This is a genomic window from Wolbachia endosymbiont (group A) of Machimus atricapillus (assembly GCF_964027095.1).
In the GTDB taxonomy this organism is placed as follows: Bacteria; Pseudomonadota; Alphaproteobacteria; order Rickettsiales; family Anaplasmataceae; genus Wolbachia.
The window spans coordinates 57,672-980,417 of sequence record NZ_OZ034727.1 but is presented as its reverse complement, the minus strand read 5'-3'; the positions used below and the strand labels follow the sequence as shown (position 1 = coordinate 980,417).

Here is a 922,746-nt window from a genome sequence, read left to right as displayed (position 1 = left end):
GAGTGAATATCTTTATTAAATATCCTTCTGCTGCCAAGCGTCTTACGATGTGTTTCCCTATAAACCCCGTTCCACCAAAAATAATTACACGTTTTGTCACGATTAAAGTTCCTAATAATTTGTTACTGTAAATTAATACAATGATTTTGCTTAATATTCTATTATGAATTCCCGTACAATAAGATCCATTTTCATTCTTCGTGAGCCTTTAACTAGAATTGCGTCATTATTCTGAATAATGTTAGCTAAATCACTTTTCAATTGATTAGAATCATTAAAATGCGCGCCTCTTATATTATCTGGCAAAAGCTCATGCAATTCTAACATAAATTTACCAACTGTATAAATTTTATCTATATTATTTTCTGTGACAATCTTAACCAAATCTGTATGAAATTCTATGCTTTTATCACCAAGTTCCAACATATCACCAAGCAAAGCTACTTTTCTCTGATTAGAATATGTACTCAAAGTTTTTATTGCAGTTTTCATCGAAGCAGGGCTGGCGTTATAGGAGTCATCAATTAAATGTATATATTTTTTATTGTATTTGACCTTATGAATATTGCCTCTACCTTTCGTTACACTAAAATTCTTAAGTGCAAGTGGTAATTTTGATAAATCAAGTCCGAGGCTCTGCACAACTGCTGCAACAACAAGTAGCGAATAAGCAAAATGCTCACCTTGTACACGTAAATTACAGTTTATAATTTGATTATCACTCAGCCTGATTTTTAAACTTAATCTATTAGCAACTCGGTTTGATGTCATTCCAGCGCGTGACGCTGGAATCCAGTCTTTATTATACAACCGTCTGATATGCTCATTTGCAATTGAACTTCCTGGATCCCAGTGTCTGGGCACTGGGATGACAGAAGATAGTGCTGAAATGACAGAAGATTCATCGTTTCTTATTAAGTTTAGTAAACAAACTTCAGCATTTTTATCTTTACCGAGGCTTATTACATTTCTATTGGCGCGTGATGAGAGATAATCATAATATTTATTATCTCTGTTCAAGACCAAAGTACCATTACTTTTCATACCATATAGAATTTCTAACTTCGCTTGTGCAACGTCAAATAGTGATGAAAAATTTTCAGTATGTGCAGGTTCGATGTTGGTAATAACTGCAATATTTGGATTACTAATCTTTGATAATTCTTTTATTTCACCAGCTTTATTCATTCCCATTTCAAGGATTAAGTACTGGCAGTTTTTTGGAGCTTTTAGAATTGTCAAAGGCAATCCTATATTATTATTTAAGTTACCTTTGTTTGCATGGGACACTCCATATTGCGATAAAACAGTGTGCAGCATATCCTTTGTAGTGGTTTTCCCGACACTGCCTGTAATTGCAATAATTTTAGCATCAACAAGAATATTTCTAATATAGTATGATGCCATATCGTGCAAAGCTTTCAGGGTATCTTGTACAATAATGAGAGGGAAATTTTTATATTTACCCTCACTTACTATTGCAGCGGCAGCCCCTTTTAAAAACGCTTCATGCAAAAAATTATGGCCATCAAAATTCTTTCCCTTGAGTGCAATAAATAAATCACCTTTTTTTATGCTTCTTGTGTCCGTTGAAATATTTGAGCTATGTGTCCAATTACAACCATTTACGCCTCTTCCGCCAGTTGCATCAATGATATTATTTGTATTCCATTTAAACATAATTTAGAGAGTACTCTTTAAAGTAAATTGAATAAAGTAGCAAATACCACATGTTTTAGACAATGTATAAATAATGGTTGCAATCCCTATAATTCTATCTTATAATGGATATAGAAGTTTAAATTTTTTCGTCTATAATTAAAATGTATTTAGTTGTAGAAAGTAACTTGGAGGTGTGTATGCCAAAAAACGACCAAAATGAAGAATCTAAAGTTGGTAATGCAGCTTCGGGAGTAGGAAATTTTCTGGGTAGAGGTATAGGAGCTCTATTTGGGGGTATAATATATCCCATACAGCCAAAAAACTGGTTTAAGTCTCGGGGCGAAATGTGGCACGACATAAAAAATGGCGGGCGTTATATTATTGGCAGCCCACTTGAAGAGTATGACCCACCTATAGAAACCACACAAGCTAGTGAGAATCTTGGTGTAGAAATAACAGAGCAAAAGAAAGGGAAAGGAAAGGTAGCTTTTTTAGCGTCAAGGACTCTGACGGGAGATATACCTTATTTGAACGATGAACAATTAGGTCAAATAAAGAAAAACCTGCCAAATGTAACTATTTTTAGAGAAGAAAACAAAATTGTAATTGAAATTAACGTTGAGGAAATAGCTAACACTATTAAAACTAATCCTGATAATAAAGGCAAGAGCAAGAAAGAAATAGAAGAGCTTGTTCTTAAAGGAATTGCTAATAAAGTTGACGAAGACCTTAAGAAGCTTGCAGGAATTACTGGTGGAGAATTTAAAATTCATACAGACTTAAAATTGCTGAATGGTATTGCAGAAAAATTGTATCGAGAATATGATAACCAGAACAAACCATCAAAAACTCCAGGGCCAGCACAAACTGGAAAGTCACCAGGGCAGTCTTCAGAAACTGTTACAAGTACAGATGAATTAGTAAAATCTTTTAACATTACTAATCCTAACGAGTTTCCTTTTGGTAAAAGTAAAGAAGCTATTTCTCCTATAAAAAATATGCAGTTATCAGAACGAGATATCAAAAAGCAAGCAGAAGGATTGGGAAGTACTTTTTTGAATTTTGAAGATGCCTCTTGTGAAGTAATAAAACCACTATCTACGCCTGATGTAGAAAGAAATAAAGGAAGAGGGAAAGGTCGCTCTTAAAATATGAGCAATGAAGTTTATGATAGCAATAACATCTTTGCTCAAATATTAAGAGGTGAGTTACCTTGTGAGAAGGTACATGAAAATGAAAATGTACTAGCTTTTCGTGATAAGTACCCTGACGCACCAGTTCACATTTTAGTTATACCAAAAAATCAATATATTTCATACGATGATTTTATTCTAAAAGCTTCTGAAGAGGAGATAGTAAGTTTTTTCAAAATTGTCAGAGAAATAGCACATAAATATAATTTAGAAAAAACAGGATATAGATTAGTCACTAACTACGGTGAAAATGGAGAGCAGGTTGTACCACACTTTCACGTGCATATTTTAGGTGGTAAAAAGTTAGGAAAGCATGTAAACTCATAGTGTTATATGTTTTGTTAAATGAGCGAATATCTAACCATAGTAATCTTTATCTGCGTATCAATTGTAGTATCTTTTGCTTTAGGTATATTGCCTATGTTTCTTGCAGTGAGTAAGCCAGATGGTGAAAAACTTTCCACATATGAGTGTGGCTTCAATCCACTATCCAGTGCAAGAAAAAATTTTGACATTAAATTTTACCTAGTTTCAATATTATTTATAATATTTGACTTAGAAATCGCTTTTCTTTTTCCTTGGGCTGTTTCTTTATCTAAGATAAGCTATGGTGGATTTTGGTCTATGATGGTATTTCTTGCAATACTCACTATAGGTTTTATCTATGAATGGTGTAAAGGTGCATTAGAGTGGGAGTAGTTTATGACAAATCAAATTCTATCTAATGATGACTGGGGTCGTTATAAAAAAGAAGGGTTTCTTGTTACTAAATTTGGTGATTTAATAGATTATGTAATGAATTGGGCAAGGTCTGGTTCATTGTGGCCAATGACATTTGGTCTTGCATGTTGCGCAGTTGAGATGATGCATACTGCATCCAGCCGTTATGATCTTGATAGATATGGCATAATGTTTCGTGCAAGCCCACGTCAATCAGATGTGATGATTGTTGCTGGCACACTAACTAATAAAATGGCAGCAGCATTGCGCAAGGTTTATGATCAAATGGCAGACCCGAAGTATGTTATTTCTATGGGAAGTTGTGCAAATGGTGGTGGTTATTACCATTATTCTTATTCAGTAGTCCGAGGCTGTGATAGAATTGTGCCAGTTGACGTGTATGTCCCTGGATGCCCACCAACCGCTGAGGCGTTGCTATATGGAATGCTATGCCTACAAAACAAAATAAAACGAACTCAGAATATAAAGCATGGATAAAACTGCAAGGCATATACAAAAAAAGACCAAGTGTGAGTGCATTCAAAAAGATGATGGCATTATTGTAATATATTCAACTTTAGATGAAATTGAAAAGCACCTATCCTTTCTACGTGATGATGAAAAGTGTAGGTTTGAACTATTAGTTGATATTTTTGGGGTTGACTATCCAGATCGAGAAAAGCGCTTTGAGTTAGTGTACAATTTACTCAGCATTGTGCATAATATTAGAGTACACATAAAACTTCAATTATGTGAGGGCGATATGCCTCCAAGCATAGCAAAGGTATTTAGCACAGCTTCGTGGTTTGAGCGTGAAGTGTTTGATATGTATGGAATAGAATTCTCTGATCACCCTGATTTGCGTAGGATTCTAACAGACTATGGATTCAAAGGTCATCCAATGTTAAAAGATTTCCCTCTCACTGGTTATGAGGAAGTAAGATACGATATAGAGGCAAAAAAGGTTGTATATAATCCTATAGATTTATCGCAAGATTTTCGTATGCTTGATAGCCTATCGCCTTGGGAAGGTAAAACCATAAAAGTAAATACAAAGGAGTAGAAAATGACAGTACAAAGAAAAAAAATATCTTTAATCGGTGCAGGAAATATCGGTGGAACTCTTGCCCATATGATTGCACTAAGGGAACTCGGCAATGTTGTTTTACTTGATATTAGTGATGGAATACCGCAAGGTAAAGCACTCGACATAGCAGAATCATCCCCTATTGATGGATTTAATTCTGGTTTAACTGGAACTAATCAATACAAAGATATAGAAAATTCTGATGCAATCATCATAACAGCAGGCATTGCTAGAAAACCTGGAATGAGCAGGGATGACCTCCTGCAAACCAATGCTAAAGTAATGAAGGAGGTTGGTGAAAATATTAAGAAGTATTCTCCAAATGCGTTTGTAATAGTGGTTACCAACCCTTTGGATGCCATGGTTTCAGTGGTGCATAAATTTTCAAACCTTCCAGCTAATATGGTTGTTGGAATGGCAGGAGTGCTTGATTCTTCCCGTTTCCGTTATTTTCTTGCAAGTGAATTAAATATTTCAGTTGAAGATATATCTGCTTTTGTGCTTGGAGGACATGGTGACACTATGGTACCACTCATTAATTGCACTTCTATCGCTGGCATTCCACTTACCCAAGTTATCGATATGGGTCTCATTACGCAGAAAAAAGTTGATGAAATAGTTGAACGCACTCGCAATGGCGGTAAAGAAATAGTTGATCTGCTTAAGTCTGGATCTGCATACTACGCTCCTGCATCTTCAGCTATATGCATGTTAGAGTCATATTTAAAAGATAAAAGGCGTATATTACCATGTGCTGCTTACCTTAATGGTGAATATGGTGTAAAAGATTTGTTTATTGGTGTTCCTGTAATTATTGGAAAAAATGGAGTTGAAAAGGTCCTAGAAGTTAAGATGGATAATAGTGAACGAGAAATGTTCGATAAATCTGTGAATGCAGTGAAAGAACTATTTAGGCTCATAAGCAAATCAATGGTTTTATAGAACTTCCTTGTAGCTCAAGTTTCGTAAACAGCCTAAAAAAGTTGCTTGTAGTTATTTCTGCTACTTTGTCGGGTGACTCATTCCATAACTCTGCCAAACAATCCACAACATATTTTACCATTGCTGGTTCGTTCTTTTTTCCTCTGTAAGGCTCAGGTGATAGATACGGTGCATCAGTTTCAACCAAAACACGTTCGCGTGGTACACCTTGTGCAATTCCTCTGAGTAAGCTCGCATTTTTAAAAGTAATGATTCCAGAAAATGAAATATATAACCCTAAATCTATAGATTGATAAGCAAGCTCTTTAGAGGAAGCAAAGCAGTGCATTACTCCACTAAAAGCACAGGTTTTCATTTCTGACTTTAACATATCGATCATCTCACTATCAGCACTCCTAGTGTGAATAACTAAAGGTAACCCTGTTATTCTTGCTGCTTCTATGTGTGATGCAAAACTTTTTTTCTGATTGTCTTTGTTGTCAGATTTATAAAAATCTAACCCGGTTTCACCGATACTAATTACCTTTTGATTCTTAGTAAATTCAACTAATTCATCAGCATGTATACACTCACCGTTTTCTATAGCAGCATCAAGTGGATGTATACCAACAGAGAAGTAGACTTGATCGTAGGATGAAGAAATTTTTAATAATTTAGGGATATCATCAATGCTTACGCATATGTTATGCAAAATTTTTACACCATTTTGCTCTGCCCTTGAAATTACTTTTGGTATTTCATCATCGGAAAAATAAATCAAGTGGCAATGAGAATCTACTATCATGAGCTTATTGTAAATTTTACTCAATAATAGAGGTTTTTATTATAGAAGAAAACTCTTCTATCACTGTCTTATAAACTTCTTTTTTAAATGATATAGCATTGGCTACTAAATCATCTATACTTTGCCAACGCCACTCTTTGAACTCTGGATGATCAGTATAATTAATATCAATATCCTTATCCTCTCCATAAAATTTCATTAAGAACCACCTTTGCTTTTGACCAGAATATTTCCCATTCCAGCACTTTGGTATAACTTCTTCAGGCAAGTTGTAGTATATCCAATCCTTGCTTTTAGTTATAACCTTTACTTTATTAGTACCAACTTCCTCTAGCAACTCACGTAACGCTGCTTGTTCCAGTTCCTCACCATCATCAACACCTCCTTGTGGCATCTGCCAGTAAGAGTCGCTATCAAAGCGTTTTCCAATAAAGGCATGTCCTTGTCTGTTAAATAGCATTATGCCAACACAAGGACGATACTTATCTTTCTGCTCAACCACGAGTACGCTCTGTTTTTAAATGATTTGTTACAGAAGTTTTAATTAATTTTCCATTTTTTTCTTCCTTCATCTCTTCAACAATTTTCTTTGCAACTTCCTTTGCACTTAAGTTTGAGTTATCAATTTCAAGTGTACCTTCCGGTATAAATAGCCTTTTCCCTTCAATTCTTTTCATAACAAAATCCGAATCAATAATTTTATTTTTCCGGCATCTCTTCTTTGAGTGAATACGCCTTGCTAGTTCTTCGTCATTACAATGTAACACTACAGGAAGAATTTCCATATCCATTTTTTTACTTAAATTTACCACAGAGTTGTATATTCTCTGATCATAGGGGTCACCCTCTATCAATTCATTTGTAAATATATAATGTTTTGATTTTATGTAGTGTTTTTCTAGTATTGCTAATATATTTTCCCTAACTGCAAAAATTTTTTCCCATAGTTCATCTGGAACTTCAGCATCCTGCAATTTAACAATATCAAATATAATATTATTGAATAGATTATTGCTTACTATTACTGCATCAATGATTTTACACAGTTCCTTTGCAGTAGTAAACTTACCACTGCCTGGAAAGCCGATTAAGTAGATGAGAGTCTTGTCCATAATGAATACTAGTAGAAAGCTATTTTCAATTATATATAAAAGTATATCATTGTACATGCTAAAAACATGATGATAAAATAGATGCAGGTAATACCTTTTTAACGAACAGTCGCGTTGAAAATAGTTCATATTTAGAGATTTTGAGTGTATAATTATAAGTAAATTAAATAATTTAAGATGATGACTAATGTATCCAGTGATACAGAATCAATAAAAAGCATGATTGTAAGTATAATAGATCAAAATAAAGGTCACGATATAGTTACTCTCGATGTGCAGAATAGAACCATTATTGCAAAATATATGATTATTGCATCTGGTGATTCAAGTCGCCATGTGAAAGCGTTAGCTGAACACGTAATAAAAAGTCTCGAGCGACATGATAAAATAGATGTAGAAGGTATGGATGAAGGCAATTGGGTGATTTTGAATTTTCAAGGCATAATGGTTCACATATTCAGGTCAGAAGTAAGGGAGTATTATAAAATAGAAGAGTTATGGAACTGATTGCCTGGATAGCTGGTGCACAACTGCACAAACGTTGTAATTTTGAAGGCAACTCCTGCACAGGTAGTGGTGTCATGAAAGTAGCTGACACTGGAATCCAGTTTTTCATGCAATTTCATCGAAAACGTTGTATAGTGTGCTTGTTTATAATTAAGTTTTCTGGATCCCAGTGTTGGCTACTTGGATGACATCTTTCCCTATTAGGGTTACCTTCGGCATTAATGACAGGATAGACTGGGGTTTATAAAATGAAACACAAGTCCGAGTTTTTAAATTTTATCCAAGAAAGAGGGTACCTATACCAATGTACAAATATTGAAGAGTTAGATCAGCTATTATCCGAAAATAATCATATAGTCGCATACATTGGGTTTGATTGCACAGCACCAAGTCTTCATGCTGGTCACCTAATTCAGATTATGATGCTCCGTCACCTGCAGAAATTTGGTTATAAGCCGATAGTCTTACTTGGAGGTGGCACAACAAAAATTGGTGACCCATCCTTCAAAGATAAAGCAAGAAGCATCTTGCCCGTAGAGAACATCAATCAAAATACATCCAGCATAAGGAGAATATTAGAGAAAATGGTGTCTTTTAATGACAGCAAGACTGGTGCAATGATAGTAAATAACGCAGATTGGTTGGATAACATAAAATACATAGATTTTTTGCGTGATATAGGAGCTTATTTTTCTGTAAATCGTATGCTAAGTTTTGATAGTGTGAAAACCAGGCTGGATAGAGAGCAAACCTTAAGCTTTCTGGAATTTAATTACATGCTATTGCAGGCTTATGATTTTGTTGAGTTGAATAAAAAGCATGGCTGTCGTCTGCAGATTGGAGGGTCAGACCAGTGGGGAAATATAGTAAACGGAATTGAGCTTGGAAAAAAGTTGAATTTACCTGAGCTGTTTGGCCTTACTGCCCCTCTTTTATTGAATGCTCAAGGGGTAAAAATGGGCAAAACTGAAAGTGGAGCAGTGTGGCTTGATGATAATATGCTAAAGCCTTACGACTACTGGCAATATTTTCGCAACGTTGATGATCAAGATGTTGGACGTTTTTTGAGATTGCTCACTGATGTGTCAATTGATGAGATCAAAAAGTTAGAATCCTTAAAAGATCAGGAAATAAATGAAGCAAAAAAAGTTTTAGCAACAGAGGTGACAAAAATATGTCATGGTGACAAAGAAGCGGAACTTGCACTATCTGCTGCAGTCTCTGCTTTTGAGAATGAAGATAGCTCACTACTTCCTGATTACATCATAAAAAAAGCACAAGTTGCAAGCGGCATATCCTTAGTAAACCTACTGCGTGACACCGGTTTTGAACCTTCAAAAGGCGCAGCAAAGCGTTTAATACAGGGCAACGGGTGCAAAGTTAATGATAATATTATAAATGACGTTAACTATATAATAAATTTCGAGAGCTTTAAAGGTCAGCCATTTATAAAATTATCTGCAGGAAAGAAGCGCCATATTAAAGTTGTGGTAGATTAGGTCTCGAAGTAAGAAAACAAATTTTATACAAGTGAGAAATTAGATAATGATGATATGAATGACTTAAATCAAATATATTTATCTAATCATAAGCCTATATCGAATCTCTTTTTAAATTTGGATATTATTACGTTACGTGAAGCATTAGAATATGTACATGAGCTGCCTTATGGACGCAATTTTGACCGCACAGATTGTATATCAGTATTCAATGAAAGACGAGGAACGTGTAGTACAAAACATGCTCTGATTTATAAGTTAGGTTGCGAATGTGAAATCGACATAACGCTACACATAGCTGTCTTTATGATGAATAAAGTGAACACTCCGAAAGCTTCTGCAATTCTAAATGAGTATAACTTACTACACATTCCAGAAATGCATTGCTATCTTCGTTACGAAAGCCGAATTATTGACATAACTTTTCCAGGAAATAACATGTTATTAAAACTGACAGAGGAAGAAAAAATTGAGCCAGAACACCTTGGAAGCTATAAAATAGAAAAGCATAAACAATTTATTGAGAGCTGGCTGATCAGTAACCCAACCATACCGTATAACATGGAGCAAATTTTCAAAATTCGAGAATTATGTATAAAGCGATTGGAAAGATAGTAGAAAGCGAAATTCTATTATATATAGCTAAAGTGGCTTAGGTTTACCTACAATTTGAAAAACAACAAATTCGTCATTCCGCTACTCGTTAGCGGAATCTATGCTGAGATACCGCGAATGAATCCATAGCTGTACGAACATTCATTTTTGAAGGTAAATTGCACAGCAAATGGTGTCATTCCAGTGCTTGACACTGGAATCCAGGAATTTTGCTTATAACTGAGCTGATGAGCTAAAGGTAGTTGTCTTACGCTAAAACAAACGTTTTTAATTAAGTTGCATAGAAGCTGGATCCCAGTGTCTGGGCACTGGGATGACACCCCACTGGTGGCCCAAACTACAACGTTCGTACAGTTGTGGAATGAATCGCGGTATGACGTAGGGAAACCTTTCTTGAGTTAGCTATAGCACTATAAAGTTGTCCGCAGGGCCATATAAAAGTTGTGGTGGGTTAATAAATTTTTATGGAAGAAAGGATATATTAGAAAATTGAGGGCTTTATATATGAAATAAGGAGGCAAAAATGAGACTGTATTATAAAGATATCACAGGTCTTATCAAAGAACCCTACCTCTCTAGCGGAAGAGATTATTTTAACAAAGGAAAGGTACAGATTATATCTGTTAATGAATCTCAAGCTAAATCAAAGGTAGTTGGATCAAATGTATATCGAGTAACACTAAAGCACGATGGTCCTCTTTTCAGTGGAACATGTTCCTGCCCTGCATTCTGTTACTTTGGTCCATGTAAGCATATGGCTGCAACAGGTTTTGCTTTGATTGATCTTGACAGAGAGGAGTATCGGTCGTCTGCGCGCCCAGATGAACAGACTCTCTTTGAAAGGTTTTTACTTAAAAAAACAAAGCAAGAGCTAATTTCAATAATTACTCGTTCCAGTGAACATTATCCTGAGATTTTTGAAGAACTAGAGGATAAAGAATATGAGCAATTCACTCAAAGTAAGTTTTCAAAATCCGAGAATTATGTATAAAGTGATTGGAAAGATGGTGAGATCAGGTAATCTATAGCTGATCCAAGGAAGACATCATACCGCCGCGGCGCTAACAAGTAGCGGGATGACGAGGTTATCGTCATGCCACCGCGAACCGTCATACCGCCGCGGTATCTCTTAGCCGCTAACACGTAGCGGGATGACGGTTGTCGTTTAGCCATAAATGTTTAAGAAATTTACCAAACGAAAAAAAAGGCAAAAGAAGCCTTAGTCATTGTCTATTTTCAGTATTGGCGTTTTTTAAGTCTTAAACACTGCAATTTAGCTGCTTTTAAATGCAACTCACCTTTGTTTAAATGTTTAAGAAATTTACTAAGCAGAAAAAAAGGCAAAAGAAACCCCGTGTTAGCTAGTTGTCACTTTCTAATCCTGCAAATTGGCGTTCTCTACTGTCTTAAACGCTTTGTAAGCGCGTTTCGGCTTATATAGCTAGAAATGTTGTGAAGACATAAGGTGCACATAGTGCGAAAAATTAAAAATAAGACGCCAAGTACGTTGTTTTTTTGCTGTTTAATCTGCACAGATGAAGATAACTGAATACCTTCAGTACCATGATAAGGGGGCTGGCGAAGGGTGTCAAGTAAGTTTTTTCGTTTCTGAGGGCTACTGAATAACGGCTACAATGTTTGTACAGCTATGTACATAGTGCTGGAACCAAAAAAAGAACCAAGTAGCTTGGCTACTTGGATGACAAAAGGTAATACAAGAAATCTATTGGCTCTCGTATACCTTAGTGAAACTTAACAAGTTTATCTATAGTTTTAGTGATGATTCTTGGAGTATCCGGAGAAACTGCTGAGCTCAGCCTATTTAACCGTTCTATAGCAAACTCGCTGTTCTCATTTGCTATGAAATCACATAAAATATTTTCTATATCCTTAGTAACACTTTCATGCTTCCTCAGAGGATGATTATGTGGATACCTATTGATGGTTCTGATGCTAGAATACTCAACAAAAGCTTGATCCTTAAAAGCAAGTTGTCTCAATTTCTCTTTGAATTTTCCTTCTTCCTCTTTTGCTAAAAGGCGGGACTTTATCAGTGATTTTATAATCAAATTTATAGCTTGATGTATTTCAGAATGCACTATAACTTTAATAGTATTTTCCTCTACTATACAATCATAAATACTTTTTTCGCTCTTTAATGACTCTATAAGCGTTCTGCTATTTTGTGAATTCAATTCCAAATTCTCTTCACTCATAGGAGTTATTATAAAGGTATTCTTATTTACTCTGATGTTAAATTGTGGAGAGCCTTCAGAAAAAGAAAATGCTACATTCTTAGATTCAAGTGCGTGATTGTATGCAGCAAAAAGGGTATGTGCTATAACACTGCTGGGCACCTTCATTTCATGTTTACTCAGGTGGTTCAATACATTTTCAACCTCATGATATGTAAAGTCTGTATCTTTTAGCAATTCAACAACTTCTCCGCCGTTGTGCTGTTTATACTCTATTCTCACTTCTTCTGTAAAAAGTGTTTTAGCTGCTATATGTTTATCAAGCACTGTGAAAATCTTGATGAAATTCTCTAAATCTTGTTTGTTAACTAATTCGATACTAATTAAGTTTCTGCTAATAATTGAAATATTTTTTGTCATTTTTTCCCACTAAAAAAACTCACTAAATGAATTGTATTTTTAATTCATTAAGAATTGTTTAAAGTGAGCATACTAGTTTTCATTTACGTATTACACGACAAAACAAGATAAAAAGTTACATAAAATCATCATGTGGTATAACACACTCTCCACATTCATCATTGCTGTTTGTGTAGGTTGTGACATCAGTGTGATTGTCATTATTATTTAGCATATCATCCAACTTTCCTTCTTTTTCAAGATCCATCAATTTGTCACACCCCCCAATGTGCTTATCGTTAATAAAGATCTGTGGAACTGTTCTAACGTTATACTTTGATTTTATGTCGTTAAATAGATCTGAGTTTTTGAGCACATCGATTTCTTCATATTTCACCCCTTTTTTATCCAGTAACTCTTTTGCTTTTTTGCAGAATGGGCAGTGATGCTTTACATATATTATAACTTTTCCTTTAGTATTTTTCACAATTTATCTCCGTAGCTTGCTAAAATATAGTTATTATATATAAGAAACATGTAAAAACATCAAATTGTATGAAAATTATTTATAATTGTGAGCAAGGGATAGAAAATAATATAGCACTAACCTTCGGAAATTTCGATGGCATTCATTTAGGACATGAATTTGCAATTTCCACTCTAAAGAAGGTAGCACAAGAAAGAGGATTACCCTCTGCAGTTTTAACTTTTGAGCCTCACCCATCAACTGTTTTATTTGGTAGAAACAATTTTAGGTTAATAGACCAAGAACAAAAAAAGGAACTAATCAGCAGCTATGGTATAGATTACTTGTATATTATTAATTTTAGTAGAGGTTTTTCTGAGGTTAGCTGCGATGACTTTATCAGTGAGATTTTAATAGATAAATATGGCGCTAAACACATAATTGTCGGAGAAAATTGTACTTTTGGTCATAAACGATTGGGTGATATATTAACTCTAGAGAAATATTCTGAAACATATGGATACTCTTTGACTAAATTAGAGCCATTAATAATTGACGGCAAAATTTGCTCTTCTTCTTCAATCAGAGAGTATGTACAGAAAGGTGAAATAGACATTGCTAATAAATTACTTGGTAGACCTTATCAAGTTTCTGGTGTTGTGACAAAGGGTGCGTGTAGAGGTAGAGAAATAGGATTCCCAACCATAAATATTCCTATAGAAGATTGCATGATAAAACCAAAATTTGGTACATATTACGCTAAAGTGATGTTTTCTTATAATAACCCAAACTGGTTATATGGAGTAGTCAATATTGGTATGAGACCTACATTTAAGGATCTGAAAAAGCCTATAATAGAAATGCACATATTCGATTTTGATGAAGACTTATATAATCATAAAGTTAATATACAACTTTTAAAATTCATAAGGTCAGAAAAAAAATTCCATAGTATTGAGGAGTTAACAAAACAGATAAATTATGATATACTTAAAATTTATAGGTTAAAGGCAAATTTATGAAAAAGTTATGCTTAATTGTTATATTAATTATAGTATTGATTGACCAAACGAGCAAATTGTACATAAACTCATTGATTGATGAGGGAGAATCAATTGAGATCGCTAGCTTTATAAAGCTAGTTGAAGTTTGGAATTCAGGCATTAGTTTTGGAATGTGTAGCGCTTTACCGCATGGCGGTTTCTTTTTTTCAGCATTTTCAATACTAATAATTGGTATACTTGCATACTTGATATACAAGTCTGATGATCAGTCAACTTACCTTGGGTTTTCTCTGATGATTGGTGGAGCAATCGGAAACGTAGTTGATAGGATTTATTGGGGAGCTGTATATGATTTCATATATTTTCATATTGATGATTGGTATTGGCCAGCTTTTAATTTAGCGGATTTATCTATAGTTTGTGGAATGTTTACATTGTTATATAAGTGGTATATATACGATATGTTTATTTCCAAACAAAATGAGGAATAAAATAATTGTTTTTATATTAGGTCGAAATAATGCTTCATAAGTTTTTTAGTTTTCTTATACTACCTGCACTCTTTTTTACTTACCCAATTTCTTTGAAGGCTTTAAGCATAGAGCACGACATAAAACATGCTAAACTCAGTAACGGACTAGATGTCTATGTTGTTCCTAATCATCGGATTCCAGCCGTTTTACATGCAGTAATATACAAAGTTGGGGGAATGGATGATCCAATTGGCAAAGCAGGATTGGCTCACTACTTTGAACATTTAATGTTTGAAACTACAGGGAAGTTCACAGATATAGAAGCCACTATGAGTAGCATTGGGGCCCAGTTTAATGCGTTTACTACTAAGGAATATACCTGTTACTACGAATTAGCCCTTAAAAATGACTTACCACTGGCAATGGAAGTTGAAGCAGACAGAATGGGCAATTTTAATGTTACTCAAGATAAAATAGAAAGAGAAAAAAACATTGTACTGGAAGAGAGGAAGATGAGATTTGATAATCATCCTAACAACTTATTACGGGAAGAAATGAATAGTGCATTTTACCGTAATGGCTATGGTAGATCTGTTATTGGCTGGGAGAGCGATATTAAAACTTACAATCAGGATGACATAGTGAGGTTTCATAATAACTATTATCACCCCGGCAATGCAATATTATTGATTGTTGGTGATGTGGAATTTGATGAAGTTGTGAAGCTAGCAGAAGAAAAATATGGTGACATTAAGTCTAAGGCAGTAATTAGGCATTATCCAAATCAGGATCCAGTGCATAATGCAGGCTTATCGGTGATTTTAGAGAGCACTGAAGTAAAAGAACCAGTTTTATATTTTCGTTATCGTGTTCCCTTATTTGATCACATAAATGAAGCCTCTGCTGCTCATTTAGCGGTTGACATTTTAGGTGGCGGCAAATCCAGCAAACTGTATAAAGATTTGGTTCTAGATAAAGATGTGGCAGTATCAGTATCTGCTTATTACAATAGTTTAACTTTTAGTGATGGCTATATTGATATTCAGGTCATTCCAAAAAGTGGGGTTAATTTAGGCACTGTTGAAAGAGAATTAGAAAATTCTATTAATAATTTTATGTCCACAGGAATAACAAGCGAGGAATTGCAAAACTCGAAGTATAGGTACAAGGCAGCACAGTTTGACAATTTATCCAGTTTAAATAGTATAGCATTTTTTTATGGCTCACACTTAGCGCTTGGTATTCCACTTGATGAAATAGATATTTCATATAGCAAGATTAATGATGTCAATCTAGAGGATGTAAATAATAAAATCTGTGCTATTTTTTCTGCTAATAAGTTAATTGGTCGTTTGTTGCCAAAAGGAGATGATAATGAGAATAAGTAAATTTGTACTCCTATTTTTTTTCTGTCTAGGCTTTAATTTACAAGCAAGTGGTAACCTAAATATAGAGGAGGTCACTACCCGTAAAGGATTTAAGTTTCTATTTGTTGAAAACCACGATTTACCAAAAATTTCACTTAATATATCATTCAAAGATGCAGGTTATGCATATGAAAATGTAGAAAAACAAGGACTTACCTGGTTTACTTCTCTTATAATTCAAGAAGGGGCAGGAAAAAATGATGCCAAAGATTTTGCAAAAAGGCTAGAAGATAAAGGGATTAGTTTAAATTTTATTGCTGGTTTAGAAGCATTTAGAGTTTCATTAGATGCTTTATCAGAAAATCTTGAAGAAGGTATTTCATTATTGAGCGACGCTATAATGCGTCCTAAAGTTGACCCTGAAGGGTTGAATAGAGTTTTCGAGAAAGCCAAAGTTGATTTTAATAATCTTGAAAAAAATCCTTTTTTTGTTGCTGGAAAAGAATTGAATACGTTATTGTTTAAAAAACATCCTTACTCAAAAAGTGAATATGGAACTCTTGACACTGTAATGAGCATTACTAGAGATGATGTTTTAACATACATAAAGCGTAATTTTGCTAAAGATAACATAGTTATCAGTGTTGCTGGTTGTGCAAAAAAAGAAGAAATTATTACATTATTAGATAAATATTTATCTAAATTGCCGTCAAAAAGATCAAAAGTTAGAAAAATACCTGTGAAAAATGATTTTGGTCCTGCAGAGAATAAAAACATTTTTATGGATATACCACAGAGTGTAATATTTTTTGCTCAAAAAGGCATAGCTTATGAAGATCCAGACTACTATAATGCTCAAGTCTTGATTAATGCGCTTGGCAGCATGGGGCTGAATTCAATATTAATGAAAGAACTGAGGCAAAACTTAGGCATTACTTATGGTGTTTATGCGAGTATTATTCTCAATAAACATGGGAACATTATGATTGGAAGTCTTAGTACTGATAGTTCTACTGCCAGTCAATCAATATCAGCGGTAAAAGATACATTTAGCAGGATAAAAAAGGAAGGAATTGATGAGCAGTTGTTTCGGGATACAAAAATTAGTATGGTAAATTCCTATGTTTTCTCTATGTTTAATAATAACAACATAGTTGCAAAACTAAATAATATTCAGACAAACAACCGCGATATTAACCATATAAATGATTTTGTGAGCTATATTAATGACGTTAAATTAGAGAAAGTAAACGAACTGGCAAGCTCTTTACTGGAACCCGAAAATTTATTTTTTGTTGAAGTTGGGAGAAACACTTAAGGTCAATAATTAATATTTTCTGCTATTGATCTTACTGCTTCTACATAACACTTATGCTCCTCAGCTAGAATGCGTTCTGAGAGGCTTTGAATATCATCAGCTGGTAACACTGGCACAGCAACTTGAGCAATTATGGCTCCAGCATCAATTTCAGGAGTGACGTAATGTACAGTACAGCCTGCGATTTTTACTCCTGCTTTTAGAGCTTGCTCTTGAGCATTTAGGCCCTTAAAGGACGGAAGTAGAGAGGGATGAATATTTATCACCTTGTTATTCCATTTACTGAGAAAATTAGCTTGCAGGATTCTCATAAACCCTGCAAGGCAAATTAAATCAACCTTATGTTGAACAAATATTTCGTGAATTTTATCAGCATCAAGTGGTTTATCTCTAACAATAAACGCTGGCACTCCTGCTTGTTCTGCTATTTTTAGGCCAGCAGCTTCGCTATTATTTGTGATAGCGCACACAACTTCTGCAGGAAAATTACGATTTTGACATGCCTCTATCAAGGCCTGCATATTTGATCCCCTGCCTGAAATTAGTATCCCAAGTTTCACCTTTTTCATTTTGTGCAATTGATTTGGTGTAATAATTAATGTTAACAAAATAACTCAAAAAGTAAATCTATACCTAAAGTGACTTAGGTTTACCAACGATTTGAAAAACAACAAATTCGTCATTCCGCTACTTGTTAGCGGAATCTATCCTTGGCGATATGACGTAGGAAAACCTTTCTTGGGTTAGGTGTGCCGTAGAGACACAAAGAATGTTCAAGTAAGAGCAAACTAAGTGCAAAAGCTACGCAATAGATGAGGGTGGGCCCCTCGGAGCCGGTTTACAAGAGCAGGCTTCAAACAACTATAAGCTGCTTTGGCAAGGTAGTGAGCGTTATGGAAAAGGCACAATTATATGTCATGTAAGGAATGGAGAGATGAACGAAAGTGAACCACTGATGAAGTGTCGAAACCTTTTAAATGACGTCAAAACCAGGGGTCTAACTTAACCTGGGATAAATCTATCGGGAGCTTGTTTACCGGATAGGTGGCGTCCGGCATAGAGGTGGCGTGAATCTATTTTGGGCTATTGCGTGGAACTGCGGGAACCTGTCGTTTCGATGATAAGGGAGAAATCCAAGGAGCTAAACTCCAAGGGTGAGAGTACCGATGCGAAAAACAGGGGCGCGTAGTAGTGAAGAAGTCTCTGTAATGGAAATGGAGCGAAGGGATTTAGTTTTAATTGTTTTGTCAACCAGAAATGGGATGAGCAATTGATTAAAACAGAGTCCTTGATTATGCTATAATTAGTAGCAAGGGCCGAATAATGGGAGCTGTGTGAGTCGAGAGGGTGCGCCGTGGTACGCATTAAGAAATACTTAGCAGAGCTAAGCGGGGTTCAGAATAAATGGCCTCGAGGTGAACAACTAACTTTAACCCGAAAGGGAAGGAGGACAAGAGCATGTATGTAAAGCGAGAGTTATCTGAAGATGTGTAAGATAACGGCTTGCAACACCTGATCAATATGGTTAAAGCTAAACTGCTTGAATTCTAATCTTCAGGGGTGGGACTTCACATCCATGGGTATCGCATTTAAAACCCCATGTCTACGGTAAGCACAGATTAAACTTTCGTTTGTGTGACATTCTGGCTGTAGAACAATAAGTAGTGAACTTATTTAAGAGGATGAATGGAAAACCTAAGTTGATCTAGAACAGTTCTTAGTGACGGAACATGGGATGACCTAAGGAACGCGAGTTCTATGGTTACGGAGTCATCGTAGTAGTCGTGAAAGTAACGAATCACCGGGGAGCGTGGGAAAGCCACATACAGGGCAAAGGGTGACAGATAATTGAATGTTGAAATTGGGAGGTACGCAAGATGCGGAAAGCTGAAACAATACTTAACATTATACGTGAACGTGGACAAAGAAATTTGCCGGTTAAAAACGTATATCGCCTACTTTATCAGCGTGATCTTTACCTTCGAGCGTATGGCAAACTTTGTCGTAATAAAGGTGCTATGACAGAAGGTGTGACAACTGAAACAGTTGATGGTATGTCTTTGGAGAAAATCGATAAAATCATAGAGGATTTACGCTATGAGCGATATCGGTGGACACCAGTAAAACGTATCTATATTTTAAAGAAGAGTGGTAAACGCAGGCCGTTAGGATTGCCAACATGGTCAAATAAGTTACTTCAAGAAGTAATCCGATTAATATTGGAAGCCTACTATGAGCCTAAATTTAGTGAATGTTCACATGGATTTCGACCAAAGCGTGGATGCCACACTGCATTAAGAGCAGTAATGCAAAAAGGCAGAGGTACAAAATGGTTTATAGAGGGAGATCTCAGTGCATGTTATGACTCAATTGATCATACTATGTTGTTGAAAATACTGAGTGAAAGCTTCCAAGATAACCGTTTTATTCAGCTAATCAATCGACTGCTAAAAGCAGGATATATGGAAAATTGGAAGTACAATAAGAGTCATAGTGGGGTACCACAAGGTTCTATTATTGGTCCAATTTTGAGTAACATATTACTCGATCGGTTAGATAAACATGTGGAACATATACTAATACCAGCAAATAACCGAGGTAAGCGAAGAAAGACAAATCCAAAATATTTAAGGTTAACCATGCAAGTATCGATGATGAGAAAACAAGGGAACTGGGATCAAGCAAAACAACTGCGTCAATTAGTGCAGGGTATGCCATCTAAGGATTCTTGTGATCTAAATTATCGACGTCTTTGGTATGTTAGGTATGCTGATGATATTCTGGTAGGGTTTGCAGGACCAAAAAATGAAGCTGAACAAATTAAAAATGAGATTGCTAAATTCCTCAATGAGGAGCTCAAACTTATGCTTAATGAAGATAAAACGCTTATTACACACGCGTGTGATAGCAAAGCCAATTTTTTAGGTTATAAAATACACGTCTTGCATGCAGATGATAAACATGATCATCGGACACAACGATGTATTAACGGTAGTATTGGGTTACGTGTACCACATCATATAAAGCAGAAAAAGTGTTCTGAATATATGCGTTGTGGAAAGCCTATACATTTACCTCAACGTACACTTGATACAGCTTACAGTATTGTTGCTCAGTATCAAACTGAATATCGAGGAATTGTACAATATTACAAAATGGCCTACAACCTTCACACACTAAGTTATTTGAAGTATGTGATGGAAGTATCATTAGTAAAGACTTTAGCATCTAAATACAAAACAACTTGCAGGAAAATTTATAGAAAATTTGGTGCAATGATTGAAAACGACGAAGGTGAAAAACGAAAAGTCATCCAAGTCAGAGTAGATCGTTTACCATCAAAGATACCATTAATTACACACTTTGGTGCTGTGTCACTAAAATGGAATAAATGGGTAAGTATAAGTGATAACCTTATACCAATATGGAATAAGCGTAGTGAAATAGAGCAAAGACTATTGGCACAAACTTGTGAATTATGTAAATCACAAGAGCAGATTGAAGTACATCACGTACGTAAACTTGCTGATTTGCTAGGTAAACGTAATACTGAGCTACCGAAATGGAAAAAGAGAATGATTGAACGACAGAGGAAGACTCTTGTTGTTTGTCATGAATGCCATAAGAAAATCCAATATGGAAAATATGATGGTGACTCCTTAAAACGTTAGATTATTGGAGAGCCACGTGATACGGAAACGATCATGCGTGGTTCGGAGAGGGGTTGTTGGAAAAGTACTTAACAAGTAACTCGCTGGCTGCCCACTCTACTTCATGCACAGTTCTGTGAGAGGCTGGCGGGGAAGGTCCGCTGGTCTACTCTCCCTATAGAAACTCTCATCGCTGCCTTTTTGTTAACAGTGGTATTAGACTTCAAGTTACTGCAAAAAATGTTTTAAAACATAATTGACTTTATCTAGTTAATACTCCAAATTATAAAAAACAGATAGTTCTATGATGACAAGTCTATTACAAGGCAAAAAGGGGTTAATAACTGGAATAACAAATAAGAGATCGATAGCATGCGGTATAGCAAAAGCTCTCTCAGAGCACGGGGCAGAACTTGCAATCACCTACCAGAATGAAATAATAAAAGAAAAACTATCACCAATAGCAGATGAATTAAATGTGGAGCTAATATTACACTGTGACGTTTCAAATGAAAAAATCATAGATAACGCTTTTGAAATAATAGAGAAAAAATGGGGTACTCTTGACTTTTTGGTGCATGCAATAGCATTCTCCGATAAAAATGAGTTAGATGGTAAATATGTCAATACTTCACTGAATAACTTCCTCAATGCAATGCATATATCGTGCTATTCTTTCACTGCTTTAGCGCAAAGAGCTGAAAAAATGATGTCAGGTGGTGGTAGTTTACTTACTTTATCTTATTATGGCGCTGAAAAAGTTATGCCAAATTATAACGTTATGGGTTTATGTAAAGCAGCACTTGAAGCAAGTGTAAAATATATAGCATGTGATCTCGGGCCACAAAATATCAGAGTAAATGCAATTTCCGCTGGTCCAATCAGAACTTTAGCATCTTCTGGAATAAGCGATTTTCACTTCATATCAGAATGGAATAGAAATAATTCTCCGCTTAGACGCAATGTTACAATAGAGGATGTTGGCAAGGCAGCGTTATACTTATTAAGCGACTTAAGTAGTGGCACTACTGGAGAAATTTTGCACGTCGATTCAGGATATAACGTTGTGGGAATGAAGGTGGTTGACTAACAAAGCACTAGTTCCTTCGGGTTCATACACAACTCTATCAGGAGTTTTGTGACTGTGATTGCAGAAAACATCGAACATAAAATTCCTATTGATAAAGTGACAGAAAAGCCTCTAATTGCTCCGCTGCCAATAATGAACATTATTCCTGCAGCAATGAGTGTTGTGATATTTGAATCCAGTATTGTCTTTATAGCGTTTTTAAACCCTTCTTCAATAGCACGTTCCACTCTCTTGCCAGATTTGATTTCCTCGCGAATTCGCTCAAATATTAAAACATTTGCATCCACCGCCATACCGACAGTGAGTGCAATACCTGCAATTCCAGGTAAAGTTAGAGTTGCTTCAAGCAGAGTGAGAATTGATAATATAAGAATTACATTAGAAAAAAGCGCAACAGAAGCTAATATACCTAATTTGCCGTAAGTGATAATTATAAATAAAGCCACGGCTATAATAGAGATTGTTGCTGCCATTTCCCCTGCCTTTATTGATTCTTCTCCAAGGCTTGGGCCAATGTTTTTTTCTTCAATTATTTTAAGTGGTGCTGGCAGTGCTCCAGATTTTAAAAGTATTGCAAGTTCGCTTGCTTGTTTTTCAGTGAAATTACCGCTAATTTCTCCCTCTCCATTTAAAATTGGCTCACGTATTGTAGGTACTGTTAAGACTGTGTTATCCAGAACAATTGCAAAAGGTTTTCCCACATTTTCTTTAGTGATTTTCGCGAATCTTTTACTCGCTATGCTGTCAAATTTAAAATGCACTGTTGGTTTACCTAAGTGACCAAATCTAACTGATGCGTTAACCAGCGAATCGCCACCTATTTCAGTTTTGCGGAATATTGGATAAGAATTACCTAAAGAATCCTTGAGCATGACAGTAGTTTCGTGATCTATATCCTGCACCTTGGCTATGTTAGTGTTTGCCAAATGAAAAGCTAGCTTAGCAGTTTTGCCAAGCAGAGATTTTATCTGCTCGGTGTCTTCTACTCCAGGCACCTGCACTAATATTTTATTCTGCCCTTGTTTTTGAACGCTGACTTCCTTTGTGCCAAGTTTGTCCAAACGGCGCTGGACATTGTTTATTGATTCTGCAGCTACTTCACTTATCAAAGAATTTTTATAATGGGGTTTATACGAAATGAGAATTGAAGAATCTTTTCTATTTAGCTCTAAATTTGGATTTATCGCATTAATCAACACAGATGCTTTTTTATAATCATCAATATTATTTAAAGTTACAATTACTTGTTCGCTATTTTGTACGTTAGATTCAATATTTTTTGTTAGCAATGTCTCTTTTATCTCACCTGCTAGCATGCCTAGCTTTTCCTTAAAATAGAAGTCTAAGTCTATGTTTAGAAGCAAAGATGCCCCTCCTTTCAGGTCAAGGCCTAAGTTTATTCTTTTTTTCGAAATAAAAAGCTTATTATCAAAGAAATTTGGCAGTGTTATGTATAAAGCAAATAAACAGATGCATAATACTGAAAAAGATTTGACTATAAGCCTGTTGTACATAAGTTGTAGGTTTAAAATTGCAGTGTAAGTTAAAAATAGATTTTTGTAAAATTCTCTATTGCCCAAATAACCTATCCAAGTAGCTATAGAAACAAAAAAACTTCCTTGACAAACTCCGCCAGCCCCCTTATCATGGTACTGAAGGTATTCAGTTATCTTCATCTGTGCAGATTAAACAGCAAGAAAACAACGTATTGGCGTCTTATTTTTAATTTTTTGCACTATGTGCACCTTATGTCTTCACAACATTTCTAGGTTTTTACCCACACAAGCTGAAACGCGCTTATAAGTCGTTTAAGACAGTATAGTACGCCAATTTGCAGGATTAGAGAGTGAACACTAATTACCACGGGGTTTCTTTTGCCTTTTTTTCTGCTTAGTAAATTTCTTAAACATTTTAGTTAAGGTTAGTTGCACTTAAAAGCAGCTAAATTGCAGTGTTTAAGACTTAAAAAACGCCAATACTGAAAGTAGACAATGACTAGGGCTTCTTTTGCCTTTTTTTTCGTTTGGTAAATTTCTTAAATATTTATGGCTAAACGACAACCGTCATCCCGCTGCTTGTTAGCGGGATCTAGAGATACCGCGAATGAATCGCGGTATGACGGTTCGCGGCGGCATGATGATAAGCTCGTCATCCCGCTACGTGTTAGCGGCTAAGAGATACCGCGGCGGTATGACGGTGTAGATAGTAATTCGTCATCCCGCTACGTGTTAGCGGGATCTCTTGTTAGCGGCTGAGATACCGCGAATGAATCGCGGTATGACGGTTCGCGGTGGCATGACGATAAGCCTCGTCATCCCGCTACGTGTTAGCGGCTAAGAGATACCGCAGCGGTATGACGGTGTAGATAGTAATTCGTCATCCCGCTACGTGTTAGCGGGATCTCTTGTTAGCGGCTGAGATACCGCGAATGAATCGCGGTATGACGGTTCGCGGTGGCATGACGATAAGCCTCGTCATCCCGCTACGTGTTAGCGGCTAAGAGATACCGCAGCGGTATGACGGTGTAGATAGTAATTCGTCATCCCGCTACGTGTTAGCGGGATCTCTTGTTAGCGGCTGAGATACCGCGAATGAATCGCGGTATGACGTAGGACTGCTGTCATGCAAGTACTAGAATCCAGTAAGCTTATTTATGCATATAAAAGGTTATTATTTTGTAAAGGCAAAGTTGCTTTTGGTTTTAAGTTAAAGTACAATAAATGCAAAGGCTCATATGATGAATTAAACTCGATCCAAGTAGTCAGCTACTCGGATGACATCAGAGAGATGGTAACCGAAGTTCATGCGATACACGCTACCAAAGTGTTTAAATAATTAATTAGGTTAAGGTTTGGTATTCAAACAGTCATACATATGCTAGTCAAAATAGGTACCAGAGGAAGCAAGCTTGCAGTTGCCCAGGCTTTGGAAGCAAAACAAAAGTTGCTGGACTCTTTTCCTAACTTATCTATTGAAATTGTTAAGATAAAAACTTCTGGAGATAAGTATGCAAACGCAAATCTTGCTGAAATAGGAGGTAAAGGATTATTCATTAAAGAAATTGAGGCTGAATTGCTCGAAAATAATATAGATATGGCAGTTCATTCGCTAAAGGATGTGCCTGCGTTTTTCTCAGGGGGTTTAACAATTCCTTGTGTTTTAGAAAGGCTAAGTCCATGCGATGCGTTTATTTCTCATAAACACAATAGCCTTGAGTCTTTGCCACAGCAGGCTACTATTGCCACTTCTTCAATAAGAAGAAAAGTTCAGTTGTTAAATGTTAGACCAGATCTAAATATAATATCGCTACGTGGAAATGTAACAACTAGATTGCAAAATCAAAGTTTTGATGGAATAATTCTAGCTGAAGCAGGACTCATAAGATTAGAAAAGAATCACTTAATTACAGAGGTATTGCCACCAAAAGTTATGTTAAGTGCAGTGGGACAGGGAGCGATTTGTATTCAATGTAGAAGGAATGATGTAAAAATTATCGATCTTGTAGAGAAAATTAATAATAATATGTCTTTTATAAGAGTGAAATCAGAGCGCAGTTTTATGAAGACAGTGAATGGTTCATGTTTTACACCACTTGCAGCTTTGGCTGAATATGTGAACGAAAATATGCTACAACTTTGTTGTATGTTAGCAAGTGGAAAAAATATATACTTCACTGAGCGCACTTCATTTATAGAAGATGCGGAGAAAATGGGTATGGATGCAGGACTAGAGTTGAAATCAAAATGCTTATAAGCTTACCTAAAGTACGTGGAATCTATCGTTATGACATCTTAATGTCTAAAGCGACGTGGTTAAACGTCGGTGGACGAGCTGATGTGTTATTTAAACCATGTGATATTGAAGATTTAACATACTTGATTAAAAATACTGAACTGCCAGTTAGCGTTATTGGTGCAACATCCAACATAATAGTACGAGATAGTGGCATTCGAGGAATAACAATAAAATTAGGTAAGGAGTTTGCATATATTAAAAGTAAGGGTAACAACTCCATTGTTGCAGGTGGTGCTGCGCTGCTCAGGAACCTTGCTTACTTTGCAGGAGAGCAACAAATTAGTGGACTCGAGTTTCTAGTTGGAATTCCAGGAACAGTTGGTGGCGGAATAGAAATGAATGCAGGTGCGTATGGTAGTGACATCGCAAGCGTTGTACAATCCATAAAAGCAGTGAACCTAGAGGATGGAAACCTATATGAGTTCTCCAGCAAAGAAATGGGATATTTTTATCGTGGACATAGCTTAAAAGGAAATTGGATTTTTGTTGAAGCTGAGTTTAAAGGAGTAAACTCAGAGCATGAGCTTATATTGCAAAGGTTAAAAGAAATTGTTGAGAAAAAAAATAAAAGCCAGCCAATAAGAGGAAAAACTGCTGGGTGCATATTCAAAAATCCAAAAAACTACCGAGCATGGGAGTTAATTGATAAATCTGGCTGCCTAGGGTTAAATATTGGTGGAGCTAGAATCTCTAAGAAACATTGTAACTTCTTGCTCAATTACGATAATGCAACTGCATCTGACTTGGAAAACCTTGGCAACAGAGTAAAAGATGCAGTGAAGGATAAATTTAATGTTGAACTTGAGTGGGAAATAAGGGTTTTGGGTGGCTATTAAACAGTTTTTATAGCTGCTGTATATTCTAATCTTTCCTAATGACTCAGCATGATCGTAACCTTTCACACTTAATTAAACAGACTAAATTCTGTAATTTTGGGATGTTGAAAAATTTACCTTACGTTGTTATTCCAGCGCATAACGCTGAAATCCAGATTTATAGAAACGAAAAAACTTGCTTGACAAGTTTCGCCGGCCCCCTTATTATGACAATGAAGGTATTCAGTTATCTTCATCTGTGCAGATTAAACAGCAAGAAAACAACGTAGTTGGCGTCTTATTTTTAATTTTTTGCACTATGTGCACCTTATGTCTTCACAACATTTCTAGGTTTTTACCTATATAAGCTGAAACGCGCTTATAAGTCGTTTAAGACAGTATAGTACGCCAATTTGCAGGATTAGGAAGTGAACACTAATTACCACGGGGTTTCTTTTGCCTTTTTTTCCATTTGGTAAGTTTCTTAATGTTTGTAGCTAAACGACAACCGTCATCCCGCTACGTGTTAGCAGGATCTCTTGTTAGCGGCTGAGATACCGCGAATGAATCGCGGTATGACGGTTAAGTATCCCGCTACGTGTTAGCGGCTAAGAGATACCGCGGCGGTATGATGGTTCGCGGCGGTATAGTAACTCGTCATCCCGCTACGTGTTAGCGGCTAAGAGATACCGCGGCGGTATGACGGTTCGCGGCAGCATGACGATAAGCTCGTCATCCCGCTACTTGGATGACAGCAGATCACCTCTTCACAAAAATTTTATCAGTAATACGCATATCAATAATACTCCAATCGCTGAAAGTAAAATCAGTTGTATTGTGCAAGTGGTTTAAATAGTCCCATGCACTAGAAGGGTTATCTTCAGGCAGTTTCACTGTGGAATCGTTATCAAGTATGATATTCCATCTTCTATTCCCTATATAAGCAAAAGAAGAAATGTGGTTACTTAATTGAGTTTTACTCTCTAACACATCTCTAACAAATTCTAGGTTTGATAACGAGTTTTGTCCTGTAATTACAACAAGATCATCTACTGGATAGTCATCTACGATCACTTTGCCTTCGAAATCAATTACCGAGGTTTTGTTATTATCTTTCCAGAGAGCAAACGGTTTATGCTCATCTATATTAATATGTAGGGTATTGGGCAAAATTCTGTGAACTCCTACGTATTTTATCCATCTGCTTACGGATTGTATGTTACCGGCAAGTTTTGAAAGTGATATATACAGGATAGGTTGCGTTCTATCTGTCAAACTTAGAATGTCCTTTTTGTTTGTAAATTTGTTGCCGCTCACGACTACTTCATCGATTGAAAATCCATTGCTGAGTAATAAACTGGATAGGCACTCATTACACCAAGTAAAGTAGTAATTAAATCGATTTATTATTTTATCAAGTGAACTATAAAGTACTAATGTAAAAAAAAGCGCAGTTATAATAACGAAAGCGCACTTGCGCAAAAAACTCCTTTGGCTTCTAGTAATACTGCTCAACATGACTTAAATCCCTAATATTTTTGTGCTGCAAACTATCTTCAATAATAATTTTAACTAATTCATTAAAATTGATTCCTTTTGCCAATTTTGCAATTTCTGGCACTAACGATAACTCAGTAAAGCCAGGATGTGTATTAATCTCAAGCATTTTTAAAGTGTTATTTTTGGGATTATAACGGAAATCTGAGCGGGAAATAGTTTTACAGCCTAAAAATTGATGAATTTTCAGTGCGTGTTCCAAGGTCATTTTATATATATTGTCAGGAATTTCAGCAGGAAATATATGTTCTGCAAATCCATCTGTATACTTTGCTTCATAATCATAGAATTTATTTTTTGGTCGTATTTCCATAGTGCCAATTGCTTCATCTAGCAATACAGCAGTATGTAACTCTATTCCTGGGACATATTCTTCTATGATCATCAAGTCTCTTGTCATAGAGGTAGCTGACACTGGTTCTTTTTTCTGGATTCCAGTGTCAGCTACTTGAATGACATCAAGTATGATAGCGTCATTTTTAAATTTTAAATGGTCTTCATATGAGGAAACAATATGCACTCCGATGCTAGAACCTTCGTTAATTGGTTTTAAGACGTACGGATAATCGATTTTAATATTATTTTTTAGTAGATCTTCTTGGCTAATTACATAACCTTTTGGAGTGTCGATACTAAGGGATCGAAATATATGCTTTGACATCACTTTATTCATAGCAACAGCAGAAGCCATAACTCCTGAGTGTGTATATTTTATACCTAAGATTTCCAATAAACCTTGAATGCAACCATCTTCACCATAAGGTCCATGCAGAGCAATAAAAGTAAGGCCCGGATTAATCTTTTTAAGCTTTTCAACAATGTTGCTGTCAACATCTATTTCTATTGCATTATATGAAAGGCTATCAAGTGCCTTCTTTACGGCTTTTCCGCTCATAAGCGACACTTCTCTCTCGCAAGAAAATCCACCACTTAAAATTGCTATAGTTGGAATCATGGGCATTCTATGTTTTGCTATATAGCATATAGAAGATACTTTTATCTTCAATAAAAACCTGCTTCTATAGCTAAAAATTTATCAATGAATTAATATTAACTTAGTATTAAATAATGTTAAAAACTTAACATTATGATTATTTTCAGCAATAAAAACTAAAGGTTGTGAGAACCGTTCATTTTGGAATCTGTATACCTATCCTCAAAAGATTATGAACAGGCTCTCACGACTATAATTCATCTGGCGAGTGATCAGATAACATCTTGCTCCCTCTAACCCTTTTTCCTGATTAATTTTTGCTAGCGCTACTTGCTAGCCTATTAAGTGATAATCATGATTATAATCATCTAGCGGGTGATCAGTAGTTGTTATAACATCTTGTTGATCAGATTCCTTTAATTCTTTTTCCTGTTTCTCCTGATTAATTGTTGTTTTAGGTCTCTCTTCTGTATTTAACTCTCCTTGATTATCGTCTAATCCAATGTTTTTTAATTCTTCTGCTACATCTCTTATAAATTCGCCTCTTGGGAAAGAAGTGCCGTAATTTTTCTCATTATACAAATTTAGAGTAACATAAATCATTGTTGTCAAATCATTAGCTATAGACTCACTGTGATAATGGTATTCGTGATAATCCGCGGTAATAGAATCATAATCATCGTCAGACAAATTTGCTAAGTTGTTATATGTAAAGCCTTTAACAGTATGATCTGTGTTCATATCTAAATCATATCTCTCTTGGTAGGCATGAAAAATATAATTAGCGTATTTTTCAATCGTAAGGAGATCTTTCTCATCTAATTGATCGTAATGTATTTCATACTTAAATTTTGTTCCTTCAATATTGATTGTTTTTGAGTTTGGTAATACTACTTTATGCTTTGTTGGGTTTATACTCTCTTTAGCGTGATTTTCCATTTTGATGCCTCTAAATTTTATAATACTGTCATCCTACTAAAAGTTATATAATAATTCGTTAATTCTATATTTAACATAATCTTTCGTTGTTTCCAAGTAGATTATTATTAATCTAATATTAAATATTACTAAAAACCTAAATAATGCGACCATTTTCAATAACCAAAGACAAACAGGATAAGATATAAAAGAAGTTTCTTCCTCTTCAGCAGTATTACTCTAAATTTTCATCAAAATAAGCTGTTTTATCCTTTTTTTCCTTATACTCTTCTGCAGTATAGAGAGGTTGCTTTTTAGCTGTAATGTTTGGCCATTTTTGTGAGTATTCTACATTTATATCGTAAAATAACTTGAAAGTTTTTTGTTCGCTGCTCAGTAATTCTTCATCTAATTCTAAAATATCTTTTATGGAATCATCAGTTACAATTGCATCTACTGGACACTCAGGTATGCACACTCCGCAATCAATACATTCATCTGGGTTAATCACGAGCATGTTTTTACCTTCATAGAAGCAGTCAACGGGACATACTTCCACACAGTCCGTATATTTACATTTTATGCATTTATCTGTAACAAAATGCGTCATAAAACACTGTATATTTGTATTATCTTGGGTACACTAAATTGATAAGAAATTCAAGCCTTTTATGAAGATAAATAAATTGAACAACAAAGAATTAGAAGTATGGTTAAGCTTGGCTAGAACTATAGGACCAATAAAGTTTTTTAGTATACTAAGAACACATGGATCGCTAGATGAGGTGCTAAAATATCTCAATAGGGTGGCTAATAATAAGGTGTATGGCATTCAAGATGCACGAGAAGAAATCAATAATGCAGAAAGAATTGGAGCTAAAATTATACCCGCATGTGACCCAGATTACCCTGATCTTTTAAGAAATATCTCTAGTTGTCCTCCTATAATAACTGCGTTTGGTAATATATCATTATTAAGCCATGAGATAATTGCAATAATCGGTGGGCGCAACTCTTCGATGAATGGAAGAAATTTTGCCAGTAAACTAGCACTTGATTTAAGCGAAGCTGGTTTTGTTATCGTTTCTGGACTTGCAAAAGGAATCGATACCGCAGCAAACAGTGTAATATACAAAAATCATCCCACTATTGCTGTTACAGCAAGCGGAATTGATGTGGTGTATCCAAAAGAGAATTTTGATCTATACAAAAAAATCACTGGGAACGGTGGTTTAGTAATTACTGAGCTTCCATTTGCTACTAAACCAAAGCCTCAGTATTTTCCTCAAAGGAATCGAATTATATCTGGTCTATCGCTGGGTGTTGTAGTGATTGAAGCATCGAAACGTTCTGGCTCTCTAATAACAGCAGATTTTGCTTTAAATCAAGGGAGAGAGGTATTTGCAGTTTCTGGTTTCCCTTTAGATTCACGCTGTAGTGGTAGTAATTATTTAATTAAAAACGGTGCTAAGCTTATCGAGTCCGCTGATGACATAATAGAAAGTGTTAGGTTTAGTTTACCTCCGCAGCAAAAAAACCTATTTAATGTTGAGCACTATGCTGTTAACCAAAAACAAGAAAAATTACAACAGGCAAAATCTGTTATAGTTGATCATATTAACTCTGTACCTGTTGATATAGATGAACTTATATTAGCAAGCGGACTTTCTGCCAACATAGCTCTAATGGCTCTTTTAGAACTAGAGTTGGAAAACAAAATAGAGCGTTCACCGGGGAATAAAATATCGTTAATTTTCTAGATTACTTTAGCTATAGCTAACCCAAGAAAGGTTTTCCTACGTCATACCGCCGCGGTATCTTGGCATAGATTCCGCTAACAAGTAGCGGAATGACGAATTTTTGTTTTTCAAATTATCGGTAAACCTAAGTCACTTTAGCTATAGGTCAGTATGTCGTTTTACTAGATGTTCGTACAGATATATGCTTGACACTGGAATGATGCCATTTGCTATAGGATTCTTAGTTGCTGATTTTAGAATTGATAAGAGAAAACTTTTTTTCAACTTGTTGTATGATTTTATAAAAGTGATCGAAATCTAAGCTTGCACTGCCAATTAAAACTCCTGATAAATTTGAAATATTTAACAAATTTTCTATATTTTCTGAACTGACTGAACCACCATATGTAATGTGTTTTTTACCAGTACACAATTTTATTACCTCTATCACCTCAGCAATTGCATCATTATTTGGCACATGACCTGTGCCTATTGCCCATATTGGCTCATATGCTACGGTATATTCACCGTGTGTTGGCAAACGGTTTTTGCATTGATATTCTATTACTTCTTTTGTTTTTTCATTCTTATAATCTTCTGAATTTTCACCTACACAGATAATTGGGTGTAAGCCTGATTCTATTGCTATTTCCGACTTAAGTTTTATTTCACTATCTGTTTCGTTAGCCCTTTCAGAATGCCCAAGTATTACGTAAGTACACCCTAATTCCTTTAACATTTCTGCGCTAATTTCACCTGTGTAAGAACCAGATTTTTTATAATGGCAATTCTGTGCTCCTATATTAATATTATCGCTCAACTCTATACTGTCTGAAAATGCGGTAAATGGTGGACAAATCACTAGTCTAGAAGTAATCTCATTGTTCTTGTTATTAAGTTTGCCTATAAAGTCAACAAATGAAGACCGTGTTCCATTCATCTTCCAATTTGCTACTATTAAAAAGGACATCAACTTTACTTATATGGGCGAGAGTGCCGGCTGTCGGACTTGAACTGACAACCTACTGATTACAAGTCAGTTGCTCTACCAATTGAGCTAAGCCGGCGTTAAACACATTAATAATATACAATTATCAATGGATTTTAGTCAACTGATTTTTAAAATACTGTATAATGAAAATAATATGAGAAAATTTTTACTGAAGCCAAAAAAGAGTCTAGGGCAAAATTTTATTTTATCGAGTGAGATAATAAAAAGAATAGTCGTTTTAGCTGGCAATCTAGAGAATTTTAACGTCATTGAGATTGGTCCTGGATATGGTGCATTAACAAGAGAAATATTGGTGCATAATCCAAAGTCTCTACTTTCTATAGAAAAAGATAGAGATTTAGTAAAACACCATGACCAACTGCTAAATGAGCATCAAGGAAAGTATAGAATTATAGAAGCGGATGCACTGCATGTTATAGAAGAAGAGCTGATAGAGCGCCCAGTCAAAGTTATTGCTAACTTGCCTTACAATATCTCGGTAGCGTTATTTTTAAATTGGTTAAATAATATAAAATTTTTTACGAACTTGACATTAATGTTTCAAAAAGAGGTAGCAGATCGCATTACGGCAAGACCCAATTCTAAAGATTATGGTTCCTTATCAGTGCTAAGCCAGTTACTATGTGATATAAAAAAGGAATTTGATATTGAACCTAAAGAGTTTTTTCCAAGTCCAAAAGTACATTCTTCAGTAATTACAGTAAATCCTTTGCCTACCCCAAAGTTTGCAGTAAATTTGGAAACCTTAACAAGATTAACACGTGCCGTTTTTGCTCAAAGAAGAAAGATGCTGAGAAATAGCTTGCAAAATATAACGAACCACGCTGAAACTGTCCTTGAAAACGCTAAATTGAGTGGAAACGAACGTCCAGAAAACTTAACTATTGAGCAGTTTTGTTTGCTGGCAAATAATGTAGAATGCTTATTTTGCAAAAGTCCTATTGCAATTTAATTAATTGGCGTATAAGCTTTAAATAAAGCCTATGAAAAAAATGGAAGCTTGTTATTCGTTTGACGATATACTTCTTTTGCCAGCCTATTCTAATATATTGCCTTGCGATGCAGATACAAAAACTTATTTAACAAATAATATAGAACTAAATATCCCTCTCATATCCTCTGCAATGGATACTGTTACTGAATCGGGCTTTGCAATAGCTATTGCCCAACATGGAGGGATAGGTTGCATACATAAGAATTTATCAATAGATGAACAAGTTTTAGAAGTAAGAAGGGTGAAAAAATATGAAAGTTGGATCGTGTATAACCCAATTACGATTTCACCGGATAAAACAGTTGCGGAAGCAATTTCATTAATGAGAGAGCACAATTATTCTGGCATTCCTGTAGTCGATCAACTCAAGTTAGTTGGAATTTTAACTAACCGAGATGTGAGGTTTATTGAAGACCAGAACATGAATGTAAAAGTTTCCGAAGTGATGACAAAAGATAAGTTAGTGACAGTGCGGGAGCAGGGAGTGAATAGTGCCTCAGCAATGAAATTGTTGCATGAAAATAGAATAGAAAAGCTTTTGGTCGTAGATGAAAATTCTTGTTGTATAGGTTTAATTACGGTTAAAGACATTGAAAAATACAATAGATACCCAAATTCATGTAAAGACAGTAAAGGGCGGCTCAGAGTTGCCGCTGCAATTGGCACTGGTAAAAAAGATGGTATAGAAAGATGTGAAGCTTTGATCGGAGAAGAAGTTGATGTAGTTGTTGTGGATACTGCTCACGGTCATTCCGAAAACGTTATCAATACCATTAGGGAAATAAAAAAGATGTATCCTAATACGCAATTAATTGGCGGAAACATTGCAACAAAGGAGGCTGCTGAAGCGTTGATTGATGCGGGTGTTGATGCAGTGAAGGTCGGAATAGGACCAGGATCAATCTGTACAACCAGAATAGTTACAGGTGTTGGTGTGCCACAATTCTCTGCAATCAAGAATGTTGCAGAGACGTGTAGAGCAAGAAACGTCAGACTAATTGCTGATGGTGGGGTAAAATACTCAGGAGATGTTGCAAAAGCTATTGCAGCTGGTGCTGACTCTGTGATGATTGGTTCGATTTTTGCTGGCACTGACGAAAGCCCAGGTGAGATTATCATGTATAAGGGCAGAACATATAAAGGCTATCGAGGAATGGGATCTATTAGTGCAATGAAACGAGGTTCAGCTAGCCGTTATTTTCAAGATAAAGATTCAAAACTAAAATTAGTTCCACAAGGAGTGGAAGGAAGAGTTCCATTCAAAGGTCCAACTTCAGGAGTAATCCATCAGTTGATTGGCGGATTGCAAGCTGCAATGGGGTATACTGGTAATAGGAATATAGAAGAGATGAAAAAAAATTGTAAATTTGTTACTATTACTGCATCAGGATTAAGAGAGAGTCATGCTCATGATGTAGTCATTACACAAGAAGCTCCAAATTACGCTTATCAAGCGTCCAATTTGTCAACCGATTCAGAGTAGTGACCGTTTATTATTTTGCACCCCAGTCTTTTTCAAATATTGCTAGCCCTTGGTCAGTAAGTGGGTGATTAATTAATTGTCTAAGTACTTTTGCTGGCACAGTAATTGAATCAGCACCAAGCCTTGCAGCTTCTATTACATGTGCTGGGCTTCTCACTGATGCAACAAGAACTTTAGTATCAAAACCGTAATTAGAATATATAGTACATATATCTTCTATTAGCGATAAGCCATCATAGCTTATATCATCAAGGCGACCAACAAAGGGAGAAATAAAACAAGCACCGGCCTTAGCGGCAAGCAGTGCTTGTCCAGGAGAAAAACATAATGTGATGTTAACAGGTATTTTATGCTCTGTCCACAACTTTTTACAAGAAATTAATCCTTCATATGTAAGGGGCAATTTTACCACAACATTATCAGCGATTTTCGCTAACTTAAGGCCTTCTTTAACCATATCTGCATGGTTATTTGCAACAACTTCAACACTAACAGGCCCCTTGATAATAGAGCATATTTCACGCACTAAATCCTCGTATTTATCTTTACGCCCGGACTTTGCTATTAAAGAAGGATTAGTTGTTATGCCGTCAATGAACTCCTTTAGTTCTTTAATTTCATTTAAATCAACGCTATCAAGAAAAATTTCCATATTAATCTCCCATAAAAAAAATACCCTTGCAAAATCTTGTCATCCAAACGCCCTCCTTTGTCATCCAAGTAGCTGACACTGGGATCCATCTTTTTTTTATTATGAACATTATATGCTCCTAGAATCTATTACCCATTGCATAATTTACAAATATTTTTACACCTAGATCCCAGTGTCACGCACTGGGATGACAAAGATGAATACTGGGATGACAGGGAAGAGAATACTGAATGACAGAAAAAAAAGCACTTGGATGACAAAAGTTGGGCTACTTGGATGACAAGACCGACTTTTTGCCTAAAATAACTAAGAAAGAAATTTCTCATCAAGATAACTTAAATATATACTAATTCTCTTATTTTTAAACGATTTCTCATCATGAATTGCACGATCAAAAACCTGAATTTGACTTGTTATAATGCTACAATTATTATTTGCAACTTCTAATACGCCACTATCAATTACAACCTTCTTTTCTGTTTGGTTACTCATTTTAACAGTAATCATACCAGGCAATAAATAAATTAAGTAAGGAGCATGGTGAGCTAAAATCATAAGCTCCCCTTCGAGCCCAGTTACTGAAAGAGAAACCACTCCACTGAATGAAATTTGATCATCAGGAGAGAAAAATTGCACTTTAAAAGTATTCATAATCTTTAACTTTTATTTAGCTTCAGCTTGTATTAATTCAGCCTTTTTTATTGCTTCATCTATATTCCCCACCATATAAAAAGCAGCCTCTGGTAAGTGATCATATTTACCTTCAACAATCTCTTTAAAACTGGAAACAGTATCAGAAAGTGAAACAAATTTACCAGGCATACCAGTAAATATTTCTGCAACGTGAAAAGGTTGAGAAAGAAATTTCTGAATCTTACGAGCCCTATCAACAATAATTTTATCTTCATCAGATAGCTCATCCATACCAAGTATTGCGATAATATCCTGCAGTGATTTATAAGTTTGCAATATACGTTTCACCTCAGAAGCTGCCTTATAATGTTCTTCACCAATGATTTCAGCAGATAAAGACTGAGAAGTTGAATCAAGTGGATCAACAGCAGGGTATATTCCCATTTCAGCTATTTGCCTTGACAACACTGTGGTGGCATCAAGATGAGAGAATGTAGTTGCTGGGGCTGGATCAGTTAAATCGTCCGCAGGAACATATATAGCTTGCACAGAAGTAATAGAGCCAGAAGTTGTTGAAGCTATTCTTTCTTGCATTGCACCCATATCAGTTGCAAGGGTTGGCTGATAACCAACAGCTGACGGTATTCTTCCAAGTAAAGCAGAAATTTCAGAACCAGCTTGTGTAAAACGGAAGATATTATCCACAAAAAATAGAACATCTTGGTTTTCACGGTCACGAAAATACTCTGCCATAGTAAGTGCTGTTAAAGCAACTCTAGCCCTTGCTCCAGGAGGCTCATTCATCTGACCATAAACCAAAACAGCTTGAGATTTTTCATGCTCATTTATATTTATTACATTTGAAGTGATCATCTCGTGGTAAAGATCGTTACCTTCACGCGTTCTCTCCCCTACCCCGGCAAACACAGAAAATCCTTTATGAGCTTTTGCTATATTATTAATTAATTCCATTATCAGGACTGTTTTACCAACACCGGCTCCACCAAATAAGCCAATTTTTCCTCCTTTAAGATAAGGTGCAAGAAGATCTATAACTTTTATTCCCGTAACTAAAACTTCTTCCTGTATTCTCTGTTCAGTAAAACTTGGAGGTGCTCTATGTATAGGCTCTAAGTTATATTTTCCCTTCAGTGGACCACACTCATCTATAAGCTCTCCAACAACATTAAAAATCCTTCCTAAAGTTGAACGCCCAACCGGAACTGATATTGGTGCGCCTGTATCAACAAATTCATCCCCCCTTGACATGCCATCTGTGCTATCCATAGCAATACAACGAACTATATTGTCACCTATATGCTGCGAAACTTCTAAAACCAGCTCCTTATCCTTATATTTTAGTTTGCTTTTTAAAGCATTAAATATTTTAGGCAATTCACCTTCAAATTTTATATCAACAACTGCTTGAGTTACCTTAATCGCTCTACCTATATTCATCTCTTTATTTTTATCACCCAACACTATAATTCCATAAAAGAACTTCTAAAGAAAATAAATCTTATATTATTAATAGAAATTTTGCAACATTAAAACGCTTACTAGTTACGCTTCATTACAAACAATGCAAATGCATTTAATAGCCAAGTAATAATAAACAATACTAAACTAAGCGCATAAGCAGCAAGAGTTTGTACACTATTGAAATCCTGATCTCCGGTAAGTAATGTAGCGATCTGCACGGTAATGGTAGTAACTGAATTAAGAGGGTTAAAAGTCAAATTTGCGTTGATTCCCACAGCCATTAGCACAATCATTGTTTCACCTATCACTCTTGAAATTGACAATAAAATTGCACTTAAAATTGTAGGCATTGCATAAGGTATTGTTATATGCCATATAGTTTCCGCTGGAGTTGCGCCAAGTGCCATGAAGCCATAACGCAAGCTTTTTGGAACAGATCTTATGGCATCTTCGAGTAAAGAAATAATAAAAGGAAGAATCATTATCCCAATCGATAAACCGGCAACTAAGGCACTTTCTGAGTGTATACTTAAACCAAAAAAATTTGCTACCTGCTTTATAAAGAAAGACAAGAACACAACCGCAAAATATCCATATACAACCGTAGGAATAGCAGATAAAACTTGCAAAGTTGTATTAACAATATAACGCACTTTCTCACTCGCATATTCACTAATATATATTGCAGAAAATAAACCAAGCGGAACGACAACTAACATTGCTATAATAGTTATAAGTAATGTACCTACTAAAAGCGGCGCTATACCAAAATATCCTATCTTCTCTTCATTGACAGTGACTACATTGTGGCCCCATTTCAAGCAAAACAAGAATTCTGAAATAGCTACTTTATTAAAAAAATTAATGGATTGAATAAAAATAGATAGCATTATAAATAAAGTGATAAAAAATGATATGGCCAAAGCCACAAATAACGAAAGTTTTATTATCTTATTTCTTTTATTTTTAAAGATAAAAGCAAGCATGAAAAAAAGTAACGCTATAGAAATAAAAGTTACAAAACAATTATTATAGAGTACTAACAACCAAGTTAGCATCCATACACAACTAAGATATAGATAAGATTTAACCTTATTTACTTCTTGAAACCTACTAAAACAAAATAAAAGGATTAGTAGGACAGGTATGACTATCACCGAATTCATTTTCCCATGCATCAAATTTTATTCTACGAAAATGTCATACAAGTTCACCATCATTTGACAATAAAGTAAAACAATTTAAAATAAATAATTATATTAATATAAAAACAATGAAGAGAACATTTCAACCAAAAAATTTGATAAGAAAGCGCAGACATGGATTTCGTTCACGTATGGCAACAAGAGCTGGAAGAAAAATCCTTAATAGGCGCCGTTCATTAGGGTGTAACAAATTATGCGCATAGTAAGTATAAAAAAAAAGATTTTTCCTTTGCTTTCAAAAATAAGTTAGCACTCAGCAGTCTTTTTTATCGTGGGCTTTATATATCACTGTACGCCATAAAAGAAAGAGAACCTGAAAAGTACACTCATACTATTAGAGTAGGTCTGGCTATCAGTAAAAAAGCCGGAAAAGCAGCAAAAAGAAATAAAATAAAAAGGCAATTACGAATGCTTGCTAAAATTAGCATTTTAAATATAAGCAATATAGGGCACTACTACATAATACTAACTCATAGAAACATTATGCAAGCAAATTATAAAAACTTACAAAAAGATCTAACTATTTGCTTAAAAAAGATAAAATAAAAAAAATCTCAATTAAGGTATTTACAACTATATTTTTTATGATAACATAAGTAAAATTTTTAAAATAAATTAACGGGTGTGGGTGTTTAATGGTAGGGAGTAGAAAAGAACAAGATAAAAATCTCAATATAAATACAAATAATGTTAAAGAAAATTTTTATGAATATAAAGAATCTAATTATCGTACACAATGGGAATTAGCATTTGAGCAAAGTCGATACTTAGAGCAGAATAAGAATAAGCCTAGACCACAATTATTAGATTTGAATATAGAAGCGACTTCTCGTAATAAAAGAATTATTAAAAGGCGATAAAAAGAAATTTTTATAAACTTGGCGGCGACCTACTCTCCCTTTTCAAGTACCATCAGCGCTAAAAAGTTTCACTTCCGAGTTCGAGATGAGATCGGGTGGTTCATTTTTGCTATAGCCACCAAGTCAATAAAAATTTCTAACTTAACAATTTTAACTTAATATTTAACACTGCATACACACATATAGAAAGCAAATAAATCAATCAGGCTATTAGTACTAGTTAGCTTCACATGTTACCATGCTTCCACACCTAGCCTATCAACGTGGTAGTCTTCCACGGCCTTAATTGGGAAATCTTTTTGAAGAGGGTTTCTTGCTTATATGCTTTCAGCAATTATCCCATCTATACATAGCCACCCAGCGATGCTATTGGCATAACAGCTGGTACACCAGAGGTATATCCATCTCGGTCCTCTCGTACTAGAGTCAGACCTTCTCAAATTTCCTTCACCCACGGCAGATAGAAACCGAACTGTCTCACGACGTTCTAAACCCAACTCACGTATCACTTTAATCGGCGAACAGCCGAACCCTTGGGACCTTCTTCAGCCCCAGGATGTGATGAGTCGACATCGAGGTGCCAAACGGTGTCGTCGCTATGAACGCTCGAACACCATCAGCCTGTTATCCCCGGCGTACCTTTTATCCGTTGAGCGATGACCCTTCCATACAGAATCACCGGATCACTATGACCGACTTTCGTCTCTGCTTGGCTTGTCAGCCTCGCAGTCAGGCAAGCTTATGCCATTATACTATCAAGCTGATTTCCGACCAGCTCTAGCTTACCTTCGCACGCCTCCGTTACTTTTTAGGAGGCGACCGCCCCAGTCAAACTACCCACCATACAATGTCCTAGTTCCAGATAATGAAACATAGTTAGATATCAAAAGTGTAAAGGGTGGTATCTCAAGGTTGACTCCATTATAGCTAGCGCCATAACTTCAAAGTCTCCCACCTATCCTGCACATCACACTTTTAATAGCAATGTAAAGCTATAGTAAAGGTGCACGGGGTCTCTTCGTCTAACCGCGGGTACCCCGCATCTGCACGGGGAATTCAATTTCGCTGAAGTGATGTTGGAGACAGTGGAGAAATCGTTACGCCATTCGTGCGGGTCGGAACTTACCCGACAAGGAATTTCGCTACCTTAGGACCGTCAGTGTTACGGCCGCCGTTTACTGGGGCTTCAATTTAGAGCTTGCACCCCTCCTATTAACCTTCCAGCACCGGGCAGGCGTCAGACCCTATACTTCCACTTACGTGTTTGCAGAGTCCTGTGTTTTTAGTAAACAGTCGCTACTCCCTATTTTGTGCCACCTACTCATAGTTGCCTAAAAGCAGGTTACCCTTCTTCCGAAGTTACAGGTATAATTTGCCGAGTTCCTTCAACATCATTCTTTCAACACCTTAGTATACTCTACTCATCCACCAGTGTCGGTTTGCGGTACGGCCTCATAAATATAAGTGCTATTTCCTGGAGCTTCTTTTAAGCATAGATCAATCCAATAAGATCTATACAAATACGAAACCCGTCACACTTAAGAGGTTTAGGAATATTAACCTAATTGCCATCGACTACTCCTTTACGGACTCGCCTTAGGAACCGACTAACCCTACGCAGATTAACTTAACGTAGGAACCCTTAGATTTTTGGTGAGAGTGTTTTTCACACTCTTTTACGCTACTTATGTCAGCATTCTCACTTCCGATATCTCCAGCAGTTTTCACAAACCACCTTCACAGACTTACGGAACGCTCCGCTACCGCGCCTATTGATCGAAATCAATAAGCACTCACATCTTCGGTATACAGCTTTAGCCCCGGTACATTTTCGGCGCAGAAAAACTTATTTAGACAAGTGAGCTGTTACGCTTTCTTTAAAGGATGGCTGCTTCCAAGCCAACCTCCTAGCTGTAATGGTTTTTCTACTTCCTTCCCCACTTAGCTGTAATTTTGGGACCTTAGATAGTGATCTGGGTTGTTTCCCTTTCCACCACGGACTTAGCACCCGTAGTGTGCCTGCTGTATAATTAATTGTTGGTATTCGGAGTTTAGTTAGATTTGGTAAGACGGTGAATCCCCCTAGTCTATCCAGTGCTCTACCCCCAACAACATACATACAACGCTCTACCTAAATAGATTTCGCGGAGAACCAGCTATTTCCAAGTTTGATTGGCCTTTCACCCCTAATCACAACTCATCCAATAATGTTGCAACATTAACTGGTTCGATCCTCCAGTGTGTTTTACCACACCTTCAATCTGGTCATGACTAGATCACTTGGTTTCGGGTCTAATCCATAAAACTAAAACGCCCTATTCAGACTTGCTTTCGCTACGCCTACACCTAACGGCTTAAGCTTGCTTCATAGATTAACTCGCTGACCCATTATGCAAAAGGTACGCTGTCACTCTAAATATCAATAAATTGATATAGAGCTCCAACTGTTTGTAAGCACTTGATTTCAGATTCTATTTCACTCCCCTCCCGGGGTTCTTTTCACCTTTCCCTCACGGTACTTGTTCACTATCGGTCGTTAAGGAGTATTTAGGCTTGGAGGATGGTCCCCCCATATTCAAACAGGATTTCACGTGCCCCGCTCTACTCAAGGATTTAAAAACTTTCTACTTATACAGGACTATCACCTTCTATGGTTACTATTTCCAGAGTATTCTAATTCTTATTCTTAAATCACTAGCCTTTTCCGCTTTCGCTCGTCACTACTAACAGAATCTCGGTTGATTTCTTTTCCTTTGGCTACTTAGATATTTCAGTTCACCAAGTTTGCTTTACATACTTAGTATGTAATAACTAGCCAAGCTAGTTGGGTTTCCCCATTCGGAAATCTGCGGATCAAAATTTGTTGACAATTCCCCACAGCTTATCGCAGCCTGCCACGTCCTTCATCGCCTCTTAACGCCAAGGCATCCATCAAGTGCTCTTAATAATTTATTTATCCGACTATATGCAGAATATGCAGAGTTAAATATTATTAAAATTGAATTGAGATTAAATTAATCTCTACCATAAAACTTGTCAAACATCTAAAAACTAAATTAATCTTTATATTATAACCTAATAAATAATATGTCAACGCCTTTTTGCACAAAACATTTACTTATATTATCAACAACAATATACTAGCAATCCTAAACAGTACAATCTGAGAAATATGCGGTAAACTTATATATACAGTAAAAATTAATAAAAAAGATATTTTGTAAGATAAAATGTGTTAAAATCAATTGCCTAAAAATGATAATGAACATTCGGAGTATTTCTCATGTATGAAAAGTAATCTCTCTTTTATAAAAAACGTTGCTTTAAATTGTATGTCTAAGCTCATTGGTGTATTAAATATTAAGAAAGTAAAACACTTCATTGTGAATAAATATAATACTCTTCATAAAGAAATGACAGTGCTTCTTAAAAAATCTAAGAACCTGTTAAATACCAACATTGAAATCGGTTTATATCACTTTTATAAAGGTAGCATATCAGATGCAAAGTTACGATTTTGGTTAATTAGCATATTTTACCCCCATTTACCCATAGTCTGGTATAACATCGGAAGGTGTCATTTTGCGGTAGGGAATACTAATAAAGCTTATAATTATTTAACACAGACACTAAAATTAGATAGTGATCACGAGGAGGCATCTTACTATATAAAAAAAATGACAAACTCAGCGCCTATTACAGAATTGCCAAAAAACCTCATAAGACAATATTTTGATTACACAGGTGAATATTTTGTTGAGCATTGGTTGATTGCTAAACAGTATAGAGGGCATGAACTTGTACACATGATAATTACAAAAATCTTCAACAACTCCACTTCTGAGCTCAATATACTTGACCTTGGTTGTGGGACTGGAATATGTGGTCATTTCTTGAAAATAAATAGTACTGGAAGCCACATAACAGGAATTGACATTTCAAGTAGAATGCTAAATATCGCAAGAGGATGCTTTATAAAAGGTAAGCCTGTTTACAATGAATTAATACATATGGAAATGAAAGAGTTTCTTAAACAAAAGAAAAACCAGCAGTATGATGTAATTATCTTTGCTGAAGTGCTACATTATCTACATGACTTTCAAGAAGAATTGGAATTAGCAAAAAGATCTACGAGCAAAAAAGGGGTTATTATATGTTTAATAAGAAGAAAGGAAGGTGAAGGTATTGACTTTGTAAACAAAGGAGACTATTTTCGTCACTCAGAAAGTTATGTTCAACATGTTGCAAAAAAAATAAATATGCAGATAAGTTATATGAGTTACTGTAAAATATATGGCAGTCAGGTTGACGGTATCTTGTTTGCATTACAGCATCAACAAGAAAATCCGAAAAACCTAACTTAAAAATCGCTCAAAGTGGCTTTTAAGTATCTATATATAATAAAAGAATAAAAGGAATTTTATGAATAACATTACTATTAATTACGCAAAGGATAGCAAATTAACCGATTTTGGAAAAGCAGTTCTATCAGACAGGTATTTAATAGAAAATGAAAGTTACCAAGACCTCTTTGCACGTATTGCTAATTACTATTCTGATAACAAAGAACATGCGCAGCGTCTTTATGACTACATGAGCAACTTGTGGTTCATGCCTTCAACACCAATACTCAGCAATGGTGGCACCAAGAGAGGGTTGCCTATCTCTTGCTTTCTTAATGAAACCGAAGACAGCTTGCAGGGAATAGTTGACTTATGGAATGAAAATGTTTGGCTTGCTGCACGTGGAGGAGGTATAGGTAGTTATTGGGGAAATTTACGTTCAATTGGTGAAAGTGTAAAAGGTAGTGGTAAAACATCAGGAATTGTACCATTCATTGTGGTGCAAAATGCTCTAACGCTCGCAATTAGTCAGGGATCCTTAAGGCGAGGAAGTTCAGCAGTCTATCTTCCTGTATCTCATCCGGAGATAGAAGAGTTTCTGGATTTGCGCAAGCCAACAGGCGGTGACCCAAATCGCAAAGCGTTAAATATACATCATGCTGTAATAGTAACAGATAAATTTATGCAGGCTGTTGAGAATGATCAAGAATGGAATTTAATAAGCCCTCACAACAATAAGGTTATTTCAACTGTAAAAGCGCGGGATATATGGATCAAAATATTAACAGCAAGAGTTGAAACTGGAGAACCTTACATTATTTTCCTTGATGCAACAAATAACAATAAGCCAGAATCTTACAAAAAGCTCAACTTAGACATCAAGATGTCAAATCTATGCAGTGAAATAACTTTAACTACAGGTTATGATCACCTGAATAAGTCACGCACTGCTGTGTGTTGTCTATCATCCGTAAACCTTGAGTACTACGAAGAATGGAAAGACAATAAACTCTTCATAGAAGATATAATGCGCTTTCTTGATAATGTATTGGAAGATTTCATAAATAAAGCACCGAATGAAATGCAGCGAGCAAAATATTCTGCAGCCAGAGAACGCAGTATTGGTCTTGGTGTGATGGGTTTTCATTCATTTTTACAAAGCAAAATGGTTCCTTTTGAATCAGTAATAGCACAACAATGGAATAAAAAAATATTTAAGTATTTACGTGAGCAAGCAGATATAGTTTCTAAAAAATTAGCAGAGGAAAAGGGGGCATGTCCTGATGCCAAAGAAGTTGATCTAATGGAAAGGTTTACACACAAGCTCGCTATTGCTCCAACTGCCTCAATCTCCATTATTGCAGGCAATACCTCTCCTGGAATAGAGCCATATGCAGCAAACGTATTCATACAAAAGACACTGACAGGCTCATTTGTAGTGCGAAATAAATTCTTGCAAAAACTATTAGCAGAAAAAAATCAAGACAATGATAAAATATGGTCTTCAATTTCGACAAACGAGGGTTCCGTTCAGCATTTAGATTTTCTTAGTGAGCATGAAAAATTGACATTTAAAACAGCGTACGAGCTTGATCAAAGATGGATTATAGAACATGCAAGTGATAGAACTCCGTATGTTTGTCAGTCTCAATCAGTCAATCTGTTCTTGCCTGCCAACATACACAAACGTTACTTGCATAAAATACACATGCTTGCCTGGAAAAAAGGATTGAAGAGCTTATATTACTGCAGATCACAATCAATGCAGAGAGCTGACAAGGTTTCGCATGACATATTCAAAAAAAGTGAAATATTGCAACACAAAACAGATATTGACTACGATGAATGTTTGTCATGCCAATAGTGACCTTATTCAAAAAAAGTAGAGAGAAAGTTAAGCAAATGGGTAAGGAAATATAATAGACTTCTTGCATAACCATATAACGAACTTTTCTTGGGAATAGAAACGAAAAAACTTCCTTGACAAACTCCGCCAGCCCCCTTATCATGATAGTGAAGGTATTCAGTTATCTTCATCTGTGCAGATTAAACAGCAAGAAAACAACGTAGTTGGCGTCTTATTTTTAATTTTTTGCACTATGTGCACCTTATATCTTCACAACATTTCTGGGTTTTTACCTATATAAGCTGAAACGCGCTTATAAGTCGTTTAAGACAGTATAGTACGCCAATTTGCAGGATTAGAGAGTGACAACTAGCTAACACGGGGTTTCTTTTGCCTTTTTTTCTGCTTAGTAAATTTCTTAAACATTTAAACTAAGGTGAGTTGCATTTAAAAGCAGCTAAATTGCGGTGTTTAAGACTTAAAAAACGCTAATACTGAAAATAGACAATGACTAGGGCTTCTTTTGCCTTTTTTTTCGTTTGGTAAATTTCTTAAATATTTATAGCTAAACGACAATCTTCATCTCGCTGCTTGTTAGCGGGATCTATGTTAAGAGATACCGCGAATGAATCGCGGTATGACGTAGGACTGCTGTCATTCCAGTGCTCCTTTTTTTGTCATCCCAGTGCTTGACACTGGGATCCAGTTTTCCATATAATCTCATCGAAAATGTTGTAACCACTTTCTATGCTAGTTTGCTTGCTTACAAGCAAACTTTTCTGGATCCCAGTGTCGGGGCACTGGGATGACAAAAAAGGGACTACTCGGATGACAAAAAAAGAGCACTGGGATGACAGGAAAAGGGGCTACTCGGATAACAAGAAAGAGGCTACTCGGATGACACCCTGACAACCGTCATCCCGCTGCTTGTTAGCGGGATCTATGTTAAGAGATACCGCGAATGAATCGCGGTATGACGTAGGAATGAATCGCGGTATGACGTAGGACTGCTGTCATCCCAGTGCCCAGACACTGGGATCCAGTTTTCCATATAATCTCATCGAAAATGTTGTAACCACTTTCTATGCTAGTTTGCTTGCTTACAAGCAAACTTTTCTGGATCCCAGTGTCGGGGCACTGGGATGACAAAAAAGGGACTACTCGGATGACAAAAAAAGAGCACTGGGATGACAGGAGATACCGTCTTGTTAGTCAACAAAAAAATTATAAAAATTTCCCAAGTTGCATCATAAAATCAAAAAATACTTCCAATTGTGTAACAGTACACAGATTATAGTTAGTGGATATGTTGATAAGTAAATTAGTTTTATACGCACAAAACAGATGAAGTTTACTTATCAACATATCCACTAACCAACAACATTCAATAAATTTGTGTAAGATACCACTTTACATAAGATAGATAGGAAGCATTTTTGATTTTAAAGTACTAAACCTTCAGTCAACCTCCTAGCCCTGTAGTTTTTGATATGGTTAGGATCAAAAGCACTTTTGGATGTCAGAATACCGAAAATGATATGGAGTAGCTTACGCATTGCAGCACCAACGATGGCCATATTATGCTTACCCTTTTCCTTTAATCTTTGGCAAAAGCTCATAATGATAGGATTGTGATTCTTAGCTACTATGGCAGGAAAGAAAAGTGCCTTACGTAATGTTTGTGAACCGGATTTACTTAATCTGGGTTTGGCATATACAGAGGAACCTGACGTCATATTTCGTGGTATAACTCCTGTATATGCTGCCAATTGCCTGGCATCTCTAAAAACCTCTATATCAGAAACTTCAGCTAAAATAGCTATTGCTGATTCTTCTCCTATGCCTGGAATAGTCAATAGAAGTTGAAAATTTTCCAACAATTCTTTGTGTTGATTTAATAGTTCACGTACGGAGTTTTTTATTGTTTCTATTTTTTGAGCTATATTCATTGCAAGGTCTTCCCAAGCATTTGCAACTTCTTTAGGCAGTCTCTCTTTTTTTTCTAAGTGGTTATTTACTAATGTTAACTCATCTTTTAACGCAACTGAGCAACGATAAAGATGTTTTAATTTTTTCATTTCAGGAGAAGGTGGTGTCCAACTAGAAGGTTCCTGTCTTTGGCAATAACCAGCAATAACTTCTGCATCGGTCTGATCATTCTTTTGTCGTATCAGCTTACTCCTTGCATAAGATTTTATGCAATAAGGATTTACAACACTTACAAAATGTCCAGCATTGTGTAGAAATTCAGCCAGTGCTTCGCTATAACAACCAGTAGATTCCATGCAGGTTTTTACTTTTTCTACATTATGTTTGTGTAGAAAATTCAGTAGACTTTGAAACCATCGTTCTTAAAGCTTCTTTTTCTAGTTTCACGCTTTCCTTTTTTGCTTATAAATGAGAGAAAAACATCAAAGCGATCTTTTGATATATCTATGCCCAAAAAGTTGTTGATCATATATAACCCCATACGTTACCATTAAAAATGAAAAGTAAGGCTAACCTTGTGAATACAGAATTAGAACCATTCAGGTCTTTCTACGATACCGTCCAGCCTATACTTTTGAGAAGGGAATTCTTATCTCCTCTACAGATTTTATATCTAAGAAGAAGCACAGAGTTCCTCCCTTCTCCACCTAATGCTTAAGCTTAAAACATTAGATGCTTTTGACAAGATACAAGTAGAAGATATCCTTATTGCCTGCGTTGATGGGCTGAAAAGCTTTCCTGCAGCTATAAACAGTGTCTTTCCTAATGCGGAAGTGCAGATGTGTATAGTGCATCAGATACGCAACTCACTGAAGTATGTGGCCAGTAAAGATGCGAAGAGTTTTTTGAGCGATTTAAAGAAGGTATATCAAGCTTCAAGCAAGGAAATTGCCGAGAATTATCTGTTGGAATTGGATGAAAAATGGGGCACAAAGTACCCTATGGTTATAAAATCTTGGCAGAATAATTGGGAAAACTTGTCTGGTTATTTTAAGTATTCTGGTCCAGTTAGGAGGATAATCTACACCACCAATCCCATAGAGGGGCTACATAGGCAAATTAGGAAATTCACTAAGACCAAAGGCTCATTTACCAGCATAAATGCCTTGCATAAGCAGGTATATTGTGCTATAAAGAAGGCAGAGGAAAAGTGGACGATGCCTGTACATGATTGGGCATTAACTATCTCTCAACTTGATGTTTTCTTTCCTGGCAGATTGAAAATTGAGTTGAACTAAAAATGCGGTTTGACACAGTTTATTTAACACTCCCAATAGAAAGTGTTGGATGTAAAGTTTTATTTTTGCCGCCATACTCGTCTGATTTAAATCCAATTGAGAAGTTCTGGTTTGCCATCAAGCATGCCATAAAAAAAGCGCTGCCAAGCTTTTGGCCTGATATCAATTCTGCTATTGATTTTGTTTTTCAGTATTCAAGTAACCCTTTCTTGGGTTAGCTATAGGATCATCATCTATTCTTTTTTCTCTACAAGTATAGTATTTTCTAAAACGAATGATAAACGTCTAAAATGGTATTACCAACTAAAAGGTGTAAGTCTGTACATTGATGCATTAGAGGTCTGAGGCGACTTTTGATGGTGTGCCAACAATGCTCTATCGGATTTAGATCAGGTGAATATGTTGGAAGATAAAGCAAATGACAGCCAAAAGACTCTATTAATGACTTTGTTTTGGGAGTTTTATGGAATGTAGCATTATCCATAACTATGGTTGTATTACGCTGCAATTGTGGTTCGCTCTAACCATACATTAAATACATCTTTATTACACCCTCCTGTGAAGGTCATTGGTGCAATAAACTTCTTTTCAATCCATCCACCTATTATACTCACTCTTTCCCGCTTTTTTCCTGGAACATCAGCATATATTTTTTCTCCTCTTGGAGCTCGTGCATATTCTCAGTATAGAATATATTATACCTTTATCATTCGCTTTTGAAAATACTATACTTGTAGAGAAAAAAGAATAGATGATGATCCTAAATATTTAATAAATTTGACTACTGAGGAATTTCAAAAATCTCAATTTTTTATTAATTGTGAGATGTGGTACATTCTATCTTCATATAGCTTTCCTCTTCATACCTCAACTAATGAAATTAGAAGCATCAACTCCCTTCTGCAAGCAAGCAGCAATAACAGTGTTCATCATTAGAAATGCAATTGTCATTGGGCCAACGCCTCCGGGTACTGGGGTAATAGCTTTGGCTTTCCCTTTTATTCCCTCAAAGTCAACATCACCTACAAGCTCTCCTACATTAACACTATTTATGCCAACATCGATCACTATTGCACCTTTCTTTATCCAGTCTGCTTGAACAAAATTTGGCTTTCCGACTGCTGCAACTACTATATCCGCTTTAGAGCAATATTCAGCTAAATCTTTACTCTGTGAGTGCAAGATGGTAGCAGTGCAATTTTCCTGCAGCAATAGGTGAAACATTGGCTTGCCCACGATATTTGACCTACCAATCACCACTGCGTTTTTACCGGAAAGGTTCTCTTCAATTGATTTAATTAAATGCAAAGAACCTTTAGGAGTGCAAGGTATAAGGCAGTTTTTTTCACCTTTAACTAATCTACCAACGTTTTCATCGTGGAAGCCATCTACATCTTTTTCAATACTTACTGCGTTAATTACTCTGCTTGCACTAATATGATTTGGTAAAGGCAACTGTACTAAAATGCCATGCACAGATCGATCTTCATTTAACTCATTGATTTTTTCAATCAATTCATCTTCTGAAATATTATTAGGCAAAACAATGGTCTCAGAACTTATGCCTATTGATTCCGCTTTTTTCTGTTTGTTGCGAACATAAACCTGACTTGCTGGATTGCTGCCCACGAGAATTACTTTCAGGCAAGGAAAAATGTTATACTCTCTCTTTAAAATATCAATTTTTTGTGATAGCCTCTCACATAGGTCGTTTGCTATTTTTTTACCATCAATAATAATTGTCACTTCCTTGCCACTCCTTAAAGTCAGGTAATTTGATATCAAATAAATCCAATACTTTGCCAACAGAATGATTAATAATATCATCCAACGATTTTGGTTTAATATAGAAAGCAGGCACTGGTGGAGCAATTATTGCTCCCATCTCCATTAATTTTAACATATTTTGTAAATGCCCAAGATGTAGTGGTGACTCTCGCACCATAAGAATTAATTTTCTTCTTTCTTTTAGCGTTACATCTGCAGCCCTTGTCAATAGATTGGAAGTAACACCTGATGCAATTTCAGACATTGTCTTCATAGAGCATGGTGCTACAATCATTCCTGAGGTTTTAAATGAGCCACTTGCTATTTTTTCTCCTATTTTTTCTTCAGAATAGTAAAAATCTGCAAGTGATGTAATATCTTCAAGTTTTTCTTTAATCTCATGAGCTAGAGTTATTTTTCCAGCACGACTTATCACTAAATGAGTTTCATAACCAAATTTGCAGCGCGTGACGCTGGAATCTATATTTCTTTTTCCCTGGATCCCAGTGTCAGCTACTCGGATGACAGGGATAAGAGATCTATTAATATTTCTTAACGCCTCTAAAATACGTACACCGTAAATAGAACCAGATGCTCCACTTATTCCAATTACAATTCTGCTATTCACTTAACTCTTCTTCGTAGCTCATTCCCAATGCACGTTTATAGGTATCAAGCAATATTTCCTGTTCCTCTCTGTCATCATCATCCATCTTCCTCAGCCTAATAATTTGTTTCATCACTTTTATATCCCAACCTTCATCTGCGGCTTTTACATATACATCACGAATGTGATCTTGCACATCCCTCTTTTCTTGTTCAAGTTTTTCGATTCTCTCTATGTAACCCTTCAACTCTTCAGCCGTTATTTTTACTGTATCTTCCATGAAACTCCACTAATTAATTGCTGCTACTAGTATTACCAGTTTTTACTTGCACTTCAACAACAGTAATAATATTTTTATCTTTTTTTAAAATCTTAAAGCGAAAACCATACATGGAAAACTCCTCGCCTTTGTCAGGAATGCGCTCTATTTCATTCACAATCATACCTGCTAGAGTTGTAGCTTCTTCATCAGGGAGATTCCAGTGTAACTGCCTGTTAATGTCCCTAATAGTAGATTTTCCTTCTATGTAATACATATTGTCAGATATTTTCTTTATGAAATTCTCCGTGATCAAATCATGTTCATCCGAAATTTCTCCAACTATTTCTTCCAGTATGTCCTCAAGAGTTACAATTCCCTGCAGTGCTCCATACTCATCAATAACAAATGCAAGGTGTTTCCTGTTCTTACGGAAGTTATGAAGTTGCACGCTGAGCGGTGTACTTTCTGGTATAAACCAAGGCTTTGACATAACTTGGGTAATGTCAACTTCTTCCGCTTTATTATTCTTTTCACGCAAGGCATTTATTAGACCCTTCACGTGAATTACACCGATAATATCATCTGGTTCTTTTTGCCATAAAGGTATCCTACTATGACTGCTAGTTAAAATTTCCCTTATTAACTCTTCTTTACTTCGATTTATATCAAGAGAAAATAAATTTCTTCTATGGGTCATAATTTGTGATATTTCTGTCTCAGCCAAATCAAGTATGCTGCTTAGCATATCTAAATCCTGTTGTAACATAGTTCCTTCACTGCGGTGAAGAGTAATCATATTACGCATTGCATCCGCTGCAGATATTACTTCCTTATCTTTATGCAGCCCACATAATTTCAGGATGAGGTTAACAATAAATTGAATACCTAGCGTCAATGGAGAAAAAATCTTTACAAAAAACAATACAAAATAAGCAGAAAATGATGCAAATTTTTCAGGATTTTGAATAGCATAAGTTTTTGGTAGAACTTCGCAGAATAATAAAATACAAAATGTCATTATAATTGTTGATAGGAGAATGCCCTCATTTCCAAAAAGATTGATAAATATTGCTGTAAATAAAGCAGAGCAAGTAATATTAATAATTGTATTGCCGAGCAATACCGTTCCTATTGTCAATTCTTTCTTATTTAATAAGCGGTCTATTATCCTGGCTCTTTTGTTACCGTCTAGCTTTAGCTTATTAACTCGAGAACGGCTAATTGAGGTTAAGCCTATTTCTGCTCCTGAGAACAAAAACGATAAAATTAACAAAATAAAAATTGCTGATGATACTAAGACCAATAACCAATCCATTAAAGTACGATGTTATTGTGATAAAAAATAAAATTTTACATGTTATGAGAGGTATTTGCAAGCCTGAATTTATATTGCCGAATTTTATATATCTTTAATCTTAAAAAATAAATCATAAAGCATATTACACGCCGCATTCACATGCTCATCCTCAATGATAAGTGGTGGGGTTATCCTTACTACTTTGTTGTTTGAAACCCTAGTTATTATTAAACCTTTATCAAGAGATCGACTAATAACTTTATCAGCTACAGGAGTTGCTAGTTCTATTCCCATTAGTAACCCTTCTCCACGAACTTCTGAAATCATCTCAGGAAATTCTTTAGCTAAAGGCAACAGCTTTTCTTTTAAATATTTACTAATTCTCTTAACATGATCAAAAAAGCCTTCTTTTAGCATTATATCGAGCACTGCATTACCAACAGTCATGGCAAGTGGATTGCCACCATAGGTTGATCCATGAGTTCCTGGAGTGATTGCTTCTGCTATGTAATCTTTTACTAAACATGCAGCTAGAGGAAAACCGTTACCCATAGCTTTTGCACAGGTTAGCATATCAGGTTCAATGCCGACATTTTGATAATAAAATAAAGAACCGATGCGTCCATATCCGCATTGCACTTCATCAAAGCACAAAATTATCCCTTGAGCTTTTGTTATTTTCCTTACTTTTTGAAGATATTCTACGTCTAGTGGATATACTCCGCCTTCGCTTTGTATGGGCTCTAAAAACACAGCAGCTGTTTCATTGCTGATTTTTTTCTCCAAAGCTTTAATGTCATTTCTTGGCACTTTATCAAAACCAGAAAGAAGCGGAGCAAAACCTTCGCGTGATTTTTCACTGTTTCCAGCAGAAATTGCAGCAATACTGCGGCCATGAAACCCTCCTTCAATTGTAACAATACGATTACGTTTTGCTTGCCTTTTTGAATAAAAGTAACGACGAATAAACTTAATTGCAGCTTCTGTTGCTTCAAGCCCACTTGAGCAGAAAAAAACTTTATCTGCAAAAGTAAGGGTTGTTAAACGGTCAGCAAGCCTTTCTTGCTCGGGAATAGTGAAAATGTTAGAGCAGTGCCATAGTGAGCTCAATTGCTCTTTCAGTTTGTCTGTAATGTATGGATGACAATGCCCTAAAGAAGTTGTAGAAATACCTGCAGCAAAATCTAAATATTTTTTACCATCTTTGTCAAAAAGATATGCCCCTTCTCCCCTAACTATAGGAGTGTCAAGTCTATTGTACGCATTAACAACATGATCCATTTTATAAGTATTGTGGTATTATCTGTATTATACCTGAAATGAATCCATTAACACAAAGCTTTTCCTTTAACCTCTTATGCTACCTCAACTAAAAATTTGGCTAATGCAAACCTTTTTTGTCATTCTATAGCTAAAGTGACTTAGTTTTACCAACACTTATTAGCATTGTAAAAGTTTTTGTTTCTATTGAATGACAGTTGTAGCCTATGCAAGAAGTCTATTGACTTTGAGCGCACTTTAGCCTATACAATTTTAATATCTTAAACTACTGGACATGCCCGATCTAAAGACAATGATGTTAAATTTTGGCCCTCAGCACCCAGCTGCACATGGAGTGTTGCGCCTTGTTTTAGAGATGGACGGCGAAGTGGTTGAGAGAGCTGATCCTCATATTGGGCTTTTGCACCGCGGTACTGAAAAATTAATAGAACATAAAACGTACCTTCAAGCTTTGCCTTATTTTGATCGCCTTGATTATGTATCACCAATGTCACAAGAGCATGCATATTCACTGTGTGTGGAGAAATTGTTGCAATGCGAAATTCCAATTAGGGCAAAGTATTTACGTGTCTTGTTTTGTGAACTGACGAGAATACTAAATCATTTACTGAACGTCTCTTCTCAAGCACTTGATGTTGGAGCAATGACTCCCCTTTTATGGCTCTTTGAAGAAAGAGAAAAAATACTGGAATTTTACGAAAGAGCTTCAGGTGCAAGGTTTCACGCAGCTTACATCAGGCCAGGTGGAATTGCAGCAGATGTTCCAGAAGGTTTGATTGAGGATATTGCAAAGTTTATAGAGCAATTTCCAAAGTATATAGACGATGTTGATGAACTTTTAACAGAAAATAGAATATGGAAGCAACGCACTGTAGGAATTAGTGAAATATCAGTAGCGCAAGCACTTGATTGGGGCTTTAGTGGCCCAATGTTGCGCGCTGCTGGGCTTGCTTGGGATTTGCGAAAAAGCCAGCCATATGAGATATATGATCAACTAGATTTTGATATACCGATCGGCCAAAATGGCGACTGTTATGACCGTTATCTAGTTAGAATGGCAGAGATCAGGCAGTCTGTTAGCTTAGTGAAGCAGTGTATAGAGAAAATGCCTGAAGGGCCAGTAAAAACTGAAGATAGAAAAATTTCTCCACCGCCAAGAGCGGAGATGAAAAAATCTATGGAAGCTCTCATCCACCATTTTAAACTTTATTCGGAAGGGTATCATGTACCAAAAGGTGAGGCTTACACAGCTGTTGAGGCACCAAAAGGCGAGTTTGGAGTGTATATAGTTTCAGATGGTACCAATAGACCTTACAGATGCCGAATAAGAGCACCTGGCTTTGCACATTTACAAGCCTTAGATTTTATGGCAAAAGGACACATGCTTGCCGACGTTGCAGCAATTATTGGCTCACTCGATATAGTTTTTGGTGAGATTGATAGGTAATTATTGTAAAATAGCAACTCAACTAATGGTCAATACATCTTCTATTAAAAATTGTACAAATTCATTGCCATTCCAGTAATTCATAGAGATTTTACCCAAAATAGCTTTAACATTACCCTGCATGATAGCAGAGCCAAGATGAGTATTTGCAGAACGAAATGCAATAGCTCTTACCATAATATTATCATCAGCAATAAAACATTTTATATGGTCAACTCCTATAACTTCAGGCTTTCTTATCTTTGCTCCTTGGATAATAAACCTTGGTTCAGGATTCCCAACTCCAAATGGTCCCAAGCGTTGCAATTGATTCCATAAAGATAAATTTATTGCTTTAGCAGTTACTATACTATCAGCTTTTAAAGTTTTCTCATTTATAGAGTTTGAAAATCTTTCAGTAAAAAAATCATGCAAATCATTTATTTTGTCTTCTTTAATTGAAAATCCTGCCGCCATACTATGGCCACCACCTTCAATAATTAAATTTGTAAACTTTGCGGAAAGGACTGCAGCACCGATATCAACTCCCAAAATTGATCTACAGCTTGCTTTTCCTATTCCATTGTTTAAAGACATCACTATTGTTGGTAAGTGAAACTGCTCCTTTAGCCTCGATGCAATTATACCGATTATTCCCTGGTGCCAGTTGCCGCTTACCATTATAAAATTTACACCTAATTGGGCAAATTTTTCCGCTTGTGCTGTAGCTTCCAAGAGAGCCTCATTTTCTAACACTTTCCTTGCATTATTCAAATCTATTAATTTTAGCGCGATTGAATGTGCCTCTTCATCATCATCGGTGGAAAGCAACCTTGCACCGAGCGATGCTTCTCCAATTCTTCCTCCAGCATTTATGCATGGCCCAATACTAAACCCTAATCGTGAAACACTTGGTTTTTCAAGGATCCCCAAAGCATCAAATAAAACACGCAAGCCAACGTTTTTTCTTGCTGACATAACTTTTAATCCTTGTGAGACAAATGCTCTATTGAGGCCTGTAATCTGCATAACATCGCAAACAGTTCCAAGGGCAACTAAATCCAGCAGATCAAATAAATCTGGTTCTTTTTTGTTGGTAAAAAATCCTTGCTCACGTAGGCTTTTATTAAGAGCAATAATCAGCAGAAATGACACTCCAACTGCTGCAAGGTTAGTATAAGGAGAGCTTTCATCAAGGCGGTTTGGGTTAACAACTGCTACGGCGCTTGGTAACTTTTCCGTACCAAGATGATGATCGACAACTATAATATCAAGACCAAAGACCTTTGCATCTTCTATTGGTTGATATGCAAGCGTACCGCAATCAACGGAAATACATAAATCGATCCCGTTTTTTTTAAGTTGTAATAAAGCATCTGTGTTTAATCCATAGCCCTCATCAACACGATCTGGAATGTAGATTATAGAGTGTATATCGATTGCTCTCAGGTACCTGTTAATCAATGCTGACGACGTTGCACCATCAACATCATAGTCACCAAATATTGCAATGTTTTCATTATTTTTTATTGCCCGTATTATACGAGAAACAGCTTTATCCATATCAAGAAGGTGAAAGGGATCTGGTAATAGCGATCTGATTAGTGGATATAAGAAGTCGCTCGCATTTTCTATGTTAACACCACGAGTAACCAATATTCTTGCTAGTACTTCTGGCAACTCAAATCTCTGTATAAGAGTTAAGATTTCCCTTTGATCTGCTTCTTGCAACTTCCACAATGCATTTGTTATGCTGCGCTTTTCAATTTCAAGTAGCATATTCTTTGTAAATAAAACTACTTTACCAGAACTTTTAAACTTGTTCTATAATTGTATTAGATGCACAGTTCCAGAGTGTGATGGTATGATAAAATGTGAGAAAAAAATATCATCAAAGGGAGGAATTATGGGACAAGTATTACATGGGTGCGCCAGAACAACAGAGACAATTCGTAGAGCAATACAAAATAGTAAAGAGAGCATAGCAAAACTCTCCAAGTGTTATAACCTTAAACCAAAAACTATTATTAAGTGGAGAAAACGCTCATTTACCAAAGATGCTGGTATGGGTCCAAAGCATCCAAGATCAACTGTTTTAACTTTAGAAGAGGAGGCTATAATTGTTGCATTTCGTAAGCATACTCTATTGCCATTAGATGACTGTCTCTACGCTTTGCAAACCTCAATCCCACATTTGAGTCGCTCCAGCTTACATCGTTGTTTACAAAGGCACAACATTAGCAGACTACCAGATGTCGATGGTGAAGTTAAATCAAGAAAGAAATTCAAACAATATCCTATAGGCTATTTCCATATTAATATCGCGGAAGTTAGAACAGAAGAAGGAAAGCTGTATTTGTTTGTTGCAATAGATCAAATTCACCTACGTTGAGTTGCACAAAAGTGCTACAAAACCCATAGCTGCTGAGTTTTTAGGTAATCTGATTAGAATTTTACCGTATAAAATCCACACTATTTTGACAGATAATGGCATACAATTTACAAATCAGAAGCGCCATAAATACGCCTTCCAACACATATTTGATAGAGTTTGTGAAGAAATAACATTGAACATCGTCTGACAAAAGTTAGCCATTCTTGGACAAATGGACAAGTTGAACGTATGAATAAAACTTTAAAGAATGCTACAGTTAAGAAATATTACTATCGTTCGCATCAGCAACTTAAGGAGCATCTTTATGACTTTGTTATGGCCTACAATTATGCAAAGAGACTCAAAGCTCTTAGGGGTCTTACGCCTTTTGAATTTATATGTTCTCAGTTGACAAAGTCTCCTGAATTATTTATAATAGATCCACACCATCACACTCTGGAACCATACATCTTATACTCTACCTTAATTCTAGTTTCCGGACAACCTCTATCTCTACAAAAACTATATTTTTCTTCAGAAGAGAGTTATATTGTAACTATGGACAAAATAATCATAAAAAAATTTGGTGGGACTTCGCTAACTGATTTAAACCGAGTTGCAAATTTGATAAAAAACGATATTGAGAAAGGTTGTAATGTAATCGTTGTTGTATCTGCTGTTGCAGGATTTACTGACCAAATGGCTTTTCAGGCTAGGCAAATCTCAAATTTAAGTTGCAGACAAGAGTTATCAGAGTATGACGTTATGCTTTCAGCAGGAGAACAAATTTCTTGCGGTCTATTAGCTATCACTCTCCAATCGATCGGAGTTAATGCTAAATCGTGGCTTGCCTGGCAGTTACCGATTGTAACTGATGATTTTTATTCTGAGTCTAAAATAAAAACAATAAAGATTGACCGTGTGAAAAGATCTTTTGCTGAGGGTTATACTGCTGCGATCATCGCTGGTTTTCAGGGTATAAATGATGATAGAATCACTACTTTTGGAAGAGGAGGCTCTGATATATCAGCAGTTGCCTTCACGGTAGCCTTTGGTGTTAGAACTTGCGAAATTTTTACTGATATTGATGGAATATATACAGCAGACCCGAGAATTGTTCCAAAGGCACGCAAGCTCAAATTTATCTCTTACGATGAAATGTTGGAAATGTCGTCATCTGGTGCTAAAATACTGCATAATCGTTCAGTACAACTTGCAATGAAGCATAACATTAAAGTGCAAGTGCTATCCACTTTTAAAGAAGTAGAAGGCACCACAGTACTACACAAAAGGGATGTACTAGAGAGATACTTAATTACTGGAATAGCTTATAGCACTAATGAAGCTCTTGTAACTTTCACTAACCTTGCAAATAACTTGCGTACTTTAAGAGATATAGTAGGGGCAAACGTTAAAATTGATATGATACATGGGTCAAGTTTTGTTATCTCCAAATTTGATATTGATTTAATGGAAAAGTTACTGAATAAGAATGAAAATTATGCTATAAACGATAATGTAGCTAAAATTTCAATAATTGGTATTGGTGTTATGTCTAACACTGAAGTGATGCACCGCACACTCAAGGTTTTAAGCGAAAAAAAGATAGAAATACTTGCTATCACAACATCCGAAATCAAAATCAGTATAATTGTTCAAAAAGAATACGTTGTAGCTTTGGTCAAAGATTTACATACTGAGTATGAGCTTGATATGCAACACTAGGATAGGCTCGACGTCCACAACTGTACGAACATTGCAATTTGGGCCTACCAAGGAGGGTGTCATTCTCCTGTCATCCAAGTAGCTGACACTGGTTCCTTTATGACGGTGTCATCCCAGTGCCCAGACACTGGGATGGCTTTGTTGCATCACACTTTATGAGATGGTGATTTATGGTAAATTCATGTAACTATCTCAAATTTAGCCATACCAATATCAGTGAATTTATTAAGCAAATAGCATTTGATTAGCAGTTCTTTTTCTCGATTTATCTCAGATTTATTCCTAAAACTAAATCCGAATATTTGCTTTAATCTTGAGAAAAACCCTTCAATATAAGATCTTTTCCCATAATTTACTTCTTTTTTCCATTCTTTCATGCCATCTTCACCGTATAATTTTATTAACCTAATAGCAGCATTCCTGTCAGACATATAATCTATTTCTGGATGTTCTGCCGCATTGTTTATTGGTGGAATTTTTGTCTTTATATCATATTCGTTACACAACTTATAAAACTTGTGCCTATCACATGCTCTATCTGCATATAGTGCTTTTATGGCATGCTGAAAATCAACTTCTTTTAGCAAATCACAAGCTCCATAGTGATCAGAGTAGACACCGTTACTGTATTTTACAGCTATGGCTTTTTTGTTGTTTATATTCAACATTACGTGCAATTTTCTCGTTTGCTCATAGCCACGATATTTTCTGTCAGTGCTATTTTCCTTGCTGTGTGTTGTTGTATATACTAATTCCTGTACTGTCTATAGCAATTTCGATATCTTCCATATTATTTTTATCAATTCTGCAATCATTTATCTTAATATTAAGTTTCTTTTGATGCTTGTGAATAGCTGATAACTGCCAAATCTCTTCCTATTTGTTGCAAATACCCTTTTATAAACCCGACTGTTTGTCTTAAACCAATTCTAAAGAAACTGACGATTATATGCACCAAAATCAGAACTTTATCACTATAAATATAGTTGCCGCCCTGCATTTTTGGACAATTCTCGTACCAATTTTCTATGGCGTCATTGATATAACAAAAAATGCTTCCTCTTTCTTGGAGAAATTTGTTATATTCATGGCAGTTACTGACTCTCATTTTTTGTGGCATATTTTTTCTTCAACAGTTAAATGGCTATTTATAATGAATTTTGTCAGTAACTGCCAGTTCTTTTCACTTGAGCGATGCAACAAAGCCATCCCAGTGTCAGCTACTCGGATGACATCATAGGGGCGCTGGGATGACACCCTGACAATCGTCATCCCGCTACTTGTTAGCGGCTAAGAGATACCGCGGCGGTATGATGTAGGGGTTGCCGAGAACTTGTCATTCCAGTGCTTGACACTGGAATCTAGTTCTTATTGTACATTTACTTGGTGTAGAGTTAAGTTTCCTGGATCCCAGTGTCTGGGCACTTTAGACAATGTTACAAAAAATAATATCATAGAATTCAATAGGATAATTCCTAGAGAATTACTCATCTACAAAAAGCCAAATCGTGTTAATGCTGTTTAGATGTAAAAGATAAGCTAAATCTTTACAGGGAATTTAAAACAGTAGAATACCTTTGATTGAAAGAAAGCACCAACTTTATGGGGTGAGCAACTGCAACTACTACCACTAAATCAATAAATCTTAATAGGGGAAAACATTATGAAAACGTCAAAACTGACATTAGTATGTGATATATATGAGTTAACAGATAAAGATAGAAAGAATATACAAAAACTAGCAAGAAAAATAGAAGAAGGGGAAGGTGTTGCCGAAAAGTTCAAAAATGGAATATTCAAAAAGTCCAGCTATAACGCAAGCACGATTCTTTTAGCAAAAATAACTTACGAGTATCATGGTAGAGAGGAGACGTTGTCACTACTACATTATGCTATAAGTCATAAAAATAATCAAGCTGTAAAAGATCTTTTAGAAGAAGCCAAAAAACAAAAACTATTAAAGGAAGTTCTGAATGAAGAGATGACCACAAAACATTCAGATGGTCGGGAAGAAATTCATACAATACTTACAGATGCTATATCACGTAGAGACAATGACATGATTAGAGCAGTGTTAAAGATCTCTGAGGAAAATGGTATTTTGAAAGATATTCTAAAAAAGAGAATAATTATAAAACATTCAAATAGCAAGGAAATGACTTACACCCCATTCACCTATGCTGAAGCGTGTGAAAATAGTGAAGCTGTAAGAGAACTGGGAAATATTCTTAATAAGAGAGCAACCCAGCAGCCCACTGTTGTAACAGCCAAAACTACTACAGCTAGAAGTGAAAAAGTGCTTCAAGATACTATCGGTAATATCGAGGCACCGGCTAACGCATATGAAAATAATAATGAAAGTAGTCTTGAAGAATCTATAGAACATAAATATCTTGAGCCATGCGAAAATAGTAATGAAAGTAATACAATAGCTATAGAGCACATCGCTGCTTCAATAGAAAAGCTTGATAATACTGGAATATGCGAAAAAAATGAAACTGCTGTAACAGAAACTGACATACAAGAACCAAATGCTTCCAACAGCCTTTCTTCTGCTGCATGTTTTGATAATGGATCTAGCAAAGAAAATACTGCAGACAAAAAAGAAAAACCATCAATGCAACAAAGACGAGCAATCTTGGCTGGTAGTGTTGGTGCGGCGTTACTAGTCAGTAGTGTTGTAGCTTATATATTGAAAATGTATGCCATAGCGATTATTGGGGGAAGTGTTGGATTAGCGTGTATAAGTTTTGCGTTGTATGATGCACTAAAGCCCAGCACACAGCTCGAGAAAGTGGAAAATGTAGAGCAACTAGATGTTAAATCTCTTCCTAGTTTGTGAAGGAAATGCTCTACCGAAATTAATATATTGATATCCTTACTATTATTAATAACAAATAAATATTTAAAAAATTTCTTGACTTCCGCCAAAATAGATGGCTTTATGCCAATACTACTAAGAAAATAGTAGTAAACATTAAAAAAAATTGAAGCGTTAATTAGTGAGGATTTTTACATGAGTAATAATAACAATAACCGAGAATCAGTGTTAGCACGACTACTATCAAAGACCCCTGAGCAGCTAAAACTATACTGCAAACTGCTCGATAATGAGAAAAGACAAGATCTTTATCAAAAGGTGCTAAAGGAAATGCGTGAGAACCCAGAGGTTAATCAGGTGAAGAAGCTGAACGAAATAGCTGCTGTTATAGAAGAGGCCATTGAAGAGTGAAGAAAGTGAGTTTATTAATTAATACATATAAGATATTAACACGATTAGGAGTATCCTCATGAGAGAGAATAAGCAGTGCATATAGGAATTTATACGGGTTTTACAGTTAATAAAAAAATAATGTTTGTGTCTGTAGAATGGAATAGTTTTATTAATTTAGTGAGGTTGGTATGTGTAATATCATAGAAAAGTATTTAGTAGATAAGAAAGATGTTAATGTTAAGAATGATGAAGGGAATACGCCTTTGCATTTAGCTGTGGAAGAAGGTAATCTTGAAGCAGTTAAACATCTTATAGAAAAAGGTGCTGGTATTAATGCTGTTAATAGGTATGGATATACTCCTTTGTATATTGCTGCTTATAAAGGTAGCACAGATATAGCTGTATATCTTGTAGAGAAAGGGGCTAATGTTAGTGATAACATTCTACATGAAGCAAGTAACTTAGATATAGTAAGACATTTTATAGCAAAAGGAGCTAATATTAATGCTACTAAAGAAAATGGTGAAACATTTCTGCATATAGCTGCTATAGACGGTAAGTTAGAAATAGTTCAATATCTAGTGGAAGAAAAAAACTTCAACATAAATGCAGCAAACAAGAAGGGTAATACTGTTCTGCATCACGCTGCTCATGGTGGTTGTGAGAGAACAGCTAGATATCTAGTAGAAAAAGGAGCAAACGTGAAAGCAACTAATAGACATGGGATAACACCCTTGCATATAGCTGCTTTTTGTGGGTACTCATATGTGGTAGAAAATCTTATAGAAGATGGTGCCGACAAGAATGCCATTAGTAGCAATGGTTGTACGCTAGCACATTATGCAGCTATAGGCGATGAGTCTGGTATGTCATGTGTCCTTGAATATCTAGTAGAAGAAGAAGGAATAAATTTTAATGTCACTGATAATCTAGGTAGTACACCACTACATTGGGCAGCTTATTGGAATAATAGTGAAGTAGTAGAGTATCTTGTGGAGAAGCGAAACGTGGATATAAATGTAACTGACAATGAGGGCAGAACGCCTCTATATTGGGCTGCTTACCACGCTAACATTGATTTAGTAAAATATTTCATAGAGAGAGGAGCTGAAATTAAGGCCACTAAGAAATATGGGAATACACCATTACATTATGCCCTTAATGGTCAATGGAATGATGATTATTTAGAGGTAGTTGAATACATAGCAGGAACAAGAAAATTAACTATTCCCGAAAATGTTGAAAACGTTGAGAAGGACAGCTTGGACATCATCAAATATGATTTTTACTGAAGTCTTACTCTCTTACGGTAGTGCAAAGGAAAGTCTCCTTTAATAGAATCTTAGGTTAAAGAGTATATCTTTTCTTGAGATTCTTTTAAAGAGACATGACTAATGACACAAAGTTAACAGACTACGAAGTAGGGAAAAAATTAAAACATGAGAGGGAAAAGAAAAGATATACTCAGGCAGGTCTAGGAAGTAAAGTCGGAGTATTAGAGAAGCAAATGTCCAGATATGAGCGAGGGGAAAATCCGATTTCAATCATTATATTCTGTATGATAGTAGTGGAACTAATGATTGATATGGCAAAACTACTGCCTGAATCGATGGCATCAGAGAAAGGTGAGGTAGAAAAAACATTAAATCTAGTTAGAGAATGTAAAAAATTTAGGAACCAGGAATTATGTAAGATAGCCTCTGCATTAAATAAATCTATCCAGGTGGGGGAAGAAGAAGGTAAAAAAGCAGGAAAGATTAAAGTAGCAAAGAATTTACTTAAAGCGGGTATTTCTGTTGATATCATTCTCCAAACAACAGGCTTGTCTAAAGATGAACTTGAGAAACATAATAAAACAGAGATAGTTAATTTTATAGCCTATAAAACAGGGGAAAATATGAAAGACTGGAGGCTAGCAAGAGGACGTTCTCAGGAGGATTTAGGAAATGAAGTCGGTTTAACAGGTGGTCAAATACGACGCTATGAGCAAGGAACACATATCATGACAATAGGAAAACTATGTAACGCAGCAGACAAATTATCAACGCACGCTCAAACTCTACTGCCGAAAATTAGTGAACTAATAGAAAAAGGCAATGTTGAAATTGAAAGAAGTAATGAGGATAGAGAAGGAGAAAATGGAGTACTAGATTTAGTGAGAGAGTATAATAAAATTGAGGATGAAGAAATACGTGATAAATTTTATTCATTAATTATGTCAGTATCTAAAAGAATACAGATTGATAAAGAAAAGGGTAAAAAAATAGGGAGAACAGAAATGGCAAAAAATCTACTTGAAGTGGGTATTCCTACCAATGTAATATGTCAAGTGACTGGCCTACACAATCTTGAAGCTATAAGATAATTTCTTTAGAAAATCTCTTAAACCATTAACCTAACATTACCTCCTTTCACACTTGTGCCATTTCCGCTTAACTTGCTACGCCTGTCAGATTAACGACATTGTGATCTGCTGTCTATTTTAATATCACTATCGTTATAATATAAAGAACTTAATGACTGACTGTGTGGAATTGGTTGCACTTTACTTAACCTGCTACTTGGACCTGACTGATCGTTATTGCTACTGCCAGAACTTGACAGGCTTGACGACCTACTACGCGACATTGGCAGCACATTTGAATCATTGGCAGCTTGAGCATTTGGTTTTTGTTGCTGATCAAATTTAGCATTAGAAGCCTGAATAGCTGATTCTTGTTGTTGATCGTTAGTACCTTGAGCATAGGGTTGTTGTTGGCTAGTACTTGCCTCTTCATTCTGAGCTATTCTGCTATATCCTATATAGTTAAACAATTCTTGCGTAAAGTTTTGTAACTCTTTTCTCGTTTTTCTACTCTCTTCTGTAGATCTCCTACATTCTTCTTCAAGTTTTGCATTCCCTCTTATGACCCTATCACAATCTTCTCGAAGCTTCTTATTCTCTATTCTAGAGCTCTCTATATAAGTGTCAGTATCAGCTATAGACTTCTCTGCTCTTTTCAATACATCATCCATAATCTTTGTCCATTTAATGTACTCTTCCATAATATATTTTCCAACACCACCTTCTATATAAGAATCAGGTTTAAATTTATGTGCTAAATTATTCTTGATTATTTTTATGATTTCAAAAAATCTATTTCTCACTTTTTCATGGCTGATTTCCTTATTACCTGTTATTTCAAGGATGTCTCTTACTTTTTTTCCGTATTCATTATTGCCGTTAAAATACGATGCTAAACAATGCGCATAACCGTATAACACCCTTTCTTGTTCAAAATTAATCTCTGAATTTTCCTTCGTTTCCTGTGATGAATTCCCTTCCAGAAGGAAAGAAAACCATGATTTCTTCTCTTTGTTTTTCTTTTTTTCTACGTTAACACACATCTTACTGCACATCAATAAAACGCTAACATATTCTATAAACGGTAGCACAAAATATTCATCCGCATCTTCATAAACTCTGGGAGGTTGAAACTTTTTTTGTAAGGAGTCTGTAGCAAACTCATCTAATTCTTGCAACATATCCAATTGCATTTCACTCTCAATTAACATATTACATATTGAAGAATATATACCTTTCAGTGCTTTATCTTTCTCGCACACTTTCCCACACTCTTTTTTTACTTCATTAAACTCTTTAACTAATTTTTTATATCCCTTAACACACATGCTTAAATAGAGTAGAGCATCATCTCTATTTCTTTTATTATCCAACTCATCATTAATAAAGCTTTCTATACCACATTGGCCTGCCTTTAAAAAGCTATTTATGTTTGCTATTATTTTCCCTTGTTTAATTTCTGACACTCTAGCTAATTTATTTAATATTCCAAAATTCAGCTTGTTTACCTCATCTTCATTTCCTAGTAAACTAATTTCCATTTTTGCATAAAACCCATACTTATAGTCAACATCAAGATCCTTTAAAAATGCTTTAGTAAGGCTATTTAATACCGTTCTTGTTGTACCCAGTGCGGTTTGCATCTCTTTAGCTTGTGCTACTTCTTCATCAGAGCCACCTCTATTTTGAACTCTATCAGGGTGATACTTTAAAGACAAATTCCTGATTTCCTTATCAGCATCCTTAACACGTTGTTCATGTTCTTTTTCATCCTTTATATGCCTTCTTACCTCTTCAAGACTAACGTCAAGTTCTTGTAGCAGCTTAGGTAAACCAAACAATTTTAATACATCACCCAGAGTCATCAAATCAGGTCCTTTATTTAAATTATCAGAAATATTAGTCGATGTTGTTGGTACTTCTTGACTTCTGTTTCTTGCTTGATTTCTGCCTTCAAAACTTCCCTTTTTAAACATACAACCCCCATAATAATTTGTAACTAAACTGTTCCATTGTAGAACCCGGCAATGAATCAAAACTGAAGTAAATAGACCCAAAACTATCTTCCAAAACCAAGAATAGTTCCCATATTCTCCTGCCCTCTGACATTGTTTCTTATCTATTTGAGCATCTTTTAGCTTACCACTCCACGGCCACCACCAATACAACTTTTCCTCACCAAAAGCCTCAAGCAATGTTATACACTGTTCTTTTATTCCTTCAGAAAACTTATCTTCTAAAAGTTTTTTAGCATTAAAGCCTTTCTTTTTGCATAAACTCTCAAGCAGAGTGGGGCCAAAACCCCACCATAGTACTCTATATTTTCTCTGCCCAGCAAGAAAATTAATTGCTTCTTCTTGCCACATTAACGACATTGTGATCTGCTGATTATTTCAACATCACTATCGTTAGAATGTGAAGAATCCAGTGACTGACTGCGCGATATTGGCTGCACTCCACTTAGCTCGCTACTTGGATCTGGCTGATCATCTGCTTGGTTTGCAGGCTGTTGCTGGCTAGATGAGCTACAACTAAGTTTGTTGCGTTGTTCTTTAACACTTTCAATCATTTTTTTTAACCTTTCCTCCCTTTCTGCACTGGCTGCTTCCTCACGTTCTAAATGTCCTATTAAGAACTCTGAATCTTGCCTACAAGACTCTGAAGCTTGTTCACAAAGCTCTGAAGCTTGTTTATAAAATTCTCCTTGCTCGCGAATTTGTTCGCACATCTCTGATACTACTTCATTCCGCTCCAAATGCACTTCGTAAAGTTGCTCATTGTATTGCCTCAGATCTTTACAAAATTCATCACCCAAATTTTTCATTGTCCTCAGAAAATTCATCTGCACTTCTGCAACTTTTTCATAAAAATCCTTTTCAGGCTGAAATTCCTTTTCTAGACAATTTGAGTATACATTGATTATTTGAACAAGCAGCTGTAATGCATGTTCTTTATCCAATGAGTTAATATGCAAAAGCTTAGCAGCTAATTTTCCATTTTCCTCATTTCCATAGCAATAATATGTTACAAGGTAATGAGAAAGTTCATGCAATGATAAAAAGCTATTTAAATTTCTAATAACCTTGTTATCAGCCACAGTTTTATATATCGTTTCATTACTAACAAGCTCTCTCCCCTTTTTGTATTAACTATCTCATTACATATAGCTAAAATGTTAGTATACTCTATAAACGGTAAAGTAAAATCTTTCTCTGCTTGTTCGTAACTTCGTTTATCATTAATGCAATAAGAATATTCGTGATTTATTAAATGACCAGAAACTTTATTTAATATTTTACCCTGAGTTTTACACTCTTCTAACATCTGAGTTGCAATAGGTTCCATGCGATCATTTTCTTTGCATAGATCACAAAACAACTCTAGATTAGTACGCAATTCTTCATAACCAATTAAATAACTTTGAAAATAACATTCAGCATTATCTTTTTCTTTTTGGAAGTGGTCCACATTATTTGAGATAAAACCTTTCATGCTAGCTTGACTTGACCTTAAAAACCCATTGAGATCAGGTACCAACCTCTCGTACTTAATATGAGATAACTCGCCTAGCTTGTTTAGTACTGTGTAAGTTATGTTTTTTAATTTTTCCTTGTTACCTAAAAAATCAACTCGTACTTTGCTAAAATAGCTGTATTTAAAATTATCACATTGGGAAAAGTTTTCATTAAAATGCTTCAATATACTTCGTATGTCATCTAATTTTGCCTGTATTGCTTGAGCTTTTGGTCTTTCTTCTTCAGGTATACTGTGCCATTTTGGCGAGTTAGGATGATATTTTTTACAAAGTTGTGTAAGTTTCTTGTCAACTTGTGTTTTAAAATATTCCTTGTGGTTTTCTATAGTTCTCTTTCCCGCTTTAACGTCCTTTAGATCATCATCAAGCTCAGACAACACGTTATCAGATTTAAGTATCCTGAGCGTATCTTCCAAAGTCATATGATCTATTACTGTTAAATCATCTTGCCTCTGTTCTCTTTGAGAATTAGATGCAGTAGGAATTTCTTTATCCTTACGTTCTACACCTTGAGAATTAAGTGATACATTAGGAACTTCTTTATGTTGTACACTTCCCATACCAGTGCTACTAGCACCACCATTTTTATTTGGTAACATTTTACTACCCTCCTTTTTCCATTTAAAAAAATACATTAACAATAAAATAAGCAAAAGAACCACTAATGCTACAATTAATAAGAGGACTACAAGATCCCTATTTTTCACAAAAACCCCCTTATAACTATAACATTATAAATCATCTGCTGAGGTTATTACTTACGTGATTAGACAATACAGGCTCGTCTATATCAGAGCTTGGGGGAGTGTTAAATAAACTGTGTCAAACCGCATTTTTAGTTCAACTCAATTTTCAATCTGCCAGGAAAGAAAACATCAAGTTGAGAGATAGTTAATGCCCAATCATGTACAGGCATCGTCCACTTTTCCTCTGCCTTCTTTATAGCACAATATACCTGCTTATGCAAGGCATTTATGCTGGTAAATGAGCCTTTGGTCTTAGTGAATTTCCTAATTTGCCTATGTAGCCCCTCTATGGGATTGGTGGTGTAGATTATCCTCCTAACTGGACCAGAATACTTAAAATAACCAGACAAGTTTTCCCAATTATTCTGCCAAGATTTTATAACCATAGGGTACTTTGTGCCCCATTTTTCATCCAATTCCAACAGATAATTCTCGGCAATTTCCTTGCTTGAAGCTTGATATACCTTCTTTAAATCGCTCAAAAAACTCTTCGCATCTTTACTGGCCACATACTTCAGTGAGTTGCGTATCTGATGCACTATACACATCTGCACTTCCGCATTAGGAAAGACACTGTTTATAGCTGCAGGAAAGCTTTTCAGCCCATCAACGCAGGCAATAAGGATATCTTCTACTTGTATCTTGTCAAAAGCATCTAATGTTTTAAGCTTAAGCATTAGGTGGAGAAGGGAGGAACTCTGTGCTTCTTCTTAGATATAAAATCTGTAGAGGAGATAAGAATTCCCTTCTCAAAAGTATAGGCTGGACGGTATCGTAGAAAGACCTGAATGGTTCTAATTCTGTATTCACAAGGTTAGCCTTACTTTTCATTTTTAATGGTAACGTATGGGGTTATATATGATCAACAACTTTTTGGGCATAGATATATCAAAAGATCGCTTTGATGTTTTTCTCTCATTTATAAGCAAAAAAGGAAAGCGTGAAACTAGAAAAAGAAGCTTTAAGAACGATGGTTTCAAAGTCTACTGAATTTTCTACACAAACATAATGTAGAAAAAGTAAAAACCTGCATGGAATCTACTGGTTGTTATAGCGAAGCACTGGCTGAATTTCTACACAATGCTGGACATTTTGTAAGTGTTGTAAATCCTTATTGCATAAAATCTTATGCAAGGAGTAAGCTGATACGACAAAAGAATGATCAGACCGATGCAGAAGTTATTGCTGGTTATTGCCAAAGACAGGAACCTTCTAGTTGGACACCACCTTCTCCTGAAATGAAAAAATTAAAACATCTTTATCGTTGCTCAGTTGCGTTAAAAGATGAGTTAACATTAGTAAATAACCACTTAGAAAAAAAAGAGAGACTGCCTAAAGAAGTTGCAAATGCTTGGGAAGACCTTGCAATGAATATAGCTCAAAAAATAGAAACAATAAAAAACTCCGTACGTGAACTATTAAATCAACACAAAGAATTGTTGGAAAATTTTCAACTTCTATTGACTATTCCAGGCATAGGAGAAGAATCAGCAATAGCTATTTTAGCTGAAGTTTCTGATATAGAGGTTTTTAGAGATGCCAGGCAATTGGCAGCATATACAGGAGTTATACCACGAAATATGACGTCAGGTTCCTCTGTATATGCCAAACCCAGATTAAGTAAATCCGGTTCACAAACATTACGTAAGGCACTTTTCTTTCCTGCCATAGTAGCTAAGAATCACAATCCTATCATTATGAGCTTTTGCCAAAGATTAAAGGAAAAGGGTAAGCATAATATGGCCATCGTTGGTGCTGCAATGCGTAAGCTACTCCATATCATTTTCGGTATTCTGACATCCAAAAGTGCTTTTGATCCTAACCATATCAAAAACTACAGGGCTAGGAGGTTGACTGAAGGTTTAGTACTTTAAAATCAAAAATGCTTCCTATCTATCTTATGTAAAGTGGTATCTTACACAAATTTATTGAATGTTGTTGGTTAGTGGATATGTTGATAAGTAAACTTCATCTGTTTTGTGCGTATAAAACTAATTTACTTATCAACATATCCACTAACTATAATCTGTGTACTGTTACACAATTGGAAGTATTTTTTGATTTTATGATGCAACTTGGGAAATTTTTATAATTTTTTTGTTGACTAACAAGACGGTATCTCCTGTCATTCTAGTGCTCCTTTTTTTGTCATCCGAGTAGCCCCTTTTTTGTCATCCGAGTAGCCCCTCTTCTGTCATCCGAGTAGCTGACACTGGGATCTCATTTTACTCTATAATGGCAGTGCTCCTTTCTCGTCATCCCAGTGCCCAGACTACTTGGATCCAGGAAACTTAACTCTACACCAAGTAAATGTACAATAAGAACTAGATTCCAGACTGGAATGACACCCTACTTAACCGTCATACCGCCGCGGTATCTCTTAGCATAGATCCCGCTAACAAGCAGCGGGATGACGAAGTTATTGTCATGCCACCGCGAACCGTCATACCGCCGCGGTATCTCCTTAGCATAGATCCCGCTAACAAGCAGCGGGATGACGAATTACTTAACCATTATACCGCCGCGGTATCTCTAGATCCCGCTAACACCTTACTATTACCCACAAATATAAATGTTTGTTGCATAGCTCTTAATGGCATAACTTTTGCTTGAAATAACTGTTTATATGGTGCAATTTACAGCTTTTAGTTGCTAAAATTATAACTCTTAATTTAATAATTTTAATCCAATAAGCTTTCAGGTTAATAAAATTAAATTATTTGAGTAAATACAATACCATGTCTTTATTTGTGGGTAATAGTAAGCGCTAACACGTAGCGGGATGACGAGATGCCACCGCGAACCGTCATACCGCGATTCATTCGCGGTATCTCTTAGCCGCTAATACGTAGCGGGATGACGGTTGTCGGTAGGCCTAAATTACTTTAGCCATAAATATTTAAGAAATTTACCAAACGAAAAAAAAGGCAAAAGAAGCCCCGAGTAGCGAGTTTTGACTCTATATTACTGTAAGTGGCGCTGTAATAATGTGCTGACGCTTAGTTTAAGCGCGATTTGGCTGAATGTAGAAAAAATAAAAAAGACATGCAGCCGCTATAATTTTATCTAATCCGCCAATAAATACCCTGAGTTTTTTACTGAATTTTTGTTGTTGAACCTGCGCAGATCAAAAACAAGTTTTGAGTCATAAATACCCTTACTATCATAATAAGGGGGCTGGCGGAGTTTGTCAAGGAAGTTTTTGTATTTTAATTTTAGAATTTTATAGGCTTTTGTTTTCATGAAATTATGTTCTCATGGGTAAATTAATGTTATCCTTTTTTGTTGATCTAAAGTTTTTTATGTTCATACACTTACGTGTTCATAGTGTTTATTCGCTGCTTGAAAGCTCGGTTAAAATTGAGGAGCTGATAGGCCTTTGTTTGCGAAATAAAATGCCAGCGGTTGCAATTACTGATTCAGGCAACTTGTTTGGCTCGCTCGAATTTTCAGAATATGCAGCAAGTAGGGGAATACAGCTAATAATAGGATGCAATATTATAGTTAAACATTCAGAACAAAATTTACCTATATTATTGCTTGCAAAAAATGAGCAAGGGTACACTAATTTAGTCACTTTGGTGAGTGAGTCTTTTAAAAAGCGCAAGAATAACAGCGATATTCCTTACGTTGATTTTGATGAGCTATTGAATTTAAGTATGGGTCTGATCGCTTTAACCGGTGGATGTTTGGCTCAACTATTGTTGGGGCAAGATAAAGAAACGGTTGAAAAACTGCTTTCAGCATTCGATGGTCATTTATATGTTGAATTGCAGCGTCATGGGCTGAATAAAGAGCTAGAGCTTGAAGAAGCTTTAATAGATTTTGCTTATCAGCGCAATGTACCACTGGTTGCAACGAACGATGTGTTTTTTCCAAATAGGTCTGATTATGAGGCTTATGACATATTAACGTGCATATCGGAGGGGAGTTATGCCCTGGAGAATAACAGAAAGAAGTTAACTACCGAGCATTACTTCAAATCTGTGGCAGAAATGGAGGAGCTGTTTAGCGACATTCCCGAAGCAATTCATAACACTTTAGTGATAGCTAAGCGGTGCTCTTACATGCCAAGAAGCAGGCAGCCTATCTTGCCTAAATTTCCTTGTCGAGAAAATAAAACTGAGAATGAAGAACTGAGGGAGCAGGCAGTTGCAGGATTGAAGCTGCGTATTGCAAAATCCTCTTCTGTCACCAGAACACCCTCCACTGTCATCCCAGTACTTGATACTGGGATCCAGAGAGATTCCAGCGTCACGCGCTGGAATGACACCAAACCAGATGATGACACACAACATGATATCGATTTCAAGCAATACTACGACAGGTTAGATTATGAACTAAGCGTAATAACTTCGATGAACTACGCTGGCTACTTTTTGATAGTTTCTGATTTCATTCGTTGGAGCAAAGCAAATGGCATTCCAGTTGGTCCAGGAAGAGGCTCTGGTGCTGGATCAATTGTTGCTTGGAGCTTACAGATTACAGACCTTGATCCAATAAAGTTTGGCCTAATATTTGAAAGGTTTTTAAATCCCGATCGTGTATCAATGCCTGACTTTGATATCGATTTCTGCCAAGAGAAAAGGGACCTGGTTATTGATTATGTTCAGAAAAAGTACGGTTATGTTGCTCAAATAATCACTTTTGGAAAATTGCAAGCAAGGGCAGTATTGCGTGATGTTGGTAGAGTATTGCAAATGCCTTACTCTCAAGTGGATAAAATATCTAAAATGGTTCCATTTAATCCAGTAAATCCTGTAACTTTATCGCAAGCGATAGAGCTTGATCAAAACCTGCAGAAAGAACGGGATAGTGATGAGGTAATTGCAAAGCTTCTTGATATATCACTAAAGCTTGAAGGAATATATCGTCACGTTTCAACTCATGCTGCTGGAATTGTAATATGTGATCAAAAGTTGGAAAATTTTGTTCCTGTGTACTACGATCCAAATTCGGCTCTGCCAATCACTCAATACAGCATGAAATATGTGGAGAAAGCTGGGTTAATAAAATTTGATTTTCTTGGACTTGGTACGCTAACACTAATAGATCATGTATGTCGTTTAATTAATCGTGATGAAAAAAAGATCGATATTTCTTCAGTTCCTTTGAATGATCAAAAAACCTATGAGATGCTCTCTAGCGGTGATTCAATTGGAGTGTTCCAGCTTGAAAGTTCGGGAATGAGAGAAGCTTTAATCAAATTAAAGCCAGATTGCATTGAAGATATTATCGCTTTAATTTCCCTTTATCGTCCAGGACCTATGGATAACATTCCAACTTATGTTGCAAGAAAGCATGGACTTGAAAAGCCAGATTATATTCATCCGTTACTTGAAGGAGTGTTAAAAGAAACATTTGGGGTAATAATCTACCAGGAGCAGGTGATGGAAATAGCCCGTATTCTTTCCGGGTATAGCTTAGCGGAAGCAGATCTGCTGAGACGTGCCATGGGTAAGAAAATTAAGGAAGAGATGGATAAACAACGTGAACTTTTCATCCAAGGGGCAACGAAGAATGGCGTTGATTATGACAGTGCAAGTTATATCTTTGACCTTGTTGCAAAATTTGCTGGTTATGGATTTAATAAATCTCACGCAGCTGCATATGCGGTTATATCTTATCAAACGGCTTACCTTAAAGCTAATTATCCATTAGAATTTTTTACAGCACTAATGAATCTAAATATTGATGATAGAGATAAACTGAATTTATTTTATCATGCAGCAAAGTTTAGTGGCGTTACCGTTCTTCCACCTGATATAAACAAGTCTCAAGCTGAATTCTCAATAGAGGGTGAGTGCATACGTTATGGTATTGCTGCCTTGAGGAATGTTGGTTTTTCTATAGCAGAAGGAATAGTGAACACACGTTCAAGCGCTTATAAGGACATATGGGAATTCATTCAAAATTCAGGTCATATAATAAATAAGAGAGCGCTAGAAAGCCTAATTAAATCCGGGGCATTCGATAGCGTGCATAAGAACAGAAAGCAGCTATATGAGTCAATGGACATGCTGATTTACTTTGCAAATAAAAACAAACAGGATAGGGAATCAAGTCAAGCTGCTTTGTTTGGTAGTCTTGATGTCCTCAAACCGAAATTTGAGAATGTGGAAGATTTTGATGAAGAGGAAAAATTAGAGCATGAGTTATTTTCACTAGGATTTTATTTAACTAATCATCCACTTGAAAAATTTAGAATTCTTCTGGAAAAGTTAAATATTGGGTTTATCGGAGAAAATAGAACAGCAAAAACTGCTGGGGTAATATTAAATGCACGTATGAGAACTTCAGAGCGTGGAAGGTTTGTTATACTCACACTTTCTGATCCCCATAACGTTTCTGAAATAGCATTTTATAATAATGAAATAATAGAAGAAAAAAGAGATTTATTTTCACCAGGAACATTTGTGATAATTGATCTTGAAGCTTCGGAAAATACGACAAGATTAGCAGGCAAGGATATATCTGAGTTTACAAAAAGAATCGCTTCTACAATAAAGGAATTAGTTCTCACCACTGAGTGCACGGATTCGCAAAAAGCCGCTATGGAATTAAATGCAATATTGAAAGATAAAGGCAGAACCAAAATAATGCTAAAACTTCTTCTCGAAAAACATAAAGTGAGCATCTTATTACCAGGTGCATACTCAATTGCTCCTCAAGTTATTTATGAAATATCTAACTTAAGCTGGATTAAAGGCGTAGAAATTAATACAAATAACTTGCTTATATAAAAAAGCTTTATATAATGAAATATTTAATCGGTATTAAAGGAAGATATAGTGAATCTTTATGAATTTACTTTTATAGCACAACAAGGATTATTACAGCAAGAAGTAGAGGAGATGGTCCAAGAGCTAGCTGTTTCATTGAAAAATATTAAAGCAGATGTTATTTTCCAGAAGATCAAGAGTCTTATGGAAAGGCAAAATAGTACGCTTACAAAACAAGAGTTAGAAACGCGTGCTGAAGACATTAAAGAAGGTCTAGTTGCTTACTCTGATTTCTTGGAAGATCTTACAAAAATTTTATGGGTTGAATTGGAAGAAGATCTTTCAAATTTGAAAGAAGTGAAGTCAAAAATCGATAAAGAGTTGAAAGATGACCTAAAAGATTTAGGAATAACGCAAGATTTTATAAAATTTCTAGGAGGCAGTGAGCAAATTACTAAAAGTGCGTTTATCCATAATGCAGTAAATGCTTTGAAGAGAAATATTTCAGAACATCTAATAAAGATTTTTCAAGATATTTTGAAAGATTTTAGAATAAACGGTCCAACTCAATCGAGCAAAGCATTGGAGATGCTTTTGGAAAACATTGAAGCATCGGGATTAATCAAGTATGAACATTGGGGTCTTTTGGATTTTGCATATCCAATAAATAAGATGAAGAGCGGTCATTATTGTATAATGTGCATAAGTTCTACTGCAAACATTCTGGATGAATTTGTGCGTAGAATGAAACTTAATGAGAACGTTATTCGCCACTTGTCTGTGCAGGTTGATAAATTTTTTGAAGGTAAATCTTATATGATGAATAAACAAATTGAGGAGCAAAACGCATAATGATGAAAAGACGAAATAGTTTTAATAATTCTTACGTATCTGTAAATAATAGGACTGGCTTTAGGCGTTCTAAAGTTTGCCCTCTTGCTACGTCTAAAGATGAAGACATAGATTATAAGAATACAGATTTATTATCCAAGTTTACCTCTGACTATGGTAGGATATTACCTAGAAGGTTAACAGGCGTATGTGCAAAAAAACAAAGGAAGTTACGCTTAGCGATCATAAGGGCACGTTTTTTGGCTCTTGTTCCTTACTGTACTAAAAAAGTTTAGGTAATTTATGTTGATAATTTTAAAGGAAAATATAAGGACTTTAGGTAAGCTTGGTGAAGTTGTCAAAGTTAAACCAGGTTATGCACGTAATTTTCTTTTTCCACAAAGAAAAGCGGTGAAAGCTACCAAGGAAAATTTAACAAAGCTAGAGGAGCAACGTTTATTACTGGAAGAAGAGAATATAAAAAGATTAAATGTAGCAAAAGAGCTTGCATTGTCACTACATGATAAGTTTGTGGTATTGATAAAGCAAGCTTCAGAGGATGGTAAAATTTTTGGTTCTGTAACAACACGTGAAATTGCGAAAGTTTTACTACAAGAAGGACATGCGATAGATCATCGTAGTTTATCTTTTGGTGGAATAAGCATCAAAAACTTGGGTGAATACCAAGTAAACGTAGAATTACATAGTGAAGTAGTAGTACCAATTACTATATACGTCGTGAAATCCGAAACAGATGCGCATGAATTAAGGCAAGTAAAGTTGCAAAATCAGAAGTCTGAGCAACAAGAAGGTGAAGCAGTGGAGCAAGAAGATACAAATAACAAATAGCAGTGAATAAAATATATCAACTATTCCTGTCATTCCAGTGCCTTTTTTTTCTGTCATCCCAGTGCGTGACACTGGGATCTAGCATGTTCAAAGATAAGACGGGGGTCATTTAATGATCCCGCGCTATAGCCAAAAAGAAATGTCTTCCATTTGGGAGGAAAATAATAAATTTAATATATGGCTTAAAATAGAAAAATTAGCGTGTGAAGCTCAAGCAGAGTTAGGAGTGATTCCAAATAGTGTTGCTCAGAAGCTCTCTGGTGCTATTGAATTTGATATTGAACGTATCAACGAAATTGAATCCATTGTAAAACATGATGTTATAGCTTTTCTGACATATGTTGCTGAAAAAGCGGGAGTTGATGTTCGTTATCTCCACTATGGAATGACAAGTTCTGATGTTTTGGATACATGCCTTGCGGTGCAGTTGAAAGAGTCATGTGATATTTTACTCGGGAATCTAAAAAATTTACTTGCAGTATTGAAAAAAAAAGCTGAGGACTATAAAGATATTGTTTGTGTTGGGCGCAGTCATGGAATGCATGCAGAACCAACAACTCTTGGATTAAAATTTGCTAGATTTTATGCTGAATTTAAACGCAATTATCAGAGATTAATTAGCGCGCAAAAAGAGATCTCAATTTGTAAAATATCAGGTGCAGTAGGTAATTTTGCAAATGTTGATCCGTTTGTTGAAGAGTATGTAGCAAAAGAAATGGGACTCATACCTGAAACCATATCGTCTCAAGTCATTCCTCGTGATAGACATGCCATGTTCTTTTCGGTTTTGGGAGTGATTGCAAGCTCAATAGAAAATATTGCAATTGAAATTCGTCATTTGCAAAGAACTGAAATCGGCGAAATTTCTGAGCATTTTTCCATTGGGCAGAAGGGAAGCTCTGCTATGCCACACAAATGTAATCCTATTTTAAGTGAAAATCTGACGGGACTCTCACGTTTAATACGCAGTTATGTTTTTCCTGCGTTAGAAAATGTTGCATTGTGGCACGAACGTGATATATCACACTCGTCTGTGGAAAGATGCATTGCTCCTGATGCTTGTATAACAATGGATTTTGCTTTAGTGCGATTAACAGATTTGATAGATAAATTGGTAATCAATAAGGAAAACATTGAAAAGAACTTAAATTCTTCAAAAGGTTTAGTTTTCTCACAGCGTGTATTGCTTGAGTTAGTAAATAGTGGTTTGGCGAGGGAAGAGGCGTATAAAATTGTTCAGAGCAATGCAATGAAAGTGAAACAAAACAACAGTGATTTTCTGGCCGAATTGAAACAAGATAAACCTTTACTTAAGGTTATTAACTCGGAAAAACTTGAATCTTTGTTTGATTTGAAATATTATACAAAGCATGTAGGTCACATATATAGCAAGGTTTTCAATTAGGCTGAGTAGCTCAGTTGGTAGAGCAGGAGGATCATAATCTCTTGGTCGGGGGTTCAAGTCCCTCCTCAGCCACTCGAACTAAACTATGTTTAGCAAGATAGTGCTATTGGTGAAGTAGTGCGACCCAGTGTCAGCTACTTGGAATGGTTACGTTCAGTTGTATATCCACTTAGGTGTACAGTTTAGAGGAAAATGGATAAGAGATTGTGAAAAGGGTTTAGCTTTTGGCCTATGATCTCTTTAAATGACAGAATTTCACTACAAAACTTAACTTTCTTCTATGCAATTAGCTAAGTCAAGAAAGGTGAATCTATCTCTTGTTGCAAACGCAAGATCGACCACTTTACAATATTGTTCTTTATTCCAACTGAGGTGCTCTGGTAAGTGCGGAATTGATAGATCTTCAAATATTTTTTGCAGGTATTTTGCAGGTAGTAAATTTTGCTTAATTAAATTGGAAATATTAGTCCATTCTTTACAAATAATCTCTTGGATTTTTTGCTGCATAATTTGCTTCTGTTCAAAAGTTCTTACAAATTCGATATTATCAAAGCACTGAGTTATATGTTTTACATCTAAAGTGGTCGGGTTGATAATCGGGTTTTGTATTGATAATATTTTTTCCTGCAAATTAGCCATGGTAATCGTCGTAACAGCAATTTTTTCGCCATGTAGTGAGGAATGATCTCTTGTTACCATTTCCATTGCGTGAGCTATCATATGCTCTCCTTGGCTTGCAGAATAGCTGCCTTTTGATATTACCATTCCAAGTCCTGAAATTAGTAGAACTTCCATAAGTAATAGGACCACTTTTCTACTTCTTTTAGTAAGCGCCGTATACTCTCTTAGCAAAATTTGCTCCAAATCGCGAACAAGTGTAAAAGGTAATTCATTGTATTCTGTGCCAAGCAACAAATGAGATAGTAGCCAGTCAGCCTGAACTGTCGAACGGCAAATGAAATCTGCAAATCCGCTTAATGTGAGGCGCAGTGGTGCATTGGTAAGTATGTCTATATCTATATATATCGCTCTTGGAAGATGTGCTTTGAACGATTTTTTGTATCCATTTACTAATATTGAAGCATTTGCGGATGTATATCCATTCATGGAAGCGGCTGTTGGGAACGATATATAATCTTTTTTCTCGAGGTAGCTTGCATATTTGCAGATGTCGTTAACGGTGCCGCTACCAAATGCAACTATTAAGTCACTGTCTTTTGCTTTGTTTCTAACTAGATTTATGGTTTCAAGAGAGGCAAGTGAAAGATTAGTACCCATGGTTGGTGTCATTCCAGCGCGTGACGCTGATTTTTTTTCCTGGATCCCAGTCTCGAAGGACTGGGATGATAAAATGTAGGGAGCATCCGAAATGATATGAGGTTTTGCAAGAGGCCTAATGGTATTGCTCGGGATAATTAAGTGAGAAATTTTATTAAATACGTTTTTGTTTAAAAGTTTTGCTGTATTTTCATCTGCAACTAGAAAGATGTCATTTCCGTGTCGTGTGCATATTTCATAGATATCATCAGCAAGGTGGTAATCTGTTATTACTTCTCTTAGAAAAGTTTGTTCGGTTTGATGTAATATTTGTTTTAAATAGTGCATAGAGTGTTTACAAATATTAGCAATATAATTATTTTAAGGTTGACATGAAAATTGACCCTGTAGAGCTAACTAAGAAATTGATCTCTTTTGAGAGTATAACACCAAGGGACGGCGGGGCAATAGAGCATATAGCAACAATCTTCAAGAAAAGTGGCTTTGACTGTGAGATTTTAGAATTTGGTGATGATGGAACTAAAGTTAAAAATCTTTATGCGAAATATATAAATGGAGTACCAAATTTGTGCTTTGCTGGGCATGTTGATGTTGTACCACCGGATCAGTTAAAAGATTGGGCATTTGGTCCATTTAATCCAGAAGTTAGAGATGGAATGCTATATGGAAGAGGAGCAGCTGATATGAAAAGCGGAATAGCTGCATTTATTGCTGCTATGGCAAATTTAATTGCAGAAAAGTTTCAATTTAATGGTTCGATAAGTGCATTGATTACCAGTGCTGAAGAAAGCACGGAAGAATATGGAACAAAGGCAGTTTTGGAATGGATGAAAAGTAAGCAAAAAAAGATAGATTTTTGTGTAGTTGCCGAACCAACCAGTAGTGAGAAATTAGGTGATACCATAAAAATAGGCAGAAGAGGTTCTGTAACATTTGAATTAATTTGCCATGGAAAACAAGGACACGTTGCCTACCCAGACCTAGCAGATAATCCAATATATAAAGTAATATCGATATTGAGTAAGGTAAAAAATACTACTTTTGATCATGGTAATAAATATTTTCAGCCTTCACATTGCGAAGTTACTACTATCGATGTTGGAAATAATACTAGCAATCTAATACCTAGTTCAGCAACTACACGTTTTAACATTCGATATAACGATACACAAACACCTGACGGCTTATATAAGCTGATTGATGAAATATGCTCCAGTGTAACTAACGATTATAAACTTTCTATGCATAGCAGCAGGGACGTTTTCCTCTCTACTCCTGATAGAAATACTGATATTATGCTTGATGCGATAAATAAAGTTACCAGTATTGATGCTGTGCTGAGCACAAGTGGTGGCACATCTGACGCTGCGTTTATCAAAGATGTTTGTCCAGTGATTGAATTTGGTATAATCAACAAAACCGCACATCAGATAAACGAATGCGTATTAGTAAATGATATACATAAATTAACAGCTATATATAAGGAATTTATAGAAAATTATTTCAATCCCACTAATAAAATATTGAGTCAGGTCAACGTAGTTAGTAATATATCTAGTGGTCCATTGTTAGCTTAGATGTAATCAGATCTCTTGCATAACTGTTGTTTGAGTAACAACTGCCAGCGTGTGACGTTAGAATCCAAAAACCATGAGAGCTACAAAAACCACTTGACAAACTCCGCCAGCCCCCTTATCATGAAAATGAAGCTATTTATTTATCTTCTCTGTACAGATTAAATGACAAAAAAACTCAACGTATTTGGCGTCTCATGTTTAATTTTTTGCACTATGTGCACTCTATGTCTTTATCAAATTTCTAGGTTTTTACCTATACAAGCTGAAATACGCTTATAAAGCATTTAAAACATTAAAAAACGCCAACTTAAAAAATGGATAGTGAATAATTAGCTACCCTAGGGTTTCTTTTGCCTTTTTTTCTGTTTAGTAAATTTCTTAAACATTTATGACTAAAGGTTAGTTGCATTAAAAAGCAGCTAAATCGCGGTTATTAAGCGTTTAGAATAAAAAAACGCCATACTTGAAAGTATAATGTAAGTAATTAGCCAACCACGGGGCTTCTTTTGCCTTTTTTTCCATTTGGTAAATTTCTTAATATTTGTAGCTAGAGACTCTCATCTTTAGCGAGCTTCAAGGTAATTGGTTGCTATTTGCGAAAATATTTGCATAATTTAAGCAACATTAATTGATAAAAATTAACTATGGAGCTTAATAAGATTGCAGCATCGATTTTACTTTCTGGGCTAATCATTATGATAGTCAGCAACGTAGTTGATGTGCTGTATAGTCCAGAGGAATATAAGATTGAACACCAAACGATAGTAGCTGCTGGTAACAATGAGTTCCAGCAAAAAATCGAGCAAGTGGCGCTCGATATTGGAGCGCTCATGCAGAATGCTAGCTTTGAAAAAGGCAAGTCAGCAGCGAAGAAATGTATAGCCTGCCATAGTTTTGAGAAAGGTGGAATGAATAAAGTAGGACCAAACTTATGGAACGTAGTTGGAAACAAAAAGGCTCATCTTGGTAACTCATTCAATTACTCAAAAGCAGTGCTTGAAAGAGGTGGAAAATGGGGGTATGAGGAGCTATTTGCTTTCTTAAAGAACCCAAAAGCCTATATAAAAGGTACGCGTATGGCATTTGCAGGTATTTCCAATCCACAAGAAATTGCAGATCTAGTTAGTTATTTGCGTCAATTGAGTGATAACCCGGTTGCTTTGCCAAAGTAGTATGGATTATTGTAATGATGGAAATAATGGTCACATAGCATATCGAAAGCTACAAGGAAAGAAAGCTTCTGTAGTTTTTTTCGGTGGATTTGCATCTAATATGGATGGAACTAAAGCAACTGCTATTTACAAATTTTGCCAAGAAAACGATATAGCACTTGTGCTATTTGATTATTTTGGTCACGGTCATTCAAGTGGTGATTTTATTGATTACACGATAAGTGATTGGCAAGAAAATTGTGCTAAAGTGATAAGTGAATTAACTAGCGATAAACAAATAATTATAGGTTCAAGTATGGGAGGATGGCTGATGCTGCTCATTGCCCTTCAATTTTCAGAAAAAATTGCAGCATTAATCGGCATATCGTCTGCTCCTGATTTTACTGAAGATTTGATATTCAAGCAATTGTCAGGCAAGCAAAAAGAAGAACTAGGTTCTAAAGGTGTAATAGATTTTACTTCAGAGCATTGTACATACAAAATAACTAAAAATTTGATCGAAGATGGCAGAAAGAACCTTCTTTTAAACAGAGAAGCAATAGATATAAACTGTCCTGTGCGCTTATTGCATAGCATTAATGATAAAGATGTTCCTTATCAAACTTCATTGAATTTAGCTGAAAAAATTAAGTCAACCGATGTTGAAGTATACTTGATGAAATCAGCAGAGCACAACATGTCTGACAATCACTCACTGAAAGTTTTATTTAAGACCATTAGAGAATTTTTGCCAGCAAAAACATATAGGTAACCGTTCACAGATTTCCACTTAATTCTTCAATCGGGAGTGTTAAATAAACTGTGTCAAACCGAAAAAAAAGTAATAAATTGATATAAAAAAATGGAGGTTTGACAATGAGTCAGAAAGTAGTAAACAGAACTACCGGTTTGGTAGATTATAAAGAATTAGAAACAAATATCCTGTCGTCTATACGAGAAGGAAGACCGTTGACAGGAAGAGATGGAGCATTAACACCGTTTATAAAAAAGTTGCTGGAGGTAAGCCTGGAAGGTGAAATAGAAAACCACTTGTCGGCTGAAAGCGAAGAGAATAATCGAAGAAATGGGAGGAATGCAAAGACTTTACGTACAAGCGCAGGGTCATTTGAGCTTTTGACGCCAAGAGATAGGGAAGGAAGTTTCGAACCACAAATAGTCAAAAAAAGGCAAACAAACTTACATCCAGAGCTTGAAACGAAGATTTTGAGCACATTTGCCAGTGGTATGGGCTATAGAGATATAGTGTCACATGTTGAGGAAATTTATGATCACAAAATATCGGTGGCAGAGATATCAAGTATTACTGACAAATTGCTACCAGTAATCAACGAATGGCGTAGTCGCCCGCTGCAGTCTGTATATCCGATAGTTTTCATGGTTTTTTAAAGTCAAAGAGGACGGGCATTGCGTAAGTAAATGCATGTATAACATATTAGGCATAGATCAAAATGGCAAAAAAGAAGTATTAGGTTTTTATTTGGCTGAAAGTGAAGGAGCTAACTTCTGGTTGGGAGTGCTAAATGACCTCAAAGAAAGAGGAGATACCGTCTTGTTAGTCAACAAAAAAATTATAAAAATTTCCCAAGTTGCATCATAAAATCAAAAAATACTTCCAATTGTGTAACAGTACACAGATTATAGTTAGTGGATATGTTGATAAGTAAATTAGTTTTATACGCACAAAACAGATGAAGTTTACTTATCAACATATCCACTAACCAACAACATTCAATAAATTTGTGTAAGATACCACTTTACATAAGATAGATAGGAAGCATTTTTGATTTTAAAGTACTAAACCTTCAGTCAACCTCCTAGCCCTGTAGTTTTTGATATGGTTAGGATCAAAAGCACTTTTGGATGTCAGAATACCGAAAATGATATGGAGTAGCTTACGCATTGCAGCACCAACGATGGCCATATTATGCTTACCCTTTTCCTTTAATCTTTGGCAAAAGCTCATAATGATAGGATTGTGATTCTTAGCTACTATGGCAGGAAAGAAAAGTGCCTTACGTAATGTTTGTGAACCGGATTTACTTAATCTGGGTTTGGCATATACAGAGGAACCTGACGTCATATTTCGTGGTATAACTCCTGTATATGCTGCCAATTGCCTGGCATCTCTAAAAACCTCTATATCAGAAACTTCAGCTAAAATAGCTATTGCTGATTCTTCTCCTATGCCTGGAATAGTCAATAGAAGTTGAAAATTTTCCAACAATTCTTTGTGTTGATTTAATAGTTCACGTACGGAGTTTTTTATTGTTTCTATTTTTTGAGCTATATTCATTGCAAGGTCTTCCCAAGCATTTGCAACTTCTTTAGGCAGTCTCTCTTTTTTTTCTAAGTGGTTATTTACTAATGTTAACTCATCTTTTAACGCAACTGAGCAACGATAAAGATGTTTTAATTTTTTCATTTCAGGAGAAGGTGGTGTCCAACTAGAAGGTTCCTGTCTTTGGCAATAACCAGCAATAACTTCTGCATCGGTCTGATCATTCTTTTGTCGTATCAGCTTACTCCTTGCATAAGATTTTATGCAATAAGGATTTACAACACTTACAAAATGTCCAGCATTGTGTAGAAATTCAGCCAGTGCTTCGCTATAACAACCAGTAGATTCCATGCAGGTTTTTACTTTTTCTACATTATGTTTGTGTAGAAAATTCAGTAGACTTTGAAACCATCGTTCTTAAAGCTTCTTTTTCTAGTTTCACGCTTTCCTTTTTTGCTTATAAATGAGAGAAAAACATCAAAGCGATCTTTTGATATATCTATGCCCAAAAAGTTGTTGATCATATATAACCCCATACGTTACCATTAAAAATGAAAAGTAAGGCTAACCTTGTGAATACAGAATTAGAACCATTCAGGTCTTTCTACGATACCGTCCAGCCTATACTTTTGAGAAGGGAATTCTTATCTCCTCTACAGATTTTATATCTAAGAAGAAGCACAGAGTTCCTCCCTTCTCCACCTAATGCTTAAGCTTAAAACATTAGATGCTTTTGACAAGATACAAGTAGAAGATATCCTTATTGCCTGCGTTGATGGGCTGAAAAGCTTTCCTGCAGCTATAAACAGTGTCTTTCCTAATGCGGAAGTGCAGATGTGTATAGTGCATCAGATACGCAACTCACTGAAGTATGTGGCCAGTAAAGATGCGAAGAGTTTTTTGAGCGATTTAAAGAAGGTATATCAAGCTTCAAGCAAGGAAATTGCCGAGAATTATCTGTTGGAATTGGATGAAAAATGGGGCACAAAGTACCCTATGGTTATAAAATCTTGGCAGAATAATTGGGAAAACTTGTCTGGTTATTTTAAGTATTCTGGTCCAGTTAGGAGGATAATCTACACCACCAATCCCATAGAGGGGCTACATAGGCAAATTAGGAAATTCACTAAGACCAAAGGCTCATTTACCAGCATAAATGCCTTGCATAAGCAGGTATATTGTGCTATAAAGAAGGCAGAGGAAAAGTGGACGATGCCTGTACATGATTGGGCATTAACTATCTCTCAACTTGATGTTTTCTTTCCTGGCAGATTGAAAATTGAGTTGAACTAAAAATGCGGTTTGACACAGTTTATTTAACACTCCCCTTCAATCTCACTAATAGAAAGGCCAGTAAACTTGACAATAGTGTTGACATCAACATTATTAGCCAGCATTGCTTTTGCGACTTCAATTTTCCCTTCAATTTTTCCTTCAATTTTCCCTTCAATTTTCCCTTCAATTTTCCCTTCAATTTTTCCTTTCTCTATACCTTTTTGTATACCTTTCTCTTCAGCAAGATCAAGTCTGTATTCAAGAATGGCTTCTTCTTTCCGTAGATCCATTATTCTTTCTTCGTAAGCTACTAAATCTTTTTCGTTCCAACGAAACTTGTCTAATTCATCATATGCTAGCTTTATTATTGGCGCTTTTTCTGCTATCTCTTTTAAGTCCTCTTCTGTTGTTTCTTCTGCGTATTTAAAAAAGAAACACCACCTTTCTACTATACTTTCTAACTGCTCTACTTTACTTTTTGAAAATTTGGGCAATTCTATAAAGATAAATTGAAAATCTTTTAAGTAATGGCCGTTAGTTTTTATATCACGTATATTGTGAGTAGAGATATAACCAACTTCTTCAGGAAGTAAGTTACAATTTGATATAGCAATAAAGAAGACTTTCTTTAAATCAATGTAGTTGCCAGATTTATCTAATTGTCTTGAGTAGGCTTTAGCGGCATATAATTGAGCGCGTTTTTCGAAGCCCTTGTCTCTAGCGAGCTGCATTTCTGCTATATATCTATTTCCGTGAGAATCCTTGCAGAGAACATCAACAATACTTTGTTTATCAGAGGCAACTTCGGGATCCATAATAGTGCTAAGAAACTCAACTTCTTGTATTGCATTTATCTCAGTAAACCCTAAAATATCGTTCAAAAAGTGGATCAGGATATTCTTATTTTTTTCCGTTCCAAAGATTTTTTTGAAACACAAATCATTGCGAGGATCGAGAAATTTTGAAAGAGCCATGGCAAAAATGCTTGAAAATATTAATAATTATACACTATTATTAACAATTATTCAACCATATTTTTGAAGATAGCTATAGCTATGCTGCCGCGGTATCTCTTAGCATAGATCCCGCTAACAAGTAGCGGGATGACGAGGATGCCGCCGCGGCGCTAACTAGTAGCGGAATGACGGTTTTTCAAATTGTCGGTAAATCTAAGTCAGTTTAGCTATAGGCAGCAATTTTCTGTATTTATTTTAAATTGAAGAAAGCTCAAATGAAAGATCATGTTTTGCTAAAAATCACAGAATGCAGTCTGGTTACACATATAGTTGAAGTAATTCAGATTTGTAAGATATGTTTATCTGCAGTTATAGCTTCAACAGTAGGCGTTACTCTTGATTACCTCAACATTTTCTCTTGGCAATTCTTTAATGAACCGAGAAGTGCGCATCGGTTGCCACTGGTTGTTAATTTCCCTCCTATCTGCACATGAAATGATTAACCTTTCTTTGGCTCTGGTTATGCCAACATATGCGAGTCTCCTTTCTTCTTCTAAAGCTTTACCACTTTTATCTTCAAAAGATCTTTGATGAGGAAATAATCCCTCTTCCCAACCAGGTAGAAACACGCACGGGAATTCAAGTCCTTTGGCTGCATGAAGAGTCATAACATATACGGTGTCATCGTTATTCATATTATCCACTTCCATCACTAGACTTATATGCTCCAAGAAAGTTGTGGCATTATCGAAATTTTTTAAAGATGAGATGAGCTCCTTGACATTTTCTATTCGTGCTAAGCCTGTTACCTCCTCATTTTCAAGCATTTCAATATACCCTGATTGGTTTGCTACGATTTTAACGAATTCATGCAGTGGTTTTACGCTTACTATTTCTTCCCAAGCTTTAATTTTATTTAAAAAATCATTTAGTGAGAGTTTAATTCTTTCGGTTACTTGATTACTATTAACTAATATTTTTGCTGCCTCAAAAAAAGAAATTTTGTTATCCTGAGCAGTCGTGTATATTTTCTTTAGAGTTGTAGCTCCTATGCTTCTTTTTGGCCGATTTACGATCCTTTCGAAAGCTAAGTCATCGTTATTGTTTGTAACGAGTCTTAAATATGCAATTATATCCCTGACTTCCTGACGTTCGTAGAATTTTACGCCACTTATAATCTTGTAGGGAATTGAATATTTTATAAAATACTCTTCGAGAACTCTAGTTTGAAAAGTGGCCCTTACCAGCACTGCAATGTCACTAAATCTGTATTTATTGAGCTTTAATATCTGTTCGCTTATGAACCTTGCTTCAGCTTTTCCGTCCCATAATTTTATTAGATTTACCTTTTCCCCTTCAACGTTTGTTGTCCACAATTTTTTTTCTAGCCGAGTTTTATTGTGATTGATAACATATGACGCAGTTGCAAGTATGTGAGATGTTGATCTATAGTTACACTCTAGTTTGACAGTTTTTGCATTTTTAAAATCATCAGAAAATTTTAAAATGTTTTCAACTTCTGCACCACGCCAACTGTATATTGACTGATCGTCATCTCCCACACAGCAAATATTTGAGTGCTTTTTTGCAAGGTATTTTAGCCAAAGATATTGTATTGCATTTGTATCTTGATACTCATCTACCATGACATACTTAAACTTGTTTTGGTAGTAGGACAGAACTTCGGTCTTTTGATTAAAGAGTTGTATGTTATATAGCAATAAGTCACCAAAATCGACAGAGTTAAGGAATTTTAACCTTTCCTGATACTGGTGATAGACTTTGAGTGCAATCACGTATACTGATCTAAATGATTGAACGTCTTCCACTTCAGATGGCAACAAACACTTCTCTTTCCATTGCTGAATAATATTCATAATGGTCTTACATTTTTCTGATAGGTAATCAGGGCTGATTTCATTCATGATGTTTTTTATTACCTGTAATTGGTCATCCACACCAATAATTGTAAAATTGGAATTTAGCCCCACGACTTCAGCATGATGACGTAGAATTTTTGCTGCAATTGCATGGAAAGTGCCAAGCCATGGTATGTTTGTGCCTGTTAGCTCAAGTACCCTTGATACCATCTCATTTGCTGCTTTGTTTGTGAATGTCACTGCTAATATCTCATCAGAGTAAGCGTGACCGTTCCTAATTATGTGCGCTATTCTTGAAGTGATCGTTCTTGTTTTTCCGGTTCCGGCTCCTGCCAATATTAAAACCGGTCCATCTATGTTAGTTACAGCTAATTGTTGTTCTGGATTTAGCAGTGAGAGATAATCGTTCATTTGCAGCTCTATAGATTATAACTTCGTAAAGTTAAACCTATGATCGAAATATTGTAAAGGTTTTATTGAATAGAACAGTTAAAGAATGTCCTAGGTGTATGGTCCCACCATACCAATTTATTGTACTAATTCTAGTATAACCTGCCGGGACAATCTATTTCAGTTCCAATACCTTACATTATAAGGATACAAGTCAATAATTGACAATCACTGAGATACAGGCTAAAATGTTTATATGATAATTCTTGTGAGGAGGAAAAATGGATTTTGACAAATATATTAAAGGCAATGCACTTTTTATACATGGATGTGTTGCTGTAGATATAGTGGTTAAAGAGCTAGTAAGGTTTTTACAAAATGAAACACACATTACAGAACTTGGTCTAGAATGGTGTAAAATTGATGATGAAGATGCAAAAGAGTTAGCTAAGCTTACACATCTTACTTCACTTGATTTATCCATGAACAACATTAGTGATAAAGGTGCAAAAGCTTTAGCTAGTCTTACCAGTCTGACTAGACTTAACTTATTGAGTAACAATATTAGTGTTGAAGGTGCAAAAGCTTTAGCCAATGGCAAGCTTAAAAATCTCAAGCAGCTTAACTTAGAAAACAACAATATTGGTGATGAAGGTGCAAAAGCTTTAGCCAATGGTAAGCTTGAAAATCTCAAGCAGCTTAATTTAAAAAACAACAATATTGGTGATGAAGGTGCAAAAGCTCTAGCTAACGGTAATCTTACAAGTCTTGAATGGCTTAAATTATCATGTAACAAAATTGGTGGTAAAGGTGCAAAAGCTTTAGCTAATGGTAAGCTTGAAAATCTTAAATATCTTGATTTAACGCAAAATAATATTGGTGCTTCTGAAGGTGCAAAAGGGTTGGCTGAAGGTAATCTTATCAATCTTGTTCAACTTAATTTAACCCGGAATAAGATTGGTAAAAAGGGCGCAAAAGTTTTAGCCAATGGTAAGTTTGAAAATCTCGAGCAGCTTAACTTAGAAAACAACAATATTGGTGATGAAGGTGCAAAAGCTTTAGCTAATAACAATCTTACAAAGCTTGAATACCTTAGTTTAAAAGACAACTACATTCGTAATGAAGGTGCAAAAGCTTTAGCTAATGGTAACTTTACAAAGCTTCAACATCTTATCTTAACCGAAGGTGTTGGTGATGAAGTTAGAAAAGAGCTAGAAGCTAAGCTTACAAATTGTACTGTTGTTGTACATTACCATAATCAAAATCTACCATTCAGTCCTGAAAACAATAGCAAATATTATGCTGGCTACAGTACAGCAATTGGCTTATTTTTAGGTTTGAGCATAGCATATCTTGCAGGAGCTGCTGCTTTAACTCCTGTTGTTGCTGTTGCAGTATTTATTGCAGCCACTGTTGTTGGTGCACTGGTGGGTTATGGTATTGGAAAATTTTGTGAAAAGGTCAGTGAAGAGAAGCAAAATGATCCTGATATGAGTATGTGTACTGCAATTAAGAATGTCCTTATCCCTGAGTGTTTAATCCATAAGGTAGGCATTTAGTATTGACTTTACAACGATAGTCACTTTAAATTAGTAATTGTTGTTGCAGTTAAAGTATCGATGCCTTTTTTCTTTTATTTTTTCGCAATTCTTAGCATTTTATCTGCTGTTTGTGTAATTAGTGTAAGAAATCCTGTGCATGCAGTATTATTTTTAATTTTCACCTTCGTTAATTCTGCAGTTCTTTTTATTCTCCTTGGAGCTGAATTCATTGCTATGATGGTGCTGATAGTATATATCGGTGCGGTTGCAGTGTTATTCCTTTTTGTAGTTATGATGCTCGATATTGACTACATAAGGTTGCGCCAGGGTTTTGCGAAGCATTTCACTCCTGGTGCTATATTATGTGTTGTGTTTTTTCTGATTATCAGTTTTGTAATCCGCAGCTCAACGCTGAATATAAGTAATGTTATAAACTATAATGCCAATAACGTGAAAGCTATCGGTAATTTGCTCTACACTGACTACATGTACGCTTTTCATCTTTCTGGTATTCTGCTGCTTGTTGCAATTGTCGGTGCAATTGCTCTTACTTTGCAGGACAAGAAAAAAGGAGTTAAAAAACAGAATGTATTAAAGCAATTGACACAATCTTCATCTGTAAAATTGGTTAAGGCTAAATTTGGAAAAGGAGTAGAATGGAAATAGGATTAAATCATTTTTTGATAGTTGCTGCTATTTTGTTCACTATTGGGGTGTGCGGTATTTTCATTAACCGTAAGAGCATAATCAATATACTGTTATCAATAGAAATATTATTGCTGGCGATTAACATCAATTTAGTTGCTTTTTCTGCCTTTATGAATGATATAGTTGGGCAAATTTTTGTGATGTTTGTGTTGACTGTTGCGGCAGCAGAGTCAGGAGTTGGGCTTGCAATATTGGTTGTATATTATAGAAGTCGTGGCAATATAGATGTTGAACAAGCGAACTTAATGAAAGAATGAAAGTATGATGGATATACTGAAATTAATAGTATTTTTGCCACTCTTTGGTTCGCTATTTGCAGCACTTTTTAGAAAAAGTCAGTTAGTTACAACGGCAGGGATTGGAATATCTGCAGTTTTATCTTGGTATGTTTTTCTCACCTTCTCTGAAAACTATCATTTAGTTTTATTTCCTTTGTTTTCATTAAGTGTATTAAAAGTAAATTGGGCAATTAGTGTGGATGCTCTCTCATCCTTAATGCTTATTGTTATTACCACCGTTTCACTAGTAGTCCACCTCTATTCTATCGGTTATATGGAGCATGATAAAGGGAAGTCGAGGTTTTTTTCTTACCTATCGCTATTTACGTTTTGCATGATTGTGCTGGTTGTAAGCGATAATTTCGTGCAGCTTTTTTTTGGCTGGGAAGGGGTTGGCCTATGTTCTTATTTACTCATAGGATTTTGGTTCCAAAAATATTCTGCAAATAATGCAGCAATTAAAGCATTTGTTGTAAATAGGGTAGGAGACTTTGCACTATTAATTGGAATCTTTCTTATTTATTATACATTTCACTCTTTGAAATTTACTGAAGTTTTTGACACAGCTGATCTTCTTGGCGCACAGAACATTAGGGCATTCTGCTGTGAATTTAAAATAATTCATATAATATGCATATTACTTTTTATTGGCTGTATGGGTAAATCTGCACAGCTTGGTTTACATGTTTGGTTGCCAGATGCAATGGAAGGGCCAACCCCTGTTTCTGCACTCATTCACGCAGCAACGATGGTAACAGCAGGTATATTTTTAGTAGCAAAATGTTCTCCATTGTTTGAGCTATCAAATGTGGCACGAGAATTAATAGTTATTGTTGGGGCACTTACTGCTTTTTTTGCAGCTACGGTTGCGATTACTCAGAACGATATAAAAAAAATAATTGCTTATTCAACCTGCAGCCAACTTGGTTATATGTTCATGGCATGTGGGCTTTCTGCTTACAATGTTGCTATTTTTCATTTAATGACACACGCTTTTTTTAAAGCTCTACTATTTCTTGGTGCTGGCAATGTAATTCATGCAATGCATCATGAGCAAAACATTCAGAAAATGGGAAATTGCTGGAAGAAAATCCCTTGCACTTACACTCTCATGTGGATTGGGTCTCTTGCGCTTTCTGGAATATTTCCATTTGCAGGTTTTTACTCAAAGGATTTGATAATTGAACATGCTTATAGCACGGATAGCTTTGCTTTTGTAATAAGCTTAGTTGTTGCATTCTTCACAGCGTTTTACTCTTGGAGGTTATTGCTTCTTGTGTTCCATAGCCAAAAACAAAGTAAAATTAATATACATGAAGCACCGAAGATTATGCTTATACCATTACTGATACTTGCTTTTGGATCGGTATTTTCTGGAGTGTGGGGAGCAAATATTTTGAACATAACTAGTAATGCGTTTTGGAAATCAAGTTTAATGGTGATTGATGAGCATGGAGTTCATAATTTCTTTATAAAACTACTACCAACCTTGGCAAGCCTAAGTGGAATAGCTCTTGCGTACCTGATTTACCAATATCAAGTAATTAGGCAAATTAAGAGTAAATTTTTACTTAAGTTTTTGCAGAATAAATGGTACTTTGATGAGGTGTATGAGTTTGTTATAATTGCACTGATAAGGTTTATATCTAGGCTTCTATGGAAGTTTGATGTTAAGGCTATTGATTCATTTGGACCAAATGGTGTTGTAAGGTTGGTTAACGAATGTTCAAAAAGTTCTATAAAGTTACAAACTGGTTATATATTTGATTATGCATTTATTATGTTTGTTACTTTAATAATCGGTGCTTTATATATTATTGGAATTAAATAGAAGGTGTTGTTACTTAGTATATTCTTGCTTCCACTGATAGGAGCGTTGATTTTATCCTCGATCAGGATTAATCATCAATCTATACACTTAAGATTCCTTGCCCTATTTTTTGCTGTACTTCCATTTTTGCTTAGCATTGTAGCTTGTATAGAATTTGATTATAACAATGCGGACTTTCAGTTTGTCAGCTATCCAGTAAGAGATATTGGAATAGGGGTGGATGGAATATCGTTGCTTTTCCTTCTACTTACGACCTTCTTGTTTGTTATTTGTATGCTCTATAATTGCAAAATGAGTTATACGACCCTAAAAGCCTATATGGCATTATTTCTACTGCTTGAGAGTTTTGTAGTCGGTTTTTTCGTTTCACTGAATGCTATAAGCTTTTATGTGTTTTTTGAAGCTGTCTTAATACCAATGTTCTTTATTATTGGCATTTGGGGAGGGAAGCAAAGGATATATGCGACGTTTAAGTTATTTCTTTATACATTAACTGGCTCATTATTATTTCTACTTGGGTTGGTATACATCTATAGTGTTTTTGGAACGTTTAATATACAAAAATTAGCTACATTAGTGCCAAGCCTTGATCTTGAAGTGCAGTCATTGCTGTGGATTGCATTTTTTATTTCTTTTGCAATAAAAGTACCTATGTTTCCATTTCACACTTGGCTTCCTGATGCGCATGTGCAATCACCAACTTCTGGGTCTGTGATTTTAGCTGGCTTGCTTATTAAAATGGGGGGATATGGATTTTTAAGGTTTTCTATTCCAATGCTTCCTCAGGCAAGTTTGTATTTTTCAAATTTCGTTGTTGTGCTGAGCATTATTGCGGTGATATATGCTTCTCTAGTTGCGTTTGCTCAAGATGATATAAAGAAGTTAATAGCTTATTCTTCAATAGCACATATGGGAATCGTTACCGCTGGCCTCTTTTCATTTTGTGAGGAAGGAGTACTGGGTAGCATATTTCAAATGATTAGTCATGGCCTTATTTCTGCTGCTTTATTTTTGTGTGTTGGAATGCTATATACTCGAACTGGAACTTTGGAGATTGCAAAGTACTTTGGCATAGTAAATACAATGCCAAAATTTGGTTTTATGTTCATTTTGTTTTCAATGGCTTCAATAGGGCTACCTGGAACATCTGGGTTCATAGGTGAGTTTTTGGCTATGGTTGGAATGTTTAAGAGCATAGGTTTTTTTACAGGATTTATCGCACTTGGCACTATTTTAAGCGCAGTTTATATGCTGAATTTATGTAAGCAAATAATATGGGGGGTTAGCTATTCTAAATTATTAAATAATCGCTTGGATAGCATAGAATTTTCTGTCTTAATTCTGCTTGCAGTGTTTGTTATTTTGCTTGGATTCTACCCAACCCTTGCACTGAATTATTTGAAGCCATGTATGGCAAATTTGTTAGTCAAATATAATGCGCTATGAATTATATACAGATATTGCCGGAAACGTTCTCTATTATCTCCTCGTTAGTGTTGCTACTGCTTGGAATTATATTTAACCGCCGAACTATCAACTTATTAGCACTTGGCTGCACAGTGGTAACTTTGATTATTTTAATTATTTCGGCAGAAAACAATGAAATTTTTCTCTTTAATTCGTTGTTAAAACTCAATTTATACATCAGGTCAGCCCAAGGGTTAATTCTCAGCACAGGAATTTTAATACTTTTGATGCTGAATTTATCAAAATATGACTATAAATATGAATTTTCAATACTGATTCTTTTTGCGCTATTTGGCATGATAACTTTGGTTTCAGCAAATAGTCTGATTTCTTTTTACTTAGCTTTTGAGTTGATGAGTATATCTTTATATGTTCTTGCGAGCTTTAATAAAGATTCAGCTTATTCATGTGAAGCAGGAGTGAAATATTTTACACTTAGTGCACTATCTTCCTGCATTATGCTATATGGAATGTCGCTGCTTTATGGATATACAGGACAAGTCAATTTCTCTGAGCTCTGTTCATTCTTGCAAAACCATCAGATAACTTATGGAATAGTTTTTGGGTTAGTTTTTATCCTTATTGGTTTGTGTTTCAAGCTTGCTATTGCTCCTTTTCATATGTGGGCTCCAGATGTCTATCAAGGTGCACCTACCATAGTAACTGCGTTTTTTTCTACGGCCCCAAAAGCTGCACTTGTAACATTTTTAATTCGATTGATGAATGAAGAGTTAGTAAATGTAAAAAGTTATGTTCAGCCTATTTTCTTATACGTTTCAGCATTGTCTGTGCTTATCTCAGCTTTTGGGGCCTTGCGTCAGCAAAACTTAAAAAGGCTGCTTGCTTACAGTTCAATTGGTCACATTGGTTTTATATTTGCTTCACTTTCTATTTTTACACAAGCAGGAACAGATAGTGCCTTAATGTATTTGGTGATATATATCATCACAAGCATAGGACTATTCTCATATCTCGTACAAATTGACGATGACGATTGTGATATTGCAAATTTATCTGGTATAGGGAAGAAACACCCAATTGTAGCATTTCATCTTTCTGTACTGTTACTCTCGATGTCGGGAATACCTCCACTTGCAGGTTTTATCGCTAAATTTTTTATATTCAAAAGTTTAATAAATTCTGGCTTTATCAGCCTGTCTTTGATCCTTGTAATAGCGAGTGTGATATCATGCTACTATTATTTAAATATCATGAAAGTTATGTATTTTGATAAAGCTAGTGGTAATAAGGTTGCTTATTCTAAGGGTCTATTCATTATCACTTCAGTGGCTTCACTTATCAACCTCGTTCTTTTCTTATACGTTTTACTCACTCATTGAACTAAAGGGCTGACAAGGTGATCCCTAAGGGCTTTCATATTCATCATTACAAAGAAGTTTCAAGCACTAACGAAGAAGCGTTAGATTTAATTGATAAAGGAATATCAAATGAAACTGTCATTATTGCTGATAAACAAACAGAAGGTAGGGGACGCACTGGAAAAAGCTGGATTTCTCCAGAGGGTAATCTCTATGCGAGTTTGATAATTAACCAAGAAACGGATGTCAGCAAATTGACAGAATTGACTTTTGTTACTGCTCTTGCTGTTGGCAACACGTTACTATCATTTATAAGTGACAGTAACGTTCAACATAAATGGCCAAATGACATTCTAATCGATGGCAAGAAAATAAGTGGAATATTGCTTGAAAAAAGATCCAATTCGAATTGGCTCATTATAGGAATTGGAATTAATGTCAATCATGCACCACTTCCAGGAACAACGTGCATTAGCAATTACGGTGAATCTGTGTCTAACATGGATCTGTTAAAGGAATTAATAATAAATTTTAATAAGCTAAGAAAGCAATGGCTATTTGATGGATTTTATGCTATAAGAGAAATGTGGTTAAAAAAAGCATTCAAAATGAATGAGCAAATCAGTGTAAAGTTAGCTGACAAATTGTATGAAGGAATTTTTGCTGATATAGATAAAAGTGGTAAATTGGTGTTGCAGCAAAAGGATGGAAGCTTAATTTATTTTGATGCAGGTGAGTTATTTATTGATAATGCATTATGAATACATATGTAATTTTTGCTTACCTTATTAGTTTCACGCTGATTGCTGGAGAGCTAATTTTTACCATTTCTTGCTATATTAAAAGTAAAAAAATCTTAGAAAGCCTTAAAAGTAATAATGAAGAAGAAACATAAGCGATTACTTATAACTTCAGGAATTTTCTGCTTTTTAAGTTGTGCAGTTTTTTTTATTTTAACAACGCTCAAAGAAAATATCTCATTTTTCTATACAGTAAGTGAGGCAATAGTTTTACCAAATAATCAAAAGCCAATCCGTGTTGGTGGAATGGTTGTTGAAAATAGTGTGATACGGAGCGAAAGCGAAGTGATTTTTCAAATGACAGATTTTAATAAGAGCGTTATGGTGAAATATCAGGGAATACTTCCACCAATGTTTTCAGAAAAAAGTGGTGTTGTTGTGCAAGGTAAAATGTTTGATAATAGTACTTTTCTTGCAGATACAGTGTTTGCAAAACATGATGAGAACTATATGCCGAAAGTTTTAAAATAGATTCCCTAATTCAGCTGTATTGAAACGATATGTAGAGAGAGTAACAGCCTGCTAGCAAGCTGTTACTTTCCTAACTACTATAATATATCAGAGTGAGTTGGCGCTTCCCATTCATCTATGTTATCACCACCAGTTGTTCCTGTTTTTAATTTTCCAACCTCTTCGTTTAGGTTGTCAAAGTTTTCTTTCAAAAATTTAAGATCCTTCTTATTATCCATAACTAGCTCTTCAACCCTATTTGAATTATCATACAATTCATCCATATAATCTTGATGACCTTTCAACACGTCATTCAATTTAGGAACAAATGTGTCATTTAAATCTTTGACTAGTTTATCTAGAATTTTGTGGACGTAATCGACCGACGCATTCTTTTCTTTATTGCCTTCAAAAGATTTAGGCTTAATTTTGACCTCTATGTCATTTATTATTCTACGATTGGTACCGCTCATTCTGCTTGTTACTCCAAAGTTGCTTTCGCTTTCTTTTACACTGTAATTACTCATATTAACTCCTATAAAAAATTAGAATTTAAAACTAACTAGTTACCTTGAAATGGTATGTGAAAAAAGTAATAGCCCAGTGGGCTATTACTTTTTCTTATTTTTGCTAATTATTAGCTATTTTCTATCCTAGTGGATTTAACTCTGGAGAAAAAAAGGTGTTGGGATTTGTTATGTCAGAATCCGTGAATGAATCTACTTCATCTCTCAATTTATCGATTTTCCCAATTAAACCTGAATCTTTATCACCAATTTCCTTCTTTATTGTAGATAAGTGCTGTGTGGTTTGGCTTACTACATTATTGATATGTTTTATTATGGGATTGACTGATTCTACAAATGTGTCAGCTTTTACCATCCCTTTAGTTCCTGTTATCTCTTTTAATGGTGCCTCAATTAACTCCACATTAAATTTTTTATCTTCTGTTGAATTATTCATGTTTATTAACTCCTTAAATAATAATATTAAAAATAATATTATTCATTATCTTCTGTAATCTGCTAAACAGATATGGAGTAATCCTGAACAGTATAAGCATCATTACTGTTAAGGTAATACTCTTCATTTACTACAGAAGAATGTTGATAGCTAAATTGATTGGGGTTAACTATATCATCACCTTCCAGCAATTCCTTAAGTTCTTCAAGTTTTTCTTTCATTTCCTCTTGTTTCTTGTTTTGTTCATCAAACTTCTCTTTTAATGCATCAATAATAGCTTTAGACTGATCTTGATTGCTGAGATCACCAATCACAGCTGTCACTTTCTCATAAGGCAGTTTGTGAATGATGTCTTTAAGCTCTTCTGCGCCTATGTTATCCAAAAGTTCTTTAAACTGCTCATTAGACATATTGCGAGCAAAAGCTTGAAGTTTGTCTGGGTTATCAACTAAAGACTTAATGATAATCTGAATCTTATTAGGATCAGTTAAATCTCGAGCTACTATTGCAAGTTTCTTGTGGTCTAGCTTATTAATTAAATCATGTAATCTATCTCCTTCTAAATTGTGTACTAGGGCTGGAAGTCGATTTTTCAACGTTTCGTCCAAAATAGTGTTTATACTTTTCTCATCTGCATCTTTTATTAGTTCTACAAACTGATCATTGCTTATTGTCTTGATAGCCTCCAGAAACTGATTCATTTTAAGGTGAGGGAAAATTTCTTTTACTTGGTCTAGATTTAAGTCTTTCACTAGGTTTGTAAGCTGATTTTTATCTAAAAGAGGAACAATTATTTGTAACTTTTCTGGATTTAGTTCCTGAGCAAGGGTTTTTAGCTGGTGATTGGTTAGATGATCCACTAAAGCTTGGAGTTGTTCATCCATTAAGTTCTCTGCTAAGACCTGCAACTGGTTTGAATTTAGTTCAGGAATTATTTTTTGCAGCTGCTCATTCGTTAAATTCTGTGCTAAAATCTGGAGTTGATTTGAATTCAGTTCAAAAATTATTTTTTGCAGTTGAATAGGTATATCAAGTAACATATTATTCACTATTTCCTTTATTTCCCCTGCATTACAAGGTGCTACGTTTTTTTGCAGCGCTGTATTGTAAGGTGAATCGATAATATTTCCTTTTTTATCTGAGAAATAGTATTTACCACTTTCGTCTCGCGTTACGTATTGATACGATACAGCTTGTGCAAGAAAATCCACACTACTGTATCTTTCACTGTTATCTCCTACACTAGTTACTACGTTTACTAGCTGATCATTAAGGTATATAAGAGAATTATTAGTGGCATCTCGGTTATACCAGTTATTAGCGTTCAGACTTTGTCCCGATTCATTAAGACAAGTATACATTCCGTTATGAAATTGACAGAAGTTTACGTTTAGTGTTAGCACCTCTTCACTTTTATCATTCAGCGGTATAAAAGCAAGTTTAGCAATTTTGTATGGTCTACTCACATCAGCATTATCTCTGCCAGAAAAAGAGGTTCCTAAACAAACATTTTTGCCTGGATAGCATGTCATTCCTTCGCTTATCACAAGAGACTTTCCAGGTACCATCTTAAAAACATGCTTTTTTCCACTCATAGGCATTACCAATAAATTAACTGTTAGTATTCTAACATTTATTGATTAATTTATTATTAAATTGGTATATATTAGAATTATAATAACAAACATTACTTGCATAAAGAAAAGTTACAGAAAGAGGGATTTTTTAGGGAACTAGTATAAAATACTAATGGGCTAAAATAAGCTGACTTTATGATATGCTAGAACCTATATTGGTGGAGGCAAGCGGGATCGAACCGCTGACCTTCTGCGTGCAAAACAGATGCTCTACCAGCTGAGCTATGCCCCCAATTCTTGCTTAAAGCATAAATCACTCAGGCTGAAATGCAAGAAATATTTATCTGTTATAGCTAAACTGACTTAGATTTACTGACAATTTGAAAAACCGTCATTCCGCTGCGTGTTAGCGGAATCTATCTGCAGCAGTGTGACGTGTTAGCTATAGGCTATTGCTAAGCATTATAATAGTGCACAAATTCTGCAGGGTATATACAGTTTTCTATTTTTCTTATCTCCTTAGCGTTATACTTCACACCATCCAAATAAATCTGTGAACTGAAAATTAACAAGAAGTTTTCCTTTAAAAATTTTTTAAATTATCCATAGATTTTTTAACTAAATTATCACTAACGCAGTATATTATATAATTTATTTAACCACACATGAAAATTTTAGTTTGATTAAAACGGATAAAAACTGTATTGATGTTTAGTATAGCTGAAAAATGAAATGATCCCGTAGCTCAGCCGGTAGAGCAACTGACTTTTAATCAGTGGGTCACGCGTTCGAATCGCGTCGGGATCACTCACAAATTTTGAAAAACATGCTAAAAGAACAAGACAAAATATTCACCAACCTAAATGGTAAAGAAACTCCACTACTTAAGGGTGCAAAAAAACGTGGTAGCTGGCAAAAAACAAAGGAGTTACTAGATTTAGGATCAGAAAAGATCATTGATGAAGTAAAGAAATCTGGTTTGAGAGGTCGAGGGGGTGCAGGATTTTCCACCGGCCTTAAGTGGAGCTTTATGCCCAAAAATCTCCCAAAAGCATATTTAGTAGTCAATGCAGATGAGTCAGAACCTGGTACATGTAAAGATAGAGATATATTGCGATATGAGCCACATAAGTTACTTGAGGGAATTCTCCTAGCCGGCAAAGCGATCAGCGCATCAGTTGCGTATATTTATATCAGGGGTGAATTTTATAATGAATATTTAGTTCTAAAAAAAGCACTTGAGGAAGCCTATAAAGAAAACTTAATTGGAAAAAATGCCTGCAAATCAGGTTATGATCTTGATGTGTTTATCCATAGGGGTGCAGGAGCTTACATATGTGGGGAAGAAACAGCTCAACTCGAATCAATTGAAGGAAAAAAGGGCTTTCCTCGCATGAAACCTCCATTTCCCGCAGGTGTTGGACTTTTTGGCTGTCCAACCACAATAAACAACGTTGAAACTATAGCCATGGTTCCAGATATTCTAAATCGCGGAGGAGAATGGTTTGCATCTCTTGGTAAACCAAATAATACTGGTACTAAGATTTTTTGTATTTCAGGACATGTAAACAACCCGTGTAATGTTGAAGAAGAGCTCGGAATTCCACTACGTGAATTGATTGAAAAATACGCAGGTGGAGTGCGAGGGGGTTGGGATAATTTACTTGCTGTAATACCTGGTGGGTCTTCAGTGCCATTAATTCCAAAATCTATATGCGATACTATTGAAATGGATTTTGATTCATTAAGAACCGCACAATCAGGGCTTGGTACTGCTGCTGTAATAGTGATGGATAAATCAACTGATATAATAGCTGCAATAGAGAGGTTATCACACTTTTACATGCATGAGTCCTGTGGACAATGCACACCATGCCGTGAAGGTACTGGATGGATGTGGAGGATTATGAAGAGGATGGTGGCAGGAGATATTAAGCCTGATGAAATAGATAAGCTGCTTGACCTTACAACTCAAATAGAAGGACATACAATTTGCGCGCTTGGTGATGCTGCAGCTTGGCCGATTCAAGGATTAATAAGACATTTTCGCCATGTTATCAAAGAGAGAGCGATAATTTAACTCTACTTATACTTCTTAAGCCGTTTTGCTACTTAGCAACCAAAGTTAAAAAATATTGATTTCCTTCTCTTTTAGGTGCTAATTCTACCTTTGCAATATCTTCAGTGTCTCTAATTAGCCGTTCTAATTTTTCCAGTCCAACTTCAGTGTTTATAAGCTCTCTCCCTCTAAATCTCATTGTAACTTTAATTTTATGTCCATGCACAAGAAAATCCATTGTTTGACGCAATTTTGTTTCGTAGTCGTGATCACCAATATTGGGACCCAGTTTAACTTCTTTTATAGTTAATGCTTTTTGTTTCTTTTTTGCTTCACTTGCCTTCTTTTTTGCATCATATTTTTGTCTGCTGTAATCCAGAACTTTACATACTGGAGGAGTTGAATCAGGTGCAATTTCCACCAAGTCTAAACCGACATTCTGAGCAGATGCCAAAGCTTGTTCTATTGGCACAATTCCGACCATTTCACCACTGTGATCAACTAAGCGTACCTCCTTAGCTGTGATGAGTTCATTAATTCTATTTTTATTGTTCTTTTTTATTTGCAAACTTTAACTCCCTTAATTCAAATTAACACTTTTTAACAGCGATTCAGTAGCCTTTTCCAAAGAAAAAGACTCCTGTCTTTCTGATCCTAAATTTCTCACTGACACAGTTTTACTTGTAACTTCATTTTTGCCTATAATCCATAATATAGGAACCTTGTTTGAACTATGCAAACGTATCTTATAACTAATTTTTTCATTGGTCAAATCAGTCTTGACTCTCACACCTTGTTCTTTTAAAATATTGCTAATTTCTGTGGCGTAACCGTCAGCTTCATTTGTAATGGTCAGAATAGCAAGTTGCGTTGGAGCAAGCCAAACTGGAAATTTTCCTGCATAATTTTCTATCAAAATTCCGATAAAACGCTCAAAAGTCCCAAGAATTGCCCTATGTAACATGACAGGGTGATGCTTGTGCCCATCTGCCCCTATATAAAAAGCTCCCAGACGTTCTGGTAAAATGAAATCAACTTGTAATGTTCCACATTGCCAATTTCTGCCTATTGCGTCTTTCAAAACGAACTCTAACTTTGGACCATAAAATGCACCTTCACCAGGGCTCAGTTCATAACTCAAGCCCGCTTCTTTAACGGCTTCAAGCAGCGCTTTTTCAGCTCTATCCCACACTTCATCATTACCGGCTCTAATATCTGGACGGTCTGAAAATTTCACAGAAATTTCATTGAATCCAAGCTCTGAATATACTTCTTTTAAAAGGTCACAAAACTTTACAGTTTCAGAATTTACTTGTTCTTCCATACAAAAAATGTGTGCATCGTCTTGCGTAAAACCACGCACTCGCATCAGTCCGTGCAATGAGCCTGAGCTTTCATTTCTATGGCATGTACCAAACTCTGCCATACGTATTGGTAGATCACGATAGCTTCTCGTGTGAGAATTAAAAATCTGCACATGACAAGGACAATTCATAGGTTTTATTGCTAGCTTTTTGCTTTCAGATTCATCAACAATGAACATATTTTCACGAAATTTATCCCAATGTCCCGACTTTTCCCACAGTTCTTTACTTACCAAAATAGGAGTTTTTACTTCAAAATAGCCATTATTTATCAATTTCTTTCTTATATAAGACTCAAGAACATTATATAGAGTATATCCTTGTTCATGCCAAAAAACCTGCCCGACAGCTTCCTCTTGGATGTGAAATAAATCCATATCCTTAGCAATTTTGCGGTGATCACGTTTTTCTGCTTCTTTGAGACACTCAAGGTAAGCGTTTAATTCATCCTTATTTCTCCATGCGGTGCCATATATTCGCTGTAACATTGGACCCTTAGAATCACCACGCCAGTATGCTCCTGCAACTTTCATAAGCTTAAACGCTTTGACTCTGCCAGTTGAAGGAGAATGTGGACCGCGGCATAAGTCAACAAAATCGCCTTGTCTATAAACAGTTAGGTTTTCACTCTCTGGTATAGAGGATATAATTTCAACCTTATATTTTTCGCCTATACCACTAAAGAAATCAACTGCCTGCTTGCGAGTCCAAACCTCTCGAACAAATCTGTGATTACTTTTTACAATCTCTTTCATTTTCTTTTCTATTGCAGCAAGATCATCCGTAGTGAAGGTACGATCTGTAGCAAAATCATAGTAAAAACCGTCCTGAATTGTTGGGCCAATAGTAATCTGAGTATTAGGAAATAGCTCTTTCACTGCCTGCGCCATTATATGAGCAGCATCGTGCCTTATTATGTCCAAACCCACTTCGTCACTCAGTTGTATCACCTCTATCTCTGTATCAGATTCAATTTCACGTGAGAGATCATACAACTCACCGTTTACTTTCAATGCAACTGCTTCTTTCAAAGCATCCAGTTGTAATATATCAAAGCCAGTGACTTTATCGTCATATTCTTCTATTCTTTTTTCAGCTGGAAAAGTAATTTTAATCATTTATCGACCCTTTTGTCTAACCCTCTCTTTGTCATCCCAGTGCGTGACACTGGGATCCATCTTATTTTTATAATGGAAATTAGTTTAACGTATGCTCCTAAAATCTGTTGTCCATTGCACAATTTACAAATATTTTTATACCTGGATCCCAGTGTCACGCACTGGGATGACAAAAAAAGGAACACTGAAATGACAGAAAAACAGCACCTGGGTAACAGAGGAATGATTTGAAAGCTATAAATTTTTAACATCAGTAGTACGGTCTATTCTTTTTTAACCTGAGTGCAATTGCGTCTTCCCAAACTTCACCATTACGCAATAACTTTTCTTTATTGTACATTAGCTCCTCTCTTGTTTCAGTAGCAAATTCAAAGTTAGGACCCTCCACAATTGCATCAACTGGACATGCCTCTTGGCAAAGTCCGCAGTATATGCATTTTGTCATATCAATATCATAGCGCGTGGTGCGACGACTACCGTCTTCTCTTTCCTCTGCTTCAATAACTATTGCTTGAGCAGGGCAGATAACTTCGCATAATTTACAAGCTATGCATCGTTCTTCACCGTTTGGATACCTACGCAACGCATGCTCACCACGAAACCTTGGACTTAAAGGGCCCTTCTCCATAGGATACCTCAAAGTAACCTTTGGCTTAAACATATATTTTAATGTAATAACAAACCCTTTAATTAACTCTACAAAAGACCAATACCAAGCTAATTTCTTGAGCATAAAATATTTAAAACCTATGTTGATAATTATAAATCATATTATCAGTTTTCAAAATAAATATTTTCACCTGAGTGACCTTTGCAGTTTTTTATATAATGTATTTATTAATATGATATTACTATAAACTAGCAAGATAGATAAAAATTTTGAATATTTTCAAATTAGGTATTTTGGTTTCTTAAGTGTAATATTGCTAAGTAGTTTATATAAATAATGACAAACACAAATGAAACTATTTTCGCTTTATCGACCGTATTGGGTAAGTCAGGAGTTGCAGTAATCAGAATTTCAGGCAACTACGCGCTTAAAGCTTTAAATCATTTTCATATTAAGAAAGAAATTAAACCAAGATTTGCTACTTTAGTTGATCTATATGATGATTCCAATCAATTGATAGATAATGGAATAATCATCTATTTCCCTGCTCCAAACAGTTTCACTGGCGAGAACGTTATAGAGTTACAAGTGCATGGAAGCAAGGCAGTCATAAAAATCATCTTGGAGGAATTATCAAAAATTTTCGTTATGGCCAAGCCTGGAGAATTCTCACTTAGGGCTTTTCTAAATAGTAAATTTGACTTAACGCAAATAGAAGGGATTGCAGACTTAATTGATGCTGAGACGAAAATGCAAGCTAAACAAGCGATTAAGCAGATATCGGGAGAATTGGAGAGACTATACAGCAATTGGAGGCAAAGATTAATAACGATACAATCCAAAATCGAAGCATATATAGACTTTCCAGAGGACATTTGGGCAGAAAAAAGTGAATTGAAAAAAATTAATAATGAAGTGCAATCTCTCGTGCAGTTGATACAAGAGCATTTAAATGATAATAGACGGGGCGAAAGGTTGCGTGAGGGTTTACATATTGTAATAACTGGTGAACCAAATGTCGGTAAATCAACTCTATTTAATTTCTTAGCCAAGCGTGATATTGCTATTGTTTCTGAATATGCAGGCACAACAAGAGACGTGCTTGAAGCTCATATTGACATTGGCGGATACCCAATCATTCTCTCTGATACTGCTGGAATTCGTGAGAGTTCAGACCCGATAGAATCAGAAGGCATAAGTCGAGCAAAAAAGAGGTCTTTTGAAGCTGATCTAAGAATAGAACTATTTCCTTTTGAACAACGTTATAATATCAATTGCAACGTTGTAAATAGCGATACTATTTATGTATTGAGCAAAGCTGACGATGCAATTAATGACAGAAATATACTGATTGGCGATGTAGATTTTCTACCTATTTCTATTTTAAAGGGAATAGGTACAAACAAGTTGATCTCTCTCATAAAAAAGAAGGCAGAGGAAAAATTTGGGCATGATAGAGACACTCCTGTGATTACTCGGCAAAGACATAGGAGTCACATGCAGAAAGCACTGGAACATTTACAACGTTTTAATATCGATAATCCAATTGAGTTGATATCTGAAGATTTGAGGCTTGCTGCATTTGAACTTGGTGCGGTGATTGGAATTATTAATGTTGAGGAAATATTGAGTAGTGTGTTTAGCAACTTTTGCGTGGGCAAGTAAAGCTTTTATAGATTGCTTAAAATCAAATGTTGTGATAGAAAAGAAATGGACGGATGGCCGAGCGGTTTAAGGCACCAGTCTTGAAAACTGACGTACGTGATGAGCGTACCATGGGTTCGAATCCCATTCCGTCCGCACAGCATCCCGCGATGTTAGCTGATTTTTAGAGCTTATTTGGACTATGTGGTTCATAACGCTGGAAATCTTATCTAATCTAGCCACATCTTTTAAAAATACATCCCTTTGTAAATTGACCTTATTAGCGAAGAAAGCTAATATCTATAAATAGATTACCATCTGAATATGAAAACCGATATAGTAATAATAGGTGCAGGGCCTATTGGAATATTCACTGCTTTTCAAGCGGGAATGCTTGATATGAGATGTCATATAATAGATGTTTTGGATCAAGCAGGAGGACAATGCACAGCTCTTTACCCAGAAAAGCCAATATATGATATACCTGGTTATCCTGTAATTACTGCCCAAAAATTAATTGAGCAATTAATGGAGCAAGCTTCACCATTTGAGCCTGTTTACCATTTAAGTCAAAAAGTGGAAAAGATTTCGAATAACTGTGATCAAAGCTTTACTATCATAACTAACACAGGTACAGAGGTAAAATGTAAGGCTGTTATTGTTGCTGCAGGTAACGGAATGTTTGAACCTAACCGTCCACCCTTAAGTGGTATATTAGAATATGAAAATCAATCTGTATTTTACAGTGTAAATAAAATTTCTGATTTTCAGGACAAAACTATAGTCATTGCAGGGGGGGGTGATTCTGCAGCTGATTGGACTGTAGAACTTTCTAAAGTTGCAAAGAAAATTTATGTGATACATAGAAGAAAGGAATTTCGCTGCACTCCTGAAACTAGAAATAAATTAGAATCACTTGAAAATGATGGAAAGATAGAACTGGTAGTGCCATATCAATTACACGAACTAGCAGGAGGTAATGGGCAGTTGAGCGCAGTGATAGTAAAAAACATTGCCTCTAAGGAAGAAAAAGAAATATCCGCTGATTCTTTGCTGCCATTTTTTGGATTGTCAATGAATCTTGGTCCAATAAACAGTTGGGGTATAGAGTTAGAACATGGCCGCATAATTGTCGACCCAGCTACACTTAGAACCAGTAGAGATAGAATATATGCAATCGGAGATATAGCTACTTATCCAGGCAAACTCAAGTTGATACTAAGTGGTTTTGCCGAGAGTGCCATGGCTTGTTATGACATATACAAAGTAATCCACAACTCTCCAGTCAATTTTCAATACTCGACTTCAAAGGGAATTCACGGAAAAGAAAAACTTACTTGACACCCTTCGCCAGCCCCCTTATCATGAAACTGAAGGTATTCAGTTATCTTCATCTGTGCAGATTAAACAGCAAGAAAACAACGTAGTTGGCGTCTTATTTTTAATTTTTTGCACTATGTGCACCTTATGTCTTCACAATATTTCTAGGTTTTTACCTATATAAGCTGAAACGCGCTTATAAGTCGTTTAAGACAGTATAGTACGCCAATTTGCAGGATTAGGGAGTGAACACTAATTACCACGGGGTTTCTTTTGCCTTTTTTTCTGCTTAGTAAATTTCTTAAACATTTAAACTAAGGTTAGTTGCATTTAAAAGCAGCTAAATTGCAGTGTTTAAGGCTTAAAAAACGCCAATACTGAAAATAGACAATGACTAGGGCTTCTTTTGCCTTTTTTTTCGTTTAGTAAATTTCTTAACGTTTGTAGCTAAACGACAACCGTCATCCCGCTGCTTGTTAGCGGCCAAGAGATACCGTGACGATATGATGTAGGACTGCTGTCATCCCGCTACGTGTTAGCGAGATACCGCGAATGAATCGCGGTATGACGGTGTAGATGATGGTTAAGTATCCCGCTACTTGTTAGCGGCTAAGAGATACCGCGACGGTATATTCGTCATCCCGCTACGTGTTAGCGGGATCTCTTGTTAGCGGCTGAGATACCGCGGCGGTATGACGGTGTAGACGATGGTTAAGTATCCCGCTACTTGTTAGCGGCTAAGAGATACCGCGACGGTATATTCGTCATCCCGCTACGTGTTAGCGGGATCTCTTGTTAGCGGCTGAGATACCGCGGCGGTATGACGGTGTAGACGATGGTTAAGTATCCCGCTACTTGTTAGCGGCTAAGAGATACCGCGGCGGTATATTCGTCATCCCGCTACGTGTTAGCGGGATCTCTTGTTAGCGGCTGAGATACCGCGGCGGTATGACGGTTAATTATTCTGCGGCGGTATGACGTAGGGTTGCACTAGCTATATCATGCATTTTATTAACCGACACTATAAACAACATCCTTACAATTATGAGATTGGACTACAACTTGCTCAAGCGTTAAGCTGCTGCGTTTAGCATCTTTACTGTGGTTTTCTCCAAGAACCTCTGTTCTTTCTTGTTTTATTTCTTCAATGAATTTCTTGTTAACGCTTTCAGTGTTAATCTTTTCCTGAGAATATATAAGGTTAGTGCAATTTGTTTTGTTATAATAATGCACGCCAAAACATACAACTAATAATGCAAGTACACCTGAGCCTATAAGCAATGATAACCCTATGTTATTAGTCAAAGGGTTTTGGTAAAATTTTTGTACGTTATTAACACCGCCTTCCGCGTACAGCAATAAAGGAAGTGCTATATTTGCAGCAACTACACCGGTCAGTAATGCAGTAAATAGTGGCCTATTGTTAATTACTGATTCTATTTTATTAGTTCTACTAATTACTTTTTCATCAATGTTAATGAAGTCGTTTTTAGATTCCCAAGCATTAAATATAAAATTTGAATGAGTGTTGTTGTTATACTCTAATCTTACAGATTTTATAGCTTTATTTTCTGGCTGATGCTTTAACACCTCATCTAAAATTCCATCCGCATTTTTTTCTTGAGTTTTATGCTCTGCAGTATCTCTAAATTGCCTTATTGCAAAAAGTATTGGACTAATTGCAAGCAACGCAGCAAGTGCGATAACTGGTATAGTGATATATTTTGGGCTGTTTGTAAAAAATGCAATAAATTTTGCTTTATCTTGTAAGTATAATAAAGCTGCAGATGTGCCAAGTATAATAGCACTTGCACCAAAAATTATAAAGCCCTTCTGCTGCATGGCATATTTTGCTCTTGGCCAGGATCTGTTTGTTTTTTTATTTGTTGTGCTACCTATATCAGAATTTAGTGACAAAGACTCTTCAGAGTCATCTTTGCTTTTATACGATGGTGGAGGAGTTGGAAACGTACCTGGACTTTTAATATCCTGAGGATTCGGTATAGGTTCTCCAATCCATTTTTCTACTTTGCCTAAATAACCATCATCCGCTGCTCCGTCTGTTCCTGTTGTTGGCTCACTAGATACATTAATCCCTTTAAATGCAATATTGTTTATTTCCTCTTCCCTGACATCAACTTCCGCTATTTCTTGATCTATATTTTCTAAGAGACCCTTCATATCTTTTTCTAATAATCCTTCCTTGATGCTTTTATAAAAGTCATCAGCAGGATTAATGCCCCGCTGATTACCATCAACTAACATGACTTTTTGCGGTAACATACCTTTGTCTTTCTTATATGCTTTTAAAAGAGATAAAACACATAGATGTTTTCCAATTTGTGGATCTTGAGGCTCATTCATTCTTTTAGCTACTTCTGCTGAATTTAGTGGATCTTGACGCTTAGTCGTTCCTCCAACTACTTTAATACCTTGTGCCTGCTCTTCTGTTAAGCCTAAATGATTTTTCACTACATACTCTACTGCTTTTATGTATTTTGCAGACGATACAATAGCAACTTCTACTCCGCTTGAAAGTGCAGAATCTAATACAGACCTTAGCTTTTCTTTATTTTTGATTCCCGAGCCTTCCTTTTGTAAAAATTCTTCTATTTTTTCTTTAATTACTGCTTTTTCTTTGCCAGAATCATAATCATCATATCCCTTGGATGTAAAGAAATTGCACATAGACTTATTTGTAATTGTTTGATCAAAGTCAAATATTAATAGTGCATTCTCTTCAGACGATGGTAGATTCGTTACTGGTCCCATATTTACTCCAAAATTAATTACTATGTTGTGTTGATTACGCTATAGTTATTAAGATGTAGTAAATACCAGTTTACGGATAATTATGAAAAATTTAGTATAGAAATTGCCTATCAAAGATTCTTTCATTGAGTGAGTCGTCTTTGTCAAAAAGCAGAGTGATTGTGTTCTCATGGTCTTTTTGTATTTTTATCTGTGATATATTATGAAACTCTTTGTAATCTGATACTACAAGCGCTGGACGATTTTTTGTGTCGTTAATGTCAATTTGTACGATCGTATCATTTGAGATTAGTGCTCCATTCCAATGCCTTGGGTAATAGCTATTGATGGAGGTCAGTGCAAGTAAGTTTGAATTTAGTGGCAAGATTGGGCCACCGGCAGAGAAGTTATATGCAGTGCTGCCTGTGGGAGTAGATAATATTACTCCATCCCCTCTAAATTTTTCTACTTTTAGTTTATCATTAATAGTAATATTCATCTCTACTATTTGGTTTGCTTTCCTAAAAACATATACTTCGTTTACCGCTATATAGTGGTATTTCTTGCCACTTGTGTCTGTTGCTTCCATTTTTAGTAAAGTTAACTGAGTTGAAGTTGCGTGCTCTATATGATCAATTAAATCTTCACTGCGGCTAAAGCATTTATTCATCAAAAACCCAACATTGCCAGTGTTTACTCCGTATACGTGTGTGTTTTTGTTTTCTATAACGTAATTATGCAAGGTGCGTAGCATAAAGCCATCACCGCCAACAACTATCAATAGATCGATTTCGGACTTATTTTCTTCTGTTATATTGATAAAATTAAGTTTCTTTAATAGTTTAGATACTTCCTGCGATTTTGGTGACTCAGAAGCGATATAGCCTATATTTTTGTATTTATGCATGCTTCACTCTGAAAAAGAAGCGAAAAACTAGAAAATATCCCCATATTTATCGTTAAACTTAGCTAATTTGCTAGTTTTACTTGCTGACCCGCTTGTCAAACTTCCAGTCCATGCAGGGTGAGTGAGAGGATCCCTATCAAGTTTTATCTTATCACCTTCCTTTCCATAAGTGGAACGAGTTTCAAACTCTTGACCATCTGTCATGACTATAGTAACCTTATGATAATCAATTTCTGCCATTGTTGCTTATAAACTTTTAGTCAGTTAATATTCTAGTGAACTTAATTCACTAAGTCAATCATTATTCTAAAATATTGACAAAAAATAAATAAAATGTTATACTTAATAAGGAATAAATAATAGTTATCATGATTTTTGCTTTCCCTGGTCAGGGCTCTCAGTTTGTAGGAATGGGAAAGAGCTTATATAGTGAGTTTTCCGTTGCAAGACAAGTATTTAATGAAATGGATAGCATATTGGGTAGAAAGCTGTCTCATTTAATCTTCAACGGTCCTATTGAAGAATTAACCATTACAGAAAACGCTCAGCCAGCTATAATGGCAGTGTCAATCGCGACGCTACGCGTTATCGAGCATGTGTTTGGTGAATCTCTTTTTTCTAATTATGGAATTAAATATGTTTGTGGACATTCAGTCGGTGAATATACAGCGCTATGTGCTGCAGGGGCATTGACTCTTGAGTCTGCAATCAAGCTGCTGAAAGTTCGCAGCGAAGCAATGCATGAAGCTTCTTTGAAATGTGAAGGGGGAATGGTTGCGTTGCTTGGAGCAGAGATAAATGAAGTGGAAGATATATTGAAATCAGTTCAAATTGACGGAATTTGTGAAATTGCAAACGATAACGGTGGCGGACAAGTGGTTATAAGTGGTACTAGAGAGGGTCTTGAAATATTACCCGATTTGCTCAAGAACTTGAACATCAAGAGATTAGTTAAGTTACAGGTTAGTGGACCTTTTCACTCATCTCTTATGAAACCTGTTGATGAAAAAGTTTTGGAATTTTTGGAGGGTATTAAAATAACCCGTCCTATAGTTCCTTTGATATCAAATGTTACAGCTAAAGAGGAGAGTGATCCCAAAGTTATAAAAGCTTTACTTGCTAAACAAGTCATAAGCAGAGTGAAATGGAGAGAAATGGTTTTGTATATGGCAAGCCGTGGCATTAACAAATTTGTTGAAATTGGCCCTAATAAAGTTTTATCTAATTTAGTCAAAAGGATTGACCAATCTATCAGTACAAAAAGTATAGGTAATATTGGTGATATAGACAGCTTCTTTAATGAATCATTAGTACTAACAGCGAAAAATTTAAAAGTTGGGTTAAGTTAAAACACATCTATTTGCCAGCGCATGACGCTGCCTAGCTGGAATGACAGAGGGTAATGCAAGAAATCAACGAACTGCCTGTCATTTCATCCGGTTTCTTAATTCCAAGTAGCTGTAAAATAGTGGGAGCGATATCAGATAATCTTCCGTCTCTTAGTTTTAGATTATCGCAAGACACAATAAATGGCACTTTATTTAGAGTGTGCGCTGTATGAGGTGTATTATTTTCTTCATCGAACATACATTCCACATTACCATGGTCTGCAGTAACAATTAATGCAGTGTTGCTTGACTTTTTAACAGCACTCAGCACTTTCGCAAGACAATCATCTACAGCTAGCACAGCTTTCTCGGCTGCTTTTATATTACCTGTATGCCCTACCATATCAGGATTAGCGTAATTTACAACTATCAGTGCGAATTCTTGGGAGTGAATTTTTTCTACAAGCTTTTCTGTGAGCTCAAAGGCTGACATTTCGGGCTGCAAATCATAAGTTTGAACTTTTGGTGAGGGAATGAGTATTCTTTCTTCACCAGAGAAAGGTTCTTCTTTTCCACAATTGAAAAAGAAAGTCACATGAGCGTATTTTTCGGTTTCGGCGATGCGTAATTGTTGCAATTTATTGTCTTCTATTGTTTGTCCTAAAGTGTTAGCAAAAGATATAGGAGGAAAAATATAAGGAATTTTAAGATCTTCTTTATACTTCATCATACTTAGAATTGAAGAAAATGGTTTTCGTTTACGACCTTCTGTCGTACGAGTAGTTTGACCATAGATTCCAGCGTCACGCGCTGGAATGACACCTGATTGGTTTAGTAAAATACTTGCTAATTGTATCATTCGATCAGCACGAAAGTTAGCCAACAGCACTCCATCTTCTGGTTTTATACCTTGATAGTCACCTATTACTGCGGGCCTGACAAACTCATCAGTTATGTTATTTTGATAATTTTCATCAATCAACGATACTGCATTATCATGACGAGGTGCCTTTGCAAATGCGATAGCCTCATAAGCTTCAATTGTTCTCTCCCACCTGTTATCACGGTCCATAGCATAGTAACGCCCAGAAACAGTAGCAATTCTTATGTCATTTCCCTTTATACTCTTTATAAATTCTTGAATGCATTTTTTTCCTGAATTTGGTAATGTGTCTCTGCCATCTAAAAATGCATGTATCACCACTTTGATTCCATGCTGTGATATTTTATTTGCTAAAGTCGAAATATGCTTTTGATGCGAATGAACACCGCCATCTGACACTAATCCCACCAGATGGCATACTCCGTTCTTACTTTTTAGATTACTAATAAAGCTTTGTAGATTTGCATTGTTTTCTATTGTTCCAATTTCTTGATTAATGCGCTGAAGGCTTTGCATTACTACTCTACCACTGCCAATATTCATATGGCCAACTTCTGAATTACCTATTTGACCACCAGGTAACCCAACATCAGTTCCACAGGCGGACAAACTGCATTTTGGATAATTAGAGCTAATATATTGCCAACAGGGTGGATTTGCGTTGCTAATAGCATTATATTTACTGCTTTCTACTCCATTTCCCCAGCCATCTAGTATACATAAGACAACTGATTTAATGCCCATATAAGATTAACACTAGAATTTCACAGAGAAAAGCTCCCCGGGCCGGATTCGAACCAGCGACCAATTGGTTAACAGCCAACTGCTCTACCACTGAGCTACCGAGGAATAAACCGTCTTTAATTTATCACGTTGAACGTTGATTGTAAACGTTTTTTGTATACTTTGTAAGAGCCTGTTCAAATTCACTTCGCTTTATTACTTCAACAGTTGCACCAATAATATCTTTTATTTGAGTTGCAAAATTCTCTCCTGTATAGCCCGCATCAACCAGTATATTTTTAACTCCAGAAAGGTTTTCTTTTGCATTGTTGACCATTCTCACAGCACTAGTTGTTCCTGCAGTTGCTACATAAATTGCATGTCTTGAGTATCAACTGCGATATGGCCCTGAGATTTTTTTACCAGCGTCATAGCCTTTTTCTTCAGCAGTATCTGCGTTCTTTACACTCTGAGCATCAATTATGTACAGGTTCTTAGCTATATTTCTAGCTGTAACTATAAATGTATGGATTTTTTATCGTGCCATGTTATAATTAACGTCTTGCTAAAAATTAAATATTGATGAATGAACTAAAAAAGTTAAGTATTACACAAATGCATGACGGGCTCAAAAAAAGGAGTTTTTCCGCTGTTGAACTCGTGGAGGCGCACATCAGTGCGGTTGAAAATGAGAAATTAAATGCATTTATAACAAAAACCCCAGAGATAGCAATGAAAGCTGCTAAAGCTGCAGATGAACATTTCTCTAGGCAAAAGGATGATTTAATCTCGCCGCTCATGGGTATACCAGTTGGCATCAAAGATCTATTCTGTACAAAAGGAATAAAAACAACAGCATGCTCAAAAATGCTGGAAAATTTCGTTCCGACTTACGAATCTACGGTGTCTGACTTGCTTTTAAAAAGTGGAGCAGCCATGCTCGGTAAGCTTAATATGGATGAATTTGCTATGGGTTCTGCGAACACAAACAGCTATTTTGGCCCTGTTGAAAATGTGTGGATTAGAAAAAGTGATGGGGAAAAAGTTGTTCCTGGTGGATCATCTGGTGGATCTGCAGCATCGGTTGCTGGATTTTTATGCGCTGGAGCGTTAGGAAGCGACACCGGTGGATCTGTACGCCAACCAGCAGCTTATTGTGGAGTAGTTGGAATAAAGCCAACTTATGGAAGATGCTCGCGTTTTGGTATGATTGCATTTGCGAGTTCTCTGGATCAAGCAGGAGTCATTACTCGTTCTGTCTCTGATTCAGCATTAATGCTGGAAGCAATTTGTGGCTATGATAAAAAAGATTCAATATCGAGCGAAAAGCCAGTGCCTAAATTTTCTAGCTTTATAAATGGTGATGTCAAGGGTAAGTGTATTGGTATACCAAAAGAATATAGGATGGATGGAATTTCAGAGGAAATAGTTCATAATTGGGAAAGAGTTGCTTCCTATTTAAAAGAAAATGGCGCTGAAGTTGTTGACATTACTCTGCCACATACTAAATATGCAATACCGGTCTATTATTTAATCTGTTCTGCTGAAACTTCATCCAATCTTGCTCGTTACGATGGTGTGCGTTATGGATTAAGGGTTGATGCTGATACCCTTGAAGAAATGTATTCACTAACAAGAGCAGAAGGTTTTGGTAAAGAGGTGAAAAGAAGAATTTTAATTGGCGCTTATGCGCTTTCTTCAGGTCATTATAATGAATATTACGAAAAAGCGCAGTGCATTAGAGCATTAATCAGAAATGATTTTATAAAAGCGTTTGAAAAAATAGATTACATACTTGTGCCATCTGCTCCAACAGAAGCTTTTGGCTTAAATGAAAAGCCAGATCCGCTAATTATGTGCATCAATGATGTGTTTACCGTGCCAGCAAGTCTTGCAGGATTGCCTGCTATTTCTGTTCCTGTTGGGCTTTCCAATGAGGGTTTACCACTTGCCTTGCAAGTGATTGGAAATTATTATGACGAAGCTGGAATATTAAATGTGGCAAGTTTGATAGAGCAAAATTGCGGCAGAATAATTAGACCTCTTGCGTAATCTATTTTCTGATAGTAATTTTTGCATTAAAATTTGCTTATGCTCATCAACGTACTCTATGGCTCCATTTTTAGATGAATAGCAAAAACAGGGCATATTAATCTGTTTACAAAATTTTCGTGTAACAGTTCACACTTAATTAAACAGACTAAATTCTGTAATTTTGGGATGTTGAAAAATTCACCTTACGTTGTCATTCCAGCGCATAACGCATAACTGTACGAACATTGTGATTTGGGCCTACCAGAAGGGCAATGCCTCTTATCCAAGTACCCTCTTCTTGTCATTCCAGTGCTTGACACTGGAATCCAGTTTTCCATATAATCTCATCAAAAATGTTTATTTTCTAGCTACTTTTATACTTATCAACTCAGTATGCTTACTTACAATTAAAATTCCTGGATCCCAGTGTCAAGCACTGGGATGACACCCTCCTGATGGGCCAAAATCACAACGCTCGTACAGTTGTGCACGTGACGCTGGAATCTAGTCTTTATTATGCAGCCACTTATTTAAAGTTAAGTTTTCTGGATCCAAGTAGTCAAGCTACTCGGATGACACCCTCTTGGATAGAAACCAGTGTCAGCTACTTTCATGACACCATGACAACCGTCATCCCGCTGCTTGTTAGCGGGATCTATGCTAAGAGATACCGCGAATGAATCGCGGTATGACGGTCTGTGGCGGTATGACGGTTCGCGGCGGCATGACGTAGGACTGCTGTCATCCCACTACGTGTTAGCGGATGAGATACCGCGAATGAATCGCGGTATGACGATCTGCGGCAGTATGACGGTTCACGGCGGCATGACGTAGGACTGCTGTCATCCCACTACGTGTTAGCGGATGAGATACCGCGAATGAATCGCGGTATGACGATCTGCGGCAGTATGACGGTTCGCGGCGGCATGACGTAGGACTGCTGTCATCCCGCTACGTGTTAGCGGATGAGATACCGCGAATGAATCGCGGTATGACGATCTGCGGCAGTATGACGGTTCGCGGCGGCATGTGACGATAACCTCGTCATCCCGCTGCTTGTTAGCGGGATCTAGAGATACCGTTACGGTATGACGAGGGAGAACAGTTGCTACTTGTTAGCGGCTAAGAGATACCGCGGCGGTATGATGTAGAGTGCTTAGAAGCGGTTATTTTGCTATAAATGGCTGTAATGGCATCATCTATTTTATTGCTATCACAGCCTGTTTGTGCAAGTTCAGCATTCCCACCACAGTTCTTTTCAACTGCTATTGATATTAGTTCTTTTGCGCTAATCTTATTGATTAAGTCTTTACTTACTTTAATAATCAAGACTGTTTTATCTTTTTCTGTTGCCGTGAAAGCTATTACCGTTTTTGGTTTTTGTTGCTGCAAAACAAACTCTCTTATCACATTTGCTGGAATATCAGTGAAAGTGTGGCTTATAAAATTTATTCCATTTATTTCAGTGCTTTTTATATTCTCTGCACTCACAAGCTTTTTATATAGGTTTCTTATTTTGGTTTCGGATTTTTTGTGTTCTTGACTTAAAACACTTAATCTGCTTGTTATTTCACTTACTGGCACTTTTACGAATTCTGCAACTTTTTTTAAGTTAATTTCATTATCACGTACATAATTGATTGCTTCCTGACCAGTTAAAGCTTCAATTCTCCTCACTCCAAAAGCAACAGAACTTTCTGTTACTATCTTAAATAAACCGATTTCTCCAGTATGTTCAACGTGCGTGCCACCACATAGCTCTTTCGAATCTCCAATATTTACAACTCTAACCTGATCACCATATTTTTCACCAAACAACGCCATGGCTCCTTCGTCTATTGCCTGATTCATGCTTTGAATTTTTGTAGATGCAGAAAGATTTTCTCTGATTAGAGAGTTTACCATATCCTCTACCCAGAATAACTGATCTTGAGTCACTTGAGTGTTATGGCTGAAGTCGAATCTCAGTCTATCTGGTGCAACTAGGGAACCTTTTTGAGTGACATGATCACCCAAGATTTTCCTCAATGCAAAGTGCAGAAGATGCGTAGCCGAATGATTTCTTCTTAAGGTTTGCCTTCTTTCCTTGTCGATGCTTGCTGTAACTACATCACCTTTACAAATTGAGCCGAATTTAACTATGCATCTGTGCAAACATAGGTCATTAACCTTATGGGTATTCTCGACTATAATAATACTTCTACCAGGTTTGATCAGACTGCCAGTATCCCCCACCTGTCCACCTGACTCGCCATAAAAAGGTGTTTTATCAAGTATAATGATTATCTTTTCTCCCTCCTTTGCAGAATCAATTACTTCATTTTTAGAGGAAACTATAGCTAGTATTTTCGCATCACTTACTTCATTGAACTCATAACCAACAAATTTTGTTTTGCCAAATTTATTGATCAAATCAAACCATACTTGCTCAACAGATTTTTCACCAGATCCAGCCCATTTAGCACGTGCTCTCTCTTTTTGTTCTCCCATTGCATTATCAAAACCCTTCTGGTCAAAATTTATTTTTTTCTCTTTTAAAACATCAAGTGTAATATCCAAAGGAAACCCATAGGTGTCATATAGCTTAAATGCTGATTCTCCAGGTAAAGTATCGCCCGATTTTAAATCTGTAGTGAATTTCTCCAGAAGATTGATACCTTTCATCAAAGTGTCTTTAAAGTTTTCTTCCTCTGATTTTAACGTCGTTTCTATTAAGCTTTTGGCTCTGACTAATTCAGGATAAACATCTCCCATATAAGCCGAACTCGTGCTATCTATCAGCGCCGGAAAAATGCGATGGAGTAGAGAATCATTATATCCAAGCAGGTGGATATAACGCGCGGCTCTCCTAATTAATCTGCGTAATACGTAATTCCTGCCCTCATTTCCAGGAAGCACTCCTTCTGCGATGAGAAATGCAGCCGCGCGAAGATGATCTGCTACGATCTTATGCGCTATTTTATTTTCCGTTCTTCCACAGTACTCTTGAGATTTATTGATCAGAGCAGAAAATAGATCAATATCATAGTTATCATGGACATTTTGCATTACAGTAGCTATTCTCTCAAGACCCATTCCAGTATCGATGCATTTTTTTGGCAATTTGTGTAAATTACCTTCTTCATCTTTGTTAAACTCCATGAATACCAGATTCCAGATTTCAACAATTCTATCGTCGTCTTGTAAATTAGGACTCCCATGATCATAAAAAATTTCAGAACATGGACCGCATGGACCAGTGCTTCCCATACTCCAAAAGTTATCGTCCGTTGCAATTCTTATGATTTTATCACTTGAAAAGCCACTTATCTTACGCCAAATCTCGTACGCCTCATCATCAGTATGGTAGACGGTTATGGATAGTCTGTTTTTATCAAGAGATAACTCCTTAGTGATAAATTTCCACGCAAATTCTATCGCAGTTTCCTTAAAGTAATCACCAAAGCTAAAATTTCCGAGCATTTCAAAAAATGTGTGATGCCGAGTTGTATAGCCAACATTTTCAAGATCGTTGTGTTTACCGCCTGCTCTTAGGCACTTTTGACTTGAGACAGCACGTTTCATTTCAGTTTTTTGAGCACCAGTAAAAATATTTTTAAACTGCACCATACCAGCATTTGTAAACATGAGTGTTGGGTCATGTTCTGGAATCAAAGGAGAAGAAGAAACCTGTTCGTGGCCATTACTTATAAAAAATTTTATAAATCTTTCTCTGATTTCACTTAACTTCATTATTTTTATTGAGATTATTCATGAATAATAAGCTGCAATGGAAATAAAATCAATTACAATACCACCACTCTCTAGATCTCAGAACTTCTAGTGATATGCACCTTGTGGTAAGGAAAAATCAATATATTCACGATAAATTTACCTCATATCTGTGTTTTATATGTGGAAATTGGAATGGAAATTTATGTAGGCAAAGAAAAAAGAATAGCAAATGTGGTAACTGAGCACTGGAGTGACATAAAAGGACCAGACAGAGATTGGCCAGAAAGGCACGAAATAGACACTGCAGAAATAATGGAGTCATGGCAGCATTGTTTTATCATTGAAGTCAAGGATCAAGGTTATATTTGTGAAAATGCAGGAGAAAAGGCTGTTGAATTCTATGGTTTTGAGAAAAAGACGCGCATTGATAATAAGTATGCAATTGATGCACCATTTTTGCGACTATATAAAATAGATGCAGTTATTGATAAACTTGATGCTGTAATAGAGAGTAAATGCCCAATCAATGAAGAGGAAGAAAGTGAAAGTGTTAAAATGAGGCAAGTATTGTTGCCACTTGGGAATAAAGAAGGTATAACACACATATTGGGCGTAATTACTTTTAAACTCCTTTAATATACAATTTTAATTTGATTCTTTAATAAAATTATTTATACTAATGCTTAATTACTATTAAAGAACTCAATAGTAGTGTTTGTAAATTTATTTGGAATATGAAGAGAATAAAATTAAAAACCAAATCTTCTGTTAAAAAGCGCTTTCACCTTACAGCTAAGGGTAAAGTCATTTCTACTCAGTCAGGCAAAAGGCATGGCATGGTAAAGAGAAGTAAATCTAATATTCGTAATCAGCGCGGTACAACGATTCTTGGTAAATCTGACTCGCGTATAGTTAAGCTTTATATGCCTTATGATATTTAACAAAATGGAGGTAAAATAAAATGGCTCGGGTAAAACGTGGAGTCACTACTCACGCTCGTCATAAAAAAATATTGAAACTGGCAAAGGGTTATAGAGGACGTGCAAAAAGCTGTTATAGAATTGCATTACAAAGAGTTGAAAAAGCATTGCAATATGCTTACAGAGACAGAAGAACCCGTAAACGTGATTTCCGTAGCTTATGGATAATACGTATTAATGCAGCAGCAAGAGAGCATGGGCTTACTTATGGTAGGTTTATGCATGGTCTTACACTTGCCGGCATTGATTTAAATAGAAAAATTCTTGCTGAGATGGCCGTTAATTATAAGGATGATTTTGCCAAATTAGTAGAAGCTGTAAGTGGTAAATTAGCGGAGAATTCTTAAAGCAAAAACACTTGAAAGCGTGAGAATTATTTTCATGGGGTCACCGGAATTCGCTGTTAGTACGCTAAACTTACTATTGAAATCACAGAATGAAATAGTAGCAGTATACACCAAGGCTCCAAAACCTTCAGGACGTGGACAGAAGCCAACGAAATCTCCAGTACATGTTATCGCTGAAGAAAGTAACATAGAGGTATGTACTCCTATCTCTCTAAAGTTTTTGGCAGAGCAAGAAAAATTTAGAAATTTCAAACCAGACGTTGCAGTTGTTGCTGCGTATGGATTGATACTTCCAAGAAAAATTTTGAATATTCCTAAATATGGTTGTATTAATATTCATCCTTCATTACTACCAAGGTGGCGTGGTGCAGCTCCGATACAGCACACAATTTTAGCAGGAGATCAAGAAACCGGGGTTAGCATTATGCAATTGGATGAAGGATTAGATTCCGGCCCTATTTTAAAACAGGAAAAATTTCTTATCGAAAAGAACGATAACTACAAGACATTGCATGATAAATTGTCTGAATTAGGCAGTGATTTACTGCTGAAAGTGCTAAACGAAATTGAAAAACAGGTTCCCTTAAAACAGAACGATAATGATGCATGTTACGCTGACAAAGTGGAAGACTATAAAATTTATGCAAGTGATGCTTGTGAGGTTGCTTATAGAAAGGTTAAAGCGTTTTACCCAAAAGCGTTCATCAAGATAGAGAATAAACGTATCAGGATACTTGATGCTGACTTTGAAGCTCTCGCTTCAGAACAAGGTAAGATTGTTAACGATAATATGCACATAAGTTTAAAAGGTGGCACTTTAATTCCTAAAGTTGTACAAATGGAAGGGAGAAATCCTTGCAGTATTGAAGATTTTATTCGTGGCTTGAAATCAAGCATGGTAAAAAAATTTATAGAATAGACTGCTTTAAATTAGTGTAGAAATGTAATAGCTAAATTTCCTTTTCTTAGATATAATCTTAAAAAACTTTCCGTACAAAAATGAAAATAAAAAGAGCTTTAATATCAGTATACAACAAAACGAATATAATTGATCTTGCATCGTTTTTAATGCAGCAACAAATAGAAATTCTCTCAACGGGAAATACTTATAAAGCACTATCTGATGCCGGAATAAAAACACAAGAGGTCTCAGATTACACACAATTTCCAGAGATACTGGGTGGTAGAGTAAAAACTTTACACCCTAAAATTCATGGAGGAATACTTTGCAATAGAGAAAAGCACAAAACGGAAATGCAAAATCTAGGTGTTGAGCCAATAGAACTGCTTATAACTAACCTATACCCATTTTGGGAGACAGTAAGTAGCGGCTCAAATGAAGATCAAATTATAGAACAAATTGATATCGGCGGAGTGGCGTTAATTAGAGCTGCAGCAAAAAACTTTTGTTTTACTTCAGTTATTTCTAGCATTCAAGACTATGAAGCACTAAAAGCTGAGATGATAAAAAATAACAATGAAACAACATTGGAATATAGAAAACATTTAGCAACCAAAGCATTTGCTCTCACTGCACACTATGATTCTAATATTCACAGTTGGTTTTTATCCCAGAGTAAAAATAATGAGTTGCCAGAGTTTTTTGCACTATATGGACATAAAGTACAAGAACTCAGGTATGGTGAAAATCCCCATCAAAAAGCTGCATTTTATAGTAATCAATTTACCAAATATCCGCTAGAAAAAATACATGGGAAAGAGTTGAGTTATAATAATATAGTAGATATAGAGTCCGCACTTAACATAATTTCTGAGTTTAAAGAGCCTGCAGCAGTGATAATAAAGCACAATAACCCATGTGGCACTGCTGTTAGTGATAATGCTTTGGAGGCATATGAAAAGGCCCTATCGTGTGATGAAGTAAGCAGTTTTGGTGGTATAGTAGCTTTAAATCGGGAGATAGATTTAAAGCTAGCAGAAAAATTAAACGAGATATTTTTGGAAGTAGTGATAGCACCTTCAGTCAGCAATGAAGCACTAAAAATTTTGCAAAGAAAGAAAAATTTAAGAGTGATTATTCATAAATCTTTCCAACAAAATGTGAAATACCAAACTAAAAATGTTGTTGGTGGGTTTTTGGTGCAAGAAAATAATGACCACACAATAAAAGCAGAACAAGTAACAGAATGCACTACAACAGAAAAAGAAAAGGAAGATCTTATTTTTGCCTGGAAAATATGTAAACATGTGAAATCCAACGCAATAGTTATAGCAAAAGATGGTTGTGCTATTGGCATCGGTGCAGGGCAAACAAGCAGAATAGATAGTGTGAACATTGCAGTAAAAAAAGCAGGTGAAAAATGTAAAGGTGCAGTGCTTGCTTCAGATGCATTTTTTCCATTCCCAGATAGCATAGTAGAAAGTGCAAAACATGGAATTACAGCTATAATTCAGCCTGGTGGCTCGCTGAAAGATCAAGATGTGATAAAAGCTGCAAATGAAAATAAAATTGCTATGTTTTTCACTGGCGTTCGCAGTTTTTTCCATTAGGCTTTGTGTCTTATGGCTAGAGATTTTTCCATATCATACCACCATAACTGTACGAACGTTGTGATTTGAGTCCACAAGGTAGGATGTCACTCAAGTAGCCTCCTTCCCCTGTCATCCCAGTGCCCTGACTACTTGGATCCAGATTGGACACTGAGCTGGTGAGTATAAAAGTATAGCTTCTACGTCATACCGTGATTTATTCACGGTATCTCACATAGATCCCGCTAACAAGTAGCGGGATGACGATTCTTCAAATCGTCAAGGTGTCATCCGAGTAGCTTGACTACTTGGATCCAGATTGGACACTGAGCTGGTGAGTATAAAAGTATAGCTTCTACGTCATACCGTGATTTATTCACGGTATCTCACATAGATCCCGCTAACAAGTAGCGGGATGACGATTCTTCAAATCGTCAAGGTGTCATCCGAGTAGCTTGACTACTTGGATCCAGGAAACTTAACTTTAAATAAGTGGCTGCATAATAAAGACTAGATTCCAGCGTCACGCGCTGGAATGACAAGTTCGCGGCGGCATCCTCGTCATCCCGCCACGGTATCTCTAGATCCCGCTAACAAGCAGCGGGATGACGGTTGTCAGGCTAGCTGTCATCCCAGTGCTCCTTTTTTTGTCATCCGAGTAGCCCCTTTTTTGTCATCCCAGTGCTTGACACTGGGATGACACCCTACTTAACCATCATACTGCCGCGGTATCTCTTAGCCGCTAACACATAGCGGAATGACGAAGTTATCGTCATTCCACCGCGAACCGTCATACCGCGATTCATTCGCGGTATCTCATCCGCTAACAAGAGATCCCGCTAACACGTAGCGGGATGACGGTTGTCGTTTAGCTACAAACGTTAAGAAATTTACCAAACGAAAAAAAGGCAAAAGAAGCCCCGTGGTGCGAGTTTTGACTCTATATTACTGTAAGTGGCGCTGTAATAATGTGCTAACGCTTAAAATAAGCGCGATTTGGCTGAATGTAGAAAAAATAAAAAAGACATGCAGCCGCTATAATTTTATGTAATTCGCCAATAAATACCCTGAGTTTTTTACTGAATTTTGTCATTGAGCCTGCAGGTCAAAAACAAGTTTTGAGTCATAAATACCCTTATTGTCATAATAAGGGGGCTGGCGGAGTTTGTCAAGAAATTTTCTTATTTCATTTAAATTGCTTGTAACCTTCTTATACACTCGTCTTTACCAAGAATCACCATGATATCGATGATTCCAGGTGCATCCATTACTCCAGTTATAGGGGCACGTAATGAGTGGTATACACTGCTTATTTTCATATCATGTGATTTTGCACATTCCTTGATCTGAGAAGATAAAAAACCCTTATTCCAATTTTCATCACCGATCTTTGACAGAAATGATGCGAGTAACTTAATTATATTGAGGTTAGATTTGACAATTTGACAAGCTTCTTCACTTAAATCAAGTGGCGGATCTTGAATATAAAATTTTGCTAAATCCAATAATTCGGTCAGGTAGTTTGCTCTTTTTTTCAGCTCTGTCAGTCCCTGCAGTAAATAGCCCTTTTTTTTGTCAGTTAGAGTATTTTCTCTAAGCATTAGAGTCAGAATATCTTCATTGCTCATATTACTAATATAGTGGTTATTCAAATGCTCCAGTTTTTTGAAATCGAGCCGTGCAGGTGAACGACCAATACTTTCTAAATTAAACCACTCTATTGCTTGCTCATCGCTAATAATCTCATCGTTGCCGTGACTCCAGCCAAGTCTCAGCAAGTAATTACGCATCGCTTTTGGCAATATTCCCATCTTTTCATAATCGCAAACGCTTGTGGCACCATGCCTTTTGGATAGCTTATTCCCATCTTCCCCATGGATAAGCGGTACGTGTGCAAAACGTGGAACATCAAAATCAAGAGCCTGGTATATTAGCAATTGCTTAAAAGTATTAGTGAGATGGTCAGAACCGCGTATTATATCAGTTATTCCAGCATCATGATCGTCAACTACCACGGCGAAAATATATGTTGGAGTGTTATCAGAGCGTAAGATCACTATATCATCAAGCTGGTCGCTATTTACTTTGATTTGGCCGTATATTTTATCATCAACGACGATCTCTTGCGAGTCTGGCACTTTGAAACGGATAACTGACCTCACACCCGATGTCATTCCAGCGCGTGACCACATATTTTTTTCTGGATCCCAGTGTCGAGCACTGGGATGACAAGAAGGAGGTTTTGTAGTACATTTATGCTTGTATATCTTGCCCTCTTCTCTTGCTTTTATTTTCTTTTCTGCAACTTCATCTTCAGGGCAGTAACAGTGATACGCCCTACCCTTCTCAACTAAAAGGTTTGCTACTTCTTTATGCCGCTCTATTCTTTTTGACTGATATACTATTTCTCCATCATAACTCACACCGAGCCATTTTAGCCCTTCTATAATTGCATCAATTGCTTCTTGTGTTAAACGTTTTCTGTCGGTGTCCTCAATCCTTAGCAAAAACCTGCCACCATGGTGCCTCGCGTAGAGCCAATTAAATAAAGCAGTACGAGCCCCTCCAATGTGCAAAAACCCTGTTGGTGATGGAGCGAATCTAGTGACTACGTCTGGCATATTTGTCTATTACAGTAATGTAAATGATGATAGCTAAAATTTATGCTTGCAACAATGTGGAATTTATTTATTCTGAGAGATAAGATTTACTTGTTTTTCATAAGTTATGTTGTATAATTTATTATTGGTTGAATATAGCGAGGTGAGTTATGGATGGACTTGTAGATATAGCAAAATTGCTTTCAGATAATGAAGCTACTGTCAGTTGGCGTTACACCGGCCCTTTTGATAAAACAAAACAAATAGTACGGGCAGATAATCTCTTGCATCTAGCTGCAAGAATACCAAAAAAAGATAAATTTGTAGACATTTGCAGGAAGAACATTGCTTCTGTAACTGCGCATAATGAATATGGAAATAATCCATTTCATGAAGCAGCAAGGAGTGGGATTTTGCTGCCTGCAGTAAAAGAGATTGTGCATTACTTAGAGACGGAAGCTGATAACAAAATTACAAAAGCAGAAGAAGCTGGAGATCGGAAAGAAGTAAGCAGATTGAAAGAGGAACTCAAATGTAATAAAAAATATATTAAAGATGCGCTCTGCAGTAAAGACCATGCTTTTAATAAGAAAAGGGAAACTCCTCTTTATTACTTAGATGCTGCACAACAGAAAGAAATTAAGCAAATCGCAGACATAAAAGACAGCTTTATATGTAATCAGAAGTTTCACCTGTGTTTATATATAGTAGGGGCTATAGCGTGTATTGCTGCCTTGTGTTTATCTTTATATTTTCTGTATCTATCTTCTCAGACTTTTGCACTAAGCTCGATGGTTGCAATAGCTTCTGGCGGAGTCACATACCTGTCAGTTAAGGCATGTAACGAGATACATGCCTTGCATAACGAAAGCACTTTAGTGGAAACTAATGTACAACTTGCAGGAGAAGGTTTGGGTGTTTGATGAAGCTAGAAATTACTTGCAGGCAATGATATAGAAATTTACTTTCTTAACTTAAGAAAGTATACTGATACGATGACGGAAAAGAAGTACAGTAAGATTTTAATAGCAAACAGAGGAGAGATTGCTTGCAGGATTATCAGAACTGCCCATAAGATGGATATATCTTGTGTATGCGTATATTCGGATGCGGATATAAATTCTGTGCATGTAAGGCAAGCAGATGAGTCGAGGTATATTGGCCCTTCGCCATCTTGCCTCAGTTACTTAAACATCGAAAAAATATGCGAGGTAGCAGTTGAAACAGGTGCACAGGCAGTTCATCCTGGTTATGGGTTTTTAGCGGAAAATCCAGATTTTCCACGTGCTCTTCAAAAACATAATATAGACTTCATCGGTCCCAGTGCAGAAACAATAGAAGTTACAGCCAATAAAATAACGGCAAAAGAAGAGGCAAGAAAGGCTAGAGTAAATGTAGTACCAGGATATATGGGCAAGATTAAAGATGTCGCTCATGCAGCCATCGTTGCTGAAGAAATTGGCTTTCCGGTTATGCTTAAAGCTGCATCAGGCGGTGGTGGCAAAGGAATGCGAATTGTAAATTCCAAAAAAGAAATTGAACTAGCGTTCACATCAGCAACAAATGAAGCAGAGAAAAGTTTTAAGGATGGCAGTATCTTTATAGAGAAATATATAGAACTACCAAGACATATTGAAATACAAATCATAGCAGATAAATATGGCAATATAGTGTGTCTTGGAGAAAGAGAATGCTCGATACAAAGGAATAACCAGAAAATAATGGAAGAAACGCCAAGTCCATTCATTAGTGAAGAAGTAAGACAAAAAATGTATGTCCAATGTGTTTCTCTGGCAAAGCAAGTTGGCTATTTTTCAGCAGGCACTGTTGAGTTTGTTGTAGATAAAGACCAAAACTTCTATTTTCTTGAGGTAAATACGAGATTGCAAGTTGAGCATCCAGTAACAGAATTTATAACTGGAATAGACATAGTAGAAGAAATGATTAGAACTTCCTGTGGAGAGAAATTGAGATTCAATCAGGATGATATTAAACTTACTGGTTCTGCAATAGAAAGTAGAATTTGCGCTGAAGACCCATCGAAGAAATTTTTCCCTTCCAGCGGAAGAATAAAATATTACGATAAACCGGATGAAAATGATTATGTAAGAATAGATGATGGAGTTGCTGCAGGTTCAGAAATTAGCACGTTCTATGACTCAATGATTGCAAAAGTTATAACATATGGAAAAGATAGAGTAGAAGCGATCAGTAGAATGCAAAAAGCATTGTCTGAATGCTATATAGAAGGAGTAACAAATAATATAGAATTTCTAGAATCCATCTTCCATCACCCAAATTTTATTGCAGCAAAGCTCCATACGAGATTCATTCCAGACCATTACCCTAGTGGGTTTCACGGCGATTTTGTTACAGAGGAGTATATTAAAATATTTATTTTCACTGCGTTATATGTTCATTTGGAAAATGAAGAAAGGTACCATCATAAAGCAGTGAATGAAACACCTCAGGTGTCATTCCAGTGCGTGACACTGGAATCTAGTAAAAAAGAAGGGGCACCAGTATCAGCTACTCGGATGGCAGGTGACCGTGCAAGAGATTTATTCATAGTGAATATAAATGACAATGAGTACTCCGTAAGTGCAAGATATCAAGATAATATATTAACAACAGTATATAACCACAATACATACTCTGTAGTAGGCAAGTGGAAATCAAGTCATAAGTTACTATATATTACAATTAATGATGATGCTGATATAACATTTAAAGTAGAAAAACAAGGCAGCAAATACTTCATAAGACATGCAGGCATGAAAGCTGAGTGTTGTATATTTAAGCCTCATGTAGCTGAATTAAGTAGGTTAATGCTAAATAATGAAACAGAAGGGATTTCAGCAGATGCTGTAAAATCCCCAATATCTGGCTTATTAGTTAAGTTGCACGTAAATATAGGAGATCAGGTGGAAATAGGACAACCTTTATTTGTGGTGGAGGCAATGAAAATGGAAAATATCATATGTGCTGAAGCAGCAATGGTGATAAAAAATATTCTCGTTCAAGAAGGAAAAAATGTGCAGATTGGTGATGTAGTATTAGCTCTGCTTTCTTAAATAACACAAGAAGTATAAACTTGACCCAAACAAGATAAATGAAAACACTTGATGAGCTATGGCAATGGCTATTGGTATGTGCAATAATAGAGTAATTACACCCAAAATGATCTGAATGATAACGGAGAGCAGCATAATATATACCGGTTTTACGCTAGCATTTTTTACTGTGAGTATTACTACCAAAGCTAGTATTAGCAATGCCAGTGCTCGATGTATAAATTGCACTGTTGCTCTGTTCTCAAAGATATTCAGCCATATAGGGTGTAAGAAAAATAAATCTTCTGGAACGATTTGTCCGTCCATTAGTGGAAAGGTATTGTAAATCAAACCAGCATTTAATCCCGCAACAAACGCACCGAAAATTATTTGTATTACAATTAGGGCCAAAATCATCCCTGTGTAGTATATAGTGTCACTACTAATCTTAAGTTTAGTTTGCTTTGGCCTGATTTGGTAATCAAAAAATTGATATGACAATAATGCAAAGACAATTAATGCTAATAATAAGTGAAGTGCAAGCCTATAGTGGCTAACATGAGGTTCAGTTACTAAACCACTTTTAACCATATACCAACCAGCAAAAGCTTGTAAAGCTCCAAATAATAATGCCACAAATAGCCTTATTACTACCTTTTTAGATATTTTTCTTCTTAATGTAAAATATATAAATGGCAGGACAAAAACTAAACCTGTTAGTCTTGCAACCAATCTGTGTACATATTCTATTAAGTATATAGCCTGAAATTCCTCCATACTCATACCATAGTTGAATGCTTTATACTCAGGTGTAGTTTCATATTTTAATTTTTCTTGTAGCCAATCTTGTCCACTCAGTGGTGGCAATGTTCCAGTGATGGGTTTCCACTCCGTGATTGACAATCCTGCTTTTGAAAGTCTGGTAAATCCACCAATCCCCACCATGAGAATTACCATAATACAGCAGAGAAAAAGCCAAATAGCTACAGGTTTTGATTCCATAAACCATGCTGAGTTTTGTTCCATCGCTCAGGGTAAAGAATAAATTCCCATAAGGCAAGAAAAGCTGCAACACTATGTAGCAGACTATAGACCGGAAAAAATATCGATACTATATAAAAATAAAAAGGCATCTTTTGCTGTTTGACAGCTATTACCAAAAGAATCAGGTTAGTAACGTATACCACTACAAAGTAGTACAAAAATAATTCATTTAAAACTTTAGTTAATATCAATGAAAGCAGTAAAAATGGAGTAGTAAAAAATATAAAAGCTGCAGAGCCAACAAAAAGATTCAATAGCAAAATTCCCTTAAATCCAGTGTGTTTATAAAGTGACTTTATATTTTTTAAATGAACAATATAAGTTTGCATATAGCCTTTGATCCAGCGCGCTCTTTGCTTAATCCAAGCAAATACAGCAATTGGTGACTCTTCCAATGTTTCTGAGTCAATCATCCTGGTTTTATATCCCATTTGCGCAAGTCTCAAACCAAGGTCAGCATCTTCGGTAACACTATAAGCATCCCAGAAAAACAATTTTTTTAGAATTTTTACTGAAAAATGATTACTGCTACCACCCAAAGGCATTGGCATGTTCATTTTTTGGAATCCAGGCAATAAGTATTGAAACCAGTTCATATACTCCAGAGAAAAGGATTTTGTCAGAAAATTATGATCATAATTATAGTAATTCAACCTTGCCTGTACACAGGCAAGCTTATCGTCGCCCTTATTAAATTCAATCAGTGCTTTTTTTAACTGCAATGGGTCTGGTTTATCATCCGCATCATATATTACTGCATACTTTCCTCTAGCAAAGCTCATAGCATAATTGCATGACTTGGCTTTTGTTCTAGGCAAAGAATGAGGCACTTTTATTACTTCAAAATACTGTGGTAAAGTGTACTTTTCTATAGCTGCTAGCGTTTCCTGGTCATCACTTTCTACCTGAAGCTTCACATCTAATTTCGATTTTGGATAATCCAAACTTTCAATGCTTTCGATCAATTGCTCTATCACTGCACTTTCTTTAAAAGCAGGCAATAAAATAGTATATATAGGAAAATCTTCTTCATTCAGCTTACTATAATCCACTTTTTGGTTGGAGGTTTCACATAAGTTAAAAATTGTAGCTATAAACTTGAATAAATAACTAGAACATCCGATTATAAATATCAACATCAAAGCAAAATATGTATATTTCTCTGTTAGTGTTAAAATTGAAGTTACAATAAAGAAAGAAGCAAAAAATATTGAGCTTAGTTTAATGCTTTTAGCTGAAAAATTAGCATTCTTGTAATATAAGTAGTTGCTTGCAAATTCTGAAATACCAAAGTGCGAGTTAAGAAGATTTAAAATCTGTTCGCTATCCACTTTTATTAATACATAGTCAATACCGTAATGAGCTTCGACCCAACGGTTGATATCTCGGCTTGTGTCTTCAACCATAAAAAAAGTAGTATCATTTAATTTTTGCCAAGGAATTATATTAAATTTATAGTAAAAAAGTTTCTCTTGCTCTTTGCATAAACTAGAATCAAACTTAATTTTTTCTACATTATCAGCTTGAAGTATAGGCAATTGTTGCATTAAACCTAATGCAATTTTTTATTTAAGTCACGTGAAAATGAAGATATGACCTCGCTACTACGCTTATCATCTTTACGTTCATGCATTATTTTTTTTACAGCATCAGCAGCTATATTCGCTGTGTTAGCCTGTAAGTCTCCAAGAGCTTTTTCAACTTGGTCAGTGACTTTCTTCAAGTTAGAATGGGCATTGTCATCTAATGTCTGATCTAGCTGCTGTCTATTGTGCTTAATGATACTATTAGCTTTATCAAGTGCTTCATTCATCATTTTATTAACTTCTGCATCTAATTCTTTGTATTTTTCAGAAGATTTTTTGTAATACTCCAACATATCTTTCCTGAATTTTTCAGTTTCTTCACTTGAAAATTTGCTTTTGTTACGCTTATTGTTAAGCGCATTTTTTATCACTTTCTTTAGCAATTTATACGAAAGGACAAAACTTACCAAGAAGGCAAGACCGATAATCAGTGATGTAGACATAAAAACCCCTAAAATTCTTTGGACACCAAGTCAGCAACAAACTCCTCTTCAATTTCAGAATTGGTCAATTTAGTATAATAAATTAAAGCAATACTAGTAGCCATTTGTTTTAACTGATCAGTATATTCAGATTTAAATTCTGCCACTTTTTCTTCAATAAGCTTGCTCATTTTTTTGTCTTCCTCTTCTAATATATTCTTAACATTAGCTCTCATTTCTTCTACCTGAGCAAGTGCATCATCTATGATCCTTTTTGCCTGTATTCTAGCTTGGTTTAAAGCGGCATTATACTTGGCAATCTGCTCTTCCGTGAGTCTTAAAAGATGAACAGAACTATTAAAAGAATCCAATACTTTTTTACTTCTAGTGCTTATTATTTCATCTAACTTTGGTAAAAATAAACAACTTACTACGAAAAAAAGTGAAGAGAAAAAAATTAAAAACCAAAAAACTTGAGAAAAGAAGTTTGAAACATCAAGCTGTGGCATGTGTTAAGCAACAAATATTAATAATACTGCAAGTAAAAACGCAAGCAATCCCATTATTTCAACCATAGCAGCACCAATATAAACGTAAGTTTTCATTTTACCTTCCGATTCAGGATTCCTCGCAATCCCATTCAGCATAGCAGAAAAGATATTAGCTATACCTAAACCAGCACCGAGCATTCCAAACGCAACTAAACCAATTGCTATAAATTTTAAAGCTACTAAATCCATATATTACCTTTAAACATTTCTTTATAATATAATTGTAAAATATTCTGCAAGGAAGTCAATTACTTTACTGCATCTGACAAATATACACATGTTAATATAGTAAATATATAAGCTTGTAAAACTGCAACAAATACTTCAAACCCTATCAATGCAATTATGAACAAAAACGGCGCAGGAGTGAGAAATATGTTCATATTTACAATAAACCCTGCTATCACTTTGATAATTGTATGACCCGCAATCATATTTGCTGCAAGCCTTATTGATAGGCTAATCGGCCTTACTAAATAAGCAAACAACTTAATAATAATTATTATAGGTGCAAGCCACGAAGGAGTTCCTTTTGGTAGCAATATGCGTAAAAATTCTACTCCCCTTTCTTTAAATCCAACAATCGTTATATAAATAAAAACCACCATCGATAAAGCGAAGGTGACTATCACATGACTTGTGACCGTGAAACTATAAGGAAGAACACCAACCAAATTACATGATAAAATGAAAATAAACACTGTAAATATCAATGGAATGTGCTGCAAGCCTTTGCTTCCAGTGTTACTTTCTATTATTGAAACAACAAAATCATATACATATTCAACTGCAGCTTGCAAATATCCTGGTATTACTGACCCCTTCTTTATTCCAAAAAGCAAAAAGAGTATCACCAATATCACCGAAATCATCATGAAAAGAGATGAATTGGTAAAGCTTACGTCATACCCAAATAACCTAGGTAACTCTATTATTGTATATACTTTAAACTGTTCCAGTGGATTTAATGCCATTTTAATCTGAACTATAAACAGTAAATAAAGTATGAATTTTATAGGACAAAGTCAAGAATTAAGATAAAGCCCTGTATCATTATAACATTGATACATTAACAAAATATGTAATTAGAGTGTTAATTACAGTCAGCTCTGTATTTTAAAACTTACTAATCTTATTAAATAATTCAATATCTTGACTTAACATCTTATTTTAATTATAATTTAATTTTTAGTGAGGTATTATTATGAACGAAATAGATTTTATTAACACTAATCATCCTTTAAATTTAGAGCAGGAATTTGGTAGTGGATACATTAAACTAACAGATGGCTCCTTTAACGAATATACTGGCCATTATCAAATGGGAAGCGAAATACTAGATAAAAGCCATAATATGATAGGAAACTTAACTATTGATGGTTACATTCATAACTTCCATGAAGATAACCACAATATGAATCTTAAGCTCTCTATGGAGATAGATTTAAAAGGTGATATCGAGAAGATAAATTCTCTCTACAATAATATATAAAATTACAAAAACTTCTGCATCCTTGTTTATGATGTAGAAGTTACCTTTTATTCCATTACAACAAGCTTTAAAAGCACTACATTTTATATTACAATAACTCTTTTATTTCTTTAAAGGTTCATGAAATTCACATTATCTTGGTTATTAGAACACTTAGAAACCAATGCTAGTTTAGAAGAAATTACCGATAAATTAACTCACATAGGGTTAGAAGTAGAAGATGTGATCGACAATACCAAATTAGCTGGTTTTATTGTTGCAAAAGTATTAGAAGTTGCACCTCATCCAAATGCCGATAAATTAAAATTATGTAAAGTAGATGACAGAAGTAAAACTCTACAAATAGTTTGCGGAGCAAACAATGTTAGAGAAGGTATGAAAACTGTGCTTGCATCTCTTGGTAGCACATTGCCAGAAAGTGATTTCACAATCAAGCCTACAAAAATACGAGGAGTGCTAAGTGAAGGGATGCTCTGCTCTGCTTCTGAACTTGCGCTAGTTCAAGAGGAAAGTGAAGGAATAATCGAGCTTTCCGATGATTATAAAGTAGGGGATAAATTTTTCAATTGTGACCCTGTAATTGATATAAATGTTACTCCAAACCGTGGAGATTGCTTAGGCATTTATGGAATAGCTCGCGACCTTGCTGCAACTGGAATTGGGACATTAAAGACTTTAAGCATTCCACAACTTACCAGCTCCATAAATTCACCAATCGATGTTGAAGTGACTGACGGAGAAAGTTTTATTAGTGGAATATACATCGCCAATGTAAAAAATCAAGAAAGCCCAAAGTGGCTAAAAGATAAATTGGAATCGATAGGAATGCGCTCCATTTCTACAATAGTTGACATTACTAACTATATTATGATATCTTTTAATCGTCCAATGCATGCGTTTGATGCAAACAAAGTAGATGGCAAACTTACAATAAGAAAAGCAAATGATGGAGAAAGCTTCTTTGCTTTAAATGGTAAGGAATATTTACTGGACAATAATATAAACATTTATTCTGATAGTAAAAATATTCATGGAGTTGCTGGAATTATAGGTGGAAAGTACAGTGAATGTACTCTTGAAACCACCAATATTTTTTTGGAATTAGCTTTGCTCGATCCAATCTCTATCACTAAATCTTCAAGACAGCTCAGCATCTCCACAGACGCTAGTTACAGATTTGCACGTTCAATCGATCCTGGATTTACCCTTGATGGACTCAATCTTGCAGCCAAAATGATTTTGGATTTATGTGGTGGAGAAGTCTCAAGCGTAGTGTCTGCCGGTAATCTAGATAAAGAATACACCTCTGTCATCCAAGTAGCTGACACTGGGATCCAGAAAAAACCATGCCGGAATGATGCTAAGATAAGCCTTGATTACCAAGATATAAACAAGTTTGGAAGTGTATCTGTATCACCTGATGAGACGTTCGATATCTTAACGAAACTAGGGTTTAGTATTGATAAAAAAACCGAAGGCAATTGGAATGTACAAGTACCAAGCTGGAGACCGGACGTGACTATACCTGCTGACCTAATTGAAGAAGTAACAAGAATATACGGCTATGACAAAATAAAAGAAGAACCACTACCAAATAATGTTGAAGAAGTAGATAGTACATACGACAATTTGCGTATTTTGATGACAAACAGAGGGTTTCATGAAGTGCTAACCTGGTCATTTATGAGTGAATCAACAGCTGAAAAATTTGGTTACTCGAATAAGTTATTTATCATCGATAATCCGTTTAACAATAACTTTAATATGATGAGACCAAGTATTATGCCAAATTTATTGCAAGTCACTGCTGATAATATTGCCCATGGAGTATCTGATCTTGCAATCTTCGAAATTGGGCCGATTTACGATGGTGAAGCTCAGTCTAAACATGTCTTAAGTGGAATAAGAACAGGAAATAATTTACCGCGAAACCATTATAATATTGATAGGAAAGTAGATGTTTTTGACGCAAAGGCTGATTGCATAGCAGCTTTGGAGTTTTTTAACGTCAATTGCGATAATTTAACGATAGAGAGAGCAGAAAAAGAACATTACCACCCAGGAAAGTCAGGCACTCTCTCTTTTAAGAATAAAGTAGCAGGTTATTTTGGAGAGTTGCATCCTAATATATTAGATCTTTTTGACATCAAGCAAAAAGTTGTAGGTTTTGAGGTAATACTAGAAAATATTGAAAATTTACCTGTAAGTAGAAAGAAATTTATCGATTATAAATACCAAAGTGTAAAACGTGATTTTGCATTTATTGTAAATAAGGATGTGGAAGTAGGTAACATAATCAATGTGGTAAAAAAAAGCTCAGAGCTCATCACAGAAGTTTTAGTATTTGACGTATACCATGGAAACAATATAGAACCGAATAAGATGTCTATAGCATTGTCAGTTACTTTCTGCTCTCCAATCCACACTTTAACTGAAAAAGAGATCCAAAAAGAATCAAGTGCTATAGTCAATTTGGTATATGAAAATACCGGAGGAACTTTGAGAACTCATCATTGAGTCACAATCATAGTGTTCTGCTTTTGCTGTGTCACACTTACTTCATCCAATCTATTCCCAATCTTGAATTCAACATCCTTAAAAAATCTATTCCACATTCCATGCAAATGCTCTTCTACTTTAGGCCATACATCATTTTTAAATGTTTTCCCATCATCAGAAAATACATCACCTATCAAGGCTCCTACTTCTTCATAACTTGATTCGAAATGTTGAAGAAATGTCTCTATTTCCTTATGAGTATCATGTGCCACACTCAACGCTTTTCCTTCTGTGCTCTTATCTTTGTTTACGGTAGCTGACCATCCAATCACATTATAATTAAAACCAACTTTAAGAGAGTTCCAAATCTTCCACAAACTATTCCCATTATCTTTTGGTACATTATTTATTATGAGGTTCGCTAACCTGTCTACCAGAGGAGACAATAAATCTTGACAAAAATGCTTGATATTATCTTTCGTTTTAATCACAGGATATTTGATGCATCTTTCTGCCAAATAGTACTCAAGTTCCGCTTCCTCTAATAATCTCTTAATTGCTTCTTCGTTAAAAGTTTCATGCTCGAACGCTTTCAGTAAATCATCTTCTATTATTGCAAATTTTATTTTTTCACGAGATTCCAGCTCTTCTCTATAATTATTTTTTGTTTCTTCATTTATCAACAATCCTTCTTTTTTTAACTCTAATTGCTCTAATGCTTCTAAAATTTCTTGGTTATTTCGCAAGCATAACTCTATTAACTCCATACTTGAAGATTTCTCTTCTTTACTATTTTTCTCAACATCCAAATCCTCATTCTGCTTTCCTATTATTTCCTTCAGTCTTGTAGGTTGCGTAAAATATTCTCCAATTTCTTTTCGATAAGAAACAATCTTGTTTACTAGACGTTTTTCATCTTCTCCATTGAATAGCATGTCCTTATTATCTTCTACATTCTTTATACTTTCCCCTTGCTTTTCAAATAACTCTTGAATTCTACATCTTGTTATTTCTAAATACATCTTCTCTACAAAGTCATTCACTTTATCCGAAGTCCTTGTTTCCTTTAATTCACTAAAATCTTCTGCTAAAGATTGCTTTATTTTTTTATCTGACTTACTCAGTAGAGTGTTAATAGTCCTTATTCTCGATTCTATTAGCCTTTCCTCAACTTTTTGATCATCATATTCAAATTTAAAAAGATCTTCTAATTTCCTTTTTAAAGCACCATCTTTTAAGTTACCGTTTTTCCTATTTTTATGCATCTCTTTTAATTTTTCACATATCCCATTATATCTTTTCTGTCCTATTTCTCTTAAATCCTTAATCTCTCTTTCAGCATTATCTAGAGCTTTCTTTGTTTCTTGAGGGTACATATCTTCATAAGTATTAATTATTGTCCTTTCAGCTATTTTCCCTTCTTTTATAAGCTGTTTCCATTTTGCTTTAAACATAGGAAGCCCTCTATCGTCCAAGTCATCTGGTACTTTTGCTCCTGCTTTTTTTAGATCTTCTAGTATCATTTCCTTTTCAGTCGGCAATTCCTTACCTTGGCTTTTCAGTTCTTGCTCCACTAATACCTCTTTCAGTCTTTCTTCTAATGAAAAATCTTCCTTTTCCTCTCTTCTTTTTTGTGCAAATTTAATTGCTTGTATAAAAGCAACTCGATAAGCATTTTGTATTAAGTAATTCACCAGTTTAGAATCTACACTATCCACCACTTTCAGTCTGAATTCGTTCAACAGTTCCTTCAGCTTATCATATGTAATATCTTTTCCTTCTAGCTTCATTAGCTCTTCCATAGTCTTTGCGAATTCCTGAATCGAAATTGCAAGCACATTCTTGATCTCATTACGTAAAGGCCTAAGGCCGTTTTTTAAATTGATATTAGCTGATAATTTCAGTATGGTATTATGTTCTGAATCACGTGCAACATTAAACCAACTACCATCTTTATCTTCATATAAATCTCTAAGTAATTGTTCAAATTGCGGTGGAAACTTAACTTCCATATCCCACTTAATGTCCAACTTACCAGCATCTATTTCACGAAAAGACACTTCAATATTCTGGTGTTCATTCTGATATAACCCATTACTTATTTTTAGAGCAGCAACCAAAGAATGAGATAACTTTCTGTTTGTAAGATAAAAAGTAGCTAAGGCGGGTGTTGCAGGAATAATTAAGGCTATAAGCACAGCTATATCAACAAGAATTGCAATTGCAGCAAGAACGCCATATGCCAATCTTTTTGCTGTACTTACCTCACTCTTTTTTGTTTTACTTTCCTCTGAACTGGTTTGTGTTTTACTGTTTGTTTTATATATAACTAACCCCAATGCAACAGAAGCAACATAAGGAAACATTAAAACTGATAGAGCTGAATTTAATACTTTCTTCTCCAGGCAAGCTCTGTTTATTTCCTTAAATATTTCGCTTGATATATTATACCAGGAAGTAAAAAAATCGGAGCCGTAACCTTTATAATGAAATATACTTAGTGGAATGCTAAAATCAGCACCTATTTTTTTTAAATTACTAACAGATTCTTGCTCTTCCAAAGTAGCAACAGGTCCTTCCTGTTTTTCTGAAGTAGCAAAAGATTCTCTTTGTAAATTAGGTTGTCCATTTAATGCATCTAAATCACCACTATTGTTATTTAAGTCAACAACTTCCTCACAACCTACAACAGCATTCATACCATAACCTTATCCAATTACCTTAAGTATAGCATAAATACTGACAATCTTGCAACTTTATTAAAAATCTAACGCTCAATGCTAACATTTAAATCCTGATATTCCTTAGAATAAAAGTTAGTTCCAATTTCTGTATTAATGTCCAAAGATAAGGCAAGGGTCTGCTCTTTTATATATTCAATCCACGTATTTATTGCTTCCTTAATTTTCTCATCTTCTGTTTTGATTATTACTCTGATTCTATCGGACATATGAAAATCAGCTTGTTTCCTAGTTTCCTGAATGAGCCTCACTACATCTCTTGCAAGCCCTTCTAGAATCAATTCATCATTTAAAGTAGTGTTTAGGATAACAACCCCTTTGTTGTTATCAAATACAGAGGAGAATTCACTGTTTGCTTTTAATAATAGTTCATATTCGCCTTTTTCTATGATATAATTTTCTGACTCGTCCCCCAAAAATATGAGACCTCTTTCTGTCATTCCAGCGCGTGACGCTGGAATCTGCGTCTGGATCCCAGTGTCAGCTACTCGGATGACACCGGATTCAACTTGTTTCCACTTTCCTTGTTTAACATATTGAACCAGTGTCTTAATCTTCTCCGGAATTCTTTTTCCAAGCACAGGGAAGTTGAGTTTTAACTCTAGTGATGCAATATCTTCAAGTCTGTTTACTAACTTCAGTTTTTTTACATTTACCTCATCTTTTATCATCTCTTGGTACTCATTTGAGTTTTCAGCACACTGGATCCCAGTGTCACGCACTGGGATGACAGAAAACGGCTCACCTTCAAGAAAACTACAGGAAGACTGATGATAAATGATCATACTGCCAAGTGGCTGTCTGATACGTATATTAAAAGTGTTTCTAATAGAGAGTGCAGAGTTACATATCTCTCTCACTAGATCCATTTTGGCAATGAGCTGACTATCAAACTTCTCTAATTGTGGGAAATCAGCCAAATGAACAGATGTTTCTTCATACTTAAGCCCTTGCCATATATTCTCTGTTATAAGTGGCAACAAAGGGGCTGCAGCTCTTAGTATGTAATAAAAAACCGTATATAGAACATTATAAGCATCAGTTTTATCCTGATCCAAATCACTTTTCCAAAAACGCTCGCGACTGCGACGAATATACCAATTATTTAGCACTTCAAAAAAGTTCATCAAAATTTTGCAAGCCTCTTGGGAGTTATAGCTGTTCATAGAAGTTTGGATACTTTCTACAGCTTCAAAACATTTGGAAATCATGTAGCGATCAATAGTACTTTGATAATCCTTACAAACTTCAGCTTTAATTCCATCTGCATTTGCATACATGGTAAAAAAGTGATAACTGTTCCAAATAGGTTTTATTACGTTTTTCAGAACGTCTCGTACTAAATTCCCTTCTTTATCAAGTAGCAAATTACCACCACAAACAATAGATCCAGAAAGCATAAGAAAACGCAGTGCATCAGAACCGTATCTATCAAAAACCTCCATTGGATCTGCATAGTTATTCAAACGCTTGGACAATTTTTGCCCTTTTACATCCAAAACAACACCGTGGCATATGCAGTTCTTAAATGGTTCCCTATCAAACAAAGCAGTGGACAATACAAAGAGCGTATAAAACCACCCCCTGGTTTGCGCTATGTATTCAGTGATAAAATCTGCAGTTTCAAACCACTCCTTATTTTCAAACGGATAGTGGACTTGTGCGAATGGCATCGAGCCAGATTCAAACCAGCAGTCAAATACGTCAGGCACACGACGCATAACTGATTTTCCTGTTGGATCATCAGGATTTGGCCTCGTTAAAGTATCGATAAATGGTCTGTGCAAATCATCTACTTTAACATTAAAATCTCGCTCTAGTTCTTCTATCGAACCATATACATCCACTCTTGGATATCTTGTATCATCTGATTGCCACACAGGAATCGGAGTACCCCAGAATCGATTGCGTGAAATTGACCAGTCGTGTGCCCCTTCAAGCCATTTTCCAAATTGACCATCTCTAATGTGGTTTGGTATCCAATTAACTCTCTTATTTAGCTCTACCATTCTGCTTTTGAATTTTGTAACGGCAACATACCAAGAAGGCATAGTGCGATAGATCAAAGGAGTGTCAGTTCTCCAGCAGTGTGGATAATTGTGAATATATTGTTCAGTTTTGAACCAGTTTCCTTGTTCTTTCAATTTTTTTATTACTGTATCATTGGTATCAAAAACATGAACCCCTGCCAAATCTGAAACTTCAGCAGTAAATTTTCCACTGTTATCAATTGGACAAATAACTGGAATATCATGGCTTTGGCAAAGGTAAAAATCTTCCTCACCAAATCCAGGAGCAGTGTGTACAACGCCAGTACCATCTTCTCCTGTAACATAATCAGCAACAAAAACACGGAATGCATTCTTTGTATCTTTAAAGTAATCAAACAGCGGCTTATAGGAAAGGCCTGCAAGATCATTCGCTTTAAGTTTTATATTGCAGTTTTCATATGGAATATTGTTTTGTTCAGAGTGGCTGATAAATTTTTCTAGGTAGCTTTCAGCGAAAATATAAATTTCACTCTTCACTGAACTCCTTTCATTAACTTCTGTCATCCCAGTGCTTCGACACTGGGATCCAGAAATAGATTCCAGCGTCACGCGCTGGGATGACACCAAAGAGTGGACTGACACTGCACAATACTTGATGTCCTTTCCTATCGCCAATGCCAGATTGCTAGGAAGAGTCCAAGGAGTTGTAGTCCAAGCAAGTAATTTACATTTTTGTTTAACACTTTTAAACTGCTGTGGGTTTTCTAAAAGCTCAAATGCAACAGTTACAGCTTTGCTAGTCTTTTCTCTATATGCGTTATCAAGCCTTGTTTCAAAATTGGATAATGGAGTTTCGCACGCCCAGCTATATGGAACAACGCGTACTGATTCATACACTAGACCCTTATCATAAAGCTGTTTAAATGCCCACATGACCGACTCCATGAATGATTTATCCATGGTTTTATAGTCATTATGAAAATCCACCCACCTTGCCTGCCTATTGACATATTTTTCCCACTCTGATGAAAATCTCATTACAGAAGTACGACAATGGTTATTGAATTTTTCAATGCCGAATTTTTCTATCTCAGTTCTACCAGATATTCCAAGTTCTTTTTCTGCACCCATCTCAGCCGGTAATCCATGGCAATCCCAACCAAATCTACGTTCAACCCTTTTTTGAAGCATAGTTTGATATCTTGCAAATGCGTCTTTGATGAAACCAGTGAGTAAATGTCCATAATGTGGAAGTCCATTTGCAAACGGAGGCCCATCATAAAACACAAAACAATTATCCTTGGAACGTTCTCCAACTGACCGCTCAAAAACTTTATTTTCCTGCCAAAATTTTATGATTTCTTTTTCTAACGACGAAAAATCAGGACTACTTACTGTATCAGGATAATGCTTTGACTTCATGTTCATTTTGACCGGATAAAGCCAAAGAATATAGGGCTTTCTAGAAAATTACAAATGCAAAAAGAAACAAACTTATTCCTGCACCCCACACCCTATAGCTAACACAATCCCACGTCATACCGCGATTCATTCGCGGTATCTCAGCTTAACCGTCATATCGTCACGGTATCTCTAGATCCCGCTAACAAGTAGCGGGATGACGGTTGTCGGTAAGCCTAAATTACTTTAGCTATAGTTGATAAACTTGAAATAAACTACGTGAAGTACTTCTATCTTGTTCTATAGGGGTACTTTCTCTCAATCAAAATAATTCTCTGACGGATGTCCAACAGAGCTATCCTGCACCACACCCCAACAAACTATTCTGCCGAGCTTCCAATACCTTCACATTTACTATTTTATCTCTATACTTCCCTTCAGGATCATCAATGCACACTGATTGCATATATGGGCTTTTACCAATAATTTGGTTTTGGTGTTTGCCTTTTTTATCACTGAACAAAGCAGGTATAGTTTTGCCTACCATACTCTGGTTAAACTCAAGTTGTTGCTTACTAATTAATTTCTGTAAACGAAGAAGGCGTTCTGTTTTAACCTCTTCTGGTACTTGATCTTTTCTTTCTGCTCCTGGTGTACCTGGTCTTGGGCTATATTTAAAGCTATAAGCCTGAGCATATCTAATTTTTTCTACTAATTTTACAGTTTCTTCAAAATCTTTTTCGGTTTCTCCAGGAAAACCAACAATAAAATCAGAAGAAAATTCGATTTCAGGTTTCAATTTGCGAAATCTGTCTATTATTTCCAAATACTCCTCTGCAGTGTGCTTTCTGTTCATCGCGTGCAATATTTTATTCGAACCTGACTGCACAGGCAGGTGAATAAATGGCATGAGTTTTGGCTCTTCCGCATGTGCCAAGTAGAGAGATTCATGCATATCTCTTGGATGAGAAGTTGTATAACGAATCCTCTCTAGCTTTTCAATTTTAGCAATATGACTAACTAATTTGCCTAAATCCCACACTTCCCCTTCGCATTTCCCATGGTAAGCATTGACGTTCTGACCAAGCAAATTGATTTCCTTCGCCCCATTTGCAACTAATTTCAATGCTTCACGAAATATTTCATTCACTGGCCGTGAATACTCAGCTCCACGAGTATATGGTACTACACAAAACGTACAAAATTTATCACAACCTTCTTGTATGGCAAGAAACGCAGAAGACCCCTGGCTATTGCCATAGCATTCATCTGGCAATTTATCAAACTTTGCAACTTCAGGAAAATCAGTGTTTATTACATGACCTTTACTTCTGCTTGCTTTGACTATCAGCTCCGGTAAGGTAGCGATACTCTGCGGACCAACAACAATATCAACAAAAGGAGCCCTTCTGAATACTTCTTCTCCCTCTGCTTGCGCTACACATCCAGCCACCACTATAGTAATTTCTTTTCGTGACGAATGAATCTTCCCGAGCTCAGAATAAAGCTTTTCTGCTGCCTTCTCTCTAATGTGACAAGTGTTCAGTATCACCAAATCAGCTTTTTCTGCATCACTAACAACGTTGAACCCCAAAGGTTTAATTATATTTTCCATTAAAACGGAGTCATAAACGTTCATCTGACAGCCGTAAGTTTTAATATATAGGCCTTTCATATTTGGTATGTCTTTTTCAAAACCCTACATATAATCACATTAAATGTCCAACAGACCAGCGCGTGACGCTAGTGAACTTGCTAGCACAATAGATTTTTATAAAATTGGATCCCAATGTCAAGCACACAGCTATTGCAACTCGACTTCACCAGTATCCCTGTAAAAATCATTGGTAAACCTCAGTAACTTTAGCTTATGTTATTTTCAAAAAAGTCAAAAATGAAAATAGAAGAGTAGCTGAGCTTTCTGCTTTTTCTGGGTAAGGTCAGTCAAAAAGGTTTTACAACAACCATAATAACTATAACTATTATCAATACTGTAACTGCTTCATTTAAAACATGAAAATAAACGTGTTTTTTTTCATTTGAACCCATTGCAAAATTTTTCCTATATTTTGCAAGTAGCATATGAATAATTAACATCAAAAGTATTGCAAATGCTTTTACATGAAACCATCCTTCACGATATGCTTCCCTAATAACCATTAATGTGATTCCAAGACCAAGTGAGAAAAGCATTGCAGGGTTTATGATATATCTAAGTAGCCTCTTTTCCATTGTTTGAAGCAAGCTATCATTTTCCGATCCCGGTTTTACAGTTGCGTGGTAGACATAAAGCCTGGGTAAATAAAGCATACCTGCCATCCACATAATGGCGGAGATAACGTGAAAAGCTTCAAGCCAGTGGTAGTAATCCATTGAGATTTATTACAAAATGTTAAAAATTTCTGATATTATTTTAGTTTAATGAAAAAGAAATCGATATGAAAGCAGAAAATTTCACTAAAGAACAGATAATTGGATTCTACAGGAAAATGCTACTCATACGCAGATTTGAAGAAAAAGCAGGACAATTATATGGAATGGGATTAATAGGTGGGTTCTGTCACCTATCAATAGGGCAAGAAGCAGTTGCAGTTGGAACTCAAGCTGCATCAAAATTAGGTGACGCTTTTATCACAAGTTATAGAGACCATGGCTTAATGCTCGCATGTAATTCTGATCCAAATGTTGTAATGGCAGAACTCACTGGCAAAGAAACAGGATGCTCGAAAGGTAAAGGTGGTTCGATGCACGTATTTGACGTTGCAAAAAAATTCTTCGGCGGACATGGAATAGTGGGGGCACAAGTTCCAATTGGCACAGGAATAGCATTTGCTAATAAATATAAGAAAAGAGACAACGTGGTGTTCACGTATTTTGGTGACGGTGCTGTAAATCAAGGGCAAACATATGAATCATTTAATATGGCAGCTTTATGGAAGTTACCTGTAGTTTATATTATAGAGAATAACGGATATGCAATGGGTACTTCTGTAGAAAGATCCACTTTGGTAACTGAGCTATATAAAAAAGGAGAAAGTTTTGGTATTCCTGGAAAACAAGTTGATGGAATGGATTTTTTCTCTGTTTATGCGGCTACAAGCGAAGCAGCGGAACACACACGCAGCGGAAAAGGGCCTATCCTGCTTGAAATGAAGACATATCGATATCGCGGCCATTCGATGTCAGATCCTGCTACTTATCGCTTAAAAGAAGAAGTTGAAGATATGAAGCAAAATCATGACCCTATAGGCACTTTAAAGAAATACATGATAGATAATAAAATTGCTTCAGAAGAAGAATGTAAAGTAATTGATAAGGAAGTACGTGATTTAGTAAAAAAGTCGGAAGATTTTGCCAAAAATAGTAAAGAACCAAGCGTTGATGAGTTGTATACTGATGTTTATAAATTTGTTAGCTAAGTAGGCTTCTTTTTTTTATCCAGGTGGCAACTAACTGTACGAACATTGTATAGTAAACGATGTCATTCAAGTAGCTCCTTCTCCCGTCATCTAAGTAGCCTTCTTCTTGTCATCCGAGTAGCTGAAACTGATTCCTTTATGACGGCCCAGTGCCCTCTTCTTGTCATCCCAGTGCCCTGACTACTTGGATCCAGGAAAAAGAATGGTGTCATCCCAGTGCCCCGACACTGGGATCCAGAAAAGTTTGCTTGTAAGCAAGCAAACTAGCATAGAAAGTGGTTACAACATTTTCGATGAGATTATATGGAAAACTGGATCCCAGTGTCTGGGCACTGGGATGACAGCAGTCCTACGTCATACCGCGATTCATTCCTACGTCATACCGCGATTCATTCGCGGTATCTCTTAACATAGATCCCGCTAACAAGCAGCGGGATGACGAGATGCCACCGCGAACCGTCATACCGTCACGGAATAATTAACCGTCATACCGCGATTCATTCGCGGTATCTCTTAACATAGATCCCGCTAACAAGCAGCGGGATGACGGTTGTCAGGGTGTCATCCCAGCGCCTCTATGATGTCATCCCAGTGCCTCCTTCTTGTATCTTGTCAAAAGCATCTAATGTTTTAAGCTTAAGCATTAGGTGGAGAAGGGAGGAACTCTGTGCTTCTTCTTAGATATAAAATCTGTAGAGGAGATAAGAATTCCCTTCTCAAAAGTATAGGCTGGACGGTATCGTAGAAAGACCTGAATGGTTCTAATTCTGTATTCACAAGGTTAGCCTTACTTTTCATTTTTAATGGTAACGTATGGGGTTATATATGATCAACAACTTTTTGGGCATAGATATATCAAAAGATCGCTTTGATGTTTTTCTCTCATTTATAAGCAAAAAAGGAAAGCGTGAAACTAGAAAAAGAAGCTTTAAGAACGATGGTTTCAAAGTCTACTGAATTTTCTACACAAACATAATGTAGAAAAAGTAAAAACCTGCATGGAATCTACTGGTTGTTATAGCGAAGCACTGGCTGAATTTCTACACAATGCTGGACATTTTGTAAGTGTTGTAAATCCTTATTGCATAAAATCTTATGCAAGGAGTAAGCTGATACGACAAAAGAATGATCAGACCGATGCAGAAGTTATTGCTGATTATTGCCAAAGACAGGAACCTTCTAGTTGGACACCACCTTCTCCTGAAATGAAAAAATTAAAACATCTTTATCGTTGCTCAGTTGCGTTAAAAGATGAGTTAACATTAGTAAATAACCACTTAGAAAAAAAAGAGAGACTGCCTAAAGAAGTTGCAAATGCTTGGGAAGACCTTGCAATGAATATAGCTCAAAAAATAGAAACAATAAAAAACTCCGTACGTGAACTATTAAATCAACACAAAGAATTGTTGGAAAATTTTCAACTTCTATTGACTATTCCAGGCATAGGAGAAGAATCAGCAATAGCTATTTTAGCTGAAGTTTCTGATATAGAGGTTTTTAGAGATGCCAGGCAATTGGCAGCATATACAGGAGTTATACCACGAAATATGACGTCAGGTTCCTCTGTATATGCCAAACCCAGATTAAGTAAATCCGGTTCACAAACATTACGTAAGGCACTTTTCTTTCCTGCCATAGTAGCTAAGAATCACAATCCTATCATTATGAGCTTTTGCCAAAGATTAAAGGAAAAGGGTAAGCATAATATGGCCATCGTTGGTGCTGCAATGCGTAAGCTACTCCATATCATTTTCGGTATTCTGACATCCAAAAGTGCTTTTGATCCTAACCATATCAAAAACTACAGGGCTAGGAGGTTGACTGAAGGTTTAGTACTTTAAAATCAAAAATGCTTCCTATCTATCTTATGTAAAGTGGTATCTTACACAAATTTATTGAATGTTGTTGGTTAGTGGATATGTTGATAAGTAAACTTCATCTGTTTTGTGCGTATAAAACTAATTTACTTATCAACATATCCACTAACTATAATCTGTGTACTGTTACACAATTGGAAGTATTTTTTGATTTTATGATGCAACTTGGGAAATTTTTATAATTTTTTTGTTGACTAACAAGACGGTATCTCCTCTTTCTTTGAGGTCATTTAGCACTCCCAACCAGAAGTTAGCTCCTTCACTTTCAGCCAAATAAAAACCTAATACTTCTTTTTTGCCATTTTGATCTATGCCTAATATGTTATACATGCATTTACTTACGCAATGCCCGTCCTCTTTGACTTTAAAAAACCATGAAAACTATCGGATATACAGACTGCAGCGGGCGACTACGCCATTCGTTGATTACTGGTAGCAATTTGTCAGTAATACTTGATATCTCTGCCACCGATATTTTGTGATCATAAATTTCCTCAACATGTGACACTATATCTCTATAGCCCATACCACTGGCAAATGTGCTCAAAATCTTCGTTTCAAGCTCTGGATGTAAGTTTGTTTGCCTTTTTTTGACTATTTGTGGTTCGAAACTTCCTTCCCTATCTCTTGGCGTCAAAAGTTCAAATGACCCTGCGCTTGTACGTAAAGTCTTTGCATTCCTCCCATTTCTTCGATTATTCTCTTCGCTTTCAGCCGACAAGTGGTTTTCTATTTCACCTTCCAGGCTTACCTCCAGCAACTTTTTTATAAACGGTGTTAATGCTCCATCTCTTCCTGTCAACGGTCTTCCTTCTCGTATAGACGACAGGATATTTGTTTCTAATTCTTTATAATCTACCAAACCGGTAGTTCTGTTTACTACTTTCTGACTCATTGTCAAACCTCCATTTTTTTATATCAATTTATTACTTTTTTTTCGGTTTGACACAGTTTATTTAACACTCCCAATGGGACTACTGAGTTTGTTAAGGTAATTGTTCACAGGTTTAGTTGATGGCTGCTTGCTTTTTCTTCAAACACATCCCAAAGGTCTTTTTCTAGCGATATATTATATAATTTATTGATATAAACCACTCCCGTGGGTGAAGTTGTGTTAATTTCGAGCAGGAAGTCATCTATAATATCAATACCAACAAATATTAGCCCCCTTTTCTTTAATTCAGGACCAATTTTGTTACATATTTCATTGTCTCTATCGTTCATTTGAGCGGGCTCAAAACTTGCTCCAAGTCGCATGTTTGTTCTGATCTCTCCACTGATTTTTGGAACTCGTTTCATTACTCCAATTGGTTGACCATAAAGTAGCAATATTCTTTTATCTTTATCTATGTTTTTACAAAATGATTGCGCAATTACAGGACATTCATATTTTGCTATCATGAGATCCACTACCACTTGAATGCTGTTTTCATCTCGTATTCTTATTACATCGTTTCCTCCATAACTATACAACGGCTTCAGAATAATATCTTGATAGTTGTGGTAGAAATCTCTAATCATCGATATATTTTCAGTGATCAAAGTCGGCGGAATTAGCTCTGGAAATAATGAAGTTATCAATTTTTCAGGACAATTTCTTATTTCTGTTGGATTGTTAATTACCAATGCGCTGGTTTTTTCTAAGATATAGGTTGTTGTAATGTAGCGCATATCAAAGGGTGGATCCTGTCTGATAAATATGATGTCCATTTCATTCAAGTTGATTGCTACATCCTCTTTAGAGATAAAACTAAAATCATCAACGCTGACTTTCTGAGCAAGAGCAATTGGATGGTTTAGCTTTAGTGCTAAATTGTTAGGAGCATAGACAAAAACTTCGTGCTTCCTCCTTTGTGCTTCCTTTATTAGCACGAATGTAGTGTCAGTTTCAAAATTTATATTTTCATCCATCTGAAAGGCAACTTTCATTTATGTTCTCTACCTATTGTCACAACTGTACAAATGTTATAATTTGAAGGCGATTTTTGCCTAATGGCGTAATTTACTGTACTTATATCGTACATAACTTACAACTTGTTTTACTCCCTTTACTTTTCTTGCAATTGATATTACAGCTTTTAATTCCGCTTTATTTTGGGCTATACCCATCAAATAAACAACTCTATCAACCGTATTAACGCTATAATTAATTGATTTAATATTTCTTTTCCCCAGAAGTCTTGTTCTTATTTCCGCTGTTATCATGCCATCTACAGTAGTGTCTAGCATGGAAGCCATTTGAATTGGTATTACTCTTATTTCATTTATCACTTCTTTAATTTCTTTTTGCTGCCAAGCTATTTTTTCTGCTGTAAGTTGTTTTTCAGGAGTGTCAACACTTCCAATGAGCAATACTCTTCCTTCACTTACTTTAACTTTTATGGATGAAAATAGCCCATGTTTTAAGAGCCCCTTATTAATTCTGATGACCATAGTCGTATCATCAATGATATTTCCCAAGGATTTGTCCTGCATTGTTATTGCTGTTGCTGTCGCTGTAGCCACCACACCACCTATTATAAGGGTTGTGCAACCACTTTGTGTAATCAAAAAAATTGCAAGTAAGAAGCTTGTTATTAATCTCATTATTGATTTTCAGGATTTAGAGCTTTCATTAAGAAATGTTAATAAGCTTTTTTGATTGTGTAAATACTATAAATTAAGTAAGACTTTAAACCTTGAATATTTTTAATGGAATACCTATAATAGGGTACTGAAAATTTCTTGCGGATATGGCGGAATTGGTAGACGTGCCAGGTTTAGGTCCTGGTGAGCTTGCTCGTGGGGGTTCAAGTCCCTCTATCCGCACTTTAAAGTCATGTAACTTAGGTTTTAAGGGAAAATTTATAATCACTGAATACACTTTTGTTTGTATAAAAACCTGTTCTTAAGGATTGTGTTTAACTTAAATTCTGGTAAAATGACTCTATTAAGATATGAATTAAAATGTTAATAAATGAATTATGATGTCTAATAATATACCTCAAAATACAGTCGAAGTAAGTAGCGTATATACCTACAAAGAGCTTAGTATAGATAAACTAAAGTATGAGTATGAAATCACAGTTGGTAGTGATTATATAAAACAAAAGGTAAATTCCAGGTTGCAAGAGATAGCAGAAAATGCAAAATCACCTGGGTTTAGGGCTGGAAAGATGCCTTATGACCTTGTTGTTGCAAATTATAAAAACGAAGCTTTGGAATATGTGATAAATAATACAATTGATTATTGCTCAAGTGATTTGATGAAAAAAATTGAAGTCAAGTCTCACATTTATCCTAAGGTTGATGTTATATCATTACCAGATCTGGGCAAAGAAAATGAGGAGGGCAATTTTGTATACAAGCTATCTTTTGAGTCGATGCCTGAAGTACCGATGATAGATCTTGACAAAATAAACTTAAAGAAAATTGAAGCAAAGATTGAAGAGGAAGATATAAAAGAATTTATTGATTCTATTAAAACAAAGTTCCCCAATTTCGCCTCTGTTGATGATGCTTCTTATCAAGCGAAAGATGGGGATAAATTGATAATTGATTTTGAAGGGCGGATTAGGAATAAGCTCTTTCAGGGTGGAAGTAGCAAAAATTTTGCCGTTAATTTAGGGTCTGGCACATTTATTAATGGTTTTGAAGATCAATTAACTGGTATGAAAAAGGGAGAAACAAAGGACTTTAAGTTGCAATTTCCTGAAAATTACCAAGCCATTTCACTTGCAGGACAGGAAGCTGATTTTTCTGTGCGAGTTAATGAGATTCAAATTGCCAAAGATTTTGAAAATGATGATGAAATAGCTAGGAGTATTGGTTTTAAAGATTATTCTTTGCTAATAAGTCATGCAAAAAAAATGATTGGTGATCAGTGCACCGAAATGAGAAATCTCTTAATTAAAAAGGAGCTATTTGATTATTTGGATGCTAATTATAGTTTTGATTTACCCACAGACATAGTAAAACAGGAGCAACAAAGAATGGAAGGAGAACTGGGTGCTCAAAATGATTCTTGTAAAGAAGCTGAAAAACGTGTAAAGCTTGCTATGTTATTTATGAAATTTAGTGCAGAAAATAAAATATCATTAACTCAAAATGATGTTTTGAATGTTATTGTAAATCAATATGTCAGTAAGGATGTACCGTTTGACAGAGTACTTAAGCATTTTGAATCAAATAAACAATTTCAAGAATTAGTTAGAGGGCAAGCGCTTGAGTATAAAGTGACAGATTATATAATAGAAAAAGTTAGTAAAGAAGAGCAGATTATTTCTGTGAAAGAATTAAAGGAATTGTTTGGTAATATTTAATAGGAAAAGGTATGACTCTTATACCAATTGTAGTTGAACAAACTAGTCGCGGTGAGCGCGCTTATGACATATATTCAAGACTAGTGAAAGAAAGAATAATTTTCGTAACAGGTCCTATTGAGGACAACATGGCCAGTGTAATAGTAGCACAGCTTTTATTTTTAGAATCGGAAAATCCCGATAAAGACATTTGTATGTACATCAACTCACCAGGTGGTATTGTAACTGCTGGTTTGTCGATCTACGATACAATGCAGTATATAAACCCAGACGTTTCAACTTTATGTATAGGTCAAGCTGCGTCTATGGGTTCCTTATTGCTTGCATCTGGTACAAAAGGTAAGCGCTACTCTCTACCTCATTCAAGAATTATGATACATCAGCCATCTGGTGGTTATCATGGTCAAGCAACTGATATAGAAATACATGCTAATGAAATTTTGCGAGTTAAGAAAAAACTAAATCAAATTTATGAAAAACATACTGGAAATTCACTGAAGAAAATTGAAGGAATGATGGAAAGAGATAAATTCATGGATCCTGAAGAAGCAAGGAAAATTGGCTTAATTGACAGGGTGATAGCTGAGCGTACAGATATTGAAATTGAAAATATTAAAGTTAAACAAAAGGTGGGTTAATGGATAACAATAATGATTTACACTACTGTTCTTTTTGCAACAAGGCGCAAGATGAAGTAGATAAATTGATTACTAACTCCTCGGATGGTTTAAAGGTGTTTATTTGTAATGAGTGCATAGAATTATCCCATAAAGCAATAAGTCAAAAGAAAGATAGATCTTTTAATTCAGATCGTATATCTGATATGAAGCTATTACTAAAGAAACCTGAGGATATAAAAAATTTTCTCAGCAAGCATGTTGTAGGTCAAGAACACGCGCAACACGTTTTATCTGTAGCTATGTATAACCATTGTCAATCCATGGTACAATTTCATGCTATAAGTGATATTGAAATCGAGAAGTCAAATATAATGCTTATTGGTCCCACTGGTTCTGGTAAGACTTTGCTAGCCAAAACACTTGCTAAAGTTTCAGATGTGCCATTTGCCATGGCTGATGCGACAACTTTAACTGAGGCAGGTTATGTGGGTGATGATGTAGAAAGCGTGTTGTCGCGTTTATTACAAGCTGCAAATTATGACGTTGCAAAAGCACAGCGTGGTATAGTGTTTATAGATGAAATAGACAAGATTACAAGAAAATCTGAAAGCACTTCAATAACCCGTGACGTTTCAGGTGAAGGGGTCCAGCAAGCTCTGCTTAAGATTATGGAGGGTACAGTTGCTTATGTTCCGCCACAAGGAGGGCGAAAACACCCACAACAAGAGTTTATACAAGTGGATACTAGTAACATACTATTTATTTGTGGAGGAGCTTTTGAAGGCCTCGATAAGATTATTGAAGCGAGAAAAAAGGGAACGTCAGTTGGCTTTGGAGCAGATATAAGTCAGTCTAAAGAGCAAAAGAAAAAGAATGCTTTACATGATGTTCAACCTGAAGATTTAATCAAATTCGGTTTAATACCCGAATTTGTAGGGCGGGTTCCAATAACTGCTGTTTTAGATGAGTTGGATCATGAAGATTTAATACATGTGTTGACAGAGCCAAGGAATGCACTAATAAAACAGTACAAAGCATTGCTTGCGTTTAGCAAAGTAAACCTTGAGTTTTCAGATGAAGCAATATCAGCTATTGCTAAAAAGGCTATAAGCTATAAAACAGGTGCAAGAATGTTACGTGCTATCTTGGAGTCACTTTTGCTTGACGTTATGTATACAGCTGGAAACGGAGATTTTGAAGGTAGCACTATAGTAATCACTAAGAAAATGGTAGAATTAGGAAAAGCAACGGTTAATCATAATAATAATGGCAATGTTATAACGGTTAATGATTAATTTGAGGCATATATTATGAACATTGAACGTGCTGTGAGCTCTAGTTTTACTGCATTGCCAGTATTACCTTTAAGAGATGTAGTAATTTTTCCAAATATAATGGTGCCTTTATTCATAGGCAGAGAAAAATCTGTTAATGCACTAGAATATGCAACAAGTAGTAGTAGTCACCAAAATGAGATTTTTCTTGTAGCACAGAAAGATGGCTCTGTTGATAATCCAGAGCCTGAAGATCTTTATGAAGTAGGTGTGTTAGCAAACATTATACAACCATTAATAAAATTGCCTGACAATGCAGTAAAAGTTATAATCCGGGGGATAAGAAGGGGAAGAGTTGTAGAATATATTAGCTCTCATACTTTATTACAAGCCAGGGTAGAGTTAGACAATCATTATAAAGAAGATGAAGACAATATTGATTTAGAAGCTTTAAGGCGATCTGTTATAGACGCGTTCGATAGCTGGTGTAAGCTAAACAAGAAAAATCAGCCTGAAGTTGCCATTAACCCCATTGATCAAATCAAAGAAGTTGATCAACTTGTAGACACGGTAGCTTCACATTTAAATATAAAAGTATCGGATAAACAAAGCATACTTGAGGCTTATGACCCAAAAGAGCGTTTAAAAAAAGCTTTTGCTTTTATTGAGGGAGAAATAAGTATTTTGAACGCACAAAACCGTTTATATAAGACAATTAAATCGCAAGTTGAAAGCACTCAGAAAGTTTACTACCTTAACGAGCAATTGAAAGCTATACAGAAAGAATTAGACGAATTTGAGAATGGTGATGAAGGGAATATACTCAATGAATTTGAAAAAAAGATAAATGAAACAAAGCTTTCTCAGGAAGCAAGAGAGAAAGCTATAACTGATTTGAAGAGATACAAGAAAATGAATCCCATTTCTCCTGAAGCTACAGTTATATCTAGTTACTTGCATTGGTTACTTGATTTGCCGTGGGGAAAGTACAAAGATGCAAAAATTAACTTAAATGCAGCTAAGAAAATCTTAGATGAAAATCATTATGGCATAGAGAAAGTAAAAGATAGGATAATAGAATTTTTAGCAGTATTAAAAAGAGTAAAAGAGATAAAAGGTCCTATACTTTGCTTGATTGGACCGCCAGGTGTTGGTAAAACTTCTTTAGCTAAGTCTATGGCAGGAGCAGTAGGAAGAGATTTTGTTCGCATAGCTCTTGGTGGTGTGCGTGATGAGTCCGAGATACGAGGGCATAGGAAAACTTATATTGGCTCAATGCCTGGTAAAATTATTCAACATATGAAAAAAGCTAATTCATGCAACCCGCTTTTTCTGCTTGATGAAATAGATAAGATGGGTTCTGATTCGCGTGGCGATCCTGCATCTGCATTACTTGAGGTTTTAGATACTGAGCACAATAAACACTTTACGGATCATTACTTGGAAGTTGAGTTTGATCTTTCAAGTGTAATGTTTGTAGCTACGGCAAACAGCTTAAATTTGCCACATCCTTTGCGTGATAGGATGGAAATTATACAATTGTCCGGGTATACTGAAGATGAAAAAATCAGTATTGCTACACACCACCTTATTCCGAAGTTAAAGAAGGAGCATGGTTTGTATCAGAAGGAATGGGACATAACTAATGAGGCGTTATACAAGTTGATACGTTTATATACACGTGAAAGTGGTGTGCGGAGTATGGAAAGGGAGCTTGCAAAGCTCATGAGAAAGGCAGTTAAAGAAATATTGACTGATAAAAATAAGAAAATATCCGTAGGGGTTGACAATTTACAAGATTATTTAGGGGTACGTAAATATACCTTTGGTATTGCAGAAAATGAGAGTTTAGTGGGAGTAGTAACTGGGCTTGCCTATACTGAAACAGGTGGTGATATTTTGATGATAGAATCAGTCCTAATTCCGGGCAAGGGAGAAATAAAATACACAGGAAAGCTTGGAGAGGTTATGCAAGAATCTATAAAAGCTGCGTATAGTTATATTCGATCAAATTGTTTGTTTTTTGGTATAAAGCCCGAAAAATTCCAAAATAATGATATACATTTACATGTACCTGAGGGTGCGGTACCAAAAGATGGCCCTTCTGCTGGCGGCGCGGTATGTACGTCTATTGTTTCTCTTATGACGAATATACCAGTTAACAAAAATGTTGCTATGACAGGCGAAGTGACATTGCGTGGTAGAGTTTTAGCTATTGGGGGCTTAAGAGAAAAATTGCTTGCAGCGCTCAGAGGATCAATCAAAACTGTGATTATACCAAGTGAAAATGAGAAAGATATGCAAGAGATTCCGGCAAGCATCAAAGAGGGGATCAACGTAGTTTTTGCTAAGAATATTGATGAAGTTATGAAAGTTGCTTTAATGTACCCTACTACTCCAATTGATAGTGATAATCAAAATAGTGTGCCTTCCTCTATAGAAAATAAAGATGATACTTTTCCTATGTCGGAAACATTGAAGCATTAGATTAAGAAGATATTATACAATCTCCATTTCTCTTTTGTCCGGCAAAAACCCACCAACTTGCGCATTCCATAAGGATATGACCTGCTTTGCTGTGATATTATTCATCAATGCCAATTAATTTGAAAAATTTATAGCGCTTTATATTATAATACTTTATCAATCAAAAATAAAAAGAGAAAATGACCGTGCTCAACATACAAAATAACGCTACACTTTGCAAACAGTGGATATTCTTAGCAGTATGTGCTCTTGCTTGCTCTGGGTTACTGTCAATAATTGTTATTTTTTTACGATTGCCTTTTATCTCCTCTCTCGTTCCTTCTGCACAATATATCTTTGATAATGCGCTGGTGATACACGTGAATTTGTCAATTTTGGTGTGGATGTGCTCTATAATATCTCTGCTCTTTATCATAAACCTACAAAATACCAATAGTTGGTTTAACTTTTCATGGGTTCTATCAACCCTTTCGATGCTGCTGATGTTTGTATCTGCATTCGTTCCAAACACTGAAGTTATCAAAAGTAACTATATTCCCGTGTTACAAAACAAATTATTCTTATTTGGTCTTGGTTTGTTTACCACCAGTATATTAGTAAATGCAATGCTAGCATACACATCAAAAAAAGAGGTTTCATTTCTCTCTGTGGGGCAAGTTGGGCTGGTTATTACACTTGTTTCGTCATTTCTTTGCTTTGTTTTAGCATATCAAAATATGCCTCCAGGTCTATATCACTCAGATAAGAATTTGTTTTACGAATATCTCTTTTGGGGAGGCGGACATTTATTGCAGTTTGCTTTTACTCAAGGAATGTTTTTAGTCTATTTAATAATGTTAAGCGATGCTAGTTTAGCTTCAAGCAATAAAATTACTATTTTACCACTATTTATAAACACAATTTTGGCTATGGGTGCATCGTTTATATATTTTGTTTATCCAATTGATAGCGCCAAGTTAATACAGTTTTTTACTTGGCATATGAGAATTGCTGGAGCAGTTTTGCCGTGCTTTTTGATAATATTAGTGTGCTGCAACATCAGGACTTTTACTAATGATAAAAGCAACTATTTATTACATTCATTTTTATTGTTCATTTATGGAGATGTGCTTGGAGTGCTGACTATTGAAGGAAATGTCACCATTCCCGCTCATTATCATGGTTCTGTAGTTGGGATCACTATAGCTTTTATGAATTTCATTTATTGGCTGTTACCTAAATTAAACTTTAAAGAGGTAAAAAGTTCCATGGTAAGATTACAGATTTATGCTTACAGTGTGGGGCATTTTCTCCATATTACTGGACTTGTATGGCTTGGTGGATATGGTGCCTTAAGAAAAGTTGCAGATCTGCCAAGTATTTCATCAATGTTGGCACGTGCTTGTTTTATTGCGGGTGGAGCTATATCAGTTATTGGTGGAATGTTGTTCGTAATAATTGTGCTTTTACATCTGTTAAAACGCAAAGCGCGTACCAACTAACCCATAGAAACGAAAAAACTTACTTGACAAACTCCGCCAGCCCCCTTATTATGACAATAAGGGTATTTATGACTCAAAACTTGTTTTTGACCTGCAGGCTCAATGACAAAATTCAGTAAAAAACTCAGGTATTTATTGGCGGATTACATAAAATTATAGCGGCTGCATGTCTTTTTTATTTTTTCTACATTCAGCCAAATCGCGCTTATTTTAAGCGTTAGCACATTATTACAGCGCCACTTACAGTAATATAGAGTCAAAACTCGCACCACGGGGCTTCTTTTGCCTTTTTTTCCGCTTGGTAAATTTCTTAATGTTTGTAGCTAAAGCAATTTAAGAGACCGAAAATGGTGTCATTCCAGCGCGTGACGCTGGAATCTAGTCTTTATTATGCAGCCACTTATTTAAAGTTAAGTTTTCTGGATCCAAGTAGTCAAGCTACTCGGATGACACCTTGACAATCGTCATCCTGCTACGTGTTAGCGGATGAGATACCGCGAATGAATCGCGGTATGACGTAGGATTGCTGTCATCCCGCTGCTTGTTAGCGGGATCTATGTGAGATACCGCGGCAGTGTGACGGTTCGCGGCGGAATGACGATAACCTCGTCATTCCGCTACTCGTTAGCGCCGTGGCGGTATGACGTCTTAGCTATAGTTAACAATAGAAGCAAAACTCATCCTTTTGAAAGAGGAGGAGATTTTTCTGGATCCTCAGCGGGGATTGATTTTGGATCTGATAATTCTGTATTTACCTTGATTGGCTCTAATGGAGTTTTCTGCTCTTCCGGTTTATCGTCTGGAATTGGAACAGGCCAATCCATAATGTTTTGCGGTATAACTTCTGCTTCTTTAGCTTCTTTTTGACCTGTTGAAGATGGTGTATCAACTCCTGCATTTTTAGTAACTTCTTGTTTTAGTTGTTTATTTTCTTCTTGTAATTGCTTTAAATTTTTCTTTAACTCGTCAATCTCTCTTATTTTTTGTTTTAATTGTTCAGATATAGTTAGTTTGTCTCTAGTCAATTTTTTGTTTTCTTGTCTTAACCCACTAGCTATTCTGCTTGAGTTGTTGTTTACAGCTTGTGTACCTTGGTCTTGCTGCTGCATGCTTGTTCCTCTACTTTCATATTCAACTTCAGTTTGAGTTGCCTGACCTTTTTCCTGCTGTAATATGTTCTGCAGTTGCTCTAGACTCTCTTTGACAGATGCCAGCTCTTCCTGTGTACACGTTAACATCCCTTCCTTTTCCTTAAGCTGTTGTTTAAGCTTATCTATTTCTGATTGTTGCTTTCTGAACGATGTTGAATCTGTACTTTTTGCTCTTAATTGTCTAAATAAATTTTCCTTTTCTTCTGCCAATTTTTCTATTTGCTCAGTCAGCTTATCTTTATTATCGATAAATTCAATCTCAGCTTGTTTTAGTTTACGGGTTAAATTTTCAATATACTCACTATCTTCGTTTTTTACTTCCGAATACTTTGCCCTTAAATCTTGAAGCTTTCCTTCTAATTTCTGGCTCTCTCTTACTATCTGCTGTATCTTTTCATCCTTCTGCTTAATTTCTTTTCTCAAACTCTCTATTTTCTCATTTTTCTCCACTTCTTCTATCTCATCTGCAAGAGACTTTTTACCTATACCAGATTGCTGAATTGCCATTTCTAAATCTTCTTTTTCTTTGTACAGTTGATTTAATTCCTTAACTAACTCTTGATTCTTTAATTGCTCTTTACTCATAAGCGACTCAATTAAAGTACCTTGTTCCTTTATTCTTTGATTTTTTTCAGATATAACTTGCCGTTGTTCATTAACTTCATCTCTCAAGAAGTCACGTTCTAATCTTAGATCCTCAAGCTGCTTTGCCTGCGCTGCAAAATATTTAGCAAATGTTTCTTTTTCTTTCTCTAATTCCTCAATTTCGTCTACTTCACCTTTTGCTCCTTCTTGTTCATGCTCTTCTTCATCATTAGACATATCATCCTCAAGTATTTCATCTTCATCACTAAATTCACTAACACTAGAGAAAGAACTTCTACGTGAAGAAGGTGTGCTAGGAGAGGAATACCCACTGCTGCTTGGTGTAGGTGACTGTGGTGATATATGTGGATCTTTTGTAAATATTTCCTCTGCTGGTACTTGCTGATCGTCTACACTCCTGGACATGTCAGTAAAAGCTTGATGCAGAGTTTTTCCATTGATAAAAACTTCTTTATTCTGCTCAACTAATTTTAATATTTTATCTTTTATTTCCTCTGGTGTGAACTTTAAATCACCAAACTTTGGCTCACCAATGACACTTTGTATACCACTAGAATCCAATTTTACGATCATGCTACAGTCTATGCTGTTACCTTCAGAATCTTTAGCCTGCCAGTTAATGGTCATTTCACATGAGCTTGAACCAGTAAAATCATAGTGCCTTTCGCTGCCTTTTTTGGTCGCAGTTATTTGACTATCTTTCTCTAAAGATATGTTATAAACCTTACCTTCTCTGCTGGCTCTTAAAATATTGCTAATTTCTATTGGTTTTTCTTCATTTTCAAATCTAATTTTGAAGTCGTTATCTTTTGTTGAATACGCTAAGAAATTTTGACCAGGCAGAGACGACTTAAGTTCTTTATGCATTGTGTTTATTGATTGCTCAAATTTTTGGAACTCCTTTTCCCACTTTAAATTTATCTGTCCTGTAATGTCCTCATCTTTGCGTAAAGGACCAATAAAGTACCAGATTAAATTTTCTTCCTCCAGTCTTTTAATAAAATCCTGAAGATCGTTGCAAGATTCAATGACACTTAGAATATCATTTTTCTTCTGTTCATCTACATTTAGACTTTGATTCTCAGCTATAAATACATTTTCGTTTTCCTGTGGCATAATTTTGCATCTTTAAAAAGTATACTATAATATTAACAGATTTTTTTAAAAAATCAACTAATCGTTGAGTAAATAAACTTGAGCACTTGTCCATTATGTTATATAGTAGTTACTCCTTAAGCAGTGCAGTATGGACAATACCATTATAAGAAAATACGATATTAGAGGTATAGTAGGCAAAGATTTGCAGATTAATGATGGGTACGAGATAGGTAGAAAGTTTGGCCAAACCGTAGCTAGTGTTTGTGTCGGCTACGACAGCAGAATAGATTCACCAGGTATAGAAAGAGAATTAATTAGGGGCTTAACTTTATCCGGTGCAAATGTTATACGCGTTGGACTATGCTCTTCACCTATGCTCTACGCTGCAACACAAATCACGCAGGCGGATCTTGGTATTGTAATAACCGCTTCTCATAACCCAAGTGAATACAATGGCTTTAAATTTTTTAGTAATAAAAAAGTCTTCTCAGATCAAGAGATAAAGGAAATTATAAGCAATCCAATTAAAGACAGTACAAGGATTGGAAGCTTAATTAACATAAATATATATAGTGAGTACATTCGCATATTAAAAAGTGCAGTGAAGAACGATACTACACAGAAATTAAAAATAGCCTGGGATTGTGGAAATAGTCCAGCAAGTGGAATTATAAGGTATATTGAAAAGATCTTGCCTGGTCATACACACATCGTAACCAATAACTCTATAGATGGGGCATTTCCACTGCATGATCCAGATCCCATAGAGGAAAAAAATCTCGCTCAATTAATTGACATTGTGAAGGAATATGGATGTGATCTTGGCATTGCGCTAGATGGCGATAGCGATAGGGTGCGCTTAATTGATAATAAAGGCAGTGTTGTTTCCAATGACCATTTATTTATAATTTTTGCACGTGAAGTGTTGGAGGAATATCCAGAAAGCAAAGTTATTGCCAACGTAAAAATGAGTATGAAAGTGCATGATTTTGTTAGTAAGTTAGGAGGGCAAGTTATTACCTGCGCTACTGGACATTCACTAGTTAAGAAGAAGATGGTAGAGGAAGAGGCAAAGTTTGCTGGTGAATTAAGCGGGCACTTCTTCTTTTCTGAGCTAGGTTTTGATGATGGGCTATATTCTGCTGTTAAAGCAGTTGACATTTTGCTTAAGAAAAACCAAAGCCTATCTCAGGTAATTGAGGATTTACCGAGGTTATATATCACTCATGAAGTAAAGATTGTAGTGAAAGATGAGAAAAAATTTCAAATAATTGAATCAATAAAGAAAATACTGGAGAAGCAAAATATTGTATTTTCAGATCTTGATGGTGTTAAAGTAACCGATAATAAAGGTTGGTGGCTTCTTAGGGTATCAAATACGCAAAACTGCATTACAGCAAGATGCGAAGGAGAGACTTTAGAAGGTTTTGAACTTACTAAAAAGGTTTTGTTCCATTACATTGATGAAGCAAGGTCTTTAAATTGTAGCTATTCACAGAAATAAATTTGATTTATAAAATTGGCATGAAAGTATAAAGATAAATAGGCTAAATGTACTTATCACCTGGTCAGGCTGCAGCATTATTTCGTGTAACCGTTTGCGGGTCCACTTAATTCTGCAATTCTTTGATCTCACTCATGGAGAGGCCAGTAAACTTAACAATAGTGGTGACATCAACATTATTAGCCAGCATTGTTTTTGCAACTTCAATTTTTCCTTCCTTTTTAGCATCATCAAGTTTTTGTTCAAGAACAGCCCGTTCATCACGAATACGTTTTATTTCCTGTTCGTAGGCAATAAATTCTTTCTCTGACCAGTTGAATCTATTTAGTTCTTCATATGCCTTTTTAATTATTACATCACTACCTATTATCTTTTCCAATTCTTCTTCGCTAGTTTCATCTGCATATTTAAAATAATAGATCCATTTTTCAACTATACTCTCCAATTGGTCTTCTTTAGTTTTAGGAAATTTTGGTAACTCAATAAATGTAAAATAAAAATCTTTTAAATCATGTTCATAGCTATCTTTGTCTAACATTACATGATCTGACTTATACTCAGATTTATTAGGAAAGAGAATACAATCAGCAATAGCAATAAAGATAATTTCTTTAAGATTATGATATTGATCACCTTTATCAGCTTGCCTTGAATAAGCTTTAGCAGCGTAATATTGAGCGCGTTTTTCAAAGCCTTTAGTTTTGGCAACTTGCATTTCGACTATTACTTGCACCCCATTTTCATCCCTGCAGAGTACATCAACGATACTTTGTTTTTTAGAGGCAATTTCAGCATCTTGAATAGTGCTGAGGAATTCTATTTCTTTTATTTCATCTTTGCCAGTGAACCCCAAAATATCATTGAGAAAGTGAATGAGGATGTCTTTATTTTTTTCAGTACCAAAAATACGCCGGAACGCAACATCATTCTTGGGGTCGAGAAATTTAGAAAGAGCCATAAAAAAATTTTTAAATGTATCTTTATATTATATATTCTTATTGATAATAATTCAATAATTTGTCATCTTTTTTGTTAACTTTACTGATGTTGCCAGAAGGAACGTTGTTGCAAAATTTTGTAAAATTTATTATCCTAAGGTTTCAAGTCTTCACAGGTTTATTGGAACTATATGTACAATGTGTTTATCAGTGAAAATCCGGAGAAAATGATGGGGGAAAAGTTAATACATTACTTTAGCCAGGGTAAATGCGAAGGCAATGCAGAAATGAAAAATCTGCTGGGAGGAAAGGGGGCAAATTTAGCAGAAATGTGCAATGTTGGCATTCCTGTTCCACCTGGTTTCACAATTTCCACCTCTGCTTGCAAAGTCTATTATCAAGACAATAGATCTTCTGTCATCCAAGTAGCTGACTACTCGGATCCAGAAAAAAATGTGGTCACGCACTGGAATGACATATGTAGTGAAATCAAAAACTACATGGCGATGCTCGAAAATGACATCGGTTGTAAGTTTGGGGATTTAAATAATCCCTTATTAGTTTCAATACGCTCTGGTAGTGTTAGTTCAATGCCGGGCATGCTTGATACTATTTTAAATGTTGGTCTAAATGATGAAACCGTTGTTGGGCTTGCAAAAAAAAGTGGCGAACGTTTTGCTTACGATAGCTACTGCCGCTTCATTATGATGTACTCCAATGTTGTACTACAGCTTGACCATCACCTATTTCAAGATGTTGTTGATAATAAGCAGCAAAAGAGTGGAGCAAAAAGCTTAGCTGATCTTGATGTTGATGTTTTAAAGAGAATTGTTAACAATTTCAAAAGGATAGTACATGAAAAAACAGGAAAACATTTTCCGCAGAACGTTGAAGAGCAATTGTTAAACTCAGTTAATGCAGTATTTACCTCTTGGAAAAATGATAGGGCTGTTTCCTATAGAAGAATACATAACATTCCTGAAAACCTTGGAACAGCGGTCAACGTGCAAGCAATGGTTTTCGGTAATTTAAATGATAATTCTGCAACTGGTGTGATATTTACACGAAATCCTTCAACTGGAGAAAAAAAGCTTTTTGGTGAGTTTTTGGTTAATGCTCAGGGTGAGGATGTGGTTTCTGGTGTTTATACTCCTATGCCAATTGACGGAGAGCAAGAAAACACCATGGAGAAGTTGCTTCCAAGTGTCTACCGAGAATTATGTGTGGTATGTGAAAAACTTGAAAGGCATTATAAAGACATGCAGGATATCGAATTTACTGTGCAGGACGGTAAGTTATGGATTTTGCAGACTAGGTCTGGCAAGCGCACGGCTGAAGCTGCTATTCGCATAATAGTTGATATGGTAAACGAAGGAACGATTACAAAAGAAGAAGGAATATTGAGAATTGATCCAAAAACTTTTGACAATTTATTGCATCCAGTTCTTGACGTTAAGAGTGACCAAAAAGTAATAGGGAAGGGACTGCCGGCTTCTCCAGGGGTTGCTTCTGGATATGTAGTGTTTAGTGCAAGTGATGCTGAAAAAGCTGCAGAGCAGGGTAAAAAAGTGATTTTAGTAAGGTCAGAAACGAGTCCTGAAGATATTAATGGAATGAATGCTGCAAGTGGCATAGTAACAGCACGGGGAGGGATGACCTCGCATGCTGCTGTTGTAACCCGTGGAATGGGTAAGCCATGCATTTGCAGTGTAAGTGGACTTTATATCGATAAAGATGGAACTTTCTTTTCTGTGGGGGATACAAAAGTAAATAAAGGTGAACCAATTACCATCAACGGAGGAACAGGGGAGGTTATGCTTGGCATTCTTCCTACAATTTCACCTGAATTATCGCAAGAATTCAAAACGATAATCAACTGGATAGATGAAATCAAAACGGTCAAAGTGAGAGCGAACGCTGATACTCCAAAAGATGCAAAAATTGCAAAAGAATTCGGTGCAGAAGGTATAGGCTTATGTCGCACAGAACATATGTTTTTCGCTAGTGATAGAATCAAATTCATTCAAAAGTTGATAATAGCTGACGATGAAAATGAAAGGGCAAATGCGCTCATTAAACTGGAAGAAATGCAAAAGTCTGATTTCAAAGAAATATTTTCTATTATGGAGGGTAGGGAAGTCACTATACGGTTGCTTGATCCACCCTTACATGAATTTTTACCCAATAATCAGTCTACTATAGAAAAAATCGCCAAATCACTTAGTAAGTCAGTTGAATCAGTAAAAAATAAAATAGCACAGTTGTCAGAAAAGAACCCAATGCTTGGCCATCGAGGTTGTAGACTTGCCATTTCTCATCCTGAAATATATAGCATGCAGATTAGGGCAATACTTAGTGCTGCAAATGAGCTAAAAAAGGAAAAAAGTGTAGAAATCAAGCCTGAGATCATGATCCCTTTTATAATGAATGAGAAAGAATTTATTCTGATATGCGAGCTAGCAAAGAAAGAATCCTCTGTCATCTCAGCTGGAATCCAGACGCAGATTCCAGCGTCACGCGCTGGAATGACATCAGACAAGGCTTATTCAATTGGAACGATGATAGAACTACCAAGAGCAGCACTGATTGCTGATAAGTTAGCAAAACATGCAGAGTTTTTTAGTTTTGGCACTAATGATTTAACGCAAACAACCATGGGACTTTCAAGAGATGATTCAGTTAATTTCCTCGATTCTTATAAGGAAAGCAATATATTTGACAATGATCCATTTGAAGTGCTGGACATCGAAGGGGTAGGGGAGTTAATCAAGATAGCCATTGAAAGAGGCAAAAAAACCCGAAAAGAAATAAAACTAGGTATATGTGGAGAGCATGGAGCAGATCCAAAATCTATAGAGTTTCTCATCGAATCAGGGGTGGATTATGTTTCATGCTCACCCTATAGAGTACCGGTTGCAAAGTTAGTGGCAGCACAGTTTAGTGTAAAATCTAAGTTTGTTGGGTAAGTGAGAAATATAGCAATAATATAACCACTGGTGACTTTCCTCACTTAGACAACTGTGTCAAGCACTGGAATGACACCCTACTTAACCGTTATACCGCCGCGGCGCTAACACGTAGCGGGATGACGATTGTCAGGGCCAGCGCCTCTATGATGTCATCCCAGTGCCCAGACTACTTGGATCCAGGAAAAAGAATGATGTCATGTAAGTAGCCTCCTTCTTCTGTCATCCCAGTGCTCCTTTCTCGTCATCCCAGTGCCCAGACACTGGGATCCAGGAAACTTAACTTTAAATAAGTGGCTGCATAATCAAGACTAGATTCCAGACTGGGATGACACCCTACTTAACCGTCATACCGCGATTCATTCGCGGTATCTCAGCCGCTAACAAGAGATCCCGCTAACAAGTAGCGGGATGACGAATTACTATCTACACCGTCATACCGCCGCGGTATCTCTTAGCCGCTAACACGTAGCGGGATACTTAACCGTCATACCGCGATTCATTCGCGGTATCTCAGCCGCTAACAAGAGATCCCGCTAACACGTAGCGGGATGACGGTTGTCGTTTAGCCATAAATATTTAAGAAATTTACCAAATGAAAAAAAAAGGCAAAAGAAGCCCTAGTCATTGTCTATTTTCAGTATTTGGCGTTTTTTAAGTCTTAAACACTGCAATTTAGCTGCTTTTAATTGCAACTAACCTACGCTGCAAATGTTTAAGAAATTTACTAAGCAGAAAAAAAGGCAAAAGAAACCCCGTGTTAGCTAGTTGTCACTCTCTAATCCTGCAAATTGGCGTACTATACTGTCTTAAACGACTTATAAGCGCGTTTCAGCTTATATAGGTAAAAACCCAGAAATGTTGTGAAGACATAGAGTGCACATAGTGCAAAAAATTAAAAATAAGACGCCAACTACGTTGTTTTCTTGCTGTTTAATCTGCACAGATGAAGATAACTGAATACCTTCAGTTTCATGATAAGGGGGCTGGCGGAGTTTGTCAAGTAATTCCGTTCCTTATGGGTAAAAAAAAGAGAAACTCTAAGTTGCAGCCGCACGATGTTTCTCTTTTCTGCTGTTGATGATTATTTCGCCTATTGTAACTGCTGCTAAAATAAAGCAGTAATATACCTGTGTTAATAAAGAAACAGGTGATACAAAGGCGATGCTACCTGCCAGCAATAGTTGAGAACCATAAGGTAAGATGCCTTTTGTAGCACAAGCAAAAACATCTAATAAGTATGCACTGCGGTATGGTACAATATCGTGTTTCTGTGCGAGTCTTTTTGCAATGCCACCACTTAGTAAAATAGCAATGGTATTATTGGCAACTAAGGTAGTAAACATAGACGCAATTCCTGCTATCAAAAATTCAGCTTTAGTTTTTGTGATATTGCTTTCATCGATGAGTTTATGCAACGCTTTTTGACCTTGTTTGTACATTATATGGCTCAACCCACCGATAAATAGAGCAAATATTACTATTTCGTTTACTTTTTTGAAACCGTCGTACACGTCATGAGGAAATTGAACGATGGCATAATCAAAAAAAGCTATTCCTAGCACACCAGCAATAATTATGTTTACAGTTATTGTTACTAAAGTGGTGACTTCAAGCAGCCCCATGATTGTTAAAGAAATATAAGGAATAATTTTTATTATAGAATAATAATCTAAATTTGATATAGAAATAATTTTTGTACTACTTGAAATCACTGCCAGATAGGTGAGTGTTATAATACCTGCAGTAAATGCAACCTTAGAGTTTATTTTAAGTTTATCTTTTGCTGAAGCTCCCTGTGAAGAAACAGATGCAATGGTGGTATCAGATATCATTGAGAGGTTGTCACCAAACACGGCACCACCTACTACAGTTGCAGTTCCTATTTCAAGGCCAAAAGCTCCACTTTTTGCCAGATTAACAGCTATAGGTACCATCAGCGCAACAACTCCCATAGATGTACCAATTGCAGTTGAAATAAAAGCAGAAGCCAAAAATACTCCAGGCAGCATTAATCTTGCTGGAAGGAAATTAAGAATTAAATTAGCAACAGTGTCTGCGCTACCAATTGATTGAGTAACCGCAGAAAATGCTCCAGAAAATAAAAAAATTAAACACATAGTAAGGGTATTTTTGTCACCCATGCCCTTGATAACAGTATCGATGTTATGCTGAATTTTATTTGTACCACGTGAGACAGCAAAAAATAGCGCTGGTAACAAGCAGATTACTGGTGAAACCTGATGAAGTGGATTATCAGTTCCGATAAAAGAAAAATAAGCACCACTTCCAAGGTACAAGATTAAAAAAACAATCAAAGGGACAAAAGCTGTCATTTTACTGTACCTCAAACTTACGACTATAACTAATTAAGTGGTTTTAAGCAAGTTTGGTTTTCACTAGTTTTGCAGGAAGTTGACAGCAGAGTTTTAAACTTCATATTTAATCTACTAAATAAATAGCACATGTAGCCGAAGGGTTTATATCTTGTGCTATACTTTATTTTATGTCATGCAAACAGTTGATATTAGCATACATCCAAATAAAGTAATGGAGAATATAAAAACCATATCAGTAAAAGACGATAACGTTAGGCTGGATAGGTACATCAGAAGAATCTTTCCTGATCTAAAGCAATCTGTAATTGAAAAATCTTTAAGGAAAGGGTTAATCAAAGTTGATGATTGCAAAGCAAAGTCTAGTGATAGAGTAAATTCTGGACAAACTATAACGCTGAAGCACTTGAATTATATTGAGAACGCTAATTCTGATCGCAAATATAATGAAAAGTTAGTGAATCTACTAAGAGAGAACATATTATATGAAGACGAATATATACTAGCTATAAACAAGCCCGCAGGGGTCATCGTTCAAGGTGGCGTAAAAGTAAAGATTAGCATGAGTGATTTGCTTGACCAAATAAGAGAGGGAGAAACATTTAAAATTGTCCATAGGCTAGATAGAGATACGAGTGGAGTGATAATATTCGCACGCAACGCTAATGTTGCCAGATACCTTATGGAAGAATTTAAAGGACGAAGAGTAAAAAAAACTTATTTAGCATTAACTTCTGGCATACCGAGCAAGGATAGTGGAACAATAGACTATCCATTGGTGAAAAAATATGTTTCAGGTCAAGAAAAAGTGGTCGTTGATGAAAATTCACCTCAGAATGCCACTACGCATTTTTCAATTATAGCAAAATCCAAACACAATGTTGCTTATTTAAAATTACAACCAATTACCGGCAGAACCCATCAGTTACGTGCACATTTAGCTCATATAAATTGCCCTATTCTTGGTGACGGTAAATATGGTGGTAAAAAAGCTTTTATTGATGGGATAGCAAATAAAATTCACCTTCATTCGCATTCTTTATCTTTAAAACTGCCAAACAATAAAGAAATCACTATCACCGCTCCTATCACTAAACACATCGAAAAATCCATTGAAGCGCTATTTTTCGACTGAAACGATTTCACCAATCAACTTTTCTGTCTTTGGCTTTAATTTGAAGCACAGATATTAGGCTAATTAATGCGCAGGCAGTAAGATAAATGCCTGCTGCAAGTTTTGTTTCGGTTTTTTCTATAAGCCACATGCATATGGATGGAGAAAGGCCACCAAATATTCCTGCAGATATGTTATGTGCGAGGCTAAAGCCCGTGCACCTAACTTTCGTTGGAAATAACTCGCAAGCAAGAGAATTATATATTCCAAAAGATGCACTTATTGGTATGGTTATTAGCCAATAAGTGGGCGTTATAACATAGTGATTATCATACGATAATAGCGAAAGTACCGGCAAACCGGCGCAAGCTAGAGCTACTAATGTAGGAATCATTACATTTTTTCTTCCAACTTTATCAGACAGTATTGCAAACAGCACTGCAGACGCTCCAAATGTAATTTCAACTATAATCCTTACTACATTTTTAATATTGATGCCTGAGAGAATAAGTTCTTTTACAGATATGTTGTAAAACATGATTGCTGAATAAACGATTGCATTTTGGGCAACGCCAAGCCCAATTGCTAGCACAAATGCCTTTTTATAGTCCCTGATTAATTCTAAAAATGGAGAATCAGATAAGCTTCTATTTTGATCATGAATTTTATATGCTAGGCTCTCTTCCATTATGTATCTTATTAAGAAGCCTATTATGCCCATAATAAAGCAGAAATAGAAGAGCAACCTCCAGCCCCAAATTTCATAATTTTCACCTGTAAATTTTTTGCAAATAGCTATCATTACAAAACATGTAATAGAACCAAGAGCACCACTAAAAGCTTTCATGCTACCTAAAAAGCCTAGATTTTTTTTATCGCTTGAATGCTCTATTAAAAAGGCTGAGTTGATACTCGTTTCCCCTCCTGTTGCCATTCCTTGTATTATTCTACAAAGCAGAAGTAATATAGGAGAAAATATTCCTATTTCTTTAAATCCTGGTATGACCGCAATTGCAGTAGATGATATCGAAGCTAATATTACGGAAGTCAGCAAAACTTTCCTCCTACCGTACTTATCTCCAATGCAACCAAAAATAAACGCACCAAGCGGTCTAAATCCAAATCCAATTGCAAAACTACCAAGAAATTTGATTGTGCTTAAATAATCGCTTTCTGAAGGAAAAAAAACATTGCTTATTATATGTGTTAAAACTCCAAATAGAGTTACTTCATACCATATAATCATATTGCAGATTATGCTTGATAGTATTGCTTTTTGAATATCGTTCATGATTTTCGGTTTACCACACTCCGCTATAAAAATTTTTATTCAATAACCTTTAAGGATAATTCACGTAAATGTTTATTGTCCACTTCAGAAGGAGCACCCATTAGAACATCTTCACCTTGCTGGTTCATAGGAAAACAGATTACTTCACGAATATTTGGCTCATCAGCAAGCAGCATAACCATTCTGTCAACCCCTGGTGCTATACCGCCGTGAGGCGGCACTCCGAACCTGAATGCACGCACGAGCGCACCGAATTTTGTATCAACTTCTTCTTTGCTGTAGCCTGCAATGGCAAAGGCCTTATACATGATATCCAGCTTGTTACTACGAATCGCCCCGCTTGACAGTTCTATTCCATTGCAAACAAGATCATATTGGTAAGCAAGGATATCCAGTGGATTTTTGTCCTCTAAATCTTTCAAGCCACCATGTGGCATGGAGAATGGGTTATGAAAGAAATCGATTTTTTTACTTTTATCGTCATATACAAAATAGGGAAAATCAATGATCCAACAAAACTTGAAGATATTATCATCTATAAGACTGAGTTCTGACCCTAAAAGAGTGCGCACTTTCCCTGCAATTGTTGCTGCTTCATTTTCCTTATCAGAAGCAAAAAATACACTATCTCCAGGCTTTACATCCGTTATTTCTTTTATAGAATTTAGCCTGTTTTCATCAAGGAATTTAGCAATTGGCCCTTTTGCGATGCCGTCCTTATCAAATGTTATATACCCAAGCCCCTTAGCGCCGAATTCTTTTTGCGCATGTTCTATTTTTTTATCAAAGAAGCTGCGTGGTTCTTCTGCTGTTTTAGGAGCAGGGATGGCTCTCACTACCATACCGCGCTCAATATTGCTTTTGAAAATATTGAACTCTGAATCACGGAAAATTTCTGTAACATCGCTGACTAATAATGGATTGCGCAGATCTGGCTTATCAGATCCATATTTGAGCATTGCGTCTTTGTATGTAATGCGCGGAAAATCTTTATCAACTGATTTGCAAGAAAATTTGGCAAACACTTTATATAAGGTAGACTCAATAATCTGAAAGATGTCTTCTTGAGTCACAAAAGACATTTCAAGATCTAGTTGATAAAACTCCCCCGGAGAACGGTCAGCCCTTGCGTCTTCGTCACGGAAACACGGTGCAATTTGAAAATATTTATCAAACCCTGAAACCATGAGCAATTGCTTAAAAATCTGTGGAGCTTGCGGCAATGCATAAAATTTACCAAGATTTAGTCTGCTTGGCACCAAATAATCACGTGCACCTTCAGGGGACGAAGCAGTAAGTATTGGAGTCTGAATTTCCAAAAACCCTTGCTCTATCATGAGCTTGCGGAGTTCTGCAATAATTTGTGAGCGCAGAATAATATTGTTGCGGGTGTTTTCTCGCCTTAAATCAAGAAAACGATATTTAAATCTCATATTTTCTGGGTATTCTTGTTCGCCAGCAATGCTCGCTAATATACTTCTTTCTTCTTTTGCTATTTCTTCATCACAGTGGAACTCAACTTCTGATTCAACGTGTAAATTGCTAACTACAACCTCAATTTCTCCGGTTGCGATAGAGCTGTTTACCGTATCTTCAGTTCTAGCTTCAACTATTCCTGTAACAGTAATTATACTCTCCAATTTTAAATTTGATGTCTCATCAAAAAAGTCTTTATCATTATTAAATACTAGTTGAGTGATTCCATAGAAGTCTCTTAAATCAACAAAAATTAAGTTACCGTGATCGCGCTTACGATATAACCATCCAGAGAGGGTAACTTCCTTTTCTACGTCGTTCTTCCTTAATTCTTCACACGTGTGAGTTTTATAGCAGTTCATATTTGTTTTACTTCTAAATTCTTTAAAAAGTATAGAAATAAACCTTACTACATACAAGCCCATTCTCAGATATTTGTCCAATTTACGAAATAGAGCAGTATTACTTTTATACTGTCTTTACCCGCAAAGAAATTGCACAATTTCTATAATTATGGTATAATAGTAAGGGTATTTTTAATGAATTAGATACAGGAAATGCCACTTACACAGATCATATTATATAGCGTAACATTACTTGCTGTAGCTGCAGTATTTCTCTTTTTGAGAAAAATATACAAAAATCGCATTAGAAAAATCATATTTCCTAGAAAAGTTTTTAAAGAAGAGTGGGAAGAAGACAGAAAATTCAACGAATTATATCAAAAAAATAAGCAAAAAGAGTTGATGAAACAACAGGAAATGCTACGCGAAAAGCAAAAAGATATACAGGTTTATAAAGAAGATCTAGAAATAGTTGACATAGCAAAACCGGTAGGTAAATGGACAAAGATGGTTATGATGGGTAATGGTTTAATGCAGCGTTTTGCACAATTGATACATAGAGAAGGCGGAAAGAAAGGATTTTGGGAGCTATTTGTAAAAGCTCAGGCTTCAACTCAAGTTAAACATAAGGGGAAGGGCAGATAATTCATGCTCGAATGTGAAAATTTATCCTGCGCTCGTAATAACAAAGTATTATTTAAACATCTCAGTTTTAAAGCTGAGCCAAAATCAAAGATTCTAATCACTGGTCCAAATGGTAGTGGTAAAACCAGCTTAATTAGAAGTTTATCTGGACTTTTACCGCCGGTATCAGGCAATATAAGGTACTGCGGAAAAGACATATATGATGATCGAAAATCCTATATACCTTCTATGGTCTACGTAGGGCATAAGAATGCCTGTAAAGATAGCTTAACTGTTGCCCAAAACATAGAATTCTGGGCAGGAATACGAAATACTAGGGAATTGATTGTGGCAGCTATTTGTTGCTTGCAGTTGCAGCCTGTAATTAATATTAGATATGGCGAACTTTCTGCAGGCTGGAGAAGAAGAGTTGCACTTGCTCGCCTCTTGATTTCTAATGCAAACGTTTGGCTGATAGATGAACCATTTTGTAATCTTGATAGTGCAACGTGTGAATTAGTGCTGAACCTAATCTCAATACGCTCTGAGCAAAATGGTATAGTAATTATTACAGGGCATAGCTCTACAGAGCAATTGTGTGATTTTACAACGATTGATATACGCGATTTCAATAGACTTCTTGCATAGTTTTTGGCAGCACGTTAACAACCGTTAGAAACGAAAAAACTTCCTTGACAAACTCCGCCAGCCCCCTTATCATGATAGTGAAGGTATTCAGTTATCTTTATCTGTGCAGATTAAACAGCAAGAAAACAACGTAGTTGGCGTCTTATTTTTAATTTTTTGCACTATGTGCACCTTATGTCTTCACAACATTTCTGGGTTTTTACCTATATAAGCTGAAACGCGCTTATAAGTCGTTTAAGACAGTATAGTACGCCAATTTGCAGGATTAGAGAGTGACAACTAGCTAACACGGGGTTTCTTTTGCCTTTTTTTCTGCTTAGTAAATTTCTTAAACATTTGCAGCGTAGGTTAGTTGCAATTAAAAGCAGCTAAATTGCAGTGTTTAAGACTTAAAAAACGCCAAATACTGAAAATAGACAATGACTAGGGCTTCTTTTGCCTTTTTTTTCGTTTGGTAAATTTCTTAACGTTTGTAGCTAAAAGAGCCCAAGAGAGGTGTCATCCCGCTGCTTGTTAGCGGGATCTATGTTAAGAGATACCGCGAATGAATCGCGGTATGACGTAGGACTGCTGTCATCCCAGTGCCCAGACACTGGGATCCAGTTTTCCATATAATCTCATCGAAAATGTTGTAACCACTTTCTATGCTAGTTTGCTTGCTTACAAGCAAACTTTTCTGGATCCCAGTGTCGGGGCACTGGGATGACAAAAAAGGGACTACTCGGATGACAAAAAAAGAGCACTGGGATGACAGGAGATACCGTCTTGTTAGTCAACAAAAAAATTATAAAAATTTCCCAAGTTGCATCATAAAATCAAAAAATACTTCCAATTGTGTAACAGTACACAGATTATAGTTAGTGGATATGTTGATAAGTAAATTAGTTTTATACGCACAAAACAGATGAAGTTTACTTATCAACATATCCACTAACCAACAACATTCAATAAATTTGTGTAAGATACCACTTTACATAAGATAGATAGGAAGCATTTTTGATTTTAAAGTACTAAACCTTCAGTCAACCTCCTAGCCCTGTAGTTTTTGATATGGTTAGGATCAAAAGCACTTTTGGATGTCAGAATACCGAAAATGATATGGAGTAGCTTACGCATTGCAGCACCAACGATGGCCATATTATGCTTACCCTTTTCCTTTAATCTTTGGCAAAAGCTCATAATGATAGGATTGTGATTCTTAGCTACTATGGCAGGAAAGAAAAGTGCCTTACGTAATGTTTGTGAACCGGATTTACTTAATCTGGGTTTGGCATATACAGAGGAACCTGACGTCATATTTCGTGGTATAACTCCTGTATATGCTGCCAATTGCCTGGCATCTCTAAAAACCTCTATATCAGAAACTTCAGCTAAAATAGCTATTGCTGATTCTTCTCCTATGCCTGGAATAGTCAATAGAAGTTGAAAATTTTCCAACAATTCTTTGTGTTGATTTAATAGTTCACGTACGGAGTTTTTTATTGTTTCTATTTTTTGAGCTATATTCATTGCAAGGTCTTCCCAAGCATTTGCAACTTCTTTAGGCAGTCTCTCTTTTTTTTCTAAGTGGTTATTTACTAATGTTAACTCATCTTTTAACGCAACTGAGCAACGATAAAGATGTTTTAATTTTTTCATTTCAGGAGAAGGTGGTGTCCAACTAGAAGGTTCCTGTCTTTGGCAATAATCAGCAATAACTTCTGCATCGGTCTGATCATTCTTTTGTCGTATCAGCTTACTCCTTGCATAAGATTTTATGCAATAAGGATTTACAACACTTACAAAATGTCCAGCATTGTGTAGAAATTCAGCCAGTGCTTCGCTATAACAACCAGTAGATTCCATGCAGGTTTTTACTTTTTCTACATTATGTTTGTGTAGAAAATTCAGTAGACTTTGAAACCATCGTTCTTAAAGCTTCTTTTTCTAGTTTCACGCTTTCCTTTTTTGCTTATAAATGAGAGAAAAACATCAAAGCGATCTTTTGATATATCTATGCCCAAAAAGTTGTTGATCATATATAACCCCATACGTTACCATTAAAAATGAAAAGTAAGGCTAACCTTGTGAATACAGAATTAGAACCATTTAGGTCTTTCTACGATACCGTCCAGCCTCTACTTTTGAGGAGGGATTCTTGACTTTACCACAGATTTTATATCTAAGATTATTGACAAAATTTTCCCTTCTCCATCTAATGTTTAAGCTTAAAACACTAGATGCTTTTTTCAAGATACAAGAAGGGGCTACTCGGATGATACTATTATAGAGTGAACCAGTGTCAGCTACTCGGATGACAAAAAAAGGAGCTACTCGGATGACATCATAGGGGCGCTGGAATGACACCATCACAGAGTGAACCAGCGTCATACACACATCCCTTTGGTGACAATGTTTGTTGATGCAAGATTATACCTTGAAAAAATTAAGTTTTAGTGCTATTAAATAGTTGTAAATTTTGTCCCTGTGGTAGCTTTATGAATGTTGAAAGTAAGAAAATACATGATACTAAAATAAAATTACCAATATTTCTTGATTATCAATCTACTACTAAAGTGGATCCCCGTGTTTTGGAGGTAATGATACCTTATTTTGGTGAGTTCAGTAATGCACACTCTCGCAGCCATTCATTTGGTTGGACTGCTGAAGAAGCAGTGGAAAAAGCAAGGAAACACATCGCTGATCTGGTGAACGCAGATAGCAAAGAAATTATCTTTACCTCAGGTGCAACTGAGTCAAATAATACAGCAATCAAGGGCATTGCTCACTTTTACAAAAATAAAGGAAATCATATAATAACTGTCTGCACGGAGCATAAGTGTGTTCTGGATTCTTGTCGGCATCTGGAAAATGAAGGCTTTAAAGTTACATATTTGCCTGTTAAGCAAAACGGAATTATAGATTTATCAAAGCTTGAGGAAGCAATTACTGATAAAACAATCCTGGTTTCAGTGATGATGGTAAATAATGAAATCGGAGTAATTCAGCCTGTAAAGGAGATTGGTAAAATATGCAGAAAGCATAATATATTTTTCCATACAGATGCAGCTCAAAGCTTTGGAAAAGTTCCAATTGATGTTAATGAGATGTGCATTGATCTTATGAGTCTCTCTAGCCACAAAATTTATGGACCTATGGGAATAGGCGCATTATATGTCCGTAGAAAGAATCCTCGTGTTAGGCTGATACCATTGATTAGTGGTGGTGGACAAGAAAGAGGTATGCGTTCTGGAACAGTTCCAACACCTCTTGCAGTTGGTTTTGGTGAAGCGGCACGTATCGCTAAAGAAGAAATGGAAACAGAAGCAAGCAAATTGGAAGGACTGAGAGATATTTTGTACAATAAGATAAAAGAAGCATTTCCTGATATCGTTTTAAATGGTGATTATGAAAATAGAATTCCTGGCAACCTAAACTTGAGCTTTCCCTATGTTGAGGGTGAGTCTCTCATCATGGCAATCAAGGATTTAGCAGTAAGTTCTGGTTCTGCGTGCACGTCTGCGTCTCTTGAGCCTTCCTATGTCATACGGTCGCTAAATAATGGCCACGACCTTGAGCATTCATCAATTAGATTTGGCCTAGGCCGATTTACAACTAAAGAAGAAGTTTTGTACGCAGCAGATCTTGTTGCTAAAAATATTGGCCGACTGAGAGAAATGAGCCCACTTTGGGAGATGGTACAAGAAGGAGTAGATTTGAACACCGTGAAATGGGACTTTCATTAAGTATATCCATTCAGCCAGTCCAACTGCAAATGCACTTTGAAATTACTCTGTAACCATTCACACTTAATTCTGCAATTCTTTGATCTCACTCATAGCTGTACGAACATTCGTTTTTGAAGGTAAATTGCACAGCAAATGGTGTCATCCCAGTGCCCAGACACTGGGATCCAGAAATTTTGCTTATAACTGAGCTGATGAGCTAAAGGTAGTTGTCTTACGCTAAAACAAACGTTTTTAATTAAGTTGCATAGAAGCTGGATCCCAGTGTCTGGGCACTGGGATGACACCCATAAGTGTTGAAAGTGCAATCACACAAGGTGATTAATGGTATGTAAATCTCCTCTTGATATCAACCTTCGTTGTTGGGAAAGCAGATAAACCACGTCGAAAATTCGCTTAAACCTTCTAACCACAGGCAAAAAGGCGCTTTTTTAATTTATTTTATTACCATTGAAATTTATGCCGTTAACCACCTTATATAATGCCACTTATAGCACTTTCAACACTTATGGATGACACCCCACTGGTGGCCCAAACTACAACGTTCGTACAGTTGTTAGCGCCGCGGCAGTATGACGGTTAAGTACGTGTTAGCGGGATCTAGAGATACCGCGAATGAATCGCGGTATGACGGTTAAGTATCCCGCTACGTGTTAGCGGCTAAGAGATACCGCGGCGGCATGACGGTTCGCGGCGGTATAATAACTCGTCATCCCGCTACGTATTAGCGGCTAAGAGATACCGCGAATGAATCGCGGTATGACGGTTCGCGGTGGCATCTCGTCATCCCGCTACGTGTTAGCGCTTACTATTACCCACAAATAAAGACATGGTATTGTATTTACTCAAATAATTTAATTTTATTAACCTGAAAGCTTATTGGATTAAAATTATTAAATTAAGAGTTATAATTTTAGCAACTAAAAGCTGTAAATTGCACCATATAAACAGTTATTTCAAGCAAAAGTTATGCCATTAAGAGCTATGCAACAAACATTTATATTTGTGGGTAATAGTAAGGTGTTAGCGGGATCTAGAGATACCGCGGCGGTATAATGGTTAAGTAATTCGTCATCCCGCTGCTTGTTAGCGGGATCTATGCTAAGGAGATACCGCGGCGGTATGACGGTTCGCGGTGGCATGACAATAACTTCGTCATCCCGCTGCTTGTTAGCGGGATCTATGCTAAGAGATACCGCGGCGGTATGACGGTTAAGTAGGGTGTCATTCCAGTCTGGAATCTAGTTCTTATTGTACATTTACTTGGTGTAGAGTTAAGTTTCCTGGATCCAAGTAGTCTGGGCACTGGGATGACGAGAAAGGAGCACTGCCATTATAGAGTAAAATGAGATCCCAGTGTCAGCTACTCGGATGACAGAAGAGGGGCTACTCGGATGACAAAAAAGGGGCTACTCGGATGACAAAAAAAGGAGCACTAGAATGACAGGAGATACCGTCTTGTTAGTCAACAAAAAAATTATAAAAATTTCCCAAGTTGCATCATAAAATCAAAAAATACTTCCAATTGTGTAACAGTACACAGATTATAGTTAGTGGATATGTTGATAAGTAAATTAGTTTTATACGCACAAAACAGATGAAGTTTACTTATCAACATATCCACTAACCAACAACATTCAATAAATTTGTGTAAGATACCACTTTACATAAGATAGATAGGAAGCATTTTTGATTTTAAAGTACTAAACCTTCAGTCAACCTCCTAGCCCTGTAGTTTTTGATATGGTTAGGATCAAAAGCACTTTTGGATGTCAGAATACCGAAAATGATATGGAGTAGCTTACGCATTGCAGCACCAACGATGGCCATATTATGCTTACCCTTTTCCTTTAATCTTTGGCAAAAGCTCATAATGATAGGATTGTGATTCTTAGCTACTATGGCAGGAAAGAAAAGTGCCTTACGTAATGTTTGTGAACCGGATTTACTTAATCTGGGTTTGGCATATACAGAGGAACCTGACGTCATATTTCGTGGTATAACTCCTGTATATGCTGCCAATTGCCTGGCATCTCTAAAAACCTCTATATCAGAAACTTCAGCTAAAATAGCTATTGCTGATTCTTCTCCTATGCCTGGAATAGTCAATAGAAGTTGAAAATTTTCCAACAATTCTTTGTGTTGATTTAATAGTTCACGTACGGAGTTTTTTATTGTTTCTATTTTTTGAGCTATATTCATTGCAAGGTCTTCCCAAGCATTTGCAACTTCTTTAGGCAGTCTCTCTTTTTTTTCTAAGTGGTTATTTACTAATGTTAACTCATCTTTTAACGCAACTGAGCAACGATAAAGATGTTTTAATTTTTTCATTTCAGGAGAAGGTGGTGTCCAACTAGAAGGTTCCTGTCTTTGGCAATAATCAGCAATAACTTCTGCATCGGTCTGATCATTCTTTTGTCGTATCAGCTTACTCCTTGCATAAGATTTTATGCAATAAGGATTTACAACACTTACAAAATGTCCAGCATTGTGTAGAAATTCAGCCAGTGCTTCGCTATAACAACCAGTAGATTCCATGCAGGTTTTTACTTTTTCTACATTATGTTTGTGTAGAAAATTCAGTAGACTTTGAAACCATCGTTCTTAAAGCTTCTTTTTCTAGTTTCACGCTTTCCTTTTTTGCTTATAAATGAGAGAAAAACATCAAAGCGATCTTTTGATATATCTATGCCCAAAAAGTTGTTGATCATATATAACCCCATACGTTACCATTAAAAATGAAAAGTAAGGCTAACCTTGTGAATACAGAATTAGAACCATTCAGGTCTTTCTACGATACCGTCCAGCCTATACTTTTGAGAAGGGAATTCTTATCTCCTCTACAGATTTTATATCTAAGAAGAAGCACAGAGTTCCTCCCTTCTCCACCTAATGCTTAAGCTTAAAACATTAGATGCTTTTGACAAGATACAAGAAGAAGGCTACTTGGATGACGCCCTCCTAGTGGACTCAAATCACAATGTTCGTATAGTTATGCGTCAAGCCTAAAAACAGTTAGCTAATAGGTTTAATAAAAATTCACATATACAGGAAAGATTGGTAACATTATTTGAACAGAAATCGTTATTGTAATTATGCCAAAACGCACAGATATAGAATCTATATTAGTAATAGGAGCAGGCCCAATAGTTATAGGTCAGGCATGCGAGTTTGATTATTCCGGAACGCAAAGCTGTAAAGTATTAAAAAGTGAAGGTTATAAAGTCATTTTGGTTAACTCCAACCCCGCAACTATAATGACAGATCCTGAGTTTTCTGATGCAACTTATATTGAGCCGGTACTGCCTGAAATCATAGAGAAAATTATAATTAAGGAGATGCCAAATGCAATATTGCCAACAATGGGCGGGCAAACAGCACTCAATTGCGCAATAAAACTTGCAGATGATGGAGTGTTAGACAAATACAATGTAGAATTAATAGGGGTAAATAGAGAAGCAATAAAAAAAGCAGAGGATAGAGAGTTATTCCGTCAGTCCATGGATAAAATAGGGCTAAAATACCCCAAAAGTATCATTATAAAAAATCAAGAACAAATAAGAAAGGCTTTGGATTACATTGGATTACCAGCAATCATCCGCTCGTCATTCACCCTTGGTGGTGCAGGTAGCGGCATAGCATACAATAAAGAGGAGTTTTTCAATATTGCAGAAAGTGCTCTCAAAATTTCGCCAATAAATGAAGTTCAGATAGATGAATCAATTATCGGCTGGAAAGAATATGAAATAGAAGTTATCCGTGATTGTAAAGATAACTGCATAATAGTCTGTTCGATAGAAAATATTGATCCAATGGGAGTGCACACCGGAGATAGTATCACGGTTGCTCCTGCTTTGACTCTGCGTGACGTAGAATACCAACAGATGAGAAATGCATCTATAGCAGTGCTAAGAGAAATTGATGTTAGTGCCGGTGGTGCAAATGTTCAGTTTGCAGTGAATCCTAAAGAAGATGGAAGCCTCGTTGTGATTGAAATGAATCCAAGGGTTTCTCGCTCTTCTGCACTTGCTTCAAAAGCAACAGGTTATCCTATTGCAAAAGTTGTAACTAAACTTGCTATCGGCTATTCACTCGATGAGATACGTAATGATTGCGCTCCAGTTATACCTGCTGCATTTGAACCAGTGATTGATTACATCGTCACTAAAATTCCTCGTTTTGAATTTGAGAAGTTTAAGGGGACGAATTGTGAACTATCAACTTCCATGAAATCAGTGGGGGAAGTGATGTCGATCGGCCGCACTTTTAATGAGTCGCTGCAGAAAGCTTTTCGCTCGCTTGAAACTGGGCTTACGGGACTTAATGAAGTATTTCCTGAAAATACTGATATTGATCACATCAGATCTCAATTAGCAAAATTGCTGCCAAACAGATTACTGATTGCTGCTGACGCAATGCGTCATGGAATAAGCATAGAAGAAATAAATTCGATTACAGGATATGACTTATGGTTTTTGCAGAATATACAGCAAATTATATTAGCTGAACAAAAAATCAAGGAAAACGGCCTTCCTGAGACTGCATATGAAATGTTAGAGCTGAAAAAAATGGGGTTTTCAGATGCAAGATTGGCAAAATTAAGCAATAAGAAAGTAGAGCAAATTGAAGAAATAAGAAAAAAATTTGGCATTAAACAAGTTTATAAGCGTGTAGACACCTGTGCAGCTGAATTTGAATCGAGCACTGCTTATATGTATGGCTGTTATGAGGGTAACACAATGATGTCATTCCAGCGCTTGACGCTGGAATCCAGAGATAAGGAAGAATGGATCCCAGTGTCAGCTACTCGGATGACAGAGGGAATGGAGTGCGAAGCAGATGTTTCTGACCGAGAAAAGGTTGTCATTTTAGGAAGTGGTCCAAATCGCATTGGTCAAGGTATTGAGTTTGATTATGCATGCGTACATGCAGCTTCTGCCGCCAAAGAAATGGGGTATGAAACAATAATGATCAACTGTAATCCAGAAACCGTTTCAACTGATTATGATACCGCTGATCGTTTATATTTCGCCCCACTGATTGCAGAGGATGTGCTTGAAATACTAAGTAAAGAGCAAGAAAATGGCACACTGGTTGGTGTAATAGTTCAAATAGGTGGTCAAACACCTTTAAAGTTAGCCAAAGTGCTTAACGAGAGAGGTTTCAAAATTCTGGGAACTTCGTTTGATTCTATTGACCTTGCAGAAGATCGCATGAGGTTTAAAAACCTTGCTTTGCAACTTAATTTAAAACAACCTGAAAGTTCTATCTGCCATTCAGTAAAAGAAGCGTTAACCAACGCAGAAAAGGTGGGGTTTCCACTAGTAGTCAGGCCATCATATGTCCTCGGCGGTCAGTCTATGTCGATTAGACACGATACTCAGAGCTTTAAAGAGTATGTCTTGAATCAAACCAAAATTTTTGAACACGGATCGCTGCTTCTTGATAAATTTTTAGTCAATGCAGTTGAGGTTGACGTTGATGCTGTGTGTGATGGGAAAAAAGTTTTCATTGCAGCGGTCATGGAGCATATTGAAGAAGCTGGTATCCACTCTGGCGATTCAACATGCTCAATACCGACAAATACATTGAGTGACGAAGTAATAAAAGAGATCGAGCTCCAAACTGAAAGAATAGCTCTTGCACTAGAAGTGAAAGGTCTGATAAACATTCAGTTTGCTGTTCAAGAGAGTTATGTATACATACTTGAAGTAAATTTACGAGCTAGTCGAACCGTTCCTTTTATTTCCAAGGTAATCAATATTCCTATTGCAAAGCTTGCCACTCAGGTTATTTTGGGTAAAAAATTGAATCAGGAAAACAAGCCTTTCAATCATTTTGCAGTTAAAGCTGCTGTTTTTCCATTCACGCGCTTTTCGGGAATTGACACTCTACTTGGTCCTGAAATGAAATCAACAGGAGAAGTAATGGGAATTGACTCATCGTTTGAAGCTGCACTTGCAAAAACGCACATGGCTGCAGGATACAAGTTACCAATAGAAGGAACAGCTCTGGTTTCAGTAAAAGATGATGATAAAGAGTATATATTGCCTGTTGCACGAATGTTGAAAGAACTGAGTTTTGAAATATATGCAACCAAAGGCACAGCTTTATATCTGAATAATAACGGCATTGCTGCAAAAGCTGTAAATAAAGTGAGAGAAGGCAGACCCCACATAGTTGATATGCTCAAAGATGGAAAAATAAATCTAGTAATCAATACTTCAAAAGGTGTGAAATCAGTCTCAGATAGCAAAGATATCAGGAGAACTGCTATTTTGCAAAATATAGCTTATAGCACCACAGCTTCTGGGAGTAAAGCGTTAGTGCTTGCAATTCAATATGTAAAGAATAGCAAATTGGAAGTGAAATCATTACAGCAGATATAAAACGTTTAAATGCCAAACGAAAATAATTCATTACTCTATCTCAAAATTGTGGTAGAGTAATGTAAGTCAAATTTTTTTACTGACTTGCCTATGTATTATGGTATTTGTTAAAGAATTATTGAATAACGGTTATGCAACATGAATAAGGTAAAAAGGAAACGAACTCAATTTTATCAGCCTTATCCATTACGTAAGACGAGGAAAACAGAAGCAAAAAATACCCAAGAATTATATGATCCAACACTAACTGATATTAGGTTAGGCGAAAGTGATAATCAACAAAGTTTGGAAGTAATATAAAAGATCCGATGGAGTTCTCTCGCAGTGATTTGTCAAACAAAACAGATGAACACGAAAGTGATAATCGACTACAGAACTTTAGTGATTATGATTCATATGATAGTTCTGCTGATGGTAATCAGACGCCTTGTACTGAACCAAGTGATTGGGACTCAAATTCGAGCTGTAGTTCAGATTATTCTTATTTTCCGGAAGGTGGCTCACTTTTAATGGATCTAGAAATACCATTAACTGAAAATGAAGAGAAGCTGATTGATGAATTTTGTAAGGAGATGAAAAAGGTGGAAGAAGAAAATAACAAAGGAAGTGCTTTAAGGCTTGTTCGAGACATAACAAATAAATATTTAGGGAAAGGGATAAGACTAAATTCATGTTATGGTGATCGTTATAGAACTGTAACAAATTTGATATTTGAAGAAATAATAGATGTTATCAATAATGAAGGCCTATGCCCTAGCAGTAAAGCGCATGCATTTAGAGGTCAGGATGTTTCCTGTAACAATGAAGATCAAGATGATGACAACACGAATGAAGCACTGGAAGATGGTAATTTAGACATCATAAGAAACACCATTAGGGATTTATTGTTAAAAGGTGGGAAAGTAGAAAGAGGTCTTTTCGATGGTGGTGAGCTAGGACATGTAACTTCTGATTCTGATTATGTAAATGATCTCTTTGCACAATGTAAGGAAATTGAAAACGATCTAAAAAATGCAGCATATGAAAGTATTGTAAACAAAAATGAGCAAGCTCAAAAGGACAAATTAGAATTAAAAGTAGAGATAGATAATGAGTGCTTTTGTATAAAATATCCACAAGATAGTACTGTTGAAGTTGCAAAAATCCTAAGCAATGAAAAGAATAAAGGTTTAAACTTAAGAGTTGGTATACTGCAAATTGGGAAAAGTATAGTAAGAGTTGAAAGCTACAACGGAAAAAGAAATTATCTGGATGTTTGTAAGCAAGGTGTAACATTATCTTTTGATAGTGAAGCAGGAAAAATCAGTATTCATCTAAATCCTAAGGAAAATAGTAATGAAATAGAAGTAAAGATTGATAAGGAGAGCGAAGCAAGGCTTAACGAGTTAGAAGATAAGGGGAAAAGTTTAGGAGAAAACTGTCTTTTAGGAGGAAAAAGCGTTCTGGAAGCTATACGAGATGGAAATTTTGAAAGAAATAGAAGTATTATACCAACTAGCGTAATTGAACAGCCAAATGCTGCAACGAATACTCCACAATCTTACCTAGAGAACATTAGTCTGAGCGGACACAATTACAGAACTAAACGTATTGATTCAAGGCATGGCTAATGTGCAAATATTGAAGCAAAAGTGATCAGTGCTTGACACTGCTCTCCTTTGTCATCCCAGTGCCCAGACACTGGGATCCAGGAATTTTATTAAGTTGGTGAGCATAAAAATAGCTGTTTTACGTTAAAATACAATGTTTTGATGATTATGGAAAGGCTGGATTCCAGTGTCAAGCACTGGAATGACACCATTTGTTGTAAACTTACTTTTTTCTTGATTTTTTGGTTTATCTCGCCTACCTATTTTGCCACTTTGCTGAACGGATACAACTAAACAATAGGTCTATCTACTTCATTCTAATGTGATTTCAGTTTTTTTTACATGCAAACTCTCTAATCCCACCTTATAGTTAGGATAAATTAGAGAGACATTAAGATCTTTTTTAATTTTAACATTACTTACTTTTTTTGACCCTAAATAAAAACTCTGTGCATAATCTGGTAAGGAAGAAACCTCAATTGGCTCTGGAGGACTAACATTGAGGAGTTTGGCTGCATACATTATCACTTCAGATTGTGTAGTGGGTAAATCATCTGCACAATTGTATACTTCACCAGGTTTTATGTTTTGCATGGAAGAAAATAGAATGTTCGATATATCTTCAACGTGAATACGAGAAAAAAAATGCCCTTCTTTTTTCACATTTTTTGCTTTGCCAAGCTGCAAGTCAATTAACACGTTCCTACCAGGACCGTATATTCCAGCTAAACGAAAAATATGTACAGGCAGTTTGCTATTCAGCCACTTCTTTTCAGATCTAAGGCGCTTTTCTCCTCTGATTTCTATAGGTTTTGTTTCAGATTCCTCATTCACCCAATTACCAGAGTAATCACCATAAACGCTAGTTGCAGACAAATAACCAAACCATTTAACATTTTGCAGGCAATCACCATATCTCTCCATAACATCATCACCATCTGGAGGAATAGAAATTAAAACGTGCGTTGCGCTTTTAAGCAGATCTTGACTAACTTTCTCATAATTAAAGAGGATTACATTTTGTATATTTTTACTTCTTGATGTGCCACTGACTTTCCAACCTAAGTTCAGCAGTTTTTTCGATAAAAATTTAGCCACATATCCATAACCAAAGCAAAACAAGTGCATGAAAATTAATTTTTAAAATTCTTCTTGATAAATTCTACTCCTAATTTTATCCCCTCTTCATTAATAATATGCCCTAATGCATGAATTGGGTGCCCTTCAACATTTATTCCATTTTCTTTCAAAGCTTTAACCGCTAAGTCGAGGGACGAAAAAGGTACCACGTCGTCAGCATCACCATGGATAACACATATGTTAGGTTTTGACTTGATCTCTGGTGCAGTTTTTGAAGGTGAAAGAAACCTACCAGAGTATGCAACAACTGATGCACAGGATTGAGAGCGGGTGAGAGCTGTATGTATTGCAAGCATTGCTCCTTGAGAAAATCCAACCAAAGAAAGTTGCGTATCTTTTAAATTAAGCTCCTTTAATTTTGTATCAATGAAATGATTTACAATTGATGTAGCATTTTTTACTCCATTATATAGCGCTTCCTCACTACGATCTTCCAAGCTGAACCACTGATAACCATCACCTATTTCTCTTTCAAACGGAGCATTGGGTGCTACAAAATATGACTCGGGTAAAAACTTGCTCATAACTTTAGCAAGGTGAATGAAATTATCGCCACTTGAGCCCCAACCATGTAAAAAAATAATCAAATTTTTCTTATTTCCGCCTGCACAAATTTCTTGGCCTTTAAGTTCAATCATTTCTTTTCCTTTTGCATTTATATTTTTATTTAACACTAATTTTCAAATTTGTAAAAACATACTGTGATTGCTGTTGAATGATGGAGAGACATACTCCATTATTTTATACCTATAGCTAACTGAAAAAAGGTTACCTCAGAAGGGATAAAAAGGTATAAAATGGCTTTGGATAAGGTAGAATGATGCCAAAGTGAGGATCTTAGGGAACGTGTTTTGAAAGTAGTAGACGAGAAAAAAATGACTATGGAGGAAGATGTTCAAAATTGATAGAAAAACAATATATTGGTGGAGGAAAAGAAGAGAAGAAACAGGAAGCATAAAACCATCTTCAGGCTATCAAAAGGGGCATAGTCATAAAATTAAAGACTTAGATAGCTTTGTCGAATTTCTAGATGAAAATCAGAGTTGAAAAGATAATTGAAAAATTTGGCAATATGTGCAAAGACAAAGTATATAACTACCTTAAAAAAGTGAACTATATGTATAAAAAAAACTTTTCTCTACCAGGAAAGGGATGAAGGAAAACGAAAGGAAGTCATACAAAAGGTAGCAGAAATAAATGAAGAAAATTTAGTATTCATAGATGAATCAGGTATAGAAGACAACGAATTTTATGAATATGGATGGTCTCGAAGAGGAAAAGGGCTATTTGCGGAGAAACCAGGATACAAAGGAAGAAATAATTGGAGCCCTAAGTGAAGAGGCACCATGAGGGATATTGCAACAGTGAGCTTTTTGAAGCGTATGTTGAAAATAGGCTTATGCCAATATTAAAACCTGGCTAGGTTTGACAATGCGAGTTTTCATAAGTCTGACAAGACGAAAGAATTAATAGAAAGGGAGTATTAAATAAACTGTGTCAAACCGAAAAAAAAGTAATAAATTGATATAAAAAAATGGAGGTTTGACAATGAGTCAGAAAGTAGTAAACAGAACTACCGGTTTGGTAGATTATAAAGAATTAGAAACAAATATCCTGTCGTCTATACGAGAAGGAAGACCGTTGACAGGAAGAGATGGAGCATTAACACCGTTTATAAAAAAGTTGCTGGAGGTAAGCCTGGAAGGTGAAATAGAAAACCACTTGTCGGCTGAAAGCGAAGAGAATAATCGAAGAAATGGGAGGAATGCAAAGACTTTACGTACAAGCGCAGGGTCATTTGAGCTTTTGACGCCAAGAGATAGGGAAGGAAGTTTCGAACCACAAATAGTCAAAAAAAGGCAAACAAACTTACATCCAGAGCTTGAAACGAAGATTTTGAGCACATTTGCCAGTGGTATGGGCTATAGAGATATAGTGTCACATGTTGAGGAAATTTATGATCACAAAATATCGGTGGCAGAGATATCAAGTATTACTGACAAATTGCTACCAGTAATCAACGAATGGCGTAGTCGCCCGCTGCAGTCTGTATATCCGATAGTTTTCATGGTTTTTTAAAGTCAAAGAGGACGGGCATTGCGTAAGTAAATGCATGTATAACATATTAGGCATAGATCAAAATGGCAAAAAAGAAGTATTAGGTTTTTATTTGGCTGAAAGTGAAGGAGCTAACTTCTGGTTGGGAGTGCTAAATGACCTCAAAGAAAGAGGAGATACCGTCTTGTTAGTCAACAAAAAAATTATAAAAATTTCCCAAGTTGCATCATAAAATCAAAAAATACTTCCAATTGTGTAACAGTACACAGATTATAGTTAGTGGATATGTTGATAAGTAAATTAGTTTTATACGCACAAAACAGATGAAGTTTACTTATCAACATATCCACTAACCAACAACATTCAATAAATTTGTGTAAGATACCACTTTACATAAGATAGATAGGAAGCATTTTTGATTTTAAAGTACTAAACCTTCAGTCAACCTCCTAGCCCTGTAGTTTTTGATATGGTTAGGATCAAAAGCACTTTTGGATGTCAGAATACCGAAAATGATATGGAGTAGCTTACGCATTGCAGCACCAACGATGGCCATATTATGCTTACCCTTTTCCTTTAATCTTTGGCAAAAGCTCATAATGATAGGATTGTGATTCTTAGCTACTATGGCAGGAAAGAAAAGTGCCTTACGTAATGTTTGTGAACCGGATTTACTTAATCTGGGTTTGGCATATACAGAGGAACCTGACGTCATATTTCGTGGTATAACTCCTGTATATGCTGCCAATTGCCTGGCATCTCTAAAAACCTCTATATCAGAAACTTCAGCTAAAATAGCTATTGCTGATTCTTCTCCTATGCCTGGAATAGTCAATAGAAGTTGAAAATTTTCCAACAATTCTTTGTGTTGATTTAATAGTTCACGTACGGAGTTTTTTATTGTTTCTATTTTTTGAGCTATATTCATTGCAAGGTCTTCCCAAGCATTTGCAACTTCTTTAGGCAGTCTCTCTTTTTTTTCTAAGTGGTTATTTACTAATGTTAACTCATCTTTTAACGCAACTGAGCAACGATAAAGATGTTTTAATTTTTTCATTTCAGGAGAAGGTGGTGTCCAACTAGAAGGTTCCTGTCTTTGGCAATAATCAGCAATAACTTCTGCATCGGTCTGATCATTCTTTTGTCGTATCAGCTTACTCCTTGCATAAGATTTTATGCAATAAGGATTTACAACACTTACAAAATGTCCAGCATTGTGTAGAAATTCAGCCAGTGCTTCGCTATAACAACCAGTAGATTCCATGCAGGTTTTTACTTTTTCTACATTATGTTTGTGTAGAAAATTCAGTAGACTTTGAAACCATCGTTCTTAAAGCTTCTTTTTCTAGTTTCACGCTTTCCTTTTTTGCTTATAAATGAGAGAAAAACATCAAAGCGATCTTTTGATATATCTATGCCCAAAAAGTTGTTGATCATATATAACCCCATACGTTACCATTAAAAATGAAAAGTAAGGCTAACCTTGTGAATACAGAATTAGAACCATTTAGGTCTTTCTACGATACCGTCCAGCCTCTACTTTTGAGGAGGGATTCTTGACTTTACCACAGATTTTATATCTAAGATTATTGACAAAATTTTCCCTTCTCCATCTAATGTTTAAGCTTAAAACACTAGATGCTTTTTTCAAGATACAAGAAGGGGCTACTCGGATGATACTATTATAGAGTGAACCAGTGTCAGCTACTCGGATGACAAAAAAAGGAGCTACTCGGATGACATCATAGGGGCGCTGGAATGACACCATCACAGAGTGAACCAGCGTCATACACACATCCCTTTGGTGACAATGTTTGTTGATGCAAGATTATACCTTGAAAAAATTAAGTTTTAGTGCTATTAAATAGTTGTAAATTTTGTCCCTGTGGTAGCTTTATGAATGTTGAAAGTAAGAAAATACATGATACTAAAATAAAATTACCAATATTTCTTGATTATCAATCTACTACTAAAGTGGATCCCCGTGTTTTGGAGGTAATGATACCTTATTTTGGTGAGTTCAGTAATGCACACTCTCGCAGCCATTCATTTGGTTGGACTGCTGAAGAAGCAGTGGAAAAAGCAAGGAAACACATCGCTGATCTGGTGAACGCAGATAGCAAAGAAATTATCTTTACCTCAGGTGCAACTGAGTCAAATAATACAGCAATCAAGGGCATTGCTCACTTTTACAAAAATAAAGGAAATCATATAATAACTGTCTGCACGGAGCATAAGTGTGTTCTGGATTCTTGTCGGCATCTGGAAAATGAAGGCTTTAAAGTTACATATTTGCCTGTTAAGCAAAACGGAATTATAGATTTATCAAAGCTTGAGGAAGCAATTACTGATAAAACAATCCTGGTTTCAGTGATGATGGTAAATAATGAAATCGGAGTAATTCAGCCTGTAAAGGAGATTGGTAAAATATGCAGAAAGCATAATATATTTTTCCATACAGATGCAGCTCAAAGCTTTGGAAAAGTTCCAATTGATGTTAATGAGATGTGCATTGATCTTATGAGTCTCTCTAGCCACAAAATTTATGGACCTATGGGAATAGGCGCATTATATGTCCGTAGAAAGAATCCTCGTGTTAGGCTGATACCATTGATTAGTGGTGGTGGACAAGAAAGAGGTATGCGTTCTGGAACAGTTCCAACACCTCTTGCAGTTGGTTTTGGTGAAGCGGCACGTATCGCTAAAGAAGAAATGGAAACAGAAGCAAGCAAATTGGAAGGACTGAGAGATATTTTGTACAATAAGATAAAAGAAGCATTTCCTGATATCGTTTTAAATGGTGATTATGAAAATAGAATTCCTGGCAACCTAAACTTGAGCTTTCCCTATGTTGAGGGTGAGTCTCTCATCATGGCAATCAAGGATTTAGCAGTAAGTTCTGGTTCTGCGTGCACGTCTGCGTCTCTTGAGCCTTCCTATGTCATACGGTCGCTAAATAATGGCCACGACCTTGAGCATTCATCAATTAGATTTGGCCTAGGCCGATTTACAACTAAAGAAGAAGTTTTGTACGCAGCAGATCTTGTTGCTAAAAATATTGGCCGACTGAGAGAAATGAGCCCACTTTGGGAGATGGTACAAGAAGGAGTAGATTTGAACACCGTGAAATGGGACTTTCATTAAGTATATCCATTCAGCCAGTCCAACTGCAAATGCACTTTGAAATTACTCTGTAACCATTCACACTTAATTCTGCAATTCTTTGATCTCACTCATAGCTGTACGAACATTCGTTTTTGAAGGTAAATTGCACAGCAAATGGTGTCATCCCAGTGCCCAGACACTGGGATCCAGAAATTTTGCTTATAACTGAGCTGATGAGCTAAAGGTAGTTGTCTTACGCTAAAACAAACGTTTTTAATTAAGTTGCATAGAAGCTGGATCCCAGTGTCTGGGCACTGGGATGACACCCATAAGTGTTGAAAGTGCAATCACACAAGGTGATTAATGGTATGTAAATCTCCTCTTGATATCAACCTTCGTTGTTGGGAAAGCAGATAAACCACGTCGAAAATTCGCTTAAACCTTCTAACCACAGGCAAAAAGGCGCTTTTTTAATTTATTTTATTACCATTGAAATTTATGCCGTTAACCACCTTATATAATGCCACTTATAGCACTTTCAACACTTATGGATGACACCCCACTGGTGGCCCAAACTACAACGTTCGTACAGTTGTTAGCGCCGCGGCAGTATGACGGTTAAGTACGTGTTAGCGGGATCTAGAGATACCGCGAATGAATCGCGGTATGACGGTTAAGTATCCCGCTACGTGTTAGCGGCTAAGAGATACCGCGGCGGCATGACGGTTCGCGGCGGTATAATAACTCGTCATCCCGCTACGTGTTAGCGGGATCTAGAGATACCGCGAATGAATCGCGGTATGACGGTTAAGTACGTGTTAGCGGCTAAGAGATACCGTGGCGGCATGACGTAGAGCTCGCATTAGCTATAAGATTAGCTAACATTCTGCACATCCATAAAAAACAAACCTTCTTTTTCGTCTTGAACGCTAATAATAGCGTGAGTGTTAAGAGGTAAAGGGTCATTTGTATGTCCATGGCCTACCCCTTTCATTGTAAATACAGGAAAGTTAACACTTTTTGCAAGCCTTTCTTTTACAACTTCAACAAGATTATCATTATAACAGTTAACGAAATCCCCAAAGATTACTGCATGCACTCCATCAAAAATGTGAGCTTGTTTTAGGTGATCTAAACTGCGCTCTATTGCGTATGGGTAAACTCTTATGTCCTCTAAAAATAGAATTTTACCTTTCGCATTTATTTGCCAAGCGGTTCCTATACTATTTTCAACTAAAGTCATATTACCACCGATGACTTTAGACTCTAATCTGCCATCTTTTAGTCTAATGCCATTGTTTATCATCTTTAGGTTATCAAATCTGATAGAATCCCGCTTGTTAAGAATTAACTCTTTCAATTTTTCAACAGAGCTTTCAGAAACGGAGCTATTTACTATCATTTCCAACATGGTGCCGTGAAGAGTTTGCCAATCATATTTAGCTTGTAGATAGATGTGCAAGGCAGTTATATCGCTATAGCCTATGAGGATTTTTTTGTTTTGAGCAATCCTTTCTTTTTTATCATTGGGTAACTTTTCTAGATAGGGAATTAACCGAGAAGCCCCTTCTCCTCCTCTGATACACCAAATTATTTTACTATCATTAGTTAGTGCACTAACCAAATCATTTGCTCTGAATTCATCAGAGTTGGAATAAAATGGATTGTCATTACTATATATTTTTTCCGAAATATGGGGATTAAAATCCGAAGCTTCTACATATTCTTTTATAGTAGTCAGATCTGATTCTTTTCCCTTGGAAGAAGGAGCAATAATATCAACTCGGTCGATTGCATGAATACCTGTGTTAGCACATAAAGTGAAAATAAAATATAAAAGGTAAATGATCATTAAAATATCTTATAAAACTCTTTTTTTAGTATATCATCCAATTCAGAGAGTGGAACTTTCACTCCTAGTTCTTCCATTGATGTGACGCCATAACCTTGCAGTCCACAAGGAATAATACCCTTATAGTGAGAGAGATCTGGAAAGACGTTAAGCGCTATGCCATGATAAGTTACCCATTTTCTTAAGCGAATACCAAAAGCTGCAATTTTTTTTTCTACTCCATTGTTATTCACCCAAACACCTATTCTATCCTCTTTAAATTCTCCAAGTATATTAAATTGCTTTAAAACATTTATTATCCACTTACTTAGGTCTCTAATATATAGCTTTATGTCACATTTATTTCTTTTTTTAAGGTTTAACATTAAATATATGATGCGCTGTCCTGGACCATGATATGTGTGTTTACCACCCCTTCCTGTTTTATATATAGGAAATAGTTTTTCAACAATATCATCATCTGTTGCACTGATTCCTGCAGTATAAAGTGGAGGGTGCTGGAGTAGCCATACCAATTCGTCTGCTGAATTATTGTAAATTTGTTGAATTTTTTCTTCCATAGATTTTACGGCACAGTTATAATCAATAAGCTGATTAGATATTAGCCATTCTGTCATGTTCAATTTCTTTTCTTTTTAGTATAGCAATGCATTCTTTTCCTGTCATCCAAGTGCCCTCTTCTTGTCATTCCAGTGTGTGACACTGAGCGCAGCCTTTCTTATTCCTAATATACTTAATACTAACTTCTGTGCTATTTCTCCTTAACAAACATAGTACATGACAAATGTTTAATTGTTTGTCAACACAGGTCCTCTTTACGTATAGGCAACTTTTTTTATTGAAAAATTCAGAAAAATGTTGTATAATTATTAGTAGATTTTAGGTAAAATATATGGCAAACTCAAAATTTAGCATAACTTTCAACAACGAAATTTCAGAGTGTCTTGCTGGACTAGCTAAAATAAGAAATAAGTCCATTAAAGAACTAACAGAGAAGCTAATACAAGAAGCAATTGAAAATGAGGAAGATAAAATACTAATTGAGCGTGCTGCTAAACGTAATGTTTCAGGTGTAAAGAAAATTAGAAGTGAGGATGTAGACTGGAATACAATATTATCTTCATAGAAAGCGTTCTTGAGAAAGACCTTCCAGCTCTTCCAAAAACAATAAGATTAAGGATCATAAATGCGATAAATAAGCGCCTTACAATTGATCCCATTAACCTTGGTGAGCCATTATATTACAGATTTAAAGGACAAAGAAGATTAAGGGTAGGTGATTATCGCGTTATCTATTCCGTAAATATTATAAAATATGAAGTGGTTATCACAGAGATAGGACACAGAAAAGATATTTATAAGTAAGTACATCATATAAACATTAAATATATTTTTACTCCTTCCTGATTCATTTTCTACCTTAGGTGGCTTCGCTCAGCTCAAAAAAAAAGCTCATTCTTTTTGCTACCCCTTATTGTGCCTGCCATTTAACTACTGTGTAGAGATTGCTCTCAAACATAATGTTCGTACGTTAGTATATCCTTCCTGTGACACCAATTGATATAATTCTACCACAAATTCAATTTTTTAGGAGGCACATATGAATTTCAACATTTTTCAAAGAAAGAAAAGCAGTGAATATTCTGCTTTGCAGCTAATGATGGAACCAAGTTGGAGTAAGCGTGATTATGTAAGTTTTGCTGAGGAAGGTTACATAAAAAATGTTATTGCCTTTCGAGCAATTAATATGATTGCAAGTGCTGCATCTTCGATACCTTTTACTCTCTGCCAGCTTACTGAACAGGGAAAATCGCAACTAAAAGCCCATCCATTACTGAAATTACTTTATTCTCCTAATCCAATGACATCAAAATCGGAATTTATTGAGGGGATTGTAACTTATCGGTTAGTTAACGGCAATTCTTATATATTGATGGTTGAGTCGCAGAACAATAGAAAACCACCAACAGAGCTTTATCTTCTGCGCCCTGATAGGGTTGAAATTGTTCCAGGGAGAAATAACGTTCCTTATATCTATCGTTATACCATAAATAACAACGGTTATGACTTTAAAGTTGATAAACTAACCGGACGTTCAGCAGTGTTGCACCTAAAGACCTTTAACCCTTTGAATGATTGGTATGGATTATCACCAATTGAGGCAGCTGCATACAGTATAGATCAGCATAATCAGGCGGGTGCTTGGAATCAAGCGATGTTGCAAAATGGGGCAAGACCAAGTGGTGCAATAGTTGTGAAATCAGCGAAGGACGGGAGTGGTGGAAGTTTAAGTCAAGAGCAGTACCAACGCTTAAAAGAGCAAATAAATGATCATTATTCAGGTTCTGTCAATGCTGGAAGACCGATATTGCTTGAAGGAGGCTTGGAGTGGAAGGAAATGAGCTTATCACCAAGGGATATGGATTTTATTGAGTCCAAACACAGTTCAGCTCGTGATATTGCCCTGGCTTTTGGCGTCCCACCGCAGTTGCTTGGCATACCAGGTGATAACACTTATAGCAATTTAGTCGAAGCACGCTTATCCCTCTGGGAACAGACGGTTTTACCAACGCTAGAAAATATTATCTGTCACCTGAATTCTTGGCTAACACCAAAATTTGGCGAGGATCTGTGCTTGTCGTACGACAAAGATGCAATAGAAATTCTCATGGAAAAGAGGCAAAAGTTGTGGAAATACGTAGAAAACGCAAGCTTTATGACACTCAATGAAAAAAGGGAAGCATTTGGCTTGCCACCACTGCCAGGTGGTGATGAGTTAGGTTAAGTTTGATCCGTTCAGTTGTGCGGCTAAAAGACAACTTAAAAGAGTTTAAGTTTTTGCTTTGTACTTTGTAAAATATTAAAAAAATCAGCCAAATTACACCATATTTAGTCTATTTTATCCTATAGTTTTGGGTTTACCGAGGGTTCGTCATTCTGCTACATGTTAGCGCCGCGGCGGTGTGACGTAGGGTTGCACTAGCTATAGCAACTTTGTCTGCGCAACCATTTTCTACCGCACCATTGAACAGATATGCTTGAAGATATCCGTTCAGATGAGTTTATTGTCTCCTAAACCGTACACGCCTAACAAGCTACCGCTAGAGCTTGTGAAAAATTCTCTATTTTTATTCCCTTTAATTTACTGGATAAGTTGTCTACAAACAAATCTGATTTAGTGCAGATCTGCTCTATTTTTTTAGGAGATAAAGAGGAATCTAATTGATTCGCTATACCAGACACTCCATTTAAAACTACTCCAGCACCATATGGTACATATGACACAGTATATATAGCACCTGACGTAAAATCTAGTAAGTTCTGAGAAGAAGTGGTAATTTTATACCCTACTGTGTTTTTATCTTCTCCTTTGCATTTTTTAAGCACTTTTGATGCACCATGAGGAATATAAGATATACCAGCTATACCATATGAAGCCCCATTTAAGGCGTACGATACAACTACCGTTGTTGCTGATAGCGCTTTAGCTCCATATTTTGCAGTATAAAGCAATGGCTTAAGGGCATAAGAAATAGTTTTACCTTGTGATTCAGATTCAAGCAACGAATTTAGTTCTTCTTGTGTTGCTGCACATTCAAAAAATTCTTTCTCATCAATTTCTGCAAGATCAATCTCTTCAAAACCCTCATCAATATCTACAGGAGTCACTGTTTCTTTTATAGGGCTAACTTCTACATCACTTCCAATAACACTTGAATTATTAGAATTTTTGCCAAAAAGATTCGAAAACATACTAAACATTTTTTTTTACCTACAACTTAACGCTCATATCAATATATTAACCTAATATTAACCAGGTGTCAAGCACATATGACTCTTATAAACAGATGTTAGTAAATTAACTATTCCTCTTGCCAACCAGAGCGATGAAGATTTGGTCTACATCAAAACTCATCTTAGGACGCCAAATAGGGCCATCCAAATGCATATCGATATAGATTGGATTACTATAGTTTGGTGGTATGAAAAAGAACCTGAATATAGAAGCTAAAGCGAAGTTAGATAAGGTTAAATTAGAAGAGATCGACCCTGATGCTTGATCAATCCCGAATTGTAAACTAGTTGAACATATACCACTCTTAATACTTGCTTTTCCGCTAATATTTTCAAAAAATGTACTGCCATTATATATATCAACATAAGCAAATGTGGAAATTTCAGACTTATTCTTACTGCTTAACAAATTAGCGATAAATGAATTGAAATCTACATTAGTAACTTCTATTCCCTGCGCTTGTAAGTTTACATCTCCTGATAAGCTATTAGCCCAATCATGAAAACTTTTTCCTTGAGTTTTGATTGCACCACTTAAGCTTATCTGACCATTTACATTGTCAATTCCTATAACCTTACCAATCTTTTTAGTGTCCAAATTTACAATAGAAAATCTTGTATTCATTGAGTCTGATCTTAAATAACCCTGAAAAAACACTTGCCCGTGTTCTAATACGTAACTTGCCTGCCTGATAGTGATAACGTTGTTTCTCATTACCGCATCCAAATTAAAATCTTTCAAAACATTCTGCTCGGTTTTAAATTCTGCAGTATTGATTTGCACATTTGCATCAAAGCCTTCTTTGTCATCCAAAAAATCAAGCTGCTTTGTTGACCATTGAATTTGATCTATCTCATTTCTTGAATTTCTTTTTACCTCTACTAAATTTGGTAATTTAAAGATATTTCCATTAAATTTATTGCCCGTAAGGTTCACATCTAATAAAGGTTTGGCGTATTTTTGATCTACTAATATTTTTGCATTACCGGTAATATCGAAATCTTCTCCAGATAGTTTTATTTTATCTGCAACTAGCTTACCTTTTTCCATTTTCAGCAAAAAATCCAAATTTTTAATTTTCGTATCATTCAATGTAAGGTTATTAACACTGGCCTTTATATTTGCATCATACTGAAAATTTTTCAGCCGTTGCATTTTAGATAAACTGCTAAATAATGAATGATCATATTTATCTGCATCAAGATTATGCATGCTAAATTTACCATCAACCACACTGCGTTTTTTTGTGTGGCTTACTCTAATTGACCCTTGCAAGGATTCCTTATTATTTAGCAGTCTAATGTCTGAGATAGATAATATTCTTGGTGCAAGGTGCAGTTTAGAACTTAGTGTAAATTGATTTTTCTGGTTTTCTTTCATCTTTATAGAAGGAAAAAAACATGAAATGAATGACTCAAAATCATTTCCTTCTACTAACAAATCACCGTTGAATTCAGATAGGACATTATTGTTTGAGATCTCTCCTGATAAGTAAGATATATTATTGATTCCAGGAAATTTAAGAAGCGTATTAACTTTTACTTTGCCATCAGTGGATTTTAGTACAGCACGGAAATTGTCCAATATTTTGTTTTGATATTGAATGTTAGAAGCTTCCATATTAAAATTTAAGCTCAAGTTCTTTGGCACAACTGCTCTAAAACATTCCAGAAGGTCTTTTATATTCGTTGTTTTTTGTGAATTGTCTTGTATGGAATCTAAGTCAACTTTACTGAAGCTAATATTGAAATTAGTGTGATCGCTTTTTCTATCATTTTGTATTGTACCGCTGGCTTGCATGCTTTTGGAATCAATTTTTAAGTCAGTTGCCGTAAACTCACTTTCATTAAGACTTATATTGGATGATATCTTGATATTTTCGCTAGGAATAACACAAGAGAGAAAGCTAAGATTAATGATTTTTGCTAAATCACCCACAGAACCGGAACTGTTATTAATTGTTAATGTTAAATTACCCTGGAGTTCTTCTTGATTTCTATTACCTGTAAATAGCAAATTTACAAAATTTGATTCAACACTAATGTGTACATTCTTTTTTGTGATATCAACCTTTCCTGAAAAATCGTAATTATTATCACCTACCTTTACTTTACCGGAGAATTGCCTATTTTTTTTTACAGCAACTTCCTTTATATTAACAATGCTGCTATAATTAGCGAAATCATTCTTAAAACTTACTTGGCTGTCTTTTATTACTATATCGACTGTGTTACCACTGGCTTTTGTATTTATAATATTAATTAAATTTTCTTTATTGCTTTTCATGCCAAACAATGTGATTGACTTTGGTTGCAACGAGAATAAAAGCAACGATAGGAACGATGGCCTTATTTCAATTTTTCTTACATTAATTAAATCTGATAGCTTTTGCTCTTTATTTTCGTTGTATTGTATATATACATTATGAATAGTGAGCTTTGGAGTAATGAGTGAAACTTCAACTTTCCCTCCAATATGCACTTTAGCATCATACGTTCTCTCCAACTCTTTTATGATATATTTCCTGTAGCTACTCCAATCCTTAAAAGTTGCAGCAACGTGCATGAGAATTAATAGCAGCGAGATTGATAATATGGCGTATATTGAGAGCTTCATAATATGCCTCTTAATTGCAATGGAGTTACTCTATTTCCTACCTTTGTCATCTCAATGTCTATCTTTGTCATCCCAGCACCCACTCCTGTCATCCCAGTGCTTGACACTGGGATCCATCTTATTTTCATCATGGGCATTATTTCAGCGTATGCTCCTAGAATCTGTTGTCTATTGCATAATTTGCAAATATTTTTATATCTGGATCCCAGTGTCAAGCACTGGGATGACACCGTTTGCTGTTCCTTTAGCAAAAGATCTAGTTTATACATATTTCAAATTATTCAAATTTCCTCTAAACATTAAATAGAGAATACCAAAATAAACAATAACACTCAAAGCTATTAAAGTCGTTAAATAAACAATACGAGCCAATATTTTATCAAAAAATAATCCTGCCAACAAAGAATTAAAAATATAAAGGGCTATTGACATGACTACCGTTGCTACAAAAATTTTCATGATATTTAACAATAACGCTTGGCTAACCTTATATATTTTATTTATTGTTAAATAACTAATTAATAGAATGGAGTTTATCCAAGTGGAAACGGAAGTAGCGATAGCAATCCCCGTGTGCTGATACTCGTTCATTAACAAAAGGTTTAGCACTACATTAATTCCAAGGCACATTAGTGAGAACATAGTTGGTATTTTTAGATTGCCTTTAGCAAAAAACGTGGGTAGCAATACTTTATTTATAATAAATGCAGGTAAAGAAAGAGAAAATGCTATTAACGTGGGAGCAGTTTGCTGCACTGCATAATGATCAAACCGGCCGTAAGAAAAAAGCGTAAGTAAAATTATGTCGGGAATAATAATAAAGGCAGCAGTTGTTGGCATAATTAACATTAATCCTATGTTGAGAGCCTTGTTCTGTATTTTGACTATATTTTCAGTATTATTTACCTGTTTTGAAATTAAAGGAAGAAGCACTGTACCGATTGCAGTACCGATTATTCCCTGCGGTAGTTGATTTAGTCTATCGGCATAATATATATAGGACACCGCATTTGGTATAAAACTCGCCATGATTGTGTCAATCCATACACTTATTTGAGTTACACAATTGTTGATAATTGCAGGTATCACACGCTTAAAAAACAACCTTACTTCATTGCTTAATTCAAGGCTAAAAGAAAAAGCTGCCTTTAACTTGTATGCACTAAATAGTATCAAAAGTAGCTGGAAAATTCCTCCTATAAGGACAGCTATAGAAAGGTTGTGCGCTGGAGTTTTTATGTAAGGCACAAACAAACTGATGATTAAACAGAGATTCAAAACGATTGGTGCAATAGCTGTTGAAGCAAAATGCTGCTTTACTTGCAGCATTCCACCAATAAGTGATGCAATTGAAACAAAGATTATGTAGGGCATCATAATTCTTGATAAAGTAACAGTAAGGGTAAACTTACTTTGGTCAAATCCAGGAGCAAAAATTTGAATCATATAAGGGGAGAAAGTTTGCATGATAAGGCAAAAAATTACTAAGATAATAAACGTAATGGATATTACACTACTTGCAAAATTAAATGCCTTTTTATCATCGTGTGATTCTATTGAATATAACGGTATAAAGGACGTGGTAAATGCTCCCTCTGCAAAAAATGCGCGAAATAGATTGGCAAAACGAAACGAAGAAAAAAATATGTCTGCAAGAGAGTTTGCACCAATAACCGTAGCAATCAATACATCTCTTATTAACCCTGAGATCCTTGAAATAGCCGTAAAAAAACTAAATGTGAAAATACTTTTAAACATACCACTACTTCATTAGTATCAATACAATTAACTATAATAGTAAAAGTATCAATGAAAATATTTATTGGCTAAACTTAAAACCCTCTACAAAAGGAGAGTTAAATAATCAATTGACTATTTGCGCTCGTATGTTAGATATTTTATATCTTGGCGGGCGTAGCTCAGTTGGTAGAGCGTCAGTTTGTGGTACTGAATGTCGCCAGTTCGATCCTGGTCGCTCGCCCCACTAAAATTTTCTGCTTTACAGAAATATGAACAAATGGTAATATATCAATTAATTAGGGAGGTTGTATGGATAAAGGAGATTTAATACTTTTAGGTGTAGCATCAGTAATAGGTGCACTTACAGGTTTGGGATTGAGTTTCACAGCTTTGTCACCTTTGGTTATAGGTGGAATTATTGCTGACGTTCCTGTAATATTATTGACTGCATGTGATATATGCGAAGGAGAATGCTCCAAGAAAGATCTTTTCAATATGGCCGTTTTATGCGTTGCAAGCGCTGCAATTGGAGTTGGCCTTGCTGCAGCCGCAACTGCTATTTTTCCTGGTGCAATGCTTGGAATGGGCTCTGCAGCTTTAACAGGTGCGGCAATAGGAGCCATAGCGCCAATTGCAGGGATATTTGCAATCATAGCTACATCATTTGCTGCTAAAAAAGTGAATGAATATATTATTTCTCCTATAGTTGAGTGTTTTTCTTCAAAAGGGAAGGGGTGCTAATCACTTTAAACCAATTAAGTAAGGTTTCTGCTTTCTGTTATTCTAGTGTGCAGCATATAGCTGTACGAACATTTGTTTGCAAAGGCAGTGTGTTAAGTGTTATAGCCGGTTTTGCCTCAAACACAAAGGCAGTGCCTGGACTCTTGCTTCAATGTTAAACAAAATACCATAGAATTCAAAATGCAAAAAGAAATGTTCAACATTGTATCAGAATGGTGCTATATTGGGCCTTAACTTGACGCGTATGCTTTTTTGAACATTCCCTAACCTCAATTTATATTGAAATACCTTTATTGGTATCTTTTTCTTGTTGTGACTCAGCAATACGTTTAGTCCAATCCAGTGGCCTTTTATTTCTGTTACCTAATGCAATTCTATTGCGATCATAACTATCAGTGTGTTCCGTTAAAGTATCTTTTCTTTCTTCTTCTATTACTCCAATTTTCAGTTGTGCTTCATCTTTCTCTAGTAATTTATATAGATTACTATTTTTATCTACAATTGAATTAGTGTCATTGTTTTCTTGTTCTGCCACTGTTTTTATGTCTGTTGAACTGTCTTTTAACAATCCTGCTGCTAATAAATGTTCTTTGGTTTGTTCACTAATTCCTTTTTGATCCACCGGTTTTAGTGGGAACTTCTGAGTTTCTTTATCCAACTTACTGGTAAATTCCGTAAGTAGAGTGTCATCTCTTTGTTCAACATTCATTAGGCTCGCTTTTAACTGTCCAGGATTTACTTGAGATTGTCCATGATTGGCATGAGTTGGAGATGAATAGCCCGAATCGTTTGTTTTTGCATCTGTTGAACTGTCTTTTAGCAACCCATCTTCTTTATCTTGTGACAGTTTATCAGTAGGATCAACTTGCCTTAATCCTCTATTATCTTGCTGTGATCTATCTCTGATTTCTTTAAGAAGATTTTCAGGTGGAGTTTGGTCACTTTGTTCAATGTTCTCTAAGCTCCTCTTTGGCTGCTCAGGATCTACTTGAGGTTGAGCATGAATTTGAGGTGAATAGCCCGAATCGTTTGTTTTTACATCTGTTGAACTGTCTTTTAGCAATCCTGCTGCTAATAAATGTTCTTTGGTTTGTTCACTAATTCCTTTTTGATCCACCGGTTTTAGTGGGAACTTCTGAGTTTCTTTATCCAACTTACTGGTAAATTCCGTAAGTAGAGTGTCATCTCTTTGTTCAACATTCATTAGGCTCGCTTTTAACTGTCCAGGATTTACTTGAGATTGTCCATGATTGGCATGAGTTGGAGATGAATAGCCCGAATCGTTTGTTTTTACATCTGTTGAACTGTCTTTTAGCAATCCTGCTGCTAATAAATGTTCTTTGGTTTGTTCACTAATTCCTTTTTGATCCACCGGTTTTAGTGGGAACTTCTGAGTTTCTTTATCCAACTTACTGGTAAATTCCGTAAGTAGAGTGTCATCTCTTTGTTCAACATTCATTAGGCTCGCTTTTAACTGTCCAGGATTTACTTGAGATTGTCCATGATTGGCATGAGTTGGAGATGAATAGCCCGAATCGTTTGTTTTTACATCTGTTGAACTGTCTTTTAGCAACCCATCTTCTTTATCTTGTGACAGTTTATCAGTAGGATCAACTTGCCTTAATCCTCTATTATCTTGCTGTGATCTATCTCTGATTTCTTTAAGAAGATTTTCAGGTGGAGTTTGGTCACTTTGTTCAATGTTCTCTAAGCTCCTCTTTGGCTGCTCAGGATCTACTTGAGGTTGAGCATGAATTTGAGGTGAATAGCCCGAGTCACTTTTGCTATTGGGTTTTGGAACAGAAAGTGGCTGTTTACTTTCTTCCCACTCAGCATCACTGGCACCACGGTTATCACTGTCATGTTCATGTATATTTGAATAAGGCAAGTAAGGAACTTTGTCCTTTAATGTTTCTAATATAGAAGACGTTGATTCATTTTTCCTGCCTCCTTCCATTGATGCTCCGCTACCATCAACAACACCAGTGCGCCGTAAGCTGTTTCTCTTGAAATTTCTGATGTCTTGTAATAGATCGCCTTTGCTATTTCCTTCTTGTTGCTGGGTTTTAGGTTGTTGCTGATTATTAGGTGTTTGCTCACTTCTATCTGGTTTTTGGCTTCCAGGTACAGCATGTCCAAATGTAGGATTGTCATACCGTTCATCTTTTTGCCTATTATCTTGATTGTGGCTTACAGACTTGGTGAAAGTAGAACTGTCCGAAGGATCAGAAGTTGCACCTTTTTGCTGATTATTAGGTGTTTGCTCACTTCTATCTGGTTTTTGGCTTCCACTCCCTTGCTCATTGAAAACATCTTTTTCAGGTGTAGTTCTAAGTGGTGGCAGCGAAGGGGTCTGAGACCCAATTTCTCGATTCATATGAGTAGCTTGGTGTTTTTGAACAGGTTTTTTGACCTCTTGCTCAATATCTCTACTGTTACTTTTTATTGCGATTTCAGATGATTTGTTAAGGGCTTGATTGTCTTTTCCGTCATGTTGCACCTCATTCACTTTTCCTTTTTCCCTGAATTTTATTTCATGCAAGAATAAACCACCTATTTTTACATCTTGATTCGCTTCTAACCGTTCTAGAGAAAAATCATCACCTTTAACAAGGTCTACACCGTTAGCATCAATCTTAATTTTGATCTTGCATTCTTCCCCTTTCGCATACCATTTCAGAGTCATCTCATATGAACCATCGGTTACGACATAATGTCTTATTTTTTTCCCTCCTTCCTCGGCAACAAAACCATGCATTCCGCTCTTTCCATCACTATGCAACGTTGAAAATCCCGAGATTCCATTCTTCTGACAAAAATCACTGTTTAAAAATTCGCTGATTTTGAACTCTTTCTTGTTATCCTCCAGTGTAATACTGGCATGATTACCGTATATTGAAACTTTTTTATCTTCAACATCATCATTAATGTTATTAGCACTAGTAATATATTTATTCAACTCTTCTTTAGCTTTATCTTCAAGCTCTTGTCTAGCTGTCTTGTTGCATTCCTGAAGAATAACTCCACATGCTTTATTTTTGTTTTCATCTTCGTCCCAATTCCAGTCGGCGTGTTCTGTTAAAAACTTTACTGTGTTAAAATCAACTCTAACATTATAAATTAGGTCGTCTTCCTTTTTTATTTCATCAAATAAAGGAAAAAATTCTTGAACGCGCTCATTATAAATGTGTTTTTGTTGTATATTGTTAGTATTCATATACCCCTCACTAATAACCCTCTGCCTTTAGTTCTAGCTAATACTAGCTAATATAATTATCACGAGCATTGGTTGAATTTTTATTAAGGAAGGTTGTGTTGTTACTCAGATGGCAACTTTTAGTTGGCGCCTAATTTTAAATATCTGTTGCTCACAGTAAACACTTCTGGATCTTGAGAAGTTAGCTTGAGTATAGCGAGTATGTTGATAAATAACAAAGCAGCAATCGAGATATCAGCGACATCCCATAGCAATCGGACTTTACCTATTGCACCAAGCGGAATGATCATGGTAAAAATTACAATCCAGATTTTAGTGTATTTATTATCCATAGACACATAGCGTATTGTCTGTTTTGAGCAAAAAAACCAAGTAAAAATAGTAGTAAAGGCAAAACAAAACATTATGGCCATAATTAAATAGTCAATATAGGGCCAATTCATAGCTTTTCTAAAAGCAAATATGCACATGTTAGTACTCTCTAAATCAGTGACCCAAGAATCTGTGACAAGCAGTACCATTGTTGTAATAAACACTATAAATGCAACTATAAAAGGCGATATTATTGTAATTAGACTCTGCTCAATAATAAATTTATTATTATTTTTCTTAGGAACAATTGAAGAATGTACGATTCCTTCGAGGCCAAGCCCTATATCTGTTGCAAAAATACCTCGCAAAGTTCCGACTTGAATAATAGTCAACATTTCTAAAATCAAACCTAGAGATAAACCAGAGTTAAAGCTACTAGCTGTCAAAAAATTGCTTGTTATTAATTTTAGAGAAGGAGGGATATTTTCACTAAACTTAAATAATATGATACCGCAAAGTGTGAGGTAACTTACCGTCATTATCGGTATCATAGCCGATATAAAAATTTTAATTTTTTTTAAGCTGAGAACTGCAACAACAAAAAATATTATGGCCATTACAATGCCACCAATGACTACAGGCACATCTATCATGTTAAGTGGTATTGATAGAGAATTTACCTGAACAAGGTTACCAGCTGTTATTGAAACCATCATCATAACAACCAGAAACACAATTGTAGCTTTTCTAGAATTAAATGCATCAGCCATATAGGCTACAGGGCCACCTATAAACCGTCCGTTCTTTTCCTTTCTGGTTTTTATACTTAGATAACAAGTGACATATTTTATCACAGAAGTGATAACAATAATTATTGCCATCCATAAAATAGAGCCCGGTCCTCCGGTTTTTAGAGCAACAGCAGTTCCTGAAATGTTTCCTACTCCTAAATTTCCCCCTAAGATTGTAAACAGGGCGGCTATAGAAGAAAATTTATTTTCCCCTCTTTTAACTCCAATGAGTGAAAGGGCGTACGGCAATCTAAATATCTGTAGCCATTTTAGTTTAACCGATAGGTAAACACCAGCAACTAGCATGAGTAATATTGTTGGCAGTAATAAAACAAACTTTACTGTATCCATCTGTAAAAGTGAGATTTTTATTTAAGTATACAACAAAAATTGAGAATACCTAACCTATTTTCTATGTATGACTTCGTTTCCGTCATTCTAGAAACCTTTTCTTGTCATCCCAGTGCGTGACACTGGGATCTAAATTTTTTATGCGAAACCATTATGTTTATATACTTGTAGGCCCAAGTTCCTCACATAGTGAACAAAAAAGTAAATGAGATTCCAGTGTCACGCACTGGAATGACACCTACCCCATGAGAACCCTATTTTTCATACCACTCATTTATAAGTTTATTGATATCAGAATCTATAAAATCCTTTAGTGGTTGCCTGGTTTTTATCTCAACATTTTTAGGGATGCACCTATCTTTACATATCGCATAATTTATATGGAAGTTAAGGTCAATATACCCTTGATTTGAAAACACATTCATCTTAAAGGGAAATAATACCATATCCTTATATACGTTACTGATAAATATCTCTCTTCCTACTTTATCTCTATGTTCCTTTGGAGTAGGCCAGTAAATATCTATGTTTAATGTGTTACCCTTACAATCAAAAGAAGTGGGAAGACCGAAATCTCCAGGATCTTTATAATATATGTGCCAGCCTGGTTCTACTGTAACCTTTATTGCACCTTTAAGAGTGAGGTTTGCTTCATTTATCTCGCCAATAAGTAAATCAAATTTTGCAATTTCCTCGTCAGCATATAGTTGGGTGCAAGAAAAAAATAAAAACAATATTAAATATATATGTATTTTCATTAAGGCAAATTTCTCCTTTTATAGAGAAAGTGATTTAGATTTTAAGTGTTATATTTAATAGCATTATATAGATTATTTATTAATATAGCATTATTCTAATATATACAACTGTAATATAAATGGGTGAAAAGAATAAGTCATTGTGGAAAACACATATAGCTAAACTGACTTAGATTTACCGACAATTTGAAAAACAAAAATTCGTCATTCCGCTACTTGTTAGCGGAATCTATGCCGAGATACCGCGAATGAATCACGGTATGACGTAGGATTGCTGTCGTCCTGCTACGTGTTAGCGGATGAGATACCACGAATGAATCGCGGTATGACGGTTCGCGGCAGCATGACAATAAGCTCGTCATTCCGCTACGTGTTAGCGGGATCTATGCCAAGAGATACCGTGAATGAATCGCGGTATGACGGTTCGCGGCAGCATGACAATAAGCTCGTCATCCCGCTACGTGTTAGCGGGATCTATGCCAAGAGATACCGTGAATGAATCGCGGTATGACGTGTTGCTTGGGTCAGCTATAGTATAAATATACTAGGGATTATAGTTTTCTTATGCTGCCTTTTTGTTATTAGACAACCACAATATAAAGGGGTGAAACGGATGCAAACAGTAGTGCCTTTCTGCACCAAACGTATTACCTTTAACGAATAGTAAAATGTGAGATTTTTTGGAACTACCGTGGAGCAATTGCTCCACGGTTTCACTCTACTTAGAATCCACCCATGCCACCCATTTCTCCTGCGCCCATAGGAGATGAAGCATTTTCTTTGCTTGGTACATCAACTATCATAGATTCAGTAGTAATCAGCACACTCGCAACAGATATCGCTGTTTCAAAAGCAATACGCACCACTTTTGCTGGATCAATCACACCAGCTGTAAATGCATTAGCGTAATTCATAGCCTCAACGTTGTATATAAGCTCTTTATCATTCTGCTTAATCAAATAGTCAATGATAACAGCAGATTCAAGACCAGCATTTTTAACTAACCTTCTAATTGGAGCACTGAGAACTTTCTTAATAATGTTTATGCCTATTTGCTCTTCGTCACTTGCACCTTTTAATTTGTCGAGAACAGATGAAGCATAAAGAAGTGCAACTCCACCACCTGGAACTATGCCTTCTTCAATTGCAGCTCTTGTTGCATGCAGCGCATCTTCAACTCTATCTCTACGTTCTTTAACTTCCACTTCAGTTGCTCCACCAACTTTTAGCACAGCAACACCACCTGATAATTTCGCTAAACGTTCTCTTAGCTTTTCTTTATCATAATCAGAAGTTGAAGTTTCAATTTGAGATTTGATCTGCTCGATTCTAGCTTTCACACTGTCAGAATCGCTATTTTCGCTGACAACTGTGGTATTATCTTTAGTAATTTTAACATTTTTAGCAGTACCAAGATCATCAAGTGTCAGATCTTCCATCTTGATTCCAAGTTCATCTTTTATGACGTACTTAGCACCAGTCAAAGTTGCTATATCTTCGAGCATTTCCTTTCTTCTGTCACCAAAACCTGGAGCTTTTACTGCAGCAACTTTTAAACCACCACGCAATTTATTGATAACTAAAGTGCTTAATGCTTCACCTTCGATATCCTCTGCAATAATAACTAAAGGTTTACCAGATTTAACAACAGCTTCAAGAATAGGAAGTAAAGGTTGAATAATATTTAATTTTTTCTCTGTAATTAATAGATAAGGATTATCAAGCTCCACGATCATTTTTTCATTATTTGTAATAAAATACGGAGAAAGATAACCGCGATCAAATTGCATGCCAGTAGTCAGCTCAACTTCTAACTCTTTTGAACCTTTACTCTCTTCAACAGTTATTACACCCTCTTTTCCAACTTTTTTCACGGAATCAGCGATACTGTTACCTATATCCTTATCACCATTTGCAGAGATTATCGCAACTTGCGCTACTTCATCCATTTTCTCTAGAGAAATTGTACGAGACATTGATGCAATTTCCTTTAATATTACATCTTTTGCCTTCTGTATTCCGTTTTTAATACCAACACGATCGTTTCCAGCAGCAATTGATTTTGAAGCTTCCATGATCATGCTGCTAGTTAATATTGAGCACGTTGTTGTACCATCACCAACTTTGTCGTTACATTGAGAACAACTTTGGGCAAAGATGCTTGCTATTGCAGCATTTAGTGGTTTTTCAGGCTTGATACCCTTCATCACCTTATAACCATCTTTTGTAATTTCTGGTGCTCCATAGGGCTTATTAATCCCTACTGTTTTTCCTCTAGGTCCCGCAGTTATTGCTACCGTTGAATCCACTATTGCTGCGACTTCACGAAAGGCTTCTTGTAACTGCTCACCTGATACTACTACATTAGTCATTTTTATCACCTCTTGTTAATAAAAAATTTAGAAAACTATAATAAAACCATTTACAATGCGCCATGTTGCGCTTTGTTTCAATTTAGTAAAATAAAGACTGCTATTTAATGACAGCAAGTATATCGGACTCTTTCATCACGATAAGCTTTTCATCATTATGTTCTATTTCTGTACCAGCCCATTGACGATAGAACACTTTATCACCAGCCTTTACAGTTAAAGCTATGCGTTCGCCATTTGAGTTGCGTGAACCTTCACCAGTTGCTACAATTTCACCTTTAGTAGGTTTCTTTTCAGCACTTGATGGAAGCATAATTCCACCCTGCTTTTCCTCGCTAATAGGCTTGATCAGCACGCTATCATCCAATACATTTAAACTTATACTTGACATTTGCTTTTCCTCTCAACAAATTAACCTATAACTTTATATATATACTCGTAAGTTAGATTTCAAGGGCTGGAGCTTGTAAAATATGCACACCATATAAAATATGCACGCCAAAAGCAGTTTCTAAAAGAGCCTAATGTTATATAATAAAATTTAGGTTTATTTATAGAGATTTCATGAGTTATATACCATTCTTAAGTCGTGGTGTGATAGTGCTATATGGGCCTGACACTAGAGATTTTCTGCAGGGCATTATAACCAATGATATTAATAAGCTAGATAGCCAAAAAGCTATTTACTCTTTATTGCTTAGCCCTCAGGGAAAATACCTATATGATTTTTTTCTTATTGAATATGGTAGATATATTTTCTTAGAGTGCGAAAATGTGCACTTACAGCAAATAATCGAGAAACTAGATTTACTTAAAACTTATTTGAGAGTGAAAATTAAAGACATTAGTGCACTATATAAGGTTGGAGTTTTGTTTGATACTAAGTTGGCGGAGTGTAGTAGTAAGTCACAAGTTATTTTTCAAGATCCAAGGCACAAGCTGCTAGGAATGAGGATCATACATAAAGATGAAATAAAAGAACCGGTTGGAGATTTTATTCAGTATGAAAAAGTTAGAATTAAAAACCTTGTCCCAGATGGAGCAAAAGATATGGTACAAAATTCATCGTTCCCATTGCAATATTTAATCGATAAGGCAAACGGTATAAGCTTTAATAAGGGGTGTTACGTAGGTCAGGAAGTCGTAAATCGAATGAGCAGACAAGAAATATTCAGAAGAAAACTTTATCTTGTTGAGGGGGATAACGCACTTCCAGATATTGGCACTAAAGTGACAAATGAAAATAATGAGGAAATAGGGGAACTGCGCTCTAGTGTAGACAACATTGGACTTGCATTGCTTAATACTCAAAAAAGTCATGCAAATTTATATGTCGATGGGGTTAAGTGCGTTAAGACGTTGTATAATTAAAGTCTTAAGGTAGCGCATATAGAAACGAAAAACTTATTTTATGGCCTAGCGTCACGCACTAGAATGACATCATTTACGATGTAACATTTATTACTTTTGCAGATACAATTTACATGCTATAATTGAATCTTCATAGTTGGTAAATTGGAGTGCAAAGAAGTAAAATTAAAGTAGAAATAAAGAGATTATCACACGGAGAAGACTTGTCTCTTCCATGTTATGCAACTACGCAGAGTGCTGGTATGGATCTTTATGCTGCATTGAATGACTCTGCTGTTTTAAATCCACTTGAGAGATTACTTGTTCCAACTGGAATTGTGATTGCAATACCAAACGGTTTTGAGGGGCAAATCCGCCCACGTTCTGGTCTTGCTGCAAAACATGGAATCACTGTCTTAAATTCTCCGGGCACTATAGACTCTGATTATCGAGGTGAGGTGAAGATTTGCCTAATTAATCTAAGTAATCAGTCGTATGAGATAAAAAGAGGAGATAGAATTGCACAAATCCTTATTTCTCCTGTATCTCAGGTAATTTGGGATGACAGAGAAGAATTCTGCACAGAAGAAACCGGTCGCAATGCAGGGGGCTTTGGCTCAAGTGGCAGGTAATTTGCGAAAAAGCTTGACTATGACAGTTCTTTTATATACAATTTAAGCATATTAATATTTTATTAAATGAGGTCGTTTATGCTAACTTTCAAAAATCATCGAGGTCAGTTCCACAAAACAAACACTGCACTTGTTGCACTTACTTCTTTGTATGTCATAGGCGCAGCAGTAGCACTTTCAGCACCATATTGGGTGTCTTCAACTTCCATGCTAGCTCCACTTGCAGCTTTTGCAGCTACACCACTTGGAATGGGTGTTTTAGCATTTGTTGCTGTTGCACTGATTTGTTTAGCAGTATATGCCATCAGCAAAAATAACGAAATATCTGAGTTGAAAGCTCCGAAGATTGTTGTTGATGATAAACAAGCAGCATTGCTAGTAACAAAAGAGGTGTATGAGGAAATAAAAAAGAATAACCAAGTTAAAGATGAAAAAGATAAGATGAAAGGTAAATGTTATATAGACTTCAGCTTAGAAGGTAAGAACTACCGTATTATTGTTGGGTCTTTCAGTTCAGCAGGCAATACTTTATTATTAAGTATAAGTTCACTAGAAGTGAAAAACAAAGAAGGTGAGTTCGAGGCAGTAAATAAAACAGAGTGGAATAAAACATTAGGTTTAGACAAAGATGATGCTAAAGAGGTTAACACTTATTTAGGCTCACTTATTGTTGAACAAGTTGCTTCTGAAGAAAAAGCAAAAAGCTAGACAGCTAAGTATAAAAGAGGTAGATTAAGTCTGCCTCTTTATTTTTTAGTGTCAGTTACTTAAATTTATTATGGAAATTGCCTTAACTTTTATATAGTTGTGAGAAGCTGCTAAGGATTTTTATTTAATTTAACTGCATCTTTTGCCTTATCCAATAACCCATTAATAAAACCAATTTTGCTTGGTTTATCAAGTAAATCAGATGCAATGTTAGTATATTCATTAATGACAACTGGAACTGGCGTATCACAATTAGCTAACTCACATATTGCAACACGCAAGATAGATAAGCTTATAAGATTTAAACGTGAGAGGGACCAGCTTGGATGTAAATAAGACTCTATTATTTTATCATATTCTTCACTGCTTTTTATAACCTTATATAACAAGTTTTCTAAGAACTGATGTTCAAATTCTTCACATTCAAATATATCTTTCAACTTACTTATGTAGTTCTTAAGCTCACAATTTTCCAGTTTAAAAGTGCTTTTGTTGTAACCTACGAAAATATTTGAATAAGCAATTTGTACAGCAAGAAATCTTGCCGTACTTCTTTTTATGCGCCACTTTTTATCTACTGGTTTTTCCTCCATTATTTTAATTTATTGTGTAAATCTATCATATGCAAAACAGTTGAGGCTGCATGGCCACCAACGTTCTTTTTGTTTTTGTCAGCTCTAACTAGTGCTTTATCTTTGCTGTCAGCGGTAATTACGCCCATACCAAAGGGTATTGCATAATGCATAACAACCTCATTTAAACCTTCGATTACCCCTTTACAAACGTATTGATAATGATCAGTTTCACCGCGAATCACGCACCCAAGAGCTAAATAACCGTCATAATTAGCATTCTTGCTTTTTACTGCAAAGAGAATTGTAGCTGGTATCTCAAATGCACCAGGAACTTCAATTATGTCATAGCTTGCATGACTTTCTTTTAATCTATCGACTGCACCTTCAAGCAAAAGGTTTGCTATTTCAGCATAATAAATTGAATTAACTATTAGTATTTTCGACATTTACTACCACTTTTTTCGTTAAAAACAACTTTATTAATGATTGTTGAATTAAAGTTATAATATTACTAAATATCCAATATATTACCAGGCCGGCAGGAAAAGAAGAAAAAATAAAGACAGAAATGTAAGGTAAAAACTTCATAACATTTACTTGAATATCATCTTTATTGGTTTGATCTTTCTCACTTAGCTTCTGCTGAATTATCATGGTGGCACCGAAAATTATAGGTAAAATGCCTATAGAAATAGGAAAGTTATAATTAAACAACCCAAATAATGTAAAGATGTTCGTTGGGTCAGGAGCTGAAAGATCCTTAATCCATAAAAAAAAAGGAGCATGTCTCATCTCTATAGTAACAAATAATACTTTATATAGAGCAAAAAATACCGGTATTTGTATTAGCATGGGAAAAATGCTCGACATTGGGTTTACATTGTTTCTCTTGAACAACGCAATTGTCTCTTTGTGCTGCTTTAAGCTGTCATTTTTATACAACTCTTTTATACGAGTTAATTCAGGCTGCAGGCTTTTCACCTTGAACATCGAAATATATGATCTATTAGATAAGGGAAGCATCAAAAGTTTGATTACTAAAGTCAGCAATAATATTGCTAAGCCAAAATTTTTTAAAACGAAGTTAAAATATTCAAGCAGTAAAAACACTGGCTTGGTTATAAAATAAAGAACACCAAAATCTACAGCTTTATCAAACAAAGGTATATTGAGAGTATCCTTATAAGAATCCAGTAAATTCAACTTTTTTGCTCCAGCAAAAAAATAATTCACATTAGAAACACTTGCGCCAGGAAGTATGCTCTTATAAGGTTTGACAAAATCTACTTGAAATTTATCAATATCATTAGCGTTAGTATGCTTAATGCTTACATTTATTTTATCGGATTTCTCAGGTATGATGGCTGTAAGCCAGTATTTATCAGCAAAACCAAACCAATTTTTTTCACTCGTGCTTGCTTTTATTAAATGTTTTTTGGAAATATCCTTATATGTCCACTCCTCTAGTTTATTATCAAATGCACCCAGTACTCCTTCATGGGATATCCAATAAGATTCGTTGATATTGTCACGTTTACGGTTAATTCTACCATAAGGAACCAAAACTACATTATCTTTTGTATTGTTTTCAATAATTTGCTCAACTTTAAACATGTAGTTATCGTCAAGGCTAATTTTCATTCTAAATAAAATGCCATTTTCATTATCCCAAAATAAATTGACCTCTTTTTGATTGAGTTTATCTGCTTGCCAGACTGCCTTAGAATCTGGAACTTTAATCTTTTCATTCGGATCGAGCCACCCAAATTCTGCGAAATATACATCTTTTGATTCTGCAGGTGACAGTAACACCACTTGTGGAGAAGAAGAACTCGGTTCTAAGTGGTAGTTAGTTAAGATTAAGTCATCAAACCTTGCACCTTTCAAAGAAATTGATCCTTTAATCATGTTATTGGTTAAACTAACCCTCTGTTCTCGAGTGGAATTAATAATTTCAGAACGATTTTGGTGTATTATAGGAGCAAGGTCGTTAAAAGATTCGATATGTTCAATATTTTCAATCAATGGCTGGTTGTGGTTTGCACTAAAAAAATTATCATAAATAATGCGCCAAGATACCATGATCAACATGGAAAGGATAGCTGCTAAAATTAAACTTTTTGCTTCTGACATGAAATTAAATCAAACATATCTTCTTAAAGTGTATATTAAATATTGTACTAAAACAATGAAATTTACTTATTTTTAATAATAACTTTTAACGCTAATCTTTAAAATTTATTTTAATAGCTTCAAATTTTAACAATATGAACGCGGTGAAAAATCTAGTTATTTGGTTACTAATAATAGCTGCCACTTCAATGCTTATTGATTCACAAAGGGACAAACTAAGCGACAGATTTCTCAGTACTTTTTTACCATATAAAGGGAGAATTCAGAATAGTGGTCAGAATAGTGGAAGTATCGAATTTACGAAATCATACGATGGACACTTTTATATTCAGGCTCAGGTCAATGATCGCAATATAACGTTTTTGCTTGATACCGGAGCAACCGATATTGTTCTATCACAAAAAGACGCATTACATGTTGGTATTAACTTACAAAACGTTCAGGATTTTAAAATATATGAAACTGCTAAAGGTCAAATAAAAGCTGGTGTTGTTCACATCCCTCAGGTTAAAATAGGGAATTTTTTAGTTAATGATGTACAGGCGAGCGTTAACACTCATTCTATGTCTCATTCACTACTTGGAATGAGCTTTTTAAGGTATTTTCATTTCACTATAAGAGATAATAAGTTGATATTATACCGCGACTAAACACTTCTACAATCTACTTATCAAAGCTCTGTAGGTTAATATAGGAGCAGAAATAAATATTGCAGAACAAGTGCCAATCAAAATACCAAAAAAAATGATCAAGCTGAAGTCTCTCACTGCATCTGTGCAGATTAATGTCAAAGGAAGAGCAGCAAGAAGGGTTGTACCCGAGGTTAATATAGTGCGAAATAATGTAGCGTTGATACTTGCATCTACTATCTCACTCATCCGCCCACTTTTACCACTCTTGCAATACTCTCGAATCCGATCGTATATAATTACTGAGTTATTGATTGAATAACCAATAACAGTGAGGAGAGCTGCAACTGATGAAATATTAAACTCAATGCCAGTTAGGCTAATAAAACCAACAGTTAAAATCACGTCATGAATCAGTGCTGTTATTCCACTGAATCCACATTGCCAATTAAATCTAAACCAAACGTAAAAAAATATTCCAACAATTGCGATCAACATGGATAACATTCCTTCAAATATTTGTGTTGAGCTTATTTGTGGGCCAACATAGTCTATTTTACGATAGCTTATTGAGCTACCTAGCTTTTCTTCTAGTATGCTTTTTATCTTTTTGATTTTATCTTCATCTCCTTCATCTTTAAAACGCATGACTAAATTATCACCCGCTTTTGAACTCTGCACTGTAAAACCATTTTCTTTTAATGCATCGAGAATAGAGTGATTCTCATCTGAAGATTTTATCTCTATCAAAATTCCGCCTGCAAAGTCTATGCCTAAGTTCACTCCACGCAGCACAACAGTGAGCATTGAAAAGATGATAAAAATAATGCTAACGAGTGCAGTCAAATCCCTATATTTACTAAACTTGATATTGAGGTTATCTGGAATGAGTCTAAGTGCCATGCTATTTACTTAAAATAATCACTTGAATTTTATATACTTTTCAAAAAATTCACTAGTTTATTCTGTGATTGGACTTCTCTGTCATCCGAGTAGCTGACACTGATTCACTCTATAATGGTATCACAGCAGTCCTACGTCATACCGCTGCGGTATCTCTAGATCCCGCTAACAAGCAGCGGGATGACGGTTGTCAGGCTAGTACCCCTATGATGTCATCCCAGTGCTTGACACTGGGATCCAGAAGAAAGAATGGTGTCATGAAAGTAGCTGAGGTTTCCATCCAAAAGGGTGTCGTCCCAGTGCCCAGACTACTTGGATCCAGGAAACTTAACTCTACACTAAGTAAATGTACAATAAGAACTAGATTCCAGACTGGAATGACAGCGGTCCTACGTCATACCGCCGCGGATAGATCCCGCTAACAAGTAGCGGGATGACGAATTACTATACCGCCGCGAACCGTCATACCGCCACGAACCGTCATACCGCGATTCATTCGCGGTATCTCTTAGCCGCTAACAAGCAGCGGGATGACGAGATGCCACCGCGAACCGTCATACCGCCACGAACCGTCATACCGCGATTCATTCGCGGTATCTCTTAGCCGCTAACACGTAGCGGGATGACGAGATGCCACCGCGAACCGTCATACCGCCACGAACCGTCATACCGCCGCGGTATCTCTAGATCCCGCTAACAAGCAGCGGGATGACGGTTGTCGTTTAGCTATAAATATTAAGGAATTTACCAAACAAAAAAAAGGCAAAAGAAGCCCTAGTCATTGTCTATTTTCAGTATTTGGCGTTTTTTAAGTCTTAAACACTGCAATTTAGCTGCTTTTAAGTGCAACTAACTTAAGCTATAAATGTTTAAGAAATTCACTAAGCAGAAAAAAAGGCAAAAGAAACCCCGCGTTAGCTAGTTGTCACTCTCTAATCCTGCAAATTGGCGTACTATACTGTCTTAAACGACTTATAAGCGCGTTTCAGCTTGTGTAGGTAAAAACCTAGAAATATTGTGAAGACATAAGGTGCACATAGTGCAAAAAATTAAAAATAAGACGCCAACTACGTTGTTTTCTTGCTGTTTAATCTGCACAGATGAAGATAACTGAATACCTTCAATACCATGATAAGGGCGCTGGCGGAGTTTGTCAAGGAAGTTTTTTCGTTATAGTATAAAGGAGTCCTATTAAAATCTTCTCAATAAAGGAAAAGCAGCAAGGAGCGAACCAAAAGCGATGAGGAAGGATCCAAGCCAGATTATAGACATTCCAGGTTTATAGTGCACTTTAGCTGCGATTTTGCTCTTACTCTTATCAATCTCACCGATTACAACATAAATATCAGAAAGCAAATTGTGGTAGATACTGCTTTCAACATTTTTCTGACCTTCCACAAGGTAAAATCTATATTCAGGGGTTATCTCACCCAATATCTTATTATTCAGCAAATTCCTGATATCCATTGTACCTCTCACTGCATGGAAATTTTTTTCTTTTATTAGCTCAATATTTCGTAAAGTAACTTTAAATTTATTGACTGTTATGCTATCCCCTATTTTTAAGTAATTTTCTTTTTTCTCCTGCCAACCAACTGAATAAGCTATACCAAGCACTAAAATTGCCACTCCAGCATGAGCTGCCATCATTGCATAGTAGGATTTAGAAACTTTTCTTGCTAATAAAATTGATTCACCAAATGCTACCTTAAATAAACAAATTCTTTTACTATATGCTTCTAAAACAAAGATTAATAATGCTATGGAGATAGTAATTGATAGCACAATTATTAGCTCCATGTGAAAGATAAACGGCAAAATAGCTGCAGCACTACAGAATGAAAATCTGTATTCACGAAATATTGGCAATAGACTATTTCCCTGCCAACGGCAGTATTGCCCGATCATGGTGAGCACTAGAATAGCCAGTGCAATAGGATTAAATAAAGAATTGTAATATGGTGCTCCAACTGAAATTAATTCACCGGTTAAATACTCAAGCACTGTAGGGTATAAAGTGCCAACGAACACGATGAAAAAGGCAGTAATAAATAATAAATTGTTCATCAGCATCATCGTAAGGCGTGAAAAGAATCTTCTACCCTCTGTCACTTGAGTAGCAGATTTCTTTCTGGATTCCAATGTCGAGCACTGGAAAGATGTGCGATTTTTTCTCGTAAACACTACAAATATTACTAAGCTACTGACTGTAATTACACCAAGTAGAGCTAATATATACAGTCCATACCTTGAGTCATCTGCAAACGTGTGCACTGAGGTGAGTATTCCTGAGCGGACTAGAAATGTTCCAGTTACACTCAATATAAAAGTTGTAAGCGTAAGTAAAATAGCGAAATTCCTTAAAGTATTGAAATTTCGTACAACGAGCAACAAATGTGTCAGCGCCACTGCAATTAGCCACGGTATCAAAGAAACGTTTTCCACTGGATCCCAAAACCAAAATCCACCCCACCCAAGTTCGCGATATGCCCACCAGCTACCCAAGCTGATGCCCAAAGTGAGCAGCGACCAAGAAATAAGTACCCAAGGCCTGACAATTTTAGCCCAAACATTTCCTTCAGTATTTGCAATTAATCCAGCTATAGAGAGCGAAAAAGGAACGCTAAATCCAAGGTACCCCAAATATAATATCGGTGGATGAATAGCAAGGCCTATATCTTGCAATATCGGATTAAAACCCAATCCATCTTTTTCAACGCTTGGCATTTTAGTGAAGGGGCTGGATTCAAGTAAAGTGAACAGTAAAAAACAAAAGCAAATCAAGCCTTGGGTGATCAAGGATACTTTCTTCAATTTACTGTCGTTATCAGTAAAAATACCCATCAGAAATAGGTAAAAGGTAAGCACTAATGTCCAAAGCAACATAGACCCTTCTTTATTTCCCCAAACTCCACAAATCTTATAGATCAAAGGTTTTGTTGTGTGTGAGTGGTAATATACGTTTTCGAGTGAGAAATCATTTGTAATGTGGCAGTAGATCAAAATAGCCATTGATGTTGATACACAAAAAAATATGGCAGTGGTAATAAACCGACAAGAACTAAGCGGTAAAAACAAATATGTCAAAGACAATAAGCAGGCTATGAGTAGCAATATATTCCCAAGTTCAGGCATAAAAAATTATAGTTTTTATATAAACAATATTACTGATGACAAGTTAGAAGTTAAAGTGTTAATTGACGCTTGCTATTGATGCTAGCATAATGCCCCCGTAGTTAGCTGTGCTAGTATTAATTAAAAATTAAATATTAAATCTTTATACTTTTATAGATAGCGTTAATATTGAGGTAACATTGTGGGTACAACTAAGATTAGTAAATTTCCATTCAATATAAAAGGTAAAGTGGCAAAACAACATGCCGAACCAATAGTTGAAAAAAATCTCTATACTATTTTAGGATTCAAAAGTAGAGAAGATTTTGAAAATAAGACAAGTAAGCTTGTTAATAAAAAAGTTTGGCAATCATTTGTTGACTGCTTTGCAAAAGAAATAGATTATGCAGCAACTGAAAAAGTTGTAAAAAACATCGTTTGTAACATTGCAAAGAGTGATCAAGGTAATGCTTTTACCAAAACTGAACATCTGATATTAAATGAAAAGCAAGATAATAAAAAGAGAGAAAAAGCGATTAGAAAAACTGTTGGTATTTTGAGAAAAATCAATCCAGAAAAAGCCTTCAATGAACTTTCAGTAATAAAAAAACAAGCTGAAGATTTTTTACAAACCGATTTTTATAAAGCTCAGAGTAAACCACTTCAAGGATTTGCTCCATCTGGTGGACAGCTCTTTGCGGAAGTTCTGAAATATATAGAAACACTAGAAAAATTAGCTGAAGTTAAAAAGGAAGAGCTAGTTAAAGATTTCTTGTTAAATCATGTTAGTTCATTGAATAAAAAGTATCCTAAATCACAAGGCAAAAGGGAAGATGCTATAACAATACTATCAAGTAATGAGTTGAAGAATTTTTACAATAAAGGTGTAGAAGAAGGAATATTACAACCAATGGTATCTTACAAAGAATGCAGAAACCTGTATGACAAAATGAACCAAATGAAAAATGAATCCAAAAGTATAATTAAAAGAGAAGGACGGGAAGAAAATTTGAAGAAAATAGATAAGTCGATAGTCAGTGCAATTAATGACATAAAAAAACATAGAGAAGCAATCCTTAACTGTAAAGACTTTCAAAGTTCTTACATAAAAGAGAAAAAAGAACATCCATTTAGAGGCAACGCATGTCAAAAAATAATTGATATATATCAAGAGAGAATTGCTGGATATCAGGAGAAAATTCGTCAAAATTTAAACCAAATAAAAGCGATATTAAAAAGTGCGCCGCAAGAAATGGATGATGTGGAAGAATTAGAGGAAATAATCGATGGTATGCATGAAGCGAAGCAGTGTGATGAAAATTTTGACTCAGCTTTGATTTGTTTATCGAACATACAGAATGAGCTAGATATTCAACTGGAAAATCCTTCAACAGAGCTAAGAGTTTTTCATATTAACGTTAAAACTGAAGTAACTCGGTTATAAGAGCCAAATTTTTGGGACAATTTTAATTCAAGACAGCTCTCGCAACTTTAGTCTGCGTTTTTATTTGGTTGTATTTTGTTAAAAAAACTTTAGATTTATTTTATAATCGATACTCAAATATAATGACTCAAACTTGGAATTTGCTGCAAACAGGGCAAAAGGAAGGCTATAAAATTGCATATATTAATGCTCGTGTTATCGATCCCGAAACTAAGCTTGATATAAAAGGTTCATTATTGACTGAAGGGGATAAAATTGTTGACTTTGGTGAATCATTATTTTCAACAAGTGGGGTCGATGAAACAATAGACTGTAAAGGGCTTGTTCTAATGCCAGGCCTTATTGACATTCACGTACATTTTCGTGAACCAGGCCAAGAACATAAAGAAACTATATATACAGGCAGCAAATCTGCAGCTGCGGGAGGCGTTACAACTGTAGTTTGTCAGCCGAACACTGTTCCAGCAATTGATAGCGTTGTTTTGGCTAAATATTTGAAATATAGAGCACTTGAAACTTCACATGTAAACGTTGAATTTTACGCTAAAATTACCACTTCGGAAGAAAAGTTGACTGAAATGGCACTTTTAAAGGAAGCAGGTGCGGTTGGGTTCACTGATGATGGCATGCCAGTTATGAACCCAATGATTATGAGACAGGCGCTGCTTTATTCAAGTATGCTGGGTGTTCCTATTGCTCAACATGCAGAAGATTTAAATTTATCAGCAGGTGGTGCAATCAACGAAGGTAAAATTTCTGAAGAATTGGGAGTAAAGGGAATCTTGAGTGCGTCAGAATCGGTTATGGTAAATCGTGATATACTGCTCATGAAAGATATGGAAAATGTGCACTACCATATTCTACATGTCTCTTCAAAAGATTCACTTGATGCTATTAAACGTGCGAAAGATTTGGGATTAAATGTTACATGTGAAGTAACCCCTCATCACTTCACTTTGACTGAAAATATAGTAAAACAACATGGAGCAATTGCAAAAATGAACCCGCCGCTTCGCACTGAAGAAGATCGTTTAGCTATGGTTGAAGGTTTAAAGACAGGTGTGATTGATTGCATTGCAACCGATCACGCTCCGCATGATCGTAATTCTAAAGATCTTCCACTTGAAAATGCTGCATTTGGTATTGTTGGCCTTGAAACAATGCTGCCCCTTTCACTTGAACTTTACCACAGTGGGCAAATGGGTCTACTTGATGTGCTTGCAAAATTGACATATAAGCCTGCAGATATAATACACGTATCACGTGGTCGTATACAAAAAAACCTTGCTGCAGACTTAATTTTAGTTGACCTCAATCATGAATGGGAAATTAAAACTGACAACTTTGCTAGTAAATCAAAGAATTCCCCTTTCGATGGGCGCAAAGTAAAAGGGCACGTGGTACGTACTGTTGTGTCTGGCAAAACTATATACTCACAGAAAAGTTAGTTATCATACCTTATCTGTTCCAATTTGTTATCACCAGAATGGGCTAAGTGCACCTGAATTTAAATTAAGAAATATTAGCCAATTCCACTAGACTTCTTGCATAACCATATAATAAACTTTTATTGGGAATAGAAACGAAAAACTTCCTTGACAAACTCCGCCAGCTCCCTTATCATGAAACTGAAGCTAATTATTTACCTTCGCAATCTCTGCAGTGGATTAATAACAAAAAAACTTAATGTATTTGGCGTAAGTCATGCTTAATTTTTTGCACTATGTGCACCTCATGTTTTTATAAAACTTTTAGGTTTCTACCTATACAAGCCGAAACGCGCTTATAAAGCGTTTAAGACAGCAAAAGACGTCAAATAGACAAGGGAGAATTTGAATACTAGCTACCTTAGGGTTTCTTTGCCTTTTTTTCCACTTAGTAAATTTCTTAATGTTTGTAATTTAGGTTAGTCGCATTTAAAAGCGGCTGAATCGCGGTTATTAAGCGTTTAGAAAAAAAACGCCAATATTTTGAAGTACATATAAATAACTAGTTAACCATGGGGCCTCTTTTGCCTTTTTTTTTATTCGGTAAATTTCTTAATATTTATGGCTAAACGACAATCGTCATCCCGCTGCTTGTTAGCGGGATCTATGTTAAGAGATACCGCGAATGAATCGCGGTATGACGGTTAAGTAGGGTGTCATCCCAGTGCCCAGACATTGGGATCCAGGAAAGTTTGCTTGCTCACAAGCAAACTAGCATAGAAAAACGTTTTCGATGAGATTGCAGAAAGGCTGGATTCCAGTATCTGGGCACTGCCGTCATAAAGGAACCAGTGTCAACTACTCGGATGATACCTTTTTCTACTTAGTTTGGGTTATGCAAGAAGTCTACTGTCTCCGAATAAACGCATCCTCTTATCTTTTCCTAATTTGTAAAGTTATTTTGTCTATCAATCTGATTCCAAAACAGCAAAATTGTTGTATAATGTTACTTTGAAGTTTTATTTTCAATGCACAAGTTTGCAATACTCTTTTCTATACTGTTTGCAATAGTTGCTTACTATTTAAACAGTGAGATTATATTTGAAATAGCAAAGCTGTTTAGTGACATATTTGTTAGTTTGTTGAAATTAATAAGTTTACCTTTAGTTTTTCTATCAATAGTTTCCACAATTTCAGGACTTAAAGACTCAATCGAAATTAAAACCTTAGTTAAGAAAACACTATTTTATACGCTGCTTACAACTATTATAGCTGCGTTTGTTGCATTATTGTTTTACCTGCTAATAGACCCAGTGAAAAAAAATTTCATATGTAACACGATAGGAAGTTTGGATAATAACAATTACAGTTACTTTTCATACTTAAAATCACTCATTCCTTCGAATTTTGTGCAAGTTTTTCTTGAAAATAACGTTATTGGTAGCATATTGATCGCTTTTTTGATGGGTGGAGCTATTGTTTCACTTTCAAAAGAAAAGCAGGACATATTACATCAAATATTCTCTGCACTTTTCGATACGTTACTTAAAATTGCTCAGGGGTTACTAAAGCTTGTTCCACTTGCTGTGTGGTCTTTTATTACATGTTTTTTGCACGAATTAAAAGGTGGTAGCGAGTTCTACAGTCTTTTATGGTATTTTGTTTGCATAATGTCTGCAAATTTTGTGCAGGCATTTCTGATTTTACCGCTACTTATGTGGTATAAAGGCATATCACCAATTCAAACGCTGAAAGGGGTTATGCCGGCACTCACACTTGCGTTTTTTTCTAAATCATCCAGTGCAACATTGCCAACAACTATAGACTGTGTGCAAAATAAGCTAAAGGTGCCAAAGAAATTGTCGTCCTTTATTTTACCAATATGCACAACAATTAATATGAATGCATGTGCTGCATTTATACTAATCACTGTAATGTTTGTTGCAGAGATGAATGGATGCGCATTTTCCTTAAGCGAAATGTTTATATGGATTTTTTTAGCAACTAGTGCAGCAATTGGTAACGCTGGAGTGCCGATGGGGTGCTATTTTATGGCAACCAGTTATCTCATGTCGATGAATGTTCCTCTGCATATTATGGGACTGATTTTGCCTATTTATACAATCATCGATATGTTTGAAACTGCAATAAACGTGTGGTCTGATATTTGTATCACTCAGATAATTAATAAAGAATGTAATAGTGAAACTTAAAAAATGATATTAGACGAAAACAACCTAATAATAAAAGAATTTAAAGAAGCAGAAGCAATTTTGCATGGGCATTTTGTTTTATCTTCTGGATTGCATAGCAATACATATATACAATGCGCTAAAATTTTTGAAAATCCAAGCAGAGCCATGAAAGTTTGCGCATTACTGGCAGATAAAATAAAAAAAGAATTAAATAGCTCCATAGATTTAATATTATCTCCTGCAATTGGCGGAATAGTTGTAGGTTATGAGATTGGCAGGCAGCTTGGAATAAAGACAATGTTTTGCGAGCGCGTTAATGGCAAGTTTGAATTACGCCGTGGATTTAAGATCAAAAAGGGTGAGAAAATATTACTTATCGAGGATGTGATAACCACAGGCAAATCTTCACTTGAAGCAGTGAAATGTGCAGAAGGGGAGGGAGGTAAAGTCATTGCTGAAGCTTCTCTAATAAAGAGGAATAGTGAAACGAAACTGCCTTTTCCTGTCATATCTTTGATTGAACTGAACATCCAAAACTACAGCGAGGAAGAACTTCCAAGTGAATTAAAACAACTACCCATAACAAAACCTGGGAGTAGAGAATATTTAACAAAGTAATCCTATAATATCTTGGAAACACAGCACTTATACACAGCTTTAGTTATTTACTCCAAGTGTATTTTATGTATACTTATTACTAAATTAATTTTGAAATGATAGAAAATGAACGAATTTAAATCGATCCGTAATATAGCAATAATCGCACACGTTGACCACGGTAAAACTACTTTGCTTGATAACATGTTAAAACAAAGTGGCACGTTCCGTGAGAATCAAGAAGTTCAAGAGCGAGTTATGGATAGTGGCGACCAAGAACGTGAGCGCAGAATTACAATACTTGCAAAATGCACATCAATAATGTGGGGTGATGAAAAAATCAATATTATTGATACGCCAGGGCACGCAGACTTTGGTGGAGAAGTAGAAAGGGTATTGTGCATGGCAGATGGTGTGTTGCTGCTGGTTGACGCTGCGGAAGGTCCCATGCCACAAACTAAATTTGTGTTGTCAAAAGCACTAAAAGCAAATTTGAAGCCAATTGTGATAATCAATAAGGTCGACCGACCAGACAGCAGAATTGATGAAGTATTAAATGAAATATATGAGTTATTTTTTAACCTTGATGCAACCAACGAGCAGCTAGATTTTCCAGTGTTGTATGCTTCAGGTAGAAATGGTTGGTGTGCTAAGGAGCTTTCTGATGAAAGAAAAGATTTAAGCCCATTATTTTCAACGGTTATAGATTATATAAAACCTTCTGTTTATGATCAAAATGCCCCTTTTGCTATGTTGGTCACTCTACTTGAGTCTGATAAGTTTCTTGGCAGAATATTGACAGGAAAGGTTTATCAGGGCGTTGCAAAAGTCAATTCAGATCTTAAGGTACTTGATCTGGACGGTAAAGTAATTGAACGAGGGAGATTAACTAAGTTGCTCTCATTTTCTGGCTTGAAACGTATTCCAGTAGAACAAGCTGTGGCGGGAGACATAATTGCAATTGCAGGACTTGAGAAAGCTTCAATTTCTGACACTATAGCAGTACCAGAGGTTACAACTGCAGTAAGCTCAACTCCAGTTGATCCGCCGACGATGGCGATTACTCTGAGTGTTAATGATTCACCTTTTGCCGGACAAGAGGGAACAAAGCTTACCTCAACCGTTATAAAGGATCGTTTATATGCAGAAGCAGAAACAAATGTTGCAATTACCGTAACTTTGGCATCAAGTGGTGAAGCGTTTGAAGTAGGTGGACGTGGTGAGCTACAGCTTGGAGTGTTAATTGAAAATATGAGGAGAGAAGGTTTTGAGCTTTCAGTATCACGCCCTCGCGTGCTATTTAAGGAAGAAGATGGCAAAAAACTTGAACCTATAGAGGAAGTAGTAATTGATGTAGATGATGAATATAGTGGAATCATCATGGAAAAACTCAGCTTCCGAAAAGGTGAAGTGACTGACATGAGACCTTCTGGTAATGGTAGGACAAGATTAACGTTTTTAGTGCCATCAAGAGGATTAATTGGTTATCAAGGAGAGTTTTTAACTGATTCTCGGGGCACAGGCATAATTAACCGTTTATTTCATAGTTATGCTCCACATAAAGGTCCAATTTCTGGAAGGCGCAATGGAGTTTTAATTTCTACAGATAAGGGTGAGGCTGTGGCGTATGCAATTTTCAATTTGCAAGACAGGGGAATTATGTTTATCAAGCCACAGGATAAGGTATATTGTGGCATGATTGTCGGCCAGCATAGCCGTGACAATGATTTGGAGATAAACGTGCTAAAAGGTAAGCAATTAACAAACGTAAGAGCTTCAGGTAGTGATGAAGCCATAAAACTCACTCCTCCAAAGATAATGACACTGGAGGATATGATAGCGTATATAGATGATGATGAATTGGTGGAAGTAACTCCAAAATCTATACGTTTACGCAAGAAATTCCTTGATCCAAATGAACGTAAGCGTGCAGGAAGGGCAAAGAATAAGGAGTAGAGGTTTCTTTTTGCAGGTAATTTTCGTAGCAGCGTACTATCTCGCTTGTCAAGCGTTTAAAACATAAAAAACGCCAATATTTTAAAGCGGATAATAACCACGGGGCTTCTTTTGCCTTTTTTTTATTTGGTAAATTTCTTAATGTTTGTAGCTAAAGTAACTTAGGTTCACCGACAACCGTCATCCCACTACGTGTTAGCGGGATCTATGTTAAGAGATACCGCGAATGAATCGCGGTATGACGGTTCGTGGCGGTATATTCGTTCGTCATCCCGCTACTTGTTAGCGGGATCTATGTTAAGAGATACCGCGAATGAATCGCGGTATGACGTGGGACTGCTGTCATTCCAGTGCTCCTTTTTTTGTCATCCCAGTGCGTGACACTGGGATCTAGAAAAAAAGAACCAGTGTCAGCTACTTTCATGACATCATCATAAAGTAAACCAGTGTCAAGCTACTTGGATGACAGGAGAAGGGGCTACTTGGATGACAAGAAAGAGGCTACTTTCATGATACTGTCATAAAGTGAACCAGTACTTGGCTTGTGTTCTAGGCAAAACCTGCTATAACATTTAACATACTGTTTCCGAAACAAATGTTCCGCACTGGGATCTGCTATGTAAGAGGTCTAATGATCAACGAAGAAATTGTAAGAGAGAACTTAAAAAAAGTCATAGAGCAAAAAAGCGGTAAAGATGTGATCGCTCTTGGCATAATATCCTCAATCATTATTAAAGGCGGGGACATTGGTTTTGCGCTTGAAGTTGCCGGTAACACGCAAGCAAACGAAGAATTAAGAAGAAATTGTGAGCAAGCTGTTAAAGCTATACCGGGGGTGACAAAAGTGATCGTGGTTGCTACTTGTCAAAAACAAACTGGGCAACAAAAAGCTAAATTACATATCGAAGGAGTGAAAAATATAATCGTTGTGGCCTCTGGTAAAGGCGGTGTGGGCAAGTCCACAGTTGCGCTAAATCTTGCTCTCTCATTAGCAAAGTTGAAACATAAAGTTGCGCTGGTTGATGCAGATATATATGGTCCTTCAATTCCTAAAATGCTTAGCACTGAAAAATTAAAGCCAGAAATACAGGGTGGAAAAGCAATACCTATAGAAAGGTATGGACTGCATACTATTTCAATCGGCTATTTTGTTGACAAGGATCGTGCAGCAATATGGCGCGGACCTATGATCACAAAAGCACTTTATAATCTGCTCATGGGAACAAAGTGGTCCGATATAGAGTATTTGATAGTTGATACACCACCTGGAACTGGCGATGTGCATTTAAGTCTTATGGAAAATTTTAACTTAACCGGGGCGATAATAGTTTCAACTCCACAGGAGCTCTCTTTAATCGATGCTCGCAAAATTTATGATATGCTTAAAAAGCTCAGTATACCGATTATTGGCATTGTGGAAAATATGAGTTATTTCATTCAAAATGACTCAGAAATATACATATTTGGAAAAGACGGCGCAAAAAGAATATCTGAGGAGCTGGGCATCAAACTATTAGGCAGGATTCCTCTGGATCCACAAATATGTCATGCTTCTGATTGTGGAAATCCTTTAATGCTAAGTGAAGATTTGGCAGAGATTTATGAAGACATTGCTAAAGATGTTATAGCTAAAGTGGATTAGGTTTACCTATAATTTGAAAAACCGTCATTCCGCTACTAGTTAGCGGAATTTATACCGCGAATGAATCCACAACTGTACGAACATTGTCTACCAGAAGGGTGTCATCCCAGTCTGGGATCCAGGAATTTTATTAAGTATAAAAATAGCTGTTTTATGTTAAAATACAACGTTTTGATGATTATGGAAAGGCTGGATTCCAGACTGGAATGACATCATCCTTTTTTCTGAATTCCAGTGTCAGCTACTTCCATGACATCATTATAAAGTAAAATGAGATCCCAGTGTCACGCACTGGGATGACAAGAAAGGGCTACTGGGATGACAAGAAAGGGCTACTGGGATGACAAGAAAGGGCTACTGGGATGACAAGAAGAGGGCTACTGGGATGACAGGGGAGTTGCCTTTTTTCTACTTAGTTTGGGTTATGCAAGAAATCTAACAAGAAAGGGCTACTGGGATGACAAGAAAGGGCTACTGGGATGACAAGAAGAGGGCTACTGGGATGACAGGGGAGTTGCCTTTTTTCTACTTAGTTTGGGTTATGCAAGAAATCTAATATGATTACTTCTATGCTTAGCCATTTTCAAGACAGGTTCTAAGAGACTTAATTTGTATATAGGAAAACCTTAAAGTCTTTTACTCATAGTATACAAAGTTTGTTTAAACTATTTTCAAAATAGATAAAATATAATTTTACAATTAGCGTGAATAAAATGAATTATGATGTAATCATTTCAGGTGGTGGGTTACTTGGTCTTATTACTGCAATTGGCCTCAGTTGTGACTCTGTGTCTGTAGCTGTGATTGAAAAAAATAGTCTACCACGTGTAGTAGATGACAACCGAGCATTTGCTATTTCTCAAGGCTCGAAAAAAATATTGGAAAAATTAGGGATTTGGCAGTTTATAGAAAGCGAAGCTGAGCCAATACTTGATATATGCATATTAGATGCGGTTACTGTGCATTACAATCATAAAATGGTTGGTGAAGAACCAATGGGTTATGTTATTAACAATGCTACTATATGGAATGCAATCAACAATAATTTTCTGAATAAACTAAATATATACTCTCCACATTCCTATAAAACAATTGCTTGTGATTCAGGATATGTGGAAGTTATTCTTGATAATAACCAGGAATTAATATCATCGCTACTTATCTGCGCTGAAGGCAAAAACTCTAAACTACCAGAGTTATTTTCTATACCGACAGTGAAATTTGATTATAAACAAAGTAGCATAGTATTTAATGTAAAGCATGAACTGCATCACCAAAACTTAGCTGTAGAGCGTTTTTTTCCTGGCGGTCCATCTGCAATTCTACCGATGAAGGGTGGCTATACTTCTTCGATAGTTTGGACAGAAAAATCTGGAATTTCAAAAATGCTAATGGATCTGTCTGAAGAAGAATTTATTATAGAGCTCAAAAAAAGATTTGGTTCTTATTTAGGAGAGATAAAATTAGAGGGTGAAAGAAAACTTTATCCTTTAAGTTTTGTTTTCGCAAAAAAGTTATATAAGGGTAGAGTTTTGCTTATCGGCGATGCAGCACATTCAATTCATCCAGTTGCAGGTCAAGGGCTTAATCTTGGAATTAGAGATGTAGAAAGTGTTATAAAGCACATAGTTGCTGCAAAAGCATCTGGTATTGATGTTGGCAGTAGTTATTTATTAAAGAAAATTTCACGTAACAGATACTTTGATAATTTTACAATGGCGCTTGCAACTGATGGATTAAATAGGATGTTCTCCAACAGAATATTCTGCGCTAAAGCACTAAGAAATCTTGGCTTGATTGCAGTTGAAAATTCAAATTTTCTCAAAAAAAGCTTCATTCGGCATGCTATGGGATTTATATAAACTACTATTTTATAGCTAATGCAAGTCATACCGCCGCGGTATCTCTAGATCCCGCTAACAAGCAGCGGGATGACGAATTTGTCGTTTATCAAATCGTTGGTAAATCTAAAGCTATAGCCATTAAGCACGATAAAGAAAATCATTTATAATCGCTATAGCAACTAGTGTAGACACTTGACGTTCCTTGTGATTTGATAAATAGAGGTTTTTATCTGATTTTACAACAAGAGCTTCTGGATGACATTGAAAGTAAATATTACCGTGCTTATCTTCAATAGCCTCTATTACCCCATCACTGGAAAATGCTGCAACTTTATATCCAAGTAACTCCAATTTTCTTCTATTTTCTGGTGTATTACTTACTGCCCCTGAATGAGCATCTGGAAAATATGTTGAAAACCAGCCATTTTCATTAGGTATTAAGAATTTAGCTACTAATTCCGCTAAACGACTGTTTGGAACGATCTTTATCTGCTGGAGAGGTGCATCCTCTTTATGTGGATTAGATGCTGATTTTAAATGAGATCTTCGCTTCTCTTCATCACTCACAACACTCACTACTTCAATTCCCTTTGCATTCATTATGCCTTCACATATGCCAAGTAAATGAATTGCAGGGTTATCATCCACTATTTTTGCAATTGCTTCAGTAACAAGCTGGCGACAAGGAGTGGGTGCTGAGTGTAAATTATCCGGAATAAATATTCTATTTATTTTGTGCTCTTTAATAAACTTTGCAACTTCAATTTTTATTCGGTCTAATGTCAGCTTCTTTGCCAATGTTTCATCTTGTTTTGCGAGATTAAGTGACTCTGTCTGAATTTTTTTAAGGCTAATTATCTTATTATAATCAATCAGTACAGTCTTAACCCCAAAGTTATTAAACATCTCGTAGATATTTTGAGATAGCCCAAGCTCATGTGCTTCTTCCGTTTTCAACAAACCAACAACTATGTCATTATTTACTGTATTTTCTGCCGTCAAGGCAGTTGACGCTGGTTCTTCTTTTCTGGTTACATGTTGAGATGCCGGTTTTTCACTAACGCCAGCATAAGTAATATTGCTTAATAATAGAACTATAATTAATAAGATCTTAAATACTTTATTGTAATATTTATACACCATAACTTGCCTCTCTAATATTTATATTACGATATAGAGTATTTTATAACAAAAAGGCAAATTTGCCAAGAAAGAGAAGGTGGCCTGAGCAGGAATCGAACCAGCGACACAAGGATTTTCAGTCCTTTGCTCTACCAACTGAGCTATCAGGCCAACTGTATACTTTCATTTTTAGATAAAAAATGTTATTATGTCTATCAAAAGTTTTTAAAGTAGTTTATATAAAAATAAAGGATGAACATTAATAACAGAATAGGAATCTACCCTGGCACATTTGACCCTATAACTTTTGGGCATATTGACATAATCAAAAGAGCGTGTAAACTAGTCGATAAATTAATAATAGGAGTTGCAGAAAATGTTAATAAGCATGTTGCCTTTGACACAAAGCTACGCACAAGCATGGCTGAAAGTGAAATCAAAGGGCTAGGAATTGATGCAGATGTTATATCTTTTAATGGGTTGCTAGTGAAGTTTGCCAAAGAGCAGAATGCTTCTGTTATTATTAGAGGATTAAGAGCAGTATCGGATTTTGATTACGAGTTTCAAATGAGTTGGGTAAATTATAAACTTCTTCCTGAAATCGAAACCATATTTCTTCCTGCTTCTGAAGATACTCAATTTATCTCATCAAGTTTTGTAAAGGAAATAGCAAGATTAGGAGAAGATGTTAGCAAATTTGTATCAAAAGGCGTTCAAAACGAATTGATTAACCTGAATAGGATAAAAAATGGAGAATAGTGCTTGTTGTTTTTTATTTCTGAATGGGTATATTCAATATATAAAATGTTATAAGCTAAAGGAGTAGCATGTCAAAAGTGAGGGTTAATAATAGAAAAGTTTGTTGTCATGGTGATGAGAATAATGAGGGTTCCGGCCATCCATTAATATATTTAGATATGGGAGAAGAAGAGGAAATAGCCTGCCCTTATTGTGAAAAGACGTTTGTCCATGACTGTACTGTAGAAGCGGTTGGGGAGCTGACTAGGGATGACCTCTAATGGCACTTTGTTTCTTCTGCAGACTTAGCTTATGTAAATAGCAAGAAGAGGGGCAGTAAAAATGAAACTATCCATACGATCGAGCACTCCTCCATGGCCAGGTATCATACTTCCACTATCTTTAACACCGTAAGCTCTTTTAACAAGCGACTCAGTGAAATCGCCAAGTTGCGCTAGAATAGCGATTGCAAGGCCAATGATTGGAGAATAAAAAATTGAAAATAGACCAAAAAATATTGATCCAAAAATTGTGCACACTACTCCAGCTAAAATCGCACCAAGAAGTCCTGTCCAAGTTTTTCCAGGGCTAAGAATTGGGCAAATTTTAGCTCCACCAAAATTCTTACCAAATAGGTAGGCAGTAATGTCAATTCCCCAAATGGTTAAGACGAACCATACTAATGCGTATTTTCCCTGTGGTAGGTTATATAAATATATTAATGAGGCGCTTGGTAGTGCAATCAATAATAATGCGAAAACGTATAAAATTTTGTTTCCTTGGGTTAGATTATACCATTCAAAAGAAGATAAAACTGCTATTGAAAAAATCAATAGGTAAAACGATAAATCACTGAAATATGTAGCAAAGGAAAATATGAATAATATTACTATTGAGGACAACATTCTAATTATAAAATTATTATCTACCATATTTTTTCTCTCTTTTTGTATAATCTTCTAATGCTTTACTCAAATCTTGACAAGAAAAATCAGGCCATAAAGTATCACAAAAATACAATTCAGCATAAGCTGCTTGCCATAATAAAAAGTTGCTTAATCTTTTTTCGCCGCCAGTGCGAATTAATAAATCCAATTTTGGCAGATCTTTAGTATACAGAAATTTTTCAAATTCCTCTTCTGATACATAAGCAATATTTTCTTTTATAATATTGCTTATAGCTTGTGTAATTTCTTGCTTTGCTCCGTAACTGACTGCCACAGTGAGTAATAAACCATCGTTCTTATGTGTCATTTCTTCTACTTTTTTAATTTGATCCAATATTTTACTGGATAACAGACTTAAATTGCCAATAAAATTCAACTTAATGTTACAGTTGCAAATGAAATTGACTTTATCTTCATTAGTTAAAACGGAGTAAAATAAATCAAATAGACAGTCAGTTTCGTTTTTGGGTCTAAGCCAATTCTCCATAGAGAATGCATACAAAGTTAAGTAGGGTATGGTTAGGTCCGTACAATACTTGGCAATATCGTATGCAACTTCACTGCCCTTTTTATAACCATCAATTTTTACCTTTCCTTGATTGTTCGCCCATCTACCATTACCATCCATAATAATTGCTAAATGTTTCGGTAAAGATTCTTGATTCAACATTTAAAGTTCACCTAAACCACCCGATATCATCTGAGTGCTTAACATATCACTGTACAAAAATAGTGATTTAGTAGCAATCTCTACTTGAAAGGTGTCATCCCAGTAGCCCTTTTTCCTGTCATCCCAGTGCGTGACACTGGGATCTAAGTATAAAAATATTTGCAAATTATGCAATGAACAACAGATTCTTGGGGCATATAATGTCCATGATGAAAATAAGATGTATCCCAGTGTCACGCACTGGGATGACAGGAAAGAGGGAAATGGATAACAGATTCTTAGAGCATATAATGTCCATGATGAAAATAAGATGTATCCCAGTGTTACGCACTGGGATGACAGGGAAAAAAGGCACTGGGATGACAAAAAAGAGGACACTGGAATGACATCATTTACTGTATAATACTGTGCAATATTGCAACGTTCATACAGTTGTGTGTCGACTACCTCCATGACACCTTTGCATATAATTTTTTCTTTTTCACTACTGAAGGTTTCTTTCATATTACCTTAGTGATGCAATATATCCTTTTCTTTGATGGACAATTCACCATCAATCTTTTTTATATTATCATCAGTAATATTTTGTATTTCCTTCTTAGCACCATGAAAATCATCTTCTGAGATCTCCTTATTTCCCTTCATTTTCTCTATTTCTTCCATAACATCTCTGCGTATATTTCTGATGGCAATCCGCGCATTTTCAGAAAACTGATGCAATAATTTTACTAATTTTTCACGGGTTTCTTGTGTTAAATCCGGAAGAGCTATACGTATGGTATTGCCCTCAACAACAGGATTTAAATTCAAGTTGGCATTTAATATAGCATTTTTCACTTCACCTACAACATTAATATCCCAAACTTTAATTGATAGGGTTTTGTTATCTATAACTGAAACGCCTGCAACCTGATTTAACTTTTGATGTCCACCATAGATATTTACAACTATACCATCAAGCAACGATGCGCTAGCTCTACCAGTGCGTACGCCTTTAATATCATCATGAAAGGACTGAATAGTTTTTAGCATTCTTTCTTTTGTTTTAGCTTTTATTTCATTTAACATAAATTACCTACTGTTTACAATCTGAAACTATAGTATAAGTACCTTGACCCTTAATAATATTGACTATTTTTTCTCCCTTCAAAGAAAAAACTATAATTGGAATAGAATTCTCACGAGCAAGTGAAATTGCTGATGCATCCATAACTTTTAAATCACGAGTCAATAAATCCGTGTAAGAAAGCCTATCATACATTACAGCATCCTCATTTTTTTTCGGATCAGCGGAGTATACACCATTTACTTGTGTACCCTTTAGAATAACATCACAATTCATTTCAACAGCACGTAAGGCTGCAGCTGTATCTGTAGTAAAAAATGGGTTGCCTGTGCCTGCTGCAAAAATTACCACTCTACCTTTTTCTAAATGACGAATAGCTTTCCTTCTTATGTAAGGTTCACATACAGTGGCCATGGGTATTGCAGATAATACCCTAGAAGCTACTAAATTTTTTTCTAAAAAGTTTTGTAAAATTAAAGCATTGATTATAGTTGCAAGCATTCCAATATAATCACTGCTTGCTCTTTCACAGCCACTTAAAGACGCAGATGCGCCACGAAAGATATTACCACCACCAACAACAATACATACCTGAACTCCAAGCCTGTTAACATCAGCTATATCTTTGCATAATTGGCTTATTATTCCCATATCATGGCCAAAAGACTGTGACCCCATCAAAGCTTCACCAGAGATCTTCAATAACACTCTAGAGTATTTTACTTTATCTGCTAAGGAAGACATTTCTTGCCATTTAGTTTGCACTGCCCAAAACAAGTAACTTGTAATCAGATAATTTAATAGCACTCACCTCGCTTGATTTTATAAAATCAGAAACCTTCATTTTATCATCTTTTATGAACTTTTGTTCTAGTAAAACAACTTCTTCATAGTACTTAGCCATTCGTCCATCTACTATTTTTTTTGCTACTTCTTCAGGTTTATTTAAGCTCCTTACTTGCTCTTCAATTATAGAACGTTCATTTTTCAACTTCATTTGATCTAAATCATCTATAGACAAAGCTTCAGGCTTCATAGCAACTATGTGCATCGCTATTTGTTTTCCAATTTCCTGTAACTTTGCCTTATCACCGGGTGATTGCAATGCAACTAAAGCGCCAGTTTTACCTAAACCACGTACATCACCGTGTACATAACCAGCAACAACTCCATCCTTAGTCTCTAGGTAACAAAGCTTGCTCAACTCTAACTTTTCACCAAGAACTGACGTACCATTCATAATAGCTTCCTGCACTGTGCCAATGCTTTCATACTTGGCATTTTTTAACTCATCAACGCTGATACAGCGTTCTTGATGAGCAATTGATGCTAAATTTGAAACTAACTCTATAAATTTCTCATTCCTTGCAACAAAATCGGTTTCGCAATTGAGTTCAACCAATGCACCATAATTTTCAGTCAAACACATAGCAACGAGCCCATCTGAAGCTACTCTATCAGATTTTTTGTCAGCTTTAGCAAGACCTATTGTACGCAACTTATCAACGGCTTTCTTGATGTCACCATCACATTCTTCTAATGCTTTTTTACAGTCACTTAAGCCAAGCCCTGTCCTATCACGTAATTCCCTTATATTATCTGGATTCATCTTCATTTGTTACTACCTCCCTTTCTTCTTCTTTGTAAACTTTACTACGTTTCCTTTTAGTTTGCACAATACTATCTTCTTTTTCTTGAATAAACTCATCACCTTTTATATTATCAATCTTAACTCCAGATCTTGCTAGACTAGACTCTATTCCAGCTAATATAGAGTCGGTAGCTAATTTACAATAGAGCTCTATTGATTTTCTTGAGTCATCATTTCCAGGTATTAGATAAGTAATATCATCTGGATCAGAATTAGTATCAAGTATTGCAACTATTGGAATTCCTAACTTTTTAGCCTCCTTAACCGCAATATGCTCTTTATTAGTATCAATGATGAATAAGATATCAGGAATTGCTCCCATTTCTCTAATACCACCAAGCGCCTTATCAAGCTTTTGCTTTTTCTTTTCAATGTTCCCCAATTCTTTCTTTGTTAAAATGCTATCCTCGTCATTTAATATTTTCTCATATTGTATCAAGGTTTTTATCGAAGAAGAAACAGTGCCCCAATTAGTAAGCATACCACCAAGCCATCGATGATTCACATAATATTGACCACAACGAATCGCTTCACTTGCAATAATATCAAAAGCTTGAAACTTTGTACCAACAAATAGAATGCGACCACCTTGAGATGCAACGTCATATAAAGCCTTCATGGCCACCTGTAGCAATGGTAATGTTTTTCGCAAGTCAATTATATGTATACGATTTTCTTGATGCACTCCATATATGTATGGAGCCATTTTTGCGTTCCAGCGACTAATTTTGTGACCAAAATGTACACCAGATTCGGCTAAATCACGCACAGTGACTTCAGGCAAATTTGTCATATATCATTCCTCCAAATAGTTTATCTTCCATGGCATAACCCTAATGGGACTACTTGTACAAGCCATGTGTGAAATTAAATTATTTACATAGTAATAGAAAAGACAGCAAAGCGCAAACAAAAAATATTGACAAAGGGCAACATGTTTATTAGCTTTAAAGTCGAAGCCTGAAAACGCTAAAAAGAAATTAGGGGGGGTGTAGCTCAGTTGGTTAGAGCGCATGCCTGTCACGCATGAGGTCGTGAGTTCAAGTCTCATCACTCCCGCCATAGTGGTTTTAGCATAATCTAAAATCCGCAATATTATTGCCGGTATTTAGAAACGTTTTCACCAGACTTGACATGGCATGGTATTGTAATTAATACTTAAATAGGTTTGTTTTTATCATTAACAATTAGGATTAAATATGCTCATTTCTGAAGTTTTTGCAGCAGATGCAACTAGCAATGCATCAAGTATCGGCGCATCTTTTGCTAGTTTTATTCCATTGATTTTAATATTTGTGGTATTTTATTTTCTTATTATTCGCCCAAACCACAAAAAACTAAAAGAACATAGAAAAATTATAGATCAAATAAAACGTGGTGATACAGTCATTACTTCTGGCGGGATAATAGGTGAAGTTAATAAAGTTGATGAGGCAAATGCACAATTTATAATAGAAATAGCACCAAAAGTTGAGGTGAAAGTCCTAAAGTCCGCTATATCTGAAGTTTTAAACAAAGAAACTCAAAAAGTGGCAGCTAAACCAATTGAAAAAGGCAAAATCGAAAAGAGTGATAAAAAGAATAAAAATCAACCACCAGAGGAAAGTAAAAAGGGAAAAGATGATAAAGGCAAAAATGCTGCATAACTTTAAAAGAAAGTTCATTTGGTGATCCATTTGTGTGCGGAATATTTGGTGTAGTAAGTAGCGGTGATTCAGTAATACCAACTTTACTAACTGGGTTGCAAAAATTGGAATATAGGGGATATGATTCCTCAGGTATAGCAATCATAAATAACGAAGGCGAGATAGAAGTCAAAAAATCAGAAGGTAAAGTTAAAAGATTGTATGAAGTTGTTGATGAAAGCAAGATGTCTCACAGTACAGTTGGTATAGCACATACTCGCTGGGCTACACATGGAGTTCCAGGCCTTAAAAATGCTCATCCCATTCATACAAATAATGTTGTTGTTGCTCATAACGGCATAATTGAGAATTACAATCTGCTAAAAAAGGGTCTAGAAGAAAGGGGAATGTTATTCCATACTGATACTGACACAGAGATCATACCAAATATGCTAACCTTATATCTTGATGAAGGATTGTCGCCAGTTGATTCTCTATTTAAGTGTTTAAACAACTTACATGGCTCATTTGCCTTGGTCTTATTATTTGCAGAATATCCAGATGCCTTATTTGTTGCGAAGAGAAATTTGCCTTTAGCAATAGGCTATAACTGTAACACAGTGTTTGCTGCATCTGACTCTAATGCTTTAAGTGCATTTGTGGAAAGAATATCGTATTTGGAAGATGGTGACATTGCAGTGATAAAATCTAGTGGAGTTAGTATATACAACAATGGTACACAAGTTAAACGTAGTATAGAAAATAGTAGTCCAAGTGATTTTCTAATTAGCAAAAATGGGTATCCTAGCTTCATGTTAAAAGAGATTTTTGAGCAACCGCGTGCATTAAACAAAACAATAAATCAATTTTACAAGCAATATAAAGAGGTCAACAAAAAATTGTTTTCTGAGCGGAGTTACATTACTATAGTTGGATGCGGGTCATCTTATTTTGCCGGGCTAATAGCAAAATATTGGCTGGAAAGTGTCGCTCAAGTTCGAGTATATCTAGAAATCTCATCAGAATTTAGGTATAGCAACGTCAAGCTAGAAGAAGGCAGCATTGGGTTATTCATCTCTCAATCTGGCGAAACTGCAGATACCATAGAAGCGCTGCGTTATGCGAAATCACAGAAGCAAACAATCATTAGTATAACTAACACATTTAACAGCAGCATTGAAAAGATCTCAGATATTGTGTTACATACTCTTGCTGGGCCAGAAATTGGTGTTGCTTCAACAAAAACCTTTTCTGCGCAACTTGCAACTTTAGCATGCTTTGCCGTGGAGCTTGGAAAAATAAAAGGTATACTGGGTGGAGAGAGAATAAAACAGCTAAGCAGTGCTATCAATTCTATTCCCGAGTATGTTGAGCACGTTTTGAATGTGATGCAAATACAACATATATCAGGTAGTATATTAGAGCACAATAACGTTATTTTAATTGGCAGAGGAAGTTCATACGGAGTTGCAATGGAAGGTGCATTGAAGATAAAAGAGCTTTCATACATCAATACAATTGGTATTGCAGCGGGAGAAATGAAGCACGGTTCTATTGCTTTAATAGACTCTACTGTGCTTGTTATAGCAATTATCCCTTATGATAGTTTATTCTTTAAAACGCTATCTAATATACAAGAGATTATTGCAAGAAAAGGCAAAGTAATTGCCTTCAGTGATAAGCAAGGAGCGCCATTCCTAAGGGGAGTTTGCGCAGATGTGGTGCAACTTCCAGACACTGATAATTTTATCTCTCCTATCATCTATAGTGTTGCTATGCAATTCCTTGCTTACTATACTGCAGCAAAAAAAGGGTTAGATGCCGATTGTCCAAGAAATTTAGCTAAGTCTGTCACGGTTGAGTAGTCCATTTAAAGTTAAAGCTAGACTTCTAATTAAGGTAACCGTTCACTCAATGGCGTCAACTTAAGGAAAAATGTCTGCGATTGTGTGTAAAATTTCTCTCTAAAATTTTTACCATTAAATTACCCAAAAGCTGCAATAAACAGCACTTTTGTTTCTGTTTTATTTCAACAAAGAAGTCTAAAATGTGTCCTTTTTAGGTGAAACATGCAAAAAGGGAAAAATCTTATTTTACAAATTAAAAATACAATATACTCGAAAACTTTTCAGAAGATCCATTTTGTTGGAAAAAAAGTTTCACACGCACAAGAAAACTTCCTTTTACGACAGTATTAGACTTCCTGCATAACCAATAACGAACTTTTATTGGGAATAGAGACGAAAAAACCTACTTGACAAACTCCGCCAGCCCCCCTTATCATGGTATTGAAGGTATTCATTTATCTTCAATCTGTGCAGATTAAACGACAACAGACTCTTGTTTCAATGTTAAACAAAATACCATAGAACTCAAGAAGACAATTCCTAGAAAATTTCTACATCCAAAAAAAGGCAAATCGTCTTAATGCTGTTTCAATGTAAAAGATAAGCTAAATTTTTACAAGGAAAACATTTCAAGCAGCAAGACACCTTTGATTGAAAAAGAGCACCAAATTTATGGAGCGAGCAACTGCAACTACTACAACTAAATCAATAAATCTTAATAGGGGAAAAACATTATGAAAACGTCAAAACTGACATTAGTATGTGATATATATGAGTTAACAAATAAAGATGGAAAGAATATTCAAAAGCTAGCAAGAGAAATAGAGGAAGGGAAAGGTATTGCTGGAAGGTTCAGAAATGGAATATTTAAAAAATCCAGCTATAACGTAAGCACGATTCTTTTAGCAAAAATAACTTACAAGTATCAGGGTAGAGAGGAGACATTATCACTACTACATTATGCTATAAGTCATAAAAATAATCAAGCTGTAAAAGATCTTTTAGAAGAAGCCAAAAAACAAAAACTATTAAAGGAAGTTCTGAATGAAGAGATGACCACAAAACATTCAGATGGTCGGGAAGAAATTCATACAATACTTACAGATGCTATATCACGTAGAGACAATGACATGATTAGAGCAGTGTTAAAGATCTCTGAGGAAAATGGTATCTTGAAAGAGATTGTCAAAAAAAGAATAACGATAAAACATTCAAATGGCGAGGAAATGACTTACACCCCATTTACCTATGCTGAAGCACGTAAAAATAGTGAGGCTGTAGAAGAAATCTTAAAATTCTCCGGAGAACTTTTTAATAAGAGAGCAACCCAGAAGCCCACTGTTGTAACAGCCAAAACTACTACAGCTAAAGATGAAAATAGTAAGGAAGTGCATGAAGTATGTAAATATAGTGTAATAAATATAGAGCATAAAGATGCTACTCACGTAATTGATAAAGCTACAGAAACTGACACTAAATTATGTAATATAAATAGTGAAGATCTTCAACCTATATGTGAAAGCAGCGAAGAAGTGCAAAATGATTCAACTACTGTAGAGCCAACTTCCGTTGATAGAGCTGACAGCCCATCTTTCGCTGAGCCATGTAGTGGATCTGGCAACACTGTGACCCTCAACACGGCAAAGACAGGCAATCGTAGCAGGTATTGTTGGCACAGCGTTATTGGTGAGCGGTGTTGTATTTTATGTTTTGAAAATCGATGTCACAGTAGCAGTAGCTGTGGGAGTAGTTGGATTGGTGTGTATGAGCTTTGCGCTGTACAATATCATAAACCCCAACACCAAGCTCGAGAAAGTGGAAGATATAGAACAGCTAATTGTTGAGTCTTCTTTGAATCCAACATAAAAGTGTATATTCAAAAAATCATAATCATCAAGAAAATAATTTCTTAAGAAGAATCTCTAAATTATTAACTCAATATTTATTTCCCTGCTATTTCTCCTTACCTTGAGCGTATGAGGTTTTGAATAGCTCCCAAAAATCACTTCTGCAACCTAGTATTGCCACTACAGGTAGAAACTCCTTCAAGACTAGAGTTAGGAGTAGGTAATAGTACATTAAAAAATTCTATAATATCTTGCTTGTTTTGTGCAATAGCTAAACCCATAGGGGTATTTTTATAATTATCTTCAACATTAATATTAGCCCCTTTTTCCACAAGAAACTTGGCTGTATCTAAGTGACCATAAGAAGCAGCAAAGTGCAAAGGTGTTGCACCATTCTGGGCTTGAGCATGAATGTTGGCCTCCTCAGTTTATCTCTTCTCCTTTTAAGCCAGCTATAGATATGAAGCATTCCCAACCTTCTAAAGCTATTACAGCTCAAGGTATTGATACAAATGGTACACTTCTTTTATTAGATGTATTTATAAGAAAAGTTACAGGCCAAAAGTATATTTCTAACGATATAAGGAGTATTTCTGAACAGGAAGCGCAAATTTATGCATTACCTATTGCAAAAGAATTTGAACAAGCATTAGAGGGTGCTGCTATTGAGTCAGGAATACCAGTTACAAATCTAAAATTTAATCCTGTAGAAGTATTCTTAAAGGTGGCCGGGCAAATAAGAAGTGGTAAATTCTCTGAAATATCAAAAACCTTATACTCATCTGCAAAAGAAGCTTGTCCAGAGTTTGAACAAACTGGTGAGTTTCTAGTTCATGTGAAAAGCCATCTAGAAGAGTTTTTAGCTAAAAAGGAAACTGTATTTCTACAACAAAAGCAGACTGCAGATCAGCCAACATCTAGTGTTTCAAGGAAAGTAGTTGCAATGGAGCCATCTAAAAAGCCTGATACCTTCTTAAGCGATACATCAGTAGTTAAAGGCATAAAGCATGTTTTAGGGCTATGAAATCCCTCTTTTGTGAAGAGCTTAACAAAAATGGTTAAAAAGTATTTTCTTCCTGAAGTTTTTTTATTTCAGCTTTAGGAAGACCGGTCGCTTGGGAGATGGTATCAATGGAAACGCCAGCCTTAAGTAGGTTTTTTGCGACTTCAATATCCCTATCTTTTCTGCCCTCTTCCCTACCTTCCGCTCTGCCTTTTTCATGTCCGATTTTTATGCCTTTTTCAGTAGCATCATCAATTTTTTGAGCGAGGACAGCCTGTTCATCAAGAATACGTTTTATTTCCTGTTCGTAGGCAATAAATTCTTTCTCTGACCAATTGAATCTATTTAGCTCTTCATAGGCCTTTTTAATTATTACATCACTACCTATTATTTTTTCCAGCTCTTCTTCACTAGTCTCATCTGCATATTTAAAGAAGTATATCCATTTTTCAACTATATTTTCTAACTGATCTTCTTTTGTTTTCGGAAATTTTGGCAATTCAATAAATATAAAATAAAAATCTTTTAGATCGTGTTCATTAGTGTCTTCATCTCGAATAGTATGCTTTGATTTGTACTCAGATTTATTAGGAAACAGTACACAATCTGCTATAGCAATGAAGATAATTTCCTTAAGGTTATGGTATTGATCGCCCTTATCAGCTTGTCTTGAATAAGCTTTAGCTGCATAGTATTGAGCGCGTTTTTCAAAGCCTTTAGTTTTAGCGACCTGGTTAGGTAAGGAAGTAGTATTACTACTACTCCCTCCCTTAGAAACGCAGCATGCAGGTTTCCCAGCACTGCGCTTGAGCCCCTTATCTAAGTTCTTCTTTTCTCGAACCGGCTTGTCTTTCATGATTCCTCGGAAAACAGCATCTTTAGTGGTGACACTAACAGTAGAGAACCTTCTCTTGAGAAAGAGCTTGCTAACATTCTTGTTCGTTTCACTCTTTTATCAAAATACTTTTTCCATTTTAAGTCAAGTGGATTTGCATCCGCCCTGATTTTAATATGACGTCTAATAGGAATATCGCTTAGTTTGAGTAAGCTCATAAACCTTATTTCCTTTGGTTTGTTCTTGCATACAGAAGTAGCAAAGACCCATTGACGATGATTCGTTACTTTGAAGTAGCGATTCTTTATCCAACGTAACCCTTTACGGGGATGTCTTTTCTTTGCCCATTTCCATAAACTATGCCAAATTTCATTGTCGATCTTACTAAACGCTTTTTTAGCACACACATGACGGTAATAGTTTCCCCATCCTCTTAGTAGAGGATTGAGTGATTTAATTACTACAGCTTGTGAACTACCTATATTTGCTTTTATTAATGCACGCGCTTTTTTAAGAAACCTCTTAACACTTTCCTTCGAAGGCGTAATAATTAATTTCTTGCTGTATCTACGTACATTACAACCGAGAAAATCGAACCCTTTTGTAATAGGCTCTATCTTTTATCGTGGGTATTCCAAGAGGTCTTCTTTTGCCATTAGATTTACTGATATAAATTCGTTTTAGCGGAGAAGGTTTATACCCTCTTTGTTTTAACTGCTTTATTCCTTGAAATTTAGCATTGTAAGTTGACCATAGTTGACGATCTACACCTGCTGTGTTTTTCCTTGGTTTTCAGTTACTCTTTTAATGGCTAAAGCTTTTCCACTAAAAGAGCGTGTTAAGAGATGTTGTAAAGATTTTACCTTACTCCATCTTCCTTCTTGAACAGCCTTAACAATACGCCTTTGTAGCCTCATAACAACCTTTTGGCATTTCTTCCATGGCAACTGGTTCCATGCTTCGGAGCTGTTGGTAGGTGCACTTACAGTTTTACTTGTAATCATCTGCTTTCCTACCTTAAGTGGTTGACAAAGTTTCTTGTCACGAGGGACCAAATGGAAGTCTGCTCGTTTTCACGCGAATTAATGTTACAAATTCTATCCATTTCGTTACAAAATGGCATTCGCTTTCTCCATTTTCCTTTACCTGCATTTTCATCAGCGTTCCTTGCGGTTTGCTTGCCATATAGGCGGAAATACAGGCTTACCCTGTTCCTTCTGTCATACAACAGTGGGTTAGGTGACTTCTCTATACCGGTGGAGTTATTATTTGCGTACATCTAGAGATGAAAAATGTAACTTATCCACATTACCTTTTGGTCAGAGCTTATCAGCATCTTTAGCTCTTCAATTTTTACGATACTTACGAAGCTTCACTTACGTTCACCATACCACTAGCCTAGCCCTCCAACCACATGATGCTTGTAGTTTATGCTCCTCTTACGATTACGCATCTTCTTTTTCAAGAGGAGGTTCATTGTCCGCATCGCTCGGCACCAACCGGTTACCCGATTCGCACTGATGCGTAGACTCAGATGGCAAAACATCTGGTTTAATAAGTTTTAGAACTCTTTCAGTTTCTTTCTGAAGGAATTCCTCTCCCTTTAAACAATATGACCGAAGACTTTCAGGTCGCACCATCTCGCAAATGTATTGAGCACCTGTAGAATCTCTACAGAGAACATCAACAATACTTTGCTTTTTAGCGGCGATATCAGGGTCTTGAATAGTACTTAAAAACTCTATATCCTGTATTGCATTTTTGCCAGCAAAACCCAGAATATCATTGAGGAAGTGAATAAGGATACCTTTATTTTTTTCAGTACCAAAGATACGGCGAAATGCGACATCATTCTTTGGATCGAGAAACTTCGAAAGAGCCATAGCAAGGGTACCTAAAAAGCATTAATAATTATACATAATTCTGAAAAAATATTCAACTTCTTTATTTTTAGTTTATTTTTTTAAGTTTTGAATGCGTTGATGAAAAAAATGTCTCCCATAGATGGCTTTAGAATACTACTACGTACCTTAGAGGTCCTTTTGTAGATCTTTTTATAACCCCCTCATAAAGCGCCTAAAAACCCCTGCAAATGAATTCATGAGCTATAAAGAGCTCTAAAAACACTTATTTTTGGTGTAAGAGACTAACCTGGCGATGAAATTAAGTAGTTATGCCCCCAAAATTGAAGTTATACATATAAAGGCCATTCTGAACTGGTCTAAGTGTTTCTTTTATGATGAAAAAGCCATTCTTTCTCAGTTAAAATTTTAACACCTAGTTCTAAAGCTTTTTTATACTTTGACCAGGTTTTTCACCGACAACCAAGAAGTCCGTTTTAGGCGATACATTTGAACTCACAATTGCGCCTAAAGATTCCTTTAGTGCTTGCGCTTCATTTCTTTCCATTTTTGAAAGTTTTCCAGTAAAAACTACTGTTTTGCCATTAAAAATGGAATTGCTAGTATTAGCAACCACAGGCAGAATATTTAACTGAGCAGCAAGGTCATTTACCATTTCAATATTATCCTCATCAGAGAAAAATTCCTCCAAGGAAGTTATAGTTTCTTCGCCTATGCCTATTATGCTCATTAATTTATCAGGAGCTTCTCTATCATAAGGTAATTGAGCCATAACTTCATACCAACCATCATAAGATTTGTAATGATTAGCTAGTATTTTTGCTACGTGTGGTCCTACAAGTCTAATTCCCAAAGAAGTTATAAACTTTTCAAGCGTTACAGTTCTTCTGCTGTTGATTGAGTTCAATAAATTAGATATTGATTTTTCACCCCATCCCTCTTGTTCACTTAAGTTGAAATTTTTGAGTTTTTCTTCGAGAGCAAAAATGTCAGATATTTTCCTTATCAAACCAAGGTCATAAAGGAACTCCACTTGGTTACTGCCAAAACCTTTAATGTCAAGAACTTCCACAAAATATTTTAACTTTCCTATTCGCTGTGCTTGGCAACCGTTTTCTCCGGAACATCTAGCTGTAGCTTCATCTTTAAATATATCTACTGCACTTCCGCATTCCGGGCAAGTATCAGGAAATATAAACTTTGGTGTATTCCGAGAACGAGACTTTTTATCCACTTCTACAATGCGGGAAATAACATCTCCAGCTCGTTCTACTACTACGATATCACCTTCCCTTATGTCTTTGCGCTTAATTTCATCTTTATTATACAGATTTGCCCTAGTAATGAGAACCCCTCCTATATTTATCGGAACTAATTCAGCGATTGGAGTTAATTGACCTGTTTTGCCTACTTGTACTGATATCTTCTTTATCTTGGTTTTTCCTTGAGTTGCAGGAAGTTTGTGTGCTGTAGATTCACGTGGTGCCTTGTTAGTATTTTCAAGATGTTCTTGCAACTGTAAGTTATTAATTTTATAGACTACCCCGTCGACATCGTAACCTAATTCATGGCGATTATCACAGATTCTGTTATAAAACCCCAGCATTTCGTCCACATTGTTTGCTAAAAATTTATACTCATTAACACAGAATCCTAGCTCTTTTAACTTGTTTAATACTTCAAATTGAGTCTTTTCTGCTCCACCAATTAAAGAATAGGCAAAGTACCTGAGTACTTTCGCCGAAGTATTTATCGAGTACGCATTTTAAATCAGGCTTTGGTTCTTATTTTACAATAATTAACATGATGATAATTAATTATTAAATGGTAAACTACTATATTTATTCTTCAACTTATTATACAATGGATGCACTAGCTGGAGGTTTAACATTACTACCCTCAAGTAAACTTGAAGGCCTATTACAACTAGCTGGAGGTTCAACTAAATTTGAAGGTCTGTTACAGTAATATATGATTGTAGCTGCAACTAGACAACAAGCTCCAACTGCTATTCCTACCATTAGCATTTCCAAGTAAACTGCAATAGCTATCCCTGTAGCAACTCCGGTTATTGCTAACATAGCAGCAGCTATCACAGGCAACTTACTTTTTGCATTTTGTGGAGCAGGGTTGTTTTTGTCTGGATAACTAGGTTGTTTGCTGTTACCTTGAACATTATTTACTTGGTTAGAGTCTTTACTAGCTACTAAAGGTACCCCTGTTGGTATTAGTTTTGGTTGTGTATCTTTTTTACCACTATTCTTATCTAAACTTTTAGGTGCAGCTAGTTGAACAGATGGTGCAGTACCATCTTTATTAATAAATTGTTGAACAGTAGCTTGTAACTGAATTTCACTTGAATCACTATGATTATCATTACTAATAACGGAAGCTGCTACATCATCTCCAACTGATATATCTTGAGCAGTTTGTGCAGCAAGTTCTTCTGATTTCTTGAGAACTATAGGAATTGCTTGTTGAACAGGAATTTGTTTATCCTCACCATCGCTACTGATAATAGAGGTTGATTGATCATTTATAGTAGTGCTACCGACTTCTACATCATCACTTTGAATATTAGAAACAGAATCACTTGGTTGTTGATCGTTGCCATGAGTATTATTTTCTTGTTCTAAGGCTGGTGTTTTAACAGTAGAAAAATTAGTAATAGCATTGACAGTTCTACTATTAGATTCACCTCTTGTAAACAAGTCCATAAGTGCTTTTGCTATTTTTTGAAGTCCTCCTTGACTTGCTTTACTAATATCATTAAAACCCAAGGATACGGAACTACCAGTGGAGGTAGAAACTACGACTTGTGATATCCCAGCGTTAAGAAACTTCTGTACTATCTCACTAATATTACCAGCAATAAACTCGACTGAAAGCCCAGTAGCATTCTTTTTATAAAACTTGTTAAGAATTTTAGCACCACCATGAGGAACAACCTGTTGAGTACCCAAAGTTGCAACACGCAAATCTCCTGCATTTCCTGTTTTGGTAATGACATCTCCCATACCGTAACCTGTACTTGCTACAAGCTCTTTTTCATTACTTGGTACAAGTATTTGTTCAGGAATTCCTGGAGTGTTACTGCTACCAGCTTTTTCAGCATTCATTTGCTGATTCTCATCACTCTGCACTGCGATTTGTACATTATTATTGCTATGATCACCTAAAGATGAATTCGTTGAAGAAACTTCAGCTATTGTTAACGTTGAGATAGCTGCGGTAGAAGAAGAACCTCCATTAAGTTTATTACTCTTTTTCTCTTTCTTCATAAGTGCCAAGCTTCCTGGATAGTTATCAATTAAGGTTTTCAATAGCCTCAGACTAATAGTGTCTCCACTGAGATAATAATTACTGTTAACAAAAAAAGCAATATCAGGAACGTTAACTTTTAACCCTTCACCTCTTTCATGTCTAGGTAAAGATGGCATCACAAAGGTTATAAACCCGTCTTCACCAGGTTCAGAATCCTCATAAATTACTACTTTCTGTTCATTACTAGATCCAGAATATTTCATCATTTCAGAAAGTGAAGCATCTTTATGTTTGTTCTTTACTTGTTTAAAATACTGCTCATCACCATTTGAATGGGTATTTGGAATGAGGTAACTTGGTGCAGTGAATACATTATAGAATGCTGTAACAAGGTAAGAAGGATAATAGTATATAGATACACTATTATCAGACTTAAATTGGTCAGGTTCAATATTTATAATAAGATTGCGATATATGTCTAATGAATGGGCATAAGAATCACTAGTTGCCCTTAATTGTTCACCCACGTGCTTATAACCCATAGAACCAGATGGTAATGAAGGTATGAAATCTGATTGATTAACTACTCTAATAGTTTTCTTTCCAAGGCGCTCTTCATAAACCTTAGCAGCAGAAGGGTCAAAAACCCTTGGAGAAGCAAAAGTTGCAACATGCAAATCTTCTGCACCCTCTCTTACACTTAAACATAGAGCAGCTATGGTGGCAATGGCACCTCCCATACTATGACCTGTAAGGTTAATTTTAAAATCTTTAATTTCTAACTTTTGATCATTAGCATACCCTCTTAGTATCTCATAAACACTGCCCCAAGAATCCTTAAATAAAGAATAAAAACCTGAGTGGATCTTTCCACCTTCAGGTAAAAGCCCAGGTGCACAAATTAAAGGTATTCTAATATCTGTAATATAGTCAAAGAGATTACGACTACCGCGGTAAACTATAGTTATTTCCTTATCTTTTATAAAAACGTAACCAGCATGTCGATATTGTTTACCATCATTCACGTTATAAAACTGAACAATTTTATATCCTTCTTCCTTAAGTTTAGCTGGAACTTTATAAGATCTTTCCTCTAACTCAGAAAACTTTTGACTATTAAGGTTATAATCACTAACATAATAGCCTATCTTAACAAAATTGATGATTTCTAATAACTTCTCTTGGCTAAATCCTGCAATTTCAGTTTTATTTGGTCCTAAAATACCTGGCCTTTGCTCTTCTTGAATATCAGTTATTTCAAATTTATCTTGTTCTAGATTTGAATCATCTTCATTAAGTTCCTCATTAAACTGACCGGCAACATTATTATCTACACTTATAAAAGTATGACAAGCGTTTTGATATCTTTGTTGGATGGTTAAAAACTCCACTCCTGAATTTTCAGCGAGTTTCAATATAAAATTTGTGTACACATTTTGAATAATTGAGGAATGTTTTTCACGTATAACATTATCTAAAATAGTAACTAGACTATTTTGCAAGAAGGTCTGCCTATCTGTATCGCCTGAAAATTTGGAATCATTTTTAATTAAATCTAGTACTTTTATTATAAAATCTGTACTGCCAGTACATGAGGCGGCTTGCAAAACTAGGTCATAAATTTTTTGTTTTTTTTCCTTACGTCCATTACCTGCACTATCAATATTTTTTAGAACCTGGTTTTTAATTTGTTCAATAATTTTCTCATCTGCAAATGCTTCTTTATAGATTTCTTGAATTATTGAACCTTTCTTTTCAATACGTTCTCTGCACAAGTACTCAACAATTGAAACATGCTCCTGGCTTATTACAGTTTCTAAAAAAGTAACAATACACTTTTTTAATAGATCTTTTTTAGCCTGATCATCAATATATCTTTCAAGTGAATCCAGTACTATCTTCATAAAGTCTTTATTTTTAGCGAGAGATGCTGTTTCAAGTACACCATATAAAGAGTCAGGGCTACCTTCTTGCAATACTGCTTTAAGATCTCCTAAGACATCTTCTACAAGAACTGAGTTCAATAAATTCTGCTCTTTTCTTAGCGCTATAATTGAGAAAAAGCCAATCTTGTTGAGCTCGTTAAGTTGTACAACTTGATCTTTTAATTCAATATAAAGGTCAGGAAATCTCTCTATAAAAGCTGCAATATATTTTTGACTGCCAATAAGTAGAGGTAAAAGACTCAAATTTCCTTCAGCAAAAAGTATGTCCTGGTATTTTTCTGCAAGTTTGTCATTAGCTGCAATTGCTAAAAGTACCAGCTCTTTTACTGGATAACTATAATTGCATTTTACTTGATCAAAACTATATTGTGACAGTATATTTGAATATATATGTCGATGATCGCTTCTCTTTTCTAAGTCCAAGTTAAGTTGATTTAAACAGAAATTTTTGAGATTTTCATTATCTAATTTAACAGGTTGACCATCATAATCTTCAATGCTTCGTACAATCGTATCTAATTCTTTATAATTATTATACTCTATGGCATTATTTAGAATATTTATTATTTTAGCAAAAGTTAAACTTTCAGGAACTACAACAAATAAATCTTCTACTTCAATATCTGAACCTTCAGAATGGTGATGCTCCTTAACTTCAGCTTCCTCTTGATTTACATTAACCCAACTTGAATCTTCAGTTGGCAAACTTGCAGTACTTGATGTTAAAGAATTAGTTTGAATAACCAATATATTACCCCTATTAATATAACTTCTTAAGTATACCACTAAACATTAATTTTGCCAAGCAAACCTTTTAACCCCAATTCTGTATGGTCACAGAGAGTGATGAATTGTAAATAAATTAGGAGCACTGGTTACATATAAATTCATAAGGTTTTGAGAGTTTTAAGTCTTTTTGTATAGTCTTGGTTGCACTTTTATGCAGCTCAACATAAGTAAATTTGATCTATAGCAACAAACAAATGCTTATTTTAACTTATTTCTGTTGGCGTTTTATAGTAGTAATTGATGTTAAACCGTTCTAAAATTGGTAGCTTGCTCTGAAGAAACACTATAGTTGTTTAAGGTGGGTTTGATATATTTAGAAAAATTATCTATAAGATTAATATTCAATTTATTTATATTGAAATATACGATTTTATAAAATGACTATTTATGGAAGAACATGGTGGAGTAAGAAGTGGCTTCAATGCCTTGGTGGAGTTGACTGCGATAATCGATTACAACGTGGTAGAACCTATGCCAATGATGGGAGAGTCTCTGGTATTAAAATTAATAGTAATGTAATCGTAGCTAAAGTTTATGGTTCGGGTCAATCATATAGAGTTGAAGTTATACTAAGAGAATTCAATGCTTCAGAGAAGCATGCCATTCATCAAATTATAAAAACTTCACCAGCTATATTATCTCGGTTAATAAACAGACGTTACCGAGCAGCTTACTTGATAAACTCAATGATTCTGGCATTAAGTTGTTTCCCTCAAAATGGAAAGAAATAAAAACAATCAGCTTGTTTGATAAACTCAATAATTTTTACACTAAATTGTTTTCTTTAAAATGGAGAGAAGTAAGAACGATTAATTTGCTTGATAAGCTCAATGATCTTGGTACGAAATTGTTTACTTCAGAGCGGAAAGAAATAAATGCAAGATGCAATTGTCCTGATTGGGCTGTACCTTGTAAGCATATTGCTGCTGTAATTTATCTTATTGCTAAAGAGATTGATAGAAATCCTTTATTGGCTTTTAATATTCGTAATTGTAACTTACTAGCATTCATTGATGATTTTTGGGATGGAAAATTAGGAGATGTTCAAAAAATCTTAACGCTTGATGATGTATTTAAACCATGCGATCAAGCAACTTCCAATCAAGTAATTTTAGATAACATTGACTTATCAACTATTCCTGACCTTGCTAATTGTGTTTGCAGTATTTTGACGAATAATCCGCTTTTTTTTGAGAAAAACTTTTGCCATACCTTGCAAACAGCTTATAAGCATTGGCAAAGATATCCCACAGGAAATCAGTCTTTTACAGAAGAAGAACTGTTTATTGAGAAATGGGTGCATATCGAACATTGGCAAACATTTCAACTATTTATTGATGATCGTTATCAACTGATTCAGGTAAACAATGGTATAAGTAAGTTATTTGCAACCGATAAAAATTTACCAAAAAATGTAGCACAATTTTTAAACGACATTCCTAATTCGTTACTTCACAGGCTTAATCCTGAACTTCGCTTCATGCATATGATTTCACAGTTTGCACATATGCTGATGGAAAAGTCAGCGCTAATACCACAAGTATTACAAAACAAAAGAGAAGAAATTATAATGAGATGGATTCCTGCGTTGTTTAATGAATCAGTTAAGGAAATTCATAGCAAGATATCATCTATTTGTCCGCCTCTATTGGTGCAGTACAAGGGACGTGCTATAGAACCAGAGGAACAGGTAAATGTTGCTACTTCTCTCATCCTTTTAGGATATATAACAAACAATTTTCCTGTATCACTTGATGAATATAAATATGTGAACATCTTTAGACTGTTTTTCACTGGCAAGTATCAAAAGTTTCATGGACTAATCGACAAAGAAAAATCGCAAATAATTAATGTCTGGTTGTCACACCTTTACTTAGCAGGTAAACCATACAAATTTCATTTAATTATACGGGATCATTACGACAGATTTGAACTTGACGTACAGATATCTCTGGACGGTACAGAGCCACCGATGAAATTAGATAAGGCACTTCCTAATCAAAATAAAGAATTAAGACTGAGTATTTTATCTGACCTTGCATTTTTGCTTGAGCATATACCAGAATTAGAAAAATCAATCAACAGTAATCGTACATTATTTCTATACTTAGATCGTTTCTCATCAGTGTTTACAGACACTTTGCCGATATTAAGAACGATTGGCATTGTAGCTGTTTTACCAGAATCCTTGCAAAAAGTCTTCAAACCGCAATTAAGTCTTAACTTGTCTACTAAAGATGAAATAAAAGAAGAAGATGATGATAATCACGAAATCTTCATGATGTTTGAGGACATATTAAAGTTTGATTGGAGAGTAGCAATAGGTGATAAGAAGTTTAGTATTTCAGAGTTTAAGAGGCTACTAAAAAACTCTCGTAAACTTGTGCGTATTATGGATCAGTATGTACTTCTAGATGACAAACAAGTAGGAGGTTTACTAAAGAAACTTGATAAGCTACCTAATTCTCTCAATCGAGCAGAACTCGTGCAAGCTGTTTTAACAGGTGAGTTGGATGAAACTAAAGTAGCATTTGACCAGCAGCTTACAAGCTTGTTTAAAAAACTTAACACTTATACACCTGTAACTACGCCAAACAATCTGACAGCACAATTGCGCCCATATCAAGAACGCGGATTTAGCTGGCTTGTACAGAACATAGAAAGTGGGTTTGGTAGCATAATTGCTGATGATATGGGTCTTGGTAAGACTATACAAGTTATTGCAGCTATTCTATATTGTAAAAATGCAGGATTTTTAAATCGGGATAGAGTTTTGATAGTAGCTCCAACAAGCATATTAAGTAATTGGCAACGAGAGATGGAACGTTTTGCACCAGAATTAAAGCTTTTCATCTATCACGGACAAAATCGAGAATTAGCAAGTGATTATGATGTGGCTCTAACATCTTATGGTATTGCACGTAGCGATAAGAGAGAACTTGACAAAGTTGGATGGTTTTTGCTCGTAATTGATGAAGCACAAAATATTAAGAACCGTGACGCTGACCAAACCAGAGCAATTAAAGCTATAAAAGCAAAATGTAGAATAGCTATGAGTGGTACACCTGTTGAGAATAGACTGCTAGAGTATTGGAGTATTTTTGATTTTACCAATAAATCTTACCTAGGTAGTGCTACCCAGTTTAAGACCAACTTTGCAATACCAATTGAGAAAGAGAGAGATAAATCTTGCCTAGAAAGGTTCATGAAAATAACTAGCCCTTTTATGTTACGTAAACTTAAGAGCGATAAAAGCATTATTCAGGATTTACCAGATAAAATTGAGAGTAATTGTTATTGTTTTCTCACTCCAGAGCAAGCGGCTCTTTACCAAGAAGTTGTTGATGCGAATATGGGAAAAATAGAAAAAAGTGAAGGAATTGAACGTAAGGGACTAATCTTTAAACTTATCAATGCTTTAAAGCAAATTTGTAACCATCCATCACAGTTTGGCAAGAAAAAGCGTGCGAGTATTGAACAATCCGGTAAAATGCAGATGCTTGAGGAAATATTGATTAGTATTGGTGAAGTTGCAGAAAAATCATTGATATTTACTCAATACACTGAAATGGGTGAAATTATATCTAAATTGCTTGAAGAAAGGTTTGAATCAAAAGTGCCATTTTTACATGGAGGACTGTCCCGTAAAGCACGAGACGAAATGGTTAATGACTTTCAAAACTTATTCCAGTCCAACATTCTTATAGTGTCTTTAAAAGCTGGAGGAACAGGACTTAATTTAACAGCAGCAAATCATGTAATACATTATGACTTATGGTGGAACCCAGCAGTGGAAGCACAAGCAACAGATCGGGCCTATCGTATCGGGCAAGAACGTAATGTTATAGTGTACAGGCTACTTTCAACAGGTACATTTGAAGAGCGTATTGATGAGATGATTCAAAGCAAGAAGGAATTGGCAAACCTAACTATAAGTAGTGGCGAGAGTTGGATTACAGAATTTAACAATGACCGGTTAAGAGATTTAGTTAATATAAAAAATGCACTATAATATATCTGAGTTATTTAATGTAAAGAACCAGATAACTACCGCTCAATAGTTCAAAATAGAGACAAAGATCAAAATTTATGTCTCCAACAGAAAAGCTTCTTTTGTAGTAGTCAAAAAAAGCAGAGATATAGGGCTTTCTGAAGGGAGGCTCTTGAAATTAAAACCAAAAAGATACAGTTTTACATAGCCCATTTCAATTGTCTCTACTGCAACCCAATTCTTTAAAACGTTTTAGAGGATTGTTATAGCGTTATTAGTGATTTGGATAGAGAGATAGCACCTTTATCAAAAACCCATGTAACCTCTTTAAAATCCCGACAAACAGTTATTTCCAAAATGGAAACAACTCAAATAGCGAAGACTTCTGTTGTAAAAAACGTAATTAGCTGCCTTAAAATTATTTTAACTTTTTTTCACATTTTTTGGACGAATTTCTGAGAATTTACGTATATATATTACATGCATATATTTGCTGTCTCTAGATGAAAATTTCCAGTTATGTCAATCCTAACACTCGACCTCGGCAAGCAAACCGGCTGGGCAATTCTTACAGATGGAGTAATCCAAAGTGGCAGTGAGAGTTTTCACTCTAGCCGTTTCAGCGGAGGTGGCATGTGCTTTTTAAGTTTTAGTAATTGGCTTAATTCCTTGAAAGACATTTCTACAGTGTACTTTGAGGAGGTAAGGAGACACCTTGGAACTGATGCTGCGCATTGTTATGGTGGTTTCTTTGCTGTTTTAGCTGCTTGGTGTGAAAAGCATCATATACCTTATCAAGGTGTACCTGTCAAGACGATAAAACGTTTTATCACCGGTAAAGGCAATGCAAGTGTGGCAAAGTAGTGTTAACGGCAGGGGTTGATGTACAAAAAGATCGTTTAGAGGCAGAAATTGTAGCATGGGGAAGAAATCGAGAAAGTTGGTCAATAGACTACCAAGTATTTGAAGGAGATCCGGGAGGAGAAGAAGTATGGGGAAAACTTTCGGAATTATTAAATCATCATTTTATCGGTGAAAATGGTCTTGAATACATGATAAGCATGATGGCGGTAGATGCTGGGTATGCAACACAAGAGGTATACAACTGGGTAAGAGGTCACCAGGGCTCTGGGAGAGTAATGGCAGTGAAAGGGGCAAACAAAGCGCTAGTGCCACTTAGCAGCCCAAGTAGAGTTGATGTAACAGTTAGCGGACAAAAGCTAAAGAGAGGAATGAAGCTGTGGCCAGTTGGGGTATCGATATTAAAGTCAGAGCTTTTTCAGCTACTTAATGTTTTAACAGAAGGGGCGCCGGGGTATTGTCATTTTCCAGAGTATACACCTGAGTATTTTAAACAGCTAACCGCAGAGCAACTAATTACCAAGGTAGTAAAAGGATATACCAAACAAGAGTGGCAAAAGATAAGAGACCGAAATGAAGTACTAGATTGCAGAGTTTACGCAAGAGCTGCGTCTATTGCCCTGGGGATTGATAGATGGCCAGAGAGTAAATGGGAGAGTTTAGTAGGTGAAAAAACTAAAAAGCCTAAAAAGGTAAGAAAGAGTAGATGGCTGGGTGAGAAGAATGTACAGCAGTGAATATTTAGCCCAAGTTGAAGAAGCGATAAAGAAGCTGCAAAGCGGGGAAAGGGTTGTCTCAATTGCATATGGTGACCATGTAGTTCGGTACGGGGAAGTTCAAATAAAGGATTTATTGGAGCTCAGGCAACGAATCAAAGCAGAGTTAAAAGTTGCAGGTGTGAAGCCGAAGAGAAAGATTGTTATTGCAACGAATAAAGGGATCATATAATGATAAAAATCGTTGAAAGGAACACTATGACAAAAATTATAGGAAAAGAATATACAGAATTTTTAGAGCAGTTGAAAGAACATATTGCTATTAGTCGTTATAAGGCAGCAAGAACAGTAAATAAAGAACTGCTACTGCTTTATCATTATATTGGAACGCGGATTCTAGAAAAACAAAAGAGTCAGAGTTGGGGATCTAAAGTAATTGAGCAGTTAAGTAGAGACTTAAAGGCTGAATTCCCGGAAATGAAAGGTTTTAGCACGAGAAACTTGAAATATATGCGTCAATTTGCAGTGGAGTATCAAGATATTGAATTTGTGCAACAACTTGTTGCCCAATTGCCGTGGGGACATAATGTATTTCTAATGGACTTAGTTCAGGACAAAGAAGCGAGGCTATTCTACATAAAAGAAGCTATTGAACATGGCTGGTCACGTAACATTATGGTGATGCAGATAGAGCTTGGTCTACATAAACGTCAAGGGAAAGCTATTACTAACTTTGAAGAAAAATTACCATCTCCACAATCCGATCTAGCACATTACACATTAAAAGATCCATATATTTTTGATTTTTTAAGTATAGGTAAGGATGCTCACGAAAGAGAAGTAGAAAAGGGACTTGTAGGGCATATGGAAAAATTTCTGTTAGAACTCGGTGAGGGATTTGCATTTGTTGGTAGACAATTTCATTTAGATGTTGGTAATAAAGACTTTTATATTGATTTATTATTCTATCATTTAAAGTTACGTTGCTTCATAGTAATTGAACTAAAAGATAAAGATTTTAAACCAGAGTATGCAGGTAAAATGAATTTTTATCTTTCCGCAGTTGACGATTTACTGAAGCACTCGACAGATCAACCTTCTATAGGGTTAATCTTATGTAAATCTAAAGACGATGTACTTGCTAAATATACACTCAAAGACATAAATAAACCAATAGGATTAGCGGAATATCGAATAACTGAAAATCTACCAGAAAACATCAAAACAGCTTTGCCAACAATAGAAGAGTTAGAAGCTGAATTATCGAAAGTTTCAGATAAGGAAAAGTAATGCTACTAAAATCATTCAAGCAATTATTCCGCAAACCACCAAAGTCTAAAGGTTCAGCATGGAGGTTCAGGAAGGAGATTATTGCACTTTCAACCAGAGTCAGGAAGTATAAATAGCTTACTTTCCCAAAGCCTTGAACACTTACGCAGTCGGTCTCGTGATATGGTAAGAAAGAACTCCTATGCAGCAAACATAATCGATACGATAGTGAGTAATTGCGTTGGAACAGGAATAAAACCGCAATCAAAAGCTAAAGATGCAGAGTTTCGGAAAAAAGTGCAAGAATTATGGCTGAGATGGACAGATGAACCAACAGGACCAGAGCCTGCGATGATAATGTTTTTCATTTTTACCTCATATGAACCACCTAATGCTAGGCTTACCATAATATGAGATATAATGTAACAGTTTTTTTATTTAGAAATAGACTACTGTGGTGATTGCTGTGCTGCTACAAAACGCTCATATTCTACTTTTGCCATTTTAGTACTGGGTTTAAACGCTTCATATGTAATACGACCAGCTGCAAGTGCTGCTACTGTAACTAAAGCTGCTGCGCCTATTATACGTGGTGCATCTGGTGTAATATTGCCAGTTGTGAAAAGTGTTATTGCTGCTACAGCGCCTAGTAACAGTGTTGAATAACGAACAAAGAGGCCTCCATTGCGTGCTTTTTCAAATTGTGCTAAACACCCATCACCAGACCCAGGTGAAAGCTTACTATTACCCACAAATAAAAACATAGTATTGTATTTACTCAAATAATTTAATTTTATTAACCTGAAATCTTATTGGATTAAAATTATTAAACTAAGAGTTATAATTTTAGCAACTAAAAGCTGTAAATTGCACCATATAAACAGTTATTTCAAGCAAAAGTTATGCCATTAAGAGCTATGCAACAAACATTTATATTTGTGGGTAATAGTAAGAGGTGAAAGGAGCCATGCACGCCCGTATACATAGCTATATACTGGAGTTTCACTATTTTTATCCTTCACCCAAGAATCTGCACCATTTTGTATGAGAAGCCGTATTATAGATTCACTACCACTAACTGCAGCATAATGTAAAGGAGTACATTCCCAGATATCTTTTGTATGAACATTTGCGCCGTTTTTTATTAGAATCCTTGCTGCTTCTAGCTGATTACTTTCAGCAGCTGCATGTAAAGGAGTATGGCTATGCTTGCCATCAACATCTGCACCACTTTCTATCAGAATTTTTATTATGTTCGTATGGCCATGTTTAGCAGCTACATGCAGTAATGTACCTTGCCAACTAGCAATATTAGTAGTAAATTGGCAGTCTAATGAAAACTTACTTTCTTTCCATACATTATATTCTTCCTTTGCTAATGCTCCTTCAAATCCACTATCTAGTTTGCTTTTCTCTTCTAGTTTTTTCTTTATCTTTTTAACTATATTATTCGAGTTTAAATCTTGATCATTATTTAATACTTCCAGTATTTCATGTAGCGGCTCCATAATCACCCTCTCTCTTTAATTAAATAATACATTATGACTACCCTGTAGAAGAGAGTCAATTAAAAGGCATTTGAGGCAAAACTTTCTACAAATTAAATTATGTAAAAAAATGTTTGCACATTATGTAATTGTTCAATATAAATGGCATTAATTGTCAAGATAAGGTGTTTTATGCAAGCTGCAGAGCAAAAAACAGAACAGCAAATATTATCAAAAGAACTAAGAGAGGATAAAAGGCTACAGTTAACAAATATAACTGAAGAGCAAAAAGCTGCAGCAATAAAGCAACTTGAAACACGAGGGATCATCATCCGCAAGGGAGTGTGGAACGTATGTACAATCCATAGAATATTAAGAAATCAAGCATACAAAGGAGAAGCGGCATTTGGTAAGTCGAAGGTAGGGCCAATAAGAAAAGCAGTGAGGGCAAGATGGAAAGTGCGCAAAAGGAACTATTCTGTTTATCGTACTGATGAGGAGAATTGGATAAAAATAACAATACCAAGGATAATTGAAGAGGAATTATTCGATATAGTACAAAAACAACTTGATGAAAATAGAAAGAGATCAAGAATACAACGAAGTGGAAGAAGGCACCTATTACAAGGACTAATGGTATGTCAGTGTTGCAAATATGCCTACTATGCAGCAAAAAACGCTAAGGGAGGAAGGAGCTACTATCGTTGTACTGGTACAGATGCAAGCCGTTTTGGCGGGACTAGAGTATGTAGCAACAAATCAATACGCATGGAGATACTAGAACCAGTTATATGGGAAGAAATGAAGAAGGTATTGAAAGACACGGATAAAGTTGCAAAAGAACATCAACTTATGCTTTTAGAACATAAAAATAAGCAACCAAATGATGAGATTGAAAAAGAAATAAGCAAATTAGAACAAGGTATCAAAAGACTAAATTATGTCTATGTTCGAGAACGCATAACTCAGGAGGAATATGATCTAGAAGCTGAGGAAATAGAGAAGAAGTTAAAAGCAATGAGAAACCAGAAGGAAGAGGTGGTTGATGAAAAGGAACTACAGAGGGAAATAGATTTTATCATAAGTAGTATAAAAGGTTTTGCCTCTGTGGTTGAATCAGAACTTGGTCAAGCAGATTGGGAGGCTAAGCTTAATATAATTAGAGCATTAGTCAAACGCGTTGAAATTGATCACGATAATATACATATAGTGTTTCGATTTCAAGAACTTGCCCTGGCGGAAATGCAGAAAAAAAATGTTCAACATTATATCAGGAGTCCAGTATTACGTAATTGGCGTCTTATTTTTAATTTTTTGTACTATGCGCACCTTATGTCTTCACAACATTTCTAGCTATATAAGCTGAAACGCGCTTATAAAGCGTTTAAGACAGTATAGAACGCCAATTTGCAGGATTAGAGAGTGACAACTAGCTAACACGGGATTTCTTTTACCTTTTTTTCTGCTTAGTAAATTTCTTAAACATTTAAACTAAGGTGAGTTGCATTTAAAAGCAGCTGAGTCGCGGTTATTAGACGTTTAAAACATAAAAAAACGCCAATGTTTTTAAATAGATATTAACCGGGGTTTCTTTTGCCTTTCTTTTCATTTGGTAAATTTCTTAAATGTTTATGGTTAAAAGAGCCCAAGAGAGGTGTCATCCAAGTAGCTGACACTGGAATCTAGTCTTTATTATGCAGCCACTTATTTAAAGTTAAGTTTTCTGGATCCAAGTAGTCAGGGCACTGGGATGACATCCTGCTTGGCAAAGATTTCTCTTAAATCACCCCTTTTGTATACCTGAACTCACGTGTTCAACTTTATTTTTTTCCATTTCTCTATAGCTTGGTAATGTAGAATTTTTTACATGTAATCCGATATATGTTGCAACCAAAGCAGCTATAACACCACAAACCACCGCACCAGCCACAGATGGAACCATCACAGCAGCAGCAATGAATAACCCTGTAACAACAACTCCAACAACATCTTTTGTTAATGAGGTATAAAAATTTTCCTTGCTTTCTTTATATTTAGTTTCTTTTTCATTTGGCACAGAAAATTGAGCATCTACGAAGCCGTTAGCTTTATTATCATTATTTGGTGTGGCAGTTTGGTCAGTCCTTGTTGATACAGGCGTTTTATTTTCGTTATTATGATTTAGCTGGCCATTTGGTGTATTTACAGGTCTACTACCAATGTTCCCATTACTGCTGCAAGGTTTTGCTCCGTTTTTTTCTACATTAGGTGTTTCTGGTACAATAAAGTTTAAAAGCACCTGAGTAATTTCTTTTTGTCTATTATTTATAGCCAACTCTACAGCTGCTCGTCTGCTTTCATCATTTACATAACCTAAAAATACCCCAACTTCTTGGACATTACCTTGAACAATAGCAAGACGCAGAGCGTTAAATTTTTCTTCTTCATTAAATTTGCCACTATTCAAAAGTATCTTTACAACGTCAGCTTGTTTTTTTATTGCGGCATGATCTAATAAAGTATAAGCCGTATCTTGAATACCATTGACTTTAATGTCTGAATTTGTGAGCAATCCAACAACCCTTAGGAATATACTGCGATCGCCGGTAATACTAGGCCCTTCTGAACGAACAGCATAATAAAGCAAAGTCCAACCATCCTGGTTTGTTATTTTTATATCTATTTTCTCTTTTTTAAGCTTCTCACCAAATTCCTGAGCAGTTATACTAGGGTTATTAGTTACAATTTCCTTTATCTTGTTGTATGACGTAGCAAATTGACTACCTCTGGAGTTATTAGAATCTGCTGCATTGCTGCCTGCTCCATTTTCTTCTACATCAGGTTCTCTTTCCTCATTTACCTCTGTAGTTATCTGTTCTTGTTGAGGAATCTTGAACCCATTTCTAAGAAAAAGATCCTTAACGCGTGGGTTGTTATGTTCGGTTGCATGTTTTAGAAGTAAGTCTCCTAATAAATTGTCTCCTTTACACTTATCTTGAAAATTAACTTCTTTCCACTTTGGTTCCTTTTGCAAATCTTTAAGACTAGCAATTCCCTTATCATCATATTTTACAATTGTAGCTATCTTTCGATACAACTCTCTAATATCATCATTACTATATGCCATAACTAAACCTACTACTATATGTTAGTTTATTATAGCAACTTTCCCACAACCAGTCAAGACATATTGCAGTTTCAAGTAGCATGATATATATTGAATATAGTTCTTAAAGCAAATGATGGAAGATTTAGCCTATAAATTAGTTAAAGTGACCGAAGCTGCAGCACTTGCTGCATATAAACTAGCAGGCTTCGGCGATGAAAAAAAGGCTGATCAGGTTGCAGTTGATGCAATGCGTACAGTATTAAATTCAATGGAAATAAATGGTACTATCGTAATTGGTGAAGGTGAGAGAGATTCAGCACCAATGCTGTATATTGGAGAGAAGGTTGGCACTGGAAATGGTCCTGAAATCGACATTGCTGTTGACCCACTTGAGGGCACCACAATCTGCGCTCACCATAAACAAGGGGCAATGTCCGTTCTTGCTGCAACGAAAAAAGGTAATTTTTTACATGCACCTGATGTTTATATGGAAAAGATAGCAGTAGGAAAAAATCTCCCAGAGGGTGTAGTCTCACTAAAAAATAGCATTGAAAAGAATCTAGACAATTTAGCCAAGGCAAAAGGATGTAAAGTAAATGATCTTACAGTAACTATACTTAATCGTGAAAGGCATGATGAATTAATAGTGAAAATCAGGGAGTTAGGAGCAAAAGTTAAACTAATAGATGATGGTGATGTTGCGGCCGTAGTTTCACTAGTAAATGGCAATCACGATATGTATATCGGAATAGGAGGGGCACCAGAAGGGGTGCTTGCGGCTGCAGCGCTGAGTTCAATCGGTGGACAGATGGAGGGAAGATTAATATTTGACACAGATCAGTTAAGAGAAAGAGCAAAAAATTTAAATATTGATGACCCAGAAAAAATCTACACCATAAAAGATATGACAAGAGGTGAATCAGTGTTTATTGCAACTGGAGTAACAAGCGGAGAACTTGTGGATGGAGTTGAATTGAATCATAATACCTATTCAACTAATTCTTTAATAATTCTACCTAACAAGCTGATAAAGGTGCAAGTTATAAGTTAGGTTAATTATTTTTCAATATATGATGTAAGAGTTAAAGGGAGTGTTAAAATGTTAGATTCATTTTCTCAAGAGAAACTAATTGTACAAGAAGTTCCTCAAGGCGGACATAAAAAGAAGGCTGAACCCTTTTCAAAACCTTCTATCTATTGTTTCTTAAACCACTCTGCTGAACGGAGACAGTTTAGGCTGTTATGCCTGGCGGCTTTGTTGGAATAAGTTTTTCAACATTGCTAACAATAAAATTGATTGTATCGTCAGCTACCTTATCGAATTTATCATTTATCTCTTTTCCTATTTTTTCATTTTTAACATATTCGTGTAGAGCTAAAGCAGTTATAGCTGCACATGCTGCAATTAAGCCAGTTTTTGCTATAATGAGCATTGATAATCCTCCTGCAAATATAAATGTTAATCCAATAGCTAGGTTTATAATTTTACTTTGTGTTGTTTGTTGTGCTGCCTGATTCTGATCTACTTTTTCTTTTTCAAGAGCGTTTGATATTGTTTTTGAGAAAATTTTTACCGCGATTGTTGCAATTGCGATCATAGCTAATCCTATGGCTATTTTTGCTAAGAGAAAAAATGATGGGAACACCATCGCAAAGAATAGTAAGCCAGCTCCTACAATTAGTAACTTATTTTTAGGTTGGATTTCATTTGATATAATAAACCTCCATTTCATAACTGCCGGAGTATACCTAATATAAAATACGGAGATAGTCAACATATTTTATGAAAGAGCGCGTTAAAAGTTTTTTTCATGTTGTTCTTCGCCGCCTCGTGGTTAAATTTGGAATTTTAGAAAGAGTTACGTATTATTTGAAATTCTTGTATACTGTTTTGAATCAGTTAAATAGATAATGAAGTGCAGGACGCAGTTTTAATTTTACAAGATGGCAAGTGCTTTTGGGGAAAATCAGTAGGTAAAAAAGGCAAGTGCATAGGTGAGGTCTGTTTTACCACTGGTATGACCGGTTATCAGCATACTATAACTGATCCTTCTTTTGCTGATCAAATTATAACGTTCACTTTTCCTCATATTGGTAACATTGGAATAAACCATAAAGATAATGAAGGAGAGAAAATTTTTGCAAGTGGTGTGGTTATGCGTGAACTTTCTTCTATGTCCCACCCTTCTTCATATATCAGTTTAAATGATTGGTTAGAGAAAAATAACGTGGTTGGGATATCAGGAATTGATACTAGAGCTTTAACGAGACATTTGAGAAAACATGGATCTCAAAGTGGAATGATATGCCCGTCAAGCGAGACGCATGTGTTGGACAAATTGAAGGAATACAAATCTGTAAATGGGATAGAAATAACCAATAAAGTCAGCTTGCATAGTAATTTTAAAAGTGACCTTAATGCAAAATATAGGGTTGTAATCGTTGATTTTGGCGTAAAAATCAGTATAGTTTCACGCTTAATAGAACTTGGTTGTACAGTTGAATTAATCAGACCAAGCACAGGTTTTGCTCAAAAAGTGTTGAGTATGAATCCAGATGGTATAGTGCTTTCAAATGGTCCTGGTGATCCGCAAGAAATAGGAGAAAGTGTAGTTTCAGAGATAGACATTATTATAAAATCTAAAATACCAATTTTTGGCATATGCATGGGTCATCAATTACTTGCGATTACTTTGGGAGCAAAGACCATCAAGATGGATATTGGTCACCGAGGGAGTAACCATCCAGTTTATGATGTAATTAGTGGAAAAGTTGAGATCACTAGCCAAAACCATGGTTTCGTTGTTGATTCAGCTTCTCTTCCAAGTAATGTTGAAATTACTCACATTTCTCTATTTGATAATAGTGTAGAGGGGATAATGATGAAGGATTACTTAGTCTTTTCTGTGCAATATCATCCAGAAGAAGCGCCAGGTACGCATGATTCGCATTATTTATTTAGACGTTTTATTGGCAATATTGTGTTGTATAAAATGAAATCTGCATGATTTTAATCAGGGTAGGTTTTATTGCTTGATTTTTTAATTTTAGGCGTTTAGTATTAAATACAATAAAAGCTTGAGTTAAGGTACTAAAATAGCGTTCTCTTAACAAATTTTTGTGGAGGAGTGACCGAGTGGTTAAAGGTAACAGACTGTAAATCTGTCCGCATTGCGTACGTAGGTTCGAATCCTACCTCCTCCATTGTGCGGGTATAGCTCAATGGTAGAGCTCTAGCCTTCCAAGCTAGTGACGTGGGTTCGATTCCCACTATCCGCTCTTTTTTTTGTTGTATTTTTATAAAATCAACATATTATTTATTGATGTATTTGTATTTTAGGTAGAAAAGTTTAAATTATGACAGCAGTAGTGGAAGCATTTGGAAAGCCGCATGTAAATGTGGGAACAATAGGACATGTGGATCATGGGAAGACAACGTTAACAGCGGCGATAACAAAGCATTATGGAAGTTTTGTAGCGTACGATCAGATAGATAAGGCGCCAGAAGAAAGGAAAAGGGGGATAACGATAGCAACAGCGCATGTTGAGTATCAGACGGAAAAAAGGCATTATGCACACGTTGATTGTCCTGGACATGCTGACTATGTAAAGAACATGATAGTAGGTGCAGCACAGATGGATGCGGCGATATTGGTAGTGTCGGGGGTTGATGGGCCAATGCCACAAACGAGAGAGCATATATTGCTAGCGAAGCAGGTAGGTGTTGGATATATCGTGGTGTATATAAATAAAGCTGATGTTGCTGATGCTGATATGATAGATTTGGTAGAAATGGAAGTGAGGGAATTGCTGAATAAATACGGATTTCCAGGGGATGAAGTGCCTGTGGTAGTGGGGTCTGCATTGAAAGCGCTGGAGGATGACAGTAGCGAATATGGAAAGAAATCAATAGATAAATTGATGGAAAAGTTAGATGAGTATGTGGCGGTTCCACCAAGGCCTGTGGATTTACCATTTTTATTGCCAATCGAGGATGTATTTTCGATATCGGGGCGAGGAACGGTGGTAACAGGAAGGATAGAGAAGGGAGAGATAAAGACGGGAGAAGAGATAGAGATAATAGGTCTGAAAGCGACGCAAAAGACGATATGCACAGGTGTAGAAATGTTTAAGAAGTTGCTGGATAAGGGGAGTGCAGGACTCAATGTAGGAATATTGTTAAGAGGAACAAAAAGAGAAGAAGTGGAGAGAGGGCAAGTATTAGCAAAACCGGGGACGATAACGCCGCATAGAAAGTTTAGGGCGGAGGTTTATATATTAAAGAAAGAGGAAGGAGGAAGGCATACACCATTTTTTGCGAATTACCAGCCACAGTTTTATTTAAGGACAACGGATGTAACTGGGAGCATAAAATTGCTAGATGGGAAGGAGATGGTAATGCCAGGAGATAATGTGAGTGTAGAAGTAGAATTGCAAGTACCGATAGCAATGGATAAGGGATTGCGTTTTGCGATAAGAGAAGGCGGTAGAACTGTTGGTTCTGGTGTTGTTTCTGAAATTTTGGAGTGAGAGTAGTAACTAAGATGAAGCAAGATATATATATTAACATTAAGGCTTTCGATTGTTCTTTATTGGAGGAGTGTGTTCGAAAATTTGTTGATGAATTAAAGCGGTCCAATGCAAAATTATCTGGTCCGATTGCGTTGCCAAGAAAAGATTCTAAATTTATTGTTAATAGATCTCCTCACGTTGATAAAAAATCTCGTGAACAGTTTGAAATGAGAACTTCTAGGCGTTTGATTGTTTTACATGATCTTACTCCTACTATGGTGCAGATGCTTACAGGTTTATCTTTTTCTGCTGGCGTAGAAGTGGATTTAAAAGTCAAGGAAGTTAAGGTTTAGGAGAAGGAAATGAAGAGAATAAATTCGCTGAGGAGAATTGGTTTACTAATGATGAATATTGGTCATACTGCTATGTATTCTGACAATAGTCGCATGGCTGTAACTTTATTGCATCTCAGCGAAACTTATATTGTTGATATAAAAGGACAAGATAAATGTGGCTATAATTCAGTCATTTTAGGCACAGGAGATTTTAAAAATATAGCAAAACCTCAGTTGGAATATTTAAAGAAAAAGGGTATAAATAATAAATGTAAGTTATACGAAAGTAGATTAAATGACCTGTCGGGAATAGAATGTGGTAAAAAAGTGGGAATCAATCATTTTGTGGTTGGTCAATATCTTGATATTACGGGTTATTCTATAGGTAAAGGATTTGCTGGTGTGATGAAGCGGCATAACTTCAGTGGGCTTAGGGCATCTCATGGTGTTTCTATTGCTCACAGATCACAAGGTTCCACTGGTCAATGTCAGGATCCTGGTAGAGTATTCAAAGGAAAGAAAATGGCTGGTCATTTAGGTAACAGCAGAATAACTGCACAAAATATGAAGATATTATCCATTGATCATGAAAATAGTATAATTGCTGTGAAGGGTAATAATGTTCCTGGGTTTAAAAATTCCTATGTTTTTGTAAGAGATGCAGTTAAAAAATCTTTACATAAAGATGTTCCTTTTCCGGTAGGTTTACTGTTAGATGTAAATGATGATGCTAGTAATTTGGTAAGTTAGTTATGGAATGTAATTTAGTTAATCTATCTAATAATAATGTAGGTACTGCTCAGCTCAATCCTTTGATATTTTCTGCTAAGCAAAAATTGAGTATTTTGCATGATATAGTGAGATGGCAATTAGCGAAGAGAAGAGCTGGTACTCATAAAACAAAAGGTATCAGTGATGTCTCTGGTACAACAGCTAAACCTTATGGTCAAAAACGTACCGGTAGGGCAAGACAAGGGAGCTTGCGATCTCCTCAATTTAGAGGTGGTGGGATTATTTTCGGCCCTGTTGTGAGGAGTCATACTTATTCTCTTAATAAGAAGGTACGCAAATTTGGTTTAAAAATTGCTTTATCTCTAAAGTATTTAAATAATCAAGTGATTATTCTGGATAATTTAAATATTGATGTGAAGAAAACGTCTGAAATGTGTAAATGTATTAAAAATTTTAAATTTTCTTCCTTTTTGATAGTTGGTGATTATGGAGATGATTTGTTGCGTGCTGTTAGAAACTTGCATTATGTAGACTTAATCAAACCTATTGGGTTAAATGTCTTTGATATATTGAATCACGAATGCGTGATGTTGACAAAGGATACTTTAAAGCATCTTGAAGGTAGATTGTTATGATCAAATATAATAATATAATAAAATCTCCTATAATTACAGAAAAGGCCTCTTTTTTGAGGGAGAAGTTTAATAAATATTCTTTGTATGTTTTTGTAAATGTAAATAAGCGTCAAATAAAGTTGGCAATAGAGTCTCTATTTGATGTTAAAATTTCTTCTATAAATGTTGTTAGAATTAAGCCTAAATATAGGCGTTTCAGGGGTGTGATTGGTTGTGAAAAACAGAAAAAGAAAGTTTATTTTTCTTTGATAGATGGTCAAAAATTAGATATAATGAGCGTTTAATATGGGTATGAAATTTTTTAATCCTGTTACTCCGTCTTCTCGTGGGACTGTGTTAGTAAGTAAAGTTGGTTTATCAAAAGATGAGCCAGAAAAGTCTCTTACATCCGGTAAAAAGTCCAGTGGTGGAAGAAATAATTATGGTAGAATTACAACTCGTCATAGGGGTGGTGGTCACAAAAAGAAGTATAGAGTTATAGATTTTAAGCGTAATAGAAGTGGTCAGGGTATAGTTGAAAAAATAGAGTATGATCCAAATAGAAGTGGGTTTTTAGCGTTAATATCATATAAGGAAGATGATATTAAGTCTTATATATTAGCTCCTCAAGGTATGAAGCCTGGTGATATTGTTACAGCTGGAAATGATGCTGATATTTTGCCAGGTAATTGTTTGCTACTCAAGTATATACCTGTTGGTTCTTTCGTTCATAATGTTGAGCTGAAGCCAGGTAATGGTGCTGCGATTGCTAGAGCTGCTGGTTGTTATGCGCAAATTGTTGGTCATGATGGCCAATATGTTTTATTACGACTCAGGTCTGGTCAAATTAGGTTGATTTTATCTTCTTGCAAGGCTACTATTGGTGTAGTATCTAACCCTGACCATAAGAATAGAAAGCTGGGTAAAGCTGGAAGAAGTAGGTGGCTTGGAATTAGACCTACTGTGCGTGGGGTTGCAATGAATCCGGTTGACCATCCTCATGGAGGTGGGGAAGGAAAAACCTCTGGTGGTCGTCATCCTGTTACTCCTTGGGGTGTTGCAACAAAAGGAAAGAAAACTCGGAGGAAAAATAAATCTAGTGATAAGTATATAAAACAATTGAAAGGTTAGTTTATGAGTAGATCTGCGTGGAAGCCTCCTTTTTGTCATCCTTCTATATTAAAGTCGGTGAATAATGCTTTAAACAAGGGGTTTGTTAACATGGCTATAAAAGTTCATTCCAGGGCTTCTGTAATTCTTCCTAATTGTTTAGGTTTAAAGTTTGCTGTTTATAATGGTAAGGATTACATTCCTGTTAATGTTAATGATCAGAATATGATAGGTCATAAGTTTGGTGAATTTTCGCCCACTCGTAAATTTACTGGGCATAGTGGTGATAAAAAGGCGACAAGAAGGTAATTGATATGAAAAACAGAGATGTAATAGTTAAAGCTGGTTCTAGGGTTTTAAAATCAACTCCTCGTAAATTGAATTTGGTTGCTGGTTTAGTACGTAATAAAAAAGTTTCTTTTGCCACTGTGCAATTAAGATTTTGTGAAAAGAAAGCTGCGGGTCTTATAAGGAAGGTATTAAATTCTGCGATTGCTAATGCTCAATATAATTATGGATTGGATATCGATAATTTATATATAAAAGAAATTTCAATAGGTAAGTCTCTTACTTTGCGTAGGGTATGTCCAAAAGCTATGGGTAGAGCTAATAGAGTTAGTAAACGTTATAGTAATATAACTGTAAAATTGGGAGAAATTATATGATTCATAAAAATAGAAAATTAATAAGGAAAGTGCAAAAGTATGGGAAACGTTAATCCTAAAGGATTTAGGTTAAAAATAATTAATACTTGGTCATCTGTTTGGTATGCTGAGAAGGGTTATAAACAAGGGTTGCATCAAGATTTATCTATTCGCAGTTATATAAATGAATCTTTTAAGCATGCTGGTGTTTCTAAAGTAATTATAGAGCGTACAATCGATTTGGTGTCTGTAATAATACATTCTTCTAGACCTGGAGTGATAATAGGTAAGAAAGGCTCAGATATTGAGAAGATAAAGCAAAAAATAGCTGAAAAAGTAAAAAATAATGTGGAAGTGAATGTAGTAGGAGTTAAAAGGTCTGAAATAGATGCAGTTTTAATATCAAGCAGCATTGCACAACAGTTAGAAAAAAGGGTTTCATTTAGAAGAGCGATGAAAAAAGCTATTCAAAGTTGTTTGAGGATGGGTGCTAGAGGTATTAAAGTAAGTTGTTCTGGGCGCCTTGGCGGAGCTGAGATAGCTCGTACTGAATGGTATAAAGAAGGTCGTTTGCCTTTACACACTTTACGTGCTAATATAGATTATGCTTTTTGTGAAGCAAAAACTATATATGGTATTATAGGAGTTAAGGTTTGGGTTTATATTGGTAATTAAGGTATATTGAGATGTTTGTTCCCAAAAAGAGTAAATATAAGAAGGTATTTAAGGGGCGAATTAAGGGTAATACAAAAGGTGGTAGCACATTATCTTTTGGAGATTATGGCTTAAAAGCTGTAGAAGCAGGTAGGATTCAGTCTAAGCATATTGAAACTGCAAGGCGTGTAATATCTAGAACATTAAAACGCTCTGGTAAAGTGTGGATAAGAATTTTTCCTGATACCCCTGTTAGTAAAAAGCCGGCAGATGTACGTATGGGTAAGGGAAAAGGTAGTGTTGAATTTTGGGTGTTTAAAGCTAAGCCCGGTAGAATGTTGTTTGAGATTAGCAGTGATGTTCCCATGCATTTAGCAAGATTGGCGCTTGAAAAGGCAACCGCTAAGCTTCCTATGAAGTGTAAATTTGTATCTAATCATAATTAAATGGAGTTGCAATGGATATAGCTGACATTGAATCGAGGTCTTCACAAGAATTGCATGAAATTCTTGTAAATTTGAGAAAAGAGTTTGTTAATTTGGTTTTTCAAAAGAAGTTGGGGCAGTGCAACAATATTTCGCGTTTTAGCTTAATAAGAAAGAGCATAGCTCGTATTCTAACTACATTAAATAAAAGAAGAAGAGAGGAAAAGAATGCCTAAAAAGGTTTTTTGTGGTACTGTAACTAAGGCTAAGTGTGATAAGACTGTAAAGGTTTCGGTATTACAAGTGTATAAGGATCAGCTGTATAAAAAGGTTATAAAAAAATACAAGAAGTATACAGCACATGATGAGAATAATAGTTGTAAAGAAGGGGACAAGGTTTTAATACAAGAACACAAGCCTATTTCTACTACTAAAAAATGGGTTGTTGTTAATAGCTCACATTGAATAGGATATTTATATGATTCAAAAAAATACATTGTTGGAAGTAGCTGATAATTCTGGTGCGCGTGCAGTGCTTTGTATTGGTTTATTGGGTGGTAGAAAGTCTGCATCTATAGGTGACACAGTTATTGTATCTACTAAATCTATTACTCCAAGAGGGAAGGTTGAGAAGGGAAAAGTATATAGAGCAGTTGTGGTGAGGGTGAAAAGCCCTATTAGAAAATCTGATGGTTCTGTAATTCGTTTTTCTAGCAATGCTGTAGTTTTGATTAACGATCAAGGTGAACCACTTGGCACTCGGGTATTTGGTCCGGTAAAAAAGTTATCATCTGGTTCTTTTATGAAGATAATGTCATTAGCTGTTGAGGTTTTATAATGAGTGCTAAAATAAAAAGTGGTGACGACGTTATAGTTTTAACTGGTAGAGATAAGGGAAAAATTGGTAAAGTGATTAAAGTTGTGGCATGTGATGCTAAAAAGAAAGTAATTGTTTCTGGGGTAAATGTACATAAGAGACACACTAAACCAAAAGCTGGTAGTAGTGGTGGTATATTAAATAAAGAGTTAGCTATTGATATATCCAACATTGCAACATTAGACCCTAAATATAAAACTCCAACTAGAGTGGGGTTTAAGGTTATAGGCGGTAGAAAAGTGCGTTTTGCAAAAGTTTCTGGAGAAGTGATAGATTAGGTTGATATGTTTAAAGAATTGTATAAAGATAGCATAGTAAAGTCCTTAAAGGATAAGTTTAATTACGGCAATATCATGCAAGTGCCTAAACTTGTCAAGGTGTGTATCAATATGGGCGTTGGAGATGCTGCTACAGATAGTAAAGCAATAAATGAACCACTTGATAGCCTATATTTGATTGCTGGGCAGAAGCCTTTATCAACTTTTGCAAAAAAATCTATTTCTGGCTTCAAGATCAGAAAAGGTGCTACAGTAGGTTGCAAAGTAACTTTGCGTAGAGATAAAATGTATGAGTTTTTAGAAAGATTGATATATATTGCTTTGCCAAGGGAAAAAGATTTTAGAGGATTTAGTGTGAAGCAATTTGACGGTAATGGTAATTTTTCCTTTGGTATAAAGGAACATATCTCGTTTTTAGAAATAGACTATGATAAAATAAGTAAAATTAGAGGTATGGATATTAATATTATAACAAGTGCAGTTAGTGATAAGGAAGCAAAGGAATTATTACTGGCTCTTAAATTTCCTTTTTTTGATTAATTGAGAGGAGAAATATATGGCAAAAAAATCTATGATAGAAAGAAATCTTCGCAGAATAAAGCTGTGCGATCAATATAAAGAAAAAAGAGAGAAATTGAAATCTATAATAAATAATAAGAATTTGTCTATTGTAGAAAGGTTTACAGCTCAAAATAAATTAATTAAAAAATTGCCTAGAAATTCTTCTAAAACCAAAATTAGAAATAGGTGTGCTTTAACTGGGAGACCAAGAGGAGTATATAGAAAATTTGGTTTATGTAGAATTGTTTTGCGTGATTTATGTTCTTTTGGGCAAGTTCCAGGAGTTACAAAGTCTAGTTGGTAAATATAATATAAGGAGTATATTGTGGCGTTATCTGATAGTATTGGTGATTTTTTAACAAGGATACGTAATGCTCAATTGGCAATGCATAGAACAACAAGAGTGTTGTTTTCTAAAGTGAATTCTTCTATACTGAAGATTTTAAAAGATGAAGGGTATATCCTTGATTATGAAAAGCAAGTTGTAGATAATTTACCTTCTTTCATTGTAAAATTGAAGTATTATGAGAAGTCACCTGTAATTAGTGACATAGTTAGGGTGTCAAAGCCTGGTTGTCGTTGTTATTCTAAGTATAAGGACATTTCTAAAGCATATAATGGTCTTGGTATTTTTATTATATCGACACCCAAAGGAGTGATGACTGATTATAATGCACATAAGTTAAAGGTTGGTGGAGAAGTTTTGTGTCGTGTGTTTTAAATAATAGGAGAAATTCATGTCTCGTATAGGTGCTGCTCCTATCAATATTCCTGCTGGTATTTCAGTTGAATATAATAATGGTAGGATGTTAATAAAGAGTGCTAAGGCTGAAAAAGAGCTTAGCTTAATCAGTGATGTTGTGTGCCGGATTGTTGATAATCAGCTACTCCTTTCTGTGGATCAAGATAAAGATGATTATGATGAAATAAAGCCTATGTGGGGCACTTATAGGAGTAATATTAATAATATTATTAACGGCATGGTTGATGGTTTTTCTGTTAATCTTGAGATTAATGGTGTTGGATATAAGGCAGAGTGTGATGGTAAGTATTTGACTTTGTATCTTGGTTATAGCCATAATGTTAAATATAAAGTGCCTAAAGATGTTGAGATTAAGTGCATAAAGCCAACTCACTTAGTAGTTAGTGGTATGGATAAGCAAAAAGTCTATATGGTGGCATCTGATATATGCAGGATTAGGAAGTACGATCCTTATAAAGGTAAGGGTATTGTAATAAAGGGTAAATTTATGTTGCGTAAAGTTGTAAGTAAAAAGAAGTAATTAAGATGAGAAGGTTATATAATTTTTTAAGTAACTATGAAAAAAGGAAGTTGCGTAATAGAGCGAAGCTTGACAAGAGCGCTGAACGTTTGCGTATATCCATATTTAAATCTAATAGGCATTTTTATGTCCAGTTAATTAATGATGTAAAAGGAGTAACTCTCACTTCAGCTTCTACTTTGGATGCTAAAATTAAGGATGTATGTAAAGGAAAAGTCAATGCTGAAACTATAAAACAGGTTTCTTCTTTAATGATTGAGCGCTTATCTGGTCTGAAATTAGAACAAAAGCTAGTATTTGATCGTGGAGCGTATAAATATACAGGATTAGTTTCTCAATTTGCTGAGGCTTTAAGAAGTTCTGGATTTGAGTTTTAGAAGGTTTTGAATATGGCTATAAAGAATTTACAAAATAATAATGATTTATCAGAGCTTTTAGTTTCGGTACGAAGAGTAACAACGGTTACCAAAGGTGGCAGAAGATTTTCATTTTCAATTTTGGTTGTTGTTGGTGATGGGAAGGGTAGGGTAGGATGTGGAATAGGTAAGCACGCAGAAGTTGCTGAAGCAAGAGTCAAAGCTGTAAATGCTGCAAAGAAATCGATGATTAGAGTGTACTTGCGTGAAGGTAGAACTTTGCATCATGATATTAAAGCTAAATTTTGTTCTGGTGAGATAGTTTTAAGAACCGCAAGAGCCGGAACAGGTATTATTGCTGGTGGAGCGATTAGATCAGTTTTTGAGGTGTTAGGTATAAAGGATGTGGTAGCTAAATCCACTAGATCAAATAATCCTCATAATGTTATATGTGCGGTATTTAAGGCTTTTGATAGTATGTTATCTCCTCGTCAGGTAGCAAGCAAAAGAGGCAAAAAGATTAGCGAGATAGTTGGAAACAGGTAAAGTATGAATAATGCTGTAAAATTAAACTCTATATTTACTAAGTTATCTAAGAAAAAGAAGCCTAAGTTGCTGGGTAGAGGTATCGGTTGTGGTAAAGGTAAAACATCCGGTAGAGGGCATAAAGGGCAAAAGACTAGAAGTGGAGTTTCCATAAATGGTTTTGAGGGTGGACAACAGTCTATATATACTCGTTTGCCTAAAAGAGGTTTTAAGCCTATACGTAGGAACATATATTCTATAATTAATGTTGGCGATATACAGCGCTTAATGGAAGCTAAAAAAATAGTGAAAGACTCTGTTATAGATAAGGAGAGGCTGTATAGATTAGGTTTTATAAAGTCTATTAAGGATAAAATTAAACTTCTTAATAAAGGTAAGTTGAGCGAAAAATTTGTGTTTCATGTTGATTTTGCGTCAGAAGCTGCAAAAAAATCTGTAGCTTCAGTTGGTGGTAGTGTGGAAATACTATCGTAAATCATGGGCAATAAATCCGCATTTAATAGCTTGGATCCTACGTTGTTATATAAAGGCGATTTATTAAAACGTATATTTTTTACGCTAATAGCTTTAATTTGCTATCGCTTGGGTACTTATGTGCCTATTCCTGGAATTAATCTTGATGTAATTAATGATATATTTCCCAAAGAGGGCTCAGGTGTTTTTGGAGTATTTAATTTATTTTCTGGTGGTGCATTGGCTAGAATGACAATTCTAGCATTGAATGTTATGCCATATATAATGGCTTCTATCATTATTCAGTTGCTTTCTTCTGCGATTAAAGGAATGAAGGAAGTTAAGAATGATGGAGAGTCAGGCCGTAGAAAGATGAATTCTTATATACGCTACCTGACCATAGTAATTTGTGTATTTCAATCAATTCCAATTTTGGTTGGATTGGAAGGGATGAATAGGGAAGGGGTATTGGTTGTAATCGAACCTGGTGTTATGTTTCGTACAATAGGTGTTTTCAGCCTTTTAGGTGGAACTATGCTTTTAATATGGCTTGGTGAACGAATCAGTGCTAGCGGTATAGGCAATGGTATCTCATTAATCATTTTCACGGGCATAATATCAGAGTTACACAGCGCTTTGTCATCTCTGTTAACGTTAAATAAAAACGGTAGCGTATCGTTATTTATTATCCTTTTTGTTTTGGTATTGTTTTTTTTGCTGCTAGTCTTAGTCATTTTTGTAGAGTCTTCTTATAGAAAAGTTATTGTTCAACATCCTAAAAAGCAATTTAAAAGATTACATAATGACGATTTTACTTATATTCCATTGAAGATTAATTTATCTGGTGTAGTACCAACCATTTTTGCTAATGCAATTTTATTGACACCTATTTCAATTGCAAATTTCTATAAGGGGCACGCTTTTTCTGATTTTATTTTAAATTACTTTATGGCAAATAAAGTAGTATATATTGTAGCCTATTTGGTGCTGATAGTATTTTTTAATTTTTTCTATACCAATTTTATATTTAATCCAGAGGAAAACGCAGATTTTCTTAAAAAAAATGGTGGTTTTATACCTGGTAGAAGGCCTGGGAAACATACTTCTGATTACCTTCAAGATATAGTTTTTAAGTTGACATTCATTGGCTCTGCGTATTTGGTAGTCATATGTACTGTACCTGAAGTTATGAGATATTATTATGATATACCATTTATTTTTGGTGGGACGAGTCTACTGATTATAGTGAACGTTATTACTGATACTATTATGCAAATACAATCTTATATTTTTTCGAATAGGTACGATAGCTGGATAAAGAAATATGAGTCTAAAACGAGGAAAGTAAGATGATCATTACGATTTTTGGTCCTCCAGGTTCTGGTAAAGGTACTCAGTCAAGCTTGTTAATAGCAAAATATAATTTAAAATTAATTTCAGTGGGGGATTTATTAAGGAATATTATATCTAATGGCAGTGAGTTAGGTAAAAAAATAAAGGGTACCGTGGAATCTGGTAATTTAATTCAAGATGAAATTATATGTGGATTATTGCATGACCAGCTTGCATTAATGGATGATAATTGCTTATTAGATGGTTTTCCAAGAAATTTAAACCAGGCTCATTTTTTGACTCAAGTTTTGCAAGAAAAATATAATAGGGATGTTGATATTGTAATTGAACTGCAGCTTGACGATAATATTGCAATCGATAGATTAAAAAATCGTCTCGCGTGTTTGGACTGTAAAAGCATATATAGTGTATCTTCTTTTAAGAGTACTACTTGTGCTAAATGTAAAAGTACGAGGTTAGAGAAAAGAATTGATGATGCTGATATGTCTGCAATTAATAAGAGAATAAGTGAATATCACCTTCAAATGAAAGGTTTACGCGAGTATTATAAAGGCAAATTATTAACAATTGACGCTAATTTGAGTGTTGATGAGGTAACGCAAGAGATTGAAAGTAAAATTTCTTGTAATTTGGTTTGACTCTGAGTTGTTTTATGGTATAAATTAAGAGTTGTTATTAATAAAGTATCGAGGTACCAGTGGCACGTATTGCAGGCATAAATATTCCAGTGAGGAAATGTGTTCCTTTTGCATTAACTTATATATATGGTATAGGTATTGCTACTGCGAATGTAATTTGTCACGCTTGTGAAGTTGATAAGCGCAAACGTGTTTCAGAATTACGAGATGAAGATATAGAAAAGATCAGCAGTTTCATTAGACAAAATTATGTTATAGAAGGTGAGCTCAGAAAAGAAGTGGCTATGAACATAAAATCTTTAGTGGAAATGGGATGCTATAGAGGAGTGAGACATAGAAAAGGTTTACCTGTGAGAGGGCAAAGGACTCATACTAATGCTAAGACTCGTAAAGGTAGATCTCGGTTGCCTATTGCTGGGAAAAAATAAAATTTATTATTATTGTGAGTTTTAATGAAAAAAGTCAAAACGGTTGGTAAGAATACAAAGGAGTTTATTACTGGTGTTGTTCATATTCGTACAACTTTTAATAATACTTTTGTAAATGTAACTGATGTTCATGGTAATACGCTATGTCAAACTTCTGTGGGTGCATGTGGTTTTTCAGGTTCGAGAAAATCCACACCTTATGCTGCAGGTAAGGCTGCGGAGGCTGCTGCGAAGAATGCAATGGAGAGATTTGGTATGAAGGTTGTCTCTGTAATAATTCGTGGTCCTGGCTTTGGTACCGAAGCTGCGGTTAAAGCACTTCAGAGCTGTGGGTTGACTGTGACTTCAATTGCAGATAAAACCGCAATTCCTCATAATGGATGCAGGTTAAGAAAAAAAAGAAGAGTATAGGATATTTGAAAAGGTTGTTTTATGTATTATAATAATAATGTTTCTCTCTGTAGCAATTTAGATAAATTGATTAAACCTAGTTCAGTTAAGGTAATATCAGATGATTCAAGTGAAAAAGGTGATATAGTCCTAGAACCGTTGGAAAGTGGTTTTGCTTTAACATTAGGTAATGCATTAAGACGTGTAATGTTATCTTCTCTTAAAGGTAGTGCTGTTTATGGAATAAAAATTGAAGGTATAACTCATGAGTTTACTTCAATTCAAGGGGTAAGAGAAGACGTAACTGATATAGTATTAAATATGGGCATGTTGAGTTGTAAATTAAATGGTGCTTCTAATAAATGCTTAAATTTAAACGCTAAAGGGCCTTGCCAGGTATTAGCTGGGATGATAGAAACTGATGATCAATGCTCTATTGTTAATAAAGATTTGTTAATATGTACGCTGGGGCAAAATGTAGAGCTTAACATGACCATATATGTGGCTAGCGGAAAAGGTTATCTTCCTGTAACTAAGTATAAAGAAAATGAACTTTTGAAGCTTATGAGTGAACAGGATTTAATTGGTTTTATTCCAGTTAATGCTTTGTATAGCCCTGTCAACAGGGTTTCGTACAGGGTAGAGAATAGTCGTGTTGGCCAAGTGACTGATAAGGATAAGCTGATATTGTCAATTGAAACTGATGGTACAATCTCTCCAAGTCAAGCTGTTGACTCTGCTGCAAGAATATTACAGGAGCAACTTCAGCCCTTTATTAGTTCTGATGTAAGTTATAAAAAATCGCAGGTTTCTTCGTCTAGTGGTGCTAAAGATTTGGGTTATGACCCTGTCTTATTGCGTAAGGTAGATGAAATGGAATTATCTGTCAGGTCTCATAACTGTCTGAAAAACGAAAACATCACTTATATAGGTGATCTTGTGCAAAAGACAGAAGGTGAAATGTTAAGAACTGCTAATTTTGGCAGGAAGTCTTTGAATGAGATTAAGGCAGTTTTGGCTAATTTTGGCTTGTCTTTGGGTATGAATGTGCTAAACTGGCCGCCTAAGGATATAGATGAGTTGGCTAAACAACATACTGATGAAGATTAGGTGATATATGAAACATGGAATAAAAAAACGTAAACTATCTCGTTGCACTGAACATAGATTATCGACGTTAAAGAATCTATCTATCTCATTAATTAACCATGAGCAGATTGTAACTACTTTACCAAAAGCTAAGGAACTTCGTCCATATGTCGAAAAGTTTATTACAATTGCTAAGAATAAGAATACTTTACATGGTAGAAGACTTTTGCTTTCACGCCTTCATAATAGTAAGTTAGCAGTTGATAAGTTATTAAACGTCTTAGCCAGCCGTTATCAAGATCGTAAAGGTGGGTATTCTAGAATAATAAAATTTAGCACTCGAAAGGGTGATTGTGCTTCAATGGCAGTGATAGAACTGGTTAATAGGGATATTGCAGCAAGAGGTAAGGTTTATAGTAAAAATAGAGAAGGAGGCAAAGTAGTTACACAAAGTTAATTATTATCATAATTGTTCTTCTTATGGTAAGTAGGTTACGCTACTTTGTAGGTTACTTTGGCGAATTGTTAGTTTTGGCATATTTAAAGCTGAAATGGTATAATGTTATAAAACGCCGTTACCGTTGTAAGTTCGGTGAAATTGACTTAATTGTATCTAAAAAAAAGGAGCTGATTTTTATAGAAGTTAAAACAAGTTTACTTGGAAAAGAAATACCGATATCTCATCTTCAATGTCAGTCTATTATAAATTCTTCTAAGTATTTCTTAAGTACAAACCTTAGTTTTTTAGATTATTCAGTCAGATATGATTTATGTTTTCTTTCCTTAAAGAGAGGACCTGTTTATATAAAAAATGCTTGGATTGAAGAATGGAAGGTTTGTAGCTGAATTAATTTAGATTTACTGGATTTAATATGAAAAAGACCCAATACAATAATTTAGTTTCATCTTACGCTAGAGTGCTGTTTCATGTCTCAGGAAGCAGGTTAGGTATTATAAGGAAAGAAGTAGAATTTTTATTGGCTTTTTTTAAGGATCAACGTGATGTTTTTGTGTACCTATCTCATCCTATGATTTCTTTTGCACACAAAAAAGAAGTGATGCTTTCTATAAATGAGCACTTGAGTGAAAATTTAGTAAAATTTATTATGGTTATATTTGCAAACAAACGCTCTAGTTTATTGATCCTTATATTAGAAAAATTCTTAAGTCTTGCAAAAGAAAATGAAAATGAATTCGAAATTACTATAAAGTCAGCAGAAGCTTTAAAGGAATCTGATATAAAAATAATTACTGAATCTTTGAGCTTTCTTGGTAAAATAATAAAAGTAAGCAATGTGGTTGACCCTTCTATACTAGGTGGCTTCGTAGTTAGGTATGGTTTTAATTTGATCGATGCTTCGCTAAAAAGTTACTTAGATAGGTTAGTTGACTTAAGTAAAATGGAAATATTAAAAGTAAGGAATTTTGTATGAAGAACAGTATGAATGTTTCTGAGATAGCAAGTGTAATAAGGGAAAAAGTTGAGACGTTTGATAATCCTATAAAGCGGGAAAATATAGGTGAAGTAATTTCAGTAACAGATGGTATCGCATTGGTTTATGGGCTGGAAAAAGCAAAATTCGGTGAAAAGGTATTTTTTGCAAGCGGTGTAGAAGGAATAGTTCTTGATTTAGATCATGATACGGCTGGAATAGTTGTGCTTGGTAATGACCGTGATGTGAAAGAAGGGGACGTTGTAAAATGTAGTGGTGATGTTGTGCAGGTGCCTATAGGGCATGAATTGTTAGGGAGAGTTGTAAATGCGTTGGGCCATCCTATAGACGACGGTGGGGAAATTAGAGCCAAAAACAGAATGGATATAGAATCTAAAGCGCCAGGCATTATTGATCGTAAGTCTGTGCATGAGCCACTACAAACAGGAATTAAAATTATAGATTTGCTAATTCCAATAGGTAGAGGGCAGCGTGAATTGATTATTGGCGATAGACAAATTGGTAAAACTACTATTGCGCTTGATACTATTATCAATCAGAAGAAGATTAACGATGAGGTAAACGAAAATCAAAAAATTTACTGTGTTTATGTTGCTATTGGACAAAAAATTTCAACAGTAGCAAAAGTGGTAAATAAGCTGAAAGAAAGCGGAGCATTAGAGTATACAACTGTAGTTGTGGCTAGTGCATCTGACTGCGCGCCTATGCAATTTTTAGCACCTTATGCTGGTTGCACTATTGGGGAATTTTTCCGTGACAATGGAATGCATTGTTTGATTATATATGATGATTTATCTAAGCATGCTGTGGCATATAGGCAGATGTCTTTATTGCTCAGACGTCCTCCTGGTCGTGAAGCTTACCCTGGAGATATATTCTATGTACATTCTCGCTTGCTTGAAAGAGCTGCTAAAATGTCTGATAAAAAAGGGCAGGGGTCTTTAACTGCTTTGCCGATTGTCGAAACTCAAGCTGGTGATGTATCTGCATATGTGCCAACAAATGTTATTTCAATTACCGATGGGCAGATCTTTCTTGAGTCTGAATTATTTTATAAAGGATTTCGACCTGCAGTAAATATAGGTTTGTCAGTTTCACGGGTTGGTTCTGCTGCACAACTAAAGTCTGTGAAGAAAGTTGCTAGTTCTATAAAGCTAAGCTTAGCTCAGTATAGAGAATTAGAAGATTTTGCAAAATTTGGTTCTGATCTTGATGCTAGTGTTCAATTATCCTTGAATAAGGGTAAATATCTTGTCGAGTTATTAAAGCAAAAACAACATTTACCTATGTCAATAGAAGAGCAAGTAGTGCTGATGTATATTTTTTCTAACCTATATAATCAGTTAAGTAAAATACAAATAAGTTACATTAATAAATTTGAACATGATCTTATTAATTATTTTCATACTGTACACCCTGGGGTTTTAAAAAAGTTGTCAAATGACATGAGTGATGATATAAAAGGTGATATTTTTAACATTGTGAGTAATTTCGTTACTCAATTTAATTGCGTTTAGGTGGTGATTATGGCTTCATCCATTATTAATAAATTTCCTATGACGAGGGAAGGTTTTGAGAATATGCAAGCCGAACTTGAAAAATTAAAGGAAGAAAAACCTTCTGTGATACAGGCTATTTCTGATGCTCGTGATCAAGGTGATTTGTCTGAAAATACAGAGTATCATGCAGCACGGGAAAGGTTAGGTTTTATTGAAGGCCGTATAATGGAGATAGAAAGTAAGCTCTCACATGCGGAAGTAATAGAAGTAAAAAATTTGTCTGGTGATTCAGTAATGTTTGGTGCAACTGTGACATTAAGCATGTTAAGTGATAATAACGGTGAAGTGGAATATGTTTATAAGGTTGTAGGCGAATATGAAGCTGATGTTTCAAAGCAGTTAATATCTACTAGTTCACCACTTGGGAGTGCCTTAATCGGCAAAAAAGTCGGTGAGTATGTGGAAGTGACAGTGCCAAATGGAGAGAAATTGTATAAAATAGTTAAGATTGAATTTAAGTAAATTATTATGGTACAGGCCACTTATGCTTCAATGAGTCTACCCGGTATTTCTTCTGTGGAAGATGTATTAGAGGATGCTCGTTCCGGTAAATTATTCATTTTAGTTGATGATGAAAGTAGAGAGAATGAAGGTGATTTGGTTGTCTTAGCTGAAAAAGTAAAACCAGAACATATGGCTTTTATGGTTAGGTACGGTACAGGGGTTGTGTGCTTAGCAATGACTAAATTTCACATGAAGAGGTTGGGCCTTAATTTCATGGAAAAGAAAAATATTGGTGAAAATCATACCGCATTTACTACATCAATTGATGCACGTTATGGCATTACAACCGGTGTTTCAGCAGAGGATAGAACGAAAACTATACATGCTGCTATCAACAAGGATGGCACTCAGGATGACATCATAACTCCAGGTCATGTTTTTCCTGTAATTGCACATAAAGGTGGGGTGGCACAACGTGCTGGTCATACTGAAGCGAGTGTTGAAATGGCGAAGTTAGTAGGGTTTGATCATTCAGCAGTTATTTGTGAATTAGTGAATGATGATGGCTCTATGATGCGCTTACCTCAGTTACTTAAATTTGCTGAACAACATAAAATTAAGTTAACTACCATCGACAAACTTATCAGTTACGTTAAAAAATTAAACTAGCGTTTATAAATTTGTATAATTTAAGTGTTAAAATATAGAATTCCTATAAATTATACAAGCACAGAATTTCCATGTTTAGAATTGCTAAGTTTTTGACCTTATTGTTCTTTTTTGCATATTATAATAATGCTTACTCTATTAACATTATTAGAGATAGTGAAGTGGAAGCAATAGTGAAAGAGCTAGCGCAACCTTTATTTTTCGCTGCAAACATTGATAGTGACCGAATGAAAGTTTTTATAATTAATGATAATTCGATTAATGCTTTTGTAATTAACAACAACAGTATCTTCATTCATTTAGGACTTTTACAATACTCGGCTAAACCTTATGTCCTGCTTGGTATATTAGCACATGAGATTGCTCACATATCTGCTGGTCATATATTGCAAATGAGTAGTGCTATGGGTTATTTTCAATCGATAGCAATGATTAGTTATATGGTAGGATTAGTTTCTAGTATTATCATTAACCCTCAGGTTGCTGGTGCAATTTTGCTTAGTGGTGTAGCACTCAGTTCAGGGCTATTTTTTAACTATTCTCAAGAGCAAGAAAGTGTAGCAGATAGCTATGCTTTAAGGTACCTTGATGAATCTGGCTATGATAATTCAGGTATGAAAGAGATTTTTGATTATTTTAAAAGTATTGATCATGAGAACACCGAGGAATATTTCCGCACTCACCCACTTAGTGAGAAACGCATATTTGCTGTACAAAATTATAAGGTCAAAAACAACGTAAAACCAATTTTTGCGGATAAGTTACTAAAGTTTGAGCGTGTGGTTGCAAAGTTAGACTCTTTCTTTGTTCCTATTCATGTGTTATCTAATAAATATGAAAATAATTCTGAGTATGTAAATGCTATAGTTTGCTATAGGCAAGGAAAGATAGAAGAGGCTATTGCTAAAGTTAATTCATTGATTCAAGAGTCACGCAATGACCCATACCTATATGAATTAAAAGCAGAAATGCTATACAAGGCCGGAAATTTAAGTGAAGCAATAAAAATGTATGAGGAATCGCTTAGGTATTTATCTGAGAAAAACAGTTATTTAGTGAAACTTGCATTATCTCATACTTTATTATTACACGGTGATGCAAAAAAGGCGATTTTTTACCTGGAGCAGATTTTGAATGTAGAACCAAATAACGCTTTTGTCTGGAAATATTTAAGCATTGCATATAAATGTGAAGCTGATACGGCAATGCATTATTTTGCCTTGACAAAAAAGGCTTGTATTGAAGGTGATTTAAAGCAATTTACAAAATATGCTGAGCTAGCTGTTAAAACTCTACCAAAAGATAGTCCTTATTTGTTGCAAGTTGAAGATATGAAGCGATTTAATGGATAACAAAAAAGCATTTCTGCACTTTTATGGGTTATTTTCCACACTTTTCCAACATAGCTTTTGCTTCATCACTTACGTTGGGCATAATTTTCATTATGATAGTTTTAGCGCCAAAAAATACACCACAGAACATGCCTAGAGCAAAGAGGGCTGGCCACGGCATCCTGCCAAATATTGCAAGCAAAGCTGCACCAATTATTACTACCGTCATAAGTGGACCGCCTATTCCCCAAACGTAACCAATAATATTGCATATTACTTTAGTTGTGTCATCCATATCAGGATCAGTGGTAGCTGCATAACCTGAGAAAGAGAAAAGTAATACTACACAAAAAACACTAAAAAATCTTTTTATTATAGAGCTCATTTTCTTGCCTTTAAATAATAAATTAACGCAAACGCAAACCTACACATATTTTTATTTTAAAGTAAAAATTATAATTTGTCTATACATAAGTGTTGCTACATAAATAACCCACCATTAATGTTAAGCACATGCCCTGTTATATATTTTGCTTCATCACTTGCTAAAAATAAGACCCCTGCTGCTATTTCTTCCCCTGTTCCCATTCTTTTCATTGGAATATTATCTAATATTTTTCCCTTTTGTCCTTCATTTAAAACTTCAGTCATTTTAGTATCTATAAACCCAGGAGCAATACAATTTACTGTTATATTACGACTTGCAACTTCTTTTGCTATAGATTTGCTCATAGCTATTATTCCAGCTTTAGACGCTGCATAATTTGCTTGCCCGGCGTTTCCTGTCAGCCCTATTATTGAGGAAATATTTATAATTCTTCCCCAATTATTCTTAATTAGTCTCTTACATGCTTCTCTACTCAGCTTAAATGTAGAGCTCAAGTTAATATCAATTACTTTTTGCCATGCTTCATCTGTCATTCTCAATAATAAACTGTCTCGCGTAATGCCCGCATTGCATATAAGCCCGTCAAAGCCTTCCATCAACTCACTTGCTCTATTTACTAGTTGATTTACTTCCTCAGCATTTGATAAGTCACAAGGGAGTATGTGCATATTTTTTTCATATTGTTTAGCAACTTCTTCGAGCACTTCTTTTTTTGTGCCAGAAATACATAAAGTTGCTCCGGCTTTGTGCATAATTTTTACAATTGCTTGCCCTATTCCGCCTGATGCGCCAGTGATCAGGAACTTTCTACTTTCCAATCTAAACATAATAACTTTATATTATCTTAATTCCTAACAGAATATCGACTGGTTGGCAATAGATTTCTTACATAATATAAGTAACTCAGATATTCACAAAATAAAGGAAAAGTTATAATAAAGTTAAACGTCAAAAAATTTTAAAAACATAGTTGATGCAGGAATTGTTACTAAATAGTTTATTCTGGTGCTCTGCAGTCTAAATGGAATGCCTAAATTATAGATTCTTTGTTTTTGTGTGTTATCTTGAGTTAACACAAATTCACAGTAGTATTATGATAAGTAAGTTAAAAAAGCTTAGCGCTGGATTTTCTTTGACAGGCCTGATTGGCCATAGTGATAATATAAATATGCAAGGAGCAAAAAATAAAAAGAAGAAGTACCCAAAATTTTTGGATAAGACGTTTGCATTGATTGATGCAGTGATAAATTTTATTTTAAAACGCGAAAGTAATAACGTAAATGAAGTTCTGAGAGTAACATGGGGACCACTATTTTTTGGTCTGGTAGTAATACTCATCTTTTTTGGGATAGGTGGTATTTGGTCGGCTATAGCTCCAATTGACGGTGCGGTGCATGCAAGTGGAGAAGTTATTGTATCTTCAAATAGGAAAATAGTTCAACACTTGGGCGGAGGAATAATAAGCAAAATTTTAGTCAAAGAGAGCCAAGCAGTTAAAAAAGATGAGCCTCTAGTTTTGTTGAGTGATGTTAACGAGAAGGCGAATTTAAGTATTATCAAAGAGAAGCTCTTATCATTTTTAGCAACAGAAGCAAGGCTTATTGCAATCAGAGGAGATTTAGACACGCTCGAGTTTCCTGATGAGGTTAAAAAATTATCTCACGATGAACTTGTAAATAAAGCGATAAAGAATCAAGTAAAGTTGTTCAACTCTCAGAGAAAGAGCATATTGGGAAAAACAGACATACTGCAACAACGTATAAAGCAGTTAAATGATGAATTAGCTGGGCTAAACTTTCAACTAAATGCAGCTCATAAGCAATATGACTTGATAACTGAGGAGTTGGAAACAAAAAGACAATTACTTGATAGTGGCCATATAAGCAAACCACACATTTTAGCTTTAGAAAAACAGTTTGCTGAAATTGAAGGCAGAGTTGGACATTACCGTTCTGCAATATCTCAAGTGCAGCAAAAAATTGGAGAGAATGAATTAGAAATTATAAACGTGAGAAATGATTCTCAAGAAAGAGCAAACGCTGAACTTAAGGAAGTTAGTACGTCTATTGCAGACTTGAAAGAGAGGCTGATGGTTGCTGAAGATTCATTAGCACGTACAATAATTAAATCCCCTCAAGATGGGATAGTCACAGATATAAGATACCATACTGAAGGTGGTGTTATACAATCTGGAGTTCCAATCATGAGCGTAGTGCCATCGGATGATGACCTAATAATAGATGCTAAAATTCAGACCAGAAACATAGAAGAGGTACTGTCAGCACAAAAGAAAGATAGCAACATAGTCTCTATTGATGGGCTAGAAGGGCTAAAGGTTAAAGTCCGGCTGAGTGCTTACAATGCACGTCGTTTAAGTTTAATTAGTGGTATAGTAAGCCATATTTCTCCTGATGCTCTTGATGATTCAAGACTAGGGCGTTATTATTCAGTGCGCGTGGTGATACCAAAGTCAGAGCTTGCTCAATTTAAAAATGTATACCTATACCCTGGTATGCCAGCAGAAGTGTACATAGTTACTCAATCCCGTACTCTTTTATCATTCTTGTTTACACCTATAATTGCAACAGTCGATAGGTCTTTTATAGAAAGGTAGCTCTATTTGGCTTCTCTAAAGATTTCGTTTACAGAATCTAGTAACTCAGCTATGCAGAATGAAAAAAGTTTGTATGGTATACAAATATAGTGTGTTTTTTTATAATTATTTTCTATAATGCGTAAATCTTTGGTCCAAGCTGTAAATGCTACCATAGGCATTAAAAGTTAATTAACAAACTGCAATGTATAATAAAATAAAGGAACTTGTAAGATTTTGATCTTGCAAATTATAAACTTGTCATAAAGTTTAATAGTGTCTGTTACTGCTTTTAGGTGTGAGGCTAGAGGGTTATTAGCAGTAACAGACACTATTAAACTTATTATAGAATTTACTTAAAGTAAATATTTAATTTAAAATATTATAATATTTTTCCTTACAATAGATTTATGTAAATGCTTTTTTCCTCAAATTAGTATTGTACTATTATACTTATTGAATGCTAAAAAATTATTAACCATCACTAATCTCTATTTGCATAGTAAGTTTATATATACTATTATACAGTATATCATTTAGTTTTATAGCAAACAAACAAAAGATATGGTGAAGTTATTTGCACTATTGATAATATTTTACTCAAATATATCTGTTGCCTCTGCTCCTACTTCCTGGCAATTTGGATTTCCTGCTCCTGCAACTGAAGTAATGGAGGCTGTAGTTAGGTCACATTCGTTTGTAATGGTTGTGATGGTTGCAATAATGCTTTTTGTGTGGGCGCTGCTTGCTTATGTAGTATTTCGCTTTCGTAAAAGCAAAGTGGCAAACGTAAGCCAAACTAACCACAATGTCCTTTTAGAAATTGTTTGGTTTGTTATACCAACGATTATTGTTGGTATATTAGCCTTTGAAAACGCTAAATTACTGAAGCTACAGGAAGAAATACCGAAAGCTGATATAACACTGAAAGTTATTGGCCATCAATGGTATTGGAGTTACCAATATCCAGAATATCAAGGTGTGTCATTTGATAGTTATATTAAGGGAAAAGAAGACTTTATCGAAGGAGATTTAAAGCTATTCTCTGTTGATAACAACATCGTTTTACCCATTAATACTAACGTTCGTTTACAAGTTACAGCAGGAGATGTGATACACAGCTGGGGAGTACCGGCTTTCGGTGTAAAAATTGATGCGATACCAGGTAGGCTGAATGAGGCGTGGTTTAATATCAAAAAGTCTGGTGTTTATTACGGGCAGTGCTATGAATTGTGTGGTCAAGGCCATGGATTTATGCCAATTGTTGTTGAAGCAGTAAGCAAAGAAGATTTTAATAAGTGGATTGAAAATAGAAAATTAGTGAGTTAAATTTGGAGTATAGATATGAGTGACGTACCAAAGGGCATAAAGCGTTGGTTGTTTTCCACTAATCATAAAGACATAGGGACACTGTACATTATTTTTTCCATATTAGCTGGAATTATTGGTGGATTATTATCGGTGATTATTCGCACTCAGCTAATGCACATTAATATACTTAACAATAATTATCAATTATATAACGTAATGGTTACAGGGCATGCGTTGATAATGGTGTTTTTTATGATAATGCCAGCCCTCATGGGAGGATTTGGTAACTGGTTTGTACCTCTCATGATTGGCGCACCAGATATGGCATTTCCTCGTATGAATAATTTAAGTTTTTGGTTATTAGTGTCATCTTTTATTTTGCTCATTCTCTCAGTGTTTATTGGTGAAGGTCCAGGTACAGGTTGGACTTTATATCCACCTTTATCACAGGTAATGTCCCATCCAAGTGCAGGAGTTGACATTGCTATACTTGCACTTCATGTTGCTGGTATGTCGTCAATTGTTGGGGCGATCAACTTTATAGTTACTATATTTAACATGCGCACAAAAGGAATGTCATTAACTAAGATGCCACTGTTTGTTTGGTCTGTCTTGCTAACAGCATTTATGTTGATTGTTGCCTTACCAGTGCTTGCCGGTGCTATAACTATGCTTCTTACTGATCGCAATGTTGGTACTTCCTTTTTTGATCCTGCCGGTGGCGGAGATCCTGTGTTATTTCAACATCTATTTTGGTTTTTTGGTCATCCAGAAGTTTACGTAATTATTTTTCCTGCATTTGGCATCATAAGTCAGGTTGTATCAACTTTTTCTCACAGACCTGTATTTGGTTACATAGGGATGGTTTATGCTATGATAGGTATAGCAGTATTTGGCTTTATGGTGTGGGCTCATCATATGTTCACTGTTGGGCTTAGTGCTGACGCTGCTGCATTTTTTAGCACTACCACAATTTTTATCGGTGTTATAACTGGTGTAAAAGTCTTTAGCTGGATTGCAACTATGTGGGGTGGAGCAATTGAGTTTAAGACCCCTATGCTATTTGCACTAGGTTTTATTTTCATGTTTGTTGGCGGTGGCATAACGGGAATAATTCTTTCTCATGGTGGAATAGATAAGCTTCTGCATGATACCTACTATGTTGTTGCTCACTTCCATTATGTCATGTCACTTGCTGCATTATTTGGAGCTTTTGCTGGCTTTTATTATTGGATTGGTAAAATGTCGGGTAAACAATATAATGAGCGCTTAGGTCAAATCCACTTTTGGCTTACTTTTATTAGTACCAATATCACTTTTTTACCTCAACATTTCTTAGGATTAGCTGGCATGCCAAGGCGTATACCTGATTATCCTGATGCGTTTATTCCTTGGAATTATATATCCTCAATTGGCTCATATATGTCCTTTGTTTCAGTTATGTTTTTTGTGTTTATAGTTATACATCTCTTTAAATGGGGCAAAAAAGCTGGAGATAATCCTTGGGAAGGTGACACCTTGGAATGGACAGTATCTTCACCACCGCCTTTTCATACTTTCGAAAAGCCACCAGTGGTAAAATAGAATGTACACAAGTGTTTTGCTAAATGTTGAATCAACAATACTGGATTTTTGGCGTTTGCTGAAGCCAAGGATAATGTATCTTGTGGTATTTACTGCAGTTGCTGGTATGGTTACTGCACCAGGTAGTATGCACCCTTTTCTAGCACTAATATCTCTTATATGTGTTGCTCTTGGCTCAGGATCTGCAGGTGCTATAAATATGTGGTATGACAGAGATATAGATCTGCTCATGGAAAGGACAAAAAACCGCCCTATACCCTCAGGAAGAATTCTTGCAGAAAGTGCGCTTGAATTTGGTATAACTCTTGGAATATTGTCAGTATTTATCATGGCAATAGCAGTAAACTATATTTCTGCTGCTTTGCTTGCAGTTAGCATATTATTTTACGTTTTCGTATATACAATTTGGCTAAAAAGGCGTACTCCACAGAATATCGTTATCGGTGGTGCAGCAGGTGCTTTTCCTCCAATGATTGGCTGGGCAGCTGTGACTAATTCTGTCAGTTGGGAAAGTTTCATTTTATTTTTAGTAATTTTTATGTGGACTCCACCACACTTTTGGGCCCTATCTTTAAATAAGTCTGAAGACTATGCAAGAGCATCGATTCCTATGTTCAATATTGTTTATGGTCCGGAAAAAACAAGAAAATATATATTAATTTATAGTGTGTTGCTGGTATTAACCAGCTTGCTTCCAGCTCTATTTTTGAAAAAGGCTTTACTTTATCTAAGCATGGCAATTTTTGCAGGTTGCATCTTTATTTGGTACGCTATATCAATTCTCAGATTCAAGAACCACAACTCACAGAAACAAATGTTTTCTTATTCAATTTCTTATCTATTTTCCCTATTCGCCAGTATTATTTTTTGTTCTATTGATTTATTTTAGTTATGAAAGAACGGCAGAAGCATAAAAACTATTTTTTACTTTTCCTTTTGGTAATGCTCGTTGTCACACTTTTTTTTGTTTCTATAATAAAATTTAAAGGTGCAGCTTAAACTACCTTTAGAAATTGTGCTTTCATAAAAGCAACTATATACTTTGTTAACCGATATAAACAAAGATGAGTAAGAAAGAAGTGACAATATACACGGATGGGGCGTGTTCTGGTAATCCTGGAGCGGGAGGATGGGCAGCTATCATATTATTTCAAGATTATAGAAAAGACATTTATGGTAGAGAAGAAAATACCACAAACAATAAAATGGAGTTAACAGCGGTGATCAATGGGCTAAAAGTATTGAAATTTTCTTGTAATATTAATTTATATACGGATAGTCTTTATATTAAGCATGGCATAACAGAGTGGATAAATAAGTGGAAAATGAATGGCTGGAAAACAAGTAATAAAAAATCAGTAAAAAATATGGAATTGTGGAAAGAGCTAGACAACGTTGCTTCACAACACGAAATTGATTGGAAGTGGGTTAAAGCACACAGTGGCAATAAATATAATGAGGAGGCTGATATTTTAGCAAGAAAAGCAATAATCGATGCTTAAAAAAATTACTATATTATTTTCCGTAGCTTTATTGTTCATATTGTGCTTCTTTATTTTTTTAAAGCCTTTAGAAATCAATATTAATTATATTAATTTTTATGTTAAACATAAAATATCAAAAATATTTGTTGGCTCAAGCGTTAATATGGAGAATACCTCAGTTGTTTGGCAGAAAGATGGCAAAGATCCGTATTTAGTCATTACAGATTTGGCAATAGCAAACCCTAATTTTACTATAAAAGTTCCTGAGCTTTTTGTACATTTTAAGTTAAGTTCCTTATTTAAAGCTAGCACAAATCTCTCTCAGGTTTCAGCTGATAATGTGCATGTATGTATCAAGAGAGAAGAAACTAATGTTAATCCGCAAAACTCATTAGACCTTTTGGATAATCATTATTTAAATAGTAACCGCCTTCCTTCGGTGTCATTCCAGCGCGTGACGCTGGAATCTAGAAAAAAAGAAACAAGTAGTCAAGCTACTTGGATGACAAGGACGAGTGCTGGAATGACAAGGACGAGTGCTGGAATGACAGGGAAGAATTTCAAGATGACAGAAAGCAGTGCAAAAAATCTATTAAAAACAATAAGGGAATTTTTTTTTGACTTAAATGCGGATTCAAAAATTGAATTTACTAACATCGCTATTGATAAAAGCACAGAAGATGAATTTTTTATTGATAAATTATATATAGGGAAGGGGGAAGATTTTAATGTTTTAGATATTCATGTGAATACAAAAGATGGAAAGGGATTTTTGGATGATTTATCAATTACAATAAAAAATCGCAACAATTTGCTAAATGTATACGGGACATTTTATAATCTAAAATTGGGACTATTGAGCGAGTTTTCTACATTAGTTAAAAGCTACAATTTGGACAAAAATATAGGATTCAAAGGAAGCTTCTCAGTGAAAATTAATAAAAAGGATGAAATTGTAGATGGAAATATATACGTATTGAATACAGAAAATTATTTGAACAAAAATTTGGCCTTAACTAATGTAAATATAAATTTAACATATAGTGATGGAATTATTAGTGTAAAAAACTTCCATTTTAAGTTAAATGACACGTATCTCTCTTTAATAGGCAAGATGAACTTTAGTACAAGTCATGCTTTGCTTAGAATTAATATTAGCAAGTTTGCTGCAAAGGATTTATGTACTTATGTACCAGATGGTGTAGTGAATAGTAAATTTAGAAGCTGGTATTGTGATAATATTAATGGGGATGTTTTAAATACCATTGTAAGTTTCAATGGCAAAATTAACAATTTGGTTGATGACGATCTGTCAGACATTGTAATTGTTGCTGATATAGAAAATGGTAGCGTAAAATTTGATGAAGATTTTGAGCAAGTAAAGGAATTAAAGGGTGATTTGATCATCAAGAATAACGATCTCAAAATTACTGCAAATAGCGCTAAGTTTCAGAATTTCACTATTAATGGTGGTGATATTGAAATGAAATCTCTCAATAAGGAAAATTCAGTTCTAACCATTAATGGCCAAGCTGTAAGTGATGCGTATGGTTTATATGAGCCTATAAGATTTAAGCTGGATGATGTGGTGAAGGTTGAAAGGGATAAAGTAAGTGGAATGGCAAAATCTGTATTTAATTTTCGCATTTTTAATCTAAATGATGATGACAAAAAAGTAGACTTCTCAGCAAATTTTCATTTTGAAATTGATAATTTGGCCGTCTATAATGCAAGTCTTGGTAAATATGACATTAAGCTTAGTTTTGGCAGTGACTTTATAGATTTAAATGGTAGTGGTATGGTGAATAACACACAGCTATTATTTGACCTGAAAAGTAGCAATAGGAATGAAAGTTTTGCCTGGAATTTGACCGGAGATTTACCCGCTCAAATACTTGATTTTGATGAAAATATAGGTGGCTATGTCAATACAAATATAGAATCGGTGATAAATCAAGATAAAACGGGACATGTTAATGGTAATATGGATTTATCAGAGCTTGAATCACGTTCAAGTTATTTTGGGTGGAAAAATCGTTTTGAAGATCACAATAAAGTTTTGTTCTCTGTAAAATTAAAAGGTGCCGATGAATTGTTAGTAGACAAATTAGATGTTATAGGAAATGACCTAGATATAAAATTCAGCGGAAGAGTAGGAAATGGAAATTTATATTTAAATTCTAGTAGTTTTAAATTGCCTGATAATGATTTTAGTATAGAAATTGAATCAGGTAAGGAAAAAAATGCCATAACTATTTATGGTGAGAAAATCAATTTGAGTGATATTTTAGGCTTGCTTGGCAAAAACAATAATGGATTAAACAAAGATATAGAAATTAGTATGAATGTTGACAATGTAATTATGAAAGAAGGCGTCGTTATCAAAAATGCTAAGCTGAATGTAACCTGTACTAAAGGTAATTGCAATGGAAGTCAATTTACAGGACAGTTTCTAGAAGATAGCAGCAACATACTAGCGGAATACAGTGGAATAGGGCTCGAAATATATGCGGATAATGCAGGTATACTTTCGCGTTCCTTAGGCATTAGTAAATCAGTCAAAAATGGTAAACTTTCTCTTTATCTATCTCCTCAAAGAGAAAATGAAGAACATTATGGCATGTTATCTATTAGTAATTTTTATATCAAAGATGCTCCACTACTCACTACTTTATTATCGATGTCTTCGCTTCCTGGTATTGTAAATGCTATAAAGGATGAAGGTGTATACTTTTATAAATGTAATGTACCTTTCTCATACAAAGATGGCTCTGTCGAAATTGAAGAATCTTGGCTTGAAGGGGCGGAATTAGGCATTAGCACTAGCGGTAAGCTCGACATTAGAAATTATAAATTCCAAGTTGAAGGACAGGTAATACCAGCATATTCAATTAATAAATCTTTGTTAAAAATTCCTATAATTGGGAAACTTCTTACTGGCGGGAAAAGTAGGGGAATCGTTTCAATAGACTATAAAGCAAGTGGTGATGACAAAAACAATAACGTATCTGTTGATCTTATCTCTTCGCTAACTCCAAACCTATTAAAGAGGTTATTGGGAGTGTTTGATCGCATTATGACAAAAACTAACGAAGCTGTCATCGGTGGCTTAAAAGGTGGTGTGAAAAAGAAATTTGGTTCGACATGACCAAAAGGGAAGTTGTTTAACAAAATTATGGACAAAAATGCAAGAATTTCCGAATGATCCACCTGGTTTTTTATCTAATTATTTAAGCAATACCACTCTCTTTCTGGAAACTTGATTATGATAAAGTAAAAGTTATTTCTTTACAAAATTATAGACAAAAAATGCAAGAATTTCCGAATGATCCACCTAGTTTTTTATCTAGTTATTTAAGTTTCCTTTATCGCCTCCCATATCTGCAAAGTTATAAATACAACTAGAAGGGTAGGGGATAAAAGTTCGTTATTTCACTATATTAGGTCATCATGTTGGTGATAATCTGAGTAATTGCCTACGTAATTTTCGTCAGCATCGTGATTAACATCAGGTTTAAGCAAAGAAAGATTATCATCGGATTGTTCTTCTGATAAGTTAAGCAAAGAAAGATTGTTATCAGATTGTTCTTCCTCTTTAGACCCAAATAACCATGAAAAGAATGATGAGATAGAATCAATAACGGATTTAATTGCTGGAAAAATATTGGATAAGAAATGGGAGTGTTAAATAAACTGTGTCAAACCGAAAAAAAAGTAATAAATTGATATAAAAAAATGGAGGTTTGACAATGAGTCAGAAAGTAGTAAACAGAACTACCGGTTTGGTAGATTATAAAGAATTAGAAACAAATATCCTGTCGTCTATACGAGAAGGAAGACCGTTGACAGGAAGAGATGGAGCATTAACACCGTTTATAAAAAAGTTGCTGGAGGTAAGCCTGGAAGGTGAAATAGAAAACCACTTGTCGGCTGAAAGCGAAGAGAATAATCGAAGAAATGGGAGGAATGCAAAGACTTTACGTACAAGCGCAGGGTCATTTGAACTTTTGACGCCAAGAGATAGGGAAGGAAGTTTCGAACCACAAATAGTCAAAAAAAGGCAAACAAACTTACATCCAGAGCTTGAAACGAAGATTTTGAGCACATTTGCCAGTGGTATGGGCTATAGAGATATAGTGTCACATGTTGAGGAAATTTATGATCACAAAATATCGGTGGCAGAGATATCAAGTATTACTGACAAATTGCTACCAGTAATCAACGAATGGCGTAGTCGCCCGCTGCAGTCTGTATATCCGATAGTTTTCATGGTTTTTTAAAGTCAAAGAGGACGGGCATTGCGTAAGTAAATGCATGTATAACATATTAGGCATAGATCAAAATGGCAAAAAAGAAGTATTAGGTTTTTATTTGGCTGAAAGTGAAGGAGCTAACTTCTGGTTGGGAGTGCTAAATGACCTCAAAGAAAGAGGAGTAGAAGATATCCTTATTGCCTGCGTTGATGGGCTGAAAAGCTTTCCTGCAGCTATAAACAGTGTCTTTCCTAATGCGGAAGTGCAGATGTGTATAGTGCATCAGATACGCAACTCACTGAAGTATGTGGCCAGTAAAGATGCGAAGAGTTTTTTGAGCGATTTAAAGAAGGTATATCAAGCTTCAAGCAAGGAAATTGCCGAGAATTATCTGTTGGAATTGGATGAAAAATGGGGCACAAAGTACCCTATGGTTATAAAATCTTGGCAGAATAATTGGGAAAACTTGTCTGGTTATTTTAAGTATTCTGGTCCAGTTAGGAGGATAATCTACACCACCAATCCCATAGAGGGGCTACATAGGCAAATTAGGAAATTCACTAAGACCAAAGGCTCATTTACCAGCATAAATGCCTTGCATAAGCAGGTATATTGTGCTATAAAGAAGGCAGAGGAAAAGTGGACGATGCCTGTACATGATTGGGCATTAACTATCTCTCAACTTGATGTTTTCTTTCCTGGCAGATTGAAAATTGAGTTGAACTAAAAATGCGGTTTGACACAGTTTATTTAACACTCCCTAAGAAATTACTGGGTTGCTGAGTGTCTTGCTGGTTACTTTTTTCCTCTTCTACATCTACATTACTTTGCTCTACTTCATTTGATTTTTCCACCTCTTGTTCAGGTTTACTTCTGCTTATATCCTCTTTGGATTCTTTTCCTGATTCTGGTTCAGGCTCTTTTCCTGGTTTTGGATCTGTGTCATCCACATCTTCTTCAGACTTACTTCTGCTTATAAGTGTCTTATCTAACCATTCGGACATATTCTTGTCTGGATTATGAAAATACATTCGACTTATCTCCTTATTTTCATCAATAGAAATTACTACAGTTGCATTCTGACTTAATGGCCCCTCATTTAATCCATCACATTCACTAATGAGCGATTCATGAGAGTTCTTAATGTCTTTGATAAATTGAAGTTTTTCTTTTTCTGAAAAGTACTCGCATTTTACGTTATAAGTGGTGCCTTTGTATTTAAAACTAAACATCGATCCATGGTCTTTATATTCATCTACTAGTTCATGAATATTCTTGACATTTTGTATAGCTTTAAATTTTTCTTCTTCTGAAAGGTTCTTGTGATATTTATAAAGTGTACCTTTATATTTAAATTGAAACATCGATCCACGGTCTTCATATTCATCTAGTCCAGAATTCTTGACACGTTGTATAATTTGAAATTTCTCTTCTTCTGAAAGGTCCTTGCGGTATATACTACCAGTTGTATCTTTATATTTAAATTGAAACATCGATCCACGGTCTTCATATTCATCTAGTCCAGAATTCTTGACACGTTGTATAATTTGAAATTTTTCTTCTTCTGAAAAATCCTTGCGGTATATACTACCAGTTGTACCTTTGTATTTAAAACTAAACATCGATCCATGGTCTTTATATTCATCTACTAGTTCATGAATATTCTTGACATTTTGTATAGCTTTAAATTTTTCTTCTTCTGAAAGGTTCTTGTGATATTTATAAAGTGTACCTTTATATTTAAATTGAAACATCGATCCACGGTCTTCATATTCATCTAGTCCAGAATTCTTGACACGTTGTATAATTTGAAATTTCTCTTCTTCTGAAAGATCCTTGCGGTATATACTACCAGTTGTATCTTTATATTTAAATTGAAACATCGATCCATGGTCTTTATATTCATCTACACCCATCTGCTTGCAAATAGCTTTATAATTTTTTTCTTCTACTTCAAGTCCAATTGCATTTGCCATCAGCTGATTATTTATACGGTCTAACTCCTCTACTTTTGCTTCGGAAAGCTTAAATTGAAACACATGACCGAATTCATGGGCTAAAACGTTGTCCGTATAAGCGTCTTTATAGAGCAATACGCTTTCTCCGTTCGTCATCCCACCAGAAATATTGAGCGAAGATTGACTCCGTGAAAACCCAGGAACCAAAGTGCCATATCTCCTATAATCATCTCCATTATTAAAAATATAGGTATGCACAGTAACTTGAATATTACTAGCAATACAAAACTTTGCTTTATATGCTTCATAAGCATTTTTAATATCGAGCTTCATTTGCTCCTGTTCTTGTTGCGATACATTGTCATAATGTATTACGCAATTCAACTTTCCGTATTCAAAATTAAATTGATTAGGCAGCACATCTTGTACTCCTACGTATTTTGTATTCTCACCAAAGTTTCTTGATTGTGCAGTTTTATATAAATTATTATAGTATGTAAAAGAGTTTCCGTTAGGCAACTTAGGTATTTGTGCAATCGTTCTTCCATGGTTGTCGTGGAAAGAAATTTTAGAATCACCAATCCTAAAATCCGTTATAGATTGCCCGCAAGTACCATCGTTTGCACAATCGTGATTATCTTTCTTATAAAACCATGCGTTAGTGTATTTTCCCATTTTGATACCTCACTACCAAACCTTACTATATTATTATCTTGGTAAAAATCATAATAATTCGTTAACTTGTATTTTAAATCTGTATATCAAATGTACTTTTCTCATAAAGTGCCAATTGTGAAGCTAATGAACTTTATTTGTTTAAAATTTTGCTGAAATAGCTCTTTTTATACTATGTTTTATATAGCTAAACTGACTTAGATTTACCGACAATTTGAAAAACGACAAATTCGTCATCCCGCTACTAGTTAGCGGAATCTATGCCGAGATACCGCGGCGGTATGACGTAGGAAAACCTTTCTTAGGTTAGCTATAGTTCGCTATATTATGTGATTTTATTTTTAGCGTTGCTTCTTATATTATGTGATTTTATTTTCCATAATGTATATTATGTAATTTTCAATGCTAATAAAACTACTTCCCAACCTTTTAAACAGCAACTTGTCGAACCTCCAGATTAGTACTTAAGAGAAAGTGTTAAAGTATCTCTTTAAGTATTATATATTAGTATTTGGAGATCATACTTATTATAGATCTCCAAAGTACTCATAACGCGTAAACTATGTATTCCACTGGGTTATCAACCAAGTTATTCACAATGCCGTGAATAACCTCAATATATGCTTAAATAAGAAAATTGGTATTTCGGTAAAAGACAAGGAAGAAGGCTTCTTCCTTCTACTGTTTTTAACTTAACTATATGGCGAATTTCTAAGCAGGTACCTTTTCTTTTTCTTCTTGTGCGTGAGCTTCTTCTAGTCTACCACTAGGTTTTAATACTGCATATGTAATAACGCCAGCAACAATCCCGACTGCCAGCGCAGCAGCTACAGCTATGCCAACTATAGCTAATACTGATAATTGAACACCGGCAACACCACATCCAACACCGACTGCCAATGCAGCTATAACACCACAAGTGATACCAATTCCTATTGCTTTATTAGTTACTTGTTTAGTTTCTATCTCATGTTTCTCTTTCATTTTATCATTAAAACCTTTGGCAAAACCCTTGGCAAAACCCTTGGCAAAACTCTCGACAAAACTCTCGACAAAATCCCCAAGTTCATCAAAAAGCATTTGCTTGTCTTCAGGCGGCGTCCCATCAAATTTTACAACGTTGGGGAATTCAATATTTATAATCTCAGCATTTAATATTTCATCAAGTGATATATCTTTCTTTGTCATCTCATCAGAAATAACTTTCAAGCCTTCTTGATTCTTAATAACTCTACTATAGTAAAATAGTTTTTTAGTATATCTTTCACCATTTTTGAACTCTATGGTTGTACCACGAGCACTAAGAACTGCTAGTAAATCATCTTTTGAAACTCCTTGTAGAATTTCAGCAACGTTACCATGATCTTTTATTGCGTTCTGTAACCGATCATATAATTTCCTTTGTTCTTCTGTTAAACCAAACATACAATTACTCCCATAAGTCTACTAAGTTTAATTATTGCATGTTTTATGTAAAAAATCAAATACAAAAAGTCTTATTAGGAATTATCACACACACTCAAACAAGAGAAAGGTGCTTGTGCTCGAAAAAGAACGTTACAAATACATATTTATTCAAACCTTTGCCTTCTTCTCAATATACCTACATATCAAAATGGACAATTCATATAGAATCAGCATTGGTATTGCAAGCCCTACTTGGCTTAATACATCAGGTGGAGTTAAGATTGCAGCGATAATAAAAATTACCACTATCGCGATTCTGCGTTTATTTGACAAACTTTGTGTAGTGAGTAACCCTACTCTCACCATCAATGTGAGTATTACTGGAATTTGAAATGCAGTGCCAAATGCAAACATAAATTGGAGAACGAGGTCTAAATATTCGCTAACTGATGGCATAAACTCTATCGGTATATCGAAGGATTTACCACTGTGTTCGAAGTTGATAAAAAACTTCCAGGCTAAAGGAAATATATAGTAATAGACTACAGTAGCTCCCGTTACAAATAAAACCGGGGTTGCAATTAAGTATGGCAACAACACTGCCCTTTCACTTTTATATAACCCAGGTGCTAAGAACATATAGAATTGCCATGCAAACACAGGAAAAGAAAACAAAAGTGCGCTCATTATTGCGACTCTAAGATACACAAAAAATGCCTCTGTTAAGTCTGTGTAAATTAAAGAAAAACCTTCGCTATCTTTTGTTGCTTCTATTAAAGGTGCAAGTAAAAAACGGTATATATTTTCCTTAAAGTAGTAACAAAAACCAAAAGTAACGCAAAAAAATAGAAAGCAAAAGATAACTCTTTTTCTGAGTTCCGCAAAGTGCTCACAAAATGAAGCATATTTGTTTGGGTTTCCATTCATACTTTACTATGGCTCAATAATGCTATGTCTAACATTCTCAGCGAAAAAGCCCACTCATTGTCATACCACGCTGCAACTCTACAGATGTCGCCTGTAACATATGTACCAGTTGAATCCACAATTGCGCTATAAGGGTTATGCACAAAGTCTATTGAAACTAAAGGTTCCGTGCATATAGAAAGTACATTTGACATTGGAGAACCCTCTGTCATCCTAGTACCCTCTGATGTCATCCGAGTAGCTGACACTGGGATCCAGAAATTAGATTCCAGCGTCACGCGCTGGAATGACGTAGAGGAGAGAGCTGCATCCTTAAACATTTCATTTATTTCTTTAACGGTCGCTTTCTTATCAGTCGTAAATTTAAAATCAACCATAGAAACATTGCTAACTGGAACTCTGACGGCAGTGCCATCTAGCTTTCCCTTTAATTCAGGAATTACAGAACCGATTGTTTTTGCTGCCCCGGTTGTAGTTGGCACCATAGATAATCCGCAAGCCCTTGCTCTGCATAAGTCTCTATGATTGCCATCAAGAACATTTTGATCATTCGTATAGGCATGTATAGTAGTCATAAAGCCACTTTTTATACCTAGATTAGAGTGTAGGACTTTCACAATCGGAGCAAGGCAATTTGTAGTGCAAGAACCTGCTGATATTACTTTATGCTCTTTTTTGAGCATATCATTATTCACACCATAAACTATAGTTACATCAGCATCTGGAACTGGAGCAGAGACAATCACTTTCTCTGCATTGTGCCTTATTGCTTCTTCACGCTTGTTAAATGCACCAGTACATTCAAGTATTACATCAACATTCCAAGGAATATTTTCAGGGCTCCGTTCTCTATATAAAGAAAATTTTCTGCCATTTATAGATAGCCAATTTTGAGACTCATTAAAGTCAATATCACCACTGAATTTGCCATGAACAGAATCATATTTAATCAAATGTTCATGCTGCTTTGCACTGAGCGATCCATTCACAGCTACAACTTCTATTTGTTTGCTATATTCTTCTATTTCGAAAATAGCACGCAATACGCCTCTGCCTATTCTACCCAGACCATTAATTCCTACACGAATCGTCATCTCTTCATTCAAAAAATTTAATTATAGAGGATATCACTTGATATTTCATTCTATTCTTTTGCTTTTCTATCGATATGAACATTATAGCAAGGAGACAGGGCTAAAAAATTGCTTTACAAACTCCGCCAGCCCCCTTATCATGATAGTGAAGGTATTCAGTTATCTTCATCTGTGCAGATTAAACAGCAAGAAAACAACGTAGTTGGCGTCTTATTTTTAATTTTTTGCACTATGTGCACCTTATGTCTTCACAACATTTCTGGGTTTTTACCCACACAAGCTGAAACGCGCTTATAAGTCGTTTAAGACAGTATAGTACGCCAATTTGCAGGATTAGAGAGTGAACACTAATTACCACGGGGTTTCTTTTGCCTTTTTTTCTGCTTAGTAAATTTCTTAAACATTTTAGTTAAGGTTAGTTGCACTTAAAAGCAGCTAAATTGCAGTGTTTAAGACTTAAAAAACGCCAATACAGAAAATAGACAATGACTAGGGCTTCTTTTGCCTTTTTTTTCGTTTGGTAAATTTCTTAACGTTTGTAGCTAAAAGAGCCCAAGAGAGGTGTCATCCCGCTGCTTGTTAGCGGGATCTATGTTAAGAGATACCGCGAATGAATCGCGGTATGACGTAGGACTGCTGTCATCCCAGTGCCCCTATGATGTCATTCCAGTCTGGAATCTAGCCTTTATTATTTGGTTGAAATTAAGTCTTCTGGATCCCAGTGTCAGCTACTTTCATAACATCATCATAAAGTAAAATGAGATCCCAGTGTTAGCTACTTGGATGACAGGGGAAGGTATTAGGATGACACCGTCATAAAGTAAAATGAGATCCCAGTGTCACGCACTGGGATGACATTATAGGGGCTACTGGGATGACATTATAGAGAGGCACTGGGATGACAGCTACCCTGACAATCGTCATCCCGCTGCTTGTTAGCGGGATCTAGAGATACCGCGGCAGTATGACGGTTCGCGGTGGCATCTCGTTATCCCGCTGCTTGTTAGCGGGATCTAGAGATACCGCGGCGGTATGACGTAGAAGCTATACTTTTATAACCCAGTGTCCAATCTGGATTCCAGTTAGCGTTTTTAGTAACTAAGAAAAGTGCTTCCCCTTTTTAGAGAACTGCATATAATAGATTTGACATTGCAGTGCATTGTGCAAACAAAATTCCCAATACTACAGGAGGCTTTATGAATAAGAAATTTCTCTATTCACCATTGTCAATAAAAAGCATAGGAGAAAACGGTGTATTTTCTGGTTATGCTAGCGTTTTTAATATAGTTGATAAACAAAATGACCTGATCTTACCCGGAGCATTTAAGGAAAATTTAAACAGAAATAAAATAAAACTCCTTTGGCAGCACAATCCAGGTGAACCTATAGGTAATATTATAGATATTTGCGAAAATGATGTTGGCCTGTATATAACCGCACACTTACTTTTGGGCATCCAAAAAGCAAAGGAAGCGTACTTAATGCTCAAAACTGGAGTAATCAATGGACTTTCCATCGGCTATATACCTATAGAGTATGATGTTGATCATAAAAGCGGAGCTAGAGTGTTAAAACAAGTGGAATTATGGGAAGTCAGTTTGGTCACTTTTCCTGCAAACTTAGCTGCTCAGGTAATCAATGTGAAAAATCAGAACAATGAACAGGAAATGTTAGCAAGAGCGATAGAAAAAGCAAATGCTGTACTTACAGACATGTACATTTCTGCTTAAAGTGTATTATGCGGGCAAAGACTTTACCATAATTTGATACCTGCGTTAGTATTTATTTAACATTTATACTAATATATATAACTTTACTACTGTTAAAATTTTCTGTAAATCGAAGTTAAAAAATAAGGTAATTTTATGCTAAATACTAACAATACGGTTAATTATGAAATTAATGTTAAATGAAAGGAAAAAAAATACAGTTGGTCTACTGTATTTGCTTGGTTGTACTTAAAAACGATTGGACGAATACTACCAAAGAAATGGAACAAATGGGCGGAAAATATTCTATCTAATAAAGTAACATTTCAAGATACGACAATGCAGACCGAATGTGTTGAAACAACGGATAAAAATATTGGAGCTGACTTAAAACCTGAGGTTGCAGAAAAAGGGAGCCAGAGTGAAGTAATAAGTAAGGATGGAGAGGTTCAAACTGAAGAAAATAGTGAGTTCACTGATGAGAGTTGTTTTGATACTATAGTAAATGATGAATTCATTGATGAAGAATACGATAGTATGGAAGAAGTAAGCATAGAGGAGGAAGGTGTAAGTCAGGAACTAGAACTTGAGCGTTTACAAAATGCCTTCTTAAAAAAGGAAAATGAGGATTTGGAATCTAAACTTGCAGAATGCAAAGAAGAGTTGGTAGAGGTGAAAGAAAAAGACACGAAAATAAATAGTTTAATGCGGTTAAATGAAGGATTAGATGAAGATAAAAAGGAAATGGATGCTAAAAATAACGAACAACAGCGCACTATATCTGATCAAGAGAAAAGAATAAGAGAGCAAGAAGCTTTCATTAAATCACTTATCGATAAAAATAAAGATATAAATGAGGCTGTTAAGAAAGACAATGAAGATTTGCAAGCGCAAGTAACAAAACTCAAGGAAAATTTATCTGTAAAAGAGAAGGAGTCAACAGAACAATTGGAGAAGATAAATTGTCTACAGCAAAAAGAAACAGAATTGAAGCAAGAAAGAAAGGAAGATGTTGAATTAAAAGACAGAATTAATGCTTTAAATAGTGAAAAAGAGGAGCAGTTAAAAGCTATGAAAGAAGAACGCAAAATGCATGAGGAAAGTCAGCGTGAGTTAGAACGCAAATTAGAGAGCTTGGGAAGTCAATTAAGAACTGCTGAAGTAGAGAAAAAGAGCTCAGAAAATGAGATTGCTAGGTTGCAAGAACAAGTGCAGATCTTAGAAGGAAGTAAAGAATGGGAGTTAGCTGGAATAGGTGATACCTTAAATAAAACTTCTTTGAGCGTGATGGAATTGTTAGCGCAGCAACTACCACTAAATAATCAAGAGCAACAACTACAGGGAAAAAAAGTTGACTTAGAAGATAAATTAAAAATTTTAATCAGTCAGCTAAACGCTACTGAAGAAGAAAAGCAGATCTTAGAAGGAAATAAAGCTGAAGAAATAGAAAGACTAAAGGCAGAATTGGAGAGAAAATTAGAGTCTTCACAAGGGGATAATAAAAAGTTACAAGAGCAAGTTGAACATCTGAATGTAGAATTAGAAAAAGTAAGAAGTGTTGCAATGTCATCTGTTAAAGCGCATACAGACACACTTGGAGAAAATTACGAGTTGAAAATACAGCAAGTTGAAAATTCAACAGCTGAAGATGAACAACAAAATGGGAAGTTAACAGAGAAAGATACACAAGAACAGACAAAAGCTCAAGGATCAAGTATAATAAGCTTAAAGCCAGCATCTACTAAAAAATCACTTAATTATTGGGAGTGTTAAATAAACTGTGTCAAACCGCATTTTTAGTTCAACTCAATTTTCAATCTGCCAGGAAAGAAAACATCAAGTTGAGAGATAGTTAATGCCCAATCATGTACAGGCATCGTCCACTTTTCCTCTGCCTTCTTTATAGCACAATATACCTGCTTATGCAAGGCATTTATGCTGGTAAATGAGCCTTTGGTCTTAGTGAATTTCCTAATTTGCCTATGTAGCCCCTCTATGGGATTGGTGGTGTAGATTATCCTCCTAACTGGACCAGAATACTTAAAATAACCAGACAAGTTTTCCCAATTATTCTGCCAAGATTTTATAACCATAGGGTACTTTGTGCCCCATTTTTCATCCAATTCCAACAGATAATTCTCGGCAATTTCCTTGCTTGAAGCTTGATATACCTTCTTTAAATCGCTCAAAAAACTCTTCGCATCTTTACTGGCCACATACTTCAGTGAGTTGCGTATCTGATGCACTATACACATCTGCACTTCCGCATTAGGAAAGACACTGTTTATAGCTGCAGGAAAGCTTTTCAGCCCATCAACGCAGGCAATAAGGATATCTTCTACTCCTCTTTCTTTGAGGTCATTTAGCACTCCCAACCAGAAGTTAGCTCCTTCACTTTCAGCCAAATAAAAACCTAATACTTCTTTTTTGCCATTTTGATCTATGCCTAATATGTTATACATGCATTTACTTACGCAATGCCCGTCCTCTTTGACTTTAAAAAACCATGAAAACTATCGGATATACAGACTGCAGCGGGCGACTACGCCATTCGTTGATTACTGGTAGCAATTTGTCAGTAATACTTGATATCTCTGCCACCGATATTTTGTGATCATAAATTTCCTCAACATGTGACACTATATCTCTATAGCCCATACCACTGGCAAATGTGCTCAAAATCTTCGTTTCAAGCTCTGGATGTAAGTTTGTTTGCCTTTTTTTGACTATTTGTGGTTCGAAACTTCCTTCCCTATCTCTTGGCGTCAAAAGTTCAAATGACCCTGCGCTTGTACGTAAAGTCTTTGCATTCCTCCCATTTCTTCGATTATTCTCTTCGCTTTCAGCCGACAAGTGGTTTTCTATTTCACCTTCCAGGCTTACCTCCAGCAACTTTTTTATAAACGGTGTTAATGCTCCATCTCTTCCTGTCAACGGTCTTCCTTCTCGTATAGACGACAGGATATTTGTTTCTAATTCTTTATAATCTACCAAACCGGTAGTTCTGTTTACTACTTTCTGACTCATTGTCAAACCTCCATTTTTTTATATCAATTTATTACTTTTTTTTCGGTTTGACACAGTTTATTTAACACTCCCTAATTATTCTATGAAATCAACTCAGTCAAACGTTTCAAAGGTTTTCTATAAGCTTTTTAGGGATAAGAATCTTGATGACTTTTTATCTAGGAAAAACGAGGAGTTAAAAAAAGGTTTTCCTGAATTTAAAGAAAAGCACTTTTGCCATAACGTGCTTGATGAAACCATAAAATCTCTATCAAATAAAAATAGTGGAAAATTTGAAAGTAAAGAATTACTTAAATTATTAGAAAGTAATTTAAAACAATCCGCAAGGGAGATCATAGAAGCCAAGGTTAAAGAAGTTGTCAACAAACATTGTAACATTGGAGAAAATGTAGGTAAAGAACCACGAGATGGCACGTTAAAAGCCAAGTTGTCATCTTCTGTTGTAAAATGTGTAAAAAAATTAGAATTTAACAAACAAGAAGGGGTAAATAAGATTGTAGACTCTATCTTGTACAGCTTTAATAGCAAGAATAATAATAATAACGACTCAGGAGAATTACTTAAAGAAATTGTTACAGGAAAATTAACAGAGGCTAAAATGAAATGTTTTTCAAATAAGATTCAAGAGTTACAACTGACACCAAGTATAAGAGATAAATTTTTATCTCCAGATCAGAAAATGTGTAATCAAACTCAAGGAGGAGTAAACGAATACCAATTAACAGAAAAAGCTAAAAAAGAATACACACCTAATTCCTCGATGAGTCACACTAATATTGCAAGCATACATTCATTGAACAGTTGGAAAGCAGTTAGAGTAGGCTCTTAGCATAAAGCACCAGCTCCTCTTTTGTTAAAGTGTAGGAGCTGTCTTCCCAATGTTGTTTTAGCAATTCCAAGCTCCTACCTAAACTTTTTCCTGGCTGGTGACCTATACTTATTAAATCATCGCCAGATAAAGGAAATTTTGGAATATTGAATGTATTAGCAAACGAAATGTATTTATCAACATTTTCTCCAGACTTAACACCACAAATTTTTACTAAATCACAATATAATTCTCTACCAAATAAAGATATGTATTTTTTTTGCTCTTTTTCTGAAAGTTCTGTTTTGATATCGTTGGATAGTAAAAATAGCAGCTTTTTCTTTTGCTTGTTTGAAAGACGTAAAAATTTGCTTACATATTCTCCAAGACTTAGCCTGTCATTTTTGGTGGTCCTAAGGAGTAACGCTAATTTTACTAGTGCATCAGTGCCGAAAAGAAGTGACGAAGACAGAATTTCGCATTTTACTTCTTTTGGGATAATCTTTTGCAAAACATCAGATTCTTGCATGCTCTTAAGTGTTGGAAAAGGATCATTGCACTCCAGCAATTTAAGTATTTCATCTCTTATTCTCTCTCCAGAGAGGTTTTGGATCATATGCGAATGCTTTTTGCATACGCTTAGTATTTCATCACTCAAATCTCCGACACATATTTTTGCATGAAAACGAAATGCTCTTAAAATACGTAGATAGTCTTCTTCAATTCTATCTTCAGCGTTGCCTATAAAGTTTAACCTTCGCGCCTTTAAGTCCTCTATACCACCAAAGTAATCATATATATGGCCATGCTTATCTGCATATAGAGCGTTAAATGTAAAGTCACGCCTTGAAGCATCAGCTTGCCAATTATTAGTAAATTCTACTTTCGCATGCCTGCCATCACATTTCACATCATGCCTTAATGTTGTAATTTCAAAAGACCTCTGATTTAAGATCGCAGTTATAGTTCCATGTTTTAAGCCAGTTGGAATAGTTTTTATATTACGGAGTTTTAGCGCTTTCATCACCTGATCAGGAAGCAAATTGGTAGCGAGATCAATATCATGGACATCACGCTGCAAAATTGAGTCTCTCACACACCCGCCGACAAGCCTAGCCTCACCACCAAATTTCTCTATGGCATCGATGATTAAACTAGTTTCATGGTCAACTTGCATTTAGGTTAGTATGTACTGCAAGTTCATATTATATGAAATGCTTGCAAAAGCCCTATATAAAAATATACAGGGCTATGAAAATTTACTTTACAAGTATTGGTTGCTGATGATGAAATGCTTTTTCCACCCTTGTTCCTTCAATACCACACGATGGGTTCAAAGAGTCTTGCTCTTCAGAGCGCTCTATGTATTGCTTTATATCACTAACGCACTGCCCTACAACAACATCAATTTTTCTATCAGCATTTTCTGCCAATAACTCATCAAATCTCTTCTCAACCTTTGCTCTCTCAGAGATATCCTTTGAAACGTTACAATATTCCAAGATCTCATCTACCTGAAGTTTTTTTGCTAATAGAAAGTCTTCTTGCTCTTGCTGCTGTCTTATTAATTCTTGAGTTACAATTTCAGCTCTAGAGTAATGATTCCCTCCAAGATATATTGTTTCTCGCTCTTTACTACCCCATAACTCGTCATTTAATTTATAACTCTCACGATTAAATACCTGATTTAACTGATCATCATTATTTATCATTTGTGGATCTGGCTCAAACTTTTTTTGCTCCTCGCTATTATTATCTTTGTAGTAGACATTAATTTCAATGTTAGCTAAAGAAGCTAACATACTAATTTCTCCAATGAAAGGAAAATAACTTTTACTTTCTATTGCTTCTAGATAGGCTTGATAGAGTTCAGGTTTGTCAAGAAATGAGCGTGTAATAAATTCACTGTTATATTGGACATCGTACTCATTTTCACCAAGGGCCTCTGCATATTCTCTTAAATCACGCATAGCTTGATCATGCGATATATTAAATTTGCTAACAGCTTTACTTACTAACCTCTTCACATTACCTTCAGCATTTTTAATTTTCCTATTTGTTTGCTCAACCAACTCCTTTATTCTATCAGACTTACCAGTTAAATCCCCTGGCTTGTTTAAAAACATATTAAAAACATTTTCTAGATGATCTCTTAAAGGAGCTGGCATACTTGCATCATCCAATGACTCAAACTGACTTAAAAATTTGTGCCATTCCATTCTCATATCTTGCGCTCTTTCAGCTTTATATGGACCAGAGCTATTATCACCAAACACAGCATGAAAAAAACAATTGCCATCGCCCGCAGTATTATACTTAACTACTTGGCTATTAGTTGGTAATTTCCGTTCCCTAGATTGAAGCATAATTTTTACCTTAATTTAAGCTATATATTACTATACCAACAAAACTGTCAATAAGTAACTAATTAAGTATAGCAGAAATTCTTAAATTGTGCAATAATTATGGCTTTAAATAGCAAATATGAGCTTTAACTGTGGTATAGTTGGGTTACCAAACATAGGAAAATCAACCTTATTTAATGCACTTACAGAGTCAAGTGCAGCCGAAGCTGCAAATTATCCTTTTTGCACAATCGAGCCAAATATAGGCAAGATTTCGATAAAAGATCAGCGTTTGAAACAAATCGCAGCAATTGCCGGTTCAGAGAAGATAATTTATAATCAATTAGAAGTTGTGGATATTGCAGGTCTTGTAAAGGGCGCAAGCAAAGGTGAAGGACTCGGCAATAAATTTTTAAGCCATATCAGAGAAGTTGATGCCATCGTGCATCTGCTCAGGTGCTTTACGGATGACGATATCAGCCATGTACACAGTAAAATAGATCCAATATCAGATGCTGAAGTGGTGGAAATGGAATTAATCCTAGCTGATATTGACAGCATAGAAAAAAGGCTTCCTCAATTGGAAAAGAAAGCAAAACAAGGTGATAAAGAGCTAAAGAGACAACTTGAATTAATGCAAGAGGTATTAGCTACTTTAAAACTCGGTAAACCTGCAAGAAGTTTGGAAAACATGGACGAAGCCGAGATGAAGTCGCTTCAATTGCTCACAACAAAGCCCGTTATGTACGTTTGCAATGTTGAAGATACAAATGTTATAACTGGCAATGAATTATCTAGAAAGGTAGAGAGAATGGCGGAGGAAAATAAAAGCAAATTTTATTGCATTTCAGCAAAACTTGAAGCAGATATTGCAAATCTTGATAGTGAAGAGGAAAAACAGAGTTTTTTATCAGAATTTGGCTTACAAGAATCAGGCCTTGATGGGGTAGCGCGTATTATGTATGAAGTGCTGAGTATGATAACTTTCTTTACTGTGGGCCCCAAAGAAGCACGGGCATGGCCAGTAAAAATAGGATCAACAGCTGATAAGGCAGCAGGTGTAATCCACACTGATTTTGAGAAAGGCTTCATAAAAGCAGAAACTATAAGCTTTGCAGACTACATAAAGTATGGAAGTGAATCAGCTTGCAAAGACGCAGGAAAAATTCGCTTTGAAGGCAGAGATTATATCGTACAAGATGGTGATATAATGCACTTTAGGTTTAATGTGTAGTTTATTATGCAGCCACTTATTTAAAGTTAAGTTTTCTGGATCCCAGTGTCTGGGCACTGGGATGACAAGAAAGGGAGCACTGGAATTTTTGTTTCAATATTTGTACATTAGCCATGCATCTGAACAGATACCTCCCCTAAACGGATACACTGTAGAAGGAGAGTTTCTTCTCCCCAGTAAAGACTAGATTCCAGACTGGAATGACAGCAGTCCTACGTCATACCGCGATTCATTCGCGGTATCTCTTAGCATAGATCCCGCTAACAAGTAGCGGGATGACGGTTGTCAGGGTGTCATGCAAGTAGCTGACACTGGTTCCTTTATGACGGCAGTGCTCGACACTGGAATCCAGCTTTTAATACAACCCCTCACCAAAAATATTGTGTTTTAACATAAGGTTAGCTACTTTTATACTCACCAACTTAATCTCTAATCAAAATTCCTGGATCCAAGTAGTCAGGGCACTGGGATGACATCCTCCCTAGCGGAGATTGCTCTCAAATCACAATGTTCGTACAGTAAGCACTGACCACTTTGCTTCAATATTTGCGATGCCCCTGAACAGATACAAAAAATCTATTGTTTTTTTATAAATTAAATCCTAAGGCATTTTTTACTGTAGATTAATCATTTGATTATAGTATCATCTTAATTAAGCTTATGCTTGGAATATTTATGAAGAGTATTTTATACTTTGTATTATTAGTTGTTGTATTTGGATCACTGAGCCTATTTGCTGTAGAGCAATTTGAAGAAAAGAAAATTGAATCAGTTCATAAAAACGAAAATGTAGGTGTAAGGAAGCAAGATAGGACAAATCAAAAAGATGAGTTGAAAAGCAACGTCGATGCTAAACAAACACAAGAGGCTGAGAGCAAAAGAGTAACCGATAAAGAGAAGCTGCAACAAAACGAGAATAAAGCTTCTGTGGTTGAAAAAACTATAAGTGAAGGTGAAAGGATTGATAAAGGTTTGCCAAATGACCAGCTAGAAGAAAGTACAGGCGAATTTGCTCGAAATTTACCAAATGTGGCCAATAAAGAAGTGAATAAAGATTTGAAACCAGAGCCTTTGCCTTTAAGTGCTGATTTAAATGAGAATACAACTGACCCGCAAAAAAATCTACAAGCTGATCAGAAGATTGATATAAAAGATAATGAACTTTCAAAAAGTGATGCGAGTCAATTATTAGAGGGAAAAAAAGAAAAAGTAGAGAATCAGTTTGAAGAAAAAAAAGTGAAAGAAACAAACAATAATTCTAAGGACCGCAATAGAGTAAAACCTATAACTAAAAAAGATGAAGAAGAGCAAAGTGAAAAGAAAAATTTACAAAAATGGACAAAGCTAAACAGAGAACCAATAAAAGAATGGGGTCATAAAGATATACAAAGCAAGTCAATATATAAACGACAATATGATAGCCTTAATGAGCATCTTCCTACAACTGTATTTATTGATGATTACAGTAAGCAATTTTTTTACTGTATTAAGAAAAATAACTTACCTTGCTTAAGAGGAATAATGAGTAAGCTAGAAAAAATTGGATTAACAACTCAAGAGATACTAAGGTTTAGAAATAAATTGGGTGATACTCCTCTCATTTATTCAGTTAAACAAGGTGAGGTAGACATAGTGCGCTTTCTCTTATTACAAGGCGCTGATCTTAGAGTAGTTAATAATAATTTTCAATCCCCAATTGATATAGCAATCGAAAAAAAGCAGATCAATATAATAAATGCGATTGCCGAAATGATGCCACACCTTTTGGAGGATAGAAAAATAGACAATAAAGAAAGCTCAGCAATTTACGATTGGGCTGTGAAAACGAAAGAAAACAATGAGTCGCAGTGCGATAAGCAAGATGATTAGATTTTTGATATTAATTTTAGTTGGTCATTTATGTTATGGAAACGAAACAAATGATGAAAAAAATCAGATTAGTGATTTTTTAAACGCTCTACATGATGCAAAATACGTATCTTACAGTAAAAAAGACTTTGCTGAATTTTTGGTGCAGTGCCACAAAGAGGGCGTGCCAGAAGATTTTAAGAAAGGTTTTGGCTCTAACTTAAATGGAGCTAATTTTAGCCAATTGTACCTAAGTGGATCTGTTTTTGATGGAGTAAGTCTGATTGGTGCTGATTTTTCTAACACCGATTTATCCGACGTGTCTTTCATTGATGTTGATTTACGTGGTGCTAATTTCTCCAATGCTAATTTACGTGGCATTAAAATAAAAGGTACAAATTTGAGTTTTACAAAATTTGTTTCTGCAAACTTAACAGATATCGTATTTGATCAGTCTCATGTTAGTTATGCTGATTTTATCAGTTCCGATCTCAAAAAAGTAAGTATGCACAACGTAATTGGTTTGCATACTAATTTCTCGAATGTGCAAATGAATCTCTCCAACTTATCAAACTCGAATGTTAGCTACGTAAATTTTAATGATAGTGAAATAAACGATACTGTTATGCAGAAAAATAACCTTGATAATGCAAGTTTCTTTGGAGTGGATGCATATAAATTAAAGATACAATTTTCTTCATTAAAAAATGCTAACATATATGGTGCAGAGTTAAAAGAATCAGACTTTACAGGTAGCAATCTTTCCGATGCCTGCCTTAATTCTTCTATCATAATTAACAGTAACTTCGACGAAGCTAATTTAAGCAACACACAAATTTCCTATGTGAATGACGATAATTCAAGTTTTGTTCAATCTATACTAAATGGTTCCAAGATAAAACATGTATATGTTTCTGGAGCAAGTCTTCAGGATGCTGATTTATCCAATATTGATTTTAGTTTTAGTGAACTGCATCAAGTTAATGTCTCTAATGCTGACATTCGTCACGGAAAGTTTCATAATACTAAAGTTGCAAATTCTAACATGAATGGCTCATTTTTTGACCATTCACTATTCACCTCTGCGAAGATAGAAGATTCAGACCTTTCTACAACTTCAATGTATAAGATAAAAATCCAAGACTCTCAAGTTTATAACAGTACACTTTTTCACCATAATATTGATTCCAGTGAAATAGAAAATTCAACATTCTTTAATTTATTAGCTGATAATTCGAGCTGGTCCAATTTAAAAGTAACTAATTCAAATTTTATTGAAAGCGATTTCAGATCTTCTTTGCTTCACGCTAATGCCTTTAGGAAAACTAGCTTTTTTCTTAGCAATTTGAGCAATTCAACAATTAGTGATATGTCTTTTCACTCTTCAAGCATATATAAAAGTTCAGTTGCTGATGCTCATTTAACAGATTGCAAGTTTGATAATTCAATTTTGATTGACAATCAAGGGCAGAAAAAACTTGCAGGGTTAGAAAATGCTATAACTTCAATTGGAGATTTGCAAGAGAAAATATCACAGGGTGAAAAATTTAATGTAAATTATTCTTACTTTGAATTTAAGAATATGAATTTAGAAAATGCTGATTTTTCTAATTCAACATTGAGTAGAGCAAAGTTTGTAAACGTTAATTTGAATAAGGCAAATCTTGAAAAAACCGATTTGCGCTATACTGTCTTTGATAACTCTTCTCTCATTGGCACCAACTTATCAAATTCTAATTTAGAAGGTTCTAGCTTTTTAAACTCTGATCCAAAAAGCGCCATGTTAAAAAATGCAAAGAAAAATGACCATAAAAAGTGAGGGCATATTATTGGTTCTATCCTCTCCTTCTGGAGCTGGAAAAACTACTATATCAGAAAAATTACTTGAGCGATCAACTAATTTAGTTAGGTCTGTTTCTACAACTACGCGCAAGCCTCGCTCTGGCGAAATAAATGGAAAAGACTATTTTTTCGTTACCGAAGAAAAATTTCACGAGTTATGCGAAGCTGGTCAGATGCTTGAATACGCCAAAGTTTTTGAGAATTTTTATGGTATACCAAGAGATTTTATAGAGCAAAACTTAAGCAGTGGAATAAGCGTTTTACTAAGCATAGACTGGCAAGGGGCATTTCACTTATTCAAGCTCATGAGAAAAAAAGTTGTAAGTGTTTTTATACTTCCCCCTTCAATGGAAGAGCTGAGGTTACGCCTGCAAAAGCGTAATAGCAACAGTGCGGATGAAATAGAGCGCAGATTAGCCGAAGCTCAAAAAGAGATAAGCAAACGTGATAAATATGATTATGTAATAATCAATGATGATATTGATAAAAGTGTAGAAGAGATAAGCTCCATACTAAATAAAGAAAGACTTAAAAAACTAAAAGAAAAACCAAGTCTGGAAGATTTATAAAAGCATCGATCTGCAGCTATAGTTTCTTATCCTATAGCTATACCGCCGCGAACCGTCATACCGCCGCGGTATCTCAGCATAGATTCCGCTAACACGTAGCGGACCGTCATACCGCCGCGGCGCTAACGAGTAGCGGAATGACGGTTTTTCAAATTGTCGTAAGTCAGTTTAGCTATATTTTAGCCAGTAGCACGTTTTGCAGTTACTCACTTTAGCTATATTTATTATTTTTTAAGATTAAATGGTTAAAATAGTAGACAACTGTTCAAGTGAGGATTTGACTATGATAACAGATTTTCTAATAGAAACTAGTTTTCTGCCTTTCCACCTATATTTTGATCACATATACAACGTTTAGCTCAATTTAAAAGTCAAACTTCTTGGTTGTTAGTTTAGTGCTGACAACTTAAATAGCTTTTAATATTGGGGTTTTAGTATGGGTATAGATCTAAGCGCACTAGCTACTAATGCAGATAAGTTAGACGAATGCATAGATAAAAATAAAAAGCGAGAGCAGGATAGAAAAGACGAGCAATTGTATGGCACTATAGAGAGAAAGGTAAAAAAAGAAAAACACAAGCGTGAAAAACCAAGAGGTCAAGATGGAACCCTCAAGAAGTGCAAAAGGTTATTTGAGGAAGGTGCTAGCTCTGAAGTATTAACTAAATTAGAAGAATCACTTAGAGAACAAGAAAAATATTATAGGTATTATGTCCAATGCTTCCTTCTAGTGCTAGATGAAGTAATAGAACGATCGAAAAAAACACCAAATGAAACAAAAGAGCGAGTAAAGCAAGCAATTTCAGAAATTACTTATAATAGCAAATATTGTTTTACCCACAACCAAAATGATCGTAGGGACAGTGAAACAGAGAGTGGCTACGGTAGCGATGTTGAAGATGATCATGAAGTAGAAATAAGCAACGGAATAACGAATAATAATGTTCAATTACTAAAAGCGATCAAAAATGGAAATAACAGGAAATTTAGAAAATATCTAAAAGATTGTACGGATATTAGCAGCATAAAAGATGAAAAAGGAAATAATATTTTACACCTTATTGCATCGCTCGAAAAGAAACAGAAATGCAAGTTTCTGGGTATCCTAATAAAAACGGTCACCAAGGAAGATTTAGCACAACTCATTAATAGTGAAAATCAGGACGCTCTTCAGGTGGCACTAATTAACAAGATAACAAAAGAAAAACATGAGTCTCATACGATCCAAAATAATGATAACACACTTAAGTTTCTTACAAAATTGTTAGAGCATGGAGCCAGCTCTGATAATTTAGGATTATCTACAAAAGAATTACAAGGCTTAAAAGAAGAGCAAAAGACATACTATCGTAATTTCTTAGAAAAATTAGCAGAGCAAGGAAAGAAATCTAAATTAAAGCCAGAAATAAAAATCAATACAGAAGCAAAAATTAAAGAAATTATACCACGTACCATAAATACTCCAGATAGTAATGATAATTATCAATTACATTTAGCAATTAAAAATAATGATAAAGAACTTTTTAAAGAACTATTGCAAAAAGGGGCAGATATTAGCCTTAAAGACACAGATGATAATAATGCTTTACACTTGATTGTTAAACCTGAAACAAAACAAAAACTTAAACTTCTCCATATATTGCTAGAAGCAAGCCAAAAAGAACAATTTATAAAAGCTGTAAATGATAAAAAAGAAGGGCAAACACCGCTCCATCTGGTACTCCAGCGCATACAAGAGAAGAGTGAGAACCGATCACTTAAGAAATTTGAAAAAACAAATAGATATAAAGCCTTAGAGTTATTTTTACAAAACGGTGCAGATATTACCGTGCAAGATAAAGATGAAAAAAATGCTCTGCACTATATTGCTTCATTCAAAGGAGAACAAAAAGTTACATGTTTAGAGTTGATTTTAAATTCGGTGGAAAAAGAGAAATTTAGTAAAGCTGCAAACGCCACTAACGAAAAAGAACGCACACCACTACAAGTAGCGCTAATTACTAAGACGACAAAAGATAAACATAATTTGGTCAATCCTAAGAGCCGTGATAACACGATCAAGTTTTGTGTAAAATTAGTGCAAAATGGTGTTGACCCAAAGCAGTTAATACTACCCGAAAGATTATGGAGCAAAGAGTATTATAAAATTATAAAAGGAATAGAGAAATCAATGGGTAGAGCGCTTATTCCAGATGATATGAGAACTGAACTGAAGTGCAATTTTGGCAAGAAGTTAAAAGCACGCGATATTGTGAAGTATGTCAATAATGTTGTTTGTAAAGTAGTGACAACGCTTGTATTTACTGCTTTAGCCTGTGCGGTAATATTCAGCGCTTCTCAAGGAAGTATTACAATTGCAACTGCCTCATCTATTATAGCAGTTATTGGAGTTTGTTATCTTATTTACTTGAATTTAGAAAATATTTATGAAGGATTTGGAAAAATTAAAGGAAAGTTTACTGAAGAAAAGCAACTTACACTTCAAGATAACGCACCAAAAAATGATACACAATGCAATAACTCTGTTAAGGATATAGAAAATAAGTCCAACGATTTAGAAGAGCAAGAGGTACAAAAATCATCAAGTCAATCAGAATATACAGAAAACCCAGCTACTAAAATGAGCGATGTATCAATACTACGTCAATTCATGAATAAGCTAGTAGGGAACGTTCTATAGCTAGCTACAATTTGATATGCCGTCATTCCGCTACTCGTTAGCGCCGCGGTATAGCACATTTTGCACCTGTTCACTTTAGCTATATACCAATATTTATCCTTTCTTAAAACTAAACATTTAAAATAGTAGATAATCGTTGAAGTGAGGTTTAACTATGATACTAGCAGAAACGCTCTTCTGCCTGTATTTCAATTACATATACAACATTTTAAAATTTAAATCTAGCTTTTTAGTTGTTAGTTCTCAATCTCAAATTGTTGACACTTACAACTACAAAGATACACAAATAGTTAGTTTTTAGTGAGGCTTTGGTATGACAAAAGAAAATTCTACATCTAGTGAGTTAGTACACAACAATGAATTATTGAGCATTATAACGAAAAAAGTAACAAAAGGAAAGCACAAACACCTACACCCAGAAGTTGGGAAAGACAAGACTCTCAACAAATGCAAGGGATTGTTCAAGGAAGGGGCTAGTCCTAAGATATTAACCGAAGTGTTAACCAAATTAGGAGAATCACCTGAAGAACAAGAAAAATATTATAAGTATTATACTCAACACTTCCTTCCAGCATTGAAAAAAGAAATCAAACAGTCAAAAAAACTAGACCCAACAAAAAAAGAGGAAATAGAACAAGTAATTTCAGAAGCTATTAACAAGAGCAGCAAAAAAGATCATCCTGATAACGTTGATCAAAATGAAATTGGTCGTAGAGGGAGTATGGAGAGTGAAACCGAAAGCGGCAACAGTAGCGATGCTGAAGATGATCATAACGCTAGTAAGAAGCATTCAATCAGTAGTGCTAACACAATAAGTGAAGGGCAAGGAGTAGAGAAAGACAACGGGATGACGATTGACAATGGAGACAGTGGAATCGAAAGCGGCAACAGTAGCGAAGCTGAAGATGATCCTGCTGATGAGAAAGACCACATTTCGGGTATACCAATTTCCTACACAGCAAATGAAAACCAAGAAGTGGAGAAAACCAACGGGATAACGAACAGCAATGTTCAATATACTGATGAGGAACAGCCAATATTCAAAGCAATTAAAAATGGAAATCGCAAGAAATTTGAAGAATATCTGAAAGGTTGTAAGGATATTAGCAGTGCAAAAGATGAAAAGGAAAATAATATTTTACACCTAATAGTTACACAATTAGAGAAAAAACAAAAGTTTGATTTTTTAAATACAGTACTAGATGTGAGTAAGAAGGAAGGAAAAGAGGAAGGAAAAGAGCAACTTAAAGCACAACTTGAAAAAGCTGTAAACGATAAAAATGGCAACGGTCAAACACCACTGCAAGCATTGTTACTTAGTAAAGTAACAAAAGAAAAACATAGTTTTGAGACTACACCTAGAAAAACTTTAACACCTTTTAAAAAACTTATACCACACTACGACAATACAATAGTATCTGCTATACAATTGCTCAAATTAGGAGCAAATATTGATGATTTGCAGTTGTCTAAAGAAGAATTACAGGAGTTAAGCGAAAAACAAAAAATATATTATCTTAACTTCTTAGAAAAATTGGCAGAGTCAGTAAAGAAGTCTGAATTAGAACCAGAAATAAAAACCAATACAGAAACAAAAATTAAAGAAATTATAGGGTATACCATAAATACTCCAGATAGTAATCCATTACATTCAGCAATTGAAAATAATGATAAAAAACTTTTTGAGGAGTTACTACAGAAAGGGGCGGATATTAGCCTGAAAGACACAAATGGCAACAATGCTTTACATCATATTGCTTTACTTAAAGGAGAGCAAAAAGTTGCATATTTGGAGTTGATTTTGAATTTAGTAGAAAAAGAAGTGATATCTCAAGATAAATTGAGAGAAGCTATGAATGCTACCAACCAGAAAGAAGACACGCCTCTACAAGCGGTGCTAAAAACAAAAGCAAGGAAAGAAAAAATTGAATATCTAAAGCAAGGAACAATTTTTGATTCAACAGTTAGTTGTAGCAATACAACAAAGTTTTGTGCAATGCTGCTAGAAATGGGCGCTGATCCCTGTTCTCTAGAGTTGGAAGGTCAAACATTTGATACTAAAAAGTATTATCTAACTTTACTTAATTTAAAAGAATATCCAAGAATTACACAAGAAGCACAAAAAAAGGTTAGAGAGCTAAAGGAGAAACTCGAGGAAAAATACCACTGTAAAACTGCTTCAAAAAAATGTCAGTCTGGCATTGAAAAAGCAGGTTCTTTTATAGAAAAAACAGCATCTACTACAGGAAAAGCAGTATCTGCTGCTGGAAAGTACATAGATCCAGCAAAGAGAACCCGTCAAACATTAATATCCATAACAACGGTTATTTTCATTTCAGCTGTAGCATATGGTGTCTCTCAGGGTTACATTGGGGCCCTTGCCGCTTTATTCCTCGCAGCTATTGCTATAGCTACATGTCTTGCTCTCACTTTAGGGTTTAGTGGTGTTAAGAAATGTTTTGAAAAACTAACTAATAAAACAAAGAACTCTACTGACAATGACCGACAGACAAAGCGTGCAAGAAATCCAAAAAGTGAAATGAAAGATACATCAACAAAATCTCCCGCAGATGGGTTAACAATATAACTAGTATACCCTCTTTTCCGGAGCGATGAAGTCAATTTCATCGCTCAGAGTTTTTTCAGCCACTTTTTTATAATCAATTTTTACGTTAATTTGACCTTTCTTTTCTTCAAGCCACGCTATGGTGTGTTTCATCCAGTTTTTATCATCACGCTCAGGAAAATCTTCACGAGCATGAGCACCTCTACTCTCCTCTCGATTGGCTGCGCATTCCATGGTAATAACCGCTTGTGGGATCATGTTAGCAAGCTCCAGTGCTTCAACTAAATCACTGTTCCATATCATACTGCGATCCTCAAGTGAAACATCAGGCATCATTTTTGCTACCTTTTTTATAGCTTTTTTACCTTCTTCTAAAACTTCAGCAACACGGAACACTGATGCGTACTTTTGCATAGTGTTCTGCATTTCGCTGCGTATTTTTGCTACTTTGAGCTTCCCAGAAGCAAATCGCATTTTATTAAACCTATCTATTATCCAATCTGTACAATCTGAGCTCAATTTTTTATGTGGTGTACCGGATTTTAGTTTCTCTTTTGCTCTGAGCGCTGCAGCTCTACCAAAAACCACAAGATCAAGAAGTGAGTTAGAACCAAGTCGATTTGCACCGTGCACAGAGACACATGCAGCTTCTCCAATTGCAAATAGTCCATCTACCACTTCTTCCTTACCTTGCTTCAGCGTGATCACTTCTCCATGATAATTGGTTGGAATGCCGCCCATGTTGTAGTGAACAGTTGGAATAACAGGTATTGGATCTTTAGTGACATCAACTCCAGCAAAAGTTCTTGCGGTTTCGCTGATGCCCGGCAATCTGAGTTTTATTACTTCCGGATCAAGATGCGCTATAGTTAAATACATGTGATCTTTTTTCGGTCCAACTCCCCTTCCCTCTCTAATTTCAATTGTTATTGCACGACTTACCACATCACGGGAAGCTAAATCTTTTGCTTTTGGTGCGTAACGTTCCATAAACTTTTCGCCCTGAGAATTAACGAGGTACCCCCCTTCTCCACGGCACCCTTCTGTCATCAAGCACCCTGAGCCATATATTCCTGTTGGATGAAATTGTACAAATTCCATATCTTCAAGTGGTAACCCAGCTCTCACCACCATGCCATTACCATCACCTGTGCAGGTATGCGCACTTGTTGCAGAGAAATAAACACGTCCATATCCACCTGTTGCTAGCACCACCGAATGTGCGCGAAATCTATGTAATGTGCCGTCGCATAGCGACCAAGCAAGAACTCCGCAGCATGCTCCGGTTTCGCTATCCATAATTAAATCAATCACAAAGTATTCAACAAAAAATTCAGCGTTGAATTTAAGACACTGCTGATATAGAGTGTGAAGGATTGCGTGCCCAGTTTTATCTGCCGCTGCACAAGTGCGCTGCGCTGATTTTCCTTTACCAAAGTGAGTTGTCATTCCACCAAAAGAGCGCTGGTATATTTTGCCATCTTCTGTACGAGAAAAAGGTACGCCAAAATTTTCAAGTTCAATAACAGCTTTAGCAGCGTTTTTACACATATATTCTATTGCATCTTGATCACCAAGCCAGTCTGAACCTTTTATTGTGTCATATGCATGCCAGCGCCAATCGTCTTCACCAATATTACCTAAAGCTGCACTAATTCCGCCTTGTGCTGCAACTGTATGACTTCGTGTAGGGAAAATTTTAGAAATGCAGGCAACTGAAAAATTAGTTGCAGCCATCCCAAGCGTTGCTCTGAGCCCTGCTCCACCTGCACCCACTACTACCACATCATACTCATGTTCTATGATCTCATACGCTGACTTATCCATATTTGCTTATTTTATCATTACAGGCTTATGATATCACAGAAGTAGAAAAAATCTATACAAGTTTTCTATAGCTAATACCAATTCTCATTATTAGTGAACCACTTTTTCATCCAATAATTTTGATCTTAATGCCATTTAAACCTCGCTATTTTACTTACTTCAGGTGGAACATACAATAAAATGGTTGAGTCTTTATCTGGCTTGCATCCATCGGTAGTTATTACACTAAATAAACAGGAAGTTGGTGGAATGATAAAAGAAACGATTACTCAAAAATTTTCTGAAATGGCCAGGGAAAACCTTGGCAATTTCTCTGAGGAAGAGCAGGAAAAGATTCGTAATGAGTTGCCGGAATTATCGTCTGAAACAGTAAGATAGCTACACGCTTAGCTCTTGAGAAAAAGTGTCAGGGGTTTAGCAGTGGACTAGATAATGATAAAAAGGAGGAAATACTAGGAGAATGTATGAGTAATTTATCCTATGTTGAACTGGAGAATCAAAACGAAGTGGTAAGGTAAATTATATTTCATTAAAGTCATTTATCTTGAAACATAAGCAGGATTTTGTATAGTTGTTTCAATTTGGGTCTGTATATTGAAACAATGCGTGAAAATGACAGGTCATTGTACAAGAGGTACCTAATTTGCCGACAAGAATGCTAGATAAAGAAACTTACATTTCAATTATTTCATAATTTCTGTATAATCTTACAAGCTCAATTGGTATATTATGAAGATAATAATAGGTAATGCTAGTAAAGAATTAGGGGAATCAGTAGTTAACCGGCTAGATGTTCAACCATCCTCTGCTTGGATATCAAAGTTTACCGATGGCGAGGTAAATGTAGAAGTAGCAAATGATCTATATAATCAAGAAGTATACATAGTACAATCTCTTTCTCCCCCTGTGAATGATAACCTTATGGAGCTTCTGCTTATAATTGATGCAGTAAATAGATTAGGAGCCAAAAGGATAGTAGTAATTATTCCTTATTATGGATATAGCAGACAAGATAGAATTATCAAGAACAATGATATGCAATCTGCTTTAAATGCCAAATTAGTTGCAAATCTTATTCAAACTGCAGGTGCAAGTAGTGTTGCAGTGATTGATTTGCACTCAAGTCAAATTGAAGGATTCTTTGATGTACCGATAACTAATTTGAACTGCTTTGAAGCATTTGTTGACTGTATACACACGGAAAATTTGGCAATTGTTGCACCTGATGTTGGAGCAATTGGCAGAGCACGTGCTTTTGCAAAGACTTTAGAGGAAAAGTACAAGATAGGGTTAAGTGATAAGATTATTGTAGTAGATAAATATAGGGAGAAAGCAGGCACATCTCAAGTAATGAACATAATAGGAGAAGTTGCGAATAAAAATTGTGTCATTGTTGATGATATAGTTGACTCTGGTGGAACATTGTGTAATGCAGCCCTTGCTTTAAAAAATTGCGGAGCAAAGTCCGTAATTTCATGCATCACACATGGCGTGCTTTCAGGAAGTGCAGTTGAAAAAATTTCTTCCTCTTCTTTAGATAAATTAGTGATTACGGATACTATACTTCACAAACTTGAAAAAACTGGTAAAATAGAAGTTGTTTCGGTCGTAGATATTTTAACTCACTTCATCCAAGGAGGTAAAGATGCCAGCTAAGTCAACAGAAGACGTTATTACTTCACTAATAGAATTTGCAAATAAGAGAAAAATAACAATTACCAAGGAAGAAATGCTTAAAATTGCACAGCTTGTAAGGATTAAGTTATCAAATGACGAGATTGATCACTACTCCAAAGAACTGACAATGCTGGATTGGATACATGATACTTTATTACAAGTTAATACTGAAGGTGTTTCTCCTATGCGTTATGGCAGTATAGACAAGGACATTCATGTACGCGATGATGTTATAAATTCTCAAAACATTAAAGAAGAGATATTGTCCAATACAAAACCTGAGCATGGGTATTTCGTAGTGCCAAAGGTTATAAACGATTAGGGTAAAATAAGGCTCATATCAATTCTATAATAGATCTACTTTCAAAGTATCCGTTCAGCAGAGTGGCAAAACAGATATAGCTAACCCAAGAAGGTTTCCCTACGTCATACCGCCGCGGCGCTAACAAGTAGCGGAATAACGAATTTGTTGTTTTTCAAATTGTAGGTAAACCTAAGCCACTTTAGCTATAGTTTACTTGCCCCATGATTTTCTTTATTATCAGATATTGCTTTAAATAATATGGAGGGGTAAGTTGTCAGCAATTGCCATCATTGATTTTGGTTCACGTACGATATCGGTAGTTAACATTAGCTACCTGAGGGTCAGAGTCGCCTTTCTTAAAGATATTTTAAGTATACTAGATGTATTATTGATACGTGATAATAAAACTGGGGGTTTTTATGGAAACATCTGAATTAACTTTACTCGACTTACAGGATTTGCTTGAAAGTTTGAAAAGGCATGTGCGTAGTGAAGTAGAAAAATATGTAGATAAAAGGGTAGAAGAAGTCAAAGATGAGGCAGTAACATATATAATAAATAAAGTATTAAACAATATGGTGGGTAATGAGCCACTAAATGAGCTCAAAATAGATAAACCTAAAGAAATTGTGCAAGTTGATGATGATGGCTTAACGCAAAATCAAAAAGTTATTAAAGCTCTTTTTATAGGTAGAACACTTGTTGGAGAATATAAAAAGAAAATGTATGAAGTTACAGTCAGTAATGAGGGAAAGTTTATTTACAATGGGGAAGAATATAGTGCTCCTTCTACGGCTGGCACAAGAATTACCGGTAAAAGTTGCAACGGTTGGGATTTTTTTAAAGTATGCCTTGACCCCAAAGAAAAACTGAGGACTCTGAGTCACCGCCGTGCAAAGTTTCTGTCAACTCAAAATAAATCATAGCTAACGTTTAAGTCATACATCAAAGCTTTTAAGAGGTCTTAGTTTACTTACTTCTTTATTTTCTTTATTATCAGATATCACTTTTAAGTAATATGGAGGAGCAAATTGTCAGCAATTGCCATTATTGATTTTGGTTCACAATTTACACAGCTTATCGCAAGACAAGTCAGGGAAATGGGTGTGTATTGCGAAATATTTCCAAGCAACATCAGTTTTGAAACAATATCAAAATTCAATGGGTTTATTCTCTCTGGAGGACCACAATCTGTAAATGATGATTGTTCTGAAACAAGTAGAGTAGTACATGAAATTATAAAACTTAATAAGGCAACAAACGTTCCTATACTTGGAATATGCTATGGACAGCAACTCATTTGTCATTATTTTGGAGCAAAAGTAAAAGAGAGTTTCAAACAGGAGTTTGGCAGAACTAAAATCAAGATACTAAAAGAATCCCCCATTATAAAGGATACCTGGGATGTTAATTCTGAAGTGGATGTATTAATGAACCATGCGGACAGTGTTGATACTATACCACAGGGATTTACTGTTATCGCATCAGGTGTGATAAATCAAACAATTGCAATAATTGTCAACGAACAGCGGAAGATTTACTGTACTCAGTTCCATCCTGAAGTGAGGCCCACAACAAATGGCAGTAAATTGCTCTCTAACTTCTTGGATATTGCAAATTGCGAGAGAGACTGGACAATGAAATCGTTTATTGAAAAGCAGAAGGAAAAAATCAAAAATGTAGTAGGAGAGAAAAAAGTAATCGCTGCAGTAAGTGGTGGGGTTGATTCAAGTGTTGCAGCGGCTCTCACACATAAAGCTATAGGAAAACAATTGAACTGTATTTTTATCGATACTGGGTTGTTACGCAAGAACCAGACCATTGCTATGTTGAAAGAAATTCCGATAAACTACGTTGATAAATCAAATTTATTTTTGAGTAGGTTAAAGGGAATAACTGATCCAGAAAAAAAGCGAAAAATTATCGGTAACGCTTTCATTGAAGTGTTTGAAGAAGAAGCAAAAAAAATAGGTGATGTGGATTTTTTGATGCAAGGTACCATCTACTCTGATGTAGTTGAGTCAGGGCATGCCTCAGACAACACTAGTACAATTAAGTCTCACCATAATGTTGGTGGGTTGCCAGAAAAGATGAACCTGAAACTAGTAGAGCCTTTACGCTACCTCTTTAAAGATGAGGTAAGGCTACTTGGAAAAGAAATTGGGCTTTCAGACGAGATAATATTTCAACATCCATTTCCTGGACCCGGACTTGCAGTGAGGATTATAAGTGAAGTCGATGAAGAAAAGGTGCGAATATTGCAAGAAGTAGATGAAATATATATTAATACGATGAAAAATTACGATCTATACGATAAGATATGGCAAGCTTTTGCTGTATTATTACCAATAAAAACTGTAGGCGTCATGGGAGATGGTCGTACATACGGATATGTTTGTGCTTTAAGGGCTGTAACATCGTCCGATGGTATGACGGCTGATGCATTTCCATTTGAAGATAAGGATCAGCATTCGCTAGTGTTTTGGGACTTTTTACAGAATGTTGGCAGTATAATTGTTAATAACGTTTCCGGAGTAAATAGAGTTGTCTATGACTTAACTTCTAAACCACCAGCAACCATTGAGTGGGAGTAAATCAAAAAGTCTAGTCATACCGCAGCGGGATCTAGAGATACCGCGGCGGTATGACGTAGGATTGCTGTCATCCCGCTTTGTTAGCGGTTGAGATACCGTGAATAAATCACGGTATGACGTTAAGTAACTCGTCATCCCGCTACGTGTTAGCGGGATCTAGAGATACTGCGGCGGAATGACGAATTTGTTGTTTTTCAAATTGTAGGTAAACCTAAAGCTATAGAAAAAAAGAAGAACCAGTTTCTTAGTTCTTCATTGACATAATCCACTTCATATGCCATAATAAAATTTTATATCTTGGAGAAGGAAATGACATTAAGGTTAATACTACAAGAAGTCAACAGTAGTCCAGATCTGAGTAAGGAAAATTTAATTGATAGAATTAAAGATAAGCTGCAGCAGGAAAATCAACTTATATATGATGAGTGGAAAAAAAGCGAAAAAGCGAATTTGATATAAATTACACGTTTATAATACTCAAGTGCAATTTATTACTTATAGCAGCTGAAAATGGCTATGAAAAAGTAGTAAGATACTTAACAAAAAACGGAGCTAATGTTAATGTACAAGATGAATGGGAAAAAACCTCCTTACATTATTCTGCTCAGCATGGGCATACACAAGTAGTAGAAGTTTTGCTAGAAGAAGGAGCAGGCGTTAATGCACAAGATGAAGATAAAGGGACTCCTTTGCATTATGCTGCCAAACACGGGCATACAAAGACAGTGAAACTTCTACTAAAAAATGGAGCTAATATCAATCTACAAGATGAAGGTGAAAGAACTCCTTTGCATTATGCTGCTGAGCACGGGCATATAAAGACAGTGAAACTTCTACTAAAAAATGGAGCTAATATCAATCTACAAGATGAAGGTGGAAGAACTCCTTTGCATTATGCTGCTGAGCACGGGCATATAAAGACAGTGAAACTTCTACTAAAAAATGGAGCTAATATCAATCTACAAAATAAAAATAGATATACCCCTTTGAGTTGTGCTTGGCATAGTAAATATCCAGAAATGGCAAAACTTCTGCTAAATTATGGTGCAGACCCATCATGTATACATAGGCCTAAAGCTACAAAAGCAGGAGCCGTTGGGGTTGTTATATCTGCTGTTGTAGTTCCATTAGGACTCGTTTACGCTACTGCATTATCTGCACTAGCAATAGTTGGAATTACTGTGGCATCTGCACTGATCGTTGGTGGAATTTCCTATGGGGTTGCGTATAAGTCATCAGAGCATTCATTAAACAGTAAGCTAAGTGAGGTTAGCTGCAGTAATGTTGATGGAAATAAACAAACTGTACAACCATAGTTACTAATTTACCACAGTAACCGCGCCGTGGCAGTGCTTGTATTTCTTTCCGGAGTTGCAAGGACATTTGTCGTTTCTTGAGACTTTGGAAAGTCTGCTATTTCTAGCAGAATGTAACCTATTGCCTATCTCTTGGTTGTCTGCCAACTTAAAGTGTGCTAAGCGATGAATGGTGAGTTCCTTCCATTTTTCAAGCATTGACTCAAATATCAAGAAAGCTTCGCGTTTAAATTCATTCAGTGGATCTTTCTGCCCCATGGCACGTAAGCTTATGCTTTGTCTTAAGCTTTCTAAAGTTGAAAGGTGTTCCCTCCATAAATGATCAAGTGTCATTATCATCATTTGCTTCACGATCGTATTCCACAAATCTGTAGTGTGCTGACTGTTGAAATATTTTTCTTTCTCAGTAAAAAATTCTTGTATCTTATCATTTATATAATTCAAAGCTTCTTGTTTGTTTAAAAACTTTGCTAAATCTTCTTTATCAAGCGTTATTCCATACTTTGTATGGAATTCTTTGACTATATCTTCAATATAATCCTCATAATAGCCACTTTGGATTATACCTTCTACTATGCTCTCATTTACTTCGCTATATACTTCAAGTAAATCATTAATTTCGTTGCCTAAGATATTGTTTCTCTGCTTAAAAATAACTTTACGTTGGTTGTTGATTACGTCATCAAACTTAAGCAAAGACTTCCGCACATCATAGTTTCTAGCTTCAACTTTCTTCTGCGCCTTCTCAAGTGCCTTATTGATCCATGGATGATGAATAGCTTCGTTATTCTTTAACCCTACTTTTTGTAAAAAGCTTCTCATTCTATCAGAACCAAATATTCTCATTAGGTCATCTTCAAGCGATAAAAAGAACTTAGAAAGTCCAGGATCCCCCTGACGACCAGAACGGCCGCGTAATTGATCATCTATTCTCCTGCTTTCATGTCTTTCGGTTCCAACCACGCATAAACCACCAGCTTTTATAGCAATTTCCTTATCTTTTTTTACTCTTTCGACTATTTCTTGGTATTTTTTTTCTCTTTCATCAGCATTTTTTATCTTCTTTAGCTCTACCTTTGCAATCATTTCAGCGTTTCCACCGAGTTGAATATCAGTTCCACGTCCTGCCATGTTAGTTGCTATAGTGATACTACCTGGCACTCCAGCTTGTGCTATTATGTACGCCTCTTGTTCATGATAACGAGCATTCAATACTGAATGCTTAAGAGAATGGCTTTGCAAAAGCGCAGAAAGCTTCTCAGAGTTTTCGATGCTTACCGTGCCAACAAGGACCGGTTGAAGGCGTTTGTGGCATTCTTCTATAAACTTCAACACAGCATTAAATTTTTCTTTTCCTGTGCCATAAATTTCATCATCAATATCAACTCTTTTTACAGGTACATTGGTTGGAATTTTTACTACATTTAGTCTGTATATATCACGAAACTCTTCTGCCTCTGTTGCTGCTGTTCCAGTCATTCCGGAAAGTTTATTGTACATACGAAAGTAATTCTGAAATGTGACCGATGCTAAAGTTTGGTTTTCATGCTGAATTTCAAGATTCTCCTTCGCTTCAAGTGCCTGATGAAGACCATCGGAATATCTCCTGCCCTCCATCATACGCCCAGTAAATTCATCAATAATCACTACCTTGCCATCCTTTACTATATAATCTTTATCAGCAGTAAACAGCTTATGTGCACGTAATGCTTGGTCTATATAATGAGTCATTATCATGCTGTCAGTATCATAGAGCGAGGAATTTTCAGGAATGAGATTGTATGACCTGAGTAGTTCTTCCACTCGTGAAATACCATCTGCAGTAAGGAACACTGCCCTACCCTTTTCATCCACCTCATAATCAGAGTCAACTAATTTGGTTACTATTTTATTGATATGCTTATATATCTGATTGTTTTCCTCAATCTGGCCAGAAATAATAAGCGGAGTGCGAGCTTCATCAATGAGTATTGAGTCTACTTCATCAACTATTCCGTAGTGAAAGCCTCTCTGAACCATGTCTTCTTGAGAAAATTTCATATTGTCTCGCAGGTAATCAAAGGCAAGCTCGTTATTTGTGGAATACACGATATCTGCACTGTAAGCCTCTTTTCTCTCTTCGTCTGTCAAGTTATTCGTGATAAACGCAACAGAAACCCCAAGAGAATTATATAATTTGCTCATCCACTCTGTGTCTCGTTTCGCAAGGTAGTCGTTAACAGTTACGACGTGCACGCCTTTCCCTTCTAAAGAATTAAGGTATGCAGCTAAAGTTGCAACGAGTGTCTTTCCCTCTCCTGTTTTCATTTCTGATATCATGCCGTTATGGAGCACCATTCCACCAATCAACTGAACATCAAAGTGCCTCATGTTAAGAAACCTGCGAGAGGCTTCACGTACAACTGCAAATGCAGGTACGAGAAGATCATTTAACGTTTTCCCATTTTTCAATTCCTGTTTGAATTCTTGAGTTTTACCAGCAAGCTCCTCATCAGATAAGCTCTGCATTTCTGTTTCTAATGCATTTATTTGCTGAACAATTTTCCTAAAGGATTTTATTATCTTCTTGTTTGTTGACCCAAATATCTTTCTTATAAAAAAGAATGACAACGTAAAAATGAAAAATATAAGAATGGCTGTCAAAATTAGCGGAGAATCTAGCATAAACTTAAGTAACGTCTTATTTAATATGAGATTATATTACTAAATGCAGCCTACAGCAATGACATATTAGATTCGGGGAGTCTTTTCAAATTAAGAACCTATCACAGGCATTGTTTAGTTTGCTGAAAATAGTTGTTCGTTTAAGTTGTTAGTTATGCTAGATTAAGAGTAATTCACTTGAGAACAGCAAAGAAAGGTAGGTATGCAAAAATAGGACTGAAAATCTTTGGTTAAACTAAGCTTCTTCATTTAGAATTTCATTAATAATTTTCTGTTGTTTCATAACTTCTGTTGTCTTCCAGTCGCGCATTGTAATTAGTGCCTTCCATAAAGCCCAGCCGCTTGCTCTGGCCCACGTGTCTGGATCTAAACATAGATGTGACTTGAAGATTCTCCGATTTTCGTTGTTCAAAAGTGTCCAGGCAATTACCAAGTCACAGGCTGGATCGCCGACACCCACACATCCAAAATCGATTACAGCAGCTACACATCCATCTTTCGCTAGGATATTCCCGCTTGCAAAGTCACCATGAATCCATACTGGATTCTTGTTCCATCTTGAGCTTATAGCTTTTTCCCAAAAGGACATTATAGTTCTAGCATCAATAAAACCTTGCAATTCCTTAATGGCCGATCTTACCTCTGTGTCATAGACTGATACGTGATCGCCGCGCCAGAAGTTATGGAGTCCAGGATTAGGGCCTCCTTTAACATCAATTTTATGTAACTCATTCAAAAATTGTGCAAGCTGAGAAGCAATAATCTGTAAATCCAGATCATCTATAGACAATGCATTTATGCTTTCCCCTTCGATCCACTTATATATTGACCAATTCCAGGGATAATGCTTTGATGGTTGTCCCATTGCAAGTGGCTTAGGAATAGAAAATGACAAATGTGGTGCAAGTATCTCAAGCCATTTTTGCTCCTTTAGAACTTGTAGCGCATAATCTTCTGCGCTTGGTAGCCTGATCAACATCTCTTCACCCAAGCGAAAAGTTCTATTGTCTATACCACTGAGTTCAACAGGTTTGATCTCTAAGTGAGCCCACTTTGGAAATTGCTGTGCAACAAGTTCGGTAACAAGTAATAACCAAGAGCGACTATCAATTTTTGATGCCATTTGCCGATTTTTCCTATTTTACCATCCGCCTTAGAAACCTTCTGATTCTAGAAAAACTTGCTTGTCATTTTTAATTGCTGACATTGTTTAAGTTAATACCAATTTACACTTCCAAAACTAATCTATTTGGATCTTCTATATAATTTTTTATTTTGACAAGGAAAGTAACTGCTCCTTTGCCATCAACTATTCTGTGGTCGTAAGAGAGAGCAATGTACATCATCGGTCTGATTTCTACTGCATTACCAACAGCAACTGGCCTGTTTTGTATCGAATGCATTCCAAGTATTCCAGATTGCGGAGGGTTTATTATCGGAGTGGAAAGAAGTGAACCGTATACTCCACCGTTTGAAATAGTAAATGTTGCACCTTCCATTTCTGATACTTGTAATTTGCCTTCTCGTGCTTTTTTGCCAAGAGCAACTAAAGTCAACTCAATTTCTGCAAATGACATCTGATCAGCACTCCGAATAACAGGTACAACAAGGCCTTTGTCAGTTCCAACAGCAACACCTATGTCATAGTAATGTTTATATATGATTTCATCGCCTGAGATTTCAGAGTTAATTTCAGGGATCTCTTTCAGTGCTTGCACTGCTGCCTTTATAAAAAACGACATGAAACCAAGTTTTATTCCATATTTTTTTTCAAAGGCATCCTTATATTTTGCTCTTAGATCCATGACATTTTTCATGTCAATTTCATTGAACGTGGTCAGTATTGCAGCAGTATTTTGCGATGCTTTCAAACGAGCGGCAATTACTTGCCTTATTTTACTCATTTTTACTCGTTCCTCTCTTTGCTCTCCACTTACTACACTTTTTGGCAATTCATATTGTTTTATTGCAGGCTGTTCTGTTTTGTTTATATGGCCTATTACATCTGCTTTTGTTATCCTATCTCCCATGCCAGTTCCTTTGACACTTTCTGCGCTGATTGCATTTTCCTCCATAATTTTACGAGCTGACGGAGCATCTTTTTTGGCAGAACTTTCGCTTTTATCTTCTTTTCTCGCTTCCTCTTTTACTTCCCCCACGGAAAACTTCGCTAACAATTGATCAGGACTTATTACATCATCTTCCTTTACGAGAAATTCAGTTATTTGCCCTGAAGCTTCTGCAGTTAATTCGAGTGCTGTTTTGTCAGTCTCAATTTCAAAGATCAAGTCATCTACTTTTACTGCTTCTCCAATATTTTTCTTTATTTTTACTATACCTTCCGTAACTGACTCACCACCAAGAGTTTTTGGCGCTCTGATTTCTATAATTTTGCTCATAAAACAACTTCCGTATAAAACTTTCTATAGATTTATACATGAAAAGAGACATGTAATAAACTAATAAATTCATTGAGGCTTTTATCATTTAGAAGTGACAAACGGATAATATACTCCCAAATGTCATTCCAGCGCGTGATGCTAGGCCATCTTGACACATTTCGCCAACCCCGTCTCTCGGCTATGGTATTGCTAATCAAACAATGACTATGCAAAAGACCTAATAACATGTATAATCCATAAATAATTTTTGAGGTAGATTGTGAAACTAGGTGTTAATATTGATCACGTTGCAACCCTCCGCAACGCACGCGGAACTTCCTACCCAGATCTATTGAAAGCAGCAGAAATAGCCATTGACGCTGGAGCAGACTTTATTACTGTACACTTACGAGAAGATAGAAGGCATATTAGAGATGAAGACGTATTTAACCTAAAAAAAAGCATTAGCACTGAGCTAAATCTTGAAATTGCAGCCACGGAAGAAATGCTTAAAATAGCAAAAAAGGTAAAACCCTATTCGATTAGTATAGTACCAGAAAAAAGAGAAGAATTAACAACCGAAGGTGGCCTGGATATCATTAATATGCACAGCAAACTTTCTAGTATAATAGAGGAAATGCATAGCTCTAGCATAAAAGTCTCACTGTTTATCGATCCAAATATTAATCAACTAAAATATCTTGAGAAGCTAGAGATAAAACCTGACATAATAGAAATTCATACAGGGGATTACTGTGATAATCCATCAGAGAAAAAGTTACAGTTAATTACTAATGCTGCAGAGTACGTCAATAAATTAGGAATAGAATGCCACGCAGGACATGGCATAACTTATAAACACGCTAAGAAGATGACAAGAATACCTCATATCTCAGCTCTTAACATAGGCCACTATTTAATTAGCGAAGCTGTATTTTATGGCTTACACAGCGTAGTAAAAACAATGAAAATGATAATGTCTAACTAACTGCTGCTTTTTCCTTCTCATTTAAAATACTTAAAAGAGTTTGGCTTGCTTTAAATTTTACCCTTGTCTTTTCAGGAACAGTCATGATCTCACCATTTTGGGGGTTACGACATTGTTTCTCCTGACTTATAGCAGTAGAAAATGTTCCTATTCCATGCAAACGTATTTCACCTTTCCCATGCAGCTCATCCTTTATTATTTTAATAAACGCATCATGAATCTTGCTCAAATCAGATTTTGTTATATCTATATTCTGACCAGAACAATCTTCCTTTAATTGTTTTATTATATCTTCTTTACTCATAAATTACCTTAATATTGAAAAACCACACAAATAGCATATTATGTTGACACCGATAGTCAACTAAATTCATCACAAAAATAGAGGATATTATACACTTTTGCAAATATTTGTATAATACTTACAAAAAAACACCACTATGAAATAACTATCTCTTAGAAAATTGACACTTTTTCCGAGCTTTATGTTGACCATATTTCTTACGTTCAACAACACGCGAATCTCTAGTTAAGAACTCACCATTACGTAATATAGAATGCAAATCTTGGCTTACACTACTTAAAGCTCTGCTTATTCCATGAGCTAGAGCACCTGCTTGACCAGATAGCCCTCCACCTTTTACAGTTGCGAATACATCATATTTGTCTAACGTAGAAGTTGCTACAAATGGCATTTTCACTATTTGGCACACTGACTCTCTTTTAAAATAAGAAATTAGATCGCCTTTTTTGTTAACACTAAATTTTCCACTTCCCGGCTTTATCCATACTCTTGCTGCAGATTCTTTTCTTCGGCCTGTAGCATATAAACGACCAAGCGAATCAACTGCTGATTTAATTGTCTTTTCTGACCAATCATTATTATTTATTGTAAAACTCTTCATTTTTACTCCATTACTTTTTATTTTTACGATTCAAAGAGGCAAAATCTATCTTTTCAGGTTGCTGCCCTTGATGCTTATGCTCTGAACCAGAATAAACATACAAATTTTCAAAGCGTCTACGCGCCATAGGGCCATCATCAAGCATCCTTTTCACTGCCATTTTTATTACACGCTCAGGAAATTTGCCATTTAAAATATTATCTGGAGTAGTTTTCTTCAAACCACCAGAATAACCTGTATGCTTATAGTAAATTTTATCTTTAAGCTTCTTCCCGGTAAAATGCACCTTTTCTGCGTTGATAATAATTACATTATCGCCACAATCCATATGAGGTGTATACTCAGGTTTATGCTTTCCACGCAATAGTGTCGCTACAAATGCTGCAAGCCTTCCTACCACTAATCCTTCTGCATCTATGACAAACCATTTTTTGTCGATTTGTTTCTCTTTTAAGAAAAAAGTTTTCATTGTAATTTAACTAAACAATAGTAAGCTACTATATACTTAATTTCTCAATAGTGTCAACAATATTAGTTATTGATTATTAAAGTAATTTATGTTAGTAATTGAGCTGCGCAACCAATATGCACAGGAAGTAGAATGTTTCGATTGATTATTACACTTGCGATAATTTTTGGTACTATAAGTTGCTATGCAACCGATGTGGGAGAAGTTATAAGCAAAGCGATCAAAAATAGCTCAAAAATAAAGTCTCAATTTTACCAATATAAAAGCGCAGAAAAACAGCTTAAGTCTTCTGGGTTAGCTGGATTTTTACCTGACATTAGTTTGCAGTACAATTTTGATAGTAATTTTAATCTTTATAATCAACCTAATTTACCTGGAAAACGTCTGATATTAAGCCAAAGGATAATAGATGGAGGTGGCACCTTTGCCACATTCAGTCGATCAAGTCATCTTCTCAAAGCAGAAAAAATGCGATTTCAGCAATTAAAACAAGAGGTTGCACTTAATGCTGTGAAAGCATATGTTGGTGTTTTACAAAAGACAGAAATATTAAAGCTCAGAGAACATAAAGAACGCGTTTCTTTGGAACATTTGTCAGCTATGAAAAAACGCTTTTCCCTTGGAGAAGTTACTAACGCTGAAGTTTTGCTAGCAAAAGCAAAATTTTCGTCTTCTATATCCGAAAGAGTTGATGCTGAAGGTAAATTAAAATTGGCAAATATTGCTTATTATCATTTGATTGGCGAAGATGCTGATGACCTTTCTGAAGCTAATGATAAACTACCTTCTGTCCCAGAGCTAAATGAATGTTTACAATTAGCAAAAACCAATAATTTATCTCTAAAAGCAGCAGTTTATCAAAAAAGAGCAGCCGGAATGGAAGTGATCGCTGAAAGCTCCAAGTGGCTTCCTTCTTTAAATCTAAGCGCAAGCAAAAATTTTGGGAAGGATGGTGTAAAATTAGACAAGCTATTAGAAAATGTTCATATAGTTTTTACTCTTGATGTTCCAATCTTTAAAAAAGGAGCGAATGCTTTTGGTGTCAGTAAAGCTAAAATGGATGCAAAAAAATCTACCTACGATTATTATGAAACGGTAAAAAATATAGAACAAGAAGTTGTAAATGCTTGGAATAATGTGCTAACAGCAAAAGCCATTATTAAAGCAAGTCAAGAAGCGGAAAAAGCAGCAGCTTTAGCATTGGAAGGAGTTGAGCAAGAGGTAAACTTAAGTTTAAAGAGTACATCTGACCTTTTGGACACTGAAGATGCATTATTTAAAGCACGTTCAGACTTAGTTGAAGCAAAAAGCAATTATGTAACTAGTGTTTATAATTTGCTTTTTATAATAAATAGTATAAATCTCTAAATTTAATGGTATTAGCACTATGCATGATGAACAAGGCAATCAATCTGTAAAAGATATTCTAGAAGATATAAAAAAAGCTATATCGGGTAAAAACGCAAGTAACGATAAAGCAGAAATAAAGGATGAAAATGATGATGTGCTATGCCTTGAAGAAGAGTATCCAGAAGACATGGAAGAAGATGGCAAAAAAGAAAATGGTAAAGAAGAGAACATTGATAATGATGACCAAAGTGAGGAAATGGCTTGCAACAACAACCAATTTAATGGCCATAGCTACAATTCAGAAGAAAAAAAAGACATTGATTTGTACGATAATATCCAAATGAGTAATAACAAAGCGAGTAATAGCGGCTTACAAGCGCAAAATAATGATCATCTAATTTTAAAAGAGAATATGGAAGAGATCAAAGCGCTGCTTGGAAAAATGCAAAACGAATTGCAGCATAAACAACAAAAAAGAGCGAATCTTACTGTTGAAGAATTAGTTACATCTCTTTTAAAACCTCAGCTCTCAGAATGGCTGAATAAATATCTACATGCACTGGTAAAAGAAGTAGTTGAAAAAGAGCTCAAAGATATAATCAATAATAAGTAGGGTATTAGCAATAAAAACTAGAGTAAAGACGGCTAGAGGCAGAAAACTATCTTCAACAAGGTGGCTACATCGTCATTTGAATGATCAGTATGTGCGAAAAACTAGCAAGGATGGTTATAGGTCACGCTCAGCATATAAGCTGGTAGAAATGGATAATAAATTTAAATTATTCCAAGAAGGGCAAAAAATTATTGATCTTGGTGCTTCTCCTGGTGGATGGTCACAAGTCGCGTCTCAGAAAGGTGCAAATGTAGTTGCTCTTGACATGAAACCAATGAACGCAATTAATGGAGTAGAGTTTATACAATGTGATATTATCAATGGGCTTGAAATTTTAAGAGAAAAATTCAAGGATCAAAAATTTGATGTAATTTTATCTGACATGGCGCCCGAATCTTGTGGTTTAAAATCGTTGGATCATATCAGAATTATGCTTTTATGTGAGGCAGCGCTCAATTTTGCAAAGCATTTCTTGAGCCATGGTGGCACGTTTGTAGTAAAAATTTTCCAAGGAGAATCTGATAAAGATTTTTGTAACAAGCTAAAAAAAATGTTTAAAACAGTAAAATATTTTAAACCAAAGTCAAGTAGATCTGAATCTACAGAAATGTATTTGGTAAGTTTAGGCTTTATTGGCAGCAGACCTCCTATATAATATTAACCCAGGTAGCCCGCAGAAGTGAAAAAACTTCCTTGACAAACTCCGCCAGCCCCCTTATCATGAAACTGAAGCTATTTATTTATCTTCTCTGTACAGATTAAATGACAAAAAAACTCACGTATCTGGCGTCTCATGTTTAATTTTTTGCACTATGTGCACTCTATGTCTTTATCAAATTTCTAGGTTTTTACCTATACAAGCTGAAATACGCTATTTAAAACATCAAAAAACGCCAACTTAAAAAATGGATAGTGAATAATTAGCTACCCTAGGGTTTCTTTTGCCTTTTTTTCTGTTTAGTAAATTTCTTAATGTTTATAATTTAGATTAGTTGCGGCTTAAAAGCAACTGAATCGCGGTTATTAAACGTTTAGAATAAAAAAACGCCATACTTGAAAGTATAATGTAAGTAATTAGCCAACCATGGGGCTTCTTTTGCCTTTTTTTCTACTTGGTAAATTTCTTAATGTTTGTAGCTAAACGACAATCGTCATCCCGCTGCTTGTTAGCGGGATCTATTCTAAGGAGATACCGCGGCGGTATGACGGGTTAAGTAGGGTGTCATTCCAGTGCTCCTTTTTTTGTCATCCCAGTGCGTGACACTGGGATCTAGCCTTTATTATTTGGTTGTCTTCTGGATTCCAGTGTCAGCTACTTTCATGACATCATCATAAAGTAAAATGAGATCCCAGTGTCACGCACTGGGATGACAGAAGAAGGTGCTGGGATGACAGGGGAGTTGAATGACAACGAATTGGAAGAAAATGTTTATGACTAATTTTTAGATCAAACATCGAATTTCGACAAACTTAACTTTTTTGTGAGACTATTCAGCAATAATAAATAAATTGAGAGGAAAGGTTGTGGCAATAGAAAAGGAAAAGTTTTTTGAAATAATACGCAATGTGAGTGAGAGTAAAGGTTTGAATAAGGATAATTTGCTTGAAAGGATAGGGAGTAAGCTAAAAGGTGTAAACCCAGAAGCATATAGCACTTATAACAATTTGAAGATAGATAAGCTATTCATGATACAAGATTTAGATAAAATTGCAAGTTACACATTGTTACATCTTGCTGTGGAATGTAACAGTGTACCAATAGTAAAACTCCTACTAGAAAAGAAAGTAAAAGTTGATGAACAAATATCGGGTGATTTTAATTCTAAATTCACTGCTTTGCACATTGCTGCTTTGCATGGTCATCAAGAGATGGTTCAGCTTTTATTAGATGCTAACGCAAATCCTTTACTAAAAGATAGTCAAGGCCGAACTCCAAGAGATATGGTTAGCAATATACCAAATAAGGATATCATAGTAGAAATGTTAAAGGAAGGAGAACAACGTTATGCTGAGGCAAGAAAGAAAAGACTAACTTATGGACAAGGCACTTTACCGCAGCCTAATAATAAAACTCCAGGAAATTTAGCTGTGGGCGGAAATAAAATAACTGCTGCAGTGCAAGCATGGAATGCAAAAGGTCAGGGAGAGAACAATGGAACTACACCAAACAACAGAAAAATCTATGTACAAAATGAGAATGAACAGACTTCTTCAAACTCAATCATTAATGAAAACAATACAGACAAAGTAGGTGATACATTAGAAAGAGAACAGGCTAAAAGAGATGCTGTGGCGCAAAAGTTGCAAGAGGCAGAACAACGACTTGCCAATAACCAGAAGCGCATAGAACAAACTTATTTGCACAATCAACACACAGAACAGCAGTATACTATACATAATGGGGAACAGATCTCTTTAGATTCGACTATTGATGAAAGTAATAGTAGTGACAGTGGAATAAATACTTCCACAGAAGACATCGGTAAAGAGTTAGAAAAACACAATACACAGGATGAAAATGGATTGACTCTTTTACATCGTGCTGCTGGAAACAATAATAAAGAATCAGTGAAACTTTTGTTAGAATATGGAGCAAAAGTTGATGTACAGAGTAAAGATGGCCATACCCCTTTACACTATGCTGCTGCACTTGGTTATGTGGAGATTGCAGAATATCTAATAGATAAAGGAGCAGATGTTGATGCACAAGATAAAGCTGAGTATACTCCATTATATTACGCTCTTGCAAATGACAATAAAGAATTAGCAAAACTTTTGATAAAACATGGAGCAGATCGCTCATTGATAAAGGATGAAGGCCTAATAATAGATAGACTAAACAGTATGTGTGGTCAGCTATCTGAGGTTGTATCTGGTACTTCTTCCCATTTCAAAACACACAATGCAACGGAAACTCCAGAAGAAACAGAAAAGGTTAAAAAACGTAAAGTTAAATTAAAAAAATTATGTGCTCAGCTAAAGGAAGAGAATCAATCACTAAAACAAAAAATACAAGAGCTAGGAAATGAAAACGCAACGCTTAAGGGTGGACTAGGCAAAACAAAAACTAAAACAAATGAAGTACCATTAGAAAAAGCGCAAAAGGAAATAGAAGTATTGAGAAATTGTGTCACTGGACATGGAACTAGGCTGGAAGCACTTAATAAACTCGACGAAGAGAATCAATCACTAAAACAAAAAATACAAGAGCTAGGAAATGAAAACGCAACGCTTAATAGTGAATTAGAAAAAACAAAAACTAAAACAAATGAAGTGTCACTAGAAAAAGCGCACAAAGTACTAGCAGAACTAAAGAATGACGTAGCTGGACATGAGGCTAGGCTGAAAACACTTAATAAACTCAACGAAGAGAATCAATCACTAAAACAAAAAATACAAGAGCTAGGAAATGAAAACGCAACGCTTAAGGATAAATTAGACAAAACAGAAAGTCAGTATTCTAAAGCAGAAGCGTTGTTAGAAAAAACGCAAAAGGAACTAGAAGAATCAAAAAGTTGCATAGCTGGACATGAGACTAAGTTGAAACAACTCAATAAAGAGAATGAATTACTAAAACAAGAAATAAAAAATCTGAAAAATGAAAACACACCACTTAAGGGTGAATTAGGCAAAACTAAAACAAATGAAGTGTCGCTAGAAAAAGTAGGAAAAAGACAATTTTCCCCAAAAGTTGTCTATGCGAGCCTTGCAGCTATGTTAGTAGTAGGTGCTGCTCTTAGTATTGCTTCTGGATTGTCTGCTCTATTAATAGTTGCAGCTTCTGTGGTATCTGCACTGATAGCCGGTGGCATTACATACACAATATCAAAACCCATCGCTCCTGACACTGAATTGAAAGAAGTGGATATTCAAGGTTCAGCACGACAGTGTTTGTAAAACTTAGCACCTACATCTGTACGAACATTGTCCCAGGAGGTAATGTTCGTACAGTTATGTGTCAGCTACTTGCATGACACCCTGGCAATCGTCATCCCGCTACTTGTTAGCGGGATCTAGAGATACCGTGACGGTATGACGGTTAATTGTTCCGCGCGGGATGACAAGAAAGGAGCAGCAGGATACCATGTCATTCCAGCGCATGACGCTGGAATCTAGTAAAAAGTATTTGCAAGTTACACAGTAGTGTGAATTTTTTACTTCGGTAGTTTTTCATTATCATTATAATCATAATAGTAGTTGAGTTTAATTGATATGAAAACTTTTACGAAAAATTTTAAAAATAACGAAAAAAAGCTAGAGGAGTTTAATAAGGAAATTGAAGATATAACAACTATAGCTCAAGATAAATTTGCACATGAACTTGAAAATATCGCATATGACAGTGTGCAAAAATTTCGCAGTCTGCTTGCTAAAGAGTTAAACTCCATCTTCAATAATATTCATTCTCAAAATGTTAATCTACTAAAATCCAGCCTAGTTGAATATGCTATAAGTTCAAATTTTATCAATAAAAAAGGAGAAACAGCTTTAATACGTTCTCTTCTTAATATATTCATACGATAAAGAATTTATAGCATAATCGTGGTGTCATGAAAGTAGCTCTGTACGAACATTTGTTTGCGAAGAAATATTATAGCCGGTTTTGCCTCAAACACAAAGATGTCATCCCAGTGCCATGACTACTTGGATCCAGAAATTTTGATTAGAGATTAAGTTGGTGAGCACGAAAGTGACTAACCTTATATTAAAAATAACATCTTTGACAGTGAAAGGCTGGATTCCAGTGTCAAGCACTGCCATCATAAAGAAACCAGTGTCAGCCACTTGGATGACACCGTCATAAAGGAACCAGTGCTCCTTTTTTTGTCATCCCAGTGCGTGACACTGGGATGACAGAAGAAGGTGCTGGGATGACAAAATAAGGAGCGTTAGAATGACAAAAATATATTTATAAGGAGGGTTATCATGTCAACAAGATCTACTTCACCAAGAATACATGTGCAACGTAAATCTAAGCCTGAATCTTTTCCAGTTACTTTAGAAGAGGTTAAATCTTTTTTACGCATTGAGAACGATCAAGATGATAAGTTGATTTCAGATCTAATTTTTATGGCAACTGATTATGCTGAGTGGCATATGGAAAAGTCACTGGTGAAACAAACATGGCAAGTTTCATATGAAGATTATGTACCTCGTAGGATCTATTTAAGCTATGGCCCTGTGAGTAAGATAGTATTGGCTACTGCAATGATGTCTAAAGGTCAAGAGAAGAGAACACTTAAGTATTATTTTAGTGATGTAGGGGGCTACGTTGAGTTTTTCAATTATTTGAATGCAATAAGAGTTGATGTTGTATACGAGGCTGGCTATGACAATGTTCCTGAGCAGATAAAACTAGGTATTATGCGGCATGTTTCTGCTATTTACAAAGATCGTGAATCGGGGGTAAGTAGCCATTTGTCTGAAGTGAAGAAGGTGTATTCTCCATTTCGCGAACCAAAGGTTGTTTTGTAGCTCTTTCTTGTCATCCAAACTGGGCTACCTACGTCATACCGTCACGGTATCTCACATAGATCCCGCTAACAAGCAGCGGGATGACGAGATAAATACCGTCATACCGCCGCGGTATCTCAGCCGCTAACACGTAGCGGAATGACAGCAGTCCTACGTCATACCGTCACGGTATCTCACATAGATCCCGCTAACAAGCAGCGGGATGACGAGTTTGTATCGGGAAACGCTGCTTATGTTTTAGCTATATATCTTTCGAGGATTAATCATGGAAAAAATTCAAGCTATAAACGAGTTGTACAATAGTATTTATGCAGCACTAAAAGCAAACTCTGATTTAAGGAAATATGTTACTAACATTTATGACTACTTACCTAAACAGGTCACCATTCCTTACCTGAGATTGCATGTAGTGAATTATAATAATCTGCACATGCTGTCCAATTTTGCTACAAAGGCAAGATTTTCATGCGACATATATACCCATCATATAGGCAGTATGTTTGCCATTATAAGGCATATTAACTTGATACTTAAGAGTATTAAATATTCTGATAATGAAACTATTTTGGAAAGTAATTGTGCTATTAGTCAGCACGATGAAATTTTACATTCAACAATTAATTTTGATATTTTAATGAAAGGAGGCGATAATGAGCAAATTACAGCTAAAAATTAAAGATCATGACAATAATTTTATTGTGTTAAATAATATACGAAACCTAAGGTTTACTTTGCGTAATAACAGAGAAGAGGTGAAAGATATTTCTTCTTTTGGCTGGAGAAAAGTGCTCGATTGTGCTGGAAGCAGACACATTACGATAAAAATTAATGGAATTTTAGACTCTGTATTAGCTGATGAATTATTACGTAATTCTGCTATATTAAACTCTAATAATGATTATGAAATTAATTTTAACACTAAGGAAAAGATCAGATTACGGTGTTCAGTTGAACTGTATGAGAGATATTATGACCCCGCTGCTTTTGACAGTTTTACTGTAATTTTAGCGAGTGCTGAAGTTGTAAACGCTTTTCATTAATGTTAATTTAATTTTTTCATATACAATAGTAACTGGTGAGAATTTTAACTAAATTAAAAAAAATCATGAACGACGAAAACCTTTTCGAGGAAGACGGTGGTAATATTGAAGAAAATAACAATGACAGAAGAGAGAGAAGTTTAGAAAATGAAAATCAAGAAGAACAATATAAAGAGGAAGATAAGCAATACATAATACAGTATATTCAAGACTATTTAAAAGTTTTTGAGGATATTCTAAATCAGATCGACGAAGGAATTGATAATTTGGATAGTTACGAAAGGACTATGCAAATAAAGCGAAGCATAGACAGGCTCATAGAGACTTTATATAGTCAGGCTGCGTCTGAAGATATTGATGCAGAATTTGAAACCACAAAGCATACTCGCGATAAATCAGAATCTATGAAAAGGGTTAGAGAGAAAAGAAGGAAGCAAGCAATAGAAGAAGTATTAAGTAGCATGTTTGCCCAGCAACAAAAGGAGCTAATGAACGCTAAACACTTAAGTCATGGACATGAAACAGCACATGATGATGAAGCAAAAAAACGAGTGAAGTCTTCAATCAGGGGAGTGTTGTTTTCGGTGATTGCTCATAGGATGGATCCAAGAAGGAGAGCAGGAGAAACTGCTGACGATAACGAAAAGCAAGCTCATATATATGGCAGGGAAGCAGTTGGTGGAGCTTTAGGTGCATTGTTAAAAACATTTTTAACAGCAGTTACTGCCGTTGTGCGCGAAATTGCTAAGCCACTTCAGCATATCAGCAAACAGGAAACATCTTTTGCAAAACAAGTTGAAGAAAGCAGAAACGCAGATTCACAAAAAGGTCGATCTGTGTAGACTTTTCCTTGTAATAATCTTTCGATTCTACTGTCTGTTAATTCATAATTAGGGTTATATAGCTAACTGAAAAAAGGTTACCCCAGAAGGGATAAAAAGGTATAAAATGGCTTTAGATAAGGTAGAATGATGCCAAAGTGAGGATCTGAGGGAACGTGTTTTGAAAGTAGTAGACGAGAAAAAAATGACTATGGAGAAGATAATCAAGAGAAAAGATAATTGAAAAATTTGGCAATATGTGCAAAGACAAAGATACTCGCCGGATTTAAATCCAATTGAAAAGTTATGGTTTGCCATCAAGCATGCCATAAGAAAAGCTCTGCAGAACTTTTGGCCCGATATCAATTCGGCTATTGATTTTAGCACTCGGGGAAACCTTACTTGGGTTAGCTATAGTTTGCTTGCTCACAAGCAAACTTTCCTGGATCCAAGTAGTCAAGCTACTCGGATGACATCCTCCCTAGTGAATATTGCTCTTAATTTGTAACTAACCCAAGCCATAAATATTAAGAAATTTACCAAACGAAAAAAAAGGCAAAGAACTCCCGTGGTGCGAGTTTTGACCCTATAATAATTTAAACTGGCGCTGTAATAATGTGCTAACGCTTAAAATAAGCGCGATTTGGCTGAATGTAGAAAAAATTTAAAAGACATGCAGCCGCTATAATTTTATGTAATCCGCCAAAAAATACCCTAAGTTTTTTACTGAATTTTGTCATTGAGCCTGCAGGTCAAAAACAAGTTTTGAGTCATAAATACCCTTATTGTCATAATAAGGGGGCTGGCGGAGTTTGTCAAGGAAGTTTTTTGTTTCCACTGAATGACAGTTGTGGCTTGGGAGGTAGTACAAGAAATCTGTTATTTTAATTGTGTGAAATTTAGTTTTGTGTTTCATAATATTATACAATCAAATTGATAAAAGCTGTATTATCTCCTTGCAGCATTAAGTGTATATTTTTTGCTATTTTTTCCACTAAGGGAGTAACGTTATCAAAATTTGAAAATTTTGATAATACATAATCTGCTAAGCTTTTTTCATCTTCAGGTCTACCCACTCCAAATCTCAAGCGCCAATAATCATTACCAATAAAACTATCTATGGATTTAAGTCCATTATGTCCAGCAGAGCTACCACCTTTCTTTATTTTTATTCTTCCAATTTCCAAATCAGCGTCATCGTGTATGACAACGATATTATCTAGCGATAATTTGTAAAAGTTTCGTATTTTTGCAACAGGGATGCCTGAATTATTCATAAATGAATAAGGCTTTATTAACATGATTTTATTATCATTAATTATGCCAGAGGTTATTAGATAATCGGCTTTTTTAGAAAACGACTGGAAATTCCAATATTTGTAAATTTTATCAACTACGATGAAGCCGATATTATGATGAGTTAACTCATATTGACCACCAGGGTTACCAAGTCCAACTATCAGATGCACTATTACTCTGTTTCTGCTTGAGGTTCTTCAACGTCACTATCGGCAGCAGAAATTGTAACAATAGTAAAATTTTCTTCTTCATGAGCTACAAACTTAACACCTTCTGGTAATTTTACATCATTAATATGTATAGACTGGCCAATCATTTTACCGGATAAATCAACTTCAATAACCTGAGGTATTTTATCAGGAGAGCATTTAACAGCAATAGAACGACACAAAACATTAAGCACTCCACCTAACTTGATCCCTGGAGCTTTACTTTCATTCACAAATGATAGAGGTATTTCTATTTTAATTTCGCTGCCTTTATCAACAAATTGAAAATCAACATGTTGCACAGTATCCTTTACTACATGCAATTGGATATCGCGAACAAGAGCATATTCCTTTTTGCCCGAAATATTCAGCTCTATCAAATGTGCAGAAAGAGAGCCTGATTTATATTGCTTCGTGAATTCCTTTGCAGACAATGTTAAATTTACATTATCATGACCCTTTCCATATATGATTCCAGGGATGTTTCCTTTCTTCCTTAGAGAATGCATCGCTTTTGTTTTTGTTATATCACGTAACTCTGCATTAATTGTTACTATTTCTTGTTGCGTCATCGATTACTCCTATTCAGCTAATCCTTTTAATATAATTTAATAATAATATAACATAAAAATATTTATTTCAAACTTCATTCTTTCATACTAATTGTTTGTGAAAGGATTTATTTAGATGTATATTTAAGCTTATTTAACAAGAACTATGGGCATTGATGATAAAGTAGTTTTTAGGATTTATAAACCAACAAAAACTGCAACACAATCTGGTTTAGGTAATACAAATCTCTGGCACCTAAAAATTGAATCTGGTTCTTACTACATTGAACCTTTAATGGGGTGGGTTGGCTCAAAAGATCCAAAAAAACAGATTGTATTAAAGTTTGATTCTCTTGAAAAAGCAGTATTCTACGCAAAAAAACGCAACGTTAAATACGTAATTGAAATGCCAAAAAATGTTAAGAGGCTGCCAAAATCTTACGCAAGCAATTTCATACTAAAGTAAGTTGCACAACAAAGGGAGTGTTAAATAAACTGTGTCAAACCGAAAAAAAAGTAATAAATTGATATAAAAAAATGGAGGTTTGACAATGAGTCAGAAAGTAGTAAACAGAACTACCGGTTTGGTAGATTATAAAGAATTAGAAACAAATATCCTGTCGTCTATACGAGAAGGAAGACCGTTGACAGGAAGAGATGGAGCATTAACACCGTTTATAAAAAAGTTGCTGGAGGTAAGCCTGGAAGGTGAAATAGAAAACCACTTGTCGGCTGAAAGCGAAGAGAATAATCGAAGAAATGGGAGGAATGCAAAGACTTTACGTACAAGCGCAGGGTCATTTGAACTTTTGACGCCAAGAGATAGGGAAGGAAGTTTCGAACCACAAATAGTCAAAAAAAGGCAAACAAACTTACATCCAGAGCTTGAAACGAAGATTTTGAGCACATTTGCCAGTGGTATGGGCTATAGAGATATAGTGTCACATGTTGAGGAAATTTATGATCACAAAATATCGGTGGCAGAGATATCAAGTATTACTGACAAATTGCTACCAGTAATCAACGAATGGCGTAGTCGCCCGCTGCAGTCTGTATATCCGATAGTTTTCATGGTTTTTTAAAGTCAAAGAGGACGGGCATTGCGTAAGTAAATGCATGTATAACATATTAGGCATAGATCAAAATGGCAAAAAAGAAGTATTAGGTTTTTATTTGGCTGAAAGTGAAGGAGCTAACTTCTGGTTGGGAGTGCTAAATGACCTCAAAGAAAGAGGAGTAGAAGATATCCTTATTGCCTGCGTTGATGGGCTGAAAAGCTTTCCTGCAGCTATAAACAGTGTCTTTCCTAATGCGGAAGTGCAGATGTGTATAGTGCATCAGATACGCAACTCACTGAAGTATGTGGCCAGTAAAGATGCGAAGAGTTTTTTGAGCGATTTAAAGAAGGTATATCAAGCTTCAAGCAAGGAAATTGCCGAGAATTATCTGTTGGAATTGGATGAAAAATGGGGCACAAAGTACCCTATGGTTATAAAATCTTGGCAGAATAATTGGGAAAACTTGTCTGGTTATTTTAAGTATTCTGGTCCAGTTAGGAGGATAATCTACACCACCAATCCCATAGAGGGGCTACATAGGCAAATTAGGAAATTCACTAAGACCAAAGGCTCATTTACCAGCATAAATGCCTTGCATAAGCAGGTATATTGTGCTATAAAGAAGGCAGAGGAAAAGTGGACGATGCCTGTACATGATTGGGCATTAACTATCTCTCAACTTGATGTTTTCTTTCCTGGCAGATTGAAAATTGAGTTGAACTAAAAATGCGGTTTGACACAGTTTATTTAACACTCCCGAATTAGTTGCTTCTTGTACTGCATTTTCTTGTAATGAAATTCGTTCCAGCATGCTTAGCGTTTCCTCGTACTTGTTAATATTTTCGTTGAACTTCTTTTCCGCTTTTAGAGCTTTATTAAAAAGAGTTTTATCAATATTAGAATTTTCAGATGAGTGCTTTTTGTTTTGTTTATGTAAACCAATATTTCTACTTGTCATATTGAGGGATGCCTTTAGATCCTCTATTTCTTTTGTTATCTTTTTTTCTAACTCCTCATTTTTATTTTCATCTCCCCCTTTTCCTTCTGATTCATCATACAGTTCTTCTCCTGATTCATCATATAGTTCTTCTTGTGATTCTAACTGTTTCTTTAACCACTCTATTTCCTCATTTAGCCTTTCAATTTCGCTTTCTAAACCCTGCTTTTCTCGAGTTAATTTATTTAATTGATTCTTCACTTCTTTGTTTGCAGCTTCTTCAGCTTCCTTTCCTAGAGTTATTTTATTTTCTAACTCTTGCTCTTTCTGAGCGAATTTATTTCTCTCAACTTCCAGTTTCTTATTATTACTAATTATTTTATACGAAAGTGCAAGCACCAAAACAGATAATGCAGCTAAAGCAAGAATTAGAGGAAGAGGCACATTAGAAGTTACAGTAAGCGCTAAAGATGTAAGTAACGTAAGAGTAGCTAAGGAACTAGCTACAAAATAAAATGTGTTAGCTTTGTTAAACAAATTGCTCATTACTCCCCTCCCCTCATGAACAAAACTTCAGCAGTCTTGTATATATTTGTTAAGATTCTCTTATCTGTGGAGGTCACTGCACTTACATCGTTAAGGTGTGATAGGAATTATTTGTTGCATCTCTAAAAAGCGATAAATTAGGGCTGCCGGTACTTGTATTAGGATTTTCGTGATTTAGTTGCTCTGAATTTTCTTTATTCTCATCCTCATCTTCCTTTTTAGGAGATAGAGATTTTCTAGAATATCTTCTTGGTGTGGATGTGCGAGGAGAAAGTGGTTTCGGGAAAGTTAGTCCATTAGCAAGCTTATTTTCACCTGTTCCTTCAAATTCTGATGAATGTTCACTGCTTATATCTAGTTGATTATTTATACCTAACTTTTCATATATAGGTTGCATAAATTCATCAACTGCTTCTTGTATACGGTCTGTATCTTGCATGTCTTGTTCTTCTAAATTAAAAAGTCCTTGCTCTACTCTTTCTTTCACTACACTGAGTACAGTAAATACTGTTTTCGTTACATATTCTCTCTTTTTTTCTTCAAATTTATTTACATTTTTCTTGTAATCATCCTTAACGTTTATTGATTGATTAACAAGTTCTTCCTCGTCTGCTTTTAAAGATAATAATTCCTTTTCCAGCTCCTCAATTTTAGATAAGTGCTTTTTCTCCTTTGTACTTAATTTGTCAACTTCATTTTTAAAACGAGTGTGCTCTTGACGCTCATAACTAACTTCACCTTCTAATCTTTTCTTTTCCCTTTCCAACTGGTATAACTTCTTCTCTAATTCTTTTATGTCGTTACTTAATTCTTTTTCTCTTTTCTTTAATTCCTCCTTCAGAGAGGAAGCTTCATCACTTTTTATTCTTAACTGCACTACTAATTCTTCTACTTCTTTTCTTAATTCTGTTTCTAATTGTATCTTTTCTTTTTCTAACATAGTTAATTGATGATTTAGAGAAGAAACCTTCTCTTTTAATTTACAAGGTAAGTCATTGTATTCATGTTCTAAGTTGCTCAGTTTGTTCTTCATCTCACATAATTCACCTTGTAAATTACCTTTTTTTTCATTTAGTTTCGTATTTTCATCACGTAACTCTTTAGTAAAATCAAGAGAATTTTTCTTTTCACATTCTAACTGACTTACTTTCTTATTCAATTTTTTTATTCTCTCATCTAAACCTTGCTTTTCTCGAGTTAATCTATTTAGTTGATTATTCAATTCCTCCACTTCTTTGCTTGCAGCTTCTTTAGCTTCTTTTTCTAGAGTTATTTTATTTTCTAACTCTTGTACCTTACTCTCAAATTGTTGTTTTACGCTTTCTAACTCTTGCTCTTTTTCAGCAAATTTATTTTTCTCAACCTCTATTTTCTTATTATTACTAATCATCTTGCATGAAAGTGCGAGTATCAAAGTAGATAGTATAGATAAACTCAAGGCAACAGGAAGAGCTACATTAAAGACTGCAACTGAAGACAAGAACTCAACATAAGGGGCAACAGCAAGTGTCCCAGATGCAAGCAATACCAAAGTAGCAAAAGCACCAGCTATAAGATATGGTGCATTGGCTTTATTATATAAATCCCCCATTATTATTCCCTCACAACTAAAGTATTATAATAGCATAAATGTCAAGGGAAGTAAAGCTATACAAATCAGTATAAGTCTATATTCACTATGTATTTCCCGTCTTCAGTTTCAAGCTCAGACTGCATCCACTCTATCATTTCCGCATTGCAAACTGCTTGTAGGTCATTCTGCGCGGATTGATTCAATTTGTCCTCTCGTAGATCTGCTTTTATCACTAATTTCTTTATCAAATGCTTAACTGATACATTATTATCTGCTTTTATCTTTCTGATAATGTTTAATATCTGCACGCAATTGTCTCCCATTTCCTCTGAATATTTATCGTAGATAAGCTCTTCTAATTTTGGCCAATTACTTTGATTGTGTACAGAATTATAACTATACAACTGGTGGTATATCTCTTCTGTAATGTAAGGCAAAAAAGGTGCAAATAACCGCAAAATAACATTTAACACATACGCCAAGCTTTGTTTTGCACTTAAGGTTGCTTCACTGCTTCCGTACGCGCGTTTTTTTACTAATTCCAAGTAGTTATCACAAAAATCCTTCCAAAAAAATTCCTCTATTACACCCAAAGCTTCGCAGTATTCAAACTGTAATAGGTTATTCGTTGCTCTTTCTATAACTTTGTATAACTTAGACAATATCCACTTATCTATTGTCTCGTGAGCAGAATTTATGCTCATTACTTGATGCTTTTCCATGAACATGGAAACAAACTTGCTAGCGTTCCAAAGTTTTGTAACTAGGCGCTTGCCAATTTTAAATATATTTTCAGAGTAGACTGTATCAACTCCAAGCCTTGAGTTCGCTGCCCAATAGCGTACTACATCAGCTCCATAAGTTTCAAGTATTACATGAGGAGTGATGATGTTACCTTTTGATTTACTCATCTTTTTCTTATCATCGGCTAAACACCAACCGCTGATCATAATGTTTTTCCAAGGTAAAGAATCTGCATGATAATGTGCCTTTAAAATAGTATAAAAAGCCCAAGTTCTTATTATCTCATGGCTCTGGCTGCGCAGATCTGCAGGAAATATTGTATTATAGCGATGATTTGGTAAGCTAAACTCACTGTTTACTGCCAGTGCACTTAGTTGAGGAGTAATTGAACTTGTGGCCCAGGTATCCATTACATCTTGATCTGGGATAACCTCTTCTTTGCTATACCCTTTTGGCAAATCTTTGAGTGGATCTATAGGTAGGTCCTTTATCTCAGCTAGAATAATTTTACCTTCTTCTCCCTTACGTTTGGAATACCACGCTGGAAATGGCACACCAAAATAGCGCTGCCTTGAGATGCACCAGTCCCAATTTAGCCCTTCTATCCACACTTCCATGCGTTTACGCATATTGCTTGGATGCCAATTGCATTCTTTTACTTTATCTAATACTTGAGCTTTTTGCTCTAAGGTCTTGATAAACCATTGATAAGTAGGCAATATCTCAAGTGGTGCACCAGACCTTTCTGCGCACTTAACAGAATGAGAAATGCTAGTGCTTTCTATTAGTAACTCCTTCTCAGTTAGGATTTCGATCATCCTCTTTCTTGCTGCTGTAACTTTCAATCCATTGATTTCATTGTAGATTCCAGCGTCACGCGCTGGAATGACGCCGGGGTGTGGTGGAATGACGTCTTCTTTTGTCATCTGAGTAGCCCTTTCTCCTGTCATCCGAGTAGCCCCTATGGTGTCATCCCAGTGCCCAGACACTGGGATCCATGCTCTTTCCTTCTGACCATGTGGTGTATGCAGGTTCATCCTCCCATCCTGATCGATGATAATTTTCATCGGCAGATTATGCTTTTGCTGCCAATATATGTCGAGCTCATCACCGAATGTACAACACATAACAAGCCCAGTGCCTTTATCTACTTTAACCTTATCATCAGCTATTATTGGAACTTTTTCCTTTGTTATTGGCGCTACGGCTGTTTTGCCAATCAGATGGGTATAGCGTGCATCCTCTGGGTGGCAAAAAACTGCAACGCATGCGGGAAGTAACTCAGGTCGCGTAGTTGCAATATTGATCTGCTCATTTTCGTGAGTAGAGAAAACTATCGTGTTTAAGGATGACTCAAAAACTTTATCTTCTATTTCTGCTTGCGCAATTGCGGTTTTATCAACCGGATCCCAAAGAATAGGTTGCATTTTTCTATATGCATACCCTTTATTATATAGATCGATAAACGACATTTGAGAAAGTGTCACAGTTTCCTTGCTGATCGTGTGATATTCCAAACTCCAGTCATAACTAATGCCGACCGATTTAAATAGTTCCTTAAATTCTTGCTTTGATTTTTCAATAACTTCATGGCACATCTCTATAAATTTTTCTCTGCCAACTTCTTTTGCACGGGTTTTATAGGTTTGTTCAACCAATCTTTCAGTGGGGAGCCCATTATCATCAAACCCAATTGGATAAAACACATCTTTTCCCAGCATGCGCTGAAACCTTGCAATAAAGTCTGTGTGGCAATAGCTAAATATATGGCCGATATGCAATTTACCCGATATTGTTGGTGGAGGTGTGTCTATAGTGAAAGTGTTATCCTTTTCACCATTCCATTTATAAACTTTACTACCTTCCCATAATATGTTGCATTTGTCTTCAACTTCTTTAAAGCCGTATTTTTCTTTTAACATAAATATTTCTCAATTTTAAACCTTAAGCTAGCAACGTCATACCGCGATTCATTCGCGGTATCTCAGCCGCTAACACGTAGCAAGATACTTAACCGTCATACCGCCGCGGTATCTCTTAGCATAGATCCCGCTAACAAGTAGCGGTATGACGAGGTTATCGTCATCCCACCACGAACCGTCATACCGCCGCGGTATCTCTTAGCATAGATCCCGCTAACAAGTAGCGGTATGACGAGGTTATCGTCATACCGCCACGAACCGTCATACCGCGATTCATTCGCGGTATCTCTAGATCCCGCTAACAAGCAGCGGGATGACGATTGTCGATAAACCTAAATTACTTTAGCTATAGCACAATTAAGTAAATACGGCAATTTTACGCCAAAATTTTTTGTTTACGAACATAAATTTTCTATGCTATGATAAAAATATTACTTGACCTTAGGTTCTAAAGGTATTATGTAATGTTAATTATATATATTGAGGTTCGTTATGATAGGATTTGAAAGATTAGCAGGGGTTTTGGGTGCTTTAGATAAGAATGGTCATAATCTGGATGCTACAAAAAAAGAAGAGCTGAGAGTTTTCCTTAAAGGAGTGTTGGAAGGTAAAGAGGAAGAAACTTCAGAAAACATAGTAAGTGCATTCAGAGAGAAACTAAAAACAGAAGCTAAAGATGAACTTAAAGCTGATGAGGCAATAAAAACTGAAGCTAAAGATGAACTTAAAGCTGATCAAGCAACAATAACGGCTGCAAAAGCTGAACTAAAAGCTGATCAAGCAATAATAACGGCTGCAAAAGCTGAACTAAAAACCGAAAAGCTAAAAACTGAAGCTAAAAATGAACTATCAAATGAAATGCAAGAAAAAGTAAATAAACTTGAGCAGATAGAGAAGGAAAAAACAGACTTACAAACTCAATTGGGTGCAGCTAATACGCAAAAAACAGAATTAAGAAAACAATTAAGTAAGAAAGGCGAAGAATTAGAAGCTGAAAAGCTGAAAGCTGAGCAGGAAAAAACAGAATTACAAGCTAAATTCGATCAAGAAAAACAAGCACTAGAAGCTAAAAACAAAACAACTGAGCAACCAAAACAAGGCAATGGAGCACGGTACACCGCTACTGTTGGTATGGGTCTTGCTGCTGGACTGATAGCATTTACTGCACTTGAACGTACAGTTAGGTTAGAGATGTTAGTAATGATTGGTATAGCAGTAGCATCTGCACTCGTAGCTGGTAGTATTACATATGTAGCATTACCTAGTACTCAAGTAGATGGAGCGAAAGCACAAGAAGTAAATGAGAATGGGAAAAAGAAGTAACAAAGGCACTGGGCTGAAACCGTCATAAAGGAACCAGCGTCAGCTACTTGGATGACAAGAAGAGGGCGCTGGGATGAAATCATTATAGAGTGAACCAGTGTCACACTACTAGGATGACATCCTGACAATCGTCATACCGCTACTTGTTAGCGGTATGACGATTAATTATTCTGCGCGGGATGACAAGAAAGGAGCAGCAGGATGACGCCTCACCATGTCATTTGAGTAGCGGACACTGGAATGGCTTTGTTGCATCGCTAGCTATGATGGATTAAAGATAAAAAAGATGGAGAATATCAGTAGCTTATTATTCTGGTGTTTATAACAAGAACGGTCAGTGAATACCTAAATTTTAACAATCTCAATTATCACACACCATAATAAAACAGTCAACTTCACATGCTTAGGTTGCAAAATCCCAAAAAGCAGCCAGAATAGAATAAGCAAACATTTACGAATTAAATTTAGTGGATAATCACCAAATAAGGGTATTGATATCAACCATACTCTGCAGAATCGCAATATGGTATGACTACATGCTCTTCACTGATTTGATTAACATAATTAGCAGAGAGTTTTGTTTTGCAAAAGATGTCTACAGTAACATACTGCAATTATTTGGAATTGTAGGGCTAGGTGCAATTGTAAGGCCACTTGGTGCATTCATATTTGGTCACGTTGGTGACAGGTATGGAAGAAGGATAGCATTAATAATTACTATCTTGCTAATATCGATACCATCAAGTCTCATTGCATTTATTCCAAGTCACAATCAAGTAGGTATAATTTCTACTATATTGCTTCTTGCAATCCATGTGACACAAGGAATTGCACTTGGTGGTGAACAGGGAAGTTCTGTTTATCTTATAGAACATTTATCCAGTAGGAAAGAGAACTTAGGAATGTATTTTGGAATAATGGGCTGTGGTCGCTCCATTGGTGTCTTGCTTTCTGCGGTGATAGTAATTATCTGCAAAAAAACTACTGATTTTTGTACCTGGGGTTGGAGATTGCCATTTGTTTTCTCAGCTATTTTAGGATTAATTAGCGCGTATAGCATATACACATTGGGAGAAACTCCAGCATATGAAAAAAATCGAAAACAAAGAAATTTACCTGATTTGCCAATAATAGAGCTTATAAAGCGCCACAAGAGAGCTCTTATACTTGCTATTTTAATATCTGTACCTGTTAATGTTGCTGTCGGATTTACCATATTTCTTCGAACACTCGCAAAGGAAATAGCATCAGTGGATGTGTATGTAACGACATATATCAACGAAATTGTGCTCATTATAACCAGTGTATTAATGCCGATATCTTCAATAGCGTTTGGAATGTTGGCTGATAAAGTTGGAAAAGAGCGCACTGCAATCTTATTTATAGCAATTACAATGGCACTATGTTGTCCTGCGTTATCTATTGCATATTACTACAAAAATTACCTTATAATTATGCTTAGTGTAATGGCTCTTTCTATAATAGAAAGAGGTATAGTTCCCATAGGAATAGTTGCATCTGAACTCTTTCCCACCAATGTTAGATTTAGTGGTGTGAGCTTATCACGCAACATCTCTTATGCGTTACATGGAGGATTTACTCCTATGGTTTGTATTTGGTTGACTGTAACATTTCCTCAAACAAACCTTGCTGCTGGGCTTTATATAGTCTTCTGCTTGTTGATCAGTGTGGTAGCAATATTGCAAATAAAACCGCAAGATAAAAAATGTGATTGGTCTTAGTTTTCTCTTATGTGATTTGATAGTGATCTCCACCGGAAAAGGGTTTCATCTAAGTAGCTGACACCCTGACAACCGTCATCCTGCTGCTTGTTAGCGGGATCTAGAGATACCGTAACGGTATGACGTAGGACTGCTGTCATTCCAGTCTGGAATCCAGAAAAAAGGGGCTACTTGGATGACACCCTGACAACCGTCATCCCGCTGCTTGTTAGCGGGATCTATGTTAAGAGATACCGCGAATGAATCGCGGTATGACGTAGGACTGCTGTCATCCCAGTGCCCAGACACTGGGATCCAGGAATTTTATTAAGTTGGTAAGCATAAAAATAGCTGTTTTACGTTAAAATACAATGTTTTTGATGATTATGGAAAGGCTGGATCCCAGTGTCAAGCACTGGGATGACACCATTTGTTGTAAACTCACTTTTACTCTATGGTTATACTACCTTGCCGCTATCCTGAACGGATACAAAGTAAGTTTTATTGTGATGTGCTCATCTGTAAAAAATAAGACTTAATCTCACTGTTGATCATGGATTTTAAGTTGTGCTAACACACTGCGGCCATTTAAAGAGTCAAGATTTTTAACCTGGCTAGCCAGTATTAAAGAGTTATTTTTTAGGTATTTCTTTACAAGGCTTGCAAGTCTTTTTGGATTATTCAAATAGCTCCACTCTGCTTGTAAAACTTTTATATCACTTTGTACTAAACTAATTTCACTTTTTATTTTTATTAGCTCTCTATTTAATGACTGAACATGTAGTTTTATCTTAAATAGTCCTACAATGCTAAGAAAAAACATAACTATTGAGATGATGCAGAAAGTTCTCATGACAACTTCTGTATAGCTCTTAGTTTTGCTGAGCGTGAACGCGGATTTGCACTTACTTCTTCTATACTTGCTTTGATCACTTTTTTATTTAGAAGAGAGAATGTCTTACAATCAGTAGATCTTGGCTCACATAGATCTTTAAAAAAAGTTTTGACTATACGATCTTCCAAAGAATGAAAGGTGACAACAATTAATTTGCCATTCTCATTTAAAATTTCAGATGCAGCTTTAATGCCCCTCTCAAGTTCTCCCAGCTCATCGTTTACCCATATTCTGATTGCCTGAAATGTTCTGGTTGCAGGATCAATTTTGCTTTTTCCACGGAACACCACAGAACGTACAATGTTCGCAAGCTCAAATGTAGTTTTGATAGTTTTCTTCTTCCGTGCACTTACTATTGCTCTTGCGATTTTGCGAGAATGATGCTCTCCTCCGTAGTTATATATAGTATTTGCAATTTCTTCTTCGCGTAAAGCGTTAACAAACGTTGAAGCGTTTATATAAGAAGAGTTATCCATGCTCATATCGAGTGGACCATCATGTAAAAATGAGAACCCTCTATCTCCGTTATCAAGCTGCATAGATGAAACTCCGATGTCAAAAACCACCCCATCCACTCCGTTTGATTTCATTCCAGCGCGTGACCAGTTATTTTTTCCAGTATCAAGTACTGGGATGACAGGAGATGGCTCAACGCTGCTTAGTATACTTTTAATATTACTAAACTTCTCAATGAATAGTTTTATTCTATCGGGATATCTAACGCTTAAATCATCATAAAACTTAGTTACCGTTTCATCTCTATCAATTGCATATACCTTGCAATCAGCTGACTCCAATATTGCTTTGCTATACCCTCCAGCTCCAAATGTGGCGTCCACGTATATACCACCATCCTGCGGTGATAGTAGTGATAGCATCTCTTTTAACAAAACTGGAGTGTGTGTCATAGTGCTCCATCAAAAGACTCTGTGCATACAAATAAAAATAGCTTCCCACTAAAACATATGGAAATATATAGGCAATAATATAAAAATACTTGAATATAGTCAATGATATAAAAATATTAAGATTTAATAAGATACTATTATTAATATAATGTTCAAATTTTTCTATTATATAAAAAAAAGTAATGTATATTACTAAATACTAAACAAACTATAGAAAATTATGCAGCAAATAACAAAAGTAATATTTTCAAGTTTGATTTGTAACACTTTATTGTGGTATGACCACATGCTTTTTGGCCACTTAATAAACATAATAGGTGGTGTGTTTTTTCCATCGGATGATCAACTAACCAGCGTATTGAAGGCTTTTGGAGTGTTTGCAGTGGGTTTCTTAATGAGACCAGTCGGCGCTGCTATATTTGGTCACATTGGTGATAAGCATGGCAGAAGAGTTGCCTTATTGCTCTCGATTATATTAATGACTTTATCAACCGTATTAATTGCTTTTGTTCCAGGTTATCAAAGCATTGGAATACTAGCGTCAATGCTGGTAGTTTGTTTAAGATTATTGCAGGGTATATCCCTTGGAGGAGAAGCAGGAAATGCACCATTTTTAATAGAACACGCTCCTAAAAACAAAAAAGGATTTTTTGGCAGCATTGAAGTATTAAGCGCAATTTTTGGTTCAGTATTAAGCCTGATAGCAGTACTCATATGCAAAAAAGTATCTGATTTTGAATCTTGGGTGTGGAGATTACCTTTCATTTTCAGTTTAGCAATGGGATTAATCAGCATATATATGAGATATATACTTGATGAAAGCCCAGAGTATAAAAGACAGAAAAATCCATCTAAACTGCCATTAAAAGAGTTATTGAATAGCTATAAAAAACCTTTTCTGATATCAGTTGGGGTTGATATAGTTGAAAACTCATCTCTTTACATATATCTGGTATTTTTCAATGTGCTTACATCAACAATAAATACTCATTTTAACCATATGGTAGAAATACTGAGTCAAATTGCGCTCGGAGGATTGACAATATTGTTTGCAATACTTTCTGATAAGGTAGGAAGAGAAAAAGTTATGAAATTTTCATTTATAGCTTTTGTAATAGTGAGTTATCCAGTTTTCTCAATGTTATGTAGTGGCAATTACTTACTCACTTTTACGGCACATATTCTTTTTATAATTCCAATAGCTGCATCGCTTGGTCCTGTCAGTGCATTTATGTGTGAATTATTTCCAACAAAGGTTCGGTACAGCGGATTTGGCTTGTCAAGAAATATAGCTGCTGGATTTTTTGGTGGCCTTGCACCATTTATATGCACAACAATTATCAAAGTTACAGGACAAGAGACTTCAGCTAGTTTTTACATGATTTTCTGTGCATTAATTGGGCTAGTTGCTATATCGCAAATTAAGGATTAGCTTTCTTCAAGATCCAAGTATAGTTGCAGTATAGCAGAGTTTAAAAAAATCTAATTATATGGTGGGAAGTGCCAATTTTTAGGTGATAATGTGAATATTTCAGCACCATCTTTAGTTACTCCGAGCGTATGTTCAAATTGAGCAGAAAGTGAAAGATCGCGTGTTGTCACTGTCCAGTCATCGATTTTACTGAGCAGAGTCTCATGTTTTCCAGCATTAATCATTGGCTCTATTGTAAAAAACATACCTTCCTTCAAGATGAGATTTTCATCTTGATCATAGAAATGCACTACATTTGGTGGAGCATGAAAGACTTTTCCTATACCATGTCCGCAGTAGCTGCGTACGATAGAATATCCAAAATCTCTAATATATTTCTCTATAGCAAGCCCTATTTCATTTAACTTATTGCCGGGTTTAACTTGTTTAATTGCTTCCATCAATGCATGATAAGTAGCGTCACACAAACGTTTTGCTTTTATTGATGGCTTGCCAACCCAAAACATGCGACTTGTATCACCATGCCAACCATTTAAAATCACCGTGACATCAATATTTAAAATATCTCCATCTTTAAGCGTTTTATCATCGGGAACACCATGGCACACAACTGCATTTTTTGAAGTGCAAATCGATTTTGGATACCCCCTATAGTTTAGTGGTGCTGGAATTGCACCTGCATTAATTATAAAATCATGACATAGATCATTTAACTCATTAGTTGTCACCCCTACCTTTACATACGGTGCAATGAAATCAAGAGTTTCAGCAGCAAGCCTGCCAGCCTTGCGCATAAATTCAAAATCTTCTTGTGAGTGTATAGTTATGTTCATATTTTCCATGTCTTATTGTAATTGGTACGCTTACTTGCAAGTACATAAATGTAATAACTTTACGTATTATGAAAATAAGCCCTATTGATCCTAGTGTCAAGTCATTTGTATGAAAGGTGGTCAAGCAAGAAGTCTATTTAATAATCTGAACTATACAACTACTATCTCAGGATAATCTGAAGGTTTTTTGTGATAGTAATCGATGCTATTAGAATTCACCTCAATGTAAGTATTGTAGATACGATTCTCAAAACCACCTCTCTCTTGTTTTTTAGAGATACGCTTTTCTTCAATTTGTTCTATAGATAGTCCACTTTCTTTGCCTAATGCATGTATGACCTCAAGTAAATCAGCTAACTCTTCAAGGTTTTCATCTGAGGTTTTAGAGGCAATAACTTCCTTTACTTCTTCTAAAAGTTTATCTTTGAGACGTTCAATGTATTCATCTTTTTCCATCACCCTCTCATAAACAATAATTCCATGGGAACGTATAATTTCAGTTGTATGATCACGAACAAGTTTATTAATTTTGAAACAATGTTTTTTATTCATAATGTTTCCTTTGACAGATATAAGAATTTCATTCAGTAAAATTAAACTGTAACTTTTGATTTAACCCAATGGTACAACTTACTTATTTTACCATCTTGACCGAGCATTCCAGAGTTATTCTTATAAAAAGTTTCAACTATTAGCTTTATAGAACCTATAGCAGCAGAAAATACAGGATTTTTATCATATTCGCCATCAAGACCGCTACAAGACTCAGGGCACCCAATTCGAACTTGCTTATTGAATATATAGCCTGCAATTTCCTTCATGCTTGTGAGTTGACTAGTTCCACCTGTGATCACTACTTTATTAATTGGATCTTTCTGCTCTTGAAATTGCTCTCTTACCATTTCAAGTATTTCTTCAACTCTTGGTCTTATGATGTTAATAAGCTCAGATTTGAATACTTGAGTAGGTTCATCATTTTCACTATTTTGGACTGTAATATATTCGTTCTCATCTATTGAAGTTACGATAGTGCTACCATACAGTATTTTTATATACTCTGCACGTTCTATGCTTGTGCATAGCCCGTAAGCAATATCTCGAGTGATATGAACGCCACCAATTGGAACGCTGCTTGCATACACAAGTTTCCCTCTTTTGAAAATTCCAATTGCAGTGCACCCACCGCCTATATCAACAATAGCAGTCCCGAGCTCTTTTTCATCTTCACTCAGACAGGCAAGACCTGCAGAATATGCAGAAGCAATACAACCTGCCATATTTAATCCACCATTATTGGTAATACAGTTTTCAATATTGGTAAGCGCTGGACGCGAAGCAGTGACAACATTAACATCAGCAGATAGTCTTTTTCCGTACAATCCACCAACTTCTTTTATGTCAGTCATGTCATCTAAGTGATATTTCAGTGGTATATTGTGAATGATAACATTTTCTTCAATATATTTCTCAAACGTCTGAAAAACTACACGTTTTATATCCCGGTCAGAAATTTCATGATTAGCTGCAATAATTTCATTATGTACATTAAAAGATGAGATGCCACATCCAGCAATGTTCACATATATCTGGTCTATAGTTTCCTCTGACACTTGCTCAGCTAAACCTATAGTTGATGAGATGGAGTAATTTGCGTGTTTTACATTAGTTATCGACCCACCGTTTACACCTTCTGCAATCTTATAGCCCGTTCCTGTCACTTTATAGCTGAAGTTGCCATTTATTTTAACGATTAGACAAATAATCTTTGTTGTACCTATGTCTAAAACAGCAAAAACGTTTCTCTTTGGTTTTGCTATTACTGCAGAGTACATTAGTTAACCTTATTACGCAATTTCATTTAAATTGTAGCTTTCTTTAATAATTTATATTTCTATTATAGATATAGCAACATTTTAATATACACTAAATTCTGGACAAAAGGAAAAGCAAAACATAGAATTATAATTTTTATGTCCATATTACCAATTGTAATTGCCCCTGATGAAAGACTAATCACACGTGCCAGTGAAGTAACAGATATAAACGATAAAATTAAAGAATTAGTAAACGACATGTTCGAAACTGTGTACGATGCAGAAGGTCTTGGCCTTGCTGCAGTGCAAGTTGGAGTGCTGAGGAGAGTTTTTGTTATGGACATTCAGCTCTCTCGAGCTGAAGACGAGCCAGTAGGGTATGAATCGACTGGCAAATTTTACATGATTAACCCTGAAATTACGGAATTATCCGATGAACAAGTAATTCTCAAAGAAGGGTGCCTTTCAATTCCAGAGCAAAGCTATGAAATTAAGCGTCCAAAATATTTGACTGTGAAATATAAGGATTTAAATAATGAGGAACAGACGCTAAAAGCTTGCGGCTGGCTCGCAAGGTGTATTCAGCATGAGCTAGATCACTTAAATGGCATATTATATATTAGACATTTATCTAAATTAAAGTATGATATGGCCATGAAAAAAGCACAAAAGGTTAAAAAGCATTATGAGCAATGAAGACCTAGAATTATTAAAATTTTACCATGAAGTGGGCGTTGATTGCACACTAACAGAGGGTGAAGAGGAAAAAAAGTTGGAGAGCAAAGAGGGTGTGCAACCCTCTGTTATCCAAACTGGGACCCAGAAGAAAGATGCAGATACGCGCTGGGGTGACACTAAAGATGGAAAAGACATGTTTCCAAGTGATTGGATAATTGAAGCAAGGAAACTTGCAAGTAAATGTAGTAGTGTGGATGAACTAAGAAGTGCAGTTGAATCATTTGAAGGTTGTGAGATAAAAAAAACTGCAACTAATACTGTTTTTTCCGATGGTAATCCAAACGCAAAAATTATGCTCGTTGGTGAAGCTCCAGGAGCAAATGAAGACCTTCAAGGCATACCATTTTGTGGTGCAAGTGGAATGTTGCTCGATAAAATGTTAAATGCAATCAATCTTGATCGCACTAAGGTATACATAAGCAATACCGTATTTTGGCGCCCACCTGGCAATAGAAAGCCAACCGACCTAGAGCTTGATATGTGCAGACCATTTGTTGAGAAGCATGTTGCACTGGTTTCACCGCAAATTCTAATTTTGGTCGGGGGAATTGCGTGTTATAGCCTTCTTGACAGCACAAAAACTATATCGAATTTGCGTGGTAGATTTCATACGTACACTAACCAATATTTATCTCACTCAATCACTACAGCTGCTATATTTCACCCAGCTTACCTACTGCGTCAGCCAATGCAAAAACGTTTAGCCTGGGAGGATTTAAAGAAGATTAGGGAGTATCTTAATAATACCAATAACTGTACGAATACTTAACACCACTGGTGTCAAGAAGTAGCCCGCAGAAACGAAAAAACTTACTTGACAAGTTTCGTCAGCCCCCTTATCATGAAACTGAAGCTATTTCATTTAACTTCGCAATCTGTGCAGATTAAAACGACAAGAAAACTTGTATTTGTCGTACTATGCTTAATTTTTTGCACGATGACACTCTCGCATATAAACTCACTACTTTCATTTGTTTCTTTCTCTCTATTTTCTTTTTTTCTCTTTATCAATCTCTCTATCAGTTGCCCGTATACATCCGATAAGCGTTTATCTGCTAACTCATCAGGCTCATATCGACAGGTAACAGTTAATGTTCTTTTTCTCATAGTTTCTCCTGTAAATGTTTTCATAGTTCAGGCACTCCTTTTTTCCATAAATCCATTTATCAGCTATTCTTGCGAAAAAGACGCAACTGTTAACCTTCGTTTTGTTTTACTTTTATGCACAATTTTGGAAACACATAGCGCTATCTTTCATCAATTAAGCTCTCTTCCAAATCATCAAGCTCCTCTTTTCCCTCTAATGATCTTCTTTTCCAAATGACACGTTCGAACTTTTCTTATAATAATTTTACTATACCACAAAACTAGCTATATTGGCCTACTTTTACCATATTTATATACGAACCAATTTGCTTAACTTCGTTGCAACAATTTCAACCTTCTATTTTCACAACCTTATTTTTACCAAACAAGCTCTCACAAAGATACGTACTTTTTTGCGGTTTTAGAAAAAGTAAATGAACAAATTTTTTGTGACGCTACAGAGTCTGGTATTTTCTACAAATTTTCACGTAATTTGTTAACAAAATTGACAATCACTGAAATACTGGCTAAAATATTTATATGATAATTTTAGTAAGGAGAAGAAATGGATTTTAATGAACATGTTAAGTACGGTGTCCTTTATTGTCATTGCGCCGTAAACGTAAGTGAACTAGTAAGCTTTTTACAAAATAGAACAGACGTTACAAAACTTAGTTTGCACAGAGCAGAAATTGGCAATGAAGTTGCAAAAGCTTTAGCTAATCTTACAAATCTTACTACACTTGATTTGAAATATAACAATATTGGCAATGAAGGTGCAAAAGCTTTAGCTAGTCTTACAAACCTTACTACACTTGATTTGACATGTAACAATATTGGTGATGAAGGTGCAAAAGCTTTAGCTAGTCTTACAAACCTTACTACACTTGATTTGACATGTAACAATATTGGTGATGAAGGTGCAAAAGCTTTAGCTAGTCTTACGAATCTTACTAAACTTGATTTGAAATATAACAATATTGGTGATGAAGGTGCAAAAGGGTTAGCTGAAGGTAATTTTACAAATCTTGAATGGCTTTGGTTAGGTAGTAACAAAATTGGTGATGAAGGTGCAAAAGGGTTAGCTGAAGGTAATTTTACAAATCTTACTAAACTTGATTTGAAATATAACAATATTGGTGATGAAGGTGCAAAAGGGTTAGCTGAAGGTAATTTTACAAATCTTGAATGGCTTTGGTTAGGTAGTAACAAAATTGGTGATGAAGGTGCAAAAGGGTTAGCTGAAGGTAATTTTACAAATCTTGAATGGCTTTGGTTAGGTAGTAACAAAATTGGTGATGAAGGTGCAAAAGGGTTAGCTGAAGGTAATTTTACAAATCTTGAATGGCTTTGGTTAGGTAGTAACAAAATTGGTGATGAAGGTGCAAAAGCTTTAGCTAGTCTTACGAATCTTACTAAACTTGATTTGAAATATAACAAAATTGGTGATGAAGGTGCAAAAGCTTTAGCTAGTCTTACGAATCTTACTAAACTTGAATTATCTGATAACAACATTGGTGATGAAGGTGCAAATGAGTTAGCTAATCTTATACATTGCGGGATAGGTTTTAAAAGACACCCTAAATTACAAATAAAATCTAAAAACAACAACAAATACTATGTTTGTGGCGGTATAGCAATTGGTTTGTTTTTAGGTTTGAGCATAGCATATCTTGCAGGAGCTGCTACTTTAACTCCTGTTGGTGCTGTTGCGGTGTTTCTTGTAGCTGCAGTAATTGGTGCATTAGTAGGTTATGGTGTTGGAAAGTTTTGCGAGAGAGTTAGTGAGGAAAAGCAAGAAGATCCCGATATAGGTACGTGTGATGCTGTTAAGAGCGTCCTTTCTAGTGTATGGACTACTGGGCACAATAAATCGCCAGTGTATTCTTAAATCTTGATTCAAATTATCAGCATATGCACAAGCTTTAAGTAACCTAAAGTCCAATATGTTGGCCTATTTTCATCCTATTTAGACACATACTAGCAATGATAGTTTCGCGTTTTTAGAAAGAATTAAAGCAGTCAAACAAGCATGTAGTACCTAAAGATACATTTCTTTGAAGATTTATGTACTTTTTTTTTCAACACTTTCCCAAATTAATTCCCATTTCTAGTTGCTTTTTAAGATTAGGAATAACTTATGATTGGTTCTGATATTCTGAAGTAAAAAAAACTTGACATACGAAATAATGTTTGTATTTTTACCATATTGTTTTCATATATTGTACTTTTTAGACTAGGAGGTATATATGGGTTTTCTAGATAAGCCAGTTATTGAAGAAATAGCATCAACAGAAATACCTAGTATAAGTAGATTATTTGCTACTTTTATCCCTTCTGCTTTGTCGATCTTTTCTCTGTAGATTTGCCTTCTTTCGGACAAAAATTCTATTAGTATGTTCAGTTCATCTCTTGATTCCTGATTATCAATTCTTTTGAATTCTCTCGTCAAACTTAATAGCTCATTTTCCGCTTCCTCGTCTTCACCTTCATAGTAATCTTCTTCCGTTATTAGATCTTCAGCATCCACTGATAATATTTCTGCAACTTTACACGCCACCTCGCTTAAAAAGGTACTCTTCCCTTGTTCATAGTTATGTATTTGTGAACGTGCTACACCTAGCTCTTTTGCCAATTCCTCTTGAGTATATTCTCTTATTATCCTCCATTTCTTCATCTCTTGTCCTTCCTTGTAACGCTTACAGACAACTAGCTCTTTGTTATCATATTCATCTATTGATAAGCCTGTTGCTTGGTAGATAATATCAGCATCAAATTCTAACTCGAGCATATTTTTTGCCATTCTTATTCTTGCTGCTTTTACATCACTTTCCTCTTGAGCTCGAATAAATTTGGTTAATGCATTAATTGCCTTGCGCGGTCCTCTCCCCTTTGTTTTCATGTATTTTCCCATGAAATCGTACGTCTCTTGCGCCTTATCTTTATCAAAACAACTGTCTTCTCTTGGTGGAGGAAGTAGATTACTAATAGGAACTGACAATGCCTTTGCTATACGTTTTAACTTTTCAGTTGGAATGCCACATTTTCCTTTTACATACCTTAGCAGCGTATAGTATTCTATACCTGTTTTATTTGCTAAATCTTTTTGGGTATATTTTCGCTTTAATATCCAGCTTCTTACATTCTGCGCTATTTCGTATCTTATGGAGATAGTAGTACGTTTTGCCATGCCGCTAACAGAAATAAACTACACATTATTACACAGGTGAGCATAAATTTACCATGAAAATGTTGACTTCAAGCTCTTTATTATGAAAGGTGTGAGAGCTAATGGTAGGCTTACGCTCGCACTTTTGTTAGGCCCTTGCACCAAAAATAAGTGTTTTTAAAGCTCTTTATAGCTCATGAATTCATTTGCCGGGGTTTTTAGGCGCTTTATAAGTGGGTTATAAAAAGATCTACAAAAGGACCTCTAAGGTGCGTAGTAGTATTCTAAAGCCACCTATGGGAGACATTTTTTTCATCAACGCATTCAAAACTTAAAAAAATAAACTAAAAATAAAGAAGTTGAATATTTTTTCAGAATTGTGTATAATTATTAATGCTTTTTAGGTTAGTTCGTTATGGCTCTTTCGAAGTTTCTCGATCCAAAGAATGATGGTGTGCTGCAGCAACAAACAGGGTAATGTTTGTGAGAAGCTTTATTGAAGATGAAGGAAGGTCCTTCGAAATCGGTTTTCAGGAGCAGGTTTCAAACCACCTTAAGTGGCTCTATTTAAGAGATAGGGTCATAAGCGTTAAGGAAAAATCAGCGTAAGAGCTGGAAGGTGTGGATCAGAAAGGCGAACGTAAGTGAACCACTGATGAACGTGTCGAAAAGGGAAGTGAACATCGAAAGGAGGAGTGAGTTGTTCTCCTCTTAAAAGCGTACAGGGAACCTGATTACTGTGTAGGCGGTGTTCGGCATAAAGGTGGCGTGAGTCTGATCTGGGCTTTAATAAGGAACTGCAGGAACCAGTCGATTTGATGCAAAGCGAGACAAGCAAGAGGCAAATCCTCAAGCTTTAGAGTAGCGATACAAATCACTGGGGCGGATCAACTCGTAGTAGTGAAGAAGTGGTTGTAATGACCATGGAGCGAAGGGGTTGAACTAGTCGACTTTAGTAAATCATTCAACTTGAAGGAGGATGAAAATGATTGAACGAACAAAGCCTTTTGATATACCGAAATCTCTAGTGTTTATGGCTTATAAAAGAGTTAAAGAAAACAGAGGAGGAGCAGGTATTGATGATCTAACAATTGAAAAGTTTGATCAAGACTTAAGCAAGAACCTTTACAGGCTATGGAATAGGCTATCATCTGGTAGTTATTTTCCACCTGCAGTTAAGGCTTGTGATATAACCAAGGCAGATGGAGGGACAAGGACACTTGGAATACCAACTGTCTCGGATCGTATAGCACAGGAAGTTGTAAGAAGTGTTTTAGAACCAGAACTTGAGAAGGTATTTGATGAGGATTCATATGGTTATAGGCCAAATAAATCAGCATTAGATGCCATAGGACAAACCAGGAAGCGATGCTTCGACCAAAATTGGTTAATAGAGTTTGACATCAAGGGAATGTATGATAACATAGACCACAATCTACTGATGAAAGCAGTCAGAAAGCACACTACAAACAAATGGGTTCTCTTATACATACAAAGATGGCTAAGTGCAGATATACAACTTGAAGATGGAACAAAGATAAAGCGTCTCAGCGGAGTGCCGCAGGGAGGTGTAGTTAGTCCTATCTTAAGTAACCTATTCATGCACTACAGCTTTGATGTGTGGATGAGAAGAAAATATCCAAGTGTAAAGTGGGCAAGATATGCTGATGATGGTGTTATACATTGTGTAAGCAAGATCCAAGCACAACTAATTTTAAGTCAACTTGAGCAGAGACTGAAGACTTGCAAGCTGGAAATAAAACATACAAAGACCAAAATCATCTACTGTCAAGATGGAAAACGAAAGGATAGTCATGAGAATGTGTCATTTACATTCCTAGGATATGAATTTCGCAAAAGGCTTGTAAGAAATAGAAAAGATGGTAGTCTATTTGTAAGTTTTACTCCAACCGTAAGTAAAGAAAGTCTGAGAAAGATGAAGAAAGAAATTAGAGGCTGGAAATTTGCTAGAAGAACAAACTTGGAAATAGAAGATATATCACGAATATGTAATCCAATTCTAAGGGGTTGGTTTAACTATTACGGGAAGTATCACATAACTGCGCTAGAGGACATAATAAGAATGTTTAATAGGAAACTCAGAAAGTGGTTTCAGACAAAGTACAAGAAGCTGAGTAGGCATAAAACCAAAGCAGCTAAGTTACTAGAAAGAATCGCAAAGAGTAGACCAAATCTTTTTGTGCACTGGAAATTAATTATAGGGTTAGGGCAATGACTAGTGGGAGCTTTATGAGACGCGAGTGTGCGCCGTGGTACGCATTAAGAAATACTTAGCAGAGCTAAGCGGGGTTCAGAATAAATGGCCTCGAGGTGAACAACTAACTTTAACCCGAAAGGGAAGGAGGACAAGAGCATGTATGTAAAGCGAGAGTTATCTGAAGATGTGTAAGATAACGGCTTGCAACACCTGATCAATATGGTTAAAGCTAAACTGCTTGAATTCTAATCTTCAGGGGTGGGACTTCACATCCATGGGTATCGCATTTAAAACCCCATGTCTACGGTAAGCACAGATTAAACTTTCGTTTGTGTGACATTCTGGCTGTAGAACAATAAGTAGTGAACTTATTTAAGAGGATGAATGGAAAACCTAAGTTGATCTAGAACAGTTCTTAGTGACGGAACATGGGATGACCTAAGGAACGCGAGTTCTATGGTTACGGAGTCATCGTAGTAGTCGTGAAAGTAACGAATCACCGGGGAGCGTGGGAAAGCCACATACAGGGCAAAGGGTGACAGATAATTGAATGTTGAAATTGGGAGGTACGCAAGATGCGGAAAGCTGAAACAATACTTAACATTATACGTGAACGTGGACAAAGAAATTTGCCGGTTAAAAACGTATATCGCCTACTTTATCAGCGTGATCTTTACCTTCGAGCGTATGGCAAACTTTGTCGTAATAAAGGTGCTATGACAGAAGGTGTGACAACTGAAACAGTTGATGGTATGTCTTTGGAGAAAATCGATAAAATCATAGAGGATTTACGCTATGAGCGATATCGGTGGACACCAGTAAAACGTATCTATATTTTAAAGAAGAGTGGTAAACGCAGGCCGTTAGGATTGCCAACATGGTCAAATAAGTTACTTCAAGAAGTAATCCGATTAATATTGGAAGCCTACTATGAGCCTAAATTTAGTGAATGTTCACATGGATTTCGACCAAAGCGTGGATGCCACACTGCATTAAGAGCAGTAATGCAAAAAGGCAGAGGTACAAAATGGTTTATAGAGGGAGATCTCAGTGCATGTTATGACTCAATTGATCATACTATGTTGTTGAAAATACTGAGTGAAAGCTTCCAAGATAACCGTTTTATTCAGCTAATCAATCGACTGCTAAAAGCAGGATATATGGAAAATTGGAAGTACAATAAGAGTCATAGTGGGGTACCACAAGGTTCTATTATTGGTCCAATTTTGAGTAACATATTACTCGATCGGTTAGATAAACATGTGGAACATATACTAATACCAGCAAATAACCGAGGTAAGCGAAGAAAGACAAATCCAAAATATTTAAGGTTAACCATGCAAGTATCGATGATGAGAAAACAAGGGAACTGGGATCAAGCAAAACAACTGCGTCAATTAGTGCAGGGTATGCCATCTAAGGATTCTTGTGATCTAAATTATCGACGTCTTTGGTATGTTAGGTATGCTGATGATATTCTGGTAGGGTTTGCAGGACCAAAAAATGAAGCTGAACAAATTAAAAATGAGATTGCTAAATTCCTCAATGAGGAGCTCAAACTTATGCTTAATGAAGATAAAACGCTTATTACACACGCGTGTGATAGCAAAGCCAATTTTTTAGGTTATAAAATACACGTCTTGCATGCAGATGATAAACATGATCATCGGACACAACGATGTATTAACGGTAGTATTGGGTTACGTGTACCACATCATATAAAGCAGAAAAAGTGTTCTGAATATATGCGTTGTGGAAAGCCTATACATTTACCTCAACGTACACTTGATACAGCTTACAGTATTGTTGCTCAGTATCAAACTGAATATCGAGGAATTGTACAATATTACAAAATGGCCTACAACCTTCACACACTAAGTTATTTGAAGTATGTGATGGAAGTATCATTAGTAAAGACTTTAGCATCTAAATACAAAACAACTTGCAGGAAAATTTATAGAAAATTTGGTGCAATGATTGAAAACGACGAAGGTGAAAAACGAAAAGTCATCCAAGTCAGAGTAGATCGTTTACCATCAAAGATACCATTAATTACACACTTTGGTGCTGTGTCACTAAAATGGAATAAATGGGTAAGTATAAGTGATAACCTTATACCAATATGGAATAAGCGTAGTGAAATAGAGCAAAGACTATTGGCACAAACTTGTGAATTATGTAAATCACAAGAGCAGATTGAAGTACATCACGTACGTAAACTTGCTGATTTGCTAGGTAAACGTAATACTGAGCTACCGAAATGGAAAAAGAGAATGATTGAACGACAGAGGAAGACTCTTGTTGTTTGTCATGAATGCCATAAGAAAATCCAATATGGAAAATATGATGGTGACTCCTTAAAACGTTAAATTATTGGAGAGCCACGTGATACGGAAACGATCATGCGTGGTTCGGAGAGGGGTTGTTGGAAAAGTACTTAACAAGTAACTCGCTGGCTGCCCACTCTACCTCACGTAGGGTTCTGCGAGGGGCCAGGAAGGAAGTTTTCCTGGTCTACTCTCCTCGCATTTCGCCGTATCTTTGGTACTGAAAAAAATAAAGGTATCCTTATTCACTTCCTCAATGATATTCTGGGTTTTGCTGGCAAAAATGCAATACAGGATATAGAGTTTTTAAGTACTATTCAAGACCCTGATATCGCCGCTAAAAAGCAAAGTATTGTTGATGTTCTCTGTAGAGATTCTACAGGTGCTCAATACATTTGCGAGATGGTGCGACCTGAAAGTCTTCGGTCATATTGTTTAAAGGGAGAGGAATTCCTTCAGAAAGAAACTGAAAGAGTTCTAAAACTTATTAAACCAGATGTTTTGCCATCTGAGTCTACGCATCAGTGCGAATCGGGTAACCGGTTGGTGCCGAGCGATGCGGACAATGAACCTCCTCTTGAAAAAGAAGATGCGTAATCGTAAGAGGAGCATAAACTACAAGCATCATGTGGTTGGAGGGCTAGGCTAGTGGTATGGTGAACGTAAGTGAAGCTTCGTAAGTATCGTAAAAATTGAAGAGCTAAAGATGCTGATAAGCTCTGACCAAAAGGTAATGTGGATAAGTTACATTTTTCATCTCTAGATGTACGCAAATAATAACTCCACCGGTATAGAGAAGTCACCTAACCCACTGTTGTATGACAGAAGGAACAGGGTAAGCCTGTATTTCCGCCTATATGGCAAGCAAACCGCAAGGAACGCTGATGAAAATGCAGGTAAAGGAAAATGGAGAAAGCGAATGCCATTTTGTAACGAAATGGATAGAATTTGTAACATTAATTCGCGTGAAAACGAGCAGACTTCCATTTGGTCCCTCGTGACAAGAAACTTTGTCAACCACTTAAGGTAGGAAAGCAGATGATTACAAGTAAAACTGTAAGTGCACCTACCAACAGCTCCGAAGCATGGAACCAGTTGCCATGGAAGAAATGCCAAAAGGTTGTTATGAGGCTACAAAGGCGTATTGTTAAGGCTGTTCAAGAAGGAAGATGGAGTAAGGTAAAATCTTTACAACATCTCTTAACACGCTCTTTTAGTGGAAAAGCTTTAGCCATTAAAAGAGTAACTGAAAACCAAGGAAAAACACAGCAGGTGTAGATCGTCAACTATGGTCAACTTACAATGCTAAATTTCAAGGAATAAAGCAGTTAAAACAAAGAGGGTATAAACCTTCTCCGCTAAAACGAATTTATATCAGTAAATCTAATGGCAAAAGAAGACCTCTTGGAATACCCACGATAAAAGATAGAGCCTATTACAAAAGGGTTCGATTTTCTCGGTTGTAATGTACGTAGATACAGCAAGAAATTAATTATTACGCCTTCGAAGGAAAGTGTTAAGAGGTTTCTTAAAAAAGCGCGTGCATTAATAAAAGCAAATATAGGTAGTTCACAAGCTGTAGTAATTAAATCACTCAATCCTCTACTAAGAGGATGGGGAAACTATTACCGTCATGTGTGTGCTAAAAAAGCGTTTAGTAAGATCGACAATGAAATTTGGCATAGTTTATGGAAATGGGCAAAGAAAAGACATCCCCGTAAAGGGTTACGTTGGATAAAGAATCGCTACTTCAAAGTAACGAATCATCGTCAATGGGTCTTTGCTACTTCTGTATGCAAGAACAAACCAAAGGAAATAAGGTTTATGAGCTTACTCAAACTAAGCGATATTCCTATTAGACGTCATATTAAAATCAGGGCGGATGCAAATCCACTTGACTTAAAATGGAAAAAGTATTTTGATAAAAGAGTGAAACGAACAAGAATGTTAGCAAGCTCTTTCTCAAGAGAAGGTTCTCTACTGTTAGTGTCACCACTAAAGATGCTGTTTTCCGAGGAATCATGAAAGACAAGCCGGTTCGAGAAAAGAAGAACTTAGATAAGGGGCTCAAGCGCAGTGCTGGGAAACCTGCATGCTGCGTTTCTAAGGGAGGGAGTAGTAGTAATACTACTTCCTTACCTAACCAGGTCGCTAAAACTAAAGGCTTTGAAAAACGCGCTCAATACTATGCAGCTAAAGCTTATTCAAGACAAGCTGATAAGGGCGATCAATACCATAACCTTAAGGAAATTATCTTCATTGCTATAGCAGATTGTGTACTGTTTCCTAATAAATCTGAGTACAAATCAAAGCATACTATTCGAGATGAAGACACTAATGAACACGATCTAAAAGATTTTTATTTTATATTTATTGAATTGCCAAAATTTCCGAAAACAAAAGAAGATCAGTTAGAAAATATAGTTGAAAAATGGATATACTTCTTTAAATATGCAGATGAGACTAGTGAAGAAGAGCTGGAAAAAATAATAGGTAGTGATGTAATAATTAAAAAGGCCTATGAAGAGCTAAATAGATTCAATTGGTCAGAGAAAGAATTTATTGCCTACGAACAGGAAATAAAACGTATTCTTGATGAACAGGCTGTCCTCGCTCAAAAACTCGATGATGCTAAACAAGAAGGTAGACAAGAGGGCATCCAAATCGGCGAAGAAAAAGGTGAAATGAAAGCTAAAATAGCAGTTGCAAAGAATCTACTTAAAGCAGGGGTTTCTATTGATATTATAGCTCAAACTACTGGTCTTACAGTTAACGAAGTCAAAGACTTAAGCTAATTCTATCTTTGGGTGTATAGATGAACATCTTTATACTAGATGAAAACCCAGCAATTGCGGCTCAAATGTTATGTGATAAGCATATAGTAAAAATGCCATTAGAAACTGCTCAATTATTGAGTAATGTTTTTTCAACAGCATTGAAAGTGCCAAATCCTTTTGTCAGTATCATAAATCAGAATATAGAAGTCCCATATAAACTGACTCACAACAATCATCCTTGTTCTTTGTGGGCTAGGCAATCGAAAGGGAATTTTTGTTGGTTGATAGAGTACGGAAGAGAATTATGTAAAGAGTACACTTGGCGATACAAAAGAAAGCATAAATCAGAGGAAGTAATAAATTGGTGTGATAGTAATAAGGATTTACTCATTTTTCGATCAACTGATATGCAAGCTTTTATACAAGCACTGCCGGATCAGTATAAATGCAGCAGTTCTGTGGAAGCTTATAGGAGATATTATCTCAAGGAAAAGATGAGATTTGCTAAGTGGGAAAATGGCAGAGGAGCACCAGATTGGATAATAGGAAATCCTGCTACGTAATACCACAGCTAATACAGCTCATAAATAGAGAAGCCATCCAAATCGGACATGAAAAAGGCATCCTAATCGGCGAAGAAAAAGGTGAAATGAAAGCTAAAATAGCAGTGGCAAAAAATTCACTTAAGGCCGTTGTCTCTATAGATGTTATAGCTGAAATCACCGGACTTTCCCTTGACGAAATCAAACAGACTTTCTGATCAATCAACATTAGTTAGAGAAACAGTAGGAGCAAGTAGCCACAAAAAATGCAAACACCTGCTCCTTCCTTCACTCAGGCTCTATCTGATCAATTCAGTAGAATTAGTTGTAATTGATACGTTATTTAAATTGGTTCTAGGACCAGATAGAGCTACAGCTTTATTAGTACTTACTGATGAAGGATCAACATTTGCCTTGTCCAGTAAAGGCATCATTTCTTTCTGCAACATTTGCTCGATTTTACCTTTAAAAGACATTGAGAATTTCTCCTTTTGCTCTAATGCTGGACAAGCTTTTTCTGCATATGAGTACAGCATACCTGAGATTTCATGATAGTTTCCCGCTATGACTTTCTTAAGTACACTTAATTGTACTTCTTGAAAATTAATTTTTAATTGTTGTACCGATATACCACAACGAAAAGCTGCTTGTTTTAGTTCTGCTTCAAACTTATCTACGATATTTAATGAATAGCCTTGTGCCTCTTGCAAAGAAATCTGTTTATCTGCTGAAGAAGTATACATTTGTCTTTTACCTCTCTTGGCCAGCAACATATCAGCTAATAGTATTCTTCCATTTATATCAGATTGTGCTGAAATGCTTCTAATGTCTGGCACCACTTTAGTTTTATCGTCAATTCCTTTTACAAATTCTTTATTTACTAAAGGCGCTGATAATAGAGTCTGCTTGTTGGAAACGCTTTGAAAAGATAATCGACTCATTATGTTTACAAACCAACCTCGGATCTGGAACAAAAGTGGTTTTAAATAAGGTTGATTGATAGAACGACGGCTACGGTTCCCATTCTCTACTTCCATCGAAGAGTTTGCTACTTGAATTGTTTTGTAGTTTCTTTCCTTTACCAAACAATACGTTCGAACTTTTCTATATAATAATTCTACTATACTATAAAGTCAGCTATATTAACCTACTTTTGCCACATTTAGATATGAACTAATTTGTTTGGCTTTGTTGCAACAATTTTGCGTTTTTATTTTCACAACGCTGCTTTTATTTAAATTGTTCTCACAAAGGTAGGTACTTTTTTGTGATTTTTGGAAAAGTAAATGAACAAATTTTTTGTGACGCTAAAGGGACTTGTGTTTTTATAAAAGTAATACTTTTTATGATAAAAAGAGCATACAAAATAATAGCCACAAATCCAAGTTTTTCACAAACTTTAAAACTCTTATCTCCTACAAGAAGGTCCTGCAATTGGTTCATTAGTTACATTGTTAAATACAGAGCTTGGCGCCTGCATATCTTGCAAAACAGTACTGTTATCAACTTCTATTACTACCTTCTCTACCATTTCTTCAACTATTTCATTAATAGTCAAAAAGTTTCTTATAACTACTTCTATCAATTCATCACTAACAGCGCCTTCTCTTACAACTCGTTCTTCATTAAACTTTATTCCTTCCATTATTGCACCTAGCACCTGCTCTAGAGAAAAGTTGTACTCCATAATACACTTCACAATCTTCCGTTTAATCTTTCTTTGATCTTTCAATATTGCTTTCCCTAATTTACTATCCATGTTGAAGTCAGATAACCTTTTCGTAAAAAGATCACTTACCTCCTCAGTAAGTTCTGCTTTGTGTTTTGCTTGTCTTAATTCTTCTTCTGATTTCTCTCGTTCTTCTTTCAATTGCTTAGATTCTTCTCTTTGCCTTTGGAAAGCTGTTTTCTTGCTTTGAAATCTATTACTCAATAATTCCTCTAAGCGTTTTAACATGAATACTATTACATTTCCTATTTCTTCTTTAGTCGGTACTTTACCTACCTTCGATTCCTTATAGGATCTCTTTACCTCTTCATTTAATTCATTATCATCATTCTTAACATAGGAATTTACCATAGCTCTTGTATGAAATAGTAATTCTCTGTAGGATAACTTATCCTCCTTTATGTTATCTTTATAAGATAATTGATTTTTCTTCTCTATTCTCTCTTCATGCGATGATTCACCCTCTACCTCTTCTTTGCTTTTTTCTTTCAAAACTTCCTTGCTATCTTTACTTTCTTTCAGTATGGAACTTATCTTATCAAGAGCATCTGAGTCGAAACGATAACCCTGAAGACTATAGCAATTCTTTTTGTCCTTAAGTAGTTTAGTAGCAAACTTATAGTATGCTTCCATCAAAGTAAAATAGTCTAACATAGGTAGTACAAAATTCTCATCTGGATTCACGCCATAAGATTGCCCTACTAGCATTTCATATTGTTCCTTGCTCTCTTTTAAGAACTTTTCTACTGCTTCCTTTATTACCTCAAGCAACTCAGATTTTTCACAACGAGCATTCAAAGACTCTAAGTAATCTACCCAACGTTTATAATATTCCTCCACATACCCATTATAAGCACTATCAAACTCCTTCCATCTTACTTCTATAACGTTGCTTAAAGACTCAATTTCTTTATATGTTATGTTCTTTATTGCCAACAACTTTTCACAAAGGAATTCAACAGATGCCTTTGCATCTTTTAAGTACCTATTTCTTGCCCTCATCAAAAATTCTTCTTCCTGATCAGCCAAGCGACTCAACTCAAACAAAGCAGACATTCCATCTATGGACGACACCTTTACTACTCTAGATATATCTTTTTCATCACTACTTAATGTGCTTAATGGTATGCGGTTATACATTCCATACAATAAGTAACAGTCTTTATTGAGAATAAACGTCTCATCCTGCATGATGTATGAATGTATATTCCTCAGAGCTTTTGTAGTCTGGTTAATTATTTTTTGCATTTCTTCATCTTTAACTTTTCCCTTGTCTGGATGGTGCTTTAATGATAAGTTCCTAAATTGTTTAATAAGACTTTCAAAATATTTGTTATGTTCCTCTTCACTCTTTGTTTTTTTTCTCACTCCACCCAAGCTTTTATCAAGATAAAATGGCATCCACTTTTTTTGCAATAAATCAAGTGCCTGACTTAAACTCAATTCTTTGTTATCAACTCTACATATGGTCCTGACTAATTTATCAATCCTACTTGCCTCTTCTAACCTATTTTCTTCCCTATATGCTTCCTGTGCAGTTTCAGGTACTTTTTCATCACTAGAAATAAGATTGTTGCTTTGTAGTAATTTTTTACATGAACCTATTATATCAAACCCTAATACCATTTTCCCTCCAAGTTTATGATAACTATAAAGATAACTTAGCCTTGCAACGTAAAGTTGATGCAACGCAACGTTAGTAAATAAGGAATAGATTAAGCGTGAAGCAATCGAGTAATCATTGTAGTTCACTGCTCTATTTATTTGTTCTTCAGTGATCGTAATATCCTCTATCTGTTTACTCCATGGCCACCACCAATACTGCGGCATTCTCTCTAGTGCTTTCAGCAATTTAACACAATCCTCTTGGCTTACCACCCCAGCCTTTCTTTTTGTCATTTGATAGTCAACGGCAAGTGTAGTTATAATCCCTAGTACTATTAGGCTAGAAGTTACTACTGCAGCAAGATATACCCTGCGTGTTGATACAAATGAAACAAGCCCAGCAGAAAAAGCAACTATAGGAGTGAAAAAAGCTCCAACTCTTATATAGTCTGTGCGATAATCCCTTATCCTATATAACTCATCAAATAAAATTGGACCAAACTCCCATCCAAATAACCGATACTTTCTACGACTAGATAAGAACTCAACAACATTTTTTTGCCACTCAGGCAAACTGGATGCATGTTTCATCAATTTCTCCCCATTCCTATATTTGCACCATCCGAAACAATGAAGCTCTATCAAACCCACGTCCATATTTAATCTGAAGTTCTTTTGCAAGTTGGGAGATGATTCGTTTGCCATAGTCTGCACGTTTGTGCTTTAAGATATCTTGACCAATTCTGAAGCCAATTTCCCAATTTAACAATACTAGAGTAGAATTGAAATGTGTAGCAAGATGATTCTTTGCTCTATCTATTAAATTACTAATATCCCCTAATAAGCTAGTAGTGATATCCATCAACGCTATTTTCAATAAAGAACCATTATGGCACAAAAACTTATGTATGCAAGAGGTTACTTTCACCCCGAAAAAACATTACTACTTCCTCTTATTACCTTAAATCCACAGGAAAATCTCGCTTGAGTGAGGCTATATCTACACACTACGTTTTCTTTATTTTGCTTATAACTTCCACAAGCAGTGCAAACATAAATGAAGAATACAAATATCCTTTTGGTAATTCTATATGAAATCCATGAAGTATGAGGTACACACCGACAAGTAAAATAAATAAGATAGCAATTACTTTTAAACCTGGGTTAGATTTGATTAACTGGGCGGTATAACTTGATAAAAACAGCATTGCTAGCATGGAAAATGTAAATGCTGTAGCAATTATTATCATGTTATAAGTTAATGCTATAGCAGTTAATATCGAATCAACTGAAAAAACTAAATCTATTAATATAATTTGTAGCACAACTAAAAAAAATTTTGATTTAACGTTTGCTTTCTTTTTATTTTTCTTACATACAAAGATGTCATCCCATAACTCCATAGAGCTTTTAACAATAAGGAATAATCCCCCTGCGATCATAAGTAAATCCCTTGCTGAAATATTTAGCGATGCAGTGTGAAATATAGGTTTTTGCATTGACAATATAGATGATGTAAAAAATAGTATTACAAAACGCATTAATAGCGCTAATCCAAGGCCCATAAGGCGCACTCTTTCTCTCAGCGCATTTGGTACCTTATCTATTGCTAGAGAAATAAAGATTAAATTGTCTACACTAAGTATAGTTTCAAGTAGTGTAAGTGTCAGTAAAGTCCAAGCATCAGCTAGCATTTTTGTCCCAAATTCGGCTCTTCTTACTCTACAATAGATGTGTAAAAATTAAGTGACTTCACTCAGAAGTTTTATAGCAGCTCTCCAGAAAAACAGGATAACTGCTAATATAAAGTTCAGCAGCTTCTTCTATTTTTGTTTTTGAGCAAAATCGACAATAAGAGAGTTTCTTATTTTCATGCACGCAAATAAGATAAAGCCTTATTTTCATTTTTGACTTTATTTGAAAATAATATATACTATAAAAATAGTGTACTAGGTTGAATGAATATATATTAAAGGATCACCATCAGGCAAAGTATTCGCTGGTTATCAGGCATTTATACCTAACCCCTTGCCACCAAAATTTGAATGGGACAATGATTTAGTTAATAGTCTTTCCAGAGCAGATCATATTTTGGGTATGTTATCCAGGGAAGGAGCTAAATTGCCTAACCCTCATCTTCTCATACGACCCTTTATAGCACGCGAAGCAGTTCTTTCAAGTAGAATCGAGGGAACTCAAGCAACTCTTGGTGAAATTTTGGCTCAAGAAGCAGGTGCTAATGTAGATCGCAATCCCGATGATTTACAAGAAGTACGCAATTATATATCAGCGCTCGATTATGGACTAAAACGTTTACAATCTTTTCCACTGTCGCTTCAGTTGGTTAAAGAAATTCACGGAAAACTTATGCAAGGTGTAAGAGGTTCTCACGCAACTCCAGGAGAATTTCGCCGAGTGCAAAATTGGATTGGAAGCCCAGGATGTACAATAGACACAGCAAAATATGTGCCACCAATGCCAGGTGAATTGATGGGTTGCTTGGACTCTTTTGAAAAATTTTTACATGATAGAACATTACCCCCACTTATACATATAGCTCTATGTCATTATCAATTTAAAGCGATTCACCCATTCTTGGACGGCAATGGACGTATTGGACGTTTATTAATAACATTACTTCTGATCGAAAGAAAATTATTACCATTACCTCTGTTATACTTAAGTGCATTTTTTGAAGCTACAAAAAGTGAGTATTATGACCAACTTTACAATATAAGCAACAGAGGCACGTGGCATGATTGGTTCTCTTATTTCTTAAATGGTGTAGTACTGCAATCATTGGATGCATTGTCAAGAGCAGAACGAATTAACATTTTGATTGCAAATTGGCAAACTGAAGTTAGTTCTAAAACTGAGGGAGTTGCGAGTGGTATTGTAAGGTATCTCGCTGTAAACCCTTACTTTACTATAAGGAAAGTGGTTGAAAACTTAGGTGTCGTATTTACAACAGCCCAAAGAGCAATCGTAAAGCTTGAAGATTTAGGCATCGTTTCACAAACTTCTCAAGGAAAGAGAGATCGGGTTTATTGTGCAACTGATATTTTGAATATTCTAGAAGAACCAACTAAGATTACAGAGAACTTCGATAGCACATTGTAGCTATTGTGATGAATAAATTCAGCAAACAGCAAGCTTAAAGAGTCTGATCCAATGGACATGCTGAACAAAAAGTAAGGAGCTCCTTTTGGAGAATTATATTAACTTATTAATTAATTGCTTGACTTTTAGCAGGATTTATTATATTATTTATTAATGAGTAATGCAATCAAATCAAGGAGGATAGCATGACTGGTGACGATAACAGAAAAACTTTACAATCGATAATTGCTAGCGAAAATCACAGTATAAATAGAGTTGGAAAGTTAAAAGATTTCCTTAAACAAAACAAAGAAATAACTATTAATAAAGACACATTTGCATGTGCTTTACGATACCAAAAAACTACAAAGGAAGCAATAGTACACGAAATTCTGCTTCATTTTATACAAAATCCTGGCGAGCAATCACTAGAACAAGTGATACAATGCTTAGATAGAGCAATAAAACCTAGGATATATGCAAAAAACAACCCAATAAGAAATCTAGATGAGGAACTTCGTACTCATATAAACTTTAAAGATGAAAAGGGAAATACATTACTACATCATGCAGTTATAGGTAAGAAAACTGAAGAAATAATCACCCTTCTTGTTACATATAGTGCAAATCCTTTGATACAAAACGCGGATAATAAAATTCCTTTAGATTTAGCTCAAGGAGAAACAAAAAAAGTGCTTATTAAAAGTATGAAAGAACAAGCTAATACGAAAAAAGAAAGCGCTATGATAGGCAGTTTGGTGCCTGGCGTAATAATTGGTGGTTTTCTTGGTGTTGTACTTGGAGCTGGTGTGTGTGTTGCAGTAAGTCTTTCTGGTGGTATGATACTAGGTGTAATGATAGCACCTGTTCTTGTTGCTAGTATAGCTGTTGGGCTGGCCATGTATTTTTTGAGTCAAGACTATGAACAGGCTAAAGCGATAGAAAAAACTATTAGCACTGTTAGCTCTGAAATATCTGTTGATGGTGCAAAAAGAAGGGCCACAACCTACGTATAGCTGACCCAAGCAACACGTCATACCGCGATTCATTCGCGGTATAGATTCCGCTAACTAGTAGCGGAATGACGAATGTGTCGTTTTTCAAATTGTCGTAAGTCACTTTAGCTATAATACACACAAGGAGGGTGTCATCCCAGCGCCCCTATGATGTCATCCCAGTGCTTGACACTGGGATCCAGAAAAGTTTGCTTGTTCACAAGCAAACTAGCATGGAAAGTAGCTGATCTTACACTAAATGAATGTTTTTGATGAGGTTGCATAGAAGCTGGATTCCAGTGTCAAGCACTGGAATGACACCATTTGCTGTGCAATTTACCTTCAAAAATGAATGTTCGTACAGCTATGCGCGGTATAGATTCCGCTAACTAGTAGCGGAATGACGAATTTGTCGTTTTTCAAATTGTCGTAAGTCACTTTAGCTATAATACATACAAGGAGGGTGTCATCCAAGTGTCCTGACTACTTGGATCCAAGAAATTTAATTGTTTTAAATTTTCCCCTCTATACACCTATCTAAAATTTATGTTATTCACATGTGCAATATAATCTATAATAACATTGAATTTATTACCAATACAATATATTAAAAAATATTATGAGCTTCGTAAGAGAAAAAAACACCCCTGTGATGGAGCAATATTTGAACCTGAAAGCTCAATACAAGGATCATCTGCTATTTTATAGGCTAGGAGATTTTTATGAGTTGTTTTTCGATGATGCTATTAAAGCTGCGAAATTGCTGAATATAGTGCTAACCAAGAGGGGCAATTCAAATGGGCAAGAAATACCAATGTGTGGAGTGCCAGCACACAGTAGCGAATCTTACCTACACAAGCTAATAGATTTAGGATTCAAAGTAGCAATCTGTGACCAATTAGAAACTGCTGATGAAGCAAAAAAGAGGGGCTATAAATCCATAGTAAAACGTGATGTAGTACGAGTTGTAACTCCAGGTACAATTATAGAAGATTCGCTACTGGAGGATAAAAGCAATAATTATCTCGCATCCATAGTTGAACAAAATGACGAATATGCTATTAGTTGGCTTGAATTATCAACGGGAAAATTTTTTCACACTTTAACGAATTTGAAAGCTCTAGATAGTGATTTATTGCGTATATCACCAAGAGAATTATTAATTTCTGAAAAATTCACTGAGGACGAAAAAATTAGATCGATTTTAAAAAATTATAAAATATCAATTACACAACACGCACAGAGTTTTTTTGAGTATAGTAAATCTCACAGAACGTTATGCGAGTTTTATAAAATCAGGGAACTTGGGAGTATAGGAAATTTCAGCAAAGTAGAAATCATGGCGTGCGGTGCACTGCTTGAATATGTCAGAGTAACACAAAGGGGCTCCATTCCAAGGCTTGAATTCCCAAAAACCTATAAGCAACAAAATTTCATGCTTATTGATGCTTCAGCAAGGAGAAATCTTGAGTTGTTTTCAACTCAATTTGGTGAAAAGAAAGGTTCACTAATTTCAGTTATTGATCACACAGTTACAGCCTCTGGTGGACGCCTGCTCAAACAAATGCTCGCTTCACCACTTGCTTGCTCCAAGGCAATCAATTTGAGGCTCAGCACCGCTCAATTTTTTGTAAATAATCATGAGCCACGCAGAAAAATACGAGAAATATTATCTAACATTCCAGATATTGAGAGGTCTTTATCGCGCTTAATACTAGGGCGTGGTTCACCAAAGGATATGAACCTATTAAAAATAGGCCTAGAAAAAACTTTAGAGTTGTCTGAGTTCTTATGTAAAATTGAATCAGGTGAAAATGGATCTCTCCCACAACAATATGTCATCCAAGTAGCTGACACTGGAATCCAGATGCAGATTCCAGCGTCACGCGCTGGAATGACAGTAAAATCAGACGAGAGTGAACTAAGCACAATACATAAAAGTCTTGGTAATCATAAAGATCTATTCGAGCTTCTAAACAGCGCTATACTTGATAATAACCTCAGTTCCGTGAAAGAAGGAGGATTTATCAATCCAAAATACAACTCAGAATTATCTGAGTTATCTTATATATTGAACAACAGTAACAAGTTGGTAACTAAGCTCCGTGAGTCTTATCGCGACCTAACTGGCATTGCCGCACTCAAAATATTACACAACAATATACTTGGTTATTACGTTGAAGTGTCAGCAAATCACAAAATAACTTCGGACATATTTATTCATAGGCAAAGCTTAGCAAATAGCATGCGCTACACTACTAATGAATTGAAAGAACTAGAAAATAAAATTCTTACGGCACGTGATGCTGCAATCAGCTTAGAAGTGAAAATTTTTAGTGAACTGTGTAGTGAAGTCGCTAAAGAATCTGAAAAAATTGCTCTTGCTGCAAATGCTTTGGCAAAACTTGATATTAGAGCCACTTTTGCGGAGCTTGCAGTGCAAAATAATTACGTAAAACCCATTATCGATGACAGTAAAGAGTTCAATATTCGCAATGGAAGACATCCAGTGGTTGAAGTTAACGATAAATTCATTGCAAATAGCATCAATTTAGCTGGTATACATCTAATTACTGGTCCTAATATGGCTGGAAAAAGCACTTTCTTGAGGCAAAACGCTCTCATTGCAGTTTTAGCTCACATGGGGTCATTTGTGCCAGCAGAGAGTGCGCATATTGGAGTGATTGACAAGATATTTAGCAGGGTTGGTGCAACAGATAATATAACAGCTGGTTATTCTACCTTCATGGTAGAGATGATCGAAACAGCAACGATAGTAAATCAGGCAACAGATCGTTCCTTGGTGATACTTGATGAAATTGGTAGGGGCACAGGAGTGTATGATGGCTTATCTATTGCTCAGGCGGTGATTGAACATATTCACAATGTAAATAAGTGCCGCGCCATTTTTGCAACTCATTATCATGAATTAACTAAAGTAAGCAAATACTTGAAGAACGTGAAATGTTTTTGTGTAAAAATAAGAGAGTGGAACGGAGAGGTTATCTTTCTACATGAAGTAATTGAAGGCATTGCAGATGAGTCATATGGAATACATGTAGCAAAACTTGCTGGTTTTCCTGATTCTGTTTTAAATAGAGCAAGTGAAGTATTTGAGGAGCTAAAGGCTTAAGAGGAAATTCTGATCTTACCCAGAAAAAGTAGAGAGAACCCTATGATATTATTTTTTGTAACATTGTTATACACGTCATGATAAGGGGGCTGGCAAAACGTGTCAAGTAAGTTTTTCGTTTCTATGTTATCCGCTACTTGGATGACAGAAAAGAGTGCTGGGATGACAGGAGGCAATGTAACCTCATTAAAAACTTAATTTCAGTCCAGTCAAGAGCACATAACCAGAGTTGCTATTTTCTACTTCAGGCTCTTTGGTACTAAATTTTACAATATCGAAATAGTATGAAGTGCCCATAAAAAATGGATATTCAAGGCTTAAAGCATATGATGTTAACTCGTTTGCTGCAATATCCCTACCACTATTGAAATATGTTAAGCTCAATTTGCGAGAATCAGAATGGTAAGCAATACCTGCATTCATATAATACGTATTATTTATTTCAGGATTACGCTTCTCACCAGATTTACCGCCATTACCATACGAAAAAATGCAATCAAGATCGAACAATTTTAGCTTCAAACCAAAATTCCAGTGCAGTAATTGATTACGACATTCATAATTTTTAGAAGTTCCATCTGAGCAATCAGTTAAATTTTCTCTTGCAAATTCACCAGTTAAGGCAGTAGTAAAATTTATATCATCTGATAGGCCATTTTTATAGGAAAGGCCAGCAGCAATTAAATTGCTGTACTGTAAGTTATTTTTTCCTGGGACATAACTGAACCCGAGTTGAAAGTTATAGATTTCAGGGGAGATGTAGTTAATTGATGATTGTTTTAACCCTAGTTCGAGTCCATTATAATTACTGTAAATGTTGGGTTTTACCCAAAATACCTTGTCTTTATCATATCCAGGGCCATTATCTCTGTTTTCGTTACCACGCAAATTTGCATAGTTTGTCCAATGACCATTTACTCCTCCAGCAGCTGTATAAATTTTTGAAGTGTTAATTAACATGCCCTGACTAACTAAACTTCTTTTACCATATTCAATTGATCCAAGCACCTGATTTTTAATGATGAAATACCATTCCTCCATGTCTAACTTTTCTATGTCTAACGCTTTTAGGTTTGCAATACCAGAAACTCCTGCCTTAACATTAAACCCCATTTGAGTATTTGGATAAACTTGCTGTAAATAAAGAAAGCGCAAGTATGAATAACTTGAAGTTTTATCCTTAGCCTTAGCATTGAAAGAACCTCTGTTGAAGGCGTAGCCGAATCTCAAATCTATTTTTCCGTCTAGTTCTACATAAAATATTTCCTTATCCAAAATTGTTCTAGAGCTAGCACTACTCTGCAAAAATAATGATGAAAGCAGTGCTACCAGGTAGTACCTTAACTTCATAAATAAACTTAAATTTTTATAAAAATTTAAGTTTAAACTCAATATAAATAAAAAACAACTTTTCAGAAGGCGCCGCTGGTAGATTTTGCTGCCCGTTTTTGAGCTATATTCCCATAAATTATTGATACACTTGGTAATTTTCGCTTTAATAACTGCTTATTAATGGCAGAATGTATACGATTAATTATTTTAGACGTACTTTTTACATCGCAGTTAATCAAAACAAAAAGCACTTTATTCTCATCAATATACCCTAGAAAATCATCACTACGGCAATTTTTACAAAAATGTTCTATGATAACTTTCAGTGCATCATTTGTCTCACTACAGCTACTATTTAAGCCAATCACTCCTATAGCTGCATTAATTTGATGTTGAAAGGCAAAATTTAATATAACGTATAACTCTAGAATAGTAGACTCATTGTTTGGTATATCGAATAAGTCATGGTTTTTATATTTTTTACCCATTAGATATTCATCTCTAAAGATTCCTAATTTATGAGACAAGCTGATATCACGTATCAATAGCTCATAATTTATTTTATTACTAGCAAATTGTGCAGTGCGGAAAACTTTTACTTTTGTCTTTATATCTTCTCCTTTAGCATCAGTTAAGGAAAAACCTATCACTTTAGGTAATACATCAAGTAAATCGTGTCCATTTTCGGTATACTCTAAATAATTCTTCATGTCGTCAGCTGCTCTTGCACTTAAAATATTGATTAACGGCTTATTAAGTAAATTCCCTTCCTCGTATTTTAACAAATTCCTTGCGGCTTGATTGAGCCCTAAAATTAATACGTTTTTTTTCTTATTATCCTGACAAACAGATGCTACAGCATCATCTTTCCTTCTTGCAGTTATGAAATCATCCATACTTTCATTCTATACAGCATATTTATAAGTATAATAAGATTATATTAAAATTTACTTACTTATTAATATGCTTGATTAGATATAGATAAAATGTCATACGGGATAGCTTTGTTAGCTATTTTAGGTGGTAATAAATGGATAGTCAAGCAAAGTTACAAATGTAATTTTGCTTGACTTATCCGTTTTTTTTATATCTTTATTACAATCATAACCTCTAGCTCTGAGTTATACCCCTTTGTTACATTGTATTAGATGGAAGTAGAACAAGTCACGTTTAGTTGTTCTGAAAGATCTACTATAGCTAACTGAAAAAAGATTACCCCAGAAGGGATAAAAAGGTATAAAATGGCTTTAGATAAGGTAGAATGATGCCAAAGTGAGAATCTGAGGGGACGTGTTTTGAAAGTAGGTAGCTTGTGCTGTTTACCCAGTCTTACCAGTGTGGGGTTTAGCTATCCTTGGCGTTAATTCTCTCGTATGTTTTGCTGGTGGTTTAGCTTTTCATATGAAGCATGAGAAAGAATCAGACAATATTGAGGAGGCTGAAGAAGCAGTTAGGAATTATGGACCACCTCCTCCTTACTCTCCTCCTTATAGTGAATTTAATAATTCTAATTCGGAACAGCAGTTTGGGAATTGTGAGGGGTTCTAAACCCACAACTATACGAACATTGCAATTTCAGATCCCAGTGCCTTGACTACAAATGTTCGTATAGTTGTGAGCTTGACCATAAAATGATTCTTAAGAAAACAAATGCAATTTTTTGCAGGTTTCACGTATGATAAAAATTAACAGTTTTATTTTTAGCCAAATTAATTGAATCAAGCTACAAAACCTGCTAAAGTTAACTTTATGAAAGCACCCTTAGCTCAGTTGGATTAGAGCATTTGACTACGGATCAAAAGGTCGGGCGTTCAAGTCGCTCAGGGTGCACCACATTTTATAGGAAACAGAAGTCACACTTGAAATTAATATATGCAATACCTATCTTTAAAGGTTAAACACTAAACTATTATATATGAGCAAAAAAGACTACTATGATCTGCTGGAAGTAGGAAGAAATGCCAGTATTGATGAGATAAAAAAAGCGTATAAAAAATTAGCGTTAAAATATCATCCTGATAGAAATCCTGGCAATCAAGAAGCAGAGGAAAAATTTAAAGAAGTAACAGCTGCATATGAAGTTCTATCTGACTCTGAGAAAAGGGCAAGCTATGACCGTTATGGCCACGAAGGTGCTTCTGGTGGGTTTCAAGGCTTTAGCTCTGCAGGAGATTTTAGCGACATATTCAATGACTTCTTTGGTGGAGGATTCGGTGGTGGTGCAAGTAGATCAAGAGCAAAGAGGAGCACAACAGGAGTGTCTGGAGCAGACCTACGTTATGATCTTGAAATTACCTTAGAAGATGCATTTAAAGGAATACAAGCGCCTATACATTATGTGACAAATGTAAAATGTGACACATGCCAAGGCACAGGTAGCGAAGGAGCAATTAAACCAGTTCAGTGCCCCACATGCCAGGGAAGCGGTAGGATTAGAACTCAACAAGGCTTTTTTACCATCGAAAGAACATGTACTACATGCTATGGGGAAGGAGAAATAATACAAAATAAATGTAAGAAATGTGGTGGAAGTGGACGTAGAAGAGATGAAGTAAATATATCCGTTTCAATTCCAAAGGGCATAGAAGAAGGAGCTAAGGTAAGGATAAGTGGTAAAGGAGAAGCTGGAGCAAGAGGTGGAAAAAGTGGAGATTTATACGTATACGTGAAAATAGCTCCCCATAAAATCTTTACTCGAAATAAGGCAGATTTACACTGTAAAGTACCTATAAGAATGACACTAGCTGTGCTTGGTGGTGAAATTGATGTTCAGTCAATTGATGGAGCTAAAACAAAAGTAAAAGTTCCAGAGAGCACTCAAACTGGTACCAAGTTACGTTGTAAGGAGAAGGGTATGCCGCATATGAGTTCACATGTTCGCGGTGATTTGTATGTACAGGTAATAGTTGAAACCTTAAATCTAAAAAGTTTAACCAAAAAGCAAATTGAGCTATTAAAAGCGTTTGAAGAAGAGGAAAATGCAAATGTACAACAACGATCTGAAGGGTTTTTTAGTAAAGTAAAAAAAAAATAAGAAATCTGCTAAATGACATGAAGGAGTAACTGTTTACGGGTTTTCATTTAATCCTGCAATTCTTTGACCTTATTAATGGAAAACTTAACAATAGTGTTGATATCAACATTATTAGCCAACAGAAACTTCTTAGTTCCTTAAAATTATGTAAAAGCAATAAATTTCTTTATTTAAGGTCGAAGTTTTGCTATTCTCAGGTTTTAATAATTTAAATTTAATGAATATAAACAAAAATGAGTTTTTATTTCTTCCGCTTGGGGGAGTAGGAAGAATCGGGATGAATGTTAGCCTATATCATTATCAAGGTAAGTGGATTATGATCGACCTTGGTGTTGGTTTTGCAGATGAAACTATGCCAGGTGTTGAGCTGCTCATTGCTGATGTAGATTTTATTGCTCAAAGAAAAAAAGATTTGCTTGGAATAATAATTACACATGCACATGAGGACCACTGCGGTGCAGTGCCCCACTTGTGGGAAGAGTTGCAGTGCCCCATATATACAACAAAGTTTACGGTTAATTTTCTTAGGGAGAAACTAAAGGAGTTTCGATTAGAAGATACAGTACCTGTGAAAGAGGTGGACATAAATGGCAGCACAAATTTGTGTCCTTTTACCGTCGAGTTTATAAATATAACTCATTCAATTCCTGAGGCAAATTCAATATTAATTAGCACTGAAATGGGTAGTGCACTCCATACCGGAGACTGGAAATTTGATCCAAAACCTGTTGTTGGATTAACTTCTAATATAGAGCGTCTAAAAGAAATTGGCGATAAAGGTGACCTGCTTGCAGCAATTTGCGATTCAACCAATATATTAAGCAAGCATCACCCTGAGTCAGAAGGTGAAATTTATAATAACATTTATAACATAATAAAGCGGTCTAAAAAATTAGTTGCTGTTTCGCTATTTGCTTCAAATGTGGCACGAATTGAAACGATAAGCCAAGCTGCAAAAGCACTAAATAGAAAAGTAGTTTTACTTGGTAGATCTTTATGGAGAATAGTGAAGGTTGCGCAAGATAGTGGTTATTTAACTGATTCTCCTCAGTTTCTTGAAGCAAAGGAAGCAGTAAATTTTCCAAGGGAAAAACTGGTGCTACTTTGCACAGGTTGTCAAGGTGAGCCACTGGCAGCAACTTCAAGGCTTGCTAATAAGAGTCATCAAGCATTTAAAATGCAGCAAGGTGATACCATGATCTTTTCGTCAAAAATCATTCCTGGAAATGAAACTCGTGCGCACAACATGCTCAATGCCTTTATTGAGATGGGGGTAGAAGTTGTTACTGAAAAAACAGAGCATGTTCATGCTTCTGGGCATCCAACAAGAGAAGAGCTAAAGGAAATGTATTCTTTAATAAAACCGAAGATGTCTATTCCAGTTCACGGCGAATATATTCACACGCATGCACATGTAAAATTTGCTAAAGAGTGCGGTGTGGCAAAAGCAATAATGATTGCACCAGGTGATATTGTTAATTTGGAGAACGGAGAAAAAGTTGATTCAATCGATGTTGACTACTTTGGTATTGATGGTATGCTGCTACGTCATCCGGAGAGCAGTGTTATAAAAATGCGTAAAAGAATGAGAGATGCCGGAGTTATTGTGGTAATAGCAGTTGTAAACAAGAAAAATAAATTGCTTACTAAACCGAAAGTATTTGTACCTGGTGTTTTTGAAGTGCTAGAAGATGCAGCTATTATACAGAAAATTGTCAAGAAAGTTGAGTCGTTGTTTAGTTTGCAGCCAACAAAAAAAATTAAAAATAAGATTGAAAGTTCAATATTGAGTATCTTAAAGGAATATTTACTAAAAAGACCTATAATTGAAGTCCAGATAGAACAGGTATGAAATGAAAGAATGAAGTTATTCGTTCAATTAATATTGCTTGTTTCGTTATTTATTCCTTATTTTACAAAAGCTGCTTTATATGTTGATATAAAAAAAAGCAGTGTTGGTAACATTGGTCTTGTTGTATCTAAATGTACATGTAAAACAGCGCTGGAAAGCGAATTAAGCGAAAATATTGCAAAGGTAATAGGAACAAATTTATCTAATTGTGGCTTATTTAATGTAAAACGTGGCGCGGAAGCTGAATTTAAATCTTGGAAAAGCGATACTGTAGTCACAGTAAGTTTAAGCGAAGTATCTGGTAGTGCATTAGAGCTATCATTTCGTTTATTTGACACTTTTACAAAAAGAGAATTACTTACTCAGTCAGTTGTTTTTCCAGCAAAAGACTGGAGAAAAATTGGTCACCTCGTTTCGGATGTGATACATGATAGATTGATTGGTGAGAAAGGGCACTTCAACACAAAAATCACGTATATCGCTGAAGAAAAAGATAGCAACTACAAATCTGTGCGTAAAATTGCTGTGATGAATCAAGATGGAAGTAATATAAAATACTTAACAAATGGCGATAGATTTGTGTCAACACCGAGATTCTCACCAAATGGAAAGGGTATTGTTTATATCTCATACGCAAATGGTAAAAGTTATATAGTATTAAAAAATTTAAAAGACCACACTGAATCAATAATCAGCGCATTTGAAGGAGTTATTTCTGCACCAAGATTTTCTCCTGATGGTAAATCTCTTTTAATTTCCCACTCATTGGGTGGTGAAACGAATATATTATCTTTGGATTTAAGTAGTAAACGGACAAAAAAAATTACTAAAGGTTCAGCTATAAGCACTTCTCCCTCTTTTTCTCCAGATCAAAAGTATATGGTTTTTAGTTCCGATATGAGTGGGAGTCAGCAGCTGTATGTTATCGATTTTACTAACAAAAGTAAAAAACCTAAAAGAATTAGTTTTGGAAGTGGAAGATATGCTACGCCTGTTTGGTCGCCAAAAGGAGATCTGATAGCTTTCACAAAGATTCAGTCAGGAAAATTTTACATAGGAGTTATGAAGCCAGATGGCAAAGAAGAACGTCTACTTTCAGAAGGGCATAAAATTGAATCTCCGGCATGGCTACCAAATGGTAGAGAAATCATTTTCACAAGAACAGAATCACCAAGCAACTCTAAACTATATTTAGTAGACTTAGTAAAGAAAAATCAAAAAATGGTTTCCACTCCCACAAATGCTTCTTTACCGGATTGGTCTTATTCTTGAACTACTGAGCTGCATGCTCCACAGCATTGATTTATTGCCACATTAACAAGATATCCCGCTACACCACCTACTATAGTACCAGCGATTCCTGACAACACAACAGTTGCAATTACTCCAATAGCAGCAATTTCAGGTATAATTCCCATTGTAGCCATTGTGGCTCCTATAGCGCCAAACAATAATGCTGAGCTTATAATTATCCAGCTCCTCCCTGAAGATTGTTTTTGTGGAAAATTATGTATTAAGATGTATATGAACAAGTAGAGAGAGCAAGCAAAGTTTTGCATATTGATGAAACTAGCCATTATTCTAAAGGTAAACTTGGCTGGTGCTGGGTGTTTGCTAATAATGAAGCAAGCCTTATTAAATTAGCAGACACAAGAGGAGTTAAGTTTCTAGAGAGTAGTACATTTTCTAGTTATAAGAATTTGGTTGTTACCGATAGGTATGCGGTTTACAACTACTTCGGGAGTGTTAAATAAACTGTGTCAAACCGCATTTTTAGTTCAACTCAATTTTCAATCTGCCAGGAAAGAAAACATCAAGTTGAGAGATAGTTAATGCCCAATCATGTACAGGCATCGTCCACTTTTCCTCTGCCTTCTTTATAGCACAATATACCTGCTTATGCAAGGCATTTATGCTGGTAAATGAGCCTTTGGTCTTAGTGAATTTCCTAATTTGCCTATGTAGCCCCTCTATGGGATTGGTGGTGTAGATTATCCTCCTAACTGGACCAGAATACTTAAAATAACCAGACAAGTTTTCCCAATTATTCTGCCAAGATTTTATAACCATAGGGTACTTTGTGCCCCATTTTTCATCCAATTCCAACAGATAATTCTCGGCAATTTCCTTGCTTGAAGCTTGATATACCTTCTTTAAATCGCTCAAAAAACTCTTCGCATCTTTACTGGCCACATACTTCAGTGAGTTGCGTATCTGATGCACTATACACATCTGCACTTCCGCATTAGGAAAGACACTGTTTATAGCTGCAGGAAAGCTTTTCAGCCCATCAACGCAGGCAATAAGGATATCTTCTACTCCTCTTTCTTTGAGGTCATTTAGCACTCCCAACCGGAAGTTAGCTCCTTCACTTTCAGCCAAATAAAAACCTAATACTTCTTTTTTGCCATTTTGATCTATGCCTAATATGTTATACATGCATTTACTTACGCAATGCCCGTCCTCTTTGACTTTAAAAAACCATGAAAACTATCGGATATACAGACTGCAGCGGGCGACTACGCCATTCGTTGATTACTGGTAGCAATTTGTCAGTAATACTTGATATCTCTGCCACCGATATTTTGTGATCATAAATTTCCTCAACATGTGACACTATATCTCTATAGCCCATACCACTGGCAAATGTGCTCAAAATCTTCGTTTCAAGCTCTGGATGTAAGTTTGTTTGCCTTTTTTTGACTATTTGTGGTTCGAAACTTCCTTCCCTATCTCTTGGCGTCAAAAGCTCAAATGACCCTGCGCTTGTACGTAAAGTCTTTGCATTCCTCCCATTTCTTCGATTATTCTCTTCGCTTTCAGCCGACAAGTGGTTTTCTATTTCACCTTCCAGGCTTACCTCCAGCAACTTTTTTATAAACGGTGTTAATGCTCCATCTCTTCCTGTCAACGGTCTTCCTTCTCGTATAGACGACAGGATATTTGTTTCTAATTCTTTATAATCTACCAAACCGGTAGTTCTGTTTACTACTTTCTGACTCATTGTCAAACCTCCATTTTTTTATATCAATTTATTACTTTTTTTTCGGTTTGACACAGTTTATTTAACACTCCCACTACTTCAGTGACGAAAAAAGACAGATTTGTTGGGCACACTTGTTAAGGGATTTCGAAAGGCTATCTACCCACTTTAAATGGTGCTATATTGGGCCTTAACTTGACGCGTATGGTTTATTTAACACTCCCGGTTAAAATAATTACTTAGCAAACAATAGGTTTCATGTAATGGTAACCCTATAACGGAAGAGTAGGAGCCGCGTAAGAACAATACGAACATCCCAGCTAGGCCTTGTATATTGCATCCCCCTGCCCTATTTTTCCACTCTTCTGATGCTAAATAATACTTAATTTCTTGTTCACTGAGACGTTTAAATTTCACTATTGTAACCACAGTTCTAATATGTTGTTTAGATTGATCGGGAGTTAATAGACACACACTGGTATATACTCTATGCCTTCTTCCTGATAACAAGCGGATGCATTTTTCTGCTTGCTCAACGTTTTCAGCTTTAAGCAATATCCTTCTACCACAAGCAACAACTGTATCAACACCAAGCACAAAGTAATTTGGATTTGAACTTTGTATTTTCTCAGCTTTACTTTTTGCCATACGGATTGAGTAATCCTTCGGAAGTTCCTTTTTTAAAGGGGCTTCATCTATGTCTGCTGGCAAAATTAAACCTGGCTCAATATTTATTTGTTTTAGTAAAGCTATACGCCTTTTCGATGATGAAGCAAGAATAAGATTATTTAGAGATCGTTCTGTCACTTGTACCTTTAAGCCTTCTAATGATCCGACCTTTTTTCGCATTCCTATCGTAAATGCTCATCTCAACTAACACCCTATCCCCGATAATGATGCGTATTTTACTTCTTCTCACTTTCCCTGATACATGACAGATAATCTCATGTTCATTGTCCAGTTTCACTCTAAATTCTGCTGCAGGTAGTAAAGCAGTTACTGCCCCTTCCACTTCAAAAATTGTTTTCGATTTCTCGTCTTTTATCATATGTTATATTATAATTTAATAATCTTTTTCAGTCTACTATAGATTTTAAATTATTATCAACACAAAAGACTTTTTGCACCCCACTTAAGTATTCCTCTTGCAACTTAACCCCAACCATCTTCACAATAATGCGAGAGGAAGGTGAGCTAACCTACCTACGTTTCTACTCCTTGCCTGTGCTCTGATAGGACTTACGGACCCTAGGACTAGAACTGAACTACAAGGATGATTATCACAATTCTCCTCATTGCTATCATATGCGCTATCATTGTCCCCTTCCTGTGGAACATAAGACTTATTATCAGATTCACTATCAAAGCTTAAAGATCTGGATAACTCTATCTTCTTTCGTGGAACATTATCAGGCTCACTAGAAATGTCTCCTGTTAGAGTATAAAATTGATTGTTGAAGCCTTTTTGTTTATCAGCAAACGTTTCTTCACTTAACTCTTCTACTTGACCACGGAAAAACTCTTTTTCTTTTTCACTGTTTTGTAATTTTTTCATCAGACCTTCAATATCCAAAACTTTACCTGCAATGATGTCGCTCAATGCATCAAGGTTCTCTTCCAATTCCTTAATCTCATCTTCATGCTCTTTTTCCAACCCTTGCATTTGACATTTTAAATTGCTTATAAACTGCTCCTTTTCCTCCATTATTTGTGCTTCTTGGTCTATCTCTTTTTCACGTTCTTTTAATTTTTCTTCTAATTCCTTCTTTTCTGTATTAACAACTTTCAGCTTGTCCTCTAGCTTTCTTTTTTCTTCATGCACACTTTTAAATTCTTCCTCATTCCTCTTCAGGTTTTCTTTAAGCTGCGTTAACTCCTTGCGCATTGCATCTATTTCTGCCTTTGATCCTCGCTCCTTTTTTTCAAGTTTATCTTGTAAATCGCTAGTCCATTTTTTTAATGTTTCAATTCTTTGCCCAGCTTCTGCAAGTTTCTGATTCACTTCTTTTTTTTCTGCTTCAGCACTTTTTAACTTATTGATTAATTCTTGGGTTACCTCTTCCGAGCATGATAATTTTTTTTGCAGATCTAATACTTGTTCTGAAAGCTGTTCTTGGTTTCCATCCATCTTCTTATTCAAGTGTTCTAAATGGTTAAACTTGTCCTCTAAATCAGATTTTCCTTCCTGCACATGATATAGTTCTTCTTGCGATTTCTTTAATTCACTTTTTAACTCCTCCTTTTTTGCATTAGCAACTCCCAGCTCTTGCCTTAGCTTTCCTTTTTCTTCACATACACTTTCAAGTTCTTGTGCTTTCCCTTGTAGCTCTGCTAACGCACTTGCTAACTTTTTATCTTTTTGTGCCAGTTCAGTTTGCAATTCTGTGTTTTTTTGCTCTTGCTCAATTTCTACAGGTCTCTGATCCGATACATAATGCTCATCACCAAGTCCACTATCAACGCTTGAAAATCTGCGTAATTTTTTCTTCTCTGGTGTAACATTAACGTTATCTTCATCTTCAGTGAGTTTAAGTATAAGCATTGTATCTCCTGGAAATTCCTCGTACTCGTTTTCTGGAATGTCGAATTCTGGTCTCTCTTCTCCAAGTTTATCTTGTAAATCGCTATTCTGCCTCTCTTTTACAATTGTTTGATTATCTTCTGCTTGGGTTGTTTCTAGTTTCTCCTGTAGTTGCTGATTTTCTTGTGTTAATTCATGGTGCTTTTTATTTATCACTTGCAACTCTGCTTCTTCTTGCTTCAATTCAACGTTTTCTTCGGACAGCATCTGATTATTTAAAATCAATTCATCCATTTGTTGTGAAGCAACTTCTGGTTGAGTTTCAGTGTGCTGTAAATTGACTTCTGTTTGAATTAATGCATTGCTATTAATAGAAGGAGAAGAAGGAAGGCTATTGTCATCATCAACTTTTAGGGTCTGGACCTTTCGATTCCCCCCCTGGTTCCTTATCTTGATGGCCACTATAGATTCATTTTGAAAATTATTATTAGCAGTAGGTACAACATCAGCAGCCTTACCCTTTTCTAGTGATTTCATTACAGCATCATGTAAGACGAGGCCTTGAATATATAATTCATCATTTTGCTTTATTAATTCTAGGATCTCCTCCGATGACACAAAATCTTCACCATCAAATTTTAGTACTTCAGTTATGCCGCTACTACTCACATTCATAATCATGGTACACATTCTGGATCCATTCTCTACAGGCCAAGTGCTTGTCATTTCATAATATGCGCCTTCTTTAAATTCATAATATCTTTTCTTATCTTCTTGATGAGCGTATATTTCATGTTTTTTATTGCAATAGATATTCAGTTCTTTAATATCTTTCTCTTGCTGTAAAATGTCACTAATCCTTGTTGGCTCACTTCTATTGTAATTAATAAGGTTAACATTCAAAACTCTATGAGCGTTATCAGTTTCTGTGTAATAAGCTTGAAGCTCTACGTCTTTCCTCTCAAAATATTTACTTGCAGCTTTTTTTCCCTGCTCTGCCAACTTTATGCATTTATTTATATCTTCCTTAAAGCTCTTATTAGCAGACTCTGTTACTGCTTTATCTATGTACGTTTGTTTAAAATCTCTATCGTTTATTAGGTCATAAAAACTCCACTCATCCCTATAAGCCTTTTGTATAGCAGTGAAGTCACTTTCTTCTTTTAAAAGTACTAAGAAGCCTACCTTGTCTTCTAGATCTTTTAGTTTAAAACCTGTTATTATCTTCTCTAATTGAGAATCAAATTCTTTATTGGCAAAATTTTCAGCAAGATTATTTAAATTTCTTAATTCTTTGCATAATTTATCATTTTCTGCAATTGAGCGGCAGAACTTTATTGTAGCAGAGTCCTTAGTGGAAGGATTTTCTTTTTCCACTTCATTGATACGGTTCTTGAGAGATATAAAAGGTAGTGTAAACCGTGATGAATAACATAATTTTTCTTTTTCTTCTCCATACAACACCAGTAGGCGATGTATTGCATACCAGGTACATGATGCTGCCCTTATAACTGATTCAACATCATAATTCTCTGACTGATCACTTGTTTTTCCTGCCTCTGCTGTTTTGTCTCCCTTAGTCAAACCTCCAATCATCACACACCTCCTTTAACTATATTTACATTATACCAATTAATATATATTCAAAAAAATCAAACTGTATAACCACGTTCTACACTAACTTTTATTATTAACTTAATTGTGTTGAAAATAACTGCAAGTGTTAAACTTAAGCTTTTGTCTTTCATTATGCACTACTCACTATAAGTTTACAATAATATCTTATATAATAGACTTAGTATTTTGAGTTATGCAAGTATTTTTTTTATTGGATAAAAGTTAAAAGACGTTTTCAGAAATCTTTAAGCTTAATAACATCCTCTCTTTTTGGACTAGTTGAAATTAGATGAATTGGTACACCTATTAATTTTTCTAACTTGTCTATATATTTTATTAAATTGATAGGCAATGCTTCAATCGACCTTTTACCTTGAGTATTTTCTTTCCAGCCAGGAAACTCTTCATATATTGGCTCTAATTCCTCCTGTATTGAATGCGATGCGGGTAAATAATCATACATTTTCCCGCTATACTTGTAACCAGTGCATATTTTAATTGTATCAAAAGAATCAAGCACATCTAATTTGGTTAATACAATGCTTGAAACTCCAGAAAGTTGCACAGCCTGGCGCACTAAAACTGCGTCAAACCATCCGCAGCGCCTTCTTCTATTGCTCACTGTTCCAAGCTCCTTGCCTATAGTAAATAAGCTATCTCCAATCTCGTTCTTTTGCTCAGTAGGGAATGGACCATTGCCCACTCTTGTTGTATAAGCTTTTACCACACCAATAATGTAAGCATTGGAGGCTAATCCTGAGCCTGTTATTGCTTGCGACGCTACAGTATTACTTGAAGTAACAAAAGGGTAAGTTCCGTGGTCGATATCTAAAAATGTGCCTTGGGCGCCTTCAAATATTATTTTCTTACCTTCTTTCACAAAGTCATTTAATATCCTCCACACAGGTTTTTTATATGAAAGAATTTTTTTTGAAATCCCTTGAATTTCTTTTAATATTTCTTCTTTTTTAACCACCTGGTAGTTAAGGCCTTTTCTGATAGCATTGTGGTAATTCAGAAGAGTATCCACTCTTTTATTGAGCTCATCTGCGTTTTCTAAATCACAAAGGCGTATAGCTCTCCTTCCAACTTTATCTTCATAACATGGCCCTATCCCTTTGTTTGTTGTACCAATTTTGTGATTTCCGTTTAAATCTTCAAATAGCTTTTCCTTGTCCTTATGTACGCTAAGTATTAATGGACAGCTCTCGGATACCATCAAGTTGTTATAGTTTACGTCCACTCCTTTAACTTTCAATGACTCTATTTCTGAGATTAGAGCATGTGAATCAAGAGCAACACCGTTTCCTATGATGGATATTTTGCCCGTTCTCAAAACAGCAGAGGGCAGTAAATTTAATTTATAAACCTCATCATCTATTACTATAGTGTGCCCTGCATTATTTCCTCCCTGAAATCTCACAACTACATCTGCATTCCCAGAAAGATAATCTACTATTTTACCCTTGCCTTCGTCACCCCATTGCAGACCAACAATTACAATGTTATTCATCATTATTTTCTAAATTAATACATAAATATTAATGCAGTACGCTACAAATGGAAAGAGAAATCTGCGCCTTTCCTGCACCTCTTAAATAAAGAAATATACTGTCGATTTTCTTAATATATTACCAAAATATTCATCATTATATGATATAACTTACAGCATATTTACAGTAAGGTGTTATTTATGAAAGAGGCAAAAGGAAAAAATAATAAGAGTCCAGTAGTTAGATTAAAGGCCACAGCTAAAGAGTTCAATTTTAGTAAATTAAGAGCAGGTCAAGATAATGAATTAGCAAATTCTGGTGAAACAATGTTCTTAGATTTTCAAAGGATGAATTTTATTATTAACGGAAAAGAAATAGATAAAAATCTTATTATTGCATTTAAGGAAGGAGCTAAGCACCACAAAAGCGAACTTTTTAATAGTGATGATATATATAATGACGAAATATTTAACAAAAAAGGAACAAGAGAAATAGATACGGATCATGGCAAAGCTTTTGTTGCTTCAGTACTCGAAGATATTGAGAAAGAGCTTGTAAGTAATGCATTGGGTGAGCTATGGAAAAATCACTGTGAAAATCCCAAAACTGCCAATCATCAAAAAACCGATTCATATAAGAAAGAATTTGAAGAATTTTACAATGCTGGCCAACATCTATTACCAACAGAGAAAGATGAAAACAAAGACTACCGTTCCTTTGCAAAAGAAGTTTTCAAAAAAATGTTTGGATACGCTGGAGCAGAAGTTCCAAGTAATGCTATTTTAGAAGAGCTAGTCACCAATTGTAATCAAGCAGGGTATGAGGCTGCTCCATTTATACAAACCCAACTTGCACTTGGACAGTCGTTCATAGTAGAAAATCCTAAAAAAGTAATAAATATTGATTGTGCTAACCAAAATAATGTAAGAATTAGATCTGACATGAGGCTACCAATACTCTCTGTTAAAAATCAAGTTATGCATGGTGATAAGATATGTGATCTGTCTAACTCATTAGAATTTACACTTGAGTCTCAAGATGGTAAAGACTTTGTAACATACAGAGATGGTAAATTGTCACTTACTATTCCTAAAGAGTTAAAAAATTATAAAGATAATGGCAAGAGCTTGTTTGACATTATTAAAGAATATTTTCAGAAATTCTGTGCAAAATTAGGATTTAAACCTGAGACAAAAATACAAATAGAGCATAGCTTAGGTACTCAAAGTAACTATTTAGATGGTACAATATCTGCTACAGGATCGGATGCAAATAAAGAGTTTATCAATCTTTTAAGCAAAAATCTCAGAGGGAGGTTATTGGAATCAGGAGTTGCTTTAGGAAATGAAGATGTTGATGGTATTGTTGAAGTCAGAGTATCTACAGTTATGGATCTGTTGAGTAATTATGCTAAATTGGAAGATAATAAAGAAAACAGAGAGTTATTAACAAGTGAAGTAGCAGATAATTTAGGGCTTTCCACTCAAGATAAAATAGCATCAGAAGTATTGAAAGAGTTTGATGATGAAATAATAAAGTTAATGCATACAGAAGGTATAAAGAATAACATAGGTCAACATATAATGGAATTAGGATCTTTACCTTCTTTGATAAAAGGTCAGGTTAATCATAATCAAGTGCAGTCTGTTGTAAATACTTTTATTAAGTTAATTATTGAAGGGAAAAGCGAAGTATACAAAGAAAAAAATGCAATTAATGCAATTGATGCAATTTATCAGAAGGTAGATAAGGCAATTGTTGAGCAAGAAAAAAGAGCAACCAACAAACAAGATATAGAAAATGATAAATGGACAGATAGAATCAAAAAACAGAAATTATCTGTGGAATCACATGAACATTTACTTTAAAGATACTGGTAGGCTCCTTGAATATTTTAGAGTTCATGGTTGCAACGGTTGCTATTTTACAATGCACCTAATCGTAAAAACTACGTGCCGTTGCATCATATGTTTCAAGAACGTTGGTAAAATGTTCAAGTTGATCTCGATTCAATACCTGATCTATTCTAGTTAGTTGGTCATTGCTGCTTTTAAAATTAGTTAGATCACATAACATAGCACGTTCTTCAGTTTCAGCAGGCAAGTATTTAAAGTGACCAAAGATATTTTACCTAATTTTCTCTAGCATATTTACCTGTATACTTACAAAGCTACCTAATACCGCATACTGATTTCTCTCTTTATTTTGTACAAATTAATTAAGTGAAGTGAGTATAGTATCCACACTACTAAAAAAAATGTGGCACAAAACATAAACATTACAATGAGTGGCAACAGCAAAGAACTTTCTATTGCTACTCCACCTCTTCTCAAAATGCTTGCTGGCTGATGGAGAGTAGACCATAAATTCACAGAAAATTTTACTACGGGAATATTTATAGCACTAAAAATGGCAAATACTGCTGCTGATTTTTCTGCCCTCGCTTCATTATCAAAAGCGCTCCACAATGAAAGGTAGCCAACATATAGGAAAAATAAAATTAGCATTGAAGTAAGCCTTGCATCCCATACCCACCAAGTGCCCCAGGTTCCTTTTCCCCAGATGCTACCTGTGATTAAGCATATTGCAGAAAAGACTGTCCCTGCAGGAGCAGCAGCATGTGCCAAGACACTAGCAATGCTATTGTTCCACACCAATGAAATGAAACTAAGTGATGCAATGAGTCCATATATTCCAAGAGCAAGCCATGCAGAAGGCACATGAATGTACATAATTCGTACAATTTCTCCTTGTTTATAATCTTCTGGGGAGAAGAATAACGCTAAAAACATTCCAATTAAAAAACATGCGAAACAAATAACCCCAAGCCAAGGTAGTGCTTTTTTAGAAAAAGAAGTGAAATTTGTAGGCTTTAATAAAAACATTCGTTTTGAGAATAATTGCGTTAAGAATTTACCAATTAGTTTGAGTTTTATCAACAGGATAGTTTTTCTGCATTGACATAGATTAACAAATTAGCACAATTTCAGTAGCCGATTGCTTGCTATTATTTTTAGTATAACACTATATAAAACATGACCCTTAAAAAGCTTAATTTACACTTAGTATCAGATTCAAGTGGTGAAACTGTTATATCAGTTGCAAAATCAGCTCTGAAACACTTTCGTTCTGTAGAAACAATCGAATATGTTTGGTCTTTTGTGAAAGGAGAAGAGCAGATTGACAAAATTCTGGAGGAAATTAATAGGAAAAGTGATGAGCATAATTTTGTTATATGCACTATTACTGATGATGAGCTAAGAAAATATCTAAAAGATAACTGTATAAAGTTGAAAATTCCCTATAGAGCAATATTATCACATATTATTAGAGAAATTTCGTCCTATCTTGAAATTGAAAAAGACGAAAAGCTTGACTTGCATACTGAGATAAATAACGAATATTTTCAGCGCATTGAGGCAATAAACTACACTATTAATCATGATGATGGGCAAAATATTCAAGATATTGATAAAGCAGATATAATTTTGGTTGGAGTTTCACGTACATCAAAATCTCCCACCAGTACGTATTTAGCTTATCGAGGCTATAAGGTTGCAAATATTCCTTTTGTTAGTGGAGTACCCTTTTATGTCGACTTGGCAAAATTAAAAAATAAACTAACGATAGGGGTAACAATAGACGTAAGTAGGCTAATAGAAATACGCAAAAATAGACTTACTTCAATTAACAACGAAGATAATAATATATATGCTAATCCTAGAAAAGTAGAAAAGGAAATTAAAGAAGCAGAGGAACTATTTAAGCAGAATAACTGGCCAATTATTGATGTCACGCAAAAGTCAATCGAAGAAGTATCAGCAACAATTATACAGTATTTTAATAAAATGTGAAAAATTTATCAATTGACTAACTCTCTGTAAGTGATCATAATGTAAGGTAATTTAATTCTTACTATAGATATGAAAGTCAAAGGGTCGCTAAAATCTCATCGTAACAGAGATAAAAATTGTAAAGTTGTGAAAAGGGGTGGTAAGATTTACATTATAAACAAGGTAAAGCCAAGGTGTAAAGCGCGTCAAGGTTCTTAGCTTTTTGTTCACCTTTTCATGTTATACATTTCTTGTATGTGAAAGTACGGTGTTTATACCTAAAAAGAAGCAAAAGTTATTGTGTTTAAGCGCAGCCTTATTCATTTCTTCTCTTACATTATATTTTAGCATTAGCACAATTACAGGTAAACGTGGCTTATTGACGTTAATCGACTTAAAAAAAGAGATTGAGTACAATAAGCTTTTGCTAAAGGATGTCTCTTCTGAAAAGGAAAAGTTGGACAATAAAGTATTTGGCTTATATGAAAAAAGCTTAGATTTAGATCTGCTTGATGAGCAAGCAAAAAATGCTTTAGGTTATGTGAACCCTAATGAACTTATGGTTGTTCTTGACGTGGAATAGCAGTAGACTTCTTGCGTTACCTCCTGTCATTCAAGCCCCTTTCTTGTCATCCCAGTGCCCCTATGATGTCATTCCAGTGCTTGACACTGGAATGACATCATTATAGAGTGAACCAGTGTCAGCTACTTTCATGACACCATTCTTTTTTCTGGATTCCAGTGCCAGTTACTTTCATGACACCATCATAAAGTGAAACTAGATTCCAGCGTCACGCGCTGGAATGACAAAAAAGAGTAGGTTTTTTATGTGATTATGCAAGAAGCTAGTGTAAATTTAAGTTTTATCTACCGCTTGATCAAAAAAGAATAAGTTTAGTAAAAAATAATGATATTATTAGTGGAACATAAAATAGTCCCACTGCAGTACTAATTAGAAGCAACAGAGTAGCTTTATCTGGTTGATAATTCAAAATATTAGCAAGTATTATACTGGACCCAGAAACTGGAATAATAGCCAGCAACATCAGTGCTTTATATATACTCTCGTCGTATACACCTATAACATGTTTGTCTAGAAGGACAATTCCTAAAACAAACAGTGGCCAGAATACGTACTTTGCTGTAATAGTGATCAAAGCAAGCTTCCAATCTACTTTAAAGCTTGTAATATTTGCAATGCTCACTCCAAGTAGCATCATCCCTAATGTGACAAATGTACTTCTAATATTCATCATAACATCTGTTAAAAAAGTAGGTATTTGTATATCATATATACTTAAAAAGAAGCCCAGAACCATCGCATAAAGCGAAGGAAGTTTGAACAACTTTAATATGCATTCTTTTGCGGTATAAATACCATTTGCAGCTATGTAAAATCCTAAGCTATTTTCAAACAACGCCATTCCTATATAACAAACAACATATACAGATACTGAATCTTCATCAAACAAAGCCATGGCAATCGGCAGGCCAAAATACCCCATACTTGTGCTGCCCGAGCTAAACGCTAATATGTTTCTCGTGTTATCCTTAAATAAAAAAGAAGAAAGATAATACACTGATAAGGACATAGTGCTACCTATAAACCATATCAAAATCGGCAGAGAAATTACTTTTAAATTAACTTCTGTATGAGAGACTCCATATAAAATCACTATTGGATTAGCTATATAAAAGAGTATTTGAGATATAGTGTTTCTGTCAATTTTAAGACATTTTCCTGATAAATAACCAATAAATATTGTAATATAAATAGGTAATATTTTTAGGAAAAGAGTAAGGAACATACTAGCCTATTGTGATACTTTTGACTAATAAAGTGATATTAGATCTTAAGGTATTATAAAAGTAAACAAAATTTATTTTCCAATTTATCCAGTTCATAGTTAATTAAAAAAGATTCACTTAGTGTCAAAATTTGTTTTTACATAAGACTTAAGAATGACATTTTTATGATAAAATTATGTTAAGTTTCTATAAAGCTCCTTGCATATTTTTGAATAATGATGAAAAATTAAACTGCTTGTGGTAATTTAGACGGACTGTTGAAAAAGTAAGAGGAAATAAGTAAAGTTAGGACAGAGAGTAAGGGCTTTAACATAGTTGTCATATTTTTCTTTAATTAACCCTAGTGTCCAATTTACCCACCATAGCTTCACATGAGGTGTTTCTAACCATTTTAATAACAGTAAAAAATGTTCTTCTTTCAACGCTTTAAATGTGATATTTTTATTCATTAATTAAAAATTTCAAATGTTACTACCCTTTCTATTAATCCTGTCTCTAATTGCTAAGTTCATTGAAATTGACATTTCCGTACCTAGTTTTCCTGATATGGTGCACTATTTTAACGTATCAGAAGGCACAATTCAATTAACTATTGCTTATAATTTCCTAGGCTTTTGCATAGGAGGGTTGTTTTTTGGTCCATTGTCTGAATGCTATGGCAGAAGAAGGATTATGATCATAGGTAACACTTTGTTATTAATCGGCGCTGTTGGTTGTGTTTTTGCACCGTCGATTTTTTGGCTTTTAATTTCTCGCTTTGTTCAGGGCATTGGTGTTAGCACATCTGTAGTTGTGTTTGCAATCGTTGCAGACAGCTACAAAGGCGACGAAGCGGTGAAATTTATTGGAATCATGAATTCTGTTCTTACAGTTGTCATGGCAATTGCGCCAGTGTTAGGCAGTTTCATTAATGAAATTGTAGGATGGCGTGGTAATTATGCAACTGTTGCAATACTTTGTTTGATCTCTTGGGTTTTGCTGCTTTTTCTGTTACCAGAAACAAAAAAGGATCGCGATGCTTTCAGTTTGAAAAAAATAATGAAAGATTACAGAAAACTACTATCTAGTCCGAGGTTTGTTACGTTGTCTTTAATGTCAAGCCTCTTTTCTGCTGCGTATATGTCATTCATTACTTGTGGACCTTTTTTGTATATGGAGACTTTTGGTTTATCTAGCACTATTTATGCACTACATCAAGGTGCAATAGTTGGGTGCTTCTCACTCATTAGTCTATTTGCTGGCAAAATCTTACAGAAACTTGGAGCAATATGGTGTGTAATTTCTGGTACGAGCGTGGGTGCTATTGGGTCTCTATTGCTTGTAATATTCAGTATAATTGTACCCCACTCTTTCTACTTAGTAACACTGTCTATGATTATTTTTTCTATCGGTTGTGCAATTTGCCAGCCAGTGATTTTTAATGCATCAATAAATGTTTTCCCTGAAATTAAAGGCACAGCTTCTTCTGCAGTCTCGTTCATTAGAGCTTTTATCATGGCTATTTTTATCGGCTTAACAAGCTACGTTTACAACGGTCAAGCAATTAGTGTAGCTGTTCTTGTTCTATCCGCGATAGTACTAGAACTTGTTTTTACTGCCTGTTTATTGTTTTTAAAAGATCCGGTATAATTAATGATCTTTTTACAGATGTGAGCGATTAACTTTCCCCGGCCAATCTTTCTGCTTCATTACGTGAAATTAATGCCTCAATAAATTCATCTAGTTCACCTTCTTTTATAATCTGCTCTAGCCGATGTGAAGTTAGATTAATTCTGTGGTCTGTTATTCTTGATTGTGGAAAATTATATGTTCTTATGCGCTCGGAACGATCACCAGAGCCAATCTGACTTTTTCTCATTGTTGACCTTTCCATTTCTTTTTTTTGTCTTTCAATTTCGTATAGCCTTGCCCTCAATACTTTAAGCGCTTTAGCTTTATTTTTGTGCTGCGATTTTTCATCTTGCTGTATTACAATTATCCCTGTTGGCAAGTAGGTGACCCTTACTGCGCTGTCAGTTGTATTCACTGATTGCCCTCCAGGACCACTGGATCTATAAACATCTATTCGTAAGTCTTTTTCTTCTATTTTAAAGTCAACTTCTTCTACTTCAGGTAATATCGCAACAGTAGCGGCAGAGGTATGTAACCTTCCTGAGGATTCAGTTTCTGGCACTCTCTGTACTCTGTGTGCTCCTGATTCAAATTTCAACCTTGCAAAAACTTCTGTTCCATTAATGAGTGCAGAAGCTTCCTTATAGCCACCTATACCTGTATTAGAAATGCTTATTGGCTCGAACTTCCAATTTCTTCTTTCTGCATATTTTTGATACATACGAAATAACATTGCTGCAAATAATGCTGCTTCTTCTCCTCCTGTACCTGCTCTGATTTCCAATATTGCATTTCTTAAGTCATCTTCATCTTTAGGCAATAATGCTAACTTTAGTTTTGCTTTTACTTTTGGTAATAATACCTTGTGCTTTTCGAAAAATTCTTCTTTTGCTAACTCTTTTATATCTCCTTCGCTGTTTTCATCTTTCATTATTTCCTCTAAGTCTGAAATTTCCTCTTTCAGCGTGTTATATTCATCAATTATCTTGATTATTGGCCTGAGCTCAGAGTACTCCTTTAAAAGAGTAATGAATTCTTTTTGACTTAAATTGGCAGGGTTTTCCAAGTTCCTTTCTATATCACTAAATTTTTTCTTTAAGTCTTGTAAATTATTCTCTATATTCATATAGCACAGATCTAGTATTTTAACTAAGTAATATATACTGAAATAAAAAATTTCTTATATCAAGCAATAACACTATAATATATCTACTACCTTCTACTTGAATATAATGGCAAGACAGATAACATCAAGCTGCAATTTCATATTTGGAGCTTCGGACATGAAATCATTACCAGATGAGTCGGCTCCAGAGATTGCGTTTGCTGGTAGATCAAATGTAGGAAAATCCAGTCTGATCAACTTACTGATAAACAGCAAAAAAGCTGCCAGAGTTTCCTCTAAACCTGGATGTACTAGACAAATAAATTTTTACTCTATGTACAATGATAAATTCAGACTTGTTGACCTACCAGGGTATGGTTATTCTCATGCAGGTAAGGAGGAAATTATACAATATTTAAACTTAATTGAGTATTATCTAATTCAAAGAAAAAATCTAAGAAGAGTGTTTGTGTTGATAGATAGCAAGGTAGGATTAAAAGAAATAGACAAAGACTTCATTTATTGGTTAATATATAATAATATTAACTTTAACGTTGTGCTAACAAAAATAGATAAAGTGAGTCAAAAAAGCCTAGATGCCATTCTAGAAGATACTCAAAAATGGATTAATAATGAGAATGTGTCAATTCATCAAATAAGCATCCGTATTAAGCATAAAATAACCAAGGTAAGAGATGAGTTTTTCAAGTTTACAAGATAAAAAAATGAAGAGTAGTGAATTTTTAAAGGGTGAAGTATCATTTGAACAAAAAGCAGAAATATTACTTGAAGTGTTATCTAACATACCTAGCTTTGTGGGTGAAACTTTTGTCATTAAATGTGGCAGCGTAACGATCTCAGATGAAACACTATTCTATACTTTTGTGCATAATGTTGTCTTATTAAAGCAGCTTGGTATAAATCCGGTGATAGTTCATGACGGAGAATATGAAATTAACTCAGTGTTAAAAATGCTGGGTATGGACAGTAAGTTTGTGAATGGTATCAGACTTACAGACAAAGACACTATAAAAATCATTGAAATGGCACTGTGTGGTTCAGTTAATAAAAAAATTGTTCAGCATATAAATTCTGCTGGTGGTTCAGCTATTGGATTATGTGGAAAAGACGGCAACTTAATAAAAGCTGAAAAGATAAGCGCTACGCTTAAGGAAGACAGATCAAATAACATCGAAAAAATACTAGACATGGGATTCATCGGTAGGCCCACTGAAATCAATCCTGATATATTATTTTTTATTGAAGAATCAGATTTTATACCAGTTATTGCACCAATTGGTCATGGAAAAAATGGGGAAACATATCATATTGATGCCGATAGCACTGCAAGCACAATTGCAATTGCAGTTTCTGCATCTAAAATGATAACCTTTAGCGATACAGGTGAAGAAATAGATAAAATTGGTGGCAGGAAGATATCTGTTAAAAATTTAAATGCATCGATTGATTGTGGCAAAATTCAAGGAGAAAAATTTATTAGAAGGCTTATGGCATATACTAAAATGGTAGAGGAATGTGCTGGAGTTGTTCACATAGTTGATGGTAGAATACCTAACATTATGCTTGATTTATTTACTGAGAATAATTCAAGCATATCAATTGTGAGTGATTTATAACTAGACAACTACACGAATAGACTTCTTGCATAACCATATGACGAACTTTTCTTGGGAATAGAAACGAAAAAACTTACTTGACAAACTCCGCCGGCCCCCTTATTATGACAATAAGGGTATTTATGACTCAAAACTTGTTTTTGACCTGCAGGCTCAATGACAAAATTCAGTAAAAAACTTAGGGTATTTTTTGACGGATTACATAAAATTATAGCGGCTGCATGTCTTTTAAATTTTTTCTACATTCAGCCAAAACGCGCTTAAACTAAGCGTCAGCACATTATTACAGCGCCACTTACAGTAATATAGAGTCAAAACTCGCACCACGGGAGTTCTTTGCCTTTTTTTTCATTTGGTAAATTTCTTAATGTTTGTAGCTAAAAGAGCCCAAGAGAGGTGTCATCCCGCTGCTTGTTAGCGGGATCTATGTTAAGAGATACCGCGAATGAATCACGGTATGACGTAGGAATGAATCGCGGTATGACGTAGGACTGCTGTCATCCCAGTGCCCAGACACTGGGATCCAGTTTTCCATATAATCTCATCGAAAATGTTGTAACCACTTTCTATGCTAGTTTGCTTGCTTACAAGCAAACTTTTCTGGATCCCAGTGTCTGGGCACTGGGATGACAAAAAAGGGGCTACTCGGATGACAAAGAAAGAGGCACTGGGATGACGAGAAAGGAGTACTGGGATGACACCTACGCACGCTCACTTTGTCATTCCAGCGTGTGACCAGAAAAAACATAGACCCCAAGTGTCAGCTACTTGAACAACATCACTTTGCTTAAAAATTGCAACGTTTGTACACGGTATGACGTTAGCTATTGTGCTACACCTTTCCCCTTTCCCCTTTCCCCTTTCCCCTGAAACTAAAATCTATATACTTAACTTTAGAAACTTCAAAATACGATGCGATCTAATATTAGAGAGTTATTTTGCTATATAAAGCCTAATCTATCTTATTTCATCATAGCTTTTATTGCAGTTTTATTTTCAGCCTTAACGATCCTCCTCTTTGGCAGAGGCTTAAGCAACATAATTGATTCTGGCACAGAGCACGATTTTACTACCAAACTATTAGTTGCAATACTTATAGTTTTAGCCATTTCTCTCACTGCATTTACTCGGTTATATTTCATTGGCATTGGCAGCGAGAAAGTTATCGCAAGAATCAGATATGACTTATATAGCAGTATCACTGACTTGCAACCAAGTTTCTTTGAGAACACAGGCGTACAAGATGTTATCTCAGCACTCATTACTGATACCTCTGCGCTGCAATCAATAATAAATAGCAGCCTACTCACCATATTGCGAAATTTTGTAATATTAATTGGCAGTGTTGCCATGTTATTATATACAAATCTGCACCTAACTGCGTATGCAGCCGCAATAGTACCTATACTACTCATTATCATGACCTCACTTGGAAAAAAAGTGCGTAGCTATGCACGCTTTGCCCAGGATAAATTAAGTGAGCTTGCGTCATTTAGTGAGGAAAACTTTCGATCTATAGTGACTATCAAGTCGTTTGTACTCGAAGAAAATGAAAAAATCCGTTTTCAAGAGTATTTAAACTCAGTATCAAAATCATACGTAAAATTAGTACTCTTGCGTGCTATTTTAGTAACTCTAGTTATCACGTGTGTGATAGGTTCACTAGTTGTTTTGCTCTTTTTTGGTATTAAAGAAGTCTTAAGCAATAATATAACTATTGGAGAACTCTCCTCATTTGTGTTTTATTCAGCGCTTGCGGCAGGAGCTATAAATAATTTGAGCGATAATATCAGTGATTTACAACGAGGTCTTGGAATAGTAGAGCGTTTATTTGAATTTAAAAATATGAAAAGCTCTATAGCAGATGCCAATGATCCTATAAAAATTTGTAGTGTTCAAAAAGGAATTTCGTTTAATGGCGTGACATTTTTTTATGAATCTCAGTCTGATAAGCCAGCGTTAAATAACATATCATTTTCTATAAAGGCAGGTCAAGTAGTATCAATTGTTGGACCATCTGGCAGTGGTAAAAGCACCATTTTAAAACTTCTGCTCCGTTTTCATGATCCAAGCAGAGGCAGCATTACTATCGATGGGCACAATATTAAGTCAATTGCGTTAAATGACCTCAGATTGTTGTTTGGCTTAGTGCCACAAGATAACATAATATTCTCTTGCTCAATAATGGAAAATATACTATATGGCAAACCTGGTGCTGAATATGAAGAAGTGAAGCAAGCAGCTATCAGCGCTTATGCGATGGAATTTATTGATAAGCTGCCTGATAAATTTGATACATTTGTAGGAAAAAGAGGATTAAAACTTTCTGAAGGACAAAAACAACGTATTATAATAGCAAGAGCCATACTCAAAAACCCTCAGGTTTTAATACTGGATGAAGCAACCTCTGCCCTTGATTATAAAAGTGAGAACCTCGTGCAAAAAGCATTAAGCAAGTTAATGCAAAACAGAACAACGATCGTAATTACACACAGACTATCAACTGCACTTAAAACTGACAAGATTATAGTAATTAATCACGGAAAAGTAGAAGAAGTAGGGACTCATGACTCCCTAATAAGTAAAGACGGGTTGTATGCAAAACTGGCGAAGATACAGTGGAATTGAAAGAAAATTTACATCATATCGTTAGTTGATATGCTAGATTTATAATTAAAGTTATTAAATTTTTAATCATTTTAATTTATAATAATCTTATAGTATTTTTTTAAGGATCATTATGACTTATCATTACAGTAATTTACCAAAACTACCATGTACGGGTTATAATTTGCCAGCTTTACCAGCACCAGTATCGAACTGTGCACAAGCTTGTGCACCTGCATACGCACCTTGTGCTACTAATTCGTGCCACAATCATTTTAACTCATATCATAACTATTATGACACATGTTATAATCCTTGTGATGAATTTGGGTTTCTTTATTAGAAGATTGTTTTTAAACAACTCATAAACGCACGTCTAGCTATACGTGCTTCCAAGAGCACATGGTTTCCCATGTGCTTCACATTTTGCTTGAAAATATAATAAACAGGTGCTTACTTGTTATTCACAGTAACCATATATTACAATTTATTTCAGCAACACGACTAATTTGACTACTGACAGCTTCTTCTTGGAATCTTATCATTATTCTACCATAGTAAAACTTTTAACTCTAATATCTGCTACATTAAAGTCGTATTTTGAAATGTACTGTAAGTTTGTATATGCTAATTTTAGCCTCAAAATTATTAAATCATTAACTTTTTTATCCTATAATAATCTAATAGTTATTTTTTAAAGGATTCTTATGAATTATAATTTTTCCTCATCTCCACGTGTTGGTTCATGTATTCCTACGCGCACAGCTTGCACAACTGACCCACGGTACCATCATAATTTTGATCCACATTGTCATAACCACTTTAACCCACATTGCCATGACCACTTTGATCCGTGTTATGATAGACTCGAATTAAATATACAGCTTCCTGATATAAAAATACCTCCTCGTCCTGAGGTAAAATGTCCTGAGGTAAAAATACCTCCTTGTCCTGATGTAAAATGTCCTGATGTAGAAATACCTCCTTGTCCTGAGTGTCCTGCTTGTCCAGAACCTAAAAAACCAATTGACTTTTCAAAACTTACAATAGCAGTTGACGCAACTTCTGGAGAGATTAAAGATGCCATTACTAAGAAAACTAGTGGCTTAAAATTTGCAGACTGTAAAGAAATTATAGATAAAACTGACAACAACCTTGAAATTGATCCAGACAATCGTCTCAAAGGAGGATGTGATAGCAATTCTGAATGCAAAGCTTGTGTGGATGCGATAAATGCTTCTATAATAGACTCACGCAAAGAACCAGCATTTTTTTCTGAAAAAATGTCAGTACCAGAAGATACTGTTCATATTATATAAAGGCAACCAAGGTGTGTACATTGTTAGTACACACCCCCATTTTATGTTAATTCTTATTTATTAATGGAGCTATTTTATGTTAAAAAACACTTTTCCTTATTCAAATTATAAGCATGCAAGTCATGTACGTCAACTGCCACGTATGTTAAAAATTAATTTACATACAAAGCTAGATGATTGTAAAGACCCTAAGTCCGAGATTGATGATAAGACTAAGAATGAACTGAAAGAAAAGATTAAAAATGAACTAGAGAAAGATCTTAAGTTTGAGATTGATGATAAGACTAAGAATGAACTGAAAGAAAAGATTAAAAATGAACTAGAGAAAGATCTTAAATTTGAGATTGATGATAAGACTAAGAATGAACTGAAAGAAAAGATTAAAAATGAACTAGAGGAAGATCTTAATTGTGAGATTGATGATAAGACTAAGGATGAAATAAAAGAAAAGATTAAAAATGAACTAGAGAAAGATCTTAAATTTGAGATTGATGATAAGACTAAGGATGAAATAAAAGAAAAGATTAAAAATGAACTAGAGGAAGATCTTAATTGTGAGATTGATGATAAGACTAAGGATGAAATAAAAGAAAAGATTAAAAATGAACTAGAGAAAGATCTTAATTGTGAGATTGATGATAAGACTAAGGGTGAATTGATAAAGGAAGTAGAAAAAAAAATAGACAAAGAATTAAAGGTAAAGTTAAATTGTGACATATTAAAAACGTGTAACCTTGAAGAGAAAACTAAAGAAATAATTGATGATGGTGGGTGTAACCGAAAAGGATGTGAAAACAGCAAAAAAGATGGTAACTATATTGACGTAAGTAACGATGGTAAGCTTTATATAAGAGAGGCAATAAATAAATTATACCCTGACTTAAGTGCAGACATTATTGACAAGATTAAAACTAATGATTATTATGTAAAACAATTTGGTATAACGGCAACTGACTGCAATAAGAATGGCATGGAATACCCTTTTATCACTTGGAGAGGAACTATGAATTCATGGTGCGTTACTATTCCTTCGAATAGTACTTGCAAAGAATCTTATAATATACGCCAAGTTGGTAACAAAGATCATTGGCCTGATTGGTATGCATCTTGTAAGAATGACATATTTTCTGACAATAGTTATTTAGTTAACACAAGAGCATATTACTACCCTGACAGTATTGACAGAGGCAAGCCAGTGGTGGTGCTCTCTCAAAGTCAATCACTGATGATTGCTGACAAGAAAACAGATAGACTTGTAAGAAAAGATGGAACAATAAGTAATAAAACTTTTGATGAATGCAGAGCATTTTTTGATCAGAAGGAAAGAATAACTGATTGTACAGAAGGTGGCAGAGATTGTGAATTGTGCAAAGAAGTAATTTGGGATTCTTCGGAGGTAGTGCCAGTGTTTTTTATATAAATGATATTTTGAACAGGGAATGGTATAAGCTTATACGATTTTGATACATGTGCCATTAAAGAAAAGACTGCAAGATTAGGCTTTTGCATAACCATATGAAAAACCAATAGCCCATTCTTCTTTGTCATTCCAGCGTTACGCGTTGGAATGACAGGGCTATAGGTGTCATCCAAGTAGCTGACACGGAGCAACACGTCATACCACCGCGGCCGCTAACGGGTAGCGGAATGACAGTTCTTCAAATTGTCGGTAAACCTAAGTCACTTTAGCTATAGATTACATCAGATAACCCTTCAACTCCTTCCATTTATCCACTATACTGCTACAAGTCTTATAGCTTTTTAGTTAATGAACATTTTCAAACAGGTTTCCTCTCTAATTTCCAGCAAATTAAATGAGTTGAAGCAAAGGGGTGTCATAAATACAAGTGCGGCAAATTTTATTGTAGAGCCTCCAAGCAATAGAGCGCATGGAGATATTTACACAAACGTTGCCATGGTGCTTGCAAAGCATGAAAAGAGGAATTCAGTTGAGATTGCAGGGATCTTAGCAAGAGAATTTAAACCTTTTGATGAAGTTGCAAAAGTGGAAATAGCAGGCCCTGGTTTCATCAACATGCACTTAAAAATAGAAGTATGGCATGGAATTTTAAAACAAATAAATGAGCTAAAAACAGAGTTTGGCACCCTAGATATAGGGAACAATCAGGCCATCAATGTTGAATTTGTATCGGCAAATCCAACTGGTCCACTGCATATTGGTCATGCAAGAGGAGCAATATTTGGTGACGTTTTGGCAAATTTATTGAAAAAAGTTGGTTATAAAGTTACTAAGGAATACTATATTAATGATGCTGGAGCGCAGATAGATACACTAATAAAGTCAGTATATTTGCGGTATAAGGAAGCTCTGGGAGAAAAAATCAGCATTGAAAAAGGTTTATACCCAGGTGAATATTTAAAACCGATAGGGAATGGGCTGGCCAAAAAATATGGCAAGGAGCTTCTAGAAAAGCAAGATAATCAGGTGATTAGGGAATATACTTTAAGTTCTATCTTAGAAATCATAAAGGAAGACATGAACTTACTTGGGGTAAGTCATGATGTTTTTACTTCAGAGTATGAGCTACAAAAAAGTGGCAAAATTGAAGAGAGTATAAAGATATTGTCTGACAAGGGTTTGGTGCATGAAGGGTACCTGGAGAAACCAAAAGGCAAAGAAAGTGAAAACTGGACTTCCAGAAAAGAAATGTTATTTCGCTCTACAAAATTTGGTGATGACGTTGACCGCGCATTGAAGAAAGAGGACGGCAGTTGGACTTATTTTGCCTCAGATATCGCTTACCATTTTGATAAGATATCACGTGGTTTTAATAATATGATAGTAGCAGTCGGTAGTGATCATAGTGGTTATATCAAAAGGCTAAAAGCAGTTGTCTCTGCACTAAGTGATGATCAAGCAAAAATAGAGGTAAAACTGCATAATATTGTGAATTTTTTCGAGAATGGCAAACCTGTTAAGATGTCCAAAAGATCAGGAAACTTCCTCACAGCAAGAGATGTAGTGGAAGAAGTTGGCAGGGACATAACTCGTTTTATAATGTTAACACGCAAGAATGATATGGTCTTGGACTTTGATTTTGCTAAAGTTAAAGAACAGTCAAAAGACAACCCTATTTTTTACGTGCAATATGCGCATGCTCGTGCTCATTCGTTAATGCGTAATGCTCCAAAAGAGCTCCCAACAGCAGACCCTTCACTTTTAAAGACAGATGGGGAGCTCTTCCTCATAAAAACCTTAGCAAAGTGGCCAAATGTGATAGAAACAGCGGCAAGACTTTATGAGCCACACAGAATTACTTTCTACTTACTTGAAGTTGCAGAAGCGTTTCACGTTTTATGGGGGTATGGCAAGAGTGATTTAAACATGCGGTTCATACTGGAAGACAACTTAAACCTCACCGCTGCAAGAATGTTCCTTGTACAAGCCTTAGCACACGTCATCGCTTCTGGACTTTCTATCTTCAATATAGAGCCTTTGGAAGAAATGAGTTGATTTTTTTGCCATAATACATGATAATTAAAATATTATTGAAGTAGGGGTAAAATTATGACAATGAACTATGAGCAGTGGAAAAGAATGTTAAGCGCAGTTGATAAGGAGGAAGGCTTAAGTAAAGACAACGTAATTGACAAAATAAAAGAGGAATTAAAGAAATATCCAGAAGAATATAAGAAATGGGAAGAAGCTGGTTTTGATGTAGATTACCTATTTGAAATTGAAGATGATACATTAGATGATACATTAATAGCATATGATCGATTTATGTTATTGCATTCAGCTGCTAAAAATGGTCATGCAGATGTAGTAAATGCTCTAATACAAAACGGAGCAAATGTTAATGCAGAAGATAATTTTAAAAGTACTCCTCTATATGATGCTGCTAACAAAGGTTATATAGAGATAGTAAATGCTCTAATACAAAACGGAGCAAATGTTAATGCAGAAGATAATTTTAAAAGTACTCCTCTACATAATGCTGCTAGAAATGGTCATATAGAGATAGTAAATGCTCTAATAGATAGAGAAGCAGATGTTAATGCAGAAGATAATTTTAAAAGTACTCCTCTACATAATGCTGCTAGAAATGGTCATATAGATACAGTAAAAGTTCTAATAGCAAAAAGAGCAGATGTTAATGCAAAAGATATAGATGGATACACTCCTTTACATTTGGCTGCTAGAAATGGTCATGTAGACACAGTGAAAGTTCTAATAGCAAAAGGAACAGATGTTAATGCAGAAGATAATTTTAAAAGTACTCCTCTACATAATGCTGCTAGAAATGGTCATATAGATACAGTAAAAGTTCTAATAGCAAAAAGAGCAGATGTTAATGCAAAAGATATAGATGGATACACTCCTTTACATTTGGCTGCTAGAAATGGTCATGTAGACACAGTGAAAGTTCTAATAGCAAAAGGAACAGATGTTAATGCAAAAGATCAAGATGGATGGACTCCTTTACATTTGGCTGCTTACAAGTGTCATATAGATATAGTAAAAGTTCTATTAAAAAAAGGAGCAGATCTTTTATTAAAGAATAATTCTGGAAAAACTCCAAGAGATTTAGCTAGAACTGGTGATATAAAGAAGCTTCTGGAAGAAGAAGAAAAACAGCTAAAAAAACTAAACGAAGAAAAAAACGATTTACCGCAAGATAAGGATGATAATAAGGATACAACACCTCTTCTGGAAGAAACAGAAAAAAAACAACCTACATCAGCGATTAAAAAAGGTGTTTTTGCAGGTGGTGCAGTCGCAGTATTAGGCACTGCTGTAGCAGTGGCACTTTTTGTAACCGGAACGGTTGCAGTTGAGTTAATACCTATAGTAACAGCAGTGGTTGCAATTGCAGCAGCAGCACTAGCAGTTGGTGGTATCACATATATGATGTTAAAACCTAGTACTAAAGTAGAAGAAGTGAAAGAAGAACAAGGCCCACCAAATGAGCAGAAAATATATGCAGGGTATTTTATGTAATCCTATTGCTTGACAATATGGTCTAATTGTTATCTAGATTCCAGTGTCACGCGTTAGAATAACAAGTGGAGTGTCTGTAGGTGTCATTCTAGTCTGGAATCCAGTTTTCTTTACAAATTCACCAAAAGTGCTTCATTCTATAACGCAAAACCCATACTCACCAAACCCAATGCATTACTTGCAATTAAGTTTCCTGGATCCCAGTGTCTGGGCACTTGGATGACAAGAAAGAGGCTACTTGGATGACACCCTGACAACCTTCATCCCGCTACGTGTTAGCAGGATCTAGAGATACCGTGACAGTATGACGTAGGACTGCTGTCATCCCGCTACGTGTTAGCGCCACGCACAACTGTACGAACGTTGTAGTTTGGGCCACCAGTGGGCAGTGCCCAGACACTGGTTCTATGCAACTTAATTAAAAACGTTTGTTTTAGCGTAAGACAACTACCTTTAGCTCATCAGCTCAGTTATAAGCAAAATTTCTGGATTCCAGACTGGAATGACACCATTTGCTGTCTTCAAAAATGAATGTTTGTACAGCTATGCATAACTCTTTCAGATTTCATAATATCTCTTGCCACTCATCTGAACAGATACCCATTTTGGAGGGATACCAATAATAGTTGTGAGCGGGTGACCACTAGTCCACAAGCATAACACGCTCACGAAACTTTAATGCGATAGCTTGATTTCTACTGAAAGACAGCATTATGCCAAGTGCGATGCTCGAAGATAAAAGAGAAGAACCACCATAGCTAAGTAGTGGCAGGGTTATGCCGGTGGTGGGAAAAACACTCAATGTTACCCCTGTGTTTATTATGAATTGTGTGATGAATTGAATTGAGATACCAAGAATCACCAATAGATTGAATAATTCATTTTCTCTATATGCAACGTAAAGCAAGCGGGCGGAAATGATGCCAAATAACATCAATGTGGCTAAGCACGTAATCAAACCAAATTCTTCTGCTAAAACAGAAAACACAAAATCTGTATGACAATCAGGAAGAGAGGTTTTTACGCTACCTTCACCAGGTCCAACTCCAGTTAATTGACCTCTTTTGAATGCTTCTAATGATTTTGTGACTTGAAAGTTATCGCGTTGCGTAAAAAAGACAAAATTGTAAATCCTTTGCTTTATATGTGGGAGGCATAAGTAAGCTATTGTAGTTCCAGTTGTGGCCATTCCTATTATGCATAGAAAGTATAAAAGTGGTATACATGCAATAAACATTTGACCAATAAAAGAATATGTTAAAAGCATGGACATACTGAAATCAGGTTGCAAAAGTAACAACACAAAAACTAACAGAAATATTATGATTGATATGTGCATTTTAAACTTCATTCCGCTGGCTAAGATACTAGCTATAACAACAGAAAAAAATGGCCTTACGAACTCAGATGGTTGAACTGAAATTTTGACAATATGTAACCATCGTTTCGCACCTTTTACCTCTATACCAAGTATTATCGCAACTGCCACTAAAATAGTAAATAAAATGAAACCTGCGAATGAGAGGTTAAGTATAGTTCTTGTGTTGAGAAAAGAAAATGTCACCAGGGTAATTAGTGACAGGACTATATAAATTGTATGGCGCCGTATAAAATAATCTTGTGGTAAAGAAAGACGCTGCGCAATTACAGGGCTTGCTGAATAAACAAGAATGAAGCTTATAGTGAGCAAAAAAAACACTGGAAGGATGAGATAATAATCCAGCGTTCTATACCAGAATTTAATATTCATTTTGTTCCAATGTGTAATGCCACTATTCCATAGCTCATATTATGAAACTCAACATTCTTAAAGCCTACCTCTTCAATTTCCATTTTAAAATCAGCCTGAGTTGGAAACTCTCTAATGCTCTTCACTAAATATTCATAAGAACTCCTGTCTTTAGCAACTATGCTGCCAATTTTAGGAATTACTTTAAATGAATATAAGTCATAAAGTTTGGTAAATATCTCATTTTGATAGTGCATAGGGGCAAATTCTAAGCAGATAAATTTTCCATGTGGTTTTAATACCCTGTGCGCCTCATTTAAAGCCTTCTTGCGGTCAGAAACATTTCGAATGCCAAAAGCTATTGTGCAATAATCAAATTCGGAGTCTTCAAATGGTAAACTTTCTGCATTCGCACATACCCAATCAAAATTAATTTGGTTTGAATTTATAGCTTTATCACGTCCTCTGCTTAGCATATTTTGATTTATGTCACATACTGTAACCTTAGCACTTGGCTCTTTTCTTACTATTCTTATTGCTATATCTCCAGTTCCTCCAGCAATATCTAAAATCTTAGAGTTTTTTGTAAAATGCACACTATTTACCATCTTATCTTTCCATAATCTGTGCATTCCGAGGCTCATTATATCATTCATGGTGTCGTAGCGACTTGCCACGGAATCGAATACCTCTTTAACTAATTGTGATTTCTTCTCGATTTTTATAGTAGACATTACGTAAAGTCGCTCAACTCCTTTATAATTAGTAAAAATTAATTTGAATTAACACAAATGTCAACGACAGGCCTTGAGCCTGTTGAAATCTTCTTCAGCGTGGTATGATGACCGAGTTAGTGGGCTTGATGCAACCACTAAGAAACCTTTGGAGTAAGCAACGTATTTATAATGCTCAAATTCCTCTGGGGTAACATACCTATCAAGTTTTGCATGTTTTGGAGTTGGTTGTAGATATTGACCAATTGTAATAAAATCAACCTCAGCACTGCGCAAATCGTCCATAACCTGAAGTATTTCCTCTTTTGTTTCTCCAAGACCAACCATAAGCCCTGACTTTGTGAAAACTTTAGGATTAATCTGCTTTACCATCTTCAACAAATATAGTGAATGAAAATAGCGAGCTCGTGGTCTTATTTTTGCATACAATCTCGGCACTGTTTCAATATTGTGGTTATAGACATCAGGTGATGCAACAGCAATTGCTTCAAATGCTCCTTTCTTATTTAAAAAATCAGGAGTTAAAATCTCTATTGTTGTTTCTGAAGTTATCTTTCTAATTTCTTCTATGCACTGTATAAACTGATTTGCGCCACCATCTGGTAAATCATCACGATCAACAGAGGTAATGACAACATGTTTTAAGTTTAACTTTTTTATCGCTTTTGCTAAATTTTCTGGCTCATGAGGGTCTAGTTTATCAGGAATGCCAGTTGCAACGTTGCAAAATGCACAAGCACGAGTACAAACAGAACCAAGAATCATCACAGTAGCATGACGTTTATTCCAACATTCACCAATATTTGGACATGCAGCTTCTTCACATACCGTATGTAAGTTATGCAGTTTAACGATGTTTAAAGTTTCATTGAATACTTCACCGGTCGGAGCTTTTGCTCTGAGCCATTGAGGTTTGCTATGCATCTGAAACGGCTAACTCTACCTCTTGCTTTACTAAAACTTTTTTCAACCTTCTTTTTATCTTCTGCGCTTTTTCACTTAGTTTAATCGTTCTTGTGTTGAGCAAAAAAGCATCTAAATCACCTTTGTAATCTATAGTTCTCAAAGTTCTTGTTGCCACACGAAATCTAAACTTTTTATTCAATATATCACTTGTCAACGTAACCTTATGTAAATTTAAAAGAAAGGTACGCTTTGTTTTACGATTCGAATGTGATACCTTATTACCAAAAGATTTTTTTCTATTTGTTAATTCACAAACTCTACTCACTTCAATATACCAAATTATTCTATGTACTTAGATTACCTTATATAGTCAAATAGTCAATACTCTCTTGCTTAATTTTTATACCATATACTGCTTTGTAGCCAAAAAATATCGTAATTTTTTCTATTATAAGAGAAATCATATGCTGAATTTCTAATGCTTTACTGCCATTTGTTACTACTAGATGCAATACACCAGAATTTACATTCTGTGCATATGAGATCTTTTTCGGTTTTGTACACTCTGCTATTTCTTTCCCTACTATATTTCGCCAGTTTAAAATCAGACGTATTTCATTTTTGCTAATCTTATTTTTCATGCATTTTAATGCGTAATTTTCAATTATAGACTTTAATTTTTTTGGACCGCTACGTTTGAGCATTTTTCTGTTTTGTTTCTAGTATAACTAAATAAGTAAGGTTTACTACTACATTGGATTTCCTCAGTGCCAAATCCAAGTAGCTAACACTGGGATGACAACCTTCTAACTACTTTACAAACCTCTAGCCTCACACCGTAAAAAGCAGTATTTTTATGTAAAATTTATCTCAACGTAGCACTTGTCAGGCAAGTCGTAATCACGTTCCATCCAAAAATTTTTGTGCTGCCATCTTTGCCTCATAATTAACCTTCTAGCTGTTTTAATTGTAATTAGTTAAATTATTATTAACCTGAGTGAATTTTAAATTAGATTTAAAAAGTACAGTATTGTCTAAAATGAATGATATACGGTGTCCGAATTTTAGACTCCTTCTTTTTTGTTGTCATCCCAGTACTTGATACTGGGATCCATTTTTCTTTTTTTTCTGGATTCCAGCGTCACGCGCTAACTTTTAATAGCGATAGTTATTTCTTATTTGTTAAGATCTTTCCTCAATCCAAGCTGCTTGAATGGCTTCGAGTATTTTCTCGTTACAGCGTTTTTCATCATCATCAAATTCCTCTAAACTCAAGACCTTTTTTTTAAGCTCAGTGAATCTGATATTAATTATATTCTCATCTGGAAATTTTTCCTCTAGAGCTTCTACAATATCTTCTATATCAAGCCATTTCATACTTTTTTGTATTTATCTGCTAAGTTAAATTGGTGCCCATGGGGAGACTTGAACTCCCAAGGTCGCAAAACCCACGGATTTTAAGTCCGCTGCGTCTACCGATTCCGCCACACGGGCTTTTTTTTATCTATCTAGAGTAAAACTCTACTACTAAATTGACTTCCATGTCTGCTGAATAAGGAACCTCAGAATATTGAGGTGACCTCAAATACTTCACTGAATGCTCTTTACTATCTGTCTCTAAATAATCCGGAGCCTTGCGCTCTTGTTTTTGTTCAGCCTCTACTACTACAGGGATTTTTGCTGCCCTTTCTCTTATTTTTATTATATCACCTGGTTTCACTCGATAACTCGATATGTTGACCACCTTATCATTAACTGTAACGTGCTTATGAGATATGAGCTGCTTCGCTGCATAAATTGTTGGCACAAGACCAGAGTGGTATAAAACAGAACTGAGCCTTGATTCTAAAATACCGATAAAATTATCAGCCGTATAACCCCTTCTGTTATAAGCATCTAAAAATGTACGTCTGAGCTGCTTACTTGAAATCGCATAGTAAAACTTAAATTTCTTATGCGCAGCAAACTGCTTACCAAAGTCGGATAACTTCTTGAATCCAAGAATACCATGTTGACCTGGAGGGTATTTCCTTTTGTTTACTGGGTCTTTAGCTCTACCCCATAAATTTACACCAAGTCTACGGCTAATCCTATACTTTCTAGTGATAACAGTTGTCATATAAAAACTCTCACGATTTAACTTTAGATTATTAAGGATTTTAGCATTCAGTGTCAACTTGTTTTTGCTGATATAATCTTTTATACTTCATTTTTAAGTTTTTCTATTAACACATGAATCATTCACATTTGGAATCTATGGCAAACGCCATCCGTTTTTTATCAATTGATGCAGTACAAAAAGCAAACTCTGGACACCCAGGTATGCCACTTGGCATGGCAGATGTTGCAACTGTTTTGTTTGCTAAATATCTGAATCATAATCCTGATGATTCTAAATGGTTCAATAGAGATCGCTTTGTTTTATCAAACGGTCATGGGTCAATGTTACTATACTCAATATTATATTTGACAGGTTATACTAGCATAGATGAGCTAAAAAACTTTAGGCAAATGGGATCCAAGACCCCAGGTCATCCAGAGTTTGGCTTGACTTCCGGGGTAGAGGCAACAACAGGCCCGCTCGGTCAGGGGTTTGCCGCTGCTGTTGGCATGGCACTTGCTGAATCAATCCTTAAAAAGCAATTCAGAATCAATCACTACACTTACGTAATGCTAGGGGATGGCTGTCTTATGGAAGGAATAAGCCATGAAGCAGCATCACTTGCTGGGCATCTTAAATTGAATAAATTAATAGCCCTTTTTGATGATAATGATATCTCTATAGATGGCGCTACTTGCCTTTCCTGCTCTGATGATGTAGAGAAACGCTTCTTAGCGTATGGATGGAATGTTGACAAAATTGATGGCCATGATTTTGATGCCATATCCCTTGCAATAGAGCAAGCAAAAAAGTCTGATAAACCTACAATGATCTGCTGCAAAACTATTATCGGAAAATTTTCAAGCCGTGCTGGCACATCCTCTGCTCACAGTGGTGCTTTTTCGGAGGAAGACATCAAACAGATGAGAGAGAAATTAAACTGGAATTACGAGCCATTCCATGTGCCAGAAGATGTGAAAAACGCCTGGAAGAAAACTGTTGAGAGAGCAAGGCAAAATTACAATTCATTGTCATTCCAGCATGTGACCAGTGAAGAAGAAAAAGAATGGATCCCAGTGTCAAGCACTGGGATGACAGAAGAGAATGCTGGGATGACAGAAGAGAATGCTGGGATGACAGAAGAGAATGCTGGGATGACAGGATATCATGCAGAACTTCAAAGGCGACTAGATGAGCGTCTGCCAGATAACAGCAATTCGGTGTCATTCCAGTGCTTGACACTGGAATCCAGTGAAAATAAAGAACTTCAAAGACGGCTAGATAAACGTCTAACAGACAATATCGATAATGTTTTGGCTAACTTGAAGAAACAAATACACGAGACAATGCCAAACGAAGCTACACGTTCTTCTTTCGGCATGGTAATGGAACTTTTAACACAACATATGCCGGAATTAATCGGCGGTTCTGCTGATCTTACTGGGTCAAATTGCACTAAATATAAGCACATGCAGGTAATAGATAGTAATAATTATAGTGGTTCTTATGTCCACTATGGAGTGAGAGAACACGCTATGGCAGCATGTATGAATGGTATGGCACTTCACGGCGCGATTCTTCCTTATGGTGGCACTTTTTTGGTATTTTCCGACTACTGTCGTCCTGCTATACGTCTTTCAGCTTTGATGAAACAGCAGGTTATCTATGTGATGACTCATGACTCAATTGGAGTGGGAGAAGATGGCCCAACTCACCAACCAATAGAGCATTTAGCCTCTCTTCGTGCTATACCAAATCTATATGTTTTTAGGCCAGCCGATGCAGTTGAAACTCTAGAGTGTGTTAGCATTGCACTCGAAAAAAAAGAATCACCTGCACTGTTTGCGCTCTCAAGGCAAAACGTAAGTTACATGCGCAAATTCTATTTTGATATTGATCAATCTGCTAATCTATCGAAGTTTGGTGCATATGTTTTGTGTGAATGTTCAAAAGAATTAAAAGTGACAATATTTGCTACGGGGTCCGAGGTTGAAATTGCAGTTGAAGCAAGGGAGAAATTGCAGGAAAAGGGTATAGGTACAAGGGTTGTTTCTATGCCATGCTGGAGACTTTTTGATGAGCAAAGTGATGAATATAAAGCGGCAATATTAAATAATGACAGCATCAAAGTTGCAATTGAAGCTGGAAGTGAAATGGGTTGGCATAAATATATAGGTTCAAACGGTATATTTATTGGCATGAAAAGCTTTGGAGAATCAGCACCTTATAAAACACTTTATGAGCATTTTAATATCAGCGCTGATCACGTAGTAAAATGTGTGTGTGAATTTTATCATTCCACTGTATATATTCAATAGAAACCACTTGACAAACTCTGCCAGCCCCTTTATCATGAAACTGAAGGTATTCAGTTATTCTTCATCTGTGCAGATTAAACAGCAAGAAAACAACGTAGTTGGCGTCTTATTTTTAATTTTTTGCACTATGTGCACCTTATGTCTTCACAACATTTCTAGGTTTTTACCTACACAAGCTGAAACGCGCTTATAAGTCGTTTAAGACAGTATAGTACGCCAATTTGCAGGATTAGAGAGTGACAACTAGCTAACACGGGATTTCTTTGCCTTTTTTTCTGCTTAGTAAATTTCTTAAACATTTAAACAAAGGTGAGTTGCATTTAAAAGCAGCTAAATTGCAGTGTTTAAGACTTAAAAAACGCCAATACTGAAAGTAGACAATGACTAGGGCTTCTTTTGCCTTTTTTTTCGTTTGGTAAATTTCTTAACGTTTGTAGCTAAAGTAACTTAGGTTCACCGACAACCGTCATCCCGCTACTTGTTAGCGGGATCTATGCTAAGAGATACCGCGGCGGTATGACGTAGGACTGCTGTCATTCCAGTGCCAGCTACTTTCATGACATCATCATAAAGTAAAATGAGATCCCAGTGTCACGCACTGGGATGACAGGAGAAGGTACTGGGATCTAGCCTTTATTATTTGGTTGAAATTAAGTCTTCTGGATCCCAATGTCAGCTACTTTCATGACATCATCATAAAGTAAAATGAGATCCCAGTGTCACGCACTGGGATGACAGGAGAAGGTACTGGGATGACACCGTCATAAAGGAACCAGTGCCTGGGCACTGCCCTCTTGGATGGAAACCAGTGTCAGCTACTTGGATGCATCCCACCATGTCATTCCAGCGCGTGACGCTGGAATCTAGTAAACCTTTAGCTATATTATGTCATGGTCTCCTGAACTATTCGGTGGTTCTAACACAACTGGTTGGTCAGATTCAGATGATGATTGTATTGGCTCATCAGACCCAAACAACCATGAAAAAACCCCACCAAAAAATGATGCAATTAATGAAAAAGGCTTCATAAGTATACTAAACAAACTACCAAAAAAAGAGCTCGGCTGTTCTTCTGTTTGTGCAGGTTCTATGGGAGCAATAGGCTGTGCACTTCCGGTTGCTACATCAGTTCCTTTTTCTGCACTGGTGGCGGGTTGTCCTCCATTATTTTGTGTAGGTCCTGTAGGTTGACTACCGTTGCTTACACCAGTTCCTTGTCCTGCACTGGTGGTGGGTTGTCCTCCATTATTTTGTGTAGGTCCTGTAGGTTGACTACCATTGCTTACACCAGTTCCTTTTTCTGCAATGTCTGATTCTGATTTAGCATCACCTTCTTGCTTTTCTTTCTTTTCTGTACCAGCATCTTCTTCTTGAACCCCTTTACTATCCGTCGATGGCTCATCAATTAAACCAGCATCAGGGCTTTCTGCGGCTTTTTGAAATAGAGTTTTTATTTCTTCGTTAGTAGTTAAATCGAAAGGAGTTTTTTCATCTTTATCTTTTACATTAATATTTGCTCCTGCTTTTATTAGAGCGTCTACTACCTCTTTGTTGTTATTTCGAGCAGCAAAATGTAAAGGAGTCTCTTCTTTATCATTTTGTGCATTAACATTTGCCCCTTTATCCAATAGGGCTTTTACTACATCTTTTTCGCCATTTCCAGCAGCAAAATGTAAAGGAGTCCATCCACCCTTATTTTGTGCATTAACATTGATCCCATTTACTTTCAGTAGGGCTTCTACTACCTCTTTATAGCCATTGAAAACGGCAAAATGTAAAGGAGTCCATCCATACTTATTTTGTGCATCAACATTTGCCCCTTCATCCAATAGGGCTTTTACTACATCTTTATAGCCATTTAGAGCAGCAAAATGTAAAGGAGTCCGTCCACCCTTATTTTGTGCATTAACATTGATCCCATTTACTTTCAGTAGGGCTGCTACTACCTCTTGATGGCCATTGAAAACGGCAAAATGTAAAGGAGTCCATCCACCCTTATTTTGTGCATTAACATTGATCCCATTTACTTTCAGTAGGGCTTCTACTACCTCTTTGTCATTCTTTTCAACAGCCAAATGTAAAGGAGTATTTTCAGAATCACCTGTTGCATTAACCTGTGCTTTTCCTTCTTTACCCAACAGATTTTTTACATCATCAATATTACCGTTTTCAGCAGCCTTAAGCAGTTTATCATTGGCCTTTTTTACGCTTTGCAATAGATCTTGTATTCCTTCATCAGTGGCTAAATTGGAAGGAGTCTTTCCTTCATCATTTTGTGCATTAACATTTGCCCCTTTATCCAATAGGGCTTTTACTACATCTTTTTTGCCAGTTAGAGCAGCCTCATGTAAAGGAGTTTTTCCAGAATTATCTTTTGCATTAACATTTGCCCCTTCATCCAATAGGGCTTTTACTACATCTTTTTTGCCATATTCAGCAGCCCAATGTAAAGGAGTACATCCACTATTATTTTTTGCATTAACATTTGCCCCTTTATCCAATAGGGCTTTTACTACATCTTTTTCGCCATTTAGAGCAGACCAATGTAAAGGAGTATTTCCAAAATTATCTGTTACTATATCTTCATTTACATCACTCATCCCACACCTCCTGTAAAATTATATTATCACGGCAAAGCCGTTAATAATCTATGACCTTTATGTTCCTGGATCACGCAAATAATGCCCATGTTTTTCAGTATATTTGAGCAGGCTGTACATAAGAATTGCAATTGTAGAGCATATTATTGTTAATAGTAAATTTGGTAAAATGCCATAGCGAAAAAATTTTCCTACTATATATATTCCAATAGCCCCAAACATCATATTGCAGAATGAGAGGACTGCACTACCAAGCCCTATACCTTTGATCGTTTCTAAAGCAGAAGTTACGTTATTGCTGATTACTAATGCAAGCCCAATATTGGCTGGAATCCAGGCAACTTGAAGAATTAATATATTTAACTTGTCCGCGAAATAAAAATATACCAATAAACTATCGGATATTATCGGTAACACCAAACCTATTATTAGCATTTTGCTAACCCCTACTTTTGGTACATACCTTCTATTAATTAAAGTTCCAATTATGTAAAATATGACTATGATCGATATGAGGTAGCCAAAATACTGTACTTCAATGCCCATTGATTCAAATATGAACGGGTAGTTAGCAACATATGCCCAAAGCCACATGAAAGTTAATCCATGAATGGCTGAAAACCCAAGGAAACGATAATTTCTAAATATTGATATGTATTGCTTGAAGATATTAGTAGTTATGTTAGTTATACTGGTTTCATTTTTATTCACAATGAGTGTTTCTTGTAACTTAAAGTAAATAAAAATAAGCATAGCAATTGCCGCAAGTGATATAATAAAAAACAAAAATTTCCAACTATACCCATGTGAAATTATATAACCGCCCACCACTGGAGCTATTCCAGGTGAGAGTGCCACTACCATATTTAACTTTGAAATTACTCTCGAGTATTCACTACCCGAGTACATATCCCTTATTGCTGCATACCCAACAACACCTGCAACACCTGCCCCTGCTCCTTGTATGAAGCGAATTAGTATCAAGAGCGCAATACTGTCGGCTATATAACACATGATACTTGCTAAAGTAAAAATTGTCATACCAATCAGCATCATTGGACGCCTACCATAATGGTCCGATAATGGACCATAAATTAATCCAGATACTGCAAATCCAACTAGATTCAAGCTAATTGTAAGCTGCACTACACTGCCTTCTACTTTAAAATAATTGGCAATGCTTGGTAGTGCAACTGAGTATAGGTCAGTTGCCATATCGACAATTGCTACAGACAATATCATAATAAGAGAGATGATATTTTGCGAAAGAGCTGTTTTCACTTAATGATTTACTGGATTAAATATACTTGATTATAATATATTTTTTTCATTAGTATAAGTACAATGTTACATAGTAAACGATGTCATTCGAGTAGCGGACACTGTCCTCCTTTGTCATCCCAGTGCCTTGACTACTTGGATCCAGGAATTTTATTAAGTTGGTAAGCATAAAAGTAGCCGTTTTATACAACGTTTTGATGATTATGAAAAAGCTGGATTCCAGACTGGAATGACACCCTCCTAGTGGATTCAAATCACAATGTTCGTACAGTTATGTGCTTTGACACTGGAATCTTAAGCTAAAATCATAAAAAGCCTGAATTTCAATATCTTATCTTCAATTATTCAGGTTTAAGTTTAAATACTGAGCATCAATTGTTCAGGACCTTTGCTTCCGTGTTATCCAACGAATCACCATAAGTCACTGCTTTGAGGTAAAATTTTCTCCCTGATTGCACTTCAAAAGAAATTATTGAATCATCAAGTAAGGTAAATTTCTCACCTCCTGTATGCTCATACTCTTTAGTACCTTCTTGCCCTCTAATTAGGTTGCTAAGCTTATATTTATTTTTATCTATGAGTTTAGTACTCTGGAATTTCACTATCTCTTTTCCGATTAATGCTGAATTTGAATCGATAATTCCTAGCAGCTTACCAAAACGTAATACTATTACAAGCCCCTCATCGGTAGATTCCATTACATATCCGTAAGTAGACTGTTTATTTGTGCTTGCGATAGGCTTATAATCCTTATCGTTGTACGAAATAAAGAGCGTTGCTCCCTTCCAATTCCTTTCCTCACCAATTAAAGTAAAGATTGCAATATTACCTTTAACATGCGGTAAATCTATCATTTCTACGATGGTTTTGCTGATATGAGAAGGAGGGTATTCCTTCAGCATAAGAGACCTTGTTGAAGGAAAAGAAAGCTTATATATGGAGCTGTCATAACCAACACCACTTACTTGAATGGACATGCTTTCAAATTTTGTTTTTATAATTCTCACCGTATGCTTTTTCTCACCGTCTAAAATCGTTATGACATCACTTGGCGCAAGCCACGCATATTTTATCGGCAGCTTGAAATTGTATATATTTCTCTCTTGCCACGAAGAATAAAGTAAAACCTCAGCTATATTTTGCGCCTCTCCCTCCTCCATAATGAGCGGTATTTCAACTGTTGCAGCAGTGCCTTGCTTTGGCAACTCAGCATATTTAACATCAATTGGATAGCCAAAATTGCGATTAAAATAAACGACGTTAACTTTATTGTTTAAATCCAGTTGACTAATATTAACAAGTTTTGAATTGTTACTGAAAACCGTTTCACCAATTGGCATTACAGTTGTAACTCCCCTGCCCTTTTGGACAAATTTCAGTTTAGAGCCCTGCTCAACCACATCAAAAAAATAGCAACTTTGCAGCATTTTAATAATTGAACGTACGGGTTGCTGGTCATTTATTACATATCCAGACAATAACCCTTTGACGCCACCTGTATCGAACTGATTGCTTTTTAAACCTGTTTTTTGTAATAGATCCAATAAAACATCGGAAATATTAAGCTGTGAAAGCTTTCCCTGAATCCAATGTCCTGTCTGCCAATTATGGCAGTCAGTCCACACATCACACAAATTGGGAAAGTAAGGAAATGGCCTTGCATCCCATGCCCAGAGAAACATTTTTTCTACCATTTCTGAGCTTTGCCACTTCTTTAGCGTTCCTTCAATTGCAATTTTTTGTGAAAGAAAGCTCACCTCTCCGTTTGAATATCGTGGATATTTGCTCTCTATGCTGCCTTTGTCAACAAACACATTTGGCTCATTAGTGCAGCCGTTCATAATGGGAAATCCATATTCAGTAAACCATATTTTTTTCATTTTTGGTTGCCATTTTGTTTTACTACCACCGGGGTTTATGTGAGTTTCACTCCACCATTTCTCTATATTTTTCCACGCATACCTGCTGTCGTTATACTTTACTTTTTCAGGCTCACTTTTTGAGTAATCATAGAAATAATCATACCCCACTCCACTGCTCCAACCACCCATTACATCTTCCGCAGAATAGCCAAAAGGAGGCTCTGGACCATCAGTCAGTGGAAAATAAGCATCTATGCCAACAACGTCGATGTACTGTGAAGACCACAGTTCATCCATATTATACCAACCATCATATGAGTGGTATTCGCTCCAATCCGCAGCGTAAGTTACTGTTACTTCTTTTCCAAGATCAAGTTTTATCTGCTTTGCAAGCTTAACTAGCTCTGCCACTGCAGGGTAATTACCTTTTTCATCTCTGATTTTGGTAAGTTCAACAAATTCAGAACCAATGATAAACCCTTCCACTTTAGTTTGTTTGGCAATGCTTGCATAATGCTCTATAAATTTGTTGTACTGATTCTTAAAAAAATCACTTATATCCCCAGGAGTCCCGCTCAATCTTTCTCGCCACTCTTTGTTCTTTGTATCAAGTAAGGGCATCGGATAGAGCATCACCTTGTAGCCTCTGCTGTGTAGCTCTTCTATATATCTTATTAGCGCTGAATCACTAACTGTGCCACCATATCTTGGGTTTCCATTATCGTCTTTTGAAATTAGCTGAGCATCATCTCTGGTACTACTTCCTACTTGCCAATCATCAGGTAATATTGCGGAATCATCTTGAAATTCAACTGCAGGGTATATTTTACAATCTTTAATGTTCACAGATCATTCACAAACCAATTGACTACTACCGATACCCACTCAACATTTGGTAAATCTCCCTTTAATTGATCCAAAGAAAGCACTGCATCGCTCTTTTTAGTGTGGTTGTTATGATTTACCCTTTGTACCAGCCCATATGGGATATATTGGTTGCTGCTTATTTTCTCTTGCGCGATTTTCTTCTGTATTTTTGTATCATATACAAACTCTCCTGAGCCTGGTATTATATTGATATTCTGAATATTTTCTACTACTGAAAATCCGCTAGGCTTTAATATAGTCTGCACTTCAAATGTGAATACCGGAACGCGGTTATTATAGTCTGCTAAAGGAAAATTCTTGATGACTATGTAAGATATTCCCCTATAAGCCGGCACACCTTCGATTGACGACATAAATGGATCAGGATTTTGGTCTTCTGTACCGCGGTAAAAAGTATAATCTATTTCATCAAAGCTAAGTGATGTTGTATCTGCCCAGATTCTGTTTAATTTTTCTACTTTCCCCTTGCAGATCGCAATTGCAAGCGTTGCATAGTAATTATACTCAACATTCATACCTCTTCCAATTTTGCTTTTGGTGGTTATCGCCTCTTCTTTTATTGGCTGTGACCAAATAATGTTCCCTGCAATGCGAGCAGTGCCATAGATAATTGGTATCGTCCTTCCATAGGTTGAGGTTTGAACTTGCAGATTTTTTAGTCTCGCACCATGCGTTACTTTCTGCTCAGCATCAAGGCTAAACATCGCACCATCAAGCTGCGCACCAAGAAGAGCACCGAGTTCTGAGCCGATAATCTGGCCAATTGGACCAAAAATGCTGCCTGCTTGACCAAAAATTGATGATAAAACTATTGTAGACATGATAATCCTCCTTTTTGTTTCTATAGTTAATGTAGGCTCTACGTCATGCCGCCACGAACCGTCATACCGCGATTCATTCGCGGTATCTCTTAGCATAGATTCCGCTAACTAGTAGCGGGATGACGAGCTTATCGTTATGCCGCCGCGAACCGTCATACCGCGATTCATTCGCGGTATAGATTCCACTAACTAGTAGCGGAATGACGAATTTGTCGTTTTACAGCCACTTGGATGACAATTTGCCACTAAATAGTAGGAAATTCAATAGCTTACAATGAATAGTTGAAGTTTTTAATTAAGAAAAGCACATGAGTAAATCGTGTAGCTATAATTATTGTAAGCAACAATGAAAAAGTGCGGAAGTAGAAATTTGAGTTGACAAAATAAGAAAAAATATAGTATATTAAAAATATTGATACTAACTTAAACTAATTATGCCAGCAGTAGTAAATACACCAGACAACATACAAAGACCGTCAAAATTAAAAAAAGCAAAAGAAATTCTGCTAGCTCCTGTAAGGTGGCTAATCACAGGTTTATTTGTAGTACTTTTTATAATATTTTTTATTCCTCCCCTGGTGTTTTTCTTAATCGCCAAGGTATTGAGTAAGCTATATCTTTTTGCAGGAGGCAAAAGAACTGAAGCATTTATGGAGGCAGCACGTATCCCACAAACAACGCATGATACTAATGTAAATGATGCAATTAATATTAACGTTCAAAAGCTAAAAGAAAACTATGGCGAGCCTGATGTTGATGATAAGTTTATAGAGGAAATAGAAGGATTTATTGATCAGTTAGAGTGCATAGCAAATGGCACACAAAAAGCTGCAGATAAAGATCAACTTAGAGAAGATGAGAAAAAACATGCACTTGAGTGCTTGGAGCGTATAAAAAATAACCCTGATACACATAGTGGAAGCGGGTTAACATTGAAGCAAGTTTTAAATTTAGCTTGGAAGGATTGCAACGATCAAACTAGAGCAAATGCTGATCATAATATAGATATTAATACCCGCATATCACAGAGAAAATATCAACTGGTTAAACATTTAGTAGAATCGCAAACAGAATACGGAGTGCGTGGTGGTCGTGGTTCAAGTGCATGTTTTACTGGTACCTTCAACAGTATTGTCTCTTCCTTGTACATTTTTGAAGAGTTTTCCTTCTTGCAAAAAGCAGATAAGAATACTATAAAGCAGGAATTTGAAAATGAGCTGCAAAAAAAGGGAGAAGAACTATTTAATCAGCTTTCCAATGATAAAGAAAAAAAAGAAGTTGCAGAAGCTTTAAGTAATCCTTCTACAAATTTCTTTTCAAGCTATGTAGAGTCATTTAAAAACCACTCTGCACGTGCAGTTTTAGGTGATAAAGAATGCGACAAATTAGTTAAAACTTATCTTAGTAATCTTCAGTACAATAGCACAATATCTTGCTTTACCTAAAGTAATCACTTTACCAGCGGCAAAGTGATACCATGCTGATTCATATATTTTCCTTTCATATCATCATATGATTTTTCACACTCACTTTCGCCGCTTAAAAATACGAATTGGCATGCGCCTTCATTAGCGTAAATTTTTGCAGGAAGTGGGGTGGTGTTTGAGAATTCGAGTGTGACATGACCTTCCCATCCAGGTTCTAAGGGAGTAACGTTTACTATAATTCCACACCTTGCGTAAGTTGATTTACCAACACAAATGACCAGTACATTTCTTGGTATACGAAAATATTCCACTGTGCTTGCAAGCACAAAGCTATTTGGTGGAATTATGCATACGTCTGTTTCTTTATCTATAAAACTATTCTCAGAGAAATTTTTAGGGTCCACGATGGCTGAATTAACGTTAGTAAAAATTTTAAATTTATTATCCACTCTTGCATCATACCCATAAGACGATAGTCCGAAAGATATAACACCTTTGCTGCTTTTGTGATCCACAAAAGGCTCTATCATTCCAAAATTTTCAGCTTTTTCTCTGATCCATTTATCTGGCATAACTGCCATAATTGCCCCTTAAAGTTGTGTAATACTTACAATAATATAAAATAAAATTTAAATGTAAACTGTAGCTTTTGTCATGCAAGTAGCTTGTATCAAATCACAATGTTCATACAATTATGCGCATGACGCTGGGATGACAATGGATTATTAACTAACAAATTGTACATGGTAAATGATGTCATTCCAGTCTGGAATCCAGAAAACTTAACTTTACACCAGGTAATAAGAACTGGATCCCAGTGTCTGGGCACTGGGATGACATCCTCCTAGTGGAAATTGCTCTCAAATCACAATGTTCGTACAGTAAGCTGCTTGCAGACACCATTGTTACAATGTTCATGCAATTGAAATAGCGGTCAATTGGATTAGCTATAGGTCAATCACAAGAGAAAATTAAAGCTTTTCAGTTTGATTTTTTATTACAATAATTAGATTTATGTTCTTAACTAAAAATAATGCTTAGAAACTTTCTCCTGATTTTTGTATTCGTATTATTCACGCCGCTGTCAAATGCTGATGCCAGGAAATACATCAGAATTGTTGGATCTTCAACCGTTTTTCCTTTTATCTCATTTGTAGCCGAGGAGTTCAATCGTGTATTCTCTTTTAAGACTCCAGTTGTGGAATCGATAGGAAGTGGATCAGGGTTCAAAATGTTTTGCTCAGGAATAGGGGAAGACACGCCAGACATCACCACTTCATCTCGCCCTATGAAGGAAGTAGAAAGAGAACTATGTAAAAGAAATAAAATTAATGAAGTGATAGAGATCATCATTGGCTATGATGGAATTGTCATTGCAAATTCAAATCAAAGCCATAGATTTGATTTCACAAAAAAGGACTTATTTGAAACTTTATCTGCATATTCTCAAGAAAATGATAAATTAGTAAAAAATAATAAGAAGTTTTGGTCTGATGTAAATCAAGCCTTACCAAAAACAGAAATTGAAATTTATGGTCCACATCAAAATACAGGCACATACGAAACTTTGGTTAATTCTATTATGTTCAATCAATATTCATGCATGAACTCGAGAATTTTCAAAGAGAATTATAAAGATCAGGAAGAAAGAAAGAAAGCATGTGGTAATATAAGGGATGACGGAAGGTATATAGAAGTTGGAATTAATGAAAACATAATAATACAAAAATTGAAAAGTAACAAGAACGCTTTAGGGATATTTAGTTTTAGCTTTTTAATGAGGAATCAAGATAAAATACAAGGGAGCACAATTGCAGGAATTGAGCCAACTTACGAAAATATATCATCGGGAAAATATATATTAGCAAGACCTCTATACCTTTATATAAAGAAAGAACACCTGGATACTGTTGATGGATTAAGAGAATTCATAAAAGAAATTATAGATTCGATCGGCATTGAAGATGGGTACCTATCTAGGCTTGGTCTAATCCCACTTTCAAGTGAATATATAAAGAAAGCTTCAGCAAAGGTTTATGATATAACGTGACGGCAACACTTCCTTCTCCTGTCATCCAAGCAGCCTCCTTTTTTTGTCATCCCAGTGCGTAACACTGGGATCCAGACTTTAATTATTATACTCGTAAATAAGTGTAATAGATAATGGTCCTGGTGAGAAAAAAGTTCACCTCAAATGCAGTATTTTTGTTGAAATAGCTCAACTGGATGCCAGTGTCACGCACTGGCATGACACCATTTGTTGTAAACTCACTTTTATGGTTATCTTTTTATACTACCTTGTCTACCTTATTTTGTCGCTTTCCTGAACGGATACATATTCTTTGTCTAGCGTAGTCAGACCCCAGCGCAGCGCGCTGGGATGACAATGGATTACTAATTAGGCAGTTCTTGTTTTGTTGCAACACTGAGAAAGATCTGGGTCCGAGCTTTTCGTATTTGGGCTTTCTGATTTCTCACAAAACTTAGCAATACCAGCACCCATTAATATAACTGCTGCCAAAACTGTTAAAGCCAGTGCAACTACAGGATACGCTAGCACATAGGCTGCAACAGCACCAGCTACGCATAGTCCAGTAACACCTAGAGCAATCTTCCCTTTGTGTTCACTCCAGAAGTTTGTATCGTTCTTTTCTGGGGTTTTGTTATCTGCTTCATTTGTTAATTCAGGGTTTGCGGTGTTAATTACTGGGTTTTGACCTAGATCAGTGTCATCTATACAAGCATTAAGTTCATCATTCTCAAACAGATCATGATTGATTTCTTGTGAAAATCGAGTCGCATACTCTTTATCCCATGCTATCTGATCATCAGCCTTGGCATTATCTAGTGTATCTTTACTAAGTTTTTCCTCAAATTTTTGAATCAAATCTTGAAAGCATTGCTCACCTACTCCAGGTATTTTAGCAAAACGTTTTTGTGCCTTTACAAGTTTACTCATTACATAGTTATTTCCACGGTGCTCATACCCAAGGAGCTGTGGAGAAGCAGCATTAAACATTAATTCAAAGATTTCTTTTATCTTTTCCACATCTTCTTGGTTCAATTCTTTACTATATTTAACTTCCAGAGGATAAACTAAAAAGGCATCTACGTCTCCATCAACCCAATATACTATTCGATCTAAAACACTTTGTACATTTTCACCACAATTCTCTAATGCTGCTTCAACTTGATTAACATTAAGACTTTTTATTGCATCTCTTAGTATTGAACTAAGATCCATTACCCTCTTGTGCTCTTCCATTTCTTGAATAACTGTTTCAAGAGCAGGTATGTCACTAAGGACAGTTTCTCTTAGAGAGTTTTCAAAACTCTCTATTGCATGATCACACACAGAATCACGAATTTTTTGATTAGTTTTCTGCCAAATTAGTTCAATGATCTTTACGCTTTTTTCAAATTTTTCTTTATCTTCAACTATATCGTTAAGGCGAGTAATAGCAAAATATAAAATGATATCTTTTTCACTAGTCGGAGCTCCCTCGTGTCTCAAAGCTGCTTGTATATCATCATTTTCATTACTGTTGAATATTTCCTGGACCATTTTAAGGTTATTCTCGCTGATTGCTGTAATTAATGAAGTTTGAATTTTTTGTTGTATGTCAGTTAATTCAGTCATATTTTACCTCTATTTTCTATAAAGTTTAATTATCATATATATTTACAAGTAAGTAAAGTATATTGTTAATAACTGTTAATAAAGGCCAACAAAATGCTTGACGTTAGAGTAGCTTTTATGGCTTTGTATAGCGAGGAAATAACTCTATGAAAAATCATCAACGTTTACAAACTTTACGTTCAATTGTATTTATTGTGGGAATATTCCTATTGTTATTTAGCTTAGCAATGCTTATTCCTGCTATTACTAATAAATGTCTCAGCTACGAATGGAAAAATTTTCTCGCTGGATTCATAATTACCTGCACATCTGGCGTAATTTTTATTTTACTCGGTAAATTAAATGGCATGCCGGCAATTTTTGCAATTACTAGTTGCACCTGGATTGCCTTGTCTTTGTTTGCAGCTATTCCTTTCTATTTTGACAATCTGAGCTATGTTGATGCATTATTTGAAACGATATCTGGCATCACAACCACAGGGGCAACTATATTTAATGATATTGAAAAACAATCTCCAGGAATACTGCTATGGAGAGCAATGCTACATGGCATGGGGGGTTTTGGTGTAATCACTTTAGGAATTGCAGTTTTTCCTATGTTTAAGATTCTCAGCCTAAATAATTTACTTTATTCTGAATATTCAGATGCTACAAAAAGGAAGTTGCCGAACACGCGAAGCGTAGTAATTCATATTACAGCAATATATTATGGCCTAATTTTGTTATGTATATTTTCCTATTATCTGGCTGGCATGCCACTATTTGACGCAATATGTCACGGAATGTCCGCTGTATCAACTGGTGGATTTGCTAACTATAATGATTCTATAGGGCACTACAATAACCCTATGTTAGAAGTCATAACGATCATTTTTATGATTTTGGGTTCTCTGCCTTTTTTTAGCTATTTAAAAATCATAAGACGGTTAGACATTTGCTATGATGAACAGGTCTCTTACTTTGTTAAGATAGCTATTGTTTCATCTTTATTTGCTTGTTTTTGGTTGTATCAAAATGTTGATTTAGGAGTGTCATTATCATTTAGATACAGCACGTTTACCATCACCTCTTTAATTACGTCAACTGGTTATGCAATCTGTAATCATACAGATTGGAGCTTCATTTCAGTCTTAGCTTTTTTTCTAACCTTTGTTGGTGGATGTAGTGGTTCTTCAAGTGGTGGCATCAAAATCTTTCGTTTGATCATTTTTCTAAAGTCTATAGGAAATCACTTTCGCCTTTTATTAAACCCAGGTGCAGGTAATAGGGTAAAATTCAACGGAAAAACCCTGGAGAATGATGAAGTTCACTCTGTCTTTATATTTTTTGCAATTTTCATGTTAACGTTTACCATTTCATCAATAGTGATGTCTTACTTAAGCAATGCAGACTTTATAACTAGCATCAGTTCAGTCTCTGCAACGCTTACAAATTCTGGCCCGGGATTTAGTAATTTAATAGGCCCTTCAGGTAACTATTCTTCTTTCAGTAATGAAGTAAAATTATTTTTGTCGTTTTTGATGCTGCTTGGTAGACTTGAAATATTGCCAATCTATTTTTGTATAGGTAATTTATTCTTATTTAATAGAAAGAAATAGTTGGTAAAGTTGTGAAACTTGATATTATAGCTAAACTGACTTACGACAATTTGAAAAACCGTCATTCCGCTACTTGTTAGCAGAATCTATACCGCGAATAAATCTACAGATGTACGAACATTGTCTATCAGGAGGGTGTCATCCCAGTGCCCAGACACTGGGATCCAGGAATTTTATTAAGTTGGTAAGCATAAAAGTAGCCATTTTATGTAAAAATACAACATTTTGATGATTATGAAAAGGCTAGATTCCAGTGTCAAGCACTGGAATGACACCATTCGCTGTACAGTTTACCTTTAAAAATGAATGTTCGTACAGCTATGGAATAAATCGCGGTATAGCTATAGATAGTATCAGCTGTTTAATAAAAAGATCGTAGCTAAACCAAGAAACATCAGAGCTGAGAGAATATCAGTTGTTGCCGATGTTAGGATTGAAGAAGAAACTGCAGGGTCAGACTCTAAACGGTGAAGCATTATAGGAATGAAAGTTCCGATGAACGTTGCAATAATTGACATCATAATCATGGAGACCACAAAAATCATCTCCACTTTGAAATTGTGAAATCTTATTGCTAATACTACGAGTGAAATGGTAGATAAAATTACCCCGTTTATAAGACCTATTAAAAATTCTTTCATCAGTACTCTTTTTGCATTTTGCTCAGTTAGATATTTTGTTGCGATTGCCCGGATGGTTAGCGTTACTGTTTGGGATCCTGCATTTCCGCTCATTGATGCAATTATCGGCATGATTATTGGCAGTACTATAAAACTTTTTATTACATCATCGAAAAAGCCAACTACTATGGAACACATTGTTGCAGCTAAGAGGTTAAACAGTAACCAAGGTAGCCTTTTAATTATAGTTTTATGTATAGGGGCATTTATATCGGCTTTAGAAGATACACCGCTTATTTTGAGTACATCCTCTTCTGTTTCTTGTTGAACAACTTTTATCACATCTTCAATTAAGATCACACCAATAATTTTACCATTCTTATTTACTACCGGAGCCGATAATAGAGAGTAATCTTTAAATATTCTTGCTACTTCCTCTTGGTCTACTCCAGTTTTAATGATTTTTATGTCATGATCCATTATCTCTTTTATTATTGTGTCTCCTGAGTGAGATATTACCTTATTTAAATTAACACTGCCTATAGGCTCTAATTTTGAGTTGATAATGAATATCTGGTGAAATCTTTCTGGTATTTTTTTATAGTTGCGCAAGAATTCCATTAGCTGATTTATCGTCCAATAATATGGAGCTATAACCATATTTTTATGTATCAACCTTCCTGCACTTTCTTCTGGGTATGATAACAACTCCTCTACTAATTTTTGAGTTGCATTGGGTAAGTAGTTAAGTATGTTTTCTATAGACTTTCTATCCAAATCTTTCACTATGGTTACTATATCTTCTACATCAAGGAGCATTAGTAACTTTGCTGTATTTTCTATTCCCAATGTTTCTATGATCTCTCTTTGTAAATCTGGCACTACATGCACTAGGGCATCACTTAACAAATGTTGATCGAGGATATTAACTAATTTCTCCCTGTGATCACTGATTGAAGTAGATAAAAAATAAGCTAACTGAACGCTATCTATCGTTTTTACAATATTACAAACATTTTCTAGCTCCTCGTTATCAAGTGACTCTATTAAGTCATCAATAGCCTTTTTGTCTAAACCATAATGAGAACTTATTTTAATATTCATTACTTTACCTTATTTTTTAATAAATATACACACTTGATTTCCTTAAACATTAAAGTATAATGAAATTATTTTGAATTAACTATCATATGGTTAAATTTCTATTTTGTTTGCTGTTATTGTTAGTAATAGTAAATATATTAAAATCTAAAGTATAATGAAAACTTATTCAGAAATTTTCGAATACTTTCAAGGCTTAAATAAAAGTATTTCTCTTATCAGGAGGTGTCTTTGACATAGAAAAATTAAAGTTGCGTCTTGAAGAGCTGGATTCCCAAGCGTCGAATGATAATCTGTGGCAAGACAATCAAAAGGCACAAGAAATTTTAAAAGAACGTTCTAAAATTAAGCATGACGTAGAGTTGTTTTTAAAGTTGGAAAGCGATTACAACGATGCCATTAGCTTAATGAAGTCTGCTATTGATGAGAATGATGAAGAATTTTTCTCTGAAGTTGAAAGTGAATTAGCTAAGCTAGAGAAATTAATCAAACTTAAAGAGACAGAATCCTTATTTACTGGTGAAGCAGATAACAATAACTGCTTTTTAGAAATCCACTCAGGAGCTGGTGGAACAGAGAGCAATGATTGGGCTGAAATGCTGATGCGCATGTATGTAAGATGGGCAGAAATTTATCACAACTTTAAAGTTGAAGTTGTAGAAAAATTAGAAGGAGAGTCGGTTGGTATAAAGTCTGCAATGATAAAAATCGTTGGAGAAAAAGCTTATGGGTGGGCAAAAAGTGAAAGTGGAATTCACAGGCTGGTTAGAATATCGCCGTTTGATGCAAATGGTAAACGTCATACCAGTTTTGCAAGTGTAGGAGTAACTCCAGTGATAGAAGATTCAATTGATATTGCTGTGGATGAAAAGGATCTAAAGATCGACACCTACCGTGCTTCCGGAGCAGGCGGTCAGCACGTGAACAAGACTGAAAGTGCGGTACGCATTACGCATATTCCAACTGGTGTTGTAGTTCAATGCCAAAATGGTCGTTCTCAACACAGAAATAAGGATGAGGCGTTAAAATTACTTAAAGGACGTTTGTACCAAATTGAACTGGAAAAAAAAGAACAAAAGATGGCTGAAGAATATGGTAAAAAATGCGATATAGGCTGGGGCAATCAGATCAGATCGTACGTTATGCATCCATATCAAATGGTGAAGGATTTAAGAACTGGACATGAAGTGGGTAATATAAATTCTGTTTTTGATGGTAATATAGATTGTTTCATAGTTAGTGTGCTTACTAAGCAAAATTAGGTAGGGTTAACTTTCTTGTCATAATATATGATAATTAAAATATTGTTAAAGTAGGAGTAAAGTTATGACAATTGAACACGAGCAGTGGGAAAGAATGCTAAGTGCAATTGATGCTGACAAAAATTTAAGTAAAGATAACGTAATTGGGAAGATAAAAGAGAAATTATCACAATATTCAGATGAATATAAAGAGTGGGAAGGAGCTGGTTTTGGTGTAAACCACTTATTTGCAGTAGAATATGGATTATTGCATTTAGCTATCCACAATAATTTAGAAAATGTGGTGAATGCTCTATTGGGAGTAGAAGGAATCAATGCTAATGCAAAAAATGGATATGGAGACACTCCTTTATGTAAGGCTGCTCGCCGTGGCTGCACTAAAACAATAAGAGCTCTAATAGACAACGGAGCAGATGTTAATGAAAAAGATAATCATGAATGTACTCCTTTGCATTTGGCTTGTGAAAATGGTCAAACAGAAGTAGTAAATCTCCTATTGAAAAGAGAAGATATAGATGTTAATGCAATAAGTAAAGATGGGTATACTCCTTTACATTTGGCTACTGAAAAAGGTTACATAGAGATAGTAAAAACTCTAATAGAAGGAGAAGGAGATGTCAAAGCGGTAGATAAATATAGGAATACTCCTTTACATTTGGCTGCTAAAAAAGGTCGCATAGAGATAGTAAAAACTCTAATAGAAGCAGGAGCAAATGTTGATGCAATAGATAGAGATGGACGCACTTCCTTACATTTGGCTATTCAATATGGTTGTAAAGAAACAGTAAAAACTCTAATAGGAGCAGGAGCAAATGTTAACGCATTAGATAAAGATAAACGCACTCCCTTGCATATAGCTACTCAATTTTGCCGTAAAGAGATAGTAAAAATTCTAGTAGAAGCAAGAGCAAATGTTAATGCAGCAGATAAATATGGATGTACTCCTTTACATTTTGCTGAAGATGCAGAGACAGTAAAAACTCTAATAGGAGCGGGAGCAAATGTTAACGCATTAGATAAAGATAAACGCACTCCCTTGCATAATGCCAAGAATGAAGAGACAGCAAAAGCTCTAATAGGAGCAGGAGCAAAGGTTAATGCAGTAGATAAAGATAAATGCACTCCCTTACATATGGCTGCTCGACGTGGTTGCAAAGAGGTAATTGAGACTTTAATAGGCAAAAGAGCAGATCTTTTGTCAAAGAATAATGATAATAAAATTCCGAGCGATTTTGACAAAAATCATTATATAGTTCGGCATGTGAATTTTCTTTTATCTGAAGAAAGAATGAAACGACATGACCAACAGGGTAAAATATCTCTTGTTGCTTTCAGTTTAACAATATTGTTTGGTACTGCTATAACGATAACACTTTTTGCAATTGGAACAATTACAGCTGGGCTATATCCTGTAATAGGAGCAGTAGTTACAGTTGTAGCAGCAGCATTAGCAGTAGCTTATACTACAGTTAGAATGTTAGAACCTAGTACTAAAATGGATGAAACGAAAGAAGCGCAAAACGTAAATGGGAATGTGCAGGAAGTATTTCCTTAATATAATTCCAATTGTGGGATCTCTTATTCCATTTTATCAACAGTTTGTTTTGCAGTATCAAACAATTTTAATCCTATAATCCCGAATGTAACTAAAATAAAGCATATTACTTCGAATAAATTAACTGGTTCATTAAATAGGTAAACTCCAAGTATCGAAGCTCCTATAGCACCTACTCCAGTCCAAATTGCATAGCATACTCCGATAGGTATAGAACGTATAGCGAGCGAAAGTAAATACGTACTAAGAGCCATGGAGAGTATGCTAATTATTGATGGTACGAGATGAGTAAATCCACAACTATGCTTAAGTGTTATGACCCAGAACACTTCAATTAGTGACGATAAGAGTAAATATATCCAATTCATGCATAAATTTTTAGGTTTAAATAGAGAGCTTTAGCCCTATAGTTCCTATTATAATTAAAATGATACATAAAACTTGAGATAAATTAATATTCTCTGTGAAAGCGGTTGCACCAATTATAGTTATTCCAATTGTGCATATTCCAGAGGAAACTGCATAGCATACTCTAATAGGTAGAAAGCATGCTGCAAGAGATAAAAAGTAAATGCTAATGATCATAATTACCAATGTTGCAATCGAAGGCACAACTTTAGTAAAACTGTTACTAAACTTTAACGTTACAGCCCACAGTATCTCTAGGATACTAGACAGCAACAAATATAACCAGCACATTTTCGTAACATTTCAATCTTGTATTGTAACAGAAATTGTTAGTTAAAACTACACTAAAGTGCAATAGATCTCTCTTTCGAAATTGCTTTGAAAGCCAATATATTAAACTTAAAATAACATTCTAAAAAACTTTTCTACGAAATTCAATTCCTGTACGTCATTTGCTGCATAAAGAGGCGTAGTTTGTTGCTCAACACCTGGTATTTCTACAAAAACTTTGCCCACTTCTTGACCTTTTTTAATGGGTGCAGGTATCATATCTTTATATTCAATACGCACCTTAATTTGGTCATGCAATTTGCGGTTGTAAGTTATGGTAACATCGTTTGCAACTGTAATAGGCACTTTTTTATCTTTTCCATAGAGAACATTTACTTCCTCAACTACACTGTCTTTAGCAAATATTTTCTTAGTATTAAAATGTTTTAAGGAGTATTGTATCAGTCTTTTTGCTTCTTCTATTCGCTCTTTCTCAGTGTTTAAACCATTTACGACAGCAAAAATTCTCCTATCATTTCGTTTTGCAGATGCTACAATGCCATAACCACCAGCATTTGTATAACCGGTTTTTAAACCGTCAACCCCAATGTCGTGAAAAAGTAGAAGATTTTTATTCTTTTGTGCAATTTCGTTATATGTCAAATATTGTTCAGAAAATAAATCGTAATATTCAGGAAAATCAGTGAAAATCCTTTTTGCCAGCATTACCAAGTCTTTTGCGCTCATAAAATGATCTCCATCTGGCCACCCGCTTGAGTTGACAAAATGACTGTCATTCAGGTTCAAATTTTGTGCAACCTCATTCATTTCAGCCACAAAATTCTCTTCTGATCCTGCAATACCCTCGGCTAGTGTTATGCAGGCATCATTACCTGAGACTATTGTAATTCCTTCGAGTAATTCCCTCACCGTAACGGATTGACCTTCTTTCAAAAACATAGAAGAGCCTTTTCTTTCCCACGCTTTTCTGCTTACTCGAAATTTATCCTCCATGTGTATTATTCCAGCTTTTAGATAATCGAAGGCTATATATAAAGTCATTAGCTTGCTCATTGAAGATGGGGCCATTTTTTCATCAGAATTATGGTCAAAAATGAATGAATCTGAAGCTAAATCTAAGACTACTGCTTGCTTTGCTTTGGTTCTAAACTGGTATGAGTATGAAGAAAAAGGAAGTATAAAAACTAATAGCAAAATTACCAATCTGCTTAACATATCTATAATTTTAAATTTACAGTGCACTAATTAATAGTATAATTTTACAGGGGCATTTCAATAGATCTCTTGCATAAAACTTGCTTGACAAACTCCGCCAGCCCCCTTATTATGATAGTGAAGGTATTCAGTTATCTTCATCTGTGCAGATTAAACAGCAAGAAAACAACGTAGTTGGCGTCTTATTTTTAATTTTTTGCACTATGTGCACCTTATGTCTTCACAACATTTCTGGGTTTTTACCTATATAAGCTGAAACGCGCTTATAAGTCGTTTAAGACAGTATAGTACGCCAATTTGCAGGATTAGAGAGTGACAACTAGCTAACACGGGGTTTCTTTTGCCTTTTTTTCTGCTTAGTAAATTTCTTAAACATTTAAACAAAGGTGAGTTGCATTTAAAAGCAGCTAAATTGCAGTGTTTAAGACTTAAAAAACGCCAATACTGAAAGTAGACAATGACTAGGGCTTCTTTTGCCTTTTTTTCGTTTGGTAAATTTCTTAAATATTTATGGCTAAACGACAACCGTCATCCCGCTACGTGTTAGCGGGATCTCTTGTTAGCGGCTGAGATACCGCGAATGAATCGCGGTATGACGGTTAAGTATCCCGCTACGTGTTAGCGGCTAAGAGATACCGCGGCGGTATGACGGTGTAGATAGTAATTCGTCATCCCGCTACGTGTTAGCGGGATCTAGAGATACTGCGGCGGTATGACGGTCTGCGGCGATATGACGGTTCGCGGTGGCATGACGATAACTTCGTCATCCCGCTGCTTGTTAGCGGGATCTAGAGATACCGCGGCGGTATGACGGTCTGCGGCGATATGACGGTTCGCGGTGGCATGACGATAACTTCGTCATCCCGCTGCTTGTTAGCGGGATCTAGAGATACCGCGGCGGTATGACGGTCTGCGGCGATATGACGGTTCGCGGTGGCATGACGATAACTTCGTCATCCCGCTGCTTGTTAGCGGGATCTAGAGATACCGCGGCGGTATGACGGTCTGCGGCGATATGACGGTTCGCGGTGGCATGACGATAACTTCGTCATCCCGCTGCTTGTTAGCGGGATCTAGAGATACCGCGGCGGTATGACGGTCTGCGGCGATATGACGGTTCGCGGTGGCATGACGATAACTTCGTCATCCCGCTACTTGTTAGCGGGATCTGCTGAGATACCGCGAATGAATTGCGGTATGACGTAGAGCTCGCGTCAGCTACTTTGATGACACAATTTACTGTCTTTAAAAATGAATGTTCTTACAATTGTGCGTCATGCGCTTTATTAAATATTTTACTTAAAAATCTAACTTCTTATTATACAAGAGATAAGCAATTCACTAATGATGAAAAATTACGAAAAGGGGCATAGAAAGCGCCTAAGAGAGAAAATTATTTTAGATAATGGACAATCATTACTTGATTATGAAGTTTTAGAGCACATTTTATATTCAGCATACAGTAGAATTGATGTAAAGCCGATAGCAAAGAGTTTGATAGAAAATTTTGGCAGTTTGAATAAAGTTTTTAATGCTGACCTGGAAGCACTGCAAAATGTTGATGGTGTCAGCAATGCAGCAATATCTGCCATCTTTTGTGTGAAACAAGCCTTTGTTCGTTCTGCAAGAGAAGAAATAAAAGACCTGCCTATAATCGATAACTGGGAAAAATTGCTTGATTATTTAAGAATAAGCATAGGAAGCCTCAATAAGGAAAATTTTCGCGTCATCTATATGAATAAAAAGTATCGTCTAATAGCGGAAGACCTGCAAAACGTTGGTACAGTAGATCAAACTCCTCTTTATGTCAGAGAGATCATCAAGCGCGCACTTTTGATTGGTTCAACATCCATTGTAATATCTCACAATCATCCAAGCGGAGATACACAACCTTCAAATAGCGATATATCTCTCACTAGGCAACTAGCAGAAGCTTGCCAAAGTATAGGAATAGAATTAATAGACCACATTATTATTACATTCAGTAGCTATTTTAGTTTCAAGGAAAATAGGTTGTTGTGAAAGCTTTTATAGCTACAGTAACTTAGATTTACCGACAATCGTCATTCCGCTACGTGTTAGCGGCTAAGAGATACCGTGACGGGATGACGGTTCGCGGCGGCATGACGATAAGCTCGTCATCCCGCTACGTGTTAGCGGCGCGGCGGGATGACGGTAAGTTTTATTGTGGCACGATGGTGTAGTATAATGTTGGTAAACCTCAGTTACTTTAGCTATAAACGATTAAGATGAAGTTATCATATATCTATATACTTACAAATAAAGCTAATAGCACATTATATATTGGTGTAACTGCAAATTTGATCAAGAGGATTTGGGAACACAAAAACAAAATTGTTTCAGGTTTTACATCAAGATATAATGTAAATAAACTTGTATATTTTGAAGAGTTTGAAGATATAAGTTTAGCTATTGCAAGAGAAAGGCGCCTGAAAGAATGGCCAAGGCAGTGGAAAATTAATTTGATCAATCAAAAGAATCCTAGCTGGGTTGACTTATATTACTTAGCTTTAAGATAGCTATGCTGAGATCCCGCTAACACGTAGCGGGATGACGAGAAAGGAGTAGCGGTATGACGGGAAAGGAGTAGCGGGATGACGAGAAAGGAGCAGCAGGATAACGGTTAAGTAATTCGTCATTCCGCTACGTGTTAGCGGATGAGATACCGCGAATGAATCGCGGTATGACGGTTTGCGGTGGTATGACAGTTAAGTAATTCGTCATCCCGCTACTTGTTAGCGGGATCTATCCGCAGCGGTATGACGTAGGACTGCTGTCATCCCGCTGCTTGTTAGCTGATGAGATACCGCGAATGAATCGCGGTATGACGGTTCGTGGTGGCATGACGAGAAAGGAGTGGCGGTATGACGGTTCGCGGCGGCATGACGATAAGCCTCGTCATCCCGCTGCTTGTTAGCTGATGAGATACCGCGAATGAATCGCGGTATGACGGTTCGTGGTGGCATGACGAGAAAGGAGTGGTGGCATGACGGTTCGCGGCGGCATGACAGTTAAGTAATTCGTCATCCCGCTACTTGTTAGCGGGATCTATCCGCAGCGGTATGACGTAGGACTGCTGTCATCCCGCTGCTTGTTAGCTGATGAGATACCGCGAATGAATCGCGGTATGACGGTTCGCGGCGGCATGACAGTTAATTAATTCGTCATCCCGCTACTTGTTAGCGGGATCTAGAGATACCGCGAATGAATCGCGGTATGACGGTTAAGTAAGGGATCTATGCTAAGAGATACCGCGGGGTATGACATAGTAGCTATTTCTTGTAATCAAGTTTCGTTAAAGGTCAGATTGAATGGTTAAATCTTCCACCCAAATAACCACACACTCTACTTGCTTGTTTGGATATATTTCTTGTACTAAGGTTTTATAGGTCAGCATTTGCTTTTTTATTTCATTTAATAAGGAAACAGAAACGTTACGGTGTGATTTGTAGTCAATTATGATCGCTTTATCTTGCGTTATGCATAGCCTATCTAGTCGTACTAATACTGGTTCGCCATCGATTATTCCACTCAGTGTAATCTCTGATTTGCCTTCTAAGTCAAACAAATAGCCATATTTTTCATTAAAGGCCAATATTTTACTGTAAATTTCATCCTTATCTTCACTGGTGTTTATATTGTCAAGATATTTTCTGACCCAGTTTTTTCTCCTTTCTTTTTCTATCTTGGGCATATATTGTAATATGCTGTGGATTATTAAGCCTCTTGTATAACCATCTGTCATCCAAGTAGCTGATGCTGATTTTCCTTCTTTTTTACTGGATCCCAGTGTCAAGCACTGGGATGACAGGGGAGGACGCTGGGATGACAAGGAAGGATGTTGGAATGACGAAAGAGGGCGCTGGAATGACATTGATAGGTTTGGCGGAAGGGAAATGACTGGAACGTCAAAATAATCACGTTTTTTATAAATGTAAGGGTAGTTTGCGTTCACACATAGCACTTCAACTTTTTCTTTAAATATTGGCTGTAAGTATGCTTGTTTCTTTTCATATGGTTCTCCATACTGAGTGATTAGATCATACCAAGAGCCCTTTTGCACTGGCTCTTTACTTAAGATGTATAACTCATCTTCAGCACGTGTGAGTGCTACGTATAATAAACGCAAATATTCGTTATAATCCTCTAGTTTTTTCTCTCTTTTTACTTGATCACAATAAGCGTTATTGTTTTTTCCACACCAAAATGGCACTTCCGTTCCATCAAAGATAATGCTTTCACTGTTTCTTGGCACTGTGTTTGTATCAACCAAAAATACTATGGGAGCTTGCAGACCTTTTGATTTGTGAATTGTCATTATTCGCACAGCATTGCGTTCTGATTGCATATCATTCTTAATCTCCGGGTTATTCTCCTTGATCCACTGAACAAACGCTTGAAGAGATGGGTTTTCAAATTGCAACACAAGGTTCATAAATTCGTCTAGAACCTCGAAGCACTCAAGACCTAGCCTTGCAGCAAATTTCTTCTTACCTGTACGCAATATATGTGTAAATAGTGCAAGAGGAGACTCTATGCGAGATAAGTTAATGAGATAGTTTAATTCACTATAGATAACCACAGAATAATCCCGAATTCTTTCCCATAGTGAATGCTCTTTACGGTCATATGCAATGTTAAATAAATCATCCTCGGTAAAATTGAATAACGGTGATTTTAAAGCATTTGCAAGAGCTAAATCATTTGCCTGGAGGAGTAAAAATTCGGCCAAAGCTATTAAGTCCTGCACGGCTATATAGTCCATAATTCTAAAATAATCTCGGCCTACAACTGGCACGTTTGCTTTTTTAAGTTCGCTTATTATGTAATCAACTAACACGTTTCGTTGCCGTACCAGAATCACAATGTCCCTTGGCTCTATATGGCGATCTTTAGCGACTAAAATCCGCCCTTCGTTTAACCAATTGTGAATTCTGTTGGCTATTGTTTGAGCAAGTAATCGATCTGTTATTATATAATTTTCCCTGCATGTCAGAGGAATTTGTAAAGCTCGCTGTTCTTTCTCTTTACACTTTGGTAACGCTGGCCAAATTTCAATATATCCTCGGTCATTCTCTCTATGTGGAACATGTTTTATTTCATTATCAACAAAAGATATTTCTGCGCGGAAGTTATTAAATATTCTATCTACAAGCATTAAAACTTCTGGAGTTGAACGAAATGACTTTTCAAGTTGGCATGATATCCAATCTCTGCCACCAGTTTTCGTATGAAAGTATTGTTGCATGTAGTTGAATAGATGGGGATTTGCTCCTTGAAATCTGTATATGGATTGTTTTACGTCACCAACTATAAATAAGGTTCGCTTTTCATCATTACCGGCAAAAAATTCATCGCAGAGATTTGTTATAATTTTCCATTGGCTGATGCTATTGTCTTGTGCCTCGTCAACAAGGATGTGATCTATTTTTTGATCCAAGTTAAACAATATCCAATCTTTGTAGTTTGGATTGCTGAGAAGATTTGTTGCTAAGCCAATTATATCATTGTAGTCAAGCAGTGCGTTTTTTGATTTTTCGCTACTGTATAGATCAACATATACTTTAAATATACCAAGTAAGCTACTGGTTCTCTTGAATATTTGATAAGAGTTCATGTCTTTTATATGAGTAAACACTACATTCTGAACGCTCTCTATTATTTGCTCTGCATCTCTAAATTTTTCCAAAGTACTTTTTGTTGCAATGGATGATATGCTCTTTTTTTCGTGCGATTCTGATTTGAGAAATACCTTGGCTAGGTTTTCTATTTTGGTGTCATTCCAGCGCGTGACGCTGGAATCTACACTTCTTTTCTTCTGGATCCCAGTGTCAAGCACTGGGATGACAGTAGAATAAAGTATTTCACTATAACTCTGATCTCTTTTACTGCCTTCACTTAATATCTCGGCTAATCTTTTTATGTGCTCAGTCGTTTCACTCTGTAAGTCATGAATTTCATCTGGAGCACTGAGTTTATCTTTGATATATTCTGAATCATTTTCTGATATCGATCTTTTTATACATAAAGTATAAAGCAAATCGCGTAGCTTATTTTCATCAAATTCAGCCGCAATAAGATTGATATCATCCTGCACAGTTTCGTTATGAAGCACTTCATTGAATATGATGGAATGTAATTCTTTACATTCACTCAGCGTACAATTTGGGGCGATGCCAGCTTCTATGGGAAAGTTGGAAATTAGTTTGTAACAGAAAGCGTGTATGGTTTGTATAGTTAGACCAAGATTTTCCAATTCAGAGAAAAGCCTTCTTGCTCTTGTTAAATAATCTTTATTTTTTCTGGATCCCAGTGTCACGCACTGGGATGACAAGTAGGGGTACTGGGATGACAAATAGGGGTGCTGGGATGACAAATAGGGGTGCTGGGATGACGTCGAAGGGTGAGCTACTGGATTTTCACTTAAATCGTGATTATGTGGTGCTATCACCTCAGCATCATTCTCCGTTATTTCTGCGTCATCCCCTGTCATCCAAGTAGCTGACACTGGGATCCAGGTTTCTTTTTTTCTGATTTGCAATAGGTCTAGTTGTTCCAGATCCATTATTAATTCACTTTCTGAGCATATTGCCCACTTACTGAGTATGCTGTGAATGCGATTCTCCATCTCGTTTGCTGCAGCGTTGGTGAACGTTAAGCAGAGAATATTTCTTTTGTTTTCTAATAAAAGTCTCAATACTCTGTCTATTAAGATTTTTGTTTTGCCTGTACCAGCGGACGCATTTACCCATACAGAGAAATTGGGATTTATGGCATTTGATCTCATCAGAAGTACGAAAACTTTATAGAAGTTGACTAAAATAGCATTATACATATAATGTAAAAATAATCTTAGTGAAGATATATAATGAAAAGTTTTTGTGTAAAGGCGCCTGCAAAAATCAATCTTTTTTTGCATGTTGTAGACAAAAAAGAAACAGGGTATCACTTGATTGAAGGTTTATTTGTCTTTGCTAATCTCTCTAATTTTTTGGAAATAAAAGTAGGTGAGAAGGATTCTAGATACGATAACTCTACAGTTGAATTTGTAAATTCCGAACTTAGAATTAATAACAGGTACAACACCGTAATGAGAGCAGTTAATCTATTGCTTAGATATGCTCCTGCGCGAACTAAAGTCATTGTAAAGGTTGTGAAAAATATACCAATTGCTGCGGGTTTGGGCAGTGGCTCCTCAGATGCTGGAGCTGTGGTACGCATACTAAGGAAGCTGTGGAAGATTGATAGGACGATTTTAAATGAAATAGCTTTAAGCGTTGGTGCTGATGTTCCTGCGAGTATAGATAGCAAGCCAGTTTTTGTTAGAGGTATTGGTGAAGAGTTGTGTCCCATAAAAAAATTCTCTCTACCCACAAATATAGTACTGGTGAAGCCGAAAAAAAAGTTTTTGAGCACACTAGAGGTATTTTCCAAACATGAAGGAGAATTTTCTGAGCCAATTAAATGGAGCGATGACGCTGAAAAGGATTTGTTGAAGTTTCTTAAAGAGACGAGAAACGATCTTCAAGAAATAGCAATAAGCCTTGTACCTGAAATTCAGGATGTGATATCAACACTTGAGTCACAAGAAGGCTCTATACTTTCTCGCATGTCAGGCAGTGGTGTATCATGCTTTGGAATATTCGATAGTGAGGAAAATGCAAAAGCTGCTGCAGTTAATATCAGAGAAAAGCAACCAGAATGGTGGGTATGTGACACTCAATTAATAGTTTGACTTTATGCCCTTAATTTCCGAGAATAAAAATCTTATAAATGGTTACAGGGAAGGAAAATTTTTGGTGAATAATAGAGAATATTGCGGCTCAATTATAGTTTTTCCTGAAAAGGTGATTAAATTGAAAGAAAGTGATATAAATAGCAAGGAACATTTTAAATCTTTTTTAACAGAGGAAATAGAAATTTTGATAATAGGTACTGGTAAAACACGCAATATACCAAGTTCTTCAGTGAAGTCCTATCTTATGGAACAAAAAGGTTTAAATTTTGAATTTATGACAACCGGTGCAGCATGCAGAACCCATAACGTTTTAATATCCGAAGATAGATTTGTTGTCAGTTATCTAATAGCCATATAGCATGCTTGAAATGTTTACCCAGGACTTTTTCATCAATAGTCTAGTTGCAGTAGTCGTAATTAGCCTAGTAACAGGCGCTTTAGGATCGTTTATGATATGGCAAAGGTTATCTTATCTTGGTGATAGTTTGTCCCATTCTTCGTTGCTTGGTGTTGCACTTGCTTTAATCTTTAAGATTAGCCCATCGCTTAGCATAATGCTCATTGCAATTACATTTGCTATACTACTTTCTCTTAATTTTAACAGATTATATTCTGCTGATACGATATTGAACATTGTTACCAATGTAGTTTTATCATCGAGTTTAATACTTATGTCTTTTCTTCCATCGGGCAATAATAGTATTATTAGCTCACTGTTTGGTGATATATTAACGCTCGATCAAAGTGATATAATATTGATTTTTTTAATCTCTGTAATAGTTACTTTGATATTAATATTTAGATGGCGTTATTGGTTAATGATTTCAATTAATCAAGATTTAGCAGTAGTTGAGAAGATTAATGTTAATTTTGTTAGACTAGAATTTTTAATCACTCTTGCTATATTTATAGCAATTGCTGCCCAATTAATAGGAATATTACTCATTGCTGCATTTTTGCTAATACCAGCAGCATCTGCAAGGCTCATTTCGAAAACTCCAATGCAGATGATTATTGTTGCAACAGTTTTTTCTGTGATTTCTGGGATATCAGGTCTGATGTTATCTGCAAGTTTTGATTTGTTAACTGGACCTGCAATTATACTTGTTGCAGCCGTATATTTAATTATCGCTTATTTTATAAGGTTAGTATTAAGCAGGTTGGCTTGATTTTAGTCTCGAATGTTAATAATTTTGTAATATACTCATTATAAAACATCACTATCTTAGCACAAAATAGTCTTTGCTATATTATTGTTTATGTGCTAATGATAAGCTGTTAATTTTATGGAGTAAGCAATATGAGCAAAGAAGGATTTTTTTCCAAATATATATCTCAACCTGTGAAAAAATTTTATAATTATATTACAGGAAAAACAGAAGAGTCGGATAATGTGCAGAGTACGGCAGATGATGTGCACAATATTGCGCAAGAAAACTCAGAGTCTTTGGATACTCATGTACAATCAAATGAGAATGATATCATATAGATGGCATGAGGGTCATACCATCCAAAGTTAAAAAATTCCTAGAGAAACCTGATGCTTTAAGTGGTGTGTTAATTCATGGAAGTGATAACAGTAGGGTTGGTTTTTATGTACAAGAAATAATTGCCAATTTGGATGAGTATTCAGTTCAGGTGATGGATTTTGCAATAGTGAATAAGTCACCCGGTTTACTGTTTTCTGAATTGGCAAACATTTCGATGTTTACCAGCAAAAAATTAATTAAGCTGATAAATGTGAGTGGAGGTATATCCAAAGAGTTAAAAAACGTATTGGATTATAACGCAAGTGGTCACTATGTAATGATGGTAGCAAGTGATCTTCCATATAATTCTGCGACTAAAAGTTATATGGAGAGTTCAAAAATTTTTGGTGTGATTGCTTGCTATAAGGACAGCAACAGCAATCTTTATGACATTATATCAAGTTACTTAAAACAAAATGATATAAAATGCACAAATGAGATAATCTACCATTTGCAATCTTACTTTAATCATAGCAAGCTGCCTATATGTTCAGAACTTGAGAAGTTAGTTTTGTACTTAGGGGAGAGAAAAGACCTAAAACTTACTGATATAGAATTATGCTTTTCAACTTCCGGCAACGACTATGCTACACTTGATGATCTATGCTCTGCCATAGCAAGTAAAGATATGTCGCGCTTCATTAGAATTTCTGATGCATTGATATCGCAAGAAAATTTTTCACCGATAGCGCTAATTCGCATTATATCAAATTATTTCCTACGCCTTGAAAACGTTTTGCTGTCAGTGCAAGGTGGAATGAGTGAGCAGTCTGCGATTGATCAGCTAAGCCCTCCATTGTTTTTTAAACAATTGCAGAGCTTTAAATCTCATTTGAAAAGTTTGCAACTTTCAGAACTTAAAAAGATTTTGGAAGAATTGATAAGCTTAGAAGTTACCTGTAAAAAAACTGATTTAGATCATAAAATGATTTTTCAGCAGGTGATTTGTCATATTACAAATACAATTACTTGCTATAGCTAACAAAAATAAGGTGTAACCAGACTGCATTCTGTGATTTTTAGCAAAACATGATCTTTCATTTGAGCTTTCTTCAATTTAAAATAAATACAGAAAATTGCTGCCTATAGCTAAACTGACTTAGATTTACCGACAATTTGAAAAACCGTCATTCCGCTACTAGTTAGCGCCGCGGCGCTATGACGGTTCGCGGCGGCATCCTCGTCATCCCGCTACTTGTTAGCGGGATCTATGCTAAGAGATACCGCGGCAGCATAGCTATAGCTATCTTCAAAAATATGGTTGAATAATTGTTAATAATAGTGTATAATTATTAATATTTTCAAGCATTTTTGCCATGGCTCTTTCAAAATTTCTCGATCCTCGCAATGATTTGTGTTTCAAAAAAATCTTTGGAACGGAAAAAAATAAGAATATCCTGATCCACTTTTTGAACGATATTTTAGGGTTTACTGAGATAAATGCAATACAAGAAGTTGAGTTTCTTAGCACTATTATGGATCCCGAAGTTGCCTCTGATAAACAAAGTATTGTTGATGTTCTCTGCAAGGATTCTCACGGAAATAGATATATAGCAGAAATGCAGCTCGCTAGAGACAAGGGCTTCGAAAAACGCGCTCAATTATATGCCGCTAAAGCCTACTCAAGACAATTAGATAAATCTGGCAACTACATTGATTTAAAGAAAGTCTTCTTTATTGCTATATCAAATTGTAACTTACTTCCTGAAGAAGTTGGTTATATCTCTACTCACAATATACGTGATATAAAAACTAACGGCCATTACTTAAAAGATTTTCAATTTATCTTTATAGAATTGCCCAAATTTTCAAAAAGTAAAGTAGAGCAGTTAGAAAGTATAGTAGAAAGGTGGTGTTTCTTTTTTAAATACGCAGAAGAAACAACAGAAGAGGACTTAAAAGAGATAGCAGAAAAAGCGCCAATAATAAAGCTAGCATATGATGAATTAGACAAGTTTCGTTGGAACGAAAAAGATTTAGTAGCTTACGAAGAAAGAATAATGGATCTACGGAAAGAAGAAGCCATTCTTGAATACAGACTTGATCTTGCTGAAGAGAAAGGTATACAAAAAGGTATAGAGAAAGGAAAAATTGAAGGGAAAATTGAAGGGAAAATTGAAGGGAAAATTGAAGGGAAAATTGAAGGGAAAATTGAAGGGAAAATTGAAGGGAAAATTGAAGTCGCAAAAGCAATGCTGGCTAATAATGTTGATGTCAACACTATTGTCAAGTTTACTGGCCTTTCTATTAGTGAGATTGAAGAATTAAGTGGAAATCTGTGAACGGTTACACTTGGAAAACCTTTGTGGCATAATTTAAGTGGGCAGCGTAGTCTACGATTACCGCATAATTTACTATATAGATATTCCAGAACATATAGACTTCAATTGAACACAGAAAAGATTCTTATCAAAGTTAATTACCCTTATTGTCAATAACTATTAGCTACAGACCAGTTCTTGTTAAGTTACAGTAAAGAAATGAGTCATATATAGCTAAACTGACTTAGATTTACCGACAATTTGAGAAACCGTCATTCCGCTACTAGTTAGCGCCGCGGCGGTATGACGTGTTGCTTGGGTCAGCTATAGCTAAAGTAACTTAGGTTCACCGACAATCGTCATTCCGCTACTAGTTAGCGGAATCTATCCGCAACGGCATGACGTGTTGCTTGGGTCAGCTATAGAATATAGATCAGAAGTGACAGAGCTTAAAAAAAGGCATAACATTCTTAATAAACGTAAAAAGCTTTATGAAAATCAGAGTTGGAGTAATAGGCTGCTTAGGCAGAATGGGCAAGAAAATACTCAATGAATTAATTACAAATGCCGAAGTGGAAATAGCAGGTGCTGTTGCCCGTTCAGGCAGTAAGTACATAGATTCAGATATTGGACCAATTATAGCCAATCTAGGAATCAAGGTTACAAGTTCTATTAGTGGCATATTTGAGTTATCCGACGTTGTAATAGATTTTACAACTAAAGAATGTATGTTAGACTGCCTTAAAGCAGCTGTAAAATTTAAAACACCGCTGGTTAGTGGCACAACTGGAATAGAAGGTGTCGATTTGAAAGAATATGCTGCTGAAGTTCCAATATTATGGTCAGCAAATATGAGTGTTGGGGTTAATGTGTTGCTGAAATTGGTAAAAAAAGCTGCTGAGCTTTTAGGTAATGAATATGACGTTGAGATTTGGGAAATGCATCATAACTTAAAAAAGGATTCACCATCTGGAACAGCTATAGAACTTGGCAAAACAATTGCTAACGCTTCAAAAGTGGATTTTCAGTCCAATCAATATTTACATAGTGGTTCAAACATAAGAAAAAAGGGGGGAATAGGTTTTGCAGTATCTCGTGGAGGTGGAGTAATAGGAGATCACAGCGTGATGTTTGTTAATTCTGATGAACGGATAGAACTAAACCACAAAGCAATTGATCGCACAACATTTGCTAGAGGAGCTGTTCAAGCAGCAGTATGGCTATATGAAAATAAAAGAGAAATTCCGGGGCTCTATTCAATGCAGGATGTGATATGAGCAATACACGTGCCTCTGTTAAAGATTTAAATCTCTGGTATGGCTCTAAGCAAGTTTTATTCGATATAAATTTGAATATTTATAAAAGAAAAGTTACTACTTTTATCGGACCATCCGGGTGCGGTAAATCAACATTTTTGCGTTGTTTTAATCGTATGAATGACTATGTACCTGGATGCAAAACTGTTGGTGAATTAGATATCGATGGGCTGGGTGATATATATTCACGCGATATGGATGTTGTGCTACTCAGAGCAAAAGTTGGCATGGTATTTCAAAAGCCAAATCCTTTTCCAAAATCAATATATGACAATGTTGCTTATGGGCCAAAACTGCATGGTATGGTGAAGGATAAGCAAAAATTGAATGAGATGGTGGAAAATATTTTAACTAAAGTTGGCTTATGGGAAGAATTAAAAGACAGATTGCAAGATAGTGCACTCGATTTATCCGGTGGCCAACAACAGAGGCTATGCATCGCTCGCGCAATTGCAGTGAAGCCAACTATTTTATTAATGGATGAACCGTGCTCCGCTCTTGATCCAATGGCAACCAATGCAATCGAAAATCTTATACAAGAGCTGAAATTAAGGTTTACTATAATTATGGTAACTCATTCAATGAAGCAAGCTAAAAAGTTATCTGATAGTGTAATTTTCTTTCATAATGGCAGAATTGTTGAGTCTGGAAGCACTCAAGAAATATTCGAAAATGCTCAATCTCCCTTAACAAAGGAGTATATCCTGGATCATTAGGTTTCTGTCATCAAAGTAGCTTGGCTACTTTAAAAAATGTATCCGTATGCCGTATTTGTCATTCAGCATGGTAGCGGTTGGATCATTCAAAAAATACCACTTCATTCTTTTTGCTTCTAACTTTTCTATTTTTTACTGTAAATTTTTGCAGAGTTCTCTCACATTTACTCTCTGATTACCTTTTTGTCTTGCTTTGTTTATCTGTTTTAACGCTCCACTAAACGGATACCCAATTGTTCAACACTGTCTATTTCAATTTGTAAAGTGTCCTTTATAAACTTATCAGCCTGGTCTGTACTCATAAAAACTGTATGTTTATTGGGCATTAATTTTTCTATAGTGGCTCTATCTTTTTCGTCATATGTATATTTAAGAAGCTCATCAATTTCTTTGTCCTTCAGATGAGATGTGCAATTATAGCTATGCTTTTTGAGATCCAGAAATTTAGCAAAGCTATTACAATCGTTCTCATGGTGAAAGGTTACATTTATACCTACTATTTCGTCCGTTTCTTGCAACTTTCCATCTTTAGCTATCTGTGCCTTAGCAAGCGCAACTGTAGGTTTATGGCCATAATTTGCTCCAATAATCCTTCTTATTGAGTGTTCTATTGCCATTTTTTGCACTTTGGGATTTTCATCGAACTCTTTCAAAAAATTAAGGTGTAAGTTAATATATTCAGAGTATTTCAACCTGTGTTTTTTATGTATAGTTGGTTTGCAGGGCAGTTCATTTGTAGGTGACTTATAGCTTGCAAGAAGCAACTTTTGTTCATACTGTTCATTATATTCTTTTACCCCTTTAAAATGTCTTTCATATTGAGTCAATCCATCTTTTCCTTTTTTCTCCATCCTTTTCAAGAATTCCTCTGCTGGCTCTTGTTTAGCTGGAATAATTTTGCGTATAAACGGAATTTGTTTTTGCAAGCCAACCCAATATGGTAAGCAGACAACTTTTGCATCTTTCGAAAATAGACCTTCTAATTTTTTCACTGCATTGTATAAGTTTGCTGATTCTGGTTTATAATGCCCACTATTATTGTCTATATAAGTTATTTTACCATTTACCACTTTTATTAAACCAGAACATAAAACTGGCCTACCACCTGCAAGAGTTGAATGACGATAAGCCCACTCGTTTTTATTAACATTAATATGTTCATGAGTTACCAATCTGCCATCAAGCGTGATCACATAAGCTACACAACCTTTTTTACCCTTACTAATTTTATCAGTTGTATCATATAGCTTGCCTTCTAAGTCGTATAACCTTAGTTCCCCATCTTCCTCACCAATAAATTTGCTTTGATCAAACTGTTCATCAGAGTTAAAATACTTAACCTTTGTATTAGTTCTAGGAATTTTTCTTCCTTTAACTCCAACTTCTGAAAATAAATTATAGCGTGGAAAAAAATATGTAAATTTACTTTCTATCCAGTGTAAAATTCTGTTTATAATACCAAAAACTTTTTTGTTACCTAAATCAATAGAGAGTTGCTGTTCTTTTGGTACTGTTTTATGATTGGACTTTGTACCAGATTTGCCAAATTCTTTGGCAGCATATTTAAACTTTTCTAGTAAATATTCCTTACGCTCTTTTGATACTGACATTTTTACCTCACCAACTATTATTTTATTTTATATTATCTTAGACAAAAAGTCAACTTTTTCCTTAATATATTAATAAATAGCTATTTCATTTGCAGCATTGAGCACAATACTATTTGTTTGTGGAGCAGAAGAACTTCCATGTTAGCGCAGGAAAACGCCTATGGTCTGGCTCTTGAATAGTTATGTAAGAAGTCTAATCCACTTTCAGTTCCTCAGTATGTAAATTGCGTGGTAAAGATTCTAATTCCTTTGCAGCACTTAAACTTTTATTTTTTGCATGTATACCAAGCTTATTGAATTCTCGGGCAGCAGGAAACACCCTTGCTTCAAGCGAACCAGCAGTTTTATTATAATGATCGACAGCACTTTTTAAGCTCCTGCGCAAATTATCAAAGTTTTCGCCCATTGTGCAAATGCGCTCATATAAAATATGACCTAGTTCACTGATTTTCTTTGCATTTTCAGCTATCATCTCTTGCTTCCATCCATATGCTATTGCTCTCAGCAATGCAATTAGAGTGATCGGTGTTGCAATGATCACTTTTTTTTCCACTCCAATCTCTATCAAAGCAGGCTCATATTCCAGTGCTGCGCTAAAAACCCCCTCCCCTGTTAAGAAAAGCACCACAAGTTCTGGCGTATTTTCAAATTGATTCCAATACTCTTTTTTACCCAAGTCATTTATGTGTTTTTTTATTGCCAGGGAATGATTCTTTAATTTCTCCTTTTGTATTTGCAAATCATTTTGTGATATAGCATCCATGTAAGAATCAAGCGGCACTTTAGCATCTATTATTATTTGCTTTCCAGATGGCATTTTGATTATTAAATCAGGACGCAATAAATTATCCTCGTTTTTATCAACCACTGACGGCTGAGTAAAAAAATCGCAATATTCAATCATTCCCGCCATTTCTACCACTCTCTTTAACTGCATTTCACCCCATTTTCCTCTAATGTGGGGCTTTCTCAAGGCATTAGCAAGGCTAGAAGTTTGGTTCATCAGCGCTCCAATTTGCTCCTTTAAACCTTCATAGGCCCCTACCCTCTCCTTTTCTAGCTCACGTATTTCGTTATCGAATTTTTCTAATTTTTCTTTTATTGGCGTTACAACTTCGTTGATCGTTGCTTGTCTTTTTTTGAAATCGCTTTCTGTTTCTTTTAATTTACTATCGATTACTTCCTTTACTAAGTTCAGAAAATTATTGTTATTTGTCTGCAAAGCATCAAGAGAGAGCGCTTTAAAAGTGTTTGTTAATCTCTCCTCTGCTTTTGTTAGTAACTCTATTTCCTTTTTCTTTTCCTCACGTTCTTTTTGCAGAGTTACTTCAAGCTCTGCTCTTTTGACCCTTAAATCAACTATTTCTTCATTCTTTGTAAGTAAAGTTTGCTTTGTTTCTTGAAGCTCACGCTCTAATTTACATAAATTACCCTCAAGGTTTGCTTTCTTTTCGCTCAGTTTTTTTACAATAATGTAGAAAAATAGTAATAGAGAGACAACCAGAGCTATAGAATTGAAAAGCATCAGAATAAAAAAACTGCGTTTACAATTCTATATGATTTTTGTGTGTATAGCTATAAGTAACAACGTCATACCGCACACAACTGTACGAATGTCTAGTTTAGTTATAAAATGTATATAAAATATTAACCGCTGATGTCATCCCAGTGCGTGACACTGGGATCCAAATTTTTTAGACTGGATCTTATGGTCAAGCCCACAGATGTATGAACATTGTCTACCAGGAGGGTGTCATCCCAGTGCTTGACACTGGGATCCAGGAATTTTATTAAGTTGGTAAGCATAAAAGTAGCCGTTTTATGTTAAAATACAACGTTTTGATGATTATGAAAAGGCTGGATTCCAGACTGGAATGACAAGAAGAGGGCATGGGATGACAGGAGCGGAGCTATACAAAAAGAAGTAAAACGGCTCTAAAGATGATGCTATAGAAGTTTTTAGTACTTGCTCGCAACTTTCAACAATTTAATAGCACTGGTGTTTACAACCTCTCCGCCGACACGCTTAGTGACAAAAAACCTCACATAAGGTTTATTCGTATAAGGGTCTCGTAATATTCTCATTCCTCTGTTATCTACAATCTTATAAGCTTGTTTGAAATCTGCCATCGCAATTACCGGTAGCTGATTGTTTGGCACCGGTGGCATATCGGCAGATTGATATACTGGTATTCCCATTAAGGTATCTGGAGCTTCAAGCGACAAACTTGGTTGCCAAAGATATTGACCTGTTTGAGCTTTTAGTAGCCTAACATTCTTCAACGTACTCCTGTTCATCAAAAATGATGCATTTTTGGAATAATATTCATCCAGAGAGTAATACAATATCATTATTGAATCGCTATCCAATTTTTCAGTTTTAACTTGCTCTATTTTATTGTAGCCCTTTCCATCATCATAAGCTAAAATTCCTTTGGGTTGAAAAGTGCCATCACCCTTAATGAAGGCTTCGTTTTCTTTCTTACTAAAAGTCTCGGCAATCTTTTCCACCAGCCAACTCTCAACATCGACAAACGCATCATCGAGTAACTTTTGTGATATCTGTGGTTGAGCATATAACTCGTAAGTCGTGATAGAAATCTTTTGGATTTTAGGCGTGTCCGTATCTTTTGCAAAATCATACTTAGATTTATTGCCACCGTCCTCATCATCTACTGTTTCACTGCTCCAACCTGCACCGGCACGGTCAAAATCTTCTATAATGTAATCCAATGTTTCAGTAGAGATTCTTTGACTGGAGCATATTTGTCGCATTGGGGACGAATCAGTTACGCGCTTGTTTATGCGTTTTACAATATGCGGAGTAACTAGATACCCTCCGATATCATTATCATCTCCACTGAGGGTTTTGTGTGATAAACCGCTTTCCATTCCCTTGCGGATATAATCAGAAAAATATTTATCACTTGTGCTAAAATCTGTATTTACTTCTGGACGTTGAGCTGCAGTTTCGATCAAGTCTAAACACTCTTTGCAACTATCAATGGCATTATTTACCTTGCATAGCTGCTCAATCGTTGCAGAATCAGCACGCCCTTTGCTCTCAATTTCTTTTAATTTGCGATCATTTATTAATTTAAATTGCTCCCATGATGAAGCGAGTTCATTGATACGGTGAGCGATATCGGTAAGTGACATAATAGCCTCCTTTGAAAATAAAATTAGAATGGAAATAAGGTAATAGGAATGGCACCCATAGATGTTTCCCACAGTTGTACGAATATTGCAATATGGTACATAGTAAACGATGTCATTCCAGTGTCTGGGCACATAACTGTACGAACATTGTAGTTTGGGAGCAATTCCCTACCAGTGGGGTGTCATCCCAGTGCCCAGACACTGGGATCCAGCTTCTATGCAACTTAATTAAAAACGTTTGTTTTAGCGTAAGACAACTACCTTTAGCTCATCAGCTCAGTTATAAGCAAAATTTCTGGATTCCAGACTGGAATGACATCATCTGTTGTGCAATTTATCTTCAAAAATGAATATTCGTACAGTTATGTGCCCAGACACTGGCATGACATCATTTGTTTATCTGTTGAAAATGTAAATCGGAAAATAGCGTGGCACTTTGTACCACGCTTAGTGATGTAAGCTTAATCCAGTAATTAAATTAAGCGAGGTAAAACAAAAGACAACAACAATATATAATGTTCGTTTTTTTATGTCAAGCACTTTTTTTATCTGCTTCGATTAGATAAGGGATTTCAATATTAATTCTGCACTACTTGCAGTTTTTGTAATGGGTCTGCCAATGACGATATAATCAGCTCCTAAATTTATTGCTTCTCTTGGTGTTGCTGTTCTTTTTTGGTCGTCATGACCTGGATCTATACGAATTCCTGGAGTAATAATTTTAAAGTCTTCACCGCATTCTCGGCGCACTTCTTGAGCTTCTAGTGCAGAACAGACTATTCCATGGAGTCCAATCTTTTTTGCAAGCTTTGCAAGCAAAATTACCTGTGATTTTACCTCTCTTGCTACTCCAAGCTCGTTTAAATCCTCATTGCTCATACTAGTTAGCACTGTCACTCCAATCAGCTTTATTTTTGTGCCTTGCACCACACTTAGCGCTTCTTCAAGCATTTTTGTTCCGCCACTGATGTGCAGAGTTAACATTTCAACACTTAGAACTTTTATTACTTCAACTGTTTTAGCCACAGTGCTCGGAATATCATACAATTTCAGATCTAAAAAAATTGGTACATTGCATTTTGCAACTTCTTGCACTCCAGAGAGACCATGAGCAGCAAAAAATTCTAATCCCAGCTTTACCATGCCAACTTTACCACGCAGAGCATTAGCTAGAGAAATAGCCTTATTTAAGTCTTGTGTATCCAGTGCGCATATTATTGGGTTCATTATCTTGCATAATTTTTTTTATAATAAAGCTAATTATTATGTTTTGCAAATACCTTCACTCTGATTACGTTCATAAGATTCTGTCAATAGTGAATTTGGCAATTTGATCGGGGTGGATGAGCGACTGTTATATCCAGAATCTTCCTCGGATCCATATCCAGGATCTCCTGCATGTAAAGGAACAGATGTTTCGTCTGGCGATGATGCATATACAAGATCTTCCAGCAAAGAAGAAGGCGTTTTGTCTGGCAAAAGCCGTGCAAATTCTTCTTGTAACGCAAACTTTAATATTTGAATCGTATTTAATATTGCTTTTCCATCATTATTTCTTATAGGTTCTTCTATATTGTCTGTTACGCATCTTATCAACAGTTGCACAAAATTCACTTGTTTTTCTTTCTCTTTCAAAAAATCTTCTATTTGACTGTCTCGTTCTAAAAGTGAATTTCTTAAACTTTTCACTTCGTTATTACAATCTTTTCTTATCCATCTAACTCAAAAGATTGATTTTTAATTAAATCATCTGCTTTATATAGCTCTTCAAATTTCCTTTTTAATTCTTGAGATAAGTTTTTATTTTTCTGATTAATTTCTTTAAATTTACATTGTAATTCATCTAATTCTACACAAAGTTCTTCTTGTCTTTTATGTAATTCTTCTTTTTTTTCACATAATATATATTTTTCCTTACACAATTTTTCTATTTCCTTACACAATTCCTCTTTTTCTTTAGATAATTTTTCTATTTCCTTATATAATTCTTCATTTTTTAATTCTGCATGTTTATTATTGTCTATTTTCCTTTTCAATTCCGTCATGCGTTTTTCTTTTTCAGCTAGATTACCTTCTTTTTCTTGTAACTGTTCACGTAAACGCGAGATTTTAAGATGCAATTCTTCTTCTCGTGCAACAAGCTTATCTATTTCCTCTCTTGTTTTGTCCAATTCATTGTCTATTTCAAACGTACGATTCTTTGCTGTTTCTAATCTTTTCTCTAAAGATTTTTTTTCTTTAAGAAGAGATTCTCTCTCAACTTCTGACTCATTTACTTTCTGATCCAATTTTTTTGCTCTCTTGTCTAAATTTTGCTTTTCTCGAGTTAATTCATGTTTTAATTTTTCCACTTCTTTGTTTGCAGCTTTTTCAGCTTCCTTTCCTAGAGTTATTTTATTTTCTAACTCTTGCTCTTTCTGAGCGAATTTACTTCTCTTAACCTCTATTTTTTTATTATTACTAATCATTTTATACGAAAGTGCAAGCACCAAAACAGATAATGCAGCTAAAGCAAGAATTAGAGGAAGAGGCACATTAGAAGTTACAGTAAGCGCTAAAGATGTAAGTAACGTAAGAGTAGCTAAGGAACTAGCTACAAAATAAAATGTGTTAGCTTTGTTAAACAAATTGCTCATTACTCCCCTCCCCTCATGAACAAAACTTCAGCAGTCTTGTATATATTTATTAAAATTCTCTTATCTGTGGAGGTCCCTGCACTTACATCGTTAAGGTGTGATAGGAATTATTTGTTGCATCTCTAAAAGCGATAAATTAGGGCTGCCGGTACTTGTATTAGGATTTTCGTGATTTAGTTGCTCTGAATTTTCTTTATTCTCATCCTCATCTTCCTTTTTAGGAGATAGAGATTTTCTAGAATATCTTCTTGGTGTGGATGTGCGAGGAGAAAGTGGTTTCGGGAAAGTTAGTCCATTAGCAAGCTTATTTTCACCTGTTCCTTCAAATTCTGATGAATGTTTACTACTCAGATCCTTTATCATTTCCAGTGAATTAGTGGGAGTGTTAAATAAACTGTGTCAAACCGAAAAAAAAGTAATAAATTGATATAAAAAAATGGAGGTTTGACAATGAGTCAGAAAGTAGTAAACAGAACTACCGGTTTGGTAGATTATAAAGAATTAGAAACAAATATCCTGTCGTCTATACGAGAAGGAAGACCGTTGACAGGAAGAGATGGAGCATTAACACCGTTTATAAAAAAGTTGCTGGAGGTAAGCCTGGAAGGTGAAATAGAAAACCACTTGTCGGCTGAAAGCGAAGAGAATAATCGAAGAAATGGGAGGAATGCAAAGACTTTACGTACAAGCGCAGGGTCATTTGAACTTTTGACGCCAAGAGATAGGGAAGGAAGTTTCGAACCACAAATAGTCAAAAAAAGGCAAACAAACTTACATCCAGAGCTTGAAACGAAGATTTTGAGCACATTTGCCAGTGGTATGGGCTATAGAGATATAGTGTCACATGTTGAGGAAATTTATGATCACAAAATATCGGTGGCAGAGATATCAAGTATTACTGACAAATTGCTACCAGTAATCAACGAATGGCGTAGTCGCCCGCTGCAGTCTGTATATCCGATAGTTTTCATGGTTTTTTAAAGTCAAAGAGGACGGGCATTGCGTAAGTAAATGCATGTATAACATATTAGGCATAGATCAAAATGGCAAAAAAGAAGTATTAGGTTTTTATTTGGCTGAAAGTGAAGGAGCTAACTTCTGGTTGGGAGTGCTAAATGACCTCAAAGAAAGAGGAGTAGAAGATATCCTTATTGCCTGCGTTGATGGGCTGAAAAGCTTTCCTGCAGCTATAAACAGTGTCTTTCCTAATGCGGAAGTGCAGATGTGTATAGTGCATCAGATACGCAACTCACTGAAGTATGTGGCCAGTAAAGATGCGAAGAGTTTTTTGAGCGATTTAAAGAAGGTATATCAAGCTTCAAGCAAGGAAATTGCCGAGAATTATCTGTTGGAATTGGATGAAAAATGGGGCACAAAGTACCCTATGGTTATAAAATCTTGGCAGAATAATTGGGAAAACTTGTCTGGTTATTTTAAGTATTCTGGTCCAGTTAGGAGGATAATCTACACCACCAATCCCATAGAGGGGCTACATAGGCAAATTAGGAAATTCACTAAGACCAAAGGCTCATTTACCAGCATAAATGCCTTGCATAAGCAGGTATATTGTGCTATAAAGAAGGCAGAGGAAAAGTGGACGATGCCTGTACATGATTGGGCATTAACTATCTCTCAACTTGATGTTTTCTTTCCTGGCAGATTGAAAATTGAGTTGAACTAAAAATGCGGTTTGACACAGTTTATTTAACACTCCCACAACAAATGGTGTTATGCAAGTAGCTGACACTGCTCTCCTTTGTCATCCCAGTGCCCAGACACCTTAGACAATCTGCCAACTTCTGATTTTGTCCATTCTGGGCGGGATTGTTGAGTTCTCTGATCTTAAATACTACATTTACTTCATCAAGATCAATGTTGACTTCTTTTACTAATGTCCTAATAAGACTACGTTTAGCTTGCCAATCTAGGTGTTCCAATTCCGATTTAACACTAGAATAAAAGCCCTTTATGCTATTTGTAATAAGATTCATTTTCTGCTGTAGTCCCTTTTGATCAATCACCTTTTTCTTCTCTCCTTCAATCTCTTTTAAACGTTCCTTCATTTTTTTCATTGCCTGCTTAAAGTCTTCCTTACTTATATATTTTTCCTCACTTGTATTCTCTTGAATATAATAATCATTGATAAGTTCTTTAATATTTTGTTTTAATTGACTCTCACGTCTTGCAAACCTTTCATCTAATAATTCATTCTTATGTTCTGAAATTCTACATTGGTACTCCTTTACCATCCTATCTGGATTTTTTAATACACTTTTTACTTCTTCCCACACACCTGTTTCTAACACTTCTCCACGAATAGATCCGTTAGTGCATACCTTATTACCGTAAAAATTTCTTGTACCCAGGCAAGTGTAATAAGTATACACAATCTTTTTTTCTTTGCTGTAATTTCGCCTTCCGCAGTAAGCACGTCCACAACACTTACACACAACTAGCTTTTGCAACAGATATGTCTCTTTTCTTTGCTGCACTCTTGCTCTCTGTTTATTCTCAATCAATTGTTCTTGTACTACATTAAACAAATCCTCGTCAACTATTTTCGGCACCGGTATATGAATCCAATTCTCCTCATCTGTACTGTAAATAGAGTGAGTTCGCCGGCTGTTGCTTTTTTTGGTTTGACTTCTAGCATTACTGGGCCCGCCTTTGTTTTACCATATGCTGCTAGCCCCTTGTATGCTGGATTTTTTAACATCTTATGGATGGTGCTTGAATGCCACACCTCTTTTCCTGTTTGTGTTCTAACAGAAGCTTCTCTTAGTCTCTTTACCGCTTCTCTAATACTTATCCTTTCCTCTCCAATCCACATGAACACCTCTCTCACTACTTTTGCTTCCTCTTCATTAATTTCAAATTTGTTTTCTCCTCCTTTTACATGCTTTCTTATATATCGATAACCATAAGGTGCATTGCTTATTACACTCACACAACCTTCTCTTGCTGCATGCAGTTTTCCCCTCATGCTTCGTATCAAGATTTGTCTCAGTTCAAACCTTCCTACTGCTCCTTGCACATCTGTCATTAAATCGGACTCTGGTGTATCATCAACCTTATGATTTGAAAAGATTATTTCTACTCTTGCTCTCTTAAATTCATCTATTACATCTCTTTGATCTACAGGATCACGTGACAACCGATCTAGTGAATAGATATAAATCTTATTAATTTTTCCTTCTGCTACTTTATCACGTAATTTCTTTAAACCTTCACGCTCTAAATTTGACCCTCTACGGCCATCGTCAGTGAATACATATTCTTCCAATAACTCATGTCCATCTACAGCAATTCTACGCTTAAGCTCTGCAATTTGGCTCTCTATTGTATGATCCCGCACTTGTCGGTCTGATGAAACTCTTGCATACAAGGCCACCGTTATCATCTTTTTCTACCTCCTTTTCGTTGTTTCTTTTTACTGAATACTTTAGTAACTGCTCGTAAGCTTCTGATAAATGTTTATCTGCTAACTCATCAGGCTCATATCGACAGGTCACAGTTAACGTTCTCTTTCTCATAATTTCTCCTGTAAATGTTTTCATAGTTCAGGCACTCCCTTTTTCCATAAATCCATTACTCTTGCGAAAAAGACGCAACTGTTAACCTTTATTTCTCTCAGCTTTTATGCAAAATTTTAGAAACACATACGCTATCTTTCATCAATTGAGCACTCTCCCAAATCATCAAGCTTCTTTTTTCCCTCTAATGATAAAATTTCCCTTTTTCCATAATCACCTCTTTCTTAGCCACAGCCCTTCTAAATTTTCACAAGCTCTTCTTTTGCCACTATCACACCTGCTGCTGATACGACCCTTATTTTTCTATGAACTCTCTCTGCTTATTTGCGATTTTTACGTTCTCTAACACTTCTTTTATCTCTTTATTATTTCTCGCATAATCCATTGCCGTTTTGCCAAATTTATCCTTTTGCTCTACATTTGCTCCCGCTTTTACTAGCTCTTCTACTATTTTTACCTCACTTACCATGCATGCCAGGTGTAACGCGGCAAATTTGCTACTTCGTTCCACTGCGTTTACCTCTACTCCTGCCTTTATCAGCTCCTTTGTATTTTCTACACGTTGTCCCATTACTGCTAAGTGCAATGGTCTATATTGTCCCGCATCTGCCACATTTATATCTGCTCCTTTTTTGATTAATAACCTCACTTTTTTTGGATCTGGCATTCCCACCGCGTAATGCAATATCGTCCTTCCTTTTGTGTCTTTTTTATTAATATTTTCTATTGAGTTATCTAATACTTCTTTCCACGACTTATTAAACTCTTCTCTTTCTTTCTTACTAAATTTTACCATAATGTTCCTCAGCTATTAATGCAATTTAAAGTGCCTCCAATTTGGCTCACTTTAGCGCTTAGCAAATCTTGTTTATTTACTAGCTACTTTTTCACTTAGGGCTGTTTTGGCATAAAAAGCAAGTTTTTTTTACAAAATATACACATTTTTTTCGCATATTAGATTAAGATATAAATCTATATACTTAATCTGTTAAATAATAAGCGGTTCCTCTCCTGCTGTTGTCAGCTTTTTCTTTTAAATTTAGGCTTCCTATTTTTCCTATTATCTTGTAGCCAACCCTTTTACTCCCTTCTCTTACAGAAAGCTCTTTTTATAGCCCTTTTATCTTCTCATCCATATCTTCTAGCTCTTTTTCCACTTCCATCAGTGCCTTCTTGACCAATGGCGCTTCTTCTAACTTTTCCCTTATTTCTTCAAACCTTCTTTCTCCTTTTTCTTTTAAATCTAGGCTAAATATCGCATCTACTGTCCGCTCCGACAACTCCCTTAGTTTTTCTAGCAACTCTTCAGTTCTCGCATAATACATTGCTGTTTTGCCAAATTTATCCTTTTGCTCTACATTTGCTCCAGCTTTTACTAGCTCTTTTATTATCTCTTTTGTTTCTCCTGTCTTGCATGCTATATGTAGTGGTGTATATCCTTTTTGGTCTTTCGCATTTACGTCACCTCCCGCTTCTAATATTGCCCTCACGTTCACTATTTCCCTCATAAATACTGCTTCATGTAGGGGGGTCCTTCCTATGTAGTTCCCAGTATTAACATTCGACCCTGCTTTTATTAGCTCCCTTACTGTCTTTTCACAACTCATTAAGCTCGCACTATGTAATGCCGTATATCCTCCATCATCTATAGCATTTACATTTGCTCCTCCTTCTATCAGTGCTTTTACATTCTCTACCTTTCCATAGAATGCCGCTAGGTGCAATGGTGTCTCGCCTCTATTGTTTCTATCGTTTGTACCTGCACCTTTTTCTATTAATAACTTTATTACTTCTGGATTTGACACTTGTGCTGCTCGGTGCAATATTGTGCAACCTGCTGCGTCTTTTTCATTTATTCCACGAAATGAATTCTCCTTTAATTTTTCCAGTCTTTTATTTAAATTGAACATTTTAGTTACCTCACTATAAAAACATACATAAAGTCGCCAATTTGGCTCACTTCAGTGCAAGATCAATTTCTTATGTTTACCTACACCTACCTAATTTATAGCTGTTTTGGCATGGAAAAGCAACTTCTTTTTTTCAAAAAACACACATTTTTACCGAATGTTAATGTAGTATATGAAGATATAAATATATGTATTTAATTCATTAAGCATATAGGTTGTTTTTCTTCCCAGGACCTGTTCAAATGTCGATGTTCATGCCATGTTAGTACACCTGGGTAAAACACTAAAATGTAGTTTTCTAGCTCGTATGTTGCATTTTTTTGCTTTGAATCCAATTCGTTTTCAAAATGAATGTAGTGTTCTGCTACGCTAAATCTTATTATTTTGGGGGTAGAGAAATTCTTTACTTGATAGTGGTGAACGGCAAAAAATCTTTCTAAAATTGGCTTGTATTTTAAATTCCACAGTTGTTCAGATAGCTTATCACTTCCTAGTAAAAACCTTTTTCCCCTCTCTTCTATACTACTTACTGGAAAACATGCGTTTATTTCTCCTAAACTCCAACTGTCCGATAATACTATCTGCGCTTTAGCAAACTTAATCTCAGGTAATAAGCTCTGTGGTAGCGGATATAACGTTTTTAAATTATTCCACTGATGACTTCTTTCATAAATACCGTTATAATTCTTTGTGTGAGGCTCGGTTTCTCCAAGGATTGCTACATCTAGCCTATACAGATCATTACTTAATGCCTGCTCATAATGATCGCGTAGATAGTTTTCTATAATCCTAATAACTGGACCACTAGACCTGAAAAAATTTACTCTCCCAAATGATAACACTGGTCCATCTTTTTCTATTTTTACCCCCGAATAGTCAGAAAGAAGATCTCCAAATAAACTCTCATCCAATATAAATCTCTGCGCATTATAATAATCGTTAAAAATCCTCATTAGCCGTGATCTTGCTGGCAATGATAGTTTTGCTAATTCTACTACTGCATCAACGAAGAAGTCGTTCGGAACATCTTTTATCCCTATCTGTAATTCAAAAAAGTGTTCTCCGGGTGGCTCTTCAATAATTGTAATATCTTCTATATTTGCCCACTTCAGTGCTATTTTCAGCGATGCTGGTGTTCCTCTCAAACGCTGAAATTTTATTCCTTCTTTTATCGCCTTTCTTTTGTCTTTTACCCAGCGTAGAATTTCCCCCAATCCATATTCTTCAACCAACCACGGCAATATTTTTTCCCCTAGGCTAAATTTAAATCCTTTTACACAGCTTGGGTCTACTTTGTAATCGATTGCATCAATCAGCGCTTTTTCTTGCTTTGTTGCGTTTGGTGGTAATAGCATTAATTCAACTCAACATTTAAACTTCTTAAGGCAGCACACTCATTCCCCAGTACCACAACATCCTCTCTTGGCTCGATTAATTCTACGTTTTCTACCCCATCCACAAACAGGTTGGCTATAATCCATGATTTCGTTACTTTCCATCCTAATCTTTTCGTTGTTTCAAATTTTTCTATAAATTGCTTCTTCACCGTTTCAATAATATCTGGTCTTTTAATGCTAATTTTACTGTGGATATCTATTTCTATAATATTGCAACTTACCACTTCTATTGTATCTGTTAAAATCCTCACATCCTCCCTGTTTAGCTGATTTCTGACAATTTCTAGTAATTCTTCTGGCAGTGTGGATAATTCTGTGGATAAGATTGAAACTTGTACTTTTCCTGGTACAGGTGATTCTACTAATGCATCTTTTACTCTCGTATCTGCTGATAATGCATAATACCGATAATTTCCTCCTGTGCTTGAGCCAACTATTCTTGCCTTGATTCTTTTTCTAAATCGTTCATCCTTTTCCCCGTTCTCCCTTTCCACTCCGTAAAATTCAGCTAAATCATCAAGTTCTTCTCCCCTTGCAAACTTAAGTAAGTTGCCCCTTGCTGCTTCGTTTATTCTTTCTCTCAGCAAAAGTTCTCGCCATGCTGCTACCTCTAAAATCTTTATTGCTGGGTCACTTTCTACTAATGCTGTAAAACTTGAGTCTCGACGTATCAACTCCTCCTTCATACGTGAAAAGATTTCTTCGAAGTTCAGTGGCTCAATAATGTTAGGCTGCTCCATCTTTATACCACAACTCCATCAAAGCGAATCTTTTCCCCCATTGGTAAGTACAATCCTTCTAGGTCAAGCGTTACTTTTCCTTCTTTCACTTCTGTTATTTTTACTTTTTCTAACTTAAATCTCTTTTCCCACTTTTGTAGTGCTTCTGCTGTTGCTGCGTAAATTTCTAACGTAAAATCACGATTTACTGGCTTATCTACTAATTCAAATAATCTTGAACCATAGTTCCTGCGCATTATTCTGCTGTTAATAGGAGTAGTTAAAATATTAACTATTGATTGCTTTAAATGTTCTATTCCTTCTAACTCTTTTCCAGTATTAACGTCCATTCCTCGCATAAACACGTTGCCTTTTGTGTTATATCTGTTTAATCATTTTCTTCTTAGTACTTGCGTATTTTTCACGAGCTATAGAGATAGCTTTTCTCAACTTCTCCTCAAGGATTTCCTTAGGAGGCAACTGTCTTAAATACTGTGCAACATGAATATTAGATCCTTCAAGCTCCAGGTATTCTATATCTTCTTGATCCTTATCAGCACACAAAATAATCCCTAGGGGTTTTTCTTCATCTGGTTTTCGTTCATTTTTATCTAACCAATTTAAGTACCATTCCATCTGTCCTTTATAAGCTGGTTCAAATCGACCAATTTTTAGTTCTATTGCAATAAGGCGCCTTAATCCCCTATGAAAAAATAGCAAGTCTAAATACCTATCAATTCTTTCGGTACTCATCCTTTTTTGACGTGTCACAAAACAAAAATCATTACCAAACTCTTGTAAAAATTTTACCAGTTCATCCAAAATCGTATTTTCTAGATCAGTCTCACTATGACTTGATGGCAATTCCACAAAGTTAAGGAAGTATGGATCGTGAAAAATGAATTCGGGGGCTAACGTATTTTCTTCACGTAACTGTTTGATGCTTTGTCTTATGAAGTCCTCAGGCTTTTTTGCTAGTGCTGTACGTTCATACAACATGGTATCGATTCTACTACGTAGTGCTCTAACACTCCATCTTTCAATACGACACATTTCTATATAATAATTACGCTTCAGCTCATCAGAAATTGCAATAATTTCTACAAAATGTGACCAACTCAATTGTTGTGACAGTGTCGCGACAATTTCTTGATCGGGAAAGAATTTGGAAAATTGCACCATCCGAAACAATGAAGCTCTATCAAATCCACGTCCATATTTCATCTGAAGTTCTTTTGCAAGTTGGGAGATGATTTGCTTCCCATAATCTGCACGTTTGTGCTTTAGGATATCTTGATCAATTCTGGAGCCAATTTCCCAGTTTAACAATACTAGAGTAGAATTGAATTGAACAGAAAGATGATTCTTTGCTCTATCTATTAAATTACTAACGTCTCCTAATAGGCTAGTAGTTATATCCATGTTCATAATTTTACTTTTGGTAAGTATAGCACATGGTTTATTTTTATTCTGAAAAAACATTACTACTTCCACTTATTACCTTAAAACCACAAGATACTGAATCCCCAACTCTTCCTATACCATGACCATTTGCAAACACTGTTTTTGACCCTTGTGCCATTACCTTACCTTCTGTAAAACTATCTCCTTGCCGACAAACTGGTCTTCCGTTTACAAATATATCTCTGCTTCCACTTATACAAAAATGCGGCAACGCTTCCCCGCAGTGATCTCCTAGGCATATAACTGATTTATTCATTCCTTTTCCTAATTTAGATTTATTCTTTGTGCCTTAAGTTTTATTCCATCCTTTGTCATCTCTACGCTTGATCCTTCTACTTTCAACGTTATTTTATCTACTACTTCAATCTCAAGATAATGATTCTCCTTGTCGTACGATAATTTTGTTCCATCTTGAAATTTTACACTATTTATTTCCTTTTTATTCTCCGGAGGCGGATATTTCTCCTGATATATTGCCGGTAACACCACCCCTAATGATAATTCCCCAAATGGTGATAACACTACCACTTGCTCATCAATATTCGGTGGTGACCAGCTTTCAGCTCGGCAAGTAATCCATGGTAACCAATCTGTTAAAAATTCTCCTACTTTGACCCTTACTCTTGCTTTTTCATAGTCGATTTCTTTCACTAGACCTATACGAATAATATTCGCTAGCCTTCTATTTAGCTCTGCAATGGCAAAATTATGGTCTAACATTTATATTTCCCACGTTTATGGTATGTGGCTTAATTTTTCCCTCTAACCAGACTGATTCTCCCAAATGCAGCTCGTGAACCCATTCAACTAACCACACTAAATACGCATCCAACTCTGGCCTAAATCCGTCAATTTCCGCAGATATAAATTCTCCTGGCGAAACATTTTCCACGTTCCAAGTATTTTTACTTACAACCCTTGCAACTTCCGCTGCCAGTGACCTTACCACTACCTGAGAATCCTCGACTGTTCCATCAACTACTACTCTTGCCTCAAATCTTGCCCTCAACGCTAATTCCTCAGTCCCCGGATCTTTTCCTGGTTCTAAACTTGCAAGCTCTACAAACACTGCTGGCGCTATTATTTCCCGACGTTCTGCTCTATACATTTCGCACGTTTGTATTGCTGGGATTTCTTCTTTTAGCGTTTTACAAATTGCCTGATGTAAATTTCCCCAGAACATTATTTCATATAACTCATTTGCTGATCAAAATACTTCTCAAATACTCTCTCTACTTCATTATCAACTAACTCTTTCATTATTTCCCGAGCTTGCGTGTTTACTTTAATTTCATCTATTGGTATGTACCTTCTTTTCTATATGACCATTTTTCATTGTTGCTATAAATGCTCCTTCATACATACGGCTTCCTACTTTTGCTCCTATCTTTGTCTGTTTTATACTCCCAAGTTTTGCTACTCCTATCCACTGCGAACTCAGCTTCACTACTGACCATAAACGCTTTCTATTTGCTTTATCCACACTTAACTTTTTTCTCATTGCTTTTTTTGGTATTTGTTTTTCTTCGCTAACTTGTTTGACAGTTTGCGATCTTACCCATAGTGCTGTTTTGTTTAATGCCCTCACCGTCGCTTTTTCCACTTTTTTCCTTTCAGCATCTATACTTTGTATTACCTTTTCAATACTACCGGTAACTTCAACGTTAATACGCATTTACACCCCTGACGCTTGAATTTTCCAGATTATTCCTGAATTATCCCTAAGCGGCGGTGAGTGTACTCTGTATCTACAACTACCTATGGAAAAAGTATCTCCCACCATTGGCTTTAATACATCAAACACACTTACTTCTAAAGTCAAAATTTCTCCTACAAATTGTCCTTCACCAATCCCGTATAATTTATCTGGCTGTTGCTTTAATATCTGTACCTTGTATGACTTATCCTTTGACTCATACAACGCTTGCTCTCCCAGATGTGCAAAACAATCTTTAAATAATCTCTTAATATTTCCTTGCATTCTTCCTTTATACTTACTAAACTTCTAAAGCTTGTGTAGGTAGCTTTTTCGTACCTCTTTTCTTGTAGTTGCTCTGCCTACAAAAACCATTTGCACATCTTACCTTTATATAGTAATTTAAGAAGCACGCTAAGAAAGTGGCTACATTGGTAGGAGAGTTTGATTAAAGTCATTCTCTCCTTTTTGGCTCCTCTATGCTGCAACGATTTTTACTAATATCCCCGGACGGTGGCACATCGGCAAAGGGTTTGATTGGGTATGAAGGTCAGTTCCTCTATCAAATCTTCTTGGCTCTTGTTTTGCATAGAGCGGCTGTCCTAGTGTATTTACTGTTTCATTGAAGTCCGCTGGCGCAAAGTAAGTAGTAAATGTGTTTGCTGTACCAAGTGGAAAACAGTGCCCCGTATCTTTTTCTATAAACCTTCTCACATTTCCTTCAGGGTCAGTTGCTTGTCCTCTGTACTCCTCAAATGTTATTCCACAGAACGTAAATCCTGATCTCATGTCGTTCCGGAGTGCTGCTCCTTCTTGCCATCTCTCGTATGCTTCTTTTACCTTGGTATGAGAAGTTAAAGCGTCAAAAAACTCTGGGCTTACCAGCGCATGAATCCCGGTCATATATTCACCACTTAAGTTGTCCTCAACATGCCTCAATACTTCCAGACACTTACGCTTGACATCGGTGGTTGCTGTTCCCAGCGCAAAATTTACTACTTTTGGCGTAATTTCAAATTCGTTGTAAAGGTTTAATAACTCACTGCCATCAGCATCCAGAATAATCCCTTTTAACGCCCCCATCCGCAAATGTTCTAACGTTATTGCGTGTTTGTTTCTCATCAATTGCAAATGATCGGTTATTACATCTGCAAGTGCTTTTAGTTCACTCTCTGACCCAAATGCCCTTATTCCTTGTACTTCTTCAGGCAATACTACGTCATCATGGGGAATATGTGGTATCGTAAACGTCCTTATTTTCCTTTTTCCTCTTTTCCCTACTGTTGCTGGTGCTCCTGGGACTTGTGTTGGTAATAAAGTTAAAACTCCGTGGTGTTCTTCTATCGTAATATGTCGAAATCTTACCGATCTACTTGGAAATAAATTTAAGCTTTCTGTTCGACCATAATTTATCGGCAATATGTTTATTGCTTTAGTTAATTCCGTCATATTAAATGCTGGATTTGTAAATGGATTTTGCATTCTTTCCCCCTTTCCCTTTAATGCTGTGTGTTTTAAGTTGTTTCTATGTAAGTTGCTGAGTCTGGTAGCTCGTTAAACTCCCTTGCGGATGATAACGCCTCGTGCTTCAAGTTGCTTTATTGCTGCAGCTTTCTGCTCTTCTGTTATATTTGCTGGCCACACAACCGCATGATCTGCTAGCATTGCTATACGAGTAATGATTACTGCTTTGGTGGTTTCCGTTGCGTTTACATCACTTGTTATTACACCTATTGCTGTTTGTGTGCCATCTGTGGCTGTCGGATTTATTATCTTAATCATGTTATCTTTATCATAGCCAACAACTGTTCCAAGTTTGAGGTTTTGTCCTTTGACTACGGTTATTTCCTCTCTTGTATAATCTCTATATACTTCATATTTCAGAAGATCACCTTATATGTTAAAAACAAGTTCATAAATATTACAAAGTGGTAATATTAAGAACATGCAGAGAAGAGGAACCGTAGATCGCCTTGGTCATAAAGGACCGTAATTTAGCAAGGTTCTCTTCCCTGATTATTTACTGAAAAGTTCCGAACAACTGATTGAGCTTTTAGGCTCGTATATAAGGGTGGAAAATGCAGTATTACATGTTATTCTATGGAGGAATTATGAATTTATCAAATATCATTGCTGGCATTGATGTTAGCAAAAATAAACTAGATATCCACATTCATCCACTTGGACATTATAAAGTATTTGAAAATAACGTTCAAGCTATTGATCAAATACTCGACTTTTTGCATTTACATAATGTAATCAAAGTTGGACTTGAAGCAACTGGTGGGTACGAAAAATTATGTGCTTATACTTTACTAAGCCATGGTTTCGAAGTATATGTAATTCAACCTAGATGGGTGAGAGACTATGCAAAAAGCCTTGGTATTGCTACTAAAACTGATAAAATAGACTGCAGCATTATCTCACGTTATATTAATAATACAGATATGCGCGTTACTCCTTTAAAAGTTAGTAATGTTGACTTCTTGAGGCAAAAGCTATCTCGTAGAAATCAACTAGTAGAAATGGCAAAAATACAAAAAACTCAAGCTCATCAAGTAACTGATATATCCATAATCAAACAAATGGAAGAGCTACTTGTCATATTACAGAATCAAATTCAAGTTTTAGAAGATGAGATGATTGAGTTGATTGAACAAAGTCAAGAGCTTAAAAAAAATACATATCAATAACTAGTATACCAGGTGTAAGTAAAATCACAGCTATTACTATTATTTGTTATCTGCCAGAATTAGGAACTCTTCAAAGAAAGCAAATATCTAGCATTGCCGGAGTTGCACCTTTTAATCGAGACAGTGGTTTTAATAAAGGAAAAAGGTGCATTCAAGGCGGTAGGTCACAAATTAGAACAGTCTTGTATATGTGTATTCTTAGTGCGCGGAAATGGAATTCTTTCATAAAAACTTTTTTTGATAGGTTACATAATCAATATAAAAAACCATATAAAGTTGCTTCCACTGCTGCTATGAGAAAGTTACTTTTACTTGCTAACTCTTTAGTAAGAGATGACAGGGTTTTTACTGAGGAATACAGCCCTAAGTCTGCTTAGATCCAACACTAGCAGATTAGTGTGGATGTGGATAAGTGCGCTTACACAGACTGAAAGCACTTATCCACATCCACACTTTTTAAAAGAATTTAAATCAAATATTACAACTTATTTTTCCAACAGTTGCTGGTGCTCCTGGAACTTGAGTTGGAAGTAGTGCTAAAAAACCGTTTTGTTCTTCAATGGCAATATGGCGAAACCTTACTGATTTACTCGGAAAAAGTTTTAAACTTTCAGTTCGACCAAAACTAATTGGTAAAATATTAATAGCTCCAGTTAATGCTGTCATATTGAATGCTGGATTTGAAAGTGGATTTTGCATAATGTTTAGCTCCTATTAAAAATTAATATAAAATTCAGATTCCTTTACGGACAATAATACCCCTCTCTTCAAGTTGTTTTATTGCTGCTGTTTTTTGCTCTTCAGTTATATTTGCTGGCCAGACAATTGCATGATCAGCAAGTAAAGCTACGCGAGTAATGATTACTGCTTTAATATCTGCATCTTTACTATTTACATCGTTTATAATCACACCTATTGCTGTTTGAGTACCATCTGTGCCTAGCGGATTTAGAGCTCTTATAAAGCCCCCATCATCTGTCTTTTTGCTAACCACTGCTCCAAGCTTTAGGTTTTGTCCCTTAGCAACAGTAATTTGGTCACGTGAGTATAGATTTGATGCCTCATATTTTAAGAGGTCACCAAGATTATTTGGTTCAGTTATACAAGACATGTTTTTCTCCTGGAAATTTTGGCTGATAAAGTTATTAATTTTGTTTTTTCCGCTGAATTTGTAGTTGCTATAGTCCGCGGAATAGCTTTAGCTTTGTAGGTTTATATATTTTGTCGTGCCTTGGCTGCCTGCATCAATAAATCCTCCGAAATTACGTAAAATATGTTAAAAGCATCTTTGGCTTTATAGCCCACCAAGTAAAAATTATTTTTCAGTATTTTTCATTTCTCTATTGACTTTTAACACAACTGCTTATATGGGTCGCTACTTTTAGCTTCAATACTAGCATTCTTATCAAGAAAAAATTTGACCATATCTAGGTCACCACTATAAGCGGCTACATGCAGAGGTGTTCTACCATCATTATCTTTAGCTCCAATATCAGCACCTTTATCCACAAGAAACTTAGCTATATTCAAATTGCCTTGCTGAGCAGTCCAGTGCAGAGGGTTACAACCATAGATGTCTTTATCTTTAACACTAAAATGCTTCCTATCAAAAAGAATTTCTACTATGTCCAACCTACCTTTTTGGATAGCAATGTATAAAGGTGCTAAACGTTTACCTTCAATATCAATAGTTTCAATTTTTCTAGTTAAATCTTCAGCTTCACTGATATCACTTTGCACTATAGCATTAAATACCTGCTCTTTTAATAAATTTACTTTCTCCTTGTTAAAGTCCTCTATAATATCCTCTGAATTACAAACAGAGACTATGCACTTTGGATTAGAAACCATTGTATCATTAAAAGCGAACATCATTTCTCTTGCAGGTTGATAATTACTCCAATTCTCCACTTTTGCAATGGTGCTATTTCCATATGATAGCACTAAACTACCATCAGCAATCTCCATATCAAAACCCAATACAGACTTATCTCTAAAATCAACTAAACCAATGTCATTCTTGCTGATAGGTTGATTATGATAAATCTGTAACCCTTGTTCTTCTGGTTGATAATATCTGAAAGAGTTAGGGTTCATTTCTACATGCTCAAGCCTTAAGTTTGTACTATCAATCTTATAAAGCTCATTATTCATTCGTAATACAATTTGTTGATGTTCTGGGCTTTGAAAATAATCAACTAAACCAATGGATAAAGACCATTTAGTACCTTCACTACCAAGTACTGTAATATCTTTTATCTCTAAGCTATCCTCTGTAAGGTCGGAAATTGATTGATTATAACATTCATTTATATAACTCCTTTTACCCTCTTGTATGCTTATACTATCAACATCTGTTACATTCAATTCAGCAAAATCAATAATATTGTAAGGTATGTTCTGATAAGGCACTGCTTTGCTTTTTATTTTTAAATTAAGTCTTATGGGGAATGACGAGATTTCGTGGTTTAATGTATCTGGTAGTTTGATAATATACTGATGTTGTCCTTCTCCCCCTTCTACTGTGGCGTCTTGATAGTAATTACATAGTGTCATATAGTGATCATAATCATAGCTCCTTCCATTATTACGGTATTTCTGAGTAACGTCAGAATTATTATAGCTAAAATCAACAATTACCTGATCTGAGTATATGCCAGCAATTATCACCTTTTCAGCAGGTATTCCCATATGATTTTTAGTGACTTCTATTTGAGATATTGGTATGTCAAAATTATTGTCATCAGCAATACCTTTTGCAATTTGATAAGTATCAAGTAACTCTTGATCTAGAATACTTGCTTGTATAAATGCTTTTAACTTTTTTTCACTATTTTGTATGATTTCTCTGTCAGTATCACTTCCTGAATTTCTCAACTTTTGATACCTAATATCTTCTATTGTATCAGACAAAGACTTATCTTGTATTGTAACAGACTCTGTTATTCCCTGGCAATTTACTTGAATTACTAGATTTTTAAAATCATCGATTGTAGTACTTGAAGCAATACTTTGTGTATCATTAGCTAAAAGATCTAAGCTATAGCTGTCTTTTTCTGTATCTTTACTTACTCCCCACTGTGTAATATTAGCAACTTGAACCCTTATTACGTCAATATTTCCTTTCATTTTTCCTGTACTGCCTAAATCACTTATTATCCTAGCATTATCACTGTCTTCATTAACGATAAATATTGTTTGCTTTAATCCCCTGTGATGCACGTTTTCTTTGTTGACTACTCTAACTTCATAATCTTTATCTGTGCAGTTAGATGAATTCTGCCAAACTTCCGCGTTTTTTACATTAATTAATCTCGTTTCACAGTGAGTAGTAATATTTTGCTTGTTGTCAGAGTTAGATACATAGTTATATGTGTTAACCAATCTTATGTTATTACTATTACCATAACGTATAGTTCCACTATGCAAATTTGCAGCGATATTATTAGCTTTAACATTCATTACTAGAGTATTTTCTTTTCCTGCTCCACCTTTGAGGGTACCAGACATAGAATTATTAATAATAAAAATAGTTTCATTGTTTTTAGAGCCAATATAACGTATATTACTACCCTCTGGAATATGCATTACTGCTGGATAATTTGCTGCTGCTGTTAACGTTTTTGGCCCTGAAATATATAATATCGATCCTCTAGGAAATGTTTGCTTTTTTGTATTGCCAGGATCTTTCCTTTTCGGATTAGTAAAAATAAAAGGTTCGCCTGAGAGAGTAAAGCTCTCTTGACAGTTTCTATAAATTTTGCCACTGTTACATGGAGCGAACGCATCGTCACCTGTGTGCTTTGTATTGATTATTTTGCTGCATTGAGATTTTTGTATCGGATTTGTTAATGGTGCATCTACAACTCTTAAACCAAGATTTTCATATTCATATTTTGTTAGATGAGGGATATGTTTTGCATCCGTATTAACAACATAAACTTTCTTTTCTTCAATCTCTTGATAGCATTGAGGACTATTCTTTATACCACAGATAAACCTTTCCCAACCTTCACTCATAACCAAAGTATAAGGTGTCATAGTCAATATCTTAGAGATATCAATAGAAGACAAATCTCTTTTTACACTAGAAGCTATATTAATCTTGTCAAAAGAGATATCTTTATATTTTTTTTCTAAATCACATGTCCACTTCATCTGCGTCGCACAACCAGGACCATACGGTGATGGCATAATACATATAGGCTGTGCACCCATATTTTTAATCACCTCACTATATTTCTCTTCAATGGAGATTACGTATTGTACAACCGCATCTATGTCATAATTGTCATTTAACAGTTTAATAGCTGCTTCTTTTACGTAAGTTAAATAACCTTTTATTCTAATTGTATCTTCATATTCTTTTTCTACATCTCTTCCTGTAAAAAACTTAATCACCCCTGCAAAAAATACTTCCGCTTGTTTACCACCAGGTAATAGAGGCACTTGCTCTGCTATCGCTTTAGTATACTCCATTCTTTCATGAATTTTTACGCCCATTGTTATCAATACATCAGCAACCATAGTAACTACTGCTGCCCTACCTAAAACTTTGCCTGCAGCAGATAACCCCCTTAAAATCTTAGTAGTAGCACTTACACTTTTTATCGTAAAACTAACCCCTGCACTTATAGGCCTTATGCTCATGCTTGCTAGTTTTATACCACTACTAGCTGTCCAATAATAATTTAATGGATGATTATTACCTTGAGCTATTTCGTTTATACTGTATCCAAATTGATAAGCAATGGTTGCAAATGTAATACTTTGAACTACAGGATTACTGATAACCTTAACAAAAGCTTGACGTGCAGGCCCTGGTATTTTACCAATCAGTTTTCCTACTTTACTACTAGGAGAAATACTTACACTCGTCCTAACATCATCCATAGCATCTAGTATACCATTGATACCAAATACTTGCTTTAAAGCATCATTATTATGTCGTCCAAGTGTTGCTGTATCACCTATACTATCAAGCAAGTCATATATAGCCATCATGGAAAAAAACTTTCCACCTTTTGCTCCTTTTATTTTCGCTGAATCAAATTTATCACGATCAAATGCAATTCCTTTTTCTTTAAGGCTGCTTTCTACATTACTAATATAATCTGCAAAAACTTTTTCACCAAGATCATCAAAATGACTTTTAAACCTGTCGAAAGTATCTTCCCTAACTCCTTTTGCTAATAAATTCTGTTTAATTTCCTTTACAATATCATTGTAATCTTGATTAGTTCCAACATCTTGAACATCACCTATGTCTTCAATGTATTTTTTATTCTCTAACAACTGCTTATCATTTGATAGTTGATGTAATTTATTATGAATTTTCTCTCTTTCTGCATCTGTAGTAAAATTTTTAATTATATCATCGAATTTTACTTCATAGCCATCGATGCTTAAATAATACTCAATATTTTGTCCTTTTATTTTTTCTTTTATAACGCGATCCTTATCTCTGCCTACTTTTACTAAGATCTCAATACCATCACTATAATCATCTACAAAATATCTTTCTGCATTCTTCATTTCTATAATATCACCTATTATCAATTTTTTATCATTACCATTGTTATCTTTTACTTTTACATATACATCAGTCCTATCAGCATTGCCTATCATATCAAACACTTGCTCACGACCTATATCTACAATTTCATTAGTTAAATCCTTAGCATTATCAATATCAAATAGCTCTTTAACACGTTGCTTTTTTTCTTCCTTTGTAACCTTTTCTTCATCACGTGAATCTATGCAGGGTATACCTATATCACGTCTTTTCCTTGTTGCACATTGGCTAAAACTAAAAATAGAACTATGAACTACCTTAACAGGAGTAAACTCATTTTTGCTTGGTAGAATAAGAGAATCTGCATTACTCGCTCCTTTGTCAAAAACAACACCCATAAAAGCCACTTTCCTGCCATCTGTAAGCGTTTTATAAGTAACACCTTTTACATACTCCTTATTTATCTGATCATTTGCCTCTTTTACTAATGCATCAGCTGTTTTACCTTCCCTTGGTCCCTTAAGCTCTAATCCTACTGGATCATACTCCTTAGCATTACTAGCTCCTTCTGCAAACTTAATACCATGAACCAGCATATCAATACGTTTTCCCCTGCCAGTTTGAAACTCTGTTAATACTAATGCTCTAGGAGATTCTTCTAATTTCAAATCACTATAATAACTAAATGCCCCATGTAACACTCCTTGAAAATGAGCCTCTTCATTAATAAAATCTCTAAAAGAAAACATTCCTTCTCCAACTTTCTTTAGTAGTGAATTATATTTATCTACTGGTAGAGACTGACCTGCTGCAGGAGTAACTTGAGACTTAAGTGCCTCATCAAATGCCTCTCTTAGTCCATTAGGGTAAGGAACATCTTTTAATTCTCCTTTGAAAAACTCTTTCCCTTTTTTGTATTCATTTAAGGAATTATATCTATTAACCTCCTCTATGTTAAAAAAATCTGACTTCTTTTCCTCATGTAAACTTATGTATACCTCTGTGATTTTGCTTTGCTCCGGTAGATCACCAGGTATAGGTATCTTTTTACTGCTACGATCCCCTCTTTCCCCTTCTCTAACATGAAAAATAAATACCTCTTTACTACGACCTTCTCTAATCAACGCAAAAGTTGTTACAGGCTTTCCGGATCTTGTGGTAGAAGCAAGAGAATATTCACCGTATGAAAATATAAATTTCTTTAGATCCGCTCTTTTAAATTTATCAGCAAGAAGAAGTTGCCCTAAGAGAAATCTACTAAAGTAATTACCTCCTTTCTCTGGCGTACCAGGAAATGTGTGATAAATACGCTCCAGTGGCTGCTTGATTTTTTCTTTAACATTAGTGACCGTATCTTGTCTTCCATCCCAATCTGAAGCTTCCTTCAAGAGTGCTTGCATTGTAGGTAGAGCAATTTCTCTGTCTTCACGAGGTGATATATGCATTGAAAATTTTTCACCTTCAGTTGAATCCAAATTTAACCCTACACACAGTACATTATCTGAAATAGTCAAAACACGCATTGTATTTGGCTGAAAGCCTTTTGCATAATCTTTTGCTTGCTCTAATGCAATAGCTGGTGTAGTTTGACTCCCATCTTTTACTTTACCTCCTTTCTCTAACTCTTTTAACTCTTCTTTAGTGGCAGCTTTCAGTTCTATAATAATAGGAACAGCATTTAATGATCTATCCTTACCACGAGGCACTAGAACAATATCAGCGTAACCTCTTCCTGCAAATTGCTCTAAGTAAACCCTGAGATTATGTCTATAGCGAAAATTTACTAAAGCACCTGCTATAAACCCATGATGTGCTGCTTCTCGTGCTTTATCAGCATAAGTAAACGAACCCTTGTATTTTGAGTGAACTTTACTGATTCTATCAATGACTTTCTTGGAAGATTCTTCAACTTTACTTGCATCAGAATTAGTTAACTCAGCTATATAATCCTCGGGCTTGCTTTTTGTATTATCATTTTGATCTTTCCATATTTCCTCTTCTTTTTTAATTTCGTAAAAATTATGACTAATAGCAGAGTCAAGTATTTCTTTATCTTGTGTTTCAACAAAAATATTTTCTTCATTTTTGTTGATTTGCACTAACTTAGATTTAACCCTACCTTTAATTCTATCTTTAATACCTCGTGCCGTACCGATCTTTTGTTGAGTGTCAGGATGCAAATTTTCTTTTAATATATATTCCAGTTCACCAGAAGTAAATTGATGACCAGAATTACCATCTTCTGAAATAGAAAATAGTTCTATACCTTCAATAGCATCTACATCACTTTTAATTTGACTATTTTTAACAACAACTACCTTTAATGTTTTTGCAGTGTCAAAACGAAAATAAACTTTTTTAACACCTAATCTTTCCGCAATTTGTGTATCTGGTAAAATAGAAAAGCTTCCTAAAAAGAAATGCGAAAAAAACCCTTCTTTACCTACCGAATGTAAATATGATGGAACCTGGTCAATGTATGATTGAAACCTTGCTTTGAAAGATTCAAAATCACTTTTTTGTTGGGTTGAAGTACTTGGGCCAGGTTGACTAACTCCCGCTGTCTCTCGAATTAACAGCTCTATTAATTCAAAATCTTGTGGTTTTTCTTGACTTAACATATAGCCCCCTAAATTATATAATAACTTTTTATTCACCTAACCTTATATGAGATTTATCATGCATTTTGTTAAGCTTTACATCAGATAAATCACCACTTGGACCAGGTATACTCTTTTGGTCAAGATCTACATCAACAGAACCACTATAAGATAAAAACTTATTTAATGAAGCGCGATCTCCTTGCTCTAAGATGGAACATATGTAACCTGCTCGCTTAGAACTCATAAATTCTTCAATCTGTTTAGAATTAGTTTTGTCCAATATTGCCCACACTTGCTCCATACAACCTTTCTCAACCAAAGGTACTAATAAACTTCCTTGAAAAGTAGAATTGTTCATCACTTCTCCATTTAATGCTAAGGTACGATGACTATCGAATCCATCTTTCATCAACATATGCATCAAAAGCTTCGCACCTACATTTAAGTATTGCCCAGAACAACCTCCAATTTTTATATTTCTTAACCAGGTACAATAATAACTACCCACCACCACATCACTTGGCTTTAAGCAGTCGAATAACTTTTGAAATTGATCAAAGTTAAACATTTCTAACATTCTACCTAGAGAACCATAATAACCATTTTTCTCCAAATCTCTTTTCAAAAGCTCTGGATATCTATCAGGATTTATTTGGCTTAAACAAAATTCAAACACATCAGGATATCCATTATCGTGTGCTGCATGCACTGCAATTTTCATAAAAACCTTATCTTTTTCCTGAGCACTTAACTCACTTTCAGGTAATGATTTTATCTTATTCCAAAAGAACTCTACTGCTTCTACACGTTTTCTACGCATACTTATTGCTGCACGGTGTAAACCAAGCACATAGGGATGCTGATCTTTTAGATCTAACTCTGCAATGTATCCACTAACGAAATGCGACCAAAATTGCATCATCGCATCTGTATACCAACTTCCACTTACTGATTTGACTAACTTTTTTAATGCATCTGAATCTCCATCCTTTATTTCATCTTCCCGTTTAAAATGCTCAAATAGGGTAATGATGTCTTCTTCTAAGCAACACCAACATGCAATTTGGTAACGATCAAAATCATCTAGCGGATTATTTGTACCTTTCCAACTCTTGGGTTCAATCATCTTTTTAGCCACTATTCTTCTATTGAGTTTGATACCATGTATCGTATCGGTTTTTTCCCAACATTCTTCATCTGACAATATATCAAGGAAAAAAGGAAGGTTTCCGGTATTAATAGTCTCCAAGTACCCACGCCCCCAATTCCTTATTTGAAGTTGTTTAGATTCTTTATAAGGATCGTCATCCTTAATAATAGAGAAAGCTGCCTTGGTTAGGTCATCTAAGTCCATAATTCTTACCTCCACAAACAAAAGCGTATTAAGATATAGAACTATGATAATTTATACATTCTATATCATTTTTAACATCGTACTACATCTTTGTAACCTGTCAATCACTATTTTAGAAAAACTTTCTAACCCAAAGTAATTTTCAATGAAAGCCTTTTAATAGGCTGAATATATGATATTTTATTTATTTTTAAATTCTGTTTTTTATAAGTTTATCTTAATTCTTCCACAAACAAATTATTATTAACTTAGCAAGATATATTATTAAGATCTCAAGTAAAGCAACCATTTCCAGCACCAAAAAACAAGGGCGGTGAGAACATTTCGTTTTGGGATCGTGTGGTCTACCTGCTAACCGACAGCTAACATTAACTACCAATATCGTATCTGAAGAAGCCCCCTGGCCATTCTAAAAAATTTAATGCTGAGTACACCTTACTTTTGGCTTCCTCTATAGTGCTCCCTTCTGCTACTATATTTAGCACTCTTCCGCCATCTGAAACCCAATTACCACTCTCATCTAATTTAGTACCAGCGTGAAATACCAATATACCAGGAATGCTTTCAATTTTATCTAATCCCTTAATTACTTCTCCCTTTTGATAATCACCCGGATAGCCTTTACTTGCAACAACTACACAAACTGTAGATTTGTTGTTAAGTTCCACCATTTTGACATTTAACTTTCCTTCTGCAACTGACAACATCAATTTTAACAAATCGCAATTTGAATCAAATCTAGGTAATATAGATTGCGTTTCTGGATCACCGAATCTAACGTTATACTCGAGAAGTTTTGGGCCATCTCTGCAAATCATTAAACCAGCAAAGAGTACTCCCTTATAAGGCGTACCCATGTTAACCAATGCTTGAGCTGTAGGGTATATTATTTTTTGGATGATTTTTTGCTCCATGTCCTTACTTATAATTGAAGGTGATGAGTACGATCCCATACCCCCAGTATTTTGGCCTTCATTATTTTCATTCACTCTCTTATAATCTTTTGCGCACCCAAGAGTTACTACTTTCAACCCATCAACAAGAGCAAAAAAGCTTACTTCTTCTCCAATTAAAAATTCTTCTATGATTATTTCTTCACCTGATTCACCAAATTCTTTCTCCACTAGCATTGAATCTATTGCTGAAAAAGCTTCGTTTTCTGCGCAACATATCATCACGCCTTTCCCTGCCGCAATTCCATTTGCTTTCACTACAAGTGGAAACTTTATTTTATTGCTACGTACAAAATCTTTAGCTAATCCTTCATCAACAAAACACTCGTACTTGGCAGTTGGTATGCCATATCGCTTGCATAGTCCTTTGGTGAAAGACTTTGATCCCTCAAGTTTTGCAGTTGCTTGACTCGGAGCAAAAACATTTATTCCCTCTGCAACTAAATCATCAGCAAGTCCATCAATTATTGGTTGTTCTGGACCAATAACAACCAACTCTATATTTTCTCTCTTGCAAAATTGTGTAACATCCACTGAATTTTGAATATTTACATCCACAAGAGTCCCAAGATCTTTCATAGCTTGGCGACCAGGAGTTACATATAACTCAGTCAAGATAGGAGATTTTTTTAGAGCCCAAAGTAGAGCGTGCTCACGTCCACCAGAACCTATAACCAGAACCTTCATCTTTATTTCCTCGCTTTTCTATATGTCAAAATTATTATTTGCTTATAACAGTATCATTACTCATGTATTTTTGCAACACGTTTGGTATTGCAATCGACCCGTCAGAATTTTGATGATTCTCCATTATGGCAACAATCGTTCTTCCTATAGCTAAAGCTGAGCCGTTTAAAGTGTGAACATATTTTTTTATCTTTTTATCAGTTTCTGAAGAGTATTTAGCGTTCATCCTTCTTGCTTGAAATGCACCACAATTTGAGCAGCTTGATATTTCTCTATATTTATTTTGCTCAGGTAACCATACCTCTATGTCATAAGTCCTTTGTGCAGCAAAACCCATATCACCACTACACAGTAGCATTACTCTATACGGTAATTCTAGTTTTTTTAATATCTCTTCAACAACAATCGTCATGCGCTCAAGTTCATCATTTGATTGGTCTTCAGTTGTAATACTCACCAACTCCACTTTACCAAATTGGTGTTGCCTTATCATGCCTCTCGTGTCTCGCCCTGCGCTGCCTGCTTCTTTACGAAAACACTCTGAATACGCAGTAAAACGAATAGGCAGTTCTTTTTCCTCTACTATTTTATCAGCAACCAAATTTGTTAAAAACACTTCACTTGTGGGAATCAACCTCAATTCGTCGGTAGTTAAATACGAATCGTCAGAAAATTTTGGTAGCTGACCAACGTTATACATAGCTTCGTTTTTCACCAAAGCTGGGTGGTACACCTCAGTATAGCCAAATTCATTAACATGCATTTCAAGCATAAAATTTATTAGCGCTCGTCCAAGCTTAGCTAACTGTCCTTTTAATATCGCAAATCTTGATCCGGAAATTTTCGCCGCTTGTTCGAAGTCCATTAAACCTAATTTTTCTCCGAGTTCATAATGAGATTCTGGTACAAAATCAAACTGTCTTTTTCCTCCATATCTTCTCACCTCTAAATTAGAGTTCTCATCTGCGCCTATTGGCACATCTTGCGCAGGAATATTCGGCAAGTTAGATAAAACATTCACTAACTTATCCTTTTCTGCTTGTTCCTTTAAGCTAATTGCCTCTATCTCATTCGTGATGTCTTTTGACAACTCTATTTGCTCTTCACAAGGGCTCTTGCTCATTTTAAGCTTCTTTATTTCCTCTGTGATTTCATTGCGCTGCCTATTTAAATCTTGCAATTTAGTGGTTAATGACCTTTTCTCGTGATCAATTTCTAATATCTCTTTTGCAGTAAACTCTCTTATCCCCCTGCTTTTCATTGCCTTTTCAAATCCTTCAGGGTTTTTGCGTATATATTCTATATCGTGCATATATTGTGCTATTACTAACACTGTTACTGTACTTCAAAAGCTCTTAATATTCAATATTTTCTCATACTACTAAAATTATTATGGTTGATTTTTTTGTTAGAATTTGTTAAAATTTAATTAACTTAGCATTCATAGGATGTAGTATGGGCATCACAGAAAAATATAATCAATTTAAAGAGAGCACTTACTTTGCTGGTGGGAAATTCGTTATCTACGCTACTTGCGTATGCCTAGCAGCCACATTTGCTGTTGGCTGTTTGGGGTTGATAATAGGATTTCCTCTATTGACCTTTCCACTTGCTATGCTAATTTCTCATCCTGTGATTTGGATTATAATGGGAGTAGTCCTTACAGCAGCATACAAAATGATTGTTAAACCTTTATTTCACTTGGTAAAAGGTTATGTTAATGGAAAAGGAGCAGGTCAAGGTGAGCAAAAAACTCAAGATGGAGATAGTGGTGTTGTACCAGGCAGTGAACCCGATTCAAGGAACAGTAGTCGTAGAAGCTCTTTGGATAGTAGTTTGGGTGGTAAAGAGTTTCATGAAAATTTGGACACTCTTGTGCATCAAACAAATAGAAAGAATTACGCTTACTGGTTGCAGCAACATGATATTGCTAATATTGCAAGAATTAAATATAAGTATTCAGAAGATTTTACGGATGGTGTATTCTTCTGTATTCCTGGTAATCTTGAAACCTTGAGTGAAAGGTTGGGAGAATATAAAAATAAAGCAGAACGAGAGAGTTCGAAAAGGATATTTACTTCAGTTATTAATTTGGGTGGTAATCATTGGGTAACGCTAGTTGTTGCATACAACTCGGATAATAAACAATTTAGAGCTTATTATTGTGATTCTTTTAGTGCTGATTTACCAAGTCCTGGTAGTCAACGTAAGAAAATAGAACTTGCAAATGCAATTAAAGAATTGGTTACACCTCTTACTGATCAAGCTAGTGAGTTGAATGCGCAAGGAAAAAAAGAAATGAGTAAAGATGTCAAAGAGACAGCACAAACGTGTCGGAACAAGAAAAATGAATTAATTAATGTCCCAATAAATACTGATAATATAGTGAGCGCACTGGAAGCAGTTTTGGAAATAGAGAACTGTAATATAAGAAGCTCCGGAGCCAAACAACAAAGCGATGGACATAATTGTGGAATATTTGCATTGGAAAACGCTCATAGGATTACGCAAATGCTCAACGAAGGTAAATCATTTGATGAAATTGACGCAGAGTTATCGGAATACAAGCCTAATCCAGAACAATTGCAAAAGAAAAGAAGAGAGTTTACAAAAGCGCTTATGGAAGATGAAAAATGGAAGGAAGATCTAGAAAACGGGCTTTTATGCGATCTTCCACCAGGAACGGACACCTCTCTTACCTCAAGGGTGCAGAATACAGCTCAGTTTGCTATATAGTTTACAATGAAGGATTACCATTAACCTTATGCCCCTCCAAATAGGAAGTTTGACGATTGATTCTTCAGTTATTTTAGCTCCAATGTCAGGGGTAACTGATTATCCGTTTAGAAGTATTGTAAAGAAGCTAGGTGCAAGTTTGTTAGTTTCAGAAATGATTGCAAGCAGAGCCATGATTATGCAAACTCGCCAGAGTCTGCAAAAAGCAAAAGTCGATGAATTAACTGCTGTGCAGCTTGCTGGATGCGAGCCGGATGTAATGGCAGAGGCTGCAAAGCTCAACGAGGATATGGGTGCAAAAATAATAGATATAAATTTCGGTTGTCCTGTTAAAAAAGTTGTAAACGGTTATGCAGGATCAGCACTAATGCGCGATGAGAAAAAAGCCGCTGAGATAATTGAGGCCGTGGTCAAAGCAGTGAATGTGCCAGTTACGGTAAAAATGCGCACTGGATGGAACGATGAAAATCGCAATGCACCGAGGCTTGCGAAAATTGCCGAAGACTTAGGAGCAAAAATGATCACTGTGCATGGAAGAACGAGGGCACAGCTCTATAACGGCCAAGCAGATTGGAAATTCGTTAGAAATGTTAAGGAGCAAGTGAAAATTCCAGTTATAGTAAATGGCGATATTAAAAATTTAAATGATATTCAGAATGCTCTCAAAGAATCTGGAGCAGACGGAGTGATGATAGGTCGTGGTGCCTACGGTAAACCTTGGCTGATTAATCAAGCAATGAACTTTCTCAGTGGAAGTGAAACTTCTGAGCCAACAGCTTCAGAGAGATTAAGCATCATACTCGAGCATTACGACAATATTCTTGAGTACTATGGAAATAACACAGGAATAAAGATGGCCCGCAAACACATAGGTTGGTACAGTAGCGGGCTTCAAAGCTCATCTGAATTTCGCATGAGAGTAAATAACATGACAGATAGCACAGAAGTGAAAGAAAATATTATTGGCTTTTTTGGTCAAGAGACACACTAGCTGTACTCAATTCGACTGATCATATGCCACTACGCTCTCTTCCTCACCAGAGTGTAAATGACAATTATTATCCATAAACCATTTCTCGTCATAAGTTTCAATATCAAAATATTTTTCATATTTATCTATATTATCACAAAGTGAAAGTGCTCTGATCTTATTCATAATCAAACCTGTACCAGCAGGAATTAATCTTCCTACTATAACATTTTCTTTTAATCCACTTAAAGGATCACTCTTCCCGCAGAATGCTGCTTCTGTAAGTACTTTTGTTGTCTCTTGGAAAGAAGCAGCAGAAATAAAGGAGCTAGTTTCAAGACTTGCCCTAGTAATCCCCTGCAGAATAGGAAGATAATGAGCAGGCCGTTTGCCAGAGTTACTCATAGCATCATTTTCCCTATCAACTTCCAGCTTGTCAATGCTTTCGCCAACCAAGTACATAGTATCACCAGGATCAGTAATTTCCACTTTTTGTAGCATTTGTTTTAAGATCACCTCTAAATGCTTGTTGTCTATACGAACACCCTGCAATCTATAAACTTGCTGTATTTCAGAAATCATATAGTGCGCTAAAGCTTCTAACCCAAGCACACGTAAAATATCATGGAGATCAGGGTCACCATCCATCAATAGATCACCTTTACGTACAAAATCACCTTCATTGACTATTACATGCTTACTTCTTGATACCAAATATTCAACTGGAGAAATTTGTTCATCTACAGGTTTAATTAATATACTGCGTTTTCCTCTACGGTCTTTTTCAGAAAACGCTACATAGCCATCTATCTCACTAACAATAGCATGCTCTTTAGGACGACGTGCTTCAAATAACTCTATAACCCTCGGTAAACCACCAGTAATATCACGAGTTTTAACTGACTCTCTTGGTGTTCTTGTAATAACATCACCTGCATGAACCTTCTGGCCATTTTGTACATTGAGCACTGCACCAATTGGTATAAAATAACATGCTTCAACGCCACTTGCGAGTGTCATTACTTCACCATTATCGTCAAGCAGCACAATACGAGGACGTAAACTAGCTCCACCAGAATGCAATTTCCAGTCTTTTACTACTTTGCTTGATATTCCTGTAGATTCATCCATCACTTCAGTGATCGAAATTCCATCTTTTAAGTCCTGATAAGACACTGTACCAGTCTTCTCCGTGATAATAGGCAATGTATAAGGATCCCATTCCGCAACTTTATCGCCAATTTTTACTGACCCACTCTCATCCACATAAAGTTTAGCACCATAAGGTACACTATGCTTCAACTTCTCACTACCAAGGCTATCAACCAACACGACTTCACAGGAACGGCTTATCACAATTTTATTTCCGTTTCTATCTATAATTATATTACTATTGTTTAACTTTATTTTAGCACTAATAGAAGCTATAATATTTGAGGATTCAACGCCTCTAGTCATTACCCCACCTATATGGAAAGTACGCATCGTTAACTGAGTACCTGGCTCTCCAACAGATTGAGCAGCTATAACACCAACTGCTTCACCTATTGAAACAATTTTACCAGTTGCAAGGTCTCTTCCATAACACAAAGAACACACACCAGGACTTATTTCACAAGTTAAAGGCGATCTAATTTTTACAGCATCAAGACCTGCAATGCTGATTTGCTTTACTTTATCCTCATCAATTAATTCCCCTGCTTTTACTAATAATTCTTTTGTCACTGGGTTATATATACCATTTGCAGATGTTCTACCCAGCACAACACTCTCTAGAGATGCAACTATAGTACTTCCTTCAACTGTAGCTCTCACAACAAGACCATTTTTTGTTTTACAGTCATGCTTTGTAACTATGCAATTTTGAGACACATCAACTAAACGACGAGTTAAGTATCCAGAGTTTGCAGTTTTAAGCGCAGTGTCAGCTAAACCTTTACGCGCACCGTGAGTAGAATTAAAGTATTCAAATACGTTCAATCCTTCACGGAAATTAGAAATTATAGGTGTTTCTATAATCTCACCAGAAGGTTTGGTCATGAGCCCTCGCATTCCTGCTAGCTGTTTCATCTGTGAAGTAGAACCCCTTGCACCAGAGTTAACCATCATATACACTGAGTTGTACTTACTATTTCCATCATATATAGATATTGCTTTTAACATATCATTAGCTATCATATCCGTACACTTAGACCATTCATCTATAACCTTGTTATACCTCTCACTTCTAGTTATTAGCCCATCTTGATATTGCATAGAGAATTTCTTAATTTCACCCCTCGCGTGATCAACATGTGTAGCTTTAGTTTCAGGTATAACCAGATCACAACGACCAAAAGAAACACCAGAAAATGTGGCATACTCAAAGCCAAGTACCATTAATTTATCAGAAAATGCCACTGTAGCACTTTGACCACAGTTACGATATACTAAATCAACTATACCAGTTATTTCCTTGACTGTTAATATCTGATTTATTAGATCGAAGCCTAGATTCTCATGCTTAGGAAAAATTTGCCATAATATTAAACGGCCAGGAGTTGTACAAACAGTTTTATAGTGAGTTTCACCGCTGCTATTAATATACTCCATCCTATACTTTATACTAGAATGAATATGTAAAGTACCATCACTCAAAGAATGCTCAACTTCACAAAAAGCACCAAAAGATGGTAAATTATCTTCCTTAGGTTCTTGTAAAGTCAGATAATATATACCAAGTACTATATCTTTACTAGGAACTATAATCGGTCTGCCATTAGAAGGACTTAAAACGTTATTAGTGGACATCATCAACACCCTAGCTTCAAGCTGAGCTTCCAATGAAATTGGCACATGCACTGCCATTTGGTCACCATCAAAATCAGCATTAAACGCCGTACAGACAAGCGGATGAAGCTGTATTGCTTTGCCTTCAATAAGGATTGGCTCAAAAGCCTGAATACCAAGTCTATGTAGCGTAGGCGCTCTATTCAACAAAACAGGATGCTCTTTTATTACCTCTTCAAGCATATCCCAAACTTCTGGTTTTTCTGCTCTTATCAACTTACTAGCAAACTTAATAGTTGGAGCCATACCATACATCTTAAGCTTTGAGTAAACAAAAGGTTTGAATAGTTCAAGAGCCATTCTTTTTGGTAATCCACACTGATTTAGTTTCAAAGTTGGACCAACAACTATTACAGAACGTCCAGAGTAGTCTACCCTTTTTCCTAAGAGGTTCTGGCGAAAACGACCCTGTTTTCCTTTTAACATATCACTAATGGACTTTTTATATCCAACAGCACCAGCTTTGTTTACCAAAGTATTACGACGACTATTATCAAAAAGAGAATCAACTGCTTCTTGTAACATCCTTTTTTCATTACGAATCATAATCTCAGGAGGATTTAAGCTCAACAATTTCCTCAACCTGTTATTTCTATTAATAATAGTCCTATAATGATGATTCAGATCAGAAACTGCAGGACGACCACTTTCAAGCGATACCAAAGGACGCAAATCAGGTGGTAAAATAGGTATAGTTGTAAGTATCATCCACTCAGGCCTATTTCCAGATTTAATGAAGTTTTCAATAATACGCAATCTCTTTATAATTTTCTTTCTTCTTATCTCAGAAGCAACAGACTCTAATTCTAGTCTTAAATCCTTCCTAATTTCATGTAAATCAAGGCGCGTTAGCAACTCTCTTATAGCTTCAACACCTTGCATAGCTACAAAACTATCGATCCCATAGCTATCTTTAGCTTCATTATAAGCTTTTTCACTAATAATCTCACCTTTTTCAAAAGGCGAAACAAGAGGATCTATCACGATATAATTATCGCTATATAAAATATTCTCAATATCTCTGAGAGACATATCCAATAATGCTCCAATTCTTGAAGGAAGCGATTTCAAAAACCATATATGAGCAACAGGAGATGCAAGCTCTATATGACCCATCCTTTCTCTTCTTACTTTAGAAGATGTAACTTCTACTCCGCATTTTTCACATATGCGACCTCTGTGTCTTCTTTTTTTGTATTTTCCACATAAACATTCATCGTCATTGACAGGGCCAAAAACCTTAGGGCAAAATAATCCACCTTTCTCAACTTTGAACGTACGATAATTTGCAGTTGAAACATCTTCTATCTCACCACAAGATATACGCTTAATACTTTCAGGGCTAGCAATCGATATGCTAACCTCATTAAAAGGTTGTGCAATGTTAGTGTGAGATATATCTTCAATCACTACATCATTTTGCTTTAAATCTACATTTAAACATAAAGAACGTAGTTCTTTTATCATCACATTAAAGGATTCAGGAATTCCACATTCAAAATTACTGTCACCTTTTATTATCGATTCGTAAATCTTAACTCTACCATTAATATCATCAGACTTCACAGTTAACATTTCCTGCAAAGTATAAGCAGCACCATAGGCTTGTAATGCCCAACATTCCATTTCACCAAAACGCTGACCACCAAAATGAGATTTTCCTCCTAGAGGTTGTTGAGTAACCAAACTATAAGGCCCTACTGAACGCGCATGAATTTTACCATCAACCAAGTGGTGCAACTTAAGCATGTACATGTAACCAACTGTAACCTTGCGGTCGAATTTTTCACCACTGCAACCGTCATATAATACAGCTTGTCCAGAGTTATCCAAACCAGCAAGTTCAAATAATTTTGCTATTTGTTCATCTTTTGGACCCTCAAATACAGGTGCAGCAACAGGAACGCCATCACGTAATTTACGTGCAAATTCAATGAGATTATTATCACTAATATTACGAATATCATTACAGATAGATACGTTACTACCATAGCTATAAACCTCAATCAGGAAATTACGTAAATTGCTGTATGAACTTTTACAAGAGTTCAAATAGTTCTCTACTAACGCATTCAACTCGTCATTTAGTGCATTTTTATTAGGTGTATTTAAAACAGAAGCCATTATTTCATCATCATCAATATTTTCAATTTTTTTATTGTCAAGGTATGCTACTGCAAATTGTGTAAAATTATCATCGTTAAGGGACCTAATTCCCTTGCAAAAAGCACTTTTGATTTTATTGATCTCATCGAGAATATTACTTACCCTTTCCCCTAATTTTCTACAAGCCCAACCTACATGCGTTTCCAGTATTTGCCCTACATTCATTCGTGAAGGAACACCAAGAGGGTTAAGAATAATATCAACAGGAGTACCATCTTCCAAATAAGGCATATCTTCCACTGGCACAACTCGAGAGATCACACCTTTATTCCCATGTCTACCAGCCATTTTATCCCCTGGTTGCAGACTATGTTTCACAGCAATGAAAACTTTTACTGACATCGACACACCTTGAGGCAGGTCATAACCTTCATGTAATTTTTCTACTTTTCGCTTAAACTGTGCTATTGCATGTGATACTTTTTCATCAAAATCTTTTTTTAAGCTCTTAACTTGCTCAGAAATGGGTTGGTTTTTTAATCCTATACCCCACCATTGCTCACGTTCAATAGAGTCAAATTTTTCTCGATCTTGAGAACCAGAATTAATAAGAAGTTTCTTCAGTTCATCATAGAAATATTCACTAGTAACATTGATTATATAATCTCGCTCTTCCTCAAAGTCATTTACCTCTTTTTGTTTGATGAGTAATGCCCTTTCATTTTCTTCAACCCCCCTGCGTGTAAAGACTTGTACATCAATTACTGTCCCTTCAACATCTGGAGATGTATATAAAGAGGAATCTGCACAATCGAATGACTTTTCACCAAAAATTGTCATTAATAACTTCGTTTCAGGAGGCAATGAAAGAGAAGGTTTAGGTGTAACTTTACCTACCAGAATATAGCCTGGACCAACTCTTGTACCAATTTTCACTATACCACTATCATCCAAGTGATATAGATTTTCTTCATTAACACCAGGTATAGCACGAGTTATTTTTTCTGATCCTAAAGGGGTATCATGTACAACACAGTCAAATTCTTCTATATGAATAGAAGTAAAGAGATCTTTTTTAACAACTTCACTAGAAATAATAATAGAGTCTTCAAAATTATAACCTTGCCAAGACATAAAAGCGACTAGCAAATTTTTACCAAGCGCCAACTCACCACTGTTAATTGCAGGACCATCAGCTATTACATCACCCTTTTTAACATAATCACCTACGCACACTAGCGGTCTTTGATTAATACAAGTATTATGGTTAGAACGCTGAAATTTCCTTAGATGATAAATATCTACGTCCAAGTAGTTAACCCTTTCTTTATCAAAAGCACGTATAACTATAGAGTTACTATCAGAACTATCAACTATGCCATCGCGTTTTGCTAAAACTACAGCACCAGAGCCAGAAGCTACGAAAGACTCCATACCAGTAGCAACCAGAGGAGCGGTAGGCTTCAATAAAGGTACGGCCTGACGTTGCATATTTGAGCCCATTAATGCTCTATTAGCATCATCATTTTCTAAAAATGGAATCAAGGAAGCCGCAACTGATATTACCTGCTTAGGAGATACGTCAATGTAACTCACCTGATCACTACTTACCATAATGAAACTACTAGCATATCTACAGTATAGCATATCATCAACAAAGCAATTATTTTCATCGAGCTTTGCGCTGGTATCAGCTATATAATATAAACCTTCATCTATGGCAGACAGATACTCAATTTGATCAGTAACAACCCTATTAACTACTTTTCTATAAGGACTTTCAATGAAACCATATTTATTAATACGCGCGTATATAGCTAAACTGTTGATTAACCCTATGTTTTGCCCTTCAGGAGTCTCAATAGGGCAAATTCTTCCATAATGAGTTGGATGAACATCACGCACTTCAAATCCTGCCCGTTCTCTTGTTAAACCGCCAGGACCTAACGCGGACAACCTTCTTTTATGTGTTATTTCAGATAACGGATTAGTCTGATCCATAAATTGAGATAATTGAGAAGAATTGAAGAAATCTCTTAAGACATTAGTTAACACTTTTGGATTAATAAAATCAGATGGAGAAACTTTATCTAAACTAGAAGTGGACATAGAATCAACTATTGCGCGTTCCAATTTCAACAACCCAGTTCTAAATTGATTTTCTATAAACTCTCCAACTGATCTTACTCTTCTGTTTCCTAAATGATCAATATCATCTACAGATCCTTGACCGTCACGTAACAATACTATTTTTTTTACAATTTCAATAATATCTTCATACGTTAAAACAGTTAAATCCTCATCATAATTTAATCCAAGGTAAGAGTTAAGCTTCAACCTACCAATGTTAGACAAATCATAATATTCCGGACTGAAGAAAAGATTACGGAAAAACTCCTCTACTATCTCTAAAACAGGAACTTCACCAGGACGCAAAACTCTATATATTTCATATAGCGCATCCTGATAAGACATGTTTTCGTCTAAGAAAAGCGTATTTAATATATAAGGTCCAACAGATACATTATCTATGTTCAATACTGATATTTCATCCACAGACAATAACTCAAGCTTCTTTATGTCTTCCAGCTTTATAGATTCACCAGCAGATAAAATTTTCGTAGAGCTAGCACTATCCATTAAATCTTCTGCGAGGAATAAACCACATATAGAATTAAAAGGAACCAGATACTCTTTCAATTCATTATCATATAGCTTTTTAGCTAGTCTTGAGGTGATACGAACGTTAGCTTTAAGCAGCACATTACCTTCAATATCCATTAAGTCGAAAGGCAACCTCACTCCTTTAAATTTATCAGGAACAAAAGGCACTTTCCAACCATCTTTATGTTTTACATACTTTATTTTCTCATAAAATCTATCGAGTATATCATTATTTGATAGACCTAACGCCTTTAACAAAACTGAGATTGGCAATTTTCTTTTTCTATCAACACGAAAATACAAATGGTCTTTAACATCAAATTCAATATCAAGCCAAGAACCCCTATAAGGAATAATTCTAGCAGAATAGATCAATTTACCAGAATTGTAAGTTTTTCCCTTATCGCTATCAAAAAATACACCAGGAGACCTATGCATTTGTGAGACAATAACTTTTTCTACACCATTAATGATGAAAGTGCCCTTATCAGTCATCATAGGCAACCCACAAAAGTGGACTTCCTGCTCTTCTATAGATTTTACAACGGTTGCAAGTTTAGAATGATCTCCACTCTCTTTAATCGATTTATATTCATCAAGAGAAATACCATCCTGCATAACAACAAGACGTATAGAAGCAATAACCTGAGCAGAAAAAGTTACACCACGCTTTATACACTCAGATTCATCATACTTAGGATCATCTACCCTACAACTTATAAACTCAATAGTAGCCCTACGCAAAGGATCATTTATTGGAAAGATTGTATGAAAGATAACTTCAAGTCTTTCATTACCCTTATTCTTAGGAGCAAATGAATCATACGATTCTTTTTGAACCTTAACCAAATCCAATAAAGAATCTTTTAAATCAATCGACCTAGAATAAGAAACTCTAGGGACAAAAGCACCAGAAGCGTACATATAAGAAGAATCAACCATTAAAATACCCCAAACTAATTAAAAGAGCTATATCAATATAAAATTAATACATTAAATATTATTCAAGCTCCACTTTAGTTGCTCCTGCTTCAATAAGTTTTTGCTTGATTTTTTCTGCTTCGTCTTTAGGAACATTAGCAGTTAAATCTTTAGGTAAAGATTCAACCAACTCTTTTGCTTCTTTTAAACCCAATGTAGAATTAACTTCTCTCACAGCTTTAATAACTCCTATTTTTTTACTCGCATCAATTTCTTTAATCACAACTTTATACTCAGCTTTTTCTTGAGCAGCAGGAGCAGCAGCATTATCACTAATAGGCGCCCCAGCACCAACAGCCCCACCAAGAAAAGAACCAGCAGGCAACCCTATTTTCTCTTCTAGAACTTTTACAAGTTCAGAAGCCTCTAATAGGTTTAAAGATAATATTTTATCAACCAAATCACTTGTTACATTACTCATAATTACCACCTTACTTAACAACAAATTTATTTTTTAGAACTATAATAATCCAAAACTCTCATAAGCCTCATAGAAGATGAATTAATAGACAACGCCAATCGAGCAGGAATATCATAAGATATTAAACGCATAATTTTAACACGCAACTCATCCAAAGAAGGCAACTTAGCCAGTTTATTAACATCTTCCACTGTTAACAATTCATTTATATGAGCCGCGCAAATCACAGACATTTTTTCTTTGTTAGCATTAATAAAATCAACTATTAACTTTGCAGCTTCTACTATGCCACTAGAGTATATAATAGCAACAGAACCAGAAAATTTGCCTGATAAATAAGAAAATTTACCAGTCCTTTCCAAAGCCAAGCGCGCTAGAGTGTTTTTAACTACTAATACCCCACCTGCTATAGACTTCAGGCTATTCCTCAGAGTTAATGAATCATTAGCATTTATAGATTTAAAATTTACTAATATCAAGAAATCATTATTTACAAATACGTTTATTGTGCTCTGTATAAATTCATCCTTATTTTTACGCTTCACGGTATCACTCCCTTAAATTATATCTTCCACTTTGCTTATCTTATAAGCTTCACCCATAGTTGAATTTAAAAAAACACCCTTAAAGTAAATTCCTTTCGCAGAAATAGGTTTATTATCTTTAATTACTTTAAGAAAGGCTTTTAAATTTTCTAGCAAGTCATCAATATCAAATTTAATATTTCCTAATTTACCATGAATAACACCATTTTTATCTGTTCTAAATTTTATCTGACCAGACTTAATGGTTTTAATAGCTTCTGCAATGTTAGAAGTCACAGTACCAAATTTAGGGTTAGGCATCAGCCCTTTAGCACCCAATATTTTTGCAATAGGAGTGATTTTTGCCATAAAATCAGGAGTAGTAATGCACCAATCAACATCTAATTTTCTACCCTTTTTTATTTCTTCAACTAAATCCTCTCCTCCTGGAATATCAGCACCAGCTTTTTCAGCTTCTAATAAATGTTTATCTTGAGCGAAAACAGCTACTTTAATATTCTTCCCGATACCTTTAGGCAAAACTACTGTACCACGCACCTGCTCTTCAGATTTACGTGAATCTACGCCTAAATTGACTGCAATATCAACTGATTCATTAAATTTTGCTGAAGCAGACTCAATAATCTTCTTCAAACACTGCTTAGGATTATCATTATATGTATTCATTTACCTAACCTTCCACAACTTCTATACCCATAGATTTTGCAGTGCCTACAACCATTTTCACTGCTGAATCTTCATTATCCACTTTCATATCAACCATCTTGCACTTTGCCACTTTAATTATAGCAGACATAGGTAATTTAGCCACTAATTCTTTACCAGGATTACCAGAACTTTTACTTAATTTAGCCTCCTGCTTAAGTAAATAAGCCACAGGTGGACCGCTGACAGTAAAATCATGAGAGCGATCATCCTTTATGGAAATTCGCACTGTTACTAAATCGCCTACTTTATAATTAGCGTTAGCAGCGCTAGTAACTTTATTAAAAGCTTCACAAAACTTAGGAACAGGTATACCACGTGGACCAAGTACTGAAGCAATTTTCGGTCCTGGAATTGCTTTCCCAGCTTCCATAAGTAAGTTAATCTTAGCAACTATAACACTCATAATTAATCCTCTATTTTCTCTACTTGAGCCAGATCAAGCTCTATTATTGTCGGCTTACCTAAAATTGATACTTCCACATTAATAATTTTTTTCTCATCGTTTACCATATTTACCTTACCAGTAAAATTTTGAAAAAGACCATCATTAATTTTCACTTTTTCACCTTTTTCATAACCATAACCTAACTTCTTTGTCTCTTGAGCATTATAAAGTGCATTACACATTGAGTGAATCTCATCATCCAAAATCACCTTTGGAATATTACCATTTTTCAAAAATCCATAAACCTTAAGAGATTTTGGTATATTATTGATAAAATTCAATACTTCATCGCATAAATTCACGTATAAAAAGACATAACCAGGAAAGCATTTCCTTCGTGTAGCAATTTTCTTAGATTTCAACTCTACTTCACTTAGCTCTTCATATGGAATAAAAACTTCCTTAAAGTAACCATTAACACTCAATCTCATAGAATTTTCCAATATATGTTGGCGCACTTTCTCTTCACAATTGGAAGCAACTCTCAAGATATACCATTTATATCTATTAAATTCTTTACACTTTAAACTTATCTCATCATCTGAAATCATCTCAAAATCACCAGATTCGCCACTGCAGAATCCAGGCGTTTGATTCAAAATATTTTTGCTTTCATCACATAGATGCATATATACATACACTTCACATAACTCTTTTATATTAGACTTTGAATTACATACCGTTTGATAAGGAATAAACACTTCCTTAAAATAAACAGCATTACTTACCAATTCGCGTATATTTTGCTCATATCCATAATCAACTCTAATGATATACCATTTATATTCACATTCCATAAATAATTCCAAATAAAGCCTTAATTACGTAAAGAGACATAAAATCCACAAAACAGAAGAAAATCGAAAAGCATAATATAACAATCATCACAACAAATAGAGATGACAACACCTCCTGTTTCTTTACCCAAGCAATTCTTCGTATTTCTTGCTTTATATCATAGAAAAAAACACACAAACTTTTTAACATTTTCACCACAACATTAATGCAGGAGCGATAGGAATTGAACCTACAACCTCTGGTTTTGGAGACCAGCGCTCTACCAATTGAGCTACACTCCTATAACTCAAACTCTCACTCCAAAATTTCAGAAACAACACCAGAACCAACAGTTCTACCGCCTTCTCTTATCGCAAAACGCAATCCCTTATCCATTGCTATCGGTACTTGCAATTCTACTTCTACACTCACATTATCTCCTGGCATTACCATCTCCTTCCCATCTAGCAATTTTATGCTCCCAGTTACATCCGTTGTCCTTAAATAAAACTGTGGCTGGTAATTCGCAAAAAATGGTGTATGCCTTCCTCCTTCCTCTTTCTTTAATATATAAACCTCCGCCCTAAACTTTCTATGCGGCGTTATCGTCCCCGGTTTTGCTAATACTTGCCCTCTCTCCACTTCTTCTCTTTTTGTTCCTCTTAACAATATTCCTACATTGAGTCCTGCACTCCCCTTATCCAGCAACTTCTTAAACATTTCTACACCTGTGCATATCGTCTTTTGCGTCGCTTTCAGACCTATTATCTCTATCTCTTCTCCCGTCTTTATCTCTCCCTTCTCTATCCTTCCTGTTACCACCGTTCCTCGCCCCGATATCGAAAATACATCCTCGATTGGCAATAAAAATGGTAAATCCACAGGCCTTGGTGGAACCGCCACATACTCATCTAACTTTTCCATCAATTTATCTATTGATTTCTTTCCATATTCGCTACTGTCATCCTCCAGCGCTTTCAATGCAGACCCCACTACCACAGGCACTTCATCCCCTGGAAATCCGTATTTATTCAGCAATTCCCTCACTTCCATTTCTACCAAATCTATCATATCAGCATCAGCAACATCAGCTTTATTTATATACACCACGATATATCCAACACCTACCTGCTTCGCTAGCAATATATGCTCTCTCGTTTGTGGCATTGGCCCATCAACCCCCGACACTACCAATATCGCCGCATCCATCTGTGCTGCACCTACTATCATGTTCTTTACATAGTCAGCATGTCCAGGACAATCAACGTGTGCATAATGCCTTTTTTCCGTCTGATACTCAACATGCGCTGTTGCTATCGTTATCCCCCTTTTCCTTTCTTCTGGCGCCTTATCTATCTGATCGTACGCTACAAAACTTCCATAATGCTTTGTTATCGCCGCTGTTAACGTTGTCTTCCCATGATCCACATGTCCTATTGTTCCCACATTTACATGCGGCTTTCCAAATGCTTCCACTACTGCTGTCATAATTATTACCCTTAATTATACTTTAACTTTAACTCATCAACCACATATTGTGGTACTTGTTCATAATAAGAAAAATGCATACTATACTGAGCTCTTCCCTGAGATATAGAACGCAAAACATTTATATAACCAAACATATTCGCAAGAGGTACGAAAGCAAGAATTATAGTGCTACTATTATGCGTTTCCATACTTGAAACTTGCCCCCTTCTGCTATTTACATCGCCCATGATATCGCCCATATACTCTTCAGGCGTAATGATTTCAACTTTCATTATAGGTTCTAACATTTTTGGACCAGCTTTATTTGCCATCTCTTTAAAAGCACCTTTAGCAGCAAGTTCAAAAGCTAAAGGACTAGAATCAACTTCATGAAAAGCACCATCAATAAGGGTAGCCTTAAAATCAATAACCGGAAAACCAGAGATCATGCCTCCTTCTTTTATCAACTCTAAACCATTTTGTACACCAGGAATATATTCTTTTGGAATTGCACCACCTACAATTTTACTTTCAAATTGAAACCCAGAACCAGGCTCAAGAGGTTCAAATATAATCTTTACTTTTGCAAATTGGCCAGCACCGCCGGACTGTTTTTTATGAGTATAATCAATTTCAACAGATTTAGTGATAGTTTCACGATATGCAACTTGAGGCGCACCGACGTTAGCTTCAACGTTAAACTCGCGCTTCATTCTATCAACAATAATCTCAAGATGCAGCTCACCCATGCCTTTCAATATAGTCTGTCCACTCTCCGCATTTACTGACATTCTTAAAGAAGGATCTTCTGCAACCAATCTATTTAAAGCAACACCTAATTTTTCCTGATCTGAAGTAGTTTTAGGTTCCACAGCAATTTCAATAACAGGCTCAGGAAATTCCATACGCTCTAATAATATAGGAAAATCAGGTGAACATAAAGTGTCACCAGTAATTGTTCTCTTTAATCCAACTAAGGCAACTATATCGCCAACTTTAGCTTCGTTTATATCTTCTCTGTTATTTGCATGCATAAGCAGCATTCTGCCAATTCCTTCAGTCTCATTTTTTCCCGCATTTAACACAGCGGATTTGGATTTTAACTTACCGGAATAAATACGAATAAACGTCAAGCTGCCTACAAACTTATCCGTCATCACTTTAAACGCAAGAGCAACGAATTTCTCTTTTTCTGAAGGTTTGATCTCAATTTTCTTTTCTGAATCTTTAGGATCAGTTCCAACAATTACATCAACATCAATAGGAGAAGGTAAAAAGTCAACCACACCATCTAAAAGTGGTTGTACGCCTTTATTTTTAAAAGCTGATCCACATAATACAGGAACAAATTTTCCTTTGATGGTTCCATTTCTCACGCATTTTTTCAGTAAATCTACTGGCAGATCATTAGACTCAAAGTAAGTATTCATCGCTTCATCATCCATCTCAGCTGCAGCATCTAATAAAAGATTTCGATATTCTTGAGCCTTGTCAAGCAAATCAGAAGGAATATCTTCATAAGAAAATTTAGCACCCAACGTTTCTTCTTGCCATATAATGGCTTTCATAGAAATAAGGTCAATTATACCTTTGAAATCTTTCTCACTTCCTATTGGCAACTGAATGACTAAAGGTGCTGCACCAAGCTTCGTCTTTATCATATCAACACATCGATAAAAATTTGCCCCTATTCTATCCATCTTATTAACAAAGCAGATACGAGGAACGCTATATTTATCAGCTTGACGCCAAACTGTTTCAGATTGAGGTTCCACTCCAGCAACTCCATCAAATACAGCAACTGCACCATCCAAAACCCTTAAAGATCTCTCAACTTCAATAGTGAAATCAACGTGACCTGGAGTGTCTATTATATTGACCCTATGATCATTCCAAAAACATGTTGTTGCAGCAGATGTGATTGTAATACCACGCTCTTTTTCCTGCTCCATCCAATCCATAGAAGCTGCCCCATCGTGCACTTCACCAATTCTATTTTGCTTACCAGTATAAAATAAAATACGCTCTGTTGTGGTAGTCTTACCAGCATCTATGTGAGCCATTATTCCTATATTTCTGTATTTAGATATCCCAATTTCCATATCACAATTAATTAGCTAACATTAAAAACGAAGATGAGAAAATGCCTTATTAGCCTCAGCCATTTTATATTTTTCTTCGCACATCTTAAACGCACCACCGCGTTTATTATAAGCATCCAGTATTTCAGATTGCAAACAATCAACAGTGGTTTTTCCACTCTTTTTTCGAGCAGCAGAAGTTGCTTTAGCAATCCACCTTAACGCTAAAGAAATCGCTCTATCTTGTCGAACTTCAACAGGCACTTGATAAGTTGCACCACCAATGCGTCGAGAACGCACTTCTATAGAAGGAGTAACATTTCCTACCGCTGTTTCAAAAATTGATAACCCACCTTCGCCTATTTTCTTTTCAGCTAAAGACAAAGCGTCATAGATAATCTTTTCTGCAGTAGATTTTTTACCACATTTCATGATTGTATTAATGAAACGCATCAGCAAAACACTGCCATAACGCGAATCAGGACTTATTTCTCTTTTTTTTGCTTTATTCCGACGAGCCATAAATTTTAACCAGATTTCTTTACACCATATTTTGAACGAGCTTTCTTTCGATTTTGCACGCCACGCAGATCAAGGGCACCTCTTATTATGTGATAACGCACACCTGGCAAATCTTTAACCCGCCCACCACGTATCAAAACAACAGAATGCTCTTGTAAATTATGACCTTCACCAGGTATATAAGCTGTCACTTCACCATACCCACTAATTTTTACTCTGGCTACTTTACGGAGTGCTGAGTTAGGCTTCCTAGGAGTTGTAGTATACACCTTAGTGCAAACACCCCTCCTTTGAGGGTTGCTTTCTCCCAAAGCTGGTACCTTTTTCTTATGGGTCAATCCTAATCTACCCTTACGTATTAATTGATTTATCGTAGGCATATGTTATAAATTCAAGCTCATTAAAATAACTAAGTTTTTAGTTATAAAATAATAAACCTCAATAGTCAATATAAAAATAAACATTACTACTCTAATAATTAAGCTCAACTGCTTTGAAAGCCATCAGTAGACTTCTTGCACTACCTCCCAAGCCACAACTGTCATTCAGTAGAAACAAAAAACTTCCTTGACAAACTCCGCCAGCCCCCTTATTATGATAGTAAGGGTATTCATGACTCAAAACTTGTTTTTGACCTGCAGGCTCAATGACAAAATTCAGTAAAAAACTTAGGGTATTTTTTGGCGGATTACATAAAATTATAGCGGCTGCATGTCTTTTAAATTTTTTCTACATTCAGCCAAATCGCGCTTATTTTAAGCGTTAGCACATTATTACAGCGCCAGTTTAAATTATTATAGGGTCAAAACTCGCACCACGGGAGTTCTTTGCCTTTTTTTTCTGCCTGGTAAATTTCTTAAATATTTATAACTAAACGACAACCGTCATCCCTGTAAAGGTCAAGTATCCCGCTACGTGTTAGCGGGATCTATGCTAAGAGATACCGCGAATGAATCGCGGTATGACGGTTCGTGGCGGTATGAAGGTTCGCGGTGGCATGACGATAACCTCGTCATCCCGCTGCTTGTTAGCGGGATCTATGCTAAGAGATACCGCGGCGGTATGACGTAGGGGTTGCCAAGAACTTGTCATTCCAGTGCTTGACACTGGAATAGGTGTGTGTATTTGTGAAAAAAAATCTCCATGAAATTTGTGAAGCAATGTGGTGGGACTAGTGCGATTCGAACGCACGACCTTCGGATTAGGAGTCCAACGCTCTATCCTGCTGAGCTATAGTCCCGTGTTTCCTACCATTTATGTAAAGTTATAGCAAAAAATCCTTCTCTTTTCTAGATTTCTTGCATAACCAATTTATGACGACAAGAAATATTTCTGTACTTCTTGAGTATAATGCTATTATATTTAATAACATGGTTTAAGTAAGATTAATGCTAGTTAACAACATTGGTTATTTCTATAACAATCAAGACGACTTTGCTTTAAGCAATATAAACATTAAAGTAAAAAAAGGAAGTGTTGCATGTTTATTGGGGCATTCTGGCTGTGGCAAGTCAACAATTTTGAAATTAATTGCAGGGATAGAAAATCCAAAATCTGGAACTATTTTTATAAATGATAGGTTAGTTGCAAGCAATAAGGCATCAGTCGCTATAGAGCATAGAAATATCGGATTGATTTTTCAGCATTCTGCATTATTTCCTCACAAAACAGTAGTAGAAAATATAACCTTTGCTATCCGCAGCTCTTCCAAGAGAGAAAAGCACCTAATTGCATTGGAAATCTTGAAGTTACTCAATATAGAAAAATATGAAAATATGTACCCTAACGCCTTATCTGGAGGACAGCAACAATTAGTTGCAATAGCAAGAGTGATGGCACAAAACCCTGATGTTGTGTTGTTAGATGAACCATTTTCTAATTTGGATATACTGCTCAAGTGCCGAATAAGACAACATATATTGTCCCTTTTTAGAAGTAAAAATATCCCTGTGCTAATGGTAACTCATGACCCGCAAGAAGCATTGAAAGTTGCAGATTTTATCTACGTAATGAAAAATGGTAAAATTATTCAATCAGGAGTTTCTAGCGATATATACCATAGGCCTAAAGATGATACGCTAGCAAAGTTTTTTAGTGAGCTCTCCTCTACTCTATAGTTAAGCGAAAAGTTTCCACTTATTCGCTGCAAGAAAACAATCTAATTTGGAATTGTTATAAAATAATTAAAAAACCTTGATTTATAATTAAATAAAGGTGATATAATCTATGTGTTACTTGACTTCAGTCAAGTTTTAATATTTAAAGGTCAATATTTTAAATGGAGGTGAAAATGAGTTTAGGACCATGGCAATTGTTTCTAGTCTTAATAATAATTTTAGTTCTGTTTGGTGCAGGCAGATTACCGCAAGTTATGGGTGATTTAGGAAAAGGCATCAAAAACCTTAAACAGGAGCTTAAGGACTCAGAAAAATTATCGTCTAATGAACCAGATCGTTAGCGTCCTCATACTTCGTGACACGCACTAAGGTGCGTGTTACTCACTTAAAGCATCAATTATTTTTCAATCTTTCCGCTTAAGCTGTTGCGTCTGCTTCACCTTCCTCTGAATTCATAATTTTTCTAATATTGTTAAAATGCTTTATAGAAATTTTCGCGGTCACTTTATATAGCATACAAACAAGTCTTGTAGTGAAAATTTAAAAATACAATCATTATTATTAATAAATTTTTATACATACTATACTGATAATGTAAGAGTAAATTTATTTAAATAGTGAGGTACGAAAATGAGTAAAAATAACAATCAACAATACAAAAACTATTCTGAAGATTATAATGGTAAAATAGGTATTAACACTAATGGACAAAAGTTTCAATTAATCAAAAATAACTCAAATCCTGTATACAATTATGAAGTTCGTGATATGGATGGGAATCATATATATAACATTAGAGAACAATGTATACCAAAATTCTTTAATAAGATATATAAGCCTTCAGAGTCAAAGATCTTTGACAAAGCACCAGAAACTATAGAGGAAGTATTACCAAAAGTATTTTCATTCCAAGATGAAGGTATAAAATATAATATAAGGTATGATGACATGTCATCACAAGAGAAGTTCCAAATTCAAAAGGACATTCATGCTGCTTATGAAAATTTTAAAAAATTGTTTGATGTAAACAAACCTGAAACAACTTTAAATTTAGAAGTTAATGTTTTTAACAACAAGAATGATTACCAGAAATATAATGAATTAGCTGGCATTGACGCAGATAATGCTTATGGTGCAACTGATGGTAAAGCGATAGTAGTATACAAATTTGCCGGTATGGACTTTGTTTTAGGTCATGAGCTGGGCCATGTGTTCCAAAATGAGCTATTAACAAGTATGAAGAATTCATTAGACCCTGAATTAGTTGGAAATTTAATTGGGAGTCAAGTAGAAAAAGAAAACAAAAAAGATATAGATAGTGGAGAGATAAAAGAATATCAAACTGAAGAATATGAAAATCCAGCTCATAACAAGGCATTAGAGCTTAGAGAAAGCAATGAAGATGATAAAAAAACAAATATAGTGGAGGAAGAGGAAACAGAAGGAGATACACTATATAATAACAAAGAACTCTATAGAGAAAAAAGAGAAGTGCAAAAAGAAACCGCTAAGCTAGATGATAACACAGAAGAAAGTCAATCTACACAAACGAGTGAACCTGGTGTATTTTCATCTATTGCATCTATTTTTAGAAGTTTTATATCATGGATATGGGGCACAGAAGAAGAAAGTGAATCTATCGAATTATCACAGAGTTCATTGTATTCTGATCCATTAAGTGACGAAAGTCATTATTCACAGTCAGATACTAATGATATACTATAACTTTTTTTTATAGGTAGTTTAACCCTTGCGTGTAACCCAAAAAACACGCAAGGGAAAACTGTATTGCATTGATGCTGTAACAAACAACTTCATTTGCACCAACTGCAAGTATAATGACAAAATTACGATTGTACTTTAACTCTAACAATTAACAATAATAAATGTATATTGAAATACAGCAATAATTACGTTAGTTTAAAAGGAATAGTTTGATTAAAGGATAATTGTGCAAAAAAGTGAGAAACTAACTAAAGATAAAAAACTAGCTTCTGATATTCTAAAAGAGGTTGCAGATACCAATAACAATGATAGCGATAAAGTAACTTTGTTCGATATTAAAACAGCTTTGCATGAGCGCGGTTTTGGTATTTTAATAATCATCTTCTCCTTGCCACTATCGGTGCCTATACCGGTTCCACCTGGTTATACAACTATTCTTTCTATACCTTTAATCTTATTCTCACTGCAGCTTCTATTTGGATTTGATTCTCCTTGGATGCCCAGTTGGCTAGAAAGAAGATCTTTTCAACGTTCAACACTAGCTCTTGTGGTGGAGAAAACTTCTCCAGCATTAAGAAAAATAGAAAAATTCATGAAGCCAAGAATGTCTTTTATTTTCTATGGGCCTGGCGAAAAAATTTTAGCTTTTGTAATGTTGCTTTGTGCATTATCAATAGCTCTTCCATTACCTCTTACCAACTTTATTCCTGCAATTGGTACGACTCTTATTTCACTTGGTATTATGAGTAAAGATGGGTTTCTATCCATATTGGGAGTTTTAATATCATTGTGCGGACTATTGCTTACTCTTGTTGTAGTAGTCAAAGGGCCACAACTTATCATTGGGGCATTTTCTTTTCTCAAAAGCTTCGTATATGGTTAGGCTTTACAACACCTTAACAAAAAAAAAGGAACTTTTTACACCAATCGATAAAGATCATGTGAAAATGTATGTTTGCGGACCAACAGTATATGACACAGCACATATAGGCAATGCACGGTCTGTTGTTGTGTATGATGTGTTATTTCAGCTACTTAAGTTTTGTTATGGCAAAGTTACCTATGTGCGTAACATAACCGACATTGATGATAAGATAATCAATGCAGCAAGTGAGAAAAATAGCAACATAGAAAGTATAACCACATATTACATTAAAGCTTTTCATGATGATATGGAAAGCATAAATTGTAAAGAGCCAACACACGAACCAAAAGCAACGGAAAACGTAGATTATATTATAGAATTAATTGAACATTTACTGCAATCAGGCCACGCTTACGAGTCTGACAAACACGTGTATTTTAATATAGAATCTTACCATGAATATGGTGCTTTATCAGGAAAAAAAACTGATGAATTGGTTCCAGGTAGCAGAGTTGAAGTTAATGAAAATAAAAAGCACCCTGGAGATTTTGTACTGTGGAAGCCTGCAAGTGATATTGACTACAAACTTTCAAGTTATTGGAATAGCCCATGGGGAGAGGGCAGGCCTGGATGGCATATAGAATGCTCAGCAATGTCATATGCTTATCTTGGCAAAGATTTTGATATTCATGGTGGCGGCATAGATTTACAATTTCCTCACCATGAAAATGAAATTGCACAGAGTAAGTCTGCATTTGCTGGATCAATGTTTGCAAAATACTGGATACATAACGGCTTTCTTACAGTAAGTGAAGAAAAAATGAGCAAGTCCTTATTTAATATAGTCAAAGTAAGAGATTTGCTAGATAGTGGAATAAAGGGTGAAGTAATACGCTATGCACTGCTCAAAACTCACTACAGAAAACCACTTGATTGGACAGAAAACGTTATTTCTGATGCACAGGAAACCTTAAATAAATTTTATCGGTTATTACGTGGCTTAGATACAACGAATATTGATGAAAGTAACGCAGAGATTTCTAAAGATTTTATAGACGCTTTAAAAAACGACTTAAACATTCCTGAAGCTCTAGCTATACTGCATGAAATGGCTGCAAAAATTAACAAAATGAGTAATGAAAGTGAAAAGCTTAAATTAACTGAGAGTTTTGTTAAGAGTGCCAGATTTATTGGTCTTCTTGAGTCAAGTTATCAAGAGTGGTTTGCTGTGGATGTAAATCATCAAGAAATAGAAAGGTTGATAGACTTAAGAAAAATTGCAAAAAAAAATAAAAATTACGATACTGCAGACAAAATAAGGGATCAGTTGAAACAAATGGGGGTTACAATTTCTGACAATGAAGATGGTACAACAACTTGGTAAACTTATATGGAAGATTACTTTCTGCTGTTTAAAGATAGCCTATTATCATCGTTAATCTTGCCTATACACCAAGGCTTTATGTTTGAAGCTATGCTGTACTTTAGATCACATCACAATCTACTACTTATGTTATTTTTTGGAGTACTAGGATCAAGCCTTGGTGGAATAGTTAACTGGTATTTAGGTAGAATAACAATCTTAATGCGAGAATCATACCACAAATTAGAAAACGAATATACAATGCCAAAAGTTACAAAAAATTTGCTAATTTTTGCAACTTTATTACTTTCATGGGTGCCAGCACTTGGAAGTGTGATTCAAATTTTATCAGGTTATTTCAAGTTAAACCTTTATATCCTTGCCCCTTTAATCATTCTATCTAATTTCTTCTATTTGTTATATCTAATACTTACTTTTGGAGTATAACAGCTATAGTACTACAGCTATTAAAGCCCACTTCTGTCATCCTATGCCCTGATAGAAGCGGAGCTATAAATTAAATGCAAAATTTCTAGTAGTCATAGGATGCACCATGAGCTAAAAGCAATTCCACAAGCTCTTGGTGGTCATCAGCGGCATAACCTAATACTTTCATTCCCCAATTATTTCTAGCATTAACATTTGCATTGTGTTTTAGTAATACCATAGCTATATCAACTTTTCCCATCAGAACAGCATGATGTAGTGGTGTTTTGCCATCTTTATCCTTAGCGTTGACATTGGCACCTTTTTCGATAATGTACTTCACCACCTCCAAGTTTTTTCCTATAATAGCATAGTGTAACACTGTTGCTCCCTCATCATTTTCAGCATTAATATCTGCATTGTGTTCTAGTAGCACTTTAGCTATATTAACTTTTCTCTGATAGCAGCAAGATGTAATGGAGTATTGCCAGCTTTGTTCTTGATGTTAGCGTTAGCACCTTTGTCCGCAAGATATTCCACTACCTCCAACTTTCCACAAAAAGCTGCCATATATAATGGAGTATTACCAATACTATTCCTAGCGTTAATGTCAGCACCTTTGTTAACGAAGTACTTAACTATATCCAAGTTACCATTCTCAGCAGCAACGTGTAATAGAGTCATACCATCTTTATCCTCAGCACTTAAATAAGCTCCTCTTTTAACGAGATATTCCACTACTTCCAAGTTTCCACCTTTAGCAGCCATATGTAATGAAGTCCCACTGTAAAATATTCCTTTAGCCTCAGCATTAATATCTGCACCTCTTACAACAAGATATTCCACTATCTCCAAATTTCCATACAAAGCAGCCATATGTAATGGCGTACTACCACATCCATCTTTAACGTTCACATCAATACCTTTCTCAATGAAGTACTTTACTGCTTCTAAGTTTTCATACTCAGCAGCCACGTGTAATGGAATTAAACCGTCTTTATCTTTAGCGTTGATATCTGCGTTTTTTTCAACAAGATATTCTATTACATTCAAGTTTCCACCATAAACAGCTGAATGTAATGGGGTAATATTATACTTATTCTTAGCATTAAGAACACAACTAAATCTATCTGAATGTTTTTCTTTTATATGCGTTAGTATTCCTTGAATTGCTTCACAGTCACTATTTTCAGCTAGTAAATGTAATATAGTACTTTTGTGCTCACAATAAATAGAACTAAAATAAAAATCATCAATCAACCTACTGTGCTTACTTGCATGTCCCCAAATAGATGCAACATGAATAAAATTATCTATTACTAAATCACTGCCGTTTATCAATTCCAGAACTTTTCTTAAGGTATCTTCTCCTAAGAAACTCACTCAACTAACTCTTCCTGTTGAACTAATATGTAGCCAAATTCGCTCGCTTTTTTGATCAAATTTTTTACAGTTCTATCTTTATAGCGTGTTTCATAGTATTCCATTCCTTTTTCTACATATTCCTGTCCGTATTTGAGCATACTATAAAATATGCATGCCATTTTTCTTGCAGTAGCTGTTATTGCTTTTGGTGCTCCTAGTCGTTTTTTCAATCTTCTGTAGTATGCACCCAACGCACTTTTACTATTTCCTACAGAATGAGCAGCTATTCGCAAAGCATTCGCAGCACGGTTAATGACTTTACGTGTTCTTGTGTTAAACACTTTTTCCCCTGTAACTTTATTAGCAGGACTGAGTCCCAACCACGACGAAAAGTGCTTTTCTGTTGGCCATTTACTATGGTTTATACCAACTTCTGAAATTATGGTTTGTATACTTAATACATCAAATCCAGGAATTTTAGTGAAATCCATACCAGTTATTCGGTGCAGTTCCTCATACAAAGCAAAGCTTGGCTTACTTTTGCTATTTTTATTCTTTTGCTTACTTAGCTGTTTGCTTTCACAAGACTTTGTTTCAAACGTTTTATAATAGGCTTCAATATTTCTATCACATTCTGCTATTTTTTCTTGATAAATATTATATAATTCAAATTCTTGCTTTAGCGTGAATAAGTGTTCCTCTCTATAGTCACCAGCTAACGCTTTTGCAATAGTAGACTGATCATTTTTCATTCGCACGTCCCTGAATTCTGCTAATTTTTCAGAATCTCTTTCGCCTTCAATTATAGCTTCAATGATTTTCATACCAGTTATCCCAGTAATATGACTAATAACCTTGTGTAATTGTATATTCATTTGAATTAATGCCTTCTGCATACGCAGAATATGTGTAGATGCACTTTCAGTGAGATTTTTGCGTTGCCGCACGTAACTGCGCAATACACACATCTGATTATCTGGCCTAAACGATCCATGAAGCAGTCCGTAGCTATGCAGTTGTTGGAGCCATTGGCAATCTTGAACGTCAGACTTCCTACCAGGTACATTCTTTACATGCCGTGCATTTTACCTCGAATTTGTATGACTCAAGTATTTGAAATAAAGGAATCCAGTATACTCCTGTTGATTCCATAGCTACTGTTGTAACTTTACACTTTTTCAACCACTGTGCTAAGTTATGAAGGTCTTCAGTAAAGCAGCCAAATTTCTGAACGCGTTGTTCATCTCTTCCTTCAGGTACACACACATAGTGTACAGCTGAACCAATGTCTATTCCTGCTGCATTAGGATTCACTATTTCTAATTTACTTTTTGCTTTTTTCATGGTAACTCCTACATATAATTTGTAATAGGGAAACGCTTCAGCTTGGAACGGTTGATAGTACAATCTCCTAACCGAGGTAGTCTAAATGACTCCATCAATGATTTGACCGTTCCTTCCAAAACCATGCTTGCATACGGGCACTTAGGCACCATTGAAAATGTCGGTCATAACTGCAGAGGCGCTCCCTGTACAACTATACTTGAAAACTACTAAAAACTTAAATTTGTGTGTTTCTTTCTGATTTGACAGATTTCGTCTGTTCGATGCTTGCATCTTTTGCTTTTATGTACTAGCCTTTACTTGGAGCAGGGTAGACCACTTCCTTACCTCACTTCTTTTTTATAGCTGATCTACCTGCTCAAACATGGAAACCATTTTACCTTTATATAGTAACTTAAGAAGCACGCTAAGAAAGTGGCTATATTGGTAGGAGGAAATCTCCTTTTTGGCTCCTCTATGCTGCAACGATTTTTACTAATATCCCCGGACGGTGGCACATCGGCAAAGGGTTGGATTGGGTATGAAGGTCAGTTCCTCTATCAAATCTTCTTGGCTCTTGTTTTGCATACAATGGCTGACCAAACCGTTTCATTAAAGTCCGCTGGCGCAAAGTAAGTAGTAAATGTGCTTGCTGTTCCTAGTGGAAAACAATGTCCTGTATCTTTTTCTATAAACCTTCTCACAATTCCTTCAGGATCGGTTGCTTGTCCTCTGTACTCCTCAAATGTTATTCCACAGAACGTAAATCCTGATCGTTCGGTAGAAGTCATAGTCCTATCCCCCTTGATTGAGTTTTACTTCTATAACTCCCCCGCAAGAACCTTACTATTACCCATAAATCTAAAAATGGAGAAAAAGCTGCTATTTTACTAATTCAACTTTCTATTATAAATAGATCTATGGTCTAAAAATGGAATATATGATGAAAAGAACTATAAATACCTCAACTGGCGAATGGGCAGAAAGTGAATTTGGAATTGTTAATTTTGGTGATATAAGATTAAGTAAAAGGTTTCTAAAAATAGTTAATAGTTTTGCTGAATCGCCTGAGCGTTCAATAAATCAAGCTTGTGAAGATTGGCATCAAAGTAAAGCAGCTTATAGATTTTTCCAAAACGATGCCATTTCTGAAAGAAAGATATTAGACAGTCATATAATTAAAACTGTTGAAAGAGCTAAAGAATACTCAACTATCTTAGCTATCCAGGACACGAGTTATATTTCATATAAAAATCATAAAAAGACCGAAGGATTAGGGATTATAGCAGCAAGATTAACATCTAAAACAACTAATTTTAAAACCCATGATGCATACAACGTTTGCAGTTACAACAGAAGATAGGATTATTGGATCAAAAAATTAGTACTAGACCTTCCTTAGCTGAAGACCTAAAGGAGTTGAAAAGAAGAAGCCATAATACTGCTCTTCCCATAGAAGAGAAAGAAAGCATACGGTGCACTTAAAGACTCTACTAAACATCCTGGATTAAAGGATGTTAAGGTAGTTACCGTTTGTGATAGAGAAGCAGATATTTATGATTTATTTGAAGTTGCTTCCACTAATCAATCTCTTTTTGTAGTAAGAGGAAATCAAAACAGAACAGTAAACAAGAAGTCGACTTATTCTGAAAAAGGTGGTGAAAGATTGTGGGATTTGATGAATCGCATGTCTTGTCAAGGAGAAATTCAAGTCTGCTCGCGATAACAAACCTCAAAGAACAACAGTTTTAGAAGTAAAGTTTAGTAACTTTGTGATGAATGCATCAAAAAACAACGCTAGACGTAAAACCCAAAAACTTCCTAATTTAAATTTAAATGCTGTCTATGTTATAGAAAAATATCCCCCATTTGGCGAAGAGCCCATGAACTGGATTTTGTTAACAAATATAAATATTAATAATTTTGAAGAAGCAGTAGAAAAAATACAATGGTATTGCTTAAGATGGAGAATAGAGGTTTTTCATAAAATTTTGAAATCCGGTCTTAAAGTTGAAGAATGTAGGCTCCAAACAGCAGATAGATTGATCCGCTTTCTTACAATTATGAGTATAATTGCATGGAGAATATTTTTTATCACATTGGTAGCTAGCGAATCTTTCTTGCACTGTCATACTGACTGATGACGAATGGAAGGTTTTATATACCAAAATGCTTAAGACAAAAAACTATCCTGCACCTATAAGAGAAATTGTGAGGTGGGTGGCCAAGTTAGGAGGGTTTTTAGCTCGCAAAAATGACTTAGCTATAGCTTTGTGGAAGGGATGGAAACGTCTCTTTGATTTAACAGAAGGATGGAGACTTGCTCATGAATTCTATACTTGTGGGTAATAGTAAGCGCAAGAACCGTGCATGCAGCTTTCCCGCACACGGCTCCACAATATTAGCGTTCACGACATACCTCCTGTGTATACAAGGAAAAACATATTTTTGGTTTTGGTGGTGGATTGACTTGTGTATAATGAATAAATTGCTCCCAATTCATGCTCTTTTTCTGGCTACGTCGGTTTATCCACTTAAACGTTAGTTTCTTTACTGCCCAATTAAACTTATTGAGCCATCGATAATTTCCGCTAATCCCGAAGTAGTTATAGTGTCCTCTTAGTTTGGCTTTGAGTATTTGCCACCAGTCTTTGAGACGAATAAGATGTATGGTTCCAGAGTGTGATGGTGTGGATCTATTATAAATAATTCAGGAGACTTTGTCAACTGAGAACATATAAATTCAAAAGGCGTAAGACCCCTAAGAGCTTTGAGTCTCTTTGCATAATTGTAGGCCATAACAAAGTCATAAAGATGCTCCTTAAGTTGCTGATGCGAACGATAGTAATATTTCTTAACTGTAGCATTCTTTAAAGTTTTATTCATACGTTCAACTTGTCCATTTGTCCAAGAATGGCTAACTTTTGTCAGACGATGTTCAATGTTATTTCTTCACAAACTCTATCAAATATGTGTTGGAAGGCGTATTTATGGCGCTTCTGATTTGTAAATTGTATGCCATTATCTGTCAAAATAGTGTGGATTTTATACGGTAAAATTCTAATCAGATTACCTAAAAACTCAGCAGCTATGGGTTTTGTAGCACTTTTGTGCAACTCAACGTAGGTGAATTTGATCTATTGCAACAAACAAATACAGCTTTCCTTCTTCTGTTCTAACTTCCGCGATATCAATATGGAAATAGCCTATAGGATATTGTTTGAATTTCTTTCTTGATTTAACTTCACCATCGACATCTGGTAGTCTGCTAATGTTGTGCCTTTGTAAACAACGATGTAAGCTGGAGCGACTCAAATGTGGGATTGAGGTTTGCAAAGCGTAGAGACAGTCATCTAATGGCAATAGAGTATGCTTACGAAATGCAACAATTATAGCCTCCTCTTCTAAAGTTAAAACAGTTGATCTTGGATGCTTTGGACCCATACCAGCATCTTTGGTAAATGAGCGTTTTCTCCACTTAATAATAGTTTTTGGTTTAAGGTTATAACACTTGGAGAGTTTTGCTATGCTCTCTTTACTATTTTGTATTGCTCTACGAATTGTCTCTGTTGTTCTGGCGCACCCATGTAATACTTGTCCCATAATTCCTCCCTTTGATGATATTTTTTTCTCACATTTTATCATACCATCACACTCTGGAACTGTACAACTACTCTCGTAATGTCATTGTCTCTACGTGATATAGCATCTGTAAGTATTGTATGATTTTCTTCCCGACCATCTGAATGTTTTGTGGTCATTTCTTCATTCAGAACTTCCTTTAATAGCTTTTGTTTTTTGGCTTCTTCCAAAAGATCTTTTACAGCTTGATTATTCTTATGACTTATAGCATAATGTAGTAGTGACAACGTCTTGTATCTTGTCAAAAGCATCTAATGTTTTAAGCTTAAGCATTAGGTGGAGAAGGGAGGAACTCTGTGCTTCTTCTTAGATATAAAATCTGTAGAGGAGATAAGAATTCCCTTCTCAAAAGTATAGGCTGGACGGTATCGTAGAAAGACCTGAATGGTTCTAATTCTGTATTCACAAGGTTAGCCTTACTTTTCATTTTTAATGGTAACGTATGGGGTTATATATGATCAACAACTTTTTGGGCATAGATATATCAAAAGATCGCTTTGATGTTTTTCTCTCATTTATAAGCAAAAAAGGAAAGCGTGAAACTAGAAAAAGAAGCTTTAAGAACGATGGTTTCAAAGTCTACTGAATTTTCTACACAAACATAATGTAGAAAAAGTAAAAACCTGCATGGAATCTACTGGTTGTTATAGCGAAGCACTGGCTGAATTTCTACACAATGCTGGACATTTTGTAAGTGTTGTAAATCCTTATTGCATAAAATCTTATGCAAGGAGTAAGCTGATACGACAAAAGAATGATCAGACCGATGCAGAAGTTATTGCTGATTATTGCCAAAGACAGGAACCTTCTAGTTGGACACCACCTTCTCCTGAAATGAAAAAATTAAAACATCTTTATCGTTGCTCAGTTGCGTTAAAAGATGAGTTAACATTAGTAAATAACCACTTAGAAAAAAAAGAGAGACTGCCTAAAGAAGTTGCAAATGCTTGGGAAGACCTTGCAATGAATATAGCTCAAAAAATAGAAACAATAAAAAACTCCGTACGTGAACTATTAAATCAACACAAAGAATTGTTGGAAAATTTTCAACTTCTATTGACTATTCCAGGCATAGGAGAAGAATCAGCAATAGCTATTTTAGCTGAAGTTTCTGATATAGAGGTTTTTAGAGATGCCAGGCAATTGGCAGCATATACAGGAGTTATACCACGAAATATGACGTCAGGTTCCTCTGTATATGCCAAACCCAGATTAAGTAAATCCGGTTCACAAACATTACGTAAGGCACTTTTCTTTCCTGCCATAGTAGCTAAGAATCACAATCCTATCATTATGAGCTTTTGCCAAAGATTAAAGGAAAAGGGTAAGCATAATATGGCCATCGTTGGTGCTGCAATGCGTAAGCTACTCCATATCATTTTCGGTATTCTGACATCCAAAAGTGCTTTTGATCCTAACCATATCAAAAACTACAGGGCTAGGAGGTTGACTGAAGGTTTAGTACTTTAAAATCAAAAATGCTTCCTATCTATCTTATGTAAAGTGGTATCTTACACAAATTTATTGAATGTTGTTGGTTAGTGGATATGTTGATAAGTAAACTTCATCTGTTTTGTGCGTATAAAACTAATTTACTTATCAACATATCCACTAACTATAATCTGTGTACTGTTACACAATTGGAAGTATTTTTTGATTTTATGATGCAACTTGGGAAATTTTTATAATTTTTTTGTTGACTAACAAGACGGTATCTCCTGTCATCCCAGTGCTTGACACTGGGATCCAGGAATTTTAATTGTAAGTAATGCATTGGGTTTGGTGAGTATGGGTTTTGCGTTATAAAATGAAGCACTTTTGGTGAATTTGTAAAGAAAACTGGATCCCAGTGTCTGGGCACTGGGATGACATCCTCCTAGTAGAGATCGCTTTTGTAATTGCAACATTCGTGCAATCTTTAGCTATAAATATTTAAGAAATTTACCAAACGAAAAAAAAGGCAAAAGAAGCCCCATGGTGGTTGGCTATTCACTATGTACTAAAATATCGGCGTTTTTTTTATTCTAAAACGCTTGATTAAGAGCGATTTAGCTGCTTTTAACTTGCAACTAACCTACACCGCAAGTGTTTAAGAAATTTACCAAGCAGGAAAAAAGGCAAAGAAACCCCAGGGTAGCTAGTATTCAAATTCTCCCTTGTCTATTTGACGTTTTTTGCTGTCTTAAACGCTTTATAAGCGCGTTTCGGCTTGTATAGGTAGAAACCTAAAGTTTTATAAAGACATGAGGTGCACATAGTGCAAAAAATTAAGCATGATTTACGCCAAATACATTAAGTTTTTTTGTCATTAATCCACTGTAGAGATTGCGAAGATAAATAAATAGCTTCAGTGTTATGATAAGGGGGCTGGCGGAGTTTGTCAAGTAAGTTTTTCGTTTCTATGTTGTCAGCTACTTGCATGACACCTCTGGGCACTGCCGTCATAAAGGAACCAGTGTTAGCTACTTGGATGACAACCATTGTATTTGAGGCAAAATTGACTATCACTTCTTTTTATAGAGCTTGCTCCAAATTCTATTGTTAGTTAATACAAAAAACACTGTTAAAATTATAAAATACGCCACTACTTTTAATCCAAGTTTATGCCGGCGCTCTAATTCTGGCTCTGCTGCCCATTGTAAAAAATTTATCACATCATACGCCATATTTTCAACTGTGGCTTGTCTTGCACCATCATATTCCACCATTCCTTCAGAAAGTGGTGGCGCCATAGCTAACCTGCCTGTTGAAAAGTAAGGGTTGAAGTATAAATCATTTTCATCGTGCTCGCCGTTTTGATAGCCTGTTAACAGTGAATAGACATAATTTGCACCATCATGCCTTGCTTTAATAATTAACGATAAGTCTGGTGGAACTGCACCATTATTGCTTGCTGCAGCTGCTTCTTTTGTATCAAAAGGTGCAATAAAATAATCCGAAGGTACTCCAGGTCTATCGAACATTTCACCCAAATCGTTCGGACCATCTTTAACTTGATAAGAAGCTGCAATCTGTTTTATATCTTCTTCAGAAAAACCAACATCTTGCAAATTACGAAATGCTATCCTATTCATTGAATGACAAGCAGCACAGACTTCTTTATACACTTTATAGCCTCGTTGAATTGACTCTCTATCGAAAGATCCGGTAATTCCATCAAATTTCCAGTCCATTTTTTTATTTGGTGATGGCTTGAATTCTTCTGCATACACAAAATTAGCAAAAAACAATATGCAAAGTATAGCTAACATACTTCTCATCAGCATTACTTCATCTCCGGCACAGAATCACTTAAGGTTTTTGGTGGTTCTTTTGGCTTTTCATATTTACTAAGCAGTGGTAAAATTATTACAAAATATGCAAAATAATAAAGAGTGGATAGCCTACTCATAGTGATGTAAGGCTCTTTCACCTCTTGTCCTCCAAGCCAGGCAAGAAGTGCAAAATTTATTGCGAAAACCCAAAAAAATTTTTTGAACACTGGGCGATAAGCACCACTTTTAACTTTTGATTTATCAAGCCAAGGTAACAAAAACCAAACTAAAATAGACGCAAACATGGTAAGCACACCAGTAAGTTTATCTGGAATTGAACGTAGCATTGCATAAAAAGGTAAAAAGTACCACTCTGGCACTATATGTACCGGAGTGACCATAGAATCAGCTTCTATATAATTGTCTGGATGTCCAAGATAATTAGGAGCATAGAAAACAAATGCAAACAAAACTACAAAAAACAGACCAAAAGTTATGCAATCCTTGACTATATAATAAGGATAGAGAGGAATGGTATCCTTATCTGATTTTACCTCCACTCCACTTGGGTTACCAGAGCCAAACCTATGCAGAGCTATCACATGAAGCATAGCTAAAGCAATAATAATGAAAGGCAGAAGATAATGCAGAGCAAAAAAACGGTTAAGTGTTGGATTATCAACGGAAAAACCACCCCATAACCATATAACTATTTTATTGCCAATTAAAGGTATAGCTGAAAATAAGTTGGTTATGACTGTTGCACCCCAGAAACTCATTTGTCCCCAAGGCAATATATATCCCATAAAGGCAGTTGCCATCATTGCAAAAAATATAAATATACCAACAAACCACACCATCTCTCGTGGCCTCTTGTAAGATCCGTAATATAATCCACGCATTATATGAACATAGACTACCATAAAGAAGAGCGATGCTCCAACAGCGTGAGTGTAGCGTATTAACCACCCGTAATTCACATCTCGCATTATGCGCTCTACACTATTAAACGCATAATCAACATGCGGAGTGTAGTGCATAGCAAGAAATATACCTGTTATTATTTGTAAAATTAGCGCTATACCAGCCAAAGAGCCAAAGTTCCAAGCATAATTTAAGTTTTTTGGCACTTGGTAAGAAGCAGTGTGTTTCAAAAAAGAAAATATAGGCAATCTATATTCTATCCACCCTAATATGCCTTTTTCTTCTTCTATCGTTGTTTTTTTTTTCTGCATAACTTAAAGCTTTCTCTACCTTTAACTCGTTTTATTGTAGCAACTTATCCTTTACACACAAATAAAAAGTTTAAAGCGATATTAATTACTACCTCTTCAGCAACCTATCACGTGCCGCATTTAATTTCTGTGCAAAATACTCTGAGCCTCCTTTATCTGGATGAACTAATTTCATTAAATTTTGATATGCTTTATTAATTTCATTTTGACTTGCCTCAGGATTCAGCCCCAGTATCTTTAATGCCTCATCTTTGGACATGTTATCACCAGTGTAATTTTCAGTATAACTTCTACTGCTATTAAATTCGTTCAAAAACTTACTCAATATAGAGTTCATCATGAAACTTATGTTATTTTTTTGTCAGGAAAAGAAAAAATACAACAACGCTAGGCAAAACAAATGTAACTACTATGAATACTAAAAAAAGAAAAAAGATGAATGACATGTATATTTTTTTATCATTTTATGATTAAATAGTAACAATTATAATTGTCATGGTAAATAACATGTTCATCCAGATTGAAGAAACACCAAATCCAAACACACTGAAATTTCTCCCTGGATTTGCAATTCTAAACGAAGGAGAAACGGCTGATTTTTCAAATGCAGATGAAATAAAAAACTCCAAGCTAGCAGCAAATCTTTTTCAAATAGAACATGTGGTAAGAGTGTTTTTTGGTCATGATTTTATTTCAGTAACAAAATTGGGTGGAATTAATTGGGATACATTAAAAGTAGAAATTTTAACTACAATCATGGATCACTTTACTTCAGGTGGAAGAGCACTAGATAAAGAAGGAGTAAATGATAATAATATACCGGATGAAGAATTTTTTGATAAAAATGATATAGAAATTGTAAATAGAATAAAAGAATTGATGGAAAGTTATATCAAACCTGCAGTTGCTCAAGATGGTGGCGATATCAAATTTCGTGGCTATAAAGATGGGATAGTCTATGTTGAGTTACAAGGAGCTTGCTCTGGATGCCCAAGTGCTGCAATTACTTTAAAGCAAGGAGTGCAGAATATGCTGAGCTACCACATACCAGAGGTTGCAGGTATAGAGACCACACTATGACTAATCAAACGGTTAGAGGAACAAAAGATCTCCTGTTTGATGAATGGTACAAGTTTAAACACATAGAGCAAACAACAAGCAGAATCTCAAGTCTATATGGCTTTTTGCCTGCTCAAACTCCGATATTTGAATATACGGAAGTTTTCACAAAGACTTTAGGTGATAGCTCAGACATCATCACTAAAGAGATGTACACCTTTAATGATAAAGGGAGAAAGAGCATAACTTTACGTCCTGAGTTCACTGCAGCGGTTGTTAGGCTATTAATTGAAAAAAAACTGCAAACGCCGATAAAATTATTTTCAACAGGGCCTGCATTTCGTTACGAAAGACCGCAAAAGGGAAGACAGAGGCAATTTCATCAGATAAATTTTGAGGTTTTTGGTGTAGAAGATTCAAAAGCCGATGTTGAATTGATATCACTCGCTCAGCACTTACTAACTGAATTTAGCATCAATAAAAATGTAAAGCTGGAAATCAACTCTTTAGGTGATAGTGAAACAATAACTAAGTATAGAGAAGCTTTGATCTTATACTTTACAAAGTATCAAAACGATCTATCAGAAGATAGCAAAAATAGGTTGATCAAAAATCCACTCAGAATACTGGATTCTAAGGATGAGAAAGATAGATTAATAATTTCTGATGCGCCTAAAATCAGTGATCACTATACAAAAGAATCTTCATATTTCTTTGACCAGGTGTTAAATGGACTGCAAGCTCTTGGCATACCTTACACTGTAAATAGCAAATTAGTTCGAGGTCTAGACTATTATTGTCACACAGTATTTGAATTTGTCACAGAAGATTTAGGTGCACAAGGGGCAGTTTTTGCCGGTGGAAGATACGATAATTTAGTATCTTCAGTAGGTGGAAAACACACTCCAGCGATAGGATTTGCAGGAGGTATTGAACGCATAATGGAGTTAATCAATTATTCTCCGAAAGAAGAGCGACCTATTTACCTAATTCCGATCGGCAGAGAGGCTGATGAACATGCTCTAACACTTGCGAATGAATTGCGCAGAAATGGTTTATATGTAGTCTACGAATATAGCGGAGCACTTAAAAACCGAATGAAAAAAGCAAATCAAGCAAATGCTAAAGCTGCTTTAATCTTTGGCGATGAAGAATTGAGTAGTAAAACTTTAAAGATCAAAAACATGGATACAGGTGAAGAAAAAATAATTGCTCGCGATAACACAATAGAAAACATCAATTAAGAGCAATGCAAATGTTTTTCTTAGTCAGCTATAGAAGAAAATTCGTCTGCACAAGAATTTTTCATAGCATTCAATGTATCATAATCTGTAAAATCTAATTTTACTGGTGTGATAGTAATAAATCCTTCTTTTATTTTATTTACACTACCACTGCCTGAGTGCTCTCGAGACCAATTTAAGCTAAAAAAGCCATTCGAATTTTCAGTAAAAGTTAAATCCCCATCAATGTTATATTCACCTTGTTCAGCAAATTCTACTCCTTTTACTTTTTCCGTAGCAGGAAAATTTACACTCATCACTATGTTTTTAGGCCAACCAACCTTAACTAGCTTGGCAATAACCTTTGGTGCAAAAACCTTTGTATTGTGCCAGTCTATTTTATCATGATAAACTTGGCTCAGCGCAATAGAAGGTATAGACCTTGCAGCACCTTCCATTACAGCACCAATTGTTCCTGAATAACAAATATCGTCCCCGACATTTGATCCAATATTTACTCCGGACAATATTAAGTCTGGTTTTTTATTCATAACTTTATTTAGCGCAATAATGACACAATCTGCAGGAGTACCAGACACACTAAATTCCCTTTCACTATGTTGGTTTATTCCAATAGATTGTTTCACTGGATAATCAAGAGATCTTGCAGCCCCGCTTCTATCAGTATCTGGTGCCACTATCCATATTTCTGACGCAAAATTCCGTGCAATCTCTTTGAGTAATTTTATTCCTTCACTTCCAAAGCCATCATCGTTTGTTATCAATATTATCATATACAATACTCAGCTATACAGTTCCAAATTATGTAAATCACTGGCTGTAAATAAACTCATGAGGCTTTAAGTTTCTTTGCAAACTATGAACTGTAACAAAGAACCTGCTGTAAATCAATAGATTTCTTGCACAGGCTATAACTGTCATTACAATAGAAACAAAAAAACCTACTTGACAAACTCCGCCAGCCCCCTTATCATGGTACTGAAGGTATTCAGTTATCTTCATCTGTGCAGATTAAACAGCAAGAAAACAACGTAGTTGGCGTCTTATTTTTAATTTTTTGCACTATGTGCACCTTATGTCTTCACAATATTTCTAGGTTTTTACCTATATAAGCTGAAACGCGCTTATAAGTCGTTTAAGACAGTATAGTACGCCAATTTGCAGGATTAGAGAGTGAACACTAATTACCACGGGGTTTCTTTTGCCTTTTTTTCTGCTTAGTAAATTTCTTAAACATTTATGACTAAAGGTTAGTTGCATTAAAAAGCAGCTGAGTCGCGGTTATTAAACGTTTAAAACATAAAAAAACGCCAATACTGAAAATAGACAATGACTAGGGCTTCTTTTGCCTTTTTTTTTGTTTGGTAAATTTCTTAAATATTTATGGCTAAACGACAACCGTCATCCCGCTACGTGTTAGCGGGATCTCTTGTTAGCGGCTGAGATACCGCGAATGAATCGCGGTATGACGGTTAAGTAGGGTGTCATTCCAGTCTGGGATCCAGTCTTTATTATGCAGCCACTTGGTTAAAATTAAGTTTTCTGGATCCCAGTGTCTGGGCACTGGGATGACAAGAAAGAGGCTACTCGGATGACACCCTGACACCCGTCATCCCGCCACGTGTTAGCGGGATCTATGCTAAGAGATACCGCGAATGAATCGCGGTATGACGGTCTGCGGCGATATGACGGTTCGCGGTGGCATGACGATAACTTCGTCATCCCGCTACGTGTTAGCGGGATCTATGCTAAGAGATACCGCGAATGAATCGCGGTATGACGGTCTGCGGCGATATGACGGTTCGCGGTGGCATGACGATAACTTCGTCATCCCGCCACGTGTTAGCGGGATCTAGAGATACCGCGGCGGTATGACGGTGTAGATAGTAATTCGTCATCCCGCTGCTTGTTAGCGGGATCTCTTGTTAGCGGCTGAGATACCGCGAATGAATCGCGGTATGACATGTTGCTTGGATCAGCTATAGTATTTCTTAAAATTAATAATAAATTTCTTGGCTAGCAAGAAGCTGTAAATTTTTTTGCGAGACCTAAGCCGCTTTTGATATAGCTAAAGGTTTACTGACAATCGTCTCATTCCACTACCTGCTGACTTACTTTCTGCTTAGCATATCCATCAAATCAGATTCTTTGAGTTTACTATGGTCAACTTTACTGAACTTATTTACCACAGAGCTCATTTGATTATACTGCTTAATCAGAAGATTAACTTCAGTTACACTTGTTCCGGACCCCTTAGAAATTCTAAGTCTTCTTTTGCCATTTAAAATATCTGGATTTTGCCTTTCTTTTTCGGTCATTGAGTTTATGATGGCTATATATTTTTTCACTTTATTGTCATCTGGCACACTGCTACTTAGCTTTTTTGTGAATGAACTAGGGATGAATTTCATTATGTTGCTAATGCCATCCATTTTACTCAGAGTTTTTAACATTCCCACTAGGTCGTTTAGGTCGAATTTACCCTTTTTTACTTTCTTTTGTAACTTATCAATTTCTTCCTGACCAACAATCTCAGCAGCTTTTTCAACCAATGAGACAACATCACCCATGCTAAGTATCCTTTTTGCAATTCTATCGGGATAAAAATCATCGAGGTCACTTAATTTTTCACCACAAGCAATAAATTTAATTGGACAATCGGTGATCATTTTCATAGAAAGAGCAGCACCACCACGTGCATCACCATCAACGCGGGTGAGAATAATGCCGGTTACACCTATTACCTCATTGAATGATTTGGCAATGTTGACCGCATCCTGGCCTATCATTGCGTCGGCTACTAAAATAACTTCTGCAGGTGAAGCTATTTCCTTTACGGCTTTCAACTCATTCATCATATTATTGTCAATATGAAGCCTGCCTGCGGTGTCTAGTATTAATACATCATAATTATCGTTCTTTGCTGCTGCCAGTGCCCTTTTTGTAATTGCAATAGGCCCCTCATTTATTACTGTAGGTAAAGTTTGTACGTCTATCTGTTTACCCAGCACCTCAAGTTGTTTTTGGGCAGCCGGCCTATAAATGTCTAAAGAGGCAAGCATCACTTTTTTCTTTTGCTTTTTTAGCTTTAAAGCAAGCTTTCCTGAGGTAGTTGTTTTACCTGCACCTTGTAAGCCCACCATCATAATCACAGCAGGGGGTTTAACTGCTAGATTTAAGTCACTTTTCTCTGATCCGAGAACTGCAACTAAATTATCCTGCACAATTTTAATTATCATTTGTGCTGGAGAAACACTTTTTATGACTTTTTCCCCAATCACTTTATCTTTAATGTCGTTGATGAATTTTTTTGCAACTTCAAGTGAAACGTCAGCTTCAATTAAGGCTATGCGTATTTCACGCATGGCAAGATTAAAATCATCTTCAGAAATGATCGACTTTCCTCTTAGTTTACTAAATACAGAATTTAAACTTTCAGTTAACGATTTAAACATAATAGCGTTAGTAGAATACTCATTAAAAAGAGAGAAGAAGCTGAAACAAAACTCACTGAGTTATAACCCAGCACTTCTTTAAGTTTAGTAATATTATTAAAGTATAAACTAGTAAGTGAATTAGTCAAGTTTTGCACTACGCTGGCAAATATTTCTCTAGTTTTAGAGACTAACTGATTGAACAGCAAGACAATATAGGGTATGAAAGCTCTAAAAGTCCAATCAACATCCATTTTAAAATTTATTCTCGGGTAAAATAACTTGCGTAAAGGAATAAACAATAAAGTGGTACATAATAACAAATTAAATTGCGACAAAATATTTTTTGTGTTGTACACAAAATCGAAAATCGAAGATTTATTGTAAATAGGTAAGTAAGGATTGCCAGTGATTACGCATATAAATGCTAAAATGATCATAGTCATTTTGCTCCCCCTCTCTGCTAAAGGTTTTGACTTACTTTTTGCAATAAATAAGTAATAAAGAAACTTTAGCCCCACGCTTAAATGAAGCAGCAAATTTAGAACCTTATATAAATTTTTATACCCTTTTAAGGCAACAGTGTTCATTTCAATTTCAGCTGTGATATATGATTTACTGATAAATCCAGCGGTTCCAGGAAATGCAGCCATTGTAAGTATTGCGATTATAGCACACATGCCTTCCACTGACATCAGTTTACCTACTCCATTAAAACTAATTGTTTTTGTTCGTGAAATAATCGAATTGCTGACCACAAACAATAATGATTGATAAACAAGAGAGAAGATTATATGCAGTATCAAAATTGGTATTGCCTTTTCCGAAGGGCTGAGTAAACCTCCTGCAATAATCAGCAAGCCCATTTGTCCTACAATATTATAGCATAAAAATCTACGAATATTTTGCTCAAGAGAAGCAAATATAATGCTGTAAATTGCAGTGATGGCGCCTACAAGCGCTAATATTTCAGTACAATCTTGCCATAGGTTATAAGTGTGTAAAAGCATCACTAAAAAAGAGACTTTAGTGGTAAATAAAGAGAGATATGTAGTGCCATGTAGCGATGCAGCAGGATATGCATCAACAACCCAAAACGAAAAAGGGAAACAAGCGCAGTTTATCAATAAACCTAAAATTATCAGGTTAGTACTTTGCAGTGCCAATCCTGCTGTTAATATAACTCCAACGAAAAAGTGTACACAAGCGTACCTTATTGCAGGTCCACTATCTCTACAGCCAGCTGCGATAGTAAAAAATGCACTGACGGTCATTAATTCACAGAATATTATAACCAATATCATATGTTCAGATAAAACTGCATAAAGTGAACTAATAGTGTAAGCAGCAAAAGATAGCATCTCTGAAAAAGTCAAATTTTGTGCTGGTAGAACAGCTAAAAATGCAACTGATAAAAAAGATATTAGTATGATACGAAAAGATAAATCAAAATCTAGAATTGGGAGAGACCAATTTACTGCAATGCTCAAATTTTCAGGTAATTTTAGGACTATAACTATTAATATAGTCAGTAGGAGTAACAGTGACGATTTACAAAGTTGCACAATAATTTAAACCAATATGGTTTATGCTATCTCAATATATGAATAAAATCAATTTGCATATTAACCACTAATTAAACTAATTATCATATAATTATATCAGAGTTTAGAGGGTTATAGAGAAACCGGTCAGATTAGGTTTTTAATCTAATCTGACCGATAGCTTTAATAGTGAGGTAAGCTTTAATATAGCATTCTTAATTCACAATGCTACACTCGTGCATAATTTATTTTTAATTTGTGCACGAGCGTTAGTAAATTATTTACTTTTTGAAATAAAATTTGGCATCACTTTAATATCCAGACTTAGTAAACCTCAGTTGGGCTTCCAGTTGGACCCATAAGAATTACTTGTTCACCTTCTTTAAAACATTTACATAAATTAGTGGAACCGCCAGTTTCAAGCACAATAGTGGAAATAATTCCTTTTTTTTTGTCTACTTCAGTGCCGGTTACGGCTATACCTTCCATAGCAAGGTTTGTATTATTGGCTTTTCTGCTATTGGTTTCAAAATTTTGCAACCTAAAGAATTGTCCAGGTTTAAAATTCTTTGCCGCAAGTGGTGCTTTGATCACTATTTCCACAACTTTGTCTGTTAAATATTGAACTTTTATAACCTTTGCAGTGAATTGCTCTTTGATTTTATTGAAAAATTCTTTGTTAGCCAGATCTTCAACGCTTGACCACGCATTTTTTTTCTGGATCTCAGTGTCAGCTACTTGGATGACATCTTTTTTGGTGAAAGTTACTCTTACATTACAACATTCATACAATTGTGCATATGACTCCGAGATTCTAGCTGGAGTGACAGAAACGAAGCTATTAACTCTATTCAAAAGCTGGGAAATAATAGGGTAGCCGTTCTTAGCACTTGCCATAGCTTTCACGACGCTGCCGCTATACGAAGGATGAAGATCACCAAAAAAGCTAATTGTTTTATTGCCTTGCTTATATACTAATATTCTGTCTTTATTCTGCATCTTAGGAGAAAATATTGGATCTATTTCTTTTCCTGATGAATTCAAATGAGTAAAATACCCATTGCTTAATTTAAAATGCTTTTTATCTTCTGTTGCAATAACTGTATTTGGCTCAGTACCTGCTGCTATAAAAATAGAACGTGCTTTCATGCATTTGATTTCGCCGGATTTTGTGTCTATTAGTTTTATTGATTCAGCATGATTATATTTATCCGTCACAACTTCAACTGGCTCTAAGTTTTCAATAAAGTAAATCCCTTCTGACAGTGCATTTTGCACCTCTTCGCTATTTAATCGATAACTTGGCGAATCTTTTAGCTCTTTTCTATATACAACTTTCACTCCCCCCAAACTCTGCATTAACTCTAATATTTTTATTTCTCTACTCTCTTTTTTTGCTAACTTTTGCTTTTCTCGGATCAATTGTGCGTGCGATATAAACTCATTCGCAATTTCGCGCTCTTCCTCTGTCCAATCTTTTTCAACATAGTCTTTTCCATATTTACCAACCAATACCTCGTAACGAAGAAGAAATTTTTCTACTTGAATTGGATAATACGCTAAAGCTTCAGTAGCAGTGTCAATTGCAGTAAGCCCAGCCCCTATTACAACTATCGGCATACGAACTTGCAGATTTGCTATAGAATCAAATTTAAGAGCGCCAGTCAGTTGTAACGACATAAGAAAGTCAGATGCCATACGCACTCCACGAGCTAGCATATTCTTTATTTTTATCATTCGAGGCTTACCTGAGCCAAGCGCCAAGGCGATGTGATCAAAACCTAGATTGAAGCTATCTTTCACGGTAATTGTGCCACCAAAACGAATGCCGCCATAAATTGCAAAATTTTCACGTCTTTCTAGTAATAACCTGATAATTTTTAAGTAATTTTTATCCCACCTAGAAGTAATGCCATATTCTGCCACTCCACCAAACCCACCTGCCGTGCGTTCACTCAATTTTTCGTGTTCAAAATCTTTAATTAGCTGGAAATTATCGATTAAAGGTTCAATCTTTAGTCCATCAATGGCGATAACGTTATGCCCATCATTCAACAAATGATGAGCTAAATTAAAACCAGCAGGACCAAGGCCTACAACTAGAACGTTTTTTCCGGTGTTTTCTCTTGGCAATGAACGCTGAAAATTTAAAGGATTCCAACGGCTGAGCAGAGAATATATTTCAAATCCGTACGGTAAACTAAGCACATCATCCAAAATCCTTGTTTCAATCATTGGCACATTCACGGGTTCTTGTTTCTGATATATGCACGAGTTCATGCAGTCATTGCATATTCTGTGCCCAGTAGCCGCACATAATGGGTTATCTATCATCACAATTGCAAGGCTTGCTATGCTGTAACCTTCGCTTTTCACCAGATTCATTTCTGATATTTTCTGTTCTAGTGGACAGCCATGCAGCTCAACTTTTAGTGGGGACTGTTTAAAAGTATTGTCGTTATTAATTAGCCCCTTTGAGCAGCTGTCCTTATTTTGCTTATGACAGAATATGCAGTAGTGAGCGTTATCTAATGCTTTGTTCAAACTCACCTTTTTGCTTGTTAGATCAAAACCATATCGTCTTTTTACTTCATTTGAATACAGCACTTCAACTTTGTCTACTTCTTTTTTAGAAAATGGTATGAGATTTTCATGGTCAATTTTCCTATGGATACTAAAGAGTATACTCCGTTTATTTTTTACTCTCCACACTGCATATTGTGCCGCAAGTTCTATTTCTTCTTTGTGATTTTCTTTATCTTCAAACCAATGCATCACCTGCTCGGCAAAATTTTTTTCTGTTGTTGGCAAAGTGAGAAAATGACTTAGTTTGTTAGTAATATCTATATTCGCCACATTAATGTATTTCTTCAATGCGTAGCGTTGGACAAATAACCTTTTGCATTTATATACCACAGCAAAGTCATTGTGTTTTTTCTTTAGCTCTTCTATTTCTTTTTCAATGTTGAAAAGTTTTGCAATAAACTCGTCAAATAAATATGAGAGGTCTATTATTAACTGGCTATCACCAATCTGATTTTTCCTTGCTTCAATTAATGAACAAAACAAGCTTTCATCACATGATTTAATATAATTCAAAAATGTCTCATCCAATTTTATTAATCCACTGCGAGTATATAAATTTGAAAATGAGATATTAAGCTGCATTATACAGTATGCACACTGTCTTTTGTATATTACGTATTTTGTAGCATAGCTAAAATCGTTGCTTCTGCAACCTTTTCTTCACCAACACACGCAATACACTCAAATTTACATGCACTTAAACGTGCGTTTTTAACATTAGCTTGCAGAATCAGTGTGTCCCCTGGAGTGACTGGCTTTCTGAATTTTGCATTTTCAATAGACATAAAGTAAATAGCTTTGTTTTCTATTGTACCTTGACTTTCTTTACCAAGAACACATATAGCAGATGCTTGAGCTAGCGATTCAATTATCAAGACTCCTGGCATTATTGGATGACCAGGGAAATGACCAATAAAAAATGGCTCATTAAAAGTCACATTTTTGATTGCTTTTATACTTTTACCAGGATCACACTCTATAACCCTATCTACTAAGAGAAACGGATAAGAATGTGGTAGTATTTTTATAATATCACTGATATTAAATTGCATAAGCCTACTCAATGCCTTTTAAAGCAAATTCAGGTATTTCCTTGTTTATATTGTTTAATACCATATCCGATAAATCAACTTCATCCATAGAGTATAAAACTTGTTTCTTTTTTGAAATAAATAGTACTAAATCTATGTTGTTTTTTTCTGCCGTTTTTTTAGCAACTTCTTTTATCTTGTTAAAAACACTCTCTACTGCATCTCTATAACTTTCTTCTAAATACAACATTTTTTCAGCGTAAGCATCTCTAGCATTTACAGTATGCTTATTAAACTGTTCTGTCTTTTCCTTTTTTGCTTCTTCTGACAAAAGTTCAAATTCTTCTTTTGATGGCTTAAGTTTTTCTAACTCACTTTCAAATTCTTGTTGTAATCTAGAATTCTGCTCCTTTATTTGTTGTTGTATATTTCGCAGAGCAAGAGATTCATTGATAACTTTATCACTATCAATAATGGCAGCCTTTGTGTTCTGAGGTTGATATCCTGCAAACTTATACCCCACAAATAAGGAAATAATTAAGGCAATAACTGATATAAATAACTGTATATATTTCATTCAAATCCCCGCTTCAATAGAAAATTTAACATTTGGTGATGGTATTATATCATAAGATTCCTTTACTAAAGGAAACCCAAAATCTAATCTAAGTCTACCAAAAGGAGAAGGCATTGAAAAGCCAAAACCTGGTGACACTCTTATAAGCTTACTATCATTATATGGATCTTTATATTTCTCATTTTTATCATCTAAGCCAAAAAGTGTTGCATAGTCAACAAATAATGAGCCTTTGATACCAGCATAGTCATATAGTTTTGGTAGTGGAAAATCTACTTGCTGTGTTAAATTAAAATAAGTTTTGCCTCCCAATGAGCTTTTATTTTTGTCTTCTGCTCTTGGTCCAATGCCGGAAAGGTCAAACCCTCTAATCTCATTACCCCCTTTAAAAAAGTGCTGGCCAATGTTTAGATCTTCATCGGTATAAGAAAAAATATGACCTGCTGCCATCTTAAAGCGTAGTATTATGCTATCGTCAATTTTACTTAATATAGGATGCGTGTAAAAAGACAAGAACTCAGATTTTAGGAAGTTTACATTCCCTCCCAATCCTGAAATATCCTGACTTAAGCGCAGTAAATACCCTTCTTTTGGAGTATAGAGGTTATCCAGTTTATTATACGCTAATGTGTATCCTACTGATGAAATCTGATGTTCACCTTCTTGCCCCTTTATTATATCAGAGATGTCATTGTCTTTTCCATCCTTATTATCCATATGTATACGGTTATACTTGTAAGAGTAGCGAATGGAATTAGTTAAGTTTTCTATAACTTTGTATGATAATTTTGTTGAAAATCCCATGTCACAACTGTCGAAGCTAGTGTGTGGTTTATCTTGTTTTTCATAAAATACGCCCACACCTAGTGATGTATCAGAATCGTTAAAATTATTTTCAACAACCTCTACATTAGTAGAAAGTGAATATTGATTTTTCTCAAGAGCAAAAGAGAGCTCTTTACCACTACCAAATAAATTACGATCTGTGAAATCAGTTTTTACAAATGCTCCACCAGGAAAGGACATACCTCCTGCTAAAGATAATGAAGCAGTTCTTTTTTCTTTAACATTTAAGTCAAGATTTACTGCATTGTCATTAACTGCGTAACTATTTACTTTCACTGTTTCAAAAAAATCACTACTAATTAGTTTTTTACGTGATTTTTGAATCTCAGATATATTGTATGCATCACCTTCTGCTACACTTAGCTTACTTCTGATCACTTTATCTAAAGTGCGATCGTTACCATCAATTGTAATTTGATTTATATAAATCTTTTTACCCGGCAGCACTCTGTAGGTCACATCTACAACATTGTCACGTTGTGCATACTCTGGATTAACTTTTGCAAATATATATCCTTTCTCATTTAAATACTTGTTTATTTTTTCTACTGTATTATTAATTTTAACTCTATTAAATATCTTATCGTTTTCCTCTGTTATAAAGTCCAATATTTCTTCTTTTAGGCTTAAATCCTGAATTTCAGTTTCAATATTAACCTCATTATTTCCAAACAAATATTGCTGTCCTTCGTCAATCAAAAAAGTCAATTCTATCTGATTGTTATTATCAATCTCAACAATCGGTTGAATATTATTTTGAATATATCCCTTAGACGAATAAAAACGATCGAGCAATTCTGTGTTAATCAATAAATATTGTGGTGAATAACGAGTTCCGCCCTTAAACATGGCTCTAAATAACTTACTAAATATGTCATTACTATGCACTTTAATAGCTTGCTCTAGCTCGTTTTCAGAAAAGTTTTTGTTACCTATAAATCTTATATCCTTAATTTTAGAGGTTTTACCTTCTTTTATTTTAAAAATTAGATTGACCCTATTACTATCAAGCTTATTCAGCTCATATGCAACGTTAACACCAACCTTACCGTTATTTCTATAAGTAGTGATTAAATTCATTAAATCGTTTTGCAATTTTGTTTCAGTGAAAATAGTTAGCGATTTTGATTGAATTACATTATTTAGCAGCTCTTTGCTGTTAAATAATTTATTACCCTTTAATATTATCTTGTTAATTAGTGGATTTTCTTGAATTTTTACTACTAAATTTTTTTTATCATCGATATAAGCGTTAACACTAGCAAACAACTTTGTTTTATATAAACCTTTTATAATCGAATCTATATCATCGTCGTCTACATAGCTACCAGGTTCTAACTTTATATAAAACCCTATTGTTTGATTGCTTACTCGCTCATTGCCAATGCATTTGATATCTTTTATCTGTACTTTTTCCTTATTTTCTAAAGCAACAAGTAGAGCGGGAAAGGAGATAAAAATTACTATTAGTATGTAAAATAGCTTTTTCATATTTATTTTAAAAAAGACTCCTAATATCATTCGAAATTGCAATTGCCATCAGCAAGAACAAAATGAAAGCACCAAAGGTAGCCTCATATTTTTGATATTTCAAACTTAAATCTCTACGTATAACTGCTTCTATAATATAACGAAATAAATGCCCACCATCCAGTAGCGGAATTGGTAGCAAGTTAATCGCAGCTAAATTAGCTGAAATAATTGCCATGAGATACACAACCATAATAAATCCTTTTTTGGCTGATTGCCCTGAATATTTTGCAATTTTTATTGGTCCACCTATTTCACTTGCACTTCTCTTACCAACGATAATTTGAAAGATAGCTTTGATCGTTAAGCACATAGTGTGGTAAGTTTCACTTACTGATAAGCTCACAGCCCCAAGAAAAGATGACTGCTTTAATGTATTGACTGAAATAATCCCTATAGTTTCTCTTTCTATTATGTTGCCAAAAACATCTCTACTCTCAATTGTCAATGGAGTCAGGCTAGTTCTACGCTCCTCATTATTTCTGCTATATTTAATTTCCATTCTCGTCTTGGGGTGCGACATTATCACACGTGAAATATCTTCAAAGTATTTTATTTTATGTTCATTGATTTGTGTAATAGTGTCACCTGGTAATAGGCCAGCTTGTTTGGCTGCACTTCCTTCAATTACATCCCTAATCACCGGTGGAGTGCGGTAATAACCTGCCGTGCTAAAAAATATTGTAAAAGCTATAACAGCAAGTATCATATTTGCAAAAGGTCCTGCAAAAACCACTGCTGCTTTTTTATACCGCGGTTTTGTATGAAATGAATACAACTTTTCTTCTTCAGTTAATTCTTTTTGATCAGCTGGGACACTCGCTGCATTAGTATCCCCTAACATTTTAACATAACCACCCAATGGAACAGCGCTTAGTTTCCATCTAGTTCCAGACTTATCGTTAAAACCAAAAATTTCAGGACCAAAACCTATAGAAAAAGATTCAACTTTAACTTTGCATGCTTTGGCAACAACATAATGCCCATATTCATGCACAAACACTATAACAGAAATGATTAAGGCAAATGACAAAAAACAATATATTCCATCGCTAAATTGATGAATAAGATTAGAAATTAATTCCACCTGTATATTTAGATCTTAAACAAATGTTAAGTATATTAAAACGCGCCTCGCTTGACAAGTATTTAGTTTAACTTTTAAATTAAAAAAAAGTTTAATTGTAATGACAGATACCTCACTACTCAGAAGAAAATTGATGTATAGAAGCTGGCATAGGGGTTGCAAAGAAACCGATATACTTTTAGGGCATTTCGCATTGAAATATCTTGATAAATTTTCCTTGAGCGAACTAATCGAATACGAAAAAATAGTTGATCTTGATGATTACGAATTATATTGTTACATAACTCGTAAGACAAACCTCCCTCCTGGCTTAAATAGTCAGATAGTCAATTTAATTGCTTGCTTTATTGAAGCTAGTCCTTTATGCACTCAAGATTAGTGATAATCTTATTTACCTTATCTAGTACCTCAATATATTCTATTCTTTTCTCGTTTCTATACTTTTCGCGCTCTTGATTTGCTTCATCCAACCGCTTTGTTAATTCTAAAATTTTATCCTCAAGAATTAGCGCTGCAAGTAAGAAATTTAATGCATCCGAACCCTTACCTCCAGTTTTTTGAGATACAGAACCAACTAGCTTGTCAAAACTATTAGCAAGACGTAATAAATGGCTCTTTTTCCCACTTTCGCAAGATATTTTGTATGTGTTATTACGTATAACTATTTCTACTACTTGCATATGGTGCTAAAAATTTCTATCGTACAGTATAAACTCAAACCCCTACTTTCATCTTATTTATGGTATAAATTTTTATTCATTTATCAAATCAGATAATTTTTTACTGCTACGAAAATATGTTTTAAAGTATTGATTCTTTGTAAACTTCTGTAACATTAAATGGCTTGTTTCTTTCAAGTTATAACTTCTAACTGAAAAAGAACCAAACCCCCTAATTTCAACTCTATTATGATGCTTCAATGTGCTTGAAAGCATCCCAAAAAATCTATCAACTATAGCTGCTATAACAATCTTATCTAAAAAAGGATGTCTTTTTGCTACCCTCGCTATTATATCAGACTTTGTTGCCATTTATATGAAGCCAAAATAAGTAAACCTTATCACTTAGCAGATAATACTATGTTATATTCTTCAACACCCAATACTTCAACTTCTATTTTTTCTGATATAGAGAACTTTTTATTTTCCGGTAAATGCTCTTGATCTATTAGAAGGGTTACATCGTTCTCAACTTCAACGACCAGTCCATTATCTTCTCTCTTACCTACAATAACCTGTATTTTATCGCCTACCTTAACTTTCTTTATCAGTTCTTCAAGAGGATCATACTCTATTTGTTTTATTCCAAGATAAATTCTTGCCCGATTCACGTTAGCCCTTATTACTTTTGCTTCTATTTTATCACCTACATTATACTTCTTTATCTCATCTGAGCTATTTTTAGACCAACTTAAATCTTTCACATATATTGTCCCTTCTACGTTCTCATCTATTTCAGAATCATTGAAAGCAACAGATACATATGAGCCGGTATTATTCTTCACTTCACCAGAAACAATAGAACCAGGAGGATATTTCTTGATAAATACTTGCCAAGGGTTGTCTACACACCTTTTCATGCTTAAACTCATCCTACTCTTAGCAATGTCAATACTGAGAATTTTTACATATACTTCTTGTCCCCTTGTTACAAGACTACTAACTGGTAAATTACTCTTAACCCAAGTTATTTCTGACGAGTGCACTAAACCTTCAATTCCAGGTCTAAGCTCAACAAACAATCCATAATCTTCTATGCTTGTTACATAACCCTTATGCACACTATCAACTGGATATTTTGACTCTGCATCTTGCCAAGGGCTATCTTCTAGCTGCTTCACACCCAAGGAAATTTTAGCATTTTCCTTATCTATTTTTATAATTTTAACTTTTATAGTCTGGCCACAAGCAAAAACTGCAGATGGATGACTCACTCTACTCCAAGAGATATCTGTAATATGTAGCAATCCATCTATAACTCCCACTACATCTGATTCATGAATACCGACAAATACACCGTAATGAGTGATGCTTTTTATTTTTCCTTCTATTATATCGCCTTCATTTAAAGATTCTAAAAATTTAATTTTTTCACCAGCGTGCAATTTTTCTAACACCAGCTTTCTTGATACTACAATATTACCTTGCTTCTTATCCATTTTAAGCACGATGAACTTTTGTTCAGTTTCAATAAGGTGCTTCGCGTCTTTTACTTGCTTCAAATCCACATGACTCAGCGGTAAAAAAGCGCTTATTCCGTCACCAAGATCAACAATAAAACCACATTTAATTGAGCGTTTAATAACTCCGCTTACTTCAGCTCTTGTAACTGTATCTTCTTCCAACTTATTCCATTTCTCGTCTCTAATTGCTTTTTCACGGCTAAGAACAACATTACCATGATAATCTTCAATTCTTTCCACATAAACTCTAATTTTCGAGCCAATAATGATCTCATCATTACAACCGAGTTCCTTGATCAGAATTCTCCCGTCAGACTTTAAACCAATATCAACCACAACGTCGTTAGGGTTTATTCTTGTAATTACACCTTCTACCACATCTCCTTCTTTAATTTTGTTAACAAAAGAATCTTCAAACAAGGCATTATCTTGATCCTCAAATTGGCCTTGACATATCTCTTCTATAAACTTGTTTGATGATAGCTTTCTGATAGTAACCGGTAGATTTACAACTGGATCATTATTATTCATGCAATGTGACCTTTAATTTAAACTTTATTAGAACTCATATATTATATAATATTAATAATTATTGACAAGTAATTTTTCGTTAATTCATTTCGAGAATTGTTTAAGCTATATAAAATATAGTGAGAAAATTATATATGTATCAAGAATATGCTATTTAAGAATAGCAAGTGGATTAGATCGTTCTCCAGAAGGTCCAGGTTAAAACCGGATGTTGATGAAATATTGGAAAAATATTCTATTCAAAACAGCAAGGAATCTATAGAGAAGATTGTAAATTCACGAAAAAGAATATGGGTAGAAATAGGCTTTGGCAACGGTGAAAATATGCTTTACCAGGTGCTCAATGAACCTGATCTATTATTTATAGGATGTGAGCCCTACTTAAAGGGGGTTTCTCGCTTGCTAACAAACATAGAAATACAAAACATAAAAAACATTTTAATATGGACAGAAGATGCAAGAGAATTGATTGCAAATTTTCCTGACAACAGTGTTGAAAGATTCTTTATTCTCTTTCCAGATCCATGGCCAAAAAGAAGTCACAATAAAAGACGATTAATTAATACGGAATTTTTAAATTTATTAGCAAAAAAAATACTTATAACAGGGGAAATATTCATTGCAACCGATCATCAGGACTATGCAGAGTGGATAGCATCACATATAAAGCAGTGTAACTCTTTAATCTATAGGGAAGACGATTTCACAAGTTATACTCTTACAAAATACCACAAAAGAGCGCTCAAAGATCAGCGTAAAGTAAGGTTCTTTAAAGTAAGTGTTATTAATAATTTGCAGACTATGGATCAATAGAGTTTTTGCATATCTCTTTTACGTTAACTATAGATTAAAAATAATAAAAAAAGAGGGAGAAATAGAGTAAATTCCTTTAACTACTTCTCCTTATGAAGGAATAGACTTCTTGCATAACCCAAACTAATACCAATTCTCATTGTTGACCAGTCAAATAGGAGACATTGGTATGACTACTTGGATCCAGCCTTTCCATCCAAGACGGCAGTGCCCTGACTACTTGAATCCAGAAAAAAGAATGGTGTCATGAAAGTAGCTGACACTGGCTTCCATCCAAGAGGGTGTCATCCAAGTAGCCCTTTGTTGTCATCCGAGTAGCCCCTTTCTCGTCATGCCGCCACGAACCGTCATACCGCGATTCATTCGCGGTATCTCGGCATAGATTCCGCTAACACGTAGCGGGATGACGGTTGTCGTTTAACTATAAATATTAAGAAATTTACCAAACAAAAAAAAGGCAAAAGAAGCCCTAGTCATTGTCTACTTTCAGTATTGGCGTTTTTTAAGTCTTAAACACTGCAATTTAGCTGCTTTTAAATGCAACTCACCTTTGTTTAAATGTTTAAGAAATTTACTAAGCAGAAAAAAAGGCAAAAGAAACCCCGTGTTAGCTAGTTGTCACTCTCTAATCCTGCAAATTGGCGTACTATACTGTCTTAAACGACTTATAAGCGCGTTTCAGCTTATATAGGTAAAAACCCAGAAATGTTGTGAAGACATAAGGTGCACATAGTGCAAAAAATTAAAAATAAGACGCCAACTACGTTGTTTTCTTGCTGTTTAATCTGCACAGATGAAGATAACTGAATACCTTCACTATCATAATAAGGGGGCTGGCGAAGGGTGTCAAGTAAGTTTTTTCGTTTCTATTCCCAATAAAAGTTCGTTATATGGTTATGCAAGAAGTCTAATAGCAGATTTTTAAGTTTCTCTTTAACTCTTTAACCAGCAGGCTCCCATGAGGAGAGGAGAGTAAAGATCTTTTTTCATAGATATCTTAACACTTTTTTCTTCTTTTGTAGTTGGCGGACGAGTAAGAAAGTGAACCTTTGGTGCACCACTAATTATTGCCATTGGTGTTTGCTCTGCCCCTTCTCCCATAACTAAAACAGCAGATGTTGCCAGTGCATCAAGAAGATTGACTTGTGTTACTTGCAGTGATTGATTATAAAGATCTGGCTTGCCTATATAGGAATAAAGTGGTTCAAATCCACACCAACCAAGAGCAACGCCCGTAATCCCACGACGCATAGGTGTTACATTACTATCTGTAATCAAAATACCAAGATGTTTTATGCAGTGTTTTGTCTTGAGATAATTCCATATTGACAGAGCTGTTTTCTGAACATCTTTTGGATATAGAATATATACCTCATTACCATTTGATTCATCAATACCAGCAGATGGAATTAAGATATTATCTTTAATCGTTAAACAGATACTGTGAGCCACATCAACAACTGCATCAGCTTCCCTTTTGATTAGCTCTTCTTTAGAACAAGCAGTTTTGCAAACCACTTGTTTTTGACAAATGGAAATGATTTTTGATGTGATAGCAAGAACAACTTCCTCTTTTAACAAATTTGAAACATAGCGATCAAGAACTGCTTCTAATAACTCGCCGCATTCAATACGATGGGTGTAAATTGCTTCAACATGCATATTAACGTGTTAGCCTGCATATAGTATAATCTTTTGTTTGAGCAAGAGCGGTTTTATACCATCCATCAAGAAGTGTTAAGTTGAAATATACATCACCTTTATAAAGTCTGTGAATTTCTGTTATGATAAACTCTGAGATTAGATCATACTCCAAAAAAAGGTGCGCTATTTGTGCTCCACCAATCATAAAGACTTTAGAACTACTTTGGATTGACAAAAACTCTTGCATAGAAGAAATAATAGTGCACTTTATACCTCTATTAAAACAAGAACTTAACTTGTTACGAGAAAAAACAACAGGGATACGATCCTTCAATATGTTTTGGGGTACTATTTCAAATGTTTTTCTTCCCATAACAATAACTTGTTTGTCAGTCACCTGACGAAAATGATCTAACTCACTTGGATAATGCCAGGGCAATCCATTATTTATTCCAATTACCCCCTTGGGATCAACAGCCATAATTCCGATAACTATCATCCCTGTAAAGCAGCTTGAGCTGCAAAAAATCGCATGTGATCACGCACATTATGCACTCGAAGGAAATCAACCTTGTTGTGCAATGCAGATGATAAAGCAATTGTTTCTAAATCTCGGTTAAAGACAGGTTCTGTAGAAAAAGAAGAAATAAATGACTTTCTAGAATGGCCAACCAGAACTTTGCAGCCAAAATTTTGTAACGTTTCTATACTGCGTAAAATCTGGATATTCTGGTACATAGATTTGCCAAAACCAATACCAGGATCAATAATGATCGAGCTTTGATCAAAACCTAGAGCTAGTAATCTATTAATGTTCCTTTCTGCCCAATTATTTATGTTATCAATTGGATCAATGTCACTTGGGATAATGTTGTCTCTATGTGGTGGTATGGAAAGTGAGTGCATAATAACGATGCCACATCCACTGCTAGCAATTGCTTTTAAGGTATTATCATCTAGATCTCCCTTCTGATCGTTTACCCAGGCAATGTTGTAGTGCTCCAAAACGTTCAAAATAACATCTGGCCAGAAACTATCAATGCTGACTTTAATATCGCCAGCTTTCATATAATCGCTAAGATTATCAAGTACTGGCTTTAGACGTGCATACTCTTCCTCTGGGATCTGCATTAAAGATCCAGGTCTTGTTGATTGAGCACCAAGTTCAACTATGCTTGCACCATCTGATAACAGCCGCAGTGCCTGCTTGGTTGCTTGATCTGAATCATAATAAAGACCACCATCTGAAAATGAATCAGGAGTAATATTGACAATACCTACAAGCTCTGGTGAAAGCGTAAAACTCCTTAAAAAGCAATCCTTAATGTTAGGGTTAACAGTACCAAACGTTTTGTTAACTACTGCCATGGGGCTCAGCATTGCCATCAAGTGAAGCAAAAATGGTCTGTTTATCAATTCTGGGTGAGGAATTCTAAGGTAGGGTGTATCGAGCGTTAGATCATCCCATAACAAAATATCCAAATCAATAACGCGAGGTGCCCACTTTTCATAGACCTGCGAACGGCCAATATCACACTCAATTTGTTTTAGACCTTTTAATAGCTCTTCGGGAGAAGAAGAACAACTTCCATAGACAATCATGTTGAGAAATGGCTTATCCCACTCAGGTGGAGCACTGTTTGGTAAAATGGCCTTAGTTTCTAGAATGATCGAAGACTTTAAATCTTTAAAATAGCGTTCCTTTAGTAACTGAGCAGCCCTTTGTAAATGGGAAAAGCGATTTCCTATATTTGAGCCAATAGAAATATAGATCATTAGTTATCTTCCTGTTCTTGTAATGTATTACAATAAGTAAAGAGAACACCTCCATGCACACCGGGAACGGGTGGTGCAACTTTGTGAGTAGTCACTCTTATGGAAGAAATAATATGTTTTTTTTGCACCAAAAGATTATTAATGGCTCTGTATATATCATGGGTTAAGTGCTCGATTAAATTGAATTGCTTGCTTTGAACGAGAGATTGAATACTCTGAACTACCTCCAAGTAGCATATAGTATCCTCAAGCCGGTCAGTTGTAAGTCCTAAAGGGGGGGATTTAAAGGTAAAATCAATATTAACACTAACTAATTGAGAATGAAACTTCTCTTCTGCACTACATCCTAAATGAACCCAAAGCCGCAGGTCAGATATAAGAAGATTACATTGCATTTTAATATCACTGAGTTTAATCTACTTACAATTAATGACACACACTAGCGTTCATCATCCCGTCAAGAAAACCCCACAAGAGTTTTGCTCCTTTTTTAGCGCCTTGCATGGCTTTCTCTTGCTCTTCTTCGCTTAAGTCTACAATAAGATTTGCACATTCCTCAGAATGCCATTCATCAGCATGCATATGAACCGTAAAAAATTGAAGAGAACGCTCATCACTTATTGAATAGTGTTTTTTTAAACCTTCAATTTTAGACTTAGAAACCTCTGGAGTTTGACGTTCATAAGCATAAAGTGCACCCAAACCGGAAGCAAAGTCTGATCGTACAATATCAAAGTAACCATCAACTAACTCCTGTGTCTCTTTAATCTGTGCATCCTTATGGAGATCAGACCGTGTTACACCAAGCCCTTCAGCAAAACGTTTCCATAACTCTGGGTGATTTTCATCACCTTGTTCTTCTTCTATCAAATTACCAAGCAAAACCTGTCGCATTTTTAGATCTGGGCACAAAAAATGTATACCACTGATATAACGAGGAAACGCAGCAACGTGGTGATAATATTCTTTAGCATAGGTTTGTAAAGCTTGCAAGCTTAAGCTTCCTGTATTCCATGATTGGTAGAATGGATGATTTAGTAAGTGCAACTCATCTAACTTATTATTCAAAGATTTAGTAAATTCCATTATTTCCTCTATTATATCAACATATAATTCATATACTATAGTTTTCTCATTGTTACGATCATGCTAAGATCAACACAATGGTGGGATTGGTAGGACTCGAACCTACGACCAATTCGTTATGAGCGAACTGCTCTAACCGACTGAGCTACAATCCCTTTTATCAATATTTATAATACACACAAAAGCAAATTTGTCTATTAGCTTATTTCACTATCAACCCAACTTAGCAAATCATTTGTTGCACCAATTTTGCGTGCAATTTCCTTACCATCTTGAAATATGATTAAAGTGGGTATAGATTGCACTCCATACTTACTTGGCACTTCAGTCCCTTCATCTATGTCGAACTTGCAGATCTTAATCTTGCCTTTTCTGTCTTTAGCCAACTGTTCAATACGCGGCATTAGACTTTTACATGGCCCACACCATTCTGCCCAAAAGTCTATCAGAACAAACCCTTTATAGTCAGTGACTTCAGATTTGAAATTTTGATCATTTACTGATATAATGTCATCACTCATAAAATACCTAAACTTAGAACGATTGCTTGTAAAATATAGCGCATCAATCAACAGTTAATCAACTAAATTCTTCTGAAAAATTGCCCTAAAGTGTCTTGCACAAACAAAAAACTTCTCACAAATGGTTATATCTGATGATTAAAGATATCCACGTTTTCCCAACCCATTAAGTCTAACTCAATGCGAGTAGGAAGAAATTCAAAGCACTTTTGGGCCAATTCTTTTCTATTTTCACGTTCCAACATTAAATCTAGCTTTTCCTTTATCTTATGGAGATACAAAACATCAGATGCAGCATAATTTTTTTGTTTGTCTGTCAAATTTTCATTTCCCCAATCAGAAGATTGCTGCTGCTTATTTAATTTGGTATCAAGTAGTTCTAAGCACAATTCTTTTAAGCTATGATTATCTGTGTAAGTGCGAACTAAACGTGAAGCTATTTTTGTGCAATAGCACGGAAGTGCCCAAATTTCCAAGTAATAACGTATTATGCTTACATCAAATCGCGCGAAGTGAAATATTTTAGTTATATTTTTATCCTCTAATATTTTTCTCAAATTTGGCGCTGTGTAATCGTTCTTGAGTTGAACTAAGTGAACGTTGCCATCATTAAAAGAGAGCTGCACAAGGCATAATCTATCTCTGCTATGAAGTAGCCCCATTGCCTCGGTATCAACAGCTATAGAACTTATATCATCTGGTATTGAACTAGCTGGCAAGTCGTCTTTATATAAAAATATTCCCATAAAATTAATACATTTTTTGGCACAATTGAAAACCTATGATAATCAAAAATGAGCCTTAAGTATACGAAAAGATCATAGAAGGAACCACGCAAATTTATGGGCTCTCACATTTTTCGTGTACACGGGGTTTACAAATCGCTGTATATGCCTATAATTAAGTAAATTTAGGTTAATTTAATTGCGGGAGTAGCTCAGTTGGTAGAGCGCAACCTTGCCAAGGTTGAGGTCGAGGGTTCGAACCCCTTCTCCCGCTCTTTACTTTCAAAATCATTTCGTCAAAAATCCCTTGACATATTTCGCCAGCGCCCTTATTATGACAATAAGGGTATTTATGACTCAAAACTTGTTTTTGACCTGCAGGCTCAATGACAAAATTCAGTAAAAAACTTAAGGTATTTATTGGCGGATTACATAAAATTATAGCGGCTGCATGTCTTTTTTATTTTTTCTACATTCAGCCAAATCGCGCTTATTTTAAGCGTTAGCACATTATTACAGCGCCACTTACAGTAATATAGAGTCAAAACTCGCTACTCGGGGCTTCTTTTGCCTTTTTTTTCATTTGATAAATTTCTTAATGTTTATAGCTCAAAGAGAGGTGTCATTCCAGCACTTGATGCTGGAATCCAGGAATTTTATCAAGTATAAAAGTTATGTTAAAATGCACCATTTATGGAAAACTAGATCCCAGTGTCTGGGCACTGGGATGACGAGAAAGGAGCACTGGAATGACATCATAGGGGCCGCTGGGATGACATCATAGGGGCGCTGGGATGACATCATAGGGGCGCTGGGATGACATCATAGGGGCGCTGGGATGACACCCTTTCCTAGATGGAGATAAATTACAATGTTTGTACAGTTATGGGATTGCGCAGTGGATGAAGTTTAACATAAAAAGCTTTGCTTTTTAAAATTTTGGGTTATACTTAGCTTAAGATATTCCAGTAGGAGGTTTATTGTGAATAGAAAGGAAGCTTTAAAAATATTAGGCTTTAGTCCAAGTGATAATCCAAGTGAATACGAAATTAGAAAAGCATATAGAAAATTAGCTCTTGAATATCATCCTGATAAACATTCAAGTGCAAGTGAGGATGTGCAAAAATACAACGAGGAGAAATTTAAAGAATTAGGTGCTGCATATGACCTTCTCACTGGAAAAGATACGGAAGAAGTTACAAAACTGACTGATGAAAATTTAGATGAAATTAATTCTCCTGAAGATTTAAAGTTTTATCTATATGAGGCTATCTCAGAGGGAAATACAGCATTTCTGAAAAAACTTTTTTCCAAGTTCAAGAGCAGTAAAGATGGAAAATTTGGTGATTATATTAATGATAATATATATGCCTATCCAGCACTGATACTTGCTATAAAAGAAGGAGGGAACATTGAAATTATAAAGCTATTCTTGGAAAATGGTGCTAATTGTGACACGCAGGACAAACAAGGTTGTACTGCGTTACACAAGGCCTGTAATAAATGTTATAATGAAATCATAGAATTACTCCTGGAGCGTGGTGCTGACCCTAATAAAAGAGATCAAGAAGGTAAATCACCACTTCATTATGCTATTTATAGTTGTTGTGGCATTGCTCGTCATAAAGCTGTGGAATTACTTTTGGGTAAAGGCGCTCATCTTAATATGCAAGATAATCAAGGTAAGGCACCACTGCACTATTTGTGCAGTGGACATTTTTTCGGCGGTAGCGTTGAAATTGCGAAATTACTTCTAAAAAAAGGGGCTGATCCAGGTTTGAAGGATAAAGATGGCAAAAAACCAGTGGACTGTGTTGCTGGTGCTAGCAGTGATGCTGGAGAAATGTTTGGTGCTATTAATTATGAGAAAGCATTCTGGATTGGGTGTGCTACGCTATTAACTACAGCAGGTAGTATTGCCTTGATTTCTGGGGTTGCAGACGCGTACATAGGTAAAGTTTGGTGTTCTACTCTTGCAGTAGGTATGGCTGCTGTTGCATTATGTAGTGCGTGCTGTGCAATAAAAATTATGTTCTTTTCAAGACCCTCAACTGAGTTTACTGAAGCTAGGGCAGAGTTTCTTAATAGTCAATCACCAAATCCAGCAGGTGCAGCTTAATAATTATAGCTAAAGTAATCTAGGTTTACCGTCATTCCGCTACTTGTTAGCGGAATCTATGCTGGGATACCGCGAATGAATCGCGGGATGACGGTTAAGTAATTCGTCATCCCGCTACGTGTTAGCGGCTAAGAGATACCACGGCGGTATGACATAGAATTGCTGTCATCCCGCTGCTTGTTAGCGGATGAGATACCGTGACAGTATGACGGTTCTCGGCGGTATGACGTAGGATTGCTGTCATTCCGCTACGTGTTAGCGGGATCTAGAGATACCGTGACGGTATGACGTAGGGGTTGCCGAGAACTTGTCATTCCAGTGCTTGACACTGGCATCCAGTTTTCTTTATAATTTCCTTTGTGAAAGAACAAAAGTGCTTATTTGTAACCATAGCTGGCTTACCAAATGCTGGGAAGTCTACATTAATTAACAGCATCATAGGCAAGAAAATTGCAATTGTTACACCCAAAGTGCAAACAACAAGGACGCAAATAAGGGGTATTGCAACATGCAACAACACACAAATTGTCTTTACTGACTCCCCAGGAATTTTCTCAGCAGAAACAAAACTTGAAAAAGCTTTAGTCAAATCTGCATGGTCAGCAATCAAGGGTGATGACATCACTTTGTTACTTGTTGATGTAAGCAATTATTTGAAAAATATAGAAAGAATTAAGACTATATTTACGCGGCTGCAGCGCACAAAAGGCAGATGCATTTTGGTTATCAATAAAACTGATTTGGTAAAAAGGCCAGAACTCAAGATGGCGCATGAGCATCTGAATTTGCTTTATAAATTTGAAAAAGTTTTTACGATATCAGCATTAAAGAATGATGGACTTTCTGATTTGATGAATTACTTGTCTGAAGTTGCACCGGTGAGCCCTTGGTTTTATGAAGAAGATCAAATAACCGATTCCTCGACAAATTTTTTATCAGCAGAAATTACGAGAGAAAAATTATTCTTGAACTTGCGTGAAGAATTGCCATACTCTACAGCTGTTATAACTGAACAATTTGAGGAAAAAAAAGATAAGAGTTTAGTCATCAAACAGATCATATTCGTGTTGAAAGATAGTCATAAAAAAATAGTGCTAGGGAAAGATGGCAGTAATATTAAAAAAATTAATATCGAAGCACGTGCTGAACTAGAAAAATTATTTGAGTGCAAGGTTCACCTCTTTTTGTTCGTAAAAGTGCGACCTTGGATCGACCGTCCTGAGGAGTATATAGGCAATGCTTAATTCTTTGTTAGTATTTGATATTGAAACTATACCAGATGTAAATTCCTGCAAAAATTTACTCAATATTAGTGATGATAGTAGTGTAGAAGAGAAAAGGGATGCATTAACAAAATACCACCTGGAAATAACAAACGGGCAAAACTCTTTTCTGCGTCAGCCCTTCCACCAAATTGTAGTTATCAGTTTTTTACTTTGCAATATAAGCCACCAGAGCGGTTATGAGGTGTTCACACTGCAAGAAATAAGATCTGGAGGCACACTAAATTCCAGTGAAAAGGAGCTAGTGAAAGGATTTTTTAACTACATATCAGAGAAAAAGCCAAGATTAGTTTCGTTCAACGGACGCACTTTTGATATACCAGTACTGAAGTATCGTGCTATGGTCCATGGCATTCAAGCAGAATACTTTCATAAAGCTGGTGATAAGTGGAATAGTTACAATCAGAGATATAGTATTGATTGGCATTGTGACTTACTTGAAACCCTCTCTGATTTTGGAGCCTCTGCAAGAGTAAAAATGAACGAAGTTTGTGCAGCATTTAACCTTCCTGGCAAGATTGGAGTTGATGGGTCACAAGTTATGGGCTTATATGATAGCGGCAAGATACAAGAGATTCGAGATTATTGTGAAACAGATGTGATTAACACTTATTTGATTTACTTGAGGTTCATGCATCATCAGGGAAGGATTACTACTGAAAGCTACAACAAAAGCGTGGAAGAGCTGCTTTTAGAGTGCGAAAAAAAAGAACATCTAAAAAAATTTAAAGAGGAATGGTTGTGGTGGAAATTTTTATATTGAATTTAAATGAATAGATGTTATGGAGCAATCTAATAATTGCTCCATAGTAATAGTTATAAACTCCTTGCAGTAGACAAGTAATTCTCATATGCTATCTTGCTTTGCACAACTTCTGCTTGTTCAATCTGAGAAGAATTTTTATTTTTTACTTCTTCGAAAAAATTTGACCCACCAAAAATATAATTTACTGCATTGGCAGCGTAATATTGAGCATTACCTAAAACTGCAGAGTTAATTCGATTTAATATCCTAACAGGATAGTAAAAGAGAGATACGTTATTATTTGATCGAAAATCACTTTCATCCATCCTATAAACGGCCTCATGATAACCATCTATTCCATGCAAATAACTTACTAGACTAGAATATCTTTCTGGTGTCGATACTCTTAATTGTGCACCTACGTGAGCATAACCAAACGAACCAGGGCACAATGCTGGCACTGGATCTCGCTGATGGTGAGTGACCCTTATGGTTTTTTCCTGAAGAGCGTCATTATAAATTTCACTGGCAGTCAGGTCAAAAACCCTTGGATCAGCAAAAGTTGCAACATGAACATCTTCAGCGCCTTCTGTTTTGTTGAGGCATAAAGCAGCTATCTTAGCAATAGCTCCTCCCATACTGTGACCTGTGAGATTGATTTTAAAATCTTTGATTTCTGATCCTTGTTTTTCAGCATGAGATTTCAAAATGCCATAAAGATTAGGCCATGAATCTGTAAATGAATTATAAAAACCACGATGAATTCTTCCACCGTCAGGTAAAAGTTCTGAAGTAGTAAAAGATGCATTTAGATCAGTGATTGCATCATTTAAGCCACGAATACCGTGGTAAGCTATTGTTATTTCTTCACCTTTTATGAAAACATACCCAGCATCTTCTTCGAAACTATTACCAAATGGAATGATTTTATAACCTTCGCTAAAAAGTTCAGCTCTAGTTTTATACATTTTTTTAAATTCAAAAATAATATCCTCAGAAGGATTAGTTTCTTTGTGCATTCTCCCATCTGCTTCAATAGCTATAAAATCTTCCTCACTTACATTTTTACAAGTTAATATATGATGTTTTTTTTCATCTAACTTATCGTCACTATCACCATAGCTTATTTTACAGAAATTACTCATTTCCAATAATTTCTCTTTATCAAACCCTGCAATTTCTGCGATACTTTCATCTATCTGGTAAGCAGAAGGTAAAGAATGTGGTTCATTTGGGTCAGCAGGATTTATAAATTCATAATCTTCAATGATCTCAAACTCATCATCCACCTTATATTTGCCGTTATCTGCTAAGATGGAGCTTGATTGTTCAACATCACCTAATTGTGAATCTATACTACTTGCACTAGTACCTGTGGTGCTAAACCAATTGCGTAAAAAACTAAAATCCATAACTACCTCAATCTACTATCAGCTAAACAATTTATTTAACTATAATGTAGATTGATATTATTGTTAATAGTATTTTCTATAATCTTTCTATTGCTAGAATAAAAAAATTTTACTTCCATAGAATAAATAGTAGAGTTATAATGCACTAGCAAGCAAAAAATATTAACCTTTGTGCTAAATTTTGGTTAATATAAACGTTAGGCATATTAAAAAAGTTGTTTTTAAGGTGTTGCACTTTACTTTTGTTTTCGCTATAAGATTGCTTTAAGTTGAATTTTCAACATTTTTATATATTTACATTTAAGACAATGATTTCGAAATTTTTTGGGGGCACTTCATGAAAAAATCTATTTATACTAGAACTACTCTAGTTTCTTTATTAACTTTATGTTCTTTCAGCAGTTTTGCAGCTGACTTTCCTGATGAGAGTATGAAGGAAATAAAAAAGCAAGAGAGCACAAAAACTTCTGGAAAAACAGAAGTTATGAAAACATCAAATAAAAAACTGAAAGAAAAGATGGACAGAATATGTAATGCTGATCCAAGAAAAAAAGCTGAAGAGCTTAAGAAAAAAGAGGAGCTAAGATTAGCAGCCGAGCAGAAGAAAAAAGAGGAGATCAGGCTAGCAAATGAGAAAAAAGCAAAGCTTATAGAGGATTCAAAAGCGAAAGCTCTAAATGCTAAGAATTCTAATATAGAAAAAGGTAAAGTTTCAAAAACTAAGGCTTCTAAAACTAAGAATGCTAAAATTAAAGCTAAAGATGTAAAGAAGGATGTAAAAGTTGTTAACAAAAATACAGAGGAAAAAGGTAAGGCAAGTCCTGTTGTTTCAGTTGGTGGAGTTGATATTATCGACACCAACCAAGGAAAAGATGGCTTAAGAATAACTTTTGGTGGTGTTGTTGATGCTCAAAGCTATGGCAAAGCAGGGCCAAGTGGTGAAGAGTATAAACGTTACAACGTTATGCCAAACAGATCTATAGAGTATTATACTGCCCCTCAGGATAAGATACAAGGAGCAAATCCCGTATTCCCTAGTGGAATAGGAAATATTGGTGATTACAGCAACGATATGGGTATGACTGCTGATGCGATATTACACCTCAGAGCAGAAAATAAAAATGAAGATTTAGGTCTTCTTTATGGTGCTGACGTGCAATTTCACGTCCCAGTTACAGAAGGCAAAGGGGCTTCACAGGGTGTTTACGCTGCAAGGAGCAGGAGTGCACATGTATTTTTAAATTCAAAACATGGTGATCTAAAGCTTGGTTATCAATTTGGTCCTGAGGCTCTGATGAGACTTGATGCAACAAGAATTGCAACTGTTGACGGAGCTGCAGATAGTGACTGGTTCAGAAAAGTGAACTTAGAAGGAAGCGCTGCGAGCTTTCCATTTTATGTAACACCACGTCTTTACACTGAAAGTTTTTCGAGTGAAAGTGAAAAATTCTCTTTCCGCATGGCAGGGAAATACAACAAAGATGTTATGACTACACTGCCATTTAGAGTTGCTTACTACTCACCAAATTATATGGGCGCAAGATTTGGTATCAGCTACTCACCTCGTTATGATAGTAGCTTGTTTACTGTAAAAGAAACAGTTCCTTTCAAGGATAGTACAGATAATGATAAAATAAAACATAAGGAAGAGATAAAACATGTCGGTCCAGACTATGAGCACATAATAAGTGCTGGTGCATCATATGAATATGACTTTGATAAATATAAGGTGAAAGTTAAAACTTCTGCAGTTGGTGAGTATGGTCAAGCGAAAAAACCAAGTAAAGATAAGCATCTTTATAAGGAATTTGTAGAGTACAATGACCTTATGGGTGTTAATTTGGGTGTAAGCGCTGATTATAAGATTAATGAGGATCAAGGCATAAAATTTGCTGCCTCTTTTGCATATCTGGGCAAATCTGGTCAACCAAAAGGTATTGAAATACTGACAAAAGATGCTAATAATAAAATTGAAAAATATGAACTGCTTCCTGATGCTAACAAAAGAATGGAAGGGCTGAAAGCTCAATTTGGTGAAGATAGTATGGACACCATGTATTGGACTGTAGGAGCTGGCTATCAATATGAGAATATCTACACAAGTTTGACGTACTTTGGTAGCAGAATGAATGATGGAGATATGCTTCACGATGGCGCACTTGGCGTTCAATATGATCTATCTCCTGCATGCAGTAAGAGCAAATTTGTTCCTTACGCAGCTCTCCATTATTTTATGACTAACGAGAAACAAAACGCAAATCATAAGATTACAAAAGCAGGTAGTACCACAGAAGAGGCACCTTCTAACCAAGGAATTCTCCTTCTTACTGGTGTGAAGTTTTCTTTCTAACCAGCTAGTACACACCACAATTTAATGTGGTGTGTATCTTATTTGTTAGTGTTTATTTGTCAATCAAATAAACATATAGTGTCCTCTCTCCTGTCATCCCAGTGCGTGACACTGGGATCTAAGTTATATGCAAAATTATTACGTTTACATACTTGCAAGCAAGAATAATCGAACTTTATATACAGGTATAACATCAAATCTGATTAAACGAATCTGGGAACATAAGAGTAAAGTTATTTCTGGCTTTACATCAAAATACAATGTACATAAATTAGTTCATTTTGAAGAATTTCAAGATATAAATTCAGCTCTTAATAGAGAAAGACTGTTAAAAAGTTGGAAAAGAAAATGGAAGACTGATTTGATCGAAAAAGAAAATCCAAATTGGGTAGATTTATATGATAACATAGTCAGGTAAAATTAGATCCCAGTGTCACGCACTGGGATGACACCCTATGGTTACTGGGATGACACTCTATAGCTACTCAGATGACGGGAAAAGAACACACTGGCTTATCTACTAGCCGTATAGCTACTTTCAAATTCAATCAATTAAACAGGAGGCCCCTATGCAAACCACACTAAAAAATCATTTAGCTGGAGAATTACTTACCACTGCTACGTGCTGGAAATTAACGCTTGCAGGTGGAGAAGTAATGGGATTCACTGACTATGATGAAGATTTAAATATTAATAATATACTCTATAAATCTTCAAGTGGATTTACAGCCAGTAGTATAATATTAAACAGCGATTTAAAAACTGATAATCTAGAAATTGAAGGGATATTAAATAGTGGTGATATTAAAGAAGAAGATGTTTTATCAGGAAAGTACGACTTTGCAAATATTGAAATATTTCTTGTGAATTATAAAGACTTGACCCAGGGAACAATGAATCTACATTCAGGAACTTTTGGTAAAGTGACATTAAGTAGTGGAAGATTTATTGTTGAAATTAGAGGGCTCTCAGCAAAGCTTGAGAGAAGCATAGCAGAATTATACTCTCCTGCATGCAGAGCACAATTTTGCGATGATAAATGCAAAGCCGATACTAAAAAATTTAGTAAAATAAGTATAATCACTAAAGTAATAGACGAAAGAAGATTTGAAGACACGAATTTAGCTGAGAGTGATGAATATTATAAGCACGGAGTAGTAAAATTCTTTGGCTCAACAGCATTTGAAGGTGTAGTAAAAGAATATAAAAATAAAGTAGTTACGTTGTTTACTTCGCCTCCATACCAAATTTCTGCTGGGGATAAATATTCAATACTCGCAGGTTGCGATAAAACATTTCCAACTTGCAGAAGCAAGTTTAACAATACTGTAAATTTTCGTGGTGAACCCTATATACCAGGTTTTTATATTGTTTAGCAGCACAATTTTCAATATTATGAATATGCATGGAAAGGTGGCTGAGTGGTCTAAAGCACACGCTTGGAAAGCGTGCACATATGAAAATATGTCGGGGGTTCGAATCCCCCCTTTTCCGCATATTACTTCTAGAATGGTATAAAACCCTCGGTCGCGCGCGCAACTCTATTCCTATAGTGAGTAGCTCCCTCTTATCTCATTTATATCATATTTTTAACTTACCCAATAACATAAATTACTTTAGCTATGCTATAGCTAAAGTGACTTAGGTTTACCTACAATTTGAAAAACAACAAATTCGTCATTCCGCTACTAGTTAGCGGCTGAGATACCGCGAATGAATCGCGGTATGACGTAGGGAAACCTTTCTTGGGCTAGCTATATCAATAGCATTGCTTTAAAAAGAGTGCCCATATTTTCAGTCAACCTTAAGAATTCACTAAAGATCCTATTCCTTTGTTCATCACTTGCGCTTTTCATTAAAGCCTGGGTTCTTTCTTTTATGCCAAAAAGATATAAAAATTCTCTTTGAGTTAAAATCTCGCAATCTACGTGTTTTAATGAATCTTTTAATGCTTGAAAGTTCACAAGTGCAGTAATATCACTATTACCAACATTCTCAAGAAAATTAGCATACTTATGTTGTTTTATCGATTGCAAAGTGCTCTTATACGCGGGGTATACATAACCGTAATCTATAATCAAAGCAGCTCCTTTATTATTATGTATCTTCTTCTCAAGTTTTTTTAATATTTCAACCCCAGTTGAACATATTTCCACCACTGCACCATCGAAACTCCCTGTCATGCAAGTAGCTGACACTGGAATCCATGATTCTTTTTTTCTGGATTCCAGTGTCACGCACTGGCATGACACCAAGAGACTGCCATCATCTTGTTTTGTCACCCTATTTTCATACCACCCCTCATCACGATATACAAACTGATCTATCGGAAGAGCGTCAAAGAACTCATTTGCTAAAAAAATGGTTGGTTGTTCTGGTAGGTTGTCAATATCTTTGTGCCAATTAACACCTAAGCCTTTTAATTTTTCCTTTTGTATCTTCCGTAAAGTAGGACTTATTTCAACTAAGTGGATCAACATTGAATTAAAAAAGCTGCTGTATTTTTTAGTGACTCTTATTATATCGTGAATGAGTGTTCCTTTGCCTGGCCCAAGTTCAACTAGAGAAAATTTTGATGGCTTTCCTAATTTTTCCCATGTATGCATTATCCAAACTGCAATTACTTCACCAAATAATTGGCTGATCTCAGGTGCAGTAGTAAAATCACCATCCTTACCAAGTGGTAATCTACTCGTATAATAGCCGTATTTTTCATGGTACAAAACGGCATTCATGAAATCACTGATGGATATTGATCCTTGACTTTTGTCAATTAATTCGTGTATATAAGTGAGCATGTTATTAATAAATGTTTAACTATAGCGTGCCATAATATAAAATAGTAGAGTATTTATATATATAGTATAAACTTAAGTTTGTGAGTAATAGTGCTTCAGTTATGGACGACAAAAACACCGATTATGTTGCCCTTATACCTCAAGATGATAGTATTGAATACAAATTTGAAGAAGCTGTCAATTTTATAGAAAACAAGGTTATAAATGCTGATGGACTAACTTTAGCGGAAGTGTTTCAAGTGCTAGTTCAAATGCTAGATGGTGATCTAGAATTGGTAAAAAAAGTACTAGCATATGCTAATATTATGGCAAAGCATGGAATGAAGGTAGCAAAAGAGTCGCAATTAAGCAGAGCTGATGTTCGCCGAGCTTTGGAAGGTAAAGAAAGTGTTGTCAATAGACAAGATTTTATAAAGAAACCACCTCTTCCACCTGCTATAAAATCGACCAAAAAGAAAAGTAGAGGTCTTTAGATGGCTGAATCTATAAAAAAATTTACTGTACAATGTGACTTCAAAGGACAAAGTTCACCTTTTGCAATATATATAGGAAATCCAAAAAGTGATGCTCATCCAATTCATCATCAAGATTCCTGGCTTGTAAAAGAACGTGGAGGGAATATCCCTAATAAAGTAAAAGAAAGTCTACAAAAATTATATAAACTATCTCAAGAAAATGGAGTCTCTTTCTCAGAGTTATGTGCGTATGCCATTACTGTGGTTAGTAATAATGATAAAAAAAGTGACGACAAGCAGTGAGATAGTTTAATCCCTCAATATTTCATTTATAGAGGTTTTCGATCTCGTCTTTTCATCCACTTTTTTTACTATAACTGCACAATAGGTTGAAATGTTATTTTTAGATGGAATAGACCCTGGTACCACTACAGAATAAGGTGGCACTTCGCCATAAAATACCTCGCTAGTTTCTCTATCAATAATCTTTGTTGATGCTCCAATAAACACACCCATGCCAAGGACTGATCCTTCTCTCACTACCACACCCTCGGCTACCTCGCTACGTGCTCCAATAAAGCAATTATCTTCTATAATGACAGGTGAAGCTTGAATAGGCTCAAGGACTCCACCTATTCCCACTCCACCGGAAATATGGCAGTTTTTTCCTATTTGCGCACAGCTACCAATCGTTGACCAGGTATCTATCATTGTTCCTGAATCAACATATGCACCAACGTTGATAAAACTTGGCATTAGAACAACATTTGTACCTATATAAGCAGATCGGCGGACAAAACACCCAGGAACTGCTCTAATTTTTAACTGGCGAAATTTCTCCTCATTCCATTCACTAAATTTGTTACCGATCTTGTCAAACCAGCAATTGGTATTGTCTATTATTTTGTTTTCTTCAGTGAGAAAATGTAATAATATTGCCTGCTTTATCCACTTATGTACTACCCATTCTCCACTTGATAGCTTTTCTGCTACTCTAATTTTGCCACTATCAAGGAGCTCAATTACCTCTTTAATTGCTATTCTTGCTGTTTCCTTTAGGTTACAGTCATTAAATTTTTCTCTATTTTTCCAAATATTTTCTATCTCACTTTGTGTTTTTTTTAGTTGCAAACCTTCCATTTGTTATATATATTAATATTAAATTTATAGCTCTGTATCATTTGAGCTTGTTACCACTTTATATGTAAGTGCTATGAAAATACAATGTAATAGTTGTACTAAAACTTACTTAGTATCTTCTGAGCAAATTGGTGCATTTGGAAGAAAGGTAAAGTGTACGAACTGCAATCATATATGGCATGAACATCTAGAAGAAGCGTCAAACAAATCGCACTCTGCTAATATACAGGAAAAAAAAATTAGTGGAAGGAATTTTTTACAAAATCTAGCATTTACCACTCTAGCTTTTGCAACAGCTACAGGGTTATGCGTCGTAATTGCTAATGGCATCTTTCCTAGAGAGATGAACAAAGCATACAAAACGATCAGTTCATATAAGGATTCAATAAGCTATAAATTAGGGTACAAAAAAGAACAAACAGAAAATCCAAATGTAAAAAAACTTGTTGTAAATAAGTTTTATCAAGACTACCTTTTTTTATCTAATTTAAGATCTAGTTAAATAGGCATAAATCATCGCCGATATCGGTATCCAGTTCCTATAGCTACTCAGATGATGCAAATAGTATTAGGGTGACAGAGTCTTAAAAATAAGTTATTTTTTAGTAAAAAACAGCTCATGAGTATTAAAATTGCACCTTCTATACTTTCAGCAGACTTTGCAAAATTAGGAGAAGAAGTAAGAAAAATTAGCGATTTAGGTGTAGATTACATACACATAGACGTTATGGATGGGAATTTCGTTCCAAATATTACAATTGGTCCTAGCGTTGTCTCTGCAATACGTAAATATAGCAATCTTCCTTTTGATGTGCATTTAATGGTCAAATCTCCTGGTAACCACATTGAAAGCTTTATAAATGCTGGTGCTGATATTATCACTGTACATGCAGAAGCAGAGATACACCTTGAGAGGTTGATAAGAAAGATAAAGTCATACAAAAATGTAAACGACGCAAAAAAAACGATTCAAGCTGGAGTCTCAATTGTTCCTTCAACTTCCCCAAGTGTGCTTGAATACATAATACATGAGCTAGATATTGTGCTGATTATGACAGTCAACCCTGGCTTTGGAGGGCAGGAATTTATTCATTCACAGTTGAACAAGATATCTACTATAAAAAAAATGATACAGGAGCGTAATCTTAAAACACAAATTTCAGTAGATGGTGGAATTAACTTTTCTAACGCAACTGATATAATAAAAGCAGGTGCTGATATTTTAGTTGCGGGATCGGCGATATTCAAGGCTGAAGATATTAAGAAGGCCGTAAATGATCTTAAAAATCCATCGTGGTAATCCTATATAGCTAGTGCAGCCCTACGTCATACCGCGATTCATTCGCGGTATCTCAGCCGCTAACACGTAGCGGAATGTTGGCAAACCTAAGATCTTTAGCTAGTTAACACAAATTATTTCTATTATCTACCAATTTGAAAAAGTCTCTGGTCCAAGTAGTCAAGCTACTTGGATGACAAGAGGTAACGCAAGAAGTTTACTTTTAATAAAAGCCTGATGATGAATCATTATTACCAAATTTCGGCTTATTTCTGTTGCTGAAACCAGAACGAGGACGAGAAGGCTTCTTATGGTAACTTCCTCCAGGTTTTCTATTAAATGAATTATTGTAATAATTATCCCTGTCATTTGGACCATCTTTCCTTTCCTCGTTGTAAAGCTCACCTTCAAAAAACTCTCCCGTCTCTTGATCAACTCGACGTCTTGACAACTTTGGACACCCACCTTTTTCGAAGTCAATTACTAGTGCTTTGAAAGTATCATCTTGTTTAAGTATGCTTTCTATAGAATCTATGTGTTCATTAGCTACTTCACTTATGTGCATTTTTCCTTTTCTGCCATTAAGAAATTCAAGCTCTACAATAGACTTCTCTATTTTTACAACTTTGACATCAACTATAGAACCTTGTTCTAGTTCTGTTATTGAATCAATCATCATACTCTTTGCAATTTCAGCTTCAGTGCCACTCGTGGCAAAAACAGAAACTTTACCATCATCTCCTATTTCAATTTTTGCATTACTTCTTTCACACACACTGCGTATATTTTTTCCTTTAGCACCAATAGCTGCAGAAATTTTGTCTTTATCTATGTAAAATGATAACATCCTTGGTGCATGGTCTTTGACGTCATCACTGTGTTCTGAAATCACTGCATTCATTTTTTCTAAAATATGTAATCTTCCAGCTTTTGCCTGTTCTAAAGATTTTTCAACAATTTCAAAGCTTATACCAGAAATTTTCATATCCATTTGTAGTGCCGTAACCCCTTCACTAGTTCCTGCTACTTTAAAGTCCATATCACCAAGATAATCTTCATCACCCAATATATCGGAAAGTATCACATACTCGTCTTTATCTTTAATAAGGCCCATAGCAACTCCAGCAACAGGGGCCTTTATTGGCACACCCGTATCCATTAAAGCAAGAGAAGTCCCACAAACTGTTGCCATAGAAGAAGAACCATCAGACTCCAAAATTTCGGACACTACTCTTATTGTATAAGGAAATTCAGATTTATCGGGTAAAACAGGATGAATTGCTTTCCAAGCAAGTTTGCCATGACCGATTTCTCTTCTTCCTGGTGCACGTGCAGCAGAAGTTTCTCCAACAGCAAATGAGGGAAAGTTATAATGCAACATGAAATGCTCACGTCTATCCCCTTCAATATCATCCACAATTTGCTCATCTTGAGTAGTACCAAGAGCAGTAACAACCAATGCCTGAGTGTTGCCTCTTGTAAACAGCGCAGAACCGTGAGTTCTGGACAGAATATCAACTTCAACTTCTATCTGACGTATCTCATCATGCTTACGACCGTCTATCCTTACACCTTTCTTCCTAATTATTTCACGTACTAAAGATCTTTCAAAGTTTTTTACTGCATACGTAATTAACTTTTCATCTTTTCCAGTCTCTTTAAGAGTATTCAATATATTCTCTCTGACCGCTTCTAGAGCTTGAACTCGCTCTTGTTTTACTGTTTGCGAATATGCTTTTTCAAAATCTTTACCGTATTTTTCGAGCTCTTGTGTTATATCTGATGTATCAACAGGAGCAAAGCTTTCAGGCTTATTGCCAACTGTATCAGCAAACTCTTTTATGAGCTTAATGACAGGTTTAAGGTGTTCATGGCCAAATTTTATTGCATTAAAAACATTTTCTTCAGAGAGCTCTTTCACTTCTGACTCAACCATTAAAATCGAATTTTCATCACCAGACAAAAACAGATCCAAGCTGCTTGCTTTCATCTCTTGAACAGAAGGGTTGAGTATATAGTTATTATTTTCATCACAACCAACTATCACTCCAGCTATAGTAAAGTGAAAAGGAACACCAGAAATCGCAAGAGCTGCAACAGCACCAATCAATGCTGGCACTTCAGGAGGATTGACTGTATCATAAGTTAATAGATTACACATCACACTAATTTCATCATGAAATCCTTCTGGAAAGAGTGGCCTTACACTCCTATCTATTACTCTTGAGATTAAAGTTTCTCTATCAGATGGCTTGCCTTCCCTTTTAAAAAAACCACCAGGGATCTTACCCATGGCATAGCTTTTTGCGATAAACTGCACATTTAAAGGTAGGAAATCAACGCTTTCTTCCTTCTTTTTACGTACAACAGTTACTAAAACAGAAGTATCACCGTAATTTACAACTACTGAACCATGAGCTTGGCGTGCTATTTTTCCTGTTTCTAAAGATAAGGTACGACCACCCCACTCTATAGATTTTTTTATAATTTTAAACATACTAAATTCCTCGATTATTTTCTAATGCCTAACTTCTCTATTAATTCCTGGTAGGCTTCATTACCAAATTTACGCTTTATATAATTTAAGTGCTTGCGTCTTCTACCTATCAATATAAGTAAACCACGCTTAGAGTGATGGTCATGCTTGTGCACTTTAAAATGCTCAGTTAAGTTACTGATCCTCTCGGTCAAAATTGCACATTGTACAAAAGATGAACCTGTATCATCCTCTTTAATCGCATATATATTTATCAAACCCTTTTTCTTTTCGGATGTTATCGACATCTAAACCTCATTTTAAATATTAAAAACACGAATAGGTTTCATACAACCATAAATAAAACTGCAGATTGCAATAGGTACACTACCCACTATCGTACAACAAATATCATAATTCTTTAAATTACGCAAGTTATTTAATACAACTTCCTGACCTTTTCTGATTTTCCCCGCATCTTCTGGGGAAATTTCAATTTTGAACATCGATTTTAAAGCCGATTCAATGGGAATGATGAAACTTTTTGCATTACTCCCTGTACCTTCTATTACTCCAGTATCACCTTTTGTTATCGGAGAGTAAGTTATTGTGTTTCTTTCAGCGAGCTGTTCAATTGTCACTGATTCGTTTTCTCTAAAGTCACCTACCATAGTTCTTCTTAATTTCGTAATGTGTCCAAAACAATTTAATGCAATGCCAAGATCCCGAGCAATTGATCTCACATATACACCACTACCGCACATCATAGAAAAATTTGCACTATTATTTATGGTGTCCACAGATATCAATTTCAGCTCATGTATTTTGACTTGTCGGGGTTTTATATTTACCTTTTGCCCACTTCTTGCCAATTTATACGCCCTTGCTCCTTTAATTTTTATTGCTGAAAATTGAGGAGGAGTCTGCTTGATCTCACCAATAAAATTTTTAATTGCACAATTTATTTGATTATATTCGGGTTTTATATCGCTAGTTCTAATGATATCACCACCCAAATCATCCGTTGTTCTTTGTTCGCCCCATTTTATTGTAAAATCGTATGCCTTTAAGTCACAAGATAAATACGGTACAGTTTTTGTTGCCTCGCCAAGAGCAATTGGCAACACACCTGAAGCTAAAGGATCAAGTGTTCCCAGATGACCAGCTTTCTTAATTCCAAAGATCTTTTTAACTTGGGTTACAGCTTGTGCAGAACTAATTCCTATTGGTTTATCGAGATTCAGCCAGCCGTGTATCATATGTGAATTATATACAGCTGATGACAGTTTAGGAAGCAGCTTGAAATATATACTTTAAATAATAATGTAAAAAATAGCTTGACTAACATGCATCTATTAACACATACTTAATCCTTTTAAGGGGACTATTATGACTATAAATACAAATAAAAGCATATTGAAGTGGGAAAACACTGCACATATAACAAAAATGAGTATTGAAGGTTTAGTTGCACTTGCATCTTTAGCGGGAGCAATAACGGCAATATTAATTGCTACTAAAGTAATTGCTGGACCTGCATCTTTAGCACTTGTTGCTAGCCCTGCTGGAATTGCAGTTCTATTTATTGCCGCTGTATATTTTGCCGCAGCAGCTTATGCTTCATATCAGCAAATGCAGAAGAATGAAGAAATAGGAGTGAACGGTACAAATGGTAAGGATGGTAAAGATGCAAACTTTGCTACTCTTGTCAAAGATGTGGTAAAGAGTGGTACGATTATTGAAGAAACAGTTAAAAAAGACGGCGATAACAATGTTCAGCAATTATTCCTGACACTTCCAATTGCTGATTACAAAGAACTAGCAAAAAATAATGAACCAGTTCACATATTATTAGCAGATGGGAAAGTTGTTGAGCTTGTACACGTAGCTCCTGAAAATAATGCTACTGAATATAAGGTGCAAATAACTAAAGTTGCTGAAAAAACAACTGTTGCTGACATGAAAGCAGAGTTAGGTATGACTACTGATTCTAAGCCATCAAAAGTTGCGGTGAGTAATGAAGCTTTGGAAGCTTTAAAAGGTAAAGTAGCAACTAACTTAGCAGATGTTGCATTAGAAAATGCTATATCAAACGCTAAAAAAGTTTAAAGTTAATGAAAGAAGAGGTAGAGGTGGTTCTGCCTCTTTTTTTTCATTTGAGAAGAGTTACGGTAATCTATCCCACATCTCAACTACATCCTTACTAAACTCTATTATCTCTACTTTTTTAAATTGGTAACAGTTGTTGATGGATTGAATTCCTAAATTCCCTATAAAGGGGATGGCATCATTACCTAAAATTTTACCACTGCGGCAGATTATCAGCCTGTCGATTAAACTATGCTTCAGTAGCTCTGTAATTAACACTCCTCCACCTTCAACTAATAGCCTTGTTATACCAATTTCTGAAACAAGTTTTGATGCCATGTCTTTTAGGCAGACTTTATCGATAATGTCAGGCTCCGATGTCATTCCAGCGCGTGACGCTGGAATCCAGTTTTCATTATGCAATTGCTTGAAGTTTTCTGGATCCCAGTGTCTGGGCACTGGGATGACAGGAGAAGGCGTTAGAATGACAGGAGAGTGTGTTGGGGTGACATCTGGAATAACAGGAGGTTTGTGATTTGAATTGACTATCAAATAATTAATGTTTTTTATTTTTCTCTCTATTTCTCTGTTTGTAATCACCCAAGTTATTACTTTATCTGCAGTCTTTGCAATATTATGCTCTTCCTGCAATTTTTCCTGGCTATCAATAATTAGCCTTATTGGCGATCTACTTCCGAGTTCTGGTAATCTGCAAGTTAAGAGTGGATTATCGTTAATAAGAGTATTGCTGCCAATCATAATTGCATCATATTTTGCTCTGAGCTCATGCACCCAATTTTTCGTATCTTCACTTGTTATCCATTTGCTATCGCCTGTAAATGTTGCGATTTTTCCGTCAAGAGTTGTTGCAATTTTGCAAGCTATAAATGGTCTATGAAATTCTTTAGTGGTGAAAAAACCGACATTCAGTTCTTCTGCCTCTTTTTGCATAATACCTTGCTCAACTTCAATTCCTGCTTCTTTCAGAGCTTTAATGCCTCCACCTGAAACTCTGCTATCTGGGTCAATAGTTGCAATTACTACCCTTTTTATTCCAGCTCTTATGATTTCCGCAGTACATGGTCCTGTAACTCCAAAGTGGCAACATGGCTCGAGCGTGATATACATAGTTGCACCATGGGTTAAACCTTCTGCACTTTGCAAAGCAACCACTTCTGCATGTGGGCGCCCACCTACTCCTGTATATCCCTCACCAATGATTATACCATCTTTTACAATAACACACCCGACAGTAGGATTTGACGCAACATTCCCAAGATTTTTTTCTGCAAGCCTTAATGCAATTGACATGAAATGATCATCAGTCATTAGAAAGAAGTCATTTCATATGAAGTGTCGAATATTCTCCTGTGCTCATGTATAGCAAATCTATCTGTCATTCCCGAGATATAGTCGCATATTACTATTGAACGCTGGGATTCACAAGCAAGTTTGCTCCACTCTGTGGGAAGTAATCTTGGATTTTCATAAAAACATTGAAAAAGTTCCTGTATTATGCGTTTCGCTTTGTTCATCGTTCTACTCAGTTTATAGCTTCTGTATATTTTCTCCATGTTGAATCTTTTCATTTCTTTTGTAGCATTCGCAACTTCTGGTGAAAATGTGACTAGCATTTTATTTAGACTTCTTACGTCTTCTACACTTTTTATTTTATGATCTTCAATATTTCTTTCAGTCTGAGAAACAACATCACTTATCATAGTTCCTATAGTTCCACTCAGTGATTCATGTATGAGTTTGCTCTGAGGTAATTCTGAATATCTGCTCCTTATGTCTTTAAACATTTTTTCAATTAAAGGAACATTCAGCAAATCTTCGATGGTTACTAAATTTGCTCTGAGTGCATCATCAAGATCGTGAACACTGTAAGCAATATCATCGGCAATTGAAGCAACTTGCGCTTCAATGCTTGAAAATTCCTCAAGTTTTAGATCATATTTTTCATTATATTCTAATAACAGCTGATTATTTGTAGAAGACTCCGCGTTTTGACCAAGCAAGGGACCATTATGTTTTGCAACCCCTTCAATCACCTCCCAACTTAGATTCATACCATCAAAATCAGCATGTTTTTGTTCAAGATAAGTTAAAATCCTTATAGCTTGAACATTATGATCAAACTCATACTTCTCACTATCAACTTGAACTAGAGCATCCTCACCTGTGTGACCAAATGGGGGATGACCAAGGTCATGTGCAAGCGCTATGCATTCAGTGATGTCCTCATCTAAGCTGAGCCTGCGTGCGATGGATCTTGCAATTTGTGCAACTTCAAGGCTATGAGTCAGCCGAGTGCGATAGTAATCGTGCTCGTAATTGATAAAAACTTGTGTTTTGTACCCCAATTTCCTAAACGCATTAGAGTGAACAATGCGATCCCTATCACGCTGAAAGCAGCTGCGATTCTCATCTTCTGGCTCTTTGAAGTATCTCCCTTTTGTTTTGCTTGGAAAGCATGCATAACTTAATAGAAAATTATTGTTTGACATGTAAAATTTCTACTATAATAAATTATCAATAATAAACGGTGGTTACTATGTCAACAAATTACAACATCAACTTAACTGATAATGCACTAAAAAAAATCCACTTTCTTGCAGAGCAGGAAGGGGATAAGAGTTCCGTTTTGCGGGTTGCAGTTTCAGGCGGTGGATGTTCTGGCTTCAAATACAATTTTCTTATGGATCAAATGAATAAAAATCTATCTTTGGATGATGAAGATGATGATTACGATGATGAGTTTGATGACGAAGACGAAGATGATGACTATGAAGAAAGCGAGGACTATAGAAGCCACTCCAATTTTAGCGAAAAAGGTAAAGATATAGTAATTAATGATGAAAATGGAAACCCTGTATTAATGGTTGATAATTGTTCAGCAAAATTTTTAAATAACTCAGTTATAGATTATACTGAGGATCTCAGTGGTTCTGGTTTTCAAATAAAGAATACCCTTGCTAAGTCTCAATGTGGTTGTGGTAACAGTTTTTCGGTTTAATTATTACCAAAATTTAGATGCCTTCTGGGTCTTTTAAACATGGGTGATAATGTAGCTCTAGAACTAACTTCTGTAGATAAAAGCTTCAAGGACAATTCTGCTGTTGTAAAAGACATCAACCTAAGTGTCACAAGAGGGCAAGTAGTAGCGCTGATTGGCAATTCAGGTGCAGGAAAAACAACTATATTGCAAATCGCAGGCTTGTTGGACAAGCCAACTTCAGGTATAGTTACGATAGATGGAATAAATTGCACACAAGCCAATAATAAGCATAAAACCCATGTAAGAAGAAATTTTCTTAGTTTTGTTTATCAATTTCACTATTTGTTACAAGAGTTATCGGTGTTGGAAAATATTATGCTTCCTCAACTTATTGCAGGAAAAAGCAAAGCTGAAGCAAAAAAAAATTCGCAAGCAATGTTGGAAAAATTTGGTCTGGAAAACAAAGCAAGTAGCATGGTATCTGAAGTTTCGGGTGGGGAAAGGCAGAGAGTTGCAATTGCAAGAAGCATTGTAAATTCTCCAAAGCTTTTACTTGCAGATGAGCCAACAGGAAATTTAGATCCAACAAATTCTTTTAACGTGTTTTTACTGCTACATTCATACGTAAAGGAAAATAACAGCTCTATGCTTATAGTAACGCACAATCATCTCCTTGCAGAAAAGGCAGACTGCATTTTCCAATTGAGAGATCGATCATTAGTGAAGTTGTGAATAGGAAAAATAGCACAATTTAAAACTACCTATGCCTTATACTTATCTAACCAATGATCATTAACAGAGTACAACTCGCATGAAACGCTTTCATTGCTTTTTATACACGGACTTTTTAACTTACGCTGTTTACTTAGGGAACACCCCGATAACATAAACACAGCTAAAACAAAAAATAATAGCTTTTTAAACATAACAAAACCTTTTCATTTATATTACTACACTCATTTCTCTTGTTTGTAAAGGTTAGGCATATTCTTTTACCCTTACCTCTTTTTTGACCTTTTGAGAAGAAATAGCTGCACTGTTTAAGCGCAGTTTTATATAACCATCTACGATTTGAGTCACTTCCTCTTCTTTATCCCTTAGAAAGTGATTAGTATCGTCTATTATATGGTATTTCATGTGATCACTTTTTACTGAATTTATTAACCTTTTTGCTAATTCTGTTACATCGCTTTCTTCTGAGATTGTATCGTTACTGCTTTGTATTATAAGCCCAGAAACTGGACAGGGAGAAAGAAAAGAAAAATCGTACTTAGTTACCGGAAGAGAAAGAGCAATAAAACCCACTATCTCAGGGCGACGCATTGTTAGCTGCATAGCCACCCATGCTCCAAAAGAAAAACCAGCGATCCAAATTGGAACGTTGCTAGGATTATGTTCCTGAAGCCAATCAATAGCTACCGCAGCGTCAGTTAATTCTCCTATACCCTTATCAAAAGTTCCGGTAGATTTTCCCACACCACGAAAGTTAATTTTCAATGCAGAAAAATTGTTATCGATAAAAGACGTATATATACCATGTACAATTTTACTACCCATATTACCACCATATTGAGGGTGATGATGTAAAACCAGCACAACCTGCGCGTTGGCATCTTTGCTTTGGTGGTATTCACCTTCTATCTTTCTTGTTGCATTATTCAAAAAAACTTCTACCACGGTAACTCCTAATAAAAACCTGCTTGACAGGTATTGATGACATGAACTATTAATTATGTATTAATTTCGCTGTTTTTGCAATAAATTTTTTATCGTGTTAAAGCTAACGTACATAGTTATGGCTATAGTTGATGGTAAACTTATTTAAGTGACAGATGAGTCCATTCTCTTTAGAAAATAGTGGTTACGTATATGCTGATTACAATGCAACTGCTCCAATTAGTGAGAATGTAAAAAAAAGTATATTTGAGGTCTTGTTAAAACAAACGCTCAATCCATCATCACTACATAAAAGAGGACAAGAAGCGAGGAAGATTCTTCAGGATGCAAGAGATAACATACATGATGCTCTTGGTGTTCCAAGTGATAAAGAAATAGTTTTTACGTCTGGTGCGACTGAAGCGAATAACCTTGTTATGAGAGGAATAGCAGGCTATCTGCATGTAATTTCAGCTATAGAGCATCCTTCAATTCTTAATTCTGCATGTAATCCATATATAATACCCGTTAATCAGGAGGGCATTGTTGACTTTTTAGAGCTAGAAAAAATTCTAAGCGAACTTAAAGGAAACAAAGCAATAGTTTCAGTTATGATGGCAAATAACGAAACCGGAGTTATTCAGCCTGTTAAGGAAATAGCTGAAATAGCACACAAATTTGGAGCAATTTGCCACACTGACACTGCTCAAAGTGTTGGAAAAATTAAAGTTAATATGGAAGATTTAGGAGTGGATTTACTCACTTTATCCGCCCATAAATTTGGCGGTGTAGCAGGCAGTGGAGTTTTAATATTCAATAAAGAACTTGCGATAGAACCTATTATAATAGGTGGTGGACAAGAGAAGGGATTTCGTGGTGGTACGGAAAATATTGTTGCGATTGCAGGCCTTTCTGCTGCACTGCAAAATATTCCAGACCTTCTATTAAAAATGGATGAAGTAAAGGAGCTACGTGATCAATTAGAGTGTGAATTATTAAATCTTGCCAGTGATATAAGAATCTTCGGTAAAAACTCTAAGAGGCTGCCAAACACAAGTTTTATTTATATGCCAGGAGTAAAGAGTGATGTGCAGCTCATGCATTTTGACTTGAATCATATTGCAGTTAGTAATGGTTCTGCATGTTCTTCTGGAAAAGTTGAGCCTTCCCATGTTTTGCTTGCAATGGGGGCAACAAAAGAGCAAGCAGAGTGTTCAATTAGAATCAGTATAGGTCCAGAAACTAAACCACAAGACATAAAAAAAATAGTGGATTGTTGGTATAATATCTACAAGAAGAACACCTTGGTATAGATAATACGTGGTATCATGCAGGGAGCTATAAATTAGATGTAAAAACTTACTTGACACCCTTCGCCAGCCCCCTTATCATAACAGTGAAGCTATTTATTTATCTTCGCAATCTCTGCAGTGGATTAATGACAAAAAACTTAATGTATTTGGCGTAAATCATGCTTAATTTTTGCACTATGTGCACCTCATGTCTTTATAAAACTTCTAGGTTTCTACCTATATAAGCTGAAACGCGCTTATAAAGCGTTTAAGACAGTAAAAGACGTCAAATAGACAAGGGAGAATTTGAATACTAGCTACCCTGGGGTTTTTTTGCCTTTTTTTCCGCTCAGTAAATTTCTTAACGTTTATAATTTAGGTTAATCGCATTTAAAAGCGGCTGAATCGTAGCGTTTAGAATAAAAAACGCCAATATTTTGAAGTACATATAAATAACTAGTCACCAACGGGGCTTCTTTTGCCTTTTTTTTCGTTTGGTAAATTTCTTAATATTTATGGCTTAGGTTAGTTACAAATTAAGAGCAATATTCACGGAAATGGTGTCATTACAGTGCTTGACACTGGGCACTTTAGACAATGTTACAAAAATAATATCATAGAATTCAATAGGATAATTCCTGGTGTACAGTCCCAGAGTGTGATGGTATGATAAAATATGAGAAAACAATACCATCAAAGGAGGAATTATGGGACCATACACCTAGAGGCTGTATTACAAGAATTTTGGGCGAACTTAGTTATGTGTAATATATTATCGCTTCATATGTGTGATGCACAAGGGCCTTGGAACCCAGATCAAATTACTGAGTATCGTTTAAATTTTTCAGTTTTGTTTGGTGTAATGAGCAGAAACTCTATCAAGTACTTATTGCACCAAAAAACTTTCAAGCCCTTTTTAAGCATGCGTGCTAAAGTTAAAATTCGACCAGGGCAGCCACAATAAGGTAGATAAGCCCAAACGCCATCATGTTTTTAGGAGAGTTTGCTAATGGAGGCTCTTAAGTTGATGCCATTGGCTGAACGGATACCTCTTAACTTGACGCGTATGGTTTATTTAACACTCCCAACGGTTACAAATAATTCACCATTTCTTCTGGTTTCACTATCCTTTCAAACTCCTCCTCAGTGAGCAGTTGAAGTTTTGCTGCTGCTTCTTTTAGAGTGATATTTTCTTTATAAGCAAGCTTCGCTATTTTTGCTGCATTGTCATACCCTATATGCGTATTTAATATAGTGACCAACATTAACGACTGATTCAGTAAATCTTTTATCCTCTCTTCATTTGCCTTAATACCAACTACACATTTTTCTGTAAAATTTAAACTTGCATCAGCTAAAAGTCTTATAGACTGCAAAACATTGTAAATTATCACTGGCTTAAACACATTCAATTCAAAATGACCGTTTGAACCACTAATGGTCACAGCAACATGATTTCCCATAACTTGAGTGCACACCATAGTTACTGCTTCACACTGAGTTGGATTCACTTTACCTGGCATAATTGAAGAACCAGGCTCATTTTCCGGTAACATTATTTCCCCAATTCCACATCTTGGACCAGAACCAAGCAACCTTATATCATTTGCAATTTTCATTAAACTGACTGCTACTGTATTGAGTGTTCCACTGAGCTCAACTAAAGCATCGTTTGCTGCTAGCGCTTCAAATTTATTGCCTGCTGAAGTAAATGGAAGATTAGTAATTTCTGCAACTTTGCTTGAAAAACCTTCAGCAAAACCCTTTTTAGTATTGAGTCCTGTGCCAACCGCAGTGCCACCTTGTGCAAGCTCGTATATACCACTTAAAGTTAATTTTACTCTCTCTATCCCCTTTTTAATCTGGGCTGCATAGCCAGAAAACTCCTGTCCCAGTGTTAGGGGCGTTGCATCTTGTAAGTGAGTACGTCCTACTTTTATTATATTTTTAAATTCCTGAACCTTATTATCCAGCACCTTATGCAATTTTTCAAGATTTGGAATAAGCAAGCAGTTTATTTGCTCTGCTGCTGCTATATGCATTGCTGTTGGAAAGGTGTCATTTGATGACTGACCATAATTCACATGGTCGTTTGGATGTATCGGAGATTTACTACCCAAATTACCACCTAAAATCTCTATTGCGCGATTGCTGATCACTTCATTCATATTCATATTAGTCTGCGTTCCGGATCCGGTTTGCCAAACAACAAGCGGAAATTCATTATTAAATTTGCCATCTATTACTTCCCTTGCGGCTGCGCAGATTGCGTCCCCTACCTTATTATCTATGCTACCCTGCTTCATGTTAACACGTGCTGCTGCAAGTTTTACTATTGCTAATGCTTTAATCAGAGGCTCTGGCATTTTTTCTGTGCCAATCTTAAAATTTTCTAAAGAACGTTGAGTCTGCGCTCCCCAGTAATGTTCACTTGGTACTTTTACTTCCCCTAAGCTGTCTGATTCTATTCTCGTTTTTCTATCCATATTTTCCTTCTTAGCGTCATGCAAACTGGTTCACTACATAATTTTTTCATGTCTACTTCTTGGTTAATTAAATCATACTAGATCCAAGTAGTCAAGTGTGACCTTACCCAGAAAAAGTAGAGAGAAAGTTAAGACGTTTTTGGAGTAAAATAAAACGTTTTTTCAAAATATGGCAAATAGTTTATTCTCTTTGTAAAAAACATTCCAAACTTTCTCTCCACTTTTTCTGGGTAAGGTCAGTTCAGCTATAGGCAGCAGTTTTCTGTATTTACTTTAAATTGAAGAAAGCTCAAATGAAAGATCGTGTTTTGCTAAAAATCACAGAATGCAGTCTGGTTACAATTATTTATCACTAGTGCCTAAAGTGATCTCCTTTATCCTCTCATCTGCTAGTATTTTTAATTCCTCACCGTATCTATAATAATTTCGCTTTATAACGTGTAACTCATCAGCAGAAGAAGAATCTAATTTAGGGTAATATTCGTAATCGCAATTTTCTTCGATGTCCTCAATGCTTATAGATGATGCTAAAAGTGGAAATAGAATTAATAGTAAAGTTAGTAGGATTCTTGTACACCACGTCCTGGGTAGCGCGTGACCAGAGAAAAAAAGATATGGATCCAAGTAGTCAGGGCACTGGGATGACAGAAGATAGTGCAAGAAATTTCGTAAAAAGCTTTTCATACCAACTATTTAAACTCAATTGTGTTATAAATATATTAATAGCGAAAAAAGAAAAACAAGGTTTAATTTTCTTTTTTATTTGCGATTTATCTATTAATTAACCGTGAAAGGTTACGTGTAATGCTCCTTCACATAATTATCAATAATTACCTTAAATTCTTCAGAGACATTATCACCTTGTAAAGTTTTGAAATATTTGCCGTCTTTGTAGACTGCTGAAACAGGTTTTTCTCCATATCCAGGCAAGCTGATTCCCAAATTTGCGTGTTTGCTTTCTCCAGGACCATTTACTATGCATCCCATAACAGCAATGCTCATATGCTCTACACCTGGATTTTTTTTCTTCCACATCGGCATATGAGTTTTTATATAGCCATTCACCTCTTCAGTTAATATACGAAAACGATCGCTACTCGTGCGCCCACAACCAGGACATGAATTAACCTGAGGGTTAAAGTGTCGCAAGCCTATAGACTGCAATATTTCCTGACACACCACCACTTCATTAGTACGCGATTCACCAGGACGTTGAGTCAAAGAAGCCCGTATTGTATCTCCAATGCCATTTTGCAATAAATAAGTAAGCCCTGCTGCGGTATTTACCACACCTTTATTGCCCATACCAGCCTCAGTTAAACCCAAATGTAGTGCATAATTGGAAGATTTTGCAAGTGCCATATAAACTAAAATTAAATCTTGTACTTTGCTAACTTTACATGAAATGATTATTTTGTTTGAATTTAGACCAATTTCTTCAGCTTTTTTTGCACTATCAAGAGCAGACATTACAAGTGCTTTGCGCAGTATAACGTCAGAAGGCCTTGAATTACTAAGCGAAGAGTTTTCATCCATCAATTTTTGCAAAAGGTATTTATCAAGACTACCCCAATTTACTCCAATTCTAACCGGAAGATTGTGCATTATTGCATACTCTATAACCCTTTCAAACTTCTCATCACGTTTGTCGCCAAAGCCTATATTGCCTGGGTTTATCCTAATTTTACCCAGCATTTTGATGTTGTCTGGATAATCTTGAACTAATTTATCTAGCTCATACTGACCACAGCCTACCAATATTTTACCGTCAAAACCTTCTTTATTTATCTCTTCTACTATATAAGGTATTGCCCTTGCTACTTCCTCTGAATTCAAGGCAATTCGCACCAATTCTGAACCTGTACGCGCTAGTTCTGTTATCTCTTTTGCATAATGTTTTGCGCTACTTTTTATATTATCAGAATCTATATGCACGCCAAGCGCCATAGATTGTACAACTATAGGATTATTTCCACCTATCTTTACTTTTCCAACTTCCACAACATGAGTTTTGTGCCTGGAAATCGGCAATAATTCATATGCATCATCATTCAATATCAGGTCTTTATCTAGCATATTATTAATGGCCAATATTGTGATACTATTTTACTGTGTCAGCTACGCTGCCAAATGAACTCGAACCATTCAAACTATAAGCATCTACGTTATCCAAATTAGCAATAGAATCATGTGAGCACGTTTTTCTTGATGGATTTTCTTTTATAGTGACATTTATAGGAGAAACTTTTTTTTCTCGTGTTGAAGTAACTTTCTTCCCTTCTTGTTGTTCACTTTCATGCTGCTCGCTTTCATACTGGGAAACTGGCTCTTGATCTATAAATACAGCACCCTTTAAACGTGCGATATTAATACCATGCTGATTTATCATAGCGCTCTCTTCATCGTCGACTATGCACGCTTCCATGTCATTTGGCTCATTATCAAGACTAGCAATTTTTTTCTCTTTTAATTTTTTGATTAGATCTTCTTTATTTATAGCTCGATCTTGTGACTTTTTTTTCTTGAGCAATTCCCTACGCTTCTCATACAGTTTATATGACTCAGCAAAATCCTCATCTGTATGAAAGTTTGCACCACCAGGGTTACCAGGAGGTATGTATCTCTTACTGAGCTTAGATTTAGCTTCAGCACTATGCACAGTAAAAAAGCTAGAAACCAAAAACATTAATATAAACAAAACTTTAGAAAAAACCCTAAGCATATGGTGCTATAGTAAATATCGTGTTTTAAAAGATAGCAATTAACAAACTTTAAGTAAACCAGAATCTTTACTAACTTTACAATACAAATATTTTTCTAAAAAGTGATATACTTACTATCAAAAACCTACATAGGCTAAGAGAAGAGTAAGGTGCTACAAGTTGCGTAACACCTTCTCAAGAAGAGTGTTATGCAACTTAGTCTGGCATTTGCATATGCTTCTTTTCATTGCCATCGATAGCATCTACATTATTAAGTTTTGCGTCTGGTGTATCTTTAGACAAGTTCTTTTCTTTCTCCCTTTCACACTTAACTCCCTGATAGATACAGAATGCAACAAAAGAAGTTATCGCTATTGCGGCAACAGCACTGACTATGGCACAAATTAGTAGTGTTTTTTCTTGATCTGCTACTGCTTCTGTGAGTGTTTCCACTTTTTCTTCTAAACCTGTGAAGTTTTCTTGCAAGCCTGTAAACTTTTCTTGCAAACCATTGAATTTATCTGATAGATCTGTTGACAAACCGTCAAATTTACCTGACAACTCTGTAAATCTTTCTGATAAACCACCGAATTTATCTGACAGTTCTGTTACTTGTTCTGGCAAACCTTTGAAGTTTCCTAATAGCTTCTCTAGTTCTTCTACTTGTTCCTGCAATTTTGTTATGTCTGTTATGTCATTGCCAGACAAACTATACCAAGCATTACTCAAAATATTTGACATTTTTACCCCCTAATTAATTAATATATTACTATTGTACGTTCTCAGTACTTAAATTAGTATTAAATCAATTGTCATTATGTATTGATCTTTTAATAATTTTGTTTTACTTGCTTTTTGAAAGTGCAAAAACTTAAGTTAATGTATTACAAGGTTGCTATTCAACCAATATCTCTCTCTTTCCTGAGTAATTTGGAGAGCTGACAATTCCTTCTTTTTCCATTCTTTCAACAATATTTGCAGCTCTGTTATAGCCTATTCTAAGTTGTCGCTGAATGTAACTGGTTGAAACTTTTTGATCTCTTTGAATGATGGCCACTGCTTGATTATAGAGGTCGTTTTCTTCATCCTCTGTTTCACCTTCTGATTCCACAGAAGAATTTTCATCTTCTTTGGTGATTTCCTCCATATAATTTGGCTCACCTTGCATTTTTAGATGATCAACTATATCTTGCACCTCATTATCACTTACAAATGGGCCGTGAACTCGAATGATCTTACCACCAGAGGCCATATAGAGCATATCACCCATACCGAGCAATTGTTCAGCTCCTTGTTCGCCAAGTATTGTACGGCTATCTATCTTAGAAGTAACAGCAAAACTGATTCTCGTTGGAAAGTTCGCCTTTATCACACCTGTGATCACATCCACAGATGGGCGTTGTGTTGCCATTATGATGTGTATTCCTGCAGCACGAGCCATCTGAGCTAAACGTTGAATAGAGCACTCTATCTCTTTGCCAGCAACAAGCATCAAATCTGCCATTTCATCCACGATCACTACAATATACGGAAATGTCTCCATCTTGATTGGTATTTTTTCAAACAAAGGTTTGCCTGTTGTTGAGTTAAAGCCAATCTGCACAACGCGCTCCAATTCTATTCCACTATTCATCGCTTCTGTGATTTTTTGGTTATAGTTTATTACATTGCGTACATTTAAATACGACATCATGCGATAGCGATTTTCCATTTCTTTCACTATCCACTTAAGAGCGATAACAGCCTTTTTTGGCTCTGTTACTACTGGCGCCATTAGGTGCGGTATTGCATCATATATTGAAAGCTCAAGCATTTTTGGGTCGATCATTATCATCTTACATTCATCAGGACTTAATCGATAAACGAGCGAAAGAATCATAGTGTTAATCGCAACTGATTTACCCGACCCTGTGGTTCCAGCAACGAGCAAGTGGGGCATTTTAGTCAGATCTGCAATAACTGGTTTTCCACTTATTTCTTTGCCAAGGGCAATTGGGAGATTTAAGTTTGCATTCTGGTATTCTGGTGATTCAAGCAAATCACGCAGCATTACAATTTCTCGTTCCTTGTTCGGCAACTCTATTCCCATAGCATTTTGCCCACGAATTATTGAAATACGTGCAGAGAGTGCACTCATCGAACGTGCAATGTCATCTGCAAGGCCAATTACTCTTGCAGATTTCGTACCAGCTTGTGGTTCAAGTTTGTATAAAGTCACAACCGGCCCATAGCATACACTGATAATTTTTCCTTGCACGCCAAAATCACTCAGGACTTGTTCCAGCAGAGATAAATTTTTATTGCTCTCCATTTCATTCAGCTGCTTTCTCTGCAAAGACTCCTCTGCTTTAGAAAGTAAATGAATGCTTGGAAACTCGAACTCACTGGAAGGTTTAAAAATTTCTTCGGTAGCTTTTTTCTGTCTTTCTTTTGGTTGTTGTTTAGTAGTGATTTTAGTTCTATGTTTTTCTTCTACTACTAATGGTGCAACTGAATATTCAGCAGTTTTATGTGATCTGAAGAATGGAACATTTACAAATAAGCAAGCTATTTTTTTACATAAGAAGAATAGAGAGTAAATTGCTCTCTTCCAACCAACCGATCCTACAAGACCTATTGATGTTACTATCACAAATACATAAAATGGGCAGTTATTAACGAGTGCATTCCCTATTATTCCACTGTGTCTGTACCTTGCAGTGATGCCTAGCGAAAGTTGTGGTAATATAGCACATACCCCTAAATTGATTAATATTAAATAGAGAATTTTCAGCAGTATTTTTGCTGGCCTGAAGATCAACAAGTAAACTATGGTTGTAGCTATTGTAACACTAGTTAATCCAAGAAATTGAACCAATATATCAGCTAAATATGAACCTACTATTCCACCTAAATTTGTCACTTCCTTATTTGTAGCCGTGTTTAAGGAAGGATCTTTATAGTTGTAGCTAAAAACTGATATATATACATATATTAAAAGGGATAGATATATTGCTGATTTTAGATATTTTTTTAACATCTACCTAAAGTAGTAAGCTACTGTATATTTTACAAAGTGAATTGTTATTAGCAATATCATTATAGATAAATCTAATCCATTGAACGGTGGTATATATCTTCTAATAATCTTTAGTGGTGGATATGTCAATTGGTTCAAGATGTGCATTATGCTACTGACAGTTTCATTATATATGTTCACCATATTAAGTTTAACCAGCCAGTTTAAGACAACCCAACATATTAGAATGAAGCTATAAAGATCAAGTAACGTGTTGAGTAGATATATAATTGGATGCATGCATATCTATTACACGAAAGTTATAATAAAGACAAGTATTTAGCCTTTTCAAACTCAAAATGTTGTTTTTGCTGAACCAAAAAAAACTTCATTTTTTGAGCTGCACCTAAGGTAGGAGGAAGGAGGGCTGTATAAAATATATTTAATGTTTCAGTAGGTCCAATATTGCCTGCTTGTAAATATTGTCCCTGTGTCCTATTGAAACAATAATTACTATACGTTTTGCAGTATTTACACGATAGACAATACGGTAATCATCAGCAACTTTTATTCTTCTATGTCCCTTTAATCTCTTGCGTAGCAACACACCGTTACCAATAGGATCAATCTCAAGATACTTTTTTATTGCGTCTTTAATACTTGGCTTTACATCTTTCGGCAAGAAAGGCAAATTTCTTTTAAGAACATGCTTTAGATATTTAATGGTGTATCGCTTATTTCCAGATGTCTTCACTATCCTCTACTTCTTCTGCATCATCAGCATTTAACTCCCTAATAATTTTGGAAAATGCAATATCTTCCGCTTCAAGTTCGATTGCTTCCTTGACTAGCTTTTCTGTTAATTTTTGAACAGACTGCTTAGTGGCTCTAGCTAGTTCAACAAGATGCTGCGAAGTTTTTGGGTCAAAAGTTATACTAATTCCTGAATCTGCCATAAGTTTTACCGAAGCCTACTACCACAACTATTTTACAACATTTTTCTGAATTTTTCAATAAAGAAAGTTGATGATATGTAAGAAAAATTTTGCCACCTGCGTTAATAAACAATTAAAGATTTAGCATATTTGTCTACGATAGTATTCCTCTATTCTATTACTTAAGTTAGACCACTTTTTTCTATTAATATTTCTTGTTTACAAAGATGAGCAATTACTCATCACGCAGTTGATCTATGGATATAATACTACCGTTTGATAATTTTTCAGTACATTTTTCACTTTTGTATTCTTTATCAGAATCGATACTGATTTTGTCAAATATTAAAACATCTCCTGAAATTTTATCACGAAACTCACTAATAGCAAAAAACGGTATAGTAATTCGCTCTTGTTTCCCTTGAAAACTCAAACTGACGCTAAATTTATCCTCAGAAACTTTTAAATCATAGAATTGATGCTGTAATATAATAAGCATTTGAGTGGGGTATGACTTTTTCAAATGATCTGGCATGGTTACACCATTAAAATATGTGAAAAATAATATTTCTAAATGAGGGATAAAACCATTACCTGATATAACATCTAAAGTCTTTTTGATAACTTGAAACTTAGCAGAATTAAGCAATTTTTTGTAATCTGTTTGCTCCATATAACTTTCACATACATAAATTTTTGGGGAACTTCTGTTACCCGGCGTTCCCTGAACCGTGCTTATAGCAATGAAGTTATAGTGCTTAAATTAAGCAGCTATTGCAACATTGTCTTCAGCAGCAAAATTATCGTTTGCATTTAAATTATGAACTCTTAGCGGTGGTGTCTAACCGAGCAAAACTACCATCTTTACTATGCATGTCGATCCTTATTCGCCCCCATATAAATTAAAAATATGGTGGAGGCGCCGAGTACTGCCCTCGGGTCCAATACACCTATTACAGGGTGATTTTATTGCTATAGTACACAAAATGTACATAGCTATTATATAGCAACATTAAATAAATGTCAAGATATTATGACCTTAAGTTGATTTATTGCTAAGACAAAATTAAGATTTCCAGTAAAAAATTCTGTGACCTTACCCAGAAAAAGTGGAGAGAAAGTTAAGAAAATTTTTTACAAAAAGAATAATGAATCACAATGTTCAGGAATGCAATAATTAATAGCAGAATGCCTACGCTGTTTTTTGTAAAAATTTCTATGTATTCAAATATAGCAGTTCTAGCTTGTTGAACAGAGTGCTTAGGTCCAAAGTGTGATGGTATGATACATAAGAAATTGCCATCGAAGGAGGAATTATGGTTACACCTTTACAACTTTGTTATATTACGCAAAAAGACTCAAAACTCTCAAAACCTTATGAATTTATATGTAACCAGTGGACACAAGCATCCTGAATTATTTATACTAAATCCATACCATCACACTTTGGACCTAGTTCCTTATTCATTCTCACAATCCGTGAACGGTTACAAATACTGGAGTTTACCCTTTTTCTTGTTATTTTTTTAATCTATAGTTAGCATTCAAAACCATATTCGAAAAGTATCTCATATATTTCCAGATTTTTTCAATGCTGTTTATTTCATCCTCAACATTGTCTCTACCTTTATGAACTAAGTTACAATTTAGCAGCATTAAAAATTATAACGTATTCCTACCTCCAGAGTTGCATCTGGTATTTGTAATGCTTTTATACCACTTAGTTGCCCGCCTGCAGCAATACCAACTGCACCAACTATCTGTGGAGCAATTTCATAATCAACACCGACCTTCAGTTTATAGGAAATAGAACCCAGTATTTTATCTACTACAGATGCCTCCTCTGCAGCAGCTCCAGTAACCTCACCTGCACTCGAAGTAGTGGTAGCTCCTGGATCTTGAGGTTTTAAATCTTTGCTTTTACCACCTTCACCAAAGCCAAAAGGTATTACTTGTAAGTATCCTCCTAAACCTCCACTGACATATAGTTTAACGGGATCAATATCAAGGTCAGGGTAATAACGATAATTTGCCAATAAGCTAGCCCCTATTTTCCTTGTATCCTTATTAGCAATATCACTCATGTTAGCAAGAACCTCAAGTTCAAACTTAGAGTTTTTGTCATGATGATAACCAAAAACAACGCTAGGTTTCATTACAAAGCCACCACCCCATCCAGCACCAAAGTTTAAACCTGCATAGTACTGATCTTCTGACTTACTTGCACTATTATTAGCTGCACCTGCTAGAGATGAAGTAAGCAACACAGCCAAAACGCATAATCTCTTCATTTTCATATAACTCCTCATACAAAAAAATATATAATGCATAAGTATATATCCTTTATATTAAAAAAGATATAACCGCATGTCAAAAAAAGTATACCTACAAAGTAAAGGATGTGCTACTCGGATGTATCCGTTCAGCAGAATGGCAAAATAGGTAGACAAGCTAACGTATTTGTTAAGTTATGTGTAAACAGGAGGTTATGAGAAACTTGTAATAAAGTTGTATAACATAGCTGTTCATAGAGCTCACCCAAATCGGGCATATGCATTTGCAAAAGCCTGCAATCACTTTGCAAAAACCGATAAATTAGATGCAAAACTGTTGGAAAAATATGCTGAATTCATCGCAAAAAACGATGGGGTAAAAGACTTACTATTACCCACAAATAAAAACATAGTATTGTATTTACTCAAATAATTTAATTTTATTAACCTGAAAGCTTATTGGATTAAAATTATTAAACTAAGAGTTATAATTTTAGCAACTAAAAGCTGTAAATTGCACCATATAAACAGTTATTTCAAGCAAAAGTTATGCCATTAAGAGCTATGCAACAAACATTTATATTTGTGGGTAATAGTAAGATCTAAATCCGATAGAGCATTGTTGGCACACCATCAAAAGTCGCCTCAGACCTCTAATGCATCAATGTACAGACTTACACCTTTTAGTTGGTAATACCATTTTAGACGTTTATCATTCGTTTTAGAAAATACTATAGAATCCAGAAAAAAACATGCCTAGACGAGCTATTTGAATGACATTAGTTGTTAGTTATGCAGCTAACAGCTTCACTATTACAACATTTGTTTACTGTTATGTCTGTAAGATACCCTACTATACCACCTAATGCTGCACCTGCAATTCCTAATAATACAGCAGTTGCAACTACTCCAATAGCAACAATCTCAGGTATAATTCCTATTGCAGCTAGTGTGGCTCCTACAGCACCAAATAATAATGCTAAGCCTATAACTCTTGGGGAAATTCCTGAAGCTTGTTTTTGTGGAGAATGATGATTCTTATTATCTGTTATAGGTGGCTGAGCACTTTGCTTTTCCACTGTATGTAAGTTATTGTTAGTTGCTTTTTCTTTGTGTTCATTAAATAATTTTACAAGCTTACTTTTCTTTTTAAAGTCGGCCCAACATGATGCACTGGCGTTTGACTCCCCCTTTTCTTCTTGACCACAAAATTTAGGGTCAGCGTCTGCCTTCAATAGTAATTTTGCAATTTCAATATCATGATCAGTTTCCACACTATCACTGTAAGCAATACATTGTAACATCTTACTTTTTTGCCTATTAGATGCATACGGTAAAAGCATTTCTACTGTACTCTGACTATATTTTGTAATATTGCCGATAATTAACTTTTCTTCTACAGAACCTACACCAATTTCAGCACCGTGTTCAAACAGTACCTTAACAACATCATTTTTGCTTTTTTCTAGAGCATAATACAGCGGTGTAAATTCAGATACACTACATGTATTAGGATCTGCTCCATGCTTTAGAAGCATACTTATGACATCAAGATTACCTAGATCACATGCAATATATAAAGGGGTGCCAATACCTTCCATCAAAATATTAACATCTATTGCGTTAAGTTGTGAGCATAGCTCGACACTGCTATTATGAGCTGATATTGAATTGTTAGCGCTATACTTTGATAAAACTTCTTCAAGTAGCTCTATCCAACCTGATTCAAAATTGCTGCAGGAATTTTTTACAATGTAGTGCAATATTGACTCCCCAGTCCATGAATCAAAAGGTCTGGTTTGTGAATTGATATTTTTGACTTTTTCTAACAAAATTTTTGTCTTGGCTAGATCTTTATCATCAAGAGCCTTAAATAAATCAACCTCTTCTTCACTTAGATGTGAGCCGTAGCGCTCTCTAAGAAATTCTTTTGCCCAGTTTTCAAAATATTCAGCCAAGTTGTCAATCCAATCATCATTAGGCTGTTTGCTAATGAATTCTTCAGTCATCTCGCCTATTGATATTTTATATGCTACTGATATTTCTTTAAACTTTTCTGTTGCTGTCTTTTGCTCTTCTTGGCTTTTATCTGACCATTTGTCGGGATGCCATTTCAATGCAAGCTTGCAATATGCCTTCATAATCTCTTTTGTGCTTGCACTCTCTGACAATCCTAATACTTTGAATGCCTCTTTACGTATTTTTGGAATCATACTCACTCCCCCAATCAAATTAATTTAGTATAATACTATACCAGTTTAATCCACAAAAATCAAACGAATATTTTCAAAACAGTGCTAAACTTAGGCTGCTATGACAAGAACAGTTGATGTATTACTACCACTTCCAATTGATCAGTTATTTTCGTATGCAATTGAGGAAAATACTGAGATTTTACTTGGAGATTACGTAGTGGTGCCATTTGGCAAAAAACGCTTGATCGGAATAGTTTGGAAATATAGTGACAAGAGTGGTCGAGCATTAAAATTTATTGAGCAAAAAATCGATTTACCAAATATTAGACCAAAATTGATTACATTTGCAGAGTGGGTTGCGCAATACAACTTAATACCTATTGGTATGCTTGCCAAAGTGATAATGGGAGGAGTGTTAAAAGTAAACCAAATAGATAAATTGGTTTGTGCTAAGCAGAAGCAGGAAATAAGTGAAATAAGTTGCCAATTAAACCCTGAACAGCAGATAGCTAGCGATAAAATAATAAGCAGTTTGAATGAGTATTCAGTGACTTTGCTTGACGGTGAGACAGGATCTGGAAAAACGGAAGTTTACTTATCCGCAATTGCAAAATTGGTAGAAACTGTAAACAGTGCACAAATTTTAATCCTCTTGCCTGAAATTGTTTTAACTTCACAATTGGTAAATCGTGTTCGCGGTCAGATATCAAAAAACTTAGCTGAATGGCACTCAGGGCTCACTCCAAAAACTCGCCGGAATAATTGGCTCAATATAGCAAGTGGAAATGCGCAGATAATTATTGGTGCACGGTCAGCGCTTTTTTTGCCTTATAAAAACCTAAAATTGATTATCATTGATGAAGAGCACGACTCATCTTTTAAACAAGAACAGGGAATTATATATAATGCTCGAGATATGGCGATAATCTTAGCCAAATTTGAAAATATTCCGATTATTTTATCATCAGCAACTCCACTGCTTGAAACGATTCATCATGTTAAAAGCGGGAATTATAATCATGTAAAGCTAACCAAGCGATTCGGTGGTGCAGAATTGCCACTCATTAAAGTAGTAGATATGAGGAACAACAAGCAATGGATCTCCTCTGAGCTTTTTGAAAGCATCAAACAAACCATAGAGAAAAAACAGCAGGTTATGCTCTTTTTAAACCGCCGAGGGTATGCACAACTGGCAGTTTGTAAAAAGTGTGGATATAAAATTTCCTGCTTAAATTGTGCTGTTTGGCTTACATATCACAAGAAAAAAAATGCTCTTTTGTGCCATCATTGCTCTTATCAATTAAAACTCCCAGAAAAATGCTCTGATTGCCAGAGTGAACAGTCATTTTCCCTTTATGGCGTAGGAATTGAAAGGTTACTTGAAGAAATGGTGAAATTAATACCAAACGCAAAAACTGCGATGATAAGCAGCGATCAGAAGTCGGTTAGTAACGTAATTGACTTGGTACTGAAAGAAGAGGTGAACATTATAATCGGTACACAAATAATTGCTAAGGGGCACAATTTTCCTAAATTAACTTTGGTTGGAGTAATGAATGCAGATTTGAGTCTCGAAAATTCTGATTTAAGAGCAGCAGAAAAGACGTATCAATTGTTGCACCAAGTTGCAGGCAGGTCAGGAAGGTTCAATGAAAAAGGAATGGTAATAGTGCAAACCAATAATCCTGAAAGTTCAATAATAAAAGCATTGCTACATCAAAAAAGGGACTCATTTTATGAAATTGAACTTAAGTCAAGACGCGAAGCCAAAATGCCACCATTTAGCAGATTAATAGCGCTTATAATTTGTGGTAAGAATCAGATTGCGACACAAAAAGCAGCGAATGAAATAGTAAAATCTCTTCTCTGTCATACAAGTAGCTCAACTACTTGTATTCAGGAAAAAAATGTAAGTGCAGACAAAAAGGAATTTGAAATTCTTGGTCCATCACCAGCAGCAATAAATTTCTTAAATAATAAGTATCGGTATAGGGTGTTGCTAAAAATACACAATAAGCACAGTCTATCTATACAAAAGAAGCTGAAATGTTGGATTAAAAATTGTAACTTGAATTCGAGTATTGCAGTGATAATAGATGTTGATCCTGTGAGTTTTTTTTAACGAGTTCCGTTAAGCCTTCTTGCCAATTACCACAACATTCTCACTGGGAAAAAAATAATCAGGTACAACCATATTTTTTGGTGCAGGTCCCCCAATTACTCGGCCTGATGTGTCATAATATGAACCGTGGCAAGGGCAGAACCAACCGTTACCATCTTTTGTAGCGTGATCAATCGGCACACACCCAAGATGTGTACATATTCCGATCATGATTAACCATTCATCTTTTCCTTCGTATACTCTCTGCTCATCTAATTGAGGATCCCTCAAGCTCTTCACATTCACAGCTCTTGCAGCCTCAATTTCTTGCTTTGTGCGTCTACGAATGAATACTGGTTTACCTTGCCACTTTACTTTTACTCCGTGTCCTTCCTGAATTCCAGACAAATTCACCTCCACTGTGGAAGTTGCTAAAACTTCAGCAGAAGGATTCATAGACTTAACCAGTGGCCAAAGTCCACTTGCAGCTCCTATACTTGCCATAGCGCATGTAGTTAATGTTATAAAATCTCTCCTACTCTTATTTTTAGTAAGATCTTTAACAGGAGGTGTTTTTTTATCCTCTTTATTTGCCAGTGGTTTTTTATTTTTAGTTAAATTTTTGTCCATTGATCTCTACTTAGCCATAAGTATATATTTTAAATTAAATACTGCGTATTAATCAACAAAAACTTGCGCTTTTTGTTTAACCTGTACTACAGTTGAGAAGAGATAGAGTTTTCAACTTCAGAAATACTATCTTCAGTGGAATCAGGATCTTCAATTTTCGCTACTGACACCACCTTTTCTCTACTCTCTGTTTTAAACAGAGTGACTCCTTGAGTGCTACGTCCTGCAATTCTGATATCATTTACTGAAATACGAATTAACTTTCCTTTATCTGTAATAAGCATGATATTATCACCCTGCTCAACTGGAAAACTAGCAACAACATTACCGTTTCTGTTGGTAGTAAGAATATTGGTGATACCAACACCACCCCTGTTAGTTATTCTATACTCATACGCAGAAGTTCTTTTACCAAAGCCATTTTCGGTAATAGTTAATATAAACTCCTCATTCACTGCAAGTTTTAAGAACAATTCGTTATCTATTCCTAAATCATTCAAAGTCTTTTCCAATTTAGAATCAATGGAGTTATTAATTGCAGTCCCCAGTCTTTTTGCAAGTGGAACTTTTAAGTAAAGTTCTTTTGTTTCTGTTGCTACACCTATCCCATTTAATATGGTCATGGATATCACGCTGTCATTCTTTGCAAGTTTGATACCTCTTACGCCATCTGAATTGCGACTTTTAAATTGACGCACATCACTTACAACAAATCTGATACTTTTGCCGAATCTTGTTGAAAGAAAAACATGATCAATTTCATTGCATACTTTAACTGATATTAACTTATCTCCTTCATCGAGCTTGATTGCTATTTTTCCATTGCTTGGAATATAGTGAAAATCCGCTAAAGAGTTGCGCCTTATGTTCCCATGAGCAGTAGCAAAAACTATGTTTTGATTTTCGTCATTTTCACTTGGTAATGGCATTATATTAGTTATAGTTTCACCATCGCTAAGCGGGAATATATTAACAAGTGCTCTTCCACGTGCAGTTGGCTCTGCAAGAGGTAACTTATAAACTTTTAATCTATAAACTCGGCCAATATTAGAAAAGAATAAAAGGCTAGTGTGGGTATTCCCAACAAATAATTTTGTGGTTACATCCTCTTCTTTTAATCCTTGTCCTAGCTTTCCTTTTCCACCACGACGCTGAGTTCTATAATGAGAAAGCTTCACACGCTTGATATAACCATTCATAGTTACGGTTATCACCATATCCTCTTGTGGAATTAGATCTTCAGCTTCAATGTCCGTATCTGATTCCTCTATTGAAGTTTTTCGCGGCACAGCAAATCTGTTCTTTATTTCTTGTAGATTGTTTTTTATTTCTTTCATCAACTTCTCTCCTGAGCCAAGAAAAGCGATATATTCTTTTATCAGGTTGATCATTGAACTTAGCTCAGCTTCTAATTTGTCTTTTTCAAGGCCTGTTAAACGTTGCAATTTCATGTCAAGAATAGCTTTCGTTTGCAGCTCAGTTAATCTATACACTCCGTCTTTCAAAAAGCTTGTGCTGTCTGAGATTAATCCAATAATTGTGTTTATCTCAGCTGAAGTTTTCCATTCTTTATTTAAAAGTTCTCTACTTGCTTCCGCAGGATCTTTTGCACCACGGATGATTTTTATCACTTCATCTATGCTCAAGACCGCAATGTAGAGCCCTACATATATATGAGCTTTTTCCCTCGTTTTTCTTAGACGAAATTCTGTTCTCCTGATTAATACTTCTTTTCTAAAATCAACAAAAGCAGCTATGATTTCTTTTAATGACATCAAAGCAGGCCTGTTGTTGTTGAGGACTAAAGTGTTAACACTAAAACTACTTCTTAGTGGAGTTAGTCCCAATATTTGATTAAGTATAAAACTTGCTTCAGCATTTCTTCTGAGGTCAATTACTACTCTAATACCAGACTTATCAGACTCATCCCTAATTTCTGTTATGCCATCAATTCTTTTTTCTTTTACAAGCTCACCTATCTTCTCAATTAATTTTACTTTATTTACCTGGTAAGGTATTTCATCAATCACTATTGCTTGCCTATCTTGTGGCAGGTCTTCCATGTGAGTCTTGCCTTGCACAACAATTGATCCACGACCCGTTGCAAATGCTGATCTTATTCCAGACCTTCCAAGAATCGTTCCCCCAGTTGGGAAATCCGGCCCTGGCATCACTTCAAGTAACTCATCCAAAGTAACTTCAGGATTATCTATATATAACATACAAGCATCTATTATTTCTCCAAGGTTATGAGAAGGAATATTGGTTGCCATACCAACTGCAACACCGCTTGCACCATTTACCAATAGATTCGGAAATTCTGCAGGCAGTACAACAGGCTCTGTTTCATTTCCATCATAGTTTGGCCTAAAATCAACTGTATCTTCGTCAATATCATTTAGTAAGAAGTGCGACACTTTGTGAAGCCTTGCTTCTGTATATCGCATCGAAGCGGGTGGATCTCCGTCTATCGAACCAAAGTTACCTTGTCCATCAACAAGTGGTAAAAGAAGAGAGAAATCTTGGGCCATTCTAACCAAGGAATCGTAAATAGCTGCATCACCATGTGGGTGATATTTCCCCATTACATCCCCTACTATACGAGCCGCCTTTTTATATGGCTTACCAGCATCGTATCCAGCCCTTGACATTGCATATAATATGCGCCTATGAACAGGTTTAAATCCATCTCGCACGTCAGGTATAGCCCGGCTTATGATAACGCTCATTGCGTAGGAGAGATAAGAATCTTCCAGCTCTTTTACTATTGAGATTGGTACTATATTATCCTGCATTTTCTATATTTTGATTGAAGTAATTAATAATATTAACATTCAGTTAAGCAAATGGGCAATGACAGACTTGAACTGCCGACCTCCTCGGTGTAAACGAGATGCTCTACCAGCTGAGCTAATTGCCCCTTTAGATGTAATTCTATAGCTCAATATTATTATTGTAAACAAAAATAGCGATAAATTAGATTTAGGTAAGCTATAAGCTTTTATGAAATCTTTGGGTGCGTGCTGTGGAGTTTTATAAATTTTAGTCTTGCTGTCACTTTGTATAAAGGTATTTTTTCACTCACATCTTTCGAAGTTGTAGCCATGTTCAACAACTTTAAGTAGAATATTGTAGCATTTTTAAAATCTGAAAGTTTATCTAGAATAACAGCTAAATTATAGGTATAAAAAATATTGTTTTCATCAAGGGAAATAGCAGTTGTCATATACTCTTTACCTTTTACATAATCCTCCTTTTTCATATAAATCAGACCTAAATTTGCTAATAAAGGAGCATAATTTTTATGTATATCATACAATTTCAACATTTCACTCAACGCCAGATCAGGATCATATTGTGAGATTATCGTCAGAAAATTTTTTAATATGTAAGGGTTACTAGGGTATTCTTTTAACAGTCTTGTGTAAATCTCTACAGCTTTTTTGTATTCTTTATTAGCGTAATAAATATTTCCCAATCCAATTAAAGCATTTTTATGATAAGGAAACTTTGTGATGATCTGATTAAGGAGAGAAATAGCTGTTTCATTATCTCCTGACTCAAAGGAATCTTTTGCTTTTTTTAAAGTAGAGTATATGTCAAAACTCTTGCCAGAATTCTGCGCAATTTTGATATTAAATTTGTCACTTTTTCTCTCAATAACATCAAGATCTTTATACTTTTTATCAGCTTTTATATGCTTGACAACACTATCAAAGGCCTTCTGTATCTCCAAATTTTCACTAGCATAGGTAACAGAAGACCTCCATAAAATCACAACGCAAATTAACATGCAGACAAACATAGATCCTAGTGTTGTGGCATTGGCTGCAGCGTGTAACCAGTAAACCTTATTTCTTTGAGCTATGCGTAACACATTACAAATTCATAAATGCTAAATTACCTATCTCATACAATAATAAAGATATTATTAATTAGCGATGCTGCGTAGAATGCACTTATCTTTTGTCTTCCATATTTCGCTCTATTAGACTTCTTGCATAACCCAAACTTAAGTAGAAAAAAGGCAAATAGTTATTATGGCTCTAAGTTTACCGACGATAAGAACCGTCATTCAAGTAGCTCCTCCCTGCCATCTAAGTAGCCTTCTACTTGTATCTTGTCAAAAGCATCTAATGTTTTAAGCTTAAGCATTAGGTGGAGAAGGAAGGAACTCTGTGCTTCTTCTTAGATATAAAATCTGTAGAGGAGATAAGAATTCCCTTCTCAAAAGTATAGGCTGGACGGTATCGTAGAAAGACCTGAATGGTTCTAATTCTGTATTCACAAGGTTAGCCTTACTTTTCATTTTTAATGGTAACGTATGGGGTTATATATGATCAACAACTTTTTGGGCATAGATATATCAAAAGATCGCTTTGATGTTTTTCTCTCATTTATAAGCAAAAAAGGAAAGCGTGAAACTAGAAAAAGAAGCTTTAAGAACGATGGTTTCAAAGTCTACTGAATTTTCTACACAAACATAATGTAGAAAAAGTAAAAACCTGCATGGAATCTACTGGTTGTTATAGCGAAGCACTGGCTGAATTTCTACACAATGCTGGACATTTTGTAAGTGTTGTAAATCCTTATTGCATAAAATCTTATGCAAGGAGTAAGCTGATACGACAAAAGAATGATCAGACCGATGCAGAAGTTATTGCTGATTATTGCCAAAGACAGGAACCTTCTAGTTGGACACCACCTTCTCCTGAAATGAAAAAATTAAAACATCTTTATCGTTGCTCAGTTGCGTTAAAAGATGAGTTAACATTAGTAAATAACCACTTAGAAAAAAAAGAGAGACTGCCTAAAGAAGTTGCAAATGCTTGGGAAGACCTTGCAATGAATATAGCTCAAAAAATAGAAACAATAAAAAACTCCGTACGTGAACTATTAAATCAACACAAAGAATTGTTGGAAAATTTTCAACTTCTATTGACTATTCCAGGCATAGGAGAAGAATCAGCAATAGCTATTTTAGCTGAAGTTTCTGATATAGAGGTTTTTAGAGATGCCAGGCAATTGGCAGCATATACAGGAATTATACCACGAAATATGACGTCAGGTTCCTCTGTATATGCCAAACCCAGATTAAGTAAATCCGGTTCACAAACATTACGTAAGGCACTTTTCTTTCCTGCCATAGTAGCTAAGAATCACAATCCTATCATTATGAGCTTTTGCCAAAGATTAAAGGAAAAGGGTAAGCATAATATGGCCATCGTTGGTGCTGCAATGCGTAAGCTACTCCATATCATTTTCGGTATTCTGACATCCAAAAGTGCTTTTGATCCTAACCATATCAAAAACTACAGGGCTAGGAGGTTGACTGAAGGTTTAGTACTTTAAAATCAAAAATGCTTCCTATCTATCTTATGTAAAGTGGTATCTTACACAAATTTATTGAATGTTGTTGGTTAGTGGATATGTTGATAAGTAAACTTCATCTGTTTTGTGCGTATAAAACTAATTTACTTATCAACATATCCACTAACTATAATCTGTGTACTGTTACACAATTGGAAGTATTTTTTGATTTTATGATGCAACTTGGGAAATTTTTATAATTTTTTTGTTGACTAACAAGACGGTATCTCCTGTCATTCCAGTGCCCAGATACTGGGAATCCAGTTTCACCTTATGATGGTGTCATGAAAGTAGCTGACACTGGTTTCCATCCAAGACGGTGTCATTCCAGTCTGGAATCCAGAAAAAAGAATGGTGTCATCCCAGTGCCCAGACACTGGGATCCAGGAATTTTATTAAGTTGGTAAGCATAAAAATAGATGTTTTACGTTAAAATACAACGTTTTCGATGAGATTATATGGAAAACTGGATCCCAGTGTCAAGCACTGGGATGACAAAAAAAGGAGTACTGGAATGACAGCAGTCCTACGTCATACCGCGATTCATTCGCGGTATCTCAGCCGCTAACTGTTCTCCCTCGTCATACCGTCACGGTATCTCTAGATCCCGCTAACAAGCAGCGGGATGACGATTGTCGTTTAGCTATAAATATTTAAGAAATTTACCAAACGGAAAAAAAGGCAAAAGAAGCCCTGGTCATTGTCTATTTTCTGTATTGGCGTTTTTTTAAGTCTTAAACGCTGCAATTTAGCTGCTTTTAAGTGCAACTAACCTTAGCTTAAATGTTTAAGAAATTTACTAAGCAGAAAAAAAGGCAAAAGAAACCCCGTGTTAGCTAGTTGTCACTCTCTAATCCTGCAAATTGGCGTACTATACTGTCTTAAACGACTTATAAGCGCGTTTCAGCTTATATAGGTAAAAACCCAGAAATGTTGTGAAGACATAAGGTGCACATAGTGCAAAAAATTAAAAATAAGACGCCAACTACGTTGTTTTCTTGCTGTTTAATCTGCACAGATGAAGATAAATGAATACCTTCAGTTTCATGATAAGGGGGTTGGCGAAGGGTGTCAAGGAATTTTTATGCAAGAGATCCCATAAATTGGGTGTCATAATATGGCGGCTACATTAATTTTGGCGTGCGTGACCTTGAAAGATTGCAGTGCAATACTTAGATTATTAGGGTAGTAGGCAAATAATGGAGCTCAAAATGCATAACGTACAAGAAACTGAAAATTTAAAATTTGACGCTGAAGTAGGGAAAGTACTGAATATAGTGATTCATTCACTTTATACTAATAAGGACATTTTTCTGCGTGAGTTAATATCAAATGCATCGGATGCATGTGATAAATTGCGCTATGAATCTCAATCTAATTCAAATTTGCTAGATTCAAGTGATGAGTTAAAAATCACTATTAGCTCCAATAAAGATAAGAACGAGCTATATATCACTGATAATGGCATCGGAATGAACAGACAAGATTTAATAGATAACCTTGGTACAATTGCAAGCTCTGGTACGCAAAAGTTCTTAGATGCGATTAAAAATAGCAAGGATTCAAGCCAAGCTGTGGAGCTGATTGGGAAGTTTGGTGTTGGTTTTTACTCAAGCTTTATGGTTGCATCAGAAGTAATAGTAGAGTCAAGAAAAGCTGGAGAGGAGGAGTCTTGGGTCTGGAAATCCAAGGGAGATGGAGAGTATTCGATAAGTAAACTAGATAATCAAATTTCTCGTGGAACTAAAATTACACTCATTATGCGTCCTGAAGAGAATGAGTTTTTAGATAAATTTCGTGTTGAAAACATTGTCACTACTTACTCTGATCACATAAATTTTCCTGTTGAATTCATAAATGAAGAAGGAAAAAGTGAAAAGTTAAACAGTAAGGCTGCAATTTGGACTAAGCCAAAAAATGATGTTACTCAAGAGGAACACAATGATTTTTTCCGCAGTGTTGCTCACGTTGGCGGGGAGCCTTGGATGATATTGCATAATAAAAATGAAGGTGCAATAGAATATACAAATTTGCTTTATGTTCCCTCTATTAAACCTTTTGATTTATTTCATCCAGATAGACGTTGCTCTGTTAAGTTATATGTAAATAAAGTATTTATCACTGAAGATAACGTACAGATCATACCGCAGTATTTACGTTTTCTGAAAGGTATTGTTGATTCACCGGACTTGCCTCTTAATATCAGCAGAGAAACGCTGCAGAATAATCGTGTTGTTGAGCAAATCAGAAAATCCTTAACTAAACGCGCGATATCAGAGCTCGGTAAAAAGGCAAAAGAGAATTTAGAGGAATATACAAAATTCTGGACCAATTTTGGTGCAGTATTAAAAGAGGGTCTTTGTGAAGCTATGCCAACTGATGAGAGAGAAGCGCTACTCTCGATTTGCAGATTTCATAGCACTGGTGATGAGAAATTAGTCAGCATTGATGACTACATAAGCAGAATGAAGCCTGAGCAGGAACATATCTATTATCTCACCGGGAATAGCCTCGATTCAGTGAAAAACAGTCCGCAACTTGAGGGATTCGTCAGTAAAGGACTAGAAGTGCTCCTATTTGTTGATCCAGTTGATGATTTCTGGACTAGCGTGATTCATGAATATAAAGATCAAAAATTTAAGTCTGTGACCCGCGCTGATGTTGATTTGGAAAAATTCTCTTCAGAAGAAGATAAAAAAGATGAGGAAAATAAGCAAGATGAAGAAAAGACTGAAGAAAATACGGACTCTATACTGCAATATTTCACCAAGGTTCTTGGCAATTCAGTGAAAAGCGTGAAAATCTCAAAAAAACTGACTGACAGCCCTGTATGTCTAGCAGTTGATGAAGGTGCTATGGATCTTCGCATGGAGCGTTTTTTGCGTGAACAAAAGCAGCTAAATTACCGCACGCCAAAGGTACTGGAAATTAACACTAAGCATCCTGTAATAAAAAGCATAATGAAATCTCACGCTGAAAATGGTGAAAACCCAACATTGGAAGACATGATTCATTTATTATTTTACCAAGCTTGCATCGTGGAAGGTGAAGAGATGGATGATGTAAGTCTGTTTGCTAAGAGAGTTAATAATTTGCTTGGCAAGATTGTTGTCTAATACTATACTAGATTAGTTATTTATGTGAGGTAATATATAATTAATCTACTTAGAAAACCTATTCCACAAACAGCAGGTGTTACAGGAAAAGGTAAAAGCAGGAATAATTCTAGGAATCTAACAAAATTGCAGGATTTAACCAAAAGAAGTTATTAGAGATGATCAACTTCGCTATGGTAGGCTATTATGTTAGTGATTGTGGTTGTAAAAACAATGAGTTTGTTAAGCTAAAGAAAGGAGGATATAAAACTCCTGCTCAACTTGAGAAAGAGGGTTACAAAGTTGTTCAATTTCATGGCATTATTTCTGACCAAGAAGTTCGACATACTGGTTATGTTTTCATAAGGGGTAAGGAAGTAACTATAGCATACCGCGGTACTTGTAATTCTTATGACTTCAAGAGAGATGTTGAAATACCTTTAATTCGTCAATATGAACTTCTGCCCAAAGGTGGTAAAATTCACCTAGGCTTCTACTCCGTATTTGAAAATTCCTGGGAGAGCCTTTACGGGATATTAAAAGGATATGCTAACGATCAAGGATTAGAAATCAGAGATTTAAAAATTAATCTTACAGGTCACAGCATGGGAGGTGCTGTCGCTAACATAGCTGCTCTATGTTTAAGTGTAACAGAGGATGCAAAAGATTTGCATATTGCAACTTTTGGTGCACCAAGGGTTTTTAACCGTAATGCTGCTAAAGTCTGTAATGAGCTCTTCGGAAGAAAGACTATTAGAGTAGTTGATCGATCAGATTCCATACCTTCATTACCACCTAATTTTATGGGCTATAAACATGTAGGCAAACAATTAAAAATAGGAAGACATTCCGTGCCGGCGCTACATGACCACAAATTGGAAGTTTATCATGATCTTATTTTAAAAATAAAGCCAAAAAATTTTAAGTCGGATAATAATACATCTGCAACATGCTACATCCTTTCCCGGACTGCTAGGGAAGTGTATGATGTACTAACTGTACCCAGTTGTCTTATTCCAAGCACCCATTCAAGTAGCGATAAACAATATTTTGAACGAGTGAAAGATCAACATAAGAATGCTTCATTCTCTGAAATAATTAATATATATTCTGAGCTCAGCAATAGAAATGATAAATTTCTTGACAAAGATAGAAGAAATGGTATTATGGGTGACATAAGGGCTTCAATAAAGAAGCCCAGAGGCAATTATAATAAGGAGGGTGTAATGACCAAATTTAAAGAACAAAGTGAAAAGTCAGTCAGTTTGGGAGGAGGACTTCCTAATATTGACAATTTGACTAATTCTAAAGGAGGATCGACGATCAATTTGAGGGAACAAAACAAAAGGGATGAGACTAGTTTGGTAGAATCGTTTGAAAAATGGGCCAATTCGGGGGAAATTTTTGATATTGGCAGTCCGAATAATCTTGAAGAAGGTGAAAAGACTGTGGTTGAACGTGTAGAATATTTTAACAAGTATTTGAACAATCCTAAACCTAGTAAGCACACCCGTCTAGGAGTACCTACTATGGGTGTCAATCAGGTCCATTTAAAACAAAGTAAAAAGAAGTCAGTCAGTTTGGGAGGAGGACTTTCCGATGTTAATATTTTGACCAATTCGGGAATAGAAACTCCTGATGCTGACAAGTCGACCAACTCTAAAGAGGAGAGACAAAGTAAAAAGGGGTCGGTTCAGAAAAGACTTTCTAATTTTTTCCGTCCTAAAAAAAGACACAAAGTAATGAAAGGTCGACCAGTTTGAGAGAACTTTTTACTCTTCGAGAAACGATAAATGAAGCCGAGGCAGAAATTAATGGTTTGCAGGGCGAGGAAAAGAATCAACAAGAAAGCAAACTTAAAGAAATTAAGGAATTGTTTCCGTTTTCTAGGATTCAAACTAACCAAGGAAAGGCCATAGAAGAAATTCTTTGTAATGTTCTTGAGAGTGTTGATCTTGAGACAGTAAAACTTATAGTGGGACAGAAAAAAATTTATATAACTGCATCTGCTGAATTTGCTTTACGGGAAGCATTAAGCAAAGCCAAGACAAAAGTTGCTAGTTTAGAGGGCGAGGAGAAAAGTAAACAAGGAGGCAAACTCAGAGAGATTGTGAAACTTCTTAGTGAATGGCTTGTAATTCAAAATGATCATGCACCATCAGTAAGTGATGAGCTAGATTCTTCAAGTAAAGATGTTAGTGATACTACAGGTACTCTTGCTAATCAGTCTACTGAATACATAACACTACAAACAAGTGATACGCCAGATTCCTCAAGTGATGAGGAGGATAATCACCAGCGTGAAAGTGAAGATAATCCACAACCAGAAACTTTAGTTAACGATACAAACACCTTGGATGATAATGCTAGTCTCTCAAGCAGTGATGAGCATAGCAGCACCTCTTCAAATGCTGGCGATGTGTCTACAACTGAAGATATTACTGACAATGAAGAGCCTGTGGTAACTACAACAGATAGTAAAGAGGGTAATGATCAACCTACAGGTAAAGGTGATTCACAAGGTCCGCAGATTATTGTCATCGGTAATTCTAATAACGTAGTTGTTGAAGATAACGATGTTGAAACGCACCCACAAAGTACAAAAAGTAGTAAGCTGCCTGTTATAGCTGCTTCTGCACTAGCACTAGCTGGAGTTGCTTCGGGAGCGGCTATTGTAGTTTGCCTAGAGATGTTAGCAGTGGGAATAGCAGTTGGAGCTTGTTGTTTAGTTGCTGCTGTAATCATATATTGCTGTAACAGACCTTCAAGTTCACTTGAGGGTGGTAATGTTGAACCTGTAGCTAACAGAAAGTTTGTTGAAACAGTAAGTTGAAGAATAAATATTGTAGTTTACCATTTAATAATTTATTATAATTATATTAATTATTAGCGAATGAAAACTTGGTAAACTACGAAGAAATATTCTTAAACAAAATCAAAGATATAAAAGATGAGGGGCGCTACCGTGAATTTATGCACTTTGCGTCATTGCCAGGTAGGCTCCCCCACATTATGGACTATGAAAGAAATAGGGAAGTAATAGTCTGGTGCAGTAATAACTATTTAGGAATGTCACAAAATGAGAAAGTTATTGCCGCTATTCAAAATTCATCAATTGGTGCGGGGGGAACAAGAAATATATCTGGTACAACAAAAGAGGTTGTAGAACTGGAAAAATCCTTAGCTTGTTTGCATAAAAAAGAGGCTGCTTTAACTTTTGCTTGTGGCTACCTTGCTAACCAGACAACACTTAGCACTTTATCGTCTATTATCCCAAATGTAGTAATTTTTTCAGACGAGAAGAACCATTCTTCAATGATAGAAGGCATAAAATCAGGAAAAAGACCAAAACATATATTTAAACACAATGATGTTGATCACTTAGAGCAGTTGTTAAAGTCCGTAGACACAAAAACACCAAAGATAATAGCACTTGAATCCGTATATTCAATGGATGGCGATATAGCGCCGCTTGAAGCGATATGCGATCTTGCAGATCAACATAATGCAATCACCTATTTGGACGAGGTGCACGCAGTTGGCATGTATGGTTCACATGGTGGCGGAATTGCAGAAAGAGAAGGCCTGATGGATAGAATAACCGTCATTCAAGGTACACTATCGAAGGCTTTTGGAGTGATGGGTGGGTATATAGCGTCTTCAAAGAGCTTGGTAGATGTAATAAGAAGTTCCGCTCCAGGATTTATTTTCACCACTGCTATGTCGCCTGTTTTAGCAGCGGCAGCAAAGGCAAGCGTTGAACACCTAAAATCGAGCAACATTGAAAGGGAAAAGCAAAAGCAAGTCGTTGAAAAAGTAAAAAACTCACTGAGAAATACAGGAATTAACTTCATTCCAACAGAAACTCATATAATTCCAATAATAATTGGCGACCCAGAGTTATCCAAAGGAGCATCAAAATTATTATTTGATGAGCATGGAATATACGTTCAACATATAAATTATCCAACAGTGCCAAGAGGAACTGAGCGTTTCCGTATTACCCCTACACCTTATCATACTGATGAAATGATAGAACATTTAACAGAATCTCTTGTAAAAGTTTTTGAGAAGTTGTCTATCTCTGTAGCCTGTTTATGCTATAGCTAGTACAGCCCTACGTCATACCGCGATTTATTCGCGGTATCTCAGCATGGATTCCGCTAACAAGTAGCGGAATGACGAGTTTTACGCTTATCAAATTGTAGGTAAACATAAATTACTTTAGCTATAGTTTTATATCTCCAGCAATGATTAGCCCGTTGTCTTCCGTTAGCCTTCCACCGCTTTCTTGCAGAAAAAGTCTACCGAGCAAGGCTTTATATTTGTTAATTCCAGAGTAAATTATTCCACTGTGCCTTCCTGCTGCAAGGTACGCAAAGCCTAAAATTGTTGAACCGATGGAGCGTACATTACTATTGCCAGGCAGCAATTTATTTAATAAATTACCACTTACATCTATTAGACCCCCTTCACGGCTTTTCACCCGCATTTTTATATGACGAGATCTAAAATCCTCAAGAAAAGCACCTTTCTTTTCTTCTGCCCAAAAAGTTTCTCTAAGAGCCGGAGCATCAATTACAGCTGCCACAACTTTATTTTTATGAATGAGACAGACTGATACTGCAAAATAAACCATGCAACTAGAAAAGTTCTCCCTGCCCTCTATAGGCATAATAAACCAAGTGTAACCGTTATCTTTTATTTCTTGGTCAGTATCATCTTCGGAAATAAACCCATAGTCTCGTTTGTAGTCGTGCAAGCAATCGTATATGGTTTGCTTGGATTTTGAATAAGTTTTATTAATGAAGTCTGCTGATTTAACATTAGAAATTTGCAATTCATTAAAATCGCGCATAAGCTGCCTGGAAGCACTACGCACAGAATCAAGCATCACATTAATTCGTGGTGATGAGATGGACATTCTTCCTTTTACTCTTTCACTCTTTCATAATAGCTGTCATCTGGAGTATATACTACAATTTTATCCTCTTCTTTTATAAACTGAGGCACGTTAACGCGCATTCCGTTTTCTAAAATTGCAGGCTTATAAGAAGCAGTAGCAGTTTGTCCTTTAATAACAGACTCTGTTTCTTTCACAGCAAGTGTAACATAATCAGGTACATGCGCAGAAATTATTTTGTCTTGATAAGTTACTACTTTAATTTTCATATTATCTTGCAAATAAATCTTTTTTTCTCCCAATAAGTCCAAATTTATAGTGATTTGCTCGTAATTACTTGGATGCATAAGATTTACAATGTTTCCTTCAGTGAAAAGGTAAACATACTCCTCTTCATCTAAAATTGCTCTTCTGATTGTTGCATCAGAGCGAAATCTTTCATAGTGTTTTGCTCCGGTTTTAATGTTTTTCATTTCAGCTTGTATGTATGCACCACCTTTACCAGGTTGAGTATGCATAATACCTACAACCAAAAATAATCCGCCGTTATGTTCCAACACCTGACCTGGTCTGATATCGTTAGCTCTTTCTGCCATAATTACATTTTCAGTTCGATCTTACAATTATAAATAGCTTTATATAAATATCAAAGTCTTTATTAGTCAATAAATTCTGGCATATTGAGCACCATATACCTCTCCTTCATGTTTATGTGCGGAAACATTTCTTTGGTAAAAGACAGCATAATGCGTTTTTTTGTGCTGATAACTAAAATTTCTAATATATCCCCTGAGCCGAAATTATATATAGATTTTACATTGCCATATAATTCATTACTTTCCAGCCTTACTTCCATATCTACAAGGTCACTTTGATAAAATTCATTCTCATCATTTAGCTTCGGTAGCTTGCTTCTTTCTATATACAGCTTCTTATTCCTTAAAAGCTCTGCTTCATTACGGGAATTTACTCCGCTGATTGTAGCTATTACTAGATTATCACCTATGACGGATACTAAGTCTATTTTATAATTCTCATCACCACTTATTAGCTCACCATATAAGGAGATATTTTCAGGTTTTTCGGTAAAAGTTTTTAATTTAACAGCTCCTTTAATTCCGTGAGGAGAAGTAATCATTCCGAGGCATACCAGATTGTCGTTCATATTAAGATGATAACTAATGTTGGATTTTTTGTCTATAAGGCATAAAATACCTAAAAATGTTTGTTGTAATTCTATCAATACAATGTATTATGGAATACATTGTATTGATAGTGGGAAGATATGAGTCAATGTATTACTAATCAAATAAAAGAGCTTATCCCTCATTTAAAGGAAGTTAATAGTAAGCTACAAGGTGAATCTATAAAGCTCTTCAGTGACAAAGAATCTATAATAGTAGAACGTCGTCAACCTGTTGTTGAAGAGATGCTAAAGCATCTAGAAAGTTCTTCCATCACTAACTGTAATACTATGATTGATGCAGAAACTGGGTTTGGCAAGACTTATGATATTGGATTGTGGAGTCATGCGCTAGCTCAAGCAGGATATCACCATTTAGTTGCAGTGCCAAATGGTAATTTAGTTGAACAAGCTAAGAAAATGATAGATGGTGCATTTACTGTAGATGTTAAAACACCTAAAACTGTGCAAGAAATTAAAGATGCGCTGAAAGTCACTGAACCTACAACAATTATAGTAACACATGATCTGCTTTTACAGCAAGAGAATGATCGAAAATTTGAAGAGCAAAACGGTGAAAAGCCTAAATTGTGGGTTAGTGTTGATGAAGCAGATAGCATTAACAAGCAGCAGGCCTTTGAAAATATGTGCAAACTTGATGCGGAATATCCTACGACTTACCTAACCGCAACACCAAAGAAAAGGATCTTAAACAGATGTGGAAAAATTATCAGTCCTACAAGATCAAGTAGACGCTGCATTGCAGACACTATCAAAACAGTAAATGTTATTGCAAAAACTAATGAAAGAGAAAAATTCAATCGAGCATTCGTGGTGAATGTTGCTGCTACCATAATACCTTTAATTACATTATTCCCTATTATAAATAGTAATGTTGCTGCAATAATTGGTCTAACTTCAGATTATTGGCTGTATTCCGCTTTAATTAATAATCTATACTTTACAATTTCTTTCGTTATACTTTCTATAGTAATGTTGCCAATTTGGTGGGTGTTGACCAAAATAACTGGAGTAGAATCAAAAGAACTGCTCCTTAGGTTTGCTGCTAACGTGCGCAGCTTATTTACTAGGGAAAAGTCTAGTCCAGCTCATGAATATGTTGAAGAATGTGAAGAAGTTTTTAATTACAATAAACTTGTTGACTCTGATAATCTGCTGGAATCTGTAAGGTGGAACGTACAAAGCCCAATTGGGGAAAATGCTCTTATTCTAGTTGATGATGTGAATAGCATAATTAACCTTAGCTTTGCATTGCAAGGTAAGAATAATTTGGTATATGAAGATGGTACGCGTTATGAAGTTTATAATAAATTTCAGCCTGAAGGGATGTCGTACCAAGATTACAGACTCAAATTACGTCAATCAAACTTTATAAACTGCGTTAAAAAGCAACACCCTGGTCTAACGGAAGAACAGATATCTAAATTGAAAGACAAGGTAGATTTTAGCAATACTGCTAAGTATCTAGAATACAGAGTAATGCACTCAATGATTGATCTTACACTTTCGTATTTAGTGGAATGCGATAACACCGCTTTGGATAAACAAAGAAGAAAAGATTTAGGTGGATTAATAGAAGAGGTTAAAAATAAGGTTAGTACTGCTAATGATAGCAGCATTACAGATTTTCTAAAGAAAAAAGGTTTTAGTGAGAAATTCGCTAAGGATGAGCTTTTACCACAGATAAAGACAGTAATTAAAGCATTGAGTAAAAGCAATGATAAACAACGCAGTCTAATAGTTGATAACTGGCACTTAAGCAAGGAGTTACATAGTTTCATAGAACAACAGGGGGATGTACTACATAACCTAAACGACTTCTGCGAAAAAAATAAATGTATTTTTGCAGGATTTGGAAAAAATGATCTTGATATTAGACAAGATAAACCTTTCTTTAAAATCATGCATGATAGCAAAAGTCAATACGAAGCTGACTATTGTAATTGTGACCAAGGCGATTTAAATACATTAGCTAAATATGCGTTGACAACAATTATAGACGAATCAAAAAGTCGTGGTTTCGATAGTGAGTATAATCACGTTGCATCAATATTTACAGATTCAACTAGTCAGTTCAACAATCCAGCAGAAGCTTTGCAGAATTTGGGAAGAAATAGAGAACGCAATCCTAACAGGCAACCTTGGTTTTTTGCTGCTGGAGGTGAAAAAATTGAGTTATTTGTAGATAAAGTTTTAGCAAAATTAAAAAGCGCACCGCAGGATTTTTGTCAAAAGGTTTTATTTCCAGCCACTGATAGGTACAATAAACTAATAAAAAATAGAATGGGAATAGAGCTTGGAGAAAAAATAGAGATCTATATTAGCGAAAACATGGATGCACTAGGAAATATCGATGACGCAGCTCTGAAAAAATTTTCAAAGGATTTGATAAAAGAGGTGTATGAAAAAGTACATGATATAAATGATTTTGACGTAGGAAAGACAGAAGAAGATTTACGTAAGATTTTAAAAAGCACAGAAAAATATCTTTGTTCATATGAAGACAGAATTAAAAACAACGGTAAATTATCTTGCACACGCTCAGTTCTATTTTCTGTGGGAAGTGCTATTGTAAAGTCCATGTATTATCTATGGGCAGGATTTGACTATTTAGTCTTTTTAGCTAAAGCGTATAATGTAGGTAAGTCTGAAAATGCTGATGCAAAGGCATATGTACATATAATCAGAAACTGCTACTTTGAAAGTAGTGTGAAGGCTCAAAATATGTTAAGTCATGTATTAAAAATTGCCGGAGAAAATGATGATAGTTTTACACAAAATAGTTTGTACGAAGGCAATGGAGATAGGTGTAAAGAAAAAATCATCTCATATTTTCAATCCAAACAATATATATATGCATTAGATAAAACGATTTCTCGCATTGAAAATGAGCATTTAGCAACAGTTTTGAAAGCCGTAGGTTGCAGAGATGATGCTAATAAAACAGCACAAGAAATTAAAGACTTTTTGTACGATTTAAAGAATTTAAGCTGCGCAGACTTTAGAAAAAAGCATTATTGTGGATGTTCATATAAAATGAGCAATTTATACAAGATCAATAATCAAATTAGTATGGTAATTGATGAAGTTATAGATTGCCATAAATGGCGTCATGGAGTAATTTCAAAGCGGGACAATCTTTTGAGAGGTTTTTTTCCAGAGTTGGAAGAAAATTTTGGTTTAGAACTTAAATTAAAAACTAACCATAATATTTTTAAAGTAAAAGTTAACAATAACTTTTCTGAATTGTATCGCAAGAACTGGAAAGAACATTCTAGACAAAGGATGGTCTTGGGTACAGCTATGCTATTTATCGGACTTATAGTTTCAGCGAAGCTTATATATGAAATATCATTAGGCCATACTATGCTATTGCCATCACTTTGCGGTTTCATAGCATTTGGACCGCTAGCATTTTTGTGTGGTGCATTATTATGTGGAATAACGACCTATTTAGTGAAAGGGACATTTTTTCTTTTTGGAATACCAATCCTGTTAGAGGGATTATCGAAATGCGTTTTTAGAAACGATTTAGTACAGGATTTATCAGAAACGACATTATCATTTGGTAATAGCGTTTTCTTCCAGGTTCCAAAAAGCATCTTACAATCATTTATATTTGAGGATGCAACAAAGTTTGACTCACTAAGTGATATAAATGGACTTACATTGATAAAAGAGCAAGATAAGGTAAAATGCATGAATGAAGTAGCTACTACTATAATTTCGGTACAAACAACAGTTGGTAAACAGCCAGATCTTACGTGTGTATTTGCTTGATTTCACTAGAAGATTTCTCAGATAAATATTGAGTCAAAATCTTGATGCCTTCATCAATTTCTTTCTCGGTGATAATTAGTGGAGGTAAAATTCTCACAACGTTATCTGATGTTACCCCAACAGTAAGCAAGCCGCGATAACTTAGCTCTTCTGCAAACTTTTTATTGTTTGCTTTCACCTTTATTCCAAGCATTAACCCTTTCCCTCTCACTTCTTCTATTATTGGAAATTTACTTGCTAAGTCTTCTAATTTATTTTTTAAATACTTACCTCTAATTTCAACATTTTTCAAAAAGCCAGGACTGAGCAATTCTTCGAGCACAGCATTACCTACTGAGGTTGCAAGCGGATTGCCACCAAAAGTGGAACCGTGCATACCGACCGCCATATACTTAGCAGCCTTTTCAGTTGCAAGACAAGCCCCTAGCGGAAAGCCTCCTCCTATTCCCTTTGCAAGAGCACATATATCAGGTTCCACTCCTATATGTTCGTATGCGAATAATTTTCCTGTCCTACCAGCACCGCATTGTACGCAATCAAAAAATAACAATATGTCATTTTCATCACACAGCTTTCTTAGTTCTTTCATAAAGACTTCATTCATTACTTTGATACCACCTTGCCCTTGTATTGGTTCTATTAATATAACGCCTATACCACTTGAAATTGCTTTCTTTACACTCTCAATATTGGGCTCGATATTATCACACCAATCAATACAGGGACTCAGTAATTCAGAAAATTTCTGTTTATCGTTTGCAGCACAAGTTAGGAAGGTTCTTCCATGAAATGCACCATGGAATGTTAAAATTCTGTGACGGTTTTTATTGCCTTTTCCGTTTTGATAGACCCTAGCAATCTTAAGCCCACATTCTACTGCCTCTGATCCAGAATTTGAGAAAAATACAGTGTCAGCGAAACTGTTGTTTATTAATTTTTCTGCAAAATTATTGGCAGCAGGTATATTATAGGTATTTGATATATGCCATAATTCTTCTCCTTGCAATTTTAGAGCACTAATTAATCGCGAATTGGTGTGACCTAAGCTACTAACGGCTATTCCAGAGTGAAAATCTACGTAGCGCTTACCGTCAATATCATACAAGTAAATACCTTTACCATAAGAAAAATTTATGTTAACAGGAGAATAAACTGGCAAAATAGGAGAAATTGTCATAAAATATTATATGCTAAATTTTATTATTAATAACATAAAAACCGTTGTTTCACAATAAGAAGAATATGTATAAGCTAGGTAAATCAATGTTTTCTGCGCTGGAGAAAAACAAATACACAAAAGTTATTGCATTACTCTCATCGATCTTTATGATTTTATTCAGTGTGATATATTGTAATTATTTACTAAGGAGTAATTTCCTTTCTTCTTACCGTGATTCAAGTGTAAACTTAAAAAGTATACTGGAAAATGGCATAATAAAAAAATACCATTATTTACTAATAGAAAAGCATCACATTAAATACAAAAATTTTGACTACATAAACCAACTGGTAAAACTGCGTGCTGAATTATTACAATCAGTGAGCAAAGTAAAGGATTTCAGCTTAATACTGTATGATCAAAACAGCAGAATAATATTCAGTAATTTTAACACTCAAGATTATGATTATGAACAGTTACTTACAAACGATGAAATTGATGAACTATTAAGTAACCAAGAAATATTTTATACTACAGGAAATATATTAACTTCTATTTTTCCTATATTCCATGAAAATAGCGTTAAACCTTCGTTTTTTTTGAAGATTCTTCGAAACTACAATAATTCTTATGTTATAGCATATGGCCTATTTTTAACATTTTTGGGCTTATTGTTAATAATTTTAATATTAATAATGTTCTATTTGCAATTTTCTAATACCCAAATGCTAGCCAAGCAACATAAAACTAACATTGAATTACAGCAGATAAAAGAGGCATTAGAGCAAGAAAATGCAAATAAGCTAAAATTTTTTGCAAGCGTTACACATGAATTACGCACACCTCTTAATGCTATTATTGGATTTGCGGAGTTGATCAAAAATGAAACTTTAGGTTCAATGGATAACTCTCAATACAAGGAGTATGCAGACGATATATATAATGCAGGAACACACTTACTTACCTTAATTAATGATGTGTTAGATTTTTCAAAAGCTGAATCAAGTAGTTTAACAGTAGAAAAAGTGAAGTTTAACCTGAACAAAATAATAGATTCATGCGTAAATATGCTATTACCTAAATTAAAAGAAGCCGGGATTAATTTAAAAAAAGAGACGACTAATAAACAATTATTAGTCATTGCAGATCCTAAGAGAATGAAACAAGTTATAATAAATTTATTATCAAACTCAATCAAGTTTACTCCCAAAGATGGTTTAATAAGAATGGTGATAAAAGAAAATATAGAAAAAAACTTATTAACTATTGAGTTTCATGACAATGGAATAGGAATAATGCAGCAGGATATATATAAAGTTATGTCTGTTTTTGGCCAAGCAGATTCGGGATATAGAAATGAAGGTACGGGCATCGGATTACCGCTAAGCAAGAAATTAGTAGAGTTAATGGGTGGAACTTTCGACATTAAAAGTGAAGCAAAACTTGGTACTACGATAACATTGAACTTCTTTTATGAAGAACAAACATGTGAAGATTCGATTGATTTTTAATAGGATCTATTTGATATTGTCTTGAAAACCACACTTTATCAAAAGCAGCAAGCCGAGAAGGTAGGTACCGTCTGGCTAGTCAACAAGAAAATTATAAAAATTGAATCTCAAGCTGTATTGTAAAATCAAAAAATACTTCTAACTGTGTAGCGGTATACAGATTATAGTTAGTGGATATGTTGATAAGTAAATTAGTTATACCAATTCCCGCTATACAAGTAACGGATAGACAATAATGGAAAAAAGCCATACTGGAGTAAGTAAAATAGCGAGGTTTAAATGGCATTAAGATCAAAATTATTGGATGAAAAAGTGAGCAAAAGAAATGCTGAAGAAAGTAAGAAATAATGCATATGTTGCAAAAAAACTAAATGCTGTAATTGCAGCAAAAAAGCATAGTATAACAGCCGTAGCAAAAATATGTTGCATTTCAAGAAAGGCACTTACTGTATGACCTAAAATTTGGCAGAGAAGAAAAATTATTTGCTCCACCTCAACGCCGTAGAAAAACTATATTGAACCAAAGTCAACGTGAACAAGTTGAGGTGTGGATAGAGGAAAACCCCAATATTACTATAAAAGAAATGAAAATAAGAATTCAGGAAAGGTTTGGTTTAGCAAGTCTACAGTACACCGTAATATGCAAAGAATGAAATTCTCATATATCACACCAAGACCAGTGCATAACGGACAAGATAAAAGTAAACAAGAGGAGTTTAAAAAAAAAATCTTAATGAAACTATTGTCATGTATCCTGAAAAAGAGCTGTTTTTCTTCGATGAACCGCGGTTTGGCACACATTCAAAGATTGGACACGGGTGGTTTAAAAAAGGCATTAGGACACAGGTTAAGGTAAAACTAGGTAGGAAAATTTTTATCTCTATAGTGCACCAGAAATGGAGAGAGTTCTGGCTCAAACGTCAATACTGATTGTATGAATATATTCCTTGAGCAGATGTCACAATATTTAGGAACAAGGGAAGCATTTCTTATCATGGATTGTGCTAGTTGGCATAAGTCAAAAAATTTAAAGGTGCCTAAAAATATTGATATTATATACCTACCTCCATATTCACCTGACTGTTGAGAGGTTTTGGTTATACATAAAACAGAACATTTTGCGCAATAAAATCTATGATACAATTGCTCTGCTTGAGAGCGCTTTGTGCAAATTTATTGCCTCTCTTTCTCACTCCACAATTAAACAACTCTGCAATGCCTCTTATTTGATTCACTAATAATGAGAATTGGTATTAGAACAATTGGGGAGAAATCTTGATAGGTTAAAAGAACAAAACCCTAAGCCACGGAGTTTTATAAGTGAATCAGCTATATCTCAAGTTATTGATACTTTACATAAAGCAACTAAAACCAGGCTGTTGGTTAGTACCGTTACAGATAGAAACATCGTAGAGCTTACTTGACACCATGTAAGCACCAACCCCGGCTATTAATGCAGACACAACTATTGCCAAAATGGGTAGTTGAACTGAATAACAGACCAAAGCTGTTGCTAGTGCAGCAACAATACCAACAGCAATTGCAATTTTTTGTTTTCTAGAAAATATTGGTGGCTCTTTTTGAGAATAAACACCAGAATTAAAAGTAGAACGTCCAGTTACCATAGGTTTTTTATCTGTGTAACTAGTATCACTTATCTCATTCCTGTTTTCTTTAGCAGCATTACCTTTTGATTTTTCCTTACCATGCTGTTTTACAGTATCCTGATCATCTTTATTAGGCTTTTGTGCAACATACTCTTCTGTTATGCTGTCTTCCTTTTTCTTTACTTCAGTCGGTGCACTACTAACTCTGGATTCACCCCAAAGCTCTTGTTTTATAGCCTCTGTGTTTTCCCTGATATAGCGAAATATTCTGTATGACAAGATTTGCGATTTTTGAGATGATAGGTCTTTGACTACAGGATTATCTTCAAAACAAGAAATAATCTTATCGAATAAGTCATAATATCTAAGAGAACCATCTTCAATCTCAATAACAGGCCATCCTGTTCCCTGAGAGAACTCTTGCTCAACCTCACCTTCAGCAATAGTACCTTTAATGACAAGCTTTATATCTGGTATTCCAAGTATTTGAGGTATCACTTTGCTGCAAACTTGAATGCCCATTACACCAATTAGACCATTTCCTGCTATAATATCAGCAAGTGATCTAAGATCTTTATTCTGTTCTACTACCTCAAATAACTTTCTGTGGTACTCTATTGAGTCCTTTTGCTTCTCTAAAAACTTTTGTATAGAGGTGACAAATTTCTTATCATTTATGTGATGACCATGAAACTGCACGTCAATAAGACCTTCAGGAGTCTTACTAAAATTGTTACTAGCATAAATATTAGCCCCATATTTTATAAAAAGTCCTATTAAGTCAGTAAGTTGTTTTTTGAAAGCTTGTTCTCTTATGTCAAATGATTGACGAATAAGCTGATGTAAAACAGTATTTTCTTTATTATCTACCACTTCATTAATGTTTGCTCCATTTTCTAATAGAAGTTTTGCTGCCTCTACATTAAGACTCTCATCAGAATAACGGCACGCTATAGATAACAGGGTTCTTGAATCTGTAGCACCATCGTCTATTGCATTTGGATCTGCTCCAGCGTCTAACAATAACTTTACTACTTCTTTATTATTGTCTCCTTCGGTGTAAACAGCTTCACTTAGTGGAGTACTATTGTAGCTATCTCTTACATTAAGATCAGCCCCTTTCTCTAATAGACGTTGAACCAATGGCATACATGCAGTTTCTTTTTCTCTGCAATTAATTGCGCTATGTAATAGCGTCGTCTCCGTAGTGCCATACAAACCACCAGATAACTTGAACTTAAAACTTGGATCAAATTGACTACTTCCCCACTCTTCATATATAGTACTAAGATTTTCTCTTAACTGATTTTTTATTTCCTCATAAATTTCAGCATGACCAACCCTACCGGAATTAATGTTATCACTTATTTTTGCAATGATATTATTAAACTCTTTGAATTGAGACTCACGTGGTGCCATATTAATCTAACCCTAGGATAAAATTATTTAATTGTACAATAAAGCTAAAGGAAGTCAAGTCCAGCACTTATTCAGGAAACAATAGCTTAAAAAGAGACTTAGTGTTAAATTTCTAATAGATTACTTATAAAAATAAATCTTATGGAAAGCAGAGCTAAGGCTTGGTTCATTTGGCTGATCAGTAACTTGGTTGTTATATTCAGCAATATTCAGATAGTTTATACTTTTATAAGTGTGAATCTTGAAAAAGAACTTGGACTTACAATCGCGCAAGTTGCGCTAGCTAACTCAGTATATACTTGGACTTTTGCTATCTTACAATTTTTTAGTGGGGCAACGTTTAATGTTTTTTCCAGTAAAAAAATTTATTTTTTCTCGTTATCAACTATGATCTTGGGGTTTTTTGTCCTTATTAATAGTGATAATTTTTCCCATTTGATTTTATCTCAAGTATTGATTGCAACTGGAGCATCATTTGGTTTTATTGGTGCTGCTCATACAAGTAGCATATGTTTTTCCGTTGCCCAATTTGGATTAATGTTTTCACTAGTGCAGACAATTTCAAGTCTTTCCGCTTTGGTGATTCAAATGTTGTTCTCTAGCTTGCTTGCCGAAGGTGCAGATTGGAAGAATCTGATTGTATGCATAATACTATTTGGTGTGTTGATATTTGTACTTACGCTTTTTTGTCCAAACACACTTCCAGAAAGCAGTTCAGAAGAATGCACAATAAAAAGCTCTATAAGAACAGTAATGTGCTCTGTACTCACAGTGCTAAAATTAAGAGATATCTGGATAACTTCAGTGGTGGGTGCTATTACTTTTGGAACATTTTTAGCACTGAATACCTTGTGGGCTCCAAGGTTACTGAGCAACTCAGAACTTGATGCAGTGGAGTCAGGTGTAGCAACCGCAATATTATGGCTTGGTCTTGCAGTTGGTGCTCCAATTGCAGATCGAATCTCAAATCTATTTAAAAATAGAAGGCATGTAATCTCTGCTTTTGCTCTGTTACAAGGTATTTCAATGATTATTTTGTTGTGCAGCCACTTAACAGTCCACGTTGTGTACTTTTGTATGTTAATGTTCGGGTTTTTTGCGGGAGGACATATGCTTAATTTTACTGTCGGCAGCGAGATTGTGAAACGAAAATACATTAGCACATCATCATCCATTATCAATGGGTTTATGTTTATTGTCAGCGGAATTATAGTGTCAATGCTAGCACTTTTTACAGATCATCAAATGGCGCTTTTTGCAATATTTGTAATGTTGGCAGTTGCTAGTATTTTAAATTATGCTACAGAAGAGACATACCCTAAAAAATAAAGTAGCTGAATCTCGAGTCGATTGCTATATTATATTTACGTATTGTAATATTTATCAATAATGGATCACGTTACAACAAAAGACACAACAGTAACTAAGGCAACGATAGCTGAAAATATAAACCAAGAAATAGGATTATCAAAGGAAGACTCTGCTTCGATAATAGATGATATATTGAACGAAATAAAGACAAGCTTGGTAAAGGATGGAATAGTAAAAATATCGTCATTTGGAACATTCTTGGTTAAGAAAAAGAAGGAAAGACCAGGAAATATACCAAATACATCAGAGAAAGTGATGATTCAGGCAAGAAATTCAATTTCTTTTAGGCCTTCAAAAATTATAAAAAAATTAATCAATAATTAATGAATAAGGAAAAATTATTTTATACGATTGGGGAAGTAGCTGAAGAGCTACATTTGGAACAGCATGTTTTAAGATTTTGGGAAGGTCAATTTCATCAAATTAAGCCTACAAAGCGTAAAGGAAGAAGGCTATATGATCTTAAGTGTATAGAGGCCATAAAGAAAGTAAAATACATGCTATATGATAAAGGATATACAATAAAAGGAGTGCAAAAAGAATTTGGTAATGATATAAAAGTCAATCTTGATCCAAAGAATTTGTTGCAAGAACTTACCGATTTGAGGGATTATTTAACTAGTAAAATAAATAACGAGGAAAGTAACGAACAGGCGTGAAACACTACGTCTCGCTAAAATTTTGGAGTTTTGTGAGAGTTGATATATCTAAAATGTGGCATATAGCTTCATTTCTTATATTATTAGCAATATTAATAGGCTGTGGCCTGCAAAAACCTGCACCTGTGCTGCTTAAAGGCGAAGAATTTTACGGAAAAAGAGAGCTGGAATATACAAGAGAGTACCATTTAATTAGGGAGCCTTTAATAAAAAAAGAAAATAGAAAAGCCATCATAAACAGGATATACAAAGATAACAATAATGCACAAAACGTGGGGGTAAATTGCAAATTTGTAATGCCAGTTAAAGGTACAGTTATTTCAGCTACCTCTTCTGATGAAATGTGTAAGGATGGCATAAAAATTGCTGCTCAAAATGGAACGAATGTAGTTGCCTCTGCACCCGGCAAAGTTGTATATGTAGGCAAAGGGCTGAGATGGTATGGAAATTTAATTATAGTAGAACACAAAGATAATTACATGACTGTGTACTCCTATTTAAAAAACATACATGTTGAAATTGGTGATAAAGTAAAGCAAGGTCAAGTGATTGGATCTGCAGGTAAATCAAGCACACAAGATAAAGATCCACAGATGTGTTTCACAATACGGCATAATGGCCAAGCGGTTGATCCTTTGATGCATGTGAACTGTAATTGAATTTGGATTTATATGAAATATGATTTTAAAAGTGTTGAAAAATTTTATCAAGATAAATGGGATTTTTCTGTAAGCAAGAATAGTGAACAAGAGAAATGTTACGTATTGGAGATGTTTCCATATCCATCCGGTAAAATTCATATGGGGCACTTACGTAACTATGCAATAGGGGATGTGATAGCGCGTTACAAGAGAGCTCGTGGATTTGAGGTTTTGCATCCAATTGGCTGGGATGCGTTTGGATTACCAGCTGAAAATGCAGCAAGGGACAATAATATTAGCCCTGAAACATGGACAAAAGAGAATATAGATAATATGCGTACACAGTTGAAATCTATAGGTCTTTCTTATAATTGGGAGCGTGAACTCTCCACATGTGAGCCTGATTACTACAAACACGAACAAAAATTTTTCCTGGATTTTTTAAAGCATGGGCTTGCCTATCGAAAAGAGTCATGGGTTAACTGGGATCCAGTGGACCAAACAGTGCTTGCAAATGAACAGGTGGTTGATGGAAAAGGGTGGCGATCAGGTGCAGTTGTTGAAAAACGTAAGTTGTCCCAATGGTTTTTAAAGATTACTGATTTCGCTGAAGACTTACTCAAGTGCCTGCAAAGTTTGAAAAATTGGCCAGAAAAAGTCAAAACAATGCAGGAGCGTTGGATAGGAAAATCTGAAGGAGCAACTATAGAGTTTGAAGTAGTTGGCTTAAATAAGAAATTGAAGGTTTTTACAACTTATCCTCATACTTTATTTGGGGCTTCTTTTTGTGCAGTGGCAGCAGAGCACCCTATTGTGCAGGATTTAAAAAATAAAGAAATACAGGACTTTATCGATAACATAAAAACAAATGGGGAGAATGATGAAAAAATAGGAGTTTACACCGGATTAAACGTTAAGCATCCATTTCTTGATAAGGAATTGCTGCTTTACATAGCGAATTTTGTGTTGATGGAATATGGGGAAGGTGCGATTTTTGGTTGCCCTGCACATGATCAGCGTGATTTTGAATTTGCACAGAAATATAATTTGCCGATTATTCCCGTTATTTCTTCAGCCCACTTAGGTGTCATTCCAGCGCGTGACGCTGGAATCCAGAATTCTTACAATGGATCCCAGTGTCGAAGCACTGGGATGACAAAGGAGGCGTATACTGGCGATGGGGTAATGTTCAATTCTGAATTCTTAAACGGATTAACGGTAAGTAGAGCAAAGGAAGTAATCATTAAAAAGCTCAAAGAAAAAGGGATAGGTGAGAAAACAACAAACTATCGTTTACATGATTGGGGAATTTCGAGACAACGTTATTGGGGATGCCCTATACCTATAATATATTGTAAAGATTGTGGAACTGTGCAAGTGCCAGAAAAAGACCTTCCTGTAGTTCTACCTGCAGATGTAGAATTTACAAGTGGTGGCAATCCGCTGGATAAGCACCCAACTTGGAAGTTCGTTGATTGCCCAAAATGTGGAAAGCAAGCAGAGCGTGAAACTGATACATTCGACACCTTTTTTGAGTCTTCCTGGTATTTTGCTGCATTCTGTAGTGAAGATAAATCAATAGACAAAGATGCATGTAATCGTTTTATGCCTGTTGATTATTATATAGGTGGGATAGAACATGCAATTCTGCATTTGCTTTACTCACGATTTTTCTGCCGTGCTTTAACCAAATGTGGCTATTTTGCTATTAAAGAGCCTTTCTCTACTTTAATCACTCAAGGAATGGTCTGCCATGCAACTTATAAAGACGAAAATGGTAAGTGGCTATTTCCCGCAGAAGCAAAAGAGTTGATTGCACAAGGAGCTAAGGTTCAAGTGGGCAAAGTTGAAAAAATGAGCAAGTCGAAAAAGAACACAGTTGATCCAAATTTTATCATAGAAAAGTATGGTGCTGATACTGCTCGCTTGTTTGTGTTGTCCGACACTCCTCCAGAAAAAGATATGGAATGGTCCGATGATGGCGTGGAAGGTTGTTCTCGTTATGTAAATAAATTGTGGCGTATGGTCATGCAGCTGAGACCTGTAAATATACACTATGATAATGAAAGTATTACGGGTGGACTTCTAGAGTACAGAAAAAAAATTCATAAACTCTTACACGGACTTACAGATGACTTGGAAAACTGCAGATTAAACTGTGTAGTGGCAAAATTTCGTGAGATGACGAACTTAATAGCTGAAATAGATGTAAAAACTGGAAAATCTCTTATTGATGAAGGTATATGTATACTAATCAGAGTAATTGAACCGTTCATGCCACATCTAGCTGAAAGCCTATGGCAAGAAATAGGAGGTCAACCTTGGCCAAAAGCTGATGAATCATTATTAGTTGACGATACGGTAACTATAGCAGTGCAAATCAATGGAAAATTACGCACAACAATAAAGGTAGCAATTAACTTACCTCAAGAAGAATTGAAGAAAATAGCGATAGACTCTGTGTCCAGTAAGATCGGTCAAAGCAAAGTTCGCACTGTATATGCTGTACCAAATAAGATAGTAAATATAGTTATATAAAAAATCCGAGTGTATCTGTTCAGGCAATGGCGTCAACTTAAGGGAAAATATCAGTGATAGTGTATAAAATTTCTCTCTAAAATTTTTACTATTAAATTACCCAAAAGCTGCAATAAACAGCACTTTTGTTTCTGTTTTATAGTATTTTCAAAAGCGAATGATAAAGGTATAATATATTCTATACTGAGAATATGCACGAGCTCCAAGAGGAGAAAAAATATATGCTGATGTTCCAGGAAAAAAGCGGGAAAGAGTGAGTATAATAGGTGGATGGATTAAAAAGAAGTTTATTGCACCAATGACCTTCACAGGAGGGTGTAATAAAGATGTATTTAATGTATGGTTAGAGCGAACCACAATTGCAGCGTAATACAACCATAGTTATGGATAATGCTACATTCCATAAAACTCCCAAAACAAAGTCATTAATAGAGTCTTTTGGCTGTCATTTGCTTTATCTTCCAACATATTCACCTGATCTAAATCCGATAGAGCATTGTTGGCACATCATCAAAAGTCGCCTCAGACCTCTAATGCATCAATGTACAGACTTACACCTTTTAGTTGGTAATACCATTTTAGACGTTTATCATTCGTTTTAGAAAATACTATAACTGCTAACATTGTTTGCTTTTATGCCTTGCCTCAGGCAACATATCTTTGCTTAGAAAGAAAGCAATAGCTCTTGCATCATGCTTGTCTGTTTTGTGTATAGAGCGGCGCACAACTTCAAACTGTCCGGGAGCGACTATTACCACACGCTTAACGTAAGGTGAAACTGCATCATAAAAGAAACAGCTATTGCCTGTTGCTTCTATAGCCACTTTATCTGTTTCTTGAAGATTTTCGATAAAATTATCCAAGTCTTTTAAGCAAAACGTTTGAATATACTCTGGCTTCCCTTCTTGCAGATAACAAGCAGTAAAGCTATTAGTATAACTCCAATGTGACGCATTTTTTCCTCCAATTGCATATTTCAATATATCAGAGTACCGGTTGTTCCAAACTCCTATACGAGGTCATCACATTTTGTGAGCCTCGCCGGTGGCAGAATCTGGGTCACGAGGTCTTCTTCCTACACTCCATGTAAGAGAAGAAAGTGCCTCAAAAGAAGTACCAACCTGCCACCTATCCACTCTGAAAAGTTATTATCTTCTCTTGCTTTCAACCAAGCAATACTTATTCATATCATCTGGGTAAGGTCACAGTCATATAATAAAAGACCAAGGACGTAAGTATTTCTTTCCTTTTGCAGAAGAATATTGTCACTTATTTACTTAACAATTCAAAAAACTTGAAAGAATAAAGATAGCTATTGAAATTATCTTGATTTACATCAGTTATCCAAGTTTGACATTGAATACTTAACACTTCCTCTATTAACGCCTTTCTGTAATGTTTATCCAGATGAGACATTATATCATCAAGTAGAAGAAGTGGTGCCTTATTGTAATGAATACACCTTGCTTTTACACTGGATAAAATAATAGAAAGCAGTAATAACTTTTGTTCTCCAGTGGAGCACAGATTTATTGGTACGTTTCTTTTTTGACAAAAAACCCGAAAATTATCGTTATGCACACCAAGGGTTACTCTACCAGTCAATGAATCTTTTTCTCTGTTTTCCTTTAGACGATTCTGAAAATATTCTGCAGTATCGTCCAAAGTTAGCTGGCTGCTGAATTTCAAACTTGCCTTCGGAAAAAGCTTACTGGAATGGTTATCAATTGTATCTTGTAATATTTTTAAAACAGACGATCGCATATGTAAAATACTAACTGCATTAACGGCCATTATGTTTTCAAGACTAGAGAACCAGTTTTTGTTCAAAATGTTCTCCCTCAATAGTTTACTTCGCTCATGTTTAGCTTTTCTATATTTCATGTAGCAGCAAGTGTAATTTTCTTCAAACAGTGAAACTATACGGTCTAAAAATTTTAATCTGTCACTTGGAGAATTAAGAAGAACATAGTCCATTTGTGGAATCAGCCATATTACATTGGATATCTTATACAGAGATGAATAACTTGATTGCGTTTTTCCATCAATTTGTATTAGTTTCTTATCAAAACTCTTTGCGATACCAATTGAATTAAAATCCGTTCCATTAAAAAAATCATAGTGCACTACCCAATCTTCATTACTGAATCTATTTTGTATCTCACTGGCTTTTGCTTTTTTCATTCCATTGCTTTTAGCAAGCAACGAGATTGCTTCAAGTATATTAGTTTTACCAATACCATTTTCGCCAGTTATTACAACTGAGCTATCATCTGAATCCAGTTCAAAGTTTGAGTGGCTACGAAAATTATGTAATTTCAGCTTTTTTATGTAGCAATGGGTAGCCATTAACCTATTCTTTAGTTTACATTCTCCTTACTTCTTCCAGAACCTCATCAACATGCCCACTAACTTTTACATTTTTCCAGATCTTCACTACTTTACCTTTTTTATCTATTAAAAAAGTAGTGCGCTCTATTCCCATATACTTTTTGCCAAACATACTTTTCTCTACCCAAACACCATATTTTTCCAACATTTCAGCATTCTCATCAGAAACTAAGGAAAATGGCAGAGAATATTTTGCTTTGAAGTTAGCATGGCGCTTAACACTATCTTTTGATACACCAATTATCACTGTGTCAAGGGAAGAAAAATCATCTATTTTATCTCTAAAGCCTTTTGCCTCCATCCTACAACCCGGAGTATCGTCTTTAGGATAAAAATAAAGAACTACATTTTTTTTATCAAAAAATTCACTCAATGATAAATTTTCACCAGAATCTGTTGGTAAGCTAAAATCAGGTGCATTATTTCCTACTGCTAATTCCATACCTTGCTCCATTAATAACACTTTTATGGTATTATAGTAATATGGTGCATTATTTCCTACTGCTAATTCCATACCTCGCTCCATTAATACCACTTCTGTGGTATTATAGTAGTATGGTACATTATTTCCTACTGTTAATTCCATACTTTGCTCCATTGATAACACTTTTATCTATAGTAGTATATTGTAGTCAGAGTATCAAATTTTATATATAGCTAACAGATAAGATTCTTGATGGGGGCTTATTGATAAGTTTCTGCCTTGTATCTTGTAAAAAGCATCTAATGCTTTAAGCTTAAGCATTGTAAGTCATGCTCATTAGTTTCCTCATCTCTTATAGTATTGCTAGATATATAATTGGATTTCTTAGGAAACAAAATAAAATTTGAAATCACAATAAAGAAGACCTTCTTTAAATTAGTGTATCTGCCAGACTGTCTTGAGTAAACTTTACCAGCATATGCTTGTGCGCGTTTTTCAAAGCCCTTGTCGCGAGCGAGCTGCATTTCGACCACAAATGCAGCCTTGTAGAGAGGAGTATCATCACCATTGGTCTTAGCATTAATATCAGCCCCTTTTTCTACAAAATATTTCACTGCATTTAAATTACCTTGCTTGGCAGCTAAGTGTAAAGATGTGTTGCTATATTCCTCTATAACTTGCTCTTTTCCTGTTTCAGTAGACAAAATTTGTTTGAGATCATCTATAAAATCTTTTAAATCTTCTATATCACCTAAAAGTTCCCTGGCTGTTTCTAGAGTTTTCTCCTGTCCACGTTTTGTAACTAAGTACCGATTGACTACCTGTAAACCACGCTTCCAACCCAGTTTATCTACCAGCCGATATGCACGATACATAAGGACTACTGAGTAATATATACCTCTTCCCATATCTCGCTTTGAACGACTAAGTTTAACTGTATCATCTATTAGCCCACTTACCCCTACATCACTAATTTTATCACTAAGACTTTTTTGCTTTAAAGTGCTAGACCGTAACAACTGAATGGTATTATATCTTGTAGCTATTTTACCAGTTAACTGTTGCTGACCTATAACCATTTCACCCCCCTTAAGTGTAATTAGAAATTACCCTCACTGTAAAACTAAATGGTCGTAAACAATTTATGTAAATACTAAGTATAGCCTTGCTTATAACACGGATATTTTTAGTGTCAACAACTTTTTAAGTAAATTTTATACAGATCAGAAATTGAATAGAAAAAACAAAACACGTAAATTAGCCTGTAGGTTTATTTATCACTATTACTTCTGCTTTCTTTTTTACAGCTACTGTTTTTGCAATTTTATCATGAAAAAACTGCTTTCGTTTGTCAAATATTGCAGATACAAAAATTAGTATTATAGCTGTAAAAATTAAGTCTGATAAAGGTTCAGGCCACCATTTAGAAGTATACTTATCAAAAAATAATATATCCATAATGAATAAAGAACTCAATATGAAGCTAATAACTTCAAGAGAAACATACCTAATTGTTGCTTGCATTAGAGTAATATTGTTAAGTGTATTTGCATCTTTTATACGGATACAGCATAACAATTGCCCTAGAGTACCACTAAATCTTCTTGTTATGAATATTCCGAATACTATTGATAGCAAAAAAAATAAGCAAATGTATATGATTAATAGTTGAGATTTAGCAGGGTGAAAAATTATTTTTACAAAAGGAAAATAGACTAAAGAAATTCCCATAATAATAAGACGGTCAATAATATATGCTATAGCACGCCTAGTTATTCCCACATATACATAGTTTAATCTTGGATAGCATTCTTCAGACTTATGATCCATTACTACTGTTTTTGCAATTTTGTCGTAGAAAAGCTGCTTACGTTGATCAAATATTGCAGGTATTAGGATCAATATTGGTAAAATTAAAAACCACTCAGAAATATAGAGAGGTACAAACAAAAATGCCTTGAGAGTGCTTCTCATCACTACTTGCATTAAAGCAGCGTTTTTAAGTGTGCTTGCATCTTTTATGTATATACCAAGTAGCAATTTTCCTGGAGTCCAACCAAGTCTTGTTATCATTAATACTTCTAATGCTATATATACTAAACTTTCTAGTAATGTACCTAAGTCTTCTAATATTTCATATCGTTCTGATATAAGGCCTGTATCAATGTCAGGATCAAGAAAGAAATAATTAAAAAAGTTGGCAAGGAATTCTTCTGGTAATATAAATAAAATTAATGAAAGAAACGATGAACAGCAGACTAGGAATATCGTTTGGTCAACTATATATGCTGCAACGCGTTTATTAATTCCCGCATAGTTATCCATTTTTGTATCCAACACGATTGCCTAACATACCATACTAGCAGTTAAATAATAGTAAAATTGTACTCCTTGTCTTCTTCTTGCTTTCAACCAAGCAACTGGGTAAGTTGATCTATTTCATTTATTGGCACAATTTGCGTGTCTGCTTAAGAAAGTTCACAGAAATACTGTACATTTTTAATAAAATCACTCTGAAGCGTGCTTGATTTCAATACCCCATTCTGCTAGTACTCATGTCCTACTTGCCTTGAGTGCGTGCTTTTAACCCGAATTCTAGATTAGAAACAGTTTTTAGTTTGAAATCAAATCCTCATATTGCTTGCTAAGCTTGTATTTTCTTCCTCTGTTGGAAAAGTCTACAACCTCAATAAATCCCATTTCTACCCACTTTTTACAAAGCTGAGCACTGGTGCGAGGCTTAAAATTAAATAATTTGCCTACTTGACTAGCTGTAATCATGGAAAATTCCCCAAAGAGCTCAAGAGCCCTACGCTGTTTAGGATCAAGTTTACGTATAAGATCAGTCTGGTCAGTTCTGTGCCCTTCCTCGTTTATACGCTGTAAAACATTCTCAAATGCAATTGCCACACCTTCCACAAAATAATCTATCCACTTGGTAATATCTGCTTCAGCTCTTCCCATGTAATAGTTGTGCGATGGACCTATACTGATTGCTTCATAATACGCTCCTAGATTCTTGGCATAATATTCTTCCAATGAATAAAGTCCTTTTAGGTCATATCCACCAAGGTGTAAAATTAATGTAGTCAACAATCTTGCAGTACGACCATTACCGTCATAGTAAGGGTGAATTGTTACAAATTGATAATGCGCAATACCTGCAATAATTGGGCAAGGCACTTGCTCACTGTCACGAATCCAATCAATCATACTGCTCATGAGCTTTGGTACATCCTTTGCTTCAGGTGGCATATAAATTATTGCACGTGTACGGCTATCACGAATAACGTTTTGACCATCACGATAAGGTGTTGGTTTTATTTTAGATTTTCCACTTGCTATTACTAGAGCATGCAGTGTTTGAACAGCTTTCTCAGTAATGGGTATTCTCCTTGCTGCCCATTGTTCAATTCGAGTTAAGGCTGCATAATATCCTTTAACCTCATTTTCATCTCTCTTATACCTCGGAAAGTGACCTTTATGCTTTAAAATCTCTTCAATCTGTTTAGGCTCAAGTCGATTTCCTTCAATCATAGTAGAATAGTGTGTCGTATAGAGCCTTGCAGTTTCACGAAGAGATGAAAGCATTGATACAGTGAGTGGTAAATGTAACACTTTTTCCTTTGCTGCCTCAATTCTTATAAGGCAGCTAGCGATTTTGGAGGTAATTGTATAATTTGGTGTAAATTTTATCGGCATAATATCTGCATTACATTACTTCTATATTATGCTGATAAAATGCAGATAATGCAACATTTGCAAATCTAAATACTGTAGATTACTTTCTGGATAGTTGATCTATTTCATTTATTGGCACAAGTTTAACTTTTGCGTGTCTGCTGACCTGTATAACCCCTTAGCTGTTTGAGAGAGTTCACAGAAATACTGTACATTTTAAAAAAAATCACTCTGAAGCGTGCTTAATTTCAATAGCATCCACCCCATTCTGCTAATAAATCTATTTCGTGTCCCGTTCGGTCACGCCAAAAGTATAGATTGGCAGGTAATCCCTGATTGAGGCGCTTCTTGAAAATCTCCAAAACAATCAAATTTTCAAACAGAGCTCCTTTAAGGTAGTACTCCTTTTCAAGGCCAACAAGCAAGTCATAGAAGTATAACTTTGGCATCTTGATTAAACGCTTGTTGAAACTTTGGTGAAATGGTTGAAGAAAAAATATTAGGTAACTAGCTTCCAAAATATTCAGCCACTGCTGCATAGTTGTATGAGAAGTGCCACAATCTTGAGTAAGAGATAAGCTACTCGACCTAAGGTTTGCAATGTTTTTAAGTTGTCGAACGTCTCGCTCAATGTAGATAACTAGCCAGTGGATGCATGTTAAGGCCAGGACTTAAAAATAAATGTTTGTAGGCATCAGATAAACTGAAATGCCTATGCGCCCTGAAAGAGATATAGGGAAAATTTTGAGACCCTGTTAGTACACTTTGCAGGTTCTTAAAGATATCTCAGGATCAAAAATTGCGCCCTTTAGCTAGAAATGCCCTATGAAAACGAGATTCTTCTAAAGATACGTACATGTTTTGTAATAGTTGTTTTACCAGACTCTGTAATGTCCAAAGCAGTTAGAAAATCTTTCTAAAACTGGGGTTATAGAACGTAAATACATAAATTGAATTTTATAGTTTCAATATGCAAGAATACTATAAAAGGTTAAAGATGGCAACACTTACACGAACATTTGCTCGCTGAACTTTCTACAAAAACATAGTTGATTGGAATTAAGTCGATAAACAACTCAACGTCCATCGACCCTGAGCCCTCCTTCCTGATCCATTCTCTACCTTAAACCGGAGGCTCCTCAAACTCTAAATCTTGTTTTCGTCGCCTCTCCCCTAATTATATACTATATTATATATAAAATATAATATAGTATATAATTTATAGGGGGGGTAGCCAAAAAAATGAGTTATTTTTGAGCTGAGCAAAGCCACCTAAGGTAGAGAATGGATCAGGAAGGAGGGCTGTATAATATATATAATCTTTATGATTTTCTGTATAATTTACTTATGTAACTTGATAAAAAAGGAGGGTAAAATTTATTGAAAAATATATTTATTGATTATCTTCAAAGCCTTCTCGTAAATGGTGTCTCTATGTCCTATTGCAACGATAGTTACTTCATATTTCACAGTGTTTACATGATATATAATACGGAACTCTTAGTCTTCTAAACCCTTTAAAGCTATAGTGTAAAGGCTCACCAAGATTCACTGGATCGACCGTAAGCCGTTCCTGTATTGCTTTATTTACTCTTGATTCTATTGTTACCGGTAAAGCTGGAAGATCTTTTTCAGTAACATTCTTTAAAAATTTAATTTTGTAATGCTTTATTTCCACTTGGCGTCTTTATGATCAACATCTCCACTTAACGTCTTCGTAATCAACTGTTTCTGCACTTTCAATATCATATTGATCAGCAACCACAGATAATAAAAAGTCATCCATTTCAAGTTCAATTGCTTCTCCGAGTAGTTTCTCTGCTAATTCTTGAGCAGGCTGCTTAGTAAGTTCAGATAACTTAGTAAGATTCTGCAAAATTTCTTTACTGAGAGCTATGTTAGCGTTTGCCATATGTTTTACCAAAATCTACTACTGTAATAATTATACAACATTTTTCTAAATTTTTCAATAAAGAAAGGAAGTAGGGCTGTATAGAAATACATTTTGTTTTTATAGAATATCTTCTATAATTTCTGTATGTAATAGTTTTTAGGTATGACTATGAATGAAGACAAAGAGCATTTAATATTTGTGATTGGAGCATCATTAGTAGGCCCTGCAATAGGGGCACTTACAGGTTTGGGATTAAGTGTCACAGCTTTTTCACCTTTAGCCATAGGTGGAATTGTTGGTTCTATAATTCCAGCAGCGGCTATATTTTTTTTTGCAGGATGTTTGCTGTGCAAATCTGATGGAATAGATTCTAAAAGAGGTTGTACAGTTTTCAGTATTGCAGCACCCATAAGCGCTGCAATTGGAGTTGGTCTTGCTGCAGCTGCAACTGCTATTTCTCCTGGTATAATGCTTGGAGCCGGATCTGCAGTTTTAGCAGGTGCAACAATAGGAGCAATAGCAGTAATAGCGCCAATTGCAGGGTTCCTTATAGCTGACAAAGTGAACGATTATATTATCTCTCCTATAGTTGAGCACTTTTCTTCAAAAGGGAAGGAAGAAAGTTTAAGCTAATCAAGTAAGGTTTCTGTTATTCCAGTGTGTAACATTGGAATAACAAGATTTGACATTAACCGTTGATAATCGGAATATTAGTAGAGTAGAATTACTCAAAAAAGCATGCATAAATATGACGTAGTAGTAGTAGGTGGTGGTCATGCAGGGTGCGAAGCTGCTGCTGCGGCAGCTCGCCTTGGTGCAAACACGCTGCTTATAACTCATAAAATTTCAACTATAGGAGAAATGTCCTGCAATCCAGCAATTGGAGGAGTTGCAAAGGGTGTTGTAGTCAGGGAAGTTGACGCTCTTGATGGAATAATGGGAAGAGCAATCGATCAAGCAAGCATACACTCAGTCATTTTAAATAGCAGCAGAGGTGCAGCAGTATGGGGACCACGTGCACAGGCAGACCGAAAATTATATAAGCAGGCAATACAGGAAATTATTCTAAATTATAACAATTTGACGGTAAAAGAAGAGTCAGTTGACAATTTTCTTATAGAAAGTAATGGCAATGGAGAACCGTGCATTAAAGCTGTAATGATAAGCTCAGGTGAACGTATATCAACAAGTAAAGTCGTTCTAACTACAGGGACTTTTCTGCGGGGTGTGATTCATATAGGAGAGCAAACAACTCCTTCAGGAAGAATGGGAGATAAGTCTGCAGTAGAACTTGCAAATACGTTGAAGAAGTATGATTTTAGATTAGGTAGACTGCGTACCGGAACTCCACCAAGGCTTGATCGTAATACTATAAACTGGTCAATATTGCAAGAACAAGTGGGTGATAACCCACCTGTGCCGTTTTCTTATCTCACAGAAAAAATTAACCAACCTCAGGTATCATGCTTTATTACCCATACTAATGAAAATACGCATAAAATAATTAGAGAAAATCTTCATAGGTCAGCTTCTTCGTATTTGGATGACATTGTTGCACCAAGATACTGCCCATCCATTGAAGTTAAAGTTAATAAATTTGCAGAAAAAAGTAGTCACCAAATATTTTTAGAACCAGAAGGGCTGGATGATGATACTGTATACCCAAACGGAATTTCAAATTCATTGCCTGTTGAAGTGCAAAATGAAATGATAAAGAGTATCAAAGGACTTGAAAACGCAGAAATATTGAGGTCTGGATATGCAGTTGAGTATGACTATATTGATCCACGAGAACTAAGCCATACTCTTGAAACTAAGAAAATTAAAGGTCTATATTTTGCTGGCCAAATTAATGGCACCACTGGATATGAAGAAGCAGCAGGGCAAGGAATTATCGCCGGAATTAATGCAGCACTCTCTGTATCTGAAAAAAAAGAAAGCTTTGTTCTTCACCGCACAGATTCATATATCGGTGTAATGATAGATGATTTGGTCACCAAAGGGGTGATCGAGCCTTACAGATTATTTACCTCACGTGCAGAATATAGGCTAGCTATCAGGTCAGACAATGCGGATAGAAGATTAACACAAAAAGGTTATGATATTTCCCTTGTGTCGCATGAGAGATACTCTGTTTTACAGAATAAACTTGAATCCATTAAGCAGCTTGAAGAGAAGTTAGGGAGTCTGACGATTACTCCTGAGCAGCTTAGATCTTATGGTATTAAAATATCTTATGATGGGATAAGAAAAACGGCATTAGATTTACTTAGCTATCCAAACATCGACTGGAATAAATTACAAGAAATATGGCCGGAGTTAAGCAGCGTCACGCGCTGGAATGACAAAATGGGACACACCAAAGCGGATAATAGAGCTAAGAATGAAATATGCGAAGCAGTTGAAATTGAAGCAAAATACAAACCTTATCTAATAAGACAAGAAGCAGATATGAAGTTTTTACGAGAGGAAATTAACACTCAAATTCCAATTGATTTTAACTATTCACAAGTTAAAGGCCTGTCAAGTGAAGTAATAGAAAAGTTGGAGACGATAAAACCAGCGACGATTGGCATTGCAAAGCAAATACAAGGCATCACTCCCGCAGCGATAGTGAGCATATTAGTGTACCTTAGGAATAAGAAAACGAAAGTAGCTGCTAGTTTTGCGTGAGGTATATGTCAAAAATCGAAGAATTTCGTTCTTTTATGTGTGAAACAAATGTTGACGCATTTATGTTGCATACTAAAGATGAATATTTAAATGAGTATTCAGAGGAGCTAACAAAGCTGTGTGGCTTTACAGGAACAAATGGGCTACTTATCGTTACAAAAGACAACAAGTGCCCATTTTTTACGGATGGACGCTATATCACACAAGCTCGCAATCAGCTCGATCGGGGCAATTTTCAAGTATATAATATACAAGAAGAGGATCCACGCGAATGGGTAAAAGCAAACTTAACATTGACCACCTCACTAGGTTACTATTTGCAATATTTTACCATAGAAGATATAAGAAAGTATGAGAATATCTGTAAATTAATACCCTGTTTAGCTGGAAAAAAAGTGACTATCGAAAACAAGCAGTGGTTTTACATTCTATTAAATATGCTGGTGAAAGTAGCAAGAATAAATGTGAAAAAGTCGCTAAAAGCATAGATAAAGAAGCTGAAGCAGTGCTTTTAACTGATCCAAATTCAATTTCATGGCTATTAAATTTAAGAAATGAAAATGCCAAATATACTCCATGTATATTGGGCCGTGCTATATTGTATAAAAGCGGTAATGTTGATTTGTTTATTCAAGATAAAGAACATTCAACTATAGAAGCAAATTTAGGCAATCATATAAATATTTTTGATATTAGTGAGCTAGAAAATTCGCTGCACAGGCTAAATTCAATAGTTATAGATCCAAACACAACTCCAATGAGTATCATGGCTGTAATAAAAGATAAACAGGTAGCTGAAAGAGAAGATCCTTGTCTAATTTATAAAGCAGTAAAAAACCAAACTGAAATAGCTGGGGCTATAAATGCGCATATCAGAGATGGAGTGGCAGTTACAAACTTTCTACATTGGCTTGAAAGTAATGTTGGTACAGAACTTGAAGCTGAAGAAAAGATTTTAGAATACAGAAAAGAACAGAATTTGTTTAAGCAACCAAGTTTTCCAACAATTTCCGCATTTAATGAAAATGGTGCAATAATTCACTATCGTGCAAGCAGTAAGACGAATAAGGTAATTCAGAAAAGTGGACTATATTTGATTGACTCTGGTGGCCAATACCTTAATGGCACAACTGATGTGACAAGAACTGTAGTGGTTGGTAATCCGACTAGTGAGCAAATAACCCACTATACAATAGTATTGAAAGCTCACATTGCTGTAGCAAGTGTCATCTTTCCTTCTGGCACTACTGGTGGAGAATTGGATATATTGGCACGTACGCATTTATGGAAATTTGGAATGGAGTATATGCATGGTACAGGGCATGGAGTAGGAAGTTACCTATCAGTACATGAAGGACCACAAGCAATATCAAAGGGCAATAAAGTGAAACTCACGCCAGGAATGATACTTTCCAACGAACCTGGTTATTACATTCCGGGAGAGTATGGAATAAGAATTGAAAATCTGATGTATGTCGACAGACAAGAAAATAGCTTTTTACATTTCAAACAACTGACCTTCATTCCATATGATAGAAGGCTAATAGATGTGCAAATGCTTACTAAAGATGAAATTGAATGGATAAATAGCTATCATCAATTTGTCTATGAAAACTTAGAAAATAGCGTAAAAGATAAGGAATGGTTAAAGAAGGTATGTGACCATTTGTAAGCAAAGGAGCATTTTTTATTGTTTAAAAAGTATTAATGCAATTGTGATAGGTATTTTGTATTGTTTTTAATTTAAAAACGATATATAATAAAGAATACGTATTTTAAGGTAGACATATTATGATAGACAAAGGACAAGAAGATGAATTTATGAAGCAGTATATGGATACTTGCAAAGAGCAAATAGAAAAATTAGCCAAGGATCCTGAATTGCTTAATCAGACTTTAAAACCATTTATGCAAATGTCCCAGCAGCTTATGGCTGGCGGTATGTTAGAAGGGGCTATGCCTGGCATGGTACCTGATTTGGGTAGTATGGATGTTAACAAGATGATTGCTCAGATGAAGGAAATGATTGACTACATAAGAGGTAACTATAAGGAACTAATGAAAGAACATAGCTCGCAGATTCAAGAGCTTGATGAATCCAGTAAAAAGCTAAGAGGCTTAGTTAAAAAATTGATAGAAAAGATCGAAAGTAAATAAACAATATCTAACGCAAGTCTCTTCTGTCATTCTATGCACAGCTGCATAAGTGTCTAGTGACCTTACCCAGAAAAAGTAGAGAGAAAGTTAAGACGTTTTTGGAGTAAAATAAAACGTTTTTTCAAAATATGGCAAATAGAAGCAGCAGGATTCAAATTAGAAGCTGTTAAGCTGGTTAAAGAAACAGAAGTAAAAAAATAGCAAAAGATCTAGGCATAGATGGCAGTATGTTAAGTAAATGGGTAAGAAAATATGATGGAAAAATGTCAGAAGCATACGCATTTCCAGACAAAGGCTCCTTATGACAAAGAAAGATTTGATCTAAAAAAAGAACTAGCAAGAGTAACAAGAGAAAGAGACATTTAAAAAAAAGCCCTGACCAAACAAAAAGAGTAAAGTATTCTTTTATATAGAAATTACTATAAAATACAGGAACTATGTAGGGTTTTAGACATATCTGCTGGTGGTTATTATAAATGGGTTGCTAAGGGAAAAAGCAGTAAGGAATTAGCAAGAGATGGGCTTCTAGCAGATATTCAAAAAAAGCATCCAAATGCAGATCCCTAAAATTCACGCTGAATTAAAAGCTTTAGGCAAAAATTAAAACAGTACAAAGTGTTATGCAGAAAAATGGTATTCGGGCTATATTGAGAAGAAAATTTAAAACTAAGAAGCAACAAACGGACAATAGAGTCGTAGCTCTCAATATATTAGACCAAAACTTTATTGTCGATCAACCAAATAAAATATGGGATTACTTATATAAAAACCAAAGAAGGATGACTATATTTGGCAGGATCTATATTCACGCATGGTAGTTAATGAGCAGTTCAATAAATAAACAATTGGTTGTTGACTCTTTATTGATGGCCGTTAATAAGCGCAAACCCGATAAAAATCTGCTGTTACATAGCGATCAAGGGTCACAGTATACCTCTCAAAATTACCAATTTCTATTGAATACAAAAAACATCATTTCCAGCATGAGCCATAAGGGATGTTGTTACGATAACTCTGTTGCAGAAAAGTTCACTCAAAAGGGAGCTGCTTATTGATACTTCTCGCTCAACAAACCAGAACTGCCATATTTGAATACATAGAAATCTTTTATAACAAACAACGTAGGCATTCTACTATTAATTATTGCATTCCTGCACAATTTATTCTCATGACAAAAACGTCTTAATTTTCTCTCCACTTTTTCTGGGTAAGGTCAGTCTGAAAGAACGAGAAAATTAATAGAAAGTGTTGGATGTAAAGTTTTATTTTTGCCGCCATACTCGCCTGATTTAAATCCAATTGAGAAGTTCTGGTTTGCCATCAAGCATGCCATAAAAAAAAGCGCTGCCAAGCTTTTGGCCCGATATCAATTCGGCTATTGATTTTGTTTTTCAGCACTCGGGGAAACCTTACTTAGGTTAGCTATATACAGCATATTTATAAGTATAATAAGATTATATTAAAATTTACTTACTTATTAATATGCTTGATTAGATATAAGTAAAATGTCATATGGGATGGCTTTGTTAGCTGCTTTAGGTGGTGATAAATGGATAGTCAAGCAAAATTACATTTGTAACTTTACTTGACTTGTCCGTTTTTTTATATCTTTATTACAATCATAACCTCTAGCCCTAAATTACACCTCTTGCTGTATTAGATGGACGTAGAACAGGACCCAATTTTGTGTTTAGTTGTTCTGGAAGACTTTCTAAAAGATCCATAACTAGTTTTGGCTGCTCAGGCTCAGCAGAATCAAGATTACTGCTTGGTTGTGAATCTTTCGGTTGCACGGTAGAGCAAGCTTCTTCGTATGATGGTGGTTGTTGTACTTCTGAAAGATTTGGGTACAACCTTGGCTGCTTAGGTCCATCGTATGGTGGTGCCGAAGGTTTTTTACCATAATCGCCTACTTCTGTTTCTTCTTGTTCTAATTTCTTCACATCTTCAGTATTAGTTGCTTTATCTACATATTTTGGTCCTTCTATAAAGTCTTGCATTTCTTTTGCAAAACTATGCTCTAGATAACAACTTGCTAAGTAAGCTACACCTGCTATTATAAGCGTTAATGCCATAACAATGAAAGGTGAAACTGCTATATACCTAAAAACCGTTACTTCATGCATACTCATATGAGTGGGTGGGTTAATGGCTATTATTATTGGGAGAAAGAAGAATACAGAAGTAAGCATTAATATTATAGCAGTGATACCTAAACATCCTAATGCTACTTCTTTTAATAATCCTCCGTTTTTCTTTTTATTATTAAGGCTTTGATATATTTCATGAATGTTAGTGTTGTTAGTATAGTCTTCTAGTTCTTTTGAAATCTCAGCCTTTAATTCTTTAACCTCATTTTCTAGTATAGAATAGTATTTTTGCTTCAATTGATCACTCAATACTGATTTACCGTCACTAAGAACATTTAAAATGTCTTGTTTGCATACCTCAATTTTTTTAGAAATTTTAGAATTGTTTTGTAGCTCCGCTTCTTGTATATCTTGATCCATTTTGGCCTGTAATTTTTTACTGATCTCATCAAAATCTTTAGATAAATTCCTGTGAACAAGGTATTTTAATATAATAGGTAAAGCTAGTGCATTTCCTCTATAAAGTGAAGATAAAAGCTGCAAAGCGAAAGAATTAGGTATTGCTTCTCTTGGTAGAGTTAAAGTTTCATTGTATCCATGTTCGATAACTAACTTTACTGAAGGTTCTTTGAACCTTTTTCTATCATCTATATGAAATACCCCTTTAGCAAAGAAGTTTTCTAATTTCTCAAAAGGACAACAGTTTTTCTCTAATTTTACTTTTATAATACTGCTTAACATTGCAACCTCACTAATTATTTTATGCACGCAGTTTAACACTATTTTAATTATTTGTCAAAAGAGTGTAATTATTAACTATAATATTTAATTAATAAGGCTTTGTTTTTTTTAATAAGAAGCAATCTAAGATAGACGGCTGCTATAGCTAAAGTGGCTTAGGTTTACCGATAATTTGAAAAACAACAAATTCGTCATCCCGCTACTTGTTAGCGGAATCTATCCTTGGCGGTATGACGTAGGAAAACCTTTCTTGGGTTAGGTGTGCCGTAGAGACACAAAGAATGTTCAAGTAAGAGCAAACTAAGTGCAAAAGCTACGCAATAGATGAGGGTGGGCCCCTCGGAGCCGGTTTACAAGAGCAGGCTTCAAACAACTATAAGCTGCTTTGGCAAGGTAGTGAGCGTTATGGAAAAGGCACAATTATATGTCATGTAAGGAATGGAGAGATGAACGAAAGTGAACCACTGATGAAGTGTCGAAACCTTTTAAATGACGTCAAAACCAGGGGTCTAACTTAACCTGGGATAAATCTATCGGGAGCTTGTTTACCGGATAGGTGGCGTCCGGCATAGAGGTGGCGTGAATCTATTTTGGGCTATTGCGTGGAACTGCGGGAACCTGTCGTTTCGATGATAAGGGAGAAATCCAAGGAGCTAAACTCCAAGGGTGAGAGTACCGATGCGAAAAACAGGGGCGCGTAGTAGTGAAGAAGTCTCTGTAATGGAAATGGAGCGAAGGGATTTAGTTTTAATTGTTTTGTCAACCAGAAATGGGATGAGCAATTGATTAAAACAGAGTCCTTGATTATGCTATAATTAGTAGCAAGGGCCGAATAATGGGAGCTGTGTGAGTCGAGAGGGTGCGCCGTGGTACGCATTAAGAAATACTTAGCAGAGCTAAGCGGGGTTCAGAATAAATGGCCTCGAGGTGAACAACTAACTTTAACCCGAAAGGGAAGGAGGACAAGAGCATGTATGTAAAGCGAGAGTTATCTGAAGATGTGTAAGATAACGGCTTGCAACACCTGATCAATATGGTTAAAGCTAAACTGCTTGAATTCTAATCTTCAGGGGTGGGACTTCACATCCATGGGTATCGCATTTAAAACCCCATGTCTACGGTAAGCACAGATTAAACTTTCGTTTGTGTGACATTCTGGCTGTAGAACAATAAGTAGTGAACTTATTTAAGAGGATGAATGGAAAACCTAAGTTGATCTAGAACAGTTCTTAGTGACGGAACATGGGATGACCTAAGGAACGCGAGTTCTATGGTTACGGAGTCATCGTAGTAGTCGTGAAAGTAACGAATCACCGGGGAGCGTGGGAAAGCCACATACAGGGCAAAGGGTGACAGATAATTGAATGTTGAAATTGGGAGGTACGCAAGATGCGGAAAGCTGAAACAATACTTAACATTATACGTGAACGTGGACAAAGAAATTTGCCGGTTAAAAACGTATATCGCCTACTTTATCAGCGTGATCTTTACCTTCGAGCGTATGGCAAACTTTGTCGTAATAAAGGTGCTATGACAGAAGGTGTGACAACTGAAACAGTTGATGGTATGTCTTTGGAGAAAATCGATAAAATCATAGAGGATTTACGCTATGAGCGATATCGGTGGACACCAGTAAAACGTATCTATATTTTAAAGAAGAGTGGTAAACGCAGGCCGTTAGGATTGCCAACATGGTCAAATAAGTTACTTCAAGAAGTAATCCGATTAATATTGGAAGCCTACTATGAGCCTAAATTTAGTGAATGTTCACATGGATTTCGACCAAAGCGTGGATGCCACACTGCATTAAGAGCAGTAATGCAAAAAGGCAGAGGTACAAAATGGTTTATAGAGGGAGATCTCAGTGCATGTTATGACTCAATTGATCATACTATGTTGTTGAAAATACTGAGTGAAAGCTTCCAAGATAACCGTTTTATTCAGCTAATCAATCGACTGCTAAAAGCAGGATATATGGAAAATTGGAAGTACAATAAGAGTCATAGTGGGGTACCACAAGGTTCTATTATCGGTCCAATTTTGAGTAACATATTACTCGATCGGTTAGATAAACATGTGGAACATATACTAATACCAGCAAATAACCGAGGTAAGCGAAGAAAGACAAATCCAAAATATTTAAGGTTAACCATGCAAGTATCGATGATGAGAAAACAAGGGAACTGGGATCAAGCAAAACAACTGCGTCAATTAGTGCAGGGTATGCCATCTAAGGATTCTTGTGATCTAAATTATCGACGTCTTTGGTATGTTAGGTATGCTGATGATATTCTGGTAGGGTTTGCAGGACCAAAAAATGAAGCTGAACAAATTAAAAATGAGATTGCTAAATTCCTCAATGAGGAGCTCAAACTTATGCTTAATGAAGATAAAACGCTTATTACACACGCGTGTGATAGCAAAGCCAATTTTTTAGGTTATAAAATACACGTCTTGCATGCAGATGATAAACATGATCATCGGACACAACGATGTATTAACGGTAGTATTGGGTTACGTGTACCACATCATATAAAGCAGAAAAAGTGTTCTGAATATATGCGTTGTGGAAAGCCTATACATTTACCTCAACGTACACTTGATACAGCTTACAGTATTGTTGCTCAGTATCAAACTGAATATCGAGGAATTGTACAATATTACAAAATGGCCTACAACCTTCACACACTAAGTTATTTGAAGTATGTGATGGAAGTATCATTAGTAAAGACTTTAGCATCTAAATACAAAACAACTTGCAGGAAAATTTATAGAAAATTTGGTGCAATGATTGAAAACGACGAAGGTGAAAAACGAAAAGTCATCCAAGTCAGAGTAGATCGTTTACCATCAAAGATACCATTAATTACACACTTTGGTGCTGTGTCACTAAAATGGAATAAATGGGTAAGTATAAGTGATAACCTTATACCAATATGGAATAAGCGTAGTGAAATAGAGCAAAGACTATTGGCACAAACTTGTGAATTATGTAAATCACAAGAGCAGATTGAAGTACATCACGTACGTAAACTTGCTGATTTGCTAGGTAAACGTAATACTGAGCTACCGAAATGGAAAAAGAGAATGATTGAACGACAGAGGAAGACTCTTGTTGTTTGTCATGAATGCCATAAGAAAATCCAATATGGAAAATATGATGGTGACTCCTTAAAACGTTAGATTATTGGAGAGCCACGTGATACGGAAACGATCATGCGTGGTTCGGAGAGGGGTTGTTGGAAAAGTACTTAACAAGTAACTCGCTGGCTGCCCACTCTACTTCATGCACAGTTCTGTGAGAGGCTGGCGGGGAAGGTCCGCCGGTCTACTCTCCCTATATTTCAGAGTGCTCCTGTTATGAGCTGATGTCCAACTGTCATTTTACAGCTTAGCTTGCTTAGGTAATGCAGAAATAAGAGGTGCCCAATATAAACCAGCCTAAATCAACTTTAATGTCTGGATATCGTACTATTTTACATAACATGCCATTATGAATATATATTTTTATGATTGCGTTATCATTTATTTAACAAAGTATTAGTATAATCTATCTACTGGATTAAATGGAGAAAGTTGAATGAGTAAATTACCGAACAATGCAAAAATAGGTAAATCCCAGGTTACTCAGTGGGAGGTAATAAAAAATTGTGAATATGCTGATAATTGCTTATCAAAAATAGTAACTTTATACGTTATTAGAATAACTCAGCTATCAGATTTTTATACAAATGACGAACCTGAAATTAACACTGTTTTAGCAAGAATAAGCGTGACAAGTGAAAATGTATTTTTAAACAAGGCTACTACTATTGAAGTTATGGAAGGTATTTTTCCGTATAAATTCAACAGCAAGAAGAGAAATAACATACTAAGGTTAGAAGATTTACATAATTATTTATGTTCTATTGTTAACAATAGCCTTCCAAAAGAGATGCTTGAAAGTCTTGTAAGGGAATATAAGGATGCTGTTAACTTATTTAAAGCAATTACTTAACTGAACGTAGTATTTTTAAGATTTTATTTTCTATTTCAGAAATGCCGCTTTCAAGATCTTTATCTATCAGATACATGGTAGAGAAATATGTTTTCTGCTTACTTTCAACATTGATAGTTAAAGTTCCAGGAGTGATTGTAACCGAATTGGCAAATAACGCAATGCTTTCATCATTATGCCCTTTGCATTTTCTTAGGATAATGATTGGCTCAAGCTTAGATTTGAGTCGTAGCACCTTTTTTGTTACATAAACACTTGATAAAATGATTTGGTACATTAACCATGGTATATAACTTACTAACTTATAAAACGACAGTCTACTCGTACCATTTAAAATCTGGCTAAGAGCTCTTTCAGCGTTTATCAACCTTCTAAAGATAAATAATGTGAATATAGAGGAAAACACTCCACAAAAAATAAAAAATGGCTCAAAATAACCAGACAATACAGTCCATAGAGAAAATAAAATTACAAATGATAGAGAAAAAAACTTGATTTTTTGCCTAAGGTTCATGGTTTGCAGTATAACTTAAATGATTTTTTAAGGAAAGATATATTATGAATTAAGTCAAAAACTCTGTAATATATTGAAGCTTAAAGATATCTTTAGATATGGAAGTTATTGCAGAAAATAGGAAAGCAAGGTTTGAATATTTCATCTTAGAAGAATTTGAAGCGGGTATGGTCTTATTAAGCAGTGAAGTTAAATCGCTAAGAGAAAGAAAAGTAAATATTTCCGACGCCTACGTTATCGAAAAGAATAGCGAAATATGGCTGCACAATATGCATATTGCAGAATATAAAGCTGCAAACCGAAAAAATCATAAACCAAAAAGGGAACGTAAACTGCTTTTACATAAAAAAGAGATAAACAAACTAATTGGTCAAATCAAAACCGCTGGGATAACTGTTGTGCCGCTTTCGATCTATTTTAATGATAAAGGATTTGCAAAAACTAAAATTGCCATTGTAAAAGGAAAAAAACTCTACGATAAGAGAGCAACCATAAAACAGAGAGAGTGGGATCGTGAAAAAAGTAGATTGTCTAAGAATAATTTATAGCAAAATATGTCTTTAAATCCAGTAATTTTCAGCATCGGTCCTGTTTCTATATATTGGTATTCCTTAGCTTACGTTTTGGGTATAGTGTCTGCATATTGGTATTTACACAAGCTAGACGACCAAAAAATATTTACTAAGAATTTTTACGATTCGTTATTAACAGCCACTATTGTAGGCATTATCCTTGGAGGTAGACTTGGCTACGTATTGATATATGATCCAGTTCTTTATATAAGCAACCCTATCGAGATATTGAAGACCTGGGAAGGAGGAATGTCATTTCATGGTGGTGCTATAGGAGTTTTGCTTGCAGTAATAATTTCGTGTAAAAGACATAACATTCCTATATTTTATGCACTGGACCTAGTTTCTTGCGGAGTTCCCATAGGTTTATTTTTAGGTCGCATAGGCAATTTTATAAACGGAGAGTTATTTGGCAGAGTTACAACTATGCCATGGGGTATGGTATTTCCAGAAAGTGGTGATAATTTGCTGCGTCATCCAAGCCAGCTTTATGAGGCACTTTTTGAAGGACTGCTACTTTTTGCAGTTGCAAATTCACTGTTTTTCTTGACTAGAATAAGACTGTATCACGGTGCGTTAACTGGTATTGCAGTTATGTGGTATGGAGTAGCACGTTTTTTCGTTGAGTTTTTTCGCGAACCAGACTATCAAATTGGCTATTTGTGGCTTGATTTAACTATGGGGCAGTTGCTTTCTATACCTATGGTTTTGCTAGGAATGCTTGTATATCTAGGCGCATTAAATTTAAAATTTAATACGAAATCTGTTACATAGAGGAAAGGTGAGTTTAATAGAAAAATGTAGCCAGAAACCCTACATCATGCACAATTGTACGAATTTTCTGCGTTGCAGTAGAATGAATGTGAGATCCGGTGTCATTCCAGCGTGTGACGCTAGGCCATAAAACTTGCTTGACAAACTCCGCCAGCCCCCTTATTATGACAATAAGGGTATTTCTGACTCAAAACTTGTTTTTGACCTGCAGGCTCAATGACAAAATTCAGTAAAAAACTCAGGGTATTTTTTGGCGGATTACATAAAATTATAGCGGCTGCATGTCTTTTTTATTTTTTCTACATTCAGCCAAATCGCGCTTATTTTAAGCGTTAGCACATTATTACAGCGCCACTTACAGTAATATAGAGTCAAAACTCGCACCACGGGGCTTCTTTTGCCTTTTTTTTATTTGGTAAATTTCTTAATGTTTCTAGCTAAAGCAATTTAAGAGACCGAAAATGGTGTCATTCCAGCGCGTGACGCTGGAATCTAGTCTTTATTATGCAGCCACTTATTTAAAGTTAAGTTTTCTGGATCCAAGTAGTCAAGCTACTCGGATGACACCTTGACGATTTGAAGAATCGTTATCCCGCTACGTGTTAGCGGGATCTATGCTAAGAGATACCGCGAATGAATCGCGGTATGACGGTCTGCGGCGATATGACGGTTCGCGGTGGCATGACGATAACTTCGTCATCCCGCTACGTGTTAGCGGGATCTCTTGTTAGCGGATGAGATACCGCGGCGGTATGACGGTCTGCGGCGGTATGACAATTAAGCAATTCGTCATCCCGCTACTTATTAGCGGGATCTATGCCAAGAGATACCGTGAATAAATCACGGTATGACGTCTCGCTTGCAACCTATAGCCTTGTCATTCCAGTGCTCCTTTTTTTGTCATCCCAGCGTCACGCGCTGGTTTCAACATTATATCATGGACAAAATAAACTTTCTAAAATTCATTGAACTGTGCTTTCAAACGGTGGTACCGGGGTGTGAGTATAATGATTATCAGCATATAAAAGTCATAGCAGACAGACTTGAAGCGGCAAATGTTGGCAAAATGTGTCAAGGAAGTTTTTCGTTTCTATGATCTACTTGGCTCTCTGTTATAATGTTCGTTTGCTTGACCTAAGATCCAGGAGTATTTAAACTGAACCCTATACAGTGCTAAAAATGATAGGAAATCTAAGCGGAATAGTTGATGAAGTGCGCAGTGATCACATAATCCTGAATGTGAATGATGTTGGCTATATGGTGTATCTCTCAGCCAAAACTTTAAATGCATGTTCCATCGGAAGTAGAGTTAAATTACTTATCGAAACCTATGCAAATAACAGAGAAAATGTCGCTCAGCTATATGGTTTTATAAGCAAAGAAGAACAGCAGTGCTTGAGGTTGCTTGTTAAAGTAAGTGGTGTTAGCTATAAAACTGCAATGTCAATTTTGAGTAAATTAACTCCAGAACAGCTGTTTTTGGCAATTATGAATGAAGATAAAGTAGCACTCAAGATGAGTGGACTTGGCATGAAACTCATAAATCGAATCATCACTGAATTAAGTGGCAAAGTGAGTAAATTAGAAATAAATAACAATAATTTTCATCCAATCAATGAAGATGCCCTTTCAGCATTGATCAATCTTGGGTATGAAAAAATGAAAGCTTATGATACGATAAAAAAAATACAAGACGAATCGTCAAATCTGGACACCAAGGATATTATTCGCATGGCGCTTAAAACATTATGAAATCAATATCGTGCGATAAAGAATATACTGAAGATGTGCGCAATATCAACATCAGACCTGAACAACTTGATGATTTTGTCGGGCAAAAAGACTTAATACAAAATTTAAAAGTGTTTATAAATGCTGCACAGACAAGAACTGAAGCCTTAGATCACGTTTTATTGTATGGTCCCCCAGGACTTGGCAAAACAACTTTAGCACAAATTGTTTCTAAAGAATTAAGGGTCAGCTTCCGCGCAACTTCTGGTCCTTTACTTAGTAAAGCTGGGGACTTGGCTGCAGTGCTTACCACTTTAAATGCAAAAGATGTTCTATTTATCGACGAAATCCATAGATTAAATCGCAGCATCGAAGAAGTTTTATATACTGCTATGGAAGATTTTTGCTTGGACATATTAGTAGGTGAAGGTCCATCTACTCGCACTTTAAGGATAGATCTACCACCATTTACGTTAATCGGAGCAACTACACGGCTTGGATTACTTTCTGCACCACTCAGAGATCGTTTTGGCATTCCCTTGCATCTTGAGTTTTATTCTTTTGAAGAACTGGTTAATATTATAAAAAGAGGCGCAAGAGTTCTTTCTACTGAAATTGAAGAAAATGCAGCACGGGAAATTGCCTGCCGTGCACGTGGCACTCCAAGAATTGCTTTGAGGTTACTCAGAAGAATAAGGGATTTTGTTGAAGTGAAAGATGATAAAAAAATCACTTATGAAGTCGCTGATTCTGTATTGCTAAAATTGGGTGTAGACAAAATGGGACTCAATAAACTTGATATGCATTATCTAAGATTTTTATTCAACACCTCAGGACCTGTTGGAATTGACACCATATCTATTGCGCTATCCGAGGATGTTGGCAATATTGAAGAAACAGTAGAACCTTATTTAATCAAAATTAGTTTTGTAAAGCGCACACCAAGGGGGCGCGTTCTAACTGATCAAGCAAAGGAGTATTTGAGCCTTTAATATTAGAGAGCTTTTTTACCATAATTCAATTATATATTGATTGGCATAATATCATATACTGGCATTTTTGTGTATAAAGGCATATATGTTAAATAGCACTGAAACTGTAGTTCAAATTAAAACTTCTCCATTTCGTATTCGCTAGTTATGCTATTCTAACTAATTAAGCTATGGTTTGTGGTAATAGGAAAAAACTGGATTCCAGCGTCACGCGCTACCCTATGAGTGCTGCTTGCGTATATTCTCTCTTTCACCATCTCAGTGTTTCTTTCTTATTATGCCAGTACCATTTTCTTGTCATTCAAGTAGCTCCCCTTCTTGTCATCCCAGTGCTTGACACTGGGATCCAGAAATTCTTAAACTGAATTCTATATAGAACCTCAGAACAAAAATAAAAAATGGGTAGCACAATACTACCAAGAAATTTCTACGAGCGGCCGACCTTAACTGTAGCTGGAGAGTTATTGGGAAAAGTCCTCAAATTTTCTAACTTTAGTGGAATAATAACCGAAGTTGAAGCCTATATAGGAATGAATGACCCAGCTTGTCACGCGGCAAGAGGCTATACTAACCGAACCTCAGTAATGTTTGGTATGCCGGGGTTTTCATACGTGTATTTTATATATGGAATGTATTACTGTTTAAATATTGTAACAGAAGCAGAAGGGTTCCCAGCAGCAGTGTTAATACGGGGATTAAAGCTCATTGAACCGCTTGAAGCAAACTTAGGCGGACCAGGAATATTGTGCAAAAGATTAAACATTACAAAAGAACACAATAAACTGGACCTTACTATAAGCCACAAATTTTGTGTTTATGAATCTCATCTCAACCCGGATTATGTGTGCACTCCAAGAATCGGAATTAGTAAAGGCCAAGAGAAATTTTGGCGGTTTAAGATTTTCTAAACTTAAGATCTTGCGTAGACTATTTGCCAATCGGATAATCACCAGTGAAACAAGCATCGCAATATTGTGGTGTAGCATTGTTACGCACCTCTCCTTTAACAGCCTGATATAGTCCATCAATACTCAAGAAGGCTAGGCTATCTACTCCTATAACTTCCTTAATTTCCTCTACAGATTTATTTGCAGCAATTAAATCTTTGCACTCTGGCGTATCTATTCCATAAAAACAAGAATGCTTAATTGGTGGGCTTGAAATTTTGAGGTGAATCTCTTTTACTCCTGCATCCTTTAGCATAACTATTATATTTCTGAGCGTACTACCACGCACTATACTATCATCTATTAAAATTATGTTTTTACCTTTCAAAGTGTGCTTATTAGCATTGAATTTTAATTTTATTCTAACTTTACGTACTTCAGCGGTTGGTTGTATAAAAGTTCTTCCTATGTAATGATTACGAATTATCCCCAGTTCCATAGGTAATCCTGAATGCTTTGCATATCCAATAGCTGCAGGTATTCCAGAATCAGGTATTGGTACAACCATATTTACATTGTTTTTTGGTGGGCTCTCTTCTGCAAGTATTCTTCCTATTTCTTTTCTTATATCATATATGGACCTATTCTCCATTATGCTGTCTGGTCTCGAAAAGTAAACGTATTCAAAAATACAAAAACTTGATTTTTGCTGTGGGAAAGGAAACATTGAGGCTAGCTTACTATCCGAACTGATGGTAACTAATTCGCCTGGTTCTATTTCTCTAACAAACTCTGCATTTATTATATCAAGAGCACAAGTTTCAGATGCAAGAACGTAAGAACCGTTTAACTTTCCTAAAACAAGAGGCCTGATTCCAGATGGATCACGTACTCCAATAACTACTTCTTGATTGATTGCCACAAAAGAATAAGCACCTTGTATTTGCTTTAATGCATATATAAAACTCTCTAAAAAGCTATCTTTTTCACCGCTTGCTGTCAGATGCACTACTACTTCTGTATCAATATCTGACTGAAAAATGCACTCTTGTTTAATTAATTGTTCGCGTATCGGAGAAATATTAATTAAATTACCATTATGTGCTATGGCAAAATCCCCAAATTTGCCACTTTTGCCAAGCATGGGCTGCACTCCAAATTTACTACCACTTGTTGAGTATCGAACGTGACCTATTGCACAATCTCCAGGTAAGGGTTTCTTTATTTCATCTATATCATCAAATACGCTGCTCACTTGACCTTGAAAGTGATAAGAGTGCAGCTTATCGTTGTTACTGGTTACTACGCCAAAAGACTCTTGACCTCTATGCTGCAAAGCGTGGAGAGCAAGTATAGAGTTAAATGCAGCATCGTTATTGCAGCTTATACCAAATACTCCACATTCCTCACGCATTTCATCTAGCATAAAAACTATTAAGTAAAGTTTAATTTTACTTTAGCATAGGTGAAATACAAGCATTTTGTTGTTCATCTGCTTTTATTGCCAGCAATAATCCTATGCATATCAAGCTTGCAGCAGTTGTACTTCCTCCATAGGAAAGAAATGGCAGTGGATCGCCTATCACAGGCAAGAGGCCTATTGACATTCCAATGTTTATAAAAAAATGAGCGCCAAAAAAAGCAAAAATCCCGATAGATACTAACTTAGAAAAATAATTTTTCGACCTATAAGCGATAGAGAAAATTATGCCAAGTAATGAGGTATAAAGCAAAATTAAAGCCATGCTACCTAAAAAGCCCCACTCCTCACTCAGCACTGCAAAAGCAAAATCCGTACGTTTCTCCGGCAAAAATCCAAGTTGAGTTTGACTTCCGTTAACAAAGCCCTTACCAAGCAAACCTCCTGAACCAATAGCTATCTGAGATTGCTGCGCATTATAACCTATTCCAAGTGGATCCACTGATGAATCCAAAAACGACAATATCCTTTGCTTGTGATAAGGACGTAAAAAAGGCCAAATAGCCGGTACTGCAAAAATGCCAAGCGTCCCACAAATTACTAAATGAGCTCTTTTTATTACTGCTGTGAATATAATTGATGCTCCTATAAACAACATTATCACAGCTGTGCCTAAATTAGGTTGCTTTAACACCAAGAATACAGGCAAGAAAATAATTATTACCGCCTTAAGCAATCTTTTAAATTCCATCATTTTATACACACTTTGCTTATCAAAATAACGAGCAAGCGCAAGTATTAAGCCTACTTTTGCAAATTCTGATGGTTGCAAACTAATTGACCCAATTCTTATCCACCTCGTCGCACCCATTATGTGCGAGCCAAAAAAATTTACTGCTAATAGCGAAATCGCTGCTGCTATATAAAAAAAGTAGGCGTGCTTCAAATAAAAATCTAGCTCTATGAATGACATAGCTATAGCGAGTAGGAAAAAGAAGGAAAATATGACTATTTGGTGAATTGCAAATGGTACCCACTTTCCTCCAGCAGAAGAGTATTGAACAGCAATGCCAACGCAAAACAGCACTATCACGTTAATGACTAATAACCAATGAATCTTCTTCAGCCTATCCACACTTATAACCTTAAAGTATAGTAAAATATGAAACAAAGATAAAAATCAAAAAACCAACTTCTCAACTACTAACCGAATTGGAGTGCTATATATTCCAGTTACTATTGTTAAAGCTGCCATAAACAATAGACAGAAAAGCATAGGAAATGGCACATCATTAATTTTGCCTAGTGTCATTCCAGCGCTTGATGCTGCACTATTTTCAAAATACATTTTCTCTACCATCTTCCACATGTATATTAGTGCAAGAAAAGAACCGGCAGTAAAAGCTATCAGGGAAATCCACGCGCGAGATTCTATAACTGCTTTCATTATATACCATTTGCTTACAAAGCCATTTGCTAGCGGCACACCGACTAATGCTAAACTAAGTAGAGTAAACGCAAGTGCTGTATAAGGCATTGATTTCTTGAGTCCCGATAAATTCTCTATTTTTGTTGTATCAAATTTGTAAGAAATACATCCTGCAGCCATGAATAAAGATGTTTTTATTATGCTGTGGTTTACTATGTGAAGAATTGCTGCAAATACACCTGTTTTTGAGTTAAAACTCAGTGCTAAAATTATATAACCAATTTGGCTGACACTAGAATTAGCAAGCAGTCTTCTTATATCTTTTGCAGTTATTGCAGATATTGACCCAAATATAACAGCGCAAAGTGCGAGGATAATTATCACGTTGCTTAGTGATGGTTTAAATAAGAAGAAATTCTGATGGAAAACAGTATAGAAGATCCTAATGAAAACATATATCATCACTTTTGTCACTGTGCCTGAAAAGAATATGCTAATGAAACTTGGCGCCTCACTATATGCATTAATCAGCCACCTGCTTAATGGAAACAGTGCCATTTTAATTGAGAGACCAACAAAAATGAACAATGTGCCAAGTTTTATGATGTTGTTATCGTATAATGGAACTATTCTTTCAGCCATGTCAGACATATTGAGCGTTCCTGTCATGGAGTACAAAAGCCCAACACCAAACAAGTAAAACGTTGCCCCTATAGTGCCACTAATTAGATATTCAAATGCTGCAACCAAGGCTTTTTTATCCCTTCCCATTGAAACTAATACATAAGAAGAAAGAGATGAAATTTCCAAAAAAACATAAAGATTGAATATGTCGTTTGTTACTAGAATTCCGAGCAGTCCGCTTAAGCACAGTAGAAATAGAGAGTAAAAACCAGTGATTTTGTTTTTGCTAATTTCTTTTTCGTTAATATAAAAGCTATAAAGCACACTTATCAGCGCTATAAAATTCACCAAAGTTAGAATCAAGGAGTTTAACACGTCGATTCTTAACTCTATGCCGTACGGAGGAGCCCAGTCTCCAAGGTGATAAGTTATAATCTCGCCTTTATATGTTTTAACGAGTAGTATCGATGAAATGATAAGAGTGATTGTTGTTGCAATAAAAGAAATAAACCAAGATACCTTGTGTTTCTTGGTAAGAAAGCAAAACATTGATGCAATTATTGGTATAATAACTTGTAAAATTGGTAATTGCATTAAATTGTTGTTAATATATCGTTAAAGTATTAGTATATATAATACTTTTTGTTTTAATACTCTTATGTTATCTAAAATTTGTAACGCAATAAAACGCCTATTACGAAGAGAAGATAAATTTGTAGGAAGAGATGAAAATGGAAATTCTTATTATGAATCAAGTAAAGGAAAAAGGTGGGTTATGTATAGCAGTGTTTCTGAGCCTACAACAGTGTCTCCGGAATGGCATATATGGCTTCACTATACTGATAATGTAGTACCAGTTAATAATAAAAAAAGAAAAGTAAAACATACTCCTAATTTAACGGGTACAAAAGATGCATACTATCCAAACCAAAAAGTGAAAAATTACTATAAAAGCTGGAGTCCTGATAACTAAAGATGCGAAGGTCAAATATACTTGAAATAACCGCTGGATTATTTGTATTAATTTTCACTATTTTTCTGGTTTTCTTTGCTATTGATAAGCTATCTTACATAAAGAAAAACTACAAGGATTGCTATAAAATATATGGTCTTTTTGCTAACGCTAACGGTATAGGAGTTGGTGATAGTGTCAAGATCTCTGGTGTGGACGTTGGAAGCATAACTGGTGTATCACTTGACAAAGCTACCTACGTAGCACGAATCGACATGTGTATAAGCAGAGACATAAAATTGCCAATTGATAGTTCAGCTCTGATCACTAGCAGTGGAGTTGTTGGCAGTAAATTTGTTAATATATCACCTGGATCAGATATTAAACTAATCTTGCACGGTGGTAAAATAGAGTATACTCAAGCTGAAGCAAATATGGGTGGAATAATGGACAGAATTCTTGGTATGTTTACGAAGTGAAAATGGCAGGATTCCAAGTATATCCGTTCAGGTGAAGCCTCCTGTAGTTCTAAAGTATTTAAGGAGTTTGCCTTATTTCTTGCCTTTTCTACCCCTTGCTAACCTATAATTGGGGTTTATAGTACAGCTTAACAGTTGCAGTGCATGTCTATCAATGATAAAATGAAGATTAATTTATTTTGATATTATGATTGGTTTACTGTTTGCCGTACTGTTGTTTTTTTGTGGTAGTGATGCACTTGCAAAACAGGAGCCACGTTCAATAGCTGGAGATAATCACATAAAGGTAATAAATTATAACCCACAAGCTATACATAAGTATACGGGTTTTTATGGTTATCAATCCAGCATATTGTTTGAACCAGGGGAGGTAATACAAAACCTTTCAATGGGTGATTCAACTGGTTGGCAACTCCTTCCTCAAGGTAACAGATTGTTTATTAAGCCTATAGATGATATTGCCGATACTAACGCAACTATAATTACCAATAAAAGAGTTTATTACTTTGAACTTCATGCTGAAGAAGCAACTGGACTAGATGATCCAAAATTAGCATATGAAGTAAGGTTTCTTTATCCATTATTTAGCAGTGATGAGATTTACACAACAAATAACGGCGATATCTTCGAACAAGCTAGTCATACCATTATTCCTGATATAAACGACATTGAAGTTGTAAAGAAGGGCTTAAATTTTAATTATTCCATCTCGCACGTTAAAGGCAGTCAGTCAATAATACCAATTAAGGTTTTTGATGACGGAAAATTTACATATCTACAATTCAATAAAATAAACTCTGATTTCCCGGCAGTTTTTATGGTTGATTCTGCAGGGTATGAGTCTTTAGTAAACTTCCGTACAGCTGACAACTACCTGATAATCGAAAGGGTGAGTTCAGTGTTTACCTTAAGGAATGGATCAAGTACAGTTTGCCTATTTAATGAAAACATGCCTTTCAAAAAAGGTAAGTGATTACTATCTAAAGGCTATAATGCCCGAGATATGGGTGCAAAGTTTTTTCTATGATGTTCTGTAATTCCATAAAGGCCAATAGCGTTAAGGTGCTCTTTTGTCCCATATCCTTTATTTTTATACCAATTATATTCAGGATGCTTATTGTGCAATTCTTGCATAAGCCGATCTCTCGTAACTTTTGCAACGATTGAAGCTGCTGCGATTGATGTACTCAAATTATCACCATTTACTATGGATTTCACTTGCCATTTCACTTCAGGTGGTTGATTACCATCAACTAGCACATAATCTAATTCTAGGTCCAGGTCTATCAACGCACGTTTCATTGAAAGTTTTGTTGCTTGCAAGATATTGTATGAATTTATTTCTTCTACGCTTGCCATTCCTATACCAAATTTTGCAACGGATGTTATTTTTTCATATAGGACTTGCCTACATTGAGAAGTCAACTTTTTCGAGTCGTTGATTCCATCAATAATTGTATTTCTATCAATAAACACTACGGCTGCGGATATTACTGGACCAGCTAGCGGACCTCTTCCAACTTCATCCACTCCTGCTATCACTCCTGATAATTTATTTTCTAATGTAAAGTCTGGGTATTTCATAGGTTTTTATAATAAGAAAGTTATAGTAAAAACTGAACAGATAATAGAAATTATCCAAAATTTCATAACGATTACATTTTCTGACCATCCCTTCTTCTCAAAGTGATGATGTATTGGTGCCATAAGAAAAACTCTTTTTCCTTCTCCATATTTAAACTTTGTATATTTAAAATATGATATCTGAATAATCACAGATAGAGTCTCTATTACAAAGATTATTCCAATAACGGCAAAAAGCATTTCTCTCTTCATTAAAACGCTAGTTAACCCTAAAGCTGCACCAATTGACAGGCTTCCAACATCACCCATAAATATTTTTGCTGGATGTGTGTTAAACCACAAGAAACTTAAAATAGCTCCTATAAATGCAATGCAGAATAAAGTAATATTCATATCTGCTTGAGTTATATATGCAATTAGCCCCAAAAAAGCAAAGGAAGTGATGACTTGAGTTGCAGCAAGGCCATCCAAACCATCTGTGAGATTCACAGCATTAGCAGAGCCGACAATTACAAACGCAGCAAACGGAACATATAGATAGCCAAAGTCGATTATTACTCCTTTAAATAGAGACGTTTTTGTAAAACCTTCAGCAGAGTATAGCTTAAGTATAGACATACTAACCAGAGTTACAATAAACTGAATAAGTATTTTGGTTTTTGCACTTAAACCTCGATAGTGATTTGTCTTCAATTTTAAATAATCATCAATAAATCCAAGTAGAGCAAAAAATAGAGTTATCAATATCAGCAGCAAAATTTCTAGTGTTAACTGAGCCCAGAGTAAAATTGGTAATAAAGAAGAAATCAGTATTATTATTCCGCCCATAGGTGGTACATTCTTTTTTGTTATTAAATGACTTTCTGGTCCACATGATCTAATTGGTTGCCCATCTTTACTTATTTTTTTTAGAAGCTTTATAAAATAGGGAAAAAGAATAAACCCAAAAACAAATGAGGTAAAAAATACTTTTGTAGCTAAGATCATCTGCTTACTTAAATTGACTAAGTATCATACCACCTATAGCTAATAAAGCCAACTTCTGTCATCCTATAACCTATCCCTCTTTCGCTTCATTCTTCCTTAATTTGGTGCGCATAATTACAATAACTCTGGAATAGTATGAAGAATTATATTGTTATCTTCTGCAAAACAAAATTCGCTATTTTTATCTGTCCATTTATACATTTCTTTTAGATTAATCTCAGAAGAATCATAAGTATCATATTCCGTTTTTTTATGATAATCATAATAGTGAAACTTATTATTTTTATCAAAATAACCAAATTCATCAGTCAATGTAGCCTTTTTTTCACCCTTTCCACTATTTATTACTTCGAACACTACAGCTTGATGGTTACCTAGAGAATCTGGTTCAGCAATTCCTTCTGTAATAAAAAACGATGGCCGATGGCTAAGTAACTCACCAAGATTTAGGTTACGTTTTTCTTTCATACAACTCAAACTTATGAATTTATATTCATCTGAAACGTTCGAATACTGTGGATCGTATTTTTTATATTCAAAGAATTCATTACCTAAAAAATTACAAAACGTTAATTTATAATCATCATTATTAAATTTAACAACTTTTAAATAGTGAAAATCCCTTGGGACAATTACCTCCTCTTTCGTAACATGATTACGCATGACCAATTGATCATCGAGCATGTAGTAACCTATTTTTGGTAAAGTAGCTATGGGCTTATCATTCAAGGCAACATTTGCTTCATAGATGTTATCCGATAACTCTTCCCCTTTTTGCAAAGTGAATTTCTGCTTTTCGTTGTTAGTCTCGGTTAAATTGCCTATTATTGTTGATACATCACTTATTGTTAATACACCACATTTATCTTTTGTGTATTGATACTTATAGCAGCTGTCATCTTTACACACTGGAAGACACTTTCCATTTTTGTCTGATATATAGATATTGTCATCTTTTATTGTAAAATAAAGTCCACCATTTTCTCCTTTGATCTTCTGTAGTACTGGATCATTTTCATCATTAAAATTGATGAAGTTTAGTACTTCAGTTGTTGTACTGTGTCTAGAAATGGGTAATTTGGCACCAAAATATGGAATGTCTTCTATGTGGTAAAGCGAAATCTCTATTGGTTTTGATCTAAGCTTTTCTATAATATTGTCCCTGTTTGCACTTATGATATCTTCTTGCTCTATAATAAGATTCTCTTCTTCACCATCTTTATTTTTCACTTTCAGAGGTGATTTTCCCTTATATAAAACTATTTTATCACCCAGCTTCTGTAACTTTAAATCACTAATAGTATCACCCAACTCAGCCGTACCAATGTGTGAACGAATAGTATACTTGTTGTTATTAATCTCTAACCTGTAATATGCAGTAGGAAGTTTAATCAGCTTCTTATAGAGCGGATCTTTATTATCTATTCTAAATGTATTTCCCATACTATTACCTTAAACAATTAACAGCCTTCAGATCAATCGCCTTGAAACTACTTGGAGGAGTGACATCGCTCATAAAACTCCTTGGCTGCTCGTTATCTGTTGCTGTTTTCTCAATATTAACAAACCCCCTTTGTTGCTCATTGTTTTCTAATGTTCTTTCCATACGATCTTTGAAAGTAGTCAAAAATCTATCAGTTTGTTTGTAATTTGGACATGATTTTTTTGCAGATAAATATAAGAGTTTTAACAGCTCGTTACGACTTTCATCATTAAATAATGACCTATCTAGAATGGTTGACTGTAGTTTTACTGGATCAAAATTTAGGCTTTTCTTTGGAATGCCGCATTTTGAAGCTGTTTCTTCTAATACTTTTTCAAATTTTATAGCAATATCTGCTGCATCCATTACTTTTGCCACTTGATTAAGCTCTTGTATTTTATTCTCTATTTTATATTCATCTTGTTTTACAAAAGGATAAAAGAAATTTATTACTTGAGATATAAATGAAGTTGGTCTACCTGCTCCACTTGTCACTGGCAGATTGTCTGAATTTTTAATTTCCCTCTTCTTTATACGTGCAGTACAAACTTGATCTGTAGGTTTTGTTTTACAAAATATATCCTTTACCTTACTATAAAGTGCTTGAGTATTTTGTTCTGATCGAAATGCTTTATCAACAAAATTGTCAGCCTCTTCTTTAAAATCTTTAGCTTCTTTGGCAGATTTTTCAGAAGCGCTTTTAGCTACCTCTGCTGCTTTCTGAGCGTTCTGAATTTCAATTTTTGTTTGATTCATCTTGCGCAGAAACTGATCAGCAACTGCAGCACCTATTCCATCTTCTCCCTTTGAGCCTTTAGGACCAGGCGCTCCTGTGTTGCCTTTAGGACCTACTAGACCTTGAGCACCTTTATTTCCTTGAGGGCCTCTTGGACCTGCATTTCCTTGGTCACCTTTTTCTCCAGGCATTCCTGGCAACCCAGTATCCCCTTTATCACCCATATCGCCTTTTGGACCAGCATCCCCTTTATTACCAGACACACCTGGCGCTCCATCTACTCCTTTGTCACCTTTTAATCCAGCCGTACCCGGCGCTCCGGTATCTCCTTTATCACCCATATCGCCTTTTGGACCTATGTCTCCCTGATCACCTTTTATTCCAGGCATCCCTGGTAATCCATCTACTCCTTTGTCACCTTTTAATCCAGCCGTACCCGGCGCTCCGGTATCTCCTTTATCACCCATATCGCCTTTTGGACCAGCATCCCCTTTATTACCAGACACACCTGGCGCTCCATCTGTACCTGAAGCACCATCTACTCCTTGAGGACCTATATCTCCCTGATTACCTTTTATTCCAGGCATCCCTGGTAATCCATCTACTCCTTTGTCACCTTTTAATCCAGCCGTACCCGGCGCTCCGGTATCTCCTTTATCACCCATATCGCCTTTTGGACCAGCATCCCCTTTATTACCAGACACACCTGGCGCTCCATCTACTCCTTGAGGACCTACTGGACCTGAATCTCCTTTATCACCTTTAGGACCTACTAGACCTTGAGCACCTTTTTCTCCTTGCGTGCCATTAAAGCCTTGTAGACCTGGCAATCCATCTACTCCTTTTGCACCCATATCCCCTTGATCACCTCTAGGACCTACTAGACCTTGAGGACCTGTATCTCCCTTTGCTCCCGGCAATCCATCTGTTCCTGGTGCTCCAAATTCACCTTTATCCCCTTGCGTACCATTAAAGCCTTGAGAACCTTGTATACCTTCTCACCTTTTTCTCCAGGTATTCCTGGCGCTCCATCTGCTCCTTTATCTCCCTTACCACCTTTTGGTCCTTGAACTTTTCCTGGATTTTTCCTTAATTCTTCTGAAATGCTTTTTGTTAGCTCAGTACTGTTTGCAAGTTTCTCTACCAATGTATCATTGTCAGCACTACTTAGTAACGCGTCTGCTAAATCTTGAGCTCTGTCATCAATTAGTTTAGTAGCTATTCCTTCGTGAATATTTTCATCATAAAGTCTTCCTATAATCTGTTGCTCTAGCAGTAAATTTCCACCTTTATCACGATATTCAAGTACTTTATTCGCAATGGTTTCATTGTCAATTAATTTTTGTGCAACCCCAGTATGCAGACTTGAACTGCCTGCAAGTTCTTCCATTAACATTTTTCCACTGGAATCAGTGAAGTTAAGCATCATCTCCTTAAACCCAGTGGCTCTAGTAGTGACTAGCTTATCTGCAACTTCTTCAGGATTTGCATCCATGCCACTATGCCCTTGTTCACCCTTTGCGCCTCTTGAACCAGAGAGGCCCTTGAAACCTCTAGGACCTTGTATACCCTGTTCTCCTTTATCTCCCTTGAAACCTTGTGGACCTACTAAACCTTGATCACCTTTATTTCCTTGAGGGCCTCTTGGACCTGCATTTCCTTGGTCACCTTTTTCTCCAGGCATTCCTGGCAACCCAGTATCCCCTTTATTACCAGACACACCTGGCGCTCCAGCAACTCCTTGAGGACCTACTGGACCTGAATCTCCTTTATCACCTTTAGGACCTACTAGACCTTGAGCACCTTTTTCTCCTTGCGTGCCATTAAAGCCTTGTAGACCTGGCAATCCATCCATTCCTGGTGCTCCAATTTCACCTCTATCTCCCTTGAGACCAAGATCACCTTTTTCTCCTTGTACACCTTGCGTACCATTAAAGCCTCTTGGACCTACTGGACCTCTAAGACCAGGAGCTCCATCTGCTCCTTTAGAACCCGGGGTTCCATCTTTACCAGCTTTACCTTGCGCTTCCTTTGCTCCACTTGGACCTTGAGCACCTTTTTCTCCTTGCGTGCCATTAAAGCCTCTTGGACCTACTGGACCTCTAAGACCAGGAGCTCCATCTGCTCCTTTAGAACCCGGGGTTCCATCTTTACCAGCTTTACCTTGCGCTCCTTCTTTACCTTGCAAACCAGATTCACCTTTCCAACCTCTCAGCCCTTTAGGACCACTACTACCTTCATTACCTTTCTCTCCCTTCGCTCCACTTGGGCCTTGTGGCCCTATAAGCCCTAAATCACCTTGTTTGCCTTTAGGGCCTTGTGGCCCTATATCCCCCTTTGAGCCTTTCAATCCCGTTTCTCCACGATCTCCTTTTGGACTCGTTATACTCAACCCTGGCATTCCCTTTTCTCCCTTTGGACCTTGTGGGCCACCAGCTTCTCCTTTTTCACCTTTTGGTCCTCCAGGCATTCCATCTAGTCCTGGTGATCCAGGTGCACCTGGATCACCCTTTTGGCTTGGATAGCCGTAACCCGAATAACCTTGATCACCCTTGTCACCTTTCTCTCCAGGCAACCCGTTTAGACCTGGATGACCTTGATCCCCTTTAGGACCTGGCTTTCCTGTTAGTCCTGAGACTGCATAAAACTCGCCTTTTTGGCCCTTTTCTCCAGGTATGCCTGGCAGCCCATCGAGACCACGTGGTCTTGGTTCGCCTCCTTGACCTGGCAAACCTCTTGGCCCAGGAGGTCCATCTAGTCCTTTAGGACCAGGGGTTCCGTCTCTACCATCTTGACCTGGATAACCTTTCTCACCTCTTAGACCTTGAGGACCTGGATAACCTGGCTCACCTTTAGGACCTACTGGACCTGGAGAACCAACTTCTCCTCTTAATCCTTGATCGCCCTTTTCACCCTTTATACTTTTTTTTAAGTTTTTATTATTTGCAATTTCCTTCGGCAGGTCTTGAGTAACATAGTTATTAAGTGTTTTACCTTTTAATTCAGTTATAGGTGTATTAAACAGCGCTTTTTCGAATCTTTCTAGTTCACTTGATAATAAAATAGCTGCCACATTCTCGGGCTTTGCATCTCTTCCTGGCTCACCTTTAGGACCTGGATAACCTTTTCCACCTGGAAGACCTGAATGATCTCTAAAGCCTGGCGACCCAGGCTCGCCCTGTCTACCTTCTTCACCTGGAATACCTGGAATACCTCTAGGACCTGGAAAACCTTCATAACCTCTTAGACCTTTATCACCTGGAGGACCTCGATAACCTGGAGGACCTCGATAACCTGGAAGTCTAGGCATTCCTTCTACTTGTTCTGTATGTCTTAATTGCTTAATTTGCTCTTTTAAATGTTGAACTTCTGCTTTTAAGTCTTCAAATTCTCTAGTATTCACCACATCAACCTCCAAAAAGTTACCAAAATTTTCTAAGTTATAATAATAAGGATATAAATCTAAGTTATGGCTGTAGTTATATCCTACAAAATCAGGTTTTAAACCATAAAAATTCTTACATTCGCTATTTTCATCTGATATGCAGCCAACATAATTATTACCTAATTTTTCTGTTGCGAAATAGCTATTTTTCACATTCAATCTCTTTATTCCATGAAAAGGAAATAATTTGAAATCATCACTTCTCCGATCGAATATTGGAACAACATTATTCAACATACCAACCTTACTACCAGTGGAATTATATACCTCAACACTCCTGTAAGATTGGTATAATTGATTTTCCGATCCCTTAAAAAATTGTCTCCAATTCGTATATCAAGTCTATTGCCAATAAGACTCATATTTTTACTACTTATTACATCTTTTGGATCTATTAAAACCTTACTACTTTCAAGTGGTTTAAATTTTATAGAACGTGTATCATAATCATATACATGAACATATTCACCATTCTTGCGGGATTGAGGTATAAAATCAATAGTAGCTATATTAATAATATTGCCATCATGGTAATAATAGTAATATTCACCTGAGTCAGTAACCAAAGCTAACTTGTTGTCATCTCCTACTTTTTCTAGCTTTAGTTGTAGTCCTTGAGATAAACCATTCAGCACCTTTTGTGTTCCACAGCTATAGTCAATCACAATAAGGCGCTGACCTCTAGGCTCATCAATAATAACGTAAGATGTAGTAGGTAGACTAACTGTTGTTTCGTTATTTACTCTTACTTTAGTAGTTATCACATAACGAGTTGCGTTACTCCAGTCTTTACCTGGGGCATCTTCCTTTTCTAGTTTAAAACGCATTTTCCCTTCCTTTGTGGTCTATGTTTTAGACACAGTTAATTTACAAACACTAATTATTGATTAATAATGGTGATATGTAAATATAGTTATAAAATAATTGTTACACTTGAATTCCTTCCTGGTTTCTGTTGTCATCATAACATTAAAAACACTTTAAGAAAGCTGCTTAGTTAAATTAACTTGGACAAGTAAATAGCAGTTTTGCAGCCTGTTTTTATGAATGAAGATAAAATGTTGTAGCCAAATGCGCTTTCAGCATTGTGCTGAATTGCAATATCTTTGTGCTCTAACTCCTCGTCGCGAAATTTACTTATAGTTTCTCTTAATTCCCCATCTTCTAAATGTGAAACTTGCTCTTTGTAGTGCTCCCCTATAACTTCTTCAACTGCAGTAGTGCAAGCCATAGCAGCTTTTTTGCCCATAATGGCAGTTGCAACGCCAAGTGACACTCCTAAAACACGCCAAACTGGCAACAAAACAGTAGGACGAACTTTTTGCTCTTTGATTTTCTCATTAAAATAGTGAAAATGCTTTTTTTCCTGCTCTTCCATTTCAATTATTTCATTGATTATAGAAGATTTTTTAAGAATAAATTTTTGACCAGAATAAATGCAAATAGCTCCATATTCCCCAGCATGATTTACTCTAATTGCCTGTTGCAAGAACTGATTGTTGCTGTACCTTAAATTATTTAGATTTCTTTCTTTCTCCACAATACACCTTACCTGATACGAACAGAGCTGCTATGAGATAAATTAAATTCCATGTTGCTAAGGAAACACCTAGAACGTAATGAGGTCTGTCACAAGATGGAGAGTAATTAGGATTTAGTAGATTATTTCTGAGCTCTTCTATACTAACGTTACCACTTGCTTGCTCTGTACAACCTAAAACATCATGAAATAAGTGGAGTTCAAGACCTACATGATAAAAAGATATTACTGCACCTATGAGGTAGCTGCAAAACGTTGCATAGATTAGAATTTTGTTGTCTTTAAGCATGCATACTACTGCAAGTAACCCTGCAACATAGTAAACTACCCGCTCGTATGTACATAACTTGCATGGCAGCATGTTGAAAAAATATTCTAGCACATATGCAAAAATTAGAGCAAAAGCACTTGATAGCAGAAAGATTGTAGGAATTCTGGAGTTATTACACACGACTTTAAGTAAATTATTATAAAGACCCCTGAAAGTATAAAGCAGAGTATTCATTTTGCATAGGGATTTTTATTTTTTTTCAAAAGTAATCTGACTGGCACACCATCTACGAAGAAATTTTTTCTAAGATCATTAATTAAATAGCGTTTATAACTTTCATCAACACTTTCAGGTATGTTACATATCAAAGAAAAAGCTGGAGGTTTAGTACCAATTTGAGCGATATACTTCATTTTAACTGCTTTACCTTTTACAAGCGGGTGAGAGTGCCTATCTAAAGCATCAATTAGCCACTTATTCAGTTTTGCAGTGCTGACTTTCTTGTTCAAAGATTCACTCACTTCAAGACACTTATCTATCACATCGCCGCAGCGCATGCCTTTCAATGCAGAAATTGTTACAGTTGGCACTTCCAAGAATAACCGAGTCACTTCCTGTTGTTTGACAAATTTTATTAACTTACTTCTGTCATCCTTACCTATTAAATCCCACTTATTTAAAACAACAATAATCCCTTTCCCTCCCTTAATTGCAGCTTCACCAATTGATAAATCCTGCTGCTCAATACCAACTAGGGAGTCTAGCATTAAAACTACCACATGAGAGCGCTTGATTGATTCTAAGCTTTTTTCAACAAATCTTGATTCTAAGTCATCTATAACATTCGCCTTTCTGCGGATTCCTGCAGTATCAATGAGAGTAATTAGCTCCCCATTATGATCATATACAATATCTACAGAATCACGTGTGGTGCCTGGCTCTGAATTCACTATTACTCTGTTTTCTGTAAGTAGGCTGTTTAAAAAAGTTGATTTTCCGACATTTGGGCGACCGATGATTGCAATTCTAAGTTTACTGGACTCATTGCCCAATAGATCAGTGTTTTCGTTCAAATTTTCAATAACATCAGCTAATGCATCATAAAGATCAACCATGCCAAGATTATGTTCGGCAGAGATATACACCGGGCCAAGAAAATCAAAAAACTGCAAATAATCAACATTTTCAGACTTATGACTCTCGCATTTATTTGCTATCAGTATCACAGGTTTATTTATTTTTCTCTTCAGCCACTTTGCAAATTCTTTGTTTTGCTCATTTTGCACTTTTGCATCAACAAGAAAGAAAATGATGTTTGAATTGGATAGAGAAAATTTTATTTGTTCAATAACTTGTAGTGAAAAATTAGTTTGGTCGTTCCATCCTCCTGTATCTATAACTTTAAACTCTAAATCGCTAATTCTGCCTATTCCTTCTCTTCTATCTCGTGTAACCCCTGGAATATTGCTGACCACCGCTGCTTTTCTTCCCACCAATCTATTAAAAAGAGTTGATTTACCAGCATTTGGTAGGCCTACTATAGCGATTTTTAGCATAATTTAAGAGCACCTTCTATACACAGTAAATTATAACCGAAATCTTGCAATTTAACTATTGACTTTATAGATCACGCGAGCATAATACAACTAGAATTTCTTGTTTTATTATGTCAAGTAGGGGGATATATGGTAGGGCAAGATATAAATGAGCAGCTTAGTTCTCTAGATGATGGCAGGCATTTTGAAGATGAGGCTATGGATGAGTCTGAGGATGAAGATACGCCTGAATTTAGGGCATCGTGTGAAAAACTCGAAGAAGAAATGAACCGTCCAGAAGTGATGTCGGAATTTCAATTAGATGGAGCAATATATGAACAAGTTGATGAACGTATGAAAGAAAATATCTCGAATGTATTGGAAGCTATACGTCAAGCTTTTAGGTTATGTGGTGAGAAGCGACTGACTGTGGGACAAATGATAAAGAAATGGATAAAATCTGTAGAACTTGGAGAAAGTCAAAAGATCAGGTTTGGCATGCCGTACTATGTGTTCTTCGAAGAATTATCAATAATAGATTATCTGATATCTAATGTGCACTTGCTAAAGAAGTTCGAGTTGTCCATTCATGAAAAACATCAACTAGATCTTCTTTCGTTAAAAATATCCGACCTAGTTTCAACAGGCACTTATGTGAGTGAGAAAGTTTTGGAGTTATTGCCAACAAGTCTACTGGAAAAACATAACAGCTATTTATCAAATCTAAAACAAATTGTATGTGAGGGCATTGAAAAAGATGGAGAAGAAAATGTGATAAAAGATGTTATAGTAGAAAGAGATAATAAATTTTATTGTATACAGTGTCCAGAAGCAAGCATTGTGATTCCTGCAAAATTCCTGAGTAATCCAGAATTTCAAAATTTAGATGGAGCATTAAAGATTGGGGAAGGAGATAATGTAATACGAATACAAGATGGAAAATATCATGATATAAAGGGCAGATTACAGATGACTTTTCCAATAAGCAACAGTGAAAAGATTGTAATGACTCTATCTTCTGAAAAGGCTGACAAACCAGAAAATGCCTCAAGCTTTGGCAAAATAATAGTACATATTGATGATAAAAGTTGTGAAATCTTCTCAAAGTACCTAAAAGAGCTAGAAAAAGAACCTCGTATAAGCAAGGTTGTTGAAGCTGCTAAAAGTTTTGCACAAACGAAAAGCAGTAAAGTTAGTTTACCTTCTTCTGTTCTAGAAAACGTTAGTCAACCACAACATTCTCAAAGTAGTGGCCAGGAATTACCAGCGCATTAACAATTATCATACATACACTGTTGCATATAGCAATAGTGTATGTGTATAGTTAATAGGGTTTGTAAACTTAATAAAGTCTACAACTAATTTGAAAACTACTTTATTGTATGCAAGACTTTGAAATACTAGAAAATCTAAAAACCAAAGCACTAGAAGCTGAAAAAGGAGGCGGTTCTAACAGAATCAATAAACAACACGAAAAAGGGAAATTAACTGCTAGAGAAAGGCTCAGTGTATTACTCGATGAAAATTCGTTCGAAGAATACGATAAATTCGTGAAGCATCACGCAACTGATTTTGGCATGCAAAATGCTAATTTTTTAGGTGATGGAGTAGTGATTGGTCATGGTACTATTTATGGCAGAAAAGTTTTCGTTTACTCGCAAGATTTTACTGTCTTTGGTGGGTCACTTGGTGCGTCACATGCAAAAAAAATATGCAAAATTATGGATATGGCAATTAATGCCAGGGTTCCAATTATCGGACTAAATGATTCTGGTGGAGCCAGAATTCAAGAAGGAGTAAATTCCCTTGCTGGTTATGGAGAAATTTTCCAAAGAAACGTAAATGCATCGGGCGTTATACCACAAATCTCTTTAATTATGGGTCCATGTGCAGGAGGGGCTGTTTATTCTCCAGCATTAACTGACTTTACTTTCATGGTAAAGAATAGTTCATACATGTTTATAACCGGACCAGATGTAGTAAAAAAGGTTACCTATGAAGATGTAAGCTTCGAAGACCTCGGTGGAGCAAAAATTCATACAAGCAAAACAGGAGTGGCAGATTTTGCATTCAATAATGATGTTGAGATGCTACTCAAAATGCGTGAATTCCTTACCTTTTTACCAGCAAATAATCAAGAATCACCGAAATCTGTACCAACCTGTAATGATGTTAATGAGATTGATGAATCCTTAAACACTCTAGTTCCTACCAATCCTAACACTCCTTATGATATGTATGAACTCATTGAAAAAGTTTGTGATGAGAAGAAATTCTTTGAACTAAAACCTGATTTTGCTCGTAATATTATAATTGGCTTTAGTAGAATTGGAGGAAATACTGTTGGTATTGTTGCAAATCAACCCATGCACCTTGCAGGATGTTTGGATATTGATTCTTCAAGAAAAGCTGCAAGATTTGTAAGGTTTTGTGACGCATTTAACATTCCGATCATCACACTTATTGATGTTCCGGGGTTTTTACCTGGTACAAACCAAGAATACAATAATATAATACAACACGGAGCGAAACTGCTTTACGCTTACGCTGAAGCAACTGTGCCGAAAATTAGCCTTATCACTAGAAAAGCGTATGGTGGTGCATATATCGTTATGAACTCGAAACATTTAAAAGGTGACATAAATTATGCTTGGCCAACTGCTGAAATAGCTGTAATGGGCCCTGAAAGTGCAGTTGAAATTATATTTAGGCATGAAAAAGATCAGCAAACGTTAATCAAAGAATATAAAGAGAAATTTGCTAATCCATTTTTTGCTGCATCACATGGATACATTGATGACATTATAGTGCCAAGTAAAACAAGGCATCACTTTCACAAAGCATTAGAGCTACTCAAAAACAAGAAAGTAGAAAGGATATGGAAAAAGCATGACAACTTACCTCTGTAACTTTCTTTTAGGCCTTGCTTGCAAGTTATGCAATATTATAAGTGTAATCAGTGTGCCGTTACCAAGACTCGAACTTGGGACCTCGTCATTACCAATGACGTACTCTACCACCTGAGCTACAACGGCAAGTTTATACATTATGATAATGAATAATACAAAAAAGAATAAGGAAAAAGAAGAGGAGAAAAAAAGATTAGCGAAAGCTTTAAAGCAAAATATTTTGAAAAGAAAAAAGCAGCAACAGAGTAGACAAAGCAGACCCCTTTCAAAATTTGTTTGTGGTGAGGAATTTTTAGGAAGAAGCGCCGCAGAATACCCAAACGTATTTGAGGAAGCTTTAACGACAAAATTACCATCAGAAACTTAAGTTTTGAAGGAGGTATCATGCCAGAACTACCAGAAGTAGAAGTAATCTCTAACTTTTTGCTTGATAAAATTAAAAACAAGCAAATTAGCAATGTTATAGTTAATAATTGGAATTTACGTGCCCCAATAACAAAAAATATTGATGATATGCTAAAGGGCAAAGTCATACGCAACATCAAGCGTAGAGGTAAGTATACGATCTGGAATACAGATGGTAGTATGGCTGTAATCATACATCTTGGCATGAGCGGAAAGCTTATATATGCTGACCATGATCAAGTGCGGAATAAGCACGATCACGTGGTATTTTTATTTTCCGATAATACTTCAATAATCTTTAATGATCCAAGAAGATTTGGATTAGTTATTATTTTAAGCAAAGAACAAGAAATAAATTTTTTTGATGGTTTTGGAATAGAGCCCCTCACGGATGAATTCAGTGGAGACTATTTACAGGAGTTGCTGAAAAACAAAAAAGTGAATATCAAATCAGCATTAATGGACAATAAATTAATAGTTGGCGTAGGCAATATATATGCTTCTGAAAGTTTGTTTAGAGCCCGCATATCACCACTCAGGTCAGCAAAAGACTTGACCTATAGAGAGTGCGAAAAACTTGCTGCTGAAATAAAAAATACTCTGAGTGATGCAATTGCTGCAGGCGGTTCAACACTGAAAGATTATGCACAGCCATCTGGATCTGCTGGATACTTTCAAAATAACTTTTACGTATATGGTAAAGTTCAAAAACCTTGCAAAATCTGCAACAATATCATAACACTTATACGACAAAATGGCCGTAGCACTTATTTCTGCAACGTATGTCAGAATTAAGATTTTATTTTTGAATATGACATTTTTACCTGAAAAAGATCCGATTAACTTGTTTTCAAAGTGGTATGAAGAAGTACTTAATTCTCCGTGTAAACAACCAACTGCAATGACGCTAGCAACTTGTAGCAAAGACTGCATTCCATCTGCAAGAGTAGTATTACTAAAGGAATATAGTAAAGAAGGTTTTGTGTTCTTCACTAACATAAATAGTAGAAAAGGAAAAGAACTGACCGAGAACCCTAAAGCTGCATTAGTGTTTCACTGGATAGAATTTGCTAGGCAAGTGCGAATTGAAGGAGATGTTAAACTTCTAAACGATGAAAGAACTGACAAATACTTCTCTTCTCGAGCGCGCGATAGTCAAATTAGCGCATGGTGCTCAAAACAATCGAGCATTCTGAAAGATTGGCAAGATTTTGAGCAAGCTATAAAATTGAAGGAGAAAGAATTTTACAATACACAAGTTTCTCGTCCTGACTTTTGGGTGGGATTTTGCGTAATCCCAAAAGTAATTGAATTTTGGCAAGAAGGTGAATATAGGAGACACACTAGGTTTAGATATACTCTTGTTGAGGGAAGCAATTGGAAAATAGAGCAATTATATCCCTAGCTACATTCGTTGTTGCAGACCCTTCTTAATTTACCATTGAGAATTGGATGACACCCTACTAATCCGAATTCTGGATTAAGGATAAAAAAGAGCAAATAACTTATAATTTTATAGCTAAAGTGACTTAGGTTTACCGATAATTTGAAAAACAACAAATTCGTCATTCCGCTACTTGTTAGCGGAATCTATCCTTGGCGGTATGACGTAGGGAAACCTTTCTTGGGTTAGTTATAGAAGGTTAAGAATTTTTCATTGGACAGGCTTCTTATACTTTTGGTGAGGTTAAATTTTGAAGTGAAAATTTTAATAAACAGCAAATAAACAAGTTTATCAAAAAAAGAGTTAAATGTTAGGGTTTTCAGCATTCCGGACAATTTAAAATCAACCTGGGATGGAGGAAGTTAGTGGCGGTCACATACTCTTTCATCACAATGATAAAGAAGCTTACCTTTATCTCTGACGTATTTTAAAGGAATTTTGGGATTATTGATGTCTTTACCACCAGTATCATGCCATTTCTTTTCCCATGTAATATAATATGGTTCAAGGTCTTGCGGCGTTAATTTATATATTTCTTTTAGCTCTATTCCTTCATAAATAGCAAATACCCAATCCACCTTTCGGTATTTTGCAATTATTGTAGGATTCATATGATGATGAGTAGAAAAGCTTTTTGTAAGAAGAGCATTTACTGATTTAAGCTCATATTCATTACCATACTCATCAATGACATCATTTCCCTCGCGTGCTGGAAGAATAGTGAGTCCAGTTAGTAATAAGACTTGTAGGATTTTTCCGCCGTTATCCTGAAAGATATCATTTATACCATGCTTAACAGCAAACTCCTGATACTTCCGTATATGAGGAAATATATCTTTCAGACATTTTCTGTCTTGATCCTGATTTAGAAGTGCAGTAGGTTCAACACCAAGGGCATCTGCTATGCGCTCAACATTATCTATAGAGATATTTCTCTCACCACGTTCAACGGAGCCTATATATGTTCTGTGTAATTCACATAAATCAGCAAGAGTTTCTTGGGAAAGCCCTTTTATATTTCTTATCTTTCGTATATTCTGGGAAAGAAGTAACCGCAAAGATTGTTTTTTTATTTTTGTCATCTTTGTAAGATAATAGTTGACAATTATAAGTCTACAGACTATAAGTATCTTTCATATGGTGCACATATTGGAAAAATTTAAATTTAATAGTAAACCCACATATATTACAGATAGGGGAGCTGCATATTGTGGAGACTCTCTTAACCTATTGCCACAATTACCAGACAATAGCTTAGACCTCGTAATAACCAGTCCACCGTTTGCTTTGCAAAGAAAAAAAGAATACGGAAATGAATCCCAAGCCGAATATGTTGCCTGGCTTAGTCGATTTGCAAAATTAGTACATAGCAAACTCAAAGATACAGGCAGTTTTGTACTTGATTTAGGTGGGGCTTATGAAAAAGGCGTGCCATCCAGAAGTTTATATAATTTTAGAGTGCTTATACATTTCTGTGATGACATAGGCTTCTTCCTTGCAGAAGATTTCTATTGGTATAATCCTTCTAAATTGCCAAGTCCAATTGAATGGGTAAATAAGAGAAAAATCAGAGCAAAAGATTCTGTTAATACAGTATGGTGGTTCAGCAAAACTGAGTGGCCTAAAGCAGATGTCACAAAGGTGCTAGTGGAATACAGTGGCCGCATGAAAAAACTTATCGAGAACCCAAAGGCTTATTATACTCCAAAAGAACAACCATCAGGACATAATATTGGTAGTAGCTTTGGTAAAGATAATGGAGGAGCTATTCCATCAAATCTTTTGCAGATTCCCAATTCAGAATCTAACAGCCAGTATCTTGCTGCATGTAAGGAACTAGGTGTAAAAGAGCATCCAGCTCGATTCCCTGCTAAATTACCTCAATTTTTTATTCAGTTTCTAACACAACCAGGAGATGTTGTTTTAGATATTTTTGCTGGTTCTAACACAACAGGTTTTGTATGTGAGCAAGAAGACCGTTACTGGTTAGCATTTGAAGAAAATAGAGAATATCTTGCTGCATCTGCTTTTAGGTTCTTAAAAAAAGAATGCTCAAAAGAAACTATTTATCAACGCATTGTTCATGGTGAAGAGCAAGTGTTAAAGGCTAAGCAGTCTGTATTGGATCCTAAGTTCACTCAGCAGTCATTAGTAGTTTAGTTATGCTCTTTGTTCGTATCCGTTCAGCAGAGCGGCAAAATAAGGTAGACAAGGTAGTATAAAAAGATAACCATAGAGTAAAAGTGAGTTTACAACAAATGCCAGTGCGTGACACTGGGATGACAAAAAAGGGGCTACTCGGATGACAAAAAAAGGAGCACTGGAATGACAGCAGCCCTACGTCATACCGCCGCGGTATCTCTTAACATAGATCCCGCTAACAAGTAGCGGGATGACGAATATACCGCCACGAACCGTCATACCGCCGCGGTATCTTTTAGCCGCTAACAAGCAGCAGACCGTCATACCGCGATTCATTCGCGGTATCTCATCCGCTAACAAGTAGCGGGATACTTGACCTTTACAGGGATGACGGTTGTCGGTAGGCCTAAATTACTTTAGCTACAAACATTAAGAAATTTACCAAATGAAAAAAAAGGCAAAAGAAGCCCTAGTCACTGTCTATTTTCTGTATTGGCGTTTTTTAAGTCTTAAACACTGCAATTTAGCTGCTTTTAAGTGCAACTCACCTTATCTTAAATGTTTAAGAAATTTACTAAGCAGAAAAAAAAGGCAAAGAAATCCCGTGTTAGCTAGTTGTCACTCTCTAATCCTGCAAATCGGCGTTCTATACTGTCTTAAACGACTTATAAGCGCGTTTCAGCTTGTGTAGGTAAAAACCCAGAAATGTTGTGAAGACATAAGGTGCACATAGTGCAAAAAATTAAAAATAAGACGCCAACTACGTTGTTTTTTGCTGTTTAATCTGCACAGATGAAGATAACTGAATACCTTCAGTATTATGATAAGGGGACTGGGGGAATTTGTCAAGTAGTTTCTACCTGAAACCACAATATTCGCACAGTTGGAAAATGGTTGCGGGAGTAGGATTTGAACCTACGGCCTTCAGGTTATGAGCCTGACGAGCTACCGAGCTGCTCCATCCCGCGTCGTTGTTTATTTAGCTATTATACTTGCAATTATAGGATATACAAGGATAAAATCCGCTATGGGTCGTATATTAGTATATTTATTAACTTTTTTTGACATAATAGTTAGCTATATACGTCATAACCTACGTAATGAAAAATATAACTTGATACTGTGGTTTCCTGTGTGTCAGTGTGTAGGGATTTTAACCTATTTTTCCCTAAGTTTTGAACCAAGCTGCATTTTCACTATATCTATTTTTCTTTTGCTTCCACCTACACTAACTCTGATTGCGATACTGCACAAAAGGTACACAATACTATGCATTGCTTTAATTGCAGTGCTCATAGGATTTACAGCTAGTAAATTAAGAACAGCTTTAGTTGATACTCAAATTCTTGATAAAGAGAGATACGTAAAAGATATAATTGCCACAGTGAAGGACATTAATGACAGGGGCTCATACAAACAATTTCTGCTTTCTGTCTCTACTATCTCAAAATCCTCTCCTGTCATCCCAGCACCCCCTTTTGTCATCCCAGCACCCCCTTTTGTCATCCCAGTACTTGATACTGGGATCCAGAAAAAAAAGATATGGATTCCAGCGTTACGCGCTGGAATGACACCGGATAGAGCTCTAGATAACATCAGAATATCAGTTAGAACCAAAGTGGAAAAAGGCATTAAAATAGGCGATCAAGTAAAATTATCAGCAAAACTCTTCCCTCTAAAGATTGCGCCCTCGGAGCATGCATATGATTTTGCAAGAATAGCATATTATCAGAAAATAAGTGCAACAGGTTTTGCAACAAGCAAAATAGCTTTGCACAAAAAGGCTGAAGCAAGGAAATTTCAAGAATATATAGAATCTTTCCGTCAATACATTTATGAAAACCTGCAGCAAAATATTAAAAAACCACATGCAGACATAATTTCTGCATTACTAATCGGCAAAAAGGACGGAATAGACCAAAAAACTATGGATGCGATAAGAGATTCAGGTATAGCACATTTGTTTGCCATATCTGGTTTGCATTTATCATTTGTTGCTGGCCTGTTTTTTATAGTGTTTCGTAATTTATTCGCAATATCTGAAACTTTGACTCTTAAGTATAACACCAAGAAAATATCTGCATTCCTTACTATCTTGCCAACCACGTTTTATTTGTTGATTACCGGTATGCAAATTTCTGCTCAGCGTGCCTACATCATGGTGATTTTAGTACTCGTTGCAATAATGATAGAGAGAAAATATCGAGGGTTAATAGCAATTGCGTTTGCTGCTGCAGTGATACTCTCAGTAGAACCAGAAGCAATTTTAAAGCCAGGCTTTCAGATGTCATTTTCTGCGGTTTTGGCACTGGTTGCCAGTTATCAAATTAATGCTAATAAATTGTTCAAAATAAAAATAATGAAATATTTTGTGTCGATAATGATCAGCTCAGTAATAGCAAGTTTAGCAACTGTTCCGTACACGATATACAATTTTAATTATTTTTCAATTAGTGGTATTATCACAAATTTAGTTGCTATACCAATAGTTACATTAATTATTATTCCACTTGGAATAATTTATGTCTTATTGATTCCTTTAGGTATTGAATGGATTATAGCGCCATTTATAGAGCGCCCAATTGACAGTATCTTGTATATAACAAATGCAATCGCTAGTCTTCAGTATTTGGTTATTCCCATTCGTACTTTTCCTGCCTCATCAATTATTATCATAACACTTGGTTTATTGTGGCTGTGCTTGTGGGAAAGAAATTGGCGTTTCTTCGGAATTTTCTTTATTGTACTAGGTATTTGCTTTAGCACCGCATATAAAACCCCCGACATCCTAATAAATGCTGATAATGTTGCTGCAAAGGAGAGTGATAACTTACTATATTCTCTCACCAGAAAAAATAGGAACTTTGTTGTCAAAACATGGGCGAAACAAAATGGGCAGAACCAAATTTTGAATCATACAAAATATAGCAATCCAGATAAAAGACTAAAGTGCAACGATTATGGCTGTATATATAATAAAGGAAATAATAAATCAGTACTGCTTGCTTATAAAAAAGAAGATATTTCAGAAAATTGTGATAAAGTTGATTTAATAATTCAATTAAGTGAATTCGACTATTCAGTTTGTAATACTAGAACTATTAAATACACCAATCTAAAAACATATGGCACACATTCAATTTGGTTAACAAATCGTTACGTAAAGATTAATAAAGTGCGCTCTAACCGGCCTTGGCATAAGTTAAAAAGCTTGATTTTAAAGTGTTGTTAACAATAATTAATTAAATTTAAATGTAAGGAAATTTATGTATTTAGGTACTCAAGAAGGAAATTCTTTAAACCTCAACCTAACTCATGATCATAATGTAGCCAGAATAAATGATGCCATTGGTTTTCTCCCTAAAGCATGGCATGCAGCAAAAAAATATTCTGTAAATAATACCCTACCTATAGCAGTTGTGAACACTTGGCTTCAATTTTCTCTAGCCTACATAACTGCAATGGTAATAACCCTTAACGATTTAAGCTTTATTGCTACTTTTAACCCAACATTAATGCCAACTTACTTTCTGGTTTCTGTTATTTTTGGAGTAGTTTTATTAACCTCTCTTGCTCTAAGATATATATACAAGCAAGAAATAAAAGATGAGAAATCAAAAGATGGTGATAGCCCAATAGATATAAAGATTAGAGGTGGAAAAAGTGATGAAATAAATGAGATTGCTCAAAATGCATTAACAATAGAAATTGTTCCTGATTTGGTCGATAAAAAGCAAGGTTTTTCAATAATTTTACCAATCTCTGAAAAACAGGGAGAAATATTAGAAAACAAAAGACAAGAGAATAGAAATAAAGTTATTTTGCTTACTGTGCCATATGTGCTGAGCGGTCTAATTGTAGCTGGTGCATTGATACAAAATAAATTTAGCTTTGCCAATGTTCATGGTTGGGAAGAATGGGGTTTCATTGCATTCGTGAGTGCTGTCTTCATTGTTGGAATATGTATAGCATTGAGTAAATTAAAAAGTAATGAAGTAAATAACGCATGCAATATTGTTAAAAAATTCGATAATGTGGATATTTTACTCCCATGGAGAAAAGGTAGTGTTGTATCAGTAATGGAGAATAAATTTAAGAGTGAAGAGGAGAATGATCCGATATCTCGATTGGGAAGATTAGTTAATAGACACCTAACTGACTTTATTGATAAAATTTGCTGTTTATTTAAGAACGATCTTTTAAAGCCTGCAAATATTAACATTAAAGAAACGCTTGGCAGTATAGGGAAGGATCTCAAAGCTTTACTTGATAAATTAGAAAAAGATATAAAGAAAAATGTGGATGAGGTGAAAACAACTGCTAGTAAAGAAATAACTGACTGCCTGAAAAATATTAGTAAAAGTGTGGATGTTCTGTGTAAAGAAGTTAGCGGAGACGTAAAAGGTAAACTGAGTGAAGTGGACGTAGAAAAGGTAATGAGTTTAGTAAACAACTTGAGTAATCTAGCAGAGACTTTAGAAGATAGAATATCTAGACTTAAACCTGGAGCCCGTATGGGATTATCCGGAGCGACTTTTGCAGATGAAAGATTACCTAACGCACCTAATAACCCCAACCCTCAACAAAATGGGCAAGGAAGCAGTAGTCAATCTAATACTGATCGATCTGCAAATAAAGATATGCAAACTAGTACTAATGAATCTGCAGATCAAGAGATACAGACACAGTTATTAGAAGAACACAACCGACCAAGTAAGCCTGATAATGAAGATAATACTGATCAATTAGTAGATGAAGAGAAGAAGCTACAAGAAAAAATGGCAGTCTTAGAAAAACAAGACAGAGTAAGGCAGCTGAAAAAAGATTTATTTGAACGAGAAAAAACAGATGAATGGAAAGAAAAAATCAACGGCAAACCAAGTGACTTTCTATATTATTTATTAGAATCTATTAAGCTGGAAGAAAAAGATAATAAAGAAGAAAAGGTTGAGGCAACACTACGGGATTTTGATAACAAGATAATAATTCACTGGAAAGATGGCTCTCAAACAACTTGCCATATTAAAAAACAAGGTGATCTTCCTAGTACAAAAGTTGATTTCGTAAATCAAAATATTCAAGCAGCATGGGAAATGGCGCGGGGTAAATCACTATAGATCACTCAGTAATAACCTTAAGTGTTAATAATGATAAGGAGAAATTAAGGCTAGATATCTACGTAGCTGAAAAGTGCAACATATCACGCAGTAAAGCTCAAAGATTGATACAAAATGAGCAGGTGAAATTACTTGGCATACCGATAATTAATAATGATCACATAGTAAAACCAGGTGAAGAGTATGTGGTGCATCTCGTTCAACCTGACATATCCACATCAATTGAGCCTAATTATGACATAAAACTTGATATCGTCTATGAAGATGAGGACATTATAGTTCTGAGTAAACAAAGTGGATTAACAGTGCACCCTGGTGCTGGGACAAACAATGATACGCTCTTGAACGCAGTTATCGCTCACCTTGATGTAAGACCAAGAATTGTTCATAGACTCGATAAAGATACCAGTGGGCTGATGGTAATTGCAAAAAATGAGGAAGCCCATAGTTTTTTGTCTGAGTTGTTATCAAATCGTAAAGTAAAGCGGGAATACTTAGCAGTAGTTTGGGGAACATTGTCTACTCAACAAGGAACGATAAAGACTAACATTGCTCCAAAGCGTGGTAATAAAGAAATGATGTGTGTAACAAAAATCACAGGCAAATTAGCAATCACTCACTATTTAGTGCAGAAAGTTATAGGACAAGTAAGCCTGGTTAAATGCACTTTAGAGACAGGTAGAACACACCAAATTCGAGTCCACATGAGCCACATAGGACATTCCATAGTTGGTGATCAAGTTTACGGAAAAAATAGTAGTAAAAGCACAAAATATGCTAAAAACTCTAGTTTCATTCATAATTTCAATAGGCAAGCACTACATGCTTATACACTGGGCTTATACCACCCAAAAAGTAAGGAATACATGGAATTTGTCTCTGATTTACCGCAAGATATAAAAACTTTAATTGGTGAGTTTGAAAATATACCTAAGAAAGGTTTACCTGATTTTTGAAGTAACGGCATCATTGCTGGTATAGCTAACCCAAGAAAGGTTTCCCTACGTCATACCGCGATTCATTCGCGGTATCTCTAGATCCCGCTAACGAGCAGCGGGATGACGAATTTTTGTTTTTCAAATTGTAGGTAAACCTAAGCCACTTTAGCTATATATATCTTTGGCTGAAATAAATTAAGATTTACTGCAGCTACAATAAGTACTCTTATCATCACATTTTGGTGTTAAGTCGGGATAGAACGTGAGTATAGCATCATTCTTTCTTACAAACACTGATTGATAATTGTCATCTTCCATTTCATATAGGCACATTCCATCTTTTCCTAATTCCTTGAACGCCTTAGTTGCAGAAATTAAAATATCATCGGCATGAAGGTTATATGCGTATCCATTTGGGCATTTAACTTTCACTTCCCCATCCTTACCCAAATATTTCATTCCAAATGTATAAACTGGTGGTTTAATATCTGATTTATTGCATAGGGACTTATCATTCCAAATTGCACCTGCCCATTTATCTTCTTGAGCTTCAACATATCTACCTACAAAATGCATACCACCTAATTTATCGTTTGGCTCACCACAAAAAATATGTCCAAACCCTATAGTTTCTTTTTCACTTTCACTATTTGTAAACCAAATGTTAGCCAGTTCATCTTTAAATAACTCCAAATCCGCATCTGGCGTAATCACTTGATGATCAAGCTTATCATATATTCCTTTCACTACTTCTTGATGCTGCGGACAACTAAGTAAAATTTTGAAATCTTCTTTATCTGGATGTGCTCCCCAATCTCCACAAACTTTCAACACTCCTCTATCGAAGTCAGTTAATTCTGGAAACGGTGGTATATAACCTGGTTGTGAACTGAAAAATGGTTCAAAATTGACCTTAACATTTTCTTCTACATAACTGGTGTGAAAATAATGATCCTTAATATAAAAAATAAATCCTATTATTGGTATTATTAAACACAAAATTAGTTTAACTGTCTTCGACATAATCACGTTCACAAAAAAGCTAGCTTATAAGAAACAATTTAAAAAAGTTTTAATCTAATCATTTTTGCAGAGCAGCAACTCCCGGCATTTCATCACCACCCAGCCAACTTAAAAACGCTCCTCCACCAGTGGAAACATATGTAAAATCCTTATCGGTAAGGCCTGCAGCGCTTATTGCAGATAGACTATCACCTCCCCCTATTATGCTGTTTAACTTTCCTTTGTGCGTTAAGTCACTTACGACTTTCATTACCCCTATTGTACCACTTGCAAAAGCTGAATGTTCAAAAACACCAATAGGTCCATTCCACAGCAGAGTCTTACTGCTTGCTATTATACTGCTTATTGTACTCAAAGTTTGTGGTCCGATATCCAAAATTATATCACCGTCCAAAATGGACTCAGTTCTTCTTGAAATACTAGTGCTGTAATCAGAGTTTACTGCAACCAGAACGTCTTCTGGCACAACTATTTTGCAATTGTTTTTATTTGCTGTTTCAACAATATTATGTAGAAGGTCGTCAACACCATTTTGAAAGAAAGATTTTCCTATATTTACTTTGCTAAATAACAAAAAATTATTAGCAATTGCACCTCCAAGAACTAGGTAATCAACCTTTTCTGTTAGCTTTATAAGCATTTTTATCTTAGTTGACATTTTGGCTCCCCCAACTATCGCAGTAATAGGTTTAGCTTTAAACGATACAGCTTTTTCAAGATACTTTAGCTCATCTTGTAAGCAAAATCCCGCGTAGGAAGGTAAAAACTCTGTAATGCGTGAAATAGAAGCGTGAGCTCTGTGAGAGCAAGAAAATGCATCATTTACATATATATCCGCTAGAGATGCTAGTTGTTTGGCAAAATTTGAGTCACTCTGCTCTTCCTCTTTATAAAATCTTAGATTCTCTAGTAATATTATATCTCTTGCATCCATAGCACTCACTGCTTTTTGCACTTTTTCACCAACGCAATCATCAATGAATTTCACTTTTTTATTTAGTAACTGCGATAAAGTGTCAATTACATTTTTTAGCGACAGATTATTGTCTCTGGCCTTTGGGCGTCCGAAATGCGATATAATAATAATCTTTGCACTTGCATTCACTAAATACTCAATAGTAGGCAATGCTCTCAAAATACGAGTGACGTCACGAATTTCTCCATCTTTTATAGGAACATTGAAGTCAACTCTGAGTAAGACGGTTTTATTGTGAAGATCACAATTTTCTATACTAGGTATATTCATTGTAAAACTAAAGCTATAAAGCCACTATACAGCAGTTTGACCTAAAGTAAAGTTTTAAGTTTACGAACGTTTAAGGAAATTTGCATCCAGATGGTGTCATGAAAGTAGCTGACACTGGTTCACTCTATAATGGTGTCATCCAAGTAGCCGACACTGGGATCCAGGTTGCTTACAAGCAAATTAGCATAGAAAGTGGTTACAACGTTTTCGATGAGATTGCAGGAACCAGTGTCAGCTACTTGGATGACACCATTCTTTTTTCTGGATCTCAGTGTCAGCTACTTTCATCTGCCACCTGCAAATTGCAATGTTCGTACAGTTATGTGTCACGCTACTTGGATGACACCGTTGAAAGAAATGAACCGCCTTTTCAAAATTGTTTTGAATAGAGGAATAACATTCACAAGTAAAATTTCATATTACCATTTTTTAATTTATGTATTATAATAAGCTTAATCTATAAGAAAAACAAAGTTGGAAAAGTTGGAAGAACTAAGCAAAAACTGGGTGATAAGAACGGGAAGATTTTTATCTTCATTGTTTTTTTTACTGTTGATTGCGCTATCAATACGTAGTTTTTTATTCGAGCCATTTCATATACCTTCTGGTTCAATGAAAAGCACCCTACTTGAAGGGGATTACATTTTTACTAGTAAATATTCATACGGTTACAGTAAACACTCATTTCCATTTTCTCCAAACATTTTTAGCGGCAGGATTTTTTATACCCCTCCAAAGCGTGGCGACATAGTAGTTTTCAAACCCACAAGAAACGACAGTATCCGATTTGTTAAGCGAGTAATAGGAACACCAGGCGACAAAGTGCAAATGATAGAGGAAGAATTATACCTAAATGATCAGAAAGTAGAGCGAAGGCAAATTGAAAGTTTTTTTGATTATGAGTCAAATCGTAACATACCAAGATATATAGAAACGCTTTTAAGTGGCAAGGAGCATGAGATTTTGGTAGATAACATTTCTAATAAGCTATCATATAACACTACGGTTTATTATGTACCTAACGATCAATTTTTTGTTATGGGAGACAATAGAAATAATTCTTTGGATAGCAGGTTTCCTGAGGTTGGTTTTGTACCAATGGAAAATATCATTGGGCGTGTAAGTATAGTTGGTTTATCGTTTAAATTGGGGAAGGTCGATTGGTTACCATTTAATTTCAGGTTACCTGTTGCTTTGAGATTAAATAGGGTATTGCACAAGGTTGTGTAAGCTTTTTCTACCTATTTGTTAATTCACATAACTCTAAAGAAGAATTTTCTAACTCGGCGATAGTGTTGTTAATTTCATTCAAGTCATTGCCTTGTAAAGCGTTTTTTGCATTTTGTAATAGGTTTTTCAACTTTTGATCAGTGGAAAGGTTATTATTGTTTTCAACCAAGTGTATGAGTTTATTTCCATTAATTTTAGCACCTGCAAGGGAACGAGCCTTCATATCTTCATCAAAGCTGTTTATTGACTGGTTAACCATATTTTGAACATCAGCTTCACTCAAGCCAAAACTTGAATTTACTTTAACTGTCTGCTCAATTCCAGTAGTTTTTTCTCTTGCAGTAACAGTCAAGATCCCGTCAACGTTAACTGTAAATTCTATTTCAACTCTTGCAGAACCTGCAGGCAGTGGCGGTATACCTTTTAGTTCAAACTGCGCTAGAGATTTGTTATCCTCGATCATTTCACGTTCTCCCTGACAAACGTGAATTTTCATTGCTGGTTGCCCATCAACATAAGTTGTAAACTCTTTTATCTCTGAAACTGGTAGTGGTGTATTTCTTGGTATGATTTTTTCAACTATGCCTCCCATAGTTTCTATGCCAAGTGATAAAGGTAAAACATCCAGGAGAATATTCCTATCTTTTGAGCTCGAAGTTAAATCATGAGCCTGCAGAGCTGCTCCCATGACAACTGCTTTATCTGGATCCACGTCATTCAGTACTTTATTTCCAAAGAGCTTGACTAGTGAATTTTGAACCAATGGTGTTCTAGTTGCACCACCAACTAAAATTACTCCTTTTATATCATCAATTTTAAGATCTATGTCGCTTATAGTACGAGTGACTATATTGATAGTCTTATTAACTAAAGGACTTATTGCCTGTTCGAACTTCTCTCTAGTTATTTCACATTCAAATGGCTTGCCGTTAATGTTAAAGCCAAAAGTGCCTGATGCATTTTCACTTAAGTATTCTTTCGCGGTACGGATATTGCAGGTTCCAGCGTTATGTGTTGGAATGACATTAAGGTGTGTTGTCGACTCCTTGTTTAAACCTACTTTTTCTCTATACTTATCAAGTACAATTGAACTCAGAAGATGATCAAAATCATCACCGCCGAGTTTGGTATCACCACCAACCGCAAGGACTTGAAACACTCCTTGATGTAATTTCAATATTGAAATATCAAATGTTCCTCCACCAAGGTCGTAAACTGCATATATTCCGCTGCTGTTGTTCTTTTCAATGGAGTAAGAAAGTGCAGCAGCAGTTGGTTCATTAACGAGACGAAGAACTTCTATGCCAGCTAATTTTGCTGCATATTTAGTTGCGTTACGTGCTGAATCGTCAAAGTAAGCTGGCACAGTGATCACTGCTTTTTTTACTTCCATTCCTGTAGACTTTTTCACCCTCTCGCATAAAGCTTTTAATATCTCAGCAGAAATCTCAACAGGAGTAAGATACTTTTCCTCTGAGCATTTTACTCTAATAACTTTTTCACTTTCGTTATCTATTTCAAAATTGAGGCCTTCTTTATTTAATTCTTCAACACTTTCACCCATTAAACGCTTTATTGAGTAGATTGCATTTTGACCGACGTCACAGCCAGTTTTCAATGTATTATTTTCATACGAAATAACAGAAGGCAGTAGCTCTCTTCCCTGCTCATCTTTAAATATCTCCACGTTGCCAGCTTTATTTACCATAGCAATTAAAGAGTTAGTAGTGCCAAGATCTATACCAAAAACTACTTCACTTGAATTTGGTTCAGAAATTTGAATTGGTTGCATTCTTTTTCACCTCCTCAAATGACTTATATAAATATTTCAATCTTAAGACTTGTGTAGCAGCTCCATCAAAATTCTTTACAGCAAAAGTGTTAATTAGGTTTTTAACGCAATCTTTTATTTTTTCATCAACCATCCTACTTGCAAATTGTAGATCATTGCAGTCCAGCAAATATTCTCTTATTTCCATTGATTCATTTAATATTTCAGAATTTGGATGATCCTTTGGGCTTTCCACACCAAAAAGATTCAACAAATGCTCGGCACGTTTTAGAGGTGACTTTAGCACCTGATAAGCTTTGTTAATATTAATTATATTTTTAGATTGTCCTTCGTTTATATCAGTCCTGCTTAGCTCAATATATTTTTTCTCTAACTCATCAAAGCTGATATTGAAAGTTGGTTCAATTTCAAACAATGTAAAATAGCTGCTAGACATGAAAACTCTCTCCACAACCACATTTTCCTTTCTCATTAGGATTTTTGAAAACAAAACCCGATGAAAATTTTTCTTCTACATAATCCATTTCAGAGCCAAGAATAAACATGACAGATTTTGGATCGATCAACACTTTAACTTTTTGGTCATCATTGCAGTTTTCCTCAATTATCGACTCTAAAGGACGAGTATCATATGCATATTCAATATCATATTTTAAACCAGAACATCCTTTTTGTTTAATTAGCACTCTTATTCCTATTGCTTCTTCCGGTTTCTCAAGGTTAGTATGCTTCTTTTGGTCCAATAAATACCTTATCCTTTCTACTGCTTTCGCAGTTATAGTAATAAGTTTTTTATCTTTCTTTATAGCGTTTACTCCTTGATATTCACTCATGCTTTAGTTCTCAATGTCCACCTTTACTTTGTTTGCTTTGATAATCATGAATAGCAGCCTTTATAGCATCTTCAGCAAGCACCGAGCAGTGTATCTTCACTGGAGGTAAAGACAACTCTTCCACTATTTGAGTATTCTTTATCTGTGTAACGTCACTGATGGTTCTTCCCTTTATCATCTCTGTTAACAAGGAACTTGAAGCAATGGCAGAACCACAACCAAAAGTTTTAAATTTTGCATCTTCAATAACACCTTTGTCATTGACCTTTATCTGCAATTTCATTACATCACCGCACGATGGTGCACCAACTAAACCAGTACCAACATTTGGATCATTTTTATCCAGAGAGCCAACATTCCTTGGATTTTCGTAATGATCTAAAATTTTCTCATTATAACTCATAAAATTACCTGTGAACCGCTATTCTACATTATAACATATTTAGGTTAAAAACTAAAGTGAAATACACTAGTTTTGTGTATATTTTACTTACAAAATATTACGAAAATGAGTATATTTACTTTACAAATTCACGTAGTGTATGTCATTCTCTATATTGTAATTAAGTTTGTAATTTAAAAGGAGTATTCTCTTGAGTTTATTTGGTAACCTTTATAAAGGCTTGTTAAAAACTTCTTCTCGCTTTAGCGACGGGGTGAAAAGTATTTTTTCTGGCAAAAAAAAATTAGATCAGTCGCTTTTAGATGAGCTAGAAGAATTGCTAATTAGCATGGATATTGGTCATAAAACTTCCAAGTTGATTATTGACAGGCTCACAAGCATCAAATTTGACAAGGAAGTTGAGTATAATATTATCTCGCAGCAGTTAATGAACGAAATAGAAGCTATATTGAGCCCAGTTGTGCAACCGTTAATTTTGAACAAAAAACCACATATAATAATGGTATGTGGAGTAAATGGTAATGGTAAAACCACAACTATAGGTAAGCTCGCATATAAATATAAGGAGATGGGAAAGTCCGTTATGCTTGTTGCATGTGATACATTTAGAGCTGCTGCTAGTGAACAATTAAACATTTGGGCAGAACGTTCTGATTGCTTGATTGTTACTGGAGAGCATGGTAGCGACTCTGCAAGTGTGGCATATAGAGCTGTGAGTCAAGCTATAAAAGATAACGTTGATGTTGTTCTAATTGACACAGCAGGCAGGCTACAAAATAATGTGAACCTTATGGAGGAGTTATCAAAAATATATAGAACGATAAAGAAATTGGATGACACTGCCCCTCATGACGTTATTTTAGTTCTTGATGCAACTACCGGCCAAAATGCTTATAGCCAATTAGAGGCATTTAGTAAGATGGTTAGTGTTACCGGGCTAATCATAACAAAGCTAGATGGCACCGCTAAGGGCGGAGTAGTAATTGGACTTGCAGAAGCTTATAAGGTAAAGTTACATGCTATAGGAATTGGTGAAAGTATAGAGGACTTAAAGGAGTTTACTAGTAAAGAGTTTGCTGAAGCGTTATTTAATTGTAATTAAAGACTTCTCTTAATTCCCTTACGTGACCAAGCTTAATTATCTCAATATCATGAGAAGAGTAATTACCATTTTTAGGCATAATTGCTTTTTTGAATCCTAACTTTTGTGCTTCTTTTAGTCTAAGATCAGCATGCGAGACATTCCTAATTTCTCCTGAAAGTGCAACTTCACCGCAGATTATTGAAGAAGTTGGCAGCGGTAAATTTACTACACTTGAAATAAGGGAAGCAGCAACAGCAAGATCAGCCGATGGTTCCTGTATTTTGAGTCCCCCTGCAATGTTTAGGTATACCTCTTTATCATGCAAAAACATTTTACAGCGAGCATTTAGCACCGCGATGATCATAGCCAATCGATTAATATCCCACCCAACTACTGCCCTTCTTGGGGTTGCCATATTAGTCCCTGCTATCAACGCTTGAACTTCCATTAAAATTGGTCTTGAACCTTCAATTCCTGCAAATACGGCGCTGCCAACTACTTCTCTGTCATGGGCCATCAGAAACAATGATGATGGATTATCAACAGGCACAAGTCCTGCTTCAGACATCTCAAAAACACCAATTTCATTTGCAGGGCCAAATCTATTTTTAATAGTACGCAAAATACGGTATTGATTGCTATTTTCACCTTCAAAATATAATACCGTATCTACCATATGCTCCAAAGTTTTAGGTCCAGCTATTTGCCCATCCTTAGTTATATGACCAACTATTAAAAGAGAAACACCATATTGTTTTGCAAGAATGGTTAATTCATGGGCACAAGTACGAACCTGAGTTACAGTTCCTGGTGCCGATGTAATTCTGCTATCATACATTGTTTGTATAGAGTCAATTACTAAAAATTTAATGCTTTTATTTTCCTTTATTGTTGCTACTACATCAGTTAAAGACACTGTAGATAAAAGCTTAATTTTAGGTTCATTTATCTTAAGACGCTTTGCTCTGAGGCTCACCTGCTCTAAAGATTCCTCGCCAGATACATAAAGACATTCAAAAGAGGAAAGTTGCACAACATTAGCTGCAATTCTAAGCAAAAGGGTAGATTTTCCAATACCAGGTTCGCCTCCAATTAGAATGCTAGCACCTTGAACGATACCCCCACCAAAAACTCTATCTAATTCTTCTACTCCTGTTAGAAAACGACTTGGAGTGATAATTTCGCTACCCGATAACGCCTTTATTAAAATTGGCGCAGATATACTTCTTTTGCCCGTTTTTACTGCTATTTCTTCAACAACTGTATCCCAATTGTCACATGCAATGCACTTTCCTACCCACCTACCAGTGCTATGACCACAGGATTGACATACATATACAGTTTTCATCAAAGCCAAAATTATTTTGTTATAATTGTAATAAAAATTAGCTGAATAGGCGAAGTAAATCTAACCACTGAGTCTCACAAACGTTTTGGTGCGAAGATAATTGTCATAAGTTGTGCCATTTAAATTCATGCACAATAATTGCACGAACGCTTCCCTCTAGGATCCAAGTAGCCCATTCTCCTGTCATTCCAGTAGCATCCTTTTTTTGTCATCCGAGTACCCCTTTTTTGTCATCCCAGTGCCCAGACTACTTGGATCCAGGAAAAAGAATGATGTCATCCCAGTGCCCCGACACTGGGATCCAGAAAAGTTTGCTTGTAAGCAAGCAAACTAGCATAGAAAGTGGTTACAACATTTTCGATGAGATTATATGGAAAACTGGATCCCAGTGTCAAGCACTGGGATGACAGCAGTCCTACGTCATACCGCGATTCATTCGCGGTATCTCTTAACATAGATCCCGCTAACAAGCAGCGGGATGACACCTCTCTTGGGCTCTTTTAGCTACAAACGTTAAGAAATTTACCAAACGAAAAAAAAGGCAAAAGAAGCACTAGTCATTGTCTATTTTCAGTATTGGCGTTTTTTAAGTCTTAAACACTGCAATTTAGCTGCTTTTAAATGCAACTCACCTTAGTTTAAATGTTTAAGAAATTTACTAAGCAGAAAAAAAGGCAAAAGAAACCCCGTGTTAGCTAGTTGTCACTCTCTAATCCTGCAAATTGGCGTACTATACTGTCTTAAACGACTTATAAGCGCGTTTCAGCTTATATAGGTAAAAACCCAGAAATGTTGTGAAGACATAAGGTGCACATAGTGCAAAAAATTAAAAATAAGACGCCAACTACGTTGTTTTCTTGCTGTTTAATCTGCACAGATGAAGATAACTGAATACCTTCACTATCATGATAAGGGGGCTGGCGGAGTTTGTCAAGGAAGTTTTTTCGTTTCTAACGGTTGTTACCAAAAACTATACAAAAAGTCTAATGAGTTAACTTCCATATATCCTGAGTAGTTCTTGTGCATTAGCTTTGATTAGGATAGGGCATTTTCTGTCATTTAATAGGGAACGCAATATTTCAGTTGCACCTTTAATGTCGTTATTATGTATCTTTACTACAGCGATAGCTTCTTGGCTTGAATAAGGATACACTGCACTTGATTCTAAATTATCAATTTTATCTTTATTTATTTTTTCACCGTTGGAGTGAAGTAAGCTCATTACCTCTAAGTATTGTGCTAACTCACGCAAAACATTAGGAGCATCTTTATCATCTGCCAAATCATTATAAATAGATGCTGTGTTTGTTGGCATTGAATCTGAGATATGATTGAATGCGTGTTCAAAATTTGCTAAATACCCCCAATTTGAATCTATTTCTTCTAGCAGCGGCTTATTATCTTTTTTAAAGAATAATACTTCGTAAAACTTGTCACCCGCAGTTATAGATTGTTTTGTGTTATCAATGTTGCGCAATAAGTATAATGTGATGCCAACTAACATTGGTGCGAGTGCAAGCAGAAAGATGTATTTTTTCATGGTAATATTCCAAATAGTTATATATTTATACATTAATGCTTTTGATTTGCAAAAACATATTGACATAGTGATTATATCACATAATAATGTTCTCAAAGTTGTTTGAATAGTTGGAGATTAAAATATTTCTAAAGTAGAAATAAAGACAGCAGTATTAAGCTAAATTATTTTTTGTTGGATTTATCCGATGTACCCTCAACCTTTTATAGGTTGAAGTCTAAATTTGAGAGTTTGATCCTGGCTCAGAATGAACGCTGGCGGCAGGCCTAACACATGCAAGTCGAACGGAGTTATATTGTAGCTTGCTATGGTATAACTTAGTGGCAGACGGGTGAGTAATATATAGGAATCTACCTAGTAGTACGGAATAATTGTTGGAAATGGCAACTAATACCGTATACGCCCTACGGGGGAAAAATTTATTGCTATTAGATGAGCCTATATTAGATTAGCTAGTTGGTGGAGTAATAGCCTACCAAGGCAATGATCTATAGCTGATCTGAGAGGATGATCAGCCACACTGGAACTGAGATACGGTCCAGACTCCTACGGGAGGCAGCAGTGGGGAATATTGGACAATGGGCGAAAGCCTGATCCAGCCATGCCGCATGAGTGAAGAAGGCCTTTGGGTTGTAAAGCTCTTTTAGTGAGGAAGATAATGACGGTACTCACAGAAGAAGTCCTGGCTAACTCCGTGCCAGCAGCCGCGGTAATACGGAGAGGGCTAGCGTTATTCGGAATTATTGGGCGTAAAGGGCGCGTAGGCTGGTTAGTAAGTTAAAAGTGAAATCCCGAGGCTTAACCTTGGAACTGCTTTTAAAACTGCTAACCTAGAGATTGAAAGAGGATAGAGGAATTCCTAGTGTAGAGGTGAAATTCGTAAATATTAGGAGGAACACCAGTGGCGAAGGCGTCTATCTGGTTCAAATCTGACGCTGAGGCGCGAAGGCGTGGGGAGCAAACAGGATTAGATACCCTGGTAGTCCACGCTGTAAACGATGAATGTTAAATATGGGAAGTTTACTTTCTGTATTACAGCTAACGCGTTAAACATTCCGCCTGGGGACTACGGTCGCAAGATTAAAACTCAAAGGAATTGACGGGGACCCGCACAAGCGGTGGAGCATGTGGTTTAATTCGATGCAACGCGAAAAACCTTACCACTCCTTGACATGGAAATTATACCTATTCGAAGGGATAGGGTCGGTTCGGCCGGATTTCACACAGGTGTTGCATGGCTGTCGTCAGCTCGTGTCGTGAGATGTTGGGTTAAGTCCCGCAACGAGCGCAACCCTCATCCTTAGTTACCATCAGGTAATGCTGGGGACTTTAAGGAAACTGCCAGTGATAAACTGGAGGAAGGTGGGGATGATGTCAAGTCATCATGGCCCTTATGGAGTGGGCTACACACGTGCTACAATGGTGGCTACAATGGGCTGCAAAGTCGCGAGGCTAAGCTAATCCCTTAAAAGCCATCTCAGTTCGGATTGTACTCTGCAACTCGAGTACATGAAGTTGGAATCGCTAGTAATCGTGGATCAGCATGCCACGGTGAATAAGTTCTCGGGTCTTGTACACACTGCCCGTCACGCCATGGGAATTGGTTTCACTCGAAGCTAACGACCTAACCGCAAGGAGGGAGTTATTTAAAGTGGGATCGGTGACTGGGGTGAAGTCGTAACAAGGTAGCAGTAGGGGAATCTGCAGCTGGATTACCTCCTTGGGCTTTGCGCATAACTTACCATTTTTAATGATGGTGTTGTTATGTGCTATACTGCTGTCTTTACTTCTACTTTATTTTAATTTCCCAATAACGAAATTTTATGAGTGATAGGCCTCTTTCTCCACATTTACAAATATATAAAGTACAAGTTACTAGTTTTTTCTCTATTATGCACAGATTGACTGGTATCTTGCTATTCCTTTTATTAATGATACTTTCTTGGTATTTCATATTACATGTTTACTTTCCTGAGTTACTTATAGTAAGGTACTTAAATGCATTATTATTCACTCCTGTTGCTAAATTAGCTTATGTCTTATGTTTTGTAAGTTTTGTATATCATTTTCTTAATGGTATTCGTCATTTATTGTGGGATGTTGGGCTTAATTTAGAAATTACTGGCGTTTCAAGGAGTGCTATACTGCTGACAGTAACGCTACTTCTTTCTACTATTGCTTTTTTATTTATGTTTATATGAGTCAATCTGGAAATTCAGTACATCATTGGTGGGTCCAGCGTGTTTCTGCAGTAATTTTACTGCTCCTGTTTCCTTGGTTTATCTATTCATTTTCTTGCGCATTTTATACTGATAGCTCTTTGTCTTTTAGTGAAAAATTTATTAATCACCCTCTAGAGCTTTTATTTTTTGTTGTATTGTTGTTTTGCATTTTTTGGCACGCAGTTCTTGGAATGCAGGTAGTGTGTGAAGATTATATACACAGCGTATCTCTAAGGATTTTCACAATTACATGCATAAAGTACTTATCAAGCATTACTTATATAACCCTCGCTTTTACAATCTTTGTCTTCTACAGGCATATTTTCTTGTAAAATTGCCAATTCTGTGTTAATATATTATTAGTGTACTAGTTTTATCATTGAACTATAGCGATTTTGGTTTAGCAATATGTTAGAGACATTGAAAAAGTGGGGAATAGACCTTACGCTAAAGGTGAAGGATCTATTTAGTTCATCTGAGTCTCAAGTTTATGTCAAAGACCTTAGAAAGGTAATGATATATGAGGATGGACGAAAGTGTCAATATCCAAAAAATTATGATCAGATTGTAGATTCTGGGAGAGTTGTAAAAAAAAATGACAAGCTTGTAAAAAATAAAGACGGAAATCCAGAGTACCAGCTTATATATAATGAATACGAATTTGATCTAGCCTTGGTTAAGGAAATTGATAAAAAATCTTACTTTACTATTGACTTTTTAGTTAGTAAAGGTAGGCGTGAGGTTAATGATTATAGTAAATTTTATAAGCCATTTAAGTTTTCAAAAATAGATCTTGAAAAACACTTGCCGGTCTTTGAGGTTGATACTAAGTTACTTAGATTAACTAATTCTTCTTTTCTTGCTAAAAAAGGTTGCTTCATCAATGATGACACGGGAGAAGTTGATGAGAAAGATAGAGATGAAAAAGGAAGAAATGGAAAATTACTATACACTAGTGATTACAAGAAGCTAAGCACCCATTTTTCAGAAATTAGAGATCAGAATAATAACTTGGAGCTAGATAAAAGTCTTATATCTGTTCCTATTATTTTCGTTGCAAGCTTGGCTAAAGTTTGTACTAAATTGTTGACTTCTCTTCCTATAAAGTTAGGGGAGTATTTAATAAGCGAACAAAACCCAATTGCAAAGTCTTTTGGCTATCTTTTGTTCACCCCTGCAATGGCAGTAAAAAATTTAGTGAATATGGGAGCTACCATACTTAAGGCTCCAATTTTATTATTTGTAGCAGATAAGAAGAAGTATGGTGATGCTTACTTCACTATGTGGAAACACCAATTGAAAGGATGTTGGGAAGAAGCAAAAAGTGACTTTAATGTTATTAAAGGTGGAGAAAGGCTAAAGCCAGGGCAAAAGGATCATAAGCCACTTAGTATAGTGGGCACATGGGATGAGCTTAATGCTAGAAGGCCAGGTATTGAAAAAGACTTAGAGAAGCCGTCAAATAAAAGTAGTGAAAGTATAGATAAATCTAGAGAACCAGATATTGGAAAAAGCTTAAAGAAGGAGAAGTTGCAAAACAAAAGTAATGAGAAAATAGCTGCGTCTAAAAAAGCAGATGTTGAAAAAGTGAGTGATACTCCTCATGTTAATGAAGTACTAAGCAGACGGAGTTCATTGCAAGACGAAAAATTTCAATTACCTCCTCGCTAACCGGCCACTACTTTAAATTAACATTTACTTTCTTTATTAACTATTCCACAACAAAAACTTGCATGCATTTTACTATTAGCATAAGATGTTAATTATTTAATTAATTTTCTTAACTATATGCGCCCTGTAATACTATGTGGTGGTAGTGGCAGCAGACTTTGGCCTTTATCGAAGCCAAAGCAATTTCAAAAAATATTTAGCCATAACACTATGTTTCAGAACACTTTATTGAGGCTAAAAAGTGGTTATATGCCACCCATAATTGCCACAAATATACAGTACGAGTCGTTAGTGAAGAAGGAGTTGCATGCGCTGCGAGAATATAAAGTGATTTTCGAACCAGTGAAAATTGGAACAGCAGCAGCGATATTAATTGCTGCGCTTCTCTGCAATGAAAACGAGATAATGTTAATTCTGCCTTCAGACCATTTTATAGGTGATTTGAATAATTTTTATGCTTCTGCTCACAAAGCATCTCAGCTAGCTTCTGAAACTAACTCTATAGTTACGTTTGGAGTTAAGCCTCATGAATTCAATTCTGAATACGGCTATATAAATGCAGTTTATGATCATAAGGAAAAGTATCATATAGTAAAGGATTTCATAGAGAAACCTGAGCATGTATTAAGTAATGATTATTATTGGAATTCTGGAATATTTGTGTTCAAAGCAAAACGCTATATAGATGAGATCAAAAAATCTGCCCCGACTCTTTATAATTTATGTTTTGCAAGTGTGAAACATTTCACACCGCAAGAGAGATTTCTGTATTTAAAACAACGAGATTTTGCAGGAATTGAAGGCGTCTCTATTGATTACTTGGTAATGGAAAAAGCAAAAAACGTTGCAATGATAGAAGCTAATTTCGATTGGCTGGATGTTGGAACTTGGAATTCAGTTTTAGAATTGAGTGAGAAGTTTACGTCGTCATTCCGACATGTAACAAAAAAAAGAGAGCCTGTTTCAACGACAGAAAGTAATAAAAATTTATTGGGTGGAGCTTATAAGCAACCAAACAAAAGCCTAATATCGTTTATTAATAAGGTTAAGAAAGCAAAAGCGATAAGAAGAGAAATCAAGCCATGGGGATTTTGTAGTATAATTTTAATAGGCGAAAATTTTCTTATAAAATATCTTTTTATAAATCCATTAAGCTGCACTTCTAAGCAATTCCATCACTATAGAGATGAATACCATATAGTACTATCGGGAGTTGGGTATGTTAGTTTAGGCGACAAAGAATATGCTATAGTAAAAGACCATATGATAGAAATCCCAAGGGAAGTTTCCCATAGGATTGAAAATAGAAGCACAAGCTCTCCACTTGAAATAGTTGAATTTCAGATAGGAGAGCATTTATCTGATAATGATATAGTGAGGTTGGATGATGTATATGGAAGATTTTGAAATTCTAATGTTAAAGATACTCTATAAGTCTGCTAAATTTAAAGGAGTAAAAATATCTAGTTTTCAAATAAAGAAAAGTCTACAATTATACGAAGTTTCAAGAATATAATGTTTAACCTCAAAATATTTTGTAATGTCCATTGCCTTTGAAATTACTATGGCTGCTTGCTATTTGCGAGCGAAAAATGCCAGATTTTGCTCTATAACGACTTTGTTCTCTATTATCGGCATTGCCCTTGGAGTTGCAACACTAATAGTGGTGATGTCTGTGATGAACGGATTCAGAGCAAAGTTGCTTGACTCAATACTTGGCATTGATGGCCATATTAATGTTTATTTTGATAGGAACATAAATTCAGATTACTGCACAGTTTCGAAATCGATTGAGAAAATTCCTGGTATATTAAAAGCTACTCCTATGACCAATGATCAAGTTATTATTGTAGCAAATGGTAAAATTGCAGGTAGCGTAGTGCGAGGTGTGTCAACTAAAGATTTGCTTGATAGTACTACCATTACAAATAATGTAATTATAGGTGATGTAAAAAAATTTGATGAAGGGATAATAATAGGAGCACGATTGGCAGAAGCTTTGAACGTTGACTATGGCGACAAAATTACGTTTATATCATCTGAAGAATTTGATGCATTACTTGGTGAAATGCCGCGAATGAAAAAATATAAAGTTATAGCAATATTTGATATGGGTATGTTTGAGTATGATAATACCTTGATATATATGCCTCTAAAATCAGCACAAGCCTTTTTTAATTATGAAAATAGCATAAAAAATATAGAAGTACTTGTAGACGACGTTACTAGAGCTGGTAAGCTTGCAGATGCTATAGAAAAAGAAATAGGAATGAAAGCTGAAAGTTGGCAATCACAGCAAAGCCATTATTTTAGTGCTTTAAAAACTGAAAGAAATGTGATGTTTTTAATTCTTACTTTGATTATAGTTGTAGCAGCGTTTAATATTATCTCAAATTTAATGATGATAGTACAAGAAAAGAAATCCGCGATTGCAATTATGCGTACATTTGGTGCAACAAGTGGAAGCATTATGCGCATATTTTGCGCTTGTGGTCTATTAATCGGTTTTACGGGAACTTGTCTTGGCTGTATTATAGGTGTCGTTTTTTCTCTCAATATCGAAAGTATTAGAGTGTTTTTAGAAAACATTACTAACGTCAAGCTGTTTGATCCTATGATATACTTTTTTTCAAGTTTACCGGTGATATTAGTCCCTCAAGATGTAGTAAGTATTTCTGCACTTGCGTTACTCTTATCATTTTTAGCGACAATTGCTCCTGCATTGCAGGCAGCTGCACAAGATCCTGCGGAGATACTACGTTATGAATGATACTCAGCAAAAGTACATAGGTTGGTTCTTAATTGTATTGTTATTTACCGGTTACATCACAATAAATAACATAATCTTTTTTAAAATAAGTCAGCAAGAAAGCGAAGACAATATAAATGTTTTAACGGAAAAAATAGATGAATTCAGAATGTCACTTGAAGTTAATCAATCCAGGGTAGAAAAAAAGATATTTGACTTAAAGAGAGGTCTGCACACTCAATGTGAGCAAGGTGATGGTAGCTCAAGGTATAAGAACCTCGCAAGATTGCTGCTACTTGTAGTTAAAATGAAGAATTCGTTATTGCGAGAAGCAAAATTTGATAATCATATAAATTCAATAAAGCCTTTGATATCAGAGCTTGATGATCCAGAGATAGAAAATGCAGTAAATGAATTGGAAAGTTTGAAAGAGGTAGATACTTTACGTGAGTTGAAGTTATCTTTTGAGAAGACCATTGCTGTTATTAACTACAATAAAAGTACATTGTCTAAAAAAATCATTTCAAACTGGATTAGAATACAAGATAAAAATGACCCATTAAGGGCAAAATTCGCAGAAATTGAGGAGTCAATAAACGATAATGATTGGCAAAATATAACTGTTACAGTAAGCAATTTAACGCATTCAGAATTCAAGCCATGGCTGAATAAATTGAATGGTTTTATTGTAGCTTCTAAGAATATTTCAACAATATATCATCACTTATTACAATATATCTCATGATTTATTTTATAATTTTCGCTCTTTCGTTTTTATTTGGCATATGGGTCAAGGTAAGTGGTGAAGTAATAAAATTGGAATTAGGCAATTACACTATAAGTATTGATCTATATTTCATTATTTTTACTTGTGTAGTTTTATTATTTTTATTAATTACACTTGTACGCTTTTTTTCCTCCATTTTATCAACATTTGCCAACATAAGAAATAGAAGAAGGGATAGGGAAGAATTGCTTCTCTTTGAAGCTTTTTTTAGCATAGACTTAGACAATATAGAGAATGCTGAAAAGCTAGTTAAAAGTCTAAATGAGAAGAGTGATAAGTTATCTTTAATAAAGCTCTTTAACTCAGGTAAGACGGGAAATTACAGCTTTTTCAGTAACGGTTTAACAAACGTTGCAAATAAAAATCGTAACTTAGCTCTACTTCTGGCCAATAAGCTGATTGTTCACCTCAAACAAGAAAAAGTAGTCTTTCAAAAATTTATAGAATATTGCTCTAGTTCAATTAATGATAAAATGCTATCTATTCCCTTTCAAATAGAGCATTGCATATTGAAAGAAGATTGGATTAATGCAATTTTGAAGTTGAGGGAAGCAGTTAAGTTCAATATTTTTCTTCCCTTTGACCATAAAGAAATGTTTGCAGTTTTTTATTGTGCTTTGGCAAAACAATATGAAAGTAAAGGGGATTTTAAAGGGGCTATAAAGTCTTTACTCAGAGCACAAAGTTATTATGCAACTTTTCGGCCCATTAATTATTTAAAGGCAGAATTATATATTAAACTTGGAAAAATCAGAAAAGCTTCTGCAGTGCTAGAGGCAGAATATGCAGTAAATCCTACTCCTCAGTCAGCTAAAATGTACATCAATTTAAATAGTAAAGGTGCTGAAAGACTATACAACTTACGCCCTGATTATTATTTTAGTTACTGTTTACTTGCTTTGTCCTCAATGAGTTCAGGTAAATATGATCTTGCAAGTCAATATTTAGACACTGCTATGAAAAAGGCTAATTACATGTCAATCTACTTTATTGTAATACAACTTAAGGTTACATTGCAAGAACACGACAAGGTAATTTATTGGCTAAACAAGATGGGCTCAGAAGCTTTGCCTGATCCGGGCTGGAAGTGTAAAAATTGTAACAGAGAACTAAAGCAATGGGATCATAAATGTTCAAATTGCAATAGTTTTAATTGCGTTTATTATATATTATAAGGTTCCACAAAGTGTGATGATAATAATATATGGGAAATTACCATCAAAGACCTCTATTGAACAATTTTTGGAGTAGATCTCTTAATATAACCCTTATTTCAAAATAATAAACCTGCAAGTTTTTTAGTTAGACTTGGTTCTAATGTCAAAAAAACTTGCTTTTAGACACTAACAATTATATATTTTAATAAATCAGGGTTGTATACAAAATGAAGAGCTTAAAGGAATTATCCTTAAGAATTAAGAATATTAGGTCTGTACAGAAAACCACGAAAATAATGCAAATGGTTTCTGCAGCAAAGTTATTACAAAGCCAAAAGAAATTATCAAATTCAAAATTATATATATCTAAGCTGCATAGCATTATTTCTTCATTAATGCTATCAGTTGATCAAAAATTACTGGCAAAAATTCTAAATATCAGTAATGACGGTTCTTACCTAGTATTCATTGTTGCGTCTGATCGTGGCTTGTGCGGCAACTTTAACTCTTCTATTGTCAAATTTAGTCAAGAGCGTGTAAATAAGTCAATCGCAAATGGCAAAAAAGTAGATATTGTATTTCTTGGTAAAAAAGCTTTTGATGTAGGTAAAAATAGGTTTGACTCTAAAAGTATCTTAAAAATTGAAAATAGTAAGGGGATCACGTTAAAGCACGTAGAAGCTTTGGTTGGTGGTATAGATCTAAGTAAATACGATAAAGTTAAAGTTTTTTATAGTAAATTCTATAATACCTTCACGCAAAAACCAATGTTGGAAACAATAAAACCATGGAGTAAAGACTCATCCTTGATTGATAACTCTCTGGCTGGTCCAACAACAGATTACGGCTATGAGTATGAACCACAAAATATTGAATTTATTTTAAAATCTTTGATTCAGGATTACGTTGTAATTGCTCTTTACTCTGCTTTACTTGAAAGTGCAACAAGTGAGAATAGTGCTAGAATGGTTGCTATGGAATCAGCAAACAGAAACACTAAAGAGATGCTGAACAAACTAGCATTGCTTTATAATCGTTCTCGTCAAGCAGCAATTACAACTGATTTAATTGAAGTTATAGGTGGTGCAGAGTCTTTATAAAAATCTAAGGAATAGAAAATGAATATATTAAATATTGCAGCAGATATCACTAAATTAATAAAAAAGCAGAATCAAGATGCGGAAGTTACAATATATGAAACTAATAAGACTTCAGTTTCTCAGCGTCTATCAAAAATTGAGCAAATATCACAATCTAAAAATTGCACTGTAGGAATCAGAGCTATAGCAGGTAAAAACAAAGCTGCGTATATTTCTACAAACGATTTGAATAATCTTAGTGATACGGTAAGCCAAGTGGTAGAAATGGCAAAGAATGCGCCAGAAGATCCTTGCATTAATTTTGCTGTAAATGGTAGTAATTATATCTCTTCTGCAGATTTAAGTATCTCAGATAATAATGTTGTAACCGTTGATAACCTAAAAGAAATTGCTGAAGCTGCAGAAAATTCAGCCCTTGCACATAAGAGTATCACTAATTCTGAAGGAGCCTCTTCTTCATACGCTTTAGTGAATACAGTATTATCGACTGTTTCTGGTTTTATTGGCTCGTTTAGTAAATCAACCTTTGCTAATCAGGTCTCTGTTGTTGCTGGAAGAGAAAGTGAAATGAAGGTTGGTTACGATTATGATATAGCATGTAATTTTAGTGATTTAAAGTTGCCAGAGTTAATGGGAAAAGAAGCAGCAAAAAGAGCAGTTGATCAATTGAATTCACGTACAATTAAAACTGGTAAATTTCCAGTTATTTTTGAAAAAAGAGCAGCAAAAGGGCTAGTAAAAAGTTTTGCTTCTGCTATAAATGGGAGCAGTATTATAAGCAACAGTTCTTTCTTGAGGGGTAGTTTAAACGCTCAGATTTTCAACGATAGAATTAATATTGTCGATGATCCATTGTTGCCAAGAGGCATAGCATCGAGACCATTTGATGGAGAAGGGATAACTAGCAAGAAAAATATATTTGTAAAAAACGGAATATTACAAAATTGGATTTTAGACTTATACTCGGCTAGAAAATTAGACTCAGAAACAACCGGAAGTGCAACTCGTGCAAGTAATGCTGCAGTTATTCCTGCAGCTAGTAACCTCTACATTGAGAATGGTAATGTATCGTTTGAAGAATTAATTCAGGAAGTGAAAGAGGGAATATATGTAACTGATTTATTTGGTTTTGGTGTTAATTTAATCAATGGCGATTACAGCCAAGGCGCTTCCGGATTTTTTATAGAAAATGGAAAAATAACGTATCCAATACATGAGATTACCATTGCTAGCAATTTAAAGGATATGTTTAGCAATTTAGTCGTTGCAGATGATCTAACTTTTTGTGGGCAATTTAATTCACCAACGATTAAAGTTAGCGAAATGACGGTTGCAGGTTCGCTTAACGATTAAAAAATTTATTTGCATTAAGTACAACAATTGTGTATTATTGTCATGTAATGTTAAGAATAGACTATGGAGTATAAAGGTTTAGTTTCAATAGCTAAGCTTAAAGCATTCTCAATCGTAATTTCAAAGTTTTTCATCACATTAGTAATGTTAATTAATAATTTAGGAGTTGTTTAAATGGAATTTGGTAATGTAAAATGGTTTAATGCCGAAAAAGGCTATGGTTTCATCAAGCCAGAAGGTAAAGGGGGTGACGTTTTTGTACATATTAGCACGTTGGAACGTTCAGGAATAAGGCCTGAGACACTTAAAGGAGAGAATAAAGAGAAGGGGATAAAAGGAGAAAGGGTGAGTTATGAGGTTAAAGAGGAGCGTGGTAGAAACGGAGAAGATAAAAAATCTGCAATAAATTTAAGATTGGAAGATTAATCTATTATGAAGTCTTTTAATAGGGTTAACGTATTATGAATAATTTTTATGAGATGGGTCTCCCAGCTTCGCTTACACAAGCTCTAGATAAAAATAATCTTTTCGTCCCAACTCCGATTCAAATACAAGCGATTCCCTTAGCGCTACAAGGTAAAGATATTCTTGGGTCTGCTCAAACGGGAACTGGAAAAACTTTGGCATTTGCTATTCCGTTGGTTGCTAAGTTGCTGAATGAGCCTAACACTGGTTCAGCTTTAGTCATCGTGCCAACCAGGGAGCTTGCGCATCAGGTAACAAATGAGATAAGAAAACTCTTATTTCAAAATTCTGCACTAAGGGTCGCTTTATTGATTGGTGGTGAGCCTATTTTTAGGCAGCTAAATCAGCTTCAGAAAAAACCACAAATTGTAATAGGTACTCCTGGTCGTATTATAGACCATATTGAGCGTAAAACTTTGATTAATCGCAATGTTAGCGTTCTTGTGCTTGATGAAACGGATCGTATGTTTGATATGGGCTTTGGAATTCAAATTGAAGGGATCATGAAATATCTGCCAAAAATACGGCAGACTCTTATGTTTTCTGCAACTCTTCCTAGTGATATAGTTAAACTTACTGAGAAGTACCTTAATCGACCAGAACGTATTTCTGTTGATTGTGAGACTACAACTTCTGTAAAAATTAAGCAAGAGATTGTTTATGCATCAGAATCAGAAAAATATGAAAAGCTTGTTACACAACTATGTCAGCGCGAAGGATCAATCATTATCTTTGTCAAAACAAAGCAAGGAGCGGATCAGCTAGCTAGCAGATTGCACAAAGATGACTATAGCGCTTTAGCAATTCATGGTGATTTAAGGCAGCACAAGCGTGAAAGGGTCATTAATTCTTTTCGTCGTGGCCGCAATCAAATCATGGTTGCAACAGATGTTGCTTCTCGCGGCCTTGATATTCCCCACATTCAACATGTTATCAATTATGATGCACCACAATCGCAAGCTGACTATATTCATCGTATAGGCAGAACTGCACGTGCTGGAGCTGAAGGGCATGCGCTATCTTTTGTTACACCTCAAGATAAGAGAAGACTGCCTGCATTGGCAGACAAAGAAGGAGAGCCAAATTTTGATTGTAGTGTGCAATTTAAAAAACGTAATAGCAAAAAGGTCTTTAAAAGGCCAAGTACGTTAAAGACTAAATACGGTAGAAAAAAGATCAATGCATTTAAGAAGAAAAGCAGAGTACTAGAAAAAGCATATTAAATAGGATTTACCTACAACTTGATAAGCGTAAAACTCGTCATTCCGCTACTCATTAGCGGAATCTATGTTGAGATCGCGGTGCTATGACGTAGATCCAGAGTGGGGATTCAAATTGGCTACAGCGAACTGCTGGATTTCAATTTTTTTAATAATTGTGTGCTATTCATTATATATGAGTTCCCACTTTTAAAGAGAATAGGAGATGATTTCCAAAAACTTAGAGGCAAGTTTGAATAGAGCGCTACTCATTGCTTCTAATTTTAATCTAAAATATGCGAAAGTAGAACATTTATTGCTGGCGTTAACTAAAGACGTGGATGTAAATTACGTTTTATCAAGATGTAATATCAGAGCCGATGAAATCATCAATATGGACAACATTCTATCAAGATGCAATATTAAGGCTAATGATTATAATAATAATATAAAAGGGTTTTTACAAAGCAGTTCTGAATTGATTATCAGTGGAGTTAAACCTAGCTCAATGTTTCAATGCATAATACACAGAGCAATAATACGGGCTCATAGCTTGGGAAAAAAAGAAATAAATGGAGCAAGTGTTCTAGTAGAAATTTTGTCTGGGCAAGATTTATACGTTGAAGATCTATTGCAGAAACAAAGTGTGAAAGATTCCAATTTGATTTACCATATATCTAATATGAAATACTTGAGCGATATAGATGAATACACCACCAATCATAAAGTAAAACTTGATAAAAATAATGACGCTCCTACTACAGTAAATAAAGGTGAGCTACTAAAAGATGAGGAAGTTCTACAAAGTTATTGTAAAAATTTAAATGACTATGCAAGAAGCAAAAAAATAGATTATGTTATTGGTCGTGATTATGAATTAAATCGCACTATAGAAATATTATTGAGGCGTAGAAAAAACAACCCTTTATATGTTGGAGACCCAGGTGTTGGCAAAACAACAATAGTTGAGGGTTTGGTACTCAAGATCATTGAAGGCAGTGTTCCGAGTGCGCTCAGGTCCAGTATAATTTATGCTTTGGATTTAGGATCACTCCTTGCAGGGACACGCTACAGAGGTGATTTTGAAGAGAGAATAAAATCTATAATAAAAGCGATTGAGGCAAAACCAGGTGCTATCCTTTTTATTGACGAAATACACACTATCATTGGAGCAGGTTCTACAAGTGGTAGCTTTCTTGATGCAGGTAACCTACTCAAACCTGCGCTTGCAAGAGGTACACTGCGTTGTATAGGTGCAACTACATATAGAGAATACAGCACTAGTTTTGAAAAAGATAAAGCACTAGCGAGAAGGTTTCAAAAAATTAATGTTAAAGAATCTTCTGTTAATGAAACGATAAAGATACTAGATGGTATAAAGCACTACTATGAAGGGTATCATGGAGTATATTATACAAAGAATGCCATTAGGTCTGCGGCTGAACTTTCGCATAAGTATATTACTGGGCGAATATTACCTGATAAAGCGGTTGATGTTATTGATGAGGCAGGGGCATATTGTAAATTGCTAAGAAACAGGGGTAAAATTGTAAATAGTAGAGATATTAAGAATACCATTACTAGAATTACAAATGTGCCTTGCGGATCTGAATCTGATGATTTGCAGAAAGTAAAGTCTTTAAAAGCTAATCTAGAAAAGGTGATTTTTGGCCAAGAGCAGGCAATAGAATCTCTTGTTAATTCTATTAAAATTGCTAAATCTGGGTTGAGAAATTACAATAAGCCTTTAGCAAATTATCTTTTTGCAGGGCCAACCGGTGTTGGTAAAACCGAGCTAGCAAAACAATTAGCAGAAAGCATGGGCATGAATCTTATACGCTTTGATATGTCCGAATATATTGAATCTCATACGATATCAAGGATGATTGGTTCTCCTCCTGGATATGTAGGTTATGATCAGGGTGGATTACTCACAGAGTCTGTATCTAACAATCAATATAGTGTTGTGCTGCTTGATGAAATTGAAAAGGCCCATAGCGATATCTATAATATATTGCTACAAATTATGGATTATGGTTGTGTTACAGACACTTACGGACGTAAAGTTAACTTTTCCAATATAATTTTAATTATGACAACTAATGCAGGAGCAGTTGAACGCAGCAAAAGTTTTGTTGGCTTTGGGCATAAAAATTTTAACATTGGTGATAGCGAAAAAGCAATAGAACAGGTTTTTAGCCCTGAATTTCGTAATCGTCTTGATGCGATTATTTCTTTTTCTGACTTAAGTACGGATGTGATTTTGCATATTGTGGATAAATTTGTCCTAGAACTGAAAAAGCAACTGACGCAAAAAGGCATAAACTGCTTGGTAGAGGATGAAGTGAAATCTTATCTTGTACAAATGGGTTATAGTAAGGAAATGGGAGCACGTCCGATAGAGAGACTTATTGAAAAAGAGATAAAAAGTTACTTAGCGGAAGAAATACTGAATCGTAAATTAATAAAAGGAAAGAAATTAAGAATCTATATGAATAAAGTAGAAAATAAAATTGCTTTTAATATAGTTTAAAATCCTTGTATTGAACTTCATCTTTGTTACAATTTATAACTTAAATTTAATTTGAATTATAGTGATAAGTGATAAAGTAAAACAAGTCCTAAGCTACTACGAAAGTGAAAACCCCGGGGTAAAAGCAAATCTTACTCGTATTCTCATGCATGGAAAGCTTGGCGGTACTGGCAAGTTAGTGATTCTGCCAGTAGATCAAGGATTTGAGCACGGGCCAATAAAAAGCTTTGAAGTTAACCCTGATGCTTATGACCCACATTATCATTTTCAGCTTGCAGTTGATTCGGGAGTAAGTGCATATGCTGCTCCACTTGGTATGATTGAAGCTGGTGCTTCAACTTATGCTGGAATGCTCCCACTTATTTTGAAACTTAATAGTTCCAACTCCTTACATTCAAAAAATCTGACTTCTGATCAAGCAATAACCTCTTCTGTGAAAGATGCACTGCGTTTGGGCTGCTTGGCTGTTGGATTTACTATATATCCTGGTTCTGCTAAGTGTTTTGATATGATGGAAGAAGCCCGTGAAATCGTAGCTGAAGCCAAATCTTATGGGCTTGCAGTAGTGCTATGGTCTTATCCACGTGGTGAAGGAATTTCCAAAGAAGGTGAAACAGCAGTTGATGTTATTGCCTATGCTGCGCACATAGCAGCTTTACTTGGCGCTAATATAATCAAAGTAAAGCTTCCAACTAGATATTTGGAAAAAGAAAAGATAGAAACAGAAAATATTGAATCATTATCTAAAAGAATTGAATATATTAAAAAATCTTGCTTTGCAGGGAAAAGAATAGTAGTTTTTTCTGGTGGCGAATCGAAGGAAGTAGATGACATATGCAATGAAGCGAAAGAAATTAAGCAGGGAGGTGGTAATGGTTCAATCATTGGACGTAACACTTTTCAACGCAAAAGGGAGGAAGCTTTATCTATGCTAAAAGATATAATGGATATCTACACATAAAAAACGGCTGGGTGGCAGAATGGCTTATGCGGAGGACTGCAAATCCTTTTATACCGGTTCAATTCCGGTCCCGGCCTCTTTCATTTTCTATATCTTGTAAAAGTTGCTCAATTCAACAGTAGCTTTAAGTGTGTAACCTATAGAGAAAGCTTGTCCATTATTCATAAGTAAAATCAATTTCTTTTCAAGTTATGGTTATACTCTTATAGCGTTTCATGGTAAAAAATAAACTAAAAATAAGCAAAGTGTTTTACAAAATGATATTACGTAATTTATTGTTTTTACTGCCGCCTGAAGTTGCTCACTCTTTGGCAATCATGGCATTAAAGAAAATACCTTATAAGAATCCTATAGAGCTACCAGAATCTTTGAGTGTGAATTTTTTTGGTAATAAGCTCAGAAGCCCCGTGGGCCTGGCTGCAGGTTTTGACAAGAATGCAGAAGTTATAAGGCCTATGCTTTCATTTGGTTTTGGGTTTATTGAAACTGGTACTGTAACTCGTAATCCACAATATGGAAACAAAAAACCAAGAATTTTTCGGTTAATTAAAGATCAAGGGGTAATTAACAGATTGGGATTTAACAATAAAGGAATAGACTATTTTCTTAAACAAATAGATGAAACCAAGCTTGATGACTGCATTTTTGGCATAAATATAGGAAAAAATAGTGCATCGAAAGACCAAATTAGTGATTATGTTGATTTAATAAAGATGGTATATGGAAAAAGCAATTATATAGTGCTGAACATCTCGTCTCCAAACACGCCTAATTTACGCAATCTGCACAATAAGCAAGAATTATCGAAATTGTTGAAATCCATCCGGAAATCAATTGATAATTCTAAATCCATACCAATAATATTAAAAATCTCACCAGATATAGATCAGCAAACGAAAGAAAATATCGCTGAGCTTGCGTTGGAATATAAGATTGACGGATTAACAGTAAGCAACACTACGGTAAGTAGAGATAATCTGCATTCCCACCACAACGAAAGTGGCGGATTGAGTGGCAAACCACTGTTCAAACTTTCAACCGAGTTATTGGGCGATATGTACAAATTTACTAAGGGCAAAATATTATTGATAGGGTGCGGAGGAATCTCAAGTGGTGCTGATGCATATAAAAAAATAAAGGCAGGAGCCTCTTTGGTGCAGTTGTACACTGCTCTCATATACCACGGACCTCAAGTTGTAAACAAAATTAATCTAGAACTTGCAGAACTAATAAGGAGAGATGGATTTAGTAACATTAGTGAGGTGGTGGGTTGTATACATTAATTTTGGAAGTTGGTGGTATTATTTTAATAAAATAAGACTAATTCTCTGGTATAAAGGTGGTAGAAAGTGCTTTTCTTTTAAATAATGGGTATGAAGAGTTTGAATGATGCAATATCTAAGATCATTGATTATAAATTTACAAATTATGCAATATTAGAAGAGGCACTAACTCACCCAAGCGTAAATAAAAGGAATAGCAAAAACCAGATTGTAAGCTACGAAAGACTAGAGTTTTTGGGCGATAGTGTTTTGAATATGGTCGTATCTGCCATACTGTTTAAACTATTTCCTGAAGAAAAAGAAGGAGCATTGGCAAAAAGAAAGACGGATTTAGTTTGTGGCAACACCATTGCTAATGTTGCTAAAGAAATAAAATTAGGCAGCTTTATCATCATGAATAATAGTGAACGCTGCAATGGAGGAAGATGTAACCTAAAAAATTTAGAAAACTCGCTTGAAGCACTAATAGGTGCAATTTATATTGATGGCGGACTTGAAAATGTTGAAAAATTTATTACCCAATATTGGGAAAAGCTAGCTAAAAGCATGCTTGACCCCCCTCAAGATCCTAAAACCTCACTGCAAGAGTGGACTCAGAAAAACAAATTGCCTTTACCAGAGTATGAGCTTGTAAAACAAACTGGACCAGCACACAATCCTGAATTTACTATATCAGTTTGCATAGAAGATTATGGTAAAGTTTCTGCATGTGCTTCTAGTAAAAAGATTGCTGAACAAAAAGCTGCTGAGTTGATGCTAGAAAAAATTGGAAAAGACGCTTCAGTTTAGGCAAAATAGGCATTAATGTAAGTTTTAAGGAAGCTAATAGCGTTTAGGGGAAATGGTCAATTTAAGGAGAAGCATAGTATTATTCATAAAAAAGTTGATCTACCAAAAATTAAGCCTTATGTAGTGGAATATCAATGGCCGTTGTTGGAGATGCGGAAAAAAAAGAAGTAGCAAGTTACCAAAAGGTGTTATGCCAGATACATTTGGTCCAAGAGTTGTTTTGTGAAGTTGACAGAGTCAAGGAGAATGAAAGTTTTAAAAAATAGCATATTTTTTAATTATAAAAATTTAATATTAACTGATATAGCTAACCCAAGAAAGGTTTTCCTACGTCATACCGCCGCGGTATCTCAGCATAGATTCCGCTAACAAGTAGCGGAATGACGAATTTTTGTTTTTCAAATTATCGGTAAATCTAAGTCAGTTTAGCTATATTATCTCTCACACCGCTTAGCTGAACAGATACCATAAAAGATAGCTAGAAAGCAATTGCACTTGCAGCAAATTTCAAGATACAAGCTTCTGTATTTATTTTAAATTAAAAAAAGCTCAAGAAAAATAAAGTCAATTTTTGACGTCCCAAATATTACAGAATGTAATTGATTGATTGAGTAAAAACCAGTGAACGGTCAGGTTAAAACATGTTTTTAAATTTTTGCCAAAATCCTGGTTTATTATCATTAACCTTTGTAAATGTTATATTTAAACTGTATTTCGGATCATTTGGCACGTCGTATTTTATGCTAAATGTTGAAACTTTATCGTTATTATAAATATGTACATCATCATATGATAGCTTTGTTGTGTAACACTTTACATGCTTTTGCTTATCATACACTAAATCACCTGACTCCCTTTCTAGTTCCACAAATTTCGTTTTTTTCTGACATTCCTTCATTTTTATTAAATCCTTATCTAGTGATATTGAAACTGGCAACGTATTTCCAGCATATTCTTTAGCTAAAAGTTCACTTTGAGGATACATTTTTATTTCCCTGCCAAAATGTGAGTCTATGAAATTATTACTCCAAAATTTATCGCCAGAATGCACGTACTCATCAGTAGCATACGGCACCCCACCATAACTGCATTGAACTTTGTAATCTCCAACACCGTTGTTTTGAAAAAAATCATGAATGGCAGTGTAGCTACCGTCAGCATCATTTATATAATCCATTACTTTATTCCTTGAACTTTTAGTTCATTATATCATAATCATTATGTCAATCAATCAAAAAAGCTCTCTCTTGCTGTTTTTAGAACTGATTTTAAGCAAGCGCTCTCGATTAGTTGGGAGCGTATTTATAAGATTGTGACATTCGTGCCTCCCAGTTTTTCACATACTGCTGAATCAATTCAGGATAATCTGTAATAATTAATAAATTTTCAGCATTTCCTTTTTTAGCTGTCTTACTAAGGTTAAATGACCCTGTGATGACTTTTTGATTGTCAACAATCATTATCTTATTATGAGCAATCTTTGGCTTATCATCGATCCAAATTGGTACTCCACCTGAAAATAATTCATTTATAACACTATATTTTGAGTAGAGTTGCGATTTATCTAAGATGACTTTAACATCAACACCGCGTTCTTTAGCATTAATCAAAGATTTTGCAACTGTTCCAAGAGTAAATGTATATTCTTGAACTAAGATAGATTTTTTAGACTGATCTATTACGCTGATTATCGGTACAGCACAATCTTCTCCAGGTGAAAAGCAAACCGTAGCTTTTGGGCAGGGCGAAAATATAAAACCCGCATAGTAATACAGAGAAAAACACATTAACAAGAATAAAAAGTGAAAAAGCCTCACAACAACCCACCCCCGGATATACGGCGATAGGCTACATCATAATTTAATCACCTGTCAATCCATATTCTTCCCACTTCTCCGTGACTTTTCTTACTATTTCCTCACTCATTTTAATTTTCTCTCCCCATTCTCGTTTGGTTTCAGGCGGGATTTTATTTGTTGCATCAAATCCCATTTTACCTCCAAGTCCACTTTCAGGGGAAGCAAAATCTAAATAATCAATAGGTGCGTTCTCTATTGTGATTGTGTCACGCACAGGGTCCATTCTCGTTGATATTGCCCACATCACTTCCTTCCAATCACGTACATTTATATCATCATCAACAACGATAATAAACTTCGTGTATAAAAATTGCTTTAGAAAGGAAAGTATGCCCATAACAATTCTTTTTGCCTGCCCTGGATAAGACTTTTTTATCGATATCACCGCTATTCTATATGAACAACCTTCTGGTGGTAGATAAAAATCCACTATCTCTGGAAATTGATTGATAAGAATGGGCACAAAGATTTCGTTGAGCGCTTCACCAAGAATTGATGGTTCATCAGGTGGCTTGCCAGTGAAAGTGCTGAGATAAATTGGATTTTTGCGCATAGTAATTGCAGTAATATTAAATTCTGGAAATTGCTCAACAGAATTATAGTAGCCGGTGTGATCTCCGTATGGCCCTTCATCTTGATATCTATCCAAACTTACATAGCCTTCCAGAACAATCTCTGCATGAGCTGGCACTTGAAGCGGAATAGTCTTACAATTTACAAGCTCAAGCGGTTTTTTGCGCAGCAACCCAGCAAATTGGTATTCTGACAATGTTTCTGGCACTGGAGTTACCGCAGCAATAATTGTTGCAGGATCACTACCGATCACAGCAGCAGCAGGAAATTTCATATTTTGTTCCTTCTCTTTCCATCGTTTGTGGTGACCTGCACCGCCACGATGTGCAAGCCAGCGCATTAGAGTCGTTTTTTTATCTATAACCTGCATACGATATATTCCAAGATTGAAATTATCTTGCTTGTCTTCCGTTGGGCCTTTTGTCACCACAATTGGCCAGGTGATAAGTGGTGCAGGTTCATTTGGCCAGCATGTTTGAATAGGTAGCAAACTAAGATCCACCTCATCCCCAGTTAGCACCACTTCTTGACATGGAGCCTTGCTCACAACTTTACTTCGCATCGACAATACAACTTTTAGTAAAGGAAACATTTTCACGGCATCTTTGAAGTTTTTTGGTGGCTCAGGTGATCGCAAAAATGCTAAAAGTTTACCAAGATCTCTTAGTTCACCAGGGTTTATGTTCAACCCCAATGCAATCCTCTTAATAGTACCAAATAAATTCACCAAAACTGGAATCGAATTTTTACCGTTTTCCGTGACAACATTTTCAAAGATGATAGCTGGTCCTTTATTTGACAAAACCCTACGGTGAATTTCTGTCATTTCAAGAACTGTTGAAACTTCCTCCTTAATCCTAATCAGATCTTTTTTTTCTTCTAAGGCTTTAATGAAGTCGCGTAAGTTGGTGTACATATTAAAATTTAAAATAACTTAAAACAAGTCTTCTAGTGTAATCACATGATGTATCGTATCTTTTAGATATTGGTTCTCAGAAACTCCATTTGCAGCAATTAACACCCAGAATATTTGCTTCTTTGATTTCGTTTTTTCTCTATAAATTGCTCCTTTTCTTTTTAATTGTTCGACAAATTCCTTTGTTACTGTATAAGGTTTATCACTATATTTTATCTCACAGAGCATTACACATCCATCTTCTCGATCGAAAACTAGATCTATTTGAGCACCAGACTCTTTACTGTATTTTTCTGGTTGATATTGCCAATCTCCACATATAACTGCTATATGCTCTATATCTAATTTTTTTCTAATTACATTGGCATGTTTAAAACACACTGCTTCAAATGTTTGCCCTGTCCATGTTTGCCAAGCTGGTTTCTTTATTGCTAACTCCCAATAGTGAGCATCACTTATTATTGCCCTTTTTGTTACTTCCTTAAACGGCTCAATCCACGTTAGATAAAATAATACATATTCGTCCATTACCCTGTAATATACTCCTCTCTTTCCCTTGTTCAATGGTAAAAAACCACCAATAAATCCTGCTTCTTCTAAACTCCTTAATTTAGCAGTTAAGCGACCACCCTCAGTGATTTTAGTCGCTTTTATAAGTTCTTTTCTGCTTATCCCTTTTGGCTTTTTTGCAATCGCACGAATGATATTTAGATATGTCTCTGGCTCTTCATACAAGGAGTGAAACAACATATCAAATTCATCAAATAACAAACCACCCTTCTGAAAACAGATCATATTAATGTTTTGTGCTGCTGATAATCCTTTACTTACTTCCTTAAGGTAATGTGGTATTCCTCCAATAGCCATATAGATCTGTAATATCTGCTGGTGATTAAGGTTGATTCCTAAATATCTTAGATACTCTTTAGTTTCACGTAAGTTAAAAGGCTGCAAAGGTATCCTTGCGGTAATGCGGTTATGCAACCCCCCTTTTGGTATAAATTATATTTTCCAACATCCAAGAAGCTGCTGAACCACATACAACCAAGATAAGCTTCTTTCGGTTTGTCCAATGTATATTCCAAAAATATTCTAACGTTTCTAGAAAACGAGACTTTCTTGTAGCTAACCATGGAAGTTCATCAAAAAATAAGACAATGTGTTCATTCTCATGTGTGTTATCAATAGCAAGTGTTAATTGTTGTAATGCATCCAGCCACACTTCAGGCAAAGCCATTTTTGCACCTTTATAAAAAGTATTTGATAACGACTGTGTAAAAATTGCAAGTTGTTCCTGCATAGTACCATTATTAAGACCTGTTTGTTCAAATAAAACATCGGCATGTTTACTGAAAAATTGTTTTATTAGGTACGTCTTACCCACACGACGCCGACCATACACTGCAATAAACTCAGCAAATGGGGAAAAGAGAAGCTTACTTTCTAGAATGGCTATTTCCTTTTCTCTACCAATTATTGGTTCGCTCATATAATTTACCGCCGCATTTGTTAGCATTATACACGGCGGTTATAAGATGATCAACTTTTTTTACCGCCATGTTTACAGTTGTTATACGCGGCGGTAAAAGATAGAGCATCTCATAATTGGCTATTCTGGCGATGGTTTGGTCATTTGCATCACCAAGTCTTCTGATGAGCTTTTCAGTAATGTGCTTGAGTTCCATTGTACGTAAAGTTTGCATTTGAGGCAAAACTGGTTATAAAATACACTTGATATAAATGTTTTCATATATTAATATTAGATGCTTCTTTTAATATACAGATAAATGTGTACTAAAGTTTTATGTTGTAGGTTTTTAAATAAATTGTATGTCTAGAATATCGTTTTTATTGATCCTTATACTGGCAGTAGCAAGTTTACCAGTAATAAACAATTGGCTTTCAAATCGCAGCCAAATGCTAAGCGATGATTATATAGGTGAGAAATTAGATAATTATATAAGTAGAAATTTTGATAAGATCGTAAAAACTCTCAAAGAGGAGTCGATTAAAAGTAGTTACGCTGCTCGAGATAATGTGACCAAAAGTAAAATTTCACAATACAAGGATCAAATATTTGACCTTACTTATCCTTACTCCGGAAATGAAAATAGTAGTGTTATAGCTGTAGGTTTCTTTGACTATTCTTGTGGATATTGCAAGACTATAAAAGACGATATAAAACAGTTAATTAACGACGGTAAAATTAAGTATATCTTTAGGGATGCTCCAATACTTGGTAATGACTCTTTAAGGGCAGCAAAAAGCGCTTTAGCTGTTTACTTTATTGATAAAGAAAAATATTTCGACTTTCACTATCCTGCTTTAAGTCACAAAGGAGGATTTTCAGACGAAAGCATATTGGATATAGTGAAAAGCATAGGGATTGATGAGGACGATTTTAATAATTCCATGAAAAATAACGCGGACAAAATTGAGCAAATGATAAATGGCAGTAAGCTCCTAGTAAGAGATTTGGGAGTAGGGGGCACACCTTTTTTAATAATGGGGGATAGTCTGTTTGTAGGAGCAACTGATTTGAATGTATTACGCAAAAAAGTAGATGAATTAAGTCGCAAGCAAAAACTAGCTTCAGCGATTAATTTGCTATAAAATTTTATTTTTTTACTTGACAACGTAAACGAATCTAATTATGAATGTGATAAATAGCAGTACGTATAAGATACGCAGTAGCTCAAGAAAAGCAGGTGATGCCTACAGTCGAGCATAACCTTAGCCTGCAAAGGTTGACTAATCCATTAAAAAGTGTTAAACTTAACATATAGCTACCATTCTGAGGTTACAATATGAAAGAGCCTAATTATACAAGAGAACCAATTGCTCTTTTTCGACAAATCAAAGAAAAGAAAAAATCAAGTGATTTACTGCATAATTTAAAAAATGCTTGTCCCAAAAATCTAAACATAGGAATTGCTATAAAGACAGGAGATTGCTTTTTTGACTCCGTGGCTCAAGGGTTGAATGAGTTAAATATAAAACCTGGTTATCGTTTTACCGCAAAATCATTAAGAAAAGATTGTGCAGATTATGCTGAAAACAAAAAGGACTCACGATGGGTTTTTAATGAAATAACAAAAAATATTGCTGAAGGATATGCTGTACCTATGATAGGTTCAAACGGAAATGTAATGAAAGATAACCAGAACAATATTATACCAGACAATATTGCATCTTTTGATAGATATTTAAAAGATATTAGAAGTATGGCTACAGAAGCTAGCCCACCTATATGGGGTCGCCCAGGGGTTGAAGGGAGAATGATATGTGATAAGTATGAAGTGGAGCTTTATATTTATTCAATAGAGGAAGATAGTCAAAAAGTTACAGTAACTAAAATTACAGCACATGATGATGATCTAGAAGTTTTTATACAAGATGTGAATCTTGATCAATTAAAGATAGATAATAGTAAAAAAACTGTAGGAGTAGTGAATTACATGCAACATTTTGTACCACTCCTTAGTGGAATTTCTGAAGATATAAAAGAAGATCAACAAGTTTCTAGTGAAGAAATTTTTAGTACAGATAAAAGAGTTCCTCCTTCTAATCAACCAGAGCAAGAAGTACAACAAGAAAGAATTAATACCAGCACTAATGCGACTGTTTATACGGATAAAGAAATCCCTTTTTCTCATCAACTAGAGCAAAAAACACGACAAGAAGGAATTAATGCCAGCGCTAGTGCGACTGTTTATACGGATAGAGAAATTCCTACTTCTAATCAATCAGAGCAAAAAGTACAACAAGAAATAATTAATACCAGTACTAGTGCGCCGGTTTTACAAATTCACATAGATAAAGAAATCCCTTCCTCTCATCAGCAAGAACAAAAAACACAACAAAAAGAAATACAAAAAAAATTAATTAATAATTACAAGAAAGAGGGAGTGTTAAATAAACTGTGTCAAACCGCATTTTTAGTTCAACTCAATTTTCAATCTGCCAGGAAAGAAAACATCAAGTTGAGAGATAGTTAATGCCCAATCATGTACAGGCATCGTCCACTTTTCCTCTGCCTTCTTTATAGCACAATATACCTGCTTATGCAAGGCATTTATGCTGGTAAATGAGCCTTTGGTCTTAGTGAATTTCCTAATTTGCCTATGTAGCCCCTCTATGGGATTGGTGGTGTAGATTATCCTCCTAACTGGACCAGAATACTTAAAATAACCAGACAAGTTTTCCCAATTATTCTGCCAAGATTTTATAACCATAGGGTACTTTGTGCCCCATTTTTCATCCAATTCCAACAGATAATTCTCGGCAATTTCCTTGCTTGAAGCTTGATATACCTTCTTTAAATCGCTCAAAAAACTCTTCGCATCTTTACTGGCCACATACTTCAGTGAGTTGCGTATCTGATGCACTATACACATCTGCACTTCCGCATTAGGAAAGACACTGTTTATAGCTGCAGGAAAGCTTTTCAGCCCATCAACGCAGGCAATAAGGATATCTTCTACTCCTCTTTCTTTGAGGTCATTTAGCACTCCCAACCAGAAGTTAGCTCCTTCACTTTCAGCCAAATAAAAACCTAATACTTCTTTTTTGCCATTTTGATCTATGCCTAATATGTTATACATGCATTTACTTACGCAATGCCCGTCCTCTTTGACTTTAAAAAACCATGAAAACTATCGGATATACAGACTGCAGCGGGCGACTACGCCATTCGTTGATTACTGGTAGCAATTTGTCAGTAATACTTGATATCTCTGCCACCGATATTTTGTGATCATAAATTTCCTCAACATGTGACACTATATCTCTATAGCCCATACCACTGGCAAATGTGCTCAAAATCTTCGTTTCAAGCTCTGGATGTAAGTTTGTTTGCCTTTTTTTGACTATTTGTGGTTCGAAACTTCCTTCCCTATCTCTTGGCGTCAAAAGTTCAAATGACCCTGCGCTTGTACGTAAAGTCTTTGCATTCCTCCCATTTCTTCGATTATTCTCTTCGCTTTCAGCCGACAAGTGGTTTTCTATTTCACCTTCCAGGCTTACCTCCAGCAACTTTTTTATAAACGGTGTTAATGCTCCATCTCTTCCTGTCAACGGTCTTCCTTCTCGTATAGACGACAGGATATTTGTTTCTAATTCTTTATAATCTACCAAACCGGTAGTTCTGTTTACTACTTTCTGACTCATTGTCAAACCTCCATTTTTTTATATCAATTTATTACTTTTTTTTCGGTTTGACACAGTTTATTTAACACTCCCAAGAAAGAAGCTGTTTATGGCACAGTTGCTGTGATAGCTGCTATAGTATTCACAGCATCTGCTATAGCTGCTATCATTACTCAAGCAATTCCTTTTGCATGTCTTACTGGAATTGCTTTAGTCGTTGGATGTGTTTGTGTATATCAATTAACGCAGAGTCATAAGAACATTAACGAACTGAAAAGTGAGTTAGAAGAAAATAGTACCCTTACTTTTCTAGAAGAAATAGGATTAAAAATGCACGGTCTTATTAATAAAGCAACTTTAAAAATTTAAGATCTTTCCTGTTTTACTACACCACCTCAATTTTACTTTCATAGGAGGACATATGTCATTCACAGAAATTAGATTTCCAGAAAATATATCTTATGGTTCCACTGGAGGACCGGAATTTTCCACTGACGTTGTAACAACTCATAACGGTTGTGAACAGCGCAACATCAATTGGTCTCATGCACGCACTAGATACAACATAGCTTACGGGGTCAGATCAAACGAGCAGCTAACAGAACTCATAACATTTTTTCATGCACGAAAAGGTAAAGCAATAGGGTTTCGTTTTAAGGATTGGTCAGATTTTATAGCCATTAATCAAAAGATTGGTATAGGAGATAACAAAAAAACGACTTTTCAGCTAATCAAAACTTATGTAAGTGGGGAAGATAAGCATATACGCATGATCAAAAAGCCAGTACATGGGACAGTAAAGATTTATTTAAATGGTAAAGAAGAGAGTGAATATTCAGTAAATTATTCAACGGGAGAAATAACATTTATGAAGCCACCAGTAAAAGATGCGATAATCACTGCGAGCTTCGAATTTGATGTGCCCGTGCGCTTTGATACAGATTACTTAAACGCTTCTATTGATGACTATGGAAGCAATAGCTGGAATAACATTCCACTAGTAGAGGTGAAGTTTAATTAAGCTGCTTTAAAATTTCCTCCTGTTGCTGAGTGTGAACACTAGCATAACCACATGCAGGAGATGCAGCAGCAGGTCTTGCGATACACTTAGGTCTTTTTGCTTGAATATTGAGGTCAGATAACACCTCGTCTATCAATGGGTTGACAAAAAACCATCCCCCCATATTTTTTGGTTCTTCTTGACACCATATAATTTCAGCGTTCTTGTACTTTTCAAGTTCGCTGCTTAATTTATCGGCTGGAAACGGATAGAATTGTTCTAAACGTATCACTGCTATATCGTTTATTTTTTGTGTTTCAAGCATTTCAATTATATCGTAATAAACTTTACCACTGCATATTACAACTTTACGTATTTCATTATTTGAAACTAAACCTGTTCTACATTCTGGAATTACCGTGAGGAATTTTCCTTCAAAGTCAGATAGGTTAGAAACTGCTCTTTTATGACGCAATAGTGATTTAGGTGTAAACACTACTAAAGGCTTACGAAAGTCTCTATGCATTTGTCTGCGTAAGACATGGAAGTAATTCGCCGGAGTGGAACAATTAACTACCTGCATATTATCCTCTGCGCAGAGTTGCAAAAATCTCTCTATACGTGCGGAGCTATGCTCAGGTCCTTGCCCTTCATAACCGTGGGGCAACAATAGAACTAGACCGCTTGATCGCAACCACTTTGTTTCTGCAGATGCGATAAACTGGTCGATCATAATTTGTGCACCATTTGCAAAATCACCAAATTGTCCTTCCCAGAGCACCAGTGAATACGGAGAATCAAGACTATATCCATATTCAAAGCCCATTACAGCATACTCTGATAAAGCGCTATCTATGACCTCAAAGTGAGCTTGCTTTTCATTTATATTGTTTAGCGGAATAAACGCTTCTTCTGTTGCCTGATCAACAAGCCTTGAATGACGGTGCGAGAAAGTCCCACGACCAGAATCTTGTCCTGATAAACGCACTCCTATTCCTTCTGTAAGCAGTGACGCAAATGCAAGACTTTCGGCAGTTGCCCAGTCTATATTGCTACCAGAATTTATGCTGTCTATTCTTCCATCGAGTATTTTTCTAACCTTATTGTTAATGTTAAAGCTACTTGGAATATTGCTATTTATATGCACACCCAATTTTTTCAACTCATCTGGCGGAACACCAGAATCCGTGTAGTATTCGCTCAAATCGTTCAGCTTTGCTCTTCTTAATTTTGACCACACTCCACCGAACCAGTCAGCTTTTTTTGGAGTGTAAGTCACTGATTCAGCAAGACTTTTATCTAATTTTGCCCTGAACTCACTGCGCAATTTATTTACTTCATCGCCATCTAATACTTTCTCTGCAGTCAATTTTTCTTCATACAATGTTCCAGGAGTTTTATGTTTTGATATCAGCTTATACATAAGTGGCTGAGTGAAATTCGGTTCATCGCCTTCATTATGGCCGTATTTGCGGTAGCATATTATATCAATCACTACGTCCTTTTTAAATTTCTGCCTATATTCCATCGCCAGACTTGCAGCAAAACTCACAGCTTCCGGGTTATCTCCATTCACATGGAAAACCGGAGCTTCTATTGATTTTGCTATGTCAGTGCAATAAAAAGAGGATCGTGCGCAGCATGGGTTAGCAGTAAAACCAACTTGATTGTTTATAACAATGTGCACAATACCACCCACTTTATAACCTTCAATGTTGCTTAGGCTCAAGGTCTCGGCAACGACACCTTGACCGATGAAAGCCGCATCACCATGAATTGATATGCCAAGCACAGACCTTATATTCTGTTTTGCTCTTATTCTTCCAGCCAAAACCGGATTCACCGCTTCAAGGTGAGATGGGTTAGGGCATAAACTTAAATGTATTTTTTTGCCACCTGTAAGTGCTCGATCAGAAGAATAGCCAAGGTGATATTTAACATCACCAGACACCTCAAGACCACTTGGGTATGCAAGGTTGCCTTGAAATTCAGATAGCATTGCCGCATATTCTTTGCCCATAACTTTGGTTAGAACATTGAGCCGTCCGCGGTGAGCCATGCCAAGGACTATTTCTTCAATACTAAAAGCTGCAGAATCACTAATAATTTTTTCAATAGCAACGATAGCTGATTCCCCACCTTCGATAGAAAAACGTTTATATCCAGGAAATTTCATATGGAGAAATTGCTCGAGCATCTCAGATTCGATCAAGTGCCTCAGGATTTCCTTTTTATCTTGTGAACTCAGCGTATAGGTTTGATTTTCGATCTTTTCCTGCAGCCATATTCTCTCCTCATAAGAGGAGATATGCATAAATTCAAAACCGATATTCTTGCAGTAAATATCTCTATAGATTTCAGCGTCACTTGCCGGAGATAGATTTGAATATTTTTGGTAATCTATTAATTGATTCTCACTTGGTGACAATGGGTTTAAGTCTGCAAAAAAGTGACCATAGGACCTGAAGAAATTTGCTAAACTAGAAACTGAATCATCTACCTTAGTTGCATTGCAGGGCTCTGCTTTATTAACTTCTAAATTGCTTGAAAAAATTCTATACCAATCTTCCCCGATTGATTTATCGCCCTGCAGATAACGGCTATACATTTCTTCCACAAATTCTGCATTATCACCATAAAGGCAGCTTAAATTCGACATAATCACTATAAAAAGTATCAAATACTTATAAGTATAACTTAAGTTTTTTAAAAAAGAACTTTTTTAGTTTCTATACGTCATACCGTGATTTATTCACGGTATCTCATCCGCTAACAAGTAGCGGAATGACGATTTATCAGCAATCTAAGTCATACCGTGATTCATTCGCGGTATCTCTTAGCATAGATCCCGCTAACAAGTAGCGGAATGACGAATTACTATACCACCGCGAACCGTCATACCGCCGTGGTATCTCTTAGCATAGATCCCGCTAACAAGTAGCGGGATGACGAATTACTATACCACCGCGAACCGTCATACCGTGATTTATTCACGGTATCTCATCCGCTAACAAGTAGCGGAATGACGGTAAACCTAGATTACTTTAGCTATAATTATTAAGCTGCACCTGCTGGATTTGGTGATTGACTATTAAGAAATTCTGCTCTAGCTTCGGTAAAATCTGGTGAGGGTTTTGAAAAAAACGCAGTTTTTATTGCACAGTATGCGCAATATAATGCAACAGCAGCAGTACTTACTGTAAAAATGGCAAACCCGATTTTATCTGCTTTTCTGAAATCTCCAACTGCAGCCTCAAGTGCGCAGCAGATACTAAAAAGCGAAAAATCACTATACCACCAGAGTATAGTAACACCGTATCACGATCAACGGCACCAAATAGCTGCCCAACTTTACTGTTGTGTTCAGCATAATCTACTGGTCTTTTATTGTAATGATCTTTTAAGTCTGGGTTAGCGCCTTTCCTCAACAGCAATTTTGCAATTTCAACACGATCGTGACTTTTATCTTCAAATAAGTAATGCAACAGTGTTTTACCTTGACTATCTTTTGCATTAGGGTCAGCACCTTTATTTAAAAGTGATTCAGTAACTTTGTGGCAAGAAACGCCATCACTATTATTAATAACATAGTGTAATGATGATTTACCTTCTCGATCTCTCGTATTAGGATTAGCACCATGCTCTAAAAGCAAAGCTATGATCTTAACTCTTGACTCATTCTTATAACCTGTATATCTTAATGCAAAGTTCAATGGTATACTGCCACCAGTACCTTCTGTATTCAAATAGTTAAATTTATCATCATTTTTTACTGTCTTCAGCAACAACTTCAGAAAATCTAGCTCATTACTGTTAATAGCTGATATTACAAGATCCGAAAAAGCTTCTGCTTGACTATCGGTAAGCGATTTATATGCCTCGATCTGCGTTTTTAATACATCTGAGTTTTTTTCACTATCAAATAATTTCTTTCTGGCTTTAGAGATAACGTCATGGCTATCTGTTAGTTCCAAAATTTTTAAAGCTTCTTCTTTATTCATGATCATTACCCCTGCTAATAGTGTTGAAGTTGAGTATAACCCAAAATTTCAAAAAGCAAAGCTTTTTATGTTAAACTGCATCCACTGCGCAATCCCATAACTGTACAAACATTGTAATTTATCTCCATCTAGGAAAGGGTGTCATCCCAGTGCCCCTATGATGTCATCCCAGTGCCCAGACACTGGGATCTAGTTTTCCATAAATGGTGCATTTTAACATAACTTTTATACTTGATAAAATTCCTGGATTCCAGCATCAAGTGCTGGAATGACACCTCTCTTTGAGCTATAAACATTAAGAAATTTACCAAATGAAAAAAAAGGCAAAAGAAGCCCCGAGTAGCGTTTTGACTCTATATTACTGTAAGTGGCGCTGTAATAATGTGCTAACGCTTAAAATAAGCGCGATTTGGCTGAATGTAGAAAAAATAAAAAAGACATGCAGCCGCTATAATTTTATGTAATCCGCCAATAAATACCCTAAGTTTTTTACTGAATTTTGTCATTGAGCCTGCAGGTCAAAAACAAGTTTTGAGTCATAAATACCCTTATTGTCATGATAAGGGAGCTGGCGGAGTTTGTCAAGTCGTTTTTCGTTTAATCCGTTTCTATGAGCTACTTGGATGACGAGGAAAGAGCACTTACATATTTATGGCAACCTCATTACCTGCGCTCAAACAGTTTTTCAATATCACTGAGTTTCATTTCTATATAAGTTGGTCTTCCGTGGTTGCATTGCCCGGAATATGGAGTTTTTTCCATTTGTCTCAGCAGCTCATTCATCTCCTCTAACCTCATTTTCCTGCCTGCTCTAATTGATCCATGACAAGCGATAGTAGCCAATATCTTGTTCACTTTGTCTTCTACTGGCAATGTATCTTCTATTTCCGTTAATCTACCCACTATATTAATTAGCATCTCTTTCACATCTATTGCTCCCAAAATTGCAGGGATTTCTTTTACTATCACTTTATTCTCTGATTTGATTTCAATATCAAAACCCATTTCAAATAACTTATCTTTATAGATTTCAATCATCTCCATTCCAGCTTGATTTTTGATTTCAACCGTTTCAGGAAGAAGTAGTTTTTGTCTTTTTATACTTGATTTTTGTTTTAGGCATTCATATACTAATCTCTCGTGGGCTGCATGCTGATCAACTATAATCAATTTGTCTCTTACCTCGGCAATAATGTAAGTATTATAGACCTGACAGCGTGCAAACCCGAGCGGGTGGCTCTCTATCAAATCAACTTGCTCTAACACCTTTTTTTCTAGAACCATAATTTCCGCTTGTGATGGGGATTTCTGTATGCCGGTATAATCAAACGATTTTGACTGTTCTGATAAGCCTTTTGCTTTTTCATTTGGAGAAGCAAATTCTTTTATTAGTTGATTTTCAAAAGGACTTGGCCTTCTTTCATAAAATTCATTTTGAACATCAGATTTATCAAAAGGATCTGATAATGAACCTTTCAAAAAACCCTCTATTGTATTAGTAGTTTTCTGGTCACTAGCTGGAATGACATCAAAGGTGCCTATCCTTCTTGACAATGCTTTGATTAATCCTCTTGTCACTATCTCATATATGAGCTTCTTATTCTGAAACCTTACTTCTGACTTATTTGGATGCACATTTACATCTACTTGATCATAAGGTATCTCTAAATGTAACGCTGCAAAAGGATACCTATCGCTTGGAATAAAATCATGATATGCATACCTAACCGCACCAATAAGTAAATTATCTTTAATTGGCCTTCCATTAACAAATGTATAGATCTGAGTTGACTTACCACGATTGACGGTTGGCTTACAGATGTGTCCCGTAAGTTTGATGCCGTCTTCTTCTTCATTGACCTCCAAAGAATTGCCCTGAAATTCTTCTTCTACTTCACACAATCTATGAAATAACGAAGTCTGCTTAGCGTATTTTAAGAGCTTTTTATTACCTGAAGTGAGAGTAAACCCTATATGATAGTTAACCATTGCTAGGTTGTTTACAATATCAACAATGCTTTGAGTTTCTGCTCTTTCGGTTTTTAGAAATTTTAGTCTATTTGGGGTAGCGAAAAACAAATCTCGTACTTCAATATGTGTCCCTTGTGATAAAGAGTAAGGAGTTAGCTCCCCCATCTTTTCTCCACCCTCATAACTTATAGACCATGCTTCACTTGCTCCGCTTGCTTTAGACGATAATTTTATCCTACTTACTGCTGCTATTGAAGGCAGAGCTTCTCCTCTAAAGCCAAGATGCTTGATTTCTATCAACTCACTATCGCTCAATTTTGAAGTAGCATGGCGCATAAACGCAAGTTCTAAATCGTTTTTTTCTACTCCGTTACCATCATCTGTCACAATAATAAGGTTACGCCCACCACTTTCTATTTTGATCTCTATTTCTAAACTTCCAGCATCTATTGCATTTTCCACTAATTCCTTTACTACACTTGCTGGCCTTTCTATCACCTCCCCCGCTGCTATACGGTTTATGGTTTTTGTGTCTAGAAGGATTATTGCCATAGATTTATTATGAAACTGGTTTTTCTTTTACTTCTTTGGTCTGTCTCTCTCTCCACTTTTTTAACCTACCTGCAATTTCACTGTTGGAAATTGACAATATAGATACGGCGGTAATGGCAGCATTATATGCTCCATTTTCTCCTATAGACATGGTTGCAACTGGAACACCCTTTGGCATTTGAACTATAGAGAGTAGACTGTCCAGCCCATTTAATTGTTTACTATGCACAGGAACGCCGATAACTGGTAAACAAGTTAATGACGCAACCATACCAGGTAAATGAGCTGCACCTCCTGCACCAGCTATAATAACCTTGAAACCTTCTTCTTGTGCAGATTTAGCAAAATTGAAGAGCCTTTCTGGTGTTCTATGTGCAGATATTATGAATATGTCATGTGAAACTTCTAATGCTTTTAGCATATCGACGGTATGGACCATAGTGGTGTAATCTGACTCACTTCCCATAATAACAGCAACATCTTTTTTTATTTTTGTCATATTCAACACAATTTTACTTACTAACTAAATAGTGTTCCAGCTAAAAAGCAACAAATATTTAAGTTATATTATAAATATAGTATATAGAATTCTCGTTAAAATAGAAATTTTAAAAATTTAAATAAATATCTATGTTAAGATATAGAGATATAAACTTCTTATGTAAGATAAATTTATAAAATAATTATTTTTGTATTTCAAGCTTTGTAATTTTAGCTTGTTCTTTCTGTAAATGATTTTTTCAGAGAGGCTGATGGTAAAATGGTAATTTAAAATTACTAGAAATTTGATTGAAATATTAATATACAATCAACTTAAAGTTTTAAATTTGATATCATATAATTATTGACAAGTTATATGATATTAATATCTTGGTATATTAAATATTATGCTATAATATTTAATAAAGTTAATTGATATGTGAGTGTAAGAATTATGGAAATAATATCGTTAAATAACTTAGACAGTGCAGCAATAAAAACAAAGTTGCTTTATATAATAAATAAAATTATAGAAAAAAATGCTTGGACTCAGGCTTTTGCAGCTGAGAAACTTGGTATTGATCAGCCAAAGGTATCACAAATTAAAAATGGTAAAATAGATGGTTTTTCTTTAGAGCGATTGTTAGGATTTCTAAAAAAACTTGATCATGAAATAACAATCACGATGACAGAAAGCCAAGAAATAAAATCTGAGGCAGAAAAAGTAAAACATGAAGTTGAATCGCAATAGATACAAAGTTGACAACTTGTTTTTTGTGATATAGTATAAAACTTATTAAGGTAGTATCTTATGGCTGAGTCTATTGTAGAAAAGTGTACAGAACAGGTAAGTAACCGTTTCAAATTGGTTCTATTGGCAAGTCAAAGAACACATGATTTAAATACAGGAGCAAGTAATCCAGTTCAAACAGTTCAGTTTAAAGACCATAAAAACACCATAGTTTCCTTATATGAAATAGCAGAAAAACAGGTGGATACTCATGAGCTATTTAACCTTTTGGTAGGTAGATGCAAGGAGTACATGAAAGGAAATATGAATAATGTTTACAGCAGTAATACAAGTAAGCTAGCGAATTTATTAAATTTTTCTGATGGTCAATTTAACACAGATCTTGATGCAAGTCAAGAAAGCCAAGATTATGAAGTGGATGGTGAAATAGATGATGAAATAAATGATCAAGATGGCGATGAAGAAGTATCCGTTTAGAAATCTACTGAAGTTACATAGTCTTTAAATGCTTCACATTGCTATCTATACACTGTTGTTCTGTATGAGTATAATGTTGTGCCGCATAGTGTCTAAGTCAAGTGATGTGTACAATAAGGTTTTAGCGTTCAATAATTTCTCAACGCAAGTAGTTGTACTCATAACAGCAATATCAATCATTCTGAATAATTTTTTTTTAATTGATATAGCATTGTTGTATGCTAGCGTTAGCTTTATATCAACTATAGCACTAATGAGATTAATGTTGTTTTAATAATTTATGATAGGATCCGTTCTTATATTTTTAGGCATTTGTTCAGTAATCATTTCAAGTGTGGGAGTAATTAGATTTCCTGATTTCTATACTAGGTTACATGCAGCAGGTATTACAGATTCTAGCGGTGCAACGCTATTGTTAATTGGTTTTGCTTTGCAGAATGGATTTTCAATCAATACTGTTAAAATAATATTATTAATTCTTATAATATGGGTAGCTAGCTCAACTAATGGCTATATTTTAGCGCGCACTTATTATAAAGTTAAGAAAAAAACTGTTAAAGAAGGTTAAGGTGTTAGAAATATTAAATGTAGTGCTACTTTTGTTGTTACTAACAGTTACGGTTTTTATAGTCTTCTCGCGACATTTAGTCGTAAGTGCTGTTCTAATGTGTGTATTTAGTTCACTTATTGCGCTTATATACTTAATTATGAATGCACCTGATGTTGCAATTACTGAAGCTTCTGTTGGTGCGGGGCTCAGTACGATTTTTACGTTTGCAGCACTCTCCTTGATAAAGAATCATAAAGTAAATCTATCTCATAACCCTATAACGCTTTTTTTTATGTTATTTCTGGCTGTATGTTTGTCATATTTTATGATTCAATTGCCAGATTTTGGCAGCCACAATGCTCCGATCCACTTGCATGTTGCTCCTTATTATGTGGAAAATACCGAAAAAGCTACCGGTATTCCTAATATAGTGACAGCTGTTTTGGCAAGCTTTCGTGGTTATGACACGTTTGGAGAAACTATAGTAGTTTTTACTGCTGCGCTTTGTATAACGTTGATATTAAAAGAAGAAAAAGACAATGATTAAAGATCCGATATTAAATGCAGTAACATTTTTGATGATACCTTTTATCATTTTATTTGGTTTATACATACAATTTCACGGTGATTACACTCCGGGTGGAGGTTTTCAAGCAGGAATAATTATTGCCTCCGGGATAATATTATATTCAATGCTATTTGGTGTATCTACAACTCTAAAAGCAATACCTTATTCTGTGATTAGATTGACTAACGTGTTAGGTATTTTAATTTATGGAGGAACGGGCGTTGCAACAACTTTACTTGGCCAAAATTTTTTATCTTATGATATCTTGTCAGCCAATAATAGAACCGGTCAAAAATTGGGTATTTTTTTGGTGGAATTAGGTGTAGCATTTACTGTCTGCTCCTCTATGTTAATTATATATATGAATTTTGCTCGTAGGAAAAAACAATGACTTTATATAATTATACGATTATTATTGTATTAATGGTGCTAGGTTTATATATTATTATAAACGATAAAAATTTAATCAAGAAAATGATAGGGGTAAGCGTCTTCCAAGCATCTGTTTTGTTGTTTTACATATCTCTAGGATATATAAAAAGTTCTTTGCCTCCTATATTGGTTTCAAATTTTTATTCATATAGCAATCCTATACCTCATGTTTTAATGCTTACTGCTATAGTGGTTGGAATTGCAACATTTTCAGTTGGATTGTCCATAGCAGTAAAAATGGAAGAAAAGTATGGAACAATTGATCAAGACAAGTGTACATAAATTAACAGTATCTTAAACTATATGAAGTAACGAATAGCCACAAGTTAAAAGTAAAATTATAGACTTGCTCGTTGTAAGTTTATTTGTTAATAAGAAATAAAATTATAAACTATAAAGGTAATGATGTCAACTATTAATGATGCAGAAGATAAGAAAAAAGTTATCAGAGATCTTGTAACTAAAAGTATAAAAAAAGGTGGTTTTGTCACCTTTGATGATATAAATGATAAATTATCAGATGAAAATTTTTCGTCTGATTTTATAGATGATGCTATATCTTTATTGCAGGATTCCGGAATTAATGTGCTTGAAAGTAGCGAAGATGAAGAAGATATTCCTTCCAACAGTGATGATAGTAAACTTGATGATGATGACACATCGCCAAATATTACTGCAACTTTAGTACAAAATGATGATCCAGTGAGGATTTATTTACAAGACATGAGCTCTGTAAAGCTTTTGTCAAGGGCAGATGAAATCGAGATAGCAAAAAAAATTGAATCTGAAAAGCATAACATGTTACGTGCAATAATTGAAACATCAGTAACATTAAAGGTGATAAAAGTATGGCGTGATGATTTAAGTAGTGGAGCTCTCTTACTGAGAGAAATTATAGATCTGGATGCAATTTATAACTCTGACTTTAATGTGGTACCCAAAAAAGAGAGTGAAGAAAGTGCTGAAGATGTTGAGGATTCTGAGGATGTTTCTGAAGATGCTGAGTACTGTAGTGATGATGAGAAAGATAGTAAAAAAAGTGATGATGAGAAAGACGGTGATAATGAAGATATAAATTCAGCGAATTTAAATGTTTCTATTCTTGAAATGGAAAGTGACTTATTGCCAAAGGTCATAGTTGCATTGGATGAGATAATTACTTTAACAAATGAAGCATTGGTATTAAGAAAAAATTCTAAAGATTCCTCTGATGAACTAGAGAATTTATATAGTCAAATATGGTCTATAGCATTACAAATTAAGTTAAGTGATGCTGCTGTTGCCAGAATTACACAAGAACTTTATAAGATAAATAGATCCATCACGCTTGAAGAGGCTAATCTTATTGCTGAGGCTAGAAAATACGATATCGATAGAGAAAGTTTCTATAAAGTTTATGATGACGTGCTTTTAAAGCACGAATTGAAAAAGATAATTCTTTTAAAGATCAATGAAAATCAGTCCTCTTTTACAGGTGAATTAAAAAACAAATTTTTAAGGTTTATAGACGATAACTCTGAACATATAGCTAGTACTTTGAACGGTATTAAGCAGCATATACAGGAAGATAACGTGCAAGAATTTAAGGAGCTAATCAGGAGAATACAAAAACACGAACGAGAAGTCTCTGAAGCAAAGCAAGAGATGATTAAGGCTAACTTAAGGCTAGTAGTTTCCATTGCTAAGAAGTATTCAAAAAGAGGCCTTGATCTGCTTGATTTGATACAAGAAGGCAATATTGGTCTTATGAAGGCCGTGGATAAGTTTGATTACAAACGTGGATATAAATTTTCAACTTATGGCACTTGGTGGGTAAGACAATCAATCACTAGGGCAATACCTGAGCAGTCTAAAGTAGTTAGAATACCAGTTCATATGGTAGAAGTTATCAGTAAAATCAACAGAGCATTAAGAAAAATGACTCATGAGATGGGAAGAGAGCCGACGTTAGAGGAATTAAGTGTAGAACTGACAATGCCACTGGAAAGAATACGCAAAGTTATGAAAATAGCAAGGGACCCAGTAAGTCTTGAAGCTCCAACAGGAAAGGATGATAGTAGTACCTTCGGTGATTGTATAGAAGATAAGCGAGTCTCCAGACCAGAGGATGCTGCAATACTTGCTGACTTGCGTGGCATTACAACCAATGTTCTTGCAACTTTAACACCAAAGGAAGAAAGAATTCTAAGAATGCGTTTTGGCCTTGGTAAAGATGGGAAGGAGCATACCTTAGAAGAAGTAGGAAAAATTTTTAATGTAACACGTGAGAGAATTAGGCAAATAGAGGCAAAAGCACTGCGCAAGTTGAAACATCCAAGCCGCGCTAGAAAACTTAGAGGGTTCTTTTAAGTATACGTGTCAAGTTAAGAAGAAGCTGATTTTGCCCGGAAAAAGTGGAGAAAAAGTCAGAGCGTTTTTAAAATAAAACGTTTTTTCAAAAAGGTATGATATGAAGGAAATGCACAATAAAGTTTAAAATGGGGGTTGTAAAAAAGTTGCACCGCTATTTTTTTTATGAATCTAATGAAACAACATGCTAATCTACGGTAAATATTATGACAAACAAAAATGACAATTCTAATTCAAAGTATAGAAATTTTTATGTTCTGGGTGATAGTTTATCCGATAATGGCGCAATCATTGGAATTTTAAATAACTTATCCTTTGCAAAAAGCGTAAAGTTTGATGACCCTTTTTATCAAGGAGGATCTTTTAGCAATGGCCCCACTGCTGTTGAATATGTAGCAAAATATTTAGATTTAGACGAATTTAAACCTGGGTGGAGTTATTCATTTTTTGGGAAATGCCACGAACAGCAAGGTCAAAACTATGCAGTTTCATGTGCAACAGCATCTGAAATTTTTGACCCTATTTTTTATTATTTCTTCAATAAATTTCGTTTAGCTAACCAGCTAGATGCGGTAATTAAACATCATCCAGATATAGGTAAAGAAGATTTATTTTGCATCATAATCGGCGGAAATGATGTTATGGTTGCCACTGCTTATGACGATACTAAAGCGGAAGAAGTGTTGGAACAAGCAGTGAGTGAAATATGTAATGCACTTAAGGTTCTAAATGAACATGGTGTTAAGCATGTAGTTGTTGCAAACGCACCTGAAGTTGGCTCAATACCAGCTTTTAATAGAGATGAAGAAGCAAGGGAACTAGCTACGAAGCTCACAGAGAGTTTCAATGCAAAATTGGCTAATGGCTTAGATTATATGAAGAAAAGTACAAATCTTGAAATAAAAGCATTTGATCTTAACTCTAAAATGAAAAGTATGCTTAGCGAATACAAGAGCAAAGGTTTAAATTGTCAAGATGCATGCACATCGAACATTGCAGACCAAATTGGGAGATTTAAAGAAAATATAAAAATACTCTTAAAGTTGATATTTAAAGGGGAACTTGACGTTCACTATAACCCTGGGTGTAGCGAAGAAACACTAAAGGATTATTTCTTTTTTGATTATTTCCATCCAACTGCAGAACTTCATCATGAAGTTGGTAATGAAGTGTATGAGTTGATTTGACACAGTTTTTTGAACATTCCCTAGATCCCAGTGTCCCTATGATGTCATCCCAGTGCTTGACACTGGGAACCAGAAAAGTTTGCTTGTGAACAAGCAAACTAGCACAGAAAGTGATTACAACATTTTCGATGAGATTATATGGAAAACTGGATCCCAGTGTCTGGGCACTGGGATGACATCGTTTACTATGTGCCATATTGCAATGTTCGTACAGCTGTGAGTCACGCACTTTGCTTCAATATTTGCACATTAGCCACTCCTCTGAACAGATACAGTCAGTTTAGCTATAACTTCCTAAGTTTGCTCACAATCTCTTGACTTGACCATATGTTTTTTTCCCAAATGTTACTATCTTCCTCCTTTTCCTTTCTCAATTTGTGCAACCATTTCCTTAACACTTACTTGTGTGGAAGGAGGATTTTTGCTGACATGAGATTTTGGATCAGATTTTGCTGTTATGTGTTTCGTTGCAGATCTTTTATTCTCTGTTAGAAATGAATGAGATTGTTTTTTCTTCACACCGATATCCGCTTGTGCTGCTGGGGTAGTTTTGCTTTCAGCAAGCCGTACATTAGCATTTCCTTTTGCTTGATTTTGCTCAAATTTTTCTTTTAATGCCTTTACTTTACTGCCCATCTCGCGATTAGCTCCTCCTTTCATAGTAGCTGCTGCTACTTTTGGTATCGCCTTACCAGCAGCTTTTTGTGCTGATTTCCTATTGTCTTGATTTTCAGATTTTAGTGGTACTGTAGGTTTACTTTCAGCTGATTTTTTAAGAATTACTTCTACTACTTTTGGCTCTGTGCTTACTTTTTGATCAGCACGGCTTAGATTTTTAGGCTTTGGCGGTACTGCAGGTTTATCTTTGACTACCACTTTCGATTCTTGTCTAACTTCTTGACCAGTAGTAAACATTTTTTTTGGCACTTGCGATGCTCTTGGTGGTTTTGGTAGTACGAGGGATTGAGGTTGTTGTTTCTGCTTACGTTTTCTTTTTGCCTCTATATGTTCTTTAGAAACTGTTGCATAAATTGGCTCTTCTTTGGGCGATTTTGAACTCTGCGAATTTTCTATTAAAATTTTACTCTTCTTCTCTTGATAATTTGATATGTCTTCATATTCATGCTCTTCATTTAATAAACTTCCATAGCCTAAATCTTCTCTCTGCTCATATAAAGGATTTTCCTTTTGCTTTTTCTCTTGATAATGTGATATGTCTTCATATTCATGCTCTTCATTTAATGAACTTCCATAGCCTGAATCTCCTGCTTGTAGATCATATAAAGGATTTTCTTCTTGCTTTGACGCTGTTCTATCCTCTAAGTTCACTCCATACAATCTATGTTCCTCCTGATTTTTTTTACTTTGCTCTAAATCTGAAATTTTCTTTAAAACATTTAGGTATTCGAATGTTATTTTTTCAGCAAGACTGGGCAATTTATCATTAGCAAAATTTCTTATATCGTTATCCTGAATTGAAGCATCTTTTCCCAAGATTTTATTAAATGTTTCCTTGAATATTCCAAAAAAACCTGATGGCTTTTTGTTCACCGGTTCTATATAATTATTCAAGTCACTACATATAACAAACTTAGCTACATCTTCTGCCTTATCTGTAAAACTCTCTAATGTCTGGGATAAATCTCTCACTGTTTTATTATATTGTTCACCAATATTTTTCAGCTTTATAGCTTCTATCAAGGAGTCGAGATTTTTTTTATAGTTCTCACTTTTAAATGGATCATTCATACTAATTACAGCTCATTATTTATTAAAATATAGATCTAAAATATTAAGATCTAGTAAATATTACTTTTGTAATTCATGTAGAACTATAGCTATAATAAGTAATACGTCATACCGCCGCGGTATCTCTTAGCCGCTAACACGTAGCGGGATGACGAATATACCGCCACGAACCGTCATACCGCCGCGGTATCTCCTTAGCATAGATCCCGCTAACAAGTAGCGGGATGACGAAGTTATTGTCATGCCACCGCGAACCGCCATACCGCCGCAGACCGTCATACCGCCGCGGTATCTCCAGATCCCGCTAACACGTAGCGGGATGACGGTTGTCGTTTAGCCATAAATATTTAAGAAATTTACCAAACGAAAAAAAAGGCAAAAGAGGCCCTGGTCATTGTCTATTTTCTGTATTGGCGTTTTTTTAAGTCTTAAACACTGCAATTTAGCTGCTTTTAAGTGCAGCTCACCTTAGTTCAAATGTTTAAGAAATTTACTAAGCAGAAAAAAAGGCAAAAGAAACCCCGTGTTAGCTAGTTATCACTCTCTAATCCTGCAAATTGGCGTACTATACTGTCTTAAACGCTTTATAAGCGCGTTTCAGCTTGTGTAGGTAAAAACCTAGAAATGTTGTGAAGACATAAGGTGCACATAGTGCAAAAAATTAAAAATAAGACGCCAACTACGTTGTTTTTTTGCTGTTTAATCTGCACAGATGAAGATAACTGAATACCTTCAGTTTCATGATAAGGGGGGGGCTGACGGAGTTTGTCAAGTAGGTTTTATGGCCTAGCGTCACGCGCTGGAATGACAATTTCGATTATTTCATACATTGACTTCGGTAAATCCAAATTATATTAGCTACATCTAACGAATTTTACACTTGCTAAGATTGCGCTATTTGAGTATCTTTAACTGAAAGAAGTTATTTTTTATCCAATATGAAAAAAGCCTTTATATTCACATCCTTAATAGCAGTTGTATTAATAGTCATTACTTTTTTGTATAAAAACAGCGGAACTGACAATTCACAAGTAGTGAATGTCTATTCATCGCGCAAAGAAGAATTAGTACGTACTTTATTTGATGAATTTACAAAAAATACAGGCATTAAAGTACGTTACATCATTGATGATTATTCTCAGCTACTTTCACGCATGGAAAATGGCGGTGAAGCTGACTTGCTTTTAACTGCAGATGCAGTGAACCTGATTTTGGCAAAAAAAAGAGGGCTTTTATCTCAAGTGGATTCAGAGATTTTAAAAAGTGTTATACCTGCAAAATTTAGAGATAGTGAAGATTATTGGTTTGGCCTTACAAAAAGAACCAGAATATTAGTTTATAATAAAGAGTCAGTAAATCCTAAAAACTTAAGTACTTATGAAGATTTAGCAAATGAAAAATGGAAAGGAAAAATATTAGTGCGTTCTTCTACAAGTCCATATAACCGGTCATTGATTGCTTTTATGATTGCAAATAATGGTTTTGAAAAGACGAAAGAATGGGTAAGTGGAATTGTGAGTAATATGGCAAGAAAACCAAGTGGTGGTGATACTGACCAAATTTATGCTGTAGCTGCTGGTGAAGGAGATGTTGCAATAGTAAATAGTTATTACTTTGCAAGAATTCTTTCATCAGAAAATAAAAAGAATGTTATAGACAAGCTAGGGGCTTTTTTTCCTAATCGCAATGATCACGGCGTAATGGTAAACATCAGTGGTGCAGCAGTAACAAAAAACGCAAAAAACAGGGAAAATGCTATAGTCTTATTGGAATTTTTAGTAAGCAAGCAGGCTCAAGAGCTATACGCTAAAAAAAACCAAGAATACCCTGTTATTGAAGGCGTTGAAACTTCCGATATACTAAAGTCTTGGGGAAATTATCCACAAAGTGATTTACCTCTCAGTGAACTTGAGAAGCATCTTCTTGAGGCTGTTATGATAGCGGATGAGTGTAAGTGGAAGTAATCCCCAGTGCCACTGAACACTGGGATGAAAGATTTATGCTAATGTACCTTACTCTTGACTCGCTGAACTTTTTCTTCCTTCTAACTTAATTTTGACTTTACTATCTTTTTCTGTTCTTTCACCAAAACAATTGCTGCACAAGAGGTCTATTGAAAAACAATAATAAGAAAGTAGAATAGGTTCAAGTAGTTGAAAAGGAAACTATGCACAAGAGAAGGAATTTGTTAAACATCTCAGACCTTACAGTCGATGATGTAGAAAATATAACTAAGTTGGCTAACCAGTACCTTAAAAAAGAAGCTGCAAATAGTCATATCTTGGAAAATAAGACAGTAATAAATTTATTCTTTGAAGATTCAACGCGTACACTTGCGTCTTTTGAAATAGCAGCAAAAAGCCTTGGAGCAAATGTTGTAACTTTGCCAATAAGATCTTCTTCTATTAACAAGGGAGAAGATCTAAAAGACATGATCAAAACATTAAATGCAATGAATCCTGACTATATAATAATCAGGCAAAAAAATAGCGGTATTGTTAATATGCTGGCTAAGAATGTTAGCTGCTCGCTAATCAACGCAGGCGATGGAAGCAGTGAACACCCAACTCAAGCTCTTGCAGATTATCTTGTAATCAGCAGTCATAAAAAGCAAATAAAGGATCTCAAAGTTGTGATATGTGGAGATATTCTGCACAGCAGAGTTGCAAGGTCAAATATAAGGTTGCTAAAAATGTTTGGAGCAGAGATAAGCTTGGTCGCACCACCAACTTTGATTTGTAAGCATTTTCCTGAAGTAGATTCAGTCCATTATTCATTAATTGAAGGTATAAAGGATGCTGATGTAATCATGCTTTTAAGACTGCAGAAAGAGCGCATGAATAATAGTTGTTTTGTTCCTTCAGAGAAAGAATATTTTCATTTGTATGGACTTGATTCACAAAAGCTATCATACGCAAAACCAGATGCGATTGTTATGCACCCAGGGCCAATAAATAGAGGGATTGAGATTAGCAGCGATGTAGCAGATTGTGTTATTTTACAGCAAGTAGAATTTGGATTGGCAATACGTAAGGCAGTGCTGCACTATTATAGGCCTTGTTAATATTAAAAGATGCTACACAACTAATGCGAAAGAAGGGTTTTTTCATGAAATGACGAGAATGGTTTGAGAATGGCCATTAAGATGTTAAGGCCGAGGATATAGTGTGGAAGTTTTTACGAAAGCCTGAAGTCAATCAACAACCTTGCAGAACGGCAAATTAGACGGCTATCGTAAAAACAGCTTTTTCACCTGGTTGGAACGTGGGGAAAGGTTCGTGGAAGAATGTTGTCGATATTTTTGACATCACGTCTCAATGGCCAAAATCCCTTCCAAAAGTTACGACTGCTTAGTTCTTTATTCATTCTCACAATCCGTGAACGGTTACTTGTTTTTAGCGTTAAGCAGCAAAATTAATAATTTGAGAATTTTCCTGAAAAAACTTACCACAAACTGGTCACAATTTTCTGTGAAAGACAGATATAGAAAGACTAGAGTATCCACCTTAAGTTCATTGAATTTTCTTACCTTTGCTTCTTAACTTGACGCGTATAGTTTATTTAACGCTCCCTAAGTTCGCCATTGCCTGAACGGATACAATTATTTTAACTATAAAAGCGTTTTACTTTTTGCTCAGCATATCCATCATAACTGGCTTACTTTTAGTGATTCATGGAGTTAAAAAAGTCAGCATTGCTCTTTGTTAAAAGTAGTTTGTCACGTAAAAATTCCATTGCTTCAACAGATCCCATAGGATTGAGTATTCTACGCAACACCCATATTTTATTTAGTATAGCCTTATCAACTAATAGCTCTTCCTTCCTTGTTCCGGATTTTGTAATGTCAATAGCTGGAAATATACGTTTATCAGAAAGTTTTCTATCAAGTATAATCTCAGCGTTTCCTGTACCTTTAAACTCTTCAAAAATAACCTCATCCATTTTTGAACCAGTGTCTATAAGAGCTGTAGCAATGATTGTCAAAGAACCACCATTTTCAATATTACGAGCCGCTCCAAAAAAACGCTTGGGTCTCTGCAGTGCATTTGAATCCACACCACCAGTTAGAACTTTCCCAGACGAAGGAATAACAGCGTTATAAGCACGTGCAAGTCTAGTAATATTGTCAAGTAGGATTACCACATCTTTTTTATGCTCAACCATTCTTTTAGCTTTTTCTATTACTATTTCAGCAAGCTGTACGTGACGGTAAGCAGGCTCATCAAACGTAGAACTCACTACCTCACCTTTTACAGAACGTATCATATCTGTTACTTCTTCAGGTCTTTCATCTATAAGTAACACTATTAATTCTATTTCAGGGTGATTTATAGCTATAGAGTTAGCCATTTGCTGAAGCAATACAGTTTTTCCTGTGCGAGGTGGAGCAACTACTAACGCTCTTTGCCCTTTTCCAAGAGGAGCTACTATATCTATAGCACGCATGCTTAAGCCTTTTTTATCATCACCACTATTACACTCAAGTACTATGCTTTCCTCAGGATAAAGAGGAAGCAAATTATCAAAATGGACGTACTTTCTTAATTCACTGACTTCAGTAGAGTTTATACTTTGAACCTTAGTTAAAGTAAAATATCTTTCTTTATCACCAGGTGGCCTTATTTCTCCACATGCCATATCTCCTGTACGTAAATTAAACTTCTTTATTTGCCCGTTAGAAATATAAACATCATCGGTACTTGGAGCATAATTTGCACTTGCTGAACGTAAGAAACCGAAACCATCAGGCAATATTTCCACTATTCCACTCCCTGTGGTTATGCCTCCTTCTTCGCTCATTTTCTTCATTAAGCTGAATATCATTTCCTGCTTTAGCATTCTACCATTGCTTTTACCGTTAGTTGAAATTTTTCTTTCTTCAGCTAACTCTAACAATTCTTCTGCTGTTTTCTCTTTTAATTCGCTCAGATCTAATGTTTTTCTGTTTTTCTCAGTACCTTCATTGACCATCTGTTTTACTGTATCGTTATTGTGAATTTGCTCACTTTTTTCAGGTTGAGCTGTAACCTTTCCTTTTGCCAAAACATCTTCATTGATTGTTGTCATAATCCTCCAAAAATTTTAATTGATGCTTACTAACCTAAAATGTGACTATAAGATAATAAATTAGGCTGAGCTAGTTTTAGTGCGTATTAAGCTTAATTATTATTAAACCCCGTACTTTACTTACATTATACTAATAAACACTAGCAAGTCAAGTTAATTTAATGTTAACAAAGCACAAAAATTTGAGGATTTTCAATAGCTATTCTTTATATTTTTTAACCTTTCTTGCTTCTCTTCTTCTACTTTTGCTTTTTCCACTTCTGCTTCTAAATTTTCTTGACTACATAAGCCAAGTAGTACAGGATCTTGGGGTTTTATATTTTGCATGTTATGATGAGATCCATCTCTTACTTGCTCAACTGTGTAATTTGTTGTACTAATTAATTTAGCTATAACGTTATTATCCAAGATAGGAAATTTTTTTACTAAATAATAAATCGCATCAGGTTTATCTCTACGCCTTGCCGTAGAGGCAAAGCCAAGAATGCTACCAATCGCTTTACTCCTTTTTTTTATATTTTTTATAATCAAATTTGGTACACGGTTTGAATTTTTTTTGCAATCATCGATTTCTTTTTCAGTAATTACCCCAGAAATAATAGGGTTATATTTTTCAACTTCTATTTCCTCATCAGCTATGTCTTGTACTTCTTCAAGGGCCAACCTACAGCATTGTGCTATTTGATTAAAAGTTAAACCAGTGTTGTCTACTAACCAAGCAGCTATTTGCATTAGAAACTGTTTATTTCTATCGTTATTGCCCTTAGAAGATTCCATTGACATCAAAAAAGCATCTCCCATTTAAAGTATCCCTTACTGTTATACAGAGCTAAAATATAAGCTATTAAAACTAAAAAAGCATTAATTTTGTCATTCAATGACTTTTTGTTTGTCACTTCCCACCTCTTAAGTTAATTAAATGCGCTTACGTTTAAGCATATTTCAAACGATTCAAAAAAATATTTTCCCTTCTTAAGGTATAGTATAACTTAGTCAAACATATGTTTCTATTTAAGAAAAGAGTTAAATTTTAAGTTAATATATTGTAATATTATATATATTGGCTAATAAAGCAACAGGTTTACAAGAATTAAATTATCACTATTCTATAATTAACCATTAATTAACTGAGTTTAAAATGAATGTTAAAAATTTTTTCACTAAAGTAACCGTTGTCCTTTTAGCTTGCTTATTAGTCTTCATGGGAATTGGCAACCTTTTATCAGGTGATGATGAAAAAGAAGAGGTAGCTAGGGTTGGAAAAGAAGTTATAACGTCAGATGAGTATAAATCACTATATCAAAATTATGAAAAGCAAATTTCTGGATCTGATGCGAGTAGAGAACAAGTAAAAAAGCTGAAATATGATTTGCTTAACGCACTTATAGAGCAAAAACTATTGTTTAACCTAATTAGTGAGCTGGGGTTGACAGTTGGAGAAGAGTCTATAAAAAACCATATTAAAAATACCAAATACTTTCAAAATGATAAAGGCGAATTTGACAAAAATAAATTCCATGAAACGCTAAATGACCTGCATATGACAGAGAAAGAGTATATAGCAAAGCTAGAGAAAGTTCTGCCTGCAATGATGTTCATGACTTCGTTATTTAAAGATAATTATCCGGTAACTTTTGGCGAGAGAGTTGATGAGCAGATATACAAAAGTCGCTACCAAACTAGAGTGGTTGATATTGTTAAAATAACTGAAGATGCAGTTACAAACATTCCTGAACCAGATGATCAAGCATTACTTGATTTGTACGAAAGAAATAAATCCCATTTTTATTATCCTGAGTATCGAACTGCGCAATATATTTCCCTAGGCCAAAAGTATTTTGAAGATCAAATCAAGATCTCAGATGAAGAAGTTGATGGTATAATAGAACAACAGGAACTAAAAGATCAAAGAGATGTATTCAATGTAATATTTTCTACCAAAGAAGAAGCTGAGACAGCAAGAAGAGCATTTGAGGAGGGTAAAACAAGCTTTGAACAGATAGTAGGAGAGTTTGGCAAAGCAAAACTTGAGGAAACTAGAGTAAATAATATAACTAAGGATTTTTTACCAGAAGACGTGAGGGAAAAGGTATTTGCTCTCAAAGTAGGTGAAGTAAGTGAAGTTTTAGCAAGCAGTTTTGGTTGGCATATAATAAAAGTGGAAAGTGCGCATCAAATCTCTGATGAAGACTTAGTTGATTTAAAAAAAGACATAAAGTCAGTTCTAACTAACCAAAAGTCTTTTGAAAGAGTCAATGATTTCATAAACCAAGTGAACTATAAGATATACAATGGTTCAGAAATTGAAGAAATATTGAGTGAATATAATTTACCTATACAAACTATTGGTCCAGTAGATGCGAGTGGAAAAGATCAAAGCGGTAATAACGTAGGAGATTCTGGTGATTTGATTTCTTTCATTTTTTCGCGAGAAAAGGATCAGAAAGGTTATTTCAAGGGCGTTGGGGACGCTGTTGTTAGTGTAAAAATCATTGATATCGTTCCACCCAAATTGCAAAGTTTTGAAGAAGGCAGGGCATTAGCGGTAGAGCTTTGGTGTAGTGAGTTTATAAAAGAAAGAATGTTTAAAATTGGGCAAGAGGTTGCAGTTCAACTAAGAGAAAAAACAGATTTGGAAGAAATTCAAGGTGTGGAATTAGTTAAAGGTCAGCAGATGCAACGCAATGAAGTGGATCAACAAAACTACCCCTTTTCTTTTGTAGAAGAGATTTTCAATATGAAAACAACTGGTTCAGTGACAGACCCTATTCAATACAATAATGAAATTATAATAGGTGTTCTAAAAGAAATGCATTCATCAAATGGTAAATTAAACACGCTTGACACCGGAAAACGTGTGATGATATCGCTAAAAGAGCAATTAATTAGCTATCTGGAATCAAAGTATAAAGTCGAAGTTAATCACGCTATACTTGATGATATATAGTCAAAAATCTTATAAGTTGCTTCAAACGCATCCAGTGCCGAGACACACAACTGTACGAACATTGCGATTTGAGAGCAATCTTCACTAGGAAGGATGTCATCCCAGTCTGGGATCCAGGAATTTTATTAAGTATAAAAGTAGCCGTTTTATGTTAAAATACAACGTTTTAATGATTATGAAAAGGCTGGATTCCAGACTGGAATGACACCATTTGCTGTGCAATTTACCTTCAAAAATGAATGTTCGTATAGCTGTGCGCCCGGCGCTGCCCTACATTATTGGTAATTATATTATAAGGTGCAAAAGTTGTATAATTCATTTGACTTAAAACGGCTCATTGTATAAAATTGTGACTAATATATGAATAAAGGTTAACATGGTAGTTAAAATAAGGTTGGCAAGGTTTGGCGCAAAGAAACGCCCTTTTTATAGGATAGTTGTAGCTGATTCACGAGCACCAAGAGATGGGCGTTTTATTGAGAAAATAGGACAATATGATCCAATGTTACCAAAAGACAATAAAAATCGTGTTGTGGTGAAGGCTGATAGATTAAAACATTGGCTAAGCGTAGGCGCGCAAGCAACTGAAAGAGTACTATGGTTCATTAAAAAAGGCATAGTAACTTTAGAAACAGAACCAAAGAAAACAGAAAAGAAGAAAGTAGAGAACAAGAAAGCACAGGGACAAGAAGCATAAGTCTCTTTAAAATGCTAAATACTGATTTAACAAATAATGGTAAATTAGACGATGTCGTATCTTCTGATCTATCAGCTATGAAGGACTTTATCTTCAAAAATGTCAATGATGAAGGTGCTAAGCTTGCTACTGATATTATATCTCATCTTGTTAGTGCAGGTGGAAAAAAAATAAGGCCTAAACTAGTTTTTATTATATGTAAAATGCTAAACTATTCTGGGGAGGATAGGATCAACGTTGCTGCATCGGTAGAGTTTATACACAATGCTACTTTACTTCATGATGATGTGCTCGATGAAAGTGAGGCACGCCATGGAGTTAAAACAGCGAATAAGATTTGGGGAAATAAATCAAGCATTTTAGTTGGTGATCTATTGTTGACTCTAGCATTTAGATGGCTTATAGAGTGTGGAAATTTAAATATTCTCTCTATTTTATCTAAAGCATCACATTTACTTGTGAAGGGTGAAATAAAGCAGATGACAACACGTTTTGACCCCCACACAGTCAGGGAAAATTATTTTGATATCATTGGAGAAAAGACAGCATCTTTATTTTCTGCATGCTGTGAAGCTGCATCTACAGTATCTGGTGCAACAAATGACGAAACAGAGAGGCTAAAGAATTTTGGTTTTAATTTTGGTATGGCATTTCAAATAGTTGATGATATGCTCGATTATACTGCTAATCAAGGCACTTCTGGAAAACAAGTCGGAAAAGACTTTTTCGAAGGTAAAGTCACCTTACCTGCTATTATAGCATACGAAAAGGGCAGTCCAGCAGAGCAAAAATTCTGGGAAAAATGCTTTTCTTCAGCTAGACACAATTTTGACCAAGCATTACACTATATTAATCACCATAATGCCATTCAGCTTTCTATGGAAAAAGCTAGATACTACATTAATATGGCACAAAATGATATTAGTACTTTTTCTGATTCTTTTTATAAAATTACTTTAATTGACTTTTTAAATGCGAGCATAGAAAGACAAATGTAGCTGGTGCTTGATATTTTCGAATTAATTGCTATATATTTATTAGATTCTTAAGGATAGTGATATGTCAGACAGCAGTAAAGAAAAAAAGAGGAAATTTGCCGATATGGTAAATAGGCAGAAAGGTGACGACCAACAAAGTGATAACCATAAGCAAACTGATGATTTAAATGAAGATCTCAATACATTAAAAGAACGTGCAGCTCAGCTTGAAGATCATTTACGCCGTGCTGTTGCAGATAATGAAAACGTCAAACGTATAATGCAAAAGCAAATTAGCGATGCAAGTGACTATGCAGTCACAAAATTTGCACGTGATATGATCGACTCGTGCGACAATTTAAAAAAAGTAATGGAAATTTTGAAAGACGGTGATCCTGTTCATGAGGGGATTAAAGTAGCTTATCAAAAAATTATAAATGATCTAAAAAAACATGGAATAGAGGAAGTAGATCCACTTGGTGAGCTTTTTGATAGTAATTTACACCAAGCTGTTGTGGAAAGAGAAGACAATGAAAAAGAGCCTGGCACTATTATAGAAGTACTACAGACTGGTTATACTATCAAAAATAGGTTGCTCCGTCCTGCAATGGTTATTCTTTCTAAGAAATCTGCTGATTGTGGAAGCGATTAGCATGAGGTAAATGTATAATGACAAGTATTGTCTTTTCAGGTATCCAGCCAAGTGGCGTACTACATTTAGGTAATTATCTTGGTGCAATCAAACAGTGGATAGACTTACAGCATAAATACAAATCTCTTTTTTGTATTGTCGACCTACATGCAATCACAGCAAATAAGCTTCCCGCAAGTGAATTAAAAAGTAATATTTTCAAAACAGCAGCAGCTTATATTGCATGTGGAATAGATCCAGAAAAGTCCATTATTTTTAATCAGTCCACGGTTAGTGGTCATGCAGAACTGGGCTGGCTGCTTGGGTGCTATACACCAATTGGTTGGCTTAATCGCATGACTCAATTTAAAGATAAAGCTGGCGGCGATAAACAAAAAGCCTCTCTTGGATTATATAGTTATCCAGTACTTATGGCTGCAGATATATTGTTGTATCAAACTAAATACGTTCCTGTTGGTGATGATCAAAAACAGCATTTGGAGCTTGCACGTGATATTGCATCAGCTTTTAACAATCATTATAAACTGGATTATTTCATCGTACCTGAAATCTTAACTTTGGATTGCACATCAAGAATAATGAGCTTAAGAGATGGCACAAGCAAGATGAGTAAATCTGACCCTTCAGAATATTCGTGCATTAACCTTGATGATACGGATGATTTAATTGTCAAAAAAATAGAAAAAGCAAAAACAGATTCAATTCTAGGCTTTGATTTTGCTACTTTAGAGTGCCGACCAGAAATAAGCAATTTGATAAACATTTATTCAGTGCTTAGTAATGTAAATGCGGAAAAAGTATGTGAAGAAGTGAACAAACATGACATGAAGCACTTCAAAAAAGAGTTAGCTGATTTAATTATCAGTGTTATATCACCCATACGTGAGAGAATGAATGATCTTTTAAAAGACCAATTCCATTTACGTGAAATATTAAAAAAAGGTACAAAGAAAGCAGCAGAAATTGCAACCCATAATATAAAAGAAATCAAGGATATTATTGGATTTGCTCAATAGACCTCTTGCATAACCTAAGGAATCAATTCAAAATTGTAAAAACAGGCAATAAGGAAATGTTCAAAAAAGTGTGTCAAACCGCATTTTTAACTCAACTCAATTTTCAATCTACCAGGAAAGAAAATATCAAGTTGAGATATAGTTAAAGCCCAATTAGGATAGTCCAATTTTGCTCTGCCTTTTTTATAGCACAATATACCTGTTTGTACAAGCTAGTAAATGAGCCCTTAGTTTTAGTGAATTTTCTAATCTGTCTATGCAGTCCCTCAATAGGGTTGGTAGTATAAATTAGCCTCACGCGAACTTTAATTTTTATATTCCTTCATTAGCATAATATAATTTTGTGCTGATTGTGTAATATGTTTAATTTCTTCATTCGACATTTTTTTGAAGAACTTTGCTGGCCTGCCAGCCCATATTTCCCTACTTTTTATTACTTTTCCATGTGTCACTAGCGAGCCAGCAGCTACCATAGCTTCAGGCTCCACAACTGCATGGTCCATCACGGTAGAGCCCATACCAATAAACGCTTTATCATGCACCATACATGCATGCAACATACAAAAATGTCCCACTGTTACCATATTGCCAATAGTTGTATCACCACCTGGGTTTCTATCCACATGAATTACCGTTCCATCTTGAATATTTGTTCCATCACCTATTTTTATTGATCCAACGTCCCCTCTGACCACACAATTAAACCAGATGCTCGCATCTTTTCCTATTTCAACCTTGCCTATGATATGCGAACCACCTGCGATGAAAGCACTTTCGTCTATTTTTGGTTCATAATCTTTGTATTTTAAAATGTGATACATATTAAGCCCACAGTTTTATGCATATGCTAACCAAAATAAGGTAGGCAGTAAATACATACTTAGATTCCAAGCTACTTGGGTGACAGATGTTCTTGACTTATGCACTTTATGCTCCTAAAATTTTTATTTTCAGCTCTATCTATAATGTCAGTAGCGGTATTAAGTATATTTCAAGTAATATTGGTTGTTATGTTAGTAATTTTAGTGCTCTTGCAGCCGCCTGGGAGTAGTTCGTTAAGTGGTTTTAGTAATACACAACAGGGAGTCAATTCGATGATTCCGGTAAAATCTTCTGAAAACCCGCTCAGCAGAATAACGGCTATTGTTGCTGGATTGTTTATTATAAACACATTGCTATTGTCAGGATTATATTCAAAAGACGTACATAAAAAATCGATTGCAGAGAAAATTATATTAGAAAAAAAGCAAGAAAGTGAACCTACTTCTGTTCCATTTGAAAATTAATGAAGGAAGCTAAATTTATCTTTGTCACAGGTGGAGTTGTGTCATCGCTTGGTAAAGGCTTAGTTGCTTCAAGCGTTGGTGCGCTTCTTCAAGCTTACGGTTTTAAGATCCGTATCAGAAAACTTGACCCGTATCTCAACATTGATCCTGGGACAATGAACCCAACTCAGCACGGAGAGGTGTTTGTTACCGAGGATGGTGCTGAAACTGATTTGGATCTTGGGCATTATGAGCGTTTTACTGGAATTAAAGCAACAAAAGATGACAATATAACAACTGGTAAGATATATCATGAGTTGTTGAAGAAAGAGAGGCGTGGTGATTATCTGGGCAAAACTGTGCAAGTCATTCCTCATGTGACAGATTTAATCAAATCGTTCATTTTTAATGGTACGGAAGGTTTAGATTTTGTAATATGTGAAATAGGCGGAACTGTAGGTGACATTGAAAGCCAACCATTTTTGGAGGCTATACGCCAAGTTAACTACACATTAGGAAAACAAAGAGTTATCCTTATTCACTTAACTTTAATACCATATCTTACCGCAGCGCAAGAATTAAAGACAAAACCAACGCAGCATTCAGTTCGAGAGTTAAATTCCGCGGGGTTACAACCAGATATTATATTATGCCGCAGTGAGAAAGAAATTTTCGATAATCAGAGAGAGAAAATAGCTAAGCTTTGCAATGTTTCTTTGTCCAATGTGATACCTGCTCCTGATGTGAGTCATATATATGAGTTACCGGTGTTGTATAGCCAATGTGGGCTTGATACGCAAATTTTGGAGCACTTTCATTTAAGTGAGCCAAAACCAAGCTTGATTGAATGGGATCAAATAGTGCATTCCATAAGGCACCCAACACAGGAAGTTACTGTGTCTATAGTGGGAAAATACACCGAATTCCCTGATGCGTATAAATCACTAGTTGAAGCATTAAATCATGGTGCGATTAGTAATAAAGTCAAAGTAAAGATAAATTGGGTTAACTCAAGAGAGAAGGAAGAAAAACCTATAAATGAAAAGCTTATAGGGGAGAAGTTACAGAATTCTCATGCAATTCTTGTCCCAGGGGGGTTTGGTGATGACGGAGTAGAGAGTAAAATATTAGCAATAAATTATGCCCGTACAAATAATATCCCATTTTTCGGAATTTGCCTTGGTATGCAGCTTGCAATTATTGAGTTTGCTCGTAATGTTGTTAAGCTTGAAGATGCACACTCTGAAGAATTTCATAACTGTAAACATCCAATCGTTAAGTTAGCTGGCGATCAAGATGACGATCTTGGTGGAACCATGAGACTTGGGGCATACAAATGTAATATAAATGCAAGCTCTAAAATGATGGATGCATATAGTAACACTACTATTTCAGAAAGACACAGACATAGATACATAATCAATTCAGATTATAAAGATGATTTGGAAAAAAATGGGCTGCTATGCAGTGGCATATCAGAAGATGGAACATGTATAGAGGCAGTGGAGTTAGAGAGTCATCCGTGGTTTATTGGTGTGCAGTTTCATCCAGAGTTTCAATCAAAGCCGTTTTCTCCTCATCCTCTTTTTATATCGTTTATTAAGGCAGCAGTTAATAAAATTTAAAAAAAGAAGATTAGCAAAGGAAAGTGTTCAAGTATCAATATATGGAGCTTGCCATAGAGCAAGCCAAACTTGCTCAAAAAAATGATGAGGTTCCCATAGGTGCCGTAATAGTTAGTGGAAGCAATGTCGTTTCTTCTGCACACAACATATCCAACGATCCAACTGCACATGCAGAGATGTTAGCGATCAAGCAGGCATGTGAGTTGCTCTCAACTTCAACGCTTTATGATTCTGACATATACGTAACATTAGAACCATGTCCGATGTGTGCTCAAGCTATTTCCTTTGCCAGGATTAAACGATTGTACTTTGGAGCTTATAATCCAAAAGGTGGAGGAATTGAAAATGGTGCTAAGATATTTCAATTTTGCAGCCATATACCTGAAGTTTATGGTGGGATATTAGAAACAGAATGCTCTTTTTTGTTAAAGGATTTTTTTGAGAAACTGAGAGACATTTGACAAACCGTCATGCTACTTGTTTTCCGATACAAATTCGTCATCCCGCTACGTGTTAGCGGGATCTATGCTAGGAGATACCGTGACGGTATGACGGTTAAGTAATTCGTCATTCCAGCGCGTGACGCACAACTATACAAACATTGTCCCACCAGCAGGGTGTCATGCAAGTAGCTGACACATAGCTGTACGAACATTCATTTTTGAAGGTAAATTGCACAGCAAATGGTGTCATCCCAGTGCCCAGACACTGGGATCCAGAAATTTTGCTTATAACTGAGCTGATGAGCTAAAGGTAGTTGTCTTACGCTAAAACAAACGTTTTTAATTAAGTTGCATAGAAGCTGGATCCCAGTGTCTGGGCACTGGGATGACAAGAGGGGGGTATTGGGATGACAAAAAAAGGAGGCTACTGGGATGACGAGAAAGGAGCACTGGAATGACATCATAGGGGCTACTTTCATGACATCATTCTTTTTCCTGGATCCAAGTAGTCAGGGCACTGGGATGACATCATAGAGGCACTGAGATGAAACCGAAGGGGCTACTCGGATGACACCTTTTTTCTGCTTAGTTTAGGTTATGCAAGAAGTCTAGTGCATGAACTGGTCCTTTTCTGATTTTAGCGCTGTCTGCACGAACGTCTAGTTTAGGGGTAAGATAGGAGAAAAATTAGGGCCCGCAAATTAATCCAAACACATAAGTGTAGTGTTACCACCGAATGCTGTAGTGTTAACACTTACAACTTTTTCTGTAGAAAAACGCTGTAAATAATGAGGACCACCAGCTTTTGGCCCAGTGCCAGATAGTCCTCTACCACCAAATGGTTGTATCCCAACTGCTGCACCTATCTGGTTACGGTTGATGTAGACATTTCCAACTGATATTTTTTTGCTTATTAAATCGATCTGATTTTGTATACGGCTCTGCAAAGAAAATGTAAGCCCATATCCTGTATTGTTTATATCACTTATAACTTCATTTAATTGTGACTTGTTAAAACGTATGATATGCAAAATAGGACCAAATACTTCTTGCTTTAATTGCGAAATTTTTTGTATCTCATAAATATATGGAGGAAAGAAATAACCATTATGAGAATTTGTATCCATGGGTACTTTAAATAACAGATTTGAATCTTCGTCCTCTGACATTTTTTGCGTATGTTGAGTTAGCATATCGATAGATGCTTTGTCAATTATTGGACCAATATCAGTACTAAGTTGTATTGGGTCACCAATCTTGAGTTCTTGCGCTGCACCACATATCATTTTTATCTGCTTCTCTGCTATGTCCTCTTGAATAAACAGCACTCTAAGTGCAGAACAGCGTTGGCCGGCACTGCGAAACGCAGAAAGTACAACATCTGTAGTCACTTGCTCTAAGAGAGCGGAGCTATCAACAATCATAGCATTGAGCCCTCCTGTTTCAGCAATAAGCGGTACAATAGGACCATCCCTATCCGCAAGCATTTTATTAATTATTTGAGCAGTTTGTGTTGAGCCAGTAAAAGCTACTCCAGCAATTCTATTGTCTGGAACTAATATTTTGCCTAAATATCCACCATCCCCAGGAATGAGGTGTAACACATTTTTTGGTATCCCAGCTTCATGTAGTATCTTAACAGCTTCGTAGGCAATAATCGGCGTTTGCTCTGCCGGTTTTGCCAGCACCGCATTACCTGCTGCAAGTGCAGCTGAAACCTGCCCAATGAAGATAGCAAGTGGAAAATTCCATGGTGATATACACAGGAAAACTCCTCTGCCTTCAAAAAAGATGAAGTTATCTTCACCCGTTGGACCTGGCAATTTTTTCCAGTCGCTCAGTTCATTTTTTGCTATCGTTGCGTAGTAACGTAAGAAATCCACTGCCTCTCTTACTTCCGCTATTGCATCAGATAAAATTTTTCCTGCTTCTACGATCAGAATGTAAATCAACTCTTTCATCCTTTCTTCAAGCAAATCTGCAGCTTTTTCAAGGCATTTAGCGCGCTTTTCTGCTGAAACATTCTGCCATTCAGTAAAAGCATTATGTGCTATTTCAAGAGCGTTTAAAACTTGAGCACTTGTTGTATTTGACACTTCTCCAATTACATTTTCTAAATGTGCAGGATTCACCACTTCAGTAAATTTGGCATCATCAAAAAGTGACTGTCCGTCAATTATCGGCCCAACTTGCCATTTTTTTTCACTAAAGCTCTTTATATCATCTGCAAATTGTGAGACTATCACCGAGTCACTAATATCCATTCCCAAAGAATTTTTTCTTTCTGGTCCCAAAATATCTTGTGGTAACGGAATGCCTGGATGAGGTTCATAATTAAAATTTATAGCTTTTTCCAGTGGATCTGAAATTAACTCATCAATTTTAACGTTAGAATCATTTATTTGATTAACAAATGAACTATTAGCTCCATTTTCAAGAAGGCATCTTATAAGATAAGGCAACAAGTCACTATGTTCCCCAACGGGTGCGTAGACACGACAGCTAACATTTGTTGCAAGCTCTGACATTGCATAATCATATAAGTCTTTTGCCATTCCATGTAAGCGTTGAAATTCAAATCCAGGGTGGTTTTTATCAGCAAGTTCCATGATAGAAGCAAAAGTATAGGCGTTATGAGTTCCAAAGCATGGGTAAAAGCTGTTTGGTTTACTCAAAAGTTTCTGTGCGCACGCGAGGTAAGATACGTCAGTATAGCTTTTTCTTGTAAATACTGAGTAATCATTTAATCCCAATTCTTGCGTACGCTTGATTTCTGAATCCCAATATGCACCTTTTACAAGTCTGACCATAATTTTATGATTTGATCGAATAGCAACATCCTCTACAAAGTCAAGAACAGATAAAGCACGTTTTTGATATGCTTGTACAGCCAAGCCAAGCCCTTCCCACTCAGAAAGTGATTCATCAAGCCGTAATTGTTCAAACAAGATTAAGGACATTTCAAGCCTTTCTGTTTCTTCTGCATCTATGCATAATGAAATGTTGTATTTTTTTGCTTCATGACAAAGCTCTAGCAGTTTAGCTCTCAACTCTTCAGCTATATTATCGAATTGACCAAATTCATAACGTGGATGTAACGCAGACAATTTGATTGAAATTCCATGCGATTTAAAACAATCATTTATTTCAGTGGATTCACCTATAGCTTTTATTGAGTGCATGTATGAATTAAAATACTCTTCTGCATCTTCAGCTGTGTGAGCAGCTTCGCCAAGCATATCAAAAGAGTATAAAAACTTACTATTGTCATCTAGTTTTGCATACCTTAAAGCTTCTTCTGTGGTTTCTCCAACAACAAAATGATTACCAAGCATAGACATTGCTTGTTTTACTGCTTTGCGAATGATCGGTTCTCCTAAATTCTTAAGTAACTTAGAAATTGCGTAATAGAACTTCGAATCGCCTTCATTATCTCTCAATATACTGCTACCTATCATCAAGCTCCATGTGGAAGCATTGACAAACAACGAAGAAGAGTGCCCTAAATATTTATTCCATTCCTGATTGGCAATTTTATCTTTGATTATTTCGTCTATTGTATAATCATCTGGTATTCTAAGTAGCGATTCAGCAAGGCACATCAATGCTATTCCTTCATCATTGGAAAGCGAGTATTGCTGCATAAAGGAATCTACAATACTTAATTTATTGTGTTTGATTTTTTCAATAACTTGTTTTGCAATATTATAAATTCTACTTTTTGAATCAGCTGAAAGCTCTGTTTTTTCTATAAGGCGGCGTACATAACTTTTCTCATCAGCACGATAAAATCCTTGTAAACGTTTTCTCAATTCGTTAGGTTCTTGTATAGAGGTAATCATAATTATTTATAAAACACCTTTACTATATGTAAGGTAAAATTATATCATAACTTTGCACAGAGCAAATTGTTATTTATAAAGGGATCAGGGCTGGCTAAAAGAAGTCCATGCAATAACTTTAAAAGGATTGTGCAAGTATGTAGCTTAACACTCCGCCATGCATTAAGTATTTAATCTCAGTTGCGGTTTGTACACAGCATTTGAGTTGAATTGATTGCTTTGAATTATCCTTTCTTTTGATGATACATTCTAGATTTCCACCTGGCACTATTTCACCTTTTATGCTTATTACCTCACTACCATCAAATATCTTTCTGGTTATTCCATTTTGGAATATAAGTGGAAGAACACCCATGCCGACCAAGTTGGACCTATGTATACGCTCAAAGCTTTCTGCAATTACAACTTTAATCCCCAACAATAAAGTACCTTTTGCTGCCCAATCCCTACTTGAACCTGTGCCATACTCCTTTCCTGCCACAATGATGAGAGTTTCCTTGTAGCGCATTGCTGCATCAAAAATCGACATAGTTTCTTGAGAAGGAATATATTTTGTATAGCCGCCTTCGATGCTTACCATTTCATTTTTTATTCTAATGTTAGCAAAAGTCCCACGCATCATTACATTGTGGTTACCACGACGAGACCCATACGAATTAAAGTCCTGTGGCTCAATTCCAAGATTTTTTAAATATATACCTGCAGGACTACTTGAGGCAATATTTCCAGCAGGGGAAATGTGATCAGTGGTTACGCTATCGCCAAACATTGCCAATATTTGTGCACCTTTTATATCGATTGTTTTATCTTTATTATTTTTAGGTGATAAATTATCAAAATAGGGCGGATCTTGTATGTAAGTGCTGTTTGCATCCCAATTATAGATTTCACTTTTTTCACACTTTATCTTTCGCCAATGTTCATCACCAGAAAAAACATCCTTATACTTTTGTATAAACATCTCACGTGTTACCACATTTTTAACACAATCTTCGATTTCATTGTTTGTTGGCCATATATCTTTGAGATAGACATCATTTCCATTCTTATCTTTGCATATTGAATCTTTTGTCAAATCAGTTTGCACAGTACCAGCAAGTGCATATGCAACAACAAGTGGAGGAGATGCCAAGTAATTAGCTTTGACTAACGGATGAATTCTTCCTTCAAAGTTACGATTACCGGATAAAACTGCAGCAACAGTTAAATTTTTGTTTTTAATGCCATCTTCTATATCTTTATTAAGTGGACCAGAATTCCCAATGCAAGTTGTGCAACCATATCCAACTAGATTAAAACCCAAAGCATTTAGATCTACCTGCAATCCAGACTTTTCTAAATATTCTGTTACAACTTGTGACCCTGGAGCAAGAGAAGTTTTAACCCAAGGCTTTGATTTTAATCCAAGTTTAATTGCATTACGAGCTACAAGACCTGCAGCAATCATTACACTTGGATTTGAGGTGTTAGTGCAGCTTGTTATTGCTGCAATAACTACACTTCCATCTTGAAGCTTATCACTTTCCTTTAATTCGTTAACTGAAAATGATTTAGAAAAAGACTCTGCCACTTGTGAAAGAAAAACCTTATCTTGTGGTCTTTTGGGACCAGCCATTACTGGCTTCACGCTTGATAAATCAAGCTCTAGTATGTCAAAAAATGCTAACTCATTATTGCCACGCCACAATCCTTGCTCTTTCGCATAAGCCTCAACTAGCTTTTCTGGCCTTCCGGTTAAGCTTAAATAATCTAGCGTTTTCTGATCAATTGGAAAAAATCCACAAGTTGCGCCATACTCTGGGGCCATGTTTGCTATAGTTGCCCTATCTGCCAAAGATAAATAATCTAAACCATCACCATAAAATTCTACAAACGTACCAACAACACCCTTTGTTCTTAGGATATTGGTAACCGTCAGCACTAAATCAGTCGCAGTTACTCCTTCCGGCAGTCTGCCAATTAATTTAAATCCAACTACTTCTGGAATCACCATACTAATTGGTTGACCAAGCATCACAGACTCAGCTTCTATGCCTCCAACACCCCAACCAAGGACTGATAACCCGTTAACCATCGTAGTATGGCTATCCGTACCAACCAAAGTATCAGGATACAAAACCCCATCCTTATTACATACAACTTGCGCTAAATACTCAAGATTCACTTGGTGGCAAATTCCAGTACCTGGCGGTACTACTCTAAAATTTGTGAAGGATGATTCTCCCCACTTTAAGAATTGATATCTCTCCAAATTTCTTTTTACTTCTAGCTCAACATTCTTACTGAATGCGGAAACACTTCCATAACTATCTACTTGAACAGAATGGTCGATCACAAGATCAACGGGCACAGACGGATTTATGCTGCTTGGATCGCCTCCATTTTTCTTGACATAACTCCGCATAGAAGCTAAATCGACGACAGCAGGAACCCCTGTAAAATCTTGCATCAACACCCTTGCTGGCTTGTAGCTAATTTCATGATTAGCGTGTTTATTAACGCAACTTGCTAGTATTTTTATATCATCCAGCTTTACGTTTACTCCATCTTCATTGCGCAATAAATTTTCAAGCAGAACCTTAAGTGAGCAGGGCAATTTAGTTACATCTATTCCTAAAAATTCACTAGCACTATTTAGGCTAAAATAGTTGTATGACTTCCCGTCAATGTTTAAAGTCGTTTTTGCGTTTAAAGAATTATTCATCAGGTTACATCATATTAGTTAAAATTGGAATTACTACCGTTACTTCTTTGTTGTTGACTTTGCTGCTCGTACATAGTTTCAAAATCTATGGGATCTAGCATTAGTGGGGGAAATCCACCACTACTTGTAACTCTTGCAATTATTTCTCTTGCAAAAGGGAAAAGAAAAGTAGGTCCGCCAATAAACAAAGCTTGTCTTACCTCTTCCTCACTCAACTCTTTAAAATTTTCTATTGAAAAAATGCCACAATATTTTGTCTCACAAATGAAAGCTACGCCATCTTTTATACCTTCATCTTTTATCGTTGCTCTGACTTCTATATGTAAAGTAATTTCATGGAAAGATTTTTCTTCATTTACTCCTTCTTTGTTTTCCATTCCTTCTAATTTCGCTGAATTGATATTAACCATTACATTAATATCGGGAGCTTTATTTGAAGAAAGGAATGGCGAATTCGGATTCTCAAACGATAGATCTTTAACATATTGACCGTGAATTCTCATTTTTTGTTGTGGCATTTCTTACGTCTCCTTTAATTAAGTTGAGATATTTAATACTTTCTTATATAATATATTCATTTACAAACGAATAGCAAACCTGATTATAAGTTGATATGAAAAACATATTTTCATTAATAATTAATAATGTTCGGATACTTTATATGCCAAGGAGTTGAGTTACTATGATAGAGCTTGTAATATATACTTTATTAGCGGCGTTCATTTTTTCACGTTTGTATAATTCTTTAGGAAGGTCAGCCAATCTCAATCTAAAAAAGCTAACTAGTGTGTTGGATGTAAGCCGAAGTAAAGAAGATGTAGTAGAAAACATTGAGGGTTACATTGATAGCAACGATGAAAATTCAATAAAAGTTACTTATGAACAAATATTAAAAAAAAACAAAGATTTTTCTATTTCCCACTTTATAGAAGGTTCAAGCATAGCTTTTGAATTAATAATAAAGTATTTCAATCAAGGAAATTTGTCTCAGTTAAAACCACTTCTCGATAAAGACTTATATGATAATTTTGCAGAGAAGATTAAACATCGTAAAGAGGTGCACGAGTCTATAATTGTTTCTATCGTTTCACAAAAGATTTTAGAAATAAAGCTAGTAAAAAACACAGTGTTTATTGCAGTATATTTCCTTTCAGAGCAAATTAACTTTATTAAAGATAGCTCAGAAAATATAATATCAGGTAGCACATCCACCATTAATAAAGTTGAGGATGTATGGCAATTCAAAAAAAATGTTAATTCATCAGACCCAAGCTGGTTGCTTGTTTCTATTAACTATAAAAAGACAAATAACGATAAGACAAATGACAAGTAAGATTAGTTTTATTTAGAGTTAACCATGGAAAGCAAGCTGCGCGAAATAGTACTTGACACTGAAACGACAGGTCTTGACACTGGATCTGGTCATCGAATTATTGAAATAGGGTGTGTGGAATTAATTAATCGTATTCCAACAGGTAAAGTACTCCATCGGTACCTTAACCCAGAAAGAGATATACCTTATCACTCGTTTAAGATTCACGGTATTAGTGAAGAATTTTTAGAAGATAAACCATTATTCTCAGATGTTGCACTTGAATTTCTTGACTTTATATCTAATGATATTTTGGTAATTCACAACGCTGAATTCGATGTTAAGTTCCTTAACATGGAGTTAAGCAAGCTGAATGCTGGGTTAATTTCCTCAGATAGAGTGCTAGATACATTACCTCTTGCGAGGAAAAAATTCGTAGGATCACCTGCTTCTTTGAATGCATTATGTAAGCGTTTTGATATATCGCTAGAGAATAGAGAATTGCACGGAGCACTAGTTGATGCTCAATTGCTTGCAAAGGTATATGTTGAACTTACAGGAGGGTTACAAACCTTTCTGTTTGATAATGAATGCAATCAGGACAGTAACTCTACATTCGTTCATCATAAAGTGCGTAATCTAACTCCCAGAGAACATTCACCAAATAGTGAAGAAATTGATGAACATAAGAAACTGTTAGACAAAATTAACAATACACTTTGGGATAAATATATTGAATAGGTTAACCAATAAAGATACAATTTGATTTTACTGAGAGCATTCTAATGGTAAGGTTTATAAGATTGTTATCTAATGTGCTAGCAGCATTAGCAGTTGTTTTTTTAGGTTATTGTTATTTCACTAAAAAAGGCATATTTGCCCCGGCAGCGATTCACAACGCGGAAGTTAAGATAGGCGGAGATTTTTCTTTAATTAATCAGGACGGACAGATTCTGCGCAGTAGTGATTTTAAAGATAAATACATGATGATTTTCTTTGGATTTTCCTCATGTAAAAGAATTTGTCCTATGAACCTTGGGATAATTTCAGAAACACTTGCAAAGTTAGATGAGAAAACTAACAACAAGCTACAAACATTCTTCATCACAGTTGATCCTGAGCGCGATAGCACGGAAAGACTTAAAGAATTTCAGCAGCAATTTGACCATAGAATACAAATGTTAACTGGTGAAAGAGAAAAAATAGACGAAGTAGTTGCGAAATATAAAGTATATGCAAGCAAAGTAGACGGAGAAGAAGAAATCAACCATTCTTCGATAATATATCTTATTGGCCCTGGAGGAAAATATGTTACACACTTTGCAGCTGATTTAAATTCAGACGAAAGTCAATCTGATAAGATTTTGGCTGAGATAAGAAAATACGTAAACTGAATTATAGATTTTTCTGTTAATTAGTCGAGCACGCAACTGCATGAGCATTATGATTTGAGAGCAATCTCCATGGGAAGACATACACAACTGTACGAACGTTGTAGTTTGGGAGCAATTCCCACCAGTGAGGTGTCATCCCAGTGCCCAGACACTGGGATCCAGCTTCTATGCAACTTAATTAAAAACGTTTGTTTTAGCGTAAGACAACTACCTTTAGCTCATCAGCTCAGTTATAAGCAAAATTTCTGGATTCCAGACAGGAATGACATCATCTGTTGTGCAATTTACCTTCAAAAATGAATGTTCGTACAGTTATGGAAGACGCATTGGAATGACACTATTTGCTGTCTTCAAAAATAAGCATTCGTAAAGTTGTGCTTTTAACATGGGTTATCAGTTTAAAAATGTTGCTAACTAGTATATCTGGATGTAATATTAATTAACATTCATAAACGAAGCAATCTAATGGAAAATAGTTATAATGCCGATGCAATAAAAATCTTAAGGGGTCTTGATGCTGTAAGGAAACGTCCAGGTATGTACATTGGTGACACTGACGATGGATCTGGCTTGCACCACATGGTATATGAGGTTGTTGACAACGCAATAGATGAATCTTTAGCTGGATATTGTGATAAAATTGAAGTTAGCATAAATAAAGATGGTTCAGTATCTGTAACTGATAATGGTCGTGGCATTCCAACTGACCTTCATGAAGAAGAAGGAATATCAGCAGCAGAGGTAATAATGACTCAACTCCATGCTGGTGGTAAATTTGACAGTAATACCTATAAAGTTTCTGGGGGATTACATGGTGTTGGAATCTCAGTTGTGAATGCATTATCAAGCTGGTTGGAATTAACTATTTGGCGCAATAAGAAAGAACACTTTATGCGCTTTGAAGATGGTGAGACTATTGAACCTTTAAAGGTAGTCAACGAAAATACAAACAAAAGAGGAACTAAAGTCACGTTCATGCCATCAACAGAGACTTTTAATGGCATTAATTTCAGTTACTCAACGCTTGAAAGTCGTATAAGAGAATTAGCATTTTTAAATTCAAATATCGACATTACTTTACGTGATCTGCGCAATGAACCATATACAGAATCTCATTTCAATCAGAGCAATCAATCTAAAGACAATTTTGGTACAGCGAATTTTGTGCGGTACTTAGATAAGAATAAGACACATGTAACTAAAATTGCCAGTATGAAAGGAGATGCAGAAGATCTTGGCATCAGCTTGGAAATATCGATGGAATGGAATGATTCCTACTATGAACATATGTTATGCTTCACGAATAATATAAGGCAACGAGATGGTGGTACGCATTTGGCAGGATTTAGATCTGCACTAACTAGATGTATCAATAACTATGCAACTAATGAAGGGTTTTTAAAGAAAGCAAAAGTAAATTTAACTGGAGAGGACGTTAGAGAAGGTTTAACTTGTGTTTTATCTCTCAAGATGCCTGATCCTAAGTTTTCTTCACAAACAAAAGATAAACTAGTTAGTTCTGAAGCGCGTACAGTTGTGGAGAGCATAGTTTCTGATAAATTGAGCACAATCCTTGAAACTGATCCCAAATTGGCAGCAAGTATAGTAGAAAGAGCAATCAGATCAGCAAAAGGAAGAGAAGCCGCAAGAAAAGCACGAGAGTTAGTTAAAAGCAAAAACAATATTGATATTGCAACTCTGCCAGGAAAGCTTGCTGATTGCCAGGAAAAAGCCCCTGAGTTATCGGAATTATTTATAGTAGAGGGTAATTCAGCAGGTGGTACTGCAAAGCAGGGGCGTAATCGTAAAACACAAGCAGTGCTTGCCTTAAGAGGAAAAATTCTAAACGTAGAACGTGTAAGTTTAGATCGTATTTTTTCATCTGCAGAAATAGGCTCTTTAATTACTGCAATTGGTGCTGGAATAGGGAGTGAACACTTCAATATTGAAAAAGCTAGATATCATAAAATTATCATCATGACAGATGCAGATGTTGATGGTTCACATATAAGAACTTTGATTCTAACTTTCTTTTTTAGACATATGCGTGAAGTTATTGAAAAAGGCTACTTATACATAGCACAGCCACCCCTTTATAAAGTTACAAAGAATGCTAAAGACACTTATATTAAAGATGACGAAACTTTTGAAGAGTATATAATAAACTCAGCAGTTAAAAGATTAACACTAAGTGGTACAGCTACAGAATTTAACGACTTGCGCCTTATTTTGAATAAATGCGTTAGCATTTCTAATATTAGCAAAAATTATGATAGAGAAATACCACAAAATCTCTTAGAGTCATTGCTAATTTTAAGCAAAAAGAATGCTCTATCATCGGCTGATGAGATATTAAAGTATTTAAAATTAATGTACAGTGAATATACTTGGGAAGTAGAAATAAAGGATGAAGAAAAAGAAATTCACATCTCTAAATTATTTCAAGGATTGGCAGACAAATATATATTTGCACTTAGTATGCTTGAAGGCAAAGATATGCAAAACATATTAAGTTTGCTTGATGGTATAAGTAATTTATTTAATGGTGATTCATTTTTAAAGTCACAAGAAACTGAAATAAAAATCACTTCTCCAAGTACGCTTGCAAAAATAATAATGGACTATGGTAAAAAAGGTTTAACTCTGCAGAGATTTAAAGGTCTTGGTGAAATGAATGCTGATCAGCTATGGGATACTACGTTAAATCCTGAGGCTAGAACTTTATTGAAGGTTGAAATAAGAGATTGTGAAGAAGCTGATTCCATATTTTCAATATTAATGGGTGATATAGTTGAACCACGCCGTGATTTTATTAATAGTAATGCACTCAACGTGCATGATGTTGATATTTGAACTTTTAGCAAAATGTACGAACGTTACGGGTTTAAGCAAAAACTATGTCATTCAAGTAGCTGACACTTGGATCCAGATTGGATACTGAGTTGGTGAGTATAAAAGTATAGCTTCTACGTCATACCGCGATTCATTCGCGGTATCTCATCCGCTAACACGTAGCAGGATGACGAGGTTATCGTCATGCCACCGCGAACCGTCATACCGCCGCGGTATCTCACATAGATCCCGCTAACAAGCAGCGGGATGACAGCAATCCTACGTCATACCGCGATTCATTCGCGGTATCTCATCCGCTAACACGTAGCAGGATGACGATTGTCAAGGTGTCATCCGAGTAGCTTGACTACTTGGATCCAGAAAACTTAACTTTAAATAAGTGGCTGCATAATAAAGACTAGATTCCAGCGTCACGCGCTGGAATGACACCATTTTCGGTCTCTTAAGTTACTTTAGCTATAAACATTAAGAAATTTACCAAGCGAAAAAAAAGGCAAAAGAAGCCCCGTGGTGCGAGTTTTGACTCTATATTACTGTAAGTGGCGCTGTAATAATGTGCTAACGCTTAAAATAAGCGCGATTTGGCTGAATGTAGAAAAAATAAAAAAGACATGCAGCCGCTATAATTTTATGTAATCCGCCAATAAATACCTGAGTTTTTTACTGAATTTTGTCATTGAGCCTGCAGGTCAAAAACAAGTTTTGAGTCATAAATACCCTTATTGTCATGATAAGGGGGCTGGCGGAGTTTGTCAAGCAAGTTTTTTCGTTTCTATGTTGTCAGCTACCTGAATATTGATCATACGGGTTCCATCTGTTATATATAATCTTTTTGAATACGAAGAAAACTGATGAATGAGTATGATATTACGGTTATAGGTAGCGGTCCTGGTGGTTATATAGCAGCAATTAGGGCGGCACAGCTTGGGTTTAAAACTGCAATTGTAGAAAAAGAAAAAAATTTAGGCGGTATATGCTTAAATTGGGGATGTATACCAACAAAATCACTACTTAGAGCATCTGAGGTTTATAGGCTAATAAAAAGATCAAAAGAGTTTGGTATAGAAGTAAAGGGAGCGAGTTTTGATATACAATCAATAGTGAAATACTCAAGAAACGTTGTTGATAAATTGTCAAGCGGTGTTGCATATTTGATGAAAAAAAATAACATCAAAGTTCATCAAGGCTTTGGTAAACTTGCAGGCAATAGTACTATAAAAGTTGCTGGCGATAAGGAAGAACAAGAAATTGTTTCCAAACATATCATTTTAGCAACAGGCGTGAGAGCACGGAATCTGCCTGGAATAGAGGCAGATGGAGATTTAATATGGAATGCGCAGCACGCTATGACTCCAGAGAGATTACCAAAATCACTACTAATCATAGGGTCTGGTGCAATTGGAATAGAATTTGCAAGTTTTTATAGTACTTTGGGGGTTGATGTAACAATCATAGAGATAAAGAGCACTATTTTGCCGCTGGAAGATAAAGACATTTCAGGCCTAGCAGAAGAAATATTCACAAAACAGGGGATAAAAATATATACAAACAGTAGCGTAAAAGCTCTTACTAAAAGTAAAGACTCTGCTCAAGTGCTACTAAGTAGTGGCGAGAGCAAAGAATTTGATAGGGTGATTGTTGCGGTTGGAATTCAAGCAAATATTGAAAATATAGGTTTAGAAAATACAAAAATTAAATTAAGCCCTTCTGGTTTTATTGAAATGAATGAATGGTATGAAACTAGTGAATCAAATGTGTATGCAATAGGTGATGTAGCTGGCCCACCATGTTTAGCACATAAAGCGAGCCATGAAGCTGTGATCTGCGTTGAAAAGATTGCTGGTAAAAGTGCTCATGCGTTAAAAAAAGAATGCATACCAAATTGCACTTATTCTCATCCACAAATAGCGAGCATCGGCCTTACTGAGGAACAGGCAATAAGAGGTGGGTATGATGTAAAAATAGGAAAATTTCACTCTAACTTTAATGGTAAGTCTATTGCACTCAGTGAAACTGAAGGGTTAGTGAAAACAATTATAGACAAAAAGACAGGCGAACTTCTGGGTAGCCACATGATAGGTGCAGAAGTAACGGAGTTAATTAGCAATTTTGCTCTTGCAAAGCAACTAGAAGGAACAGACTTCGACATAAAATCTACGATTTTTCCTCATCCGACCATTTCAGAGATGATACACGAATCAGTGCTTGCTGCAGATGATGAGTCGTTAAATAGTTGAACTAACGTTCCATCGTTTTAGAGTTGTCAATGTCTTGGGTAGTAGTTTGATTAGGCACTTTAGTTTCAATAGATTGATTACCACCAGCATCAGAATTCTGTAACTCTTCTTTCAATCCCTTAGCTGCTTCTTTAACTTTAAGCTTTGCCTTTGGATGAAGATCTTCTGGGCCTTTTCCTTTAGTATCCAAACCTTGTTGTAGATTAGTGCTTTTCATTTTATTATGCTGCTCGTGCTCAGGTAGGTCAACAACCGAATTGAAAAGAATTTTTATTATATTTTTTAGCAGTTCTAAAAAACCTCCGCTTCTGCCTTCTCTTTGTTCTTGAGGTTTATTTTTCTCATTAGGTTCTTTTTTACTATTACTTTTAGGCATTTTTAACTCAACTATCATAAAGCTTAATAAAATTCTACGTGCAAATTATTAAATAACAGTTAACAATCTAGTGTTAATTTGTTATTTACAGATGGATATTATTTTAGCAACAGGTGGCACAGGTGGGCATATCTTTCCGGCCATAGCCTTAGCAAAAGCACTAAAGACACAAGGATACAATTGCATATTATTCACTGATAAAAAAACAAATAAAAATATCGACATAGAAAGCTATATTTTACCATTACGTAGACCAAGCGGCAACAAATTTAAATTTTTTCTTTTATTAATGTATAGTTGTGTGCTAGCAATATATAAAATCAGAAAATTGAAGCCAAGATTAGTAATTGGTTTTGGTAGCTATGCTTCTTTTCCAACTCTTCTTGCAGCAAGGGTTCTTTCTATACCTATAATTTTACATGAACAAAATACAGTTTTAGGAAGAGTAAATAGATTCTTTTTTAAGAGTGCAAAATTAATTGCAACCAGCTTTCCGGAGACTAAATATACAGAAGGTAATAAATGTATTTTTACAGGAAATTTTATTGATATAAAAGCACAGAGCCATTCTAGCACTGAGAAAGTCCTAAATATATTAGTCATAGCAGGTAGCCAAGGTGCAAATTTTTTTGATGATGTAGTAAGCAGCGTAATTTGTAATTTGCCTATTAAAATGAAAAAGAAAATTAGAGTGACGCAGCAATGTACGAAGAAAAATGTAAACAAGGTCAAGAGTCTATACAAAAGTGAAAAGATCGATTGTGAATTGAGTGAATTTTTTGATGATATGGAAAATAGATTGGCCAATGCTCACTTGGTAATTAGCAGAGCAGGAGCAACTTCAATAGCAGAGATCACTCTTGCTAGGCGCGCTGCTATATACATTCCTTACCCTGACTCAAAAGATAATCACCAATTTTATAACGCAAAATATATTGAAGATTCGGGAGCAGCTGTAATAGTTGAGCAGAATAGTGAAGCAAAAAAAAATCTAACAGAGGTACTATTTGATCTATTAAATAATTCTCAAAAATTGCGTGATATGACCAATAATACAAAAAAAACAGGGATAAAGAATGGGACGGGAGTGTTAAATAAACTGTGTCAAACCGCATTTTTAGTTCAACTCAATTTTCAATCTGCCAGGAAAGAAAACATCAAGTTGAGAGATAGTTAATGCCCAATCATGTACAGGCATCGTCCACTTTTCCTCTGCCTTCTTTATAGCACAATATACCTGCTTATGCAAGGCATTTATGCTGGTAAATGAGCCTTTGGTCTTAGTGAATTTCCTAATTTGCCTATGTAGCCCCTCTATGGGATTGGTGGTGTAGATTATCCTCCTAACTGGACCAGAATACTTAAAATAACCAGACAAGTTTTCCCAATTATTCTGCCAAGATTTTATAACCATAGGGTACTTTGTGCCCCATTTTTCATCCAATTCCAACAGATAATTCTCGGCAATTTCCTTGCTTGAAGCTTGATATACCTTCTTTAAATCGCTCAAAAAACTCTTCGCATCTTTACTGGCCACATACTTCAGTGAGTTGCGTATCTGATGCACTATACACATCTGCACTTCCGCATTAGGAAAGACACTGTTTATAGCTGCAGGAAAGCTTTTCAGCCCATCAACGCAGGCAATAAGGATATCTTCTACTCCTCTTTCTTTGAGGTCATTTAGCACTCCCAACCGGAAGTTAGCTCCTTCACTTTCAGCCAAATAAAAACCTAATACTTCTTTTTTGCCATTTTGATCTATGCCTAATATGTTATACATGCATTTACTTACGCAATGCCCGTCCTCTTTGACTTTAAAAAACCATGAAAACTATCGGATATACAGACTGCAGCGGGCGACTACGCCATTCGTTGATTACTGGTAGCAATTTGTCAGTAATACTTGATATCTCTGCCACCGATATTTTGTGATCATAAATTTCCTCAACATGTGACACTATATCTCTATAGCCCATACCACTGGCAAATGTGCTCAAAATCTTCGTTTCAAGCTCTGGATGTAAGTTTGTTTGCCTTTTTTTGACTATTTGTGGTTCGAAACTTCCTTCCCTATCTCTTGGCGTCAAAAGCTCAAATGACCCTGCGCTTGTACGTAAAGTCTTTGCATTCCTCCCATTTCTTCGATTATTCTCTTCGCTTTCAGCCGACAAGTGGTTTTCTATTTCACCTTCCAGGCTTACCTCCAGCAACTTTTTTATAAACGGTGTTAATGCTCCATCTCTTCCTGTCAACGGTCTTCCTTCTCGTATAGACGACAGGATATTTGTTTCTAATTCTTTATAATCTACCAAACCGGTAGTTCTGTTTACTACTTTCTGACTCATTGTCAAACCTCCATTTTTTTATATCAATTTATTACTTTTTTTTCGGTTTGACACAGTTTATTTAACACTCCCCCTTAGACAATCTGCCAACTTCTGATTTTGTCCATTCTGGGCGGGATTGTTGAGTTCTCTGATCTTAAATACTACATTTACTTCATCAAGATCAATGTTGACTTCTTTTACTAATGTCCTAATAAGACTACGTTTAGCTTGCCAATCTAGGTGTTCCAATTCCGATTTAACACTAGAATAAAAGCCCTTTATGCTATTTGTAATAAGATTCATTTTCTGCTGTAGTCCCTTTTGATCAATCACCTTTTTCTTCTCTCCTTCAATCTCTTTTAAACGTTCCTTCATTTTTTTCATTGCCTGCTTAAAGTCTTCCTTACTTATATATTTTTCCTCACTTGTATTCTCTTGAATATAATAATCATTGATAAGTTCTTTAATATTTTGTTTTAATTGACTCTCACGTCTTGCAAACCTTTCATCTAATAATTCATTCTTATGTTCTGAAATTCTACATTGGTACTCCTTTACCATCCTATCTGGATTTTTTAATACACTTTTTACTTCTTCCCACACACCTGTTTCTAACACTTCTCCACGAATAGATCCGTTAGTGCATACCTTATTACCGTAAAAATTTCTTGTACCCAGGCAAGTGTAATAAGTATACACAATCTTTTTTTCTTTGCTGTAATTTCGCCTTCCGCAGTAAGCACGTCCACAACACTTACACACAACTAGCTTTTGCAACAGATATGTCTCTTTTCTTTGCTGCACTCTTGCTCTCTGTTTATTCTCAATCAATTGTTCTTGTACTACATTAAACAAATCCTCGTCAACTATTTTCGGCACCGGTATATGAATCCAATTCTCCTCATCTGTACTGTAAATAGAGTGAGTTCGCCGGCTGTTGCTTTTTTTGGTTTGACTTCTAGCATTACTGGGCCCGCCTTTGTTTTACCATATGCTGCTAGCCCCTTGTATGCTGGATTTTTTAACATCTTATGGATGGTGCTTGAATGCCACACCTCTTTTCCTGTTTGTGTTCTAACAGAAGCTTCTCTTAGTCTCTTTACCGCTTCTCTAATACTTATCCTTTCCTCTCCAATCCACATGAACACCTCTCTCACTACTTTTGCTTCCTCTTCATTAATTTCAAATTTGTTTTCTCCTCCTTTTACATGCTTTCTTATATATCGATAACCATAAGGTGCATTGCTTATTACACTCACACAACCTTCTCTTGCTGCATGCAGTTTTCCCCTCATGCTTCGTATCAAGATTTGTCTCAGTTCAAACCTTCCTACTGCTCCTTGCACATCTGTCATTAAATCGGACTCTGGTGTATCATCAACCTTATGATTTGAAAAGATTATTTCTACTCTTGCTCTCTTAAATTCATCTATTACATCTCTTTGATCTACAGGATCACGTGACAACCGATCTAGTGAATAGATATAAATCTTATTAATTTTTCCTTCTGCTACTTTATCACGTAATTTCTTTAAACCTTCACGCTCTAAATTTGACCCTCTACGGCCATCGTCAGTGAATACATATTCTTCCAATAACTCATGTCCATCTACAGCAATTCTACGCTTAAGCTCTGCAATTTGGCTCTCTATTGTATGATCCCGCACTTGTCGGTCTGATGAAACTCTTGCATACAAGGCCACCGTTATCATCTTTTTCTACCTCCTTTTCGTTGTTTCTTTTTACTGAATACTTTAGTAACTGCTCGTAAGCTTCTGATAAATGTTTATCTGCTAACTCATCAGGCTCATATCGACAGGTCACAGTTAACGTTCTCTTTCTCATAATTTCTCCTGTAAATGTTTTCATAGTTCAGGCACTCCCTTTTTCCATAAATCCATTACTCTTGCGAAAAAGACGCAACTGTTAACCTTTATTTCTCTCAGCTTTTATGCAAAATTTTAGAAACACATACGCTATCTTTCATCAATTGAGCACTCTCCCAAATCATCAAGCTTCTTTTTTCCCTCTAATGATAAAATTTCCCTTTTTCCATAATCACCTCTTTCTTAGCCACAGCCCTTCTAAATTTTCACAAGCTCTTCTTTTGCCACTATCACACCTGCTGCTGATACGACCCTTATTTTTCTATGAACTCTCTCTGCTTATTTGCGATTTTTACGTTCTCTAACACTTCTTTTATCTCTTTATTATTTCTCGCATAATCCATTGCCGTTTTGCCAAATTTATCCTTTTGCTCTACATTTGCTCCCGCTTTTACTAGCTCTTCTACTATTTTTACCTCACTTACCATGCATGCCAGGTGTAACGCGGCAAATTTGCTACTTCGTTCCACTGCGTTTACCTCTACTCCTGCCTTTATCAGCTCCTTTGTATTTTCTACACGTTGTCCCATTACTGCTAAGTGCAATGGTCTATATTGTCCCGCATCTGCCACATTTATATCTGCTCCTTTTTTGATTAATAACCTCACTTTTTTTGGATCTGGCATTCCCACCGCGTAATGCAATATCGTCCTTCCTTTTGTGTCTTTTTTATTAATATTTTCTATTGAGTTATCTAATACTTCTTTCCACGACTTATTAAACTCTTCTCTTTCTTTCTTACTAAATTTTACCATAATGTTCCTCAGCTATTAATGCAATTTAAAGTGCCTCCAATTTGGCTCACTTTAGCGCTTAGCAAATCTTGTTTATTTACTAGCTACTTTTTCACTTAGGGCTGTTTTGGCATAAAAAGCAAGTTTTTTTTACAAAATATACACATTTTTTTCGCATATTAGATTAAGATATAAATCTATATACTTAATCTGTTAAATAATAAGCGGTTCCTCTCCTGCTGTTGTCAGCTTTTTCTTTTAAATTTAGGCTTCCTATTTTTCCTATTATCTTGTAGCCAACCCTTTTACTCCCTTCTCTTACAGAAAGCTCTTTTTATAGCCCTTTTATCTTCTCATCCATATCTTCTAGCTCTTTTTCCACTTCCATCAGTGCCTTCTTGACCAATGGCGCTTCTTCTAACTTTTCCCTTATTTCTTCAAACCTTCTTTCTCCTTTTTCTTTTAAATCTAGGCTAAATATCGCATCTACTGTCCGCTCCGACAACTCCCTTAGTTTTTCTAGCAACTCTTCAGTTCTCGCATAATACATTGCTGTTTTGCCAAATTTATCCTTTTGCTCTACATTTGCTCCAGCTTTTACTAGCTCTTTTATTATCTCTTTTGTTTCTCCTGTCTTGCATGCTATATGTAGTGGTGTATATCCTTTTTGGTCTTTCGCATTTACGTCACCTCCCGCTTCTAATATTGCCCTCACGTTCACTATTTCCCTCATAAATACTGCTTCATGTAGGGGGGTCCTTCCTATGTAGTTCCCAGTATTAACATTCGACCCTGCTTTTATTAGCTCCCTTACTGTCTTTTCACAACTCATTAAGCTCGCACTATGTAATGCCGTATATCCTCCATCATCTATAGCATTTACATTTGCTCCTCCTTCTATCAGTGCTTTTACATTCTCTACCTTTCCATAGAATGCCGCTAGGTGCAATGGTGTCTCGCCTCTATTGTTTCTATCGTTTGTACCTGCACCTTTTTCTATTAATAACTTTATTACTTCTGGATTTGACACTTGTGCTGCTCGGTGCAATATTGTGCAACCTGCTGCGTCTTTTTCATTTATTCCACGAAATGAATTCTCCTTTAATTTTTCCAGTCTTTTATTTAAATTGAACATTTTAGTTACCTCACTATAAAAACATACATAAAGTCGCCAATTTGGCTCACTTCAGTGCAAGATCAATTTCTTATGTTTACCTACACCTACCTAATTTATAGCTGTTTTGGCATGGAAAAGCAACTTCTTTTTTTCAAAAAACACACATTTTTACCGAATGTTAATGTAGTATATGAAGATATAAATATATGTATTTAATTCATTAAGCATATAGGTTGTTTTTCTTCCCAGGACCTGTTCAAATGTCGATGTTCATGCCATGTTAGTACACCTGGGTAAAACACTAAAATGTAGTTTTCTAGCTCGTATGTTGCATTTTTTTGCTTTGAATCCAATTCGTTTTCAAAATGAATGTAGTGTTCTGCTACGCTAAATCTTATTATTTTGGGGGTAGAGAAATTCTTTACTTGATAGTGGTGAACGGCAAAAAATCTTTCTAAAATTGGCTTGTATTTTAAATTCCACAGTTGTTCAGATAGCTTATCACTTCCTAGTAAAAACCTTTTTCCCCTCTCTTCTATACTACTTACTGGAAAACATGCGTTTATTTCTCCTAAACTCCAACTGTCCGATAATACTATCTGCGCTTTAGCAAACTTAATCTCAGGTAATAAGCTCTGTGGTAGCGGATATAACGTTTTTAAATTATTCCACTGATGACTTCTTTCATAAATACCGTTATAATTCTTTGTGTGAGGCTCGGTTTCTCCAAGGATTGCTACATCTAGCCTATACAGATCATTACTTAATGCCTGCTCATAATGATCGCGTAGATAGTTTTCTATAATCCTAATAACTGGACCACTAGACCTGAAAAAATTTACTCTCCCAAATGATAACACTGGTCCATCTTTTTCTATTTTTACCCCCGAATAGTCAGAAAGAAGATCTCCAAATAAACTCTCATCCAATATAAATCTCTGCGCATTATAATAATCGTTAAAAATCCTCATTAGCCGTGATCTTGCTGGCAATGATAGTTTTGCTAATTCTACTACTGCATCAACGAAGAAGTCGTTCGGAACATCTTTTATCCCTATCTGTAATTCAAAAAAGTGTTCTCCGGGTGGCTCTTCAATAATTGTAATATCTTCTATATTTGCCCACTTCAGTGCTATTTTCAGCGATGCTGGTGTTCCTCTCAAACGCTGAAATTTTATTCCTTCTTTTATCGCCTTTCTTTTGTCTTTTACCCAGCGTAGAATTTCCCCCAATCCATATTCTTCAACCAACCACGGCAATATTTTTTCCCCTAGGCTAAATTTAAATCCTTTTACACAGCTTGGGTCTACTTTGTAATCGATTGCATCAATCAGCGCTTTTTCTTGCTTTGTTGCGTTTGGTGGTAATAGCATTAATTCAACTCAACATTTAAACTTCTTAAGGCAGCACACTCATTCCCCAGTACCACAACATCCTCTCTTGGCTCGATTAATTCTACGTTTTCTACCCCATCCACAAACAGGTTGGCTATAATCCATGATTTCGTTACTTTCCATCCTAATCTTTTCGTTGTTTCAAATTTTTCTATAAATTGCTTCTTCACCGTTTCAATAATATCTGGTCTTTTAATGCTAATTTTACTGTGGATATCTATTTCTATAATATTGCAACTTACCACTTCTATTGTATCTGTTAAAATCCTCACATCCTCCCTGTTTAGCTGATTTCTGACAATTTCTAGTAATTCTTCTGGCAGTGTGGATAATTCTGTGGATAAGATTGAAACTTGTACTTTTCCTGGTACAGGTGATTCTACTAATGCATCTTTTACTCTCGTATCTGCTGATAATGCATAATACCGATAATTTCCTCCTGTGCTTGAGCCAACTATTCTTGCCTTGATTCTTTTTCTAAATCGTTCATCCTTTTCCCCGTTCTCCCTTTCCACTCCGTAAAATTCAGCTAAATCATCAAGTTCTTCTCCCCTTGCAAACTTAAGTAAGTTGCCCCTTGCTGCTTCGTTTATTCTTTCTCTCAGCAAAAGTTCTCGCCATGCTGCTACCTCTAAAATCTTTATTGCTGGGTCACTTTCTACTAATGCTGTAAAACTTGAGTCTCGACGTATCAACTCCTCCTTCATACGTGAAAAGATTTCTTCGAAGTTCAGTGGCTCAATAATGTTAGGCTGCTCCATCTTTATACCACAACTCCATCAAAGCGAATCTTTTCCCCCATTGGTAAGTACAATCCTTCTAGGTCAAGCGTTACTTTTCCTTCTTTCACTTCTGTTATTTTTACTTTTTCTAACTTAAATCTCTTTTCCCACTTTTGTAGTGCTTCTGCTGTTGCTGCGTAAATTTCTAACGTAAAATCACGATTTACTGGCTTATCTACTAATTCAAATAATCTTGAACCGTAATCTCTTCTCATGATTCTACTACCAATTGGTGTGGTCAAAATATCAACTATTGACTGTTTCAGATGGTCCAAATCTTCTAATTCCTTACCTGTTTCAGCACTCATTCCCTTCATATCTTTATCCAGAAAAAACGCTGCTACTTCCACTTACTACCTTAAAACCACATGAGGCTAAATCACCAACTCGTGCAATACCAATATCATTAACAAATACGCTGTTTGACCCTTGCGTTAGTTTCTCACCTAGAGTTAAGATATCTCCTTTTCGACAAACAGATCTACCGTTTACAAAAACGTCGTTACTACCACTCATACAAACATGAACCGGTATCCCCATGCAATGATCTCCTATACAAACTATAGCTCTTCTCATGTCAATTGAGATCAACTCTCCTTCCCTTAAGTTTTATTCCTTCTTTTGTCATCTCTATACTCGATTTTCCAACTTTTAGCGTTATTTTATCTACTACTTCAATCTCAAGATGATGATTCTCCTTATCGTACGATAATTTCGTTCCATCCTTAAACTCTAAAATATGCGCGTCTTTTCGGCATTCCGAGGGAAAATACTTCTGCTGATAAATTGCCGGTAACACCACCCCTAATGACAACTCTCCATATGGCGATAATACTATTACTTGCTCATCAATATTCGGCGCAAACCAACTTCTATCTTCTCCTGCTCTTGCCGTTATCCACGGAAGCCAATCGGTTATAAATTCTCCTATTTTTACCCGCACTCTTGCTTTTTCATAATCTACTTCTTTAACTAGACCTATACGAATAATGTTCGCTAGCCTTCTATTTAGCTCTGCAATCGCAAAATTATGATCCAACATGTACTTTACCCATCTCTATAATATGCGCCAGTTTCTGACCACACTGACTTCCCTACGTGCATCTCATGAGCCCATTCTACCAGCCACACTAAATATGCATCCAACTCTGGTTTAAAATTGTCTACTTCCGCTGATAAAAATTCTCCCGGCAAAACATTTTCCACGTTCCAAGTGTTTTTATTCACTACTCTTGCAACTTCTGCTGCTAATGACCTTACAACTACCGAGGAATCCTCGACTGTTCCATCAACTACAATTCTTGCTTCAAATCTTGCTCTCAGCGCAAGTTCCTCTGTCCCAGGGTCTTTTCCTGGTTCTAAACTTGCAAGCTCTACAAATACTGCTGGCGCTATTATTTTCCGACGTTCTGCTCTATACACTTCGCACGTTTGTATTGCTGGGATTTCTTCTTTTAGCGTTTTACAAATTGCTTCATGTAAACCTTTCCAAAATTCTTTCATTGCTTCTTTAAAAGAACATTCAACTCATGCTCAAAATATTCCTCAAACACTTTTCCTGTTTTATAATTAGCCATTTCTTTTATTATCTTTTGTACATTTTCTCCGATCGGTACGGTAACTTCATAAATTGGCAAGGCTGTCCTTCCTCTTCGTCTAAAAATACCTCTATGTCCGGTTGGCATCTTAGCAATAAATGCTCCTTCAAACATATGTTTTCCTGCTTTTGCTCCTTTTGCCATTTGTTTTATATCGCCAAGCTTTGAAGATTTTACTCCGTATAACCCTATCCTTACTAGAGCCCTCTGATAATTTCTTGTTGCTCTGATTGTCCATAATCTTTTTCTGATTAATTGCCGTTTTATTTGCGTATCTTTACTTAGTTCTTTCGTAGCTTGCTCTTTTGTCCACAATGCCGTTTTGTTTAATGCTCTTACTGTTGCTTTTGTTATCTTAGCTTGACTAGCTTCAATACTTTGAATTATTTTCTCAATGCTGCCGATCACTTCAATCTCAACACACATTTACACCCCCGATGCTTGAATTTTCCAGATCATTCCAGAGTTATCTCTGAGTGGTGGTGTGTGTACTCTGTATCTACAACTACCTATAGAAAAAGTATCTCCCACCATTGGCTTTAATACATCAAACACACTTACTTCTAAAGTCAAAATTTCTCCTACAAATTGCCCTTCACCAATCCCGTATAATCTATCTGGCTGTTGCTTTAATATCTGCACCATGTATGACTTATCCTTTGATTCATACAACGCTTGCTGCCCTAGATGTGCAAAACAATCTTTCAATAATCTTTTTATTTTTTCTTGCATACTTTACCTTTATGCACTAATCTCTACATGCACGCTAAGAAGGGGCATACTGGTAGAGCACTTTCATGCCTCACCACTTTTGTAGTTGCTCTACCAGTATTGTTATGCTGCAACGACTTTAATTAATATTCCTGGGCGATGGCACATTGGTAAAGGATTTGACTGAGTATGTAAATCGGTCCCTCTATCAAATCTTCTTGGCTCTTGTTTTGCATATAACGGTTGCCCTAGTGTATTTACTGTTTCATTGAAGTCCGCTGGGGCAAAGTAAGTAGTAAATGTGCTTGCTGTACCAAGTGGAAAACAGTGCCCCGTATCTTTTTCTATAAACCTTCTCACATTTCCTTCAGGGTCAGTTGCTTGTCCTCTGTACTCCTCAAATGTTATTCCACAGAACGTAAATCCTGATCTCATGTCGTTCCGGAGTGCTGCTCCTTCTTGCCATCTCTCGTATGCTTCTTTTACCTTGGTATGAGAAGTTAAAGCGTCAAAAAACTCTGGGCTTACCAGCGCATGAATCCCGGTCATATATTCACCACTTAAGTTGTCCTCAACATGCCTCAATACTTCCAGACACTTACGCTTGACATCGGTGGTTGCTGTTCCCAGCGCAAAATTTACTACTTTTGGCGTAATTTCAAATTCGTTGTAAAGGTTTAATAACTCACTGCCATCAGCATCCAGAATAATCCCTTTTAACGCCCCCATCCGCAAATGTTCTAACGTTATTGCGTGTTTGTTTCTCATCAATTGCAAATGATCGGTTATTACATCTGCAAGTGCTTTTAGTTCACTCTCTGACCCAAATGCCCTTATTCCTTGTACTTCTTCAGGCAATACTACGTCATCATGGGGAATATGTGGTATCGTAAACGTCCTTATTTTCCTTTTTCCTCTTTTCCCTACTGTTGCTGGTGCTCCTGGGACTTGTGTTGGTAATAAAGTTAAAACTCCGTGGTGTTCTTCTATCGTAATATGTCGAAATCTTACCGATCTACTTGGAAATAAATTTAAGCTTTCTGTTCGACCATAATTTATCGGCAATATGTTTATTGCTTTAGTTAATTCCGTCATATTAAATGCTGGATTTGTAAATGGATTTTGCATTCTTTCCCCCTTTCCCTTTAATGCTGTGTGTTTTAAGTTGTTTCTATGTAAGTTGCTGAGTCTGGTAGCTCGTTAAACTCCCTTGCGGATGATAACGCCTCGTGCTTCAAGTTGCTTTATTGCTGCAGCTTTCTGCTCTTCTGTTATATTTGCTGGCCACACAACCGCATGATCTGCTAGCATTGCTATACGAGTAATGATTACTGCTTTGGTGGTTTCCGTTGCGTTTACATCACTTGTTATTACACCTATTGCTGTTTGTGTGCCATCTGTGGCTGTCGGATTTATTATCTTAATCATGTTATCTTTATCATAGCCAACAACTGTTCCAAGTTTGAGGTTTTGTCCTTTGACTACGGTTATTTCCTCTCTTGTATAATCTCTATATACTTCATATTTCAGAAGGTCACCTAAATTATTTGTTTCAGTTATACTTGTCATATTTCCCCTTTTTTTCCTTTAGTTTTACCGCCGTGTTTATAGTTGTTATATGCGGCGGTTATAATTGTGGCGCGTTTTGAACACTTATTTACCGCGGCGTATGTTAGCATTATATACCGCGGTTAAGACCATCAAATGCCCCGACTTTTCGCTACCTGCATCATCAAGTCTTCTGGTGTATTTTGCGGTATTGTACTCAAAATCTCTGTCTTCTTCGTTCTCTCCGCCAGTATCGACATTAATATCTCTTGGGCTTGTTTTGCATTTACACCTTGCTCAATAAATTCTCCTATTTTCTCTGGCATCTTTGATAAATTACATAATCTTATCACCTCTAATACTTCCGTGCGGCAGCTCTCGTACCCTAAACATCTTCCTTGCTCAATATCAATATCTATTGCTTGTTCTTTTATCTCAGTTTTAGTCATATTTCTCCTATAATTATCTATAAATTCAGAAAACGTTGTGATTCCATCAGCAAGTCCAATCTCTATTGCTTTCTCACCAAAATATAGCCCTGCTTCCGTTGATCTGATCTTTTCCGTTGAAAGACCTCTATTTCTTGCTATAAGCTGCAAAAACATTTCATATAGACGATCTACTTCTTTTTGTAAGCTTTCCAAACTCTCAGATGTTATTGGCTCATGCGGATTTAAATCGTTTTTTCGACTTCCAGCAAAAACAGTTGTGTACTTAATACCTTGCTTTTCATCAAATCCACTTTGATCTATATGACTTGCTATTACTCCTATACTTCCAACTCCTGATGTTCTCGTTACCAATACTTTTTCAGCACTTGATGCAATTGCATACGCTGCGGAATACGCATCATCATTTGCTATCGCCACAATCCTCTTTTTTGTTCTTGCTTCGTAAATAAAGTCGGAAAGGTCAAATAAACCGTTTACTTCCCCTCCGGGGCTGTCTATGTCCAAAATTATTGTTTCTACTTCTTTATCTATTAAAGCTTCTTCTATCTCTTCACATATCTTCTCATATGATGTCATCCCTAAAATATCGTCAAAAGCTTCTGAATTCTTCGTCAAGATTCCATGTATTGGTATTACTTTTATTCCCCTTTCACTATTTCTTGTTACATGTTTTATGTTTTTAAACGTAGGGTGTTTTCCAGCATGTAATGACAATAATTCAAAACTCCTTTGCTCTATCATCATCGGCTTATTCATCCAATTTATTTGTGTCGTCATATGTTTTTAAAATTTTTTATTTGTGTCTGGGGCAATAAAAACCCATTTGTCATAGAAATAGAATTTTATATCATTTCAGCATTAGAATTCACATCAGAATCAAAATTTAAGCCCAGTTCACTCGCACGTCTTTGATCTTCGGCAATTTCTTGGTCGACTTCTTCTACATCATAACCAAGTTCCGAAACCACCTCTGACCTACTCTTAAACCCATTCCTTACCGCCATTTGCTGTGCTTGCTGGTCTTTTAGCGGATCCACCCAATCAAATCCTTGTGCTATCCATTTTACTTCTTCTTTTCCCCCTTTTTTCGTCCATTCTTTGCCTATATCAAGTTCTCCTGAGAGTAGGGCTAATTCTAACCACCTATCCCATACCGGACGGCAAAATTGAAATACCATTATGTTATGCTGTAACATTCCGCACCTCCGGCGAAACTCTATTAACCCAGCTCGGATTGATGAATAATTGACACCACTTAGATCTCCTGTTAGCTGCTCGTAAGTTATTCCCATGCCTACTGCTATTGCCCTGAGCTGCTGTTTCATGAATGCTTCATAACTTCCTCCAACATCTGATGGTTCCGAGAACTTGATATCTTCCCCTGGATCTAAAAGTTGCATAGTCCCAGGTTCTAAACCTGATAGTGCTACTCCATGCTCATTTGCTTGCGCCTCACCTAAAATATTTGCCTCAGGATCGAGTCTGGTAATAAACCCTGCAAACATCGCTGCAGTCTTTTTTCTCACTAATTCCGCATCGTCATATTGATCAAGTTCATAGAGCTTTAACAGTACACTGGACAACCACGGTACTCCTCGAATCTGCCCAGGTCTTAGTGGCCTGTAGATATGTAAAACATCATTTGCTGGCACTCTCACCGATTCACCAAACGAGCCTTCACCTGGATGTTCTCGAAAAAGGTAATACGCTTCTCTTTGCCCAAGCCTATTGAACTCAATCCCGTTTCTAATTACATTACCGTTGGCAAGGGTTTGATTACTCTTATTGTCTAAATGCTCTGATTCCAGTACTTGTAATTGCAACGGCACACAAAGTCCATCTTCTCGTTTTCTTGTTCGGAGTCTTACAAAACATTCCCCTCCTTCTATCATACTTCTGCATACTAGAGCTTGTAACCCATAAAAATCACTCACTCCGCTACTGTCTGCTTCATCTGTCCATCTCAGCCATAACTCTTGAACTCTTTTGCGAAACTCTGCATCTTTGGCTTTTGACTGCGGTTTTATTCCTGTCCCAACAGAGTTACTTACTATCGTATCGATGATGTTTGCCGCATAGGAGTTCTTTCTTACCATGTCACGTGAACGACTACGCAGGTGTTCAAGGCTTTGAGACAGCAAATTGTTTATGCTTCCTGACTCTGGTTGAAAGTGCAATAATCTTCTGCCAGATCCAGCTCCATCCCATGCTGAACTTTTTGGTTTTGTTGGTTTCCGAAATAATTGTTTGAATGATTTCAATAACATCCTGATATCCAAAAATCTTTTAATTCTTCCAATGTTCCGTTGAATTTATTTCGATCGCATCGGCCGATTCCTTTTACTTCATGCGGTTTTTTTCCGCTTTTGCCGTCAGTGTATTGCCACAGAGCCCACTTCTTCCACCCCTTTGGTAACACAGGCTCCTCTCCCCATCTTGCAATCCACAATGGGCACTTCGTCAAAATTGGTGTGACAAAATCTTCTAAAAAATAGGTGCTTCCATAAATCAGTGGTAAACGACCTGTTACTTCGTGAACTCTATCAACAAAATCTTCTGCTTGCTTTGGCGTTATGTTTTTTCCGCTTTGGTTTTCTTCAATATCAAGCGCAAGCAATACTTGAGAATGATCTCCTACTGTTTCTAAAAAATGGTTAGCTTGATCTTTTCCGTTTTCTCCTACTCCAAAATGATATGAACCCCATAAAAGTCCCTCTTCTTCAGCAGCTTTTCTTCTTTCTACATACGTTGGATCAATATACTTCAGTCCTTGCGTTGCTTTATGAATGACGCCAGCTATACCATCTTCTTTTGCTAATTTGAAATCTACGTTCTTATCCCAATGCGAGAGGTCTACCACTGCATTTATAAACTTTCCTGATGCTATATTACCTGTGGCTATAATATACTTTAAATGCTCTAAAAAGTCCGGATACTCATTTTCCATCATATAACTTCTCATACCACTCCTTTACTAGTTGCAATAACAATCTTTCTCTTCGGCTTCACACCTGCAACTTTTAACTCTGCTTTGATTCGTTGCCTGAGCTCCAATAAATCCTTTATTTGAACTTCCCCGTACCTAACCACATGATCGCCGTACGCAATTGATACTACTCTCTCTCCGCTCTGTAGCTTCTTTATCGCTTCTTCTACTTGAGTTAAATATTCTTGGTTGTACATCAACTTTTCTCACTCAACCATTGACTCCTTCTCACTCTCTTTGACTTTTTAGCTTTTTCACCTGCTAAACTTTCCCATTTACTCTCTGACCAACGATCAATCCCCAGGGCAATAGACGCTGCTCTTGCGTAAATTCGGCAATCTAGTACTTCATTTCGATCTCTTATCTTTTGCCACTCTTGTTTGGTATACCCTTTTACTACCTTGGTAATTAGTTGCTCTGCGGTTAGCTGCTTAAAATATTCAGGTGGATACTCTGGAAAATGACAATACCCCGGCGCCCCTTCTGTTAAAACATTAAGTAGCTGAAAAAGCTCTGACTTTAATATCGATACCCCAACTGGCCACAGCTTCATTCCTCTCTTTAGCTTTTGTCCGCTAACTGTTACATCAACTCTACTTGGGCTGCTAAGTGGCACTAGCGCTTTGTTTGCTCCTTTTACTGCCATTACTCTTCCAGACCCTTGGTGACCTCTTACCCAGTTGTATACCTCTTGTGTTGCATACCCAGCATCTACCGCCATCATGCTTATCATGTATTCAAGACCATTTTCACCGATAAAATGATGATTTAATAATTCCGAAAGTTTTCCCCATACTTCTTCACTTCCAGTATCACCTTCTAATACCTGGTAGTCTATTGACCAACTTTCTCGGTTTTTTCCCCATGCTACTACTTCTACTTCTAACCGATCTTTTTGTACATCAACCCCTGCCGTTAACACTATTTTTCCACCTTTTGGCACCGTACCTATCGGAAAATTTTCTCGACGCTCAAATAGTTGCTTCCAGTCTGGTACTTCTCCTTTATCTACCCAGGTTTCTCCGAGTGTTGTATTTATCCAAACTTTCAGTAATTGTTCATTTTCCTTTGCATGTAGATAATCTTCTACTGCTTGTTTCCAACTATACCAGCCTACTGGGCTATACAAGCTTGAAAGGTGGAATCCTATTTTTGCCTCTTTTTTTCCTTCTTTCCCTGTAGCTCTCCATTCACCTCTAGCTAGCATCTCCGTTTTCTGATGATTTTTTATTTCTCCCCTACACTCTATGCAAACGTAGTGGGCTGTTGAGGGTTCTTTATCTTCCCACTTTATCTGTGGCCATTTTAGCACCTGATAGTAATTACAATGTGGACAAGGTACAAAAAAGTAACGTTTGTCTGAACTCTCAAATTCCTTCTCTATTCTGCTTATTCCGTGAACTGTTGGTGTCGATACCAAAAAAATCTTTCGACGAGCAAAAGTATTAGTTCGCGCGATACTGAGAAGAACTGGATCTCCTTCTCCTCCTGAATCTCCTGGATATGCATCTACTTCATCTAAAAAAAGATATCTTACCGGCATTGAACGCAGACCCACTGGACTATTGGCACCTGTTACTACTACCGTTCCTCCTGGAAACTCTTTGCTCTGCACAGTATTGCCTGAATCTCTCGACCTTGGATCTTTTATTTTACTCCTTAAACATGGGGTATCTTCAATGAGCGGCGCAAATCTTCCCTTTGACCAGCGCTTGCCCATTTCAACTGTTGGCTGTACTACCAGCATAGGGCCTGGTGTTTGGTCGATAATATAACCGATCCAGTTATTTCTAGCTTCTGTTCCTCCAATTTGCGCTCCTTTCATGAATACCACCTTTTCAGCCGGTGAAGACGAAGATAGTGAATCCATTATTTCTCTAAGGTACGGCGTTCTCTCTGTCCTCCATTTCCCCGGCTCTGATGATGCTATCGTTGAAAGTTGACGATTTCTATCTGCCCACTCTGATACTTTAAGTAGCGGATCTGGCTTTAACCCTGTATAAAAGCTACTGCTATATATCACACCATTGCCTGCCAAAATTTTGCTACATTTTCTACTTCCATATCGGTAAAAGTAGAACTTGGTTGTTTACAGTGGACATCTGTTGATTCTTTAGCAAAACAACTTAGAATAATGACTGCAATTATTCCTGCATATGCTGTAGAAATAGAGATGCTTATAGCTATTGAGCCTATTATTATAAGGCGTCTACTAATTTTCTTTAATAATTTTAAATTATTTGAATATAAATTAACAGTAGTCATTAAAATGTATTTTTCGATAATTCTTCGAGTGCATTGGTAATCTCTTCTGTTAACGTTTTATGGATCTTCTCTGTGTCATTCATCGATGCTAGTAATGCTGATACTCTGTCTGGGATATTGAGGAGATTGTTTCTCACTACTCTTGCCACGTTAAATGCTTCAGTCTTTACTTCCTCTACTGAGATAAGTTCACCAATTTCAGCTTTTGCTTTTGCCTCCAGCAGTTTTCCCCGCTCCATCTCGTTTTTTATCCGGGTTTTAAGCAACATCGTGGAAAGTTCATTATTTCCTCTTTTTTCCCCTTCTTCTCCACCTTTTCTCCTCAGTGGTTGACTTGGATCTCTAATTGCTTCTATTGCTCTATTTGCTTGTTCTCGGTCAATCAAACCATCCTCCAGCTCAACTATTCCTTTCTTTACTAAGTAACAGACGTACTGCTTTGAAACTCCCAGTTCTCTTGCCCATTCCGTCTGCGTGATTTTTCCTCTTTCCACCTTTCTTTCCCCTCTTTTTTCCCTTATTTCGTCCCTTACTGTCTTGATTCTTGAATTTGTGCGAAAGTTTTACCAGAACCAAAAAGGGTGGAATCTCTTCCCGTATACACCTGCCAACGCTTTATCGTTACATCTACAAACGTAGGATCTAGCTCTATCGTCCTACAGATTCTTCCTGTCCTCTCACAGGCAATTAATGTACTCCCAGAACCACTAAATGGATCAAGAACTATGTCTCCTGGTCTACTGCTGTTTACTATCGCTCTCTCCATTAACTCCACTGGTTTCATCGTTGGGTGCAGCGAGTTGTACGTTGGCTTATCGTAAAACCATAGGTCACTTTGATTGCGTCCTCCATGCCACTCACGTTTATTGCCGTTTTTCCAACCGTAGAGTATTGCTTCGTATTGTCTTTGGTAATCAGATCTTCCTAGCGTAAAATGATTCTTTGCCCAAATGATGAATGTCGACCATCTTCCACCTGCTTCTTCAAATACTTTTTGCAAGGTCGAAAGCTCAGATGATGATGCACAAATGTAAATTGCCCCTTTGGTGTATGCTAAAACGTGAGTACAAATGTCATACAGAAAAAGTTCGTATTTTTCACCTTTATCATCGTTTAATATCTTCTTGTCTTCTCTCTCTTGACTGTCACCATATGCTGCGTTATACGGAGGGTCACACACCGTAATATCTGCCATTTTATCGTCTAATACCGCTTTAAACGATTCAACCAGACAACTATCACCACAGTAGATTCGATGACCACCTAAAATCCACAGATCCCCTGGTTTTGTTATTTCCACTTTTTTGTCATCACCAGCTAAATCAGAAAATTTTTCTCCCTTTTCCCCTTGTTCTTCCCTTCCATCAAGATTATCAAGAAAGCGTTGGACTTTTTCTAGCTCAAATCCGGTCATTTTGAGGTCAAACTGTAAGTCTTCTAATTCTTGAATTTCTACCTTTAAAAGATCATCGTCCCACTTTGCCCAGTTAGCTGATTGATTTGCTAGTAACCGAAAAGCTTTGGTTTGGGCATCACTTAAATTATCACTGAGCACCACTGGAATACTCTCCATACCCAGTTTTCTTGCTGCTTTAAGCCTTAAATGACCATCTACCACAGTGCCATCGCTTTTTGCAACTATCGGAATACGAAAACCAAACTCCCAAATTGAAGCGCACATTCTGTTTACTACATCGTCATTCTTGCGAGGGTTGCGATCATATTCGACAAGATTTTCAATAGGATAGTAGTGTATTGCTAAATTCATATTCTTAATATTTTATTAAATTGCTATATTTAAATTCTTAACAACTAATTAAAAAGTTAATAATCAAAATACGTCTGACGCTAGAGAAGGTTTGGGCTTTTTGCTACCAAGTCAGCCTGGCTGGCGGGAAGGACCCATATTTCACTCTGGTCCTTTGTTATGAAAATCGTTATTTATAGTAGAATTAGTATTAAAACTCATTATGTAAAATATTAATATCACAGCATTCGCTAAAACTCATTATGTAAAACATTAATGCCAAAGCATCTGCTTCATTATCGTCTTGAGGAAAAAAACCTTTGCCTTTCACAGCTTCAATGACTTCACCCTTACTTGCATTGCCTTTGCCTGCTATGAAACGTTTTATCGTCTTCACCGGAACACCTTTGTATGGAATTTTTTCCCTCTCACACCAAGCAGCTAAAACGGCAAAGAAACCACCATAACAATGCGCAGCATCAGTTCCAAGGTGTCTTCTTACTTCTTCAAAATACACCACAGAAATGTCTTTCAAGGAATTAAGCCAATTACTAAAACTTAAGAAGCACATGCCACCTCCGCTGAAACGGCTACCATGAAAATTTTTGCTCCCACTTTGAATTACTCCATCTGTAAGAATAGCCCAGCCAGTTTGTTTGCCGAGGTCGAGTGTTAGCATTTGCTATAATTTTACTGTTTAAAACTATGAGTAGCCTGTTTGACAATCAAAAACTTGCTAATGCCCGATAAGCTGAGTTTCCTCCCCCTAATAGTTATATACAGTAAATGTAACTTTTTGTTCAGTATTAATTATCATTTTATTGCACAATTTGGTAAAGGTGTTTGAGATAATCTAAATCTTGATAGTTGCTCCACTACCTTATTTCTTTTATCCATTGTTTCTTTTTCAGTCTTTTCCACTTCATTTCTACATTTTTCAATCTCTTCTAAGTTTTCTTCTGACTCTTTTATCCTTTTATCCAGTAGGTCAATGAAGGCATTGGTGTCAGATTTTAAGTTTTCCACTTCTTTTTTGTCTTTACTTTCTTCTATCCTTTTTTTTATCCGGGTTTCGATATCAGAATCTAAGTTTTCTTCTATTTCTCTTCTCTCTATACTTTTTTCCAGCAAGTTGATTAAGATATTAATATCAGATTCTAAGCTTTCTACCTCTTTTCCAAAAACTTTTATATAATCCAAAATAAGATCTAGTATAAATTTATCTCCTCTATAGTTCAGCTCAGGTTGTATTGTCAATAGCCTTATGAGCTCAATCGTTGCTTCTTTTCTTTTTTCTACATAGCCATAGATTTCAGCCTCTTCTAAAAGTCTAAAAACATCAATATTGTCGCGCAAAAAGTCTAAGTTCCTTTTCTGCATGATTTCTCATATTTGTTAGTCTCAGCTTTAGTTTTTTTAGGCAAAAGCTTGTCTAATTTGATTTAATCACTCTAGATGCAAAAGGGGTGATAAGGAGAATAAAGGGAATTGCCCACCCTTGGAGACCATCAATGCCAAAAGCCCCTAGCGGACAATTGCTACTTTGCTACATTCACCAAACGTGGAAAGAAGGGGAAGAGGGGAAAATAAAAGTAGTGAATAATGCTATCCATGCAGTACCGATGAACGAATTGGAAGCAATGAAGAGTGGAATAAGAGATCTTTATGCACTCTTTGCAGAGGAGCGTCTACGCAGTGATGCAAATTCAAGAGAGCCTACCACTAAAAAAGGAGTATTTGTCGATCCCTTCTTTGATGATGATATGCGCGATCAAGGAATTGTTCAGTTTGCAGCAATAGTAAATAAGGAACTGATATTGCCGATAAACGTGGAAATTATTGATGTTGAAAGAGGTAAGGAACCTTATTTATTGCCGTATGAACTTGAGCCAGTGCTTGAGCAGCTTTTACAAACTAAAGAGATGAAGATAAATCCTTATCAGGCATTTGATCCAGTACCGGCAAAAGTTACCATGAATAAAAACATCGATCACTGGACCAAGGTAAAGACCAATTGGTCAAGTCCAGTGACAAGAGAATTTACTACTTCTGAAGTTTCTGAACTTTTATCCAGTAGTACAAAAGAGGAAGAGTTTATGAGAGAAGCAATACAAGATTTTGAGATCGAAGGTTTTGAGCCAAATGAGAAGCTTAAAGAGATAAAATTCGATGGCATCGTCATTCAACCCGTGGCATAGGGGGAAAAAAAAGTGGAAGCTAACAACCAGGGAAAATTAAAGGGAAAGGTGAAAGTACCGGCAAATATTCCAGCAGGTACTAAATTAGTACAGTTTTATGGGGATAAAGGAAGCTATGGAGAAGCAACATATACTGGTAAAAAAACTATTACCATAGAAGAACGAAGAAGAGTTTTTTCCAGCAAACGTGTTGATCCTTTAGCACAGACATTTACCTTGGATGAGAGTAGGCATATAGGAGGTGTAGAGCTATGGTTTACAAATAGCGGCAAAAGACGTGTTGTTGTGCAGATTCGGGAAACAACAGTTGGAGTGCCCTCGCAAACAGTTATCGCTGAAAATTCCATCGAGCCAACTAAGATCAATACTGATGGCACAGCAACACGTATAACTTGGTCACCAGTATTTTGCCATGGAGGGCAAGAGTATGCGATAGTTTTACTGACTGATGATGCAGATACAGCGGTAAAGATAGCAGAACTCAGCAAATATGATGCAGTAAACAGCCGTTGGGTAACCAGTCAGCCTTATCAGGTGGGAGTATTACTGTCATCGAGCAATGCAAGTACGTGGACACCGCATCAGAATTTTGACCTTACCTTTCGACTTTTAGCAGCGAAATTTACTGAAAGTTTTCACGTTATTGATCTTGGCAAAGTTACTGCAAATAATACATCAGACTTAATCGCTCTAACCAACATAGAAAAAGTGGGTTTTGATACTAATGTAGAATTTATCTTAACAGATGAGAAAGGAGAAGAAAATTTTCTGTCTGATAATTTGCCGCTCGCACTGCGCGCAAGAATAAGTGGAGAATTAACGGTAAAAGTAGCGCTCAAAGGATCGGGGAAAAAAAGTCCAGTTCTCTACCCTGGGTTACAGCTAGTTATGGGGAATATTTCAGAGTCCGGAGATTATGTAACTAGGAGCATTACAGCAGGTTCCAACACTAAGATAACAATTACCTATGATGCGCTGATACCTGGTACTGCAGACGTTAAAGCATATGTGCAGAAGGGGGTGGAAAAAGGAGAAAAATGGCAGTTAGTAAATTTAACAACGGGAAAACCAATCGGAGAAAATTGGGTGGAAAGAACTCACGTGCTATCAAATTTTAATGGTAATGAGACAAGGGTAAAATTAGTGCTTAGCGGAACGGTTGTCTATCGTCCAAAGGTGAAGAATCTACGAGTAATTATCACGTAATGCCAAACGAAGAGACCAAAAGAGGATATCCTTTGCCGCATCCAGAGAACATAGCTGTAGAAGATGTAGTACGTATACGCAGAGCCATAGAAAAGATAGATGAAGATATGAGTGAAAGAGAAGATGAACTTAAAAATAATTTTGAACGATTTAGATTTGAAACTTTTTTGAATTTTTGGGAATGAAAGAAGCAATAGAAGCATTACACCAAAGGATAAAGGATTTAGCAGCAAATAGCACACCCGATCAACTGGCGTATCTTGCGAAATCGTTGGAATTGATAATAGATAAAAAAGCTATTTCCAACGTTGTGCAAATGACCACAATAAAAGAAATAATTGATGCACTACAAGGAAGGCTTAAGGATTTAGCAGCAAATAGTACACCAGATCAGTTAGCATATCTTGCTAAAGCATTGGAATCAATAGTCGACAAAAGTGCAGTGTCTGAAATTGTGCAGATGACAGATGAAAAGTTGAAAGAACTTCTAAACGCTGCAAGATCGCACTTGAATGATATAAATACTAACAAGGAAAATTCAATATCAGCGATAACTGGAGCAAAGACAGAGTCTGTAAATGAGATCAATACGCTAAAAACTAACACCTTGGATACTTTAAAAGCGTCATCAGATTCATATGTATCGCTACTTGACACGAGAAAGGATGCGAATATTGCGGCAATAAACAGTATTAGCAACAATCATAAAGATGGTCTTAAAGGTTTAGTAGAAGATTTTCGTGGTGTAAATGATGTGCCAGATGGTTCATCGATCATGAAGGAAATAAAAACCAGGGAAAATCAGCTAAAAACACTGACAACCAAATTTAACTCCATCAATGATTTGCCAAGCGGTTCATCAATTATGAAGGAGGTAAAAACCAGGGAAGACCAGCTAAAAACACTGACAACAAAATTTAACTCCATCAATGATTTGCCTAGCAGTTCATCAATTATGAGAGAAGTGAAAAAGAGGAATATGGTTGAACCAGGGTCATTACCTTTCTTGTTTGGTGTGCTAAGTAGAAAAAATAATTATCTTGGCTATGGAACTTTCACAACTGAACTTGGAAAGTGGAACAGTGGAACCGACTACATGCTACAACTACTAGCAGGTAGCCATATATACGATACAAGTTACGTTAGTTTTTATCGGCCAAGACAATTGAGTTTTATAGAGGGAAATAAAGGAACATTTATTTACGGAGAGTTATATACAAACAGTTTTTCGAGTAGTCATGATTCAATATATTACTACCCATATGCTGCACTTGGAGTAATATTTGTAAAAAATACAACCAATGCGAACATAAATAAAACAATAGAATTTGTTGGATCATCTTGGAGTGCGGAATATGCAAGTGCAGGATTATTTGTGGGAACTCCTGATAACACCAATGCTAATAAGTCAGGAATTTCAAGGATAACGTGGAAAAATGTTTACGTACACACGGGTTATAGTAGCAGCTTTGCTGGATCCGGCAATGTAGAAATTCCAGCAGGAAAAACAGTTGCAGTATTACTTTATACATCATCTTATCTATATTCCAGAGGAAAAGTTAGTGAAGGTATGCTTTCAGGTGATGTACATATCTATGGTCAATTTATCCAGTGGGGAATTTATAACATACGTAACAACTTTTTAACTGCAGGGCTTGAAATCGATGTAGAAAGAACGCTACGAGCTTGGCAATGTCCAGGATTAGATGCCACCCACAAAATCTGGAATTGATACCAGAAAACGGAGAAAACCAATGCCAATTTATATTCATTTTGAAAACAACAAGCAAATTGAAACAACAACGCTTGAAAGCAAGCCAACTGGGAATGATTGGTACGAAGCGCCAAAGAATTTCGACTGGCAAAAAAGTTATTGTTTAACTGAAGGAGGAAAAATTGTTGAGCGGAATAAAGAAGATATTGAGCTGGAATTATTGGAAAATGCGAAATTTTCTGCACTTGATAGCATCCGTGTTTATTTTAATAATTATACTCACCAATACGCAGGATATTCTCATCAGAAGCTTAAGTCGTACGAAATACAAGCAAAAGCTGCAGAGAACATTTTAGCAGCACCAGAATCTATAGACGAAAAAGATGCAGAAATTATAGAGCCTTTAGCAAAAGTTCGGGGAATTTCAGTAGTAGAAATGGCAAGAATAATTCAGGAAAAAGCCAAAAAAGCAGTAAAAGCAATAATCAAATGCGAAGAGCTTGAAGATTTAGCCAAGAAGAAAATTAAGGAAGTCAGGGGTAAAGAAGAGCTACAGAGTTTACTCAACGATTTTAAGCAAAAAATGCAAAAGGTTTTAGAAAGTTAAAAAAGAAACCTTTTCTCTATCCACTTTCCAAAATTCAACATTACAAGGAGAAAAATGACAGAACAGTTTTTACATGGGGTAAATGTTATTGAGATTACCTCTGGTGCAAGGACAGTACGCACAGCTAAATCATCGGTAATTGGCGTAATTGGTACTGCACCTGATGCTGACGGGGAAAAGTTTCCACTCAATAGTCCAGTATTAATAGTAGGAAGCTTAAAAGAGGCAGCAAAACTTGGAAAAAGAGGAACTTTGCCTTCTGCAGTAAATGGAATATTTTCCCAGGTTGGTGCAACAGTAGTAGTGATTCGAGTTGAGGAATCAGAAGAGACGCTGAAAAACATCATTGGAGGAGTTGATGAAGAAACCGGGGAATATCAAGGGATTCAAGCATTCCTCAGCAGTGAAAGTATAGTCCATGTTGCCCCAAGAATACTAATTGCCCCTCAGTTTACTCATCAATTGCCTGGAGATGCTGGAAACCCAGTGGTTAGCGCTTTAATTCCTATAGCAGAAAAGCTAAGAGCAATAATAGTAGCAGATGGGCCAAATACTAATGATGAAGAAGCAATAAGATGGAGAAAAAGCATCGGTAGCTCAAGAGTTTATGTCGTTGATCCATGGGTTAAAGTGTTTGAAGGGGAAGAAAAACCATCAAGCCCATTTGTAGCTGGTTTAATAGCCAAAGTAGATAGTGAACAAGGATTTTGGCAATCACCTTCAAATAAAGAGATAAATGGTATTGTTGGGACAAGCAGAGCTATTGATTTTACGCTCGGTGATACAAGTTGTAGAGCAAATTACTTAAATGAAAATGAAGTCACGACAATCATTCATCAAAATGGCTACAGACTATGGGGAAACAGGACATGTTCAGACGATCCAAAATGGGCTTTTCTGCCTGTTAGGCGTACTGCAGATCTAATCAATGATAGTCTACTGCGAGCTCATCTATGGGCAGTTGATCGAAACATTACCAAAACTTATATAGATGAAGTGACAGAGAGTGTTAATTCCTACCTAGCAAGTTTAAAAGCACAAGGAGCGATTATCAGTGGAAGGTGTTATGCCAATCCAGAGCTTAATACCCAAGCAAATATTGCAAGTGGTAAAGTGTATTTTGATTTTGAGTTTACACCACCATATCCAGCAGAACAGATCACTTTCAGGTCACACCTTGTGAGTGGCGCAATATCGTAAAAAGGGGAGAAAAGGGGGAGAAGAATGTTACCGAAGATTTTAAAGAATTTTAACGTATTCGTAGATGGTAAAGGCTATGCAGGAAAAATAGATGAAGTAACCTTGCCAAAACTTACCATAAAAACAGAAGAATATAGAGCTGGTGGTATGGATATTCCAATAAATATTGATATGGGCATGGAAAAGCTCGAAGCTGATTTTACTTTTGCCGAATATGATTCAGAGCTATTTAGGCTTTTTGGTTTAATAGATGGGAATTCGGTTTCTCTGACGCTAAGGGGCGGATTACAAGGCAGTGGAAGTAATGATATTGAAGGGGTAATTATCAACCTTAGGGGCATATTCAGAGAATTTGATTTTGGTAGCTGGAAACCTGCTGAAAAAGCAACGCTGAAGTGTACCGTAGCTGCGCATTATTACAAACTTACTATCGGTGCTAGAGAACTTATCGAAATCGATGCTGAGAATATGATTCGCAAGATTAATGGTGTTGACCAGATGGCTTTATTACAAGCAGTTTTAGGAATTTGATGTAGTTTACATATTTTTTTATTGAAAAATTCAGAGAAATGTTGTATAATTATTGTGGTATATTTTGGTAAAACATATGGCAGACTTAGGAATTAACATAGCACTTGACCCAAAAACTTCACATCACCTTACTAGATTAGCTGAAGTTACCAAGGAGCCTATTCAAGAATTAGCAAAAAGGCTAATCATAGAAGGAATTGAATGTGAGATAGAGGAGATTGCGTTATCTGATACTGTCAAGGAGAGTGATGTTCCAGGCGCAGAAACAATTAAGTATGAAGACTTCAAGAGGGGATAAAGTATTTACGAAATTGAACTCTTAAAGAGGTATGCTAAAAAGGATTTTCCAGCTTTACCAGAAGAAATAAGATTGGGTATTGAAGAAGCTATAGAAAAGGAACTCAAAGTTAACCCAAATAAAGCTGGTAAACCATTACGTGGCAAGTTACGAGGATATAGAAGACTGAGATTTGATAACTATCGCCTTATCTATCGTGTGAATATTCCAAAACGCAAAGTATTTCTCGTTACAGCAGGACATAGAGATAACATTTATAAACGGGCAGGATTGTTAGACTTACTACCAAAACTTTAAATATATTTTTTGTTGAAAAAGTTTAGAAAAGGTGTGGTCACTTCAATAAAACACAACTTCTGCAATTCAAGTAAAAAATTAGTTATATAAAAGCCACGAAGACTTTTATTTAATTAACTTTTAGGGGGAAACATGACAACAGTAAAACTTGATAACCCAATAACAGTAGATGGAACTCCGGTTTCGGAATTAACTTTTAGACCAGTCAAAGTAAGAGACTGCCTAGCAATGGAACGTGCCGGTAGTAGTGATTTTGAAAAAGAAGTTGGATTAATAGCAAACCTTGCATCTGTAACAAAAGAAACAATTTGGGAGTTATATTTTGCAGACTACATGAAAATACAGGAAGCGTTGAAAGATTTTTTTCCATCGGTTACACAAAGAACTTAAGATTAAATGTACTAATGCTCTGTTCTGTTGTAGGTGGCGGAATTGAGCAGGTACTTGAGATGGAAATAAACGAATTTATTTTATGGGCCAAAGCTGCGGGAGAGTTTAAATGTCAACATTATCAGTAAAAATAGGTGCAATACTAGATGGTAGCTTTAATAGCGCAATGGCAGGAAGTAGTGCTCAACTTTCCCGTCTTGGGGGTACAATAAGGCAACTTGATGCATCGATGAAATCGGTATCAAAATTTAAGGAGTTAAGTCGTAACACATTAGTTGCCAAGAGATCCTGGAAAGGCTTAGAAGTGCAAGTAACGTCCTTGGCTAAGCAAATGAAAACAACAGCAAAGCCAAGTAAAGATTTAAAGGCTCAGTTTGATAAGGCTAAGGAATCGGCAATAAAGGCCAAAACAGCGTACTTACAGAAGAGAGACACTTTACATGCGCTCAGTGAAGAATTTAAGAAAAGTGGAAAGAATATACAGTCTTTGATAAGAGATCAAGATAAACTAGGTGCTTCTGTAGGTAGGCTGAGAAGTCAATATAGTAAGTTAAACTTTGCTACCAAAGCATACCAGAGATTTTCAGCACAAAGGACACACTTTAAATCACAATTACTAGAAACAGGGGCACTTGCATTAACATTTGGAACTCCATTTAAAGCTGCAATTGATTTTGAAAGTGTATGGCTGATATCAGGGCAGTGAAAAAATTTTCTAAAGAGAAGGAAGCCAATGATAGAGGATTTATGGAACTTGGCCAGGGAATAAAGGAGTTATCCCGTACAATACCACTATCTGCTGCAGAGTTAGCACAAATAACTACAAGTGGTGCTCGACTTGGTATTGAAGAAAAAAAAGATCTTCTAGAATTTACAGAAACAGTATCGAAAATGGCAGTAAATTTTGGTATGACCGCAGAAGAAGTAGGAAGTGCTGCTAGCAAGCTCTATAAAATTTTTGGAACAAAAATAGAAGATCTAAAAGAGTGGGGAGATACGATAAATCATCTATCAAGTAATACTACTGTTGAGGCAAAAGATCTGATGGCAGCAATGACGATAGCTGGCGGGGCAGCAAAACAGTTTGGTTTGAATGTTGATCAGATAGCTGGTTTATTAAACGCCTTCATTAGTTTAGGAAAACAACCCAAAAAAGCAGCAGAAATGATAAGTGGTATGCTGGTTAAACTTCAAACGGCAGGGAAGCAAGAAGATGAATTTAGAGAAACACTAGAAGAAATCGGGATAGATATAGAAGAGCTTGAAGAGAGTATCAAGGAAAACCCTCACAAAGCACTACTAGATTTTTTTGAAATTTTAAAAAAAATAGATAAACATGATCGGGCTGGCATTCTGCTAAAGCTCTTCCAACAGGGAGCAGAAGATGATATAGCGCTACTACTTGAAAACTCAAAAGTATATGAAAAGGTGCTGGATTTATTAGCTGATGAAGGGGAACGTGCAAATTCATTGCAGGAAGAATTTAATGACCGTGTGAGTACTACAGCCAACCAATTGCGATTGCTAAAAAATTCAATAGCAGAAGTAGGAATGAATCTGGGTTCAGTGATGTTACCTATTTTAAAACCTATAGCTGAAAGGTTAAAATGGGTAAGTGAACATATAGCCTCATTTGCAGAAAAATATCCCACTGTAACTACAGCAATCATGGGTACCATAGCAGCACTAATAAGTCTTAAAGTTCTATTAGTAGGTGGTGGTTACATACTTAGTTTATTTATGGGAACAGCTTGGAGTTTAGCAGCAAAAGCAATAGCAGCATTTTCTCTTCTATCGACATACGCTATTCCAGCAGTAATTACTGGACTGAGTGTTTTAAAAGCTACGACTCTGAGCCTAGCAACATCAGCTATTCCAGCAGTCACAGCAGGAGTGAGATTTTTGACAGCGGCAATAGTGAGTAACCCTATAGGAGCTATTATTGCTTTACTTATATCTGGTGCAATACTTGTGATTAGTAACTGGGGAAAAGTAAAGAGCTTCTTTGCTAGTTTTTGGGAATATATAAAATCGATAATAAAGCCCATCGGAGAAATGTTTTCATGGATGGGAAATACTGTTGGTAGCATATTTGGAAAGGTTGCCGAAAATAGTCCACTGAAAGAATTTGAAAAAAGAAAAAGTATTGTTGCTGAAATACATACTCCCCTTAAGAGCAGCATTTCTAGTAATTTGTCAAATAATAGTGCGATTAAAGAAATGTCTGAGAGGAGCAAGAATAATGTAAAAATCAAAAGTGTTATCGAGGAGAAAAAATCCATAGAAGATAATCAAAACAAAATTGATAAAGCATTTGAGAAAAGTAGATTTGAGAAAAAAGAATTAAAAACATACAACCAAACCTTTCATCAAACGTTTAACATAAATGTGAAAGCAGAGCCTAACCAAGGCGCCCGTAGCATTGCTGATGCAGTAATAGAAAGATTTAGAGAACAAGCAAGAGGGGCTCTTTTTGATGTTGTGGAGGAAATAAATTAAGTGTTACTTGGGCAATTTAAATTTGATCCAGTGAGCCTCAGGCGTAGTAAAGAGCATAGGTGGCATACAATTGAATGTATCGAGAAGACATCACTGCAGAATATCGGCTCAGGAATTGAGAATATTGATTTAACAGGAGTGATTTATCCACATCGTCAAAATAGTAGTTTAGAACAACTAAGAAATATGCGTGACATCAAAGAACCAAATGTTTTAGTTTATGGTTCAGAGGTACTAGGAAACTTTGTGATTACTCATATAGAAGAAAGACAGAGATCATATCTTCCTTGTGGACTACCAAGAAAGATCGAGTTTCAATTGAAGTTAAAAAGCTACAACAAGTGATTTACTATTTTACCAAGGATAAAGAAATGCTGGATTATATTTGTTGGAGGCATTATGGTTACAGTAGTGGAGCAGTGGAAGTGGTCTTGGAAAAAAATCCTGGACTTGCAGAGTATGGAAGCTTTTTGCCTGCAGGGTTGAAAATTAAGTTGCCTAAGATTCAAAAGATATCACAGAAGTCTGTTGTAAAAATTTTAGATTAATGAAGCCAGATTTTAACATAATAGCAGAAAATAACTCTATTACAGAGGCCTTAAGGAGTAGCTTAATATCTCTGCATATTACTGATGAATCAGGGACAACGAGTGATGAAGCTGAAATATGTCTTGAATATGGAAGTAATGAACTCAAGGGTGAGTTGAAAGTTTTTCTGGGGTATAAAGAGACCGGGCTATTGTCTATGGGGGTTTATACAGCAAGTGAGATCACTATACAAAGTCCACCACAGATTTTAAGGGTCAAATGCCAAGCAGCAAACTTAAGAGGATCGCTGAAAGAAAAAACATCAAAAGAATGGAAAGAAATTACTTTAGGTGATTTAGTAAGAGAGATAACAAAAAAGCACGGATATGAAGCTAAAATTGCGCAAAAATTTGAAGATATATTTATATCACACATCACTCAAACAGATGAAAGTGATATGAATTTTTTGAAAAGGATAGGAGATGAATATGAAGCAACGGTAAAACCTATAGGAGGACACATAATTTTTATTCCCAAAGGAGGAGGAAAATCAGCAACAGAGAAGGTTTTAGGTACAACAGTACTTACACCTAAAGATGTAATAAATTGGAAAGTAAATTTTAATGTACGTAGTAAATATGGATCAGTTATAGCAAAATGGTACAGCTATGAAAGAGGAGAAACCATAGAAGAAAAAGTAGGCAATGAAGAACCAAGTTATCCGATATATAAGCTTTATCCTACTGCAGAATCAGCGATCAATGCAGCAAGCGCTAAGCTCAGACGATTAAAGCAAAATGAAGCAAAATTAAACGTGACAATACCTGGCAATCCAGAGTTATTTGCAGAAGCTAAAATTAACTTATCAGGGTTTTGCCAAGAAATAGATGGCGAATGGGTAATAGAAAGGGCGGAGCATATTTTAGATAATAGGGGATACCAAACTACAATAGAAGCAGCGATAAGCAGAATTAATTAAGAAAAATTCAACAAACAATTGCTATACGCAAGGCAGAGTATTGCAACAAAAGTATGCCAAGAAGAAATCGCCGTTATTATCAAGAGCACTGTCATCATCAAGATTGCTATTATCACCAAAATTGGATGTATTGGATAGAAATTATACCTGGGTTGATAGCATTTGGTGCTGTTGTTGCAGTTATTATAAGTTTCTTTGTCTTTGATACTAACAGAAAGGCTGAATTAGCAAATGCAGAAGCAACCAAGAACTATAAAAAGATAACATCGATTGCTGTTAGAAATTGTGATTTAGAGGTTGTGAAATTTTTGACAGAGAGGAACTTAGTAGATATTCATAATACCCTAGTCTTTGAAGAAAGGTTGTTAGGATATGCTGCAGAAAAAGAGTGCCTAGAAGGTATTCAGTTTTTGATAGAAGAGAAAGTTGATATCAATTCTACGAGCGGTGATTCAAGTCACAGAACAGCCTTACACTACGCTGCAGAGCATGGTAACTTAGAAATTGTCAGATTCCTGTTACAAAATAGTGCAAATCCAAATGCCAAAGAATTTAGGGGAAAAAAGCCAAGGGATTTAGCTGTTATAATGTTACGGCACAATAAAAATAATAAGCCCTACAGAGAAATTATAGATCTATTGTATAACGCAGAAAAGCAGTACAAGCCAGGACAGTAAATCATACGTACAACACACAGTAGAAATTTTCAACAATTATCTACAATAAATTATTACATTATGCAAAATCAAAAAATACCATTAGCAGTAATTGTAACGATGTTAATACAGACGGTAGCGGCGATATGGTGGCTTGCCAAGCTAGATTTACGGGTACACATGCATGATAAATTTATAGAGCAGAACAACGGATTGACTGTTACGGTATATCGCCTGGAAGAACGGGTAAAAAATCTTTCTGAGGAATTGGATGAATTCAAAGCTAACTCGAAGTACAAGTAATTATTTTTCTGCTAATGGTATATAAACCTCAGATTGAGATTGACGATCTTTCCAATTTTCAACGTATTGTTCAACTAATGAAGGGCTTCCTGTTATAACCAGTAGATTCTCAGCATTTTTTTTCTGTGCAGCATCGGAAAAATTAAAAGATCCAGTTATGATTTTTTGATTATCAATGATCATAATTTTGCTGTGTGAAATTGCAGGTTTATAGTCTATGTATATCAGTATTTTTTGCCCAAATAATTCATTGATGACACTGTATTTTGATCTGACCTGTGATTCATCTAGGATAACCTTAATATCAACACCACGTTTTTTTGCTCTAATTAAAGATTGTGCAATTGGCTTTGAAGTAAACGTGTATGCCTGAACTAATATGGATTTTTGAGCTTGATCTATAGCATTGGTTATTTGATTAGTACAATTTTCTCTAGGTGTAAAACAAACTGTAGCTTTTGGACAAGGAACACATCCTGATAAAAGTGAGCAAGTCAACAGAACTAATAAATATCTAAACATGACAAAATATATACTTTCAGTAGATGGCGGAGGCATAAGAGGAATAATACCAGCGATAATACTAGCAGAAATAGAAAAAAGATCAAGAAAAAAGGTAGCAGAAATCTTTGATCTGGTGGCTGGTACATCAACAGGCGGTATTGTTGTTGCTGGGTTATGCAAGAAAGATAACCAAGGAAATCCTCAATATTCAGCTAATGATTTAGTTGAGCTTTACCAGGAGTATGGAGCATATATTTTCAAGTCTTCATTTTTTAGACAATCAATACTGTCTTGGTTTAACTGCGCACAATACCCATACGAAAACATCGAATCAGTACTGGATAAGTATTTTGGTGAGGATATTCTAAAAAATACTTTAAGCAAGGTACTGATAACAAGTTATGATATTCACAATAACTGTCCATTTTTCTTCAAAAGCTGGAGAGAAGACAGAAATTTTATCAAGTTGAAAGATGCACTCAGAGCCACAACAGCAGCACCAACATACTTTGCACCTAAGTATTTAGAAGTGAACAAAGATACAAGAGTACTAGTGGATGGCGGTGTTTTTGCCAATAACCCAGCGGCTTGTGCATATGCAAATAGCAAAAAACTTTTCCCTAATGAAGAAATAGTGCTGGTATCAATTGGCACAGGTCGGCTATCTAATCGAATAAAGTATAGGAAATTAGGAAAGATAGCCTGGATAAAGCCGCTGTTAAATGTGATGTTTGCATCAAGCCTTGATGTAGTAAATTACCAGCTAGGTAACGTAATGGACGACAGATACGTAAGAATACAATCACAACTGACAATAGCGTCGGCTGAGATGGATAATGTAACACCTAAAAATATTAAATGTCTGCAGCAGGAGGCAAATGCAATGATAGAAGGTAATCAAAAAGTAATCGATAAATTTTGCGATATCGTATCTTAATTTACATAAAAATGCCAAGCAGACTAAAGAAATTATACCACAAAGCAAAGAAAGGTTTAAAAAACATAGTTTCGCCCAAAAAGCATAAAACTGTGACTAAGGGGCAAGAAGCTAAAATTTCAAACGATAAGCCAAAACCGCTACATGAGCAACCTCTAAAGTTGATGGAGAAGACCTCTAAAGTAAAAAAAGATAAAAAAGGAATAAAAGAGAAAATAAAAAGCTTAAAAACAAAGAAAGCAAAACCCGTAGAAAAAGAGCTGAAAAAGGGCAACGTGTTCAAAAAAGGCTTCAAAAAGCTAAAAGGGAAAATAAAAAAATTAAACCCCATAAAGGTTAAGAAAAACAAGATAATCGGGAGCAAGAAGTTAGCATTTTTACTGACATCTGGCACGATTGTGGCAATTTTGCCGATGTTCAATTTAGCTCCTCTTCCAGCATTAGCAATAACTTCTGCATGTGTTTTCAGTATAAACTTTATCGCAGTCAAAACATTGAAGAAATTTATCAAACAACGCAAATTAGCAGCAGAATCTAAAGAGGCAGTATCTAAAGAAGAGTCAACTCTAGCTGAACCAAACAAGCCGGAAGAAGAAATTCAAGATGTGTCAATTGAACCAGTAAAAGAAAATTCTAAGCAAATTTCCAGAGAATAGATTGGCAACTTCTAATGCAGACATATTTTCAGTGTAGCAAATAAAGAAAAGGAAACAAATTTTGCTTGTAAAGTCTCCTCTTCGTTATCCTGGTGGCAAGAGTCGTGCCGTTTCTCAAATTATTAATAAATATATTCCAAAAGGGTTACCTACGCTTTGTGCTCCTTTTGTAGGTGGAGGAGTTAGCATTAGCCAGCAGAGGAACAAAAGTTTATGGCTATGACGCCTTTGAACCATTAGTAAAATTTTGGCAGGTGCTTTTAGAAGATGCTTCTTGTCTTGCAGAGGTAGTGCGGAAATACCAAAATATGACATCTTCCATGTTTTATAGCCTACAAAAAACATTTTTCACCTTGAAAGATAGAGTTGAAATTGCTGCAGCATTTTTTGCATTAAATCGCTCATCTTTCAGCGGTACAACATTGTCGGGCGCCAGGACACCCACGTTTTACACTAAGTTCAATAGAAAGATTGCTCAATTAAAAATCTTACTGTGGATTTAGCTGACTTTAAAAAAAGTATTCCTAAACATGCAAATATATTGTGATCCTCCTTATTTAATTGATCAAAAACTATACGGAAGAAGAGGTAGAGATTTTGACCATGAAGAAACTTTTGTCGACTCGTGATGTTATCGTATAATGATTGTGAGGAAATACGGGATATGTATACAGAATACCACATCATTGAACCCAAATGGAGTTATGGAATGGGCAACTGAAAAAAATCGAGTGAGGTTTTAATCTTGAGTAAAGACTATAGCAAGTTTCAGTATCGCGGTCAAAAAAACCAGTAAGTAAAGAAAATTCAGAGCAAATTTCTAAGGAATAGATTTCTATATTCATATATTACCTTAAATACTTTTCTATTTCTATTTAAATATTATCTATTGAATATAAAAGTAGTAGTAAAGCGAGAATTACGTTTGTAAAATGCATGCAAGACATACGCAACGGTTAATAATTTCAAAACATTTATCGCTGCATACTCTAATACAAACACATTTTTTGTGGGGTTGCTATGACAGTAGAAAAGATTTTAGATGAAGCATCAAAGAAAATCTATAAGTTTAGAAATCCTAGCCTCTTTTCTTTATTAGTTAGTGCAGTCTTCAAATGGATCATAAATAGTAGATTGGGTGTTCGTTTTTTACATTTTGCTGCAGAAAAGAACTTTTATAATATCATTCGATTCCTTGTCAAACATGGTGCTAACGTTGATGCTGCAGATAGAGAAGGCAATACAATACTACACATTGCTTCCATACTTGAGTTTATAGAAATAGTACGAATTGTTGTAGTAAGGACTAAAAATATTAATGTCCATAACATTTATGGTGATACTCCTTTACATTATTCAATAAAGTATAAGCATTTGGAAGTTATGCAGAAGTTGTTGCAATGTGGTGGGGATATTGATTGCCTAAATCGTTTAGGTAAATCTCCCCTTCATTTGGCTGTACAATATGCTGATGGAGTAATGTTGGGGTTGCTGATAAAAGGGGGAGCTTTTCTCGAAGCTAAAAATATAGAAGGAAGTACTCCTCTTCTCCTTGCAGTTTCATTGAATAAAAAAGATCATGTGGAGCTTTTATTGCAAAATAGAGCAGATGTTAACGCAATCGGAAGAGATGGTTGTACTCCGCTACATCTTGCTGTTATGAATGGCAATAAAGAAATTGTGGAATTATTGCTAGAGAAAAAGGCAAACGTTCATCTGAAATGTTCTTATAACTCTGAAGAAGGTTACATAGCGCTAGAAAACGCTGAAGCGAATAAAAACGAAGAAATTATAGAATTATTTATGCTTCATGGAATCATTTTAGAGTAGTGGAGATGTCTTACGAGCAGATCGTTATATACGGTACAATATTAATTATTGCTATTAAAATATTTCTTTTTTTTAGGGGAATATACAAAAACCTCGTCAGAACATTTCATTTGAGAGAGAGTGAAAAGAAAACAGATCAAGTTGAGAATCATGACATCCAGGTCTATAAAGAAAATCTAAAAGTAGTCGATATTGTAAAGCCAGTGGGTAAGTGGACAAAAATGGTTATACTGAATGATGGGTTGATGCAGCGTTTGGTTCAATTGATAGCAGAAGAAGGCGATGAGAAGGGATATTGGGAGCTATTTGTAAAAGCTCAAGCTTCAACCCAGGGTAAGTATAAGGGAAGGAGAAGATAGCTCCATTTGACGCATATGTTAGCGCTGCTATCTGTAGTCTCTCAAAGTGTCTGTTCTTCTTCACAAATTTTTGCAATCTCAGATAAAAACGAACAAATGGTATTCTGTAGTCTTTCGTTCCTTATATTTTGATACCCTCTCATAAAACTTAATACTTTTTTTTCTCCTTCAGTATCTTCATCTTCATAATAAATTTCGTCTTTTGATCTTGGCAGTAGTGCTCCATTACTCAATGATAATGCTTTTTCCATTTCAGATATCCTGTTAAATGATATGTCATTTACTCCTTGCTCATATCTGTGTATTTGCTGAGGTGATAACCCTGCTTTGTCTCCTAAATCCGTTTGAGTACACACTTGTACAAACCTCCAATCTTTTAACTTTTGTCTTATTTTGTTGCTCAAAGGCTTTGTACCAGTTATACTCTTGTTTATTTGAGTACCTTCTGATAAAATCTTGACTAGTACACATAATGCATTGCGAAGTTCTTGGTCCTTAAATTTTTTAAAATTTTGCACTACACTTAATGCTTTCTCATCTTTGCTGTTAATACAATTTTCTTTTATTAATTTAGAAAATGTAGCTTCAACATCAATTGATAATACTTTTAAGATATCCTCAAATTTTTTAGGCGAAAGGCTATCTCTCCCTTCTTCATATCTTCCCATCTGTCTCTTTGAGACACCGATTTCTTTTGCTACATACGCTTGAGAGTATCCTTTTAATAACCTCAAATTTTTTATCTCTTGAATTATTTGGTCACTTAGAGAGCCAGCAGCAACTTTCTTTTCGGTAGTGGTCATTTTTTGCACAATTGCAGAACAAATATAATACAGTATTATTGAGTTTTATTAAAGTTTTACTACTTCATAATGTACGTAATTAAATACTTTCCTATTTCTATTTAAATATTATATATTGAATATAAAAGTAGAAGCAAAGCGAGAATCTTGTTTATAAAATACATGCAAAACGTACGTAATGGTTAATAATTAATTTACAACTGACGCTGTATACTGAAACAGTGGTTGAGGTAAAAATTATGACTGAAAATACATTAAAACTACAAGAAGAAATAAAACGCCACAACGAGTTGTACTATCGGGAAAATAGGCAAGAAATAACCGATGCAGAGTACGATGAACTGGTAAAAAAGGTAGATATTCAAACCGTTGGTACTGCGCCTGACGATAGGTTTTCCAAGGTACAGCATATTGTGCCTATGCTCTCGTTAAACAAAGTTTACAGCCAAGAAGACATTGAAGAATTTATTGCTAAGTCCAGAGAACTCCTAAATACAGATGAGCTGAAGATAATGTGCGAGCTGAAAATTGATGGCTTAAGTTTCACTGCAATTTATGAGGATGGTATGTTCATTAAAGGTTTAACTCGAGGTGATGGCCATTACGGTGAAGATGTAACAAAAAATGTTGCAACTATAGAAGGATTGCCTAAAGTTTTACCTGATGTAAAGGGTAGATTAGAGGTGAGAGGGGAAGCATACATAAGTAATGACGACTTTTTAAAATTAAATAAGAATTTCTCAAATCCACGCAACACAGCGTCAGGCTCACTAAGACACCTAAATCCAGAGGTCACCGCTAGTAGGCCACTGAAGTATTTTGCCTATTCTTTAATTGGTGGAACAGAAAATACCCAGTCTGAAGTATTAAATACGCTGAAAAAGCTTGGATTCTGTGTAAATGAACATCAATGCTTAGCAAAAAATGTGGACGAAATGCTGGGGTTCTATAACAAAATCTACGATAATCGCCATGAATTAGGTTATGATATTGATGGCATAGTATATAAAATCAACAACTTAGAGTTGCAAGATCATCTAGGTAATACCAGTAAAGCACCAAGAGGAGCTATAGCACACAAGTTTCCAGCAGCTCAAGGAAAAACTAAGATAGTTGAAATATTAATACAAGTAGGCAAAACGGGCAAATTGAATCCTGTTGCTAAATTAGCTCCGATAAATGTAGGTGGGGTGATCATTACTAGAGCAAATCTGTATAATAAAGATGAAATCAAGCGTAAGGACATAAGGGAAGGTGACATTGTAGTAGTGAAACGAGCGGGTGACACAATTCCTCAGATAGTCGAAGTGGACAAAAAGTTTCGTCCTCGTAATACACCAAAGTTTGTTTTTCCTGATATTTGCCCGGAATGTGGCAGTAGAGTTGATGACTGGGGAACTATAGCTATATGTTCTGGAGGAAATGATTGCCCAGCACAGCGAATAGGAAAGTTAAAACATTTTGTGGAAGTTCTTGACATTAAAGGTTTTGGCGATAAGCAAATAGAGTTCTTTTATGACCTTGGTTTGATAAGGAAAATATCTGATATTTTTGCTCTCGAAGAAAAACTCAAAAATTTCAACTTAAGTGAGCTAAATGGATGGGCTGAGAAATCCGTATCTAATCTATTGAATTCTATCAATAGCAGAAAAACCATAACTCTTGAAAAATTTATATCTTCTTTGGGAATTAGATTCGTAGGACCACACGTAGCAAAATTACTAGCAAAACATTATGGCTCATATGAAAATTGGTATTCTGCTGATGAAGAAGAATTAATGAGCATAATAGGCATAGGCGAAGAGACCATAACTTCCTTGGAGGAATTTTTCTCTGATGAGGATAATATTGAAATGGTAAGTGATCTTACTAATCAATTAACTATTCTGTCTGTAAGTGCTAATGTTAGTAATTCCCCGCTCAGCGGTAAAATAGTGGTTTTTACTGGCAAGCTGTCAAGGGAGAGAAAGGAAGCGCAAGCAAAAGCCGAATCTTTAGGTGTAAAAGTTAGCTCTAGTGTGTCCAAAAATACGGATTTTGTGGTTGTAGGTAAAGATCCAGGGTCAAAGTATCACAAAGCTTTAGAACTAGGTGTTAAAATTTTAACTGAGGAAAAATTTAATAAATTAATCTTGGGAGAAGAATAAACCCTTCTCGATCAATTCTTGTATCTACTGCGTCATTTCCTCGGCACAAATAATAGTCCGATTTTATTTGCTAGGTCCTTTTGGGTATATCCTCGCTTTAACCTACAGCTTCTTACTTTTTGTGCTATTTCATACCTTGTAGCACACTTTGTGTTATTGTTAGCTTTTTTGAAACCATAAGCTCTATATGAAATTCTTGCTATGGATGCCTATTTGGTTTCAAGTTCCTCTACAGTTAAGCCAGTTATCTCGGGGATAATATCGATGGGAATGCCCAATATAAGCAGATTATTTGCAACTTTGATCCCCTCTGCTTTGTCGATCTTTTCTTTGTAAATTTGCCTTCTTTGGGATAAAAATTCTATTAGTATGTTCAGTTCATCTCTTGATTCCTGATTATCAATTCTTTTGAATTCTCTCGTCGAACTTAATAGCTCATTTTCTACTTCCTCGTCTTCACTTTCATAGTAATCTTCTTCCGTTATTAGATCTTCAGCATCTACTGATAATATTTCTGCTGCTTTACATGCCACCTCGCTCAAAAAGGTACTCTTCCCTTGTTCATAGTTATGTATTTGTGAACTTGCTACACCTAGCTCTTTTGCCAATTCCTCTTGAGTATATTCCCTTATTATCCTCCATTTCTTCATCTCTTGTCCTTCCTTGTGACGCTCACAGACAACTAGCTCTTTGTTATCATATTCATCTATTGATAAGCCTGTTGCTTGGTAGATAATATCAGCATCAAATTCTAACTCGAGCATATTTTTTGCCATTCTTATTCTTGCTGCTTTTACATCACTTTCCTCTTGAGCTCGAATAAATTTGGTTAATGCATTAATTGCCTTGCGCGGTCCTCTCCCCTTTGTTTTCATGTATTTTCCCATGAAATCGTACGTCTCTTGCGCCTTATCTTTATCAAAACAACTGTCTTCTCTTGGTGGAGGAAGTAGATTACTAATAGGAACTGACAATGCCTTTGCTATACGTTTTAACTTTTCAGTTGGAATGCCACATTTTCCTTTTACATACCTTAGCAGCGTATAGTATTCTATACCTGTTTTATTTGCTAAATCTTTTTGGGTATATTTTCGCTTTAATATCCAGCTTCTTACATTCTGCGCTATTTCGTATCTTATGGAGATAGTAGTACGTTTTGCCATGCCGCTAACAGAAATAAACTACACATTATTACACAGGTGAGCATAAATTTACCATGAAAATGTTGACTTCAAGCTCTTTATTATGAAAGGTGTGAGAGCTAATGGTAGGCTTACGCTCGCACTTTTGTTAGGCCCTTGCACCAAAAATAAGTGTTTTTAAAGCTCTTTATAGCTCATGAATTCATTTGCCGGGGTTTTTAGGCGCTTTATGAGTGGGTTATAAAAAGATCTACCCCAAACCTCTAAGGTGCGTAGTAGCATTCTAAAGCCATCTATGGGAGACATTTTTTTTCATCAACGCATTCAAAACTTAAAAAAATAAAAAACTTGAACATTTCTTCAGAATTGTGTATAATTATTAATGCTTTTTAGGTTAACGTCTTATGGCTTTTTCGAAGTTTCTTGATCCCAAAAATGATGTATCGTTTAAGCGTATCTTCGGTACTGAAAAAAATAAAGATATCCTTATTCACTTCCTCAATGATATTCTTGGCTTTACTGGTAAAAATGAAATAAATGATATAGAGTTTTTAAGTACTATTCAAGACCCTGATATCGCCGCTAAAAAGCAAAGTATTGTTGATGTTCTCTGTAGAGATTCTACAGGTGCTCAATACATTTGCGAGATGCAGGTCGCTAAAACTAAAGGATTTGAAAAACGTGCTCAATACTATGCTGCTAAAGCTTACTCAAGGCAAGCTGATAAAGGTGACCAGTATCATAACCTTAAGGAAATTATCTTCATTGCTATAGCAGATTGTGTACTGTTTCCTAATAAATCTGAGTACAAATCAAAGCATACTATTCGAGATGAAGACACTAATGAGCATGATCTAAAAGATTTCTATTTTATATTTATTGAGTTGCCAAAATTTCCAAAGAATAAGGAAGATCAGTTGGAAAATATAGTTGAAAAATGGGTTTATTTTTTTCGATATGCAGATGAGACTAGTGAAGAAGAGCTGGAAAAAATAATAGGTAGTGATGTAATAATTAAAAAGGCCTATGAAGAGCTAAATAGATTTAACTGGTCAGAAAAAGAATTTATTGCCTATGAACAGGAAATAAAACGTATTCTTGATGAACAGGCTGTCCTCGCTCAAAAACTTGATGATGCTACTGAAAAAGGCAGAGAAGAAGGCAGAGAAGAAGGCATCCAAATCGGTCATGAAAAAGGCAGAAAAGAAAGGGAAATTGAAGTCGCAAAAAACCTACTTAAAGCAGGGGTTTCTATCGATATAATAGCTCAAACTACTGGTCTTACAGTTAACGAAGTCAAAGACTTAAGCTAATTCTATCTTTGGGTGTCTAGATGAACATCTTTGTACTAGATGAAAACCCAGCAATTGCGGCACAAATGTTATGTGATAAGCATATAGTAAAAATGCCATTAGAAACTGCTCAGTTATTAAGTAATGTTTTTTCAATAGCATTAAAAGTGCCAAATCCTTTAGTCAGCATCACAGACCAGAATATAGAAGTTCCATATAAACTTACTCACAAAAACCACCCTTGTTCTCTATGGGCTAGACACTCAAAAGGAAACTTAATTGGTTGATAAAGCATGGAAAAGAATTGTGCATAGAGTATAGCTTGCGATACAAAAGAACGCATAAATCCGAAGAAGTTATAGATTGGTGTGATAATAATAAGGATTTGCTAATTTTTCAATCAGCTGATATACAAATTTTTACACAAGCGTTACCTGATCGATATAAATGTAGTAATCCAATAGAAGCCTATAGAGAATATTACCTAAAAGAAAAGATGAGGTTTGCTAAGTGGGAAAAAGGTAGAGAAGCACCAGGTTGGATAATCTGCTACACAATACCACAGCTAATATAGCTCATAAATAAAGAAGCCATCCAAATCGGACATGAAAAAAGCAGGGAAGAGGGCGAAAAACAGGCTAAAATAGCTGTGGCTAAAAATTCACTCAAGGCGGGTGTTTCTATTGATGTTATTGCTGAAATAACAGGGTTTTCTGTTGATTATATTGAGAAAATTCAAGAAAAGAAGTTTTAGCCATAACGTTTTTTTTATTAAACCCTCTATTCTAGTAATTTTAATATTGCAATCCATTCTAATGTCTGTACAATGCCTTTTTTATATAAATACTTAATAGGAGGGGTTAATGCCAACACAGAAAGAGCTTCGGGCTACGATGTCCAAAAAATTACAGGAAGCTATTAAACATCCAGATCCAACAGTTGCTGCCGGGAGGAAGTCAGCTATCAAGAGATGGGTGGGAGTCCTTCAAGATAACTTTATGGAGCACATAAAATACTTTAAGGGTGATAAGTTGAAGTTTTTGCACAATGTATTCCAAGATGAAGGTTGCTGGTCAGGTGTAAGGTTGGATAATGCTGCTTTAGGTCAAAGGTTTACTGAAGAGAAAATAGGTGGAATAGATAATCCACTTCGCAAATATGAGATGGCTTGTAGTTACTGTGTAGTGGATAAAATTCATCCATTCTTTCAAAAAAGATTTGAATTTTACAAGAACAGTTTTCCTCCTGGCACACTTGATGGTAGCGGTAATCCTATAACTGATAAATACATACGAAACTCCCTATTAAATAGCATGAAGAGAAAAGGTGATGTGTTCAACTTCTGGATCGATAGAGAATCTGGGGAATTAAAGAAGTATGATGCAGTAGAAGGCTTTGACAGTGCTGTAAAACTTAAGTGGAGTGAAGGAGTAGAGTATTTTTATAATCATTTAAAAGAAGAAGATAAGGAAAAGAAACTTACAGAAGCTATTATTGCTCTGTCCCGCGTTCAATCTGTTGAGAAAGATGCTCCTATTTTAGATTTTTGTGTAAATAAGATAGTCGATAAAGATACTCTTTTACAGAAATTATTGCAGAAAGATAAGGGAGTATATGCTCTTCTTGCTGAATTAATAGAGTCATGTTTTTTTGATACGGTTCATGATTTGGTACAGTGCTGGTGTTATGAGGAAGCTTCAGCACGAGGTGATCATTCAAAGGAAATACTCTCACAGGATGAGTATGACCTCCTTCTTTACTCACTTTCAAATGTAATGTTGAAAAATCCTGAATCAAATGTTCAAGCTAGATCTCTTATTATGAAGATTTGGAAATGTGACTGCTTTATTGAATACAGAAAGATTTCTGTTAATATTTCTAATTGTATAGTTCCTATACAGGACATGCTTGCAGGGTTAATAATTAACTGGAAACGAGAAGACATTTATAAGTCTGATGAGGAAAAAGAAATAGAGAAAAAAGAAATACTAGATATAATGTTATTTGCTAAAAATAGCTTTCCTGAAAGATTTGAGTTCTTTAAGGGAAGGATAATAAAAAGTCTTAGATTATCTGGTAGAGAAGGTAAAAGAGTAAATGTAGATTACGGTCTGTTTGCGGAAGAATTATTCTCTGAGTTAGAGAAAACAATTTTACCACCTGTAGGTGATGGTCCTTGGAATAATTTACGGTCACGATCTAAAGCTCATGGTAGTAAGAAAACAACTTTGCCAGTTGATGATGTTCCACAGTCTGAGCTTGGAACTCCTAGTGTAAGTGGTGTTTCTTCTTATAAGAAAAAAAGCGTCTTTACGCTTAGTGGTAATAAGTAATCCACTTATGAACTCTTGGTGTTTCTGGTCGTAGTAAATAAGGGGTATTTTGTATGAGTAATGGTGATGGATTTATTAGGAGTTTGGTGGATGGAGATCTTGAAGGATTCAGACAAGGATTTGAATCTTTTTTAGATCAATGTCCATCTTTCTTGTATCATGTGAGTGCAGGTCGTTTCCTTCCTGTATTCTTTTTTAGTATGTTTTCTACTGCACATGATGCTAATATCTTAAATGAAAATGAGAGAGTGTATTTTCGTTTTGATAATCATGGTATTGATACAGGTGGTAGAAATAGAAATACAGGAAATCTAAAAGTCGCTGTTTATCGTGACGGACAGCAAGTTGTCAGATGCTACAGTATTTCTGATCGTCCTAATAGTGATGGGTTGAGGTTCAGTACAAGGGAGAGAAATGCTCTAGTGCGAGAGATTAGACGGCAAAATCCAAATTTAAGGGAAGAAGACTTAAATTTTGAGCAATACAAAGTATGCATGCATGGAAAGGGCAAGAGTCAGGGAGAGGCAATTGCAACAGTATTCGAGGTGATTCGTGAAAAGGATTTTAGAGATAAATTTGCCAAGTATTCAGCATCTGAGATTAGTCTTCTTAGACAACTCTTAGGAGATCACGGATTGACAATTCAGGAAATAAAAGGAAGACAACTCAATTACAATCAGCTCAGACAACTTGATAGATCAGTCAAGTTTGCACAGGTAGCACAAGGTCAACAAAGGATTGACAACTTTATGGGAATACTAGCAAATAACCAAAGACAAAATGTAGAACGTAGAATGCACAGGGAAGTTTTGCCATACATCACTGACATCTATGATAATTGCAGACAAGCGCTAGAAAATAATATTGAAAATCGCAGTCAAAAATTTGAGAGTCACGGGTTTTTATTAGGTTTTTTAGCAAATTTTAGTCATCGCTACACAATAGGCATCGATCTTGACTTATCTCCTAGAAACTCACATGTTGCTTTTCTTGTACGTCATCAAGCAGAAAGAGAAAATATTCCTATTGTTATTAATCTTGCTATATTTGACACACCGTCAGATGTTGCATTAAACTGTGCCATAGGCTACGCTGGAAGGTTACACAATTCTTCATTTATACCTATTCATACCACATCAGAGCATACTGTTTGTGTTGGATTAAATTTTAATTTAAATCTAGATCCTTTTAGTGTTGATACAGTAGGGCTTCAACAGGATAGATTTCCTTTAGTACAAAGATTGTTTGAGTATATAGAAGATGAAGAGGTTGGAGAGAATATTAGAGATTTCTTGCTTCAACATCTTCCTGGTGAAATACCAAGAAATGCAGATAATTATAACAGAGTATTTGATTGTATAACTGGTTTTACTTTTGGAAGTAGTGCTTTTGATATACACCCTTTACAACTAGAAGGTGTAGAGGAAGATGAAGTACATATAATAAAGCACACATTTATACATGGTGACCCCAATTTAAGAAAGCGCGCATTGACTATGGTCTTTCATGCTGAAGGTTCTGATATAGTTATACTCCATATTAGAGCTCACGATGCACAACAACAAGGAGCAATCAATTTAGAAAATCTTAATATTAATGGAAATAATGTTCATGTATGGGAAGTTTCATGCACACTTAATGACCAATTTGAGCTAGATATTGATCAACCAAATGACCTTGGTTTATATCACGATTACCAAAATAATAATGCAAATAATTTTCTTGATGGTGATCTTGTACAAGTACCTAATGCTGAAAATGTACATGGTATTTCAGAAAGGGTTATGAATGATGGCTGGAAAAATGTAGGTCAGCATAGAGGATTATTTCAAGAGATCTCTGGAGCATTGATGCCACTTAGGGATGCAATAAATGTTAATAGTGAGGATAAGTTTCGTTCTATACTACATGGTACATTTTATGCTAGTGACGATCCTGATAAAGTGCTTGCTATGTATAAAATTGGTCAAACATATAGTTTGAAAAGGAGGCAGGAAGAAGAAGGAGAAAGGGTAATGCTCACAAGAATTACAGAACAGAGATTAGACCTTTTATTATTAAGACAATCTACGGAGAATGCTCCAGATACTCACCCGATTGTATATGTATTAGGATTTGCTGATAATGCAGAAGAAGTAGCACAAAAGGAGAATAACGCAAAAGATCGAATAAAAGAACTTATGAACAAGCAAAGGGGATATTTGCCTATTACTCCTGGAAATGAGGTGGTTTTATCTTCTGCTGTATTTAATGCAGGTGCACAGAGAGTAGAAGATCTTATATCTATTCCACAAGAACTATATATACATAGGCTTGACCGCAGTACTAGAGGATTAGTGGGACCTGAAAGTGTTATTGATGAAAATCCACCAGAGGGTCTATTATCAGATCAGACTCGTGAAAATTTCAGGCGCTTTTACACGGAAAGAAAACCAGGACAGAACTCTATTTTTTTGCTTGATATAGATGATAATCTGCACGTTCCATTTAGTTACTTGCAAGGTACTAGAGCACAGGTAATAGAAACATTAAAGTCAAGAATAAGGGGAGGTGATAATTCCATTCCTACAGCACAAGAGATAAGAAGACAAATAAGAGATATTCTTGGAAATCAAGGGATAGAAGTAAATGATCTACTTACACTAGAATTTGCGACGAGAAATGAACATTATGATTACTGGCTTCAACAAATTGATATAGCTCACGCTGGAAGATTGCGATATCAGCTTCGTACTGAAGGTAATCACACTTTTGAAGTAGCTAATTTGGCAAGGAATGACGGTAACGAGCACATTGTTAGAGTATTAAATCAATTTAGGGAAAATGAAGAACAACAGCGTTTAACTTTAATCATTACTTTAAATAATACTCATTGGGTTACACTAGTGATTGAACGTCAAAATGGGAACTATGTTGGGTACTATGCTGATTCAACTGCTACTGCTGTTCCAGGTGGTATTACTGATATCATTCAAAATAACTTAGGAAATAATATCAGGATTAATAATGTTTCTGTTAGTCAGCAAACAGATGGTTGGAATTATGGTTTATGGGCATTAGAAAATGCTAGTGATATTAATCGAGTTCTAAACGAAAATCCTGTTGGGCAAGTGCAGAATATCATAAATATAATACGCGATTTTCTTGGAAGAGGCCACCCAAACAGAGATAGAAATTACTTTCAGAACATAAGAGTGGGCATTTCACAATTATTCAGGAATGATCCGGGATTTCAAGATGTGCAATTGCAAGCATACATTCAAAATAGAGAACAAATTGATCCATTACTACGTACTTATCTAGAATTAGGATATCACAGAGTAGGAGGAGGGTATGGATTAGTAGAAGCACCTATATCGCTTGGTGTTAGTGATTCCAGTAATTTTGGTGACCTGCCACAGTCGAGTTTAGAAGGTCCTGAAGCTAGTCGTGTTTCTGACCTTAGCAAAGGTAAAGGCGGTAAGTAGAGGTAATCGGTAGATGAAAGGAGTGTAACAAAAACCTTATGCATCAAGTAAAGATTGTGAGCAAATTTAAAGAAGTTAAGGTGGGTAACCTGTTTTTTTCTACTTGCAGCAATGTTTCAAAAAGTATATGTGTCGAGTTGGGTAAAGTTGAAGGAGGTTCTTAAATGAGCAACTATTAATTTGGTAGTGTATAACATTAATAAATTTAAATGATGCAACCATTTCCAGCAACAAAAATCAGCTAGCGTGAGAAGATTTTTTCTTGGAATCGCGTGGTCTACCGCTTGTTCTGTGTGAACTTTATCTTTATAATAATTCTACTATACCACAAAACTAGCTATATTAGCCTACTTTCACCATATTTAAATATGAACTAATTTACCTAATTTTGTTGCAAAAATTTCACACTTTTATTTTCACAACGCCGCTTTTATTTAAATTGTTCTCACGAAGGTAGGTACTTTTTTGCGATTTTGGAAGGAGTAAATAATTAAAATTTTTGTGGTGCTAAATTAGGTACTTTTTTAAAATGTTCTACCAACAAAAAACACCTCTTTATTACCTCCTGCCTAGCAGCTCTATCTCACACATTTGAAAAAATTACCTAAGTAAATTTATATACCAGCTCCACTATCTCTCCTTGTCCCTGCACTTGCACCATGGCTTACGTTTACATCACTTAGCGAAGTACCCTGATTCAATAAACTTCTTATACCTGCCTCAATTACTCCAACACTTACTTTTCCTTCTTTTATTATTTGCTCTCTATTAATCTTTATTTCCTCTATTATTGCATTAATTACCTGTTCTGGAGACTTTATCCTACAACCTATAGCTGCTTTTACAATTTTGTCCTCACTTTCTTCATCTATTGCATTCCTTAGCTCTTCACCAAATCTTGCTAACTTTTTCACACAACTCTTTATTACTTTGTTCTCTAAATCTTTTTGCTCCAATGCTTGCTTAAGCTGTTCTGCCTTTTGTTCTGCACTTTGTCTTACTTGCACCTCCTGTTTTAATACTTCTCCTAACTGCTCCAACTTTTCCTGCGCCTCTTTTCTCCCTTGTGCTTCTTTTCTTATTTCATTCTCTTTTGCTTCTAATCTTTCTCTTCTCTCTTTCCTCTCTGCTGCTATTCTTTCTTCTTCTCTTTCCATTAACGTCTTCCTTTCCTTAAATTTCTCTTCCAACAACTTTGCCCCACGCTCCAACTTAAATAAAACTTTTCCTAGTTCTTTTGTTCTGCTTTCTCTTCCCTGATTTGATAACTCTACCCTCTTATCTCTCTTTAACTTGCCTGCTAACTCATTGCAACTATCTGATGCAGACTTTAACAACTCTTGATATGAAAGCTTTTCTATATTCTGCTTCTCTTCCTCACTAATTCCATTCTTCTCCATAGAGCATTCGTTTATACCCTTTCCACCTGTAACGTTGAAAAACGTAAAATAGATATTCATTAAATTACAATACTCTAATATTGGCTCTATAAACACTCTATCCGCCTTTCCTTCCAATAATCTTTGATTTCCTTCTAATATTTCATACTGTTCTTTACTCTCTTTCAACAACATATCTACATCGTTTTTCACTACCTCTAATTCCTTCTCTCTTACACAATTTCTACTTAGCTCCTCTAGATTCTTTATCCACTTTTCTTGATATAAATTTCTGTATCTTTTATAACTTTCATCAAATCCCTTTCTCACATCATTTATTACATTTCCATCTTTTGGCAGTTTGCTCAATACTTCCAAACAACTTCTTACACTACTTAAATACTCATTTCTTCCCCTCATTAATATTTCACCTTCCCAAAAAGCTATGCTACTTAATTCACTTTTTGCCACTTTGTTCCCTACTTTTAAAGCATCACGATCTATTACATTTTTTATTGGTGCATCCTCAAACAACCTATACACAACACGGTTTTCAACCATGCTTTTATCCTTCGTAATATAATCGTGTATATTCCTTAGTGCCTGAGTCACATTGTTAATTAAAATCTGTTCACTATTTTTATTAACTTCTTGTTCTTGCTTGTCTGGATGGTAGACTTTCGATAGCTTCAATATCTCTCTAACTTGCTCATTAAAGTATTTATTATGATCTTCCATAGTTTTTCCTCCATCTCTTACAGCTGCTAAACTCCTATCTAAATATAGCGGCAACCACTCCATTTTAAATGACTCAAGTCCTCTTTTAACCGTAACAGTAGTTTCATCCCCTACGCTGAAGATTCTCCTTATTAAGTTACTTGACCTTGCTTCCAGCTCATCTGCAATTTCTTCATTTTTGACTGTAGAAGAAATAAGTGAACTTACACCACTTGCAGCTTTACTCAGGCCACCACTAATTGCATTGTAGGCTTCCTGAGATTTATTTTTAGCTTTTTTATAGCTATCCTTAACAGGTTTTGGAATAGAGATGTTAGGCATTTTTCCCTCCGTTAACTCTTGATAATTATAAATATAACCATACTTTGCAATATAAAGTTGGTGTAGTTTTACATTCGTAAACAGTGAATACATCACTCGTGCAATAAATGAATTATCACTATAGCTTAAAGCCCTTTCTACTTCTTCATCAGTTACTTCAATATCTTTTACCTTCTTACCCCACGGCCACCACCAATACTTTGGTACTTCATCAAGTCCTTCCAGTAATCTAAGGCAACATTCTTGACTTGCTACTCCGCCAGTATCTTTTCTTTTCGTCTTCTGATAATCAATAGCAACTGTAATTAGCACCCCAAATAATATTACCCCAAGAGTTGCCGCAGCAGTAAATGTTGCTCTACGTGTCGATGCAAATGAAATTATTGCCACAACAGGAGTAATACTGTAAGTTATAATCAATCCATTTTTTGCATAATCTGGCTGCTTATTTTCTCTTACTCTGTACAGATAATCTAACAAAGTAGGACCAAACTCCCACCCAAATATCCGATACTTTCTATGGTTTGATAAAAACTTAACAACATCTTTTTGCCACTCAGGTAAATTAGATGCACACTTCATCAATTTCTCCCCATTCCTGCATTTACACCATGACTTACGTTTACATCACTTAGTGAAGTACCCTGATTTGAGAAACTTCTTATACCTGCTTCAATTACTCCAACACTTACTTTCCCTTCTCTTATTATTTGCTCTCTATTAATCTTTATTTCCTCTATTATTGCATCAATTACCTGTTCTGGAGATCCCCTCGTACAACCTACGGCTGCTTCTACAATTTTGTCTTCACTTCCTTTACTTACTGCATCTTGTAGCTCTTCATCAAGTTTTGCTAATTTTCTACAACAAGCTCTAATTGCTATTTTCTCTGAGTTCTTTTGTTCCAATTCCTGCTCTAACTGTTTTGCTTTTTGCTCTGCACTTTGTCTTGCTTGGGCTTCCTGCTCTGCCCTTTGTTCTGCCTCTTGTCTTGCTCGTGCCTCCCGTTCAGCCTTTTCAGTTTTCTCTTGTAATTTACGCTTCCTTAACTCATCTGCCATTCTACCAGTATCCTCTAAAAAGCTACCAAATGTATACTGTCCTTTTGCTTTCCCCCAGCCTTGATTTGCAATCCCATATAAACGTTCTATATACTTCTTTACCTCTTTATCACTTGTTACATCTCCTTCTCTCGTTTTTTTTTACATGATCATACATAATTCCTTCATCAGCAAACCGATCTGCATACAATGCCCTTCTATGTAACTCTACAGCTTGGCTATCTATCACTGAATATTGTCCTTCGCTCAGACCTTGATAAATCAAATCGTAAACCATAAAAATGGGTTAAAAATCCACCATTCATTTCGATTCTCTTTATTTTCCCATATCTTCCTCTTCTCTTCTAATTCATCCTTTAATCTTTTTAGCTTCTTAACTATATCCTTGTATTTCTGTCCACCTATTTGTTCCAGCATAATCTTATCTTCACTGCCTCTTTTGTCAAAATTACCCTCTTTTGTTGGAAATACCGATACTAAATTTACTAACTTATCATCAAAATCAAATAAACTATCGTGCACATCTATCATTATTGTGTTATTTGACTTTTTGCTTAAATTCCTTACTTCTTCATTTTGACATATTTCTATATGACTCTTACAAAGATCCCCAGCATGAGCAAGATTGAGCAGCAACACACTGACTACTTTTACACTAGCTTCCCGCTTTTTATCCAATGCATATTTTAATAGATCATGAGTAGTGTCAACACTCACCTCCTTAGTTTGGTTGAGAATTTTCCTTTTTACCTCATCTACACCATTGTTTTTTATATCACTGTGTAACACATTCTTTTCATCTCCCCTCGCTTTCATTAGATAGTAATCTAACAATTTTTCATACATCGTATGTACAAATTCTTTATCAAATAACTTCCCGTCTGTCATTCTATCAACTGCTTTTTCCTTTACTTCTTGCCTTGCTTCCAATAGCTTCTTTTTCAATCCACTCTTTTCTGCTGCAATACTACTGAGCTTACTGTTTATTTCACTGACTTCCTTTATTTTACTGTCTACACAACTTATATTTTGTAAATTATTATTCATATAGTTGTTTACCACTTGCATTCCATTAACTAATGGCCTAAACACTGCTAAACATCCTCTAAGTAGATCAGAGTACCTGTTGTTTGGTATGTAATTTACAGCTTCATCTAAAACCTGACCATTTTCACCGCTTATATAATTATTTATTTCATTTAAATAGTACCCAGCCCTAGTAGAGAAATTAGTTTGTTCCCACACTTTGCTTACAATCATCTTTTCCATTTCATCAACAAGAACATTACATCCTTCTACAAAATGTAACTGAGTGACTGCGCTTACATTACGTAATGAATGAGCTGTGTACTCTGGAATACCTACTTCATTGCCTCCAACTGCGCCAGTGCTATTGTTTTCGCTCATGATAGCCTCATTCTGAGTACAGTATAGAAAATTTGTACCTGGTACATTTTCTTGCTCTATAATTCTTTTATGATCCTCAGCTATTTGACATGCATCTCTAAATAGCTTAGAAATCAAATCTTGCATATCAGTTAAGCGTCTTTCTTCCTCTTGTAAAGGAACAACTTGCCCACCTTCGTCTAACGCTCGCTTTCTACTTCTAAGTAATTCCAACTACCCTTCTAAAACCTCTCTTTGCCTTTCGATAATTTTTAAAGGTAAATTACACTGTGTATCTCGTTCTATCGCTAACATGTTATACGAAATCATTGCATGTGCTAACCAATATTGCCAAAGCTGACAAAATTCCGATCCCAAGAGAATCTGGACTAACTTATGATCATCTTTATCAATTGCTAGTTCTAGCTGTTTCTTTACCGGATTATCAAAAAAACTTGTCATACTACCCTATCATCATTAATCAGTATACCTTAGTTATCATTAAGTCACAAGTCAATATCTTTTTTTACATAAAATTCTAACACTTTGAGTAAAATTTGATACTCACTAAAAACTTCTAAACCACACCTGCATAACTTAAACTTCTCTATTGTTGCCTATCTTGAAATATTAAGGCGAAGGTTACTTTGGCAGAAATTCAATTCCACTAACGAAACTTATTCATTAGTAGTATAACGAGGCTTATTATAAAGCTTATCAAAATTGAAGTAGTGATCGGAAAATAAAACACCTTTTTCAATATAGATATCGCCTGCTATACCAAGTTTTTGTATTAGAGGATAAACAAGGCCTATCCCTGTAATCAATAAACCAAGTATTACTAAAAAGCGTGACATCAATTTAGTTTGAGAAAATCTCGTCCAAGTTTATTTTAATTATATCACAGAGTATTGAAACTAGTAAATAGAATGATTACATAATGCATGAGTAATGATAAGGAGGTATAACATGAGTAATCTAGTTCACTCAAATAAAAACAATAATCGCGATAATTTTAGCTTAAGAGGTCTGCAAAAAGCTGTTGACGACATGTTCAATAGCTTCTTTATGGGAGCTAGTCCTGGGCTTCTCAGATATAGAGATGGTAGTATATTGCCAGCTTGTGACTTATATGAAACAGAGCAAAACTATTGCCTATCTTTAGAATTGCCAGGTATCTCTAAAGAAAATGTAGATATTAGTACATCTGGCGATAATCTCATAGTGAAAGGTGAAAAGAAATGCGAAAAAGAGTCAGAAGATAAGCAATATTACCATCGTGAGAGGTATCATGGTTCTTTCTATAGGTCTTTTCAACTTCCAGCTAATGTAGACCAAGATAAAATATCTGCTAATTTCTCAGACGGAGTATTACATATAAGTGTACCTAAGTCGGAAAAACATATTAAGAAAATTGATGTAAAGTAGTGTACATGAGGTGGCGAGCTTCCAGCTTGGAGGCTTGCTGTTTTAATCACTATATACAGACATTGATGACATCATTATGTAATACTGAGATTCATTATTGGAAAGACAAGTAGAACGTTCGATAAATTAGCTTAAACCTTCGTTTATAGATAGAAAGCGCTCTTTTTTATTTGTCTCATTATCATTGAAAATTGGTATAACATTGTAAGTTTAGAAGTATCTGTATAAATTCAAATCAAGGTGTATATCGAGACACCTATAGTTATGTTTTACATTCTTGAGAAAAGTTCAATAATTTACTTGATTAAATTACTATTTAGTGCTAAACTAGACTAAGCTTATCTATATTGAGGATAAACATGACAAGAGGTAAAATTATTGGTGTTGCAAATCAGCAAGTAGATATTCACTCTTTTCCTGAGGAAGATCAAAATGAAACTCACTACAGTCCTAACACAATAACTAAATTAGAGTTTAAACTTACGCAACGTCTACTCAGTAAGGTAAAAGCAAACGAAAGTAATAAAGATGCAAATTCTGGTAAACAAGCTTATAAAGACCTACCTAGAATGAGTTTTATAATTAATGATAAACCTATAGATAGTCGTTTTGTTACACAATTATACGATGAACTCAATCAAAATGATAAACGTCAGATTGCAAAACATGTTTTTACAAAAATGTTCGAACATGCTAAAGCAGAAGTTCCAAATGACCATATACTAGAAGAGTTAATTACTCATTGTAATCAAGCGGGGTATGAGTCTGCAATATATGGGCAAATTCAGCCTATACTTACCCAGTATCATTTAGTAATGACAATTCCTAAAAAAACAATAAGTATTGATTGTAATAGTGCGGATTCTGCAAGTGTTAAGTATAGTGATGTTATAGTTATAAAAAACCCAGATCCAGACCAATTCAAGCAATATGAATCTGCTAGTAAGCTAGAATTCACACTTAAATTTCAAAGTGATCGAGTGGACTATGAAAATGGCAAAGTAATACTTACTATTCCTGAGCAACTAAGTAGTTACAAAGCTAATAGCAAAGGTTTAATAGATGATATCAATCAAAACTTTAAAGACGCTGATAATACAGCTGTTGAGTCCCTGATTGCAAATATTGGTGAAGGTCATAAGTTGCTCATTGGAGATCAAGAAGATTTAAATAATGATGAAGAATCATCACTTGTCATTATTCCTGAAAATCCAACTCTCGATCTAGAGAGTGTAGTAGAATCAGTAAAAGGAGCAATAAATGTTAAAAATGTTGATGCTTTGAGTAATTGTGTAGATGTTATTCAGGATAATGTTATTTCTGTATCGCCTCAAAAAGGTTTGAAAGTAGTAGAAAAAATATTAGAAATGGTAAGTAACTTCACTAAGGAACAAGGTAGGGCATGGAACGCTTATCCTGGTATGCCTGTTATCAAAACTATGTATTCTGCTAGTCAGTGCTATTATAACGGTTATATTTCTCAAGAAGATTATAAAAAAGCTAAAAGCCTTGAGGACATTTTGTGTAAGATTCAGTCTGACCTAATAGAAAGAATGAACAATAACTACAATAAAGGATCACCTATCATAAATGTTGAAGGTGCTTCGTTGGCTGTAACAAATGACGCTGCATCTCCAGGCCAAATAATCAATGAAGCAAGTGATGTACGATTACAAAGCCCAGAATTTAAGAGTCAACAGATAAAAGAAGATGTCTTTACAGGAAAGGAAGGGAATGATGTACTAAACGGTATGGGCTTTCTAGCAGAGCAGTCTATTAGTAATAGTTATGAGGAGGGTAAAGCGCTTAGCGGAAGGCAAAACACTGAGGTAGAGAACACTAGCGACACGCGAGATAAAGCTTCTGGTCAAAAGAAAAATAAAGAGCAAAATCAAACTTTTAATACTGAAGCAAGACCGGTAACTAGCAGTATTTTCGTACACAAAAATAATAACAACGAAAAAGAGCTTGATTTAACAAGTGTTACAGCATTAAACACTAGCATGGAACCAGAGGATTTGTCACTATCATCTACCTATTACCTTAGCTTCAGCAATGAGCTTACAAATAAAAATGTGACTAATAATGAACATTCTATGGTAAGTACAACAAATAGTGAGGAAGATTCTATATTCAAAAATAATAGCAGTCTGCAAAATGGGCAACCTAAAACTTCAGGACAAGACAACGTGACTCAGAGCAATCAGCACATACAAGCTTCTACTGGTCAAGAAGACTCTAAACAGGTGAATAATGTTCAGGATAACAGCAAAAAGCCTAGTGAAATAGACAAAAGTAATCCGGTTCTACAAAATGCGCAAAGCAGTAAGTTGCCTATTATAGTTTCTTCTGCATTCGCAATAGCTGGAGTCATTTCTGGGTTAGCTATTGCGTTCTACTTGGAAAAGTTAACATTAGGAATAACAGTTGGACTGGTTTGTTGTCTCTTTGCTTTCGCAATTATATACTGCTGCAATAGGCCTACAAATTCACTTGAGACAAGCAATGTTCAACAATGCCATGGAAATACTCAAAATACTATATCATGTTATATTTGATCCAAAGAAAACTGAGGCCTGTTCCACACCTTTCACTTTCTCAAATTTGGTATTTGGCTTATACAGTGCGAAACCTATACACGCTAATCCAACAATCCCGCCAATTACGGCTATAACGTGCATTTCCATTATACACAACGCAACACTACTCACTAGTAACACTGTACCAACAAAACCAGCTAGGATTGCTTGTCTTTGCTGCGTTGTTTTTGTTGATGGGTTGTCTTTTTTGTCTGTTGCATCGCCATCAAAACATACAACTAAAGAGGAGCTGTCAGTAGCATTTGGCCTTTCTATTGAGGAGTTTTGGGCTTTTTTGGTGTTTTCAAATGTCAGTTGAAAGTCTTTGTTATCTTCATTGTCTAATAATGACCTATCTACTTTTATCAGTCTTCTTGTTGACATCGCTTTTTCTTCAGCATGTTCTATCATTGTTAGATTAACATTACCTATATATTCGTCGTCTAATAATACCGGATGTAATGATACCCGTCTTTTTGTTGATACAGCTTTTTCTTTAGGAAGAAGAACCTCGGTTTCAGCTCTCTCCTTGTTTTCAAATATCAGTTGAAAATCTTCTTTATCTTTATTAATATCCTTATGTGATTGAGCGTCAGTTCCTATAGCTTTACTTTCCCGTGTTAAATTATCTCTTAATTCTCTATCAATTTTGATTAATTTTCTTTTATTCTTTATTTCTGTTAATGATTCTTCGTTCGCAGCGCTTCCTTTTCTAGATTTGCTATAAGAGCACGATTGTGTTTGATCACTTTTCACAATCTCAGTAAAAGTGGTTAAGGGAATACTGACCCTTTGTGTTTGATCTATAGCATCTTCTGTTGAAATATTTTGAGCATCCTCACTGCTTGCAAACATAGGTTCATATATTTCAGAATCTTTACTGCCTTTGTTGGCATCTTCACATCTAGTAGATACTACCTCAGCATTATCACTTACATGCATATCATTTTTAACTTCTATATTTAGAATTTCTTCAAATTCCTTAAGAATCTTTGCACTTTCTTTGCAATTGTGTTTATTAGCATAGTCAAGTAGTGTATAGCTTATTTCTTGGCTTTCTGCTTTCTCTACTTTCACTTTCTGGTTGAGAATTTCTTTTAAAATACCATCCTTTTTAGAAGCTTCTAGAACTGTTCTAATAGCTTTACTATTTTCCTCTAATATGCAGGATACCAGTGCTGTGTAAGTTATTGTTAGACCATTTGGCAATTTTTGGATCAATTTCTCACTAAGAATATCCTGTAAGATTCCTTGATTTATTGCTTCTTGTAAAAGCATATGAAAAGCTTGATTATTGTTATAGAAAATAGATTGGCACAGTAGTGTCAGAGTCCCCTCCTTTTTCTCATCCTTGTAAATTATTTTTGCTGTCAGAAGTTTCTGTGTGTTATAATTACGCTTCTTCAATTTTTCACTAATACTTTTACCCTCTTCTACCTTTTTGAATAGCTTAAAAAGCTTTTCTTTATCTTGATTTGTTAACTCGCTATTATCACTTGCCAACTCATATGTTATATTTTTCCTGTTTTCGATATTTTTGAACTGTAGCATTATATTTCTTCCTCTACAATATTTACTTCTATATACTTTTTTCATTAATAACTTATTAATTTCTCAATCAAGCACTACCCATAAAATTTCTCCAATTGCTCACTCCACAGCACCGGTATTTCTCTTAAATTCACTAACTTCAAGCCTCTTGGCTGTTTCCCATTTACTATGTCTTCTTTTATTTGTGGCGCTAAATAATTTAACCTTAAAATTTGATGTATTCTTCTCATGCCTATCTTAATTTTAGCGCTCATCTCTTTTACACTAGCGTATTTTCCATCTTCCAGCTGACGTTTCCAAAGATGTGCCCTTACCACTGCTTTCAGTAGCGCATTATTTGTTTTCCCTTCTGGTTCTACTATAGTACACTTGCTTCCTTTCTTCTTTAACTCCATTGGTATCAATTTTTCCTCTGACTCAGAACAGACATCTATTCCATCCTCTCTCATCCATACTGTCTTTATTAATTTCTTCACCACTTCTTTCTGTTTTCCAAAACTTAAATTTTTCCACTCTTCCGCTTTTTCTTCCAAATTTTCATATAGGCGTTCTGCTCTCTTCATCACTTCTTTTTCTACTTCTCCCGCTACTACTGTTCGGTTCACTGATCCACAATCTTTTCCTCTTAAATGGTTATTGCATATATAATATCGATACCTCTTATTCTCCTTTTTCGCATACGTCAGTGTCATATTCACATCACAGCTCTTGCACTTGATTATTCCCTTTAGTAGTGCCTCTTCATATTTTTTCCCTTGATACGGTTGATTCTTTATTAATTCTTGCGCTTTTTGCCATTTTTTTTCTTCTATTATCGCTTCATGCTTTCCTTCATATTGTTTCTCATAATGCCTTATTTTTCCCATATATATTGGATTCGTTATTATTCTCCTTACCGTTGCTTTTTTAAAGATTTCTCCTCCATCAGACTTTGCTTCAAATCTCTTTGTTCGGTATCCTTCTCTGTTTAACTCCCTTGCCAATTCTGCCATTGACTTCAGCTCCAAATATCTTTCAAATATATGCTTCACTGTCTTTGCTTCTTTCTCATTTATTATTAATTCTTTATCTTTTACATCATACCCTAGCGGTAAAGTTCCTCCCATCCATAATCCTTGTTCTTTTGATGTTGCTATTTTGTTTTTTACTCTCTCTACGATCATTTCTCTTTCTAGTTGTGCTGCCCCTGATAACACTGTTTGTACGAACTTTCCCATTGGCGTATTATTGTCAAATATCTGCGTTACTGCTACAAAATTTACTCTGTGCCTTCTAAAAAATGATGTCACTTCTATACTATCTTTTGTTTCCCTTGATAGCCTGTCTAATGTATATACTACTACACAATCTACTTCTCCTGCCTTTACATCTTCAAACAACTCCTTTATCGCTGGTCTTTCTAAATTTTTTCCTGAATATCCTCCATCATCGTATCTTTTTGCCAATACTACCCAGCCTTCTCGGCTTTTTATGTACTTTTCACATGCTACTCGTTGCGCGTCCAAGCTGTTGAACTTTTGCTCTAGACCGTCTTCATTTGATTTTCGCGTATATATTGCACATCTTACCTCTTTTAACATTCTCAACTTCCACTTTTATCACGCATTCCAAACAATAAAGGTCCGTTGTAACTCATTCCCATTATTTTCCCTGCTACTGCTGACAATGACGTATAAAACTCTTCTCTGTAGATTAAACCCTTATCTGTTACCATTACCGCATGCGTCTCTTCCCCTCTCTCTAATATTAGCTCTGTTCCTGCTACTGGCAGTTTATCACTACTTATTCTTTTTCCCTTCTCTAACCGATCTGCTAGATATTCTAGTCTTTTTGCCCCTTTTCTTGATATTTCTCCATACGCTTTCTCCTGTATTCTATATGCTAACCTCGGTATTAGATACTTCTTTGAATGTCTAGGTGCCTCTTCCTCAAATACCTTCTTCCATATTTTCCTCAGCTCTTCCAACGCTTTTTTCTCTAAATATTCTACCTCTTTTTCTACTTTTTTTTCCATATAATCACCTGAATTTTTAAACGCTATAGCACTTTCCCATCCACAAGCTCTTCTTTTACACCTGCTGCCGTACTTTCCGATACGGTTTTTATTTTTTCTATGAACTCCCTCTGTTTATTTGCCATTTTTACGTTCTCTAACACTTCTATTATCTCTTTATTTTTTCTCGTATAATACATTGCTGTTTTGCCAAATTTATCCTTTTGCTCTATATTCGCTCCGGCTTTTACTAGTTCTTCTACTATTTTTATCTCACTTACCATGCAGGCAAGGTGTAACGCAGCAAATTTGCTACTTCGTTCCACTGCGTTTACATCGGCTCCTGCCTTTATCAGCTCTTTTGTATTTTCTACACGTTGTCCCATGACTGCTAAGTGCAGTGGTCTATATTTCCCGGCATCTGCTGCATCTACATCTGCTCCCTTTTTGATTAATAACCTCACTTTTTTTGGATCTGGCATTCCTACTGCGTAATGTAATATCGTCCTTCCTTTTGTGTCTTTTTTATTAATATTTTCTATTGAGTTATCTAATACCTCTTTCCACGCCTTATTAAACTCTTCTCTTTCTTTTTTACTAAATTTTACCATAACTTTCCTCAGCTATTAATGTAATATAAAGTGCCTCCAATTTGGCTCACTTTAGTGCTTAGCAAATCTTGTTTGTTTACTAGCTACTTTTTCACTTAGGGCTGTTTTGGCATAAAAAGCAAGTTTTTTTTGCTAAATTTACACATTTTTTCGAATATTAATATAATATATTAAGATGTATGTCTATCTATTTAACCTGTTAAACAATACCTCCTTTTCTAAGTGACTTCATTTTTTCAGTCTCGTTTCTCCATTACCTCCTCTATTGCCTTGTTTGCTCCTCCATACATCACTTCTATATCTCTCATATTCACTCCCTTCTTTTCTAGATAACTTGTCACTTTCGGGTAAATTTTTGCATAGTTTAGTGGGCTACATCCAAATTTATCTACTGTATCAAGATCTCCTCCTGCATTTATCAGCTCTTCTATTGTTCCTATTCTTCTTGCTAAACAGGCTAAGTGTAGTGGTACTGCTTTATTGTTTGATTTTGCATTTACTGTAGCTCCTCCTTCTATCAGCACTTTCACATTTTTTCTTCTTCCTAAAAACGCTGCTAGGTGCAACGGTGTCTCGCCTCTATTGTTTCTATCGTTTGTACCTGCACCTTTTTCTATTAATAACTTTATTACTTCTGGCTCTGACACCTGTGCTGCTCGGTGCAATATTGTGCAACCTGCTGCGTCTTTTTCATTTATTTGTTGAAACCTGTTTTCTGATAATGCTTTCAATAACCTATCAAAAACATTCCTTGCTTCTTTCCTTGACATAACATACCTCACTTTCCCTTTGAAATTTTCGCAACCAAACTCTTTGCTCATCTTTTTGAGCTCCCTCCTCACCACATCTTGCTTAAGTCTGCCTCCACCACCTCATCTATCATTTCGTTCACTTGGCTCATTATTTTGCTTGCTAAATTTTTACATTCTTCCTTTATTAGTGACTTATCTTTCTTCCTTATTTCTCCTATCTCTATTATTTTTAACTCAGGCAAATAACTCCTATTCAACATGTCTGCTATTTCTCCCACTAGCCTCTCTATTCCATAGCACGTCAGTTCTCTACTTTTTGTTATTCCGCCTTGCTTTCCCAGAAATTTCCTCGCCTTTTCATTCTCTCCATTATCCCATAGGCCATACCTTTCACTTTCCCAGATATAGTACATTGGTGTTGCACCATATTTATCCAGTTGATTAACTGCAGCTCCTGCTTTTACTAGCTCTTTTATTATTGCAATTCCTGCCCCTAGCCTACATGCAGAGTGCAGTGGCGTACATCCGTTGATATATTGAGTAGCATTTACTTCTCCTCCTCCCCTGATCAGCACTTTTACATTTTCTAAACTTCTCGCAAATACTGCGCAGTGCAGTGGTGCATAACCCTTTTTATCTCTTGCATTCACATTTGCTCCCTTATTTATTAATAACCTTACTGTTTTGTAATCAGAGATTTCCACTGCTTGGTGTAATATCGTCTCTCCTTCTTCATTTCTTTTATTAATGTTTTCAAACCCGTTACTTGATACTTCTTTAAAAAACTTACTAAAAGATTCTCTCTTTTCTTCGTTGAACCCCATTGCATACCTCACAAAATTAGCTTTTCTAGCGCCAGACAAATTTCTTATATTTACCTGCCGCTATTCAAGTCATGTCCGTTTTAGCATAAGAAAGCAAGTCTTTTTCTTTTTATTTCATATATTTTAACCTATTATTAATATAATATATGAGGATATAAATATAAGTACTTAACTTATTATAGATATTACTTGACTATTTTTCCAACTTCTGTGCAAATGTCGATGTTCGTGCCATGTTAGTACACCTAGGTACAACACTAAAATGTAATTTTCCGGTTCATGTATTGAATCCTTTTGCTCTGAATTTAATTCGCTTTCAAAATGAACATAGTGCTTTGCTAAACCATATCTTATAACTTTTTGATTGGTAAAATCTTCTACTTTGTAGTGGTGAGTAACGCTAAACCTTTCTAAAATTGGCTTGTATTTTAAATTCCACAGTTCTTCAGACAGTTTACTACTTCCCAATACAAATTTATTTCCTTCTTCTTCTACGCTACTTACTGGAAAACATGCATTTACTTTCCCTAAATTCCAGCTATCTGATAATACTATCTGCGCTTTAGCAAACTTAATCTCAGGTAATAAGCTCTGTGGTAGCGGATATAGTGCTTTGAAGTTATACCACACATGATTTCTTTCATAAATACCGTTATAATTCTTTGTGTGAGGCTCGGTTTCTCCAAGTATTGCTACATCCAAGCGATATATATCATTGCTTAAAGCTTGTTCATGATGATCGCGTAGATAACTCTCTATAACCTCAATTAATGGATTGCTAGATCTGAAAAAGTTCACTCTTCCAAATGATAACACCGGTCCATCTTTTTCTATTTTTACCCCTGAATAGTCAGAAAGAAGATCTCCAAATAAACTCTCATCCAATATAAATCTCTGTGCATTATAATAATCGTTAAAAATTCTCATCAATCTGGATCTTGCAGGTAATGATAGTTTTGTCAGCTCTACTACTGCATCTACAAAAAAGTCATTTGGAACATCTCTTATTCCTATTTGCAACTCGAAAAAATGTTTACCAGGTGGCTCCTCAATAATTGTAATATCTTCTATATTTGCCCATTTTAGTGCTATTTTTAGTGATGCTGGAGTTCCTCTCAGTCTTTGAAATTTTACTCCTTCTACTACGGCTTTTCTTCTATCTTTTACCCAACGCAGTATCTCTTCTAAACCATATTCCTCAATCAACCACGGCAATGTTTCTTCTTCTAATCTAAATTTAAACCCTCTTATGCAACTTGGATTAACTTTATAGTCGATTGTTTCTACTAGCGCTTTTTCTTGCTTTGTTGCGTTTGGCGGTAATAAACTTTTCATTTGTCTTTTCTTTCAAGTTGCTTTAATTTCCTTTATTTAGGTAGCTTATGAGTAAGCAAGAGATCATTGCAGAACTGATAAAAAACAAAGATATTCTCGGTATTAAAAATACTTTCTTTGATATTTGACTATATTGTTAATACCTTAAAAAATAAGTTGCAACAGCTAGGAGAAGGAGAATCTTTTCGTCTGCATAACATTGGTCATTTTTATCCAGTAAACCTTAAACCACTTATTGCACGTAATCCTCTCACTGGTATGATTCCACAAAGCAAAAAATACGTTTTAAATCCTATCTAACTTGACGTAGCTAAGCACCGCACACTCATTCCCCAGAACCACAACATCCTCTCTTGGCTCGATTAATTCTACGTTTTCTACACCCTCTACAAACAAATTTGCTATTATCCAAGATCTTGTAACATTCCATCCCAGCCTTCTATTTGCTTCAAACTTCTTAATGAACTGCTTCTTGATTTCCTCCTTCGATATTACAGGACTTATGCTCATTCTGCTGTGAATATCTATTTCCGTAATATTGCAACCAATTACTGTTACTGTATCTGTTAAAACCCTTATATCATCTCTAGTAACCTGCTTTTTTACAATTTCTAGTAGCTCTTCTAACGCTATGCCAGTTGTGGATAATTGTGTTGATAAGATTGAAATTTGTACTTTCCCTGGTATAGGTGATTCTACTAATGCATCTTTTACTCTACTATCTGCTGACAGTGCATGATACCTATAATACTCCTTGCTCCCACATGTGCTCCAGCCTTTTATTTTTGCTTTTACCTTCTTTCTAAATCTTTCATCATCTTCTTCTTTCTGCCTCTCCACTCCGTAAAACTCAGCCAAATTATCAAGATCTTCTCCTACTGCAAATTTCAGTAAATTACTCTCTACTGCTTCATTTATTCTTTCTCTGAGCAAAAGTTCTCTCCATGCTGCTACCTCCATAATCTTTACCGCTGGATCACTTTCAACTAATGCTGAAAAGGTTTCATCTCTACGGACCAATTCTTCCTTCATTCTCGAAAAGATTTCTTCATAACTCAGCTTTTCAATAATATTAGGTGTCTGCATTTCTAAACAACTATTCCTCTAATATCTATGAATTTGCCTTCTGGAAGATAAATACCTTCAAGTACAAGAGTCATTTTTCCTTCTTTAACTTCAGCAATCTTTACTTTTTCTAACTTAAATCTCCTCTCAAATTTCCCCAGTGCTTCTGCTGTTGCTGCGTAAATTTCTAGTGTTAAATCCCTACTGATTGGCTTATCTACTAATTCAAATAGCCTAGACCCATAATCCCTCATCATAATTCGCGATCCTATCGGTGTGGTCAGTATATCAATTATCGATTGCTTTAAGTGCTCTATTCCTTCTAACGCTTTCCCTGTTTTAGCATCCATTCCTTTCATTTTTAGCCTGCAAACACGGTTTCACTGCCTTTTATTACTTTAAACCCACATGAAACTATATCTCCTACTCTTCCTACACTAAGACCATTTGCAAACACTGTTTTTGATACTTGAATCATTACTTTTCCTTCACTAAAACTGTCTCCTTGTCTACATATTGACTTACCGTTTACAAAAACATTATTACTTCCGCTAATGCAGAAATGTGGTATAGCTTCTCCACAATAGTCTCCTAACCTTACTATTCCTTTGTTCAATTTAAGTCAATCCTTTCTGCTTTCAGTTTTATTCCACTTTTTGTCATTTCTATACTTGATTTCCCAGCCTTCAGTGTTATTTTGTCCACTACTTCAATCTCTAAATGATGCTTCCCTTTATCATATAACAATCTTGTTCCATCTTGAAATTTTATCTATTTATTTCTTTTTTATTCTCTGGTGCAGGGTATTTTTCCTGATATATTCCTCCTAATACCACTCCTAATGATAGTTCACCAAAAGGAGAAAATATCATAACCTGTTCACCGATATCTGGTGGAGACCAATCTCTATCTTTTCCTGCTTTGCTCGTTACCCATGGCAGATAATCTGTTAAAAATTCTCCTATTTTCACTCTTACTTTTGCTTTTTCATAATCTATTTCTTTAATAATTCCGATACGAATAATATTCGCTACTTTTCTCTGTAACTCTGCAATGGCAAAATTATTTTCCAACATGCATTTCTCCCACTGCTATTTTATGTGGCTTAATTTTCCCCTCTAACCAGACTGATTCTCCAAAATGCAGATAGTGAACCCATTCAACCAACCACACTAAATATGCATCGAGCTCTGGCCTAAAATCATCTCCTCCTCCTGATATAAATTCTCCTGGTGAAACATTTTTCACGTTCCAAGTATTTTTATTTACTACTCTTGCTACTTCTGCTGCTAATGACCTTACAACTAACGAGGAATACTCGACTGTTCCATCAACTACAATTCTCGCTTCAAATCTTGCTTTCAGCGCTAATTCCTCTGTTCCAGGATCTTTTCCCGATTCTAAACTCACAAGCTCTACAAATAACGCTGGCGCTAATAATTCTTTCCTTATTGCTGGATAAATTTCACATGTCTGTATAGACGGTATTTCTTCCTTCAGTGTGCTGCAAATTGCTTGATGTAAATCTTTCCAGAACTTTGTCATGCATATAATTTAACTCATGTAATGTATAAAATATTTTTCAAATACCTTTTCAACTTCATAATTAACAAGATTCCCTATTATCCTTGAAGCCTCAGGTTTCAGTGGCAACTTAACTTCCTTTATTGGCAATGCTGCCCTTCCTTCACGTTTAAACATACCGCTATTTCCTTTTGGCATAACTGCTGCAAATCCTCCTATAAACTCATGCTTTCCTACTTTCGATCCTCTTCTTGTTTTTTGTATCTTGCCAATTGTCGATGCTCTAATGTCATAGAGATTTGCTCTAATTAACACTTCTAATCTGCTAGTTTTCGCCTTAAAAATTCTTAATCTCTTTCTTATCAAACTTAATTTTATCTTCTTTTCCTCACTAATTTCTTTTGCTGTCTTCAATTTTAGCCATAGTGCTGTTCTGTTTAACGCTCTCACTATTGCTAATTCTATTTTTTTTCTTTTAGCATTTACACTTTCTATTACCTCAACTTCTATATGAACAGACATTTTACACCCCATACGCTTCGGTTCGCCAGACCATTCCAGATTTATCTCTAAGTGGTGGTGTGTGTATTTTGTATTTGCAATCACCTATAACAAAAATATCTCCTACAATTGGCCTCAGTATATCAAAAATGCTTACCTCAAGAAAAAGCATCTCTCCCACAAATTGTCCTTCACCAATCTCGTATAATTTATCTGGCTGTTGCTTTAATACCTGTACCATATATGACTTATCCTTTGATTTATATAAAGCCACTTCTCCTAAATGGGCAAAACAATCTTTAAATAATCTCTTAATATTCTCTTGCACGTTTCTCCGCTATATACTAACATTTATATGCTAAGAAGAGGTAAAGCATTCTTCTGCCTCACACCGCTTTATATTTGCTCTACCTATGTTGCAACGATCTTGACTAGTATCGCTGGACGGTGGCACATTGGCAGAGGGTTTGACTGCGTATGCAAATCAGTCCCTCTATCAAATCTTCTTGGCTCTTGTTTTGCATAGAGTGGCTGTCCTAGTGTATTTACTGTTTCATTAAAATCTGCTGGTGCAAAATATGTTGTAAATGTGCTCGCTGTTCCTACTGGAAAACAGTGTCCTGTATCTCTTTCTATAAACCTTCTTACGGTTCCTTCAGGATCAGTTGCTTGCCCTCTATATTCCTCAAATGTGATTCCGCAGAATGTAAATCCTGACCTCATATCATTCCTTAGCGCTGCTCCTTCTTGCCATCTCTCATATGCCTCTTTCACCTTACTATGGGAAGTTAATGCATCAAAAAACTCAGGGCTTACCAGTGCATGAATTCCCGTCATATATTCACCACTTAAGTTATCCTCAATATGTCGCAATACCTCCAAGCACTTACGCTTTACATCAGTTGTTGCTGTTCCAAGGGCAAAATTTACTACTTTTGGTGTTATTTCAAATTCGTTGTACAGATTTAATAATTCCGACCCATCAGCATCTAAAATTATTCCCTTCAGCGCTCCCATACGCAAATGCTCTAATGTTATTGCGTGCTTGTTTCTCATTAGCTGTAAATGGTCAGTTATTACGTCTGCCAGCGCTTTCAGTTCACTTTCTGATCCAAATGCTCTTATTCCCTGCACTTCTTCTGGCAGTACTACATCATCATGCGGAATATGCGGAATCGTAAATGTTCTTATTTTCCGTTTTCCTCGTTTTCCCACTGTTGCTGGTGCTCCGGGTACTTGCGTTGGTAGTAAACTTAACACTCCGTTGTGTTCTTCTATCGTAATATGTCTAAATCTTACTGACCTACTTGGAAATAAATTTAAATTTTCAACACGTCCATAATTTATCGGCAATATATTCATCGCATTTGTTAGTGCCGTCATGCTAAATGCTGTATTCGTAAATGGATTTTGCATTCTTTTTCCCCCTTATTAATTTAAGTTACACTCCCTTGCGGATAATGATCCCTCGTCCTTCAAGTTGCTTTATTGCTTCAGCTTTCTGTTCTTCAGTGATATTTGCTGGCCACACCACTGCATGATCTGCTAGTATTGCACTGCGAGTAATAATTACTCCTTTCATATCAGAATCTTTGCTATGTATATCGGTTGTAATTACTCCTACTGCTGTTTGTGTGCCGTCTGTTCCAGTGGGGTTCAGCACTCTAATAAAACCATCATCTGTCTTCTTGGCAACTACTGTACCAAGTTTAATATTTTGACCTTTCGCTACATTTATCTGGTCTCTTGAATATAGACTTGATGCCTCATACTTTAATAAGTCACCTAGATTATTTTGTTCGGTTATACATGTCATATTTTCTTTTCTCCTTTTTTTCCTTTAGTTTTACCGCCATGTTTGTAGTTATTGTACGCGGCGGTTATAAAAAAACTTAAATACTTGATTGTGCTCTAGCTTTAGCTACCTGCATCATCAATTCTTCTCCTGAATTCTGTGGTATTGCACTCAGTATCTCTGTCTTTTTCGTTCGCTCTGCAAGTAACTCCATTAAAACTTCCCGTGCTTGCTCAACACTTACGCTTTGCTCAATAAATTCTCCTATCTTTTCTGGCATCTTTGATACATTACATAATCTTATTATCTCTAAAATTTCTCTACGACAGTTCTCGTAGCTTTCCTCAATAGTTGTCATACTAACACTCCTACTTTTATGATTGTTGATAAATTCAAAAAATGTTGTAACTCCATCTGCAAGACCTATTTCTATTGCTTTCTCCCCAAAATATAGCCCTGCCTCTGTTGATCGAATCTTTTCAATTGAAAGACCTCTGTTCCTTGCTATCAGCTGCACAAACATTTCATATAGTCGGTCTACTTCTTTTTGTAAGCTTCCCAGACTTTCAGACGTCATTGGCTCATGTGGGTTTAAATCATTCTTTCGACTACCAGCAAAGATTGTGGTGTACTTAATACCTTGCTTTTCATCAAACCTACTTTGATCGATATGACTTGCTATTACTCCAATACTGCCAACACCAGAAGTTCTGCTCACAAATACCTTCTCAGCGCTAGAAGCTATAGCATATGCAGCAGAATATGCATCATCATTTGCTATTGCAATAATTCTCTTTTTTGTTCTTGATTCATAAATAAAATCAGCTAGGTCAAAGACACCGTTTACTTCCCCTCCTGGACTATCTATGTCAAGTAGAATCGTCTCTATGCTTTTATCTCCTAAAGCACTCTCTATCTCTTCATGAATATTTTCATACGAAGTCATATCTAAAATATGATCAAAAGCTTCTGTTTTTTTTGTCAAAACTCCATAAATACGTATTATTGCTATTCCTTTTGGGTTTATATGAAAATGCTTTAAGTTCTTAAAGATAGGTTGTTTGCTGTTATATAATGATAGTAGTTCAAAGCTTCTTCTCTCTACCACTACTGGTTTATTTATCCACATCACCTTCCTTCCCTTTTATGATTAACATCAGAATCGAAACAAAGTCCAAAAGAATTAGCTCGCTTTTGATCTTCTGCTATTTCTTGGTCAATTTCTTCTACATCGTAACCCATTTCTGATACTACTTCTGCTCGACTTTTGAAGCCATTTCTTACCGCCATTTGCTGTGCTTGCTGATCTTTCAGCGGGTCCACCCAATCAAACCCTTGCGCTATCCATTTTACTTCTTTTGCCCCTTTTTTTGTCCATTCTTCTCCTATATCGAGTTCTCCTGAGAGTAGGGCTAATTCTAACCACCTATCCCATACTGGACGGCAAAATTGAAATACTACCACGTTATGCTGTAACATCGCGCACCTCCTACGAAACTCTATTAACCCAGCTCGGATTGATGAATAATTGACACCCGTTAAATCCCCTGTTAGCTGCTCATACGTTATCCCTGTGCCTACTGCTATTGCCCTGAGCTGCTGTTTCATGAATGCTTCATAACTTCCTCCAACATCTGATGGTTCTGAAAATCTTATGTCTTCCCCTGGATCAAGTAATTGCATAGTTCCTGGCTCTAACCCAGATAGCGCTACTCCTTGTTCATTACTTTCTCCTTCTCCCATTATGTTTGCTTCAGGATCAAGTCTCGTAATAAATCCTGCAAACATCGCTGCTGTCTTTTTCCTGACTAATTCTGCATCATCGTATTGATCAAGTTCATAGAGCTTTAAAAGTACACTGGACAACCACGGTATTCCTCGTATTTGCCCAGGTCTTAGGGGTCTGTAGATGTGTAAAACATCATTTGCTGGTACACGAACTGATTCTCCAAATGACCCTTCTCCTGGATGTTCTCGAAATAGGTAATATGCTTCTCTTTGCCCAAGTCGGTTGAATTCTATGCCGCTTCTGATAACGTTGCCATTGGAAAGTGTCTGATTACTCTTATTATCTAAATGTTCAGATTCAAGTACTTGTAATTGCAAAGGTACACATAAACCATCTCCAGATTTTCTCGTCCTCAGTCGTACAAAACATTCACCCCCTTCAACCATGCTCCTACAAACCAATGCCTGTAGTCCATAAAAATCACTTATTCCACTACTGTCCGCTTCATCTGTCCATCTCAGCCATAATTCTTGCACTTTTTTACGAAATTCTGGATCTTTAGCCTTTGATTGCGGTTTTATTCCTGTTCCAATAGAGTTACTTACTATGGTATCAATAATATTAGCAGCATAAGGGTTTTTCCTTACCATATCACGTGATCGACTACGTAAGTGTTCAAGGCTTTGAGAAAGCAAATTGTTTATACTTCCTAACTCTGGTTGAAAGTGAAAAAATCTTCTTCCTGAACCTGCTGCATCCCATGCAGAGCTTTTTATCTTTGGTTTGTTGAATAATTGTTTGAATGATTTTAATAGCATTTTTGAATTGTTAATTATGCAGCAGTTTATTGCACAAATCTGACATTAAAAAATTACAGCAAGCTGCTGGATAGCCTGGTTGTTAACACTTTATAAATTATGCATGAGGCTTGTGCACAATCTTATTCTGGGCTGCGTTCATAAATGTCCTTTCGATGTCCCATTGCAGTAATAGTTACTGTGTGTTTTGAGTAGTTTATCCTATAAATTACACGATAGTCACTTACTCGTATCCTAAAATACCCTTTAAATTCATGAGATAATGCTTTACCTATTGCTCTAGGGTTGGTTGCAAGACGACTATCTACAGCTCTTCTCACTCTAGATCTTATCGTTGGTGGTAATGCAAGAAAGTCTTCCTCAAGAACTTTTTTTGAATAGATAATATCGTATCTCAGCTTGTATCTCCACTTTTAGACTGTTTTTGCAGATAATATTCTATTCCAGTCTACATCCTCACTTCTAATTTCTTCATCACCTCTAGCATCACGCTCAAGAGAAAGCTTAGCTAACTCTATATCTACTTCATCTATTTCATCATCTTCTTCAGATAATTTACTTGCTTCAATTTCTTCTTCCACTAGGTCCTTTACAACTTCTTCTATAGTTCTATTTTGAACTTTCGCCATTTCTGTAAGGTACTGAGCAAATTCCCCCTCAAAATTTACATTAACATTAAGCCTTCCTTGACTTTGAGCCATATTATTCACTGTAAGATATCAACTGTGAACTATAACATTTTTACATAATTTTGTCAATCCCCTTGCTCGTTGAAAAAACAATTTTCCTCTTTGGCTTCACACCTGCAACTTTTAGTTCAGCTTTAATACGTTGCCGTAGATTCAGCAAGTCATTTATCTGGACTTCAGCATATTTCACAACATGATCACCATACGCAATTGATACTACTCTCTCTCCATTTTGTAGTTTCTTTATCGCTTCTTCGACTTGAATTAAATAATCTTCGTTATACATTTACTACTTGCTGATCCATTTACTTTTCACTATTTTCTTTGATTTTTTACTTTCTGGTTTTTCACTCAAACTATTCCACTTACTCTCTGGCCATCTGTCTATTCCCAGTGCTATCGATGCTGCTCTTGCGTAAATTCGGCAATCTAGTACTTCATTTCTTTCTCTTACCTTCTGCCACTCTTGTTTAGTGTATCCTTTTACTACCTTGCTGACTAATTGCTCTGCCGTTAGCTGCTTAAAATATTCAGGTGCATACTCCGGAAAATGACAATATCCTGCTGGCACTTTCTCTTCTTCTTTCAAAATATTAAGTAATTGAAAAAGCTCTGACTTTAATATCGATACTCCCACTGGCCAGAGCTTTATTCCTCTCTTTAGCTTTTGACCACCAACTGTTATATCTACTCTACTTGGGCTGCTAAGTGGTACTAGTGCTTTATTTACACCTTTGACTGCCATTACTCTTCCAGATCCTTGATGACCTCTTACCCAGTTGTATACTTCCTGTGTTGCATATCCTGCATCAACTGCCATCATACTTATCATATATTCAAGCCCATTTTTACCGATAAAATGATGACTCAGAAGCTCCGAAAGCTTTTTCCATACTTCTCCACCTCCTGTATCTCCTTCAAATACTCGGTAGTCTATTGACCAATTTTCACGGCTTTTTCCCCAGGCTACAACTTCCACCTCTAGACGATCTTTTTGGACATCTACTCCTGCAGTAAGTACTACTTCTCTCCTAGGTACTGTGCCAATCTGAAAAAATTCTCTCCTGTTAAATAATTGCTTCCAGTCTGGTACTTCTCCTTTATCTACCCAAGTTTCTCCAAGCGTTGTGTTTATCCAAACTTTTAGTAATTGTTCACTTTCTTTTGCATGAAGAAAATCTTCTACTGCTTGAGTCCAGCTATACCAGCCTACTGGACTATAAAGACTTGAAAGATGAAATCCTTTTTTCTCACCTTTTACTCTATTAGTAGGTCTCCATTCTCCACGCTCAAGCATCTCTGTCTTTTGATGATTTTCTATTTTGCCGCTACATTCAGTGCAGACATAATGTGCTGTTCTTGAGTCGTTGTTTTCCCATTTAATTTGTGACCATTTTAGAACTTGATAGTAATTACAATACGGACATGGTACAAAAAAGTACTGCTTATCTGTTGCTTCAAATTCTTTCTCAATTCTGCTTATTCCATGAATCGTTGGTGTCGATACTAAAAAAATCTTTCGCCTTGCAAATGTATTAGTTCGAGCAATACTGAGCAGTACTGGATCTCCTTCTCCTCCTGAATCTCCTGGGTAAGCATCTATTTCATCAAGAAAGAGATATTTTACTGGCATAGATCTCAGTCCTACACTACTATTCGCTCCAGTTATTACTACTATTCCACCTGGAAACTCCTTACTTTGTACAGTATTCCCTGAATCTCTTGACCTTGGGTCTTTTACTTTACTTTTTAAACATGGCGTACTCTCTATTAACGGTGCAAATCTTCCCTTCGACCAACGTTTTCCCATTTCAACTGTTGGCTGTACTACCAGCATTGGACCAGGAGTCTGATCTATGATGTAGCCAATCCAATTGTTACCAGCTTCTGTTCCACCAATCTGCGCTCCTTTCATGAATACTACTTTTTCTGCTGGTGAGGACGGAGAAAGTGAATCCATGATCTCTTTTAAATAAGGAGTTCTCTCTGTTCTCCATTTTCCTGGCTCTGATGCTGCAGTTGGTGCTAAAACTCGATACTCATTTGCCCACTCTGACACTTTAAGCTGGGGATCTGGTCTTAAACCTTCAGAAAAAGCTCTAGCGTATATCATTGTCTGCATCTACTAGTAATTGGTTCTAACTCAACGTCATTAACAGTAGAACTACACTCCTCCAGTTCCATAAACATCTTTTTCTGAAATTCGTTTTCTATATATCTTTTGCTCACCTCACTTATCATTATTGCTATAATAAGTGCAAATATCCCTGTTATTGTTGCAAAAATGATTGCATTGCTTATTGTTGTTGCTGTTAACCCTATACATACCGCTATTGCTACTGCACTTACTGAGGTAAAAACACAGATCACATTGTTGTATTTTCTTACTTTTGCATCTCTATGTTCTATACACCTATAATAAACTGGTACAGACTTGCCTATCTCGTCTGGTAATTTGATGCTCTTTTCTTTAAATAAAGTTTTTAGCAATTCTAAATTATTTGACTTGATTGCTAAGTGCAAAACAGGTGTATAGTTTGCTCCTTTTTTCAGCAATAACTTTACTACATGTAAATGCCTTTTTTCTGCAGCAAGATAAATTGGTGATAGACCTTTATTATTTACAATATCAATATTGATTTCTTCTTTTAAAATTGCATCTACAATCTCAATTTCTCCTCTTTGTGCAGCTAAATGGAGTAGACTATTCTTTTCAGAACCGTATTTATTACTCATCAAAGCCTTCTTTATCTCAGGTTTAGCGTAATCAAATGGTGTCTTGCCGCTATCGTCTTTTACCAGAGGGTCTATATCTTCTCGTGTTAGTAAAACTTCTATTGTTTTAAGTCTTTCAGCGTAATGTAGTGGTGTTTTACTTTCGTAGTCTTGCAAATTGACTTGAGCATTAGGCTCCTTTATTAAGGATTTGAGGATATCAAGACATAAGTCTCTTTCATCGTAATTAGTATTACTTACAGCTATATGCACAGGTGACAATTTCATTGAGTTTTGTCCCATGCGTGCACTATTCACATCTGCTCCAAGCTTTAGCAGTAACTTTACTATTTCCAACTTTTTGTTATTAACTGCATAGTGCATTGGTGTCTGATTTCGTGCATCAAAGACATCTATTTCAGCATTTCCTTCTTTCACTAAAATTTTGACAATATTTTCATGTCCTATGCCTGCTGCTAGATGTAATGGAGTATGATGCAGAGTATTTCGTACATTAACATCAATGCCTTTTCCTATCAAATATCTAACTGCATTAACTTCACCTATCATTGCAGCTAAATGAAGTAAGCTATCTTGTTCTGACCCGTATTTGTTATTAATTAGCGCTTGTAATATTTCTGCTTTTTTCCCTTCTTTGGCGTAATCAAGAGATGTTTTACCATCATTATCTTCTATAAAAGGATTAATGTTCTTTTTCGTGAGTAACAGATCTACCATACTTAATTCATCAAACTCTATAGCGCAATGTAGTGGGGTTTTTCCGTTTAATCCTCTAACATTTACATCTACTCCTGGTTGATTGATGAGACATTTTATTAACTCTAAACTTAAGTTATCAGACATTTTATATTCAAAATCTTTTTTATATTTGAAATTTAGTGTTAGATAATTCTTCAAGTGAGTTTGTAATCTCTTCAGTTAGCGCCATATGAATCTTTTCAGTGTCACTCAGTGATGCAAGCAATGCTGAAACTCTATTTGGAATATTAAGTAAATTATTACGGACAACTCTTGCTACATTAAATGCATCGCGCTTTACTTCTTCTACTGCTACAAGTTCTCCTATCTCAGCCCTAGCTTTTGCCTCAAGAAGTTTACCTCGTTCCATTTCATTTTTTATTCGCGTTTTAAGCAACATCGTGGAAAGTTTTTCTCCGCTTTCTGAATAGTTTTTTCTTCTCAGTGGTTGACTTGGATCTCTGATTGTTTCTATAGCCCTGTTTGCTTGTTCTCGGTCAATGAGTCCATCCTCCAACTCAACTATTCCTTTTTTTACTAAATAACAGACATATTGCTTTGATACTCCTATCTCTCTTGCCCATTCTGTTTGTGTGATTTTCACTTTTTTTTCTCCTCTCTCTTGTTTCTACGAATTTTCTTCTTGAATTTCTGCAAAAGTTTTACCAGTACTGGCTAAAATGGCATCTCTTCCGGTATATACTTGCCAACGTTTTATGGTTACATCTACAAATTTTGAATCTAGCTCTATTGTTCTGCAAATTCTTCCTGTTCTCTCACATGCAATCATCGTGCTGCCAGAACCGCTAAATGGATCAAGTACTATGTCTCCTGATCTGCTGCTGTTTACTATTGCTCTCTCCATTAGCTCTACTGGCTTCATTGTTGGGTGCAGTGAGTTATGTATTGGCTTATCATAAAACCACAGATCACTTTGATTTCTACCTCCATGCCACTCACGTTTATTGCCGCTTTTCCATCCATAGAGCATTGCTTCGTATTGTCTTTGATAATCTGATCTTCCTAGCGTAAAGTGATTCTTTGCCCAAATGATAAATGTTGACCATTTTCCTCCTGCCTCCTCAAATGCTTTTTGCAACGTTGAAAACTCTGATGATGATATGCAGATGTAAATTGCACCTTTCGTATATGCTAAAATGTGGGAACAGATGTCGTAGAGAAAAAGCTCATACTTTTCACCTTGATTATCATTTAATATTTTTTTATCTTCTCTTTCCTGACTGCTACCGTAATCAACGTTATATGGAGGATCACATACGGTAATATCTGCCATTTTATCGTCTAATACCGCTTTATATGATTCAACTACAGAGCTATCACCACAATAGATTCTATGATCACCTAAAATCCAAAGATCACCTGGTTTTGTTACCTTTTTGTCATCAATAGCTAAGTCAGAAAAATCTTCTTTTTCACTATCTAAATCATCAAGGAAATGTTGAACTTTTTCTAATTCAAATCCTGTCATTTTAAGGTCAAACTGCAAATCTTCTAGCTCTTGAATTTCCACTTTTAAAAGATCATCATCCCACTTTGCCCAATTAGCTGATTGATTGGCAAGTAATCGAAAAGCTTTGGTTTGTGGTTCGTTTAAATTATCACTTAAGACCACTGGAATACTCTCCATACCGAGTTTTCTTGCTGCTTTAAGTCTTAAATGACCATCAACCACAGTACCATCGCTTTTTGCAACTATTGGAATACGAAAGCCGAATTCTCGAATAGAAGCACACATTCTGTTGACTACATCGTCATTTTTACGTGGATTACGCTCATATTCGACCAGATTTCGAGTAGGATAGTAGTGGATTGCTAAATTCATATCTTAATAATTAAAAAGTTAATATTCAAAATATATCTGACGCTAGAGAAGGCCTGGGGTTGAACCCACCAAACCCGCCATTATGGCCGAAAGGACCCACTTTTACGGTATTTTTAATGTGTTAAAATCTTTACTAAGATTCATAACGTAGAACATTAATGCCAAAGCATCTGCTTGATTATCATCTCTAGGTGAAAAACCTTTTTCACGTATCGCTTCAATAACTTCACTCTTACTTGCATTACCTTTGCCTGCTATAAAGCGTTTTATAGTTTTAACATTAACACCTTGGTAGGGAATATTGTTCTCTTCACACCAAGCAGATAGAACGGCAAGAAAACCACCGTAGCAATGCGCTGCATCAGTTCCTAGATGTCTTCTCACTTCTTCAAAATACACTGCAGTGAACTCATGTTTCAAAGAATTAAGCCAATTACGAAAATTCAAGAAGCACATGCCACCTCCGCTAAAACGACTACCATGAAAGCCTTTGCTTCCACTTTCAATTATTCCATCTGTTAGAATTGCCCAGCCCGTTTGTTTGCCGAGGTCGAGTGTTAAGATTGACATTACTAGAAATTAGAGGTACGTTGTAGTGTGTACATAATATATATACACGGTAACTTCAAAATTCGTCCAAAAAATTCTATTTTTTTATTGAAGATATACTATAATAAGTTTATTAAACATAATAAGTTAATAAATGTTGCTCGTTCCATCCACTGAGCTATCTCAGCCTAAGATACTACATTTGCATATTATAAATAACTCAATCTACATAAATAACATTCAAATTATCAGTAAGCATTCAGTAGCACGCCTTGGTATTATGCACGTTTTGTTAGCTCAGTTTTGGCAGGATTTCAAAAGCGGATTGCCAGCAGAAAAATATAAGTTCCTTAATATCAATCAACTAGGAGAGCTCTTGGGTTTTAATTCAGAAATTCACAATTTAGAGTACAAGATTAGAAGGCCACTAAATAGAATGATTAAAGCAATAAAAGAAATTTTATCCAAAGAGCTTGGTGCAAATTGTAACGACGTTATTGAAAACATTGGCTGGCCAGGATATTCTTGCAAAGACCATGGTTATCGTCTCAATCCTTTTATACTTTCTTTAGGTGCTGCTAAGTCTACAGGACGTTTTTTGTAGCAATTTACTTGAGTTAATCTCAAAACTCTAACTTATTCATCTCTTATAATGGATTACATTCATATAGAGTTTGTATGCCTTTTATTCGCGTTTTTAGCGGTATTATAGAGGCTCTTTAGTATAAGATAGAAACACACAAACCTAAACTCATAAAATGCTTTAAAATACTGTATTTGCTTCTTTTTATTTTTGTATCTTTAATCAGTAGTTTATAGTAAGGTAGAAAAGGAAAACAAGGCCTTCAACACAAAGCATTCCGTCTCGCAGTCGCTTCTGTTCTTTGCCGTTCATCTGGTTTATTATTTTGAAAAAATATTTTACAACGAATAAAAAACGTGATAAGCTAGGCAAGGGTTTCTTCTACAAAGATAAAAGTTTAAAGCAAAAGAAATGCCTCGTAATTGAGTTTTAAGCTATCCTACACGAGCAACTTAGGTCTCAGTGATCAATTGTTACCATGAAGTCGTAAAATCCCTTTAAAACCGCACTAATTGCAATTATCTCTAAATTGTATCTTTTTCATAAAATCTAAGTAATGTTTTGCAGTGGTCTTTTTGATCTTCCTTCTTTTTGATAATTTTTATTTGTAGTTTATATATTTATTTTATTTATTATTTATTACTATTGTTATTATATATATATAATATATAAGGGTTTTAGGAATGGTAAAATCAGCCATATTAGCTCACTTTAAGTATGTAGTTACTAGGAATGCTTTTAGGAATGTAGGTCAAAAAGTCTAGGTTTTATGCAGGTTTTAGCTTCCTTGATTTCTAACTGTTTAGTGAATAACCCAGGAATCAGGAATGTAATTCAACCATTTGATGTCTTATCCCTTTTTAATTGAAATCATAGCTTATAATAGGTTGTAGTTTCTGGCTCCAAAGTTAATATTTTTGATTAAGTAGATTGAATAAAAAAATAGATTAAACTCTAAGATATTTAAAGAGCATACCAGTGTTTTTAATGTAAATGTTCATGTGGTTCCATAGATAATCTCTGTTTTTTGATTCTATCTGTCCATTTATCATTTTCTATATCTTGTTTATTGGTTGCTTGTTTTTCTTGTTCAATAATTGCCTTATCTACCTTCTTATGAATTGCATCAATTGCATTAATCGCACCTTTTTTTTCGCATATTTCTCTTTTCCCTTCAATAATTAAATTGGTAAAAATATTTACAACACACTGGACTTGATTATGATCAACCTCACCTTTTATCAAAGAAGGTAAAGATTCTAATTCCATTACATGTTGATCTATATTACTTTCTATACCTTCGCTATTCATCAACTTTATTATTTTATCATCAAACTCTTTCAATACTTCTGGTGCTATTTTACCTTGAAAGAAAAGCCCTAAATTATCTGCTACTTCACTTATTAATAACTCTCTATTTTCTTTATTATCTTCCAATTTAGCATAATCACTTAATAGATCCATAACTGCAGATACTCTGACTTCAATAATATCATCAACATCTTCACCCCCTAGAGTAACTCCTGGTCCCAATAACCTCCCTCTGAGATTTTTCCTTAAAAGATTGATGAACTCTTCATTTGCATCTGATCCTGTGGTTGATATCGTACCATCTAAATGGTTACTTACTTTAATTTGAGTACCTAAGACATGCTCTATTTGTATTTTTGTCTCATATTTAAACCCTAATTCTGCACAGAATTTCTGAAAATATTCTTTAATAATGTCAAACAAGGTCTTGCCATTATCTTTATAGTTTTCCAACTCTTTAGGAATAGTAAGTGATAATTTACCATCTCTGTATGTTACAAAGTCTTTATCATCACAAGATTCAATTATAAATTCCAATGAACTGGACAGATTACATATTTTATCTCCATGCATATGATCTTTGACAGAAAGTATTGGTAGCTTCATGTTAGATCTAATTCTTACATTATTTTGGTTAGCACAATCAATGTTTATTACTTTTTTAGGATTTTCTACTATGAACGACTGTCCAAGTGCAAGTTGGGTTTGTATAAATGGAGCAGCCTCATACCCGGCTTGATTACAATTGGTGACTAGCTCTTCTAAAATAGCATCACTTGGAACTTCTGCCCCAGCGTATCTAAACATTTTTTTGAAAACTTTTTTTGCAAAGGAACGGTAATCCTTGTTTTCATCTCTCTCTATAGGTAGTAGATCGGTATACTCTTGACCAGCATTGTAAAATTCTTTAAATTCTTTCTTATATGAATCAGTTTTTTGATTATCAGCAGTTTCAGGATTTTCGCAATGATCCTTCCACAACTCGCCAAATGCATCTTGTACAATCTCTTTCTCAATATCTTTAAGTACTGAAGCAACAAATGCTTTGCCATGATCCGTATCTATTTCTCTTGTTCCTTTTTTGTTAAATATTTCGTCATTATATATATCATCACTATTAAAAAGTTCGCTTCTGCGGTACTTAGCTCCTTCCTTAAATGCAATAATAAAATTTTTATCTATTTCTTTTCCGTTAATAATAAAATTCATCCTTTGAAAATCTAAGAACATTGTTTCACCGGAATTCGCCAATTTATTAGCTTGATCTACTCTTAATTTACTAAAATTGAATTCTTTAGCTGTAGCCTTTAATCTAACTACTGGATTCTCCTTTGCCTCTTTCATAATTAACACCTTACTATAAATATGCTGTAAGTTGTATCATATAATGATAAATAATTTGATAAGATATTAAGAAAACTGATAGTATATTTTCGAATCCCATTTATAGTACTTTAAACCTGTATGAGGGATTTATAAATAAAGTAGAGATTTATAAGTTTTCTCTACAGCTAAAATCCTCAGCTCCAGGAGTGAATTTTCCTACACCACAAGCAAATGGTCCTGTTGTAACGTCAAGCCACTTATCCTCTCTTGAACCTTTAGACATTCCTTTTACTAACTGCTTCGCCTGTAAAAGTTCCTGTACCATACGTTCTAGTTTGTCTCTTCCCATATTGTAAAAAATTTCAGGTAGCCTATGCCGTTGTTTATATACTCCTGTGCTTCCTGTATGAGTAAATGGATGTCCTGCAATAGCAGATCGTTTAATTGCATTGATAAGGTATATCTTAAGACTTTTATCACTAACATCTTTAACTTTTAATTGCGCTGTTATATCTTCTAGTAGTCCTGTTTCTTGATTTCTTAGGTAAGTACGTACAGTGCGATCAGCTAACCCATTTGCCTTAACAACTGCCCCGTTAAATAAAGCATTTTGTCTTGGAGTTTCCCCCATTGACCTAAAGATTTCTTGCTTAGCTGTATCTTCTATTGGCCAAAAAGCATATGAACATCTAACACCATTAACAAGGGCAGAGGTACCTCTAATTGCATCTCTTGCTTGCTCAACAGTTAGTATAGGTTTTTCTCCTTTTGGTTTTCTCATGTGGTGAGCAGTAATAATTGAAGCTCCAGTACTACACGCTAGATCAGATAGCAAACACATCAGATAATCTCCTACAGCAGGATCAGCATTTATATCTGCATGAATAAATGAAGCAAGTGGATCAAATACTATCAGTTTTAGATCTTTTATTTCCTCGAGCTGCTTCATGATTGATTCAAATTCAGGAGAAATTTCAACGATTTTACCACGAACATTTCTGAGTATTGTAAGTGATCCTCTGACATTTGGCAGTGGTACAATAAATAATTTATCTTTATGTTTTAACCTTTCGCACTTAGGGTCAAGTCGTTCTAAGCGGCGGTGTATCTCACTTGCATCATCTTCTGCTGAAAAAATTACCACTGATCCATGCTCAGTAACAAATGAACCAAAACTACATATCTGATCTTTATCACTTATAACTTTAAGTGCTAGATCAAGAAGAAGCATGCCTTTACCTGTATCTCCCATAGCAGCCACTATTGAAGTAACTCCTAAAGGAAATACTCCCTCAACAAGAAACTTTTGCTCTGGTACCGGACCTACAAAGCGTTCTGCACTCCAGTCTAAAATCTTTAGTGGCGGTTTAATCATTACTTTTTTTGCGTTGTTCTTGATAAAATCAGAGACGTTTATGCTTTCTTGTAAATAGTCAGCAGCATCCCAGCCTTTCGGTTTATTCTCTGGAATTTTAATCATAGAAAGTGATGCAATACCTAAACTAATAAGTTTTGTAGTAGCATTTTCAGCATACTTTTTACCTGCTTCATCATTATCTGGCCATATAATAATGTGTTTACCTTTAAGTGGAGTCCAATCTGTTTTTTCAATAGGTGCATTTGCTCCAGACATTGCTGTTGTTGCAGTTATTCCTTTCTCTATCAGCGCTTCTGCACATTTTTCTCCTTCAACAAGAATAACTTTATCGGACTTCAAAATACCTGGAATATTATAGAGTGGCCTTATCTTCGGTGCACCAAAGTCGGACTTTTTTATATCAAAAGGAAGATATCGCTTCCCATTATCATCATCGTAACGATAGATTCTAACAATAGCTTGGCCGTTTTCACCGTAATAATCCCAATATGCAGTTGGACTACTTGAAGTTTTGAAATGACCAAGCCACTCAGCTATAGAAGCCATTACTTCAGGAAACTCTATTCTTGTACTTTTTCTATTTACTCCCGCCCAAAGGTCGATAATGTCACCACCTTCTCCTGTTGCAAAATCATGCCATAGGCCAGCTTCACTACCACTTAATTCTACTACTAGACTCTTTCCTTTATCACCTTGTACATTGCCTACATAAAACTTATCACCACGAAAAGTTCCTCTTGGTAATAGATATGAAAGGCATGATCTGATATTTAACAGAAGCTGAGCTTTAAGTTGTTCTTTTTCTACTAACGGTGCATTTTTTCGTGGAGCTGCAGTATTAAAATCACAATAGATACCCATAAAATCTCCAATATATTTAAAGTTTAGAAATTTGGTTAAGCTGTGGCTATCCAGCGTCCGTTAACCATGTTTATGAATTTTGTTGGTATTGGTTTGCCGTTTTTAAGTTCGTACATCAATTGCAGAGTATTCCTTTCTGGCCTAAATATCATTACTCCAGATGTATATAAACTTCTTAAAACATTAGCACCACTCAATGCTTGAAATGGATTCTTTTTTAACGTGGTTGTTGACACTTTTTTTGTGTAATGTGTAACTATTACTCCAGCCGTAGGATTAGTTATAGAGCGTAGTTCATCAATACTATTTTGCAGAAAAGAGATCATACTCCTATAATCAAAAACAGAGTCTATTACTATAAGATCAACTGTTTTTACATCGAGATTTTCCGACATAATTTCCTTTATTTTTTCCACATTCAAAGTTAACTGTACTTTTTTAGTAATAACTAAGTTTTCTGTTCCTTCATCAAGGATTTTCTTGCTGATTCTTAGCTTCTGTAAGCGCTCTCTTATGTAATCATATTCCATTTCATTCTGTAGATAGAATATCTTAAGTGGCTTTGCAGGCTTCATACCAAGAAATGATACTCCAGCAGCTAAATGTACTAACATGGAAAGTAGAAAATTACTTTTTCCTATTTTTGGAGTTCCACCTATGACCAAAAGACCACTTGGAGTTAGAATTCTTGGGCCTATTATATCTTTTGGCATTGGTGATTTATCATTCAAGTAATGCCTTGCTGAAAACGATGTAATTTTATGTTTTGTTGTGTTTTCTTTAGTATTTAACCACTTCTTAGCGGAATTTATATCACCTTTCACTAAAGTCCAAAGATCAATGATATCACCACTAATTCCTTTAGTAAAATTATGCCAATTTCCAGCTTCTTTACCCACTATTTTAACTGTAATCATATCCCCGTCACAGTTGCCAACATAAGTCCTCTCTCGATAAAAATTACCGTTTGGAATTAGGTAAGGTACACACTCCTTAATATTATCAATCAATAATCCTTTTATTTCCTTTCTCTGCATAAAACCCCCATACATACTTTTCATACGTTTAGAGCTGAGATTAGCTAGCTCACAAACAGTTTCAAAAGACTCTGAATCAAACCATTTAATTGCTTCTTTCTTTAGCTCTAGATTTTTTCCTGCTGCATCTTTGATAGCTCTCTCAATTACAGCAATCCAGAGCTTCTCTTCGTCGTACTTCAAAATGGCAACCAATCAACTTCAGATTGTTCTGGAGTAATAACCGTAGCAATCTTGTTCTTTTCTCCATACCGATCAGCTTCAATACCAACTTTTGCAGTAAACTCTACCCCGTTAAAGTCAGCTATAGAGTTGACTTTTCTAGCAATAGCTGCTTTTTCTGAAGTGTCATTTGAATGAATGTTCCGTGCTGACTCCAAAATACTTCTAAGCATAGAACGACCAGATTCTCCCCAAGTATCTTCTCCTTCAACTCTTGCTTTGCCACTTTTAATACCAATTACTTGAAAAATCTTGCGTTTTGCATATGGACCTTCAGTGACAGTAAATTCAGCGTTTAAATAGATGCTGCCGGTAGCATAGCTTTTAGTGAACCAATTTTCATAACCTCCTGGTTTAATTGCCATTTTTACCTTGACTATTGTACCTTTTGGTATTAAATTACTCTTTAATTTTGCAGTATTAAAATCAGTTAAAAAATCTGTTAGCATATTGTTCCCTATAAATTAAGTAAAAAAAAGAATCAACTCCATTGGTCTACAAGTTTCCAACGACCATTTATCTTATCGACAAGCTTGCTTGCCACACGTTCACCATTTCGCAGCTCAAACACTATTTGACGGGTAGTGCTTTCTTCATCATGAGCAAACATCACCATGCCAGTGCTATAAAATCCACGTAAAGATCCAGCACCGCTTAGGCCTTGAAATGGATCTTCTTCCAGCATCTTTTTGGATAGTTTTTTTGTGTGGTGGGTAAGGATTATACCTGCATCTGGATTAATAATGTTCCTCAGTCTTTCAAGCGTTTTTTGCAAAAAGAATAGCATAGCGCTGTTGTCATTTTCATTACCATATTCACTTGAGTTAAAAATGTTACGAAGAGGATCAATTGCAATAATATCAGGTTTAAAACGCTCTTTAACAGTATTTTTGATTTCATCTATTTCTTCACTGCTGAAAGATAATTGCACTTTTGGCGTGATAATTAAGTTATTGGCAGCTATATCCAAAAGTTCCTTATCAAGTTGAAGCTGTTGCAAACGTTCCTTCATATAGTCATACTCAATTTCAGTTTGCATGTAGAAGATCTTCAAAGGTCTATTTGGCATCATACCAAGAAATGATCTACCAGCAGCCATGTAGACAAGCCAAGAGATCAAAAAGTCGCTTTTGCCGATTTTAGGTGGGCCACCCAGTACCAATAAGCCTCTTTTTGTTAAAATTCTTGGTGAGATTATATCTTCTGGTATTGGTGATTGATCATTCAAGTATTCTTTCACACTGAAAAAGGGAATTTTTTGACCGATATTGAAAAAGCTTTGTTCCATAATAATTATTCTCCAATTTTTAATTAAGCAATAGGTGCCAAAGTTTTGGCTTTAATTTTTGCAAGTAATTTACCCAAATGTGGTTCTTCAACCATATTCAAGCAGCCACTGCGATCTTTAGCTGGATATCCCCAAGAATTAATAGTCTGACAGACAAATGAACGTTTCTCTGTTCCATCATCTTTCTTGATTCCAACCATGCTGATTACCTCATCAACTATCCCTGGAATCTCACTAGCAGTTTTAGCCCCTTCACATTGAGGTAGCCATGTTGAACGATTACAGTCATCGAGATATTGACCTAGTGTGCCAACTATGATGATGTCTTTATCTCTGATGTGTTGAAACTGATTGAGCCATGCCATCATCTCTTGAGCAAGTAACCCATAAGCAGCTCTTTTATCTTCTTTTCCCGATCTATCAGAAAAACACTCAGGTTGCATCCTTGCCCATAAAAGACATAAACGTGAAGCAACGGTTATACTATCCACAAAGATGCATCGGTATTTAGAAACTTCAGAAAGAAGATCTTTGTGCTTGCTACAGACATGCTCATAGTGTTTTTGACTATACGCCTGATCAGATTTTAGTGCAGGGTTCGGACCACCAATTAGGCAGGCAATATCCCGAGCTTGATTCCAAGTACGAACACTAATTGAATCTCCCTGCCAATCTTGAACAGCAAGCAGACCTGCTTCAAAATCAAGACATAGTGTTGGTTCACTTATAGTCTTTAAGAGGCTGGTTTTACCAATACCGTAAGGACCAAAGATCACAATTTTTGCTCCTGTTTGTGTCTTCATTCGTTCATCTCTATCAATTATTTTCATTTTTCTCCTGGTTTAATCACTCAGATATATATACACGGTGACCTAGGTAATTCGTCCAAAACTTATCGAGCAAATCTCATTTTAAAGATGAAAATTTATCGCGTATTTGCCTTAAAATGTTGTAGACAGTTGTTTTTGGTATACCTGTTATTTTTGCAGCTTCAGTAATAGTAGAAACCTTAAGCAGCTCACATAGTTTTCTATGAGATTTCGGTAATTTTGAGATTATATTTTTTACGTCAATGTATACCATTATATCATCTTCAAGATATTTAGAATCTGGTATGTTATCATCAATACCAAAGTTAATCTGACGTTTAGTGCATAGTTGGTTACGCAAGAGGTTACGAGCACGACGTCTAGTTAAATTAGCAACAAAAGTATTAAAGCTACTTCTTGTTTTATCATACAAACTAAGGCAAGGCCAAACCTCACAAAAAAGTTCCAGCTCTATATCTTCAAGACTCCTATCAATAAAACAGTTAGTATGATTAAGACAGCTAGCATAGTACTTTATATATTTAACAATTATTGGATCAACGCCTGAAAAAGAATTTTTAGATTTCATAAAAACCTCGAATAATCAAAGATTTATTACTAATTCTTCTTTCGAGACCCTGCAGAATTTAAATAAGAGTAATTTGTCTATTATGAAAAATAGAATAAGACAATAGTTATTTTATTAATAGATCAAATAAGACTTCTCTAAAATTAAATAAGACAGATGAAAATCGGATGAGAGAGAGTTTGATTTTCAGTGAATTGCTGAAATTTAAAATATATTCACCTTGGTCTTCCCAATAACGAAATTTGATATAAGCTAGTTAGAAAGACTGGCTAATTTCCAAAAATCTTATTTAAACAGTGGAATATTGTATTGGTGCACTACTTTTCTATGATTTAGTTGATTTTCAAAAGCTGCCTTAAAATTATTTAAACTTTTTTTATATTGTTTGGACGAATTGTTGAGCAACCGTGTATATATATAATACAGGAGCCAAACTTTCAAATGTCAATACTCACACAATCAGGTCGAGCAGCAATAGCAGCAAGTATAAAAGAGCAATCTCTACATCTTGCCTGGGGCAGTGGTGATGCAAGCTCTGGAAGTAGCCATAAAGTAGAAAAAACTTTCGTTAAGGGTGAAATAAAACTTGATCATCAACCTGTTAAAGATGTGAAGGTTTTTACAGGACAAACAACTTATCAGCCAAGTATAGATTATATAGTTGATAGCAGTACTGGTGTAATAAAACGTACGGAAAATAGCTCTATCACGGCAAATAGTGCAGTTACTGTAGAATATACTCAAAGCACACCACCTGAATCTATAAATTCTATAAAGCTCTTGAATGAACTTGGCAGACGTACTGCAGATGAAGTGCTATTCTGTACAGGTGATGAGAATGGAGAGCTTTTGACTCCAACAGGGAGGTTTAACCCTTCTAATGTACCAACTAATAACTTATATCTTAAATTTAACTTCGATTTCAACGATGCTGCAAATCAAGTTATACGGGAATTAGGGGTTATGGTTGGTACTAAAATAAAAGAAGGATTACCTGAAGGACAGAGATATTTTGAACCAAAAGACGTGGAAAATCCTGGAATTTTGTTAGTTTTAGAACACACCGTACCACTTATCAGAACTGCAGCAACCAGGGAAACTTTTTCATTTGTTGTAACTTTTTGAATTTTTCTAGCATTAAATGACTTTAAACGCCTATTATAACCGCTTTAATCCTGACAAAGAATATGAGAAAAGCTTATTTCTTGCTGGAAGAGGTCTACAGTCTGCAGAATTAAATGAGACTCAGGAGTATGCTCTTTCTAAGCTTAAAGGCATAGGAGATGCAATATTTCGTGATGGTGATGTGATAACGGGAAGCAATTGTATTATAGATAGAGAAACTGGTAAAGTTACGCTTGAATCAGGAAAAATCTATCTGCGCGGTGCAGTTAGAAAAGTTGAAAAAGAAGAATTTGTTATTCCACTGAGTACCACAGTTCGCATAGGTGTTTATTATGTAGAATCTACGATTACAGAACTTGAGGATGAAAACCTTCGTGATCCTGCTATTGGTACAAGAAACTATCAGGAAGTAGGAGCTGCAAGGCTTAGAGCTACTATCACTTGGGGTTATCAAGCAGAAGGTCTTTCTCCACGTTTTTCTGAAGGAGAGTTTTATCCAATCTATAACATTGAAAATGGAGTATTAATAGAACATTCACCACCTCCACAAGCAAACATAGTAACTACTGCTCTTGCTCGTTATGACAAAGAGGCAAATGGTTCCTACGTCGTAAATGGTCTTGAAGTAATGTTCCTGCAAAAGGAAGAGGGAGAAGGAGGAAAAAAAATATTTGTGATTAATGAGGGCAAAGCTCATGTTGATGGCTATGAGATTGAACTTCCTCACAGTATTCGTGTTTCTTTTGATGAAGATCCGGATATAAAATCAGTTGAATCAGAACCACATACTTTTCAGCCAAATAGCCAAAGAGTAATGGAACTGAAGGTTAATGATTTTCCAATAAGTGAAATCAAAAAAGTAGATATAACCGTTCAAAAAACCATTACCATTACTCACGGTTCATACTCAGGAGCTGTTGATCCAATACCTGACTCTGCGGTACTTGAGATTATTCAAATTAAACAAGGCAATGTTATTTATGAAAATAGTATAGACTATAAGTTAAATGCAGGAAACGTTGATTGGTCATTACCAGGTAAAGAGCCAGCTCCTGGAAGTAGTTATCAAATAACTTACCGCTGTCGTACTCATGTAAGCCCTGAAGATATAAGTGAAGAGGGATGCAAAGTAAAAGGAGCAGTTGATAACAGCTTGGTTCTGATTGATTACACCTGGAAAATGCCCCGCTTTGATTTAATTACTATCGATAGCAAAGGAGTGGTGAGAAGAATCAAGGGAATTGCCCATCCCTGGAGACCATCAATGCCTAAAGCACCTAGCGGACAACTTTTGCTCTGCTACATTCATCAGACATGGAAAAACGGAGAAAAAGAAGGGGTAAAAATAGTGAATAATGCTATTCATGCTGTACCGATGAATGAGCTTGAAGCAATGAAAAAAGGAATAAATGATCTTTATGCGCTGGTTGCACAGGAACGTTTACGCAGTGATGCAAATTCAAGAGAACCTACCACCAAAAAAGGAGTATTTGTTGACCCATTCTTTGATGATGATATGCGTGATCAAGGAATTTCGCAGTTTGCAGCAATAGTAAATAGAGAGCTAGTTCTGCCAATAGATGTAGAAGTTGCAGATATTGAAAAAGGTGGGGAAAGATATCTTTTGCCATATGAACTTGAACCGGTACTGGAGCAGCTTTTACAGACTAAAGGAGAAAAGATCAATCCATATCAAGCTTTTGATCCAGTCCCGGCACAAATTACTCTAAATAAAAACATTGATCACTGGACGGAGGTAAAAACAAATTGGAAAAGTCCAGTAACCAGAGTATTTAATGCTAAAGAAACGACAGAGCTGCTGTCAAGTACTTCATACGAAACTGAATTTATGAGAGAAGCAGTACAGAATTTTGAAATTGAAGGTTTTGAGCCAGATGAAAAGCTTAAGGAAATAAAATTTGATGGCATTTCTATTATACCTATGGCATAGAGGAAAAAAAAGTGGAAAAAAGAGCTAACAACCAGGGAAAATTAAAGGGAAAGGTGAAAGTACCAGCAAACATTCCAGCAGGTACTAAATTAGTACAGTTTTATGGGGATAAAGGAAGCTATGGAGAGGCAACTTATACTGGTAAAAAAACTATTACTATAGAAGAAAGAAGAAGAGTTATCGCAGCAAGAAGAGTTGATCCTTTAGCACAAACATTTACTTTAAATGAGAGCAGACACATAGGAGGTCTAGAGTTATGGTTTGTAAATAACGGCAAAAAACGTGTTGCTGTGCAGATTAGAGAAACAGCAGTGGGAATGCCCTCGCAGACTGTCATTGCTGAAAGTTATATTGAGCCAAAAGATATAAAGATAGATGGCACAGCAACACGTATAGAGTGGTCACCAGTGTTTTGCCATGCAGGAGAGGAGTATGCAATAGTATTACTTACTGATGATCCTGGTACTGCAGTAAAAATAGCAGAACTTGGCAAATATGATGCAGTAAATAGCCGCTGGGTAACGAGTCAACCATATCAAGTAGGAGTATTACTTTCATCAAGCAATGCAAGTACCTGGACTCCACATCAAAATTTAGATTTAACGTTTCGACTACTAGCTGCAAAATTTAGTGAAGTTTCTCATGTTGTTGATCTGGGCAAAGTTACTGTAAATAATGTATCAGATTTAATTGTTTTGACGAACGTCGAAAAAGTAGCATTTGATACCAATGTAGAATTTATCTTAACGGATGAAGAGGGAAGAGAAAACTTTTTGTCTGATAATTTGCCGCTTGCACTGCGTGAAAGAATAAATGGGGAATTAACGGTAAAAGCAAGCCTAAAAGGAGGTCAAGAAAAAAGTCCAGTTCTTTATCCTGGGTTACAGCTAGTTATGGGTAATATAGGGGAAAAAGGAGATTATGTAACTAGGAGCATTACAGCAGGAGCTAACACTAAGATTACCATAACATATGATGCGCTAATACCTGGCACTGCAGATGTTAAAGCATATGTGGAACAAAGCGTCAAAGGATGGCAATTAGTAAATTTAACATCAGGAAAACCAATTGGAGAAAATTGGGTAGAGAGAACTCATGTGCTGACAAACTTTAATGGCAATGAGACTAGGGTAAAATTAGTTTTGAGTGGAACGGTTGTTTATCGTCCTAAAGTCAAAAATCTCAGAGTAATAGTAACATAAAATTTAAATGACTTTTGATCAAACCAAACGAGGATATCCACTGCCTCATCCAGAAAATATTGCAGTTCAAGATGTGGTACGTATTCGAAGAGCTATAGAAAAAATAGATGAAGATATTACCGAAAGAGAAGATGAGCATAATCAACTAAAAAATAATTTTAAACGATTTAGATTTGAAACTTTTTTGAATTTTTGGGAATGAAAGAAGCAATAGAAGCGTTACATCAAAGGATAAAGGATTTAGCAGCAAGTAGCACACCTGATCAACTGGCATATCTTGCAAAATCGCTGGAATTGATAGCAGATAAAAAAGCTATTTCTAATATTGTGCAAATGGCTAAAATAAAAGAAATAATTGACGCACTACAAAAAAGACTTAAGGATTTAGCGGCAAATAGTACACCAGATCAATTAGCATATCTTGCTAAAGCACTGGAATCAATAATCGGCAAAAGTTCAGTTTCTGAAATTGTACAGATGACAGATGGTAAGTTAAAAGAACTTCTTGATAGTGCAAAAAAACACCTAAATGATATAAACAGCAATAAAACAACCTCAATATCAGCAATAACTGCAGTAAAAACAGATTCCGTTGATGAAATCAACAAGCTTAGGGATAATTCCTTAAATACTTTAAAAGCATCATCAGATTCACATATATCACTACTTGATACAAGAAAGAATGCCAATATTGCAGCAATAAACAGTGTTGGCAATGATCATAAAGATGGTCTTAAAGGTTTAGTGAATAACTTCCGTACTGTTAATGATGTACCAAGTGGCTCATCAATCATGAAAGAAGTAAGAAATCGTCATATGATTGAACCTGGAGCATTACCTTTTTTATTTGGTGTACTAAGTAGAAAAAATAATTACTTTGGCCACGGAACTTTTACAACTGAGCTTGGTCAGTGGAGTAGTGATGTAACAAAAACAGACTATATGCTACAACTACTAGCAGGTACTCACACATATGATACAAGCTATGTTAGTTTTTATCGGCCAAGACAACTCAGTTTTTTAGAGGGAAGCAAAGGTACATTTATCTATGGAGAATCATACCCAAGATTCATGTATGATGGATTTTCGGAGCAATTCAATATGCTGAAATACCCTTATGCTGCATTGGGACTAATATTCGTAAAAAACACAAGCAATGTAGATATAAGTAAAACTCTAAACTTTGTTGGATCTGCAATGTGGTATAAAGATGAAGTTAATTATGGAGGAGCAGGATTATTTATAGGTACACCTGATAAAACTAATACAAGGAAGTCAGAGATTTCGAGAATTACTTGGACACGTATTTACCAGCATGAAATTAACAGTCCTGAATTTATTGCATCAGGTAACATACTCATTCCAGCAGGAAAAACCGTTACAGTGTTACTTTATACGTCATCTAATCTTCACTCAGAAGGTGAAAGAGTTGGTGAGACACCTGAGTTCTTTGCAAGTGAGCACACGTATAGCACAATCTATGGTCAATTTATTCAGTGGGGAATATATAACTTTCGCAGCAATTTTCTAACCACGGGGCTTGAGATAGATGTAGAGAGAACGCTAAGGGCTTGGCAATGTCCAGGATTATCTAACACGCATGAGATTTGGAGGTAACAAACAATGTCTATCTACATTAGATTTGAAAATGATAAACAAGTAGAAACAACAACGCTTGAAAGTAAGCCAACTGGAAATGATTGGTATGAAGCGCCAAAGAATTTCGACTGGCAAAAGAGTTATCAGTTAACAGAAGGAGGAGAAATTGCTCAGCGTACTAAAGAAGATATACAAAAGGAGTTACTGGATAATGCGAAGCTTTGTGCATTTGATAGTATGCGTTTCTATTATGATAATCATACTCACCAATATGCAGGTCATTCTCACCAAAAAGCTAAATCTTATGAGATTCAAGCGGAAGCCGCAAAAAGCATTCTAGCAGCACCAGAATCTATGAATAAAAAGGATAAAGAAATTATAGAACCTTTAGCAAAAGTCCGTGGTATTACGGTTATTGAAATGGCAAGAATAATTGAGGAAAAAGTGAAAAAAGCAGTAAAAGCAATAATTAAATGTGAAGAGCTTGAAGATTTAGCCAAAAGAAAGATTGAAGAAGCTAAAAGTGAAAATGAGCTAAAGACTTTGCTCGATGATTTTAGGAAAAAAATACAAAGAAATGGCTGAAGAATTTTTGCACGGAGTAAATGTTATAGAGGTAACCTCTGGAGCAAGGGCAGTACGTACGGCTAAATCATCAGTGATAGGTGTAATTGGTACTGCACCTGAAGCAGATGAGCAAAAATTTCCGCTAAATAAACCAGTGTTAGTTGCAGGAAGCTTAAAAGAAGCGGCAAAACTTGGCAAAAAGGGAACTCTTTTTTCAGCAATAAATGGAGTATTTTCCCAAATTGGTGCAACAGTTATAGTAATTAGAGTTGAAGAGAGTGAAAACATCAATCCAAAATTAAAAGAAGAAGAGACGCTGAAAAATATAATTGGCGGTGTTGATAAAGAGACTGGAGAGTATCAAGGGATAGAGGCATTCCTCAGCAGTGAAAGTATAATTCATGTTGCTCCAAGAATATTAATTGCACCTCAATTTACTCATCAATTGCCTGAATCTGAAAATCCTAAAAACCCAGTAGTAGCAGCTTTGATAGGAGTAGCAGAAAAACTGAGAAGCATAATAGTAGCAGATGGTCCAAATACCAATGATGAAGAAGCAATAAAGTGGAGAAAAAGTGTAGGCAGCTCAAGAGTTTACGTGGTTGACCCATGGGTGAAGGTACTTATTGAAGGAAAAGAAGAAATCTTGCCATCGAGTCCATTTGTAGCTGGTTTAATAGCTAAGATAGACAGCGAGCAAGGCTTCTGGCACTCACCTTCAAATAAAGAGATAAATGGTATTGTTGGAACAAGCAGGCCTATTGATTTTACGCTCGGTAATATAAATTGTAGAGCAAACCACTTGAATGAAAATGAAGTAACAACGATAATTCATCAAAATGGCTATAGGCTTTGGGGAAATAGAACATGTTCAAATGACTCAAAATGGGCTTTTTTGTCAGTGAGAAGGACTGCAGATTTAATCAATGATAGTTTACTTAGGGCTCATTTATGGGCAGTTGATCGCAATATCACAAAAACTTATATAGATGATGTGATTGAGGGGGTGAATTCTTATTTGGCTAATTTAAAAGCGCAAGGAGCAATTATCAGCGGAAAATGTTATGCAACCCCAGAACTCAATACACCGGCAAATATTGCAAGCGGGAAAGTGTCTTTTGATTTTGAGTTCACGCCACCATATCCGGCTGAGCAAATAATATTCAGATCACATCTTGTAAATATAAGTTAGGAGAAAGCAAAGTGTTACCGAAAATACTGAGAAATTTTAATGTATTTGTAGATGGCCGTGGTTATGCAGGAAAAATAGATGAAATAACCTTGCCGAAGCTTACCATAAAAACCGAAGAGTACAGAGCTGGTGGTATGGATATCCCAATAAATATTGACATGGGCATGGAAAAGCTTGAAGCAGACTTTACTTTCGCTGAGTATGATTCAGAACTATTTAGACTTTTTGGCTTGATAGATGGAAATTCGGTATCTTTAACGCTCCGTGGAGGAATGCAAGGGAGTGGTAGTAATGATATTGAAGCAGTAATAATCAATTTAAGAGGCATTTTTAAAGAGTTTGATTTTGGTAACTGGAAACCTGCTGAAAAAGCAACGCTGAAGTGTACTGTAGCTGCTCATTACTATAAACTTACTATAGGTGGTAATGAGTTAATAGAAATCGATGCTGAAAATATGATTAGAAAGATAAATGGTGTTGATCAGATGGCACTACTTCAAACGGTGCTTGGAATATGAAGATTTTTAGAATTCTATTTTTTAGATGTTGATCAAATAGTTACAACATTTTACAAGATTTTATTTTTTATAGGAGAATTTTATGCAAACTATAACACTAAACAACCCAATAACAGTTGATGGTATTTCTGTCTCAGAACTTACCGTTAGACGTCCAAAAGTTAGAGATTATCTAGCTATTGAGAGACTTAATGGTAGTGATCTAAGTAAGGAAGTAACTTTGACTGCCAATTTGACATCAGTTGCAAAAGAAGCGATTGAAGAGTTAGATATTGCTGATTATGTGAAAGTGCAAGAGGTATTAAAGGATTTTTTTTCACCAGTTATTCAAAGGACTTGAGGTCAGAAGTATTAATGTTCAGCTCTGTTGTAGGGGGCGGGGTTGAGCAAATACTTGAAATGGAAATTAATGAATTTATCCTATGGAATGAAGCAGCGAGGAAGGTACAATGTCAACGTTATCTATAAAAATTGGAGCAGTCCTAGATGGCAGTTTCAGTACTGTAATAAAAGGAAGTAGCAGTCAACTTACTCATCTTGGTGAGAATATAAGAAAGCTTGACTCATCTTTAAAATCAGTATCAAAGTTTAAGCAGTTAGGTCATGATGTTTTGACTAGCAAGAGGTCATGGAAAGGCTTTGAAGATCAAGTAAAATCTTTAGCTAAACAAATGAAAGCGATAGAGAAACCAAGCAAAACTTTAAAAGCAGAATTTGACAAGGCCAAAACCTCCGCAACAAAAGCAAAAGAAGCATATTTGAAAAAGAGAGATGCTTTGCATTCATTTAATGAAGAAGTAAGGAAAAGTGGAAGAAATATTAAGTCATTAGTAAGTGATCAATATAAACTTGGCTCTTCTATTGAAGTATTAAAAGGTAAGTATGGTAAGCTTGGATCTGCAATACGTAGTCACCAAAGTTTTTTAGCAAGCAAAGCATATTTTAAGTCACAAATTATAGAGACTATTGGGCTAGGGCTAACGCTTGCAGCGCCAATCAAAGTTGCTATTGATTTTGAATCGGCTATGGCTGATGTTAAAAAAGTAGTAAGGTTTAATGATAAAAAAGACGAAGCTAGTAAATTTGCTCAAGAGCTCAAAAAATTATCTCGGGAAATACCCTTGTCAGCTGCAGAATTAGCACAAATAGCTGCAAGTGGTGGTCAACTTGGTATTGACAAAAATGATCTTATAAAGTTTACAACAGTAGTTGCCAAAATGACCACAGCGTTTGATATGTCTGCAGAAGAAGCTGGTAATGCTATTGCAAAAATATCCAATGTCTATGGAATTAAAGTTGATGGTATGGAAAATGTAGGTAACATAATAAACCATCTTTCAGATAATACTGCTGCCAAAGCAAAGGAAATGGTTCTTACGCTGAATAGAATTGGCGGTAATGCTAAACAGTTTGGTTTAGAAATTGATCAAGCAAGTAGCTTAGCAAGTGCGTTCATAAGTTTAGGTAAACAACCTGAAAAAGCAGCAACTGCTATAAATAACTTTCTTAGTAAACTACAGACCGCAAGAGAGCAAAGTCCCGAATTTCACGATGCATTAGATGAGATGGGAACAAGTATAGAAGAGCTCGAACAAACTATTAAAAAAAATCCTCAAGAGGCAATATTGCAATTCCTTGAAACCTTAAAAAAAATAAATGATCAAGAGCGAGCTGGTATTCTTATGAATCTATTTGGCGCTGGGTTTCAAGATGACATTGCTCTTTTAGTAGGAAGCTTAGACATTTACAAGAAAGCTATTGAACATTTAGCTAATAAAGAAAAATATAACGCTTCAATGCAGGACGAATTTAACAATCGTGCAAATACTACAGCTAATAAATTACAATTACTTAAAAATGCAGTATTTGAAGCTGGCATGAATCTAGGGTCAGTAATGTTGCCTACTTTAAATTATGTAGCTGGAAGTTTGAAAGCAATAACAGAGCGTATAGCTTCTTTTGCAGAAAAATATCCAACTTTAACTACGGCAATCATGGGAACTATAGCAGCTTTAATAAGTTTAAAAATCTTAGTAGTGGGCTTAGGTTATGGATTTACTTTTTTAGCAAGTACAGTTCTTGGTTTAAGGACAAAAATAATTGCAACATTTTCATTTTTATCAGCTACAGTTTTTCCTGCAGTAATAACAGGGCTAAGAGCAGTAACACTCCCTCTTACAATGAAGTAAGCCCTCACTCTGGTAAATATTGCTATGGAAAAAAACTATGCAGACTTTTCTTGATAGCAAACATATTGCTTTTCAGAAAAACATTAGTGACATTAAACAAGACTCTGATATTAGTTTTGACTACCTCAATTCTTTTGTCAGTTAATTCTTCTCTGTCAGATTAAGTCTTCTCTTTTACATAATTTCTCTTGACATAGAAAAACTAATTGTGTTAAAATTAGATTTTAATATCTCAAATAAAGAATGAGCATTTCTAAAGCTTCACCTTCGTTAAAACATTCAATTGCTGCAATTTCACTATACGTGTCTAGTATTGTTGCTGGAGTATCCACTTACTTTGTGTATCTAGCAATTTCTAATGCTACTATAAGACTAATCCATTTTATAGCAATCGCCTCTGGAGTAGTCGCATTGAGTTTAGTGGTATATTTTATTAACTCAGCTGTTTCTGAAGAAAGCGGCAAGATACAAATAGACTCCAAACTAACTAAATCAATTGCTGTTTTTTTACTTTGTTTATCTAGTTTTGTAGCTGGAATATACACTTACCCTGTGGTCTTGTTAATTTCTAATTCTGCTGTGATACCAGTGCTTTCTGCAGTGGTCGCTTCCATTTCTACAATCACTGCATTGATTTCAGCACAATTTCTTCTAAAATCAACCGCTTATAGAGCAAATGATGAAAAACAAGAGTGTATGTCCAATACCCATAACGAAAAACCGAATGATAATAATGTTAGCACGAAAATTCCAGAAGGAGGTCCTACAATGTTAGGTATAGGGGTATACCAGGCAGTACCAGCTAGTCTACCAAAATCTTCTAACTTGTTGCCACCTAATTCTCCGGCACCTACAAATCCGGTATCTACATTACCTAATTCTTCGGCACCTACAAATCCGGTATCTACATTACCTAATTCTTCGGCACCTACAAATCCGGTATCTACATTACCTAATTCTCCGGCACCTACAAATCCGGTATCTACATTACCTAATTCTCCGGCACCTACAAATCCGGTATCTACATTACCTAATTCTCCGGCACCTACAAATCCGGTATCTACATTACCTAATTCTCCGGCACCTACAAATCCGGTATCTACATTACCTAATTCTTCGGCACCTACAAATCCGGTATCTACATTACTGAATTTTCATGTACCTCCGCCTCCGCCTCCGCCTCTGCCTCAAAATCTACTGGGATCAAATTATGATTTGCCAAGTCGAAATTTGAACACACCGGATTTTTCTCCTGCAGGACCGGCAGCTAAGTTAAGTTCATCAAGAAGTTTCATTGAAGAAATAAAAGCAGGCAACTTGCGGTTGAGAAAACTCAAGGGTAACAAAAGGAATAGAGCAGATACTTTACAAGCAGCTCAATCTCCAAAGGGAGTTAACGTAAACATTACTAACAAGTATGGAAGCACAGCACTACATAATGCTGCATATTATGGTAATTTAAGGATTATCAAATTTTTGCTAGAAAAAGACGCTAATTCTAACATTATAAACGGTGATGAAAAAACTAGAAATGTAGTAGCTGTGTTAAGGCACAACAAAGACAAGCCCTACGATCAAATAATAAAGCTAATTGCAGAGGCAGAGGATCGATATGAATCAACAAAAAATTAATAGAAAGTAATCACTGAAGCTATAAGTTTTCTACAATCTATATATAAACTTCCCAAACCATCCATAACAAATTAATATTTTCACATGAAAAAGCAAAAAATCCCAATTACGGTAATTATTACCATGTTAATCCAAACCGTAGCAGTAATCTGGTGGCTGGCCAAGCTCGATTTACGGGTGCACATCCATGATAAACTTATAGAAAAAAACCAAGGACTAATAGAAATAGTCTATCGACTTGAAGAGAGAGTGAAAAATCTCACTCAAGAAGTCAATGAACTTGAAGCCATTCACAAACAGAAATAAATTCCACAATGATTAAATATATCTTATCCGTTGACGGCGGAGGCATAAGAGGCATCATACCGGCCATAATATTAGCAGAAATAGAAAAGAGAGCAAAGAAACCGATTGCTGAAATCTTTGATCTTATGGCAGGAACCTCAACAGGTGGGATTGTTGCAGCAGGTTTATGTACACAAAAATACTCAGCTAACGATTTAGTTGAACTCTACGAAAAGTATGGACCATATATCTTTGAATCATCATTCTGGAGAAGGTCAATCGCTTCTTGGCTAAATGGTGCTCAATACTCATATAAAAACATAGAATTCATTCTCGATAAATACTTCGGCAAAAGTACTATTGCTGATGTTTCAAGTAATCTACTGCTTACCAGTTATGACATTCACAATAATTGCCCATTTTTCTTTAAAAGCTGGAGAGAAGACAGAAACTTTATTAAACTAAAAGACGCGCTCAGAGCTACAACAGCTGCACCAACCTATTTCATACCAAAACGTCTAAAAATTAACCAGACAGAACGAATATTAGTCGATGGCGGGGTATTTGCCAATAATCCAGCTGCTTGTGCATATGCAAGTGGCAAGAGGTTGTTTCCAAATGATGATATTGTACTGGTATCAATAGGTACTGGAAGAACAAATAGAAGTATAAAGTATGCTAATTCAAGGAGATTTGGAAGAATAGGGTGGATAAAACCACTACTACATGTGATGTTTGCTTCAAGTTTAGATGCAATAAACTATCAGCTCGATCAAGTAATAGGCGACAAATATATAAGAATACAATCACAACTGAAAGTAGCATCAGCTGAGATGGATAATATTACATTCAAAAATATTAAATATCTGCAGCAAGAGGCAAATACAATGATAGAGGACAACCAGGAATTAATAGATAAATTCTGCGATATCGTATCTTAATTCACGTAAAAATGCCAAGCAAGATAAAGAACTTATATAAAAAAGCGAAAAAGGGCTTAAAGAATATAGCTTTGCCGAAAAAACATAAAAAAGTTCAAGAAGCTAACGATAAGCCGAAACCGCTAAGCCCTGAAATTGTGATGAAACCTACGCTATGGCAGAAAAAAGTTGAATTAACCTCTAAAGCAGAAAATATCGAAAAAGATAACAAGTGGAAAATAAAAGTATTCAAAACTAAACACGTAGAGAAGGATTCAAAAAGGGGAAAAATGTTCAAAAATGGTCTCAAAAAGCTAAAAGGTAAGCTAAAAAGCCTAAATCCGATAAAAGCTAAGAAAAACAAGATCATTGGAAGCAAGAAGTTAGCATTTTTACTCACAGCTGGAACGATTGTAGCAATTTTACCAATGTTCAATTTGACCCCTTTTCCAGCACTTGCAATAACTTCTGCATGTGTTTTCAGTATCAATTTTATCGCAGTCAAAACATTGAAGAAAGTTATCAAACAACGCAAATTAGCAGCAGAATCTGAAGAAGAGTCAACTCTACTGGCTAAGCCGGAAGAAGAAATTCAAGATGTATCGGTTGAACCGGTAAAAGAAAAAGCCGCAAGCAAAACTTCAGAGAAATCTTAAATAGATTAACTATTTTCATCTATATCATAATATATTATATAAATTATCATAGTTTTAATTCCGTTGGGAGCGTAAGTTGCGCAATTTCCTCAGCAGTCAAGCTAGTTATTTGAGAAATATTATCAATGGAAATACCTAGTATAAGTAGATTATTCACAACCTTGATTGACTCTACTTTATCAATCTTTTCTTTGTAAATTTGCCTTCTTTGGGATAAAAATTCTACCCATATATCCAGTTCATCTTGTGATTCTTGAGTGTTAATTTTTTTAACTCTCTCGCCCAGCTTAATAGCTCTTTTTCTCCTTCACTATCTGTATCTTCCTCTCCACAACAATTTTCTTCCGTTACCAGATCTTCAGCATTCACTGATAATTTTCTTGCTATTTCCCATAACCTCTCACCGAACATGGTGCTTCCTTGTTCATAGTAATGTATCTGTGGACCTCCTATACCAAGCTCCTTCGCTAATTCCTCTTGCGTATACCCTTGTATTATTCTCCACTTTTTCATTCCATCCCTTTTGTTGAAACGCTTAGAACTTTTTTCTTCTTTATTTTCATATTCATCAGCTGATAAGCCTGTTGCTCGGTAGATTATATCATTAGCAAATCCTGCTTTGACATCACTTTCCTCTTCAGCTCAAATAGATTGGGTCAATGCATAAATTGCCTTGCGTTCTCTTGTTTGTGCCATGAGGTTGTATATTGCTTGTTCCTTGGCTTTATCAAAACAACAGTTTTCTCTTAGTACTTTTTGTCTAGGAAATAGACCTCCAGCCTTAATTGATAATGCATCCGCTAGTCTTTTTAAGTCTTCAGTTGGAATACCTTGTACCCCTTGTTCATATTTTAGCAGCGTATAATATTTTATACCTGTTTTGTCTGCTAGATCTTTTACGGTACATTTTCTTCTTAACCTCCAGCTTCTTACCTTTTGTGCTATTTTGTATCTTGCAGGGTTACTCTTTTTCACATACTCTCAGATGCCTGTTAAAAACTAGTATATTAAATGCCTATGCCGTGACAAGCTAAAATGAGAACTTCACACTTAAAATAGGTATGACCACTAAACTCATGAGCTGGGGTTTTTAGGTACTTTACAGAAGGGTTGATAAAAGATATACAAAAGGACGTCTAAAGCAGAGAATGCGATTCTAAGCCCACCTCTGAAGGTCATTTTTTCTCGAAGCTTTAAAAAACAAGATTTCAATATAAAAAAGTTGAATATTTCTTCAGAATTGTGTATTATTATTAATGTTTTTTAGGTACCCTTGCTATGGCTCTTTCGAAGTTTTTAGATCCTAAGCTTGATTTAACATTTAAGAAAATCTTTGGTACTGAAAAAAATAAAAATATCCTTATCCATTTTTTAAATGATATCTTAGGCTTCACTGGAGTCAATACTATTCAAGATGTTGAGTTCCTCAGCACTATTATGAATCCTGAGATTGCTTCTGATAAACAGAGTATCGTTGATGTCCTTTGTAAGGATTCTCTTGGAAATAGATACATTGCGGAAATGCAGCTCGCTCGTGATAAAGGCTTTGAAAAACGTGCTCAACTTTATGCTGCTAAGGCTTACTCAAGGCAGGCTGATAAAGGTGGTAAGTACATTGATTTAAAGAAGGTTTTCTTTATTGCTATTTCTAACTGTAATTTATTTCCTGATAAGCTTGATTATATATCTAGCCATACCATAAGAGATGAAAAAACTAATGAGCATGATTTAAAAGATTTTCAATTTATCTTCATTGAGTTACCAAAGTTTCCTAAAAGTAGAGAAGAACAGCTAGAAAATGTAGTAGATCGTTGGCTCTTTTTCTTCAAATATGCAGAAGAAACAACTGATGAAGATCTAAGAAAAATAGCAGAAAAATCTCCAATAATAAAGCTAGCATATGATGAGTTAGATAAGTTTCACTGGAATGAAAAGGACCTAATGGCTTATGAAGAAAGAGTAATGGATTTACAGAAAGAAGCTGCTATTTTGGAACAAAAACTTGATGATGCTACTCAAAAAGGTAGACAAGAAGGTAGACTAGAAGAGAAAATTGAAGTTGCAAAGAATCTACTTAAAGCAGGGGTTTTTATTGATATCATAGCTCAAACTACTGGCCTTACAGCTGATGAAATCAAAAACTTAAGCTACTAGATGAATATCTTTATATTAGATGAAAGCCCAGTGATTTCAGCACAAATGTTATGTGATAAGCATATAGTAAAAATGCCATTAGAAACTGCTCAATTATTGAGTAATGTTTTTTCAACAGCATTAAAAATGCCAAATCCTTTTGTCAGTATCACAAACCAAAACATAAAAGTTCCATATAAACTTACTCACAACAATCATCCTTGTTCTTTATGGGCAAGGCAATCAAAAGGAAACTTCTGTTGGTTGATAGAGTACGGGAAAGAATTATGTAAAGAGTATACGTGGCGATACAAAAGAAAACATAAATCGGAAGAAGTAATAGATTGGTGTGGTGGTAGTAAGGATCTTCTAATTTTTCAATCAACTGATTTACAAACCTTTATACAAGCACTGCCTGATCGGTATAAATGTAGTAGTCCTATACAAGGATATAGAGAGTATTATCTACATGAAAAGATGAAGTTTGCTAAATGGGAAAAAGGCAGAAAAGCACCAGATTGGATAAAAGAAAATTTCACTATACAATGTTACAACAATACAGCTCATGGGTAAAAAAGCCATCCAAATCGGCCAGGAAAAAGGGAAAAAAAGAAGGCGAAAAATAGGCTAAAATAGCAGCAGCTAAAAATTCACTCAAGGCCGGTGTCTCTATAGATGTTATCGCTCGGATTGCCGGTCTTTCGGTGGATGAAATAAAACAACTTCAGGAAGAAATAGCTTAAAATCTGGTGATCTCTTTAATTGGTTATTCACTGTTACACCACTTAAACAAGATTCAGGTTTGTCATCTGTCCCGCAAGTAGTTCCTGGTAACTGATTCTTTAATCGAGTAGCGCTAGCAGGATAAACAGTATTAAGATTACCAGTTATAAATTAATTGCTCCTTTAACCAACTCTTCTAATAGCTATGACTATTGTTAATGATAATTATCTTACTCCTCTAGATGTACTTGGCTCATTAACACCTAGCTTAGCTACCCCTAACGTTATTTCCGATGCTGATGTAGATAATTTACCACCCATAATCTCTATCGAGCTGTGCGGAACACCAGCCACAATAAACTTTTCGCTTACTAGTATCAAATTATCTCTTTTATCAGCATTGCTGTTGAAAACAACTCCAATAAACGCTACCTTGTCACCTTCTGTTATTGATTTGATATTTTGAGATCTTGCATATCCCTCTATCTGATTATTTGCTTCTTTTAACTTTTCACTAGCTGCCTCCTTTGTTGTTTCAGAGTACTTCAATTCAAACCCCACAGATACAGATTCTTTTAGCTTTTCCATCTTCTTCTTTTCATCAGGATTTTCGTTATCTACAACTTGTACCATAATATCAACTCTACCTCCTTCTCCAACTTGAAATTCTGTAAGTACAGCAATTACTCTATCTTTATCCAAATCACTTAATCCAGTGAATAGCCCATCTAAAAAAGCTTTAAACCTGTTTTCACTACTAATCATTGATACAAGACTTTGTTTTGGTTTCCCATTTTCATCACACATTAACTCTTTAACTGCATCAAACAAGTTTTTATATGCACCTAACTCGAATTTATTGTCATTTCTTCCTAACTCTTTCTCTTTGCCTTCAATTTCTTCCATTAATCCTTTTTGTTGATAATTTATTGCTTCTCTAAATTTATCAATTAATTTAGGTACAGGATTGATTAGTTGCACCTCTCCTTTGAACTTATTCTTAGATGTGATAGATCTTGTTTCTCTCCCTTGAGAAGAAAAAGTTCCTTCAAAGTATTCCCTTGAATCTTTATTTTCAACCTTTACTAAGTCTTTATTTTGATAAAAAGTGCCAGGTGAAGGTGCTGATTGACTAGGTCCGGTTTCTCCATAACCCATTACATATACCTGAGTGACTTGTCTAATTTCTCCTTGTTTGAGGCCAATTTTATTTAATATTTCTTCAGTAAATGAATACTTGTTATACTTAAATTTTTCACTACCAGCTTCCTGTACATGAAAAATAAACATCTTGCTTTTATTGATTTGTTCCTTAATAACAATCATGTACGTAGTAAGACGGTCCTGTATATCTGCTTCTGAGTGGTTAAATAAGCATACTTTTATATCTTTTGCCTTTTTAGGCTTTTTTACTAAAGGCAACTGTCCAAGTAAGAACCTACTTAAGTAATCTCTTGTATATTGCTCTGAAGGAAACGTGTAGTATACTTGGCCTAATAGATTTTCCATTCTATTTTGAGTATCTTCATTACTATAAACCGTATTAAACAAGGATTGCATAATAGGTTCTTCATTTCTTTTTATCTTAGATGCTACTTCAGAAATTTTATATGATTTTTTCTGCTCATTAAGGTTAATACCTATACAAATAGCTTTATCAGCATTTGTTAATAAGCGCATCTTATTACGACGCAATCCCCTAGCGTAACTTTCTGCTTCTGTTAATGCATTATTTACATTACCCTCTGCCTTTAATTCCATTACCACAGGAACAGCTGACCAAGATCGCTCTTTTCCTCTTACAAGCAACATAATATCACTATACCCCCTCCCTGTTAATAACTCTAAGTATAACTTCAAGTTGTAGCGATAACGAAAGTTTATCAACATACCACTGATAAAGCCATGTTGTGCTGCTTCTTTGCTACTATTTTGTACGAGATTTTTTCCTTTGAGGTCAGAGTAAAGTTTTTTAGCTTCTTGAATTATCTTTTCAATAACATCTATACTATCTTGAAAGTCACCTGTAGCTAACTTAACTATACTGCCTTCTAAATTTTCATCTGCTTTGCAATCTACTTTTTTAAAATCTTTGACTTCAGGGTTCTTACTTGTTTTATGTTCTACTAAGACTTTAAACTTCCACCTCTGATCCTCTTTTTTCTTTTTTTCTTCTCCTTCAAGTATTTCTCTACCTATTAGAACCTTAGTTCCTACATTTTTGCCTATATTGTCGCCTATATTCTTTATTTCTTCCTCCAAATTGGCACTGGACTTTTTGCCTTTGCTTTCTGAGAAAACAAAAAGATGTTTTTTCTTATCTTCTCCAAATTCTGCAATAACATGTAAATCTTTTCTAATTACCTGAACTTCACGAAAATGCAAATTTTGTAGCTCAAGTTTTGCAGCAAGTTTTGTGCTCTTTAAACTAGCGAACATGCCAAGAAAGAAGTTTATAAAGAACCCTTCCTTTTCTGGTGCAGCAGAAGCTCCACTTGGTTTTGGTATTTGATCCAAGAATGACTGAAATCTTTCTTGAAATTTTTTATTAGCAGTGCTCGCCTCGAAAAGATGCTGTATTAACTCCTTTTTATCATCTGGCATATTGCCACCCCTTAATGTGTTCTATACTTAGATACGTCTGCTTGAATAGAAGCGGTAGACTTCAGATCATTTAAAGATGATGATACATCGCCACCAGCCTGACTAGCTTGCTCGAACTCATTTATTTTCTTATCTATAATATCACTTAACCCGTAGTCCGATAGTAATTCCAAGATTTTTGTCATAGATTCTTTTATTCTAAATTCCTTATGTAGGTTGCACGCGCAATCCAATTTTTGTTTGTAAGCAGGATTTTGTTTTAGAATTTCCTCTATAGCCCTTACAAAATTATTACTATATTTAGTATCATCAAGAACTTTATCCAACAGATCTTTTCTGCCTTGAATGTATAAAGCACAACAAGGTTCCTGTAACATACGAAATGACTCAGCTATCTCCTTACGCCCTGCTTTAGTTGCAGAGTCTAATATCTTCTCTAAAGGCTCAAATGCACCAGCTTTGGAAAGTTCTGATAACATATTAATTAATCCAGGATCACCTTTACTTAATTTATTGAGACAGTATTCCCTATGTTTTGCAAAACCTTCTTTATCCCATATCCACGTTAAAAAATCACCTCTTACCTGCATTAATTTCTTATCAGGCGCCACACATACTTGACGTCCTATCCCAGAAATCAAGTGAATAGAATATTTCTCAAATGAGATATTCTCAGGCTCCAAACAACTAATTAACTCTTTTACATACCCGAACAAATACCTACCTTCTAACTCGTCTAATATAGAGTAATTGCCACGAACCTCAAAATCTTTCTGCAGAAGCATCTTATACTTATCAGCACCTAGATTAGCAAGACAAAAGTCTATGACATTAGCATTGCTATGCCTGAGATTGAAACCACCCGAGGAAGTAGTATACAGTGCTGTGTCAATTAAAATTCCATCACGTTCATCTTGTGTTATTCTCCCTTCTAATTTACCTAAAAAGAATTCAAGAGCTTCTATACACCCTTCTTTTTTTGCACATTCAAACCCATATTTCCATAAGTCAACTTGGGTGTTATAGTCTAAGTTTTTATGATAGTTCTTATTATATTTTGCTATTAATTCTTTGAAGTTATTTAGGATTTCCTCATTAGGATTTGAAATAAGGTCACCATTTTTATCCATTATCTGAATATAGTGTGACCAGAACTCCATCAGCCTAGAATACCTACTCAGTGTGTCTGTAACAAACTCCCCTTCTGACTCTGAATCACCTTGATATTGCTTTAGAGATGGAAAATTTTTACGTATACTTTCCTCTGAGCAAAGCCAACAAACAACTTGATACCTGTCGTAGTCATCTAATAGATCTTCATCGTCTGTTCTCTTTATGCCAAGTAATTCATTTACAACAGAGGCCCTATTGAGAATAAAATCACCAGATTGCCTGTGCATCCAATATTTAGCATCTGAGAAATTATTTAGCTTTTCAGCAACATAAGAAAGATCTGCACTCATTAAGACTTTTTCCCCAAATGGCTCATACCATTCCTTAATCTGAAAGCGCTTTACAGCATGATCTGGGTCACTTTCTGAAACTGAATTTATAAACTTTTTTTCATTTTCATTCACGACTATCTTACCTCCACCAAGTTAATAGTAGCATCATTTTTTATGAAAGCATATATTAGCCAGAATTGCAAGATTTTTAATGAAGAAAGAGTAGGGTTAAGGAAGGCTATAAAAAATTAATTAAAAAGAATGTTTAAGGCTTACGATGCTAGGGGTAATATTGGCCTCAAGTTGTATTGTTTCTATAAATTTGCCTTAATTCTTCTTCGTTATTCTTAAATAAATTAATATTAATTTATTATTATATATTATTAATAATCTAAATAATTCAACCATTTCTAGTGCTAAAAACCAATAGCCGTGAGAAGAGTTTATTTTGGGATGAGTTGGTCTACCGCTTGTTCTGTGCGAACTTTATCTTTATAATAATTCTACTATACCACAAAACTAGCTATATTAGCCTACTTTCACCATATTTAAATATGAACTAATTTACCTAATTTTGTTGCAAAAATTTCACACTTTTATTTTCACAACGCCGCTTTTATTTAAATTGTTCTCACGAAGGTAGGTACTTTTTTGCGATTTTGGAAGGAGTAAATAATTAAAATTTTTGTGGTGCTAAATTAGATACTTTTTTAAAATGTTCTACCAACAAAAAACACCTCTTTATTACCTCCTGCCTAGCAGCTCTATCTCACACATTTGAAAAAATTACCTAAGTAAATTTATATACCAGCTCCACTATCTCTCCTTGTCCCTGCACTTGCACCATGGCTTACGTTTACATCACTTAGCGAAGTACCCTGATTCAATAAACTTCTTATACCTGCCTCAATTACTCCAACACTTACTTTTCCTTCTTTTATTATTTGCTCTCTATTAATCTTTATTTCCTCTATTATTGCATTAATTACCTGTTCTGGAGATCCACTTGTACAACCTACAGCTGCTTCTACAATTTTGTCTTCACTTTCCTCATTTACTGCACTTTGTAGTTCTTCATCAAGACCTGCTAATTTACTAGCACAAACCTTAATTGCTATCCTCTCTAAGCTTTTTTCTTCTAATGCCTGCTCTAGCTGTTTTACTCTTTGAGCCACTTGTTCTGCCCTTTGAGCCTCTTGTTCTGCCCTTTGTTCTGCCTCTTGCCTTGCCTGCACATCCTGCTCAATCCTTTCCTGCAACTCTCTTAATTTTTGTTTCCTCTCTTCCCTCTCTGCTGCTATTCTTTCTTCTTCTCTTTCCATTAACGTCTTCCTTTCCTTAAATTTCTCTTCCAACAACTTTGCCCCACGCTCCAACTTAAATAAAACTTTTCCTAGTTCTTTTGTTCTGCTTTCTCTTCCCTGATTTGATAACTCTACCCTCTTATCTCTCTTTAACTTGCCTGCTAACTCATTGCAACTATCTGATGCAGACTTTAACAACTCTTGATATGAAAGCTTTTCTATATTCTGCTTCTCTTCCTCACTAATTCCATTCTTCTCCATAGAGCATTCGTTTATACCCTTTCCACCTGTAACGTTGAAAAACGTAAAATAGATATTCATTAAATTACAATACTCTAATATTGGCTCTATAAACACTCTATCCGCCTTTCCTTCCAATAATCTTTGATTTCCTTCTAATATTTCATACTGTTCTTTACTCTCTTTCAACAACATATCTACATCGTTTTTCACTACCTCTAATTCCTTCTCTCTTACACAATTTCTACTTAGCTCCTCTAGATTCTTTATCCACTTTTCTTGATATAAATTTCTGTATCTTTTATAACTTTCATCAAATCCCTTTCTCACATCATTTATTACATTTCCATCTTTTGGCAGTTTGCTCAATACTTCCAAACAACTTCTTACACTACTTAAATACTCATTTCTTCCCCTCATTAATATTTCACCTTCCCAAAAAGCTATGCTACTTAATTCACTTTTTGCCACTTTGTTCCCTACTTTTAAAGCATCACGATCTATTACATTTTTTATTGGTGCATCCTCAAACAACCTATACACAACACGGTTTTCAACCATGCTTTTATCCTTCGTAATATAATCGTGTATATTCCTTAGTGCCTGAGTCACATTGTTAATTAAAATCTGTTCACTATTTTTATTAACTTCTTGTTCTTGCTTGTCTGGATGGTAGACTTTCGATAGCTTCAATATCTCTCTAACTTGCTCATTAAAGTATTTATTATGATCTTCCATAGTTTTTCCTCCATCTCTTACAGCTGCTAAACTCCTATCTAAATATAGCGGCAACCACTCCATTTTAAATGACTCAAGTCCTCTTTTAACCGTAACAGTAGTTTCATCCCCTACGCTGAAGATTCTCCTTATTAAGTTACTTGACCTTGCTTCCAGCTCATCTGCAATTTCTTCATTTTTGACTGTAGAAGAAATAAGTGAACTTACACCACTTGCAGCTTTACTCAGGCCACCACTAATTGCATTGTAGGCTTCCTGAGATTTATTTTTAGCTTTTTTATAGCTATCCTTAACAGGTTTTGGAATAGAGATGTTAGGCATTTTTCCCTCCGTTAACTCTTGATAATTATAAATATAACCATACTTTGCAATATAAAGTTGGTGTAGTTTTACATTCGTAAACAGTGAATACATCACTCGTGCAATAAATGAATTATCACTATAGCTTAAAGCCCTTTCTACTTCTTCATCAGTTACTTCAATATCTTTTACCTTCTTACCCCACGGCCACCACCAATACTTTGGTACTTCATCAAGTCCTTCCAGTAATCTAAGGCAACATTCTTGACTTGCTACTCCGCCAGTATCTTTTCTTTTCGTCTTCTGATAATCAATAGCAACTGTAATTAGCACCCCAAATAATATTACCCCAAGAGTTGCCGCAGCAGTAAATGTTGCTCTACGTGTCGATGCAAATGAAATTATTGCCACAACAGGAGTAATACTGTAAGTTATAATCAATCCATTTTTTGCATAATCTGGCTGCTTATTTTCTCTTACTCTGTACAGATAATCTAACAAAGTAGGACCAAACTCCCACCCAAATATCCGATACTTTCTATGGTTTGATAAAAACTTAACAACATCTTTTTGCCACTCAGGTAAATTAGATGCACACTTCATCAATTTCTCCCCATTCCTGCATTTACACCATGACTTACGTTTACATCACTTAGTGAAGTACCCTGATTTGAGAAACTTCTTATACCTGCTTCAATTACTCCAACACTTACTTTCCCTTCTCTTATTATTTGCTCTCTATTAATCTTTATTTCCTCTATTATTGCATCAATTACCTGTTCTGGAGATCCCCTCGTACAACCTACGGCTGCTTCTACAATTTTGTCTTCACTTCCTTTACTTACTGCATCTTGTAGCTCTTCATCAAGTTTTGCTAATTTTCTACAACAAGCTCTAATTGCTATTTTCTCTGAGTTCTTTTGTTCCAATTCCTGCTCTAACTGTTTTGCTTTTTGCTCTGCACTTTGTCTTGCTTGGGCTTCCTGCTCTGCCCTTTGTTCTGCCTCTTGTCTTGCTCGTGCCTCCCGTTCAGCCTTTTCAGTTTTCTCTTGTAATTTACGCTTCCTTAACTCATCTGCCATTCTACCAGTATCCTCTAAAAAGCTACCAAATGTATACTGTCCTTTTGCTTTCCCCCAGCCTTGATTTGCAATCCCATATAAACGTTCTATATACTTCTTTACCTCTTTATCACTTGTTACATCTCCTTCTCTCGTTTTTTTTTACATGATCATACATAATTCCTTCATCAGCAAACCGATCTGCATACAATGCCCTTCTATGTAACTCTACAGCTTGGCTATCTATCACTGAATATTGTCCTTCGCTCAGACCTTGATAAATCAAATCGTAAACCATAAAAATGGGTTAAAAATCCACCATTCATTTCGATTCTCTTTATTTTCCCATATCTTCCTCTTCTCTTCTAATTCATCCTTTAATCTTTTTAGCTTCTTAACTATATCCTTGTATTTCTGTCCACCTATTTGTTCCAGCATAATCTTATCTTCACTGCCTCTTTTGTCAAAATTACCCTCTTTTGTTGGAAATACCGATACTAAATTTACTAACTTATCATCAAAATCAAATAAACTATCGTGCACATCTATCATTATTGTGTTATTTGACTTTTTGCTTAAATTCCTTACTTCTTCATTTTGACATATTTCTATATGACTCTTACAAAGATCCCCAGCATGAGCAAGATTGAGCAGCAACACACTGACTACTTTTACACTAGCTTCCCGCTTTTTATCCAATGCATATTTTAATAGATCATGAGTAGTGTCAACACTCACCTCCTTAGTTTGGTTGAGAATTTTCCTTTTTACCTCATCTACACCATTGTTTTTTATATCACTGTGTAACACATTCTTTTCATCTCCCCTCGCTTTCATTAGATAGTAATCTAACAATTTTTCATACATCGTATGTACAAATTCTTTATCAAATAACTTCCCGTCTGTCATTCTATCAACTGCTTTTTCCTTTACTTCTTGCCTTGCTTCCAATAGCTTCTTTTTCAATCCACTCTTTTCTGCTGCAATACTACTGAGCTTACTGTTTATTTCACTGACTTCCTTTATTTTACTGTCTACACAACTTATATTTTGTAAATTATTATTCATATAGTTGTTTACCACTTGCATTCCATTAACTAATGGCCTAAACACTGCTAAACATCCTCTAAGTAGATCAGAGTACCTGTTGTTTGGTATGTAATTTACAGCTTCATCTAAAACCTGACCATTTTCACCGCTTATATAATTATTTATTTCATTTAAATAGTACCCAGCCCTAGTAGAGAAATTAGTTTGTTCCCACACTTTGCTTACAATCATCTTTTCCATTTCATCAACAAGAACATTACATCCTTCTACAAAATGTAACTGAGTGACTGCGCTTACATTACGTAATGAATGAGCTGTGTACTCTGGAATACCTACTTCATTGCCTCCAACTGCGCCAGTGCTATTGTTTTCGCTCATGATAGCCTCATTCTGAGTACAGTATAGAAAATTTGTACCTGGTACATTTTCTTGCTCTATAATTCTTTTATGATCCTCAGCTATTTGACATGCATCTCTAAATAGCTTAGAAATCAAATCTTGCATATCAGTTAAGCGTCTTTCTTCCTCTTGTAAAGGAACAACTTGCCCACCTTCGTCTAACGCTCGCTTTCTACTTCTAAGTAATTCCAACTACCCTTCTAAAACCTCTCTTTGCCTTTCGATAATTTTTAAAGGTAAATTACACTGTGTATCTCGTTCTATCGCTAACATGTTATACGAAATCATTGCATGTGCTAACCAATATTGCCAAAGCTGACAAAATTCCGATCCCAAGAGAATCTGGACTAACTTATGATCATCTTTATCAATTGCTAGTTCTAGCTGTTTCTTTACCGGATTATCAAAAAAACTTGTCATACTACCCTATCATCATTAATCAGTATACCTTAGTTATCATTAAGTCACAAGTCAATATCTTTTTTTACATAAAATTCTAACACTTTGAGTAAAATTTGATACTCACTAAAAACTTCTAAACCACACCTGCATAACTTAAACTTCTCTATTGTTGCCTATCTTGAAATATTAAGGCGAAGGTTACTTTGGCAGAAATTCAATTCCACTAACGAAACTTATTCATTAGTAGTATAACGAGGCTTATTATAAAGCTTATCAAAATTGAAGTAGTGATCGGAAAATAAAACACCTTTTTCAATATAGATATCGCCTGCTATACCAAGTTTTTGTATTAGAGGATAAACAAGGCCTATCCCTGTAATCAATAAACCAAGTATTACTAAAAAGCGTGACATCAATTTAGTTTGAGAAAATCTCGTCCAAGTTTATTTTAATTATATCACAGAGTATTGAAACTAGTAAATAGAATGATTACATAATGCATGAGTAATGATAAGGAGGTATAACATGAGTAATCTAGTTCACTCAAATAAAAACAATAATCGCGATAATTTTAGCTTAAGAGGTCTGCAAAAAGCTGTTGACGACATGTTCAATAGCTTCTTTATGGGAGCTAGTCCTGGGCTTCTCAGATATAGAGATGGTAGTATATTGCCAGCTTGTGACTTATATGAAACAGAGCAAAACTATTGCCTATCTTTAGAATTGCCAGGTATCTCTAAAGAAAATGTAGATATTAGTACATCTGGCGATAATCTCATAGTGAAAGGTGAAAAGAAATGCGAAAAAGAGTCAGAAGATAAGCAATATTACCATCGTGAGAGGTATCATGGTTCTTTCTATAGGTCTTTTCAACTTCCAGCTAATGTAGACCAAGATAAAATATCTGCTAATTTCTCAGACGGAGTATTACATATAAGTGTACCTAAGTCGGAAAAACATATTAAGAAAATTGATGTAAAGTAGTGTACATGAGGTGGCGAGCTTCCAGTTTTAGGCTCGCTGTCTTATCGCTCTTCTCAAAGTAATTTGATAGCTCCCTCTTGCTTGCACTATCACAGTGGATACGTATCTAACTCTGATTGAGTTACTATGAAAATAGATATACCTTTAACTTCGTACAGAGACTAGCGGAAGCAAAATACTGGTGATTGCTTTAAATAGCTTAGTCTGGTATATTTTTAAATTGTTTAACTATATAAGTGGCTGCATTTCTTCCTCTAATTATCTTTCTAGTCTTATACCTTGGAAGTGGTATTTATTTTTCTTTTATCGGACTTGATAATCCTTTTCATCAAATTTCACCGTTAGTTTGCTTATTATCAGCATTATTTTTCGCTGTTCTACTCAATAAAAACAAAATTCAGCACAATATTGATACTCTTATAAAAGGTATGGGTACTAAAACTACTCTTACCGTGTGTTTGATTTTTCTATTTGCTGGATCATTCTCCACTGTTACTGAATCACTTGGTAGTATAAATGTTATTACTAACTTAACTCTTTGCTTTCTTCCAGTACGATTATTACTTCCTGGAATGTTTGTGGTTTCTGCTTTTATTTCAAGTGCAATTGGCACATCAATCGGAGTTGTTGCACTTATAACACCAATAGCTGTGAATCTAGCACAAAATGGAGCTTTTGATTGTGCGGTAGGCGTTGGAGCCGTTATAGGTGGTTCTATGTTTGGCAGCAATCTTTCAATGATATCTGACACTACTATTGCGGCTACTTCTTCACAAGGAGCTTCAGTAAAGGATAAACTAAAACTGACCCTCAAGACAGGATCTGTTACAGGTGTTATAATACTTATTTATCTAGTAATAATTTCAAATAGTACAGAAGTTGTTTCTATCTCAAGTCTGAATTACTTATCCGTAATCAAAATTGTACCTTATATATCTTTAATAATTATGGGTTTATTTGAAATAAACACTCTGGTAACATTAGCTGTTAATATGGTTATTGCCGGGATATTAGGAACAGCTTTTTTTGATTATTCTCTTATTGAATATTCTCATGACATATGTAGGGGTTTTAATAAGATGAATGAAGTAATGATATTTATTCTCTTCAGTAGTGGATTAAGCCACTTAATGTACGAATACAGTCAGAAAAAGATAGATAAATTCACCGATGAAGTGAATCTTACGAAAAGTCAAGCTGAACTTATGATTGCAGGAATATCATCTATGTTTACTATTTTAGTTTCCAGCAATGTTGTTGCTATTTTATTAACTAGTAATATTGCAAAAAGACTTGCACAAAGATATAACATTGCACCACACCGTAGTGCGTACTTATTAGAGGTATTTACTTCGATCACAAAAAGTATCTTACCTTATGGTTCTCAAGTATTACTAGCAAGCAGCATTGCTTCTCTGTCACCCATTATCGTACTAACAAAAGTATATTATTGTTTTGTTTTTGCAGCAGTTGCGGTAGGTGAAATAGTTATTAACGGCAGACGTGATACGATCGTAACTTAACAAGCTCTTAGTTAATTATAACAAAATTATCCACTCAAATTCCCCGCTTCGATTGGATAAAATATGAATTTTTGCGATAAATGACTTTTATTACATAATTAAATGTAAATTTCTGTAGCACTGGTTTACCCAAACTTCTTTTCATCAACCTGCATACTATAAATTCTTTGTTTTGAAATATCGGTTTTCTAGCTTTTTGATCTCCTGTTGCTTTTATAAATTAAGACGCCAGTTCGTAGAACTTCTCCAACTGCTCACTCCATAACATTGGTATTTCCCTTAAATCAGCTAATCTTAAACCTCTCGGTTGTCTCCCATTTACTATGTCTTCTTTAATCTTTGGAGCTAAATAATTTAACCTTAAAATTTGTTGTATACGTCTTGTACCTATATTAATTTTAACGCTCAGCTCTTTCACACTTCCATATTTCCCTTCCTCTAGTTGACGTTTCCACAGATGGGCTCTTACCACTGCTTTCAGTAGTGCATTGTTTGTTTTACCTTCTGGTTCTACTACCGTGCATTTATTTCCTTTCTTTTTTAAACTCATTGGTATCAATTTTTCCTCTGACTCAGAACAGACATCTATTCCATCCTCTCTCATCCATACTGTCTTTATTAATTTCTTCACCACTTCTTTCTGTTTTCCAAAACTTAAATTTTTCCACTCTTCCGCTTTTTCTTCCAAATTTTCATATAGGCGTTCTGCTCTCTTCATCACTTCTTTTTCTACTTCTCCCGCTACTACTGTTCGGTTCACTGATCCACAATCTTTTCCTCTTAAATGGTTATTGCATATATAATATCGATACCTCTTATTCTCCTTTTTCGCATACGTCAGTGTCATATTCACATCACAGCTCTTGCACTTGATTATTCCCTTTAGTAGTGCCTCTTCATATTTTTTCCCTTGATACGGTTGATTCTTTATTAATTCTTGCGCTTTTTGCCATTTTTCTTCTTCTATTATTGCTTCATGTTTTCCCTCATATTGCTTCTCATAATGCCGTATTTTTCCCATATATATTGGATTTGTTATTATTCTCCTTACCGTTGCTTTTTTAAAGATTTCTCCTCCGTATACTTTTCCCGATTTTGCTTCAAACCTCTTCTTTCGGTACCCCTCGCTATTTAACTCTCTTGCCAATTCTGCCATTGATTTTATCTCCATATACCTTGCAAATATATGTTTCACCGTCTTTGCCTCTTTTTCATTTATTATTAATTCCTTTTCTTTTACATCATACCCTAGCGGTAAAGTTCCTCCCATCCATAATCCTTGCTCTTTTGATGTTGCTATCTTGTTTTTTACTCTCTCTACTATCATTTCTCTTTCTAGTTGTGCCGCCCCTGATAACACTGTTTGCACAAACTTTCCCATTGGCGTATTATTGTCAAATATCTGCGTTACTGCTACAAAATTTACTCTGTGCCTTCTAAAAAATGATGTCACTTCTATACTATCTTTTGTTTCCCTTGATAGTCTGTCTAATGTATATACTACCACACAATCTACTTCTCCTGCCTTTACGTCTTCAAACAACTCCTTTATCGCTGGTCTATTTAAATTACTCCCTGAAAAGCCTCCATCATCGTACCTTTTGGCCAATACTACCCAGCCTTCTCGGCTTTTTATATACTTCTCACATGCTACTCGCTGCGCATCAAGACTATTAAACTTTTGTTCTAGCCCATCCTCATTTGATTTTCTCGTATATATCGCGCACCTTACCTCTTTTAACATTCTCAACTTCCACTTTTATCACGCATTCCAAACAATAAAGGTCCGTTGTAACTCATTCCCATTATTTTCCCTGCTACTGCTGACAATGACGTATAAAACTCTTCTCTGTAGATTAAACCCCTATCTGTTACCATTACCGCATGCATCTCTTCTCCTCTTTCTAATATTAGCTCTGTTCCTGCTACCGGAAGTTTGTCACTACTTATTCTTTTTCCCTTCTCTAGCCGATCTGCCAGATACTCTAGTCTTTTTGCTCCTTTTCTTGATATTTCTCCATACTCCTCCTCTTGCAACCTATATGCTAATCTTGGTACCAGATATTTCTTTGAGTATCTAGGCGCTTCTTTCTCATATACCTTTTTCCATATTTTCCTCAGCTCTTCTAATGATTCTTTCTCTAAATCCTTTACCTTTTTTTCTATTTCTTCCTCCATATTTTTAGCCTCTCGTAGATGGTTTTCCCCTTCGCTTTTCAAATAACTTTTCAATTCTGTCTGTTTCTTTCTTTAATACCTCAGTTACTTCTTTACTGTTTTTTGCATAATCCATCGCTTTCAGCCCAAACTTATCCTCTTTCTCTATTTCTCCTCCTGCTTCCACTAGCTCTTCCACTATCTCTTTTTCACCAATCATACATCCTAGGTGTAATGGCGTATTCTTACTCCCATATTCCTCAGCATTAACATTTGCTCCTGATCTTATTAGCTCTTTTACATTTTCTAGATTCTGGGCTGTTACTGCCAAGTGCAATGGTGTATACCCTCCTACATCTACTGCATTCACATTCGCTCCTTTTTCAGCTAATAACCTCACTGTTTTTGCATCTACTGCATAATGTAGAACTGTTCTTCCATTTTCGTCTCTTTCATAAACACTTTTAAATGAGTTCTCTAATAGAGATTTATTAAATGCCTCTTTCTTACCAAGCTTTATCATAATCTACCCCACCTTTCTTTAAAATTAAGTCCCTTTTTTAAGCTTTCCTTCTCACCACCTCATCAATCATTTCGTTCACTTTGCACATTATCTTGCTTGCTAAATTTTTACACTCTTCCCTTATTAGCGCCTTATCTCTCTTTCTTATTTCTTTTATCTCTATTATTTTTAACTCTGGTAAATAGCTTCTATCTAACATATATGCTATTTCTTCCACTAAATTCTCTATTTCATAGCATGTCACTTTTCTACTTTTTGTTATTCCACCTTGTTCTCTCATGAATTTTCTCGCCTTTTCATTCTCTCCATTATCCCATAGGCAATACCTTTCACTCTCCCATATATAATACATTGGTGTTGCACCATATTTATCCAGTTGATTAATGGCAGCTCCTGCTTTTACTAGCTCTTTTATTATTGCAATTCCTGCCCCTATCCTGCATGCAGAGTGCAGTGGTGTACATCCGCCGATATATTGAGTGGCATTTATTTCTGCTCCTCCCCTTATCAGCACTTTTACATTTTCTAAACTTTTCGCAAATACTGCCCAGTGCAGTGGTGTATAACCATTTTTATCTCTTGCATTGATCTCCCCTCCTTTTTTTATTAATAACTTCACTGTTTTGTGATCGGAGATTTCTACTGCTTGATGCAATATCGTCTCTCCTTCTTCATTTCTTTTATTAATATTTTTAAATCCGTTGCTTGATACTTCTTTAAAAAACTTACTAAAAGCTTCTCTCTTTTCCTTGCTAAACTTCATTGTGTACCTCACTATAAAAACATACATAAAATGGCCAATTTGGCTCATTCTAGCGTAAAGTAAACTTCTTATGTTTACCCACTACTATTCTAGTTATGCCTGTTTTGATATCAAAAAGCAACTTCTTTTTTTTCAAAAAACACACATTTTTACCGAATGTTAATGTAATATATGAAGATATAAATATAAGTACTTAGCGTATTAAACATATGACCTGTTTTTCTTCCCAACTTCTATTCAAATGTCGATGTTCGTGCCAAGTTAAGACACCTCCGTACAATACTAAAATGTAACTTTCTAATTTATGTATTGAATCCTTTTGCTCTGAATTTAAATCGCTTTCAAAATGAACATTGTGTTCTGCTAAACCAAATCTTATAACTTTCTGGTTGGTAAAATCTTCTACCTTGTAGTGGTGAGTAACGCTAAACCTTTCTAAAATTGGCTTGTATTTTAAATTCCACAGTTGTTCGGATAGTTTATCACTTCCTAGTAAAAATTTACTTCCTTTCTCTTCTGCACTCGTAACCGGAAAACATGCGTTTATTTCTCCTAAACTCCAACTGTCCGATAATACTATCTGCGCCTTTGCAAACTTAATTGCTGGTAATAAGCTCTGTGGTAGCGGATATAACGTTTTTAAATTATTCCACTGATGACTTCTTTCATAAATACCGTTACAATTCTTTGTGTTAGGCTCGGTTTCTCCAAGTACTGCTACATCTAATCGATATATGTCATTACTAAATGTTTGTTCATAATGCTCTCTTAAATAGTTGTCTACAATCTCTACTAACGGACCTCTAGAACTGAAAAAATTTACTCTTCCAAACGATAACACTGGCCCATTTTTTTCAACTTTTATACCAGAGTAGTCTGATAACAAACTTCCAAATAAACTTTCATCTAAAATAAACCTATCAACGTTGTAGTGGTCATTAAAAATCCTCATTAGCCGCGATCTTGCTGGTAGTGATAGTTTTGCAAGTTCTACTACTGCATCTACAAAAAAGTCATTTGGAACATCTTTTATTCCTATTTGCAGTTCAAAAAAATGTTTACCAGGTGGTTCTTCGATAATTGTAATATCTTCTATATTTGCCCATTTTAGTGCTATCTTAAGTGATGCAGGCGTTCCACGTAGCCTTTGAAATTTTACTCCTTCTATTACAGCTTTTCTTTTATCCCTTACCCAACGTAGAATTTCCCCCAATTCATATTCCTCAATCAACCACGGCAATTTTTCTTCTTCTAATCTAAATTTAAACCCTCTAATACAGCTTGGATCAACCTTATAATCTGTTGCATCTGCCAATGCTTGTTCTTGCTTTGTTGCATTTGGTGGCAATAACATTAATTCAACCCAACATTTAAACTTCTTAAGGCAGCACACTCATTCCCCAATACCACAACATCCTCCCTTGGCTCGATTAATTCTACGTTTTCTACTCCTTCTACGAACAAATTCGCTATAATCCACGATCTTGTCACACTCCATCCTAATCTTTTCGTTGTTTCAAATTTTTCGATAAATTTCTTCTTCACCGTTTCAATAATATCTGGTCTTTTAATGCTAATTTTACTGTGGACAACTATTTCTATAATATTGCAACTTACCACTTCTATTGTATCTGTTAAAATCCTCACATCTTCCCTGTTTAGTTGATTTCTGACAATTTCTAGTAATTCTTCTGGGGGTATGCCGGTTGTGGATAATTCTGTGGATAATATGGAAATTCGCACACTTCCTGGTACCAGAGATTCTACTAAAGCATCTTTTACTCTGCTATCTGCTGACAGTGCATGATATCGGTAATTTCCTCCTGTGCTCCAACCTACTATTCTTGCCTTGATTCTTTTTCTAAATCTTTCATCATCTTCTTCTTTCTGCCTCTCCACTCCGTAAAACTCAGCCAAATTATCAAGATCTTCTCCTACTGCAAATTTCAGTAAATTACTCTCTACTGCTTCATTTATTCTTTCTCTGAGCAAAAGTTCTCTCCATGCTGCTACCTCCATAATCTTTACCGCTGGATCACTTTCAACTAATGCTGAAAAGGTTTCATCTCTACGGACCAATTCTTCCTTCATTCTCGAAAAGATTTCTTCATAACTCAGCTTTTCAATAATATTAGGTGTCTGCATTTCTAAACAACTATTCCTCTAATATCTATGAATTTGCCTTCTGGAAGATAAATACCTTCAAGTACAAGAGTCATTTTTCCTTCTTTAACTTCAGCAATCTTTACTTTTTCTAACTTAAATCTCCTCTCAAATTTCCCCAGTGCTTCTGCTGTTGCTGCGTAAATTTCTAGTGTTAAATCCCTACTGATTGGCTTATCTACTAATTCAAATAGCCTAGACCCATAATCCCTCATCATAATTCGCGATCCTATCGGTGTGGTCAGTATATCAATTATCGATTGCTTTAAGTGCTCTATTCCTTCTAACGCTTTCCCTGTTTTAGCATCCATTCCTTTCATTTTTAGCCTGCAAACACGGTTTCACTGCCTTTTATTACTTTAAACCCACATGAAACTATATCTCCTACTCTTCCTACACTAAGACCATTTGCAAACACTGTTTTTGATACTTGAATCATTACTTTTCCTTCACTAAAACTGTCTCCTTGTCTACATATTGACTTACCGTTTACAAAAACATTATTACTTCCGCTAATGCAGAAATGTGGTATAGCTTCTCCACAATAGTCTCCTAACCTTACTATTCCTTTGTTCAATTTAAGTCAATCCTTTCTGCTTTCAGTTTTATTCCACTTTTTGTCATTTCTATACTTGATTTCCCAGCCTTCAGTGTTATTTTGTCCACTACTTCAATCTCTAAATGATGCTTCCCTTTATCATATAACAATCTTGTTCCATCTTGAAATTTTATCTATTTATTTCTTTTTTATTCTCTGGTGCAGGGTATTTTTCCTGATATATTCCTCCTAATACCACTCCTAATGATAGTTCACCAAAAGGAGAAAATATCATAACCTGTTCACCGATATCTGGTGGAGACCAATCTCTATCTTTTCCTGCTTTGCTCGTTACCCATGGCAGATAATCTGTTAAAAATTCTCCTATTTTCACTCTTACTTTTGCTTTTTCATAATCTATTTCTTTAATAATTCCGATACGAATAATATTCGCTACTTTTCTCTGTAACTCTGCAATGGCAAAATTATTTTCCAACATGCATTTCTCCCACTGCTATTTTATGTGGCTTAATTTTCCCCTCTAACCAGACTGATTCTCCAAAATGCAGATAGTGAACCCATTCAACCAACCACACTAAATATGCATCGAGCTCTGGCCTAAAATCATCTCCTCCTCCTGATATAAATTCTCCTGGTGAAACATTTTTCACGTTCCAAGTATTTTTATTTACTACTCTTGCTACTTCTGCTGCTAATGACCTTACAACTAACGAGGAATACTCGACTGTTCCATCAACTACAATTCTCGCTTCAAATCTTGCTTTCAGCGCTAATTCCTCTGTTCCAGGATCTTTTCCCGATTCTAAACTCACAAGCTCTACAAATAACGCTGGCGCTAATAATTCTTTCCTTATTGCTGGATAAATTTCACATGTCTGTATAGACGGTATTTCTTCCTTCAGTGTGCTGCAAATTGCTTGATGTAAATCTTTCCAGAACTTTGTCATGCATATAATTTAACTCATGTAATGTATAAAATATTTTTCAAATACCTTTTCAACTTCATAATTAACAAGATTCCCTATTATCCTTGAAGCCTCAGGTTTCAGTGGCAACTTAACTTCCTTTATTGGCAATGCTGCCCTTCCTTCACGTTTAAACATACCGCTATTTCCTTTTGGCATAACTGCTGCAAATCCTCCTATAAACTCATGCTTTCCTACTTTCGATCCTCTTCTTGTTTTTTGTATCTTGCCAATTGTCGATGCTCTAATGTCATAGAGATTTGCTCTAATTAACACTTCTAATCTGCTAGTTTTCGCCTTAAAAATTCTTAATCTCTTTCTTATCAAACTTAATTTTATCTTCTTTTCCTCACTAATTTCTTTTGCTGTCTTCAATTTTAGCCATAGTGCTGTTCTGTTTAACGCTCTCACTATTGCTAATTCTATTTTTTTTCTTTTAGCATTTACACTTTCTATTACCTCAACTTCTATATGAACAGACATTTTACACCCCATACGCTTCGGTTCGCCAGACCATTCCAGATTTATCTCTAAGTGGTGGTGTGTGTATTTTGTATTTGCAATCACCTATAACAAAAATATCTCCTACAATTGGCCTCAGTATATCAAAAATGCTTACCTCAAGAAAAAGCATCTCTCCCACAAATTGTCCTTCACCAATCTCGTATAATTTATCTGGCTGTTGCTTTAATACCTGTACCATATATGACTTATCCTTTGATTTATATAAAGCCACTTCTCCTAAATGGGCAAAACAATCTTTAAATAATCTCTTAATATTCTCTTGCACGTTTCTCCGCTATATACTAACATTTATATGCTAAGAAGAGGTAAAGCATTCTTCTGCCTCACACCGCTTTATATTTGCTCTACCTATGTTGCAACGATCTTGACTAGTATCGCTGGACGGTGGCACATTGGCAGAGGGTTTGACTGCGTATGCAAATCAGTCCCTCTATCAAATCTTCTTGGCTCTTGTTTTGCATAGAGTGGCTGTCCTAGTGTATTTACTGTTTCATTAAAATCTGCTGGTGCAAAATATGTTGTAAATGTGCTCGCTGTTCCTACTGGAAAACAGTGTCCTGTATCTCTTTCTATAAACCTTCTTACGGTTCCTTCAGGATCAGTTGCTTGCCCTCTATATTCCTCAAATGTGATTCCGCAGAATGTAAATCCTGACCTCATATCATTCCTTAGCGCTGCTCCTTCTTGCCATCTCTCATATGCCTCTTTCACCTTACTATGGGAAGTTAATGCATCAAAAAACTCAGGGCTTACCAGTGCATGAATTCCCGTCATATATTCACCACTTAAGTTATCCTCAATATGTCGCAATACCTCCAAGCACTTACGCTTTACATCAGTTGTTGCTGTTCCAAGGGCAAAATTTACTACTTTTGGTGTTATTTCAAATTCGTTGTACAGATTTAATAATTCCGACCCATCAGCATCTAAAATTATTCCCTTCAGCGCTCCCATACGCAAATGCTCTAATGTTATTGCGTGCTTGTTTCTCATTAGCTGTAAATGGTCAGTTATTACGTCTGCCAGCGCTTTCAGTTCACTTTCTGATCCAAATGCTCTTATTCCCTGCACTTCTTCTGGCAGTACTACATCATCATGCGGAATATGCGGAATCGTAAATGTTCTTATTTTCCGTTTTCCTCGTTTTCCCACTGTTGCTGGTGCTCCGGGTACTTGCGTTGGTAGTAAACTTAACACTCCGTTGTGTTCTTCTATCGTAATATGTCTAAATCTTACTGACCTACTTGGAAATAAATTTAAATTTTCAACACGTCCATAATTTATCGGCAATATATTCATCGCATTTGTTAGTGCCGTCATGCTAAATGCTGTATTCGTAAATGGATTTTGCATTCTTTTTCCCCCTTATTAATTTAAGTTACACTCCCTTGCGGATAATGATCCCTCGTCCTTCAAGTTGCTTTATTGCTTCAGCTTTCTGTTCTTCAGTGATATTTGCTGGCCACACCACTGCATGATCTGCTAGTATTGCACTGCGAGTAATAATTACTCCTTTCATATCAGAATCTTTGCTATGTATATCGGTTGTAATTACTCCTACTGCTGTTTGTGTGCCGTCTGTTCCAGTGGGGTTCAGCACTCTAATAAAACCATCATCTGTCTTCTTGGCAACTACTGTACCAAGTTTAATATTTTGACCTTTCGCTACATTTATCTGGTCTCTTGAATATAGACTTGATGCCTCATACTTTAATAAGTCACCTAGATTATTTTGTTCGGTTATACATGTCATATTTTCTTTTCTCCTTTTTTTCCTTTAGTTTTACCGCCATGTTTGTAGTTATTGTACGCGGCGGTTATAAAAAAACTTAAATACTTGATTGTGCTCTAGCTTTAGCTACCTGCATCATCAATTCTTCTCCTGAATTCTGTGGTATTGCACTCAGTATCTCTGTCTTTTTCGTTCGCTCTGCAAGTAACTCCATTAAAACTTCCCGTGCTTGCTCAACACTTACGCTTTGCTCAATAAATTCTCCTATCTTTTCTGGCATCTTTGATACATTACATAATCTTATTATCTCTAAAATTTCTCTACGACAGTTCTCGTAGCTTTCCTCAATAGTTGTCATACTAACACTCCTACTTTTATGATTGTTGATAAATTCAAAAAATGTTGTAACTCCATCTGCAAGACCTATTTCTATTGCTTTCTCCCCAAAATATAGCCCTGCCTCTGTTGATCGAATCTTTTCAATTGAAAGACCTCTGTTCCTTGCTATCAGCTGCACAAACATTTCATATAGTCGGTCTACTTCTTTTTGTAAGCTTCCCAGACTTTCAGACGTCATTGGCTCATGTGGGTTTAAATCATTCTTTCGACTACCAGCAAAGATTGTGGTGTACTTAATACCTTGCTTTTCATCAAACCTACTTTGATCGATATGACTTGCTATTACTCCAATACTGCCAACACCAGAAGTTCTGCTCACAAATACCTTCTCAGCGCTAGAAGCTATAGCATATGCAGCAGAATATGCATCATCATTTGCTATTGCAATAATTCTCTTTTTTGTTCTTGATTCATAAATAAAATCAGCTAGGTCAAAGACACCGTTTACTTCCCCTCCTGGACTATCTATGTCAAGTAGAATCGTCTCTATGCTTTTATCTCCTAAAGCACTCTCTATCTCTTCATGAATATTTTCATACGAAGTCATATCTAAAATATGATCAAAAGCTTCTGTTTTTTTTGTCAAAACTCCATAAATACGTATTATTGCTATTCCTTTTGGGTTTATATGAAAATGCTTTAAGTTCTTAAAGATAGGTTGTTTGCTGTTATATAATGATAGTAGTTCAAAGCTTCTTCTCTCTACCACTACTGGTTTATTTATCCACATCACCTTCCTTCCCTTTTATGATTAACATCAGAATCGAAACAAAGTCCAAAAGAATTAGCTCGCTTTTGATCTTCTGCTATTTCTTGGTCAATTTCTTCTACATCGTAACCCATTTCTGATACTACTTCTGCTCGACTTTTTTAGAAGTACCAGTTAACTACTTACTTGAGCGTTTTCACAATACAGAAGTCCGTCATTCTTGGATGAATTCACTTTCTGGTAGGCAGTTAAGTGTTATCTTTCAACACTGCTTTAAAGACAAGCTAAATGGTCAACTCTTTGATGATCAAGACTACGATAACACATCCATACAATATAAACGTAAAGTGATTGCTAAACATTTAGACTCTCTAGTTATTTATTATCTGATTAGCTGTTTTGAACGTGCAAAGCTTGAAGCTACTGTCAGTGAAATTGCAAGATCTGCATTGACTGAGGAACTCATGAAATCCTACCTTCTAAAAGGTAACAATAAATACGACAAAAAGTCTTTGTTATTTCTATTGTTTCATGTAGATCACAACCTTTTAAAGTCTGTCTATCACTTTGAAAAAATACAAAGAAAAGGTTCTGTATCATTTGCTCTTCAAAAGACACCACGACAACCAAATGTTCCATTTAAAGACTTCATCTCTCAGGAAACCATAGTGCAGATACTGAAAGAAGACGACATTAAACGCAATGACGGTTTTGAAAATCAATTACAAGGTTTCTTCTACCATCAAAATCGTTTATATGTATTAGTTCGTAGAGCTAGTGGTATAGATTTACTACTAAACTCAAATAAGGTTATTCATGGTCATAAGCCAGATTGGATGATTTTGGATTTTCTAGTTAATGGTACTCAAGTAGATCTTACTGCCAAAAATATTGATCAAGCTACAGAGATAGCAAATAGCATTGCGAGTCGTTATTTTAGCTCTGAATGTGTTTTTGTAAACGCGCAGGATAAAAACTTTGCAGAGCAAGTATATAAATTCATTAAAGTTTGTGTTGATGGCTCTGATTCAAATATATTCACTTTTGAGTTAAAATTTCAGTCAAATCGTTTCAATTACAGCTATACTAATATCACTTTGACTGTTGCTCCATATGATCCTATTGCACCGGAATTGCATGTTTTAAAGCCATTTGTAGGAGACATAGTGCCATTTATAGAGTCGATTAAAGTAATATTTCAAGGCAAAAAGATAGGCTTATTTTTCAAGCGAAGTGATGAGTATATAGCAATTTACTACTCTGAACATCCTCTGAATAAAAGGGAAAGAGAGGATTTTAAAGCATACATAAAACAATTTTATGGTCTTACAATCTTGCCAAGAGCAAATCTCTGATCTTCTTAATTCTGGCAGCTCTTGGGTTAATCCAAATCAAAATTATATCGAAACAGCAAGGTATTTGTCGAATCTTGAATTAATTAAGATGCAAGAGAGGGCCTATATTATCTGCTCTCATAGACAAGATAAATTAGATTGGCCAAATATAGTTGATCCATACTGTAACAATGAGATTTTCATTGATGAGGACTTTAACGAAGCATGCGATAATATAATTTGTGAAAATTGCAACCGTGATATTTTACCTAATACCTACAAGAAGCAAAGATTTCACCGCTTATCTGCATATTTAAACCCAGAGAAATTTATGAATTGGTTTGAAGGTCAGCTAAGTAATACGCATTTCATGTGGCAAAAAGTGGAAAGTGGAGTTTATCATGTTGGTGGACAAGGTAAGATTGTAAGTTTAATCATACTTGATTTTTGCACCAATCCAACATTCTTAACGATAGATAAGCTTAAAGCTAATCCAACTGTATTAATAATACTGAGAAAAAATCCATCAAACATACCTCTTGATTTGCCCATAGTAAAAATGGTTGACCTTTTCTTTCAGCATAAGACGTTAATTGAAGTATTCCAAGAAGCAGCACAAAGAGGAGTACTAGAGTTCATACCAAATACTTCAATGCAAATCTTACATACTGCACTTAATCTAATTGAACCTCCTAAAGAGAAGGAATTGCTAAAGTTGCAATTGATAGAGGGCTCACTTTACGTAAACAATATAGAGATTCTAAATAAGAAAGCTGTAGCATGTATGAAGGTTTTTCGCATATTATTTGAACAATTTTTGCATGATTGTAAAAAAGAATTACCTCCTGAAAAACACATGTTGCTTAGCATAATTGAAATAGAAAAGCGCCTAAATCTTGATCCAGAAGCAGATCCAGAACATCACATCAGAAAACCACTAAACACAATCCAAAGAACAATAAAAACCACCTTAGCTAAAAAGTTAGGATTAAACATCGAACGTAATGATGTGATTCAAACAGTTGGTTGGCCTGGATCATCGCGTAAAGATTATGGCTACCGTATTAACCCTTTCACTGTGCTGATAAAAGTAGTTCGTTAAGTTTTTAGTAGATTAAAGTCTCTCCGGTTCAAATCACCTATAAATAGTTTCCCAGTTCCCATTTTACAGTTGGAGCAGGGCTAGTAGCTTTTGGTTTTATATCACCTGCAGCATAGGTGCTTTAACTGCTCTTCATATTGCCTTGCATTGACAAATTTTTTCCTTCAAAGAAGATTCACTCGTTGAGATTTCCAAAATGGCACCATGCAAGCCTGCTAAAAACAGTATTCACCTATTGTAGATAAGGTATGTTTTTTGTCTCTTTCGGGCTTTTGTTTTTTCTTAAGTCTTTACAGCTAAAATAAAACGTGATATGGCTGCACAAGGTTTTCTATTGAGTTAAGCTACACATGCCCCTCATTGGGTTTTTAATGTAGTTTACAAGAGTTCTTTGGGTTAAACCTAATTTGGGTCCACCAAGTGGTATAATTACTCTAAAAAGCATTAAAAATAGGAATTAAAAAAATAGACTGTTATCAAGATGAATTTTTCTTCAACTGCTTCTGTGCTAATAATCACAATAGATATATTACATACTACTAATATGTAATATATTATATATATAAAGGAATCTGCCATTCTGCCAACTTGCTCAAATCAGCCATAGAAGGGAACTTTGGAACATATTTCAAGTTGGCAACTTTCTGCCATTCTACCAACTTATTACTTTTTCTAAGCTACTGATTTTCTTATATTTTTATCAATTTTAAGTTGGTAGAATGGCAGATTCTTCAGTTTGCCAACTTGCCATCTTGCCAACTTAATATATAATTCTACTATCTCCTTTTGCAATGTTATACATTTCTTGGTTTTTAGCTGTTAACTGCATTTGGTAAAAGATAATAATTTGGAAATTTTTGGTATAATCTGTGCTCCTAGGTCCTGATCTTTCTCAAGCAGCTCATTGAAATAGTATTTTCTCTCCTCTCTTTAATTCCTTAGTCCTACTATATTCAAATTTTCAGATATTTTTAAAAGGCTTGCCAGACATGTTTATATCTGTTCTATAATTATCTTTTTAGCATTTGTATTTACTTTGCTATTTTGTTGAATGGGTATTTACTTCCAAAAAATTTTTGTTTCAGACCCCTAATTCGTTTGCTATCTATAAAGAGGCTATTTGCTTCTTTAGCTTTCCTATAGATGTTATCTATAATGAAGATTGAGTAACATTATATTTTCATTATACTAATAATAATTAACATTGTATATTATCTTTCCCATATTATTTCTCAGAGTTATGTAAGACCCATACATCCCTATTTTCCACAGGTAGAGTCGCTCCATTGTTTGGTACAAGATAGTAATCTGGTTTTACCAATACATACTGATTTTCAGCAATTTTTAGCTCCATGTCTTTTACACATAGGTAACCATGCTTCGATCTTGTGTTTGATAATCCATATTCATCACACTTCTTGAAAAATTTTATATGACCTATCATTGCAAGATTACTAATTCTTTCACGAATGCTACGATCACTACCAAGTCCGAACTTTCCTTCAAAACACTTTGCAAAGCTAGCTGCAGTATATACTTCTCCTCTATACGCTTCATTAGAGATTAACTCTAAAATTATATCACATCTTCTTAGACGTTCTAAATCCAATTTAGTATTATAGCTAGACCTTACTATTCTTTCTGAATTTAATGTATCATCAGATTGTACAAACGCACCGTTATGCCAATAAAATGAAATCTTTTCTTCGTTAGATGCAGAATAATTTGACTTCTTACGGCAAAGTACTCGTTCATTACCAGAAGCATCAGCTTTATCTGGCTTTGACAAGTACCAACGAGATCTTACTGTATTATTCCACGCAGTTGAACCACCTGTACCTGTTTTACGTATTATTCCTGAATCAGAAGGATGAGCACATAATAATACAGCTCCTTTTATTACTTTCACTATTTTTCCACAACAACTTTGAATAAATTGTCTCACATGAGAGCGATTGTTTTCATTGCCACCAAATAAGTCTCTGCTGTATCTAAAACTACTAGCTTTGGTTGAAACAATTTAATATCTTCAAGTAATTCTTCAAAGCAATGAGTTAATTTACCTATATCTTTGTTATCAAATATCATGAGTAGATTATCTTTCCACACTCTCGATAAAAAGCCAATATTATCATGAAAGTCACAGGATTCCATATCTAACTGATGTAATCTATTTATAGCACACTGTCTTCGCCACAGCTCTTCTGTATCATCTTCACAAAATAAACCATATGTCTTCATCTGCTCAATTTCCATTCCCAACCAAGATTTACCTGTGCTCGCTGCTGTCATTAGTTGTTGAGCAAGTAGAGACTTTCCCATACTACCATCACCGTAGAGAGCCGTAACACTTCCAATAGGAAGCCAATCTTTAACAATCCATTCTCTTTCTGGAGCAATATTAGCCCAAGCTCTGGTATCTATTCTCAACGATTTTTTTGAAGGAGCCTTTTTTGTACTAAGGATGAACTCTTTAACATTTACACCTTCTTTCACGCAATCAGCAGCGTCCCAACCCTTTGGTTTATCTTTAGGTATTTCCAAAATGCAAAGTTCTTCAACTCCAAGACAAGTAAGTTTCATAGCAGATTTTTCAGCGTATTTCTTACCTGCTTCATCATTATCTGGCCATATAATAATGTGTTTACCTTTAAGTGGAGTCCAATCTGTTTTTTCAATAGGTGCATTTGCTCCAGACATTGCTGTTGTTGCAGTTATTCCTTTCTCTATCAGCGCTTCTGCACATTTTTCTCCTTCAACAAGAATAACTTTATCGGACTTCAAAATACCTGGAATATTATAGAGTGGCCTTATCTTCGGTGCACCAAAGTCGGACTTTTTTATATCAAAAGGAAGATATCGCTTCCCATTATCATCATCGTAACGATAGATTCTAACAATAGCTTGGCCGTTTTCACCGTAATAATCCCAATATGCAGTTGGACTACTTGAAGTTTTGAAATGACCAAGCCACTCAGCTATAGAAGCCATTACTTCAGGAAACTCTATTCTTGTACTTTTTCTATTTACTCCCGCCCAAAGGTCGATAATGTCACCACCTTCTCCTGTTGCAAAATCATGCCATAGGCCAGCTTCACTACCACTTAATTCTACTACTAGACTCTTTCCTTTATCACCTTGTACATTGCCTACATAAAACTTATCACCACGAAAAGTTCCTCTTGGTAATAGATATGAAAGGCATGATCTGATATTTAACAGAAGCTGAGCTTTAAGTTGTTCTTTTTCTACTAACGGTGCATTTTTTCGTGGAGCTGCAGTATTAAAATCACAATAGATACCCATAAAATCTCCAATATATTTAAAGTTTAGAAATTTGGTTAAGCTGTGGCTATCCAGCGTCCGTTAACCATGTTTATGAATTTTGTTGGTATTGGTTTGCCGTTTTTAAGTTCGTACATCAATTGCAGAGTATTCCTTTCTGGCCTAAATATCATTACTCCAGATGTATATAAACTTCTTAAAACATTAGCACCACTCAATGCTTGAAATGGATTCTTTTTTAACGTGGTTGTTGACACTTTTTTTGTGTAATGTGTAACTATTACTCCAGCCGTAGGATTAGTTATAGAGCGTAGTTCATCAATACTATTTTGCAGAAAAGAGATCATACTCCTATAATCAAAAACAGAGTCTATTACTATAAGATCAACTGTTTTTACATCGAGATTTTCCGACATAATTTCCTTTATTTTTTCCACATTCAAAGTTAACTGTACTTTTTTAGTAATAACTAAGTTTTCTGTTCCTTCATCAAGGATTTTCTTGCTGATTCTTAGCTTCTGTAAGCGCTCTCTTATGTAATCATATTCCATTTCATTCTGTAGATAGAATATCTTAAGTGGCTTTGCAGGCTTCATACCAAGAAATGATACTCCAGCAGCTAAATGTACTAACATGGAAAGTAGAAAATTACTTTTTCCTATTTTTGGAGTTCCACCTATGACCAAAAGACCACTTGGAGTTAGAATTCTTGGGCCTATTATATCTTTTGGCATTGGTGATTTATCATTCAAGTAATGCCTTGCTGAAAACGATGTAATTTTATGTTTTGTTGTGTTTTCTTTAGTATTTAACCACTTCTTAGCGGAATTTATATCACCTTTCACTAAAGTCCAAAGATCAATGATATCACCACTAATTCCTTTAGTAAAATTATGCCAATTTCCAGCTTCTTTACCCACTATTTTAACTGTAATCATATCCCCGTCACAGTTGCCAACATAAGTCCTCTCTCGATAAAAATTACCGTTTGGAATTAGGTAAGGTACACACTCCTTAATATTATCAATCAATAATCCTTTTATTTCCTTTCTCTGCATAAAACCCCCATACATACTTTTCATACGTTTAGAGCTGAGATTAGCTAGCTCACAAACAGTTTCAAAAGACTCTGAATCAAACCATTTAATTGCTTCTTTCTTTAGCTCTAGATTTTTTCCTGCTGCATCTTTGATAGCTCTCTCAATTACAGCAATCCAGAGCTTCTCTTCGTCGTACTTCAAAATGGCAACCAATCAACTTCAGATTGTTCTGGAGTAATAACCGTAGCAATCTTGTTCTTTTCTCCATACCGATCAGCTTCAATACCAACTTTTGCAGTAAACTCTACCCCGTTAAAGTCAGCTATAGAGTTGACTTTTCTAGCAATAGCTGCTTTTTCTGAAGTGTCATTTGAATGAATGTTCCGTGCTGACTCCAAAATACTTCTAAGCATAGAACGACCAGATTCTCCCCAAGTATCTTCTCCTTCAACTCTTGCTTTGCCACTTTTAATACCAATTACTTGAAAAATCTTGCGTTTTGCATATGGACCTTCAGTGACAGTAAATTCAGCGTTTAAATAGATGCTGCCGGTAGCATAGCTTTTAGTGAACCAATTTTCATAACCTCCTGGTTTAATTGCCATTTTTACCTTGACTATTGTACCTTTTGGTATTAAATTACTCTTTAATTTTGCAGTATTAAAATCAGTTAAAAAATCTGTTAGCATATTGTTCCCTATAAATTAAGTAAAAAAAAGAATCAACTCCATTGGTCTACAAGTTTCCAACGACCATTTATCTTATCGACAAGCTTGCTTGCCACACGTTCACCATTTCGCAGCTCAAACACTATTTGACGGGTAGTGCTTTCTTCATCATGAGCAAACATCACCATGCCAGTGCTATAAAATCCACGTAAAGATCCAGCACCGCTTAGGCCTTGAAATGGATCTTCTTCCAGCATCTTTTTGGATAGTTTTTTTGTGTGGTGGGTAAGGATTATACCTGCATCTGGATTAATAATGTTCCTCAGTCTTTCAAGCGTTTTTTGCAAAAAGAATAGCATAGCGCTGTTGTCATTTTCATTACCATATTCACTTGAGTTAAAAATGTTACGAAGAGGATCAATTGCAATAATATCAGGTTTGAAACGCTCTTTAACGGTGCTTTTGATCTCATCTATTTCTTCACTGCTGAAAGATAATTGCACTCTTGGCGTGATAATTAAGTTATTGGCAGCTATATCCAAAAGTTCTTGGTCGAATGTCAGTTGCTGTAAACGCTCTTTCATGTATTCATACTCAATTTCAGTTTGCATGTAGAAAATTTTCATAGGACGACTAGGAGTCATACTGAGAAATGAAACTCCGGCAGCCATGTGAATCAACCAGGAAATAAGAAAATCACTCTTGCCAATCTTAGGTGGGCCACCCAGTACCAATAGACCTCTTTTAGTTAGAATCCTTGGTGCGATTATATCTTCTGGTATTGGCGATTGATCATTCAAATATTCTTTCACACTGAAAAAGGGGATTTTTTGACCGATATTGAAAAAGCTTTGTTCCATAATAATTATTCTCCAATTTTTAATTAAGCAATAGGAGCCAAAGTTTTGGCTTTAATTTTCGCAAGTAATTTACCCAAATGTGGTTCTTCAACCATATTCAGGCAGCCACTTCGATCTTTAGCTGGGTATCCCCAAGTATTAATAGTCTGACAGATAAATGAACGTACTTCTGTGCCATTATCTTTCTTAATTCCAACCATGCTGATCACCTCATCAACAATACCTGGAATCTCACTAGCAGTTTTAGCTCCTTCACATTGAGGTAGCCAAGTTGGACGATTGCAGTCATCGAGATATTGACCTAATGTGCCAACTATGATGATGTCTTTATCTCTGATATGTTGAAACTGATTGAGCCAAGCCATCATCTCTTGAGCAAGTAACCCATAAGCAGCTCTTTTGTCTTCTTTTCCCGATCTATCAGAAAAACACTCAGGTTGCATCCTTGCCCATAAAAGACATAAACGTGAAGCAACGGTTATACTATCTACAAAGATGCATCGGTATTTAGAAGTCTCAGAAAGAAGATCTTTATACTTGCCAGATACATGTTCATGGTGTTTTTGACTGTATGCTTGGTCAGATTTCAGCGCAGGGTTTGGACCACCAATTAGGCAGGCAATATCCCGAGCTTGATTCCAAGTACGAACACTAATTGAATCTCCCTGCCAATCTTGAACAGCAAGCAGACCTGCTTCAAAGTCAAGACATAGTGTTGGTTCACTTATAGTCTTTAAGAGGCTGGTTTTACCAATACCGTAAGGACCAAAAATTACTACTTTTATGCCTGTAGTTGTTTTCAATCTTTCATTATTGTTTAAAATTTTAAAAGTCATTTATTCACCTCAATGGTATATGTTATATATTCAGGAAAGGTAGAATTTATGTTCAATTTTTCTTTTTGCTCTTGTAGTAGATGGAAGAGAGTTTTATACGTATTTTTCTTACCATAGTATTTAAAGTAGTTCTTGATATGTTGTTCATCTTAGCAACTTCATATAAGTTAAAGTACTTGAGTTGTTCGCATATCTTTTGCATCTTTCTTGGTAGCGTTGAAATCATGTAATCTACATCAGTACGTTTTGCTACTTCATCTTCAAAAGCTTCTGTTTTCTCAATATTGACGTAGTTATTAATGTTGCGTTTAATACATAGTTGTTTCTCCAATAAGTTATTGGCACGACGTTCAGTTAATCTTGCTACAAAAGTGTTAAAGCTACCTTTACTTTCATCATATCTATCAAGATAAGTCCAAATTTCACAGAAAAGTTCTTGCTCAAGATCTTCATGAGTTTCATGAGCAAAGCATTCAAAAAGTTTTAATCTCTTAGCTTGATACCGTATATTTTGAACAACTATGGCAGTTTTTAGTTTCATAACTTTTCCCTAAAACAATTAATGCTTTAAGGATGAGAACTTATAGGTGCACTTTGTAGGACAGGAGCAAAAATAAATAATACAGATGCAATTTTTAACCTATTGATATTCTATTGTTTTTTTTCGAGAATAATACAGTTCGATTTTTAAATAATACTGCAACAAAAAATTAGGCAAAAATTCATTTTTTTTGGACAAAAATTTTCCAAATCCTGAATATATATTATATAAGCCTTTCAAACTCATCACAGGTGTCAATTCTTACACAATCAGGAAGAGCAGCAATAGCAGCCAGCATAAAAGAGCAAGTTATACATCTTGCTTGGGGTAGTGGTGATGCCAATTGGGAAAGTAGCCATCAGGTCGAAAAAGTTTTTATTGAGGGTGAAATAGCTCTAAATCACCATACTATTAAAGATATAAGGGTTTTTACAGGACAAACAACTTATCAGCCAAGTATAGATTATATAGTTGATAGCAGTACTGGTGTAATTAAACGTACGGGAAATAGCTCTATCAGGGCAAATAGTGCAGTTACTGTAGAATATAGTGAAAGCACACCACCAGAGCTGATAACTTCTGAAAAACTGCTCAATGAGCTTGGCAGACGTACTGCGAACGAAGTGCTCTTCTGCACAGGTGATGAGAATGGAGAGCTTTTGACCCCTTCTGGAAGGTTTAGGCCCTCAAATGTACCAACTAATAATCTCTATCTTAAATTTACTTTCGATTTCACGGACGCAGCAAATCAAGTGATAAGGGAATTAGGGGTTATGGTTGGTACTAAAGTAAAAGAAGGGTTACCTAGAGGACAAAGATATTTTGAACCAAAAGACGTGGAAAATCCTGGAATCTTATTAGTTTTAGAACACACCGTACCACTTATCAGAACTGCAGCAACCCGGGAAACATTTGCCTTTGTAGTAACATTTTAAAAAATTTATGAAAGGAAAAAAAGAAATGACAAATGATGCGCTTATTCGTTTACAGAAGATGGGACTTGATGATTCCACTGCTGAGCAGCTACTGAGTTTTAAAGACGATGAAAACTTCTTATATGACTCAGTGTTTAAAATTACTGACTTATCCGAGAATAGGTTTGTTGAAGTAGTAAAAGATACATTTTTAGAAAGCACGGCACGGGATATCTACCAAAAAGCTGTAGCCAGAAAGAAGTTTATTTCAGTTTATGTAGCAAATGCTAAGGAAATTTCTGAGCTTCATTATCGAGCTCAACGCTGCTGCAACATACATTAAAATTTATAGGGGAAAACATGCATATATCAAAAATCTTTAATACTGATGATTACAATCAGTGTGAAAGTTGCCAATCAGTACTAAGTCCTGCAGCTTATCTGGTTAAGTTATTGGAAATAGTTGGTAAATATATTACAGCACAACCAACTAAATCACTCGAAGAACGTCGTCCAGATCTCTACGATATCAAACTCGATTGCGACAATACCAACAAAGAGAAGTTATATCTTGAAATCGTAAATGAGATAATGGAGGAAAAGCTAAAGCATGATCTTGGAGATGATGTTCTAAGTAAACTTGCAACTGCCAAATATCCTTTTAACCTTCCAGCAAATTTTCCACTAATGAGTATACGTGCTTATCTTAAGAAGCATAAGACAAGCTTAGCAGAGATATATAAAATACTCATTGCAAATGCTGATACTGATGCAGAGTTTTTATGTCTTTCTCCGGAAGAATATGAAGTAATTACGTCTGATAACAAAACAGAAACTTATTTAAAAGAAGTATATGGAATAAAAGATGGGGAAATAGATCAACTAAAAAATGTTGATAAATTCATTGCACAAACAGGTATAGAGCACGATAAACTTCAGTCATTACTTGATAGCTATAATAAAATTAAAGGTTCAATAATACTTGCCGTTACAGAACAAACTATAGATGAGCACAAAAAACAAATTATAGATAACCTTGATAACCAAGCACTAAGCTTTCTACATCGCTTTATTCGTTTAGCAAACAAACTCAACTGGTCATTTGATGAGTTAACTCAAGCACTAAGTGAGGGTAAAATTGATCAGAAAAAAATAGCAAAGATTAAAAATCTACATGAAAAATTTCAACAACCTTTAGCTAAAATATTTGCATTGTATGCTGATAGTCTACCAGAGGGTATATCAAATAAAATTGACAGTTTACCAGAATTTAAAGCACTTCTAAGTCAAAAAAGCCTCAAAGATTTAGCTGCCACAGCAAGTAACTATAGTACATTACAAAATATTTTAGGAGTAAATAGTAATGAATTAACTTCTTTAATTAACTACCACAATGATCAAGAGGTATTCGGAGAAAAAATTTTAAAAGTATACAAACAAGTTCTGCTTGCAAGATTAGTAAACATACCAATAGCAGAGCTCTTATCACAATTAAAGATAGAAGGAGTAAATCAAGACAATGTAGTTGAGTTTAATGATTGGCTAACAAAACATGCAATTACGACAGAGCAAATACGCAGATTGATTGATCCTGCCTCAAGCAAGCAACTTGCAGAACAATTGCACAATTCAGTACAAGGAGTAAAAGATCAGCAAAGTTTCTATAACGAGGTGTATAAGTTTGTAGGTAATATTCAACCTGAAATACTAGATGCTATTTATACATTTACTGCTGATCCAGAGAATCCGCAATCATTTTCAGACAGAGGATTTTTAGAAAAGTTTCTTCATAATATAGATGTATTTACAACATTAAAATTTGAAGTAGAGAGTATTGCAAATTACAAGAGTGCATAATGGAGGACAAGAAACCTGGTCAATTGAGCAGATCAAGACTTTAGCAAACTATAGAACACTAAAGGGATTATATTCTAAGTTGCCAGAATACATAAGCTGGCTATATGGAAATGACTACAAAAGTGACAAAATAATAGAAAAAATGGTTCAGCTAACTGGTTGGAATCAAGATACGCTAGAAGCTATTAAAGAGGTCAAAATATTTAGGCCATGTTTTGAGAAGCAAGATCCAGTAGGCTCTCTGATGAAGATTAAACCTCTCATGGATATAGCTGGTATTAACGTCAAAGTTCTACTAAAGCTCAAGGATTTATATAATTTAAAAGTAAGTGGAAATGATGAGTGGAAAAAATACACTGATGTTGCTCGAGATTTGGAGCTCATTACTGAAGAAGACGAAGGATATTTAGCAAGAGAAAAGCGGGATATTCTCGCAAGGTACATGATACATATCAATCAAGACCTGAAAAACATGAGGGATCTCTATGGATTCTTGCTGATAGATGTTGAAATGAGTGAATGTTCAAAGATTTCGCCGATTAAAGCAGCACTAAATAGTGTTCAGCTATACATTCATCGCGCTATGATAGAAGAAGATATAAAGGTTGATGAGAAATTCACTGAAGAAAAATGGAAATGGCTGTCCAGTTATCGGGAGTGGGAAGCAAGCAATAAGATAAAATTATATCCAGAAAACTACTTAAATCCAACATTACGCAGAATTGTTACTCCAGAATACAAAAAGCTACAGAATACTTTAATGCAAGGAAACATCACCGATGAAGGAGTAAGTGATGCATACATGAAGTATTTTGAAGATTTTGAACAAGTAACCAGCTTAAAGATAGTTGATAGCTGTTTTGAAAGAGTAGATAAAAAAAATACACTGTACGTTATTGGCAGAACTCTTGCGCAACCATACGATTATTATTACCGCATAGCAATATTTGATGAAGAAAACCAAAATATCCTCTACTGGACTGCGTGGGAGAAAATAGAAGCATCGATTCCAGTTGAGACAGTTACTCCAATATATGCGTTCAACAGATTATTTATATTTTGGGTCCAGCAAATTGAAAAAGGGAAAGATAACGAAAAAAGAATTGATGCAACGATTAATTACATCTTTCAAAAACCAAGTGGTAGTTGGACAGCACCACAAAAGCTTGCAAGTGATATTAAAATAGATCCAGTTGATGAAGCAAAAAAATTATACTGGAAGAAAGTAGCAGTTTTTTATCTAAAAGAACAAGGTGGAGAAGAAAGACGGATTGTAGTTATTATAGGTGAAACAAAGTTTGATAGTGAAAGCCCGTCTAATCTATTTACTCTTGATGAAGATTTAGTTGCCAGTGAGAATCAGAAGGGAGTGTTTATTAATAACCTGACTTATGAAACCCGTGCTATTAATTTAAACAAAAAACTTCCTGACACACACAGTGTTGTGATTGGCAATAGAGTTCTTTTTTTTCGAAGTACGGTTCGTGGTTACCCTGATTTTCAGTATTCTTCTCAAGTTGATATTTATGATAATGACAATGAAACCTGGATAACTCATCCCACTGTAGAATCACGCAGTGAAGTGGCAGTGGCAGTAGTAGGAAAGAGGGCTATTTTCTTTTGGGGCAGCATAAAAAGTAAATCCTCTTCAGAGAGAGACACCTACGATCTGACTGAATTCTCTTCAAAGATAGATATCTACGACGATGAAACGGGAAATTGGACAACTCACAACGCTAGTGAAGCTAGACAATCTGCAAAGGTAGCGGTAGTAGGAAAGAAGGCTATTTTTTTTGGTGGTTATAAAGAGAGACCAAACCGATACTCTGCAAAAATAGATATTTATGATGATAAAACCAAACAATGGACGTCTCATACTGCTAGTGAAGCGCGATTATATCCAGGAGTAGCAGTAATAGACAAAAAGGTCATTTTCTTTGGTGGTGTAGGTGAAGAATGCTTTGGAAAAATAGATATTTATGATGATAAAACAGGAATATGGACAACTTATACCACTAGTGAAGCTCGATACCTTGAAAAGACAACAGTACCAGTGTTAGGTAAGAAAGCTATTTTCTTTGGGGGAAATAAAGGTAATGATCAGTACTCATTACAAATAGATATTTATGATGATGAAGCAGGAAGATGGTCAACTCATACTTCTAGTGAAGCACGTTTGGTTCCAGCAGTAGTAGTAGTAGGAAAGAAGGCTATTTTCTTTGGTGGTCAGAAAAGTAATCATCACAGCTCTGCACAAGTTGATATTTACGATAGTGAAACAGAAGGATGGTCAACTCACACTGCTAGTGAAGCGAGAATGGATGCAGCAGCAGTAGTAGTAGGAAAGAAGGCTATTTTCTTTGGTGGTTACATTCCTGAAAGAAGTCGTTATTCTGCAAAAATAGATATTTACGATAGTGAAAAAGGAGAATGGAAAACTCATGAAGCTAGTAGAGCAGTAGCTAATGTGTCAGCAGTAGTGGTAGGCAAAAGGGCTATTTTCTTTCCAGCTGATGGAGCTTCTCAACAAATCAATATCTATGATGACGAAACTAACAAATGGACATCTATGACTACTACTGGTGTAAGTCATGTTGTCCACTCTATTCAAGATAACAAAGTAACGTTTTTTGGTAATGATATACGTGGTAACATATTAAAATGTGAAATACGGTTAAATAAATTTCAATATCCATCTTATGATGCAATTAACTATGACGATAAGCTTCTTTTAGGAGAAACCAAAAATATCTTTCAAACCAATGTTACCAATAAAGATGGTAATGCTACACTTTTATATGAAAATGACTCTACTAAGCAATTAATATTGTTAAATGATTTTAAAAAGTCCTTATCACAGCAAGTAATAAACAAACCAGGCTGGTTCATTGTTGAAGATAACTTAGAGCGTGAAAATATTCGTGAATCTTTCTTGCTTTTACCTAAAGATTACAACTTATCTGCAATTAGTGAGCAATCAACTTATAAGATAAATAAGGATAAACTTGAGTTTGAATATATTAGCGAAACCCCAAAGTCTAATTTTAAAGATATAAAATTCTCTTTTACGAGGTTAAACATCACTGGCAATGTTCGCTATTTACGTCAAAAAGCTTATGCTGGTGGGCCAAAAAGTATTTTAACCTTAGAATCACAATTAGGTCCACAAAATGAAGAAAAACTTTTGTTTGCGAGATTTAAGCCACAAGATAGCGTAATTGAGCGTCCAAGTGATGCTTTGGAATTCAGTGGCGCTTATGGCCTTTATCTATGGGAAATATTTTTCCATATTCCAATGCTGGTTGCTTGGCATTTGCACAAAGAGCAAGATTTTGCTACAGCAAGAAAATGGTATCAATATATCTTCAACCCTACCAATGATAAAGCATGGCAGTTTTTGCCTTTTGCAGGGCATAACAATGACGGTATCGTTGCATCACTAAATGATACGCAAACTAATACAGAACTTGCAATTGATCCATTTGATCCATACACCATTGCAAAACAACATGTAACTTCATTTGAAAAGTACATCATCATATCTTACGTAAACAATCTTATCGATTGGGGAGACATGCTCTTTGCTAAGGGATCATGGGAAGCATTAAATCAAGCTACGATGTTATATATCAGAGCTTGGGACTTACTTGGCCCAAAACCTATTAAAAAAGGGAATTTTTCAGTTCAGCCTCAATCCTTCAATGAATTGAAACAGCATGATTTATTGCAACTGGAAACAGAACTACCCTCTGGTTCACAACCTGAAGTTCAATCTGATGAAGCTCATGATCTTATCAAATACAGCAATTACTTCTGCAAGCCTGAAAACAAGAGCTTTATTGGTCTTTGGGATAAAGTTGAAGATCGTTTATACAAGATAAGACATTGTTTAGATATAGGAGGCAAAAAAGCAGTACCGCCTTTATTCCAGCCACCGCTTAATCCTAAGCAACTATCAGTAGCAACTGGAGGCCATTCTGTAGAATTACCACAAATACAACTACCACATTATCGATTCAGTCAGATGGTGAGTTATGCAAAATCAATAGTTGAAACTGTGATGCAATTTGGCTCAGAGTTACTTGATGTTTTGGAAAAGAGAGATGCTGAATCATTAACTATTTTTTACAATAAACAAGAAGGGATAACCAGTAATTTAATCTCATCGATTAAAGAAAGGACCATAGAAGCTTTAAAGAAAGAACAAGATGCACTAAGTGCAAGTTTAAATAATGCTGAGGAGCGTAGATCGCATTATGAAAAATTAATTAGTTCTGGTGTATTTTCTGATTTACCAATTCTCAGTGGATTACTCCATGGTTTATCAGCTCTTGAATTAACAGGAGTAACTTTGCGTTCTGGAGCAATTGCAACAAAACTTGGAGCTTCTGGTACATTTGGAGCTGCAGCGTTAACTCATTGGACACCTACAATATTTGGCTTTTCTAATGGCGGTTTTCATCCCGGTTTTTCCGTAGAAGCAGGAGCAGAATCTGTTAGTGCCTTAGCAGATAATATGAGAGATGGTGCTGAATTATGCAACATTATAGCAAGTTATCAAAGACGTGATGAGGATTGGGATTTACAGAAAAAGTTAGCTACCTGTGATGTGAAGCAGATTAATCATACAATAGAGGCTAATCAAATTAACCAAGCTATTGCTGAGCAAGAATTAAAAGCACATCAAGAGTCAATCAAGCAAAACCAGGAAAAAAGAGAATTCTTTGAAAGTAAATTTACAAGTAAAGAGCTCTATGACTGGATGAAAGGGCAAATAGCTGTGATTTATTTCCAAGCTTATAAGATGGCTTTAGAAATGGTAAAACAGGTGGAAAAAACTTATCAGTATGAGTTGAATAACGATAGAGTATTTGTTACAGCAAGCTCTTGGAACAGCTTAAAAGAAGGATTACTTGCAGGTCATAGCTTGAAGTTTGCTCTTGAGCAAATGGCCAAAGAGTATCTTGATAATAATGAAAGAGCTCTGGAGATTACTAAAACAATACCTCTAAGTCCTATTGCAATCAATGACTTAAAAACAAAAGGAAGCTGTAAGTTTGCATTAACAGAAAAGATGTTTGACCTTGATTTTCCAGGTCATTATTGCCGTAAGATCAAGAGTATAAGGATTACTATTAGAGCAGAAGTTGCTCCTTATCAGGATATTCATGCTACTTTGCAGCAAACAGGCAATAGAGTAGTACTTAAACCTGACATTGAGGCAATAAAATCATTACTTGGTGAAAGTGATGAATCAAATGAGTCGATAAGGGTAAATTGGAAAACAGGTCAACAGATAGCAATATCAAAAGGAAACCAAGCAGATAGTGGATTATTTGAATTAAACTTCAATGATGAACGTTATCTACCATTTGAAGGTACAGGGGCGGTATCTGATTGGATTTTAGAGCTACAAAATACTGAAAAAGTTTCTGATGTGATTATACATCTTGATTATACTGCATTTAACGGAGGAAAAGAGTTAAGTAACAAAGTAAAAGCTCTGCCGAAGCTAAAGTACTATTACGACATGTTGGTAGTGAAGTTAAGTGAGGTAGATCAAGAAAAGTGGCAAAGATTTAAACAATCAGGAGAGTTTAAGTTTAAACCCTCTTTTTCGACTCGAATCAAAAATCCAGAAATTGATTTAAACGGTGTTTATCTCGTACCAAAAATAGCAGATGGGAGTGAGGTAAATATAAAACTGGGTAATAACGTTTGGGATAAGGATACTCATAAAGTCACTGTAACTCAGCTGGAGAATGATTGGGTCATTAAAGCAACTAATGCGAATAAAATAGAGGAGATTACGGTGATAATCCCTTATAAGGCTGAAGTCAATTGGAAGTAACATGAGTTTAAACGGCTATTACAATCGCTTTGATCCTGACAAAGAGTACGAAAAAAGCTTATTCCTGGCAGGAAGGGGTTTACAGTCAGCAGAATTAAACGAGACTCAAGAGTATGCTCTTTTCAAGCTCAAAGGCATAGGAGATGCGATATTTCGTGATGGTGATGTTATAACAGGAAGCAATTGTATCATAGATGGGGAAACCGGCGAAGTCACACTTGAATCGGGAAAAATCTATCTTCATGGAGCGGTGAGAAAAGTAGGGGGAAAAAGATTTATTATTCCACTGAATACCACAGTTCGCATCGGTGTTTTTTTCGCCCTATCCACTATTACAGAATTAGAGGATGAGAATCTTCGTGATCCTGCAGTTGGTACGCGTAATTATCAAGAAGTAGGGGCAGCAAGACTTAAAGTTTCCACCATTTGGGGTTATCAAGCAGAAGGTCTTTCTCCACGTTTTTCCACCACTGATGGAGAATTTTATCCAATTTATAACATTGAAAATGGAGTTCTCATTCAGCACTCACCACCTCCACAAGCAAACATAGTAACCACAGCTCTTGCTCGTTATGACAAAGAAGCCAATGGTTCCTACGTAGTAAATGGCCTTGAAGTGATGTTTTTGCAAAGGGACGAAAAAGGGGGAGAAATATTTGTGATTAATGAGGGCAAAGCTCATGTTGATGGTTATGAAATTGAGTTACCTCATAGTATTCGTGTTTCTTTTGATGAAGACCCAGATATAAAAGCAGTTGAATCAGAACCACATACCTTTCAGCCAAATAGCCAAAGAGTAATGGAACTGAAGGTTAATGATTTTCCAATAAGTGAAATCAAAAAAGTAGATATCACTGTTCAAAAAACCATTACTGTTACTCACGGTTCATACTCAGGAGCTGTTGATCCAATACCTGACTCTGCGGTACTTGAGATTATTCAAGTTAAACAAGGAGACGTTATTTATGAAAATAGTGCAGATTATAAACTAAACGCAGGAAACATTGATTGGTCATTACCTGGCAAAGAACCAGCACCTGGGAGTAGTTATCAAATAACTTATCGCTGTCGTACTCATGTGAGCCCTGAAGATATAAATGAAAAGGGATGTAAAGTAAAAGGAGCAGTTGATAATAGCTTGGTTTTAGTTGATTACACCTGGAAAATGCCCCGCTTTGATTTAATTACTATCGATATCAAAGGAGTGGTAAGAAGAATAAAAGGAATTTCTCACCCTTGGCGACCATCGATGCCTAAAGCACCTAGTGGACAACTTTTGCTCTGCTACATTCACCAAACGTGGAAAAACGGGGAAAAAGAAGGGGTAAAAATAGTGAATAATGCTATTCATGCTGTACCGATGAATGAGCTTGAAGCAATGAAAAAAGGAATAAATGATCTTTATGCGCTGGTTGCAGAGGAAGGTTTACGCAGTGATGCAAATTCAAGAGAACCTACCACCAAAAAAGGGGTATTTGTAGATCCGTTCTTTGATGATGATATGCGCGATCAAGGAATTTCGCAGTCTGCAGCAATAGTAAATAGAGAGCTAGTTCTGCCAATAGATGTAGAAGTTGCAGATATTGAAAAAGGTGGGGAAAGATATCTTTTGCCATATGAACTTGAACCGGTACTGGAGCAGCTTTTACAGACTAAAGGAGAAAAGATTAATCCATATCAAGCTTTTGATCCAGTCCCGGCACAAATTACTCTAAATAAAAACATTGACCACTGGACAGAGGTTACCACTAATTGGAAAAGTCCAGTAACCAGAGTATTTAATGTTAAAGAAACAACAGAATTGCTGTCAAGTACTTCATACGAAGCTGAATTTATGAGAGAAGCAGTACAAGATTTTGAAATTGAAGGTTTTGAGCTAGGTGAAAGGCTTAAAGAAGTAAAATTTGACGGCATCATTATCCAACCTATGTAAAAATAAAAAGAAAAAAAGTGGAAAATCAAGGACAAATAAGTGGAAAAATAAAAATCCCAGCAAATATTCCAGCAGGTACTAAATTAGTACAGTTTTACGGGGATAAAGGAAGCTATGGAGAAACAACGTATACTGGTAAAAAAACTATTACCATAGAAGAAAGAAGAAGAGTGATCGCAGCAAGACGAGTTGATCCTTTAGCCCAAACATTTACGCTAAATGAGAGCAGACACATAGGAGGCGTGGAGCTATGGTTTATAAATAAAGGCAAAAAACGTGTTGTTGTGCAGATTAGAGAAACAGCAGTGGGAATGCCCTCGCAGACTGTCATTGCTGAAAGCTATATTGAGCCAAAAGATATAAAGATAGATGGCACAGCAACACGTATTACTTGGTCGCCAGTGTTTTGTCATGCTGGGCAGGAATATGCAATAGTTTTACTTACCGATGACGGGGAAAATGCGGTCAAAGTAGCAGAACTTGGCAAATATGATGCAGTAAATAGCCGTTGGGTAACAAGTCAGCCATATCAAGTAGGAGTATTACTGTCATCTAGCAATGCAAGTACGTGGACACCGCATCAGAATTTAGATTTAACGTTTCGGCTATTAGCAGCAAAATTTAGCGAAAGTTCTCACGTTATTGATCTTGGTAAAGTTACTGCAAACAATACTTCAGATTTAATTGTTTTAACGAACGTCGAAAAAGTAGCATTTGATACCAATGTAGAATTTATTTTAACAGACGAAGAAGGAAAAGAAAACTTTCTGTCTGATAATTTGCCACTTGCACTGCGTGAAAGAATAAGTGGGGAATTAACGGTAAAAGCAAGCCTAAAAGGAGGGCGAGAAAAAAGTCCAGTGCTATATCCTGGATTACAGCTAGTTCTGGGTAATCTTTCAGAGTCTGGAGATTATGTTACAAGAAGCATTACAGCAGGAGCTAACACTAAAATTACCATAACATATGATGCGCTGATATCTGGCACTGCAGATGTTAAAGCATATGTTCAAAAAAACGTGGATTGGCAGTTAGTGAATTTAACATCAGGAAAACCTATTGGAGAAAATTGGGTGGAGAGAGTCCACATACTGACAAACTTTAATGGCAATGAGACAAGGATAAAATTAGTTTTAAGTGGAACGGTTATCTATCGTCCTAAAGTCAAAAATTTGCGAGTGATTATTACTTGAATCAATGCCAAATGACCAAAGCAAACGAGGATATACACTACCACATCCAGAAAATATTGCTGTGCAGGATGTTGTTCGTATCCGTACCACAATTGAGAAAATAGATGAAGATATTACCGAAAGAGAAGATGAGCATAATCAACTTAAGAGTAATTTTGAGCGGTTTAATTTTGAGACTTTTTTGAATTTTTGGGAATGAAAGAAGCAATATACCAAAGGATAAAGGATTTAGCAGCAAATAGCACACCTGATCAACTGGCATATCTTGCAAAATCGCTGGAATTGATAGCAGATAAAAAAGCTATTGCTGACATTGTGCAGATGACTGAGGTAAAAGGAATAATTGATGCACTACAAAAGAGGCTTAAGGATTTAGTAGAAAACAGTACACCAGATCAATTAGCATATCTTGCTAAAGCATTGGAATCAATAGTCGACAAAAGTGCGGTTTCTGAAATTGTGCAAATGACTGATGGTAAGCTAAAAGAACTTCTTGATAGTGCAAAAAAACACCTAAATGATATAAACAGCAATAAAACAAACTCAATATCAGCAATAACTGCAGTAAAAACAGAGTCTGTTAATGAAATCAACAAGCTTAGGGATAATTCCTTAAATACTTTAAAAGCATCATCAGATTCGCACATATCGCTACTTGATACGAGAAAGAATGCCAATATTGCAGCAATAAATAGCATTAGTAACAGTCATAAAGATGGTCTTAAAGGTTTAGTAGAAGATTTTCGTGCTGTTAATAATGTACCACCTGGCTCATCAATTATAGGAGAAATAGAAACTCGAATTGAAAACATCTCTAATGAGGTAAAAACTCGGGATGAACAGTTAAAAGCGTCTCTTATAAATGAAATAAGAAAGCGCAACATGGTTGAATCAGGGTCATTACCTTTCTTATTTGGTGTACTTGGAAGAAAAAATAATTACTTTGGCCACGGAACTTTTATGACAGAGCTTGGAAAGTGGAGTAGTGATATAACAAAAACCGACTATATGTTGCAATTACTAGCAGTTAGCCATATATACGATACAGATTACGTTAGTTTTTATCGGCCAAGACAACTCAGTTTTATAGAGGGAAGCAAGGGAACATTTATTTACGGAGAGTTATACACAAACAGTTTTTCTGGTAGTTATGATCAAATATACTATTACCCATATGCTGCACTTGGAGTAGTATTTATAAAAAATACAACGAATGTGAACATAAATAAAACTATAGAGTTTGTTGGATCATCGTATTCGAGTACGGAGTATGGAGGTGCAGGATTATTTGTGGGAACACCAGATAATACCAATTCTAATAAATCAAGAATTTCAAGAATAATATGGAAAAATGTTTACCAATACACGAGTTCTGATAGCAAATTAGCTGGATCTGGTAATGTGGAGATTCCAGCAGGAAAAACAGTTGCAATATTACTTTACACATCATCTTACCTGTATTCCAGAACACAAGTTAGTCAAGGTATGCTTGCATCAAATTATGTACACAACTATGGTCAATTTATTCAGTGGGGGATTTATAACATACGTAGCAATGTTCTAACTACAGGACTTGAAGTAGATGTGGAGAGAACGCTAAAAGCTTGGCAATGTCCAGGATTATCTAACACGTATGAGATTTGGAGGTAACAAACAATGTCTATCTACATTAGATTTGAAAATGATAAACAAGTAGAAACAACAACACTTGAAAGCAAGCCAACTGAAAATGATTGGTATGAAGCACCAGAAGATTTTGATTGGCAAAAAAGCTATTGTTTAACAGAAGGAGGAAAAATTGCTCAGCGTACTAAAGAAGATATACAAAAGGAGTTACTGGATAATGCGAAGCTTTGTGCATTTGATAGTATGCGTTTCTATTATGATAATCATACTCACCAATATGCAGGTCATTCTCACCAAAAAGCTAAATCTTATGAGATTCAAGCGGAAGCCGCAAAAAGCATTCTAGCAGCACCAGAATCTATAGATGAAAAGGATAAAGAAATTATAGAACCTTTAGCAAAAGTCCGTGGTATTACGGTTATTGAAATGGCAAGAATAATTGAGGAAAAAGTGAAAAAAGCAGTAAAAGCAATAATTAAATGTGAAGAGCTTGAAGATTTAGCCAAAAGAAAGATTGAAGAAGCCGAAAGTGAAAATGAGCTACAGACTTTGCTAGATGATTTCAGGAAAAAAATACAAAGAAATGGCTGAAGAATTTTTACATGGCGTAAATGTTATTGAGGTAACCTCAGGAGCAAAGACAGTACGTACAGCTAAATCATCAGTGATAGGTGTAATTGGTACTGCACCTGAAGCAGATGAGCAAAAATTTCCGCTAAATAAACCAGTGTTAGTTGCAGGAAGCTTAAAGGAAGCAGCAAAGCTCGGAAAGAGTGGCAGTTTACCTTCTGCAATAAATGGAATATTTTCCCAGATTGGTGCAACAGTAGTAGTTATTCGAGTTAAAGAAAGTGAAAACAGCGATCCAAAGCTCAAAGAAAGTGAAACTATTCAAAGTATAATCGGTGGAGTTGATAAAGAAACCGGAGAATGTCAGGGAATTGAGGCATTTCTCAGCAGTGAAAGCATAGTTCATGTTGCGCCAAGAATATTAATTGCACCTCAGTTTACTCATCAGTTACCTGAAATAGATGGAGTAAATTCAGTAGTGAGTGCTTTAATTTCCATAGCAGAAAAATTAAGAGCAATTATTGTTGCAGATGGACCAAATACTAATGATGAAGAAGCAATAAAATGGAGAAAAAGTGTAGGCAGCTCAAGAGTTTACGTAGTTGACCCATGGATTAAGTTATTTATTGAAGGAAAAGAAAAAATCTTGCCATCGAGTCCATTTGTAGCTGGTTTAATAGCTAAGATAGACAGCGAGCAAGGCTTCTGGCACTCACCTTCAAATAAAGAAATAAACGGTATTATTGGCACAAGCAGGCCTATTGATTTTACGCTCGGTAATACAAATTGTAGAGCAAACCACTTGAATGAAAATGAAGTAACAACGATAATTCATCAAAATGGCTATAGGCTTTGGGGAAATAGAACATGTTCAAATGACTCAAAATGGGCTTTTTTATCAGTGAGAAGAACTGCAGATTTAATTAACGATAGTTTACTTAGGGCTCATTTATGGGCAGTTGATCGCAATATCACTAAAACTTATATAGATGATGTGATTGAGGGGGTGAATTCTTATTTGGCCAATTTAAAAGCACAAGGAGCAATTATCAGCGGAAAATGTTATGCAACTCCCGAACTCAATACACCGGCAAATATTGCAAGCGGAAAAGTGTATTTTGATTTTGAGTTTACACCGCCATATCCGGCTGAGCAAATAATATTCAGGTCTCATCTTGTAAATAATAGTGTAATAAGTTAGGAGAAAGTAAAGTGTTACCGAAAATACTGAGAAATTTTAACGTATTTGTTGATGGCCGGGGTTATGCAGGAAAAATAGATGAAATAACCTTGCCAAAACTTACCATAAAAACAGATGAATATAGAGCTGGTGGTATGGATATTCCAATAAATATTGACATGGGCATGGAGAAATTAGAAGCAGACTTTACTTTTTCTGAATACGATACAGAGCTCTTTCGGCTATTTGGGTTGATAAATGGAAATTCGGTATCTTTGACGCTCAGAGGTGGAATGCAAGGTAGTGGAAGTAATGATATTGAAGCAGTAATAATCAATTTAAGAGGCATTTTTAAAGAATTTGACTTTGGTAACTGGAAACCTGCTGAAAAAGCAACGCTGAAGTGTACTGTAGCTGCCCATTATTATAAACTTACGATAGGTGGTAATGAGCTGATAGAAATCGATGCTGAAAATATGATGAGAAAGATAAATGGTATTGATCAGATGGCTTTGTTACAAGCGGTCTTAGGTATTTAGGTTTAGTTTTAAAAAGATTTTAGAATTTTATTTTTTAGGAGAAAGTATGACAACAGTAAAACTTGATAATCCAATAACAGTTGATGGTATTTCTGTATCAGAGCTTACCATTAGACGTCCAAAAGTTAGAGATTATCTAGCTATTGAGAGACTTAATGGTAGTGATCTGAGTAAGGAAGTAACTTTGACTGCCAATCTAACATCAGTTGCAAAAGAAGCAATTGAAGAGTTGGATATTGCTGATTATGTAAAAGTGCAAGAAGTATTAAAGGATTTTTTTTCACCGATTATCCAAAAAACTTGAGATTAGAAATACTAGTGCTTGGCTCTATCATAGGTGGTGGAGTTGAGCACATTCTTGATATGGAGATTAGTGAGTTTATTTCATGGAGCAAATTAGCAAAGGAGCTTAAATGTCAACATTATCTATAAAAATCGGAGCTGTTTTAGATGGTAGCTTTAATACTGTAATAAAAGGAAGTAGTAGTCGACTTACTCATCTTGGTGAGAATATAAGAAAGCTTGATTCATCTTTTAAATCAGTATCAAAATTTAAGCAGTTGGGTAGTGATGTTTTGACTAGCAAGAGATCATGGAAAGGTTTTGAGGATCAGGTAAAATCCCTTGCTAAACAGATAAAAGCAGTCGAAAAACCGAGCAAAACTTTAAAAGCTGAGTTTAATAAGGCTAAAGCATCAGCAACAAAAGCAAAAGAAGCATACTTGAAAAAGAGAGATGCCTTACATTCATTCAATGAAGAAGTAAGAAAAAGTGGAAGAAATATTAAGTCATTAGTAAGTGATCAATATAAACTTAGTTCGTCCATTGAAACGTTAAAAGGTAAGTATAGTAAGCTTGGATCTGCAATACGTAGTCACCAAAGTTTTTTAGCAAGCAAAGCACATTTTAAGTCACAAATTATAGAAACTATTGGTCTTGGACTAACGCTTGCAGCACCAATCAAAGTTGCTATTGATTTTGAATCGGCCATGGCTGATGTTACAAAAGTAGTTGAATTTAACAAAGAAACAAAGGAAGTAGATAAATTTGCCCAGAAATTAAAAGAGATGTCACGTACTATACCACTATCAGCAGCAGAATTAGCACAAATAGCTGCAAGCGGTGGTCAACTTGGTATCAAGAAAGAAGACCTTTTTAATTTTACAGAAACAGTGGCAAAAATGTCCACAGCATTTGATATGTCTGCAGAACAAGCAGGAGATTCCATAGCTAAACTTTCTAACGTTTATGGAATTGATGTTAGTGAAATGGAGCATGTTGGCAATGTAATCAATCACTTATCAGATAACACTGCTGCTAAAGCAAAAGACATGGTTGAAGCTCTAGCAATAGTTGGTGGTACTGCAAAGCAGTTTGGATTAAAGTTTGAACAAACAAGCAGTTTAGTAAATGCTTTCATTAGCTTAGGCAAACAACCAGCAAAAGCTGCAACTGCAATCAATGCACTACTTTCAAAGCTTCAAACTGCTGAAAGTCAAGGAAAAGCGTTTAAAGCAGCATTAGAAGAAATGGGCATAGCCACAGAAGAAATGGTACAAAGGATAAGTGAAAATGGAGAAGAAGCATTGCTATATTTTTTCCAAACTCTAAAGAAAATGGATAACCAGGAACGCTCTACAATCCTGATGAAACTTTTCGGTCAGGAATATCAAGATGATATTGCATTATTAGCTGGAAGTTTTAATAAATACGAAGATGCAATAAAGTTATTGGCTAATACAGAAAAGTATGGAAGCTCTCTGCAGAAAGAATTTAAAAATCGTGCAGACACTACAGCCAATAAATTACGACTTCTTCGAAATTCAATAGCTGAAGTTGGTATGAACCTGGGTTCAGTAATGCTGCCTACTTTAAAATCTATAGCCGAATTTTTACAAGAAAAAACTAGGAGCATAGCTTTATTTGCAGAAAAATATCCAACCTTAACTACAGCAATCATGGGAACTATAGTAGCTTTAATAAGTTTGAAAATCTTGGTAGTGGGGTTAGGTTATGGATTTACTTTTTTAGCAAGTGCAGTTCTCGGTTTAAGGACAAAAATAATTGCAACATTTTCATTTTTATCAGCTACAGTTTTTCCTGCAGTAATAACAGGACTAAGAGCAATAACGCTTGCTGTAATGAGTAATCCTATAGGGCTTTTAATTACTGGACTTGTCACAGGTGCAGCACTTGTTATCACCAACTGGCAAAAGGTGAAAGACTTTTTCTCTAGCTTTTGGAAATCACTCATTAAACCTATAGGGAAAGCTTTTTCATGGGTAGGAAATACAGTTAGTAGCATATTTGGAAAAATCTCTGAAAATAGTCCACTGAAAGAATTTGAAAAGAGAAAAACTGTTGTTTCGTTGGTTGATGGAAAAAACAGCAGTATACTCTCTCAAAACAACATTTTTAATAACAGAAATCCTCTATTAAGTAATAGTGCACTCAAAGAAATTTCCCAGAATAGCTCGAATAATGTTAAGATTACACATACTATCACAGAAAAGAAATCTATAGCAGATGAGAAAAATCTAGAAGAGTACATAAAAGGCAAGTATGAAAATAAAACTTTTAACCAAACTCAACATAATTATTTTAACATAAGCATTCAAGCAGCAGCAACTCAGGATGTTCGTAGCCTTGCTGATGAAGTAATAAAAAGGATAAGAGAAAAATCACGTGATGTTCTGTTTGATAACATAGACCCCGTTTATTAAAGTGTTGTCTCTTGGCCCGTATAAATTTGCTCCAACAAGTTTAAAGTATAATAGAGAAAATCGTTGG

At 35.6% G+C, this 922,746-nt stretch carries 831 protein-coding genes, 23 tRNA genes, 3 rRNA genes, 1 other RNA gene and 60 pseudogenes (2 of these 918 running past the window's edge); 462 read left to right on the top strand and 456 right to left on the bottom strand.

Translation table 11 applies throughout. The features are described from left to right. Together AAGD68_RS04805 and AAGD68_RS04800 are read right to left on the bottom strand one after the other, a co-directional pair. A protein-coding gene (locus AAGD68_RS04805) for a complex I NDUFA9 subunit family protein (protein WP_265045072.1) crosses the window boundary here: on the bottom strand, positions 1-100 show its 5' end (the start). 851 nt of this gene lie to the left of the window's left edge; only the first 100 of its 951 coding nucleotides appear in the window; the start codon lies at positions 98-100; its stop codon lies beyond the left edge, outside the window. Positions 101-150: 50 nt separating this feature from the next. After that, a complete protein-coding gene (locus AAGD68_RS04800; protein WP_253307181.1) occupies positions 151-1,680 on the bottom strand; it encodes a UDP-N-acetylmuramoyl-tripeptide--D-alanyl-D-alanine ligase in 1,530 nt (509 codons plus the stop codon). A 179-nt stretch (positions 1,681-1,859) separates the two neighbouring features. On the opposite strand from AAGD68_RS04800, the gene AAGD68_RS04795 reads away from it, so the two are divergent. The 6 genes from AAGD68_RS04795 to mdh are packed head-to-tail and all read left to right on the top strand — an operon-like array spanning position 1,860 to position 5,604. Beyond that, positions 1,860-2,810 carry a hypothetical protein gene (locus AAGD68_RS04795; protein ID WP_264688007.1) on the top strand — a complete coding sequence of 317 codons (951 nt, stop codon included), beginning with the start codon at positions 1,860-1,862 and terminating at the stop codon, positions 2,808-2,810. 3 nt (positions 2,811-2,813) lie between these two features. Beyond that, on the top strand, positions 2,814-3,182 hold the full coding sequence (locus AAGD68_RS04790; protein ID WP_164224547.1) for an HIT domain-containing protein: 369 nt from the start codon (positions 2,814-2,816) through the stop codon (positions 3,180-3,182). Between the two features lie 18 nt (positions 3,183-3,200). Beyond that, complete coding sequence (locus tag AAGD68_RS04785; RefSeq protein WP_006279576.1) at positions 3,201-3,554, top strand: NADH-quinone oxidoreductase subunit A; 354 nt, start codon at positions 3,201-3,203, stop codon at positions 3,552-3,554. Between the two features lie 3 nt (positions 3,555-3,557). Next, positions 3,558-4,073 carry a NuoB/complex I 20 kDa subunit family protein gene (locus tag AAGD68_RS04780; RefSeq protein WP_164224545.1) on the top strand — a complete coding sequence of 172 codons (516 nt, stop codon included), beginning with the start codon at positions 3,558-3,560 and terminating at the stop codon, positions 4,071-4,073. Then, entirely contained in the window at positions 4,066-4,638 is a 573-nt protein-coding gene (locus AAGD68_RS04775) for an NADH-quinone oxidoreductase subunit C (protein ID WP_253307178.1), read from the top strand. Before AAGD68_RS04780 ends, AAGD68_RS04775 begins: the two co-directional genes overlap by 8 nt. 3 nt (positions 4,639-4,641) lie before the next feature. Beyond that, the gene (mdh, locus tag AAGD68_RS04770; RefSeq protein ID WP_253307177.1) at positions 4,642-5,604 is read left to right on the top strand and encodes a malate dehydrogenase; all 963 of its coding nucleotides are present in this window, start codon (positions 4,642-4,644) and stop codon (positions 5,602-5,604) included. Here the strand turns inward: mdh and AAGD68_RS04765 are convergent. Genes AAGD68_RS04765 through AAGD68_RS04755 form a run of 3 tightly spaced genes read right to left on the bottom strand, consistent with a single transcriptional unit; the run spans position 5,579 to position 7,500 of the window. Further along, positions 5,579-6,388, bottom strand: a complete 810-nt coding sequence (locus AAGD68_RS04765; protein WP_253307176.1) for a TatD family hydrolase — start codon at positions 6,386-6,388, stop codon at positions 5,579-5,581. The two genes, mdh and AAGD68_RS04765, sit on opposite strands and share 26 nt — an antisense overlap. A gap of 16 nt (positions 6,389-6,404) precedes the next feature. Next, positions 6,405-6,890 (bottom strand): RNA pyrophosphohydrolase, encoded by a 486-nt coding sequence (locus tag AAGD68_RS04760; RefSeq protein ID WP_253307175.1) that lies wholly within the window; start codon positions 6,888-6,890, stop codon positions 6,405-6,407. After that, positions 6,883-7,500: an AAA family ATPase gene (locus AAGD68_RS04755; RefSeq protein WP_341814151.1), complete on the bottom strand. Its 618-nt coding sequence runs from the start codon at positions 7,498-7,500 to the stop codon at positions 6,883-6,885. The genes AAGD68_RS04760 and AAGD68_RS04755 overlap by 8 nt, the downstream gene beginning before the upstream one ends. A gap of 180 nt (positions 7,501-7,680) precedes the next feature. Between AAGD68_RS04755 and rsfS the strand changes: the two genes are divergently transcribed. The 4 genes from rsfS to AAGD68_RS04735 are packed head-to-tail and all read left to right on the top strand — an operon-like array spanning position 7,681 to position 10,121. Beyond that, on the top strand, positions 7,681-8,007 hold the full coding sequence (gene rsfS / locus AAGD68_RS04750) for a ribosome silencing factor (RefSeq protein WP_253309997.1): 327 nt from the start codon (positions 7,681-7,683) through the stop codon (positions 8,005-8,007). Next, positions 7,998-8,195 (top strand): hypothetical protein, encoded by a 198-nt coding sequence (locus AAGD68_RS04745; protein ID WP_265017553.1) that lies wholly within the window; start codon positions 7,998-8,000, stop codon positions 8,193-8,195. The genes rsfS and AAGD68_RS04745 overlap by 10 nt, the downstream gene beginning before the upstream one ends. Positions 8,196-8,255: 60 nt before the next feature. Further along, entirely contained in the window at positions 8,256-9,506 is a 1,251-nt protein-coding gene (gene tyrS, locus AAGD68_RS04740; RefSeq protein WP_253307173.1) for a tyrosine--tRNA ligase, read from the top strand. A gap of 54 nt (positions 9,507-9,560) precedes the next feature. Then, complete coding sequence (locus AAGD68_RS04735) at positions 9,561-10,121, top strand: hypothetical protein (protein ID WP_253307172.1); 561 nt, start codon at positions 9,561-9,563, stop codon at positions 10,119-10,121. A gap of 98 nt (positions 10,122-10,219) precedes the next feature. Here the strand turns inward: AAGD68_RS04735 and AAGD68_RS04730 are convergent, their stop codons facing one another. After that, a complete protein-coding gene (locus AAGD68_RS04730) occupies positions 10,220-10,441 on the bottom strand; it encodes a hypothetical protein (RefSeq protein ID WP_264688003.1) in 222 nt (73 codons plus the stop codon). A 203-nt stretch (positions 10,442-10,644) separates the two neighbouring features. Here AAGD68_RS04730 and AAGD68_RS04725 point away from each other — a divergent pair, with 203 nt between their 5' ends. Beyond that, complete coding sequence (locus AAGD68_RS04725) at positions 10,645-11,112, top strand: SWIM zinc finger domain-containing protein (protein WP_253309578.1); 468 nt, start codon at positions 10,645-10,647, stop codon at positions 11,110-11,112. A 751-nt stretch (positions 11,113-11,863) separates the two neighbouring features. Here the strand turns inward: AAGD68_RS04725 and AAGD68_RS04720 are convergent. Together AAGD68_RS04720 and grxC are read right to left on the bottom strand one after the other, a co-directional pair. Further along, positions 11,864-12,736: a hypothetical protein gene (locus AAGD68_RS04720; RefSeq protein WP_264688001.1), complete on the bottom strand. Its 873-nt coding sequence runs from the start codon at positions 12,734-12,736 to the stop codon at positions 11,864-11,866. Positions 12,737-12,851: 115 nt separating this feature from the next. After that, a complete protein-coding gene (gene grxC, locus AAGD68_RS04715) occupies positions 12,852-13,202 on the bottom strand; it encodes a glutaredoxin 3 (RefSeq protein ID WP_164224674.1) in 351 nt (116 codons plus the stop codon). Positions 13,203-13,270: 68 nt separating this feature from the next. Between grxC and ribF the strand changes: the two genes are divergently transcribed. Genes ribF through AAGD68_RS04695 form a run of 4 tightly spaced genes read left to right on the top strand, consistent with a single transcriptional unit; the run spans position 13,271 to position 17,343 of the window. Beyond that, positions 13,271-14,203 carry a riboflavin biosynthesis protein RibF gene (ribF, locus tag AAGD68_RS04710; RefSeq protein WP_264687999.1) on the top strand — a complete coding sequence of 311 codons (933 nt, stop codon included), beginning with the start codon at positions 13,271-13,273 and terminating at the stop codon, positions 14,201-14,203. After that, positions 14,200-14,676, top strand: coding sequence for a signal peptidase II (gene lspA, locus AAGD68_RS04705; RefSeq protein WP_096617753.1), 477 nt, complete (start codon positions 14,200-14,202; stop codon positions 14,674-14,676). The genes ribF and lspA overlap by 4 nt, the downstream gene beginning before the upstream one ends. A 29-nt stretch (positions 14,677-14,705) precedes the next feature. Beyond that, complete coding sequence (locus tag AAGD68_RS04700; RefSeq protein ID WP_253309575.1) at positions 14,706-16,046, top strand: M16 family metallopeptidase; 1,341 nt, start codon at positions 14,706-14,708, stop codon at positions 16,044-16,046. Further along, positions 16,033-17,343 (top strand): M16 family metallopeptidase, encoded by a 1,311-nt coding sequence (locus AAGD68_RS04695; protein WP_265016709.1) that lies wholly within the window; start codon positions 16,033-16,035, stop codon positions 17,341-17,343. Before AAGD68_RS04700 ends, AAGD68_RS04695 begins: the two co-directional genes overlap by 14 nt. A gap of 2 nt (positions 17,344-17,345) precedes the next feature. Here AAGD68_RS04695 and purN read toward each other — a convergent pair whose 3' ends face one another. Further along, on the bottom strand, positions 17,346-17,912 hold the full coding sequence (purN, locus tag AAGD68_RS04690) for a phosphoribosylglycinamide formyltransferase (protein ID WP_187297655.1): 567 nt from the start codon (positions 17,910-17,912) through the stop codon (positions 17,346-17,348). Between the two features lie 1,308 nt (positions 17,913-19,220). Here purN and AAGD68_RS04685 point away from each other — a divergent pair. Further along, positions 19,221-21,014 carry a reverse transcriptase/maturase family protein gene (locus AAGD68_RS04685; RefSeq protein WP_253309139.1) on the top strand — a complete coding sequence of 598 codons (1,794 nt, stop codon included), beginning with the start codon at positions 19,221-19,223 and terminating at the stop codon, positions 21,012-21,014. A gap of 283 nt (positions 21,015-21,297) precedes the next feature. Next, the gene (locus AAGD68_RS04680; protein WP_253309140.1) at positions 21,298-22,083 is read left to right on the top strand and encodes an enoyl-ACP reductase; all 786 of its coding nucleotides are present in this window, start codon (positions 21,298-21,300) and stop codon (positions 22,081-22,083) included. On the opposite strand, the gene secD is transcribed toward AAGD68_RS04680, so the two are convergent. After that, the gene (gene secD, locus AAGD68_RS04675) at positions 22,080-23,597 is read right to left on the bottom strand and encodes a protein translocase subunit SecD (RefSeq protein WP_265016790.1); all 1,518 of its coding nucleotides are present in this window, start codon (positions 23,595-23,597) and stop codon (positions 22,080-22,082) included. The genes AAGD68_RS04680 and secD overlap by 4 nt on opposite strands. A gap of 1,108 nt (positions 23,598-24,705) precedes the next feature. On the opposite strand from secD, the gene AAGD68_RS04670 reads away from it, so the two are divergent. The 3 genes from AAGD68_RS04670 to murB are packed head-to-tail and all read left to right on the top strand — an operon-like array spanning position 24,706 to position 26,714. Beyond that, the gene (locus AAGD68_RS04670; RefSeq protein WP_253309142.1) at positions 24,706-24,918 is read left to right on the top strand and encodes a hypothetical protein; all 213 of its coding nucleotides are present in this window, start codon (positions 24,706-24,708) and stop codon (positions 24,916-24,918) included. Between the two features lie 39 nt (positions 24,919-24,957). Beyond that, positions 24,958-25,836, top strand: a complete 879-nt coding sequence (gene hemC, locus AAGD68_RS04665; protein WP_341814150.1) for a hydroxymethylbilane synthase — start codon at positions 24,958-24,960, stop codon at positions 25,834-25,836. Further along, positions 25,827-26,714, top strand: a complete 888-nt coding sequence (murB, locus tag AAGD68_RS04660; RefSeq protein ID WP_253309144.1) for a UDP-N-acetylmuramate dehydrogenase — start codon at positions 25,827-25,829, stop codon at positions 26,712-26,714. The genes hemC and murB overlap by 10 nt, the downstream gene beginning before the upstream one ends. Before the next feature lie 738 nt (positions 26,715-27,452). On the opposite strand, the gene AAGD68_RS04655 is transcribed toward murB, so the two are convergent. The 4 genes from AAGD68_RS04655 to AAGD68_RS04640 all read right to left on the bottom strand — a co-directional run bounded on the left by AAGD68_RS04655 (position 27,453) and on the right by AAGD68_RS04640 (position 30,712). Continuing rightward, positions 27,453-28,211, bottom strand: a complete 759-nt coding sequence (locus AAGD68_RS04655) for a cell division protein FtsQ/DivIB (RefSeq protein ID WP_253309145.1) — start codon at positions 28,209-28,211, stop codon at positions 27,453-27,455. Beyond that, positions 28,192-29,211 carry a D-alanine--D-alanine ligase gene (locus AAGD68_RS04650; RefSeq protein WP_253309944.1) on the bottom strand — a complete coding sequence of 340 codons (1,020 nt, stop codon included), beginning with the start codon at positions 29,209-29,211 and terminating at the stop codon, positions 28,192-28,194. The genes AAGD68_RS04655 and AAGD68_RS04650 overlap by 20 nt, the downstream gene beginning before the upstream one ends. 306 nt (positions 29,212-29,517) lie before the next feature. Further along, the gene (locus AAGD68_RS04645) at positions 29,518-30,123 is read right to left on the bottom strand and encodes a hypothetical protein (protein ID WP_253309146.1); all 606 of its coding nucleotides are present in this window, start codon (positions 30,121-30,123) and stop codon (positions 29,518-29,520) included. Positions 30,124-30,337: 214 nt separating this feature from the next. After that, complete coding sequence (locus tag AAGD68_RS04640; RefSeq protein ID WP_010082601.1) at positions 30,338-30,712, bottom strand: ferredoxin family protein; 375 nt, start codon at positions 30,710-30,712, stop codon at positions 30,338-30,340. Positions 30,713-30,773: 61 nt separating this feature from the next. Between AAGD68_RS04640 and dprA the strand changes: the two genes are divergently transcribed. Next, positions 30,774-31,862 carry a DNA-processing protein DprA gene (gene dprA / locus AAGD68_RS04635; RefSeq protein WP_341814149.1) on the top strand — a complete coding sequence of 363 codons (1,089 nt, stop codon included), beginning with the start codon at positions 30,774-30,776 and terminating at the stop codon, positions 31,860-31,862. 220 nt (positions 31,863-32,082) lie between these two features. Here the strand turns inward: dprA and AAGD68_RS04630 are convergent, their stop codons facing one another. Then, positions 32,083-32,811, bottom strand: coding sequence for a triosephosphate isomerase (locus tag AAGD68_RS04630; protein WP_265016707.1), 729 nt, complete (start codon positions 32,809-32,811; stop codon positions 32,083-32,085). Positions 32,812-32,835: 24 nt separating this feature from the next. Beyond that, a tRNA-Thr gene (locus AAGD68_RS04625) sits at positions 32,836-32,908 on the bottom strand. A gap of 78 nt (positions 32,909-32,986) precedes the next feature. On the opposite strand from AAGD68_RS04625, the gene rsmA reads away from it, so the two are divergent. Then, positions 32,987-33,805, top strand: coding sequence for a 16S rRNA (adenine(1518)-N(6)/adenine(1519)-N(6))-dimethyltransferase RsmA (gene rsmA, locus AAGD68_RS04620; RefSeq protein WP_341814148.1), 819 nt, complete (start codon positions 32,987-32,989; stop codon positions 33,803-33,805). Between the two features lie 31 nt (positions 33,806-33,836). Further along, on the top strand, positions 33,837-35,330 hold the full coding sequence (gene guaB, locus AAGD68_RS04615) for an IMP dehydrogenase (RefSeq protein WP_341814147.1): 1,494 nt from the start codon (positions 33,837-33,839) through the stop codon (positions 35,328-35,330). Between the two features lie 10 nt (positions 35,331-35,340). Here the strand turns inward: guaB and fsa are convergent, their stop codons facing one another. The 4 genes from fsa to pstC all read right to left on the bottom strand — a co-directional run bounded on the left by fsa (position 35,341) and on the right by pstC (position 39,263). Continuing rightward, positions 35,341-35,982 carry a fructose-6-phosphate aldolase gene (gene fsa, locus AAGD68_RS04610; RefSeq protein ID WP_253309151.1) on the bottom strand — a complete coding sequence of 214 codons (642 nt, stop codon included), beginning with the start codon at positions 35,980-35,982 and terminating at the stop codon, positions 35,341-35,343. Positions 35,983-36,288: 306 nt separating this feature from the next. Further along, a complete protein-coding gene (locus tag AAGD68_RS04600) occupies positions 36,289-36,633 on the bottom strand; it encodes a F0F1 ATP synthase subunit epsilon (protein WP_006279902.1) in 345 nt (114 codons plus the stop codon). A gap of 12 nt (positions 36,634-36,645) precedes the next feature. Next, positions 36,646-38,073: a F0F1 ATP synthase subunit beta gene (atpD, locus tag AAGD68_RS04595; RefSeq protein WP_341814386.1), complete on the bottom strand. Its 1,428-nt coding sequence runs from the start codon at positions 38,071-38,073 to the stop codon at positions 36,646-36,648. 101 nt (positions 38,074-38,174) lie between these two features. Continuing rightward, positions 38,175-39,263 (bottom strand): phosphate ABC transporter permease subunit PstC, encoded by a 1,089-nt coding sequence (gene pstC, locus AAGD68_RS04590; RefSeq protein ID WP_264688474.1) that lies wholly within the window; start codon positions 39,261-39,263, stop codon positions 38,175-38,177. Between the two features lie 107 nt (positions 39,264-39,370). Here pstC and rpmH point away from each other — a divergent pair, with 107 nt between their 5' ends. The 3 genes and pseudogenes from rpmH to AAGD68_RS04575 all read left to right on the top strand — a co-directional run bounded on the left by rpmH (position 39,371) and on the right by AAGD68_RS04575 (position 40,162). Next, positions 39,371-39,505, top strand: coding sequence for a 50S ribosomal protein L34 (gene rpmH / locus AAGD68_RS04585; protein ID WP_006279898.1), 135 nt, complete (start codon positions 39,371-39,373; stop codon positions 39,503-39,505). A 67-nt stretch (positions 39,506-39,572) separates the two neighbouring features. Beyond that, positions 39,573-39,848, top strand: a pseudogene (rnpA, locus tag AAGD68_RS04580) (ribonuclease P protein component); the annotation flags it as partial. Between the two features lie 89 nt (positions 39,849-39,937). Further along, the gene (locus AAGD68_RS04575; RefSeq protein ID WP_341814146.1) at positions 39,938-40,162 is read left to right on the top strand and encodes a hypothetical protein; all 225 of its coding nucleotides are present in this window, start codon (positions 39,938-39,940) and stop codon (positions 40,160-40,162) included. A 16-nt stretch (positions 40,163-40,178) separates the two neighbouring features. Here AAGD68_RS04575 and rrf read toward each other — a convergent pair. Continuing rightward, positions 40,179-40,285: ribosomal RNA gene (rrf, locus tag AAGD68_RS04570) — 5S ribosomal RNA — on the bottom strand. A gap of 66 nt (positions 40,286-40,351) precedes the next feature. Continuing rightward, a 23S ribosomal RNA gene (locus AAGD68_RS04565) occupies positions 40,352-43,117 on the bottom strand. A gap of 332 nt (positions 43,118-43,449) precedes the next feature. On the opposite strand from AAGD68_RS04565, the gene AAGD68_RS04560 reads away from it, so the two are divergent. Together AAGD68_RS04560 and AAGD68_RS04555 are read left to right on the top strand one after the other, a co-directional pair. Next, on the top strand, positions 43,450-44,526 hold the full coding sequence (locus AAGD68_RS04560; RefSeq protein WP_264329070.1) for a methyltransferase domain-containing protein: 1,077 nt from the start codon (positions 43,450-43,452) through the stop codon (positions 44,524-44,526). A 58-nt stretch (positions 44,527-44,584) separates the two neighbouring features. After that, positions 44,585-46,369, top strand: a complete 1,785-nt coding sequence (locus tag AAGD68_RS04555; RefSeq protein WP_253309154.1) for a ribonucleoside-diphosphate reductase subunit alpha — start codon at positions 44,585-44,587, stop codon at positions 46,367-46,369. Positions 46,370-47,028: 659 nt separating this feature from the next. On the opposite strand, the gene AAGD68_RS04550 is transcribed toward AAGD68_RS04555, so the two are convergent. The 3 genes and pseudogenes from AAGD68_RS04550 to AAGD68_RS04540 all read right to left on the bottom strand — a co-directional run bounded on the left by AAGD68_RS04550 (position 47,029) and on the right by AAGD68_RS04540 (position 48,809). Further along, complete coding sequence (locus tag AAGD68_RS04550; RefSeq protein ID WP_265017381.1) at positions 47,029-47,163, bottom strand: hypothetical protein; 135 nt, start codon at positions 47,161-47,163, stop codon at positions 47,029-47,031. Between the two features lie 133 nt (positions 47,164-47,296). After that, on the bottom strand, positions 47,297-47,500 hold the full coding sequence (locus AAGD68_RS04545; protein ID WP_309166368.1) for a hypothetical protein: 204 nt from the start codon (positions 47,498-47,500) through the stop codon (positions 47,297-47,299). Positions 47,501-47,793: 293 nt separating this feature from the next. Beyond that, positions 47,794-48,809, bottom strand: a pseudogene (locus AAGD68_RS04540) (IS110 family transposase). Positions 48,810-49,032: 223 nt separating this feature from the next. Here AAGD68_RS04540 and AAGD68_RS04535 point away from each other — a divergent pair. Next, positions 49,033-49,578 (top strand): annotated as a pseudogene (locus tag AAGD68_RS04535) (IS256-like element ISWpi15 family transposase); the annotation flags it as partial. Between the two features lie 2 nt (positions 49,579-49,580). Beyond that, positions 49,581-49,796, top strand: a complete 216-nt coding sequence (locus tag AAGD68_RS04530; RefSeq protein ID WP_410529953.1) for a transposase — start codon at positions 49,581-49,583, stop codon at positions 49,794-49,796. A 47-nt stretch (positions 49,797-49,843) separates the two neighbouring features. Here AAGD68_RS04530 and AAGD68_RS06775 read toward each other — a convergent pair. The 6 genes and pseudogenes from AAGD68_RS06775 to AAGD68_RS04505 form a co-directional block, all read right to left on the bottom strand. After that, positions 49,844-50,228, bottom strand: a pseudogene (locus AAGD68_RS06775) (transposase). A gap of 217 nt (positions 50,229-50,445) precedes the next feature. Next, complete coding sequence (gene folD / locus AAGD68_RS04525) at positions 50,446-51,324, bottom strand: bifunctional methylenetetrahydrofolate dehydrogenase/methenyltetrahydrofolate cyclohydrolase FolD (protein WP_253309370.1); 879 nt, start codon at positions 51,322-51,324, stop codon at positions 50,446-50,448. Further along, entirely contained in the window at positions 51,308-51,973 is a 666-nt protein-coding gene (locus tag AAGD68_RS04520) for a UbiX family flavin prenyltransferase (protein ID WP_265044976.1), read from the bottom strand. Before AAGD68_RS04520 ends, folD begins: the two co-directional genes overlap by 17 nt. Continuing rightward, positions 51,966-52,232, bottom strand: coding sequence for a DUF2312 domain-containing protein (locus AAGD68_RS04515; protein WP_064125346.1), 267 nt, complete (start codon positions 52,230-52,232; stop codon positions 51,966-51,968). The genes AAGD68_RS04520 and AAGD68_RS04515 overlap by 8 nt, the downstream gene beginning before the upstream one ends. Before the next feature lie 13 nt (positions 52,233-52,245). Then, positions 52,246-53,529 (bottom strand): HlyC/CorC family transporter, encoded by a 1,284-nt coding sequence (locus AAGD68_RS04510; RefSeq protein WP_341814145.1) that lies wholly within the window; start codon positions 53,527-53,529, stop codon positions 52,246-52,248. A gap of 84 nt (positions 53,530-53,613) precedes the next feature. Further along, positions 53,614-54,792: an aspartate aminotransferase family protein gene (locus tag AAGD68_RS04505; protein ID WP_253309373.1), complete on the bottom strand. Its 1,179-nt coding sequence runs from the start codon at positions 54,790-54,792 to the stop codon at positions 53,614-53,616. A gap of 274 nt (positions 54,793-55,066) precedes the next feature. Between AAGD68_RS04505 and AAGD68_RS04500 the strand changes: the two genes are divergently transcribed. Continuing rightward, complete coding sequence (locus AAGD68_RS04500; RefSeq protein ID WP_253309374.1) at positions 55,067-56,239, top strand: NADH-quinone oxidoreductase subunit D; 1,173 nt, start codon at positions 55,067-55,069, stop codon at positions 56,237-56,239. Between the two features lie 18 nt (positions 56,240-56,257). Here the strand turns inward: AAGD68_RS04500 and recJ are convergent, their stop codons facing one another. Beyond that, positions 56,258-57,997 carry a single-stranded-DNA-specific exonuclease RecJ gene (gene recJ / locus AAGD68_RS04495; RefSeq protein ID WP_264687720.1) on the bottom strand — a complete coding sequence of 580 codons (1,740 nt, stop codon included), beginning with the start codon at positions 57,995-57,997 and terminating at the stop codon, positions 56,258-56,260. Positions 57,998-58,124: 127 nt separating this feature from the next. On the opposite strand from recJ, the pseudogene AAGD68_RS04490 reads away from it, so the two are divergent. Together AAGD68_RS04490 and AAGD68_RS04485 are read left to right on the top strand one after the other, a co-directional pair. Then, a pseudogene (locus AAGD68_RS04490) lies at positions 58,125-59,060 on the top strand (IS481 family transposase); the annotation flags it as partial. A gap of 90 nt (positions 59,061-59,150) precedes the next feature. Further along, the gene (locus AAGD68_RS04485) at positions 59,151-60,317 is read left to right on the top strand and encodes an aspartate kinase (protein WP_253309957.1); all 1,167 of its coding nucleotides are present in this window, start codon (positions 59,151-59,153) and stop codon (positions 60,315-60,317) included. Between the two features lie 179 nt (positions 60,318-60,496). On the opposite strand, the gene AAGD68_RS04480 is transcribed toward AAGD68_RS04485, so the two are convergent. From AAGD68_RS04480 to AAGD68_RS04470, 3 genes are all read right to left on the bottom strand, one after another. Beyond that, positions 60,497-60,985 (bottom strand): transposase, encoded by a 489-nt coding sequence (locus AAGD68_RS04480; protein WP_151807721.1) that lies wholly within the window; start codon positions 60,983-60,985, stop codon positions 60,497-60,499. A 158-nt stretch (positions 60,986-61,143) separates the two neighbouring features. Continuing rightward, positions 61,144-61,437, bottom strand: coding sequence for a transposase (locus tag AAGD68_RS04475; protein WP_265044985.1), 294 nt, complete (start codon positions 61,435-61,437; stop codon positions 61,144-61,146). Then, positions 61,422-61,589 (bottom strand): hypothetical protein, encoded by a 168-nt coding sequence (locus AAGD68_RS04470; protein WP_264735643.1) that lies wholly within the window; start codon positions 61,587-61,589, stop codon positions 61,422-61,424. Before AAGD68_RS04470 ends, AAGD68_RS04475 begins: the two co-directional genes overlap by 16 nt. 61 nt (positions 61,590-61,650) lie before the next feature. Here AAGD68_RS04470 and AAGD68_RS04465 point away from each other — a divergent pair, with 61 nt between their 5' ends. The 5 genes from AAGD68_RS04465 (at position 61,651) to AAGD68_RS04445 (ending at position 65,896) form a co-directional block, all read left to right on the top strand. Then, complete coding sequence (locus AAGD68_RS04465) at positions 61,651-61,842, top strand: hypothetical protein (protein WP_341814144.1); 192 nt, start codon at positions 61,651-61,653, stop codon at positions 61,840-61,842. A gap of 138 nt (positions 61,843-61,980) precedes the next feature. Further along, complete coding sequence (locus AAGD68_RS04460; RefSeq protein WP_265044988.1) at positions 61,981-63,159, top strand: hypothetical protein; 1,179 nt, start codon at positions 61,981-61,983, stop codon at positions 63,157-63,159. A gap of 174 nt (positions 63,160-63,333) precedes the next feature. Further along, the gene (locus tag AAGD68_RS04455) at positions 63,334-63,549 is read left to right on the top strand and encodes a hypothetical protein (RefSeq protein ID WP_264688148.1); all 216 of its coding nucleotides are present in this window, start codon (positions 63,334-63,336) and stop codon (positions 63,547-63,549) included. A 170-nt stretch (positions 63,550-63,719) separates the two neighbouring features. Continuing rightward, complete coding sequence (locus tag AAGD68_RS04450) at positions 63,720-64,823, top strand: ankyrin repeat domain-containing protein (RefSeq protein ID WP_265044992.1); 1,104 nt, start codon at positions 63,720-63,722, stop codon at positions 64,821-64,823. A 95-nt stretch (positions 64,824-64,918) separates the two neighbouring features. Further along, the gene (locus AAGD68_RS04445; protein ID WP_264735336.1) at positions 64,919-65,896 is read left to right on the top strand and encodes a hypothetical protein; all 978 of its coding nucleotides are present in this window, start codon (positions 64,919-64,921) and stop codon (positions 65,894-65,896) included. Positions 65,897-65,985: 89 nt separating this feature from the next. Here the strand turns inward: AAGD68_RS04445 and AAGD68_RS04440 are convergent, their stop codons facing one another. From AAGD68_RS04440 to AAGD68_RS04425, 4 genes and pseudogenes are all read right to left on the bottom strand, one after another. Beyond that, a complete protein-coding gene (locus AAGD68_RS04440) occupies positions 65,986-68,250 on the bottom strand; it encodes a hypothetical protein (RefSeq protein ID WP_341814143.1) in 2,265 nt (754 codons plus the stop codon). Continuing rightward, positions 68,241-68,972, bottom strand: a complete 732-nt coding sequence (locus AAGD68_RS04435) for a hypothetical protein (RefSeq protein WP_265044997.1) — start codon at positions 68,970-68,972, stop codon at positions 68,241-68,243. The genes AAGD68_RS04440 and AAGD68_RS04435 overlap by 10 nt, the downstream gene beginning before the upstream one ends. Continuing rightward, complete coding sequence (locus tag AAGD68_RS04430) at positions 68,942-70,009, bottom strand: hypothetical protein (protein ID WP_265044999.1); 1,068 nt, start codon at positions 70,007-70,009, stop codon at positions 68,942-68,944. The genes AAGD68_RS04435 and AAGD68_RS04430 overlap by 31 nt, the downstream gene beginning before the upstream one ends. Positions 70,010-70,245: 236 nt before the next feature. Further along, positions 70,246-70,791: pseudogene (locus tag AAGD68_RS04425) on the bottom strand (IS256-like element ISWpi15 family transposase); the annotation flags it as partial. Positions 70,792-71,014: 223 nt separating this feature from the next. On the opposite strand from AAGD68_RS04425, the pseudogene AAGD68_RS04420 reads away from it, so the two are divergent. The 7 genes and pseudogenes from AAGD68_RS04420 (at position 71,015) to AAGD68_RS04390 (ending at position 80,035) form a co-directional block, all read left to right on the top strand. After that, a pseudogene (locus AAGD68_RS04420) lies at positions 71,015-72,030 on the top strand (IS110 family transposase). Between the two features lie 1,428 nt (positions 72,031-73,458). Next, entirely contained in the window at positions 73,459-76,899 is a 3,441-nt protein-coding gene (dnaE, locus tag AAGD68_RS04415; protein WP_265045547.1) for a DNA polymerase III subunit alpha, read from the top strand. A gap of 48 nt (positions 76,900-76,947) precedes the next feature. Beyond that, a complete protein-coding gene (gene rpsF, locus AAGD68_RS04410; protein ID WP_265016769.1) occupies positions 76,948-77,730 on the top strand; it encodes a 30S ribosomal protein S6 in 783 nt (260 codons plus the stop codon). Beyond that, the gene (gene rpsR, locus AAGD68_RS04405) at positions 77,730-78,005 is read left to right on the top strand and encodes a 30S ribosomal protein S18 (RefSeq protein WP_064125330.1); all 276 of its coding nucleotides are present in this window, start codon (positions 77,730-77,732) and stop codon (positions 78,003-78,005) included. The genes rpsF and rpsR overlap by 1 nt, the downstream gene beginning before the upstream one ends. Before the next feature lie 7 nt (positions 78,006-78,012). Then, positions 78,013-78,558 carry a 50S ribosomal protein L9 gene (gene rplI / locus AAGD68_RS04400; protein WP_264735518.1) on the top strand — a complete coding sequence of 182 codons (546 nt, stop codon included), beginning with the start codon at positions 78,013-78,015 and terminating at the stop codon, positions 78,556-78,558. A gap of 112 nt (positions 78,559-78,670) precedes the next feature. Then, a complete protein-coding gene (purB, locus tag AAGD68_RS04395; RefSeq protein WP_253309630.1) occupies positions 78,671-79,963 on the top strand; it encodes an adenylosuccinate lyase in 1,293 nt (430 codons plus the stop codon). Next, positions 79,963-80,035: transfer RNA gene (locus AAGD68_RS04390), tRNA-Met, on the top strand. The genes purB and AAGD68_RS04390 overlap by 1 nt, the downstream gene beginning before the upstream one ends. A gap of 195 nt (positions 80,036-80,230) precedes the next feature. On the opposite strand, the gene AAGD68_RS04385 is transcribed toward AAGD68_RS04390, so the two are convergent. Beyond that, positions 80,231-81,568, bottom strand: a complete 1,338-nt coding sequence (locus AAGD68_RS04385) for an iron-containing alcohol dehydrogenase (RefSeq protein ID WP_264688448.1) — start codon at positions 81,566-81,568, stop codon at positions 80,231-80,233. A gap of 44 nt (positions 81,569-81,612) precedes the next feature. Here AAGD68_RS04385 and dapE point away from each other — a divergent pair, with 44 nt between their 5' ends. The 4 genes and pseudogenes from dapE to AAGD68_RS04365 form a co-directional block, all read left to right on the top strand. Next, positions 81,613-82,818 carry a succinyl-diaminopimelate desuccinylase gene (gene dapE / locus AAGD68_RS04380; RefSeq protein WP_265045050.1) on the top strand — a complete coding sequence of 402 codons (1,206 nt, stop codon included), beginning with the start codon at positions 81,613-81,615 and terminating at the stop codon, positions 82,816-82,818. Between the two features lie 644 nt (positions 82,819-83,462). Continuing rightward, on the top strand, positions 83,463-83,990 hold the full coding sequence (locus AAGD68_RS04375) for a c-type cytochrome (protein ID WP_341814142.1): 528 nt from the start codon (positions 83,463-83,465) through the stop codon (positions 83,988-83,990). Position 83,991: 1 nt separating this feature from the next. Next, complete coding sequence (locus tag AAGD68_RS04370; RefSeq protein ID WP_253309626.1) at positions 83,992-84,741, top strand: alpha/beta hydrolase; 750 nt, start codon at positions 83,992-83,994, stop codon at positions 84,739-84,741. Between the two features lie 104 nt (positions 84,742-84,845). Further along, positions 84,846-85,548: pseudogene (locus AAGD68_RS04365) on the top strand (transposase); the annotation flags it as partial. 228 nt (positions 85,549-85,776) lie between these two features. Here AAGD68_RS04365 and AAGD68_RS04360 read toward each other — a convergent pair. Further along, positions 85,777-86,792: pseudogene (locus AAGD68_RS04360) on the bottom strand (IS110 family transposase). 223 nt (positions 86,793-87,015) lie between these two features. Here AAGD68_RS04360 and AAGD68_RS04355 point away from each other — a divergent pair. Then, positions 87,016-87,561: pseudogene (locus AAGD68_RS04355) on the top strand (IS256-like element ISWpi15 family transposase); the annotation flags it as partial. Positions 87,562-87,584: 23 nt separating this feature from the next. Here the strand turns inward: AAGD68_RS04355 and AAGD68_RS04350 are convergent. Beyond that, positions 87,585-88,517, bottom strand: coding sequence for an Rpn family recombination-promoting nuclease/putative transposase (locus AAGD68_RS04350; RefSeq protein WP_341814141.1), 933 nt, complete (start codon positions 88,515-88,517; stop codon positions 87,585-87,587). A 359-nt stretch (positions 88,518-88,876) separates the two neighbouring features. Next, a complete protein-coding gene (locus tag AAGD68_RS04345; protein ID WP_265016508.1) occupies positions 88,877-90,790 on the bottom strand; it encodes an ATP-dependent helicase in 1,914 nt (637 codons plus the stop codon). A 260-nt stretch (positions 90,791-91,050) separates the two neighbouring features. Between AAGD68_RS04345 and AAGD68_RS04340 the strand changes: the two genes are divergently transcribed. The 9 genes from AAGD68_RS04340 to ccmE are packed head-to-tail and all read left to right on the top strand — an operon-like array spanning position 91,051 to position 99,184. Further along, positions 91,051-92,328 (top strand): hypothetical protein, encoded by a 1,278-nt coding sequence (locus tag AAGD68_RS04340; protein ID WP_265016509.1) that lies wholly within the window; start codon positions 91,051-91,053, stop codon positions 92,326-92,328. A gap of 60 nt (positions 92,329-92,388) precedes the next feature. Further along, entirely contained in the window at positions 92,389-92,976 is a 588-nt protein-coding gene (locus tag AAGD68_RS04335; protein ID WP_253309432.1) for an NADH-quinone oxidoreductase subunit J, read from the top strand. Then, positions 92,967-93,275, top strand: a complete 309-nt coding sequence (nuoK, locus tag AAGD68_RS04330; RefSeq protein ID WP_019236815.1) for an NADH-quinone oxidoreductase subunit NuoK — start codon at positions 92,967-92,969, stop codon at positions 93,273-93,275. The genes AAGD68_RS04335 and nuoK overlap by 10 nt, the downstream gene beginning before the upstream one ends. 4 nt (positions 93,276-93,279) lie before the next feature. Next, positions 93,280-95,127, top strand: coding sequence for an NADH-quinone oxidoreductase subunit L (gene nuoL / locus AAGD68_RS04325; RefSeq protein WP_265045028.1), 1,848 nt, complete (start codon positions 93,280-93,282; stop codon positions 95,125-95,127). A 3-nt stretch (positions 95,128-95,130) separates the two neighbouring features. Next, positions 95,131-96,573, top strand: coding sequence for a NuoM family protein (locus AAGD68_RS04320; protein ID WP_265045030.1), 1,443 nt, complete (start codon positions 95,131-95,133; stop codon positions 96,571-96,573). Continuing rightward, a complete protein-coding gene (locus tag AAGD68_RS04315) occupies positions 96,570-97,934 on the top strand; it encodes an NADH-quinone oxidoreductase subunit N (RefSeq protein ID WP_265045032.1) in 1,365 nt (454 codons plus the stop codon). The genes AAGD68_RS04320 and AAGD68_RS04315 overlap by 4 nt, the downstream gene beginning before the upstream one ends. Before the next feature lie 17 nt (positions 97,935-97,951). After that, positions 97,952-98,674 carry a biotin--[acetyl-CoA-carboxylase] ligase gene (locus AAGD68_RS04310; protein WP_253309436.1) on the top strand — a complete coding sequence of 241 codons (723 nt, stop codon included), beginning with the start codon at positions 97,952-97,954 and terminating at the stop codon, positions 98,672-98,674. Continuing rightward, entirely contained in the window at positions 98,671-98,808 is a 138-nt protein-coding gene (locus tag AAGD68_RS04305) for a hypothetical protein (protein ID WP_253309437.1), read from the top strand. The genes AAGD68_RS04310 and AAGD68_RS04305 overlap by 4 nt, the downstream gene beginning before the upstream one ends. Then, positions 98,792-99,184 (top strand): cytochrome c maturation protein CcmE, encoded by a 393-nt coding sequence (ccmE, locus tag AAGD68_RS04300; RefSeq protein ID WP_253309438.1) that lies wholly within the window; start codon positions 98,792-98,794, stop codon positions 99,182-99,184. Before AAGD68_RS04305 ends, ccmE begins: the two co-directional genes overlap by 17 nt. A gap of 77 nt (positions 99,185-99,261) precedes the next feature. On the opposite strand, the gene AAGD68_RS04295 is transcribed toward ccmE, so the two are convergent. From AAGD68_RS04295 to AAGD68_RS04280, 4 genes are all read right to left on the bottom strand, one after another. After that, positions 99,262-99,690, bottom strand: a complete 429-nt coding sequence (locus tag AAGD68_RS04295; RefSeq protein WP_253309439.1) for a hypothetical protein — start codon at positions 99,688-99,690, stop codon at positions 99,262-99,264. Positions 99,691-99,811: 121 nt separating this feature from the next. Then, on the bottom strand, positions 99,812-100,126 hold the full coding sequence (locus AAGD68_RS04290; RefSeq protein WP_253309440.1) for a hypothetical protein: 315 nt from the start codon (positions 100,124-100,126) through the stop codon (positions 99,812-99,814). Positions 100,127-100,188: 62 nt separating this feature from the next. Further along, a complete protein-coding gene (locus tag AAGD68_RS04285; protein WP_264688440.1) occupies positions 100,189-101,721 on the bottom strand; it encodes an MgtE intracellular N domain protein in 1,533 nt (510 codons plus the stop codon). Between the two features lie 198 nt (positions 101,722-101,919). Beyond that, a tRNA-Ala gene (locus AAGD68_RS04280) sits at positions 101,920-101,995 on the bottom strand. Positions 101,996-102,437: 442 nt separating this feature from the next. Here AAGD68_RS04280 and AAGD68_RS04275 point away from each other — a divergent pair. Continuing rightward, positions 102,438-102,510: transfer RNA gene (locus tag AAGD68_RS04275), tRNA-Lys, on the top strand. A gap of 19 nt (positions 102,511-102,529) precedes the next feature. After that, complete coding sequence (gene nuoF, locus AAGD68_RS04270; RefSeq protein ID WP_253309962.1) at positions 102,530-103,783, top strand: NADH-quinone oxidoreductase subunit NuoF; 1,254 nt, start codon at positions 102,530-102,532, stop codon at positions 103,781-103,783. Between the two features lie 28 nt (positions 103,784-103,811). Here the strand turns inward: nuoF and infC are convergent, their stop codons facing one another. The 4 genes from infC to nuoI form a co-directional block, all read right to left on the bottom strand. Continuing rightward, a complete protein-coding gene (infC, locus tag AAGD68_RS04265; protein ID WP_253309442.1) occupies positions 103,812-104,330 on the bottom strand; it encodes a translation initiation factor IF-3 in 519 nt (172 codons plus the stop codon). Between the two features lie 12 nt (positions 104,331-104,342). Further along, on the bottom strand, positions 104,343-106,244 hold the full coding sequence (gene thrS / locus AAGD68_RS04260; RefSeq protein ID WP_253309443.1) for a threonine--tRNA ligase: 1,902 nt from the start codon (positions 106,242-106,244) through the stop codon (positions 104,343-104,345). Beyond that, positions 106,241-106,429, bottom strand: coding sequence for a hypothetical protein (locus AAGD68_RS04255; protein WP_187297136.1), 189 nt, complete (start codon positions 106,427-106,429; stop codon positions 106,241-106,243). The genes thrS and AAGD68_RS04255 overlap by 4 nt, the downstream gene beginning before the upstream one ends. A gap of 65 nt (positions 106,430-106,494) precedes the next feature. After that, on the bottom strand, positions 106,495-106,977 hold the full coding sequence (gene nuoI, locus AAGD68_RS04250) for an NADH-quinone oxidoreductase subunit NuoI (RefSeq protein WP_038199316.1): 483 nt from the start codon (positions 106,975-106,977) through the stop codon (positions 106,495-106,497). A gap of 213 nt (positions 106,978-107,190) precedes the next feature. Between nuoI and mnmE the strand changes: the two genes are divergently transcribed. From mnmE to AAGD68_RS04235, 3 genes are all read left to right on the top strand, one after another. Continuing rightward, positions 107,191-108,519: a tRNA uridine-5-carboxymethylaminomethyl(34) synthesis GTPase MnmE gene (gene mnmE, locus AAGD68_RS04245; protein ID WP_264688437.1), complete on the top strand. Its 1,329-nt coding sequence runs from the start codon at positions 107,191-107,193 to the stop codon at positions 108,517-108,519. Positions 108,520-108,566: 47 nt separating this feature from the next. Then, positions 108,567-108,654: transfer RNA gene (locus AAGD68_RS04240), tRNA-Ser, on the top strand. Between the two features lie 168 nt (positions 108,655-108,822). Beyond that, entirely contained in the window at positions 108,823-109,839 is a 1,017-nt protein-coding gene (locus tag AAGD68_RS04235; RefSeq protein WP_253309446.1) for an NAD(P)/FAD-dependent oxidoreductase, read from the top strand. 990 nt (positions 109,840-110,829) lie between these two features. Here the strand turns inward: AAGD68_RS04235 and AAGD68_RS04230 are convergent. The 3 genes from AAGD68_RS04230 to rpmE all read right to left on the bottom strand — a co-directional run bounded on the left by AAGD68_RS04230 (position 110,830) and on the right by rpmE (position 113,716). Then, positions 110,830-112,590 carry a hypothetical protein gene (locus AAGD68_RS04230; RefSeq protein WP_264688436.1) on the bottom strand — a complete coding sequence of 587 codons (1,761 nt, stop codon included), beginning with the start codon at positions 112,588-112,590 and terminating at the stop codon, positions 110,830-110,832. Between the two features lie 91 nt (positions 112,591-112,681). Then, positions 112,682-113,476 (bottom strand): NAD kinase, encoded by a 795-nt coding sequence (locus tag AAGD68_RS04225; RefSeq protein ID WP_264688435.1) that lies wholly within the window; start codon positions 113,474-113,476, stop codon positions 112,682-112,684. A gap of 27 nt (positions 113,477-113,503) precedes the next feature. Next, a complete protein-coding gene (gene rpmE / locus AAGD68_RS04220) occupies positions 113,504-113,716 on the bottom strand; it encodes a 50S ribosomal protein L31 (protein ID WP_253309449.1) in 213 nt (70 codons plus the stop codon). A gap of 128 nt (positions 113,717-113,844) precedes the next feature. Here rpmE and fabD point away from each other — a divergent pair, with 128 nt between their 5' ends. Next, entirely contained in the window at positions 113,845-114,825 is a 981-nt protein-coding gene (fabD, locus tag AAGD68_RS04215; RefSeq protein ID WP_341814140.1) for an ACP S-malonyltransferase, read from the top strand. Positions 114,826-114,856: 31 nt separating this feature from the next. Here fabD and gpmI read toward each other — a convergent pair whose 3' ends face one another. The 4 genes and pseudogenes from gpmI to AAGD68_RS04195 form a co-directional block, all read right to left on the bottom strand. Then, positions 114,857-116,431, bottom strand: coding sequence for a 2,3-bisphosphoglycerate-independent phosphoglycerate mutase (gpmI, locus tag AAGD68_RS04210; protein ID WP_264688433.1), 1,575 nt, complete (start codon positions 116,429-116,431; stop codon positions 114,857-114,859). Positions 116,432-116,464: 33 nt separating this feature from the next. Continuing rightward, positions 116,465-116,536, bottom strand: a tRNA-Asn gene (locus tag AAGD68_RS04205). Positions 116,537-116,555: 19 nt separating this feature from the next. Continuing rightward, entirely contained in the window at positions 116,556-116,747 is a 192-nt protein-coding gene (locus tag AAGD68_RS04200) for a hypothetical protein (RefSeq protein ID WP_253309452.1), read from the bottom strand. 35 nt (positions 116,748-116,782) lie between these two features. Then, positions 116,783-116,894 (bottom strand): annotated as a pseudogene (locus AAGD68_RS04195) (IS5/IS1182 family transposase); the annotation flags it as partial. A 98-nt stretch (positions 116,895-116,992) separates the two neighbouring features. Between AAGD68_RS04195 and gatA the strand changes: the two are divergent. Further along, the gene (gene gatA / locus AAGD68_RS04190) at positions 116,993-118,462 is read left to right on the top strand and encodes an Asp-tRNA(Asn)/Glu-tRNA(Gln) amidotransferase subunit GatA (RefSeq protein WP_264688431.1); all 1,470 of its coding nucleotides are present in this window, start codon (positions 116,993-116,995) and stop codon (positions 118,460-118,462) included. A 185-nt stretch (positions 118,463-118,647) separates the two neighbouring features. On the opposite strand, the gene AAGD68_RS04185 is transcribed toward gatA, so the two are convergent. Together AAGD68_RS04185 and alaS are read right to left on the bottom strand one after the other, a co-directional pair. After that, positions 118,648-118,782, bottom strand: coding sequence for a hypothetical protein (locus AAGD68_RS04185; protein ID WP_341814139.1), 135 nt, complete (start codon positions 118,780-118,782; stop codon positions 118,648-118,650). A gap of 784 nt (positions 118,783-119,566) precedes the next feature. Continuing rightward, positions 119,567-122,176: an alanine--tRNA ligase gene (alaS, locus tag AAGD68_RS04180; RefSeq protein WP_253309454.1), complete on the bottom strand. Its 2,610-nt coding sequence runs from the start codon at positions 122,174-122,176 to the stop codon at positions 119,567-119,569. A gap of 174 nt (positions 122,177-122,350) precedes the next feature. Between alaS and AAGD68_RS04175 the strand changes: the two genes are divergently transcribed. From AAGD68_RS04175 to purH, 5 genes are all read left to right on the top strand, one after another. After that, positions 122,351-122,794, top strand: a complete 444-nt coding sequence (locus tag AAGD68_RS04175; RefSeq protein ID WP_253309455.1) for a PAS domain-containing protein — start codon at positions 122,351-122,353, stop codon at positions 122,792-122,794. A 98-nt stretch (positions 122,795-122,892) separates the two neighbouring features. Further along, positions 122,893-123,099 (top strand): 50S ribosomal protein L35, encoded by a 207-nt coding sequence (gene rpmI / locus AAGD68_RS04170; RefSeq protein ID WP_253309456.1) that lies wholly within the window; start codon positions 122,893-122,895, stop codon positions 123,097-123,099. A 20-nt stretch (positions 123,100-123,119) separates the two neighbouring features. Next, positions 123,120-123,485, top strand: a complete 366-nt coding sequence (rplT, locus tag AAGD68_RS04165; protein WP_064125369.1) for a 50S ribosomal protein L20 — start codon at positions 123,120-123,122, stop codon at positions 123,483-123,485. A gap of 19 nt (positions 123,486-123,504) precedes the next feature. Beyond that, positions 123,505-124,404 carry a methionyl-tRNA formyltransferase gene (gene fmt, locus AAGD68_RS04160; RefSeq protein WP_253309457.1) on the top strand — a complete coding sequence of 300 codons (900 nt, stop codon included), beginning with the start codon at positions 123,505-123,507 and terminating at the stop codon, positions 124,402-124,404. 80 nt (positions 124,405-124,484) lie between these two features. Next, positions 124,485-125,996 carry a bifunctional phosphoribosylaminoimidazolecarboxamide formyltransferase/IMP cyclohydrolase gene (purH, locus tag AAGD68_RS04155; protein WP_341814138.1) on the top strand — a complete coding sequence of 504 codons (1,512 nt, stop codon included), beginning with the start codon at positions 124,485-124,487 and terminating at the stop codon, positions 125,994-125,996. Positions 125,997-126,012: 16 nt separating this feature from the next. Here the strand turns inward: purH and AAGD68_RS04150 are convergent, their stop codons facing one another. Next, positions 126,013-126,147: a hypothetical protein gene (locus AAGD68_RS04150; RefSeq protein ID WP_341814137.1), complete on the bottom strand. Its 135-nt coding sequence runs from the start codon at positions 126,145-126,147 to the stop codon at positions 126,013-126,015. A gap of 1,018 nt (positions 126,148-127,165) precedes the next feature. Next, the gene (gene gltX, locus AAGD68_RS04145) at positions 127,166-128,596 is read right to left on the bottom strand and encodes a glutamate--tRNA ligase (protein ID WP_253309460.1); all 1,431 of its coding nucleotides are present in this window, start codon (positions 128,594-128,596) and stop codon (positions 127,166-127,168) included. Between the two features lie 149 nt (positions 128,597-128,745). On the opposite strand from gltX, the gene AAGD68_RS04140 reads away from it, so the two are divergent. Together AAGD68_RS04140 and AAGD68_RS04135 are read left to right on the top strand one after the other, a co-directional pair. Then, on the top strand, positions 128,746-129,498 hold the full coding sequence (locus AAGD68_RS04140) for an ankyrin repeat domain-containing protein (RefSeq protein WP_253309461.1): 753 nt from the start codon (positions 128,746-128,748) through the stop codon (positions 129,496-129,498). A gap of 72 nt (positions 129,499-129,570) precedes the next feature. Then, a complete protein-coding gene (locus tag AAGD68_RS04135) occupies positions 129,571-131,649 on the top strand; it encodes an acetyl-CoA carboxylase biotin carboxylase subunit (protein WP_264688427.1) in 2,079 nt (692 codons plus the stop codon). Here AAGD68_RS04135 and AAGD68_RS04130 read toward each other — a convergent pair. The 6 genes from AAGD68_RS04130 to AAGD68_RS04105 are packed head-to-tail and all read right to left on the bottom strand — an operon-like array spanning position 131,632 to position 136,205. Next, positions 131,632-132,630, bottom strand: coding sequence for a COX15/CtaA family protein (locus AAGD68_RS04130; RefSeq protein WP_253309463.1), 999 nt, complete (start codon positions 132,628-132,630; stop codon positions 131,632-131,634). The two genes, AAGD68_RS04135 and AAGD68_RS04130, sit on opposite strands and share 18 nt — an antisense overlap. Then, a complete protein-coding gene (locus AAGD68_RS04125; protein ID WP_309166964.1) occupies positions 132,612-134,210 on the bottom strand; it encodes a glycosyltransferase family 2 protein in 1,599 nt (532 codons plus the stop codon). Before AAGD68_RS04125 ends, AAGD68_RS04130 begins: the two co-directional genes overlap by 19 nt. Before the next feature lie 14 nt (positions 134,211-134,224). After that, positions 134,225-134,701: a hypothetical protein gene (locus AAGD68_RS04120; RefSeq protein WP_064125097.1), complete on the bottom strand. Its 477-nt coding sequence runs from the start codon at positions 134,699-134,701 to the stop codon at positions 134,225-134,227. Positions 134,702-134,709: 8 nt separating this feature from the next. Continuing rightward, the gene (locus AAGD68_RS04115) at positions 134,710-135,189 is read right to left on the bottom strand and encodes a hypothetical protein (RefSeq protein WP_264688424.1); all 480 of its coding nucleotides are present in this window, start codon (positions 135,187-135,189) and stop codon (positions 134,710-134,712) included. A gap of 3 nt (positions 135,190-135,192) precedes the next feature. Continuing rightward, positions 135,193-135,420, bottom strand: coding sequence for a F0F1 ATP synthase subunit C (locus AAGD68_RS04110; RefSeq protein ID WP_250294934.1), 228 nt, complete (start codon positions 135,418-135,420; stop codon positions 135,193-135,195). Between the two features lie 59 nt (positions 135,421-135,479). Beyond that, entirely contained in the window at positions 135,480-136,205 is a 726-nt protein-coding gene (locus tag AAGD68_RS04105; protein ID WP_253309466.1) for a F0F1 ATP synthase subunit A, read from the bottom strand. 230 nt (positions 136,206-136,435) lie between these two features. Here AAGD68_RS04105 and AAGD68_RS04100 point away from each other — a divergent pair, with 230 nt between their 5' ends. Together AAGD68_RS04100 and pheT are read left to right on the top strand one after the other, a co-directional pair. Then, positions 136,436-136,723 (top strand): hypothetical protein, encoded by a 288-nt coding sequence (locus AAGD68_RS04100; RefSeq protein ID WP_253309467.1) that lies wholly within the window; start codon positions 136,436-136,438, stop codon positions 136,721-136,723. A 120-nt stretch (positions 136,724-136,843) separates the two neighbouring features. Beyond that, entirely contained in the window at positions 136,844-139,240 is a 2,397-nt protein-coding gene (gene pheT, locus AAGD68_RS04095) for a phenylalanine--tRNA ligase subunit beta (RefSeq protein ID WP_341814136.1), read from the top strand. Here the strand turns inward: pheT and AAGD68_RS04090 are convergent. From AAGD68_RS04090 to hemJ, 4 genes are all read right to left on the bottom strand, one after another. Beyond that, on the bottom strand, positions 139,234-141,921 hold the full coding sequence (locus AAGD68_RS04090) for a hypothetical protein (protein ID WP_265045048.1): 2,688 nt from the start codon (positions 141,919-141,921) through the stop codon (positions 139,234-139,236). The two genes, pheT and AAGD68_RS04090, sit on opposite strands and share 7 nt — an antisense overlap. Positions 141,922-141,989: 68 nt before the next feature. Further along, complete coding sequence (gene ileS, locus AAGD68_RS04085) at positions 141,990-145,376, bottom strand: isoleucine--tRNA ligase (RefSeq protein WP_253309963.1); 3,387 nt, start codon at positions 145,374-145,376, stop codon at positions 141,990-141,992. 334 nt (positions 145,377-145,710) lie between these two features. Beyond that, positions 145,711-147,030: a tRNA (N6-isopentenyl adenosine(37)-C2)-methylthiotransferase MiaB gene (gene miaB, locus AAGD68_RS04080; protein WP_264688421.1), complete on the bottom strand. Its 1,320-nt coding sequence runs from the start codon at positions 147,028-147,030 to the stop codon at positions 145,711-145,713. Between the two features lie 269 nt (positions 147,031-147,299). Then, positions 147,300-147,728, bottom strand: coding sequence for a protoporphyrinogen oxidase HemJ (gene hemJ / locus AAGD68_RS04075; RefSeq protein ID WP_341814135.1), 429 nt, complete (start codon positions 147,726-147,728; stop codon positions 147,300-147,302). Between the two features lie 65 nt (positions 147,729-147,793). Here hemJ and pdhA point away from each other — a divergent pair, with 65 nt between their 5' ends. The 4 genes and pseudogenes from pdhA (at position 147,794) to AAGD68_RS04055 (ending at position 150,615) form a co-directional block, all read left to right on the top strand. Next, positions 147,794-148,774: a pyruvate dehydrogenase (acetyl-transferring) E1 component subunit alpha gene (gene pdhA, locus AAGD68_RS04070; RefSeq protein ID WP_253302779.1), complete on the top strand. Its 981-nt coding sequence runs from the start codon at positions 147,794-147,796 to the stop codon at positions 148,772-148,774. Between the two features lie 160 nt (positions 148,775-148,934). Next, positions 148,935-149,183, top strand: coding sequence for a hypothetical protein (locus AAGD68_RS04065; RefSeq protein WP_264688419.1), 249 nt, complete (start codon positions 148,935-148,937; stop codon positions 149,181-149,183). A 134-nt stretch (positions 149,184-149,317) separates the two neighbouring features. After that, entirely contained in the window at positions 149,318-149,455 is a 138-nt protein-coding gene (locus tag AAGD68_RS04060) for a hypothetical protein (RefSeq protein WP_341814134.1), read from the top strand. Between the two features lie 144 nt (positions 149,456-149,599). Continuing rightward, positions 149,600-150,615, top strand: a pseudogene (locus tag AAGD68_RS04055) (IS110 family transposase). Positions 150,616-150,843: 228 nt separating this feature from the next. Here the strand turns inward: AAGD68_RS04055 and AAGD68_RS04050 are convergent. The 3 genes and pseudogenes from AAGD68_RS04050 to AAGD68_RS04040 all read right to left on the bottom strand — a co-directional run. Continuing rightward, positions 150,844-151,546 (bottom strand): annotated as a pseudogene (locus tag AAGD68_RS04050) (transposase); the annotation flags it as partial. Positions 151,547-151,650: 104 nt separating this feature from the next. Beyond that, positions 151,651-152,580 (bottom strand): glutathione synthase, encoded by a 930-nt coding sequence (gshB, locus tag AAGD68_RS04045; protein ID WP_264688409.1) that lies wholly within the window; start codon positions 152,578-152,580, stop codon positions 151,651-151,653. Positions 152,581-152,640: 60 nt separating this feature from the next. Continuing rightward, positions 152,641-153,237: a BON domain-containing protein gene (locus AAGD68_RS04040; protein ID WP_064124795.1), complete on the bottom strand. Its 597-nt coding sequence runs from the start codon at positions 153,235-153,237 to the stop codon at positions 152,641-152,643. A 140-nt stretch (positions 153,238-153,377) separates the two neighbouring features. On the opposite strand from AAGD68_RS04040, the gene AAGD68_RS04035 reads away from it, so the two are divergent. From AAGD68_RS04035 to lon, 5 genes are all read left to right on the top strand, one after another. After that, a tRNA-Leu gene (locus tag AAGD68_RS04035) sits at positions 153,378-153,459 on the top strand. 158 nt (positions 153,460-153,617) lie between these two features. Beyond that, positions 153,618-154,952 carry a trigger factor gene (gene tig, locus AAGD68_RS04030; RefSeq protein WP_264688507.1) on the top strand — a complete coding sequence of 445 codons (1,335 nt, stop codon included), beginning with the start codon at positions 153,618-153,620 and terminating at the stop codon, positions 154,950-154,952. An 11-nt stretch (positions 154,953-154,963) separates the two neighbouring features. Further along, positions 154,964-155,590, top strand: a complete 627-nt coding sequence (gene clpP, locus AAGD68_RS04025) for an ATP-dependent Clp endopeptidase proteolytic subunit ClpP (protein ID WP_253309482.1) — start codon at positions 154,964-154,966, stop codon at positions 155,588-155,590. After that, complete coding sequence (gene clpX, locus AAGD68_RS04020; protein WP_253309481.1) at positions 155,590-156,867, top strand: ATP-dependent Clp protease ATP-binding subunit ClpX; 1,278 nt, start codon at positions 155,590-155,592, stop codon at positions 156,865-156,867. The genes clpP and clpX overlap by 1 nt, the downstream gene beginning before the upstream one ends. 15 nt (positions 156,868-156,882) lie before the next feature. After that, positions 156,883-159,333, top strand: coding sequence for an endopeptidase La (lon, locus tag AAGD68_RS04015; RefSeq protein ID WP_341814133.1), 2,451 nt, complete (start codon positions 156,883-156,885; stop codon positions 159,331-159,333). A 160-nt stretch (positions 159,334-159,493) separates the two neighbouring features. Here lon and AAGD68_RS04010 read toward each other — a convergent pair whose 3' ends face one another. After that, on the bottom strand, positions 159,494-159,688 hold the full coding sequence (locus AAGD68_RS04010; protein WP_265016803.1) for a hypothetical protein: 195 nt from the start codon (positions 159,686-159,688) through the stop codon (positions 159,494-159,496). Between AAGD68_RS04010 and AAGD68_RS04005 the strand changes: the two genes are divergently transcribed. Then, positions 159,600-160,814, top strand: a complete 1,215-nt coding sequence (locus AAGD68_RS04005; RefSeq protein WP_265016802.1) for a cbb3-type cytochrome c oxidase subunit I — start codon at positions 159,600-159,602, stop codon at positions 160,812-160,814. The two genes, AAGD68_RS04010 and AAGD68_RS04005, sit on opposite strands and share 89 nt — an antisense overlap. Before the next feature lie 677 nt (positions 160,815-161,491). On the opposite strand, the gene AAGD68_RS04000 is transcribed toward AAGD68_RS04005, so the two are convergent. After that, entirely contained in the window at positions 161,492-163,687 is a 2,196-nt protein-coding gene (locus AAGD68_RS04000; RefSeq protein WP_265044962.1) for a hypothetical protein, read from the bottom strand. A gap of 130 nt (positions 163,688-163,817) precedes the next feature. On the opposite strand from AAGD68_RS04000, the gene AAGD68_RS03995 reads away from it, so the two are divergent. Beyond that, the gene (locus AAGD68_RS03995; protein WP_253309477.1) at positions 163,818-165,173 is read left to right on the top strand and encodes a phosphomannomutase/phosphoglucomutase; all 1,356 of its coding nucleotides are present in this window, start codon (positions 163,818-163,820) and stop codon (positions 165,171-165,173) included. A gap of 106 nt (positions 165,174-165,279) precedes the next feature. Here the strand turns inward: AAGD68_RS03995 and AAGD68_RS03990 are convergent, their stop codons facing one another. Further along, positions 165,280-166,131: an Rpn family recombination-promoting nuclease/putative transposase gene (locus AAGD68_RS03990; RefSeq protein WP_253309476.1), complete on the bottom strand. Its 852-nt coding sequence runs from the start codon at positions 166,129-166,131 to the stop codon at positions 165,280-165,282. Positions 166,132-166,341: 210 nt separating this feature from the next. Between AAGD68_RS03990 and ppdK the strand changes: the two genes are divergently transcribed. After that, the gene (gene ppdK, locus AAGD68_RS03985) at positions 166,342-169,077 is read left to right on the top strand and encodes a pyruvate, phosphate dikinase (protein WP_341814385.1); all 2,736 of its coding nucleotides are present in this window, start codon (positions 166,342-166,344) and stop codon (positions 169,075-169,077) included. Between the two features lie 1,040 nt (positions 169,078-170,117). Here ppdK and AAGD68_RS03975 read toward each other — a convergent pair. Beyond that, complete coding sequence (locus AAGD68_RS03975; protein WP_341814132.1) at positions 170,118-171,413, bottom strand: Na+/H+ antiporter NhaC family protein; 1,296 nt, start codon at positions 171,411-171,413, stop codon at positions 170,118-170,120. Positions 171,414-171,588: 175 nt separating this feature from the next. Between AAGD68_RS03975 and AAGD68_RS03970 the strand changes: the two genes are divergently transcribed. Then, positions 171,589-172,548, top strand: a complete 960-nt coding sequence (locus tag AAGD68_RS03970; RefSeq protein WP_253309474.1) for an RluA family pseudouridine synthase — start codon at positions 171,589-171,591, stop codon at positions 172,546-172,548. 7 nt (positions 172,549-172,555) lie between these two features. On the opposite strand, the gene AAGD68_RS03965 is transcribed toward AAGD68_RS03970, so the two are convergent. After that, positions 172,556-173,818, bottom strand: coding sequence for an MFS transporter (locus tag AAGD68_RS03965; protein WP_253309473.1), 1,263 nt, complete (start codon positions 173,816-173,818; stop codon positions 172,556-172,558). A gap of 35 nt (positions 173,819-173,853) precedes the next feature. After that, a complete protein-coding gene (aspS, locus tag AAGD68_RS03960) occupies positions 173,854-175,656 on the bottom strand; it encodes an aspartate--tRNA ligase (protein ID WP_253309964.1) in 1,803 nt (600 codons plus the stop codon). Between the two features lie 195 nt (positions 175,657-175,851). Here aspS and AAGD68_RS03955 point away from each other — a divergent pair, with 195 nt between their 5' ends. Next, complete coding sequence (locus AAGD68_RS03955; protein ID WP_341814131.1) at positions 175,852-176,283, top strand: hypothetical protein; 432 nt, start codon at positions 175,852-175,854, stop codon at positions 176,281-176,283. 3 nt (positions 176,284-176,286) lie between these two features. Further along, the gene (ccmA, locus tag AAGD68_RS03950; RefSeq protein ID WP_265044969.1) at positions 176,287-176,910 is read left to right on the top strand and encodes a heme ABC exporter ATP-binding protein CcmA; all 624 of its coding nucleotides are present in this window, start codon (positions 176,287-176,289) and stop codon (positions 176,908-176,910) included. Between the two features lie 523 nt (positions 176,911-177,433). Here ccmA and AAGD68_RS03945 read toward each other — a convergent pair. The 3 genes and pseudogenes from AAGD68_RS03945 to AAGD68_RS03935 all read right to left on the bottom strand — a co-directional run bounded on the left by AAGD68_RS03945 (position 177,434) and on the right by AAGD68_RS03935 (position 179,280). Continuing rightward, on the bottom strand, positions 177,434-177,619 hold the full coding sequence (locus AAGD68_RS03945) for a hypothetical protein (RefSeq protein ID WP_264732356.1): 186 nt from the start codon (positions 177,617-177,619) through the stop codon (positions 177,434-177,436). 293 nt (positions 177,620-177,912) lie between these two features. Next, positions 177,913-178,928, bottom strand: a pseudogene (locus AAGD68_RS03940) (IS110 family transposase). A 70-nt stretch (positions 178,929-178,998) separates the two neighbouring features. Beyond that, positions 178,999-179,280 (bottom strand): hypothetical protein, encoded by a 282-nt coding sequence (locus tag AAGD68_RS03935; protein ID WP_341814130.1) that lies wholly within the window; start codon positions 179,278-179,280, stop codon positions 178,999-179,001. Positions 179,281-179,387: 107 nt separating this feature from the next. Between AAGD68_RS03935 and AAGD68_RS03930 the strand changes: the two genes are divergently transcribed. After that, complete coding sequence (locus AAGD68_RS03930) at positions 179,388-180,635, top strand: IscS subfamily cysteine desulfurase (protein WP_253309635.1); 1,248 nt, start codon at positions 179,388-179,390, stop codon at positions 180,633-180,635. An 89-nt stretch (positions 180,636-180,724) separates the two neighbouring features. Here the strand turns inward: AAGD68_RS03930 and AAGD68_RS03925 are convergent, their stop codons facing one another. Beyond that, positions 180,725-180,922, bottom strand: coding sequence for a hypothetical protein (locus tag AAGD68_RS03925; protein WP_341814129.1), 198 nt, complete (start codon positions 180,920-180,922; stop codon positions 180,725-180,727). Between the two features lie 1,408 nt (positions 180,923-182,330). Further along, positions 182,331-183,346 (bottom strand): annotated as a pseudogene (locus AAGD68_RS03920) (IS110 family transposase). A gap of 384 nt (positions 183,347-183,730) precedes the next feature. Between AAGD68_RS03920 and carB the strand changes: the two are divergent. The 3 genes from carB (at position 183,731) to AAGD68_RS03905 (ending at position 188,634) form a co-directional block, all read left to right on the top strand. Beyond that, the gene (carB, locus tag AAGD68_RS03915) at positions 183,731-187,024 is read left to right on the top strand and encodes a carbamoyl-phosphate synthase large subunit (protein WP_265044971.1); all 3,294 of its coding nucleotides are present in this window, start codon (positions 183,731-183,733) and stop codon (positions 187,022-187,024) included. A 138-nt stretch (positions 187,025-187,162) separates the two neighbouring features. After that, positions 187,163-187,324 (top strand): hypothetical protein, encoded by a 162-nt coding sequence (locus AAGD68_RS03910; protein ID WP_264688451.1) that lies wholly within the window; start codon positions 187,163-187,165, stop codon positions 187,322-187,324. Between the two features lie 29 nt (positions 187,325-187,353). Further along, positions 187,354-188,634: a hypothetical protein gene (locus AAGD68_RS03905; RefSeq protein ID WP_253309624.1), complete on the top strand. Its 1,281-nt coding sequence runs from the start codon at positions 187,354-187,356 to the stop codon at positions 188,632-188,634. A 291-nt stretch (positions 188,635-188,925) separates the two neighbouring features. Here the strand turns inward: AAGD68_RS03905 and AAGD68_RS03900 are convergent, their stop codons facing one another. Both AAGD68_RS03900 and AAGD68_RS03895 read right to left on the bottom strand, forming a co-directional pair. Next, positions 188,926-189,741, bottom strand: a complete 816-nt coding sequence (locus AAGD68_RS03900; protein ID WP_253309623.1) for an SDR family oxidoreductase — start codon at positions 189,739-189,741, stop codon at positions 188,926-188,928. Positions 189,742-189,746: 5 nt separating this feature from the next. After that, on the bottom strand, positions 189,747-190,391 hold the full coding sequence (locus AAGD68_RS03895) for an alpha/beta hydrolase (RefSeq protein ID WP_309166945.1): 645 nt from the start codon (positions 190,389-190,391) through the stop codon (positions 189,747-189,749). A gap of 253 nt (positions 190,392-190,644) precedes the next feature. Between AAGD68_RS03895 and AAGD68_RS03890 the strand changes: the two genes are divergently transcribed. Together AAGD68_RS03890 and AAGD68_RS03885 are read left to right on the top strand one after the other, a co-directional pair. Continuing rightward, the gene (locus AAGD68_RS03890) at positions 190,645-190,800 is read left to right on the top strand and encodes a hypothetical protein (RefSeq protein WP_253309621.1); all 156 of its coding nucleotides are present in this window, start codon (positions 190,645-190,647) and stop codon (positions 190,798-190,800) included. A gap of 501 nt (positions 190,801-191,301) precedes the next feature. Next, positions 191,302-192,004: pseudogene (locus AAGD68_RS03885) on the top strand (transposase); the annotation flags it as partial. A 228-nt stretch (positions 192,005-192,232) separates the two neighbouring features. Here AAGD68_RS03885 and AAGD68_RS03880 read toward each other — a convergent pair. Both AAGD68_RS03880 and AAGD68_RS03875 read right to left on the bottom strand, forming a co-directional pair. Further along, positions 192,233-193,248, bottom strand: a pseudogene (locus AAGD68_RS03880) (IS110 family transposase). A 70-nt stretch (positions 193,249-193,318) separates the two neighbouring features. Then, positions 193,319-193,600, bottom strand: a complete 282-nt coding sequence (locus AAGD68_RS03875) for a hypothetical protein (RefSeq protein WP_341814130.1) — start codon at positions 193,598-193,600, stop codon at positions 193,319-193,321. 107 nt (positions 193,601-193,707) lie between these two features. Between AAGD68_RS03875 and AAGD68_RS03870 the strand changes: the two genes are divergently transcribed. Continuing rightward, positions 193,708-194,955 carry an IscS subfamily cysteine desulfurase gene (locus AAGD68_RS03870; protein WP_253309635.1) on the top strand — a complete coding sequence of 416 codons (1,248 nt, stop codon included), beginning with the start codon at positions 193,708-193,710 and terminating at the stop codon, positions 194,953-194,955. An 89-nt stretch (positions 194,956-195,044) separates the two neighbouring features. Here the strand turns inward: AAGD68_RS03870 and AAGD68_RS03865 are convergent, their stop codons facing one another. The 3 genes from AAGD68_RS03865 to lipB all read right to left on the bottom strand — a co-directional run bounded on the left by AAGD68_RS03865 (position 195,045) and on the right by lipB (position 197,385). Next, complete coding sequence (locus tag AAGD68_RS03865) at positions 195,045-195,242, bottom strand: hypothetical protein (RefSeq protein ID WP_341814129.1); 198 nt, start codon at positions 195,240-195,242, stop codon at positions 195,045-195,047. Between the two features lie 548 nt (positions 195,243-195,790). Next, entirely contained in the window at positions 195,791-196,768 is a 978-nt protein-coding gene (locus AAGD68_RS03860; protein ID WP_253309636.1) for an LD-carboxypeptidase, read from the bottom strand. Then, a complete protein-coding gene (gene lipB, locus AAGD68_RS03855) occupies positions 196,768-197,385 on the bottom strand; it encodes a lipoyl(octanoyl) transferase LipB (protein WP_253309637.1) in 618 nt (205 codons plus the stop codon). Before lipB ends, AAGD68_RS03860 begins: the two co-directional genes overlap by 1 nt. Before the next feature lie 275 nt (positions 197,386-197,660). Between lipB and AAGD68_RS03850 the strand changes: the two genes are divergently transcribed. The 3 genes from AAGD68_RS03850 to AAGD68_RS03840 all read left to right on the top strand — a co-directional run bounded on the left by AAGD68_RS03850 (position 197,661) and on the right by AAGD68_RS03840 (position 199,553). Beyond that, on the top strand, positions 197,661-197,894 hold the full coding sequence (locus AAGD68_RS03850) for a DUF6290 family protein (protein WP_010081986.1): 234 nt from the start codon (positions 197,661-197,663) through the stop codon (positions 197,892-197,894). After that, complete coding sequence (locus AAGD68_RS03845; RefSeq protein WP_309166922.1) at positions 197,870-198,133, top strand: type II toxin-antitoxin system RelE/ParE family toxin; 264 nt, start codon at positions 197,870-197,872, stop codon at positions 198,131-198,133. Before AAGD68_RS03850 ends, AAGD68_RS03845 begins: the two co-directional genes overlap by 25 nt. A 235-nt stretch (positions 198,134-198,368) precedes the next feature. Beyond that, on the top strand, positions 198,369-199,553 hold the full coding sequence (locus AAGD68_RS03840; RefSeq protein WP_341814128.1) for a phage portal protein: 1,185 nt from the start codon (positions 198,369-198,371) through the stop codon (positions 199,551-199,553). A 302-nt stretch (positions 199,554-199,855) separates the two neighbouring features. Here AAGD68_RS03840 and AAGD68_RS03835 read toward each other — a convergent pair whose 3' ends face one another. From AAGD68_RS03835 to murJ, 4 genes are all read right to left on the bottom strand, one after another. Beyond that, complete coding sequence (locus AAGD68_RS03835; RefSeq protein ID WP_265044955.1) at positions 199,856-200,530, bottom strand: hypothetical protein; 675 nt, start codon at positions 200,528-200,530, stop codon at positions 199,856-199,858. A 97-nt stretch (positions 200,531-200,627) separates the two neighbouring features. Next, the gene (locus AAGD68_RS03830) at positions 200,628-203,180 is read right to left on the bottom strand and encodes an AsmA-like C-terminal region-containing protein (protein ID WP_341814127.1); all 2,553 of its coding nucleotides are present in this window, start codon (positions 203,178-203,180) and stop codon (positions 200,628-200,630) included. Next, on the bottom strand, positions 203,177-203,449 hold the full coding sequence (locus AAGD68_RS03825) for a hypothetical protein (protein WP_253309641.1): 273 nt from the start codon (positions 203,447-203,449) through the stop codon (positions 203,177-203,179). Before AAGD68_RS03825 ends, AAGD68_RS03830 begins: the two co-directional genes overlap by 4 nt. Further along, the gene (gene murJ / locus AAGD68_RS03820) at positions 203,442-204,938 is read right to left on the bottom strand and encodes a murein biosynthesis integral membrane protein MurJ (protein ID WP_253309642.1); all 1,497 of its coding nucleotides are present in this window, start codon (positions 204,936-204,938) and stop codon (positions 203,442-203,444) included. The genes AAGD68_RS03825 and murJ overlap by 8 nt, the downstream gene beginning before the upstream one ends. A 150-nt stretch (positions 204,939-205,088) precedes the next feature. On the opposite strand from murJ, the gene AAGD68_RS03815 reads away from it, so the two are divergent. Together AAGD68_RS03815 and AAGD68_RS03810 are read left to right on the top strand one after the other, a co-directional pair. After that, positions 205,089-205,164 (top strand) — tRNA-His (locus AAGD68_RS03815). A 65-nt stretch (positions 205,165-205,229) separates the two neighbouring features. Next, a complete protein-coding gene (locus AAGD68_RS03810; RefSeq protein ID WP_253309643.1) occupies positions 205,230-205,661 on the top strand; it encodes a hypothetical protein in 432 nt (143 codons plus the stop codon). Between the two features lie 274 nt (positions 205,662-205,935). Here the strand turns inward: AAGD68_RS03810 and AAGD68_RS03805 are convergent, their stop codons facing one another. The 5 genes from AAGD68_RS03805 to AAGD68_RS03785 form a co-directional block, all read right to left on the bottom strand. Then, positions 205,936-208,878, bottom strand: coding sequence for a hypothetical protein (locus tag AAGD68_RS03805; protein WP_341814126.1), 2,943 nt, complete (start codon positions 208,876-208,878; stop codon positions 205,936-205,938). A gap of 119 nt (positions 208,879-208,997) precedes the next feature. Further along, entirely contained in the window at positions 208,998-210,332 is a 1,335-nt protein-coding gene (locus AAGD68_RS03800) for an alanine/glycine:cation symporter family protein (protein WP_253309645.1), read from the bottom strand. A 254-nt stretch (positions 210,333-210,586) separates the two neighbouring features. After that, positions 210,587-211,090, bottom strand: coding sequence for a protein-disulfide reductase DsbD domain-containing protein (locus tag AAGD68_RS03795; RefSeq protein ID WP_253309646.1), 504 nt, complete (start codon positions 211,088-211,090; stop codon positions 210,587-210,589). A 722-nt stretch (positions 211,091-211,812) separates the two neighbouring features. Continuing rightward, positions 211,813-213,462, bottom strand: coding sequence for a chaperonin GroEL (groL, locus tag AAGD68_RS03790; protein ID WP_264688251.1), 1,650 nt, complete (start codon positions 213,460-213,462; stop codon positions 211,813-211,815). 100 nt (positions 213,463-213,562) lie between these two features. Further along, complete coding sequence (locus tag AAGD68_RS03785; RefSeq protein WP_373457551.1) at positions 213,563-213,853, bottom strand: co-chaperone GroES; 291 nt, start codon at positions 213,851-213,853, stop codon at positions 213,563-213,565. 173 nt (positions 213,854-214,026) lie between these two features. Between AAGD68_RS03785 and AAGD68_RS03780 the strand changes: the two genes are divergently transcribed. From AAGD68_RS03780 to AAGD68_RS03770, 3 genes are all read left to right on the top strand, one after another. Continuing rightward, complete coding sequence (locus AAGD68_RS03780) at positions 214,027-214,833, top strand: YgfZ/GcvT domain-containing protein (protein WP_253309649.1); 807 nt, start codon at positions 214,027-214,029, stop codon at positions 214,831-214,833. 149 nt (positions 214,834-214,982) lie between these two features. Further along, the gene (dut, locus tag AAGD68_RS03775) at positions 214,983-215,444 is read left to right on the top strand and encodes a dUTP diphosphatase (RefSeq protein WP_264688252.1); all 462 of its coding nucleotides are present in this window, start codon (positions 214,983-214,985) and stop codon (positions 215,442-215,444) included. Positions 215,445-215,522: 78 nt separating this feature from the next. Continuing rightward, on the top strand, positions 215,523-216,152 hold the full coding sequence (locus AAGD68_RS03770; protein ID WP_264688253.1) for a hypothetical protein: 630 nt from the start codon (positions 215,523-215,525) through the stop codon (positions 216,150-216,152). A gap of 110 nt (positions 216,153-216,262) precedes the next feature. On the opposite strand, the gene nusB is transcribed toward AAGD68_RS03770, so the two are convergent. Genes nusB through yidC form a run of 3 tightly spaced genes read right to left on the bottom strand, consistent with a single transcriptional unit; the run spans position 216,263 to position 218,860 of the window. Next, positions 216,263-216,745, bottom strand: coding sequence for a transcription antitermination factor NusB (gene nusB / locus AAGD68_RS03765; RefSeq protein ID WP_341814125.1), 483 nt, complete (start codon positions 216,743-216,745; stop codon positions 216,263-216,265). Next, positions 216,745-217,173, bottom strand: coding sequence for a 6,7-dimethyl-8-ribityllumazine synthase (locus tag AAGD68_RS03760; protein ID WP_253309653.1), 429 nt, complete (start codon positions 217,171-217,173; stop codon positions 216,745-216,747). The genes nusB and AAGD68_RS03760 overlap by 1 nt, the downstream gene beginning before the upstream one ends. After that, positions 217,151-218,860, bottom strand: coding sequence for a membrane protein insertase YidC (yidC, locus tag AAGD68_RS03755; protein WP_264688255.1), 1,710 nt, complete (start codon positions 218,858-218,860; stop codon positions 217,151-217,153). Before yidC ends, AAGD68_RS03760 begins: the two co-directional genes overlap by 23 nt. A gap of 134 nt (positions 218,861-218,994) precedes the next feature. On the opposite strand from yidC, the gene AAGD68_RS03750 reads away from it, so the two are divergent. Beyond that, positions 218,995-219,510: a TIGR02281 family clan AA aspartic protease gene (locus AAGD68_RS03750; RefSeq protein ID WP_182182693.1), complete on the top strand. Its 516-nt coding sequence runs from the start codon at positions 218,995-218,997 to the stop codon at positions 219,508-219,510. Between the two features lie 6 nt (positions 219,511-219,516). Here AAGD68_RS03750 and secF read toward each other — a convergent pair whose 3' ends face one another. Further along, the gene (gene secF, locus AAGD68_RS03745) at positions 219,517-220,392 is read right to left on the bottom strand and encodes a protein translocase subunit SecF (RefSeq protein WP_265044950.1); all 876 of its coding nucleotides are present in this window, start codon (positions 220,390-220,392) and stop codon (positions 219,517-219,519) included. Positions 220,393-221,583: 1,191 nt separating this feature from the next. Further along, positions 221,584-223,404: a heme lyase CcmF/NrfE family subunit gene (locus tag AAGD68_RS03740; protein WP_253309656.1), complete on the bottom strand. Its 1,821-nt coding sequence runs from the start codon at positions 223,402-223,404 to the stop codon at positions 221,584-221,586. 22 nt (positions 223,405-223,426) lie between these two features. Between AAGD68_RS03740 and AAGD68_RS03735 the strand changes: the two genes are divergently transcribed. The 9 genes from AAGD68_RS03735 to ubiH all read left to right on the top strand — a co-directional run bounded on the left by AAGD68_RS03735 (position 223,427) and on the right by ubiH (position 234,629). Beyond that, complete coding sequence (locus AAGD68_RS03735; RefSeq protein WP_253302580.1) at positions 223,427-223,606, top strand: hypothetical protein; 180 nt, start codon at positions 223,427-223,429, stop codon at positions 223,604-223,606. 102 nt (positions 223,607-223,708) lie between these two features. Further along, on the top strand, positions 223,709-224,950 hold the full coding sequence (locus AAGD68_RS03730; protein WP_265016776.1) for a hypothetical protein: 1,242 nt from the start codon (positions 223,709-223,711) through the stop codon (positions 224,948-224,950). 122 nt (positions 224,951-225,072) lie between these two features. Then, on the top strand, positions 225,073-226,398 hold the full coding sequence (locus AAGD68_RS03725; RefSeq protein ID WP_264688260.1) for a dihydroorotase: 1,326 nt from the start codon (positions 225,073-225,075) through the stop codon (positions 226,396-226,398). 1,007 nt (positions 226,399-227,405) lie between these two features. Next, complete coding sequence (locus AAGD68_RS03720) at positions 227,406-228,590, top strand: dicarboxylate/amino acid:cation symporter (RefSeq protein WP_264732084.1); 1,185 nt, start codon at positions 227,406-227,408, stop codon at positions 228,588-228,590. Between the two features lie 3 nt (positions 228,591-228,593). Beyond that, complete coding sequence (gene pyrE, locus AAGD68_RS03715; protein ID WP_253309661.1) at positions 228,594-229,190, top strand: orotate phosphoribosyltransferase; 597 nt, start codon at positions 228,594-228,596, stop codon at positions 229,188-229,190. 105 nt (positions 229,191-229,295) lie between these two features. Then, on the top strand, positions 229,296-231,125 hold the full coding sequence (gene typA / locus AAGD68_RS03710; protein ID WP_265044945.1) for a translational GTPase TypA: 1,830 nt from the start codon (positions 229,296-229,298) through the stop codon (positions 231,123-231,125). A gap of 207 nt (positions 231,126-231,332) precedes the next feature. Beyond that, entirely contained in the window at positions 231,333-231,506 is a 174-nt protein-coding gene (locus tag AAGD68_RS03705; protein ID WP_341814123.1) for a hypothetical protein, read from the top strand. Between the two features lie 250 nt (positions 231,507-231,756). Beyond that, entirely contained in the window at positions 231,757-232,767 is a 1,011-nt protein-coding gene (locus AAGD68_RS03700) for an Mrp/NBP35 family ATP-binding protein (protein WP_265044944.1), read from the top strand. 713 nt (positions 232,768-233,480) lie between these two features. Further along, the gene (gene ubiH, locus AAGD68_RS03695) at positions 233,481-234,629 is read left to right on the top strand and encodes a 2-octaprenyl-6-methoxyphenyl hydroxylase (RefSeq protein WP_265044941.1); all 1,149 of its coding nucleotides are present in this window, start codon (positions 233,481-233,483) and stop codon (positions 234,627-234,629) included. Positions 234,630-234,749: 120 nt separating this feature from the next. On the opposite strand, the gene AAGD68_RS03690 is transcribed toward ubiH, so the two are convergent. Together AAGD68_RS03690 and AAGD68_RS03685 are read right to left on the bottom strand one after the other, a co-directional pair. Further along, entirely contained in the window at positions 234,750-235,751 is a 1,002-nt protein-coding gene (locus AAGD68_RS03690; protein WP_264688494.1) for a gamma-glutamyl-gamma-aminobutyrate hydrolase family protein, read from the bottom strand. A gap of 80 nt (positions 235,752-235,831) precedes the next feature. Continuing rightward, positions 235,832-235,904 (bottom strand) — tRNA-Phe (locus AAGD68_RS03685). A gap of 81 nt (positions 235,905-235,985) precedes the next feature. Between AAGD68_RS03685 and coaD the strand changes: the two genes are divergently transcribed. Then, the gene (gene coaD, locus AAGD68_RS03680; RefSeq protein WP_253309665.1) at positions 235,986-236,492 is read left to right on the top strand and encodes a pantetheine-phosphate adenylyltransferase; all 507 of its coding nucleotides are present in this window, start codon (positions 235,986-235,988) and stop codon (positions 236,490-236,492) included. 68 nt (positions 236,493-236,560) lie between these two features. Further along, positions 236,561-236,752 (top strand): zinc-finger domain-containing protein, encoded by a 192-nt coding sequence (locus tag AAGD68_RS03675; RefSeq protein WP_253309666.1) that lies wholly within the window; start codon positions 236,561-236,563, stop codon positions 236,750-236,752. A gap of 24 nt (positions 236,753-236,776) precedes the next feature. Here the strand turns inward: AAGD68_RS03675 and AAGD68_RS03670 are convergent, their stop codons facing one another. The 7 genes from AAGD68_RS03670 to rpsB are packed head-to-tail and all read right to left on the bottom strand — an operon-like array spanning position 236,777 to position 241,598. Beyond that, entirely contained in the window at positions 236,777-237,403 is a 627-nt protein-coding gene (locus AAGD68_RS03670; protein WP_253309667.1) for a phosphatidate cytidylyltransferase, read from the bottom strand. Further along, complete coding sequence (uppS, locus tag AAGD68_RS03665; protein ID WP_341814122.1) at positions 237,393-238,088, bottom strand: polyprenyl diphosphate synthase; 696 nt, start codon at positions 238,086-238,088, stop codon at positions 237,393-237,395. Before uppS ends, AAGD68_RS03670 begins: the two co-directional genes overlap by 11 nt. Next, entirely contained in the window at positions 238,089-238,592 is a 504-nt protein-coding gene (locus AAGD68_RS03660; protein ID WP_264688263.1) for a hypothetical protein, read from the bottom strand. It abuts the gene before it with no gap. A gap of 6 nt (positions 238,593-238,598) precedes the next feature. Continuing rightward, positions 238,599-239,156, bottom strand: a complete 558-nt coding sequence (frr, locus tag AAGD68_RS03655; protein WP_164224746.1) for a ribosome recycling factor — start codon at positions 239,154-239,156, stop codon at positions 238,599-238,601. A gap of 7 nt (positions 239,157-239,163) precedes the next feature. Further along, positions 239,164-239,898 (bottom strand): UMP kinase, encoded by a 735-nt coding sequence (gene pyrH, locus AAGD68_RS03650; RefSeq protein WP_182182811.1) that lies wholly within the window; start codon positions 239,896-239,898, stop codon positions 239,164-239,166. Between the two features lie 10 nt (positions 239,899-239,908). Further along, positions 239,909-240,769: a translation elongation factor Ts gene (gene tsf, locus AAGD68_RS03645; protein WP_264732175.1), complete on the bottom strand. Its 861-nt coding sequence runs from the start codon at positions 240,767-240,769 to the stop codon at positions 239,909-239,911. Beyond that, positions 240,750-241,598 carry a 30S ribosomal protein S2 gene (gene rpsB / locus AAGD68_RS03640; protein ID WP_253309669.1) on the bottom strand — a complete coding sequence of 283 codons (849 nt, stop codon included), beginning with the start codon at positions 241,596-241,598 and terminating at the stop codon, positions 240,750-240,752. Before rpsB ends, tsf begins: the two co-directional genes overlap by 20 nt. Before the next feature lie 192 nt (positions 241,599-241,790). Here rpsB and AAGD68_RS03635 point away from each other — a divergent pair. The 5 genes and pseudogenes from AAGD68_RS03635 (at position 241,791) to AAGD68_RS03620 (ending at position 246,121) form a co-directional block, all read left to right on the top strand. Continuing rightward, a tRNA-Asp gene (locus AAGD68_RS03635) sits at positions 241,791-241,867 on the top strand. A 137-nt stretch (positions 241,868-242,004) separates the two neighbouring features. Beyond that, positions 242,005-242,451, top strand: coding sequence for a preprotein translocase subunit YajC (gene yajC, locus AAGD68_RS03630; RefSeq protein ID WP_253302548.1), 447 nt, complete (start codon positions 242,005-242,007; stop codon positions 242,449-242,451). 32 nt (positions 242,452-242,483) lie between these two features. Further along, complete coding sequence (gene glmS, locus AAGD68_RS03625; RefSeq protein WP_253309670.1) at positions 242,484-244,295, top strand: glutamine--fructose-6-phosphate transaminase (isomerizing); 1,812 nt, start codon at positions 242,484-242,486, stop codon at positions 244,293-244,295. A 204-nt stretch (positions 244,296-244,499) separates the two neighbouring features. Beyond that, a pseudogene (locus AAGD68_RS06770) lies at positions 244,500-244,636 on the top strand (IS4 family transposase); the annotation flags it as partial. Between the two features lie 375 nt (positions 244,637-245,011). After that, complete coding sequence (locus tag AAGD68_RS03620; RefSeq protein ID WP_265044935.1) at positions 245,012-246,121, top strand: hypothetical protein; 1,110 nt, start codon at positions 245,012-245,014, stop codon at positions 246,119-246,121. Positions 246,122-246,279: 158 nt separating this feature from the next. On the opposite strand, the gene AAGD68_RS03615 is transcribed toward AAGD68_RS03620, so the two are convergent. After that, positions 246,280-246,504 carry an ankyrin repeat domain-containing protein gene (locus tag AAGD68_RS03615; RefSeq protein ID WP_253309672.1) on the bottom strand — a complete coding sequence of 75 codons (225 nt, stop codon included), beginning with the start codon at positions 246,502-246,504 and terminating at the stop codon, positions 246,280-246,282. Between the two features lie 2 nt (positions 246,505-246,506). On the opposite strand from AAGD68_RS03615, the gene AAGD68_RS03610 reads away from it, so the two are divergent. After that, positions 246,507-247,148, top strand: a complete 642-nt coding sequence (locus AAGD68_RS03610) for a latrotoxin-related protein (protein WP_265016784.1) — start codon at positions 246,507-246,509, stop codon at positions 247,146-247,148. Positions 247,149-247,182: 34 nt separating this feature from the next. On the opposite strand, the gene AAGD68_RS03605 is transcribed toward AAGD68_RS03610, so the two are convergent. From AAGD68_RS03605 to AAGD68_RS03575, 7 genes and pseudogenes are all read right to left on the bottom strand, one after another. Next, entirely contained in the window at positions 247,183-247,983 is an 801-nt protein-coding gene (locus tag AAGD68_RS03605; protein WP_265044933.1) for an Rpn family recombination-promoting nuclease/putative transposase, read from the bottom strand. After that, positions 247,980-248,510, bottom strand: a complete 531-nt coding sequence (locus tag AAGD68_RS03600) for a group II intron maturase-specific domain-containing protein (protein WP_264688481.1) — start codon at positions 248,508-248,510, stop codon at positions 247,980-247,982. Before AAGD68_RS03600 ends, AAGD68_RS03605 begins: the two co-directional genes overlap by 4 nt. Before the next feature lie 216 nt (positions 248,511-248,726). Beyond that, complete coding sequence (locus tag AAGD68_RS03595) at positions 248,727-248,966, bottom strand: reverse transcriptase N-terminal domain-containing protein (RefSeq protein WP_253309103.1); 240 nt, start codon at positions 248,964-248,966, stop codon at positions 248,727-248,729. A gap of 37 nt (positions 248,967-249,003) precedes the next feature. Next, complete coding sequence (locus AAGD68_RS03590) at positions 249,004-249,147, bottom strand: hypothetical protein (protein ID WP_265016318.1); 144 nt, start codon at positions 249,145-249,147, stop codon at positions 249,004-249,006. A gap of 452 nt (positions 249,148-249,599) precedes the next feature. Next, positions 249,600-249,845, bottom strand: a pseudogene (locus tag AAGD68_RS03585) (PD-(D/E)XK nuclease family transposase); the annotation flags it as partial. Positions 249,846-250,245: 400 nt separating this feature from the next. After that, complete coding sequence (gene ligA, locus AAGD68_RS03580; protein WP_265045535.1) at positions 250,246-251,532, bottom strand: NAD-dependent DNA ligase LigA; 1,287 nt, start codon at positions 251,530-251,532, stop codon at positions 250,246-250,248. 148 nt (positions 251,533-251,680) lie between these two features. Next, positions 251,681-255,781, bottom strand: a complete 4,101-nt coding sequence (locus tag AAGD68_RS03575; RefSeq protein WP_265045491.1) for a lipase family protein — start codon at positions 255,779-255,781, stop codon at positions 251,681-251,683. 419 nt (positions 255,782-256,200) lie between these two features. Here AAGD68_RS03575 and AAGD68_RS03570 point away from each other — a divergent pair, with 419 nt between their 5' ends. The 7 genes and pseudogenes from AAGD68_RS03570 to AAGD68_RS03540 all read left to right on the top strand — a co-directional run. After that, positions 256,201-256,554, top strand: a complete 354-nt coding sequence (locus AAGD68_RS03570; protein ID WP_265045492.1) for a hypothetical protein — start codon at positions 256,201-256,203, stop codon at positions 256,552-256,554. An 11-nt stretch (positions 256,555-256,565) separates the two neighbouring features. Next, on the top strand, positions 256,566-259,835 hold the full coding sequence (locus AAGD68_RS03565) for a DEAD/DEAH box helicase (protein WP_341814120.1): 3,270 nt from the start codon (positions 256,566-256,568) through the stop codon (positions 259,833-259,835). Between the two features lie 498 nt (positions 259,836-260,333). Then, positions 260,334-260,666, top strand: a pseudogene (locus AAGD68_RS03560) (Holliday junction resolvase); the annotation flags it as partial. Positions 260,667-260,671: 5 nt separating this feature from the next. Beyond that, positions 260,672-261,412, top strand: a pseudogene (locus AAGD68_RS03555) (terminase gpA endonuclease subunit); the annotation flags it as partial. Beyond that, positions 261,399-261,623 (top strand): gpW family protein, encoded by a 225-nt coding sequence (locus AAGD68_RS03550; protein WP_253309098.1) that lies wholly within the window; start codon positions 261,399-261,401, stop codon positions 261,621-261,623. The pseudogene AAGD68_RS03555 and the gene AAGD68_RS03550, both read left to right, overlap by 14 nt. Before the next feature lie 26 nt (positions 261,624-261,649). Further along, on the top strand, positions 261,650-262,681 hold the full coding sequence (locus tag AAGD68_RS03545; RefSeq protein WP_253309097.1) for a YhcG family protein: 1,032 nt from the start codon (positions 261,650-261,652) through the stop codon (positions 262,679-262,681). After that, positions 262,681-262,990 (top strand): annotated as a pseudogene (locus AAGD68_RS03540) (phage portal protein); the annotation flags it as partial. The gene AAGD68_RS03545 and the pseudogene AAGD68_RS03540, both read left to right, overlap by 1 nt. A gap of 119 nt (positions 262,991-263,109) precedes the next feature. Here the strand turns inward: AAGD68_RS03540 and AAGD68_RS03535 are convergent. Together AAGD68_RS03535 and AAGD68_RS03530 are read right to left on the bottom strand one after the other, a co-directional pair. Next, entirely contained in the window at positions 263,110-263,442 is a 333-nt protein-coding gene (locus AAGD68_RS03535; protein ID WP_253309096.1) for a hypothetical protein, read from the bottom strand. 126 nt (positions 263,443-263,568) lie between these two features. Next, on the bottom strand, positions 263,569-264,168 hold the full coding sequence (locus AAGD68_RS03530; protein ID WP_341814119.1) for an ankyrin repeat domain-containing protein: 600 nt from the start codon (positions 264,166-264,168) through the stop codon (positions 263,569-263,571). 249 nt (positions 264,169-264,417) lie between these two features. Here AAGD68_RS03530 and AAGD68_RS03525 point away from each other — a divergent pair. After that, positions 264,418-264,492: pseudogene (locus AAGD68_RS03525) on the top strand (head decoration protein); the annotation flags it as partial. Beyond that, positions 264,490-265,500 (top strand): recombinase zinc beta ribbon domain-containing protein, encoded by a 1,011-nt coding sequence (locus AAGD68_RS03520; RefSeq protein WP_309166913.1) that lies wholly within the window; start codon positions 264,490-264,492, stop codon positions 265,498-265,500. The pseudogene AAGD68_RS03525 and the gene AAGD68_RS03520, both read left to right, overlap by 3 nt. A 430-nt stretch (positions 265,501-265,930) precedes the next feature. Here AAGD68_RS03520 and AAGD68_RS03515 read toward each other — a convergent pair whose 3' ends face one another. Beyond that, on the bottom strand, positions 265,931-267,253 hold the full coding sequence (locus tag AAGD68_RS03515) for an ankyrin repeat domain-containing protein (RefSeq protein ID WP_265045497.1): 1,323 nt from the start codon (positions 267,251-267,253) through the stop codon (positions 265,931-265,933). A 115-nt stretch (positions 267,254-267,368) separates the two neighbouring features. On the opposite strand from AAGD68_RS03515, the gene glpX reads away from it, so the two are divergent. After that, positions 267,369-268,286, top strand: coding sequence for a class II fructose-bisphosphatase (glpX, locus tag AAGD68_RS03510; RefSeq protein ID WP_253309936.1), 918 nt, complete (start codon positions 267,369-267,371; stop codon positions 268,284-268,286). A gap of 181 nt (positions 268,287-268,467) precedes the next feature. Here the strand turns inward: glpX and AAGD68_RS03505 are convergent, their stop codons facing one another. Continuing rightward, positions 268,468-268,968 (bottom strand): hypothetical protein, encoded by a 501-nt coding sequence (locus AAGD68_RS03505; RefSeq protein WP_253309092.1) that lies wholly within the window; start codon positions 268,966-268,968, stop codon positions 268,468-268,470. A 183-nt stretch (positions 268,969-269,151) separates the two neighbouring features. Here AAGD68_RS03505 and carA point away from each other — a divergent pair, with 183 nt between their 5' ends. From carA to AAGD68_RS03325, 36 genes are all read left to right on the top strand, one after another. Further along, the gene (gene carA, locus AAGD68_RS03500; protein ID WP_253309091.1) at positions 269,152-270,243 is read left to right on the top strand and encodes a glutamine-hydrolyzing carbamoyl-phosphate synthase small subunit; all 1,092 of its coding nucleotides are present in this window, start codon (positions 269,152-269,154) and stop codon (positions 270,241-270,243) included. Positions 270,244-270,357: 114 nt separating this feature from the next. Continuing rightward, positions 270,358-270,439 (top strand) — tRNA-Tyr (locus AAGD68_RS03495). Between the two features lie 4 nt (positions 270,440-270,443). After that, positions 270,444-270,514: transfer RNA gene (locus AAGD68_RS03490), tRNA-Gly, on the top strand. 78 nt (positions 270,515-270,592) lie between these two features. Then, entirely contained in the window at positions 270,593-271,765 is a 1,173-nt protein-coding gene (gene tuf / locus AAGD68_RS03485; protein ID WP_182158996.1) for an elongation factor Tu, read from the top strand. 14 nt (positions 271,766-271,779) lie between these two features. Next, positions 271,780-272,100 carry a 30S ribosomal protein S10 gene (gene rpsJ, locus AAGD68_RS03480; protein WP_265045500.1) on the top strand — a complete coding sequence of 107 codons (321 nt, stop codon included), beginning with the start codon at positions 271,780-271,782 and terminating at the stop codon, positions 272,098-272,100. A gap of 9 nt (positions 272,101-272,109) precedes the next feature. Then, a complete protein-coding gene (rplC, locus tag AAGD68_RS03475; protein WP_253309090.1) occupies positions 272,110-272,832 on the top strand; it encodes a 50S ribosomal protein L3 in 723 nt (240 codons plus the stop codon). Between the two features lie 2 nt (positions 272,833-272,834). After that, positions 272,835-273,449, top strand: coding sequence for a 50S ribosomal protein L4 (rplD, locus tag AAGD68_RS03470; protein WP_064124641.1), 615 nt, complete (start codon positions 272,835-272,837; stop codon positions 273,447-273,449). Then, positions 273,446-273,733 carry a 50S ribosomal protein L23 gene (locus AAGD68_RS03465; protein WP_064124642.1) on the top strand — a complete coding sequence of 96 codons (288 nt, stop codon included), beginning with the start codon at positions 273,446-273,448 and terminating at the stop codon, positions 273,731-273,733. Before rplD ends, AAGD68_RS03465 begins: the two co-directional genes overlap by 4 nt. A gap of 1 nt (position 273,734) precedes the next feature. Next, positions 273,735-274,559 carry a 50S ribosomal protein L2 gene (gene rplB / locus AAGD68_RS03460; RefSeq protein ID WP_341814117.1) on the top strand — a complete coding sequence of 275 codons (825 nt, stop codon included), beginning with the start codon at positions 273,735-273,737 and terminating at the stop codon, positions 274,557-274,559. 3 nt (positions 274,560-274,562) lie between these two features. After that, the gene (rpsS, locus tag AAGD68_RS03455; protein WP_006279181.1) at positions 274,563-274,847 is read left to right on the top strand and encodes a 30S ribosomal protein S19; all 285 of its coding nucleotides are present in this window, start codon (positions 274,563-274,565) and stop codon (positions 274,845-274,847) included. 5 nt (positions 274,848-274,852) lie between these two features. After that, on the top strand, positions 274,853-275,203 hold the full coding sequence (gene rplV / locus AAGD68_RS03450) for a 50S ribosomal protein L22 (RefSeq protein WP_096616838.1): 351 nt from the start codon (positions 274,853-274,855) through the stop codon (positions 275,201-275,203). Positions 275,204-275,242: 39 nt separating this feature from the next. After that, the gene (gene rpsC / locus AAGD68_RS03445) at positions 275,243-275,857 is read left to right on the top strand and encodes a 30S ribosomal protein S3 (RefSeq protein ID WP_253309088.1); all 615 of its coding nucleotides are present in this window, start codon (positions 275,243-275,245) and stop codon (positions 275,855-275,857) included. An 11-nt stretch (positions 275,858-275,868) separates the two neighbouring features. Then, positions 275,869-276,282: a 50S ribosomal protein L16 gene (rplP, locus tag AAGD68_RS03440; RefSeq protein WP_250294844.1), complete on the top strand. Its 414-nt coding sequence runs from the start codon at positions 275,869-275,871 to the stop codon at positions 276,280-276,282. An 11-nt stretch (positions 276,283-276,293) separates the two neighbouring features. Then, the gene (gene rpmC / locus AAGD68_RS03435; protein WP_006279350.1) at positions 276,294-276,497 is read left to right on the top strand and encodes a 50S ribosomal protein L29; all 204 of its coding nucleotides are present in this window, start codon (positions 276,294-276,296) and stop codon (positions 276,495-276,497) included. Beyond that, positions 276,490-276,726 (top strand): 30S ribosomal protein S17, encoded by a 237-nt coding sequence (gene rpsQ / locus AAGD68_RS03430; RefSeq protein ID WP_264732192.1) that lies wholly within the window; start codon positions 276,490-276,492, stop codon positions 276,724-276,726. Before rpmC ends, rpsQ begins: the two co-directional genes overlap by 8 nt. Positions 276,727-276,739: 13 nt before the next feature. Then, positions 276,740-277,099, top strand: coding sequence for a 50S ribosomal protein L14 (gene rplN, locus AAGD68_RS03425; protein ID WP_006279348.1), 360 nt, complete (start codon positions 276,740-276,742; stop codon positions 277,097-277,099). Then, on the top strand, positions 277,099-277,416 hold the full coding sequence (gene rplX / locus AAGD68_RS03420) for a 50S ribosomal protein L24 (protein WP_406833359.1): 318 nt from the start codon (positions 277,099-277,101) through the stop codon (positions 277,414-277,416). The genes rplN and rplX overlap by 1 nt, the downstream gene beginning before the upstream one ends. Before the next feature lie 6 nt (positions 277,417-277,422). Then, a complete protein-coding gene (rplE, locus tag AAGD68_RS03415; RefSeq protein WP_010962750.1) occupies positions 277,423-277,956 on the top strand; it encodes a 50S ribosomal protein L5 in 534 nt (177 codons plus the stop codon). 16 nt (positions 277,957-277,972) lie between these two features. Beyond that, a complete protein-coding gene (gene rpsN, locus AAGD68_RS03410) occupies positions 277,973-278,281 on the top strand; it encodes a 30S ribosomal protein S14 (protein WP_064124653.1) in 309 nt (102 codons plus the stop codon). A gap of 21 nt (positions 278,282-278,302) precedes the next feature. Continuing rightward, positions 278,303-278,698, top strand: coding sequence for a 30S ribosomal protein S8 (gene rpsH / locus AAGD68_RS03405; RefSeq protein WP_064124654.1), 396 nt, complete (start codon positions 278,303-278,305; stop codon positions 278,696-278,698). A 16-nt stretch (positions 278,699-278,714) separates the two neighbouring features. Next, positions 278,715-279,260 (top strand): 50S ribosomal protein L6, encoded by a 546-nt coding sequence (gene rplF, locus AAGD68_RS03400; RefSeq protein ID WP_253309084.1) that lies wholly within the window; start codon positions 278,715-278,717, stop codon positions 279,258-279,260. 5 nt (positions 279,261-279,265) lie between these two features. After that, the gene (gene rplR, locus AAGD68_RS03395; RefSeq protein WP_250294835.1) at positions 279,266-279,637 is read left to right on the top strand and encodes a 50S ribosomal protein L18; all 372 of its coding nucleotides are present in this window, start codon (positions 279,266-279,268) and stop codon (positions 279,635-279,637) included. A 12-nt stretch (positions 279,638-279,649) separates the two neighbouring features. Further along, positions 279,650-280,162, top strand: coding sequence for a 30S ribosomal protein S5 (rpsE, locus tag AAGD68_RS03390; protein WP_253309082.1), 513 nt, complete (start codon positions 279,650-279,652; stop codon positions 280,160-280,162). A 3-nt stretch (positions 280,163-280,165) separates the two neighbouring features. Beyond that, the gene (gene rplO, locus AAGD68_RS03385; RefSeq protein WP_341814116.1) at positions 280,166-280,636 is read left to right on the top strand and encodes a 50S ribosomal protein L15; all 471 of its coding nucleotides are present in this window, start codon (positions 280,166-280,168) and stop codon (positions 280,634-280,636) included. Between the two features lie 3 nt (positions 280,637-280,639). Next, a complete protein-coding gene (gene secY / locus AAGD68_RS03380) occupies positions 280,640-281,968 on the top strand; it encodes a preprotein translocase subunit SecY (protein WP_253309081.1) in 1,329 nt (442 codons plus the stop codon). Next, positions 281,965-282,606 (top strand): adenylate kinase family protein, encoded by a 642-nt coding sequence (locus tag AAGD68_RS03375; RefSeq protein WP_253309080.1) that lies wholly within the window; start codon positions 281,965-281,967, stop codon positions 282,604-282,606. Before secY ends, AAGD68_RS03375 begins: the two co-directional genes overlap by 4 nt. Before the next feature lie 59 nt (positions 282,607-282,665). Continuing rightward, entirely contained in the window at positions 282,666-283,034 is a 369-nt protein-coding gene (rpsM, locus tag AAGD68_RS03370) for a 30S ribosomal protein S13 (protein ID WP_007550179.1), read from the top strand. 24 nt (positions 283,035-283,058) lie between these two features. Next, complete coding sequence (gene rpsK / locus AAGD68_RS03365) at positions 283,059-283,445, top strand: 30S ribosomal protein S11 (protein WP_341814115.1); 387 nt, start codon at positions 283,059-283,061, stop codon at positions 283,443-283,445. A 21-nt stretch (positions 283,446-283,466) separates the two neighbouring features. Continuing rightward, positions 283,467-284,534, top strand: coding sequence for a DNA-directed RNA polymerase subunit alpha (locus AAGD68_RS03360; RefSeq protein WP_253309078.1), 1,068 nt, complete (start codon positions 283,467-283,469; stop codon positions 284,532-284,534). A 7-nt stretch (positions 284,535-284,541) separates the two neighbouring features. Continuing rightward, positions 284,542-284,970, top strand: a complete 429-nt coding sequence (rplQ, locus tag AAGD68_RS03355) for a 50S ribosomal protein L17 (protein ID WP_253309077.1) — start codon at positions 284,542-284,544, stop codon at positions 284,968-284,970. A gap of 23 nt (positions 284,971-284,993) precedes the next feature. Further along, positions 284,994-285,359 carry a YraN family protein gene (locus tag AAGD68_RS03350; protein ID WP_253309076.1) on the top strand — a complete coding sequence of 122 codons (366 nt, stop codon included), beginning with the start codon at positions 284,994-284,996 and terminating at the stop codon, positions 285,357-285,359. Between the two features lie 26 nt (positions 285,360-285,385). Next, positions 285,386-285,946, top strand: a complete 561-nt coding sequence (atpH, locus tag AAGD68_RS03345) for an ATP synthase F1 subunit delta (protein WP_253309075.1) — start codon at positions 285,386-285,388, stop codon at positions 285,944-285,946. Next, positions 285,943-287,484, top strand: coding sequence for a F0F1 ATP synthase subunit alpha (gene atpA, locus AAGD68_RS03340; protein WP_253309074.1), 1,542 nt, complete (start codon positions 285,943-285,945; stop codon positions 287,482-287,484). Before atpH ends, atpA begins: the two co-directional genes overlap by 4 nt. 9 nt (positions 287,485-287,493) lie before the next feature. Beyond that, complete coding sequence (greA, locus tag AAGD68_RS03335; RefSeq protein ID WP_341814114.1) at positions 287,494-287,988, top strand: transcription elongation factor GreA; 495 nt, start codon at positions 287,494-287,496, stop codon at positions 287,986-287,988. Between the two features lie 6 nt (positions 287,989-287,994). Further along, complete coding sequence (gene ribB, locus AAGD68_RS03330) at positions 287,995-288,639, top strand: 3,4-dihydroxy-2-butanone-4-phosphate synthase (protein ID WP_182182755.1); 645 nt, start codon at positions 287,995-287,997, stop codon at positions 288,637-288,639. Between the two features lie 71 nt (positions 288,640-288,710). Further along, positions 288,711-289,991 carry a M48 family metalloprotease gene (locus tag AAGD68_RS03325; protein WP_265045507.1) on the top strand — a complete coding sequence of 427 codons (1,281 nt, stop codon included), beginning with the start codon at positions 288,711-288,713 and terminating at the stop codon, positions 289,989-289,991. Between the two features lie 28 nt (positions 289,992-290,019). On the opposite strand, the gene AAGD68_RS03320 is transcribed toward AAGD68_RS03325, so the two are convergent. Together AAGD68_RS03320 and fabG are read right to left on the bottom strand one after the other, a co-directional pair. After that, positions 290,020-290,355 carry a TrbC/VirB2 family protein gene (locus AAGD68_RS03320; protein ID WP_341814382.1) on the bottom strand — a complete coding sequence of 112 codons (336 nt, stop codon included), beginning with the start codon at positions 290,353-290,355 and terminating at the stop codon, positions 290,020-290,022. Positions 290,356-290,450: 95 nt separating this feature from the next. Continuing rightward, positions 290,451-291,185: a 3-oxoacyl-[acyl-carrier-protein] reductase gene (gene fabG, locus AAGD68_RS03315; RefSeq protein ID WP_253309071.1), complete on the bottom strand. Its 735-nt coding sequence runs from the start codon at positions 291,183-291,185 to the stop codon at positions 290,451-290,453. A gap of 266 nt (positions 291,186-291,451) precedes the next feature. On the opposite strand from fabG, the gene AAGD68_RS03310 reads away from it, so the two are divergent. From AAGD68_RS03310 to AAGD68_RS03285, 6 genes are all read left to right on the top strand, one after another. Next, positions 291,452-292,972, top strand: coding sequence for an HlyD family type I secretion periplasmic adaptor subunit (locus tag AAGD68_RS03310; RefSeq protein WP_341814381.1), 1,521 nt, complete (start codon positions 291,452-291,454; stop codon positions 292,970-292,972). Between the two features lie 543 nt (positions 292,973-293,515). Beyond that, positions 293,516-294,280 carry a cytochrome c oxidase subunit II gene (gene coxB / locus AAGD68_RS03305; RefSeq protein WP_182182743.1) on the top strand — a complete coding sequence of 255 codons (765 nt, stop codon included), beginning with the start codon at positions 293,516-293,518 and terminating at the stop codon, positions 294,278-294,280. Positions 294,281-294,295: 15 nt separating this feature from the next. Next, positions 294,296-295,846, top strand: a complete 1,551-nt coding sequence (gene ctaD, locus AAGD68_RS03300; RefSeq protein WP_253309068.1) for a cytochrome c oxidase subunit I — start codon at positions 294,296-294,298, stop codon at positions 295,844-295,846. Between the two features lies 1 nt (position 295,847). Further along, positions 295,848-296,735, top strand: a complete 888-nt coding sequence (locus AAGD68_RS03295) for a heme o synthase (protein ID WP_253309067.1) — start codon at positions 295,848-295,850, stop codon at positions 296,733-296,735. A 175-nt stretch (positions 296,736-296,910) separates the two neighbouring features. Beyond that, entirely contained in the window at positions 296,911-297,348 is a 438-nt protein-coding gene (gene rnhA / locus AAGD68_RS03290) for a ribonuclease HI (RefSeq protein WP_253309066.1), read from the top strand. Then, positions 297,341-300,478: an AsmA-like C-terminal domain-containing protein gene (locus AAGD68_RS03285; RefSeq protein WP_265045512.1), complete on the top strand. Its 3,138-nt coding sequence runs from the start codon at positions 297,341-297,343 to the stop codon at positions 300,476-300,478. The genes rnhA and AAGD68_RS03285 overlap by 8 nt, the downstream gene beginning before the upstream one ends. 287 nt (positions 300,479-300,765) lie before the next feature. Here AAGD68_RS03285 and AAGD68_RS03280 read toward each other — a convergent pair whose 3' ends face one another. Beyond that, positions 300,766-300,894 (bottom strand): hypothetical protein, encoded by a 129-nt coding sequence (locus tag AAGD68_RS03280; protein ID WP_264688292.1) that lies wholly within the window; start codon positions 300,892-300,894, stop codon positions 300,766-300,768. 185 nt (positions 300,895-301,079) lie between these two features. On the opposite strand from AAGD68_RS03280, the pseudogene AAGD68_RS03275 reads away from it, so the two are divergent. Further along, positions 301,080-302,310 (top strand): annotated as a pseudogene (locus AAGD68_RS03275) (IS256-like element ISWpi15 family transposase). 19 nt (positions 302,311-302,329) lie between these two features. Here AAGD68_RS03275 and AAGD68_RS03270 read toward each other — a convergent pair. The 4 genes from AAGD68_RS03270 to AAGD68_RS03255 form a co-directional block, all read right to left on the bottom strand. Further along, a complete protein-coding gene (locus AAGD68_RS03270) occupies positions 302,330-304,216 on the bottom strand; it encodes a hypothetical protein (RefSeq protein WP_341814380.1) in 1,887 nt (628 codons plus the stop codon). Between the two features lie 711 nt (positions 304,217-304,927). Next, entirely contained in the window at positions 304,928-305,641 is a 714-nt protein-coding gene (locus AAGD68_RS03265; RefSeq protein WP_341814379.1) for a hypothetical protein, read from the bottom strand. Between the two features lie 150 nt (positions 305,642-305,791). Continuing rightward, on the bottom strand, positions 305,792-306,550 hold the full coding sequence (tatC, locus tag AAGD68_RS03260; RefSeq protein ID WP_253309061.1) for a twin-arginine translocase subunit TatC: 759 nt from the start codon (positions 306,548-306,550) through the stop codon (positions 305,792-305,794). After that, entirely contained in the window at positions 306,547-307,644 is a 1,098-nt protein-coding gene (locus AAGD68_RS03255; protein ID WP_265045521.1) for a type I glyceraldehyde-3-phosphate dehydrogenase, read from the bottom strand. The genes tatC and AAGD68_RS03255 overlap by 4 nt, the downstream gene beginning before the upstream one ends. A 591-nt stretch (positions 307,645-308,235) precedes the next feature. On the opposite strand from AAGD68_RS03255, the gene AAGD68_RS03250 reads away from it, so the two are divergent. The 3 genes from AAGD68_RS03250 to AAGD68_RS03240 all read left to right on the top strand — a co-directional run bounded on the left by AAGD68_RS03250 (position 308,236) and on the right by AAGD68_RS03240 (position 311,126). Further along, the gene (locus tag AAGD68_RS03250; protein ID WP_264688295.1) at positions 308,236-308,400 is read left to right on the top strand and encodes a hypothetical protein; all 165 of its coding nucleotides are present in this window, start codon (positions 308,236-308,238) and stop codon (positions 308,398-308,400) included. Positions 308,401-308,840: 440 nt separating this feature from the next. Continuing rightward, positions 308,841-309,374, top strand: coding sequence for an HK97 family phage prohead protease (locus tag AAGD68_RS03245; RefSeq protein ID WP_253309059.1), 534 nt, complete (start codon positions 308,841-308,843; stop codon positions 309,372-309,374). A 222-nt stretch (positions 309,375-309,596) separates the two neighbouring features. Continuing rightward, positions 309,597-311,126 carry a hypothetical protein gene (locus AAGD68_RS03240; RefSeq protein WP_341814378.1) on the top strand — a complete coding sequence of 510 codons (1,530 nt, stop codon included), beginning with the start codon at positions 309,597-309,599 and terminating at the stop codon, positions 311,124-311,126. 23 nt (positions 311,127-311,149) lie between these two features. Here the strand turns inward: AAGD68_RS03240 and AAGD68_RS03235 are convergent. Continuing rightward, a pseudogene (locus tag AAGD68_RS03235) lies at positions 311,150-312,380 on the bottom strand (IS256-like element ISWpi15 family transposase). 82 nt (positions 312,381-312,462) lie between these two features. Here AAGD68_RS03235 and AAGD68_RS03230 point away from each other — a divergent pair. Beyond that, complete coding sequence (locus AAGD68_RS03230; RefSeq protein ID WP_265044901.1) at positions 312,463-313,209, top strand: hypothetical protein; 747 nt, start codon at positions 312,463-312,465, stop codon at positions 313,207-313,209. Here the strand turns inward: AAGD68_RS03230 and AAGD68_RS03225 are convergent. Next, positions 313,193-314,365, bottom strand: a complete 1,173-nt coding sequence (locus tag AAGD68_RS03225) for a CCA tRNA nucleotidyltransferase (protein ID WP_341814377.1) — start codon at positions 314,363-314,365, stop codon at positions 313,193-313,195. The two genes, AAGD68_RS03230 and AAGD68_RS03225, sit on opposite strands and share 17 nt — an antisense overlap. An 82-nt stretch (positions 314,366-314,447) precedes the next feature. Continuing rightward, positions 314,448-315,554: a hypothetical protein gene (locus tag AAGD68_RS03220; protein WP_341814376.1), complete on the bottom strand. Its 1,107-nt coding sequence runs from the start codon at positions 315,552-315,554 to the stop codon at positions 314,448-314,450. A gap of 118 nt (positions 315,555-315,672) precedes the next feature. Between AAGD68_RS03220 and ychF the strand changes: the two genes are divergently transcribed. From ychF to AAGD68_RS03190, 7 genes are all read left to right on the top strand, one after another. Next, on the top strand, positions 315,673-316,767 hold the full coding sequence (gene ychF, locus AAGD68_RS03215) for a redox-regulated ATPase YchF (RefSeq protein WP_253308924.1): 1,095 nt from the start codon (positions 315,673-315,675) through the stop codon (positions 316,765-316,767). After that, positions 316,760-316,954 carry a hypothetical protein gene (locus tag AAGD68_RS06765; protein ID WP_410529701.1) on the top strand — a complete coding sequence of 65 codons (195 nt, stop codon included), beginning with the start codon at positions 316,760-316,762 and terminating at the stop codon, positions 316,952-316,954. The genes ychF and AAGD68_RS06765 overlap by 8 nt, the downstream gene beginning before the upstream one ends. 488 nt (positions 316,955-317,442) lie before the next feature. Further along, on the top strand, positions 317,443-318,636 hold the full coding sequence (locus AAGD68_RS03210) for an ankyrin repeat domain-containing protein (RefSeq protein ID WP_341814375.1): 1,194 nt from the start codon (positions 317,443-317,445) through the stop codon (positions 318,634-318,636). Beyond that, positions 318,629-320,434 carry a pentapeptide repeat-containing protein gene (locus AAGD68_RS03205; RefSeq protein ID WP_253309928.1) on the top strand — a complete coding sequence of 602 codons (1,806 nt, stop codon included), beginning with the start codon at positions 318,629-318,631 and terminating at the stop codon, positions 320,432-320,434. Before AAGD68_RS03210 ends, AAGD68_RS03205 begins: the two co-directional genes overlap by 8 nt. Continuing rightward, positions 320,418-321,026 (top strand): guanylate kinase, encoded by a 609-nt coding sequence (gene gmk, locus AAGD68_RS03200; protein ID WP_253308926.1) that lies wholly within the window; start codon positions 320,418-320,420, stop codon positions 321,024-321,026. The genes AAGD68_RS03205 and gmk overlap by 17 nt, the downstream gene beginning before the upstream one ends. Positions 321,027-321,462: 436 nt before the next feature. Further along, on the top strand, positions 321,463-323,706 hold the full coding sequence (locus AAGD68_RS03195; RefSeq protein ID WP_341814374.1) for an ankyrin repeat domain-containing protein: 2,244 nt from the start codon (positions 321,463-321,465) through the stop codon (positions 323,704-323,706). A gap of 313 nt (positions 323,707-324,019) precedes the next feature. Beyond that, on the top strand, positions 324,020-326,293 hold the full coding sequence (locus AAGD68_RS03190) for an ankyrin repeat domain-containing protein (RefSeq protein ID WP_341814373.1): 2,274 nt from the start codon (positions 324,020-324,022) through the stop codon (positions 326,291-326,293). On the opposite strand, the gene sdhA is transcribed toward AAGD68_RS03190, so the two are convergent. Next, a complete protein-coding gene (sdhA, locus tag AAGD68_RS03185) occupies positions 326,294-328,099 on the bottom strand; it encodes a succinate dehydrogenase flavoprotein subunit (RefSeq protein ID WP_253309404.1) in 1,806 nt (601 codons plus the stop codon). A 180-nt stretch (positions 328,100-328,279) separates the two neighbouring features. On the opposite strand from sdhA, the gene AAGD68_RS03180 reads away from it, so the two are divergent. The 7 genes from AAGD68_RS03180 (at position 328,280) to AAGD68_RS03150 (ending at position 333,990) form a co-directional block, all read left to right on the top strand. Then, entirely contained in the window at positions 328,280-328,477 is a 198-nt protein-coding gene (locus tag AAGD68_RS03180; RefSeq protein WP_264688305.1) for a hypothetical protein, read from the top strand. 351 nt (positions 328,478-328,828) lie between these two features. Continuing rightward, on the top strand, positions 328,829-329,755 hold the full coding sequence (locus AAGD68_RS03175) for a ribose-phosphate diphosphokinase (protein ID WP_253309402.1): 927 nt from the start codon (positions 328,829-328,831) through the stop codon (positions 329,753-329,755). Continuing rightward, on the top strand, positions 329,745-330,098 hold the full coding sequence (gene gatC, locus AAGD68_RS03170) for an Asp-tRNA(Asn)/Glu-tRNA(Gln) amidotransferase subunit GatC (RefSeq protein WP_065094978.1): 354 nt from the start codon (positions 329,745-329,747) through the stop codon (positions 330,096-330,098). The genes AAGD68_RS03175 and gatC overlap by 11 nt, the downstream gene beginning before the upstream one ends. Positions 330,099-330,499: 401 nt before the next feature. Beyond that, positions 330,500-331,006, top strand: coding sequence for a DUF2924 domain-containing protein (locus tag AAGD68_RS03165; RefSeq protein ID WP_253309401.1), 507 nt, complete (start codon positions 330,500-330,502; stop codon positions 331,004-331,006). A gap of 105 nt (positions 331,007-331,111) precedes the next feature. Next, a complete protein-coding gene (gene guaA / locus AAGD68_RS03160; RefSeq protein WP_253309400.1) occupies positions 331,112-332,674 on the top strand; it encodes a glutamine-hydrolyzing GMP synthase in 1,563 nt (520 codons plus the stop codon). Positions 332,675-332,983: 309 nt separating this feature from the next. Beyond that, positions 332,984-333,133 (top strand): hypothetical protein, encoded by a 150-nt coding sequence (locus AAGD68_RS03155; protein ID WP_341814372.1) that lies wholly within the window; start codon positions 332,984-332,986, stop codon positions 333,131-333,133. Next, a complete protein-coding gene (locus AAGD68_RS03150; protein ID WP_341814371.1) occupies positions 333,100-333,990 on the top strand; it encodes an ankyrin repeat domain-containing protein in 891 nt (296 codons plus the stop codon). Before AAGD68_RS03155 ends, AAGD68_RS03150 begins: the two co-directional genes overlap by 34 nt. 3 nt (positions 333,991-333,993) lie before the next feature. On the opposite strand, the gene secA is transcribed toward AAGD68_RS03150, so the two are convergent. The 3 genes from secA to odhB all read right to left on the bottom strand — a co-directional run bounded on the left by secA (position 333,994) and on the right by odhB (position 339,053). Continuing rightward, positions 333,994-336,654, bottom strand: coding sequence for a preprotein translocase subunit SecA (secA, locus tag AAGD68_RS03145; RefSeq protein ID WP_265044910.1), 2,661 nt, complete (start codon positions 336,652-336,654; stop codon positions 333,994-333,996). Positions 336,655-336,889: 235 nt separating this feature from the next. Further along, positions 336,890-337,777, bottom strand: a complete 888-nt coding sequence (locus tag AAGD68_RS03140; RefSeq protein WP_253309397.1) for an aminoglycoside phosphotransferase family protein — start codon at positions 337,775-337,777, stop codon at positions 336,890-336,892. Between the two features lie 103 nt (positions 337,778-337,880). Further along, positions 337,881-339,053 (bottom strand): 2-oxoglutarate dehydrogenase complex dihydrolipoyllysine-residue succinyltransferase, encoded by a 1,173-nt coding sequence (odhB, locus tag AAGD68_RS03135; protein ID WP_341814370.1) that lies wholly within the window; start codon positions 339,051-339,053, stop codon positions 337,881-337,883. A gap of 262 nt (positions 339,054-339,315) precedes the next feature. Between odhB and AAGD68_RS03130 the strand changes: the two genes are divergently transcribed. After that, on the top strand, positions 339,316-340,023 hold the full coding sequence (locus tag AAGD68_RS03130) for a pyridoxine 5'-phosphate synthase (protein ID WP_253309395.1): 708 nt from the start codon (positions 339,316-339,318) through the stop codon (positions 340,021-340,023). Here AAGD68_RS03130 and AAGD68_RS03125 read toward each other — a convergent pair. The 3 genes from AAGD68_RS03125 to rplM form a co-directional block, all read right to left on the bottom strand. After that, positions 340,016-340,327: an HU family DNA-binding protein gene (locus tag AAGD68_RS03125; protein WP_264688310.1), complete on the bottom strand. Its 312-nt coding sequence runs from the start codon at positions 340,325-340,327 to the stop codon at positions 340,016-340,018. The two genes, AAGD68_RS03130 and AAGD68_RS03125, sit on opposite strands and share 8 nt — an antisense overlap. A gap of 145 nt (positions 340,328-340,472) precedes the next feature. Further along, positions 340,473-340,928 (bottom strand): 30S ribosomal protein S9, encoded by a 456-nt coding sequence (gene rpsI, locus AAGD68_RS03120; RefSeq protein ID WP_253309392.1) that lies wholly within the window; start codon positions 340,926-340,928, stop codon positions 340,473-340,475. Positions 340,929-340,938: 10 nt separating this feature from the next. Further along, a complete protein-coding gene (gene rplM, locus AAGD68_RS03115; RefSeq protein WP_253309391.1) occupies positions 340,939-341,397 on the bottom strand; it encodes a 50S ribosomal protein L13 in 459 nt (152 codons plus the stop codon). A gap of 132 nt (positions 341,398-341,529) precedes the next feature. Between rplM and AAGD68_RS03110 the strand changes: the two genes are divergently transcribed. The 3 genes from AAGD68_RS03110 (at position 341,530) to AAGD68_RS03100 (ending at position 344,015) form a co-directional block, all read left to right on the top strand. Beyond that, positions 341,530-342,765, top strand: a complete 1,236-nt coding sequence (locus AAGD68_RS03110; protein ID WP_264688311.1) for a TolC family protein — start codon at positions 341,530-341,532, stop codon at positions 342,763-342,765. 19 nt (positions 342,766-342,784) lie between these two features. Continuing rightward, a complete protein-coding gene (locus AAGD68_RS03105; RefSeq protein ID WP_253309386.1) occupies positions 342,785-343,360 on the top strand; it encodes a PopZ family protein in 576 nt (191 codons plus the stop codon). Positions 343,361-343,436: 76 nt separating this feature from the next. Further along, positions 343,437-344,015, top strand: a complete 579-nt coding sequence (locus tag AAGD68_RS03100; RefSeq protein ID WP_253309385.1) for an RlmE family RNA methyltransferase — start codon at positions 343,437-343,439, stop codon at positions 344,013-344,015. A gap of 674 nt (positions 344,016-344,689) precedes the next feature. On the opposite strand, the gene AAGD68_RS03095 is transcribed toward AAGD68_RS03100, so the two are convergent. Then, positions 344,690-344,815: a hypothetical protein gene (locus AAGD68_RS03095; RefSeq protein WP_264688313.1), complete on the bottom strand. Its 126-nt coding sequence runs from the start codon at positions 344,813-344,815 to the stop codon at positions 344,690-344,692. Between the two features lie 69 nt (positions 344,816-344,884). On the opposite strand from AAGD68_RS03095, the gene AAGD68_RS03090 reads away from it, so the two are divergent. The 7 genes and pseudogenes from AAGD68_RS03090 to AAGD68_RS06760 all read left to right on the top strand — a co-directional run. Then, complete coding sequence (locus AAGD68_RS03090; RefSeq protein WP_341814369.1) at positions 344,885-347,257, top strand: ankyrin repeat domain-containing protein; 2,373 nt, start codon at positions 344,885-344,887, stop codon at positions 347,255-347,257. A gap of 315 nt (positions 347,258-347,572) precedes the next feature. Further along, positions 347,573-347,884, top strand: coding sequence for a hypothetical protein (locus AAGD68_RS03085; RefSeq protein ID WP_007548422.1), 312 nt, complete (start codon positions 347,573-347,575; stop codon positions 347,882-347,884). Between the two features lie 402 nt (positions 347,885-348,286). After that, entirely contained in the window at positions 348,287-348,835 is a 549-nt protein-coding gene (locus AAGD68_RS03080) for a head-tail connector protein (protein WP_264688316.1), read from the top strand. Between the two features lie 265 nt (positions 348,836-349,100). Further along, complete coding sequence (locus AAGD68_RS03075; RefSeq protein WP_253309381.1) at positions 349,101-349,511, top strand: DUF3168 domain-containing protein; 411 nt, start codon at positions 349,101-349,103, stop codon at positions 349,509-349,511. Next, positions 349,486-349,875, top strand: coding sequence for a phage tail tube protein (locus AAGD68_RS03070; RefSeq protein WP_182159821.1), 390 nt, complete (start codon positions 349,486-349,488; stop codon positions 349,873-349,875). The genes AAGD68_RS03075 and AAGD68_RS03070 overlap by 26 nt, the downstream gene beginning before the upstream one ends. Before the next feature lie 65 nt (positions 349,876-349,940). Then, positions 349,941-350,717, top strand: a complete 777-nt coding sequence (locus AAGD68_RS03065) for a hypothetical protein (RefSeq protein WP_253309379.1) — start codon at positions 349,941-349,943, stop codon at positions 350,715-350,717. Positions 350,718-350,970: 253 nt separating this feature from the next. After that, positions 350,971-351,072, top strand: a pseudogene (locus AAGD68_RS06760) (IS630 family transposase); the annotation flags it as partial. A 544-nt stretch (positions 351,073-351,616) separates the two neighbouring features. On the opposite strand, the gene pth reads toward AAGD68_RS06760, so the two are convergent. Continuing rightward, positions 351,617-352,165 carry an aminoacyl-tRNA hydrolase gene (gene pth / locus AAGD68_RS03055; protein WP_253309378.1) on the bottom strand — a complete coding sequence of 183 codons (549 nt, stop codon included), beginning with the start codon at positions 352,163-352,165 and terminating at the stop codon, positions 351,617-351,619. Between the two features lie 2 nt (positions 352,166-352,167). Next, positions 352,168-352,776 (bottom strand): 50S ribosomal protein L25/general stress protein Ctc, encoded by a 609-nt coding sequence (locus AAGD68_RS03050; protein ID WP_265044915.1) that lies wholly within the window; start codon positions 352,774-352,776, stop codon positions 352,168-352,170. A 145-nt stretch (positions 352,777-352,921) separates the two neighbouring features. Between AAGD68_RS03050 and AAGD68_RS03045 the strand changes: the two genes are divergently transcribed. Continuing rightward, positions 352,922-353,221 (top strand): ETC complex I subunit, encoded by a 300-nt coding sequence (locus AAGD68_RS03045; protein WP_253309377.1) that lies wholly within the window; start codon positions 352,922-352,924, stop codon positions 353,219-353,221. 85 nt (positions 353,222-353,306) lie between these two features. Next, a pseudogene (locus tag AAGD68_RS03040) lies at positions 353,307-354,537 on the top strand (IS256-like element ISWpi15 family transposase). Here the strand turns inward: AAGD68_RS03040 and AAGD68_RS03035 are convergent. From AAGD68_RS03035 to AAGD68_RS03025, 3 genes are all read right to left on the bottom strand, one after another. After that, positions 354,478-355,296 carry a hypothetical protein gene (locus AAGD68_RS03035; protein ID WP_253307326.1) on the bottom strand — a complete coding sequence of 273 codons (819 nt, stop codon included), beginning with the start codon at positions 355,294-355,296 and terminating at the stop codon, positions 354,478-354,480. The pseudogene AAGD68_RS03040 and the gene AAGD68_RS03035 sit on opposite strands and share 60 nt — an antisense overlap. Before the next feature lie 82 nt (positions 355,297-355,378). Next, a complete protein-coding gene (locus AAGD68_RS03030) occupies positions 355,379-356,887 on the bottom strand; it encodes a hypothetical protein (RefSeq protein ID WP_265044917.1) in 1,509 nt (502 codons plus the stop codon). Positions 356,888-356,952: 65 nt separating this feature from the next. Further along, positions 356,953-359,535, bottom strand: coding sequence for a valine--tRNA ligase (locus tag AAGD68_RS03025; RefSeq protein WP_341814367.1), 2,583 nt, complete (start codon positions 359,533-359,535; stop codon positions 356,953-356,955). Between the two features lie 492 nt (positions 359,536-360,027). On the opposite strand from AAGD68_RS03025, the gene AAGD68_RS03020 reads away from it, so the two are divergent. After that, a complete protein-coding gene (locus AAGD68_RS03020; RefSeq protein WP_341814366.1) occupies positions 360,028-360,858 on the top strand; it encodes a hypothetical protein in 831 nt (276 codons plus the stop codon). Positions 360,859-361,325: 467 nt separating this feature from the next. Beyond that, positions 361,326-362,600, top strand: a complete 1,275-nt coding sequence (locus AAGD68_RS03015) for an MFS transporter (RefSeq protein ID WP_253308905.1) — start codon at positions 361,326-361,328, stop codon at positions 362,598-362,600. Positions 362,601-363,120: 520 nt separating this feature from the next. Here AAGD68_RS03015 and AAGD68_RS03010 read toward each other — a convergent pair. Together AAGD68_RS03010 and rsmH are read right to left on the bottom strand one after the other, a co-directional pair. Further along, on the bottom strand, positions 363,121-363,432 hold the full coding sequence (locus tag AAGD68_RS03010; protein WP_265016323.1) for a hypothetical protein: 312 nt from the start codon (positions 363,430-363,432) through the stop codon (positions 363,121-363,123). Beyond that, a complete protein-coding gene (rsmH, locus tag AAGD68_RS03005) occupies positions 363,429-364,382 on the bottom strand; it encodes a 16S rRNA (cytosine(1402)-N(4))-methyltransferase RsmH (RefSeq protein WP_253309686.1) in 954 nt (317 codons plus the stop codon). The genes AAGD68_RS03010 and rsmH overlap by 4 nt, the downstream gene beginning before the upstream one ends. Positions 364,383-364,602: 220 nt before the next feature. Here rsmH and AAGD68_RS03000 point away from each other — a divergent pair, with 220 nt between their 5' ends. Beyond that, complete coding sequence (locus tag AAGD68_RS03000; RefSeq protein WP_341814365.1) at positions 364,603-365,814, top strand: MFS transporter; 1,212 nt, start codon at positions 364,603-364,605, stop codon at positions 365,812-365,814. Between the two features lie 50 nt (positions 365,815-365,864). Here AAGD68_RS03000 and map read toward each other — a convergent pair whose 3' ends face one another. The 3 genes from map to ftsA form a co-directional block, all read right to left on the bottom strand. Continuing rightward, the gene (gene map, locus AAGD68_RS02995; protein ID WP_253309684.1) at positions 365,865-366,647 is read right to left on the bottom strand and encodes a type I methionyl aminopeptidase; all 783 of its coding nucleotides are present in this window, start codon (positions 366,645-366,647) and stop codon (positions 365,865-365,867) included. Between the two features lie 150 nt (positions 366,648-366,797). Beyond that, entirely contained in the window at positions 366,798-367,199 is a 402-nt protein-coding gene (locus AAGD68_RS02990) for a nucleoside triphosphate pyrophosphohydrolase (RefSeq protein WP_253309683.1), read from the bottom strand. 41 nt (positions 367,200-367,240) lie between these two features. After that, positions 367,241-368,479, bottom strand: a complete 1,239-nt coding sequence (ftsA, locus tag AAGD68_RS02985) for a cell division protein FtsA (RefSeq protein WP_265016322.1) — start codon at positions 368,477-368,479, stop codon at positions 367,241-367,243. A 138-nt stretch (positions 368,480-368,617) separates the two neighbouring features. Here ftsA and def point away from each other — a divergent pair, with 138 nt between their 5' ends. Next, positions 368,618-369,157 (top strand): peptide deformylase, encoded by a 540-nt coding sequence (gene def / locus AAGD68_RS02980; RefSeq protein WP_253309681.1) that lies wholly within the window; start codon positions 368,618-368,620, stop codon positions 369,155-369,157. Continuing rightward, complete coding sequence (locus AAGD68_RS02975) at positions 369,147-369,968, top strand: uracil-DNA glycosylase family protein (RefSeq protein WP_253309680.1); 822 nt, start codon at positions 369,147-369,149, stop codon at positions 369,966-369,968. The genes def and AAGD68_RS02975 overlap by 11 nt, the downstream gene beginning before the upstream one ends. An 89-nt stretch (positions 369,969-370,057) precedes the next feature. Here the strand turns inward: AAGD68_RS02975 and AAGD68_RS02970 are convergent, their stop codons facing one another. Beyond that, on the bottom strand, positions 370,058-370,330 hold the full coding sequence (locus AAGD68_RS02970; RefSeq protein WP_264329155.1) for a hypothetical protein: 273 nt from the start codon (positions 370,328-370,330) through the stop codon (positions 370,058-370,060). Positions 370,331-370,850: 520 nt separating this feature from the next. On the opposite strand from AAGD68_RS02970, the gene AAGD68_RS02965 reads away from it, so the two are divergent. Further along, positions 370,851-372,176, top strand: a complete 1,326-nt coding sequence (locus tag AAGD68_RS02965; RefSeq protein WP_341814364.1) for a leucine-rich repeat domain-containing protein — start codon at positions 370,851-370,853, stop codon at positions 372,174-372,176. A 345-nt stretch (positions 372,177-372,521) separates the two neighbouring features. Here the strand turns inward: AAGD68_RS02965 and AAGD68_RS02960 are convergent, their stop codons facing one another. After that, the gene (locus AAGD68_RS02960; RefSeq protein ID WP_265044926.1) at positions 372,522-373,475 is read right to left on the bottom strand and encodes a helix-turn-helix domain-containing protein; all 954 of its coding nucleotides are present in this window, start codon (positions 373,473-373,475) and stop codon (positions 372,522-372,524) included. A gap of 964 nt (positions 373,476-374,439) precedes the next feature. Between AAGD68_RS02960 and ltrA the strand changes: the two genes are divergently transcribed. The 9 genes and pseudogenes from ltrA (at position 374,440) to AAGD68_RS02915 (ending at position 381,536) form a co-directional block, all read left to right on the top strand. Then, positions 374,440-375,690, top strand: coding sequence for a group II intron reverse transcriptase/maturase (gene ltrA / locus AAGD68_RS02955; protein WP_265044928.1), 1,251 nt, complete (start codon positions 374,440-374,442; stop codon positions 375,688-375,690). Between the two features lie 557 nt (positions 375,691-376,247). Continuing rightward, entirely contained in the window at positions 376,248-378,041 is a 1,794-nt protein-coding gene (locus AAGD68_RS02950) for a reverse transcriptase/maturase family protein (protein WP_253309139.1), read from the top strand. Between the two features lie 168 nt (positions 378,042-378,209). Further along, positions 378,210-378,404, top strand: a pseudogene (locus AAGD68_RS02945) (PD-(D/E)XK nuclease family transposase); the annotation flags it as partial. Between the two features lie 452 nt (positions 378,405-378,856). Further along, positions 378,857-379,000 (top strand): hypothetical protein, encoded by a 144-nt coding sequence (locus tag AAGD68_RS02940; protein ID WP_265016318.1) that lies wholly within the window; start codon positions 378,857-378,859, stop codon positions 378,998-379,000. A 37-nt stretch (positions 379,001-379,037) separates the two neighbouring features. Next, on the top strand, positions 379,038-379,277 hold the full coding sequence (locus AAGD68_RS02935; RefSeq protein WP_253309103.1) for a reverse transcriptase N-terminal domain-containing protein: 240 nt from the start codon (positions 379,038-379,040) through the stop codon (positions 379,275-379,277). A 147-nt stretch (positions 379,278-379,424) separates the two neighbouring features. Next, positions 379,425-380,024, top strand: coding sequence for a group II intron maturase-specific domain-containing protein (locus tag AAGD68_RS02930; RefSeq protein ID WP_309166908.1), 600 nt, complete (start codon positions 379,425-379,427; stop codon positions 380,022-380,024). Beyond that, positions 380,021-380,794 (top strand): Rpn family recombination-promoting nuclease/putative transposase, encoded by a 774-nt coding sequence (locus tag AAGD68_RS02925; protein ID WP_265045489.1) that lies wholly within the window; start codon positions 380,021-380,023, stop codon positions 380,792-380,794. Before AAGD68_RS02930 ends, AAGD68_RS02925 begins: the two co-directional genes overlap by 4 nt. Positions 380,795-380,814: 20 nt before the next feature. Continuing rightward, positions 380,815-381,339 carry a pyrimidine dimer DNA glycosylase/endonuclease V gene (locus AAGD68_RS02920; RefSeq protein ID WP_253309106.1) on the top strand — a complete coding sequence of 175 codons (525 nt, stop codon included), beginning with the start codon at positions 380,815-380,817 and terminating at the stop codon, positions 381,337-381,339. Further along, positions 381,312-381,536 carry a hypothetical protein gene (locus AAGD68_RS02915; RefSeq protein ID WP_253309107.1) on the top strand — a complete coding sequence of 75 codons (225 nt, stop codon included), beginning with the start codon at positions 381,312-381,314 and terminating at the stop codon, positions 381,534-381,536. Before AAGD68_RS02920 ends, AAGD68_RS02915 begins: the two co-directional genes overlap by 28 nt. A gap of 81 nt (positions 381,537-381,617) precedes the next feature. Here AAGD68_RS02915 and AAGD68_RS02910 read toward each other — a convergent pair whose 3' ends face one another. The 4 genes from AAGD68_RS02910 to AAGD68_RS02895 all read right to left on the bottom strand — a co-directional run bounded on the left by AAGD68_RS02910 (position 381,618) and on the right by AAGD68_RS02895 (position 386,346). Beyond that, complete coding sequence (locus AAGD68_RS02910; protein ID WP_264688116.1) at positions 381,618-382,355, bottom strand: latrotoxin-related protein; 738 nt, start codon at positions 382,353-382,355, stop codon at positions 381,618-381,620. Between the two features lie 371 nt (positions 382,356-382,726). Continuing rightward, positions 382,727-385,243, bottom strand: coding sequence for a J domain-containing protein (locus tag AAGD68_RS02905; protein WP_265045486.1), 2,517 nt, complete (start codon positions 385,241-385,243; stop codon positions 382,727-382,729). Positions 385,244-385,259: 16 nt separating this feature from the next. Beyond that, positions 385,260-385,514: a DUF1016 N-terminal domain-containing protein gene (locus tag AAGD68_RS02900; RefSeq protein ID WP_264688114.1), complete on the bottom strand. Its 255-nt coding sequence runs from the start codon at positions 385,512-385,514 to the stop codon at positions 385,260-385,262. 145 nt (positions 385,515-385,659) lie between these two features. Next, entirely contained in the window at positions 385,660-386,346 is a 687-nt protein-coding gene (locus tag AAGD68_RS02895; protein WP_253309112.1) for a TerC family protein, read from the bottom strand. 334 nt (positions 386,347-386,680) lie between these two features. Here AAGD68_RS02895 and AAGD68_RS02890 point away from each other — a divergent pair, with 334 nt between their 5' ends. The 3 genes from AAGD68_RS02890 (at position 386,681) to mutS (ending at position 391,879) form a co-directional block, all read left to right on the top strand. Then, positions 386,681-387,772 (top strand): Fic family protein, encoded by a 1,092-nt coding sequence (locus tag AAGD68_RS02890; protein WP_265016360.1) that lies wholly within the window; start codon positions 386,681-386,683, stop codon positions 387,770-387,772. A 185-nt stretch (positions 387,773-387,957) separates the two neighbouring features. Then, a complete protein-coding gene (locus AAGD68_RS02885; RefSeq protein ID WP_264732319.1) occupies positions 387,958-388,767 on the top strand; it encodes an ankyrin repeat domain-containing protein in 810 nt (269 codons plus the stop codon). A gap of 598 nt (positions 388,768-389,365) precedes the next feature. Further along, complete coding sequence (gene mutS, locus AAGD68_RS02880; RefSeq protein WP_253309115.1) at positions 389,366-391,879, top strand: DNA mismatch repair protein MutS; 2,514 nt, start codon at positions 389,366-389,368, stop codon at positions 391,877-391,879. A gap of 186 nt (positions 391,880-392,065) precedes the next feature. Here mutS and AAGD68_RS02875 read toward each other — a convergent pair whose 3' ends face one another. Both AAGD68_RS02875 and AAGD68_RS02870 read right to left on the bottom strand, forming a co-directional pair. Next, positions 392,066-393,229 (bottom strand): porin, encoded by a 1,164-nt coding sequence (locus tag AAGD68_RS02875; RefSeq protein WP_253309116.1) that lies wholly within the window; start codon positions 393,227-393,229, stop codon positions 392,066-392,068. 62 nt (positions 393,230-393,291) lie between these two features. Further along, entirely contained in the window at positions 393,292-394,107 is an 816-nt protein-coding gene (locus AAGD68_RS02870) for a hypothetical protein (protein WP_341814363.1), read from the bottom strand. Positions 394,108-394,612: 505 nt separating this feature from the next. Here AAGD68_RS02870 and AAGD68_RS02865 point away from each other — a divergent pair. From AAGD68_RS02865 to AAGD68_RS02845, 5 genes are all read left to right on the top strand, one after another. Then, complete coding sequence (locus AAGD68_RS02865; RefSeq protein WP_253309118.1) at positions 394,613-394,759, top strand: hypothetical protein; 147 nt, start codon at positions 394,613-394,615, stop codon at positions 394,757-394,759. A 207-nt stretch (positions 394,760-394,966) separates the two neighbouring features. Next, positions 394,967-395,044 (top strand) — tRNA-Arg (locus AAGD68_RS02860). 82 nt (positions 395,045-395,126) lie between these two features. Beyond that, positions 395,127-396,245 (top strand): molecular chaperone DnaJ, encoded by a 1,119-nt coding sequence (gene dnaJ / locus AAGD68_RS02855; protein ID WP_264732332.1) that lies wholly within the window; start codon positions 395,127-395,129, stop codon positions 396,243-396,245. A 217-nt stretch (positions 396,246-396,462) separates the two neighbouring features. After that, positions 396,463-398,097 carry a ribonuclease J gene (locus AAGD68_RS02850; RefSeq protein ID WP_341814362.1) on the top strand — a complete coding sequence of 545 codons (1,635 nt, stop codon included), beginning with the start codon at positions 396,463-396,465 and terminating at the stop codon, positions 398,095-398,097. A gap of 9 nt (positions 398,098-398,106) precedes the next feature. Next, positions 398,107-399,369, top strand: a complete 1,263-nt coding sequence (locus AAGD68_RS02845; RefSeq protein WP_253309121.1) for a Tol-Pal system protein TolB — start codon at positions 398,107-398,109, stop codon at positions 399,367-399,369. On the opposite strand, the gene AAGD68_RS02840 is transcribed toward AAGD68_RS02845, so the two are convergent. Next, complete coding sequence (locus AAGD68_RS02840; protein ID WP_265045564.1) at positions 399,360-399,656, bottom strand: hypothetical protein; 297 nt, start codon at positions 399,654-399,656, stop codon at positions 399,360-399,362. The genes AAGD68_RS02845 and AAGD68_RS02840 overlap by 10 nt on opposite strands. On the opposite strand from AAGD68_RS02840, the pseudogene AAGD68_RS02835 reads away from it, so the two are divergent. Beyond that, positions 399,618-399,836: pseudogene (locus AAGD68_RS02835) on the top strand (IS66 family transposase); the annotation flags it as partial. The gene AAGD68_RS02840 and the pseudogene AAGD68_RS02835 sit on opposite strands and share 39 nt — an antisense overlap. A gap of 34 nt (positions 399,837-399,870) precedes the next feature. Here the strand turns inward: AAGD68_RS02835 and AAGD68_RS02830 are convergent. The 5 genes and pseudogenes from AAGD68_RS02830 to AAGD68_RS02810 all read right to left on the bottom strand — a co-directional run bounded on the left by AAGD68_RS02830 (position 399,871) and on the right by AAGD68_RS02810 (position 406,731). Then, positions 399,871-401,101: pseudogene (locus AAGD68_RS02830) on the bottom strand (IS256-like element ISWpi15 family transposase). 192 nt (positions 401,102-401,293) lie between these two features. Next, positions 401,294-401,887, bottom strand: coding sequence for a Maf family nucleotide pyrophosphatase (locus AAGD68_RS02825; protein ID WP_064125248.1), 594 nt, complete (start codon positions 401,885-401,887; stop codon positions 401,294-401,296). Then, positions 401,865-402,128: a translation initiation factor IF-1 gene (gene infA / locus AAGD68_RS02820; protein WP_164224845.1), complete on the bottom strand. Its 264-nt coding sequence runs from the start codon at positions 402,126-402,128 to the stop codon at positions 401,865-401,867. The genes AAGD68_RS02825 and infA overlap by 23 nt, the downstream gene beginning before the upstream one ends. A 120-nt stretch (positions 402,129-402,248) precedes the next feature. Then, positions 402,249-405,197, bottom strand: coding sequence for a hypothetical protein (locus AAGD68_RS02815; protein ID WP_341814361.1), 2,949 nt, complete (start codon positions 405,195-405,197; stop codon positions 402,249-402,251). A 256-nt stretch (positions 405,198-405,453) separates the two neighbouring features. Beyond that, positions 405,454-406,731, bottom strand: a complete 1,278-nt coding sequence (locus tag AAGD68_RS02810; RefSeq protein ID WP_264688480.1) for an adenylosuccinate synthase — start codon at positions 406,729-406,731, stop codon at positions 405,454-405,456. Between the two features lie 180 nt (positions 406,732-406,911). Here AAGD68_RS02810 and AAGD68_RS02805 point away from each other — a divergent pair, with 180 nt between their 5' ends. Further along, on the top strand, positions 406,912-408,579 hold the full coding sequence (locus AAGD68_RS02805) for a hypothetical protein (RefSeq protein ID WP_341814360.1): 1,668 nt from the start codon (positions 406,912-406,914) through the stop codon (positions 408,577-408,579). Between the two features lie 67 nt (positions 408,580-408,646). On the opposite strand, the gene AAGD68_RS02800 is transcribed toward AAGD68_RS02805, so the two are convergent. Further along, positions 408,647-408,787 (bottom strand): hypothetical protein, encoded by a 141-nt coding sequence (locus tag AAGD68_RS02800; protein WP_253309257.1) that lies wholly within the window; start codon positions 408,785-408,787, stop codon positions 408,647-408,649. 98 nt (positions 408,788-408,885) lie between these two features. Beyond that, positions 408,886-409,596 carry a heme ABC transporter permease CcmC gene (gene ccmC, locus AAGD68_RS02795; protein WP_253309953.1) on the bottom strand — a complete coding sequence of 237 codons (711 nt, stop codon included), beginning with the start codon at positions 409,594-409,596 and terminating at the stop codon, positions 408,886-408,888. 150 nt (positions 409,597-409,746) lie between these two features. On the opposite strand from ccmC, the gene AAGD68_RS02790 reads away from it, so the two are divergent. The 4 genes from AAGD68_RS02790 to AAGD68_RS02775 all read left to right on the top strand — a co-directional run bounded on the left by AAGD68_RS02790 (position 409,747) and on the right by AAGD68_RS02775 (position 411,233). Continuing rightward, positions 409,747-410,565, top strand: coding sequence for a pyruvate, water dikinase regulatory protein (locus AAGD68_RS02790; protein WP_253309258.1), 819 nt, complete (start codon positions 409,747-409,749; stop codon positions 410,563-410,565). 69 nt (positions 410,566-410,634) lie between these two features. Continuing rightward, a complete protein-coding gene (gene ykgO / locus AAGD68_RS02785) occupies positions 410,635-410,763 on the top strand; it encodes a type B 50S ribosomal protein L36 (RefSeq protein ID WP_006279631.1) in 129 nt (42 codons plus the stop codon). Between the two features lie 49 nt (positions 410,764-410,812). Beyond that, positions 410,813-411,127, top strand: a complete 315-nt coding sequence (locus AAGD68_RS02780) for an FtsB family cell division protein (protein ID WP_253309259.1) — start codon at positions 410,813-410,815, stop codon at positions 411,125-411,127. After that, positions 411,096-411,233 (top strand): hypothetical protein, encoded by a 138-nt coding sequence (locus AAGD68_RS02775; RefSeq protein WP_264688100.1) that lies wholly within the window; start codon positions 411,096-411,098, stop codon positions 411,231-411,233. Before AAGD68_RS02780 ends, AAGD68_RS02775 begins: the two co-directional genes overlap by 32 nt. A gap of 189 nt (positions 411,234-411,422) precedes the next feature. On the opposite strand, the gene AAGD68_RS02770 is transcribed toward AAGD68_RS02775, so the two are convergent. After that, entirely contained in the window at positions 411,423-412,352 is a 930-nt protein-coding gene (locus tag AAGD68_RS02770) for an AEC family transporter (protein WP_253309260.1), read from the bottom strand. A 466-nt stretch (positions 412,353-412,818) separates the two neighbouring features. Between AAGD68_RS02770 and AAGD68_RS02765 the strand changes: the two genes are divergently transcribed. Then, positions 412,819-413,982, top strand: a complete 1,164-nt coding sequence (locus AAGD68_RS02765) for a multidrug effflux MFS transporter (protein ID WP_265016353.1) — start codon at positions 412,819-412,821, stop codon at positions 413,980-413,982. A gap of 28 nt (positions 413,983-414,010) precedes the next feature. Here the strand turns inward: AAGD68_RS02765 and prfA are convergent, their stop codons facing one another. Then, positions 414,011-415,090 (bottom strand): peptide chain release factor 1, encoded by a 1,080-nt coding sequence (gene prfA, locus AAGD68_RS02760; protein ID WP_341814359.1) that lies wholly within the window; start codon positions 415,088-415,090, stop codon positions 414,011-414,013. A gap of 103 nt (positions 415,091-415,193) precedes the next feature. Here prfA and yihA point away from each other — a divergent pair, with 103 nt between their 5' ends. Continuing rightward, entirely contained in the window at positions 415,194-415,790 is a 597-nt protein-coding gene (gene yihA / locus AAGD68_RS02755; RefSeq protein ID WP_373457554.1) for a ribosome biogenesis GTP-binding protein YihA/YsxC, read from the top strand. Positions 415,791-415,794: 4 nt separating this feature from the next. Further along, entirely contained in the window at positions 415,795-416,706 is a 912-nt protein-coding gene (gene argB / locus AAGD68_RS02750; RefSeq protein ID WP_253308952.1) for an acetylglutamate kinase, read from the top strand. A 450-nt stretch (positions 416,707-417,156) separates the two neighbouring features. Here the strand turns inward: argB and AAGD68_RS02745 are convergent, their stop codons facing one another. Then, the gene (locus tag AAGD68_RS02745) at positions 417,157-417,339 is read right to left on the bottom strand and encodes a hypothetical protein (RefSeq protein ID WP_341814358.1); all 183 of its coding nucleotides are present in this window, start codon (positions 417,337-417,339) and stop codon (positions 417,157-417,159) included. A 279-nt stretch (positions 417,340-417,618) separates the two neighbouring features. Here AAGD68_RS02745 and AAGD68_RS02740 point away from each other — a divergent pair, with 279 nt between their 5' ends. From AAGD68_RS02740 to AAGD68_RS02720, 5 genes are all read left to right on the top strand, one after another. Beyond that, on the top strand, positions 417,619-419,334 hold the full coding sequence (locus tag AAGD68_RS02740; RefSeq protein WP_265016351.1) for an ABC transporter ATP-binding protein: 1,716 nt from the start codon (positions 417,619-417,621) through the stop codon (positions 419,332-419,334). 686 nt (positions 419,335-420,020) lie between these two features. Next, positions 420,021-420,632, top strand: coding sequence for a hypothetical protein (locus tag AAGD68_RS02735; protein WP_341814357.1), 612 nt, complete (start codon positions 420,021-420,023; stop codon positions 420,630-420,632). A gap of 76 nt (positions 420,633-420,708) precedes the next feature. Continuing rightward, the gene (locus tag AAGD68_RS02730; protein WP_265045464.1) at positions 420,709-422,052 is read left to right on the top strand and encodes a hypothetical protein; all 1,344 of its coding nucleotides are present in this window, start codon (positions 420,709-420,711) and stop codon (positions 422,050-422,052) included. A 348-nt stretch (positions 422,053-422,400) separates the two neighbouring features. After that, entirely contained in the window at positions 422,401-424,107 is a 1,707-nt protein-coding gene (gene argS / locus AAGD68_RS02725; RefSeq protein WP_341814356.1) for an arginine--tRNA ligase, read from the top strand. A 54-nt stretch (positions 424,108-424,161) separates the two neighbouring features. Beyond that, on the top strand, positions 424,162-425,595 hold the full coding sequence (locus AAGD68_RS02720) for an ankyrin repeat domain-containing protein (RefSeq protein ID WP_341814355.1): 1,434 nt from the start codon (positions 424,162-424,164) through the stop codon (positions 425,593-425,595). Between the two features lie 643 nt (positions 425,596-426,238). Here AAGD68_RS02720 and AAGD68_RS02715 read toward each other — a convergent pair. From AAGD68_RS02715 to rpsD, 8 genes are all read right to left on the bottom strand, one after another. Next, the gene (locus AAGD68_RS02715; RefSeq protein WP_253308944.1) at positions 426,239-427,345 is read right to left on the bottom strand and encodes an FtsW/RodA/SpoVE family cell cycle protein; all 1,107 of its coding nucleotides are present in this window, start codon (positions 427,343-427,345) and stop codon (positions 426,239-426,241) included. Continuing rightward, a complete protein-coding gene (gene ubiE, locus AAGD68_RS02710; RefSeq protein ID WP_253308943.1) occupies positions 427,342-428,058 on the bottom strand; it encodes a bifunctional demethylmenaquinone methyltransferase/2-methoxy-6-polyprenyl-1,4-benzoquinol methylase UbiE in 717 nt (238 codons plus the stop codon). The genes AAGD68_RS02715 and ubiE overlap by 4 nt, the downstream gene beginning before the upstream one ends. A gap of 60 nt (positions 428,059-428,118) precedes the next feature. After that, a complete protein-coding gene (gene lipA / locus AAGD68_RS02705; RefSeq protein WP_264732375.1) occupies positions 428,119-428,982 on the bottom strand; it encodes a lipoyl synthase in 864 nt (287 codons plus the stop codon). Next, positions 428,975-429,289, bottom strand: a complete 315-nt coding sequence (rpmB, locus tag AAGD68_RS02700) for a 50S ribosomal protein L28 (protein ID WP_006279619.1) — start codon at positions 429,287-429,289, stop codon at positions 428,975-428,977. The genes lipA and rpmB overlap by 8 nt, the downstream gene beginning before the upstream one ends. A 37-nt stretch (positions 429,290-429,326) precedes the next feature. Beyond that, a complete protein-coding gene (locus AAGD68_RS02695) occupies positions 429,327-429,668 on the bottom strand; it encodes a DUF721 domain-containing protein (RefSeq protein WP_182182927.1) in 342 nt (113 codons plus the stop codon). Between the two features lie 478 nt (positions 429,669-430,146). Next, complete coding sequence (iscX, locus tag AAGD68_RS02690) at positions 430,147-430,341, bottom strand: Fe-S cluster assembly protein IscX (RefSeq protein ID WP_253308941.1); 195 nt, start codon at positions 430,339-430,341, stop codon at positions 430,147-430,149. A gap of 30 nt (positions 430,342-430,371) precedes the next feature. Then, a tRNA-Leu gene (locus AAGD68_RS02685) sits at positions 430,372-430,458 on the bottom strand. Positions 430,459-430,468: 10 nt separating this feature from the next. Further along, the gene (rpsD, locus tag AAGD68_RS02680; RefSeq protein ID WP_265016347.1) at positions 430,469-431,083 is read right to left on the bottom strand and encodes a 30S ribosomal protein S4; all 615 of its coding nucleotides are present in this window, start codon (positions 431,081-431,083) and stop codon (positions 430,469-430,471) included. A gap of 113 nt (positions 431,084-431,196) precedes the next feature. On the opposite strand from rpsD, the gene AAGD68_RS02675 reads away from it, so the two are divergent. Continuing rightward, positions 431,197-433,383 (top strand): transketolase family protein, encoded by a 2,187-nt coding sequence (locus AAGD68_RS02675; protein ID WP_341814353.1) that lies wholly within the window; start codon positions 431,197-431,199, stop codon positions 433,381-433,383. A 693-nt stretch (positions 433,384-434,076) separates the two neighbouring features. On the opposite strand, the gene AAGD68_RS02670 is transcribed toward AAGD68_RS02675, so the two are convergent. The 5 genes from AAGD68_RS02670 to AAGD68_RS02650 form a co-directional block, all read right to left on the bottom strand. Further along, entirely contained in the window at positions 434,077-434,220 is a 144-nt protein-coding gene (locus AAGD68_RS02670; protein WP_341814352.1) for a hypothetical protein, read from the bottom strand. Positions 434,221-434,261: 41 nt separating this feature from the next. Continuing rightward, positions 434,262-435,983, bottom strand: a complete 1,722-nt coding sequence (locus AAGD68_RS02665) for an ankyrin repeat domain-containing protein (RefSeq protein ID WP_341814351.1) — start codon at positions 435,981-435,983, stop codon at positions 434,262-434,264. A 57-nt stretch (positions 435,984-436,040) separates the two neighbouring features. After that, entirely contained in the window at positions 436,041-437,225 is a 1,185-nt protein-coding gene (locus AAGD68_RS02660; RefSeq protein WP_253309931.1) for a multidrug effflux MFS transporter, read from the bottom strand. Between the two features lie 410 nt (positions 437,226-437,635). Beyond that, entirely contained in the window at positions 437,636-439,972 is a 2,337-nt protein-coding gene (locus AAGD68_RS02655; RefSeq protein ID WP_341814350.1) for a glycoside hydrolase TIM-barrel-like domain-containing protein, read from the bottom strand. Continuing rightward, the gene (locus AAGD68_RS02650; protein ID WP_341814349.1) at positions 439,969-440,931 is read right to left on the bottom strand and encodes a hypothetical protein; all 963 of its coding nucleotides are present in this window, start codon (positions 440,929-440,931) and stop codon (positions 439,969-439,971) included. Before AAGD68_RS02650 ends, AAGD68_RS02655 begins: the two co-directional genes overlap by 4 nt. 338 nt (positions 440,932-441,269) lie before the next feature. On the opposite strand from AAGD68_RS02650, the gene AAGD68_RS02645 reads away from it, so the two are divergent. Further along, complete coding sequence (locus AAGD68_RS02645) at positions 441,270-442,280, top strand: hypothetical protein (protein ID WP_265045446.1); 1,011 nt, start codon at positions 441,270-441,272, stop codon at positions 442,278-442,280. 5 nt (positions 442,281-442,285) lie between these two features. On the opposite strand, the gene dcd is transcribed toward AAGD68_RS02645, so the two are convergent. Both dcd and AAGD68_RS02635 read right to left on the bottom strand, forming a co-directional pair. Then, positions 442,286-442,843, bottom strand: coding sequence for a dCTP deaminase (gene dcd / locus AAGD68_RS02640; protein ID WP_064125494.1), 558 nt, complete (start codon positions 442,841-442,843; stop codon positions 442,286-442,288). A 175-nt stretch (positions 442,844-443,018) separates the two neighbouring features. Continuing rightward, positions 443,019-443,180 (bottom strand): hypothetical protein, encoded by a 162-nt coding sequence (locus AAGD68_RS02635; RefSeq protein WP_264688080.1) that lies wholly within the window; start codon positions 443,178-443,180, stop codon positions 443,019-443,021. A gap of 115 nt (positions 443,181-443,295) precedes the next feature. On the opposite strand from AAGD68_RS02635, the gene AAGD68_RS02630 reads away from it, so the two are divergent. After that, complete coding sequence (locus tag AAGD68_RS02630; protein WP_253308933.1) at positions 443,296-444,312, top strand: substrate-binding domain-containing protein; 1,017 nt, start codon at positions 443,296-443,298, stop codon at positions 444,310-444,312. Between the two features lie 348 nt (positions 444,313-444,660). On the opposite strand, the gene AAGD68_RS02625 is transcribed toward AAGD68_RS02630, so the two are convergent. After that, positions 444,661-445,902, bottom strand: a complete 1,242-nt coding sequence (locus AAGD68_RS02625; RefSeq protein ID WP_341814348.1) for a hypothetical protein — start codon at positions 445,900-445,902, stop codon at positions 444,661-444,663. Between the two features lie 146 nt (positions 445,903-446,048). Here AAGD68_RS02625 and AAGD68_RS02620 point away from each other — a divergent pair, with 146 nt between their 5' ends. Next, positions 446,049-447,500 (top strand): TrkH family potassium uptake protein, encoded by a 1,452-nt coding sequence (locus AAGD68_RS02620; RefSeq protein WP_265045441.1) that lies wholly within the window; start codon positions 446,049-446,051, stop codon positions 447,498-447,500. A 353-nt stretch (positions 447,501-447,853) separates the two neighbouring features. On the opposite strand, the gene mgtE is transcribed toward AAGD68_RS02620, so the two are convergent. Continuing rightward, positions 447,854-449,224, bottom strand: coding sequence for a magnesium transporter (gene mgtE, locus AAGD68_RS02615; RefSeq protein WP_341814347.1), 1,371 nt, complete (start codon positions 449,222-449,224; stop codon positions 447,854-447,856). Positions 449,225-449,378: 154 nt separating this feature from the next. On the opposite strand from mgtE, the gene prfB reads away from it, so the two are divergent. Continuing rightward, positions 449,379-450,483 (top strand): peptide chain release factor 2 gene (gene prfB, locus AAGD68_RS02610; RefSeq protein ID WP_253308929.1). Its coding sequence is split into 2 segments (ribosomal slippage): positions 449,379-449,453 and positions 449,455-450,483, totalling 1,104 coding nucleotides; the frame shifts between segments, so codons are not numbered across the junction. Between the two features lie 64 nt (positions 450,484-450,547). Continuing rightward, positions 450,548-452,038, top strand: a complete 1,491-nt coding sequence (locus tag AAGD68_RS02605) for an ankyrin repeat domain-containing protein (protein ID WP_341814346.1) — start codon at positions 450,548-450,550, stop codon at positions 452,036-452,038. 23 nt (positions 452,039-452,061) lie between these two features. Here AAGD68_RS02605 and AAGD68_RS02600 read toward each other — a convergent pair whose 3' ends face one another. The 3 genes from AAGD68_RS02600 to AAGD68_RS02590 form a co-directional block, all read right to left on the bottom strand. After that, positions 452,062-452,406: a DMT family transporter gene (locus AAGD68_RS02600; protein WP_264732404.1), complete on the bottom strand. Its 345-nt coding sequence runs from the start codon at positions 452,404-452,406 to the stop codon at positions 452,062-452,064. Positions 452,407-452,422: 16 nt separating this feature from the next. Next, positions 452,423-452,737 (bottom strand): SMR family transporter, encoded by a 315-nt coding sequence (locus AAGD68_RS02595; RefSeq protein ID WP_341814345.1) that lies wholly within the window; start codon positions 452,735-452,737, stop codon positions 452,423-452,425. Between the two features lie 108 nt (positions 452,738-452,845). Continuing rightward, entirely contained in the window at positions 452,846-453,952 is a 1,107-nt protein-coding gene (locus tag AAGD68_RS02590) for a D-alanyl-D-alanine carboxypeptidase family protein (RefSeq protein ID WP_253308928.1), read from the bottom strand. A gap of 1,347 nt (positions 453,953-455,299) precedes the next feature. On the opposite strand from AAGD68_RS02590, the gene radC reads away from it, so the two are divergent. Both radC and AAGD68_RS02580 read left to right on the top strand, forming a co-directional pair. Next, positions 455,300-455,974, top strand: a complete 675-nt coding sequence (gene radC / locus AAGD68_RS02585; RefSeq protein ID WP_253309929.1) for a RadC family protein — start codon at positions 455,300-455,302, stop codon at positions 455,972-455,974. 227 nt (positions 455,975-456,201) lie between these two features. After that, positions 456,202-456,492, top strand: coding sequence for a GIY-YIG nuclease family protein (locus AAGD68_RS02580; protein WP_007549156.1), 291 nt, complete (start codon positions 456,202-456,204; stop codon positions 456,490-456,492). Positions 456,493-457,268: 776 nt separating this feature from the next. On the opposite strand, the gene AAGD68_RS02575 is transcribed toward AAGD68_RS02580, so the two are convergent. Beyond that, on the bottom strand, positions 457,269-460,760 hold the full coding sequence (locus AAGD68_RS02575; RefSeq protein ID WP_410529954.1) for a UvrD-helicase domain-containing protein: 3,492 nt from the start codon (positions 460,758-460,760) through the stop codon (positions 457,269-457,271). Positions 460,761-460,841: 81 nt separating this feature from the next. Here AAGD68_RS02575 and AAGD68_RS02570 point away from each other — a divergent pair, with 81 nt between their 5' ends. The 8 genes from AAGD68_RS02570 (at position 460,842) to pstB (ending at position 467,533) form a co-directional block, all read left to right on the top strand. Further along, positions 460,842-461,708 carry a 4-(cytidine 5'-diphospho)-2-C-methyl-D-erythritol kinase gene (locus tag AAGD68_RS02570; RefSeq protein WP_341814343.1) on the top strand — a complete coding sequence of 289 codons (867 nt, stop codon included), beginning with the start codon at positions 460,842-460,844 and terminating at the stop codon, positions 461,706-461,708. A gap of 4 nt (positions 461,709-461,712) precedes the next feature. Further along, the gene (locus AAGD68_RS02565; RefSeq protein ID WP_253307338.1) at positions 461,713-462,069 is read left to right on the top strand and encodes an Mth938-like domain-containing protein; all 357 of its coding nucleotides are present in this window, start codon (positions 461,713-461,715) and stop codon (positions 462,067-462,069) included. Between the two features lies 1 nt (position 462,070). After that, entirely contained in the window at positions 462,071-462,880 is an 810-nt protein-coding gene (locus tag AAGD68_RS02560; RefSeq protein ID WP_253307337.1) for a metal ABC transporter permease, read from the top strand. Between the two features lie 131 nt (positions 462,881-463,011). Next, on the top strand, positions 463,012-463,200 hold the full coding sequence (locus AAGD68_RS02555; RefSeq protein WP_265045433.1) for a hypothetical protein: 189 nt from the start codon (positions 463,012-463,014) through the stop codon (positions 463,198-463,200). Positions 463,201-463,205: 5 nt separating this feature from the next. Next, positions 463,206-464,222, top strand: a complete 1,017-nt coding sequence (holA, locus tag AAGD68_RS02550) for a DNA polymerase III subunit delta (protein WP_341814342.1) — start codon at positions 463,206-463,208, stop codon at positions 464,220-464,222. A gap of 334 nt (positions 464,223-464,556) precedes the next feature. Beyond that, complete coding sequence (locus AAGD68_RS02545; protein WP_341814341.1) at positions 464,557-465,522, top strand: Rpn family recombination-promoting nuclease/putative transposase; 966 nt, start codon at positions 464,557-464,559, stop codon at positions 465,520-465,522. Positions 465,523-465,992: 470 nt separating this feature from the next. Beyond that, positions 465,993-466,778: a 4-hydroxy-tetrahydrodipicolinate reductase gene (gene dapB, locus AAGD68_RS02540; protein ID WP_253307334.1), complete on the top strand. Its 786-nt coding sequence runs from the start codon at positions 465,993-465,995 to the stop codon at positions 466,776-466,778. Then, the gene (pstB, locus tag AAGD68_RS02535; RefSeq protein WP_341814340.1) at positions 466,775-467,533 is read left to right on the top strand and encodes a phosphate ABC transporter ATP-binding protein PstB; all 759 of its coding nucleotides are present in this window, start codon (positions 466,775-466,777) and stop codon (positions 467,531-467,533) included. Before dapB ends, pstB begins: the two co-directional genes overlap by 4 nt. A gap of 206 nt (positions 467,534-467,739) precedes the next feature. Here pstB and AAGD68_RS02530 read toward each other — a convergent pair whose 3' ends face one another. The 3 genes from AAGD68_RS02530 to AAGD68_RS02520 all read right to left on the bottom strand — a co-directional run bounded on the left by AAGD68_RS02530 (position 467,740) and on the right by AAGD68_RS02520 (position 472,302). Further along, positions 467,740-469,143, bottom strand: coding sequence for a hypothetical protein (locus tag AAGD68_RS02530; protein WP_265017649.1), 1,404 nt, complete (start codon positions 469,141-469,143; stop codon positions 467,740-467,742). 193 nt (positions 469,144-469,336) lie between these two features. Continuing rightward, complete coding sequence (rmuC, locus tag AAGD68_RS02525; protein WP_265045427.1) at positions 469,337-470,668, bottom strand: DNA recombination protein RmuC; 1,332 nt, start codon at positions 470,666-470,668, stop codon at positions 469,337-469,339. Positions 470,669-471,102: 434 nt separating this feature from the next. Beyond that, entirely contained in the window at positions 471,103-472,302 is a 1,200-nt protein-coding gene (locus AAGD68_RS02520) for a phage major capsid protein (protein WP_265045425.1), read from the bottom strand. A 92-nt stretch (positions 472,303-472,394) separates the two neighbouring features. On the opposite strand from AAGD68_RS02520, the gene AAGD68_RS02515 reads away from it, so the two are divergent. Beyond that, positions 472,395-472,652, top strand: a complete 258-nt coding sequence (locus tag AAGD68_RS02515; RefSeq protein ID WP_264688133.1) for a hypothetical protein — start codon at positions 472,395-472,397, stop codon at positions 472,650-472,652. Between the two features lie 208 nt (positions 472,653-472,860). On the opposite strand, the gene pyrF is transcribed toward AAGD68_RS02515, so the two are convergent. The 4 genes from pyrF to AAGD68_RS02495 form a co-directional block, all read right to left on the bottom strand. Next, entirely contained in the window at positions 472,861-473,529 is a 669-nt protein-coding gene (pyrF, locus tag AAGD68_RS02510) for an orotidine-5'-phosphate decarboxylase (protein WP_253307329.1), read from the bottom strand. Between the two features lie 36 nt (positions 473,530-473,565). Continuing rightward, a complete protein-coding gene (locus tag AAGD68_RS02505) occupies positions 473,566-473,991 on the bottom strand; it encodes a hypothetical protein (protein ID WP_341814339.1) in 426 nt (141 codons plus the stop codon). A gap of 20 nt (positions 473,992-474,011) precedes the next feature. Beyond that, positions 474,012-474,938, bottom strand: coding sequence for a hypothetical protein (locus AAGD68_RS02500; protein WP_341814338.1), 927 nt, complete (start codon positions 474,936-474,938; stop codon positions 474,012-474,014). A gap of 90 nt (positions 474,939-475,028) precedes the next feature. Beyond that, positions 475,029-475,301, bottom strand: coding sequence for a hypothetical protein (locus AAGD68_RS02495; protein WP_253307327.1), 273 nt, complete (start codon positions 475,299-475,301; stop codon positions 475,029-475,031). Between the two features lie 87 nt (positions 475,302-475,388). Between AAGD68_RS02495 and AAGD68_RS02490 the strand changes: the two are divergent. Beyond that, positions 475,389-476,619, top strand: a pseudogene (locus tag AAGD68_RS02490) (IS256-like element ISWpi15 family transposase). A gap of 19 nt (positions 476,620-476,638) precedes the next feature. Here the strand turns inward: AAGD68_RS02490 and AAGD68_RS02485 are convergent. The 16 genes from AAGD68_RS02485 to AAGD68_RS02410 form a co-directional block, all read right to left on the bottom strand. Further along, positions 476,639-477,505, bottom strand: a complete 867-nt coding sequence (locus tag AAGD68_RS02485) for a zinc ribbon domain-containing protein (protein WP_341814337.1) — start codon at positions 477,503-477,505, stop codon at positions 476,639-476,641. Further along, on the bottom strand, positions 477,493-478,293 hold the full coding sequence (locus tag AAGD68_RS02480) for a recombinase family protein (RefSeq protein ID WP_341814301.1): 801 nt from the start codon (positions 478,291-478,293) through the stop codon (positions 477,493-477,495). The genes AAGD68_RS02485 and AAGD68_RS02480 overlap by 13 nt, the downstream gene beginning before the upstream one ends. Further along, positions 478,253-478,495 carry a hypothetical protein gene (locus AAGD68_RS02475; RefSeq protein ID WP_253309514.1) on the bottom strand — a complete coding sequence of 81 codons (243 nt, stop codon included), beginning with the start codon at positions 478,493-478,495 and terminating at the stop codon, positions 478,253-478,255. The genes AAGD68_RS02480 and AAGD68_RS02475 overlap by 41 nt, the downstream gene beginning before the upstream one ends. 271 nt (positions 478,496-478,766) lie before the next feature. Then, complete coding sequence (locus tag AAGD68_RS02470; RefSeq protein ID WP_264688210.1) at positions 478,767-479,267, bottom strand: ankyrin repeat domain-containing protein; 501 nt, start codon at positions 479,265-479,267, stop codon at positions 478,767-478,769. Between the two features lie 313 nt (positions 479,268-479,580). Next, complete coding sequence (locus AAGD68_RS02465; RefSeq protein WP_265016401.1) at positions 479,581-480,381, bottom strand: ankyrin repeat domain-containing protein; 801 nt, start codon at positions 480,379-480,381, stop codon at positions 479,581-479,583. A gap of 194 nt (positions 480,382-480,575) precedes the next feature. After that, a complete protein-coding gene (locus AAGD68_RS02460) occupies positions 480,576-481,736 on the bottom strand; it encodes a phage tail protein (RefSeq protein ID WP_264688208.1) in 1,161 nt (386 codons plus the stop codon). After that, complete coding sequence (locus tag AAGD68_RS02455) at positions 481,736-482,518, bottom strand: baseplate J/gp47 family protein (protein ID WP_253308960.1); 783 nt, start codon at positions 482,516-482,518, stop codon at positions 481,736-481,738. The genes AAGD68_RS02460 and AAGD68_RS02455 overlap by 1 nt, the downstream gene beginning before the upstream one ends. A 2-nt stretch (positions 482,519-482,520) precedes the next feature. Continuing rightward, on the bottom strand, positions 482,521-482,856 hold the full coding sequence (locus AAGD68_RS02450; RefSeq protein WP_265045414.1) for a GPW/gp25 family protein: 336 nt from the start codon (positions 482,854-482,856) through the stop codon (positions 482,521-482,523). 19 nt (positions 482,857-482,875) lie between these two features. Further along, a complete protein-coding gene (locus AAGD68_RS02445) occupies positions 482,876-483,979 on the bottom strand; it encodes a YhcG family protein (RefSeq protein WP_253308962.1) in 1,104 nt (367 codons plus the stop codon). Then, positions 483,963-484,217, bottom strand: coding sequence for a PAAR domain-containing protein (locus AAGD68_RS02440; RefSeq protein WP_253308963.1), 255 nt, complete (start codon positions 484,215-484,217; stop codon positions 483,963-483,965). Before AAGD68_RS02440 ends, AAGD68_RS02445 begins: the two co-directional genes overlap by 17 nt. 8 nt (positions 484,218-484,225) lie before the next feature. Then, positions 484,226-484,681: a phage baseplate assembly protein V gene (locus tag AAGD68_RS02435; protein WP_265045412.1), complete on the bottom strand. Its 456-nt coding sequence runs from the start codon at positions 484,679-484,681 to the stop codon at positions 484,226-484,228. Beyond that, entirely contained in the window at positions 484,668-485,144 is a 477-nt protein-coding gene (locus AAGD68_RS02430) for a hypothetical protein (protein WP_264688407.1), read from the bottom strand. The genes AAGD68_RS02435 and AAGD68_RS02430 overlap by 14 nt, the downstream gene beginning before the upstream one ends. Positions 485,145-485,252: 108 nt before the next feature. Next, on the bottom strand, positions 485,253-485,636 hold the full coding sequence (locus AAGD68_RS02425; RefSeq protein ID WP_253308966.1) for a phage tail protein: 384 nt from the start codon (positions 485,634-485,636) through the stop codon (positions 485,253-485,255). Further along, entirely contained in the window at positions 485,637-485,942 is a 306-nt protein-coding gene (locus AAGD68_RS02420; protein ID WP_253308967.1) for a hypothetical protein, read from the bottom strand. It abuts the gene before it with no gap. A 192-nt stretch (positions 485,943-486,134) separates the two neighbouring features. Continuing rightward, positions 486,135-487,139, bottom strand: coding sequence for a major capsid protein (locus AAGD68_RS02415; protein WP_341814336.1), 1,005 nt, complete (start codon positions 487,137-487,139; stop codon positions 486,135-486,137). A gap of 72 nt (positions 487,140-487,211) precedes the next feature. Continuing rightward, positions 487,212-487,541, bottom strand: coding sequence for a head decoration protein (locus tag AAGD68_RS02410; RefSeq protein ID WP_265016806.1), 330 nt, complete (start codon positions 487,539-487,541; stop codon positions 487,212-487,214). A 227-nt stretch (positions 487,542-487,768) separates the two neighbouring features. Between AAGD68_RS02410 and AAGD68_RS02405 the strand changes: the two genes are divergently transcribed. Continuing rightward, positions 487,769-488,350, top strand: coding sequence for an IS110 family transposase (locus AAGD68_RS02405; protein ID WP_265045410.1), 582 nt, complete (start codon positions 487,769-487,771; stop codon positions 488,348-488,350). Next, complete coding sequence (locus AAGD68_RS02400; RefSeq protein ID WP_341814384.1) at positions 488,341-488,727, top strand: transposase; 387 nt, start codon at positions 488,341-488,343, stop codon at positions 488,725-488,727. The genes AAGD68_RS02405 and AAGD68_RS02400 overlap by 10 nt, the downstream gene beginning before the upstream one ends. Positions 488,728-488,839: 112 nt before the next feature. Here the strand turns inward: AAGD68_RS02400 and AAGD68_RS02395 are convergent. From AAGD68_RS02395 to serS, 6 genes and pseudogenes are all read right to left on the bottom strand, one after another. Beyond that, positions 488,840-489,049, bottom strand: a pseudogene (locus tag AAGD68_RS02395) (major capsid protein); the annotation flags it as partial. A gap of 34 nt (positions 489,050-489,083) precedes the next feature. Next, on the bottom strand, positions 489,084-489,461 hold the full coding sequence (locus AAGD68_RS02390) for a head decoration protein (RefSeq protein WP_264687786.1): 378 nt from the start codon (positions 489,459-489,461) through the stop codon (positions 489,084-489,086). Positions 489,462-489,700: 239 nt separating this feature from the next. Further along, positions 489,701-496,522 carry an ankyrin repeat domain-containing protein gene (locus AAGD68_RS02385; protein ID WP_341814335.1) on the bottom strand — a complete coding sequence of 2,274 codons (6,822 nt, stop codon included), beginning with the start codon at positions 496,520-496,522 and terminating at the stop codon, positions 489,701-489,703. Continuing rightward, positions 496,515-497,822 carry a hypothetical protein gene (locus tag AAGD68_RS02380; RefSeq protein WP_265016379.1) on the bottom strand — a complete coding sequence of 436 codons (1,308 nt, stop codon included), beginning with the start codon at positions 497,820-497,822 and terminating at the stop codon, positions 496,515-496,517. The genes AAGD68_RS02385 and AAGD68_RS02380 overlap by 8 nt, the downstream gene beginning before the upstream one ends. Before the next feature lie 368 nt (positions 497,823-498,190). Then, positions 498,191-499,462 (bottom strand): phosphoribosylamine--glycine ligase, encoded by a 1,272-nt coding sequence (gene purD, locus AAGD68_RS02375; protein WP_253307305.1) that lies wholly within the window; start codon positions 499,460-499,462, stop codon positions 498,191-498,193. A gap of 34 nt (positions 499,463-499,496) precedes the next feature. After that, entirely contained in the window at positions 499,497-500,774 is a 1,278-nt protein-coding gene (gene serS / locus AAGD68_RS02370) for a serine--tRNA ligase (protein ID WP_265045402.1), read from the bottom strand. Positions 500,775-500,917: 143 nt separating this feature from the next. Here serS and AAGD68_RS02365 point away from each other — a divergent pair, with 143 nt between their 5' ends. Both AAGD68_RS02365 and dusB read left to right on the top strand, forming a co-directional pair. Further along, on the top strand, positions 500,918-502,198 hold the full coding sequence (locus tag AAGD68_RS02365; protein WP_341814334.1) for a hypothetical protein: 1,281 nt from the start codon (positions 500,918-500,920) through the stop codon (positions 502,196-502,198). Positions 502,199-502,226: 28 nt separating this feature from the next. Then, positions 502,227-503,189, top strand: coding sequence for a tRNA dihydrouridine synthase DusB (dusB, locus tag AAGD68_RS02360; protein WP_264735904.1), 963 nt, complete (start codon positions 502,227-502,229; stop codon positions 503,187-503,189). Positions 503,190-503,195: 6 nt separating this feature from the next. On the opposite strand, the gene AAGD68_RS02355 is transcribed toward dusB, so the two are convergent. The 12 genes from AAGD68_RS02355 to rpsL form a co-directional block, all read right to left on the bottom strand. After that, positions 503,196-511,709: a DNA-directed RNA polymerase subunit beta/beta' gene (locus tag AAGD68_RS02355; RefSeq protein ID WP_265045398.1), complete on the bottom strand. Its 8,514-nt coding sequence runs from the start codon at positions 511,707-511,709 to the stop codon at positions 503,196-503,198. A gap of 58 nt (positions 511,710-511,767) precedes the next feature. After that, a complete protein-coding gene (gene rplL / locus AAGD68_RS02350) occupies positions 511,768-512,169 on the bottom strand; it encodes a 50S ribosomal protein L7/L12 (protein ID WP_253307301.1) in 402 nt (133 codons plus the stop codon). 26 nt (positions 512,170-512,195) lie between these two features. After that, complete coding sequence (gene rplJ / locus AAGD68_RS02345) at positions 512,196-512,714, bottom strand: 50S ribosomal protein L10 (protein ID WP_253307300.1); 519 nt, start codon at positions 512,712-512,714, stop codon at positions 512,196-512,198. Positions 512,715-512,726: 12 nt separating this feature from the next. After that, a complete protein-coding gene (gene rplA, locus AAGD68_RS02340; RefSeq protein WP_341814333.1) occupies positions 512,727-513,380 on the bottom strand; it encodes a 50S ribosomal protein L1 in 654 nt (217 codons plus the stop codon). Between the two features lie 4 nt (positions 513,381-513,384). Next, positions 513,385-513,825, bottom strand: coding sequence for a 50S ribosomal protein L11 (locus AAGD68_RS02335; protein WP_253307298.1), 441 nt, complete (start codon positions 513,823-513,825; stop codon positions 513,385-513,387). Between the two features lie 2 nt (positions 513,826-513,827). After that, entirely contained in the window at positions 513,828-514,664 is an 837-nt protein-coding gene (gene nusG, locus AAGD68_RS02330; protein WP_265045396.1) for a transcription termination/antitermination protein NusG, read from the bottom strand. Next, positions 514,654-514,863 (bottom strand): preprotein translocase subunit SecE, encoded by a 210-nt coding sequence (secE, locus tag AAGD68_RS02325; protein WP_064125120.1) that lies wholly within the window; start codon positions 514,861-514,863, stop codon positions 514,654-514,656. The genes nusG and secE overlap by 11 nt, the downstream gene beginning before the upstream one ends. Positions 514,864-514,873: 10 nt before the next feature. After that, positions 514,874-514,946: transfer RNA gene (locus AAGD68_RS02320), tRNA-Trp, on the bottom strand. A 13-nt stretch (positions 514,947-514,959) separates the two neighbouring features. After that, positions 514,960-516,132, bottom strand: a complete 1,173-nt coding sequence (tuf, locus tag AAGD68_RS02315; RefSeq protein ID WP_182158996.1) for an elongation factor Tu — start codon at positions 516,130-516,132, stop codon at positions 514,960-514,962. 11 nt (positions 516,133-516,143) lie between these two features. Continuing rightward, positions 516,144-518,216, bottom strand: a complete 2,073-nt coding sequence (gene fusA, locus AAGD68_RS02310; protein WP_253307295.1) for an elongation factor G — start codon at positions 518,214-518,216, stop codon at positions 516,144-516,146. A 21-nt stretch (positions 518,217-518,237) separates the two neighbouring features. Continuing rightward, the gene (gene rpsG, locus AAGD68_RS02305) at positions 518,238-518,717 is read right to left on the bottom strand and encodes a 30S ribosomal protein S7 (protein WP_253307294.1); all 480 of its coding nucleotides are present in this window, start codon (positions 518,715-518,717) and stop codon (positions 518,238-518,240) included. Between the two features lie 5 nt (positions 518,718-518,722). Continuing rightward, complete coding sequence (gene rpsL / locus AAGD68_RS02300; protein WP_006279787.1) at positions 518,723-519,097, bottom strand: 30S ribosomal protein S12; 375 nt, start codon at positions 519,095-519,097, stop codon at positions 518,723-518,725. 550 nt (positions 519,098-519,647) lie between these two features. Here rpsL and AAGD68_RS02295 point away from each other — a divergent pair. Then, on the top strand, positions 519,648-519,788 hold the full coding sequence (locus tag AAGD68_RS02295; RefSeq protein ID WP_341814332.1) for a hypothetical protein: 141 nt from the start codon (positions 519,648-519,650) through the stop codon (positions 519,786-519,788). Positions 519,789-519,880: 92 nt separating this feature from the next. Here the strand turns inward: AAGD68_RS02295 and AAGD68_RS02290 are convergent. Beyond that, a tRNA-Arg gene (locus tag AAGD68_RS02290) sits at positions 519,881-519,957 on the bottom strand. Between the two features lie 148 nt (positions 519,958-520,105). Between AAGD68_RS02290 and AAGD68_RS02285 the strand changes: the two genes are divergently transcribed. From AAGD68_RS02285 to AAGD68_RS02260, 6 genes are all read left to right on the top strand, one after another. Further along, positions 520,106-520,834 (top strand): ABC transporter ATP-binding protein, encoded by a 729-nt coding sequence (locus AAGD68_RS02285; RefSeq protein WP_253309408.1) that lies wholly within the window; start codon positions 520,106-520,108, stop codon positions 520,832-520,834. Positions 520,835-521,007: 173 nt separating this feature from the next. Then, positions 521,008-521,175, top strand: coding sequence for a twin-arginine translocase TatA/TatE family subunit (locus tag AAGD68_RS02280; protein WP_006013840.1), 168 nt, complete (start codon positions 521,008-521,010; stop codon positions 521,173-521,175). A 289-nt stretch (positions 521,176-521,464) separates the two neighbouring features. After that, on the top strand, positions 521,465-522,559 hold the full coding sequence (locus AAGD68_RS02275) for a hypothetical protein (protein ID WP_253309409.1): 1,095 nt from the start codon (positions 521,465-521,467) through the stop codon (positions 522,557-522,559). Between the two features lie 226 nt (positions 522,560-522,785). Further along, positions 522,786-523,442, top strand: coding sequence for an exopolysaccharide biosynthesis protein (locus tag AAGD68_RS02270; protein WP_253309410.1), 657 nt, complete (start codon positions 522,786-522,788; stop codon positions 523,440-523,442). Next, positions 523,435-524,808, top strand: coding sequence for a cysteine--tRNA ligase (cysS, locus tag AAGD68_RS02265; RefSeq protein ID WP_253309411.1), 1,374 nt, complete (start codon positions 523,435-523,437; stop codon positions 524,806-524,808). Before AAGD68_RS02270 ends, cysS begins: the two co-directional genes overlap by 8 nt. A gap of 6 nt (positions 524,809-524,814) precedes the next feature. Continuing rightward, positions 524,815-525,234: a DedA family protein gene (locus AAGD68_RS02260; RefSeq protein WP_253309412.1), complete on the top strand. Its 420-nt coding sequence runs from the start codon at positions 524,815-524,817 to the stop codon at positions 525,232-525,234. Between the two features lie 85 nt (positions 525,235-525,319). On the opposite strand, the gene AAGD68_RS02255 is transcribed toward AAGD68_RS02260, so the two are convergent. From AAGD68_RS02255 to AAGD68_RS02240, 4 genes and pseudogenes are all read right to left on the bottom strand, one after another. Continuing rightward, entirely contained in the window at positions 525,320-525,649 is a 330-nt protein-coding gene (locus AAGD68_RS02255; protein WP_341814331.1) for an ankyrin repeat domain-containing protein, read from the bottom strand. 5 nt (positions 525,650-525,654) lie between these two features. Next, on the bottom strand, positions 525,655-526,596 hold the full coding sequence (locus tag AAGD68_RS02250) for an ankyrin repeat domain-containing protein (protein WP_341814330.1): 942 nt from the start codon (positions 526,594-526,596) through the stop codon (positions 525,655-525,657). Then, a pseudogene (locus AAGD68_RS02245) lies at positions 526,593-527,922 on the bottom strand (IS110 family transposase). The gene AAGD68_RS02250 and the pseudogene AAGD68_RS02245 overlap by 4 nt, the downstream one beginning before the upstream one ends. Before the next feature lie 454 nt (positions 527,923-528,376). Further along, a pseudogene (locus tag AAGD68_RS02240) lies at positions 528,377-528,677 on the bottom strand (major capsid protein); the annotation flags it as partial. A 164-nt stretch (positions 528,678-528,841) separates the two neighbouring features. On the opposite strand from AAGD68_RS02240, the pseudogene AAGD68_RS02235 reads away from it, so the two are divergent. Continuing rightward, positions 528,842-530,250 (top strand): annotated as a pseudogene (locus AAGD68_RS02235) (IS4 family transposase). Between the two features lie 270 nt (positions 530,251-530,520). Here the strand turns inward: AAGD68_RS02235 and AAGD68_RS02230 are convergent. Next, positions 530,521-531,504: pseudogene (locus AAGD68_RS02230) on the bottom strand (IS481 family transposase). 38 nt (positions 531,505-531,542) lie between these two features. Continuing rightward, the gene (locus AAGD68_RS02225; protein WP_341814329.1) at positions 531,543-531,794 is read right to left on the bottom strand and encodes a hypothetical protein; all 252 of its coding nucleotides are present in this window, start codon (positions 531,792-531,794) and stop codon (positions 531,543-531,545) included. Positions 531,795-531,997: 203 nt separating this feature from the next. Between AAGD68_RS02225 and AAGD68_RS02220 the strand changes: the two are divergent. Further along, positions 531,998-533,013 (top strand): annotated as a pseudogene (locus AAGD68_RS02220) (IS110 family transposase). 251 nt (positions 533,014-533,264) lie between these two features. On the opposite strand, the gene AAGD68_RS02215 reads toward AAGD68_RS02220, so the two are convergent. The 4 genes from AAGD68_RS02215 to AAGD68_RS02200 form a co-directional block, all read right to left on the bottom strand. Continuing rightward, positions 533,265-533,450 carry a hypothetical protein gene (locus AAGD68_RS02215; protein WP_265017479.1) on the bottom strand — a complete coding sequence of 62 codons (186 nt, stop codon included), beginning with the start codon at positions 533,448-533,450 and terminating at the stop codon, positions 533,265-533,267. 597 nt (positions 533,451-534,047) lie between these two features. Beyond that, positions 534,048-534,809, bottom strand: coding sequence for a cytochrome c1 (locus AAGD68_RS02210; RefSeq protein ID WP_406833358.1), 762 nt, complete (start codon positions 534,807-534,809; stop codon positions 534,048-534,050). Continuing rightward, on the bottom strand, positions 534,809-536,032 hold the full coding sequence (locus AAGD68_RS02205) for a cytochrome b/b6 (RefSeq protein WP_341814328.1): 1,224 nt from the start codon (positions 536,030-536,032) through the stop codon (positions 534,809-534,811). The genes AAGD68_RS02210 and AAGD68_RS02205 overlap by 1 nt, the downstream gene beginning before the upstream one ends. Before the next feature lie 88 nt (positions 536,033-536,120). Next, entirely contained in the window at positions 536,121-536,372 is a 252-nt protein-coding gene (locus AAGD68_RS02200) for a DnaJ domain-containing protein (protein ID WP_264329184.1), read from the bottom strand. 167 nt (positions 536,373-536,539) lie between these two features. On the opposite strand from AAGD68_RS02200, the gene AAGD68_RS02195 reads away from it, so the two are divergent. Further along, entirely contained in the window at positions 536,540-537,112 is a 573-nt protein-coding gene (locus tag AAGD68_RS02195; RefSeq protein WP_253309984.1) for a NifU family protein, read from the top strand. Further along, positions 537,109-538,335 (top strand): histidine--tRNA ligase, encoded by a 1,227-nt coding sequence (hisS, locus tag AAGD68_RS02190; RefSeq protein WP_341814327.1) that lies wholly within the window; start codon positions 537,109-537,111, stop codon positions 538,333-538,335. Before AAGD68_RS02195 ends, hisS begins: the two co-directional genes overlap by 4 nt. A 20-nt stretch (positions 538,336-538,355) precedes the next feature. Here the strand turns inward: hisS and surE are convergent, their stop codons facing one another. The 8 genes from surE to rseP form a co-directional block, all read right to left on the bottom strand. After that, positions 538,356-539,108, bottom strand: coding sequence for a 5'/3'-nucleotidase SurE (gene surE / locus AAGD68_RS02185; RefSeq protein ID WP_253309702.1), 753 nt, complete (start codon positions 539,106-539,108; stop codon positions 538,356-538,358). A gap of 1,338 nt (positions 539,109-540,446) precedes the next feature. After that, positions 540,447-541,790 (bottom strand): signal recognition particle protein, encoded by a 1,344-nt coding sequence (gene ffh, locus AAGD68_RS02175; protein WP_253309603.1) that lies wholly within the window; start codon positions 541,788-541,790, stop codon positions 540,447-540,449. Beyond that, positions 541,775-543,334, bottom strand: coding sequence for a proton-conducting transporter membrane subunit (locus tag AAGD68_RS02170; RefSeq protein WP_265016690.1), 1,560 nt, complete (start codon positions 543,332-543,334; stop codon positions 541,775-541,777). The genes ffh and AAGD68_RS02170 overlap by 16 nt, the downstream gene beginning before the upstream one ends. A 303-nt stretch (positions 543,335-543,637) precedes the next feature. After that, positions 543,638-546,481: an FAD-dependent oxidoreductase gene (locus tag AAGD68_RS02165; protein WP_265045385.1), complete on the bottom strand. Its 2,844-nt coding sequence runs from the start codon at positions 546,479-546,481 to the stop codon at positions 543,638-543,640. Positions 546,482-546,510: 29 nt separating this feature from the next. Further along, on the bottom strand, positions 546,511-546,951 hold the full coding sequence (gene fabZ, locus AAGD68_RS02160) for a 3-hydroxyacyl-ACP dehydratase FabZ (protein WP_253309601.1): 441 nt from the start codon (positions 546,949-546,951) through the stop codon (positions 546,511-546,513). A gap of 4 nt (positions 546,952-546,955) precedes the next feature. Beyond that, positions 546,956-547,507, bottom strand: a complete 552-nt coding sequence (locus tag AAGD68_RS02155) for an OmpH family outer membrane protein (RefSeq protein ID WP_253309600.1) — start codon at positions 547,505-547,507, stop codon at positions 546,956-546,958. Continuing rightward, complete coding sequence (bamA, locus tag AAGD68_RS02150) at positions 547,508-549,844, bottom strand: outer membrane protein assembly factor BamA (RefSeq protein WP_253309599.1); 2,337 nt, start codon at positions 549,842-549,844, stop codon at positions 547,508-547,510. It abuts the gene before it with no gap. A 7-nt stretch (positions 549,845-549,851) separates the two neighbouring features. Next, positions 549,852-550,970, bottom strand: coding sequence for an RIP metalloprotease RseP (gene rseP / locus AAGD68_RS02145; protein WP_253309598.1), 1,119 nt, complete (start codon positions 550,968-550,970; stop codon positions 549,852-549,854). Between the two features lie 100 nt (positions 550,971-551,070). Between rseP and AAGD68_RS02140 the strand changes: the two genes are divergently transcribed. Then, positions 551,071-551,349 (top strand): succinate dehydrogenase assembly factor 2, encoded by a 279-nt coding sequence (locus tag AAGD68_RS02140; RefSeq protein ID WP_265045382.1) that lies wholly within the window; start codon positions 551,071-551,073, stop codon positions 551,347-551,349. On the opposite strand, the gene AAGD68_RS02135 is transcribed toward AAGD68_RS02140, so the two are convergent. The 3 genes from AAGD68_RS02135 to AAGD68_RS02125 all read right to left on the bottom strand — a co-directional run bounded on the left by AAGD68_RS02135 (position 551,324) and on the right by AAGD68_RS02125 (position 553,683). Continuing rightward, a complete protein-coding gene (locus AAGD68_RS02135; RefSeq protein WP_182183710.1) occupies positions 551,324-551,650 on the bottom strand; it encodes a cell division protein ZapA in 327 nt (108 codons plus the stop codon). The two genes, AAGD68_RS02140 and AAGD68_RS02135, sit on opposite strands and share 26 nt — an antisense overlap. Positions 551,651-551,722: 72 nt before the next feature. Further along, positions 551,723-552,001: an HU family DNA-binding protein gene (locus AAGD68_RS02130; RefSeq protein WP_265045380.1), complete on the bottom strand. Its 279-nt coding sequence runs from the start codon at positions 551,999-552,001 to the stop codon at positions 551,723-551,725. 29 nt (positions 552,002-552,030) lie between these two features. After that, complete coding sequence (locus tag AAGD68_RS02125; RefSeq protein WP_264687904.1) at positions 552,031-553,683, bottom strand: 30S ribosomal protein S1; 1,653 nt, start codon at positions 553,681-553,683, stop codon at positions 552,031-552,033. A gap of 147 nt (positions 553,684-553,830) precedes the next feature. Between AAGD68_RS02125 and trmB the strand changes: the two genes are divergently transcribed. Then, a complete protein-coding gene (trmB, locus tag AAGD68_RS02120) occupies positions 553,831-554,496 on the top strand; it encodes a tRNA (guanosine(46)-N7)-methyltransferase TrmB (RefSeq protein ID WP_253309594.1) in 666 nt (221 codons plus the stop codon). Positions 554,497-555,429: 933 nt separating this feature from the next. Here trmB and AAGD68_RS02115 read toward each other — a convergent pair. The 8 genes from AAGD68_RS02115 to AAGD68_RS02080 all read right to left on the bottom strand — a co-directional run bounded on the left by AAGD68_RS02115 (position 555,430) and on the right by AAGD68_RS02080 (position 560,269). Then, positions 555,430-556,158: a putative folate metabolism gamma-glutamate ligase gene (locus tag AAGD68_RS02115; protein ID WP_341814326.1), complete on the bottom strand. Its 729-nt coding sequence runs from the start codon at positions 556,156-556,158 to the stop codon at positions 555,430-555,432. A 1-nt stretch (position 556,159) separates the two neighbouring features. Next, entirely contained in the window at positions 556,160-556,639 is a 480-nt protein-coding gene (locus AAGD68_RS02110) for a dihydrofolate reductase (RefSeq protein WP_264687902.1), read from the bottom strand. Continuing rightward, a complete protein-coding gene (gene folP / locus AAGD68_RS02105; protein ID WP_265045375.1) occupies positions 556,636-557,916 on the bottom strand; it encodes a dihydropteroate synthase in 1,281 nt (426 codons plus the stop codon). Before folP ends, AAGD68_RS02110 begins: the two co-directional genes overlap by 4 nt. Next, positions 557,916-558,311 carry a dihydroneopterin aldolase gene (locus AAGD68_RS02100; protein WP_253309583.1) on the bottom strand — a complete coding sequence of 132 codons (396 nt, stop codon included), beginning with the start codon at positions 558,309-558,311 and terminating at the stop codon, positions 557,916-557,918. Before AAGD68_RS02100 ends, folP begins: the two co-directional genes overlap by 1 nt. A gap of 31 nt (positions 558,312-558,342) precedes the next feature. Continuing rightward, entirely contained in the window at positions 558,343-559,002 is a 660-nt protein-coding gene (locus tag AAGD68_RS02095; RefSeq protein WP_341814325.1) for a CADD family putative folate metabolism protein, read from the bottom strand. A gap of 78 nt (positions 559,003-559,080) precedes the next feature. Beyond that, positions 559,081-559,157 (bottom strand) — tRNA-Ile (locus AAGD68_RS02090). A gap of 42 nt (positions 559,158-559,199) precedes the next feature. Then, positions 559,200-559,523 (bottom strand): thioredoxin, encoded by a 324-nt coding sequence (gene trxA, locus AAGD68_RS02085; RefSeq protein WP_253309585.1) that lies wholly within the window; start codon positions 559,521-559,523, stop codon positions 559,200-559,202. Positions 559,524-559,648: 125 nt separating this feature from the next. Beyond that, positions 559,649-560,269, bottom strand: coding sequence for a ribonuclease D (locus AAGD68_RS02080; protein ID WP_264687899.1), 621 nt, complete (start codon positions 560,267-560,269; stop codon positions 559,649-559,651). A 180-nt stretch (positions 560,270-560,449) separates the two neighbouring features. Here AAGD68_RS02080 and AAGD68_RS02075 point away from each other — a divergent pair. From AAGD68_RS02075 to AAGD68_RS02055, 5 genes and pseudogenes are all read left to right on the top strand, one after another. Then, positions 560,450-560,522 (top strand) — tRNA-Gly (locus tag AAGD68_RS02075). Positions 560,523-560,846: 324 nt separating this feature from the next. Next, positions 560,847-561,032: a hypothetical protein gene (locus tag AAGD68_RS02070; RefSeq protein WP_265017467.1), complete on the top strand. Its 186-nt coding sequence runs from the start codon at positions 560,847-560,849 to the stop codon at positions 561,030-561,032. 198 nt (positions 561,033-561,230) lie between these two features. Further along, on the top strand, positions 561,231-562,367 hold the full coding sequence (locus AAGD68_RS02065; protein ID WP_253309587.1) for an ankyrin repeat domain-containing protein: 1,137 nt from the start codon (positions 561,231-561,233) through the stop codon (positions 562,365-562,367). A gap of 359 nt (positions 562,368-562,726) precedes the next feature. After that, complete coding sequence (era, locus tag AAGD68_RS02060; protein WP_253309588.1) at positions 562,727-563,611, top strand: GTPase Era; 885 nt, start codon at positions 562,727-562,729, stop codon at positions 563,609-563,611. Beyond that, positions 563,604-564,423: pseudogene (locus AAGD68_RS02055) on the top strand (3'-5' exonuclease). The gene era and the pseudogene AAGD68_RS02055 overlap by 8 nt, the downstream one beginning before the upstream one ends. Before the next feature lie 43 nt (positions 564,424-564,466). Here AAGD68_RS02055 and AAGD68_RS02050 read toward each other — a convergent pair. Beyond that, the gene (locus AAGD68_RS02050; protein WP_265045371.1) at positions 564,467-565,807 is read right to left on the bottom strand and encodes a lipase family protein; all 1,341 of its coding nucleotides are present in this window, start codon (positions 565,805-565,807) and stop codon (positions 564,467-564,469) included. Between the two features lie 337 nt (positions 565,808-566,144). Here AAGD68_RS02050 and AAGD68_RS02045 point away from each other — a divergent pair, with 337 nt between their 5' ends. The 4 genes from AAGD68_RS02045 to AAGD68_RS02030 all read left to right on the top strand — a co-directional run bounded on the left by AAGD68_RS02045 (position 566,145) and on the right by AAGD68_RS02030 (position 569,651). Further along, on the top strand, positions 566,145-568,157 hold the full coding sequence (locus AAGD68_RS02045) for a porin (RefSeq protein ID WP_265045369.1): 2,013 nt from the start codon (positions 566,145-566,147) through the stop codon (positions 568,155-568,157). Positions 568,158-568,284: 127 nt separating this feature from the next. Further along, positions 568,285-568,575, top strand: a complete 291-nt coding sequence (locus tag AAGD68_RS02040; protein ID WP_253309591.1) for a GIY-YIG nuclease family protein — start codon at positions 568,285-568,287, stop codon at positions 568,573-568,575. Positions 568,576-568,726: 151 nt separating this feature from the next. Beyond that, entirely contained in the window at positions 568,727-569,533 is an 807-nt protein-coding gene (locus tag AAGD68_RS02035) for a DUF2163 domain-containing protein (RefSeq protein WP_341814324.1), read from the top strand. Between the two features lie 31 nt (positions 569,534-569,564). Further along, positions 569,565-569,651, top strand: a tRNA-Ser gene (locus AAGD68_RS02030). A gap of 260 nt (positions 569,652-569,911) precedes the next feature. Here the strand turns inward: AAGD68_RS02030 and AAGD68_RS02025 are convergent. Next, positions 569,912-570,955 carry a class I SAM-dependent methyltransferase gene (locus AAGD68_RS02025; protein ID WP_253309925.1) on the bottom strand — a complete coding sequence of 348 codons (1,044 nt, stop codon included), beginning with the start codon at positions 570,953-570,955 and terminating at the stop codon, positions 569,912-569,914. Between the two features lie 101 nt (positions 570,956-571,056). Here AAGD68_RS02025 and AAGD68_RS02020 point away from each other — a divergent pair, with 101 nt between their 5' ends. Both AAGD68_RS02020 and AAGD68_RS02015 read left to right on the top strand, forming a co-directional pair. Continuing rightward, positions 571,057-571,428, top strand: coding sequence for a hypothetical protein (locus AAGD68_RS02020; RefSeq protein ID WP_353273101.1), 372 nt, complete (start codon positions 571,057-571,059; stop codon positions 571,426-571,428). Beyond that, positions 571,429-571,713, top strand: coding sequence for a DUF2610 domain-containing protein (locus AAGD68_RS02015; protein WP_007549418.1), 285 nt, complete (start codon positions 571,429-571,431; stop codon positions 571,711-571,713). It abuts the gene before it with no gap. A gap of 6 nt (positions 571,714-571,719) precedes the next feature. Here AAGD68_RS02015 and dapD read toward each other — a convergent pair whose 3' ends face one another. Further along, on the bottom strand, positions 571,720-572,550 hold the full coding sequence (dapD, locus tag AAGD68_RS02010; RefSeq protein ID WP_253309923.1) for a 2,3,4,5-tetrahydropyridine-2,6-dicarboxylate N-succinyltransferase: 831 nt from the start codon (positions 572,548-572,550) through the stop codon (positions 571,720-571,722). A gap of 73 nt (positions 572,551-572,623) precedes the next feature. On the opposite strand from dapD, the gene AAGD68_RS02005 reads away from it, so the two are divergent. Both AAGD68_RS02005 and rpe read left to right on the top strand, forming a co-directional pair. Beyond that, a complete protein-coding gene (locus AAGD68_RS02005; protein WP_264731275.1) occupies positions 572,624-573,052 on the top strand; it encodes a zinc-ribbon domain-containing protein in 429 nt (142 codons plus the stop codon). A 117-nt stretch (positions 573,053-573,169) separates the two neighbouring features. Next, positions 573,170-573,850, top strand: a complete 681-nt coding sequence (gene rpe / locus AAGD68_RS02000; protein WP_253309921.1) for a ribulose-phosphate 3-epimerase — start codon at positions 573,170-573,172, stop codon at positions 573,848-573,850. A gap of 202 nt (positions 573,851-574,052) precedes the next feature. Here rpe and pnp read toward each other — a convergent pair whose 3' ends face one another. Genes pnp through truB form a run of 3 tightly spaced genes read right to left on the bottom strand, consistent with a single transcriptional unit; the run spans position 574,053 to position 577,561 of the window. Then, positions 574,053-576,326 (bottom strand): polyribonucleotide nucleotidyltransferase, encoded by a 2,274-nt coding sequence (gene pnp, locus AAGD68_RS01995; protein WP_253309920.1) that lies wholly within the window; start codon positions 576,324-576,326, stop codon positions 574,053-574,055. Between the two features lie 14 nt (positions 576,327-576,340). After that, positions 576,341-576,613, bottom strand: coding sequence for a 30S ribosomal protein S15 (gene rpsO, locus AAGD68_RS01990; protein ID WP_264705878.1), 273 nt, complete (start codon positions 576,611-576,613; stop codon positions 576,341-576,343). 12 nt (positions 576,614-576,625) lie between these two features. Beyond that, a complete protein-coding gene (truB, locus tag AAGD68_RS01985) occupies positions 576,626-577,561 on the bottom strand; it encodes a tRNA pseudouridine(55) synthase TruB (RefSeq protein WP_265045529.1) in 936 nt (311 codons plus the stop codon). A gap of 133 nt (positions 577,562-577,694) precedes the next feature. Between truB and AAGD68_RS01980 the strand changes: the two genes are divergently transcribed. Next, entirely contained in the window at positions 577,695-578,414 is a 720-nt protein-coding gene (locus AAGD68_RS01980; protein WP_341814323.1) for a hypothetical protein, read from the top strand. Between the two features lie 57 nt (positions 578,415-578,471). Here the strand turns inward: AAGD68_RS01980 and ribD are convergent, their stop codons facing one another. Both ribD and AAGD68_RS01970 read right to left on the bottom strand, forming a co-directional pair. Further along, complete coding sequence (gene ribD, locus AAGD68_RS01975; RefSeq protein WP_341814322.1) at positions 578,472-579,722, bottom strand: bifunctional diaminohydroxyphosphoribosylaminopyrimidine deaminase/5-amino-6-(5-phosphoribosylamino)uracil reductase RibD; 1,251 nt, start codon at positions 579,720-579,722, stop codon at positions 578,472-578,474. Beyond that, on the bottom strand, positions 579,722-580,903 hold the full coding sequence (locus AAGD68_RS01970) for a deoxyguanosinetriphosphate triphosphohydrolase (protein ID WP_264687883.1): 1,182 nt from the start codon (positions 580,901-580,903) through the stop codon (positions 579,722-579,724). Before AAGD68_RS01970 ends, ribD begins: the two co-directional genes overlap by 1 nt. Before the next feature lie 47 nt (positions 580,904-580,950). Here AAGD68_RS01970 and AAGD68_RS01965 point away from each other — a divergent pair, with 47 nt between their 5' ends. Both AAGD68_RS01965 and AAGD68_RS01960 read left to right on the top strand, forming a co-directional pair. Next, the gene (locus AAGD68_RS01965; protein ID WP_253309915.1) at positions 580,951-581,412 is read left to right on the top strand and encodes a HesB/IscA family protein; all 462 of its coding nucleotides are present in this window, start codon (positions 580,951-580,953) and stop codon (positions 581,410-581,412) included. A gap of 39 nt (positions 581,413-581,451) precedes the next feature. Continuing rightward, positions 581,452-582,126, top strand: coding sequence for an ABC transporter ATP-binding protein (locus AAGD68_RS01960; protein ID WP_253309781.1), 675 nt, complete (start codon positions 581,452-581,454; stop codon positions 582,124-582,126). A 246-nt stretch (positions 582,127-582,372) separates the two neighbouring features. Here AAGD68_RS01960 and AAGD68_RS01950 read toward each other — a convergent pair whose 3' ends face one another. Continuing rightward, on the bottom strand, positions 582,373-583,071 hold the full coding sequence (locus tag AAGD68_RS01950; protein ID WP_265045363.1) for an alpha/beta hydrolase: 699 nt from the start codon (positions 583,069-583,071) through the stop codon (positions 582,373-582,375). A gap of 155 nt (positions 583,072-583,226) precedes the next feature. Between AAGD68_RS01950 and AAGD68_RS01945 the strand changes: the two genes are divergently transcribed. Both AAGD68_RS01945 and AAGD68_RS01940 read left to right on the top strand, forming a co-directional pair. Further along, the gene (locus tag AAGD68_RS01945; protein WP_341814320.1) at positions 583,227-584,363 is read left to right on the top strand and encodes a cysteine desulfurase family protein; all 1,137 of its coding nucleotides are present in this window, start codon (positions 583,227-583,229) and stop codon (positions 584,361-584,363) included. A 697-nt stretch (positions 584,364-585,060) separates the two neighbouring features. Next, positions 585,061-585,352 (top strand): annotated as a pseudogene (locus AAGD68_RS01940) (IS4 family transposase); the annotation flags it as partial. 81 nt (positions 585,353-585,433) lie between these two features. Here AAGD68_RS01940 and fumC read toward each other — a convergent pair. From fumC to ssrA, 11 genes are all read right to left on the bottom strand, one after another. Continuing rightward, the gene (gene fumC / locus AAGD68_RS01935) at positions 585,434-586,828 is read right to left on the bottom strand and encodes a class II fumarate hydratase (RefSeq protein WP_253309912.1); all 1,395 of its coding nucleotides are present in this window, start codon (positions 586,826-586,828) and stop codon (positions 585,434-585,436) included. 342 nt (positions 586,829-587,170) lie between these two features. Beyond that, the gene (locus AAGD68_RS01930; RefSeq protein ID WP_264687880.1) at positions 587,171-587,512 is read right to left on the bottom strand and encodes a hypothetical protein; all 342 of its coding nucleotides are present in this window, start codon (positions 587,510-587,512) and stop codon (positions 587,171-587,173) included. 111 nt (positions 587,513-587,623) lie between these two features. Then, positions 587,624-588,904 carry a flavodoxin-dependent (E)-4-hydroxy-3-methylbut-2-enyl-diphosphate synthase gene (gene ispG / locus AAGD68_RS01925; protein WP_264687879.1) on the bottom strand — a complete coding sequence of 427 codons (1,281 nt, stop codon included), beginning with the start codon at positions 588,902-588,904 and terminating at the stop codon, positions 587,624-587,626. A gap of 25 nt (positions 588,905-588,929) precedes the next feature. Then, positions 588,930-589,550, bottom strand: coding sequence for a TRP75-related protein (locus AAGD68_RS01920; protein WP_253309909.1), 621 nt, complete (start codon positions 589,548-589,550; stop codon positions 588,930-588,932). 196 nt (positions 589,551-589,746) lie between these two features. Continuing rightward, positions 589,747-590,271 carry a GAS domain-containing protein gene (locus AAGD68_RS01915; RefSeq protein ID WP_253309908.1) on the bottom strand — a complete coding sequence of 175 codons (525 nt, stop codon included), beginning with the start codon at positions 590,269-590,271 and terminating at the stop codon, positions 589,747-589,749. 154 nt (positions 590,272-590,425) lie between these two features. Then, positions 590,426-592,549: an FtsK/SpoIIIE family DNA translocase gene (locus tag AAGD68_RS01910; protein WP_253309907.1), complete on the bottom strand. Its 2,124-nt coding sequence runs from the start codon at positions 592,547-592,549 to the stop codon at positions 590,426-590,428. Then, positions 592,550-592,828, bottom strand: a complete 279-nt coding sequence (locus tag AAGD68_RS01905) for a YggT family protein (protein ID WP_006279515.1) — start codon at positions 592,826-592,828, stop codon at positions 592,550-592,552. It lies immediately after the preceding gene. A 142-nt stretch (positions 592,829-592,970) separates the two neighbouring features. Next, positions 592,971-593,282, bottom strand: coding sequence for a type II toxin-antitoxin system RelE family toxin (locus tag AAGD68_RS01900; RefSeq protein WP_264687877.1), 312 nt, complete (start codon positions 593,280-593,282; stop codon positions 592,971-592,973). Beyond that, positions 593,263-593,484 (bottom strand): hypothetical protein, encoded by a 222-nt coding sequence (locus tag AAGD68_RS01895; RefSeq protein ID WP_253309905.1) that lies wholly within the window; start codon positions 593,482-593,484, stop codon positions 593,263-593,265. Before AAGD68_RS01895 ends, AAGD68_RS01900 begins: the two co-directional genes overlap by 20 nt. A 214-nt stretch (positions 593,485-593,698) precedes the next feature. Beyond that, positions 593,699-594,136 carry a ClpXP protease specificity-enhancing factor SspB gene (locus tag AAGD68_RS01890; RefSeq protein ID WP_265016675.1) on the bottom strand — a complete coding sequence of 146 codons (438 nt, stop codon included), beginning with the start codon at positions 594,134-594,136 and terminating at the stop codon, positions 593,699-593,701. Positions 594,137-594,158: 22 nt separating this feature from the next. Then, positions 594,159-594,494, bottom strand: a transfer-messenger RNA (tmRNA) gene (ssrA, locus tag AAGD68_RS01885). Positions 594,495-594,805: 311 nt separating this feature from the next. On the opposite strand from ssrA, the pseudogene AAGD68_RS06755 reads away from it, so the two are divergent. Continuing rightward, positions 594,806-594,993: pseudogene (locus tag AAGD68_RS06755) on the top strand (hypothetical protein); the annotation flags it as partial. Positions 594,994-595,118: 125 nt separating this feature from the next. On the opposite strand, the gene AAGD68_RS01880 reads toward AAGD68_RS06755, so the two are convergent. Beyond that, a complete protein-coding gene (locus AAGD68_RS01880; RefSeq protein WP_341814319.1) occupies positions 595,119-595,760 on the bottom strand; it encodes a hypothetical protein in 642 nt (213 codons plus the stop codon). A gap of 211 nt (positions 595,761-595,971) precedes the next feature. Here AAGD68_RS01880 and AAGD68_RS01875 point away from each other — a divergent pair, with 211 nt between their 5' ends. Beyond that, complete coding sequence (locus AAGD68_RS01875; RefSeq protein ID WP_253309883.1) at positions 595,972-596,169, top strand: hypothetical protein; 198 nt, start codon at positions 595,972-595,974, stop codon at positions 596,167-596,169. 346 nt (positions 596,170-596,515) lie between these two features. Here the strand turns inward: AAGD68_RS01875 and AAGD68_RS01870 are convergent, their stop codons facing one another. Beyond that, complete coding sequence (locus AAGD68_RS01870; RefSeq protein WP_341814318.1) at positions 596,516-597,949, bottom strand: ankyrin repeat domain-containing protein; 1,434 nt, start codon at positions 597,947-597,949, stop codon at positions 596,516-596,518. A 100-nt stretch (positions 597,950-598,049) separates the two neighbouring features. Between AAGD68_RS01870 and priA the strand changes: the two genes are divergently transcribed. Next, positions 598,050-600,053: a primosomal protein N' gene (gene priA / locus AAGD68_RS01865; RefSeq protein WP_253309901.1), complete on the top strand. Its 2,004-nt coding sequence runs from the start codon at positions 598,050-598,052 to the stop codon at positions 600,051-600,053. Between the two features lie 9 nt (positions 600,054-600,062). Here priA and petA read toward each other — a convergent pair whose 3' ends face one another. The 4 genes from petA to AAGD68_RS01845 all read right to left on the bottom strand — a co-directional run bounded on the left by petA (position 600,063) and on the right by AAGD68_RS01845 (position 604,539). Next, the gene (gene petA, locus AAGD68_RS01860; RefSeq protein WP_265045358.1) at positions 600,063-600,662 is read right to left on the bottom strand and encodes a ubiquinol-cytochrome c reductase iron-sulfur subunit; all 600 of its coding nucleotides are present in this window, start codon (positions 600,660-600,662) and stop codon (positions 600,063-600,065) included. 86 nt (positions 600,663-600,748) lie between these two features. Continuing rightward, positions 600,749-603,457, bottom strand: coding sequence for a DNA gyrase subunit A (gene gyrA, locus AAGD68_RS01855; protein ID WP_265045356.1), 2,709 nt, complete (start codon positions 603,455-603,457; stop codon positions 600,749-600,751). A 52-nt stretch (positions 603,458-603,509) separates the two neighbouring features. Beyond that, a tRNA-Val gene (locus tag AAGD68_RS01850) sits at positions 603,510-603,582 on the bottom strand. A gap of 81 nt (positions 603,583-603,663) precedes the next feature. Further along, positions 603,664-604,539: a tetratricopeptide repeat protein gene (locus AAGD68_RS01845; protein ID WP_253309898.1), complete on the bottom strand. Its 876-nt coding sequence runs from the start codon at positions 604,537-604,539 to the stop codon at positions 603,664-603,666. A gap of 459 nt (positions 604,540-604,998) precedes the next feature. Between AAGD68_RS01845 and AAGD68_RS01840 the strand changes: the two are divergent. From AAGD68_RS01840 to hemA, 5 genes and pseudogenes are all read left to right on the top strand, one after another. After that, positions 604,999-606,014 (top strand): annotated as a pseudogene (locus tag AAGD68_RS01840) (IS110 family transposase). Positions 606,015-607,243: 1,229 nt separating this feature from the next. After that, entirely contained in the window at positions 607,244-609,148 is a 1,905-nt protein-coding gene (htpG, locus tag AAGD68_RS01835) for a molecular chaperone HtpG (protein WP_253307230.1), read from the top strand. Between the two features lie 158 nt (positions 609,149-609,306). Then, positions 609,307-610,890, top strand: a complete 1,584-nt coding sequence (locus AAGD68_RS01830) for a lipase family protein (RefSeq protein WP_341814317.1) — start codon at positions 609,307-609,309, stop codon at positions 610,888-610,890. After that, positions 610,887-611,960, top strand: a complete 1,074-nt coding sequence (locus AAGD68_RS01825) for a hypothetical protein (protein WP_265045350.1) — start codon at positions 610,887-610,889, stop codon at positions 611,958-611,960. The genes AAGD68_RS01830 and AAGD68_RS01825 overlap by 4 nt, the downstream gene beginning before the upstream one ends. A gap of 68 nt (positions 611,961-612,028) precedes the next feature. After that, positions 612,029-613,237 (top strand): 5-aminolevulinate synthase, encoded by a 1,209-nt coding sequence (hemA, locus tag AAGD68_RS01820; RefSeq protein ID WP_253307234.1) that lies wholly within the window; start codon positions 612,029-612,031, stop codon positions 613,235-613,237. 118 nt (positions 613,238-613,355) lie between these two features. Here the strand turns inward: hemA and AAGD68_RS01815 are convergent, their stop codons facing one another. From AAGD68_RS01815 to rimM, 3 genes are all read right to left on the bottom strand, one after another. Further along, a complete protein-coding gene (locus tag AAGD68_RS01815; RefSeq protein WP_264736261.1) occupies positions 613,356-614,051 on the bottom strand; it encodes an inositol monophosphatase family protein in 696 nt (231 codons plus the stop codon). Between the two features lie 8 nt (positions 614,052-614,059). Then, positions 614,060-614,626, bottom strand: a complete 567-nt coding sequence (gene efp / locus AAGD68_RS01810) for an elongation factor P (protein ID WP_253307236.1) — start codon at positions 614,624-614,626, stop codon at positions 614,060-614,062. Positions 614,627-614,688: 62 nt separating this feature from the next. Continuing rightward, positions 614,689-615,195: a ribosome maturation factor RimM gene (gene rimM, locus AAGD68_RS01805; RefSeq protein WP_253307237.1), complete on the bottom strand. Its 507-nt coding sequence runs from the start codon at positions 615,193-615,195 to the stop codon at positions 614,689-614,691. Between the two features lie 120 nt (positions 615,196-615,315). Here rimM and AAGD68_RS01800 point away from each other — a divergent pair, with 120 nt between their 5' ends. Then, positions 615,316-619,014: a DEAD/DEAH box helicase family protein gene (locus AAGD68_RS01800; protein ID WP_341814316.1), complete on the top strand. Its 3,699-nt coding sequence runs from the start codon at positions 615,316-615,318 to the stop codon at positions 619,012-619,014. On the opposite strand, the gene AAGD68_RS01795 is transcribed toward AAGD68_RS01800, so the two are convergent. Beyond that, entirely contained in the window at positions 618,995-620,191 is a 1,197-nt protein-coding gene (locus AAGD68_RS01795; protein WP_265045348.1) for an aspartate aminotransferase family protein, read from the bottom strand. The genes AAGD68_RS01800 and AAGD68_RS01795 overlap by 20 nt on opposite strands. Positions 620,192-620,256: 65 nt before the next feature. Between AAGD68_RS01795 and AAGD68_RS01790 the strand changes: the two genes are divergently transcribed. Together AAGD68_RS01790 and AAGD68_RS01785 are read left to right on the top strand one after the other, a co-directional pair. Continuing rightward, a complete protein-coding gene (locus AAGD68_RS01790; protein ID WP_265045347.1) occupies positions 620,257-621,684 on the top strand; it encodes a sensor histidine kinase in 1,428 nt (475 codons plus the stop codon). Positions 621,685-621,963: 279 nt separating this feature from the next. Beyond that, a pseudogene (locus AAGD68_RS01785) lies at positions 621,964-622,922 on the top strand (IS630 family transposase). 114 nt (positions 622,923-623,036) lie between these two features. On the opposite strand, the gene AAGD68_RS01780 reads toward AAGD68_RS01785, so the two are convergent. Then, positions 623,037-624,710, bottom strand: coding sequence for an ankyrin repeat domain-containing protein (locus AAGD68_RS01780; RefSeq protein ID WP_265045346.1), 1,674 nt, complete (start codon positions 624,708-624,710; stop codon positions 623,037-623,039). A 141-nt stretch (positions 624,711-624,851) separates the two neighbouring features. Between AAGD68_RS01780 and AAGD68_RS01775 the strand changes: the two genes are divergently transcribed. The 6 genes and pseudogenes from AAGD68_RS01775 (at position 624,852) to AAGD68_RS06750 (ending at position 630,521) form a co-directional block, all read left to right on the top strand. Next, entirely contained in the window at positions 624,852-626,039 is a 1,188-nt protein-coding gene (locus AAGD68_RS01775; protein ID WP_253307243.1) for an MFS transporter, read from the top strand. Between the two features lie 60 nt (positions 626,040-626,099). Beyond that, positions 626,100-626,405 (top strand): integration host factor subunit alpha, encoded by a 306-nt coding sequence (locus tag AAGD68_RS01770; protein WP_253307244.1) that lies wholly within the window; start codon positions 626,100-626,102, stop codon positions 626,403-626,405. Further along, positions 626,405-626,740, top strand: coding sequence for a MerR family transcriptional regulator (locus AAGD68_RS01765; RefSeq protein WP_253307245.1), 336 nt, complete (start codon positions 626,405-626,407; stop codon positions 626,738-626,740). The genes AAGD68_RS01770 and AAGD68_RS01765 overlap by 1 nt, the downstream gene beginning before the upstream one ends. 53 nt (positions 626,741-626,793) lie before the next feature. Beyond that, complete coding sequence (locus AAGD68_RS01760) at positions 626,794-627,399, top strand: murein hydrolase activator EnvC family protein (RefSeq protein WP_253310003.1); 606 nt, start codon at positions 626,794-626,796, stop codon at positions 627,397-627,399. Between the two features lie 12 nt (positions 627,400-627,411). Beyond that, positions 627,412-629,919 (top strand): leucine--tRNA ligase, encoded by a 2,508-nt coding sequence (gene leuS, locus AAGD68_RS01755; RefSeq protein WP_265045345.1) that lies wholly within the window; start codon positions 627,412-627,414, stop codon positions 629,917-629,919. Positions 629,920-630,136: 217 nt separating this feature from the next. After that, positions 630,137-630,521 (top strand): annotated as a pseudogene (locus AAGD68_RS06750) (transposase). An 18-nt stretch (positions 630,522-630,539) separates the two neighbouring features. Here the strand turns inward: AAGD68_RS06750 and AAGD68_RS01750 are convergent. The 10 genes and pseudogenes from AAGD68_RS01750 to AAGD68_RS01705 form a co-directional block, all read right to left on the bottom strand. Further along, positions 630,540-630,887, bottom strand: a pseudogene (locus AAGD68_RS01750) (IS110 family transposase); the annotation flags it as partial. Positions 630,888-631,188: 301 nt separating this feature from the next. Further along, positions 631,189-632,268 (bottom strand): DNA replication/repair protein RecF, encoded by a 1,080-nt coding sequence (recF, locus tag AAGD68_RS01745; protein ID WP_264328634.1) that lies wholly within the window; start codon positions 632,266-632,268, stop codon positions 631,189-631,191. Between the two features lie 16 nt (positions 632,269-632,284). Beyond that, positions 632,285-632,752 carry a thioredoxin-dependent thiol peroxidase gene (gene bcp, locus AAGD68_RS01740; RefSeq protein ID WP_264688477.1) on the bottom strand — a complete coding sequence of 156 codons (468 nt, stop codon included), beginning with the start codon at positions 632,750-632,752 and terminating at the stop codon, positions 632,285-632,287. Between the two features lie 302 nt (positions 632,753-633,054). Further along, positions 633,055-633,270, bottom strand: a pseudogene (locus AAGD68_RS01735) (PD-(D/E)XK nuclease family transposase); the annotation flags it as partial. Positions 633,271-633,321: 51 nt separating this feature from the next. After that, positions 633,322-633,609: pseudogene (locus tag AAGD68_RS01730) on the bottom strand (ankyrin repeat domain-containing protein); the annotation flags it as partial. A gap of 382 nt (positions 633,610-633,991) precedes the next feature. After that, entirely contained in the window at positions 633,992-635,059 is a 1,068-nt protein-coding gene (locus AAGD68_RS01725; protein ID WP_253309130.1) for an RDD family protein, read from the bottom strand. Positions 635,060-635,347: 288 nt separating this feature from the next. Next, positions 635,348-636,436 carry a Fic family protein gene (locus tag AAGD68_RS01720; protein WP_253309131.1) on the bottom strand — a complete coding sequence of 363 codons (1,089 nt, stop codon included), beginning with the start codon at positions 636,434-636,436 and terminating at the stop codon, positions 635,348-635,350. 227 nt (positions 636,437-636,663) lie between these two features. After that, positions 636,664-636,954 carry a DUF4143 domain-containing protein gene (locus tag AAGD68_RS01715; protein ID WP_406829296.1) on the bottom strand — a complete coding sequence of 97 codons (291 nt, stop codon included), beginning with the start codon at positions 636,952-636,954 and terminating at the stop codon, positions 636,664-636,666. Positions 636,955-637,874: 920 nt separating this feature from the next. Continuing rightward, positions 637,875-638,093, bottom strand: coding sequence for a type II toxin-antitoxin system RelE family toxin (locus AAGD68_RS01710; protein WP_253309132.1), 219 nt, complete (start codon positions 638,091-638,093; stop codon positions 637,875-637,877). Positions 638,094-638,108: 15 nt separating this feature from the next. After that, positions 638,109-638,327 carry a hypothetical protein gene (locus AAGD68_RS01705; protein ID WP_253309133.1) on the bottom strand — a complete coding sequence of 73 codons (219 nt, stop codon included), beginning with the start codon at positions 638,325-638,327 and terminating at the stop codon, positions 638,109-638,111. 150 nt (positions 638,328-638,477) lie between these two features. Between AAGD68_RS01705 and AAGD68_RS01700 the strand changes: the two genes are divergently transcribed. The 8 genes and pseudogenes from AAGD68_RS01700 to AAGD68_RS01670 form a co-directional block, all read left to right on the top strand. After that, on the top strand, positions 638,478-638,942 hold the full coding sequence (locus tag AAGD68_RS01700; RefSeq protein WP_253309134.1) for a hypothetical protein: 465 nt from the start codon (positions 638,478-638,480) through the stop codon (positions 638,940-638,942). 105 nt (positions 638,943-639,047) lie between these two features. Then, positions 639,048-640,982 carry a tRNA uridine-5-carboxymethylaminomethyl(34) synthesis enzyme MnmG gene (gene mnmG, locus AAGD68_RS01695; protein ID WP_265045344.1) on the top strand — a complete coding sequence of 645 codons (1,935 nt, stop codon included), beginning with the start codon at positions 639,048-639,050 and terminating at the stop codon, positions 640,980-640,982. Positions 640,983-640,987: 5 nt separating this feature from the next. Then, a pseudogene (locus AAGD68_RS01690) lies at positions 640,988-642,654 on the top strand (M24 family metallopeptidase). A gap of 119 nt (positions 642,655-642,773) precedes the next feature. Then, entirely contained in the window at positions 642,774-643,139 is a 366-nt protein-coding gene (locus AAGD68_RS01685) for a hypothetical protein (protein ID WP_096641498.1), read from the top strand. Between the two features lie 620 nt (positions 643,140-643,759). Then, positions 643,760-643,957, top strand: coding sequence for a transposase (locus tag AAGD68_RS01680; protein WP_264688017.1), 198 nt, complete (start codon positions 643,760-643,762; stop codon positions 643,955-643,957). A gap of 3 nt (positions 643,958-643,960) precedes the next feature. Further along, positions 643,961-644,194 (top strand): DDE-type integrase/transposase/recombinase, encoded by a 234-nt coding sequence (locus AAGD68_RS01675; RefSeq protein ID WP_253307195.1) that lies wholly within the window; start codon positions 643,961-643,963, stop codon positions 644,192-644,194. Next, positions 644,191-644,325, top strand: a complete 135-nt coding sequence (locus AAGD68_RS06745; protein WP_353272951.1) for an IS3 family transposase — start codon at positions 644,191-644,193, stop codon at positions 644,323-644,325. Before AAGD68_RS01675 ends, AAGD68_RS06745 begins: the two co-directional genes overlap by 4 nt. 49 nt (positions 644,326-644,374) lie before the next feature. Continuing rightward, positions 644,375-644,521 (top strand): annotated as a pseudogene (locus AAGD68_RS01670) (transposase); the annotation flags it as partial. 252 nt (positions 644,522-644,773) lie between these two features. Here the strand turns inward: AAGD68_RS01670 and AAGD68_RS01665 are convergent. After that, positions 644,774-645,970, bottom strand: a complete 1,197-nt coding sequence (locus AAGD68_RS01665) for a hypothetical protein (protein ID WP_253309138.1) — start codon at positions 645,968-645,970, stop codon at positions 644,774-644,776. Positions 645,971-647,359: 1,389 nt separating this feature from the next. Between AAGD68_RS01665 and AAGD68_RS01660 the strand changes: the two genes are divergently transcribed. After that, on the top strand, positions 647,360-649,153 hold the full coding sequence (locus AAGD68_RS01660) for a reverse transcriptase/maturase family protein (RefSeq protein WP_253309139.1): 1,794 nt from the start codon (positions 647,360-647,362) through the stop codon (positions 649,151-649,153). Between the two features lie 397 nt (positions 649,154-649,550). Then, positions 649,551-649,967 (top strand): hypothetical protein, encoded by a 417-nt coding sequence (locus AAGD68_RS01655; protein WP_253309572.1) that lies wholly within the window; start codon positions 649,551-649,553, stop codon positions 649,965-649,967. On the opposite strand, the gene AAGD68_RS01650 is transcribed toward AAGD68_RS01655, so the two are convergent. After that, the gene (locus AAGD68_RS01650) at positions 649,960-650,481 is read right to left on the bottom strand and encodes a Na+/H+ antiporter subunit E (protein ID WP_253302098.1); all 522 of its coding nucleotides are present in this window, start codon (positions 650,479-650,481) and stop codon (positions 649,960-649,962) included. The two genes, AAGD68_RS01655 and AAGD68_RS01650, sit on opposite strands and share 8 nt — an antisense overlap. Before the next feature lie 98 nt (positions 650,482-650,579). Between AAGD68_RS01650 and smpB the strand changes: the two genes are divergently transcribed. The 5 genes from smpB to AAGD68_RS01625 all read left to right on the top strand — a co-directional run bounded on the left by smpB (position 650,580) and on the right by AAGD68_RS01625 (position 655,458). Continuing rightward, positions 650,580-651,029: an SsrA-binding protein SmpB gene (smpB, locus tag AAGD68_RS01645; protein WP_253309571.1), complete on the top strand. Its 450-nt coding sequence runs from the start codon at positions 650,580-650,582 to the stop codon at positions 651,027-651,029. 6 nt (positions 651,030-651,035) lie between these two features. Next, entirely contained in the window at positions 651,036-651,827 is a 792-nt protein-coding gene (gene lgt / locus AAGD68_RS01640; protein ID WP_253309570.1) for a prolipoprotein diacylglyceryl transferase, read from the top strand. Between the two features lie 1,179 nt (positions 651,828-653,006). Then, entirely contained in the window at positions 653,007-653,579 is a 573-nt protein-coding gene (gene ruvA / locus AAGD68_RS01635; protein WP_253309569.1) for a Holliday junction branch migration protein RuvA, read from the top strand. Beyond that, positions 653,576-654,550, top strand: coding sequence for a Holliday junction branch migration DNA helicase RuvB (gene ruvB / locus AAGD68_RS01630; protein ID WP_250296119.1), 975 nt, complete (start codon positions 653,576-653,578; stop codon positions 654,548-654,550). The genes ruvA and ruvB overlap by 4 nt, the downstream gene beginning before the upstream one ends. Before the next feature lie 398 nt (positions 654,551-654,948). Beyond that, complete coding sequence (locus AAGD68_RS01625; protein ID WP_253309568.1) at positions 654,949-655,458, top strand: DNA-3-methyladenine glycosylase; 510 nt, start codon at positions 654,949-654,951, stop codon at positions 655,456-655,458. A 19-nt stretch (positions 655,459-655,477) separates the two neighbouring features. Here the strand turns inward: AAGD68_RS01625 and purF are convergent, their stop codons facing one another. Genes purF through AAGD68_RS01610 form a run of 3 tightly spaced genes read right to left on the bottom strand, consistent with a single transcriptional unit; the run spans position 655,478 to position 659,504 of the window. Further along, positions 655,478-656,863, bottom strand: coding sequence for an amidophosphoribosyltransferase (gene purF / locus AAGD68_RS01620; protein WP_265045342.1), 1,386 nt, complete (start codon positions 656,861-656,863; stop codon positions 655,478-655,480). A gap of 25 nt (positions 656,864-656,888) precedes the next feature. Then, on the bottom strand, positions 656,889-657,992 hold the full coding sequence (gene rodA, locus AAGD68_RS01615; protein ID WP_253309566.1) for a rod shape-determining protein RodA: 1,104 nt from the start codon (positions 657,990-657,992) through the stop codon (positions 656,889-656,891). 45 nt (positions 657,993-658,037) lie between these two features. After that, positions 658,038-659,504 carry a proton-conducting transporter membrane subunit gene (locus tag AAGD68_RS01610; RefSeq protein WP_265045339.1) on the bottom strand — a complete coding sequence of 489 codons (1,467 nt, stop codon included), beginning with the start codon at positions 659,502-659,504 and terminating at the stop codon, positions 658,038-658,040. Between the two features lie 64 nt (positions 659,505-659,568). Here AAGD68_RS01610 and AAGD68_RS01605 point away from each other — a divergent pair, with 64 nt between their 5' ends. The 3 genes from AAGD68_RS01605 (at position 659,569) to virB9 (ending at position 661,314) form a co-directional block, all read left to right on the top strand. Further along, entirely contained in the window at positions 659,569-659,883 is a 315-nt protein-coding gene (locus tag AAGD68_RS01605) for an NADH-ubiquinone oxidoreductase subunit NDUFA12 family protein (protein WP_253309564.1), read from the top strand. 2 nt (positions 659,884-659,885) lie between these two features. Next, positions 659,886-660,341 (top strand): outer membrane lipid asymmetry maintenance protein MlaD, encoded by a 456-nt coding sequence (gene mlaD, locus AAGD68_RS01600; RefSeq protein ID WP_264688362.1) that lies wholly within the window; start codon positions 659,886-659,888, stop codon positions 660,339-660,341. 187 nt (positions 660,342-660,528) lie between these two features. After that, positions 660,529-661,314, top strand: coding sequence for a P-type conjugative transfer protein VirB9 (gene virB9, locus AAGD68_RS01595; protein WP_253309562.1), 786 nt, complete (start codon positions 660,529-660,531; stop codon positions 661,312-661,314). A gap of 14 nt (positions 661,315-661,328) precedes the next feature. Here virB9 and AAGD68_RS01590 read toward each other — a convergent pair whose 3' ends face one another. The 9 genes from AAGD68_RS01590 to der all read right to left on the bottom strand — a co-directional run bounded on the left by AAGD68_RS01590 (position 661,329) and on the right by der (position 671,943). Beyond that, positions 661,329-661,925 (bottom strand): ribonuclease HII, encoded by a 597-nt coding sequence (locus AAGD68_RS01590; RefSeq protein ID WP_341814315.1) that lies wholly within the window; start codon positions 661,923-661,925, stop codon positions 661,329-661,331. 6 nt (positions 661,926-661,931) lie between these two features. Continuing rightward, positions 661,932-662,912 carry a phospho-N-acetylmuramoyl-pentapeptide-transferase gene (mraY, locus tag AAGD68_RS01585; RefSeq protein ID WP_253309561.1) on the bottom strand — a complete coding sequence of 327 codons (981 nt, stop codon included), beginning with the start codon at positions 662,910-662,912 and terminating at the stop codon, positions 661,932-661,934. A 114-nt stretch (positions 662,913-663,026) separates the two neighbouring features. Then, complete coding sequence (locus tag AAGD68_RS01580) at positions 663,027-664,355, bottom strand: hypothetical protein (RefSeq protein ID WP_253309560.1); 1,329 nt, start codon at positions 664,353-664,355, stop codon at positions 663,027-663,029. Between the two features lie 4 nt (positions 664,356-664,359). Further along, a complete protein-coding gene (locus AAGD68_RS01575) occupies positions 664,360-666,051 on the bottom strand; it encodes a hypothetical protein (RefSeq protein ID WP_341814314.1) in 1,692 nt (563 codons plus the stop codon). Beyond that, positions 666,012-668,813: a hypothetical protein gene (locus AAGD68_RS01570; protein WP_341814313.1), complete on the bottom strand. Its 2,802-nt coding sequence runs from the start codon at positions 668,811-668,813 to the stop codon at positions 666,012-666,014. Before AAGD68_RS01570 ends, AAGD68_RS01575 begins: the two co-directional genes overlap by 40 nt. After that, complete coding sequence (locus AAGD68_RS01565; RefSeq protein ID WP_341814312.1) at positions 668,807-669,403, bottom strand: hypothetical protein; 597 nt, start codon at positions 669,401-669,403, stop codon at positions 668,807-668,809. Before AAGD68_RS01565 ends, AAGD68_RS01570 begins: the two co-directional genes overlap by 7 nt. 170 nt (positions 669,404-669,573) lie before the next feature. Then, positions 669,574-670,116 carry a demethoxyubiquinone hydroxylase family protein gene (locus AAGD68_RS01560; protein ID WP_265045331.1) on the bottom strand — a complete coding sequence of 181 codons (543 nt, stop codon included), beginning with the start codon at positions 670,114-670,116 and terminating at the stop codon, positions 669,574-669,576. After that, positions 670,091-670,621 (bottom strand): disulfide bond formation protein B, encoded by a 531-nt coding sequence (locus tag AAGD68_RS01555; protein ID WP_253309556.1) that lies wholly within the window; start codon positions 670,619-670,621, stop codon positions 670,091-670,093. Before AAGD68_RS01555 ends, AAGD68_RS01560 begins: the two co-directional genes overlap by 26 nt. Then, complete coding sequence (gene der, locus AAGD68_RS01550; RefSeq protein WP_253309555.1) at positions 670,618-671,943, bottom strand: ribosome biogenesis GTPase Der; 1,326 nt, start codon at positions 671,941-671,943, stop codon at positions 670,618-670,620. The genes AAGD68_RS01555 and der overlap by 4 nt, the downstream gene beginning before the upstream one ends. A gap of 129 nt (positions 671,944-672,072) precedes the next feature. Here der and AAGD68_RS01545 point away from each other — a divergent pair, with 129 nt between their 5' ends. Then, a complete protein-coding gene (locus AAGD68_RS01545; RefSeq protein ID WP_341814311.1) occupies positions 672,073-673,197 on the top strand; it encodes a hypothetical protein in 1,125 nt (374 codons plus the stop codon). Between the two features lie 107 nt (positions 673,198-673,304). Next, entirely contained in the window at positions 673,305-674,831 is a 1,527-nt protein-coding gene (locus AAGD68_RS01540; protein WP_253309552.1) for an acyl-CoA carboxylase subunit beta, read from the top strand. Positions 674,832-674,884: 53 nt separating this feature from the next. Here the strand turns inward: AAGD68_RS01540 and AAGD68_RS01535 are convergent. Next, positions 674,885-674,957, bottom strand: a tRNA-Thr gene (locus AAGD68_RS01535). 19 nt (positions 674,958-674,976) lie between these two features. Here AAGD68_RS01535 and AAGD68_RS01530 point away from each other — a divergent pair. Genes AAGD68_RS01530 through pdxH form a run of 3 tightly spaced genes read left to right on the top strand, consistent with a single transcriptional unit; the run spans position 674,977 to position 676,641 of the window. Beyond that, positions 674,977-675,198, top strand: coding sequence for a hypothetical protein (locus tag AAGD68_RS01530; RefSeq protein ID WP_253309551.1), 222 nt, complete (start codon positions 674,977-674,979; stop codon positions 675,196-675,198). Between the two features lie 17 nt (positions 675,199-675,215). After that, positions 675,216-676,031, top strand: coding sequence for a bifunctional DNA-formamidopyrimidine glycosylase/DNA-(apurinic or apyrimidinic site) lyase (mutM, locus tag AAGD68_RS01525; RefSeq protein ID WP_253309550.1), 816 nt, complete (start codon positions 675,216-675,218; stop codon positions 676,029-676,031). Positions 676,032-676,047: 16 nt separating this feature from the next. Beyond that, positions 676,048-676,641, top strand: a complete 594-nt coding sequence (gene pdxH / locus AAGD68_RS01520) for a pyridoxamine 5'-phosphate oxidase (RefSeq protein ID WP_253309549.1) — start codon at positions 676,048-676,050, stop codon at positions 676,639-676,641. Positions 676,642-677,042: 401 nt separating this feature from the next. On the opposite strand, the gene AAGD68_RS01515 is transcribed toward pdxH, so the two are convergent. Further along, entirely contained in the window at positions 677,043-677,762 is a 720-nt protein-coding gene (locus tag AAGD68_RS01515; protein ID WP_253309548.1) for a helix-turn-helix domain-containing protein, read from the bottom strand. 55 nt (positions 677,763-677,817) lie between these two features. On the opposite strand from AAGD68_RS01515, the gene AAGD68_RS01510 reads away from it, so the two are divergent. Next, on the top strand, positions 677,818-678,840 hold the full coding sequence (locus AAGD68_RS01510; protein ID WP_265045326.1) for a DNA-methyltransferase: 1,023 nt from the start codon (positions 677,818-677,820) through the stop codon (positions 678,838-678,840). A gap of 873 nt (positions 678,841-679,713) precedes the next feature. Here AAGD68_RS01510 and AAGD68_RS01505 read toward each other — a convergent pair. Together AAGD68_RS01505 and AAGD68_RS01500 are read right to left on the bottom strand one after the other, a co-directional pair. Beyond that, positions 679,714-679,790 (bottom strand) — tRNA-Met (locus AAGD68_RS01505). Between the two features lie 190 nt (positions 679,791-679,980). Then, a complete protein-coding gene (locus tag AAGD68_RS01500) occupies positions 679,981-680,118 on the bottom strand; it encodes a hypothetical protein (RefSeq protein ID WP_179945548.1) in 138 nt (45 codons plus the stop codon). Between AAGD68_RS01500 and AAGD68_RS01495 the strand changes: the two genes are divergently transcribed. The 3 genes from AAGD68_RS01495 to AAGD68_RS01485 are packed head-to-tail and all read left to right on the top strand — an operon-like array spanning position 680,111 to position 684,895. Continuing rightward, on the top strand, positions 680,111-682,054 hold the full coding sequence (locus AAGD68_RS01495; protein ID WP_341814310.1) for a ComEC/Rec2 family competence protein: 1,944 nt from the start codon (positions 680,111-680,113) through the stop codon (positions 682,052-682,054). The two genes, AAGD68_RS01500 and AAGD68_RS01495, sit on opposite strands and share 8 nt — an antisense overlap. A gap of 34 nt (positions 682,055-682,088) precedes the next feature. Further along, positions 682,089-683,939 (top strand): hypothetical protein, encoded by a 1,851-nt coding sequence (locus AAGD68_RS01490; RefSeq protein ID WP_341814309.1) that lies wholly within the window; start codon positions 682,089-682,091, stop codon positions 683,937-683,939. Continuing rightward, complete coding sequence (locus AAGD68_RS01485; protein ID WP_253309973.1) at positions 683,930-684,895, top strand: RluA family pseudouridine synthase; 966 nt, start codon at positions 683,930-683,932, stop codon at positions 684,893-684,895. Before AAGD68_RS01490 ends, AAGD68_RS01485 begins: the two co-directional genes overlap by 10 nt. A 177-nt stretch (positions 684,896-685,072) precedes the next feature. Here AAGD68_RS01485 and AAGD68_RS01480 read toward each other — a convergent pair whose 3' ends face one another. Next, positions 685,073-685,900, bottom strand: a complete 828-nt coding sequence (locus tag AAGD68_RS01480; RefSeq protein ID WP_253309545.1) for an EndoU domain-containing protein — start codon at positions 685,898-685,900, stop codon at positions 685,073-685,075. 58 nt (positions 685,901-685,958) lie between these two features. Continuing rightward, complete coding sequence (locus AAGD68_RS01475; protein ID WP_265045323.1) at positions 685,959-687,146, bottom strand: phosphoglycerate kinase; 1,188 nt, start codon at positions 687,144-687,146, stop codon at positions 685,959-685,961. Positions 687,147-687,244: 98 nt separating this feature from the next. On the opposite strand from AAGD68_RS01475, the gene AAGD68_RS01470 reads away from it, so the two are divergent. After that, the gene (locus tag AAGD68_RS01470; protein WP_265045322.1) at positions 687,245-687,535 is read left to right on the top strand and encodes a hypothetical protein; all 291 of its coding nucleotides are present in this window, start codon (positions 687,245-687,247) and stop codon (positions 687,533-687,535) included. A 94-nt stretch (positions 687,536-687,629) separates the two neighbouring features. Continuing rightward, positions 687,630-688,376: a signal peptidase I gene (gene lepB, locus AAGD68_RS01465; protein ID WP_265045523.1), complete on the top strand. Its 747-nt coding sequence runs from the start codon at positions 687,630-687,632 to the stop codon at positions 688,374-688,376. A gap of 7 nt (positions 688,377-688,383) precedes the next feature. On the opposite strand, the gene hscA is transcribed toward lepB, so the two are convergent. Genes hscA through iscU form a run of 4 tightly spaced genes read right to left on the bottom strand, consistent with a single transcriptional unit; the run spans position 688,384 to position 691,404 of the window. Beyond that, positions 688,384-690,168, bottom strand: a complete 1,785-nt coding sequence (gene hscA, locus AAGD68_RS01460; RefSeq protein ID WP_253309543.1) for a Fe-S protein assembly chaperone HscA — start codon at positions 690,166-690,168, stop codon at positions 688,384-688,386. Next, complete coding sequence (locus tag AAGD68_RS01455) at positions 690,146-690,604, bottom strand: iron-sulfur cluster co-chaperone HscB C-terminal domain-containing protein (protein ID WP_341814383.1); 459 nt, start codon at positions 690,602-690,604, stop codon at positions 690,146-690,148. Before AAGD68_RS01455 ends, hscA begins: the two co-directional genes overlap by 23 nt. Next, positions 690,597-691,001 carry a HesB/IscA family protein gene (locus AAGD68_RS01450; RefSeq protein ID WP_341814308.1) on the bottom strand — a complete coding sequence of 135 codons (405 nt, stop codon included), beginning with the start codon at positions 690,999-691,001 and terminating at the stop codon, positions 690,597-690,599. The genes AAGD68_RS01455 and AAGD68_RS01450 overlap by 8 nt, the downstream gene beginning before the upstream one ends. A gap of 10 nt (positions 691,002-691,011) precedes the next feature. Then, positions 691,012-691,404: a Fe-S cluster assembly scaffold IscU gene (gene iscU, locus AAGD68_RS01445; protein WP_114516867.1), complete on the bottom strand. Its 393-nt coding sequence runs from the start codon at positions 691,402-691,404 to the stop codon at positions 691,012-691,014. 190 nt (positions 691,405-691,594) lie between these two features. On the opposite strand from iscU, the gene ftsY reads away from it, so the two are divergent. Further along, positions 691,595-692,506 (top strand): signal recognition particle-docking protein FtsY, encoded by a 912-nt coding sequence (ftsY, locus tag AAGD68_RS01440; RefSeq protein WP_253309540.1) that lies wholly within the window; start codon positions 691,595-691,597, stop codon positions 692,504-692,506. On the opposite strand, the gene radA is transcribed toward ftsY, so the two are convergent. Further along, on the bottom strand, positions 692,493-693,836 hold the full coding sequence (gene radA / locus AAGD68_RS01435; protein WP_265045316.1) for a DNA repair protein RadA: 1,344 nt from the start codon (positions 693,834-693,836) through the stop codon (positions 692,493-692,495). The genes ftsY and radA overlap by 14 nt on opposite strands. 227 nt (positions 693,837-694,063) lie before the next feature. Here radA and AAGD68_RS01430 point away from each other — a divergent pair, with 227 nt between their 5' ends. Beyond that, the gene (locus AAGD68_RS01430; RefSeq protein WP_265016489.1) at positions 694,064-694,243 is read left to right on the top strand and encodes a hypothetical protein; all 180 of its coding nucleotides are present in this window, start codon (positions 694,064-694,066) and stop codon (positions 694,241-694,243) included. 584 nt (positions 694,244-694,827) lie between these two features. Here AAGD68_RS01430 and AAGD68_RS01425 read toward each other — a convergent pair. Then, positions 694,828-695,442, bottom strand: a complete 615-nt coding sequence (locus tag AAGD68_RS01425) for a hypothetical protein (protein WP_253309859.1) — start codon at positions 695,440-695,442, stop codon at positions 694,828-694,830. A gap of 153 nt (positions 695,443-695,595) precedes the next feature. On the opposite strand from AAGD68_RS01425, the gene AAGD68_RS01420 reads away from it, so the two are divergent. The 18 genes and pseudogenes from AAGD68_RS01420 to AAGD68_RS01335 form a co-directional block, all read left to right on the top strand. Continuing rightward, a 16S ribosomal RNA gene (locus AAGD68_RS01420) occupies positions 695,596-697,099 on the top strand. A gap of 100 nt (positions 697,100-697,199) precedes the next feature. Continuing rightward, positions 697,200-697,577: a succinate dehydrogenase, cytochrome b556 subunit gene (gene sdhC, locus AAGD68_RS01415; protein ID WP_253309858.1), complete on the top strand. Its 378-nt coding sequence runs from the start codon at positions 697,200-697,202 to the stop codon at positions 697,575-697,577. After that, positions 697,574-697,930 (top strand): succinate dehydrogenase, hydrophobic membrane anchor protein, encoded by a 357-nt coding sequence (gene sdhD / locus AAGD68_RS01410; RefSeq protein ID WP_253309857.1) that lies wholly within the window; start codon positions 697,574-697,576, stop codon positions 697,928-697,930. The genes sdhC and sdhD overlap by 4 nt, the downstream gene beginning before the upstream one ends. Positions 697,931-698,006: 76 nt before the next feature. After that, positions 698,007-699,269, top strand: coding sequence for a hypothetical protein (locus AAGD68_RS01405; protein ID WP_253309856.1), 1,263 nt, complete (start codon positions 698,007-698,009; stop codon positions 699,267-699,269). Positions 699,270-699,386: 117 nt separating this feature from the next. Further along, positions 699,387-700,676, top strand: coding sequence for a sugar phosphate nucleotidyltransferase (locus AAGD68_RS01400; protein ID WP_265016488.1), 1,290 nt, complete (start codon positions 699,387-699,389; stop codon positions 700,674-700,676). Between the two features lie 133 nt (positions 700,677-700,809). Next, positions 700,810-702,039: a lipoprotein-releasing ABC transporter permease subunit gene (locus AAGD68_RS01395; RefSeq protein ID WP_265017656.1), complete on the top strand. Its 1,230-nt coding sequence runs from the start codon at positions 700,810-700,812 to the stop codon at positions 702,037-702,039. Continuing rightward, positions 702,032-702,763: a hypothetical protein gene (locus AAGD68_RS01390; protein WP_253309852.1), complete on the top strand. Its 732-nt coding sequence runs from the start codon at positions 702,032-702,034 to the stop codon at positions 702,761-702,763. Before AAGD68_RS01395 ends, AAGD68_RS01390 begins: the two co-directional genes overlap by 8 nt. After that, the gene (locus AAGD68_RS01385) at positions 702,760-703,980 is read left to right on the top strand and encodes a heme biosynthesis protein HemY (protein WP_253309851.1); all 1,221 of its coding nucleotides are present in this window, start codon (positions 702,760-702,762) and stop codon (positions 703,978-703,980) included. Before AAGD68_RS01390 ends, AAGD68_RS01385 begins: the two co-directional genes overlap by 4 nt. 209 nt (positions 703,981-704,189) lie before the next feature. Further along, entirely contained in the window at positions 704,190-705,062 is an 873-nt protein-coding gene (atpG, locus tag AAGD68_RS01380; protein WP_264688382.1) for an ATP synthase F1 subunit gamma, read from the top strand. Between the two features lie 18 nt (positions 705,063-705,080). Then, on the top strand, positions 705,081-706,415 hold the full coding sequence (locus tag AAGD68_RS01375; RefSeq protein ID WP_253309849.1) for a TldD/PmbA family protein: 1,335 nt from the start codon (positions 705,081-705,083) through the stop codon (positions 706,413-706,415). 174 nt (positions 706,416-706,589) lie between these two features. Next, positions 706,590-706,841, top strand: a complete 252-nt coding sequence (locus AAGD68_RS01370) for a cold-shock protein (protein ID WP_064124857.1) — start codon at positions 706,590-706,592, stop codon at positions 706,839-706,841. Positions 706,842-706,876: 35 nt separating this feature from the next. Beyond that, the gene (locus tag AAGD68_RS01365; RefSeq protein ID WP_341814307.1) at positions 706,877-708,103 is read left to right on the top strand and encodes a DEAD/DEAH box helicase; all 1,227 of its coding nucleotides are present in this window, start codon (positions 706,877-706,879) and stop codon (positions 708,101-708,103) included. Between the two features lie 202 nt (positions 708,104-708,305). Beyond that, the gene (locus AAGD68_RS01360) at positions 708,306-710,612 is read left to right on the top strand and encodes an AAA family ATPase (RefSeq protein ID WP_253309847.1); all 2,307 of its coding nucleotides are present in this window, start codon (positions 708,306-708,308) and stop codon (positions 710,610-710,612) included. Positions 710,613-710,676: 64 nt separating this feature from the next. Continuing rightward, a complete protein-coding gene (locus tag AAGD68_RS01355) occupies positions 710,677-711,573 on the top strand; it encodes a class I fructose-bisphosphate aldolase (RefSeq protein WP_253309992.1) in 897 nt (298 codons plus the stop codon). Between the two features lie 5 nt (positions 711,574-711,578). Further along, positions 711,579-711,650: transfer RNA gene (locus tag AAGD68_RS01350), tRNA-Cys, on the top strand. Positions 711,651-711,788: 138 nt separating this feature from the next. Then, positions 711,789-712,856, top strand: a complete 1,068-nt coding sequence (locus tag AAGD68_RS01345) for a quinone-dependent dihydroorotate dehydrogenase (RefSeq protein ID WP_264688383.1) — start codon at positions 711,789-711,791, stop codon at positions 712,854-712,856. A gap of 90 nt (positions 712,857-712,946) precedes the next feature. Next, positions 712,947-713,645, top strand: a complete 699-nt coding sequence (gene rnc, locus AAGD68_RS01340; protein ID WP_253309845.1) for a ribonuclease III — start codon at positions 712,947-712,949, stop codon at positions 713,643-713,645. A gap of 81 nt (positions 713,646-713,726) precedes the next feature. Further along, a pseudogene (locus tag AAGD68_RS01335) lies at positions 713,727-713,862 on the top strand (IS66 family transposase); the annotation flags it as partial. A 417-nt stretch (positions 713,863-714,279) separates the two neighbouring features. On the opposite strand, the gene AAGD68_RS01330 reads toward AAGD68_RS01335, so the two are convergent. The 6 genes from AAGD68_RS01330 to AAGD68_RS01305 all read right to left on the bottom strand — a co-directional run bounded on the left by AAGD68_RS01330 (position 714,280) and on the right by AAGD68_RS01305 (position 718,705). Further along, positions 714,280-714,822, bottom strand: coding sequence for a hypothetical protein (locus AAGD68_RS01330; RefSeq protein ID WP_253309844.1), 543 nt, complete (start codon positions 714,820-714,822; stop codon positions 714,280-714,282). 109 nt (positions 714,823-714,931) lie between these two features. Continuing rightward, positions 714,932-715,462 carry a phospholipase D family protein gene (locus tag AAGD68_RS01325; RefSeq protein ID WP_253309843.1) on the bottom strand — a complete coding sequence of 177 codons (531 nt, stop codon included), beginning with the start codon at positions 715,460-715,462 and terminating at the stop codon, positions 714,932-714,934. A 43-nt stretch (positions 715,463-715,505) separates the two neighbouring features. Continuing rightward, on the bottom strand, positions 715,506-716,993 hold the full coding sequence (locus AAGD68_RS01320; RefSeq protein ID WP_253309842.1) for a UbiD family decarboxylase: 1,488 nt from the start codon (positions 716,991-716,993) through the stop codon (positions 715,506-715,508). Positions 716,994-717,011: 18 nt separating this feature from the next. Next, complete coding sequence (locus tag AAGD68_RS01315) at positions 717,012-717,860, bottom strand: AAA family ATPase (RefSeq protein ID WP_265045306.1); 849 nt, start codon at positions 717,858-717,860, stop codon at positions 717,012-717,014. A gap of 109 nt (positions 717,861-717,969) precedes the next feature. Beyond that, on the bottom strand, positions 717,970-718,482 hold the full coding sequence (locus AAGD68_RS01310) for an AAA family ATPase (protein WP_253309840.1): 513 nt from the start codon (positions 718,480-718,482) through the stop codon (positions 717,970-717,972). Next, complete coding sequence (locus AAGD68_RS01305; protein WP_264688386.1) at positions 718,460-718,705, bottom strand: hypothetical protein; 246 nt, start codon at positions 718,703-718,705, stop codon at positions 718,460-718,462. The genes AAGD68_RS01310 and AAGD68_RS01305 overlap by 23 nt, the downstream gene beginning before the upstream one ends. A gap of 118 nt (positions 718,706-718,823) precedes the next feature. Between AAGD68_RS01305 and AAGD68_RS01300 the strand changes: the two genes are divergently transcribed. Then, complete coding sequence (locus AAGD68_RS01300; RefSeq protein ID WP_341814306.1) at positions 718,824-719,606, top strand: DsbA family protein; 783 nt, start codon at positions 718,824-718,826, stop codon at positions 719,604-719,606. 194 nt (positions 719,607-719,800) lie between these two features. Further along, positions 719,801-720,991, top strand: a complete 1,191-nt coding sequence (locus AAGD68_RS01295; RefSeq protein WP_253309837.1) for a hypothetical protein — start codon at positions 719,801-719,803, stop codon at positions 720,989-720,991. Here the strand turns inward: AAGD68_RS01295 and AAGD68_RS01290 are convergent. Further along, a pseudogene (locus AAGD68_RS01290) lies at positions 720,932-722,162 on the bottom strand (IS256-like element ISWpi15 family transposase). The gene AAGD68_RS01295 and the pseudogene AAGD68_RS01290 overlap by 60 nt on opposite strands. 102 nt (positions 722,163-722,264) lie before the next feature. On the opposite strand from AAGD68_RS01290, the gene AAGD68_RS01285 reads away from it, so the two are divergent. Further along, entirely contained in the window at positions 722,265-722,510 is a 246-nt protein-coding gene (locus tag AAGD68_RS01285) for a hypothetical protein (RefSeq protein ID WP_253307281.1), read from the top strand. 52 nt (positions 722,511-722,562) lie between these two features. Further along, positions 722,563-723,162, top strand: a complete 600-nt coding sequence (locus AAGD68_RS01280; RefSeq protein WP_253307282.1) for a TIGR02217 family protein — start codon at positions 722,563-722,565, stop codon at positions 723,160-723,162. Here AAGD68_RS01280 and AAGD68_RS01275 read toward each other — a convergent pair. The 5 genes from AAGD68_RS01275 to purE all read right to left on the bottom strand — a co-directional run bounded on the left by AAGD68_RS01275 (position 723,155) and on the right by purE (position 730,164). Next, entirely contained in the window at positions 723,155-725,800 is a 2,646-nt protein-coding gene (locus AAGD68_RS01275; RefSeq protein WP_265045297.1) for a 2-oxoglutarate dehydrogenase E1 component, read from the bottom strand. The two genes, AAGD68_RS01280 and AAGD68_RS01275, sit on opposite strands and share 8 nt — an antisense overlap. Before the next feature lie 535 nt (positions 725,801-726,335). Continuing rightward, positions 726,336-727,142 (bottom strand): ankyrin repeat domain-containing protein, encoded by an 807-nt coding sequence (locus tag AAGD68_RS01270; RefSeq protein WP_265045295.1) that lies wholly within the window; start codon positions 727,140-727,142, stop codon positions 726,336-726,338. A gap of 155 nt (positions 727,143-727,297) precedes the next feature. Further along, positions 727,298-727,438: a hypothetical protein gene (locus tag AAGD68_RS01265; RefSeq protein WP_264736007.1), complete on the bottom strand. Its 141-nt coding sequence runs from the start codon at positions 727,436-727,438 to the stop codon at positions 727,298-727,300. A 367-nt stretch (positions 727,439-727,805) separates the two neighbouring features. Further along, positions 727,806-729,665, bottom strand: a complete 1,860-nt coding sequence (gene mutL / locus AAGD68_RS01260) for a DNA mismatch repair endonuclease MutL (RefSeq protein ID WP_265017345.1) — start codon at positions 729,663-729,665, stop codon at positions 727,806-727,808. A 7-nt stretch (positions 729,666-729,672) separates the two neighbouring features. Continuing rightward, a complete protein-coding gene (gene purE, locus AAGD68_RS01255) occupies positions 729,673-730,164 on the bottom strand; it encodes a 5-(carboxyamino)imidazole ribonucleotide mutase (RefSeq protein ID WP_253307285.1) in 492 nt (163 codons plus the stop codon). A gap of 435 nt (positions 730,165-730,599) precedes the next feature. Here purE and AAGD68_RS01250 point away from each other — a divergent pair, with 435 nt between their 5' ends. The 10 genes from AAGD68_RS01250 (at position 730,600) to AAGD68_RS01205 (ending at position 736,679) form a co-directional block, all read left to right on the top strand. After that, on the top strand, positions 730,600-730,896 hold the full coding sequence (locus AAGD68_RS01250) for a helix-turn-helix domain-containing protein (protein ID WP_253310011.1): 297 nt from the start codon (positions 730,600-730,602) through the stop codon (positions 730,894-730,896). 60 nt (positions 730,897-730,956) lie between these two features. Beyond that, positions 730,957-731,373, top strand: a complete 417-nt coding sequence (gene rpoZ, locus AAGD68_RS01245) for a DNA-directed RNA polymerase subunit omega (protein ID WP_253307286.1) — start codon at positions 730,957-730,959, stop codon at positions 731,371-731,373. Between the two features lie 28 nt (positions 731,374-731,401). Then, the gene (locus AAGD68_RS01240) at positions 731,402-731,647 is read left to right on the top strand and encodes a monovalent cation/H+ antiporter complex subunit F (RefSeq protein ID WP_082860906.1); all 246 of its coding nucleotides are present in this window, start codon (positions 731,402-731,404) and stop codon (positions 731,645-731,647) included. A 6-nt stretch (positions 731,648-731,653) separates the two neighbouring features. Beyond that, positions 731,654-731,941 carry a monovalent cation/H(+) antiporter subunit G gene (mnhG, locus tag AAGD68_RS01235; RefSeq protein ID WP_096617042.1) on the top strand — a complete coding sequence of 96 codons (288 nt, stop codon included), beginning with the start codon at positions 731,654-731,656 and terminating at the stop codon, positions 731,939-731,941. Position 731,942: 1 nt separating this feature from the next. Further along, positions 731,943-732,470, top strand: a complete 528-nt coding sequence (locus tag AAGD68_RS01230) for a DUF4040 domain-containing protein (protein WP_264688399.1) — start codon at positions 731,943-731,945, stop codon at positions 732,468-732,470. Next, positions 732,463-732,882 (top strand): Na(+)/H(+) antiporter subunit B, encoded by a 420-nt coding sequence (locus tag AAGD68_RS01225; RefSeq protein ID WP_164224942.1) that lies wholly within the window; start codon positions 732,463-732,465, stop codon positions 732,880-732,882. Before AAGD68_RS01230 ends, AAGD68_RS01225 begins: the two co-directional genes overlap by 8 nt. After that, positions 732,879-733,205: a cation:proton antiporter subunit C gene (locus AAGD68_RS01220; protein ID WP_253307288.1), complete on the top strand. Its 327-nt coding sequence runs from the start codon at positions 732,879-732,881 to the stop codon at positions 733,203-733,205. Before AAGD68_RS01225 ends, AAGD68_RS01220 begins: the two co-directional genes overlap by 4 nt. A gap of 123 nt (positions 733,206-733,328) precedes the next feature. Continuing rightward, positions 733,329-735,272, top strand: a complete 1,944-nt coding sequence (gene rpoD, locus AAGD68_RS01215; RefSeq protein ID WP_265045293.1) for an RNA polymerase sigma factor RpoD — start codon at positions 733,329-733,331, stop codon at positions 735,270-735,272. 206 nt (positions 735,273-735,478) lie between these two features. After that, positions 735,479-736,459, top strand: coding sequence for an SGNH/GDSL hydrolase family protein (locus tag AAGD68_RS01210; protein WP_253307290.1), 981 nt, complete (start codon positions 735,479-735,481; stop codon positions 736,457-736,459). 52 nt (positions 736,460-736,511) lie between these two features. Then, entirely contained in the window at positions 736,512-736,679 is a 168-nt protein-coding gene (locus tag AAGD68_RS01205; RefSeq protein WP_265017346.1) for a hypothetical protein, read from the top strand. 128 nt (positions 736,680-736,807) lie between these two features. Here the strand turns inward: AAGD68_RS01205 and AAGD68_RS01200 are convergent, their stop codons facing one another. Then, positions 736,808-738,208, bottom strand: coding sequence for a hypothetical protein (locus AAGD68_RS01200; protein WP_265017347.1), 1,401 nt, complete (start codon positions 738,206-738,208; stop codon positions 736,808-736,810). A gap of 938 nt (positions 738,209-739,146) precedes the next feature. Here AAGD68_RS01200 and AAGD68_RS01195 point away from each other — a divergent pair. The 3 genes and pseudogenes from AAGD68_RS01195 to AAGD68_RS01185 form a co-directional block, all read left to right on the top strand. Then, complete coding sequence (locus tag AAGD68_RS01195) at positions 739,147-740,172, top strand: extracellular solute-binding protein (protein WP_253307261.1); 1,026 nt, start codon at positions 739,147-739,149, stop codon at positions 740,170-740,172. Between the two features lie 203 nt (positions 740,173-740,375). After that, positions 740,376-741,272: an aspartate carbamoyltransferase catalytic subunit gene (locus AAGD68_RS01190; RefSeq protein ID WP_253307260.1), complete on the top strand. Its 897-nt coding sequence runs from the start codon at positions 740,376-740,378 to the stop codon at positions 741,270-741,272. Between the two features lie 325 nt (positions 741,273-741,597). Beyond that, positions 741,598-741,750, top strand: a pseudogene (locus tag AAGD68_RS01185) (IS4 family transposase); the annotation flags it as partial. A 121-nt stretch (positions 741,751-741,871) separates the two neighbouring features. On the opposite strand, the gene rho reads toward AAGD68_RS01185, so the two are convergent. Next, a complete protein-coding gene (gene rho, locus AAGD68_RS01180) occupies positions 741,872-743,275 on the bottom strand; it encodes a transcription termination factor Rho (RefSeq protein WP_264328936.1) in 1,404 nt (467 codons plus the stop codon). Between the two features lie 192 nt (positions 743,276-743,467). Continuing rightward, the gene (locus AAGD68_RS01175) at positions 743,468-744,076 is read right to left on the bottom strand and encodes a cell cycle transcriptional regulator TrcR (RefSeq protein WP_064124724.1); all 609 of its coding nucleotides are present in this window, start codon (positions 744,074-744,076) and stop codon (positions 743,468-743,470) included. A gap of 337 nt (positions 744,077-744,413) precedes the next feature. Between AAGD68_RS01175 and AAGD68_RS01170 the strand changes: the two genes are divergently transcribed. The 5 genes from AAGD68_RS01170 to trpS all read left to right on the top strand — a co-directional run bounded on the left by AAGD68_RS01170 (position 744,414) and on the right by trpS (position 749,564). Next, complete coding sequence (locus AAGD68_RS01170) at positions 744,414-746,222, top strand: peptidylprolyl isomerase (RefSeq protein ID WP_253307257.1); 1,809 nt, start codon at positions 744,414-744,416, stop codon at positions 746,220-746,222. A 376-nt stretch (positions 746,223-746,598) separates the two neighbouring features. Beyond that, on the top strand, positions 746,599-746,919 hold the full coding sequence (gene rpsP / locus AAGD68_RS01165) for a 30S ribosomal protein S16 (RefSeq protein ID WP_265045288.1): 321 nt from the start codon (positions 746,599-746,601) through the stop codon (positions 746,917-746,919). Between the two features lie 11 nt (positions 746,920-746,930). Further along, positions 746,931-747,917, top strand: a complete 987-nt coding sequence (locus AAGD68_RS01160; protein ID WP_341814305.1) for a polyprenyl synthetase family protein — start codon at positions 746,931-746,933, stop codon at positions 747,915-747,917. A 61-nt stretch (positions 747,918-747,978) separates the two neighbouring features. Beyond that, on the top strand, positions 747,979-748,548 hold the full coding sequence (locus AAGD68_RS01155; protein WP_253307254.1) for a nucleotide exchange factor GrpE: 570 nt from the start codon (positions 747,979-747,981) through the stop codon (positions 748,546-748,548). A gap of 17 nt (positions 748,549-748,565) precedes the next feature. After that, complete coding sequence (trpS, locus tag AAGD68_RS01150; RefSeq protein ID WP_264688393.1) at positions 748,566-749,564, top strand: tryptophan--tRNA ligase; 999 nt, start codon at positions 748,566-748,568, stop codon at positions 749,562-749,564. 86 nt (positions 749,565-749,650) lie between these two features. Here the strand turns inward: trpS and AAGD68_RS01145 are convergent. Together AAGD68_RS01145 and AAGD68_RS01140 are read right to left on the bottom strand one after the other, a co-directional pair. After that, positions 749,651-749,859, bottom strand: a pseudogene (locus AAGD68_RS01145) (IS256 family transposase); the annotation flags it as partial. 10 nt (positions 749,860-749,869) lie between these two features. Then, positions 749,870-750,385, bottom strand: coding sequence for a gamma carbonic anhydrase family protein (locus AAGD68_RS01140; protein WP_265045286.1), 516 nt, complete (start codon positions 750,383-750,385; stop codon positions 749,870-749,872). A gap of 144 nt (positions 750,386-750,529) precedes the next feature. Between AAGD68_RS01140 and secG the strand changes: the two genes are divergently transcribed. The 3 genes from secG to AAGD68_RS01125 are packed head-to-tail and all read left to right on the top strand — an operon-like array spanning position 750,530 to position 752,915. After that, entirely contained in the window at positions 750,530-750,850 is a 321-nt protein-coding gene (secG, locus tag AAGD68_RS01135) for a preprotein translocase subunit SecG (RefSeq protein WP_341814394.1), read from the top strand. Continuing rightward, positions 750,850-752,454, top strand: coding sequence for a CTP synthase (locus AAGD68_RS01130; RefSeq protein ID WP_265017586.1), 1,605 nt, complete (start codon positions 750,850-750,852; stop codon positions 752,452-752,454). The genes secG and AAGD68_RS01130 overlap by 1 nt, the downstream gene beginning before the upstream one ends. A 41-nt stretch (positions 752,455-752,495) precedes the next feature. Beyond that, entirely contained in the window at positions 752,496-752,915 is a 420-nt protein-coding gene (locus AAGD68_RS01125; protein WP_253307249.1) for a nucleoside deaminase, read from the top strand. Between the two features lie 194 nt (positions 752,916-753,109). Here AAGD68_RS01125 and AAGD68_RS01120 read toward each other — a convergent pair whose 3' ends face one another. The 4 genes from AAGD68_RS01120 to secB all read right to left on the bottom strand — a co-directional run bounded on the left by AAGD68_RS01120 (position 753,110) and on the right by secB (position 759,961). After that, positions 753,110-753,376 (bottom strand): hypothetical protein, encoded by a 267-nt coding sequence (locus AAGD68_RS01120; protein ID WP_341814304.1) that lies wholly within the window; start codon positions 753,374-753,376, stop codon positions 753,110-753,112. 222 nt (positions 753,377-753,598) lie between these two features. Beyond that, the gene (gene putA / locus AAGD68_RS01115; RefSeq protein ID WP_253309503.1) at positions 753,599-756,739 is read right to left on the bottom strand and encodes a bifunctional proline dehydrogenase/L-glutamate gamma-semialdehyde dehydrogenase PutA; all 3,141 of its coding nucleotides are present in this window, start codon (positions 756,737-756,739) and stop codon (positions 753,599-753,601) included. Positions 756,740-756,857: 118 nt separating this feature from the next. Continuing rightward, entirely contained in the window at positions 756,858-759,443 is a 2,586-nt protein-coding gene (gene acnA, locus AAGD68_RS01110) for an aconitate hydratase AcnA (RefSeq protein WP_264688329.1), read from the bottom strand. Positions 759,444-759,457: 14 nt separating this feature from the next. Next, complete coding sequence (gene secB / locus AAGD68_RS01105) at positions 759,458-759,961, bottom strand: protein-export chaperone SecB (RefSeq protein WP_253309505.1); 504 nt, start codon at positions 759,959-759,961, stop codon at positions 759,458-759,460. Positions 759,962-760,125: 164 nt separating this feature from the next. Between secB and AAGD68_RS01100 the strand changes: the two genes are divergently transcribed. The 6 genes from AAGD68_RS01100 to lpdA all read left to right on the top strand — a co-directional run bounded on the left by AAGD68_RS01100 (position 760,126) and on the right by lpdA (position 767,239). After that, complete coding sequence (locus AAGD68_RS01100; protein WP_264688327.1) at positions 760,126-760,776, top strand: Tim44/TimA family putative adaptor protein; 651 nt, start codon at positions 760,126-760,128, stop codon at positions 760,774-760,776. A 24-nt stretch (positions 760,777-760,800) separates the two neighbouring features. Further along, entirely contained in the window at positions 760,801-761,496 is a 696-nt protein-coding gene (gene dnaQ / locus AAGD68_RS01095) for a DNA polymerase III subunit epsilon (RefSeq protein WP_265045281.1), read from the top strand. 44 nt (positions 761,497-761,540) lie between these two features. Further along, positions 761,541-762,149, top strand: coding sequence for an SCO family protein (locus AAGD68_RS01090; RefSeq protein ID WP_253309508.1), 609 nt, complete (start codon positions 761,541-761,543; stop codon positions 762,147-762,149). A 69-nt stretch (positions 762,150-762,218) separates the two neighbouring features. Then, positions 762,219-762,449, top strand: coding sequence for a hypothetical protein (locus tag AAGD68_RS01085; RefSeq protein WP_264688326.1), 231 nt, complete (start codon positions 762,219-762,221; stop codon positions 762,447-762,449). 165 nt (positions 762,450-762,614) lie between these two features. Beyond that, a complete protein-coding gene (gene gyrB, locus AAGD68_RS01080; RefSeq protein ID WP_341814303.1) occupies positions 762,615-765,002 on the top strand; it encodes a DNA topoisomerase (ATP-hydrolyzing) subunit B in 2,388 nt (795 codons plus the stop codon). Positions 765,003-765,853: 851 nt separating this feature from the next. After that, positions 765,854-767,239 (top strand): dihydrolipoyl dehydrogenase, encoded by a 1,386-nt coding sequence (gene lpdA / locus AAGD68_RS01075; protein ID WP_264736150.1) that lies wholly within the window; start codon positions 765,854-765,856, stop codon positions 767,237-767,239. 1 nt (position 767,240) lies between these two features. On the opposite strand, the gene AAGD68_RS01070 is transcribed toward lpdA, so the two are convergent. Beyond that, positions 767,241-767,633 (bottom strand): hypothetical protein, encoded by a 393-nt coding sequence (locus AAGD68_RS01070; protein ID WP_264688321.1) that lies wholly within the window; start codon positions 767,631-767,633, stop codon positions 767,241-767,243. A gap of 73 nt (positions 767,634-767,706) precedes the next feature. On the opposite strand from AAGD68_RS01070, the gene murG reads away from it, so the two are divergent. After that, positions 767,707-768,792: an undecaprenyldiphospho-muramoylpentapeptide beta-N-acetylglucosaminyltransferase gene (murG, locus tag AAGD68_RS01065; RefSeq protein WP_253309512.1), complete on the top strand. Its 1,086-nt coding sequence runs from the start codon at positions 767,707-767,709 to the stop codon at positions 768,790-768,792. Here murG and AAGD68_RS01060 read toward each other — a convergent pair. The 26 genes and pseudogenes from AAGD68_RS01060 to AAGD68_RS00935 form a co-directional block, all read right to left on the bottom strand. After that, a pseudogene (locus tag AAGD68_RS01060) lies at positions 768,733-769,963 on the bottom strand (IS256-like element ISWpi15 family transposase). The gene murG and the pseudogene AAGD68_RS01060 overlap by 60 nt on opposite strands. Positions 769,964-770,020: 57 nt before the next feature. Continuing rightward, complete coding sequence (locus tag AAGD68_RS01055; RefSeq protein ID WP_341814302.1) at positions 770,021-770,824, bottom strand: zinc ribbon domain-containing protein; 804 nt, start codon at positions 770,822-770,824, stop codon at positions 770,021-770,023. Then, entirely contained in the window at positions 770,812-771,612 is an 801-nt protein-coding gene (locus AAGD68_RS01050) for a recombinase family protein (RefSeq protein WP_341814301.1), read from the bottom strand. Before AAGD68_RS01050 ends, AAGD68_RS01055 begins: the two co-directional genes overlap by 13 nt. After that, positions 771,572-771,814: a hypothetical protein gene (locus AAGD68_RS01045; protein WP_253309514.1), complete on the bottom strand. Its 243-nt coding sequence runs from the start codon at positions 771,812-771,814 to the stop codon at positions 771,572-771,574. Before AAGD68_RS01045 ends, AAGD68_RS01050 begins: the two co-directional genes overlap by 41 nt. 271 nt (positions 771,815-772,085) lie before the next feature. Next, complete coding sequence (locus AAGD68_RS01040; RefSeq protein ID WP_264688210.1) at positions 772,086-772,586, bottom strand: ankyrin repeat domain-containing protein; 501 nt, start codon at positions 772,584-772,586, stop codon at positions 772,086-772,088. Positions 772,587-772,899: 313 nt separating this feature from the next. Then, complete coding sequence (locus AAGD68_RS01035; RefSeq protein ID WP_265016401.1) at positions 772,900-773,700, bottom strand: ankyrin repeat domain-containing protein; 801 nt, start codon at positions 773,698-773,700, stop codon at positions 772,900-772,902. A 194-nt stretch (positions 773,701-773,894) separates the two neighbouring features. Next, positions 773,895-775,055 (bottom strand): phage tail protein, encoded by a 1,161-nt coding sequence (locus AAGD68_RS01030; RefSeq protein WP_264688208.1) that lies wholly within the window; start codon positions 775,053-775,055, stop codon positions 773,895-773,897. Next, a complete protein-coding gene (locus tag AAGD68_RS01025) occupies positions 775,055-775,837 on the bottom strand; it encodes a baseplate J/gp47 family protein (RefSeq protein WP_253308960.1) in 783 nt (260 codons plus the stop codon). The genes AAGD68_RS01030 and AAGD68_RS01025 overlap by 1 nt, the downstream gene beginning before the upstream one ends. A 2-nt stretch (positions 775,838-775,839) precedes the next feature. Next, positions 775,840-776,175, bottom strand: a complete 336-nt coding sequence (locus AAGD68_RS01020) for a GPW/gp25 family protein (protein WP_264736424.1) — start codon at positions 776,173-776,175, stop codon at positions 775,840-775,842. 4 nt (positions 776,176-776,179) lie between these two features. Next, complete coding sequence (locus tag AAGD68_RS01015) at positions 776,180-776,434, bottom strand: PAAR domain-containing protein (RefSeq protein WP_264688206.1); 255 nt, start codon at positions 776,432-776,434, stop codon at positions 776,180-776,182. A 1-nt stretch (position 776,435) separates the two neighbouring features. After that, positions 776,436-776,900 (bottom strand): phage baseplate assembly protein V, encoded by a 465-nt coding sequence (locus AAGD68_RS01010; RefSeq protein WP_264688205.1) that lies wholly within the window; start codon positions 776,898-776,900, stop codon positions 776,436-776,438. 5 nt (positions 776,901-776,905) lie between these two features. Beyond that, entirely contained in the window at positions 776,906-777,361 is a 456-nt protein-coding gene (locus AAGD68_RS01005; RefSeq protein ID WP_406719579.1) for a hypothetical protein, read from the bottom strand. Then, entirely contained in the window at positions 777,358-777,882 is a 525-nt protein-coding gene (locus AAGD68_RS01000) for a phage tail protein (RefSeq protein ID WP_264688204.1), read from the bottom strand. Before AAGD68_RS01000 ends, AAGD68_RS01005 begins: the two co-directional genes overlap by 4 nt. Next, the gene (locus AAGD68_RS00995) at positions 777,883-778,188 is read right to left on the bottom strand and encodes a hypothetical protein (protein ID WP_264688203.1); all 306 of its coding nucleotides are present in this window, start codon (positions 778,186-778,188) and stop codon (positions 777,883-777,885) included. A gap of 102 nt (positions 778,189-778,290) precedes the next feature. Further along, positions 778,291-779,295 carry a major capsid protein gene (locus tag AAGD68_RS00990; RefSeq protein ID WP_341814300.1) on the bottom strand — a complete coding sequence of 335 codons (1,005 nt, stop codon included), beginning with the start codon at positions 779,293-779,295 and terminating at the stop codon, positions 778,291-778,293. Between the two features lie 72 nt (positions 779,296-779,367). Further along, positions 779,368-779,736 (bottom strand): head decoration protein, encoded by a 369-nt coding sequence (locus AAGD68_RS00985; protein WP_265045273.1) that lies wholly within the window; start codon positions 779,734-779,736, stop codon positions 779,368-779,370. Positions 779,737-779,867: 131 nt separating this feature from the next. Beyond that, positions 779,868-780,944 (bottom strand): S49 family peptidase, encoded by a 1,077-nt coding sequence (locus AAGD68_RS00980; RefSeq protein ID WP_265045271.1) that lies wholly within the window; start codon positions 780,942-780,944, stop codon positions 779,868-779,870. Between the two features lie 65 nt (positions 780,945-781,009). After that, positions 781,010-782,434, bottom strand: a complete 1,425-nt coding sequence (locus AAGD68_RS00975) for a phage portal protein (protein ID WP_265045268.1) — start codon at positions 782,432-782,434, stop codon at positions 781,010-781,012. After that, positions 782,425-783,129: a glycoside hydrolase family 25 protein gene (locus AAGD68_RS00970; RefSeq protein ID WP_265045267.1), complete on the bottom strand. Its 705-nt coding sequence runs from the start codon at positions 783,127-783,129 to the stop codon at positions 782,425-782,427. Before AAGD68_RS00970 ends, AAGD68_RS00975 begins: the two co-directional genes overlap by 10 nt. Then, positions 783,126-783,350 (bottom strand): gpW family protein, encoded by a 225-nt coding sequence (locus tag AAGD68_RS00965; RefSeq protein WP_264688199.1) that lies wholly within the window; start codon positions 783,348-783,350, stop codon positions 783,126-783,128. The genes AAGD68_RS00970 and AAGD68_RS00965 overlap by 4 nt, the downstream gene beginning before the upstream one ends. Beyond that, the gene (locus AAGD68_RS00960) at positions 783,350-785,176 is read right to left on the bottom strand and encodes a phage terminase large subunit family protein (protein WP_341814393.1); all 1,827 of its coding nucleotides are present in this window, start codon (positions 785,174-785,176) and stop codon (positions 783,350-783,352) included. The genes AAGD68_RS00965 and AAGD68_RS00960 overlap by 1 nt, the downstream gene beginning before the upstream one ends. Beyond that, complete coding sequence (locus AAGD68_RS00955) at positions 785,173-785,418, bottom strand: hypothetical protein (RefSeq protein ID WP_253308919.1); 246 nt, start codon at positions 785,416-785,418, stop codon at positions 785,173-785,175. Before AAGD68_RS00955 ends, AAGD68_RS00960 begins: the two co-directional genes overlap by 4 nt. Next, positions 785,418-785,912, bottom strand: a complete 495-nt coding sequence (locus AAGD68_RS00950) for a hypothetical protein (RefSeq protein WP_265045264.1) — start codon at positions 785,910-785,912, stop codon at positions 785,418-785,420. The genes AAGD68_RS00955 and AAGD68_RS00950 overlap by 1 nt, the downstream gene beginning before the upstream one ends. 35 nt (positions 785,913-785,947) lie before the next feature. Next, entirely contained in the window at positions 785,948-787,186 is a 1,239-nt protein-coding gene (locus tag AAGD68_RS00945) for a DNA modification methylase (protein ID WP_341814299.1), read from the bottom strand. A gap of 190 nt (positions 787,187-787,376) precedes the next feature. Further along, positions 787,377-787,844 (bottom strand): crossover junction endodeoxyribonuclease RuvC, encoded by a 468-nt coding sequence (locus tag AAGD68_RS00940; protein ID WP_265016578.1) that lies wholly within the window; start codon positions 787,842-787,844, stop codon positions 787,377-787,379. A 134-nt stretch (positions 787,845-787,978) separates the two neighbouring features. Continuing rightward, on the bottom strand, positions 787,979-788,545 hold the full coding sequence (locus AAGD68_RS00935; protein WP_253308915.1) for a hypothetical protein: 567 nt from the start codon (positions 788,543-788,545) through the stop codon (positions 787,979-787,981). Between the two features lie 56 nt (positions 788,546-788,601). Here AAGD68_RS00935 and AAGD68_RS00930 point away from each other — a divergent pair. The 17 genes and pseudogenes from AAGD68_RS00930 to AAGD68_RS00850 all read left to right on the top strand — a co-directional run. Continuing rightward, a pseudogene (locus AAGD68_RS00930) lies at positions 788,602-789,363 on the top strand (DUF4815 domain-containing protein); the annotation flags it as partial. Positions 789,364-789,375: 12 nt separating this feature from the next. Next, positions 789,376-790,569, top strand: coding sequence for a hypothetical protein (locus AAGD68_RS00925; protein ID WP_265045260.1), 1,194 nt, complete (start codon positions 789,376-789,378; stop codon positions 790,567-790,569). Beyond that, positions 790,569-790,754, top strand: a complete 186-nt coding sequence (locus AAGD68_RS00920; protein ID WP_264688187.1) for a hypothetical protein — start codon at positions 790,569-790,571, stop codon at positions 790,752-790,754. The genes AAGD68_RS00925 and AAGD68_RS00920 overlap by 1 nt, the downstream gene beginning before the upstream one ends. Then, entirely contained in the window at positions 790,751-792,301 is a 1,551-nt protein-coding gene (locus tag AAGD68_RS00915) for a hypothetical protein (protein ID WP_265045257.1), read from the top strand. The genes AAGD68_RS00920 and AAGD68_RS00915 overlap by 4 nt, the downstream gene beginning before the upstream one ends. A 22-nt stretch (positions 792,302-792,323) precedes the next feature. After that, the gene (locus AAGD68_RS00910; RefSeq protein ID WP_265017329.1) at positions 792,324-792,890 is read left to right on the top strand and encodes a hypothetical protein; all 567 of its coding nucleotides are present in this window, start codon (positions 792,324-792,326) and stop codon (positions 792,888-792,890) included. Positions 792,891-792,944: 54 nt separating this feature from the next. Next, entirely contained in the window at positions 792,945-794,090 is a 1,146-nt protein-coding gene (locus AAGD68_RS00905; protein ID WP_341814298.1) for a phage tail sheath subtilisin-like domain-containing protein, read from the top strand. Between the two features lie 24 nt (positions 794,091-794,114). After that, positions 794,115-794,621: a phage major tail tube protein gene (locus tag AAGD68_RS00900; protein WP_265045254.1), complete on the top strand. Its 507-nt coding sequence runs from the start codon at positions 794,115-794,117 to the stop codon at positions 794,619-794,621. Positions 794,622-794,697: 76 nt separating this feature from the next. Continuing rightward, a complete protein-coding gene (locus tag AAGD68_RS00895) occupies positions 794,698-794,919 on the top strand; it encodes a hypothetical protein (protein WP_236514454.1) in 222 nt (73 codons plus the stop codon). A gap of 72 nt (positions 794,920-794,991) precedes the next feature. Then, the gene (locus AAGD68_RS00890) at positions 794,992-795,216 is read left to right on the top strand and encodes a type II toxin-antitoxin system RelE family toxin (protein WP_264735745.1); all 225 of its coding nucleotides are present in this window, start codon (positions 794,992-794,994) and stop codon (positions 795,214-795,216) included. A 132-nt stretch (positions 795,217-795,348) separates the two neighbouring features. Beyond that, a complete protein-coding gene (locus AAGD68_RS00885; protein ID WP_264688181.1) occupies positions 795,349-795,606 on the top strand; it encodes a phage tail assembly protein in 258 nt (85 codons plus the stop codon). A 109-nt stretch (positions 795,607-795,715) separates the two neighbouring features. After that, complete coding sequence (locus AAGD68_RS00880) at positions 795,716-796,312, top strand: hypothetical protein (protein ID WP_320109617.1); 597 nt, start codon at positions 795,716-795,718, stop codon at positions 796,310-796,312. Then, complete coding sequence (locus tag AAGD68_RS00875; protein ID WP_320109616.1) at positions 796,291-798,105, top strand: phage tail tape measure protein; 1,815 nt, start codon at positions 796,291-796,293, stop codon at positions 798,103-798,105. Before AAGD68_RS00880 ends, AAGD68_RS00875 begins: the two co-directional genes overlap by 22 nt. Next, a complete protein-coding gene (locus AAGD68_RS00870; RefSeq protein WP_264735750.1) occupies positions 798,106-798,450 on the top strand; it encodes a phage tail protein in 345 nt (114 codons plus the stop codon). Positions 798,451-798,476: 26 nt separating this feature from the next. Beyond that, the gene (locus AAGD68_RS00865; protein ID WP_264735751.1) at positions 798,477-798,653 is read left to right on the top strand and encodes a tail protein X; all 177 of its coding nucleotides are present in this window, start codon (positions 798,477-798,479) and stop codon (positions 798,651-798,653) included. After that, the gene (locus tag AAGD68_RS00860; protein WP_341814297.1) at positions 798,653-799,612 is read left to right on the top strand and encodes a phage late control D family protein; all 960 of its coding nucleotides are present in this window, start codon (positions 798,653-798,655) and stop codon (positions 799,610-799,612) included. The genes AAGD68_RS00865 and AAGD68_RS00860 overlap by 1 nt, the downstream gene beginning before the upstream one ends. Positions 799,613-799,665: 53 nt before the next feature. Then, positions 799,666-800,289 (top strand): ankyrin repeat domain-containing protein, encoded by a 624-nt coding sequence (locus tag AAGD68_RS00855; protein WP_265016457.1) that lies wholly within the window; start codon positions 799,666-799,668, stop codon positions 800,287-800,289. 60 nt (positions 800,290-800,349) lie between these two features. Beyond that, positions 800,350-800,571, top strand: a complete 222-nt coding sequence (locus tag AAGD68_RS00850; protein ID WP_264688177.1) for a hypothetical protein — start codon at positions 800,350-800,352, stop codon at positions 800,569-800,571. Here the strand turns inward: AAGD68_RS00850 and AAGD68_RS00845 are convergent, their stop codons facing one another. After that, positions 800,572-801,093: a phospholipase D family protein gene (locus AAGD68_RS00845; RefSeq protein WP_264688176.1), complete on the bottom strand. Its 522-nt coding sequence runs from the start codon at positions 801,091-801,093 to the stop codon at positions 800,572-800,574. On the opposite strand from AAGD68_RS00845, the gene AAGD68_RS00840 reads away from it, so the two are divergent. The 5 genes from AAGD68_RS00840 to AAGD68_RS00820 all read left to right on the top strand — a co-directional run bounded on the left by AAGD68_RS00840 (position 801,092) and on the right by AAGD68_RS00820 (position 804,857). After that, positions 801,092-802,012, top strand: a complete 921-nt coding sequence (locus AAGD68_RS00840) for a patatin-like phospholipase family protein (protein ID WP_265016458.1) — start codon at positions 801,092-801,094, stop codon at positions 802,010-802,012. The genes AAGD68_RS00845 and AAGD68_RS00840 overlap by 2 nt on opposite strands. Before the next feature lie 11 nt (positions 802,013-802,023). Then, entirely contained in the window at positions 802,024-802,668 is a 645-nt protein-coding gene (locus AAGD68_RS00835) for a hypothetical protein (protein ID WP_253308913.1), read from the top strand. Positions 802,669-802,841: 173 nt separating this feature from the next. Beyond that, positions 802,842-803,171, top strand: coding sequence for a hypothetical protein (locus AAGD68_RS00830; protein ID WP_253308912.1), 330 nt, complete (start codon positions 802,842-802,844; stop codon positions 803,169-803,171). A gap of 517 nt (positions 803,172-803,688) precedes the next feature. Beyond that, entirely contained in the window at positions 803,689-804,498 is an 810-nt protein-coding gene (locus AAGD68_RS00825) for an ankyrin repeat domain-containing protein (protein ID WP_265045251.1), read from the top strand. A 5-nt stretch (positions 804,499-804,503) separates the two neighbouring features. Further along, entirely contained in the window at positions 804,504-804,857 is a 354-nt protein-coding gene (locus AAGD68_RS00820; protein WP_265016460.1) for a hypothetical protein, read from the top strand. Positions 804,858-804,898: 41 nt separating this feature from the next. Here the strand turns inward: AAGD68_RS00820 and AAGD68_RS00815 are convergent, their stop codons facing one another. Further along, entirely contained in the window at positions 804,899-805,660 is a 762-nt protein-coding gene (locus tag AAGD68_RS00815; protein WP_253308909.1) for a helix-turn-helix transcriptional regulator, read from the bottom strand. A gap of 239 nt (positions 805,661-805,899) precedes the next feature. Between AAGD68_RS00815 and ligA (AAGD68_RS00810) the strand changes: the two genes are divergently transcribed. Next, complete coding sequence (gene ligA, locus AAGD68_RS00810) at positions 805,900-807,807, top strand: NAD-dependent DNA ligase LigA (protein ID WP_341814296.1); 1,908 nt, start codon at positions 805,900-805,902, stop codon at positions 807,805-807,807. A gap of 209 nt (positions 807,808-808,016) precedes the next feature. Here the strand turns inward: ligA (AAGD68_RS00810) and AAGD68_RS00805 are convergent, their stop codons facing one another. Then, positions 808,017-808,970: a helix-turn-helix transcriptional regulator gene (locus AAGD68_RS00805; RefSeq protein ID WP_265045248.1), complete on the bottom strand. Its 954-nt coding sequence runs from the start codon at positions 808,968-808,970 to the stop codon at positions 808,017-808,019. Positions 808,971-809,353: 383 nt separating this feature from the next. Between AAGD68_RS00805 and AAGD68_RS00800 the strand changes: the two genes are divergently transcribed. From AAGD68_RS00800 to AAGD68_RS00785, 4 genes and pseudogenes are all read left to right on the top strand, one after another. Beyond that, complete coding sequence (locus AAGD68_RS00800; RefSeq protein ID WP_264688169.1) at positions 809,354-810,262, top strand: Rpn family recombination-promoting nuclease/putative transposase; 909 nt, start codon at positions 809,354-809,356, stop codon at positions 810,260-810,262. Between the two features lie 20 nt (positions 810,263-810,282). Beyond that, positions 810,283-810,815: pseudogene (locus AAGD68_RS00795) on the top strand (pyrimidine dimer DNA glycosylase/endonuclease V). A 289-nt stretch (positions 810,816-811,104) separates the two neighbouring features. After that, positions 811,105-812,574 (top strand): cytoplasmic incompatibility factor CifA, encoded by a 1,470-nt coding sequence (locus tag AAGD68_RS00790; RefSeq protein ID WP_341814294.1) that lies wholly within the window; start codon positions 811,105-811,107, stop codon positions 812,572-812,574. Between the two features lie 53 nt (positions 812,575-812,627). Beyond that, positions 812,628-816,041, top strand: coding sequence for a cytoplasmic incompatibility factor CifB (locus AAGD68_RS00785; protein WP_341814293.1), 3,414 nt, complete (start codon positions 812,628-812,630; stop codon positions 816,039-816,041). A gap of 614 nt (positions 816,042-816,655) precedes the next feature. On the opposite strand, the gene AAGD68_RS00780 is transcribed toward AAGD68_RS00785, so the two are convergent. From AAGD68_RS00780 to AAGD68_RS06740, 6 genes are all read right to left on the bottom strand, one after another. Then, positions 816,656-819,061 carry a hypothetical protein gene (locus tag AAGD68_RS00780; protein WP_341814292.1) on the bottom strand — a complete coding sequence of 802 codons (2,406 nt, stop codon included), beginning with the start codon at positions 819,059-819,061 and terminating at the stop codon, positions 816,656-816,658. Further along, on the bottom strand, positions 819,061-819,540 hold the full coding sequence (locus AAGD68_RS00775) for a hypothetical protein (RefSeq protein WP_341814262.1): 480 nt from the start codon (positions 819,538-819,540) through the stop codon (positions 819,061-819,063). Before AAGD68_RS00775 ends, AAGD68_RS00780 begins: the two co-directional genes overlap by 1 nt. Before the next feature lie 109 nt (positions 819,541-819,649). After that, positions 819,650-819,817, bottom strand: a complete 168-nt coding sequence (locus tag AAGD68_RS00770) for a hypothetical protein (protein WP_341814261.1) — start codon at positions 819,815-819,817, stop codon at positions 819,650-819,652. Then, positions 819,802-821,160, bottom strand: a complete 1,359-nt coding sequence (locus AAGD68_RS00765; protein WP_341814260.1) for a hypothetical protein — start codon at positions 821,158-821,160, stop codon at positions 819,802-819,804. Before AAGD68_RS00765 ends, AAGD68_RS00770 begins: the two co-directional genes overlap by 16 nt. After that, on the bottom strand, positions 821,161-821,388 hold the full coding sequence (locus AAGD68_RS00760) for a hypothetical protein (RefSeq protein ID WP_341814259.1): 228 nt from the start codon (positions 821,386-821,388) through the stop codon (positions 821,161-821,163). 205 nt (positions 821,389-821,593) lie between these two features. Continuing rightward, on the bottom strand, positions 821,594-821,677 hold the full coding sequence (locus AAGD68_RS06740) for a hypothetical protein (RefSeq protein WP_353286141.1): 84 nt from the start codon (positions 821,675-821,677) through the stop codon (positions 821,594-821,596). Positions 821,678-821,895: 218 nt separating this feature from the next. Here AAGD68_RS06740 and AAGD68_RS00750 point away from each other — a divergent pair, with 218 nt between their 5' ends. After that, the gene (locus AAGD68_RS00750) at positions 821,896-822,354 is read left to right on the top strand and encodes an Hsp20/alpha crystallin family protein (protein WP_341814257.1); all 459 of its coding nucleotides are present in this window, start codon (positions 821,896-821,898) and stop codon (positions 822,352-822,354) included. Between the two features lie 359 nt (positions 822,355-822,713). Further along, positions 822,714-824,912, top strand: coding sequence for a hypothetical protein (locus AAGD68_RS00745; protein WP_341814290.1), 2,199 nt, complete (start codon positions 822,714-822,716; stop codon positions 824,910-824,912). Here the strand turns inward: AAGD68_RS00745 and AAGD68_RS00740 are convergent. The 7 genes from AAGD68_RS00740 to AAGD68_RS00710 form a co-directional block, all read right to left on the bottom strand. Then, entirely contained in the window at positions 824,898-826,484 is a 1,587-nt protein-coding gene (locus AAGD68_RS00740; protein ID WP_341814289.1) for a hypothetical protein, read from the bottom strand. The two genes, AAGD68_RS00745 and AAGD68_RS00740, sit on opposite strands and share 15 nt — an antisense overlap. Positions 826,485-826,558: 74 nt before the next feature. Further along, complete coding sequence (locus AAGD68_RS00735) at positions 826,559-828,064, bottom strand: recombinase family protein (protein ID WP_341814288.1); 1,506 nt, start codon at positions 828,062-828,064, stop codon at positions 826,559-826,561. Between the two features lie 2 nt (positions 828,065-828,066). After that, positions 828,067-828,498: a DUF2924 domain-containing protein gene (locus AAGD68_RS00730; protein ID WP_265037894.1), complete on the bottom strand. Its 432-nt coding sequence runs from the start codon at positions 828,496-828,498 to the stop codon at positions 828,067-828,069. Positions 828,499-828,521: 23 nt separating this feature from the next. After that, positions 828,522-829,088, bottom strand: coding sequence for an ankyrin repeat domain-containing protein (locus AAGD68_RS00725; protein ID WP_265037897.1), 567 nt, complete (start codon positions 829,086-829,088; stop codon positions 828,522-828,524). A gap of 236 nt (positions 829,089-829,324) precedes the next feature. Then, positions 829,325-829,909 carry an ankyrin repeat domain-containing protein gene (locus tag AAGD68_RS00720; protein WP_341814287.1) on the bottom strand — a complete coding sequence of 195 codons (585 nt, stop codon included), beginning with the start codon at positions 829,907-829,909 and terminating at the stop codon, positions 829,325-829,327. 17 nt (positions 829,910-829,926) lie between these two features. Further along, entirely contained in the window at positions 829,927-830,664 is a 738-nt protein-coding gene (locus AAGD68_RS00715; protein WP_264328563.1) for an ankyrin repeat domain-containing protein, read from the bottom strand. A gap of 168 nt (positions 830,665-830,832) precedes the next feature. Continuing rightward, complete coding sequence (locus tag AAGD68_RS00710; protein ID WP_341814286.1) at positions 830,833-831,999, bottom strand: phage tail protein; 1,167 nt, start codon at positions 831,997-831,999, stop codon at positions 830,833-830,835. 117 nt (positions 832,000-832,116) lie between these two features. Here AAGD68_RS00710 and AAGD68_RS00705 point away from each other — a divergent pair, with 117 nt between their 5' ends. Next, positions 832,117-832,299 carry an HU family DNA-binding protein gene (locus tag AAGD68_RS00705; RefSeq protein WP_264328561.1) on the top strand — a complete coding sequence of 61 codons (183 nt, stop codon included), beginning with the start codon at positions 832,117-832,119 and terminating at the stop codon, positions 832,297-832,299. Here AAGD68_RS00705 and AAGD68_RS00700 read toward each other — a convergent pair. From AAGD68_RS00700 to AAGD68_RS00610, 19 genes and pseudogenes are all read right to left on the bottom strand, one after another. Continuing rightward, positions 832,285-833,085, bottom strand: a complete 801-nt coding sequence (locus AAGD68_RS00700) for a baseplate J/gp47 family protein (RefSeq protein ID WP_341814285.1) — start codon at positions 833,083-833,085, stop codon at positions 832,285-832,287. The two genes, AAGD68_RS00705 and AAGD68_RS00700, sit on opposite strands and share 15 nt — an antisense overlap. 2 nt (positions 833,086-833,087) lie before the next feature. Further along, the gene (locus AAGD68_RS00695) at positions 833,088-833,423 is read right to left on the bottom strand and encodes a GPW/gp25 family protein (protein WP_341814249.1); all 336 of its coding nucleotides are present in this window, start codon (positions 833,421-833,423) and stop codon (positions 833,088-833,090) included. A 2-nt stretch (positions 833,424-833,425) separates the two neighbouring features. After that, positions 833,426-833,680 carry a PAAR domain-containing protein gene (locus AAGD68_RS00690; protein ID WP_250778397.1) on the bottom strand — a complete coding sequence of 85 codons (255 nt, stop codon included), beginning with the start codon at positions 833,678-833,680 and terminating at the stop codon, positions 833,426-833,428. After that, positions 833,677-834,140 (bottom strand): annotated as a pseudogene (locus AAGD68_RS00685) (phage baseplate assembly protein V). The gene AAGD68_RS00690 and the pseudogene AAGD68_RS00685 overlap by 4 nt, the downstream one beginning before the upstream one ends. Next, a complete protein-coding gene (locus tag AAGD68_RS00680) occupies positions 834,127-834,609 on the bottom strand; it encodes a hypothetical protein (protein WP_065095515.1) in 483 nt (160 codons plus the stop codon). The pseudogene AAGD68_RS00685 and the gene AAGD68_RS00680 overlap by 14 nt, the downstream one beginning before the upstream one ends. Positions 834,610-834,618: 9 nt before the next feature. After that, complete coding sequence (locus AAGD68_RS00675) at positions 834,619-835,110, bottom strand: phage tail protein (protein ID WP_065095516.1); 492 nt, start codon at positions 835,108-835,110, stop codon at positions 834,619-834,621. 1 nt (position 835,111) lies between these two features. Then, positions 835,112-835,417: a hypothetical protein gene (locus AAGD68_RS00670; RefSeq protein ID WP_341814248.1), complete on the bottom strand. Its 306-nt coding sequence runs from the start codon at positions 835,415-835,417 to the stop codon at positions 835,112-835,114. Between the two features lie 83 nt (positions 835,418-835,500). Then, positions 835,501-836,505, bottom strand: a complete 1,005-nt coding sequence (locus tag AAGD68_RS00665) for a major capsid protein (RefSeq protein ID WP_341814247.1) — start codon at positions 836,503-836,505, stop codon at positions 835,501-835,503. 25 nt (positions 836,506-836,530) lie between these two features. Next, positions 836,531-836,905: a head decoration protein gene (locus AAGD68_RS00660; protein WP_341814246.1), complete on the bottom strand. Its 375-nt coding sequence runs from the start codon at positions 836,903-836,905 to the stop codon at positions 836,531-836,533. A gap of 76 nt (positions 836,906-836,981) precedes the next feature. Continuing rightward, on the bottom strand, positions 836,982-838,013 hold the full coding sequence (locus tag AAGD68_RS00655; RefSeq protein WP_341814245.1) for a S49 family peptidase: 1,032 nt from the start codon (positions 838,011-838,013) through the stop codon (positions 836,982-836,984). Continuing rightward, the gene (locus tag AAGD68_RS00650; protein ID WP_341814284.1) at positions 838,013-839,431 is read right to left on the bottom strand and encodes a phage portal protein; all 1,419 of its coding nucleotides are present in this window, start codon (positions 839,429-839,431) and stop codon (positions 838,013-838,015) included. The genes AAGD68_RS00655 and AAGD68_RS00650 overlap by 1 nt, the downstream gene beginning before the upstream one ends. 122 nt (positions 839,432-839,553) lie before the next feature. After that, a complete protein-coding gene (locus tag AAGD68_RS00645; protein WP_341814283.1) occupies positions 839,554-839,751 on the bottom strand; it encodes a type II toxin-antitoxin system RelE family toxin in 198 nt (65 codons plus the stop codon). A 93-nt stretch (positions 839,752-839,844) separates the two neighbouring features. Then, the gene (locus AAGD68_RS00640) at positions 839,845-840,132 is read right to left on the bottom strand and encodes a hypothetical protein (RefSeq protein ID WP_341814282.1); all 288 of its coding nucleotides are present in this window, start codon (positions 840,130-840,132) and stop codon (positions 839,845-839,847) included. 40 nt (positions 840,133-840,172) lie between these two features. Next, positions 840,173-840,406, bottom strand: coding sequence for a gpW family head-tail joining protein (locus AAGD68_RS00635; protein WP_341814281.1), 234 nt, complete (start codon positions 840,404-840,406; stop codon positions 840,173-840,175). 3 nt (positions 840,407-840,409) lie between these two features. Continuing rightward, positions 840,410-842,233, bottom strand: a complete 1,824-nt coding sequence (locus AAGD68_RS00630) for a phage terminase large subunit family protein (protein ID WP_341814392.1) — start codon at positions 842,231-842,233, stop codon at positions 840,410-840,412. After that, entirely contained in the window at positions 842,230-843,699 is a 1,470-nt protein-coding gene (locus AAGD68_RS00625) for an ankyrin repeat domain-containing protein (protein ID WP_265026784.1), read from the bottom strand. The genes AAGD68_RS00630 and AAGD68_RS00625 overlap by 4 nt, the downstream gene beginning before the upstream one ends. Before the next feature lie 19 nt (positions 843,700-843,718). Further along, positions 843,719-844,198, bottom strand: coding sequence for a hypothetical protein (locus AAGD68_RS00620; RefSeq protein ID WP_065095468.1), 480 nt, complete (start codon positions 844,196-844,198; stop codon positions 843,719-843,721). 24 nt (positions 844,199-844,222) lie between these two features. Next, positions 844,223-845,437, bottom strand: coding sequence for a DNA modification methylase (locus tag AAGD68_RS00615; RefSeq protein ID WP_264687110.1), 1,215 nt, complete (start codon positions 845,435-845,437; stop codon positions 844,223-844,225). A gap of 102 nt (positions 845,438-845,539) precedes the next feature. Further along, entirely contained in the window at positions 845,540-846,007 is a 468-nt protein-coding gene (locus tag AAGD68_RS00610) for a crossover junction endodeoxyribonuclease RuvC (protein WP_264704635.1), read from the bottom strand. 133 nt (positions 846,008-846,140) lie between these two features. Here AAGD68_RS00610 and AAGD68_RS00605 point away from each other — a divergent pair, with 133 nt between their 5' ends. Then, complete coding sequence (locus tag AAGD68_RS00605; protein WP_264374875.1) at positions 846,141-846,590, top strand: hypothetical protein; 450 nt, start codon at positions 846,141-846,143, stop codon at positions 846,588-846,590. 963 nt (positions 846,591-847,553) lie between these two features. On the opposite strand, the gene AAGD68_RS00600 is transcribed toward AAGD68_RS00605, so the two are convergent. The 7 genes from AAGD68_RS00600 to AAGD68_RS00570 all read right to left on the bottom strand — a co-directional run bounded on the left by AAGD68_RS00600 (position 847,554) and on the right by AAGD68_RS00570 (position 855,390). Continuing rightward, positions 847,554-849,224, bottom strand: a complete 1,671-nt coding sequence (locus AAGD68_RS00600) for a hypothetical protein (RefSeq protein ID WP_264704636.1) — start codon at positions 849,222-849,224, stop codon at positions 847,554-847,556. A 148-nt stretch (positions 849,225-849,372) separates the two neighbouring features. Then, positions 849,373-851,445: an AAA family ATPase gene (locus AAGD68_RS00595; protein WP_341814280.1), complete on the bottom strand. Its 2,073-nt coding sequence runs from the start codon at positions 851,443-851,445 to the stop codon at positions 849,373-849,375. A 35-nt stretch (positions 851,446-851,480) separates the two neighbouring features. Then, the gene (locus tag AAGD68_RS00590; RefSeq protein WP_065095311.1) at positions 851,481-852,665 is read right to left on the bottom strand and encodes an AAA family ATPase; all 1,185 of its coding nucleotides are present in this window, start codon (positions 852,663-852,665) and stop codon (positions 851,481-851,483) included. Further along, on the bottom strand, positions 852,662-853,153 hold the full coding sequence (locus AAGD68_RS00585; protein ID WP_341814241.1) for a hypothetical protein: 492 nt from the start codon (positions 853,151-853,153) through the stop codon (positions 852,662-852,664). The genes AAGD68_RS00590 and AAGD68_RS00585 overlap by 4 nt, the downstream gene beginning before the upstream one ends. A 32-nt stretch (positions 853,154-853,185) precedes the next feature. Then, a complete protein-coding gene (locus AAGD68_RS00580) occupies positions 853,186-853,992 on the bottom strand; it encodes an AAA family ATPase (protein WP_341814279.1) in 807 nt (268 codons plus the stop codon). Between the two features lie 23 nt (positions 853,993-854,015). After that, positions 854,016-854,822: an ATP-binding protein gene (locus tag AAGD68_RS00575; protein WP_264687104.1), complete on the bottom strand. Its 807-nt coding sequence runs from the start codon at positions 854,820-854,822 to the stop codon at positions 854,016-854,018. 76 nt (positions 854,823-854,898) lie between these two features. After that, a complete protein-coding gene (locus AAGD68_RS00570) occupies positions 854,899-855,390 on the bottom strand; it encodes a sigma-70 family RNA polymerase sigma factor (RefSeq protein WP_264374869.1) in 492 nt (163 codons plus the stop codon). 441 nt (positions 855,391-855,831) lie between these two features. Here AAGD68_RS00570 and AAGD68_RS00565 point away from each other — a divergent pair, with 441 nt between their 5' ends. From AAGD68_RS00565 to AAGD68_RS00495, 15 genes and pseudogenes are all read left to right on the top strand, one after another. Then, positions 855,832-856,515 carry a hypothetical protein gene (locus tag AAGD68_RS00565; RefSeq protein ID WP_264374868.1) on the top strand — a complete coding sequence of 228 codons (684 nt, stop codon included), beginning with the start codon at positions 855,832-855,834 and terminating at the stop codon, positions 856,513-856,515. A gap of 16 nt (positions 856,516-856,531) precedes the next feature. Next, positions 856,532-858,466, top strand: coding sequence for a DUF4815 domain-containing protein (locus AAGD68_RS00560; protein WP_264687103.1), 1,935 nt, complete (start codon positions 856,532-856,534; stop codon positions 858,464-858,466). An 11-nt stretch (positions 858,467-858,477) separates the two neighbouring features. Continuing rightward, positions 858,478-859,668, top strand: coding sequence for a hypothetical protein (locus AAGD68_RS00555; protein WP_264374866.1), 1,191 nt, complete (start codon positions 858,478-858,480; stop codon positions 859,666-859,668). A 7-nt stretch (positions 859,669-859,675) separates the two neighbouring features. Continuing rightward, positions 859,676-859,870, top strand: a complete 195-nt coding sequence (locus tag AAGD68_RS00550) for a hypothetical protein (protein ID WP_341814278.1) — start codon at positions 859,676-859,678, stop codon at positions 859,868-859,870. Then, the gene (locus AAGD68_RS00545) at positions 859,867-861,285 is read left to right on the top strand and encodes a hypothetical protein (RefSeq protein ID WP_264374865.1); all 1,419 of its coding nucleotides are present in this window, start codon (positions 859,867-859,869) and stop codon (positions 861,283-861,285) included. Before AAGD68_RS00550 ends, AAGD68_RS00545 begins: the two co-directional genes overlap by 4 nt. A gap of 6 nt (positions 861,286-861,291) precedes the next feature. Continuing rightward, complete coding sequence (locus tag AAGD68_RS00540; protein WP_341814277.1) at positions 861,292-861,852, top strand: hypothetical protein; 561 nt, start codon at positions 861,292-861,294, stop codon at positions 861,850-861,852. Further along, on the top strand, positions 861,845-863,026 hold the full coding sequence (locus AAGD68_RS00535) for a phage tail sheath subtilisin-like domain-containing protein (RefSeq protein WP_341814391.1): 1,182 nt from the start codon (positions 861,845-861,847) through the stop codon (positions 863,024-863,026). Before AAGD68_RS00540 ends, AAGD68_RS00535 begins: the two co-directional genes overlap by 8 nt. Before the next feature lie 11 nt (positions 863,027-863,037). Further along, positions 863,038-863,544, top strand: a complete 507-nt coding sequence (locus tag AAGD68_RS00530; protein ID WP_341814276.1) for a phage major tail tube protein — start codon at positions 863,038-863,040, stop codon at positions 863,542-863,544. 82 nt (positions 863,545-863,626) lie between these two features. After that, positions 863,627-863,884, top strand: coding sequence for a phage tail assembly protein (locus AAGD68_RS00525; protein ID WP_250777628.1), 258 nt, complete (start codon positions 863,627-863,629; stop codon positions 863,882-863,884). A 109-nt stretch (positions 863,885-863,993) separates the two neighbouring features. Continuing rightward, positions 863,994-865,733 (top strand): phage tail tape measure protein, encoded by a 1,740-nt coding sequence (locus AAGD68_RS00520; RefSeq protein ID WP_341814275.1) that lies wholly within the window; start codon positions 863,994-863,996, stop codon positions 865,731-865,733. Continuing rightward, positions 865,718-865,878 (top strand): annotated as a pseudogene (locus AAGD68_RS00515) (IS481 family transposase); the annotation flags it as partial. The gene AAGD68_RS00520 and the pseudogene AAGD68_RS00515, both read left to right, overlap by 16 nt. Positions 865,879-865,976: 98 nt before the next feature. Beyond that, positions 865,977-867,365 carry an ankyrin repeat domain-containing protein gene (locus AAGD68_RS00510; RefSeq protein ID WP_341814274.1) on the top strand — a complete coding sequence of 463 codons (1,389 nt, stop codon included), beginning with the start codon at positions 865,977-865,979 and terminating at the stop codon, positions 867,363-867,365. A gap of 84 nt (positions 867,366-867,449) precedes the next feature. Beyond that, positions 867,450-867,671: a hypothetical protein gene (locus AAGD68_RS00505; protein WP_341814273.1), complete on the top strand. Its 222-nt coding sequence runs from the start codon at positions 867,450-867,452 to the stop codon at positions 867,669-867,671. A gap of 8 nt (positions 867,672-867,679) precedes the next feature. Further along, positions 867,680-868,591 (top strand): patatin-like phospholipase family protein, encoded by a 912-nt coding sequence (locus tag AAGD68_RS00500; protein WP_341814272.1) that lies wholly within the window; start codon positions 867,680-867,682, stop codon positions 868,589-868,591. An 11-nt stretch (positions 868,592-868,602) separates the two neighbouring features. Beyond that, complete coding sequence (locus tag AAGD68_RS00495) at positions 868,603-869,226, top strand: hypothetical protein (RefSeq protein ID WP_341814271.1); 624 nt, start codon at positions 868,603-868,605, stop codon at positions 869,224-869,226. A gap of 222 nt (positions 869,227-869,448) precedes the next feature. Here AAGD68_RS00495 and AAGD68_RS00490 read toward each other — a convergent pair whose 3' ends face one another. Both AAGD68_RS00490 and AAGD68_RS00485 read right to left on the bottom strand, forming a co-directional pair. Further along, positions 869,449-869,739, bottom strand: coding sequence for a helix-turn-helix transcriptional regulator (locus tag AAGD68_RS00490; protein ID WP_341814270.1), 291 nt, complete (start codon positions 869,737-869,739; stop codon positions 869,449-869,451). A gap of 129 nt (positions 869,740-869,868) precedes the next feature. Beyond that, positions 869,869-870,201: a helix-turn-helix transcriptional regulator gene (locus tag AAGD68_RS00485; RefSeq protein WP_341814269.1), complete on the bottom strand. Its 333-nt coding sequence runs from the start codon at positions 870,199-870,201 to the stop codon at positions 869,869-869,871. A 303-nt stretch (positions 870,202-870,504) separates the two neighbouring features. Here AAGD68_RS00485 and AAGD68_RS00480 point away from each other — a divergent pair, with 303 nt between their 5' ends. Continuing rightward, positions 870,505-871,380, top strand: a complete 876-nt coding sequence (locus AAGD68_RS00480) for an Rpn family recombination-promoting nuclease/putative transposase (protein WP_341814268.1) — start codon at positions 870,505-870,507, stop codon at positions 871,378-871,380. Continuing rightward, positions 871,381-871,932, top strand: coding sequence for a pyrimidine dimer DNA glycosylase/endonuclease V (locus tag AAGD68_RS00475; RefSeq protein ID WP_341814267.1), 552 nt, complete (start codon positions 871,381-871,383; stop codon positions 871,930-871,932). Positions 871,933-872,307: 375 nt separating this feature from the next. Here the strand turns inward: AAGD68_RS00475 and AAGD68_RS00470 are convergent, their stop codons facing one another. From AAGD68_RS00470 to AAGD68_RS06735, 8 genes are all read right to left on the bottom strand, one after another. After that, positions 872,308-874,686 carry a hypothetical protein gene (locus AAGD68_RS00470; protein ID WP_341814265.1) on the bottom strand — a complete coding sequence of 793 codons (2,379 nt, stop codon included), beginning with the start codon at positions 874,684-874,686 and terminating at the stop codon, positions 872,308-872,310. Between the two features lie 11 nt (positions 874,687-874,697). After that, a complete protein-coding gene (locus AAGD68_RS00465; RefSeq protein WP_341814264.1) occupies positions 874,698-876,263 on the bottom strand; it encodes a hypothetical protein in 1,566 nt (521 codons plus the stop codon). A 668-nt stretch (positions 876,264-876,931) separates the two neighbouring features. Next, entirely contained in the window at positions 876,932-879,316 is a 2,385-nt protein-coding gene (locus tag AAGD68_RS00460) for a hypothetical protein (protein ID WP_341814263.1), read from the bottom strand. Continuing rightward, positions 879,316-879,795, bottom strand: coding sequence for a hypothetical protein (locus AAGD68_RS00455; protein WP_341814262.1), 480 nt, complete (start codon positions 879,793-879,795; stop codon positions 879,316-879,318). Before AAGD68_RS00455 ends, AAGD68_RS00460 begins: the two co-directional genes overlap by 1 nt. 109 nt (positions 879,796-879,904) lie before the next feature. Beyond that, entirely contained in the window at positions 879,905-880,072 is a 168-nt protein-coding gene (locus AAGD68_RS00450; protein ID WP_341814261.1) for a hypothetical protein, read from the bottom strand. Continuing rightward, complete coding sequence (locus AAGD68_RS00445) at positions 880,057-881,415, bottom strand: hypothetical protein (RefSeq protein WP_341814260.1); 1,359 nt, start codon at positions 881,413-881,415, stop codon at positions 880,057-880,059. The genes AAGD68_RS00450 and AAGD68_RS00445 overlap by 16 nt, the downstream gene beginning before the upstream one ends. Continuing rightward, on the bottom strand, positions 881,416-881,643 hold the full coding sequence (locus AAGD68_RS00440) for a hypothetical protein (RefSeq protein ID WP_341814259.1): 228 nt from the start codon (positions 881,641-881,643) through the stop codon (positions 881,416-881,418). A 205-nt stretch (positions 881,644-881,848) separates the two neighbouring features. Then, the gene (locus AAGD68_RS06735) at positions 881,849-881,932 is read right to left on the bottom strand and encodes a hypothetical protein (protein ID WP_353286141.1); all 84 of its coding nucleotides are present in this window, start codon (positions 881,930-881,932) and stop codon (positions 881,849-881,851) included. A gap of 218 nt (positions 881,933-882,150) precedes the next feature. On the opposite strand from AAGD68_RS06735, the gene AAGD68_RS00430 reads away from it, so the two are divergent. Further along, positions 882,151-882,609 carry an Hsp20/alpha crystallin family protein gene (locus AAGD68_RS00430; protein WP_341814257.1) on the top strand — a complete coding sequence of 153 codons (459 nt, stop codon included), beginning with the start codon at positions 882,151-882,153 and terminating at the stop codon, positions 882,607-882,609. A 236-nt stretch (positions 882,610-882,845) separates the two neighbouring features. Continuing rightward, positions 882,846-884,132 carry a Na+/H+ antiporter NhaC family protein gene (locus AAGD68_RS00425; RefSeq protein ID WP_341814255.1) on the top strand — a complete coding sequence of 429 codons (1,287 nt, stop codon included), beginning with the start codon at positions 882,846-882,848 and terminating at the stop codon, positions 884,130-884,132. A 220-nt stretch (positions 884,133-884,352) separates the two neighbouring features. Here AAGD68_RS00425 and AAGD68_RS00420 read toward each other — a convergent pair whose 3' ends face one another. The 16 genes and pseudogenes from AAGD68_RS00420 to AAGD68_RS06730 all read right to left on the bottom strand — a co-directional run. Beyond that, complete coding sequence (locus tag AAGD68_RS00420) at positions 884,353-885,876, bottom strand: recombinase family protein (protein WP_341814254.1); 1,524 nt, start codon at positions 885,874-885,876, stop codon at positions 884,353-884,355. Positions 885,877-885,878: 2 nt separating this feature from the next. Next, positions 885,879-886,310 (bottom strand): DUF2924 domain-containing protein, encoded by a 432-nt coding sequence (locus AAGD68_RS00415; RefSeq protein ID WP_265027449.1) that lies wholly within the window; start codon positions 886,308-886,310, stop codon positions 885,879-885,881. A 4-nt stretch (positions 886,311-886,314) separates the two neighbouring features. Continuing rightward, positions 886,315-886,812, bottom strand: a complete 498-nt coding sequence (locus AAGD68_RS00410; RefSeq protein ID WP_341814253.1) for an ankyrin repeat domain-containing protein — start codon at positions 886,810-886,812, stop codon at positions 886,315-886,317. A gap of 37 nt (positions 886,813-886,849) precedes the next feature. After that, positions 886,850-887,575 (bottom strand): ankyrin repeat domain-containing protein, encoded by a 726-nt coding sequence (locus tag AAGD68_RS00405; protein ID WP_341814252.1) that lies wholly within the window; start codon positions 887,573-887,575, stop codon positions 886,850-886,852. 193 nt (positions 887,576-887,768) lie between these two features. Further along, on the bottom strand, positions 887,769-888,929 hold the full coding sequence (locus AAGD68_RS00400) for a phage tail protein (RefSeq protein WP_341814251.1): 1,161 nt from the start codon (positions 888,927-888,929) through the stop codon (positions 887,769-887,771). Then, positions 888,929-889,720: a baseplate J/gp47 family protein gene (locus tag AAGD68_RS00395; protein ID WP_341814250.1), complete on the bottom strand. Its 792-nt coding sequence runs from the start codon at positions 889,718-889,720 to the stop codon at positions 888,929-888,931. Before AAGD68_RS00395 ends, AAGD68_RS00400 begins: the two co-directional genes overlap by 1 nt. Before the next feature lie 2 nt (positions 889,721-889,722). Next, positions 889,723-890,058, bottom strand: coding sequence for a GPW/gp25 family protein (locus AAGD68_RS00390; protein WP_341814249.1), 336 nt, complete (start codon positions 890,056-890,058; stop codon positions 889,723-889,725). A 2-nt stretch (positions 890,059-890,060) separates the two neighbouring features. Next, positions 890,061-890,315 carry a PAAR domain-containing protein gene (locus AAGD68_RS00385; protein ID WP_250778397.1) on the bottom strand — a complete coding sequence of 85 codons (255 nt, stop codon included), beginning with the start codon at positions 890,313-890,315 and terminating at the stop codon, positions 890,061-890,063. Then, positions 890,312-890,775, bottom strand: a pseudogene (locus AAGD68_RS00380) (phage baseplate assembly protein V). The gene AAGD68_RS00385 and the pseudogene AAGD68_RS00380 overlap by 4 nt, the downstream one beginning before the upstream one ends. Further along, positions 890,762-891,244 (bottom strand): hypothetical protein, encoded by a 483-nt coding sequence (locus tag AAGD68_RS00375; protein WP_065095515.1) that lies wholly within the window; start codon positions 891,242-891,244, stop codon positions 890,762-890,764. The pseudogene AAGD68_RS00380 and the gene AAGD68_RS00375 overlap by 14 nt, the downstream one beginning before the upstream one ends. 9 nt (positions 891,245-891,253) lie before the next feature. Further along, on the bottom strand, positions 891,254-891,745 hold the full coding sequence (locus AAGD68_RS00370) for a phage tail protein (RefSeq protein ID WP_065095516.1): 492 nt from the start codon (positions 891,743-891,745) through the stop codon (positions 891,254-891,256). 1 nt (position 891,746) lies between these two features. Then, entirely contained in the window at positions 891,747-892,052 is a 306-nt protein-coding gene (locus tag AAGD68_RS00365) for a hypothetical protein (protein ID WP_341814248.1), read from the bottom strand. Positions 892,053-892,135: 83 nt separating this feature from the next. Beyond that, positions 892,136-893,140, bottom strand: a complete 1,005-nt coding sequence (locus tag AAGD68_RS00360) for a major capsid protein (protein ID WP_341814247.1) — start codon at positions 893,138-893,140, stop codon at positions 892,136-892,138. Positions 893,141-893,165: 25 nt separating this feature from the next. Continuing rightward, positions 893,166-893,540 (bottom strand): head decoration protein, encoded by a 375-nt coding sequence (locus AAGD68_RS00355; protein WP_341814246.1) that lies wholly within the window; start codon positions 893,538-893,540, stop codon positions 893,166-893,168. A 76-nt stretch (positions 893,541-893,616) separates the two neighbouring features. Further along, positions 893,617-894,648, bottom strand: coding sequence for a S49 family peptidase (locus tag AAGD68_RS00350; protein ID WP_341814245.1), 1,032 nt, complete (start codon positions 894,646-894,648; stop codon positions 893,617-893,619). Continuing rightward, a pseudogene (locus AAGD68_RS06730) lies at positions 894,648-894,788 on the bottom strand (phage portal protein); the annotation flags it as partial. The pseudogene AAGD68_RS06730 and the gene AAGD68_RS00350, both read right to left, overlap by 1 nt. Before the next feature lie 63 nt (positions 894,789-894,851). Between AAGD68_RS06730 and AAGD68_RS00345 the strand changes: the two are divergent. Both AAGD68_RS00345 and AAGD68_RS00340 read left to right on the top strand, forming a co-directional pair. After that, positions 894,852-895,982, top strand: a complete 1,131-nt coding sequence (locus AAGD68_RS00345) for a hypothetical protein (RefSeq protein ID WP_265045220.1) — start codon at positions 894,852-894,854, stop codon at positions 895,980-895,982. Then, positions 895,948-897,063: a hypothetical protein gene (locus AAGD68_RS00340; RefSeq protein ID WP_341814244.1), complete on the top strand. Its 1,116-nt coding sequence runs from the start codon at positions 895,948-895,950 to the stop codon at positions 897,061-897,063. Before AAGD68_RS00345 ends, AAGD68_RS00340 begins: the two co-directional genes overlap by 35 nt. Before the next feature lie 1,225 nt (positions 897,064-898,288). On the opposite strand, the pseudogene AAGD68_RS00330 reads toward AAGD68_RS00340, so the two are convergent. The 6 genes and pseudogenes from AAGD68_RS00330 to AAGD68_RS00305 all read right to left on the bottom strand — a co-directional run bounded on the left by AAGD68_RS00330 (position 898,289) and on the right by AAGD68_RS00305 (position 904,293). Beyond that, a pseudogene (locus tag AAGD68_RS00330) lies at positions 898,289-900,369 on the bottom strand (AAA family ATPase). 35 nt (positions 900,370-900,404) lie between these two features. Beyond that, positions 900,405-901,589, bottom strand: coding sequence for an AAA family ATPase (locus AAGD68_RS00325; protein WP_065095311.1), 1,185 nt, complete (start codon positions 901,587-901,589; stop codon positions 900,405-900,407). Next, positions 901,586-902,077: a hypothetical protein gene (locus tag AAGD68_RS00320; RefSeq protein ID WP_341814241.1), complete on the bottom strand. Its 492-nt coding sequence runs from the start codon at positions 902,075-902,077 to the stop codon at positions 901,586-901,588. The genes AAGD68_RS00325 and AAGD68_RS00320 overlap by 4 nt, the downstream gene beginning before the upstream one ends. Before the next feature lie 32 nt (positions 902,078-902,109). Next, entirely contained in the window at positions 902,110-902,916 is an 807-nt protein-coding gene (locus tag AAGD68_RS00315) for an AAA family ATPase (protein WP_065095313.1), read from the bottom strand. Between the two features lie 23 nt (positions 902,917-902,939). After that, on the bottom strand, positions 902,940-903,752 hold the full coding sequence (locus AAGD68_RS00310) for an ATP-binding protein (RefSeq protein WP_065095314.1): 813 nt from the start codon (positions 903,750-903,752) through the stop codon (positions 902,940-902,942). 52 nt (positions 903,753-903,804) lie between these two features. Next, positions 903,805-904,293, bottom strand: a complete 489-nt coding sequence (locus AAGD68_RS00305; RefSeq protein WP_065095315.1) for a sigma-70 family RNA polymerase sigma factor — start codon at positions 904,291-904,293, stop codon at positions 903,805-903,807. Positions 904,294-904,544: 251 nt separating this feature from the next. Here AAGD68_RS00305 and AAGD68_RS00300 point away from each other — a divergent pair, with 251 nt between their 5' ends. The 15 genes in view from AAGD68_RS00300 to AAGD68_RS00230 are tightly spaced (at most 46 nt apart) and all read left to right on the top strand, a layout consistent with a single transcriptional unit that may run on beyond the window. Further along, the gene (locus AAGD68_RS00300) at positions 904,545-905,228 is read left to right on the top strand and encodes a hypothetical protein (RefSeq protein ID WP_341814240.1); all 684 of its coding nucleotides are present in this window, start codon (positions 904,545-904,547) and stop codon (positions 905,226-905,228) included. Between the two features lie 7 nt (positions 905,229-905,235). Then, on the top strand, positions 905,236-905,550 hold the full coding sequence (locus tag AAGD68_RS00295) for a hypothetical protein (RefSeq protein ID WP_265045227.1): 315 nt from the start codon (positions 905,236-905,238) through the stop codon (positions 905,548-905,550). Between the two features lie 17 nt (positions 905,551-905,567). Next, complete coding sequence (locus AAGD68_RS00290; protein WP_341814239.1) at positions 905,568-907,064, top strand: Tc toxin subunit A; 1,497 nt, start codon at positions 905,568-905,570, stop codon at positions 907,062-907,064. After that, positions 907,042-912,915: a neuraminidase-like domain-containing protein gene (locus tag AAGD68_RS00285; RefSeq protein WP_341814238.1), complete on the top strand. Its 5,874-nt coding sequence runs from the start codon at positions 907,042-907,044 to the stop codon at positions 912,913-912,915. Before AAGD68_RS00290 ends, AAGD68_RS00285 begins: the two co-directional genes overlap by 23 nt. Before the next feature lies 1 nt (position 912,916). Further along, positions 912,917-914,848: a DUF4815 domain-containing protein gene (locus AAGD68_RS00280; protein WP_341814237.1), complete on the top strand. Its 1,932-nt coding sequence runs from the start codon at positions 912,917-912,919 to the stop codon at positions 914,846-914,848. Between the two features lie 17 nt (positions 914,849-914,865). Then, complete coding sequence (locus AAGD68_RS00275) at positions 914,866-916,041, top strand: hypothetical protein (RefSeq protein ID WP_265026776.1); 1,176 nt, start codon at positions 914,866-914,868, stop codon at positions 916,039-916,041. 4 nt (positions 916,042-916,045) lie between these two features. Then, a complete protein-coding gene (locus AAGD68_RS00270) occupies positions 916,046-916,240 on the top strand; it encodes a hypothetical protein (RefSeq protein ID WP_226079698.1) in 195 nt (64 codons plus the stop codon). Further along, positions 916,237-917,691 (top strand): hypothetical protein, encoded by a 1,455-nt coding sequence (locus tag AAGD68_RS00265; protein WP_341814236.1) that lies wholly within the window; start codon positions 916,237-916,239, stop codon positions 917,689-917,691. Before AAGD68_RS00270 ends, AAGD68_RS00265 begins: the two co-directional genes overlap by 4 nt. A gap of 6 nt (positions 917,692-917,697) precedes the next feature. Beyond that, entirely contained in the window at positions 917,698-918,258 is a 561-nt protein-coding gene (locus AAGD68_RS00260; RefSeq protein WP_065095397.1) for a hypothetical protein, read from the top strand. After that, the gene (locus AAGD68_RS00255; RefSeq protein WP_341814390.1) at positions 918,251-919,438 is read left to right on the top strand and encodes a phage tail sheath subtilisin-like domain-containing protein; all 1,188 of its coding nucleotides are present in this window, start codon (positions 918,251-918,253) and stop codon (positions 919,436-919,438) included. Before AAGD68_RS00260 ends, AAGD68_RS00255 begins: the two co-directional genes overlap by 8 nt. Before the next feature lie 11 nt (positions 919,439-919,449). After that, complete coding sequence (locus AAGD68_RS00250; RefSeq protein WP_265026774.1) at positions 919,450-919,956, top strand: phage major tail tube protein; 507 nt, start codon at positions 919,450-919,452, stop codon at positions 919,954-919,956. A gap of 46 nt (positions 919,957-920,002) precedes the next feature. Then, a complete protein-coding gene (locus AAGD68_RS00245) occupies positions 920,003-920,260 on the top strand; it encodes a phage tail assembly protein (protein ID WP_149168985.1) in 258 nt (85 codons plus the stop codon). Then, positions 920,257-920,388 (top strand): hypothetical protein, encoded by a 132-nt coding sequence (locus AAGD68_RS00240; RefSeq protein WP_341814235.1) that lies wholly within the window; start codon positions 920,257-920,259, stop codon positions 920,386-920,388. Before AAGD68_RS00245 ends, AAGD68_RS00240 begins: the two co-directional genes overlap by 4 nt. Continuing rightward, complete coding sequence (locus AAGD68_RS00235; protein WP_341814234.1) at positions 920,370-922,679, top strand: phage tail tape measure protein; 2,310 nt, start codon at positions 920,370-920,372, stop codon at positions 922,677-922,679. Before AAGD68_RS00240 ends, AAGD68_RS00235 begins: the two co-directional genes overlap by 19 nt. A 1-nt stretch (position 922,680) precedes the next feature. Beyond that, a protein-coding gene (locus tag AAGD68_RS00230) for a phage tail protein (protein WP_341814233.1) crosses the window boundary here: on the top strand, positions 922,681-922,746 show its 5' end (the start). Its footprint extends 282 nt past the window's final position; 66 of the gene's 348 nt are visible here — the first part of the coding sequence; it begins with the start codon at positions 922,681-922,683; its stop codon lies off the right edge, out of view.

Excerpts from the sequence above, each read along its gene's own strand:
- acnA (WP_264688329.1), bottom strand. The coding sequence starts at position 759,443 with ATGAATAATTCTTTAAACGCAAAAACGACTTTAAACATTGACGGGAAG.
- AAGD68_RS01475 (WP_265045323.1), bottom strand. The coding sequence starts at position 687,146 with ATGAATATACCTAGTATAGAAAATTGTGATCTTCACAATAAAACCGTC.
- AAGD68_RS01790 (WP_265045347.1), top strand. The coding sequence starts at position 620,257 with ATGTATAAGCTAGGTAAATCAATGTTTTCTGCGCTGGAGAAAAACAAA.
- AAGD68_RS01675 (WP_253307195.1), top strand. The coding sequence starts at position 643,961 with ATGAGCAGTTCAATAAATAAACAATTGGTTGTTGACTCTTTATTGATG.
- AAGD68_RS01455 (WP_341814383.1), bottom strand. The coding sequence starts at position 690,604 with ATGTCTAGCAGCTATTTTACATTGTTTGAAATTGAACCAACTTTCAAT.
- AAGD68_RS04290 (WP_253309440.1), bottom strand. The coding sequence starts at position 100,126 with ATGAATAATTCAACAGAAGATAAAAAATTTAATGTGGAGTTAATTGAG.
- AAGD68_RS00775 (WP_341814262.1), bottom strand. The coding sequence starts at position 819,540 with ATGGCAGATGAGTTAAGGAAGCGTAAATTACAAGAGAAAACTGAAAAG.
- AAGD68_RS01680 (WP_264688017.1), top strand. The coding sequence starts at position 643,760 with ATGCAGAAAAATGGTATTCGGGCTATATTGAGAAGAAAATTTAAAACT.
- AAGD68_RS00315 (WP_065095313.1), bottom strand. The coding sequence starts at position 902,916 with ATGGAACAAAGCTTTTTCAATATCGGTCAAAAAATCCCCTTTTTCAGT.
- ubiH (WP_265044941.1), top strand. The coding sequence starts at position 233,481 with ATGAATTATGATGTAATCATTTCAGGTGGTGGGTTACTTGGTCTTATT.
- AAGD68_RS04295 (WP_253309439.1), bottom strand. The coding sequence starts at position 99,690 with ATGAGTAATTACAGTGTAAAAGAAAGCGAAAGCAACTTTGGAGTAACA.
- AAGD68_RS00440 (WP_341814259.1), bottom strand. The coding sequence starts at position 881,643 with ATGACAAGTTTTTTTGATAATCCGGTAAAGAAACAGCTAGAACTAGCA.
- guaB (WP_341814147.1), top strand. The coding sequence starts at position 33,837 with ATGAAAAAAATGGAAGCTTGTTATTCGTTTGACGATATACTTCTTTTG.
- AAGD68_RS01330 (WP_253309844.1), bottom strand. The coding sequence starts at position 714,822 with ATGGATTATATAAATGATGCTGACGGTAGCTACACTGCCATTCATGAT.
- AAGD68_RS01365 (WP_341814307.1), top strand. The coding sequence starts at position 706,877 with ATGAATAATTTTTATGAGATGGGTCTCCCAGCTTCGCTTACACAAGCT.
- AAGD68_RS03770 (WP_264688253.1), top strand. The coding sequence starts at position 215,523 with ATGCTAACTTTCAAAAATCATCGAGGTCAGTTCCACAAAACAAACACT.
- rplX (WP_406833359.1), top strand. The coding sequence starts at position 277,099 with ATGAGTGCTAAAATAAAAAGTGGTGACGACGTTATAGTTTTAACTGGT.
- mgtE (WP_341814347.1), bottom strand. The coding sequence starts at position 449,224 with ATGAATATTAAAATAAGTTCTCATTATGGTTTAGACAAAAAGGCTATT.
- trxA (WP_253309585.1), bottom strand. The coding sequence starts at position 559,523 with ATGAGTGATGACATTATATCAGTAAATGATCAAAATTTCAAATCTGAA.
- AAGD68_RS02380 (WP_265016379.1), bottom strand. The coding sequence starts at position 497,822 with ATGGACTTAGATGACCTAACCAAGGCAGCTTTCTCTATTATTAAGGAT.
- AAGD68_RS01270 (WP_265045295.1), bottom strand. The coding sequence starts at position 727,142 with ATGAATAAAGAAGAAGCTTTAAAAATTTTGGAACTAACAGATAGCCAT.
- AAGD68_RS04700 (WP_253309575.1), top strand. The coding sequence starts at position 14,706 with ATGCTTCATAAGTTTTTTAGTTTTCTTATACTACCTGCACTCTTTTTT.
- AAGD68_RS04725 (WP_253309578.1), top strand. The coding sequence starts at position 10,645 with ATGAGACTGTATTATAAAGATATCACAGGTCTTATCAAAGAACCCTAC.
- AAGD68_RS00980 (WP_265045271.1), bottom strand. The coding sequence starts at position 780,944 with ATGACGACACAAATAAATTGGATGAATAAGCCGATGATGATAGAGCAA.
- AAGD68_RS03720 (WP_264732084.1), top strand. The coding sequence starts at position 227,406 with ATGCACAAGTTTGCAATACTCTTTTCTATACTGTTTGCAATAGTTGCT.
- AAGD68_RS00780 (WP_341814292.1), bottom strand. The coding sequence starts at position 819,061 with ATGAAGTGTGCATCTAATTTACCTGAGTGGCAAAAAGATGTTGTTAAG.
- odhB (WP_341814370.1), bottom strand. The coding sequence starts at position 339,053 with ATGAGCAAAATTATAGAAATCAGAGCGCCAAAAACTCTTGGTGGTGAG.
- rsmH (WP_253309686.1), bottom strand. The coding sequence starts at position 364,382 with ATGACACACACTCCAGTTTTGTTAAAAGAGATGCTATCACTACTATCA.
- AAGD68_RS03165 (WP_253309401.1), top strand. The coding sequence starts at position 330,500 with ATGGAAACATCTGAATTAACTTTACTCGACTTACAGGATTTGCTTGAA.
- AAGD68_RS04185 (WP_341814139.1), bottom strand. The coding sequence starts at position 118,782 with ATGGAAAACTGGATTCCAGTGTCAAGCACTGGAATGACAAGAAGAGGG.
- AAGD68_RS01870 (WP_341814318.1), bottom strand. The coding sequence starts at position 597,949 with ATGATTCCAAAAATACGTAAAGAGGCATTCAAAGTATTAGGATTGTCA.
- AAGD68_RS04130 (WP_253309463.1), bottom strand. The coding sequence starts at position 132,630 with ATGGAATCAAAACCTGTAGCTATTTGGCTTTTTCTCTGCTGTATTATG.
- fumC (WP_253309912.1), bottom strand. The coding sequence starts at position 586,828 with ATGGATAGAAAAACGAGAATAGAATCAGACAGCTTAGGGGAAGTAAAA.
- AAGD68_RS02850 (WP_341814362.1), top strand. The coding sequence starts at position 396,463 with ATGAATATAAACAAAAATGAGTTTTTATTTCTTCCGCTTGGGGGAGTA.
- AAGD68_RS02495 (WP_253307327.1), bottom strand. The coding sequence starts at position 475,301 with ATGATAAAGGATCTGAGTAGTAAACATTCATCAGAATTTGAAGGAACA.
- AAGD68_RS01295 (WP_253309837.1), top strand. The coding sequence starts at position 719,801 with ATGAAAGAGCCTAATTATACAAGAGAACCAATTGCTCTTTTTCGACAA.
- holA (WP_341814342.1), top strand. The coding sequence starts at position 463,206 with ATGAGGGTCATACCATCCAAAGTTAAAAAATTCCTAGAGAAACCTGAT.
- AAGD68_RS01405 (WP_253309856.1), top strand. The coding sequence starts at position 698,007 with ATGTTAGAGACATTGAAAAAGTGGGGAATAGACCTTACGCTAAAGGTG.
- AAGD68_RS01035 (WP_265016401.1), bottom strand. The coding sequence starts at position 773,700 with ATGTTCAATTTAAATAAAAGACTGGAAAAATTAAAGGAGAATTCATTT.
- AAGD68_RS02765 (WP_265016353.1), top strand. The coding sequence starts at position 412,819 with ATGTTACTACCCTTTCTATTAATCCTGTCTCTAATTGCTAAGTTCATT.
- AAGD68_RS03030 (WP_265044917.1), bottom strand. The coding sequence starts at position 356,887 with ATGGGGGATTTATATAATAAAGCCAATGCACCATATCTTATAGCTGGT.
- uppS (WP_341814122.1), bottom strand. The coding sequence starts at position 238,088 with ATGTTGAATCAAGAATCTTTACCGAAACATTTAGCAATTATTATGGAT.
- AAGD68_RS03085 (WP_007548422.1), top strand. The coding sequence starts at position 347,573 with ATGAAAACTTTTACGAAAAATTTTAAAAATAACGAAAAAAAGCTAGAG.
- rplM (WP_253309391.1), bottom strand. The coding sequence starts at position 341,397 with ATGAAAACTTTTTTCTTAAAAGAGAAACAAATCGACAAAAAATGGTTT.
- AAGD68_RS04175 (WP_253309455.1), top strand. The coding sequence starts at position 122,351 with ATGGAAATTTATGTAGGCAAAGAAAAAAGAATAGCAAATGTGGTAACT.
- AAGD68_RS03675 (WP_253309666.1), top strand. The coding sequence starts at position 236,561 with ATGTCAAAAGTGAGGGTTAATAATAGAAAAGTTTGTTGTCATGGTGAT.
- typA (WP_265044945.1), top strand. The coding sequence starts at position 229,296 with ATGAACGAATTTAAATCGATCCGTAATATAGCAATAATCGCACACGTT.
- AAGD68_RS04510 (WP_341814145.1), bottom strand. The coding sequence starts at position 53,529 with ATGGATTGGTTATTGGTCTTAGTATCATCAGCAATTTTTATTTTGTTA.
- AAGD68_RS04200 (WP_253309452.1), bottom strand. The coding sequence starts at position 116,747 with ATGGTCAACAATGCAAAAGAAAACCTTTCTGGAGTTAAAAATATACTG.
- AAGD68_RS00495 (WP_341814271.1), top strand. The coding sequence starts at position 868,603 with ATGCCAAGCAAGATAAAGAACTTATATAAAAAAGCGAAAAAGGGCTTA.
- AAGD68_RS03350 (WP_253309076.1), top strand. The coding sequence starts at position 284,994 with ATGGTAAGTAGGTTACGCTACTTTGTAGGTTACTTTGGCGAATTGTTA.
- AAGD68_RS01425 (WP_253309859.1), bottom strand. The coding sequence starts at position 695,442 with ATGTCAATATGTTTTTGCAAATCAAAAGCATTAATGTATAAATATATA.
- AAGD68_RS01090 (WP_253309508.1), top strand. The coding sequence starts at position 761,541 with ATGGTAAGGTTTATAAGATTGTTATCTAATGTGCTAGCAGCATTAGCA.
- AAGD68_RS02195 (WP_253309984.1), top strand. The coding sequence starts at position 536,540 with ATGTTCATCCAGATTGAAGAAACACCAAATCCAAACACACTGAAATTT.
- AAGD68_RS00410 (WP_341814253.1), bottom strand. The coding sequence starts at position 886,812 with ATGATAAAGCTTGGTAAGAAAGAGGCATTTAATAAATCTCTATTAGAG.
- rplF (WP_253309084.1), top strand. The coding sequence starts at position 278,715 with ATGTCTCGTATAGGTGCTGCTCCTATCAATATTCCTGCTGGTATTTCA.
- AAGD68_RS02215 (WP_265017479.1), bottom strand. The coding sequence starts at position 533,450 with ATGTTGCAATTACAAAAGCGATCTCTACTAGGAGGATGTCATCCCAGT.
- argB (WP_253308952.1), top strand. The coding sequence starts at position 415,795 with ATGAAGAGTAGTGAATTTTTAAAGGGTGAAGTATCATTTGAACAAAAA.
- AAGD68_RS03225 (WP_341814377.1), bottom strand. The coding sequence starts at position 314,365 with ATGCAAGTTGACCATGAAACTAGTTTAATCATCGATGCCATAGAGAAA.
- infA (WP_164224845.1), bottom strand. The coding sequence starts at position 402,128 with ATGATAAAAGACGAGAAATCGAAAACAATTTTTGAAGTGGAAGGGGCA.
- AAGD68_RS04305 (WP_253309437.1), top strand. The coding sequence starts at position 98,671 with ATGAATACATATGTAATTTTTGCTTACCTTATTAGTTTCACGCTGATT.
- AAGD68_RS00350 (WP_341814245.1), bottom strand. The coding sequence starts at position 894,648 with ATGTGGATAAATAAACCAGTAGTGGTAGAGAGAAGAAGCTTTGAACTA.
- AAGD68_RS01120 (WP_341814304.1), bottom strand. The coding sequence starts at position 753,376 with ATGAAAGTAGCCCCTATGATGTCATTCCAGTGCTCCTTTCTCGTCATC.
- AAGD68_RS01385 (WP_253309851.1), top strand. The coding sequence starts at position 702,760 with ATGATTTATTTTATAATTTTCGCTCTTTCGTTTTTATTTGGCATATGG.
- rsfS (WP_253309997.1), top strand. The coding sequence starts at position 7,681 with ATGACTAATGTATCCAGTGATACAGAATCAATAAAAAGCATGATTGTA.
- AAGD68_RS02025 (WP_253309925.1), bottom strand. The coding sequence starts at position 570,955 with ATGCTCACTTATATACACGAATTAATTGACAAAAGTCAAGGATCAATA.
- rplT (WP_064125369.1), top strand. The coding sequence starts at position 123,120 with ATGGCTCGGGTAAAACGTGGAGTCACTACTCACGCTCGTCATAAAAAA.
- AAGD68_RS02555 (WP_265045433.1), top strand. The coding sequence starts at position 463,012 with ATGAGCAAAGAAGGATTTTTTTCCAAATATATATCTCAACCTGTGAAA.
- AAGD68_RS00415 (WP_265027449.1), bottom strand. The coding sequence starts at position 886,310 with ATGGAGGAAGAAATAGAAAAAAAGGTAAAGGATTTAGAGAAAGAATCA.
- AAGD68_RS00675 (WP_065095516.1), bottom strand. The coding sequence starts at position 835,110 with ATGTCTGTTCATATAGAAGTTGAGGTAATAGAAAGTGTAAATGCTAAA.
- AAGD68_RS03360 (WP_253309078.1), top strand. The coding sequence starts at position 283,467 with ATGTATTATAATAATAATGTTTCTCTCTGTAGCAATTTAGATAAATTG.
- AAGD68_RS03795 (WP_253309646.1), bottom strand. The coding sequence starts at position 211,090 with ATGAAAATACATATATATTTAATATTGTTTTTATTTTTTTCTTGCACC.
- AAGD68_RS00990 (WP_341814300.1), bottom strand. The coding sequence starts at position 779,295 with ATGCAAAATCCATTTACAAATCCAGCATTTAATATGACGGAATTAACT.
- AAGD68_RS04225 (WP_264688435.1), bottom strand. The coding sequence starts at position 113,476 with ATGCATAAATACAAAAATATAGGCTATATCGCTTCTGAGTCACCAAAA.
- AAGD68_RS02925 (WP_265045489.1), top strand. The coding sequence starts at position 380,021 with ATGAAAGACAAGCCGGTTCGAGAAAAGAAGAACTTAGATAAGGGGCTC.
- AAGD68_RS00900 (WP_265045254.1), top strand. The coding sequence starts at position 794,115 with ATGTTACCGAAGATTTTAAAGAATTTTAACGTATTCGTAGATGGTAAA.
- AAGD68_RS03760 (WP_253309653.1), bottom strand. The coding sequence starts at position 217,173 with ATGTCGAAAATACTAATAGTTAATTCAATTTATTATGCTGAAATAGCA.
- mlaD (WP_264688362.1), top strand. The coding sequence starts at position 659,886 with ATGCGAAGGTCAAATATACTTGAAATAACCGCTGGATTATTTGTATTA.
- AAGD68_RS01910 (WP_253309907.1), bottom strand. The coding sequence starts at position 592,549 with ATGTTAAAAAAATATCTAAAATCAGCAATATATCTATCCCTTTTAATA.
- rnhA (WP_253309066.1), top strand. The coding sequence starts at position 296,911 with ATGAGTAAGAAAGAAGTGACAATATACACGGATGGGGCGTGTTCTGGT.
- lpdA (WP_264736150.1), top strand. The coding sequence starts at position 765,854 with ATGAATGAGTATGATATTACGGTTATAGGTAGCGGTCCTGGTGGTTAT.
- AAGD68_RS03195 (WP_341814374.1), top strand. The coding sequence starts at position 321,463 with ATGGGTATAGATCTAAGCGCACTAGCTACTAATGCAGATAAGTTAGAC.
- AAGD68_RS02200 (WP_264329184.1), bottom strand. The coding sequence starts at position 536,372 with ATGATGAACTCTATATTGAGTAAGTTTTTGAACGAATTTAATAGCAGT.
- AAGD68_RS02965 (WP_341814364.1), top strand. The coding sequence starts at position 370,851 with ATGGATTTTAATGAACATGTTAAGTACGGTGTCCTTTATTGTCATTGC.
- AAGD68_RS04460 (WP_265044988.1), top strand. The coding sequence starts at position 61,981 with ATGAAAACGTCAAAACTGACATTAGTATGTGATATATATGAGTTAACA.
- AAGD68_RS01400 (WP_265016488.1), top strand. The coding sequence starts at position 699,387 with ATGCGCCCTGTAATACTATGTGGTGGTAGTGGCAGCAGACTTTGGCCT.
- mraY (WP_253309561.1), bottom strand. The coding sequence starts at position 662,912 with ATGATCTTAGCTACAAAAGTATTTTTTACCTCATTTGTTTTTGGGTTT.
- AAGD68_RS01610 (WP_265045339.1), bottom strand. The coding sequence starts at position 659,504 with ATGCAATTACCAATTTTACAAGTTATTATACCAATAATTGCATCAATG.
- sdhD (WP_253309857.1), top strand. The coding sequence starts at position 697,574 with ATGAGTCAATCTGGAAATTCAGTACATCATTGGTGGGTCCAGCGTGTT.
- AAGD68_RS01220 (WP_253307288.1), top strand. The coding sequence starts at position 732,879 with ATGACTTTATATAATTATACGATTATTATTGTATTAATGGTGCTAGGT.
- AAGD68_RS03620 (WP_265044935.1), top strand. The coding sequence starts at position 245,012 with ATGAAAACGTCAAAACTGACATTAGTATGTGATATATATGAGTTAACA.
- AAGD68_RS02130 (WP_265045380.1), bottom strand. The coding sequence starts at position 552,001 with ATGGCAACAAAGTCTGATATAATAGCGAGGGTAGCAAAAAGACATCCT.
- AAGD68_RS00940 (WP_265016578.1), bottom strand. The coding sequence starts at position 787,844 with ATGCTAACACTCGACCTCGGCAAACAAACTGGCTGGGCTATTCTTACA.
- fabG (WP_253309071.1), bottom strand. The coding sequence starts at position 291,185 with ATGTTTAGATTGGAAAGTAGAAAGTTCCTGATCACTGGCGCATCAGGC.
- rpsG (WP_253307294.1), bottom strand. The coding sequence starts at position 518,717 with ATGGCTCGTCGGAATAAAGCAAAAAAAAGAGAAATAAGTCCTGATTCG.
- AAGD68_RS00915 (WP_265045257.1), top strand. The coding sequence starts at position 790,751 with ATGAAAGAAGCAATAGAAGCATTACACCAAAGGATAAAGGATTTAGCA.
- AAGD68_RS02465 (WP_265016401.1), bottom strand. The coding sequence starts at position 480,381 with ATGTTCAATTTAAATAAAAGACTGGAAAAATTAAAGGAGAATTCATTT.
- AAGD68_RS03530 (WP_341814119.1), bottom strand. The coding sequence starts at position 264,168 with ATGGAGCCGCTACATGAAATACTGGAAGTATTAAATAATGATCAAGAT.
- nusB (WP_341814125.1), bottom strand. The coding sequence starts at position 216,745 with ATGGAGGAAAAACCAGTAGATAAAAAGTGGCGCATAAAAAGAAGTACG.
- AAGD68_RS00635 (WP_341814281.1), bottom strand. The coding sequence starts at position 840,406 with ATGTATAACGAAGATTATTTAATTCAAGTCGAAGAAGCGATAAAGAAA.
- AAGD68_RS01815 (WP_264736261.1), bottom strand. The coding sequence starts at position 614,051 with ATGTCCATCTCATCACCACGAATTAATGTGATGCTTGATTCTGTGCGT.
- rpsL (WP_006279787.1), bottom strand. The coding sequence starts at position 519,097 with ATGCCTACGATAAATCAATTAATACGTAAGGGTAGATTAGGATTGACC.
- AAGD68_RS00975 (WP_265045268.1), bottom strand. The coding sequence starts at position 782,434 with ATGTTATTGAAATCATTCAAACAATTATTTCGGAAACCAACAAAACCA.
- AAGD68_RS01360 (WP_253309847.1), top strand. The coding sequence starts at position 708,306 with ATGATTTCCAAAAACTTAGAGGCAAGTTTGAATAGAGCGCTACTCATT.
- AAGD68_RS00955 (WP_253308919.1), bottom strand. The coding sequence starts at position 785,418 with ATGACTACTGTTAATTTATATTCAAATAATTTAAAATTATTAAAGAAA.
- AAGD68_RS02660 (WP_253309931.1), bottom strand. The coding sequence starts at position 437,225 with ATGATATTGTCTGTAGCAATTGTCGATATGGCAACTGACCTATACTCA.
- AAGD68_RS04555 (WP_253309154.1), top strand. The coding sequence starts at position 44,585 with ATGAATAACATTACTATTAATTACGCAAAGGATAGCAAATTAACCGAT.
- cysS (WP_253309411.1), top strand. The coding sequence starts at position 523,435 with ATGGTTAGGCTTTACAACACCTTAACAAAAAAAAAGGAACTTTTTACA.
- AAGD68_RS00565 (WP_264374868.1), top strand. The coding sequence starts at position 855,832 with ATGTCAATACTCACACAATCAGGTCGAGCAGCAATAGCAGCAAGTATA.
- AAGD68_RS00650 (WP_341814284.1), bottom strand. The coding sequence starts at position 839,431 with ATGCTATTAAAATCATTCAAACAATTATTCAACAAACCAAAGATAAAA.
- AAGD68_RS02405 (WP_265045410.1), top strand. The coding sequence starts at position 487,769 with ATGAATTTATCAAATATCATTGCTGGCATTGATGTTAGCAAAAATAAA.
- bcp (WP_264688477.1), bottom strand. The coding sequence starts at position 632,752 with ATGGAATTAGCAGTAGGAAATAATGCACCTGATTTTAGCTTACCAACA.
- AAGD68_RS02970 (WP_264329155.1), bottom strand. The coding sequence starts at position 370,330 with ATGAAAACATTTACAGGAGAAACTATGAGAAAAAGAACATTAACTGTT.
- AAGD68_RS00545 (WP_264374865.1), top strand. The coding sequence starts at position 859,867 with ATGAAAGAAGCAATAGAAGCGTTACATCAAAGGATAAAGGATTTAGCA.
- AAGD68_RS02675 (WP_341814353.1), top strand. The coding sequence starts at position 431,197 with ATGAATCATTCACATTTGGAATCTATGGCAAACGCCATCCGTTTTTTA.
- AAGD68_RS02040 (WP_253309591.1), top strand. The coding sequence starts at position 568,285 with ATGCAAAATTATTACGTTTACATACTTGCAAGCAAGAATAATCGAACT.
- AAGD68_RS04790 (WP_164224547.1), top strand. The coding sequence starts at position 2,814 with ATGAGCAATGAAGTTTATGATAGCAATAACATCTTTGCTCAAATATTA.
- AAGD68_RS01780 (WP_265045346.1), bottom strand. The coding sequence starts at position 624,710 with ATGGCACCACGTGAGTCTCAATTCAAAGAGTTTAATAATATCATTGCA.
- AAGD68_RS00820 (WP_265016460.1), top strand. The coding sequence starts at position 804,504 with ATGTCTTACGAGCAGATCGTTATATACGGTACAATATTAATTATTGCT.
- AAGD68_RS03990 (WP_253309476.1), bottom strand. The coding sequence starts at position 166,131 with ATGGCTCTTTCTAAATTTCTCGACCCCAAGAATGATGTTGCGTTCCGG.
- radA (WP_265045316.1), bottom strand. The coding sequence starts at position 693,836 with ATGAAAACTGTATATGTATGTCAATCCTGTGGTCATAGCACTGGTAGG.
- AAGD68_RS04450 (WP_265044992.1), top strand. The coding sequence starts at position 63,720 with ATGTGTAATATCATAGAAAAGTATTTAGTAGATAAGAAAGATGTTAAT.
- AAGD68_RS03295 (WP_253309067.1), top strand. The coding sequence starts at position 295,848 with ATGTACACAAGTGTTTTGCTAAATGTTGAATCAACAATACTGGATTTT.
- AAGD68_RS04785 (WP_006279576.1), top strand. The coding sequence starts at position 3,201 with ATGAGCGAATATCTAACCATAGTAATCTTTATCTGCGTATCAATTGTA.
- AAGD68_RS00855 (WP_265016457.1), top strand. The coding sequence starts at position 799,666 with ATGCCAAGAAGAAATCGCCGTTATTATCAAGAGCACTGTCATCATCAA.
- tsf (WP_264732175.1), bottom strand. The coding sequence starts at position 240,769 with ATGAAGATGAATCCAGATAATATAAGGGAATTACGTGATAGGACAGGG.
- secB (WP_253309505.1), bottom strand. The coding sequence starts at position 759,961 with ATGCCACAACAAAAAATGAGAATTCACGGTCAATATGTTAAAGATCTA.
- AAGD68_RS01395 (WP_265017656.1), top strand. The coding sequence starts at position 700,810 with ATGTCCATTGCCTTTGAAATTACTATGGCTGCTTGCTATTTGCGAGCG.
- AAGD68_RS00905 (WP_341814298.1), top strand. The coding sequence starts at position 792,945 with ATGACAGAACAGTTTTTACATGGGGTAAATGTTATTGAGATTACCTCT.
- AAGD68_RS03210 (WP_341814375.1), top strand. The coding sequence starts at position 317,443 with ATGAAGAGTATTTTATACTTTGTATTATTAGTTGTTGTATTTGGATCA.
- groL (WP_264688251.1), bottom strand. The coding sequence starts at position 213,462 with ATGACTAATGTAGTAGTATCAGGTGAGCAGTTACAAGAAGCCTTTCGT.
- ileS (WP_253309963.1), bottom strand. The coding sequence starts at position 145,376 with ATGAAGTCAAAGCATTATCCTGATACAGTAAGTAGTCCTGATTTTTCG.
- AAGD68_RS02720 (WP_341814355.1), top strand. The coding sequence starts at position 424,162 with ATGACAATGAACTATGAGCAGTGGAAAAGAATGTTAAGCGCAGTTGAT.
- AAGD68_RS02595 (WP_341814345.1), bottom strand. The coding sequence starts at position 452,737 with ATGTGCTGGTTATATTTGTTGCTGTCTAGTATCCTAGAGATACTGTGG.
- map (WP_253309684.1), bottom strand. The coding sequence starts at position 366,647 with ATGAACATAACTATACACTCACAAGAAGATTTTGAATTTATGCGCAAG.
- AAGD68_RS00345 (WP_265045220.1), top strand. The coding sequence starts at position 894,852 with ATGAATTCACTTTCTGGTAGGCAGTTAAGTGTTATCTTTCAACACTGC.
- thrS (WP_253309443.1), bottom strand. The coding sequence starts at position 106,244 with ATGATTAAAATTACTTTTCCAGCTGAAAAAAGAATAGAAGAATATGAC.
- AAGD68_RS02990 (WP_253309683.1), bottom strand. The coding sequence starts at position 367,199 with ATGAATAAAAAACATTGTTTCAAAATTAATAAACTTGTTCGTGATCAT.
- AAGD68_RS01070 (WP_264688321.1), bottom strand. The coding sequence starts at position 767,633 with ATGATAGTTGAGTTAAAAATGCCTAAAAGTAATAGTAAAAAAGAACCT.
- AAGD68_RS01565 (WP_341814312.1), bottom strand. The coding sequence starts at position 669,403 with ATGCGTTTTAAACTAGAAAAGGAAGATGCCCCAGGTAAAGACTGGAGT.
- AAGD68_RS02695 (WP_182182927.1), bottom strand. The coding sequence starts at position 429,668 with ATGCTCAAACGTAGCGGTCCAAAAAAATTAAAGTCTATAATTGAAAAT.
- folP (WP_265045375.1), bottom strand. The coding sequence starts at position 557,916 with ATGATCTATATTTCTATTGGCTCAAATATAGGAAATCGCTTTTCCCAT.
- AAGD68_RS00360 (WP_341814247.1), bottom strand. The coding sequence starts at position 893,140 with ATGCAAAATCCATTTACGAATACAGCATTTAGCATGACGGCACTAACA.
- AAGD68_RS02840 (WP_265045564.1), bottom strand. The coding sequence starts at position 399,656 with ATGCAAAACTTTGCTTGCTCTCTCTACTTGTTCATATACATCTTAATA.
- rnc (WP_253309845.1), top strand. The coding sequence starts at position 712,947 with ATGAAGAGTTTGAATGATGCAATATCTAAGATCATTGATTATAAATTT.
- AAGD68_RS02115 (WP_341814326.1), bottom strand. The coding sequence starts at position 556,158 with ATGCATGTTGAAGCAATTTACACCCATCGTATTGAATGCGGCGAGTTA.
- AAGD68_RS00470 (WP_341814265.1), bottom strand. The coding sequence starts at position 874,686 with ATGCCAGATGATAAAAAGGAGTTAATACAGCATCTTTTCGAGGCGAGC.
- AAGD68_RS02470 (WP_264688210.1), bottom strand. The coding sequence starts at position 479,267 with ATGGTAAAATTTAGTAAGAAAGAAAGAGAAGAGTTTAATAAGTCGTGG.
- rpsQ (WP_264732192.1), top strand. The coding sequence starts at position 276,490 with ATGCCTAAAAAGGTTTTTTGTGGTACTGTAACTAAGGCTAAGTGTGAT.
- AAGD68_RS03220 (WP_341814376.1), bottom strand. The coding sequence starts at position 315,554 with ATGCTTCAATCTAGGGAACGGAAATTACCAACTAATAGCCAAGTAGTT.
- AAGD68_RS02420 (WP_253308967.1), bottom strand. The coding sequence starts at position 485,942 with ATGCAAGGAAATATTAAGAGATTATTTAAAGATTGTTTTGCACATCTG.
- AAGD68_RS02020 (WP_353273101.1), top strand. The coding sequence starts at position 571,057 with ATGGACGACAAAAACACCGATTATGTTGCCCTTATACCTCAAGATGAT.
- rpsK (WP_341814115.1), top strand. The coding sequence starts at position 283,059 with ATGAAAAAAGTCAAAACGGTTGGTAAGAATACAAAGGAGTTTATTACT.
- trpS (WP_264688393.1), top strand. The coding sequence starts at position 748,566 with ATGACAAGTATTGTCTTTTCAGGTATCCAGCCAAGTGGCGTACTACAT.
- AAGD68_RS04445 (WP_264735336.1), top strand. The coding sequence starts at position 64,919 with ATGACTAATGACACAAAGTTAACAGACTACGAAGTAGGGAAAAAATTA.
- AAGD68_RS04480 (WP_151807721.1), bottom strand. The coding sequence starts at position 60,985 with ATGTTGAATATAAACAACAAAAAAGCCATAGCTGTAAAATACAGTAAC.
- AAGD68_RS00790 (WP_341814294.1), top strand. The coding sequence starts at position 811,105 with ATGCCAACACAGAAAGAGCTTCGGGCTACGATGTCCAAAAAATTACAG.
- AAGD68_RS02800 (WP_253309257.1), bottom strand. The coding sequence starts at position 408,787 with ATGTTATGTGATCTAACTAATTTTAAAAGCAGCAATGACCAACTAACT.
- AAGD68_RS04645 (WP_253309146.1), bottom strand. The coding sequence starts at position 30,123 with ATGGAAAATCACGCTAAAGAGAGTATAAACCCAACAAAGCATAAAGTA.
- AAGD68_RS00885 (WP_264688181.1), top strand. The coding sequence starts at position 795,349 with ATGACAACAGTAAAACTTGATAACCCAATAACAGTAGATGGAACTCCG.
- secY (WP_253309081.1), top strand. The coding sequence starts at position 280,640 with ATGGGCAATAAATCCGCATTTAATAGCTTGGATCCTACGTTGTTATAT.
- dcd (WP_064125494.1), bottom strand. The coding sequence starts at position 442,843 with ATGGCAGTTATGCCAGATAAATGGATCAGAGAAAAAGCTGAAAATTTT.
- AAGD68_RS03125 (WP_264688310.1), bottom strand. The coding sequence starts at position 340,327 with ATGAGTAAAGAAGATATAATAAAACAATTAAAGGAAGATTGTTCTGGT.
- AAGD68_RS00295 (WP_265045227.1), top strand. The coding sequence starts at position 905,236 with ATGAAAGGAAAAAAAGAAATGACAAATGATGCGCTTATTCGTTTACAG.
- AAGD68_RS03955 (WP_341814131.1), top strand. The coding sequence starts at position 175,852 with ATGCCACTTACACAGATCATATTATATAGCGTAACATTACTTGCTGTA.
- AAGD68_RS00550 (WP_341814278.1), top strand. The coding sequence starts at position 859,676 with ATGACTTTTGATCAAACCAAACGAGGATATCCACTGCCTCATCCAGAA.
- AAGD68_RS00505 (WP_341814273.1), top strand. The coding sequence starts at position 867,450 with ATGAAAAAGCAAAAAATCCCAATTACGGTAATTATTACCATGTTAATC.
- mnhG (WP_096617042.1), top strand. The coding sequence starts at position 731,654 with ATGATAGGATCCGTTCTTATATTTTTAGGCATTTGTTCAGTAATCATT.
- AAGD68_RS00805 (WP_265045248.1), bottom strand. The coding sequence starts at position 808,970 with ATGGCAAAACGTACTACTATCTCCATAAGATACGAAATAGCGCAGAAT.
- AAGD68_RS01125 (WP_253307249.1), top strand. The coding sequence starts at position 752,496 with ATGGAGCTTGCCATAGAGCAAGCCAAACTTGCTCAAAAAAATGATGAG.
- mnmE (WP_264688437.1), top strand. The coding sequence starts at position 107,191 with ATGACAAACACAAATGAAACTATTTTCGCTTTATCGACCGTATTGGGT.
- AAGD68_RS00510 (WP_341814274.1), top strand. The coding sequence starts at position 865,977 with ATGAGCATTTCTAAAGCTTCACCTTCGTTAAAACATTCAATTGCTGCA.
- AAGD68_RS01660 (WP_253309139.1), top strand. The coding sequence starts at position 647,360 with ATGCGGAAAGCTGAAACAATACTTAACATTATACGTGAACGTGGACAA.
- AAGD68_RS04120 (WP_064125097.1), bottom strand. The coding sequence starts at position 134,701 with ATGTCTACATCACTGATTATCGGTCTTGCCTTCTTGGTAAGTTTTGTC.
- AAGD68_RS03735 (WP_253302580.1), top strand. The coding sequence starts at position 223,427 with ATGGCAGTGGTAATAAACCGACAAGAACTAAGCGGTAAAAACAAATAT.
- AAGD68_RS02155 (WP_253309600.1), bottom strand. The coding sequence starts at position 547,507 with ATGAAATATATACAGTTATTTATATCAGTTATTGCCTTAATTATTTCC.
- AAGD68_RS01370 (WP_064124857.1), top strand. The coding sequence starts at position 706,590 with ATGGAATTTGGTAATGTAAAATGGTTTAATGCCGAAAAAGGCTATGGT.
- AAGD68_RS01130 (WP_265017586.1), top strand. The coding sequence starts at position 750,850 with ATGAAGGAAGCTAAATTTATCTTTGTCACAGGTGGAGTTGTGTCATCG.
- ubiE (WP_253308943.1), bottom strand. The coding sequence starts at position 428,058 with ATGTCTACTATAAAAATCGAGAAGAAATCACAATTAGTTAAAGAGGTA.
- gltX (WP_253309460.1), bottom strand. The coding sequence starts at position 128,596 with ATGCCAGACGTAGTCACTAGATTCGCTCCATCACCAACAGGGTTTTTG.
- AAGD68_RS01705 (WP_253309133.1), bottom strand. The coding sequence starts at position 638,327 with ATGGCAAACGCTAACATAGCTCTCAGTAAAGAAATTTTGCAGAATCTT.
- rpmC (WP_006279350.1), top strand. The coding sequence starts at position 276,294 with ATGGATATAGCTGACATTGAATCGAGGTCTTCACAAGAATTGCATGAA.
- AAGD68_RS04375 (WP_341814142.1), top strand. The coding sequence starts at position 83,463 with ATGGAGCTTAATAAGATTGCAGCATCGATTTTACTTTCTGGGCTAATC.
- AAGD68_RS01015 (WP_264688206.1), bottom strand. The coding sequence starts at position 776,434 with ATGAGAAGAGCTATAGTTTGTATAGGAGATCATTGCATGGGGATACCG.
- hscA (WP_253309543.1), bottom strand. The coding sequence starts at position 690,168 with ATGCAACCAATTCAAATTTCTGAACCAAATTCAAGTGAAGTAGTTTTT.
- AAGD68_RS00355 (WP_341814246.1), bottom strand. The coding sequence starts at position 893,540 with ATGACATGTATAACCGAACAAAATAATCTAGGTGACTTATTAAAGTAT.
- AAGD68_RS01140 (WP_265045286.1), bottom strand. The coding sequence starts at position 750,385 with ATGTATCACATTTTAAAATACAAAGATTATGAACCAAAAATAGACGAA.
- rplP (WP_250294844.1), top strand. The coding sequence starts at position 275,869 with ATGTTTGTTCCCAAAAAGAGTAAATATAAGAAGGTATTTAAGGGGCGA.
- rplI (WP_264735518.1), top strand. The coding sequence starts at position 78,013 with ATGTTGATAATTTTAAAGGAAAATATAAGGACTTTAGGTAAGCTTGGT.
- AAGD68_RS02670 (WP_341814352.1), bottom strand. The coding sequence starts at position 434,220 with ATGGTGGGATGCATCCAAGTAGCTGACACTGGTTTCCATCCAAGAGGG.
- nuoF (WP_253309962.1), top strand. The coding sequence starts at position 102,530 with ATGCTAAAAGAACAAGACAAAATATTCACCAACCTAAATGGTAAAGAA.
- nuoL (WP_265045028.1), top strand. The coding sequence starts at position 93,280 with ATGATGGATATACTGAAATTAATAGTATTTTTGCCACTCTTTGGTTCG.
- AAGD68_RS04485 (WP_253309957.1), top strand. The coding sequence starts at position 59,151 with ATGGACAAAATAATCATAAAAAAATTTGGTGGGACTTCGCTAACTGAT.
- AAGD68_RS03080 (WP_264688316.1), top strand. The coding sequence starts at position 348,287 with ATGTCAACAAGATCTACTTCACCAAGAATACATGTGCAACGTAAATCT.
- AAGD68_RS02530 (WP_265017649.1), bottom strand. The coding sequence starts at position 469,143 with ATGTCAGTATCAAAAGAGCGTAAGGAATATTTACTAGAAAAGTTTAAA.
- atpG (WP_264688382.1), top strand. The coding sequence starts at position 704,190 with ATGAAGAGCTTAAAGGAATTATCCTTAAGAATTAAGAATATTAGGTCT.
- gatC (WP_065094978.1), top strand. The coding sequence starts at position 329,745 with ATGCCAGCTAAGTCAACAGAAGACGTTATTACTTCACTAATAGAATTT.
- AAGD68_RS03725 (WP_264688260.1), top strand. The coding sequence starts at position 225,073 with ATGACTCAAACTTGGAATTTGCTGCAAACAGGGCAAAAGGAAGGCTAT.
- AAGD68_RS00595 (WP_341814280.1), bottom strand. The coding sequence starts at position 851,445 with ATGGGTATCTATTGTGATTTTAATACTGCAGCTCCACGAAAAAATGCA.
- AAGD68_RS00785 (WP_341814293.1), top strand. The coding sequence starts at position 812,628 with ATGAGTAATGGTGATGGATTTATTAGGAGTTTGGTGGATGGAGATCTT.
- rplQ (WP_253309077.1), top strand. The coding sequence starts at position 284,542 with ATGAAACATGGAATAAAAAAACGTAAACTATCTCGTTGCACTGAACAT.
- AAGD68_RS03310 (WP_341814381.1), top strand. The coding sequence starts at position 291,452 with ATGATAAGTAAGTTAAAAAAGCTTAGCGCTGGATTTTCTTTGACAGGC.
- tyrS (WP_253307173.1), top strand. The coding sequence starts at position 8,256 with ATGAAACACAAGTCCGAGTTTTTAAATTTTATCCAAGAAAGAGGGTAC.
- AAGD68_RS01000 (WP_264688204.1), bottom strand. The coding sequence starts at position 777,882 with ATGTGTGTTGAGATTGAAGTGATCGGCAGCATTGAGAAAATAATTCAA.
- AAGD68_RS01265 (WP_264736007.1), bottom strand. The coding sequence starts at position 727,438 with ATGTTTATAGCTCAAAGAGAGGTGTCATTCCAGCACTTGATGCTGGAA.
- AAGD68_RS04795 (WP_264688007.1), top strand. The coding sequence starts at position 1,860 with ATGCCAAAAAACGACCAAAATGAAGAATCTAAAGTTGGTAATGCAGCT.
- AAGD68_RS00845 (WP_264688176.1), bottom strand. The coding sequence starts at position 801,093 with ATGTTTAGATATTTATTAGTTCTGTTGACTTGCTCACTTTTATCAGGA.
- AAGD68_RS04765 (WP_253307176.1), bottom strand. The coding sequence starts at position 6,388 with ATGATAGTAGATTCTCATTGCCACTTGATTTATTTTTCCGATGATGAA.
- AAGD68_RS00745 (WP_341814290.1), top strand. The coding sequence starts at position 822,714 with ATGACAAGAGGTAAAATTATTGGTGTTGCAAATCAGCAAGTAGATATT.
- AAGD68_RS02810 (WP_264688480.1), bottom strand. The coding sequence starts at position 406,731 with ATGAATAACATTGTAATTGTTGGTCTGCAATGGGGTGACGAAGGCAAG.
- AAGD68_RS00895 (WP_236514454.1), top strand. The coding sequence starts at position 794,698 with ATGGCAGACTTAGGAATTAACATAGCACTTGACCCAAAAACTTCACAT.
- AAGD68_RS00500 (WP_341814272.1), top strand. The coding sequence starts at position 867,680 with ATGATTAAATATATCTTATCCGTTGACGGCGGAGGCATAAGAGGCATC.
- AAGD68_RS00525 (WP_250777628.1), top strand. The coding sequence starts at position 863,627 with ATGCAAACTATAACACTAAACAACCCAATAACAGTTGATGGTATTTCT.
- rplB (WP_341814117.1), top strand. The coding sequence starts at position 273,735 with ATGGGTATGAAATTTTTTAATCCTGTTACTCCGTCTTCTCGTGGGACT.
- AAGD68_RS02110 (WP_264687902.1), bottom strand. The coding sequence starts at position 556,639 with ATGATAGTTATCGGAATTATGGCTGTTGATCCCAAGGGGGTAATTGGA.
- AAGD68_RS02900 (WP_264688114.1), bottom strand. The coding sequence starts at position 385,514 with ATGGATATCACTACTAGCTTATTAGGGGATATTAGTAATTTAATAGAT.
- AAGD68_RS01650 (WP_253302098.1), bottom strand. The coding sequence starts at position 650,481 with ATGAACCTTAGGCAAAAAATCAAGTTTTTTTCTCTATCATTTGTAATT.
- AAGD68_RS03810 (WP_253309643.1), top strand. The coding sequence starts at position 205,230 with ATGGATAAAGGAGATTTAATACTTTTAGGTGTAGCATCAGTAATAGGT.
- purF (WP_265045342.1), bottom strand. The coding sequence starts at position 656,863 with ATGCTAGATGAAATGCGTGAGGAATGTGGAGTATTTGGTATAAGCTGC.
- AAGD68_RS03550 (WP_253309098.1), top strand. The coding sequence starts at position 261,399 with ATGTACAGCAGTGAATATTTAGCCCAAGTTGAAGAAGCGATAAAGAAG.
- AAGD68_RS00740 (WP_341814289.1), bottom strand. The coding sequence starts at position 826,484 with ATGCTACAGTTCAAAAATATCGAAAACAGGAAAAATATAACATATGAG.
- AAGD68_RS02455 (WP_253308960.1), bottom strand. The coding sequence starts at position 482,518 with ATGGAGCAGCCTAACATTATTGAGCCACTGAACTTCGAAGAAATCTTT.
- mutL (WP_265017345.1), bottom strand. The coding sequence starts at position 729,665 with ATGGCAATAATCCTTCTAGACACAAAAACCATAAACCGTATAGCAGCG.
- AAGD68_RS02790 (WP_253309258.1), top strand. The coding sequence starts at position 409,747 with ATGACCCTTAAAAAGCTTAATTTACACTTAGTATCAGATTCAAGTGGT.
- secG (WP_341814394.1), top strand. The coding sequence starts at position 750,530 with ATGTCAGTAGCGGTATTAAGTATATTTCAAGTAATATTGGTTGTTATG.
- der (WP_253309555.1), bottom strand. The coding sequence starts at position 671,943 with ATGCTAAAAATCGCTATAGTAGGCCTACCAAATGCTGGTAAATCAACT.
- AAGD68_RS03000 (WP_341814365.1), top strand. The coding sequence starts at position 364,603 with ATGCAGCAAATAACAAAAGTAATATTTTCAAGTTTGATTTGTAACACT.
- rplO (WP_341814116.1), top strand. The coding sequence starts at position 280,166 with ATGAATAATGCTGTAAAATTAAACTCTATATTTACTAAGTTATCTAAG.
- dprA (WP_341814149.1), top strand. The coding sequence starts at position 30,774 with ATGAAGATAAATAAATTGAACAACAAAGAATTAGAAGTATGGTTAAGC.
- AAGD68_RS00840 (WP_265016458.1), top strand. The coding sequence starts at position 801,092 with ATGACAAAATATATACTTTCAGTAGATGGCGGAGGCATAAGAGGAATA.
- AAGD68_RS00825 (WP_265045251.1), top strand. The coding sequence starts at position 803,689 with ATGACAGTAGAAAAGATTTTAGATGAAGCATCAAAGAAAATCTATAAG.
- AAGD68_RS04745 (WP_265017553.1), top strand. The coding sequence starts at position 7,998 with ATGGAACTGATTGCCTGGATAGCTGGTGCACAACTGCACAAACGTTGT.
- AAGD68_RS00910 (WP_265017329.1), top strand. The coding sequence starts at position 792,324 with ATGCCAATTTATATTCATTTTGAAAACAACAAGCAAATTGAAACAACA.
- AAGD68_RS02390 (WP_264687786.1), bottom strand. The coding sequence starts at position 489,461 with ATGTCTTGTATAACTGAACCAAATAATCTTGGTGACCTCTTAAAATAT.
- AAGD68_RS01210 (WP_253307290.1), top strand. The coding sequence starts at position 735,479 with ATGACAAACAAAAATGACAATTCTAATTCAAAGTATAGAAATTTTTAT.
- AAGD68_RS04655 (WP_253309145.1), bottom strand. The coding sequence starts at position 28,211 with ATGTTGAGCAGTATTACTAGAAGCCAAAGGAGTTTTTTGCGCAAGTGC.
- AAGD68_RS02285 (WP_253309408.1), top strand. The coding sequence starts at position 520,106 with ATGCTAGTTAACAACATTGGTTATTTCTATAACAATCAAGACGACTTT.
- AAGD68_RS00305 (WP_065095315.1), bottom strand. The coding sequence starts at position 904,293 with ATGAAACTAAAAACTGCCATAGTTGTTCAAAATATACGGTATCAAGCT.
- AAGD68_RS00875 (WP_320109616.1), top strand. The coding sequence starts at position 796,291 with ATGGCTGATATCAGGGCAGTGAAAAAATTTTCTAAAGAGAAGGAAGCC.
- AAGD68_RS02140 (WP_265045382.1), top strand. The coding sequence starts at position 551,071 with ATGACAGATACCTCACTACTCAGAAGAAAATTGATGTATAGAAGCTGG.
- AAGD68_RS00420 (WP_341814254.1), bottom strand. The coding sequence starts at position 885,876 with ATGTTAAAAGAGGTAAGGTGCGCGATATATACGAGAAAATCAAATGAG.
- AAGD68_RS00835 (WP_253308913.1), top strand. The coding sequence starts at position 802,024 with ATGCCAAGCAGACTAAAGAAATTATACCACAAAGCAAAGAAAGGTTTA.
- rpsI (WP_253309392.1), bottom strand. The coding sequence starts at position 340,928 with ATGAAGAGTTTTACAATAAATAATAATGATTGGTCAGAAAAGACAATT.
- rpoZ (WP_253307286.1), top strand. The coding sequence starts at position 730,957 with ATGGCTGAGTCTATTGTAGAAAAGTGTACAGAACAGGTAAGTAACCGT.
- AAGD68_RS03805 (WP_341814126.1), bottom strand. The coding sequence starts at position 208,878 with ATGAATACTAACAATATACAACAAAAACACATTTATAATGAGCGCGTT.
- AAGD68_RS00625 (WP_265026784.1), bottom strand. The coding sequence starts at position 843,699 with ATGTCTGATAACTTAAGTTTAGAGTTAATAAAATGTCTCATCAATCAA.
- nuoI (WP_038199316.1), bottom strand. The coding sequence starts at position 106,977 with ATGCTCAAGAAATTAGCTTGGTATTGGTCTTTTGTAGAGTTAATTAAA.
- AAGD68_RS03930 (WP_253309635.1), top strand. The coding sequence starts at position 179,388 with ATGAATGTTGAAAGTAAGAAAATACATGATACTAAAATAAAATTACCA.
- AAGD68_RS00370 (WP_065095516.1), bottom strand. The coding sequence starts at position 891,745 with ATGTCTGTTCATATAGAAGTTGAGGTAATAGAAAGTGTAAATGCTAAA.
- AAGD68_RS02635 (WP_264688080.1), bottom strand. The coding sequence starts at position 443,180 with ATGAACATTGTAACAATGGTGTCTGCAAGCAGCTTACTGTACGAACAT.
- AAGD68_RS00535 (WP_341814391.1), top strand. The coding sequence starts at position 861,845 with ATGGCTGAAGAATTTTTGCACGGAGTAAATGTTATAGAGGTAACCTCT.
- AAGD68_RS03840 (WP_341814128.1), top strand. The coding sequence starts at position 198,369 with ATGAATTTCAACATTTTTCAAAGAAAGAAAAGCAGTGAATATTCTGCT.
- AAGD68_RS02575 (WP_410529954.1), bottom strand. The coding sequence starts at position 460,760 with ATGAGATCAAATGCCATAAATCCCAATTTCTCTGTATGGGTAAATGCG.
- AAGD68_RS03800 (WP_253309645.1), bottom strand. The coding sequence starts at position 210,332 with ATGGATACAGTAAAGTTTGTTTTATTACTGCCAACAATATTACTCATG.
- AAGD68_RS06765 (WP_410529701.1), top strand. The coding sequence starts at position 316,760 with ATGTGTAGTTTATTATGCAGCCACTTATTTAAAGTTAAGTTTTCTGGA.
- AAGD68_RS03995 (WP_253309477.1), top strand. The coding sequence starts at position 163,818 with ATGGACAATACCATTATAAGAAAATACGATATTAGAGGTATAGTAGGC.
- rplR (WP_250294835.1), top strand. The coding sequence starts at position 279,266 with ATGAGAAGGTTATATAATTTTTTAAGTAACTATGAAAAAAGGAAGTTG.
- AAGD68_RS02210 (WP_406833358.1), bottom strand. The coding sequence starts at position 534,809 with ATGCTGATGAGAAGTATGTTAGCTATACTTTGCATATTGTTTTTTGCT.
- AAGD68_RS00450 (WP_341814261.1), bottom strand. The coding sequence starts at position 880,072 with ATGGTTTACGATTTGATTTATCAAGGTCTGAGCGAAGGACAATATTCA.
- AAGD68_RS01030 (WP_264688208.1), bottom strand. The coding sequence starts at position 775,055 with ATGCTATTACCACCAAACGCAACAAAGCAAGAAAAAGCGCTGATTGAT.
- AAGD68_RS04345 (WP_265016508.1), bottom strand. The coding sequence starts at position 90,790 with ATGAACGATTATCTCTCACTGCTAAATCCAGAACAACAATTAGCTGTA.
- AAGD68_RS03850 (WP_010081986.1), top strand. The coding sequence starts at position 197,661 with ATGGCAAACTCAAAATTTAGCATAACTTTCAACAACGAAATTTCAGAG.
- rplA (WP_341814333.1), bottom strand. The coding sequence starts at position 513,380 with ATGAATACATATAATGATAATCCTAAGCAGTGTTTGAAGAAGATTATT.
- AAGD68_RS00880 (WP_320109617.1), top strand. The coding sequence starts at position 795,716 with ATGTCAACATTATCAGTAAAAATAGGTGCAATACTAGATGGTAGCTTT.
- atpH (WP_253309075.1), top strand. The coding sequence starts at position 285,386 with ATGAAAAAGACCCAATACAATAATTTAGTTTCATCTTACGCTAGAGTG.
- aspS (WP_253309964.1), bottom strand. The coding sequence starts at position 175,656 with ATGAACTGCTATAAAACTCACACGTGTGAAGAATTAAGGAAGAACGAC.
- AAGD68_RS03900 (WP_253309623.1), bottom strand. The coding sequence starts at position 189,741 with ATGCACTTGTTTTGCTTTGGTTATGGATATGTGGCTAAATTTTTATCG.
- def (WP_253309681.1), top strand. The coding sequence starts at position 368,618 with ATGTCCATATTACCAATTGTAATTGCCCCTGATGAAAGACTAATCACA.
- AAGD68_RS00760 (WP_341814259.1), bottom strand. The coding sequence starts at position 821,388 with ATGACAAGTTTTTTTGATAATCCGGTAAAGAAACAGCTAGAACTAGCA.
- AAGD68_RS04775 (WP_253307178.1), top strand. The coding sequence starts at position 4,066 with ATGGATAAAACTGCAAGGCATATACAAAAAAAGACCAAGTGTGAGTGC.
- purD (WP_253307305.1), bottom strand. The coding sequence starts at position 499,462 with ATGAAGGTTCTGGTTATAGGTTCTGGTGGACGTGAGCACGCTCTACTT.
- AAGD68_RS00815 (WP_253308909.1), bottom strand. The coding sequence starts at position 805,660 with ATGACCACTACCGAAAAGAAAGTTGCTGCTGGCTCTCTAAGTGACCAA.
- AAGD68_RS01555 (WP_253309556.1), bottom strand. The coding sequence starts at position 670,621 with ATGAATACTCTGCTTTATACTTTCAGGGGTCTTTATAATAATTTACTT.
- clpP (WP_253309482.1), top strand. The coding sequence starts at position 154,964 with ATGACTCTTATACCAATTGTAGTTGAACAAACTAGTCGCGGTGAGCGC.
- AAGD68_RS04430 (WP_265044999.1), bottom strand. The coding sequence starts at position 70,009 with ATGTTACCAAATAAAAATGGTGGTGCTAGTAGCACTGGTATGGGAAGT.
- pnp (WP_253309920.1), bottom strand. The coding sequence starts at position 576,326 with ATGTTTAAAATTATAAAAAAATCTATAGAGTGGGGTGGTCGTACCTTA.
- dnaQ (WP_265045281.1), top strand. The coding sequence starts at position 760,801 with ATGGAAAGCAAGCTGCGCGAAATAGTACTTGACACTGAAACGACAGGT.
- yidC (WP_264688255.1), bottom strand. The coding sequence starts at position 218,860 with ATGTCAGAAGCAAAAAGTTTAATTTTAGCAGCTATCCTTTCCATGTTG.
- AAGD68_RS02960 (WP_265044926.1), bottom strand. The coding sequence starts at position 373,475 with ATGGCAAAACGTACTACTATCTCCATAAGATACGAAATAGCGCAGAAT.
- AAGD68_RS00605 (WP_264374875.1), top strand. The coding sequence starts at position 846,141 with ATGTTGCTCGTTCCATCCACTGAGCTATCTCAGCCTAAGATACTACAT.
- AAGD68_RS01375 (WP_253309849.1), top strand. The coding sequence starts at position 705,081 with ATGAATATATTAAATATTGCAGCAGATATCACTAAATTAATAAAAAAG.
- AAGD68_RS03265 (WP_341814379.1), bottom strand. The coding sequence starts at position 305,641 with ATGTTTGGTTTAACAGAAGAACAAAGGAAATTATATGATCGGTTACAG.
- recJ (WP_264687720.1), bottom strand. The coding sequence starts at position 57,997 with ATGCTACTTGAAATTGAAAAGCGCAGCATAACAAATGCATTGTGGAAG.
- AAGD68_RS01010 (WP_264688205.1), bottom strand. The coding sequence starts at position 776,900 with ATGTTGGATCATAATTTTGCGATTGCAGAGCTAAATAGAAGGCTAGCG.
- AAGD68_RS04575 (WP_341814146.1), top strand. The coding sequence starts at position 39,938 with ATGGTAGGGAGTAGAAAAGAACAAGATAAAAATCTCAATATAAATACA.
- rpe (WP_253309921.1), top strand. The coding sequence starts at position 573,170 with ATGAGTATTAAAATTGCACCTTCTATACTTTCAGCAGACTTTGCAAAA.
- AAGD68_RS03970 (WP_253309474.1), top strand. The coding sequence starts at position 171,589 with ATGCAAACAGTTGATATTAGCATACATCCAAATAAAGTAATGGAGAAT.
- AAGD68_RS00255 (WP_341814390.1), top strand. The coding sequence starts at position 918,251 with ATGGCTGAAGAATTTTTACATGGCGTAAATGTTATTGAGGTAACCTCA.
- ccmA (WP_265044969.1), top strand. The coding sequence starts at position 176,287 with ATGCTCGAATGTGAAAATTTATCCTGCGCTCGTAATAACAAAGTATTA.
- AAGD68_RS03780 (WP_253309649.1), top strand. The coding sequence starts at position 214,027 with ATGAGTTATATACCATTCTTAAGTCGTGGTGTGATAGTGCTATATGGG.
- AAGD68_RS01155 (WP_253307254.1), top strand. The coding sequence starts at position 747,979 with ATGTCAGACAGCAGTAAAGAAAAAAAGAGGAAATTTGCCGATATGGTA.
- lipB (WP_253309637.1), bottom strand. The coding sequence starts at position 197,385 with ATGACAGAATGGCTAATATCTAATCAGCTTATTGATTATAACTGTGCC.
- ispG (WP_264687879.1), bottom strand. The coding sequence starts at position 588,904 with ATGCTAGATAAAGACCTGATATTGAATGATGATGCATATGAATTATTG.
- gatA (WP_264688431.1), top strand. The coding sequence starts at position 116,993 with ATGAATGAACTAAAAAAGTTAAGTATTACACAAATGCATGACGGGCTC.
- AAGD68_RS03250 (WP_264688295.1), top strand. The coding sequence starts at position 308,236 with ATGTTAAGAGATACCGCGAATGAATCGCGGTATGACGTAGGACTGCTG.
- AAGD68_RS03465 (WP_064124642.1), top strand. The coding sequence starts at position 273,446 with ATGATCAAATATAATAATATAATAAAATCTCCTATAATTACAGAAAAG.
- AAGD68_RS04505 (WP_253309373.1), bottom strand. The coding sequence starts at position 54,792 with ATGGATCATGTTGTTAATGCGTACAATAGACTTGACACTCCTATAGTT.
- AAGD68_RS03965 (WP_253309473.1), bottom strand. The coding sequence starts at position 173,818 with ATGAACGATATTCAAAAAGCAATACTATCAAGCATAATCTGCAATATG.
- AAGD68_RS01175 (WP_064124724.1), bottom strand. The coding sequence starts at position 744,076 with ATGGGAGATGCTTTTTTGATGTCAATGGAATCTTCTAAGGGCAATAAC.
- AAGD68_RS00665 (WP_341814247.1), bottom strand. The coding sequence starts at position 836,505 with ATGCAAAATCCATTTACGAATACAGCATTTAGCATGACGGCACTAACA.
- AAGD68_RS02805 (WP_341814360.1), top strand. The coding sequence starts at position 406,912 with ATGAAAGAGGCAAAAGGAAAAAATAATAAGAGTCCAGTAGTTAGATTA.
- rpsO (WP_264705878.1), bottom strand. The coding sequence starts at position 576,613 with ATGTCGATAACATCCGAAAAGAAAAAGGGTTTGATAAATATATATGCG.
- AAGD68_RS02205 (WP_341814328.1), bottom strand. The coding sequence starts at position 536,032 with ATGCAGAAAAAAAAAACAACGATAGAAGAAGAAAAAGGCATATTAGGG.
- argS (WP_341814356.1), top strand. The coding sequence starts at position 422,401 with ATGAACATTTTCAAACAGGTTTCCTCTCTAATTTCCAGCAAATTAAAT.
- AAGD68_RS03545 (WP_253309097.1), top strand. The coding sequence starts at position 261,650 with ATGACAAAAATTATAGGAAAAGAATATACAGAATTTTTAGAGCAGTTG.
- AAGD68_RS01960 (WP_253309781.1), top strand. The coding sequence starts at position 581,452 with ATGGGTGATAATGTAGCTCTAGAACTAACTTCTGTAGATAAAAGCTTC.
- leuS (WP_265045345.1), top strand. The coding sequence starts at position 627,412 with ATGAAATATGATTTTAAAAGTGTTGAAAAATTTTATCAAGATAAATGG.
- AAGD68_RS01240 (WP_082860906.1), top strand. The coding sequence starts at position 731,402 with ATGCTTCACATTGCTATCTATACACTGTTGTTCTGTATGAGTATAATG.
- AAGD68_RS02870 (WP_341814363.1), bottom strand. The coding sequence starts at position 394,107 with ATGGATGATTTCATAACTGCAAGAAGGAAAGATGATGCTGTAGCATCT.
- AAGD68_RS02775 (WP_264688100.1), top strand. The coding sequence starts at position 411,096 with ATGAACTTATGGTTGTTCTTGACGTGGAATAGCAGTAGACTTCTTGCG.
- AAGD68_RS00615 (WP_264687110.1), bottom strand. The coding sequence starts at position 845,437 with ATGAATTTAGCAATCCACTACTATCCTACTCGAAATCTGGTCGAATAT.
- AAGD68_RS02565 (WP_253307338.1), top strand. The coding sequence starts at position 461,713 with ATGCCCTTAATTTCCGAGAATAAAAATCTTATAAATGGTTACAGGGAA.
- AAGD68_RS01915 (WP_253309908.1), bottom strand. The coding sequence starts at position 590,271 with ATGTCAAATATTTTGAGTAATGCTTGGTATAGTTTGTCTGGCAATGAC.
- AAGD68_RS00730 (WP_265037894.1), bottom strand. The coding sequence starts at position 828,498 with ATGGAAAAAAAAGTAGAAAAAGAGGTAGAATATTTAGAGAAAAAAGCG.
- tuf (WP_182158996.1), bottom strand. The coding sequence starts at position 516,132 with ATGACAGCAGTAGTGGAAGCATTTGGAAAGCCGCATGTAAATGTGGGA.
- AAGD68_RS02715 (WP_253308944.1), bottom strand. The coding sequence starts at position 427,345 with ATGAATATTAAATTCTGGTATAGAACGCTGGATTATTATCTCATCCTT.
- AAGD68_RS00640 (WP_341814282.1), bottom strand. The coding sequence starts at position 840,132 with ATGGCTCAAAGTCAAGGAAGGCTTAATGTTAATGTAAATTTTGAGGGG.
- AAGD68_RS01160 (WP_341814305.1), top strand. The coding sequence starts at position 746,931 with ATGCTAAATACTGATTTAACAAATAATGGTAAATTAGACGATGTCGTA.
- lgt (WP_253309570.1), top strand. The coding sequence starts at position 651,036 with ATGTCTTTAAATCCAGTAATTTTCAGCATCGGTCCTGTTTCTATATAT.
- AAGD68_RS03270 (WP_341814380.1), bottom strand. The coding sequence starts at position 304,216 with ATGGGAAAATACACTAACGCATGGTTTTATAAGAAAGATAATCACGAT.
- atpD (WP_341814386.1), bottom strand. The coding sequence starts at position 38,073 with ATGAATATAGGTAGAGCGATTAAGGTAACTCAAGCAGTTGTTGATATA.
- AAGD68_RS02070 (WP_265017467.1), top strand. The coding sequence starts at position 560,847 with ATGTTTATAGCTCAAAGAGAGGTGTCATTCCAGCACTTGATGCTGGAA.
- AAGD68_RS02125 (WP_264687904.1), bottom strand. The coding sequence starts at position 553,683 with ATGAATAATAATGATCCAGTTGTAAATCTACCGGTTACTATCAGAAAG.
- AAGD68_RS03180 (WP_264688305.1), top strand. The coding sequence starts at position 328,280 with ATGGTTGAGTCTTTATCTGGCTTGCATCCATCGGTAGTTATTACACTA.
- AAGD68_RS01085 (WP_264688326.1), top strand. The coding sequence starts at position 762,219 with ATGGGAAGACATACACAACTGTACGAACGTTGTAGTTTGGGAGCAATT.
- AAGD68_RS04105 (WP_253309466.1), bottom strand. The coding sequence starts at position 136,205 with ATGGCATTAAATCCACTGGAACAGTTTAAAGTATATACAATAATAGAG.
- AAGD68_RS01930 (WP_264687880.1), bottom strand. The coding sequence starts at position 587,512 with ATGAAAAGCTTTTTACGAAATTTCTTGCACTATCTTCTGTCATCCCAG.
- AAGD68_RS02885 (WP_264732319.1), top strand. The coding sequence starts at position 387,958 with ATGACTGGTGACGATAACAGAAAAACTTTACAATCGATAATTGCTAGC.
- AAGD68_RS01200 (WP_265017347.1), bottom strand. The coding sequence starts at position 738,208 with ATGAATGATCCATTTAAAAGTGAGAACTATAAAAAAAATCTCGACTCC.
- AAGD68_RS00460 (WP_341814263.1), bottom strand. The coding sequence starts at position 879,316 with ATGAAGTGTGCATCTAATTTACCTGAGTGGCAAAAAGATGTTGTTAAG.
- radC (WP_253309929.1), top strand. The coding sequence starts at position 455,300 with ATGAAAAATTACGAAAAGGGGCATAGAAAGCGCCTAAGAGAGAAAATT.
- AAGD68_RS01625 (WP_253309568.1), top strand. The coding sequence starts at position 654,949 with ATGGGTAGCACAATACTACCAAGAAATTTCTACGAGCGGCCGACCTTA.
- rplE (WP_010962750.1), top strand. The coding sequence starts at position 277,423 with ATGTTTAAAGAATTGTATAAAGATAGCATAGTAAAGTCCTTAAAGGAT.
- gshB (WP_264688409.1), bottom strand. The coding sequence starts at position 152,580 with ATGAAAGTTGCCTTTCAGATGGATGAAAATATAAATTTTGAAACTGAC.
- AAGD68_RS03140 (WP_253309397.1), bottom strand. The coding sequence starts at position 337,777 with ATGGCATCAAAAATTGATAGTCGCTCTTGGTTATTACTTGTTACCGAA.
- AAGD68_RS04140 (WP_253309461.1), top strand. The coding sequence starts at position 128,746 with ATGGATGGACTTGTAGATATAGCAAAATTGCTTTCAGATAATGAAGCT.
- AAGD68_RS04000 (WP_265044962.1), bottom strand. The coding sequence starts at position 163,687 with ATGCCACAGGAAAACGAAAATGTATTTATAGCTGAGAATCAAAGTCTA.
- AAGD68_RS03175 (WP_253309402.1), top strand. The coding sequence starts at position 328,829 with ATGAAGATAATAATAGGTAATGCTAGTAAAGAATTAGGGGAATCAGTA.
- AAGD68_RS02630 (WP_253308933.1), top strand. The coding sequence starts at position 443,296 with ATGCTTAGAAACTTTCTCCTGATTTTTGTATTCGTATTATTCACGCCG.
- purN (WP_187297655.1), bottom strand. The coding sequence starts at position 17,912 with ATGAAAAAGGTGAAACTTGGGATACTAATTTCAGGCAGGGGATCAAAT.
- ftsA (WP_265016322.1), bottom strand. The coding sequence starts at position 368,479 with ATGTACTCTGCAGTAATAGCAAAACCAAAGAGAAACGTTTTTGCTGTT.
- AAGD68_RS03890 (WP_253309621.1), top strand. The coding sequence starts at position 190,645 with ATGTTCAAAATTGATAGAAAAACAATATATTGGTGGAGGAAAAGAAGA.
- AAGD68_RS00680 (WP_065095515.1), bottom strand. The coding sequence starts at position 834,609 with ATGACAAAGTTCTGGAAAGATTTACATCAAGCAATTTGCAGCACACTG.
- htpG (WP_253307230.1), top strand. The coding sequence starts at position 607,244 with ATGCATAACGTACAAGAAACTGAAAATTTAAAATTTGACGCTGAAGTA.
- recF (WP_264328634.1), bottom strand. The coding sequence starts at position 632,268 with ATGGCTACCCATTGCTACATAAAAAAGCTGAAATTACATAATTTTCGT.
- AAGD68_RS02355 (WP_265045398.1), bottom strand. The coding sequence starts at position 511,709 with ATGGTTGATTCTTCTTATATGTACGCTTCTGGTGCTTTTGTCCCTAGA.
- AAGD68_RS02625 (WP_341814348.1), bottom strand. The coding sequence starts at position 445,902 with ATGACTGAATTAACTGACATACAACAAAAAATTCAAACTTCATTAATT.
- pdhA (WP_253302779.1), top strand. The coding sequence starts at position 147,794 with ATGAAAGCAGAAAATTTCACTAAAGAACAGATAATTGGATTCTACAGG.
- AAGD68_RS00995 (WP_264688203.1), bottom strand. The coding sequence starts at position 778,188 with ATGCAAGAAAAAATAAAAAGATTATTGAAAGATTGTTTTGCACATCTA.
- dapB (WP_253307334.1), top strand. The coding sequence starts at position 465,993 with ATGAAAATCAGAGTTGGAGTAATAGGCTGCTTAGGCAGAATGGGCAAG.
- AAGD68_RS00245 (WP_149168985.1), top strand. The coding sequence starts at position 920,003 with ATGACAACAGTAAAACTTGATAATCCAATAACAGTTGATGGTATTTCT.
- rpsN (WP_064124653.1), top strand. The coding sequence starts at position 277,973 with ATGGCAAAAAAATCTATGATAGAAAGAAATCTTCGCAGAATAAAGCTG.
- AAGD68_RS00270 (WP_226079698.1), top strand. The coding sequence starts at position 916,046 with ATGCCAAATGACCAAAGCAAACGAGGATATACACTACCACATCCAGAA.
- AAGD68_RS02095 (WP_341814325.1), bottom strand. The coding sequence starts at position 559,002 with ATGGAATTTACTAAATCTTTGAATAATAAGTTAGATGAGTTGCACTTA.
- AAGD68_RS02165 (WP_265045385.1), bottom strand. The coding sequence starts at position 546,481 with ATGCAGCTTAATATCTCATTTTCAAATTTATATACTCGCAGTGGATTA.
- AAGD68_RS00265 (WP_341814236.1), top strand. The coding sequence starts at position 916,237 with ATGAAAGAAGCAATATACCAAAGGATAAAGGATTTAGCAGCAAATAGC.
- AAGD68_RS00480 (WP_341814268.1), top strand. The coding sequence starts at position 870,505 with ATGGCTCTTTCGAAGTTTTTAGATCCTAAGCTTGATTTAACATTTAAG.
- AAGD68_RS01545 (WP_341814311.1), top strand. The coding sequence starts at position 672,073 with ATGGTAGGGCAAGATATAAATGAGCAGCTTAGTTCTCTAGATGATGGC.
- AAGD68_RS01890 (WP_265016675.1), bottom strand. The coding sequence starts at position 594,136 with ATGGAGCAAACAGATTACAAAAAATTGCTTAATTCTGCTAAGTTTCAA.
- AAGD68_RS01250 (WP_253310011.1), top strand. The coding sequence starts at position 730,600 with ATGGAAATAATATCGTTAAATAACTTAGACAGTGCAGCAATAAAAACA.
- ruvB (WP_250296119.1), top strand. The coding sequence starts at position 653,576 with ATGAAATCAATATCGTGCGATAAAGAATATACTGAAGATGTGCGCAAT.
- rpsP (WP_265045288.1), top strand. The coding sequence starts at position 746,599 with ATGGTAGTTAAAATAAGGTTGGCAAGGTTTGGCGCAAAGAAACGCCCT.
- AAGD68_RS01570 (WP_341814313.1), bottom strand. The coding sequence starts at position 668,813 with ATGTTGAATAATGTTGTTCCAATATTCGATCGGAGAAGTGATGATTTC.
- coaD (WP_253309665.1), top strand. The coding sequence starts at position 235,986 with ATGAACATTAATAACAGAATAGGAATCTACCCTGGCACATTTGACCCT.
- AAGD68_RS00660 (WP_341814246.1), bottom strand. The coding sequence starts at position 836,905 with ATGACATGTATAACCGAACAAAATAATCTAGGTGACTTATTAAAGTAT.
- AAGD68_RS01515 (WP_253309548.1), bottom strand. The coding sequence starts at position 677,762 with ATGACAAAAATAAAAAAACAATCTTTGCGGTTACTTCTTTCCCAGAAT.
- AAGD68_RS02650 (WP_341814349.1), bottom strand. The coding sequence starts at position 440,931 with ATGCTAAGAGATACCGCGAATGAATCGCGGTATGACGGTTCGTGGCGG.
- AAGD68_RS01320 (WP_253309842.1), bottom strand. The coding sequence starts at position 716,993 with ATGTACACCAACTTACGCGACTTCATTAAAGCCTTAGAAGAAAAAAAA.
- AAGD68_RS00570 (WP_264374869.1), bottom strand. The coding sequence starts at position 855,390 with ATGAAATCTAAAAATTCTTTTTCAGGCGTTGATCCAATAATTGTTAAA.
- pyrH (WP_182182811.1), bottom strand. The coding sequence starts at position 239,898 with ATGTCTTCCTTAGCAGATAAAGTAAAATACTCTAGAGTGTTATTGAAG.
- lspA (WP_096617753.1), top strand. The coding sequence starts at position 14,200 with ATGAAAAAGTTATGCTTAATTGTTATATTAATTATAGTATTGATTGAC.
- AAGD68_RS03105 (WP_253309386.1), top strand. The coding sequence starts at position 342,785 with ATGCATGATGAACAAGGCAATCAATCTGTAAAAGATATTCTAGAAGAT.
- AAGD68_RS04340 (WP_265016509.1), top strand. The coding sequence starts at position 91,051 with ATGGATTTTGACAAATATATTAAAGGCAATGCACTTTTTATACATGGA.
- gpmI (WP_264688433.1), bottom strand. The coding sequence starts at position 116,431 with ATGGGCATTAAATCAGTTGTCTTATGTATACTAGATGGCTGGGGAAAT.
- efp (WP_253307236.1), bottom strand. The coding sequence starts at position 614,626 with ATGGCAGAAAGAGCTAACGATATCAGACCAGGTCAGGTGTTGGAACAT.
- iscX (WP_253308941.1), bottom strand. The coding sequence starts at position 430,341 with ATGAAATGGCTTGATATAGAAGATATTGTAGAAGCTCTAGAGGAAAAA.
- AAGD68_RS02460 (WP_264688208.1), bottom strand. The coding sequence starts at position 481,736 with ATGCTATTACCACCAAACGCAACAAAGCAAGAAAAAGCGCTGATTGAT.
- AAGD68_RS02895 (WP_253309112.1), bottom strand. The coding sequence starts at position 386,346 with ATGCTAGCTGATGCTTGGACTTTACTGACACTTACACTACTTGAAACT.
- AAGD68_RS04560 (WP_264329070.1), top strand. The coding sequence starts at position 43,450 with ATGAAAAGTAATCTCTCTTTTATAAAAAACGTTGCTTTAAATTGTATG.
- ccmE (WP_253309438.1), top strand. The coding sequence starts at position 98,792 with ATGAAGAAGAAACATAAGCGATTACTTATAACTTCAGGAATTTTCTGC.
- rplC (WP_253309090.1), top strand. The coding sequence starts at position 272,110 with ATGAAGAGAATAAATTCGCTGAGGAGAATTGGTTTACTAATGATGAAT.
- AAGD68_RS04650 (WP_253309944.1), bottom strand. The coding sequence starts at position 29,211 with ATGCCCATGATTCCAACTATAGCAATTTTAAGTGGTGGATTTTCTTGC.
- nuoK (WP_019236815.1), top strand. The coding sequence starts at position 92,967 with ATGGAAATAGGATTAAATCATTTTTTGATAGTTGCTGCTATTTTGTTC.
- AAGD68_RS02475 (WP_253309514.1), bottom strand. The coding sequence starts at position 478,495 with ATGAAAACATTTACAGGAGAAATTATGAGAAAGAGAACGTTAACTGTG.
- hemJ (WP_341814135.1), bottom strand. The coding sequence starts at position 147,728 with ATGGATTACTACCACTGGCTTGAAGCTTTTCACGTTATCTCCGCCATT.
- AAGD68_RS01770 (WP_253307244.1), top strand. The coding sequence starts at position 626,100 with ATGGATCACGTTACAACAAAAGACACAACAGTAACTAAGGCAACGATA.
- AAGD68_RS00750 (WP_341814257.1), top strand. The coding sequence starts at position 821,896 with ATGAGTAATCTAGTTCACTCAAATAAAAACAATAATCGCGATAATTTT.
- AAGD68_RS04135 (WP_264688427.1), top strand. The coding sequence starts at position 129,571 with ATGACGGAAAAGAAGTACAGTAAGATTTTAATAGCAAACAGAGGAGAG.
- AAGD68_RS01345 (WP_264688383.1), top strand. The coding sequence starts at position 711,789 with ATGGTAAAAAATAAACTAAAAATAAGCAAAGTGTTTTACAAAATGATA.
- greA (WP_341814114.1), top strand. The coding sequence starts at position 287,494 with ATGGCTTCATCCATTATTAATAAATTTCCTATGACGAGGGAAGGTTTT.
- AAGD68_RS00610 (WP_264704635.1), bottom strand. The coding sequence starts at position 846,007 with ATGTCAATCTTAACACTCGACCTCGGCAAACAAACGGGCTGGGCAATT.
- AAGD68_RS01530 (WP_253309551.1), top strand. The coding sequence starts at position 674,977 with ATGAATAATACAAAAAAGAATAAGGAAAAAGAAGAGGAGAAAAAAAGA.
- AAGD68_RS00340 (WP_341814244.1), top strand. The coding sequence starts at position 895,948 with ATGGTCTTACAATCTTGCCAAGAGCAAATCTCTGATCTTCTTAATTCT.
- AAGD68_RS02295 (WP_341814332.1), top strand. The coding sequence starts at position 519,648 with ATGCTAAGAGATACCGCGAATGAATCGCGGTATGACGGTTCGTGGCGG.
- AAGD68_RS02545 (WP_341814341.1), top strand. The coding sequence starts at position 464,557 with ATGGCTCTTTCAAAATTTCTCGATCCTCGCAATGATTTGTGTTTCAAA.
- gmk (WP_253308926.1), top strand. The coding sequence starts at position 320,418 with ATGACCATAAAAAGTGAGGGCATATTATTGGTTCTATCCTCTCCTTCT.
- AAGD68_RS03895 (WP_309166945.1), bottom strand. The coding sequence starts at position 190,391 with ATGATTGAACTTAAAGGCCAAGAAATTTGTGCAGGCGGAAATAAGAAA.
- rpsE (WP_253309082.1), top strand. The coding sequence starts at position 279,650 with ATGGCTATAAAGAATTTACAAAATAATAATGATTTATCAGAGCTTTTA.
- alaS (WP_253309454.1), bottom strand. The coding sequence starts at position 122,176 with ATGAAGTTAAGTGAAATCAGAGAAAGATTTATAAAATTTTTTATAAGT.
- dusB (WP_264735904.1), top strand. The coding sequence starts at position 502,227 with ATGCCCCTCCAAATAGGAAGTTTGACGATTGATTCTTCAGTTATTTTA.
- clpX (WP_253309481.1), top strand. The coding sequence starts at position 155,590 with ATGGATAACAATAATGATTTACACTACTGTTCTTTTTGCAACAAGGCG.
- smpB (WP_253309571.1), top strand. The coding sequence starts at position 650,580 with ATGGAAGTTATTGCAGAAAATAGGAAAGCAAGGTTTGAATATTTCATC.
- AAGD68_RS01920 (WP_253309909.1), bottom strand. The coding sequence starts at position 589,550 with ATGCTTAGGGTTTTTTCTAAAGTTTTGTTTATATTAATGTTTTTGGTT.
- glpX (WP_253309936.1), top strand. The coding sequence starts at position 267,369 with ATGGAAGATTTAGCCTATAAATTAGTTAAAGTGACCGAAGCTGCAGCA.
- AAGD68_RS01720 (WP_253309131.1), bottom strand. The coding sequence starts at position 636,436 with ATGCCGATAAAATTTACACCAAATTATACAATTACCTCCAAAATCGCT.
- AAGD68_RS01450 (WP_341814308.1), bottom strand. The coding sequence starts at position 691,001 with ATGAGTGAATATCAAGGAGTAAACGCTATAAAGAAAGATAAAAAACTT.
- AAGD68_RS04110 (WP_250294934.1), bottom strand. The coding sequence starts at position 135,420 with ATGGATTTAGTAGCTTTAAAATTTATAGCAATTGGTTTAGTTGCGTTT.
- AAGD68_RS01040 (WP_264688210.1), bottom strand. The coding sequence starts at position 772,586 with ATGGTAAAATTTAGTAAGAAAGAAAGAGAAGAGTTTAATAAGTCGTGG.
- AAGD68_RS02515 (WP_264688133.1), top strand. The coding sequence starts at position 472,395 with ATGGTACATAGTAAACGATGTCATTCCAGTGTCTGGGCACATAACTGT.
- AAGD68_RS03825 (WP_253309641.1), bottom strand. The coding sequence starts at position 203,449 with ATGTATAAACTAGATCTTTTGCTAAAGGAACAGCAAACGGTGTCATCC.
- AAGD68_RS03325 (WP_265045507.1), top strand. The coding sequence starts at position 288,711 with ATGTTTAGAATTGCTAAGTTTTTGACCTTATTGTTCTTTTTTGCATAT.
- AAGD68_RS02100 (WP_253309583.1), bottom strand. The coding sequence starts at position 558,311 with ATGCAATGTAATCTTCTTATATCTGACCTGCGGCTTTGGGTTCATTTA.
- AAGD68_RS00580 (WP_341814279.1), bottom strand. The coding sequence starts at position 853,992 with ATGGAACAAAGCTTTTTCAATATCGGTCAAAAAATTCCCTTTTTCAGT.
- AAGD68_RS02430 (WP_264688407.1), bottom strand. The coding sequence starts at position 485,144 with ATGTTCTGGGGAAATTTACATCAGGCAATTTGTAAAACGCTAAAAGAA.
- AAGD68_RS00865 (WP_264735751.1), top strand. The coding sequence starts at position 798,477 with ATGCTGGATTATATTTGTTGGAGGCATTATGGTTACAGTAGTGGAGCA.
- AAGD68_RS03705 (WP_341814123.1), top strand. The coding sequence starts at position 231,333 with ATGTTAAGAGATACCGCGAATGAATCGCGGTATGACGGTTCGTGGCGG.
- ribF (WP_264687999.1), top strand. The coding sequence starts at position 13,271 with ATGAAAATTATTTATAATTGTGAGCAAGGGATAGAAAATAATATAGCA.
- gyrA (WP_265045356.1), bottom strand. The coding sequence starts at position 603,457 with ATGCAGGATAATATAGTACCAATCTCAATAGTAAAAGAGCTGGAAGAT.
- AAGD68_RS02620 (WP_265045441.1), top strand. The coding sequence starts at position 446,049 with ATGAAAAATCATCAACGTTTACAAACTTTACGTTCAATTGTATTTATT.
- AAGD68_RS01390 (WP_253309852.1), top strand. The coding sequence starts at position 702,032 with ATGAATGATACTCAGCAAAAGTACATAGGTTGGTTCTTAATTGTATTG.
- AAGD68_RS04720 (WP_264688001.1), bottom strand. The coding sequence starts at position 12,736 with ATGACAAAAAATATTTCAATTATTAGCAGAAACTTAATTAGTATCGAA.
- AAGD68_RS00710 (WP_341814286.1), bottom strand. The coding sequence starts at position 831,999 with ATGAAAAGTTTATTACCGCCAAACGCAACAAAGCAAGAAAAAGCGCTA.
- AAGD68_RS02865 (WP_253309118.1), top strand. The coding sequence starts at position 394,613 with ATGAAGCATGAGAAAGAATCAGACAATATTGAGGAGGCTGAAGAAGCA.
- AAGD68_RS03870 (WP_253309635.1), top strand. The coding sequence starts at position 193,708 with ATGAATGTTGAAAGTAAGAAAATACATGATACTAAAATAAAATTACCA.
- AAGD68_RS02280 (WP_006013840.1), top strand. The coding sequence starts at position 521,008 with ATGAGTTTAGGACCATGGCAATTGTTTCTAGTCTTAATAATAATTTTA.
- AAGD68_RS03155 (WP_341814372.1), top strand. The coding sequence starts at position 332,984 with ATGACATTAAGGTTAATACTACAAGAAGTCAACAGTAGTCCAGATCTG.
- pyrF (WP_253307329.1), bottom strand. The coding sequence starts at position 473,529 with ATGAACCCAATAATATGCGCACTGGATACACAAGACTTAAATAAGGCT.
- fabZ (WP_253309601.1), bottom strand. The coding sequence starts at position 546,951 with ATGCAATTTAATATCAGTGATATTATAAAAATACTACCACATTCTTAT.
- AAGD68_RS02665 (WP_341814351.1), bottom strand. The coding sequence starts at position 435,983 with ATGAGTGATGTAAATGAAGATATAGTAACAGATAATTTTGGAAATACT.
- serS (WP_265045402.1), bottom strand. The coding sequence starts at position 500,774 with ATGCACGATATAGAATATATACGCAAAAACCCTGAAGGATTTGAAAAG.
- lon (WP_341814133.1), top strand. The coding sequence starts at position 156,883 with ATGAACATTGAACGTGCTGTGAGCTCTAGTTTTACTGCATTGCCAGTA.
- AAGD68_RS02590 (WP_253308928.1), bottom strand. The coding sequence starts at position 453,952 with ATGTTAAGCAGATTGGTAATTTTGCTATTAGTTTTTATACTTCCTTTT.
- AAGD68_RS04515 (WP_064125346.1), bottom strand. The coding sequence starts at position 52,232 with ATGGAAGATACAGTAAAAATAACGGCTGAAGAGTTGAAGGGTTACATA.
- AAGD68_RS04755 (WP_341814151.1), bottom strand. The coding sequence starts at position 7,500 with ATGGACAAGACTCTCATCTACTTAATCGGCTTTCCAGGCAGTGGTAAG.
- iscU (WP_114516867.1), bottom strand. The coding sequence starts at position 691,404 with ATGAGTTATAATGAGAAAATTTTAGATCATTACGAAAATCCAAGGAAT.
- AAGD68_RS03975 (WP_341814132.1), bottom strand. The coding sequence starts at position 171,413 with ATGACAGCTTTTGTCCCTTTGATTGTTTTTTTAATCTTGTACCTTGGA.
- lipA (WP_264732375.1), bottom strand. The coding sequence starts at position 428,982 with ATGCATAGCAAACCTCAATGGCTCAGAGCAAAAGCTCCGACCGGTGAA.
- AAGD68_RS02560 (WP_253307337.1), top strand. The coding sequence starts at position 462,071 with ATGCTTGAAATGTTTACCCAGGACTTTTTCATCAATAGTCTAGTTGCA.
- AAGD68_RS00585 (WP_341814241.1), bottom strand. The coding sequence starts at position 853,153 with ATGCTAACAGATTTTTTAACTGATTTTAATACTGCAAAATTAAAGAGT.
- rpsC (WP_253309088.1), top strand. The coding sequence starts at position 275,243 with ATGGGAAACGTTAATCCTAAAGGATTTAGGTTAAAAATAATTAATACT.
- AAGD68_RS00455 (WP_341814262.1), bottom strand. The coding sequence starts at position 879,795 with ATGGCAGATGAGTTAAGGAAGCGTAAATTACAAGAGAAAACTGAAAAG.
- AAGD68_RS02730 (WP_265045464.1), top strand. The coding sequence starts at position 420,709 with ATGTTAAAAAACACTTTTCCTTATTCAAATTATAAGCATGCAAGTCAT.
- AAGD68_RS03660 (WP_264688263.1), bottom strand. The coding sequence starts at position 238,592 with ATGAAAGAAACCTTCAGTAGTGAAAAAGAAAAAATTATATGCAAAGGT.
- AAGD68_RS04670 (WP_253309142.1), top strand. The coding sequence starts at position 24,706 with ATGCAAGTACTAGAATCCAGTAAGCTTATTTATGCATATAAAAGGTTA.
- AAGD68_RS01275 (WP_265045297.1), bottom strand. The coding sequence starts at position 725,800 with ATGTCGAATTTAAGCTGCCTTTATGGTGATAATGCAGAATTTGTGGAA.
- AAGD68_RS00320 (WP_341814241.1), bottom strand. The coding sequence starts at position 902,077 with ATGCTAACAGATTTTTTAACTGATTTTAATACTGCAAAATTAAAGAGT.
- AAGD68_RS02425 (WP_253308966.1), bottom strand. The coding sequence starts at position 485,636 with ATGCGTATTAACGTTGAAGTTACCGGTAGTATTGAAAAGGTAATACAA.
- murB (WP_253309144.1), top strand. The coding sequence starts at position 25,827 with ATGCTTATAAGCTTACCTAAAGTACGTGGAATCTATCGTTATGACATC.
- secF (WP_265044950.1), bottom strand. The coding sequence starts at position 220,392 with ATGGCACTTAGACTCATTCCAGATAACCTCAATATCAAGTTTAGTAAA.
- AAGD68_RS02445 (WP_253308962.1), bottom strand. The coding sequence starts at position 483,979 with ATGTTTTTTCAGAATAAAAATAAACCATGTGCTATACTTACCAAAAGT.
- AAGD68_RS01980 (WP_341814323.1), top strand. The coding sequence starts at position 577,695 with ATGACTATAAATACAAATAAAAGCATATTGAAGTGGGAAAACACTGCA.
- dapD (WP_253309923.1), bottom strand. The coding sequence starts at position 572,550 with ATGGAAGGTTTGCAACTAAAAAAAACACAAAGTGAGATAGAAAATATT.
- fsa (WP_253309151.1), bottom strand. The coding sequence starts at position 35,982 with ATGGAAATTTTTCTTGATAGCGTTGATTTAAATGAAATTAAAGAACTA.
- AAGD68_RS04470 (WP_264735643.1), bottom strand. The coding sequence starts at position 61,589 with ATGACGATTGTCAGGGTGTCATCCCAGCGCCCCTATGATGTCATCCGA.
- purH (WP_341814138.1), top strand. The coding sequence starts at position 124,485 with ATGAAAATAAAAAGAGCTTTAATATCAGTATACAACAAAACGAATATA.
- ligA (WP_341814296.1), top strand. The coding sequence starts at position 805,900 with ATGACTGAAAATACATTAAAACTACAAGAAGAAATAAAACGCCACAAC.
- AAGD68_RS01765 (WP_253307245.1), top strand. The coding sequence starts at position 626,405 with ATGAATAAGGAAAAATTATTTTATACGATTGGGGAAGTAGCTGAAGAG.
- mdh (WP_253307177.1), top strand. The coding sequence starts at position 4,642 with ATGACAGTACAAAGAAAAAAAATATCTTTAATCGGTGCAGGAAATATC.
- yajC (WP_253302548.1), top strand. The coding sequence starts at position 242,005 with ATGCTCATTTCTGAAGTTTTTGCAGCAGATGCAACTAGCAATGCATCA.
- AAGD68_RS01510 (WP_265045326.1), top strand. The coding sequence starts at position 677,818 with ATGGTGCACATATTGGAAAAATTTAAATTTAATAGTAAACCCACATAT.
- AAGD68_RS03035 (WP_253307326.1), bottom strand. The coding sequence starts at position 355,296 with ATGAGCAATTTGTTTAACAAAGCTAACACATTTTATTTTGTAGCTAGT.
- AAGD68_RS04235 (WP_253309446.1), top strand. The coding sequence starts at position 108,823 with ATGAAAACCGATATAGTAATAATAGGTGCAGGGCCTATTGGAATATTC.
- AAGD68_RS04735 (WP_253307172.1), top strand. The coding sequence starts at position 9,561 with ATGAATGACTTAAATCAAATATATTTATCTAATCATAAGCCTATATCG.
- AAGD68_RS00310 (WP_065095314.1), bottom strand. The coding sequence starts at position 903,752 with ATGACTTTTAAAATTTTAAACAATAATGAAAGATTGAAAACAACTACA.
- AAGD68_RS00280 (WP_341814237.1), top strand. The coding sequence starts at position 912,917 with ATGAGTTTAAACGGCTATTACAATCGCTTTGATCCTGACAAAGAGTAC.
- pstB (WP_341814340.1), top strand. The coding sequence starts at position 466,775 with ATGAGCAATACACGTGCCTCTGTTAAAGATTTAAATCTCTGGTATGGC.
- rpsR (WP_064125330.1), top strand. The coding sequence starts at position 77,730 with ATGATGAAAAGACGAAATAGTTTTAATAATTCTTACGTATCTGTAAAT.
- AAGD68_RS03785 (WP_373457551.1), bottom strand. The coding sequence starts at position 213,853 with ATGTCAAGTATAAGTTTAAATGTATTGGATGATAGCGTGCTGATCAAG.
- AAGD68_RS00860 (WP_341814297.1), top strand. The coding sequence starts at position 798,653 with ATGAAGCCAGATTTTAACATAATAGCAGAAAATAACTCTATTACAGAG.
- hisS (WP_341814327.1), top strand. The coding sequence starts at position 537,109 with ATGACTAATCAAACGGTTAGAGGAACAAAAGATCTCCTGTTTGATGAA.
- murJ (WP_253309642.1), bottom strand. The coding sequence starts at position 204,938 with ATGTTTAAAAGTATTTTCACATTTAGTTTTTTTACGGCTATTTCAAGG.
- ffh (WP_253309603.1), bottom strand. The coding sequence starts at position 541,790 with ATGTTTAAATCGTTAACTGAAAGTTTAAATTCTGTATTTAGTAAACTA.
- AAGD68_RS00700 (WP_341814285.1), bottom strand. The coding sequence starts at position 833,085 with ATGCAGACACCTAATATTATTGAAAAGCTGAGTTATGAAGAAATCTTT.
- AAGD68_RS03860 (WP_253309636.1), bottom strand. The coding sequence starts at position 196,768 with ATGATCATTTACCTTTTATATTTTATTTTCACTTTATGTGCTAACACA.
- AAGD68_RS02600 (WP_264732404.1), bottom strand. The coding sequence starts at position 452,406 with ATGAATTGGATATATTTACTCTTATCGTCACTAATTGAAGTGTTCTGG.
- purE (WP_253307285.1), bottom strand. The coding sequence starts at position 730,164 with ATGACAAAAATAAAAAAAGATGTTGCTGTTATTATGGGAAGTGAGTCA.
- AAGD68_RS04475 (WP_265044985.1), bottom strand. The coding sequence starts at position 61,437 with ATGCCACAAAAAATGAGAGTCAGTAACTGCCATGAATATAACAAATTT.
- AAGD68_RS04630 (WP_265016707.1), bottom strand. The coding sequence starts at position 32,811 with ATGTCCTTTTTAATAGTAGCAAATTGGAAGATGAATGGAACACGGTCT.
- virB9 (WP_253309562.1), top strand. The coding sequence starts at position 660,529 with ATGATTGGTTTACTGTTTGCCGTACTGTTGTTTTTTTGTGGTAGTGAT.
- AAGD68_RS01945 (WP_341814320.1), top strand. The coding sequence starts at position 583,227 with ATGAGTCCATTCTCTTTAGAAAATAGTGGTTACGTATATGCTGATTAC.
- AAGD68_RS03245 (WP_253309059.1), top strand. The coding sequence starts at position 308,841 with ATGAATAAGAAATTTCTCTATTCACCATTGTCAATAAAAAGCATAGGA.
- AAGD68_RS03110 (WP_264688311.1), top strand. The coding sequence starts at position 341,530 with ATGTTTCGATTGATTATTACACTTGCGATAATTTTTGGTACTATAAGT.
- AAGD68_RS04530 (WP_410529953.1), top strand. The coding sequence starts at position 49,581 with ATGCGGTTTGACACAGTTTATTTAACACTCCCAATAGAAAGTGTTGGA.
- priA (WP_253309901.1), top strand. The coding sequence starts at position 598,050 with ATGACAAGAACAGTTGATGTATTACTACCACTTCCAATTGATCAGTTA.
- mutS (WP_253309115.1), top strand. The coding sequence starts at position 389,366 with ATGAGCTTCGTAAGAGAAAAAAACACCCCTGTGATGGAGCAATATTTG.
- AAGD68_RS03320 (WP_341814382.1), bottom strand. The coding sequence starts at position 290,355 with ATGAGCTCTATAATAAAAAGATTTTTTAGTGTTTTTTGTGTAGTATTA.
- rplL (WP_253307301.1), bottom strand. The coding sequence starts at position 512,169 with ATGAGTAATGTAACAAGTGATTTGGTTGATAAAATATTATCTTTAAAC.
- ribD (WP_341814322.1), bottom strand. The coding sequence starts at position 579,722 with ATGACTGATGATCATTTCATGTCAATTGCATTAAGGCTTGCAGAAAAA.
- AAGD68_RS04350 (WP_341814141.1), bottom strand. The coding sequence starts at position 88,517 with ATGGCTCTTTCAAAATTTCTCGATCCTCGCAATGATTTGTGTTTCAAA.
- AAGD68_RS03095 (WP_264688313.1), bottom strand. The coding sequence starts at position 344,815 with ATGTTTGATCTAAAAATTAGTCATAAACATTTTCTTCCAATTCGTTGT.
- AAGD68_RS00520 (WP_341814275.1), top strand. The coding sequence starts at position 863,994 with ATGTCAACGTTATCTATAAAAATTGGAGCAGTCCTAGATGGCAGTTTC.
- AAGD68_RS01300 (WP_341814306.1), top strand. The coding sequence starts at position 718,824 with ATGTCTAGAATATCGTTTTTATTGATCCTTATACTGGCAGTAGCAAGT.
- AAGD68_RS02005 (WP_264731275.1), top strand. The coding sequence starts at position 572,624 with ATGAAAATACAATGTAATAGTTGTACTAAAACTTACTTAGTATCTTCT.
- AAGD68_RS02335 (WP_253307298.1), bottom strand. The coding sequence starts at position 513,825 with ATGAGTGTTATAGTTGCTAAGATTAACTTACTTATGGAAGCTGGGAAA.
- AAGD68_RS00920 (WP_264688187.1), top strand. The coding sequence starts at position 790,569 with ATGCCAAACGAAGAGACCAAAAGAGGATATCCTTTGCCGCATCCAGAG.
- AAGD68_RS01760 (WP_253310003.1), top strand. The coding sequence starts at position 626,794 with ATGTGGCATATAGCTTCATTTCTTATATTATTAGCAATATTAATAGGC.
- AAGD68_RS03255 (WP_265045521.1), bottom strand. The coding sequence starts at position 307,644 with ATGACGATTCGTGTAGGAATTAATGGTCTGGGTAGAATAGGCAGAGGC.
- AAGD68_RS01225 (WP_164224942.1), top strand. The coding sequence starts at position 732,463 with ATGATTAAAGATCCGATATTAAATGCAGTAACATTTTTGATGATACCT.
- AAGD68_RS00490 (WP_341814270.1), bottom strand. The coding sequence starts at position 869,739 with ATGAAAAAGTGGAGAATAATACAAGGGTATACGCAAGAGGAATTAGCG.
- AAGD68_RS01540 (WP_253309552.1), top strand. The coding sequence starts at position 673,305 with ATGCAAGACTTTGAAATACTAGAAAATCTAAAAACCAAAGCACTAGAA.
- rplN (WP_006279348.1), top strand. The coding sequence starts at position 276,740 with ATGATTCAAAAAAATACATTGTTGGAAGTAGCTGATAATTCTGGTGCG.
- AAGD68_RS00970 (WP_265045267.1), bottom strand. The coding sequence starts at position 783,129 with ATGAGAAGTTATATGATGGAAAATGAGTATCCGGACTTTTTAGAGCAT.
- AAGD68_RS03700 (WP_265044944.1), top strand. The coding sequence starts at position 231,757 with ATGATCAACGAAGAAATTGTAAGAGAGAACTTAAAAAAAGTCATAGAG.
- AAGD68_RS01880 (WP_341814319.1), bottom strand. The coding sequence starts at position 595,760 with ATGAAAATGAAGAGATTATGCGTTTTGGCTGTGTTGCTTACTTCATCT.
- AAGD68_RS03910 (WP_264688451.1), top strand. The coding sequence starts at position 187,163 with ATGAATAAGGTAAAAAGGAAACGAACTCAATTTTATCAGCCTTATCCA.
- AAGD68_RS01700 (WP_253309134.1), top strand. The coding sequence starts at position 638,478 with ATGAATGAAGACAAAGAGCATTTAATATTTGTGATTGGAGCATCATTA.
- AAGD68_RS02815 (WP_341814361.1), bottom strand. The coding sequence starts at position 405,197 with ATGATTGGAGGTTTGACTAAGGGAGACAAAACAGCAGAGGCAGGAAAA.
- AAGD68_RS03875 (WP_341814130.1), bottom strand. The coding sequence starts at position 193,600 with ATGACGCTGGTTCACTCTGTGATGGTGTCATTCCAGCGCCCCTATGAT.
- AAGD68_RS03595 (WP_253309103.1), bottom strand. The coding sequence starts at position 248,966 with ATGATTACAAGTAAAACTGTAAGTGCACCTACCAACAGCTCCGAAGCA.
- miaB (WP_264688421.1), bottom strand. The coding sequence starts at position 147,030 with ATGAAAGGCCTATATATTAAAACTTACGGCTGTCAGATGAACGTTTAT.
- AAGD68_RS01310 (WP_253309840.1), bottom strand. The coding sequence starts at position 718,482 with ATGAGCGAACCAATAATTGGTAGAGAAAAGGAAATAGCCATTCTAGAA.
- AAGD68_RS03605 (WP_265044933.1), bottom strand. The coding sequence starts at position 247,983 with ATGAAAGACAAGCCGGTTCGAGAAAAGAAGAACTTAGATAAGGGGCTC.
- AAGD68_RS01005 (WP_406719579.1), bottom strand. The coding sequence starts at position 777,361 with ATGAAAGAATTTTGGAAAGGTTTACATGAAGCAATTTGTAAAACGCTA.
- pdxH (WP_253309549.1), top strand. The coding sequence starts at position 676,048 with ATGACATTTTTACCTGAAAAAGATCCGATTAACTTGTTTTCAAAGTGG.
- AAGD68_RS00945 (WP_341814299.1), bottom strand. The coding sequence starts at position 787,186 with ATGAATTTAGCAATACACTACTATCCTATTGAAAATCTTGTCGAATAT.
- AAGD68_RS04800 (WP_253307181.1), bottom strand. The coding sequence starts at position 1,680 with ATGTTTAAATGGAATACAAATAATATCATTGATGCAACTGGCGGAAGA.
- rpmI (WP_253309456.1), top strand. The coding sequence starts at position 122,893 with ATGAAGAGAATAAAATTAAAAACCAAATCTTCTGTTAAAAAGCGCTTT.
- AAGD68_RS01830 (WP_341814317.1), top strand. The coding sequence starts at position 609,307 with ATGATCAACTTCGCTATGGTAGGCTATTATGTTAGTGATTGTGGTTGT.
- AAGD68_RS00400 (WP_341814251.1), bottom strand. The coding sequence starts at position 888,929 with ATGTTATTGCCACCAAATGCAACAAAGCAAGAACAAGCATTGGCAGAT.
- frr (WP_164224746.1), bottom strand. The coding sequence starts at position 239,156 with ATGTTAAATGAAATAAAAGCTAAAACAAAAGAAAGAATGCTAAAAACT.
- AAGD68_RS02910 (WP_264688116.1), bottom strand. The coding sequence starts at position 382,355 with ATGGAAGTAGAGAATGGGAACCGTAGCCGTCGTTCTATCAATCAACCT.
- pyrE (WP_253309661.1), top strand. The coding sequence starts at position 228,594 with ATGATATTAGACGAAAACAACCTAATAATAAAAGAATTTAAAGAAGCA.
- prfA (WP_341814359.1), bottom strand. The coding sequence starts at position 415,090 with ATGAATATAGAGAATAATTTACAAGACTTAAAGAAAAAATTTAGTGAT.
- AAGD68_RS01905 (WP_006279515.1), bottom strand. The coding sequence starts at position 592,828 with ATGCATCCAATTATATATCTACTCAACACGTTACTTGATCTTTATAGC.
- AAGD68_RS00390 (WP_341814249.1), bottom strand. The coding sequence starts at position 890,058 with ATGAAAGGAATGGATGCTAAAACAGGGAAAGCGTTAGAAGGAATAGAG.
- carB (WP_265044971.1), top strand. The coding sequence starts at position 183,731 with ATGCCAAAACGCACAGATATAGAATCTATATTAGTAATAGGAGCAGGC.
- AAGD68_RS00630 (WP_341814392.1), bottom strand. The coding sequence starts at position 842,233 with ATGATATACGCTAGAGCTTTTTCTGAAGGTTTAAGACCAGATCCCCAG.
- bamA (WP_253309599.1), bottom strand. The coding sequence starts at position 549,844 with ATGAAAAAGCTATTTTACATACTAATAGTAATTTTTATCTCCTTTCCC.
- AAGD68_RS04115 (WP_264688424.1), bottom strand. The coding sequence starts at position 135,189 with ATGCCACAGCTTGATGTTTCAAACTTCTTTTCTCAAGTTTTTTGGTTT.
- AAGD68_RS00290 (WP_341814239.1), top strand. The coding sequence starts at position 905,568 with ATGCATATATCAAAAATCTTTAATACTGATGATTACAATCAGTGTGAA.
- tatC (WP_253309061.1), bottom strand. The coding sequence starts at position 306,550 with ATGAATGGAAACCCAAACAAATATGCTTCATTTTGTGAGCACTTTGCG.
- AAGD68_RS02605 (WP_341814346.1), top strand. The coding sequence starts at position 450,548 with ATGACAATTGAACACGAGCAGTGGGAAAGAATGCTAAGTGCAATTGAT.
- AAGD68_RS02015 (WP_007549418.1), top strand. The coding sequence starts at position 571,429 with ATGGCTGAATCTATAAAAAAATTTACTGTACAATGTGACTTCAAAGGA.
- pheT (WP_341814136.1), top strand. The coding sequence starts at position 136,844 with ATGAAATTCACATTATCTTGGTTATTAGAACACTTAGAAACCAATGCT.
- AAGD68_RS00850 (WP_264688177.1), top strand. The coding sequence starts at position 800,350 with ATGCAAAATCAAAAAATACCATTAGCAGTAATTGTAACGATGTTAATA.
- petA (WP_265045358.1), bottom strand. The coding sequence starts at position 600,662 with ATGGACAAAAATTTAACTAAAAATAAAAAACCACTGGCAAATAAAGAG.
- AAGD68_RS03065 (WP_253309379.1), top strand. The coding sequence starts at position 349,941 with ATGAACGACGAAAACCTTTTCGAGGAAGACGGTGGTAATATTGAAGAA.
- AAGD68_RS02740 (WP_265016351.1), top strand. The coding sequence starts at position 417,619 with ATGCGATCTAATATTAGAGAGTTATTTTGCTATATAAAGCCTAATCTA.
- AAGD68_RS03830 (WP_341814127.1), bottom strand. The coding sequence starts at position 203,180 with ATGAAGCTCTCAATATACGCCATATTATCAATCTCGCTGCTATTAATT.
- AAGD68_RS01725 (WP_253309130.1), bottom strand. The coding sequence starts at position 635,059 with ATGGATAACTATGCGGGAATTAATAAACGCGTTGCAGCATATATAGTT.
- AAGD68_RS04600 (WP_006279902.1), bottom strand. The coding sequence starts at position 36,633 with ATGAATACTTTTAAAGTGCAATTTTTCTCTCCTGATGATCAAATTTCA.
- surE (WP_253309702.1), bottom strand. The coding sequence starts at position 539,108 with ATGATAATATTGATAACAAACGATGATGGCTTTGGAAGTGAAGGAATA.
- murG (WP_253309512.1), top strand. The coding sequence starts at position 767,707 with ATGGATATTATTTTAGCAACAGGTGGCACAGGTGGGCATATCTTTCCG.
- AAGD68_RS01800 (WP_341814316.1), top strand. The coding sequence starts at position 615,316 with ATGAGTCAATGTATTACTAATCAAATAAAAGAGCTTATCCCTCATTTA.
- AAGD68_RS04440 (WP_341814143.1), bottom strand. The coding sequence starts at position 68,250 with ATGTCGTTAATGTGGCAAGAAGAAGCAATTAATTTTCTTGCTGGGCAG.
- ltrA (WP_265044928.1), top strand. The coding sequence starts at position 374,440 with ATGATTGAACGAACAAAGCCTTTTGATATACCGAAATCTCTAGTGTTT.
- AAGD68_RS00715 (WP_264328563.1), bottom strand. The coding sequence starts at position 830,664 with ATGGGGTTCAACGAAGAAAAGAGAGAATCTTTTAGTAAGTTTTTTAAA.
- AAGD68_RS01580 (WP_253309560.1), bottom strand. The coding sequence starts at position 664,355 with ATGGGAAATACATTTAGAATAGATAATAAAGATCCGCTCTATAAGAAG.
- AAGD68_RS02035 (WP_341814324.1), top strand. The coding sequence starts at position 568,727 with ATGCAAACCACACTAAAAAATCATTTAGCTGGAGAATTACTTACCACT.
- AAGD68_RS04780 (WP_164224545.1), top strand. The coding sequence starts at position 3,558 with ATGACAAATCAAATTCTATCTAATGATGACTGGGGTCGTTATAAAAAA.
- AAGD68_RS01715 (WP_406829296.1), bottom strand. The coding sequence starts at position 636,954 with ATGCAGCAGTGGCTGAATATTTTGGAAGCTAGTTACCTAATATTTTTT.
- purB (WP_253309630.1), top strand. The coding sequence starts at position 78,671 with ATGATCCCGCGCTATAGCCAAAAAGAAATGTCTTCCATTTGGGAGGAA.
- AAGD68_RS02875 (WP_253309116.1), bottom strand. The coding sequence starts at position 393,229 with ATGAAGTTAAGGTACTACCTGGTAGCACTGCTTTCATCATTATTTTTG.
- rpmE (WP_253309449.1), bottom strand. The coding sequence starts at position 113,716 with ATGGCAGAAATTGATTATCATAAGGTTACTATAGTCATGACAGATGGT.
- rplD (WP_064124641.1), top strand. The coding sequence starts at position 272,835 with ATGGAATGTAATTTAGTTAATCTATCTAATAATAATGTAGGTACTGCT.
- AAGD68_RS04685 (WP_253309139.1), top strand. The coding sequence starts at position 19,221 with ATGCGGAAAGCTGAAACAATACTTAACATTATACGTGAACGTGGACAA.
- AAGD68_RS01480 (WP_253309545.1), bottom strand. The coding sequence starts at position 685,900 with ATGTCGAAGACAGTTAAACTAATTTTGTGTTTAATAATACCAATAATA.
- AAGD68_RS02500 (WP_341814338.1), bottom strand. The coding sequence starts at position 474,938 with ATGAGCAATTTGTTTAACAAAGCTAACACATTTTATTTTGTAGCTAGT.
- mutM (WP_253309550.1), top strand. The coding sequence starts at position 675,216 with ATGCCAGAACTACCAGAAGTAGAAGTAATCTCTAACTTTTTGCTTGAT.
- AAGD68_RS03070 (WP_182159821.1), top strand. The coding sequence starts at position 349,486 with ATGAGCAAATTACAGCTAAAAATTAAAGATCATGACAATAATTTTATT.
- tig (WP_264688507.1), top strand. The coding sequence starts at position 153,618 with ATGTCTAATAATATACCTCAAAATACAGTCGAAGTAAGTAGCGTATAT.
- AAGD68_RS03075 (WP_253309381.1), top strand. The coding sequence starts at position 349,101 with ATGGAAAAAATTCAAGCTATAAACGAGTTGTACAATAGTATTTATGCA.
- AAGD68_RS01025 (WP_253308960.1), bottom strand. The coding sequence starts at position 775,837 with ATGGAGCAGCCTAACATTATTGAGCCACTGAACTTCGAAGAAATCTTT.
- rpsB (WP_253309669.1), bottom strand. The coding sequence starts at position 241,598 with ATGACAAATTTGCCTGAAGTCACTGTGCGTGATTTAGCCGAATCTGGT.
- AAGD68_RS02260 (WP_253309412.1), top strand. The coding sequence starts at position 524,815 with ATGGAAGATTACTTTCTGCTGTTTAAAGATAGCCTATTATCATCGTTA.
- AAGD68_RS01685 (WP_096641498.1), top strand. The coding sequence starts at position 642,774 with ATGATAGACAAAGGACAAGAAGATGAATTTATGAAGCAGTATATGGAT.
- AAGD68_RS04090 (WP_265045048.1), bottom strand. The coding sequence starts at position 141,921 with ATGAATGCTGTTGTAGGTTGTGAGGAAGTTGTTGACTTAAATAACAAT.
- AAGD68_RS01605 (WP_253309564.1), top strand. The coding sequence starts at position 659,569 with ATGTTATCTAAAATTTGTAACGCAATAAAACGCCTATTACGAAGAGAA.
- AAGD68_RS04285 (WP_264688440.1), bottom strand. The coding sequence starts at position 101,721 with ATGAGTGGAAAAAAGCATGTTTTTAAGATGGTACCTGGAAAGTCTCTT.
- AAGD68_RS01895 (WP_253309905.1), bottom strand. The coding sequence starts at position 593,484 with ATGGCAGATTCAGGAATTAGTATAACTTTTGACCCAAAAACTTCGCAG.
- putA (WP_253309503.1), bottom strand. The coding sequence starts at position 756,739 with ATGATTACCTCTATACAAGAACCTAACGAATTGAGAAAACGTTTACAA.
- AAGD68_RS00405 (WP_341814252.1), bottom strand. The coding sequence starts at position 887,575 with ATGAAGTTTAGCAAGGAAAAGAGAGAAGCTTTTAGTAAGTTTTTTAAA.
- AAGD68_RS03020 (WP_341814366.1), top strand. The coding sequence starts at position 360,028 with ATGATAGGATTTGAAAGATTAGCAGGGGTTTTGGGTGCTTTAGATAAG.
- AAGD68_RS03935 (WP_341814130.1), bottom strand. The coding sequence starts at position 179,280 with ATGACGCTGGTTCACTCTGTGATGGTGTCATTCCAGCGCCCCTATGAT.
- AAGD68_RS03740 (WP_253309656.1), bottom strand. The coding sequence starts at position 223,404 with ATGGCTATTTTGATCTACTGCCACATTACAAATGATTTCTCACTCGAA.
- AAGD68_RS01190 (WP_253307260.1), top strand. The coding sequence starts at position 740,376 with ATGCACAAGAGAAGGAATTTGTTAAACATCTCAGACCTTACAGTCGAT.
- dnaJ (WP_264732332.1), top strand. The coding sequence starts at position 395,127 with ATGAGCAAAAAAGACTACTATGATCTGCTGGAAGTAGGAAGAAATGCC.
- AAGD68_RS04640 (WP_010082601.1), bottom strand. The coding sequence starts at position 30,712 with ATGACGCATTTTGTTACAGATAAATGCATAAAATGTAAATATACGGAC.
- AAGD68_RS00575 (WP_264687104.1), bottom strand. The coding sequence starts at position 854,822 with ATGAAAATAATTGATAGAGATGAACGAATGAAGACACAAACAGGAGCA.
- secD (WP_265016790.1), bottom strand. The coding sequence starts at position 23,597 with ATGTACAACAGGCTTATAGTCAAATCTTTTTCAGTATTATGCATCTGT.
- rpoD (WP_265045293.1), top strand. The coding sequence starts at position 733,329 with ATGTCAACTATTAATGATGCAGAAGATAAGAAAAAAGTTATCAGAGAT.
- AAGD68_RS02905 (WP_265045486.1), bottom strand. The coding sequence starts at position 385,243 with ATGAAACATGCATCCAGTTTGCCTGAGTGGCAAAAAAATGTTGTTGAG.
- AAGD68_RS00235 (WP_341814234.1), top strand. The coding sequence starts at position 920,370 with ATGTCAACATTATCTATAAAAATCGGAGCTGTTTTAGATGGTAGCTTT.
- dapE (WP_265045050.1), top strand. The coding sequence starts at position 81,613 with ATGAAAATTGACCCTGTAGAGCTAACTAAGAAATTGATCTCTTTTGAG.
- AAGD68_RS03010 (WP_265016323.1), bottom strand. The coding sequence starts at position 363,432 with ATGAGAACTTTCTGCATCATCTCAATAGTTATGTTTTTTCTTAGCATT.
- AAGD68_RS00720 (WP_341814287.1), bottom strand. The coding sequence starts at position 829,909 with ATGAGCAAAGAGTTTGGTTGCGAAAATTTCAAAGGGAAAGTGAGGTAT.
- AAGD68_RS02845 (WP_253309121.1), top strand. The coding sequence starts at position 398,107 with ATGAAGTTATTCGTTCAATTAATATTGCTTGTTTCGTTATTTATTCCT.
- AAGD68_RS02770 (WP_253309260.1), bottom strand. The coding sequence starts at position 412,352 with ATGTTCCTTACTCTTTTCCTAAAAATATTACCTATTTATATTACAATA.
- AAGD68_RS00935 (WP_253308915.1), bottom strand. The coding sequence starts at position 788,545 with ATGCAGAAAAGGAACTTAGACTTTTTGCGCGACAATATTGATGTTTTT.
- trmB (WP_253309594.1), top strand. The coding sequence starts at position 553,831 with ATGCTATTTAAGAATAGCAAGTGGATTAGATCGTTCTCCAGAAGGTCC.
- AAGD68_RS00965 (WP_264688199.1), bottom strand. The coding sequence starts at position 783,350 with ATGTACAACCAAGAATATTTAACTCAAGTAGAAGAAGCGATAAAGAAG.
- AAGD68_RS02735 (WP_341814357.1), top strand. The coding sequence starts at position 420,021 with ATGAATTATAATTTTTCCTCATCTCCACGTGTTGGTTCATGTATTCCT.
- rmuC (WP_265045427.1), bottom strand. The coding sequence starts at position 470,668 with ATGCTTTTCAATTCTATAGCTCTGGTTGTCTCTCTATTACTATTTTTC.
- AAGD68_RS02450 (WP_265045414.1), bottom strand. The coding sequence starts at position 482,856 with ATGCGAGGAATGGACGTTAATACTGGAAAAGAGTTAGAAGGAATAGAA.
- AAGD68_RS04315 (WP_265045032.1), top strand. The coding sequence starts at position 96,570 with ATGAATTATATACAGATATTGCCGGAAACGTTCTCTATTATCTCCTCG.
- AAGD68_RS02415 (WP_341814336.1), bottom strand. The coding sequence starts at position 487,139 with ATGCAAAATCCATTTACAAATCCAGCATTTAATATGACGGAATTAACT.
- AAGD68_RS04230 (WP_264688436.1), bottom strand. The coding sequence starts at position 112,590 with ATGGGACCAGTAACGAATCTACCATCGTCTGAAGAGAATGCACTATTA.
- ribB (WP_182182755.1), top strand. The coding sequence starts at position 287,995 with ATGGTACAGGCCACTTATGCTTCAATGAGTCTACCCGGTATTTCTTCT.
- AAGD68_RS00395 (WP_341814250.1), bottom strand. The coding sequence starts at position 889,720 with ATGCAGACACCTAATATTATTGAAAAGCTGAGTTATGAAGAAATCTTT.
- AAGD68_RS03045 (WP_253309377.1), top strand. The coding sequence starts at position 352,922 with ATGGGCATTGATGATAAAGTAGTTTTTAGGATTTATAAACCAACAAAA.
- fusA (WP_253307295.1), bottom strand. The coding sequence starts at position 518,216 with ATGGAAATTGGGATATCTAAATACAGAAATATAGGAATAATGGCTCAC.
- AAGD68_RS00725 (WP_265037897.1), bottom strand. The coding sequence starts at position 829,088 with ATGGTAAAATTTAGTAAAAAAGAAAGAGAAGAGTTTAATAAGGCGTGG.
- AAGD68_RS02050 (WP_265045371.1), bottom strand. The coding sequence starts at position 565,807 with ATGGATTTTAGTTTTTTACGCAATTGGTTTAGCACCACAGGTACTAGT.
- AAGD68_RS01795 (WP_265045348.1), bottom strand. The coding sequence starts at position 620,191 with ATGACAATTTCTCCTATTTTGCCAGTTTATTCTCCTGTTAACATAAAT.
- AAGD68_RS02570 (WP_341814343.1), top strand. The coding sequence starts at position 460,842 with ATGAAAAGTTTTTGTGTAAAGGCGCCTGCAAAAATCAATCTTTTTTTG.
- AAGD68_RS03505 (WP_253309092.1), bottom strand. The coding sequence starts at position 268,968 with ATGAAATGGAGGTTTATTATATCAAATGAAATCCAACCTAAAAATAAG.
- AAGD68_RS00260 (WP_065095397.1), top strand. The coding sequence starts at position 917,698 with ATGTCTATCTACATTAGATTTGAAAATGATAAACAAGTAGAAACAACA.
- AAGD68_RS01665 (WP_253309138.1), bottom strand. The coding sequence starts at position 645,970 with ATGTTAAGCAGTATTATAAAAGTAAAATTAGAGAAAAACTGTTGTCCT.
- AAGD68_RS04680 (WP_253309140.1), top strand. The coding sequence starts at position 21,298 with ATGATGACAAGTCTATTACAAGGCAAAAAGGGGTTAATAACTGGAATA.
- AAGD68_RS01970 (WP_264687883.1), bottom strand. The coding sequence starts at position 580,903 with ATGTCAAACAATAATTTTCTATTAAGTTATGCATGCTTTCCAAGCAAA.
- AAGD68_RS00375 (WP_065095515.1), bottom strand. The coding sequence starts at position 891,244 with ATGACAAAGTTCTGGAAAGATTTACATCAAGCAATTTGCAGCACACTG.
- AAGD68_RS01045 (WP_253309514.1), bottom strand. The coding sequence starts at position 771,814 with ATGAAAACATTTACAGGAGAAATTATGAGAAAGAGAACGTTAACTGTG.
- AAGD68_RS04385 (WP_264688448.1), bottom strand. The coding sequence starts at position 81,568 with ATGCACTATTTAAAACAAATATTACATCAAACCGAACAAACTTTTCTA.
- rpsJ (WP_265045500.1), top strand. The coding sequence starts at position 271,780 with ATGAAGCAAGATATATATATTAACATTAAGGCTTTCGATTGTTCTTTA.
- AAGD68_RS02275 (WP_253309409.1), top strand. The coding sequence starts at position 521,465 with ATGAGTAAAAATAACAATCAACAATACAAAAACTATTCTGAAGATTAT.
- AAGD68_RS02580 (WP_007549156.1), top strand. The coding sequence starts at position 456,202 with ATGAAGTTATCATATATCTATATACTTACAAATAAAGCTAATAGCACA.
- AAGD68_RS04455 (WP_264688148.1), top strand. The coding sequence starts at position 63,334 with ATGAGTAATAATAACAATAACCGAGAATCAGTGTTAGCACGACTACTA.
- AAGD68_RS03205 (WP_253309928.1), top strand. The coding sequence starts at position 318,629 with ATGATTAGATTTTTGATATTAATTTTAGTTGGTCATTTATGTTATGGA.
- ychF (WP_253308924.1), top strand. The coding sequence starts at position 315,673 with ATGAGCTTTAACTGTGGTATAGTTGGGTTACCAAACATAGGAAAATCA.
- AAGD68_RS00985 (WP_265045273.1), bottom strand. The coding sequence starts at position 779,736 with ATGACAAGTATAACTGAAACAAATAATTTAGGTGACCTTCTGAAATAT.
- AAGD68_RS02520 (WP_265045425.1), bottom strand. The coding sequence starts at position 472,302 with ATGTCACTTACCGATATCGCTCACCGTATCAATGAACTCGCTTCATCA.
- AAGD68_RS03230 (WP_265044901.1), top strand. The coding sequence starts at position 312,463 with ATGAAATCAACTCAGTCAAACGTTTCAAAGGTTTTCTATAAGCTTTTT.
- AAGD68_RS04370 (WP_253309626.1), top strand. The coding sequence starts at position 83,992 with ATGGATTATTGTAATGATGGAAATAATGGTCACATAGCATATCGAAAG.
- AAGD68_RS01965 (WP_253309915.1), top strand. The coding sequence starts at position 580,951 with ATGTCAACAAATTACAACATCAACTTAACTGATAATGCACTAAAAAAA.
- AAGD68_RS03285 (WP_265045512.1), top strand. The coding sequence starts at position 297,341 with ATGCTTAAAAAAATTACTATATTATTTTCCGTAGCTTTATTGTTCATA.
- AAGD68_RS02135 (WP_182183710.1), bottom strand. The coding sequence starts at position 551,650 with ATGCAAGTAGTAGAAATAGTTATACGTAATAACACATACAAAATATCT.
- rpsS (WP_006279181.1), top strand. The coding sequence starts at position 274,563 with ATGAGTAGATCTGCGTGGAAGCCTCCTTTTTGTCATCCTTCTATATTA.
- AAGD68_RS02435 (WP_265045412.1), bottom strand. The coding sequence starts at position 484,681 with ATGTTAGACCATAATTTTGCCATTGCAGAGCTAAATAGAAGGCTAGCG.
- gyrB (WP_341814303.1), top strand. The coding sequence starts at position 762,615 with ATGGAAAATAGTTATAATGCCGATGCAATAAAAATCTTAAGGGGTCTT.
- AAGD68_RS00475 (WP_341814267.1), top strand. The coding sequence starts at position 871,381 with ATGAATATCTTTATATTAGATGAAAGCCCAGTGATTTCAGCACAAATG.
- AAGD68_RS04695 (WP_265016709.1), top strand. The coding sequence starts at position 16,033 with ATGAGAATAAGTAAATTTGTACTCCTATTTTTTTTCTGTCTAGGCTTT.
- tuf (WP_182158996.1), top strand. The coding sequence starts at position 270,593 with ATGACAGCAGTAGTGGAAGCATTTGGAAAGCCGCATGTAAATGTGGGA.
- AAGD68_RS01775 (WP_253307243.1), top strand. The coding sequence starts at position 624,852 with ATGGAAAGCAGAGCTAAGGCTTGGTTCATTTGGCTGATCAGTAACTTG.
- nusG (WP_265045396.1), bottom strand. The coding sequence starts at position 514,664 with ATGGAATGTGAATATAAATGGTATATCATTAGAGTTGATTATGGATAT.
- ctaD (WP_253309068.1), top strand. The coding sequence starts at position 294,296 with ATGAGTGACGTACCAAAGGGCATAAAGCGTTGGTTGTTTTCCACTAAT.
- pstC (WP_264688474.1), bottom strand. The coding sequence starts at position 39,263 with ATGAATTCGGTGATAGTCATACCTGTCCTACTAATCCTTTTATTTTGT.
- fabD (WP_341814140.1), top strand. The coding sequence starts at position 113,845 with ATGATTTTTGCTTTCCCTGGTCAGGGCTCTCAGTTTGTAGGAATGGGA.
- AAGD68_RS03515 (WP_265045497.1), bottom strand. The coding sequence starts at position 267,253 with ATGGCATATAGTAATGATGATATTAGAGAGTTGTATCGAAAGATAGCT.
- AAGD68_RS02645 (WP_265045446.1), top strand. The coding sequence starts at position 441,270 with ATGCCAGCAGTAGTAAATACACCAGACAACATACAAAGACCGTCAAAA.
- secA (WP_265044910.1), bottom strand. The coding sequence starts at position 336,654 with ATGCTAGATTCTCCGCTAATTTTGACAGCCATTCTTATATTTTTCATT.
- AAGD68_RS00430 (WP_341814257.1), top strand. The coding sequence starts at position 882,151 with ATGAGTAATCTAGTTCACTCAAATAAAAACAATAATCGCGATAATTTT.
- AAGD68_RS02440 (WP_253308963.1), bottom strand. The coding sequence starts at position 484,217 with ATGAATAAATCAGTTATATGCCTAGGAGATCACTGCGGGGAAGCGTTG.
- AAGD68_RS00600 (WP_264704636.1), bottom strand. The coding sequence starts at position 849,224 with ATGAAAGAGGCAAAGGAGAATCCAGTAGTTAGATTAAAGGCTACAGCT.
- rimM (WP_253307237.1), bottom strand. The coding sequence starts at position 615,195 with ATGAACGACAATCTGGTATGCCTCGGAATGATTACTTCTCCTCACGGA.
- AAGD68_RS03375 (WP_253309080.1), top strand. The coding sequence starts at position 281,965 with ATGATCATTACGATTTTTGGTCCTCCAGGTTCTGGTAAAGGTACTCAG.
- AAGD68_RS01470 (WP_265045322.1), top strand. The coding sequence starts at position 687,245 with ATGAAAGTAGCTGACACTGGTTCACTCTATAATGGTGTCATCCAAGTA.
- AAGD68_RS00540 (WP_341814277.1), top strand. The coding sequence starts at position 861,292 with ATGTCTATCTACATTAGATTTGAAAATGATAAACAAGTAGAAACAACA.
- AAGD68_RS01020 (WP_264736424.1), bottom strand. The coding sequence starts at position 776,175 with ATGAAGGGAATGAGTGCTGAAACAGGTAAGGAATTAGAAGATTTGGAC.
- AAGD68_RS00735 (WP_341814288.1), bottom strand. The coding sequence starts at position 828,064 with ATGTTAAAAGAGGTAAGATGTGCAATATATACGCGAAAATCAAATGAA.
- AAGD68_RS03750 (WP_182182693.1), top strand. The coding sequence starts at position 218,995 with ATGAACGCGGTGAAAAATCTAGTTATTTGGTTACTAATAATAGCTGCC.
- AAGD68_RS00695 (WP_341814249.1), bottom strand. The coding sequence starts at position 833,423 with ATGAAAGGAATGGATGCTAAAACAGGGAAAGCGTTAGAAGGAATAGAG.
- AAGD68_RS00770 (WP_341814261.1), bottom strand. The coding sequence starts at position 819,817 with ATGGTTTACGATTTGATTTATCAAGGTCTGAGCGAAGGACAATATTCA.
- AAGD68_RS04060 (WP_341814134.1), top strand. The coding sequence starts at position 149,318 with ATGACGGTTGTCAGGGTGTCATCCCAGCGCCTCTATGATGTCATCCCA.
- AAGD68_RS01100 (WP_264688327.1), top strand. The coding sequence starts at position 760,126 with ATGATAGAGCTTGTAATATATACTTTATTAGCGGCGTTCATTTTTTCA.
- AAGD68_RS04100 (WP_253309467.1), top strand. The coding sequence starts at position 136,436 with ATGAACGAAATAGATTTTATTAACACTAATCATCCTTTAAATTTAGAG.
- sdhA (WP_253309404.1), bottom strand. The coding sequence starts at position 328,099 with ATGGATAAGTCAGCGTATGAGATCATAGAACATGAGTATGATGTGGTA.
- ccmC (WP_253309953.1), bottom strand. The coding sequence starts at position 409,596 with ATGTTTTTATTAAAGCCTACAAATTTCACTTCTTTTTCTAAAAAAGCA.
- AAGD68_RS02940 (WP_265016318.1), top strand. The coding sequence starts at position 378,857 with ATGGCAAGCAAACCGCAAGGAACGCTGATGAAAATGCAGGTAAAGGAA.
- AAGD68_RS03570 (WP_265045492.1), top strand. The coding sequence starts at position 256,201 with ATGACTATTTATGGAAGAACATGGTGGAGTAAGAAGTGGCTTCAATGC.
- dnaE (WP_265045547.1), top strand. The coding sequence starts at position 73,459 with ATGTTCATACACTTACGTGTTCATAGTGTTTATTCGCTGCTTGAAAGC.
- atpA (WP_253309074.1), top strand. The coding sequence starts at position 285,943 with ATGAAGAACAGTATGAATGTTTCTGAGATAGCAAGTGTAATAAGGGAA.
- AAGD68_RS02935 (WP_253309103.1), top strand. The coding sequence starts at position 379,038 with ATGATTACAAGTAAAACTGTAAGTGCACCTACCAACAGCTCCGAAGCA.
- AAGD68_RS03190 (WP_341814373.1), top strand. The coding sequence starts at position 324,020 with ATGACAAAAGAAAATTCTACATCTAGTGAGTTAGTACACAACAATGAA.
- AAGD68_RS01195 (WP_253307261.1), top strand. The coding sequence starts at position 739,147 with ATGAAAAAAGCCTTTATATTCACATCCTTAATAGCAGTTGTATTAATA.
- AAGD68_RS03670 (WP_253309667.1), bottom strand. The coding sequence starts at position 237,403 with ATGGTAGATAATAATTTTATAATTAGAATGTTGTCCTCAATAGTAATA.
- mnmG (WP_265045344.1), top strand. The coding sequence starts at position 639,048 with ATGCATAAATATGACGTAGTAGTAGTAGGTGGTGGTCATGCAGGGTGC.
- AAGD68_RS00800 (WP_264688169.1), top strand. The coding sequence starts at position 809,354 with ATGGCTTTTTCGAAGTTTCTTGATCCCAAAAATGATGTATCGTTTAAG.
- AAGD68_RS02920 (WP_253309106.1), top strand. The coding sequence starts at position 380,815 with ATGAACATCTTTATACTAGATGAAAACCCAGCAATTGCGGCTCAAATG.
- rpmH (WP_006279898.1), top strand. The coding sequence starts at position 39,371 with ATGAAGAGAACATTTCAACCAAAAAATTTGATAAGAAAGCGCAGACAT.
- AAGD68_RS01315 (WP_265045306.1), bottom strand. The coding sequence starts at position 717,860 with ATGGCTATTGGAGGAATACCACATTACCTTAAGGAAGTAAGTAAAGGA.
- AAGD68_RS01500 (WP_179945548.1), bottom strand. The coding sequence starts at position 680,118 with ATGAGCACTGCAATTAAAGCAATGCATAGTATTGTGTACCTTTTGTGC.
- sdhC (WP_253309858.1), top strand. The coding sequence starts at position 697,200 with ATGAGTGATAGGCCTCTTTCTCCACATTTACAAATATATAAAGTACAA.
- ykgO (WP_006279631.1), top strand. The coding sequence starts at position 410,635 with ATGAAAGTCAAAGGGTCGCTAAAATCTCATCGTAACAGAGATAAAAAT.
- AAGD68_RS04500 (WP_253309374.1), top strand. The coding sequence starts at position 55,067 with ATGCCCGATCTAAAGACAATGATGTTAAATTTTGGCCCTCAGCACCCA.
- rpsD (WP_265016347.1), bottom strand. The coding sequence starts at position 431,083 with ATGACAACTGTTATCACTAGAAAGTATAGGATTAGCCGTAGACTTGGT.
- AAGD68_RS02950 (WP_253309139.1), top strand. The coding sequence starts at position 376,248 with ATGCGGAAAGCTGAAACAATACTTAACATTATACGTGAACGTGGACAA.
- AAGD68_RS00560 (WP_264687103.1), top strand. The coding sequence starts at position 856,532 with ATGACTTTAAACGCCTATTATAACCGCTTTAATCCTGACAAAGAATAT.
- AAGD68_RS02080 (WP_264687899.1), bottom strand. The coding sequence starts at position 560,269 with ATGGGAATATTTTTATATAAAGACGACTTGCCAGCTAGTTCAATACCA.
- AAGD68_RS01655 (WP_253309572.1), top strand. The coding sequence starts at position 649,551 with ATGAGTAAATTACCGAACAATGCAAAAATAGGTAAATCCCAGGTTACT.
- AAGD68_RS04335 (WP_253309432.1), top strand. The coding sequence starts at position 92,389 with ATGCCTTTTTTCTTTTATTTTTTCGCAATTCTTAGCATTTTATCTGCT.
- AAGD68_RS03025 (WP_341814367.1), bottom strand. The coding sequence starts at position 359,535 with ATGTTAAAAGAAAAATACGGCTTTAAAGAAGTTGAAGACAAATGCAAC.
- AAGD68_RS03835 (WP_265044955.1), bottom strand. The coding sequence starts at position 200,530 with ATGTTTAGTATGTTTTCGAATCTTTTTGGCAAAAATTCTAATAATTCA.
- AAGD68_RS02225 (WP_341814329.1), bottom strand. The coding sequence starts at position 531,794 with ATGCTTTTGACAAGATACAAGACGTTGTCACTACTACATTATGCTATA.
- hemC (WP_341814150.1), top strand. The coding sequence starts at position 24,958 with ATGCTAGTCAAAATAGGTACCAGAGGAAGCAAGCTTGCAGTTGCCCAG.
- AAGD68_RS01280 (WP_253307282.1), top strand. The coding sequence starts at position 722,563 with ATGTCATTCACAGAAATTAGATTTCCAGAAAATATATCTTATGGTTCC.
- rplV (WP_096616838.1), top strand. The coding sequence starts at position 274,853 with ATGAAAAACAGAGATGTAATAGTTAAAGCTGGTTCTAGGGTTTTAAAA.
- AAGD68_RS02365 (WP_341814334.1), top strand. The coding sequence starts at position 500,918 with ATGGGCATCACAGAAAAATATAATCAATTTAAAGAGAGCACTTACTTT.
- AAGD68_RS01490 (WP_341814309.1), top strand. The coding sequence starts at position 682,089 with ATGTATTTAGGTACTCAAGAAGGAAATTCTTTAAACCTCAACCTAACT.
- AAGD68_RS02045 (WP_265045369.1), top strand. The coding sequence starts at position 566,145 with ATGAAAAAATCTATTTATACTAGAACTACTCTAGTTTCTTTATTAACT.
- ppdK (WP_341814385.1), top strand. The coding sequence starts at position 166,342 with ATGGGGGAAAAGTTAATACATTACTTTAGCCAGGGTAAATGCGAAGGC.
- rho (WP_264328936.1), bottom strand. The coding sequence starts at position 743,275 with ATGACAACAATCAATGAAGATGTTTTGGCAAAAGGAAAGGTTACAGCT.
- AAGD68_RS04040 (WP_064124795.1), bottom strand. The coding sequence starts at position 153,237 with ATGAGATTAATAACAAGCTTCTTACTTGCAATTTTTTTGATTACACAA.
- AAGD68_RS02975 (WP_253309680.1), top strand. The coding sequence starts at position 369,147 with ATGAGCAATGAAGACCTAGAATTATTAAAATTTTACCATGAAGTGGGC.
- AAGD68_RS03050 (WP_265044915.1), bottom strand. The coding sequence starts at position 352,776 with ATGACGCAACAAGAAATAGTAACAATTAATGCAGAGTTACGTGATATA.
- rsmA (WP_341814148.1), top strand. The coding sequence starts at position 32,987 with ATGAGAAAATTTTTACTGAAGCCAAAAAAGAGTCTAGGGCAAAATTTT.
- AAGD68_RS01170 (WP_253307257.1), top strand. The coding sequence starts at position 744,414 with ATGAATGTTAAAAATTTTTTCACTAAAGTAACCGTTGTCCTTTTAGCT.
- AAGD68_RS00655 (WP_341814245.1), bottom strand. The coding sequence starts at position 838,013 with ATGTGGATAAATAAACCAGTAGTGGTAGAGAGAAGAAGCTTTGAACTA.
- AAGD68_RS03590 (WP_265016318.1), bottom strand. The coding sequence starts at position 249,147 with ATGGCAAGCAAACCGCAAGGAACGCTGATGAAAATGCAGGTAAAGGAA.
- ruvA (WP_253309569.1), top strand. The coding sequence starts at position 653,007 with ATGATAGGAAATCTAAGCGGAATAGTTGATGAAGTGCGCAGTGATCAC.
- coxB (WP_182182743.1), top strand. The coding sequence starts at position 293,516 with ATGGTGAAGTTATTTGCACTATTGATAATATTTTACTCAAATATATCT.
- AAGD68_RS01590 (WP_341814315.1), bottom strand. The coding sequence starts at position 661,925 with ATGAAATACCCAGACTTTACATTAGAAAATAAATTATCAGGAGTGATA.